This window comes from Microbacterium suwonense (assembly GCF_030296555.1).
Lineage (GTDB): Bacteria > Actinomycetota > Actinomycetes > Actinomycetales > Microbacteriaceae > Microbacterium > Microbacterium suwonense.
Genome location: NZ_AP027728.1, coordinates 1891700 through 2805016 on the forward strand (window position 1 = coordinate 1891700; position 913317 = coordinate 2805016).

General features: G+C 68.0%; 859 protein-coding genes, 11 tRNA genes, 78 pseudogenes and 2 riboswitches. Of the genes and pseudogenes, 453 read left to right on the forward strand and 495 right to left on the reverse strand.

The annotated features are described in order from the left end of the window. Positions 1-160: 160 nt before the first annotated feature. Together QUE33_RS09460 and QUE33_RS09465 are read right to left on the reverse strand one after the other, a co-directional pair. Positions 161-244 (reverse strand) — tRNA-Tyr (locus QUE33_RS09460). 204 nt (positions 245-448) lie between these two features. Further along, positions 449-1369 carry a PfkB family carbohydrate kinase gene (locus tag QUE33_RS09465; protein ID WP_286299464.1) on the reverse strand — a complete coding sequence of 307 codons (921 nt, stop codon included), beginning with the start codon at positions 1367-1369 and terminating at the stop codon, positions 449-451. A 170-nt stretch (positions 1370-1539) separates the two neighbouring features. Here QUE33_RS09465 and QUE33_RS09470 point away from each other — a divergent pair, with 170 nt between their 5' ends. After that, positions 1540-2130 (forward strand): hypothetical protein, encoded by a 591-nt coding sequence (locus QUE33_RS09470; protein WP_286299466.1) that lies wholly within the window; start codon positions 1540-1542, stop codon positions 2128-2130. A gap of 291 nt (positions 2131-2421) precedes the next feature. On the opposite strand, the gene rpoC is transcribed toward QUE33_RS09470, so the two are convergent. Together rpoC and rpoB are read right to left on the reverse strand one after the other, a co-directional pair. Beyond that, positions 2422-6297, reverse strand: a complete 3876-nt coding sequence (rpoC, locus tag QUE33_RS09475; protein ID WP_286299467.1) for a DNA-directed RNA polymerase subunit beta' — start codon at positions 6295-6297, stop codon at positions 2422-2424. Between the two features lie 47 nt (positions 6298-6344). After that, positions 6345-9845, reverse strand: a complete 3501-nt coding sequence (gene rpoB, locus QUE33_RS09480) for a DNA-directed RNA polymerase subunit beta (RefSeq protein WP_286299468.1) — start codon at positions 9843-9845, stop codon at positions 6345-6347. Positions 9846-10149: 304 nt separating this feature from the next. Between rpoB and QUE33_RS09485 the strand changes: the two genes are divergently transcribed. From QUE33_RS09485 to QUE33_RS09495, 3 genes are all read left to right on the forward strand, one after another. After that, the gene (locus QUE33_RS09485; RefSeq protein WP_286299470.1) at positions 10150-11019 is read left to right on the forward strand and encodes a spermidine synthase; all 870 of its coding nucleotides are present in this window, start codon (positions 10150-10152) and stop codon (positions 11017-11019) included. Between the two features lie 190 nt (positions 11020-11209). Next, positions 11210-11740 carry a hypothetical protein gene (locus QUE33_RS09490; protein WP_286299471.1) on the forward strand — a complete coding sequence of 177 codons (531 nt, stop codon included), beginning with the start codon at positions 11210-11212 and terminating at the stop codon, positions 11738-11740. A gap of 39 nt (positions 11741-11779) precedes the next feature. Continuing rightward, positions 11780-12268 carry a SprT-like domain-containing protein gene (locus tag QUE33_RS09495; protein WP_286299473.1) on the forward strand — a complete coding sequence of 163 codons (489 nt, stop codon included), beginning with the start codon at positions 11780-11782 and terminating at the stop codon, positions 12266-12268. Between the two features lie 52 nt (positions 12269-12320). Here QUE33_RS09495 and QUE33_RS09500 read toward each other — a convergent pair whose 3' ends face one another. After that, the gene (locus QUE33_RS09500) at positions 12321-12692 is read right to left on the reverse strand and encodes a DUF3054 domain-containing protein (RefSeq protein ID WP_286299476.1); all 372 of its coding nucleotides are present in this window, start codon (positions 12690-12692) and stop codon (positions 12321-12323) included. A gap of 11 nt (positions 12693-12703) precedes the next feature. Between QUE33_RS09500 and QUE33_RS09505 the strand changes: the two genes are divergently transcribed. Then, positions 12704-13030 (forward strand): hypothetical protein, encoded by a 327-nt coding sequence (locus QUE33_RS09505; protein ID WP_286303200.1) that lies wholly within the window; start codon positions 12704-12706, stop codon positions 13028-13030. Here QUE33_RS09505 and QUE33_RS09510 read toward each other — a convergent pair. From QUE33_RS09510 to QUE33_RS09545, 8 genes and pseudogenes are all read right to left on the reverse strand, one after another. Next, positions 12940-13407 (reverse strand): annotated as a pseudogene (locus tag QUE33_RS09510) (2-phosphosulfolactate phosphatase); the annotation flags it as partial. The gene QUE33_RS09505 and the pseudogene QUE33_RS09510 sit on opposite strands and share 91 nt — an antisense overlap. Positions 13408-13724: 317 nt before the next feature. Further along, complete coding sequence (locus QUE33_RS09515; protein ID WP_378761707.1) at positions 13725-15107, reverse strand: ABC transporter permease; 1383 nt, start codon at positions 15105-15107, stop codon at positions 13725-13727. 104 nt (positions 15108-15211) lie between these two features. Next, positions 15212-15973 (reverse strand): ABC transporter ATP-binding protein, encoded by a 762-nt coding sequence (locus QUE33_RS09520; protein ID WP_286299482.1) that lies wholly within the window; start codon positions 15971-15973, stop codon positions 15212-15214. A gap of 167 nt (positions 15974-16140) precedes the next feature. Beyond that, a pseudogene (locus QUE33_RS09525) lies at positions 16141-16775 on the reverse strand (response regulator). Between the two features lie 58 nt (positions 16776-16833). After that, entirely contained in the window at positions 16834-18072 is a 1239-nt protein-coding gene (locus QUE33_RS09530; protein WP_286299483.1) for a sensor histidine kinase, read from the reverse strand. 87 nt (positions 18073-18159) lie between these two features. Then, positions 18160-18951, reverse strand: coding sequence for a class I SAM-dependent methyltransferase (locus QUE33_RS09535; RefSeq protein WP_286299485.1), 792 nt, complete (start codon positions 18949-18951; stop codon positions 18160-18162). A gap of 138 nt (positions 18952-19089) precedes the next feature. Next, complete coding sequence (locus QUE33_RS09540) at positions 19090-20217, reverse strand: AMP-binding protein (RefSeq protein ID WP_286299487.1); 1128 nt, start codon at positions 20215-20217, stop codon at positions 19090-19092. A gap of 23 nt (positions 20218-20240) precedes the next feature. Beyond that, positions 20241-21152 (reverse strand): 1,4-dihydroxy-2-naphthoyl-CoA synthase, encoded by a 912-nt coding sequence (locus tag QUE33_RS09545; RefSeq protein WP_286299488.1) that lies wholly within the window; start codon positions 21150-21152, stop codon positions 20241-20243. 43 nt (positions 21153-21195) lie between these two features. Between QUE33_RS09545 and QUE33_RS09550 the strand changes: the two genes are divergently transcribed. Continuing rightward, positions 21196-21921 carry a peptidylprolyl isomerase gene (locus QUE33_RS09550; RefSeq protein ID WP_286299490.1) on the forward strand — a complete coding sequence of 242 codons (726 nt, stop codon included), beginning with the start codon at positions 21196-21198 and terminating at the stop codon, positions 21919-21921. A gap of 167 nt (positions 21922-22088) precedes the next feature. On the opposite strand, the gene QUE33_RS09555 is transcribed toward QUE33_RS09550, so the two are convergent. Together QUE33_RS09555 and QUE33_RS09560 are read right to left on the reverse strand one after the other, a co-directional pair. Beyond that, positions 22089-23045: a permease prefix domain 1-containing protein gene (locus tag QUE33_RS09555; protein WP_286299493.1), complete on the reverse strand. Its 957-nt coding sequence runs from the start codon at positions 23043-23045 to the stop codon at positions 22089-22091. Between the two features lies 1 nt (position 23046). Continuing rightward, on the reverse strand, positions 23047-23394 hold the full coding sequence (locus QUE33_RS09560) for a PadR family transcriptional regulator (RefSeq protein WP_286299494.1): 348 nt from the start codon (positions 23392-23394) through the stop codon (positions 23047-23049). A 75-nt stretch (positions 23395-23469) separates the two neighbouring features. Between QUE33_RS09560 and QUE33_RS09565 the strand changes: the two genes are divergently transcribed. Then, positions 23470-24489: a GNAT family N-acetyltransferase gene (locus QUE33_RS09565; RefSeq protein ID WP_286299498.1), complete on the forward strand. Its 1020-nt coding sequence runs from the start codon at positions 23470-23472 to the stop codon at positions 24487-24489. A 125-nt stretch (positions 24490-24614) separates the two neighbouring features. Then, positions 24615-25592 (forward strand): o-succinylbenzoate synthase, encoded by a 978-nt coding sequence (locus tag QUE33_RS09570; RefSeq protein ID WP_286299501.1) that lies wholly within the window; start codon positions 24615-24617, stop codon positions 25590-25592. 65 nt (positions 25593-25657) lie between these two features. Here QUE33_RS09570 and QUE33_RS09575 read toward each other — a convergent pair whose 3' ends face one another. Beyond that, positions 25658-26275: a TetR/AcrR family transcriptional regulator gene (locus QUE33_RS09575; RefSeq protein ID WP_286299503.1), complete on the reverse strand. Its 618-nt coding sequence runs from the start codon at positions 26273-26275 to the stop codon at positions 25658-25660. Between the two features lie 135 nt (positions 26276-26410). Between QUE33_RS09575 and QUE33_RS09580 the strand changes: the two genes are divergently transcribed. Genes QUE33_RS09580 through QUE33_RS09590 form a run of 3 tightly spaced genes read left to right on the forward strand, consistent with a single transcriptional unit; the run spans position 26411 to position 31570 of the window. After that, positions 26411-29446 (forward strand): MMPL family transporter, encoded by a 3036-nt coding sequence (locus tag QUE33_RS09580; protein WP_286299505.1) that lies wholly within the window; start codon positions 26411-26413, stop codon positions 29444-29446. Between the two features lie 37 nt (positions 29447-29483). Further along, complete coding sequence (locus QUE33_RS09585; protein ID WP_286299507.1) at positions 29484-30983, forward strand: YhgE/Pip domain-containing protein; 1500 nt, start codon at positions 29484-29486, stop codon at positions 30981-30983. Further along, on the forward strand, positions 30869-31570 hold the full coding sequence (locus QUE33_RS09590) for a hypothetical protein (RefSeq protein ID WP_286303133.1): 702 nt from the start codon (positions 30869-30871) through the stop codon (positions 31568-31570). The genes QUE33_RS09585 and QUE33_RS09590 overlap by 115 nt, the downstream gene beginning before the upstream one ends. A gap of 178 nt (positions 31571-31748) precedes the next feature. Here the strand turns inward: QUE33_RS09590 and ccsB are convergent, their stop codons facing one another. From ccsB to QUE33_RS09625, 7 genes and pseudogenes are all read right to left on the reverse strand, one after another. After that, the gene (gene ccsB / locus QUE33_RS09595) at positions 31749-32732 is read right to left on the reverse strand and encodes a c-type cytochrome biogenesis protein CcsB (protein WP_286299510.1); all 984 of its coding nucleotides are present in this window, start codon (positions 32730-32732) and stop codon (positions 31749-31751) included. 1 nt (position 32733) lies between these two features. Then, on the reverse strand, positions 32734-34476 hold the full coding sequence (resB, locus tag QUE33_RS09600) for a cytochrome c biogenesis protein ResB (RefSeq protein WP_286299511.1): 1743 nt from the start codon (positions 34474-34476) through the stop codon (positions 32734-32736). After that, positions 34457-35230 carry a cytochrome c biogenesis CcdA family protein gene (locus QUE33_RS09605; protein ID WP_286299513.1) on the reverse strand — a complete coding sequence of 258 codons (774 nt, stop codon included), beginning with the start codon at positions 35228-35230 and terminating at the stop codon, positions 34457-34459. The genes resB and QUE33_RS09605 overlap by 20 nt, the downstream gene beginning before the upstream one ends. A gap of 25 nt (positions 35231-35255) precedes the next feature. Beyond that, positions 35256-35843, reverse strand: a complete 588-nt coding sequence (locus QUE33_RS09610) for a TlpA disulfide reductase family protein (RefSeq protein WP_350226442.1) — start codon at positions 35841-35843, stop codon at positions 35256-35258. Between the two features lie 114 nt (positions 35844-35957). Then, a pseudogene (locus tag QUE33_RS09615) lies at positions 35958-36580 on the reverse strand (histidine phosphatase family protein). 9 nt (positions 36581-36589) lie between these two features. Next, positions 36590-36892 carry a transcriptional regulator gene (locus tag QUE33_RS09620; protein WP_286299515.1) on the reverse strand — a complete coding sequence of 101 codons (303 nt, stop codon included), beginning with the start codon at positions 36890-36892 and terminating at the stop codon, positions 36590-36592. Beyond that, positions 36873-37727, reverse strand: a complete 855-nt coding sequence (locus tag QUE33_RS09625; RefSeq protein ID WP_286299517.1) for a hypothetical protein — start codon at positions 37725-37727, stop codon at positions 36873-36875. The genes QUE33_RS09620 and QUE33_RS09625 overlap by 20 nt, the downstream gene beginning before the upstream one ends. A gap of 88 nt (positions 37728-37815) precedes the next feature. Between QUE33_RS09625 and aspS the strand changes: the two genes are divergently transcribed. Continuing rightward, positions 37816-39597 (forward strand): aspartate--tRNA ligase, encoded by a 1782-nt coding sequence (aspS, locus tag QUE33_RS09630; protein ID WP_286299518.1) that lies wholly within the window; start codon positions 37816-37818, stop codon positions 39595-39597. A 127-nt stretch (positions 39598-39724) separates the two neighbouring features. Here aspS and QUE33_RS09635 read toward each other — a convergent pair whose 3' ends face one another. Continuing rightward, a complete protein-coding gene (locus QUE33_RS09635; RefSeq protein ID WP_286299520.1) occupies positions 39725-40546 on the reverse strand; it encodes a sulfite exporter TauE/SafE family protein in 822 nt (273 codons plus the stop codon). A 284-nt stretch (positions 40547-40830) separates the two neighbouring features. On the opposite strand from QUE33_RS09635, the gene QUE33_RS09640 reads away from it, so the two are divergent. Beyond that, positions 40831-41013 carry a YegP family protein gene (locus tag QUE33_RS09640; RefSeq protein ID WP_286299524.1) on the forward strand — a complete coding sequence of 61 codons (183 nt, stop codon included), beginning with the start codon at positions 40831-40833 and terminating at the stop codon, positions 41011-41013. An 84-nt stretch (positions 41014-41097) separates the two neighbouring features. On the opposite strand, the gene QUE33_RS09645 is transcribed toward QUE33_RS09640, so the two are convergent. From QUE33_RS09645 to QUE33_RS09685, 9 genes and pseudogenes are all read right to left on the reverse strand, one after another. Beyond that, positions 41098-41853: an amino acid ABC transporter ATP-binding protein gene (locus tag QUE33_RS09645; protein WP_286299526.1), complete on the reverse strand. Its 756-nt coding sequence runs from the start codon at positions 41851-41853 to the stop codon at positions 41098-41100. Positions 41854-41920: 67 nt separating this feature from the next. Beyond that, positions 41921-42640, reverse strand: a pseudogene (locus QUE33_RS09650) (amino acid ABC transporter permease); the annotation flags it as partial. Between the two features lie 29 nt (positions 42641-42669). Next, complete coding sequence (locus tag QUE33_RS09655; RefSeq protein ID WP_286299527.1) at positions 42670-43491, reverse strand: ABC transporter substrate-binding protein; 822 nt, start codon at positions 43489-43491, stop codon at positions 42670-42672. A gap of 205 nt (positions 43492-43696) precedes the next feature. Next, positions 43697-43981: a Dabb family protein gene (locus QUE33_RS09660; protein ID WP_286299529.1), complete on the reverse strand. Its 285-nt coding sequence runs from the start codon at positions 43979-43981 to the stop codon at positions 43697-43699. Between the two features lie 11 nt (positions 43982-43992). Further along, on the reverse strand, positions 43993-44322 hold the full coding sequence (locus QUE33_RS09665) for a glutaredoxin family protein (RefSeq protein WP_286299530.1): 330 nt from the start codon (positions 44320-44322) through the stop codon (positions 43993-43995). Continuing rightward, the gene (locus QUE33_RS09670; protein WP_286299531.1) at positions 44319-44612 is read right to left on the reverse strand and encodes a rhodanese-like domain-containing protein; all 294 of its coding nucleotides are present in this window, start codon (positions 44610-44612) and stop codon (positions 44319-44321) included. The genes QUE33_RS09665 and QUE33_RS09670 overlap by 4 nt, the downstream gene beginning before the upstream one ends. Before the next feature lie 66 nt (positions 44613-44678). Then, the gene (locus QUE33_RS09675; RefSeq protein WP_003792170.1) at positions 44679-44777 is read right to left on the reverse strand and encodes a 30S ribosomal protein bS22; all 99 of its coding nucleotides are present in this window, start codon (positions 44775-44777) and stop codon (positions 44679-44681) included. Positions 44778-44915: 138 nt separating this feature from the next. After that, positions 44916-45107: a helix-turn-helix domain-containing protein gene (locus QUE33_RS09680; protein ID WP_286299533.1), complete on the reverse strand. Its 192-nt coding sequence runs from the start codon at positions 45105-45107 to the stop codon at positions 44916-44918. A gap of 89 nt (positions 45108-45196) precedes the next feature. Further along, positions 45197-45613, reverse strand: a complete 417-nt coding sequence (locus tag QUE33_RS09685; RefSeq protein WP_286299535.1) for an ArsR/SmtB family transcription factor — start codon at positions 45611-45613, stop codon at positions 45197-45199. A gap of 195 nt (positions 45614-45808) precedes the next feature. Here QUE33_RS09685 and QUE33_RS09690 point away from each other — a divergent pair, with 195 nt between their 5' ends. After that, positions 45809-47239 carry a TrkH family potassium uptake protein gene (locus QUE33_RS09690; RefSeq protein ID WP_286299536.1) on the forward strand — a complete coding sequence of 477 codons (1431 nt, stop codon included), beginning with the start codon at positions 45809-45811 and terminating at the stop codon, positions 47237-47239. Position 47240: 1 nt separating this feature from the next. Beyond that, the gene (locus tag QUE33_RS09695) at positions 47241-47903 is read left to right on the forward strand and encodes a potassium channel family protein (protein ID WP_378761573.1); all 663 of its coding nucleotides are present in this window, start codon (positions 47241-47243) and stop codon (positions 47901-47903) included. A gap of 14 nt (positions 47904-47917) precedes the next feature. Here QUE33_RS09695 and proC read toward each other — a convergent pair. Then, a pseudogene (gene proC, locus QUE33_RS09700) lies at positions 47918-48738 on the reverse strand (pyrroline-5-carboxylate reductase); the annotation flags it as partial. Between the two features lie 140 nt (positions 48739-48878). Here proC and QUE33_RS09705 point away from each other — a divergent pair. After that, positions 48879-49850 carry a cation diffusion facilitator family transporter gene (locus tag QUE33_RS09705; protein ID WP_286299540.1) on the forward strand — a complete coding sequence of 324 codons (972 nt, stop codon included), beginning with the start codon at positions 48879-48881 and terminating at the stop codon, positions 49848-49850. Positions 49851-49858: 8 nt separating this feature from the next. After that, positions 49859-50755, forward strand: coding sequence for an alpha/beta hydrolase (locus QUE33_RS09710; RefSeq protein WP_286299542.1), 897 nt, complete (start codon positions 49859-49861; stop codon positions 50753-50755). A 296-nt stretch (positions 50756-51051) separates the two neighbouring features. Here QUE33_RS09710 and QUE33_RS09715 read toward each other — a convergent pair whose 3' ends face one another. Beyond that, complete coding sequence (locus QUE33_RS09715) at positions 51052-51483, reverse strand: nucleoside deaminase (RefSeq protein WP_286303134.1); 432 nt, start codon at positions 51481-51483, stop codon at positions 51052-51054. Between the two features lie 92 nt (positions 51484-51575). On the opposite strand from QUE33_RS09715, the gene upp reads away from it, so the two are divergent. Next, positions 51576-52208: a uracil phosphoribosyltransferase gene (upp, locus tag QUE33_RS09720; protein WP_286299544.1), complete on the forward strand. Its 633-nt coding sequence runs from the start codon at positions 51576-51578 to the stop codon at positions 52206-52208. Between the two features lie 406 nt (positions 52209-52614). Here upp and QUE33_RS09725 read toward each other — a convergent pair whose 3' ends face one another. The 4 genes from QUE33_RS09725 to nadE all read right to left on the reverse strand — a co-directional run bounded on the left by QUE33_RS09725 (position 52615) and on the right by nadE (position 58060). Continuing rightward, positions 52615-53250 (reverse strand): GNAT family N-acetyltransferase, encoded by a 636-nt coding sequence (locus QUE33_RS09725; RefSeq protein WP_286299547.1) that lies wholly within the window; start codon positions 53248-53250, stop codon positions 52615-52617. A gap of 137 nt (positions 53251-53387) precedes the next feature. Further along, positions 53388-53528: a PIN domain-containing protein gene (locus QUE33_RS09730; protein WP_286299548.1), complete on the reverse strand. Its 141-nt coding sequence runs from the start codon at positions 53526-53528 to the stop codon at positions 53388-53390. A 30-nt stretch (positions 53529-53558) separates the two neighbouring features. After that, positions 53559-57023 carry a TM0106 family RecB-like putative nuclease gene (locus tag QUE33_RS09735; RefSeq protein ID WP_350226443.1) on the reverse strand — a complete coding sequence of 1155 codons (3465 nt, stop codon included), beginning with the start codon at positions 57021-57023 and terminating at the stop codon, positions 53559-53561. A gap of 212 nt (positions 57024-57235) precedes the next feature. Next, the gene (gene nadE, locus QUE33_RS09740) at positions 57236-58060 is read right to left on the reverse strand and encodes an NAD(+) synthase (RefSeq protein ID WP_286299550.1); all 825 of its coding nucleotides are present in this window, start codon (positions 58058-58060) and stop codon (positions 57236-57238) included. A gap of 49 nt (positions 58061-58109) precedes the next feature. Between nadE and QUE33_RS09745 the strand changes: the two genes are divergently transcribed. After that, the gene (locus QUE33_RS09745; RefSeq protein WP_286299553.1) at positions 58110-58676 is read left to right on the forward strand and encodes a nucleosidase; all 567 of its coding nucleotides are present in this window, start codon (positions 58110-58112) and stop codon (positions 58674-58676) included. A 16-nt stretch (positions 58677-58692) separates the two neighbouring features. On the opposite strand, the gene QUE33_RS09750 is transcribed toward QUE33_RS09745, so the two are convergent. The 4 genes from QUE33_RS09750 to QUE33_RS09765 all read right to left on the reverse strand — a co-directional run bounded on the left by QUE33_RS09750 (position 58693) and on the right by QUE33_RS09765 (position 64018). Beyond that, complete coding sequence (locus tag QUE33_RS09750; RefSeq protein ID WP_286299556.1) at positions 58693-61680, reverse strand: AAA family ATPase; 2988 nt, start codon at positions 61678-61680, stop codon at positions 58693-58695. Further along, positions 61680-62849 (reverse strand): exonuclease SbcCD subunit D, encoded by a 1170-nt coding sequence (locus tag QUE33_RS09755; RefSeq protein WP_286299558.1) that lies wholly within the window; start codon positions 62847-62849, stop codon positions 61680-61682. The genes QUE33_RS09750 and QUE33_RS09755 overlap by 1 nt, the downstream gene beginning before the upstream one ends. 361 nt (positions 62850-63210) lie before the next feature. Next, the gene (locus tag QUE33_RS09760) at positions 63211-63678 is read right to left on the reverse strand and encodes a DIP1984 family protein (protein ID WP_286299562.1); all 468 of its coding nucleotides are present in this window, start codon (positions 63676-63678) and stop codon (positions 63211-63213) included. A 31-nt stretch (positions 63679-63709) separates the two neighbouring features. After that, the gene (locus tag QUE33_RS09765) at positions 63710-64018 is read right to left on the reverse strand and encodes a GNAT family N-acetyltransferase (protein WP_286299563.1); all 309 of its coding nucleotides are present in this window, start codon (positions 64016-64018) and stop codon (positions 63710-63712) included. A 337-nt stretch (positions 64019-64355) separates the two neighbouring features. Between QUE33_RS09765 and QUE33_RS09770 the strand changes: the two genes are divergently transcribed. From QUE33_RS09770 to QUE33_RS09790, 5 genes are all read left to right on the forward strand, one after another. Next, positions 64356-65045: a winged helix-turn-helix domain-containing protein gene (locus tag QUE33_RS09770; RefSeq protein WP_286299565.1), complete on the forward strand. Its 690-nt coding sequence runs from the start codon at positions 64356-64358 to the stop codon at positions 65043-65045. A 418-nt stretch (positions 65046-65463) separates the two neighbouring features. Next, positions 65464-66405, forward strand: a complete 942-nt coding sequence (locus QUE33_RS09775) for a DNA-3-methyladenine glycosylase family protein (RefSeq protein WP_286299569.1) — start codon at positions 65464-65466, stop codon at positions 66403-66405. Positions 66406-66480: 75 nt separating this feature from the next. Continuing rightward, positions 66481-66612, forward strand: a complete 132-nt coding sequence (locus tag QUE33_RS09780) for a hypothetical protein (RefSeq protein WP_286299571.1) — start codon at positions 66481-66483, stop codon at positions 66610-66612. Between the two features lie 82 nt (positions 66613-66694). After that, complete coding sequence (locus QUE33_RS09785) at positions 66695-67105, forward strand: VOC family protein (RefSeq protein WP_286299573.1); 411 nt, start codon at positions 66695-66697, stop codon at positions 67103-67105. Positions 67106-67152: 47 nt separating this feature from the next. Beyond that, a complete protein-coding gene (locus QUE33_RS09790) occupies positions 67153-67554 on the forward strand; it encodes a VOC family protein (protein ID WP_286299576.1) in 402 nt (133 codons plus the stop codon). Positions 67555-67571: 17 nt separating this feature from the next. Here the strand turns inward: QUE33_RS09790 and QUE33_RS09795 are convergent, their stop codons facing one another. Further along, entirely contained in the window at positions 67572-68249 is a 678-nt protein-coding gene (locus tag QUE33_RS09795; RefSeq protein WP_286299578.1) for a hypothetical protein, read from the reverse strand. Positions 68250-68333: 84 nt separating this feature from the next. Between QUE33_RS09795 and QUE33_RS09800 the strand changes: the two genes are divergently transcribed. Beyond that, positions 68334-68921: a TetR/AcrR family transcriptional regulator gene (locus QUE33_RS09800; RefSeq protein WP_286299580.1), complete on the forward strand. Its 588-nt coding sequence runs from the start codon at positions 68334-68336 to the stop codon at positions 68919-68921. A gap of 17 nt (positions 68922-68938) precedes the next feature. Next, positions 68939-69088, forward strand: a pseudogene (locus QUE33_RS09805) (RtcB family protein); the annotation flags it as partial. Between the two features lie 2 nt (positions 69089-69090). On the opposite strand, the gene QUE33_RS09810 reads toward QUE33_RS09805, so the two are convergent. Then, positions 69091-69654: a TetR/AcrR family transcriptional regulator gene (locus QUE33_RS09810; protein WP_286299581.1), complete on the reverse strand. Its 564-nt coding sequence runs from the start codon at positions 69652-69654 to the stop codon at positions 69091-69093. 123 nt (positions 69655-69777) lie between these two features. Here QUE33_RS09810 and QUE33_RS09815 point away from each other — a divergent pair, with 123 nt between their 5' ends. Then, positions 69778-70620 carry an alpha/beta fold hydrolase gene (locus tag QUE33_RS09815; protein WP_286299584.1) on the forward strand — a complete coding sequence of 281 codons (843 nt, stop codon included), beginning with the start codon at positions 69778-69780 and terminating at the stop codon, positions 70618-70620. A 72-nt stretch (positions 70621-70692) separates the two neighbouring features. Here QUE33_RS09815 and QUE33_RS09820 read toward each other — a convergent pair whose 3' ends face one another. From QUE33_RS09820 to QUE33_RS09835, 4 genes are all read right to left on the reverse strand, one after another. After that, the gene (locus QUE33_RS09820; RefSeq protein WP_286299586.1) at positions 70693-72162 is read right to left on the reverse strand and encodes an MFS transporter; all 1470 of its coding nucleotides are present in this window, start codon (positions 72160-72162) and stop codon (positions 70693-70695) included. Between the two features lie 55 nt (positions 72163-72217). Beyond that, a complete protein-coding gene (locus QUE33_RS09825; RefSeq protein WP_286299587.1) occupies positions 72218-73549 on the reverse strand; it encodes a M20/M25/M40 family metallo-hydrolase in 1332 nt (443 codons plus the stop codon). A 177-nt stretch (positions 73550-73726) separates the two neighbouring features. Then, positions 73727-74482, reverse strand: coding sequence for an ABC transporter permease (locus QUE33_RS09830; RefSeq protein WP_286299589.1), 756 nt, complete (start codon positions 74480-74482; stop codon positions 73727-73729). Beyond that, a complete protein-coding gene (locus QUE33_RS09835; RefSeq protein ID WP_286299591.1) occupies positions 74479-75375 on the reverse strand; it encodes an ATP-binding cassette domain-containing protein in 897 nt (298 codons plus the stop codon). Before QUE33_RS09835 ends, QUE33_RS09830 begins: the two co-directional genes overlap by 4 nt. Before the next feature lie 112 nt (positions 75376-75487). On the opposite strand from QUE33_RS09835, the gene QUE33_RS09840 reads away from it, so the two are divergent. Continuing rightward, positions 75488-76129: a TetR/AcrR family transcriptional regulator gene (locus QUE33_RS09840; RefSeq protein ID WP_286299592.1), complete on the forward strand. Its 642-nt coding sequence runs from the start codon at positions 75488-75490 to the stop codon at positions 76127-76129. A 163-nt stretch (positions 76130-76292) separates the two neighbouring features. Here the strand turns inward: QUE33_RS09840 and thrC are convergent, their stop codons facing one another. After that, a complete protein-coding gene (gene thrC, locus QUE33_RS09845) occupies positions 76293-77711 on the reverse strand; it encodes a threonine synthase (RefSeq protein ID WP_286299594.1) in 1419 nt (472 codons plus the stop codon). Between the two features lie 133 nt (positions 77712-77844). Here thrC and QUE33_RS09850 point away from each other — a divergent pair, with 133 nt between their 5' ends. Then, on the forward strand, positions 77845-78303 hold the full coding sequence (locus QUE33_RS09850) for a carboxymuconolactone decarboxylase family protein (protein WP_286299596.1): 459 nt from the start codon (positions 77845-77847) through the stop codon (positions 78301-78303). Positions 78304-78309: 6 nt separating this feature from the next. On the opposite strand, the gene QUE33_RS09855 is transcribed toward QUE33_RS09850, so the two are convergent. The 9 genes and pseudogenes from QUE33_RS09855 to QUE33_RS09895 all read right to left on the reverse strand — a co-directional run bounded on the left by QUE33_RS09855 (position 78310) and on the right by QUE33_RS09895 (position 84242). After that, entirely contained in the window at positions 78310-79059 is a 750-nt protein-coding gene (locus QUE33_RS09855; RefSeq protein ID WP_286299597.1) for an AAA family ATPase, read from the reverse strand. A 24-nt stretch (positions 79060-79083) separates the two neighbouring features. Beyond that, positions 79084-79239, reverse strand: a complete 156-nt coding sequence (locus QUE33_RS09860) for an MGMT family protein (RefSeq protein WP_286299599.1) — start codon at positions 79237-79239, stop codon at positions 79084-79086. A 194-nt stretch (positions 79240-79433) separates the two neighbouring features. Next, positions 79434-79577, reverse strand: a pseudogene (locus tag QUE33_RS09865) (methylated-DNA--[protein]-cysteine S-methyltransferase); the annotation flags it as partial. Between the two features lie 179 nt (positions 79578-79756). Continuing rightward, positions 79757-80065, reverse strand: coding sequence for a hypothetical protein (locus QUE33_RS09870; protein ID WP_286299601.1), 309 nt, complete (start codon positions 80063-80065; stop codon positions 79757-79759). 96 nt (positions 80066-80161) lie between these two features. Further along, the gene (locus QUE33_RS09875; protein ID WP_286299603.1) at positions 80162-80908 is read right to left on the reverse strand and encodes a dihydrofolate reductase family protein; all 747 of its coding nucleotides are present in this window, start codon (positions 80906-80908) and stop codon (positions 80162-80164) included. Between the two features lie 8 nt (positions 80909-80916). Beyond that, positions 80917-81867 carry a dihydropteroate synthase gene (gene folP / locus QUE33_RS09880; protein ID WP_350226444.1) on the reverse strand — a complete coding sequence of 317 codons (951 nt, stop codon included), beginning with the start codon at positions 81865-81867 and terminating at the stop codon, positions 80917-80919. Next, complete coding sequence (locus tag QUE33_RS09885; protein ID WP_286299604.1) at positions 81864-83003, reverse strand: NAD(P)/FAD-dependent oxidoreductase; 1140 nt, start codon at positions 83001-83003, stop codon at positions 81864-81866. The genes folP (QUE33_RS09880) and QUE33_RS09885 overlap by 4 nt, the downstream gene beginning before the upstream one ends. A gap of 58 nt (positions 83004-83061) precedes the next feature. Continuing rightward, positions 83062-83721 carry a GTP cyclohydrolase I gene (gene folE, locus QUE33_RS09890; RefSeq protein WP_286299607.1) on the reverse strand — a complete coding sequence of 220 codons (660 nt, stop codon included), beginning with the start codon at positions 83719-83721 and terminating at the stop codon, positions 83062-83064. Positions 83722-83822: 101 nt separating this feature from the next. Next, entirely contained in the window at positions 83823-84242 is a 420-nt protein-coding gene (locus QUE33_RS09895; RefSeq protein ID WP_286299609.1) for an arsenate reductase ArsC, read from the reverse strand. A gap of 250 nt (positions 84243-84492) precedes the next feature. On the opposite strand from QUE33_RS09895, the gene QUE33_RS09900 reads away from it, so the two are divergent. After that, positions 84493-85485 carry a Fic family protein gene (locus QUE33_RS09900; protein WP_286299612.1) on the forward strand — a complete coding sequence of 331 codons (993 nt, stop codon included), beginning with the start codon at positions 84493-84495 and terminating at the stop codon, positions 85483-85485. Between the two features lie 121 nt (positions 85486-85606). On the opposite strand, the gene QUE33_RS09905 is transcribed toward QUE33_RS09900, so the two are convergent. From QUE33_RS09905 to QUE33_RS09920, 4 genes are all read right to left on the reverse strand, one after another. Next, positions 85607-86236: a LysE family translocator gene (locus QUE33_RS09905; protein WP_286299614.1), complete on the reverse strand. Its 630-nt coding sequence runs from the start codon at positions 86234-86236 to the stop codon at positions 85607-85609. A gap of 8 nt (positions 86237-86244) precedes the next feature. Continuing rightward, entirely contained in the window at positions 86245-87438 is a 1194-nt protein-coding gene (locus tag QUE33_RS09910) for an alpha/beta hydrolase (protein WP_286299616.1), read from the reverse strand. Next, positions 87435-87938, reverse strand: a complete 504-nt coding sequence (locus QUE33_RS09915; RefSeq protein ID WP_286299622.1) for a MarR family winged helix-turn-helix transcriptional regulator — start codon at positions 87936-87938, stop codon at positions 87435-87437. The genes QUE33_RS09910 and QUE33_RS09915 overlap by 4 nt, the downstream gene beginning before the upstream one ends. 167 nt (positions 87939-88105) lie before the next feature. Then, on the reverse strand, positions 88106-88579 hold the full coding sequence (locus QUE33_RS09920; RefSeq protein WP_286299625.1) for an SRPBCC family protein: 474 nt from the start codon (positions 88577-88579) through the stop codon (positions 88106-88108). A gap of 100 nt (positions 88580-88679) precedes the next feature. Between QUE33_RS09920 and QUE33_RS09925 the strand changes: the two genes are divergently transcribed. The 4 genes and pseudogenes from QUE33_RS09925 to hrpB all read left to right on the forward strand — a co-directional run bounded on the left by QUE33_RS09925 (position 88680) and on the right by hrpB (position 94235). After that, positions 88680-89144, forward strand: a complete 465-nt coding sequence (locus tag QUE33_RS09925) for a winged helix-turn-helix transcriptional regulator (RefSeq protein ID WP_286299630.1) — start codon at positions 88680-88682, stop codon at positions 89142-89144. A gap of 258 nt (positions 89145-89402) precedes the next feature. Further along, positions 89403-89831, forward strand: a complete 429-nt coding sequence (locus QUE33_RS09930; RefSeq protein WP_286299634.1) for a MarR family winged helix-turn-helix transcriptional regulator — start codon at positions 89403-89405, stop codon at positions 89829-89831. Positions 89832-89925: 94 nt separating this feature from the next. Then, positions 89926-91578 (forward strand): SPFH domain-containing protein, encoded by a 1653-nt coding sequence (locus tag QUE33_RS09935; RefSeq protein ID WP_286299636.1) that lies wholly within the window; start codon positions 89926-89928, stop codon positions 91576-91578. Positions 91579-91690: 112 nt separating this feature from the next. Beyond that, positions 91691-94235 (forward strand): annotated as a pseudogene (gene hrpB, locus QUE33_RS09940) (ATP-dependent helicase HrpB). A 390-nt stretch (positions 94236-94625) separates the two neighbouring features. Here hrpB and QUE33_RS09945 read toward each other — a convergent pair. From QUE33_RS09945 to QUE33_RS09995, 11 genes and pseudogenes are all read right to left on the reverse strand, one after another. Continuing rightward, a complete protein-coding gene (locus QUE33_RS09945) occupies positions 94626-95354 on the reverse strand; it encodes an ABC transporter permease (protein WP_286299638.1) in 729 nt (242 codons plus the stop codon). Continuing rightward, entirely contained in the window at positions 95351-96109 is a 759-nt protein-coding gene (locus QUE33_RS09950; protein ID WP_286299639.1) for an ABC transporter ATP-binding protein, read from the reverse strand. Before QUE33_RS09950 ends, QUE33_RS09945 begins: the two co-directional genes overlap by 4 nt. Positions 96110-96346: 237 nt before the next feature. Next, complete coding sequence (locus QUE33_RS09955; protein WP_286299641.1) at positions 96347-96934, reverse strand: TetR/AcrR family transcriptional regulator; 588 nt, start codon at positions 96932-96934, stop codon at positions 96347-96349. Between the two features lie 71 nt (positions 96935-97005). Then, positions 97006-98493: an L-serine ammonia-lyase, iron-sulfur-dependent, subunit alpha gene (locus QUE33_RS09960; protein WP_286299645.1), complete on the reverse strand. Its 1488-nt coding sequence runs from the start codon at positions 98491-98493 to the stop codon at positions 97006-97008. 61 nt (positions 98494-98554) lie between these two features. After that, entirely contained in the window at positions 98555-100318 is a 1764-nt protein-coding gene (locus QUE33_RS09965) for an ABC transporter ATP-binding protein (protein ID WP_286299648.1), read from the reverse strand. Further along, positions 100315-101211 (reverse strand): ABC transporter ATP-binding protein, encoded by an 897-nt coding sequence (locus QUE33_RS09970; protein ID WP_286303136.1) that lies wholly within the window; start codon positions 101209-101211, stop codon positions 100315-100317. The genes QUE33_RS09965 and QUE33_RS09970 overlap by 4 nt, the downstream gene beginning before the upstream one ends. Beyond that, positions 101129-102952: an ABC transporter ATP-binding protein/permease gene (locus QUE33_RS09975; RefSeq protein ID WP_286299650.1), complete on the reverse strand. Its 1824-nt coding sequence runs from the start codon at positions 102950-102952 to the stop codon at positions 101129-101131. Before QUE33_RS09975 ends, QUE33_RS09970 begins: the two co-directional genes overlap by 83 nt. 150 nt (positions 102953-103102) lie before the next feature. Then, positions 103103-103300 (reverse strand): annotated as a pseudogene (locus QUE33_RS09980) (succinate dehydrogenase); the annotation flags it as partial. Positions 103301-103543: 243 nt separating this feature from the next. Next, a tRNA-Arg gene (locus tag QUE33_RS09985) sits at positions 103544-103616 on the reverse strand. Between the two features lie 69 nt (positions 103617-103685). Further along, a complete protein-coding gene (locus QUE33_RS09990) occupies positions 103686-104321 on the reverse strand; it encodes an asparagine synthase (protein WP_286299651.1) in 636 nt (211 codons plus the stop codon). A gap of 52 nt (positions 104322-104373) precedes the next feature. Then, on the reverse strand, positions 104374-105033 hold the full coding sequence (locus QUE33_RS09995; protein ID WP_286299653.1) for a GntR family transcriptional regulator: 660 nt from the start codon (positions 105031-105033) through the stop codon (positions 104374-104376). Between the two features lie 68 nt (positions 105034-105101). Here QUE33_RS09995 and QUE33_RS10000 point away from each other — a divergent pair, with 68 nt between their 5' ends. Continuing rightward, on the forward strand, positions 105102-105920 hold the full coding sequence (locus QUE33_RS10000) for an alpha/beta hydrolase fold domain-containing protein (RefSeq protein WP_286299654.1): 819 nt from the start codon (positions 105102-105104) through the stop codon (positions 105918-105920). Here the strand turns inward: QUE33_RS10000 and QUE33_RS16155 are convergent. The 5 genes and pseudogenes from QUE33_RS16155 to QUE33_RS10020 form a co-directional block, all read right to left on the reverse strand. Further along, the gene (locus QUE33_RS16155; RefSeq protein WP_350226445.1) at positions 105819-106061 is read right to left on the reverse strand and encodes a methionine/alanine import family NSS transporter small subunit; all 243 of its coding nucleotides are present in this window, start codon (positions 106059-106061) and stop codon (positions 105819-105821) included. The genes QUE33_RS10000 and QUE33_RS16155 overlap by 102 nt on opposite strands. Beyond that, on the reverse strand, positions 106058-107674 hold the full coding sequence (locus QUE33_RS10005) for a sodium-dependent transporter (protein WP_286299657.1): 1617 nt from the start codon (positions 107672-107674) through the stop codon (positions 106058-106060). Before QUE33_RS10005 ends, QUE33_RS16155 begins: the two co-directional genes overlap by 4 nt. A 34-nt stretch (positions 107675-107708) precedes the next feature. After that, on the reverse strand, positions 107709-108350 hold the full coding sequence (locus tag QUE33_RS10010; protein WP_286299659.1) for an NADPH-dependent F420 reductase: 642 nt from the start codon (positions 108348-108350) through the stop codon (positions 107709-107711). A gap of 61 nt (positions 108351-108411) precedes the next feature. Next, a pseudogene (locus QUE33_RS10015) lies at positions 108412-109397 on the reverse strand (aldo/keto reductase). Positions 109398-109449: 52 nt separating this feature from the next. Beyond that, positions 109450-110004 carry a DJ-1/PfpI family protein gene (locus QUE33_RS10020; RefSeq protein WP_286299660.1) on the reverse strand — a complete coding sequence of 185 codons (555 nt, stop codon included), beginning with the start codon at positions 110002-110004 and terminating at the stop codon, positions 109450-109452. 126 nt (positions 110005-110130) lie between these two features. Here QUE33_RS10020 and QUE33_RS10025 point away from each other — a divergent pair, with 126 nt between their 5' ends. After that, the gene (locus tag QUE33_RS10025) at positions 110131-110904 is read left to right on the forward strand and encodes an IclR family transcriptional regulator (protein WP_286299661.1); all 774 of its coding nucleotides are present in this window, start codon (positions 110131-110133) and stop codon (positions 110902-110904) included. Positions 110905-110915: 11 nt separating this feature from the next. Here the strand turns inward: QUE33_RS10025 and QUE33_RS10030 are convergent, their stop codons facing one another. The 7 genes from QUE33_RS10030 to QUE33_RS10060 form a co-directional block, all read right to left on the reverse strand. Further along, entirely contained in the window at positions 110916-111962 is a 1047-nt protein-coding gene (locus QUE33_RS10030; RefSeq protein ID WP_286299663.1) for a LacI family DNA-binding transcriptional regulator, read from the reverse strand. Beyond that, positions 111959-113350 carry a glycoside hydrolase family 13 protein gene (locus QUE33_RS10035; RefSeq protein WP_286299665.1) on the reverse strand — a complete coding sequence of 464 codons (1392 nt, stop codon included), beginning with the start codon at positions 113348-113350 and terminating at the stop codon, positions 111959-111961. Before QUE33_RS10035 ends, QUE33_RS10030 begins: the two co-directional genes overlap by 4 nt. After that, positions 113350-114207 (reverse strand): carbohydrate ABC transporter permease, encoded by an 858-nt coding sequence (locus QUE33_RS10040; RefSeq protein ID WP_286299667.1) that lies wholly within the window; start codon positions 114205-114207, stop codon positions 113350-113352. Before QUE33_RS10040 ends, QUE33_RS10035 begins: the two co-directional genes overlap by 1 nt. Then, entirely contained in the window at positions 114168-115025 is an 858-nt protein-coding gene (locus QUE33_RS10045) for a carbohydrate ABC transporter permease (RefSeq protein WP_286299669.1), read from the reverse strand. Before QUE33_RS10045 ends, QUE33_RS10040 begins: the two co-directional genes overlap by 40 nt. 117 nt (positions 115026-115142) lie before the next feature. Further along, complete coding sequence (locus tag QUE33_RS10050; RefSeq protein WP_286299671.1) at positions 115143-116414, reverse strand: ABC transporter substrate-binding protein; 1272 nt, start codon at positions 116412-116414, stop codon at positions 115143-115145. Beyond that, complete coding sequence (locus QUE33_RS10055) at positions 116411-118186, reverse strand: glycoside hydrolase family 13 protein (RefSeq protein ID WP_286299672.1); 1776 nt, start codon at positions 118184-118186, stop codon at positions 116411-116413. The genes QUE33_RS10050 and QUE33_RS10055 overlap by 4 nt, the downstream gene beginning before the upstream one ends. Positions 118187-118558: 372 nt before the next feature. Continuing rightward, positions 118559-118825: a HepT-like ribonuclease domain-containing protein gene (locus tag QUE33_RS10060; RefSeq protein WP_286299673.1), complete on the reverse strand. Its 267-nt coding sequence runs from the start codon at positions 118823-118825 to the stop codon at positions 118559-118561. 134 nt (positions 118826-118959) lie between these two features. Here QUE33_RS10060 and QUE33_RS10065 point away from each other — a divergent pair, with 134 nt between their 5' ends. Continuing rightward, entirely contained in the window at positions 118960-119748 is a 789-nt protein-coding gene (locus tag QUE33_RS10065; protein ID WP_286299674.1) for an integrase core domain-containing protein, read from the forward strand. A gap of 474 nt (positions 119749-120222) precedes the next feature. Here QUE33_RS10065 and QUE33_RS10070 read toward each other — a convergent pair. The 10 genes and pseudogenes from QUE33_RS10070 to QUE33_RS10110 form a co-directional block, all read right to left on the reverse strand. Further along, positions 120223-120420: pseudogene (locus QUE33_RS10070) on the reverse strand (transposase); the annotation flags it as partial. Continuing rightward, on the reverse strand, positions 120416-120799 hold the full coding sequence (locus QUE33_RS16160; RefSeq protein ID WP_350226559.1) for a transposase: 384 nt from the start codon (positions 120797-120799) through the stop codon (positions 120416-120418). The pseudogene QUE33_RS10070 and the gene QUE33_RS16160, both read right to left, overlap by 5 nt. 88 nt (positions 120800-120887) lie before the next feature. Next, positions 120888-121496 (reverse strand): IS110 family transposase, encoded by a 609-nt coding sequence (locus QUE33_RS10075; protein WP_286299675.1) that lies wholly within the window; start codon positions 121494-121496, stop codon positions 120888-120890. Between the two features lie 80 nt (positions 121497-121576). Next, a pseudogene (locus QUE33_RS10080) lies at positions 121577-123188 on the reverse strand (FGGY-family carbohydrate kinase). Beyond that, complete coding sequence (locus QUE33_RS10085; protein ID WP_286299676.1) at positions 123185-123730, reverse strand: class II aldolase/adducin family protein; 546 nt, start codon at positions 123728-123730, stop codon at positions 123185-123187. Before QUE33_RS10085 ends, QUE33_RS10080 begins: the two are co-directional and overlap by 4 nt. A gap of 248 nt (positions 123731-123978) precedes the next feature. Then, positions 123979-126111: a glycoside hydrolase family 31 protein gene (locus QUE33_RS10090; protein ID WP_286299677.1), complete on the reverse strand. Its 2133-nt coding sequence runs from the start codon at positions 126109-126111 to the stop codon at positions 123979-123981. Between the two features lie 141 nt (positions 126112-126252). Next, entirely contained in the window at positions 126253-127986 is a 1734-nt protein-coding gene (locus QUE33_RS10095) for a glycoside hydrolase family 35 protein (protein ID WP_286299678.1), read from the reverse strand. Positions 127987-128208: 222 nt separating this feature from the next. Continuing rightward, positions 128209-129378, reverse strand: a complete 1170-nt coding sequence (locus tag QUE33_RS10100) for a glycoside hydrolase family 27 protein (RefSeq protein ID WP_286299679.1) — start codon at positions 129376-129378, stop codon at positions 128209-128211. Between the two features lie 37 nt (positions 129379-129415). Continuing rightward, positions 129416-130426: a LacI family DNA-binding transcriptional regulator gene (locus tag QUE33_RS10105; protein WP_286299680.1), complete on the reverse strand. Its 1011-nt coding sequence runs from the start codon at positions 130424-130426 to the stop codon at positions 129416-129418. A 36-nt stretch (positions 130427-130462) separates the two neighbouring features. After that, positions 130463-131908: an alpha-N-arabinofuranosidase gene (locus QUE33_RS10110; RefSeq protein ID WP_286299681.1), complete on the reverse strand. Its 1446-nt coding sequence runs from the start codon at positions 131906-131908 to the stop codon at positions 130463-130465. Between the two features lie 147 nt (positions 131909-132055). Between QUE33_RS10110 and QUE33_RS10115 the strand changes: the two genes are divergently transcribed. Further along, on the forward strand, positions 132056-133819 hold the full coding sequence (locus QUE33_RS10115) for an ABC transporter ATP-binding protein (protein ID WP_286299682.1): 1764 nt from the start codon (positions 132056-132058) through the stop codon (positions 133817-133819). 64 nt (positions 133820-133883) lie between these two features. Here QUE33_RS10115 and QUE33_RS10120 read toward each other — a convergent pair whose 3' ends face one another. The 10 genes from QUE33_RS10120 to QUE33_RS10165 form a co-directional block, all read right to left on the reverse strand. Next, positions 133884-135110 (reverse strand): ROK family transcriptional regulator, encoded by a 1227-nt coding sequence (locus tag QUE33_RS10120; protein WP_286299683.1) that lies wholly within the window; start codon positions 135108-135110, stop codon positions 133884-133886. An 8-nt stretch (positions 135111-135118) separates the two neighbouring features. Then, positions 135119-137062, reverse strand: a complete 1944-nt coding sequence (locus QUE33_RS10125) for a glycoside hydrolase family 2 TIM barrel-domain containing protein (RefSeq protein ID WP_286299684.1) — start codon at positions 137060-137062, stop codon at positions 135119-135121. A gap of 79 nt (positions 137063-137141) precedes the next feature. Next, positions 137142-137480, reverse strand: a complete 339-nt coding sequence (locus QUE33_RS10130) for a beta galactosidase jelly roll domain-containing protein (RefSeq protein ID WP_286299686.1) — start codon at positions 137478-137480, stop codon at positions 137142-137144. A gap of 4 nt (positions 137481-137484) precedes the next feature. Continuing rightward, a complete protein-coding gene (locus QUE33_RS10135; RefSeq protein ID WP_286299688.1) occupies positions 137485-138126 on the reverse strand; it encodes a YesL family protein in 642 nt (213 codons plus the stop codon). 63 nt (positions 138127-138189) lie between these two features. Continuing rightward, positions 138190-139749 (reverse strand): ABC transporter substrate-binding protein, encoded by a 1560-nt coding sequence (locus tag QUE33_RS10140; protein WP_286299689.1) that lies wholly within the window; start codon positions 139747-139749, stop codon positions 138190-138192. Between the two features lie 80 nt (positions 139750-139829). Beyond that, a complete protein-coding gene (locus QUE33_RS10145; protein ID WP_286299692.1) occupies positions 139830-140810 on the reverse strand; it encodes a carbohydrate ABC transporter permease in 981 nt (326 codons plus the stop codon). Between the two features lie 7 nt (positions 140811-140817). After that, positions 140818-141759: an ABC transporter permease gene (locus QUE33_RS10150; RefSeq protein WP_286299693.1), complete on the reverse strand. Its 942-nt coding sequence runs from the start codon at positions 141757-141759 to the stop codon at positions 140818-140820. Positions 141760-142401: 642 nt separating this feature from the next. Next, on the reverse strand, positions 142402-143013 hold the full coding sequence (locus QUE33_RS10155) for an NADPH-dependent FMN reductase (protein ID WP_286299695.1): 612 nt from the start codon (positions 143011-143013) through the stop codon (positions 142402-142404). Next, positions 143010-144050, reverse strand: a complete 1041-nt coding sequence (locus QUE33_RS10160; protein WP_286299697.1) for an LLM class flavin-dependent oxidoreductase — start codon at positions 144048-144050, stop codon at positions 143010-143012. Before QUE33_RS10160 ends, QUE33_RS10155 begins: the two co-directional genes overlap by 4 nt. Beyond that, positions 144047-144691 (reverse strand): TetR/AcrR family transcriptional regulator, encoded by a 645-nt coding sequence (locus QUE33_RS10165; RefSeq protein ID WP_286299699.1) that lies wholly within the window; start codon positions 144689-144691, stop codon positions 144047-144049. The genes QUE33_RS10160 and QUE33_RS10165 overlap by 4 nt, the downstream gene beginning before the upstream one ends. A gap of 60 nt (positions 144692-144751) precedes the next feature. On the opposite strand from QUE33_RS10165, the gene QUE33_RS10170 reads away from it, so the two are divergent. Then, complete coding sequence (locus QUE33_RS10170) at positions 144752-145117, forward strand: DoxX family protein (protein ID WP_286299701.1); 366 nt, start codon at positions 144752-144754, stop codon at positions 145115-145117. 26 nt (positions 145118-145143) lie between these two features. Here QUE33_RS10170 and QUE33_RS10175 read toward each other — a convergent pair whose 3' ends face one another. The 3 genes from QUE33_RS10175 to QUE33_RS10185 form a co-directional block, all read right to left on the reverse strand. Then, entirely contained in the window at positions 145144-145872 is a 729-nt protein-coding gene (locus tag QUE33_RS10175; RefSeq protein WP_286299703.1) for an alpha/beta fold hydrolase, read from the reverse strand. Positions 145873-146084: 212 nt separating this feature from the next. Further along, complete coding sequence (locus tag QUE33_RS10180; protein ID WP_286299705.1) at positions 146085-146873, reverse strand: GTP pyrophosphokinase; 789 nt, start codon at positions 146871-146873, stop codon at positions 146085-146087. 68 nt (positions 146874-146941) lie between these two features. Then, a complete protein-coding gene (locus tag QUE33_RS10185; RefSeq protein WP_286299706.1) occupies positions 146942-147340 on the reverse strand; it encodes a MarR family winged helix-turn-helix transcriptional regulator in 399 nt (132 codons plus the stop codon). 255 nt (positions 147341-147595) lie between these two features. Between QUE33_RS10185 and QUE33_RS10190 the strand changes: the two genes are divergently transcribed. The 3 genes from QUE33_RS10190 (at position 147596) to QUE33_RS10200 (ending at position 153120) form a co-directional block, all read left to right on the forward strand. Further along, complete coding sequence (locus QUE33_RS10190; RefSeq protein ID WP_286299708.1) at positions 147596-150718, forward strand: efflux RND transporter permease subunit; 3123 nt, start codon at positions 147596-147598, stop codon at positions 150716-150718. Positions 150719-150940: 222 nt separating this feature from the next. Beyond that, positions 150941-151450 carry a TetR family transcriptional regulator gene (locus QUE33_RS10195; RefSeq protein ID WP_286299709.1) on the forward strand — a complete coding sequence of 170 codons (510 nt, stop codon included), beginning with the start codon at positions 150941-150943 and terminating at the stop codon, positions 151448-151450. Next, on the forward strand, positions 151447-153120 hold the full coding sequence (locus tag QUE33_RS10200; RefSeq protein ID WP_286299710.1) for an MDR family MFS transporter: 1674 nt from the start codon (positions 151447-151449) through the stop codon (positions 153118-153120). Before QUE33_RS10195 ends, QUE33_RS10200 begins: the two co-directional genes overlap by 4 nt. A 50-nt stretch (positions 153121-153170) precedes the next feature. On the opposite strand, the gene QUE33_RS10205 is transcribed toward QUE33_RS10200, so the two are convergent. Then, complete coding sequence (locus tag QUE33_RS10205) at positions 153171-153659, reverse strand: MarR family winged helix-turn-helix transcriptional regulator (RefSeq protein WP_286299712.1); 489 nt, start codon at positions 153657-153659, stop codon at positions 153171-153173. Positions 153660-153766: 107 nt separating this feature from the next. Here QUE33_RS10205 and QUE33_RS10210 point away from each other — a divergent pair, with 107 nt between their 5' ends. Continuing rightward, positions 153767-154276 (forward strand): MFS transporter, encoded by a 510-nt coding sequence (locus QUE33_RS10210; protein WP_286299714.1) that lies wholly within the window; start codon positions 153767-153769, stop codon positions 154274-154276. Between the two features lie 770 nt (positions 154277-155046). On the opposite strand, the gene QUE33_RS10215 is transcribed toward QUE33_RS10210, so the two are convergent. Together QUE33_RS10215 and QUE33_RS10220 are read right to left on the reverse strand one after the other, a co-directional pair. Then, positions 155047-155138: transfer RNA gene (locus QUE33_RS10215), tRNA-Ser, on the reverse strand. A gap of 73 nt (positions 155139-155211) precedes the next feature. Continuing rightward, positions 155212-156212 (reverse strand): annotated as a pseudogene (locus tag QUE33_RS10220) (LacI family DNA-binding transcriptional regulator). 178 nt (positions 156213-156390) lie between these two features. On the opposite strand from QUE33_RS10220, the gene QUE33_RS10225 reads away from it, so the two are divergent. The 4 genes from QUE33_RS10225 to QUE33_RS10240 all read left to right on the forward strand — a co-directional run bounded on the left by QUE33_RS10225 (position 156391) and on the right by QUE33_RS10240 (position 161487). Then, positions 156391-156741, forward strand: a complete 351-nt coding sequence (locus QUE33_RS10225; protein ID WP_286299718.1) for an L-rhamnose mutarotase — start codon at positions 156391-156393, stop codon at positions 156739-156741. Then, positions 156738-157901: an L-rhamnose isomerase gene (gene rhaI / locus QUE33_RS10230; protein WP_286299720.1), complete on the forward strand. Its 1164-nt coding sequence runs from the start codon at positions 156738-156740 to the stop codon at positions 157899-157901. The genes QUE33_RS10225 and rhaI overlap by 4 nt, the downstream gene beginning before the upstream one ends. A 108-nt stretch (positions 157902-158009) precedes the next feature. Beyond that, positions 158010-160046, forward strand: a complete 2037-nt coding sequence (locus QUE33_RS10235) for a bifunctional aldolase/short-chain dehydrogenase (RefSeq protein WP_286299722.1) — start codon at positions 158010-158012, stop codon at positions 160044-160046. Between the two features lie 43 nt (positions 160047-160089). Then, positions 160090-161487, forward strand: a complete 1398-nt coding sequence (locus QUE33_RS10240) for a rhamnulokinase (protein ID WP_286299723.1) — start codon at positions 160090-160092, stop codon at positions 161485-161487. Positions 161488-161498: 11 nt separating this feature from the next. Here QUE33_RS10240 and QUE33_RS10245 read toward each other — a convergent pair whose 3' ends face one another. From QUE33_RS10245 to serS, 6 genes are all read right to left on the reverse strand, one after another. Then, positions 161499-161795, reverse strand: a complete 297-nt coding sequence (locus QUE33_RS10245; RefSeq protein WP_286299725.1) for an antibiotic biosynthesis monooxygenase family protein — start codon at positions 161793-161795, stop codon at positions 161499-161501. A gap of 61 nt (positions 161796-161856) precedes the next feature. Continuing rightward, positions 161857-162846 carry an LCP family protein gene (locus QUE33_RS10250; protein WP_350226446.1) on the reverse strand — a complete coding sequence of 330 codons (990 nt, stop codon included), beginning with the start codon at positions 162844-162846 and terminating at the stop codon, positions 161857-161859. Then, complete coding sequence (locus QUE33_RS16165; protein ID WP_350226447.1) at positions 162771-163103, reverse strand: hypothetical protein; 333 nt, start codon at positions 163101-163103, stop codon at positions 162771-162773. Before QUE33_RS16165 ends, QUE33_RS10250 begins: the two co-directional genes overlap by 76 nt. A 24-nt stretch (positions 163104-163127) precedes the next feature. Beyond that, a tRNA-Ser gene (locus QUE33_RS10255) sits at positions 163128-163212 on the reverse strand. Between the two features lie 178 nt (positions 163213-163390). Continuing rightward, positions 163391-164185: an HAD family hydrolase gene (locus tag QUE33_RS10260; RefSeq protein ID WP_286299728.1), complete on the reverse strand. Its 795-nt coding sequence runs from the start codon at positions 164183-164185 to the stop codon at positions 163391-163393. Then, a complete protein-coding gene (gene serS / locus QUE33_RS10265; protein WP_286299731.1) occupies positions 164182-165516 on the reverse strand; it encodes a serine--tRNA ligase in 1335 nt (444 codons plus the stop codon). Before serS ends, QUE33_RS10260 begins: the two co-directional genes overlap by 4 nt. A 139-nt stretch (positions 165517-165655) precedes the next feature. On the opposite strand from serS, the gene QUE33_RS10270 reads away from it, so the two are divergent. Then, positions 165656-166654, forward strand: coding sequence for a diacylglycerol/lipid kinase family protein (locus tag QUE33_RS10270; protein ID WP_286299733.1), 999 nt, complete (start codon positions 165656-165658; stop codon positions 166652-166654). 93 nt (positions 166655-166747) lie between these two features. On the opposite strand, the gene QUE33_RS10275 is transcribed toward QUE33_RS10270, so the two are convergent. The 3 genes from QUE33_RS10275 to QUE33_RS10285 all read right to left on the reverse strand — a co-directional run bounded on the left by QUE33_RS10275 (position 166748) and on the right by QUE33_RS10285 (position 169301). Next, on the reverse strand, positions 166748-167485 hold the full coding sequence (locus tag QUE33_RS10275) for a hypothetical protein (RefSeq protein ID WP_286299736.1): 738 nt from the start codon (positions 167483-167485) through the stop codon (positions 166748-166750). Between the two features lie 51 nt (positions 167486-167536). Beyond that, complete coding sequence (gene cls, locus QUE33_RS10280; RefSeq protein ID WP_378761700.1) at positions 167537-168991, reverse strand: cardiolipin synthase; 1455 nt, start codon at positions 168989-168991, stop codon at positions 167537-167539. A gap of 133 nt (positions 168992-169124) precedes the next feature. Then, positions 169125-169301, reverse strand: a complete 177-nt coding sequence (locus QUE33_RS10285; RefSeq protein WP_286299741.1) for a hypothetical protein — start codon at positions 169299-169301, stop codon at positions 169125-169127. Positions 169302-169422: 121 nt separating this feature from the next. Between QUE33_RS10285 and QUE33_RS10290 the strand changes: the two genes are divergently transcribed. Next, on the forward strand, positions 169423-170541 hold the full coding sequence (locus tag QUE33_RS10290) for a DUF4192 family protein (RefSeq protein WP_286299742.1): 1119 nt from the start codon (positions 169423-169425) through the stop codon (positions 170539-170541). A 2-nt stretch (positions 170542-170543) separates the two neighbouring features. Here QUE33_RS10290 and lysS read toward each other — a convergent pair whose 3' ends face one another. Continuing rightward, a complete protein-coding gene (lysS, locus tag QUE33_RS10295; protein ID WP_286299745.1) occupies positions 170544-172100 on the reverse strand; it encodes a lysine--tRNA ligase in 1557 nt (518 codons plus the stop codon). 94 nt (positions 172101-172194) lie between these two features. On the opposite strand from lysS, the gene QUE33_RS10300 reads away from it, so the two are divergent. Further along, positions 172195-173418: a DUF2207 domain-containing protein gene (locus QUE33_RS10300; RefSeq protein ID WP_286299748.1), complete on the forward strand. Its 1224-nt coding sequence runs from the start codon at positions 172195-172197 to the stop codon at positions 173416-173418. Next, positions 173415-174023, forward strand: coding sequence for a DUF2207 family protein (locus QUE33_RS10305; protein ID WP_286303138.1), 609 nt, complete (start codon positions 173415-173417; stop codon positions 174021-174023). Before QUE33_RS10300 ends, QUE33_RS10305 begins: the two co-directional genes overlap by 4 nt. 310 nt (positions 174024-174333) lie before the next feature. Here QUE33_RS10305 and QUE33_RS10310 read toward each other — a convergent pair whose 3' ends face one another. The 11 genes from QUE33_RS10310 to hpt form a co-directional block, all read right to left on the reverse strand. After that, positions 174334-175035 carry a DUF2520 domain-containing protein gene (locus tag QUE33_RS10310; RefSeq protein ID WP_286299751.1) on the reverse strand — a complete coding sequence of 234 codons (702 nt, stop codon included), beginning with the start codon at positions 175033-175035 and terminating at the stop codon, positions 174334-174336. Positions 175036-175039: 4 nt separating this feature from the next. Then, positions 175040-175951: a PH domain-containing protein gene (locus QUE33_RS10315; protein ID WP_491562451.1), complete on the reverse strand. Its 912-nt coding sequence runs from the start codon at positions 175949-175951 to the stop codon at positions 175040-175042. Beyond that, positions 175948-176904: a PH domain-containing protein gene (locus QUE33_RS10320; RefSeq protein WP_286299758.1), complete on the reverse strand. Its 957-nt coding sequence runs from the start codon at positions 176902-176904 to the stop codon at positions 175948-175950. The genes QUE33_RS10315 and QUE33_RS10320 overlap by 4 nt, the downstream gene beginning before the upstream one ends. Further along, positions 176901-177473, reverse strand: a complete 573-nt coding sequence (locus QUE33_RS10325) for a PH domain-containing protein (protein ID WP_286299760.1) — start codon at positions 177471-177473, stop codon at positions 176901-176903. Before QUE33_RS10325 ends, QUE33_RS10320 begins: the two co-directional genes overlap by 4 nt. 93 nt (positions 177474-177566) lie before the next feature. Continuing rightward, entirely contained in the window at positions 177567-178031 is a 465-nt protein-coding gene (locus QUE33_RS10330; RefSeq protein ID WP_286299762.1) for a DUF3180 domain-containing protein, read from the reverse strand. Further along, positions 178028-178582, reverse strand: a complete 555-nt coding sequence (folK, locus tag QUE33_RS10335; RefSeq protein ID WP_286299765.1) for a 2-amino-4-hydroxy-6-hydroxymethyldihydropteridine diphosphokinase — start codon at positions 178580-178582, stop codon at positions 178028-178030. The genes QUE33_RS10330 and folK overlap by 4 nt, the downstream gene beginning before the upstream one ends. After that, a complete protein-coding gene (folB, locus tag QUE33_RS10340; RefSeq protein WP_286299767.1) occupies positions 178567-178959 on the reverse strand; it encodes a dihydroneopterin aldolase in 393 nt (130 codons plus the stop codon). The genes folK and folB overlap by 16 nt, the downstream gene beginning before the upstream one ends. 1 nt (position 178960) lies before the next feature. After that, entirely contained in the window at positions 178961-179770 is an 810-nt protein-coding gene (gene folP, locus QUE33_RS10345) for a dihydropteroate synthase (protein ID WP_286299770.1), read from the reverse strand. Continuing rightward, complete coding sequence (folE, locus tag QUE33_RS10350; RefSeq protein WP_286299771.1) at positions 179767-180357, reverse strand: GTP cyclohydrolase I; 591 nt, start codon at positions 180355-180357, stop codon at positions 179767-179769. The genes folP (QUE33_RS10345) and folE (QUE33_RS10350) overlap by 4 nt, the downstream gene beginning before the upstream one ends. Before the next feature lies 1 nt (position 180358). Then, on the reverse strand, positions 180359-182365 hold the full coding sequence (gene ftsH / locus QUE33_RS10355; protein ID WP_286299773.1) for an ATP-dependent zinc metalloprotease FtsH: 2007 nt from the start codon (positions 182363-182365) through the stop codon (positions 180359-180361). 146 nt (positions 182366-182511) lie between these two features. Next, on the reverse strand, positions 182512-183063 hold the full coding sequence (hpt, locus tag QUE33_RS10360) for a hypoxanthine phosphoribosyltransferase (RefSeq protein ID WP_286299775.1): 552 nt from the start codon (positions 183061-183063) through the stop codon (positions 182512-182514). 84 nt (positions 183064-183147) lie between these two features. On the opposite strand from hpt, the gene QUE33_RS10365 reads away from it, so the two are divergent. Continuing rightward, entirely contained in the window at positions 183148-183825 is a 678-nt protein-coding gene (locus tag QUE33_RS10365; RefSeq protein ID WP_286299777.1) for a DUF937 domain-containing protein, read from the forward strand. An 83-nt stretch (positions 183826-183908) separates the two neighbouring features. Here the strand turns inward: QUE33_RS10365 and tilS are convergent. Continuing rightward, positions 183909-184896: pseudogene (gene tilS, locus QUE33_RS10370) on the reverse strand (tRNA lysidine(34) synthetase TilS). Between the two features lie 60 nt (positions 184897-184956). On the opposite strand from tilS, the gene QUE33_RS10375 reads away from it, so the two are divergent. Together QUE33_RS10375 and ppa are read left to right on the forward strand one after the other, a co-directional pair. Beyond that, the gene (locus QUE33_RS10375) at positions 184957-185520 is read left to right on the forward strand and encodes a TMEM175 family protein (RefSeq protein WP_286299779.1); all 564 of its coding nucleotides are present in this window, start codon (positions 184957-184959) and stop codon (positions 185518-185520) included. Positions 185521-185652: 132 nt separating this feature from the next. Further along, on the forward strand, positions 185653-186138 hold the full coding sequence (gene ppa, locus QUE33_RS10380; RefSeq protein WP_286299780.1) for an inorganic diphosphatase: 486 nt from the start codon (positions 185653-185655) through the stop codon (positions 186136-186138). A gap of 139 nt (positions 186139-186277) precedes the next feature. Here ppa and QUE33_RS10385 read toward each other — a convergent pair whose 3' ends face one another. Next, positions 186278-187672, reverse strand: coding sequence for a M23 family metallopeptidase (locus tag QUE33_RS10385; protein WP_286299781.1), 1395 nt, complete (start codon positions 187670-187672; stop codon positions 186278-186280). A gap of 208 nt (positions 187673-187880) precedes the next feature. On the opposite strand from QUE33_RS10385, the gene QUE33_RS10390 reads away from it, so the two are divergent. The 5 genes from QUE33_RS10390 (at position 187881) to QUE33_RS10410 (ending at position 190629) form a co-directional block, all read left to right on the forward strand. Continuing rightward, positions 187881-187953: transfer RNA gene (locus QUE33_RS10390), tRNA-Glu, on the forward strand. 27 nt (positions 187954-187980) lie between these two features. After that, a tRNA-Asp gene (locus tag QUE33_RS10395) sits at positions 187981-188054 on the forward strand. A gap of 67 nt (positions 188055-188121) precedes the next feature. Continuing rightward, a tRNA-Phe gene (locus QUE33_RS10400) sits at positions 188122-188194 on the forward strand. Positions 188195-188921: 727 nt separating this feature from the next. Next, positions 188922-189206: a hypothetical protein gene (locus tag QUE33_RS10405; protein WP_286299783.1), complete on the forward strand. Its 285-nt coding sequence runs from the start codon at positions 188922-188924 to the stop codon at positions 189204-189206. Positions 189207-189552: 346 nt separating this feature from the next. Beyond that, positions 189553-190629 carry a Fic family protein gene (locus QUE33_RS10410; protein ID WP_286299784.1) on the forward strand — a complete coding sequence of 359 codons (1077 nt, stop codon included), beginning with the start codon at positions 189553-189555 and terminating at the stop codon, positions 190627-190629. Positions 190630-190986: 357 nt separating this feature from the next. Here QUE33_RS10410 and QUE33_RS10415 read toward each other — a convergent pair whose 3' ends face one another. Then, complete coding sequence (locus tag QUE33_RS10415; RefSeq protein WP_286299785.1) at positions 190987-191352, reverse strand: DUF898 family protein; 366 nt, start codon at positions 191350-191352, stop codon at positions 190987-190989. Positions 191353-191626: 274 nt separating this feature from the next. Between QUE33_RS10415 and QUE33_RS10420 the strand changes: the two genes are divergently transcribed. The 4 genes from QUE33_RS10420 (at position 191627) to QUE33_RS10430 (ending at position 195744) form a co-directional block, all read left to right on the forward strand. Next, entirely contained in the window at positions 191627-192334 is a 708-nt protein-coding gene (locus tag QUE33_RS10420) for an alpha/beta hydrolase (RefSeq protein ID WP_286299786.1), read from the forward strand. Positions 192335-192401: 67 nt separating this feature from the next. Next, positions 192402-193919 carry a deoxyguanosinetriphosphate triphosphohydrolase family protein gene (locus QUE33_RS10425; RefSeq protein ID WP_286299788.1) on the forward strand — a complete coding sequence of 506 codons (1518 nt, stop codon included), beginning with the start codon at positions 192402-192404 and terminating at the stop codon, positions 193917-193919. Positions 193920-194248: 329 nt separating this feature from the next. Next, complete coding sequence (locus QUE33_RS16170; protein ID WP_350226448.1) at positions 194249-194554, forward strand: DUF2510 domain-containing protein; 306 nt, start codon at positions 194249-194251, stop codon at positions 194552-194554. Positions 194555-194610: 56 nt separating this feature from the next. Next, positions 194611-195744, forward strand: coding sequence for a GmrSD restriction endonuclease domain-containing protein (locus QUE33_RS10430; RefSeq protein ID WP_434019627.1), 1134 nt, complete (start codon positions 194611-194613; stop codon positions 195742-195744). 199 nt (positions 195745-195943) lie between these two features. On the opposite strand, the pseudogene QUE33_RS10435 reads toward QUE33_RS10430, so the two are convergent. Then, positions 195944-197130: pseudogene (locus QUE33_RS10435) on the reverse strand (glycosyltransferase). A 143-nt stretch (positions 197131-197273) separates the two neighbouring features. Between QUE33_RS10435 and QUE33_RS10440 the strand changes: the two are divergent. The 5 genes from QUE33_RS10440 (at position 197274) to QUE33_RS10460 (ending at position 202426) form a co-directional block, all read left to right on the forward strand. Then, entirely contained in the window at positions 197274-197873 is a 600-nt protein-coding gene (locus QUE33_RS10440; protein ID WP_434019596.1) for a transporter substrate-binding domain-containing protein, read from the forward strand. A 250-nt stretch (positions 197874-198123) separates the two neighbouring features. Next, positions 198124-199566, forward strand: a complete 1443-nt coding sequence (locus tag QUE33_RS10445) for an ABC transporter substrate-binding protein/permease (protein ID WP_434019628.1) — start codon at positions 198124-198126, stop codon at positions 199564-199566. A 3-nt stretch (positions 199567-199569) separates the two neighbouring features. Continuing rightward, positions 199570-200352 carry an amino acid ABC transporter ATP-binding protein gene (locus QUE33_RS10450; RefSeq protein WP_286299792.1) on the forward strand — a complete coding sequence of 261 codons (783 nt, stop codon included), beginning with the start codon at positions 199570-199572 and terminating at the stop codon, positions 200350-200352. Between the two features lie 63 nt (positions 200353-200415). Next, a complete protein-coding gene (locus tag QUE33_RS10455; protein ID WP_286299794.1) occupies positions 200416-200679 on the forward strand; it encodes a glutaredoxin family protein in 264 nt (87 codons plus the stop codon). Positions 200680-200740: 61 nt separating this feature from the next. Further along, complete coding sequence (locus QUE33_RS10460) at positions 200741-202426, forward strand: aldehyde dehydrogenase family protein (protein WP_286299796.1); 1686 nt, start codon at positions 200741-200743, stop codon at positions 202424-202426. A gap of 161 nt (positions 202427-202587) precedes the next feature. On the opposite strand, the gene pip is transcribed toward QUE33_RS10460, so the two are convergent. Then, complete coding sequence (gene pip, locus QUE33_RS10465) at positions 202588-203553, reverse strand: prolyl aminopeptidase (protein WP_286299798.1); 966 nt, start codon at positions 203551-203553, stop codon at positions 202588-202590. A 97-nt stretch (positions 203554-203650) separates the two neighbouring features. Next, the gene (ypfJ, locus tag QUE33_RS10470; protein WP_286299799.1) at positions 203651-204523 is read right to left on the reverse strand and encodes a KPN_02809 family neutral zinc metallopeptidase; all 873 of its coding nucleotides are present in this window, start codon (positions 204521-204523) and stop codon (positions 203651-203653) included. A gap of 109 nt (positions 204524-204632) precedes the next feature. On the opposite strand from ypfJ, the pseudogene QUE33_RS10475 reads away from it, so the two are divergent. Further along, a pseudogene (locus tag QUE33_RS10475) lies at positions 204633-204827 on the forward strand (malate dehydrogenase); the annotation flags it as partial. Positions 204828-204873: 46 nt separating this feature from the next. Beyond that, the gene (locus QUE33_RS10480; protein WP_286299801.1) at positions 204874-205332 is read left to right on the forward strand and encodes a recombinase family protein; all 459 of its coding nucleotides are present in this window, start codon (positions 204874-204876) and stop codon (positions 205330-205332) included. A 22-nt stretch (positions 205333-205354) separates the two neighbouring features. Here QUE33_RS10480 and QUE33_RS10485 read toward each other — a convergent pair whose 3' ends face one another. Beyond that, on the reverse strand, positions 205355-205909 hold the full coding sequence (locus tag QUE33_RS10485; protein ID WP_286299803.1) for a DJ-1/PfpI family protein: 555 nt from the start codon (positions 205907-205909) through the stop codon (positions 205355-205357). Between the two features lie 127 nt (positions 205910-206036). Here QUE33_RS10485 and QUE33_RS10490 point away from each other — a divergent pair, with 127 nt between their 5' ends. Continuing rightward, on the forward strand, positions 206037-206810 hold the full coding sequence (locus QUE33_RS10490) for an IclR family transcriptional regulator (RefSeq protein ID WP_286299805.1): 774 nt from the start codon (positions 206037-206039) through the stop codon (positions 206808-206810). A 154-nt stretch (positions 206811-206964) separates the two neighbouring features. On the opposite strand, the gene QUE33_RS10495 is transcribed toward QUE33_RS10490, so the two are convergent. The 6 genes from QUE33_RS10495 to QUE33_RS10520 all read right to left on the reverse strand — a co-directional run bounded on the left by QUE33_RS10495 (position 206965) and on the right by QUE33_RS10520 (position 211770). Beyond that, positions 206965-207252, reverse strand: a complete 288-nt coding sequence (locus QUE33_RS10495) for a WXG100 family type VII secretion target (protein ID WP_286299807.1) — start codon at positions 207250-207252, stop codon at positions 206965-206967. A 19-nt stretch (positions 207253-207271) separates the two neighbouring features. Further along, the gene (locus tag QUE33_RS10500; protein ID WP_286299808.1) at positions 207272-207583 is read right to left on the reverse strand and encodes a WXG100 family type VII secretion target; all 312 of its coding nucleotides are present in this window, start codon (positions 207581-207583) and stop codon (positions 207272-207274) included. A gap of 152 nt (positions 207584-207735) precedes the next feature. After that, positions 207736-209217: a type VII secretion protein EccCb gene (eccCb, locus tag QUE33_RS10505; protein ID WP_286303141.1), complete on the reverse strand. Its 1482-nt coding sequence runs from the start codon at positions 209215-209217 to the stop codon at positions 207736-207738. Next, positions 209151-210635 carry a type VII secretion protein EccCa gene (eccCa, locus tag QUE33_RS10510; protein WP_286299810.1) on the reverse strand — a complete coding sequence of 495 codons (1485 nt, stop codon included), beginning with the start codon at positions 210633-210635 and terminating at the stop codon, positions 209151-209153. Before eccCa ends, eccCb begins: the two co-directional genes overlap by 67 nt. Further along, entirely contained in the window at positions 210632-210802 is a 171-nt protein-coding gene (locus QUE33_RS10515; protein WP_286299812.1) for a hypothetical protein, read from the reverse strand. The genes eccCa and QUE33_RS10515 overlap by 4 nt, the downstream gene beginning before the upstream one ends. Continuing rightward, complete coding sequence (locus QUE33_RS10520) at positions 210802-211770, reverse strand: hypothetical protein (protein WP_286299813.1); 969 nt, start codon at positions 211768-211770, stop codon at positions 210802-210804. The genes QUE33_RS10515 and QUE33_RS10520 overlap by 1 nt, the downstream gene beginning before the upstream one ends. A gap of 45 nt (positions 211771-211815) precedes the next feature. On the opposite strand from QUE33_RS10520, the gene QUE33_RS10525 reads away from it, so the two are divergent. The 4 genes from QUE33_RS10525 to QUE33_RS10540 all read left to right on the forward strand — a co-directional run bounded on the left by QUE33_RS10525 (position 211816) and on the right by QUE33_RS10540 (position 214636). After that, positions 211816-212811 (forward strand): hypothetical protein, encoded by a 996-nt coding sequence (locus QUE33_RS10525; protein ID WP_286299815.1) that lies wholly within the window; start codon positions 211816-211818, stop codon positions 212809-212811. Continuing rightward, positions 212703-213194 (forward strand): hypothetical protein, encoded by a 492-nt coding sequence (locus QUE33_RS10530; RefSeq protein WP_491562448.1) that lies wholly within the window; start codon positions 212703-212705, stop codon positions 213192-213194. Before QUE33_RS10525 ends, QUE33_RS10530 begins: the two co-directional genes overlap by 109 nt. A 69-nt stretch (positions 213195-213263) precedes the next feature. After that, entirely contained in the window at positions 213264-214415 is a 1152-nt protein-coding gene (locus QUE33_RS10535) for an RDD family protein (protein ID WP_286299819.1), read from the forward strand. 26 nt (positions 214416-214441) lie between these two features. After that, positions 214442-214636, forward strand: a complete 195-nt coding sequence (locus QUE33_RS10540; RefSeq protein WP_286299821.1) for an FHA domain-containing protein — start codon at positions 214442-214444, stop codon at positions 214634-214636. Between the two features lie 49 nt (positions 214637-214685). On the opposite strand, the gene QUE33_RS10545 is transcribed toward QUE33_RS10540, so the two are convergent. From QUE33_RS10545 to QUE33_RS10690, 30 genes and pseudogenes are all read right to left on the reverse strand, one after another. Continuing rightward, the gene (locus QUE33_RS10545; protein ID WP_286299822.1) at positions 214686-216032 is read right to left on the reverse strand and encodes a hypothetical protein; all 1347 of its coding nucleotides are present in this window, start codon (positions 216030-216032) and stop codon (positions 214686-214688) included. Between the two features lie 12 nt (positions 216033-216044). Beyond that, a complete protein-coding gene (locus tag QUE33_RS10550; protein WP_286299823.1) occupies positions 216045-216410 on the reverse strand; it encodes a hypothetical protein in 366 nt (121 codons plus the stop codon). A 106-nt stretch (positions 216411-216516) separates the two neighbouring features. Then, complete coding sequence (locus QUE33_RS10555) at positions 216517-216657, reverse strand: hypothetical protein (RefSeq protein WP_286299825.1); 141 nt, start codon at positions 216655-216657, stop codon at positions 216517-216519. Between the two features lie 232 nt (positions 216658-216889). Further along, positions 216890-217312, reverse strand: a complete 423-nt coding sequence (locus QUE33_RS10560; RefSeq protein ID WP_286299827.1) for a DUF2510 domain-containing protein — start codon at positions 217310-217312, stop codon at positions 216890-216892. 106 nt (positions 217313-217418) lie between these two features. Beyond that, on the reverse strand, positions 217419-218186 hold the full coding sequence (locus tag QUE33_RS10565) for an FHA domain-containing protein (RefSeq protein WP_286299829.1): 768 nt from the start codon (positions 218184-218186) through the stop codon (positions 217419-217421). Positions 218187-218188: 2 nt separating this feature from the next. Then, complete coding sequence (locus tag QUE33_RS10570) at positions 218189-219049, reverse strand: hypothetical protein (RefSeq protein ID WP_286299830.1); 861 nt, start codon at positions 219047-219049, stop codon at positions 218189-218191. Positions 219050-219082: 33 nt separating this feature from the next. Next, the gene (locus QUE33_RS10575) at positions 219083-220303 is read right to left on the reverse strand and encodes a hypothetical protein (protein WP_286299831.1); all 1221 of its coding nucleotides are present in this window, start codon (positions 220301-220303) and stop codon (positions 219083-219085) included. Then, on the reverse strand, positions 220240-220803 hold the full coding sequence (locus tag QUE33_RS10580) for a hypothetical protein (RefSeq protein ID WP_286299833.1): 564 nt from the start codon (positions 220801-220803) through the stop codon (positions 220240-220242). Before QUE33_RS10580 ends, QUE33_RS10575 begins: the two co-directional genes overlap by 64 nt. A 16-nt stretch (positions 220804-220819) precedes the next feature. Beyond that, a complete protein-coding gene (locus tag QUE33_RS10585) occupies positions 220820-221569 on the reverse strand; it encodes a hypothetical protein (RefSeq protein WP_286299836.1) in 750 nt (249 codons plus the stop codon). Positions 221570-221676: 107 nt separating this feature from the next. After that, positions 221677-222954 (reverse strand): S8 family serine peptidase, encoded by a 1278-nt coding sequence (locus QUE33_RS10590; RefSeq protein WP_286299837.1) that lies wholly within the window; start codon positions 222952-222954, stop codon positions 221677-221679. Continuing rightward, positions 222954-223673, reverse strand: a complete 720-nt coding sequence (locus tag QUE33_RS10595; protein ID WP_286299840.1) for a type VII secretion protein EccB — start codon at positions 223671-223673, stop codon at positions 222954-222956. The genes QUE33_RS10590 and QUE33_RS10595 overlap by 1 nt, the downstream gene beginning before the upstream one ends. Then, the gene (locus QUE33_RS10600) at positions 223565-224269 is read right to left on the reverse strand and encodes a type VII secretion protein EccB (RefSeq protein ID WP_286299841.1); all 705 of its coding nucleotides are present in this window, start codon (positions 224267-224269) and stop codon (positions 223565-223567) included. The genes QUE33_RS10595 and QUE33_RS10600 overlap by 109 nt, the downstream gene beginning before the upstream one ends. 3 nt (positions 224270-224272) lie before the next feature. After that, positions 224273-225622 (reverse strand): type VII secretion integral membrane protein EccD, encoded by a 1350-nt coding sequence (gene eccD, locus QUE33_RS10605; RefSeq protein ID WP_286299843.1) that lies wholly within the window; start codon positions 225620-225622, stop codon positions 224273-224275. Positions 225623-225704: 82 nt separating this feature from the next. Continuing rightward, positions 225705-226421: a hypothetical protein gene (locus QUE33_RS10610; protein ID WP_286299845.1), complete on the reverse strand. Its 717-nt coding sequence runs from the start codon at positions 226419-226421 to the stop codon at positions 225705-225707. After that, complete coding sequence (locus QUE33_RS10615; protein ID WP_286299847.1) at positions 226324-228060, reverse strand: serine/threonine-protein kinase; 1737 nt, start codon at positions 228058-228060, stop codon at positions 226324-226326. Before QUE33_RS10615 ends, QUE33_RS10610 begins: the two co-directional genes overlap by 98 nt. Further along, complete coding sequence (locus QUE33_RS10620) at positions 228057-229481, reverse strand: FHA domain-containing protein (RefSeq protein ID WP_286299850.1); 1425 nt, start codon at positions 229479-229481, stop codon at positions 228057-228059. Before QUE33_RS10620 ends, QUE33_RS10615 begins: the two co-directional genes overlap by 4 nt. Beyond that, complete coding sequence (locus QUE33_RS10625; RefSeq protein ID WP_286299852.1) at positions 229478-230302, reverse strand: PP2C family protein-serine/threonine phosphatase; 825 nt, start codon at positions 230300-230302, stop codon at positions 229478-229480. Before QUE33_RS10625 ends, QUE33_RS10620 begins: the two co-directional genes overlap by 4 nt. Then, entirely contained in the window at positions 230299-231669 is a 1371-nt protein-coding gene (locus QUE33_RS10630; RefSeq protein WP_286299854.1) for an RDD family protein, read from the reverse strand. Before QUE33_RS10630 ends, QUE33_RS10625 begins: the two co-directional genes overlap by 4 nt. Further along, the gene (locus QUE33_RS10635) at positions 231666-232280 is read right to left on the reverse strand and encodes a hypothetical protein (protein WP_286299855.1); all 615 of its coding nucleotides are present in this window, start codon (positions 232278-232280) and stop codon (positions 231666-231668) included. The genes QUE33_RS10630 and QUE33_RS10635 overlap by 4 nt, the downstream gene beginning before the upstream one ends. A gap of 158 nt (positions 232281-232438) precedes the next feature. Beyond that, positions 232439-233062, reverse strand: a pseudogene (locus QUE33_RS16185) (transglutaminase-like domain-containing protein); the annotation flags it as partial. Continuing rightward, positions 233026-234060 (reverse strand): hypothetical protein, encoded by a 1035-nt coding sequence (locus tag QUE33_RS10645; protein WP_286299857.1) that lies wholly within the window; start codon positions 234058-234060, stop codon positions 233026-233028. The pseudogene QUE33_RS16185 and the gene QUE33_RS10645, both read right to left, overlap by 37 nt. After that, complete coding sequence (locus tag QUE33_RS10650) at positions 234057-235316, reverse strand: DUF58 domain-containing protein (protein WP_286303143.1); 1260 nt, start codon at positions 235314-235316, stop codon at positions 234057-234059. The genes QUE33_RS10645 and QUE33_RS10650 overlap by 4 nt, the downstream gene beginning before the upstream one ends. Next, a complete protein-coding gene (locus tag QUE33_RS10655; protein ID WP_286299859.1) occupies positions 235316-236287 on the reverse strand; it encodes an AAA family ATPase in 972 nt (323 codons plus the stop codon). Before QUE33_RS10655 ends, QUE33_RS10650 begins: the two co-directional genes overlap by 1 nt. A 58-nt stretch (positions 236288-236345) precedes the next feature. Further along, positions 236346-238847, reverse strand: coding sequence for a fibronectin type III domain-containing protein (locus QUE33_RS10660; protein WP_286299861.1), 2502 nt, complete (start codon positions 238845-238847; stop codon positions 236346-236348). Next, the gene (locus QUE33_RS10665; RefSeq protein WP_286299863.1) at positions 238838-242470 is read right to left on the reverse strand and encodes an Ig-like domain-containing protein; all 3633 of its coding nucleotides are present in this window, start codon (positions 242468-242470) and stop codon (positions 238838-238840) included. Before QUE33_RS10665 ends, QUE33_RS10660 begins: the two co-directional genes overlap by 10 nt. Before the next feature lie 117 nt (positions 242471-242587). Continuing rightward, a complete protein-coding gene (locus QUE33_RS10670) occupies positions 242588-243166 on the reverse strand; it encodes a DNA-3-methyladenine glycosylase I (RefSeq protein WP_286299864.1) in 579 nt (192 codons plus the stop codon). A gap of 121 nt (positions 243167-243287) precedes the next feature. Beyond that, positions 243288-244811: a variant leucine-rich repeat-containing protein gene (locus tag QUE33_RS10675; RefSeq protein ID WP_286299865.1), complete on the reverse strand. Its 1524-nt coding sequence runs from the start codon at positions 244809-244811 to the stop codon at positions 243288-243290. Between the two features lie 72 nt (positions 244812-244883). Next, entirely contained in the window at positions 244884-245513 is a 630-nt protein-coding gene (locus tag QUE33_RS10680; RefSeq protein ID WP_286299866.1) for a class I SAM-dependent methyltransferase, read from the reverse strand. Then, entirely contained in the window at positions 245510-245662 is a 153-nt protein-coding gene (locus QUE33_RS10685) for a hypothetical protein (protein ID WP_286299868.1), read from the reverse strand. The genes QUE33_RS10680 and QUE33_RS10685 overlap by 4 nt, the downstream gene beginning before the upstream one ends. Before the next feature lie 2 nt (positions 245663-245664). Continuing rightward, positions 245665-246327: a variant leucine-rich repeat-containing protein gene (locus tag QUE33_RS10690; RefSeq protein WP_286299870.1), complete on the reverse strand. Its 663-nt coding sequence runs from the start codon at positions 246325-246327 to the stop codon at positions 245665-245667. A gap of 182 nt (positions 246328-246509) precedes the next feature. On the opposite strand from QUE33_RS10690, the gene QUE33_RS10695 reads away from it, so the two are divergent. Both QUE33_RS10695 and QUE33_RS10700 read left to right on the forward strand, forming a co-directional pair. After that, on the forward strand, positions 246510-247523 hold the full coding sequence (locus QUE33_RS10695; RefSeq protein ID WP_286299872.1) for a vWA domain-containing protein: 1014 nt from the start codon (positions 246510-246512) through the stop codon (positions 247521-247523). Further along, a complete protein-coding gene (locus QUE33_RS10700; protein WP_286299877.1) occupies positions 247487-248980 on the forward strand; it encodes a hypothetical protein in 1494 nt (497 codons plus the stop codon). The genes QUE33_RS10695 and QUE33_RS10700 overlap by 37 nt, the downstream gene beginning before the upstream one ends. Before the next feature lie 247 nt (positions 248981-249227). Here QUE33_RS10700 and QUE33_RS10705 read toward each other — a convergent pair whose 3' ends face one another. From QUE33_RS10705 to QUE33_RS10780, 16 genes and pseudogenes are all read right to left on the reverse strand, one after another. Then, positions 249228-249896, reverse strand: coding sequence for a hypothetical protein (locus tag QUE33_RS10705; RefSeq protein ID WP_286299880.1), 669 nt, complete (start codon positions 249894-249896; stop codon positions 249228-249230). A gap of 28 nt (positions 249897-249924) precedes the next feature. Next, complete coding sequence (locus tag QUE33_RS10710) at positions 249925-251007, reverse strand: DUF4190 domain-containing protein (protein ID WP_286299882.1); 1083 nt, start codon at positions 251005-251007, stop codon at positions 249925-249927. Beyond that, positions 251007-251336, reverse strand: a complete 330-nt coding sequence (locus QUE33_RS10715; RefSeq protein ID WP_286299884.1) for an FHA domain-containing protein — start codon at positions 251334-251336, stop codon at positions 251007-251009. Before QUE33_RS10715 ends, QUE33_RS10710 begins: the two co-directional genes overlap by 1 nt. A 35-nt stretch (positions 251337-251371) precedes the next feature. After that, positions 251372-252370, reverse strand: a complete 999-nt coding sequence (locus QUE33_RS10720; protein WP_286299885.1) for a DUF805 domain-containing protein — start codon at positions 252368-252370, stop codon at positions 251372-251374. A gap of 39 nt (positions 252371-252409) precedes the next feature. Next, on the reverse strand, positions 252410-253291 hold the full coding sequence (locus QUE33_RS10725; protein ID WP_286299886.1) for a CHAP domain-containing protein: 882 nt from the start codon (positions 253289-253291) through the stop codon (positions 252410-252412). After that, entirely contained in the window at positions 253288-253896 is a 609-nt protein-coding gene (locus QUE33_RS10730) for a hypothetical protein (protein WP_286299887.1), read from the reverse strand. The genes QUE33_RS10725 and QUE33_RS10730 overlap by 4 nt, the downstream gene beginning before the upstream one ends. 9 nt (positions 253897-253905) lie before the next feature. Next, on the reverse strand, positions 253906-254811 hold the full coding sequence (locus QUE33_RS10735) for a hypothetical protein (protein WP_286299888.1): 906 nt from the start codon (positions 254809-254811) through the stop codon (positions 253906-253908). Positions 254812-254884: 73 nt separating this feature from the next. Beyond that, positions 254885-255151, reverse strand: coding sequence for a WXG100 family type VII secretion target (locus QUE33_RS10740; RefSeq protein ID WP_286299889.1), 267 nt, complete (start codon positions 255149-255151; stop codon positions 254885-254887). Between the two features lie 203 nt (positions 255152-255354). Next, a complete protein-coding gene (locus QUE33_RS10745; protein ID WP_350226451.1) occupies positions 255355-259668 on the reverse strand; it encodes a type VII secretion EssC family protein in 4314 nt (1437 codons plus the stop codon). After that, positions 259665-260392: pseudogene (locus QUE33_RS10750) on the reverse strand (FHA domain-containing protein). Before QUE33_RS10750 ends, QUE33_RS10745 begins: the two are co-directional and overlap by 4 nt. After that, positions 260389-262035: a serine/threonine-protein kinase gene (locus tag QUE33_RS10755; protein WP_286299890.1), complete on the reverse strand. Its 1647-nt coding sequence runs from the start codon at positions 262033-262035 to the stop codon at positions 260389-260391. Before QUE33_RS10755 ends, QUE33_RS10750 begins: the two are co-directional and overlap by 4 nt. Continuing rightward, positions 262035-264254: a protein phosphatase 2C domain-containing protein gene (locus QUE33_RS10760; RefSeq protein ID WP_286299891.1), complete on the reverse strand. Its 2220-nt coding sequence runs from the start codon at positions 264252-264254 to the stop codon at positions 262035-262037. The genes QUE33_RS10755 and QUE33_RS10760 overlap by 1 nt, the downstream gene beginning before the upstream one ends. Then, positions 264251-266491, reverse strand: coding sequence for a transglutaminase-like domain-containing protein (locus tag QUE33_RS10765; RefSeq protein WP_286299893.1), 2241 nt, complete (start codon positions 266489-266491; stop codon positions 264251-264253). Before QUE33_RS10765 ends, QUE33_RS10760 begins: the two co-directional genes overlap by 4 nt. Next, positions 266488-267735 (reverse strand): DUF58 domain-containing protein, encoded by a 1248-nt coding sequence (locus QUE33_RS10770; RefSeq protein ID WP_286299896.1) that lies wholly within the window; start codon positions 267733-267735, stop codon positions 266488-266490. Before QUE33_RS10770 ends, QUE33_RS10765 begins: the two co-directional genes overlap by 4 nt. Next, positions 267732-268706 (reverse strand): AAA family ATPase, encoded by a 975-nt coding sequence (locus QUE33_RS10775; protein ID WP_286299899.1) that lies wholly within the window; start codon positions 268704-268706, stop codon positions 267732-267734. The genes QUE33_RS10770 and QUE33_RS10775 overlap by 4 nt, the downstream gene beginning before the upstream one ends. A gap of 19 nt (positions 268707-268725) precedes the next feature. Continuing rightward, a complete protein-coding gene (locus tag QUE33_RS10780; protein WP_286299901.1) occupies positions 268726-274665 on the reverse strand; it encodes an Ig-like domain-containing protein in 5940 nt (1979 codons plus the stop codon). Positions 274666-275639: 974 nt separating this feature from the next. Here QUE33_RS10780 and QUE33_RS16190 point away from each other — a divergent pair. Then, positions 275640-275897: pseudogene (locus tag QUE33_RS16190) on the forward strand (DUF2690 domain-containing protein); the annotation flags it as partial. A gap of 267 nt (positions 275898-276164) precedes the next feature. Here QUE33_RS16190 and QUE33_RS10785 read toward each other — a convergent pair. From QUE33_RS10785 to QUE33_RS16195, 5 genes and pseudogenes are all read right to left on the reverse strand, one after another. Next, complete coding sequence (locus QUE33_RS10785) at positions 276165-278225, reverse strand: acyl-CoA dehydrogenase family protein (protein ID WP_286299902.1); 2061 nt, start codon at positions 278223-278225, stop codon at positions 276165-276167. Between the two features lie 209 nt (positions 278226-278434). Beyond that, a complete protein-coding gene (locus QUE33_RS10790; RefSeq protein WP_286299904.1) occupies positions 278435-279247 on the reverse strand; it encodes a MetQ/NlpA family ABC transporter substrate-binding protein in 813 nt (270 codons plus the stop codon). Between the two features lie 29 nt (positions 279248-279276). Then, a complete protein-coding gene (locus tag QUE33_RS10795) occupies positions 279277-279597 on the reverse strand; it encodes an ABC transporter permease subunit (RefSeq protein ID WP_286303145.1) in 321 nt (106 codons plus the stop codon). Next, positions 279480-279947 carry a hypothetical protein gene (locus tag QUE33_RS10800; RefSeq protein WP_286303202.1) on the reverse strand — a complete coding sequence of 156 codons (468 nt, stop codon included), beginning with the start codon at positions 279945-279947 and terminating at the stop codon, positions 279480-279482. Before QUE33_RS10800 ends, QUE33_RS10795 begins: the two co-directional genes overlap by 118 nt. Next, positions 279944-280761: pseudogene (locus QUE33_RS16195) on the reverse strand (methionine ABC transporter ATP-binding protein). The gene QUE33_RS10800 and the pseudogene QUE33_RS16195 overlap by 4 nt, the downstream one beginning before the upstream one ends. A gap of 92 nt (positions 280762-280853) precedes the next feature. Here QUE33_RS16195 and QUE33_RS10815 point away from each other — a divergent pair. Then, on the forward strand, positions 280854-281267 hold the full coding sequence (locus QUE33_RS10815) for an OsmC family protein (RefSeq protein ID WP_378761430.1): 414 nt from the start codon (positions 280854-280856) through the stop codon (positions 281265-281267). 258 nt (positions 281268-281525) lie between these two features. Here the strand turns inward: QUE33_RS10815 and recQ are convergent. Next, positions 281526-283525, reverse strand: a pseudogene (gene recQ, locus QUE33_RS10820) (DNA helicase RecQ). A 99-nt stretch (positions 283526-283624) separates the two neighbouring features. Between recQ and QUE33_RS10825 the strand changes: the two are divergent. The 6 genes and pseudogenes from QUE33_RS10825 to QUE33_RS10845 all read left to right on the forward strand — a co-directional run bounded on the left by QUE33_RS10825 (position 283625) and on the right by QUE33_RS10845 (position 287834). Further along, on the forward strand, positions 283625-283921 hold the full coding sequence (locus QUE33_RS10825; protein ID WP_286299911.1) for a GNAT family N-acetyltransferase: 297 nt from the start codon (positions 283625-283627) through the stop codon (positions 283919-283921). A gap of 163 nt (positions 283922-284084) precedes the next feature. Next, entirely contained in the window at positions 284085-284630 is a 546-nt protein-coding gene (locus tag QUE33_RS10830; RefSeq protein WP_286299913.1) for an ECF transporter S component, read from the forward strand. 105 nt (positions 284631-284735) lie between these two features. Then, entirely contained in the window at positions 284736-286424 is a 1689-nt protein-coding gene (locus tag QUE33_RS10835; RefSeq protein WP_434019597.1) for an ABC transporter ATP-binding protein, read from the forward strand. Between the two features lie 119 nt (positions 286425-286543). Continuing rightward, positions 286544-286936 (forward strand): annotated as a pseudogene (locus QUE33_RS16200) (energy-coupling factor transporter transmembrane component T family protein); the annotation flags it as partial. 169 nt (positions 286937-287105) lie between these two features. Then, positions 287106-287252 carry a hypothetical protein gene (locus QUE33_RS16205; protein WP_350226452.1) on the forward strand — a complete coding sequence of 49 codons (147 nt, stop codon included), beginning with the start codon at positions 287106-287108 and terminating at the stop codon, positions 287250-287252. Between the two features lie 21 nt (positions 287253-287273). Further along, positions 287274-287834 carry an ECF transporter S component gene (locus QUE33_RS10845; protein WP_286299917.1) on the forward strand — a complete coding sequence of 187 codons (561 nt, stop codon included), beginning with the start codon at positions 287274-287276 and terminating at the stop codon, positions 287832-287834. A gap of 45 nt (positions 287835-287879) precedes the next feature. On the opposite strand, the gene QUE33_RS10850 is transcribed toward QUE33_RS10845, so the two are convergent. The 4 genes from QUE33_RS10850 to QUE33_RS10865 all read right to left on the reverse strand — a co-directional run bounded on the left by QUE33_RS10850 (position 287880) and on the right by QUE33_RS10865 (position 290773). Then, a complete protein-coding gene (locus tag QUE33_RS10850) occupies positions 287880-288242 on the reverse strand; it encodes a type II toxin-antitoxin system PemK/MazF family toxin (RefSeq protein ID WP_286299919.1) in 363 nt (120 codons plus the stop codon). Then, positions 288239-288454 (reverse strand): ribbon-helix-helix domain-containing protein, encoded by a 216-nt coding sequence (locus QUE33_RS10855; RefSeq protein ID WP_286299921.1) that lies wholly within the window; start codon positions 288452-288454, stop codon positions 288239-288241. The genes QUE33_RS10850 and QUE33_RS10855 overlap by 4 nt, the downstream gene beginning before the upstream one ends. Before the next feature lie 61 nt (positions 288455-288515). Then, positions 288516-289679 (reverse strand): acyl-CoA dehydrogenase family protein, encoded by a 1164-nt coding sequence (locus QUE33_RS10860; protein ID WP_286299924.1) that lies wholly within the window; start codon positions 289677-289679, stop codon positions 288516-288518. Between the two features lie 167 nt (positions 289680-289846). Then, on the reverse strand, positions 289847-290773 hold the full coding sequence (locus QUE33_RS10865) for a M15 family metallopeptidase (RefSeq protein WP_286299925.1): 927 nt from the start codon (positions 290771-290773) through the stop codon (positions 289847-289849). A gap of 84 nt (positions 290774-290857) precedes the next feature. Between QUE33_RS10865 and QUE33_RS10870 the strand changes: the two are divergent. Continuing rightward, positions 290858-291909, forward strand: a pseudogene (locus QUE33_RS10870) (Rv2578c family radical SAM protein). Positions 291910-291958: 49 nt separating this feature from the next. Here the strand turns inward: QUE33_RS10870 and QUE33_RS10875 are convergent. Beyond that, positions 291959-292144 (reverse strand): hypothetical protein, encoded by a 186-nt coding sequence (locus tag QUE33_RS10875; protein WP_286299926.1) that lies wholly within the window; start codon positions 292142-292144, stop codon positions 291959-291961. A gap of 111 nt (positions 292145-292255) precedes the next feature. Continuing rightward, positions 292256-294378, reverse strand: a pseudogene (locus QUE33_RS16410) (DEAD/DEAH box helicase). A 378-nt stretch (positions 294379-294756) separates the two neighbouring features. Here QUE33_RS16410 and QUE33_RS10890 point away from each other — a divergent pair. Further along, positions 294757-295656, forward strand: a complete 900-nt coding sequence (locus QUE33_RS10890) for an aldose 1-epimerase family protein (RefSeq protein WP_286299933.1) — start codon at positions 294757-294759, stop codon at positions 295654-295656. 55 nt (positions 295657-295711) lie between these two features. Here the strand turns inward: QUE33_RS10890 and QUE33_RS10895 are convergent, their stop codons facing one another. The 3 genes from QUE33_RS10895 to QUE33_RS10905 all read right to left on the reverse strand — a co-directional run bounded on the left by QUE33_RS10895 (position 295712) and on the right by QUE33_RS10905 (position 299839). Beyond that, positions 295712-298942 (reverse strand): efflux RND transporter permease subunit, encoded by a 3231-nt coding sequence (locus QUE33_RS10895; protein WP_286299935.1) that lies wholly within the window; start codon positions 298940-298942, stop codon positions 295712-295714. A 148-nt stretch (positions 298943-299090) separates the two neighbouring features. Beyond that, positions 299091-299453 (reverse strand): fluoride efflux transporter FluC, encoded by a 363-nt coding sequence (locus QUE33_RS10900; protein WP_286299937.1) that lies wholly within the window; start codon positions 299451-299453, stop codon positions 299091-299093. Then, on the reverse strand, positions 299450-299839 hold the full coding sequence (locus tag QUE33_RS10905) for a fluoride efflux transporter FluC (protein WP_286299938.1): 390 nt from the start codon (positions 299837-299839) through the stop codon (positions 299450-299452). The genes QUE33_RS10900 and QUE33_RS10905 overlap by 4 nt, the downstream gene beginning before the upstream one ends. Before the next feature lie 209 nt (positions 299840-300048). On the opposite strand from QUE33_RS10905, the gene QUE33_RS10910 reads away from it, so the two are divergent. Further along, positions 300049-300678, forward strand: a complete 630-nt coding sequence (locus QUE33_RS10910; RefSeq protein WP_286299942.1) for a Pr6Pr family membrane protein — start codon at positions 300049-300051, stop codon at positions 300676-300678. Here the strand turns inward: QUE33_RS10910 and QUE33_RS10915 are convergent. Together QUE33_RS10915 and QUE33_RS10920 are read right to left on the reverse strand one after the other, a co-directional pair. Beyond that, on the reverse strand, positions 300602-301984 hold the full coding sequence (locus QUE33_RS10915; protein WP_286299944.1) for a flavin monoamine oxidase family protein: 1383 nt from the start codon (positions 301982-301984) through the stop codon (positions 300602-300604). The two genes, QUE33_RS10910 and QUE33_RS10915, sit on opposite strands and share 77 nt — an antisense overlap. Positions 301985-302085: 101 nt before the next feature. After that, positions 302086-302874, reverse strand: a complete 789-nt coding sequence (locus tag QUE33_RS10920; protein WP_286299946.1) for a MerR family transcriptional regulator — start codon at positions 302872-302874, stop codon at positions 302086-302088. 238 nt (positions 302875-303112) lie between these two features. Between QUE33_RS10920 and QUE33_RS10925 the strand changes: the two genes are divergently transcribed. Together QUE33_RS10925 and QUE33_RS10930 are read left to right on the forward strand one after the other, a co-directional pair. Next, entirely contained in the window at positions 303113-303955 is an 843-nt protein-coding gene (locus tag QUE33_RS10925) for a DUF4097 family beta strand repeat-containing protein (RefSeq protein WP_286299949.1), read from the forward strand. Continuing rightward, on the forward strand, positions 303952-304590 hold the full coding sequence (locus QUE33_RS10930; RefSeq protein WP_286299952.1) for a PadR family transcriptional regulator: 639 nt from the start codon (positions 303952-303954) through the stop codon (positions 304588-304590). The genes QUE33_RS10925 and QUE33_RS10930 overlap by 4 nt, the downstream gene beginning before the upstream one ends. A gap of 7 nt (positions 304591-304597) precedes the next feature. On the opposite strand, the gene QUE33_RS10935 is transcribed toward QUE33_RS10930, so the two are convergent. Then, a complete protein-coding gene (locus QUE33_RS10935) occupies positions 304598-305140 on the reverse strand; it encodes a universal stress protein (RefSeq protein ID WP_286299954.1) in 543 nt (180 codons plus the stop codon). A 153-nt stretch (positions 305141-305293) separates the two neighbouring features. On the opposite strand from QUE33_RS10935, the gene QUE33_RS10940 reads away from it, so the two are divergent. From QUE33_RS10940 to QUE33_RS10950, 3 genes are all read left to right on the forward strand, one after another. After that, a complete protein-coding gene (locus tag QUE33_RS10940) occupies positions 305294-305482 on the forward strand; it encodes a DUF3073 domain-containing protein (RefSeq protein WP_286299957.1) in 189 nt (62 codons plus the stop codon). Between the two features lie 128 nt (positions 305483-305610). After that, positions 305611-306450 (forward strand): MOSC domain-containing protein, encoded by an 840-nt coding sequence (locus tag QUE33_RS10945; protein WP_286299959.1) that lies wholly within the window; start codon positions 305611-305613, stop codon positions 306448-306450. A 160-nt stretch (positions 306451-306610) separates the two neighbouring features. Continuing rightward, on the forward strand, positions 306611-306811 hold the full coding sequence (locus QUE33_RS10950) for a hypothetical protein (RefSeq protein ID WP_286299960.1): 201 nt from the start codon (positions 306611-306613) through the stop codon (positions 306809-306811). Positions 306812-306875: 64 nt separating this feature from the next. Here the strand turns inward: QUE33_RS10950 and QUE33_RS10955 are convergent, their stop codons facing one another. From QUE33_RS10955 to purM, 4 genes and pseudogenes are all read right to left on the reverse strand, one after another. Further along, on the reverse strand, positions 306876-308030 hold the full coding sequence (locus QUE33_RS10955) for an ATP-binding protein (protein WP_286299962.1): 1155 nt from the start codon (positions 308028-308030) through the stop codon (positions 306876-306878). A gap of 95 nt (positions 308031-308125) precedes the next feature. Continuing rightward, positions 308126-309436 (reverse strand): MFS transporter, encoded by a 1311-nt coding sequence (locus tag QUE33_RS10960; protein ID WP_286299963.1) that lies wholly within the window; start codon positions 309434-309436, stop codon positions 308126-308128. Next, positions 309433-310898: pseudogene (gene purF, locus QUE33_RS10965) on the reverse strand (amidophosphoribosyltransferase). The gene QUE33_RS10960 and the pseudogene purF overlap by 4 nt, the downstream one beginning before the upstream one ends. Before the next feature lie 6 nt (positions 310899-310904). Next, positions 310905-311948 carry a phosphoribosylformylglycinamidine cyclo-ligase gene (purM, locus tag QUE33_RS10970; protein WP_286299964.1) on the reverse strand — a complete coding sequence of 348 codons (1044 nt, stop codon included), beginning with the start codon at positions 311946-311948 and terminating at the stop codon, positions 310905-310907. Positions 311949-312260: 312 nt separating this feature from the next. Between purM and QUE33_RS10975 the strand changes: the two genes are divergently transcribed. Together QUE33_RS10975 and QUE33_RS10980 are read left to right on the forward strand one after the other, a co-directional pair. Continuing rightward, the gene (locus QUE33_RS10975; protein ID WP_286299967.1) at positions 312261-312554 is read left to right on the forward strand and encodes a hypothetical protein; all 294 of its coding nucleotides are present in this window, start codon (positions 312261-312263) and stop codon (positions 312552-312554) included. A 202-nt stretch (positions 312555-312756) separates the two neighbouring features. Then, complete coding sequence (locus tag QUE33_RS10980; RefSeq protein ID WP_286299970.1) at positions 312757-313356, forward strand: zinc-binding alcohol dehydrogenase; 600 nt, start codon at positions 312757-312759, stop codon at positions 313354-313356. Between the two features lie 17 nt (positions 313357-313373). Here QUE33_RS10980 and QUE33_RS10985 read toward each other — a convergent pair whose 3' ends face one another. Together QUE33_RS10985 and QUE33_RS10990 are read right to left on the reverse strand one after the other, a co-directional pair. Then, positions 313374-313691, reverse strand: a complete 318-nt coding sequence (locus QUE33_RS10985; RefSeq protein WP_286299972.1) for a potassium transporter Trk — start codon at positions 313689-313691, stop codon at positions 313374-313376. Between the two features lie 181 nt (positions 313692-313872). Next, positions 313873-314229 carry a sterol carrier family protein gene (locus QUE33_RS10990; protein ID WP_286299974.1) on the reverse strand — a complete coding sequence of 119 codons (357 nt, stop codon included), beginning with the start codon at positions 314227-314229 and terminating at the stop codon, positions 313873-313875. A gap of 78 nt (positions 314230-314307) precedes the next feature. On the opposite strand from QUE33_RS10990, the gene QUE33_RS10995 reads away from it, so the two are divergent. Further along, positions 314308-315003 (forward strand): NUDIX hydrolase, encoded by a 696-nt coding sequence (locus QUE33_RS10995; protein WP_286299977.1) that lies wholly within the window; start codon positions 314308-314310, stop codon positions 315001-315003. 145 nt (positions 315004-315148) lie between these two features. After that, positions 315149-316426, forward strand: a complete 1278-nt coding sequence (gene purD / locus QUE33_RS11000; RefSeq protein ID WP_286299980.1) for a phosphoribosylamine--glycine ligase — start codon at positions 315149-315151, stop codon at positions 316424-316426. A gap of 86 nt (positions 316427-316512) precedes the next feature. Here the strand turns inward: purD and QUE33_RS11005 are convergent, their stop codons facing one another. The 4 genes from QUE33_RS11005 to QUE33_RS11020 all read right to left on the reverse strand — a co-directional run bounded on the left by QUE33_RS11005 (position 316513) and on the right by QUE33_RS11020 (position 321183). Continuing rightward, positions 316513-317043, reverse strand: coding sequence for a GNAT family N-acetyltransferase (locus QUE33_RS11005; RefSeq protein ID WP_286299983.1), 531 nt, complete (start codon positions 317041-317043; stop codon positions 316513-316515). Between the two features lie 152 nt (positions 317044-317195). Continuing rightward, positions 317196-318734 carry an MFS transporter gene (locus QUE33_RS11010; RefSeq protein ID WP_378761403.1) on the reverse strand — a complete coding sequence of 513 codons (1539 nt, stop codon included), beginning with the start codon at positions 318732-318734 and terminating at the stop codon, positions 317196-317198. After that, positions 318731-319390, reverse strand: coding sequence for a PadR family transcriptional regulator (locus QUE33_RS11015; RefSeq protein WP_286299985.1), 660 nt, complete (start codon positions 319388-319390; stop codon positions 318731-318733). The genes QUE33_RS11010 and QUE33_RS11015 overlap by 4 nt, the downstream gene beginning before the upstream one ends. A 113-nt stretch (positions 319391-319503) precedes the next feature. Beyond that, a complete protein-coding gene (locus tag QUE33_RS11020) occupies positions 319504-321183 on the reverse strand; it encodes an alpha/beta fold hydrolase (RefSeq protein WP_286299988.1) in 1680 nt (559 codons plus the stop codon). Between the two features lie 97 nt (positions 321184-321280). Here QUE33_RS11020 and QUE33_RS11025 point away from each other — a divergent pair, with 97 nt between their 5' ends. Beyond that, the gene (locus tag QUE33_RS11025; RefSeq protein WP_286299991.1) at positions 321281-322189 is read left to right on the forward strand and encodes a phosphoribosylaminoimidazolesuccinocarboxamide synthase; all 909 of its coding nucleotides are present in this window, start codon (positions 321281-321283) and stop codon (positions 322187-322189) included. 4 nt (positions 322190-322193) lie between these two features. Here QUE33_RS11025 and QUE33_RS11030 read toward each other — a convergent pair whose 3' ends face one another. Next, on the reverse strand, positions 322194-322592 hold the full coding sequence (locus QUE33_RS11030) for a type II toxin-antitoxin system VapC family toxin (protein ID WP_286299994.1): 399 nt from the start codon (positions 322590-322592) through the stop codon (positions 322194-322196). After that, complete coding sequence (locus QUE33_RS11035; RefSeq protein ID WP_286299996.1) at positions 322589-322852, reverse strand: type II toxin-antitoxin system VapB family antitoxin; 264 nt, start codon at positions 322850-322852, stop codon at positions 322589-322591. The genes QUE33_RS11030 and QUE33_RS11035 overlap by 4 nt, the downstream gene beginning before the upstream one ends. Before the next feature lie 147 nt (positions 322853-322999). On the opposite strand from QUE33_RS11035, the gene QUE33_RS11040 reads away from it, so the two are divergent. Then, positions 323000-324328: a uracil-xanthine permease family protein gene (locus QUE33_RS11040; protein ID WP_286299998.1), complete on the forward strand. Its 1329-nt coding sequence runs from the start codon at positions 323000-323002 to the stop codon at positions 324326-324328. A gap of 67 nt (positions 324329-324395) precedes the next feature. Here QUE33_RS11040 and QUE33_RS11045 read toward each other — a convergent pair whose 3' ends face one another. From QUE33_RS11045 to QUE33_RS11060, 4 genes are all read right to left on the reverse strand, one after another. After that, positions 324396-326009 carry a 5-oxoprolinase subunit B/C family protein gene (locus QUE33_RS11045; RefSeq protein ID WP_286300000.1) on the reverse strand — a complete coding sequence of 538 codons (1614 nt, stop codon included), beginning with the start codon at positions 326007-326009 and terminating at the stop codon, positions 324396-324398. A gap of 9 nt (positions 326010-326018) precedes the next feature. Next, positions 326019-326795, reverse strand: coding sequence for a LamB/YcsF family protein (locus tag QUE33_RS11050; RefSeq protein WP_286300002.1), 777 nt, complete (start codon positions 326793-326795; stop codon positions 326019-326021). Positions 326796-326910: 115 nt separating this feature from the next. Further along, positions 326911-328182, reverse strand: a complete 1272-nt coding sequence (locus tag QUE33_RS11055) for an ATP-binding protein (RefSeq protein WP_286300003.1) — start codon at positions 328180-328182, stop codon at positions 326911-326913. Between the two features lie 203 nt (positions 328183-328385). Further along, positions 328386-328838, reverse strand: coding sequence for a hypothetical protein (locus QUE33_RS11060; protein WP_286300005.1), 453 nt, complete (start codon positions 328836-328838; stop codon positions 328386-328388). Between QUE33_RS11060 and QUE33_RS11065 the strand changes: the two genes are divergently transcribed. Further along, positions 328825-329292 (forward strand): histidine kinase, encoded by a 468-nt coding sequence (locus tag QUE33_RS11065; RefSeq protein WP_286300008.1) that lies wholly within the window; start codon positions 328825-328827, stop codon positions 329290-329292. The genes QUE33_RS11060 and QUE33_RS11065 overlap by 14 nt on opposite strands. Positions 329293-329551: 259 nt before the next feature. After that, the gene (locus tag QUE33_RS11070) at positions 329552-330193 is read left to right on the forward strand and encodes a response regulator (protein ID WP_286300011.1); all 642 of its coding nucleotides are present in this window, start codon (positions 329552-329554) and stop codon (positions 330191-330193) included. Between the two features lie 4 nt (positions 330194-330197). On the opposite strand, the gene QUE33_RS11075 is transcribed toward QUE33_RS11070, so the two are convergent. Both QUE33_RS11075 and QUE33_RS11080 read right to left on the reverse strand, forming a co-directional pair. Beyond that, positions 330198-331196: a LacI family DNA-binding transcriptional regulator gene (locus QUE33_RS11075; protein WP_286300014.1), complete on the reverse strand. Its 999-nt coding sequence runs from the start codon at positions 331194-331196 to the stop codon at positions 330198-330200. A 22-nt stretch (positions 331197-331218) separates the two neighbouring features. Next, positions 331219-332655, reverse strand: coding sequence for a glycoside hydrolase family 1 protein (locus QUE33_RS11080; RefSeq protein WP_286300016.1), 1437 nt, complete (start codon positions 332653-332655; stop codon positions 331219-331221). Positions 332656-332731: 76 nt separating this feature from the next. On the opposite strand from QUE33_RS11080, the gene QUE33_RS11085 reads away from it, so the two are divergent. After that, on the forward strand, positions 332732-333250 hold the full coding sequence (locus QUE33_RS11085; RefSeq protein WP_286300018.1) for an adenine phosphoribosyltransferase: 519 nt from the start codon (positions 332732-332734) through the stop codon (positions 333248-333250). Between the two features lie 13 nt (positions 333251-333263). Here QUE33_RS11085 and QUE33_RS11090 read toward each other — a convergent pair whose 3' ends face one another. Continuing rightward, positions 333264-333935 (reverse strand): MerR family transcriptional regulator, encoded by a 672-nt coding sequence (locus tag QUE33_RS11090; RefSeq protein ID WP_286300020.1) that lies wholly within the window; start codon positions 333933-333935, stop codon positions 333264-333266. A gap of 265 nt (positions 333936-334200) precedes the next feature. Between QUE33_RS11090 and purS the strand changes: the two genes are divergently transcribed. Further along, positions 334201-334449 (forward strand): phosphoribosylformylglycinamidine synthase subunit PurS, encoded by a 249-nt coding sequence (gene purS / locus QUE33_RS11095; protein WP_286300024.1) that lies wholly within the window; start codon positions 334201-334203, stop codon positions 334447-334449. Further along, positions 334446-335153, forward strand: a complete 708-nt coding sequence (gene purQ, locus QUE33_RS11100; RefSeq protein WP_286300026.1) for a phosphoribosylformylglycinamidine synthase subunit PurQ — start codon at positions 334446-334448, stop codon at positions 335151-335153. The genes purS and purQ overlap by 4 nt, the downstream gene beginning before the upstream one ends. Positions 335154-335186: 33 nt before the next feature. Here purQ and QUE33_RS11105 read toward each other — a convergent pair whose 3' ends face one another. Further along, on the reverse strand, positions 335187-335618 hold the full coding sequence (locus tag QUE33_RS11105) for a DUF1761 domain-containing protein (protein ID WP_286300030.1): 432 nt from the start codon (positions 335616-335618) through the stop codon (positions 335187-335189). A gap of 100 nt (positions 335619-335718) precedes the next feature. On the opposite strand from QUE33_RS11105, the gene QUE33_RS11110 reads away from it, so the two are divergent. The 4 genes from QUE33_RS11110 (at position 335719) to QUE33_RS11125 (ending at position 339995) form a co-directional block, all read left to right on the forward strand. Further along, on the forward strand, positions 335719-336654 hold the full coding sequence (locus tag QUE33_RS11110) for a 2-hydroxyacid dehydrogenase (protein ID WP_350226453.1): 936 nt from the start codon (positions 335719-335721) through the stop codon (positions 336652-336654). 68 nt (positions 336655-336722) lie between these two features. Continuing rightward, positions 336723-338384, forward strand: a complete 1662-nt coding sequence (locus tag QUE33_RS11115) for a glycoside hydrolase family 13 protein (RefSeq protein ID WP_286300033.1) — start codon at positions 336723-336725, stop codon at positions 338382-338384. Between the two features lie 102 nt (positions 338385-338486). Further along, on the forward strand, positions 338487-339488 hold the full coding sequence (locus QUE33_RS11120; protein ID WP_286300036.1) for a LacI family DNA-binding transcriptional regulator: 1002 nt from the start codon (positions 338487-338489) through the stop codon (positions 339486-339488). A 300-nt stretch (positions 339489-339788) separates the two neighbouring features. After that, positions 339789-339995, forward strand: coding sequence for a hypothetical protein (locus QUE33_RS11125; protein WP_350226454.1), 207 nt, complete (start codon positions 339789-339791; stop codon positions 339993-339995). Between the two features lie 58 nt (positions 339996-340053). Here QUE33_RS11125 and QUE33_RS11130 read toward each other — a convergent pair whose 3' ends face one another. Next, the gene (locus QUE33_RS11130) at positions 340054-340257 is read right to left on the reverse strand and encodes a cold-shock protein (protein WP_286300038.1); all 204 of its coding nucleotides are present in this window, start codon (positions 340255-340257) and stop codon (positions 340054-340056) included. Between the two features lie 304 nt (positions 340258-340561). Here QUE33_RS11130 and QUE33_RS11135 point away from each other — a divergent pair. Then, a pseudogene (locus QUE33_RS11135) lies at positions 340562-341775 on the forward strand (amidohydrolase). A 47-nt stretch (positions 341776-341822) separates the two neighbouring features. Here QUE33_RS11135 and QUE33_RS11140 read toward each other — a convergent pair. The 4 genes from QUE33_RS11140 to QUE33_RS11155 all read right to left on the reverse strand — a co-directional run bounded on the left by QUE33_RS11140 (position 341823) and on the right by QUE33_RS11155 (position 346741). After that, complete coding sequence (locus QUE33_RS11140; protein ID WP_286300040.1) at positions 341823-342491, reverse strand: GTP pyrophosphokinase; 669 nt, start codon at positions 342489-342491, stop codon at positions 341823-341825. Between the two features lie 162 nt (positions 342492-342653). Next, entirely contained in the window at positions 342654-344720 is a 2067-nt protein-coding gene (locus QUE33_RS11145; RefSeq protein ID WP_286300043.1) for an iron ABC transporter permease, read from the reverse strand. A 70-nt stretch (positions 344721-344790) separates the two neighbouring features. Further along, complete coding sequence (locus QUE33_RS11150) at positions 344791-345822, reverse strand: ABC transporter substrate-binding protein (protein ID WP_286300046.1); 1032 nt, start codon at positions 345820-345822, stop codon at positions 344791-344793. A gap of 58 nt (positions 345823-345880) precedes the next feature. Next, the gene (locus tag QUE33_RS11155; RefSeq protein WP_378761696.1) at positions 345881-346741 is read right to left on the reverse strand and encodes an ABC transporter ATP-binding protein; all 861 of its coding nucleotides are present in this window, start codon (positions 346739-346741) and stop codon (positions 345881-345883) included. A 32-nt stretch (positions 346742-346773) separates the two neighbouring features. On the opposite strand from QUE33_RS11155, the gene QUE33_RS11160 reads away from it, so the two are divergent. Then, positions 346774-347697 (forward strand): siderophore-interacting protein, encoded by a 924-nt coding sequence (locus QUE33_RS11160; protein ID WP_286300055.1) that lies wholly within the window; start codon positions 346774-346776, stop codon positions 347695-347697. Positions 347698-347815: 118 nt separating this feature from the next. Here QUE33_RS11160 and QUE33_RS11165 read toward each other — a convergent pair whose 3' ends face one another. The 5 genes from QUE33_RS11165 to putP all read right to left on the reverse strand — a co-directional run bounded on the left by QUE33_RS11165 (position 347816) and on the right by putP (position 353884). Then, positions 347816-349810, reverse strand: coding sequence for a copper-translocating P-type ATPase (locus QUE33_RS11165; protein WP_434019598.1), 1995 nt, complete (start codon positions 349808-349810; stop codon positions 347816-347818). An 11-nt stretch (positions 349811-349821) separates the two neighbouring features. Beyond that, positions 349822-350109 (reverse strand): cation transporter, encoded by a 288-nt coding sequence (locus QUE33_RS16415; protein ID WP_434019599.1) that lies wholly within the window; start codon positions 350107-350109, stop codon positions 349822-349824. Positions 350110-350170: 61 nt separating this feature from the next. Further along, complete coding sequence (locus QUE33_RS11170; protein WP_286300057.1) at positions 350171-350380, reverse strand: heavy-metal-associated domain-containing protein; 210 nt, start codon at positions 350378-350380, stop codon at positions 350171-350173. A 120-nt stretch (positions 350381-350500) separates the two neighbouring features. Next, on the reverse strand, positions 350501-352255 hold the full coding sequence (locus tag QUE33_RS11175; RefSeq protein ID WP_286300059.1) for a glycoside hydrolase family 35 protein: 1755 nt from the start codon (positions 352253-352255) through the stop codon (positions 350501-350503). A 114-nt stretch (positions 352256-352369) separates the two neighbouring features. Next, a complete protein-coding gene (gene putP / locus QUE33_RS11180) occupies positions 352370-353884 on the reverse strand; it encodes a sodium/proline symporter PutP (protein ID WP_286300062.1) in 1515 nt (504 codons plus the stop codon). Positions 353885-353983: 99 nt separating this feature from the next. Between putP and QUE33_RS11185 the strand changes: the two genes are divergently transcribed. Continuing rightward, entirely contained in the window at positions 353984-354649 is a 666-nt protein-coding gene (locus QUE33_RS11185) for a DNA alkylation repair protein (RefSeq protein WP_286300065.1), read from the forward strand. Positions 354650-354734: 85 nt separating this feature from the next. On the opposite strand, the gene QUE33_RS11190 is transcribed toward QUE33_RS11185, so the two are convergent. The 4 genes and pseudogenes from QUE33_RS11190 to QUE33_RS11200 form a co-directional block, all read right to left on the reverse strand. After that, positions 354735-355073: a hypothetical protein gene (locus QUE33_RS11190; RefSeq protein WP_286300067.1), complete on the reverse strand. Its 339-nt coding sequence runs from the start codon at positions 355071-355073 to the stop codon at positions 354735-354737. A gap of 120 nt (positions 355074-355193) precedes the next feature. Continuing rightward, positions 355194-355253 (reverse strand): annotated as a pseudogene (locus QUE33_RS16210) (hypothetical protein); the annotation flags it as partial. A 110-nt stretch (positions 355254-355363) separates the two neighbouring features. Next, positions 355364-355882, reverse strand: a pseudogene (locus QUE33_RS16215) (hypothetical protein); the annotation flags it as partial. Beyond that, positions 355874-355949, reverse strand: a riboswitch (ZMP/ZTP riboswitch). (Overlaps the previous pseudogene by 9 nt.) Positions 355950-356050: 101 nt before the next feature. Then, a complete protein-coding gene (locus QUE33_RS11200; RefSeq protein ID WP_286300074.1) occupies positions 356051-357139 on the reverse strand; it encodes a DUF998 domain-containing protein in 1089 nt (362 codons plus the stop codon). A 110-nt stretch (positions 357140-357249) separates the two neighbouring features. Between QUE33_RS11200 and QUE33_RS11205 the strand changes: the two genes are divergently transcribed. Continuing rightward, positions 357250-358284, forward strand: a complete 1035-nt coding sequence (locus tag QUE33_RS11205; RefSeq protein WP_286300077.1) for an FUSC family protein — start codon at positions 357250-357252, stop codon at positions 358282-358284. Between the two features lie 98 nt (positions 358285-358382). Here the strand turns inward: QUE33_RS11205 and QUE33_RS11210 are convergent, their stop codons facing one another. Beyond that, entirely contained in the window at positions 358383-360017 is a 1635-nt protein-coding gene (locus tag QUE33_RS11210; protein ID WP_286300079.1) for a SulP family inorganic anion transporter, read from the reverse strand. Next, positions 360014-360376, reverse strand: a complete 363-nt coding sequence (locus QUE33_RS11215; RefSeq protein ID WP_286300082.1) for an ArsR/SmtB family transcription factor — start codon at positions 360374-360376, stop codon at positions 360014-360016. The genes QUE33_RS11210 and QUE33_RS11215 overlap by 4 nt, the downstream gene beginning before the upstream one ends. Positions 360377-360573: 197 nt before the next feature. Between QUE33_RS11215 and QUE33_RS11220 the strand changes: the two genes are divergently transcribed. The 3 genes and pseudogenes from QUE33_RS11220 (at position 360574) to QUE33_RS11230 (ending at position 364769) form a co-directional block, all read left to right on the forward strand. Further along, positions 360574-361389, forward strand: a complete 816-nt coding sequence (locus QUE33_RS11220; RefSeq protein ID WP_286300085.1) for a hypothetical protein — start codon at positions 360574-360576, stop codon at positions 361387-361389. Next, a complete protein-coding gene (locus QUE33_RS11225) occupies positions 361386-362216 on the forward strand; it encodes a hypothetical protein (protein WP_286300087.1) in 831 nt (276 codons plus the stop codon). The genes QUE33_RS11220 and QUE33_RS11225 overlap by 4 nt, the downstream gene beginning before the upstream one ends. A 65-nt stretch (positions 362217-362281) precedes the next feature. Then, a pseudogene (locus QUE33_RS11230) lies at positions 362282-364769 on the forward strand (DEAD/DEAH box helicase). Between the two features lie 95 nt (positions 364770-364864). Here QUE33_RS11230 and QUE33_RS11235 read toward each other — a convergent pair. Beyond that, on the reverse strand, positions 364865-365524 hold the full coding sequence (locus tag QUE33_RS11235; protein ID WP_286300088.1) for an FMN-dependent NADH-azoreductase: 660 nt from the start codon (positions 365522-365524) through the stop codon (positions 364865-364867). A 77-nt stretch (positions 365525-365601) separates the two neighbouring features. On the opposite strand from QUE33_RS11235, the gene QUE33_RS11240 reads away from it, so the two are divergent. Beyond that, the gene (locus tag QUE33_RS11240) at positions 365602-365940 is read left to right on the forward strand and encodes a winged helix-turn-helix transcriptional regulator (RefSeq protein ID WP_286300090.1); all 339 of its coding nucleotides are present in this window, start codon (positions 365602-365604) and stop codon (positions 365938-365940) included. 136 nt (positions 365941-366076) lie between these two features. Here the strand turns inward: QUE33_RS11240 and QUE33_RS11245 are convergent, their stop codons facing one another. Beyond that, positions 366077-367597: an SDR family oxidoreductase gene (locus tag QUE33_RS11245; protein WP_286300093.1), complete on the reverse strand. Its 1521-nt coding sequence runs from the start codon at positions 367595-367597 to the stop codon at positions 366077-366079. A gap of 98 nt (positions 367598-367695) precedes the next feature. Between QUE33_RS11245 and QUE33_RS11250 the strand changes: the two genes are divergently transcribed. Genes QUE33_RS11250 through QUE33_RS11260 form a run of 3 tightly spaced genes read left to right on the forward strand, consistent with a single transcriptional unit; the run spans position 367696 to position 369390 of the window. Further along, a complete protein-coding gene (locus tag QUE33_RS11250) occupies positions 367696-368775 on the forward strand; it encodes a M4 family metallopeptidase (protein WP_286300095.1) in 1080 nt (359 codons plus the stop codon). Beyond that, positions 368750-369121 carry a protealysin inhibitor emfourin gene (locus tag QUE33_RS11255; RefSeq protein ID WP_286300097.1) on the forward strand — a complete coding sequence of 124 codons (372 nt, stop codon included), beginning with the start codon at positions 368750-368752 and terminating at the stop codon, positions 369119-369121. Before QUE33_RS11250 ends, QUE33_RS11255 begins: the two co-directional genes overlap by 26 nt. A 59-nt stretch (positions 369122-369180) precedes the next feature. Continuing rightward, positions 369181-369390, forward strand: a complete 210-nt coding sequence (locus tag QUE33_RS11260) for a hypothetical protein (RefSeq protein WP_286300099.1) — start codon at positions 369181-369183, stop codon at positions 369388-369390. 24 nt (positions 369391-369414) lie between these two features. Here the strand turns inward: QUE33_RS11260 and QUE33_RS11265 are convergent, their stop codons facing one another. Both QUE33_RS11265 and QUE33_RS11270 read right to left on the reverse strand, forming a co-directional pair. After that, positions 369415-370464 carry a mechanosensitive ion channel family protein gene (locus QUE33_RS11265; protein ID WP_286300101.1) on the reverse strand — a complete coding sequence of 350 codons (1050 nt, stop codon included), beginning with the start codon at positions 370462-370464 and terminating at the stop codon, positions 369415-369417. Between the two features lie 38 nt (positions 370465-370502). After that, positions 370503-370994 (reverse strand): hypothetical protein, encoded by a 492-nt coding sequence (locus tag QUE33_RS11270; RefSeq protein WP_286300103.1) that lies wholly within the window; start codon positions 370992-370994, stop codon positions 370503-370505. Positions 370995-371049: 55 nt separating this feature from the next. On the opposite strand from QUE33_RS11270, the gene QUE33_RS11275 reads away from it, so the two are divergent. Continuing rightward, on the forward strand, positions 371050-371799 hold the full coding sequence (locus QUE33_RS11275) for a ribonuclease H family protein (protein WP_286300104.1): 750 nt from the start codon (positions 371050-371052) through the stop codon (positions 371797-371799). Positions 371800-371899: 100 nt separating this feature from the next. Here the strand turns inward: QUE33_RS11275 and QUE33_RS11280 are convergent, their stop codons facing one another. Continuing rightward, on the reverse strand, positions 371900-372880 hold the full coding sequence (locus QUE33_RS11280; protein ID WP_286300106.1) for an SRPBCC family protein: 981 nt from the start codon (positions 372878-372880) through the stop codon (positions 371900-371902). A 1-nt stretch (position 372881) separates the two neighbouring features. After that, positions 372882-373286, reverse strand: a complete 405-nt coding sequence (locus QUE33_RS11285) for an ArsR/SmtB family transcription factor (RefSeq protein ID WP_286300107.1) — start codon at positions 373284-373286, stop codon at positions 372882-372884. 424 nt (positions 373287-373710) lie between these two features. On the opposite strand from QUE33_RS11285, the gene QUE33_RS16220 reads away from it, so the two are divergent. Genes QUE33_RS16220 through QUE33_RS11295 form a run of 3 tightly spaced genes read left to right on the forward strand, consistent with a single transcriptional unit; the run spans position 373711 to position 377361 of the window. Continuing rightward, a complete protein-coding gene (locus QUE33_RS16220) occupies positions 373711-374376 on the forward strand; it encodes a TnsA-like heteromeric transposase endonuclease subunit (RefSeq protein WP_350226455.1) in 666 nt (221 codons plus the stop codon). Further along, positions 374376-376400, forward strand: a complete 2025-nt coding sequence (locus QUE33_RS11290; protein ID WP_286300108.1) for a Mu transposase C-terminal domain-containing protein — start codon at positions 374376-374378, stop codon at positions 376398-376400. The genes QUE33_RS16220 and QUE33_RS11290 overlap by 1 nt, the downstream gene beginning before the upstream one ends. 13 nt (positions 376401-376413) lie before the next feature. Next, on the forward strand, positions 376414-377361 hold the full coding sequence (locus tag QUE33_RS11295; RefSeq protein ID WP_286300111.1) for a TniB family NTP-binding protein: 948 nt from the start codon (positions 376414-376416) through the stop codon (positions 377359-377361). On the opposite strand, the gene QUE33_RS11300 is transcribed toward QUE33_RS11295, so the two are convergent. Continuing rightward, the gene (locus tag QUE33_RS11300; RefSeq protein ID WP_434019600.1) at positions 377351-378670 is read right to left on the reverse strand and encodes an ISL3 family transposase; all 1320 of its coding nucleotides are present in this window, start codon (positions 378668-378670) and stop codon (positions 377351-377353) included. The two genes, QUE33_RS11295 and QUE33_RS11300, sit on opposite strands and share 11 nt — an antisense overlap. 100 nt (positions 378671-378770) lie before the next feature. Here QUE33_RS11300 and QUE33_RS11305 point away from each other — a divergent pair, with 100 nt between their 5' ends. Together QUE33_RS11305 and QUE33_RS11310 are read left to right on the forward strand one after the other, a co-directional pair. Further along, positions 378771-378929, forward strand: coding sequence for a hypothetical protein (locus QUE33_RS11305; RefSeq protein ID WP_286300112.1), 159 nt, complete (start codon positions 378771-378773; stop codon positions 378927-378929). Next, positions 378926-381082, forward strand: a complete 2157-nt coding sequence (locus QUE33_RS11310) for a zinc-ribbon domain-containing protein (protein ID WP_286300113.1) — start codon at positions 378926-378928, stop codon at positions 381080-381082. The genes QUE33_RS11305 and QUE33_RS11310 overlap by 4 nt, the downstream gene beginning before the upstream one ends. Here the strand turns inward: QUE33_RS11310 and QUE33_RS11315 are convergent. Next, a complete protein-coding gene (locus QUE33_RS11315) occupies positions 381068-381298 on the reverse strand; it encodes a helix-turn-helix transcriptional regulator (RefSeq protein ID WP_286300115.1) in 231 nt (76 codons plus the stop codon). The two genes, QUE33_RS11310 and QUE33_RS11315, sit on opposite strands and share 15 nt — an antisense overlap. A gap of 756 nt (positions 381299-382054) precedes the next feature. On the opposite strand from QUE33_RS11315, the gene QUE33_RS11320 reads away from it, so the two are divergent. The 5 genes from QUE33_RS11320 to QUE33_RS11335 all read left to right on the forward strand — a co-directional run bounded on the left by QUE33_RS11320 (position 382055) and on the right by QUE33_RS11335 (position 386414). After that, positions 382055-382447 carry a hypothetical protein gene (locus QUE33_RS11320; RefSeq protein ID WP_286300120.1) on the forward strand — a complete coding sequence of 131 codons (393 nt, stop codon included), beginning with the start codon at positions 382055-382057 and terminating at the stop codon, positions 382445-382447. A gap of 527 nt (positions 382448-382974) precedes the next feature. Further along, positions 382975-383319 carry an ATP-binding protein gene (locus QUE33_RS16225; RefSeq protein ID WP_350226456.1) on the forward strand — a complete coding sequence of 115 codons (345 nt, stop codon included), beginning with the start codon at positions 382975-382977 and terminating at the stop codon, positions 383317-383319. Further along, positions 383316-384389 (forward strand): hypothetical protein, encoded by a 1074-nt coding sequence (locus QUE33_RS11325; protein WP_286300123.1) that lies wholly within the window; start codon positions 383316-383318, stop codon positions 384387-384389. Before QUE33_RS16225 ends, QUE33_RS11325 begins: the two co-directional genes overlap by 4 nt. A 361-nt stretch (positions 384390-384750) precedes the next feature. Next, positions 384751-385509 (forward strand): Druantia anti-phage system protein DruA, encoded by a 759-nt coding sequence (locus tag QUE33_RS11330; protein ID WP_286300124.1) that lies wholly within the window; start codon positions 384751-384753, stop codon positions 385507-385509. Between the two features lie 35 nt (positions 385510-385544). Next, positions 385545-386414: a Druantia anti-phage system protein DruA gene (locus QUE33_RS11335; protein WP_286303153.1), complete on the forward strand. Its 870-nt coding sequence runs from the start codon at positions 385545-385547 to the stop codon at positions 386412-386414. Here QUE33_RS11335 and QUE33_RS11340 read toward each other — a convergent pair. From QUE33_RS11340 to QUE33_RS11380, 10 genes and pseudogenes are all read right to left on the reverse strand, one after another. After that, entirely contained in the window at positions 386370-387599 is a 1230-nt protein-coding gene (locus QUE33_RS11340) for a PD-(D/E)XK nuclease family protein (RefSeq protein ID WP_286300125.1), read from the reverse strand. The genes QUE33_RS11335 and QUE33_RS11340 overlap by 45 nt on opposite strands. Then, positions 387587-389581 (reverse strand): DUF1998 domain-containing protein, encoded by a 1995-nt coding sequence (locus tag QUE33_RS11345; protein ID WP_286300127.1) that lies wholly within the window; start codon positions 389579-389581, stop codon positions 387587-387589. Before QUE33_RS11345 ends, QUE33_RS11340 begins: the two co-directional genes overlap by 13 nt. 135 nt (positions 389582-389716) lie before the next feature. Beyond that, positions 389717-389764: pseudogene (locus QUE33_RS16230) on the reverse strand (hypothetical protein); the annotation flags it as partial. Positions 389765-391068: 1304 nt separating this feature from the next. Further along, positions 391069-391719 (reverse strand): annotated as a pseudogene (locus tag QUE33_RS16465) (hypothetical protein); the annotation flags it as partial. Positions 391720-391945: 226 nt separating this feature from the next. Further along, entirely contained in the window at positions 391946-393160 is a 1215-nt protein-coding gene (locus QUE33_RS11355) for a DEAD/DEAH box helicase (RefSeq protein ID WP_286300131.1), read from the reverse strand. Beyond that, positions 393150-394241: a hypothetical protein gene (locus tag QUE33_RS11360; RefSeq protein ID WP_286300133.1), complete on the reverse strand. Its 1092-nt coding sequence runs from the start codon at positions 394239-394241 to the stop codon at positions 393150-393152. Before QUE33_RS11360 ends, QUE33_RS11355 begins: the two co-directional genes overlap by 11 nt. After that, positions 394241-396748, reverse strand: coding sequence for a hypothetical protein (locus QUE33_RS11365; protein WP_286300136.1), 2508 nt, complete (start codon positions 396746-396748; stop codon positions 394241-394243). Before QUE33_RS11365 ends, QUE33_RS11360 begins: the two co-directional genes overlap by 1 nt. Further along, complete coding sequence (locus QUE33_RS11370) at positions 396745-397080, reverse strand: hypothetical protein (RefSeq protein ID WP_286300138.1); 336 nt, start codon at positions 397078-397080, stop codon at positions 396745-396747. The genes QUE33_RS11365 and QUE33_RS11370 overlap by 4 nt, the downstream gene beginning before the upstream one ends. A gap of 169 nt (positions 397081-397249) precedes the next feature. After that, the gene (locus tag QUE33_RS11375; protein WP_286300140.1) at positions 397250-398140 is read right to left on the reverse strand and encodes a hypothetical protein; all 891 of its coding nucleotides are present in this window, start codon (positions 398138-398140) and stop codon (positions 397250-397252) included. A gap of 45 nt (positions 398141-398185) precedes the next feature. After that, positions 398186-398359: a hypothetical protein gene (locus QUE33_RS11380; RefSeq protein WP_286300142.1), complete on the reverse strand. Its 174-nt coding sequence runs from the start codon at positions 398357-398359 to the stop codon at positions 398186-398188. Positions 398360-398935: 576 nt separating this feature from the next. Here QUE33_RS11380 and QUE33_RS11385 point away from each other — a divergent pair. The 3 genes from QUE33_RS11385 (at position 398936) to QUE33_RS11395 (ending at position 402771) form a co-directional block, all read left to right on the forward strand. Then, a complete protein-coding gene (locus tag QUE33_RS11385) occupies positions 398936-400504 on the forward strand; it encodes an AAA family ATPase (protein ID WP_286300144.1) in 1569 nt (522 codons plus the stop codon). A gap of 259 nt (positions 400505-400763) precedes the next feature. Next, the gene (locus QUE33_RS11390) at positions 400764-401507 is read left to right on the forward strand and encodes a hypothetical protein (protein WP_286300146.1); all 744 of its coding nucleotides are present in this window, start codon (positions 400764-400766) and stop codon (positions 401505-401507) included. A gap of 556 nt (positions 401508-402063) precedes the next feature. Beyond that, the gene (locus QUE33_RS11395; protein ID WP_286300148.1) at positions 402064-402771 is read left to right on the forward strand and encodes a hypothetical protein; all 708 of its coding nucleotides are present in this window, start codon (positions 402064-402066) and stop codon (positions 402769-402771) included. Positions 402772-402819: 48 nt separating this feature from the next. On the opposite strand, the gene QUE33_RS11400 is transcribed toward QUE33_RS11395, so the two are convergent. Beyond that, complete coding sequence (locus QUE33_RS11400) at positions 402820-404502, reverse strand: ABC1 kinase family protein (RefSeq protein ID WP_286300150.1); 1683 nt, start codon at positions 404500-404502, stop codon at positions 402820-402822. 20 nt (positions 404503-404522) lie between these two features. Next, a pseudogene (locus QUE33_RS11405) lies at positions 404523-405007 on the reverse strand (PadR family transcriptional regulator). On the opposite strand from QUE33_RS11405, the gene QUE33_RS11410 reads away from it, so the two are divergent. Further along, a complete protein-coding gene (locus QUE33_RS11410) occupies positions 404928-405107 on the forward strand; it encodes a hypothetical protein (RefSeq protein ID WP_286303204.1) in 180 nt (59 codons plus the stop codon). The pseudogene QUE33_RS11405 and the gene QUE33_RS11410 overlap by 80 nt on opposite strands. A 211-nt stretch (positions 405108-405318) precedes the next feature. Here the strand turns inward: QUE33_RS11410 and QUE33_RS11415 are convergent, their stop codons facing one another. Further along, complete coding sequence (locus QUE33_RS11415; protein WP_286300152.1) at positions 405319-406083, reverse strand: IclR family transcriptional regulator; 765 nt, start codon at positions 406081-406083, stop codon at positions 405319-405321. A gap of 63 nt (positions 406084-406146) precedes the next feature. On the opposite strand from QUE33_RS11415, the gene QUE33_RS11420 reads away from it, so the two are divergent. Both QUE33_RS11420 and QUE33_RS11425 read left to right on the forward strand, forming a co-directional pair. After that, the gene (locus tag QUE33_RS11420) at positions 406147-408324 is read left to right on the forward strand and encodes a malate synthase G (RefSeq protein WP_286300154.1); all 2178 of its coding nucleotides are present in this window, start codon (positions 406147-406149) and stop codon (positions 408322-408324) included. A gap of 24 nt (positions 408325-408348) precedes the next feature. After that, a complete protein-coding gene (locus QUE33_RS11425) occupies positions 408349-408471 on the forward strand; it encodes a PIN domain-containing protein (RefSeq protein ID WP_286300157.1) in 123 nt (40 codons plus the stop codon). A 7-nt stretch (positions 408472-408478) separates the two neighbouring features. On the opposite strand, the gene panB is transcribed toward QUE33_RS11425, so the two are convergent. The 6 genes from panB to QUE33_RS11450 are packed head-to-tail and all read right to left on the reverse strand — an operon-like array spanning position 408479 to position 412102. Next, positions 408479-409318, reverse strand: a complete 840-nt coding sequence (gene panB, locus QUE33_RS11430) for a 3-methyl-2-oxobutanoate hydroxymethyltransferase (protein WP_286300159.1) — start codon at positions 409316-409318, stop codon at positions 408479-408481. 25 nt (positions 409319-409343) lie between these two features. Then, positions 409344-409769, reverse strand: coding sequence for an aspartate 1-decarboxylase (panD, locus tag QUE33_RS11435; protein WP_286300160.1), 426 nt, complete (start codon positions 409767-409769; stop codon positions 409344-409346). Then, entirely contained in the window at positions 409769-410665 is an 897-nt protein-coding gene (panC, locus tag QUE33_RS11440; RefSeq protein WP_286300162.1) for a pantoate--beta-alanine ligase, read from the reverse strand. The genes panD and panC overlap by 1 nt, the downstream gene beginning before the upstream one ends. Continuing rightward, complete coding sequence (locus tag QUE33_RS11445; protein WP_286300164.1) at positions 410662-411444, reverse strand: Rossmann-like and DUF2520 domain-containing protein; 783 nt, start codon at positions 411442-411444, stop codon at positions 410662-410664. The genes panC and QUE33_RS11445 overlap by 4 nt, the downstream gene beginning before the upstream one ends. 29 nt (positions 411445-411473) lie before the next feature. Next, a complete protein-coding gene (locus tag QUE33_RS16235) occupies positions 411474-411698 on the reverse strand; it encodes a ribonuclease HepT family protein (RefSeq protein WP_350226457.1) in 225 nt (74 codons plus the stop codon). A 35-nt stretch (positions 411699-411733) separates the two neighbouring features. Next, positions 411734-412102, reverse strand: coding sequence for a VOC family protein (locus QUE33_RS11450; protein WP_286300166.1), 369 nt, complete (start codon positions 412100-412102; stop codon positions 411734-411736). A gap of 61 nt (positions 412103-412163) precedes the next feature. On the opposite strand from QUE33_RS11450, the gene QUE33_RS11455 reads away from it, so the two are divergent. The 11 genes and pseudogenes from QUE33_RS11455 to QUE33_RS11505 all read left to right on the forward strand — a co-directional run bounded on the left by QUE33_RS11455 (position 412164) and on the right by QUE33_RS11505 (position 424021). After that, complete coding sequence (locus tag QUE33_RS11455; protein WP_286300167.1) at positions 412164-412613, forward strand: MarR family winged helix-turn-helix transcriptional regulator; 450 nt, start codon at positions 412164-412166, stop codon at positions 412611-412613. A 32-nt stretch (positions 412614-412645) separates the two neighbouring features. Further along, positions 412646-413617, forward strand: a complete 972-nt coding sequence (locus QUE33_RS11460) for an SDR family oxidoreductase (protein ID WP_286300169.1) — start codon at positions 412646-412648, stop codon at positions 413615-413617. 261 nt (positions 413618-413878) lie between these two features. Then, the gene (locus tag QUE33_RS11465) at positions 413879-414772 is read left to right on the forward strand and encodes a hypothetical protein (protein ID WP_286300170.1); all 894 of its coding nucleotides are present in this window, start codon (positions 413879-413881) and stop codon (positions 414770-414772) included. A gap of 197 nt (positions 414773-414969) precedes the next feature. Beyond that, entirely contained in the window at positions 414970-416187 is a 1218-nt protein-coding gene (locus QUE33_RS11470; RefSeq protein ID WP_286300172.1) for a DUF6361 family protein, read from the forward strand. 19 nt (positions 416188-416206) lie between these two features. Then, positions 416207-417949 carry a phospholipase D-like domain-containing protein gene (locus QUE33_RS11475; protein WP_286300174.1) on the forward strand — a complete coding sequence of 581 codons (1743 nt, stop codon included), beginning with the start codon at positions 416207-416209 and terminating at the stop codon, positions 417947-417949. Continuing rightward, positions 417946-419760 carry a DEAD/DEAH box helicase family protein gene (locus QUE33_RS11480; protein ID WP_286300176.1) on the forward strand — a complete coding sequence of 605 codons (1815 nt, stop codon included), beginning with the start codon at positions 417946-417948 and terminating at the stop codon, positions 419758-419760. Before QUE33_RS11475 ends, QUE33_RS11480 begins: the two co-directional genes overlap by 4 nt. Beyond that, positions 419705-421036 carry a helicase-related protein gene (locus tag QUE33_RS11485; RefSeq protein WP_286300178.1) on the forward strand — a complete coding sequence of 444 codons (1332 nt, stop codon included), beginning with the start codon at positions 419705-419707 and terminating at the stop codon, positions 421034-421036. The genes QUE33_RS11480 and QUE33_RS11485 overlap by 56 nt, the downstream gene beginning before the upstream one ends. Before the next feature lie 585 nt (positions 421037-421621). After that, positions 421622-421771: pseudogene (locus tag QUE33_RS11490) on the forward strand (integrase core domain-containing protein); the annotation flags it as partial. An 87-nt stretch (positions 421772-421858) separates the two neighbouring features. Continuing rightward, positions 421859-422167 (forward strand): annotated as a pseudogene (locus QUE33_RS11495) (transposase); the annotation flags it as partial. A gap of 106 nt (positions 422168-422273) precedes the next feature. Next, complete coding sequence (locus QUE33_RS11500; RefSeq protein ID WP_286300180.1) at positions 422274-423584, forward strand: ISL3 family transposase; 1311 nt, start codon at positions 422274-422276, stop codon at positions 423582-423584. A gap of 62 nt (positions 423585-423646) precedes the next feature. Then, the gene (locus tag QUE33_RS11505; protein ID WP_286300182.1) at positions 423647-424021 is read left to right on the forward strand and encodes a hypothetical protein; all 375 of its coding nucleotides are present in this window, start codon (positions 423647-423649) and stop codon (positions 424019-424021) included. 277 nt (positions 424022-424298) lie between these two features. Here QUE33_RS11505 and QUE33_RS11510 read toward each other — a convergent pair whose 3' ends face one another. The 5 genes from QUE33_RS11510 to QUE33_RS11530 all read right to left on the reverse strand — a co-directional run bounded on the left by QUE33_RS11510 (position 424299) and on the right by QUE33_RS11530 (position 426497). Then, positions 424299-424454 (reverse strand): hypothetical protein, encoded by a 156-nt coding sequence (locus QUE33_RS11510; protein WP_286300184.1) that lies wholly within the window; start codon positions 424452-424454, stop codon positions 424299-424301. A 106-nt stretch (positions 424455-424560) separates the two neighbouring features. Then, complete coding sequence (locus QUE33_RS11515) at positions 424561-424893, reverse strand: hypothetical protein (RefSeq protein WP_286300186.1); 333 nt, start codon at positions 424891-424893, stop codon at positions 424561-424563. Between the two features lie 41 nt (positions 424894-424934). Then, positions 424935-425495, reverse strand: a complete 561-nt coding sequence (locus QUE33_RS11520) for a hypothetical protein (RefSeq protein ID WP_286300188.1) — start codon at positions 425493-425495, stop codon at positions 424935-424937. Positions 425496-425633: 138 nt separating this feature from the next. Continuing rightward, a complete protein-coding gene (locus QUE33_RS11525) occupies positions 425634-425765 on the reverse strand; it encodes a hypothetical protein (protein WP_286300190.1) in 132 nt (43 codons plus the stop codon). Positions 425766-425846: 81 nt separating this feature from the next. Beyond that, a complete protein-coding gene (locus QUE33_RS11530) occupies positions 425847-426497 on the reverse strand; it encodes a response regulator transcription factor (RefSeq protein WP_286300193.1) in 651 nt (216 codons plus the stop codon). 393 nt (positions 426498-426890) lie between these two features. Here QUE33_RS11530 and QUE33_RS11535 point away from each other — a divergent pair, with 393 nt between their 5' ends. Beyond that, entirely contained in the window at positions 426891-427994 is a 1104-nt protein-coding gene (locus tag QUE33_RS11535; RefSeq protein WP_286300196.1) for a sensor histidine kinase, read from the forward strand. Between the two features lie 164 nt (positions 427995-428158). After that, positions 428159-428899 (forward strand): dienelactone hydrolase family protein, encoded by a 741-nt coding sequence (locus QUE33_RS11540; protein WP_286300197.1) that lies wholly within the window; start codon positions 428159-428161, stop codon positions 428897-428899. A 104-nt stretch (positions 428900-429003) separates the two neighbouring features. On the opposite strand, the gene QUE33_RS11545 is transcribed toward QUE33_RS11540, so the two are convergent. Then, entirely contained in the window at positions 429004-429771 is a 768-nt protein-coding gene (locus QUE33_RS11545; RefSeq protein WP_286300198.1) for an SDR family oxidoreductase, read from the reverse strand. 101 nt (positions 429772-429872) lie between these two features. Between QUE33_RS11545 and QUE33_RS11550 the strand changes: the two genes are divergently transcribed. The 3 genes from QUE33_RS11550 to QUE33_RS11560 all read left to right on the forward strand — a co-directional run bounded on the left by QUE33_RS11550 (position 429873) and on the right by QUE33_RS11560 (position 432743). After that, positions 429873-430727, forward strand: a complete 855-nt coding sequence (locus tag QUE33_RS11550) for a helix-turn-helix transcriptional regulator (RefSeq protein ID WP_286300200.1) — start codon at positions 429873-429875, stop codon at positions 430725-430727. 92 nt (positions 430728-430819) lie between these two features. Further along, positions 430820-432463 (forward strand): HNH endonuclease signature motif containing protein, encoded by a 1644-nt coding sequence (locus QUE33_RS11555; protein ID WP_286300201.1) that lies wholly within the window; start codon positions 430820-430822, stop codon positions 432461-432463. Continuing rightward, entirely contained in the window at positions 432450-432743 is a 294-nt protein-coding gene (locus QUE33_RS11560; protein ID WP_286300202.1) for a hypothetical protein, read from the forward strand. The genes QUE33_RS11555 and QUE33_RS11560 overlap by 14 nt, the downstream gene beginning before the upstream one ends. Here QUE33_RS11560 and QUE33_RS11565 read toward each other — a convergent pair. Next, positions 432727-433254, reverse strand: a complete 528-nt coding sequence (locus QUE33_RS11565) for a hypothetical protein (RefSeq protein ID WP_286300203.1) — start codon at positions 433252-433254, stop codon at positions 432727-432729. The two genes, QUE33_RS11560 and QUE33_RS11565, sit on opposite strands and share 17 nt — an antisense overlap. A 160-nt stretch (positions 433255-433414) precedes the next feature. On the opposite strand from QUE33_RS11565, the gene QUE33_RS11570 reads away from it, so the two are divergent. The 3 genes from QUE33_RS11570 to QUE33_RS11580 all read left to right on the forward strand — a co-directional run bounded on the left by QUE33_RS11570 (position 433415) and on the right by QUE33_RS11580 (position 435139). Further along, positions 433415-433951, forward strand: coding sequence for a DUF5684 domain-containing protein (locus tag QUE33_RS11570; RefSeq protein WP_286300204.1), 537 nt, complete (start codon positions 433415-433417; stop codon positions 433949-433951). Beyond that, positions 433948-434610 carry a lipocalin/fatty acid-binding family protein gene (locus tag QUE33_RS11575; RefSeq protein WP_286300205.1) on the forward strand — a complete coding sequence of 221 codons (663 nt, stop codon included), beginning with the start codon at positions 433948-433950 and terminating at the stop codon, positions 434608-434610. Before QUE33_RS11570 ends, QUE33_RS11575 begins: the two co-directional genes overlap by 4 nt. Before the next feature lie 124 nt (positions 434611-434734). Then, positions 434735-435139, forward strand: a complete 405-nt coding sequence (locus QUE33_RS11580; RefSeq protein WP_286300206.1) for a pyridoxamine 5'-phosphate oxidase family protein — start codon at positions 434735-434737, stop codon at positions 435137-435139. An 85-nt stretch (positions 435140-435224) separates the two neighbouring features. On the opposite strand, the gene QUE33_RS11585 is transcribed toward QUE33_RS11580, so the two are convergent. Continuing rightward, a complete protein-coding gene (locus tag QUE33_RS11585) occupies positions 435225-437783 on the reverse strand; it encodes an SdrD B-like domain-containing protein (RefSeq protein WP_286300207.1) in 2559 nt (852 codons plus the stop codon). Between the two features lie 33 nt (positions 437784-437816). Here QUE33_RS11585 and cas2e point away from each other — a divergent pair, with 33 nt between their 5' ends. The 3 genes and pseudogenes from cas2e (at position 437817) to QUE33_RS11600 (ending at position 440769) form a co-directional block, all read left to right on the forward strand. Continuing rightward, positions 437817-438155, forward strand: coding sequence for a type I-E CRISPR-associated endoribonuclease Cas2e (cas2e, locus tag QUE33_RS11590; protein ID WP_286300208.1), 339 nt, complete (start codon positions 437817-437819; stop codon positions 438153-438155). 134 nt (positions 438156-438289) lie between these two features. After that, positions 438290-440626: pseudogene (gene purL, locus QUE33_RS11595) on the forward strand (phosphoribosylformylglycinamidine synthase subunit PurL). Then, positions 440623-440769, forward strand: coding sequence for a hypothetical protein (locus tag QUE33_RS11600; RefSeq protein WP_286300209.1), 147 nt, complete (start codon positions 440623-440625; stop codon positions 440767-440769). Before purL ends, QUE33_RS11600 begins: the two are co-directional and overlap by 4 nt. 81 nt (positions 440770-440850) lie before the next feature. Here the strand turns inward: QUE33_RS11600 and gnd are convergent, their stop codons facing one another. Further along, on the reverse strand, positions 440851-441906 hold the full coding sequence (gene gnd, locus QUE33_RS11605) for a phosphogluconate dehydrogenase (NAD(+)-dependent, decarboxylating) (RefSeq protein ID WP_286300210.1): 1056 nt from the start codon (positions 441904-441906) through the stop codon (positions 440851-440853). 107 nt (positions 441907-442013) lie between these two features. Here gnd and QUE33_RS11610 point away from each other — a divergent pair, with 107 nt between their 5' ends. Then, positions 442014-442715 carry an SGNH/GDSL hydrolase family protein gene (locus QUE33_RS11610; protein WP_286300211.1) on the forward strand — a complete coding sequence of 234 codons (702 nt, stop codon included), beginning with the start codon at positions 442014-442016 and terminating at the stop codon, positions 442713-442715. On the opposite strand, the gene QUE33_RS11615 is transcribed toward QUE33_RS11610, so the two are convergent. Further along, on the reverse strand, positions 442658-443317 hold the full coding sequence (locus QUE33_RS11615) for a hypothetical protein (RefSeq protein WP_286300212.1): 660 nt from the start codon (positions 443315-443317) through the stop codon (positions 442658-442660). The genes QUE33_RS11610 and QUE33_RS11615 overlap by 58 nt on opposite strands. 74 nt (positions 443318-443391) lie before the next feature. Between QUE33_RS11615 and QUE33_RS11620 the strand changes: the two genes are divergently transcribed. After that, positions 443392-443733, forward strand: coding sequence for a TraR/DksA family transcriptional regulator (locus QUE33_RS11620; RefSeq protein WP_286300213.1), 342 nt, complete (start codon positions 443392-443394; stop codon positions 443731-443733). Between the two features lie 141 nt (positions 443734-443874). Here the strand turns inward: QUE33_RS11620 and QUE33_RS11625 are convergent, their stop codons facing one another. Genes QUE33_RS11625 through QUE33_RS11640 form a run of 4 tightly spaced genes read right to left on the reverse strand, consistent with a single transcriptional unit; the run spans position 443875 to position 449654 of the window. Beyond that, positions 443875-445503: an MFS transporter gene (locus tag QUE33_RS11625; protein ID WP_286300214.1), complete on the reverse strand. Its 1629-nt coding sequence runs from the start codon at positions 445501-445503 to the stop codon at positions 443875-443877. Between the two features lie 19 nt (positions 445504-445522). Next, positions 445523-446140, reverse strand: a complete 618-nt coding sequence (locus tag QUE33_RS11630; protein ID WP_286300215.1) for a response regulator — start codon at positions 446138-446140, stop codon at positions 445523-445525. Continuing rightward, positions 446137-447423 carry a histidine kinase gene (locus tag QUE33_RS11635; RefSeq protein WP_286300216.1) on the reverse strand — a complete coding sequence of 429 codons (1287 nt, stop codon included), beginning with the start codon at positions 447421-447423 and terminating at the stop codon, positions 446137-446139. The genes QUE33_RS11630 and QUE33_RS11635 overlap by 4 nt, the downstream gene beginning before the upstream one ends. Further along, positions 447420-449654, reverse strand: coding sequence for an MMPL family transporter (locus QUE33_RS11640; RefSeq protein WP_286300217.1), 2235 nt, complete (start codon positions 449652-449654; stop codon positions 447420-447422). Before QUE33_RS11640 ends, QUE33_RS11635 begins: the two co-directional genes overlap by 4 nt. Before the next feature lie 137 nt (positions 449655-449791). Between QUE33_RS11640 and QUE33_RS11645 the strand changes: the two genes are divergently transcribed. Both QUE33_RS11645 and QUE33_RS11650 read left to right on the forward strand, forming a co-directional pair. Next, entirely contained in the window at positions 449792-450610 is an 819-nt protein-coding gene (locus QUE33_RS11645) for a hypothetical protein (protein ID WP_286300218.1), read from the forward strand. Between the two features lie 74 nt (positions 450611-450684). After that, the gene (locus QUE33_RS11650; RefSeq protein ID WP_286300219.1) at positions 450685-451626 is read left to right on the forward strand and encodes a Gfo/Idh/MocA family protein; all 942 of its coding nucleotides are present in this window, start codon (positions 450685-450687) and stop codon (positions 451624-451626) included. Positions 451627-451738: 112 nt separating this feature from the next. Here QUE33_RS11650 and QUE33_RS11655 read toward each other — a convergent pair whose 3' ends face one another. From QUE33_RS11655 to QUE33_RS11675, 5 genes are all read right to left on the reverse strand, one after another. After that, a complete protein-coding gene (locus tag QUE33_RS11655; RefSeq protein WP_286300221.1) occupies positions 451739-453199 on the reverse strand; it encodes a lipase maturation factor family protein in 1461 nt (486 codons plus the stop codon). A gap of 156 nt (positions 453200-453355) precedes the next feature. Beyond that, positions 453356-454138 carry a glycine betaine ABC transporter substrate-binding protein gene (locus tag QUE33_RS11660; RefSeq protein ID WP_434019629.1) on the reverse strand — a complete coding sequence of 261 codons (783 nt, stop codon included), beginning with the start codon at positions 454136-454138 and terminating at the stop codon, positions 453356-453358. A 199-nt stretch (positions 454139-454337) separates the two neighbouring features. Beyond that, positions 454338-455300: an ABC transporter permease gene (locus tag QUE33_RS11665; protein ID WP_286300223.1), complete on the reverse strand. Its 963-nt coding sequence runs from the start codon at positions 455298-455300 to the stop codon at positions 454338-454340. Beyond that, positions 455300-456625 carry a quaternary amine ABC transporter ATP-binding protein gene (locus QUE33_RS11670; RefSeq protein ID WP_286300225.1) on the reverse strand — a complete coding sequence of 442 codons (1326 nt, stop codon included), beginning with the start codon at positions 456623-456625 and terminating at the stop codon, positions 455300-455302. The genes QUE33_RS11665 and QUE33_RS11670 overlap by 1 nt, the downstream gene beginning before the upstream one ends. 370 nt (positions 456626-456995) lie before the next feature. After that, positions 456996-458114, reverse strand: a complete 1119-nt coding sequence (locus QUE33_RS11675; RefSeq protein WP_286300227.1) for a class I SAM-dependent methyltransferase — start codon at positions 458112-458114, stop codon at positions 456996-456998. Between the two features lie 81 nt (positions 458115-458195). Between QUE33_RS11675 and QUE33_RS11680 the strand changes: the two genes are divergently transcribed. From QUE33_RS11680 to QUE33_RS11690, 3 genes are read left to right on the forward strand one after another with little or no spacing between them, the layout of a single operon-like run. Then, the gene (locus QUE33_RS11680; protein ID WP_286300229.1) at positions 458196-458909 is read left to right on the forward strand and encodes a TetR/AcrR family transcriptional regulator; all 714 of its coding nucleotides are present in this window, start codon (positions 458196-458198) and stop codon (positions 458907-458909) included. After that, positions 458906-459907, forward strand: a complete 1002-nt coding sequence (locus tag QUE33_RS11685) for an ABC transporter ATP-binding protein (protein WP_286300231.1) — start codon at positions 458906-458908, stop codon at positions 459905-459907. The genes QUE33_RS11680 and QUE33_RS11685 overlap by 4 nt, the downstream gene beginning before the upstream one ends. A gap of 2 nt (positions 459908-459909) precedes the next feature. Then, complete coding sequence (locus tag QUE33_RS11690; protein ID WP_286300233.1) at positions 459910-460707, forward strand: efflux permease Rv1217c-related protein; 798 nt, start codon at positions 459910-459912, stop codon at positions 460705-460707. 144 nt (positions 460708-460851) lie between these two features. Here QUE33_RS11690 and QUE33_RS11695 read toward each other — a convergent pair whose 3' ends face one another. After that, a complete protein-coding gene (locus tag QUE33_RS11695) occupies positions 460852-461550 on the reverse strand; it encodes an ArsR/SmtB family transcription factor (protein ID WP_286300235.1) in 699 nt (232 codons plus the stop codon). Between the two features lie 72 nt (positions 461551-461622). Here QUE33_RS11695 and QUE33_RS11700 point away from each other — a divergent pair, with 72 nt between their 5' ends. Both QUE33_RS11700 and QUE33_RS11705 read left to right on the forward strand, forming a co-directional pair. Then, a complete protein-coding gene (locus QUE33_RS11700) occupies positions 461623-462012 on the forward strand; it encodes an MFS transporter (protein ID WP_286300238.1) in 390 nt (129 codons plus the stop codon). 8 nt (positions 462013-462020) lie between these two features. Then, on the forward strand, positions 462021-462932 hold the full coding sequence (locus QUE33_RS11705; protein WP_286300240.1) for an MFS transporter: 912 nt from the start codon (positions 462021-462023) through the stop codon (positions 462930-462932). Positions 462933-463080: 148 nt separating this feature from the next. On the opposite strand, the gene QUE33_RS11710 is transcribed toward QUE33_RS11705, so the two are convergent. Further along, positions 463081-464304, reverse strand: coding sequence for an NAD(P)/FAD-dependent oxidoreductase (locus QUE33_RS11710; protein ID WP_286300242.1), 1224 nt, complete (start codon positions 464302-464304; stop codon positions 463081-463083). 147 nt (positions 464305-464451) lie between these two features. Here QUE33_RS11710 and QUE33_RS11715 point away from each other — a divergent pair, with 147 nt between their 5' ends. Further along, positions 464452-464952, forward strand: coding sequence for an Lrp/AsnC family transcriptional regulator (locus QUE33_RS11715; protein WP_286300243.1), 501 nt, complete (start codon positions 464452-464454; stop codon positions 464950-464952). 147 nt (positions 464953-465099) lie between these two features. Here QUE33_RS11715 and QUE33_RS11720 read toward each other — a convergent pair whose 3' ends face one another. From QUE33_RS11720 to QUE33_RS11745, 6 genes are all read right to left on the reverse strand, one after another. Further along, complete coding sequence (locus tag QUE33_RS11720) at positions 465100-465876, reverse strand: DeoR/GlpR family DNA-binding transcription regulator (protein WP_286300245.1); 777 nt, start codon at positions 465874-465876, stop codon at positions 465100-465102. A 118-nt stretch (positions 465877-465994) separates the two neighbouring features. Next, positions 465995-466867: a class II fructose-bisphosphate aldolase gene (locus QUE33_RS11725; RefSeq protein WP_286300247.1), complete on the reverse strand. Its 873-nt coding sequence runs from the start codon at positions 466865-466867 to the stop codon at positions 465995-465997. Continuing rightward, positions 466864-468246 (reverse strand): 1-phosphofructokinase family hexose kinase, encoded by a 1383-nt coding sequence (locus QUE33_RS11730; protein ID WP_286300249.1) that lies wholly within the window; start codon positions 468244-468246, stop codon positions 466864-466866. Before QUE33_RS11730 ends, QUE33_RS11725 begins: the two co-directional genes overlap by 4 nt. A gap of 70 nt (positions 468247-468316) precedes the next feature. Next, entirely contained in the window at positions 468317-469300 is a 984-nt protein-coding gene (locus QUE33_RS11735; protein WP_286300251.1) for an ROK family protein, read from the reverse strand. 8 nt (positions 469301-469308) lie between these two features. Then, positions 469309-470202 (reverse strand): SIS domain-containing protein, encoded by an 894-nt coding sequence (locus QUE33_RS11740; RefSeq protein WP_286300252.1) that lies wholly within the window; start codon positions 470200-470202, stop codon positions 469309-469311. A gap of 198 nt (positions 470203-470400) precedes the next feature. Further along, entirely contained in the window at positions 470401-470697 is a 297-nt protein-coding gene (locus QUE33_RS11745) for a chorismate mutase (protein ID WP_286300253.1), read from the reverse strand. A 145-nt stretch (positions 470698-470842) separates the two neighbouring features. Here QUE33_RS11745 and QUE33_RS11750 point away from each other — a divergent pair, with 145 nt between their 5' ends. Then, entirely contained in the window at positions 470843-472030 is a 1188-nt protein-coding gene (locus tag QUE33_RS11750) for an AI-2E family transporter (protein WP_286300254.1), read from the forward strand. Positions 472031-472160: 130 nt separating this feature from the next. Here the strand turns inward: QUE33_RS11750 and QUE33_RS11755 are convergent, their stop codons facing one another. The 10 genes from QUE33_RS11755 to QUE33_RS11800 all read right to left on the reverse strand — a co-directional run bounded on the left by QUE33_RS11755 (position 472161) and on the right by QUE33_RS11800 (position 480452). Continuing rightward, positions 472161-472547: a type II toxin-antitoxin system VapC family toxin gene (locus QUE33_RS11755; RefSeq protein ID WP_286300255.1), complete on the reverse strand. Its 387-nt coding sequence runs from the start codon at positions 472545-472547 to the stop codon at positions 472161-472163. Beyond that, complete coding sequence (locus QUE33_RS11760) at positions 472547-472786, reverse strand: type II toxin-antitoxin system Phd/YefM family antitoxin (RefSeq protein ID WP_286300257.1); 240 nt, start codon at positions 472784-472786, stop codon at positions 472547-472549. The genes QUE33_RS11755 and QUE33_RS11760 overlap by 1 nt, the downstream gene beginning before the upstream one ends. 40 nt (positions 472787-472826) lie before the next feature. Further along, positions 472827-473744: an ABC transporter substrate-binding protein gene (locus QUE33_RS11765; RefSeq protein ID WP_286300260.1), complete on the reverse strand. Its 918-nt coding sequence runs from the start codon at positions 473742-473744 to the stop codon at positions 472827-472829. 27 nt (positions 473745-473771) lie between these two features. Continuing rightward, positions 473772-474473, reverse strand: coding sequence for an ABC transporter permease (locus QUE33_RS11770; protein ID WP_350226458.1), 702 nt, complete (start codon positions 474471-474473; stop codon positions 473772-473774). A gap of 22 nt (positions 474474-474495) precedes the next feature. Then, positions 474496-475194 carry an ABC transporter permease gene (locus tag QUE33_RS11775; protein ID WP_286300262.1) on the reverse strand — a complete coding sequence of 233 codons (699 nt, stop codon included), beginning with the start codon at positions 475192-475194 and terminating at the stop codon, positions 474496-474498. Then, positions 475191-476033, reverse strand: a complete 843-nt coding sequence (locus QUE33_RS11780; protein ID WP_286300263.1) for an ABC transporter ATP-binding protein — start codon at positions 476031-476033, stop codon at positions 475191-475193. Before QUE33_RS11780 ends, QUE33_RS11775 begins: the two co-directional genes overlap by 4 nt. Before the next feature lie 10 nt (positions 476034-476043). Next, positions 476044-476346, reverse strand: a complete 303-nt coding sequence (locus tag QUE33_RS11785; protein ID WP_286300264.1) for a DUF427 domain-containing protein — start codon at positions 476344-476346, stop codon at positions 476044-476046. A gap of 126 nt (positions 476347-476472) precedes the next feature. Then, positions 476473-477882, reverse strand: coding sequence for a dihydrolipoyl dehydrogenase family protein (locus QUE33_RS11790; protein ID WP_286300266.1), 1410 nt, complete (start codon positions 477880-477882; stop codon positions 476473-476475). Between the two features lie 90 nt (positions 477883-477972). Beyond that, complete coding sequence (locus QUE33_RS11795; protein WP_286300269.1) at positions 477973-479073, reverse strand: lactonase family protein; 1101 nt, start codon at positions 479071-479073, stop codon at positions 477973-477975. Between the two features lie 92 nt (positions 479074-479165). After that, positions 479166-480452, reverse strand: a complete 1287-nt coding sequence (locus QUE33_RS11800) for an adenylosuccinate synthase (RefSeq protein ID WP_286300270.1) — start codon at positions 480450-480452, stop codon at positions 479166-479168. 203 nt (positions 480453-480655) lie between these two features. On the opposite strand from QUE33_RS11800, the gene QUE33_RS11805 reads away from it, so the two are divergent. The 9 genes from QUE33_RS11805 (at position 480656) to QUE33_RS11845 (ending at position 488323) form a co-directional block, all read left to right on the forward strand. Continuing rightward, a complete protein-coding gene (locus QUE33_RS11805) occupies positions 480656-481288 on the forward strand; it encodes a Pr6Pr family membrane protein (RefSeq protein ID WP_286300271.1) in 633 nt (210 codons plus the stop codon). A gap of 458 nt (positions 481289-481746) precedes the next feature. Further along, positions 481747-483000: an AAA family ATPase gene (locus QUE33_RS11810; RefSeq protein ID WP_286300272.1), complete on the forward strand. Its 1254-nt coding sequence runs from the start codon at positions 481747-481749 to the stop codon at positions 482998-483000. A gap of 31 nt (positions 483001-483031) precedes the next feature. After that, positions 483032-483970: a DUF58 domain-containing protein gene (locus QUE33_RS11815; RefSeq protein ID WP_286300273.1), complete on the forward strand. Its 939-nt coding sequence runs from the start codon at positions 483032-483034 to the stop codon at positions 483968-483970. Continuing rightward, positions 483957-484445: a hypothetical protein gene (locus tag QUE33_RS11820; RefSeq protein ID WP_286300274.1), complete on the forward strand. Its 489-nt coding sequence runs from the start codon at positions 483957-483959 to the stop codon at positions 484443-484445. Before QUE33_RS11815 ends, QUE33_RS11820 begins: the two co-directional genes overlap by 14 nt. A 9-nt stretch (positions 484446-484454) precedes the next feature. Further along, on the forward strand, positions 484455-485441 hold the full coding sequence (locus tag QUE33_RS11825) for a VWA domain-containing protein (RefSeq protein WP_286300275.1): 987 nt from the start codon (positions 484455-484457) through the stop codon (positions 485439-485441). After that, positions 485438-486451 (forward strand): VWA domain-containing protein, encoded by a 1014-nt coding sequence (locus QUE33_RS11830; protein ID WP_286300277.1) that lies wholly within the window; start codon positions 485438-485440, stop codon positions 486449-486451. The genes QUE33_RS11825 and QUE33_RS11830 overlap by 4 nt, the downstream gene beginning before the upstream one ends. Further along, a complete protein-coding gene (locus QUE33_RS11835; RefSeq protein ID WP_286300279.1) occupies positions 486448-487224 on the forward strand; it encodes a hypothetical protein in 777 nt (258 codons plus the stop codon). Before QUE33_RS11830 ends, QUE33_RS11835 begins: the two co-directional genes overlap by 4 nt. After that, positions 487218-487781 carry a hypothetical protein gene (locus QUE33_RS11840; RefSeq protein ID WP_286300280.1) on the forward strand — a complete coding sequence of 188 codons (564 nt, stop codon included), beginning with the start codon at positions 487218-487220 and terminating at the stop codon, positions 487779-487781. The genes QUE33_RS11835 and QUE33_RS11840 overlap by 7 nt, the downstream gene beginning before the upstream one ends. Then, the gene (locus tag QUE33_RS11845) at positions 487757-488323 is read left to right on the forward strand and encodes a hypothetical protein (RefSeq protein ID WP_286300281.1); all 567 of its coding nucleotides are present in this window, start codon (positions 487757-487759) and stop codon (positions 488321-488323) included. The genes QUE33_RS11840 and QUE33_RS11845 overlap by 25 nt, the downstream gene beginning before the upstream one ends. A 4-nt stretch (positions 488324-488327) precedes the next feature. On the opposite strand, the gene QUE33_RS11850 is transcribed toward QUE33_RS11845, so the two are convergent. Next, positions 488328-488795, reverse strand: a complete 468-nt coding sequence (locus QUE33_RS11850; protein WP_286300282.1) for a hypothetical protein — start codon at positions 488793-488795, stop codon at positions 488328-488330. 200 nt (positions 488796-488995) lie between these two features. Between QUE33_RS11850 and QUE33_RS11855 the strand changes: the two genes are divergently transcribed. Further along, on the forward strand, positions 488996-489937 hold the full coding sequence (locus QUE33_RS11855; RefSeq protein WP_286300283.1) for an N-acetylglucosamine kinase: 942 nt from the start codon (positions 488996-488998) through the stop codon (positions 489935-489937). Positions 489938-490052: 115 nt separating this feature from the next. Here QUE33_RS11855 and QUE33_RS11860 read toward each other — a convergent pair whose 3' ends face one another. After that, positions 490053-490568 carry a ZIP family metal transporter gene (locus QUE33_RS11860; RefSeq protein WP_286300284.1) on the reverse strand — a complete coding sequence of 172 codons (516 nt, stop codon included), beginning with the start codon at positions 490566-490568 and terminating at the stop codon, positions 490053-490055. 420 nt (positions 490569-490988) lie between these two features. On the opposite strand from QUE33_RS11860, the gene argG reads away from it, so the two are divergent. The 5 genes from argG to QUE33_RS11885 all read left to right on the forward strand — a co-directional run bounded on the left by argG (position 490989) and on the right by QUE33_RS11885 (position 500794). Further along, positions 490989-492419 (forward strand): argininosuccinate synthase, encoded by a 1431-nt coding sequence (argG, locus tag QUE33_RS11865; protein ID WP_286300285.1) that lies wholly within the window; start codon positions 490989-490991, stop codon positions 492417-492419. Between the two features lie 145 nt (positions 492420-492564). Beyond that, the gene (locus QUE33_RS11870; RefSeq protein ID WP_286300286.1) at positions 492565-493182 is read left to right on the forward strand and encodes a TetR/AcrR family transcriptional regulator; all 618 of its coding nucleotides are present in this window, start codon (positions 492565-492567) and stop codon (positions 493180-493182) included. Positions 493183-493241: 59 nt separating this feature from the next. Beyond that, positions 493242-495794, forward strand: a complete 2553-nt coding sequence (locus QUE33_RS11875) for a YhgE/Pip domain-containing protein (RefSeq protein WP_286300287.1) — start codon at positions 493242-493244, stop codon at positions 495792-495794. Next, on the forward strand, positions 495791-497971 hold the full coding sequence (locus QUE33_RS11880) for a YhgE/Pip domain-containing protein (protein ID WP_286300289.1): 2181 nt from the start codon (positions 495791-495793) through the stop codon (positions 497969-497971). The genes QUE33_RS11875 and QUE33_RS11880 overlap by 4 nt, the downstream gene beginning before the upstream one ends. Positions 497972-498127: 156 nt before the next feature. After that, positions 498128-500794 (forward strand): penicillin acylase family protein, encoded by a 2667-nt coding sequence (locus QUE33_RS11885; RefSeq protein WP_286300290.1) that lies wholly within the window; start codon positions 498128-498130, stop codon positions 500792-500794. Between the two features lie 20 nt (positions 500795-500814). Here QUE33_RS11885 and QUE33_RS11890 read toward each other — a convergent pair whose 3' ends face one another. Together QUE33_RS11890 and QUE33_RS11895 are read right to left on the reverse strand one after the other, a co-directional pair. Next, on the reverse strand, positions 500815-502110 hold the full coding sequence (locus QUE33_RS11890) for a HipA domain-containing protein (RefSeq protein ID WP_286300291.1): 1296 nt from the start codon (positions 502108-502110) through the stop codon (positions 500815-500817). 4 nt (positions 502111-502114) lie between these two features. Further along, positions 502115-502336: a helix-turn-helix domain-containing protein gene (locus tag QUE33_RS11895; protein ID WP_286300292.1), complete on the reverse strand. Its 222-nt coding sequence runs from the start codon at positions 502334-502336 to the stop codon at positions 502115-502117. A 129-nt stretch (positions 502337-502465) separates the two neighbouring features. Between QUE33_RS11895 and QUE33_RS11900 the strand changes: the two genes are divergently transcribed. Next, on the forward strand, positions 502466-503239 hold the full coding sequence (locus QUE33_RS11900) for an alpha/beta fold hydrolase (protein ID WP_286300293.1): 774 nt from the start codon (positions 502466-502468) through the stop codon (positions 503237-503239). 81 nt (positions 503240-503320) lie between these two features. On the opposite strand, the gene mnhG is transcribed toward QUE33_RS11900, so the two are convergent. The 9 genes and pseudogenes from mnhG to QUE33_RS11945 all read right to left on the reverse strand — a co-directional run bounded on the left by mnhG (position 503321) and on the right by QUE33_RS11945 (position 510742). Continuing rightward, positions 503321-503713: a monovalent cation/H(+) antiporter subunit G gene (gene mnhG, locus QUE33_RS11905; RefSeq protein WP_286300294.1), complete on the reverse strand. Its 393-nt coding sequence runs from the start codon at positions 503711-503713 to the stop codon at positions 503321-503323. Further along, positions 503710-503979, reverse strand: a complete 270-nt coding sequence (locus QUE33_RS11910) for an MrpF/PhaF family protein (RefSeq protein WP_286300295.1) — start codon at positions 503977-503979, stop codon at positions 503710-503712. The genes mnhG and QUE33_RS11910 overlap by 4 nt, the downstream gene beginning before the upstream one ends. Positions 503980-504151: 172 nt before the next feature. Further along, positions 504152-504622, reverse strand: a pseudogene (locus QUE33_RS11915) (Na+/H+ antiporter subunit E); the annotation flags it as partial. Then, complete coding sequence (locus QUE33_RS11920) at positions 504619-506172, reverse strand: Na+/H+ antiporter subunit D (RefSeq protein WP_286300297.1); 1554 nt, start codon at positions 506170-506172, stop codon at positions 504619-504621. The gene QUE33_RS11920 and the pseudogene QUE33_RS11915, both read right to left, overlap by 4 nt. Continuing rightward, positions 506169-506699 (reverse strand): Na(+)/H(+) antiporter subunit C, encoded by a 531-nt coding sequence (locus QUE33_RS11925; RefSeq protein ID WP_286300299.1) that lies wholly within the window; start codon positions 506697-506699, stop codon positions 506169-506171. The genes QUE33_RS11920 and QUE33_RS11925 overlap by 4 nt, the downstream gene beginning before the upstream one ends. Next, positions 506699-509623 (reverse strand): Na+/H+ antiporter subunit A, encoded by a 2925-nt coding sequence (locus QUE33_RS11930; RefSeq protein ID WP_286300300.1) that lies wholly within the window; start codon positions 509621-509623, stop codon positions 506699-506701. Before QUE33_RS11930 ends, QUE33_RS11925 begins: the two co-directional genes overlap by 1 nt. After that, the gene (locus tag QUE33_RS11935; protein ID WP_286303154.1) at positions 509596-510204 is read right to left on the reverse strand and encodes a substrate-binding domain-containing protein; all 609 of its coding nucleotides are present in this window, start codon (positions 510202-510204) and stop codon (positions 509596-509598) included. The genes QUE33_RS11930 and QUE33_RS11935 overlap by 28 nt, the downstream gene beginning before the upstream one ends. Then, on the reverse strand, positions 510102-510482 hold the full coding sequence (locus QUE33_RS11940; protein ID WP_286303207.1) for a type 1 periplasmic-binding domain-containing protein: 381 nt from the start codon (positions 510480-510482) through the stop codon (positions 510102-510104). The genes QUE33_RS11935 and QUE33_RS11940 overlap by 103 nt, the downstream gene beginning before the upstream one ends. Next, a complete protein-coding gene (locus QUE33_RS11945) occupies positions 510479-510742 on the reverse strand; it encodes a LacI family DNA-binding transcriptional regulator (protein ID WP_286300302.1) in 264 nt (87 codons plus the stop codon). The genes QUE33_RS11940 and QUE33_RS11945 overlap by 4 nt, the downstream gene beginning before the upstream one ends. A gap of 59 nt (positions 510743-510801) precedes the next feature. Here QUE33_RS11945 and QUE33_RS11950 point away from each other — a divergent pair, with 59 nt between their 5' ends. Then, the gene (locus QUE33_RS11950) at positions 510802-512025 is read left to right on the forward strand and encodes an MFS transporter (RefSeq protein WP_286300304.1); all 1224 of its coding nucleotides are present in this window, start codon (positions 510802-510804) and stop codon (positions 512023-512025) included. A gap of 200 nt (positions 512026-512225) precedes the next feature. Further along, entirely contained in the window at positions 512226-512684 is a 459-nt protein-coding gene (locus QUE33_RS11955) for a hypothetical protein (protein ID WP_286300306.1), read from the forward strand. A 49-nt stretch (positions 512685-512733) separates the two neighbouring features. Here QUE33_RS11955 and QUE33_RS11960 read toward each other — a convergent pair whose 3' ends face one another. Next, on the reverse strand, positions 512734-513228 hold the full coding sequence (locus QUE33_RS11960) for a hypothetical protein (RefSeq protein WP_286300308.1): 495 nt from the start codon (positions 513226-513228) through the stop codon (positions 512734-512736). Positions 513229-513516: 288 nt separating this feature from the next. On the opposite strand from QUE33_RS11960, the gene nucS reads away from it, so the two are divergent. Both nucS and QUE33_RS11970 read left to right on the forward strand, forming a co-directional pair. Next, a complete protein-coding gene (nucS, locus tag QUE33_RS11965) occupies positions 513517-514212 on the forward strand; it encodes an endonuclease NucS (RefSeq protein ID WP_286300310.1) in 696 nt (231 codons plus the stop codon). A 167-nt stretch (positions 514213-514379) separates the two neighbouring features. Continuing rightward, positions 514380-515048: an HAD hydrolase-like protein gene (locus QUE33_RS11970; protein WP_286300312.1), complete on the forward strand. Its 669-nt coding sequence runs from the start codon at positions 514380-514382 to the stop codon at positions 515046-515048. Positions 515049-515143: 95 nt separating this feature from the next. Here QUE33_RS11970 and QUE33_RS11975 read toward each other — a convergent pair whose 3' ends face one another. Next, on the reverse strand, positions 515144-515350 hold the full coding sequence (locus QUE33_RS11975; RefSeq protein WP_110555044.1) for a cold-shock protein: 207 nt from the start codon (positions 515348-515350) through the stop codon (positions 515144-515146). A gap of 756 nt (positions 515351-516106) precedes the next feature. On the opposite strand from QUE33_RS11975, the gene QUE33_RS11980 reads away from it, so the two are divergent. Further along, positions 516107-516280 carry a CsbD family protein gene (locus QUE33_RS11980; RefSeq protein ID WP_286300315.1) on the forward strand — a complete coding sequence of 58 codons (174 nt, stop codon included), beginning with the start codon at positions 516107-516109 and terminating at the stop codon, positions 516278-516280. Positions 516281-516340: 60 nt separating this feature from the next. Then, positions 516341-516892 (forward strand): DUF7882 family protein, encoded by a 552-nt coding sequence (locus QUE33_RS11985; protein WP_286300317.1) that lies wholly within the window; start codon positions 516341-516343, stop codon positions 516890-516892. A 161-nt stretch (positions 516893-517053) separates the two neighbouring features. On the opposite strand, the gene QUE33_RS11990 is transcribed toward QUE33_RS11985, so the two are convergent. Next, positions 517054-517138 (reverse strand) — tRNA-Leu (locus QUE33_RS11990). Between the two features lie 243 nt (positions 517139-517381). On the opposite strand from QUE33_RS11990, the gene QUE33_RS11995 reads away from it, so the two are divergent. The 7 genes from QUE33_RS11995 to pknB are packed head-to-tail and all read left to right on the forward strand — an operon-like array spanning position 517382 to position 526264. Then, positions 517382-518083 carry an FHA domain-containing protein gene (locus QUE33_RS11995; protein WP_378762486.1) on the forward strand — a complete coding sequence of 234 codons (702 nt, stop codon included), beginning with the start codon at positions 517382-517384 and terminating at the stop codon, positions 518081-518083. Next, the gene (locus QUE33_RS12000) at positions 518080-518565 is read left to right on the forward strand and encodes an FHA domain-containing protein FhaB/FipA (protein WP_286300322.1); all 486 of its coding nucleotides are present in this window, start codon (positions 518080-518082) and stop codon (positions 518563-518565) included. Before QUE33_RS11995 ends, QUE33_RS12000 begins: the two co-directional genes overlap by 4 nt. A 15-nt stretch (positions 518566-518580) precedes the next feature. After that, on the forward strand, positions 518581-519912 hold the full coding sequence (locus QUE33_RS12005) for a PP2C family protein-serine/threonine phosphatase (protein WP_286300324.1): 1332 nt from the start codon (positions 518581-518583) through the stop codon (positions 519910-519912). Next, on the forward strand, positions 519909-521291 hold the full coding sequence (locus tag QUE33_RS12010; protein WP_286300326.1) for an FtsW/RodA/SpoVE family cell cycle protein: 1383 nt from the start codon (positions 519909-519911) through the stop codon (positions 521289-521291). The genes QUE33_RS12005 and QUE33_RS12010 overlap by 4 nt, the downstream gene beginning before the upstream one ends. Positions 521292-521303: 12 nt before the next feature. Beyond that, positions 521304-522755: a peptidoglycan D,D-transpeptidase FtsI family protein gene (locus tag QUE33_RS12015; protein ID WP_286300328.1), complete on the forward strand. Its 1452-nt coding sequence runs from the start codon at positions 521304-521306 to the stop codon at positions 522753-522755. Next, positions 522752-524515: a protein kinase domain-containing protein gene (locus tag QUE33_RS12020; protein WP_286300330.1), complete on the forward strand. Its 1764-nt coding sequence runs from the start codon at positions 522752-522754 to the stop codon at positions 524513-524515. The genes QUE33_RS12015 and QUE33_RS12020 overlap by 4 nt, the downstream gene beginning before the upstream one ends. Before the next feature lie 42 nt (positions 524516-524557). Then, positions 524558-526264 carry a Stk1 family PASTA domain-containing Ser/Thr kinase gene (gene pknB / locus QUE33_RS12025; protein WP_378762491.1) on the forward strand — a complete coding sequence of 569 codons (1707 nt, stop codon included), beginning with the start codon at positions 524558-524560 and terminating at the stop codon, positions 526262-526264. Here the strand turns inward: pknB and QUE33_RS12030 are convergent. Genes QUE33_RS12030 through QUE33_RS12040 form a run of 3 tightly spaced genes read right to left on the reverse strand, consistent with a single transcriptional unit; the run spans position 526243 to position 527788 of the window. Beyond that, positions 526243-526851: an anthranilate synthase component II gene (locus tag QUE33_RS12030; RefSeq protein WP_286300332.1), complete on the reverse strand. Its 609-nt coding sequence runs from the start codon at positions 526849-526851 to the stop codon at positions 526243-526245. The genes pknB and QUE33_RS12030 overlap by 22 nt on opposite strands. Then, a complete protein-coding gene (locus QUE33_RS12035; protein ID WP_286300334.1) occupies positions 526848-527003 on the reverse strand; it encodes a hypothetical protein in 156 nt (51 codons plus the stop codon). The genes QUE33_RS12030 and QUE33_RS12035 overlap by 4 nt, the downstream gene beginning before the upstream one ends. Positions 527004-527014: 11 nt before the next feature. After that, a complete protein-coding gene (locus QUE33_RS12040; protein ID WP_286300336.1) occupies positions 527015-527788 on the reverse strand; it encodes a class E sortase in 774 nt (257 codons plus the stop codon). A 37-nt stretch (positions 527789-527825) separates the two neighbouring features. Between QUE33_RS12040 and QUE33_RS12045 the strand changes: the two are divergent. Continuing rightward, positions 527826-528064 (forward strand): annotated as a pseudogene (locus tag QUE33_RS12045) (cell division protein CrgA). Between the two features lie 136 nt (positions 528065-528200). On the opposite strand, the gene QUE33_RS16240 reads toward QUE33_RS12045, so the two are convergent. Genes QUE33_RS16240 through QUE33_RS12055 form a run of 3 tightly spaced genes read right to left on the reverse strand, consistent with a single transcriptional unit; the run spans position 528201 to position 529663 of the window. Continuing rightward, positions 528201-528689, reverse strand: coding sequence for a rhomboid family intramembrane serine protease (locus QUE33_RS16240; RefSeq protein WP_350226459.1), 489 nt, complete (start codon positions 528687-528689; stop codon positions 528201-528203). Further along, complete coding sequence (locus tag QUE33_RS16245; protein WP_350226460.1) at positions 528641-529087, reverse strand: hypothetical protein; 447 nt, start codon at positions 529085-529087, stop codon at positions 528641-528643. Before QUE33_RS16245 ends, QUE33_RS16240 begins: the two co-directional genes overlap by 49 nt. A gap of 18 nt (positions 529088-529105) precedes the next feature. Beyond that, entirely contained in the window at positions 529106-529663 is a 558-nt protein-coding gene (locus QUE33_RS12055) for a peptidylprolyl isomerase (protein WP_286300337.1), read from the reverse strand. 136 nt (positions 529664-529799) lie between these two features. Here QUE33_RS12055 and QUE33_RS12060 point away from each other — a divergent pair, with 136 nt between their 5' ends. Further along, the gene (locus tag QUE33_RS12060; protein ID WP_286300338.1) at positions 529800-530294 is read left to right on the forward strand and encodes a DNA helicase; all 495 of its coding nucleotides are present in this window, start codon (positions 529800-529802) and stop codon (positions 530292-530294) included. A gap of 2 nt (positions 530295-530296) precedes the next feature. Further along, positions 530297-530797 (forward strand): aminoacyl-tRNA deacylase, encoded by a 501-nt coding sequence (locus QUE33_RS12065; RefSeq protein ID WP_286300340.1) that lies wholly within the window; start codon positions 530297-530299, stop codon positions 530795-530797. Between the two features lie 42 nt (positions 530798-530839). Here the strand turns inward: QUE33_RS12065 and QUE33_RS12070 are convergent, their stop codons facing one another. Beyond that, complete coding sequence (locus QUE33_RS12070) at positions 530840-531262, reverse strand: NUDIX hydrolase (protein WP_286300342.1); 423 nt, start codon at positions 531260-531262, stop codon at positions 530840-530842. A gap of 25 nt (positions 531263-531287) precedes the next feature. Beyond that, positions 531288-532418 carry an aminotransferase class V-fold PLP-dependent enzyme gene (locus QUE33_RS12075; RefSeq protein ID WP_286300343.1) on the reverse strand — a complete coding sequence of 377 codons (1131 nt, stop codon included), beginning with the start codon at positions 532416-532418 and terminating at the stop codon, positions 531288-531290. A gap of 250 nt (positions 532419-532668) precedes the next feature. Here QUE33_RS12075 and QUE33_RS12080 point away from each other — a divergent pair, with 250 nt between their 5' ends. The 3 genes from QUE33_RS12080 to QUE33_RS12090 all read left to right on the forward strand — a co-directional run bounded on the left by QUE33_RS12080 (position 532669) and on the right by QUE33_RS12090 (position 534304). Continuing rightward, complete coding sequence (locus tag QUE33_RS12080; protein WP_286300344.1) at positions 532669-533400, forward strand: hypothetical protein; 732 nt, start codon at positions 532669-532671, stop codon at positions 533398-533400. Beyond that, entirely contained in the window at positions 533348-533476 is a 129-nt protein-coding gene (locus tag QUE33_RS12085; RefSeq protein ID WP_491562449.1) for a DUF6186 family protein, read from the forward strand. The genes QUE33_RS12080 and QUE33_RS12085 overlap by 53 nt, the downstream gene beginning before the upstream one ends. Positions 533477-533605: 129 nt before the next feature. Then, the gene (locus QUE33_RS12090; protein WP_286300346.1) at positions 533606-534304 is read left to right on the forward strand and encodes an SIP domain-containing protein; all 699 of its coding nucleotides are present in this window, start codon (positions 533606-533608) and stop codon (positions 534302-534304) included. A 21-nt stretch (positions 534305-534325) separates the two neighbouring features. On the opposite strand, the gene QUE33_RS12095 is transcribed toward QUE33_RS12090, so the two are convergent. Both QUE33_RS12095 and QUE33_RS12100 read right to left on the reverse strand, forming a co-directional pair. Beyond that, positions 534326-534577 carry an SDR family NAD(P)-dependent oxidoreductase gene (locus tag QUE33_RS12095; RefSeq protein ID WP_286300347.1) on the reverse strand — a complete coding sequence of 84 codons (252 nt, stop codon included), beginning with the start codon at positions 534575-534577 and terminating at the stop codon, positions 534326-534328. 29 nt (positions 534578-534606) lie between these two features. Then, positions 534607-535038, reverse strand: a complete 432-nt coding sequence (locus tag QUE33_RS12100; protein WP_286300350.1) for an SDR family NAD(P)-dependent oxidoreductase — start codon at positions 535036-535038, stop codon at positions 534607-534609. A 94-nt stretch (positions 535039-535132) separates the two neighbouring features. On the opposite strand from QUE33_RS12100, the gene QUE33_RS12105 reads away from it, so the two are divergent. Next, positions 535133-535723, forward strand: a complete 591-nt coding sequence (locus QUE33_RS12105) for a TetR/AcrR family transcriptional regulator (RefSeq protein WP_286300352.1) — start codon at positions 535133-535135, stop codon at positions 535721-535723. 29 nt (positions 535724-535752) lie between these two features. Here QUE33_RS12105 and QUE33_RS12110 read toward each other — a convergent pair whose 3' ends face one another. Next, complete coding sequence (locus tag QUE33_RS12110; protein WP_286300354.1) at positions 535753-536106, reverse strand: MerR family transcriptional regulator; 354 nt, start codon at positions 536104-536106, stop codon at positions 535753-535755. A gap of 90 nt (positions 536107-536196) precedes the next feature. Here QUE33_RS12110 and QUE33_RS12115 point away from each other — a divergent pair, with 90 nt between their 5' ends. Continuing rightward, entirely contained in the window at positions 536197-537111 is a 915-nt protein-coding gene (locus tag QUE33_RS12115) for an NAD-dependent epimerase/dehydratase family protein (protein ID WP_286300356.1), read from the forward strand. Positions 537112-537662: 551 nt separating this feature from the next. Here the strand turns inward: QUE33_RS12115 and QUE33_RS12120 are convergent. Next, positions 537663-538061 carry a TetR/AcrR family transcriptional regulator gene (locus tag QUE33_RS12120; protein WP_286300358.1) on the reverse strand — a complete coding sequence of 133 codons (399 nt, stop codon included), beginning with the start codon at positions 538059-538061 and terminating at the stop codon, positions 537663-537665. 85 nt (positions 538062-538146) lie between these two features. Between QUE33_RS12120 and QUE33_RS12125 the strand changes: the two genes are divergently transcribed. Beyond that, entirely contained in the window at positions 538147-539214 is a 1068-nt protein-coding gene (locus QUE33_RS12125) for a saccharopine dehydrogenase family protein (RefSeq protein ID WP_286300359.1), read from the forward strand. A 268-nt stretch (positions 539215-539482) separates the two neighbouring features. Then, positions 539483-540136 (forward strand): hypothetical protein, encoded by a 654-nt coding sequence (locus QUE33_RS12130; protein WP_286300362.1) that lies wholly within the window; start codon positions 539483-539485, stop codon positions 540134-540136. A gap of 53 nt (positions 540137-540189) precedes the next feature. Here QUE33_RS12130 and QUE33_RS12135 read toward each other — a convergent pair. From QUE33_RS12135 to QUE33_RS12160, 6 genes are all read right to left on the reverse strand, one after another. Continuing rightward, a protein-coding gene (locus QUE33_RS12135; protein ID WP_286300364.1) for an IS3 family transposase occupies positions 540190-541382 on the reverse strand; the annotation gives its coding sequence in 2 pieces (ribosomal slippage) (positions 540190-541095 and positions 541098-541382; 1191 coding nt in all). Between the two features lie 50 nt (positions 541383-541432). Further along, entirely contained in the window at positions 541433-542365 is a 933-nt protein-coding gene (locus QUE33_RS12140) for a hypothetical protein (RefSeq protein ID WP_286300365.1), read from the reverse strand. Between the two features lie 76 nt (positions 542366-542441). Further along, a complete protein-coding gene (locus QUE33_RS12145; protein ID WP_286300367.1) occupies positions 542442-542666 on the reverse strand; it encodes a hypothetical protein in 225 nt (74 codons plus the stop codon). Positions 542667-542692: 26 nt separating this feature from the next. Beyond that, positions 542693-543457, reverse strand: coding sequence for a hypothetical protein (locus tag QUE33_RS12150; protein ID WP_286300368.1), 765 nt, complete (start codon positions 543455-543457; stop codon positions 542693-542695). A 94-nt stretch (positions 543458-543551) separates the two neighbouring features. Further along, positions 543552-544115 carry a hypothetical protein gene (locus QUE33_RS12155; RefSeq protein ID WP_286300369.1) on the reverse strand — a complete coding sequence of 188 codons (564 nt, stop codon included), beginning with the start codon at positions 544113-544115 and terminating at the stop codon, positions 543552-543554. Between the two features lie 21 nt (positions 544116-544136). After that, the gene (locus QUE33_RS12160; protein ID WP_286300370.1) at positions 544137-544295 is read right to left on the reverse strand and encodes a hypothetical protein; all 159 of its coding nucleotides are present in this window, start codon (positions 544293-544295) and stop codon (positions 544137-544139) included. A 2-nt stretch (positions 544296-544297) separates the two neighbouring features. Here QUE33_RS12160 and QUE33_RS12165 point away from each other — a divergent pair, with 2 nt between their 5' ends. The 5 genes and pseudogenes from QUE33_RS12165 to QUE33_RS12185 all read left to right on the forward strand — a co-directional run. Then, positions 544298-545071, forward strand: a complete 774-nt coding sequence (locus QUE33_RS12165; protein ID WP_286300371.1) for a hypothetical protein — start codon at positions 544298-544300, stop codon at positions 545069-545071. A gap of 46 nt (positions 545072-545117) precedes the next feature. Next, entirely contained in the window at positions 545118-545411 is a 294-nt protein-coding gene (locus QUE33_RS12170; protein WP_286300372.1) for a transposase, read from the forward strand. Further along, on the forward strand, positions 545408-546136 hold the full coding sequence (locus QUE33_RS12175; RefSeq protein ID WP_286300373.1) for a DDE-type integrase/transposase/recombinase: 729 nt from the start codon (positions 545408-545410) through the stop codon (positions 546134-546136). Before QUE33_RS12170 ends, QUE33_RS12175 begins: the two co-directional genes overlap by 4 nt. Before the next feature lie 278 nt (positions 546137-546414). Continuing rightward, positions 546415-547410: a transposase gene (locus QUE33_RS12180; protein ID WP_286303019.1), complete on the forward strand. Its 996-nt coding sequence runs from the start codon at positions 546415-546417 to the stop codon at positions 547408-547410. Between the two features lie 16 nt (positions 547411-547426). Further along, positions 547427-547633, forward strand: a pseudogene (locus QUE33_RS12185) (integrase core domain-containing protein); the annotation flags it as partial. A gap of 375 nt (positions 547634-548008) precedes the next feature. Here the strand turns inward: QUE33_RS12185 and QUE33_RS12190 are convergent. The 6 genes from QUE33_RS12190 to QUE33_RS12215 all read right to left on the reverse strand — a co-directional run bounded on the left by QUE33_RS12190 (position 548009) and on the right by QUE33_RS12215 (position 551780). After that, complete coding sequence (locus QUE33_RS12190) at positions 548009-548575, reverse strand: hypothetical protein (RefSeq protein WP_286300374.1); 567 nt, start codon at positions 548573-548575, stop codon at positions 548009-548011. 184 nt (positions 548576-548759) lie between these two features. Then, positions 548760-549341, reverse strand: coding sequence for a hypothetical protein (locus tag QUE33_RS12195; RefSeq protein ID WP_286300375.1), 582 nt, complete (start codon positions 549339-549341; stop codon positions 548760-548762). A gap of 22 nt (positions 549342-549363) precedes the next feature. Beyond that, positions 549364-549948 carry a hypothetical protein gene (locus tag QUE33_RS12200; protein ID WP_286300376.1) on the reverse strand — a complete coding sequence of 195 codons (585 nt, stop codon included), beginning with the start codon at positions 549946-549948 and terminating at the stop codon, positions 549364-549366. Between the two features lie 391 nt (positions 549949-550339). Beyond that, complete coding sequence (locus QUE33_RS12205) at positions 550340-550498, reverse strand: hypothetical protein (RefSeq protein WP_286300377.1); 159 nt, start codon at positions 550496-550498, stop codon at positions 550340-550342. A gap of 289 nt (positions 550499-550787) precedes the next feature. Next, the gene (locus QUE33_RS12210; protein ID WP_286300378.1) at positions 550788-551393 is read right to left on the reverse strand and encodes a recombinase family protein; all 606 of its coding nucleotides are present in this window, start codon (positions 551391-551393) and stop codon (positions 550788-550790) included. Positions 551394-551414: 21 nt separating this feature from the next. Continuing rightward, entirely contained in the window at positions 551415-551780 is a 366-nt protein-coding gene (locus QUE33_RS12215; protein WP_286300379.1) for a hypothetical protein, read from the reverse strand. Positions 551781-551962: 182 nt separating this feature from the next. Between QUE33_RS12215 and QUE33_RS12220 the strand changes: the two genes are divergently transcribed. Then, entirely contained in the window at positions 551963-552436 is a 474-nt protein-coding gene (locus tag QUE33_RS12220) for a hypothetical protein (RefSeq protein WP_286300380.1), read from the forward strand. On the opposite strand, the gene QUE33_RS12225 is transcribed toward QUE33_RS12220, so the two are convergent. The 4 genes from QUE33_RS12225 to QUE33_RS12240 all read right to left on the reverse strand — a co-directional run bounded on the left by QUE33_RS12225 (position 552415) and on the right by QUE33_RS12240 (position 556112). Continuing rightward, positions 552415-553044, reverse strand: coding sequence for a hypothetical protein (locus tag QUE33_RS12225; RefSeq protein ID WP_286300381.1), 630 nt, complete (start codon positions 553042-553044; stop codon positions 552415-552417). The genes QUE33_RS12220 and QUE33_RS12225 overlap by 22 nt on opposite strands. Next, positions 553044-554459, reverse strand: coding sequence for a DNA methyltransferase (locus QUE33_RS12230; protein WP_286300382.1), 1416 nt, complete (start codon positions 554457-554459; stop codon positions 553044-553046). The genes QUE33_RS12225 and QUE33_RS12230 overlap by 1 nt, the downstream gene beginning before the upstream one ends. A gap of 101 nt (positions 554460-554560) precedes the next feature. Next, positions 554561-555415 (reverse strand): hypothetical protein, encoded by an 855-nt coding sequence (locus QUE33_RS12235; RefSeq protein WP_286300383.1) that lies wholly within the window; start codon positions 555413-555415, stop codon positions 554561-554563. 43 nt (positions 555416-555458) lie between these two features. Continuing rightward, on the reverse strand, positions 555459-556112 hold the full coding sequence (locus QUE33_RS12240) for a hypothetical protein (RefSeq protein WP_286300384.1): 654 nt from the start codon (positions 556110-556112) through the stop codon (positions 555459-555461). A 166-nt stretch (positions 556113-556278) separates the two neighbouring features. On the opposite strand from QUE33_RS12240, the gene QUE33_RS12245 reads away from it, so the two are divergent. Both QUE33_RS12245 and QUE33_RS12250 read left to right on the forward strand, forming a co-directional pair. After that, positions 556279-557982, forward strand: coding sequence for a hypothetical protein (locus QUE33_RS12245; protein ID WP_286300385.1), 1704 nt, complete (start codon positions 556279-556281; stop codon positions 557980-557982). Positions 557983-558041: 59 nt separating this feature from the next. After that, the gene (locus tag QUE33_RS12250; RefSeq protein WP_286300386.1) at positions 558042-558509 is read left to right on the forward strand and encodes a hypothetical protein; all 468 of its coding nucleotides are present in this window, start codon (positions 558042-558044) and stop codon (positions 558507-558509) included. Here the strand turns inward: QUE33_RS12250 and QUE33_RS12255 are convergent. From QUE33_RS12255 to QUE33_RS12290, 8 genes are all read right to left on the reverse strand, one after another. Further along, positions 558416-559252 carry a hypothetical protein gene (locus QUE33_RS12255; RefSeq protein WP_286300387.1) on the reverse strand — a complete coding sequence of 279 codons (837 nt, stop codon included), beginning with the start codon at positions 559250-559252 and terminating at the stop codon, positions 558416-558418. The genes QUE33_RS12250 and QUE33_RS12255 overlap by 94 nt on opposite strands. A 31-nt stretch (positions 559253-559283) precedes the next feature. Then, the gene (locus QUE33_RS12260; protein ID WP_286300389.1) at positions 559284-559775 is read right to left on the reverse strand and encodes a hypothetical protein; all 492 of its coding nucleotides are present in this window, start codon (positions 559773-559775) and stop codon (positions 559284-559286) included. Next, the gene (locus QUE33_RS12265) at positions 559703-561025 is read right to left on the reverse strand and encodes a tyrosine-type recombinase/integrase (protein ID WP_286300391.1); all 1323 of its coding nucleotides are present in this window, start codon (positions 561023-561025) and stop codon (positions 559703-559705) included. Before QUE33_RS12265 ends, QUE33_RS12260 begins: the two co-directional genes overlap by 73 nt. A 150-nt stretch (positions 561026-561175) precedes the next feature. Next, positions 561176-561248: transfer RNA gene (locus QUE33_RS12270), tRNA-Ala, on the reverse strand. 38 nt (positions 561249-561286) lie between these two features. Continuing rightward, positions 561287-561360, reverse strand: a tRNA-Ile gene (locus QUE33_RS12275). 80 nt (positions 561361-561440) lie between these two features. Beyond that, positions 561441-562250, reverse strand: a complete 810-nt coding sequence (locus tag QUE33_RS12280; protein WP_286300392.1) for a DUF4097 family beta strand repeat-containing protein — start codon at positions 562248-562250, stop codon at positions 561441-561443. Further along, positions 562247-562954: a response regulator transcription factor gene (locus QUE33_RS12285; protein ID WP_286300393.1), complete on the reverse strand. Its 708-nt coding sequence runs from the start codon at positions 562952-562954 to the stop codon at positions 562247-562249. The genes QUE33_RS12280 and QUE33_RS12285 overlap by 4 nt, the downstream gene beginning before the upstream one ends. After that, positions 562942-564357: a sensor histidine kinase gene (locus QUE33_RS12290; RefSeq protein ID WP_286300394.1), complete on the reverse strand. Its 1416-nt coding sequence runs from the start codon at positions 564355-564357 to the stop codon at positions 562942-562944. The genes QUE33_RS12285 and QUE33_RS12290 overlap by 13 nt, the downstream gene beginning before the upstream one ends. A 131-nt stretch (positions 564358-564488) precedes the next feature. Between QUE33_RS12290 and QUE33_RS12295 the strand changes: the two genes are divergently transcribed. Then, positions 564489-565208, forward strand: coding sequence for a VIT1/CCC1 transporter family protein (locus tag QUE33_RS12295; RefSeq protein ID WP_286300395.1), 720 nt, complete (start codon positions 564489-564491; stop codon positions 565206-565208). 18 nt (positions 565209-565226) lie between these two features. Here QUE33_RS12295 and QUE33_RS12300 read toward each other — a convergent pair whose 3' ends face one another. From QUE33_RS12300 to dnaA, 7 genes and pseudogenes are all read right to left on the reverse strand, one after another. Beyond that, entirely contained in the window at positions 565227-565631 is a 405-nt protein-coding gene (locus QUE33_RS12300) for a DUF3566 domain-containing protein (protein WP_286300396.1), read from the reverse strand. Positions 565632-565652: 21 nt separating this feature from the next. Then, on the reverse strand, positions 565653-568214 hold the full coding sequence (gene gyrA / locus QUE33_RS12305) for a DNA gyrase subunit A (protein ID WP_286300397.1): 2562 nt from the start codon (positions 568212-568214) through the stop codon (positions 565653-565655). A 169-nt stretch (positions 568215-568383) separates the two neighbouring features. Further along, a pseudogene (gyrB, locus tag QUE33_RS12310) lies at positions 568384-570509 on the reverse strand (DNA topoisomerase (ATP-hydrolyzing) subunit B). 117 nt (positions 570510-570626) lie between these two features. Then, positions 570627-571118: a DciA family protein gene (locus tag QUE33_RS12315; protein WP_286300398.1), complete on the reverse strand. Its 492-nt coding sequence runs from the start codon at positions 571116-571118 to the stop codon at positions 570627-570629. Then, the gene (gene recF, locus QUE33_RS12320; RefSeq protein ID WP_286300399.1) at positions 571105-572286 is read right to left on the reverse strand and encodes a DNA replication/repair protein RecF; all 1182 of its coding nucleotides are present in this window, start codon (positions 572284-572286) and stop codon (positions 571105-571107) included. Before recF ends, QUE33_RS12315 begins: the two co-directional genes overlap by 14 nt. Before the next feature lie 48 nt (positions 572287-572334). Next, positions 572335-573476 (reverse strand): annotated as a pseudogene (dnaN, locus tag QUE33_RS12325) (DNA polymerase III subunit beta). 417 nt (positions 573477-573893) lie between these two features. Then, the gene (gene dnaA / locus QUE33_RS12330; protein ID WP_286300400.1) at positions 573894-575282 is read right to left on the reverse strand and encodes a chromosomal replication initiator protein DnaA; all 1389 of its coding nucleotides are present in this window, start codon (positions 575280-575282) and stop codon (positions 573894-573896) included. Positions 575283-575601: 319 nt separating this feature from the next. On the opposite strand from dnaA, the gene rpmH reads away from it, so the two are divergent. The 10 genes from rpmH (at position 575602) to QUE33_RS12380 (ending at position 583196) form a co-directional block, all read left to right on the forward strand. After that, positions 575602-575739 carry a 50S ribosomal protein L34 gene (gene rpmH / locus QUE33_RS12335; protein WP_286300401.1) on the forward strand — a complete coding sequence of 46 codons (138 nt, stop codon included), beginning with the start codon at positions 575602-575604 and terminating at the stop codon, positions 575737-575739. A gap of 19 nt (positions 575740-575758) precedes the next feature. Then, positions 575759-576109: a ribonuclease P protein component gene (rnpA, locus tag QUE33_RS12340; RefSeq protein WP_286300403.1), complete on the forward strand. Its 351-nt coding sequence runs from the start codon at positions 575759-575761 to the stop codon at positions 576107-576109. Then, positions 576106-576456, forward strand: coding sequence for a membrane protein insertion efficiency factor YidD (gene yidD / locus QUE33_RS12345; protein WP_286300404.1), 351 nt, complete (start codon positions 576106-576108; stop codon positions 576454-576456). The genes rnpA and yidD overlap by 4 nt, the downstream gene beginning before the upstream one ends. Positions 576457-576459: 3 nt before the next feature. Then, positions 576460-577530, forward strand: a complete 1071-nt coding sequence (gene yidC, locus QUE33_RS12350; RefSeq protein ID WP_286300406.1) for a membrane protein insertase YidC — start codon at positions 576460-576462, stop codon at positions 577528-577530. Next, the gene (locus QUE33_RS12355; RefSeq protein WP_286300408.1) at positions 577530-578024 is read left to right on the forward strand and encodes a Jag family protein; all 495 of its coding nucleotides are present in this window, start codon (positions 577530-577532) and stop codon (positions 578022-578024) included. Before yidC ends, QUE33_RS12355 begins: the two co-directional genes overlap by 1 nt. A gap of 215 nt (positions 578025-578239) precedes the next feature. Continuing rightward, entirely contained in the window at positions 578240-578863 is a 624-nt protein-coding gene (gene rsmG, locus QUE33_RS12360) for a 16S rRNA (guanine(527)-N(7))-methyltransferase RsmG (RefSeq protein WP_286300410.1), read from the forward strand. An 875-nt stretch (positions 578864-579738) separates the two neighbouring features. After that, entirely contained in the window at positions 579739-580050 is a 312-nt protein-coding gene (locus QUE33_RS12365; RefSeq protein ID WP_286300412.1) for a GIY-YIG nuclease family protein, read from the forward strand. A gap of 913 nt (positions 580051-580963) precedes the next feature. Further along, positions 580964-581845 carry a ParA family protein gene (locus QUE33_RS12370; protein ID WP_286300414.1) on the forward strand — a complete coding sequence of 294 codons (882 nt, stop codon included), beginning with the start codon at positions 580964-580966 and terminating at the stop codon, positions 581843-581845. 2 nt (positions 581846-581847) lie between these two features. Then, a complete protein-coding gene (locus QUE33_RS12375) occupies positions 581848-582816 on the forward strand; it encodes a ParB/RepB/Spo0J family partition protein (protein WP_286300416.1) in 969 nt (322 codons plus the stop codon). A 47-nt stretch (positions 582817-582863) separates the two neighbouring features. Then, a complete protein-coding gene (locus tag QUE33_RS12380; protein ID WP_286300418.1) occupies positions 582864-583196 on the forward strand; it encodes a tryptophan synthase subunit alpha in 333 nt (110 codons plus the stop codon). 153 nt (positions 583197-583349) lie between these two features. Here the strand turns inward: QUE33_RS12380 and trxA (QUE33_RS12385) are convergent, their stop codons facing one another. From trxA (QUE33_RS12385) to QUE33_RS12400, 4 genes are all read right to left on the reverse strand, one after another. After that, entirely contained in the window at positions 583350-583673 is a 324-nt protein-coding gene (gene trxA / locus QUE33_RS12385) for a thioredoxin (protein WP_286300420.1), read from the reverse strand. A 63-nt stretch (positions 583674-583736) separates the two neighbouring features. Next, positions 583737-584711 carry a thioredoxin-disulfide reductase gene (gene trxB / locus QUE33_RS12390; RefSeq protein WP_286300422.1) on the reverse strand — a complete coding sequence of 325 codons (975 nt, stop codon included), beginning with the start codon at positions 584709-584711 and terminating at the stop codon, positions 583737-583739. Between the two features lie 131 nt (positions 584712-584842). Next, entirely contained in the window at positions 584843-586462 is a 1620-nt protein-coding gene (gene murJ, locus QUE33_RS12395; RefSeq protein ID WP_286300424.1) for a murein biosynthesis integral membrane protein MurJ, read from the reverse strand. After that, the gene (locus tag QUE33_RS12400) at positions 586459-588462 is read right to left on the reverse strand and encodes a DUF6049 family protein (protein ID WP_286300426.1); all 2004 of its coding nucleotides are present in this window, start codon (positions 588460-588462) and stop codon (positions 586459-586461) included. Before QUE33_RS12400 ends, murJ begins: the two co-directional genes overlap by 4 nt. Positions 588463-588618: 156 nt before the next feature. Between QUE33_RS12400 and QUE33_RS12405 the strand changes: the two genes are divergently transcribed. Both QUE33_RS12405 and QUE33_RS12410 read left to right on the forward strand, forming a co-directional pair. Next, a complete protein-coding gene (locus QUE33_RS12405) occupies positions 588619-590379 on the forward strand; it encodes a DUF7059 domain-containing protein (protein ID WP_286300427.1) in 1761 nt (586 codons plus the stop codon). 127 nt (positions 590380-590506) lie between these two features. Continuing rightward, complete coding sequence (locus tag QUE33_RS12410; RefSeq protein WP_286300431.1) at positions 590507-591565, forward strand: LLM class flavin-dependent oxidoreductase; 1059 nt, start codon at positions 590507-590509, stop codon at positions 591563-591565. Positions 591566-591714: 149 nt separating this feature from the next. Here the strand turns inward: QUE33_RS12410 and QUE33_RS12415 are convergent, their stop codons facing one another. Further along, on the reverse strand, positions 591715-592929 hold the full coding sequence (locus QUE33_RS12415; protein ID WP_286300432.1) for an FAD-dependent oxidoreductase: 1215 nt from the start codon (positions 592927-592929) through the stop codon (positions 591715-591717). A 75-nt stretch (positions 592930-593004) separates the two neighbouring features. Here QUE33_RS12415 and QUE33_RS12420 point away from each other — a divergent pair, with 75 nt between their 5' ends. The 3 genes from QUE33_RS12420 to QUE33_RS12430 all read left to right on the forward strand — a co-directional run bounded on the left by QUE33_RS12420 (position 593005) and on the right by QUE33_RS12430 (position 595279). Next, positions 593005-593415: a TetR/AcrR family transcriptional regulator gene (locus QUE33_RS12420; protein WP_286300434.1), complete on the forward strand. Its 411-nt coding sequence runs from the start codon at positions 593005-593007 to the stop codon at positions 593413-593415. Beyond that, positions 593400-593675, forward strand: coding sequence for a hypothetical protein (locus tag QUE33_RS12425; RefSeq protein WP_286300435.1), 276 nt, complete (start codon positions 593400-593402; stop codon positions 593673-593675). The genes QUE33_RS12420 and QUE33_RS12425 overlap by 16 nt, the downstream gene beginning before the upstream one ends. A gap of 173 nt (positions 593676-593848) precedes the next feature. Continuing rightward, the gene (locus QUE33_RS12430) at positions 593849-595279 is read left to right on the forward strand and encodes a CCA tRNA nucleotidyltransferase (RefSeq protein WP_286300437.1); all 1431 of its coding nucleotides are present in this window, start codon (positions 593849-593851) and stop codon (positions 595277-595279) included. Positions 595280-595436: 157 nt separating this feature from the next. Here the strand turns inward: QUE33_RS12430 and QUE33_RS12435 are convergent, their stop codons facing one another. Continuing rightward, the gene (locus QUE33_RS12435) at positions 595437-596756 is read right to left on the reverse strand and encodes an ISL3 family transposase (RefSeq protein ID WP_434019600.1); all 1320 of its coding nucleotides are present in this window, start codon (positions 596754-596756) and stop codon (positions 595437-595439) included. Between the two features lie 124 nt (positions 596757-596880). On the opposite strand from QUE33_RS12435, the gene QUE33_RS12440 reads away from it, so the two are divergent. The 8 genes and pseudogenes from QUE33_RS12440 (at position 596881) to QUE33_RS12475 (ending at position 606216) form a co-directional block, all read left to right on the forward strand. Beyond that, positions 596881-598509: an ABC transporter substrate-binding protein gene (locus QUE33_RS12440; protein ID WP_378761346.1), complete on the forward strand. Its 1629-nt coding sequence runs from the start codon at positions 596881-596883 to the stop codon at positions 598507-598509. A gap of 81 nt (positions 598510-598590) precedes the next feature. Then, on the forward strand, positions 598591-599670 hold the full coding sequence (locus tag QUE33_RS12445) for an ABC transporter permease (protein WP_286300440.1): 1080 nt from the start codon (positions 598591-598593) through the stop codon (positions 599668-599670). A gap of 31 nt (positions 599671-599701) precedes the next feature. Beyond that, positions 599702-600707, forward strand: a pseudogene (locus QUE33_RS12450) (ABC transporter permease). Beyond that, the gene (locus QUE33_RS12455) at positions 600704-602440 is read left to right on the forward strand and encodes a dipeptide ABC transporter ATP-binding protein (RefSeq protein ID WP_286300442.1); all 1737 of its coding nucleotides are present in this window, start codon (positions 600704-600706) and stop codon (positions 602438-602440) included. The pseudogene QUE33_RS12450 and the gene QUE33_RS12455 overlap by 4 nt, the downstream one beginning before the upstream one ends. Positions 602441-602605: 165 nt before the next feature. After that, positions 602606-603937: a helix-turn-helix domain-containing protein gene (locus QUE33_RS12460; protein WP_286300443.1), complete on the forward strand. Its 1332-nt coding sequence runs from the start codon at positions 602606-602608 to the stop codon at positions 603935-603937. After that, positions 603934-604068 carry a hypothetical protein gene (locus tag QUE33_RS12465; RefSeq protein ID WP_286300444.1) on the forward strand — a complete coding sequence of 45 codons (135 nt, stop codon included), beginning with the start codon at positions 603934-603936 and terminating at the stop codon, positions 604066-604068. Before QUE33_RS12460 ends, QUE33_RS12465 begins: the two co-directional genes overlap by 4 nt. A 140-nt stretch (positions 604069-604208) precedes the next feature. Beyond that, entirely contained in the window at positions 604209-605759 is a 1551-nt protein-coding gene (gene exaC / locus QUE33_RS12470) for an acetaldehyde dehydrogenase ExaC (RefSeq protein WP_286303157.1), read from the forward strand. 61 nt (positions 605760-605820) lie between these two features. Beyond that, positions 605821-606216 (forward strand): DUF779 domain-containing protein, encoded by a 396-nt coding sequence (locus tag QUE33_RS12475; RefSeq protein WP_286300445.1) that lies wholly within the window; start codon positions 605821-605823, stop codon positions 606214-606216. Positions 606217-606226: 10 nt separating this feature from the next. Here the strand turns inward: QUE33_RS12475 and QUE33_RS12480 are convergent, their stop codons facing one another. After that, positions 606227-607042 carry an oxidoreductase gene (locus QUE33_RS12480; RefSeq protein ID WP_286300447.1) on the reverse strand — a complete coding sequence of 272 codons (816 nt, stop codon included), beginning with the start codon at positions 607040-607042 and terminating at the stop codon, positions 606227-606229. A 56-nt stretch (positions 607043-607098) separates the two neighbouring features. On the opposite strand from QUE33_RS12480, the gene QUE33_RS12485 reads away from it, so the two are divergent. Continuing rightward, positions 607099-607749, forward strand: a complete 651-nt coding sequence (locus tag QUE33_RS12485) for a TetR/AcrR family transcriptional regulator (protein WP_286300449.1) — start codon at positions 607099-607101, stop codon at positions 607747-607749. Positions 607750-607779: 30 nt separating this feature from the next. Here QUE33_RS12485 and QUE33_RS12490 read toward each other — a convergent pair whose 3' ends face one another. After that, complete coding sequence (locus QUE33_RS12490) at positions 607780-608991, reverse strand: hypothetical protein (RefSeq protein WP_286300451.1); 1212 nt, start codon at positions 608989-608991, stop codon at positions 607780-607782. 68 nt (positions 608992-609059) lie between these two features. After that, a complete protein-coding gene (locus QUE33_RS12495; protein WP_286300453.1) occupies positions 609060-609743 on the reverse strand; it encodes a hypothetical protein in 684 nt (227 codons plus the stop codon). Between the two features lie 297 nt (positions 609744-610040). Between QUE33_RS12495 and QUE33_RS12500 the strand changes: the two genes are divergently transcribed. The 4 genes and pseudogenes from QUE33_RS12500 (at position 610041) to QUE33_RS12515 (ending at position 615643) form a co-directional block, all read left to right on the forward strand. Further along, positions 610041-611066: an SIS domain-containing protein gene (locus tag QUE33_RS12500; RefSeq protein WP_286300455.1), complete on the forward strand. Its 1026-nt coding sequence runs from the start codon at positions 610041-610043 to the stop codon at positions 611064-611066. Positions 611067-611087: 21 nt separating this feature from the next. Beyond that, a complete protein-coding gene (locus tag QUE33_RS12505) occupies positions 611088-611954 on the forward strand; it encodes a PfkB family carbohydrate kinase (protein ID WP_286300457.1) in 867 nt (288 codons plus the stop codon). Further along, a complete protein-coding gene (locus tag QUE33_RS12510) occupies positions 611951-614014 on the forward strand; it encodes a hydantoinase/oxoprolinase family protein (RefSeq protein WP_286300458.1) in 2064 nt (687 codons plus the stop codon). The genes QUE33_RS12505 and QUE33_RS12510 overlap by 4 nt, the downstream gene beginning before the upstream one ends. A 68-nt stretch (positions 614015-614082) precedes the next feature. Continuing rightward, positions 614083-615643, forward strand: a pseudogene (locus tag QUE33_RS12515) (hydantoinase B/oxoprolinase family protein). On the opposite strand, the gene QUE33_RS12520 reads toward QUE33_RS12515, so the two are convergent. Continuing rightward, complete coding sequence (locus QUE33_RS12520; RefSeq protein WP_286300460.1) at positions 615631-616719, reverse strand: LacI family DNA-binding transcriptional regulator; 1089 nt, start codon at positions 616717-616719, stop codon at positions 615631-615633. The pseudogene QUE33_RS12515 and the gene QUE33_RS12520 sit on opposite strands and share 13 nt — an antisense overlap. Before the next feature lie 500 nt (positions 616720-617219). Between QUE33_RS12520 and QUE33_RS12525 the strand changes: the two are divergent. The 15 genes and pseudogenes from QUE33_RS12525 to QUE33_RS12595 all read left to right on the forward strand — a co-directional run bounded on the left by QUE33_RS12525 (position 617220) and on the right by QUE33_RS12595 (position 631912). Beyond that, a pseudogene (locus tag QUE33_RS12525) lies at positions 617220-618733 on the forward strand (ABC transporter substrate-binding protein). 73 nt (positions 618734-618806) lie between these two features. Continuing rightward, positions 618807-619733: an ABC transporter permease gene (locus QUE33_RS12530; protein WP_286300461.1), complete on the forward strand. Its 927-nt coding sequence runs from the start codon at positions 618807-618809 to the stop codon at positions 619731-619733. Between the two features lie 5 nt (positions 619734-619738). Further along, positions 619739-620017: a hypothetical protein gene (locus QUE33_RS12535; RefSeq protein WP_286300462.1), complete on the forward strand. Its 279-nt coding sequence runs from the start codon at positions 619739-619741 to the stop codon at positions 620015-620017. Continuing rightward, on the forward strand, positions 620002-620652 hold the full coding sequence (locus tag QUE33_RS12540; RefSeq protein ID WP_286300463.1) for an ABC transporter permease: 651 nt from the start codon (positions 620002-620004) through the stop codon (positions 620650-620652). The genes QUE33_RS12535 and QUE33_RS12540 overlap by 16 nt, the downstream gene beginning before the upstream one ends. Continuing rightward, positions 620649-622364, forward strand: a complete 1716-nt coding sequence (locus tag QUE33_RS12545; RefSeq protein ID WP_286300464.1) for a dipeptide ABC transporter ATP-binding protein — start codon at positions 620649-620651, stop codon at positions 622362-622364. Before QUE33_RS12540 ends, QUE33_RS12545 begins: the two co-directional genes overlap by 4 nt. A gap of 34 nt (positions 622365-622398) precedes the next feature. After that, positions 622399-624000 (forward strand): gamma-glutamyltransferase, encoded by a 1602-nt coding sequence (locus tag QUE33_RS12550; RefSeq protein ID WP_286300465.1) that lies wholly within the window; start codon positions 622399-622401, stop codon positions 623998-624000. A gap of 159 nt (positions 624001-624159) precedes the next feature. Next, a complete protein-coding gene (gene rpsF, locus QUE33_RS12555; RefSeq protein WP_286300466.1) occupies positions 624160-624528 on the forward strand; it encodes a 30S ribosomal protein S6 in 369 nt (122 codons plus the stop codon). A gap of 5 nt (positions 624529-624533) precedes the next feature. Continuing rightward, a complete protein-coding gene (locus tag QUE33_RS12560) occupies positions 624534-625025 on the forward strand; it encodes a single-stranded DNA-binding protein (RefSeq protein ID WP_286300467.1) in 492 nt (163 codons plus the stop codon). 48 nt (positions 625026-625073) lie between these two features. After that, a complete protein-coding gene (gene rpsR / locus QUE33_RS12565; protein WP_286300468.1) occupies positions 625074-625328 on the forward strand; it encodes a 30S ribosomal protein S18 in 255 nt (84 codons plus the stop codon). Between the two features lie 11 nt (positions 625329-625339). After that, the gene (rplI, locus tag QUE33_RS12570; protein ID WP_286300469.1) at positions 625340-625792 is read left to right on the forward strand and encodes a 50S ribosomal protein L9; all 453 of its coding nucleotides are present in this window, start codon (positions 625340-625342) and stop codon (positions 625790-625792) included. 260 nt (positions 625793-626052) lie between these two features. Then, complete coding sequence (locus QUE33_RS12575) at positions 626053-627348, forward strand: ABC transporter substrate-binding protein (RefSeq protein ID WP_286300470.1); 1296 nt, start codon at positions 626053-626055, stop codon at positions 627346-627348. Between the two features lie 73 nt (positions 627349-627421). After that, positions 627422-628417, forward strand: a complete 996-nt coding sequence (locus QUE33_RS12580; RefSeq protein ID WP_286300471.1) for a carbohydrate ABC transporter permease — start codon at positions 627422-627424, stop codon at positions 628415-628417. After that, positions 628414-629331, forward strand: a complete 918-nt coding sequence (locus tag QUE33_RS12585) for a carbohydrate ABC transporter permease (protein ID WP_286300473.1) — start codon at positions 628414-628416, stop codon at positions 629329-629331. The genes QUE33_RS12580 and QUE33_RS12585 overlap by 4 nt, the downstream gene beginning before the upstream one ends. A gap of 1 nt (position 629332) precedes the next feature. Then, a complete protein-coding gene (locus QUE33_RS12590) occupies positions 629333-630787 on the forward strand; it encodes a GH1 family beta-glucosidase (protein ID WP_286300474.1) in 1455 nt (484 codons plus the stop codon). A 90-nt stretch (positions 630788-630877) separates the two neighbouring features. Continuing rightward, complete coding sequence (locus QUE33_RS12595; RefSeq protein WP_286300475.1) at positions 630878-631912, forward strand: LacI family DNA-binding transcriptional regulator; 1035 nt, start codon at positions 630878-630880, stop codon at positions 631910-631912. A 286-nt stretch (positions 631913-632198) separates the two neighbouring features. On the opposite strand, the gene QUE33_RS12600 is transcribed toward QUE33_RS12595, so the two are convergent. Then, positions 632199-632969, reverse strand: coding sequence for a hypothetical protein (locus tag QUE33_RS12600; RefSeq protein ID WP_286300477.1), 771 nt, complete (start codon positions 632967-632969; stop codon positions 632199-632201). 629 nt (positions 632970-633598) lie between these two features. Between QUE33_RS12600 and QUE33_RS12605 the strand changes: the two genes are divergently transcribed. Together QUE33_RS12605 and QUE33_RS12610 are read left to right on the forward strand one after the other, a co-directional pair. Continuing rightward, on the forward strand, positions 633599-635149 hold the full coding sequence (locus QUE33_RS12605; protein WP_286300481.1) for a DnaB-like helicase N-terminal domain-containing protein: 1551 nt from the start codon (positions 633599-633601) through the stop codon (positions 635147-635149). A gap of 323 nt (positions 635150-635472) precedes the next feature. Further along, a pseudogene (locus QUE33_RS12610) lies at positions 635473-636186 on the forward strand (DnaB-like helicase C-terminal domain-containing protein); the annotation flags it as partial. Positions 636187-636346: 160 nt separating this feature from the next. Here the strand turns inward: QUE33_RS12610 and QUE33_RS12615 are convergent. Both QUE33_RS12615 and QUE33_RS16250 read right to left on the reverse strand, forming a co-directional pair. After that, positions 636347-636556, reverse strand: a complete 210-nt coding sequence (locus QUE33_RS12615; RefSeq protein WP_286300483.1) for an RraA family protein — start codon at positions 636554-636556, stop codon at positions 636347-636349. 98 nt (positions 636557-636654) lie between these two features. Then, positions 636655-637044 (reverse strand): annotated as a pseudogene (locus QUE33_RS16250) (RraA family protein); the annotation flags it as partial. Between the two features lie 231 nt (positions 637045-637275). On the opposite strand from QUE33_RS16250, the pseudogene QUE33_RS16255 reads away from it, so the two are divergent. The 10 genes and pseudogenes from QUE33_RS16255 to QUE33_RS12665 form a co-directional block, all read left to right on the forward strand. Next, a pseudogene (locus tag QUE33_RS16255) lies at positions 637276-638418 on the forward strand (MFS transporter); the annotation flags it as partial. Between the two features lie 121 nt (positions 638419-638539). Beyond that, a complete protein-coding gene (locus QUE33_RS12625) occupies positions 638540-639382 on the forward strand; it encodes an alpha/beta hydrolase family protein (protein ID WP_286300486.1) in 843 nt (280 codons plus the stop codon). 18 nt (positions 639383-639400) lie between these two features. Beyond that, positions 639401-640792, forward strand: coding sequence for an acyclic terpene utilization AtuA family protein (locus QUE33_RS12630; protein WP_286300487.1), 1392 nt, complete (start codon positions 639401-639403; stop codon positions 640790-640792). Next, a complete protein-coding gene (locus tag QUE33_RS12635; protein WP_286300488.1) occupies positions 640785-641111 on the forward strand; it encodes a DUF4387 domain-containing protein in 327 nt (108 codons plus the stop codon). The genes QUE33_RS12630 and QUE33_RS12635 overlap by 8 nt, the downstream gene beginning before the upstream one ends. 126 nt (positions 641112-641237) lie before the next feature. Further along, positions 641238-642059, forward strand: a complete 822-nt coding sequence (locus QUE33_RS12640; protein ID WP_286300489.1) for an MFS transporter — start codon at positions 641238-641240, stop codon at positions 642057-642059. Between the two features lie 151 nt (positions 642060-642210). Further along, the gene (gene trxB, locus QUE33_RS12645; RefSeq protein ID WP_155048605.1) at positions 642211-643185 is read left to right on the forward strand and encodes a thioredoxin-disulfide reductase; all 975 of its coding nucleotides are present in this window, start codon (positions 642211-642213) and stop codon (positions 643183-643185) included. Continuing rightward, positions 643182-643508 carry a thioredoxin gene (gene trxA, locus QUE33_RS12650; RefSeq protein WP_155048604.1) on the forward strand — a complete coding sequence of 109 codons (327 nt, stop codon included), beginning with the start codon at positions 643182-643184 and terminating at the stop codon, positions 643506-643508. Before trxB (QUE33_RS12645) ends, trxA (QUE33_RS12650) begins: the two co-directional genes overlap by 4 nt. Next, positions 643505-644593, forward strand: a complete 1089-nt coding sequence (arsB, locus tag QUE33_RS12655) for an ACR3 family arsenite efflux transporter (protein WP_155048603.1) — start codon at positions 643505-643507, stop codon at positions 644591-644593. Before trxA (QUE33_RS12650) ends, arsB begins: the two co-directional genes overlap by 4 nt. Further along, a complete protein-coding gene (locus QUE33_RS12660; protein ID WP_155048602.1) occupies positions 644590-645594 on the forward strand; it encodes a metalloregulator ArsR/SmtB family transcription factor in 1005 nt (334 codons plus the stop codon). Before arsB ends, QUE33_RS12660 begins: the two co-directional genes overlap by 4 nt. Before the next feature lie 15 nt (positions 645595-645609). Further along, positions 645610-646014, forward strand: coding sequence for an arsenate reductase ArsC (locus tag QUE33_RS12665; protein ID WP_155048601.1), 405 nt, complete (start codon positions 645610-645612; stop codon positions 646012-646014). Positions 646015-646078: 64 nt separating this feature from the next. Here the strand turns inward: QUE33_RS12665 and QUE33_RS12670 are convergent. Continuing rightward, positions 646079-647412, reverse strand: a pseudogene (locus QUE33_RS12670) (NAD(P)-binding domain-containing protein). Positions 647413-647495: 83 nt separating this feature from the next. On the opposite strand from QUE33_RS12670, the gene QUE33_RS12675 reads away from it, so the two are divergent. The 8 genes from QUE33_RS12675 to QUE33_RS12710 all read left to right on the forward strand — a co-directional run bounded on the left by QUE33_RS12675 (position 647496) and on the right by QUE33_RS12710 (position 652539). After that, positions 647496-647837 (forward strand): ArsR/SmtB family transcription factor, encoded by a 342-nt coding sequence (locus QUE33_RS12675; protein WP_155048599.1) that lies wholly within the window; start codon positions 647496-647498, stop codon positions 647835-647837. Next, on the forward strand, positions 647837-648394 hold the full coding sequence (locus QUE33_RS12680) for a GNAT family N-acetyltransferase (protein ID WP_155048598.1): 558 nt from the start codon (positions 647837-647839) through the stop codon (positions 648392-648394). Before QUE33_RS12675 ends, QUE33_RS12680 begins: the two co-directional genes overlap by 1 nt. A 409-nt stretch (positions 648395-648803) precedes the next feature. Continuing rightward, positions 648804-649163 (forward strand): Cd(II)/Pb(II)-sensing metalloregulatory transcriptional regulator CmtR, encoded by a 360-nt coding sequence (cmtR, locus tag QUE33_RS12685; RefSeq protein WP_036297877.1) that lies wholly within the window; start codon positions 648804-648806, stop codon positions 649161-649163. After that, positions 649160-651076, forward strand: a complete 1917-nt coding sequence (locus QUE33_RS12690; protein WP_036297919.1) for a heavy metal translocating P-type ATPase — start codon at positions 649160-649162, stop codon at positions 651074-651076. Before cmtR ends, QUE33_RS12690 begins: the two co-directional genes overlap by 4 nt. After that, positions 651076-651495: a cadmium resistance transporter gene (locus QUE33_RS12695; RefSeq protein WP_286300512.1), complete on the forward strand. Its 420-nt coding sequence runs from the start codon at positions 651076-651078 to the stop codon at positions 651493-651495. Before QUE33_RS12690 ends, QUE33_RS12695 begins: the two co-directional genes overlap by 1 nt. Then, positions 651396-651683 carry a cadmium resistance transporter gene (locus QUE33_RS12700; protein ID WP_286300515.1) on the forward strand — a complete coding sequence of 96 codons (288 nt, stop codon included), beginning with the start codon at positions 651396-651398 and terminating at the stop codon, positions 651681-651683. Before QUE33_RS12695 ends, QUE33_RS12700 begins: the two co-directional genes overlap by 100 nt. Then, on the forward strand, positions 651680-652210 hold the full coding sequence (locus QUE33_RS12705) for a signal peptidase II (protein ID WP_036297873.1): 531 nt from the start codon (positions 651680-651682) through the stop codon (positions 652208-652210). The genes QUE33_RS12700 and QUE33_RS12705 overlap by 4 nt, the downstream gene beginning before the upstream one ends. A gap of 11 nt (positions 652211-652221) precedes the next feature. Beyond that, positions 652222-652539 carry a thioredoxin family protein gene (locus QUE33_RS12710; protein ID WP_286300517.1) on the forward strand — a complete coding sequence of 106 codons (318 nt, stop codon included), beginning with the start codon at positions 652222-652224 and terminating at the stop codon, positions 652537-652539. Here QUE33_RS12710 and QUE33_RS12715 read toward each other — a convergent pair whose 3' ends face one another. From QUE33_RS12715 to QUE33_RS12725, 3 genes are all read right to left on the reverse strand, one after another. Beyond that, the gene (locus tag QUE33_RS12715; protein ID WP_286300518.1) at positions 652540-654393 is read right to left on the reverse strand and encodes a site-specific integrase; all 1854 of its coding nucleotides are present in this window, start codon (positions 654391-654393) and stop codon (positions 652540-652542) included. Positions 654394-654494: 101 nt separating this feature from the next. Further along, a complete protein-coding gene (locus tag QUE33_RS12720; RefSeq protein ID WP_058631822.1) occupies positions 654495-654830 on the reverse strand; it encodes a helix-turn-helix domain-containing protein in 336 nt (111 codons plus the stop codon). After that, positions 654820-655938, reverse strand: coding sequence for a tyrosine-type recombinase/integrase (locus QUE33_RS12725; protein ID WP_247641157.1), 1119 nt, complete (start codon positions 655936-655938; stop codon positions 654820-654822). Before QUE33_RS12725 ends, QUE33_RS12720 begins: the two co-directional genes overlap by 11 nt. 176 nt (positions 655939-656114) lie before the next feature. On the opposite strand from QUE33_RS12725, the gene QUE33_RS12730 reads away from it, so the two are divergent. Further along, the gene (locus QUE33_RS12730) at positions 656115-656702 is read left to right on the forward strand and encodes an MFS transporter (RefSeq protein ID WP_286300525.1); all 588 of its coding nucleotides are present in this window, start codon (positions 656115-656117) and stop codon (positions 656700-656702) included. 37 nt (positions 656703-656739) lie between these two features. Continuing rightward, complete coding sequence (locus QUE33_RS12735) at positions 656740-657438, forward strand: GntR family transcriptional regulator (RefSeq protein ID WP_286300526.1); 699 nt, start codon at positions 656740-656742, stop codon at positions 657436-657438. Between the two features lie 77 nt (positions 657439-657515). Here the strand turns inward: QUE33_RS12735 and QUE33_RS12740 are convergent, their stop codons facing one another. After that, positions 657516-658250 (reverse strand): SDR family NAD(P)-dependent oxidoreductase, encoded by a 735-nt coding sequence (locus tag QUE33_RS12740; RefSeq protein WP_286300527.1) that lies wholly within the window; start codon positions 658248-658250, stop codon positions 657516-657518. 2 nt (positions 658251-658252) lie between these two features. Then, a complete protein-coding gene (locus QUE33_RS12745; protein ID WP_286300528.1) occupies positions 658253-658879 on the reverse strand; it encodes an NADPH-dependent F420 reductase in 627 nt (208 codons plus the stop codon). A gap of 146 nt (positions 658880-659025) precedes the next feature. Here QUE33_RS12745 and QUE33_RS12750 point away from each other — a divergent pair, with 146 nt between their 5' ends. Next, a complete protein-coding gene (locus QUE33_RS12750) occupies positions 659026-659691 on the forward strand; it encodes a TetR/AcrR family transcriptional regulator (protein WP_286300529.1) in 666 nt (221 codons plus the stop codon). Positions 659692-659733: 42 nt separating this feature from the next. On the opposite strand, the gene QUE33_RS12755 is transcribed toward QUE33_RS12750, so the two are convergent. Genes QUE33_RS12755 through QUE33_RS12765 form a run of 3 tightly spaced genes read right to left on the reverse strand, consistent with a single transcriptional unit; the run spans position 659734 to position 661740 of the window. Then, positions 659734-660111, reverse strand: a complete 378-nt coding sequence (locus QUE33_RS12755; RefSeq protein WP_286300530.1) for a cupredoxin domain-containing protein — start codon at positions 660109-660111, stop codon at positions 659734-659736. Between the two features lie 60 nt (positions 660112-660171). Continuing rightward, positions 660172-660924 carry an SDR family oxidoreductase gene (locus tag QUE33_RS12760; protein WP_286300531.1) on the reverse strand — a complete coding sequence of 251 codons (753 nt, stop codon included), beginning with the start codon at positions 660922-660924 and terminating at the stop codon, positions 660172-660174. A 60-nt stretch (positions 660925-660984) separates the two neighbouring features. Further along, entirely contained in the window at positions 660985-661740 is a 756-nt protein-coding gene (locus QUE33_RS12765; RefSeq protein ID WP_286300532.1) for an SDR family oxidoreductase, read from the reverse strand. 292 nt (positions 661741-662032) lie between these two features. Here QUE33_RS12765 and QUE33_RS12770 point away from each other — a divergent pair, with 292 nt between their 5' ends. From QUE33_RS12770 to QUE33_RS12775, 3 genes and pseudogenes are all read left to right on the forward strand, one after another. Continuing rightward, positions 662033-662773: a DUF4192 family protein gene (locus QUE33_RS12770; protein WP_286300533.1), complete on the forward strand. Its 741-nt coding sequence runs from the start codon at positions 662033-662035 to the stop codon at positions 662771-662773. A gap of 50 nt (positions 662774-662823) precedes the next feature. Further along, positions 662824-662919, forward strand: a pseudogene (locus tag QUE33_RS16260) (type II toxin-antitoxin system Phd/YefM family antitoxin); the annotation flags it as partial. A gap of 187 nt (positions 662920-663106) precedes the next feature. Then, positions 663107-663517, forward strand: coding sequence for a type II toxin-antitoxin system VapC family toxin (locus QUE33_RS12775; protein ID WP_286300534.1), 411 nt, complete (start codon positions 663107-663109; stop codon positions 663515-663517). Positions 663518-663547: 30 nt separating this feature from the next. Here QUE33_RS12775 and QUE33_RS12780 read toward each other — a convergent pair whose 3' ends face one another. Further along, positions 663548-664207, reverse strand: coding sequence for a histidine phosphatase family protein (locus tag QUE33_RS12780; RefSeq protein WP_286300535.1), 660 nt, complete (start codon positions 664205-664207; stop codon positions 663548-663550). Positions 664208-664232: 25 nt separating this feature from the next. Beyond that, positions 664233-665147 (reverse strand): J domain-containing protein, encoded by a 915-nt coding sequence (locus tag QUE33_RS12785; RefSeq protein ID WP_350226461.1) that lies wholly within the window; start codon positions 665145-665147, stop codon positions 664233-664235. A 41-nt stretch (positions 665148-665188) separates the two neighbouring features. On the opposite strand from QUE33_RS12785, the gene QUE33_RS12790 reads away from it, so the two are divergent. Further along, a complete protein-coding gene (locus QUE33_RS12790; protein WP_286300537.1) occupies positions 665189-665368 on the forward strand; it encodes a hypothetical protein in 180 nt (59 codons plus the stop codon). 14 nt (positions 665369-665382) lie between these two features. Here QUE33_RS12790 and QUE33_RS12795 read toward each other — a convergent pair whose 3' ends face one another. Beyond that, positions 665383-666183 carry an alpha/beta fold hydrolase gene (locus tag QUE33_RS12795; RefSeq protein WP_286300538.1) on the reverse strand — a complete coding sequence of 267 codons (801 nt, stop codon included), beginning with the start codon at positions 666181-666183 and terminating at the stop codon, positions 665383-665385. 217 nt (positions 666184-666400) lie between these two features. Here QUE33_RS12795 and QUE33_RS12800 point away from each other — a divergent pair, with 217 nt between their 5' ends. Next, positions 666401-667882: an MATE family efflux transporter gene (locus tag QUE33_RS12800; RefSeq protein ID WP_286300539.1), complete on the forward strand. Its 1482-nt coding sequence runs from the start codon at positions 666401-666403 to the stop codon at positions 667880-667882. 149 nt (positions 667883-668031) lie between these two features. Beyond that, complete coding sequence (locus tag QUE33_RS12805; protein ID WP_286300540.1) at positions 668032-668445, forward strand: hypothetical protein; 414 nt, start codon at positions 668032-668034, stop codon at positions 668443-668445. A gap of 618 nt (positions 668446-669063) precedes the next feature. Here the strand turns inward: QUE33_RS12805 and QUE33_RS12810 are convergent. Then, positions 669064-669741, reverse strand: a complete 678-nt coding sequence (locus QUE33_RS12810; RefSeq protein WP_286300541.1) for a flavin-containing monooxygenase — start codon at positions 669739-669741, stop codon at positions 669064-669066. A gap of 10 nt (positions 669742-669751) precedes the next feature. Between QUE33_RS12810 and QUE33_RS12815 the strand changes: the two genes are divergently transcribed. Continuing rightward, the gene (locus tag QUE33_RS12815) at positions 669752-670057 is read left to right on the forward strand and encodes a LysR substrate-binding domain-containing protein (RefSeq protein WP_286300542.1); all 306 of its coding nucleotides are present in this window, start codon (positions 669752-669754) and stop codon (positions 670055-670057) included. An 89-nt stretch (positions 670058-670146) separates the two neighbouring features. Here the strand turns inward: QUE33_RS12815 and QUE33_RS12820 are convergent, their stop codons facing one another. Both QUE33_RS12820 and QUE33_RS12825 read right to left on the reverse strand, forming a co-directional pair. Continuing rightward, a complete protein-coding gene (locus QUE33_RS12820; protein WP_286300543.1) occupies positions 670147-671868 on the reverse strand; it encodes an AMP-binding protein in 1722 nt (573 codons plus the stop codon). 247 nt (positions 671869-672115) lie between these two features. Next, positions 672116-672496: a hypothetical protein gene (locus QUE33_RS12825; RefSeq protein ID WP_286300544.1), complete on the reverse strand. Its 381-nt coding sequence runs from the start codon at positions 672494-672496 to the stop codon at positions 672116-672118. A gap of 137 nt (positions 672497-672633) precedes the next feature. Here QUE33_RS12825 and QUE33_RS12830 point away from each other — a divergent pair, with 137 nt between their 5' ends. Further along, positions 672634-673050 carry a hypothetical protein gene (locus tag QUE33_RS12830; protein ID WP_286300545.1) on the forward strand — a complete coding sequence of 139 codons (417 nt, stop codon included), beginning with the start codon at positions 672634-672636 and terminating at the stop codon, positions 673048-673050. Between the two features lie 203 nt (positions 673051-673253). Here the strand turns inward: QUE33_RS12830 and QUE33_RS12835 are convergent, their stop codons facing one another. The 3 genes from QUE33_RS12835 to QUE33_RS12845 are packed head-to-tail and all read right to left on the reverse strand — an operon-like array spanning position 673254 to position 674553. After that, positions 673254-673955, reverse strand: coding sequence for a hypothetical protein (locus QUE33_RS12835; protein ID WP_286300546.1), 702 nt, complete (start codon positions 673953-673955; stop codon positions 673254-673256). Beyond that, positions 673937-674221: an HAAS signaling domain-containing protein gene (locus tag QUE33_RS12840; RefSeq protein WP_286300547.1), complete on the reverse strand. Its 285-nt coding sequence runs from the start codon at positions 674219-674221 to the stop codon at positions 673937-673939. Before QUE33_RS12840 ends, QUE33_RS12835 begins: the two co-directional genes overlap by 19 nt. After that, positions 674218-674553 carry a PadR family transcriptional regulator gene (locus QUE33_RS12845; protein WP_286300548.1) on the reverse strand — a complete coding sequence of 112 codons (336 nt, stop codon included), beginning with the start codon at positions 674551-674553 and terminating at the stop codon, positions 674218-674220. Before QUE33_RS12845 ends, QUE33_RS12840 begins: the two co-directional genes overlap by 4 nt. 125 nt (positions 674554-674678) lie before the next feature. Between QUE33_RS12845 and QUE33_RS12850 the strand changes: the two genes are divergently transcribed. Next, positions 674679-675314: an acyl-CoA synthetase gene (locus tag QUE33_RS12850; RefSeq protein WP_286300549.1), complete on the forward strand. Its 636-nt coding sequence runs from the start codon at positions 674679-674681 to the stop codon at positions 675312-675314. Then, positions 675311-675721, forward strand: coding sequence for a hypothetical protein (locus QUE33_RS12855; protein ID WP_286300550.1), 411 nt, complete (start codon positions 675311-675313; stop codon positions 675719-675721). The genes QUE33_RS12850 and QUE33_RS12855 overlap by 4 nt, the downstream gene beginning before the upstream one ends. Before the next feature lie 3 nt (positions 675722-675724). On the opposite strand, the gene QUE33_RS12860 is transcribed toward QUE33_RS12855, so the two are convergent. Beyond that, positions 675725-676690 (reverse strand): PQQ-dependent sugar dehydrogenase, encoded by a 966-nt coding sequence (locus QUE33_RS12860; RefSeq protein ID WP_286300551.1) that lies wholly within the window; start codon positions 676688-676690, stop codon positions 675725-675727. Positions 676691-677003: 313 nt separating this feature from the next. Here QUE33_RS12860 and QUE33_RS12865 point away from each other — a divergent pair, with 313 nt between their 5' ends. After that, positions 677004-678419: an MFS transporter gene (locus tag QUE33_RS12865; RefSeq protein WP_286300552.1), complete on the forward strand. Its 1416-nt coding sequence runs from the start codon at positions 677004-677006 to the stop codon at positions 678417-678419. Positions 678420-678482: 63 nt separating this feature from the next. On the opposite strand, the gene QUE33_RS12870 is transcribed toward QUE33_RS12865, so the two are convergent. The 3 genes and pseudogenes from QUE33_RS12870 to QUE33_RS12880 all read right to left on the reverse strand — a co-directional run. Further along, entirely contained in the window at positions 678483-678728 is a 246-nt protein-coding gene (locus tag QUE33_RS12870; protein WP_286300553.1) for a hypothetical protein, read from the reverse strand. Then, complete coding sequence (gene purB / locus QUE33_RS12875; protein WP_286303159.1) at positions 678725-680098, reverse strand: adenylosuccinate lyase; 1374 nt, start codon at positions 680096-680098, stop codon at positions 678725-678727. The genes QUE33_RS12870 and purB overlap by 4 nt, the downstream gene beginning before the upstream one ends. Before the next feature lie 55 nt (positions 680099-680153). Next, positions 680154-680585: pseudogene (locus tag QUE33_RS12880) on the reverse strand (low molecular weight protein-tyrosine-phosphatase); the annotation flags it as partial. A gap of 177 nt (positions 680586-680762) precedes the next feature. On the opposite strand from QUE33_RS12880, the gene QUE33_RS12885 reads away from it, so the two are divergent. Together QUE33_RS12885 and QUE33_RS12890 are read left to right on the forward strand one after the other, a co-directional pair. After that, positions 680763-681026 carry a hypothetical protein gene (locus tag QUE33_RS12885; RefSeq protein ID WP_286300554.1) on the forward strand — a complete coding sequence of 88 codons (264 nt, stop codon included), beginning with the start codon at positions 680763-680765 and terminating at the stop codon, positions 681024-681026. Beyond that, the gene (locus tag QUE33_RS12890; protein WP_286300555.1) at positions 681023-682366 is read left to right on the forward strand and encodes an alpha/beta hydrolase family protein; all 1344 of its coding nucleotides are present in this window, start codon (positions 681023-681025) and stop codon (positions 682364-682366) included. The genes QUE33_RS12885 and QUE33_RS12890 overlap by 4 nt, the downstream gene beginning before the upstream one ends. 22 nt (positions 682367-682388) lie before the next feature. On the opposite strand, the gene QUE33_RS12895 is transcribed toward QUE33_RS12890, so the two are convergent. Further along, on the reverse strand, positions 682389-682790 hold the full coding sequence (locus tag QUE33_RS12895) for a phage holin family protein (RefSeq protein ID WP_286300556.1): 402 nt from the start codon (positions 682788-682790) through the stop codon (positions 682389-682391). Between the two features lie 57 nt (positions 682791-682847). On the opposite strand from QUE33_RS12895, the gene QUE33_RS12900 reads away from it, so the two are divergent. The 12 genes from QUE33_RS12900 (at position 682848) to QUE33_RS12955 (ending at position 695764) form a co-directional block, all read left to right on the forward strand. Beyond that, positions 682848-683915 carry a histidinol-phosphate transaminase gene (locus QUE33_RS12900; RefSeq protein ID WP_286300557.1) on the forward strand — a complete coding sequence of 356 codons (1068 nt, stop codon included), beginning with the start codon at positions 682848-682850 and terminating at the stop codon, positions 683913-683915. 219 nt (positions 683916-684134) lie between these two features. Continuing rightward, a complete protein-coding gene (locus QUE33_RS12905; protein ID WP_286300558.1) occupies positions 684135-685262 on the forward strand; it encodes a thiamine pyrophosphate-dependent dehydrogenase E1 component subunit alpha in 1128 nt (375 codons plus the stop codon). Further along, positions 685259-686239 (forward strand): alpha-ketoacid dehydrogenase subunit beta, encoded by a 981-nt coding sequence (locus tag QUE33_RS12910; protein WP_286300559.1) that lies wholly within the window; start codon positions 685259-685261, stop codon positions 686237-686239. Before QUE33_RS12905 ends, QUE33_RS12910 begins: the two co-directional genes overlap by 4 nt. A gap of 14 nt (positions 686240-686253) precedes the next feature. Next, positions 686254-687594 carry a dihydrolipoamide acetyltransferase family protein gene (locus tag QUE33_RS12915; protein ID WP_286300562.1) on the forward strand — a complete coding sequence of 447 codons (1341 nt, stop codon included), beginning with the start codon at positions 686254-686256 and terminating at the stop codon, positions 687592-687594. Between the two features lie 141 nt (positions 687595-687735). Next, positions 687736-688695, forward strand: a complete 960-nt coding sequence (locus QUE33_RS12920; protein WP_286300564.1) for a metal ABC transporter solute-binding protein, Zn/Mn family — start codon at positions 687736-687738, stop codon at positions 688693-688695. Beyond that, positions 688692-689534, forward strand: coding sequence for a metal ABC transporter ATP-binding protein (locus QUE33_RS12925; protein WP_286300565.1), 843 nt, complete (start codon positions 688692-688694; stop codon positions 689532-689534). Before QUE33_RS12920 ends, QUE33_RS12925 begins: the two co-directional genes overlap by 4 nt. After that, complete coding sequence (locus QUE33_RS12930) at positions 689531-690448, forward strand: metal ABC transporter permease (protein ID WP_286300566.1); 918 nt, start codon at positions 689531-689533, stop codon at positions 690446-690448. Before QUE33_RS12925 ends, QUE33_RS12930 begins: the two co-directional genes overlap by 4 nt. Next, positions 690445-691773: a DivIVA domain-containing protein gene (locus QUE33_RS12935; RefSeq protein ID WP_286300567.1), complete on the forward strand. Its 1329-nt coding sequence runs from the start codon at positions 690445-690447 to the stop codon at positions 691771-691773. Before QUE33_RS12930 ends, QUE33_RS12935 begins: the two co-directional genes overlap by 4 nt. A 9-nt stretch (positions 691774-691782) precedes the next feature. Beyond that, entirely contained in the window at positions 691783-693450 is a 1668-nt protein-coding gene (locus QUE33_RS12940) for a CocE/NonD family hydrolase (protein WP_286300568.1), read from the forward strand. Between the two features lie 243 nt (positions 693451-693693). Beyond that, positions 693694-694536 carry an alanine racemase gene (locus QUE33_RS12945; RefSeq protein WP_286300569.1) on the forward strand — a complete coding sequence of 281 codons (843 nt, stop codon included), beginning with the start codon at positions 693694-693696 and terminating at the stop codon, positions 694534-694536. Beyond that, positions 694533-694769 carry an alanine racemase C-terminal domain-containing protein gene (locus QUE33_RS12950; RefSeq protein ID WP_286300570.1) on the forward strand — a complete coding sequence of 79 codons (237 nt, stop codon included), beginning with the start codon at positions 694533-694535 and terminating at the stop codon, positions 694767-694769. Before QUE33_RS12945 ends, QUE33_RS12950 begins: the two co-directional genes overlap by 4 nt. Next, positions 694766-695764: a D-alanine--D-alanine ligase family protein gene (locus QUE33_RS12955; protein ID WP_286300571.1), complete on the forward strand. Its 999-nt coding sequence runs from the start codon at positions 694766-694768 to the stop codon at positions 695762-695764. The genes QUE33_RS12950 and QUE33_RS12955 overlap by 4 nt, the downstream gene beginning before the upstream one ends. On the opposite strand, the gene hpaD is transcribed toward QUE33_RS12955, so the two are convergent. Beyond that, entirely contained in the window at positions 695746-696741 is a 996-nt protein-coding gene (hpaD, locus tag QUE33_RS12960; protein WP_286300572.1) for a 3,4-dihydroxyphenylacetate 2,3-dioxygenase, read from the reverse strand. The genes QUE33_RS12955 and hpaD overlap by 19 nt on opposite strands. Positions 696742-696844: 103 nt before the next feature. Between hpaD and QUE33_RS12965 the strand changes: the two genes are divergently transcribed. Together QUE33_RS12965 and QUE33_RS12970 are read left to right on the forward strand one after the other, a co-directional pair. Further along, positions 696845-697753, forward strand: a complete 909-nt coding sequence (locus QUE33_RS12965) for a LysR family transcriptional regulator (RefSeq protein ID WP_286300573.1) — start codon at positions 696845-696847, stop codon at positions 697751-697753. A 45-nt stretch (positions 697754-697798) separates the two neighbouring features. Beyond that, positions 697799-698485, forward strand: a complete 687-nt coding sequence (locus tag QUE33_RS12970; RefSeq protein WP_286300575.1) for a GntR family transcriptional regulator — start codon at positions 697799-697801, stop codon at positions 698483-698485. 16 nt (positions 698486-698501) lie between these two features. Here QUE33_RS12970 and QUE33_RS12975 read toward each other — a convergent pair whose 3' ends face one another. The 6 genes from QUE33_RS12975 to QUE33_RS13000 all read right to left on the reverse strand — a co-directional run bounded on the left by QUE33_RS12975 (position 698502) and on the right by QUE33_RS13000 (position 702250). Next, a complete protein-coding gene (locus QUE33_RS12975) occupies positions 698502-698921 on the reverse strand; it encodes a RidA family protein (protein WP_286300577.1) in 420 nt (139 codons plus the stop codon). Continuing rightward, a complete protein-coding gene (locus tag QUE33_RS12980) occupies positions 698918-699772 on the reverse strand; it encodes a fumarylacetoacetate hydrolase family protein (RefSeq protein WP_286300579.1) in 855 nt (284 codons plus the stop codon). The genes QUE33_RS12975 and QUE33_RS12980 overlap by 4 nt, the downstream gene beginning before the upstream one ends. Before the next feature lie 73 nt (positions 699773-699845). Beyond that, positions 699846-700205: a nuclear transport factor 2 family protein gene (locus tag QUE33_RS12985; protein WP_286300580.1), complete on the reverse strand. Its 360-nt coding sequence runs from the start codon at positions 700203-700205 to the stop codon at positions 699846-699848. Beyond that, the gene (locus QUE33_RS12990; RefSeq protein WP_286300581.1) at positions 700202-700852 is read right to left on the reverse strand and encodes an FAD-dependent monooxygenase; all 651 of its coding nucleotides are present in this window, start codon (positions 700850-700852) and stop codon (positions 700202-700204) included. Before QUE33_RS12990 ends, QUE33_RS12985 begins: the two co-directional genes overlap by 4 nt. Next, positions 700849-701484: an FAD-dependent monooxygenase gene (locus QUE33_RS12995; RefSeq protein ID WP_286300583.1), complete on the reverse strand. Its 636-nt coding sequence runs from the start codon at positions 701482-701484 to the stop codon at positions 700849-700851. Before QUE33_RS12995 ends, QUE33_RS12990 begins: the two co-directional genes overlap by 4 nt. Positions 701485-701503: 19 nt before the next feature. Continuing rightward, a complete protein-coding gene (locus tag QUE33_RS13000; protein WP_286300584.1) occupies positions 701504-702250 on the reverse strand; it encodes a dienelactone hydrolase family protein in 747 nt (248 codons plus the stop codon). A gap of 115 nt (positions 702251-702365) precedes the next feature. Between QUE33_RS13000 and QUE33_RS13005 the strand changes: the two genes are divergently transcribed. The 13 genes and pseudogenes from QUE33_RS13005 (at position 702366) to QUE33_RS13065 (ending at position 717700) form a co-directional block, all read left to right on the forward strand. Further along, the gene (locus QUE33_RS13005) at positions 702366-703418 is read left to right on the forward strand and encodes an amidohydrolase family protein (RefSeq protein ID WP_286300585.1); all 1053 of its coding nucleotides are present in this window, start codon (positions 702366-702368) and stop codon (positions 703416-703418) included. Between the two features lie 39 nt (positions 703419-703457). Beyond that, the gene (locus tag QUE33_RS13010) at positions 703458-704774 is read left to right on the forward strand and encodes a DUF3500 domain-containing protein (protein ID WP_286300587.1); all 1317 of its coding nucleotides are present in this window, start codon (positions 703458-703460) and stop codon (positions 704772-704774) included. Between the two features lie 132 nt (positions 704775-704906). Then, positions 704907-706439, forward strand: a complete 1533-nt coding sequence (locus tag QUE33_RS13015; RefSeq protein ID WP_286300588.1) for an ABC transporter substrate-binding protein — start codon at positions 704907-704909, stop codon at positions 706437-706439. A 70-nt stretch (positions 706440-706509) separates the two neighbouring features. Further along, entirely contained in the window at positions 706510-707376 is an 867-nt protein-coding gene (locus tag QUE33_RS13020) for an ABC transporter permease (RefSeq protein WP_286300589.1), read from the forward strand. A gap of 76 nt (positions 707377-707452) precedes the next feature. Further along, positions 707453-708280 carry an ABC transporter permease gene (locus QUE33_RS13025; protein ID WP_286300590.1) on the forward strand — a complete coding sequence of 276 codons (828 nt, stop codon included), beginning with the start codon at positions 707453-707455 and terminating at the stop codon, positions 708278-708280. Further along, positions 708274-710145: a dipeptide ABC transporter ATP-binding protein gene (locus tag QUE33_RS13030; RefSeq protein WP_286300591.1), complete on the forward strand. Its 1872-nt coding sequence runs from the start codon at positions 708274-708276 to the stop codon at positions 710143-710145. The genes QUE33_RS13025 and QUE33_RS13030 overlap by 7 nt, the downstream gene beginning before the upstream one ends. Before the next feature lie 71 nt (positions 710146-710216). Beyond that, a pseudogene (locus tag QUE33_RS16470) lies at positions 710217-711008 on the forward strand (alpha-L-rhamnosidase N-terminal domain-containing protein); the annotation flags it as partial. 152 nt (positions 711009-711160) lie between these two features. Continuing rightward, a pseudogene (locus tag QUE33_RS13040) lies at positions 711161-712603 on the forward strand (family 78 glycoside hydrolase catalytic domain); the annotation flags it as partial. A 412-nt stretch (positions 712604-713015) separates the two neighbouring features. Then, entirely contained in the window at positions 713016-713438 is a 423-nt protein-coding gene (locus QUE33_RS13045) for a Fur family transcriptional regulator (RefSeq protein WP_286303160.1), read from the forward strand. Between the two features lie 65 nt (positions 713439-713503). Further along, complete coding sequence (locus QUE33_RS13050; RefSeq protein WP_286303161.1) at positions 713504-714481, forward strand: permease; 978 nt, start codon at positions 713504-713506, stop codon at positions 714479-714481. Between the two features lie 10 nt (positions 714482-714491). Beyond that, positions 714492-715256 carry a TIGR03943 family putative permease subunit gene (locus QUE33_RS13055; protein WP_286300592.1) on the forward strand — a complete coding sequence of 255 codons (765 nt, stop codon included), beginning with the start codon at positions 714492-714494 and terminating at the stop codon, positions 715254-715256. Further along, complete coding sequence (locus QUE33_RS13060) at positions 715246-716961, forward strand: Ig-like domain-containing domain (RefSeq protein ID WP_286300593.1); 1716 nt, start codon at positions 715246-715248, stop codon at positions 716959-716961. The genes QUE33_RS13055 and QUE33_RS13060 overlap by 11 nt, the downstream gene beginning before the upstream one ends. A gap of 32 nt (positions 716962-716993) precedes the next feature. Continuing rightward, positions 716994-717700, forward strand: a pseudogene (locus QUE33_RS13065) (DNA-3-methyladenine glycosylase). Between the two features lie 5 nt (positions 717701-717705). On the opposite strand, the gene QUE33_RS13070 reads toward QUE33_RS13065, so the two are convergent. Further along, positions 717706-718755, reverse strand: a complete 1050-nt coding sequence (locus QUE33_RS13070) for a LacI family DNA-binding transcriptional regulator (RefSeq protein ID WP_286300594.1) — start codon at positions 718753-718755, stop codon at positions 717706-717708. Continuing rightward, positions 718745-719953 (reverse strand): Gfo/Idh/MocA family protein, encoded by a 1209-nt coding sequence (locus QUE33_RS13075; RefSeq protein WP_286300595.1) that lies wholly within the window; start codon positions 719951-719953, stop codon positions 718745-718747. The genes QUE33_RS13070 and QUE33_RS13075 overlap by 11 nt, the downstream gene beginning before the upstream one ends. A gap of 191 nt (positions 719954-720144) precedes the next feature. Between QUE33_RS13075 and QUE33_RS13080 the strand changes: the two genes are divergently transcribed. From QUE33_RS13080 to QUE33_RS13125, 11 genes are all read left to right on the forward strand, one after another. Further along, entirely contained in the window at positions 720145-721407 is a 1263-nt protein-coding gene (locus tag QUE33_RS13080) for an ABC transporter substrate-binding protein (RefSeq protein ID WP_286300596.1), read from the forward strand. A gap of 106 nt (positions 721408-721513) precedes the next feature. Further along, entirely contained in the window at positions 721514-722200 is a 687-nt protein-coding gene (locus tag QUE33_RS13085; RefSeq protein ID WP_286300597.1) for a carbohydrate ABC transporter permease, read from the forward strand. Continuing rightward, positions 722188-722334, forward strand: coding sequence for a hypothetical protein (locus tag QUE33_RS13090; RefSeq protein ID WP_286300600.1), 147 nt, complete (start codon positions 722188-722190; stop codon positions 722332-722334). Before QUE33_RS13085 ends, QUE33_RS13090 begins: the two co-directional genes overlap by 13 nt. Further along, positions 722331-723179, forward strand: coding sequence for a carbohydrate ABC transporter permease (locus QUE33_RS13095; protein ID WP_286300601.1), 849 nt, complete (start codon positions 722331-722333; stop codon positions 723177-723179). The genes QUE33_RS13090 and QUE33_RS13095 overlap by 4 nt, the downstream gene beginning before the upstream one ends. 178 nt (positions 723180-723357) lie before the next feature. Continuing rightward, the gene (rpmB, locus tag QUE33_RS13100) at positions 723358-723594 is read left to right on the forward strand and encodes a 50S ribosomal protein L28 (RefSeq protein ID WP_286300602.1); all 237 of its coding nucleotides are present in this window, start codon (positions 723358-723360) and stop codon (positions 723592-723594) included. Next, positions 723594-723764, forward strand: coding sequence for a 50S ribosomal protein L33 (gene rpmG, locus QUE33_RS13105; RefSeq protein WP_046014935.1), 171 nt, complete (start codon positions 723594-723596; stop codon positions 723762-723764). The genes rpmB and rpmG overlap by 1 nt, the downstream gene beginning before the upstream one ends. A 3-nt stretch (positions 723765-723767) precedes the next feature. After that, positions 723768-724073: a 30S ribosomal protein S14 gene (gene rpsN / locus QUE33_RS13110; RefSeq protein ID WP_286300609.1), complete on the forward strand. Its 306-nt coding sequence runs from the start codon at positions 723768-723770 to the stop codon at positions 724071-724073. A 263-nt stretch (positions 724074-724336) separates the two neighbouring features. Continuing rightward, a complete protein-coding gene (locus QUE33_RS13115) occupies positions 724337-725167 on the forward strand; it encodes a type IV toxin-antitoxin system AbiEi family antitoxin domain-containing protein (protein ID WP_286300611.1) in 831 nt (276 codons plus the stop codon). A gap of 263 nt (positions 725168-725430) precedes the next feature. Next, positions 725431-725718, forward strand: a complete 288-nt coding sequence (locus QUE33_RS13120; RefSeq protein ID WP_087129650.1) for an HU family DNA-binding protein — start codon at positions 725431-725433, stop codon at positions 725716-725718. 112 nt (positions 725719-725830) lie between these two features. Beyond that, on the forward strand, positions 725831-725956 hold the full coding sequence (locus QUE33_RS16265) for a hypothetical protein (protein ID WP_350226462.1): 126 nt from the start codon (positions 725831-725833) through the stop codon (positions 725954-725956). Then, entirely contained in the window at positions 725956-727836 is a 1881-nt protein-coding gene (locus QUE33_RS13125) for a bifunctional copper resistance protein CopD/cytochrome c oxidase assembly protein (protein WP_350226562.1), read from the forward strand. Before QUE33_RS16265 ends, QUE33_RS13125 begins: the two co-directional genes overlap by 1 nt. Before the next feature lie 19 nt (positions 727837-727855). On the opposite strand, the gene QUE33_RS13130 is transcribed toward QUE33_RS13125, so the two are convergent. Further along, complete coding sequence (locus QUE33_RS13130; RefSeq protein ID WP_286300617.1) at positions 727856-728803, reverse strand: hypothetical protein; 948 nt, start codon at positions 728801-728803, stop codon at positions 727856-727858. Between the two features lie 196 nt (positions 728804-728999). On the opposite strand from QUE33_RS13130, the pseudogene QUE33_RS13135 reads away from it, so the two are divergent. The 6 genes and pseudogenes from QUE33_RS13135 to QUE33_RS13160 all read left to right on the forward strand — a co-directional run bounded on the left by QUE33_RS13135 (position 729000) and on the right by QUE33_RS13160 (position 734030). Further along, positions 729000-730408, forward strand: a pseudogene (locus tag QUE33_RS13135) (ATP-dependent DNA helicase). 80 nt (positions 730409-730488) lie between these two features. Beyond that, positions 730489-731241, forward strand: coding sequence for a serine hydrolase domain-containing protein (locus tag QUE33_RS13140; protein WP_286300618.1), 753 nt, complete (start codon positions 730489-730491; stop codon positions 731239-731241). Then, positions 731207-731773, forward strand: a complete 567-nt coding sequence (locus tag QUE33_RS13145; protein ID WP_286300620.1) for a serine hydrolase domain-containing protein — start codon at positions 731207-731209, stop codon at positions 731771-731773. Before QUE33_RS13140 ends, QUE33_RS13145 begins: the two co-directional genes overlap by 35 nt. Further along, positions 731770-732672, forward strand: a complete 903-nt coding sequence (locus QUE33_RS13150) for an EamA family transporter (protein ID WP_286300622.1) — start codon at positions 731770-731772, stop codon at positions 732670-732672. Before QUE33_RS13145 ends, QUE33_RS13150 begins: the two co-directional genes overlap by 4 nt. A 22-nt stretch (positions 732673-732694) precedes the next feature. Continuing rightward, entirely contained in the window at positions 732695-733309 is a 615-nt protein-coding gene (locus QUE33_RS13155) for a hypothetical protein (RefSeq protein ID WP_286300623.1), read from the forward strand. Between the two features lie 106 nt (positions 733310-733415). Beyond that, the gene (locus QUE33_RS13160) at positions 733416-734030 is read left to right on the forward strand and encodes a copper resistance CopC family protein (protein ID WP_286300625.1); all 615 of its coding nucleotides are present in this window, start codon (positions 733416-733418) and stop codon (positions 734028-734030) included. Between the two features lie 175 nt (positions 734031-734205). Here QUE33_RS13160 and QUE33_RS13165 read toward each other — a convergent pair whose 3' ends face one another. After that, entirely contained in the window at positions 734206-735189 is a 984-nt protein-coding gene (locus tag QUE33_RS13165; protein WP_286300627.1) for a formylglycine-generating enzyme family protein, read from the reverse strand. Between the two features lie 67 nt (positions 735190-735256). Between QUE33_RS13165 and QUE33_RS13170 the strand changes: the two genes are divergently transcribed. Beyond that, the gene (locus tag QUE33_RS13170) at positions 735257-736444 is read left to right on the forward strand and encodes a MalY/PatB family protein (protein ID WP_286300629.1); all 1188 of its coding nucleotides are present in this window, start codon (positions 735257-735259) and stop codon (positions 736442-736444) included. Positions 736445-736570: 126 nt separating this feature from the next. On the opposite strand, the gene QUE33_RS13175 is transcribed toward QUE33_RS13170, so the two are convergent. Beyond that, positions 736571-737650: a YeiH family protein gene (locus tag QUE33_RS13175; protein WP_286300630.1), complete on the reverse strand. Its 1080-nt coding sequence runs from the start codon at positions 737648-737650 to the stop codon at positions 736571-736573. Between the two features lie 81 nt (positions 737651-737731). Between QUE33_RS13175 and QUE33_RS13180 the strand changes: the two genes are divergently transcribed. Both QUE33_RS13180 and QUE33_RS13185 read left to right on the forward strand, forming a co-directional pair. After that, positions 737732-738649, forward strand: a complete 918-nt coding sequence (locus QUE33_RS13180) for a LysR family transcriptional regulator (RefSeq protein ID WP_286300631.1) — start codon at positions 737732-737734, stop codon at positions 738647-738649. Between the two features lie 161 nt (positions 738650-738810). Next, positions 738811-741615: an FAD-binding and (Fe-S)-binding domain-containing protein gene (locus QUE33_RS13185; protein ID WP_286300632.1), complete on the forward strand. Its 2805-nt coding sequence runs from the start codon at positions 738811-738813 to the stop codon at positions 741613-741615. Between the two features lie 15 nt (positions 741616-741630). Here QUE33_RS13185 and QUE33_RS13190 read toward each other — a convergent pair whose 3' ends face one another. Further along, positions 741631-742104, reverse strand: coding sequence for an ASCH domain-containing protein (locus QUE33_RS13190; RefSeq protein ID WP_286300633.1), 474 nt, complete (start codon positions 742102-742104; stop codon positions 741631-741633). Between the two features lie 57 nt (positions 742105-742161). Between QUE33_RS13190 and QUE33_RS13195 the strand changes: the two genes are divergently transcribed. The 7 genes and pseudogenes from QUE33_RS13195 to QUE33_RS13225 all read left to right on the forward strand — a co-directional run bounded on the left by QUE33_RS13195 (position 742162) and on the right by QUE33_RS13225 (position 745758). Beyond that, positions 742162-742506 carry an FCD domain-containing protein gene (locus tag QUE33_RS13195; RefSeq protein ID WP_286300635.1) on the forward strand — a complete coding sequence of 115 codons (345 nt, stop codon included), beginning with the start codon at positions 742162-742164 and terminating at the stop codon, positions 742504-742506. 179 nt (positions 742507-742685) lie between these two features. Beyond that, a complete protein-coding gene (locus tag QUE33_RS13200) occupies positions 742686-742859 on the forward strand; it encodes a hypothetical protein (protein WP_286300636.1) in 174 nt (57 codons plus the stop codon). Between the two features lie 59 nt (positions 742860-742918). Next, a pseudogene (locus tag QUE33_RS13205) lies at positions 742919-743643 on the forward strand (DeoR/GlpR family DNA-binding transcription regulator). A gap of 83 nt (positions 743644-743726) precedes the next feature. After that, a complete protein-coding gene (locus QUE33_RS13210; protein ID WP_286300637.1) occupies positions 743727-743885 on the forward strand; it encodes an HTH domain-containing protein in 159 nt (52 codons plus the stop codon). A 57-nt stretch (positions 743886-743942) separates the two neighbouring features. Beyond that, positions 743943-744422, forward strand: a complete 480-nt coding sequence (locus tag QUE33_RS13215) for a helix-turn-helix transcriptional regulator (RefSeq protein WP_286300638.1) — start codon at positions 743943-743945, stop codon at positions 744420-744422. A 105-nt stretch (positions 744423-744527) separates the two neighbouring features. Next, positions 744528-744941, forward strand: a complete 414-nt coding sequence (locus QUE33_RS13220; protein ID WP_286300639.1) for a VOC family protein — start codon at positions 744528-744530, stop codon at positions 744939-744941. Positions 744942-744975: 34 nt separating this feature from the next. After that, positions 744976-745758, forward strand: a complete 783-nt coding sequence (locus QUE33_RS13225; RefSeq protein WP_286300640.1) for an aspartate dehydrogenase domain-containing protein — start codon at positions 744976-744978, stop codon at positions 745756-745758. 84 nt (positions 745759-745842) lie between these two features. On the opposite strand, the gene QUE33_RS13230 is transcribed toward QUE33_RS13225, so the two are convergent. From QUE33_RS13230 to QUE33_RS13240, 3 genes are read right to left on the reverse strand one after another with little or no spacing between them, the layout of a single operon-like run. After that, a complete protein-coding gene (locus QUE33_RS13230) occupies positions 745843-746508 on the reverse strand; it encodes an FMN-dependent NADH-azoreductase (RefSeq protein WP_286300641.1) in 666 nt (221 codons plus the stop codon). Positions 746509-746563: 55 nt separating this feature from the next. Continuing rightward, positions 746564-747184: an NADPH-dependent F420 reductase gene (locus tag QUE33_RS13235; RefSeq protein ID WP_286300642.1), complete on the reverse strand. Its 621-nt coding sequence runs from the start codon at positions 747182-747184 to the stop codon at positions 746564-746566. A 32-nt stretch (positions 747185-747216) separates the two neighbouring features. Next, a complete protein-coding gene (locus QUE33_RS13240; protein ID WP_286300643.1) occupies positions 747217-748152 on the reverse strand; it encodes an SDR family oxidoreductase in 936 nt (311 codons plus the stop codon). Positions 748153-748203: 51 nt separating this feature from the next. Between QUE33_RS13240 and QUE33_RS13245 the strand changes: the two genes are divergently transcribed. Together QUE33_RS13245 and QUE33_RS13250 are read left to right on the forward strand one after the other, a co-directional pair. Next, positions 748204-748485 (forward strand): TetR/AcrR family transcriptional regulator, encoded by a 282-nt coding sequence (locus QUE33_RS13245; RefSeq protein ID WP_286300644.1) that lies wholly within the window; start codon positions 748204-748206, stop codon positions 748483-748485. 4 nt (positions 748486-748489) lie between these two features. Then, a complete protein-coding gene (locus QUE33_RS13250; RefSeq protein WP_286300645.1) occupies positions 748490-748825 on the forward strand; it encodes a hypothetical protein in 336 nt (111 codons plus the stop codon). 7 nt (positions 748826-748832) lie between these two features. On the opposite strand, the gene QUE33_RS13255 is transcribed toward QUE33_RS13250, so the two are convergent. Continuing rightward, on the reverse strand, positions 748833-749198 hold the full coding sequence (locus tag QUE33_RS13255; protein WP_286300646.1) for an ArsR/SmtB family transcription factor: 366 nt from the start codon (positions 749196-749198) through the stop codon (positions 748833-748835). Between the two features lie 87 nt (positions 749199-749285). Here QUE33_RS13255 and QUE33_RS13260 point away from each other — a divergent pair, with 87 nt between their 5' ends. After that, entirely contained in the window at positions 749286-750599 is a 1314-nt protein-coding gene (locus tag QUE33_RS13260) for an FAD-dependent oxidoreductase (RefSeq protein ID WP_286300648.1), read from the forward strand. A 65-nt stretch (positions 750600-750664) separates the two neighbouring features. Here the strand turns inward: QUE33_RS13260 and QUE33_RS13265 are convergent, their stop codons facing one another. Together QUE33_RS13265 and QUE33_RS13270 are read right to left on the reverse strand one after the other, a co-directional pair. Then, positions 750665-751615 carry a carbohydrate kinase family protein gene (locus tag QUE33_RS13265; protein WP_286300649.1) on the reverse strand — a complete coding sequence of 317 codons (951 nt, stop codon included), beginning with the start codon at positions 751613-751615 and terminating at the stop codon, positions 750665-750667. After that, positions 751612-752577, reverse strand: a complete 966-nt coding sequence (locus QUE33_RS13270) for a substrate-binding domain-containing protein (protein WP_286300650.1) — start codon at positions 752575-752577, stop codon at positions 751612-751614. The genes QUE33_RS13265 and QUE33_RS13270 overlap by 4 nt, the downstream gene beginning before the upstream one ends. 236 nt (positions 752578-752813) lie before the next feature. Here QUE33_RS13270 and QUE33_RS13275 point away from each other — a divergent pair, with 236 nt between their 5' ends. The 8 genes and pseudogenes from QUE33_RS13275 to QUE33_RS13305 all read left to right on the forward strand — a co-directional run bounded on the left by QUE33_RS13275 (position 752814) and on the right by QUE33_RS13305 (position 760300). Further along, positions 752814-754226, forward strand: coding sequence for an ABC transporter substrate-binding protein (locus QUE33_RS13275; protein WP_286300651.1), 1413 nt, complete (start codon positions 752814-752816; stop codon positions 754224-754226). Then, positions 754226-755194: a carbohydrate ABC transporter permease gene (locus tag QUE33_RS13280; RefSeq protein ID WP_286300652.1), complete on the forward strand. Its 969-nt coding sequence runs from the start codon at positions 754226-754228 to the stop codon at positions 755192-755194. Before QUE33_RS13275 ends, QUE33_RS13280 begins: the two co-directional genes overlap by 1 nt. Then, entirely contained in the window at positions 755191-756081 is an 891-nt protein-coding gene (locus QUE33_RS13285) for a carbohydrate ABC transporter permease (protein WP_286300654.1), read from the forward strand. Before QUE33_RS13280 ends, QUE33_RS13285 begins: the two co-directional genes overlap by 4 nt. A gap of 38 nt (positions 756082-756119) precedes the next feature. Next, positions 756120-757478, forward strand: a complete 1359-nt coding sequence (locus tag QUE33_RS13290; RefSeq protein WP_286300655.1) for a glycoside hydrolase family 32 protein — start codon at positions 756120-756122, stop codon at positions 757476-757478. After that, positions 757475-757720 carry a hypothetical protein gene (locus QUE33_RS16270; protein WP_350226463.1) on the forward strand — a complete coding sequence of 82 codons (246 nt, stop codon included), beginning with the start codon at positions 757475-757477 and terminating at the stop codon, positions 757718-757720. Before QUE33_RS13290 ends, QUE33_RS16270 begins: the two co-directional genes overlap by 4 nt. Next, on the forward strand, positions 757717-758901 hold the full coding sequence (locus tag QUE33_RS13295; RefSeq protein ID WP_350226464.1) for a glycoside hydrolase family 32 protein: 1185 nt from the start codon (positions 757717-757719) through the stop codon (positions 758899-758901). Before QUE33_RS16270 ends, QUE33_RS13295 begins: the two co-directional genes overlap by 4 nt. Before the next feature lie 77 nt (positions 758902-758978). Beyond that, a pseudogene (locus QUE33_RS13300) lies at positions 758979-759811 on the forward strand (glycoside hydrolase family 32 protein); the annotation flags it as partial. 57 nt (positions 759812-759868) lie between these two features. Continuing rightward, entirely contained in the window at positions 759869-760300 is a 432-nt protein-coding gene (locus QUE33_RS13305; protein ID WP_286303162.1) for a GH32 C-terminal domain-containing protein, read from the forward strand. Between the two features lie 80 nt (positions 760301-760380). Here the strand turns inward: QUE33_RS13305 and QUE33_RS13310 are convergent. Further along, positions 760381-760454: transfer RNA gene (locus QUE33_RS13310), tRNA-Gly, on the reverse strand. Positions 760455-760588: 134 nt separating this feature from the next. Here QUE33_RS13310 and QUE33_RS13315 point away from each other — a divergent pair. The 8 genes and pseudogenes from QUE33_RS13315 (at position 760589) to QUE33_RS13350 (ending at position 767200) form a co-directional block, all read left to right on the forward strand. Further along, entirely contained in the window at positions 760589-761533 is a 945-nt protein-coding gene (locus QUE33_RS13315) for an ABC transporter ATP-binding protein (protein WP_286300656.1), read from the forward strand. Further along, positions 761530-762339, forward strand: coding sequence for an ABC transporter permease (locus tag QUE33_RS13320; RefSeq protein WP_286300657.1), 810 nt, complete (start codon positions 761530-761532; stop codon positions 762337-762339). Before QUE33_RS13315 ends, QUE33_RS13320 begins: the two co-directional genes overlap by 4 nt. A 42-nt stretch (positions 762340-762381) precedes the next feature. Further along, positions 762382-763458 carry a sensor histidine kinase gene (locus QUE33_RS13325; protein ID WP_286300659.1) on the forward strand — a complete coding sequence of 359 codons (1077 nt, stop codon included), beginning with the start codon at positions 762382-762384 and terminating at the stop codon, positions 763456-763458. Beyond that, entirely contained in the window at positions 763395-763772 is a 378-nt protein-coding gene (locus QUE33_RS13330) for a sensor histidine kinase (protein ID WP_286300661.1), read from the forward strand. The genes QUE33_RS13325 and QUE33_RS13330 overlap by 64 nt, the downstream gene beginning before the upstream one ends. Continuing rightward, positions 763769-764449, forward strand: a complete 681-nt coding sequence (locus tag QUE33_RS13335) for a response regulator transcription factor (protein ID WP_286300662.1) — start codon at positions 763769-763771, stop codon at positions 764447-764449. Before QUE33_RS13330 ends, QUE33_RS13335 begins: the two co-directional genes overlap by 4 nt. A gap of 264 nt (positions 764450-764713) precedes the next feature. Continuing rightward, positions 764714-765318: pseudogene (dcd, locus tag QUE33_RS13340) on the forward strand (dCTP deaminase). A 1-nt stretch (position 765319) separates the two neighbouring features. Further along, on the forward strand, positions 765320-765784 hold the full coding sequence (locus tag QUE33_RS13345) for a hypothetical protein (protein ID WP_286300663.1): 465 nt from the start codon (positions 765320-765322) through the stop codon (positions 765782-765784). Positions 765785-765901: 117 nt separating this feature from the next. Continuing rightward, a complete protein-coding gene (locus tag QUE33_RS13350; protein ID WP_286300665.1) occupies positions 765902-767200 on the forward strand; it encodes an MFS transporter in 1299 nt (432 codons plus the stop codon). Here the strand turns inward: QUE33_RS13350 and QUE33_RS13355 are convergent. Together QUE33_RS13355 and QUE33_RS13360 are read right to left on the reverse strand one after the other, a co-directional pair. Further along, a complete protein-coding gene (locus tag QUE33_RS13355) occupies positions 767124-767996 on the reverse strand; it encodes a helix-turn-helix domain-containing protein (RefSeq protein ID WP_286300666.1) in 873 nt (290 codons plus the stop codon). The two genes, QUE33_RS13350 and QUE33_RS13355, sit on opposite strands and share 77 nt — an antisense overlap. Positions 767997-768152: 156 nt before the next feature. Beyond that, positions 768153-768812, reverse strand: coding sequence for a MarR family winged helix-turn-helix transcriptional regulator (locus tag QUE33_RS13360; protein WP_286300667.1), 660 nt, complete (start codon positions 768810-768812; stop codon positions 768153-768155). An 85-nt stretch (positions 768813-768897) separates the two neighbouring features. Here QUE33_RS13360 and QUE33_RS13365 point away from each other — a divergent pair, with 85 nt between their 5' ends. Then, on the forward strand, positions 768898-769422 hold the full coding sequence (locus QUE33_RS13365; RefSeq protein WP_286300668.1) for a MarR family winged helix-turn-helix transcriptional regulator: 525 nt from the start codon (positions 768898-768900) through the stop codon (positions 769420-769422). On the opposite strand, the gene QUE33_RS13370 is transcribed toward QUE33_RS13365, so the two are convergent. Then, positions 769423-770850: an MFS transporter gene (locus QUE33_RS13370; protein ID WP_286300669.1), complete on the reverse strand. Its 1428-nt coding sequence runs from the start codon at positions 770848-770850 to the stop codon at positions 769423-769425. A 210-nt stretch (positions 770851-771060) separates the two neighbouring features. Further along, complete coding sequence (locus QUE33_RS13375; protein ID WP_286300670.1) at positions 771061-771714, reverse strand: hypothetical protein; 654 nt, start codon at positions 771712-771714, stop codon at positions 771061-771063. A 180-nt stretch (positions 771715-771894) separates the two neighbouring features. Here QUE33_RS13375 and QUE33_RS13380 point away from each other — a divergent pair, with 180 nt between their 5' ends. The 5 genes and pseudogenes from QUE33_RS13380 to QUE33_RS13400 all read left to right on the forward strand — a co-directional run bounded on the left by QUE33_RS13380 (position 771895) and on the right by QUE33_RS13400 (position 776569). After that, positions 771895-772356 carry a DUF3817 domain-containing protein gene (locus tag QUE33_RS13380; RefSeq protein WP_286300671.1) on the forward strand — a complete coding sequence of 154 codons (462 nt, stop codon included), beginning with the start codon at positions 771895-771897 and terminating at the stop codon, positions 772354-772356. Between the two features lie 171 nt (positions 772357-772527). After that, positions 772528-774393, forward strand: coding sequence for a molecular chaperone DnaK (gene dnaK, locus QUE33_RS13385; RefSeq protein ID WP_286300672.1), 1866 nt, complete (start codon positions 772528-772530; stop codon positions 774391-774393). 2 nt (positions 774394-774395) lie between these two features. Further along, the gene (locus QUE33_RS13390) at positions 774396-775082 is read left to right on the forward strand and encodes a nucleotide exchange factor GrpE (RefSeq protein WP_286300674.1); all 687 of its coding nucleotides are present in this window, start codon (positions 774396-774398) and stop codon (positions 775080-775082) included. Between the two features lie 7 nt (positions 775083-775089). After that, positions 775090-776078 (forward strand): annotated as a pseudogene (locus tag QUE33_RS13395) (DnaJ C-terminal domain-containing protein). A gap of 23 nt (positions 776079-776101) precedes the next feature. After that, a complete protein-coding gene (locus QUE33_RS13400) occupies positions 776102-776569 on the forward strand; it encodes a heat shock protein transcriptional repressor HspR (RefSeq protein WP_286300676.1) in 468 nt (155 codons plus the stop codon). A 93-nt stretch (positions 776570-776662) separates the two neighbouring features. Here the strand turns inward: QUE33_RS13400 and mgtE are convergent, their stop codons facing one another. Beyond that, on the reverse strand, positions 776663-778021 hold the full coding sequence (gene mgtE, locus QUE33_RS13405) for a magnesium transporter (RefSeq protein ID WP_286300678.1): 1359 nt from the start codon (positions 778019-778021) through the stop codon (positions 776663-776665). A 186-nt stretch (positions 778022-778207) separates the two neighbouring features. Then, on the reverse strand, positions 778208-778822 hold the full coding sequence (locus QUE33_RS13410) for a TetR/AcrR family transcriptional regulator (RefSeq protein WP_286300680.1): 615 nt from the start codon (positions 778820-778822) through the stop codon (positions 778208-778210). 115 nt (positions 778823-778937) lie between these two features. On the opposite strand from QUE33_RS13410, the gene QUE33_RS13415 reads away from it, so the two are divergent. From QUE33_RS13415 to QUE33_RS13430, 4 genes are all read left to right on the forward strand, one after another. Next, positions 778938-780371, forward strand: coding sequence for a glycoside hydrolase family 1 protein (locus QUE33_RS13415; RefSeq protein WP_286300683.1), 1434 nt, complete (start codon positions 778938-778940; stop codon positions 780369-780371). Positions 780372-780373: 2 nt separating this feature from the next. Then, entirely contained in the window at positions 780374-780703 is a 330-nt protein-coding gene (locus QUE33_RS13420; RefSeq protein ID WP_286300685.1) for a hypothetical protein, read from the forward strand. A 69-nt stretch (positions 780704-780772) separates the two neighbouring features. Beyond that, entirely contained in the window at positions 780773-781603 is an 831-nt protein-coding gene (locus tag QUE33_RS13425; RefSeq protein ID WP_286300686.1) for an MFS transporter, read from the forward strand. Between the two features lie 91 nt (positions 781604-781694). Beyond that, positions 781695-783410 carry a sulfatase gene (locus QUE33_RS13430; protein WP_286300688.1) on the forward strand — a complete coding sequence of 572 codons (1716 nt, stop codon included), beginning with the start codon at positions 781695-781697 and terminating at the stop codon, positions 783408-783410. On the opposite strand, the gene QUE33_RS13435 is transcribed toward QUE33_RS13430, so the two are convergent. Beyond that, complete coding sequence (locus QUE33_RS13435) at positions 783411-783995, reverse strand: hypothetical protein (RefSeq protein WP_286300690.1); 585 nt, start codon at positions 783993-783995, stop codon at positions 783411-783413. A gap of 146 nt (positions 783996-784141) precedes the next feature. On the opposite strand from QUE33_RS13435, the gene QUE33_RS13440 reads away from it, so the two are divergent. Beyond that, positions 784142-785320 carry a glycosyltransferase gene (locus tag QUE33_RS13440; protein ID WP_286300692.1) on the forward strand — a complete coding sequence of 393 codons (1179 nt, stop codon included), beginning with the start codon at positions 784142-784144 and terminating at the stop codon, positions 785318-785320. A 43-nt stretch (positions 785321-785363) separates the two neighbouring features. Here the strand turns inward: QUE33_RS13440 and QUE33_RS13445 are convergent, their stop codons facing one another. The 4 genes from QUE33_RS13445 to QUE33_RS13460 form a co-directional block, all read right to left on the reverse strand. Further along, positions 785364-786467 (reverse strand): alkene reductase, encoded by a 1104-nt coding sequence (locus QUE33_RS13445; RefSeq protein WP_286300694.1) that lies wholly within the window; start codon positions 786465-786467, stop codon positions 785364-785366. A gap of 86 nt (positions 786468-786553) precedes the next feature. Then, complete coding sequence (locus tag QUE33_RS13450; protein ID WP_286300697.1) at positions 786554-787060, reverse strand: MarR family winged helix-turn-helix transcriptional regulator; 507 nt, start codon at positions 787058-787060, stop codon at positions 786554-786556. 65 nt (positions 787061-787125) lie between these two features. Continuing rightward, positions 787126-787557 (reverse strand): hypothetical protein, encoded by a 432-nt coding sequence (locus tag QUE33_RS13455; RefSeq protein WP_286300699.1) that lies wholly within the window; start codon positions 787555-787557, stop codon positions 787126-787128. A gap of 30 nt (positions 787558-787587) precedes the next feature. Further along, positions 787588-788280, reverse strand: coding sequence for an NRDE family protein (locus tag QUE33_RS13460; protein ID WP_286300701.1), 693 nt, complete (start codon positions 788278-788280; stop codon positions 787588-787590). Positions 788281-788411: 131 nt separating this feature from the next. Between QUE33_RS13460 and coaBC the strand changes: the two are divergent. Next, positions 788412-789637 (forward strand): annotated as a pseudogene (gene coaBC, locus QUE33_RS13465) (bifunctional phosphopantothenoylcysteine decarboxylase/phosphopantothenate--cysteine ligase CoaBC). A gap of 2 nt (positions 789638-789639) precedes the next feature. On the opposite strand, the gene QUE33_RS13470 reads toward coaBC, so the two are convergent. Together QUE33_RS13470 and QUE33_RS13475 are read right to left on the reverse strand one after the other, a co-directional pair. Next, on the reverse strand, positions 789640-790206 hold the full coding sequence (locus QUE33_RS13470; protein WP_286300703.1) for a TetR/AcrR family transcriptional regulator: 567 nt from the start codon (positions 790204-790206) through the stop codon (positions 789640-789642). Positions 790207-790215: 9 nt separating this feature from the next. After that, positions 790216-790821, reverse strand: a complete 606-nt coding sequence (locus QUE33_RS13475; protein WP_286300706.1) for a hypothetical protein — start codon at positions 790819-790821, stop codon at positions 790216-790218. A gap of 140 nt (positions 790822-790961) precedes the next feature. Here QUE33_RS13475 and QUE33_RS13480 point away from each other — a divergent pair. Further along, positions 790962-793111: pseudogene (locus tag QUE33_RS13480) on the forward strand (ATP-dependent Clp protease ATP-binding subunit). Between the two features lie 140 nt (positions 793112-793251). On the opposite strand, the pseudogene QUE33_RS13485 reads toward QUE33_RS13480, so the two are convergent. Further along, a pseudogene (locus tag QUE33_RS13485) lies at positions 793252-794657 on the reverse strand (glucose-6-phosphate dehydrogenase). Between the two features lie 61 nt (positions 794658-794718). Between QUE33_RS13485 and QUE33_RS13490 the strand changes: the two are divergent. From QUE33_RS13490 to QUE33_RS13520, 7 genes are all read left to right on the forward strand, one after another. Beyond that, positions 794719-796515, forward strand: a complete 1797-nt coding sequence (locus tag QUE33_RS13490) for a glycoside hydrolase family 15 protein (RefSeq protein ID WP_286300707.1) — start codon at positions 794719-794721, stop codon at positions 796513-796515. A 51-nt stretch (positions 796516-796566) separates the two neighbouring features. Then, complete coding sequence (locus tag QUE33_RS13495) at positions 796567-797478, forward strand: sensor histidine kinase (protein WP_286300708.1); 912 nt, start codon at positions 796567-796569, stop codon at positions 797476-797478. After that, positions 797471-798160, forward strand: coding sequence for a response regulator transcription factor (locus tag QUE33_RS13500; protein ID WP_286300709.1), 690 nt, complete (start codon positions 797471-797473; stop codon positions 798158-798160). Before QUE33_RS13495 ends, QUE33_RS13500 begins: the two co-directional genes overlap by 8 nt. Positions 798161-798293: 133 nt before the next feature. Then, a complete protein-coding gene (locus QUE33_RS13505) occupies positions 798294-799352 on the forward strand; it encodes an ABC transporter substrate-binding protein (RefSeq protein WP_286300711.1) in 1059 nt (352 codons plus the stop codon). Positions 799353-799402: 50 nt separating this feature from the next. Then, entirely contained in the window at positions 799403-800734 is a 1332-nt protein-coding gene (locus QUE33_RS13510; protein ID WP_286300712.1) for an ABC transporter permease, read from the forward strand. Further along, positions 800734-801132, forward strand: a complete 399-nt coding sequence (locus tag QUE33_RS13515) for an ABC transporter permease subunit (RefSeq protein WP_286303163.1) — start codon at positions 800734-800736, stop codon at positions 801130-801132. Before QUE33_RS13510 ends, QUE33_RS13515 begins: the two co-directional genes overlap by 1 nt. Further along, positions 801110-802306, forward strand: a complete 1197-nt coding sequence (locus QUE33_RS13520; RefSeq protein ID WP_286300713.1) for an ABC transporter ATP-binding protein — start codon at positions 801110-801112, stop codon at positions 802304-802306. Before QUE33_RS13515 ends, QUE33_RS13520 begins: the two co-directional genes overlap by 23 nt. Positions 802307-802361: 55 nt before the next feature. Here QUE33_RS13520 and QUE33_RS13525 read toward each other — a convergent pair whose 3' ends face one another. Together QUE33_RS13525 and QUE33_RS13530 are read right to left on the reverse strand one after the other, a co-directional pair. Then, complete coding sequence (locus QUE33_RS13525) at positions 802362-802949, reverse strand: nitroreductase family protein (protein ID WP_286300715.1); 588 nt, start codon at positions 802947-802949, stop codon at positions 802362-802364. 131 nt (positions 802950-803080) lie between these two features. After that, positions 803081-803914, reverse strand: a complete 834-nt coding sequence (locus tag QUE33_RS13530) for an alpha/beta hydrolase family protein (RefSeq protein WP_286300717.1) — start codon at positions 803912-803914, stop codon at positions 803081-803083. 235 nt (positions 803915-804149) lie between these two features. Between QUE33_RS13530 and QUE33_RS13535 the strand changes: the two are divergent. Together QUE33_RS13535 and QUE33_RS13540 are read left to right on the forward strand one after the other, a co-directional pair. Beyond that, positions 804150-804287 (forward strand): annotated as a pseudogene (locus QUE33_RS13535) (TetR family transcriptional regulator); the annotation flags it as partial. 6 nt (positions 804288-804293) lie between these two features. Next, a complete protein-coding gene (locus tag QUE33_RS13540) occupies positions 804294-804731 on the forward strand; it encodes a TetR/AcrR family transcriptional regulator (protein ID WP_286303208.1) in 438 nt (145 codons plus the stop codon). 2 nt (positions 804732-804733) lie between these two features. Here QUE33_RS13540 and QUE33_RS13545 read toward each other — a convergent pair whose 3' ends face one another. The 6 genes and pseudogenes from QUE33_RS13545 to QUE33_RS13570 form a co-directional block, all read right to left on the reverse strand. Next, positions 804734-805846, reverse strand: a complete 1113-nt coding sequence (locus tag QUE33_RS13545; RefSeq protein WP_378761202.1) for an ABC transporter permease — start codon at positions 805844-805846, stop codon at positions 804734-804736. Further along, positions 805843-806736, reverse strand: coding sequence for an ABC transporter ATP-binding protein (locus QUE33_RS13550; protein WP_286300718.1), 894 nt, complete (start codon positions 806734-806736; stop codon positions 805843-805845). Before QUE33_RS13550 ends, QUE33_RS13545 begins: the two co-directional genes overlap by 4 nt. A 174-nt stretch (positions 806737-806910) precedes the next feature. Beyond that, positions 806911-807605 (reverse strand): annotated as a pseudogene (locus QUE33_RS13555) (response regulator). Next, the gene (locus tag QUE33_RS13560) at positions 807602-808921 is read right to left on the reverse strand and encodes a sensor histidine kinase (RefSeq protein ID WP_286300719.1); all 1320 of its coding nucleotides are present in this window, start codon (positions 808919-808921) and stop codon (positions 807602-807604) included. Before QUE33_RS13560 ends, QUE33_RS13555 begins: the two are co-directional and overlap by 4 nt. Positions 808922-808971: 50 nt before the next feature. After that, on the reverse strand, positions 808972-809817 hold the full coding sequence (locus tag QUE33_RS13565; protein ID WP_286300720.1) for an exodeoxyribonuclease III: 846 nt from the start codon (positions 809815-809817) through the stop codon (positions 808972-808974). A 149-nt stretch (positions 809818-809966) separates the two neighbouring features. After that, positions 809967-810503 carry a YbhB/YbcL family Raf kinase inhibitor-like protein gene (locus tag QUE33_RS13570; protein WP_286300721.1) on the reverse strand — a complete coding sequence of 179 codons (537 nt, stop codon included), beginning with the start codon at positions 810501-810503 and terminating at the stop codon, positions 809967-809969. A gap of 111 nt (positions 810504-810614) precedes the next feature. Between QUE33_RS13570 and pyrE the strand changes: the two genes are divergently transcribed. The 5 genes from pyrE (at position 810615) to QUE33_RS13595 (ending at position 815691) form a co-directional block, all read left to right on the forward strand. Continuing rightward, positions 810615-811175, forward strand: a complete 561-nt coding sequence (gene pyrE / locus QUE33_RS13575) for an orotate phosphoribosyltransferase (protein ID WP_286300722.1) — start codon at positions 810615-810617, stop codon at positions 811173-811175. A 164-nt stretch (positions 811176-811339) separates the two neighbouring features. Next, the gene (locus QUE33_RS13580) at positions 811340-812365 is read left to right on the forward strand and encodes a LacI family DNA-binding transcriptional regulator (RefSeq protein WP_286300723.1); all 1026 of its coding nucleotides are present in this window, start codon (positions 811340-811342) and stop codon (positions 812363-812365) included. Between the two features lie 114 nt (positions 812366-812479). After that, a complete protein-coding gene (locus QUE33_RS13585; RefSeq protein ID WP_286300724.1) occupies positions 812480-813778 on the forward strand; it encodes an ABC transporter substrate-binding protein in 1299 nt (432 codons plus the stop codon). 108 nt (positions 813779-813886) lie between these two features. Continuing rightward, positions 813887-814777, forward strand: a complete 891-nt coding sequence (locus QUE33_RS13590; protein ID WP_286300726.1) for a carbohydrate ABC transporter permease — start codon at positions 813887-813889, stop codon at positions 814775-814777. Continuing rightward, positions 814774-815691: a carbohydrate ABC transporter permease gene (locus QUE33_RS13595; protein ID WP_286300727.1), complete on the forward strand. Its 918-nt coding sequence runs from the start codon at positions 814774-814776 to the stop codon at positions 815689-815691. The genes QUE33_RS13590 and QUE33_RS13595 overlap by 4 nt, the downstream gene beginning before the upstream one ends. Before the next feature lie 27 nt (positions 815692-815718). On the opposite strand, the gene QUE33_RS13600 is transcribed toward QUE33_RS13595, so the two are convergent. The 4 genes from QUE33_RS13600 to QUE33_RS13615 form a co-directional block, all read right to left on the reverse strand. Next, on the reverse strand, positions 815719-815886 hold the full coding sequence (locus QUE33_RS13600; protein WP_286300729.1) for a hypothetical protein: 168 nt from the start codon (positions 815884-815886) through the stop codon (positions 815719-815721). Beyond that, on the reverse strand, positions 815883-816545 hold the full coding sequence (locus QUE33_RS13605; RefSeq protein WP_286300730.1) for a metal-dependent transcriptional regulator: 663 nt from the start codon (positions 816543-816545) through the stop codon (positions 815883-815885). The genes QUE33_RS13600 and QUE33_RS13605 overlap by 4 nt, the downstream gene beginning before the upstream one ends. Before the next feature lies 1 nt (position 816546). Beyond that, positions 816547-816873, reverse strand: coding sequence for a hypothetical protein (locus QUE33_RS13610; RefSeq protein WP_286300732.1), 327 nt, complete (start codon positions 816871-816873; stop codon positions 816547-816549). Between the two features lie 83 nt (positions 816874-816956). Next, on the reverse strand, positions 816957-818135 hold the full coding sequence (locus QUE33_RS13615; RefSeq protein WP_286303166.1) for an Nramp family divalent metal transporter: 1179 nt from the start codon (positions 818133-818135) through the stop codon (positions 816957-816959). Positions 818136-818290: 155 nt separating this feature from the next. Between QUE33_RS13615 and QUE33_RS13620 the strand changes: the two are divergent. Next, positions 818291-818919 (forward strand): annotated as a pseudogene (locus tag QUE33_RS13620) (TrmH family RNA methyltransferase). 30 nt (positions 818920-818949) lie between these two features. Here QUE33_RS13620 and QUE33_RS13625 read toward each other — a convergent pair. After that, complete coding sequence (locus QUE33_RS13625; protein ID WP_286300734.1) at positions 818950-819324, reverse strand: hypothetical protein; 375 nt, start codon at positions 819322-819324, stop codon at positions 818950-818952. Here QUE33_RS13625 and QUE33_RS13630 point away from each other — a divergent pair. Next, the gene (locus QUE33_RS13630; RefSeq protein WP_286300736.1) at positions 819323-821038 is read left to right on the forward strand and encodes an acyl-CoA dehydrogenase family protein; all 1716 of its coding nucleotides are present in this window, start codon (positions 819323-819325) and stop codon (positions 821036-821038) included. The two genes, QUE33_RS13625 and QUE33_RS13630, sit on opposite strands and share 2 nt — an antisense overlap. A gap of 46 nt (positions 821039-821084) precedes the next feature. Here QUE33_RS13630 and QUE33_RS13635 read toward each other — a convergent pair whose 3' ends face one another. Further along, the gene (locus QUE33_RS13635; protein WP_286300738.1) at positions 821085-822413 is read right to left on the reverse strand and encodes an MATE family efflux transporter; all 1329 of its coding nucleotides are present in this window, start codon (positions 822411-822413) and stop codon (positions 821085-821087) included. 72 nt (positions 822414-822485) lie between these two features. Between QUE33_RS13635 and QUE33_RS13640 the strand changes: the two genes are divergently transcribed. From QUE33_RS13640 to QUE33_RS13670, 7 genes and pseudogenes are all read left to right on the forward strand, one after another. Further along, complete coding sequence (locus tag QUE33_RS13640) at positions 822486-822938, forward strand: DnaJ family domain-containing protein (protein WP_378761188.1); 453 nt, start codon at positions 822486-822488, stop codon at positions 822936-822938. 88 nt (positions 822939-823026) lie between these two features. Continuing rightward, positions 823027-824990: pseudogene (locus QUE33_RS13645) on the forward strand (M13 family metallopeptidase). 118 nt (positions 824991-825108) lie between these two features. Next, a complete protein-coding gene (locus QUE33_RS13650) occupies positions 825109-826068 on the forward strand; it encodes a serine hydrolase (RefSeq protein WP_350226467.1) in 960 nt (319 codons plus the stop codon). A gap of 62 nt (positions 826069-826130) precedes the next feature. Continuing rightward, complete coding sequence (locus QUE33_RS13655; RefSeq protein ID WP_286300740.1) at positions 826131-826526, forward strand: hypothetical protein; 396 nt, start codon at positions 826131-826133, stop codon at positions 826524-826526. Between the two features lie 77 nt (positions 826527-826603). Further along, on the forward strand, positions 826604-827950 hold the full coding sequence (locus QUE33_RS13660; protein WP_286300741.1) for an alpha-hydroxy-acid oxidizing protein: 1347 nt from the start codon (positions 826604-826606) through the stop codon (positions 827948-827950). A 12-nt stretch (positions 827951-827962) separates the two neighbouring features. After that, positions 827963-828592, forward strand: a complete 630-nt coding sequence (locus QUE33_RS13665; protein ID WP_286300743.1) for a hypothetical protein — start codon at positions 827963-827965, stop codon at positions 828590-828592. 48 nt (positions 828593-828640) lie between these two features. Continuing rightward, positions 828641-829330, forward strand: coding sequence for a GNAT family N-acetyltransferase (locus tag QUE33_RS13670; RefSeq protein WP_286300745.1), 690 nt, complete (start codon positions 828641-828643; stop codon positions 829328-829330). Between the two features lie 4 nt (positions 829331-829334). Here the strand turns inward: QUE33_RS13670 and QUE33_RS13675 are convergent, their stop codons facing one another. After that, the gene (locus tag QUE33_RS13675) at positions 829335-829748 is read right to left on the reverse strand and encodes a VOC family protein (RefSeq protein WP_286300746.1); all 414 of its coding nucleotides are present in this window, start codon (positions 829746-829748) and stop codon (positions 829335-829337) included. Positions 829749-829875: 127 nt separating this feature from the next. On the opposite strand from QUE33_RS13675, the gene QUE33_RS13680 reads away from it, so the two are divergent. Beyond that, on the forward strand, positions 829876-831261 hold the full coding sequence (locus QUE33_RS13680; protein WP_286300747.1) for a glycine--tRNA ligase: 1386 nt from the start codon (positions 829876-829878) through the stop codon (positions 831259-831261). A 139-nt stretch (positions 831262-831400) separates the two neighbouring features. Here QUE33_RS13680 and QUE33_RS13685 read toward each other — a convergent pair. The 4 genes and pseudogenes from QUE33_RS13685 to QUE33_RS13700 all read right to left on the reverse strand — a co-directional run bounded on the left by QUE33_RS13685 (position 831401) and on the right by QUE33_RS13700 (position 835716). After that, a pseudogene (locus QUE33_RS13685) lies at positions 831401-834404 on the reverse strand (alpha-mannosidase). A gap of 21 nt (positions 834405-834425) precedes the next feature. Next, a complete protein-coding gene (locus QUE33_RS13690; RefSeq protein WP_286300748.1) occupies positions 834426-834548 on the reverse strand; it encodes a hypothetical protein in 123 nt (40 codons plus the stop codon). Then, on the reverse strand, positions 834545-835237 hold the full coding sequence (locus tag QUE33_RS13695) for a glycoside hydrolase 5 family protein (protein ID WP_286300750.1): 693 nt from the start codon (positions 835235-835237) through the stop codon (positions 834545-834547). The genes QUE33_RS13690 and QUE33_RS13695 overlap by 4 nt, the downstream gene beginning before the upstream one ends. After that, positions 835234-835716 (reverse strand): glycoside hydrolase 5 family protein, encoded by a 483-nt coding sequence (locus QUE33_RS13700; protein ID WP_286300751.1) that lies wholly within the window; start codon positions 835714-835716, stop codon positions 835234-835236. Before QUE33_RS13700 ends, QUE33_RS13695 begins: the two co-directional genes overlap by 4 nt. Before the next feature lie 92 nt (positions 835717-835808). Between QUE33_RS13700 and QUE33_RS13705 the strand changes: the two genes are divergently transcribed. Next, a complete protein-coding gene (locus QUE33_RS13705) occupies positions 835809-836285 on the forward strand; it encodes an adenylyltransferase/cytidyltransferase family protein (RefSeq protein ID WP_286300753.1) in 477 nt (158 codons plus the stop codon). Positions 836286-836321: 36 nt separating this feature from the next. Further along, positions 836322-836984, forward strand: coding sequence for a hypothetical protein (locus tag QUE33_RS13710; RefSeq protein WP_286300756.1), 663 nt, complete (start codon positions 836322-836324; stop codon positions 836982-836984). Positions 836985-837000: 16 nt separating this feature from the next. Here the strand turns inward: QUE33_RS13710 and QUE33_RS13715 are convergent, their stop codons facing one another. Further along, positions 837001-837576 (reverse strand): HhH-GPD-type base excision DNA repair protein, encoded by a 576-nt coding sequence (locus QUE33_RS13715; RefSeq protein ID WP_286300758.1) that lies wholly within the window; start codon positions 837574-837576, stop codon positions 837001-837003. Positions 837577-837710: 134 nt separating this feature from the next. Here QUE33_RS13715 and QUE33_RS13720 point away from each other — a divergent pair, with 134 nt between their 5' ends. Beyond that, positions 837711-838208 carry a hypothetical protein gene (locus tag QUE33_RS13720; protein WP_286300760.1) on the forward strand — a complete coding sequence of 166 codons (498 nt, stop codon included), beginning with the start codon at positions 837711-837713 and terminating at the stop codon, positions 838206-838208. 79 nt (positions 838209-838287) lie between these two features. On the opposite strand, the pseudogene QUE33_RS13725 reads toward QUE33_RS13720, so the two are convergent. Beyond that, positions 838288-838383, reverse strand: a pseudogene (locus QUE33_RS13725) (HhH-GPD-type base excision DNA repair protein); the annotation flags it as partial. Positions 838384-838566: 183 nt separating this feature from the next. Here QUE33_RS13725 and QUE33_RS13730 point away from each other — a divergent pair. Together QUE33_RS13730 and QUE33_RS13735 are read left to right on the forward strand one after the other, a co-directional pair. Continuing rightward, positions 838567-839010: an XRE family transcriptional regulator gene (locus QUE33_RS13730; RefSeq protein ID WP_286300763.1), complete on the forward strand. Its 444-nt coding sequence runs from the start codon at positions 838567-838569 to the stop codon at positions 839008-839010. 53 nt (positions 839011-839063) lie between these two features. Then, positions 839064-839357, forward strand: coding sequence for a HepT-like ribonuclease domain-containing protein (locus QUE33_RS13735; RefSeq protein WP_286300765.1), 294 nt, complete (start codon positions 839064-839066; stop codon positions 839355-839357). Positions 839358-839559: 202 nt separating this feature from the next. Here the strand turns inward: QUE33_RS13735 and QUE33_RS13740 are convergent, their stop codons facing one another. Beyond that, positions 839560-840828, reverse strand: coding sequence for a glutamyl-tRNA reductase (locus tag QUE33_RS13740; protein WP_286300767.1), 1269 nt, complete (start codon positions 840826-840828; stop codon positions 839560-839562). 105 nt (positions 840829-840933) lie between these two features. Between QUE33_RS13740 and hemE the strand changes: the two genes are divergently transcribed. The 11 genes and pseudogenes from hemE (at position 840934) to QUE33_RS13795 (ending at position 850564) form a co-directional block, all read left to right on the forward strand. Beyond that, positions 840934-841947 carry a uroporphyrinogen decarboxylase gene (gene hemE / locus QUE33_RS13745; RefSeq protein ID WP_286300768.1) on the forward strand — a complete coding sequence of 338 codons (1014 nt, stop codon included), beginning with the start codon at positions 840934-840936 and terminating at the stop codon, positions 841945-841947. Between the two features lie 219 nt (positions 841948-842166). After that, a complete protein-coding gene (locus QUE33_RS13750) occupies positions 842167-843678 on the forward strand; it encodes a protoporphyrinogen/coproporphyrinogen oxidase (protein ID WP_286300770.1) in 1512 nt (503 codons plus the stop codon). A gap of 121 nt (positions 843679-843799) precedes the next feature. Further along, positions 843800-844273, forward strand: a complete 474-nt coding sequence (locus QUE33_RS13755; protein ID WP_286300772.1) for a hypothetical protein — start codon at positions 843800-843802, stop codon at positions 844271-844273. A 1-nt stretch (position 844274) separates the two neighbouring features. Then, a complete protein-coding gene (locus QUE33_RS13760) occupies positions 844275-844682 on the forward strand; it encodes a phage holin family protein (RefSeq protein WP_286300775.1) in 408 nt (135 codons plus the stop codon). After that, a complete protein-coding gene (locus tag QUE33_RS13765; protein ID WP_286300777.1) occupies positions 844669-844959 on the forward strand; it encodes a hypothetical protein in 291 nt (96 codons plus the stop codon). The genes QUE33_RS13760 and QUE33_RS13765 overlap by 14 nt, the downstream gene beginning before the upstream one ends. Positions 844960-845030: 71 nt before the next feature. Beyond that, positions 845031-845723, forward strand: a complete 693-nt coding sequence (gene hemQ, locus QUE33_RS13770) for a hydrogen peroxide-dependent heme synthase (RefSeq protein ID WP_286300779.1) — start codon at positions 845031-845033, stop codon at positions 845721-845723. Then, a pseudogene (gene hemC, locus QUE33_RS13775) lies at positions 845720-846405 on the forward strand (hydroxymethylbilane synthase). The gene hemQ and the pseudogene hemC overlap by 4 nt, the downstream one beginning before the upstream one ends. A gap of 309 nt (positions 846406-846714) precedes the next feature. Next, the gene (locus tag QUE33_RS13780) at positions 846715-847512 is read left to right on the forward strand and encodes a uroporphyrinogen-III synthase (protein ID WP_286300781.1); all 798 of its coding nucleotides are present in this window, start codon (positions 846715-846717) and stop codon (positions 847510-847512) included. Continuing rightward, positions 847509-848486, forward strand: coding sequence for a porphobilinogen synthase (gene hemB / locus QUE33_RS13785; protein ID WP_286300783.1), 978 nt, complete (start codon positions 847509-847511; stop codon positions 848484-848486). The genes QUE33_RS13780 and hemB overlap by 4 nt, the downstream gene beginning before the upstream one ends. 180 nt (positions 848487-848666) lie before the next feature. Continuing rightward, positions 848667-849977, forward strand: a complete 1311-nt coding sequence (gene hemL, locus QUE33_RS13790) for a glutamate-1-semialdehyde 2,1-aminomutase (protein WP_286300785.1) — start codon at positions 848667-848669, stop codon at positions 849975-849977. A 140-nt stretch (positions 849978-850117) separates the two neighbouring features. Then, entirely contained in the window at positions 850118-850564 is a 447-nt protein-coding gene (locus QUE33_RS13795; protein WP_286300786.1) for a hypothetical protein, read from the forward strand. Positions 850565-850571: 7 nt separating this feature from the next. On the opposite strand, the gene QUE33_RS13800 is transcribed toward QUE33_RS13795, so the two are convergent. Beyond that, positions 850572-852425: an ATP-binding cassette domain-containing protein gene (locus QUE33_RS13800; RefSeq protein WP_286300787.1), complete on the reverse strand. Its 1854-nt coding sequence runs from the start codon at positions 852423-852425 to the stop codon at positions 850572-850574. A 154-nt stretch (positions 852426-852579) separates the two neighbouring features. Here QUE33_RS13800 and QUE33_RS16420 point away from each other — a divergent pair. The 3 genes and pseudogenes from QUE33_RS16420 to QUE33_RS16430 all read left to right on the forward strand — a co-directional run. Next, a pseudogene (locus QUE33_RS16420) lies at positions 852580-853197 on the forward strand (enoyl-CoA hydratase/isomerase family protein); the annotation flags it as partial. Positions 853198-853283: 86 nt separating this feature from the next. Next, positions 853284-853475 (forward strand): enoyl-CoA hydratase/isomerase family protein, encoded by a 192-nt coding sequence (locus QUE33_RS16425; protein WP_434019601.1) that lies wholly within the window; start codon positions 853284-853286, stop codon positions 853473-853475. Further along, complete coding sequence (locus QUE33_RS16430) at positions 853475-853633, forward strand: enoyl-CoA hydratase/isomerase family protein (RefSeq protein WP_434019630.1); 159 nt, start codon at positions 853475-853477, stop codon at positions 853631-853633. The genes QUE33_RS16425 and QUE33_RS16430 overlap by 1 nt, the downstream gene beginning before the upstream one ends. A gap of 120 nt (positions 853634-853753) precedes the next feature. Here the strand turns inward: QUE33_RS16430 and QUE33_RS13810 are convergent, their stop codons facing one another. Then, positions 853754-854905 carry a glycosyltransferase family 4 protein gene (locus QUE33_RS13810; protein WP_286300788.1) on the reverse strand — a complete coding sequence of 384 codons (1152 nt, stop codon included), beginning with the start codon at positions 854903-854905 and terminating at the stop codon, positions 853754-853756. A 182-nt stretch (positions 854906-855087) separates the two neighbouring features. Between QUE33_RS13810 and QUE33_RS13815 the strand changes: the two genes are divergently transcribed. Then, complete coding sequence (locus tag QUE33_RS13815; RefSeq protein WP_286300790.1) at positions 855088-856815, forward strand: ABC transporter ATP-binding protein; 1728 nt, start codon at positions 855088-855090, stop codon at positions 856813-856815. Continuing rightward, entirely contained in the window at positions 856812-858962 is a 2151-nt protein-coding gene (locus QUE33_RS13820) for an ABC transporter ATP-binding protein (RefSeq protein ID WP_286300792.1), read from the forward strand. The genes QUE33_RS13815 and QUE33_RS13820 overlap by 4 nt, the downstream gene beginning before the upstream one ends. Before the next feature lie 113 nt (positions 858963-859075). Here the strand turns inward: QUE33_RS13820 and QUE33_RS13825 are convergent, their stop codons facing one another. After that, a complete protein-coding gene (locus QUE33_RS13825) occupies positions 859076-860545 on the reverse strand; it encodes a D-alanyl-D-alanine carboxypeptidase family protein (RefSeq protein ID WP_286300793.1) in 1470 nt (489 codons plus the stop codon). A gap of 165 nt (positions 860546-860710) precedes the next feature. Then, positions 860711-860822, forward strand: a riboswitch (TPP riboswitch). Between QUE33_RS13825 and QUE33_RS13830 the strand changes: the two genes are divergently transcribed. The 3 genes and pseudogenes from QUE33_RS13830 to QUE33_RS13840 all read left to right on the forward strand — a co-directional run bounded on the left by QUE33_RS13830 (position 860813) and on the right by QUE33_RS13840 (position 863734). After that, the gene (locus QUE33_RS13830; RefSeq protein ID WP_286300794.1) at positions 860813-861457 is read left to right on the forward strand and encodes an ECF transporter S component; all 645 of its coding nucleotides are present in this window, start codon (positions 860813-860815) and stop codon (positions 861455-861457) included. (Overlaps the previous riboswitch by 10 nt.) A gap of 2 nt (positions 861458-861459) precedes the next feature. Further along, positions 861460-862937: pseudogene (locus QUE33_RS13835) on the forward strand (ABC transporter ATP-binding protein). Beyond that, positions 862934-863734, forward strand: coding sequence for an energy-coupling factor transporter transmembrane component T family protein (locus tag QUE33_RS13840; protein WP_286300795.1), 801 nt, complete (start codon positions 862934-862936; stop codon positions 863732-863734). Before QUE33_RS13835 ends, QUE33_RS13840 begins: the two are co-directional and overlap by 4 nt. 22 nt (positions 863735-863756) lie before the next feature. On the opposite strand, the gene QUE33_RS13845 is transcribed toward QUE33_RS13840, so the two are convergent. Then, positions 863757-864119 (reverse strand): DUF488 domain-containing protein, encoded by a 363-nt coding sequence (locus tag QUE33_RS13845; protein WP_286300797.1) that lies wholly within the window; start codon positions 864117-864119, stop codon positions 863757-863759. A gap of 128 nt (positions 864120-864247) precedes the next feature. Between QUE33_RS13845 and QUE33_RS13850 the strand changes: the two are divergent. Then, a pseudogene (locus QUE33_RS13850) lies at positions 864248-865008 on the forward strand (SDR family NAD(P)-dependent oxidoreductase). A gap of 102 nt (positions 865009-865110) precedes the next feature. After that, positions 865111-865940 (forward strand): annotated as a pseudogene (locus tag QUE33_RS13855) (SDR family oxidoreductase). 129 nt (positions 865941-866069) lie between these two features. Here the strand turns inward: QUE33_RS13855 and QUE33_RS13860 are convergent. From QUE33_RS13860 to QUE33_RS13880, 5 genes and pseudogenes are all read right to left on the reverse strand, one after another. Continuing rightward, positions 866070-866801, reverse strand: a complete 732-nt coding sequence (locus QUE33_RS13860; protein ID WP_286300798.1) for a sulfite exporter TauE/SafE family protein — start codon at positions 866799-866801, stop codon at positions 866070-866072. Next, entirely contained in the window at positions 866798-867112 is a 315-nt protein-coding gene (locus QUE33_RS13865; RefSeq protein ID WP_286300800.1) for an immunity protein CdiI family protein, read from the reverse strand. Before QUE33_RS13865 ends, QUE33_RS13860 begins: the two co-directional genes overlap by 4 nt. 66 nt (positions 867113-867178) lie before the next feature. After that, positions 867179-868266: pseudogene (locus QUE33_RS13870) on the reverse strand (Gfo/Idh/MocA family protein). Then, on the reverse strand, positions 868239-868967 hold the full coding sequence (locus QUE33_RS13875; RefSeq protein WP_286300801.1) for a ThuA domain-containing protein: 729 nt from the start codon (positions 868965-868967) through the stop codon (positions 868239-868241). Before QUE33_RS13875 ends, QUE33_RS13870 begins: the two are co-directional and overlap by 28 nt. Continuing rightward, positions 868964-870148: a Gfo/Idh/MocA family protein gene (locus QUE33_RS13880; protein WP_286300802.1), complete on the reverse strand. Its 1185-nt coding sequence runs from the start codon at positions 870146-870148 to the stop codon at positions 868964-868966. The genes QUE33_RS13875 and QUE33_RS13880 overlap by 4 nt, the downstream gene beginning before the upstream one ends. Before the next feature lie 95 nt (positions 870149-870243). Between QUE33_RS13880 and QUE33_RS13885 the strand changes: the two genes are divergently transcribed. Both QUE33_RS13885 and rlmN read left to right on the forward strand, forming a co-directional pair. Next, positions 870244-871296: a LacI family DNA-binding transcriptional regulator gene (locus QUE33_RS13885; protein ID WP_286300803.1), complete on the forward strand. Its 1053-nt coding sequence runs from the start codon at positions 870244-870246 to the stop codon at positions 871294-871296. Beyond that, positions 871293-872578 (forward strand): annotated as a pseudogene (gene rlmN / locus QUE33_RS13890) (dual-specificity RNA methyltransferase RlmN). The gene QUE33_RS13885 and the pseudogene rlmN overlap by 4 nt, the downstream one beginning before the upstream one ends. Before the next feature lie 159 nt (positions 872579-872737). On the opposite strand, the gene QUE33_RS13895 reads toward rlmN, so the two are convergent. Beyond that, positions 872738-873220 (reverse strand): SixA phosphatase family protein, encoded by a 483-nt coding sequence (locus tag QUE33_RS13895; protein ID WP_286300806.1) that lies wholly within the window; start codon positions 873218-873220, stop codon positions 872738-872740. Positions 873221-873681: 461 nt separating this feature from the next. Between QUE33_RS13895 and QUE33_RS13900 the strand changes: the two genes are divergently transcribed. Together QUE33_RS13900 and QUE33_RS13905 are read left to right on the forward strand one after the other, a co-directional pair. Then, on the forward strand, positions 873682-874968 hold the full coding sequence (locus tag QUE33_RS13900; RefSeq protein ID WP_286300807.1) for a DUF4407 domain-containing protein: 1287 nt from the start codon (positions 873682-873684) through the stop codon (positions 874966-874968). Between the two features lie 19 nt (positions 874969-874987). Then, entirely contained in the window at positions 874988-876001 is a 1014-nt protein-coding gene (locus QUE33_RS13905; RefSeq protein ID WP_286300808.1) for an aldo/keto reductase family protein, read from the forward strand. Positions 876002-876151: 150 nt separating this feature from the next. Here QUE33_RS13905 and QUE33_RS13910 read toward each other — a convergent pair whose 3' ends face one another. From QUE33_RS13910 to QUE33_RS13925, 4 genes are read right to left on the reverse strand one after another with little or no spacing between them, the layout of a single operon-like run. Continuing rightward, entirely contained in the window at positions 876152-877057 is a 906-nt protein-coding gene (locus QUE33_RS13910; RefSeq protein ID WP_286300809.1) for a carbohydrate ABC transporter permease, read from the reverse strand. Further along, complete coding sequence (locus QUE33_RS13915) at positions 877054-877998, reverse strand: carbohydrate ABC transporter permease (RefSeq protein WP_286300811.1); 945 nt, start codon at positions 877996-877998, stop codon at positions 877054-877056. Before QUE33_RS13915 ends, QUE33_RS13910 begins: the two co-directional genes overlap by 4 nt. Positions 877999-878001: 3 nt before the next feature. Next, complete coding sequence (locus QUE33_RS13920) at positions 878002-879312, reverse strand: ABC transporter substrate-binding protein (protein ID WP_286300813.1); 1311 nt, start codon at positions 879310-879312, stop codon at positions 878002-878004. 48 nt (positions 879313-879360) lie between these two features. Continuing rightward, positions 879361-880422, reverse strand: coding sequence for an aminotransferase class V-fold PLP-dependent enzyme (locus QUE33_RS13925; protein WP_286300815.1), 1062 nt, complete (start codon positions 880420-880422; stop codon positions 879361-879363). A 484-nt stretch (positions 880423-880906) separates the two neighbouring features. Between QUE33_RS13925 and QUE33_RS13935 the strand changes: the two genes are divergently transcribed. Then, a complete protein-coding gene (locus tag QUE33_RS13935) occupies positions 880907-881458 on the forward strand; it encodes a FadR/GntR family transcriptional regulator (protein ID WP_286303169.1) in 552 nt (183 codons plus the stop codon). A gap of 99 nt (positions 881459-881557) precedes the next feature. Here the strand turns inward: QUE33_RS13935 and QUE33_RS13940 are convergent, their stop codons facing one another. The 6 genes from QUE33_RS13940 to QUE33_RS13965 form a co-directional block, all read right to left on the reverse strand. Continuing rightward, positions 881558-882946 (reverse strand): FAD-binding oxidoreductase, encoded by a 1389-nt coding sequence (locus QUE33_RS13940; RefSeq protein ID WP_286300817.1) that lies wholly within the window; start codon positions 882944-882946, stop codon positions 881558-881560. A 142-nt stretch (positions 882947-883088) separates the two neighbouring features. Then, a complete protein-coding gene (locus QUE33_RS13945; protein WP_286300819.1) occupies positions 883089-883601 on the reverse strand; it encodes a glycine cleavage system transcriptional repressor in 513 nt (170 codons plus the stop codon). A 125-nt stretch (positions 883602-883726) separates the two neighbouring features. Then, positions 883727-884776, reverse strand: coding sequence for a PLP-dependent cysteine synthase family protein (locus tag QUE33_RS13950; RefSeq protein ID WP_286300821.1), 1050 nt, complete (start codon positions 884774-884776; stop codon positions 883727-883729). 41 nt (positions 884777-884817) lie between these two features. Next, the gene (locus QUE33_RS13955; protein ID WP_286300823.1) at positions 884818-885552 is read right to left on the reverse strand and encodes a ribokinase; all 735 of its coding nucleotides are present in this window, start codon (positions 885550-885552) and stop codon (positions 884818-884820) included. Then, the gene (locus QUE33_RS13960; RefSeq protein WP_286300824.1) at positions 885489-885752 is read right to left on the reverse strand and encodes a hypothetical protein; all 264 of its coding nucleotides are present in this window, start codon (positions 885750-885752) and stop codon (positions 885489-885491) included. The genes QUE33_RS13955 and QUE33_RS13960 overlap by 64 nt, the downstream gene beginning before the upstream one ends. Before the next feature lie 19 nt (positions 885753-885771). Further along, complete coding sequence (locus tag QUE33_RS13965) at positions 885772-886452, reverse strand: FadR/GntR family transcriptional regulator (RefSeq protein WP_286300825.1); 681 nt, start codon at positions 886450-886452, stop codon at positions 885772-885774. A 57-nt stretch (positions 886453-886509) separates the two neighbouring features. On the opposite strand from QUE33_RS13965, the gene QUE33_RS13970 reads away from it, so the two are divergent. Continuing rightward, entirely contained in the window at positions 886510-887388 is an 879-nt protein-coding gene (locus QUE33_RS13970) for an amidohydrolase family protein (protein ID WP_286300826.1), read from the forward strand. Positions 887389-887476: 88 nt separating this feature from the next. Here QUE33_RS13970 and QUE33_RS13975 read toward each other — a convergent pair whose 3' ends face one another. The 3 genes from QUE33_RS13975 to QUE33_RS13985 all read right to left on the reverse strand — a co-directional run bounded on the left by QUE33_RS13975 (position 887477) and on the right by QUE33_RS13985 (position 889481). Continuing rightward, positions 887477-887689, reverse strand: coding sequence for a hypothetical protein (locus QUE33_RS13975; RefSeq protein ID WP_286300827.1), 213 nt, complete (start codon positions 887687-887689; stop codon positions 887477-887479). A 194-nt stretch (positions 887690-887883) separates the two neighbouring features. Continuing rightward, the gene (locus QUE33_RS13980; RefSeq protein WP_378761137.1) at positions 887884-888630 is read right to left on the reverse strand and encodes an SDR family NAD(P)-dependent oxidoreductase; all 747 of its coding nucleotides are present in this window, start codon (positions 888628-888630) and stop codon (positions 887884-887886) included. Then, positions 888627-889481 (reverse strand): fumarylacetoacetate hydrolase family protein, encoded by an 855-nt coding sequence (locus QUE33_RS13985; RefSeq protein WP_286300831.1) that lies wholly within the window; start codon positions 889479-889481, stop codon positions 888627-888629. Before QUE33_RS13985 ends, QUE33_RS13980 begins: the two co-directional genes overlap by 4 nt. A gap of 121 nt (positions 889482-889602) precedes the next feature. Here QUE33_RS13985 and QUE33_RS13990 point away from each other — a divergent pair, with 121 nt between their 5' ends. The 3 genes from QUE33_RS13990 (at position 889603) to QUE33_RS14000 (ending at position 892422) form a co-directional block, all read left to right on the forward strand. After that, on the forward strand, positions 889603-890898 hold the full coding sequence (locus tag QUE33_RS13990; RefSeq protein WP_286300833.1) for an L-fuconate dehydratase: 1296 nt from the start codon (positions 889603-889605) through the stop codon (positions 890896-890898). Further along, positions 890885-891910, forward strand: coding sequence for an aldo/keto reductase (locus tag QUE33_RS13995; RefSeq protein ID WP_350226468.1), 1026 nt, complete (start codon positions 890885-890887; stop codon positions 891908-891910). The genes QUE33_RS13990 and QUE33_RS13995 overlap by 14 nt, the downstream gene beginning before the upstream one ends. Positions 891911-892002: 92 nt before the next feature. Then, entirely contained in the window at positions 892003-892422 is a 420-nt protein-coding gene (locus QUE33_RS14000; protein ID WP_286300836.1) for an RbsD/FucU family protein, read from the forward strand. A 45-nt stretch (positions 892423-892467) separates the two neighbouring features. Here the strand turns inward: QUE33_RS14000 and QUE33_RS14005 are convergent, their stop codons facing one another. Continuing rightward, positions 892468-893001: a CGNR zinc finger domain-containing protein gene (locus QUE33_RS14005; RefSeq protein ID WP_286300838.1), complete on the reverse strand. Its 534-nt coding sequence runs from the start codon at positions 892999-893001 to the stop codon at positions 892468-892470. Positions 893002-893040: 39 nt separating this feature from the next. Between QUE33_RS14005 and QUE33_RS14010 the strand changes: the two genes are divergently transcribed. Beyond that, positions 893041-894021 (forward strand): EamA family transporter, encoded by a 981-nt coding sequence (locus QUE33_RS14010; RefSeq protein WP_286300840.1) that lies wholly within the window; start codon positions 893041-893043, stop codon positions 894019-894021. Positions 894022-894057: 36 nt separating this feature from the next. On the opposite strand, the pseudogene QUE33_RS14015 reads toward QUE33_RS14010, so the two are convergent. The 4 genes and pseudogenes from QUE33_RS14015 to QUE33_RS14030 all read right to left on the reverse strand — a co-directional run bounded on the left by QUE33_RS14015 (position 894058) and on the right by QUE33_RS14030 (position 896298). After that, a pseudogene (locus tag QUE33_RS14015) lies at positions 894058-894824 on the reverse strand (ABC transporter permease). Continuing rightward, entirely contained in the window at positions 894821-895597 is a 777-nt protein-coding gene (locus QUE33_RS14020; protein WP_286300842.1) for an ABC transporter ATP-binding protein, read from the reverse strand. The pseudogene QUE33_RS14015 and the gene QUE33_RS14020 overlap by 4 nt, the downstream one beginning before the upstream one ends. After that, on the reverse strand, positions 895590-895961 hold the full coding sequence (locus QUE33_RS14025) for a DUF1048 domain-containing protein (RefSeq protein WP_286300843.1): 372 nt from the start codon (positions 895959-895961) through the stop codon (positions 895590-895592). The genes QUE33_RS14020 and QUE33_RS14025 overlap by 8 nt, the downstream gene beginning before the upstream one ends. A gap of 1 nt (position 895962) precedes the next feature. Continuing rightward, positions 895963-896298: a PadR family transcriptional regulator gene (locus QUE33_RS14030; RefSeq protein ID WP_286300844.1), complete on the reverse strand. Its 336-nt coding sequence runs from the start codon at positions 896296-896298 to the stop codon at positions 895963-895965. Positions 896299-896456: 158 nt separating this feature from the next. On the opposite strand from QUE33_RS14030, the gene QUE33_RS14035 reads away from it, so the two are divergent. From QUE33_RS14035 to QUE33_RS14070, 8 genes and pseudogenes are all read left to right on the forward strand, one after another. Then, positions 896457-897134, forward strand: coding sequence for a GntR family transcriptional regulator (locus tag QUE33_RS14035; RefSeq protein ID WP_286300845.1), 678 nt, complete (start codon positions 896457-896459; stop codon positions 897132-897134). Next, positions 897131-898659 (forward strand): annotated as a pseudogene (locus QUE33_RS14040) (MmgE/PrpD family protein). The gene QUE33_RS14035 and the pseudogene QUE33_RS14040 overlap by 4 nt, the downstream one beginning before the upstream one ends. Before the next feature lie 96 nt (positions 898660-898755). Beyond that, a complete protein-coding gene (gene prpB / locus QUE33_RS14045; protein ID WP_286300846.1) occupies positions 898756-899658 on the forward strand; it encodes a methylisocitrate lyase in 903 nt (300 codons plus the stop codon). A 4-nt stretch (positions 899659-899662) separates the two neighbouring features. Further along, positions 899663-900853, forward strand: a complete 1191-nt coding sequence (locus QUE33_RS14050) for a bifunctional 2-methylcitrate synthase/citrate synthase (protein WP_286300847.1) — start codon at positions 899663-899665, stop codon at positions 900851-900853. A 57-nt stretch (positions 900854-900910) separates the two neighbouring features. Then, complete coding sequence (locus QUE33_RS14055) at positions 900911-901903, forward strand: TIGR03557 family F420-dependent LLM class oxidoreductase (RefSeq protein ID WP_286300848.1); 993 nt, start codon at positions 900911-900913, stop codon at positions 901901-901903. A 13-nt stretch (positions 901904-901916) separates the two neighbouring features. After that, the gene (gene cofE / locus QUE33_RS14060) at positions 901917-902711 is read left to right on the forward strand and encodes a coenzyme F420-0:L-glutamate ligase (RefSeq protein ID WP_286303170.1); all 795 of its coding nucleotides are present in this window, start codon (positions 901917-901919) and stop codon (positions 902709-902711) included. Further along, positions 902708-903723: pseudogene (fgd, locus tag QUE33_RS14065) on the forward strand (glucose-6-phosphate dehydrogenase (coenzyme-F420)). The gene cofE and the pseudogene fgd overlap by 4 nt, the downstream one beginning before the upstream one ends. A gap of 40 nt (positions 903724-903763) precedes the next feature. After that, positions 903764-904177, forward strand: a complete 414-nt coding sequence (locus QUE33_RS14070; protein WP_286300849.1) for a DUF2255 family protein — start codon at positions 903764-903766, stop codon at positions 904175-904177. A 63-nt stretch (positions 904178-904240) separates the two neighbouring features. On the opposite strand, the gene QUE33_RS14075 is transcribed toward QUE33_RS14070, so the two are convergent. After that, positions 904241-905137 carry a TIGR03620 family F420-dependent LLM class oxidoreductase gene (locus tag QUE33_RS14075; protein ID WP_286300850.1) on the reverse strand — a complete coding sequence of 299 codons (897 nt, stop codon included), beginning with the start codon at positions 905135-905137 and terminating at the stop codon, positions 904241-904243. A gap of 61 nt (positions 905138-905198) precedes the next feature. On the opposite strand from QUE33_RS14075, the pseudogene QUE33_RS14080 reads away from it, so the two are divergent. Then, positions 905199-906190 (forward strand): annotated as a pseudogene (locus QUE33_RS14080) (LLM class F420-dependent oxidoreductase). Positions 906191-906250: 60 nt separating this feature from the next. On the opposite strand, the gene QUE33_RS14085 reads toward QUE33_RS14080, so the two are convergent. From QUE33_RS14085 to QUE33_RS14100, 5 genes and pseudogenes are all read right to left on the reverse strand, one after another. After that, positions 906251-906646, reverse strand: coding sequence for a PPOX class F420-dependent oxidoreductase (locus QUE33_RS14085; RefSeq protein WP_286300851.1), 396 nt, complete (start codon positions 906644-906646; stop codon positions 906251-906253). Next, positions 906643-907272 carry an ABC transporter ATP-binding protein gene (locus QUE33_RS14090; RefSeq protein WP_350226469.1) on the reverse strand — a complete coding sequence of 210 codons (630 nt, stop codon included), beginning with the start codon at positions 907270-907272 and terminating at the stop codon, positions 906643-906645. The genes QUE33_RS14085 and QUE33_RS14090 overlap by 4 nt, the downstream gene beginning before the upstream one ends. Positions 907273-907319: 47 nt before the next feature. Further along, positions 907320-907487, reverse strand: a pseudogene (locus tag QUE33_RS16280) (ATP-binding cassette domain-containing protein); the annotation flags it as partial. Beyond that, positions 907484-908587: a putative F420-0 ABC transporter permease subunit gene (locus QUE33_RS14095; protein ID WP_378761117.1), complete on the reverse strand. Its 1104-nt coding sequence runs from the start codon at positions 908585-908587 to the stop codon at positions 907484-907486. The gene QUE33_RS14095 and the pseudogene QUE33_RS16280, both read right to left, overlap by 4 nt. Continuing rightward, positions 908584-909594, reverse strand: a complete 1011-nt coding sequence (locus QUE33_RS14100; protein ID WP_286300852.1) for a putative F420-0 ABC transporter substrate-binding protein — start codon at positions 909592-909594, stop codon at positions 908584-908586. Before QUE33_RS14100 ends, QUE33_RS14095 begins: the two co-directional genes overlap by 4 nt. 196 nt (positions 909595-909790) lie before the next feature. Between QUE33_RS14100 and QUE33_RS14105 the strand changes: the two genes are divergently transcribed. After that, the gene (locus QUE33_RS14105; RefSeq protein ID WP_286300853.1) at positions 909791-910636 is read left to right on the forward strand and encodes a pyruvate, water dikinase regulatory protein; all 846 of its coding nucleotides are present in this window, start codon (positions 909791-909793) and stop codon (positions 910634-910636) included. A gap of 22 nt (positions 910637-910658) precedes the next feature. Next, positions 910659-913049, forward strand: coding sequence for a phosphoenolpyruvate synthase (gene ppsA, locus QUE33_RS14110; RefSeq protein WP_286300854.1), 2391 nt, complete (start codon positions 910659-910661; stop codon positions 913047-913049). The last annotated feature ends 268 nt before the right edge of the window (positions 913050-913317 follow it).

Genomic DNA, 913317 nt, shown 5'->3' on the forward strand with positions numbered 1-913317 from the left:
CTGCTGCTTCCGCGCGCTGCCCTGCTCCATCCCGCCGCTTCAGGTGGCGCATATGGCCACTTCAGCGCGACGGATGCGGCGTATTGCGCCACCTGAAAGGAAAGGGATCACCCCGAAGAACGATGAAGGCCCCCGCGTGATGCGAGGGCCTTCAGTCGTGTGGTGGCGAGTACAGGATTCGAACCTGTGAAGCTTACGCGGCTGATTTACAGTCAGCTCCCTTTGGCCGCTCGGGCAACTCGCCAGGGCACCCCCGTCCGGCTTGTCCAGTCAACCGGGGGCGCGAAGATCAAGCATACCGGTCGGAGACGCCTCGTAAGAAATCGACCTCTCACGTCGCGCGAGCCGCTCTCGCGACGCCCTCATGATCCCCTCCCCGTCGCAGAAAACGTCGCTTCCGGCCCCTTCGGGCGACAAAAAGTGCGACGGGAAGACGGGAGGGTGAGGGTCAGCTGCCGGAGACGCCTCGGTCGGATTCGGCCAGTGACTCCGGCGTGCGCAGCAGACCGCCCTCGGCGCGGCATGTCGCGGCGGCGATCAGCATCGCCCGATCGAGCAGACGCTGCCACCCGGCATCCGACGACGGACGCTCATCCACCAGCCCCTCGGCCACTGCCGCGAGCGTGGCGTCGCCGGCTCCGACGGTGTCGATGACCGGCCCGGGAAGCGTCGCGATCGGGGCGGTGAACTCACCGGCATCCGTCTCCAGCACTGCACCATCCGCGCCCGCCGTCGCCAGCACCGCACCGGTGCCCAGCTCGCGCAGCCGCTCTCGCAGCGCGTCGAGATCGCCGTCGTACAGCAGCACGGCGTCATCAAACCCGACCTTCACCAGCTCCGCCCGCGATGCGAGTGCCTCGAAACCGCGCACGAAATCAGCCCGGTCGTGCAGCATCCCCGCACGCGGGTTGGGGTCGATCACCAGACGCGTCTCGCCGACGGCATCCGACAGCGCCGTCACCTCGGCCTCAACGTCGAACGGGAAGCAGCTGACCGCGACCAGCGCCGCGTCCGAGAGCGCGTCGAGCGCGGCATCGGAGTAGCGGATGCTGCGCCGCTGGGCCGCCTCGTTGAACACGTACTCCGGTTCGCCGTCCGCGGCGCGCTGCACGATCGCCCGTGAGGAGCCGTACTTCGAGGGGCTGTCGATCAGAGTGACACCGTGGTCGGAGAGATACTCGCGGATGTGGTCGCCGGCTGCATCCGCTCCGATCATCGCGATCAGCGTGACCGGCACTCCCAGCCGGCGCAGCCCGACAGCGACGTTCAGCGCTGCGCCTCCGACCAGCTCACGGATGCCGGAGGAATCCCGGATCTCGTCGATCAGCGCGTCGCCGATGACGACGACTCCACGTTTCTCTGTGCTCACCCTGCGAGACTATCGCCCCGGCTTGCCCCTGTTCGCCCAGGGGCGGCCCTGTTTCGTAGACGCTCGGCCTGGCCGTCGACTGTGCGGACTCCCGTCGAGCCGGTGAGCGCAGGCCGGCAACGGCGGCGCGCCCCGCCTCGAAGCACAACAGCCAACCATAACCTGTCGGCATGAGGCTTCACGGCGGTGTGGGAGCAGCACTTCTCGGTGCGGGCCTGATCCTGCTCACAGCGTGCACGCCCGGAACCGGAGACGCTCCGGACACCGGCGAGAACGGCAGGCCCTCGGCATCCGCTCCCGCCTCCGTCGACCCCGACCCCCGCAGCACACCGGCGCCGACCAGCACGCCCGTCGCACTCCCCACCGACTGCAAGACGATCCTGTCGGGCGACGTGCTCGCCCAGCTGAAGGACGTGCCCTTGAACGATCCGGCGCTCGGCGAGAGCGGCGTGCTCGACGACGGGACGCTGCTGTGCGTCTGGGCAGATCCACACGCAGACACCACGGGTCTGACGACGCGGATCGAGCGGATGCCGCGCGGTGAGGCGCTCGACATGCTCAGCTCGCTCGCCGAGGAGGGTTTCTCCTGTTACACGCCCGACGGCGGCACGCGCTGCGAGAAGACCTGGAAGAGCGAGCAGTACCCCGTGACCGACGGACGCACTCTGTTCTGGCGCGATGATGTGCTGATCGACACGAACTACTCGAACCTCGCCCCGCAGGGTTACACCGCGAGCATCGTCGCAGCGATCTGGGGCTGATTCGCGCGCGTGCGTGGCCCGAATGGCTGGGCCCTCTGCGCTCGCGTGACCCGAATGGCGGCTTCACCAGCGCTGAGGCGACGATATGCGACCCGCGAAGGCTAAGTCGACCGGCTCAGCGCCGAACACGACGAAGGCCCCGGGCCCTCCGCAAGGAGGGGCCGGGGCCCGGGTGAGTGCCGACGGGGTGCGCCGCCGGCACTCGCCTCAATCAGTTGTGTTCGCGACTTCGTCGCTCGACAACCTCAATCGGCTCGGCCGGACGAGCAAGCTCGCCGGCACTCGCCTCAATCAGTTGTACGTGCCGGGCGTGATGTCGTCGGTCGAGAACGCGTCGAAGTCGACGTAGCCGAAGTCGCCATCGGCGTACGCACCGTCGGATGCGAAGATCCGGTTCGGGTAGCGCTCGCTCTTGGCCTCCTCGGTCGCCTCGACCGTGATGTCGCGGTACTTGTTCAGGCCGGTGCCGGCCGGAATCAGCTTTCCGATGATCACGTTCTCCTTCAGGCCGACCAGCGGGTCGCGCTTGCCCTCCATAGCGGCCTGCGTGAGCACGCGGGTCGTCTCCTGGAAGGATGCGGCCGACAGCCACGACTCCGTCGCAAGCGACGCCTTCGTGATACCCATCAGCTCCGGGCGGCCGGATGCGGGGCGCTTGCCCTGCGACACGGCCTCGCGGTTGATCTGCTGGTAGCGCTTGAGGTCGACCATCTCACCGGGCAGCAGCGTCGTGTCAGCGTGGTCGACCACGGTGACCTTCCGCAGCATCTGGCGCACGATGACCTCGATGTGCTTGTCGTGGATCGGCACACCCTGCGAGCGGTACACGCCCTGCACGCCGCTGACGAGGTAACGCTGCACCTCGCGGGCGCCCATGACGCGCATGACCTCCTTCGGGTCGAGCGTGCCGACCTGCAGAGGCTGGCCGACGCCGACGTGCTGGCCGTCCTCGACGAGAAGCGTCGCACGCTTCAGCACCGGGTAGACCACCTCTTCGTCGCCGTTGTCGGGCGTCAGGATGACCTTCTTGCCCTTCTCGTTCTCCTCGATCGTGATGCGGCCATCGGCCTCGGCGATCGGGGAGGCGCCCTTCGGGGTGCGCGCCTCGAACAGCTCCTGCACACGCGGCAGACCCTGGGTGATGTCATCCGCCGATGCCGACCCACCGGTGTGGAAGGTACGCATCGTCAGCTGGGTACCGGGCTCACCGATCGACTGGGCGGCGATGATACCCACGGCCTCGCCGATGTCGACGGTCTTGCCGGTCGCGAGCGAACGGCCGTAGCACTGCGCGCAGACGCCGACGGCCGAGTCGCAGGTGAGCACCGAACGGACCTTGATGGTCTCGACGCCCAGGGCGACCAGCTTGTCGATGAGCACGTCGCCCACATCGTCACCGGCGGATGCGAGCACCTCACCGGCCTCGTTGACGACATCGGATGCCAGCGTGCGGGCGAACACCGAGTTCTCGACGTTCGCGTCGCGCACCAGCACGCCCTGCGAGTTCGGGGCGGCGATCGGGAGCTCGAGGCCCTTCGACGTGCCGCAGTTCTCCTCGCGGATGATGACGTCCTGCGAGACATCCACCAGACGACGGGTCAGGTAACCCGAGTCGGCGGTGCGCAGAGCGGTGTCGGCCAGACCCTTGCGGGTACCGTGCGTGGCGATGAAGTACTCCGCCACCGACAGCCCCTCGCGGTACGAGGAGATGATCGGGCGGGGGATGATCTCACCCTTGGGGTTGTTCACCAGACCGCGCATACCGGCGATGTTGCGGATCTGCAGCCAGTTACCACGGGCGCCCGAGGACACCATGCGGTTGATGGTGTTGTCCTTCGGGAAGTTCTCCCGCATCGCGGCCTGGACCTCGTCGGTCGCCTCGGTCCAGATCTTGATGAGCTCCTGGCGGCGCTCAGCATCCGTGGTCAGACCCTTGTCGTACTGGGACTGGACCTTCGCGGCCTGCTTCTCGTAGTTCGCGACGATCTCGGCCTTGTTCGGCGGGGTGAGGATGTCGCTGAGCGCGACGGTCACACCGGAACGGGTCGCCCAGTGGAAACCGGCGTCCTTGATGCGGTCCAGCGACGCGGCGGTCTCGACCTTGGGGTACTCCTCGGCTAGCTTGTTCACGATCTGCGACAGCTTGCCCTTGTCGGCGACCTCGCGCACGAACGGGTAGCCCTTCGGCAGCGCGTCGTTGAAGATCGCCTGGCCGAGCGAGGCGTCCACGAGACCGTGACGCTCGTAGCCCTCGGGCGCCTCGCCCTCGAGGAAGGTCAGACCCGGGATGCGGATGCGGACCTTCGCCTGCAGGTCGAGCGTACCCTCGTCGTTGGCGAGGATCGCCTCGCCCACCGAGCCGAACGCACGACCCTCACCGGCAGCGCCCTCCTTGACCGTGGTCAGGTGGTGCAGACCGATGATCATGTCCTGCGAGGGCAGGGTGACCGGACGGCCGTCGGACGGCTTGAGGATGTTGTTCGAGGCGAGCATCAGCACGCGGGCCTCGGCCTGAGCCTCGACCGACAGCGGCAGGTGCACGGCCATCTGGTCGCCGTCGAAGTCGGCGTTGAAGGCCGCGCAGACCAGCGGATGCAGCTGAATGGCCTTGCCCTCGACGAGCTGAGGCTCGAAGGCCTGGATGCCCAGGCGGTGCAGGGTGGGTGCACGGTTCAGCAGCACCGGACGCTCGCGGATGATCTCCTCGAGCACGTCCCAGACCTCGGGACGCATGCGCTCGACGGCGCGCTTGGCGGCCTTGATGTTCTGCGAGTGGCCCAGGTCGATCAGGCGCTTGATGACGAACGGCTTGAACAGCTCGATCGCCATGGTCTTCGGCAGACCGCACTGGTGCAGCTTGAGCTGCGGGCCCACGATGATGACCGAACGGCCCGAGTAGTCCACGCGCTTGCCGAGCAGGTTCTGACGGAACCGGCCCTGCTTGCCCTTGAGCATGTCGCTGAGGGACTTCAGTGCGCGGTTGCCGGTGCCGGTGACCGGGCGACCACGACGGCCGTTGTCGAACAGCGCGTCGACGGCCTCCTGCAGCATCCGCTTCTCGTTGTTCACGATGATCTCGGGAGCGCCGAGGTCGATCAGGCGACGAAGACGGTTGTTGCGGTTGATCACGCGGCGGTACAGGTCGTTCAGGTCGCTGGTGGCGAAGCGGCCACCGTCGAGCTGAACCATCGGACGCAGCTCCGGCGGGATCACCGGGACGACGTCGAGCACCATGGCGGCCGGGCTCATACCGGTCTCCAGGAACGAGTTGACGACCTTCAGGCGCTTGATCGCGCGGATCTTGCGCTGACCCTTGCCCTCGGAGATCTGCAGGTGCAGACTGTCAGCCTCGGCCTGCAGGTCGAAGCTCTCCAGACGGCGCTTGATCGACTCGGCGCCCATGTAGGCCTCGAAGTACTGGCCGAACCGATCCTGCAGCTCGTGGAAGACATCGTCCTCGGGGCGCAGCGCGCCCACCTCGAGCGTGCGGAAGTCCTCCCACACGCGCTCGAGCTTGGCGATGGCCTCGTCGGCACCCTTGCGGGTGAGGGTCATCTCCTTCTCGGCGGCGTCCTTGACCTTCTTCTTGGCATCCGCCTTGGCACCCTCGGCCTCGAGGGCCGCGAGGTCCTCCTCCAGCCGGGCCATGCGCTCCGCGATCTTCGCGTCGCGACGGTCCGCGAGCGTCTTCAGCTCGAGACGGATGTTGTTCTCCTGCGTGGCGAGGTCGCGGTGACGCGCATCCTCGTCGACGGAGATGACCATGTACGCGGCGAAGTAGATGACCTTCTCGAGGTCCTTCGGCGCCATGTCGAGCAGGTAGCCGAGCCGCGAGGGCACACCCTTGAAGTACCAGATGTGCGTCACGGGCGCGGCGAGCTCGATGTGGCCCATGCGCTCACGGCGGACGGAGCTCTTGGTGACCTCCACGCCGCAGCGCTCGCACACGATGCCCTTGAAGCGCACGCGCTTGTACTTGCCACAGGCGCACTCCCAGTCGCGGGAGGGGCCGAAGATCTGCTCGCCGAAGAGCCCATCCTTCTCGGGCTTCAGCGTGCGGTAGTTGATCGTCTCGGGCTTCTTGACCTCACCGTAGGACCATCCGCGGATGTCGTCAGCGGTCGCGAGGCCGATTCGAAGCTCATCGAAAGTTGTTGCGTCGAGCACTTGTTCTCCTGGGTAGAAAGATTCTGTCGCTTGTCGAAGGTCCGAGATCAGATCTCGTCGATCGATGCGGCTTCGAAACGGCTGGAGATGTTGATGCCGAGCTCCTCCGCAGCGCGGAAGGCCTCGTCATCGGTGTCGCGGAGGTTCACCGCGGTGCCGTCGGCCGAGAGCACCTCGACGTTCAGGCAGAGCGACTGCATCTCCTTCATGAGCACCTTGAACGACTCCGGCGTACCGGGCTCCTGGATGTTCTCGCCCTTGACGATCGCCTCGTACACCTTGACGCGGCCGAGGATGTCGTCGGACTTGATCGTGAGCAGCTCCTGCAGCGCGTACGCGGCACCGTAGGCCTCGAGGGCCCACACCTCCATCTCACCGAAGCGCTGGCCGCCGAACTGCGCCTTTCCACCGAGCGGCTGCTGAGTGATCATCGAGTACGGGCCGGTCGAGCGCGCGTGGATCTTGTCGTCGACCAGGTGGTGCAGCTTCAGGATGTACATGTAGCCGACCGAGACGGGAGCCGGGAACGGGTCGCCGGAGCGGCCGTCGAACAGCTGCGTCTTGCCGCTGCGGTCGATCAGGCGCACGCCGTCGCGGGTCTCGAGCGTCGAGTCCAGCAGACCCGTGATCTCGGACTCGCTGGCACCGTCGAACACCGGGGTGGCGACCTTGGTGTTCGGCGCGACGTCGCGGGCGTCCTCGGGGAGCTTCACGGCCCACTCCGGGTTGCCCTCGATCTTCCAGCCGGTCTTGGCGATCCACCCGAGGTGGGTCTCCAGCACCTGGCCGAAGTTCATGCGACCCGGGATGCCGAGCGGGTTGAGCACCACGTCGACCGGGGTTCCGTCGGAGAGGAACGGCATGTCCTCCACCGGCAGGATCTTCGCGATGACGCCCTTGTTACCGTGGCGGCCGGCGAGCTTGTCGCCCTCGGTGATCTTGCGCTTCTGGGCGATGTAGACCACGACGCGGCGGTTGACGCCCGAGCCGAGCTCGTCGTCGCCCTCCTCGGCGTTGAACTCCTTGACGGCGATGATCGTGCCCTGCTCGCCGTGCGGCACCTTCAGCGACGTGTCGCGGACCTCGCGGCTCTTCTCGTTGAAGATCGCGCGGAGCAGACGCTCCTCGGCGCTCAGCTCGGTCTCGCCCTTCGGCGTGACCTTGCCGACCAGGATGTCGCCGGGGCGGACCTCGGCACCGATGCGGATGATGCCGCGCTCGTCGAGGTCCTTCAGCAGCTCGGGGCTGACGTTGGGGAGGTCACGGGTGATCTCCTCCTTGCCCAGCTTGGTGTCGCGGGCGTCGACCTCGTACTCCTCGATGTGGATCGAGGAGAGGGTGTCGTCCTTCACCAGCTCCTGGCTGAGGATGATCGCATCCTCGAAGTTGTGGCCCTCCCACGGCATGAACGCGACGAGCAGGTTCTTGCCCAGCGCGAGCTCGCCGTTGTCGGTGGCGGGGCCGTCGGCGATGACCTCGCCGACCTCCACGCGCTCACCGGCGCTGACGATCACACGCTGGTTGTAGGACGTGCCCTGGTTCGAGCGGTCGAACTTGCGCAGGTGGTACTCCTGCGTGCCGCCCTCGTCGAGCATGACCACGACGCGGTCCGCGGAGACCTCGCTGACCACACCGGCCTTGGCTGCGGTGACCACGTCACCGGCGTCGATAGCGGTGTAGCCCTCCATACCGGTGCCGACCAGCGGCGAGTCGCTGCGCAGCAGCGGCACCGCCTGACGCTGCATGTTGGCGCCCATCAGGGCGCGCTGCGCGTCGTCGTGCTCGAGGAAGGGCACGAGCGAGGTCGCGACCGACACCATCTGGCGCGGCGAGACGTCGATGTAGCCGATCTCCTCGGGCAGGAACAGGTCGACCTCGCCGCTGCCGCCGCGGGGGCGCGCCAGCACGTGGCTCTCGACGAAGCTTCCGTCGTCAGCGAGCGGCGCGTTGGCCTGGGCGATGTTGAAGTCGGCTTCCTCAGATGCGGTGAGGTAGTCGATCTCGTCGGTGACCTTGCCGTCGACGACCCGGCGGTACGGGGTCTCGATGAAGCCGAACGAGTTGATGCGGGCGAAGGTCGCCAGCGCGCCGATCAGACCGATGTTCGGGCCTTCAGGCGTCTCGATCGGGCACATCCGGCCGTAGTGCGAGGGGTGCACGTCGCGCACCTCGACACCGGCGCGGTCGCGGCTCAGACCACCGGGACCGAGCGCCGAGAGGCGGCGCTTGTTGGTCAGACCCGCGAGCGGGTTGTTCTGGTCCATGAACTGCGACAGCTGCGAGGTGCCGAAGAACTCCTTGATCGCGGCCACGACGGGGCGCACGTTGATCAGGGTCTGCGGGGTGATCGCCTCGATGTCCTGCGTGGTCATGCGCTCGCGGACCACGCGCTCCATGCGCGACAGGCCGGTGCGCACCTGGTTCTGGATCAGCTCGCCGACCGCGCGGATGCGACGGTTGCCGAAGTTGTCAATGTCGTCGACGGCGATGCGGATCTCGGCCTTCTTGCCGCCGCGGATGCCCTCGAACGTCTCGTCGCCGCGGTGCAGCCGCACCAGGTACTTGATCGTCGCGACGATGTCCTCGACGGTCAGCACCGAGTCGGTGAGCGCGCCGGCGAGACCGAGCTTCTGGTTGATCTTGTAGCGACCCACCTTGGCCAGGTCGTAGCGCTTCGGGTTGAAGTAGAAGTTGTCCAGCAGCGCGCGGGCGGCCTCGGCGGCGACCTGCTCGCCCGGACGCAGCTTGCGGTAGATATCGCGCAGCGCGTCTTCCTTGGTGAGGATGGTGTCCTTGGCCAGCGTCTCCTCGATGGAGGGGAAGCCGGCGAACTCGGTGAGGATCTCCTCGCTGGTCATGCCCAGCGCCTTCAGGAAGACGGTGACCGACTGCTTGCGCTTGCGGTCGACGCGCACGCCGACCTGGTCGCGCTTGTCGATCTCGAACTCGAGCCAGGCACCGCGGCTGGGGATGACGCGCGCGGTGACGATGTCCTTGTCACTGGTCTTGTCGGGCGTCTTGTCGAAGTAGACGCCGGGCGAGCGCACCAGCTGCGAGACGACGACGCGCTCGGAGCCGTTGATGATGAACGTGCCCTTGCCGGTCTGCAGCGGGAAGTCGCCCATGAAGACCGTCTGGGTCTTGATCTCACCGGTGAGGTGGTTCATGAACTCGGCCTCGACGTACAGCGGGGCGGCGTAGGTCTTGCCGCGCTCCTTGCACTCGTCGATGGAGTACTTCTCGGGCTCGAGGTACGGGTTCGTGAACGAGAGCTGCATGGTCTCGCCCAGGTCCTCGATCGGGGAGATCTCCTCGAAGATCTCACCCAGACCCGAGACCTCGGGCACGTCGGTGCGGCCGGCCTTCTTGGCCTCCGCGACGCGCGCCTTCCAGTCGTCGTTGCCGACGAGCCAGCCGAACGACTCCGTCTGCAACGCGAGCAGATCCGGAACGGTCAGTGTGTCGGAGATCTTGGCGAACGAGAGGCGGGAGACTCCGCGGCCGTTCTTCTTGGTGGTGGATGTGGATGCGTTGCGAGCAGCAGCCAAGGGAGTAACCTCCGTGAGCCCGTGCAAGGGGCTGGTCGATTCCTAGACGTCGGTGGAGTGCGCACTCGAATACTCAACGATTGCCGACCACCATATGAGGGCACGGAGAAGCGAGCGCAACTACCAACTATAGGGACGATTTCCCGACATGGCAAGTCGGATCCTTGACCAATCCGGAAAGCTGCGGTATTGGCATCCACTCCCGTCCCCAGCCCGTCTATCTGGCACTCGTGCACGCGACACGCCGGGCGAACCGTACCGCAGCGCCATATAGACGGGTTCGACGGCTGGGTAGTCTCGAGGGATGGGACGAGCACGCGGACGGGATGCCGAGAACCCGCGTGTTCGGCTCGACCACGGCGGCCTCGCGGAGATCGCGCCGAGCGAGTTCACCAGCGGTTTCGAGTTGATCGTCGACGGCACGCCCCAGTCGCACGTCGACCTCGACGACCCCACGCATCTGCACTTCGAGTACATCGTGCGGATGGGAGCCGTGATCGATCAGCTCGGCTCCACGGCATCCGCTCCGCTCAGCGCCGTGCACCTGGGTGCCGGCGCCCTCACGCTCCCGCGCTACATCGCGGCGACGCGGCCCGGTTCGCGCCAGCAGGTGATCGAGTGGGAGGCGCCGCTGGTGGAGCTGGTGCGCGAGCATCTGCCGCTGCCGCGTGGTGCGGCGATCCGCATCCGCATCGGCGACGCGCGCGAAGGACTGCACCGCCTGCCGCCCGCGCTGCGGGGGAACTGCGACCTGGTCGTCTCGGACGTCTTCTCGGGCGCGCAGACGCCGGCGCACCTGACCAGCGTGGAGCTGTATCGAGAGATCGGCGAGCTTCTCGCCCCCGCCGGCGTGCTGCTGGTGAACGTCGCAGACGGGCCAGGGCTGGCGTTCGCCCGTCGTCAGGTCGCCACGGTCTCGTCGGTCTTCGCCGACGTCGCCGTGCTCGCCGACACACAGGTTCTCAAAGGCCGCCGATTCGGGAATCTCGTGGTCGCGGCATCCGCGTCGCCCCTGCCCGCCGACTGGCTGCCTCGGGTGCTCGCGGCAGGCCCCCATCCCGCGAAGATCGCGCGCGGCGAGGAGGTCGCCGCCTTCGCGCGCGGCGCGGCAATCGTGACGGATGCGGATGCCGTGGCCTCCCCGCGTCCCGACGCGAACCTGTTCCTGCGCTGAGCCGGCTCGGGCTCGGCGCGTGCGCGTGCGGCTCGGCGCGGATGGAAAACGTCGGTACGGATGCCTTGGAACCGACGGTTTCCATCCGCCGCGGTGGATGCACGAGTTGCGGATGCCAGGGCGTGCCTCGGGCCGTTCCCAGATCGGCGATGCAGACTGGGGGAACGATCGTGGAGAGGAGTCAGACGTCGTGAATTTGATCCAGGGATACGACCCCGACACTCTTCGTGAGCTGGTCGACGAGCGCGAGTGCGCAGAGCGCCTCGCCGAGATCGAGAGTCAGCGCAGCCTGCCCGTTCTGCTGGAGCGTGTGTGGCTGCTGAAGGTGCTCGACCGGCTCGATGAGGCGCTCGAACTGGCGGAGGAGACGGTGCGTCAGGCGCGCATGGCGGGTACCCGCAAGGATCTTCTGCGCGCCCGAGTGCTGCACGCCACGGTGCTGCAGAACCGCGGTGCGCATGCTGCCGCCGCGCAGGAGCTGGCGCACTGCGCCAATGAGGCCGAAGGCCGCGGCTGGTTCGGAATCGCAGCCTTCGCGCACCAGCATCACGGCCGGAACGCCTACGAGGCGCACGACTTCGACGTGGCGCGTGAGAGCTTCAAGCGCTCGCTGTTCCTGCGGCGCGAAGCCGGCGCCGACGACACCGAGCTCGAGAAGGCGCTGCGCGCCATCGACGCCGCCGAGCGCCGCAGCGCCGAGGCACCCGGCGTTCTCGTCTGATCCGACGGCGACGTCGGTGCCCGGCTCTAGTCTGATCGCATGGCCGATCTGAATCGCGTGCGCGTCTGGGCACAGGCGCTGATCACCATGCACCTCGACGAGTCGTGGAGCTTCGACTTCGATCATGCGAAGCGTCGCGCCGGCCTGTGCGACTACCGCCGCAAGCGCATCACCGTCTCGCGCTATCTTGCCGCTCGCTTCGAAGACGACGAGATCCACCAGACCCTGCTGCACGAGGTCGCCCACGCGATGGCGGGGCACGCCGCGGCGCACGGTCCGGAGTGGAAGCGCATCGCACGTGACCTCGGGTATGTCGGCGGCACCACGCACCACGGCGAGACCGCGACGGAGCTGGCGCCGTGGGTGGGTCGATGTCCGGTCGGCCATGTCACCTACCGGCATCGGCGACCCGCGCGCGAGACGAGCTGCGCACGGTGCTCACGCCGGTTCGATCGGCGCTACCTGTTCACCTGGACGCGGCGCGAGATCACCGCGGCCGATCGGCTCGCCGCGCAGCTCCCCCGCTGAACGCTCCTGGCGATGTGTGGCTCGTTGCGTGCGTCAGGTGCCGGTCTCGCGATCAGGCCTCGGGAGGACGACGGTAGCGGCGCACGAGCAGGGCGATCAGACGCCAGCCGAGCAGGAACAGGCCCAGCACCAGCGACGCCACGATGATGAAGGGCGTCTCGGCGGTGTCACCGGTGGCCAGGCGAAGCAGCATCCCGCCGGCCAAGGTCACCACCCACGCGATCAGTCCCCAGCCCAGCGACCAGGGTCGGCGCGGGCGCATCGGCACGGCGGCGGCGATCAGATGTCCGACGGCGAGCGCGGCCAGGAACGGCCAGCCGGTGAGCAGGAAGCCGACCGGGTTCTCGCCGTGCGAGGCACGGCCGATGACGGCGAAGATCAGCACCAGCACGGCATCGACCACGAAGGCGGGGAGGTACCTCATGCTCCGACTGTATGCGCATCCGTGCGGTGGACGCCACGACGCGCGAGAACAGCTCAGACGAAACGCTCGAAGACGCCGTCTCGCAGCACGGGCACGGCGTCGACGGCATCCAGCTCCCCGCCTCCGCTGTGGTGGCAGGACGGATGCCGAGATCGGCCATCCGTGCGGTGGACGCCACCCCGTCGACCAGTTCCCGGCCCGATCCGCTGGCGGCGATCAGATGGCGGAGCGCACGGCGCAGCGCGCGGAACGACTCTGCGGCGACGGCCCCATCCGGAGCCGAGTGGTCGATGCCGAGATCGGTGAGTGCGGCGATCACCGCGCCCGCCCCGAGCTGATCCTCCACGGCGTACCGCAATGCGCCGGCCGGCGAGCGCTCCCCCGCTGCGATCACCGAAACCGCGGTGCGCGCGGCCCGGTGCTCCTGGAGGGTCATGACGGCACGCGCCGTGGCCGCCGCATTGCGAATGCCACCGACCAGTACGACGGCACCGGTCTCGGCCGCTGCCGCAGCGACCTCTGCGCCGTTGGCAGACCAGATCCTGGCATCCGCGAGTTCGGCACTTCCGCCACCGGCGACGATATTCGCCATCGTCGACGAGAATCGCAGCACATCCACGACCACGACGACGTCTGCCGGCGCGAGGCGCGCGAGGCCCTCGACGCCCCATTCGACGCGGACCTGGTAGTAGGACTGATCGAACGGCGACGGCATCCGTCCAGCCTATTCCCGCCCCTCGCTCCCCGCTCCCCTCCCTCTCTCTTCACCCCTCGCCCCTCGCTTCGGGTGTCACAACACGCGGCTTCCCCACCGACGGATGCAGCGTGTCGCGCCACACGAAGAAGCAGGACCCCACGCCCGGGACGCCCGGAACGCCCGGGACGCCCGGGACGTAGCCCAGCCCCGACCCCGGCCCGACCCCAGCACCTTCCCTTCAGGTGTCACAACACGCGGCTTCCCCACCACGGATGCAGCGTGTCGCGCCACACGAAGAAGCAGGAGCCCAGGCTCGCACCTCGTCGCGACTCCGCTCACTCCGCGGCGAGCGCCTCCACCGGAGCGACGCGCGTCGCAAGACGCGTGGGCGTGACGGCGGCGATCACGGTCAACAGCGCGGTGGCCCCGACGATGATCGCCACGGGGATCCACGGGATCGCGGGATACACCATTCCTGCGGGCTCGTAGTCGGGCAGCACCGGCACCGAGCCGAGCAGCGACTGCGCGGCGATCCACCCGTACGCGATGCCGAGCACCAGTCCGGTCAGAGTCGCTGCGACCGTGATGTGCACGGCTTCCAGCAGCACCATGCGGCGCACCTGTCGACCGGTCAGACCGATCGCGCGCAGCAGCCCGAGCTCGCGCCGGCGCTGCACGACGCCGATGGTCAGCAGGTTCACCAGCCCCACGGCGGCGATCACGGCCGAGACGGCGACCAGCACCATCATGACCGTCGCGAACGCGTCCATCGGAGCGAAGAAGTCCGCCGGCAGATCGTCGGAGTTGCGCATCATCAGCGCCTTGGACGATTCCAGCGCGACAGCGAACATCGTCACCAGGGCGACCCCCATCACGACGCCGATGGCCATCCGGCTCGACCGCTCGGGGTAGCGCAGCGCGTTCTCCGCGGCGAGCCGGCCCGTCGCACCGCCGCCGAACATCCGCCCGGTCAACCGCAGCACCGGCGGCATGATCAGCTCGGCGCCGGCGACCAGCCCGGTGAACGAGAGCACGCCACCGAAGAACGCGACGATCACGCCCAGCGGCGTGCTCAGCCCCAGCACGACGCCACCTGCGAGCAGGGCGCCGCCGACGATCAGCAGCACGAGCGCGAAGATGTTCCTGCCGCGGTGCGCGGCGACGTCGTCGTGGGTGCGCTCGACCGACCCGCCCAGCGCCTGCAGCGGTGTGACCGCGAGCACTCGGCGCGAGCCGATGCGCGCGGCGAGCCAGGTCGTCAGAGCAACCCCGATCGCGGGCAGCGCGATCCCCGGCTGCGCGAGCGTGAACGATTCCGGCACCCGCTCGAGCAGCGCGGAGCCGATCTGCATCCCGACCGCCGAGAATCCGAGGCCCGTCACCAGGCCGACCAGGGCGCCGATCACTCCGACGGCGAACCCCTGCCCGGTCACCTCCGCGCGCTGCGATCGCGCGGAGGCGCCGATCAGCCGCATCAGTGCGATACGACGGGTGCGACCGGCGATGATGGTCGAGAAGGTGTTGGCAGTCACGATCGCGGCGACGTACATCGCGACTCCGGTGAGCAGCGCCGACAGGATCGCGACGACGATCGCGAGCGTCTCGCTGTCGCCGATGAACGGATCGGATTGCAGCGCATCGCCGATGTAGGCGGTGACCTCGACGAGGATCACACCGAAGGCCGCAGCGAGCGCGGAGACGAGGATGCTGGCGCCCATGCCGCGCTCGCGCAGCCAGTCGAGCCTCCCCGTCCTCCGACGGTCGAGAGAACGGATGCCGGAGGCGGGCGAACCGGTGGGCCCCGCTTCGGCTGCCACGGCGCTCATGCCGCCACCTCTGCGGCGAGCATGTGCGCGGCGATCTGCTCGGCGGTCTGCTGCGGGTGATCCGCGGTGATGCGGCCGTCGCCGAGGAACAGCACCCGGTCGGCATGACTGGCCGCGATCGCGTCATGAGTGACCATCGCGATGGACTGCCCATGCTCGCGGCTCGCGGTCGCCAGCAGCTGCAGCACCTCGCGTCCGCTGCGCGAATCGAGGTTGCCGGTGGGCTCGTCGGCAAAGACCAGGTCGGGCGCGGTGGCCAGCGCCCTGGCGATCGCTACGCGCTGCTGCTGGCCGCCGGAGAGCTCATGAGGTCGGTGGCTCAGGCGGGATGCCAGGCCGAGCCGTTCGACGAGACCGTCGATGCGGGCACGTTCGATCGCGCTCGGCCGGCGTCCGTCCAATTCGAACGGCAGCAGGATGTTGCCGAGGGCATCGAGCGTGGGAACCAGGTTGAACGCCTGGAAGATGAATCCCACGCGGCGCCGACGCAGGATCGTCAGCTCCAGATCGCTCAGGCCGGTGATGTCGGTGTCGCCGATCCACGCACGGCCCTCGGTCGGCGCATCCAGACCGGCCATGATGTGCATCAGGGTCGACTTGCCCGAGCCTGAGGGGCCCATGATCGCGGTGAACTGACCGCGACGGATGCCGACGCTGATGTCATCGAGGGCGCGCACGCCGGCCGGGCCCGCGCCGTAGGACTTGCTGAGGTGCTGGACGCGTGCCGCCAGGCCGAGGTCCGAGGTCGTGATCTGCATGCTTCGACGCTAGTTTCGGCATCCGTCCTGCCGCATCGCCCCAGCGGATCATCCCGCCTACATCTGCAGGATGATCCGCTGAACCCGTCTATATGGCGCTGCGGTACGCGACACGCCGCGAGCCCCGTGCACGGGCGCCATATAGACGGGCTTTGGGGGCGGGCCGGTCAGGTCAGGCCGTGCTCGAACGCGAAGACGACCAGCTGCACGCGATCGCGCAGCGCGAGCTTGGTGAGGATGCGGCTGATGTGCGTCTTCACCGTGGCCTCGCTGAGGAACTCCCGGGCGGCGATCTCGGAGTTGGACAGGCCGCGGGCCGCGAGCGCGAAGATCTCCCGCTCCCGATCGGTCAAGTCGGAGTACGTCGGCGGCACCGGCTTCGTCTCGGATGTGAAGTGCGCGAACAGGTCGTGAGTGGCGGATGCCGAGATCACACTCGACCCGGATTCCACGGTGCGTATCGCCGCCAGCAGGAACTCCGGGTCGGCGTCCTTGAGCAGGAACCCGCTGGCGCCCTGCTGGATCGCCCGTGCCGCCGCCTCGTCGAGGTCGAAGGTGGTGAGCATCACGATGCGGGGGCCTCGGGCTGCTTCAGCAGCTCAGCCGTTGCGGTCAGCCCGTCCATCACCGGCATCCTGATGTCCATCAGCACGACATCCGGCTGGGTGCGCGTGACGACCTCGATCGCCTCACGTCCGTCGCCGGCCTCCCCCACGACATCCATGTCTGGTTGGGATGACACCAGCATCCGGATGCCGGCGCGGAACAGCGCCTGATCGTCGACGAGCACGACTCTGATCATCCTGGCCTCCTGTCCCTCACTCCATCCTCGCCCGTGTCGGCACCCGCGATGCACGTGATTACGCCGGCCCCGACCCGAGCGGTTCCGACCCGAGCGACCCCGGCCCGAGGGGCCCTGCGCCGATCGGCATCGTGGCGCGGACGGTGAACCAGCCGGCATCCCGCTGCGCCTGCAGCGTACCGCCCACCAGCTGGGCGCGCTCCCTCATGCCGACCAGGCCGTGCCCGCCGCCCGCCCCGGCGGGTGGGCTCGATATCCGGTTGCGCACCTCGAGATCGACGCGATCCGGCCACCACGACAGCCGCACATCCACATCGCCCTCGCCGTGGCGCAGGGCGTTCGTCAGCGCTTCCTGCAGGATGCGGTACACCGCGAGCTGGATGCTTCCCGGCGGCTCCCCCGGCGGCATCGGGTCGACCGTGACCCGCGGCTCGATGCCGGCCTGACGCACATGCGTGAACAGCGTCTCCAGGTCGGCCAGGGTCGGCTGCGGCCCGTCGCCCTGCCGGTGCCGCAGCTGGGTGAGCAGCATCCGCACATCCGACAGAGCAGATCGGGCGGTCTGCGCGATCGTGGTCATCGCCTCCTGCGCGATCTCGGGCTGTGCCGCCGCCGCATACCGGGCCCCATCGGCCTGCGCGATCACCACGGCGAGGGAGTGCGCGACGATGTCGTGCATGTCGCGCGCGATGCGCACCCGCTCGGCCTCCTCGGCGGCGACCGCCTCGGCCTGCTGCTGCGCTTCGCGAGTCATTCGCCCGTGCAGCACCAGACGCCAGAGCAGGCCGGCGCCCCACGACATGGCCAGGGAGAGGATCACCACGGCAGCGACAAGTGAGCCGAACGCCAGCACTCGCATGGCGTAGCTGCTGTCGTCGATGAGCATGTCGCGGTCGATGAGCGCCACATACAGACCGGCGATCACGCCTCCTGCGACGGCCGACGCACCGCCGATCCACAGCAGACGCCTGCTGCCCCACGCCGCCGTGGCGAACAGCACGGCGAACACCGCGACATTCACAGGAGACGGCCACATGCCGCCTGCCAGCTGCACAGCCGCCCCCACCCACGCGACAGCGAGCGCGATCGGCGGGGAGAGACGGGCGATGGCGGCCGCGCCCCACAGCACCACGGCGACGACGGCGTGGTGCACCAGTGCCCAGCGCGGGTCGGCGATCCAGGAGCCCGTCGTGGAGGAGGCCGTCACGATCAGGCTCAACGGCAGCGTGATCAGCAGACCCAGGATCGCGCCGACGATGTCGAGCACGAGCCAGACGCGGGAGATGGGGCGGATCATCCTTTCACGCTACGGGAAGGCCCCTCGTGCGGCATCCGTCTGCAGATGTATCGGCCCGCCTCTGCGGAGTTGTGCACGGGAGGGCTCTCACACTCGGCAGATGATCTCACCGTGCGGCACCAGGTACCAGCCGTCTCCGTCGGCTGCCCACGCACGCCACGCGTCGCTGATGCGCTGCAGCTCGGCGCGCGTGGCGAGCCCGTCGCGCTCCAGCTGACGCGCCAGCGCGGACTCCAGAATGCGGTCGGCCCACATGCCGCCCCACCACTCGCGTTCCTCGGTTGTCGCGTAGCACCAGACGGATGCCGTCGCCGTGACGTCCGTGAATCCGGCTGCCCGCGCCCACAACAGCAGACGCCGACCGGCATCCGGCTCCCCGCCATTGGCACGCGCGGCCTCGCGGTACAGCCGCAGCCACTCATCCAGCTCGGGCAGCAGCGGGAACCAGGTGAAGCCGGCGTAGTCCGCATCGCGGGCCGCGACGAGTCCGCCCGGCGCGGTGACCCGGCGCATCTCGCGCAGCGCCCGCACCGGATCGTCGACGTGCTGCAGCACCTGGTGCGCGTGCACGATGTCGAAGGTGTCGTCCGCGAAGCTGAGCGCATGCACGTCCTCGACCGAGAAGTCGATGTTCGTCACACCCTGTCCGGCGGCCAGGCTCTGCGAGAGGCTGAGGGCATCCGCATCGATCTCGGTCGCAGTGACGTGAGCCACACGGCGGGCGAAGTCCATGGTGATCGTGCCTGGACCCGCGCCCACGTCGAGCAGTCGCACATCGGCGGTGAGGTGCGCGGCGAGGTAGGCCGCAGAGTTCTCGACCGTGCGGTTGTTGTGCGAGCGCAGCACCGAATCGTGGTGCCCGTGCGTGTAGATCGCCATGCGCGCCAGCCTATGCCCCGTGTTCCGCCCCACGCTCCGCCGCACGCCCCGCTTCAGGTGGCCCGAATGGTGGCATCCCGCGCGTCGAGGCAGCAAAGTGTGCCACCTGAACGCGCAGGTCAGGGGTGGAAGCGCCGGTCAGGAGGGCGGTGGCACGTCGTGGATCATGCGGCGCAGCAGCTCACGGTCGGGCTTGCCGGATGCCAGCATCGGCAGCTCACCGCACTCCAGCTGCACGGGGCGGGCGTGCCTGCCGATCTCCTCGGCCACTCGTGCACGCGCTACCTCCAGCATCCGTGTGCAGTCGCCGCCGCGCACCTCCGCGAAGATGATCGACGCCTCGCCCCACCGCTCATCAGGCATGCCGAGCACGACCGCCTGCTCCAGGCCCGGGACGCTCCGCACCGCTCGTTCCACCCGGTCAAGTGAGATGTTGATGCCGCCGGAGACGATCACGTTGTCGAGACGACCATGCACCTCCACGACGCCGTCAAGGATGAACCCGCGATCGCCCGTGCGGTACCAGCGCTCGCCCCGCTCGTCAGTGGTGAAGATGCGGTCCGTCAGCGCCGAGTTCCCCAGGTAGCCGGTGGCGAGCATCGGCCCGCTGATGCGCAGCTCGTCATCGACCTGCCCGACCCGCACCCCGTCGAGCGGCACCCCGTCATACACGCAGCCGCCGCTGGTCTCGCTGGATCCGTAGGTGTGCACGATCGGCACGTGCAGGTCCATTGCGCGCATCCGGATGCTGTCGGACAGCGCCTGCCCACCGATGAGGATGGCACGGTGGGCGCGAAGTGCGGCCAGCACCGCGGGATCGTCGGCCGCGTCGATCAGCGTCGCCAGCTGCGCGGGGACGAGGGAGATGAAGAGGTCGTCAGCGGCGGCCCGCCGCGTCGCATCGACGAAGGCGTCGGGGGTCAGATGCCCGTCGATCATCGTCGGTTCGGTGCCGGCGAGCATCGAGCGCACCAGCACCTGCAGCCCCGCGACGTAGCCGGCCGGCAGGGCGAGCGTCCACCGCCCCGCACCGATCCGTGCGGCGGTCGCCCCGGCGCTCGCCCGCAGAGCGGCGGCGCTGAGCACGACACGCTTAGGAACGCCGCTCGATCCCGAGGTGGCCACGACGGCGGCGGTGCCGTCCGGCACGACGTCATCGGATGCCGGAGAGAACCCGAGCGCGATCGGATGCCGCCCGTCGAGCGCCGCTGGCAGCGCCTCGCACACCGCCCGCGCATCGGCACCGTCGACCGGATGCAGTCTCATCGTGGGCATCGACCCGCACCGCATCAGAAGTGGTACGGGAACGGCGACCAGTCGGGCTCGCGCTTCTGCAGGAAGGCGTCCCGGCCCTCGACGGCCTCATCGGTGCCGTACGCCAACCGGGTGGCCTCACCGGCGAACACCTGCTGGCCGACCAGTCCGTCGTCGACGGCGTTGAACGCGAACTTCAGCATCCGGATCGCCGTGGGCGACTTGGTCAGCACCGTCCGCGCCATCTTCAGCGCCTCACGCTCCAGCTCCGCGTGCGGCACGACCCGGTTCACAGCCCCCATCTCATAGGCGCGCTGGGCGGAGTACTCCTCGGCCAGGAAGAACACCTCGCGGGCGATCTTCTGCCCGGTCTGACGCGCCATGTACGCGGAGCCGTAGCCGGCATCGAAGCTGCCGACATCGGCATCCGTCTGCTTGAACCGGCCGTGCTCGGCGCTGGCGACCGTCAGATCGCACACCACGTGCAGCGAGTGCCCTCCGCCGGCCGCCCAGCCCGGGACGACGGCGATGACCACCTTCGGCATGAACCGGATCAGGCGCTGCACCTCAAGGATGTGCAGCCGCCCGGCGCGGGCCGGGTCGGCGACCTCGGTGGCGGAATCGGAGTACTTGTAGCCGTCGCGTCCGCGGATGCGCTGGTCGCCGCCCGAGCAGAACGCCCAGCCCCCGTCCTTCGGGCTCGGGCCGTTGCCGGTGAGCAGCACCGCACCGATGCGCGGGTCCTGCCGTGCGACGTCCAGCGCCCGGTAGAGCTCATCGACCGTGTGCGGGCGGAACGCATTGCGCACCTCGGGCCGGTCGAAGGCAATCCGCGCGATGCCGCCGTCATGCGTCACATGGGCGGTGATATCGGTGTAGTCCTCCGCTCCGGGAGCCAGGGTCCACTCGGCCGGGTCGAAGATGTCGGAGACGGATGCTGGGGTCACAGCACTCAGCCTATTCCGGCGATCGCTCGCATACGATCGTCGGGTGCGCACCTCCGTCATCGCCCCATTCCGTCTGCGTGTCCCGTCCCGGCTGCGACTCGCGCTGCTCGCGCTGAGCGCCGCCGCTGCCCTCGCTCTGGCGGGATGCGCATCTGCTCCGGACTCCGGCTCCGCTCAGCCGGGAGGGCAGGCCCCGGCGCCGACGTCCACGGCATCCGACACCTGCACCTATCCGGCCGGCACCCGCACGCCATCGAAGGAGGTCACCGCGCCGCCGGCGGAACCGGATGCCGCCGGCGATGTGCCCGTGACCATCGCGACGAGCATCGGCGACCTCGCCGTGACCCTGGACGCCGACACCACGCCGTGCACGGTGAACAGCTTCCTGTCGCTGGCGCAGCAGGGCTACTTCGACGGGACGAACTGCCATCGCCTGACCACAGAGGGCATCTTCGTGCTGCAGTGCGGCGACCCGACGGGCACCGGCACTGGCGGCCCCGGGTACTCGTTCCCCGACGAGCTGGACGGCACCGAGACCTACCCCGCCGGCACGCTCGCGATGGCCAACGCCGGCCCTGACACCAACGGCTCGCAGTTCTTCATCGTCTACGCCGACACCCAGCTGCCGCCCTCGTACACGGTCTTCGGGCACCTGGATGAGGCGAGCACCTCGACCGTCGCCGACGTCGCTGCCGCAGGCACGGAATCGGGTGGCCCCGACGGCGCCCCGAAGACGCCCGTGACGATCACGGGCGTCACCCGGGGCTGATCCGCCACTCGTCCCGGTCGGTTCCACCGCGCTGCCCGTCCGCGCTACTCGTCCAGGTCGCAATGGTTGTCGCTTCTCGCGCTGAGAAGCGACAACCATTGCGACCTGAAGCGCGTCAGAAGCCGGGAGACGGATGCCGGGAGACGGATGCCGGGAGACGGATGCCGTCAGCCGGCCAGCGCCGCCCGACGGGCCTTGCGCCAGCCGTCCACCGCGTCCCCGACGGTGATGCCGACGATCGCGATGCCGGTGAGCACAGCCAGCACGATCAGCGCGTCCTGATCCACGCCGTTGCCGACGAACACGGTCTGCACGAACTCCGGGTTGAACAGTGCTCTCCGGCCCAGCGCGGTGAGCCCCAGGCTCATCACGCAGACGGCGACCGCCGCGTTGATCCCGGCGAGCGCAGGGGTCCACCGACCGCGGGCGTACACCGCGATGGCGATCAGCGCCTCGGCCGCCAGCAGCACGAAGAGCGCTCCCATGCCCCACGGCCACAGCTCGGGATTCAGCATCGGCAGGGGCGCGTCCGAGGTGGGGACGAATCCGCGGAACCGATCCCACAGCAGCAGCCCGGCGAAGATCGCCAGCATCAGCAGGGACACGATGAGGTCGACGCGGCCGGTGCCCTGATAGGGCTCCTCCGGCAACCGGTCGACAGTCCACTTCCCCACGGCATCCGCACCCGTGCGGTCGAGCACGAAGAACACCAGCGTCGTCCAGAACGCGATGTGCACGACCACCGAGAGCGCGATCCCGATACCCTGCCCGATGATCTGGCCGACGTTCGTGCCATCCAGCGCCTGCGCGATCGCCACCCCGCCGAATGCGCAGGCGGGGACGATCGCAACCAGCAGCTTGAGCAGCCGCCACCAGGTGAGGAAGTACGTCGGGCCGATCAGGTGCAGCGGACGGTCGGCGTACCCGGCGGCGAGCGCGCCCGGGTCGCCCAGGTCGGTGAGCACATCGCGCTCGGCCTGCTCGGAGGGCTCGCCCTGTGCGGTGCGTGCATCGATGGCATCCGCAATCGACGCATGCAGTTCGTCGCGGACCTCGGCCTGCAGCTGCTGCGGCAGGCTGCGCACGGTCGCGGCGATGTAGCGATCGGTCAGTGTGGTGGTCATCTCAGTTCTCCTGTTCACGGAGTCGGTCGCGCAGTCCTGCGGTCGCGGCGGCGATGGCGGCGACCTCCTGGGTGAGGGTCGTGGCGAGACGGATGCCGGCGGCGGAGGTGCGGTAGAACTTGCGCGGCCGTGCCTCGTCGGTGTTCCACTCGCTGTCGAGGTAGCCCTGTTTCTCGAGTCGGCGCAGCAGCGGGTAGAGCGTGTTGGCGTCGGTGGGGAATCCGGCGGATGCCAGCTGCTCGAGCAATCCGTAGCCGTAGCCGGGCGTGCGCAGCAGCTGCAGGCTGGCCAGCACCACCGTGCCGCGCCGCAGCTCCTGCAAGTGTCCGTCGAACTCGCTGTCGTCCATATCGATCACCATATTGTGTGCCACACACCATTGTCAATCACACATCGTTGGCACTGCGCCCCTTAGGCTGGTCGGATGCCATCCGCGCTCGAGATCCACCGCATCGACCCGTTCGACGCTCCTGCTTTCGACGCGTGGTGGGATGCGTACGCCGCGGCCCGCCGCGCCGACATGGGCGAGCACGCCCTGGTCTGGTCGCGCGAGGAGAGCCGGGCCGAGCTGCAGCATCCGTCCTCCACCACCGAGCGCCGGGCGTACGTCGCCACTCGCGACGGCGCTGTGGTCGGGTCGGGTTCGCTGGCGCTGAGCCGCAAGGACAATCTGCATTCCGCCGCGCTCGACGTGACGGTCCCCGCCGAGCATCGCCGACAGGGCGTCGGCTCCGCTCTGCTCGCACACGTCGAGGCCGAAGCCGCCGACGCCTCACGGCGCACCTTCCGCGCCGAGACGGCGTGGCCGGCATCCGCTCCTGCCGACGGCGACGGCGAACCCGGGCGCGAGTTCGCACGCCGACACGGCTATCAGGTGGCGCTGGGCGACCTGCAGAGCCGGCTCACACTGCCCGTGACGGATGCCGCCATCGACGAGCTGCTGACCGAGGCGCCGGCCGATGGCTACGAGATCCGCAGCTGGGTGGGGCGTGTGCCGGAGGAGTTCGTGGCGGAGTGGACGACGCTCGACGCGGTGCTCGACACCGAGGCCCCCACCGGTGAACTCGACATCGAGCCGTCGGCCGCAGACGTCGCCGATCACCGCACCGACGAGGTGATGCTCGCCGGTCAGGGGCGCACCTCGTTCGGGACGGTGGCACTGGCATCCGACGGCCGTGTCGCGGCCTATACGCAGATCGTCGTCTCCCGCGACGACGGCAACGCCTACCAGTGGGGCACGCTGGTGCGCCGCGAGGATCGCGGGCATCGGCTCGGGCTGCGCATCAAGCTGGAGAATCTGCGGATGCTGCAGCTTCGGATGCCCGAGGTGCCGTACATCTACACGTTCAACGCCGAGTCGAACGCGCACATGCTCGCCGTGAACGTGCGGCTGGGATTCCGGCCGACCGGCCGTCACGCCGAGCTGCAGAAGCGCCTGTCCTGACCCCTCCACCCGTCCAACCCCCACCCAAAGCCCGTCTATTTGTCGCTTATGCACGTTTTCGGCCCGTTTCGCGTGCATCAGCGCCAAATAGACGGGCGGGGAGGGTGTGCGGGCATGATGGACGCATGACGCCGTCACTCGCAGACCTGCTCGCCACCGCCCGCGTAGTCGCCCTGCCGATGAACACCCGATTCCGCGGGGTCGACGTGCGCGAGGCGCTGCTGTTCGAGGGGCCGCAGGGCTGGGCGGAGTTCTCGCCGTTCGTCGAGTATGAGGATGCCGAGGCGGCGACCTGGCTGCAGGCGGCGATCGACTTCGCCTGGAACGAGCAGCCCGCTCCCCTGCGCGAGCGCATCCCGGTGAACGCCACGGTTCCGGCCGTCGACGCGGCACGCGTCGCCGAGGTGCTGGCCCGGTTCGACGGATGCCGAACAGCCAAGGTCAAAGTCGCCGAGCGCGGCCAGAGCCTGGCCGACGACATCACCCGCGTGCACGCCGTGCGCGAGATCATGGGCCCCGAGGGTCGCATCCGCATCGACGCCAACGGCGCCTGGAACGTCGACGAGGCTGAGCACGCCATCCACGCCCTCGCCGAGCTCGACCTGGAGTACGCCGAGCAGCCCTGCGCCACGGTCGCCGAGCTCGCCGAGCTGCGCTATCGCGTCAAACACAAGGGCATCCCGATCGCCGCCGACGAGAGCGTGCGCAAGGCCGCCGATCCGCTCGCGGTCGCCCAGGCGAAGGCCGCCGACTTGATCGTGATCAAGGCGCAGCCTCTCGGTGGCATCCGCCGGGCACTCGCGATCGTCGCCGAGACCGGCCTGCCCGCAGTGGTCTCCAGCGCCCTGGACACCGCCGTCGGATTGTCACAGGGCGCCGCGCTGGCGGCATCCCTGCCGGAGCTGGACTACGACTGCGGACTCGGCACAGCATCCCTGTTCGCCGACGACGTCGCCGATGCGCGCCCGGTGAACGGCTCGGTGTCGGCAGCGCGAGTGACCCCGGATGCCGGCGCGCTGGACCGCCTCGAAGCCCCCGCCGACCGCCAGGCCTGGTGGCTCGCGCGCCTGGAGCGCTGCCACCACCATCTCCGTTTCGAATAGCGCAAATTGCTGCTCTGAGGGTGAAATCAGAGCAATTCAAGCGATTCGAACGGCAGGAGAGGCCGCTACAGCCGCATGAGCTCGACCATGCGGCCGAGTGCCTCGCTGCCGACCCGCCGCAGGCTCTCGGGGTCGTCGTCGACCATGGCGCCGCGCACGGTCATCCCCTCCCAGACCACCATCAGCAGCCGGGCCGCCTCCTCGGCATCCATGCGCAGGGCGATCTGACCGGCATCGACGATCTCCTGGATCATCGCCGCGATGCTCCCGACCATCTCGCTCTCCTGTGCGACGTAGGCGGCGCCGAAGTCCGGGTCCCGCAGCGCACGGATGCGGATCTCGCTCATCATCATCACGCCGAGCCGGTCGTCGGTTCCCGAGTCCATGATCTGCTGCACGAGCTCGACGGGGTCGCAGTCATCGAGGCCCTCCGCCTCGACCAGCGCGCTCACCCGCTCGCGCACCGCCGCCAGCCGTGATTCACCGACCGACGCCGCGAGCGTGAGGAACAACTCATCCTTCGTCTCGAAGTTCGAGTAGAAGGCGCCGCGCGTGAACCCGGCCCGCTCGCAGACCGCCTCGACCGTGGCTCCCTCCAGGCCGACCTCGGCGAAGACCTGCGTCGCAGCCTCCAGCAGGCGCGCCCGAGTGTTCTCACGACTCCGCGTCGCTGCTGTCGACATCGCTCCTCCTGAAGCCCAACTCTGCCACGAGATCATCGCTGTTCACATCCCGCGCACAGCATCCGACCCCGCCTCTGTCTTACGATACATCTACGTACTGAATACGTTCGTGTATCGAACTGCTGTGGAGGCCACGTGTCCACTCTTCTGTCATCGCTGGGTCGCTGGTCGTTCCGGCACCCCTGGCGCGTGCTCGTCAGCTGGCTCCTCGTGCTCGGCATCGCCGGCGGCGGAGCGCTCGCCCTCGGCGCCGGCACCGACAACTCCTTCTCCATCCCCGGCACGGAGTCGCAGGCCGGACTCGAGCAGCTCTCCCGCACGTTCCCCCAGGTCAGCGGCACGAACGCGCAGTTCATCGTCGTGGCCGCGCCCGGCGACGACGTGACGGATGCCGACTATCGCGACGACATCGAGAAGACCGTCACCAAGCTGAGCGACCTCGATGACAGCGTGCTCGCGGTCACCTCACCGTACGACGAGAACATCACCGGCATGGTCAACGCCGAGCACACCGCGGCGATCGTGCGTCTGCAGTTCGAGGGCCAGTCCACAGACGTCCCCGACGAGGCCAAGGACGCCCTGCAGAGCACCGTGGACGAGCTCGCCGCGACCCTGCCCGACGGTTCGCAGGTCGCCCTGGGCGGAGACCTGTTCGCCATGTCGATCCCGACGATCACGCTCACCGAGGCGGTCGGCCTGGTGATCGCGCTGCTCGTGCTCATCGTCACCTTCCGCTCGTTCGTGGTGGCGGGCCTGCCGCTGCTGACCGCGATCCTCGGCGTCGGGATCTCGATGGCCGGCATCTTCGCCGCCACCGCCTTCGCATCGGTGTCGTCGACCACGCCGCTGCTCGCGCTCATGCTCGGGCTCGCGGTCGGCATCGACTACGCCCTGTTCATCGTCGCCCGACACCAGGATCAGGTGCGCGCCGGCGTCGACCCCGAGGAGTCTGCGGCACGCTCGGTGGGCACGGCGGGATCGGCTGTGGTGTTCGCCGGCATCACCGTGCTGATCGCCCTGATCGGGCTCGGCTTCGCCGGCATCCCGTTCCTGACCACGATGGGCATCGCCGCCGCCGTCGCCGTCGCGATCTCGGTGGCCATCGCCGTCACGCTCACCCCGGCGCTCCTCGGCTTCCTGAAGGGGCGCGTGGCGGGGCGCGTGCGGCGGGCGCATGGCCGGGCGCGGGCGTCGGGGCGCGGACGCCGGGCCTCGGCATCCGCTTCTGACGCCGCCCCTGCCCAGCGTCGCCGCCCCTCCTCAGTCACGTCGACAGACAGGGGCGGCGACGACCAGCAGGGGCAGCATCCGCTCGCGCAGACGACGGATGCTGCGCAGACGACGGATGCTGCACAGACGACGGATGCTGCACACCAGACGGATGCCATGACCCCGCCCCGCCGTACCTTCTCGGAGCGCTGGGCGGCCGGCGTGACGAAGCGCCCCGTACTCGTCACGATCGCCGTCGTGCTGGGGCTGGGGATCGTGGCCGTCCCCGCGCTGAGTCTGGACCTGGCGCTTCCCAACGCCGGCGTGCTGCCGAAGGCATCCGAGGCGCGGCAGAGCTACGATCTCACCGCCGACGAGTTCGGCCCGGGCTTCAACGGCCCGCTGATCCTGACCGGGACGATCGTCACCTCCACCGACCCGCTGAACCTCATGCAGGACCTCGGCGACGCCGTCGAGCAGCTTCCCGGCGTGCGCGAGGTGGCACTGGCCACCCCGAACGAGGCCGCCGACACCGGCATCGTGCAGATCATTCCCACGACCGCACCCGACGACCCGGCCACCTCGGAGCTGGTTCGCGAGCTGCGTTCGCACCACGACGAATGGCTCGACGAGTTCGGCATCGACCTGAAGGTCACCGGGTTCACCGCCGTGGCGATCGACATCTCCGATCAGCTGGGCGCCGCGCTGCTGCCGTTCGGCATCTTCGTGATCGGCCTGTCGCTGATCCTGCTGACCGTCGTGTTCCGCTCGATCTGGGTGCCCGTCACCGCCGCGATCGGATACCTGCTCTCGATCGTCGCCGCCTTCGGCGTGGTCGGTGCAGTGTTCGAGTGGGGCTGGTTCGCCGACGCCCTGCACGTCGCCCGCACCGGTCCGATCATCAGCTTCATGCCGATCGTGCTGATGGGCGTGCTGTTCGGCCTGGCGATGGACTACCAGGTGTTCCTCGTCTCGCGCATGCGCGAGGACTTCGTGCACGATCGCGCTCGCCACGACCCGAAGACCCGCCGACAGGCCGCGATCGGTGCCGTGCGCAGTGGGTTCGCGGGCTCGGCGCGCGTGGTCACCGCCGCAGCGCTGATCATGTTCGCCGTGTTCGTCGCGTTCGTCCCCGAGGGCGACTCCTCACTCAAGCCGATCGCCCTGGGCCTGGCATCCGGCATCGCGATCGACGCGTTCCTGGTACGGATGACGCTGATCCCCGCAGTGATGGCGATCCTCGGCGATCGCGCCTGGCGCATCCCGCGCTGGCTCGAGCGCATCCTGCCGCACGTCGACATCGAGGGCGAGGCCGTCGAGCGCGAGCGCGCACTGGCCGCATGGCCGGGCGACGACAGCATCCTCGCCGCCGACGATCTGACCATCTCATCCGTCGACATCGAAGGTGCGCACCTGCGCCTCGCACCCGGCGAGTCGCTGATCGTCACCGGCGCACCGCCGCGCGCACTGCGGGCGCTCTCGCTCACGGTCGCGGGTCGGATGAAGGCGGATGCCGGGATGCTGCGCGTCGACGGCCATCTGCTGCCGGGTCGGGCCGCCTGGGTGCGTTCACGCGTCGGCATCGCGATGCTCACGGGGGCGGATGCCGCCGCCCAGGTCGCCGAGGCGCTGCGCGGCCGCACCGCCCTGGTGGTGCTCGACGGCATCGACCGGCTCACCGCGGCAGAGCGCGACCAGCTGGCCGCGCAGCTGCGTGATGCCGGGCCGGGTCTCTCGGTGCTCGCCACCGCGACGGACACCACCACCGCGCAGGCCCTGCTGACCGATTCCGGCCGCTCTCCGGCATCCGTCGTCGACCTGCGCGACCCCACCCCCGCTCTCGCTTCCGCCGAGACCCCCTCTGGTCGCCGAGACCCCTCCGCAGACACGCCTGCAGAGGGGGTCTCGACGGTGGTGAGGGGTCTCGGCGCAGTGATCTTTCCTTCGAGACCACCGAGGTGACCGCATGCGATGTCCTGACCGAACGGAGTGAGACGAAGTGACCCTCTCCATCGAACGCGCCCGCTCCCGTCGGCCGATCACCTGGCTGACCCTGCTCGGTGTGCTGCTGCTGCCTGCTCTGATCGGCGGCATCCTCGTCACCGCGCTGCAGAACCCCACCGATCGGCTCGAGTCGATGACCGCCGCCGTGGTGAATCTCGACGAGCCCGTGACCATCGACGACCAGTACACGCCGCTCGGACGACAGCTGGCCGCCGGGCTGGTGGAGGGCTCCGACGAGGTCGGCTCGAATCTCACCTGGGTGATCTCCAATGAGCAGGATGCCGCGGAGGGCCTGGGCGATGGCACCTACCAGGCAGTCGTCACGATCCCGAAGTCGTTCTCGGCGGATGCCACCTCTGCCGGCGTCGCGCTGAAGGACGGCGACGGCACCGCCGAGCAGGCCACGATCACGGTCACGACCCCTCCCGACGGCCGCGTCGCCGACGACCTGATCACGAATCAGATCGCCTCGGTCGCCGCGTCGACCATGGGCACCATGCTCAGCGAGGCGACGGTCGGAAACGTGCTGGTCGGCTTCACCACCATCGGCGACCAGATCGGGGAGGCCGCCGACGGCGCCGCACAGCTCGCCGACGGCGCACGGAGCGCCGCGGATGGCGCCGCAGCACTGCCCGATGGTGCGACCAGACTCGCGGACGGCGCGGACGGGCTGGCCGACGGCGCCGGTCAGCTGGCCGGCGGCCTGGGCACGATCTCATCGAAGGCGCGGGAGGCGGGCGCGGGCGCGACGCAGCTCGGACAGGGACTGGCCGCGGGGGCTGCTGCGCTCGAGCGCGACGGGCTGGTGCCCGCAGCGCTGACGGATGCCGCAGGCACGGCGCGCGATGTCGCCGGAACAGCAGCGCAGGCCGCCGCCGGGGCGGCGCAGGCTGCCGATGGCTCCGCGCAGGCGAGCGCCGGCGTGGCTCAGGGCCTGGATGGGCTCGCACCCGGGCTGCAGCAGCTCGCCGCCGCATGCGACGCCACGGCACAGCCGGAGTTCTGCGCACAGCTGTCCGATCTGGCACAGGCGGCCGATGGGCTTCGCGCTCCGGCAGGAACCGCGTCCGGCCTGGCGGCCACTGCGGCGAAAGCAGCGGACGGCGCCCGGCAGGCCGCCGAGGAGCGCAGCAGGCCTCAGCCGGTGTCGCCGACGGGCTCGCACAGTTCGACGAGGCCGCCCCGGCCGAGATCGCGAAGCAGATGCGCACGGCCGGATCCGCGGCGACGCAGCTCGGCACAGGCCTCGGCCAGCTCGCCGACGGCGTCTCGCAGTCGGCATCCGGGGCCTCCGCGCTGGCCTCCGGAGCCACCCAGCTCGGCGATGGCGCCTCCGCGCTCTCCGATGGGGCCGGCGAGCTCGCGGGCGGGCTGGACACCCTGGCATCCGGCACCGGCGATCTCGCCGACGGGCTCAAGTCCGCATCCACCTCCCTGCCGTCGTTCGACGAGCAGCAGTCCACCCGGCTGGCATCCGTCATCGCCGATCCGGTGAAGGCCGCAGCGGAGTCGGATGCCATGTTCGGCCCGACCGCGATCCCGCTGCTCTCCGCGGTGGTGCTGTGGTTCGGCGCACTGGCCTCGTTCATCGCGCTGCGCGCGGTGCCCGGCAACCCGCTGACCTCACGGCGCTCATCGTTCGGCATGGTGCTGCGCGGGTTCTGGCCCGCTGCCGCGCTGGGTGCAGGGCAGGGTGTGCTCGTGGCGCTGATCGTGCAGATCATCGCTGCCTACGATGCGGCGACCTGGTGGGGCTTCGCCGGATTCGCGGTGCTCGCGGGCGTGGCGTTCGCCGCGGTCAACCAGGCGCTGGTGGCGGTGCTCGGCGGGATCGGACGCTGGATCAGCGCACTGGTCGGCGTCGTGGCCGTGGCCACGGGACTGATCTCGACGATCCCTGGCTGGCTGGCCGGCCTGGGGGCGGCGATGCCCACGGCTCCCGCACTCGGCGGCCTGATCGTTCCGAACGGCGCGGCCCTGGCGGGCCTGTTCGTGTGGGCCGTCCTGTCGCTCGGCGCCGCTACGCTCGCCGTCGCGACCCGCCGCACCGCGTCTACGAAGTCGGTGCTGGCCACGGCCTGACCCCGACGTCGCTGCTCGCGGTGTGGCCGGGACATGCGCGGCAGTATCTGGCATCCGCGGCAGTATCTGGCATCCGCGGCATCGATCGATGGCGCGGATGCCAGAAAGTGCAGCGGATCCGGAGGGCCGGCCGCGCTCAGTCCGGCTCAGCCCGGAGCCAGCCCAGGGCCGGCCGCGGTCAGCTCAGGCCGGAGTAGGCGTGCAGCCCCTTGAAGAACACGTTCACGATCGTGAAGTTGAAGATCACGGCGGCGAAGCCCGTGATCGACAGCCACGCCGAGGGGGTGCCCCGCCAGCCGCGGGTCGCACGAGCGTGGATGTATCCCGCGTAGAGCACCCAGATGATGAAGGTCCACGTCTCCTTGACGTCGAAGCCCCAGAACCGGCTCCACGCGAAGTACGCCCAGATCGATCCGGCGATCAGGGTGAACGTCCAGAACACGAAGCCGACCACCGCGAAGCGGTACGCCATGTTCTCGAGGCGCTCGGTGTTCGGCAGGGTGCGCAGGAACCCGGGGCCCGCATTCGCGACGCCTTCTGCGACACGGCGCTCACGCCGGGACTGCATCAGCTGCACGACCGACAGTGCGAAGGCGAGCGCCAGGATGCCGACCGAGAGCGAGGCGACGAAGACGTGGATCACCAGCCACACCGACTTCAGCGGGTCGACCAGCGGCTTCACCTCGACGTAGAAGTACGCCGATGCCGCGCCCAGCAGCACCAGGACCAGCCCCGAGATGAACGTGCCGAGGTAGCGCAGGTCGACGCGGGTGAGCATCCCCAGATACACCAGCACGATCAACAGCGTGCCGATCATCGCGAACTCGTAGAGGTTCGCCCAGGGCACGTAGCCGTTGGCGAAACCGCGCGTCACGGTCGCGGTGAGGTGGAACAGCCAGCCGAGCACCATGAGCGATGTGCCGATGCGCGCCATCACGAAGCGCTGGCGCACCGGCGCACCCGCGGCATCCGAAGCACCGCCGGCCACACCATCACCGGCATCCGTCCCAGCGCCACCCCCGACGCCGACCAGCATCCGATCCTCGGCCTTCACCGTCGCCGAGCGTCGCGCGAGATCAAAGCCGTAGGCGATGAATGCGAGCGCGTAGATGGCGATCGCCGTCCACAGGGTCAGTCGCGAGATGAAATCCAGATCGGGCATGTCATGCTCCCTTCACGGGGCGCGGGGGTGCGGTCGCGTCCAGCAGCCGTTCGTGCCCGCGGACGAGATCGTCCACGGCGGCCGCGAGAGTGGGGTCTTCGCCGCGCGCGAGCCCAGCGTACTCCAGGTGGATGGTGTCATCGGATGCCGTCGCCTTGACCCACATGCGACGACGCGGAACGAACAGGGCGAGTCCAAGTCCGGCCAGAGCGAGCAGGGCGAAGGCGAGCACCCAGATCACCGAGTCGTCGTGGTGGATCTGCAGCGACACGTAGCGCTTGACGGACTGAGTGAAGTCCGTCGCACCCGCGGGCGCCTCGTTCTCGAAGGTGACCGTGCCCAGTCCGTTCGGCAGATCGGCGGTCTCGCCGGGCTGCAGCTGGATCGACTTCACATCGGTGCCGCGGCCGTTCAGCTTGGTCATGTCCTCGGTGTCGAGCTGATAGACCGAGACCGGGTTGCCTCCGTCGATGCCCAGATCGCCCTGGTACACATCCAGGGTGAGCAGCGGAAGGTTCACCGCGCCGTGTGCCGAGGTGAATGCGCCGGAGTCGAGCTTGACGACGGTGGGGTAGAAGAAGCTCACCAGCCCGAGCTGCTCGGGCATGCCGTCGGGGATCTTCACGACGCCGAGCGAGGTCATATTGGCGTCCTGCGGCAGGTACTCGACGGCGTCGTGGAAGACCTGCACGCCCTCGGCGTTGCGCACGGTGATGGTGGGCGCGTAGCCGTTGCCGAGCAGATACACCTTGTCACCGCCGATGCTCAGCGGGTGATTCACCTCGACCGCGCCCGTGGTCTTCGACCCGTCGGGCTCGGTGACGCTGAGGTTCGCCTTGAAGTTCCCCGCCTGGCCGGCACCGGGGGCGCCGAAGTCCTCATAGGTCACATCGAAGGAGTTCAGCGTCATGGCGTACGGCTCGAGCGCGTCGTCGGCGACGAAGCGCCCGCGGTTGATCGAGTTGTAGTCGATCAACGAGTTCACGAAGGTCTGCCCCTCGACGATCACCCGCTGCCCGGTGTACGAGAATCCGCCGCCCAGCCCCACCGAGATCAGCACCCCGACCAGCGCGATGTGGAACACCAGGTTCCCCGTCTCACGCCAGTAGCCGCGCTCGGCCGACACCGACCAGGTGCGCCCGCGGTCGTAGCGGGCGACGCGGTAGCCCAGCGCCTTCAGCTGCTTCTCGGCGACGTCGGCGGATGCTGCGGCATCGGCATCCGCGGTTCCCTCGCCCGACGGGTCGCGGGTGACCGACCTGTGGTCCTCCAGCCGCGCCAAACGCGCCGGAGTGCGCGGCGGCAGCGTGCGCAGCGCCTTGGCGTGGTGCCGGATGCGGGGGATGATGCAGCCGATCAGCGAGATGAACAGCAGCAGGTAGATGGCCGAGAACCACGGCGACGAGTACACGTCGAACAGGCTGAGCTTGTCGAGGATCGGGAAGAGGTCGGGGTTCTCGGTGCGGTACTTCAGCACGCCATTGGGGTCGGCGGAGCGCTGCGGGAACACCGACCCCGGCACGGCGCCGATCGCCAGGAACAACAGCAGGATCAGCGCGACCCGCATCGAGGTGACCTGGCGCCAGCCCCAGCGCAGCCAGCCCACGATCCCGAGCCTGGGCTGGGCGACTCCGTCGTCGGCAGGTGTCGCGGAATCGATGTGGTCGGCGGGGCGCAGCGGGTCGGATGCTGCGGATGACCCGTCCTGCGGGTTCTTCTGCCGGTCAGAGCGGGAGGACGACACTGCTCATCACCGCCCCGATGCGTGACATGAGCTGGGTCCACACGCCGGTGACCATCAGCAGGCCGAGCAGGATCAGCAGGGCGCCGCCGATGATGTTGACGGTGCGGATGTGGCGGCGCATGAAGCTCGTGGCGGTGGTCGCCCAGCCGAAGCCGAGTGCGACCAGCAGGAACGGGATGCCCAGGCCCAGCGAATAGGCGACGCCGAGCAGCGCCGCCCGCCACGGATCGCCCAGGGTCCATCCGACGCTGATGATCGCACCGAGCGTGGGGCCGGTGCACGGCGCCCAGCCGATCGCGAGCGTGATGCCCAGCAGCGGCGCGCCGATCAGCCCGGTGGTGGAGTTGACCTGCAGCTTGTACTGCCGCTGCGCGAACCCGAAGAAGCCGAGGAAGACGAGCCCCATGGCGATCACGACCACGCCCAGGATGCGGGTGATCAGCTCGCCCCACTGCAGGAAGAACACGGATGCCGTGCCGCCGATCACCGTGTAGGCGACGAAGATCACCGTGAAGCCCGCGATGAACAGCAGCACGCCCAGCAGCATCCGTCGACGGCTGGATGCCTGGGCTGCCGAACCTGCCGAGGCGGCGCCCCGGCCTGTCGATGCCCCGGCCGCTCCCCCGATGAACCCCAGGTACCCGGGCACGAGCGGCAGGATGCACGGGGAGAGGAAGGAGACCAGACCGGCGAGCAGCGCCAGCGGGATGGCCAGCCAGAGAGCGCCGGCGCCGATCACGGCATCCGGGGTCACGCCTGCTCCTTCAACGCGTCCTTGATCAGCGTCGACAGGATGGACGTGTCGATCGGGCCGATGATGCGCGCGGCGACGCGCCCTGCTTGTCGAGCACGAGCGTCGTCGGCGGGGCCTGGATGGGGGCGACCTTCGCGAAGGCGAGCTTGGCCTCGCCGGTGTCGGCGTCGATCAGGCTCGGGTAGGTCACGCCGTATTTCTCGGCGAAGGCCCGCGCGGTGTCGGCCTGGTCGTAGATGTTCACGCCGATGAAGGCGACGCCATCGTCCTGATGCTCCTGCCAGACGGCTTCGAGGTCCTTCGCCTCGATGCGGCACGGGCCGCAGGTGGCGTACCAGAAGTTCACCACCGCGACATCGCCGAGGATGTCGGCACTGGAGAATGCCTCGCCCTGATCGGTCGTGCCGTCGAACTCCACCGGCTCGCCGCGCTTGTCGGCCGGGATCTCCACCCAGCGGAAGTCGTCGATCGTGTACGCCTTCTGATCGCCGTTCAGGTAGGCCTCGGTCCCGGGGTCGGGAGCGCACGCGCTCAGGCCCACGGCGAGCACAGCGGCGAGCGCTGCGGCGGTGATGCGCCAGGCGCCGCGACGGGAACGGACGGGCGAGGACACGCTGAGAATCGTACGCACGTTTCCTATGGGCGCTCTGAAACGGGTTCAAGCCGTTCGAATAGCGCGAATTGCTGCATTCCGGGCAGATTCCGAGCGATTTGCGCTCTTCGAACGTCAGACTGCCCCGAGATCGATCCCGCTCGCGGCCGGCTCGACGTAGTCGACCTCGCGCCACACGTCGCCCACGCGCTCGAAGCTGGTCACGCTGGAGAGCGCGCAGCGCCGGGTGCGAGGGTCGTGGCGCAGGGGCAGGCCGGCGACCGCGAGGTGCGTGATCCAGATCGGCGCCTGATGCGAGACGAACACGAGGTCGCCGGCATCCGTCGCATCCCACCGCTCGTCCATTGCCGACAGCATCCGATCGGCGATCGCGCGGTACGGCTCCCCCAGCTCGGCGTGGACGGCCGGCGCAGATGCCACCAGTTGACCGGGTTGCGCAGCGCACGCGACATCCGCCTGCCCTCGAAGACGTTCGTCGGCTCGATGATGCGCTCGTCGAGCTCGGGCGTGAGCCCCAGCAGCTCGGAGAAGGGCGCGGCCGACTCCTGGGTGCGTTCCAGCGGCGAGCAGCGCAGCTCGGCCACCGGCCGATCGAGACCGGCCACATGCTCGGCTGCGGCCAGGGCCATCGCCCGGCCCGCCTCGCTGAGGTGGTAGTCGGGCAGCCGCCCGTACAGCACGCGTTGCGGGTTGTGCACCTCGCCGTGACGCACCAGGTGGAGTCGGGATGCAGGCATGCGGCCAGTCTAGGAGCCGGCATCACCCATGATCGCGCGGAGGGCGCCCATATGCCGCTCCAGCGCCCGTCGCCCCTTCGCGGTCGCCGCCACCCAGGTACGCGGCCGTGTTCCCACATAGCCCTTGGTGACCTTGACGTACTCGAGCTTCTCCAGATGCGCGATGCCCTTCGACACCACCGAGTCGTCCGCCTCGATCAGATCGCGCAGGCTGGCGAAGTCCAGCTCGATGTCATCCGACAGCGCCGCCAGCAGCGACAGTCGCACCGGCGTCATCAGCGCCGGGTCGAGATCATGCCTCGGGTGCGACATGGCCGCGGCCGGGACGAAGAGCGGATGCCGCCAGCGCTGCCGCCACGATGATCCCGGCGACGACGGCGACGGCCGGGGTGACGAGGTCTGTGGCGATGAGGAGCACGGCGAGCAGGAACATCACCGTCGCTGCGACGGCGAATGCGATCCACTGCGGCGCCGCCCACTCCCAGCCGGTGCGCATGATCCCCCACGACGCCGTCTGCGCGGAGAGCACGACGATCAGGCCCAGCATCCCGATCATCATCACCACCCAGGTCGCGACGGGCATGAACAGCGTCGCGCACACCGCACCGAAGTAGAGGGCCAACAGCAGCGTGACGGCTCGGGGCCCTGCGGAGAGCGGTTCACGCGCATCCGCCGTCTCCTTCGCCGCACCGGACTCGCGCAGCAGCACCGACAGAGGCCGAGCGCCGAAGAGCACGATCGTGAGGCCGGCGGACACCAGCGCGAGCCACCACGGGTAGCCCTCACCGACGATCCCCCAGACCACGATGCCCACGAGCAGCGCCAGGAAGACGCCGATGGCCAGCCAGTGCCGACGTGTGGCCCGCAGTCGTCCACCGTGCCGCTCGGCCGCACCGCTCACCAGCCCGGTGGAGGCGATCATCGGCGGCAGCACCAGTGCCATCGTCGTGCCGCCGAATATGCTCGCGCCGCCCTCGTTCGACCCGGTGTAGACGAACAGCGCCATGTACGCGGCCAGCATGACCGAGTACCCCAGCTGCAGCGTCGCATGTCCGCGCGGCAGGGAGGCGGCACGCGCCCGGATCGCATCGACCGAGCGCAGTGCACGGTCGGCTTCGGCTCGCTGCATCTCCGATTCACTTTCCATGTGGAAAGAGTATGCCGGATGGCAAGTCTCGTCAAGACCCACCCCCGTAGAATGGCGGGGTTCCCTTTCCCGATCAGGAGGAAAATCCGTGCTTCGCACACACACGGCAGGCTCCCTGCGAGCCTCGCACATCGGTCAGACCGTCACCCTCACGGGCTGGGTCGATCGTCGCCGCGATCACGGAGGCGTCGCGTTCATCGATCTTCGGGATGCCTCGGGCATCGCCCAGGTCGTCATCCGCGACGAAGAGGTGGCACATCCGCTGCGCAGCGAGTTCGTGCTGCAGGTGACCGGCGAGGTCTCGCGCCGCCCCGACGGCAACGAGAACCCGAACCTGCCCACCGGCGAGATCGAGCTGATCGCATCCGACGTCGTCGTGCTGAACGAGTCAGCGCCGCTGCCCTTCCAGGTCTCCAGCGGACTGGCCGAATCCGACCCGATCGGCGAGGAGGTGCGCCTGAAGCACCGCTACCTCGACCTGCGCCGCCCCGCGCCGGCCGCTGCGATGCGCCTGCGCTCGGACGTGTACAAGGCCATCCGCGACGAGCTGCACGAGCGCGAGTTCGTCGAGGTCGAGACACCGACGCTGACCCGCTCCACACCCGAGGGCGCCCGCGACTTCCTGGTGCCTGCTCGTCTGCATCCGGGCAGCTGGTACGCGCTGCCGCAGTCACCGCAGCTGTTCAAGCAGCTGCTGATGGTGGGCGGCGTGGAGAAGTACTTCCAGATCGCCCGCTGCTACCGCGACGAGGACTTCCGCGCCGACCGTCAGCCGGAGTTCACCCAGCTCGACATCGAGATGGCCTTCGTCGACCAGGAGGACGTCATCGAGATGATGGAGTCGCTCGTCGTCGCGATGTGGAAGACCATCGGCGTCGATGTGCAGACCCCGCTGCCGCGGATGACCTACGCCGAGGCGATGGCGAAGTACGGCTCCGACAAGCCCGACCTGCGCTTCGGCCTGGAGCTGGTGGAGGCCACCGACTACTTCTCCGACACGCCGTTCCGCGTGTTCCAGTCGGAGTACGTCGGCGCGGTGCTGATGCCCGGCGGCGCCTCGCAGCCGCGCAAGACGCTGGACGCCTGGCAGGAGTGGGCCAAGCAGCGCGGCGCACGGGGCCTTGCCTACGTGCTGTTCAACGAGGACGGCACGCTCGGCGGCCCGGTTGCCAAGAACCTGTCCGAGACCGAGCAGGCGGGCCTGGCCGAGCTCGTGGGCGCGAAGCCTGGCGACTGCGCGTTCTTCGCCGCGGGGTCGACGAAGGACAGCAGGGCGCTGCTCGGCGCCGCACGCGTGGAGATCGGCCGTCGGCTGGGACTGCTCGACCCAGACCAGTTCGCCTTCACCTGGGTGCTGGATGCGCCGATGTTCGAGCCGGCGTCGGATGCCGTGGCATCGGGTGACGTGGCTGTCGGCGCGGGCGCGTGGACGGCTGTGCACCATGCCTTCACCGGTCCGAAGCCGGAGTTCGCCGACACGTTCGACACCGACCCGGCATCCGCTCTCGCCTATGCGTACGACATCGTCTGCAACGGCTCCGAACTGGGCGGCGGATCGATCCGCATCCACCAGGAGGACGTGCAGAAGCGCGTCTTCAAGGTGATGGGCATCACCGAGGAGCAGGCCGACGAGAAGTTCGGCTTCCTACTCGAGGCGTTCAAGTACGGCGCTCCCCCGCACGGCGGGATCGCGCTGGGCCTGGACCGCGTGATGCAGCACCTGACCAAGACGGAGTCGATCCGCGAGGTGATCGCGTTCCCGAAGTCCGGCAACGGTTTCGACCCGCTCACCGAGGCCCCCGGAGCCATCTCGGCCGAGCAGCGTGCCGAGGCCGGCGTGGACTTCGTCCCGGAGGATGCCGAGGACTGACCACTCGCAAGCATCGCCGCCCCTGCTCAGCTACGCCGCCCCTGCTCAGCTACGCCGCCCCTGCTGGTTTACGTGAATCAGCAGGGGCGGCGTAGCCCGGCAGGGGCGGAGACGTGTGGCAGCTGCGTCACGCGATCAGCGCGGGGGCGATGTTCTCGCTCCAGACGTCGAGGCCGAGCTTGCCGATCAGCAGCACGACGACGATCAGGAACACCACGCGGATGAAGGTCGATCCGCGGGCGATGGCCATGCGCGAGCCGAGATAGCTGCCGACGACGTTCGCTGCTGCGAGCACGATGCCCAGCACCCAGAGCACCGAGCCGTGCGGGATGAACAGCAGCAGCGCACCGGCGTTGGTCGCGAGGTTCACGATCTTGGCTTTCGCGCTCGACTGCAGAAAGTCGTACCCGAGCAGCGCCACCAGGGCGATCACGAGGAAGGTGCCCGTGCCCGGTCCGATCAGCCCATCGTAGAAGCCGATCACCAGTCCTGTGACGCCCGCGGTGACGTGGTGCCGCCGCCCCTGGAATCGCAACCGGGTCGCAGCGCCCAGCTGCGGCTTGAAGGCCGTGAAGACGGCCACGGCGAGCAGTGCGACGACGATGATCGGTTTGAAGGCGGATGCCGGGAGCACGATCGCCACCGCGGCTCCGCCGAAGGAGCCGGCCAGCGCGATCGCCGCCATCGGCAGCGCGGTGCGCAGGTCGGGCCTCGCCCGCCGGTGATACGTGCCGGCGCTGGTCGCGGTACCGGCCAGCCCGGCGAGCTTGTTGGTCGCCAGCGCCTGCACGGGGGCGATACCGGGGATCAGCAGCAGCGCGGGAAGCTGCAGAAGTCCTCCGCCACCGACGACGGCATCGATCCAGCCGGCGCCGAACGCGGCGACGACGACCAGGACGAGCGTTCCCCAGGTGAGCTGCTCGAGTCCCACCAGTGAGCCGATGTCCATGCGTTCAGAGCATCGTGGCGGAAGAGAGCATCATCCTCCCAGTCAACCAGCAGAGGGGGCAGCGCGGTGTCGCGACGCGACGACACCTTCTTCGCTCACAGGTCGACGATTCCGTGCTCCCAGACGAGTCGCGCGAGATCGAGTGTGGTGCTCGCCACGCGGCCCAGAGCGGCGGAGCCCGTGGAATGAGCGCGGAGCCGCCCTCTTCCGCTCGGGCGAGGTTCGGGCTAGCGTGAGCGGTGGAGCGATGAGGCTCCATTCCCGGGAGGAAGAGGTGGCCATCTATGGCAGGCAGATTCGAGCTCTATGAAGACAAGAGCGGCGACTGGCGGTTCCGGTTGAAGGCAGGCAACGGCGAGATCATCGCGACCGGCCAGGGCTATGCCTCCAAGTCGGGAGCCGTGAACGGCATCGACTCCGTTCGCCGCAACGCCGCAGACGCAGAGGTCGTCGAAGTCGAGAACTGATCGCGACCCCGAGAACGAAACGGAGGGGCGGATGCCGAACAGCATCCGCCCCTCCTTCTGTCCGAACCGGTCGGCCTGAACGCGTCAGAGCACGCGCGACAGGAAGTCCTGGGTGCGCGGATGCTGAGGATTCGCCAGCACCTCGCGCGGATCGCCCTGCTCGAGGATGTACCCGCCGTCCATGAAGATCAACCGGGAGCCGACCTCACGGGCGAAGCCCATCTCGTGCGTGACGACCAGCATCGTCATCCCCTCGTCGGCCAGCTGGCGCATCACCTGCAGCACCTCGCCCACCAGCTCGGGGTCCAGCGCCGATGTCGGCTCGTCGAAGAGCATCATGTCAGGATTCATGCACAGCGCGCGGGCAATGGCCACGCGCTGCTGCTGACCGCCGGAGAGATGGCTGGGGAAGGCATCGGCCTTCTCGCTCAGCCCCACCCGGCTCAGCATCTCGCGGGCGACCTGCTCGGCCTCCTCCTTGGAGCGCTTCTTCACCCGCCGCTGGGCAATGGTGAGGTTGCCGAGCACCGACATGTGCGGGAACAGGTTGAAGCTCTGGAAGACCATGCCGATGCGCTGGCGCACCCGGTCGATGTCGGTCTCCTCGTCGGTGACGTCGATCCCCTCGATGAGGATGTGCCCGCCGGTGGGTTCCTCGAGCAGGTTCACCGAGCGCAGCAGCGTCGACTTGCCCGAACCGGACGGTCCGATGATGCAGACCACCTCGCCGCCGACCACCGTCAGGTCGATGCCCTTGAGCACCTCGTTGTCGCCGAAGCTCTTGACCAGACCCTGGATGTCGATCGCAGGCGCGTGGACGTCGATCAGATCCGTGCTCATCTCTCCTCGCCATCCTTCGCTCCAGCCACGCGGTGAAGCGGGTGAGCGGAATCGTCACGATCAGGTACAGCAGCGCCGCCATGATCAGCGGCGTCGCGTTGGCATACATGGTGTTGGCATCCCGCGCAAAGCTGGTGAGCTCCTTCGACCAGATGAAGGTCCCCGCGATGAACAGCAGCGAGGTGTCCTTCAGCAGCAGCACGAACTCGTTAGTCAGCGGCGGGATGATGATCCGGAACCCCTGCGGCAGCACGATGAAGATCATCGTCTTCATCGGCGACATGCCCAGCGACCGCGACGCCTCGGACTGTCCCTTCGGCACTGCCTGGATACCCGCCCTGATCACCTCTGCCATGTACGCCGAGGCGACCAGGATGAGTCCGATCAGCCCTGCGCCGACCGGACCACCCGGCGGTTTGATGCCGAACGCGATCGGCAGGATGAACGCCATCGCGAAGATGGTCAGCAGCGCCGGCAGCCCGCGGAACAGCTCGATCCATCCGGTTGCGAACCAGCGGAACGGCGCGATGACCGACAGCTTCATCAGCGCGAACACGATGCCCAGCAGCAGACCGCCCGCGAAGGCGATCAGCGTGAACAGCACCGTATTGCGCAGTGCGACGATGACGATGTCGGGGAACAGCTTCGCTGCGACCTCGAGGTCGAAGAACTGCTTGCCGATCTTGGCCCAGTCGGTGAACAGCACCACCAGCACGACCACGGCGAGGAACACCGCATACATCGAGTACCGGTACAGCCGACTCCTGGTCCTCCGCTTCAATGCCATCGGACGGACCTCCTATCTGCCTGCGGCGCTCACTTCGCGGCGAAATAGGTGTCGTAGATGGTGTCGTAGTCGCCGCTGTCGCGCAGCTCCTGAAGAGCCTTGTTCACGGCCTCGCGCAACTCGACCTTGTCGCCCTTGGCGAAGGCGAAGCCGTAGGACTCCTCAGTGTCGTACTCCTCGACGATCTTGTAGCCGTCGTCGGCCTTCTCGTGCTCGATGTTCACCGGCTGGTCCTGCAGGATCGCGTCGATCTGCCCGGCCTGCAGCGCCGGCCACAGCTCCGCGTCGCCCGGGTACTGCACGAGGGTGGCGCCCTTGGCGTGCTCGGTGGCATAGCTCTCGCCCGTGGTGCCCTGCTGCACGCCGACGTTCTTGCCGTCGAGGTCGCCGATGCTCTTGATGCCCGAGTCGACGCTGGTCAGCAGCGACTGCAGCGAGTCGTAGTACGGGTCGGAGAAGTCGATGTTGGCCTTGCGCTCCTCGGTGATGGTCATCGCCGAGGCGCCCATGTCGCAGGTACCCGCGATCAGGGTTGTGCCCGACTGCAGACCGTCGAAGCTGACATCCTGCACGCTCAGCTTCAGGTCGAGCTTCTGAGCGATCGCGTAGGTCAGGTCGATGTCGAAGCCGGTGTAGCCGGTGCCGTTGTCGCCACCCTCGAACTCGAAGGGGACATAGGGGACCTCGGAGCAGATGGTCAGCGTACCCGCATTGACCAGACCGTAGTCCGGGCCGGAGGGCGCCGTGTCGCCTCCGTCACTGCTGGAGCCCGGGTCGCTGGCACAGCCGGAGAGGGCGAGCACAGCGGCCGCCGCGACAGCGGTGCCGAAGAGAAGAGGACGACGATTCATAGTCACTCCTATGTGACGGGGCTTGCGCCCGGGAACAGGGTACGCCCATCATCTTGACACGCCCGCGGCCGCATCGCGGAATGCAGAGGCGCCTGAGCGGATCACGGTTAGGTTGCGAGAGTGCGCACTTCTGCGGGGCACTCTGTTCAGAATTCGACAACTCTGCTCAGAAGTCCTGCACAGAAGTACGGATGCCGAGTTCTGCTCAGAATTCGAAGTCGACCGCGACGCGCGATTCGACCACCGAGCGGAGGTACGCGCCGACCTCCTTGTGAGCCGGGTGCACCTGATAGGCCTCCAGCGCCTCGAGCGAGTCGACGTCGGCGACGAGGGTGACATCCCAGTTCGCATCCGGATGCGCCACATTGGCACCGGCCGACACGGCGCGCAGCTCGGGCACCACGCCCATGAGGGCGTTCAGACGGCGTGCCACCTCGGCGGCCTGCTCGCCGCGCAGTGCGGCGTCGGGTTCCGCCAGCTTCCAGCTCACGACGTGACGAATCACTTCGACTCCCTCCGGTCGCTCAGCACATCGCACTTCGGCTCCCTCCGGTCGCTCAGCACATCGCCCCCGACAGCACCCTTGAGGGCACTGCTCAGGCGCTCCGGCGAGACGCGCCAGTGCGCATGCAGCTCGCCGTCGATGAGCACGACCGGGATCTTCTCCCACCAGCGCTCGTACAGCGCGGGGTCGTCGTTGATCGACTGCTCGACGATCTCGATCCGCTCAGCTGCAGCATCCGGGAGCTCCGCGACGACGGCGTCGACGACCTCGCTCGCGATCTCGCAGAGGTGGCAGTCCGGCTTGCCGATCAGGGTGAGGGTGGTCACTTCTCCACCGGATGCCCCTGCGCGATCCACTCGCCCGTGCCGCCGTCGACGTTCGTGGCGTCGTAGCCGCGCGCCTCCAGCGCCTTCACGGCGCGCGCAGAGCGGCCGCCGGCCTGGCAGATCACGTCGAAGGCCTCACCGGGAAGCTCTTCGAGGCGGTCGCCCAGCTCCGAGAGCGGCACGTTGACCGCGCCGGGCACGTGGCCCGCCGCGTACTCATCGCGCTCACGCACGTCGATGAGGGGCACTCCCTGGCGCGCGGCGAGCTGCGTGATGTCGATCGATTTCATGGCATCCATTATCCCGCGGAACACACGAAGCGCCCGTCCGAAGACAGGCGCTCGGTGTCGTGCCGCTTACTTCTTGTTGCGGCGCTGGTGGCGAGTCTTGCGAAGCAGTTTGCGGTGCTTCTTCTTCGCCATGCGCTTGCGGCGCTTCTTGATGACTGAACCCACGGAAACCTCACTAAGTCAGGGGCTGGATGCCACGAAGGCGGGCACCCGGGTACGGGCACGGAAAATGCCTCAGGCGATTCTAGCAAACGGTCGGGGCACCCCGAACCGCGCACTCCCAGCATCCTACGTCGACGATGGTCAGCCCACGTCGGCGATGGGTCGCTGCAGAGCCTCCGCAACAGCGGATTCCGGCACGCGATAGCTGCGCCCGAAGCGGATCGCGGGCAGGTCACCGGAGTGGACGAGCCGGTACACAGTCATCTTGGACACGCGCATCAGCTCGGCGACCTCGGCCACCGTCAGGAATCGAACGTCTTGAACATCGGGCATCCCCCGTACCCCTTTCTGCTGATGCACAGCATATGGGGTAGCTGCGACACCTGTAAACCGCTGTGACTGATGTGATCGCCGTGACCGGGTCAGTTGCCGAGTCGCCGCAGCGCGGAGGTGACCACGTACTTGGCGGATGCGGCAGCCCTGCCGACCACCTCGGCGGCGTGCGCCGCCCCGTCGTTCAACGGAGCGCCGGGATAGTCGATGTCGGGCGCCTGGTCGCCGTAGGCGTCGACCAGGAAGGGCACCAGCCAGTCGTCGATGGTCTCCAATGGGGCGACCGACAGGCTGTAGAAGCGGCGCTGGCCGTCCTCGCGGACGGTCACCAGCTCCGACTCGCGCAGCACCTTCAGGTGCTTCGACACCGTCGGCTGACTGACGCCCAGCTCGCTGACGATCTCGGTCACGCTGGTACCGGCATCGCCGTCCGTCGAGCGACGCAGCAGCAATTGGAGGATGTCCCGCCTCGTGCCGTCCGCGATCACGTCGAAGATGTCCGTCATGCCATCAGGGTAGTCGGGATGCGTTTCCTGTCCTAGTCCGAGCACAGTGCGCGGCCCAGTCCGAGCACGGTGCGCGGCCCAGTCCGAGCACGGTGCGCGGCGCGCACCACGTCGCCTGCGCCGCGTGCGGAGTACCATGTCTCAAGCTCGGCGGGCGTCGTCGGGCGGCGGCGCACAGCGGCAGAAGGGGGATCGATGTCGGGCATCGTGTCGGCATCCTCCCCGCGCAGCAGCGTGCGGGCCGTGATCCGGCGGATCAAGCACCTGGTCACCTCCTCGCCGTCGCGGTTCGCGATAGTGATCTTCGCCGCACTGATCCTGCTGTTCACGGGTCTGCTGTCGCTGCCGATCTCCTCCTCCGACGGTTCCGTCACACCGCTCAGCGATGCGCTGTTCACCGCCGTGTCGACGATCTGCGTCACTGGCCTGTCGACCGTGGACATGAGCACGCACTGGTCGTGGTTCGGCCAGATCGTCATCTTCACCGGCGTCAACATCGGTGGGCTGGGAGTGCTGACCCTCGCCTCGCTGATGGGGCTGGCGATCTCCAAACGCCTGGGTCTGAGCGCCAAGCTCATGGCCGCCGGTGACAGCAACCCGCTGCGCGCGCACGGCGGAGTGGTCAACGAGGGCCAGACCGTGCGCCTGGGCGAGGTCGGCCAGCTGCTCACCACGGTTGCGCTGTCGGCGCTGATCATCGAGGCCGGCCTGGCGATCCTCCTCTACCCCGCACTGGTGATGGCCGGCGTCGACGCGTTCTCCGCACTGTGGGAGGCCCCGTACTTCGCCGCCATGTCGTTCACGAACACCGGCTTCGCCCCGAACGCCGGAGGTGTGGCCATCTTCGGCGACGACTACCTGGTGCTGATCCTGCTGATGGCGGGGGTGTTCCTCGGCAGCATCGGCTTCCCGGTGATCTACACCCTCGCCAAGCACGCCTGGCACTTCAAGCGCTGGTCGCTGCACTCCAAACTGACCATCGTCACCACCGTGCTGCTGTTCTTCGCCGGCGCCGTGACGTTCCTGCTGCTGGAGTTCGACAATCCGCGCACCTTCGGGTCGATGGACGCGACCGATACGACGATGCAGGCCTTCTTCCTGTCGGCGATGACGCGCTCCGGCGGGTTCGACGTGATCGAGATCTCGGAGCTGAACGGCTCGTCCATGCTCGTCGCATGCATGCTGATGTTCGTCGGCGGCGGCTCGGCATCCACCGCCGGCGGCATCAAGGTGACCACCCTCGCCGTGCTGGCCATCGCCGTCTGGTCCGAGGCCAGAGGGCGCCAGTCGGTCGAGGCGTTCGGCCGCCGCATCCCCTCGGATGTGCAGCGGGTCGGTCTGTCGGTGGTGGCGTGGGGCGCGACCATCGTGGCGCTCTCGACGGTGGTGATCACCCAGATCACCAAGCAGCCGGTCGTGGACGTGCTCTTCGACGTCATCTCCGCCTTCGGCACGGTCGGCCTCACCTCAGGGGTCACCGAGGCGCTTCCGGATGCCGGCTCGTACGTGCTCGCCGCCACCATCTTCATGGGGCGCGTTGGTACAGTGACACTCGCCGCGGCGGTCGCCGCGACGTCCCGTTCGCAGCTCTATGCGCTGCCCGTGGAAAGGCCGATCGTTGGTTGAGATGGTTCGCGGCGACGCGCCGGTGCTCGTGATCGGACTCGGGCGCTTCGGCGCCGCCTGCGCAGGAGAGCTCGATCGGCTCGACCGCGAGGTGCTCGCGATCGACGAGAACCTGGAGCTCGTGCAGAAGTGGTCGGATCGCGTCACGCACACGGTGCAGGGAGACGCCCGCAACATCGACGCACTGCGCCAGATCGGCGCTCAGGATTTCCAGGTCGCAGTCGTCGCGGTGGGCTCGCTGATCGAGGCATCCGTGCTGATCACCGCCAACCTCGTCGACCTGAAGGTGCCGCAGATCTGGGCGAAGGCGGTCTCGCAGTCGCACGGCAAGATCCTCGCCCGCGTCGGCGCGAACCACGTGATCTACCCCGAGCGCGAGGCCGGCGAGCGCGTCGCGCACCTCGTGAGCGGACGGATGCTGGACTTCATCCGCTTCGACGACGACTTCGTGCTGGCCAAGATGTACCCGCCGAAGTTCATCCGCGGCATCGGCCTGAACGAGTCCGGCGTGCGCACCAAGTACAAGGTGACCGTGGTGGGCGTGAAGAGCCCGGGCAAGCCGTTCCGCTACGCCGAGGCCGACACCGTCGTGACCAACCACGACCTCATCATCGTCTCGGGCACCAACAGCGACATCGAGCGCTTCGCGAGCCTGGATCGCTGAGCCGAGGCTGCGGATCAAGCGCCCGCGGCGAGCTCCTTGGCACGGGCGAGGGCGGCAGCGGTCGCCCGAGCGAACACGTCATCCAGTCGTGCTTCCTGCAGCACGGCGATCGCGCGCTCGGTGGTGCCCTTCGGGCTGGTGACCCGTCGCCGCAGCTCGGCGGGCTCCTCGCCGGATGCCGCCAGCAGCGCCGTCGCACCGATGAAGGTCTGCTCGGCCATGAGCCGGGCATCGGCATCCGAGAATCCCATCCCGACGGCCGCCTTCGTCAGCTCCTCGATGAACAGGAACACGTAGGCGGGACCGGACCCCGACACCGTGCTGAGCGCATCGATCTGCGACTCCGGCACCTCGATGACCGCACCGACGGTCTCGAACAGGGCGCGCACCACGGCCACGTCCTCCAGAGTTGCGGCGGGCCCGGCGGCGATGCCCGTGACCGCACGCCCCACCGTCGCGGGAGTGTTCGGCATGGAGCGGATGCTGTGCACCTGCGTGCCGAGGGCCTCCTCGAAGGTCGCCAGCGTGACGCCGGCCGCCAGGCTGACGACGATCGCGTCCTCGCGCAGCGACGGAGCGATCTCGCGGAGCAGATCGGGCACCATGGCCGGCTTCACCCCGACCAGCACGATGCGGGCGGCGGCCGCAGCATCCGCGTTCCCCGTCGGATTCTGCTCCAGCGCGATGCTGGTCACCCCGGGCAGCGATGCCAGAGCATCCGCCTTCTCGCGGGTGCGATTCGTCGCGACGATCCCGCCGTCCACAGCCACGCCCGAGGCGACGACCCCCTGCAGGATCGCACCCCCATCGAACCGGCACCGAGGAACGCGAGCGAGGAAGTGAATCGACCATGCGGCCATCCTACGAGCCGGTTCCGACACGCCGCGCCGCGGTCCGCGCATTGTCCGAGCCGCTGGAAGTCCGGCCCCCGCCGTGTCCCCTGGATCGGCTGCGGGCTCGCCGTAGACTCATGGCATGAGCGCATCCGGTGGCAGCAAGGCGATCATCGCGGCATTCGTGGCGAACATGGGCATCGCCCTGGCCAAGTTCATCGCGTGGGCGCTCTCCGGCTCGGCCTCGATGCTCGCCGAGGCCATCCACTCGGTCGCCGATTCCGGCAATCAGCTGCTGCTGCTGCGCGGAGGCCGCAAGGCGAAGAAAGAGGCCGATCGCGAGCATCCGTTCGGCTACGGCCGCGAGCGCTACGTATCGGCCTTCGTCGTCTCGATCGTGCTGTTCTCGCTGGGCGGCCTGTTCGCCGTCTACGAGGGCGTGCAGAAGCTGACCGACCCGCACGAGATCGACCGGGCGTGGTGGTGGCTGCCGCTGGCGGTGCTGCTGATCGCCATCGGCCTGGAGTCGTACTCGCTGCGCACTGCGATCAGGGAGAGCAACGCGGTACGCGAGAAGGGCCAGTCCTGGATCTCGTTCATCCGCCGCTCCAAGGCGCCCGAGCTGCCCGTCGTGCTGCTGGAGGACACCGGGGCGCTCACCGGTCTGGCCTTCGCACTGCTGGGCTTCGGCCTGACGCTGCTCACCGACAACCCGGTCTTCGATGCCCTCGGCACCCTGATGATCGGTCTGCTGCTGATCGTGATCGCCCTGATCCTGGGCGTGGAGACGAAGAGCCTACTGGTCGGCGAGGGCGCGAACCGCAAGGACCACGACCTGATCGTGGAGGCGATCTCGAGCGGTCCCGGCGTGCAGCGGCTGATCCACATCAAGACGCTGTACCTGGGACCGGACGAGCTGATGGTGGCGGCGAAGATCGCTCTCAAGTCCGACAAGTCGGTACGAGATGCCGCTGCCGACATCAATGAGATCGAGCGACGCATCCGCACCGCCGTTCCCGCTGCGCGAGTGATCTACCTGGAGCCGGACATCTACCGTCCCGCGCTCGACCCGGAACCCCCGACGGATGCGTTCGTACTGAAGTCCTCCGACTGAGCGTCCGCGTGATCGATGAACTGCGCGCCGAGCTGGCGCGACCCGACCTGCCGCCCGCCACGCAGCAGAAGCTGAGCACGCTGCTCACGGTGCTGGAGAACGACCCGCAGGCGCACCTGGAATCGCTGGCGATGGTCGATCCCGGGCCGCACGCCGTCATCGCGTTCGGCGATGTGGACTCCGCCGATCTGATCGTCTTCCTGTTGCACGGCATCGAGACCGACCTCGCGCAGTTGCCGGGGTGGGCGGATGCCGCACAGCGGCTGTGCGCCGACATCATCCGCTCCTGCGTTGCACGGGGCGAACCCCGCCAGGTCGCAGTCATCGCCTGGTTCGCCTGGGACTCGGGTACGCACGTGTCGGCGCTGGCCACCAAGCACGCCACGGTCGGCGCCGCACGACTGGCCGTGGACATCGACCGGCTCGAGCCGCGCAACCCGCATGCGCACGTGGCGCTGGTCACGTACTCGTACTCGTCCACATTGCTCGGCGAGGTCTTCGCCATGAACCTCGGCGAGGACGTGCGCACCGCGTTCTCCATCGCATCCGCCGGCGTCACGCACGCCGCACGCGTCGCCCTGACGGATGCCATCGCCCGCGGCGATCTGGTGCTCTACGCCACCGAGGGCGCCAACGACAGCATCGCCCCGCTCGGGCGGCTCGGTCAGCATCCGGTGGATCCCCGTGACATCCCGGGCGCGATCGTCTACGAGTGCGACGGCGGCGAGGCGCCCGGCGTCGACGGCGGCGCGGTGATCGGCGCCGCCGTCGAGGGGCACGCCTCGCAGACGTCCGTCGACGATCATGGTCGCCACATCGGCTACTTCGACGAGCATGCGCAGGGCTATCTCACCCTGGTCGCGCGCCTCGCCGACGCCGCCGTGACCAGGCCCCACGCGTCTTAGCCCGCACGATCCCTTCACGGGCCTCGCGTAGGTGATCTCTCACGTGTCGGTCCCTTCACGGATGGGGCCCTTCACGTGGCACGCCCTTCACGTGGCACGCGCAGGCGATCCCTTCACAGATCGATCCCTTCACGTGGCGCGAATGGCCGCCTCAGCGCGCTGGAAGCAACCACCTGCGACCCGCGAACCCTCAGCCCCCGCAATTCCTTCACGTGGCACGAATGGCCGCCTCAGCGCGCCGGAAGCAACCATTCAGGACCCATGAACCGTCGGAGATGATCCGAGGGACGGGGACGTCAGCGGCGGGACTCGAAGAAGGCGCGGAGCAGGGCCGTCGCCTCGTGCTCACGGATGCCACCGATGACCTCTGCACGGTGAGGCAGGCGCCGATCGCGAAGCAGGTCGTACATGGATCCGGCGGCGCCGGCCTTGTCGTCCCATGCACCGAAGACCACCCGGCCGATGCGTGCCTGCAGGATCGCACCCGCGCACATCACGCACGGCTCGAGGGTCACGACGAGAGTGTGGTCCTCGAGGTTCCAGCCGCCGTGCGACTCGGCCGCCGCACGCAGTGCGACGATCTCGGCGTGACCGGTCGGGTCAGCCGTGACCTCGCGGACGTTGCCACCCTCCCCGACGATCGCGCCGGCTTGGTCGAGCACGACTGCTCCGACCGGCACGTCGCCCGCAGTTCCGGCTGCGGCGGCGAGCTCGAGCGCGCGGCCCATCGGCTCGTCATACCCAGTGGTCACGCGGTCGAGCCTACTGCGCGTCGCCAAGACGTACCGCGGCGAAGACGGCATCCCAGTAACCTGTATCCATGCGCGTTCATGTGGCCGATCACCCGCTCATCACTCACAAGCTCACGGTGCTGCGGGATGAGAGGACCTCGTCGCCGGTCTTCCGCCAGCTCACCGAAGAGCTCGTGACGCTGCTGGCCTATGAGGCGACGCGAAACGTGAAGGTCGCGCCGATCGAGATCCGCACGCCGGTCACGACGACCACCGGCGTGAAGATCGCTGAGCCGCGCCCGATCGTCGTGCCGATTCTGCGGGCCGGACTCGGCATGCTGGAAGGCCTGGTCAAGCTCGTCCCGACAGCAGAAGTCGGATTCCTCGGCATGGTGCGCGACGAGACGACGTTCGAGCCCACCACCTACGCCGAGCGGCTGCCCGCCGACCTCAGCGACCGGCAGTGCTTCGCCATCGACCCGATGCTGGCCACCGGCGGCTCGCTGGGTGCGGCGATCCAGTTCCTCTTCGACCGCGGCGCGAAGGACGTCACTGCGATCTGCCTGCTCGGCACTCCGGAGGGCGTCGCGGCGATCGAGAAGCTTGTCGGTGACCGCGATGTGACCCTCGTGCTCGGCGCGTTGGACGAGCGTCTCAATGAGAAGGGCTACATCGTGCCCGGTCTCGGCGACGCCGGCGACCGCCTGTACGGCACGGTCTGACCGCCCGCACCGAACCAATTCCGGATCGCCGCCGGTCGCATCGCATCCGCTGCAGTTCCTGGCAACCGCTGCACCGAACATTGCCGCGGATGCAGGAAAGTGCCGCGGATGCCAGAGACTGCCGCGGATACAGGAAACTGGCGCAGATGCCACACACAGGCGCGCACGACAACGGCGCCCCCGGAACCGCTGCAGTTCCTGGCAACCGCTACACCGAACAGTGCCGCGGATACAGGAAAGTGCCACGGATGCCAGAGACTGGCGCGCACGCAGGAAACTACCGCAGATGCCACACACAACCGCGCACGATAACGGCAGCCCCAGAACCGCTGCAGTTCCTGGCAACCGCTGCACCGAACATTGGCGCGGATGCAGGAAAGTGTCGCGGATGCAGAAGAGGGGCGGCCTAATCGAGCTCGAGAACGTAGGAGTGCTCGTCGCCGTAGTGCGCGAACCCGGCTCGGGCGAGGATCGGGGCGGATGTCGACACGCGTCCCTTCACGAGAGCGGTTGTCGCGCCGAGCTCCGCGCCGACGCGCAGCCGTTCGGCCAGCACCGCCCGGTATGCGCCGCGCCCTCGGGCCGAGGGCAGAGTCGCCGCACCCCACAGCCGCAGGAATCCGTCGGCGACCGTGCAGCCACCTGTGCTCACCGCGACGCCGTTCAGGCGGCTGAGCACTCGGAAGCCCTCTCCGGATTCAAGTGCTGCGGTCACCTCGGCGAGTTCTTCCTGCAGTCCCTGTTCGCTGAGCGGCTGCTGTTCCCAGACCGGGACGTTGACGGCATCCACCTCGCGCACCTGCTCGAGAGTGCGCACGACCTCGGCGGTGACGCCCGGCGGAACCTCGATGGGCGCCCCATCGATCGGCCGCGCCAGCACCGCGACGGTATCGGTGTGCACCGCACCGCGACGCTGGAGCTCCTGCTCGATGTCGGGATGATCCGAAGCACTGGTCCAGAACGTCAGATTTGTCTCGCCCCATGCGCGCGTGCGCTCAATCGCGTGGTCGATCACGGCAGCGGCGTCCAAGGCCGACGCCACCTGCGACGCCTTGACTCCGCCACCGAACCGTGCGGGGTGGCGCACCAGCTGCAGTTCGGAATTCTGCTGGTCACTACCGCGAGGAAACCATACCCACGCGGCCGATGCACCCAGGATGTCGTCGACGCTGTGCACGGTCAGCGCCCGCCCTTCCGCGCCCGGAGAATATCATCAGGGCTGTCGACCCGCGCGCCCTCGAACCGCCCGAATTCACGCTCGAATGTGACGATGCCGGCGCGATGCTCGGCAGCGATCGCCGCAAGGTGAGTGTCAGCCACGATCCGCCCCGATCAGATGTGCGAAGGCGCTCAGGCGGGCAACCCCTCGGGTCGCCACGGCAGCTCGTCGAGCAGTGCGGGCGAGTGCACGAGATAGGCCGCAGACTTCGCACGGGAGATCGCCACGTTCAGGCGATTCTGCAGCAGCAGGAAGTCGGAACCGCGTGGCGCATCCCGGCCGCTGGACGCCGCCAGGGATGTGATGGAGACGACCGCCTCCTTGCCCTGGAAGTTGTCGACGGTGCCGACAGCCACTCCGCCCAGCCCTGCTGTCACGAGCTCATCGTGGATGAGCTGCTTCTGTGCGTTGTAGGGCGCGACGACGATGATGTCGGACTGCTTCAGCGGCCAGGGCCCGGCATCCGCCATTCCATCCACATAGTCGCGGCCGACCAGGTCCCGCACGATGCGCACCACCTCGGCCGCCTCCTCGATCGACTGGGTCGCATTGCCACGATGTCGCACCGGCACGATATGAAGGCCCGGGTCGACTCCGTCGATGAGGCGGCCGTCGGTGCCCGGCGCGGAAGCCAGCCGGCCCGCGTACGACAGCTGCGACACGGGAGCGGCCACCGACGGATGCATCCGCCAGGACTCTGCGAGGAAGTAGCCGTAGGCGGGATCGATGACCGAGGATCCATCCATCACCCAGCCCAGCGCCGAGGTGTTCACCGGCTCGGGATGAGTGCCCTGACTGACCTGCGGCAGCTGCTGCGGGTCGCCGAGCAGCAGCAGGCGCTTCGCCGAGGCCGCGACGGCGATGGTCGAGGCGAGAGAGAACTGGCCCGCCTCATCGATCACGAGCAGGTCGAGCCCCTTCCGATCCACGCGACGGGTGTTGCTGAAGTCCCAGGCGGTGCCTCCCACGACAGCGCCGCCCAACGCGTGCTCGGCCAGGAATGCCGACATGCCGTCCTTGCGGATCACGGTGAACGCATGCTGGGCGTCGTCGTCCTTGGGCTTCTTCGCCACCTTCGCCGCCGGGACCCCATCGGCGACGATGCGCTCCAGCAGGTTCTCGACGATGGCGTGCGACTGCGCCACCACCCCGACCCGGTACCCGTGCTCGTTCACGAGCCGTGCGATCACCTGCGAGCCGGTATAGGTCTTGCCCGTCCCCGGCGGACCCTGCACTGCGAGATAGCTCGAGTCGAGATCACGGATGCCGCGAACGATCGCATCGATCCGGTCGTCACCGGCATCCGGCAGCGGTGCACCCGAGACAGTACGCGGGGCGATCCTGCGCAGGATGTCGGTGGCCGCGTCGGCCGGGAAGCCCGGAGCGGCATGGTGCACGGATGCCGCCCACTCCTCGATCGCGCCCTGCTGGGTCGCGGCGTTCGGCGGGGCCGCCGGCGCGAGAGCAACCGGCAGATCATCCCAGGTCTGACCGCCGACCGTGCGCTCACGCACGACATACCCGTCATCGAGCACCTCGAGCACCTCGACCTCGTGCGGGACGTGGATGACCCGGGATGGCGCAGACGTCGAGAACGGCGCCGGCATCGCATACAGCGCGAACGGCCGCGCCCCGGCACCGATCGTGCTGCCGGGTGCGACCTCGCCGCGCAGGCTCAGCAGCCGGGTCTGCGTGCGCTGCCCCTCGCCGATACCCCAATCGTCGTCGATCGTGCTCGATCCGCTGTCGATGCGCAGCACGTCGCGCGTGGACTCCCAGATCGAGACAGGTTCCCGCAGTCGCTGGAAATGCCCCTGCCAGAAGCTCTTCGCCTCGCGCGGGTAGTAATCGATCGCGGCCGCGGCCACCCGGAACTCCTCACCGCTGCGCCCCTCCGCCTGGGCGTGCTGCGCCTCCGCCTGCAGCGCCAGCGAGAGCGGAGTCGGCTCGTAAGCTCGGGTCTCTGGGTCGTCGGGCGGTGCCGGCAGCACGCCCTCCGCACGTGCCAGCCCGATCAGCCAGTTCCGCAGCCGCCGGGTCGACACACAGTCATAGCGGTTGTAGTCGGCGAGATCGTCGAGGATGCTCTGCGCCTCGGCATCCGCTCCGGCGGCCGCCAGTGCGCGCGCCTGCACGTACTGCACGATCGAGTCGTCGCCCTTCTGCACATCGCTGGTGCGCACCTCGTCGCCCATGTACAGCGGCTCGAGCTTCTTGATCGAGTACGAGCGCGAGCCGATGCGCACCGAACGCAGCACGATCGGATACAGATCGACGAACACGCCCTCGCGCAGCAGCCGATCGACATCGGCCTCACCCACCCCGTACCTCGCGGCCATCGCCGCCAGATGCGAGGTCTCGTACGGGGCGTAATGGTAGATGTGCATGTCCGGATGGGTCCGCCGGCGCAGCTTCACGAACTCGAGGAAGTCGAGCAGCGCTCGCCTCTCGTCGGCGAAGGTGTGCGCCCACAGCGCTGTGTACTGCTCCTGGTCGTCGGTCCAGCCGAACAGATAGTCGATACCCCACAGCGGCTTGTCCTCGGCGGAGGCGACCGGCTCGGTGTACAGCGGATCGCCCTCGAAGTCGAAGAACAGGTCGCCGCGGTTCGGACGCGGCATCATCCCGATGGCGTTCGCCGAGACGAGCTCGTAGGGCGGCACGTCACCGGGTTCCAGCGCGACGCCGGCCTGCAGCCGCGCCTGCGCGCGCAGTGCTGTGAAGGTGTCGAGATTCATCCCGTCCGGAGCGGCGGATGCCGCGGCCAGATCATCGATCGTGAAGACGCCCGCCGCACGCAGCCTCTGCCGCTGCGCGGGTCGCATCCTGGCGACCATGAGCAGGTCACGATGCGCGGTCACCTGCTCTTCGCACGTGGCGCAGCGTCCGCAGGCGGCGACCTGCAGATCGTCCCGATCGTCACCCCAGGCCAAGGGCTCCCCAGCCGGTCCCTGCTCGATCGCACGGTCGGCGATCAGCGCGCGCAGGCGTGCGCGCCGCACGTGGAACAGCGGCAGGATGTCGTCGACGCGGTGCGTGCTGGTGGTTCCGTCGCCAAGCAGCAGGTCGACCTCATCGGAGCGACGGATGCCGAGACGATCGAGCTGATCGACGTATGCCGCCAACTGCATAAGAGCGGTGGATCGCGCCGTGCGGGCGAGTTTCGAGTCCTGCACGCGCCAGAGGCCGTCCTCGTCGTCGCGCCGCAGGAAGTCCGCGAACCCGACGAACTCGGGCGTGGAGAAGGCGGCCTGGAAGACGACGGATGCCGATGATCGCAGCGCACGTTCGGTATCGGCCACCACGGAGCGCAGGGCTTCGGCATCCGTCGACGACACTTTCGGAAGTGCGACGACCCCAGGACCGCCAGCAACCGACTCCCCGAGGTCGGCCAGGTATCGGTTCAGCACAGCGACCTCGTGCACATCGCCGAGCTTCGCGGCGCGCGCGAGTGTGGCGTCCTCCGGATCTTCGACGGCCGGCACCCGACCGAGCTTGGCATCGATCGCTCGCATCCAGGCGAATTCGCACTCCGCGGCCGCCTTCAGGTCGCTGGCGCTCCAGACCACCCGGTTCTCTGCTGCGATGACCCGCACGTCGTTCCTCTCGCTTGCCTGCCTCAGACACTATCCCCGGCCGCCGACATCCCGATCGTCACGAGCTCGCCCAGCCTTCCGCGACCACTTCCCCGGGCGCGCTGCCCTGCCTCACGGGTCGCGAATCGCTGCATCCGGCCGCGGGAAGCAACCACCTGCGCCACACGAAGCATCACAACGGCGCGGCACGGCGCGCGCGGCGCGCGTGGCGATTACGACGAGCGCCACCAGGCGTCGGCGGGAGTCACGGGCAGGTGACGCTTGTGCCGGGTCGCGAGGTACTTCTGCTCGATGCGCGCGGCGATGTCCCCCGGCACCGCGCGCCCCTCGAGATAGTCGTCGATCTGCTCGTATGTCAGGCCCAGCTCATCTTCGTCCGCACGGCCGGGAGTGCCGTCGAGCAGGTCGGCGGTGGGCACCTTCTGATACAGCCGCTCGGGTGCGCCGAGGTGCTGCAGCAGCATCCGTCCCTGTCTTTTGCTCAACCCAGCCAGCGGCACGATGTCGGCCGCGCCGTCGCCGAACTTCGTGTAGAACCCGGTGACGGCTTCTGCGGCGTGGTCGGTGCCGATCACCAGGAGCCCGTCGTGTCCCCCGAGCGCATACTGCGTGACCATGCGCAGGCGCGCTTTGATGTTGCCACGATTGAAGTCGGTGATCTGCTCGCCGATGCCCTCGGCGATGTCCTGCTCCAACCCGTCGACGCCGTGCTGGATGTTGATGGTCACCGAGCGGTCGGCGGCGACGAATCCGAGCGCGGCCTCGGCATCCGCGGCATCCGCCTGCACCCGGTACGGCAGCCGCACCGCGACGAAGCGCGCCTCGCCGCCCGAGGCGCGCACCCGCTCCACGGCAAGCTGTGCAAGCCGCCCGGCGAGGGTCGAATCCTGCCCGCCCGAGATGCCCAGCACGTACCCCTTCGCACCGGTGGCGCGCAGGTAGTCAGCCAGGAAGCCGACCCGCGCGTCGATCTCACCTGCGGGGTCGATGTCGGGCTTCACGCCCAGGTCTTCGGCGATCTGTTGCTGCAAGGTCACGGCGGCCTCCTTCGTCGGGCTTCCAGTCTCCACCTGCGAGGATGGATGCGTGAAACTTCTCGTCGCAGCGCTGGATTCCGAGCTCCAGGCGTTCCCCGCAGAACTGCCCGGTTTCGACCGACTCGTCACAGGCCCGGGCAAGCTGATGGCCGCCGTCGGGCTCGCCCGTGCACTGGATGCGCGCGGCGCAGATCTGTACGACGAGATCGTGGTCGTCGGCACGGCGGGCGCGGTGAGCGACGAGGTGGAGTCGGGTATCTACGAGGTCGGCGCCGCGATCCAGCACGACGTGCAGGATCTCGACGGCGTGATCGGCCGGCATGTATCGCTCCCTGCGCGCGTGGAGACCGATCGGGACGGCGTGACGATCGCGACCGGCGACATCTTCGTCGACGACGCGGATGCCGTGGCCCGGATCCGCGCGCTCGGTGGCGTGCTCGTCGACATGGAGACCTTCGCGTTCGTGTGGGTGGCGCAGCAGTTCGGTGTGCCGATCCGAGTGCTACGCGTGGTGTCGGATCGTGCGCAGGACGGCGCGACACAGGTGTGGGACGACGTGGTCGCCGCGTGCAGCGCGCAGCTGTGGGATCACCTGCAGCGCGAGTACGCCATCTGATCTTCTCGCGCGCCGATCAGCCGCGCGGTGCGTCGATCACACTCGGGCCATCGGGCAGCGCGCGGACGGTGAGCTGAGCGGGGATCTGCTCCTGCATGGCCTCGACGTGGCTGATCACGCCGACGGTGCGGCCGCCCTGCCGCAGTTCGTCGAGGGTGCGCATGGCGGTCTCAAGGGTGTCGGCATCCAGGGACCCGAATCCCTCATCGATGAACAGCGTGTCCAGACGGATGCCGCCGGCGCGCGCTGTGACGACCTCGGCTAGTCCCAGGGCGAGCGCGAGCGAAGACAGGAATGTCTCACCGCCGGAGAGCGACTTCGCTGGCCTGGTCTGCCCGGTGAAGGCATCGAAGACGACGATTCCCAGGCCGGAGGCCGCACCCCGCGCTGCTAGCGCATCGGAATGCTGCAGTTCGTAGCGTCCGTCGGACATGTCTCGCAGCCGCAGGTTGGCGGCGGCGACGATCTCTTCCAGCTCGGCAGCGAGCACGAAGGTCTCCAGGGTCATCCTGCGCGTGTTGCCGGCTCGGCCGGCCAGCGTGTCTGCGAGACCGCGAAGCACCTCGAACTCCTCGGCATCCGATGCGGATGCCGCGTGCTCGGATGCGGCCGCGTCGACGGTCGCCGTCAGACTCGTCTGCACTCCGCGGGCACGGCTGTCGTCGTCGACCACGCTCAGCCAGGCGGCCCGCGCAGCAGCGGCCTGCTCCTGTGCGACGGTGAGGTCGATCGGCTCCTCGGGGAGGGCGCGCAGCTCGAGATCGAGCAGCAGCGCCCGCTCCTTCTCCCGCGCGACGCGATGCGCCGTGACGCGCTCATCGAGAGCGGCGATCTCGGCGGCGCCGAGCAGAGCCTGCTCGGCTTCGGCGAGCGTGTCGAAGAGGGAGTCCGCGATGGCCCGATCCAGCTCCGCCCGCGCGTCGCTTGAGCGTTCGGCTGCGGCGACGTGCGCATCGATCGCATCCGCAGCGGCGATCGCGGCTGTGATCTGCCGCTGCGCTTCGGCGGCGCGTTCGGCGACGGTCGCGTACTCACCGCGAGCGGCGGCGATCAGCCGTTCGGCGTCGGCGATGCGCTGTTCGATCAGCGACAGCTCGGTGCGGGCCGCGCTGCGGGACTCGGATGCCGCGATCCGGCGCGTCTCGAGGTCTGCAGCGCTGTTCTGCAGCACGTCCAGCTCCGCCGTGAGCGTCGCCGCGCGCTCGGCGGCTGCGAGCGCCGCATCGTGCGCGCTGCGCGCTTTCGCCAATTCGGCTTCGGCCCGCTCCGGCTCCAGCCCGGTGGAGCGCTCCAGAGCAGCCGCGTGCGCGGCGGTCAGGCTCGACAACTCCTTCGATGCCGCGCGCTCGACGGCGGCTGCGGCATCGCGTTCGGTCTCGGCCGCGGCGATGTCGGCGGCGGAGACCGGATCGGAGTGCTCGGCGGGGGACGGATGCTCGGTGGAGCCGCACACCGCGCAGGGCTCTCCGGCAGTGAGCGCGGATGCCAGCTCGCCCGCATAGCCGTCGAGGCGACGCTTGCGCAGCTGGGCGAGCGCTTCCTGCGCGCGCGTGTGCGCGTCTGTCGCTTCGGACTCGGCACGGGCCGCATCCGTGATCGCGGCGGCAAGGCGTTCTGCCTCGACGGCTCCGGCCCGGCGCTGTTCGGCGGCAGCGACGGTCTGCGCGGCGCTGTCGGCGCGATCGCCGTCACGACGCGCCGTGTCGCGCTCGGCGGTGATCTCGGCGATGCGAGTCGGCAGGGTGTTGCGTTCCGCCTCGATCGCAGTGAGCTCAACGGATGCCGATTCCTCGGCAGTTCGTGCCGTCGCAAGCTCTTCGGCCCGCCGCGACGCCTGGGCTTCGAGTTCGGCGGCGCGCTGCCAGCTGCCGCTCTCCCGCGTGCGATCCGATGCCCAGGAGCGGAAGTGGGCGGGCGAATGCGGTTTAGGAACCGGCACCGCCAGTGCCAGCGCGTCGCCCAATGCCTGCTTCTCAGCCTGTGCGGCCTGCTCGACAGCGGTCGACGCGCGACGCGCAGCGGTGATCAGACTGTGCAACGGCTCGGCGGCCCGTCCGCGATCGCGCCGATCCGCGGCATCCGCGATCTCCGCCTCCTGGGCGTCGAGCGCGGCGAGTGCAGCCCGCGCCCGGTCGCGATCGTGCTGCCCCTGTCGCTGTTCTTTGAGGGCGGTGAGTGCGGCATCCGCCGCTGCCAGTGCCGTCTCGGCCGCAGTGCGCTCCTCTGCGAACCGCTCCACCTGGTAATCGGCGCGAGCGATCGCACGGCGGAGCCGCTCGATCCTGGCATCCGTCGTCTGCGGCGTGACTTTCTCGTCATCACCCCACAGTTCGGATTCGCCGACGAGTCGCTCCGCCTCGTCCAGTCGCGCGTCGACCGCGGCCCTACGGCCGGCGAGTGCCTGCTCGGCGGCACGGCGCCGCTCATCGAATCTCGCCTGATAGTCCGAGAAGCGCTCGGTTCCGAACAGCCGCCGCAGCAGCGCCTGCCGCTCTCTGCTGTCGGCGAGCAGGAAGTCGGCGAACCGGTTCTGCGCGAGCAGGATCACCTGCAGGAACTGCTCCTGGCTGAGCTGCAGGATCTCATCCAGCTCGTGCGCGACGTCGACGGACCGCGCTGCCAGGCCTGCCCACTCGCCGTCGACCAGCCTCTCCAGCAGGGCCGAGGGCTGCTGCGTGGTCATCCCGCCACCTCGCTTCGCCGGCCGCTCGTAAGCGGGCGAGCGCGTCACCCGGTAGCGTCCGGCGACGGTGCTGAACTCCACCACGACCTCGGTCGGGTCGTCGGGCTCGCAGTGGTCGCTGCGCAGCCGCTTCTCGCCGCCGTCGTAGCGGGGCACTCCCCCGTACAGGCCGAAGCAGATCGCGTCGAGGATGCTGGACTTGCCCGCGCCGGTGCGCCCGGCGATCAGGAAGATGCCGTCGTCGGCGAAGGCATCGAACTCGACGGATTGGCGCGTGCGGAACGGGCCGAACCCGCACACCTCCAGGCGATGCAGCTGCATCAGACGAGCGCCTCGGCGCGCACCCGCTCATCGAGCACCTCGCGGATCAGCTCGGTCTCGCGCTCAGTCGCCCCCTGCCCAGAACGGACGTGCTCGAGAAAGGCCTCGATGCGCTCCGTGTCCGTGACGGCCCCTCGCAGTCGCTGCGCATAGGAGCGCTCGTCGCCGGCATCCGCTCCTTCGGGCTGGTGCTGCACCAGCGCGCAGAACGGAAGGCGCTCGCGCAGCCGACGCATCGGCTCATGCTGTGTAACCGGATCGGTGTAGACCGCGCAGACCCAGTCATCGGCGTGGGCCGCGGCGTTCTGGTCGGAGAGGATCTCGTCGAGCGCGCCGGTAAGGGTCACGAGCGCGCGCGGCACGGGCAGTGACAGCCACTGGGTGCTCGCCAGCCCGTCGGCATCGAGATCGACCAGCCAGGAGCCGCGCTCCTTGTGCTGCTCGCCGAAGCTGTAGTGCAGCGGCGCACCCGAGTAGCGCACCCGTTCGCTGAGCTGCTGACGACCGTGGATGTGACCGAGCGCGACGTAGTCGGGTCTATCGAAGGAGGCCAACGGCACCATGTCCAGACCGCCCTGACGCACTTCGCGTTCGAGACCCACCGTGGCATCGACACCGGCTGCGAAGCAGTGCGCAACGGCGACGGAGCGCCCCTGGTGCGCGACCATCCCCTCGCGGACCAGCCCCATGGCGTGCTGCATCACCTGCGCCTGCGTGCGCAGTGCGGGCGCGTTCCCCTCGGCATCCGTCCAGTGCTGGCGCACGATCGCCGGCTCCAGGTAGGGGATGCCGAAGAAGTGCACCGGGCCGTGCACGTCGTGCACCGTGACCGGAGTGGCGATCGCGAGCGGATCGGTGAGCACGTGGATGCCGTCGCGCAGCAGCCGGGAGTGAAAACCGAGCCGCGCGGCGGAGTCGTGATTGCCGCTGGTCATGATGACCGTCGCGCCGGTCTCGTGCAGCGCCAGCAGCGTCTCGTCGAGCAGGGTATAGGCGGATGCCGCGGGGGTGGCCGAGTCGAACACGTCGCCGGCGACGATCACCACGTCGACATCATGCTCGCGCACCTGGTCCACCAGCGCACCGAGCACCTCGGCCAGAGCCGCGAGCGTGGAGTGCCCGTGGAACGTGCGGCCGATGTGCCAGTCGGAGGTGTGCAGGATTCGCATGTTTCCAAGGTAGGCAGGGCCTCCGACATCGCGGTCGAGGCGTGCCGCACGAGGGGCGCACCACCGCTTCGCGGGGCGCGACACGCCGCATCCGCCGCGTGGAGGCGACCAGGTGCGCCACCTGAAGGCCGACGGCGAGCACCGAGGAGCACCGGCGAGGAGCGGAAGGTCCCCTGACCCACCCTCGTCGTGACGACCGGCACGTGGTGATGCGGACTGCGCTGTGCGCGGTCACGGGTGCGGAATGCGGGGCTGCGTCATGCGTGGTGATGGGCTGCCCTCCGCCCGTACTGGTCGACTTGCCCCGCCGACCAAGGGGTTGTGCCCGCTTCGTCTCGACTACCGACTTCCGCTGCCTCGTCTATTCGTCCAGGTCGTGCCCCCAGTTCGCCTGCTGGATCCGACCGTCCAGTTCTCGAAGCTGCCGCGCCACGTCGTCGGCCCGCGCGCGCAGCTCCGCGACCGGCAGCGCGGCGAACTGGCGCAGCTCCGAGCGCATCTGGCGCATGAAGCCCTGATCGGTGCCGGATGCCGCGGTGGCGGCGTCCGTGAGAAGCGAGTGCCGCATCCGCAGCACGTCGCGTGTCGCGAGGGCATCCGTCATCGTGCCGTCGGCGCCGAGGTCGACCCGGCTGTTCGTCGTGTTGATGCGGCGGATCAGGTCTCGCAGCTGATCGAGCGCGGCATCGGCCTCGACCAGCAGCGCGGCGGCATCCTCTGCGGGCTCCTCGCCCTCCTGATAGCGCGCATTGCCGGTGATGCGGGAGCGGAGCTGTTCGATGCGGCGCTGAAGATCTGCGCGCGCCGCGAGCGCCTCGGCGAGTCTCATGCCCTCATCCTGACAGCCGACGGCGCCGATGTCACCGTCGGCGCTGCAGGTGCTGCTTGTCCGGATGCGCGTCGAACCAGTCCGCGACGTACCAGCACACGGCATCCACCTTCCGATCTCCTCTGGCCTCGATGTCGGCGACGGCCCCGGCAACCACCTCGGCCGCATAGCCGTTGCCCCGGAAGGCCGGAACCGTGAACGCCCGGGTCAGCGCGATGGTCCGGCCGTCATCGCGATAGTCGAGCACGCTGACCAGAACGCCGTCGCGGGTGAGGCTGTAGCGGGAGGAATCCTTCTCGTCAGCGAACGCATATCGAGAGGCACGAGCAGGAGAGGTCATGCAACCACGTTACGTCGTGTGACGGCTCGGAGATCGACACGTTTTGACACGGCGGGTCATGGTAGGAAATAATCAGCCCCATGACCACCAACGCAAGCCCTTTGTCCGCCCAGGAGGCGAACAGGACTGCCGGGATGATGATGCCCGGTCGCGTTGGCATGTGTTGCCGAATGTGTTGCTAAGGCGCAACCACCCAGATCGACCTGTTGTCTCCCTTCATCTCAAGGGCCAGGTCTCTGAGCGCCCACCCTTCGCGCTCATCCCCCACCGGCTCTCCCGGTCATCTCGTGCAACGCATTCCGAGCCCGCCGGCTCGCATCCTCCAAGGACCATCATCATGTCGAACACCGCACTTCTCGAGCGTCCCGTCACCGCCCCCGTCCGCATCGTCTCTCCGACGGATGCCGCCGCAGACCTGCCTTCGATCCGCTCACCCCGCGGCTTCGCCCTGTACGTCGGCATCGACGAGATCAAGGCGGCCGAGGCCGGAGTGAGCCTGCCCCTTCTCGTGGACGCGCTGCGCCGCACGCTCGCCGAGCTCGCTCCGAGCGCTGAGACCCACGCCACCGTCGCGCTCGCTCCGCAGTCCGCCGGCGGCCGCGACCTCGATGTCGTGCGCCTGGCACTGCACGAGCCCGGCGCCATCGCCCGCGCGCAGGCCGCCGTCGAGGAGGAGAAGGACGAGGATGCCGGCGTCGTCGTCGACATCTCCCGCAAGCGCGTGCTGCTGGACGGCGAGTCCGCCGCCTTCACCTACAAGGAGTTCGAACTGCTGCAGTACCTGGTGCTGCGCGAGGGTCGCACCATCGAGCGCTCCGAGCTCGTCTCGGCCCTGTGGCAGGCGTCGTCCGAGGAGGACGCCCCCGGCGAGCGCACCATCGACGTGCACGTGCGCCGCCTGCGCGCCAAGCTCGGCCGCCACGAAGACATCGTGCGCACCGTGCGCGGCGTCGGCTACCGCTTCGACCGGCACGCCGATGTCACGATCCGCTACGGTCACGGCACGCCTTCGCCCGACCGCTTCTGAGGTCTCGAGGCGGCTCTGCGGCTTCGCATCCGCCGCCGTTCTCGAGGTCGAGCGCCCGCGGCCGTTTCCTGCAACCGCGCCAGTTTCCTGCAACCGCGCCAGTTTCCTGCAACCGCGGCCGTCTCCTGCAGCCGCGGCACTTTCCTGCAATCGCGCCATCGATCGATGCAGCGGATGCCAAAGAATGCAGCGCACCGCGGCAGTTCTCAGCAACCGCGGCAGTGCTCAGCATCCGCGGCAGTTTCCCGCAGCCGCGGCAGTTTCCCGCAGCCGCGGCACTTTCCTGCAACCGCGCCATCGATCGATGCAGCGGATGCCAAAGAATGCAGCGCACCCGCACGGGTGGGCCGCGCCCGGGCCGTTCATGCGAGCAGCGCGCGAAGTCGGGATGTCGGCGGGGACGCGTAGGGTTCCTGATATGACCCTGGTGACGGATGCTGCGCCCACGGCGGCACGCGAATCCGTCTACCGTCCGCGGCATCCGCTCGATCTGATGGCGACCGTCGGGATGCTGCGCCGCGGCGGCACCGACCCGACGATAGTCATCGACGGCGGACGCCTCTGGATGGCGTTCCGAACGGATGCCGGCATCGCGTCCCTCTGCCTGCGGAACGTCGGCGACGAAATCCACGCAGCCGCCTGGGGCTCGGGCGCCGGGGAGGCGCTCGATCGGGTTCCTGCGCTGTGCGGTGCCGACGACGATTCGACCGGGTTCGATGTCTCCTCGCATCCGAGGCTGGCGGAGGTCGCACGCCGCAATCCCGGCATCCGGATGACGCGCACCGGACGGGTCTTCGACGCACTGGCCTGCGCGATCATCGAGCAGAAGGTCACCGGCATGCAGGCTTTCGGTGCCTGGCGGCAGCTGGTGAGCAGCTACGGCGAACGCGCGCCGGGCCCGACGCCCCGTCCGATGTTCGCAGCACCCTCCTCGGAGATGTGGCGCTCCATCCCGTCCTGGGCGTTCCACCGTGCGGGAGTCGAGCCATCGCAGGCCCGCACGATCGCGCGCTCCGCGATGCGCGGGCCGAGCCTCGAACGCGCCGTGCTCTCGGCATCCGATGGCCCCGCTCGCGAGCGGGTGCTCACCAGCCTTCCCGGGATCGGCCCGTGGACATCGGCCGAGACGCGCATCCGCGCCCTCGGCGATCCGGATGCCGTGAGCGTGGGCGACTTCCATCTGGCCCACGAGGTCGGCTACGCCCTGACCGGCAGTCGCACCGACCACGACGGGATGCTCGAGCTGCTGGCGCCCTGGGCGGGACACCGCCAGCGCATCATCCGCCTGATCTTCGCCGCCGGCATCCGCGAACCCCGCCGCGGCGCGCGTCTGGCCCCAGAGGACCACCGCGCCCGCTGAGCCCCGCCCGCTCTTGCCTGGTGCCCGCTCCTGGATCGAGGTCGACCGTCTGCACGCGATCGCCACGGATGCCGGATGGACGGCGGTGCGCGAGCCGAAGCCGTATCCACGGTTCAGCGACGGTACTGCGCGTCGTTCGTCGAGGATGCCAGCGGCATCCGCCGGGAGTTCGTGCACAATCCACCGCGGGAGACCGCCGAGGAATGAATGGCTCTTGCCGGTGTCTGTGGTCGGGCGCAGAATGCAGTGAGCCGGCGACGACGTCGGCATCCGACCGGAAGGCGAACCGATGGCTGTGCTGACCCCTTACCTCTCGTTCCGCGACAACGCCCGTGAAGCGATGACGTTCTATCAATCGGTGCTCGGCGGCAAGCTCGACCTGGTCGAGTTCTCGTCGTTCCCCGACATCATGCAGGATCCCGCCGACGCGAACAAGATCATGCACTCCTGGCTCGCCACCGACGACGGAATGGTGCTCGCCGGTTCGGACACCCCTACCGGCATGGACTTCCGGCCGCCAGAGAACATCTCGATCTCGGTCAGCGGCGACGACGAAACCCGGATGCAGGCGATCTGGGACGGCCTCAGCGACGGCGGCACCGTGACCATGCCGTTCGACTCCCCGCCGTGGGGCGGACGGTTCGGCATGCTCGTCGACCGCTATGGCATGTCCTGGATGGTCACGGTCCACGCGGCGTAGCCCATGCGGCTCGGCCGGATGTCGGTGGCAGGCGCCACACTGTGGGGATGGCGACATTCGATCACCTCGGCATCACCGTCGACGACGTGCCCACGGCATCCGCCCAGTTCAACCCGGTCTTCGAAGCGCTCGGATACACCCGCGCGTACGACGCGGAGGAGCATGCATACTGGCGCCGGACCGATGAGCCGGAGATCCTGCTCTACAGATCGCGCGAGTCCGGTCGGCATGTACACGGCCGGGTCGGCTGGCAGCATCTCGCCTTCGCCGTCGATTCCCGCGACGAGGTCGATCGCATCCATGCGATCGCGCTGACCGCAGGCTGGGCCGAGGTGAGAGCGCCGAAGGAGTACCCGCGGTTCACCGACCGCTACTACGCCGGCTTCATCGAGGACTCCAACGGCATCCGCCTGGAGATCATGCACAACCCGCCGCGCGACGACGGCTGATCACAGCCCGGTCCGCGTCAGGGGATGTGCGTGCGCACCGCATCCATGAACCCGGCGGGGTCGTCGACCGAGATCCGCAGCGCGGAGACGGTGACCTCGCCCTGTGGCAGCCGCAGCGGCGTGGGCCCTTCGAGTGCGATCTCGATCTCTGAGTGGTCTTGGATCACGTGGTTGAGCACCTGCTCGTCGCCGACTCCGGTCAGGCTCAGCTGCGGCGCATCGGTCAGCGCGTGGCGCCGTCGCTCGACCGAGGCGACGACGTCCCAGGGCAGGTCGATGTCGACCTCGCCGCCGTGTCGGACCCGGATGCCCTCAGGGCCCACGGCATGTGGGCGGGTGAGGTAGCCGAGCAGGATGCCGAGCGTCGTCACCACACCCCACACCCCGAGGGCGATGAAGGGCCAACGCAGCCACGGGATGCCGTGGACGAGCAGATCGATCACGGGGATCTCCACTGCTGAGAGCCCGATGAACACGATCAGGATCGTGCGCACCGGCTTGTCATAGCTGAACCCGCTCGCTCCCTCGGGAACATACGGCTGGCGCGAGGCCCAGCGCCAGATGCTGCGATAGCCGGCCAGCTCCAGCTCGGAACCACGACGGATGCCGTGACGCAGCTTCTCCGAGCCGTGACGCTCCGGCCCGATGCGCCGGGGCTCCCTGGCATCCACCTCGGGGCCAGCCTGCGGCATCATCGCTCCTCTCGTCACATTGCATTCGTAATGTAACTGGCGGGCTTCTACGTTGTCAATACGACTGCAACGTGAAAACATGAGTGCATGCCCAAGGTCGTGGATCACGCCGAACGACGCGCGCAGATCGCGGAGGCGCTGCTCGCCGTGATCGGACGCGAAGGCCTGGCGGGCGTCAGCCTGCGACGGGTCGCAGCCGAGGCCGGAGTCACCGCCGGAATGGTGCAGCACTACTTCGCTTCCAAGGACGAGATGGTGTCGTTCGCCATGCAGTCTGCCGGCGCGCGGTACGAGGCCCGAATCCGGGCATCCGTCGAGGCGCTGGGACCCGACGCCACACCCGCTGCCACACTCCGAACAGTGCTGACCAACTACATTCCCCGATCGGATGACGAGCTGCACGACGGCCGCATCAGCCTGGAGTTCCAGTCCCATGCGGGCGGACGCGCCGACCTGAGCCGCTCCCTGGGCACGGATGAGGCTCCGCTGCTCGGCTGGTTCACGATGCTCGTCGCTCAGGCCTGCGGCATACCGGACACCGACGCCGCACCCCGGGCACTGGGCCTGTTCGCCACCGCGGAAGGCCTGGGCCTGAAGGTCATCAGCGCCGCACTCTCCCCCGCCGATGCGCTGACCGCCCTCGACGTGCAGCTCGAGCTCAACGGCATCCGCTGACCGCGCCGAAGGTGCCGTTGCGGACGGCAATGGCAGGCATCGAGTTCCGAGACACGGAGGCCTTCATCGATGAGATCCCGCAGGCGTACGAGCCGATCGACACGATGATGGCGGATGCCGCCGACTTGGCGTCGAAGGTCGAACCACGCCACTGCATCTGCGAGCTCGATCAGGATCGCAGAGCGGCGTCTATGAGCACCTCGGCAGCCGTACGGGCCTGCTCCGCGGCCGCGGGGTCACCGGAGATGGCCGCAGTGCTCTGGGCCCCCTCCGCCAAGATCGACAGCTGCGCCGCGAGAAGCTCCGATCCTCCGATGCCGGCGACCAGCGTGCTCATGTAGCGCTGGAACGACTTCTTGTGCTCACGCACGATCTCGGCGATCTCGGGGTCGGTGCCGCCCAGCTCTCCGAACGCGTTGATGAACGCACAGCCGCGGAAATCGTCCGTGCAGAACCAGTCCTGCAGGTAGGCGAAGACCGCGATCAGCTGCCCACGAGCATCAGGCCCCGCCGCACGAACACGACCGCCCAGGCCCTGCTCCCACTCCTCGTGTTTGCGCGCCAGCACCGCCTTCACGATGTCGGTCTTGGAAGGGAAGAGCCCGTACAGCCGGCGGAGTGACACGCCGGCGGCGGTGCGCAGCTCATCCATCCCGACCGCCGCGTAGCCCTTGCGGTAGTACAGCCCCTCGGCGGCGGTGAGAATCCTCACGTGTGCCTCGTCATCGTTCATGCCACCATCCTACTTGACACGAGAACGACCGTTCTCTACAGTTGTGATCACCGGCTGAGAACGAGCGTTCTCAAGTCGGATTCGAAAGCTCATCCGAACTCTCCGAAGACAAGGAACAACATCATGGGATACATCACCGTCGGAACCGAGAACAGCACCGACACCGAGCTCTACTACGAAGACCAGGGATCCGGCCAGCCGGTCGTCCTGATTCACGGGTACCCGCTCAACGGACACAGCTGGGAGCTGCAGACCCGCGAGCTCCTCGCCAACGGGTACCGCGTCATCACCTATGACCGCCGCGGCTTCGGGCGGTCCTCGCATGTGGGCACCGGCTACGACTACGACACGTTTGCCGCCGACCTCAGCACCCTCCTCGAGACGCTGGATCTGCGCGACGTCATCCTGGTCGGCTTCTCCATGGGAACCGGTGAGCTCGCCCGCTACGTCGGCCGCTACGGGCACGAGCGCATCGCGAAGCTCGCTTTCCTCGCCTCACTCGAGCCCTTCCTCCTCGCCCGCGACGACAACCCCGAGGGCGTCCCGCAGCAGGTCTTCGATGGCATCATCGCCGCGGCGAAGGGCGACCGCTACGCCTGGTACACGGACTTCTTCGCAGATTTCTACAACCTCGACGAGAACCTCGGATCCCGAATCAGCCAGCAGGTCGTGGACGCCAGCTGGAACGTCGCCACCTCCAGCGCGCCCGTCGCCGCCTACGCGGTCGTCCCCACCTGGATCGAAGACTTCCGCAGCGACGTGGTCGCGGTCCGCGAGAGCGGCAAGCCGGTGCTCATCCTGCACGGCACCGCCGACCGCACCCTGCCCATCGATGCCACCGCACGCCGCTTCCGCGCACTCGTCCCGGACGCGGAGTACGTCGAGATCGAGGGCGCCCCGCACGGACTGCTCTGGACTCACGCAGCCGAGGTGAACACCGCCCTGACGGCCTTCACCGCCCGGTGAGCCGTGCCCGGGAGCGGGGAGAGATCGGCAGATCGCTCCCCGCTCCCCATGCACAGAGGTCGTGACAGCGGATCAGATCGCCGCCGCGACCTCCACCGCCTGGTCGGTGAACGCCCGTTTCGGCACGAAAGCCAGCAGCACGGCGGCGGCCAGTGCGGTGACGCCGCACACGATCCACACCGTCATGTAGCCCGAGAGCGAACCGGCGGTCGCCTCGGCGGCATCCGCCCCGGCGCCCACCACGCCGTTCAGCAGGGCGATGCCGAATACGCACGAGGCGATCGCACCGCCCACCGTCTTGACCGAGTTGGTCAGTCCGGTCGCCACGCCGGTCTGGGTGGAGGGAGCAGCGGATGCCGCAGCTGCCGGCAGCGCGGCCACCAGCGCCCCCGAGCCGAGGCCGACGATCACCATGTTCACGATCACCTGCAGGTAGGTGCCGTGCAGGGGCAGGAACAGCAGGAAGCCGACGCCCACCAGCACCGAGGCGCCCATCAGTGTCAGCCGTGGTGCGGTCAACCGGGCGATCACGGGGAACAGCAGCGCGCCGGTGATCATCGCGATCAGGTAGATGCCGATGATCAGCGAGGTCGCGAAACCGGTCGTGCCGAGCCCGTAGCCGTAGACGTCGGGATCGGTGCGCGCGAAGGTGGACAGCGGCGCCTGTGCGCCGAGCACGCTCACTCCGAACAGCCCCGCGGTCAGAAACACCGGTCCCAGTGCCGGCGAGCGGAACATCCGCACGTCGATCACCGGGTCGTCGTGCTTGAGCTCCCACAGCACGAACGGGATCACCAGCACGATGCCGAGCAGCACCACGCCCCACGACCAGAAGCTCGTCAGTCCGCCGGGCAGGCGCAGCAGGCTGAGCCCGCCGGTGAATGCGATCAGTGCGAGCGAGATGAGCGTGATGCCGACGGTGTCCAGCCGTCCTCCGGTGAGTTCGGGCGACTCCTTCACCCCGAACAGGATGACGAAGAAGCACACCACGATCAGCACGGCAGGCACCAGCAGCACCACGGTCAGCGGCAGGATGTCGATCAGCGCCCCACCGACGAGGGCGCCGATGATCGCGCCCGCTTCGAGTGCCGCGACGAGCATCCCGGCGGCCCGTGCTGTGATGATCGACCGGTTCTCCATGGTGCGGGACCGCGACCAGATCAGTGCGATCTCCAGCGGCAGCCAGACGACATAGAAGCCCATCAGCGCCCAACCGATCAGGAACACGACGAAGGAGTCCGTGAATGGCAGCACCAGTGCGGCCGCTGCCGTGAGAGCCGTGGAGACCAGCAGCATCCGCTTGTGCCCGATCATGTCGCCGAGTTTGGCGAAGGCGGGCACGACGAGTGCCGAGAGCATCAGCTGCGCACCCTCGAGCCAGTTCACATCGGCGTCGTGGATGCCCAGGTGTCGGGCGATGTCACTGAGCATCGGGGTGTAGTACCCCTGCAGCACCCCGCTGGTGAACTCGACGAAAGCGAGAAAGCCGACGACGGCGGCGAGCGCGCCCAGAGTTGCTCGCGCGGTTTCGGTGCGCGTCATCGCGCCTCCTGTCCAGGATGTTCCCGCGGGCCCCATGCCCGCGGTGCGGCTGAGATCACCCTAGCTGTTCGATGAGCGCGCGATGGAACCGCTCGCCCCGCACCAGCGCCTCGATCTCGACGCTCTCGTCGACGCCGTGGATCGACGCCCGCTGCGCACTCGACATCTCCAGCGGGGCGAAGCGGTAGACCGACGGCGAGAAGCGGTGGAAGTGCCGCGAGTCGGTGGCGGCCATCATCACATACGGCACGGCGGGCACCCCCGGATGCGAGATGCTGAGCGCCTTCTCGAGCAGCCCGAACGGCGCGCCATCGGTTGCCGACTCCGGCGAGGGGCCGGTGCCGTCGAGCACCTCGATCGCCACCAGCGGGTCGCGGATGCGATTGCGCACCCGCAGCACGGTGCCGTCGACGCTCTCACCGAGGGCGAGTCGCAGATTGATCGTGGCGGATGCCTGCGAGGGGATCACGTTCGCCGCCGTTCCCCCGGATTGCATGGTCGCGGCGATCGTGGTGCGCACGAGGGCGGCGGGTTCGCCGCCGAGGCGGGCGAACAGCCGAGCGGTGAGAGCCGGCATCCGGCTCAGCATCCGCAGTGCAAACCCGGCCGCGCCCGGTGTGCGCAAGGCGAACAGCGCCAGCATCCGTCGGATCGCCTTCGGCGTGCGGGCGGGGAACATGGACGGGTCGAGGCGATCCACCGCGCGCGCGATCCGCCGCACCGCGGTGAGGGTCGGCGGTGTGGATGCGTGGCCGCCGTCGCCACGGGCGGACAGGCGCAGCGTGACGATGCCCTTCTCTCCCACGCCGATCATCGCGGCGCTGCCGGGCACGAACGGCAGCGGTGAGTCGACCACCGCCCCGCCCTCATCGACCACCAGCCACGGCGTGATGCCGCGCTCGCGGAAGATGTCCGAGATGGCCAGCGCCGCATCGCCGAAGGTCTCCTCATTGCCGCCGAACGACAGGTACACGTCGCGGGCGGGCGTGACCCCGTCGGCGAGCAGGTTCTCGACCGCCTCGATCACGACGATCAGCGGGCCCTTGTCGTCGAGCGCACCGCGCCCGTAGACGCTGCCGCCGGAGATCCGCCCCTCGAACGGAGGGAACGTCCACGGGTCGGACTCATCGACGGGCACGACGTCGTAGTGCGCCATCAGAACGACGGGATCGGATGCCGGGTCCCGCCCCTTCCAGTGGAACAGCAGCCCGAAGTCGGTGTGGCGCTCCAGTGTCAGGTGCTCGTGCACGAGCGGGTACTGCTCGGCGATCAGACGCACGAACGCCTCGAAGGGCTCGTGGCCGCGTTCCTCGAGTTCGGCGGAGACCGTGGGCAGCTGGATCATCTGCGACAGCCGCTCTGCGATGCCGGGTCGGACGGTGCTCATCCGCTCAGCCTATTGTCGTCCGGGCCCGACTCCGACGCCCGACGTCGATGCAGAACGGGGGCCGACACGCCAGATGTCGGACGGATGCCGCAAAAACGGCCTACATCTGGCGTGTCGGCCCCCAGAATGCAACGGGCGGAACGGGCAGAACAGGGGCCGGAGGACCGAACCACGACGTCAGACGTCACGTGCGCGCAGCACGAGGTGCGAGGCGATGCTGACGTAGAGGGTGAACAGGGTCAGCACGCCGATGCCGACGAGCGGCGGCACGCCATCTGTCGCGACCACGGTGTATCCGGCTTGTCCGGCCGTCGTGGGCCAGAACCTGGCGACGGTCTCTCCCACAGCCCCGGGGAGCGCCGGGAGCAGGGCCGGCGCAAGGAGCGCGATCGCGACAATGATGCTCAACGCTCCTGACGAGGAACGTGTGAAGATGCCGAAGGCGAGCCCCAGCAGCGCCGTGAGCGTGAGATAGAGCGCTGCACACAGCAACGCGCGCGTTACCGCCGGGTCGTCGAGGGGTGCTGCCGGCAGACCTGCCGCGCGGATGATCGCCTGACCAGCGAGGAACGACGCGGTCACGGCCAGAATAGAGGCCACTGCTGCGATCGCCGCTGTCACTGCAGCCTTCGCCGCCAGCAGTCGGCTGCGCTGCGGCACGACCGAGAGGCTGGTGCTGATCATGCCTGTGGCATATTCGGACGTGACGGCTGCGGCACCGAGCATTCCGAAAAGCAGCTGCCCGACGAGGATGCCCTTCAGGCTGATCGCCGTAGGATCCCACCCCTCGGGGAGTTCCGTGTGCCAAGACTCGAGCAGACCGGCGATGCCGAGCAATCCGATCGCGACGGTGGCGAACACACCGGCGATCGCCGTCAGCCAGGTACCACGGATGCTTCGGGCCTTGATCCATTCCGACGCGAGCAGATTCATGCGCGCAGCTCCTTTTCTGTCGAGGCGGCGGTCATGCGGAGGAAGACGTTCTCAAGGGAATCCCTGCGAGTGGTGAGTTCAGACACCTCGATACGCGCGGATGCCGCGATGCTGCCGATCCGGTCGGTGTCGGCATCACCCACGACGAGCTCATCGCCGTCGCCCGGCGCGACGCGCAACCCGGCATCCGAGAGCGCGGTACGCAGAAGCTCACGCTGCGGGGAGCGCACGATCGTCCACTGCGACATGCGCGCATCAAGGAAACTGCGGAGTGGCTCGTCGGCGACGAGCCGGCCGTGATGGATGACAAGCAGATGGTCGGCGGTCAGCTCCATCTCGTTCAGCAGATGGCTGGAGAAGAGCACGGTGCGGCCCTCGGCGGCCAGGTCCCGCATGAGGCCCCTCGCCCAGCGGATCCCATCAGGATCGAGCCCGTTGAGGGGCTCGTCGAAGATGACAATACTCGGCTCGCCGATCAACGCCGTGGCGATTCCGAGTCGCTGCATCATCCCCAGGGAGTAGTCGCCGGCCGGTCTTTTCGCCGCAGCTGCCAGTCCGACCCGTTCGAGGGTCTCCTCGACGCGAGCTCGCGGGATGCCACCGAGTCGGGCGAAGGCCTGCAGGTGATCGAACCCGCTGCGACGAGGATGCACCGCATGCGCATTCAGCAGCGCACCCACCACCCGCATCGGGGTGTGGAGCTCGGAGATCCGTCGTCCGTGGATGGTCGCGATCCCGGCGCTCGGCCGGTCGAGTCCGAGGATCATCCGCAATGTCGTGCTCTTTCCCGCTCCATTGGGCCCGAGGAAGCCCGTGACGACACCGGGACGCACCCGGAAGTCGAGGCCGTCCACGGCGGTGATCCGGCCGTAGCGCTTGGTGAGTTCGTGCACCTGCAGAGTCGGCGCCTCTGCAGGCGGAGAGATTGATAGATTCACGAAAAGTACACTACACCGTGTCGTGTAGTTCTGCACGGTTCGGTGTAGCCTGAGGTCAGGAGATGATGTGACGCAGACCACCAAGACGACTCGGCCGGGTTCGGCGACCAAGCGCGCGGCGATCCTCTCCGCTGCGCGCCAGCTCTTCATCCGCAACGGCGTCGACCGCACGAGCATGGATAGCGTCGCCCGGCACGCGAACGTGTCAAAGCGCACGGTGTACGACTACTACGGCGACAAAAGGGGGCTGCTCCTCGGCGTGATCGAAGAGTCGGGGGAAGCCCTGCTCGCCTCCCTGCGAGCCGGCATCGATGCTCACCTCTCCGACGACACGAAGATCAGCGACATCTCCGACCTGGAGGCGGCGCTGACCGCTTTCGCGATGCAGGCCGGTGCATCACTCGTCGAATCCTCCGACTACTCCGCGACCGTCAAACTCATATCGGAGAACGCCGCTGCGCTCCCCGAACTCGAGGATCATCCCCTGGACAGAGCACACCGTGAGGTGCTGGCCGAACGATTCGCACACTTCGCTGAGCGAGGCATGCTCGATATCGACGACCCGCAGCTGGCTGCGGACCAGTTCAATGCCCTGACCACCCTTCTCGCCTACACCGATCGCCAGGGTGAATCGCTGAGCGCCGCCCGTGTCGCGACGATCATGCGCAGCGGCGTCCGCACGTTCGTGCGCGCCTACGCCCGGCCCTGACGCTCCGCCGCCGATACAGATCGGGGGCCGACACGCCAGATGTCGGACGGATGCCGCAAAAACGGCCTGCATCTGGCGTGTCGGCCCCCAGAATGCAACGGGCGGCAACGGGCGGAACGGAGAACGGCGAGAACGGGGACCGGAAGACCGGACCGGGGTGGCGTCAGCGCAGGGCGTGCTGCTCGATGAAGGCGCGCAGCGCCTGTTCGTCGTCGGCCATCTCGGTGACGTGCTGCGGGGCCTCCAGCATCTGCTGCAGCTCCGGTGAGAAGTCCAGGTCGACGCCGATCGCCTCGGTGATGGTCTCGGCGAACTTCTGCGGCTTGGCGGTCTCGAGCACCAGCATCGGCACATCGGCCTCCACGAAGGAGCGCGCGATGGTCACGCCGTCGGCGGTGTGCGGGTCGATGATCTCGCCCGTGCTCTCGTGCACGGAGCGAATCGTCTCCAGCCGGTCGGCATGCGTGGAGGTACCGCTGACGATGCCGAACTCGCTCTCGAACCGGGGCTGCTCGGCGGAGAGGTCGAAGAACCCCTGGGAGTCCAGCTCTGCCCACGCGCCCACCACGCGCTCCGGGGAGCGCTCGAGAAGCTCGAAGATGAAGCGCTCCAGGTTGGATGCCTTGGAGATGTCCATCGACGGGCTCGAGGTGGCGTGCGTGTCGGCGGCCGACCGGGGGCGGTAGATGCCGGTGCGGAAGAACTCGTCCAGCACATTGTTCTCGTTGGCGGCGAGCACCAGGCGGCGGATCGGCAGGCCCATGTTCTTCGCGAAGAAGCCGGAGAGGATGTTGCCGAAGTTGCCGGACGGCACGGTGAACGACACCTCGAACCCGTCGCGGAACTCCGGCTCCACAGCATCCGTCACCCGCAGCCAGGCCCAGAAGTAGTAGACGACCTGCGCGGCGATGCGGCCCAGGTTGATGGAGTTCACCGCGCCCAGGTGCTGCTCCCGCTTGAAGTCGAGGTCGCCGGAGAGCTTCTTGACCAGGTTCTGGCAGTCGTCGAACACTCCCTCGACAGCGATGTTGTGCACGTTCGCGTCATCGAGGGAGTACATCTGCGCGCGCTGGAACGAGCTCATCCGACCCTGCGGCGAGAGCATGAACACCGAGACGCGCTCCTTGCCGCGCAGCGCGTGCTCGGCGGCCGAGCCGGTGTCGCCGGAGGTGGCGCCGACGATGTTCAGCACCCGGTCCTTCTTCTCCAGCACATAGGCGAGCACCTGGCCCAGGAACTGCATCGCCATGTCTTTGAACGCCAGCGTCGGGCCCTCGGAGAGCCCGACCAGCGCGATGCCGTCACCGATCGATCGCAGCGGCACGACATCGTCGGGGAAATCTGCGTAGGCGGCTGCGGTCATGCGGGCGAGGTCCTCGCGGGGAATGTCTGTGGCGAACAGCCCGAGCACCTCTGCCGCGAGCTGCGGGTAGGTGAGCGCACGCCAGCGCTCCAGCGTCTCGGCGTCGACAGTCGGCAGCTGCTCGGGCACGGCCAGGCCGCCGTCGGGGGCGAGTCCTTCGAGCAGGGTCTCGCTGAACGGCTGCGGCTGCATGCCGCCGCGGGTGGAGATGTATCGCACGCTGAACTCCTCGGGTCTGCCGCTCGGGGTTTCCATTCTCGCAGGGACAGCCCTCGGCCGGGGCCGCATGACACCTGGCGGCGGTAAGACTGAAGAGAGGTATCGCACGGATGCCGAAGCCGGAAGGAGCATCATGACCAGGATCGACATGGCCCGCACGAACAAGCTCGGTTACGCCGCCGTCATCGGGATGGAGGCGTATTCCAGCAAGGCCGTCGAGAAGCGCCTGTACGAATTGATCAAGCTGCGCGCGTCGATCCTGAACGGCTGCGGATACTGCGTCGACATGCACGCCACGGACGGGGCGAAGCGCGGCATCCCCCAGCGCACGCTGCACGCGGTGGGAGCGTGGCAGCATGCGAAGAACCTCTTCGAGCCGAAGGAGCTCGCGGCTCTCGCGCTGACGGATGCGATCACGAAGCTGGGCCCGGACACGGTGACCGACGAGATCTGGGATGCCGCCGCGGAGCACTTCTCGGAGAGTGAGCTGGGCGGAATCGTGATGGCGATCTGCACCATCAACGTGTGGAACCGCATCGCGATCGCCACCGAGATGGCGCCGCCCGTCGACGAGAAGAACCCGATCGTCTGATGGCGCTCAGCCGAGCAGGTGCCGCAGATACCGGCCCGGCCCATCGAGGAACGATCGCCAGTGCCTGACGAGTTCCAGATCGTCCCACTCCGTCTCGCGGAGACCCCACTCCCCGACTTCGAGGATCCGAGCTCCGGGCAGGGCCGCGAGAACGGGCGAGTGGGTGGCGCACAGCACCTGTCCGCCTTCATCGGCGATGCGCTGCAGCACCGAGATGAGCGTGAGCGTGGAGCTGAACGACAGCGCCGCTTCGGGTTCGTCGAGACAGTAGAAGCCGGGCTCGTCGAAGCGTGTGTTCAGCACCTCGAGAAACGACTCGCCGTGACTCATCTCATGGAACCGTGAGGTGTCCCACTTCGACGGGTTCTCCTCGAGGTAGGTGTAGAACGAGTGCATCGTCTCGGCGCGCAGGAAGAATCCCCACCGACTGGCGCCCACACCGCGCTGAATGCGCAGCCAGTCCGACAGTGGAGACTCCGTGGCCCGAGTGCGGTGCTGCGCGCCGCGCGAACCGCCTTCGGGCGACAGTCCGTAGGCGATGGCGACGCCCTCGACGATGGTCGACTTGCCGCTTCCGTTCTCACCGATCAGGAAGGTCACCCCCGGCCCGAACTCGATCCCGTCACGCAGCACCTGTGCGACGGCCGGGATGCTCATCGGCCAGCGTCGGCTCGACACGGGTGCATCGTCGTTCGGATGCACGGCGACGACAGGATGCTGGCGCCGCGCTCCCGTGGATTCCCAGTACGCCGTCATGCTGACCTCCCCGTCGCTACCCGCTCAGAACAGCGCGGCCGGCAGAGCCCCCTCGTGCTCGAGCAGCCAGCGCTTGGTCAGCAGGCCCTCGCCCTTCGCGCCGCCTGAGTAGCCGCCGAGTCCGTCGCCGGCGATGACGCGATGACAGGGGACGATGAGCGGGACCGGATTGGCGCCCATGATCGCGCCGATCCCCGTGCCGGCACTGCCGTTCCACTGCGCGTGGCGAGCTGGCCGTAAGTGACGGATTCGCCGAAGGCGACGGTATCGTGCAGTGCGGTCAGCACGGCATGCGTCGCCTCGGTCTGTCGCCCGAGATCCACGGGGAGATCGAATGAGGTCAGACGGCCGGTGAAGTACGCGTCGAGCTGCGACAGCGCCTCCCGCAGCAGCGGATCGTCACTGTCGGCCCGAGGACCGGCAGCATCCGTCTGCCAGAACACGCGTGTGATCGCCGCACCATCGCTGACCACGCTGACGCGACCGACCGGGGTCGAGATCGCGCTGTGGAACGTCATGCACCGAACCTACCCGTCCCCGCTCGGACAGATACGACAGCGAATCGCGCTCGCGCTGCACTTTCTGGCGGGCGCGCCAACGATAAGTGCAGCGGATGCGGAAAACTGCAGCGCGCGCAGGACCGAGGCCAGGTTCGCCTGCGCCGGCCGTCGACGAGAAGAACCCGGTCGTCTGATCGTCACTTCCCGCCCGGGCCACCGACCCGGATCCGACCGGGCAGGAAGGGCAGCACCGGTGCCCGGTACTCGAGCGAGGGCGCATGGTCGGGCTGGAGGACGGCCTCCGCCTGCCCGAAGCGCCAGATCCGGTTGAAGAGGAACACCCCGATGGTCACCGGCTCGTCGACCGGCACCTGCCAGGTTCCGATCCCCCACTGCACCGGCTGACCGCGACCCGCGAAGACCAGCGTCGGCCGGATGAACCCGTACAGCGCGAAGCGCGGTTTGCGCAGCACGATCTCGACGCGGCGGACAGGCTGTGCGGTCATGCTCCGAACGTACCAATGGCGCAACTGGTCGGTGGTCGGCCCGTCACATTCCGGCATGCCCGTTGTCGGGCGCTGATGGCTGCTACGCGTGCTGGGTCAGAGCAGGTAGTGCAGCAGCAGCTCGTCACCGGCGCGGAGCACGGATGCCAGCTGCGCGCCCGCCGGAGCGTACGATCCGCGCGCGATGCGGCCGGCGTCGCCGGAGTCGAGCGTCGGAGCGACGGTCAGATGCAGCGCGTCGACCGCGCCGGCGGACAGCAGCGAGCCGAGCAGGTGCGGCCCGCCCTCCGAATGGATGCGGTGCAGCCCGCGGGCAGCCAGATCATCGCGAAGACGACCCAGATCGGCATCCGTGTCCCCCACCGTCACGACGTCGGCGACCATCGCCAGCGCCTCACGGCGCTCGGCAGGAGCGGATGCCACGGTGTAGACGATCGGTCGCGCGGGAGCCTGCGTGAACAGCGGCGAGGCCGGATCCAGCGACAGGCCGCGGCTGACCGTCGCCAGCACCGGGTGCGGCGGCATCCCGGCATCCGTTCGCCACGCGACCGAGGCCTCCGAGACCCGCAGCCCGTCATACCCCTCTTCGCGCAGCGTCCCCGCCCCGACGAGCACGACATCGGCGGGCCGGCGCAGCAGTTCGAACAGCCGACGGTCCGCCGCGTCGCCGAGACCGCCCGACAGGCCGTGTCTGGTCGCCGCGCCGTCGATGCTCGCGACGAAGTTCGCCCGCAGCCAGGTGCGCCCCTCGGGGAAGGCGGTCTGCGCCAGCAGCGCCTCATCGTCCAGATCGGATGCCGGATCGGGCCAGATCCGGTCGATCGTCGCGTCATCGGATGTCATGGCGCTGCTCAGACATTCCTCGTCGGATGGGTGTTGTGCTCGAGTCGCACCGGCTGCCGCCAGCCGAGGATCGCCTCGATCATGCGCACCGCGTCGACGGTCTCGGGGATGTCGTGCATGCGCACGATCCGCGCGCCCTTGAGGACGCACGCGGTCATCGCCGCCAGCGATCCTGGCAGCCGCTCCCCCTGCGGCCGGTCGATCGACTCGCCGATGAAGTCCTTGTTCGAGACCGCGACCAGCAGGGGCGCATCGATCGAGGCGAGCTCATCGAGCCGGCGAGTGATCTCGAGCGTGTGCAGGGTGTTCTTGTCGAGGTCGTGGCCGGGATCGATGATCAGGCGGTCGCGCGGCACACCGGCCGCCTCGGCGCGTGCCATCCGCTCCACGAGGAACGCGCGCACCTCGCCGACGACGTCGTCGAAGTGCGCGGCCGGCTTCTCGGCACGGGGAGGTCCGACGCTGTGCGTGATCACGACGTGCGCGTCGCTCGCCGCCAGCACCTCAGCCATTCGCAGGTCACCCAGGCCGCTGGTGTCGTTGATCACGGCGGCGCCAGCCGCGATGGCCTGCTCTGCGACGTCGGCCCGGTTCGTGTCGACCGAGATCACCAGCTCTGGCCGGGCCGCGGTGATCGCCGCCACCACGGGCACGACCCGCTCGATCTCCTCTGCCGTGCTCACGGCGGGACCGCGACCGAACGGCACTCCGCCGACATCAACCCAGTCCGCGCCCTGATCTGCCGCACGCAGTGCGCTCTGCACCGCGCGGTCGAGGGCGAAGGTCGCGCCCTTGTCGTAGAACGAGTCGGGGGTGCGGTTGATCACCGCCATCACCGCGACCTGTTGCGAGAAGTCGAAGTCGCGGGTGCCGATGCGGCGCAGCATCCGGTGGCCGGCGGCGCCGGCATCCGTTCGCGTCGCCGCCCGCTCGGCGTCCGTCCCCTCGACGCCCGTCACCGAGCCGTCCCGACGCTGTCCCGGACGGCGTCGGAGGCGTCCCAGTCGTTGGCGTGCATGGCCGCGCGCACGGTGCCGGCCTTGACCCAGTAGGCGCGGAACGCGCCGCCGTTCGCGACGTCGGTGTCACCCTCGATGTCGACGCGGTCGTAGCCGTCGGGGCCGACGCTGCCGAAGTACTCCATGCCCAGATCGTACTGATCCGTGAAGAAATACGGCAGGTGCGTGTACGGCTCGGCGCCGCCGATCAGGTTGTGCGCGGCCACCTTGCCCTGCTCGATGGCGGTGTCCCAGTGCTCCACGCGGATGCGCCGGCCGAGCACCGGATGCTGCTGATTGGCGACGTCGCCGATGGCATAGATGTCAGGATCCGAGGTGCGCAGCGTCGCGTCGACCAGCACGCCGTGATCGACGTCCAGCCCGGCCTTCTCGGCGAGTTCGGTCGCCGGGATCGCACCGATGCCGACCACCACCAGGTCAGCTGCGGCCATCGCAGCCTCGTTCACCGGGGTGCTCAGCCGCAGGTCCACACCATGGGCGCGGTGCAGATCGGCGAACAGCTGGGCGACCTCGGGCCCGAGCACGCCGATCAGCGGCAAGTCGGCGACCTCGTAGACGGTGACCTCGGCATCCTTCTGCCGTGCCGCGGATGCCACCTCCAGACCGATCCAGCCGGCGCCGACGATGACCACCTTCGCCCCGGGCGTGAGCGCCTCGAGCAGGCGGGCGTTGTCCTCGACCGTGCGCAGGTAGACCGGGTTCGCGACGCGGTCGGCCACGTCGAAGTGCCGGGGCGAGGCGCCGGTGGCCAGCAGCAGCTTCTCGTAGCCGTGCTCGGTGCTCTCCCCGCCGGCGACCGGCTCGGCGCGCAGCGTGTGCGCGGCGGTGTCGATGGAGACGACCTTCACGCCGCGCTCCAGACACACCCTGTTCTCGGCATACCAGGACTCGTCGTGCACCCGAGCCTCGTCGACCTGCTTGGCGCCGAGCAGCACCTCCTTCGACAGCGGCGGGCGCTCATAGGGAAGGTGGTCTTCGGCGGAGTAGATCACGATGTCTCCGTCGTAGCCCTTCTCCCGCAGTTCCGTGGCTGCGGTGGCTGCCGCCAGCCCTCCGCCGACGATCGCGATGCTCATATGCTCATTCCTTCCCGATGGTGGTGATAGACGGATGCCGATGATCGGCGCGCGCGCTTCAGTGCGCGCGATCCGCGGCGAGCGCGAAGAACTCCGCACGGGAGCGCGCGTCGGTGCGCAGGATGCCGCGCAGTGCCGACGTCGACGTCTTCGAGCCGGTCGCGCGTGCGCCGCGCAGGGTCATGCAGGTGTGCGTCGCCTCGATCACGACGCCGATGCCGCGCGGCTGCAGGCGGGCGGCGAGTGCGTCGGCGACCTGCACGGTGAGCCGCTCCTGCGTCTGCGGGCGGCGCGCGTAGTGGTCGACCATGCGCGGGATCTTCGACAGCCCCACGACGCGGTCGGCGGGCAGGTAGGCGACGTGCGCCACGCCGGTGAACGGCAGCAGGTGGTGCTCGCACATCGACTGCACCGGGATGTCGCGGATCAGCACGAGCTCGTCATAGCCCTCGTCGTTGGCGAAGGTGGTGAAGTCGAACGGCTCGGGCGAGAGCAGTTCGGCATAGGCCTCGGCGAAACGTCGCGGGGTGCGGGCGAGGTCGGGGGTCTCCGGAGCATCCGGGTCGATGCCGAGCGCGCGCAGGAACAGCCGGCCGGCGTACTCGGCCGCCACGAGGTCGACCGGCCGCGGGGCTGCTTCGACTCGCGTACGAGTCGGGGCCGTCGGCTGGGGCTGGGTCTCCAGCGCGTCACCGTCTTGGACAACCGTCATCGTCATGCCGAACCTCCTGTGCGTGTCCTCCCATCAGACACCCGTTCGTTTCTAAATGCAAGTGCAATTTATTTTAGAGATGAGAGGGGAGGTTGGCGGCATCCGACTCAGACGAGCTCGCTCACCAGTTGCTCGATACGGGTGCGGATCTCGTCGCGGATGGAGCGCACCGCCTCGATCCCCTGCCCCGCCGGGTCGTCGAGCTGCCAGTCCTCGTAGCGCCGGCCGGGAAAGAACGGGCAGGCATCTCCGCACCCCATCGTCACGACGACGTCCGAGGCCTGCACCGCATCGGCGGTGAGAACCTTCGGCGCCTCGGCGGTGATGTCGATGCCGAGTTCGGCCATCGCCTCGACGGCGATCGGGTTGATCCGGTCGGCGGGCAGAGACCCCGCCGACCGCACCCGGATGCGGTCGCCGGCGATGTGGCGCAGGAACCCGGCAGCCATCTGCGAGCGCCCGGCATTATGCACGCAGACGAACAGCACCTGCGGCGGGGTCGTGTCGCGGTCTCGTCGCGCGCTCATCGGACGTGAATCGACGATTTTGACGCGGCGATGTGCATGCCCCGACTCTACGACGGATGCCGAACCGCAGGCATCCGTTCCGGATCACGTCGGATCGTGGTTCGCTGCTCGATGCGTCGCCGGCCGAGCGGGCACGTCTCCAGCGGGTGCGGCTATGTTGCCCTGATGAAGTGGATTCTCTATGACGTCGGCGGCGTGCTCGAGATCGTCGATGACGACACCTGGCCGCAGGAGCTGGAGGAGAGCTGGAGTGCCCGCCTCGGCTTGCCTGTCGTTGAGCCGATTCATGATGCGGACGGAGTCTGTCGCCTCATCGAAGATCGAACGCATCACCGCCTCTGCGACCGATTACGCGAAGGCGCTGGCAGGCAACCGCTCGAATTCATCGGCGACAAGCATGGTAGCCGCCAGCACTGCCTTGCATTCGCTTGTGACCGATGTCGGTGAGAAGGGCAGGTTCGCACTCAATGATCTGCTCAGGGCTCATCATGCGCTGATGCAGGCCGATCCTCTTGAGGCGGAATATGCGGGACGTTTGAGAGACATGCAGAACTGGATCGGCGGCAGCGACCACTCACCGCGCGACGCACTGCATGTCCCCCCAGCCCCGGAGCGCGTGCCCGCCCTGATGGACGATCTGATCAGCTATCTCAACCGTGATGACGTTCCGGTGATCGTGCAGGCTGCGATCGGGCATGCCCAGTTCGAATCGATCCACGGTTTCACCGATGGAAACGGTCGCATCGGCCGCGCTCTGGTATCAGCCGTGCTTCGCCGCCGCGGTGTGACGCGGAACGCTGTCGTGCCGATCACGAGCGGCCTGCTGGCCATGCGGGACGAATACTTCGCTGCTCTGGGTGACTACCGTCAGGGGCACCCGACACGGATGATCGATCTCTTTGCTCGGTCCACGCGAGTTGCGGCGGTGTGCTCTCGTGATTCCATCGCCCGAATCAAGGTCCTGCCCGAGACGTGGATCGCCGAGCTGCGACCACGCGCGGGATCCGCCGTTGCTGCACTGATCCCCGCGTTCTACGACCATCCCGTCATGACAGCCGCCGCGATCGAGCAGCAGTCCGGATCATCGGCTCAGCAGACTTATAAAGCCATCGTCCGCCTCGAAGAAGCCGGTTTCATCCAGGAGATCACCGGCCGCAAGCGCAAACGCGTCTGGGTCGCATCCGAACTGATCGCCGAGCTCGACGATCTCGACCGACGCATCCAGACCGCCATGGGTCTGTGAGGTTCACGCCCAGCCCCGCAATGAAGATCGTCTACGCCACCGACGCGGTGACGGCGTGTACCAACGGCGCCATCGCGAGCCGGTCACGACAGGTGCTCCGCGCGGGCATTCGATTCCGTTCTCACACCGGGCGCTGCTGAGCGGTCGCCGCCCACGCCGCAAGACCGAAGTACGCCAGCGCCGGTGCACGCCGGAGCACGCGATACCCCGAGAGGCGAGAGCCCATCAGCCGACCCGCTCCACCGGCGGCAAGGCAGTAGAACACGTCGCAGAGCAGACCGATGGCCGTGAACATCACACCGAGCGCGAGCAGCTGCGGCCACACGGGTCGAGACGGGTCGACGAACTGCGGGAGGAACGCCAGGAAGAAGAGGATCACCTTCGGGTTCGCCACTCCGAGCACGAAGCCTCGTGCATAGGCACGATGCCATGACTCCTGCGCCGCCGCGGGCTGCTCCTCGGCATCCGGGCGCAGACGCAGGCTCCGGATGCCGAGCCAGACCAGGTAGCCGACGCCCACCCACTTCAGCAGCTGGAACAGGACGGCACTCGTCGCGATGATGACACCGAGCCCCGCGGCCGTCGTGACGGCGAACAGGAGCGTCGCCGTCTCCACGCCCAGCGCAGAGCGCCATGCCGTCCGCGGCCCACGAGTGAGAGAGGTCGTGACGAGGAACACGACGTTGGGACCGGGCATCAGTGCCAGGCCGAGGACTGCGAGACAGAACACCGCGACGTCGGAGAGGGACATCCCTGGCATCATCGGCGAGCCTCGTTCCCTGTCACGTCATGGGTCTGTTCGGTGAGTGTCCACGCCGTGAAGGCTTCGACACCGTCGACCACGGCCTCGAACCTCGGCGAGTGGAACACATCAAAAGAGTGCTGGCCGCCGGGGAGTTCGGCATAGACCACGGTGTTGGCGCCTCCCCCGCGAGTCAGCTCCGCGAAGTGCCTGGCCGCCTCGACAGTGCCCCAGCCATCATTCGTGCCGTGCGCGATGAACAGCGGTGGCGTGCGACCCGTGAAGTGGCCCTGCGGCTGGAGCACCGATCCCGGCTCGTCGGGAGCCGCACCGAAGTAGTGCCCGTAGTACCCGTACAGCAGGATCGCGCCGCTGACCGTCGTGTCGGAACGCTCGAACCCGGGCTGGAAGCGGGGGTCGTTCGAGGTGAAGGCGCAGAGCCCTGCCAGGTTGGCTCCGGCAGAGCTGCCCGCTACGAACACCTTCGTCGGATCGATGCCATAGACGTGCCCGTGCTCACGAGCCCAGGCGATCACCTTCTTCGCATCGATCTGGTGATCGGGAAAGTCGACCTCAGGGCGCAGCCGGTAATTGGCGCTGATGCACACCCACCCGCGGCTCGCCAGCCGGGTCAGGAGTGGTCTCGCCTCGTGGCTCTTCCTGCCGCTGGTGAAGCCGCCCCCGTGGAAGTAGATCAGCACGGGTGCGTTCGACGGAGCGTCGTGGCGGCGGTAGATGTCCATCAGGTTGCGCCGCCCGGCATCGCCGTAGGAGACGTCTTTGATCCGTTTCACATCGGGTCGCGCCAGCCAGAACGGGATCAGCAGGATGCGCAGCCACGGCCGATGTCGAGGCAGCGGCGACGTCACGCGACCTCGCCAGCCGGCACCCAGCCCACGGTCCAATGCACGCGCGACAGCGCGGTCGCTGCGCACCCCTCGCCAGGCCACGATCACGAGGCCTGCGAGCACCACACCGGCGAATCCCGCCGCGATGCGACCGGACGGCGAGTCCAGATCACCCTCGGAAGCCGCGAGGGCGGTGGAGGCGATCAGAAAGTAGATGGCCAGGAACGGGACCTCGTTGATGACCATGCCGAAGAACCAACTCGACTTCGCGAGCAGGTCCGGGCGGCGGGGTGCGGCGGATGCGAAGAATGTGCACCACGCGAGGACCACCACGGTGATGATGTATCCGACCGGCCAGGTCATGGTCGCCTCTCTTGCGGCGTGGCTTCATCGCCGGCGCGTCGGTAGTCACGATGGTGCTCCACGAGCCTCTGCAGCAGGGTGACCAGCTGGCGCCGTTCCTTCGGCGAAAGCGGTTCGAGCAGTTCGTCCTGCGCCGCGGAGGCGGCTGCCTCGAGGTCGGCCAGCGTCATCCGGCCGCCGGGCGTGATCTCGACGGTGTTGCGACGGCGGTCCTGCCGGTCCTGCTTCCGCGCGATCGAACCTTCCGCCTCCAGTCGCTTGAGGATGGCGACCAGGTCTCCGAGATTGATCCCGAGACGGCGGCCGAGGAGCGCCTGGCTGATCGCACCGTACTGGGCGAGCCCAGCCAGGACCGCGAAGTCGGTGCGCCCGGTGGAGTTTCCGAAGGCCTTCACCACGAAGCGCCGAGCATCCACCGCTGCATGCCCGAGGAGCCACGTCGCCAGGGCCCAGAGCTTCTCCGGGGGCGACGCGGCTTCAAGGGATTCCGTCTTCGTCATGACAGGCACCCTAACAGATCATTTGCGGCACAAACGATTAAACCTTCCCTCCACGTGAGACCAGCGATCGCGACATCTCACGCCGGCCGATCGATCAGCAGGTCGGCGACCACTTCCGGAGCTTCGCGCATCGCGTTGTGGCCGGTCGGGATGTCGCGCACCCGCACCTACGCGCTCTGCAGCGCGGTCTCGTCCATGGGAGTGATCGGCATCCCCGTTCCAGTGGTGATGAGCATCCGCAGACTCTGGAGCGCATGACGCGACCAGCCCACCGAACAGCCCTCGAAGCATTCCAGTTCCGGGGTGAGGCCGACGTGGGTGAAAGTCAGCCGTGTCCCACCTTCGACCGGCTCGATGTCGAAGGCGATCTGGCTGCCCGCCCACTCATCGACATCCGGCGAGGAGGCGAACCAGTTCTCGAGGACCCGCCAGACGACTCGTCTGCTCGGCGTCAACTCGACGACCCGCGCATGCGTGCGGTGGATTCCGGGCACCTCGTAGACGAACTCTCCGAGCCGATCCGTGTCTCCGGTGATGCGCTGCGACCACCAGCCGCGCACGTCGGTGACCGCGTCGTAGACCTCCCCAGGAGACTGGGGCACGTCGTAGGAGAAGGTGTAGTCGATTCCGGTCATGATCATCGGTCCATTCGTCAGCATTCGTCGTCGGTACTTGCATCATGCAAGGCTCTACTGTCGCACGCTCGCTTTCGTGATGCAAGTATTCCGGTAGAATCGGATCATGCTGGGCAGAACATACGACGACGAGGTGTGCTCCATCGCGCGGTCACTGGAGGTGATCGGTGAGCGCTGGAGCCTGCTGATCATCCGCAACGCCCTCTTCAGCGGCACGACCAGGTTCGGCGACTTCCAGCAGCGACTCGGCATCGCGACCAACGTCCTCACCTCGCGACTGGACGGCTTCATCGCCACCGGACTCATGGAGAAGGGCAGTGGCTCAGCGGGCGCGGAGTACCTGCTGACCGAGAAAGGACGCGACCTCCGAGGAGTGCTCGTCGCACTCACCGACTGGGGCGACCGCTGGGCGGCACCCGACGGCCCGCCGATCATCTACCGTCACGACAAGTGTCCGGGCCAGGTGCACAGTCAGCTCGTCTGCGACAGCTGCGGCGCAGACGTCAGCACCGCAGCAGCCTCACGCGGACCGGGCATGCCGGACGAGCGCTGGACGGGCACGATACGGTGACGCGGGCCTCAGGCAGAGGTTCGCGTCCATGAGATCGCCGGACAACATGCGACCCCACAAGATTTCCGTAACCAAACCTTTACATTCGTTACCGCGCCGTTATACACTCATCACACGGTGAATGTTTGCTGTGGCATACACCGCATGTGATTGCAGGACACTCTTGGTGCAAGGGACAAGGGCCGGCCGGAAGCCTCTCCGACCGGCCCTTACTGCGTCCCACGCTGGATGTCCCCACCCGCGGCTACGCTGATGTCCATGACCGATCGTGAACTCGCCCTGCGCGCCTGGGAGAGTCTGTTCCGCGCGCAGCACGAGCTGTTCACCGAGATGGTGGGCGACTTCGACGGCTCCGGCCTCGCACAGGGCGAGTACGACGTGCTGCTGACTGTGGTGCGCTCGCGCGGCATGACCGCACGCCTGCGCGACATCACGGCGAACATGCTCATCAGCCAGCCCAGCGTCTCGCGACTTGTCGATCGGATGGTCGCTCGCGGACTCATCACGAAGGCGGTTGATCCCGACGACGGGCGCGGTGCGGTGATCACGGCGACGGATGCCGGGGCCAGCGCGTTCCGTCGGGTCGCCACCGTGCACGGGCGCTCGATCGCCGAGCGCATGTCGCGACTCGACGACGCAGAGCTGCAGACCTTGCATGCCCTCACCGAGAAGCTCCGCGATCGCTGACGCTCACGATCGGCATCCGACCATGATGCCGACACAGCGAATCTGGCAGAGTTGACCGCAGAGCCCTAACCGGGGGACAACAGGGAGGTCACCTATGGAGATCGCTGGTGTAATCGGCATCCTCATCATCGTCGGAGTCGCGGTCGTCGCGGCCATCATCATCGGACTCATCCTGCTGCTGTTCGCACGCAGCTGGATCAAGGTCGCCCGCGCCGACGAGGCGCTGGTCATCTCGGGTCGCAAACAGAAGGTGCAGCGCACCACCGCCGCAGTCCAGCCCGACGGCAGCGTGTCGAGCACGCCCGAGATCGTCGAGTCCCCCGTCACCGTCATCGTCAACGGCAAATCGCTGGTCAACCCGATCACCCAGCGCCACGAGATCATCTCGCTGCGCTCGCGCCAGGTGTCCCTCAACGCCGAGGCACAGTCCCTCGACAGCGTGACGCTGAACGTCGACGGCGTCGCCATCGTGAAGATCGGCTCCGACCCGCTCTACGTGCGTCGCGCCGCCGAGCGCTTCGCCTCTCAGGACAAGGCCATCGAGCAGTTCACCACCGAGCAGCTCGAGGGTGCGCTGCGCGGCATCGTCGCGACGCTGTCGGTCGTCGAGCTCATGCGCGACCGCAAGAAGTTCTCCGACCAGATCGCCGCCGACGTCTCGCAGGACCTGGCCGAGCAGGGCCTGATCCTCGACTCGTTCCAGATCAAGGGCATCACCGACAAGGTCGGCTACATCCAGTCGCTCGGAGCCCCCGAGATCCACGCCAAGCGCCAGGCTGCGGAGATCGCCCAGACCAACGCCGACCGTGCGATCAACCAGAAGAACATCGCCAACAACGAGGCAAACCTGATCGAGCAGACCGCGCTCGACACCAACACCGCCAACGCGAACGCCGGCATCGGCCGTGCACGCGCCGAAGCCGAGCAGGCCGAGCACCTCGCCCGCGCCCAGGCCGAACAGGCCGTGCTGCAGCAGCAGGCCGAGAACCGTCAGGCCCAGCTGGATGCCGACGTCAAGCGCGTCGCCGACGCACAGCGCTACGAGGCCGAGACCCGCGCCCAGGCCGACCTCTTCACCCGTGAGAAGGCGGCCGAGGCCGCCGCGATCGAGCAGGTCAAGCAGGCCGAGGCACGCACCCGCATCGCCGAGCAGCAGGCCGAGGCCGACAAGGCACGGGCCGCCGGTGAAGCCGCCGCGGCCGAGTCCATGGCCAGTGGTGAGGCCAACGCGCTGCGCGCCAAGGCGGATGCTGAGGCCGAGGCACGCCGCCTGCGCGCCAACGCCGAAGCCGACGCCATCCGCGCCGAGGGTGAAGCCCGCGCCGCCGCCGTCGAGGCCGAGGCGAAGGCCATCGCCTCGAACCAGGAGGCGTTCCTGTCGCAGCGCGTGCTCGAGGTGCTGCCGTCGATCATGTCGGAGTTCGCCAAGGGCTACTCGGCGATCGGCAACGTGTCGATCATCGGCGGCTCCGGCGAGGACGGCGCCTCCAGCGTCGTCGGCAGCGACAACGCCAAGGCCATGCGATCGGTGTTCGACAGCGTCACCGCAGCGACCGGTCTCGACCTCGCCGCGATCATCCAAGGTCAGGCCGTCGGTCGCGGCTTCGGCTCCGGAGTCGCCCAGGCGACGGATGCCGCACCCGCAGCACCCGCAGCATCCGCACCATCCGCGCCGAAGGCTTCCAAGACCGCCCCGCAGAAGCCCGCCCCGCAGGAGCCCGCTTCGCCCGAGCCGGCCGCGAAGTAACCCACTCGCCGCCCCTGCGCAGCTGCGCCGCCCCTGCCCATCTACGCAAATGAGCAGGGGCAGCGTCGCTCAACGGGGGCGGCGAACGCCCTGACCGCGCCAGACTGGAGACATGATGTTCGACCTGGCGCGGATCGGTGAGGGGCTGTCGTTCGCATCCGCCCTCGACGATCTCACCACCGCGCTCGACGCAAGCACGTCCGCCGTCGTCAGCGCACCCCGGGCACCGGCAAGACCACGCTCGTGCCACCACTGCTGGCATCCCGTCACACCGGTCGCGTGATCGTCACCCAGCCGCGCCGCGTCGCCGCCCGTGCTGCGGCCCGCCGGCTCGCCCAGCTCGACGGCTCGGCGCTCGGCACCCGGGTCGGCTTCACCGTGCGCGGCGAGCGCAGCGTCGGCCCACAGACCCGCGTCGAGTTCGTCACGGCGGGGGTGCTGCTTCGCCGGATGCTGGATGATCCCGGACTCGACGGTGTGGATGCCGTGATCATCGATGAGGGGCACGAGCGGGCCATCGAGACCGACCTGCTGATCGGCCTGCTCGGAGAGGTGCGTCAGCTGCGCGACGATCTGACGCTGGTCGCCATGTCCGCCACCCTCGACGCCGATCGCCTCGCCACAGTCATCGGCACCGACGACGCGCCCGCCCCGATCGTCGACCACACCGTCGCAGCGTTCCCGCTCACCGAGCGCTGGGCTCCCAGCCCCGCACCGCGCATGGACGAGCGCGGTGTGACGTGGGCTTTCCTCGACCATGTGGCGCGCACTACGGCATCCGCCGCCGGGGAGCTGACCCGCAGCGATCCGACGGCCGACGTGCTCGTGTTCGTGCCGGGAGCCCGGGAGGTGTCCGAGATCGCCCGGCGTCTGCGCGAGGCGACGGACGGGTTCGACGTGCGCGAGCTGCACGGGCAGATCCCCCGGCCGAGCAGGATGCCGTGATCCGTGGCCGCCGCACCGATCAGCCTCCGCGCATCATCGTCACCACCTCGCTGGCGGAGTCCTCGCTCACCGTGCCGGGCGTGCGCCTGGTGGTCGACAGTTGCCTGGCCCGGCATCCGCAGCGCGATGCGTCCCGTGGCATGAGCGGACTGGTGACCTCCGCGGCATCCCGCTCCTCCTGCGTGCAGCGGGCCGGGCGTGCCACCCGCCAGGGCTCGGGCACGGTGATCCGCTGCGTCGACGAGCGCACCTACGCGGCCGCTCCCGCACGTCCCGCACCCGAGATCGCCACCACCGACCTCACCGATGCGGCGCTGCTGCTGGCCTGCTGGGGTGCACCGCAAGGCACCGGGCTGCGGCTGATCGACCCGCTTCCCGCCGACAGCCTGGCCGACGCCGTCACCGTGCTGAAGAGCCTGGGGGCCGTCGACGACGACGGGCGGGCGACCGACGACGGGCGGGCTCTGGCACGCATCCCCACCGATCCCCGCCTGGCACGCGCCCTGCGCGATGGCGGCCCGCTGGTCGGCTCACGTCTCGCCGCCGAGGTGGTGGCGCTGCTGGGCGGCGACCTGCGGCTCACGGATGCCGACGTCGCCGGCGCCATCGTCGCGCTGCGGAATGGGCGCAGGCCGGATGCCGGGCGCTGGGCTCGCGATGTCACCCGGCTCCAGCGGCTTGTCCCCTCCGCTCCGGGCATCGGCGCCGGCACCGACGCGGTCGGCCTGGTCATCGCCCTGGCCTACCCGGAGCGGATCGCGCGCCGCATGGAGCGCTCGGCAGACGGGGCGAGGTTCCTCCTGGCATCCGGCACTCGTGCGGGAGTGCGCGGATCCCTGGCGGATGCCGGGTGGCTGGCCGTCGCCGATGTCGCACGAGCATCCGGACGCGCAGCGGCGGGCTCCGGGGCGATCATCCGTGCTGCGGCGGTGATCTCCGAGGAGCACCTGGAGCAGGTGGCCGGACCGTTGATGACGGATCGTGTGGAAGCGCAGTTCACCGATGGTCGCGTGCAGGCGCGCCGCGAACGCCGCGTCGGCGCGATCGTACGATCATCGGGGCCGGTGCGCGCGACAGCCGATGAGGGGCGGGATGCCGTGCGTCGCGCTCTGCGGACGCACGGACTCGACGTCTTCACCTGGTCGGATGCGGCGGATCAGCTGCGCCGCCGGCTGGCGCTGCTGCACCGCGAGCTGGGTGCGCCGTGGCCGGAGGTGTCGGATGCTGCGCTGCTCGCGGACCTGGACGGCTGGCTGTCCCCCGAGCTCGATGCCCTCGCCGGTGGCACACCGGCCGGACGGGTCGACCTGGCATCCGCTCTGCGTCGACTGCTGCCGTGGCCGGCGGCAGCACAATTCGACGCACTGGCACCGGAGCGGCTCGAGGTGCCCAGCGGCAGTCGCATCCGCATCGCCTACCCGCCGGTCGACGACCCGGGTGCGCGTCCCGTCGTCGCTGTGAAGCTGCAGGAGTGCTTCGGCTGGGCGCAGACGCCACGCCTCGCGGACGGCCGGGTTCCCGTGCTGTTCCATCTGCTCTCGCCGGCTGGTCGCCCACTCGCGGTCACCGATGATCTCGCCTCGTTCTGGTCGGGGCCCTATGCGCAGGTGCGCGCCGAGATGCGCGGGCGCTATCCGAAGCATCCGTGGCCCGAGGATCCGTGGCAGGCCGCTCCCACGCGCCACACGAAGAACCGTGCCGCCCGGGGCTGAGCCGCACGCACTCCCCACCTGCCACGCCTTGCCCAGGTGGCGCATATGGTCGCATCCGCTCGCGGGAAGCGACCAGATGCGCCACCTGAAAGGGAAGTTTGGTGCCAGACAGGAAGTTCCACGAGCGGGGAGTGCGCGCGGCATCCGACTCCATTCCCTCAGGTGGCGCAACACGCCGCATCCGTGCTGCCGAGGCAGCCATACATGACACCTGAGTGAGAATGTCGGAGGTCCAAGATCCCACGGCGGGCGCTGGGTGCGTCCCTCTTCCCGCCCGCCTGCGTCACCCCTCCCATTCGCTCGCGTGGCGCAACACGCGGCATCCCCACGGGTCGTTGCGGCGTGTTGCGACCCGCGAAGCCAGGGGGCGCGCGACCCGAGGACCCACACCTACGGTGTGCGACGGCGCAGAGTGAGCGGAGCGAGCACCAGGAAGGCGACGGCGAACGCCGCCACGATCAGCAGCGGCGCACCGACGTCCCACCCCTCGTCCCCGGCTGCGACCGCCTGGATCGCGTCGATCGCGTGGCTCAGCGGCAGCCAGTCCGAGATGGCGTAGAGCACGTCGGGCATCTGATCGCGAGGCATGAACAGTCCGCCCAGGATGATCTGCGGGAACACCAGGAGAGGCATGAACTGCACGGCCTGGAACTCGGTCTGGGCGAAGGCGCTCGCCAGCAGTCCCAGCGCGGTGCCGAGCACCGCATCCACCACGGCCACCGAGCCGAGCTGCCACAGCGGGCCGTCGACGGTCAGCCCGCACACGTAGACGGCGAACACCACCGTGATCACTGCCTGCAGGATGGCCATGAGCCCGAAGGCGAGCGCGTAGCCGAGGATGAAGTCCGCCTTGCTCAGCGGGGTGGTCATGAGCCGCTCGAGGGTGCCGGATCGGCGCTCGCGCAGGGTCGTGATCGACGTCACCAGGAACATCACGATGAAAGGGAACAGCGCGAGGATCGGTCCGCCGAAGGTGTCGAACACGCCGTCCTGATCGGCGAACAGCCAGGCGAACAGGCCCACCAGCAGGCTCGGCGCCACCAGCATCAGAGCGATCGAGCGCGGATCGTGGCGCAGCTGCCGCAGCACGCGCGTGGTCGTGGCGAATATGCGGTTCATCGCTCCTCCCCTCTCCGGGAGCGCCGTGTGTCATGGCCGACATCGCGCTGGATCAACGTGAGGAAAGCAGACTCGGCATCCGTCTGACCGGTGTCGTCGAGCAGCCGCTGCGGCGTGGTGTCGGCGATGATGCGGCCGTCGCGCATGAGCAGCAGCCGGTCGCAGCGCAGCGCCTCGTCCATCACGTGGCTGGAGACCAGCATCGTGGTGCCGCCGTCGGCGATGCGGCGGAACAGCGCCCACAGCTCGGCACGCAGCACCGGGTCCAGGCCCACCGTCGGCTCGTCGAGGACGACGAGTTCGGGCGAGCCCAGCAGTGCGACGGCGAGCGACACGCGATTCAGCTGTCCCCCGCTGAGCGCGTCGACCGACTGATTCGCATGGGTGGTCAGCCCGACTTCGGCGATCACCCGATCGACGTCGCCGCGCGGGGCGCCGAGGACGGATGCGAAGTAGCGCAGGTTCTCGCGCACGGTCAGGTCGTCGTACACCGCCGACCCCTGCGTGCCGTAGGAGACCCGGCGACGCAGGGCAGGTGCCCCGGCCGGTTCGCCGAAGACCTCGACGGTGCCGCCGTCGGTGCGCTGGACGCCGACGATGGAGCGCATCAGCGTGGTCTTGCCGCAGCCTGACGGACCGAGCAGTCCGATCACCTGGCCGCGGGGGATGCGCAGGTCGATGCCGTCGAACACCACATGGCGCCCGCGCTGCACACGCAGGCCGTCGATCACCACCGCATCCCCATTATTCATCATGTGTTGAATTATTCATCGGAGCGGATGCCGCGTCAAGAGCATGCCGGACCGCTGCTGGCGTGGCGCAAATAGTCGCCTCCACGCACGGGATGCAGCAATACGCGCCACACGAAGAAAGACGGGCGGCCAACCTTCACCCCACCACATTCCTCACGTGGCGCAAATGGTCGCCTCCGCGCACAGGATGCAGCAACACGCGCCACATGAAGAAAGCAAGAAAGGAAGCGGGAAGGGGCGCTACTCGAACAGGTAGCGCTGGATGGTGGGGGCGATGCGTGCCACGAGCTCATCGACCGGCGCGTCCGCGATCCCCGGAAGCTGCACGACATAGCGGGCGATCAGCATCCCAGCGATCTGCGATGCCACCAGCGATGCCCGCAGCGCAGCATCCGGGGCATCCAGCTCCGCGGCGACGCGCGGCAGCAGCTCTCGGGAGAGGAACCCCTTCACCAGCGGAGCGGTCAGCTTGCCGCTGATGGCGGTGCGCAGCACGATCACCCCGCGCTTGCGCACCTCGGGGCGCTCGAACGACTCCAGCACGAAGCGCACGATGCGCTCCCCTGCCTCCTCACGCGGGCCACGCAGGATGCGGGGCACCTCCAGATCCGGACGCAGCGGGAACTGGGTGACCTCCGCGAACAGATCGGGCTTGGTGCCGAAGTAGTGGTGCACGAGGGCTGCGTCCACCTCGGCCCGCGCCGCGATGCCGCGCACGGTCGCCCCGTCGTACCCGTGCTCGCCGAACTCGTGCACAGCGGCGGCGGCGATGCGGGCGCGTGCGTCGGACTCACCCGGGGGCCGCCCCCTGCCGCGTCTGGTCGCCATGCCGCCAGCCTACGACCGGTTCAGCGCCCGAAGCTCCACCATGCTCCCCAGGCTCCCCGCACGCACCTTGCTCAGCACTCGATGACGTTCACCGCGAGGCCGCCCTCGCTGGTCTCCTTGTACTTCGTCGACATGTCCGCACCGGTCTGCCGCATCGTCTCGACCACGGCATCCAGCGACACATAATGCTGCCCGTCGCCGCGCAGCGCGAGCCGAGTGGCCGTGACTGCGGTGGAGGCCGCGACGGCGTTCCGCTCGATGCAGGGAATCTGCACGAGCCCGCCGATCGGATCGCAGGTGAGCCCCAGATGGTGCTCCATCGCGATCTCGGCGGCGTTCTCGATCTGCCGGTTCGTGCCGCCCATCACCGCGGTCAGCCCGCCTGCTGCCATCGCACAGGCCGAGCCGACCTCGGCCTGGCACCCGCCCTCGGCCCCCGAGATCGACGCGTTTGCTTTGAACAGCGAGCCCAGCGCGGTGGCCGTGAGCAGGAAGCGACGGATGCCGCGTCGCCGGTTCGCCTCGGCCATCTGCTCGTCGTCCAGCTCCTCCGGTGCGGGGGCGGATCCGCCGAAGCCCAGCAGTGCACTGCCGACCAGCTCGCCGTGCGGGGTCACCGCGTTGCCGATACCGAGGCCGGAGTCGGCCAGGAAGCGCCACCAGTACATCGCGACGGCGGGCAGGATGCCGGCGGCGCCGTTCGTCGGCGCCGTGACGACCCGGCCGCCCGCGGCGTTCTCCTCATTGACGGCGAGCGCGAAAGCGCCCAGCCATTCGCCGGGGAGCTCGCGGTGCCCGTCAGACTCGGCGGCTTCGAGCTGCTCACGGATGTCGGATGCCCGGCGCTTGACCTTGAGGATGCCGGGCAGCGTGCCGCCGGTATGCAGTCCGGCATCGACGCAGGCGCTCATCGCGTCCCAGATCGCATCCAGTCCGGCGGCCACCTGCTCCTCGCTGCGCACGGCGGTCTCGTTCAGGCGCGCGAGCTCGGCGATCGACAGTCCGTTCTCGTCGCACAGTGCGAGCAGCGACGCGGCGTCGGCGTAGGGATAGGGCTGCACGGATGCCGTGATGCGGGCCTGTTCGCCGTCGCGACGGATGAACCCGCCGCCGATCGAGTAGTAGATCTGCTCGGCGACCGTCTGGCCATCGGCATCCAATGCCCGCAGCGTCATCGCGTTGGGGTGGCCGGGGAGGCGGGTGCGCGGCGTGAAAGTGACGTCGTCCTTGACGAAGGGGATCGGGTGCCGGCCGGCAAGGTTCAGCTTCTTCCCCTCCGGCCAGCCCTGCCACGCCGCGCGCACGTCGTCGGGGTCGCACGTCTCGGGATGCAGATCCTGCAGGCCCGCGACCACGGCATCCGGGGTGCCGTGGCCGAGACCGGTGGCGCCCAGCGAGCCGAACAGCTCACAGGTGACCCGGGCGACCCGATCGAGCACGCGGTCCGTGTGGAGTCGGGTAGCGAAGTCGAGCCCCGCGCGCATCGGGCCGACCGTATGGGAGCTCGAGGGCCCCACTCCGATGGAGAACAGGTCGAAGGCCGAGACGTACGCAGTCACGCCCCCAGCCTACGTGCGCGGCCGACCGATCGGTCGGTATTCGAGAACCCGAAGACCCCGGTCAGGTTGTCTGTCCCTGGCCGATCCGCCATCCGCTCGCGGCGTCCTGCTGTCGCCAGAATGCGGCGAACCGTCCCTCTGCGGCGAGCAGTTCCGGGATCGTGCCCTGCTCGACGATGCGTCCGTCTTCGAGGAAGACGACGCGGTCGGCGGTGCGGATGCTGCTGAGCCGGTGGGCGACGATGACCCGGGTGCGCAGGGTCGGATCGTCGACGAGGGCGGCAGTGACAGCCGACTCGTTCTCGGTGTCCAGGGCGCTCGTGGCCTCATCGACGAGCAGCACCGGGGCGGGCTTGAGGAGCGCACGGGCGATGGAGACGCGCTGACGCTCGCCGCCGGAGAGGGTGGTGCCGGCCTCGCCGACGCGGCTGGCCCAGCCGTCGGGCAGACGAGCGATGAGAGTGTCGACGCGCGCCAGGCCCGCGGCGCGCTCCAGGAGCTCGTCGTCGGCCGCGGGGTGTCCGGCGAGCACGTTCTCGCGGATGCTGCCGTCGAACAGGTACGGATGCTGGAACACGACGCTGACGAGCGCACGGCGGGACGGGGCATCCAGGGTGGTCACGTCGACTCCGCCGATGCGGATGCTGCCGGCGGTGGGCCGGTGCAGCCCGGCCAGGAGCGCCAGGACGGTGCTCTTGCCGGATCCGGAGGGGCCGACGATCGCGGTCGTCGTGCCCGGTTCGATCACGAGGTCGAAGCCGTCGAGCACGGCGGGTTGGTCATCCGCGCCGTAGCGGAAGCCGACGCCGCGCAGCTCGATCCTGGGGGCATCGGTCTCTGCGGTGCGCTCAGGTGTGGCGGCCTCCTCCCCCACGGGCTCGGTGGGGGCCTCCAGCACTTCGCGGATGCGGCGCAGCGTGCCCAACGCGGTCTCGACGCCGGGCGAGAGCTCGGCGAGCATGGTGAACGGGTCGAGGTAGCGAACGATGACGACGATGAGCGCGATCGCCTCGGGCACGCTCAGCGCTCCGCCCACCGCGAGGACGACAGTGGTGCCGGCGAGCAGGATCAGCGTGATCTGGCTGGCGATCCCGAAGATCACCTGCCCCGGAACCTGCAGCAGCAGCATCCGCATCGTCGCCCCGTGCTGGGCGGCCAGTGCCGCACCGACATGGCTGCGCTCGGGCTCGACGCGACGGGCCGCGCGCAGCGCCTGCTGCGTGCGGGCGAACTCCACGATCCGCTCGGTCAGGGTGCTGTTGGCGTCGGCGACGGCGTGGTCGGCGCTGCGGCTGAACCGCCCGGCCGCCCAGAAGGCGCCGAGCAGCACCGGCACCCCGGCCAGCGCGGCGACTCCGAGAGGCCAGGCGACCGGGAGGAGCGCGACGGCGATCGCGAGCGGAAGCAGCACCGCACCGATCATCGGCGTGACGAGGTAGATGATCAGCCCGACCAGGTCCGGGCCCGTCGCCGCGACGGCCTGTCTGGTCGTGGCCGTGTTCGCGGAGGTGAACCACGTCAGACGGATCTCGGTGATGCGGTCGGCGACGGCCTGCTGTCCGGTGTCGAGCAGCCCGAAACCGAGGTCGAATCCCCGCTTGGCGGCTGCCGCATCAATCGCCCAGCCCGCCGCGGTGACGAACGCGAGCGCCCCCAGCCACGGCCACGCCGTCGCCGGATCGGCGCTGAACAGCGCGGCCACGAGAGGCACGAGCAGTACCGCGCCCGCGGCGCGCAGGATGACCCCGAGGATGGTCAGCACGAGGTGACCGCCCACCTTGGCGCGGCTGTCGGCCGGGAGCAGTGCCAGGAGCGTGCGGATCATCGGTTCGCCTCCATTCGGCGGTGCTCGGCCGACACGGCATCCGCCGAATGCTCTCCCGCTTCCCAGAGCTGTCGATACCGGCCTTCGCGGGCGAACAGCTCGGCGTGCGTGCCGGTCTCTGCGATCCGGCCGTGGTCGAGCACGACGATGCGATCGACGCCGGTGATGGTGTGCAGCCGGTGGGCGATGACGAGCACGGTGCGTCCGGTGGTGAGTCGGTTCAGTGCCTGTTGCACGAGGTACTCGGACTCCGGGTCGGCGAAAGCGGTGGCCTCGTCGAGGACGAGCACCGGGGTGTCGGCGAGGATGGCGCGGACGATGGTCAGCCGCTGCCGCTCGCCGCCGGAGAGCGCGGCGTCGGGTCCGAGCACGGTGTCGTACCCGTCGGGCAGGCGAAGGATGCGTTCGTGGATCTGCGCGGCGCGGGCCGCGGCGTGGATCTGCGCGTCGTCCGCAGCGGGGACGGCCAGGGCGATGTTCTCCCGCACGGTGCCCTGCACGAGCTGGGTGTGTTGGAACACGAACCCGACGCGCGCGTAGAGTTCGTCGGCGGTGAGCTCACGCAGGTCTCGTCCGCCGATCCTGATCCCACCGCTCTCGACGTCGTGGAACCGGGCCAGCAGCGCCGCGAGGGTCGACTTGCCCGATCCGGAGGGACCGACCAGGGCCGTCACGGTGCCCGGTTCGAGGGCGAGGGCGATGTTCTGCAGCACCGGGACGCCGGGACGGTACGAGAACCCGACATCGTCGAACTCGACCCGTCCTGCGGGGACGGCGGATGCCGTGTCTCCCGCCGCCGTGGTCTCGAGCTCAGGCTCGTCGAGCGCGACCTGGATGCGGCGCGCCGCCAGCAGCCCGGTGCGCAGGCCCGACAGCCCGTAGCCGATGCCCATCAGGCGGGCGCCGAACGTCGTGCCCAGCAGCAGGAACGGCAGCAGCGCGACCGGATCCATGCTTCCCGTGGCGATGAGCAGGGTTCCGAGGGCGCAGATGAGCAGCAGGAACGTCGCGGGTCGCGTCGCCAGGTCGATGAATGCCTTCTGCCCGGAGAGGGCGCTGCCAGGAGTTGATGAAGGCGATGTACTCGCCGAGCCGACGGCGGAAGGTGGAGGCGGCGGCACCGCCGAACACCCGGATCACCGGCTGACCGTCGAGGTACGCGCCGGCTTCGACGTTCATCCGCTCAGCCCAGCGCATCGCCTCTGCGGTGCGGGGACCGGACTGCACGAGCATGATCGCCATTCCGACGATGTAGACGAGCACGGGAAGGAACAGCAGCAGCGCGATGCGCCAGTCGACGAGGAACAGGTACACGAGGACGGCGACAGGCGCGACGACCGCCGCGACGGCATCGGGGACCGCGTGGGTGACGAGGTAGTGCAGTGAGAGCGTGTCGTCCTGCACGAGCTGCTTGATCCGCCCGGATCCTCGGGCGTCGAACCAGCCCAGCGGCATGCGGGCGAGCTTGGTCAGCAGCCGCTGCCGCAGATCTCGGGCGAAGCGCGCGTCGACGCTGTGCAGCCACAGCAGCAGCGCGGAGCTCAGCAGCACCCCGACGCCCATGAGTGCGACCGCCCAGAGTCCGATCGCCCACAGCCGTGAGGTGTCGGCACCGGTCAGCAGAAGGCGGGAGAGCTCGACCAGCAGCACGAAAGGCGCCAGCTGCACGAGCACGATGAGCAGCTGCGCGATGCCGGCGACGATCATCGTGGTGCGCAGCGGGGCGATGAGCCGGCCACCGGCCTGTGCCCGCCAGGCGCCGCGTGGCGAGGACTCGACCGACTCCACGACTCCGGCAGACGTCGGCTCCGGCACGGCGTCCGCAGCGCTCTCGACGACCTCTCCCGTCTCGGCCGTCTCGGCGACCTCGGGCTCCGGCACGGCCTTCGAGCGATTCGTGCCGAACGCGCGCCCGTGGTACCAGTACGCCTGTGCATGGATCTCCGACCTGGGGAAGCCGAACTCGTCTCGCAGTCGTACCCGCAGGTGCTTGAGAGACCCTGATTCCGCGGCCGTCCACGCATACCAGTCCGACCAGTCCCGCGCCTCGATCGAGGCCGCCAGCGACGTCTCACCCCGGCGGGGAATCCAGTGCACCTGCGCACGCGGGTGCGCTGTGAGCGGGATCAGTCGGTCGGCCTCCTGATGCTCTTCCAGGTACAGTTCCACCGGTATCTCGGCGGGCAGCTCACCGAGAATGGCGTTGATCGCCGGAATCGATGCCGAGTCGCCGATCAGCAGATAGCCGGCCGGCAGCTCCTCGGGCAGGTCGAACCGTGTGGAACCCAGTGACGTGACCTGCACGGTCGCGCCCGGCTCGGCCTTCTGCGCCCAGGCGGAGGCGGGCCCCGCGGGCTCGTGCAGCACGAAGTCCACCGCGAACGCGCCGGTCGCCTCGTCGGCCTCCGAAAGGGTGTACCCGCGCTGGAACTCGAACTCTCCCCGGTCGGGATCGGGGAACCAGAACCGCAGATAGGCTGTCGGCGCCACCACCGCGTTCTGCAGCAGCGTCGGCGAGGTCATGCGCACGCGCAGGAAGTTCGGTGCGAGCAGCTCTGTACCCGTCACGGTCGCCTCGTGATCGCGCGCCCCGTACGCACGCGTGATCGCTCCGTGGAACCCGCGCTTGGCCATCACGTTCCTTCCCCGGCCCTGCCCGGCGACGACTTCCGCCCGGCGTGGATGATGCCACCCCAATGAAAACTAAGGTGAGCCTAACCAAATACACGGCGGCTGTCGACCTCCATTCGGGGTACCGGTGAACGGCTTCTCGCGTCACCGCCGCTATTCGACCAGCTTTCCCACCGAGTCGACATCGCGCATCAGCTCTGCGACCTCGTCGGGGATCGCAGCGATCGGCTCACGGACGACTCCGGTGCTCGGCGACCAGACGAGGTTCACCTGCAGCGTGGGGTCGGTGTCGGGAAAGTCACTGCGGTTGTGGCATCCGCGGGTCTCGCGCCGCTCCCGCAGCCCCTCGAGAAGCCCGTCCTCATCTCGCACCACGCCGGCACTCGCACGGTGAGCCTGGCGCACCGCTCCGACGTCACGCCAGGCGTGGCAGTCGCGGCGATGCGGGACGTGCTCGTAGTCACCGCCGAGCATTTCACGGACCGCGACCCGGCTCTGCACAGTGTCGGGTTATAGGCCACAGTGTCAGGACGAGGAACGCAGAAACGGCCCCCACCGAAGTGGAAGCCGTCTCGTCACTGTCTCAACACAGTGTGCGCCACGAGGGATTCGAACCCCCAACCTTCTGATCCGTAGTCAGATGCTCTATCCGTTGAGCTAGTGGCGCCCGGCCCGCTCAGCAGGCCAGGGAACAGCCTACAGCACCGCAGACCGCTAAGTGAAATCACCGGGAACGTCAGGTGTCGCCCACCTGTCGGGCCTCGCGCCGGGTGCTGCGCTCGCTCTTCGCCGCGTCCTTCTCCGCAGCCTTCTCCGCCGCCTTGGCTCGTTTCCGGCGTGCGCGCTGCTCGGATGAGAGCGCCTGCAGATCGACGAGTTTGAGTGCCTGCATCCGTGCATCGCGCATGCGGTCATAGTCGGGATCCTGGTCGGGGCGCATGCCTTCGACCCGCAACCGCCGGTCGAGGTTGCCACGCACGTCGCTCCAGGCGGCAGCCCGCGCTTCTTCGACGAGCTCGCCGAGCGCCTCGGGCTCCTCGGTCATCTTCCGCAGCCGCTCGGCCACGCCAGCGGACTGCTTCGCTCGACGTCGCAGGTTCCGCACGTCGCGGTCGCGGTAGTCATGAGTGCCGTGCGGGTCGGAGTGACGCCCCTTGGCCCGTTTGCGCAGCCGCGTGAGCAGATCCGCCGCGTCGTCGGACTCCTTCGCCATGGACAGCAGCGCGGCGCGCGCGACATCCATGTAGTGGTCGATCTCGAAGGCGCCGCCGCGCGCGATCGTCCCGACCAGGATCTGGTTCTTCACGGCCAGCTTCGCAGCCGCCGTGGCGATCGCGACACCCTCGCCGATGGCATCCGCCGTACGTCCCACGAGCACCTCCCGAATCGAGCGTACCGGCAGCCGCCGACGGCGGCGAGAGATGTCAGTCCGCTGCGCCCTCCCGCGCTCGAAGGCGTCGCTCCGCGGCCAGCTGCCCGTCGATCAGATGGGTGGGGATGATGCGCCCGATGGCATCGACATCACGCGCGTGCATCGCGGTGAGGATCTCCCGATGAGCACCGGCCGTCTCGGACAGTTCGTCGTACTGGCCGAACAGCCAGCGCAGTCGCGTGATCATCGACTCGGCCAGCTCGACGAGCATGGCGTTTCCCGACAGTTGCACGGCGGTGAAGTGGAACTTCGCGGATGCCGTGCGCGAGGTCTCCACGTCGTTGGACGCCGCAGCGGTCTCCTCCTCGTCGACGATGGACTCCAGCAGCGCCAGCCCGTTCTCGTCGATGCGCTCGGTCGCCAGCACGAATGCGAGGGTCTCGATCGCGGTGCGCACTTCGGCGAAGTCCTGCAGGTCCTGCACCGAGAACTCCCGCACCACCGCCCAGGTACGGGGCTTGGCCACGACGATGCCGTCGGCGACGAGCATTCTGATCGCCTCGCGCACCGGAAGCCGTGAGACGTGCAGCTCCGCCGCTATGTCGCGCTCGACCAGCCGCGAGCCCGGCTCACGTCGCCCGAGCATGATGTCATCGCGCAGCACATCCGCCACACGCTCCGATTCCAGTCGGCTGATCCGATCCCGCACCATGTGGGGATTCAACCACCCGCGTCGTCATTCGGCCAGCAGGTGCATCGCGCCGATGTCATTCTGGGATCATGACGCTTCCCTCTTCGGCCCTCGCCGGCCTCGTGCGCGTATACCCCGGCGACGACGGCCCCCTGCGCGGCACGGCATTGCTCTGGGCGCATGGCGGCGGGTTCGTGCACGGCGATCTCGACATGCCCGAGGCGGATGCCGTGGCACGGGCCTTCGCGGCCCGTGGCGCAACGGTCGCCTCGGTGGACTACCGCCTCGTCGCAGCGGACGGCACCCGGACGTTCCCCGCGGGCTCGGACGACGTCCTCACCGCCTGGTCGTGGCTGGTCGCCCACGCCACCGAGCTCGGTGCCGACCCGGGCCGGCTGTTCGTCGGCGGTGCGAGCGCGGGCGGGAACCTCATCGCCGGGGCCGTGCTGCGGATGCTGGGGAATGAGCCGGCCACGGCATCCGTCCCGCTCCCCGCTGGCGTGTTCCTCGCCTACCCGACCCTGCTCGCCGTGCAGCCGGCGCCGTCCGCCGCACTGCGCGCCGCGCTGGACGCGGATCCGGATGCCGATGTCTTCACCCCGCCTGCCGTGCGCGCCATGTACGAGACGTATCTGGGTGGCGACGTCGGGGACGCACCTCTGACTGCCGTCCCCGGCCGGGCGACGCCCGCCGACGTGGTGGGGTTCCCGCCGACGATCATGGTCAACAGCGACACCGACGAGCTGCGCGTGTCGGGCGAGCTGTTCGCCGCGACGCTGACGGATGCCGGGGTGCCGACCGACGTGTCATTCGAGCCGGGCACGAGACATGGGCACCTGAACCGCCCCGAGGAACCCGGTTTCGGGCGCACCATCGAACGCGTGGCCGCGTGGGTCGCGGCGCGGTGACCCCCAGAGCTCCGTCGGCGGAACGTCGGGCTCGGTCTCGGCGACTTCGGGGTGACGGGCGAGGTTGATGATCCCGGCGATGAGTCCGCCCCACACCGTGACCATCGCGATGACCATCATGACGACGGCGACAGGAGTCATGGCCGTTCTCCCTTCGACACCGCGTCCGGCAATCGGACGGCTCCCGTCTCGGCATCCGGTTCGTAGCTCTCCTCGACGAGGAACTCGTCGTACTCGGGGTCGTCCTTCGCGTGCGAACGTCCGCTCCACGGCAGCAGCGAGAGCAGGATCGCGAGGACGACCAGCGAGATGACCATGCCCCAGCCGAACACCCACAGGAACCAGATCGGATAGTCCCCGTACGGGGTGTTCACCTTGGCGATGATCTCGCTCACGAACAGGTAGCCGAGCACGACGGGCGCGAGCGCGCCGACCAGCAGCATCCAGATCCAGCCGACGTGGAAGCTCGAGCGGCGGTTGAGGTGATCCCTGAGGGCCGGAAGCCGGCCCAGCAGCCAGGCGACGACGATGACCGCGACGAACGCGACGGCCATGATGCCGAAGGCGTTGATGAAGGCATCCGCGGTGTCGAGCACCGCGAGAGCGGTGGTCGTCGAGAACAGTGCCAGCGAGATCAGCGCCACCGGGATCGACACCGTCATCGTGGTGCGGATCCGGCCCCAGCCGAGCTTGTCCTGCAGCGCGGCGACGATCACCTCGAGGATGCTGATCAGCGACGTGACGCCGGCGAACACCAGTGCGCCGAAGAAGAGCACGCCGATGATCGACCCGCCGGTGGCCTGCGACACGATCGTCGGGAAGGCCACGAATGCCAGGCCGATGCCCGAGGTCGCGACTCCGGCGACATCCGTTCCCTGCGCCTGCGCCATGAAACCGAGCGCCGCGAACACGCCGATCCCCGCGAGGATCTCGAAGCCGGAGTTCGCGAACGCGACCACCAGACCCGAACCGGTCAGGTCGGTCTTGCGCTTCAGATACGACGAGTAGGTGACCATGATGCCGAACGCCACCGACAGCGAGAAGAAGATGTGCCCGTAGGCCGCCGCCCACACGCCCGGGTCGGCGAGCGCCGCCCAGTTCGGGGCGAAGAACGCGTTCAGGCCCTCCATCGCCCCGGGCAGGAACAGCGACTGCACGACGAGGATGACGAACATCACCGTCAGCAGCGGCATGAGCACCATGTTCGCCCGGCCGATGCCGCGCTTGACGCCCAGAGCCATGATGACGATGACGACGAGCCAGACCAGGATCAGCGGGATGCCGGCCTGCGGCACGAACTGCGCCGACAGCCCGGTCTTCCCGACGTCGCCCATCTGCAGGAACTCCGTGAAGAAGAAGCCCTCCTCGTTGCCGACGCCCCAGCTCAGCTGCGCCGAGAACCAGGTGTACATCGCCGCCCACGCGATGATCACCGCATAGTAGGCGGCGATCACGACGCAGATGAGCACCTGCCACCAGCCCAGCGGCTCCGCCGCCCGGTGCATCCTGCGGAACGCGAGCGGTGCCGACCCGCGGAAGCGATGCCCGATCGCGTAGTCGAAGAAAAGCAGCGGGATGCCGGCCGTCAGCAGCGCGCACAGGTACGGGATCAGGAACGCCCCGCCGCCGCCCTCGTAGGCGACATACGGGAAGCGCCAGATGTTGCCGAGGCCGACGGCCGAGCCGATCGCCGACAGGATGAAGACATTGCGAGACCCGAAGGCCTCGCGCCGGGGTGCCTGCGTCGTCGTCATGGTGACGAGGGTACCCGAGGGGCGCTGTCCAGGCTCAGGGCAGACGGTTCGCGATGGCGAGATTGGCCGCCAGCTCCTCGGCGTTCTGGCGCACGACGTACGCGGGGCGGTCGCGCTCGACGCGCCACGATTCGCTCAGCGGCCCGATGTTGACGGTGTCGAACCCGATCTCGTCATAGAACCGGGTGACGAACTCGACGGCATCCGCATGGTCGCTCGCCGTCGCGAGCGCTCGACGATCCGGGGTGCCGGCCGGTACGCCGTCGGTGGTGATCTCGTCCGAGCGGATGTGGTTGAACGCCTTGACGACACGTGAGGTCGGCAGGTGCTCCTGCAGCAGCTGCGAGGTGGTCGTCTCGCCCCTGTCGAGAGCGTCGATGTGCCCGTCCCGCTCGAAGTAGTAGTTGTTCGTGTCGAGCACGATCTTGCCTGCGAGCGGCTCGACGGGGATCTGATCGAGCGCCTTCAGCGGCACCGTCACGACGACGACGTCTCCGGCCGCACCGGCGTCGGCGGCCGTGGCCGCCCGCGCCTTCGGCCCGAGGTCTGCGACGAGGTCGCCCAGGGTCTCCGGTTCACGCGAGTTCGCGATCACCACGTCGTACCCTGCCGCGATGGCCGCCCGTGCGACCTGACTGCCGATGTGTCCTGCGCCGATGATTCCGAGAGTTGTCATGCTCGGGGGAACGCGGCTGCGGGTTCCGTATTCCCCGGGACCGCCATCATGACGTTCGGCGTTACCAGCGCGGGTGGATGGCGTCGCGGATCCGGTGATCGTAGAGTTCGCGCACGGATGCTGTGAACTCGTCCCCGAGATCCGGGACGGAGCCCGCTGCGGCGTTCGACTCGGCCTGCGTCACATTGCGGGCACCGGGGATCACCGAGGAGACCCCGGGAGCTGGGAGACCCAGGCCAGAGCCGCCGTGGCCGGCGCGAGACCGGCGTTCTCGGCGAGCACGGAGAATTCGCGAGCGGCCTCGACGCCCTCGTCGAAATCGATGCCTGAGAACGTCTCTCCCTGATCGAACGCCTCACCGTGCCGGTTGAAGGTGCGGTGGTCGTTCGCGGCGAACACCGTGTCGTGCGTGTAGCGTCCCGTGAGCAGTCCGCTCGCGAGCGGCACCCGGGCGATGATCCCGACACCGGCCTTACGTGCAGCCGGGAGAACGTCGTCGAGCGGCTTCAGCCGGAAGGCGTTGAGGATGATCTGCACCGTCGCCACTCCAGGTCGCGCGATCGCGGCGAGAGCCTCGGCGACCGTCTCGACGCTCACTCCGTAGGCGGCGATCGCCTTCTCTTCGACGAGGGTGTCCAGCGCATTGAAGACGGCATCGTCGGAATACACCGCGGTCGGCGGGCAGTGCAGCTGCACGAGGTCGAGCGTGTCGACACCGAGGTTGCGCCGGCTGCGGTCGGTCCACGCGCGGAAGTTCTGCAGCACATAGTTGCCCGGGATCTGCTCCACCCGGCGCCCCATCTTGGTGGCGACGGTCAGCTCGGCATCCGGGTTGTCGCGTCGCCATGCCCCGATGAGCGACTCGCTGCGCCCGTCGCCGTAGACGTCGGCGGTGTCGAAGAAGGTGACCCCGGCTGCCGCGCTCGCGTCGAGCACCGCCCGCGCATCAGCCTCGCTCACCTCACCCCAGTCGGCGCCGAGCTGCCAGGTTCCGAGGCCGATGAGTGAAACGTCGCGGCCGGTGCGGCCCAGAATACGATGCTGCATGCTTCCAGACTATGGCTCCGGGGCAGGCGGCGTCCGCGCCGGAGCAGGGTGCTCAGGCGGCCTGAAGGACTTCGAGGAACGCCTTCATCCAGGTGCCGTTGTCGGGCCACGCCCGCGCCGTGACGAGATTTCCGTCGACGACCGCACCGCCGTTCTCGAAGACACCGCCGGCAGTGGTGACATCCACCGCGAGCTCCGGGTATGCCGACGAGGTGCGGCCTTCGAGCACTCCGGATGCCGCCAGGAGCAGCGGCCCGTGGCAGGTGGCTGCCACGGGCGCGTTCTTCTCGAAGAAGTGTCGCACGAGGCGCTGCGCGTCGGCATTGTTGCGCAGATACTCCGGGGCGCGACCGCCCGGCACCACGACCGCGACGTAGTCGTCGGGGTCGACGTCGGCGAGTGCGACATCCGCGTCGCAGGTGTGCCCAGGTTTCTCGGTGTAGGTGTCGAATCCGTCGACGAAGTCGTGCACGACGAACTGCAGCTTGCGCTTCTCGGGCGCTCCGATGTGCACCTCGTATCCGGCCTCCTGCAGCCGGTGATACGGGTAGTACACCTCGAGGGTCTCGGCGGCGTCGCCGGTGATGATCAGGATCTTGTCGGCCATGATGGCTCCTCTCGTCTGATCTCAGCATCCGCGCGAACGGACGCGGTCGCCAGCGTCGTTCTCACCGTGTGCGAATCAGCCCCGAACAACCCGTCCCACCCGCTCCGAACCTGCCTACCATGAAGCATGACCAACCTCGGCGCGGAGGAGAGCGGGCTGATCCGCTCGGCCGACCGTGCGCTGCGGCTGCTGGATGCCGTCGGCTCATCGCCCGACGGACTGACCGCCGCTGAACTCGCTGAGCGGCTCGCACTGTCGACTGCGACGGTCTACCGACTGCTGGGCACCCTCGCCGAGCGCGACTACCTGGTCAGAACCGGCAGCGCCCGGTACATCCTCGGCCGGGCGGTCGACGATCTCGGTCGGGCGGTGCGCGCGCAGCTGATCGTGACTCCTGAGGTGCGCGCGATTCTCACCGGCATCCACGACGACGCCCGTGCACCCGCCTACCTGACCGTCTTCCGCGGCGATGACATCGCCGTGGCGCACGTCGCGGACTCTCCCCAGCATCCGCGCATCGGACAGCTGCACGTCGGATTCACCGAAGCCGCCCACGTCACCGCGTTCGGCAAGATCATGCTCGCCGAGCGCGACGACGCCGCGCTGAGAGGCTACCTCGAGCGGCACGGCGCCGCGCGCGTCGGACCGAAGTCCGTGACCAGCGAGGAGGGCCTACGCGCCCAGCTCGACGAGGTGCGCGCGCAGCAGGTGGCCATCGAGGTCGACGAGTACATGCCGCACCTGGCCTGCATCGCCGCCCCGGTGCGCTCCCGGTCCGGCCGCACCGTCGGGGCGGTGTCGCTGTCGACGACGACGGACGACTTCACCTCACGAGCGCACGAGTTCGAGAAGATCGTGCGCCGCGGCGCCTGGCACGTCTCCAGCAGCATGCCGGTGTGAGGCGGGCGAGCTCACCCCGGCGACGGCCCGGTCGAGTTGCGCACGAGAAGCGTCGTGTGGAGGCGCTGATGATGGTCCCGCGTGGAGTCGGAACCAGCGATCGCCTCAACGAGATACTCGGCTGCCAGCCGCCCCTTGGCTTCGATCGGCTGGCGGATCGTGGTGAGCGATGGAGAGGACCAGCTCGCCTCGGCGAGATCGTCGAACCCGGTCACGGAGACCTCTCCGGGAACGGAGACATCTGCCTCCCGCGCAGCGTCGAGGATGCCCAGAGCGATGATGTCGCTGAATGCGACGATCGCTGTCGGGCATTCGGACTGCACCCAGAGCTTGTTGAACGCGGAGGCTCCCCCAGCACGTGTGCACGGCACCTCAAGTACCGTGATTCCGGCGCTCTCAGGAGTCAGACCATGCGATGCGAGTGCCGAGATCGCTCCCTGCATTCGGCGGAGAACAGGGCCACGCCAGTGCGTGTATCCACCCTCGGTCCCCGTCTCGATCGCGACGATGGCGATCCGGCGGTGTCCGAGGTCCAGTAGATGGGTGAGGAGCGCTTCGATGCCCTCGCTGTCGTCGATCTCGACCGACGGCACGTCGTCATGCAGTTCGCTGTCGACGAGGACGAAGGGGATTCCCCGCTGGCGGAGCGCGTTCACCTCACCTCGATCATGCTCCAGGCCGCTGACGATGAAACCGTCGACCGCAGCGTATGGGATCGTCTTCAGCATCGAACCGCGCAGGGGCGGCGCGAGAAGGAGGGTGAACCCTTCGCGCTGACAGGTCTGTCCGATGCCCTGGAGGAACTGCGTGTAATAGGGGTTCTCAAGCACCTTGTCGAGCTGCTGTGGAAGGAGAAGCCCGAGGCTGTCTGTCCGTCGGGTGCGAAGCATGCGCGCAGCCGGATCCTGCGAATAGCCGAGCTCTGTGGCCGCCTCGAGGATGTTCTTCACCGTCGCCTCAGAGAGCCGATTCGAGTTGTTGAACGCGAGGGAGACGGCCGTCTTCGAGACGTTCGCGCGCTCCGCCACGTCCTGCATGGTCACTCTGCGGTTCTTCATGGTCGTGTCTCGTTCGTGAAGGTTGTGAGGTAGGTGACGCCGCCGGCGGCGAGGCGAATGCATCCGTCCTTGTCGAACGCTGCATCTCCGAGAAGGACTCGCCAGGCATGACCCTCCACGAGGCCGGGCAGCGCGCGGACGGGGATGCGTGTGCCGCTGCCGCGATGCACGATGGCGACGACGACCGCGCCATCGTCTGCGCGACGGATTACCAGAACAGTATCGTCATCGAAAGCGCTCACTTCCTGGGCTCCCCGTCGAAGGGCGGCGCACTCAGCGCGTGCCCGACTGAGGGAGCGGATGCCGTCAAGGAGTTCATGGGACCAGTCCGACTCATCCCATGGCATCGTCCCACGGCATCCAGGATCATTCTCACCAGTCAGCCCGACCTCGTCGCCGTAGTAGAGCATCGGCGCCCCTTCGGCTGCGAAGAGCAGCGAGTAGGCGCGGAGGGCAGCGCGCACATCACCGCCGTGGCGCGTGAGCACGCGCTCCGTGTCATGGCTGCCGAGGAGGTTCAGCATCCCGGAGCGAAACCCGTCGGGGATACGAGCGCGGAGCATGTTCATCCCGCTCACCAGCGCCCCGGCATCGACCGATCCGTCCGCAGTGAACCCCAGGATGAGATCGCGCAGCGTGTAGTTCATCGTGCCGTCTGCGAGGTCGCCTTGAAGCCACTCCTCCGGGTCACGCCATTCCTCGGCAACTATGTACAAGTCTTCACCGAGACCTTTCACCACGTCGCGGAAGCCTCGCCAGAAGCTGTGGTTGATGAAGTACGGCACGTCGAGTCGCCAGCCGTCGATGCCCTGCTCTATCCAGTGTCGAGCGACGTCGTAGTGGTGCGCACGCACCTCCGGATTGTATGCGTTCCACTTCGGCAGGTAATAGCAGCCGGAACAGGTGCGGTAGTTCGGCACCGGGTGAGACGTCACGGGAAAGCCCTCTACCGAGAACCAGTTGACATACTCCGATGCGGCCTCGTTCTCGATGACGTCGCGGAACGCCCAGTGGCCATCTCCGCAGTGGTTGAAGACGGCATCCAGTACAACCCGTATCCCGCGCTGGTGAGCAGCATCGAGGAACCGTCGGAAGGCGTTGAGGTCCCCGAGCCTGTGATCGATCGTGAAGTAGTCCTTCGCGTCATATCGATGATTCGTGTCGGCCTCGAAGATGGGAGTGAGATAGATCGCATTCGCCCCAACGGAGACGATGTGATCGAGCCGCGCGGTGATGCCGGCGAAGTCACCGCCGAAGAAGTTCTCGCGGGTCGGTGCCGCGCCCCATGGCTCGACACCGGGTGGGTCGAGCGTGGGGTCGCCGTTGGCGAACCGCTCGGGGAAGATCTGGTAAAAGGTGGCATCGGCGAGCCAGTCAGGGGTCGACATCAGTCCTTCAATCCGGTCGAGGCGATTCCACGCACGAGCGCGCGTTGGAAGAAGAGGAAGACCACGATGCTGGGGATGGTCGCAGTGAGGGTACCGGCCATCAGGTAGTTCCAGCTTGTGCCGTAGCGCCCCACAAAAGCAGAGAGTCCGATCTGGATGGTGCGCACGTCATCGGTATTGGTGACCAGCAGCGGCCAGAGGAAGTCGTTCCAGGCGAAGAGGAAGCTGAAGATGGCAAGTGTGGCGAACGCCGGAGTCGACAAGGGAACGATGATCCGGAAGAACGTGCCGGCACGGCTGCATCCGTCGATGCGCGCCGCTTCTTCCAGTTCCATCGGGATGGATGCGAAATACTGCCGAAGCAGGATGATCCCGAAGACATCTGCCAGGCGCGGCACGATGAGCCCCGAGTAGGTGTCGATCCAGCCGAGATCGGCGACGATCGCATACGCGGGAATGATGGTCACGAACATCGGAATCATCAGTGCGGCGAGCAGGATCATGAAGATCGCGTTCTTGAACGGGAAATCGAGCCGGGCGAACGCGTACGCGGCCAGGGCATCCAGAACGAGATGTCCCGAGACGATTCCGACGGCCATGATGATGCTGTTGAGGTAATACTGTCCGAACGGCGCGGCCTCCCAGGCATGGACGTAGTTCTCCCAGTGCCAGGAGGTCGGCAGGATCGACGTGTTCGTGTACGTCTCGGCCCGCGTCTGAAGCGATGTCGTGAACATCCACAGGAACGGGATGACGACAAAGGCCGCGCCAAGGATGAGGACCAGATGCCGGCCGAGTGCGAGTCGCAGACGTGGGTTCATCGGAGTGATGACCTTCCCGATCCCGAGGCTCGCCATTGCACGAGCGTGACTCCGAGGATGAGCAGGAGTGTCACGAATGCGATGGCCGTTCCGTAGCCGAAGTCGCCGAGCCGGAAAGCCTCGCGATACATGAGCATGCCGAGCACCTCCGTGCCGCCTTGAGGTCCTCCACCGGTCAGGATGTAGACGAGGTCGAAGGCCTGGAAGCTGGTGATGAGCGCCTGGACGACGACGAAGAACGTCATCGGTGCGAGCAGGGGAATCGTGAGGAAGCGGAGCCTTTGTGCCAGGTTCGCGCCATCGAGCTGCGCCGCCTCGAAAACGCCTTGAGGCAGTGCTTGGAGCGCGGTCAGATAGAGCACCGCGTTGAATCCGAGGTTCTTCCATACCGTGAGCAAAGTGAGCGCACCGAGGGCCAGCCAGCGATCCTGCAGCCAGTTCGGACCATCGATTCCAACTTGAGCGAGCACAGAGTTGACGAAGCCGGCAGGGTCGAGCATGTACTTCCACACGATCGCGGCGGCGACAGACGATGTCACAGCGGGCAGGAAGTAGACGCCGCGATAGAAGCCACGGCCACGCAACGGTGCGTCGAGAAGCAGTGCGATGGCGAGTCCGGATGCGACGGAGAGGACCGACACGCCTGCTGCGTAGATGCACGTGACGAGGACGCTGTTCCAGAACTCCGGGTCCCGGGCGAGGCGCACGTAATTGTCGAGGCCGATGAATTCCTTGATCGGATCGAATCCGTTCCAGGAGGTCACGCTGATATAGCCGGCGGAAACGATCGGGTAGAGCACGAAGACGCCGATCACAGCCAATGCGGGGAGGAGGAACAGCGCAGCCGTGAGCACCTGCTCACGCTCGTAGCGCCGCGGCGGGCGCCGTGCGGAGTTCAGGTCGCTGCGAGGGTCCCGTCCGGGCGCTTGCGCGCCCCGGACGGCTGGTGCTGGACAGTGCCACGGAGTCGATCAGCCTTCCGCGATGACCGCGTTGACCGCGGTCTCGGCGCTCTCGAGGGCGTCTTCGACGCTCGCCTGTCCGCTCAATGCGGTCTCGATCTTCTGCGCGAAGGCGAGGGAGATCTTCGGGTAGAGCGGGGTGTTCGGGCGGGCGTGTGCGTCGGCCATCTGCTCGACGTATGGCAGCAGACGTGGCTCGGTGCTGTTGACCCAATCGAGGTAGTCGCTGCTCGTCGCAACGGAGTTCGTTACCGGGAGCATGCCCGTCGTCTCGCTCCAGCTCTCGACCTGGTCGGGCTCCAGGAACCAGGCGAGGAAGTCCGCGGCAGCCTTCGTGGTCTCGTCGGAGTTATCGAAGACCATCGCCTGCTCGCCGCCGAGGTTCGTCGCGGGCACCCCGTCACTGGGGTACGGCGCCTTACCGACTCCGAAGTCGAACGGCGGGTCGGATGCCCAGATGCCGACCATCCACGATCCTTCCTGCGCTGAGCCGCCCTGGCCCTTCTCGAACTCGCCCCAACGGGCATAGGGGCTCACGCCGGACTCGATCAGATCCACCCAGAACTGCAATGCCTTTCTGCCTTCCGGGGTATTGAATGCGGCTGCCGAGTTGTCATCCGTGAGGAACTCACCTCCGGCCTGCCAGAGGTTGACTTGGAAGTTCCAGGTCAACCCTTCGCCATTGTCGCCCGCCTGCGTGAAGAGGTCGTAGCCGGGTTTGCCTGTCTTGTCGAGCACGGCCTTGCCCGCTGACATGAGCTCTTCCCACGTCGTCGGCGGCTGGTCGGGATCGAGACCGGCTTCTTCGAACAGCGTCTTGTTGTACATGAACGCGAGGTTGTTCGCCGACACGGGCACCGAGACCTGCTTGCCCCCGATCGTCCCGAAGGAGGTCAGCGCCGGGTTGATGTCGGCGATCGTCTCTTCCGGGAGGAAGCCCGAAAGGTCGGCGAGTGAGCCGATCTGTTCGATCTGCGGAACCCACACCAGGTCGCCGATGGCGATGTCGGGGAGGGTTTTCGATGTCGCTGAGGCCCGCAGCTTCGTGAGGAAATCGGCGTTCGGCACGTTCGAGGTGCTGATCTTCACCTCTGGATGGGCGGCGTTGTACTCATCTGCCATCGCATCGAAGGCATCGGCGTTGGTGCCGTCCCAGTAGTGCCATACGGTGACTTCGGTCACGCCGTCTGCGTCGTCTGCAGCCGAGGTGCAGCCCGAGAGGGCGAGCAACCCGGCGGTTGCGCCGATCGCGGCGATCATGAGTGTTCTGCGGTGCATCATTGCTCCTTTGGGATGAATCGGCGCTGCGGCGCCGCGGTGTGCAGGTGTGGTGCTGGTGAGTCGAAGCCGACTCGGGGGCCCGTATGCGCAGCCGCATCTGCGCGTGCGGGTGTGAACGCGAACCAGGCCGCGCTGTCGACCGGGACGACATTGCCGTCGACCACGGAAGTCGCAGTGGAGATGATGCTCGGGCCGAGCCCCCACTCTGATGGAATCGATGCCGGCTCATCGCCGAGGTTGATCACGCACGCTCCTGCACCTCGGGTGAATGCGAGAAGCTGCGGGTCGCCGGTGTCCAGCCAAGAGATCGATCCGGATCCCCTGAACAGGTGCCGGCGCTCCTGAATGAGGCGACTGTAGAGGCGGAGCATCGACCCGGCGTCCTTGCGCTGACTATCGGCGGCAAAGTCACCGAACCATTCCGGCTGGGGGAGCCACGGCGCACTGGACGCTGAGGGTGTGAAGCCGAAGTTCGGCTCTTCGGCCGACCAGGGAAGGGGGACGCGGCACCCGTCGCGTCCGAGCTCCATCCCGCCGGAGCGCAGCCAGATCGGATCCTGCCGCGCATGATCGGGCAGGTCAAAGACCTCGGGGAGCCCGAGCTCCTCCCCTTGATACAGGTACACCGTGCCGGGGAGCGCCAGCAGAAGCGCAGCCGCGGCACGAGCTCGGCGGGTCCCGAGCTCGAGATCCGCAGTTCCCTGCCTGCGTGCCGCAGCGATCATATCCGTGGGCTCGGGGGCGTCGAGTTCCTGCTCCTGCCCATACCGCGTCACAGTCCGGTGCACGTCATGATTCGACAGCGTCCATGCCTGTGGCCCACCCACGGATGCCGTGTGCAGTCCGGATTCGATGGCGGCGCGCAGTCGCGGTCCATCCCAAGGCTGCACGAGGAGTTCGAAGTTGAATGCCTGGTGCAGTTCGTCGGAGCGGAGGTACGCACTCAGTCGTTCGACAGATGGAACCCAGATCTCGCCGACGAAGTACTTCGGTTCGGACTGCCGCTCACCGATGGCTCTCCAGGACCGATAGATGTCGTGCACTTCCGGCTGGTCCCACATGTCGTGGTTGTGTCCGCCTGTGCCGTCGTCCGCGCCGGGCCAGTCGGCGAGTTCGGCCGACTTGACGTGGCCGTGTGCCACATCGATCCGGAATCCATCCACCCCGAGGTCGAACCAGAATGTGAGAACCTGATCGAAATAGGCAGCCACCTCCGGGTTCCGCCAGTTGAAATCCGGCTGCGCACGATCGAAAGAGTGAAGATACCACTGTCCAGGACGACCATCAGCGTCGAAGACGCGTGTCCATGCTGACCCGCCGAATACGCTCTGCCAGTTGTTCGGAGGCTGCTTACCGTCAACACCACGGCCATCCCGGAAGATGAACCGCTCACGCTCGGCGCTCCCCGGTTCCGCAGCCAAGGCCTGCCGGAACCAGGCATGTTCATCGGAACAGTGGTTCGCGACCATGTCCATCAGAACCCGGATGCCACGGGCATGCGCATCCTCGACGAGGTGAGCGAGGTCGTCGATCGTGCCATAAGCGGGATCGATCTCGAAGTAGTCGGCGATGTCGTAACCGTGGTCGCGTTGCGGCGATGTGTAGCAGGGATTCAGCCAGATCGCATCGATGCCGAGAGAGGAGAGCTCCGGGAGGGCAGCCCGGATGCCGGGGAGATCACCGATTCCGTCGCCGTTGCTGTCCCGGAAGGAGCGTACATATACCTGATATGCGACGGCGTCTTCCCACCACGGTCTCGGGGGTATCGGCATGTGTCGCTCCGAGGGGACGTTATCAGCGGACGCACCCAGAAGGCCTGTTGTGTCTGGTGAAGAGGTTCGCAACATCGAATTGTCCTGGTTCTGTGAGGCCGTGCGGGCGGCGTCGGGTGCGGCCGCACCACCCGCACGGGGTCGATGGGAGCTAAAGCGTCAGTGGATATCGATCACGTCCCCACTGGGGTAGCCACCTCGTCCGCTATGCATCCCGACGCTAGGTACACGTTTAGTAAATCGATAAAACACCAAAGGTGCACCTCTCGTCAACCCCCAAACCTGCTCAAGGTGGTAGGACTGCGTCAGACCCCAGACACCTACTCAGAGTTCAGGCGCCGCTGCGGTGAGATCTCTCGATCGAGCGCAGAGTCACTCCGCGTGCGGACGGAGCGCGTCATCGAGCAGCGGGAGATGATTCTCAACGACGTCGCGCGCAGTCTCGGCGTCAACTCCGAAGTACTGCTGGACGAGGATGTTCCGAAAACCTCGGATCTGCGGCCAGGCAATCTCCGGATGAGCGTCGGTCAGTTCTGCGGGCAGATGCGTAACAGCCTCTCCGATGATCCGCAGGTTCCGCTCAACCGCATCCTCAGCCGTGTCTGCGATATCGTGCACGTCGCTGCTCAGCGTCGGCAAGTAACGTCGACACCTGCAATCGCGGTCAGAGCATCGGCCACGCGGCTTTCGGCGTTGCGAGTCGCAGTGCGACCGCGTCGTGCTTCGCCGACTCCCAAACCGTACGCCAGAGCAATTGCGCAGGGAAAATGTCGATGTCCTCCCTGCCGTACAGTTCCCGGGTCTCTTCCATGAGACCACTCGCTTCTGACATCACCCACTGGTACCTCGCTGACGGCACCCGCGTCGAGATCCTCGACTTCCTCGACGACCACGCCCGCTACCTACTCGAGATCCGCCCCGCCGCCGCGTTCACCGGCCCGATGGTCGTCACCGCCATGACCGAACTGATCACCCGCTGCGGCCCGCCGTACTCAACTCTCACCGACAACGGACTGGTGTTCACCACTCGCTTGGCCCGCTTCAAAGGTGCCCGCGGTGGGTTCGAGAAACTGCTCGCCGCACACCGCATCACCCAGAAGAACGGCCGCCCCGGACACCCTCAAACCCAGGGAAAGATCGAACGCTTCCACCAGACCCTCAAACGCTGGCTCAAAGCTCGCCCCCTGCCGAACACGATCCAGGAACTCGCCACCCTGCTCACCGAATTCCAGACCTGGTACAACACCCGCCGACCCCACCGCTCCCTCGGCCGCCGCACCCCCGAACAGGCCTACACCGCCCTCCCCAAAGCGACCCCAACCAGCACCGCCGACACCACCGAATGGCGCTCCTGCACCGACACCGTCGACAAGAACGGGAAAGTCACCCTCCGCTACGCCGGCAAACTCCGCCACCTCGGCATCGGCCGCTCCCATGTCGGCACACCCGTGCTCCTGCTCATCCACGACCGCGACGTCACCGTCAGCAACATGAACACCAGCCAAATCATCGCCGAGTTCACCATCGACCCCACCAAGAACTACCAACCCAAGAAACCTTGACCCGCCCCGGTCAACGATCACCCGACTCACCGACCCCGCGTCAGCCGTCAACACCCCAGACAACAAAAGTCCTGAGCCGCGACAAGTTCGTAAACTATGTCGCGACTCAGGACAGTGGCGGAGACGGAGGGATTTGAACCCTCGGTCCCCGTGAGGGGACTCCACCTTAGCAGGGTGGTGTGCGCGGTCTAGCTATTCGATCGCCTTGGTGCGCCCATGTCCTTGAGACGACTGAGAACCCCGTAAGTCTGCGGATTCTCGGCACTATGGCCTCCCGCTCGCCACACACGGGAGATACCGAAAGCACGTCAGAATCGGCCGCCTCGGGATGCTCGGGACACTTTTCGGACACTTGTCGACACGATGGGGGAGGCGATTCGATCGTTTCGCTTCTGCAGTCGCCGTTCGAGATCGGGTGACGTCCCGCTGAGTGGTGGAGTCTCTCGACACCGTGCGGGTCAGCTGGTTTGAATATGCCGCGTTCAGTTCCGGGATCGCCACCTCCTCGTCGGTCGCGGTGAGGAGCTTCCTGGAGTGCTCGCTGAAGTAGCGGCGGTCTGCGCCGTCCCACTCATCGTGCTGCTCGATCAGAACGTGCCCTGCCAGGCGCAGGAGCGCGGCCGGGTTCGGGAACGTGCCGACGACATCGGTGCGGCGTTTGAAGCTCTCATGTCAAGAGTTCGTGTTGAATCGCGTCGCGGATCATGGTGCGGTGGATCGTGTTCGATAGGTGCCTTTTGAGGATGCGCATGGCTTCACGGCGCGTGTGTCCGCGGGTGATCGCGGCCTGGTAGAGCTCGCGGGCGCGCGGTTCGCAGCGAAGCTGGGTGACTGCGGTTCGGTGGATCGCGGCGTTCAGTCGGCGGTTCCCGCCGCGGCTGAGCCGGTGCCGCCGGGGCCGGCCTCCGTCCTCTCCGGAGCTCGCTGGGATCGGTGCCGTTCCGTTGAATCTCGCGAAGCCGGCCTCCGTGAACGGCGCGGGTCGCCGACCTCGAGGAGAATCTCCGCGGCAGTGCGCACGGCGATCCCTATGATTGACGGCAGGGCTGATCCGCTTGCGTCAACGAGCTTGCAGAGCTCCGCTCCAGCGACTTTGTCTTGGGCGAGCACGTCTTTGAGTATATTGCTCCGGCTGCGGATCAGCTTGAGCCGCAGGCGCCGAACCGGATCGGTGCCCGCACGCGTCCGAGCGCGGCGACCGCGGTGAACCGAGCCCGCGCGGTCGTGCGCTCAGGCAGCCTCGTCCGGATGTGTTCGGGGAGCTCCTGGATGAGTGCGTCGAGCTCGCCGATGAGCTGGACGCGGATCTTTCGCAGTGAGGTCCTGACGTTGTGCCAGAGCGCGATCTGGTCTCTGACCGGGTCAGGGGCGGCGGTCGCCGAGTGCTTGAAGGCGTGGGCGAGTCGGTCGTTGGTTTGCGTTTCCGCAGCCACGCGGTGCGCGTCGAGAGGATCGGACTTTCCCTCGTACCGACCCCGTTGACGCTGTGCGGTCTTGTGAGGCGGCACGTCCCTGACGTCCAGTCCGTGATCGACGAGGAACTCGGCCAGCGGGCGGCCGAGCCCGCTGGCTCCTTCAATCCCGATCTTGTGGATCGACCCAATCGATTGCGCCCAACCGAGCGCATCCGCGTGCCCCTTTCCTGTGTTCGCGAAGTGCTGATGGTCGAGGTCGCGTCCGCTCTCGTCGAGCACGGACGCGGTGAACACCTTCCTGTGGGGATCAACGCCGACGATGATGCTGCCCAAGGTGGCTCCCTTGCTGCTTGCCTAATCTGGATGGCGGGAGCCAACGCGACAACATCCCAGTCGAGTGATCGACGCTCTCATCAAGTCAGCGTGGGTTCCCTGTGACCGCGGCGGGACGACACTTCAAACGGAAGGCAGGCCGCGCGGTAGCGGTCGAGATAGGCGATGAAGCCGGCGACGTCGACGGGGTCGGCGGTGGTGAGGATGCGGCGGCGAAGACGCTGTCCTCGAGGTACTCCCCCAGCGACTCGCTGCGTCCGAGATACGAGGCGAGCACAGCGATGCCGTAGGCGCCGCCCTCGGAGGCCAGCTCGCCCACGGCCACGGGTGCGCCGAGCGCACTGACGAAGAAGCGCTGTGCGACGCCGGCCGTGCGGAACATGCCGCCGTGCGCGAACATGCGGTCGAGCTCGACGCCCTCGGCGGTCAGCACTTGCATGCCGAGGGCGAGGGTGCCGAACACCCCGTACAGCTGCGCGCGCATGAAGTCCGCCAGGGTGAAGGTGCTGTCAGGGGTGCGGACGAAGAGCGGGCGCCCCTCGGCGAGTCCGGCGATGGGCTCTCCGGCGAGGTGGTTGTAGGCGAGCAGGCCGCCGGCATCCGCCTCTCCGGCGAGCGCCTTGCGGAAGAGCGCCTCGAAGGCCGCGTCGTCGCTCACCGGCTGCCCCGCCACGGTCGAAAACCGGGTGTACATGCCCGCCCAGGCGGCGCGCTCGCTGGCGCCATTGTTGCAGTGCACCATCGCTACCGCATCGCCTGCGGGGGTGGTGACGAGGTCGAGCTCGTGGTGCACGCCTGCGAGCGGACGCTCGAGGACGACCAGCGTGTAGATGCTCGTGCCGGCCGACACGTTGCCGGTGCGCGGGGCGACCGAGTTGGTCGCGACCGTGCAGGTGCCGGCGTCGCCCTCTGAAGGGCACAGCAGGGACGCCGGCCGGGTCGCGCCGGTGGGATCGAGCAGCAGGGCTCCGTCGGCGGTCAGGGCGCTGGCGGCGGCGCCGGCCGGGAGCACGGCGGGCAGTAGCGAGCTCAGCGGCGCCGGGAGGCGGTCGGCGACCAGAGCATCGTAGGCCTGCAGCATCCGCTCGTCGTACCCGCCGGTTGCGGAGTCGATCGGGAACATGCCCGAGGCGTCGCCGACGACGAGCACGCGCGTGCCCGTGAGCTTCCAGTGCACGTCGGCGGCGAGGGTGGTCACGAAGTCCAGCTGGGGCACGTGCGCCTCGGCGTCACGACGGCCTGGTGCAGGTTCGCGATCGACCAGCGCAGCGGGATGTTCACCCCCAAGAGCTCGGTGAGCTCGGATGCCGCGGTTCCCGTGTTCGTGTTGCGCCAGGTGCGGGAGGTCACGAGCAGCTCGCCTTGCGCGCCAAAGGACAGGTAGCCGTGCGTCATGGCCGAGATCCCGATCGCCCCGAAGGTCGTCGGGTGCACGCCGTAGCGGTCGTGCGCGTTGTCGGTGAGATCGGCAAACGCCGACTGCAGTCCCTGCTAGACCTCGTCGAGGCGGTAGGTCCACAGACCGTCCTCGAGCCGGTTCTCCCAGGAGAACGCGCCGGTGGCGAGCACCTCGGTGGCGTCGGAGCCGATCAGGCAGGCCTTGATGCGGGCCGAGCCGAACTCGATGCCGAGGCTGGTGCGGCCGGCCAGGTTGTCCGCTCGCTGGGTCCCTGAGCTGTGTCGAAGGGTCATCGGCGGGCGTCCGCGCTCTGACCGTACACGTTCTGGTACCGATCCCGCAGGAGGCTATCGATAGCCTCCTGCGGGATCGGGATCAGCGGCCCCGCCTCGCGGGCGAGGTGCACGGTGCGCGCGACGTCCTCGCCCATGACGGCGGCCTTGACCGCGTCCTTCGCCTTCACGCCGATCGTGAACGGTCCGTGGTTCTGCATGAGCACCGCACGGCTGCAGTGCCCACGCAGGGTATCGCCGATCCCCCGACCGATCGAGTCGTCGCCGACGATGGCGAACCGGCTGATCGGGATGGGCTCGCCGAACTCGTCCGCCATGGCGGTGATCATGCAGAGGATTTCCTCCACGCGCGGCCCAGGCCACCGCGTCGTCGGAATGGGTGTGCACGACGCCGCCACCTCGGGCATGTGGCGGTGAACGTAGGCGTGCGCGGCCGTGTCGCTGGACGGGCTGCGCTCGCTGCCGGCGGTGCCGTCGAGGTCGCACAGGATCATGTTCCCCGGGGCGAGGTCCTCGTACGAGATGCCCGAAGGCTTGATCACGAAGAGGTCGGTGCCGGGAACGCGGCCCGAGACGTTGCCGCCGGCCCAGACGACTCAGTTGTACCGGACCAGCTCGCCGTGCAGGCAGGCGACGTCCTCTCGGACGGTCTGAATGGCGGCTTCGACCTCGGGGGTGAAGGCGGGGGCTTCGCTGCTCACGGGTACCTCATCGTGTGGTGTCTACGATCTCTGTGATCGGTCACCGAGCCGGTGTGACCCGCGTCACGACACCCGTCAACCGGCACGGGTCAGGCATCGGCGGGCGGGTCGCGGCGGATGATTCCCAGTGCGCTGGGTCGAGCGTCGGCTCGGACGAACACCGGTATCTGCTCGATCGGCGCCGGCACTGTCACCCACTGGGCTCCTGCGTACTCGTCACCGGTCGCGCTGTGGAGCCACACCGCACCGTCGGGCAGATACACCCTGCGCTGCCGCGCTCCCGGCTCCACCACGGGCGCTACAAGCAGATCGGGACCCAGCAGGTACTGGTGCTTCACGTCCCATACGGCGGCATCGTCGGGGAACTCGAGGAACATGGCGCGCATCGCGGGGAGGCCCGATTGAGAAGCTTCCGCCATCACTTCCCGCAGGTAGTCGCGCAGCGTCTCACGCAGCAGGATGTGCTCGCGCATGATCCGGTATGCCGCGTCCCCGTAGCTCCACACCTCGTTCGGCGCGCCGCTGGGCAGCCGACGCGACCCGTCGGCTGCGGCGACCTGCTCAGCAGGCTGACGGTCGCCGTGCATCCGCATGACCGGGCTGAAAGTGCCGAATTGGAACCACCGGAGCAGCAGTTCGATGAAGGCCGGGTCTTCGATGTCGCCGCTGTGGAAGCCGCCGATGTCAGTCGTGAACCAGGCGATCCCGGCGAGACCAATGTGGGTACCCGCCGTGATCTGCTGCTGAAGCGCGGTCCAGGTCGACCCGATGTCGCCCGACCAGACCAGAGCACCATATCGCTGACTGCCCGACCACGCCGCTCGGACGAGGCTCAGCGTTTCCTGTCCTCCGGCAGTGGAACCATCATGGATGGACCTGAGGAACAGCTGCGGATAGAGAGCTCCGACCTGCTGTCCTGAGCCGAGCGCGTACCGATAGCTGTCATAGTCGTAGACGCCGTACTCGGGCTCGGCCTCATCGAGCCAGAACAGGCGGATGCCATGGACGCCATAGTTCGCGGACAGCTTCCGCCAGAGGTAGTCGCGCCCCTCTTGGGCGGTGACATCGATGAACGCGCTCGGTCCTTCGAAAGACATCTGCACATCTATCCCGCGCTCGGCTCGCACCAGGAGGTTGTGCTTCTTCATCTCGGCGAAGTTCTCCGAGTTCAGTGATACCTGGGGCCAGACCGACACCATCAGCTCGATGCCGAGTTCACGCAGCTCCTCGACCATCGCGGTCGGGTCCGGCCAGAATTCCTCATCGAAGCGGTAGTCGCCCATGTGCGGCCAATGAAAGAAATCTGCGACGATGACGTCCATCGGCAGTCCGCGGGCGACGTGCTCGCGCGCAACGCTCAGAAGCTGCTCCTGGTTCCAGTAGCGCAGTTTGGACTGCCAGTAACCAAGGCCATACTCCGGCATGGCGGGTGGGTGGCCGGTGGCATCCGCATAGGAGCTCACGATGTCACGGGGGCGGACCCCGGCGGTGACCCAATAGTCCAGCTGTCTTGTCGACTCGGCCGACCACTGAGTGACATTATCGGCGAAGGTCGCCTGACCCACAGCGGGATTGTGCCATAGCATCCCGTACCCACGACTGGAGATCACGAACGGTATCGATATCTGCGAGTTGCGGTGCGCCAACTCGAACGTGCAGCCCTTGATGTCGAGCACGTCCTGCTGGTACTGGCCCATGCCGTAGAGCTTCTCATCGGGATGAGCCGTGAACGAGGCACGCACGGCGAAGTCTCCTCCGAGATGAGGGTGCCAGTCGCGGGCCCTGCGGTGCAGTGCCCCGCCTTCGCTGAGTTCCTCGAGGAGCAGCGTTCCATCGGCATCGTGGAACGATAGCCGGCAGCGATTCTCCTCATAACCAGTCTGATATCCGTAGCCGCTCCACGAGGTGAGCCGCACGACCAGGCGCCCGTTACGGAGCTCTGCAGTGTTGCCGTCGACCGTGACGACTGCTCGCGTCTGCGCAGCGTCGAGCAGGGAGTAGCGAGTGTCCTCCAGTTGCCCCTTGATCGTCGCCCGCACTCGCACACTGTCGACTCCCCACGGATCCACCCGGAGGACCTCACCGTCGCCCCGCCACACGATCGAGGCTCCGTCTACCTCGAAGTGCTCGATGGGAGTGCGACCGGAACCGTCAGGAGACGGCGAAGGCTCCATCACGGCATCGCCGCCGTCGCCGAATTCATCCTGGGAATCGAATATCATCGGTTCTCACACCTTTCATTGCGTCAGAAGCATCCCGCTTGACCATCCCTTTACCGTCACGAGAACCGACGCGCGCAGAGCTCACCGCAGCGCCCTGAATTCGTCGCCCACGAACTTCGCCCGTGCGCCGGCTGCCACTCATCATTCCTCCTCCGGTCCCAGCGATGGCCGCGGGAGAAAACGGGCGATTGTGTCCACTCCGGTCTCCAACTCGACCACTGCCAGCTCATTGATCCCGGAGCGCAGTACAGGCGCCGGCACGTACAGGGTGCGCTGCGGGCCGCTGCGCCAATATCGACCGAGCAGGAATCCATTCACGAGCGCGAAGCCCTTGCCCCATGACGAAGAGTCCAGGAAGAGATCCCCGGGCACCGCGAGCTCAAACGTTCCGTACAGCACTATCGGGCTATCGAGGGCATCGCCGACCGGCGCCAGTGCGGCCGCCGCAGCGAGTTCGTGCAGGTCGACCGGAGCGGCGGACCATCCGGTCAGAACGACGTCGTCGAGCGTGACCGCTCCGATCAGGCCCTTCGGCTCGCCCAGACGCTGGTCGTAGTTGACGCGACCCTGCTCCTCGACGAACACACGCAGTCGTGAGCCGCTCGGGATCCGCAGGGCTCTCTCCTGACGAGTGCGTGACAGGGTGCCCACCCTTTTCCCATCCACCGAGATCCACGCCTGATCGCGGATCTCGCCGAACCGCAGTGTGCCGCCGCGTCCGCCCAGATCGACCTCATAGGCGACCAGGGCGCCGAGATGCCCGATTCCGTCGAAGGTTGGCGGTTCGCTGTACCGCGTCTCGTCGGGGCCGGGGAGCGGAACGGCAACCGGCGCAAGCGCGACTTCGAACGTCGGCGCATCCGCCGAAGCCTGCACCGTCTCTTTCGGCACGGACGCGTATTTCGCGATCACATCCCGGAAGGCGAAGAACTTCTCTGTCGGGTCGCCGGCCTCGTCGAGCGGCGCGTCGTAGTCGTACGACGTCACGATCGGCAGGTAGCGACCCTTGTCGTTCGCACCGTTGGTGAGTCCGTAGTTCGTGCCACCGTGGAACATGTAGAAGTTCACGGAGGCACCCGCGGCGAGCAGTGCGTCCAGCTCAGCGGCTGAGTCCGCGGGTGCCGTGGTGTGGTGCACGGTGCCCCACCAGTCGAACCAGCCGTCCCAGAACTCCGCGCACATCAGCGGTCCAGTCGGCTGGTGACGGCGCAGTGTCTGCAACCGCTCTCCAGCCCGCGAGCCGAAGGAGCCGGTCTTGTGCAGCTCGGGCAGGCTGCCGTCGGAGAGCATACGATCGGTCGGCTGGTCGATGGTGGTCAGCGGCACCTCGATCCCCGCGTCGCGGGTGACGCTCACCAGATGCCGCAAGTAGGTCTTGTCCGCTCCATAGGCGCCATATTCATTCTCGATCTGCACGAGCACGACGGGTCCGCCGCGGTCGATCTGCCGCGGCTCGACGATCTCGTACACCCGTCGCAGATAGTCGGAGACGGCATCGAGGTACTGCGGCTCGGAACGGCGCAGTCCGATGCCCTCGCTGCCGGTGAGCCACACCGGCAGCCCACCGTTGTGCCACTCCGCGCAGATATACGGACCGGGCCGCACGATCGCGTGCATGCCCTCGGCAGCGATCAGGTCGAGGAAGGCTCCGAGATCGTTCCAGCCGGTGGCATCCCACTCGCCGCGCCGCGGCTCATGCGCATTCCACGCCACATACGTCTCGATGGTGTTCAACCCCATCAGCCGCGCCTTGCGGATGCGGTCGGCCCACTGCTCCGGGTGCACGCGGAAGTAGTGAACGGCACCGGAGAGGATACGGTGCGGCTGTCCGTCGAGCAGGAAATCATCCTGTCCAATCCGGAATCGAGATGTCATGGGATGTTCTCCACGGGGTCGTGCGGGGTGACAGGGTCGTGCGAAATGACAGCGCCGTGCGAGACTGGGTCGCGAGGGGGCTCGGTTCGCAGCGGATGAGCGCAGCGCCGTGCGCGGGGAGGTTCAGCCGCAGCGCACGGCCGCCCGGGGCGACACCGCGGGCGGCATCCGACTGCACGCGAACAGCCTCGGACGGGATGTCGTCCCCGGTCCACAGCTCGGTCAGCCTGCTGCTGTCGGGGGAAATGCCAGCGAGCGCACGTCAAGCACCACCTCGCGCGCTGTCTCGGCGAGATTGAAGACGGCGGCATAGCGGACGCCATCGGAGCCGTCGGCACCCCAGATGACGGTGTCGCCCTCGCGGAAGAGCTCACGGCTGCCTGTGCCATCGCGCAACACGGCGAGCACGTCGGCATTGCGGAACAGTGCGATGACCTCCGGATCGCTCGTGGGCAGATCACCGCCGATCATCAGCGGCGATCGGGCGATGATCCACAGCGTCAGCAATGAGATCCGCTCGGGAGCCGTGAAGCGATCCTGCCGGGGCTCGCCTCGCTCGGCGCGGATGCCGATGCGTCCCAGAGGAAGCATGTCTCCATCGGGCCAGCCATGCTCTGATGCGTACGGCGCCCAGCGGGCGAAGCGGGCGAAGTTCGCTTCGACGTCGTCCCAGCGGTCCCAGAGGTCATCGCAGATGCGCCACATGGTCGAGTGCTCCCGCAGGTGATCCAGATTCGCAAGAGACAGATCGCGGCCTGGTGAAAGGCTCAGCTCGATGGACCGGCCACTGCGCTCGATCGCACGTGCGTAGGCCTCGATATCGGCGGCCTGATACGGCCACAGCATGTCATCCGCCTTTATGAAGTCCACGCCCCACTGCGCATACAGCGCCAAGGTGCTGTCGTAATATGCCTGCGCGGCGCGGTGCGCATGATTCAGACCGACCATATCGGGGTTCCACTCGCAGGTATTGGACGGATCCGCGATGTCGGATGCGCGCACGTCCGAGCCGAGCACGGGAGTGTCGGCCGTGAGCGCCCGCCGCGGGATTCCGCGCATGGTGTGGATGCCGAACCTCAACCCCAGTGCGTGGATCTTGCCTGCGAGCGGGGCGAAACCGCGTCCCCCGGCGGAACTCGGAAACCGCTCTGGATCCGGCACCAAACGCCCGTGATCGTCCATGCACAACGGCGCCGCGGGATTGTAGCCGTGACTCCGGGCGGTCGGATCGGACCAGTCGATATCGACCACGATCGTGTCCCAGCCGTACTCGAGCAGGTGCTCCGCCATGAACCGCGCGTTGGCGAGCACCTCGTCTTCGGTCACGGTGGTGCCGTAGCAGTCCCAGCTGTTCCAGCCCATCGGGGGGCGAGTCGAGATCGGAGTGGGCATGAGATCCTTCCCTCGGATGTTCGGTGTGCCGGGCGGATCAGAGCGCCGTGGATTCACGCTCGATGAGACGCACGGAGCCGACGACGGTGCGATAGTCGTCGGCCGCGCGCTTGCCCTCGATGCGATCGATAAGCATCGCTATCACGGCATCCGCCATCGCCGGATGGTCGGCGGCGATCGTGGTGAGCGACGGTGTGAGGAAGGACGCCAGTGGCACGTCATCGAAACCAACGACCTTGACGTCGTCCGGAACCCGACGACCCGCATCCGTCAGCGCTCGAGTCGCGCCGATCGCGACGACATCCGTCGAGCAGAACACGCCGTCGAGGTCCGGTACATCGGCGAGGAGGTCCGTCATCGCTGACTTCCCGCCTTCGAAGCTGAAGGGTGTCGAGCGTACCCTGTTCGCGGGAAGATCGGCACCGCTTGCTCTCAGCGCCTCCTCGAACCCGCGCAGACGAGAGGTGGAGACGTCGACGGCTCCGCTTCGACTGCGGTACCCGCCGAGCATGGCAATGATGCGGCAGCCCTGATCGAGCAGATGCCCAGCCGCCAGCGCCGCCCCGTCCTCATTGGCCATCACGACGTGGTCGAGCGGACCGCTGAAAGCCCGCTCGCCGAGTACGACTATGGGGAAGTCGCCGCGGAGCAGCACCGCGTCGTCGTCGTGCAGTTCGACGGCGCTGAGGATGAGCCCGTCGTAATTGCGCAGACGGGAGCGGGATATCGCATCGAACTCCCGGTCCCGACTCGCCGCGGTCTGCTCCACTACGAGCTCGAATCCCCGTGCTGCGGCCCTGTCGATGAGCATGCTGGCAAGCATGCCGAAGTAGGGTCTATCGATCTCGGGCACGGCGAGCGCGATCACACCGGTGCGCCCCTGCCGCAGGTTCCGTGCCGTGGTGTTGACGTGGTAGCCGAGCTCGGAGATCGATGCAAGCACCTTTCGGCGCGTCGAATCACGCACGTGCGCATGGCCGTTGATCACGTTGGACACGGTCATCGCCGAGACTCCGGCATGTGCCGCCACGTCCTGCATGGTCGTCATGACAACTCCCCTCGAACACCGCAGATCCGCCGCCGCTCACTCGGCGACGGCGACGCGAACGGTGGCGACAGAGTGCGGTGGGAGCGTCAGCGTCACTTCGTCGCCGGAAACGGACACGGCGATATCGGACAGCACCACGGCATCAGGCGTGTCGAACGTGTTGTGAGCGGTCGCAGATGTCCCACCGAGCACTTGTGCGCGCAGCACATCCGTCACAGCCGCCGGCAGAGCGAACCCCGCCTTCGCCTCCCGATCCAGCGCAGTGTTCGTCAGGCTCACCGTGTAGGCGCCGTCCTTGTAAGACGCGGTCGCGTCGACATCCGCTCCCAACGCGCCGATCGGGACGTCTACATACTCGGCGTCCTGGTGGTCGGTGTACAGGTCGAACACGTGATAGGTCGGCGTGGTCAGCATCCGCCCGCCGTCGGTGAGGATCATCGCCTGCAGCACGTTCACCATCTGGGCGATATTCGCCATCCGCACCCGATCGGCGTGACGGTGGAAGATGTTCAGGGTAATGGCCGCCACCGCAGCGTCCCGCAGCGTGTTCTGCTGATACAAGAAACCGGGATCGGTGCCCTCGTCCACGTCATACCAGGTCCCCCACTCGTCGACGATCAGGCCGACACGGCCGGTCGGGTCGTGCCTGTCCATGATCCGGCTGTGCCGGGTCACCATCTCGTCCATCCGACGCGCCTGGCGCAGGGTCTCGTGCCATTCGAAGTCGCTGAAATCGAGGGCGGAACCCTTCCGGTCCCAGTCTGCGGTGGGCAGCGTGTAGTAGTGCAGGCTCAGGCCATCCATGTGTTCGACGGCTCGCGCCATCAGCGTCTCAGTCCACTCGTAATCATCGGCGTTCGCTCCGCAGGCGATCTTCGAGATCGGATGCTCGCCGTATCTGCGCACGTAGGTCTGGAACTGCCGGTACTGGTTCGCGTAGTGCAGCGGGAGCATGTTGCCCCCACACCCCCAGCTCTCATTCCCTACTCCGAAGAATTCCAGCTTCCACGGCTGTTCACGACCGTGCCGCTTTCGCAGCTCGGCCATCGGCGAGGTGGAATCAAGGGTCATGTACTCGATCCAATCCTGCATCTCCGCCACCGTGCCGCTGCCGACGTTTCCGTTGATATACGCCTCTGCATCGAGCTGGTTCAGCAGTTCGAAGTACTCGTGCGTGCCAAACTCGTTCGATTCGACCACCCCGCCCCAGTGCGTGTTTACCATCGGCTGACGATCGGGTCCGACTCCCTTGAGCCAGTGGTATTCGTCCGCGAAGCACCCGCCCGGCCAGCGCACCAGCGGCACCCGGATCTGCCGCAGCGCATCGATCACATCGGTGCGGAGACCGTTGCGGTGCGGAATGTCGCTGCTCTCTCCGACCCAGACACCCTCGTAGATGCACCGGCCGAGGTGCTCCGCGAACTGGCCGTAGATCCGTCGATCAATCGTGGGAGCACCCAAAGTACGGGAGAGCGTGATCATACGTTTCCTTCACTGTACTCATCCGCCGTGGGCGGAGCGCGGTAAGTTTAACGATACATGGTTTGCTGGCATCTTCACCCCTTGAAAGGCTTCCGCGTGAAATTCCTCTCCTTGAGCGGGCCCGCACGATCCCGAATGGGAGCGGTGATGACATCTGCGCGATCCTCCGCCACTCAGCTCGATGCCGATCATCCGCTCCGCTCGGTGTTCCGCCTGCTGCGCCCGCACCGCCGCAGGCTGATCGCCGCTGCAGCGCTCTTTCCACTGAAGGACACGCCGCAATGGCTCATGCCCGTGGTCACCGCCAGCGTCATCGACGTCGTGGTCGCAGGCGGGCCGCCGGAGGCGCTGGCGATGTGGGCGGGCATCGCGTTCCTCGCAGTCGCGCAAAACTACCCGACGCATGTCGCCTACACGAAACTGTTCATGCGCTCGGTGCGCCGTCTAGGCGCGGATCTGCGCAACGCGTTGACCGCGCGGCTGCAGAGCCTCTCGATCGGCTTTCACTCGCGCACATCTTCGTCGATCGTGCAGACAAAGGTCGTGCGCGACGTCGAGAACATCGAGTTGATGCTGCAGCAGGTCACTCATCCCGTACTCGCGCAGACGATGGTCATCTCGGGTGCGATCGTGATGACCGCGCTGACCATGCCCACGTTCCTGCCGGTGTACGCTCTGACCATCCCGATCGCCGTGCTCCTGCGCTATCTGCTGGCCAGGCGCTCGCGTCAGCGCAACGAGGCATTCCGGCAGAACGTCGAGGTATTCGCCGGACGCGTGGGGGAGATGGCGACGCTCATCCCGATCACGCGCGCGCACGGCATTGAGGCGACGGCGCAGGAGCGCGTCGCCGAGGGCGCGGAAGGCGTCAAGGCATCGGGCTACGCTCTAGATCTGCTCAACGGCAGATTCCAGTCTCTGTCGTGGGTCGTGCTGCAACTGCTCAGCGTCATCTGCCTGATGTCGGCAGCCTGGACCGCCATCACCGGTTGGGGGCAGATCACACCAGGGCAGGTCGTGCAGCTGTCGGCCTACTTCGGGCTGATCACGGGCGGCGTCACTCAAGTGCTGATGGTGATCCCCGTGGGTGCACGTGGCCTGGAGTCGGTACGGTCGATCGCGGAGGTGCTGACCGAACCGGATCTGGAGGAGAACGAGGGCAGAGCCGTCGTCGAAGAGGTTCGCGGCAGACTGCGGTTCGAGCAGGTGAGTCTGCGATACGGCGAGGCTGAAGCCGAGGCCGTATCCGACGTCGATCTGGACATCGCACCAGGCGAGACGGTCGCATTCGTCGGCCCCTCCGGGTCCGGCAAGTCGACCCTGCTGAATCTGGCGCTCGGGTTCCTGCGTCCGACGAGCGGGCGACTGCTGCTCGATGAAGCGGATGCCGCGACTCTCGATCTGCGCACGTACCGTCGGCATTTGTCGGTCGTGCCACAGGAGTCCGTGCTGTTCGAAGGATCGATCCGCGACAACGTCGCGTACGGACTCGGCGACGTGCCGGACGAGCGCATCCGCGCAGCCCTGCAGGATGCCAACGCCGCGGAGATCGTGGATGCACTGCCCGAAGGGTGGAACACCCTGGTGGGCGAGCGCGGAGCGAGACTCTCGGGCGGACAGCGTCAACGGATCGCGATCGCCCGCGCGTTGGTGCGCGACCCGAAGGTGCTCCTGCTCGATGAAGCGACCAGTGCGCTGGACAACGAGTCCGAGATGCTCGTCCAGCAGGCGCTGTCGCGGCTCATGGCCGGTCGCACGACGCTAGTGGTAGCCCACAGGCTCTCCACAATCCGCGATGCGAACCGCATCGTCGTGCTCGATCGCGGACGCATCGTCGAGATCGGCGACCACGACGAACTCATGAGCATCGGTGGCCGGTACGCCGCGCTGCAGAGGCTTCAGCAGCGCTGATAGACGACTACTCGACCGACGAGTTCCAACCGCGGGTCGATCCCTCCCCTATGAACAGCGACGTTCAGAGCACCACTGGGATGCGAGTGGTCAGCAGCCCGGCATCCACCAGCGACCGCTCCAGTGCGATCATGGCAATGCCGGTGACGACAGGATTGCCACGCACAGCAGAGATCTCCAGCTCCACAGCGGCACCCGCTCGCCCAGGCGACTGCGACCGCATCCGTTCGCGGGCAGGCGAGAGCAGCTGGCCACCCAGTGCCCACGTGGTCCAGCCAGTCAGTGTCACGACATCCGGATTCACCACCGCAACGAGATCCGCAAGCGCTGAACCGAGGTAATAAGCCGTCCGCGCGACCGTCTCTCGCGCGGCATCGTCCGGAGTCGAGCTCTCGGCCGCATGAGCGAGCAGCGAGATGAAGTCGCTCTGCAGCTCGACATCGGCGAGCGGATGCGAAGGAGCCAGCTCGCGCAGTGTGTGCTGGATTCCCGGAACGCCGATGTATGCTTCCACGCAGCCGCGCCGACCGCACCGGCACAGTCTGCCATCGAGCATGAGCAGCGAATGCCCCCACTCGCCGGCCGAGTTGGTCGCGCCGCGCAGCACCTCGCCTTCGAGGACAATACCGGCGCCGACCCCGGTCCCCAGGTTGACCGTGGCCAGACTCGCCGCCGACCGCCCCCGGCCCAGCCAACGCTCCGCATTGACCATCGCCTTCAGTGGATTGTCGATCACGAGGGGCAGGCCCACTCGCTCGCGCAGCCGGTCCAGCTCCACACTGCGCCATTCCCAGTTGGGGACCACCACAGCCATGCCCGATGGCTCCTGGATCAACCCGGGCAGCGAGATCCCCGCTCCGAGCACACCCTCACGGCACACTCCCTCGCTCTGAAGCAGTTCGTCCACCACGAGGCCGATGGTCTCGACGATCGATCCCGGCTCAAGCACATGCTCGTCGCGCGCGCTCTCGGTGTAGCTGACCTGGTTCAGCGCGGTGTCGAACATCGTTGCGCGCACATAGGTCTCGGCGACGTCGATGCCGAGAATCCGACCGCGAGCGGCGTTCATCCCGAAGATCGACGTCGGGCGACCTACCCGCCCAGCGGAGACCTTCGTCTCAGCGAGTACATCGGCCTCGATGAGCTCGTTCACGATCGTGACCACCGTCGCGGGGCTCAGCCCGGTGGAGCGCATGAGATCGTTGCGGGTTGTCTCGCCCGCTGACAGCACCGCATGCAGCACGTCGATCATGGAATCGCTACGGATGTCGCGCGAGGTCCGGCGCGGCACGACACCCCTCATAGTTGAACCGTAACAGGAGGGAGGCCCTCTGCGCACACCTGCACTGTGCCCGCATCCTCGGCGCGGACGAACACCGCGAGCCGCCCGTCGAACGTGCGGCGCATCGTGCTGGTATACGGCGTGATATCGGCGAGATCGCCGTTCTCGATGCTGACCCGCGCTCCATCCGTCACGACCGTTACCGGCAGCTCTCCGGCGGCGAGGCGGCCCTGCGCATCCAGCAGGCGGCACTCGATCTGGATGACACTGTCGATCGCGATCCCGGCATCCCGGCATCGCCGTGCCGCGTCGGCCGGCGGATGCCAGACATCGGCCGCAAACACGACGGGCCTACCAGCGTGCGCGAGCTCGTCGCGAGCGACGACGACGTCGCCGTCGCGCACCTCCAGCACGAACATTGCAGTGGATGCCGGAACCGTGGCGGACCAGAACCCGCCCTCTTCGTCGAACGACAGGGGCACCGGCGAACCGTCGCAGGTGAGATGCGGTGCACCACCACCGGCGAAGCAAAGTACCTCGATCGGCTCTTCAGCACCGTCCCAGTTCCGGGACACCGGGTGAGTCCAGAACGACTTCCGGTCGAGGCCGGCCGGCTGGGCGCGCACGGCGAGGTGAGCGGTCGGCGCTTGCGTCCACCAGCTGCGTCGCAGGTGCCACTCGGACTTGGTGAAACCGGCCAAGGTCAGCATCCCCGCATCGGATCCGTGCACCGGCCAGCCGCGCGCTTCTCCGAGGTAGTCGATCCCAGTCCAGAGAAACTGGCCGGCTACGAAGTCGTTCTCGGCCACCGCACGCCACTGCGCATAACCGTGGCCGTTCTCGCTTCCGATCAGCGGCTGATCGGGGAAGCGTCGATGATCGTCCGGGTACAGACGCTCCTTGTAGTTGTATCCGATCAGATCCAGGTCGTCGAGCAGTCCGGTGCGGCTGGACAGCTCCGGGAACGCCGCGGCGAGTGTCACGGGTCGGGTCGGATCGGCCTCTCGCACGATCGCGCTCAGCCGGCGGGCGATGGTCGTCAGCCGCCGCACATCCGGGCGGGTCGGATCGTACATGCGCTCCTGTGCCGGTTTGTCGGCGTCGTTGTTCCCGGTCATCTGCTCGAACAGCACACTGGCGTATGGATCGTTGGGGTAGTCGACCTCGTTGCCGATGCTCCATGCGATGATCGACGGATGGTTGCGGTGCGCGGCGATCTGGTCGCGCAGGTCGCGCTCATGCCATGCCGGGAAGTGCGTTGCATAACCCTCGTGCCGGGGCGGATACACGTTGTGCCCCTGCCACCACTTGTTCTTGGGATTCTCCCATTCGTCGAAGGCCTCGTCGATCACGAACAGGCCCAGCGCATCGCAGAGTGCGTACAACGCCCGATCGTGGGGATTGTGCGCCATGCGGACCGCATTCGCCCCCATCTCCTTCAGAGTCAGCAGCCGTCGCAGCCAGACCGACGGCGGCACGGCGACGCCGAAGCAACCGGCGTCCTCGTGCAGGCAGACGCCCTTCAGCGTGCGCTCCTCGCCGTTGATCGAGAACCCGTGATCGGGATCGAATGCAAAGGTGCGGATGCCGACGATCTCGTCGTACTCGGCCGAAGCGCCGTTCCAGTTGAGCGTAGTGGTGAGCTGGTACAGGTGCGGATCGGCATCCGACCACAGCTGCGGCTCCGGAATCCGCAATTCGGTCCCGATTCCGGCGGTGCCGCCTGCGGGTACTTCGAAGACGGCATCGACAATGTGCGTCCGGCCGGATGCCGGCGAGCGCAACTCGTGCCGGACCCGCCCCCGACTGCTTCTGCCGCACTGCTGGCAATGGTCTGATCGATGTGCACGACGGCCTCGTCGGCATGAGCCGACACAGTCGTGAATGCGGTCTGCAGCACGCGCACCGGAGCGTGCACCCGCAAGGACACCGCCCGGACGATCCCGGCGCCGTTGTACCATCGCGAGTCCGAGATCTCGGTGCGATCCACACGTACGGCGATCACCAGCTCGTCGTCGGACGCGTAGGAGGCGATCTCGGTCAGATCGAACGAGAACGGAACATGTCCGTTGGGCCGCCCCCCAGGTGGTACCCGTTGACCCAGACCTGCGCGTTCTTGTACGCGCCCGCGAAGGCGAGCTCGATCTGCGCGTCGTCAGCGAGGTCCAGCCCGCCCAGCGCGACGCGTGTCCGATACCAGCCGATGCCGCCTGCCAGATAGCCCGTGCCGCTGGAGTGCTCGGACGAGAAGTCCTGCTCGACGCTCCAATCGTGGGGCACGCGAACTGCGCGCCATGCGGAGTCGTCGAAGCCCTTCGCGGAGGCGCCCGGGAGATCGGCGAGTATGAAGCGCCAGTCATCGATGGTGAACGTCTGCATGGGCTCAGCTTTCCTCGGGCGTGTCGATGTACCTGTTGAAGACATGCGCGAGAAGCGCACCGTTGACGACCGCGATGCCTGCGAAGCCGATCAGCAGCCAGAGCAGTCCGTAGCCGGTGGCTTGCGGATAGAACACTGTGATCACCGCGCACAGCGCGATCACGACGAGCGCCAGCAGCGTGGTGAACGGGTGCCTCCACGACAGCAGCCGGGCGTTGCGGATGGTCTCCCGAATGGTGCCCTCGAACTTCGCCAGATAGGGGAACAGCCACAGCACTGTCACGAGTGCCAGGAAGACCAGCACATACCAGACAGCGAACAGCGCCAACTGCAGGATCACAACCGTCACGAGTTCCGAGACCACGATGTGCCAGGCTGCGAAGACTGCCGATGCGCCGAACAGCAGTCCCCAGATCGCCGTTCCCTGGCGGAAGTTACTCCGGAAGGAGCGGAGATAGTCGCCGGTGATCGTCTGGTCGGTACCGGTCGCGATGCGCATCGCCGTGAAGTTCAGTGCGGTCAGCGACGCCCCGAGCGTGAAGAGAGGAAGCGACGTCACGATGAACAGAATGTTCAGGATCATGATGTCGGCGATGCGCGTGAGGGTCCTCATCAGCGCTGAGTCGGCCGCGAAGATGCTTGCCATTCCTCATCCTCTCGTAGGGCCGGGCGGGCCCGCACAGCGGTCCCGCCCGGCATTCTTGCAGTCCTACTTCAGCGGGTGATCCTTCGCCCACTCGTCGATGTCGGCCTGCAGAGATTCCCGCACTTCGTCGTAGCCCGCGTCCTTGAGCTTCTGGCGCATCTCCGCGATGGCCTTGGCCGGGTCGTCGAACTTGCCGTAGTTGAGCTGCGGGATGTACTCCGAGAGCACGGCGCCCATCGCTGCCAGCGTCGGATCGATCGAGCTCTTGTCGATGATCAGTGTGGAGTACGGGTAGTCACGAGCGACCTTGTCGAGATCGGCATACACGTCCTTCAGATTCGGCGCGTCGCTGACTTTCAGCGGCTCGTACTCGTCCATGCGACCGCCCCAGAAGTTCGAGCCCAGCGCGTCTTTCGAGGGGTCGTAGCCCTCGGGGAAGCCGAGCTTTCCGTCCTGCATGACGTAGTCCGTGCCCTCGATCCCGAAGTTCAGCAGGTCGTAGTCGGTCTTGTCGTTGCGGATCAGGTCGTACACCTGCAGCGCCTTCTCAGGGTGCTTGGAATTGGCGCTCACAGCCATGGCACCGTGGGTCTTGATGTCCTTATAGAGATTGCCGTTCTCCTCGCCCCAGTAGAACATCTTCGGGTTGGAGCCGGGCTGCTTTTTATTCATGTTGTCGACGATCTGGGTGAGGAAGGTCTGAGTGTGGTGCTGGTCGGCACCCGACAGGCCGGAGTAGAACTCCTCACGGGTGTCGCCGTCGTAGTTCAGCGAGTCCTCGCGCCAGACGCCGATCTTGTTCCACTCCTTGGCGAGTTCGGCGGCCCCCAGCAGTTCATCGCCTTCCATGAGCCAGGAGGTGACGGTGCCCGGGTCGGACTCCGACGTCGTGTACGGGAAATAGTTTCCCGCGCTCACGCCCTGGAGCGTCATCTGGTCGGTGTGCCCCTGCAGGTAGCCGGTGAGCACGGCGTCGTTGGACGCGCCCGACGCAGCATCCCACGGATACGCATCCGGCTTGTTGTCCTTGACCCACTGGAAGTACTTCGTGAAGTCCTCGAACTTGGTGATCTCGCCGCCCGGGAAGCCGGCCTCCTCCGCCCAGTCACCGCGGTAGAAGAAGCCGTGGTTGGTGTACTGGGTGTAGTTGTCCTCGGGGATGAACTGGATCTCGCCGTCGAGCTTCGTGAGCTCCCAATCGCCCGCGGCATCCACCTGCGCCCAGGTCTTCGGCGCGTTCTCCTTGAGCATGTCCTCCGAAAGCGGCAGGAATGCCCCCTTCTGGGCGTTCTCCCATCCGAACAGCCAGTCCGTGGCCGTGGTGATCAGGTCGACGTTGTCATCGCCGGACAGCAGCTGAACGTTGTACTGCGTCTGCCAGTCGGCCCACTCCACGTAATACAAGTCGAGGGTGGCGTTGACCTGCTTCTTCAGGTTCGCGTTGAGCTTGTCGAGCATCGCCTCCAGACGCCCGTTGCTGGGCTTGTCGCCGAGCACGAGCATCGTGATGGCAGTGGGCTTGCTCGGATCGTCCTCGCTGGCGGCGGTGCACGCCGCCAGCATCGTCACTCCCATGCCGAGGGTCGCGATGACCGCCCCGGTCCTGAGGATCCTTCTCTTCATTGTGAGTCTCCTTGAGATTCTCGTTGCGTGATTGCGGTGGGTGGCGCCCCTGGTGGGGGCAGGATGCCAGCGAGGACGGGTCAGCCTTTGACCGCGCCGATGGTGATGCCGCTGACGAAGTATTTCTGAACGAACGGGTAGAACAGCAGGATCGGTCCGGTCGCGACCACCGCGCTCGCCATCTTCAGGGTGTTGCTGGGCAGGCTCGCGATGCTCACGTTGGCTCCGGCCACCGAGTTGCGCAGCGCATTGGCCGTGTTGATGACGTTGTACAGGTAGTACTGCAGCGGCTTGAACTCAACCGTGCTGCCCAGGTAGAGGGACGACAGGTACCACTCGTTCCAGTACGCCAGGGCGAGGAAGAGGCCGATGGTGGCCAGCGCCGGCTTCATCATGGGCAGCGTCAGCTGCGCGAAGATCCTAAAATCGCCAGCACCGTCGATCTTCCCCGACTCGACGATCTCGTACGGAACGGTGCGCATGAAGTTCTTCATCAGGATGATCAGCCAGGGAGTCATCAGCAGCTGCAGGAAGACTGCAAGATAGCTCCCGCGCAGTCCAAGGCCGTTGGAGACCCAGAGGAAGGTCGGTGCAAGACCCGCCGAGAACAGAGTCGTGAAGTAGATGAAGAACGAGATGTGGTTCCGGAACGGGAAGTCCTGACGGTACAGGGCGAATCCGGTCATCGCGATGATGAACAATCCGATCGCCGTGCCGAAGACGGTCATCGTGATCGTGACGGTGTAGGCGCCGATGATCTGCTTCGGAGCCTGGAAGATCAGGTCGTAAGCGGCGAGGCTGAAATCCTTCGGAATCAGTCCGAAGCCATCCGTACGGATCGCAGCCTCGCTGGAGATCGACGCCGAGACGATCATCACGAACGGCAGCAAGCAGAACAGAGTGAACAGCGTGATCCACACGTACGAGATGCCGCGCAGCCAGCGGTCGCTCGCTGAGAGCCTGATGGCTCTGGTCTGAGACTTGTCGAAAAGGCTTCTGTTCCGCCGTGGCAACAGAATGGCCTTCGTGGCGCCGGTCGCCTCCGTGGCTGGGGCGGTCATGGTCACATCAGAAGAGGGCATAGTCCTTGTTCATCCTTCGAACGAGCCAGTTCGCCGTCATGACGATGGCGAAGCCAAACAGCGACTGGTAGAGGCCGACAGCCGTGGAGGTGGTGAAGTTGTTCTGCGACATGACCATGCGGTACACGGAGGTCTCGATGATGTCGGTGGTCGAGAACAGCGTGGCGTTGTTGCCGATCAGGTTCCAGAACAGCCCGAAGTTGCCGCTCATGATCCCGCCCAGCGAGAACAGGAAGAGGATGATGAACGTCGGCTTCAGGCTCGGCAGGATAACGAATCGGATGCGCTGCCATGCGGATGCTCCGTCGATCTCAGCTGCTTCGAACAGCCCCTTGTCGATGCCCATGATCGCCGCGAAGTAGACGATCGATCCGTAGCCGGTGCTCTGCCAGAGGTGGATGATGATGATGATCAGCGGCCACAGCCCGGCCATGCTGTATATCTTCAGCGGGTCGCCGCCCGTCTGCTTGATGAGGGTGTTCAGCGCGCCTGTGTCGTAGTTGAGCAGGTTGAAGGCGATAACGCCGATGAGCACGACCGAGATGAAGTACGGCAGGAACATGATGCCCTGCGTGATCTTCTTGAAGAACTTCAGGCGGACCTCGTTGAACATGATCGCGATCGCGATCTGCAGGATGTTGCCCAGGACGATGAACGCGATGTTGTACAGGATCGTGTTGCGGGTGAGGTCCCAGAGCATTCCAGACTTGATCAGGAACTGGAAGTTCTTGAGTCCGACGAAGGGGCTGCCGAAGATACCGTCACGGTAATTGAAGTCCGTGAAGGCGATCCAGATGCCCGGCAGCGGCGCGTAGTTGAAGACGATGAAGAACGCCAGTGCGGGCACGCACATGAGGATCAGCATCCTGCTGCTCTTCACCTGCCCCCACACCGACTTGCGTCGTCGTGGTGTCTGCGTCAGGGACATCCTCCGCCTCTCTGCGTTTGCCCGTATCGCCTGCGAGCGAGCCTGAATATCAGGGATAAAACTAACCCCTGATGAAACTATCGGTAAAGCTACCAGATGGATGTGTAGCGATACAAGACCTTTTTGAGAGTCGGGTCTGGCATTCAGGACGAGCTGTACGAGTGCAGGGAAACTCAGGATTCACGCGAGCATCTCGATCCAGGTGAGCACATCGACGTAGCGTATGTCGCGGATATTCATCTGGAGGACGTGTCGCATGCGACCGAGGTGCTGGTGCAAGTCGAGTGCGAAACGCACCTGCCGGCGAAAGCCGCCGAGAGTCCCGGAGGGAGTCAGGCTTGGTTGCACCCTCAAGCGCGGCGAGCGCTGACTCCGGGTTCAGCGACTTGATGTAGAGCCCGTGTGCGAAGCTGAGCACGCACGTCTCGAACAGCGAGGCATTGACACGCTCTCAGATCACTTTGATTGAGACCGCACGGGATCGATCTCTCGAACGATTGTGGTCGGCGGCCAGGAGTCTCGACCATCCTCGCGTGGTCCAGACATTGTCCTTGGCCGCTGACGGATCGTTCTGCGGTGATCACCTGTCAGGATGCGGGAGCGTGTCGCCGAGTTGGGCCTTGGCCTGCACGATTGTCCGGGTCAGGCATCGCGCGCCGCGCTCAGAGCCCGCGCCCACCAGAGTAGGTGATCGAGCATCACGGTCAACCGCTGCTCGAGGGCGTCGAAGACCGCCGCCGCCGCCGCGCCGCCCTCGCGCACGGCTGGGAACTGGGCACCGAAGATGTGCACCGTTTCGCGCACGGAGACCATGTTCAGCTCGGCGACGACTTGGCGCAGCTGCTCGATCGCACGGGATCCACCGACGTTGCCGTACCCGAAGAACGCGGCGGGCTTGTGTTCGAACTCGGCGAAATAGTGGTCGAGCACGTTCTTCAGTGCGCCTCCGTAGCCGTGGTTGTACTCGTTGACGAGGAAGAGGAATGCGTCAGCGTTGTCGAGGCGTTCGCCGAGCGCGCGCTCTGCCCTGCTTGAGTATTCACGTTGGGCGTGCGCTGGCGCTTTGGGCAGGTTGTAGTCGGGCAGTGCGACGTCGCGGACGTCGATCACGGACACCTCGAGATCGTCCCGTGTGCCGAGACGTTCCAGCAGCCAGGTGAGTGGGTAGTCGGCGAAGCGCGGCTCGCGGGTGCTGCCCACGACGAGCGCGACGCGGGGGACGACCTCGCTCATGCGGGGGACGACCCCGCTCATGCGGCGGACTGCCCGTTGTCGAGTTCGGCCCGTACGCGGGGAGCGACCTCGGTTCCGAGCAGCTCGATCGAGGTGAGCACATCGGCCTGTGGCATTCCGCCGATATCCATCTGGAAGAAGTGTCGCGTGTGGCCGAGATGCTGGTGCAGGTCGATGATGCGGTCGGCAACTTCGGACGCATCACCCGCGAAGACCATGCCGCCGGGCGAGTAGTTGGGCTTGGCCTCTTCCCATGAGCGCGGGCCGAAGCGACCTGCCGCAGCATACGCGGCCGATTCGTGTCGGAAGAACATCTGCTTCGCGGATCTGCCGTCGCGGGCGACGAAGCCGTGGCCGGCGACCGAGATCGCAAGCTGCGCGGTATTCACGGCAGCCTGCTCCGCGGCCTGGCGATACAGGGCGCCCATCTGGCCCCACCGTTGCGGTGTTCCCGACAGGATGCCGTAGGAGACCGGCAGGCCCGCCTGCGCCGCACGCACTGTGGAGCCAGGGTTCCCGCCTGTCCCGAGCCAGATCGGGACTGGCTGCTCCGGGCGCGGCACGATCAACGCGTCGTGCAATGGCGGCCGGAACGGGGACTCCCAGTTCGTGCGTTCGTTCGTAGCGACTGCCAGCAGGAGCCCGAGTTTGTCGGTGTAGAGCCGGTCGTAGTCGTCGAGTTCATACCCGAACAGGGGGAACGAGTCAGTGGAGGAGCCGCGGCCGGCGATGATCTCCACCCGGCCGTTCGAGACGATCTGGGCGGTCGCCATCTGCTGATACAGCCGGATCGGGTCATCCGTCGACAGGACGCTCACGGCCGTCGACAGGGTGATCCGGCTTGTCATCGCTGCAGCGGCGTTGATGACGGAGGCAGGAGAACTGACGGGCATCGTCGCGGTGTGATGCTCGCCGACCCCGTAGAAGTCGAGGCCGACCTGTTCGGCGAGTTGGATCTGCTCGAGCATGTTCCGCACCGCCTGGGCGGTGCTCACCGTATCGCCCTCGAGGTTTCTGCCGGCCACGCCGAAGCTATAGGCACCGAGTTCGAACGTCATCTGCTCGATCCTTTCGTCGTTCTTCCTGAGTCCGCGCCCTCCGCGACGGTCGCTCGCACGGCATCGAGGAACAGCTCGGTCATACGCTGCGCGGCGGCCTGCGGCATGATCGGGCCGGGCTCGGAGACGAGGGCTGCGGTCGCCGTCGCGAGCAGGTACAGGTCGGTCTCTCGGAGATCCGCGCGGACGGCGCCGGCCTTGCGCACGCGCGAGAGCAGCAGCCGTGTGGCGCGCATCGACCGCGCATGCTCGTCAGCGAAGAGATCCGATCCCTGCGCTGGTCGTAACAGCACCGTGCCGAACGCCGGATCCGCTGCCTGCATGGCGGCGATGTCCCGGATATAGTCCGCGAATGCTTCCCACGGGTCGTCGGCCGCAGAGGCGAGCGCCGCCTCGGCGCGGTCGGCGTAGGCGCCCATCTTCGCCTCGAACACCGCTTCGACGAGGCAGTCGCGGGTAGGGAATCGTCGGTACAGGGTCGCGATTCCGACTGCCGCCTCCTTTGCGACGTTCTCCAGCGGCGCATCGAGCCCGTCTCGAAGGAACACGGACGCTGCGGCGCACAGCAGCGTCCGTCGCCGCTGCTCGGCGTCTACGCGCAGCGGCTTCGCTTGCTGTACAGGCGGGTCGGTCGGGGCCATGTACGCAGCCTATCGCAACAAGTGGAGGCGCATCTCCACTTGTCTGTTAGGGTATGCCGCATGAACGTCGCCCTTTGGATCGTCACCGGGATCCTCGCCGCCATGTACCTCTTCGCCGGCCTCACGAAATCCTTCACGCCGAAGGATAAGCTCGCGGCGAACATGCCCTGGGTTGAGGATTTCTCGCCGGGGATCGTGACGTTCATCGGCGTCGCCGAGTTCGCGGGCGCCGTGGGGCTCGTGCTGCCGTGGCTCACAGGGATCGCACCGGTGCTCACTCCGCTCGCGGCGACGGGACTCGTGATCGTGCAGATCCTCGCCATCGTCGTGCACGTCCGCAGGGGTGAGCAGAAGAGCCTCCCGTTCAACGTTGTGCTGCTGCTCGCGGCGCTGTTCGTCGCGATCTTCCGCTTCGTTCAGCTCTGAGGCCAGCCATCTCGGCTGGTTCCCGCTCATCTGCGAGGACTGGCCCCGGTAGGTTCGTGACGGCGGAGATCGGTGATCAGCGATACCAGATCGTCACGCCTGCTGAGGATGTCGGTGTGCCCAGCCCCTGAAAGTTGCACGAGGGTCGCATTCGGGAGGAGGCGGGCCGCCGCGAGAGCGCCGCGCACACCAACGCGATCCTCGTCACCCGTCACCAGGAGCGCGGGGCTAGCGGTGTCGATGAGGCGCTGATCGGGAATGCCAGGGTCGGTGTCGATCACATCGAGGAGGGCAAGGAGCACCGCGGGATCGTTGTGCGACAGCGCCAGCGTGGTCGGCGCGTCGATGTCAGGTCGGGCCGCGCGCCATCGGGCGGTAAAACCGGCCATCCCCTCGTGTTCGATCGTGTCGCGGTAACCGGGATAGAAGATCTCTTCCGCATCGCCGGCGCGCAGCCGGTGCGCGCCGGCGAGGGAGACGAACGCGTGCATGCGATTGGGGTGGCGGTCGAGGAGGCTGAACCCAATGCGTGCGCCGAGTGAATACCCGACGTAGGTGACGGCCTCCAGGCCGACTTCGTCGAGCACGGCCGCGACGTCATCGGCGAGCTGTGCCATGTCGTAGCGGTGGGGGCCGTCAGGCTTGCCGCTGCGTCCATGTCCACGGAGATCGACCGTGATCACGCGGTGGTCGTTCAGCGCGCGTACATAGCCGAGCCCCTGCCAGATCGAGCTGGAGAGCCCCAGCCCGTGCACGAGGACGAGGGGGTCTGCTTCCCGGGTGCCGGTGTCGGAGTACGCGATCTTCACCCCATCGCTCGCTATCGCCCACCTGACGTCCACCCCACTACTGTAGGCACCGTCCGTCACTGCGCTGACTCCGCGGATCCGTCCAGTGGCGCCAGCTGCGACGGCGGGCTGCACGGACGACGTTGTTCAGCTACATGCCCGTATCCCGGCATGGCAGCCTAGTCGTTCTGTGGCATCTCGGGCCCGTGCTCGTTCGGGAACAGGACGCTGAGGAGGAGTGCTTCGGGGTGAGTCGCTGCGGTCTTCGGGCTGTCGCCATCCGGCTCCGAGGACGGGTGCAGCGCGTGGACTTCGCGGTGGATGCGTTCCATTTTCTGGTCGAGGTCGTTCGCGAGTTGCGCGGCTTCGACCAGTTCGTCGAGAAGCTCGGCGGGGATCTCCTGGTCGAACTTGTAGTAGATCTTGTGCTCGAGGCTGGCCCAGAAGTCCATGGCGATCGTTCGGATCTGGATTTCGACGCGCGCTTCGGTCATCGAGGAGGACAGGAACACCGGTACCTTCACGATGAGGTGGAGGCTCTTGTAGCCGTTCGGTTTCGGGTGCTCGATGTAGTCCTTGGTCTCGATGACTGTGAGGTCGGGCTGGGCGGCGAGCATCTCGGCGATGAGGTAGACGTCCGCGATGAAACTGCACACGATGCGGATCCCGGCGATGTCCTGGATCTGGTCTTGGATCGCGTCGATGGAGAGTGGCAGTTCGCGACGCTGGACTTTCTCGAGGATGCTCTCAGGGGTCTTGAGGCGGGAGGAGACGTGCTCGATCGGGCTGTGGTCGTGCAGGTGCTCGAACTCGGTTCGCAGGATGTTGATCTTGGTCATGACCTCGTTGATCCCGAACTGGTAGTTCAGCATGAAGCGGGCGAGGCTGGCTCTGAAGCTCGCGAGGCGCGCGATCCGGTCGTTGTCGAGCGGGTCTGGGCGAGCGTGTCGCGGTCTCTTGCTGCTCATCGGTGGGCCTCCCGTCTGAATCTCGTCCGGTCTTCACCCTGTGCCGCGTCGGGCGACCGGCTGAAGCGTTACTCGTCGGTTGTCGGCACGTTGGCGGCGCTCTGCACCGCGCGGAGGAGGGCGCGGACGCCCTGGGTGAGCGCTCGGAGGTCGTCGATTGCGAGGAGCCCGAGCGGGCTGCTGCTGAGCTCTGGGCGGGCTGCCATCAGGCGCTGCACGGTCTGAAGCCCGAGCGGGGTCGCGGTGACCCGGCGCACCCGCTGATCGTTCGGATCGAGGCTGCGCTCCACCATGTGCTGCGCCTCGAGGCGATCAACGATCCCGGACATAGTCGCCAGCGACACACCGACCGTCTTGGAGACGGCCTGCATCGTGCTCCCGTCTGGATGGGCGACGAGGATCATCAACACCTTGAGCTGCTGCATCGTGAGCCGCAACGACAGCATCGGCTCGATGTGCTCGGGCACGAACGATGACTCCAAGGCGGCCTGCAGGCTGAGCAGCTCGGCGAGGAGCGTCTCGCGTTCTACTTCTTCATGTGTACTCACGCCTCAAAACTACCTTTCGCTCTCAGGCGCAACTCAGCGCGGGTTGCTTAGTCCTATACTAAGCTTTGCGTGGCGCTAACCATATTCGGCGATGCCCGCACTCTCTTGTCCTCCAACCGTTCGGTGGTATCTCTTTTGTTCCGACTCGCTCGCTTCAGCCTGGCCAACCGGACGTTGGTCGCGCTCATCACCATCCTGATCGCCGGGTTCGGCGTGTTCTCGATGACGCAGCTCAAGCAGGAGCTCATCCCCTCGCTCTCGCTCCCCCAGACCACGGTGGTGACCATGGTTCCGGGCGCCAGCCCCGAGGTGATGGATGAGCAGGTGAGCGTGCCGATCTCACGCGCGATCACCGATCTCGACAACGTCGAGCAGGTCGTCGCCACCTCCTCGTCGAGCATGTCGATGGTCTCGATCGCGTACACCTACGGCACCGACGCGAACGAGTTCCGGGCCTCGGTCGAGCAGGCACTGAACTCCATCTCTGCGACGCTCCCGAGCGACGCAGACCCGCAACTGATCTCGGGCAGCACCTCCGACATCCCGGTGATCTTCATGACCGCTTCGGGGTCGGAAGATGACATCACGGCCCTGTCCAACACGCTCACGGACACCGTGGTCCCCAAACTCGAGTCGATCTCGGGTGTGCGCTCTGCCGCAGTTTCGGGCGGCGCGGTCGAGCGGGTCGTGATCACGCCGGATCAGGCGGCGCTCGCGACGAACGGTCTGGGCCCGCAGGCGCTCAGCGAGGCGCTCAAGGCGAACGGGGTGACGCTGCCGCTCGGCAGCGTCACCGAGGACGGGGCGTCGCTGCCGGTGCAGGGCGGTACTGCGGTCGAATCCCTCGACGCCATCACGGGGCTGCCGCTCGCCAGCCAGACGCAGCCCGGCACGGTGATCACCATTGGCGACGTCGCAACCGTCGAGCTCGTCACCGAGCCGCAGACCTCGCTCACCCGGATGGACGGCGAGGAGGCGCTGTCGATCTCGATCACCGCGAACCAGGACGCCGACATCGTCGCGATCTCCCACGCGATCGGCGACGCGATCGCCGAGCTCGAAGACGAGGTGCCCGGCCTCTCGCTCACGATCGTGTTCGATCAGGCCCCGTTCATCGAGGAATCGATCCAGCATCTCGCGATCGAGGGCCTGCTCGGCCTGCTCTTCGCGATCGTCGTCATCCTGATCTTCCTGCTGTCGCTGCGCTCCACGATCGTCACCGCGATCTCGATCCCGCTGTCGGTGCTGGTGACCTTCATCGGCCTGAATCTCGGCGGGCACTCGCTGAACATGCTCACCCTCGGTGCTCTCACGATCGCGATCGGCCGCGTGGTCGACGACTCGATCGTCGTCATCGAGAACATCAAACGGCACCTCTCCTACGGGGAGGAGAAGGTGCACGCGATCCTCACCGCCGTGCGCGAGGTCGCCGGCGCGATCACGTCCTCCACACTGACGACCGTGGCCGTGTTCCTGCCGATCGCCCTGGTCGGCGGAATGGTGGGCGAGCTGTTCGCCCCGTTCGCGCTGACGGTCACGATCGCGATGCTGTCGTCGCTGCTCGTGGCGCTCACGATCGTCCCGGTGCTGTCGTACTGGTTCCTGCGCGCGCCGAAGGACGTCACCAACGTCGAGGCGGTGCGTCTCGCAGCTGAGGAGAAGGAGCACAACAGCTGGCTGCAGCGCGGCTACAAGCCGATCCTGCGCGGCACCCAGAAGCACCCGGTCATCACGATCGTCTCCTCCGTGCTGCTGCTCGTGATCACCGTGTCGCTGGTTCCCCTGTTGAAGGTCGACTTCCTGGGGAGCACCGGGCAGAACATGATCATGGCCACCCAGACCTTCCCCGCAGGCTCCGACCTCGACACCGTCTCCGACGGCGCCCGCGACGTCGAGGATGCGCTGCTCGACATCGACGGCGTGGAAGACGTCATGCTCATGGCCGGTTCCAGCGGGGGCGGCTCGGGCGACTTCTCCGCCCTTCTCGGCGGAGGCGGCGGCACGGCCACCTTCATCGTGAACACCGACTCGAAGGCGGACCAGAGCGCACTGCAGGACAAGGTGCGCGACCGCCTCGCGGAGCTAGACGGTCCCGGCGAGGTGAGCCTCATGGACGCCGCGTCGATGGGCGGCTTCGGCGGCTCGGTCGACGTGCTCGTCACCGGCACCAACGACGCCGATCTCGCCGAGGCGGCGGAGGCCGCCTATGCAGCGCTCGAGGACACGCCCCACACCACTGAGGTGTCGAGCGATCTCGCCCCCGCGCAACCGATCACCCAGGTCACGGTCGACCGGAAGGTCGCCCTCGAGCACGGCTTCACCGAGATCCAGCTGCTCGGCATGGTCGGCAGCATCCTCTCCCCGCAGAGCATCGGCAACGTCACCATCGACAACGAGGAGTACCGCATCTTCCTCGACGCGGCCCCGGCGCCCGAGACCATCGCGGAGCTCCAAGATCTGCAGATCCCCACGGCAACGGGCATGGTGCCGCTGACCGAGCTCGCATCGGTGGAGAAGGTCACCGTGGCGACATCGCTGACCCGTCAGGACGGCGACCTCGTCGCGACGATCTCACTCACCCCCGCAGAGGGCGAGCTGGGAGCAGTGACCACCGAGGTGCAGGAGCGAATCGACGGCCTCGACCTGCCGGCCGGCACCACCGCGACCATCGGCGGCCTGGCGCAGACCCAGCAGGAATCCTTCCAACAGCTCGGACTCGCGATGCTGATCGCGATCGCGATCGTGTTCCTGCTGCTCGTCGCCACCTTCCGCTCCCTCGCGCAACCGCTCATCCTGCTCGTGTCGATCCCGTTCGCCGCGACCGGCGCGATCGTGCTGCTGCTGCTCACAGGCAAGCCGCTGGGCATCTCGGCGCTCATCGGCATGCTCATGCTGATCGGCATCGTGGTCACGAACGCGATCGTGCTCATCGACCTCGTGAACCAGTACCGCAAGCAGGGGCAGAGCGTGCGCGACGCCGTGTTCAACGGCGCCCGCCAGCGCCTGCGCCCGATCCTGATGACCGCACTCGCGACGATCTTCGCCCTCATCCCAATGGCACTCGGCGTGACCGGATCGAGCGGCTTCATCAGCCAGGACCTCGCGATCGTCGTGATCGGCGGCCTCATCTCCTCGACACTGCTCACCCTGCTGCTCGTGCCGGTGCTCTACCTGCTCTTCGAGGACGGCCGGGAACGCCGCCGGGTCAAGAAGCAGCAGGCGCAGCGGCCGGTCACGGCAGGTACCGGCCTGCCGAGCGCGGGAGCATCGGGCGAGCCGAGCGCAGCGCAGTCATAGGTTTCGGCACTGACCGCTGCGGTCGCCCTCCCGCCTGGTGGGAGGGCGGCCGCAGACCGTTTCTTGCAGTTGTGCAAATGGTGCGCCACAGCATAGAATGCATGGGTGTAAACTTCTCCTCTGGGTCTCCGAGAACGACAACGCCTCGAAGTCGCGGCGGCCATCCATGACGCCGCCGCTGAGCTCCTCCTCGAGCATGGCTGGACAGCTTCCACCGTCGACATGATCGCGGCGCGGGCCGGCATCTCCACCCGGACGTTCTTCAACTATTTCCCCAGCAAGGAGGACGCCGCCCTGGGGCTGCAGCCGCTGCACGTCCCCGACCATGCGGCCGCAGCGTTCCGCGAGGGAGACGGCGACCTGTTCGAGCGCGCGGTGCGACTCACGATGGAGGTCATCCGCACCGCCGTTCCCGACGACGGTCTCGGTGAGCGGCGATCCGAGCTCATCCGCACCCTGCCTGAGCTGCGCGGGCGCCTCAAGCACTTCTCCACGACCGCCGGCGAACTCATCGAGCCTGTCCTGATCGAGGAGCTCACGAGACGAACCCTGATCGACGAAGACGTGCATGCACAGGACATCCACGATGCCGCAACCGCGCTGCGGATGGTCGCCGGCACCGTGGTCCGTTTTGCCTTCGTCAAGAACCCCAGCGCGTGGTCCGGGACCACGACCGAGTCGCTGACATCCGCCACCGCCCTATTCCGAGAGGTCATCCAGAACCCATCATGACAGACGCCAAGATCCAGCCGTCGGCGGAAGCCGCGACGGCGAAACGCAACATCCTCCTGCTGTTCTCCACCCTGATGATCGTGATGCTGCTGGCGTCGCTGAGCCAGATGGTGCTCTCCAGCGCCCTGCCCACGATCGTCGGCGAGATGCACGGCGTGGAGCACATGACCTGGGTGATCACGGCGTACATGCTCGCCTCCACGATCACGATGCCGGTCTACGGCAAGATCAGCGACCTCGTCGGTCGCAAGCCGATGCTGATCGCCGCGATCGTGCTCTTCGTGGCCGGCTCGGTCGTCGGCGGCCTCGCGCAGGACATGAACTCCCTCATCATCGGACGGCTCGTGCAAGGCCTCGGCGGCGGCGGCCTCATGATCCTCTCGCAGGCCGCGATCGCCGACGTCGTGCCCGCCCGCGAACGCGGCAAGTACATGGGCATCATGGGCGGCGTGTTCGCCGTCTCCTCGGTCGCGGGCCCGCTGCTCGGCGGCTGGCTCACCGAAGGGCCCGGCTGGCGGTGGGCGTTCTGGATGAACGTTCCCCTGGGTATCCTGGCCGTCGTCGCCACCATCGTCCTGCTGCGCCTGCCGAAGCTGAACCGCACCGAGCGGCCGAGGATCGACTACCTCGGTATGATGCTCCTGGCGATCGCGACCTCGACGCTGGTGCTGGTCGGCACCTGGGGCGGGTCGATGTACGAGTGGGGGTCGCCGCAGATCATCGGGCTGATCATCGCCACGGTCGTCGTCGGCGCCCTGTTCGTGCTCGTCGAGTCCCGCGCTTCTGAGCCGGTCATGCCGCTGAGCCTGTTCAAGGACCGGAACTTCAACGTGACCACGATCGCGGGCCTGCTCATCGCGGTCGCGATGTTCGGTGCCGTCGGCTACCTCCCCACCTACTTCCAGATGGCGGTCGGGGCGAGCGCGACGGCGGCGGGCCTGCTCATGATCCCGATGATGGCGGCGCTGCTGCTCACCTCCATCGTCACCGGTGCGGTGATCTCGAAGACCGGGAAGTACAAGCTGCTCCCGATCGTGGGCACGGTCATCGTCGCCCTCGGCGTCGGAATGCTCGCGACCGTGCAGGTCGACACCCCGGTCGCCCTGATCTGCGTCTACATGGCCGTGATGGGCGTCGGGCTCGGCACGAGCATGCAGATCCTCACCCTCGTCGTGCAGAACTCCTTCCCGCACAAGATGGTCGGCACCGCGACCGCGGCGAACAACTACTTCCGTCAGGTCGGCAGCAGCCTCGGCTCCGCCGTCGTCGGTTCGATCTTCGCCACCCGGCTCACGTCGCTGATCACCGAGAAGCTGCCCAGCGGCGGGGCCGGCCCCTCCGACGGCGCGAACTCGCTGACCCCGGAACTGATCAAGTCCCTGCCGGAACCCATCCGCAACCTCATCGTCGAGTCCTACAACGAGGCGCTCATCCCGATCTTCATCTACATGGTGCCTCTGGCCGTCATCACCGCCGTGCTGCTGTGCTTCGTGAAGGAGAAGCCGCTCGCCACCGAGATCAACGCCGAGATCATCCCGGAATCCCTCGCCGAGGGCCAGCTGATCGCAGACGAGGAACTGCTAGACGGGCTGGAAGAGTCAGTTGCGCCCGCCGGGGCGGGGACGACGCAGGTTCAGCGACCGCGCCTCCGGCAGATCGCTGAGAACTGAACGGGGGTGGTGCACGGCAGTATCTGCCCTGCACCACCCCCGTCGCCGTATCAGTGGGGCGGGGTGATCCCGCGCCTGGTGAGTGCCTGCAGCAGCTCCGCAAGATCACTGATCGACTCGGGCGAGCGATCCGAGAGCACCGCGGCGAGCTGTTGCCGGTAAGGGGCGCGGGCTGCCGTCATCCGGGCGATACCGAGCGGGGTCATTGCAATCAGCCGGATCCGACCATCGCTCGAGTCGGCTGTACGTTCCACGAGGCCGAGCGTTTCGAGATCTCTGACCTGCCGGCTCATCTGACCCTTGTCCGAAGCAAAGCGTTCGACCAGTGTCGACAGACTCACGGGGCCGATCCGTGAGATCGTCAACAGCAGTTTGTAGGCCGAAGGCGGGAGACCCGGAGCGACCTGTCCCGCGGCGTCTGCATACATGCGGCGCACACCTGCCACGAAGTCCGCAAGCGCGTCGTCGAGGCGCTGCGTCGCGTCGGCATGTGATCCGTGCGATTCCGGCACGAAAGTGAAATTCGCCGAGCTATCCATGCATTCCAGTATCTCCCAGCATGTAAAAGATCATGGGCTTGACACGGGTCTGCTGCGGACTCTAGGGCAGCGCCCTCGCTGACACGGTCGACAGACGGATTCTGTACTTGTGCTCGTCCGCCCTGACCTGGTCCGGAACGTTCGCTCTCCTGACACAGTCTGTGCTTGGCCTCGAGTCGGTCGGGCCGATCCTGGTGGTGGTCGCTGTCCAATCCGCCGGTTTCGCGACTTCTGCCTCGGTTCGCGGCGCGATCATCCCCGCGCTCGTGCCGGTCGAGTTGATCCCGGCCGCTAAAGCGATCACGTACACTGTCAGCAAGGTTGGACAGGTTCTCGGCCCACTGATCATGCTCCCGAACGGGTTCGTCTACGCCTACGGGATCGATGCGCTGCTGTTTACCGTCGCGCTCTATGCCGTCTTCCGGCTACTGACCCTGCCGCGAGCCGCAGCGACGGGCCGGGCCGGCATCGGCGCGGTCATGGACGGGATGCGTTTCCTCGGCGGCAAACCTGTGCTGCTGACGGCGTTCACGGTCGACATCATCGCCATGTTGTTCGCCATCGCCGGTCTCGTGAGTGGATGGATCGGCAAGGTGCAGCGCCAGGTGTCACCCTGACGATCGCCGTGGGAATCTGGTGCGCCTCAATTGCCGCCGTCGGGCTCTCGCTCACTGTAGCCGCACTGTCCGGGGGCGTGGCACGGGTCGCCTCGTGTTCTCCTGTCCGTCGGGTTCCTATTTCCGAGAACTTTCTGGGCTCGCCGGCCAGTAGTCGCGACAGTGGGTAGATAGCGCATTCGAGTCCCCTCAACATTGAGATGTGAATAGGGCCATTAACCCGGATGATGCATATGAATGTCAATAAATGGCGCTAGTGCATCGGCTGTGCCTGATTGGCCTGATAAATCGGTGAGATCCACTCCGCAGCGAGCATCGCGAGCGCCGAAACCACGGCGAGTCCGCCGACCAGGGTCCACATCGCCCAGAGTGGCAACCCTGAGTCCACGAGCGCTCCAGGAAGAACTGCGGCCAACCCCGAAGCGAGACCAATCGCCACCAACTATCCGCGAACCTTGTTCGCAAGTTCCCGCTCGGGTTCCGTCGACACGCGCTTCGGCATTTCGCGGCATCGACGTGGCTGAGATTGGGCACTCCAGTCAACGAGGTGGCCGAGTATCTCGGAGACGAGGCGCGGACGGTTCTCACGACGTACGCGCACATTCTGGGCGAGGGACAACGCCGGGATTTCGTCAACAGATCGGCCGCCGCAGAGAGCAGCTCTCAGAATCGCGTACACTCCACGTACACTTGGGACCCAAAATCGACCCAAGCGAGCGATCTGAGCGACCGGCCGGGCTTCGGAATTTAGCGTCTGACCAGGATTTTTATGGCGGAGACGGAGGGATTTGAACCCTCGGTCCCCGTGAGGGGACTCCACCTTAGCAGGGTGGTGCACTAGGCCTGACTATGCGACGTCTCCAGGATTCCGACTCATGAGAGCACAGATCCGTCCTGCAATCATAACGGGTGCGCGGGGCTGGAACGAATCGGGATCAGCCGCTGCTGGAGTCGCGCATGACCAGCTCTGGCCGGAAGCGCACACGGCGGTCGTGGTCCCCTCCGTCGAGCTCTTTCAGCAGCAGATCCACACCCATCCAACCCAACAGGCGTGCCGGTTGATGCACCGAGCTGAGCGGTACGACCGTGGCCGAGGCGAAGTCGATATCGTCGTAGCCGACCAGCGCGATATCGCCGGGAACGCGGATGCCGGAGCCGAAGCTGAACGCCTGCAGCAGTCCGACCGCGAGCAGATCGTTCGCAGCGAACACGGCATCCGGTCGGTCCTCGGCGGCGCGCGCCGCCAGCTGTTCCCCCGCCGCGCGCCCCTGCAGCACGGTCAGCGACGCCCGCTCGACGACCTCGAGCGTCGCGTCCTGCACCTCGGCGACGGCCAGCTCCGCCCCCGCAGGCGCTGTGCCACCTGCCGTACCGACCGAGGTCCGCTCACAAACGCGATCCGGCGGCGTCCGGTCTTCAGCAGATGCGCGACGGCGAGCCGCCCGCCCTCCACATCGTCGACCGACACCGAGGGGAATTCCGCTTCGGCGACCTCGTGGTCCACGAGCACGACCGGCATGCCGGCATCCGTGAACCGCTGCAGTGACGCGAGGTCACCGGATGCCGGGGTCAGCAGCACCCCGTTCACCCGCTGCTCCTGGAACAGCGCCAGGTGCGCCTCCTGCCTGGCATCGCTCTCGTCGCTGTTGCCGAGCAGCACGGTCATCCCGGCATCCGCCGCGCGATCCTCCGCGCCCCGCGCGACCTCCGCGAAGAACGGGTTGCCGATGTCGGGAACGATCAACCCGATGCTGCGACTGCGGCCGGCGCGCAGCTGGCGGGCCGCATCGTTGCGCACGAATCCGAGATCGCGGATCGCCTTCTGCACGCGCTCGACGGTGCGCGCGGAGACGCGATCAGGCCGGTTGAGCACATTCGACACAGTGCCGACCGACACACCGGCCGCCGCCGCGACGTCCTTCACGCCCACTGCCATGCAGGTTTCCTCTCCACGCTGCCTGCCCGGAATGAGACGGGCGCAGACTCCACCTTCTCATTCCAATCGACGCGAGGCCCTGTCCACTCGGGTCGGTCGGACGCTTGACAAGGTGTTTCAGTTTCGCCTACTTTAGATGAAACGATTCAATCATATTGACATCTTGATTGGGAAAGCTATGACCCGCATCGCCTTCCAGCTGCAGGTGCGCCCCGAACTGCTCGACGAGTACCTCGCTCGCCACTCGACGGTGTGGCCCGAGATGCTCGCCGAGATCGCAGCATCCGGTCGCCGGAACTACTCGCTCTTCCTCGCACCCGGCGGCGTGCTCTTCGGCAGCTATGAGACCGACGACGATGCCGCCTCTCAGGCCTACCTCGCGGCATCCGAGGTCGCCGCCCGCTGGGAGGCCGAGATGAGCCGCTTCTTCGTCGGCCTCGACGGCCGCGCCGACCAGGCGGCCACCCCGCTCACCGAAGTCTTCCACCTCGAAACCCAGCTGGCTGCAGCAGAAAGCACCGAATCATGAGCATCCTCACCCCCGAGATCCTGACCGAACTCGAGAAGCAGTCCATCGAACTGCCCTCGTGGGCCTTCGGCAACTCCGGCACCCGCTTCCGGGTGTTCGGCACCCCGGGCACCCCGCGCGACCCCTTCGAGAAGATCTCCGACGCCGCGCAGGTGCACAAGCACACGGCCCTCGCCCCGAGCGTGGCCCTGCACATCCCGTGGGACATGTGCGACTTCGGCGACCTGCGCAAGCATGCCGAGGATCTGGGCGTGCGCCTGGGCACCATCAACTCGAACACCTTCCAGGACGAGGACTACAAGTTCGGCGCGCTCACGCATGAAGACGCGGCGGTGCGCCGCAAGGCGATCGACCATCACCTCGAGTGCATCGAGGTGATGGACGCCACCGGCTCCCGCGACCTGAAGATCTGGCTGGCCGAGGGGTCCAACTACCCCGGCCAGGCCGACATGCGCGCCCGCCAGGACCGCCTGCACGAATCGCTCTCGACCATCTACGCGGCCCTCGGCGACGACCAGCGTCTGGTGCTGGAGTACAAGTTCTTCGAGCCGTCGTTCTACCACACCGACGTCCCCGACTGGGGCACCAGCTACACGCAGGTGGCCGCGCTGGGCGAGAAGGCGATGGTGTGCCTGGACACCGGCCACCACGCCCCAGGGACGAACATCGAGTTCATCGTCATGCAACTGCTGCGCCTGGGCAAGCTCGGCTCGTTCGATTTCAACTCGCGCTTCTACGCCGACGACGACCTCATCGTCGGAGCCGCCGACCCGTTCCAGCTGTTCCGCATCCTCTTCGAGGTGGTCCGCGGCGGCGGCCTGAACAACCCAGACGTCGCGTTCATGCTCGACCAGTGCCACAACATCGAGGACAAGATCCCCGGCCAGATCCGCTCCGTGCTGAACGTGCAGGAGATGACCGCCCGCGCACTGCTCGTCGACCGCGAGGCCCTCGCGGCCGCACAGTCCGCGAACGACGTGCTCGGCGCCAACGCCGTCTTCATGGACGCGTTCTACACCGACGTCCGCCCCGCGCTCGCGGAATGGCGCGAGCGCCGCGGGCTCCCCGCCGACCCGATGGCTGCCTTCGCAGCATCCGGCTACCTCGCCCAGATCGCCGCCGAACGCGTCGGCGGCACCCAGGCCGGCTGGGGCGCTTGACCCACCCGGCTATATGGCACGGATGCACGGTTTCGGGCCGAGAACCGTGCACGGGCGCCATATAGACGGGCTGTACGACCGAGAACACGACCTGAGGACACCGCAGACATGACCAACCCCACCGCCGCCGCCCTGATCGCGCGCTCGAACCGACTGGGCGCCGACCCGAAGAACACCAACTACGCCGGCGGCAACACGTCCGCCAAGGGCACCGAGACCGATCCGGTCACGGGCCAGCCCGTCGAGCTGCTGTGGGTCAAGGGCTCCGGTGGCGACCTCGGCACCCTCACCGAGCAGGGCCTGGCCGTGCTGAGGCTGGACCGGTTCCGCTCGCTGGTGAACGTCTACCCCGGCGTCGACCGCGAGGACGAGATGGTCGCAGCCTTCGACTACTGCCTGCACGGCAAGGGCGGTGCAGCTCCGTCGATCGACACCGCCATGCACGGGCTCGTGGACGCCGCGCACGTCGACCACCTGCATCCGGACTCCGGCATCGCGATCGCGACCGCCGCCGACGGGCCCGAGCTGACGGCAAAGATCTTCGGCGACAAGGTCGTGTGGGTGCCCTGGCGCCGTCCCGGTTTCCAGCTGGGCCTGGACATCGCGAAGATCAAGGCCGAGCACCCGCAGGCGATCGGCTGCATCCTCGGCGGGCACGGCATCACCGCGTGGGGCGACACCAGCGAGGAGTCCGAGGCGAACTCGCTGTGGATCATCGACACCGCCGCGGCCTACATCGTCGAGCACGGCAGTGCCGACCCCTTCGGCGGCATCCGTTCCGGCTTCGAGGCGCTTCCGGATGCCGAGCGCCGGGCCCGTGCAGCGGCCCTCGCCGGCACGATCCGCGGCATCGCCTCGCACGATAAGCCCATGGTCGGGCACTTCACCGACTCCGACGTGGTGCTGGAGTTCCTGGCATCCGAGAAGGCACCGGCTCTGGCCGCACTCGGCACAAGCTGCCCCGACCACTTCCTGCGCACCAAGGTCAAGCCGCTCATCCTCGACCTGCCCACCACGGCGAGCCTGGACGAGCAGATCGCCCGCCTGCACGAGCTGCACGCGGAGTACCGCACCGACTACCAGGCCTACTACGACGCGCACGCCACCGACGACAGCCCCGCGATCCGCGGTGCCGACCCGCTGATCGTGCTGATCCCGGGCGTGGGCATGTTCAGCTACGGGGCCAACAAGCAGACCGCCCGCGTTGCCGGCGAGTTCTACGTCAACGCGATCAACGTCATGCGCGGTGCAGAGTCGCTCTCGACCTACTCCCCCATCTCGGATGCCGAGAAGTTCCGCATCGAGTACTGGGCGCTGGAGGAGGCGAAGCTGCAGCGGATGCCGAAGCCGAAGTCCCACCAGGGCCGCATCGCGTTCGTCACCGGCGCCGCATCCGGGATCGGCAAGGCCATCGCCACCCGCCTGGCCGCCGAGGGCGCCTGCGTCGTCGTCGCCGACCTCGAGCTGGAGAAGGCGCAGGCCGCCGCTGCGGAGCTCGGCAGCACGGATGTCGCGATCGGCGTGAGCGCGAACGTCGCAGACGCGGATGCCGTGCAGGCCGCTCTGAACGAAGCCGTGCTCGCGTTCGGCGGTGTCGACCTCGTGGTGAACAACGCCGGGCTGTCGTTGTCGAAGTCGCTGCTGGAGACCACCGAGAAGGACTGGGACCTGCAGCACGACGTGATGGCGAAGGGTTCGTTCCTCGTCTCGAAGGCCGCGGCACGCGTGCTCATCGACCAGAAGCTCGGCGGCGACATCATCTACATCTCCTCGAAGAACTCCGTCTTCGCCGGCCCGAACAACATCGCGTACTCGGCGACCAAGGCCGACCAGGCCCACCAGGTGCGGCTGCTCGCCGTGGAGCTCGGCGAGCACGGCATCCGCGTGAACGGCATCAACCCCGACGGCGTCGTGCGCGGCTCCGGCATCTTCGCTTCGGGCTGGGGCGCCAACCGCGCCGCCACCTACGGCGTGAAGGAAGAGGATCTGGGTCAGTTCTACGCCAACCGCACCATCCTCAAGCGCGAGGTCGTGCCCGAGAACGTCGCCGATGCCGTATACGTGCTCACCGGTCCGGAGCTGTCCCGCACCACCGGCCTGCACATCCCGGTCGACTCCGGCGTCGCGGCGGCGTTCCTGCGATGACCGTTCGACGAGCGCCGGTACCGGCTGCGGACGGATGCCGATCATGACGGCGCGTGCCTTCGCTGCCGTCGACCTCGGGGCCACCAGCGGGCGGGTCATGATCGAGCGGCTCGCCGACGGACGGGTCGACCTCGAGCTCGTGCGGCGCTTCCCGAACGGGCCGGTCGAGCGGTCGGACGGACTGCACTGGCACTTCGACGCGCTGTTCGAGAACATCGTCGCCGGGCTGGCAGATGCCGTGCGCCGTGAGCCGGCGATCGAGAGCATCGGCATCGACTCCTGGGCGGTCGACTACGGGCTGCTGCACGGCGGCGCGCTGCTCGCCGAGCCCTTCCACTACCGTGACGAGCGCACCGCGCCCGGGGTGGAGCAGGTGCACGGGATCGTGCCCTTCGCCGAACTGTACCGCCGCAACGGCCTGCAGTTCCTGCCGTTCAACACCCTGTACCAGTACCGGGTGGACCCGCGGCTGGTCGACGCGGATGCCGCGCTGCTGATCCCCGATCTGATCGCGTATCTGCTCACCGGGCGGCAGGTCGCCGAGCGCACGAACGCGTCGACGACCGGCCTGCTCGACGTGCACACCTCGGAGTGGGACACCGAGCTGGTCGAGCGGCTCAGCATCCCGGCATCCGTCCTCCCGGAATTGGTCGATCCCGGCACGGTGATCGGCACGCTGCGTCCCGAGCTCGCCGCGCGCATCGGTGCCGACCTTCCCGTGATCGCCGTCGGCTCGCACGACACGGCATCCGCCGTCGTCGCCACCCCGCTCACCTCCGCGAACTCCGCCTATATCTCCTGCGGAACGTGGGGGCTGGTCGGGCTGGAGCTGGCGGACCCGGTGGTGACGGATGCCGCACGCCAGGCGAACTTCACCAACGAGCTGGGCGTGGACGGTCGCATACGATTCCTGCACAACGTCGCCGGGCTCTGGCTGCTCAGCGAGACCGTGCGCGCCTGGGAGGCCGAGGACGGCACGGTCATCGACCTGCCACGGCTGCTCTCGGATGCGGCGGAGACCGGCGCGGAGGTGCCGCTGTTCGACGCGAACGACCCCACCCTCAGCGCCCCCGGCGACATGCCCGCGCGCATCGCCGCGCTGCTCGGCGACCGCGCACCCACCGGACGACCGGCGTTCACCCGCAGCATCGTCGAGTCGATCGCCGCAGCCTTCGCGGATGCGGTGCAGGCAGCGTCCGCACTGTCGCAGCGCGACATCGACAGCATCCACCTCGTCGGCGGCGGCTCACTGAACAGCCTGCTCTGCCAGGCCACCGCCGACCGCTCCGGACTCCCGGTGCTGGCGGGCCCGGTGGAGGCGACGGCACTGGGCAATGTGCTGGTACAGGCACGTGCACGCGGTGCAGCTCCCGCCACGCTCGAAGAGCTGCGCCGGCTGATCTCGCGCACGCACGAGCCTGTGAGCTACCGACCGCGCTGAGCGGGAGGCGCTCAAGCCTCGGCGAGCGGGACGACCTCGAACCCGAGCTTGTCCACCTGCATGCCACGCCGCTGATCGTCGCCGTGGTCGGCGGCTACCCGTGCTGTCGACCAGGCCTCGTATGCCTCGCGAGAGTCCCAGCGGGTGACGACGAAGTAGCGGTCTTCGCCGAATGCCGGGCGGAGCAGCTCGAAGTCCTGGAAGCCCTCCGCACGATCCACCGCGCGCTTGCGGGCGGTGAAGCGACGTTCGATCTCGGCCTCGGCTCCGGATGGGAAGCTCAGAGCGGTGATGCTGACGAACGCCATGGGAACCTCACTCACAAGAGACGATACGGAAGTAAGGCAATCCTAACTCGTGGGTCGAGGCTCAGCGCCGCACGTTCCCGTTCGAGCAGGTGGTGACGGCCGCCGAGGTGCCCTTGATCGACGACGGCAGCTCGACGACGTCTCCCGGGGTCTGGGTCGGCGTCGGCTCGGTGGTCGCGCCGGGCTCGGGATCCTTCACCACGACGCCGTCGTTCTTGGTGTTCTCGTGCGTGATGACGAGCTGCTTGTTGGCGGTGATGGCGTCCCACAGGGCGGTCGCGGCCGAGGTGTTCGGCACGACCTTGTTGCGATCCGCAGGATCCTCGTAGGTCGGGTACTGCACGAAGACGATGTCCTCGAACGGCACGTCCTTCACTGCCAGGGCGATCTGTGCGATGGTCATCGGGTTGGCGAGCGACGTCGAGGCCTCGAGGTTGTTCAGCCCGGTGTCGGCGAGCTTGAGCATGGTGCCCACGTTGCCGAGCACCTCGCCGCTGATCAGCTTGCGCACCAGGCTCGACATGTACTGCTGCTGGTTGCCGATGCGCCCCAGGTCGCTGCCGTCGCCGACCCCGTGGCGGGTGCGCAGGAACTGCAGCGCCTCGAGCCCCTTGATCGTGTGATCGCCGGCCGCCATGTCCAGACCCGTGAAGCGATCACGGATCGGGTTCGCCAGGCACACGTCGACGCCGCCGATGGCATCCGTGATCTCGATGACCCCGCCGAAGGTGACCTTCGCGGCGAAGTCGATGTCCTCGCCGGTGAGGTCATGGATGGTCTTGGCGACGCAGTTCAGGCCGCCCTTCTCGCCGCCGTGCTCGTAGGCGACGTTGAGCGGCTGCTTGCTCATGGCGGAGTACGTGCGGTTGTTGATGTCGGTGCAGGCCGGGATCGGGATCATCAGATCGCGCGGAAAGCTCACCGCGGTGACCCGGCGCGGCTCCGCCGAGACATGCACGAGAAGGTTGACGTCGTTCAGGGTGCCGTGCGAGTCCGGGCCGGTGCAGCGCTCTTTGAACAGGTGCGCGTACTTCGGCTCGCAGGTGTCCACACCGGTGAGCAGGATGTTGAAACCGCCCTCCCAGGCGGCGATGTCGGGAGGAGCTCCTTCTGACCATCGAGCTCGACGGCGTTGGCGCTGACCGTGCCGAGCAGGCCGCCCACCACGAATCCCGCCACGCCGAGTCCGCTGACCAGCACGACGGCCATCGCGATGCCGATCAGCTTCAGCAGCTGACCGGTCGCGCCGGGCGAGCGCAACTGACCGTGACGTGCGACGGGCTGGCGTCGTCTGCGGGACTCGCTCACTCGGTGCCTTTCGGAACAATGCTGCGGAGGGTGTGGGATTCGAACCCACGGGACATCTCTGCCCACTGGTTTTCAAGACCAGCTCCATCGGCCGCTCGGACAACCCTCCCGACCCCGGCTCACGCCTGAGGATCAGGCGTCGAGTCTATCGGTTCCGCGGACGTGCCGAACTCGCCGACGTCCTATTCTCGCGTTCTCACCTGGGGAAGACCTGGATTACCCAGGTTCTCGCCAGAGCGTCGAGGCCGGCGGACTGATGCTCAGGACGGATGCACGGAGCGGATGCCTCAGAGCAACGTGCGCAGCGCGATCGCCAGTCCCCCGTCATCCACGACCGCGGTCTCTTCGCCTGCTGCCGCCTTCACCTCGTCAGGGGCCTGGCCCATCGCCACCGCCCGGCCGCCACCGGCGAGCGCCCAGGCGAACATGCCGAGGTCGTTGCGGCCGTCGCCCGCGACGAACACTTCCCGTCCCGCTGTGCCGAGTTCGGCGCGCACCCGCTCGAGGGCAGTGCCCTTGTCGACGCCGCGCGGCGCGATGTCCAGCCAGGCGGTCCAGCCGATCGCGTAAGAGACCTCGTTCAGCCCCACTTCGGCGACCAGCTGCTGGAAATCCGCCTCGTCGTGGGACGGTGAGACCACCACCACGCGTGAGACCGGCTGCGAGACCAGTTCCTCGAACTCCACCTCACGGCCGCCGTCGAGCGTCCAGTCGTCCAGCACCGCGGTGTACAGCCGCTGACCCGACTCCAGCTCGACCATGTACCGCGCCTCGGGCAGCCGGTCGCGCAGCAGCGCCAGCACCGGCGCAGAGTCGAACACCTCGACATGCCAGCGCTGCCATTCACCATCGACCCGGCGCATGATCACGGCGCCGTTCGAGCACACCGCGAACTCCGCCGTCAGGCCGAGCTCTTCGATGTAGCGCCGCGTGCCGGCCCAGCTTCGCCCGGTGGCGAGCATGACCTCGTATCCGGCGTCGCGTACGTCGGCCACGGCTTCCAGTACGCCCGGGCTCAGTGTCTCGTCCTGCAGCAGGATGGTGCCGTCGATGTCCAGGCCGACCAGGCCGAGGGCGGTCACTCCGCAACCTGCGCGTCGGCCGCGGGGGCCGGCTCGTCAGCATCCGCCTGATCGGGGTCCACCCAGCCGAGCGGACGCAGCACCTCGATGCCGCCCAGGTACGGACGCAGCACCTCGGGCACCACGACCGAGCCGTCCGCCTGCTGGTGCGTTTCCAGCAGCGCGACGATCCAACGCGTGGTGGCCAGCGTGCCGTTCAGCGTGGCCACGTTGGTCGTCTTCGCGCCCTCCTCGGGGCGGTAGCGCACGTCCAGTCGGCGGGCCTGGTACGTGGTGCAGTTGGAGGTCGACGTCAACTCTCGGAAGGCATCCTGCGTGGGCACCCACGCCTCGATGTCGAACTTGCGCGCCGCGCTGGAGCCCAGGTCTCCCGCGGCGACATCGATCACCCGGTATGACAGCCCGAGCGCGGTGAGCATCTGCTCCTGCAGGGCGACCAGGCGCTCGTGCTCGGCCTCGGCATCCTCCGGCGTCGTGTACACGAACATCTCCAGCTTGTTGAACTGGTGCACCCGGATGATGCCGCGGGTGTCCTTGCCGTGCGAGCCGGCCTCGCTGCGATAGCACGTGGACCAGCCCGCGTAGCGCAGCGCGCCATCGCTCAGATCGACGATCTCGTCCTTGTGGTAGCCGGCCAAGGGCACCTCGCTGGTGCCGACCAGATAGAGATCCTCCTTGTCGAGGTGATACACCTCGTCGGCGTGCTCACCGAGGAATCCGGTGCCCTGCATGATCTCCGGTCGCACCAGGGTCGGCACGATCATCGGCGTGAACCCGTTCTGCAGCGCCTTGTCGAGCGCGAGGTTCATCAGTGCGATCTCCAGCCGCGCGCCGATCCCCTTCAGAAAGTAGAACCGCGCACCCGAGACCTTGGCCCCACGCTCCATGTCGATGGCGCCCAGCAGCTCGCCGATCTCCAGATGATCGCGCGGAGCGAAGTCGAACGTCGGGATCTCGCCCACGCGACGCAGCTCGACGAAGTTCTCCTCGCCGCCCGACGGGACGCCGTCGATCACGACGTTCTCGATGCGTGACAGAGCGGATGCCGCAGCATCCGCCGCCTCGTTCGCCGCCTGCTGCGCATTCTTGACGTTCTCGGCCAACTGCTTGGCCTGCGCGACCAGCGCCGCCTTCTCGTCCTTCGGCGCCTTCGCGACGGTCTTCCCGAAAGCGTTCTGCTCGGCACGCAGCGACTCGAACGCGTTCAGAGCGTCGCGCCGCGATCGGTCGGCCTCGATCGCCGCATCCACGGTCTCAGGGGCGTTGCCGCGGGCGATCTGCGAGCGGCGGACGAGCTCAGGCTGGTCGCGGAGAAGGGCGAGATCGATCATTCATCAAGTCTACCGAGCGGTTCCGTCGTGCCCTCCTGGCGGGGTCTCGGCAGGGCGAGCGGGTCTCGGCGGGGCGAGCGGGCCGCGGCGGGAGGGTGGGATGAGGCGGGTTGGGCGGGTTGGGTCGTAGAGTTGCGGCATGTCGGCATCCGGGAGAGAGCGCACGCACGCGGCTCTCGTTCTCAACCCCATCAAGGTCGATGCGAAGCGGCTCCGCTCGGCATTGCTGTCGCTGTCGAAGAAGCATGGCTGGGCGCCGCCGCGGTTCTACGAGACCAGCGTCGACGACCCGGGGCAGCAGGTCACGCGCACGGCACTCGACGAGGGTGCCGCCGCGGTGCTGGCCGCAGGCGGCGACGGCACCGTGCGGGCGGTGTCCGAGGCGATGGCAGGCACTGACGTCCCGTTTGCGATCGTCCCCGGGGGCACCGGCAACCTGTTCGCACGAAACCTCGGTCTGCCGCTGCTGGACCCCGAGAAGATGATGGATGCCGTGTTCACCGGCTTCACGCATCCGGTGGACATCGGCTGGGCAACCCTGACGCGTGAGGATCGTTCCGAGAGCGAGCACGGGTTCGTCGTGCTCGCCGGCATGGGGCTGGACGCGGACATGATCGCCAACACCCGCTCGGATCTGAAGAAGACGGTCGGCTGGGTGGCGTACCTCGACGGCGCAGCGCGGTCGCTGCCCGGCGCGAAGCCGTTCCGCGTCGTGTACCAGCTCGACGACGGCAGACTGCACTCCGCCAAGGTGCACAGCATGCTGTTCGCGAACTGCGGCGCTCTGCCCGCGGGCATAGCGCTGATGCCGGATGCATCACTGGACGACGGCACGATGGACATCGCCGTCATCCAGCCGACCGGGCCGCTGGGCTGGCTGGGCATCTGGCGCAAGGTGTGGTGGGACAACTCGGTGCTGCGGCGTTCTCGTGCCGGGCGTCGCGTGCTCGAACGGCGCGGCAGGAACTCCTCCATCCGCTACCTGCGCGGGAGCACTGCCGAGGCGGCGATGGTCTCGCCCACCTCGATCGAGCTCGACGGCGACGAACTGGGCACCGCCGTACGGATGTCCTGCCGCATCCAGCAGGGCGGGCTGAGCATCGTGCTGCCCGCCGGCCACGACGTCTCACGCTTCTGACCGTCCTGACAGCCCGTCTATATGGCGCTCATGCACGGGTGCACCGGCGTGTCGCGTGCACGAGCGCCATATAGACGAGTGGGTGGGAGGAACTCAGCCGATGACGTCGATCTCCGCGTCGAGGTGGTCGCCGGTGAGGGTGAGCGGAAACGGCGAATCGCCGGCACGTGGTTCGGGGAGCGTGATCGCCGTCACCCGGGGCGCCAGGTCCATCGTGCAGACGCGTTCCGGGCTCGCGAATGTGACCGTGGCACCGGCATCCGTCATCGCCACGTCCTCGACGACGGGCGGGCAGGTGGACGATCCCCAGGTCAGCAGCACGATTCCGGTGTCGTCGAACCAGCCGGCCGACGGCACGCCCACCGGCTCGGGATTCTCGATCACGTCCGATTCGAGCACGGCCAGGATCGCCTCGCCGGAGACGTCGCCGTACGCGGCGTCGATCGTGACCTGCTTCGTGACGTCGACGCCCTCGGGCACGGCGATCAGGGTCGCACGCGGCACGAGGTCGTCGGTGCAGATCGCCTCGGCGTCGCCCTGGTCGACGAGCGTCACCCGGATGGTCTGCCCGTCGGCCTGCGCGTCCGCCTGACCGGGACGGCAATCAGATGACGACGAACCCCAGGTGACGATGCCGATCGAGTGCCCTGCATCCAGCCAGGCGACTTCGATGTCGTTCGCGGTGTGCTCGGAGGGGCCGCTCCCGGCATCCGACCCACTGGTGCTGGTCGGTGCCGGGGATGCCGGCGTGGTCGCGCACCCGGCGGCAAGCAGCGCCACTGCGGCGAGCGCGAGGGCGGATGGAAGCAGGCGGGATCGCGAGAGGCTCATACCTCTCAGTGTCTCCGCCGCCGCCTTCATCTCAAAAGCGTCCTGCGCCGCTCACTGCAGCGCGGAGGTGAGCCGTGCGAGGTTGTCGAGCACGGTGGAGCGCAGCGGCTGCTGCATCCACTCCTCCAGCGTCAGCTCCCGGCTGAGTGCGCGGTACTCGTCCTCGACGATACGCATCTCGTCGACGAACTCCTCACCGCGCACCAGCATGGACACCTCCATGTTCAGACCGAAGGAGCGCATGTCCATGTTGCTGGAGCCGATCACCGCCACCTGGTCGTCGATGGTCAGGCTCTTGGTGTGCAGGATGTACGGCTTCGGGTACATCCAGATGCGGATGCCGGCGCGCAGCAGCGCCTCGTAGTAGCTGCGCTGAGCGTGGTAGACCACGGCCTGATCGCCCTGCTCCGAGACGAACAGCTCCACCTGCACACCCCGGTCGACGGCGGCCGTGACCGCCAGCAGCAGCGCCTCGTCGGGCACGAAGTAGGGGCTGACGATCATGATCCGCTCGCGGGCGGCGTACAGCAGCGCCAGGAACAGGCGCAGGTTGTTCTCGGCCTCGAACCCGGGGCCGGATGGCACGATCTGGCAGCCCAGTTCGCCCTTGCCGATCTCGACCCTGGTCAGATCGCTGGTGTCGGGCACGCGATCGGTCTCGGCATAATAATCGCTGAGGAACACGGCGTTCAGGCTCGCCACCACCGGCCCGTGCACACGCACCATCAGGTCGACCCAGTGCAGACCGCGCTTGATGTTCTTGGGCAGGTTGTACGAGGAGTCGGTGATGTTCTGTGAGCCGAGGAAGCCGACCGTGCCGTCGACCACGAGAAGCTTGCGGTGGTTGCGCAGATCGGGGCGCTGGATGCGGCCGCGCAGCGGCTGGACGGGGAGCATCAGATGCCAGTCCGCGCCCATGGCGTCGAGCCGCCGCAGCGTCTCTCGGTATCGCGGCTTCCAGCGGTTGGCCCAGTAGTCCAGCAGTACGCGCACTGGCACGCCGCGGGCGGCGGTCTCCTCCATCGCGCGGAAGAAGTTCTCGGTCGATGAGTCGCTCTGCAGGATGTAGAACTCGACGTGCACGTAGTGCTCCGCCCTGCGCATCGCCTCGGCCATGTCATCGAGCGACCCCTGATAGTCGCTGATCAGATGCGCCTCGTTGCCGCCGGAGAGCGGCAGCGCCCCGAGTCGCTGATTCATGGCCACCAGCGGCGGGAACCATTCCGGTGCGTTCGGGCGCAGGGAGCCGAAGTTCAGGTGGCTGGCGGCCTCGGCGATGTACTCGTTGACCTGCTCCTGCTTTCGGCGCCGCACACGCGGCAGCTTGGGATTTCCGATCAGCAGGAACAGCAGCACGCCGACGACGGGGATCAGGAAGATCGCCAGCAGCCAGGCCATCGCCGAGGTCGGCCGGCGGTTGCGCGGCACGACGATGATCGAGACGACGCGCACGCTGAGGTCGATGATGACATAGCCGAGCACAGCCCACCACGGCCATGCATCGATGAAGTTCACCGCCGTCCCCTCTCCGCCCGAGCGACGACCCGCTCTGGATCAGAGTAGCCGTAGCAGCGGACAGCGGTGGTGCGGATGCGTGATGCGGTGCGCAATACGTCACGGACGGTGACGACTGCGGCGATCAGGATGCCTTGGGCGGAAGGCCGCGCGCCGCACGCTCCTCGGCCTCGATCTGCGCGTGCACCTTGCGCTCGGTGCGGTCGGATCGCAGGATGCCGCGCAGCACCATCGCGAAGATCACGCAGATGGCGAGGGTCGGCAGAATGGCCCAGCCCATTGCGACCCAGATGTTGTCCACACCATCATGCTACGTCACCGTGGCTGTCAATCTCCCTGCACAATCCCGAATCTGCGCGAACTGTGCACAGGTGCTGGGATCCGCGTGTTCGGGCGTCCCCAGCGCGGGGCACACTCTCGGGATGAGCACCATCATCCATGCCAGAGAAACCGCCGACCTGCTCGGCATCGTCCCGGCCCTGGCCGGCTTCACCCCGCGGCAGAGCGTCGTCATGCTGCCGTTCCGCGGATCCCGCGCGCACGGCGCAATGCGCGTCGATCTGCCCGATCACGACGTCGATCCGGACGCGTTCGCCGAGACCCTGCTGCACGCACTGCTGCAGGTGGACGGCATCGATGCAACCGCGATCGTGGTGTACACCGACGATCATCCGCAATCCGTGCCCGACGGCGTGCTGCTGCCGCACCTCACCCTCACCGAGGCACTCCTCGACGTGGGCGATCAGGCCGGCCTGCGCATTCTCGAGGCGCTGTGCGTGACTCCGGACGGGTGGGCCGACTATCTCGACGAGGAGCCGCACCTCCGCCCGCTCGACGGCATACCTCCCGCCCCCGACGTTCCGGGGCTCGGCGACCTCAGCGGAGACCAGGACGCTGGAGCGGAGCTGCCGGCCAGCGACCTGGCCGAGCGAGAGCGCGTCGGGCGAGCGCTCAGCGAGGTCGAGCTGTCACTGGAACGACGCCGGCGGGGCGGTCGGCAACGGACGGATGCCGAGAATCCGATCCTCCTGGCGGTCGGCGACACCGTTCTCGACGATCTTCCCGCGTTCGCCGAGAGTCTCATCGAGCGTCCGGGCCTGCAGGACGACTACCGCTGTGCCGCACTGCTGTGGTGTCTGAGCCGGCCGACGCTGCGTGACGCGATTCTCGTGCAGTGGGCGACCGATCAGGAGTTCGGCGCTCGGGCGCTGGAGGCACAGCGCGATTACTCGACCAGCCATGCTCCGATCCCCGACGAGATCGGCCGCGTGTTCCTCGGCCACGGCGCCCGTCCTGACTCTGACCGCCTGGGCTGCGCATTGGAGACGGTCCGGCTGGCGGCGGCAAGAGCCCCGCGTCATGCGAAGGCGGGCGCACTCGTGGCAGCGGCCTGGCTGTCTTGGGCGCTGGGACGCTCCTCGCACGCGGCGAGGTACGTCGACGAGGCGCTGCGCATCGAGCCCGAGCACAGCATGGCGTCGCTGATCTCCACGATGCTCGCCGCAGCACTGCTGCCCGAGTGGGCGCTGCGACGGCCGTGAGGCTACTTGACCAGCGGGAAGAGGATGGTCTCGCGGATGCCGAGGCCGGTGACCGCCATCAGCAGGCGGTCGATGCCCATGCCCATACCGCCGGACGGCGGCATGCCGTGCTCCAGTGCCCGCAGGAACTCCTCATCGATGGACATCGCCTCGACGTCACCACGATCGGCGAGACGCGCCTGCTCGGTGAAGCGCTCGCGCTGGATGACCGGGTCGACCAGCTCGGAATATCCGGTGGCCAGCTCGAATCCGCGGATGTACAGATCCCACTTCTCCACGACGCCGGGGATCGAACGGTGCTCGCGCACCAGCGGCGAGGTGTCGACCGGGAAGTCCATCACGAAGGTGGGACGGGTCAGGTCTCCCTTCACGAAGTGCTCCCACAGCTCCTCCACGAGCTTGCCGTGGGTGGGGTGCGGAGGCACCTCCACGTCGTTCGCCTCGGCGAACGCGATGAGGTCCTCCAGGGAGTCCTGCGGGGTGACCGTCCGGCCGGATGCCGCGGACAGCGACTCGTACATCGAGATACGATCCCACTCGCCGCCGAGGTCGTACTCGGTGCCGTCGGCCCAGGTGACCATGGTGGAGCCGGCGACCGCGACGGCGGCGTTCTGCACGAGCTCCTGGGTGAGCTCGGCCATCTGGTTGTAGTCGCCGTACGCCTGGTACGCCTCGAGCATCGCGAACTCCGGCGAGTGGGTGGAATCGGCGCCCTCATTGCGGAAGTTGCGGTTGATCTCGTAGACCCGCTCGATCCCGCCGACCACCGCGCGCTTGAGATACAGCTCCGGCGCGATGCGCAGGAACAGCTCGGTGTCGAAGGCGTTCGAGTGCGTCACGAACGGGCGAGCGGACGCACCACCGTGCTGCACCTGCAGCATGGGCGTCTCGACCTCGAGGTAGTCGTGGCTCGCGAAGGTGGAGCGCAGACTGGCGTTCACGGCGGCGCGGGCACGCACGGTGGTGCGGGCCCGGTCACGCACGATCAGGTCGAGGAAGCGGCTGCGCACCCGCGTCTCCTCGCTCAGCTCGCCGTACACGTTCGGCAGCGGCAGGATCGCCTTCGAGGCGATCGTCCAGTCGTCGGCCATGACCGACAGCTCACCGCGGCGACTGGAGATCACCTCGCCGTGCACGAAGACGTGATCGCCCAGGTCGACGAGTTCCTTCCACTGCGCGAGCGACTCCTCGCCGACGTTCGCCAGAGACACCATGGCCTGGATGCGTGAGCCGTCGCCGGCCTGCAGTGTGGCGAAGCAGAGCTTGCCGGTGTTGCGGCTGAACACCACCCGACCGGCGACACCCACGATCTCGCCCGTCTCGGCACCGGCCTCCAGGTCGCCGTACTGCGCGCGCAGCGCGGGGATGCTGTGCGTGACGGGCACACCGACCGGGAAGGCGCCGCCACCGGCATCCGTCCGGTTCGCGATCAGCTTCTCGCGCTTGGCGAGACGCACGGCCTTCTGCTCGAACACATCCTCCAGCTCAGCGCGGGCGTCGGCCTGAGCGTCTGAACCTGAGGAGTCGGGCGAGGGGATCGGCGCAGACGCGTCAGTCATGTGTGGGGGCTCCTTGCAGAAAGTCCTCACCAGTCTACCGGCGAGCCCGCGCGAGTCCGGTGAAGCCCTGAGGGGTCGGGATAGCCTCGTTGGCATGCGAACTCTCAGCATCCGCCGCGGATCTCGTCGTGGTCCGCAGACCCAGGAACGCATCCTCGCGGCGTTCGCCGTCGCGCTCGGGGCCCTCGTCGCCGTGCTGCTGCCGGCATCCGCCGCCACCGCCGATGTCAACGATTTCTCGTACTCCTCGTGGGATTCGACCTACGAGGTGTCACTCGACAGCAGCGGGCGCGCCGTGGCGCACGTCACCGAGAAGATGGTGGCCGAGTTCCCCGATTTCGACCAGAACAAGGGCATCATCCGCGGGTACCCGCAGCGACTCGAGGGCGCTGGTCTCGACATCCGCATCCTGTCGGTCACGGATGCCGAGGGCCACGACGTGCCCTTTGAGACCGAGACCGAGGACGGCATGCTGCTCGTGCTCACCGGCGACGACGACTACGTGCACGGATCCACGACGTATGTCATCGAATCGACCATGCGCGACTTCATGATCCACGGCACGGAGTCCGGCAACGATGAGTTCTACTGGAACCTGCTGCCACTGAACAGCACGCAGGACATCGGCGCCTTCCGCGCCACGATGACCTTCTCACCGCAGCTCGCCGCCGCGCTCACCGGAGACGTCGCCTGCTACAGCGGACGCTACGGCCTGAAGAACCCGTGCACGCTCGATGGTCCGCGCGATTCGGCCGACGGCGCCACCTTCACGTTCGAATCCGGGGAGCGAGTGGCGGGCGACGGCGTCACGGCGGCGATCGGCTTCGCCTCCGGCACGGTCACTCCTCCGCCTGCCCGGTTGCCCGACCCGGTCGCCGACTTCGGCCCCGCCGCCGTCGGACTCGGCGCGGTGGCCGCCTCCGTCGGCGCCTGGGTGTCGGTCGCCGTGCAGGCCCGCCGACGCCGCAAGGCGACCGGAATCGTGGTCGCACAGTTCGATGTGCCGGAAGAGCTGCCTCCGCTCGTCGCCGCGGCGCTCATCCCCGGGGCGCCGAACCCGATCCCCGCGCAGATGGTGCAGCTCGCCGTGCAGGGAGCCGTGCGGCTGGAGGAGGATGCGGGTGCCAAGGCGCGACCGTCGCTGCGGCTGATGGATCGCGATCGCGCACGTGAGCCGTTGGGCAGCGCGATGATCGATGCGATCTTCACCGCTGACAGAACGGTGCGCCGCATCCCGCGTTCCAGCACGAAGTTCGCCAAGCGGATGGCCGGGCTGGTCGCCAGGGGAGATCTGAGGCGAGGCGGCAGGGGTGGCTGACGCAGGAGCACAGCCGTGTCGCAGCGGCATTCGGCTGGGTTGCCGTCGGTCTGCTCGCCGCGACGCTGGTGTTCGTGATCTGGTCTGCGACGAAGGACCGGGAGCTGCTCGGCCTGTCGGTCGCCGCGTTCATCGTCGTAGTGGTCGCTGTCGGGATCACCTCGTTCGTCGCCTTCAGCAGGCACACGCTGCTCACCCATGAGGGTGCGCTGCGCTATGAGTACCTGCTCGGGGTGAAGGAGTTCATCCGCGTGGCGGAGACCGATCGCCTCAAGATGCTGCAGTCGTACCAGGGTGCGGAGCGGCGCAGCGACGGCACGGTCGACGTCGTGCACCTATACGAGAAGCTGCTCCCCTACGCCATGCTGCTCGGTGAGGAGAAGAGCTGGACGGCCGTGCTCGAGACCACATACTCGGAGGCGGGCTACAGTCCGGGCTGGATCGACGTCGCTGCCGGCGTCTCGATCGGCTCGCGCCTGTCGCACTACTCCACGTCGATGAACTCGGCCGCGACGTACACGCCGTCGAGCTCATCGGGTGGCGGATCCACCGGCGGAGGATTCTCCGGTGGCGGAGGCGGCGGCGGCTTCTCCGGCGGCCGCTGAGCGCTGCCCTTCGCTCGCTCTTCGGGTGTCACAACACGCCGCATCCGCCCCAGGGATGCGACCATTCGCGCCACCTGAAGAAACACGGGCCGAAGATCGCAGCCCACCCTTCCCCTCAGGTGTCACAACACGCCGCATCCGCCCCAGGGATGCGACCATTCTCGCCACCTGAAGAAACACGGGCCGAAGATCGCAGCCCACCCCTCCCCTCAGGTGTCACAACACGCCGCATCCGCCCCAGAGATGCGACCATTCGGGTCACACGAAGCAGCTGGGAGCAAAGGGCGGGCGGAGGCTCAGCGGGGGCGGGTCAGAGGCTGAGCGGCGGGTCGAGGGGGCCGGATGCTTCGCGCAACGCCTGTTCGACGGTGGATGACACCAGTGCGGAGAGGTATCCGCCCGGGTTGTCGACGCCGACGCCGCGCAGCAGAGAGGTCGCCTGACCGACGATGGCCCGTGAGAACGCGGATGCCGTCGCAATGGCCTCGCCATAGGCGGCACGATCCTGCTCGGCGATGACGACCGGTTCGCATCCCATCTCCACGGCCAGCGCCTGCGCGATCGGCAGCACAGCCGCAGGAGCGGTGACTGCGGCGAATGCCGCCTGCAGCTGACGCAGATCCAGAGTCGTTCCCGTGAATGCGATCGCCGGGTGCACCGCCAGCGGGATCGCCCCGCTCTCGGCAGCAGGGCGCAGCACCTCGACGCCGTGAGCCGGATCGGTGTGCATCACCAGCTGCCCCAGCTGCCAGCCGCCGATCTCGGCGATACCGCTGATCAGACCGGGGAGCTCATCGTGCGGCACGGCGACGACGACGAGCTCGCTGCGCCGCACGACCTCCAACGCGTCGAGCACTGGTGCCCCCGGCAGCACGGCCGCCGCCCTCTCGTCATCCGATCCCGAGGTGATGCCGGTGACCGCATGTCCGGCTCCGGCGAGCGCGGCGCCGACGACGGGGCCCACCCTGCCGGCGCCGAGGATGCCGATGCCCAGGCGTCCATCGCGATTCACCGGATCACTCCGCAGGCGGGGTCGGCGGAGCGGGTGGCGCAGGCGGAGCCTCGGGAGCGGGCGGCGCAGGCGGAGCCTCGGGCACGGGCGGCGCAGGCGGCACGACGCCCGCCGGCGCAGACCAGGTCGCGCCATCCGTCACGGATGCCACCGCGTCCTCCGCCCCGCGGTCGCCCCATCCGGCGGCATGCTCGCCCCAGCGGTGCGTGTGGTCATGGGCTGCGGCGAGTGCTGCCGCCCGACTCACCTCGTCGAGCAGGGTGATCGCGTCGTCGCGTTCGAGGCCGGCGAGGGTTCCCGAGATCGGCCCCATGATCGAGTGGACCTGCCCGCCCGAGACGCGCTGCAGCCGATCGATCGGCCCTTGGGCGATGGAGACGCCCTGCAGTCGCGCCAACGGGAACACGGCGAGCTTTCGCCAGAGCACTCCCCGGCGCAGCAGCACCCCGAACTCGGTCACGGTGTAGCCGTGGCGCTTCCACGACAACGGACGACGCCACCATGCACGGGCAGGGATGGTCTTGTACGGATCGCCTTCGACGGGCCCCAGGATGCCGTGCTCCCACACCAGCGGGATGTCGCTGGCCGGCGCATCCGGCAGGATCAGCGACAGCACGCGCTCGACATCGGCTCGTTTGCCGACCGGCAGCACGATGTTGAACTGCTGAGCGCTGTTGCTCTGCTGCTGCGCGGCGCTCTTGCCGCTCATCCGGTTGATCTTCACCGTCCACCATCCGAACGGGCGCCACAGCAGCGACTGCGTGACCTCGACGGCGAAGATCCGGCCGGGAGGCAGGGTCTCGGTCACCGTCGTCAGCAGCCCGTAGGTGATCCGCACGCCGTCCGGTGTGGGTGCGATCGCGTAGCGCAGCGACTTGGAGATCTGCGCCCAGGTGATTCCGACGACGGCGATCAGGAGGGGATGCCCATGCCGAAGGTGATTCCCAGCATCGCGATGGTGACCTCGGCGCCCGACTCGCCGTCCGAGGTCATCCCGAGGAAGGCGAAAACCAGCGCGACGACGTAGATCACCCCGAAGAACAGCACCCAGAGCACGGCGGAGATCAGCTGCGAACCGACCAGTCGACCGGTGGGGATCTTCACCACGCTCTCGGGTGCGACGTCGTCGAGGTCCACTCCGGCGATGAGATCGTTGACGCCGTCGTTCACCGATCCGACGAGCTGCGAGGTGAGCCCCGACGCCCCCGGCTCCCCGGCCCGCGCACGCTCGCGTGCGGACCGTGCACCGGATGCCAGGCGCAGGATGTCGGCGCGAACCGTCTCCGCGCGGGAGGTGGCCAGGTACTCCAGGGGCACGTTCGCGTCGTTGCCGGCGCCGATGACCTCGAGTTTGGCGAGCCCGATGAGGCGCGCAGGGAAGGGCCGGGTGAGGTTGACGCCCTGCACGCGGTCCAGCGGGGCACGGCGCTGCGAGCGGAAGATCATGCCCTTGCGAACCTCGACGTGGTCGCCGGTGATGCGGAACTGCTGGAACCGCCACACCAGCCAGAACACCACCACGAGCAGGATCGCGAGTGCGAGCACGCCGAGCAGCGCCACGAGCACCAGGTTGTTCGCGAGCACCCAGTCGACCGGGTCGCCGCCGTAGTCGAAGTAGCGGGATTCGTCAGGAGCGAAGGCGCTCACGAACCAGCCGATGACGCGATCGCGCATATTCGAGATCACGATGCCGGCGACGATGATCAGCACCAGGCCGCCCTTGAACAGCGGGGTGAGCGGATGCATCCGATGCCACTCGCCGTCGGCGAGGGACGAAGATCCGCCTTGCGGCAGAACCGCCGGCACCGAGGCCGGTGCGTCGACGGGCCCTTCGAGAGGTTCGGGGGTCGGCTCCGTGGGATCGCTCATAGGCCCGTCCGGCGGGTCTCGGCGACCTCGATGAGAGTGTCGCGCAGCGCTTCCGCGCCGTCCTGCGTGAGTCCGGGGATCTGCACGCCGGTGGTGGCCGCGGCGGTGACCATCTTCAGCTGCGAGACGCCGAAGGCCCGGTCCAGCGGCCCCTGGGTGATGTCGACCAGCTGCATGCGCCCGTACGGCACCGCGACCATCCGCTGCCAGAGGATGCCCTTGCGGAACACCACGTCATCGTCGCGCAGCATGTAGCCGAGCGCCTTGGCCTGCCTCGGCAGGATGATCAGCGTGATCAGCGTGACCAGGATGATCGCGCCCGCCGGTATCCACACCCATGCCTGGTCCAGCACGAGGCCGAGCACGAGCGCTGCGATCACGACGAATGCGATCAGGATGCCGTTCTGCACGAACTGCGAGACGACGTACCGCGGCGAGATCTGATGCCAGGTTCCGTCGAGCTTCAGCGCCGCCGCGCTGCGCGGCGTGCGGAGGGCCTGATACGTGCCGGCATCCAGCGCCGGAGGAACATCGGCCGGAGAGACAGGGACCGGTGGAACATCCGCCACCGGAACAGGGGCCGGGGAACATCCGCCGCCGGAACAGGGGCCGCAGGAACAGGGGCCGCAGGAAAATCAGCCGGGCGGTCGGCGCCGTCCGGATCACGCGGCGGGGTCGTCGGGCTCTCGGTCATCAGGATCCTTCGGCAGAGTGCAGAACTGTTCGGCGATCAGTGCGGCCCCGATCAGCACCACTGCTCCGATGATCAGGGCGACCATCGCCACTGTCGACCCTACCGGCGCGGGCACCGGACGGGTGGAGAGGAACGCGAGAAGACCCGCACCGAATCCGGCCAGGATCGCACCGAGCAGGCTGGACGCGCGGGCGAGCGTCGACGCGCGCAGCGCCCGGAACGGATCGATGCGCGCGCCTCCGCGGACGCTGCGGCGCACCGGCCAGGCCAGTGCCAGCACAACCGCCGCGAGAAGGAGCAGGAGCACCGGCAGGAACACCGACGGAGTGAAGGTGGCCCGCCCGGTCACGGTCAGCAGGTGGTCGAAGCCGTACCCGGCGCCGGCCGACAGCAGAGCCAGCAGCGCGATCACGCCGGGCGACGTGCGCCTCACCGCTGCGCCTCCGACTCGGCCGAGGCGCCTTTCAGACGGCGCACCAGCTCATCCACCCGGCCGAAGCCGGGCAGCACGGCATCCGGGTCGATGCTCAGCCACGGCTCCAGCACGAACAGCCGCTCGGCGGCACGCGGATGGGGCACCATCAGGTGCTCTGCCTCGCTGCGGAAACCGCCGTAGGCGATGAGATCCAGATCGAGCGTCCGGTCGCCCCAGCGTTCCGCACGCACCCGGCCGTGCTCCTCCTCGACCGCGTGCAGCATGCCCAGCAGTACCTGCGGGGCCAGGCGCGTCGTCATCCGTGCGACGGCGTTCAGATAGCGGGGCGCGTCGGGGTCGGGGCCGTCGGGCTTCACCGCGACTGACTCGATCGGCTCCGACATGACGAGCTCGTCGACCAGCGGCAGCCGGCTCAGCCGCTCGGCGGCCGCGCGCAGCGTCTCGCCGCGATCGCCCTCGTTCGAGCCCAGCGCCACCACGGCCACCACGGGCTCACGTCCCGGCCTCGGGTCGGGCGGCTCGGGAAGGTGCGTCAGGCGGACGTCCATGCAGCCCTCTCCTGCTGCGCCCGGTGGATCGAGACGGCCACGTCCGCGAACCTCTGCTCGATCGGCGCCTGCGGCTTGTGCACAGTCACCGTGATGGTCTTGATCCTGGCATCCTCCAGCACGGCATCCGCGATGCGCTGCGCCAGGGTCTCGATCAGATCGACCGGCTCCCCGGCCACGATCGCCGCGACCTTGTCCGCGAGTTCACCGTAGTGCACGGTGTCGGCCACGTCGTCCGATGCCGCGGCCTGCTTCAGCGGCAGCCCGAGCCGCAGGTCGATCGTGAACTCCTGGCCGTCGCGCCGCTCGAAGTCGAAGACGCCGTGGTGACCGAAGACGGTCAGTCCGGTCAGCAGAATCTCGTCGAGGAAGTCCATCTCAGGCTCCGTCCCATGCGCCGGCGACGGCCAGCGCATCTCGTGTGGCTGCGACGTCGTGCACACGCACCGCCCAGACGCCTGCACGGGCGGCGAGCGCACTGGTGACTGCAGTGGCCAGGTCGCGGCGACGCTCGCTGAGCGGTGCATCGCCGGAGACCCGGTGCAGGGCGTCGGCGAGCAGCCGCTTGCGCGAGGTGCCGACGAGCACGCGGTGCCCGAGGGCGCAGATCTCGTCGAGACCGCGCAGCACCTCCCAGTTCTGCTCGGCGGTCTTGGCGAACCCGATGCCCGGGTCGACGATGATCCGCGCGGGCGCGATGCCAGCGGCCTTGGCCGCCTCGACCCGCTCGCGCAGCTCGGCCGCCACCTCGCGGGCGGTGCGCGAGTACTGCGCCCGGGCGTACATGTCCTCCGATGGCCCTCGCCAGTGCCCGATGGCGATGTCGGCTCCGAGGTCGGCGACGACCGCCAGCATCCGCTCGTCGGCCAACCCGCCCGAGACGTCGTTGACGACACGCGTGCCCGCCCGCACCGCAGCGACCGCGGTGTCGGCGTTGAGAGTGTCGATGGAGGTCGGGATGCCGGCATCCGTCAGCGCCTCGATCACCGGCAGCACCCGCCCGCGCTCGACCGCCGGGTCGACGCGGACCGCGCCGGGCCGGGTGGACTCGCCGCCGACGTCGATCATCGCCGCACCCTGGGAGCGCATCAGGTGCGCGCGCTCGATCGCCGCGGCCGGCTCGGCGTACCGCCCGCCGTCGCTGAACGAATCGGGGGTGGTGTTGAGGATGCCCCAGATGCCGGTCATTCGCCGTGGCCGCCGATCAGGGCGATCAGCTCGGCACGCGCGGCCGGCTCCACGAAAGCACCGCGCGCCGCGATGGTGACGGTGGATGCCATCGGCTGACGGCCCCCGCGCATGGTCACGCAGCCGTGCGAGGCGTCCAGCACGACCAGCACGCCCCGGGTGTCGAGGTGCTCATCCACGGCATCCGCGATCTGCTCCCCCAGACGCTCCTGCACCTGCGGCCGCGAGGCGAGCGTCTCGACCACCTTCACCAGCGCGCCCAAGCCGACCACCTGCTCTCCCGGCAGGTAGGCCAGATGGGCGAGCCCGGCGAACGGCAGCAGATGATGCTCGCAGACGGAGCGGAAGCGGATGTCGCGCAGCAGCACCGCACCCGACGCCAGCGTCTCCGGTGCCGGGCCCCTGGTCACGCTGATGGTGCGGGCCAGATGGGTGGCGGGATCCTCGTCGACGCCGGCGAAGAGCTCGGCGTACAGCTCCGCCATCCTGCTCGGCGTCTGCTTCAGCCCTGGCCGATCGGGATTCTCGCCGATGGCTTCGAGCAGCTCGCGGGTGAGCCGTTCGACGCGCGCCCTGTCGACAGTCACGTCAGGCCGTCGCCGGTCGTGCCTGCCCGCCGGCCGTCCTCGGGCCGGCCGTGCGCGTCGTCGGAGTCTGCGCCGCCGTGTCGGCCGCGATCGCCGAGTCGTCGCGGACCGGGATCGCGATCGGGGGCAGCGCCGACACCGGGCGGCTCTCGCTGGAGAGCCACTGCGGACGCTCGGGCAGCTTGCGCACATCGGTGAAGATCTCGGCGATCTGATGGTGGTCGAGGGTCTCCTCCTCGATCAGCGCGAGTGCGAGCTGGTCGAGCACGTCGCGGTTCTCGCTGATCACCTGGTAGGCCTCGTTGTGCGCCTGCTCGATCAGGGCGCGCACCTGCTCGTCGACGGTCTGGGCGATCTTGTCGGAGTAGTCGTGGCCGCGGTTCATGTCGCGCGCCACGAACATCTCGTTGCCCTCGGTGCCGAGCTTGACCGGGCCGACCTGAGTGGTCATGCCGTACTCGGTGACCATCTTGCGGGCGATGCTCGTCGCCTTCTCGATGTCGTTGCTCGCACCCGTGGTCGGATCGTGGAAGACGATCTCCTCGGCGACGCGGCCGCCCATCGCATAGGTGAGCTGATCCTGCAGCTCGTTGCGGGTCACGGAGTACTTGTCGTCCAGCGGCAGCACCATCGTGTAGCCGAGGGCCTTGCCGCGCGGGAGGATCGTGATCTTGGTGACCGGGTCGGTGTAGTTCATCGCCGCGGCGGCGAGCGCGTGCCCGCCCTCGTGGTACGCGGTGATGAGCCGCTCCTTGTCCTTCATCACGCGGGTGCGCCGCTGCGGGCCCGCGATCACGCGGTCGATGGCCTCGTCGAGGGCGCGGTTGTCGATCAGCTGCGCGTTGGAGCGCGCGGTCAGCAGCGCTGCCTCGTTGAGCACGTTGGCCAGGTCGGCACCGGTGAAGCCCGGGGTCTTGCGGGCGACGACCTCGAGTTCGACAGACTTGGACAGCGGCTTGCCCTTGGCGTGCACTTCGAGAATGTGCAGGCGCCCCTTCAGGTCGGGGGCGTCCACGCCGATCTGCCGGTCGAAGCGGCCCGGGCGCAGCAGCGCAGGGTCGAGGATGTCGGGACGGTTCGTCGCCGCGATGACGATGACGTTGGCGTTCGGGTCGAAGCCGTCCATCTCGACGAGCATCTGGTTCAGCGTCTGCTCGCGCTCGTCGTTTCCGCCACCCATGCCTGCGCCGCGGTGACGACCGACGGCGTCGATCTCGTCGATGAAGATGATGGCCGGCGCGTTCTCCTTGGCCTGGTTGAACAGGTCACGCACGCGGGAGGCGCCGACGCCGACGAACATCTCGACGAAGTCCGAACCGGAGATCGAGTAGAAAGGTGCACCCGCTTCGCCTGCGACGGCGCGGGCGAGCAGCGTCTTCCCGGTTCCGGGAGGGCCGTACAGCAGCACGCCCTTGGGGATGCGGGCTCCGATCGCCTGGAACTTGCCCGGGTCCTGCAGGAACTCCTTGATCTCGTGGAGCTCCTCGATGGCCTCGTCGGCGCCGGCCACGTCGGCGAAGGTGACCGTCGGGGTCTCCTTGCTGACGAGTTTGGCCTTGGACTTGCCGAACTGCATGACCTTGCTGCCGCCGCCCTGCATCGACGAGAGCAGCCACCAGAACAGCAGCCCCAGCAGCACCAGGGGCAGCAGAAGCGAGAGGAAGCCGTCGAACCAGGTCGCGCGGGGCACCACGTCGACGACGTCGGCGGCCTTGATGTCAGCGGCGTCGATGGCCTTGACGACCTGATCGGCACGGGCCTCGACGTAGTAGAACTGCACATTCTTCGACCCCTCGAACTCCTTCGAGAGGGTCAGGTCGACCCGCTGGTCGCCGTCGGTGTTGACGGCCTTGGTGACCGTCTTGCCGTCGAGCAGCTCCAGCCCCTGGGGCACCGTGATCTGCTTGGGCGCCGACAGGTTCGAAATCAGCAGGAAGCCGGCGAACAGCAGCACGCCGATCAACGCGATGTAGATCAGCGGGTTCCGGGAGACCTTCTTGACATCCATGATCCGTTCAGCGTACCGCCAGCCCGCTAGCGCCCTGCTGTGCGTTCACCGACGGCGTACCCGCACACCCGCCCGTCTATTTGTCGCGAATGCACGCGACACGCCGCACATACCGTGCATACGGCACAAATAGACGGGCTTGGGGGTCAGGAGTACACGTGCGGGGCGAGCACGGCGACGTCGCGCAGGTTGCGGTACCGCTCGGCGTAGTCCAGACCGTAGCCGACGACGAACTCGACCGGGATGTCGAAGCCGACGTACTTGCAGTCGATCTCCACCTTCGCCGCCTCGGGCTTGCGCAGCAGCGCGAGCACCTCGATCGACTCCGCGCCGCGGGATTCGAAGTTCTCCAGCAGCCAGCTCAGCGTCAGACCCGAGTCGATGATGTCCTCGACGATCAGCACGTGCCTGCCGTGCAGGTCGGTGTCGAGGTCTTTGCGGATCTGCACGACGCCGCTGGACTTGGTGCTCGCCCCATAGCTCGAGACGGCCATCCAGTCCATCGGCGCATGGAACGGCAGCGCACGGGCGAAGTCGGCCATCACCATCACGGCACCCTTGAGCACACCGACCAGAAGCAGGTCCTTGCCCTCGTAGTCGGCGGCGACGCGCGCGGCGAGCTCCTCGAGCTTGGCGTGGATCTCCTCCTCTGTGACGAGGATCTGGGTGAGGTCTGCTGAGATGTCCGCTGCACGCATGCAACGATTTTAGGTCGAACGGCCCCGGCATCCGCACTACCCTGAGCGGAGGAGTGGGCGTGCGCCCGCGGGGAGAAGGAAGACATGGACCTCGACGACATCCTCAAGCAGGTGCCGATCGGCGACATCGCCGAGCGCTTCGGCGTGAGCACCGACGTCGCACGCCAGGCCGTTCAAGAGGGCGGCGCCGCCCTGGTCGGCGGGCTGGCGAAGAACGCCCAGACTGAGGAGGGATCCTCGGCGATCGAGCAGGCGCTGAACCGCCACGGCGGCTTCTCGGGAGCGTCGAAGGTCGACGACGTGGATCAGACCGACGGCGACAAGATCGTGAAGCACGTCTTCGGCGACAAGAAGCAGGATGTCGTGCAGAGCCTCACCAGCTCGGAGAAGACGGCAGGCGGCATCGACTTCGGCAAGCTCCTGCCGATCCTCGCGCCGATCATCATGGGCGTCATCGCCAACGCGAAGGGGTCGTCGTCATCCGACGGGAACAGCGGCGGCGGGCTCGGCGATGTGCTCGGCGGCCTGCTCGGCGGCGGCCAGCAGGGGTCCGGCGGCGGTCTGGGTGACATCCTCGGCGGCCTGGGCGGCCTGCTCGGAGGGTGCGTCGGCGAGCTCGCCTTCGCAGGCCGGCGGCGGGAACGTGATCGGCGACATCCTCGGCGGGCTTTTCGGCAAGAAGTAGCCTTCTGCCCACCGTCTCGCGTGGCGCCGCTGTGTCGCCCACCGTCTTCACGTGGCGCATATGGCCTGATCAGTTGATCGGATGCGGCCATATGCGCCACATGAAGACGTGGGTCGATGCGAGGTCAGCGGGCGGCATGAAGGCGTGGGTCGATGCGCGGTCAGCGGGCGGCGAACACGATCCGTCCGCCGGTGCGGGCCGCCGTGCAGCCGGGAAGGTCGATCGGCCCCTGCCCCGACCAGTCGGTGGCCAGCCGGGCGACCTCGAGCGTCTGCGTGCGGCTCAGGCTCACGCCGAACTCGCTGTCGACGACCAGCCGAATGATGCGGTTGCGCAGCGCGGCCGGGTTCGCGGCGAGCGCGGCGACGCTGACGGAGATGCCCGCCTCAGCATGCTCGACGATGTCCTCGATGGTCTCGTGGATCATCTCCTCGAAGGCCTCGGCATCCTCCCGCGCTGCTCAGCCGTGCGCGCGAGCGCCTCGGCGATGCCGGGTCCGAGCTCGGACTCCAGCACCGGCAGCACCCGTTCGCGCACGCGCACGCGGGCGAAGCGCGGCTCGGTATTGTGCGGGTCGTCCCAGGGGAGAGATCGGATGCCGTGCAGCACGCCCGCGTGGTCACGCGCCGCAGGCCGAGCATCGGCCGAAGCCACCGGATCCCGTCGGCATCCACCCGCTCGGGCGCCATGCCCTGCAGACTCGTCGACCCGGAGCCCCGCGAGAGCCCCAGCAGCACGGTCTCGGCCTGATCGTCGAGGGTGTGCCCGAGCAGCACGACGGTCGCGCCGAGCTGCTGCGCGCAATCCCGCAGCGCCGCGTACCTGGCATCCCGAGCCGCGGCCTCGAGCCCGTCCGGATGCTGGGCATCCACCTGCACGGTGAGCACCCTCGCATCCGCTCCGAGCGACCGCGCCTGCTCCGCTGCGCGCTGCGCGACGGCATCCGATCCGGGCTGCAGTCCGTGGTCCACGACGGCCGCGGTGACCGTCGCATCGACCTTGGCGGCTTCGAAGGCTGTGGCTGCCGTCAGCGCGAGCGAGTCGGCTCCACCGGACAGGGCGACCACGACATGCTCGCCCGTAGACGTGGCGAGGGCGGTGCGCACAGCGAGGCGGACGGCGGCGACAGCAGGATCGAGCGAAGGCACTTCTCCACCGTACGGGCAGGATCGCCGACGCGCAGTGGTTCGCGCCGTTAGTCTGTCTTGGTGTCCGATCAGAGCCGCACCACGTACCCCACCGAGCGCTTCAAGGCATTCGTCGACGCGGTCGTGGCGATCGCCATGACCCTGCTGATCCTTCCCCTGATGGAGGCGGTCACGGAAGCCGCGTCTGGGCGTCTCAGCACTGCTGAGTTCTATGAGGAGCATGCGGGCCAGCTGCTCAGCTTCGCGCTGAGCTTTCTGCTGATCGCGACGTTCTGGATCGGTCATCACAGCCAATACCGTGACGTGGAGCGGGTGACCGGGCGTCTGCTGCTGATCAACGTGGGGTGGATGGCGACGATCGTCTGGCTGCCCGTGCCGACGGCGATGCTCGGGCAGATGCACACCGACCCGCTGCAGGCGGTCACCTACATCGGCACCCTGATCCTCACCCAGGTGACTACTCTCGGCGGGTGGCTGTATCTGCTGCGGCATCCGGAGCTGACGACGATGCCGGAGTCGCGGCTGCGGACGGGGCGATCGGCGACGCCGCGGCGATCGTCCTGTTCATCGTCGCGCTGGCGATCGCGATCTTCGTCACGCCGATCGGATATGCGGCGCTGCTGATCCTGCTGCTGAACCGTCCTGTCGCCCGCATCCTCGCCCACATCGTCGGCGGTCACAGCGATCAAGCGCTGCAGGGTCACGAGTAGGCTGGTCTGCGGCATCCACCCGACATCTCTCCCGAGGAGCACACGCATGGCACATGACGCCGTCATCGAGATCCCGCGCGGCAGCCGCGTCAAGTACGAGGTCGACCACGAGACCGGACGAGTGCACCTCGACCGGGTGCTCTACACGACCTTCGGCTACCCCGCCGACTACGGCTACTTCGACAACACGCTCGGTGAGGACGGCGACCCGCTGGACGTGCTCGTGCTGCTGGACCACGCGATCTTCCCGGGCGTCGTCGTGAACGTGCGCCCCGTCGCGGTGCTGAAGATGAGCGACGAGGCCGGTGGCGACGACAAGCTGGTTGCCGTTCTCTCGAAGGATCCGCGCTGGGAGCACATCCAGGACATCGGCGACCTGCCCGAGTACACGAAGAAGGAGATCGCGCACTTCTTCGAGCACTACAAGGATCTCGAGCCGAACAAGTGGGTCAAGGTCGACGCGTGGGGCGATGCCGCCGAGGCGCAGCGCATCCTCGACGAGGCGATCGTCCGCGCCGGCCAGGAGCGCTGACCTTCCGGATCACGTCACCGAGACCCTCGGCTCGCGCCGGGGGTCTCGTGCTGTCTGCGGTGGCGGATGCCGGGCATCCGACGTTCTGACGGATGCTAGATCGCGCCGCGACGGGTGCCGGTTCCGCAGTGACGGATGCTCAGATCGCGCCGCGGGCCTTCATGAACGGATACGGATCGACGCGACGCCCGTTGACGTACACCTCGAAGTGCACGTGGCATCCGAACGAGTTGCCGGTGTTGCCGGCGTAGCCGATGACCTGGCCGGCGTTGACGTGCTGCCCGTAGCGCACGGCGAAGCGCACCTGATGGCCGTAGCCGGTGGCGAGGCCGCCGCCATGCTGGATGCGCGTGTAGTTCCCGTAGCCGCCGTTGTAGCCGGCGAAGTCGACCGTGCCCGAGTGCGCGGCATAGATCGGGGCGCCGCATCCGTTGGCGAAGTCGAGCCCGCCGTGGTTGCGCGAGGCGCAGTAGCCGCTGGTGCACTGGACGCCGCGGATGCCGTAGTAGGAGGAGATGAAGCCGCCGTGCGGACGACGCCAGGCACCGGAGCCCCCGCCGCCTCCGCCGGAGCTGCCGCCCCCGGAGCCGCCGCCGGAGCCGCCGCCGCTGTTGTTCTTCGCGGCCTCCTCAGCCTCCTTGCGACGACGCTCCTCTTCTTCGCGCTTGCGCTTGGCTTCGGCTTCTTTACGCTTGCGCTCGCCCTCCTGGTACGCGGCGACCGTGGCGGTCGTCTTGTCCTTGAGGGAGGCGAGCTGCGCCTGAAGTGTGCTGAGGTTGTTCTGCTTCTCGTCGAGGGCGGCCTGTGCGGCATTCGCCGCCTGCTGCGCGCGGACCATCTTCTCTTCGGCGATCTTCTGCAGCCGGTCGCGCTCGTCGCGCGCAGCTTTGGCCTGATCGGTCAGGGACTGTGCGGAATCACGTGCGGCTGCCGCACGGTCGGCGATGGTCCGGTTGTACTCGAGCAGCTGGTCCATGCTGCCCAGGCGCGAAAGCAGCCCGTCGGCACCGCTGGACGATTCGGAGAGGAACAATTCGAGGGCAGCCTGGTCACCGCCGCTGCGATACAGCTGCGTGGCGACCTGCCCTGCCTTGCGGGAGCTCTCGTCGGCGATCTTCGACTGCTCGTCAGCCTGCTTCTGCAGTTCGTCGGCGCGTTCGGCCTGCTCGAAGAACGCCTGCTGCGCCTCGTAGAACTCGTCGCCGGCCACGCGAGCGGCCTGCTCGGCGGCGGCGGCCTTCTGCGTGAGCGACTGGATCAGCCGCTCGATGCGGGTGATCTCCGCACCCTTGGCGGCTTCGTTCGCCTTGGCGCGCTGGACGTCGCCCCAGCTGGGGTAGTCGGCAGCGTGCGCGACCTGAGTGCGGCTGATGCCGAAAGCAGTGAACGCGATCGCGCTCAGTGCACCGACGGCGATGGCGCCGCGACGGGTGACCTTCGAAGACGGCCAGAACGCACGCTGCTCGGCAGGCGTCGGTGCGCACCCGCAATCCTCGGATGCTGAGCCGGCATCCCATTTGACCTCGTCGTTCACGCGGCCCCTTCCGCCGGTTTCACAAGTGCCACACTAACAACATTCGTCACATCCGCAACAGTCTTGGCCGAACTGCCGGGCACAGAGGACGAGTCCATCGTTCACCCGAATCGCCCGGGCGGAAAGAGGACTCGCCTCCGATTTCGTTTTTCATCGGGCCGTCCCTTATGCTTGAGCGTCGGCAAGGGAAGCCCTCGGGACTCTCTTCGGCCCCATCGTTTAGCGGCCTAGGACGCCGCCCTTTCACGGCGGTAGCACGGGTTCGAATCCCGTTGGGGTCACTTCATCCGATACAATTGAAAAGTTATGGCCCTGTAGCGCAGTTGGTTAGCGTGCCGCCCTGTCACGGCGGAGGTCGCGGGTTCAAGTCCCGTCAGGGTCGCTCCAAGCGACGGGCCTTCTTTCGAGAAGGCCTTTCGTATCGGACGCGACAGGTTCGCCGGTCGCGCGGCTCTGTAGCTCAGTTGGTAGAGCGTTCGACTGAAAATCGAAAGGTCACCGGATCGATGCCGGTCGGAGCCACAAGGCTGATCATTACAATCAGCCCAGAAACCCTCGCGTAGCTTCTACATCGCGAGGGTTTTGCTTTGGGCTGGTTCCTGGGGCGCTCCCCCGGGCTGTTCCGACCAGTCCTTGAGCATCCGCTGCTCCGGGGCGAAGCGAGACGGAACGTGCCGCGCATGGGGCTTGTGCCGGTCTTGTGCCGGTACGAGGCGGCAGCGGAGCACGTCGTCACCCCGGAATAAGCAGCTAACCACGAGCCGGATAAGCACTTATTCGGGGGAACATAGTGGTAGGGCGGGCAGTAGCCCTCGGAGCCTGGCAGTCTTCCGGACGGTATGACGAGCCAGGCTCACGTATTTCTACAGCCGGGTTACGCGCGCCTCCACGCGGCGGATCCAGTCCCCTCCGCTCGAGTAGCACCAGGCCACAGCGTCGCTCACCCAGAGCAGTGGATGCTCGTGAGGCGCTGCGTGCTCATAACGGAAGCCAGCGGATCCCTCGCGCCGCAGAATTCCAGCGATCAGCCGACGGTCGGCCTGCTCCACGGACTCGTCCCGTTCAATGATCAGTTGGCCGATGCCGTCGCGAGCAGCTTCCACGATTAGAGCACTAAATGACAGCGGGCGGGCCTCCTTGTCCGACCGCTGCTTCACGATCCAGACGCATCGGCGACTGGTTCCCCGGCGCGACCGGGCTAGTGGTACCGCACCGACGCACGACTCGCCTCCCCAGCATTCAGCTACGGGTGCGCATACTCGACGCGGCCGATGTGACGTACATCGACGGGCTGCCGACCATGACAGTCGAGCGAGCGATCGCGGACCTAGTCGAGGCTCGCGAGGATCCATCGCTGGTCGCTGACGCGCTGTGGCACGCTGTGCAGAACGGAACACTCCTTGCGCCACATAGGCTGACTCAGTTGCTCGATCCGCTCGCTCGGCGGAACGGTGAAGTGACCGGCGCCGAGCTTGGCGAGCGAATGATGCTCGCTGCTGGCCTCGACGATGCGTGGATCACTCGACTTCGATGACAGCCGATGGCCGACGTTGGCTCGATGCGAGACCATGGCTCGGGTAGTGGTTTACCGAATCGAGGTTTCTGGGGCGCTCCAGAGCTAGTGCCGGTCTTGTGCCGAAACGAAGCGGCAGCGATACACACCGGCGTTCCGAAACAAGCAACTCAATGACAAGCCCGGATAAGCGCCTGTTCACGCACCCATACACGGCGTAGGATCGGTGTATGAGTAACTCAATTACTCATACACCGAGTGGTGATCGTGTATGAGTAACGCCACCCCGCGATGGCCGGCTCTGGAGTGGGAGAGCCGATCCTGGCAACCTACTGCCGGCTTCGGCCGCGGTCGGTACAAGGCGTCTGTGCCACCGCTCATCGCCGCACGGTCACCGTTGCCCTCACCAGAGGCAGCGGAGGCCGCGACCACCGCTGCCAACGCACTGAGTCGGTTCGATGCAGAGCTTGGTCATCGCGTCGCTGCTTTCGCTCCTGTGCTTCTCCGATCCGAGGCCGCGTCGTCGTCCCAGATAGAGAACCTGACCGCCAGCGCTCGCGCGATCTTCAGCGCAGAACTCGGCGCCAAGGGCAGTCGCAATGCCGAGTTGATCGCCTCCAACACACAATCGCTGCACGCCGCCCTCGACCTGAGCACGGCCATCTCCGATGATGCCATCCGGGAGATGCACCGCATCCTGATGGCAGCTCAGCCCCGCCACACACCCGGAGAATGGCGTGACCAGGCGGTGTGGATCGGCACCCGAACAGACAGTCCGATCGGTGCAGAGTTCGTGGCTCCCGATCATTCCCGTATTCCGACTCTCATCTCGGATCTTGTCGCCTTTGCGCGGCGCCAGGACCTTGCACCACTGATCGCTGTTGCTGTGGCTCATGCCCAGTTCGAAACGATCCACCCATTCAGCGATGGCAACGGACGCACCGGTCGCGCGCTCGCACAGGCGATGCTGCGCCATCGCGGAGTGACACAGAACGTGGCCGTGCCGGTCTCAGCAGGGCTGCTGGCGGATGTCGAGGGCTACCACCGAGCGCTCACCGACTACCGCGAGGGAGACGTCTCCCCTGTTGTGCTGGCCTTCGCGAATGCCTCGATCAGGGCCGTGTCGAACGCGAGACAACTCATCACCGACATCGATGAGATCCAACAGTCATGGGAGGCTCGACTCACTGCACGTCGCTCCAGCAACGCATGGAAGCTTCTCAATATCATCGCCCGCCGCCCTGTGCTCGATGCCGTCACGGCGGCTGAAGAACTGGGCATCCAGCGTCCGAACGCCTACCCACCGCTGCAGGCGCTGGTCGATGCGGGCATCCTGACAGCAAAAACGGAACACAACCTCGGGCCATTCTGGCTGAGCACCGAGATCCTCGGTGCAATCGACGCGTTCGCTGCTCGCGCCGGGCGGCGCGAGCAGCCTCGGTAAGACCATGAGAGCCGTGAGGGGCTTCTGTGTTCATTCAGTCTGCGACGATCGACACCACCGCCTGCAATGCAGCATCCAGGCCTCAGACCTGAGCCGCTGCCCATCGGCCGCATAAGCGCTTATCGGGCTAACACAACGTTACAAGCCCGGAGTTTCCCGTCGCAGAGACGACAGACGCCGGGGTATCGGAGACGCATGCGCTTCTCGTCTGCAGTGGGCCGCTCGGTCGTCAGCGCAGAAATCTATCAGCGAGCAAGGCCAACCGGCGCAGTACCGAAATCGAGTGCGCTCCGCCGATGTACGCGACAGCGCCCCGCGCCCACCACCTGTGGACCGGGGCGCTGAGCCGACCGAACGTCAGCTGGTCGGGTCGAGTTCTTGGTGCTCGACGATCCACTTCTGCAGGCGCGGGTAGACCCAGAAGCCATAGATGCCGATCGTTATCACGCACAGCAGGAACCATTTGATCCACATCCCGAAGAGCCGAGGTGCCGTGCCCGTGAAGCGCAGGCGCTGCCCGTTGATCCAGGTGTGCTTGGTCTTCCACCGGTATGTCATCACGACCGCCCACGGGTAGCAGATGCCAAGCGTGATGAGAGTGATCAGGAAGCCGCCGATGCCGATACCGAGCCAGCCTGCGGCACCGCCGGTGAAGCCGAACTGCAGGTGCGGCAGGCGCGGCGTGCCGGGAACGACGTTCGCGGTGCTGTTGGTGTCACTCATGTATTTCCTTTCGTCCTGCGGTGCGCAGGGAGGAACGGTTCGCCAGGTGGCGAGCCGGGTCGGGTGATGATCGAGGTACGGGAGCGGCATGAGCGGAACGAGCGCCGCGACGATCGAACGCCACGCGATGTCCCGACTGCGCCAGGAAACTCTCTGCACCCCTCACGAATCTATGCCGTATGCCATTCCGCTGTGAGCAGATCGGCGCCGTCTGCCACTCGCATGGCCGTAGCGTCGTGGGAGGCAGGGGAACGAGCCAGAGAAGGAAGTCTCAATGGAACTGATTTTCGTCCACGGTGCACTGGTGCGTGACGGCCAGTGGTGGTGGCAGCCGACGGCCGATCTCCTTCAGGAGCGGACGGGCATCCGCAGCCGGGCCGTCGCTCTGCCGTCCTGCGGCGAGGTCTCACCCGATCAGATCGCGGGTGGCCTGGCTGCGGATGCAGCGGCTCTTCGCACCGAGCTCGACGATGTCGACTCCGCGATCGTCGTCGGCCACTCCTACGGCGGCACGGTCATCGCCGAAGCCGGCCGGCATCCTGCAGTGGCGCACCTGCTGTATGCGTCGTCCTACCTTCCGGATACCGGACAGTCGCAGGGCATGATCATGAGCGGTGAGAGCGACCCGGTCTCGATCGGTGACAACGGAGACGGCACACTGAGGCTGTCCGGGTATGACCGTGCCTCGTTCGGATCACGGTTCCTTCAGGATGCAGACGCTGCATCTCAGCAAGAGGCGTGGGAACGTGTGACCGCCCAGGCCGCCACGGCGTTCCTGACTCCCACCACTGCCGCCGGCTGGCAGGGTGTCGATTCGACATATCTGGTCTGCACGCAGGATCTCAGCACATCGGTCGAGCTGCAGCGCTTCCACGCGGCCCGGGCAACCCGCTGGGTCGACCTGCCGACCGGGCATCACCCGTTCATCACCCGTCCCGACCTGGTCACCGCGCAGATTCAGGCTCTGCTGGAGCAGAGCTGAGGACAGGTGTCGCGCCGCACGATTCCCCGAGCATCGTGCATCGGCGCCTTCGTGGCACACTGACGTCATGCCGCAGCATCCGCCTCCCGCCATTCAGAACGCCTCCGACCCCCGCCAGACGCGGCGCCTGCCCGAGACGCTGAACGAGTTCCAGCAGGCCGAGGGGCATCCCCAGTTCCGGGTGGACGTCGAGCGCATCCGGTTCTCGCCGTACTACTCGCGGCTGTCGGCCGTGACCCAGGTGATCTCGCAGGCCGGCGCCGGCCTCGCCGTGCACAACCGCCTGACCCACTCCATCAAGGTCGCCGCAGTCGCCCGGGCGATTGCGACGCACCTGTCGACGCAGACCGACGAGCGCGGTGCCATCGTCGACGAGCTGGGCGGTGCGCATCCGGTCGTCGTGCAGGCGGCCGCCGCCGCGCACGACCTCGGGCATCCGCCGTTCGGGCACCTCGGCGAGCAGGCACTGGATCGACTGGCGCGCACGCGGTTCGGGCTCGGCGAGGGCTTCGAGGGCAATGCGCAGACCTATCGCATCCTCACCCGCCTCGATGAGCACGACCGTCCGGGTGTCGGCCTGAACCTCACCGCAGCCGTGCGCGCGGCGGTGCTGAAGTACCCGTGGCGGCGCGGCGAGGGCGGGCCCCGGCGCGGCGGGGCGAGCAAGTTCAACTACTACGCGATCGACGAGCCGGATGCGCAGCGGGCGCTCTCCGCATATCCCCTGATCGCGCGGGGGCAGCAGACCGTCGAGTGCTCGATCATGGACATCTCCGACGACATCGCCTACTCCCTGCATGACCTCGACGACTTCTACCGTGCCGGTCTGCTGAACCCCGCGACGCTGTCCGCCGAGTTCAAGTCGTGGCATCGAGAGCTGGCTCGGCTTCGGGCATCCGATGCCGAAGCCCTGGCCGCTGACACCCGCACGCCGGGGCACTCACTGGAGCTGCTGTGGCGTCGGTTGCAGGAGAAGGATGCCTGGATCGCCGATCCTGACGCATTCGGCGAGGCGGTTGCCAAGGTCGCCTCCGAGGTCATCGATGGACTGGTGGCAGAGCCGTTCGACGGCTCCCTGGCCAGCGAGCGCGCGCTGGCCCGGTTCACGACCGGGTGGATCGCGCGCCTGCAGTCGTCCGTGGAGGTGCACCGGCATCCGGATGCCAGGAGCGGACACGTCAGCCTGAACCGCCAAGCCTGGCACGAGGTCGCGGTGCTGAAGTTCCTGCACGAGCGGTTCATCCTGGAGCGCCCCGACCTCACCGTCTACCAGCGCGGCCAGGCCAGCGTGCTCGAGCGGCTCGTCGACGGCTTCACCGCCTGGCTCGACGACCCCAGCGACGCTCGCCGCGCCCCGCGTCGCCTGATCGACCTGGTCGAGCTCGCCACCGACGACTACCATCGCCTGCGCCAGCACTCTCCCGAGCTCGTCGCACAGCGCACGGATGCCGACCTCGACGCTCTCGCGCGCGGCCGCGGCATCATCGACTACGTCGCATCGCTCACCGACGCCCAGGCGATCTCGCTCGACGCCCTGCTCGCCGGTCGCACGGAGCGCTTATGGGACGCCGGCCAAGGGCTGTGACCCTCGCCTCATGCCGCTGTAGGACCCGCGAGACTTCCTCTCCAGCACGAAACAGCACGCACGGCGACGGGTCTCGTGCTGGAAGCAAAGTCTCGCGGGCCGACGCAGGGTCAACCACGTCTCGCACCGCACTCGGCACGCGGGGCATCAGACGACGTCGCCGTCGCCCCGCTCGCGCAATATGATGAGGTCAGCTGCCGGGGGATGGCTGCTCGGACATCCCCCGAATGTCCGATGACTGGACCGCGCGCGGACGCGCGCGTATGAGGGCCCGGTGACCCGCCCGGCTATACCCCGGACGAGCCGCCGCGCAGATTGGCAGTTGCGTGATGACGACCACCCCCGCAGGCTGGTACCCCGACCCGTCGACCCCGGGTCAGCACCGCTGGTGGAACGGCACCGCGTGGACTGCTCAGGTGCGGGCCATAACGACACCCACTGCTCTGCTTCCCCCACCGCAGCCACAGGTCGCCCCAGGCAAGTCACGCCGACGTCTGCCGATCTGGGCATGGGTGCTCATCTGCCTCGTGGGCGCTCTGCTCACGCTGATCCTCTCCCCGTCCTCGCGCCGCTGTTCCTCGTCGTGCTCATCACCGGCATCGTCGCGATGGCGAAGAACACACCCACCTGGCTGAGGTTCCGTAGCCGCAAGGTGGCGACCGCGGTCACGGCGATCTCGGCTGTCGCGTTCATGGTCACCGGAACCATCAGCGCGAACGTCTTCGGGCAGGGCGCGGATCATCTTCCGTCCGCGGCCCCGGCGGTGACCGAGTCCACCACGCCTGCACCCGAACCCACGATCCCTGCGGATCAAGATGCGGATGCAGATGCGGATGCAGATGCGGATGCAGATGATGAGCTCGTAGCCTTCACCGGACTTGCCTCCACCGTGGGCGACAGCGCGGCGACGTCCGACCTCGCCGCGCTGGACGTGCTGGAGACCATCCCCGTGAAGGGGCGTGCCGCGAAGACCGGGTACGACCGGTCTGAATTCGGCCAGCGCTGGCTGGATGTGGACCGCAACGGCTGCGACACCCGCAACGATATCCTCGGCGCTCAACTGTCCGACGTTGTGCGGTTGGGATCGTGCAGGGTGTTGACCGGAACGCTGGATGACCCATACACCGGAGCCGTCGTCGGCTTCGTGCGCGGACAGGGCACCTCTGAGCTCGTGCAGATCGACCACGTCGTGGCGCTCAGCGACGCATGGCAGAAGGGCGCACGGCTGCTCACGGCGGATCAGCGCGCCACCTTCGCCAACGACCCGCTCAACCTTCTCGCCGTGGACGGATCGGCAAACGCTCAGAAGCGCGACGGGGACGCAGCCACCTGGCTTCCGAAGAACACATCATTCCGGTGCGAGTACGTCGCTCGCCAGGTCGCGGTCAAGGCGACGTACGGATTGTGGGTGACCCAGGCCGAGCACGACGCCATCCGACGCATCCTCACCACGTGCCCGACCGAGCCGACGCCGACTTCCGCCTTCGCGACCATCGTGGCACCCGTCACTCCGCTTCCCGTCGAGCAGACTCCGACGCCGGTCAGGACCTCGTCTGCTCCGGTGCCGTTCGCTCCGGCTCCCGCTCCGGTCGCCCCTGCTAAACCGGCCCCGGTCGCTCCCAAGCCCGCACCCGTCGCTCCCAAGCCCGCACCGGTCGCACCCAAGCCTGCCAAACCGGCCCCCGTAGCTCCCAAGCCACCGGTCGACGTCACCTATCGCAACTGCACCGATGCCCGCGCACACGGAGCCGCGCCCATCTACAAGGGCGAACCCGGGTACAGCCGAAAGCTCGACCGCGACGGAGACGGCATCGCATGCGAATGAGTCGCGAGACCGCACGATAGAACCTGCGAGACTTCCTCTCCAGCACGAAACAGCACGCACGGTGACGGGTCTCATGCTGGAAGGGAAGTCTCGCGCCGGAAGGGAAGTCTCGCGCCGGAAACAAAGTCTCGCGCCGGAAACGAAGTCTCGCGCCGGAGGCGAAGTCTCGCGGAGGGCGAAGCGACAGACCGCCTACGCTCTACAGCTCGCCGGGCCGCATCGCCTCGGCGTCGATGGCCCGCATGACGCGCAGCGCGGCGGTGTCGGTGGGCGGCTCGCCCTCGGCATCCGTCGCTCGGCGCCGCCGCGGCGCGTAGACGACCAGCGCGTGGAACAGGAACCGCGCGAAGAAGGCGACCACCAGCGAGATCGCCGTGGCCAGCACGGCGGACAGGCGCCAGGTCTCGACCATCAGCGCCATCACCGGGATGCGCAGCGCCGCCTCGATGCTGTTGAAGGAGACGGATGCCGCGAAGCGCACCCACAAGCGTGAGGCGTCCTGTCGTTCGTCGCGGAAGACGAACAGCTCCTGCAGCACGAAGTTTCCCACGATCGTCACCGCGGCGCCGATGATCGCCGCCAGCACGTAGTCCATGCCCAGGTGCGTGAGCAGCCACATGATGCCGATGTTCGCCACAGCACCGATGCCGCCGATCATCGCGAACAGCCCCATCTTCCCGAATCGCAGCCGTGCGAGGTGCGCGAGGAAAGTGGCGCCCTGGCGCAGACTCGCCTTCGACACGCCGTTCCGCCGCTCGGCGAACTCCAGCGGCACCTCGGCGATGCGCAGCTCACGTCGTTCACCGCCGCGCACCAGGATTTCGAGCAGGATCTTGAAGCCCTCGGGGCGCAGCGTGTCCAGGTCCAGGCGCGACCGGTCCACCAGGAAGAACCCGGTCATCGGGTCGGTGCTGCGCCAGAGCCTGCGCAGGAACATCGCCTTGGTCACTGCGGTCGCGGCCTTCGACACGCCCAGGCGCACGGCCGTCCCCAGGCCCGCCGAATCTCCGCCGCCGATGTAGCGGGAGGCGGCGACGACATCGGCATCCCCCGTTCGTACCGTGCGATCATCGTCGGGAGCAGCTCGGGCGGATGCTGCAGATCGCCGTCCATGACGACGCAGACGTCGTGCGCGGCCTCGGCGAGCCCGACCACGACGGCCCCGCCCAGACCCGCCGTGTTGTGCTCGCGGTGGATGCCGCGGATGGGGACCGGAGCGGATGCCGAGACCCGCGCGATCTCGGCCATGGTGTCGTCGGAACTGTCGTCGACGAAGAGGATCTCGGCTTCACGTCCGGCCAGCGCGGCCGCTGTGCGCGAGACGAGTTCGGCGACGTTGTCACGCTCGTTGAACGTCGGCACGATCACCGTGACGGAGGCGCTCATCTGGCAACCTCCCCCGGAACGATGCGACGCGAGTTCAATCGTGCCATCTTTCGCTGTGCGCCGAGTCCACCCCACAGCGCCCTGCGCGACCTATTTCTTGGCACGGGCCAGGCAACAAGGTCGACGACGATGACGAGGAATTCATGACTCTGCTCAGACAACCGGCGAACTGGTGGCGTGAGAACCGCCTCGCGCTGCTCGCGAGCATCACCGCGATGTTCATCCTGCTGTTCACGATCGGCGGCGCCGTCGGCATCGCGAACGCCGCCACGAAACCGGCCGCAGCCGACGACGGCGTGAAGGGACAGACCTTCACGATCGCCACCGACACCACGTGGGCGCCGTTCGAGTTCCAGCGCGACGGCGAGCTGCGCGGCATCGACATCGACCTCATCCACGCGGTCGCGGAAGACCAGGGCTTCGACGTCAAGATCGACGTGCTCGGCTTCGACGGCGCACTGGCAGCAGTGACCGCCGGTCAGGCGGATGCCGTGATGGCGGGTATGTCGATCACCAAGGAGCGCCAGAAGACGTTCGACTTCTCCAACCCGTACTTCGACTCCGGCATCCAGATGGCCATCGCCTCGGACGACACGTCCATCACCGGCTACGAGGATCTCGAGGAAAGTCCGTCTCGGCCAAGACCGGCACTGAGGGCTACTCCTTCGCCGAGAACCTCGGCAAGGAGTTCGGCTTCACGGTCACCGGCTTCCAGGACGCCGCCGACGCGTACAACGACGTGACCACAGGCAACTCCGCGGCGGTCTTCGACGACTACCCGATCCTCGCCTACGGCATCGCCACGGGCAACGTCGCACTGAAGACGGTCACCGAACAGGAGAAGGCCTCCAGCTACGGCATGGCCGTCAAGAAGGGCGACAACGAGGCGCTGCGCAAGGCGTTCAACGAGGGCTTGAAGAACGTCATCGAGAACGGCACCTACCAGGAGATCCTCGACGACTACCTCGGCGACAACGCCCCGATGCGACGGGCATCGGCGGCGGCAAGGCGGCGCTGGGCAACGAGACCCTCGACCCCGGCGAGCCCGGCGACCTGCCGAAGAACCCCGCCTTCACGACAGACGTCGAGAAGACCAACGGTTCCTTCACCATCGCCACCGACACGACCTTCGCGCCGTTCATCTACCAGCAGGGCGGCAAGAACATCGGCATCGACATGGACCTGCTGCGGGCCATCGCCGCCAATCAGGGCTTCGAGGTGGACATCAAACCGCTCGGCTTCGACGCGGCGCTGGCCGCCGTCACCGCCGGACAGGCCGATGGTGTGATCGCCGGCATGAGCATCACCGACGAGCGCAAGAAGGTGTTCGACTTCTCGGACCCCTACTACCAGTCGGGCGTGCAGATGGCCGTCGCCAAGGACAGCGACATCACCTCGTACCAGGATCTCAAGGGCCAGAACGTCGCCGTCAAGACCGGTACCGTCGGCTACGACTTCGCCAAGCAGCTCGGCGAAGAGATCGGGTTCACGATCAACGCCTTCCAGGACTCGGCCGACATGTACAACGACGTCGCCACCGGCAACTCGGCGGCCACCTTCGAGGATGCACCGGTGCTGCAGTTCGGCATCGCCTCGGGCAACGTGCCGCTGAAGGTCGTCACCGACCCCGAGCCCGGCGCCGACTACGGCTTCGCCGTGCTGAAGGGGCACAACGCCGAGCTGCTGCAGATGTTCAACGATGGGCTGAAGAACGCCAAGGACACCGGCGCCTACCAGCAGATCATCGACCGCTACCTGGCCATCGATGACACCGCACCGGTCGACAACTCGTTCTGGACATTGGTGAAGACCTCGATCGGGCCGCTCTCGCAGGGTCTCGTCCTGACGCTGCTGGCCACGGCGCTCGCGATCCTGTTCGCCATGATCCTCGGCATCGTGTTCGGCATCCTGAAGCTGTCGACGAACCCGTTCCTGCGCTTCCTCGCGAGCGCGTACGTGAACATCTTCCGCGGAACCCCGGTGCTGGTGCAGGCGTTCTTCTTCTACTTCGGCGTGCCGGCCGTCACAGGGCAGCCGCTGGACGCGCTCACCGCCGGTGTGATCACGCTGTCGCTGAACGCCGGTGCGTACATCACCGAGATCGTCCGAGGCGGTGTCCAGTCGGTCGACCCGGGTCAGATGGAGGCCTCGCGCTCGCTGGGTCTGGGCTGGGCTCCGTCGATGCGCCGGGTCGTGATGCCGCAGGCGTTCAAGATCATGACGCCCAACCTCATCAACCAGTTCATCATCACGCTGAAGGACACCTCGCTGCTGTCGGTGCTCGGCTTCGCCGAGCTGACCTACCAGGGCCGCATCGTGATCGCATCGACGTTCCGCTCGTTCGAGATCTGGATCGTGGTCGGCGTGATGTACTTCATCGTGATCTGGCTGCTCACGGTGCTCTCCAACTGGGTCGACCGGAAGTTCAACAAGTAGGGGATGACCATGACGAACAGTGAACCGACCTACACCCGCCCGGTCACCACGACAGGGAACCCGATCGAGGTGCGCGACCTGCACAAGTCGTTCGGCAAGAACGAGGTGCTCGCCGGCATCGACCTGACCGTCACCAACGGCGAGGTCGTCGCAGTGATCGGGCCGTCCGGCTCGGGCAAGTCCACACTGCTGCGGTGCCTGAACCGACTGGAGGAGGTGACCAGCGGCGAGGTGCTCATCCTCGGCGAGAACATCGCCACCGCGAAGGGGAAGACGCTCGACACGGTGCGCCAGCGCGTGGGCATGGTGTTCCAGCACTTCAACCTGTTCCCGCACATGACCGCGCTGGAGAACATCGCGCTCGCCCCGCTCGAGCTGAAGATGCTCAACCGGACCGAGGCGCGGGGGCGCGCCATGGAGCTGCTCACCCGGGTGGGCCTGGCAGACAAGGCGGATGCCAGGCCGGCATCCCTCTCGGGTGGTCAGAAGCAGCGTGTGGCGATCGCCCGCGCGCTGGCGATGAGCCCCGGGATCATGCTGTTCGACGAGGCGACCAGCGCCCTCGACCCCGAGATGGTGGGCGAGGTGCTGCAGGTGATCCGGGACCTGGCGGCCTCCGGCATGACGATGGTGCTGGTCACGCACGAGATGGGCTTCGCCCGAGAGGTCGCCGACCGCGTCGTGTTCATGGCCGACGGCAAGGTCGTGGAGTCCGGTGCGCCGGCCGACATCTTCGACCACCCGCAGGAGGAGCGCACGCAGGACTTCCTCTCGAAGGTGCTCTGAGCGCAGTCTCGGATCGGATGCCGGGGTGAATCCCGGCACCCGATCCGGCCTTACCCTGGATGTATGACCTCTCCTGCATCCGACACCATCACCATGTTCGGCGCCGCGTGGTGCGGCGACTGCCGCCGCACCAAGAAGCAGCTCGACGAACTCGGAATCGAGTACACCTACATCGATCTCGTCGCCGAGCCCGCCGCCGCCGACGTGGCGAAGGAGATCTCGGGACGCACGAACATCCCCGTGGTCGTCTACCCCGACGCCAGCCACCACGTCGAGCCGTCGAACGCCGACGTCGAGGCCAAGCTGCGCGAGCTGTCGCTGATCTGACGCCTCGCCCTGGAACCGGGTATCACGGCGTCATAGGCTGGGTGTCACCCTGAAGGAGACGATGATGACTCAGCCCACCACCGCGACGACGGATGCCGGACTCGACGACCTCGAACGCAGCGCACTCGATGCGGACATCTCGGTGCTGCAGCAGGGTGCGCTCAGCTGGGCGAACCTGACCGTCACCCAACGGCTGACCCTGCTGCGAGCGCTGCGGACGAGCGTGACCGCCACCATCGATGACTGGGCGAACACCGCCGCAGATTCCAAGCGGCTCCGCGCGGGGCACCCGCTGCGCGGGGAGGAGTGGCTGAGCGGCCCGTATTCGGTGCTCGGTGCGATCGACGCCTACGCCGACACGCTAGGCAGGCTCACCGAAGGGCGCAGTGCGCTCGACGGCGTGAACATCGGCCGGGCTCCCGGCGGGCGCACCCGGATCGACGCCTTCCCCCTCACCGGCATCGACAGGTTCCTGCTGTCCGGGTTCAGCGGAGAGGTGTGGCTGTCTCCGGGGATCACGCCGAACACGGCGCGAGCGGCCGCCGGTCTCGCGCAGCTGACGCCCTCGGCATCCGGTGGCGTCGGGCTGGTGCTGGGCGCCGGCAACATCACCTCGATCCCGGTGCTCGACGTGATGTACGAGCTGCTCGCGCACAACCGCGTGGTGTTGCTGAAGGTCAACCCCACGCAGGACGCACTGGTGCCGGTGTACGAGCGCGCACTGGCCCCGCTGATCGAACCGGGGTTCCTGCGCATCGTGCGCGGCGGTCCGGCGGTGGGCGCGCACCTGACCGCCCATCCCGACTTGGTGCACGTGCACATCACCGGCTCGGCCGCCACCTTCGACGCGATCGTGTGGGGCCCGTCGGGCACGGCATCCCAGGCGTCGGCGACCAGACGCCGGCGACGCGAGAACCGCCCGAAGCTGAAGAAGCCGATCACCGCCGAGCTCGGCGGCGTCTCACCCATCATCGTCGTGCCCGGCGAGTGGACGGATGCCGACCTGACCCATCAGGCCGAGCACATCGCGACGATGCGACTGCAGAACTGCGGGCACAACTGCATCGCCGGTCAGGTTGTGATCATGTCATCCGACTGGCCGCAGGCCGAGCAGTTCCGTGCGGCGCTGCGCCGCGCCTACGCGACTGCTCCCGAGCGCCCGATCTGGTACCCGGGGTCGCCGCAGAGGATGGCGCAGGCGGGCGAGGACTATCCTGACGCGCTGGTGCTCGCCGACCGCCTGCTGGTCGAGCTCGACGCGGGGCAGGATGCCACAGCGATCGAGAGCACCGAGTACTTCGCGCCCGTGCTGGGCGTGGTGCAGCTCCCGGGCACCGGGCAGGCGTTCCTGGATGCCGCCGTCGCGCATGCGAACGACGAGCTGCAGGGCACTCTCGGCGCGAACCTGCTCATCGATCCGGTGACGGAGCGCTCGCTGGGGACCGGGTTCGAGCGGGCCATCGCCGAGCTGCGCTATGGGTCGATCGCGATCAATGCGTGGACGGCGTTCGGTTTCATCATCCCGACCCTCACCTGGGGGCGTTCCCCGGCAACACGATCGACGAGGTCGGCAGCGGCATCGGCGTGGTGCACAACGCGCTGCTGCTGGACGGCGTGGAGCGCTCGGTGGTGCGCGGCCCGTTCCGGCCGTTCCCGCGGTCACTGCCGGTGTCCAACGGCGGCGGGCGGTTCACGATCCTGCCCAAGCCCCCGTGGTTCGTCTCCGCCCGCACCGGCGCCACGGTGAGCGAGGGCCTCACGCGCTTCCGCGCCCGCGGCGGCGTGATCGGCCTGATGAAGACCCTCCTGAAGGCGCTGCGCGCCTGACCCGCCCGTCTATTTGGCGCTCGTGCACGCGACACGCCGGTGCACGCGGGCATCCGCGCCATATAGACGGGTTCTGACGGGTCAGGCCTGCGCGAAGCGGTCGGTGGCGGCGCGCAGCGCACGGGCGATGCCCGGCTCGGATGCCGAGTGGCCGGCATCGTCGACGACCACCAGCTCTGCCTCGGGCCACGCGGTGTGCAGATCCCAGGCGGTCATCATCGGCGTGCACGCGTCATAGCGCCCCTGCACGATGACGGCGGGGATGTCGCGGATCACCCCGACGTTCGCGATCAGCTGGCCCTCGTCGAGCCAGCCGCGGTTGACGAAGTAGTGGTTCTCGATGCGCGCGAAAGCCGTGGCGTGCTCGGCTTCCGTCGCCTCGGCGACGAGCTCGGCATCCGGTCGCAGCGTGATCGTCGACACCTCCCACTTCGTCCATGCGACCGCGGCCGGCACGTGCACGGCGGGGTCGGGATCGAAGAGACGACGGTGGTAGGCCTCGATCATCCGGCCGCGCTCCAGCGGCGGGATCACCGCCTCATAGTCCGCCCACACGTCCGGGAACAGTGCCGCGGCCCCGCCCTCGTAGAACCACTCCAGCTCGTGACTGCGCAGGGTGAAGATGCCGCGCAGCACGAGTTCGCTGACGGCATCCGGATGCGATTGCGCGTACGCCAGTGCGAGCGCGCTGCCCCAGGATCCCCCGAAAACCTGCCAGGTCTGGATGCCGAGGTTCTTGCGCAGCAGCTCCATGTCGGCGACCAGGTGCCAGGTCGTGTTGAAGCGCAGGTCGGCATCCGGCTCGCTGGCGTGCGGGGTGCTGCGACCGCATCCGCGCTGGTCGAACAGCACGATCCGGTAGACCTCGGGATCGAAGAACCGCCGCTGCCAGGGCGACGTGCCGCCGCCGGGCCCGCCGTGCAGGAAGACGACGGGCTTGCCGTCGGGATTCCCGCTCTGCTCCCAGTGGATGCGGTTGCCGTCCCCGACGAGCAGATCACCCGTCTCGTACGGCTCTATAGGCGGATACAGTCCGTCAAGTTCCATGATCAACTCCCCCGAGTACCCGGTGGTCGGGCTCCTTCACCGTAACCCGAAAGCGGCACGTGCAGGTGCAGAACCGCCTGGCCTCAGCTGTACTCTCCTAGAGCTTCACGCCGGGGGCGAAGGTGTCGCAGACGCCCAGCCCGTTCTTGTAGCCATTCGCGAACCAGTACTTGCGCTGCTCGCTGGTGCCGTGCGTGAAGCTCTCCGGATTGACGAAGCCGGACTGCTCCTGAATGTGGTCGTCGCCGACGGTGTAGGCGGCGTTCACGGCATCCGCCAGCTGATCCTCGGTGTACGGCTGCAGGTATCGCACGCCGTTGTCGTCGGTGAGCTCAGTGGCATCACCCAGCCACGCGCCCGCGTAGCAGTCGGCCTGCAGCTCGGTGCGCACGCTGTTGCTCTCGGGACCGGTGCCGTTGTTCGGGTATCTGTCCATCACTCCGGTGAGGTTCTGGATGTGGTGGCCCCATTCGTGCCCGACGATGTACAGCTGCGCGAGCTCGCCGGCAGAAGCCCCGAACTGCTGCTGCATGAGCTGGAAGAAGGTCGGGTCGATGTACACACCCTGCTCGGGCGGGCAGTAGAAGGGCCCGACGGCGTTGGAGGCCGTGCCGCACTGCGTGGGCGTCTGCCCGTCGACGACGGTCATATTCGGCTTCACGTAGCCGTCGACGTGGTCGGCCCAGTAGTCGTTGAGCATGATTTCGGCACCGGCCATCCGGCAGTCGTCGCGGGTGTTGGCATCCGTGCCGGTCCTGCAGTCCGCAAGCGTGTCCTCGCCGGTCGCCGCCGGCTGGTCGCCGCCGCCCGGCACGCCCCCGACCAGCCCGGACAGATCGACGCCGAGCATCGGTCCGATGATGAGGGCGAGGATGGCGACCACTCCCACGCCGCCGCCGGCGATCACGGCGCCGCGGCCACGACGACGGGTGGTGTTGCCGGAGATGTCGGCGTTCGGATTGAAGGTCATGCAGAAAAGGTACCCCGCGGAGCGCGCGAGACCCTCATGACCGTCGACACCCCTCGTGAAATGCGCGATTCAGGAGGGGTTTCGACAACCAGGAGGGGTCTCGGCGACCGGCGGCGTCGTCTCGCACGGCGAGTACGGCGTACCTGATGGGCTCATCTCGTCGTTCCCGGTGCGCTGCGTCGACGGACACTGGCGCATCGTGGAGGGCCTGGAGACGGATGCCTGGGCCCGGGCGCGCATCGCCGCCTCGGTCGCCGAGCTGTCGGAGGAGCGAGCGGCGGTGCGGGCACTGGGGATGCTGTGAGCCGATCGGCACCGACTCGGGCAGAATGGAGGCGGAGGTGCCGCTCATGAGCGATGTGACGAATGCGAACGACCCCGGTCCGGATATCGCCATGACGAGCCCGCTGCACCTGCCGCACGCCGCCGCGTCGTGCCCGAAGTGTCTAGCCAACGCCGATCACGACTGGTGGTCGGCACGGCCCGAGGGCACCCGCCTGGTCGGTCTGGTCGTGTCGCGGGAGGGGATGCCGTCGGTCACCCAGCAGCGCGAGGACCTCACCCGGTTCGGCGTGCCGATCGAGGGCTTCCGGCATCCGGCCCCCGAGATCCTGGAGAGCTGGGGCGACCGACTGGCCCGCCTGATCGAGACGCTGCAGCGCGGCGACGTGCTGGTCGTGGCGAACGTCCACGCGCTGGGACGCGACCTGGACGAGGAGACCCGCACCGTCGCCGAACTGCGCCGCCGCGGGATCATGGTCAAGGTGCTCAGCCATGACGCCAGGCACCTGGCGGACACCGGTCGCTGACGGCCGGCGCCCGCCAGCGGCTTCATGCCGACTGCAGCACCTCGAGGAACGCCTTCATCCAGGTGCCGTTGTCGGGCCATGCCCGCGCGGTGACGAGGTTGCCGTCGACGACCGCACCGCCGTTCTCGAAGACACCGCCGGCGGTGGTGACATCCACCGCGAGCTCCGGGTATGCCGACGAGGTGCGACCTTCGAGCACTCCGGATGCCGCCAGGAGCAGCGGCCCGTGGCAGGTGGCTGCCACGGGCGCGTTCTTCTCGAAGAAGTGTCGCACGAGGCGCTGCGCGTCGGCATTGTTGCGCAGGTACTCCGGGGCGCGACCGCCGGGCACCACGACCGCGACGTAGTCGTCGGGGTCGACGTCGGCGAGTGCGACATCCGCGTCGCAGGTGTGCCCGGGCTTCTCGGTGTAGGTGTCGAATCCGTCGACGAAGTCGTGCACGACGAACTGCAGCTTCCGCTTCTCGGGCGCTCCGATGTGCACCTCGTACCCGGCCTCCTGCAGCCGGTGATACGGGTAGTACACCTCGAGGGTCTCGGCGGCGTCGCCGGTGATGATCAGGATCTTCTCGGCCATGATGGCTCCTCTCGTCCAGTCCCAGCATCCGCGGGATCGGATGCGGTTGCCAGCGTCGTTCTCACTCTGTGCGAATCGGTGCCGAAGCGCCCGTGCCGGCGCCGGATGGAACGGCCTACCATGAAGCATGGCCATCGTCGGCACGGAGGAAGCGGGACTGATCCGCTCGGCCGACCGTGCACTGCAGCTGCTGGATGCCGTCGGATCGTCACCCGACGGGCTGACGGCCGGGGAGCTCGCCGAACGGCTCGCGCTGTCCCACGCGACGATCTACCGGCTGCTGGGCACCCTTGCCGAGCGCGACTACCTGGTGCGCACCGAGGGCGCACGGTATATCCTCGGCCGGGCGGTCGACGATCTCGGGCGGGCGGTGCGCACGCAGCTGGTCGCCACCTCCGAGGTGCGCGGCATCCTCACCGGCATGCACAGCGCCGCTCGCGCGCCGGCATATCTGACGGTCTTCCGCGGCGACGACATCGCCGTGGCTCATGTCGCCGATTCCCCGCAGCATCCGCGCATCGGGCAGCTGCACGTGGGATTCACCGAGGCCGCTCACGTGACCGCGTTCGGCAAGATCATGCTCGCCGAACGCGATGACGCGGCATTGAGACGCTATCTGGAGCGTCACGGTGCGGCGCACGTCGGGCCGCGGTCGGTGACCAGCGAGGCCGGCCTGCGCGCACAGCTCGACGAGGTGCGCGCGCAGCAGGTGGCCGTGGAGGTCGACGAGTACATGCCGCACCTGGCCTGCATCGCCGCACCGGTGCGCTCCCGGTCCGGTCGCACCGTCGGGGCCGTGTCGCTGTCGACGAGCACCGACGACTTCACCACGCGCGCGCATGAGCTCGAGAAGATCGTGCGCCGGGGCGCCTGGCACGTCTCCAGCAGCATGCCGGCGTGAACCACCGGCGTGTGCCGTCGACGTGAGCTGCGGGCGATGCAGCCGTCGCCCGGCCCGACCTCCGCTCAGCCCGCATATGCGAATGCCGGCTGCCCTCCTGAGCGATCAGGATGACAGCCGGCATCGCGTTCACCGCGTCAGCGGTGCGCGACCCTCACCAGCGGTTGCGGTTGCGGGTCTCGTTGGCCTGTCCATCGGCCGAGTCCTGCGAGACCTGACGTCCGATGTCGTGCAGAAGCACCTTCATCTCGGTCAGCGCCTGGTTCCACTTGGCCTTCGCCTGGACGTAGGCTTCCGAAGCCTCACCGGTCCAGTCGGCCTGCAGCGGCTTGAGCGCGGTCTCCATCTCGCTGAGCTTGGTAGCGATGTTTCCGGCGCCCTTGACCAGGTCGCTTCCCGCCATGTCGACGGCGCCGAACTTCATCTTGTAGCCAGTACCCATGATGTATCTCCCTCCGGTCTCAGCCGAGACGGCCCATGAAATTGGTGTGCGAGTGGGCCGACGTGTCATCGGTCGCCGTGTAGGTCGACTGCGAATCACGCAGGTTCTGCTCGAACTGGTCGAGGGCGTTCGTGATACGACGCGACTTGTCCTGCCATGCCTGGAACGTCTGCTGGAAAGCCGTCGCCCCCGAGCCGGTCCACGCCGCCCCGATTCCGGACAGCTGGTTCTGAATCGTGTTCAGTTCGGTCACGATGTCGATCTTCGACTGATTGACGATGCTGGCGCCACGCTGAAGGGCACCATCCGCTGCAGAGACTTCTCCGCCCACGGTCACCTCCTGGGTCCTGAGGGCTTGTCCACCCTGATTGCTTCAGCCCTGAGGGCCGTGACGCCGATGCCCGGCGACAACTAACACCTTACGGATCCGGCTCAGCGATGCCTATGGGTAGCTCTGCCCACGCAGACCTCCCCATCCACGGCTCACAGCTCGGACGGCGGTGAGTAGCTCAGCTGCATGATCTGCAGGCCACGCTCCCGGGTGATGACCTTGGCACGACCGGGCACCGCCTGCGACGCCTTGACGTTGCCGATCAGCGGTCCCTCATCCGGATTCCCCGACAGCAGGATGCCGGGCGCGGCGAGGTCTCGCAGCGTCTGCATCACGGGCTCGAAGGTCGCGCGCGATGCTCCACCGGATCGGCGGGTGAGTGTGAGATGCAGTCCGACATCCGTCGCCTGCGCCAGCAGCGGCTGCAGCACCGCGACCGGGTTTCCGGACTGCGTGTTGACCAGGTCGTAGTCATCGACCAGCACGAACACCTCGGCACCCGACCACCACGAGCGATCGCGCAGCTGCTGGGGAGTCACGTCGGTGCCCGGCAGCCGGGTGCGCAGGTAGCCCGCAAGGCCCTCCAGCTCCTCGGCCGCCTGCTGCGCGGTGGTGTAGTACCCCGCCAGGTACTCCTCGGGGATCTCCGACAGCAGAGCGCGTCGGTAGTCGACCACGAAGAACTGCGCCTGCTTCGCCGTCCGGGTGCGCATGATCTCCCGCGCGAACCCGCGCAGGAAGCTGGACTTGCCCGATTGGCTGTCGCCGAACAGGTACAGGTGCGGATTGCGCTGCACGTCGAAGGCCGTCGGGGCGAGCTCGGCCTCGTCCACGCCGAGCAGAACCTGCTTCTCCATCGGCGTGCCCGCCGCGCGCTGCTGCAGCTCCGACAGCTCGAGCAGCTCGGGCAGCAGCCGCAGCTTGGGTCCGCGCGGTCCCTTCCAGGCGGCGTTGACGCGGTCGATCAGATCCTCCACGCCCTCGCTCAGAGTGTCGGGATCGCCCGATCCGTCCACTCTCGGCAGCGCCGTGAGCATGTGGTGCTTGGACGGTGCCAGGCCCCGGCCCGGCCGCCCCTGCGGAACGTTGGCGGCCACCTTGCGGTCGATCTCGGAGTCGCTGGTATCGCCCAGTCGCAGCTCCAGCTTGGAGCCGAAGGCATCGCGGATCGCCGTGCGGAAGTCCATCCAGCGCGTGGTGGTCGCCACCAGATGCACTCCGAAGGTGAGCGCCCGGCCTGCGAGAGACTGGATCTCGAACTCCATCTCATCGAATTCGGCGCGGATGGTCGGCCAGCCGTCGATGATGAGAAAGACGTCGCCGTACCCGTCATCGGCCTTGCCCTGTGCCCGCAGCCGCCGGTATGTCTCGATGGAGTCGATTCCGTTGGCGGTGAAGTACCGCTCCCGGGCGTTGACGATCCCGACGACCTCCTGGAACATCCGGCGCAGCACATCGGGCTGGTTGCGCCCCGCCACGCCGGCGACATGCGCCATCTTCGCGAACGGCACGAAGGTACCCCCGCCGAAGTCCATCACGTAGAACTGCACCTCGTGCGGCGTGTGGGTCAGCGCGATCCCGGTGAGCACGCTGCGCGCGAGTGTGCTCTTGCCGCTGCGCGCTCCGCCGACGATGGCGAGGTGCCCCCGGCGCCGACCAGGCTCATCACCAGGCTGTCGCGGCGCTGCTCGAGTGGACGATCCACGATGCCGAGCGGGATCGTCAGTGGACCCGCCTGGCGCCACCTCTGCGAGATCAGGCCGAGCTGCGGATCCTCGGCCAGATCGCCGAGCAGCTCGTCGAACGTCGCCGGAACGTCCAGCGGCGGCAGCCACACCTGGTGCGCGGGCATGCTCTGCCCCTTCATCAGCGAGACGGCGATGTCGAAGGTCACGCGCTTCTCCGCGGGCTCGGAACCCGCGACCTCGGCGACCGGCTCCTGCTCCGGCTGCTCCTCCTGCACGATCACCGGCGCCGCGGTGAACGCCCGCGCTTCGATCGCGCGGATCGACCGCTCCTCCTCGACGGCATCCGCAGTTGCGCCGGGACGCCGCCTACGCGTCTTCGGCGGGGCCGAGACGTACGCCGCGCGGAACTGGGTGAGGGTCTCGGCATCCGACTTCAGGATGCCGTGACCGCCGCCGCCGGGCAGCGTGAAGGCGTCGGGGACGCCGATGACCGCGCGCGAGTCCGCGCCCGAGAAGGTCTTCAGGCCGATCCGGTACGAAAGGTGCGATTCGAGCCCGCGCAGCTTGCCCTCCTCCAGGCGCTGCGTGGACAGCAGCAGGTGCACCTGCAGGGAGCGTCCCAGCCGGCCGATCGCGACGAACAGCTCGGTGAAGTCGGGCTTGGCCGCCAGCAGCTCCGAGAACTCGTCCGCGACGATCAGCAACGCGGGAAGCGGCTTCAGATCGCTGCGTCCTCCCTTGCGAGCGGCCTCGTAGTCGGTGACGTTGGCGAAGTTGCCAGCGTCGCGCAGCAGCTCCTGGCGTCGTGTCATCTCGCCCTGGATCGCATCCTGCATGCGGTCGACCAGGGTGAGGTCGTCACCGAGGTTGGTGATCACTGCCGAGACGTGCGGCATGTCCGCCATGCCGGCGAAGGTCGCACCGCCCTTGAAGTCGATCAGCACGAAGTTCAGCGCTTCGGATGAGTGCGTCATCGCCAGCGACAGCACCAGCGTGCGCAGCACCTCGGACTTGCCCGATCCGGTGGCGCCGATCAGCATGCCGTGCGGGCCCATGCCCTGCTGCGCGGATTCCTTGATATCCAGGATCATCGGCTGACCGGTGGCCGTCAGGCCGATCGGCACGCGGAGCCGATCGCGGGCCGATCGTGGCTTCCAGGCCGTCGCCGGATCGAAATCGCGCACGTCCGGCAGACCGAGCAGGTCGGTCAGCTCCGCAGAGATCGTGCGCGCACCGCCCGCCTCCTCGTCCTGGGCCGAATCATCCAGCCCGGTGAGCCGCCGTGCCACGGCCTCGGCGGAGGCGATGCCCAGGAAGTCGGGCGTCGCCTGCACGGTCCCGACGCCGCGACGGGCGACCGTCACCTGCGGGCGCCGCTCGTCGTCGACGCCCGGCTGCGCGGGGAGTCCCGCCCGGCGCGGGAATCCTGCTCCGCGCCGAGGACCAGACGGGTGGTGAGGGAGTCGGTCAGCTCCGCCCACTCGCGGGGGATGTCGACCACGGTCACTCCGGCGACGCCGCCTTCCTGCATCAGCGCACTCCCTCGGGCAGCCCGGTGCCGTCGGTGACGACCAGGATGTGCGGGACGGTGCCGCGCCCTCCAGCCGGCCCGCGGGCCCCGACCTCTGCCAGGAGCGGTTCGATCTGCGCCCACGACGAGCCGATCCGGCGCGCGCCGCCCACGGCATCCGTCGTGCTGTCGGACCGGGCGTGGGGCAGCCACTTCACCCACTCCCAGTACGGCAGATCCGCACTGGACGCGATGACGGCGATCTGAAGATCCTCCGGTGCGACGAAGGTCGCCAGGTGCGCGAGCAGGGCGCGCACCAGGCCGCGAGCACGCACGGTGTCGCCGGTGACCTCCAGCCGCGCGCAGGTGGCCAGATCGAGTCCGAACGGCAGATCCGGCACATCATCGTGGGTGAGCACGAAGCGGTGCGCCGCCGATGCGCTGACCGGGTCGAGCTGTGCGAGGGCGGGGATGGGGGCCTCATCGAGGGTCATCGCGAGGGGCCTGGTGGCGGTGCCGATCCGCGCCACCAGGAACTCCGGGGCTGCGGCCGTGCGCTCCCACACCCTGGAGCCCTCCTCCACGATGAACGGCAGTGTCTCGGGCGCAGGCAGCGTCCATTCCTCGTAGCGCCGCTGTCGCGAGGCGACCTCGCGCACCGCATCGCGCGTCTCGGCCAGGTACGCGAGGTACTCGCGGCGGGTGTTCTCGACGTTCGTGGCGTGCTGCGACTTCTGCCGCCACATCTGTCCGCCCACCATCGACAGCGCCATGAACAGGAACATGCCGCCCATGATGTAGGTGCGGGTCGCGTCGCCGCCCTGGGTGAGCGAGAGCACGGCGACCGACCCGAGACTGCCGACCATCGGCAGCGCCATCATCAGCGTGTTCGACGCACCCTCCGCCTTGGGCAGCTCAGGTGCCTGCTGCAGGGTGAGTTGACCGCCGGCCGGGGGTTTCGGCGCACGACGGGTGCTGGTGCTGCTCACGACTGGCCCTCCTCGAGTCGCATACTATTGTGGCAGGATGCGGGCATGAACCGGTGCCGCGCCGGAGGGATCGTCAAGGGGCTGGAGATGTCGGCGAAGACAATTCGGCTCACGGTCGCGGATGCGCACAGCCGCCACGACCTGGTCGTCCCCGCTGATTCGACCGTCGCCGAACTGCTCACCGTGGGCGGCGTCGATCTGCGTCGCTATGTGAGCACCACCACCTCCGGCGCCGCGATCGAGCTGGACAGCGAGGTGTCCGTCGCCCCGGGCGATGGCGGGGTGATCTGGCTGTTCGACCGTGAGTCGACTCCGGCCGAACCCGCCGGATCGGCGGCCGATGCCACGACATCGCCGGCCGTGCGCTCGAGGGGGCGCTGGACGATTCTGTCGCTGCTCCTCGCCCTCGCGCTCGGGCTGGTGCTCTGCACGGTCATCGCGCCGACGCCGATGACCGTCTCGGTGTCGGTAGCGGTGCTGCTGGCCGGCTCGTTCGCGCTGCTGGCGCAGCCCGTGCGCGACGAGAACGTCCACGTCGCCTACCTCGCGCCCGCTCTCGCGGCAGCCGCCGGAGCCCTCGCCCTCTCCGGCTTCGCAGACGCCGGCGCCATGATGGCGATGGGCATGGTGGCCGGCGCCACCGTGGCCTGCGCTCGACACGCGCGCGCCCGCGTGCACGGACGCGCGGCGTCGGGTGACACCGCGGTGATCGCGGTGCTGTGGTCAGTCTTCGCAGTGGTGAACGCCGCCGGATTCCTCGCCGAAGTCTCGGCGGCGGCGATCACTGCGGTGCAGATCGCGTGCGCTGCGCCGATCTTCCACTACATGCGTGGTGCGGCGTTGGAGGTCGATCCCGAGGATCTGATCGACACCCCGTACGTCATCCGCGATGCCCAGGGCATCCGCGCCCGTCCCCCTCCGAGCCTTCGCCCGTGCACGCGGAGCGCGCCGCCCGCCAGTACCTGCTCGCCCGACGGCGCTCCGAAGCGGGCATCGTCACCGCGTGCGCTCTCGCACTGCTGTCGTCGCTGTACACACTGACGACGGTGGGCGGCGGCACAGTAGAGGCATGGTGCGTGCAGGGCGGGATCCTGGGAGTGGGATGCTATCTGCTCCTCACCTCGAGAAAGGTGCGCGACGGGCTGTCTCGGGGTGCGGCGCTCATCACCGGCGCACTGATGACCGTGCTCGCCGCCACCACTGTGATCGTCACGCTGCAGTTCAGCGCCCTGCTCATCGCGCTGGCGCTGGTGGTCGCGGGAGTGATCGTCGGATGCCTGACCGTGCCGCTGGCCGGCGACTGGCGGTCACTGGGCTGGTCGCGCACCGGCGACATCATCGAAGCTCTGCTGCTGGCCTTCTCGCCGGCGGCGCTCGTGTATGGCTCGGGGATCGCCGGCCAGATTCTGGAGGTCTTCGCATGACGCTCTCCTCCCGCGGCTCCTTCGCGGGCGCAGGCACGCTCCGTCTCCGCACAGCGATCGCCCGCGCAGGTGCGGGCCACTGCCGGACAGCGAGCCGGCGCCTACCTGATCGACGTCGCGATCGTCGCCGCCGCGGCGGCACTGGTCTGGCTGACCACGGGCTCACTCGTGCTGCTCGTGGTCGCCGTGGTCGAGCTCTGGGTCATCGGCTGGATCTGGGAGGGCCACACCGGGGGAACACCCGGCAACGTGATCTGCGGCATCCGCACCGTGCGACGCGACGACGCGGTGAGCGTGGGTGCCGCCCGTCTGTTCGGACGCAGCCTGCTGATGGGCGTCTCGCACATCGTGCCGGTGCTGCTTCCGATCAGCCTGGCGGCGTCCGGGGCGCTCGACGGCGTCGCCCGCGCACGGATGATCGATCTGCGCAGGGCGCGCCAGGCGGTCGCCCCGGGTGCGGATCGGATGCCGAACCTCGAGGCCCGTGTGAGCGCCACCGGCTCTCCCGTCCAGGATGCCGCGGCCGGTGGCGGACGCGGCCCGGTGACGCAGGTTCCACTGACCGCCGCGCCGATCACGCAGACTCCGCTCACCGCCGCTCCCGCCCTCTCCCCCGCGCAGCACACTGCTGCCACGCCGGCCGCACCGACGCCTGCACCTGCTGCCGCGGCTCATCCCGCGCCCACCGAGGTCGGCACGATCCCCGTGTTCGAGCTCGCCGACGGCACGGTGATCCGGGCGACGGGACTGGGGTTCATCGGGCGTGCGCCTCGCGCGCCAGAGTCCATTCCCGAGGCGATCCTCGTGCGCGTCCCGGACGGGGCGCGCTCGCTGTCGCGCACCCACGCCTCCTTCGGCGTCGAGGACGGGCAGCTCTGGGTGCAGGACCTCGGGTCGGCGAACGGCGCCTCTGTGCGTCATCTCGGCGGAGGCGTCACCGCCCTCGTACCGCAGAGCCCCTACTTCCTGGTCGCCGGCGATGTACTGATCCTCGGCGGGGACGCCGAGCTCGCCTTCCGCAGGATCGTCGATCGTCCGGCCCGCGCGGCGGAGCCCGAGGCCCTCCCTATCGCTGACGCGCCGTCGCCGCAGGCGGCGCCCGCATCCGGTGCTGCCGTCGCACTGCAGTTCCAGGACGGCACGACCGTGCCGATCCACGGCACCGGATACATCGGTCGCGCGCCGAGTCTGCCCGAGGGGAGCGCACGGATGCCGCGCTGATCGCCGTGCCCGACGGAGACCGCTCCGTGTCTCGCACGCACGGTCGCTTCGGCCTGGTCGATGGTCAGACCTGGTTCGAGGATCTCGGCTCGGGCAACGGATCGTCGCTGCGCACCGGCGATGGTCGCTCCGGCCCGATGACACCCCACCAGAGATTCGGTCTGGTGCCAGGCATGGTGCTTCAGCTCGGCGACTGCATCATCCGGGTGGTCGCAGCCTGACCGCACGGCATGCCGACCGTGGCGGATCGCGCCGATCCGCCATCGTCGGTTACCAGCCGAGCTCCTCCGTGCCGTCGGACTGCGCGCGTCCAGCCGATCCGGCGGCGCCGAGATCCGGCATCGTCTCCTCGTCCTCGGCCTCGACCTCGTAGGCCTGCAGATCCAGGCCGCGTCGACGGTTGCGCTTGCCGCCACGACCGCCCGCTGCGCCGCCACCGGTCACCATGCCGCGGGCGCCGCCGGCCGCACCGGACTGAGCGACCACGCTGCCACCGGAGGCGGATGCTGATCCGGCGCCTCCGACGCCGCCCACTCCGCCGATACCGCCCACGCCGCCGACGCGACCGACGCCGCCGAGAAGCCCGGCGCCTCCGACGCGACCGACGACACCTGCTCCGCCGCCCACAGTGCCTGCAGCACCGCCTCCGCCGGGGCCCGTGATACCGCCACCGGGTCCGGTCACTCCGCCGGGAGGGTTGACTCCACCGGGAGGTCCACCGGGAACGACACCGTCGGTGCCGCCGTCGATATTGGGATCCTCGGGGATCCGAGGGTCGCCGATCGGCGGGTCGATGATGGGCGGGTTCAGAACCGGTGGGTTCAGGATCGGCGGGTCGACGACCGGAGGGTCGACCACCGGCGGATCCCAGCGCGGATCGCGGATGACGGGCGGCTCCTGCACATGCGGCTGACGCGGCCTCGGATTCCTCGTCGAAGGATCGTCGCCACCGGTGCCGCCGGGACCGTCCCCCGGAACGGTCACACCCGTTCCGCCGTCATCGAGTCGCGGGGCGTCCACGGTCGGCGTCCGCCCGGGGCCGTCCTCATCCGAGGACTCGCTCTTGCGCTTCCTCTTGTCGAACTTCGACAGCGGCATGTCGTCGATGAGTTCCTGGATGCGCTTGTCGAGTGCGACCGTCATCTTACGGGCGGCCTCTTCCTGATCGGCCTCCGCCTGATCCAGGTACCACTTGCTCGCCTTCTCGGGGCTGAGGGTCACCCCCGGTGCGACCTGTACGGGGCTGCCGGTCTTCGCCGCCATGTCGATGGTGCTCTGCTGCTGCGGGGTGAGACCCGCCGCAGGCAGTCCGTCGATGCCGTTCGCAGTATCCTGCAGCGCCTGATTGGCGAGGGTGATCACCTTGGAGAGGTCTGCCTGGTACTCCGTGAACAGACCCAGGTCTTTGTGGATCGCCATCAGCTTGTCGTGGATGGCTGTGCCGAGATCGCCCTCGAAGCCCTCTTCGCGCGCGGCCTTCTGCAGGCCCTGCGTCACTGTTCCGACCGCTGCCTTCGCGTTCAACTGCAACATGTCCTGACCCAGCCTGGTACCGAGCACGAAGACGCTGATGCGATTGGCCTTCAGACGGTCGAGCCGTTCCAGATGCTTTCCCATGATGTCCTCCGATCAGATGGCGATCGGTCCAGTGGGCGAGATGACCCCGACGGCCTTGAAGAGCAGCGCGCGGAATCGCTCCTTCTCCATCTCAGCCAGCAGGTTCGTCTCGTCGATGGCCTTCTGCAGGTTCAGACGTGCTTCCACGACGTCCTTGCTGATCTCCTCCAGCCAGAGACGGGCGGCGTCGTATCGCGCCTTGAGCTCATCGGTGAGATCGACGCATTTCCCGTCGGCCGTCCACAGCAGGGCGGTCTGCCCTTCAGCGAGCTTGACCATCGTCTCGCTGGAGCTCTCCAGCATCTCCTGGCTCTCCAGCAGAAGTTCGATCTGGCGATCAGCGGTCTCCGCATCCAGCTGAATGCCCTCACCTGCCATTACCGTCCCCCTTCGAAGTTCTTGCCCGCGACGATACTAGTCCGCGGCCTTTCGGGCCCTCCATGGGGAGAGATCCCCATGGATCCGGGTGCGCACACCCGCATCGTCACCGGGTCGCGCAGGTCACCACGCCCTCGCTGGTGACCTTCAGCGCGAGAGGCTGCTCGTCGGCCGGGATCTCCTGGCCGTTGACGAGGTCTCTCATGGCCTCATCGGACAGATCCGAGTCGTGCAGCTGCTGCCCCATGCAGTCGATGAACGCCGGCTCATCGTCGTAGTCCGTGACACCGGCGCTCTGGAGCTCGGCGAGGTAGGCCTGACCGATCTCCTCGGCAGAGGGCCTCCCTCGGAGTCGCCGGGAGCGGAGGGAGCCGAGGGCTGCTCGCTGGTGATCGAGGTGGGAAAGCCCGATGGGAACTCGTTGGAGACCGCGCTGACGACGTTCACCACTGAGACGATGATGAACACGGTGACCCCGATCACACCCCCACGATCGACAGGACGATGCCCGTGATCGAGGGCCACTTGATCGTGTTCTTCTTGAAGACCGCGATCAAGGACACCACGAAGCCGGCCAGCAGCACCAGCAGGCCGATGACGAACGTGATCGCCATCGGGATGCACGCCAGAATCGTGCCGAGCACAGCCAGGCCCAGTCCGATGTACCCCAACGTCGGGGTCAGCCTCGGGCCCGAGGGCGCCGGCGCAGCCTGCTGCGGATAGCCCGCGGCGGGCGACTGCGCGCCGGGCTGAGCTGAGCCGGACTGAACGGACGGATCCGCGGCCTGGGCCGAGGCGCTTGCGGCGGCTTGACCGGGCGCGTAGTTGTCCGTCCACTGCGTGCCGTCCCACCAGCGCTGTCGTCCGGAGCCATCGTCGTACCACCCAGCCGGAGTGCTCATCCGTATCCTCCTCGTCGTATCGCCTGCGCGCCGAAAGCGCACAGCCCCCTGACGCGAATCGCGTCCCTACGTGTATATCAGCCGCGCCGGAGCGGAACCCGGGATGTCACCGGCTCGACGCCACCGCTGCGATGTCGTCCTGAGCGACGAATGCGTCCAGCAGCGGAAGGTCCTCGGTGGTGACGATCCGGGCGCCGATGGCGTGCTCGACCAGACGCGACCGCGATGACGCGAGGATCTCGCCGTCGGGGCGGCGCTCGAGACCGCGGATGCCGTGCCGCGCGAACTTGCCGCACAGGCTGTCGACCCGGCGCCCGAGCTTCTCGATCGACCAGCCCAGCCGAGCGGCCACCTCATCCAGTGCCGGCAGCTGCACGGATCCCCCGTCGCCGTGACGCAGCATCGGCTCGGCGAGGGCGGTGAGCAGGATCCGCTGCATCGGCGAAAGCAGCTCCGCCACGCCGTCCGCGCCGGCAGCGCGACTCCAGGAAGCGGACACTTGGTAATAGGGCGTGTCCGCCGTCAGCGAGAACTCGTACGTGGTCTCGCCGGCGGTGAACATCACCGTCGTCGCGCCGAACACCAGCGGCATCGAGGCCCCCGGGGCGAGCCATGACTGCGCCAGGCCGTCGGCCGACGCGACAGATGCGGTCAGCCCCGAGCCGACGTTGGCCAGCCACCAGATCCCGTCGCGCTCCGCGATCTCGAGGAATCGCCGGTGCACGTAGGGATTGTCGTCGATGGACAGATCGGCACCGCGGCCGATGACGAACGATGTCCCTGCCGGGATGAGTTCACGCTGCGCACCGAATTCGAGCAGTAGCGCGGTGCTCTGCGCCGGTTCCGGTGTGCCCTGCTTCTGGATCTCGGGCATGTTCACGCCGCGTGACGCGGCCAGGCACCGCCGGGGAACGCCATCGTCGAGCCGAGGCTGTTGGTGACCTCCATCATGAAGTCGGACGCAGCCTGATTGGCGGTGAGGATGATGTTCACCAGACCGATGACATCGGTGATGAAGGAGACGACCTCGGCGATGATCGTCGCGACGCCACCGGGCGCCCCGAAGACCGAGACGATCTCGGCGATGCCGAGCCCGACTCCGACCGCGGTCGTGATCGCCGCGATCGAGAACGACACCCAGAAGTCGACGATCGCATCGGCGAAGGTGTTCAGCTGCTCGTCGATCATCACGCACTTGTCGTAGAGATCCTCGGCGGCGGGCTGTTGAAGCTCCACGCGCGCCTGGTACGCATCGTGCGCCTCACCGGTCCAGTGACCGGTGCTGGGCAGCGACGACGGGATGATCGTCGAGGTGGCCTGCGTCGCCGGTGCGCCGACGCTCTCCACCCAGCTCAGTCCCGTCTGGCGCAGCGTGGTCGGGCTTCCCACATAGGCGAAGATCTCGGCGGTCTTCTGGATCGCCTCGTTGACCTTCTCGAACATCTTCTGGATCAGCTGGTTGATCCTGTCGATGATGTCGCCGATCAGCGGGATATGGCTGGCCAGCTCGAGAATCCCGTTGATCAGACCCACCACGGAGCTCGCCCCGTCGACGAACTCCTGGAACTTCGACTTCGACTTCGAGACGTCGCCGGCGTTGTCGCGTCCGCTGCCGGACGAACCGCGCGGGTGGCTGGTGGGAGTCGAGCCGTTGCGGTGGAACGCGCTGGGCGGACGATTGGGTGACCCCGTGTGGGGTGCATGCGGTACGCCGGGGATCCTGGGCCGTATTGCCATGATGACGTCTTCTTCCAGTCGAGAGTTCTGTGATCAGCTGCTGAGCCGGGTCTGCCAGGCGGGTGCCGATGCGGGAGGAACGGTTTCCCTGGCGTCGTCGACCACCGGCGACCCGGCGCCGGTGTCCGCGGTATCGGGCTGAGTAGCGGGCTGCGGTTGGGCGTCGACTCCGTCGACGGGCGCTTCCGGCTCGGTCGCGGGCGAACCGGCATCGGTCACCGCACTGGGCTGGCCGTCTGCACCGGGCTGGCCATCCGCGCCGGGCTGACCATCCGCGCCGGGCTGGGTCTCCGGCGTCTGGCCTTCCGGCATCGGCTGCGACTCGGGGTCCGGAGCGGTGTCCACCCCGGAGTCGCCGCCCGCATCGCCGTCGACGCTCGGGTCGGGTGCCAGCTCGGGACCGTCTCCTTCGGCGATGCCATCTACCGGCTCGTCGACGCTGCCGGGGTCGGCCGCACCGTCGGTGCCATCGTGATCCAGACCAGCGGCCTCATGGTGCAGATCCGCTGCCTTGTCACGCAGGTCCGCTGCCTTGTCGCGCAGCTCTGCGGCGTCTTCACGCGCATCCGTCATCTCCTCGAAAGCCCCGTCCCGCTGGGCCTCGAGCTCCTCGACCTGGGCACGGATCTCGGCGGCCTCGGCGCGCTGAGCCGCAGCGTCGACGCGCAGCGCCGATGCCTCTGTGCGGCTCTGCAGTGCACCTGTGGGGTCGCCGGCCGCATCCTGCTGCGCGGCCTTCAGATCCAGCTCTGTCGCGCGGCGCTCCAGATCCGTCGCACTCCGATCCAGATCGGCGGCGCGATCCTCGAGCTCGTCGATCTGCTTCTCGATGGCCTCGACCTGCTCCTGCGCCTTGTCCGCATGCTGATCGGCCTGGTCGGCCTGCTTGTCGAGTGCGTCCGCCCGGGCGTCGAGCTGATCCGCCTGCGCATCCGCCCGTGCCCTCTCGGCATCGTCCAGGCTGCCGTCGACGTCGCCATCGACCTCGCCGTCGACGCGCGGTTCCTCCACGACGCCGCCACCACCATCGACGCTGCCGACGCTGCCACCGCCTCCACCGGCGCCGCCACCGCCACCGCCGCCGCCACCGCCGCCGCCACCGCCACCGCTGGGCTGCTGGTAGTCGCCGCCGACGTCCTTCGTCTGCTTGTGCGCGGATTCCTGATCGGTCTCGTCATAGGCATCCGCTGTCAGACGGAGCGAGTCGGCGAAGCCGGCGTGCGCCTCAGGTGCGGTGCCCAGCAGCTGGACCATCGTCGCCTGGAAGGTCTTGTAGGCGCTCGCCGCCTGCCCCCGATGAACGAGAAGGCAGACGTCTCGATGTCCAGACCTGCGGCAGCGGACTCGATGCTGCTGTAAGAGCTCTCCGCCGCGTCCCACAGGCGTGCATCCTTGCGCAGGTAGGAGGTCTTGACGTCGACCTCGCCCTCGGGACCGAACATCGATGGCGCCGGCTGCGGCGGGGGCGGGGGAAGCAGCGATGCGGCCTGGGCGTCCGGAAGCGGCGCCGGGTCGGCCTGCTGCACGCCGCCGTTATTGCTCAGTCCGCCGCTGAACGGGTGGCCGAGCAGGTCGTTGCCCGCGCCGATGATCTCATCGATCGGCGTCGCCGCGTCGACACCCGCCTTGACCACCCCGAGGAGGTCGCCGTCGAGCAGCGCCTTGCCGCCGTCGATGATCTCATCCACCGGATTGACAGCGTCGACGAGCTTGCTGCCCGCACTCTTCACGTCGTCCCAACTGGGCCAGCCCATATCTCTACTCCCTGCCTCAGCGGATGGCGCCCATGCGGCGCATCAGCTCACTGGGGTTGTGCCCGATCTTGACAAGCTGCTCGATCGCCGGGAAACCCTCGTACTTGTTCTCTCGTTCGCGTGCGGCCATGGCCATCACGCCGTTCATCGCGCTCACGATCTCGCGCTCGATGACACTGTCGTTCGTGTTCCTGACCCACCGCTCGTCCAGGTTCACCGCGGTGATGGTGTCGCCCTCGCGCGTGACCGTGACCGTCTTGGACGAGTTCACGCCGTCCCGAACCTGACGGGCGCGCTGTGCCCGATGCGCAAGGAAGTCCTGCTGCTCGGCATCCGCCGCGTCGTACATCTCGCGCAGTTTCTCGCGGCCCTCGACACCCCACTCCGAGCTCGGGTCGCCGAGGCGCACGGGCGCCGGCCTGGGCGCGGACACGTCTGCCGTCTCGACCGCCTCGTCGGCGTTCTCTGCATAGGACTTCATCCACTGCCCGATGCGCTGCTCCAGCGCGCTCTGGTAGCAGGTGCTGACGACGAGACCGAGCGTCTCCTCGCCGATCTTGTCGCGCCAGTCCTCGTCCAGTGTCAGCGCCTCGACGGCGCCGTTGCTGGCAAGGGTGAGCTTGACGGACTTCTTCTCGTCCTCCACCGTGACCGACGTCATCGCCTCGGATGCTGATGACAGCGCCTGCAGCTCGCGCTGCAGCTCCGCCGCAGTCTCCTGCAGCTCCGCCATCAGCCGATTGGCATCCGCCATGTCCATACTCACGATGGGCCCCCTCTGTCCTGAACCGATGAGGCAATCCTACGGAGCGGTCCGAACTCGCCATAGGGGAGGACTCCCCATGCCGGCACGCTCCAGGGCGCCGGCGCGGCTCAGCCCAGCCTGCGCCGGGCTCGGCCGCGAGCGAGAAGGAGCATGATCACGGATGCCGTCGCACCGGCGCCCAGTGTCCAGCCGACGATCGCGCGTGCGGGATCGAGCGGATCGGCGGCGGGCCGGACGTCGATCGTGCGGTTCTCGGGCGGGGCGGGGGCCGGGGCGGGATGCGCCGGGGAAGCCGGACCGGGCAGCGTGCCGTCGTCGATGAGGGCGAGTGCCTCCAGCGGACGCACTTCGCCCCACCCGACGGTGTCGCTGCGGTGCGCCGGTGAGACGCGCATCGCAGACTGCGTCAGCCGGAAGGCCCACTCGTCGGGTGTCTCGTCCGGGAAGCGTGCCGCGACGAGCGCCGCCGCGCCTGAGACCACGGCGGTGGCGTAGCTGGACGATGCGGAGTCGCCGTTGAAGACGCAGTCACCGCCGGAGATGTAGGCGGAGGGCATCGACTGCCCGGGAGCGGCGATGTCGACGTGTGCGCCCGAGAAGGACGAATCCGGATCCCACGCGCCGTCGCGCAGCACTCCCGCAACGGCGAGCGCGCCGTCGAGCTCTCCGGGATAGAAGTGGGCTGGGTCGGGAAGATTCGCATCCGCGGTCTTGCGGTTGCCGGCACTGGCGACGACGAGCGACCCCTGCGCACGCGCGTAGGCGACGGCGCTGCGGTACTGGTCGACGGACTGGGAGTCGGAGAGCGAGACGTTGATGATCTGCGCGCCGTGCTCGGCCGCCCACCGGATGCCCGCGGCCACGGAGGTGGCCGACGGGCCCTCGAGATCGCGCGAGGACTGCCCGTCCTCCGGGGCGGACTCGAACGCGCGGACGGGCATGATCCTCGCCTCGGGGGCGATGCCGACCACGCCCGATCCTTCGACCTGACGCGCGGCGATGAGGCCGGCGATCGCGGTGCCGTGCCCGAAGAGGTCGTCGTCCGGCCGGGCGGACCCGTCGCCGAACGTGGTGTGCCCCGGCACCAGCGCGTCGGTCAGGTGGACATTGCCTGCTTCGACACCGGAATCCACCACCGCGACAGTCACGCCGCGTCCGCGGCTGAGCAGCCAGGCCTCCTGGAGCCCCAGTCGGCGAACCAGGTAGCTGGCACCCGGAGTGAGGATGCGCTGACCCGGCGTGCACTGCGTGGCGGCGTCGACCACGGGGCTGGACGCCGTGCCGATCCGAACCGGATCGGCTGTGGTCGCACCCGCTGCGCCGGGGGCTCCCAGACCGAGCATCGCGACGATGCCGAGGGCAGCCGCGACACCGCGCCAGCGCATCACTCCTCCTGCCCCGGCGCCGTCCTCTGCGCGATCGCCCGGCTGAGCGTCGGCCCCTGCTCGAGAAGCTGCGTCCACGACGACGGAACCGTCACGGATTCGCCGGTCGTGTAGCCGAGCAGCTTGAGGTCCTCGGCCGACGAGATCGGGAAGTACACTCCCGCCTCCGAGATGAACCCGTAGGTGGAGCCCTCACCCGTGCTCTTCGAGGTGACGGCCACCCCTGCGCCGGGCGTTACCTGGGTTCCAGAGCCGAGGTCTCCTGGAGTGGAGGCCACCGACACCACTGGTCCGTCGGCGGCCGGCTTCATCTGCAGGCACGCCGCGGAGGGATCCTCGGTAGGCACCGGCACCTGGGCGGGCCAGTCATCCGGCAGTGCCGAGGAGTTCACGTCCCGCAGGTTCGTCGCCTCGGCGACGGTCATGATCACCGGGTCGATGCCGACGTATGCGGTCAGAAGGGTGCGGGCGAAGGGCGTGGCCGGGACGAGCCTGCCGTTGCCGTCGACGATGTACTCGGCGACGGTCTGCCCGTCCACCTGGGTCTGCACGGCCTGGCCGACGATGAGGCCTGCGGCGCCGGCATCCGATCCCAGTTCGCTGCCGAGGTTCACCGCCAGCGGCGTACCCGGGGTGACCAGGTTGAGCCAGAGGGCGGAGACCGTGGGGACGGACTGCACATCGTCGATCCCCAGGAACACGCTGGCGACCACAGCCACGTTGCCGGCCTCGACCGCATACCGACGCGCTCCTCGATGAACCAGTAGTCGCCGTCGTCATCCTTCACGAGGGCCGCCTGGTCGTGAGGCCCAGACGGATCGCCGAGCAGACGGGTGGTGAACTCCAGCGGACGGCCGGCGGCGACGCAGCTCAGCCACGCGCCGTCGTACTGCCGGTCGGGCGCGGGAAGGTAGTCGGGGGCGCCGTCGATGCCGACAGGCGATGGATCGCGGGTGATGCCGTCGAGCTTGCCCGCCGGCACGGAGGTGATCTTCGCGGAGCCGACCAGCAGCCGTGCGCTCGCCAGGTTCTTGACCGGGTAGAGGGTGTCGTTCAGTGCGACGTATCGCGCGCCCTCACCCTGCACGACGATGATCGAGCCGTCGCCCCAGTCCTTCGGCAGGCTGCCGGTGAATGTTCCGATCAGCAATGAGACGATCACCGTCAGGATGCCGAGCGCGACGCTGACGACGACGCCTCTGAGCGGCTTGCCCGGTGGCAGCTCGCGCCCGCCGGGCGCGCCGCTGGTGAACGCTGTCTGGAGACGACGGCGGTTGAAGGCCTGCGCCTGAAGCAGCTCGGATTTGGATGCCATGGGCTAGAACCAGCCCCCGGCGATGATGGCCAGCGGCAGCAAAAGCGCAATGGTCGCCCACTCGGCGAAGTCGGCGAAGCGGGTCATCCCCAGCCGCACCTTGGCGCTGAGCAGCACGACGACGATGACGCAGACTGCGGCGACCGCGAGTCCCACGACCAGACCGCCGATCCATTCCGGATGCGTGAGGATCGCCGCCACGACGCCCAGCACCACTCCGCACAGCACCCCCGACGCGACGGCCACGATGTCGAAGCGGGAGTACACCTGCCTGGTCCCCAGGAACATGCCGATGAACGTCACCGTGCACAGCAGCAGTCCCCACAGCCCCGAGGAGACCACCGGCACGGTGGCGACCAGCACGATCAGGCACAGCGATATCCGCAGCGCCACCTGGTACCGGTGAGCGCGGACGTAGAGCCTGGCGACCTCCTCCGGAGAGATGCGCGGGGGTGCGTCGTACACCTCGGAGTCGTCCCGTGCCGAGACCACGCGCAGCGGCACGGATGCCAGCGCCATCCACGGAGCACCGAGCCCGGCGATGCCGGCGACCGCCATCGCCGCAGCCAGCGTCGATGCGACCGGCGCATCGAGCCAGGCGATCACGGCGCCGATCGCCACCAGCGTGGCGCCGAGGGTGACGGGGATGAGCCCGTATTCCCGCTGCCGCTTGAGCGCCAGCATCGTGATCGTTCCGAACACGAGCATCCCGGCACTGCCGATGACCAGCGGCACACCCCATCCGTCGCCTCGGGGCATCACGGTGAAGCCGGCTGCGCCGGCATACACCGACGACACCAGTGCCAGCGCCATCGCAGCCTGTTGCGGTGCACCCGTGCGATCCATCACCAGGGCGCAGATCAGCAGCACGACAGCCGCAGCGCCTGCGCCCGCGGCGGTGACGATGGAACCCGTGTCCGCCCACGCCCACACCGCCGGGACAAGTCCGAGCAGCAGCAGGACGGATGCCACCACCGTCGCCGTCGTCACCGAGTTCTGCACCGACCACGCGGGAGCGTTCTCCTCTACGACGTCGGCCACCGCCTCCACGAGGTCGTCATAGCGCTTCGACGTCGATGAGGTCGCACCCTGCTCGAGCACGAGGAAGTCACCGTCGTGCACGGACTGCGCCGCGAGGGTGCGGTCGGCGTCCAGCGCCGTTCCGTCGGCGCGCAGCAGGCGGAACCCCGCCGAGGCCGACATGCTGTCCAGCATGCGCAGGCGCCGGGTCAGTGACGGGAGGACCTCGGCGACCGGCACGCCGCCGGGCACACCCACGTCGATGCGCTCGGATTCCCACTGCACCGAGAGACGCATGAGCGACGGCACGACAGCTGTCGTCTGAGGCGACATGGATCCCCCGCTTTCATTGAACACGCGCGCTTCACATTATCGCGCGACCGATCTGCCGGGCGTGCGCCGCACGCCGCTCCCGCTACGCCCCGGTGTCGTCATCCGTCCCGGCGGCCGCGGCATCCAGCAGCCCCAGATCGTCCTTCGTCACGAGCCTGCTGGAGACCGCGTGCTCGACCAGTCTGGCTCTCCGGTTGGTCGCCAGCTTGCCCTGCCCGCCGCGCATGCCCTGCACGCCGATGCGGTCGAACTTGTCGCAGACGTTGTCGAGTTTTCGGTTGAAGCGCGTGCTCGTCCAGCCCAGTCGCTCGGCGGCGCTCGCCGAACTGGGGATCTCGCTGGTACCGGTGCCCTCACGGCGCAGCACAGGCTCGGCGAGCGCCAGGATCAGCAGCTTCTGGCTCTCGGTCAACGGCACGTGCCCGATCGTCGACTGCCCGTCATCCGCGCTGTCGCGGGGCGCGATACGGAAGGCCGGTCCCTTCGCGTGGATCGTGAACTCGTAGGTCGTCGGCCCCGCGGTGAAGACGACCGTGGTCTGTTCGAACACGATCGGCAGCCGTGCCCCCGGCGCCAGCCAGGCGTTCACACCGCCCGACGAGTCGGTCACCGTCGCAGTCAGCCGCGCACCGACATTGGTCAGCCACCACAACCCGTCGGAGTGCGATATCTCCAGGAAGTTGCGATGCAGGAACAGGTTGTCATCCAGCTCCAGATCGCCCTGACGGCCGACGTGGAACGGCTGCTCCGGATCGAGCGAGAAGTACTCGCCCGCGTATTCGACTGTGATCTCCATCAACCCACACACCCCCTGACGGGCTGCGGCGACGCGCGCCCGTCCTCCTCTTGATGAGCACCTCGATGCAGGTGCGTCCCTCGTGCGTCCCCTCGAGGGTGACGCTGGTCTGATCCGTGGTGTGCGGCTCGCGCTCTCCGTCGAGCGTCACCTCGTACCAGATGTACCCGTCGCCCTCCTCGGGCGCAGGATTCTTCCACGTGAAGGTCACCGCACCGCCGGTGACGCTGCCCTCCAGGTCGGTCACCGCCGGCACGCTCCCGGCGATCGGATCCTTCGGCTCGGAGCTGGTCGGAACGGTCGGCTCGGGCGTCGGCACCAGCGCGTCGGTGATGGCTCCCGCGAAGACTGTGCCGATCACGAGCACGGCGACCCCGGCCGCCGCGACGAGCCATCCCCACCACGGCATTCCGCGACGTCGGGCGGATGGGGACGCGTCCTCGCCGGCCGGCGGGACGACAGGCCCGGGCTGTGCGGTCTGCGGTGCAGCCGATTCGGGTGCCACCACGGTGGGCCGACGCACCACGGTGGCCTCGTCGTCGTCCGAGAGCTGCAGCGTCGACGGCGTGCGCCGCTGTGTCTGCTCCAGGGATTCCGCCGAGGCGCCCGCTGCCGGCGGGCTGTCGAACCGCGGAGCGTCTGCCGGAGCATCCGGGAGCTTGCGCACGGTGGTCGCCGACGGGCGCGTGGACGTCTGCGTGTCGGGGTTGATCGAGCGGACCTCGCGTACGCGCGTCAGTCCGTCGTCGTCGTCCTCCAGCTCCTCGTGCGAGGGGTGTTCGTCGACGATGTCGATGGGAGTCACGGAGTGCGCCAGCTCGATCTGCACCTTCTGCAGTGCGCGGGCGAACGCCACGGCACTGGGATAGCGATCATCGGGCCGCTTGGCCATCGCACGGGCGAGGGCCGCCTGCAGACTGTCAGGAACGTCTGCGCGATCGAGCGGCGGAACCGCCATCCGCTCGATGCGCTCGATCAGATCGGCGCTGGTGTTGCGCTCGCCCTTGCGCTCGAACGGCGAGCGCCCGGACAGCAGTGTGAAGACCGTCGCACCGAGCGCGTACACGTCGGTGCGCACGCTGGTGCTGGGGTTGTCGGCGAACGACTCCGGCGGCGACCAGGGAATCGACATCCCCGCCGCATCGCCCTCGGCACCGGTGGTCGAGGCGATCCCGAAGTCGGTCAGGGCGGGGCGGTTGTATGCCGTGACGAGAATGTTCGCCGGTTTGATGTCGCGGTGCAGCACGCCGGCCCGGTGCGCGGTCTCGGCGGCGCCGCTCACCTGGACGCCCACGCGCAGCGCCTCCGCGACTGACAGCGGCTCCTTGCGCGTGCGCAGCTGCAGGTTCGGCTTGGGACAGTACTCCATCACCAGATAAGGCCGGCCGTCCTCCGCGACACCCGCCTGGTAGATCGTGACGATCGCCGGGTGGGTCGACAGCAGCGCCATCACGTTCGCCTCGTTGGTGAACTCCTCAGCGGCACCGGCGCTGAGGCGGTCGGCCAGCAGCACCTTGACGGCGACCTCGCGTTTGGGTAGCTGCTGCTCGTAGAGGAAGACATCGGCGAACCCGCCGGTGCCGAGCGGCCGCAGGTACGAGAACCCGGGCAGCTCGGGCGGCGGCGATGGAGCCCGACTCACCCGAACTCCTCGACCGAGACCGTGACACCGTCGCCCAGGTCGATCACATCGCCGCCGAGTGCCAGCGTCGGCTCGCCGGGGTGCAGCCGCACCGGATCGGAGTCCTGCCGCAGCAGCGTCGACCCGTTGGTGGTGTGCAGATCGATGACGACGACCGAGTCCCCCTCCGGACGCACCTCGAGGTGGTTGCGTGAGATATCGGACTGCGGGCTGTCCACGGCGACCAGGTGCGGCAGGGTGCTTCCGCTCGCGCGCGTGGAGCGCGGCTTGCGCCCGATGATCACCGGCCGGTCGAGTTCGACCACCTGGCCCGTCGACAGGCGGATCCGTGCCGGCCTCGCAGCGACGGCCTCGCCCGGGAAGGTGGGGATGATCTCGGTGGGCGCGTCGGGTGCGGTGGAGGCGCTGCGCAGCCGCCGTGCCTCCGCGAGTGAGATCGTAGCGCCGTCGTGGTCGCCGATGTCGACTGCCGGGGCGTCGGCGGCGAGGGCCGGCTCTGGGACGGCGATCGGCGGCGGGACGGTGAGGCCGGCGTCCGCCTCGGGGACGGATGCCGAGGGTGCCGCAGCCTCGGCATGCGTGGGCGGTGCGATCGTCTCGGACAGATCCGCCGGCTCGGCGGCGGACGCCGGGTGCTCGGGCTCCGGGTGCTCGGGCTCCGGGTGCTCGGACGAGCCCCGCGCCAGCAGCACCTCTTCGGGGGTGATCGTCTCGGTCTGGATCCCATCGGAGGCCGCTTCCTCCGGAGTCGGCTCGGGCTCCGGAGTCGGCTCGGGCTCGGGATTCGGCTCGGGCTCCGCTTCGAGCCCGGACTCGGGCCCGGGCTCGGCGGCCGGTTCCGGCCCCGGCCCGGCGTCTTCGACGGGCTCCGGCTCGTCGCCGGGCTCGGCCTCCGGCTGATCGGCCACGACAGCGGGCGACTCGACGGCGTCCGCATCGCTCGGGTCGGAGGCGCCCGTCTCCGACGGCTCCGCAGCATCCGCTTCCGGCACCTGGAACGGATCGCCGACCCGGATGCCGGCGGCGAGCACCACGCCGGAGCGGATCGGATACTCGGGCACGTCGGCCGCATCGCCGAAGGCGACCTCGAAGCGGGCCCCGCCCGCGATGAAGCGTTCGCTCCAGGTGGTGATGTCCTCGCCCGAGAACCCCTCGTCGTACCCGGTGCGCACCGTGACCGCACCGCGAACCGCGAACCGCGTTCCGCCTGCATCGATCAGCGCCACGGCGAAGGATCCAAGGCCGGTGATGGCGCCACCGGAGAGCACGTCGATCACCTCCGTCAGCGACGGCACCCCTCTGCTGAGCATGGCGGAGAGTGCGACGACCTTATCGGAGCTCGCGTCGGCGGGGAGAGCCGCGACGCCGGATTCCTCGACGACGACCTGCCACGCTCCCGGCCGGTAGACCATGTCACTCATCGCATTCCTCCATCCCGCGCGGCACGCGGACGCGTGTCGTCAAGTTCCTCTGCCTCATCGGCCTGCACGTGCACACCGCGCGCGGACGCGACGGTCAGCGCATCGACGACCACCACCGTGACGTTGTCCCGTCCGCCAGCCTGCACGGCATCGGCGGTGAGGATGTCCGCAGCCCGCTGCGGGTCGGACTCGGCGCCGAGCACTTCGGCGATCCGCTCATCGGAGAGCTCGGTGGTCAGGCCGTCCGAGCAGACCAGCATCCGATCTCCGATCTCCGCCGGGAACAGCCAGTAGTCGGCATCCCCGACGCTTCCCGCGCCGATGGCGCGGGTGATGATGTTGCGGCGCCGATCGGATTTCGCCTGCTCGGGCGTGATCTCGCCGTCGTCGATCAGCTCCTGCACATAGGAGTGGTCCACCGTGATCTGCTCGAGCACTCCTCCCGCGAACTGATAGGTGCGGGAGTCGCCGATGTTGAGCACCAGCCAGTAGCCGAGCCCATCCACTGCGGCGATCGCCACGCCGCTGAGCGTGGTTCCGGCGCCGGCTCCGGGGCCACCGTGCTGTCCCAGCGATCCGACTGCCGAACGGGCGGATGCCAGCGCATCCCGCACCTGACCGATCGACAGCGCCTCCTGCCCGATCAGGCTGGAGAAGTGCTCGATGACGGTAGCGCTGGCGATCTCGCCCGCGTCGTGCCCGCCCATGCCGTCGGCCACGATGAACAGCGGCGCCGAGGCGAGATAGGCGTCCTCGTTGAGCTTTCGGCGGGCGCCGACGTCGCTCGCGCCGCCGCAGGCGGTGAGCACCGGAGCGGTCATACGTAGCCCCCGATCGTCACGATGCGGTCACCGATCTCGAGGGCATCGCCCAGACGCACGGGCACACGCTGCCCGGGCGGGCAGGCGATGCGCACGCCCTCGCGCACCACTGTCGTGCCGTTGGTGGACTGCCGATCCATTACCCAGCCTCCGCGCGCATCAGCGCCCGCCTCGAAATGGGTCTTCGACAGCGAGCGCGTCTCATCGCGGACGGCCACGTTGACGGCACCGTCACCCTCCTCCGGGTTGCGTCCGAACACCGTGCGCCCGGACACCGTCGAGCGCTGCCCGTCATCCCAGGTGAACACCAGCCGGTGACCGGGCACGCTGATGCGCGTGGACTCGATGTCCTCGTCCTCGGTCTCGTCCTCGCCGCGGTGCACGAGAGAGGGCTCGGGCCCGGCGGCCGCCGGAGCGCCCGGAGCGGGAATCGACTGCACGGGCTGAAGCTGCACCGGCTGAGGCTGCACCGGCTGAGGCTGCACGGGCTCGGGCTGTCGCCCCGACGGCTCCTGCGTGACGCCCGGCACGAAGGAGATCAGCGGATCGTCGGGCAGGCCACCGCCCTCGGGCACGTCGCGGCCGATGCGGGGAGTGAGCACAGTGTGCTCCGCGAACTCCTCATCGGCCGGTGCGACGGCATCCGGAGCCGCAGCCGATGCGACCTCCGGCGCGGCGAGAGCCGGCTCTGCCTCAGCGGATTGCGTGGGCACGGGTGCCGCGGGAACGGGGACACCCGACCGCGGCTGCGCGAACCCCGGCATCGACGTCTGCGGCGCCGGCGGCTGCGGCGGCGTCTGGGAGTCGGCTCCCGGGAAGCCCGGCGCGGCAACCCCGGGCGCCGCCGACCGGGAGCGGATCCCGCTCGGCACCAGCGGCGGCTGAGTCGTGTCCAGAAGCGGCGGCATGTTCCGGGCGCTCTCCGGCCGTCCGTCGAGCATGACCGCCCCGCCCACCTTGTCGTGCCACCCTTGGAACAGTCCGGAACCGTCGAACAGCACCGAGAAGTACCCCACCACGATCGATGCGGCCAGGCCCCAGATCACGTTGCGCAGCAGCGCGCGGCCGAAGCCCAGCCGACCGCCGGTCGTCGCATCCGCCAGGCACACGCCCATCGCGCGCATACCGATGGAGCCCCGCCCGCCCTGCATCACCGTGTAGACCACGAACCACGCCAGACCCAGAATGCCGAACAGCGGACCCGCCACGACCAGTGCGGCGAGAAGACTGCCGCTGGCGGTGGCGACCAGCATCATGATGATCATCGGGACGATCGCACTGATCGCGAACCCGATGGCGGCGTCGATGAGGTAGGCGAAGGCCCGTCGCTTGATCGGAGCGACCTCGCCGAAGGTGAGCATCGTCATGGGGTCTCGCTCTCGGGTCGCGTGCTGCTGCTGTCGATGTTGCCAGGTTCACCGCGTACTCGCGCGGTCGCCGCGTCTTTGAGCTCCTGCACCCGCGCGGCCATGCGACCGCTTCCGGTGAGGGAGCGCACGCTGAGCCGCGCCTTCATCCGCTTGAGGAATCCGGCGTCCCGGCCGAGCCCGCCGACCACGGAATCGACCTCGGCCCAGAATGCCTCCACGTCCTCCTGGCTGGGATCGTGCGGACCGAAGACCTGGTCGTCGGCGCGATCGGCCAGCGATGTGACCGTCGGGATCGCGAGCGCCGTCGAAACGTGCATCGCCTCTTCGGCGCGGGTGCCGCCCGGTGCGAACCGTGCGCCGTAGTCGATCGCGCGATCCGTGAGTTCGTCCCAGCCGCCGCTGATGCGATCGGCGGCGCGCTCGGCATGGCGGCGCGCTCGACGCCGTGACGCCTTCCATGCGCCGATCACGATGAGCGGTGAACTGAGGATGAGCAGCACCAGCAGCGAGACGCCGCCGATGGCAAGGATGACGCCCAGGATGCCGAGGATGTTCGGCGAGTCGTCCTCGGGTTCGCGGTCGTCCGGCACGGTCGGCGGAAGATCCACCGGCTCCTGCGGGGAGGCGGGGGCTGCAGAACCTGCGGTTTGGGATCGACCTTCGGCTTGGTGTTCTGGTCCTGCGGCACCTGATCCTCGGGCGGCGTCGGGTCGAAGGGCAGCCATCCGTATCCGGAGAAGTTCACCTCGACCCAGGCGTGCACGTCATCGCCGGTCGCCTCGAAGGTGCCGCCTGAGCCGCTGCCCTTCTTCGGGTAGTAGCCCATCACCACACGCGCCGGGATGCCGATCTCACGGGCCATCAGCGCCATCGTCACAGCGTACTGCTCGTCGTCGCCGATCATCTGGTTGCCGCCGAGCAGGGTCGCGATGCGCTCGGCGGTGTGCCCCGCGCGCGACAGGTGTGCCTGGCCGCCCAGCCCGTGGCTGAAGAACCCGGACTTCTGCAGGTACGTCTCCAGCGCCCGCACCTGCGCGATGGGTGTCTCGGCATCGACGACGGTCTCCGCCGCCAGCGAGCTGAGCGCGTCAGGAACATTATGCAGCTCCGGCAGCTTCATCTTGACGATGGGGGTGTCACCGAGCTGCTCGTCCGTCGGGACCTTCGGGAACACCGCGTCCACCGCATAGGAATCGCCCTTCTGCAGTCCGGCGGTGACCACCGTGGTTCCGGTGGCGCTGTTGTGATACCCGCTGCGGCGCAGCTCGTCGGCACGCTGACCGTCGAAGGTGATCTGCGAGATCACCTTCGTGCCCGGCACCCACACGCCGCTGTAGTCGTCGATGACGAACCTCACCGTGGCGGTGCTGCCCTCGACGCCGGCCGCCATGTTGGAGCGCAGCGGCGTGAACGCGCTGGAGGTTCCCGGCCCGCCATCGGTGACGTTGTAGACGACACCGTCCCAGTCGTCCATGGCCGCCAGGCGCACTCTCGCCCCTCTGGAAGCCCGGTGACCGTGAACAGCGTCCTGTCGGCCTCGTCGCGGACGTTCTTGCGGAACGACTGAAGCGGGCTGGGGTAGTCGCGGATGTTGAAGGGCGGGACGATCGCGTCGCGGAACACGTGCCGCGGCTCGGCCGGCGAGGCGACCGCGCCCAGACCCGCCCCGGCGATTCCAGCCACCGCGAGCACGGCGATGCTGCCGAGCAGGCGGCGGGTGCGCATGTGCGCTGTTCGCGCCGGGTCGGCCTCCGACACGTCCACGGCGCTGTTCTGCGGTGCCCACCAGGTGCGCAACGACATCCACACCGTGGTAACGGCGGCGAAGACCGCCCCCTGGGCGAGGGGGAAGGCCGGATCGGGTACGCCCAGCGCGATGATCAGCAGCAGGGCGGCGACCGCGGGGATCAGCGCCCACCGCACACTGCGCAGCCGCAGTGCGAGTGACGCGGTGGTCACGGCGGCGAGCAGCCCGAGGATGAACGGCACCACGAGGTGACCATCCGCGGCCGACACCGGAGCGACGGTGGTGAGCAGCTGCTTCCACGAGGTGACCGCCCCCAGCGCCAGGCTCCGCAGCGTCTCGAGTGTGGGGATCGCGCCGCCGATCGTGGTGGCAGGCAGGGCGAGGGCCCCACCGAAGACGAAGTAGACGGCGATCGTCAGGCCGGCGACGATCAGGATGCCCCAGCGTCGCCATGCGCACACGGCAGCGATCGCGAGTCCGAGCAGCATGCCGCCGAGCGCAGCGGCCAGGAAGGACGGGCCGGCGAAGCTCGGCCAGAAGCCGAGCAGTGCCACTGCCGTCAGAACCGCGGCCGCGGAGAGGTCGAGGATCCAGCGGCGCCGCGGCAGCACGGCATCCGTCGAAGTAGGCACAGCGGTCATGCGAGAACCCTCTGAAGCGCGAGCGGAAGCTGGTCGAGTGCGCCGATCGTGACGACGTCGGCATCGCCGATCCTGCGCAGCTCGGGCTGGTCGATTCCGCCCTGCACCACGACGGCGATGGCGCGCGCACCGAACGGCACCCGGGAGCAGGCGAGTCTGAGATCCTCAGCGGAGACCGCGGAGCCGCACACCAGCGCGACGACGCTGGCCAGCGGCATCGTCGCGGCAAGGACGCCCGCGAGCGCGGAGATGCCGCCTTCGCGGGGCCGGGACGGCTCGACCATCGCGAGCGAGTCCAGCAGCTGCTTTCCGGTGTCGGATGCCAGTTCCCGGCCCTGCACGCGCACGTCGACCTTCTGCGAGTCGCGCAGCGCCCGCAGCCCGATAGAGCCCGCCACCGAGATGGCAAGCTCGAGGTCGTCGTCGGTGCGGTAATCACGTGGCGAACGGGACAGACCGATCACGAAGTGCGAGCGGCGGGTCTCCTCGAACTGCCGGATCATCATGATGCCGGTGCGTGCGGTCGAGCGCCAGTGCACATGACGCAGATCGTCACCGGGCTGGTACTCCAGCAGGGTGTGGAAGGAGACGTCGTCACGGGACAGGTCTGTGGCGGGCAGGCCCTCGAGGTCGCGCAGGAATCCCAGCGACTGACCGCCGAACAGCGTGGTCCGAGGGTGCACGTACAGGGCGACAGGCTCGTCACGGCGATGGGCGCGCTCGAAGAGCCCCAGCGGATCGCCGCGCACCACGCTGACCGGCCCCACCTCGACCACCCCACGCCGCTGCGTCGGGATGGTGAACAGCTCCTCGGCCTCCTGCTTCGGTCCGAGGCGCTGGATGGAGAACTCGCCGCGGCCAGCACCGACGGGCAGCACGACCCGCGAGGGCAGAATCGCGCGGACACCGCGGTTGACCAGGGTCAGAGCGCCGACCGCGCGCTCGCCGACGACCACGCGCGTGCGTGCCAGATCCAGCGAGACGTCGTATTCGGTGCGCCCGATCAGGAACAGCGCACAGATGACGGCGAGCATCGCCAACACCAGTCCTGCGACCGCCACCTCCTGCCAGCCGAGCAGCTGGCCGACGACCCATGCCGCCACCGCGAGCACCATCACGATCCAGCCGAGAGGGCGGATGACGGCCGCGACCCGCTGCAGGTGTCCGAGCGCGCGAGTTCCGATGACCGCGACGATGTCGCGCCACCCGGCCTCCCGATCCGGCGCCTGCGGGTTCGCGAGCGCATCCGCCGTCATCACGCGCTGGCCCGTGCCTGCGGAGCGGCCACCTCATCGAGCACTCTGGCGATGACGCTGTCGGCCGTGGTGCCGGCGAACTCCGCCTCGGCATCCAGCATGAGGCGGTGCTGCCAGACCGGGCGGGCGAGCGCCTTGATGTCGTCGGGCAGCACGTAGTGACGGCCGTGCGCGGCCGCCCACACCTTCGCGATACGGATCATGGCGATGGCACCGCGCACCGAGACGCCGAGCTTGATCGCGCTGTCCCGGCGGGTGGCCTCGGTCAGCTCGGCCGCATAGCGCAGGACTGCGGACTCCACGTGCACGGTGGCGGCCAGATCGGCCATGTCGGCGACGGCGCTGGTGGTGATCACTGCGGAGAGGGCCGCCGCCGGGTTGCGCTGGGCGGCGCCCGCGAGGATGCTCTCGGTGACGGCAAGGCTGGGGTAGCCCACCGACGTCTTGACGAGGAACCGGTCCAGCTGGGCTTCGGGCAGCTTGTAGGTTCCGGCCTGCTCCACCGGGTTCTGCGTTGCGATCACCAGGAACGGCCGGCCCGCCTCATGCGTGACGCCGTCCACCGTGACCCGCGACTCCTCCATGACCTCGAGCAGCGCCGACTGGGTCTTGGGAGACGCGCGGTTGATTTCGTCGGCCAGCACGATCGAGGCGAAGATCGGGCCCTTGTGGAACTCGAACTTGTGCGCCTGCTGGTCGTAGATGGTGACGCCGGTGACGTCAGAGGGCAGCAGGTCGGGCGTGAACTGGATGCGTGAGCTGGTGCCCTGCACGGTGGCGGCGAGCGCCTTGGCGAGGCTGGTCTTGCCAGTGCCGGGCGCGTCCTCGAGCAGCACGTGCCCCTCGGCGAGCATGGCCGAGAGCACCAGGCTCACCACCTCGGGCTTGCCCTGCAGCGCCTTGTCGATGTTCTCGACCAGGCGCTGGAACGTGCTCTGGAACCAGGTGGCCTGTTCGGGGGTCATTGTCATGTCGGATCTCTTATCTCTGAGTGGTGAGGTCTGCGTGCGTGAAGCGGCTGCGCGTCGGCTAGCCGAAGGTGCCCTTCACGCTGCTCGGATTCCCGCCGATGATCTTCAGTTCTTTGTCCTTGTAGAACCCCGAATAGCACTTGATCTGCACCTTGCCACCGGACGGGATGTCGACCTTGTAGCCCAGGTTGTTGCCCACGAACTTGCCGCCCGCCCAGCACTCGATGTTGTAGCTGCCCGCCTTGAAGTACTCGTTGGTCTTCAGCAGGTAGCGATGGCAGGTCCCGCCGCCCACGACGGTGCACCCGGGGACTTCTTCACCTGGTCCCAGGGTCGCCGCCGGCTGCGGCGGCGCGGAGGTCTTGGCGGAGTAGGTGCCGGACTCCGCCGACCCGCCCTCGCTCGCCGTCGCGCGCACCTTGATGCTGTGCGTCTGGTTGTAGCCGTTGCCGACCGTCTTGGTACCCGAGGTCGCGACCTTCTGCCAGCTGCCGCCGTCGACGCTGATGTACGTGGTGATGGGGCGCCCGTTCCCGGATCCGCCGGCGTTCCAGGTGAGCTTGATCGCCTTGTCGCCCGACTTCGCCGCCGTTCCGGTGGGCGCCTTCGGAGCACCGAACGGGGTGACCTTGTTCGATGCGGCCGAGGCGGGGCCCGGCTGCGACTGCTGGCCGTCGATCACGGAGTATGCCCGCAGCTGCACGGTGTATCCCGTGCCATTGGTCGCGGCGATGGTGCTGCTGCCGTTCCAGTTCGTCCACGATCCGCCGGAGATCAGATACTGATACCTGATCTCGCTCTCCTTGGCGCCGTTGAGCGCCGATGCCGGCATCGAGTAGGAGGTGATGGTGATCTTCCCGTCGCCCTCCGTGACCTTGACGTTCGTCGGAGCCCCCGGCTTGCCGAAGGCGCGCTGCGGAGTCGATCTCGGGCTGATCTCACTCGTGCCGGCCTTGTTGGTCGACCGCACCGCGTAGGTGTAGTCGGCCGAGTTGAACGGCACCGACACCACCTTCGACGTCGCTGTTCCCACGGCGAGCGTGCGGAACAGCGATCCGCCCTGGTAGATCAGCAGGTCGTAGTTCTTGACCGCGTCGCCGTTCGGGTTCGCGTCGCCCCAGCTGACGGTCATCTGCGATTCGCTGCCGACAGAGGGCGCGCTGTTCACCTTCGGCGCGGCGACCACGCCGGGCACGCCCGCCGGCGTCTCGCCCAGCGACCAGAGGCTGTAGCTGGAGGGGTCGGGCGCCTGGTTGTGCGCCCGCACCCGCACCTGATAGTTCGTGCCGTTCTCCAGCCCGTCCCAGGTGAGGGTGTTCACGTTCCCGACCTTGCGCTCAGAGGATCCGCGCAGCGGGGCGGGTGAGATCTGCAGCGTGTACGAGTCGACCGGCGACCCGTTCGACTGCGGAGTCGTCCACGACACCGCGAGCGATTTGTCGCCGAACACCAGCTTCGGCGGTACGGGGGTCTCCGGCCGCACATCCGGACGGGCGGGCTCGGACAGCGGCGATGCCGGCCCCTCGCCGACCCGGTTGTGCGCGGTCACCTGGAAGGTGTACTCGACGTTGTTGACCAGGCCGTCCAGCGTGCACGTGGTCGTCTCACAGGTCTTCGAGTAGGGGCGCCCGCCCACCGAGGTGACCGTGTAGCGATCGATCTCCGCGCCGTTGTTCGAGGGCGCCGACCACGCCAGCACCACCGTGCGGTCCTCCACCGTCGTCACCCGGGGCACGCCCGGTGCGTCCGGCACACCCTGCACGGTCACGGTGACGCGGCCATCGACCTCCCGATCCGGGTCCTTCGTCGCGTCCTGGATGCGATACCGCACCACGAGCACGCCGACGAACTTCTCGTCCGGGGTGATCTCGACCTGATCGCCGGCCACCTCCGCGTCGCCGACGCCGCTCTCCGTCGTGGCGGAGAGGATCTTCAGCGGCGTGCCCTCGTCCTGGAACGGGTTGATGTCGTTCTCCAGCACCGGCACGCGGATCGTCTTGCCCTGGTCGGCCTGATCCACCGTGTCCGGGCTCGCCACCGCAAGGCTGCGCGTAGACGCTGTCACCGTCACGGCCACGCTCCCCTGAACCGGTGCCGTCGTGCCGTCCGTGATGCTCAGCCCGACCATCGTGCTGGTGCCCTTGGGCGTGGTCGTGCCGGCATCGACCAGCAGCGTCGACCCGTCCAGCCGCGCGTTCACGCCATCGCCGGGCTGCGAGGTGATCCGGTATCGGATCCTGTCCGCGTCGGCCTTGTCGGGATCGGTGGTCAGCGCCGCCAGGTCGAGGGCCGTGGCGTCCTCGCCGGGAGCGACCTCCACCTGCCCGTCCACGAACACCGGCGGCTGGTTCTCGGGCGGCAGCACCAGAATCGGAATCGACAGCGTGCTTCTGCGTCCCGCCGGATCGTCCACCGTCTTTCCGTCGGTCACCTCGAAGCTCAGCGCGTCCTCGCCGAAGAACCCTTCCTTCGACGTATAGACCAGCGTGGTCTCATCCTGGATCAGCGAATCGCCATTGCCGTGCGTGGCGCTGACCTTCGCGGCCTCCGTCAGCCGCACCGTCCCCCGCCGGCGACCGAGACGTACTCTGCCAGCGGCAGCTGGATCGTCTCTCCGCTGCCCACTTCCACCGGTTTCGTCGACAGCAGCGACGGGCGCAGCTCGTCCAGCGACGGGACGAAGATGAACGCCGACGCGACCAGATCGTCCTGGTCCGTGATGGTGTACCTGATCAGCTGACGATCCTCGGTCACCGTGACCCGCGCCTTGCGATCGCCCACCAGTCGGGCACCGTCCTCGAGCTCGACTGTGAGGCCCTCGACGGTGCCGTCCGGGTCCTCGTCGTTGCCGAGGATGTCGAGGTCGGTGGTGAGGGAGTCCTCGAGGTCCTCGACGCGCACGCGATCGTCGCGCGCGACCGGTGTCATCAGCGGCACCTCTTCGTCTACCGTGACCAGGATCGGCGCATCGGCCTCGGCGCCCTTCGCGTCGCGGATCGTGTACCGCAGCGACGCCTCCATCTCATGATCGGGCACTGTCACGATGACCCGGTCGCCGGAGACCTTCGCCGTGATGCCGGAGTCATCGGGCACCTCCAGGCCGTCCTTGACCAGAATGAGCCGATCCCCCTCGGGATCGGAGTCGTTGGCGAGCACCGGGACCGCCACCGACCGGCCGGGCCGCACGACCACGGCATCCTTCACCGCGTAGGGCGCCTGATTCATCGCCTCGGGCGGCGCGATGCCCACCCGGATCGTCGCGGTGCCCTCGGCGCCGAGACGATCGCGCACCCGGTAGACGATGGTGTCGACACCGGAGGACCCCTCGAAGGCCTCGTACTGCAGGTAGTTGCCGCCGGTCTCGGTGATGCGTCCCTTGATCGGAGCGACATCCTGCCCGAGCAGCTCCACCGAGTCACCGTCCGCATCGATGCCGTCCAGTGGGATCGGGATGCGGATGCTGCCCCCTGCCAGGGCACGTGCGGTCAGGTCGTGCGGACGCGGGGGCGCGTTGACATCGGCATCCAGGGGAAGGATCTGGATGGTGATGTGACCACCCGCCTTCTGTCCCATCGAATCGACGGCCTCATACGTGAGGTAGACGGTGCGCGCCTCGTCGCCCGCACGGAAGCGCACCTGATCCTGCGAGACGAACGCCTCGCCGTAGGCCGGATCCACCAGCGGCTCGACCAGGTCGGGGGCGACATGCATCGCATCGCCGTTCGGGTGCACATCGTTCTCGAGCACCGGAATGGTCACCACGTCGCCGACGCGGACCCTGGCCTCGTCGTCGTGTGTGACCGGGGCCTCGATCTTCGACGGTGCGGGAATCGGCACCACGGTGACATCGCCCTCCGCCGACTTCGAGCCGTTCGAGATCCGGTAGGTGATCTTCACCGGATCCTCGAGACCGCCCTGGTCGCTGATCCGCAGCGTCTCGTGGTTCAGCACCGACACGGCGATGCCGCTGTGCGGCGGCACCGAGACCGACTGCACGACCAGCACCCCTCCGGAGGGATCAGAATCATTCGCCAGCACCCCGACGAGTGCCTCGCTGCCCTGGGGAAGCAGTGCGACATCGCGCACGGCCACCGGCGGCAGTTCGGACTCCTGCCGCTCCAGCACGTCCACGCGCACGATGCCCTTGGCATCCGCCGGACCCGCCGACACGAGATACTGCACGTAGTAGACGCCCGCTGCACCCGACTTGAAGGTGAACTGCTTCTTCGGATAGTTCGGGACGATGATGGTGCCCTCGACCGAATCCACACGGGTCAGCCGCAGCTCGTCACGGCCGGAGCTGGTGTCGTTGGCCAGCGGCGAGACGGTCGCCGTCTCGCCCACCCGGGTGACGATGTGATCCGCGTTGGTGACCGGCACAGTCGTACCGGCCGGTTTCACATCGAGCAGGATCCTGCCCGTCGCGACCTCCCCGAGGGAGTCCGAGACGAGCACCTCGATCTCCTTGCGGCCCTGCAGACTGCCCACCGCGCGGTAGGTGATCTGGCCGTCGGTGGTGAACTCGACCTCGTCGCCCTCCGCCGCCACGACGCTCTTCAGATACAGGTCGTCGCCCTGGGGATCGATCCAGTCCGGCAGGATGTTGTATGCCAGCGTTCCGCCCGACTCGACCGACAGCTTGGTGACCCGCTTCGGCTTCGGGGCGGTGTTGGTGTCCCAGTCGTGCACTGTCGCCGTCACGGTCGCCGTGTCAGTGCCGTTGGGACGCCCGTCGTCCACCTGGTAGGTGAACGACGCGGTGCCGGTCGCGTCGTCGGGCACGAGGATCTGCAGGGCGCCGCCGTTCAGGATGGGCTGCACCTCGCCGATCGACGGCTGCGCACCGACGAGGGAGGCCACCAGCACATCGCCGTCGGAGTCGTTGTCGTTGTCCAGCACGGGAAGCAGGGTCGTGCCGCCCGGACGCACACCGAGCCGGTCGTTCTCGGCGACCGGCGGCGTGTTCTCGGCCTTGCGCTCCGGCAGTGACGTCTCCACCGTCTCCTCGGTGGACTCGTCCTCGTCCTCGGATTCGCCCTCCGGCGGCGCCAGGATCGACCAGTCGTCCACCCGCTGCAGGCTCTCATCCGCCAGCCATGCCTCACCGCCGACGACATCGTTCAGCACGATCACGTCGCGGTTCACCCGGAATTGCAGCCGCGTGCTCTCATCGGCACCGGGGATCTCGGCATCCACATCGTTCCGCTCGCCGATGCAGTCGCGCAGGAACCGCGCCGAACCGCCCCAGGCCGCATAGGTGCATCCGCCCAGGAACACCGGAGCGGCCGGCGCTCCCGTCCCGCCGACCTCGCTCCGGGTGATGTCGCCGCCGTCGAGCGGCACGGACAACAGCGCCGAGGGCGTCGCGATGGCGACCGAGTCGGCCGCGCCGGATGCCTGCTGCAGCACGGCATCCCGTGCGCCGTCGATCTTCTCCTCCAGGCCGCGGGGCCCGGCGACGACGCCGCTCTCCGCGTCGAGGACGACGGGCACGTCGCCGACCGCGGTGATCGTCGGGCGCGAGGTCTTGTCGATGCCGGCCACGGATGCCGCGCTCGGATCCAGCGGCGACCCCTGCTCATCGACGGGGACGGTGACGATGTCGCCGTCCTTCGCCGAGACGGCGTACACGGTGCCGTCGTGGCCGACCGCCACATCCGCGTTCTTGCCGAGTTCTCTCACGGTGTCGGCGGTCGCGATGTCGAATCCGGCGATCTCGTCGACCCCGACGACCCAGAGGGATCCGGAGGCGCGATCCAGGATGGCCGCCGTGCGGTTGCCGAGCGCCACCTTCGCGTCACCGGGGATGGTGGCGCTGTCGGTGAGCGACATGCGGGCGGGATCGACGGCGGTCACCGTGGAGTCCCCCTGGTCCACGACGAGCACGGTCTCGGCATCCTGCAGGATGTCGTAGTTCTCGCTGGAGGTGCGCAGCCCGCCATCGAGCACCGTGGACTCGTGATTGAAATGCCCCACGAGCAGACTCGACGACTTGGTCAGCCAGACGCCGCCGTCGTTCAGATCCACCTTCGCCGTAGGCAGTCCGTCATACGCGAACGCCATACCGGTCAGCGCGACCGCCCCGACGACCACACCCGCCGTCGCCGCAAGGGTCTTCGGACGCGCTCGAACCCACGACAAGGCCTTCATTCCGGTATTCCCCCTGGCGTCCGCAGAATGCATCCGTGTCATTGTAACCAGCATGTCCCGCATGTTTCCGGGCGGACGATGGGCAGAACTCCCCTGCTGGCACCGCGCACGGGGATCCGATGGGAGGAGCGTACCGGTCCTGACCCGGCCTCAGGCGTGCGCCCGCCAGCATCCCTCGACGTGATCGTCGACCATCCCGGTGGACTGCATCAGCGCATACATCGTCGTCGGTCCGACGAAACGGAACCCGCGTTTGCGGAGCGTCTTGCTCATCGCCGTGGATTCCTCGGTCACGGCGGCGACATCACCGAGCTCACGAGGGCGGAGTCGCGCGGATGCCGCGGGGGCGAACGACCACAGCAGCGCATCAAGCTCGCCATCGGCCATGCCGCGGACGAGCGCGGCGTTGGCGATCGTCGCCAGGATCTTCGCGCGGTTGCGGATGATCCCGGCATCCGTCATCAGCCGCTCGACGTCGCCGTCGTCGAAGGCCGCGACGTGCGCCGGATCGAATCCGGCGAACACCTCCCGGAATCGGGGGCGCTTGCGCAGGATCGTGATCCAGCTCAGCCCCGCCTGGAAGCCCTCCAACGACATCTTCTCGAACAACGCGCGGTCGCCGTGCAACGGCGTGCCCCACTCCTCGTCGTGGTAGCGGCGGTACTCGTCGTCATCGCCGACCCACGCGCACCGGGCGCGCCCGTCGGGGCCGGTCAGCAGCGAGCCCATGCGACTTCAGGCGTTCCAGGGGAACGGCCGCTCCCGGTCGAGCGCCGCGTCGTTGCCGACGCTGCGAGATACCCGGCCTGCCTGACGGTGCTCATGGTGTTCAGGGTATCGGGCAGCGGGGTCAGTCGACGTCGAACAGCTTGTCGAGCTTGTCCTCACGCAGATACTCTGCGTAGCCGTCGATCATGGCCTGTCCCTGCCGAGAGATGGTCGCGAGCGGGTTGATCACCCATCCGCCGTTCTCCTGCGTGGCGATCACGTGGAAGGTCTTCAGACCGAGCCTGCCCAGCACGGGCTGATCGTCCAGGCAGAATCGCGAGCCGAAGTCCGGCAGGACGCAATTCCTGGTGAACTGCACTGACCCGCTGGTCTCACGCAGTGCGAAGTACTCCATGTCGACCTGTTTCGCCGTGAGCTGTACGCCGCCATCGACCTCCTCCGACTTGACGTTCAGCCGCGGGAAGTCAAGTCGGCGGTCCTGACCCAGCGACGACTGGTTCGCCGCATCGGCGAAGAACGCCTCGCCGTAGATCGACAGGAGCCGGCGCTCGGGGAGCGGAAGCGCTGCGGCGAGCGCATCGACGTCTCCTGTCGCGAAGGCATCGCCCGCACCATCCGCGAGTGCCTGCAGCGCGCTCTCCGGGCTCTTCGCCGGATTCGCGTCGATGACGTCGTCGCCTCGTTCGAGGGGCAGGCGCCGGTCGTCATACCGCACGGCGGGCACCAGCGCCTGCGAGTAGACCAGTTCCGCACCGGTCAGCAGTGGGCTGACGTACCAGCCTCCTTCATCGACGACCACGACACTCAAAGGGCTCTGACGCTCGAAATCGTAGCGTTGCTCGAAATCGTCGTTGAAATCGCCGATGTCCCAGATGATCGGCAGCTGCTTCCGAAGGCCCTCGATCATCGAGGAACGCTCGTTCCCGAAGTGCGAATCGCCGTCGTAGCTGCCCTCGATGTCTTTGCGATACGCCGGGTTGGCGTAGGCGAGCTCGACCAGTGCGTCCGCGACCTGCTCCGGATCGCCGTCGATCGTCACCGTGCCGTCGACCAGGGTGACGACCTGGATCCCTTCGGCGATCTCCGTCGCCTCGTACTGGAACCCGTCGAGCGTGACTTTCACGGTGTCCTTCAGCTGAGAGAGCAGCTCGACGTAATCGACATCGCCTTCTTCGAGCGCGGGAGCCTGCAGCTTCGATGCGTGCTCGAGCAGCGGTTGCAGGTACCGGGCCTCGCTCGGTGCGAACGTCCCCGCCAACGCCAGCACGTCACCGCCCAGGGTCCCGTCGACCAGTCGCTGCGCCGCGGCTTCCGGGCTCGACGCCCCGCCGGTGATCACTCTGACCGCAGCGAAGGCGCCCCCGCCGAGCACCAGCGCCGCTGCCGTGATCGACGCGCCGATGATGACCCCGCGCCTGCGCAGCAGGGGCTTCCTCTCAGCAGAGGGCGCGGTGGGAGCGATAGGAGCGCCGGGCTGCGCCACGATCACACCCGCGGTCTGCTGTGCCCAGGTGACCAGCTCGGGATACGCATTCGGATGCCGTGCGATCATCGGAGCCAGGTCAGGGCGTGATGCGGCGATCTGAGCCAGCCGCTCAGCGGAGGTGGACGGGTCGAGAACCTCTCGATCTGCGGTATCGGTCATTACACTCTCCGTCTCTGCGATAGGACGATTCAACCGTCACGGCGCAGCGCGCGCGATGGGGAACATGTCCCATCAGACGCGCAGCGCGAGCAGGTGCTGGCAGCCCGCGACCACGCCGTCGGAGAGGACCACGTCGTCTGCGTCGATCAAGGCGGAGCTGTCGGGTGCGGAGACCGTGACGGCACGGGTCACGGCAGATCGGATGCCGATGGAGGAGCGCAGCAGGTGCGCCCACCAGGCGTCGAGACGATCGCGACCGTGGATGCGATCCCATCGCAGGAGATCGTCGGTGTCGAGTCCCGGAACCGGCCAGGTCAGCACGAGGATCGCGCCCTTGGTGCACAGTCGCCGCGCCTCGGCAACGACCGCCGCGGGGTTCGGATGAAAGTGCAGCACGTTGCACACCAGCACTGCCTGCGCGCACGCATCCGGAAGGCCAGATGCCTCGGCGAGCGCGTGCCGGCCCTCCTCGATCCGACCTTCGCGGAGGGCGCGGTCGAGCATTGCGGGTTCGGAGTCCACGCCGACCACCCGCGCGCCGACCCCACGCGCCATCAATCCGGTGCCGCAGCCAAGATCGACGACGACCCCCGAGCCCGGCAGCAGTGCGTGCACGCACCGGGCCAGCTCGCCGGTGAGCGGAGAATCCCAGATCGTGTCGTAGACGCGCGCATAGGCGGACCAGAATCCGCCCGCCCTCACCAGATCACGAGCTTCCAGCCGGGGAGGATCAGGTACACGCCGTATGCGATCAGCAGCAGCCCCGCCCACCAGCCGCCGGCTGCCGCGCCGAGCCCGGTCGCCACGATGCCCACCACCACGAGCAGCAGTCCATACAGCTTCGTGAGCACACTCATCGTTCCGGTGACCGCACGACCCGCCTTCTGCCAGCCGCTGGTGCGCTGCCCTGCCACCGGGGCCGACATGCTGGTCGCCGACACGGGCCTGTCGATCGACGGAGCCGCGCCCATGAACGCGGCGACCGGATCGAGGCGGCGGGCGCCGCACCGAGCATCGCAGTGACCGGATCGGAGACCGGTGGTGTCGTGCTCAGCATCGCCGCGACCGGGTCGGAGACCGTCGCAGCGGGCTGGGGAGCGGTCGTCTGCGTCGGAGGCGCAGCGAGTGCGGTGGAGTCCACCCCGGCAGCGATGCCGGAACGTCGTGCAGCCACCGCCTGCTGAGCATCCGGATTGCCGTACTGCGCGATCCACTCCAGCATGTCTGGGTAGGCGTTCGGATGCATGGCGATCAATGCTCCGAGATCGGACCGCTGTCCAAGGATCCGGCCGAGCACCGCGGCATCCGTAGACGGATCGAGTACGGCATCCTTCTCCGCGTCCGCTGATGCGGGAGTGCGTTGCGCTTCGATGTGCGCACGAACATCGGGCGGACAGCTCGGGTTCGCCAGGATCGTGGGCCACAGAGAAGGGTTGATGCCCGCGATACGCCGCAGCAATTCTGCGGGCGCCTGCGGATCCTGCGCCATGCTCAGCTCGATGTCCTGAATGCTCATGTCCCGCTCCCTTCGTCAGCGAGTCCCGTCCCCCGGGGTCCAGAACCGAAGCGCGATCGGGTCGGCGCCGAGGACTGGCTCGTCACTGGTCAGAGTATTGATCCGGAGTCCAGCCGTGAATGGGGAACATGTCCCATCGCCGAGCGCCGGTCGCGCTTCTAGGCTGTGGCCAGGAGGTCACCGTGCACGATCCGCATCGCGATGCCGCCTGGCAGGCACTCGCCGATCCGCTCACATCGCCCGAGGCGCTGGCGAGCATCGTGTCCGCCTATCCGGAGTTCGGTTCGCAGGCCGCTCAGCATCCGAATGCCTATCCGGAGCTCGTCGCCTGGATCCAGCAATACGCCACCGCAGCCGCGGCGCAGCCGACGGCGGCTGCGGCGGAACCGCTGCCGCTCGAGTCAGCGACTGCGGATCCGATCCCGGCGGGTGCCGGTGGCGCGACAGCCCGCGCACCCCGACGCCGCCTGATGCCCGTCGCGCTCGCTGTGGTCACCGCATTGGTCGTGGGGGCTGCAGGCGTCACCGGCGCGATGGCGATCACGAAGATCATGGCGGGAACCGCCTCGGCCGACGGTGGTGCCTCCGGCACGGGCGACTCGAACGGTTCCGGCACCGGGAAGGGTTCACCGGCGACGGGTTCCGACGCCGACTCGGATGACTCCGCAGGCGAGCGTGCGGATGCCGAAGGCGCCGTGCTGCCGTACACCGACACGGCATCCGGAGCCGCCGATCTGGCGCAGAAAGACGGGGGTGCGGAATCCGGGCCCATCGTGCTCATCCTCGACGCATCCGGCTCGATGGTCCGCGAGACCTCACCCGGGCGCACCCGCATGCAGGATGCGCAGCAGGCGATGACCACCGCGATCGGGATGCTGCCGAAGGACGCGCAGGTCGGGATGCTGGTGTTCGGGACCGGCACGGGCAACGACGCCGCCGAGCAGGCGCAGGGCTGCACAGACGTCAAGACCGTGCAGGAGCTCGGTGTGCTCGACGCGAAGACGCTGACCTCTGCGGTGGCCAAGGTCACGCCCTCGGGATTCACCCCTCTGGGCCCATCGCTGCGCACCGCCGCGGACATGCTGCCCGCCGATGGCCCCGGCACCATCGTGCTGGTCTCGGATGGCGTCGACACCTGTTCTCCCCTCCGGCCTGCGAAGTGGCATCCGATCTGCGCAGCGGGAATCCCGCCCTGACGATCCATGCGGTCGGCTTCGCGATCGACGACGACGAACAGGCTCAGCAGCAGCTGCAGTGCATCGGCCGGGTCGGCGGTGGCGGCTATATCTCGGCGGCGAACGTGCAGCAGCTCAGTGCGCGCATCGCGCGCGCCACCGGCACGGACGCCGCGACCGTGCTCAGCGACACGGGGTTCCGCGGCATCCGGCTCGGCATGACACTCGACGAGGTGCGCGCGCGGGTACCCGGTTTCGAAGTGATCGACAAGAACAGCACGGGCGGTGTGGAGTATGTGTACGTCGAGTGCGACTGGGGCAGGATCGAGTTCCAGTCCGGAATCGCGACGCTGATCGCTCCGGAGAGCGGGGCGTCGACCCTCGACGGCGTGAGCGTGGGCGATGCCACCGCCGATGTCGAGTCGGTCTACGGGCCGGCTATCGACGGCGGTCACAACGAGCTCGGGATGTTCTCGGTGTACCGTCTCGCCGCTGACAGCCCCTACGCGTACCGCGTCTACGGCACCAAGAAGGTGGAGCGCATCGTGCTCTGCCGGTGCGTCCCCGAAGCGCTGGCCGGAGGCTTCTCGTCGTGGGAGATCACCTACGACGGGGTGGGGCCGATTCAGCTCGGGATGACGGTGGAGGAACTACAGACGGCGCTGCCGGATGCCGCGGAGCTGGAACTTGCCGGCGACGATGACCCGGTGACCTGGCAGCCCCTGGCCGACCAGGACTGGCTGAGCGTGGAGATCGCCGAGGGACAGGTCTCGAAGATCACCGTGCGCCCCATGGACCGGGACTCGTACCGGACCCGCGTGGACCGCGGGCCGTCGCTGCCGCACATGCGCGGCATTCGCATCGGCGACACCCTGAGCACGGTGACGAACATCATCCCGGGTGGGACGGAATACAACGTGCTCGCAGCCGGCATCCACAACTATGTCACCGCAACCCGCACCGGGCACGCGATCGCGTTCGAACCCGCCTGGACCGATGGTGACGTCGAGCTGCTGGGTGCCATTGTCTTGGCAGACGCGACCCTCGCCAACGTCAACTTCCCGGCTCCCGAGGTCACCGTCGTCGACTACAGTGCCTGGCCGGACGATCTGCGCGGCACGTGGTGCCAGCGAGACGACCCGGACATCTGTTTCAGCATCAAGAACCTGCTCGCATACAACCCCGGCGCATTCCTCGCCCACGGTCCCAACGAGGACGGCTATCAACCGGATGCGCATAGTTACGCCATCTGCCTGGATGACGACCTCGGCGGCGGCCAGTGCACCACCGCAATGACGCAGTACCTGACGTACTATCCGGAAGGCGTCGATGGGGACTGTCCCGGTGCGATCGCCGCGGGCTGGCCGGCCTGCGCGAACGACTACCCTCATGACACCGGCGAACCCCGGCTGGTGGTCCAGGCGAACCACCAGCAGGGTGAGCTGTATTGGGATGGTGCACCTCTGTACAAGCAGTGACGCTGTACAAGCAGTGACGCGCCGCGCTGCGCGTGAGCCCACGACACAGCTCGGGTGCTTCGACTCGCTCGGCGACTGACAGTTCGGCGGCCGACGGTTCAGCGCGCCCGGGGTGGGATGCCCCCAGCACCGCCTCAGCGCACCTGGTCGGAGAGCTTCGCGTAGGCGGCCTTGACGTTCGCCTGAAGCGCCTCTGCGAGTGTCTCTGCGGCGTCCTCATCCAGCTCGTCGAACAGGCTCACCTGCGTTACGGTGTTCCCGTGCACGACCACTGCCTGCACCGTGTCGGATTGATACTCCCCGTCCCCCGCGACGCGTATACGACGACATGTGACAGGCCGTCGTCCGTATCGGCGAGGACGGACAGGTCGCGGGAGGCATACGGCTCGGACTCGCCATATGAGCCGATCGTGAACTGAGAGCAGCCGTCGAGCAGCCCGAGCTGGTTCCCCGCCCAGGCCGAGGCGGCTTCGGGCGTAGCGAACTGCGTGACATCCATCCGACCGTGGATCGCCGCATCCTGACTCGCCCAGCGCGCACGGAAGCCGACGCTTCCGTTGTAGTACTCGACGATGAGGCCGATGCACTGCTCGGGATCAGTGGTGACTCCATCGGATTCGCCGATGGCTCCATATGCCGCGCTGACCTCCGCCACGGAGTCGATCCCCAGAACATCCGCGAACCCCTGCTCCGAAAGCAGCAGCCACTGCAGTTCGTCACCGGTGTACAACGCGGGCACGCCCGAGTCGAGCACCATTCCTTCGACGGGCGCCGTCTGCGGCACCTCCGCAACGGAGGCTGGCGGCGTCGATACCGGGGCCGGCAGCCCTGTGCTCAACGCCCAGACTGACGCCCCGGTCGCAACCAGCCCGACCGCGGTGACACCGGCGAGTGTCCAGATCAGCGACTTCTTCATCTTTCCTCCAGCACTCGGCGGAAGCCGGTCAGCCAATCGCCCCGATCACGTAGGCGAACAGCGCTGCCCCGGCGATCAGCGACGCCAGCCAGAGGTATCCGAGGACCAGGCCGGCAATCGCCATGCCTCGGCCACGCTCACCCGTTCGTCGGATCTGCGAAAGGCCGATGTGGCCGAAGACCACGCACAACGGCCCCGTCGGCAGGAATGCGAGGATCAGTGCCAGCAGTGCCATCGTGTTCAGCGGCGGGATCCCGGATGCCTGAGGGCCGGGCAGAGGATATCCGGATGTCGCGTACGCGCCGCCGCTGGCTGGGAAGGCGGCGGAGCTCGCCCGCGCTGCCTCACGACGGTGGGAGAGCGATGAGAACCACAACGCCACCGCCACAGTCGCCGCCGCGGGGATCATCATCACCAGCAGCTGCATAGCCGTCCGCACGGGCTCCGGCAGCGGGTAGTAGAGCGGGTAGGCGAACATCGACCCGATGGTCAGGACGACCAGGATCGGCAGCCCCAGGTACCCGAGCGGACGCAACGGCCAGGCGATCGCCCATGCCAGGAAGAGCAGCGAGACGGCGACGAGGTGCATGAGCCCGCCCACCATGGCGGCGCCGAACAGCACACTGGGGACCCCGGCGACCACGACCAGCGCGATCGACGATATCCGACGCCCCAGACTCGGCGCTCCCACGGCTCCGATGACCGCAGCGATCGCCCCGAGGACGCTCATAACGCGCACGAGGCCCATCCCGCCCATCCCGTAGATGAAGTCGCTTCGCCCCAGCCCCAGCAGCAGAACGAGCGCGACTCCCCATGCCACCACCGCGAACACAGGGGCACCTCGCACAGAACGAGTGGAGTCCCGATTCCCCGAGCCGACGTCCGGACCCATCGCGACCGCGTCGGCTGATCGCATCTCGCTGCGCGCGCTGTGCGCAGCTCCGGCGACCTCCTGCGCCCACTCTCGCAGCTCCGAGTATGCGTTCGGATGGGCTCCGATCTGCGCCGCGAACTCCGGGTGCTCGGCGGCGACCTGAGCGAGACGCTCGGGTGTGGTGAGTGGAGTATGGATGTCGTCCCAGGCGCGAGACCGCGAATCGGGCATGCCCATCAGTGAGCTCCGCTTCTGCGAATCGCCAGCACCAGGTCACCCAGGCGAATCTCCGCATCCGAGATGATCGAGTACGGCGCTTCGGACGCGAGCACCATCTGCATTCCATCGGACATCGTCACTCGGGTGCCGTTGGTCGAGTTGAGATCGGTGATGGTGAGAACGCCCGGAGACGCGATCAGCTGCGCGTGCGTCTTCGAGATCGATTTCGCCGGATCGTCGAGTTTCACCAGCAGGGCCCCCGGTGCCGTCGGGTCCGCGGCAGGATCCCGACCGAGGCGAAGAGCGGAGGGCACGACCAGCTGCCGCCCATCGGGAAGCACCAGCATCCACTCGGCCCGCGCCCGGTCCGACGCGATGCGCGTTACGTCGAGATCGTCGTCATCTTCAGTGACGGCAGGAACCCCGGATGCGGACGCGGCCGGCGCCGGCGCCGGCGCAGCAGGCGATCCCCCGGAATCGACTGGATCAGCGCAGCAGGGCTCGCGGACGGGACGGATGCCGAGGGCAGGGGTGCGGACGATCCTGCCGGTGCAGACGTCGGCGGGGCCGCAGGAACGGTCGGAACGACAGGCGCGGCCGGGACGGCGGGCGTCGCCGGGACGGCCGAGGGCATCTCCTGCTGCGGGGTCGAGTGCGATCCGGGTTGCGGAACCGTCGGAATAGGCGGAACAGGCGGGACGGGCGGAGCCGATGGCACCGTCGGAACGGGCGGAGCCGCCTGAGCCGGAGGCATCGGCACCGCCGGCACGGCTCCTGACGGCGCTGACGCAGGCGGCACCGGCACCGGAGGCACGGGCGGAACCGGGACCGCGGGGGTTGCACCTGCGTAGCCGCCGTGAGCCGGGTGTCGCTCAGGTGCGGGTCCGGCCGTCGGCGGCTGGTAGCCCGCCGGCGCACCGTGCGGCCCCTGCCGTGCGGCGGCGTCGAACTGCGCACCCGCGGGGTTCGACGCCTGCGCGAGGAAGACCAGCAGGATGATCGGCCCCGCAAACGGGATCAGGTAGATGAACACCGTCGGCCACGCGTACCCGGCATCCTGCAGCCGGCGGATCGTCAGCGCGAGCTGCGGGACGATCGCCGCGATGGCGGCGAGCCACGCCAGCATGGCTAGCAAGCCTCCGAGCATCCCCGGCTGGCCTGTGTACGGGTTCGTGGTCATCACGGAGACCACGGCTGCGAAAAGGAACAGCGCGAAGAATCCGCCGGCGAGCACCAGCGCGACCTTCCAGTACTCCGCGAGACTGGCGCGACCGGTGAACGTGACGCCCTTCACGACGAAGCGCTTGAGCGCGGCACCGTACGGCGCTCCGGGATAGGGCTGGTCGAGCGGAGGCTCGTAGGGATTGGGGTTGTGCGTCACGTCAGCTCTCTCTGAAATAGCGGATGGTCATTCGGGCGATCAAGGGGCGATCACGAGCCGTTGAGTGGTTCGCTTGTACTCGGCGTTTCCGTTGAACGTGTATGTTCCATCAGCATTCGGGTGCCAGACGCGGTCGGTCCTGACTGTGCCGAGGACAGGCTGGTAGCTCTTAGATCCCGGTGGCACAACATTCATCTCACTGACTCGGAACGATCCATCACGGTAGATCTCCTCGATGATCATCACGTGCCCTGGCGACGTAGAACCGGACGAGACGATTGCGCCGAGAGACGGAGGTGTGGTGGTTGTCCCGCCCATCCTGCCCGCCATCTCGAAACCGTTCCCCGTTCCTGAATGATCATTAGGTCGCCACGGCAAACCGAGTTCCTTGCGCCGCCAGGCGACCCACGAAGTGCACTCTCCTGCGTACGCTCCCATCCCATCAATGTGGTCATCGGGCGCACCGATCGCCTTCACATACCCGACCCGGCCAGCACTCAACGGTTCGGTCACTCCTGGCGCCGTGTCGCCGACATGCGCCTCCGGGTTGGGCTTAGGATCAGCGGGACGCGTCGTTCCCGAATACCCAGGAACGACACCGCCATCGCTAGGACGGGGCGCTGGAGCAGGCGAAACACGGGTGCCACTGCCATCCGCCGCACTCGCGCGCTCCTGCTCATCGGCATTCGCGCGCAGCTTCTGCGCGGCATCCCTCAATCGCGATGCCGCATCGTGCACACGACGGCTGTGCTCCGAATCCCACTGCACGCGAAAATCAGCTGCGAACGGCCCCACCCAGGCGCTGATGCGGATGGCATTCCCCACCGTCATCCGCCCCGCATCGAGCTCCTGTGCCCGCCGGTCGAACTGCGCGGCCAGCGTTCGAAGCTGTGCGACATCCGCGCCGTACATGGTGCTCATCGGTCCACGCCCGTCACAGCCGCTGAAGCGGACCGAGACTCGGACATCACCGTGCGGACGAGCTGCCCGAGCCCGGACTCCGCCGCGGTCCTGATCCGCTCGAGCCGCTCGGGATCGGGTGACCTGACGTCGACGGATCCGGAGACGATGCGCAGATCAGCGATCGGCGCGTCCTCATCGAACACGGTGATGCGAAGCGCCGGATCCGCACCCGCATCCGCCGCGCCCCGAACCAGATCCGCAAGGAGATCTGCACCCCCGGCGACATATTCGACCACCGCCCCGTGCAGGACTGCGACGGTGACGCTGTCGCCTGCGGTCAACACGATCGCCGGCGGGACCGCGCCGTCCTCCGACCGGACGCTCAGCCACGCGTCGGCACGCATGGCATCACTGGCGATGGCGCGCGATACCGCCAGCTGCACCGCTGCCTCCTCGCTCCCCACTCGCTGCAGTCGATCGACCAGTTCCGAGAACTCCCCTGCGAAGTCACCGACCGCTATCCCGTAGTTCCGGATGGCTGCGACACCCTGCGCCGACGACGCGAGGAGCACGAGGGAGTCGAACGGCAGCACGATACCGTTCCACGATGCTGTACCAGTCATGTTTTCCTCTCAGAAGAGTTTGATCCCCGCGGCCAGAAGCCATTCGGCAGGCTTCTGAAGCACGCTCTCAGCGATCCTGTTGAGCCACGGCGCTTTGCGCTCCACGTTGTCGTTGCCGAGATTGATGAATCCCTGCGGGCCCTGGTATCTGTCCGCGATGTCGGCCGGCGAGTACCCGCGGCTCTGCAACCACGCGGTGTGCGCGTCCTGCGCCGCGTGGTCGAGCGGAATGAAGAACCCCGTCATGTTCTTCAGGCTGTCCCAGAGGAACGACACCGGCCGCGGAACGACCGCGGCCGCGGTGTCGACGGCGGCGAGCATCCCGCCGGCGAGATCCCGGTCGCGGATCGCCTCGGCGAGTCGCGCCGTCGCATCTCCCAGGCTGACCCCCTTCAGAACCGACCCGAGGTAGGACCCGCCGGGGATCACTGTGAAGGCATCGAACTTCGACTTGGTGACGTACTCCACCGCCATCCCGGCGCCATCGACCCAGTACGCCGTCCCCGCCGCCGTGTCCACGACGACATCGACAGCACCGTCCAGCAGCTGCCCGAGGAGCGAGGGCCAGGGATGACGGCGACGGAAATCCTCTTCCTCTGGAACACCGGTCCATTGACGGGAATCAAGCCTCCCGGCACCGCCCCCGTCGGCGGCGCTTGCCCGCTCCTGCTCGTCAGCGTTCGCACGCAGCCTCTGCGCAGCATCGCGAAGCCGCAAGGCAGCGTCGTGCACTCGACGGCTGTGCTCGGAGTCCCACTGCAGGCGGAACGTTGTCGCGAATGGTCCGATCCATGCGCTGATGCGAATCGCATTGCCCACCGTCATCCGATCAGCGTCGAGCTGCTGTGCATGGCGATCGAACCGCGAAGCCAGCTGTCGCAGCTGTGCGACATCCGCACCGTACATCCCGCTCACGATTCCAACTCCTCTCGACCTGCCGAGTCTCCCGACGGGCGGCGCAGCCCCGGTCCGCACCTCCCTGCCTGCGTCAGCCGTTCGAGGCCTGCTCCTGCTGGGCAGCATTCTGCTGCGCCTTGTTGGCCGCGTCGCGCAGTGCCTGTGCCACCTGGCGAAGAGCCGAGGTGTGCTGCCCCGTCCAGTCGTTGCGGAACTGCGTGGCGTCCGGCCCCTGCCACTGCGTGTTGTTGAGCACACCGGTCAGCGATGACAGGACGCCGTCGATGTCGCTCGCCTTCTGGTTGAGCTGCGAACTCAGCTGACGGACCTGCTGAACGTCAAGACCCCAAAGTGCCATTTCTCTTCCTTTCGTCATCCGCCCGATCTGGCGGAACATCTGCTGTCGTTCGCAAAGCTATTGCCCGGCTGCGGGAGCCGTCGATGGAGAATATTGACCATCTGAAGCTCATTCGCGTGCGACCTGGACTTTCGCCGCTCGACCGCCGCCGATGAGGAAACCGCGTCCAGGCGGGAACTCCGCCCTCTTGATGCGCCCGAGCGTCAGGCCGAAAAGCGTGTCGCCGTCGGAATCTCCCGGTGCCAGCAGCAGCCCACGCCGCGCCGCGCGGAACGGCTGGGCGAGGTTGTACGCCTGCGCCCACGTGGAGGACTCCCCTCGCCCACCACAAGCAGATCGGCGCGAGATGCGGTCTTGATCAGCCTGACGAGCTCGTACTCGGCAGGTGTCTCAGTGAACTCGGGGACGGCCTCGATGAACACCGCACATCGCCTGCCCGACTCGATCTCATCGATCAGTCGTCCGCACAGCGCCAGCACGTCGTCCGGAGAATCCGCCGTCTCGCTCCACCCTCGGGCGGACGCCGGGCTGCGCCGCGACGTGAGCCAGATGACGGGCAGCGCAGGATCAGCGCGGCGCACTGCAGATGCGAACGTGCTCAGAGCCGTGGTCCGACCGCTGCCGGGCGGTCCCGCGATCATCATCACACCGCGCGACGCGAAGCTGGCTGCTGCGAGCGAGACGTCGTCGAGGCCGATCACCGGGGACTCGGCCGACCCGACGGGCAGATCTGCGAGTGCGACGCTGTCTGCCAGTCGCGCCACGCCCGCGGGGCGCGGATCGCCACTGCGCCGCAGCGTCGCCGCGAAGCGCTCGATCTCCCGCGCCTGCACGGCGACGTTGCTGCTCTCGCCCAGCACGGCGAGCTGCACCTCATCGCCGTCCAGCATGCCGCGCCCGGGAGGCGACCCCACGCCGAGCACGTCTCGCGGTACACCCAGCGCGAGGTACTCATCGTCGTTCGCGAGCCGGAGGACGATGCGCCGCTGGACCGTCGATGCGATCGACGTCGGCAGCGCGCTGGGTCGCTCCGCCGTGAGGACGACATGCACGCCGACCGCCCGTCCGTCTGCGGCGATCTGCGCGAACGCCGTGTACCACGTGGACAGGTGCGCGGGACCGAACTCATACTGCTCCTTGAACGCACCGATGCCATCCACCAGCAGGAGGATGCGCGGCTCCTGCCGGGCATCGGCCAGCTGACGGTACTGCCCGATCGTCCCGGCATTCACCGCCGCGTAGCGCGCGGCGCGTTCGTCCACGATGTCGCGCAGCATCCGGAGCATGCGGATCACGCGCTCCTCGTCGTCGCCCTGCACGATCGCACCGACATGCGGCAGCCTGGCGAGCATGCTCAGCCCGCGTGCTCCGAAGTCGAGCCCGTACACGTGGGTCGGGCCGCCATGTCTCGATGTGACGCCCGCTGCTACGGCGATGGTCCGCAGCGCGGTGCTCTTGCCCGACCCGCCGGCACCGAAGATCGCGAGATTCCCGTCCTCGTCCGGCCGGTAGTGCGTGGTCGGCTGCGCTTGCGCTGCAGGATCGTCGACGACACCGATCGGCAGCAGCTCGTCCGTTCGAGGATTCGGCAGCAGCTCGAAGCGATAGATCTCGGCGAGCTCATCCAGCCACGGCCTGCGCGGGCGCGGAATCCCTGCGGCTTCCGAGGCTTCCACGACGGTGCGTACTATCCGTGTGATGTCGTGCTCGCCCGCGGGTGCCGGGGCGGCGGCGAGGGCGGGCGCTTCCCACACGGTGTGCGACCCGAAATCGAGTTCCTCCACGTCGATCCGTGGCTCGGGCGGCTCGTTGGTCGTGCGTCCGCCCGCATAGCCGGTCTGGAACGCCGTGATGCGTCCCGGCCCGCGCTTGACCGCGCCGCGCCCGGGCACGGATGGGTCGAAGTATGCTGCCATCTTGTCACCGAGGATGTCGGCGGAATCCTCGGCATCGGCCATTCGCAGTGCGATGCGCAGATTGGTGTTGGCACGGAGGTTGTCCTTGATCACGCCGTTCGGCCGCTGTGTGGCGAGCACCAGATGCAGGCCGAGCGATCGGCCGCGCTGCGCAACGTCGACCACGCCGTCGACGAACTCCGGCACTTCCTGCACCAGTGCCGCGAACTCGTCGACGATGATGATCAGGCTCGGCGGACAGTTCGCGTCGCCGCGCTTCTCCAGCGTGACCAGATCCTTCGCGCCAGCCGCGTTGAGCAGGTGCTCTCTGTATCGCAGCTCAGCTCGCAGGGAGGTCAGTGCCCTTCGCACCATCGCCGGCGAGAGGTCGGTGACCAGCCCCACGGAGTGCGGAAGATCCGTGCACGCCGCAAAAGCCGAGCCGCCCTTGTAGTCGACGAACAGGAACGTCAGCCGATCCGGACTGTGCGCCGTCGCCATGGCGAGAACCCAGGACTGCAGGAACTCGCTCTTACCGGCGCCGGTGGTCCCTCCGACCAGCGCGTGCGGTCCATCGGCACGCAGGTCGAGTGCGAACGGTTCGCTGCCGGCATGACCGAACACAGCTCTCAGGTCGCCTTCCCTGCCGCGCGTGACCGGAGAGTCTGGCGCGCGGGGGATGATCGAGGCGTTCTGCCGCCAGCGCTCCACCACGGCATCGGGCTGATCGAGCACCTCGGATCCCAGGAGCGCGGGCAGCGACACGGCGCGTGGCAGGTCGGAGTCATCCGCATCCGGAACACCCACATCGACGACCGGCGCGAGCTGCCGAGCGAGGTACTCGGCGGTTGCGACTTCGAGCACCTCGAGCGACACCGGTGCCGTCGTCGCGCCACGGCGCACCTGGACGATGCTCCCGGTCGTCCCGCTCTCGTCCACCTCGATGTAACTGCGGCATGCGGCGGGCAGCTGGTCACGGTGAGGCGCACACCACAGCACGTGGATGCCGGCATCCGGGCCACGCTCGACGATCCTCGTCAGGCGCGCGCGGTCCACCGGCGCGCCGTGCTCGACGAGGACGATGACGACGGGGGTGATGTTCGCGGGTTCCTCGCCCCCGGTCGCCTCCTCTGTGATGACTCCCCGCGGCACCGGCCCGTTCTCCACTCGTTCGTCGATGAGCCCCTCGAGGGTGGAGAGCAGCTGCACGCCGGCGCTTCGGGAATCCGCAAGCGATCCTGCCGGGATCGGGCTGTGCGTCGAGCCGGTGTGCGGCAGCCACGACAGCCACTGCCAGTCCGGCCGCCGATCCGATGAGACCAGAGCCGCGACGACGACCTCCGACGGAGCGTGCCTGGCCACCAGCTGATACATCAGCGATCTGGCGACGGCAGCGCCTGCGCTGCCGGCCACGCCCAGCGCACCACCCTCGCGAAGCGGGATCGTGACGGGCACGTCGTCGATGTGTGCGAACTCCTCACGCAATCCATCAAGCTCCGCCCGCGACTCCGGCAGGCCGCGAGGATCCGTGGCTGCGGCGATGCTGTTGCGGGACAGGTCTCGGCCGGAACCGGCGTGCAGGATGAGGAATGTGCTCGATTCCGGGCGTTCCGTCCACAGCAGCGGGCCCAGGCGCAGTGCATCCTGCTGCAGCTGCGCACAGGTGGGCAGCTCGGCCAGGCGTGCTGCGCGCTCCTGAGCGCGCGCCGTCTCGAGCTTCGCCCGCAGTCCGGCCAGCTCGGCCGCGAACGTCTCGCGCTCGGCTTTCAGCGTGCGCCTCTGAGTGATGCGCTGATCGACGAAGGCTCCCAGTAGCAGCAGCGGGCTCATCGCCATCATGATCACGCCCAGCACCTGCTGCGTGAGCGCCCACATCACCACGCCCATCAGCAGTGGCGCGACCAGCGCCAGGTACGGCAGCCGCTGCAGCTGCGGCCGCTGCGGCAGACCGGGTGCCTCGAACTCCTCGCCCGGATACGGCGCGACGACGCGCGGGGATCGGATGTGGTCGATCTGCGTCACGGCCGCGTGCGTGACCTTCTGCAGCTGGACGACGGCGAGTTCGCTGTCGCCCAGCGAAATCGTGTCCCTTGCGGAGACCACGGCTCGTGTCACCAGATCGCCGGATACGCGGATGCCGTTGGCGGAGCCGAGGTCGATGATCTCGATCGTGTTGGACACGTTGATCCGTGCGTGCCGTTTCGAGATCATCGGGTCGGTGAGGCGCACCCCCACGTCGCGGTCGCGCCCTACGACCGTCGCCCCGGCCGGCAGGGGGAACTCCTGTCCCGCGTCCGGTCCCGACAGCACTCGAAGGCGCGCGACGGCGCGTGAGCCGGTGTCACCAGTGGGTTCGGGTGCTGCTGCCGGGGCGACCCGTACGTGCATGCCGGAGAGCAGTCCCGCCTCGGCAACTGTCGTCTGCGGCGCCAGTGGCCTGCTGCCCTGCGGCGCGGAGGCATCGAGGATGTGCAGGGTCGCGTTCGAGGGCGCCGTCGACCGTCGAGTGGGATCGCCTGCCAGAAGACGAGCGGCGACGTCGGCGACGGTAGCGGTGGCATCAGCCGTCACGGCCAGGTCGACAGGGCCCGCCTCACGGTGCAGGGTGAGCTTCAGCTTCACAGCGTCTCCTCTGCTTCACGGTCGAGCAGTGCCAGATCGGCTCGTGTGACGATCCGCGCGGCGATCGCGTACTCCACCAGTCGGATGCGACGGTTCGTCGCATAGGAGCGCATCCCTCCGCGCAAGCCACGCACCCCCAGCCGGTCGAACTTGTCGCAGACGTTGTCGAGCTTGCGGTTGAACCGGGTGACGGTCCATCCCAGCCGTGCTGCGGCTTGCGCTCCCGTCGGGATCCCGCCCATCCCGGCGCCCTCGCGCAGCAGCATCGTCTCGGCGAGGGCGAGGATGACGAGTTTCTGGGTCGGGGTGAGCGTGACGTCGCCGATCGTCGTAGATCCGGTCAGCGCACGCGGCATGGTGTCGGCGAAAGAGGGCTCTCTCATGTGGATGGACAGCTCGTAGGTCGTCGGTCCCGCGGTGAACACGATGGTCGTCAGCTCGAACACGAGAGGCAGCCGTCCCCCGGCGCCAGCCAGGACTGCAGCCGCCCTGCACCATCGGTGACTGTGAGCGTCAACCGGGAGCCGACGTTCTCCAGTATCCAGATGCCGTCGACGTCCCTGATCTGCAGCAGTCGCCGGTGCAGAAATGGGTTGTCGTCGATGACGAGATCGGCCTCACGCCCGATCGAGTACGGCGCCCCGGGTGCGAGTGCGTGCCATTCGCCGCAGTACTCCACCTGGATCTGCGGTTCGTCGTCGACGTGCACTGCTTCTGAGCTCATGACGTGCACCCCTGCACTCCTTCTGTGGCGGCTGAACCGTCCGCCCTCACCAGCAGCACCTCGATGCAAGTCCTTCCCTCGTCGACCGGAGGGAGCGATGCGGTCGGCTCCGTCGCGGGCTCGAAGCTGAACGACTCGCCGGCGACGACCGGGCGCCACAGGTAGCGGTCGCCCTTCTGCGGGTCGGGGTTGCTCCAGGTGAAGACGGCTTCGCCATCGCGCACGATTCCCGACACGTCTTCGACCTCGGCGGGCTGCGCACCATCGATATCGACAGGGGCGCTCGTCGGCTTCTTGTGCACCGGCGACGTGGTGCTGCCGGAGAGCGAGGTGATGATCACGATCGTCACCACCGCTGCGATCAGTACGACTCCCGAGAGTATGCCGATCACCAGCCCCCGGCGGCGGCGCGGCTGAGGGACATCCACCTCTACCGGCGCGTCTGGCATCGGCGTACGCACCACGGTGTCGTCGATCGGCGGCACGGCAGGCGCGGAGACCCGTGCGGGGGCGAATGCCGGCTGCGGAGCCGAGGAGGACCGTCCGCCGCTCGATCGCACAGTGTCCTCGGCCGGCGCCGTCGGCACAGTCGGCCCGGTGAGCACGGTCGGCACGGTCGGTGCCGTCGATGCATTCGGTCCGGTCGGCGCGTTCAGCGTGGTCGGCGCGTTGGGCGCGGCCGGGACGGTTGCCGTCGGCTGCGCGTCGATGCGCATGATCCCGCGGAATCTGGTCTCCTCCTCGCCGTCCTCGTCATCGGTGTCGAAGGAGAGGTCCTCGTCATCCAGGACGATCGGCGTGGGCTGCATGCCGTGCTCGATCTGGACCTTCTGCAGCGCATGGGCGAAGGCCTGCGCGGTCTGCGGTCGATCCGCCGGGTTCTTCGACATCGCCTGGCGCAGCACGACCTCCAGCGACTCGGACACGTCGGCGCGGCCGATCGGCGGCACCGGCATCGCCTGGATGCGTGAGATCACGTCGATGTCGGTGTTCGAGGCGCCGGGGATCTGAAACGGGCTGCGGTTGGTGAGCAGCGTGTACAGCGTGGCCGCCAGCGAGTACACGTCAGATGCGCGTGAGCCGACGATGGGGATGCTCAGCGACTCGGGCGGCGACCACGGGATGCTCATGCCGACCATCTCCGCAGAGCCATCACCGGCGGCGGCGATGCCGAAGTCGGCGAGCTTGGGATGACCATACCTGTCGACGAGGATGTTCGCGGGCTTGATGTCGCGGTGCAGCACGCCCGCACGGTGGGCGGTCTCGACGGCGGCCGCGATCTGGACGCCGACCCGCAGCGTCTCCGCCTCGGAGAAACGCTCCTTCCGGTGCCGTACCTGCAGATTCGGCCGGGGACAGTACTCCATCGCCAGGTAGGGACGGCCGTCGTCTGAGATGCCGGCCTGGTAGATACCGACGATCGACGGGTGCGACGAGAACTGCGCCATCGTGTTCGCCTCGGCCGTGAAGCTCGCCACGGTCGAGGCCGCCATCTTCGACTTCAGCAGCACCTTCACCGCCACCTGACGACTGGGGTGCCGCTGCTGGTAGAGGAACACGTCGGCGAAGCCGCCCGCACCAATGGTGCTGATCGGATCGAAGCCCTCGATGTGCGGCGGGGTGGAAGGCGGGCGCCTGCTCATCACAGCCCCTCGAAGGACAGCTGAACGCCGTCACCCAGGTCAAGGCGGTCACCCGCGACGAGCAGCGCGGCCTCATGGGGTTGCAGCCGCACCGGCTCGGAGTTCGTCCGCAGCAGCCACGTGCCGTTCGTCGTTCCCAAGTCGGTCGCCACGACGTCACCCGCGACGATGCCGAGTTCCACGTGGCTGCGCGAGACGTCGTGGTTCGCGCTCTCGACGGTCACCAGATGGGGGATCTCCCCGGTTGCACGTACGGCACGCGGTCGCCGCCCGACGACCGCGCTGCGATCGAGGACGACGCGCTGCCCCGTCGAGACGATCAGCGCGGGATGCGGGCGCCCGGCCGGTGTCGACGCCGCCGTCGGGATGCTGTCGGCCTGCTGTCCCAGCAGCGCGGCGAGCTGAGCCGAAGAGACCGTCTCACCGTCGTGGTCTCCGGCCTGCACCTGTGCCGCCCCGGGTGCGGCATCCGCTGCCGCCGGTGCCGCACCCGCGATCGGGATTCCGGTGATCATCCGCCGCGGCGCCTGCTCTGCGGCGGATGGCTGCGGAGCCACCGGTGCGAGCGTGTTTGGCTTCTCCTCCGGGGCGGCAGGCTCTGCTGCAGTGAGCGGATCGACCACCGCCGGCTCTGCCGGATCCGCCGTGGACCGCACGGCGGCATCCTCCACGACGCCGGCCCGGGTCTCGCCGAAGAGCAGGTGCTCGTAGCCGCGGGTGGAGGTCGAGGCATCCACCTCCTGCTCACCGGGGTGGGCCCGGCTCGCTTCATCCGGCGCGACCTCGCCCTCCTCGGCATCCGGGTCCGCAGCCAGCGTCTGGTCGATCTGCGGTGCCATGGTCTCACCCGTTGGCTGCATGGGTGCAGACGGTTCCTGCTCTTCCGGATGCGGCTCGGCTGCGGCCGTCGCGGACTCGACGATGGTCGACGGCGTCTCCGACGCCGCCGTGATGCGCCACAGTATCCGTCCGACAGCGGCCACGCCGGCGTGCAGCGGGAGCGCGGCAGAGCCGTCGCCCTCTCCGATCAGCTCGACCTCCGCCGGCGACGACACCGACTTCTCCACCCAGGTGGACACGCCCAGGCCTGTCACCAGCTGCACGGCCCCACCGGCTGCGACAATCCGTACCTGTGCTGAACCGCGCACCATGACCCGCAGCTCGTCGGCGCCCTCGTCGAGGAACACCGCCGCGAACGACGGCAGTGCGTCCAGAGACGACCCGAACGACCCGACCAGGCTCCCGATCACCGCTCCCGGGCCGGGCTCGCTGTTCAGGGCGTCCCACAGCTTCGCCATCCAGTCATCGGGCATGCCCGCAGCGAACAGCGCGCTCGCTCGCGGCACGACCGCCGCGCACCATTGGCCTCTGCTATAGGTCGGCATCGGGGCTCCTTCCTTGCTCCGTCCGCTCGGGATGATGCCGTCCAGGCCGTTCGGCCTGGTGTCCTCATCGGCTTCACCGCCGGAGGTGGGGTCGTCGTCGGCTGCGATCACGCGCAACGCATCGACGACGATCACCGTGACGTTGTCGCGGCCCCCGTTCAGCAGCGCGTGGTGCACCAGTCGGGTCGCTGCGGCCTGCGCGGACGGTTCGCCGTGGAGAACCTCGGCGATCTGCTCGACGGAGACCTCCTTCGTCAGTCCGTCCGAGCAGATCATCAGGCGCTCACCCTGCATCATCGGCAGCAGCCAGTAGTCGGGGGTCGAAGTCGAGCCGGCACCGAGCGCCCGGGTGATGACGCTGCGCTGCGGATGCCGTTCGGCGGCCTCGGCACTGATCTGACCGCTGTCCATCAGCGCCTGCACGGCAGAGTGATCGACGCTGATCTGCGAGAGCGCCCCGCCGTGCATCCGATAGGTGCGGGAATCCCCGACGTTCAGGATCAGCCAGTACGGCTCGCCATCCTGCTCGATCGCGATGGCTCCCGAGATCGTCGTGCCGGCGGCATCCCGCTGCGTCTGAATGGCATCGACTCCCCGTACGGCACGGTCGAAGGCATGCTGCACGCGTTCCGGATCGACCTGCACCTCCAGCAGCTCACGAAAACTCGCGATCGCTCTCGCGCTCGCCTCAGCGCCACCCTCGTGGCCGCCCATCCCGTCCGCCACCAGGAACAGGGGCGACTCCGCGACGAACGAGTCCTCGTTCACCTTTCGGCGCAGCCCGCGATCCGTGCACGCGCCCCAGGTCAGCTCAACGGCATCCGTCTGCATCATCGTCGCCTCCTCGGCCTGCCGAGCGTGCCGATCACCGAACGCGGGAAGAGCCGGGCACGAAGTCGGCGGTGCCACGGCATCGCCCGCGAGATCAACCGGCGTGCCGCCTCCATGTCGGACCAGTACGACTCGACGTCGGCGTCGCTGGGCGGGTTCTCGCCGAACACGGCCGCATCCGCGCGCACCGCCAGCGAGCGAGACCCGGCCTGCGGTACACGCTCGTCCAGAGCGATGCTCTGCTCCCGTCGGGTGGCCCCGGCCGGGAGGGCGTATCCGACATCCCCTGCGGAATCCACCAGCTCGGCCCAGCCGCCGTCGACGCGGCCGACCGCGGTGGCCGACTTCACGCGAGCACGGCGGCGCCGTCCGCGCAGCGTCGCGAGCACGATCGATGGCCCCGCCACGACGAGGATCCCCAGCAGGGAGAACCCCGAGATCCGCAGCGTCGCCCACAGCCAGCCGAGGTCCGCCGGCTCATCACCATGGCCTGCCGCCTCCACGGGCGGTGCGGGCGGCAGCTCGGCGGGCTCCTGCGGCGCGGCCGGCGGCTGCGCCACCTGCACACGCGGCTTGGACCGGGGCTCGGGCGCCTGCATCTTGGGCACATTGGTCTCCGGCGGCGTCGGTGAGAACGCCACCCACCCCAGACCGTTGAAGGGCACCTCGACCCAGGCGTGCAGGTCGGCGCCGGTCACGGTCGTGCTCTTCTCGCCCGACGCGGGGGTGAATCCCATCACCACCCGAGCAGGGATGCCCAGTTGCGTGGCCGCGAGTGCCATCGCCACCGCGTACTGCTCGTCATCGCCGATCATCTCCTGCGCGCCGAGCAGCTGATCCAAGCGCCCGATGCTGTGCCCTGAGCGCGACGGCGCCTGGTTCTCCAGGCCATCGCTGAACGCGCCCGATTGGAAGACCTGCTCCAGTGCGCGAAGCTGCTCGAACTGCGTGCCGACGTCGGCGGTCGCGTCATCGAGCACAGGCTGCAGCGTGTCGGGCACGCGTTCGGGTGTCGGCATCGAGACATCGGCGACGCCCGCCCGCTTCAACTCGTCGTCGTTCGGTCGTGCGGGAACCACGACCTCCATCCGGTAGGTCTCGCCCTTGCGCACACCGGTGGTCTGCACTGCGGTTCCCGTCACCGAGTTGTAATGCAGGGCTTCAGCCGGCGTCTCCGAATCAGCGACGATGACGTCGAGATACCCCACCGTGGGCAGCCACACCCCGGTCAGATCGTCGATGCGCACCGTCACCGTGGCCCGGCTGCCCTTCGTGTTGTTCTCGATCGTGCGCCCCACGCGCGCGAAGAGCCCGGACCCGGAGCCGCCACCCGTCACCTTGTACACGGTGCCGTCGTACAGATCGAGCGTGGCCAAGCGTATGGACGCCCCTGCCGGCAGTCCTCGCACCGTGAACAGGTCGAGGTCGTCACCGCCCCGCACGAAGCGGCGGTAGTCCATCAGCGGCGAGGCATAGTCATGCAGCTCCAGCGGCGGCACGACATGGTCTCGCAGCACCTCTCGATCAGCGGATGCCGCTGATGCGACAGCAGTGCCTCCCACAGCGGCGACCAGCACCGCGACCGTCGCCAGTACCGCGGCCAACGGCCGGCCCTTACGCGCTCCGGCATCCGCATCCGCAGTGAGCGCGACGGTGCGCTCGGCCTCCGCGCGGCTCCTGCGCCAGACCAGCCATGCGACGGCGACGGCCGCGAACAGCGCGCCCGCAATCGCAGGGAAGTATCCGAGGTAGGTGCTGAAAGCGGTGGCGAGCACCAGGAGTGCAGCCAGCGGGATCATCGCGAATGCGGGCCTGCGCGCGCGCAGCCCCAGGCTCGCCCCGATGGTCGAGACGATCATCGTCAACAGAAGCGGCCCGACGGTGAGCTCGGGGAACCCGGTGAACGGCGCAGGCATCGTGAGCAGCTGTTTCCAGATCTGCACGATGGCCAGCCCCATCGAGCGCAGCACCTCGAGGGTCGGGACGGCGCCGAGGATGGACTCATCGCGGAAGGCGACCACGGGTGCCAGCAGCACGTAGACCAGCACGAGCAGCGCGGCGATGCTCAGCATCCGCCAGCGGAGGCGAGCCGCGACGGTCGCCAGCGCGCTCCCGGCGATGACGCCGGCAGCCACCGCGATCCAGAAATCGAGGGAGAGGAACGCGGATGCCATCGGCGAGACGGCGAGCACGGTCAGAGCGCCGATCGCCGCGACGTCCAACGGCCAGCCCCGCCTCATGCCGACACCGCCCGGATCGCGGCGCGCAATGAGTCGAGTTCAGGCACGTCGACGGCGGTGAGTCCGCCGATCGCTCTGCGTGCGAGCTCCCCGCGTGCGGCGGCGCGAAGAGCGGCGGACTGGGCAGTGACGGGAACCCGAAGCGCAGCGGTATTCAGCCGTGGCAGTTCGACACCCACGCCCGTGACGAACATGACCACGGATGCCGACGGCATCTGCGCCGCCACGATCTGCCCCAGGCTCTCGCTGGGCTGCGCCGTCTCGGACCGCTCGATCGCCGCGATGCGGTCCAGCAGACGTCCCGGTGTGGGCTCGTCGATGGCGTCCGCACCGGCGAGCATGATGACGTCTTTGCCCTCGCGCATCGCGGAGACGGCGACGGATGCGGCGATGGAGACCGCAAGCTCGAACTCGTCCTCGTCGGCGTACTCGTCGGCACGAGTCGAGAGAGCGACCACGAGCTGCGAACGGCGGGTCTGTTCGAACTGGCGGATCATCAGCGTCTGTGTACGCGCTGTGGCCTTCCAGTGCACATGGCGCAAGTCGTCTCCGGGCGTGTACTCGCGCAGCGCATGGAAGGAGATGTCGTCATCGGCGAGGTCCCGAGTGGGCAGCCCTTCGAGGTCGCGGACCAGACCGGTGGTGTCGCCCAGCAGTGAGACGGTGCGCGGGTGGATGTACAGCTCAGTCGCATCGCCCCAGCGCTGCTCATGCTGCAGCAGGCCGAGCGGATCGCCGCGCAGCGACGTCGCAGGCCCGATCGTCAGGACGGCCCGCCTGCTCGTGGGGATGCTGAGCAGTTCGTCGTGCTCGGCATCCGCCCCCAGCCGCGGCACGCGCACCCGCGCGCGCACGGCGCCGACCGGCAGCATCATCCACGCCGCAGGGGATGCGGATCCGGCGATGTTCCTGATCACCAGCCGGCCGACGGCCTGCTCCCCGACCACGACGCGCGAGGAGGCCAGTTCCATGCGCACCGTGTAGCGGGCGCGGCCCAGCACGTACGGAACAGCAAGGACCAGCAGCAGCGCGCCGACGACGGCGGCGGCCATGAACTCCGCCCAGCCCAGAAGCACCCCCAGAAGGAGAGCGGTCAGCGAGCAGAGCAGCACGCCCCAGCCCAGCGACGTGCCCATCCGCAGCACCCGTCCGATCGGCCCGAGGGCGCGGACGGCACGCTGCACCCCGTTTCCGAGCACACCGAGCACCTCGCGCACGCGCGACGGGGCTGCGGCAGGAGTCATGCCGCGTCGATCCTGGACTGCGGAGCAGCCACGTCGGCCAGCACGCGCGCGATCACATCGACCGCCTCGACACCCGCGAACTCGGCCTCGGGATCCATCACCAGCCGATGTGCCCAGACCGGCACCGCCAGCGCCTTGATGTCGTCGGGGATCACGTAAGTGCGGCCTTCTGTGGCCGCCCACACCTTGGCGGCCCGCAGGATCGCCAGCATTCCTCGTACGGAGACTCCCAGCCGGGTGCTGCCATCGCGGCGTGTCTCCTCTGCCAGCTGTGCGACGTAGTAGCGCAGCGCATCATCGACGTGCACGGTCGCCAGCAATGCGGTCAGGTCGGCGACGGCGCTGGTCGTGATCATCGGCTCGAGCGCCGCCGCCCGGTTCTTCGAGCCCGTGTCCCGCAGCACCTCTGCCGCCGCCTCGAGATCGGGGTAGCCGACCGACGTCTTGATCAGGAAGCGGTCCAGCTGCGCCTCCGGCAGCTTGTATGTGCCGGCTTGCTCGATCGGGTTCTGCGTGGCGATCACGAGGAACGGACGCCCCACCTCATAGGCGGTGCCGTCGATCGTGACGCGCCCTTCTTCCATCACCTCCAGCAGTGCGGACTGCGTCTTCGGAGATGCGCGGTTGATCTCGTCGGCCAGCACGATGGAAGCGAAGATCGGGCCGTGGTGGAACGTGAACTCGTGCGTCTGCTGATCGTAGATGCGGATGCCGGTGACGTCGGAGGGCAACAGGTCGGGAGTGAACTGGATGCGCGAACTGGTGCCCTGCACGGTCGCGGCCAGCGCCTTGGCCAGCTGCGTCTTGCCGGTGCCCGGCGCGTCCTCCAGCAGAACGTGTCCATCGGCGATCAACGCGGTCAGGACGAGGCGGATCACCTCCGGCTTGCCGAGCACAGCCTGCCCGACATTGTCGCTGAGCTGCTGGAAGGTGCCGGCGAACCACGTCGCCTGCTCTTGCGTGAGTGTCATATGTGTTCCTTACTGGTCGTTACCAGGTGACTTTCGCAGTCGTGAATTTCCCGACGACCACCACCCAGACCTTTTCGCCCGGGAACCCGAAGATGCACGGCAACTGGGTCCTGCCGGCATTCAGAGTGACTTGCCCATCTCGCCATGGTCCGCTCGAGTCGTGCGTACTCCAGCACTGCACCTGGTAGGTGCCCGCCGGTAGATCTTTCGTCGTCAGCTGGACGAAATAGCACAACTTGCCGCACTTCCCGGTCCCGTCAGTGAGCGGCTGGCCCTCAGCGGAGCCGCCCTTGGATACGGTGCCTGTCGGAGGCGGAGGCGGCGGCGGGTCGTTGGCCTGACCGCTCCACGAGGCCGTGCTCGTGCCGGCGGCGTTCGTGTAGCTCACGTTCAGCGTCGTCGACTGGCCGGGCTTCAGGCCGCTCACGACCTCGGAGTTGTCGCCGGCTTGACCGGGGGTCGCCGCGGTCAGCGGGCTGCCGTTCGCGTTGACGTTCCAGCGGAACCGCACGGCGTTGTTCTGCCGGTCCACGCCCTGCAGCGTGATGATCGGCTTGCCGAAGGGCACGGCCGCGTTCGAGGTGGCCTGGCCGCTTTGCGTGACTCCCTGCACCGAGGACGTCGCCCACACATTCACGGTGTACGAGGTTCCGTTGGTGAGGCCGCCGATGCTGCCACCGGAGGTGATCGTGCCCTGCGTTCCGGTCTGATTCACCTTGTAGTGGTAGGTGATCTCACCGGCCCGGTTGCCGTTGAGCGCCCCCGGGACGAAAGCGACCTTGACCGATCGGTCACCCGGTGTCAGGGTGACTCCCGTCGGCGCCCCTGGGGCAGTCGCACCGCGGCGCGGTGCGGAGTCCGCGCTGGCAGCGGAGTCGCCGGCCTTGTTGTGTGCGATGACGGCGAACACGTAGTCCGACTCGCTGGTCGCCACCTGCACGTTCTGCGAGGTGCCGGAGACGGGGATCTGCTTCGTGGTGCCGTTGTGCCTGACGAGCAGCGTGTATCCCGAGACGGCGTCGCCGTGGTCATCCGCGGGCGGTGCCCAGGACACGGTGATCTGCGCCTGGTCGCCGACCGGGGTCGCCGGCGAGGTCTGGGGGCGTCCGGGAGCATCCGGTTTTCCCGCCGGGATCATGCTGGCGGATTTGCCGCTCCACTCCGAGGGCTCCAGAGCGCGGTTGTACGCACGCACCTTCACCTGGTAGGCCTGGCTGTTCTTCAGCCCCTTCCACACCAGCGAGTTGCCTGCGACCTTGGTCTTCTGGTTCGGCCCGAACAACGGCGCAGGCGAGATCTCCAGGTCGTAGTCGAGCACCGGCGATCCGTTGGTGTGCGGTGTCACCCAGGTGACGGTCAGCTCCCCGTCTCCGAAGGCGAGGGTGGGAGGGGCCGGCGTGTCGGGCCTGGCATCCGGCCTCGCCTCTGCCGACAGCGGTGACGGATCCGACGTGCCCACCCCGTTCACGGCGAGCACCTGGAACCTGTAGGTGACGTCGTTGGTCAGGCCGCCCAGGGTGCACGTGGTCGAGGCGCACGCCTTGGCGTAGCCGTCCTGCGATCGCACCTCGTAGCCGGTGATGGGCGAGCCGTTGTTCGCCGGCGGTGCCCACGACAGCACCACCGTGCGGTCCTGGACCGAGGTGACAGTGGGCGTGCCGGGAGCATCCGGCCTACCGCGAACCGTCAAAGTGATCTTCGCCTCGGCCTGGCGATCGGCGGCCTTGGTGGCGTCGGCGATCCGGTAGGTCACGATCAGCGTGCCATGGAAGTCGGGCGCCGGGGTCACCACGACCTTGTCGCCCTGCACCCTGGCCTCGTGCGCGCCCGCCGTGTCCACACGCGCCGAGAGCACCTCCAGCGGCCTCTCACCCTGGTAGGGGTTGAAGTCGTTGGCCAGCACGTTCACCGTGACGGCTGCACCGGCCGTGGCATTCGGCACGGCATCGTCGTTGGCCACCGGCAGCGGCCTCTGCGAGGCGACCGCGGTGATCGTGATCACGCCGGTTCCAGGCTCGCTGGACTGGTCGTCGGCTTTGATCGTCACCTGCTCCGATGAACCCGGCTCCACATCGGCATCGGCCTTGATGGAGAGGGTGTCGCCCGAGATGCTCGCCGAGTAGCCCGCCGGCACCGCGCCTTCGACCGAATAGCGGATGCGCTTCAGATCGCCCTCATCGGGGTCACGTGTCAGCTTCAGCAGATTGACCGTGACGGCGCCCTCGCCCGGAGCGACCTCGACGCTCGCACTGCGCACCAGCGGCGACTGGTTCACGGCCGGCAGCACAGTGATCGGAATCGACACGTAGGCCGTGCGCGCCTCAGGGTCGTCCGGCCCCGTGCCGTCTGTGATCTGGGCCCCGATGGAATCCGGGCCGTAGTATCCCTCGGCCGACGTGTACTCGAAGACATCGGCCGACTTCAACGGTGGGGCACCATCCGAGTGCGCAGTGCGGATGGAATCGGCCAGGGCCACCCGCGGGCTGCGCCCTTCCCGCACCAGCACGTGATCTGCCAGCCGGATCTGCACGGTCTCGCCGCTGGTGACCACCACGGGATCCGCCGACTTCAGCGTCGGCAGCATCCGATCGATGCCTGGCACGAAGATGAACGCCTGCCCGACGCCGCCGTCCGCATCCGTGACGGAATAGCGCACGATCTGCGGGGATGCCTCGACCGGGATCTCGACGACTCCGCCGGCGCGTACGCTGGCAGCCGCGTCGAACACCTGCACGTCCAGTGCCTCGACGGTACCGTCCGGATCCTCGTCGTTCTCCAGCACGGAGACCTTCACCATGCTGCCGGTCAACGACGCCAGCTGCACCCTGTCGTCACGGGCGACGGGCGCCAGCAGCAGAGCGTCCTCATCGACGACGACGAGCAGCACGCCCTGCGCGGTGGCACCGAACGTGTCGGAGATCGTGTATGTGATCGTCCACTCGCCCTCTTCACGCGGGGCTGTGAAGGACACCCGGCCCCCGATGACCGACGCCGAGATCCCTTCGGGAACAGTCAGCCCATCGGTGACGATGGCGATGTCATCGCCATCCGGATCGGTGTCGTTCACGGTGACCGGCACCGCGACCTCACGTCCAGGCCGCACCCGCAGCACGTCCTTGACCGCATAAGGCGCCTGGTTGTCGACCCCGGGTGGAGCGATCCCCACGGTCACCGTGTTCGTCGCCGTGGCGCCCAGGCGATCTCGCACCACATACGTGAACGTGTCGCGGCCAGCTGCATCATCGTAGGCGCGGTACGTCAGCCAACTGTCTCCGACCTCGACCGTGCCGAGCGTCGGATTGGATCCGAGGCCGATGATCTCGACCGAATCGCCGTCCGGATCGATCCCCTCCAGCGGAACGGGGATCCGCACAGTGCTTCCGGAGATCACCCGCGAGATGACCGGCTTGGGACGCGGCGCGGAGTTGGCTGCGGCATCCTCCGGCAACACCTGCACCTTCACGTACCCGGCGTCCTTGTTCCCCTGCGAGTCGGAGACCTCGTACGTGACGTATGCCATACCGGGTTCCGAGCCCGCCTGCAGACGGATGCGGTCGCCGTCGACGAACACGATGCCATCGCCGACGTTCTCTTCCACCAGCTTCGGCTCCAGCGTGATCACGTCGTTGTCAGGGTGATAGTCGTTCTCCAGCACCGACACCGTGACCACGTCGCCCACCCGGACGGTCGCCGTGTCATCCACGGCCACCGGCGGACGAAGGCTGTCCGTCAACGGCACCGGCACGACCACGACCTGACCGATCGCGGATCGCGAGCCGTTGGAGACCGTGTAGTCGAGCACGACCGGCGAGCTGAGGCCGGCGACGTCGGCGATGCGAAGGATGCTGTGATCGAGGACTTCGATCGAGATGCCCGAGCCGGCCTGGACTCGAGCGCTCTGCACCACGAGGATTCCACCGGAGGGATCCTCATCGTTGGCGAGCACGTCCACGAGCACCGATCTACCGGTGGGCAGCAATGCGGTGTCTCGCGCCGCGATCGGGGCCGCACCGCCTTCTTCGTCCGGCACCACGTCCACCCGCACGATTCCGACGGCTGATCGCGGGCCGGCGGTGACCATGTACTGCACGTAGTACACGCCTGCGGACTTCGCCTCGAATTCGAAGGAGTCCGTGGTCACGTCGAGCGCAACGCGCACTCCCGCAGTCTGATCGACGCGTGTCAGTCTCAGCGACTCGCCCGACGGGCTGACGTCGTTGCCCAGTGGCCGCACGAGAAGCGGACGACCGGCGGTGGCCGACACGCGATCGGCGTTGGCCACCGGATTCAGGCTGCCCTTCGCCCGTACATCGACGCGGAGGACGCCATCCGCCGTCTTCCGTCCGTCGGAGACCGTGAGGGTCACCTCTTTGATGCCCAGCACCCTGCTCGCAGCGTTGTACTCGATGACGCCATTGGGCCGATACGAGATCACGTCCCCGCCGTCGACACGCGCGCCCGACAGGAAGATGTCGTCGCCATCGGGATCCTGCCAGCCCTCGAGTGCCGGATAGGTGACAGTCGATCCTGCCTCCACTTGCAGCGTGCGAGGGCGGTCCTGCTTCGGTGGATCGTTGTCGTCGCTTGCGCGCACGGTGAGCTTCACCGTCGCCTCGGCAGTACCCGACCGTCCGTCGTCGACCTGGTACCGGAAAGTCTGCGTCCCCTGAGCGTTCGCGGGTATCGAGACCTGCAGGCCTGCGCCCCCGAGCACGGGCGAGATGTCGAATCCAGCCGGTGCCGCACCCTTCAGAGAAGCCGCCAGCAGGTCGCCGTCGGGGTCGGAGTCGTTCTCGGTGACGCGGAGGATGGTCGTGCGTCCCGGACGGATGCCATAGCTGTCATCCACGGCCACCGGCGGATGATTCTCTGCGCTGCGCTCCGGTATGTCGAACTGCGGCCGCTCGTCCTCGCTCTCCTGCTCGTCCTGATCATCCGAGGTCTGGGGCAGAACGTCCTTCCAGTTGTCGACCCGCTCCGCCTTCTCGTTCACCACCCAGACGGTGCCGCTTCGGGTGTCATTGACGACGACCACGCGACGGTTGACCCGCAACACGGGCGTCGCATCGCCGGAGAGCTCGATCCGCACCTCTGCATCGGCAGCGCCGTCGTCGCAGTCGCGCACATAACGGCCGTCATCCCAGATGGCGTATGCGCAACCGTTCAACCACACCGGCGCACTCGGCGCCGCTCCAGGAACATCCGCGACCTTCTGCGCCGTCCCTCCGTCCAGGGGCTGCCGGATCAGGCCGGTCTTCGATGCGAGATAGACGGCGTCGTTCTGTGCCGAACTCTGCTGGAGCTCGGCACCCTTCGCACCCTCGACGTCGATACGTATTCCACCGTCGGCATACAGCACGCCGGCAGTGCTGTCGAAGACGACAGCACGATCCCCGATCGTCGCCACCTGCAACTCCGCCTCGTCTGAGAGCTCCTTCAGCGAGGTCGTCCGCACGTCGTCCCCATGCGCATCGGCGGTGATCAGCGTCTTCTCCGTGGCGGATGCTGCGACGACCCGGCTGCCATCGAAGGAGACCGCCACCACCGCATCGGTGCCGACTTCCGCGAGGGCACCGTCCTTGTCGAAGCTTGCGCCGATCAGTCCGTCGAAATCCACCGCGTGCAGCAGTCCCCCGCCGGCGACGGCGATCGTGTCGGCTCCGAGCGCGATGCTGCTGCGCTCAGGCAGAGCCTGCTCGCCGATCAGCGTCGCCGTCGCCGGATCGACGGGCGATGCTGTGCCGCCAGCGCGGTCGAGCACCAGGACGTGCTCACCGTCCTGAAGCACATCGAAGTCCGCGAAGGTCGTGCGCACTGCCGCGTCGAGCAGACGCGATGGATGATTGAGGTGACCGACCAGCAGATCATCACTGTTGGTGACCCATACACCACCATCGTCGAGGTCGAGATCCGCCGTGGGCACTCCTGGGTAGACCAGAGCCAGAGTGGTGATCGCCACCGCCGCAGCAGTGAGTGCTGCCGCTGACGACGTCGTCGCACGATGGCGCCATAACGACGCGAGCACTCCCCTCATCGCGAGACCCTCCCCTTCGACGCCACCAGGGCACAGCGTCACTCCATCACGGTGCTCCCCATCCGGCGATGGGGAATATCCCACAGAGATGGGGAATATCACCCATCGCCAGAGCACACGCCTGCGCGGATCGGGATTCCACACAGGCTTCGGTTCCCTCAGGAAACCAGCAATCCCGCGGTTTTCTCGTTCGAAACCATCCGAACCGGAAATCTCGGAAAAATCGTCCGCACCCGTCACAGTCCGACAGACCGGGTGGACGCCTCGATCCGCCGGTGGTATCCATGAGTCACACCGTTGCTGGGGACAGACCACAGGCCGAAAAGGGCTCAGGGCATGGCCCTCATACCCATACCTGACGCGCCCGAGGTTCATTCCCGATGACTGATGACGTACCCGATCTCGATGGCTCCGAAGCATCCGCCCTCGAAGACTCTGTCACCGACTTCGCCGCTGATCTGCGTGCGCTGCGTTTGAACGCCGACAGCCCCACGCTGTCGCGACTGCAGAACGAGACCGGTGTGTCCAAGAGCGTGCTCTCCAGTGCTCTGGGCGGCAAACAACTTCCATCAGCCCGGACGGTGAACCGCCTGGTCAAGGCTCTGGGCGCCGACACAGCTCCCTGGGTGCAACGACGGGACGCACTGGCGACGACCGGGGTCGCATCCCTGAGCGCTGACTCCATCGAGCGACTCCGCCTCTCCCCGTCGACGCAGCACCTGGTCACTCCGTCCGTGGAGCCATCCTCACGACGCTCCTCCTCTCTGCGACCCGCATTGGCCCTCTCGCTCGCTTTCCTGCTCGGCATCGTTGTCGCCTCAGCCATCAGCTGGGGCGTGACGGCTGCAGCCGTGACACAGGCGCGCGACGACGGCGCCGCAGCCGCACGCCGGGCGCTCATGCAAGAGCCGATCAGCTCACACGCCCAGATCAACGTGAGCAACGGAGTAGATCCTGCGCTGAGTCCGTGCGTGAACGATGCGAAGGTCGCCACGGCATCCAATCGCACGAACAACACGAAGCTCGAGATCATCTGGTCCAACAAGTGCTACGCGGGCTGGGCCCGCATCACTCGTTACGACGAGAAGTTCTCCGGGAACTCGATGACCGTCTCGATCTATCCCGAGACGGCCGCGCAGGGACCCGATCGGCAGTCGGCGACGGAGCCGAACGTGCAGAGCGCATACACGACCCTGGTCGTCCGCCCCACCCCGAGACCCGGCTCTGTGCTGTCGGCAGCATCACGCTGGCCGGTGAGAGCATCGATCTCGGCGAGCCCCTCTGCACCTGACCCACAGCTGACACCAGCGCGACGGGGTCAGTCCTCTCCTCTCCGCCGAGACCCCTCAGCAGCGCCGACACCCCTCCTGAGATGCGCTGCTCAGGAGGGGTGTCGGCGACCAGGAGGGGTCTCGGCGGGAGGATCAGGCGCGCTTGCGCTGGGCGCGCAGCGCCTTCTCGGAGACGGGCGCCTCGCCGGATGCCTCCAGCGCCGCGTAGTGCGCGCGGGCCTCATCCTGGCGCTGCTGCTCGATGCCGCTGGCGATGGGGGCGCGCACGTGCTCGGGCTCGTACCCGAAGGCGCCGACCAGGTCGAGGGCGTGCGGACGAAGCCGCAGGCAGAGCCGGTCGATGTAGCTCGACACCGCGGCGGCGCGCTGGGTCGACAGCCGCCCGTTGATCAGGTGCCAGGCCAGGTGCTTCTCGACCAGGGTCAGCCCGAACAGGTCGCGCAGCCAGGTGAGCACCGTGCGCGTCGACTCGTCCTCCATCGCGTTGACCGCATCCGTGAACGCCTCCCACTGCAGCAGCTCACCGTGCGCGCGGGCGGCCTCGATCAGCTCGGCCTGGTTCTCGTTGAACAGCTTCTCGCCGAGCACCTTGTCCTTGCCGGCCGGGCGCAGCCGCCCGGCGATGTCGGCGACCATCTGCTGCACGCGCTCGGTGAGCAGCTCGTGCTGCTGCTCCTCGCGCAGCCCCAGCTCGACCGAGCGGGCGGTGGATCCCAGATCCGCAACGGCCTGCCCCAGAGCGCGCAGACCCGCCCCGTGGAACACCTTGCCGGCCGTCTGCCCGACGGCGTACTTGGCGAGCGCCGCGGCATCCTTGCCCTTGAACTGCGCGGCGAAGTCGGTGAGCAGCCGCTTGCCGACCAACTGCAGCAGCACGTTGTTGTCGCCCTCGAAGGTGACGTAGACGTCCAGATCGGCACGCAGCCCGACCAGCCGGTTCTCGAACATGAAGCCCGCGCCGCCGCACGCCTCGCGCGCCTCCTGCAGGGTGTCGAGGGCATGCCAGGTCGACAGCGGCTTGAGTGCGGCCGCGAGCGTCTCGAGGTCCTCGCGGTCCTCGGGGGTGTCTGTGCGGCCCGAGAAGACGCCGTCGAACTTCTGCAGGAACTCGTCGTGCGCGAAGATCTGCGCATAGGTGGTGGCCAGTCGCGGCAGCAGGCGCCGCTGGTGCTTGCCGTAGTCCAGCAGCACGGTCTCCTCGCCGTCGGCGCCGTCGAACTGCCGGCGCTGCGACCCGTAGGTGATCGCGATGTGCAGGCCCAGAGCGGATGCCCAGGATGCGGCGCCGTCGAGGGAGACGCGCCCCTGCACGAGCGTGCCCAGCATGGTGAAGAAGCGCCGGCCGGGGCTCTCGATCTTGCTGGAGTAGGTGCCGTCGACGGCGACGTCACCGTAGCGGTTGAGCAGGTTCGTGCGCGGGATGCGCACGTGGTCGAAGCTGAGTCGGCCGTTGTCGATGCCGTTCAGCCCGCCCTTGAGCCCGTCGTCCTCCCGTCCGATGCCGGGCAGGTCATTGCCGTCCTCGTCGCGCAGCGGCACATAGAAGCAGTGCACGCCGTGGTTCACACCGTTCGTGATCAGCTGAGCGAACACCGTCGCGGCGATGCCGTGCAGCGCGGCGTTGCCGAGGAACTCCTTCGTCGCCGCGCGGAACGGCGTGTTGATGACGAACTCCTCGGCATCCGGGTCGTACGTCGCGGTGGTTCCGACGGCGGCGACGTCGGAACCGTGACCGATCTCGGTCATGGCGAAGGCCCCGGGGATGGAGAGGTCCATGATTCCGGGCAGCCACTTCCGGTGGTGCTCCTCGGTGCCCAGCTGCAGCACCGCGCCGCCGAACAGCCCCCACTGCACGCCCGATTTAATCTGCAGACTCGGGTCGGCGGCGACGAGCTCCTCGAAGCCGGCGATGTTCCCGCCGTTGTCCTCGTCGCCGCCGAAGCTCTTCGGGAACGCCCGATGCACGGCGCTGTTCTCCACCAGCAGGTGCAGCTGGGTGAGCACGCGCTCACGGTGCTCGTCCTTGCCCAGGCTGTCGTCGCGCCAGAACGCGGGATCCTTGATCATCTCGCGCGCCTCGCGGCGGGTGTGCGCCCAGGTGCCCAGCAACAGCTCGTTGACGCGGGCGACGTCGATGCGCGCGCCGTCGGCGAGCGCGGTGTCGGCGGTGGGGCGGATGGCTGCGTCGACCATGACGGTTCCTCTCGGCAGGGAGCGGGGATGCCTCAATGGTAGGTCTGCGACAACAGCGGGTGAACTCGACTGTGGATCATTCACAAATTACGCGCGCCGCGGCGTCCGCCTGCGTTGTGGCCAGTCCACAGCATCCGGATGCCGACGCTCAGCCGATCCCCCATCGCCGGCCGGCACCGGGCGCCCGGCATCACCGGACGCCCCGTGCATCACCAGGCGGTCTGGATGGTGCCGTTGCCCTCGATGACCTCGCGCACCTGATCGCTCGTGAACGCCTTCTTCAGCGCGGCCGTCGCGGCACTGTCGGCATCCTTCTGCTGCACGACGAGGTTGAGGGCGAAGCGATCGTCGAGCTCGGTGATCAGGCCGTCCTTCTGCGGCGTCAGCCCCAGCGCGATGATGTGCGAGGGCCACTGGAAGACCAGGTCGGCCTCCTCGTAGGCGGCGTTCAGCGAGGCGATCGGCACCTGCAGGAACTCGACGTGCTTGGGGTTGTCGACGACATCCTTCACCGTCGCGTCGTAGGGGTCGACCGCAGGGTCCAGTGCGATCACATCGTGCGCGGCGAGCAGCTTGAGCGCCCGTCCGGTGTTCGACGGGTCGTCGGGGATCGCGACGGTCGCGCCGTCGGGCAGGTCGGCGATGTCGTCCAGCGTCTTGGAGTAGAACGCGATCAGGAAGTTGTACACCGGCTGCACACCGACGAGCGTGCCGTCGTTGCCCTCGTTGAAGGTCTCCATATAAGGGATGTGCTGCGAGAAGTTCGCATACACGTCGCCGGAGTTCAGGATCGTGTTGGCGGTGATGTAGTCGCCCACCTCGACCAGCTCCACCTCATAGTCACCCTCGATGGCCTCACCGGCGGCCTTCACGACATCCGTCATCGGCGCCTGCACGGCGGCGACCTTGAGCGTCTGGGGTGCGGGCACGGCATCCGAGCTGTCGGTGTCCGGTGCACTGCACCCTGCCAGCAGGACGGATGCTCCGATGGCGGCGATGATGCCGAGGCGACGAGCGCGCATGATTCCTTCTCTCTGTGTAGATGGCGTGTTCAACGATGATCCAGTCGCACGGACGTGCGGTGGCCGACGGCCTGGATGGCCAGCACGCACACGATGATGATGACGATGACGAGGTACATCAGGTTGTCGTTGTAGACCTGGTAGCCATAGCGCATCGCGAAGTCTCCGATGCCGCCGCCGCCCACCACGCCCAGCACGGTGGAGTACGACAGCAGGCTGATCGCGGCAGAGGTCAGCGCGTAGACCAGCCCCGAGCGCGCCTCGGGCAGCAGCATTCGGAACACCGCCTGCGGAACCGTCGCGCCCAGTGCCCGCGCGACCAGCGGGATGCCGGGCTGGATCTCGCGCAGGATCTGCTCGGTGAGCCGCGCATAGATCGCCACCGCGACGAAGCACAGGGGAAGGTGGCCGCAGGCGTGCCGAAGCTGGTGCCGATCACCGCGCGGGTGAACGGGATGAAGAAGACCACCAGCAGCAGGAACGGGAAGGAGCGGACGACGTTGATGTACAGGTCGGCGATCAGGTTGACCACCCGGTTCTCGGCGATGCCGCCGCGCTGGGTGAGGTACACGGTCATGCCCAGGGGCAGGCCGATGAGCACCGCCGCGAGCAGAGACACCAGCATCATGTAGCCGGTCTCGGCCATCGACTTCACGATGTCGGGGCCGTACTCGGCGAGCAGGTCAGTGAGCCACGTCATGACATCAGCTCCCGCTTGACCTGCTCGTAATAAGTCGGCAGAGTGCGATCGGCGGCCGTGCGCACGATCGGGAACACCTCGCGCAGCCGCCCCTTCTCCAGCAGCGCGGCACGGTCGCAGAGCACCTTGACCACGTCGAGGTCGTGCGTGATGACGATCACCGTGGTGCCGAGTTTCTCTCGGGCGTCCGCCAGCACCCGCAGCACGTCACCGGTGGTGGAGGCGTCCAGCGACGAGGTGGGCTCGTCGCACAGCAACAAGGGCGGTCGGGTGACCAACGCGCGGGCCAGGCCGACCCGCTGCCGTTCGCCGCCGCTGAGCTGGGCCGGGAAGTGGTCGGCTCGGTGTGCGAGGCCGACGAATCCCAGCATCCGCTCGACCTCCTCGCGCTGCTGCTGCCGGGTCAGCGCGCCCTCGCCGGCGCGGCCGGCGAGGCGCAGCGGAAGACGGATGTTCTCGCGCACGGTGCTGTTGCTGAGCAGATGCACCCCTGGAACACGGTTCCGATCCCCCGCCGCAGGGAGCGCATTCCGCGACGATCGAGGCCTGCGACGTCGATGCCGCCGACGGTCACGGTGCCTTCGGTGGGGAGGGTGAGTCCGTTCACGAGTTCGAGGAGCGTGGATTTGCCTGCGCCGCTCTCGCCCACGATTCCGAAGATCTCGCCGGTGCGGATGCTGAGGGTGACGTCGCTGAGGGCGGGTTCTTCACCGCGATCGGTGGAGAACTGCTTGGTGATGCCGCAGAACTCCACGATCGCGGGGGTATCCGTGGTCGCTGACGGCTCGACGCTCGCGGCGGAGGCGGATGCCATGGCGTGGGTCTCTCGGGTTCGGCGGGCGTTTCGCGCAGGCCGACAGGGCCCGAGCAGCCCTTTCTGTACGTGATCCAAATTATAGTTGAGGTATGAGTGCCAGGTACCGGACGGAAGCGATCAACACCACCGGAGGCGACGGCACGAGTCGTGTGATCGGGGGCATGGAGGTTCCGGTCTCCTCACCGCTGGGCGCCGATTTCGACGCTGCGGCATCGAACCCCGAGCAGCTGCTGGCGCTGGCCTGGGTCACCTGTCTGAACGCGACCGCGCAGGCGATCGTGCGGCGCGAACGGCGCACCGCGGTACGTGTCGAGGTCGAGCTGCATGCATCCGATCCCGGCCCGGGATACGAGTTCCATGTCGACGCGCATCTCTCGGCCGAGGGCCTGTCGCTCGCCGAGACCTCCGAGCTGGTCACCGCCGCGCACTCCCGCTGCCCGGTGTCCAAGCTCATCGGTGGCGCCGCGACCGTGCATGTGCACGCCGAGGAGTACGCCGGCTGATTCGGTCGCGCGGTTGCGGCCGCGGTGGCCCCGGGGCAGCATCCGCTGCAGTTTTCGGCATCCGCGCCATCGTTCGTTGCAGCGGATGCCGAAAACTGGCGCGCGGATGGAAAACGCCGGCGAGAAACGGGCCGAACCCGCAAGATCCATCCGTCCCCCTGGCGCGCGGATGGAAAACGCTGGTGAAATGAACCCCGAACCAGCGAAAAGCATCCGCAGCGCTGCGGCGGGCGGCGCGCGGCGGAGCGGGGCGCGGCGTCAGTGGGCGGCGATGACCTCGAGCACGGCGGCGCCGTAGGCCTCGCGCTTCTTCTCACCGATGCCGCTGATGCCGCTGAGTGCGGCGACGGATGCCGGGCGATGCTCGGCCAGTGCGCGCAGCGTGGCGTCGCCGAAAACGATGTACGCCGGCTTGCCGATCTCACGCGCGGTCTCGGCGCGCCAGGCCCGCAGTGCCTCGAACAGCTCGCGATCGCCGTCTGCGACGCTGTCGGCGGCGGAGGTCTTCCGTGCGCGGGATGCGCTGACCCGCCCGATCGTGTCCTTGCGCAGCGGCACCGGCGTCTCGCCGCGCAGCACTCCCCGGCGGCATCGCCCGGAGCGAGGGTGCCGTACTCGCCCTGCGCGACGAGGATGCCACGGGCCAGCAGCTGCCGCACCACACTGCGCCAGTCCTGATCGGACAGGTCGGATCCGATGCCGTACGTGGCGATCTGCTCGTGGCCCATCTTGCGGATGCGATCGGTGGAGGCGCCGCGCAGGATGTCGATGAGGTGACCGGCACCGAAGGCCTGATTGCGTTCGCGCTTGAGGCGCACGATCGTCGACAGCAGCTTCTGCGCGGGCACCAGGCCGTCGAAGGTCTCAGGCGCTTCCAGGCAGGTGTCGCAGTTGCCGCACGTGCCCGAGTCCTGCCCGAAGTACCGCAGCAGGTTCTGGCGGCGGCAGGCCACCGTCTCGCACAGCGCGAGCATGGCATCCAGGTGCTGCCCCATGCGCATCTTGAACGTGCGATCGCCGGGGCTCTGGTCGATCAGGCGGCGCTGCTGCACGACATCGCCCAGACCGTACGCCATCCATGCCACGGCCGGTTCGCCGTCGCGGCCGGCGCGCCCGGTCTCCTGGTAATAGCCCTCCACCGATTTGGGCAGATCGATGTGCGCGACGAAACGCACGTCGGGCTTGTCGATGCCCATGCCGAACGCGATGGTCGCGACCATCACGACACCGTCCTCGCGCAGGAACCGCGACTGGTTCGCCGCGCGCACCTCGGCCGGCAGACCCGCATGGTACGGCAGCGCATCCAGCCCCTGCGCCGCGAGATACGTCGCGGTCTGCTCCACCGACTTGCGGCTCAGCGCGTAGACGATCCCTGCTGCCCCCTCGGGCTGAGCGCGGATGAACGCCACCAGCTGCCCGCGCGGATCGACCTTCGGCACGATGCGGTACTGGATGTTGGGCCGGTCGAAGCTGGCGACGAAGTGCTCGGCACGATCGAGGTTCAGCCGCTCGGTGAGCTCCTGATGCGTGGCGCGGGTGGCCGTCGCGGTGAGCGCCATGCGCGGAACGCCCGGGAACCGCTCGGCCAGATCGCCCAGCGCCAGGTAGTCGGGACGGAAGTCGTGACCCCACTGCGACACGCAGTGCGCTTCGTCGATCGCGATCACGCTGAGGCTGCCGCGCTGCAGCAGCTGCGTCGTCTGCGCCGAGGAGAGTCGCTCGGGCGCCACATAGATGAGGTCCAGCTCGCCGGCGAGATACGCCCGCTCCACCTCGCGGCGCTCATCGGGCGCCTGCGTGGAGTTGAGGTAGGCCGCGCGCACGCCGTTCGCGCGCAGCGCGTCGACCTGGTCGTGCATGAGCGCGATCAGCGGGCTGATGACGAGCCCGGTGCCCTCGCGCACGAGCGCGGGCACCTGATACGTGACCGACTTTCCGCCGCCGGTGGGCATCAGCACCACGGCATCCCCGCCGCCGATGACGTGCTCGATGATCGCCGCCTGATCGCCGCGGAACGCGTCGTAGCCGAACACCGTCCGCAGCGCCTCGATCGCGGTCGGGTAGCGCGACGGTGCGGGTCGCGCGGACGCCGGCCTCGACGCGGGAACGGATGCCGAGGCCTCCGGCGCCGCACCCCAGTCCAGTGCGGGCTCGTAGCCGTCCTCCGGCGGGATCCAGTCCAGCTCCCCGGGCGGCTCCTCGGACCACGGCTCATCCGGGTACGGCACGTCCTCGTACGGGTCGGATGGCATCGGCATCCCTCCAGCGTAGCCACCGCCACCGACCTCGGAGTCGGCTCTGCACCGGCCCGGACGCTCGCGGAACCGCGTAGGTTGGACGGAACCGAAGGAGGAGCAATGCCCGACATCACCGTCAGCCGCAACGATGAGACCTCGCGCTACGAGATCCATTTCGACGGCACGCTCGCCGGCTTTGCCGAGTTCGACCGGCGCCCGGGAGAGTTCCGGTTCACGCACACCGAGATCGACCATGCCTTCCAGGGGCGAGGACTTGCCCAGCAGCTCGCCGCCGAAGCGCTCGCGGATGCCGCGACGACCGGCGACACGATCGCGCCCTACTGCCCGTTCATCGCGAAGTACCTCGAGACGCATCCCCTCGAAGGCGTCGAGATCCGCCTGCCCAACCAGGGCTGAGCCTCCCGCGTCGAACGCACCGGCCCCGCGCCGTGGCCGATACGAATTGGGGGCCGACACGCCAGATGACGGACGTTTTACGCGAATCGGTCCTACATCTGGCGTGTCGGCCCCCGAAGTGCAACCCGATCGACGAAGGCCGCTGCGCCACTAGGCTGAACTGGTGCCGAAGAACCGTGTGATGTCGACCCGCGTGCTGCTGATCTGCGCCGCGGTCGGCGTGGCGACGGGGCTCGTCTCGGCGGGTGCCGGCTATCTCAGCATCCCGGTTTCGGCGGCCGCTCCGGTGCTCTACGGCCTGGTGCTCGGATCGCACGTGCTGCCCGGGATCGTCGCGCAGTCGCTGCTGCGCACCCCCGGCGTCGCACTCATCGCGCACGTGCTGGCCGCCCTCATCTCGAGCGCCTTCGCTCCGGCCTGGGTGCTGCGTTACATCGGCACGGCGCTGCTGATCGGCGTGGTGCAGGAGGGCATCACCGCCCTCGGCCGCTACCGCTACTGGGGCATGGGCCGGTTCCTGGTGTCGGCGGTGATCGTCGGCGTTCTTCTGGCCGTGCCGATCGGCTTCGCCGCCGACGTCGACAAGTTCGCGCCGTGGGCTTTCGTGCTCTATCTGGCGATGTTCATCGTGGGCCCGGTGGTGTGGACCTTCATCGGCGTGCGCGTGGGCGTCGCGTTGCGCCGGGCCGGCCTGGTCACTCGCGCCTGATCCGATCGGCGCATGCGATTCAGGTAAGCCTCAGCTAACCTGAAGGGGTACCGAATCACCGGACCCCGAGCCGACCCCGGTCCTCGAGCCTGTCGAAGGGCACTCGTGCGTTCATCCGCCCCTCTGCTTCGCGTGCGTGATCTCTCCCTCACGCACGTCGGCGCGACGCATCCGTCGCCCGAGGGTGTCAGCTTCGACATCGACCTGGGCGAGGTGGTCCTGGTGCTCGGGCCGAGCGGCTCGGGCAAGTCGACGATGACGCTGGCGCTGAACGGGCTCATCCCGCAGGCGGTTCCCGCCGACCTCGCCGGCAGCGTCGAGGTGAGGGGCCGCGACATCGCGGATGTCCCGGTGGCCGAGGTCAGCTCCGACGTGGCGATGGTCTTCCAGGACCCCGACGCGCAGCTCGTCACCGGCACGCTGATGGACGAGGTGGCCTTCGCTCTCGAGAACCTGCTGCTCCCCGTCGCCGAGGTGCTCTCGCGGGCGGAGCGCGCGCTGCGGCGCGTCGGCCTGTGGGATCGTCGGCATTGGAACCCCGACCGGCTCTCGGGCGGCGGGCGCCAGCGGCTCGCGATCGCCTGCGCCATCGCGATGGGCTCGTCGGTGATCGTGCTCGACGAGCCGACCGCCAACCTCGATCCGCAGGGCATCGACGACGTCTACGACGCCCTGGCCGAGCTGGTCGCCTCCGGCGATCACGCCGTCGTCCTCGTCGAGCACAACCTGGATGCCGCGATGCGCTTCGCCACCCGCACGATCGTCCTCGATCAGCGCGGCCGGCTCGTGTTCGACGGCCCTGTCGACGAGATACTGCGCGGACACACCGAGGAGCTCATCGCGATGGGCGTATGGCTCCCGGCGGCGACACTGGCGGGGTGGATGCTGCGCGAACGCGGAATCCTGCCGATCGATGCTCCCCTGCCGCTGACCGCTGACGAACTGGCGGCTGCGATCCCGCTCGCGCAGCACGGCGCAGCGGCACCCGAGCCATCACCATCGCAGGACCCGCGCTCCCCGGCATCCGTGATCCGTGTTCGGAACCTCACTGTGAAGCGCGGCAGGTCGGAGGTGCTGCACGGCATCGACCTCGACATCCCGGCCGGGTCGCTCACCGCCATCGTCGGCGCGAACGGCGCCGGCAAGACCACGCTCATCCAGTCGCTCGCCGGTGTCGTGCCGCCACCGAAGGGTCGGGTGACGATCGGCGATCTCGACCCCGGTCGCGCCTCTCCGCGTGATCTCACCGCTCGCATCGGCTTCGTGTTCCAGAACCCCGAGCATCAGTTCATCGCTCACACCGTCTTCGACGAGCTCGCGCACGGGTTACGGCTGCGCGGAGTGTCGGATGCCGACATCGCCGACCGCGTGGGCGAGATGCTCACCCGGTTCGGACTCGAGCACAAGGCCGACGTGCATCCGTTCCTGCTCTCCGGAGGTGAGAAGCGACGTCTGTCCGTGGGTACGGCGCTCATCACCCGTCCCGGCGTGCTGGCACTCGACGAGCCGACATTCGGCCAGGATCGCGCCCGCGCCGACGAGCTGCTGCGGCTGCTCGGCGACCTGCGGACTGAGGGGACGACGATCCTCATCGTCACGCATGATCTGCAGCTGGTCGCCGACCATGCGACCCACACGGTCATCCTCGCCGACGGCCGCATCCATGCGACCGGCCGGACGGCGTCGCTGTTCGCGACACCGGGTCTGTTCGAGGGCGCGGGACTGCGGCTTCCCGCGCTGCACCGTGCGCTGGATCCTGTGCTGCGCGGCGTCCTCGCCGAGGCGGCGCGATGACCGTGATCACGTCGCCCACCGCGACGATCGACCCGTACGCGCCCGGCGTTCCGGCACCCGCCTGGAGGTTTCTGCACCATCTGAATCCGCTGTCGAAGGTCACCGCAGCGCTGCCTGCGATGGTGGTGCTCATCTTCGTGCGCGACCTCGCGACGCCGCTGTGCTTCATCGTCTTCGCCTACGCGCTGATCGTCGTCGGGGCGCGGATCACGCCGCGCACGGCCGCACTGCTGTTCCTCGCGGTGCCCCTCGGCGTCGTCGCGATCGGCTTCGGGTTCTCGATCTGGGTGGATGCCGCGGGGGTGGACGACACCGCGCCGCTGCTTCAACTGGGAGGGTGGACGCTGTTCACCGGCGCCGTTCAGATCGGCTTCGCGACATCGCTGCGCCTGGCCTCGATCCTCGCCCTCGCACTGATCGGCGGGCTGACCACGACCGGCCCCGATCTCGTGCGAGCCGGCATCCAGCAGCTGCACGTGCCGTACCGGATCGGGTACACGGCACTGGCCGCCTACCGGTTCGTGCCGCGGTTCGGCTACGAGCTGAGCGTGATCCGCGCGGCACACCGGGTGGGGGTCGCACGGCGGCCGGGGGCCGTTCGCACGCCTCGCACGCGGCTGGGGGTACATCGTCCCGCTGCTGGCAGGAGCCATCCGTCATGCCGAGCGCGTGGCGCTCGCCATGGATGCTCGGGCCTTCGGCGCATACCCGACCCGCACCGAGCGCTATCAGGTGCCCTTCCGCGTGCGGGACACGGTCTTCATCGTGCTGTTCATCGCGGCATCCGCAGCGATCCTCGTGCTCACGTTCCCCTGGCAGCCCAGCTGACCCCGCCCGAAAGGCACAACGATGTCCGACAAGACCATGACCCGGCGGCGCAGGCGCGTGCCGACCACGCTGCTGCTCACCTGCGCGGCGATCGGCGTGGCCGGCGGACTGCTGCTCGCCCCTGCGAACTGGCTGTCGACCGCTCTGCTGACGCTCGGGATGCCGGTCGTGTCGGTTGCGATCACCGGGCTGTGGATCCTGCCGTCGGTCATCGCGCTTCGCCTGCTGCAGAAGCCGCTCGTCGGCCTGCTCGTCGGCATCATCGCGGGTCTGGTGATCGTGCCGTTCTCGGGGTACGGGTTCGTGAGCGTCTACACGAACGCGTCGTGGGCGCTGTTCGCCGAGCTGCCGTTCCTGATCGTGCTGTGGCGATTCTGGAAGACCTGGCAGCACTACGCCGGAGCTACTGTGCTGGGCCTGGTCTATCCGCTGTTCGCCTGGGCGTTCTTCGACATGGGCGTGCAGCCGGTGTGGGCGCAGATCCTGTTCTTCGTGTCGACGCTGGCGAGCTGCGTGGGCGCGACAGCACTCGGCATCCTCATCGCCGATCGCCTGCGCGCCGCCGGGGTGGGGCGGCGCTGAGGCTCGGCGCAGGAGGGCGAGCTGGGCTCAGCGGCCCGAGGGGAGTCAGCCGAGCGCGAGATGCAGACGAAGCGCCTCGTCGAGTGCGCCCATCAGCTCAGAGCCGACCCATCCCACCGGGCGGACGATGCGAGATACCGCGACCGTGCGCACCTGCTCCGCCTGGGCCTTCGTGTCACGATCCAATCCGGTCTCACCGGCGGGGAGGTGCACTTGGAAGGGCAGCACGCGCGATGCGTTCGAGGTGAGCGGGACCACGGTGACGGTCGCGCGATCGCTGCGTGCGGCCGCCGCATTCGCGGTGTTGTTACTCACCACCACGGCCGGTCGGGTCTTCTTCGCCTCGGAGCCGACGGCGGGGTCCAACGCCACCACGACGATCTGCCCCCGCCGCAGCAGGGAGATCATGCGATCCCGTCCTCGATCGCCGTGTCCCAGTCCTCGTCATAGCCCTCTGCGTAGGCCTCGGCATAGGCATCCGCAAGACGACTCTCGCGCAGCATCCGCACCGCATCCTGAACGGCGGCCGACCTCGACGCATAACGGCCCTGCAGAGCCTCCGCGTCGAGGAATGCGAGATCGGCATCGCTCAGACTCAGACTGATCTTGCTGTGCGACATACGTCGATGCTACCGCAGTAGCATCCACCCTGCTACCCGAACGACAGCTCCGGAAGGTGCCTCAGCGCTTGCCTGCGATCTGCCGGCCGACGAGGTCGCGCATGATCTCGTTGGTGCCGCCGTAGATACGGTGCACGCGGGCATCGGTGAACGCGCGCGCGATCGGGTACTCCATGATGTAGCCGTAGCCGCCGTGCAGCTGCACGCCCATGTCGAGCACCTCCCACTCGCGCTCGGTCGCCCAGAACTTGACCTTCGCGGCGTCCTCGGCGGTGAGCTTGCTGTCCTTGTACGCCAGCAGCGCGCGGTCGACGTACGCCCACATCACCTCGGTGGTGGTGACCATGTCGGCCAGGCGGAAGCGTGTGTTCTGGAAGTCGGCGATGCGCTCGCCGAAGGCCTCACGGTCCTTCGTGTAGGCGATGGTCCAGTCGGTCGCGGCCTGGGCGGCTGCGGCTGCGGCGACGCCGATCGACAGGCGCTCCAGGGGCAGGTTCATCATCAGCTGGATGAAACCCTGACCCTCCTTGCCGCTGATCAGGTTCTCATCGGGAACGAACACATCGGTGAAGCTGAGCTCGGCGGTGTCCCAGCCGTGGAAGCCCATCTTGCTGAGCTTCTTGCCCTGGTCGAAGCCCTCCATGCCCTTCTCGAGGATGAGCAGGCTGAACGCGTCGGGACGGTTGCCCTCGCCGGTCTTGACGAAGGTGACGACCATGTCGGCGGTCGTGCCCGAGGAGATGAACGTCTTGGCACCGTTGACGATGTAGCCGCCGTCGACCTTCTTCGCGTTCGTCTTGATGCCGCGCAGGTCGGATCCGGCGCCGGGGTCGGTCATGGCCAGGGCACCGAGTACCTCGCCGGTGGCCATCCGCGGCAGCCACTTCTCCTTCTGCTCCTGCGTGCCCATGTGCACGAGGTACGGCACGGCGAGGTCGTCCTGGATGCCGAAGGCGCCCGCCAGCGAACCGGCTCCGGCGGCGATGACCTCCTCCATCACGATCGTGCGGAAGCGGTAGTCCTGCAGCATGCCGGCGCCGCCGAACTCCTCGGGCACCGACAGGCCGATCAGGCCCGCCTCGCCTGCGGCGAGCATGGTCTCGCGGTCGATCTCGCCTGCGGCATCCCACTTCTCGATGTTCTCGTTGGTGGCGTAGCGCTTGACGAAGTCCTTGACCAGATCACGGAAGGCCTCGTGGTCTTCTTCGTAGATGTCGCGTTCCATAGCGTCCTCCGATGCGTCGTATGCGTCCTCGCACCCGAGATTCTACGTTCGGGGCACGGCGGACGACAGCGAATTGTGGGAATGCGTCTCATAGAGCGTGACACTGCGTGTCGTCTTTGTGGGATGCCGTCAGTCTGTGCTCACGGGACCGCGTCCACGTGCCGTCGTCACTCCGAGTAGTCGGGAGCGGGCGGGAGGCCGAAGAAGTCCTCCAGCGTGTGGAACCCGCCCTGGTGATACGCCCTGGCGAGCTCCACACCGATGTACCGCAGGTGCCACGGCTCGGGCATGTAGCCGGTCGTAGCGGTCGCACCGTCTTCGTAGCGGACGATGAAGCCGAACTCCCAGGCGTGCTCCGCCACCCACCGACTCTGTGCCGTCCCCGCGAACTGTCCGATCCCGCCGCAGCCGGGAGTGCAGGCGACGACGTCGACCGCCAGCCCGGTCTGATGCTCGCTGTGACCGGGACGCGCCGACCCGGCATCGGCTCCTGCCCTGCCCTCGGAGCGCACGAAGGACGAGTAGGTGATCTTCTGCAGACCATAGGAGCGGTAGGCGTTGTTCACGCCCATCACCCCCGCACCGGCCGCGCGCGCCGCGTCTGCCAGCCGGTTCAGTGCGTCCGCTGCCGCCGGACGCATGCTGACCGACCGCGAGGTGCCGCGCAGGTTCGACGGGGTGACGGATGCCGGGGTGAAGTCGATCGGCGTCAGCGCCCTGAGCTTGTTCACCACGACCCATTCGTGCGCCGGATCGTCGAGGGGGATGCACGGCGCATTGCCGATGGCGACCGCCGCCTGGAACTCGCCACCGCCTCCGAAGGCCTTCACCACCGCCTCGTCGTCGCCCGCGGCGAGGGCGGCCTGCACCTCGGCATCCGCGCACGGATTCAGCACAGGCGTCGCCGTGACCTCGACATCCGGGAGCACCAGCGCGGCAGCCGGCGCGGGCAGCTCCACCTCGACCGGAGCAGTCGCGATCACGCCGAGCAGCGTCGCCAACGACGCGACCGCGGTGAACAGCACGCCGATGGGCAGGGCGACCGTGACGGCGAACGGCGCACGCGACGCATGCCGGGACTGCGTGGCGCTCATCACTCCATTGTCGCGCACTTCTTAAGTCGCACATAGTTGCTATTCCGTATTGACATTCCATCGCTCATTTGTTCGAATGATTGCGTGCGCTGGCAGGGACAGACGATCGAGGACGCGGATGCCGATGCGCTGCCTGGTCTCGAGAATCGCAGCGGCATCGTCCAGTCGGTGACCACGCCGGAATTCGCCGGGATGACGTTCCACGAGGTGCTGTCCAAGTCTGCCCTGAACCCCGTCCCCGGAGCCTCGCGGATGCCGTTCAACTGGACCATCAATCCCTACCGCGGATGCAGTCATGCCTGCTTTTATTGCTTCGCCCGGGGCACGCACGAGTACCTCGACCTGGATGCCGGCGAGGACTTCAACTCGCAGATCGTCGTGAAGACGAACGTCGTCGACGTGCTGCAGCGCGAACTGCGGCGCGGCTCGTGGAAGCACGAAACAGTCGCGCTGGGCACGAACACCGACCCCTACCAGCGTGCGGAGGGCCGCTACCGGCTGATGCCGGGGATCATCCGCGCCCTCGCCGACTCGGGAACCCCCATGTCGATCCTCACCAAGGGCACGCTGATCCGCCGTGACCTCCCCTGCTGGTCGAGGCGGCGAAGCGGGTTCCCGTCGACATCCAGCTGTCGATCGCGATGTACGACGACGCACTGCAGCGCTCCATCGAGCCGGGTACGCCGACGACGCAGGCCCGGCTGGACACGGTTCAGGCACTGTCGGACGCCGGGTTCCGGGTCGGCGTGTTCCTCATGCCCGTCCTCCCGCACCTCACCGACTCGGTCGGCGCGATCGACGAGGCGCTGCGACGCATCGCGGAAGCGGGTGCCGACCACGCCGTCTACGGCGCGCTGCACCTGCGGCCCGGCGTGAAGCCCTGGTTCTTCCGCTGGCTGCAGCAGGAGCACCCCGACCTCGTCGCCTCGTACCGTCACCTGTATCCCGGGGCGGCCGCCGAGACGCCCAAGGACTATCGACGCTGGCTGGCGGCGCGGGTCCGGCCGCTCATCCGCGCGCACGGCCTGCAGGTGCAGTCGGAGGAGGAACACGATCGGACGAGAGGCATCATGCGCGCGCGGATGCGCCCTGCGCCGGCATCCGCTCCCCCACCGCAGCCGCAGACGCTGTTCTGACGTTGCGCCGTCGATGCTGACGCCGACGCCGACGCCGACGCCGACGGACTCAGTCTCGCCTGGTCAGCGGCTTCGTCCAGACCGCCAGGAAGAACAGCGCGAACGGGCCGAAGAGCAGCGTGATGAAGAACCACCACAGTTTGCCGCGCCCCTGCATCCCGGCGAGCACGCTCGCGATCAGTGCCACCGAGAGCCATACCGCACTGCCGACCGATGCCGTCTGCTGCCAGTCCATCGTTTCAGCCTACGCCGTGGGAGCGTCCGCAACTCCGGAGATCTGACGACGAAACGCCTCCGCGGGACCCGAAACTGGCTTCGCGGAGGCGCCTCTCCGGAGTTGCGAACCTCAGGCGGTCAGCTCGGCCACAGTCGGCACTCGGCCGGTGATCTCGTCGATCACATCATCGCCCGGGTGCGCGCTCTCGAACGGGGCATCGATCTCGGCGCGATCCAGCAGGTCCTCCATCCGGCGGCGGCGCTGGCGGGGGATCAGCGTGACCACCCGACCCGAGCGTCCCGCACGGCCCGTGCGACCGGAACGGTGCAGGTAGGTCTTGTACTCATCGGGAGCATCCGCCTGCACCACCAGGTCGATGTCGTCGACGTGGATGCCGCGCGCAGCGACATCCGTGGCAACCAGCACCTGCACCCTTCCCGAGGTCACCTTCTGCAGGTTGCGAGTCCGCTTGGCCTGATTCAGATCGCCGTGCAGCGATACCGCCGGGATTCCGGCATCCTCGAACTGCTCCGCCAGCATCTCCGCATAGGCGCGGGTGCGGGTGAAGACCAGGGTGCGGCCATCGCGATCGACGAGCGAGGTGAGCAGCTCAGCCTTGTCCCGGTGGTCGATGACCAGCACGCGGTGCTCGATGCTGCTCGAGTCCTGCGTCTCACCGGCGACCTCGTAGACGGCCGGCTCCACGAGGAACTCATCGACGAGCGACGCCACCTCGCGGTCGAGAGTCGCCGAGAACAGCAGCTTCTGGCTGGCGGCACCGTCGTCCAGCGCGGTGCCGGCGGCACGGAGGATGCGCTGAACGGGCTCCACGAAGCCGAGCTCGGCCATGTGATCCGCCTCATCGAGAACGGCCACGCGCACCTCGGAGAGGTCGAGCTTGCGCTGCTCGATGAGGTCCTCGATGCGGCCGGGGGTGCCGATCACGATGTCGACACCCTTCTTCAGCGCGCCGACCTGCCGCCCCTGCGGCACACCACCGTAGATCTGCGTGGTGAACAGACCGACACTGCGGGCGATCGGCTGCACGGTGCGGTCGATCTGCAGTGCCAGCTCGCGGGTCGGAGCCAGGATGAGCGCCCGCGGCCTGCGACCGAACTCACGGCGCTTGCCCTTCTGCGACAGCAGGATGTTCTCGACCAGCGGGGCGCCGAAGGCGATGGTCTTGCCCGAACCGGTGCGCCCGCGGCCCAGCACGTCGCGACCCTCGAGGATTGCCGGGATCGTCGCCGCCTGAATCGGGAACGGCGTCGCCGCACCCATGTTCTTCAGCACCTCGACAATGTTCGATCCCAGGCCCAGGTCACCGAAGGTCACATCGGCGACCTCGGCGGCCTGCACGGCCTCGGCGGCAAGACGCTCGTGCACGACATCCACGTGCTCCTCGTACTTCTTGACCGATTCCGTGCGGTTCCAGTCGCTGCGGCTGGGACGCTCCTCGCGGTTCTGCCGCGCGGGACGATCGTCACGGACAGGACGCTCGGGACGCTCATAGCGCGGGCGCTCGCTGCGGTCGAAACGCGGACGGTCGGTGCGGTCGAAACGCGGACGGTCGGTGCGGTCGAAACGCGGACGGTCGGTGCGTGCACTCCGGTCATTCCGATCCGAACGCGGACGGTCGCTCGCAGCGGCACGGTCGTACCGCGGACGCTCATTCCGGTCGTACCCGCGCTGGCCGCCGGCATTGCCATCCCGGCGCGAACGCTCCTCGCGCTGCGGACGGTCGTCGCGACGCGGGCGCTCCTCCCGACGCGGGCGATCGTCGCGGCTGGCGAACGGACGGCGGTCGTTCCGGTCGAAACGCGGACGGTCGTCGCGCGATGAGCCCTGGTAGCCGCCACGCGCACCGCGCTCGTTGAACCGGCGCTCACCACCACGCGCCCCTGACCACCGCGGTCATCGCGATCGCTGCGGTGGTGCGGAGCGTCGCGTCGACCGGACTCGGCGCGGTTGCGGATGCCGCGCGCCTCGTCGCGGCCGGCGCGCTCGGAATCGGTCCAGCGGCGCTTGGGGGCCGCGGAGCCCGCCTCGGCCGGACGGTACCCGCGGTGCTTGGGGCTGATGCTGCCGGGCCGACGATCCGCGGCGCGGCGCTCGCCGGCATCCGTGCGTCGATCGTCGTCGCGAGCTGGACGTCCGCCGGCATGACGGTCGTGGAACGACGTCTTCTTCGCGTACCGGGGCTCGAAATTGCGGGACGGGCGTCCGCCCTTGGGCTTGCCGTTCTTGGGCATGGTGTTTCCTGACTGTCTCTGACACGAGAACAGCGTCCGCTCCCGTGCGCACAGAGCTCAGCGCACGGCGGATATACCCGAGCATCCGTCGGCCGGGGCCATTCATGTGATGGTTGATGAACCATCGGCCCCTGGGCTCACACTTGTTCAAACGCCCCGCGATGCGCGGGTGCCCGAAGCCGACCGCACGATTCTACCCGGCCCGGCTGGGAAAGCACCCGGACGCCTATCGAATGGCCACCGGGAACCCGGCACCCCTCGCGTGCCCACAGCAGGCAGCACAGCTCGACCGTCTCCGTCATCACCGTTCCCTCCGCATCCACCCGACCATCCTCCACCCGGCGGCCATACGATTGGCGCATGCCCCACGATCCTGCAGTGACGTCCCCCACCGGCATTCAGATCCATCTGCGGCGCGGCGCCGTGACCGCGCAGATCGCTCAGGTCGGCGCCTCGCTGCGGCAGCTGAGCATCGACGGTGTCGACATCGTGCCGCCGTACCCCGCCGACGAGCCGACACCCGGCGCCTCGGGCGTGGTGCTCGCTCCGTGGCCGAACCGCATCCGCGACGGGATCTGGCAGGACGGCGAGACCACCCGCCAGCTCGCGATCACCGAGCCGAAGTTCCACAATGCCAGCCACGGGCTGCTGCGCTTCACCGCCTACGACATCGTCGAGCAGTCCGAGGATGCGGTGACGCTGGCGGCGACCATCGTCCCGCAGACCGGCTACCCGTACCTGGTGCAGACGAGCGTGCGCTACGCGCTGACGGATGCCGGGATCGACGTCACGCACACACTGACGAACGGCTCCGCCGACCCGGCACCCGTCGCGCTCGGCATCCACCCGTATCTCACGATCGGCGATGCCCACCCGCAGGACCTGGTGCTGAAGCTCCCCGCCGAGACCTACTTCGAGACCGATGCGCGGATGCTTCCCGTCGGTGAATCCCCGGTGTCATCGGGCACCGATCTGCGCGAGGGCCGGCGCCTGGGCGATCTGCAGCTCGACACCGGATTCGCGAATCTGCGCCGGGATACCGACGGATTCGTGCGCACCACGCTGACGGCGCCGGACGGCCGCACCGTCACCCTGCAGCAGGGCGCGGGATTCGGCTACGTGCAGGTGTACACCTCCACCGGCTACCCCGGGCAGTCGCTGGTCGTCGCCGTCGAGCCGATGACCGCCCCGGCCGATGGCTTCAACTCCGGCCGCGGCGTGCGCCGCGTGGCCCGCGACGAATCGTGGACGCTGGAGTGGGGCATCCGCTTCTCCTGACCTCGCCGCGCGTGCACCACACGGATGGAGCGCGGATGGAAAACGTCAGTGTTGCTCAGTCGACCGGATTCGCTGCGGGGAGTCCGCGGGCGCGCAGCTCGCGGCGGGTGAGCGTGCGGCCCTCGGCGGAGGCGGATGCCGCATCCGACGCCCCCGAGCCATCCGAGCCCGAGCCGTCCGAGTCTCCGTCCGAGCCTCCGCCCGACTCGCCGCCGGAACCCGCGCCGGCGTCGCCTCCGCGACGCGCTCGGCGCCGCTCCTTCGCGCCCTCGACGAGGTTGTAGAGGGTCGGCAGCACGATCAGCGTCAGCACGGTCGACGACACCAGACCGCCGATCACGACGATCGCCAGCGGCTGCGAGATGAAGCCGCCGTGGCCGGTGATCCCCAGCGCCATCGGGGTGAGGGCGAAGATCGTCGCGAGCGCGGTCATCAGGATCGGGCGCAGACGCTTCTCGCCGCCGGCCATCACGGCATCCGCGGCCGACAGTCCCTTCTCCCGGTACTGGTTCACCAGGTCGACGAGCACGATGGCGTTGGTGACCACGATGCCGATCAGCATCAGTACGCCGATCAGCGAGGCGACGCCCAGCGGCACCCCGGTGGCGATCTGCAGCAGGATGGCGCCGGTGGCCGCGAACGGCACCGAGACCAGCAGCAGCAGCGGCTGCCGCAGCGACTTGAAGGTGGCGACCATCACGACGTAGACGATCAGGATCGCGGCGAGCATCGCCAGACCCAGCTGCGAGAACGAATCGGCCTGCTGTTGGGCGACGCCGCCGATCTCGGCCCGCGCGCCCTCGGGCAGCTTCACGTCGTCGAGCGAGGCGGTCACCGAGCGGGTCGCGACGGCGAGATCGTCGGATGCCGGCGGCACCGTGATCGTCGCCGTGCGGCGGCCCTTCTCCGTGGAGATCGCGGTCGGCCCGTTGCGCTGCTCGACGGTCGCGATGTCGGACAGCTTCACGATGCCGGTCTGGGTGGGGATCGCCAGATCCCGGAGCGCCTCGATCGAGGTCGGAGGCTCGGGACTCACCACGTACACGGTCAGTGCGGTGCCGTCGACCTCCACGGAGCCGATCTGGTCGGGGCGCATCGTGTTCGACACGATCGATCCGACCGCCACCTCCGACAGGCCGCGCTCTGCAGCCGCCGCCCGGTCGACGCTCACGGCGATGTACGGCAGCGAGTCCGCGAGGTTGTTCGTCACCTCGCCGATTCCCTCCCGACCGTCGAGGTCCTTCATCAGCGCATCGGTCGCCTTCTGCAGCACGTCGGCGGTGGGAGCGGTGACGGTGACCGCGATGTCGCTGGATCCGAATCCCCCGGATGATGCGGCGACGCTCACGTCGCCGGCATCCTTCAGCCCGTCGATCTTCTTCTGCACCTCGGCGCGCAGCTTCTCCTGGTCGACGGCGTCGTCGGTCTGGATCGAGTAGGTGATGCCGGCGCCGCCCGAGAAGGCGTCGCGCAGCGCCGAACCGCTGGACCCGATCGAGGCCTGCACATGGTCGATCCCATCGATGCCGCTGAGCACCTTCTCGACCTGCTTCGCGGCATCCGACTTCGTCTGCAGACTCGCGGTCCCGCCGACGTCCTGCGTGACCGTCATCGTGTTCTGCCCGGAGTCGCTGAGGAAGTTGATCTTCATCAGCGGGGCTGCCGCCAGCGTGCCGCCGAGCACCACCAGCGCGATCACGACGGTGGTCGCGGAGTGCTTCAGCGTCCATCCCAGGATCGGCCGGTAGGCCTTCTGCAGTCGCGTGGGCGGAGCATCCGGATGCTCCGGGTCGATGGGCGTGCCGTCCTCGGCGACCAGCGGCACGCCGGGGCGGAGGAACCAGTACGCCAGCACGGGCACGATCGTCAGCGCGACCAGCAGCGAGGCGACCATCGCGATCGTGACGGTGATGGCGAAGGGACGGAACAGCTCGCCCACCATGTCGCCGACGAACACGATCGGCAGGAACACCGCGACGGTGGTGATGGTGGATGCCGTGATGGCGGATGCCACCTCACGCACCGCCAGCCGGATGGCCTGACCCTTGTCGGCACCCTGCACGTAGTGCCGCTTGATGTTCTCGATGACGACGATCGAGTCGTCGACCACGCGGCCGATGGCGATGGTGAGCGCACCGAGGGTGAGGATGTTCAGCGAGTAGCCGAACGCCTGCAGTCCGATGAACGTGATCAGCACGCTGGTAGGGATCGAGATCGCGGTGACCAGCGTGGAGCGGATCGAGAGCAGGAACACCAGGATCACGATCACCGCGAACACGAGCCCGAGCATGCCCTCGGTGGCCAGCGTCTCGATGGACTGCTGGATGAAGGGCGCCTGGTCGAAGACGACCGTGAACTCGGCATCCGGGAAGGTCTCGCCGACCTCGTCGAGTGCGGCCAGCACGCCCTGCGACACCTCGACGGTGTTCGCCGACGGCAGCTTGGTGACGGCGATCGAGAGCGCGTCCTCACCGTCCACGCGCGAGATCGAGGTGACCGGATCGGTGGTCTGGACGACCTTCGCGACATCGCCGACGGTGAGGCCGATGCCGATCAGAGGCAGGGATGCCAGCTCCTCGGCCGAGGTGATCTTCGTCCCGCTCTGCACGGTGAGCGTCTGGCCGTCCTGGGTGATGTCGCCGCCGGGCAGCAGCACGCCGTTCTGCTGCAGAGCCTGACTGATCGCCTGTGTGCTCTGGCCGGCGGCCGCCAGTTTCGCCGCATCCGGGGTGATGGTGATGCGCTGTCCGACGCCGCCGACGATCTCGGCGGCGTTGACGCCCTTGACATCCTCGAGGTCGGGGATGACGGTGCTCTCCAGGTCGGTCTGCGCCGCCTCGGCGTCATCGAAGCCGGTCACCGCGATCTGGATCACCGGGAAGTCGTCGATGGAGATGCTCAGCACCTGCGGCGAGACATCCTTCGGCAGCTGCTGCGAGATGCGGTTGATCGCCTGCTGCATCTTCTGCTCGGCGGTGGCGAGGTTGGTGCCGTACGTGAACGTCGCCTGCACGATCGACGCGTTCGTCGTGCTGGTCGCACTCGTCGACTCCAGCCCGGGAACACCCTGGATCGCCTCTTCGAGCGGGGTGGACACGTCGTTCTCCACGACCTCGGGCGAGGCGCCCGGGTAGGTCGTCATGACCATCAGCGCCGGCAGCTCGAGCGAGGGGATCAGCTCCTGCTTGAGGTTGGTCAGTGCCAGCCCGCCGAACACGGCGGCCACGATCGTGATCAGAGCGATCAGCGCACGGTTGCGCAGGCTCAGAACGGAGAGATTCGACACGGTACTCGTTTCAGTCGGTCGGGGTACACCTGCACATTACCCGCGCAACACGCTGCCCCGATCACCCGCCCCAGCCCGTCTATATGGCGCCCGTGCACGCGTGTATCGGCGTGTCGCGTGCACCAGCGCCATATAGACGGATTCTGGGTCAGGAGATGGAGAAGGTGAGGGCGAGGCCGAGGGCTGCAGCGGCCAGGCCCGCCAGCAGCATCCCGCCGGAGTAGAGCACGGATGCCCGGCGCTCGCCGTCCCGCCACAGCGCGACCGTGTCGACCATCGCCGTGCTGAAGGTGGTGTACCCGCCCAGGAAGCCCGCCCCGACGACGAACGCGGCGTCGGGCAGCATCCCCACCACGAGACCGAGCACCAGCGAGCCGGTGACGTTGACCACGAGCACGCCCCAGGGGAATCGGGTTCCCGCCACGCGGGCGATGCCGACGTCGACCAGATAGCGCACGGCCGCGCCCAGGCCGCCGCACACCGCGGCGAGTGCGAACACGAGCGGACTCATGCCGTCGCCCGATCGCGTCCGAGGCGCCCGAGCCGCATTCCGAGCACAGCCGCTGCGACCCCACCCACCAGGCTGACCACGACGTACCCAACGGCCAGCAACGGCGCCTCACCCCACAGCCCCACGCTGTCGACGGTGAACGCACTGTAGGTGGTGAATCCGCCGAGCACTCCCGTTCCGAGGAACACCCGCAGGTCCGATGCGGGCAGCCGCGCGGCGAGGATGCCGAGCGCCAGTGCGCCCGCGAGGTTGGCGAGCAGCACGCCCAGCGCGGCATCCGGGATCAGCATCCCGATCCCGAGACGGGCGGCGGTGCCCAGCATCCCTCCCAGTGCCGCCAGTCCGGCGCGCCGGAAGACGATGCGCGCAGGCGTCGGGGAGCTCACCCGCGACACTCTAGTCGTGGCGGCTCGGCGACGTCCGCACTCACGGCGACGTTACGTAGACTCGTGGAACGGCTGACCGCTCCGCCCGAAAGAGCGCACACCGCCAGGAGGACGAAGCCCGCGTGCTGACGAGAAGGATCTTCGGATGGCTCCGTCTGCTCACGGCGGCCGCGTGCCTCGTCGCGCTCACGCACCGGATGCTGTGGGGCATGGGATCTCAGACCCTGGCCAGCGACAACTTCTTCGCCTACCTGACGATCCAGTCGAACCTCGCCTTCGCGGTCGTGACGATCGTGGCGGGTGTCATGGCGCTGCGCCATCCTCGGGATCCCGTCTGGCTGACCTCACTGCGCGCCCTGGTGCTGAGCTGGACGGTCACGGCGGGGCTGGCGTTCTCGATCATCGTCTGGCAGGCGGGTGTGCGCGGCATCCCGATCACGGTTCCCTGGTCGGATGTCGTGCTGCACTACGTGCTTCCGGCGCTGTCTGTGGTCGCCTGGCTGATCGGTCCCGGCCGGCGGGCGGTGTCGTGGAGGGTGCTGCCTTTCGTGCTGCTCTACCCGCTGATCTGGGGAGTCTTCACGATCTGGCGGGGCCGGATCATCGGCTGGTATCCGTACTACTTCCTCGACCCGCGCCAGGTGTCCGGACTGCCGGAGATGGCGGTCTCGTGCCTGGCTGCGCTGTCGATCTTCGCCGTGGTCGGCTCGCTGCTGGTTCTGCTCAGCCGTGTGCGCGTCACACTCCCACCGTGGGGCGAGATCAGCTCTCGTCCGTCTGCTCCGGTGCGAAGACGGCGAGCGCCTGCCTGGCGGCGGCCCGTGCATCCCGGTCGTTGAGCCCTGAGAACTGCTCGGCGTCGGCACCGCCGACGATTCCGACCAGCACCGGCTCGCCGGTGGCGGGCATGAGGTTGATCCAGGTGCGGATGAGTCCGTCGCCTCCGACGACGTGCCAGATGGCCTGCTCGGCCTCCCAGAACGGCTCGTCGAACCGCATCCACACCGTCTCGATGAATCCGGATGCCAGGGCCGCGATCGCGCCGCGATGCGAGAACGGCAGCGCGGGGGCGAACTCGATGCCCTGCCGCTGCAGCACCCCCAGCGGTGCAGTGACGATCACCCGGTCGAACGAGAGCGCTTCGCCGGTGCCCAGCCGCAGGCTCACACCGCTGTCGTCGTAGGCGACGCGCACGACGGGTGAGGCCAGCGTGATCTCGAGGTCTTCGAGGTGCGTGTCGAAGAACGCGCCGAGATCCTCGGTCAGCCCGGTGAGAGCATCGGCGTGGAAGTCCGGCGGATACCAGCTCGAGGCCTTCGCCGGGTCGACGCCGGTCGTGGCGGACAGCCAGGCGAGCGCTGCGGTGAGCGCGGGGTCTTCCAGGTCGGCACCGTTCTGCTCGAGCGCCTCGGTGAGCGGGATGTCGGCGGGAAGCTCCTCGGCCTTCTCCACGGCCTGCACGATCGCGTCGCCGTCGACGGAGTCGGTCTCACCGTCCTTCGACCAGCCGGTCGCGGTGTCGAAGGTCAGCTGTTCCTCGCCCAGGGCGGTGAGCCGGTTGCCCAGCGCGGTGAGCTGCTCGTCCGGGATCAGCCAGGCGCCCAGCTGCGCGGGAATCGGCCATTCCTCCGCGCTCTGGCTGAGGATGCGTCCGCCCGAGCGCTCGCGCGCCTCGAAGATCGTCACGTCGTGATTGGCATCGGCCAGCAGTCGCGCCGCCACGACGCCGGCGGCACCGGCACCGATCACGGCGACCCGCTCCTGCCCGGATGCCGCATCGATCAGCGCGAGCGCGGCGGAATGGCCGGAGTCCACGGCGCCGAGCACGGTGCCAGGGTTGGTGGCATCCAGCGCTTCGCCCGCGAAGAACAGCCGTTCCTGGATGGGTTCGGTGAGCGTCTCACGCTGCTGCGGGTCGGATCCGGATGCCAGGTAGCTGACCGCGCCGAAGGAATACGGATCGGTCGACCAGGTGCTGCGCAGCCAGGCGGCGGGTGCGGGCACGCGCGACGGTGCCGTCGGCTTGGGCTTCGGCGTGCTGCTGCGTGTCGGCTTGGGCTTCGGCTCCGGCGTGCATGCGGCCAGGAGCACCGCGGCGGCACCGGTGCCGGCGCCGAGCAGCAGAGTGCGGCGAGTGATGCTCATCGTCCAGCCAGACTACCCGGGCCGGCTCTCCTCTCCGTTCGTGTAGCTCAAGTTGCTGCCTCCGACCGGTTTCCAGAGCAACTTGAGCTACACGAAACGGATTACAGGTTCGCTTCCGCGTAGACCCGCAGGGTGTCGCGGACGAACTCGGCGCCCGCGGTGCCTCCCGCAGCGGTGGCGTAGTTGGCGCCGAAGCGCGGGTCGGCGACGTACATCTCGCCGAGGCCGATCACGTAGCCCTTCACATTGCCGCCGGGAGCGGCGGCCGGGGTGCCAGGGATGCCGGTGAGCCAGTCGACGTGGCGCTGCGCGAGCGCCTGCGCCGCATCGGATGCCGGGTCGATGCCGCTCTCAGCGGCGGCGACCCAGTCGCGCCCGAGATCCGCGACGCGCCGCTGCCACGCGGCACGTTCGTCCTCGGTGAGGCCGCGCCACCAGCTGTCGCTGTCGGCGTAGGCCTTCGTTCCCCAGCGCTGCTCGACCTCCTCCTTGTACTGCGTGTGGTCGAAGCCGTCGAACATGTTCTCGGCCATGATGTCCTTCCTCTCTGTCAACGCGGTGATGGTCGATTCGACGGATGCGATCTGCCGGGCGATCCGCTGCTGCTCCTGGCGGAGCCAGCCGAGATGCGTCCGGAGAGCGGATGCCTCGGATGCTCCGGATGCTCCGCCCGATGCTGGATCCAGCACCTCGGCGATCTGCGGCAGGCCGAGCCCGAGCTCGCGCAGCAGCAGGATGCGCTGCAACCGCACGAGGGCGTCCTGGTCGTAGTGCCGGTAGCCGTTGCCCGCGATGCGCGAGGGCGTGAGCAGGCCGATGTCGTCGTAATGACGCAGCGTCCTGCTCGTGGTTCCCGCCAGTCGGGCGATCTCCTGGATCGACCAGTCCATGGCATCCGCTCCTCTCGAGGTTCCGTGGATACGACCACGATAGAAGTTGACGTAACGTCAATGTCAAGCCGTCCCCCTCCCGTTCGAATCGCTTGAATTGCTCCCGATGGGGCTGAAATGCAGCAATTTGCGCTACTTGAAACGAGGAGAGAGGAGGTGGGCGCCCACTCGAGATATATCGTGTTACGCTGTCAACACGCGATATATCTTGATGTCGCCCTACAGGAAGAGAACGACAATGACCGAGAAGTGGCTCATCGCCCCCGGCGAGGAACGCGTCATCGACATCGCCTCCGCGACCCGGCTCAAGGTCGGCCTCGTCGGCGGGCAGATCGACATCGTCTCCCATGACGAACCCGGCATCCGCATCGAGGTGCACGGCGTCACCACCAAGGAGCTGCGCGTCGAATCCGACGGCAGCCAGATCGAGATCGACCACCCGCAGATCGGCTGGGACAACTTCCTCGAGGTGTTCCGCAACTTCGGCGCCGGCGGCCCCAAGGCCGAGATCAGCGTCGCCGTGCCGCGCGAGATCGCCCTCACCCTGGGTGTGGTCAGCGCCGGCGCTCTCGTCTCCGGCATCCGCAACGACATCCGTCTGAACACCGTCTCCGGCGACATCATCGCCGACGGAGTCAGCGGCGACCTGACCGCCAATTCCGTCTCGGGCGATGTGCAGATCCGCGGACTGACCGGCTCGGTCGTCGCCAACAGCGTGTCCGGTGACGTCGCCGTGACCGGCACTCTGCGCAAGGCGACCATCGACACCGTCTCGGGCGCGATCCTCATCGACGCCATCGGCGACGCGAACACCGTGAACCTCAACACGGTCTCGGGTGGCGTGACCGTGCGTCTGGATGAGACCCTCCCCGCCAACTACGTGCTGCGCAGCATGAGCGGCAAGCTCACCGTCGACGGCGTGCAGCGCTCCAGCGGCGGGCCGAGCAACTACACCGGGCAGATGGGGGAGCTCGCCGGCAGCTTCGTCGACGTGCGCGCGAACACCGTCTCCGGCGGGATCACCGTGCTGCGCCGCGAGCGCACCGCCGTCGCCGACGACCCCGAGTGGGAGGAATCATGACCCCCGCCGTCTTCTCGCACGGCGACCTGCGGCTGTACCTGCTGTCGCTGCTGAATGAGGCGCCGCAGCACGGCTACGGCATCATCCAGGCGCTGACCGACCGCACCGGGGGCACCTACACGCCCAGCGCCGGCACGATCTACCCGCGGCTGGCGAAGCTCGAGGAGGAGGGCCTGGTCAGCAAGACCGTCGAAGGCCGCACCACGATCTACGCCATCACGGATGCCGGGCGCGCCGAGCTGGCGACGCGTGAGGACGACCTGGTCGGCATCGAGGAGGGGCTGGCCGACTCGGTGCGGCTGATCGCCAGCGAGGTCCGCCAGAGCGTGCAGGAGGCGATGCGCAGTCTGCGCGCCGACCTCGCCACCGCCGCTCAGGAGGAGCGCAAGTCCGCCAAGGCACGTGCGCGCTCCGAGGGGATGAGCGACGAACGGGCCTCCAGTCGCGAGGCTCTGCACCGGGCGGATGCCGTGGTCAACGCGTTCCGGGCCCAGGTGCGCACTGATCTGCGCACCCACGTCGCTCGCGGCGGCGTGCTCGAGGCGACGGTCGTGAGCGACCTGGAGCGCGCCCTCGACGACGCCGCCCATGCCGTGACCCGGGCCCTGGCCGCGTCAACTCCGTCAGACACGTAGCCCGGGGCTATTCGGTCCAGATGTCCTTCTGCTCGTCGGGCACCTCTTCGCCCTGCGGGATCACGAGCACGGGGCGATGCTGCCGGTGCGCCAGCCGCGCGGCGACGGAACCCGTGAAGAACTCGCGGATCGATTCGCCCAGCCCGCGCTTGCGGGTGCCGACGACGATCAGCTGCGCATCGATCTTGTTCGCCAGCTGCTTGATCGCCAGCGCCGGGTCGCCGACCAGCTGGCGGGCGGTCCAGACGATGCCCTCCTTCTCCAGGCTCGCCGTCGCCATCTTCTGCACCTCTTCGAACTCGGCCGCACCGGCGTCGATGTTCAGATCGATGGGTGCGGAGTGCACGTAGCCGTCCGGGTCCTCGTAGGTGACGAAGCGCGTGACGTCGACGTGCACGACGACCAGGGGTGCCCCGAGCAGCTTGGCGTAGCGGAGCGCCTCGGAGAGCACATGGGCGGGCTGACCGGGTTGCAGCCCGACGATGACCGCCCCCTGCAGGGCCGCGTTCTGGGCGGCCTCATCGGGTTCCGCAGGCGTGGAATCTGACATGTCTGATCCTTCCGCTGAAGGGCCGTCGCGCGGCCGGATGCTCTGGCGTGCGTGCTATCCTGAATGCTACTCTTACCGGCCTCAAGCCGGTGCCGTGAATATCATCGGGCGTCGCACAGCCCGCTGCTGAACTCGTAAAAGGGGGTCTCGCGCATGGGCCGTGGCCGTCAGAAGGCGAAGCACACCAAGATTGCTCGCGAACTCAAGTCGTACAGTCCGAATGTGAACTTCTCCGCTCTGGAGAGTGAACTCGGGCATCCGTCGTCGGACGACGACCAGTACGTCGACAAGTGGGCCGATCAGTACGAGGACGAAGACGAGGACGAGCTCGAGCGAGCCTGACCCTCTCCTTCGCACGACAGACACCCTGGCGACCAGCATCCGCTGTGTCGACCAGGGTTTCGTCGTTCCCCCATCCGTCGCCGACGCCCCGGGAGCGCTGGGGGCAGAAGCGGTGACAGAATAGCCGGATGCCCCGCGTCGCCGCCCTGTACCGCTATCCGATCAAGGGTTTCACACCCGAGCGGCACGACGAGCTGACCGTGCAGCCCGACGGGCGCATCGCGGGTGACCGCGTGCTGGCTTTCCGGTTCGCGGATGCTGCAGAACCGGAGCAGCGCGACGGTCTGGACTACTGGCCGAAGTCGAAGGGCCTGGCACTGGAGTCGTTTCCGACGCTGGCCGCGCTGCGTGTCGCGTACGACCACGACGCGAAGCGCGTGCGCATCACGCACGACGACTCGCTGCTCGTCGACGTGGTGCTGGATGCCGAGGGCCGCACCGAACTGACCGATATCGTCACCGCGTTCGTGATGGACTCCCCTGAGTGGAAGCTGCTGCAGCGCGAGGGCCGTCTGCCGCTGGTGCTGGTCGGCGACGGTGAGCGCTCCAGGTTTCAGGACCGACCGCGCGGGTTCGTGACGGTGCACAGCGAGGCGAGCGTCGAGGCGGTGAACGCCGCCCTCCCGAACAAGGCGCCCGGCCTGGTGCTGGATGACCGCCGGTTCCGTTCGAACGTCGTGATCGACGGGGCGGATGCCTGGGATGAGCTGTCCTGGAGCGGCAAGGTGCGCATCGGCGACCTCCGCTTCACAGCCGAGGGCCCGATCGTGCGGTGCCTGGCCACGCATGCGAACCCCGACACCGGCATCCGGGATGCCAGGGTGCTGACCACCCTCACCCGCGAGATCGGCCTGTCCGAGCCGTCGCTCGGAAGGCTCCTGCTGTTGCAGGGCGTGAGCGGGGCCGTGGGCGACGAGAGCGGCGCCGATGGAGTGATCCGCGTCGGCGACGAGGTCAGCGTGGGCTGATCTACAGCTCGTTCACCGCGCGAAGCTTCGCGATGAATGCGGGCATGCGACGGAGGCACAGAAGTCAGCGTCACTCTGCTACGGATCGGCGTCGTTGGCGTCCGCCTCGACCGAAGTTAGTCAGCCGCCGACGGATGGAATCATCGGGCAACTGCCTGAGATGACGCAGAGAATCGCCAACGCCGAGGCCCAGTGCGGCGTCGCCTGGCAGATCGGCGCGTTCACCCCCGAGGGCTCCTCGGACGACACGAACCTCCCAGTACCGAACCTCTTCACCTGCCTGCTCCGCGACGGTCGCCTCGGAGTCTTCCCCGTCACGGACGGCATCGACTGCGCGGGGCTCGGCCTCAAAGCGCCCTGACACATGCAATGAGTGCGTCAGGAGTATCTCAAACGTTCTCGATGTAGATCACCCAGAGTCCGGCTCAGAGCTGGTCGACGCTCCCGACATGGAGCAGATCATTCATGGGCAGAACCGTCGCTCGCGGGTGCAAGTCATAACGACGGCTTCCCGGGTACAGGATCCAGAGATGCCGCAACTGCAGGCCTGAGTCCTCCAGCGCTGCGGTCATCGACGACGTCAGTCGCGGTGCATCCGCTCGCTTTATCTCGAATCCGATGCGCTCGCCGAAACGCTCAAGCACCAGATCCACCTCCGCGCCGTTGCTGGTCCGCCAGAAATATGGCTCCGCATGTTCTGCCCTTCTGAGGACCTCATCGATCACCAGCGACTCCCAGGATGCCCCCACCCCGGGATGCCGCAGCAGGGCATCTTCGGAGGCCACACCCCACAGGGCGTGAACGATGCCCGTGTCCCGGAGGAAGATCTTCGGCGTACGCACCAGACGCTTCCCCGCATTGGCCAGCCAGGGTCTGAGCGTGCGCACCAACAGGGCGTCGTTCAGTCCGTCCACGTACCTGCGCGCCGTCGACTCTCCGATACCGAGCGCCCGTGCCGTCGATGCGGCGTTCCACAGATTGGCCTGGTGGTGAGCGAGTTGGGTCAGAAACCGCTCGATGCTCGCGGCGGGGAGCGCCAGCCCGAATTCGCGGAGGTCGCGGCTGGCCAGTGTGCGGATGTACGATCGCCGCCAGCGCATCGAGTCCTTGTCCGTCGAGGCGAGCGTGGACCTCGGGAATCCTCCGCGGATCCAGACCCGCCCGATGTCGTCGTCGACGTCCGCCGCGCCGAGGCCGGGCAGCTCCATCACCTCTACACGGCCCGCGAGGGATTCGGCAGACTGACGAAGAGCGTCAGGAGAAGCGCTGCCGAGAACCAGAAACGTCGCTGGCGCGTCGGCCCGATCTGCGAGCACGCGAAGCACGGGGAACAGATCGGGATGCCGCTGAACCTCATCGATGACGACCGTGCCACGCAGCGGCTGCAATGCGAGCATCGGCTCACTCAGACGCGCGAGATCGATCGGATCCTCAAGATCGAAGTAGTTCATCGTCCCAGGACGGACGATCGAGCGTGCCAGCGTCGTCTTGCCGACTTGGCGCGCTCCGACGAGAAGCACGACTGGCGAGCGCCGCAGTGCTTCGCTGAGTTCCCGCTCCACTTCTTCTCGTGCGATCATGCATCCAAGTTACCATGTAATACCCCCAGCAGCTGGTGGAATTACATGCCTCTTGAAGGGTCGGTCAGGTACGCGCGTTCACTGCGCAAGCATCCTCACCACGCGCCGTGCCGGGTCTCCCACTCGTCTTCGACCGTGCGGCGGCGGCCGGCGATCATGCCGGCCGGGATGCTCGCGATCAGCACCGCCCCGACCACGATCAACGGCACTGTCCAGCCGCGCGTCGCATCGTGCAGCAGGCCGATCAGGATCGGGAACACCGCCGCAAGCAGGTAGCCCACGCTCTGCACGAAGCTCGACAGCAGCACCGCGCTCTCGGTCGTGCGGGAACGGATGCTGATCAGCACCAGCGCGAGCGGGAACAGCAGCCCCACCAGGCCGAACAGCACCGTCCACAGCCACAGCAGGCCCGGAACCGGCGCGAGCAGCAGCCCCAGGATGCCGATCGCCCCGCCGATCGCACCGAACAGGAACAGCGGCCGGGTGGCGTGGAAGCGCACCACCAGCACGGGGATCAGCAGCGACGAGGGCAGGCCGATGAACGCGAACAGCGACAGCAGGAAGCCCGCCGTCCCGGCGTCGACGCCGGCGATGTCGATCATGATCACCGGAAGCCACGCGAACGACACGTAGGCCATGATCGACGACGTGCCGAAGGTGATCGACAGCGCCCACACCAGCGGGATGCGGGCGAGGCGGGCGAACAGCCGGCGGCTGCTCGGCGAGGTCGCGATCGGCCCGGTGACAGAGAAGGCGGAGTCATCGGATGCTGGCACTCCGCCCGGTTCAGGCACCGGAGGAGACGAGGTCGTCGATTCCGTGGTGGCGCGCTGCGTCATCAGCACCCCGAGCCACGGGATGATCCCAGCGAACGCGAACACCGCCCACATCGCCAGCGAGAAGCGCCAGCCCGCGGCATCCGCCACCGGCACCGCGACCAGCGGCGGCACGAACGTCGAGAACGCCATCGCCGTCGTGTACAGCGTCATCATCAGCCCGATGCGGTCGGGGAAGTACTTCTTCACCAGCGGTGGCATCAGGATGTTGCCCATTCCGACGCCCGCGAAGATCACGGCGGTCGCCAGCACCAGGCCCACCGATTCCGCGACCAGGCCTCGCAGGATCAGTCCGGCCGCGATCGCGACCAGCGCGATCACCGTTAGCCACTCGATTCCGAGGCGGCGCTCCAGCGGGGGCGTCAGCAGGCCGAACACGGCGAAGCACACCGGCGGCAGGGTGCCGATCAGGCCGAGCACGGCCGACGAGAGCGGGAAGTCCGATGCGATGTGGTCGACGACCGGCGACAGGGATGCCACCGCCGAGCGCAGCGAGAACGCGCACAGCAGGATGCCGAGCACCGCGAGCGCGCGCCCCTGCCAGAGCGGTCGTGCGCCCGAGGTCGTCACGACGTCTGCGACTTCTCGACCCAGTCGAGGTATTCGGGTGACACGGTGCCGGTGACGTAGCGGCCGTCGAAGCAGCTCATGTCGAGGTCGGTCAGCTCGGTGCCCTCGGTGATCGCGGCCTTCAGATCCTCGACCTCCTGGTACACGATCCGGTCGCAGCCCAGTTCCTCGGCGATCTCGGGGATCGTGCGCCCGTGTGCGATCAGCTCGGCACGCGAGGGCATGTTGATGCCGTACACGTGCGGGTGTCGCACCGGCGGCGCCGCCGACGCGAAGATGACCGAGGTCGCCCCGGCATCCCGCGCCATCTGGATGATCTGCTTGCTGGTCGTGCCCCGCACAATCGAATCGTCGATCAGCAGCACGTTCTTGCCCTGGAACTCCGTCGACATGGCGTTCAGCTTCTGCCGCACGCTCTTCTTGCGCACCGCCTGCCCCGGCATGATGAACGTGCGCCCGACATAACGGTTCTTGTAGAAGCCCTCGCGGTACTCCTTGCCGAGCTTGCGCGCCACCTCCATCGCCGAGGGGCGGGAGGAGTCGGGGATCGGCATGACCACGTCGATCTCGTCCAGCGGGACGTGCTTGGCGATCGTGTCGGCCAGCCGGTCGCCCATGCGCAGCCGCGACTCGTACACCGAGACACCGTTCATGATCGAGTCGGGGCGGGCAAGATACACGTACTCGAACGCGCACGGGGTCAGCTGCGTGGTCTCGGCGCACTGCCGGGTGAACAGCTCGCCGTCGTTGGTAATGAACACGGCCTCGCCGGGCTCGACCTCGCGCACGATCTCGTAGTCGGCGTTCTCCAGCACGAGCGACTCGCTGGTGACCACCCACTCGTCGCCCTCCCCGGGGTCGCCGATGCACGCCGGCCGAGGATGAGAGGACGGATGCCGAAGGGGTCGCGGAAGGCGAGCAGACCGTACCCGGCGATGATCGCGACCACTGCGTAGGCGCCCTCGATGCGCTTGTGCGTGCGGGTGACCGCCTCGAAGATGCGCTCCGGGTCAAGGTCCACGGTGGAGGTGGTGGTCTGCAACTCGTTGGCGAGCACGTTCAGCAGCAGCTCGGTGTCGCTGGACGAGTTCAGGTGCCGGCGGTCGCGCTGTGCCATCTCGGCGGTCAGCTCACGCGTGTTGGTGAGGTTGCCGTTGTGGATGAGCACGATGCCGTAGGGCGCGTTCACGTAGAACGGCTGCATCTCCTCCTCGTTCGAGGCGGTGCCTTTGGTGGCGTAGCGCACGTGCCCCAAGCCGATGTTGCCCAGCAGCGAGCGCATGTCGCGGGTGCGGAACGCCTCGCGCACCATGCCCTCGGCCTTGGCCATGTGCATCACGCCGTTCGGCTCGGCTGTGGCGATGCCGGTGGCATCCTGCCCGCGGTGCTGCAGCAGCAGCAGCGCGTCGTAGATGTCCTGATTGACCGGGCCGTTGCCGACCATTCCGACGATGCCGCACATGGGGTGCTACTTCGTTCCCTTCGCATAGGCGCCGACCAGGCGCACGGCTCCACCATCAACGCCCTTGGCGCCCTCTTCGAACTCGCCAGCCGGACGTGCGCCGGTGCCGACCGTCGCGACCTGCCACGCGGAGATCCCCTGTGCCCGGATCGCGGCGATCGCAGCATCCTTCTGCGCGTCGGCGACGACGGCGAGGAAGCCGATGCCGAGGTTCCAGGTGCCCTCGGTGTCGACGATCTCTGTGCCGGCGATGTCGGCCAGCACCTGGAAGACCGGGCTCGGCGACCAGGTGGAGCGGTCGACCTCGGCCCAGCTGCCCTGCGGCAGCACGCGGGCGAGGTTGGCGGCGATGCCGCCGCCGGTGACGTGACTGAGGGAGTGGACGGCCCCCGCGGGCAGCTCGTCGATGAGCGTCAGCAGCGGTGTCGTGTACAGGCGGGTCGGCTCGAGCAGCGCCTCACCCCAGGTGGTGCCGAGGTCGGCGGCGTTGTCGCCGTAGCCGATGCCGGCGTTCGCGACGATGTGCCGCACGAGGGAGTACCCGTTGGAGTGCAGACCGCTGGATGCCAGTGCGATCACCGCATCGCCGTCCTGCACCCGGTCGGCGCCGAGCACGGCATCCGCTTCGACGACTCCGGTGGCGGCGCCGGCGACGTCGTAGTCGCGCGGGCCGAGGAGGCCGGGGTGCTCGGCGGTCTCGCCGCCGACCAGTGCCGTGCCGGTCGCCGAGCACGCCTCGGCGATGCCGCGCACGATGTCGGCGATGCGCTCGGGCACGACCTTGCCGCAGGCGATGTAGTCGGTCATGAACAGCGGCTTGGCGCCCACCACGACGATGTCGTCGACGACCATGCCGACCAGGTCCTGCCCGATCGTGTCGTGCTTGTCGATGGCCTGCGCGATCGCGACCTTCGTGCCCACGCCGTCGGTGCTGCTGGCCAGCAGCGGACGGGTGTAGCCGAGCAGCGCGCTGGCATCGAACATGCCGGCGAATCCGCCGACTCCGCCGAGTACCTCGGGCCCGTGCGTCGCACGCACCGAGGCCTTCATGAGTTCGACGGCGAGGTCACCGGCCGCGGTGTCGACACCGGCCTGAGCGTAGGGATTGGTGGGGAGGCTGCCACCCTGACAGCCTACCGGCCCGCAGGCGGCGCGCAGGCACCTGAGACGGGGGACCGATGCCGCAGTGCCGGGCGCGCCGAAGCGATGCGTGCTACAGTGAGTGGTTGCGCAGGTTTCGCCGATTCTCACACGGCGCAGCGCACACCCGGCTGGAGCATTGAAGCCGGTCCGCACCGACGCGGGCCCGTCCCCGGCCATTGCAGAGGCAGCATCGTGCCGCCCGCACACGAGTCAAGAATCATGAGCAGTACAGAAACTTCCGCGCGCTTCGACGCGCCCCCGACGACCTCCCCGACCGCTCCCCTGGCCTGGCGCCAGGCCGATGCCGACGTGTTCGTCGCCACGAACGACGGCGAGTTCGCCGGCTTCGTCGCCGTCGAGCAGAACGCGCACGTCGTCCACGACAGCCTCAGCCGCCGCATCGGCAGCTACTCGACCCTCGCCGCCGCCCGTCAGGCGCTGGTGGATGCCACACGTCCGCCGTCCCAGCGCCGCGAGCGGCTGCGCCGCCGCATCCTCGCCCGCCGTCGCTGAGCGTTCCGCGCGCACCCCGGCATCCGTCCGCGCGCACCCCGGCATCCGTCCGCGCGCACCCCGCGCGTCCCCCGCGCGCGTCCCGGCATCCGTTCAGGGGTCGCGAATGGTCGCATCCCACGTCGTGAGGCGACCATTTGCGACTCGCGAACGGATGCGGAGCTCTGGCGCGAACGCGCGGCGGACACCTTACGATGGGGCCATGGTCGACAAGCCGCAGTGGCTGATCCGCGAAGACGCCGGCACCTCGGTGCTGGTGGCGCTCGCGTTGCGTCAGCTGCTCGGCATCCGTGCTCCTGAGGATCTGCCCACGCTGCGCGGCCTGGATGCACGTCGCCCGGATGCTGCGGATGCCGATGATGCGCTCGAGGAGCAGTGGCGAGAGTACTGGAACATGACCGTCGAGCCGCGGGCGCACCGCTCCGAGGTGCCGCTCGATCTGATCGACGGATTCGACACGCTCGTCGCGCTGCCGACCACCGGCGCGGAGGAGCTGCGTGACGCAATCGTGCCGCACGCGGCATCCGTGCTCCGCTATGCGCAGGACGCGCATAACCGCTACGTCGACTCGGTCAGCTCATCGGGCGGGGCCTACCGCGCGTACGCGAGCGCGATCGCCGAGTTCGAGCGCGAGATGGGACGCCGCGCGCACTCGTTCGAGCTGAACGTGCAGGTGCTGCCGTTCAGCCAGCGCGGCATCTGGTGGATCGGTGCGCTCAGCGTGGCCGTCACCGACGGGCTGCGGCGCGACGTCGTCGCGTTCGACACCGCCATGCGCCCGGTGATCGCCGAACTCGCCTGAGCTCAGCCGACCGCTTCTCAGTCGTCGGCTTCGGTGATCCGCTCGTGCTCCACGCGCACCACGCGGGAGTGCCTGCGGGCCGTGCGCTCCAGAATCAGCGCGACGACACCGCCCAGGGCGATGCCGATCGGCACGGTCCACAGCAGTGCGAAGCCGAACACCTGTCCGGGCGGATAGACGACGTCGACCACAGCGGATTTCTCGTAGCTGCCCACGGCAGTGAGGATGCCCGCGAGGATGACGCCGAGCACGGCGCCGAGCCCCAGGAACACGCCGAAGCGGGGGACCGGGCGCACCCGGGCCTCGATCGTCTGGGGTTCTGCGTTGCGGGGCATGCCTCTATTGTCCCACGGCCAGCGCGCACCGCTCCCGCGTTCGAGACTTCTGTTCTGGCACGAGACTTCTGTTCTGGCACGAGACTTCTGTTCTGGCACGAGACTGCACTGCAGTGCAGAAGTCTCACGCTGGAAGGGAAGTCTCACGCTGGAGAGGAAGTCTCACGCTGGAAGGGAAGCGTCAGGGGCGCAGCGGGAGCAGGGGCGACAGGTCGGCGCGGGTGCCGGATGCCGAGACGCGGCCGGCGGCCATGGCATCCGTCCATGACTGAGCGCCCGTGGCCAGCGCGATCCAGGTCGCGGCATCCATCTCCACCACGTTCGGAGGCGTGCCGCGGGTGTGCCGCGGCCCCTGCACGACCTGCACCGCACCGAACGGAGGCACGCGCACCTCGACACTGTTGCCGGGAGCCTTCTCGTCCAGCAGCTGCAGCAGGTAGCGCACGGCAGTAGCGGTGGCCGGACGCGCGGCGCCCCCGGCGGCGACTGCGGCGAGCGCTGCACGTCCGTCGGCGGTCTCGATCCTGCGGCTGGGCATGATTCCAGGCTATGCCGTCTGCGCTGCGCCCACCCACGTCGCCCCGGTGAGCCCCGCCCGGGGCTAGGGTCGAAGAAGATGACGGACACAGCTCAGAACTCCCCCACCGGCAGCACCCTGCTCGGCGCGCGCGCGCTGCTGTCCGCCGCCGCCCGTGCCGAGGACTGGGTGCCGACCTTCCCGATGTCCGCGGACGCACCGCATCCGGCATCCGTGCTCATCCTGTTCGGCCGACTCGACAGCATCCCGGCGCGCACCGACGAGACGACGGTCGCCGCCGACCTCGACGTGTTGCTGCAGCGCCGGGCCGCCACCCTGTCGTCGCATCCGGGGCAGGTGTCCTTCCCCGGCGGCGGCAGGGAGCAGGGCGATGCCGATGCCGTCGCCACCGCGCTGCGCGAGGCGCAGGAGGAGACCGGGCTCGAGCCGACGGGAGTGGACGTTCTCGCCGAGCTGCCCGAGATCCCGCTCGCGGTGAGCAACTTCCTGGTGACGCCGGTGCTGGGCTGGTGGCGCCGGCCCTCGCGTGTAGCTGCCGTGGATCACGCCGAGACCGTGGAGGTGTTCCGGATGCCGGTGGCGCAACTGCTCGATCCGGCGAACCGCTACACGTCGGTTCTCGAGCGGGACGGCATGACCTACCGCGCCCCGGCCTTCGAGGTCGACAGCACCGTGGTGTGGGGGTTCACCGCCGGCATCCTCAACGCCCTCTTCGACGCCACCGGCTGGGCGCTGCCCTGGGACCCGTCCATCGAGCGTCCTGTCACCGTCTGACATGTCATCGGTGCGCCCATCGCGCACCGACAGGCTCCAGGTCGCGATGGATGCCGCCGCGCGGAGCGAGGAGCGACATCCATTGCGACCTGGGCGCCGTCACGCGGCGGTGACCGGAACGGCCCCCGCCGGTAGGCTTGCGGACATGAAGATCCTGGTTCTCGGCTCCGGTGCGCGCGAGCACGCGATCATCCTCTCTCTGCGCTCGGAGGATGCCGAGCACGAGCTCTTCGCGGCGCCCGGCAATGCCGGAATCGCGCAGGATGCCACGATCGTCGACCTCGACCCGCTCGACGGCTCCGCGATCGCCGGCTTCGCGAATGAGCGCGGCATCGACCTGGTCGTCATCGGGCCCGAGGCTCCGCTGGTCGCGGGCGTCGCCGATGCGCTGCGCGAGCGCGGCGTGCCGGTGTTCGGACCGGGGAAGGCCGCCGCACAGTTGGAGGGCTCGAAGGCGTTCGCCAAGCGGATCATGGATGCCGCCGGCGTGCCCACCGGGCGGGCGGTGCGCGCAGCATCCGTCGCCGAGGTCGCGGCCGCCTTCGACGACTTCGGCGCCCCCCACGTCGTCAAGGCCGACGGACTCGCCGCCGGCAAGGGCGTGATCGTCACCACCGACCGCGACGAGGCGCTCGCGCACGCCGAACAGTACCTGCCCGCCGGCCCCGTGCTGGTCGAGGAGTTCCTGACCGGGCCCGAGGTCTCGCTGTTCTTCCTCAGCGACGGCGACACCGTGCGCGCGCTCAGCCCGGCACAGGACTTCAAACGCGCCCTCGACGGCGACGGCGGGCCCAACACCGGCGGCATGGGCGCCTACTCGCCCCTCCCCTGGCTCGCCGAGCAGTTCGGCAGCGTGGACGGCTTCGTCGCCGAAGTGACCGACACCGTCGCGCTGCCCGTGATCCGGCAGCTGGATGCCGAGGGCACCCCGTTCATCGGTCTGCTCTACGCGGGCCTGATCCTCACCCCCGGCGGCGTGCGCGTGATCGAGTTCAACGCGCGCTTCGGCGACCCCGAGACCCAGGTGGTGCTGCCGCGGTTGCGCACCCCGCTGTCACGGCTGCTGCTGTCGGCAGCATCCGGGCACCTCGAGGACGAGCCGCAGCCCGAGTTCTCGGACGAGGTCGCGATCACGGTCGTGCTGGCCAGCGAGGGGTACCCCGAGTCACCGCAGACGGGTCGCATGATCGAGGGGCTCGCCGAGGCGGCATCCGTCGACGGCGTCTCGATCGTGCATGCGGCGACCGGAGCGCCGGATGCACCCGGTGGTGCGCTGGTCGCCACCGGCGGCCGGGTGCTGAACGTCGTCGCCACCGGTTCGGACTTCGCGGATGCCAGGGAGCGCGCGTACGAGGCCATCGGCCGCATCCGCTTGGACGGCGCGCACTACCGCCACGACATCGCCGCGCGCGTCGCGGAGTAGCGGCGCTTGGGCTGCACCTTCCTGCAACCGCCGCATCGAAAAGTGGCGCGGATGCAGAAGATTGCAGCGGATGCCGGTCGGCACGCCTACAGGGTGATCCAGTACTGACGGACCCGCGGATGCCCGGCATCCGGCGCCTCGATGGTGTCGTGCAGCACGCCGCCCGCGCCCTCGATGGTGCGGTATGAGCCGGCGTTGTCATCGTCGCAGGTGAGCATGACGCGGTCGTAGCCCTCGGAGCGTGCCCGCTCGAGCACCAGGTTCAGGGCTGTGCGGGCGATGCCCTCGCGCCGGCGCGATGGACGCACGGAGTAGCCGATGTGTCCGCCGTAGCTGCGCAGCCAGTCGTTGAGCTCGCGGCGGAAGGCGATGAAGCCGACGACGTGGTCGGCATCGGTGATCCAGAAGTAGTCGCAGGCGACATGTCCTTCGGGCAGCGCCGCGTCGCGGTCCGCGTAGAGCGCGGCCTTCGCGACGAGCTCCTCGCACGCTGCGCGGTCGGGAACGGTCCCGAGTTCGAGGCCAGCGCCGTCGATGTGCGCGCCATCGAACTCGGCGACGGTCGCAGCCCAGGAGTCGTAGAGGTCAGCGGAGGGCGTGGCGAGTTCGATCGGCATCCGTCCATCCCATCACACGGAAGCGCGCCACTTTGTCGCATCTGCGCCATCGATCGATGGCGCAGATGCCAGAAAGTGCAGCGGTTGCCGGCGGGCGGACGCCGGGGCGGACGGATGCCGGCGGGCGGATGCCGGCGGTAGCCGCCCGCGCGTCAGCGCAGCTCGTCGGCGCTCTTGCCCTGGTAGCGGCCGATGAACACGGATGCGATGAGCGCGACGGCCATCACGCCGACCGGCAGCAGCATCGCCTGCGCCATGCCTGCCGAGAAGCCCTCGGCGATGAAGTCGGGCATCGCCCCTCCGCCGCCGAATCCGGTGGGTGCGTCGTCCAGGCCGGGCAGGTTCGCCTCCAGGCGCGCCTGCATGAACGCCGCGATGGCGGCTGAGCCGACGACCGAGCCGATCGTGCGCGTGGTGTTGTAGATGCCGGCTCCGGCGCCGGCCTGGCGCGGCGGCAGGTTGCGGGTGGCCTCGGTGGCCAGCGGCCCCCACATGCCGGCGTTGCCGATTCCGAGTAGCGCCGAGGGCAGCAGGAACATCCAGGTCGGGGTGTCCATGTTCATCAGCGAGGCGTTCCACAGCACGCCGCCGGCCACGCACAGCAGGCCGGGCACCAGCACGAAGCGCGGGTCGACGCGGTCGAGCAGAGCGCCGGCGAACGGGGCGAGCACGCCCGAGATGACCGCCATCGGGATCATCAGCAGTGCGGATTCGGTGGGGGTGAGCCCGCGCGCCAGCTGCAGGAAGAACATGAACGGCAGCGACATGCTGGTGACGGTGAACCCCACCGCGGCGATGCCGAGGTTGGATGCCGAGAAGTTGCGGTCGCGGAACAGGCCGAGCGGCACCAGGGCCTCGCTCTTGGTCTTCCACTGCTGCAGGACGAACACGATCAGCAGCGCGATGCCGACGCCGATCATCCCCCACACCGAGATGGGTCCGGCGATCGTGCCCCAGTCGTACTTCTCGCCCTCCTGCAGTCCGAAGACGATCAGGAACAGCGCGACCGCGCTGAGCACGACGCCCAGGTAGTCGAAGCGGTGCGGATGCGTCCTGAGCCTCGGCACGTAGATCGCGGCCAGCACGAAGCCGATGATGCCGACGGGCACGTTGATGTAGAAGATCCACTCCCAGCCGAGGCCGTCCACGAGCAGTCCGCCGAGCAGCGGGCCGACGAGGGTGGCAACGCCGGCGGTCGCGCCCCACAGCCCCATCGCGGCACCGCGCCGCTCGGGCGGGAACGTGCGGGTGATGACCGCCATGGTCTGCGGGGTCATGAACGCCGCGCCCAGCCCCTGCACGGCACGGGCGACGACCAGGCCGACCAGGGTCGTCGACAGGCCGCACCAGAGTGAGGCGCCGGTGAAGACGACCAACCCGATCAGGTAGATGTTCTTCGGACCGAAGCGATCGCCGAGGCGGCCGGTGATCAGCAGCGGCACGGCATAGGTGAGCAGGTAGGCGCTGGTGACCCACACGACGTTGTCGAGGTTGTTGGTGTCGGGGTCGAGTGCCGCCTTGATGGCGGGGTTGGCGACCGAGACGATCGTGGTGTCGACCAGGATCATGAAGAACCCGATCACCAGCGCCCACAGGCCCGGCCACGGGCTGCGCGGCTTGTGGCCGTGCGCGTACGTTCCCGTCGACGGCCCGCTGGTCGCGGATGCCGTAGGTGAAAGGGAGTCTGTCATCGGCGTGCTGCCTTTCGCTGTGCGGCGCTGGCCGCGGGTGATGTCTGTGAGGAGGCGGATGCCGAGGACTCGGATGCCGCAGGTCGTGCGTCTCCGACCCAGGCGAAGCCCGGGTCGGCCAGGCGGTCGAGCAGCCCATCGGTCCAGGCGAGCTCGGCGCTGAGCAGTGCGGCGTGGCGATCCGATTCGATGAGGAACTGCGGCGGCACGTGGGCCGCCGCAGCCGCGTCGAGCTTCGCGCGCAGCTGCTCGTGCTCGGTCTTGAGCGCCTCACGCCGGGCACCCAGCAACTCGATGACCTCGCCACGGGGCAGGTTGTGCGCCTCGGCGAGCGCAACACGGAACTCCGCTGTGCGATCGGGATTCATCAGGCCGCCGCGCACCCAGGTCGCGAGCACCTCTCGCGACCCCGCCCCCAATGCGTAGGTGGTCCGCTCGGGCCTGTTTCCCTCGCGGTCGACCCCCACCTCGACGATCAGGCCGTCCCGCTCGAGCCGGGAGACCGTGTGGTAGAACGTGCCGTTGCTGACCCGCACGATGCGGTCTTCCCGGCGCTGGCGCAGCAGGCGCATCATCTCGTAGGGATGCATGTCGCCCTCGGTGAGCAGCGCGAGCACCATGGCGCCCAGAGGCGTCAGCCGCACGTCATCCGCCATATACCCCACCTCGATTAGTCCATATGGACTATATCATCGACGTCGAGACCCAAGACCGGCCGCACAGTCGGGCGCGGACCGTCTTCCGCACCGTCCCCCACTCCGTCCGCAGCTCAGTCCAGGCTCGCCGCCCAGGCGAAGAGGTCGTCGATCAGCGGTGATCCTGCAGCCACGACTCCCATGTGGGAACGCCCCTCGTACTCGCGCACTTCGACGTCGCGACCCGCCTCGTTCAGGGATGCCGCCAGCGCGCGCTGCATCGAGATCGGGATCACCTCGTCATCGACGCCCTGTCCGAGGAAGAGCGGAGCAGGAACGATCCCGTCCGCGATGTTCCGCCCCAGCCTTTCGGCAATCGGTCCCGATTCCAGATCCAGCGCGAACAACGGGGCATCGTGGGCCACAGCAGAGGCGGAGAGGACCGACGCGAGCATCGTGGAGTCGACCGCACAGCGCGATGCCATCGCGTCGACGATCGCCGTCCCGGCAGGGTGCACCACCGCCGAGAACTCGATGTCGGGATACTCGTCCGCATAGGGAACCAGCATGTACGGGGTCGCCACAGACGAGATGGCACTGCCGGCGGAGACGACCGTCCGCGCCTCGGTGAGGGGGTCAGCCGCGGCCGAGAGCGCCGCGACTCCTCTGACGTGCAGCTCAGGGGCATACGACTCGGCGATCTGCCCTGCCCACAGCGCGGCGTGCCCGCCCTGCGAGTGGCCCCACAGCAGCACCTCGCTCGATGCCCGCGCATCTTCGATGTGCACCACCGCCCTGGCAGCATCCAGTGCCGCTCGTCCTTCGCCCTCTCCGATCAGATAGGGATAACGGCCCGATGTTCCCTGCCCGGGATAGTCGGTCGCGACCACCACCCAGCCGTTCGCGATCGCCCGTCCGATCCCCGGGATCGCCTCCTCTGACAGCGCATTGTCGAGCAGGCTGGGCGCGCACTCCTGCGCGACCCCTGTGGTGCCGTGCTCCCAGGCCAGGACGGTGCGCGATCCGTCCTCAGCGTCCGTCAGGGGATACTCGACGACGGCACTGACCAGCGCCGGATGCCCATCACTGTAGGTGGACGAGTACAGGATCCGCAGGGCTGCAGCGCCCACCGGAACCTCCCCGTCGTAGGGTTCGGTGCGCACGACCGTTCCCGGAACAGAGGGGATGTCACCGGAGAACTCGTAGAAGTCATCGGCTCGATGCGTCGGGGCGAGAACGGCGAAGGATGCTGCGGTGAGCCCGACCGCGACGACCGCGGCGGTGACGGCACCGATCACCCGCACGACGCCGACCCAGCTGCGTCGCCAGCGCGCACCGGCGACGCGCGCCCGGCGGAACGCCCGCACGATCGCCAGGATGCCGAGGCAGATCAGTCCGAGCGCTGTGAGGAAGCCGGCTGCCACAGCCGTGAGGTCCTGCCACATCCAGCAGGAGACCCCCACCGCGACACAGGCGAGTGCTCCCAGCGATCTGCTCCACGCGCGGGCCGCGCCGCCCGAGAGACGATGCAGCAGCAACGGCGGCACCCCACCCAGCACCACGGCGATGGCGACCACGAACGGGATCACCCGCGCGACACCGGCGAAGAGCACCGCGAGCACCACGGAGGCGATCACACCGGTGGCGGCGACCAGCACCACGCGAGGACCCGCTGCCCGACGACGCAGGCGGAGCGCGATGACCGCCGCGGCGAGCGCGGGAAGTGCTGTGACCAGGATCAGCAGCACGAGCAGGCTCGTCAACGGCCGCGGCAGCAGCATCCCACCGGCCAGGATCAGGACGATACCGATCACCGACCGCAGGATGGCGCCTCTGCCCGTCGTGCTCTCCGTCGTCGTCATCTGCCCTCCCGGTTGTTCAGCCTAGAGCGAGGCGGCGAGCCCTTCGACAATGTCGTGTGCCGTGACCGGATGGCGAGCGCGCGATAATGGTCACGTGAGCGAAGCACTGAGCATCCCCGGCTGGCGGCACCTCTACTCGGGCAAGGTCCGCGACCTGTATGCCTCGGAGGATCCCGCCGACACGCGCATCCTCGTCGTGGCATCCGACCGGGTGAGCGCCTTCGACTTCGTGCTCTCCCCCGGCATCCCGCAAAAGGGCGAGCTGCTCACCACTCTGAGCACGTGGTGGTTCGACAGGCTCGACGACGTGCCGAACCACATCGTCGAGGGCGATATCCCGGATGCCGTGGCCGGCCGCGCCATGCTCGCGATGGCTCTGGAGATGCTGCCGGTCGAATGCGTGGTGCGCGGCTACATCACCGGATCCGGCTGGGCGGAGTACGTCGAGGGCGGCACGGTGTGCGGCATTCCGCTGCCCGCCGGTCTGAAGAACGGCGACCGTCTGCCGCAGCCGCTGTTCACCCCGGCCTACAAGGCGCCGATGGGCGAGCACGACGAGAACATCTCCTTCGAGAAGGTCGTCGAGCTGGTCGGTGCCGAGCGCGCCGCGCAGCTGCGCGACACTTCGCTGTCCCTCTACGCGCGGGCGGCTGCGATTGCCGAGGAGAAGGGGCTGATCCTCGCCGACACGAAGTTCGAGTTCGGAACGGATGCCGATGGCACCCTGCGCGTGGCGGACGAGGTGCTCACCAGCGACTCGTCGCGGTACTGGGACGCGTCGACCTGGGAGTCCGGCTCGACGCCCGAAGAGCGGATGGCGAGCTTCGACAAGCAGATCGTGCGGGACTGGCTGGCGGCGCACTGGGACAAGCAGGGCGAGCCGCCGGCGCTGCCCGAGGAGGTCGTCGCGAAGACCGCCGACCGCTATCGCGAGCTGATCGACCGTCTCACGGCCTGATCCCTCAGATCTCCGATGCCACGACTCGCACGTCGGTGTGCACGAAATCGTCGCCCTTGAACAGCAGCGGCTCATCGCGCGCGATCGCGAGCGCGTAGCTGAAGCAGTCACCGTAGTTGAGCTTGGCCGGATGCCCGGAGCCTCGACCGTAGCGACGGTGAGCGTCGACCGCTATGCGAGCCTGACGCTCGTCTACGGGCGCGATGGTCGCACCGATACCGCTCAGGAGTTCGTCCAGCTTCGCAACCATCTGATCACCCGCCCGTCCGCGGAGCACGATCGATGTCTCCGTCAGGGTCGCCGCCGAAACGACGACAGTTTTCGCATTCAGCTTGGTCGCCAATCCAGGGCCTTCGGTTTCGTCAAGCAGCACCGCGACGAAGACGGATGAATCGACGATCATCGCGGCAGCCCCCTGTCGTCGTACATCTCGTCCATGATCTCCGCGGTGGACTTCGCTGTGCGTGGGATCAGCCGCGCACTCGCCACGATCCGATCAATCGCGGCACGACGTCGCGCGATCTCCGCCTCACGAGTGCCGTTCACCTCCTCGAGCCGCCGACGCACGGCATCCTCGATCGCACTCGTCATGGACTGGCCGGTCTGCGCGGCGAGCTGACGAACGAGATCGTGCACTCTCTCGTTCTTGATGTTCAGGCTCATGCTCACATTCTACCCTCCTGGCATCCTTTCTACCCTCGGCATCCGACACCGGCATCCGGCACCGCACCTCCCGCCGGCGAGACCGGGACGATAGTGTTTCCTCGGCTGGGCACACCCGGCCGCCATTCCGACTCCCGAGGAGCCCCCATGCCGCTGTGGAACATCCACGGCAACGGTCGCACTGTCGCGCCCGGCGCCGTCGTCCGCCCCGAAGAACGCCTGAACTGGCCCGCCACGATCGCGATCGGCGTGCAGCATGTCATCGCCATGTTCGGCGCGACGTTCCTGGTGCCGATCCTCACCGGTTTCCCGGTGCCGACCACCCTGCTGTTCAGCGGTGTGGGAACGATCCTGTTCCTGCTGGTCACCCGCAACAAGCTGCCCAGCTACCTGGGCTCGTCATTCGCGTTCATCGCACCCGTGACGGCGGCCACGGCCTCCGCCGGCATGGGTTCCGCTCTCGCCGGCATCGTCGCCGTCGGCGTGCTGCTGGCGATCATCGGTGTGGTCGTGCACACGGCCGGTGTGAAGTGGGTCGACCGCTTCCTGCCGCCGGTGCTCGCGGGAACCATCGTCGCGCTGATCGGGTTCAACCTGGCCGGCGCCGCCCGTGGCAACTACGAGCTGGCCCCCATCACCGCGACCTTCACGCTCGCGGTCACGATCCTGTTCGCCGTCGTGTTCCGCGGATTCCTGGGCCGCATCTCGATCTTCCTCGGCGTGATCGCCGGCTACATCTTCGCGGCGTTCCGCGGCGAGCTGGACTTCAGCAAGGTCGACGAGGCCGCATGGATCGGCCTGCCGACCTTCCATCTGCCCGACTTCGCCACCCCGGGCACCTGGTCGGCGATGGCGATGTTCCTGCCCGTCGTGCTGGTGCTCATCGCCGAGAACGTCGGGCACGTGCGCGGCGTCGCCACCATGGTCGAGGACCCGAAGATCAACGCGCAGACCGGAAAGGCGCTCATCGCCGACGGCATCTCGACGACGCTCGCCGGCTTCTTCGGCGGCTCGGGAACCACCACGTACGGCGAGAACATCGGCGTGATGGCCTCCACCCGGGTCTACTCCACGGCCGCGTACTGGGTCGCCGGCATCACCGCCATCCTGCTGAGCATGTCGCCGAAGTTCGGCGAGGTCATCAACTCGGTGCCCGCGGGTGTGCTGGGTGGCGTCACCACGGCGCTGTACGGTCTGATCGGCGTCATCGGCATCAAGATCTGGGTCGACAACAAGGTGGACTTCTCGCGCCCCGTGAACCAGTACACGGCCGCCGTCGCACTGATCGTCGCTGTCGGCGGATTCCAGATCAAGAACGGCGACTCGGGCTTCGAGCTCGGCGGCATCGTGCTCGCCACGGTCGCCGCGATCCTCATCTACCACCTCGGCAACCTCATCGCCCGCGTGCGCCGCACCGGTGCCGACGACCCCAAGCCGCTCGCCGGCGTGGGCGCCCCCGGCGGCGACCCCGCCTGACCGACGACACGGGCCCGGATGCTGTGGACACGGCATCCGGGCTCTCGGCGATGCGTGCAGCTGCTGTTCAGCCGACGTCGCCGCTGCGGCCGACGATGCGGAAGCGGAGGCGGATCCCCGGGGGCAGCTGGCCGGCCAGATCGAGGCAGCGGTCGGTGAGTGCACCGACGATCGGGTACCCGCCGGTGAGCGGGTGATCGGGCAGGAACAACACCGGCTGCCCGTCCGGCGGCACCTGGATCGCCCCCGTCACGGCGCCCTCGCTGGGCAGCTCGTCCGTGACGGCTCGCTCCAGCGGCACGTCGCCGTGCAGGCGGATGCCGACCCGATCCGACCGCGGAGTGACCGACCACTCCTGCCCGGTGAGGGTCTGCAGAGCGGATGCCGTGAACCACTCGTCGCGCGGGCCGAGCGTGATGTCGAGCTCGACGAGATCACCCGATGTGGGCAGCGCGCGCGGACGCGGGTACGGATCCACAGCGTAGGGGGCGTGGATCCCGACCTCGAGCACGTCACCGGCGACGAGCGGCGCCGGACCGAGTCCGGAGAGGGTATCGGTGGAGCGACTGCCGAGCTCTTCGAGGGCCCGGATGCCTCCGCGTACCGCGATCACGTAGCGCAGGCCGTGGGTGGGAGCGGCGAGATGCAGTTCGTCGCCGGCGAAGGTTGCGAACGGTGCGCCCATCGGCACTGGCCGCTCGATTCCGTCGAAGTCGACGATGGTCGCCTCGCCGGTGGCTCCGGTGATCGCGGCGACGCCGTTGCCGGTGAAGCCGAGGCCGACGCCGCCGACGCACTCCAGCACCGCGGCATCCGGAGCGTTGCCGACAGCGCGGTTGCCGTCGCGCAGGGCGGTGCGGTCCGCGACTCCGGATGCTGCGACACCGAGCTCGGCGCGACCTGGGCGTCCGAGATCCTGCACGAGCAGCTGCAGCGCGGGGCGGGTGATCTCGATCATGGCAGCATCCGGGTGCCCGGCGCGTTCCACCCCGGCGGCCGACACGCCAGATGTCGGACGTTCCGCGGCATTCCGTCCGACATCTGGCGTGTCGGCCCCCGATTCGTATCGGCTCCGCCCGGCCCTCACGAACCGCACGACAGCACCGGGCACGAGCAGCGCCGGAGGATCGCGGTCGATGTCCCACATCACGGCATCCGTGCGCCCGATCAGCTGCCACCCGCCGGGGCTCTCCCGCGGGTACACGCCGGTGAAGCGCCCGGCCAGCCCCACCGATCCTGCCGGCACGCGAGTGCGCGGTGAGGATCGACGAGGCACGTCGAAGAGCGGATCCGACGACACCGCATACCCGAATCCGGGGGCGAACCCCGAGAACGCGACCCGCCAATCCGCGGCGAGATGCCGGTTCACGAGCTCCTCGGGCGAGACCCCCAGCAGGGCTGCGACCTCATCGAGGTCCTCGCCGTCGTAGCGCACGGGGATCGTCACCTCGGCGGTGTGCGGCGCGTGCGCGGCATCCGTCCGTGTCGCCTTGAGTGTGGATGCCAGCTTCTCGGCCGAGATCCGCAGCGGATCGAAGTGCACCAGCACGGTGCGCGCACCGGGCACGCGCTCGACGACGCCGGGCAGCCCCTCCCACGCGAGATTCAGGCGCATCGCCTCGTCGAGGTCGGCGGCCTCGACCAGCAGCGCCCGATCGGATGCGGTGAGGATGCGCATCATGCTTCCCTCTCAGACACCGGCGCCGGGGCGGGCGAAGGGAGAGATCGTGATGCCGGCATCCTGCAGCATCCGCTTGGTCTGCGCGGCCATCGCGACCGATCCCGGGCTGTCGCCGTGCACGCAGATCGACTGGGCGTTCACGGGGATATCGGTGCCGTCGATCGCGCGGATGACGCCGTCGGATGCCAGCCGCACCATACGCTCGGCGACTGCAGCCGGGTCGTGCAGCACCGCACCCTCCTGCGGGCGGGGCACGAGCCGGCCGTCGGGCAGGTACGACCGGTCGGCGAAGGCCTCCGCGGCCACCTGCAGGCCGGCCCTCTCCGCCACATCGAGCACGACGCCGCTGGCAAGACCCAGCAGCACCAGGCGGGGATCGATGGCTCGGATGGCGGCGACGACATCCGCCGCCCGCCGCTCGTCGCGGGCGATGGTGTTGTACAGCGCACCATGCGGCTTGACATACCCGACCGTTCCGCCGACGCTTCTGGCAAGCCCCTCCAGCGCGCCGAGCTGGTATTCGATGTGCGCCTGCAGCGTGGCCGAGTCGACCTCGACGTCGATCCGCCCGAAGTTCTCGTAGTCGCGATAGCTCGGGTGCGCACCGATCACAACACCGTTCCGCACCGCGGCGGCCAGGGTGTCGCGGATGCCTTCGGGGCTGCCCGCGTGGAACCCGCACGACACGTTCGCACTCGTGACGATCTCGAGCATGGCCGCGTCATCGCCGACGACACGGTCGGCGGAGTTCTCGCCGAGATCCGAGTTCAGGTCGATGGATGCCATGGTTCTCACCTTGCCATGAGAACCGCAGTCTCACCGATGGGCAGGTTCCTATCTGACAAACAGACAGGTTCTTATCTGACAAACAGACAAGTGCACCGTGCGCGGGCCGGAGCCGTTACGGCCCAAGCAGCGCAAACGGCACGACCGCAACGCCGTCCGGACGTCGATACGCAAGTGGGCCGGTGGTGACCACGACCTTCGAGACGACCCGTTCTCCGATTTGTTCCTCTAGCCAATTGAGATGGCGCACATCTCGATCGTCGACCGCGCCCGCAAGTTTTACCTCGATCGCAACGACACTCATGTCATCGGATTCCACGATGATGTCTACTTCGTGCGCAGTGTTCCGTGTGCGCAGATGACCTACGCGCGCCTCAGCCGCTTGAGCATACGTGCGTACGGATTGCGTCACAAGAGACTCGAACAGTGACCCAAGCCATGAACCGGCCAATGGCGGGATCTTGGGTTGCACACCTCCGAGCAGCGAAGCTCTCTCGACACCAGCCATCCGAGCGGCCAACGCGGGGTCGACAAGATGATGCTTCGGCGAGTGGGTCAACCTACGCAACGGTGCAAAAGCTGGCGTCCACGCCGGAAGCGGATCCAGCACGAAGATCCGCTGCAAATGGTCTCGATACACATCCACGGTCTGTCGCGCAGGTTTATCCGATTCACCAGATGTCGCGGCGTCGAGGATCCCGCTGTATGACGCATCCGTCGCCGTAGCCGCACCATACGCTGCCAACCAGGCTCGCACGGTATTCGGGCGACGAACCGATGCGCCGCTCTCTGGAAGATCATGATCGACGATGCGGGCGATGTAGCTGTCGAGTTGGGCTCTCCGAGCGCGGTCGGGCAGATCACGGATGCCGGGGAAACCCGAACGGAGGATTTCGTCCGCGTAGTCGGCGAGTTGCGCGCCGGATACCCCGGAAATCTGCTCCTGCTCTCCGGCGAGCAGCGCGCGAAGGGAGACGGTCGGTTCACAGAGACCTCGCTCGCTGAACGCCAACGGTCTCATCAGCATCCTGACTATCCGACCAGCCCCAGAATGCGTGCGGGCGCCAGTGGGCGGGTTCGCCGATCCGGTGAGCAGGAAGCGTCCGCCCGTGGGGTTATCATCGACGGCACGACGCACCATATCCCACACTTGCGGGACAAATTGCCACTCGTCGATGAGGAGCGGGGATGGGAATCCGACTATGAGCGAAGGATCCACTTCGAATGGCCGACGCTGTGCCCTGTCATCGAATGAGACTTCCGATACGACGTGCTGGCGGGCAGTAGCGGTCTTTCCGACCGCCTTGGCACCTTCAAGCGAGACAGCCGCGAGGTCCGGCATGAGCACGTCAAGGACGTCGTCAATGATCCGTCGTCGATAAGGCACATCCTGAAACTAACAGACGGACAGGCTCTTATCTAACAATTGGACAGGATTCCATCTAACAAACTGACAAGTCTGCAGCACCTCTACCCCAGTAGACGAACGGGTCTGATCTCTACGAGCTGAGGCCCCACGTTCGTCGCGTGCATGGCTTGGAGGCGCGACTCGGACGCCAGAACTTGCAACATTGTTGTCGACCAAAATCTCTATTCTGAGTGCGTGCATGCCAGAGACAAGAAACCCCAGAAGCCACGGAGTGCAGCATTCTCCCCTTGGCTCTGGCTCTCGCCTGCAGGAATCTTTGGAACGTGCACCGCCCTGCTCAACGCCTCGATCATCAGTGCCACGTTTCCTTCGCTCACTATGCTGCGTGCACAGGATGCGTGCACGATGATCGCACTCAGCGCCGGGATCATGATCGCTGTCGCAATACGGTTCCCGCTCATTGTCCTCGTCACGCAGTCAGCGATCTTCGTCGTCGTGTGCTCCATACCCTCCCTCTCCGCCGCGGCCTTCATAGCGGGGGCACGCCTCGGATCACGCTTCCTGCCTGCACTGACAAGCACTGCCATCGCCGCGTTGATCATCACGGGTTCCCCGTGGTTGCCCTCCGGGACTCGATTGCTTGCACCGATGGCTATCCTTATGCCCTTCACCATCGGAGCGTTGATACATGATGCGCGACAACAGCGGCAGCATCGCGCCGAGAAACTGCAGCTGACGCTTCAGAACGCTGCCCTCATCGACGAGCAGTCCGCCCTGCGGGAACGCGAACGTATCGCAGACGAACTGCACGATCGACTTGGCCATCGGCTCACGGCGATTGAGATTCAAGCACGGCTACTGCTTGAGCACCGGGCCCCCGCAGGGGTGCTGGATGAGAAGGTCGCCATCATGCGCACCCAAGCGAGAGATGCTCTGGACGACGTCCGCGCCATCATCCAACTACCGGCGATGCTCGGCGCTCGAGAGGCCGAAGAGGCGCCTCAAGGGAAATCGCTCCTGCAGCAAGCGAAGGACTTCACGAAGGCGGTCGGAGTTCAGGCAACTTTACCTTCGACGATGCGGTGGATGCACTTCCATTCAAGCTCAAGTACGTCGTCTTACGCGTGATTCAGGAAGGCGTGACGAATGCCGCCCGTCACGCGCCGGGTGAACCCCTGCAGTTATCGGTCCGGCAAAACCATGCTGGCGTACGAGTTGTCATGACCAACCGCACCCTGAGCACGTCCCCGGAGCGGATCGGCAGAGGGATTCCTTCGTTGAAGAGGAGACTCGCTCAGGTCGACGGATCACTCACGATCCAACAGCACGAGGATGCCAAGTTCAAACTGGCAGCCTTCTTGCCATACTCGACCACGAAGGAGGACGGATGATCCGGGTGCTCCTCGTGGATGACGAGCAGATCGTGCGAGAAGGGATTCGCGACATCCTCGAGTCCGCCGATGACATCATCGTCATCGGCGAACTCGACTCTGGCAAGAACATCCGTGAAGCAGTCCACTCGACGGATCCGGATGTTGTGCTCGTCGACCTCGCAATGCCAGAAGTCAATGGAGTGCAGACACTTTCGCTGCTCCAGCACGTCGAACGCCGACCGGCATCCATTGTGCTGACGACATTCAGCGCGGACGTGAATATTCTTGCCGCCTTGCATCGGGGCGCAGTGGGCTTTCTTCCAAAGTCCGCATCGACAGAGTCGCTCATTGCGACGGTCCGATCAGCTGCTGCGGGCGTCTCCGTGCTTCCCGTCGACACCTTGAGAACACTCATTCCTCAGATCACGGCCGCCAAGGGTTTCCACGACAGCAACCTCTTCGACCGCCTATCTGCTCGCGAAAGACAGATCGCCGACGGAGTCGCAAACGGAGCAAACAACGCCAGCATCGCTGCTCAGACTCACCTTGACGAGAGGACGGTTCGGTCGTACATCAGCAGGATATTACGCCGCTTGGAGCTCGAGAATCGGGTACAGCTGGCACTTCTCTGGGAGAGATCTCGCTCAAGACTGTGACCCATCAGACGGCCGGCGCCGACCCGCGCACCACCAGCTCGGTGGGCAGGAGCGTCAGCGGCGCGGGGTGCCGACCCGCCAGCTCGTCGATGATCAGCTCGGCGAGCATCTCGCCCTGCTGGAACATCGGCTGGCGCACGCTGGTGAGATCGGATGCCACGGCGAGCGCCGAGTCGTCGAAGCCGATCACGGCGACATCCTCGGGCACGCGCAGGCCCACGGCACGCAGCACCCCGATCGCACCACGGGCCATTAGATCGCTGGCGACGAAGACGGCATCCGGACGATCCGGCTGGGTGAGCAGCCGCTGCGCGGCATCCGCTCCACCCTGCTCGCTGAAGTCACCGTCGATCTCGCCGGCCGGCTCCAGCCCGGCATCGGCGAGCGCTGCGAGAAAGCCGTCCCGCCGATCGACGCTGACGGCCATCGTCATGGTGCCGGTGATCGTCGCGATGCGGCGCCGGCCGAGCGCGATGAGGTGTCGCACCGCCTCGCGAGCCGCGGTGAGGTTGTCGACGTCGATGATGATGTCGCTCTCTCGCACGCTGGACGGCCGCCCGCCGAACACCACCGGCACCGATTCGGCGATGCGCTCGACGAACGAGTCACTGGTGTGATGCGAGACGATGATCGCCGCATCGACTCCGCCGTTGCGCACGAACCGCGTCATCTTCTCGCCCCGGTCGTCGTTGGCGATGAGCAGGTTGAGGATGTAGTCCGAGTCGGCCAGTCGCGAGCTGATGCCGGCGACGACGGATGCCAGGTACGGGTCGCCGAAGAACCTGGTCGTATCCTCGGGAACCACCAGGCCGATCGCGCGGGTCTGCCTGCTGGCCAATGAACGCGCCGCGCGGTTGGGCGCGTAGCCCAGCTCGGCGATGGCCTTCTGCACGGCGGCGAGCGCGTCGGAGCTCACCGCCGTCGAGCCGTTCACCACTCGCGACACGGTCGAGCGCGAGACACCGGCGAGGGCGGCGACCTCTTCGATCGTGGCGCGGGGCATCGAGTCCTCGATTCGGGGCCGGTCAGATCGCGCGGTCGGCGATGATGCGAGCGTACTCGTGACCGCTCTGCTTGATGGTGCGCTGCTGGGTGTCGTAGTCGACGCGCACGATCCCGAAGCGCTTGGCGTACCCCCAAGCCCATTCGTAGTTGTCCAGCAGCGACCAGTAGAAGTAGCCGCGCACGTCCGCTCCCTGCTCGACGGCATCCAGCGTCGCGGCGACATGATCGCGCAGGAACGCGGTGCGCTCGGCATCCGGCACCTCACCGTCGTCGCCGACCACGTCGTCGTAGGCGACGCCGTTCTCGGTGACGTACAGCGGCACCTCGGGCGCGTACTCCTCGCCGATGCGCACGAGCAGGCGAGTGAGACCCTCGGGCTGCACCTCCCAGCCCATCCCGGTGCGCGGCAGCCCGCGCTCGACCCAGTGGATGCCCTCGTCGGACGGGAACGGCGATGCGGTCCGGCGCTGCTGACCTGGCGTCTCGTGCGGGTTGGTCTCGACCGGCTCGCCGTCGGGACCCGGCTGCGGATGCCCGGACAGCAGCTCGCCATGGTAGTAGTTGATGCCCAGCGCGTCGAGCGGGCTGGAGATGGCCTCCAGATCTTCGGGCCTGACGGCTTCCTGCCAGGCCGAGACCGCCGCCGCGTCGACCTTGCGGATGTCGCGGACGATGTCGGCCGGGTAGGCGCCGCGGAAGAGCGGGTCGAGGAACCAGCGGTTGAACTGCCCGTCGATGCGGCGCGCGGCGTCGACGTCGAGCGGGTCGGCGACATCGGCGGCATCGGCCACGGTGAGGTTCAGGGTGATGCCGAGGTCGAGCTCGGGGGCGCGCTCGCGCAGCGCCTGCACCGCGCGTCCGTGCGAGAGCAGCAGGTGGTGCGAGGCGAGAAGCCCGTCGCGGATGCTGGTGCGCCCGGGCGCGTGCACGCCGGCGGTGTAGGAGAGGAACGACGAGCACCACGGCTCGTTCATCGTGGTCCAGTGCTGCACGCGGTCGCCGAGGGCATCGTGCACGCTGAGTGCGTAGTCCACGAAACGATCCACGATGTCGCGATTGGTCCAGCCGCCCTGGTCCTCGAGCGCCTGTGGCATGTCCCAGTGGTGCAGGGTGAGCCACGGCACGATGTCGGCTGCGAGCAGCTCGTCCACGAGGCGCTCGTAGAAGTCGATGCCGGCGGCGTTGACCGCTCCGCCGTCCGGGCGCACCCGCGACCAGGAGGTGGAGAAGCGGTAGGTCTGCAGGCCGAGCTCCTTCATGAGCGCCACATCGTCGCGGTAGCGGTGATAGTGGTCGCAGGCGACATCGCCGTTGTCGGCGTTCACCACGGCGCCGGGCACACGCGAGAAGGCGTCCCAGATGGAGGCGGTCCGGCCGTCTTCGAAGGCGGCGCCCTCGATCTGGTAGGCGGCCGTGGCAGCACCGAAAAGGAAGCCGTCAGGGAAGGATCGGGTCATGTACTCATGATGCCATGACTCTCTGGGAGCGCTCCCACGGATCTGATCCGATCCGCGCCTCCGGTACCCTTGCCGAGTGAGTCCTGAACTGGCGCGTGCTGAGTCGCTGATCCGATCGATCCCCGACCATCCGAGTCCCGGCATCCTGTTCCGCGACATCACTCCCCTGCTCGCTGACGCCGATGCGCTGCAGGCGACGACCGAGGCGCTCGTCACCCCGTTCGCGGGTACATTCGACGTCGTCGCCGGAGTGGAAGCACGCGGCTTCATCCTGGCCGGAAGCGCAGCCGTCGTGGCGGGCACCGGCCTGGTGCCGATCCGCAAGGCGGGCAAGCTGCCCCGCCCCGCGGCATCCGTCGACTACGCACTGGAATACGGCACCGCGACGATCGAGATGCACGACGATCTGCCCGCCGGTACACGCATTCTGCTGATCGACGATGTGCTCGCCACGGGCGGCACCCTCGATGCGGGTCGTCAGCTGATCGAGCGCCTGGGGTACGTGGTCGCCGGCATCAGCGTGCTGTTCGAGATCGAGGGGCTGGGCGGGCGCGAGGTCGTCGGCGACGTGCACACCGTGTTCCGCTCCGCCTGAGAACCCCACGGAGTCAGGGTGCGGCGGGCGGCTTGGCGAGGTCGGCCGGAGCGTCGCCGCGTTCGATGGCCGAGCGGATGGACGCCGCTGCGTGCGCGAGACTGCTCACGGCGACCAGCTGACGCGCCCGGGCGTTGATCGCGAGCAGCAGTCGCCGAGCCACCTCGTCCGGCGAGCCCTCAGGTCCCAGTGCAGCGATGTTGCGGCCGGCCAGCGGCTCCACGGCATCCGCGTACTCCATCAGCTCTGCGACGTCGTAGTCCAGCCCCACCTCCGCCGCCTGAGCCAGCGCGAAGGTGAGCCCACGCTCAGCCGCACCGGGGTACCCACGCCAGTCACGGCGGCGCATCAGCTCATAGGTGCGCTCACGGAAGTCAGCGTAGGCAGGGTCATCGGCGATGTCCTCGGGAACGCCGAGCGCGAGTTCCTGGCAGGCGTTCATGACGTTCAGCGTCGTGCTGCCCGGGGCGTCGATCAGCGCTGTCAGCGAGCGGATCGCCTGAGTCGAGGCGCCGTACACGTCGCGCAGCACCAGGATCAGCCGTGCCCGGTCGACGTGCCGCTGCTCGTAGACGGCGGTGGTGGGGTTGCGCAGGCGGCCGGACGGCATGATGCCGACGCGGATCCAGTGCTTCAGCGTCGTGGTGCTCACACCGCTCTTCTCGGCCAGCTTGCTGAGCTTCATCGTCCGTCCCTCCGTCGTCCCGACAGCACCATGGAATTGGAGAGTCCGCCCCCGCCGCACTCTCCACGATGCGCGTGCTGTGCGATGACTCTAGCCTGCTTGTGACGGGGGGACTGCTCTCGACCGTGGGGACGTGTGCGGGAGCACGAGGAGATGGGGCACCTCGATGGCGCCTGGGCGGAGTACTGAGGGGGCGGATCCGCCCGGGCGCACCTCCCCGAGTCACGGTGCGGGTGCGTCGGCGTGATCGCCTAGAATCTCAGGTATGCCCACCATCGTCGTCGACGTCATGCCCAAGGCCGAACTTCTCGACCCGCAGGGGAAGGCCGTCTCCGGCGCCTTCGCCCGCCTGGGCGTCGAGAGCTTCACTCAGGTGCGCATCGGCAAGCGCTTCGAGCTCACCGTCGACGGCGAGGTCACCGATGAGGTGCTCGCCGAGGCTCGCCGCGTGGCCGAGGACGTGCTCTCCAACTCCGTGATCGAGGACGTCGTGGGAGTCGAGGTCGCGGAGTGACCACGCGCATCGGTGTGATCACCTTCCCCGGGTCGCTCGATGACCGCGACGCGCAGCGTGCCGTGCGCATCGCCGGCGCGGAGCCCGTAGCGCTGTGGCACGGCTCGCACGACCTCGAGGGCGTGGATGCGCTGGTGCTGCCCGGCGGCTTCAGCTACGGCGACTACCTGCGCTCCGGCGCGATCGCCGCGCTCTCGCCGATCATGGCAGAGGTGAAGGATGCCGCGGCCAAGGGGATGCCGATCCTCGGCATCTGCAACGGCTTCCAGATGCTCGTCGAGGCGCACCTGCTGCCAGGCGGCCTGATCCGCAACGATCACCAGCACTTCGTGCGGCGCGACCAGAAGCTCACGGTCGAGAACGCCGACACGGCCTGGACCAGTGCGTTCGAGCAGGGCCAGGAGATCGTCATCCCGCTCAAGAACGGCGAGGGCGGCTACATCGCCGCTGACGACACACTCGACCGGCTGGAGGGCGAGGGCCTGGTCGCCTTCCGCTATGCGGGTGTGAACCCGAACGGATCGCTCCGCGACATCGCCGGGCTCACGAACGAGCGCGGCAACGTGGTCGGCCTCATGCCGCACCCCGAGCACGCCACCGAGCCCGGCTTCGGACCCGACACCGCGGATGCGATGCGGTCCGGCGTCGACGGTCTGGGCTTCTTCACGAGCGCGATCGCCGCCGTGGCGGCCGTAGCGGCATAACCCGCGTTCTCGTCGCGCCCAGCCCACAGCCTCTCAGATGCCTGCGGGTGGCCAGACGCCGATGACCACGGCCATCACCAGCACGGTGATGAGCTCATGCGCGATGTTCAGCGTGGTCAGCTTGGTGCTGCGCCCCTCGAACGCGTCATGCGTTATCAGGCGCGCGGCGGTGAACCCCGCCCACAGCATGACCGCCGTCACCAGTGAGGCCCAGAAGTACGAGCCCTCGTAGAAGTGCCAGGCGATCGACGACGCACCGGCGAGCACCCACGCGGTGATGAAGGTCACGATCACCGTGGTGATCATCGGCCACAGCACGCCGCGAGACGGCTTGTCGAGGTCGACGTCCGCCAGCTTCGCCCACCGCGCGCCCATCACACCCCGGGCGTACCAGATCGCCCCGACGATCATGCTCGCCACCGTCGCGATCAGCACCGCCCAGTAGTTGATCTCCGGAATCGTCATGGGAGCCTCCTTGCCCTGGGCCCAGGCTACCTGCAGGCTCTCCCGCCGACCACCCCTCGCTCTCACTGCGAGGGCGCGCACGGAGGTCTATGGTCGAATCGTGAGCCTTCTCGTGACCGTCCCCACCGACCGCCTCGCCACGAACATCGGGGAGCTTCCCGAGGGAGTGGAGGTGAAGGTCTGGGACATGAAGACCCCCGCCCCGGCCGACCGGCTCGACATCGTCGTGCCTCCCTACATGGGCTCCGCCGGATCCCTGGACGCCCTGAAGGGGTTGAGCGTCGGGCTCGTGCAGAGCCAGTCGATCGGGTACGACGGCGTCGCCGAGATCCTGCCCGCCGGAATGCCGTTCGCGAACGCTGCGAGCGTGCATGAGGCGTCGACCGCTGAACTCGCCGTCGGGCTCATGATCGCCTCGCAGCGCCGGTTCCCGCGATTCATGCACGGACAGGACCGCGGGGAGTGGGCGCCGGTCTTCGCCGAGAGCCTGGCCGACCGGCGGGTGCTGATGGTCGGCTTCGGAGGCGTCGGGCAGGCCATCGCGCGCCGGCTCGTACCCTTCGAGGTCACCATGACCGCGCTCGCCCGCACCGCGCGCACCGAAACCTTCGAGGGACTCGGAGAGATCGCCGTGCACGGCATCGACGAACTGCCGACGCTGCTGCCGGATGCCGAGATCGTCGTGCTGAGCCTGCCAGGCAACGCGCACACGCACCACCTCTTCGATGCGGAGATGATCGCGCGCATGGCGCCGGACGCGCTGCTCGTGAACGTCGGCCGCGGTCCGCTCATCGACACGGATGCCTTGGTGATGGCCCTGCAAGAGGGACGCATCCGTGCAGCATCCGACGTCTTCGAGCAGGAGCCGCTGCCTGCCGGGCATCCGCTCTGGAGCGCGCCGAACCTGATCATCACGCCGCATGGCGGCGGTGCGTCAACGGCGATGAACCCGCGTATGGCGCGCCTGGTGCGCACTCAGATCGAGCGGATGCTGGCCGGCGAGCCGCCCGTGAACGTGGTCATCCCGGCATCCTGACACACCCGGATCGAACCGATTCGATGCAGCACTACCGTACTTGCAAGCGCTTCCAGTAGCCTGGGTGCATGGCACAGCTCGAACAGGTCGCTTCCCCCGGCTCCGAATGGTGGCGCACAGCCGTCATCTACCAGATCTATCCCCGCTCCTTCGCCGATGCCTCCGGCGACGGCATCGGCGATCTTCCCGGCATCACCAGCCGGCTCGACGACCTGAAGAGCCTGGGCGTCGACGCGATCTGGCTGAGCCCGTTCATGACCAGCCCGCAGAAGGATGCCGGCTACGACGTCGCCGATTACCGCGATGTCGACCCGCTGTTCGGCACGCTCGCCGACTTCGACGAGATGCTCAATGCGGCGCACACCCGCGGCATCCGTGTCATCGTCGATCTCGTTCCGAACCACTCCTCCGACCAGCACGTCTGGTTCCAGGAGGCGCTGAAGGCGGCGCCCGGAAGCCGCGAGCGGGCGCGCTACGTCTTCCGCGACGGTCGCGGCGAGAACGGCGAGCTGCCGCCCAATAACTGGGAGAGCGTGTTCGGCGGGGGCATGTGGCAGCGCGTGACCGAGGCCGACGGGACCCCGGGACAGTGGTACCTGCACATCTTCGACGCCAGCCAGCCCGACTTCGACTGGACCAACGAAGAAGTGCGCGAGGAGTTCCGCAGCATCCTGCGCTTCTGGCTCGATCGCGGCGTCGACGGCTTCCGCGTCGACGTGGCGCACGGCATGATCAAGGAGGCCGGCCTGCCCGACTACGCGCCGGTGGCGGATGCCGACTCGATGGGCGGCGGCGAGCAGAACGTGCCGTACTGGGGCCAGGACGGTGTTCACGACATCTATCGCGACTGGCACAAGGTGCTCGCCGAGTACGACGGCGACAGGGCGCTGTGCGGAGAGGCCTGGCTGCCGACCCTCGAGAAGACCGCCCTGTGGGTGCGGCCCGACGAGATGCACCAGACGTTCAACTTCCCGTACCTGATGACGCCGTGGGATGCCGAGGCGCTGCGCAACGTCATCCGCGAGTCGCTCGACGCGTTCGGCGCGGTGGGCGCGCCCAGCACCTGGGTGCTCTCGAACCACGATGTCATCCGGCACGCCTCCCGCCTGGCGCTGACCGCCGACAGCCCGCAGGGCGAGGGGATCGGGCCGAAGTCCGCCGGCAAGCCCGACCCGGTGATCGGCCTGTCGCGTGGCCGCGCCGCCACGACCGTCATGCTCTCGCTGCCCGGCTCGGCGTACGTGTATCAGGGTGAGGAGCTCGGCCTGCCCGAGGCGATGGAGATCCCCGACGAGTTCCGTCAGGATCCCACCTGGTTCCGCACGAACGGCGAGCGGTACGGTCGCGACGGATGCCGGGTGCCGCTGCCCTGGACTGCCGAGGGGAAGGCATTCGGGTTCAACGACACCGGTGCGTCGTGGCTGCCTCAGCCGGCCGAGTGGGCGGCGTTCGCCCGAGACGTCGAGGAGACGCAGCCCGACTCGACGCTGAGCCTGTACCGATCGCTGCTGGCCGAGCGCCGTGCGCGATCGCTGGGTTCAGGTTCGCTGGTGTGGGACGATGTGGATGCCGATGCCGTGGCGTTCCACCGCGGCGACCTGCACATCGTGGCGAACCTCGGCGCCGAGCCGATCGAGCTGGGTGACGACGTGACGTTCGTCATCCAGAGCGAGCCGTTCGCCGGCACCGCCCTTCCCCCGAACACCGCCGCCTGGTTCACCAGGGCCTGACCGGAATCCATCCATGACCTCACCGCCCGTCTATTTGTGCCAAACGCGTGCGAAATGGCACTATGTCCCTGCATTCGGCACAAATAGACGGGCCCTTTCGACATGGTGAGTATCGACGAGGTCGCGAAGCTCGCGGGGCTGTCGACTGCGACCGTGTCGCGCGCGCTCAGCGGACGCGGGCATGTATCACCGGCGTCCCGAGAACGGGTGTACACCGCCGCCGAGAGCCTCGGATATGTGGTGTCGTCGCGGGCGTCGAGCCTGGCATCCGGCCGCACGAAGAACGTCGGTGTGATCGTCCCGTTCCTGGACCGCTGGTTCTTCAGCACCGTCCTCTCGGGCGCGACGAGCGCGCTCATGCGCGCGGGCTACGACAGCACGCTGTACAACATCACCGCCGACGCCGCCGTGCGGCAGGAGGTGTTCTCGACGTTCCTGCGCCGACAGCGGGTGGATGCCGTCGTGGCAGTCTCGATCGAACTCGACCAGGACGAGACCGGGCAGCTGCTGGATCTAGGGCTGCCGGTGATCGCGATCGGCGGCCCCAACTCGCGGCTGCGCACGCTCACCGTCGACAACACTGCCGTCGCCCGCCTGGCCACCCAGCACCTGATCGGCCTCGGTCATCGTGACATCGCGCACATCGGCGCGAGTCCCGAGTTCGACATGGACTTCCACATCCCCACGCAGCGTCGGCTCGGCTTCGAGCAAGCACTGGCGGATGCCGGCATCACCCAGAACCCGGCGTTCCTCGAGCCGGCCGACTTCACGGTCGACGGGGGCTTCCGCGCGGCCAAGCAGCTGCTGGGACGACCGGGACCACGACCGACGGCGATCTTCGCCGCATCCGACGAGATGGCGATCGGCGCCATCCTCGCCGCCCGCGATCTGGGATTCCGGGTGCCGCAGGACCTCTCCATCGTCGGGATCGACGGACACGAGCTCGGGGAGTTCTTCCAGCTCACCACGGTCGATCAGTTCCCGATCGCGCAGGGTGAGCGTGCGGCTGCAGCGATCCTCGCGCAGCTGGAGCAGACGGATGCCGAGATCGGCGGAGACCTGCCCTTCGAGCTCATCGTGCGGGGGACGACCGCGCGCGCCTAGTGCACCAGCATCCGCCCTGACCCCCTTCCGAGACTTCCTCTCCAGCGTGAGACTTCCTCTCCGGCATGAGACTCGTCGGCGCACACGCTGTCTCGTGCTGGGAGGGAAGTCTCGTGCCCGGAAGGAAGTCTCGCGCCCGGAGGGAAGTCTCGGCGGGGCGGATCGCCCTCACACCACGGTGAACTCCGCCGCGAGCAGATCCTGCTCGCGCGAGGACGGCCCGACCAGCAGGGTGAACTCCCCTCGCACTTCGAAGAGCGCTACACGACCCTGCGTCGTGAGGTCAGCGAAGCCTTCCAGGTGCTGTGCGCCGCAGAGGGCGTCACCGACGTCGACTCGATCACGGCCGCATCCGCGAGCATCCTCGCCGTCATGGACGGCCTGCAGCTGCAATGGCTGCTGCATCCCGAGATCGTCGACCTGGGCGAGGCCAGCGAGTTCGCGATCACCGCGATCGTCAACGGTGTGCTGCATCCGGGAGCCCCGCTGGAGTCCTACCGGCACTGAGGCCGGATACGCAGAACCGGCCCCGGCGTAATGCCGGAGCCGGTTCGAGTCGCGTCGCTCAGAGACCGCGGATGTTCATCGCCTGCATGCCCTTGGGGCCACGCTCAGCGTCGAATTCCACCTTCTGGTTCTCGGTGAGCTCCTTGAAGCCCGAGGATGCGATCGCCGAGTAGTGGGCGAAAAGGTCGGCGGAGCCGTCATCGGGAGCGATGAACCCGAAGCCCTTTTCGGTGTTGAACCATTTCACAGTGCCAGTGGCCATGTGTTTCTTCTTTCTGTTGATCTGGCCGCCGCAGCGACCGGGGTGCCGAGCCGGTACGTCCGACGGGCACGTCTTGGGTGCGATGCGAGGCATTGCACAGGAGCGGGAGGAGATGACCTGCCCCGCGGAACTCACACGCAGGAGAGGAAGGATGATCGGGCCGCACGCGACTTGGTCACGGGCCATGAGGAGAGTGATTCCTCCGGTGGAGGACATGCAACCGTACCACGGCCACCGGTGAGGCGCACACAGGGCAGTGATACTGCACCTGTCCGGGAGGCAGGCTGATGGCTAGGCTCGCGACATGAGCATCGATCTCGAGGCGCTGTACACCGATCTGCATCGGCATCCTGAACTGTCGTTCCAGGAGACGCGCACGGCGGGCATCGCTGCCGCCCACCTGCGCGACCTGGGCCTCGAGGTGCACGAGGGCATCGGCATCACCGGCGTGATCGGCGTGTTCGCCAACGGCGCCGGCCCAACAGCCTGGCTGCGCGCCGACATGGATGCTCTGCCAGTCACCGAGGAGACCGGACTCCCCTACGCCTCGACGGCCACCGGCGTCGACCCCGACGGCCACACGGTCGGAGTGATGCACGCCTGCGGCCACGACATGCACGTGACCGCGATGATCGGCGCCGTCGAGCGACTCGTCGCCGAGCGCGACCAGTGGCAGGGCACCGTCGTGGTGGTGATCCAGCCCGCCGAGGAGTACGGCGCCGGAGCCCGCGCGATGCTCGATGACGGCATCCTCGACCGCTTCCCCCACCCCGACATCGTGCTGGGCCAGCACGTCACCCCGCTGCCGGTGGGGACGATCGGCGTGCGCCCGGGACCGCAGATGTCAGCATCCGACGGTCTGCAGGTCGTGCTGCACGGTCGCGGCGGGCACGGCTCGCGTCCGCATGCCACGATCGACCCGATCGTGCTCGCGGCGGCGACCATCATGCGTCTGCAGACCGTCGTCTCACGCGAGGTCGATCCGCACGACCTCGCCGTCGTGACGGTGGGGTCGATCCATTCCGGCACGAAGAACAACATCATCCCGCCGGATGCCACTCTGCAGCTCAGCCTGCGCTACCCCGACGATCAGCTGCGCACGAAGGTGCTCGAGAAGGTCGAGCGGGTCATCCGTGCAGAGGCGATGGCATCCGGAGCGGAGCGCGAGCCCGAGATCACCACCCTGCACACCCTGCCCGCCACGATCAACGACGAGGATGCCACGGCACGCGCCGCGGCGGCGTTCCAGTCGGCGTTCGGCGAGCAGGCGGTGATCGATCCCGGGCTGTTCACCGGCAGCGAGGACGTGTCCTGGTTCGCCCGGGATTCCGGAGCGCCCCTGGTGTTCTGGTTCTGGGGCGGCGCCGATCCGGCCGTGTTCGCGGCCTCCGCCGCCGCCGGAACCCTCGACCACGACATCCCCACCAACCATTCGCCGTTCTTCGCTCCCTGATCCATCCGACCATCGAGGTCGGCGTGACGGCGATGGTCGTCGCAGCCCGGGAGTTCCTGGGCTGAGCGAGGCATCGGGCTGAGCCGGCCCCCGGTCCGAGCGAGGTGCGGGCTCAGACCTCGAGCACGCGGTGGTTGATCTCGTGCGCCTCGCGGTGCAGGCGCTCCATGCGCTGGTCGAGCTCTTCCGCGGCATCCGCGGCATCCGTCAGACTCTGCACGAGGTGAGACGGCACGCGTCCGTCGAACTTGTAGTGGATCTTGTGCTCCAGGCTGGCCCAGAAGTCCATCGCGATGGTGCGGAACTGCACCTCGACGGGCACCGCGACCCGGCCGGTGGAGAGGAACACCGGCACCTCGACGATGACGTGCAGGCTGCGGTAGCCGTTCGGCTTCGGCTGGGCGATGTAGTCCTTCACGATCCGCACGGTCACATCGTCCTGCTGCGTGAACAGGTTGAACAGCCGATAGACGTCGCTGACGAAGCTGCAGGTGATGCGCACACCGGCGATGTCGGTGATCTCGGCGCGGATGCTGTCGAAGTCGGCCTCCACACCACGGCGGGCCACCTTCTCGACGATGCTGTCCGGGGACTTCAGCCGGCTCTTCACGTGTTCGATGGGGTTGTACGCGTGCATGTGCGTGAACTCGTCGCGCAGGATCGAGATCTTCGTCTCGACCTCCCGCATCCCGAACTCGTACTCGCGCAGGAAACGCTGAAACGCGTCGCGCAGCTGTCGCGCCTCGGCGATCGCGGCTTCGTCGGCGTTGACCGTTGTCATGCTCTCGACGTTACGCTTTCGTGATCGGAATCGGCTGGGCATTTCGCATGCGCGACAGTCTTCTGCGACTGCGGCATCGTTCGATGGCGCGGATGCAGGAAAGTGCAGCGGCTGCGAGGGAGGAGCGGATGCCGCGGAGCGGGCGGGCAGGGCGAACGGATGCTACGCGTCGCGCGAGCGCCACAGCAGCCAGACGAAGTACGGGGCGCCGAGCAGCGCGACGACCAGGCCCGCGGGCAGCTGGGCGGGAGCGATGATCGTCCGGCCGACGGCATCCGCCACCCCGACGAGCACCGCACCGAGCACGATCGCGACCGGGATCACCCGCGCATGCCGTGCACCGACCAGCGCTCGGGCGGCGTGCGGGGCGACCAGGCCGACGAACCCGACCACGCCGACGGCGGCGACGCTGAGCGCGGCGAGCAGTGCGGCCGCGGCGAGCAGCGCGAGCCGGGTGCGCTCCAGGCGGATGCCGACCAGTCGCGGAGTGTCCTCGTCCATGGTGACGATGTCGAGGTCACGACGCTGCGCGAGCACGAACGGCAGCGCCACCAGCAGCACGATCGCCAGCGGGATCACCTGCTCCCAGATGCGCCCGTACGTGGTGCCCGAGAGCCAGGTGTAGATCTTCGGAGTGTCCCAGGGATTCGCCTGCAGCAGCACGAACGTCGTCAGCGCCACCGCACCGTACGAGACGCCGATGCCGATCAGGATGAACCGGTCGGCGCTGAGCCCGCCCTTCCAGGCCAGGCCGTATACCAGCAGGAAGGCGAGCAGAGCTCCGATGACGGCCGCTGCCAGCATCCCGAACGTCGTCGCGGTCGCACTCGTCACGACGAGCACCGCGCCCAGCCCCGCACCGCCGGTGATGCCGAGCAGCCCGGGCTCGGCAAGCGGGTTGCGGCTGACGGCCTGGGTGATGGTGCCCGCCAGCGCGAGCGCCGCACCGGCGACGACCGCGGCGATCACCCGCGGGGAGCGCTCGTCGAGGGCGAACGAGACCACGGGCGGCGCCTGATGCTGCATCCACAGCAGGATGTCGCCGGTGAGCAGCTGCGTGCTGCCGACCAGCAGTCCGCCGATCACCACCGCGCACAGCGCCACGATGCCCACCACCAGCACGACCACGAAGCGGCGGGTGCTGCGCACGCCGAAGCGGATCGTCGGCGGACGCCGGGTGGGCCCCGCATCGCGCAGCCGCCGGGCCATCATCACCAGCACGATCGCGCCGAGCACGGTGGTCGCGACGCCGGTGGGCACGGACAGCGCGCCCTCGGCTCCGAGGATCGCCCGCAGCACGGCATCCGCTCCGATCACGACGATCGCACCGATGAGACCGGATGCCGGGATGAGCATTGCGTGCCGGCCCAGCGCCGGCACCACGCGCGAGAGCAGCCGCGCGAGCACCGGCGCGCACAGCCCGACGAACCCGATCGGTCCGGCGAGGGTCACGGCGGCGGCGGTGAGCAGCACCGAGAGCAGGATGCTGAACACGCGCGTCGAGCGGACCGGAACTCCCAGTGACGAGGCGGTGTCGTCGCCGAGAGCGAGCACGTCTAGCCGGCGAGTGAGCAGGAAGCAGGCGGCGAGCACGACGCCGATCACAGGCGCCACGCGCAGGAAGTTCTCGATGCCCAGCTGCGAGAGACTGCCGCTGCCCCACGCGAACAGGCCCTTCGTCTCCTCGTCGAACAGCACCAGCAGCGTGGAGGTGCCGGCCTGCAGCGCCATCGCGAGCGCGGAACCGGCCAGTACGAGCCGCGTCGTCGACGACGCCGAGCCACCGGCCAGGCCCAGCACGAGTGCCGCTGCGAGCAGGCCGCCGACGAAGGCGACGATGCCGGATGCCCAGATCGGCACCGTCAGGCCGAAGGCCGTGATCGCGGTGATCGAGAAGTAGGCCCCCGCGGTCACGCCCAGGGTGTCGGGCGAGGCGAGCGGGTTGCGCGCCAGCGACTGCATGAGCAGGCCGGCCACGCCCAGCGCGATGCCGACGGCCACACCCGCGGCGAGGCGAGGCAGACGCGACCCGAGCAGGATCTCGGGCTGGGCGAGCACCTGTCCGCTGGTGCCCTGAGTCAGATGCCAGGCGGATGCCAGTACCAGCACGACCAGCAGTGAGACCAGCACCCAGACGGCCGTGGCCGTGGAGTCGGAGCGACGCCCCTCCGCATCCGTGCCCGCGCGATCCGTTCTGCGGGCCGACACGCCAGATGCAGGACGATTCATGGCATCCGATCCGACATCTGGCGTGTCGGCCCCCAATTCGCATCCGGTCCCGGCACCTCGCACGGCGAGGTCACTTCGTCATGACTCCGAGGTAGGCGTCGATGATCTGCTCAGCCGAGCGCGGGCCGCCGAACATCCAGATGCCGGCGGGGAACGCGTGGACACGATCCTCCTTCACCGCGGGGATCAGCTTCCAGGCCGGGTTCTTCGCGGCGGCGTCGAGGAAGCTCTCCGAGTCGGGATCGACCGTGCCGGTGGTCAACAGGGTGGCATCGCCGATGGTCGTCATGCCCTCGATGTCGGTGGTGCCCAGGCCGTAGGCCGCGTCGACCTCACCGGTCCAGGCGTTGGTCAGACCCAGCTGCTCGCCCAGCTCGGCGACCAGCGAACCCTGACCGTACGGGCGCAGCGTGACGTTGCCGCCGTCGACCCAGCCATCCAGGAACACGAACTCGTGGCCGGCGAGCGAGGCGTCGGCGACCGAGTCCTTCGCATCGGCGAGCTTCTTCTCGAACTCGTCCTTGACGACATCGGCGCGCTCGGTGCGGCCGGTGGCCTGTGCGATGAGGTCGAAGGTGCCGAGCATCTGCGTGATCGGGTCCTTGGCGTCGGCACCGAGCGTCGCCAGCACCGGGATGCCGTACTTCTCCAGCTGCGCGATGATCGCATCGTCGCGGGTGTAGGCCTCGACGATCACCAGGTCGGGCTCGGTGGCGAACAGCGCGTCCAGGTTCGGCTCCTGCCTGGTGCCCACATCGGTGACACCCTCCGGCAGCTCCTCGGAGGTATCCCAGGTGCGGTAGCCATCGGCATCCGCCACGGCGACCGGGGTCAGGCAGAGCGAGAGCACGTCCTCCACCTGCTGCCACTCCAGCACGGCCACCTTCGCCGCCGGCTTGTCGAGGGTCACCGTGCGCCCGAAGGCGTCGGTGAGCTCGACCGGGTCGGTCGACGTGGTGGTGCTGTCGTCGGCGCAGCCGATGCCGCTCGCAGTGGAGGTCTTCGCGTTCGTGGGCGCCGGCGCGGCCGAGGTGGTTCCGCACGCGGTGAGTGCGAGGGTCAGTGCGCCGAGGGTCGCGAGGGCTGCGAGAGGCTTGTTCATCAGTGGGGGCTCCGGGTGTCGAGAATGATTCAGAGGGGGATTCGGGTGGGGAGGATGTTCAGGCCGAGAGGGCGGCGAGACCGCGCCGGGCGCGATCGTGGTGCCGGCCGCGCGGGGTGACGTGCACTCGGCCGGTGCGCGGGTCGGAGGAGGCGTCGATCGGCAGCCCGTACACCTCGGTGAGGTTCTCGGAGGTGAGCACTGCGCCGGGCGAGCCGGCGGCGTGCACCCGTCCGCGGTTCATGAGCACGACCTCGTCGGCGACGGATGCCGCATGGCTGAGATCGTGCAGCACCACGCCCACGGCGGTGCCGCGGTCGGCGAGGTCGCAGATCAGGTCGAGGGTCTCGATCTGATAGCGCAGGTCGAGGTGGTTGGTGGGCTCGTCGAGCAGCAGGATGCCGGTGCCCTGCGCAAGCGCGGTGGCCAGCCACACGCGCTGCAGCTCACCGCCGGAGAGTTCATCGACCGCGCGATGCGCCATGCTCTCGAGCCCGGCCAGCTCCAGTGCCTGCGCGATGGCGGTGCGGTCGGCATCCGTCATCCCCGCGAACCTGCTGCGATGCGGGTGCCGACCATAGGCGACGACGTCGCGCACCTCCAGACCGGACGGATGCGGCCGCGACTGCGAGAGCATCGCGACCGTGCGTGCGAACTCCTTTGCCGTCAGCGATGCGGCATCGCGCTGTCCCTGGACGCCATCGATGCGCACCGTGCCGGAATCGACCCGGTGCAGGCGTGCCAGCGCGCGCAGCGCGGTGGACTTGCCACTGCCGTTCGGACCGATCAGCGCGGTGACCACGCCGGGGCGCAGGTGCAGCGACATCTCGTGCACGACTCGCGTGCGACCGTAGCTGAGAGCCAGCGACTCGCCGTGCAGCTCGTCGGCCCGATCGTCAGATGCATCCGTCGGAGTGATCACGTTAGGAGAGCCTAACCTATGATGGTGTGGTGAGCCACCACCCGTACCGCACATTTCGCACGACCGTCGCGCGCATCACCCCGCTGTCGCCCAACTTCACGCGCATCACACTGGCCGGTGACGATCTGGTGCATTTCGGCACCGATGGGCTGGATCAGCGCATCAAGCTGATCATCCCGTTCGCGGACGGAACCATCACCGACGTCGGTCAGTTCGATGAGAACCAGAGCATGGGCGAGTGGTACAAGCGCTGGCGCGGGCTTCCCGACGAGCAGCGCAATCCGATCCGCACGTACACGATCCGCGCGCCGCGTCCGGATGACCGCGAGATCGACGTCGACTTCGTGCTGCACGGCACCGAGGGTCCGGCATCGGCCTGGGCCAGCCGTGCACAGCTCGGTGATCCGCTGTTCGTCGTCGGGCCGAACTCCCGCTCCGCAGAGCGGGCCGGCGGCATCGAGTGGAAACCGGGCGATGCGAGATCCTTGCTCATCGCCGGCGACGAGACGGCCGCCCCGGCGATCTGCTCCATCGTGGAGTCGCTGCCCGCGGATGCCGTGGGCGAGGTGTGCATCGAGGTGCCGACGGCGGCGGATGCTCTGCCGCTGGCCGCCCCTGACGGCGTGCGGGTGAGGTGGCTTCCCCGGGGTGCCGTGGGGCACGGCATCCGTCTCAGCGCCGCGGTGCACGAGTGGGGGCGCGAACGTGCCCGTGTTCCTGCGCTCACGGCCGCCGCACCGTCGGCATCCGCTCCTGCGCTCTCGGACCCGGATCCCGACGAGGTGCTCTGGGAGGTCCCGGATGCCGTGACCGGCGGCGAGTACGCCTGGCTGGCCGGCGAAGCGGGCACCATCACAGCGCTGCGCCGGCACCTGGTGCGCGACCTCGGCATCGACCGCCGCTCGATCGCGTTCATGGGCTACTGGCGGCAGGGTCGCGCCGAGGCGTCCTGACCTCGGGGCTGTCCGCCGACACCCCGACCTGCGGTCGGCCGCAACCCGGGGTCTGGACGAGAGCCCGCAACCCGGGGTCTGGACGAGAACCCGGGTCTCGACGGACGCGTACCGAAGATCAGCGGAAGGCACGCAGCCGCAGGCTGTTGCCGACCACGAAGACGCTCGAGAACGCCATCGCGGCACCGGCGAGCATGGGGTTCAGCAGACCGAGCGCGGCGAGCGGGATCGCGGCGGTGTTGTACGCGAAGGCCCAGAACAGGTTGCCCTTGATCGTGCGCAGGGTGCGTCGCGAGAGACGGATGGCATCGGATGCCGCCCGCAGATCCCCACGCACGAGCGTGATGTCGGATGCCTCGATCGCCGCATCCGTGCCCGTTCCCATCGCCATTCCCAGGTCGGCCTGCGCCAGCGCCGGGGCGTCGTTGACACCGTCGCCGACCATCGCGACGACCCGCCCCTCGCCCTGCAGGCGGGAGACCACCGCCACCTTGTCGGCTGGCAGCACTTCGGCGATCACCTCGTCGATGCCGACCTGGGCGGCGATGTGGCGCGCCGCCGCCTCATTGTCTCCGGTGAGCAGGATCGGCATGAGGCCGAGCGTCTTCAGCGAGGCCACCGCCTCGCCGCTGGTCGGCTTGATCCGGTCGGCGACGACGATCATGCCGCGGGCGGTTCCGTCCCAAGCGACCAGCACCACCGTCTGGCCGGCGGCCTCGGCATCCGCCTTCGCTGCGAGGATCTCTTCGGAGGGGTGGACCGACCAGTCTTCGAGCAGCGAGAGCCGACCCACGAGCACCGCGCGCCCCTCGACCACGCCGGTGACGCCGCGCCCTTCGAGGTTCTGGAACGTCTCGACCGGCGGGAGATCGGTTCGCGTGGCACGAATCGACGCATCGGAGGCCTCGGATGCGGCGTGTCGGGCCACCTGAGCATCGGCCTCGGCGGATTCCCGTGCGGCGGATGCGATCGCCCGGGCGATCGGGTGCTCGCTGGCGTGCTCGATCGCTCCGGCCAGGCGCAGCAGCTCATCGGCATCCGTCCCCTGCTCGGGGATGACCGAGACGACGCTCATGCGGCCCTCCGTGACGGTGCCGGTCTTGTCGAGCACGACCGTGTCGACGCGGCGGGTGGACTCCAGCACCTCCGGACCCTTGATCAGGATGCCGAGCTGTGCACCGCGTCCGGTGCCGACCAGCAGTGCGGTCGGCGTGGCCAGCCCCAGCGCGCAGGGGCAGGCGATGATCAGCACGGCGACAGCGGCGGTGAAGGCGGCGGATGCCGGGAAGCCAAGCACGAGCCAGGCGGCGAGCGTGACGAGGGCGATGCCGATCACGATCGGCACGAAGACGCCGGAGATGCGGTCGGCCAGCCGCTGCACCTCGGCCTTGCCCGCCTGCGCGTCCTCGACCATCCGCGCCATCTGCGCGAGCTGCGTGTCGGCGCCGACGCGGGTGGCGCGCACCACCAGGCGTCCGCCGGAGTTCACTGTGGCACCGGTGACGGCATCGCCCTCGCGCACCTCCACGGGCACAGGCTCGCCGGTGATCATCGACTGGTCGATCGCCGACATCCCCGACACCACGACGCCGTCGGTGGCGATCTTCTCGCCGGGACGGACGACGAAGTGATCGCCGACCCTGAGCTCGGCGGTGGGGATGCGCACCTCGATGCCATCTCGGATGACAGCGACGTCCTTCGCGCCGATCTCGAGCAGCGCGCGCAGCGCCGCACCGGCCGTGCGCTTGGCACGCTTCTCGAAGTAGCGACCGGCCAGCACGAACATGGTCACTCCGGCGGCGACCTCGAGGTAGATGTTGCCCGCTCCGTCGCTGGGCGCGATGGCGAACGAGAACTCGTGGGTCATACCCGGCATCCCCGCCGTGCCCAGGAACAGCGCGTACAGCGACCAGAGGAACGCCGCCGACGTGCCCAGACTGATCAGCGTGTCCATGGTGGCCGCACCGTGGCGCAGATTGACCCAGGCGGCACGGTGGAACGGCCACGCCGCCCAGACGATCACCGGAGCGGCGAGCGTGAGCGACAGCCACTGCCAGTACTCGAACTGCAGCACCGGGATCATCGCCAGCAGGATCACCGGCACGCTCAGCACGATCGAGCCGATCAGCCGGTGCCGCAGCGCGCGCGCTCGGGGTCGTCGGCATCTCTCGCGTCGACGTCCGGTGCGGACGCGGGAACGGATGCCGTGTATCCGGCGTTCTCGACGGTGCTGATCAGCAGCGCGGGATCGAGCGGGCCGTCGGCGGTGACCTGCGCCTTCTCTGTGGCGTAGTTGACCGTGGCAGTGACGCCGTCGAGCCTGTTCAGCTTCTTCTCGATGCGCATCGCGCACGACGCGCACGTCATCCCGCCGATCTCGAGATCGATGCGGGACGGTTCGACGGTGCTCATGGCGATGCTCCTCGGAATGTACAGACGGACAGGCGGCCGGTCGTGGCGGGTCGTCGGAAGCTCAGGCCGCGACGGCGCGGTATCCGGCCTCGTCGACGGCGGCGATGACGGCATCCGCGTCGACGGCGGATGCCGAGCTGACGACGAGGCGGCCGGTCTGCGCGCTGACGTCGATGCCCTCGACGCCCGCGACCTTCTCGACTTCTTCGCGCACGGACATCTCGCAGTGCCCGCAGGTCATCCCGGTCACCTGGAATTCAGTGGTGGTCATGGTTCCTCCTCTGTCTCGGTACCCCCTAGGGTACCTTCACCAGAGTACGACCATATACCCCTCTGGGGTATTCCCCCAGGCTGCGAAGATGCGATCAGCCCCTGCGCTCAGGCCCTGCACTCAGGAGCCGACGAACTCCTCGCGCGGGCCGTAGTCGGGTGCCTCGCGGATCTCGACGGTTGCGCCGAGCCGGTCGGTGTCGAGCACGACGATCTCGTTGTCGCCCTCCCGCCAGAGCGGCCCCGGCGCGTAGAGGGTGACCTGCGGACCACGCTCCCAGTACCGACCGAGCAGAAAGCCGTTCAGCCACACCATGCCCTTCGCCGATCCGGGCACGGCGATCCACGCGTCGAGAGGTCGGGAGACGGTCACGGATGCCGTGGCCAGGCCGTCCGTGCCGGCCGGCACAGGAGCCACGTCGCCTGCCTGCGTCGGTGCAACGTCGCGCGGCAGCATCCGGTGCTCCCAGCCGTGCTGGAACCGGCGTCCGATCAGCACTCCGCCCAGGATGCCCTTGTGCTCGCCGGTGAGCGGGCCGTAGTTGATGCGGCCGAGGCTCTCGACCACGATCGTGAGGCGACCCGCACCGCCCGCCGTCGGCAGCGCGAGGCTCTGCTCGCCGTCGTGCTCGATCGTGCCGAGACGCTCGTCGTCGAGGAAGATCGTCGCGCGGTCGCGCAGCTCCAGCAGGGTGAGTTCGGCATCCGCCTCGAACTGGACGTCGGCGGAGTAGGCGACGATCCCGTCCTCGGCGCCGAGCTGCTCGTAGCTCAGCGGCTGCGGCGCGGTCGCGACGACAAGCTGCGCACGCACGACCTCCAGCAGTGAGGCGGTCGGCACAAGAGGGACGGATGCCGCAGGCTGGTGCTCCGGGTCCTCCGGAACATCCGGCAGAGGCGCCGAGTGGTACGGGGCGAAGGCAGCGCGCAGCGCGTGGAACTTGGCGTTCAGCGTGCCGTCCTCGCCGATCGGGGCATCGGAGTCGTACGAGGTGACGGTCGGCTGGATGACGCCATCGTGGTTGGCGCCGGCCCACAGGCCGAAGTTGGTGCCGCCGTGCGCCATGTACACGCTCACCGATCCGCCGGCATCCAGCAGTTCGCTCACCGTGCCGATCATGCTCTCGGCCGAGCGCACGTGGTGCTGCTCACCCCAGTGATCGAACCATCCGCCCCACAGCTCGCTGCACATCAGGTGCTGTCCGTCGCGGCGCAGCTGCTGCGCGAGTGCGACGCCGGTGCCGAAGGTGAACGTCCCCATCGAGCCGCCCACGCTGCCGTTGCGGACCATGTCGGCGGTGGTCCCGTCGGCGGTGGTGAGCATCTCGACCAGGCCGCGTGCACGCAGGCCGTCGCGCAGGTGGGCGAGGTAGCTGGCATCCGACCCGTAGGATCCGTACTCGTTCTCCACCTGGATCAGTCGGATCGGCCCGCCGTGCACGGCCTGCAGCGGCTCGAGCTGCGGGATCAGCGCGTCGTACCAGGCATCCACGGCGGCGAGGAAGCCGGCATCCGAGGTCCGCAGCGCGCGCACCCGACCGGCGAGCCAGAACGGTATGCCGCCGTTCGACCACTCCGCGCAGATGTACGGACTCGGGCGCACAAAGACGTCCAGGCCGATAGCACCGGCGATGCGGATGAAGCGGGCGACGTCGCGCCAACCGGTGAAGTCGAACTCGCCCTCGGTGCGCTCATGGAAGTTCCACGCCACATAGGTGTCGACGGTGTTCGCGCCCATCGCCGCGAGACGACGCAGGCGATCCTCCCACTGGTCAGGATGGATGCGGAAGTAGTGCACGGCACCGGAGAGGATGCGGTGCGGCTCTCCACCGCGAAAGAGCTGGCCGTCGCGCCAGGTGAGGGATGCAGAGGACATGACACTCCGGTTCGATGTGAGTCCGTGTTGACGTTCACATTACCCGGAGCGCCAGCACTCCGGCATCCGTGCCCTGCTGCCGGGGACGGTCCCACGAGACCGTCCCCGCGTGACTCAGGGAGTGTCGCCGACCGTGCGCGGACGTGCGACGGTGAGCATCGTGCCAGTGTCGGTGAACTCCTTCTGGATCTCGTCGTCGTTCTTGTACGTGAACAAGCTCACCACGACGGCGGTCACCATGCCGAGGATGAACGCCGGCAGCAGCTCGTAGAGCCCGGTGTCGAAGGCCTTCCAGATGAACACCATCGCGGCGCCGACGAACATGCCCGCCAGTGCGCCCCAGTTGGTCAGCCGGCGCCAGAACAGGCTGAGCAGGATGATCGGCCCGAACGCCGCGCCGAAGCCCGCCCAGGCGAACGACACCAGTTCGAGGATCGTGTCGTTCGGCGTGACGGCCAGCAGGATGGCGATCACCGCGACCGTCAGGACCGCCAGCCGCCCCATCAGCACCAGCTGCTTCGCGGGCGGCGGCGTCTTGCGGACCACCTTGTAGAGGTCCTCGATCAGCGCAGAAGAGCTGACGATCAGCTGGCTGGAGATCGTGCTCATGATCGCCGCGAGTACGGCGGCCAGCACGAGACCGGCGACGAAGGGATGCAGCAGCGTCTTCGACATGATCAGCACGACCGTCTCGGGGTCGGCCAGGTCGATGCCGTTGGCGGCCATGTAGGCGATGCCGATCAGACCCGAGATGATCGCGCCGAACATCGACAGCACCATCCAGGAGATGCCGATGCGGCGAGCGCTCTTTGCCTCCTGCGGTGACCGCAGCGCCATGAACCGCACGATGATGTGCGGCTGGCCGAAGTAGCCGAGGCCCCACGCGAGAGCCGAGACGATCGCGAGGATCGTGCCGCCGGTGACGGCCCCTGCGCCGAAGAACGACAGGTGACCGGCAGAGGCGTTCTCCGCGATCAGAGTGCCCGTCTCGTCGAGGCCTCCCACCGCGATGAGCGCGGCGATCGGGATCACGATCAGCGCGATGACCATCATCAGTCCCTGCACGACGTCGGTGAACGAGGCGCCCAGGAAGCCGCCGAACAAGGTGTACAGCAGGGTGATGCCACCGATCAGCAGCATCCCGGTGACGTAGTCGCCGTTGAAGGAGCTGACGAAGAACTTGCCACCCGCGACCATGCCCGCCGAGATGTACAGCGTGAAGAACACCAGGATGACCACGCCGGAGAGGATGCGCAGCAGTCGGGATGTGTCGCGCAGCCGGTTCTCGAAGAAGCTCGGCACGGTGATCGAGTTGCGCGAGACCTCGGTGTACGCCCGCAGCCGCGGTGCGACCAGCAGCCAGTTCAGGTAAGCGCCGATCGTCAGGCCGATCGCGATCCATGCCTCGATGAGTCCGGTGAGGTAGATGGCGCCTGGCAGCCCCATCACCAGCCAACCCGACATGTCTGACGCGCCCGCGCTGAGCGCGGCGACCCACGGTGGCAGATTGCGCCCGCCGAGCATGTAGTCCTCGTGATCGGATGTGCGTCTGAACGCGATATAGCCGATGAGGAGCATCGCTGCGAAATAGATGCCGAGTGCGATGTAGATGAAGATCTGGTCAGACATCGTCGTCCTCTCCTGCGGCGGAGGTCGCCACTCAATGCCTCCGACCCTGCCATATTCCCCGGGGTGCGCACCAGAGTGGCGTGCGGATACGCTGTGATCGTGTCGCCGACGACCCCTTCCGAGGTGCTCGCCGAACTCGCCGAGCTCGAGGACCCGAAGGCGCGCGCGGTGAACGAGCGCCATGGCGACGCGCACGGCGTGAACCTGACGAAGCTGCGGGCTCTGGCGAAGGAACTCGGGATGTCGACGGAGCTGGCCCGCGAGCTGTGGGCGACGGACGATGTGGCCGGACAGCTGGTCGCGCTGCTGATCGCGCGACCTCGCGAGCTGAGCGCCGACGAGATCGACCGGATGCTGCGAAGCACCCGCAGCGCGAAGGCGCACGACTGGCTGGTGAACTACATCGCGAAGAAGTCGCCGCTGGCCGAGGAGCTGCGGCTGCGCTGGTTCGATGACGCGGATGCCGTGGCCCGCGCCGCCGGATGGTCGCTGACCACCGTACGGGTGGTGAAGCGCCCCGCGGGACTCGACCTCGACGCGCTGCTGGATCGCATCGAACGCGAGCTGCGCGATGCGCCGTCCCGCGAGCAGTGGGCGATGAACGAGACGCTCGCGAACATCGGCATCCATCACCCCACGCTGCGCGAGCGCGCCGTCGCCATCGGCGAGCGCCTGCAGGTTCTGGCCGACTACCCGACCCCGCCGAACTGCACCTCGCCGTTCGCACCCGCCTGGATCGCCGAGATGGTGCGCCGGCAGGCTTGAGTGCTCCTCGCTTCATGTGACCCGGATGGTCGCCTCACCGTGGGCAAGGCGACCATCTGAGCCACATGAAAGGCCCGCGGGCAACTCAGTGGTGGAAGAGGCGCAGTCCCGTCGTGACCAGGGTGATGCCGTGCTCGGCGGCAGCAGCGGCCACCTCGTCGGAGCGCGTCGAACCGCCCGGCTCGATGATGGTGCCGACGCCGAACTCGGCGGCGTGGTCGACGTTGTCGCGGAACGGCAGGAAGCCGTCGGAGATCAGGGTGACGTCGTCGAGGCGCTCGCTCCACTCCTCGCGCCACGCGCTCTCGCCGTAGCGGACGGATGCCTTGTCGCCGAACAGCCCGGCGAACTCGGTGCGCTGGGTGCGGGTCATCTCCGCCCCGGCGAAGCGGATCTGCCAGTTCAGCCGGTCCTGCCGCCGCATCCCGTCGACCATCGGCAGCTCGCGGACGAACGGATGCCGACGCAGCCACCACACGCGGGCCTTGTCGCCTGCGAGGCGTACGCAGTCGACGCGGTTCTGCTGCCCCGCCCCGATCCCGACCGCGGCGCCGTCGCGCACGAGTACGACCGAGTTCGACTGCGTGTAGCGCGCCGTCGCCATTCCGAGCTGCGCATCCCGGCGGTGCGCGCGGTCGAGGATTTCTCCGGCAGCGCCGCGGCAAGATCGGCGGCATCCCGGTCCTGCTCGATCACGGCACCCAGCACCTCACGACGCTCCCGCGCCGGCGGATGCCAGTCCAGACCCGCCTCGAAGATCAGGAAGCGGCCGGACTTCTTCGCCCGCAGCGTCTCGACCACGCCCTCTTCGAATCCCGGCGCGATGACGGCGTCGCAGATCACGGTGCGCAGGAAGTCTGCCGTCTCGGCATCCACTGGTCGCGACAGCGCGACCACGTCGCCGAAGGAGGACTTCGGGTCAGCATCGCGGGCGCGCACGTAGGCGGAGATCGGGCTGTCGGTGCCGACTCCGTGCACCCGCCAGGTCTCGGCGGCCACCTCATCGATCGGCCCGGCAAGCGCGGCGCCGGCAGGCGAGACGTGCTTGAACGATGCCGCTGCGGGCAGGCCGCTGGCCTCGTCGGCCTCTCGCACGAGTGCGAAGGCGTTCAGCGCGTCGAGATAGTTGATCAGCGAGGGCTCTCCGCCGATCACGGCGGGGCCTCCTCGACCGAGGCGGACTGGTGCGGATTCATCCCGTAGCGCACGGGCACTCCCATCTGTGATGGGCACCCAGGCGGTCGATGCCGTAGTTCTGCTCCCCGCCGGTCATCCAGCTTCGCCAGTCGCATGACCAGGATACCCGCGCTTCCATCCGCAAGCCTCCCGCGCAGATGGAAAACGTCGGCGCAACGGGCCGGGAACCAGCGCTTTCCATCTTCACGCGGGCGAGCTGCCGCGTCAGCGCAGGGGCGAGCGGCGGGCGGAGGGCCGGGAGACGTCGGGGACGAGAATGCCGAGCAGCTGCACGAGCGTGGTCAGCCACAGCAGCACGAGGCCGACGACCACGGCCTCCAGCGCGGCGACCGAGAGCACGTGCAGCCCGAAGGCCAGCACGACCGCGATCACGATGAGCAGCACCAGCACGATCGTGAGAGTGCGCAGCATCCGCAGCTCCCCCATCAGAACCGTGACGATGATGACCGCCGCGAGCAGCAGCGCGAGCGTCGCGAATGCGGCGATCGCATGCGGACCCGGCACCCGGTCGATCGGCAGCAGGCCGACCGCAGCCAATGCGAGACCCGCGCAGGCCCACGTGATGACGACCGCTGCGATCCCCCGCAGGGCGGCATCGCCCAGCATCCGGTGCAGGTCGCGGCCGAGGTATGAGCCGGTGGTCGCGATCAGCAGGCCCGCGATGACCAGGGTGCCGTTGAACGCCCAGCCGCCCGATCCGATGCCGAGTTCCGAGAAGCTGCGCTCCCACCAGACGCTGTCCGTCGCGGTGAGCATCGCGAACAGGGTGCCGATGATGAGGAAGGCGAACAGCAGCGAGGCGAGATCGCGGGTGCTGAGACGGATGCCGGCGCCGAACGCCATCCTGCCGCCGAGCGCGGATGCGACGGCCGTGAACACTCCGCCGCCGATGGCAGGCAGTTCGAGCCCCTGCAGACCTGCGGCCAGCACTTCGCCCGCGAGCAGCACGCCCAGGCCGGTCACTCCGGCGAGCGCGGCTGTGACCGCCACTGCGCTGACGTCCGAGACGACGGCCTGCCAGCGCGGCATCGCCGAGGTCTCGCCCGGCCGATGCATCCGCGTGCTGACGACGAATGCCGCCGCGGCGATCAGCCCCGCCACCAGGGCGACCGGGATGATGACGGATCCGTCGCCGCTGAACGGGCGGGAGCCGCCCCACAGCACGGCCGTGCCCGCGAGCAGGCCGAGCACGAAGCAGGCGGCAGTGGCCCACAGCATCCGCCGCTGCTCGCGCAGCATCCGCTCGACATCCATGCCTTCATCGAACCACTCCGCGCGGACTTGCGAGTCCACGGATGTCGGATGAAACGACGGATGTCGGCGCAGAACGCCAATATCCGCCGACATCCGGATTCTGAGCCGACATTCGTAGCCACTCGCCCTGCCGCGACTACCGTTGAGCCATGCGCCTCTCCGTGATCCGCTCCGCGCGCCGCGCGCCCCTGCTGCAGGTGCTGAAGTCGGCAGCGGCCACGATCGCGGCCTGGCTGATCGCGGGCTGGCTGCTGCCGGGACCGCTGCCGGTGTTCGCGGCGATCGCCGCACTGCTGGTCGTGCAGCCGAGCGTGAACCAGTCCCTGTCGAAGGCGCTCGAACGCAGCGCGGGCGTGATCCTCGGCGTCGTGATCGCCGTGCTGCTGAGTCTGCTGCTCGGTGCCCAGAGCTGGGTCGTGCTGGCGGCCGTCGTGGTGGCGATGCTGATCGCCTGGGGTATGCGGGCCTCCACCGGCACGGGAAACCAGGTGGCGATCTCGGCCGTGCTGGTGCTCGCGCTGGGGTCGTCGAATCCCGACTACGCCCTGTACCGCATCATCGAGACGCTGATCGGCGCGGCGATCGGATTCGTCGTGAACGTGCTGATCGTGCCACCGGTTCTCAGCGCGCCCGCCCGCCGTGACATCGGGATGCTGGGGCACGAGCTCGCCGCATCCCTCGACCGCCTGGCCGACGCACTGCCGACCGCCCGCACGTCCGCCCAGCTGCACGAGCTGATGCTGCAGGTGCGGCTGCTGCGACCGATGAAGGACGCCGCCGAGGCGTCGCTCGTCGCCGCAGAGGACTCCCTCGCGCTGAACCCGCGCCGGTCTCGCCACCGCGACGATCTGATCGAGCTGCGGGCGCTGTTCGAGCGGCTCTCGCCGGTGGTCACCCAGGTGATCGGCATGACCCGGGCCTACTTCGACCACTACGACGACGCGCTCGCCGACGACCCCGCCGTGCGGGCGATCGCCGAGCAGCTGCGTCGTGCGGGTCACGACGCGCGCCTGGCGGTGCAGACCGCGGATGCCGCACCTGAACCGGATGCCATGACCTCGGCCATCCCGGCGCTGACCGCTCCCCTGGTGGTGCGGCCGCCGGGATCCGATCACTGGATCCTGGTCGGCTCGCTGATGGAGGATCTGCGCCGCATCCACGGCGAACTCAGCGACGAGATCTGAGCACCGCGTCGCCGCTCACGGGTCGCACTTCGCGGCATCCCGCCGCTGGAGGCCACCATGTGCGCCACGCGAAGCGACAAGATGGGGGCAGCCGGGTGCTACGTGGCTGCGGCGCGGGCGACGTGGCTGCGGGCGTGGGCGGTCGCCGCATCCAGATCGGTGAAGAGGTGGTTCTGGTGGCGCAAGGATGCCATCACACCGACCCGCTCGGCGAGCTGCAGGTGGCGGGGCTGGATGCCCTTGACGAGCACGGTGATGCCGCGCCGCTCGAGTGAGTGGATCATGTCGGTGATGACCTGAGCTCCGGTGGCATCGAGGATCTGCAGCTGCGACATCCGGATGACGACGACCTCGATGTCACGCATCTCCGATACGCGCTCCATCATCCGCTCGGCAGCGCCGAAGAACAGCGCACCCTCCAGCCGGAACACCGCGATGCGCTCGTCGCCTGGCTGCACCGATCCGGGCAGCTCCTCGCGATGCACGCCACTGGCCTTCGCGAGCTGGCGCAGGGCGAAGAAGCCGGCGGCGAGCAGGCCGATCAGCACGGCGTAGATGAGGTCGACGCTCACCGTCACGATCGCGGTGATGACGAAGACGACGGCATCCGACCGGGTCGAGCCGAGCACCGCGCGCACGGTCGCCGGAGCGACCATGCGGCAGGCGGTGACCATCAGCACTCCGGCGAGCGCGGCCAGCGGGATCCGCGACACGACGGCCGCTCCGACCAGCACCACGGCCAGCAGCAGCAGTCCGTGGGCGATCGCGGCGACACGGGTGCGCGCACCGGCACGGATGCTGACCGCCGTGCGCGCGATGGCTCCCGTGGCCGGCATGCCGCCGAAGAACCCGGCGGCGATGGATGCCAGGCCCTGCCCGACCAGCTCGCGGTCGGCGTCGTACGGTCCGGTGTCGGAGATGCTGGCGGCGACCCGGGCGGCCAGCAGCGATTCGATGGCGGCGAGGGCGGCCACCGCGAACGCCGGACCGATGAGTCCGGCCACGGCGGTGAGGTCGCCGGAGGGCAGTGTGGGCGCGGGGAGCCCTGAGGGCAGCTCGCCGATGAGGTCGACCGGCAGGTCCAGCAGCGCGACGAGCAGCCCGGTGACGACGATGGCGATCAGTGAGCCGGGGAACCGGGGTGCGAACCTCATCGACGCGAGCATGATCACCACGACGATCGCGACCAGCAGCAGCGACCATCCCAGTTTCGGCCAGGTGGCCGTCATAGCCGCCTGCACGGCGGAGATCGCGGCGTTCGTGCTCTCACCCGGCTGGGTTCCGGTGGCCGTGGGCACCTGCTGCAGGAAGATGATCACGGCGATGCCGAGCGTGAACCCCTCGATCACCGGCCACGGGATGTAGCTGATCGTGCGCCCCAGCCGCAGCACGCCGGCCAGCAGCACGATCAGGCCGGAGAGCAGGCAGACGAGGGCGAGAGCACTCGTCCCCTGCACCGCCATGATGGGGGCGAGCACCACGACCATCGCGCCGGTGGGCCCGGAGACCTGCACGTTCGAGCCGCCGAAGATCGCCGCGACGATGCCGGCGATGATGGCTGTGACCAGGCCGCTCTCCGCTCCCGCGCCCGAGCTGACGCCGAAGGCGAGCGCCAGTGGCAGCGCGACGATGCCGACGGTGACGCCCGCGAGCAGGTCGGCGCGCCAGGTGCGCGGCACGGCACGGTAGTCGGTGCGGGAGGGCAGCAGAGCCAGCAGGCGGGAGTGCTTCACGTGCGTCCCGCGATCTCGGGAAGGCCGTCCTGCTCGCTCAGCTGCTGCTGCGTGGTGTGCAGGATCTCGCCCAGCAGCGCACGTGCGACGCGCAGAAGGTCAGCGACCTGAGGGTAGGCCAGGCGGTAGAAGACCAGGCTGCCGCGGCGTTCGGAGACCACCAGGCGGTTGCGCCGCAGCACGGCCAGATGCTGCGAGACGTGCGATGCCTCGAGCTCGGTGATGCTCAGCAGCTCGGACACGGAGGTCTCGGGTGCGTTGGAGAGCACTTCGAGGATGCGGATGCGGATGGGGTGCGCGAGCCCCTTGAACAGGCCGGCCTTCACCTCGTACAGCGGACGGCTCGGGTCGCTCAGCATCCGGTGCACCCCTGGCGATCTTCGTCGGCTCCCGCTGACCCGACATGATGATTTCATCATATCGCAATACTGCTCGGCCGGCGGTCACGCGTGCTCCCGCAGGTCCGCCCCTCGGCATCCGGGCCTGCGTATGGGTACATCACCCCATTTCGTCGAAAATCCCGCCTGGTTAGGCTCGCCTGCGGAGGGAGTCGGAGATGTCGAAACCGAGGGACTCTCGCAGCAAGATGCCGCTGCTGACCCTGTCGATCGTCTGCGCCGTGCTGCTGATCACGACGGTCGCCTTCGGTGTGAGCACCCTGCTGATGTCGAGGATGACCATCGCGCAGGCCGCACCGACGCCGGCTCCGACGACGTCGCCGACGACGGCTCCGGGAGCGACCGAGAAGCCCGACGACGCCGACCGCGTCGTGCAGGGCCGTGAGGTCACGGTCGTCTCGGACTTGGATTTCGGATACTTCTTCATGTCGCGCACCGACGCGCACGGCTACACGTCGCTGTACTCGCAGATCCGCAACACGGATGCGAAGCAGGCGGTCACGGTGTACTTCGACGTGAGCCTGTACGACGACGAGGGCACGCTGGTCAGTCGATGGCCCACCAGCTCGTACCTGCTGCCCGACCAGGTGACGCTGTTCGACAGCACGCTTGCCGAGAACATGCTCGACGTCGCCTCGATCAGCGTCGAGCAGACCGGCATCAGTCTCGATCCGCCCGCGACGACAGGCACGGTGAAGATGACCGAGGCACGCGGGGGCGACGGCGGAGTGGTCGAGGGCGCATTCACCTCCTCGCTGAGCGCACCGGACGGCAATGCGCAGGTCGCGATCGTCGGCACCGTCGACGGTGAGGTGTTCGCGCTCTGCGCCGACTACGTGGAGATCCCGGCCAATGACACGTTCACGGCCCGGTGCACCCTGGAGCCGACCTCTCGGAACACGCCCGAACCCATCGGTGATCTCCCCGACGATACCGAGATCACAGCCTTCTACCTGCTGGATATCCCGCGATGACCACGTCTGCCCCTGTTTCCCGACGCACTGTTTCCCGGCGCGGCCTCCTGATCGCACTGAGCATCGCATCCGTCGTGCTGCTGGCCGCGACGATCACCTTCGGCACCATGCTGTTCTCGATGCTGGACGCCGGCCCGCGATCAGGAGGCACTGCTCCGGAGGCGGGCGAGCCGACAGCATCCGCCACCCCGACGCCCGAGCCGGATACGGTGCACGGCATTCCGATCACGGTGGGTGACAGCGTGCTCGAGCTCGGAACCTGGGTGACCGAGCTATGGACGGATGGGACGACACGGCTGCACGCGCCGATCCGCAACAACTCCACGACACAGGCGGTGACGGCCTCGTACGACCTCACGGCGTACGACGCCGAGGGTCGCATCCTGGATCGGGTGAGCGCCTCAGCCGACCTGCTGCCGGCGAGCGAAGGCATCATCAATTCGATGACTCTGCGTGCCGATCCCGAGAAGGTCGCCTCGATCGTCGTGGAGCAGACGGATGCCGACGCCGACGTTTCGCCGTACACGGGTGCGGTCACCGGCGGCGAGGTCGAGGTCGATCATGAGACCGCACGCGTGAGCACCGACATGACGTCGACGCTCAGCCCGAGCCCGGATTCTCAGGAGATTCAGTTCGGCGCCTTCATCGGCGACGAGCTGATCGGTCTGTGCGAGATCGGGGCAGAAGCCGAGGGGGAGCATCTCGCCGCGTACTGCTTCCTGACCGCCACCTCGAGCGGCACCGACTTCGACGAGGACTACTATCGGGTGCTGCCCGACGACCTCGACGTGCGGGCATTCCTGCGGGTGAGGTTCAACCTGGATTGAGCTGACCTCACCGGCACCTCTCACCGGCGCATGCGAACCGCCGGAGGTGAAAGGATCGAGACATCATGCTTCTCGATCCCGCAGTTCTGCCCGACGGTGCCGATGCGGATGCCGTGTACACGGCGTTCGTCGAGTGGGCGGAATCGACCGGCATCCGCCTCTACCCGGCCCAGGACGAGGCGGTCATCGAGATCGTCTCGGGGCAGAACCTGATCCTGTCCACCCCCACCGGCACCGGCAAGTCACTGGTCGCCGTCGCCGCGCACTTCGCCGCGCTCGTCGACGGACGCCGCACCTATTACACGGCGCCGATCAAGGCACTGGTCAGCGAGAAGTTCTTCAGCCTGGTCGACGTGTTCGGCGCGGAGAACGTCGGCATGGTCACGGGCGACTCCGCGGTCAACGCCGACGCGCCCATCGTTTGCTGCACGGCGGAGATCCTCGCGAACCTCGCGCTGCGCGAGGGATCGGAGGCCGATGTCGGCCAGGTCGTGATGGACGAGTTCCACTTCTACGGCGATCCCGATCGCGGCTGGGCATGGCAGGTGCCGCTGCTCACCCTGCCCCAGGCGCAGTTCGTGCTGATGTCCGCGACCCTCGGAGACGTCACGCAGCTGGCATCCGATCTCACCCGCCGCACCCTGCGCGAGACGGCGGTCGTCACCGGGGTCGAGCGGCCGGTGCCACTGCACTTCTCCTACGAGCTGACACCCATCCACGAGACGATCGACGACCTGCTGCACACCGACCGTGCCCCGGTCTACATCGTGCACTTCTCGCAGTCAGCCGCGATGGAACGTGCACAGGCCCTGGCGAGTGCGAAGGTCGCCACCCGCGAGCAGCGCGACGCGATCGCCGAGCTGATCGGCGGTTTCCGGTTCACCACCGCGTTCGGCAAGACGCTCTCCCGGCTGCTGCGGATGGGCATCGGCGTGCATCACGCCGGCATGCTGCCGAAGTACCGGCGGCTGGTGGAGCAGCTCGCCCAGCGCGGCATGCTGCGGGTGATCTGCGGCACCGACACCCTGGGCGTCGGCATCAACGTGCCCATCCGCACGGTGCTGCTCACGGCACTGACGAAGTTCGACGGCACCCGGATGCGACAGCTGAACGCCCGCGAGTTCCACCAGATCGCCGGCCGTGCCGGCCGGGCCGGCTTCGACACGGCCGGGACGGTGGTGTGTCAGGCGCCCGAGCACGAGAGCGAGAACGCCGCCGCCATCAAGAAGGCGGGTGACGACGCGAAGAAGAGGCGCAAGATCATCCGCAAGAAGGCCCCGGACGGCTTCGTGTCGTGGGGCGAGCCCTCGTTCCGCAAGCTGATCGACTCGGAGCCCGAGACCCTCACCTCCCACATGCAGATCACCAGCGCCATGATGCTGAACGTCATCGCACGCGGCGGCGACGTGTTCGCGAATATGCGCGCACTGGTATATGACAATCACGAGCCTCGACAGAAGCAACGGATGCTGGCGCTGCGCGCCCTGGGCATCTACCGCACGCTACGCGAATCGGGTGTCGTGGAGGACGATGCCGACGGCATCCGACTCACTGTCGATCTGCAGCCGAACTTCGCACTCAACCAGCCGCTGTCGCCGTTCGCCCTGGCAGCGTTCGAGCTGCTCGACCCGGCTTCCCCCAGTTCGCGCTGGAGATGATCTCGATCGTGGAATCCACACTCGACGACCCTCGTGCGATCCTCTCGCAGCAGGAGTTCATCGCGCGCGGCGAGGCGGTCGCCGCCATGAAGGCCGAGGGTATCGAGTACGACGAGCGCATGGAGCTGCTGGAGCAGATCACCTATCCGAAGCCGCTGGACGAGCTGCTAGGCGCGGCGTTCCAGACCTTCAGCGCGGCGCAGCCGTGGATCCGCGACTTCGAGCTGCGCCCGAAGTCGGTGGTGCGCGACATGTACGAGCGGGCCATGTCGTTCGGGGAATATGTCGCGTTCTACAAGACCGCGCGGTCCGAGGGGTGGTGCTGCGGTACCTGTCGGATGCCTATCGCGCGGCCTCGCAGACGATCCCGGAGCACCTGAAGACCGAGGAGCTGCGCGACCTGATCGAGTGGCTCGGCGAGCTGGTGCGCCAGGTGGACTCGTCACTGCTCGACGAGTGGGAAGAGCTCGTGTCCGGTGCGGGGAGCCTGCCGGAAGGCGACGAGCCCGTCGTCCCACCCGCGCCCAAGCGGCTCACCTCGAATGTCCGCGCGTTCCGCATCCTGGTGCGCAACGAGCTGTTCCGTCGCGTGCAGCTCGCCGCCCGCGAGGACGTTGAGACGCTGGCATCCCTCGACCCCGACTTCGGCGCCGAGGGCTGGAACAGTGCGCTGGACGCATACTTCGCCGAGCACGACGAGATCCTCACCGGAGCGGATGCCCGAAGCTCGGCGCTGCTGATGATCGAGCAGGGCGCTTCGGAGTGGGCGGTGCGCCAGATCATCGACGACCCCGCCGGCGACCACGACTGGGGCATCAGCGCGACCGTCGACCTCGCCGCATCCGACGACGCCGGCGAGGCCGTCGTGACGGTGACGGCGCTCGATCGGCTCTGAGTCGACCGGCCCTGCCACACGCCGGGGAGGATGAGTTCCACAGGATCCTCCCCTCCGTGCGATCTCCTCCCGTCCGGGCACCGGCACGCGTGAGATCAGGCCGCCGTATCCGCGTTCCGCAGCGCGGCGAGCTCCTGGCCGTAGACACGCGCAGTCGCCTCCGCCTTCTCCTTGAGCTCCTGAGCGGCGTCGGTGAACGCATCCAGCGCGGGGTTCACGCCGACGAGGGTGAACGGGCGCTGCACGACGCGCAGGTCCAGGCCCCAGACGTCTTCGAGCACGCGGCGCAGCCATCCGGTGGAGTGGTCCCAGCCCTCCTTCGGGGTTCCCGGCGCATAGTTGCCGCCCAGGACCGTGACCAAGGTCGCGGGCTTGCCGCGGAGGGCGGTCCCCTCCGGATCGATGCGCGGATCTGTGTAGGCGAGATCGAACCAGGTCTTGAAGTGCTGCGAGACGCCGTAGTTGTACAGCGGGACGGCGAAGAGCAGGGCGTCGGCATCGAGCATCTCGTCGGCGAACGTGGCCGCGAGCGCCTGTGCCTGCTGCTGGGCATCGGTGCGCTGGTCGGCGGGAACGAACTTCGCGGTGACGGCATCCGCCCAGACGTTCGCAGGCACCGGCGCGGCACCGAGATCGCGACGGGTGACGGTGGAGTCGGGATGAGAGCTTGTCCACTCGGCTTCGACGAGGTCGGCGAGCGATCGGCTGGCGGACGACGCGGGCAGGATGCTGGCATCCAGGCGGAACAGGGACATAAGTGACCTTTCGTTTTTCTTTGATGCTTCGCTTTTCTTAGCGACTTGCGTTAGCGTAGCACTGATATGCTGATGGCATGGCGGAGATCGAGCCGGCGATCCAGATGTGTGACGCGGCCGTCACACTGGCCTTCAGCGTGCTCGGGAAACGCTGGAACGGGATGATCGTGTCGACCCTCGGCTCCGGGGCGACCAGCTTCGTGTCACTGCGGCGGGCGGTCGTCGGGATCAGCGACACCGTGCTCTCGGACCGTCTCACCGAGCTCACTCAGGCCGGACTCGTCACTCGCACGGTCGACTCCGGTCCACCCATCACCGTGTCCTACTCGCTGACGTCGAGCGGCAAGGGCCTGCTGCCGATCCTCGGCCAGCTCGGCGAGTGGGCGTCGGCGAATCTCGAACTGCCCGAGCACTGAACACCCCTCGCAGGGGCGGGGGCAGCGGCGTGCACGATGCGAATCCCGGGCCGACACGCCAGATGCAGGACGTTTCCCGCGAATCGGTCCGACATCTGGCGTGTCGGCCCCTATCTGCAACCGCCCCGGCCGCCGATCACCAGGGGTTCGGCCTGTAGTCCTTCAGGAACACCCCGTGCAGGTCGACGCCGGCCTCGCCCTGCACGATCGGGTCGTACACGCGCGCGGCGCCGTCGACCAGGTCGAGCGGGGCGTGGAAGCCCTCCTCGGCCAGGCGCACCTTCGTGTAGTGCGGGCGCTCGTCGGTGATCCAGCCGGTGTCGACCGCGGTCATCAGGATGCCGTCGGTCTCGAGCATCTCGCCGGCGCTGGTGCGGGTGAGCATGTTCAGCGCGGCCTTGGCCATGTTGGTGTGCGGATGCCCGGGACCCTTGTACCGGCGGGAGAACTGCCCCTCCATCGCCGAGACGTTCACGATGTACTTGCGGTGCGCGTCCGCTGCGGCCATGGCCGGCCGCAGCCTGCTGATCAGCAGGAACGGCGCCGTGGTGTTGCACAGCTGCACCTCGAGCATCTCCAGCGGGTCGACCTGATCGACGGACTGCACCCAGCTGTTGACGACATTGATGTCGGGCACGAGCCCACCAGCGTCGATCGCGGTGCCGTCGGCGTGCTTCTCCAGCGATGACGACCCGGGCGCCATGGCGAGCCGGGCGAGGTCCTCGGCGGTCAGTGCCTGCCCGCCCTGCTCGGCGACCGTGCCGCCGAGGGCGGCCACCGACAGCAGCGGGTTGGAGTCGACGGATGCCTGCAGTGCCTGCGGATGCGGATCGGCGGTGTGCCCGAAGGTCTCCATCTCGGGCAGAGGGCCGTCGGGGAGGGGCTGCAGCTCGGCATCCGACAGCAGCGAGTACGCGCCCGGCGAGCGCCGCACGGTCTGCGCCGCGTTGTTGATCAGGATGTCGAGCGGCCCCTGCGCCGAGACCGAGTCGGCCAGCGCGATCACCTGCGCCGGGTCGCGCAGGTCGATTCCGACCACTCGCAGCCGGTGCAGCCAGTCGGCGGAGTCTGGCAGCGACGCGAATCGGCGCACGGCGTCGCGGGGAAAGCGTGTGGTGATGGTGAGGTGGGCGCCGTCGCGCAGCAGGCGCAGGGCGATGTGCATGCCGATCTTCGCGCGCCCGCCGGTGAGCAGCGCGCGCCGGCCGGTCAGGTCGGTGTGGGCGTTGCGCTTGCCGTGGCTGAACCGTGCGCACTCGGGGCAGAGCTGGTGGTAGAAGGCGTCGACGAGCGTGTACGACTTCTTGCAGATGTAGCAGTTTCGCGGCTTGAGCAGCGAGCCTGCGACGGGTGCGTCGACCACGCTGGTGGCCAGGTCGAGCCCGCGGGTCTCGTCGTCGATGCGGTCCGGTGCGCCGGTCGCGGTGCGCGCGACCACGGCGCGATCGGCCTCGGCGATGGCGTCGCGGATCTGCTTGCGGCGCACGCGCTTGACGGCCTTGAACATGTTCGCCGTGGCGCGTCGGACGGCGACGTAGTCCGGATGCTGCTGATCGACGCGGTCGAGCTCGGCGAGCACCTTGAGCGCGATGGCGAGTTCGTCGGGGTCGATGCCGGAGGGGGCGCCGGCTCCGGGCAGCGAGGAGGCATCGGTCATTGGGCCGATTCTACGCGGCGAAGCCTGGGGACACTGGCCGATCCGGCCCACCCGACCTGGCCCGTGCCCTTGTCCGTCGTCCGGCGTATGGTCGGCACATGAGCACCACCGCCGTTGCAGAGACGTTCACCCACCAGGGCATCGTTCCCGGCTACCTGCTGGCGCAGTTGGCCGCATCCGACCGCTACGCGCACGCGGCGCAGGCGGCGAAGCAGACCCTGATCGCGGGGAGGCCCACCTTCCACTCCACGCTCGAGCTGTCGATCGGCGCCGACGGCGCGCTCATGGCCGAGGTCACCGCGGCGCCCACGCGCACGATCTTCGACGCGCAGAACACCGAAAAACTGCCGGGGCTGATCGTGCGGCGCGAGGACGACGAGCCGGTGGATGACGTCTCGGTCAACGAGGCGTTCGACGGGCTCGGCGCGACTTTTCAGCTGCTGCTCGACGCGTTCGGCCGTGATTCGCTCGACGGTGCCGGTGCGGCGTTGAATGCGACCGTGCATTACGGCGAGAACTACGACAACGCGTTCTGGGACGGCTCGCGCATGGTCTTCGGCGATGGCGACGGCGAGGTGTTCACGGGGTTCACCCGCTCGATCTCGGTGATCGGGCATGAGCTGGGCCACGGAGTGATCCAGAGTTCGGCCGGCCTGGTCTACCAGGGCCAGTCCGGAGCGCTGAACGAGTCGATCGCGGACGTGCTCGGTGTGCTCACCGAGCAGCACCTGCTCGGGCAGACCGCGGATCAGGCGACCTGGCTGGTCGGCGCCGGCATCTTCACGGATGCCGTGCAGGGCCGCGCGCTGCGCTCGATGATCGAACCCGGCACCGCGTACGACGATGACGAGCTCGGCAGGGATCCGCAGCCCGCGCACATGCGCGACTACGTCAACACCACCGAGGACAACGGCGGCGTGCACATCAACTCCGGCATCCCGAACCGCGCGTTCGCGTTGGCCGCGAAGGCCATCGGCGGCCATGCCTGGGAGGGTGCGGGCCTGGTCTGGTACCGGGCGCTCACCGGCGGACTCTCGTCGACGGCCGGATTCACAGAGTTCGCCGAGCAGACGATCGCCGCAGCGGCCTCGATCGGGGATAGCGTGGAGACGGCGGTCCGAGATGCCTGGATCGCCGTCGGAGTGATCGAGGATGCGCGAGTACGAGACCCCCGGTGATGGTTCGGATGCCGTCGCCGATGCCACAGACGATGCGGATCGCAGCCGTATCGTCGTAGCGGTGGTGCGCACCGGCGGGCTCGCGGGCCTCCGTCGCCGCTGGCGCGTGGAGCCCGACCCCGCACAGGCACCGCAGTGGGTCACGCTGGTCGAGCGCTGCCCCTGGGACGAGCAGACGGATGCTACGACGGATGCCGGGGCAGACCGCTTCGTCTGGAGCATCCATGCCGTCCTGCGCGAGCAGCAGCGCGAACGGGTCGTCCCCGACACCCAGCTGCAGGGTGCATGGCGCGACCTGGTGGACGCCGTGCGCGAGGCTGACGCCGATCACCGCACAGAGCCCTGATTCGGCGGCGATCTGCGGATCGCCACGCCGCGCCGGCGATGCGGGGTGACAATGGAGTCATGGGACTGTTCTCACAGAAGCAGCAGGAGCCGAGTGCCTGGGCGGCATTGCCGGGCGAGCCGCTCGACGAGGATCACGTCGAGCACCTCGATGAGGTGCCCAACACCGATCCGATGGATCTCGGGCTCGGCGTGCAGTACTCGAGTGTGGTCTTTCCGGTCACCCCGCCCGCACCCGAGGCCTCCGACGAGGAGTCGTCGAACCCGTAGGCCGCCACCCCCGTCGCCGGGGCGCTACCGTTCCGACGACTCCATCAGCACGCGGGTGTTCGGCAGTGCCTCGGGGTGCTCCTGCTGCAGCCAGGTCATCATCTGCTCGCGCACGGCGCAGCGCAGCGTCCACTGATCGCCGGCGTCCTTCGCCGAGATCACGAACCGCACCGTCACGAATCCGCCCTGCGACCCGGTGACGCGCACGCTGGAGTCGCGCCGATCCCAGGCATCCGATGCCTCGATGATCTGGGTGAACTTCGCGCGCACGGCATCCATCGGCACCCGCCAGTCCAGGTCCATGTACACGGTGCCGAGCACCTGGTCGGAGCGCCGCGTCCAGGTCTCGAACGGGGTGGTCGTGAAGTAGCTGCACGGCAGCACGAGGCGCCGCTCGTCCCAGATGTAGACGACGACGTACGACAGGTTGATCTCGCCGATCCGCCCCCACTCGCCTTCGACCACGACGATGTCGCCGACCCGGATCGCGTCGGTGAAGGCGATCTGGATGCCGGCGATGAGGTTGCCGAGGATGGATTGCGCAGCCAGGCCGGCGATGATGCTGGCGATGCCCGCGGATGCCAGCAGGCTGGCGCCGACCGCACGCATCTCGGGGAAGGTGAACAGCACGGCGCCGAGCGCGATGACGGCGATGACGACCAGCGATAGGCGATGGATCACGACCAGCTGCGTGCGCCGGCGGCGGGCCTGTGCGCCGGTCGCCGTGCCGTCGTCCTGTGCCATGAGCTTCTCGAATCCGAACGATGCGAGCGCCGCCAGCAACCAGGCCCCGGTGATGATCGTGGCGATCAGGAACAGCCGCGAGATGCCGGGCCACCAGTCCAGCCATCCCGGCAGCGAGATCGCGCAGGCGATCCACACCGCGACGATCGCGACGACCACCGCCCACGGTGTTCGCACGCGACGACTCAGCTCGGCCACCCAGGGCGCGGAGCGCCCCACGAGCGCGGCGATGAGGTGCACGAGCAGAACCGCGACGAATGCGGCGACCAGAGCGAGGCCGATCGCAGCGATGGTGCCGATCCAGGAAACCCAGTCGATGTTGAAAGCCATCACTTCAGCGTACGGGGATGGTCGTCACCCTGCAGCGGTCACCCTGCAGCGGCGAGGAGGGCGGCCACGTTGTAGCGGCCTCGATCGACGCTGAGCCTCACGCCGTCGCGCGAGCGCACCACGACTCGCTCGCGTCCGGCGACCCGGACGGTGCGGCAGGAGGCGATGTCGCGATAGGCGATGTGCTTCTCGCTGCCGAACACGGTGCGGAAGCGCACGGCATCCGCGCCCGCCTCCAGGTACCAGTTGCGATACGCGAGCAGGAGTGCGACGCCCACCAGGAAGAGCACCACCGAGGCGATGCGTGCGGGCAGCAGCTGCGCCGTGTAGCGCGAAGCGAAGGCGGCGACGCCCAGCAGAAAACCCGCTGCCAGCAGCACGACGCCGGCGACCACGACCAGCATCGGCATCCGCTGTCGTCTCGTTGTGACCTTTGCGGGCGCGACCCGGCGGAAGGCGCGTGCGATCAGCACGACCACCAGCGCGATCACGATGAGGATGATCACGGTCTTGACGGCGAACCCGGACACCCCTTGACGCTACCAACTCGCGGGCGGCGCCGGGTCGACGCCCTACGGTGGAAGCATGACGATCACCGCCGCGGCAGACGGCTCCGCTCTCGGCAACCCCGGCCCGAACGGCTGGGCCTGGTACATCGACGACAATCGGTGGGCGGCTGGCGGATCGCCGCACGGCACGAACAATCAGGGCGAGCTGCGGGCGGTGCTGGAGCTGCTGCGGGCGACCGCCGGCGTCGACGAGAAGCTGCTCATCGAATGCGACAGCCGCTACGTGATCGACTCGGTGACCAAGTGGATGCCGGGGTGGAAGCGCCGCGGGTGGCGCAAGTCCGACGGCGGGCCGGTGCTCAACCGCGATCTGTTGGAAGGCATCGACGAGGCCATGCGCGGACGGGACGTGGAGTTCTCGTGGGTCAAGGGACATGCCGGACACCCGCTGAACGAGGCCGCCGACGAACGCGCGAATGCGGCGGCGAGGGCGTACCAACAGAAGCAGGAGCCCCGACGGGGGCCGGGGTTCTCGTTGGCATCCGACGGCGGTGCGGCGCTGGCCGGCGCCATGGCGTTGCAGGCGGACGCGGCGGCCGAATCAGGCTCGGAGCCTGCACCGCGAGGGATCACCGAGCCGCTGTGGGCCGCGGCATCCGATCTGCTGGACGGGCTCGATGAGCCCTCCGCGGGCCCCGGGGCCCAGGCGGCATCCGCTCCCATCGATCTGCACCTGACCCTCACCGGTGCCGAACATGCCCGCCTGCGCGATCGCGCCGACGCCCAGGGGATCTCACTCGAAGAGGCGCTGCGCCGCCTGATCTGAGACGCCGGGGCCGATCCCCTTGTTCATATCGCTCAAATTGCTGCATCTCCGGTGAGATCACGACAATTTGAGCGATATGAACGGGAGGTGAAGGCCATCGTCAGCCGGCGAGGACAGTCTTCTCCAGGCGTTGGAACGAGGCCTCCATGCCATCGGTCATGCCGGTGGCGAGGATCATGTCGCGCGCGTCCTTGTCGGGGTACTCGATGAGCACGGTGACCAGGGTCGCCCCGTCCTCCTCGTAGAGGGTGAGGTCGTTGAGCGTCTCGGGTTCCGGCATCCCCTGCATCCGCTCGGTCTGCACGGATCGGCGCGGTGCGTCGACGACCAGAGTCTCGCCCTCGAAACCGAACGGCTCCCCCACGGTGTCACCGACGGGCGCCCACGAGGTGCGATAGCTCTCACCGGGTGCATTGCCCACGACGCACTCCGTCATCTCCCAGCCGTCGGGCCCGAGCATCCACTGCCGGATCAGCTCAGGATCGGTGTGGGCGCGCCACACCAGCTCGCGCGATCCCTCGACCAGGCGCGTGATGCGCACGTGGGTGTCGTCCATGAGCTCAACCTGCGTGCCCTTGCCCTGCGCGTACTCGCGCAGATCGCGCAGCACCGCGTCGATCTGCGACATGGCCATGCGGGTGCCCTCAACGACGCCCATGTCGAGCACCGTCTGCAGCGCCTCGAGGGAGTCGAAGCGACTCGAAGTGACCATGCGGGTACCCTCACCGACGGACTCGAACGTGAAGTCCATACGCATGGCGGGCATGTCGCCGTTGGGCACGCCGTTCTCGTCGCTGAAGCCGTCGAGCACGCTGAATCGGTGCGGTTCCTCGATCTCGAGGAACTCCCAGTAGGCGCGCGAGGTCTCGCCGTGCGGGCCGGTCATGGAGAAGTCCGCACGCCCGCCGATGGTGTGATCCCAGGTGTGGAACGTGGCCGGCCATCCGGGAGGTCCCCAGAACCGTTCCAGCTGACGCGGGTCGGTGTACGCGTTCCAGACGCGCTCGATCGGGGCGGCGAACTCGGCGGTGACGGTCATCGTCAGGTTCTCGGTGTCGGTGTCGATGTCGATGACGGGCATGTCAATCTCCTGGGGTCTCTTCGTTGCTGGGTGGTTCGGTGGTGTCGGATGCCGACGGGGTTCCCGGGCTCGAAGGACTCGCCAGCAGGTCGTCGAGCCGGGCGATGCGTGCGCGCCAGAGCTCTTCGTAGCGGGCGAGCAGCGCCCGCGCACGGGCGATCATCTCGGGGTTCGCGCGGACGAGCCGCTCGCGTCCCTCGGCGCGCTTGATGATGAGTCGTGCCTCTTCGAGGACGGCCACGTGCTTCTGCACCGCCGCGAAGGACATCTCGTAGTCGCCGGCCAACTCGGAAACCGACTGCTCGCGCTCGATCGTCCGGCGCAGGATGTCACGCCGGGTCGCCGTCGCCAGTGCGTGGAACACACGGTCGATCTCCGCTTCGCTGAGTTCATTTTGTACAACCATTTGGTTGTACATTAGGCGGTGAGCGGGGTGGTGTCAAGGGGTTCCTGTCGGGATCGCGTTGCGGTGACACAACTGGCCTTTAGACGACACAAGGCTGGGATGGAGTGACACCGTGTGTCAGGAAACGCCGATGCCTTAGAGAACTTGTGACTCTCGCGGGAGGAACATCAGCGGCAGATACAGGAGCGATGGGGCTCCGGTCGCCCCTTCGTCTTCGCATCATCCGAACGCGGACACACGTGCGAGAGGGGCTGCGATGCGGCCAGTAGATGAGGCAAAGCCGATCAACGCCCGACGGCGCACGGCATCCACTGAAGTTCACTGGATCCCTCGCACGGACAGCGGTCGCACGACGGCTGGACTCCAGGAGTGGGCAATCGTCAATCGGGCGCTCGGCGACAGGGACTGGGCAGAGATCGACCCAATGAGGGTTCGCAAGTCGAAGGGCGTCCGCCATCGGTTCACCCCGGCCATGTACTACTGGCAGCGCACTGGGTCCCACGTGTGGTGCGAGTCTCAGCTCGAGCGATGGGAAGTCCTATGGCTGGACTACAGCGGGCAAGTGGAGCGGTTGTGGTCGCAGCCGCTGGCTCTCACCTTCGGGCACGGAACGAGACTTTCCGGGGACTCGCACATCCCTGACTTCCTGGCCCTATTCACTGACGGAAGATTCGGGCTTTTCGATGTGCGTCCCGCAGCGCGCATTGATGAACATGCACGAGTCCAGTTCGACGAAACGGCAACGATCTGCGGCGCACTCGGCTGGCGCTACAAGGTGCTCACGGGCCACAACAACCGCGCGACAGCCAACCTCGACTGTCTGTCGGCGTCGCGCCATGATCGTTGCCGACCCGCACCGGCGACAGAGTCCCGGATCCTCGAACTCGCCGCAGGCGGCCGTCCACGCGGGGAGCTATGCCGAATCACCGCGCCAGACTGCCCACCTCTCGCGTGCGCATGGCTCGACAACATGGCGTGGCGACGCTTGCTCAATCTGGACCTGGCTGCAGTATTCAGCAGCGAAACCGTCTACACCACTGCAGATTCAATACCTGGTGCAGATTCAATACCTGGGCAAAAGGCAGCGTGATGTCTGAGGAGTACAAGCTTCGCCTCGGCGACACCGTCGAGATCAATGGTGAGGTCTGGGTCTGGGAAAGCGTCCGCCGCGGGATCGAGGCTAGGCTCCGTCGCGACGGGACCGCCGACGATTGGCTGAGTCTGTCGATGCCAGAGCTGCTCTCGCACGCCGGCACAGCCCGGCGCGACTCGAACACTCCTCTTCGAAGGATCTCAGGCGACTGGCCGGCCGATGTGCTCGACATGGAGAAGCACCTGCTGGAGGTGTTTCGTGGCGTTCCCATGGATCCAACCGCGACAGCCCCACGTCCGCAGTACGACCTTTCCGCGACGACGCAGGAGCAGCGGATCGCATCGAAAATCGAAGAGCTGGCCGGGACAACGCTGGGGAGGTCACGAAAGGCATGGTTCAACTTCTGGAACGACTACCGGTCGGAGGGCGTCGCTGGCGTGGATGCGCGTCTGCATCCGAAAAGAAAGAAGCGGTTGATGATCGCGAAGGCCGATCCGCGCCTGGTGGCCATCATCGACCGCGAACTCGACAGCCGAGTCAACATGTCGACGAGCAGCCGGCGCCATTGCGCCGAACTCGTTCGGCGGGCCTTACAGGCCATGTACCCGGGCGACCCGATCTGCGACATCAAGGACACCACGCTCCAGGGATACATCAACGAGCGCGACGCCGGTCGATACACCTTCGGAAAGGCAACGAGCCGGCGAACTGCGTCCAATAGCCCCGATCGCGAGTACTTTTCGGGCAGCGCGCACAGGCTCGGCCAAGTCTGCGAGATCGACTCGACGAAGCTGGACGTGCAGGTGTGGGATGAGAAAGGCAACATCTTCCGCCCTACGGCGACGGCGCTCTTCTGCGTGGGTAGCAGGGTTCCGCTGGCCTGGGCGATCCACGCTGATTCACCTAACGGCCACGACCACGCACTGCTGCTGGCGCGGGCGATCGTCGGGCGAAGGGCCATTCCGGGCTCCGCTGCTGCGACTCTCGCCGGCTCGGCGACGCTGCCCGTCGAGCTCATGAAGAAGATCAACCCCTACCTCGATGATGACTCGCTCGCCGTGCCCTGGATCTTCCCGCACTCGATCACCATCGATGGCGGTGCCGATTTCCGTTCGGCCACGTTTGAGGCAGCATGCCGTGCGTTCGGGATCAATCTCGTTCTCGCGCCGCCCAACGCTCCGACCGTCAAACCGCACGTGGAGCGCAATTTCGGGACGACCTCTTCCGACTTCGCTACGTGGCTGGCGGGCTCAACCGGCAACGCCGTGCACAACCGAGGAAAGCGCGACGCTCCAATCCTCACCCTCGATTCCGTACGGCTCGCCTTCGACGTTTGGATCACGACAGTGTTCCTGAACAAGCAGCACGGTGGGCTGAGATCGCCCCTGTTCCCCGGCCGGAAGTGGACGCCAAACCAGATGTACGCGGCGCTTTTCGAAGTCGGCCCGGGCGTTCAGTTGCCCTTCCGCGCAGAGGACTTCTTTGCGCTGCTCCCCAGCGAGCCACGTGTGATCAGCAAGGAAGGGATCGCATTTAGGAACCGCGTATACGACTCACCGCTCCTGGCTGATCTGCGCAATCGATCGCTGACGGGCGCTGCGGCCGGTTCACGACAGGCCCGACAGTTCGACATCCGCTACGACCCGCACAACTCGAACGCAGTGTGGGTCGAGCATCCCGAGACGGGGGAATGGATCGAGTGCTGGGACAAACTGATCGACGATCGGGGCGCATGGATGGTTGCTGAAGCCCAGGTGAAGCTCGTCGATCGCTTCGGCACAGGTGAGCCGGGGAGATCCCGAAGACAGCAGAATTTCTCGATGAGATCGAGCGGCGCGCGCGGAGTGACAAACGGGCCCGTCAACGGCAGCTGCGTGAAGCCGCCGCGAGATCCACAGGCGACGAAGAGCTGGATGTTCCGCTCGCCGAGCCTGTCCCCATCGAGCTTCGCGATTGGAGCAATCCAGTCGACGTCACCGACATCGACTGGAGTTCGTCAGCGTACGACATCGTCACGGTGAAAGAGATCCGACCATGATCGTCGAGCCGCTCATCCTCCATCACGACACGAAGACGACTCTCCCTGGACTGCGCGAGGCCCTGACAGCCCTGCCTGCGGCTCCGCCTGCCATAACGTTCGCGGAGTACACCGCACTGACGGCATCCGTACGCAGCCTCTATGACGAGGCACGCGATGACTACCTGCGGCTGACACTTCGGGTACCGACGCCCGAGCAAGAGCTCAGCACCCGGATCCTCGCCAAGCACATCATCTCGAACCCGCGCCGCAAGAACTCCCGCCGAGGCCTCATGGTCTCGGCTCCGATGTTTTACGGCAAGACTGAGCTCGCGCTACTGCTCGCACGTTCGGTGGAACAGGATCATGCCAAGAAGTTTCCCGACTACGCCGACAACGGCGAGGTGCCCGTCGTGTGGGTAGAAGTGACCGACCACGCGACAGGCAAGGCGCTGCTCAGTCAAATCATCCGGTTCCTCGCTCCGACCATCACTTTGCCGACGCAGATCACGACAGACAACCTCCGGCGACGAGCAGTCGAGTTGCTGCACGTCCATCACACGAAGCTGCTCGTCATCGATGAGGCACACAACCTCGGAGGCAGTGAGCCGTCGAGCGTGATCAAGGCACTGCAGAACGAGTCCTCGGCCACCGTCGTGCTAGTTGGGATCAATCTCGCCAGCGGCAAGGCCTTTGGTTCGGGCGAAGGCCTTCAGGTCACGATGCGGTGCGATCTGGTGGAGCTTCGGAGGGTAGACATCAGAACCGAGGAGGGCATGGCGCTCTGGCGTCGGTGGGTCGCGATTTTCGACCGAAATCTGCCGCTATGTGAACACATCCCCGGGACACTCACAAGAAACGCCCCTGCTCTCCATGCCGCCGCAGACGGCCGCCTCTCGGTGCTCGCGATGATCATAGAGCGCCTTATGGGGCTCTTCGGACTTTCGGTGGGGGTCATGGGGTGAGGCCGCCGGCGGCGAGGAGCATGCGGAGCCGGTAGTTGTCGCGGTTGCGGAAGCCGCGGGCGAGGCGGCGGTGCAGCTCGATGATCCCGTTCACGGCCTCAGTTCCGCCGTTCGATGATCGTCCGGTCGTGAAGTACGCCAGGAACGCGGCTCGCCAGCGGCGGAGGGTGCGGCCGAGGCGGGCGATCTCGGGGATCGGGCAGGTGTGGAACGACTCGACGACCTTCTGCGCGATCCGTCGCCCCTCGGCGAGGTCCTTCTGGTGGTAGGCGGAACGCAGTTGCTGGGCGCACTGCCACGCGACGAACACCTCGTCGTGCGCGGGGTCGGCCTCGATCGCTGCCGCGAGTCTGGTCCGCTGCTTCTCGGTGAGGTTCTCGGCGCCGGCGCGGAGGATGGTCTGGATCCCGTAGAGCGGGTCGCCCTTACGACCGCGATGCCCGAGGGTGTCCTGCTGAACCCGGCGGCGGACCTCGTCGACGGCGGCGGTGCCGAGCTTGACGACGTGGAACGCGTCCAGCACGGCCGTGGCGTCTTCGAGCTTGTCGTCGATCGCGGTCTTGTAGCCGGCGAACGGGTCAAGAGCGGCGACCTTCACGTTCCTCCGGAACGCTTCGCCGCGTTCGGCGAGCCAGGATGCGTAGGCCTTCCCGGAGCGGCCAGGCACCAGGTCAAGCAGCCTGGCCCGCGTCTTTCCGGTGCTGTCGCGGCTCAGATCGACCATCCCGGTCAGCTCCTTCGGACCGCTCTTGCGGGGGTCGACGTGATGCCAGATGTGCTCATCGACACCGAGCGTGGTGACGTTCTCGAACCGGGACTCGTCGGCCGCGAGCCGCTCCAACTCAGGCTCGACAGCGCGCCACACCGTCTTCCACGACGTGCCGAGCTGACGGGCGATACCGTGCACGGTGGCGTGCTCGCGGCGCAACTGCCCGATCGCCCAGCCGACGGCGCGCGTGGTGATCGACCCGCGCCGGGCGACCAGGCCCGGGAGTTGCTCCACGAACGTCCGCCGCGCGCATCCCACCTCATCGCACCGCCAGACCCGCTGCCGCCACACAATCCGCACCCGCGTCGTCGCGGGCACATCATGAAGCACCCGTCGGCGGCGGCCACGACCGGTCGCGACGACCCCACACGAGGGACAGCCGGTCGGTGCCGCTGGCGTCGAGACCGTCACCACCAGCAGCCCGTCGCGACGGTCGACGCGCTCGACATGGACATCAGGAAGACCCAGCAGAACGTCGCAGCGGGAACACGGATCAGTCGCAGAGCGCGCAGAAGCGCACCCCGAAGTAGGGTGAAGCACGTCGAGGTCCTCGTGAAGATCAGACAGTTAGCGCTACTGATCCTCGGGGACCTCGACCCCTACCCGCCGAACATCACCCGGCGAGCCTCACCCCCACCGGATGTCCGAAGAGCCCCTTATGGCCTCTATCCTCGATGATCCCGACCGCACCAGCGAGAAGGTGACCCGAGAGCGGGTCTTCGCTGTCTTGGACGGTCTTCGGCGGACCACGAGGATCCGGCACAAGGTTCAGATTGGCGACCTCGTGGAGGCTGCGTGACCGACGCCCGGGCGTGGCCCATTCGACCTAAATGGCACAGGTTGGAGACGCCGAAGTCGTATGCACAGCGCCAATGCGCAGCCGCAGGCATTCCGTTCGACTACGTCGAACGCGGACTTACGACTGAGGCCCGGCCGTACATCTACCGCGTTTGGGTCAACATGGCTGCTGCTGCGATGACAATCGAGGCCGCAGCCGGGCGTCCCGAAGGCCATTATCTCCGCATCAAGCGCATCGCTCAGCCCAATCCGACTCAGAACTACGCCGAACGATTCCTCTGTCGCCTCTGCGCCGCGGGTGAGCGTGTAGAGCAAATTCCCCACGATCGCGAGAACTGGTGTCTACGGCACCCAGGTCAGCTCGTCTGGGTAGGCCCCGGTACCACGCCGGAGTCGCAGATCATCGTGCCATTCGACCCCCTACTGGCGAAGGCCGAGCGCACTTTCAGGCGTTTGGTCGCGACTGGCAGCGTTGACGCTGGATTGCACGCCCGGGTGTGGGAAATGGTGCGCGACAACGCGTGGCTGACCGAACCCGCCGGCTGGAAGACGACACTGCTCGAGTGCCTCGACGACCACGAGGTCCGTGGGCGCGCAGCGTTGTTCGTCGAAACAATCACCACCTTGAAGGTGCTGTCCAACGAGCACGAGGTCGCACGGTGGAACTCGCTTCCCGCAGACGAGCTTCGCCCCGCAATTGTCGACGCGCTGCCGGCGATGCATGGGTCGACTCAAGTGCTCGTCGAGCGGATCGTGTTGTGGCTTCGCCCCCATCGCCGGGAGGTTCGACCGACCCGCATCGATCCACTCGACGTTCCCCTGGACATCGTGGACGCGTCCGCGATCATCGATACGACCGCGCCGTATCCGCTGTGGATCAAGCGGCGTCCCCACGCCGTCGGCGAGTGGGACTGGGGCCGAAACGACGACGCTCGCGACCCATGGGATCCATCAGGCACTTCTGCGAAAGCATGGTGGGTGTGCGACCAAGGGCACTCGTGGGAGTCGACGCCGTATACCAGAGCGATTTCCGGCTGCCCCTATTGCGCCACGCTGGCTATCTGGCCGGGACAGTCAGATCTCGGTACGCTGCACCCGGACCTCGCAAACGAATGGGACGATGCACCCGGAGCGAACGCTGGCGATCCGGATCACGTCAGCACAAGCTCCCGTCGCCGCATCAATTGGATCTGCGGCGTGGGGCATCGATGGAAGGCCTCAATCAACAACAGAGCGCGTCTAGGTTCCGGCTGCCCCTACTGCGGCGGCAGCCGCGCCACTCCGGGCGAAACCGACCTGACCACGCTGCGCCCGGACCTCGCCGCTGAGTGGGACCACCAGGGCAACGGCGCCCTGACACCCGACACGATCGGCGCCAGTTCGCCCCGACGGGTCTGGTGGGCCGGCGCCTGTGGTCATCGATGGCAAGCATCCATCTCGAATCGGTCTCGCGGCACAGGTTGCCCATATTGCGCTGGCAAGCGCGCTCTGCCCGGAGTCTCCGATCTCGCAACCCTTCGGCCCGATCTGGCTGCGGAGTGGCACAGTAGCAATGAACTTCGACCTGAGCACGTTCGTCCAAACTCCGGCAAGAAGGTCATTTGGGAGTGCGAACGCGGTCACTTATGGGAAGCAAAGGTCTACACCCGCTCACGTGCCAGCGAAGGATGCCCATACTGCTCCGGACATCGCGTTATGCCCGGCGAGACAGACCTCGCCACGCTCCACCCAGAGCTCGCGCACGAGTGGGATGAGACGAACGTTCTGCGTCCGCAGGATGTAACCCCCGGTTCGCGTCGTGTCGCGACGTGGAGATGTGCGGAAGGTCACGTTTGGGAAGCGATCATCTCAAGCCGAACCGGGCGGAGACCGGCAGGGTGCCCCTGCTGCAAGGGCCATTACGCCGTCCCTGGCGTGAACGACCTGTTGACGCTGAGACCGGAGCTTGCGGCCGAGTGGGACGCGAGCAACAGAGGATCGCCTCAACTCGTGAAGCCGTCATCGAGCCGCAACGCGATCTGGCGATGCGCGAGCGGACACATCTGGGAAGCACCCGTGGCAAAGCGCTGCAAAGGCGACGGTTGCCCCGTTTGTCCGTCAGCTCCATCGCCAAGACCCAGTGATACCGATCGACCTCCGCTACCTGCTGCGTAAGTCCGGGATCGCGTCTGGAATGAGATCATCGAGAGACATGCCCAGTACCTGCGAGATCGCCAGGACCGTGCGCAAGGTCGGGTTCGCCGGACGCCCGGGCCGCGACTCGCCCTTCTCATACTTCTGGTAGGTGTAGCGGGTGAGCCCTGCGCGATAGGCCACCTGTTCTTGGCTGAGCCCGGCACCCTCGCGGGCGCGGCGAAGCGATGTGGCCAACCGCTGAGCGTAGGCAGCCCATTCCCTGTCAGCGATGTCGTCTCCGTGGCCCACATCCTCAGCGTCGCTAGGGGCACCTACCGATATGGCCTATTCCGTATGGCATAATTTCGGAGGCCATACGAAACAATCAACGCCCATCGGACTCCTCCGCTTCCTTGCACGTGTGCTGCCCAGCCCGATGACTACCGGTCGCGTCGCGGGCGAGGCTCGTGCAGCGACCGCGAATGCGACTGCGGCCATGGCATCCGACTCTTACCCCATCTGGTGGCGGGGCATCGACGTGCCACCGCCTGCCGAGTGGACCTACATGTTCGAGTCCTTCACGGGTGACGACACAGGCGATGAATGGGCGCTGGCTGCGGCGATCTTCATCGCGCAGACGCGGCGACGCACAGGCCTCGGACCGACGTTCGCAGAGTTGTTCGCACATCTCATGCCAGAAACCCATGGCCTACCCGCTCCTTTCCCTCGCGAGATGGAGTTCATAGAGCGGCGACGCGCTGTCGCTGCTTTCCGAGGTCACGTCACCATCGACTGGCGCCGCCGCGGGCTCATCAGCTTCGACAAGGGCGTCACACGGAGCCTGCGGGTCGGGCGCGCATTCCGCGAACGATCGCGGCACCGACAACTGGCACGTCTCGCAGGAATGCCGAGGCTTGAGAACGGAATGTCGGATCCCGCGGCTATGAATGGATGCGAACGCGCGGAACGGCCCATCGCAGACGCGCGATCGAAAGGTGAGTGATCGGAACGATGGAACAGAGCGAGTACCCACCCGACATGCAGCGCCTGATCGATCGCATCGCGCCGGGATGGCCCCCGATCCTCGACGTCAGCTCCGGCTGGTACCCACTGCTGGCGCGACTCGACGCTCACCTGCGCACGATCACACCGGGGTACGTTCTACAGCAGTGCAAGTCGAAGTTCGGTTCACTGTCGTTCTACGCCACGCCGTCGGACGACGTCAGCGAGTACAACGAAGAATTCAACGACGCGATCCGCGCCGCCGAATGGGAGAGCATCGAGACCTGTGAGGTGTGCGGGGCACCCGGAGCCCAGTACGTCATCAACCTGTGGGTTTCGGTGCTGTGTCCTGAGCACCACGACAGAGCGACCGGCACTACCGACCACACGGACCCCAAGTAGCCTGCGGAGGACTTGGCGATTCCGCCTCACTCCCCATGGCATCTCCGTCAACGGCACGTTTGGTAGGACGTGAGGCCCGATCGACGCCGGCGTCCGAGCCCTGCAGCATACTCAGAAACCGTCCGCGACCGGGCTCGCGTAGGACGAGAGCGCGAGTACAAAACCCGAGACGTTGAAAGCGTTGCCGGCGCTGCTGCGGCGGCGGTGGCATCTGCGGCCGCACGACTCTTCGTCGCCCGAAGTCACGTTCGCATGCGAGATCTGCTCCACGCCAAGGCATCAGTTCCAGCCGCGCAGGTGGCTACGGAAAGCTCTTCGCCCTCGCGCCTATGGAATGCAGCGAAGCTGTCGCCCGAGTCCTTCAGTAGATCGCGACGTGCGTCGAGGCACCGCGCGGGTGTCGCAAGAAATCGTATGGATCCATAGCCTGCACTGACGTGCCCGGCGAGCTACTCTGGAGTGACCCCGTTCCGCACTGAAGGGACCCCCGCATGGACCGGATTCATCGGCGCGACGACAGCCTTGTCATGCCCGAGAACTTCATCCGCGCCGTCCGAGAATCTGGCTACCTGAGCGTGTCGAGCGCTCTTGCCGAACTCGTCGACAACTCCCTCCAGGCTGGCGCAACGCTCGTCGACATCCAGGTCGATCGAGACGCCGACCGCAACCTGCCCCGGATCAGCATCGAAGACAACGGCGGCGGCATGGACACAGCAGAACTAGCAGCGTGTCTGCGCTTCGGGGGCTCATCACGGTTCGATGCACGCGATTCCTTCGGCAGATTCGGGATGGGGCTTCCTCCGCGTCCCTCAGCCAGGCGCGACGAATCGAGGTCACCGCATGGCGGCCGGGATCTACCGCGCAGTCCGTGACGCTCGACGTCGACGCCGTCGTGACTGGCCACCCTGCCGATCTCGCCCCGTCGCCAGGCGCAGCCGGCGAGTCACCGTCGGGCTGCCGAGTGGTCTGGCACGACTGCGACCGCATCGAGTACAAGCGTCTGGCATGGCTTGAACGCGCGCTCCACAAAGACCTTGGACGGATGTTTCGCCGCTTCCTCGCTGGCGCGTTCACGCTGCGCATCAACGGCAGCATCGTCGAGGCCTTCGACCCGACGATGCGGTCGACGACGCTCCACGGGCACACCGCGCGGCTCGCGTTCGAACCGCTCCACTACGAGATCGCGACCGCCAGCGGATCGACCAGCCATGTCACGGTCACCTTCACCACGCTGCCGGTCGCACAATGGCACAACCTCGACAACACCACAAAACGTCGCCGCGGCATCGTCGGAGGCGGCGGCGTATCGATCCTCCGCGCGGGACGAGAGATCGCGAACGGTTGGCACCTGATGGGCGGTAAACGCAAGGAGAACTACGACGACTGGTGGCGATGCGAGCTCGAGTTCCATCCGGCGCTTGATGAGCACTTCGGCATCACCGTCAACAAGCAGGGGATCCGCCCCAGCGCCACGCTCCGAGAGGCCCTCGAGCCGGAGCTCGAGTCTGTCGCTCGGATCCTGAACGCCCGGGTGAGGCAGGCGTTCGAAGAGGTAAAGTTTGAGGCCGCGGTCCAGGGCTCCTGCCGGATCGCTGGTGCCGCGGATGCGGATCTGCCCGTGATCCGCTCCCACGGGCGTGCTCACGGCGCGCTGAGCTACCGCTTGGGCGCCAACCAATTGACCGGAGATTCCATGTTCGACCTGACGCTGCGGCAACGCCTCCTCGACGTCACAATGAACACCGATCACCCGGGCTACACCGCGCTGTACCGGCCCCTACAGGAGATGGGCGACGCCGCCGCGCCAGTACGCACCGCCCTCGACCTGCTTCTGCTGTCCTTCGCACGATCCATCGCCGCCGCCGGCGCCCACGAGGAGGACTACCGAACCCTACTGCTGGAATGGGGCACCACATACGGGCGGATGCTGGAGAAGTCGTGACAGACGAAGACGAGACGAAATACGTCAACATCTCCCTCCCGGCCGGAACATCACGGACTGAACGCGAGGGATTCCTCCGCCTCTGCAAGGTGCTCTCCACCGCCCCCTCGATCCCCGGCGGCGCGTGGTCCGAGAGCGCCTGTTCGAGGAGGCAGAGATCACTGATCTCTACAATCGCCCCACGCTCGGCGCGGCCGCGCACACGCTCATCGACCTCGCCGAACAAGGGTGGACGCTCAAGCTGTACCGGCACGGCCCACTGCTCATGCCCCCTCCTTCGAACCCCGATCCCGAGACAGAGAAGGCCCGCATCCGGCGGCAGGAGCACCTTCGACGTGACCCCCAGCTCCGCCAACCGAGCGTGCGCCGATTCATCGAACGCATGGAGAAGCCTCGCGAGTATGCGGGCGGGCTGGTCTCGATCTTCAACTTGATGCGTGATGGTCGAGAGCTTGCCGACGCGCTAGAGACCGCGGAAAACCCGAGCGCCGTGATCCAGCCGTACGTGCAGATCGTCGACAGCGGGAAATGCGAGCACACCGGACTCGCCCTCCACGACATCTGGCGGTATTTCCGCCACACCTGGTCGAACGCGTACTTCACCGTGCCCGGACGGTCCATGCCGATCCTGGTCCGCGACGCCGCCACCGCGCACCATGCGGTCATCGGACTCGCCGCCATCTCCAGCCCCGTCGTTCAGATCGCCGAACGCGACCAGTGGATGGGATGGGACACCGACACCTTCCTCGAATCGATCCGCGAGACGCCGACACAGAAGATGGCGCAATGGCTGTCCACTCGGATCGACACGCAACTCCACGAGATCTATCTCGAGGATCTGCTCAACGACGACATCCTCCAACCCACCGCGCTTCAACAGCCCACTCTCGAAGCCGTCGCGCTCCTGCGCGCCGACGCTGAACGACACCGGCAGAAGCACCACCGCACGCCGTTGCGTGAGGTTCGACAGATCGAACGAGACAATTGGACCGAACGGGCCCTCACTCCCCTGTTCCGAAGCAAACGGGCAACGGCGCTCGCGGACACGCTGGAGACTTCCTCGTCCTGCACCCCTACCTGCACCCCACACCGACCGCCGAGGGTCTCGCGGCGGCGTTGAAGGACAGCAAGGCGAGGACGCAAGTCCGTCGGCTTGTGCGGCGCGCGCGGGGCGAAAGGGTGGGGACGGTCATCGCGGATCTGACGGTGTGCGGGGCGGTGGCGCCGTACAACGCGCTGGCTGCCGGAAAGCTCGTCGGAGCGTTGGCCGTCTCCCCGAAAGTGATCTCCGCCTACCGAACCAAGTACGCGCGGCCCAGTGAGATCGCGTCCGCGATGGCCGGGCGAAGCGTCGAACGCGAGTCGCGCCTCTCCTTTATCAGCACCACCTCGCTGTATGGCAGCGGATCCAGTCAATACAACCGGCTGCGGTGGCCGGCCACGGTGATGGGCGGACCGGACGACCAGCAGATCAGCTTCCATCAACTCGGACGCTCCCGGTCCTTCGGCACGTCACAGTTCACGGACGACACCGTCGACGCGCTCGTCCGACTGTCCCGATTGCAGGGCGCAACCGTCCGAGTCAACAGCCTGTTCGGCGAGGGCGTCAGCCCGCGGTTGCGGAAGGTTCGGCTCGGTCTTGCTGCGCTCGGATGGTCAAGCAACGAACTACTCAAGCACGGCCGCGAGAGAATCGTGTACGGGGTGCGGCTCGTCGAAAATCTCCGCGACTACTCGCTCGGCATCGACCCGGACCCCCGTTATCTCGTGGATCCCGAGCAAGTCGACGGGGAGGCCGCGGTCGCGCAGTGGTGGTTCGAACGCTGGGGAGGACGCCGCGCCGGTCAGGCCGCTGTCGCCGAGTCGATGCGCGCCCACCGGTTGGTGCGCCCTCTCCGGCACGGTGCACGCGTGCCACTTCCCGACGTCGAGGATGCGCCGTCCGAGCAGACGCCGCCAGCGACCGACCAGCAGGCTTGTCTACCGGGACACCACGGACAGGATCTCGGAGCTGCTGGTTACTGAGGCGATCAGAGCATCCGCCTCGTCAGGGTCGATGGTGCGTTTCACACCCAGGATCCGCACCTGCTCACCGACCGGCAAGGTGAACGACGGGTGGGGCGTGCGCACGAGTAGGTCGCTGCCAGTGCGCCGCTCCCGCAGCACCCAACTCTTTACGCCGTGCTCTCGCAGCACCGTCCCCTCCACGTCGTACCAGCCGCCGTCGACAACATCCACGGTGTTCGAGGCGCCCCCTTCCCAGTACGCGTCGCACAGGCCGCGCACGTCACACGCGCCGCACTGCTCCCCCACGACGGCTGCCGGACGGTCCGCGGCAACCATAGCGTCGGCGCGACCGACCCTGGCGGCCACCTCCGCGCGGAGCTCCGCGAGTTCCGCCTCCGTCGGGATGGCCACCACCACATCCCGGTGCGGGTACGCGACAACCAGCGCGGTCACCGGGAGAGCGTCGGGGTTGCTTTCGCGGTCATCCGTCCACAACAGCGCGTACAGCCGGAGCTGGTCGCGGTGCGTCGGGGCCTCGGCGCCTGTCTTCGTGTCCGTGATCTCTGCGCCGTCGGCGTCGACGCTGAGCACGTCGACGCGACCTTTCACACGCAGGTGCGCGGCCACCAGTTCGCGTTCGGGATGGGTACCTCCCCGAATCGGGTAGCGCTTCAAGGGTAGCCGTGTCGGCGCACCGGCCGGTGCGGGCGTGGGATGAGGGTGTAGCGTCATGCGATTGAGGTAACTCTGGATCTGTTCGCGCGCCTCCGGCAGCCAGTCCGAGAGGGCACGGTCGACCTGCTCTCGCCGGTCCGCGCTGATCCGAGGGTTGCCATCGAGTCGTCGTAGTTGTTCATCGAGGGTGCGCTGCGCGACGGCCGTGTAGCCTCCGAGATCCCGCAGCACCGTGACGGCGTCGGCGGTCCGCGGCGAGACGCAGCCCGCCGTAATCAGTGCGGTGACGATAATCTGCAGCGCCCCGTGCACCACGTCACCCTTGATCGCGGGCAGGTTCGGCAGCCGCGGGTACCCGCGCTGCTTCCACAGATCCGGGTAGTCCGCTCGTGCCAGGGCGAATCGGCGCGGGCAGGTCTCGGCTTCCTTCAGCGAGGAGTAGCTCCACATCGCCGGTACGGCCGGCAGGACCGCCGGACCATGGCTGATGCCGGTGTCGTAGAGTCTCATCTCGTTCAGCTCAGCCACCGCAGCACCTGCTGGCTCGCGACAGGCAGGTTTCGGCTGACGACCATGTCGTCGATCGGGTGGATCGGTACACCACCGAGTTCTTTCGCATCCCAGAGTTCCTGCGTGGGCGGGGTGTCCCGGGTCAGCGGACTCTGGATGTAGAAGATGCGGTCACCGCCGTTGCCTCGAGCGAGGATCGGGGCGGTGACCGACCCGATCCCCGGGATGAGCGCCGGTTCGTTCTTCAGGAACTCGATGCCCGCGATGTCACGGCTCTGCAGGTCGGCGAGGAGCTTGTCGATCGACTGGCTCATCCGGGCCTCGTTCAGTACCGGGCTGGTGCCGTCCAGGACATACCGCAACAGGTCGGCACCGATCTGACGGTCGAGCAAGCTGTGCTCGAACCGGTTGCGGAAGCTGCGCAAGCACCGGTAGCAAGACGCGTCACAGTCGGCCGGGCAGTCCTCCAGCAGGCCCAGCGCCTTCCGGAAAATCAATTCCCCGTACCCGTGCACCCGCCGTGTGAACCCGGCACCGCCGGCGAGCGTGTCGTACAGGTAGATCTCCGCCTCCTGCCCGTGGTTGCCGCCCGGTGTCAGCGCGGGGCGGTACTCGGCCTGCAACTCGCTCGCGTCCACGTCGAGTTCACGTGTCGCGGCGATCGTGAGTGCTTCCGCGACGGTCCGAAGCGCCACCTGTGTGGACAGCAGCTCCGGGCGCAAGGTGAGTGGCTTCTCGACGCTCAACCGCACGAGCAGCACATCGGAGATGAAGTCGGTGCCCAGCACGAGACCCTTCGTCGAGCCCGATCCTTGACACTCTTGCTCCCGCTCGTCGGGGAACGGCTTGGTGTGGGGGCCGGCGACGATACCCGTGGCACCATGCGTCGGTTCGATCAGGCCGCATTTCGTGCAGTATGTGTATCCCTCGCCGCGCGGACCGGTGTTGGTGACCAGCAGTGTGTCCCGCCGGTAGGTCTGCTCGAGGCGGGGCGTGACGTGATCCCAGGCTTCTTCGCGCTCCGGGCCCTCAGCGACAAGTTTGGCGCGCGTGGCGTAACTGTTCGCCGGTGCGTCGTCAGGGCTGGTGCCGGGATCGTCATTGGCGCGGTGGGCGAACCCGGGCGGTCGCATCCAGTTCATCGCCTTGCCGAACTTGCCGGGCGCGCCGCACGCGTCGCAGTCACGCTCCTCGCCGCGCTGGGCCTGGTCTGCCGGGACGTGCTTAGCGTAGTGGCACACCTGGCATTCGAAGTAGAGCATCTTGTCGCGCCACGCTTGAGCTCGCTCTTTGTGCATCGGGGCGTAGATGGCGCCGGAGGTCCATTCCTTGTTGTCGATCCACACCACCTTGCCGGGTGCGTACTGGGTCAACGCGACCGGCAGCCCCTGGCTCGGCGCATACCGGAACTCGGTGTGGAACCGTTCCGACTTGGCACGGTCGAAGACGTGGAACGCCACCACATCGGTCGGGAACGCGTACCTCGGCAGCACCCCCTTGTAGAGGAGGCGATCGAGCAGATTCGACTGGCTGCGCTGCTCGGTGGGCACCTCGGCGCCGTCCTCGCCGGCATCGCCGTCCTCGACCACGACCTCTTGTGGGGCGGCGTCGCCATCTTCCGGTTCGGGCAACTTCCCATCGGCTTGCAGGTCGAGCGCGTCATCGATCGCGTCGAGGGTCGCTGTGACCAGGCCGTCGAGGAGACGCGATCGGTCCGTTGCGGTCAGCTCCGCCGGCAGCCACGACGCGATGTCGTCTCTCAGCACAGTCTCATGCTCGGTCAGCCATCCTTCGAAGTCGGTGCGGTTCAACGGTGACGTGGTGCCCACGAACCCGCGGACGGTACCGAGCACTTCGAACAGTTGCGGCTGATCCTCCGGGTCGATCTCGGGCAACCTGTCCTGGTTGTAACGCTGCAGCAGGTAGGCGATGACATGACGCCGGGCGATCTCGTCGTTGTCCAACGTCAGCACCGGGTCGTCCACGTCGCCGCGGATCATCAGGTGCGGGTTGCGGAAGTAATGGTCGTCGTGCGTGTCGGCGCTGCCGAATGCGACGACCGTGGCGACCGCGTTGCCGCGACGACCCGCACGGCCCGCCCGCTGTTGGTAGTTGGCACGCGATGGCGGCATGTTGCGCAGGGCGACACCCGACAGGCTGCCGATGTCGATGCCGACCTCCATCGTGGTGGTGCATGAGAGCACGTCGATCGCGGCGCGTTCCTGTTCCCCGGCCGGGGCAGTCCAACATCGATGTCCTGGAACAGCAGTTCGTATTCCTCGGCACGTGAGAAGACCGCGTCGGATTGGGCCGCATTCAACTGGGCGGTGTGCTCCGCGGCGATGATGCTGAGGATGGGTTTGTGGGGAGACTGCAGGGCGCGTTCGGCGCTCTGCCGGTAGTAGCCCTTGCGCGCTTGGAAGACCTCGTCGGTCATGGGGTCGACGGTGCGAACCTGGTTCTGGTCGCAGTTGACGCAACGGGTTGATCCCGGGAAGGGCCGCTGGGTGAACCGGCACCGCTCGCAGTATCCCCACAATCCGCCCGACTCCAGCGCGACCGTGCCGGCGAGCAGACGATACTTCGCGCCCTCCAACTCGCAGAACGCGGGAAGCAGCACCGGAAGCCACTCCTCCTTAAACTTCTTCTTCGCCGCCGGCGTTCCCAGCCAGCGGTCGACGGCCTGGAATCTGCCGGTGTGGGGCTTCACGCCGCCCTTCTGCCGCCACCACTCCGAGGTCATCGTCGAGAACCAGATGCCGCGTGTGGGCGTCGCCCACTGCGCGAGCCACAGCCGGACCAGGGCGAGGCGCTGCTCGTCGGACGTGGCGACACCATCGATCGCTGGCAGGACCGCGAGGAGGTCGTCCCGCAGGCTGGTCTTCTCTCGGATCGACGCGAGTCCCAGAGACACCAGTCCGTAGTGTTTGTCGGTCAGGGCCAGGTAGATCGCACGCAACAGGGCCTGCGGGGGCGGGGAGGTGAGCATCAGTAGTTCCCCGCGCGCCTCCTCGTTACCCGTCAACGCTCCGTTGTCGAGCGCCTTGCCGACCGCTTTCAGAACGTGCAGGGACTCCGCTTCCCGCAGTTCCGGACGCAGCCGCACCTCGAGTTGCCTGGCTCCCACCATCACCGCCAAGTACAGCCGCTCCAGGCTCAAATGCTTGCCAATGCCCGGCTGGGCGGACAGTTCTTCCCACCCCTTCAGGATCAGCGGCCGGATCACGTCTCGCATCGAATACGCCTGCAGGTTGGGCGCCAGACGTGCGGCGACCTGTCGCGAGTCGGAGAACGCCAACACCTTGCGGCCGCGCAGCGGCGCGAACGTGGAGTACGGGGCGCTGGGCGGCTGCACCTCGATCTGTCGGGTGACCAGTGCCTGGAACGGTTGGTCGCCCTTGGTCTGGTGGTCCTGCACAGAGGAGCGGCCGAAGAAACCCGCCAACTGTCCGCAGACACCGCACGGCTTGAATTCGCCGTCCGCTTCAGCGTGGTCGTCGCCGTCATCGCCATCGTCGTCGCTAGTCACCTTCTCACCGCTGCGCAGCTTCGGGAGAAAAACGACGCGGCCGCGGACCGGCGGCTTGTCCGGATCGAGCCGGCCGGTCACCAGGTCGATCTCGGCGACCTGAACCTCCCCGGCCTGCGGTTCTTCCAGCAACAGATCGAGGGGAAACAGTTCGGGGACCGCGCCGGCGGTGGTCTGGAACGCGCCGCCGCGCTCATTCCACAAGAACGTCGGATGCTGCAGATCATCGGTGTAGCCGCGCGCGTAGGCCGAACCGCAGTGACGGCAGGTGTAGAACTCGAACACCCGCGCCCCGCAGTCGCAGGTGGCCTGCGGTTGCGGGTACAGCTTGCCGATCGGTCCGACGCCCGGCGGCAGATTGTCACGGTCGACGGCTCCGCACTCGGGGTCGATACATGCCCACAGTCCGGGAAGTCCTCGGAAGAACGCATGCACCCGGCAAGGCAGCAGGCCCGCTTCCTCGGGGGTGCGGCGTGCGGCGCTACCCAGCGCGACGAGGGCGGTTACCGCCTTGTCCGCCACCTCGGTGGCGACGTTGGGGAACACCGCGGTGCCAAGCTCATGCAACGGTTGCGCCTTCTGCATCGTCTCGTTGATGAGCAGGTTCATCGGCTCGTAGCCGGTCAGGGCGTCGTACAGCAACGCCGCGACGGGACGGTCCCTATCGTCCACACCGCGGTCGGTAAGCAGGTCGGCGACCGCGACCGTGCGGGCCGGTTCCGTCTCTGCGTTGTAGAAGTCCGCGAGCGGAAGGCCGGCGAGCAGCGTCGCCGCAGCCGGGGTGCCCTGTGCGGCATTGGATCGCAACGCCGGTTTGCTGGTGACCGTCCGGAAGTCAGCTTCGTCCTTTCCGGTCAGTTGCGCGGCGAACTCGCGAGCATATTCGGGGGTGCTGAAGCTCGCGCTTGTTGTGATCACCTGGATACGATCCGGTGTGATCCCCAGCCGCGACCGCAACCGGCGCAGCAGCAGCGCGACCTCGGCGCCCGCGGCCCCGGTAGAGGTGCGCCTCGTCGACGATCAGCAGGAACTTCTCCTCCGGGTTGTCCGCCAGCCACTGCCGGGTGTGGTCGAACACCGGCCGCTCAAGGGGCCTCATCAGCATGTACTCGAGCATCGAGTAGTTGGTGATGAGCACGTCCGGGGGTGCGGCGAGAACCTCGTGCCGGGTGAGGAGCTCCGGATCCTCCGGCCCCATGACGGCCCGCACGAACCGCCCGCTCTTCGCGTCCTTCCACCTCGAGCCCTTAGGTCCGAACCACGCCTTCAGGTCGGGTTTCGCGGGCCACTTGCCCCGCGCCTCCAGCTTCTCCTTGAGCATCTTCGCCTGCGCGTGCCCTGGCGCTTTCGGATCGGCAGCTTTGTCAATCAGCAGCAGGTAGAAGTCCTCGATCGATCCGAGCCGCTTCTGGTCCTTCTTCACCGTCCGCACTCCCGGGTATAGGGTGCGGCTGGTGTAGCGCGCGAAACGGGCGGGGCGCCCCGCCCAGGCACGGAACTGCGTCGTCAGCCGCGGGTCGCCCAGCAGCAGCCGCAGACGCCCCAGCTGGTCGTTGACCAGCGCGTTCATCGGGTAGAGGATCAGCGCGCGCACGGCGGGGGCAGCGAACGAGTCCGGACGGTGCTTGGCTTCGGTGGCCAGCTTGGCGAGCATTGGCAGCAGGAACGACTCGGTCTTCCCGGAGCCGGTGCCGGTCGTGACGGCAAGGCTGTTGCCGTCACGGGCCGCCCACTCGATCGCTTCCGCCTGATGGGTGTAGGGCGGATCGTGCAGCAACCGGTCGAATGCGCCGACCTTCTGAGTGAGCGGGGTGAACAGGTCGTGGACGGCGGCGTCGACGTCGAGCTCAGCGAACGTGCGGTCTGTCTGGTACCGCGGGGTGCTCTCGATGAAGGGAGCTTTGAACAGAACACCCTCAGTCTGCAGCAATTGGCGGCGCTGCTCGATGACCGTGGGGTGACCGACGTGGTAGGTGGCCTCGATGTACTCACGTAGAGCCGACTGGATATCGTCGATCGTCTCGGCGATCGTGGGAGCGTCAGACGCCATGTGGTGCCTCCTCTTGTGTCATCCATAACATGTCAATCAGAAAGGTTCCGACGCCGTCGGCCGCAGCGGCGGGCACACGGAACGAGAACAGCGCACCCGTCGTCTTCCCGAGCGGTAGCCCGACGAACTGCAGGTAACGTTCCGCGAAACCCGGCAGCGGCGAGAAGAAGTCGAAGACGACGTCACCGCCGACTAGGTCACCCGCGCGCCGCCGGAATCGTTGCGGCACGCCACGGGCAGCGTCGACGGCCGCCTGATAGCGCCATGCCTCGTCGCGACCGGGTAGGACCGGGTTATCCACCGGCCACTCCAGCAGACGCGACGGCACGCCACGCTCACACCGAGCCAGACACCACAAGTCGGCGCCGTAAGCCTGCGGCCGGCGGGCGATGAAGTCTCCGGTGTCGGAGGCCGCCGGCGGCCGCCAACGGCCCGCGTAGTACCGGACCGAGGATGCCGGGTCGAGGATCTGGATGTCCTCGAGGTGGCCAGCGAGGGCGGCGGTGTCGAGGCGCACCCGAAAGTGATCGACAAATGCGGTCGGAGTTTCGATGGCTGGTCGGGCGAGCCAACGTTCTCTAGCAACGCAACGCAGCCCCTGGTCGCGGAGTTGCGTCGGCCCGTCCTCCGCATCGAGGCTGATCGACCGTGTCGGGCCTTCATAGTCGATCATCTGGGCGAGATCGTCCAGGATCAACGGCACACCGAACGGTCGAATGCCGGTGAGCAGGTAGCGGCCCGGGTGTCGTTCGATGAATGACGGCGGCGCCAAGTACAGCAGCCGCGCCGACTGGCCTTTGTCACGGCGAAGCTCCAGCAGGTCCCCGGAAGCGACCAGTTCATCCAAGATCTCTCCGACGCCCGACCGGGTGACCGCACCGGCACTGGCGAGGGGCTGCACGGCGCCGTACACGGCATCGGCGAGTCGTCCTGGACTCGTCGGGCACAGGAACGACGCGGCCCGGCGCAACGCGGCGGCCAGCGCCTCGAACGAGGTGAGGTCGATGATGTCGGGGTCCAGGCCGAGAGTTCGTATCGCCGCGGCGGCGGCAGTCTCGGCCGTGAGCTGGCTGATCTGCATCAGAAGCTCCGCTCCACGCCATCGGCGTCGTTGAGGGCCCGGGTGCCGAGAACCGCAAACCGTGCGGCGCGGTAGAGCACCGGAGTCTGCATGACCTGCTCGAGCAGGAACGTGATCTCGTCCTTGGGCCACTGGAGAAGATGCCCGGGGCGGCCGGCGAGCATCAGCAGGAAGCGGGACACCGCCGGGTGATCGCCCAGCCCGCTACTGGCGAGGTGCGGTGCGATGACGGTGTCGAACCCGCGCAGCAGACTCCCGGCCGACAGCCACTTGTACAGGCTGTACGCGATCGCGGTCGCGAGATCCTTGTGGGACGTAGAGATCCCGACAGCCTGCTGCATCTCGGCGAGCAGGTCCGCGACGTCCTGCGCGCGAGCGACCTTGCGTTCGATGGCGACCCAGTGGCTCCCTCCGATGATGGTCCCAATCGCGCGGGCGATGGCGTCGCCGATCACCTGCTGCTGATACACGACGAACGCGTCCGCGGGCAGTTCCGCGTTCAGCCACCGCGCATGTGCGTCGACCAGCTGGCGAACGTCGGTCGAGGTGCGACCGGCGGTCGGCACCGCGGGGCGCAGGGCGGGTTGCTGGAGGAGCGCGTTCGGTTCGGTGGGGAGGATGAGAGACGCCGACGCGTCACCGGCACGGGCGACGACAAGTCCGCCGCGCGGCGGGGCGTTGATGTCGGCGCCGACCGGGCGCGGCACGGCGGCGGTCGGCGACTGCACATCGTAGAATTCGACGGTCGTGGCGTCGCCGTCGGTGCGGTCCACCAGGCGAGCGTGGACGTGTCCCTCGTGGCTGCGCGCGAAACGCCACCGCAGCGGCTGGAAGCCGCGCTCACAGGTCAGGGTCGCGAAACCGACACCGGCGCGAGCGACGGTGATCACGCAAGACTCTGCGTCATCGTAAGCGTCGCTGAAACGGTGATCCTTACGGATCGCCTTGGCGAGCGTAGTCCACGCTTCCTCGTCGAGGGGCAGGTCGATGGACCGTCTCAGGTCCGCGATCGACTGTCCATGCTCGCCACGCAGGCTCACCTCGATGTCCGCCTCGGCACCGGCGGGCCCATCGATCACGAGCTGGGCGCGCTCGTCCCACAGTTCGCTGAGGGTTGGGCGAGCGGGGGTAGCGAGCAGACGGATCCCCTCGCCGACGGAGGCGCCCTCGGGGCGGATCTGTGGGTCTCGAATCGTGATCACGAGAGAGCCGACAGTCATCGGGCGGTCATCGTCTCCCAGCAGACTGACACTCGCGACGTGGGTGCCGACGCTCAGGCCCTGCAGGGAGAAGAGCAGTTCGGCCTGCCCAGCTGGCCAATCAAGGAAATACACGTCCCCGCCGATCGTCAGCCGGCACCGTTGCGGGGCCAATTCGGATCGGATCCCGAGGATTGCCGGTTCCCCCGCAACCCATTCGGCTTCGCCCTCACCGTCCCATGCACTGGCGACGATGCCGACCGGGCGGATGGCGACGTGAGTGAGCACAGCGATGCCGCAGGCGGTCAGCGCAGCGGCGTCCTTCTCGCTGACCTGCTCGGGGACCGTGAGCTCGTAGCCGCGCACCCCTTCAACGTTGAGTCCCACCTCGGCGATCCACTGCACCGTCGGCGGGGTCAGCGAACTCGCACCGATCAGCAGGTAGCGGTGCCCGGGGCGAACCAACTTGCCCTTCACTTCGGTCGCCAGGCCCGCGCCTTGGCGGCGAAACAGCCACCACGGCCCCGGGGTGATGACGCACTGGTCTGCCAAGATCCGGTTGGTCTCTTCCTGCGCCCGGTCCAGCCGCAGGAAGGCTTGATCGGTACGCGGCCACGTCGCGAACTGGACCGATTGGCCGGGGTAAAGCAGTCCGCTCGGCGGCACGTGCCGGTCGGCGCCATTGACGAAACCCCGCGACACCCGCAACTGCCGGAACACGTCGGGCAGCCCCGCCCCCAGCGGCGTCAAGTCGGGGAGCTCCGCATGGGCGTTCCACTGGTCCCCCAGACGCAGATACAACCGCGGATCGGTCGCGCGCGGCTGCGTGTGCGGCGCCGATGCTGTCTGCCCCTGCGCCGCGGTCGGGCGAAAACCACGCGCCCGGTGCGCGGACTGCTGGGCCGTTCGCAGCCAGTGATGGGCCTGCTGCTCTTTGGACAGATCAGTCACGATCCGCTCGAGCGTGGAGTTGAGAAGGTAGGGGCTGGGTGAATCGTGCCCGGACAACAGCGCGGCGGCGACCTGCCCGACAAGGGTGGTGTTCTCGCAGAAGATGCGGAACCGCTCGGTGTACGACGCTGCTCGTTGCGCCAGTCTCAGGCCGAGGGCGGGTGGGTTGTCGAGCAGGTCCGAGGTGAGGGCAGCGCTGAACTCGTATAGCAATTGGGCCAGTTGTCGCTGCAGGTAAGTCGGCAGCACGCCGTGCGTGATCGGCCAGGCGATGATCGTGAACGCCGCAGCGAAAGCGCCCGTCGGCACGGCCCCGCCATATTCCGCCGCGAACTTCGTAAACCATGACTTGATCAAGGCGCGGTGTTCAGAGCGCCAGCCGGGGTGCGCTGCTCGAAGCTTCGCCAGTACTCATCCCCGACATAGTCGTAGCCGGCCTCAGCGGCGTAGACGACGAACGGCAACCACCACTGACGATGGCGAGAGCCGAGACCTTCGGACACCGCTGTCCGCACCGTCGCGATCAGCAGATCAAGGTCTTCGGCAGAGAGCTCATGTTCGAGGGCGAAAACGGGCGCAGCAACTTCTAGAAGCGCGCGCTCATCCCGCATCCCGCTGAAATGGGTGTCAAGGCGCGCGTGAAGATGCTCCAACATCTCGTCGGCCGTGCTCGACACCACCTCAGACATGGATGCCCCCTCCCACATGTCGCACTCCGCTGTATCCATATCAGTGTGGTCGATACCTCCGACGTTGCCCCAACTTTCGCCATTCCGGCACGTTTCCGCGCTGCCAGGCTCTCGGCGCCGAGAAACCGCGCCCATCGATGCCAGCGCGCATCGCCGGTTCCGACGATCCTCACCAATCGATCTGCTTGGTCGGCATCCGAACCGTGCGATTGATGGCGTCGTGCGTCGGATACTTCGCGCGGACCCGCTCGGGGATCGGGGTCCGTTCAACGGGCTGATCACGCAACCCCAGTGCCACGCCAAGCTCAGTGAAACGGGCTGCAGTCTCACGTGAGATGGGGTGCTGGGGCAGGTCCACCCGGCGCCGCTTGTTCGGCCACAGCGCCACCAATGAGCCGCCGGCCGCCCGCTTCACCTCGCGCACTGCGTGGTTCACAACAGCTCCCAGCTCGGGCTCGCTGACGATAACGACGACGAAGAGATGACCGAGACCGCCAAAAGCGAAGCTGCGAACAGCAGTCTCCCGGAATCCGTCGACCGTGAGCGCGCTGTAGTTCCCGCCGGCGTAGAGGAAACCCTCGTCGCTGTGCCCAACAAGAACATGGGCGTCACGAGGAGGCCGTCGAAGCTCGTACAGTTCGGAGAAGCGTGTCGATGGCAGCCCGTACGCATCCCGCTGACCCCACATCCCGATCAGCGCGGCCCGGTATAGCGATGTCGCCAAAGGCAACACCTCGGGAGCCGACACATGGGTCCGTCGCCGGAGCGCGAGATCGATCGCCACCTGTTTGGCGGCAACGTCGATCTCCCGTAACCAGCCGCTGTTGCAGTCCCGACAGATGCCGTCGAACTGCTTGTCGAACTGGCTGAGGTTTTCGACCCGACTTGTGCTTTCGCCGTCATAGTCGTGTCGCGCCGAGATCAGATTCGGGAGCCGCGGAAAGTACTCGCCCCAATCTGCAGGCAGCCAGTGCTCCTTGCTGAACTTGACGCCGGACGCACCGCAGAAAGGACACCGTCGCTGTCGCTCCGTCGCACCGTCACCGTTCTGTCGTCCCACGGCTCCAGACTAAGCGCGAGCACCGACAGCGAGATCGCTGACCTCCTAGCGCCGCGCGGCAGCGCGCGCCTCGGTAAAGACGTTGACAACGAACTGCCACGCTTCCTTGCGGAGCGCGGTCTGAAAACCGGGATCGCGCCAAACGCGCAGGGCGCACGAGCCGAGAGCAGCAACGAGGTTCGCGCGCCTGGCGGGCTGGGGTGAACTCTGCAGAGCCATGATTCACCTCCTTGCTGTGTCAGATTCCGGTCGCGCAGCACCTTCCAGCACCGCTCGCTCTGCACTCCCCAGACGCTCGCCCAGCCAGCGAGGTCAAAGTTGCAAAGTTGATCAGGATACGGCGAAGTCATCGATCACCGCAAGTGGCGGGGAGTCGCGGCCGGTATCGACGGGCGGCTTGACAACACGAACGCGATCCCCATAGCCTGATCGACTTTGCTTCGGGCGACCGACGGTGGAGACAACACGAGAACCGCACGGTCTCGACGGGCAACTCGAACGTCCGAGAGGGGGTGAACATCATGGGGAAGAACTTCCGCGACCAGAACTGCTGGCCACGTGGGGAGGTGAGTGATGCCCGTCTGCACCAGCGCTCCGGCTCTCAGCACGCTTTCGGCGGCTGGGAGAAGGTGAGCAACGGCGACGGCTCATTCTGGATGCGCGCAACACGTCGCTGACTCCCGTCGACGCTCCGCCCGGCCTCAGGGCAACCTGTCGGGCGGAGCGTCTTCACGAGAGTGAAAGGGTGTCCACGGTTCAATGAGATTGACACAAAAACAAAGGAGAGTGGCCGGGATGCCGGATCCAATAGGCACAGCCCCCGAGTCGAGCAATCCAGATGCGCCGCTCAGCAACGTCCAGTATGGCGCGGACTGGGTCGGAATCGACACCAGGTCGATGAGGGCCAAACGCGACGCGCAGCGTCAGCGCGAGAGCGAAACAGTCGCTGCCGAACGAGCGCGACTGAAACGCGAGGAAGAGGAGATCCTCTCCTCCTTCGCGAACGATGAGGCGGACGCGCTGCCGCCCCGGGTCGCCCCCACCAGCCACGATGAATCCGCCCCGCCGCCGCAGCAGGTCTCGGAGCCAAGCCCTTTGGTCGAGCGGCTCCACATCGAGAACCTGCGTTCGTTTGCCGGCGCCCACGACATCACCCTTGCTCCGATCACCCTGATATATGGGCCGAACTCCGCGGGCAAGTCGACGGTGATTAAAGCCCTGCGGCTCCTCATGCAGGTGGTCGACTCGGGACGCTTCGACGCGCTTCGTCCTTGGGACGCTGCGTTTAGCGAGTCGAGCGCGCGCAGCCTGATGACGTACGCAGAACCCGACCCCGACGACCCGAGTGGCTATCAATGGCGATCGCCGCTCGCGCTCGGCGTCGACTTCAAAGCTCAGGATGGCCGGCGTGCACATGCCAGGCTCGAGTACGACCTCAACCCGGTGGGTTCGATCGATGTCCACACCACATCGTTCGGGCCGCTCGACGCAGGGCCGATGATTCGCAAGCGGTTCACACCGGAGAACTTCGACGACGACCACGACCCCTTCCACCCTGCAGACTTCGGCGAATCGCACCTCGCGACGTTCATCGTCGAGGAGGGCGAGGAAGGCGAGGCGTGGTCTCGGGAGACGAAGCTCGTCGATGCCGAGCTTTTCGGACACGCCGACCGGAAGCTGCAAGCAGAACTCTTCGAGATGGCCTTCCTGCTCCGCTACCTGGGTCCGCATCGCGGGGCCCCGGGCAAGGCCTACGACCCCGTCAGCGGCGCCTTCAACTCTGGTTGGTTCGATGGGTATCGGAAGCCGCGACGGCCGGGCTTCAGCGAGTTCGACCTCTTGAATCAGATGCTGGCTCAGCTCGAGATCCCATACGAGTTCGAGGAGGATCCGCTCTGGAAGCTCCGCAATCCGCACCAGCAGAAATGGACACTGAAGGACGCCCGCTCGGGTGCGCCTGTCGACCTCAACCAGGTTGGCTACGGCGTCAGCCAACTCCTGCCGGTCATTGACGTGTGCGTCCATGCCGAGCGACAGATCATCGGCATCGAGGAACCGGAGTTGCACCTCCACCCGCGCTTGCAGGCACGTCTCGGGAACTTGTTCGCGACCGCCGCGGTGATGGGCCGAAATCAGGTCATCGTCGAGACTCACTCCGAGGCGATCCTGCTTCGTCTGCGGCGTTTGATCCGTGGCGGAAAGCTCCGTCCGGATGCCGTCGCGGTCATCTACGTCGACAACACCGCGGCGGAAGGCGCCTCCGTTCGCCGCCTTCGACTCGGCGATCGCGGCGAACTCCTCGATCCATGGCCAACCGGGTTCTTCGACGACGGGCTGGCGGACATCCTCGGGATCACCTCATGAACCAGCCGCAGGTGCTGTTCCCGATTGCTGTGGATCCAGGCGCACTGACCGACCATCCAACCGATCGTGACCAGCTGATCCATCGCGAGGTTGTCATCACACTGGGAGCGCACGGAATCCTCTCTCTCCCGCGGCCGATCAAGGAGCGCTGCTTGATGCCATCGCCGGCCTCGGCGAGGCATCGAGGAAGCTTTGGGAAGCGCAGATCCACGCCCTCTACGATCTGAACCGCCTCGATCAGCTCCCAGGCGCCATGGGCGTGGGCGAGGTCCTGCGACACAAGGAAGGAGAAGGGGGCGCCCACACCGGCGTGCGTGTGTTCGTCGCCAGTCGCGTGCTTGCTGAGGAGTTCGGAGTCGACGACACGTCGGGATCCAAGACCGTCGATGACTCGGATGTTGTCCTCGCGAGCACGATCCACCGGTCGCCTGCCGTGGTTGCTGCGAAGGAGGCCGGCCTGTTCCCAGCAGGCAAGACGCGCCGCCCCGTCGTCGCGAATACCTTCATCCGTCCGCTCGCAGAACGCTCATCCGCAGTGAAGATCCTCGATCCGCACATTCTCGAAGGTCTCATCAGCGGTAACAGCACTACGTCGCATGCCGAGTGGCTCATCCAGACGCTCGCCGACTCGATGCCGGCGAACGCGACCTTGTCCATCCTGGGGAAGCTCCAGCGCGACTGGCAGACGGCTGACCGCCCACGCCATGAGGCACGCATCGAAGACTTCTTGAGCAAAGCGCTCCATAGGCGGACTCTGCCGATAGCCGTCGAGGTGCGCCTCTTGAAGTCCACCGCGCTCCGAGATCGCTTCATCTGGTTCAGTTCGGGATCTTCGTTCGACGTCCTGCACAACTTCACGGCCCTATCGAGCGAGGTGCTGAACGACAATCTCCGCTTCATCCGGCACGACGACAGAATCGCGCGGCAGACGCTCCAGGCGGCCGAGGCAATGGAGAGTAATACCCAGCCGACGATGGTGAGCATCACGAAGTTCATCGCGTGAGCACGCTTGCGCGCTGGGCGTTCGCGTCAGCGGTAACACGCGTCCGATATTGGTCGCCTTCGCCGCAGTCTAGATCCGGACTGACCGCAAGAACCCGCGCAAAGCACGTGACCCCATCGGTCCGTGCCCGCAAGCTGGTCGATCAGCATACCCGACCAGCCCCGGACCACGTCCCGGCGGTTGCCAGCGACCACAGGAGCGCATACCCCGCACGATCAAATGCACGCTGACGGACCATGTCCGCTCCAAGTCTCTATGAGTGCAACGAGCGCAGGAACGCCCATACCGAGGTTCCGCTTGCGAGGGAGCTTGTTGTCGACGATCGGTCAGTGAACGCGGTTATGGATACGGGAGGGCTGCTGCCTGGCGCGCTCCGCTGACCACCACCCGTCGGGAAAGTGTCAAGACAAAGACGACTTGCAGACCAACGAGTGGGCCAAAATGCATGACACCCCGTGTCATCTCGCTCCGTTTCCGACAGTTCCGCCGATCCGCGTCGACCGGACGGTCAGGGTCGGCGCGCACAATGGGCGGGCACGACGGAAGGGATGGAACGATGACGAAGACTCACGCATCAGCAGCACTCGCAGGTGCCATCACGCTCGGGATGCTGCTCAGCGGATGCAGCGGAAGCACCGAACCCGCACCATCGGACACCACTGCCGCCACGGCATCCGCGCCTGCAGGTCAGGATTCCGGATCGGGCGACGGCGATGCGACCGGCTCAGGCGACACCGCCACCCCGACCGCCGATGCCTCCGGCGTCGCCGTCGACGAGATCCGCGACGGCACCTGGCAGGTCGGCGACGCCGGCGAGGTGGAGTTCACCGCCGAGGGCGGCAGCCTGTCGCTGACCGAGGTCCGGCCGTCCGACGGCTGGCAGCAACGCGTGACCGACGAGAAGCCTGACGAGATCGAGGTGCACTTCACGCAGGGCGATCAGGAGTGGAAGTTCGAGGTCGAATCCGAGCGCGGCACTCTGCAGATCTCCAAGGAGCTCACCATCCGCAACGGCGCCAGCGGCGACTTCACGATCGGAAGCGCAGCGACCCTGACCCTCACCGTCGACGGCAGCACGATCTCCGTCGCCGACCTCGTCCCGGGCTCCGGCTGGAGCACGGTGAAGCAGGACGAGAGCCCGGATGACGTGGAGCTGGACTTCCGCAACGACAGCACCGGCGGCACGGCCGAGTTCGAGGCCGAGACCGGCAGCACCGGAGTGAAGATCGAGATCTCGCAGAAGCTGCGCGGCCCGCTCGGCTGAGGGTTGGCTCGGCATCCGCGCGGCCGGCGTGCGTCGCCGCCTCCCGGTTCACCGCCGCCCGAACACCGCGTGCAGCAGCGGCACGACTGAGACGCACATCAGCGCGACGCCCAGCGGCGGCACGGGCGCCAGCAGCAGCGCCCCGCCGATCAGCAGTCCGCCGAACAGCACCGCAGAAACGGCGCGGAAGGCCACGCGGATGATCCGGTCGAGACGGTTCTCCAGCGTCGAGACGTCGAAGGCCAGCGTGCCGGCATCCAGACGGTCGAGGGTGGAGTCGACCCGCGCGGGCAGCCGCCAGAGAGTGCCGAGGTTCGACATCGTCTGCGTGCCCAGCTCCTGCAGCAGGCTGCCGCTCTGGTCGCGCAGCAGCCGGGCGGCGTAGGGCTCGACGGGCTCCCAGATGTTGAAGGAGGCATCCAGGGCGCTGCACAGCCCGGAGGTGAGCGACACGGCACGCATGAGCAGCAGCATCCGTTCGGGGAACTGCACCGGCAGTGCGCGCATGCTCTCGCCGAACTCGGCGCCGAAGTCGGTCAGCTCGCGCGGGTCGACGTCGCGCAGCTCGTTGAAGCCCATGCCGCCGAAGCGCGCGAAGAGGACGGTGAGCGCGCGCTCCAGTTCGGCGGTGCGCGCCGAGGGCAGCAGCACGCCGATCTGCTGTGCGGCTTTGACGAGCCCGCGGCTGTCGCGCGCGGCGACGGCGATCACCAGGGTGCGCAGCCCGGCACGGATGCTGTCGGGCACCTCGGCCATCATCCCGAAGTCGATGAAGGTGAGCCGCCAGGCCCGCCCGGTGGCAGAGTCGGCCAGCGGCTTCACGAAGATGTTGCCGGGATGCGGATCGGCATGCACGAAGGAATGCGTGAACACCTGATCGAGCATGACGTCGGCGAACACCTCCGCCACCTCGGCCGGGTCGATTCCGGCATCCCGCAACGCGTCGACGTCATTGATCTTGATCGCCGTGACGTCCTCGAGGGTCAGCGCGCGACGCGTGGTGCGCTCCCACACCACCTGCGGGGCGGCGACGCGCGGATCGTCCGCGAAGCAGGCCGCGAATCGCTCGGCGCTGGCTGCCTCGTGCAGGTAGTCGATCTCCTCGTGGCAGGTCTGCGCGAACTCCTCCACGAGTGCGGGAACATCCACACGGTCCGCGACGAACCGCACCCGGCGCGCCCAGCCCGCGACGCGACGCAGGGCCGCGAGATCCGTCGCGACGATCTCGTCGATGCCGGGGCGCTGCACTTTGACCACGACGCGGTCGAGCCCCGTCTCGGCGGAGTCGGATGCCGAGAGCACGGCGCGATGCGCCTGGCCCAGGGATGCCGCCGCAACCGGCTCCGGATCGAAGCTCGCGAACGCGCGCTCCAGCGGCATCCCCAGCTCGGCCTCGGCGGATGCCCGGATCTGGTCGAACGGCACCGCCGGAACCTCATCCTGCAGACCGGCGAGCTCGGTGGTGATCTCGGGCGGCAGCACGTCGAGGCGAGACGACATGAACTGGCCGACCTTGATCATCAGGCCGCCGAGGTCGACCGCCAGGTCGCGGAAGCGGCGCGCCAGGCGCAGCATCCGTCCGTCGCGCGTGCGGTCGGCGACGCGTCGCAGACCGAGCCGGGGCAGCACGAGCTCGTACCACCACACCTGGATGAACGCCCTCGCTGCGAAGAACAGGATGCGGCGGTAGCGGGCGCCTCCGGCCCCGGTGCGCCGGGAAGCATCCGTCATCGAGGCTCCTTCGGTCGGCGTCACCCTTCGGCGAGGATGGCGTACAGCCTACGCCGAGCGTCTTCGAGAACGGCGACCGCCTCCTGCACCTGTTCGGGCGAGCCGGTGCGGGCGACCTGGGCGGTCGCGGCAGCCAGTTCCATCCCGGCCTTCGGCAGGGCCGCGTGCTGCCCGGCGGAGCGGTGCCCGACCGTCTCCCAGGGGCGGGCTTCTCGGCCGAGTCCTCGGAGGCGGCGATCCCGGCATCCGTGAGCGAATAGGTCTTGCGTCCGCCCTGCTCCTCCGCCGTGATCAGGCCCTCGTCGGCGAGCTGCTGCAGCGTGGGATAGACCGAACCGGCGCTGGGCTTCCATGCGCCGCCGGAGCGGTCGGCGATCTCGGTGATGATCTGGTAGCCGTGCATCGGTCGCTCGGCGAGCAGGCTGATGACGGCGGCGCGCACGTCGCCGCGGGCCATGCGGGAGCCGCCGCTGCGCTGCTCGAAGCTGGTGCGCAGCTGGTCCATCGCCTCCCAGACTCCGGCCAGCGGATTGCCCGAGCCGTTGCTGGCCCCGAAGCCGAATCCGCCCGAGGGGAATGATCCGTTCATGATGACCTCCTGGTAGCTGAACGATAGTTAACGATATGTCGTTAACTATCGTTCGGCAAGGCCCCGGCGGATGTCCGCCGCGTGAGACCCTCACCCATGCGTCCAGGTCGCAATCGTTGTCTCTTCAGCTGATGACGCTGCGCCCAGGTCGCAATGAATGCCGCTCGATCGGCGATCAGGCGGCAACCATTGCGACTTGGACGGGTGAGAGCCGAGACGCGGCGCCCTCAGACTGCGGCTCGGGCGAGCTCGGCGGCGGCATCCGTCAATGCGGCGACGACCTCGGGCACCCGGACATCCGTGATGCGCGCGGCAGGACCCGAGACCGACAACGCGGCCGGCTGCCCGAGCCCGGGCACGGCGACGGCGATGCACCGCACCCCCACCTCCTGCTCGCTGTCGTCGGCGGCGAAGCCCCGGGCACGAGAGCGCCGCAGGTCGGCGATGAACGCATCCGGATCCGTCAGAGTCTGCGGCGTGAACCGCGGCAGACCGGTGCGCGCGATCAGGGCACGCACCTGCGGCTCGAGCATGGTCGACAGCATCGCCTTGCCGACACCCGTCGAATGCGGCAGCACCCGCCGACCGACCTCGGTGAACATGCGCATCCGCTGGCGAGAGGCCACCTGCCCGGCATACAGCACCAGGTCGCCGTCGAGCACGGCCAGGTTCGCGGTCTCGTGGAATGCTTCCTCCAGGCTCGTCAGCAGCGGCATCGCGGCATCCGCCACCTGCGGCACGGCCTGCCGACCCAGCCCGATCAGGCCCGCGCCGAGCGCGTAGCGCCGATCCTCCAGCTGCCGCACGTAGCCGAGTTGGTGCAGGGTGCCCAGCAGGCGGTGCGCGGTGGGGACGGCGAGGCCGGTGTCGGATGCCAGGGATGCCAGCGCCGCCTCTCCCCGGATGCGGCGAGCGCCTCCAGCAGCGAGAAGGCGCGCGCAACGGATTGGACTGGGCCGGGTGCGTTCACATCTTCCACCATACGGAATCATCGCTCCAAAATCAGCGCTTCTCTCTACGGTGGACACTGCGCCCGCAGAAGAGAAGGAGCCGCCATGACCCCGACCCACTACCTCGACCGTGCCGACCTGCGCGTTGCCGCACCGATCGTCGAGTTCGCCGAGGCCTCGCTGACGGATGCCGGGATCGACGCCGACGCGTTCTGGAGCGGCGTCTCGGGCATCGTGCACGAGCTCGGCCCGCGCAATGCCGAGCTGCTGGGCATCCGCGATGAGCTGCAGTCGCGCATCGACGACTATCACCGTGCGAATCCGGGCCGCCCCGATCCCGATGCGTATCGGGCGTTCCTCACCGAGATCGGCTATCTGGCGCCGGAGCCGGCCGGCACGCAGGTGACCACCGAGAACGTCGATCCCGAGATCGCCACCACCGCCGGCCCGCAGCTGGTGGTGCCGCTGCTGAATGCGCGCTTCGCGCTGAACGCCGCGAACGCCCGCTGGGGTTCGCTGTACGACGCGCTGTACGGCACGGATGCGATCCCGCATACGGCAGACCTGGCCCCCACCCGCAGTTACAACGCCGTGCGCGGAGCCGAGGTGATCGCCCGCGGCCGTGCTCTGCTGGACGAGATCGCCACACTCACACACGGCTCGCACACGGATGCCACCGGCTATCGCGTCGACGCCGAAGGACTGGCCGTGGAGACTGCCGACGGCATCCGTCGTCTCGCCGACCCTGCGGCGTTCGCCGGCCACGCCGGAGACGCCACCGCTCCTACCGCGATCCTGCTGACCCACAACGGGCTGCACGTCGAGATCGCGATCGACCGCGAGGGCGCGATCGGGCGGACGGATGCCGCCGGCGTGCAGGACATCGTGCTGGAGTCGGCGATCACGACGATCATCGACCTGGAGGACTCGGTCGCCGCCGTCGACGCCCACGACAAGGCGCTCGGCTACCGCAACTGGCGCGGCCTGATGGACGGCACCCTGACCGAGGAGGTCAGCAAGGGCGGGCAGACGTTCACCCGTCGTCTGGCCGACGACCGCAGCTACACGGGTCGCGACGGCGCCGAGCTCACGCTTCCAGGCCGGTCGGTGCTGTTCATCCGCAACGTCGGTCACCTGATGCACACGGATGCCGTGCTCGACCGCGACGGCGAGGAGGTGTACGAGGGCATCCTCGACGCGATCATGACGGCACTCGGCTCCCTGCCCGACCTGACCGGTGCGCGCCGGGGCGCCAACAGCCGCACCGGGTCGATGTACATCGTCAAGCCCAAGATGCACGGCCCGGACGAGGCGGCGTTCACCGCGGAGCTGTTCGGGCGGGTGGAGCAGCTGCTCGGGCTGCCGGAGCGGACGCTGAAGGTCGGGATCATGGACGAGGAGCGCCGCACGTCGGCGAACCTCGCGGCGTGCATCGCCGCGGCATCCGACCGGGTCGTGTTCATCAACACCGGGTTCCTCGACCGCACCGGCGACGAGATCCACACCTCGCTGCATGCGGGCCCGTTCCTGCCCAAGGGCGCGATCAAGGCGCAGCCGTTCATGCAGACCTATGAGGATCGCAACGTCGCGATCGGCCTGGCCGCCGGGCTCGACGGGCGCGCGCAGATCGGCAAGGGCATGTGGGCGATGCCCGACCTGATGCACGACATGCTCGAGCAGAAGATCGGCCACCCGCGCTCGGGAGCGTCGACCGCCTGGGTTCCCTCGCCCACCGCTGCGACGCTGCACGCGCTGCACTACCACCAGGTGGATCCGTTCGCGGTTCGCCCATCACTGCCGGCGTACGACTCGGCGTCGCTGGACGTGCTGCTGCAGCCTCCGCTGGCAGGCGATGGCGAGCTGACGCCTGAGGTGGTCGCGACCGAGCTCGACAACAATGTGCAGTCGATCCTGGGGTATGTGGTGCGGTGGATCGATCAGGGCGTCGGATGCTCGAAGGTGCCCGACATCCACGGGATCGCACTCATGGAGGATCGTGCGACGCTGCGCATCTCGAGCCAGCTGCTGGCCAACTGGCTGCTGCACGGCGTGATCACCGAGGCCGAGGTGGATGCCTCACTGCGGCGCCTGGCAGCCGTGGTCGACGAGCAGAATGCCGGGGATGCGGCATATGAGCCGCTCGCGTTCGCGCCCGGTGGCGCGCCGGGGGTGGCGTACACCGCCGCGCGCCGGCTGATCCTGGAGGGCGCCGCCCAGCCGAGCGGCTACACCGAGCCGATCCTGCATGCGCTGAGGCGCGAGAAGAAGGCGCAGCAGGCCTGACCGTGATCCCGGGGGCGGATGCCGATGACAGAACGGAGACCTGCATGCGCGCTGGCCGAGGCAGCCGGATGCCCACTGCTCACCCACGACAGGCGACTCGCGAAGGTGACGCAGAAGCACTGCGCGATCGAGGTCGTCTCACCCTGAAGTCACGTCACCGTTGCGTGAGCAACTCCTGCAGTCGCGCGCTCTCGCCCGGCGCCATGGCGTAGGTGTGCTCGGCGGCGGGGTAGGCGCGGTCGCGCACCTCGTCCGCGTACTGACGGATGCCGTCGATCGCGGCGGTGCGCAGGTCGGCGTACCGCTTGACGAACTTCGCCGCGGGCCCGCCGTAGATCCCGAGCAGGTCGTGGAACACGAGCACCTGACCGTCGGCATCCGCCCCGGCTCCGATCCCGATCACGGGGATGTCCAGCAGCGGCACGAGGGCCGCGGTGACCTCGGCGGGCACGGCCTCGATCACCAGCAGGGTGCAGCCGGCCTGCTGCAGCGCGAGCGCGTCGTCGATGACGGCGAGCGCGTCGTCGGCGGCGCGGCCCTGGGCGCGGTAGCCGCCGAGCGCGGTCGCGGTCTGCGGGGTGAGCCCCACGTGCCCGACCACGGGGATGCCGGCGGCGACGATGGCACGGGCGCGATCGACCGATGTCCCGCCGCGCTCGAGCTTGACCAGGTCGCAGCCGGCTTCCTTGACGAAACGCTGTGCGGTCGCGACCGCGACGGCGTCGGATGCCTCGTACGAACCGAACGGCAGATCGCCCACCAGCAGCGGAGCGGAGAGCCCACGCCGCACGGCTGCGGTGAGCATGATCATCTCGTCGACGGTGACCGAGACGGTGCTGTCGTAGCCGAGCACGGTCATCGCCGCCGAATCGCCGACGAGCACCATGTCGACGCCCGCCACCTCGGCGACCTGCGCACCGGGATGGTCGTAGGCGGTGACCATGACGATGGGTTCGCCGGCATCCTTCTTCGCGGCCAGATCGCCGAGCGTCATCCGGGCGCGCGGAGCGGATGCGTGCTCACTTCGTCTCCCTGCGGTCGCTCAGCGCATCGGATGACGCGGCCCCGGTCAGCAGCTGGTCGACCGCATCGTCGATCTGGATGATCGCGTTGGAGCGGTCGACGTGCACGACGACCGGCTGGTAGTCGGCGAGCTCGTCACGCGAGTAGTCGGCGTAGGAGATCACGATGATCGTGTCGCCGTGGTGCACGAGACGCGCGGCTGCGCCGTTGACCTGCATGGTGCCGGAGCCGCGCTCTCCGGCGATCGTGTAGGTGACGAACCGGGATCCGTTGTCCACGTCGACGACGTGCACCTGCTCGTGCGCGAGGATGTCGGCCGCGTCGAGCAGGTCGGGGTCGATCGTGATCGAGCCGACGTAATTCAGGTCGCTTCCGGTGATGGTCGCCCGGTGGATCTTCGACTTCAACATGGTGCGCTGCATCAGGCGCCGCCTTTCGCGTCGGTTCGGGAACGGATGCCGGCGGCGGCCGGCTCCGAAGTCAGGATGTGGTTGTCGATCAGCCGGGCAGCGCCGACCCGCGCGGCCACGGCCAGCAATGTGTCGCCGTCGACGCGGTCGAGGGGGCGCAGATCGTCGGCGCCGCGCAGCTCGAGGTACTCGGGGGTGATGCCGGCATCCGTCAGCACGCGCTGCGCGGTCGCGACGATCCGTGCCGCGGCCTGCTCCCCCTCGGCGTGCACACGCGCCGCGGCGTCGAGGGCGCGATTGAGCGCGGTGGCCTGCTGCCTGGCATCCGTGTCGAGGTAGACGTTGCGCGAGCTCATCGCGAGCCCGTCGGCGTCACGGACGATGGGGCACGCCTCGATGCGCACGTCCAGATGCAGGTCCTGCACCACCCGGCGCACGACGAGCAGCTGCTGCGCGTCCTTCTGGCCGAAGTAGGCAGCGTCGGGGCGGACGATGCCGAACAGCTTGGTCACGACCGTGGCGACGCCGTCGAAGTGGAACGCGCCGCGAGCGGCGCCGTCGAGCACCTCGGTGAGGCCCGAGACGTGGATGCTGGTGGCGAAGCCGTCCGGGTAGATCTCGGCGGGCTCGGGGGCGAAGAGAATGTCGACGCCCTCCCGCTCGGCGAGCGCGGCGTCGTGAGCTTCGTCACGCGGGTAGGCGCCGAGGTCTTCGTTCGGCCCGAACTGGGCGGGGTTGACGAACAGCGAGACGACGACGAGGTCGTTCTGCTCGCGCGCACGGCGCATGAGGGAGAGGTGTCCGTCGTGGAAGGCGCCCATGGTCGGTACGAGGCCGACGCTCTGACTGCCGCTTCTCGCCTCGGTGACGGCGGCGCGGACCTCGTCGATCGTGCGGAGGATCCTCATGCGGCGGCCACCCGGTCTGTGGCGGCACCCGGGTCTGCGGCGGCGCGCCGATCTGTGGCGGCGAGGTCGCGCGTGCTGGTGCAGAGCTGGTCGAACAGCGGGATGAGGCCGGGAGTCGCGGCGGACACGGCATCCTGCTGACGCTGTACGGTCGCGTCGTCGCCGCGCGCGATCGGTCCGGTGAGTGCGACGGCGGCGCCATCCCGGGTCCAGTTGTCGACGGTACGGGCGACGAGCGGTGCGAGCAGGGTGCGCGGGTCGCGGATGCCGGCAGCGAGCGCCACCTGCTCAGCGGCGTCGAGGACGGTGAGGACCAGATTCGAGGCGAGCGAAGCTGCCGCATGGTAGGTCGCACGGTGCACGTCGTCGACGGTGAAGGGGTGTGCTCCGAGCGCGTCGGCAAGCCGTGTGGCGGTGCGGAGCGCTTCCGGAGTGCGGCCGGCGACGGCAGCGCCGATGCCGTGGAAGACGTCGGGCGCCTCGGCGCCAGTGAAGGTCTGCAGCGGGTGGATGCTGAAGTCGACGTCATCGAGGTTCGTGGCGCCGGAGACGTGACCGACGAGCGTGGCGTGGGGTCTGGCCTTCGCCGCGGCAGCGGGGATCTCGGCATCCGGCACGCAGAGCAGAGCGATATCGGATGCCGGAATGCGATCCTCCCGACCGAACGGGCCCTGCACAGCGAACCCGGCGTGATGGAGCGCACCCGCGAGCACGCCGCCGAGACGGCCGGCGCCGATGAGGGCGATGGTCGCGAGGGAGGGTTCAGGGGAGGCGCTCATCTCGGGATGAGTTTCCCCTGTGACCGATCTCAGACAAAATCGGAGATCAAATAGCCTGGCGTAAGCGTCCCATGCTTGTCATTTCGACCTCTTGCAGTGCATCTGACTTGTCGGTCTGATCCGCGCTGATTTCTGCCCTCAGTAGAACAACGGCCTCCGTGCCGCTCAGCCTGCCCGAGTGCCAGCAGTCGTGGGAAGCTGACCGCGGCCGTGCGCCAGAGCAGATCGGCATCGATGCGGTCATAGTGGTGCACGACGAAGTCGCGCGTCCGCGCGGCGGCTCGCCAGGTCAGGCCCGGTCGTGAAGGGTGATCTGGTAGCCGTCGGGGTCCGCGAAGGTGAAGGTACGGCCGAAGGGCCCATCGATGGGGCTCGACACGATCGTGTGCCCATCGGCGACGAGGGCGTCGTGGATGGCCTGAGTGTCGGTGGCGTGGAGCCAGATCGCCGCGCCGATGCCGGGCTGAGGCGCGGATGCCAGATCGGTGCCGGGCACGACCTCTCGCAGGGCGAACGCGATCGGCTTCGTGTCGAACACGACGGCGTGGGGTGGGCCGGCGGGCGAGCGGACCAGGCCGAGGTACTGCTCGTAGAACGCCTGTGAGGTGGCGAGATCGCGGGCCTGCAGGGAGATGAAGTCGGGGCCGGTGACGGGCATGGTGTCCTCCTCGATTGATGTCAGTTATCTGACACAAACAAATATATGTCAGAATACTGACATGAGTCAAGCTGTGGGCCGCATCGATCTCGAGACCTCGATCGGCTACCTGTTGAAAGAGGCATCCAGCGCACTGCGGCTGGCGATGGAGGCGGTGCTGCGGCCACTCGGGATGACGATCACGCAGTACTCCTGTCTCGAGCTGCTCGCCCAGCGGCCTGGCCTGTCGAACTCCGAGCTGGCGCGGGGCACGTTCGTGACCCGGCAATCGATGAGCGTGCTGCTGCGGGCACTGGAGCAGGACGGCCTGGTCACCAGACCCGCAGAGCCTTCCGTCGGCAAGGTGCTCCCGGCCCGTCTCACGCCACGCGGCCGACACGTGCTCGAAGCGGCGAGCGCCGCCGTGCGGTCTGTGGAGCTGCGAATGCTGAGCGGAATGACGGATGCCGAGCAGGCGGTCGCTCTGAAGAGTCTGCGCAGCATCGTCCGCTCGCTGCAGGATGACGCGTAGACGGGCTGTGTGATCGCGCTAGCGTGAACAGCATGCGCATCCTCATCATCGGCGGCACCGGCAACATCAGCTCCTTCGTGACGGCGCACGCCGTCGCCCGCGGCTACGACGTGACGGTCCTGAACCGGGGGCGCAGCCATGTGCCCGATGGAGTGCGCGGGATCATCGGCGATGCGGGGGACCCGGAATCGATCGAAGCTGCCATCGGACCCGAGACGTTCGACGTGGTCGCGAACTTCCGCAGCTTCTCACCGCAGCAGGTGACCGACGACATCCGGATCTTCGCGGGGCGCACCGGACAGTACCTTTACATCTCGAGCGCCTCTGCGTATCAGAAGCCGATCGCACAGCTGCCCATCGTCGAATCGACACCGTTGCGCAACCCGTTCTGGCAGTACTCGCGTGACAAGATCGCCAGCGAGGATCTGCTGGTCGCCGCGTATCGCGAGACAGGATTCCCGATCACGATCGTGCGTCCGAGTCACACCTACGGCCCGTCGCTCATCCCCCTCGAGGGCGGATGGACCGCGCTGCAGCGCATTCTCGACGGTCGGCCCGTGCTCGTGCACGGGGACGGCACGAGCTGGTGGACGCTCACCCACTCACGCGATTTCGCGACGGCGTTCGTCGGGCTGTTCGGCAATCCGCATGCGCTCGGCCAGGCGGTGCACATCACCAGCGACGAAAGCCTCACGTGGGACGAGATCGCCCGGCTGCTCGCGCGACCGCTCGGGCGCGAACCCGAGATCGTGCACGTGGCATCGGACGCGATCGCGCGGGAGCTGCCCGAGATGGGCCCCGGACTCGTCGGCGACAAGGCCCACTCGGTGCTGTTCGACAACTCGCGTATCAAGCAGCTCGTGCCCGGATGGGTCGCGACCACCCCGTTCGCCGCCGGTGCTCGCGAGATCGTCGACTGGCACCTGGCCGATCCATTGCGACAGCGGATCGACGCGAAGCTCGACGCCGCATTCGACCGGCTGATCGAGAAGTACGGGAGGTGATCCCGCCTGCGGCACCGAGCCGCGCTGGGCTGGTCGTGAGCGCGAATCCGGACGGGTAGTTCTTCGACGCGTCCGATGCAATGTCGGACCCCCTCCCTACAGTGACTCCCAGCCGGTCCTCGCGGACCCCGGAGGCTCTCCCCGAACTCCGAACTTCGCGCCCGATTCAGGGCGTTGTTCGGCGTGCGCGCAGACCGGCTCCCTACGGCATCCGTCGTGGGGCAGGCCGGTGCTCCGCGCACCTCTCCGAAGGAGAAGCAGATGTCCATTCCCACCCCTCCCGCGGCCCAGCCGCAGCCTCCCGTCCCGCCGAGCGGAAACCCGCCGGCGCCGCCGACCGGCTACACACCTGGCATGCCGATGCCGCCACAGACTGCGGCGAAGAAGACGAACGTGCTCGCCCTGATCGCGATGATCGTGGCGATCGTCGGGTTCGTGTTCGCCTGCGTCCCCGGCGCGCTGATCGTCGGCTGGGTGCTGCTGCCGATCGCGTTCGTGCTCAGCATCGTGTCACTGTTCCTGAAGGGTGACCGCAAGTGGATGGGCGTCGTCGGGCTGATCGTGGCTGTCGTGGGGACGATCGTCGGGTTCGTCGTGTTCTTCGCCGTAGTCACCTCGGCGGTCGACGATGCATTCGGCAGCGGTGAGACGAGCGTCTCGCAGCCGCTCGAGCAGGATGCGGGAACCGCAGCAGATGCCGAGCAGGCGACGGATGCCGATGAGCAGACGGATGCTGCCGCAGAGGGCACCCGTGAGAACCCGTCCCCGCTGTCGTCGCAGATCAGCAGCGACGACTGGACCGTCGTGGTCAACAGTGTCAACGCCGACGGCGCGGCTGCCGTCGCCGAGGGGAACATGTTCAACGACGAGGCTCCGGCCGGGTCACACTACGAGATCGTGAACTACACGGTCACCTACACGGGTGACGACAAGGGCCTGGCCGCAGAGGTACAGGTGGCCATGGTGACCAGCGCCGGAAACGTGCTCAACAGCTACGACGCCATGGTCGTACTGCAGGACGGCTTCGGCCTGGACGAGCTGTACAACGGCGCATCGGCCACGGGTTCGGAGGCGTTCCTCGTGCCCGACGGCGAGACCGTGCTCATCCGGGTGACCCCGGGCATGTTCGCCGATGAGGTGTTCGTCACGCCGTAAGGCGCGTCGAACGACGGGAGCCGCTCGCTGGGGAGCAGGGGCTCCCTGTGAAGAGGGCTCTGCGGTCAGGAGGGGCTGACCGCAGAGCCCTCGGGGGCAGAACTTCACCCCGTTGGAAAGTTTGTCCAGCATGACTAGGCACCCGATAGGTTGAACGATATGAGCTTCGTTCGCGACTCCCTCGGCGGCGATGTCGCGTGACTTCACTGATCGCCTGGCTCGACGCGTCGAGCGAGGAACAGCGTCGGATGCGCGACATCATCCACCTCTTCGCCGACCGCGACAGTCGCGATGAGCTCGGACTCGGGCAGATCCGAGATGCGCTCAGTGATGCGCTCTTCCCCGGCACATCCACCTTGCATACACGCGCCCGTTATCTCCTGCTCGTGCCGTGGGTCTTCCAGGAGGCTGCCAAACGGCTCAATCCGACGGCTGAAGTCGATCGCATGGAGAGAAGACTCATCTCCGCCATCCACGATTCCGAGGACTACGCCGGTCTCCTCGGCATGCAGGCCGGCGCTGCACTCAAGACGCTCCCCTCATCGATCTACTGGTCGATGTTACGTCGGTACCGCATCCTGAGCGACTCCTCACTGAGGATGCAGGATGCCCTGATTCTTGATGGCCAGAGGCTGGGAGGCGACGATCTGAGTGACGCCACTCGTCACAGGTTCCACGCTTGGTCGTCGACGATGCCCCGTGCGCCCATCGGTTTCCCCACGGTCGTGGCGGGCGGTTTCGCGCTGAGACACGAGGAGGCCGCATGGCTCTGCGAGCGCATCCTCGATGCGGTGCCCGGCACCCTCATGGCGCACTTCGCCATCAATCCGCCGTCGCCTGACAGCCAAGCACCGTGGGCAGAGCCGTCCACACAGTACCTCTCCGGAGAGGCGAAGGCATACCTCGGTCATGCAAGGTCGTTCTCAGCGGTGATGCACGGAGCGCAACTGCTGTACAACCTGATGCTGGCCGAACAGCACCAAGATGCGGGATTCGACAGCGATCGCGACTTCGTCGCCACCTATCGTGATGAGCTCGACGTCTGGGCGGAACGATTGCCGGGAGACGTAGACGTCGAGATGTGGAACATCGAGGATCTCCTCGTGCGTGTACACAGCGAACGCGGCGCACCCGTGCATCCTCGTTCAGTGCGCTTTGTCCGCGACTGGCGCGACCTTCTGCGAGACACTCCGCCTGCGCACCTCCTCAGCCACCCAAGGGCTCGAAAACTGATCAGCGATCGAGAGAGGCACAACAAGGGACCGCAGGCTCGGCTGGGAAATCGTCGTCGCCTGCAATCGTGGGGTGGCAGCTCAGGGTCTGGGGCGATGACCTTTCGATGGTCTTCCGTCCGCACGATCCTGACTGACATCCATAACGGCCTCGACCGGGAGCCGGAGCCCGACGATGCTTGAACCTCAGACGCGTGCGACATTGACTGAACAGCTGACACCACCGACGGGGTATCAGCTGTCTCATGCCGTCGGCACGACGTTCACACTCGATCTTGCGACCGCGCTCAGCGTGCCGCTGTCATTCGCGTCACATCATGTGGCTGCGGACGATGACACGATCGGCATCCTGGATGCTGTCCGCCGGGTGGCGGACAAAATGGACATCTTTGCCCAGGCCGGTGAGATCTCGATGGGCGCAGCATCCGACCTCGTCGCACTGCTCGAGGAGTCCGTCCACCCCGTGCACGTGAACCACGGCCTTTTCCATCCCAAGGTCTGGTTCCTGGAGTATGCGGCGGGTGACCATCGCGCGTACCGTTTTTTGTGCGCGAGTCGAAATCTCACCGAGGACCACAGCTGGGACACCCTGGTGCGCCTGGACGGTACGTTCGACCGTGGCGTAACCCACGCCGAGAATGCCCCTCTGGCCGATCTGCTCGAAGCTCTGCCCCGCCTGGTGGTGAATCCGCTCCCTGCCGAACGCGCCGCCGCCCTCCGCGCGTTTGCCGATCGGCTGCGTGCGGTGAGCTGGGAGCTGCCCTCCAACGCTCACGCGCTCCGCTTCCATGCTCTCGGCATTCCCGGAGCCGATGTACCGGACTTCCAAGGCAAGCGGGCATTGATCATCTCTCCGTTCGCCACCGAAGACGGGCTCCGGCTATTGCGAAGCGACGTTCGTACGGCCACGCACCTGCTCTCGCGCGCGACGACCCTTGACGCGCTCCCCGCTGAAGCGATCGATGAGAAGTTGTCGACGTATGTTCTTGATGAGGCGGCCATCGGCGATGACCTCGATCCAGTCCGCCTTAATGGTCTCCACGCGAAGGTTGTGATCGTCGATCGCCGCGACGGTTCGCATGTGTTCCTCGGTTCGGCGAATGCAACCCGTGCGGCGTGGCACTCGAACGTCGAGGTCATGGTGGAGATCACCGGGCCCAGGTCCACGTTCGGCGTGGAGGCGACACTCGACGCGCTCGGCGACCTCAAAGAGGAGTACATCACGGAGGGAGGCGTCGAGGAGTCCGAGGAGGAGAGGGCGAAGCGACGTCTGGAATCGATGCTCCGCGACGTCGCAGCCGCTCACTTCACCGTGCGAGTCCTCCCGGGTGCGCCGCACAGTCTTCGGGTGTGGGCGGATGCCGGTCTTGCGGCGACGGTGGAACGAGCATCACGTGAAGGAATCTCCTTGCGGTGGCACCTTCTCACGCGCGCGGACCTCGGTGCGACGCTATTCGCACCGGATGAGGATGCTGCTCCGACAGTCACCGGAGTTCCGCTCACCGACATCACACCGTTCATCTGCATGATCGCGCGTGACGCAGCAGGCAATGACCGGCGCACCATCGTGCTGGCGGCCCTGCTCGACGACGTACCTTCGCGAAAAGACGCAATCGTGGCACGGCAGCTCACCGACCGCGCCTCGTTCTTACGCCTGCTGACACTGATGCTGGAGCTGTCTGGGAACATCTTCAACAGCGGCGAGAATAGCGGTGCGGCACAGTTCGCGTTCGGTGCGGCATCCGGTGATTCGGACGGATCCGGAGTGTTCGAGGCACTCGTCCGAGCCCTCGGGAAAGGCCACCAAGGTCTCGATGAGGTCCGCCGCATCATCGACTTCGTTCGAGAGAACGACGATGGCCGCAATCTGCTCCCAGACGGGTTCGATGTGCTCTGGTCGAATGTGTGGCGTGCATATACCTCGCTGAACGGAGCACGACGGTGAGCCGCGTCGATCTCCACGCGGTGATGAGTGGCCTGAAGTCGTTTCAACGCGACACGGTGAACCATGTGTTCGAGCGGTTCTACGGGCCCGAAAGTGATCAGGCATCCGGACGGTTCCTCGTCGCCGACGAAACGGGCTTGGGTAAGAGCATTGTCGCTAGAGGGGTCATTGCCCGCGCCATCGAGCACCTCGAGCACGCCGATGAGATCAACCGCATCGACATCGTCTACGTCTGTAGCAATGTAGATCTTGCGACGCAGAACCTCCGACGGCTCAACGTGACTGGTGACGAACACATAGGGATGACGACACGCCTGACCATGCTCGCGCGTGAAAGCAAACGCCTGAGCACCCCGTCGAGCGATGGTCACAAGAAGGTGAACCTCGTCTCGTTCACACCAGGCACGTCGTTCAGCGATGGCGGCTGGCGTCAGGGCGCCGCGCCGGAGCGCGCGTTGCTGACGATCATCCTCGATGAGCGCTTCAACGAGACCAGCTCGGATCGGCGCATCACCCGGATGCTCATGCAGGGGACTGTGCGCAGCCGTGGAAACTTCGAACGGTACGTGCAGAGACTGCACGAAGAGCTGAAAGGCCCGCCGGACCCGGTGATCGTCACTGCTTTCGAACGACTGATCCGCGCCGACGGCTCGCTCGAGATGTTCCTCACTCTGCGCGAGGAACTGCGCGGCAAGCACCGGCTTCCAGGAGAGTTGTGGCATCGAACGCAGGAGCTCACTTCACGGCTCCGCAGCGCACTGGCCAAGGCCGGCGTCGATACCCTCGAACCGGATCTGATTATCCTCGATGAGTTCCAGCGCTTCCGAGAACTGTTGAACCCGGAATCGGGAGATGCTGCCGAACTTGCGCATGCGCTGTTCAACCACAAGGATGCACGGGTTCTGCTTCTCTCCGCCACGCCATACAAGCCGTTCACCAACGCTGACGACTCCGACGACGACCACTACCGGGACTTCCTGGCGACCGTGAAGTTTCTCGCCGGAGGCCTCGCCGGTTCCGAGAAGCCGGTCGCCGACGCATTGGCAGCGTATCGACGCGCGCTCGTCACGGATCAGGATGCAGAATCCGCCGCGCTCGAAGTGAGAAACCAGCTGCTCCCCCTGATGAGCCGGTACGAACGACCACCTATCGCCACGAACGAGGACCTTGTCCAGGTGCGGGAGTTGGCCACGGAGACGCCCAGCGTGATCGACCTTGCAGGCTGGGCAGCACTTCAGAACCTGGGCGCAACTGTCGACACACCCATCGACGTGGAGTATTGGAAGTCGATACCTTACTTCGCCAGCTTCATGGACGGCTACAAGCCCGCCGAGCGCACCCGGCGCCTGCTGGCAGAGGGAGATGCATCGGTCGCGCAAGCCCTCGCGCGAACCCGCACCCTGGATACCCGCGCGGTCGAGCGATTCGACCCCATAGATTTCGGCAACGGACATCTGAGGGCGCTGGCGCGCGAAACCGTCGAGAATGGCTGGTGGAAGCTCCTCTGGATGCCGCCGACGATGCCGTATCTCGAACCAGGCCGTTTTTTGGACCCTTATCGGATGGCTCCGTCACCAAGCAGGTGCTGTTCTCCGCTTGGAGCGCCGCACCGACGTCCGTCGCTGCACTGCTCAGCTATGAAGCGGACCGTCGCGCTGCCGGGGATAGGTCGATATTGCGTGCCAACACCCCGATGCACGCAAAGCCGTCAGTGCTCGACTGCAATATCGGCTCGCCGACGGGCAGCCTGCCGCCATGTCGACGCTGGCGCTGTTCTGGCCACACCCTGGCTTGGCCGCTCGCAGCGATGAGCTCGATGTCGCACGCGCGCACCGTCGTCTCTCCACGCCGAAAACGTTCATCGAGTCGTTCGGCCTCGATGACGGCGCATCAACAGAGCATGTCTGGGATGCCTTCTTCAGCATCCCTGGCCTCCTGCCGCCCGAGATGACGGACATCGACGCTGAACAACTTGCTTCCCTCGACGAAGACGACGAGGAAGCCTCACGCGGCCTGACCGAGCACGTTAGGCACGCGCTCGAAGCGCAGGGTTCAGAGCAGTTGTCACACCCTGACCTTGCTGAGCTCGCGGCTTTCGCCCCGGGCAGCGTCACGTTTCGTGCGTTGCGCAGTGCTGCGGGGGCAGCGAGCACTGATTCGGGGGTGTGGCGCAGCGCTTTCGTTCTCGCAGAGGGGTTGCGGTCGCTGTTCAACCGCACCGAGACGATCGCCCTACTGACGACGTTGTACGGTGATGCGCAGCACTACTGGAAGAGTGTGCTGGCGTACTGCGCCGACGGGAACCTACGCGCGGTGCTCGATGAGTATCTGTTTCAGTTGGCCAGCGAGTTGGGTACGACAGAGCTGGATGACTCTGCGCTGATGCTGGTCGCTCGCCGAGCAGTCGACGCGCTTTCGCTGCGTTCCACCCGCTATGTCGCACGCGGCAATACCGGTGACCGGCGGGATGTCCGGTTCACCGCGCGATTCGCCGTGCGGTACGGAGGCAAGCAGGAGTCGGCGGACGAGAAGGCCGGTGTTCGGCAGGGCGAGGTGCGGACATCGTTCAACAGCCCGTTCGCACCCTTCGTTCTCGCCTCGACGAGCGTTGGACAGGAGGGGATCGACTTTCATTGGTGGAGCCACTCCGTGATCCATTGGAACCTCCCGTCAAACCCCGTTGATTTCGAGCAGCGCGAAGGTCGCGTGAACCGTTTCGCTGGACACGCGGTGCGGAAGAACGTCGCTGCGAGGCACTGGGATGACGTACTGGCGTCGCATGATCCTCACGCATGGCGGGCCGCCTTCACTGCGGCAATCCAGTCCGAGAACGAATTGGGAGAGTTCTCACCGTGGTGGATGTACCCGGGCCCGGCGCGGATACATCGCGTGCTCACGCATTATCCGCTCAGCCGCGATATCGCAAAGTACAAGCGACTCCGTTCTGCGCTGACCCTGTACAGGCTGACCTTGGGGCAACCCCGCCAAGAGGACATGGTCGACATGCTCGCTCGGCGAGGCCTCGATGCGACAGAACTGCCAGTGATCGACCTGCGGCCACCGAGTAGTGCAAATGCTCTGCACTAGCTAGCCGGGGAAGCGTTGCACGCGCTGCTGGAGTGGGAGAAGCACGCGATCGTGGCTCTGGCTGCCGAGTGGGAACGGGTCGATCTCTCGCACCGCAAGCTCGCCCACCGCGGTTCCCGCCTGGATATGGTCTACGTGTCCGAATCGTCCGTACTGCGGGTGCTCACCGACGCCGGGGTGCGGCTACCCGGCCTGCCACGGACCGCGCCGCGGGAACGCACACCGTTCCCGGACTGGGCGGAACTGGTCCCCGGGGTTGTCTGGGTTTACGATTTCACGCACTTCTCCGGGCTTCCCGGATGGTGCGCGATCGCGGTCGGCGCCGTGGTCTCGAAGAAGTGCCTGACGTTGAACCTGACCGCTGAGGAAACCTCCACCCAGGTCGAGGCCGCGTTCATCGACGCGCTCACCGTCGACGGGAAGGCGTGGCTGCTCGGCGACGAGGAGTTCGTCGCCGAGCTCGCGACCGGGCACGTCTCCGATCCCGAGCTGGACCCCGACGACGACGGCACCGGCGCGGTGCCGGTGCTGCTGGCCGTGTCCGACAACGGGCCCCAGATGACCTCGTCGGTGACGGCGAGGTTCATGGCCGTCGCCCGGATCGGGCAGCACTTCGGCCGCCCGGGAACCCCGAACGACCGAGCCTGGATCGAGTCGTTCTTCGGACACCTGAAGACCGAGAACCCGCACCTGGACCAGATCAGCGACCCCGCCGCCCTCCGCGCCGAGCTCGAGCACTTCCGGGAGCACTACAACACCGTCCGCCTGCACGAGGGCATCGGCTACGTCACCCCCGACGACGAACACGTGAGCTGCGCGAGTAATTCGGACCGCGGGTCGCAATTCAGGTCACGGAAATTTCGTAAGGCGTTGAAGAAGCACAAGCTGCACGGGTCCATGGGCAGAGTTGGTGCCTGCGGTGATAATGCCGCGATGGAGTCCTTCTTCAGCTTGCTGCAGAAGAACGTCCTCGACCGGCACCCATGGGCCAGCAGGCTTGAACTACGCCTCGCGATCGTCAGCTGGATCGAAGGGGTCTACCACCGCAAGCGTCGACAGCGACGACTAGGGAAACTGACCCCGGTCGAGTTCGAGACCATAATGATGGAAGCCGTCGCCCTGGCGGCATAAACCGGCTCTTCGCAGTTGAGGGTGTAGGTGTGCCAGTTCGCGGATAGGGGTCGAGGTCTTCCAGGATGGAAGTTCTCACACTGCCCATCTGCTGAAAGACCTCGACGTGCACCACGCTACCTTCGCGACCCCTGACCTGACGAAGTTCTGCCGTCTGGATGAACTCGGCCTGGTGGCCGTCGGGCAGCTGATCGGCCCGGAACGGGCGGTGATCGAGTGTCGCGTGACGGATCCGGACCCGTGGTGCCAGGGCTGCGGGTCGCGTGCTCTCTCGCGCGGGAGCATCGCTCGTCGCCTCGCGCATGAGCCGTTCGGACACCGGCCGACGACGCTCCTGGTCCGTCTCCGCCGCTACGCCTGCACGGGGTGCGGGCGACGCTGGCGAGAGGACGCCACGGCTGCGGCTCCTCGGCGGGCGAAGCTGTCTCGTGGCGGGATGCGGTGGGCGTTGGAAGCGCTCGTTGTGGACCATCTCACCGTCTCCCGGATCGCCGCGGGTCTCGGAGTGGGCTGGCACACCGCCAACGATGCTGTTCTCGCTGAAGGCCGCCGGCTGCTGATCGATGACCCGTCCCGGTTCGACGGTGTCCGAGTGCTCGGCGTCGATGAACATGTCTGGCGTCACACTCGCAAGGGCGACAAGTACGTCACCGTGATCATCGACCTCACCCCGGCCCGCGATAAGACGGGCCCCGCACGACTGCTGGACATGGTCGAGGGCCGGTCGAAGGCAGTGTTCAAGCAGTGGCTCGCCGCCCGCCCGAAGGCCTGGCAGAGCGGGATCGAGATCGTCGCGATGGATGGGTTCACAGGGTTCAAGACCGCCGCCGCGGAAGAGCTTCCCGACGCGGTCGCTGTCATGGACCCGTTCCATGTCGTCCGTCTCGCAGGCGACGCTTTGGATGTGTGCCGACGGCGTGTCCAGCACGACATCTTCGGTCGACGGGGCAGGCGCAACGACCCGCTCTACAGGTCCCGCCGCACCCTGCACACCGGCGCTGGTCTGCTCACCGACCGGCAGGCACAACGCCTGGAAACCCTGTTCGCTGACGAGCAGCACACCGCAGTCGAGGCGACCTGGGGGATCTACCAGCGCATGATCACCGCCTACCGTGAGCCCGATCGCAAGCTCGGCAAATACCTCATGCAGTCCGTCATCGACGCCACCAGCTCGGCAGTCCCCACCGGCCTCGAAGAGATCCGCAAGCTCGGCCGCACGCTGAAACAACGCGCCACCGACATCCTCGCGTTCTTCGACCGACCCGGCACCAGCAACGGACCCACCGAGGCCATCAACGGCCGCCTCGAACACCTCCGCGGCAGCGCGCTCGGCTTCCGCAACCTCACCCACTACATCGCCAGATCACTACTCGAAGCCGGCGGATTCAGACCCCACCTACACCCTCAACTGCGATGAGCCCATAAACCCCGGGCTCAACCGAACCTTCAGCAGACCCATCCCCGCCCGATGCGGCCGAGATGCGACACGAAGCCCTCGCAGCACGCCGCGCACTCACGCTGAAAGAAGCCGTGGAGTTTGCGCACGTCAGCATGGGCACGATCAACAAGCGCATCTACGACGGCACGCCCCCACTTCAAGCAGCAGGGTCGGAACTGGGTCACCCCGCCGATCTCATCGCGGTCTTCGGTCCCGTCCAGGCCATGCCCGCCGGCGTAACCCACGGCAACCTCACGCCCGGCGCGCTGATGGTCTGGGCCGAACGCGTCGCCGAGTCCGCCCCGCCGCTGACCAGAGACCAAGCGAAGGTCATCCTCTCCGTCTTCCGCGAGAGCTTCGAGGCCATCGCCAAAGAGAATGCAGAGAGCAGGACGCGCTTGGACGGCGCGGCCTGACCACTCTCCACTTGCCTGCGCGCGTACGCGAGAGAACCCCTGCAGCTTCGGCTGCAGGGGTTCTTGCTTTCTGATGCCTGAGACAGCGATGAGTCTGACCAGACGGCTCGACTCGATGCGGCCTCAGTGCAGGGTGATTCTGGCGCCGATGCTGCTGGTGTCCTTGCAGATGTTCAAGAATGCTACACCTAGGGCGAACACGGCCGCGACGACACCAACCACGGCAGCTGCAGGAAGACCTGCGAGGGCCAGTGAATGCGCCGAACGACCATGAAGCTCAGGCGTCGGCCTCGCCCTCCAGTAGCCGCACTGCGTTCCTGAGCTCGTCGTCGAAATGCACCCACGCGAGTACCTGCCGCTGGGCTGCATGCGGGTAGATGGTCAGCTTGATCGAGCACGGCAACTTCATCGGCCCGGAGATCGCCAGCAGCATGGCGGAGGCTGGTGCGTTCCTCGTGTCGGCCCTCGCGGCCTACGATGCGAGGGCCCGTCGCGTCGCCGAGATTCGCCTGAACGAGACCTGTCCCCCACAACATTCATCAGCGCCCCTGGCGCACCGCCACGATCGTGACCGTGCCGCCAATCAAGAGGCCTGGCCCGAGCATCGAGAGAACGGCCATCAACGCTCCGGGCCACACAAATACGAGAACAACAGCAATGATGGAGACAACGGCGCCGGTCCAGAGCATCGCAACTCCGATGTTGCGGCGCTCACGTGTCCGGTCGACTTCGAGTGCGTTCCTGTTCCCCCTGCTGATGATCAAAGCAAGTATCGTCGCGGGGAGCGCACCAGAGAATGCCACTGCGGATGCCAAGAGTGGGCGTTCGAGCGCCGTGAGTGCGAGTGCCGCCCCAATTGTCACGATGCCCACGCCGATCATGAGCAGGTTGAGTGGTCGAATTCGATTCGATGTCAACATTGTGCTCCGACCCACACGAGAAATGCATCAACGCCAAGTGAGTACATCGTCGCCAGGACGATCGCTCCCGCCGGGGCCCCTGGACCGAGCGCAACGACTGCGGCGATTGCCGCAGCCCATCCACCCGCGTGGATCACCCCAGCGACCCACACGAGGAATGAGCATGCGACGCTACCCGATGAGGCGACTGCGGCGCTCGATCGAAGCACTGCAAGCTCGGAACTTGAGTCGCTTGCACTCACCGCAGACACTCTCGCTGCCTGACCCGTGAGTCCATCAGCAGCTCCAGCTTCGATCCGCGTCTTCTGCCCGTTGGCGTCGCTGATGATTGCACCACCGTCGAAGTAGTCGATCACGACCAATTCGCCGCTTACGACAACCTCGACGTGGTTCCCTTCAGCTCTGATGATTTGAGCATCAGGAACGACACGCGAGGTCTCTGACACACCGGCTTGTGCAGGCGCCTGATCAGTCGCCATCGCGCTGCCCCCTCCTCCGAATAGGACCGTTGCAATCAGCGCCGTCGTGACGACAATCGACACGGACTTCTTCATGACCTTCTCCTTCCGAAACCTTCGTGCTGCCGAAGCTAACGCCCGCAGAGACCAGTGACAATGCGCAGTCCACGACCATACCCCTGGGGCTACAAACGGGACGGGCCGTGTTGAAGATCAGTGCAGCATCCTGTTCGTTCACAACCGGCGCGAGAGGATTGTGCCGATTCCAGTGATCACGCCAGCGACGAGCGGCAGCTGTGCCCAGGAGAGGGTCGCGCTGAACGAGTCGGAGCCACGTTCTAGCTCGGCGAGGGCGTAGGCAGTCATGGCGCCCCCGACAGCACAGCGCGCTCAAGGGCACGGGGTGACCGTAGCCCTAGGGCTAAAGAAACCATCCGTGGCATCCGATCACAGACTGATGATTCCGAGTGCGTTGGCTCGAAGGATGATCTGGAGGCGGTTCTCGACACCCCAGAGGTGGTTGATGTGACGGATATCGGCTTTCACCGTCGCCTCGGCGTAGTGGAGTCCCTCGGCGATCTCCGTGTTCGAGAGCCCCTTTGCGATCAGCTCGACGACCTGATACTCGCGATCACTGAGAGTCGGAGCTTCGGGAGATCGCTCGTCAACCGCCTCAATGGCACTGTGCACGAACCGCTCCTGGATCTCGGGCGAGACGACGCGGTCGCCGGCATGGGCCGCGACGATGGCGGCGATGATCTCATCGGGTGTGGAGTTCTTCACAAGGTACCCACAGGCCCCAGCGTGGAGCACTTCGAGGGCGCGCCATTCTGTGGTGAAGGTCGTCAGCGCGACCACTCGGCAACTCGGCTTCCACTTGAGGACGCGACGCGTGGCCTCGACACCGCTGACGCCGGGCATCTTGATGTCCATGAGGACGACATCGGGGCTCGTCCGGCTGCAGGCCTCGACGACCTCGGATCCGTCCATGGCTTCTCCGACCAGGGTGACACGGTCGTCGCCGGCGATGAACGCGCGTAGCGCGTGCCGTACCAGGGCCTCGTCATCGACGACGAGAACACGCACGGCCTGGCTCACTCCCACACGCTACCGCGACGGTGAACGCCGATCCATAGTCCCAGGGCTATGGATCGCCAGCCTCGCGGACGTGCAACGTAATGTGGAACACATCCACGTTGCGAGTCGACGCCGACCTCGCAGCTCGACCACGAGGAGTCATCATGTTTCTGCTGAGCACCTACGGAGTCGGCACGTTCATCAGCACCGCGGTGGTCGCCAACGCGGACCTGGCCGAATGGCTGTGCAAGATGCTGAGGATCTGTGCTTGAAGAGCGCGGAGCTCCGAACTCCGACCGGGAACTGATGCTCTCGGCCACCCCACCGACATCCCTCCGGCGCATGCTCCGTTCGCGGGAGTTCTGGAAGCAGCGACCCCTGCACCCGATCGCGCGGATCCTGCTCATCGTCGTCGTGAGCGTGCTCCTGTGCATCGCGACCGGCTTCATCATCACCACCGGCCACTTCACTCGTGCCGACATGCTTGCGCTCATGCTGTACTTGGCGATCGCGGCGTTCGCGTGGCATCCACTCACCGCGACGTTCACAGTCCTAGTGATCTGCAGCCTCGGCGCCGTGCTCACAGGCAGCGGCGGCGTCCTTCTTGAGCTGGCGGTCGCTCTCGGCCTCGTCGCGTCGACGTGCGCGCCGTGGGTGATCGCACTCCACGTGCTCGTGCTCAGCGGATTGACCACAGACATAGCCCTCAACGGCCCGTCACTGACCGATGGGGGCGTCTACGGAATCGCAGGCATCGCGATCATCGCGTTCCTCGCAGGTCTCTCGTTCCGAATCGTCACCACGCGCGAAGCCATCCTCATCGCGGAACGTACCCGCGTCATCGCAGACCTTGAAGGGCTTGCCAGCGAAGAACAAGAGCGGATCGCAGACGAGCTGCACGATGGGATCGCACACGATCTCACCCTCGTCCTGTTCCATGCCCGGGCGCTCCCACGTCAACCGGATGAGGCCGCGCGACAGGTGTCGCTTACGACCATCGAGGATTCGGCCGAGAAGGCGCTGCAGAGCATCCAATCGCTGTTGACGTTGATGCACGAGACGAGGCCTTACGGCCCCGAAATGCACCCGGCTCGGTATGACGGAGACGTGATTGAAGCCGTGAAGTCGTTGGGCGCGCTGCTGAGAGACGCAGCGATCCCGACGAGGGTGTCCGTTCCACAGGTATCACTCAACGCCGCACCGGTCGCAGAACGAGTCCTCATCAAGACGGCCATCGAAGCCGTGACGAACATCCTCAAGCACACACCCAACTCGGTCTCCGCAAGCCTCGACATCTCTGAGAAGCCAGGATTCATCGAGCTGGTGGTGAAGAACGCGGCTTCGCGGACCGACTCGCGCGCTTCGGCCAACTCCAGTGGGCGCGGGCTGCTGCGCTCGCGTCAGCGACTCGCTCAATGCGGAGGCAAGCTGGAAACAGATCTGAGTTCGGGGGTATGGCTCCTACGGGCAAAGATCCCTGTTGTGCCAGCTGTCCCAGTCGCCCACCCTTCCGAGTAGGGTCCAGGAATGCACACCCCCTTCAGCATCCATCGCGTCCCGTTCGATCGAACGGAAGTCGATGCCTGGGCGTCCACCCACGAGAACTTCAGCAACTGATCCGTCGTGTACGTGCTCGACAGCACCCCATCAGCGTAGGCTCCCACCAGACGAAGGAGCCGTCCATGCCCATCAGCCGTATCGAGATACGCACCGCCGACGGCGTGGCCGAGGCCCTCGTGGCCAGACCAGATGCCGACCCCACGACCAACCTGCCCGGGGTCCTCTTCTATATGGACGCTTTCGCCCTACGTCCGCAGATCGAGACGATGATGCAGCGCATCGCCGACTGGGGCTACGTCGTGCTCGCACCGAACGTCTTCTATCGCAGCGGCACCATCGACGACATAGCTCCCACGGCCGACCTGCGCATCCCCGAGAACCGCGAGGCCGCGTTCGCGACCATCGCACCGATACTCTCCGCGCACACCTCCGCACAGGCCGCGACGGATGCCGACGCGTACATCGCCACGCTCGACGATCTCGGCGCGGATCCCATCAGCACCACCGGCTACTGCATGGGCGGCCGCCTCGCGTTGCGCGCCTCAGCCCGGCATCCGGAGCGGATCGACGCCGTCGGCATGTTCCACGTCGGCGGGCTGGTGACGGATGCCGAAGACAGTCCGCACCTGAGCATCCCGAACGTGCGTGCACGGGTACTCGCCGGCTACGCCGACCACGACCGCTCGATGACCCCGGACGCCATCGCGACCGTGGACGCACTGTTCGAGGCATCCGGGATCGCCCACGACACCAGCATCCGTTCCGGCGCCCCGCACGGATACACGATGGCCGACACCTCCTCCTATGACGAGGCCGCAGCGGAGTGGCACTTCACCCGGCTTCGGGAGTGGCTCGCGGGGTGAGGCCGGGGAGAGGCATCGCCCCACTCGCCACCACTCCACGGAACCTTCCGCAGTGACCGGCAGCGGTCGAACGCCCGCAGCATCCTCTGCTCAGGGTCACCAGCTCACCTCGCCGCGAGCACGTCCGTCCCGTTCAGCGCCGCGATGACCTGCTCCTGGTCTCCGCGCACCTCGCCGTAGCGCAGGAACTTCACGCGCTCGACCTGGATCTCCGCGGCATCCGGCTGCGACTCCAGCAGGGTCATCACCTCGTCGATGTACTCGTCCAGCGGCATCGCCGACGGGTCGTCCTGATGACCCGGGATGATGTCGCTCTGCACGGACGGCGGCACCAGCTCGATCACCTGCACGCTCGTGTCGGCCAGCTGCAGTCGCAGCGTTTCGCTGAGCATGTGGATGGCGGCCTTGGTCGCGTTGTACGTCGGCGTCACGCGCAGCGGCGCGAACGCCAGCCCCGACGACACAGTCATGATCGTGGCATCCGGCTGCGCGAGCAGCGGCGGGAGAAAAGCGGAGATCAGGCGGATCGGGCCGAGCAGGTTGGTGGTGACGGTCGCCTCGGCAGATTCCAGCACTCCCTCCGGCGAGGTCCAGTCCTCCAGGCGCATGATGCCCGCCATGGGGATGAGCACGTTCAGCTCGGGGTGGCGGGCGATGACCTCGGTCCTCGCGGCGGCGATGGATCCGGCATCCGTCGTATCGATCCGGACGGTGCCGATACCCGGATGCTGCGCTGCGACCTGCTCGAGCAGCTCCGTGCGGCGGCCTCCAACGATGACCGTGTTGCCGGCCTCGTGCAGTCGCAGGGCGAGCGCGAGGCCGATTCCACTGGTGGCGCCGGGGATGAAGATGGTGTTTCTGTTGATTCGCATGCTTCGAGTGTCGGCAGTAGGGACGGATGCCGGGCAGAGTCCGCTTATCAGGGGATCGGCGATCCCTGGATGCCGTCGTGCCCGGCGCGCATGATGGACACATGGATCGTCACGCACTCGCCGAGTTCCTGCGGCGCCGTCGGGAGCAGCTGCGACCCGAGGACGTCGGGCTACCTGAGGGGGTGCGTCGACGTGCGCCGGGCCTGCGCCGCGAGGAGGTCGCCCAGCTGGCACTGATGTCCACCGATTACTACACCCGACTCGAGCAGCAGCGCGGGCCGCAGCCGAGCACGCAGCTGCTCGCATCCCTCGCCCGAGCGCTGCGCCTCTCCGCTGACGAACGCGACTACTTGTATCGCGCGGCGGGGCACGCGGTTCCCGACCGCATCGCACCCTCCGAGCACATCGCGCCGGCTCTGCAACGCGTGTTCGACCGACTGCACGACACTCCCGCGCTGGTGATCTCGACCCTCGGCGAGACGCTGCTGCAGAACGATCTGGCGGTGGCGCTTCTCGGCGACAACATCGGGGCGCCGGGCCTGGAGCGCTACGAGCCCTACCGCTGGTTCCTGCAGCCCGAGAGGGCCCGGGCGCACTACCCCGCGGAGGACCACGCCCGCAACAGCCGGGCGCAGGTGGCGGGACTCCGTGCGGCGTACGGAGCGATGGGCAGGCAGTCGCAGGCCGGGACGCTGGTGTCCGAGCTGTCGAAGCGCAGCGAGGAGTTCCGGGAGCTGTGGGATCGGCACGAGATCGCCCAGCGCTTCGCCGATCACAAGACCCTCCTCCACCCCGAGGTCGGCGCGATCGAGGTCGACTGCCAGGTGCTGTTCACCGAGGATCGTGGCCAGGCGCTGCTCGTACTGACGCCCGCCCCGCGCAGCGAGGACGAGGAGAAGATCCGTCTGCTCGGCGTGCTGGGATCGCAGCGATTCCGCGCTGCGGAGAGCACCTGACCGGAGCTTCGTTATCCTTCTGCAGTCTTCTCTGGGTCGATTCCGGGTCGCATCTTCGTTCGAATGTCGGTGGCTGCCTCGATACTGGAAGCATGACATTCGCATCCGATATCACCGACCGGACGGCCGTGCTGGCCGCCGTGGTCGGTGCGGATGTCGAACCTCACGACCTCGCCGCCCGCCTCTCACAGCTCGGCGACGACGAGGCCGTCGCTGTGGCCGAAGCGTCGGCGGCGCTGATCCGCAGCGCGGAACTCGCGCAGGTCGCGGCGGTCGGGGTCATCGCCGCACGCTCGACCCGGGATGCCGGGCAGTCCGGCCTCGCGCAGGCTCGCGGCCATCGCACCGCGATCGCGCTCGTGCAGGACCTCACCGGCACGACGAAAGCGGATGCGGCACGCAAGGTGCGCGTGGGCGAGTCACTGCTGGGCGGGTCGCTGCCAGGAGGCCGGGCGGGCACCGCGGTGGCGGATGCTGCGCCGACGGATGCCGATGATGCGCCGCCATCCGCCGATCCGCCCTCGTCGTGGGACGCGCCGCTGAGTGCCGCCCTGCTCGCTCAGACGATCACCACCGCGCAGCACGACGCGATCCGTCAGGGCCTGGGTGAGCCTCCCGGCGCCGATGTCAGTAGCGATGACGGCGCGGGGAGCGAGGCATGGTCGGCGGCAGCCGAGCAGCTGGCGACAGAGGCCGGCACGCTGTCACTGGAAGAACTGCGGCATACGGCGCGTGCGATCCGCGACCGGCTCGACCCCGATGGCGCGCATCGCCGGTACCTGGAGCGATTCGAACGCCGCAGCTTCCGGCTGTGGACGGATGCCGACGGCAACCGGCGTGGGTCATTCCTGTTCGACGATGAAGGTGGCGTGCTCGCACAGACGGTGCTCGACAGCGCCCTTCATCCGAGACGCGGCGGTCCGCGGTTCGTGGACTCTGCCGAGCGCGAGCGCGCGGCAGAGCTCAGTGCCGACACCCGAACGAACGACCAGCTCGCGTATGACCTGTTCGTCGACGTGCTGCGCTCCGGAGCACTCGCCGATGCCGAGACGGTCTTCGGCACCCGGCAGGCCGGCGTGCGGCTGGTGCAGGTGGTGGATCACGCCGGCGCCCGCTCGCCCATCGCCCACACCGAAGACGGTCTGCACAGCATTCCGCGTGAGTCCGCCGATCAGCACATCTGCGACAGCGGTCACATCACTGTGACAGTGGACGGATGCGGCAGCCCGCTCGACGTCGGGCGCGAGCATCGTCTCTTCACCCCGCGGCAGCGAGTGGCGCTGGCCGTTCGGGACGGCGGATGCCGATGGCCGGGCTGCGACAGGCCTGCGTCGTACTGCGAGGCCCATCACGCGGATCACTGGGCCGAGCACGAGGGCCGCACTGACATCGACCGCGGCATTCTGCTCTGCAGGTTCCACCATATGAACCTGCACCACCACGGCTGGCGTCTGACGCGAAGCGGCAAAGACGACTTCGTCCTCCATCCACCCGGAGACAGATCCGGGGCGGCGCCGATTCCGCTGCGACCGCGACTCACCCTCACCTATGCATGGGCAGGCGATGTTCGGGCGAGCGACGTTCAGACGGGCGTGGCCCGGGCGGGCATGGACCGGGCGAGCACGGATCCACCGCGCCACCGGCTCCTCCCGCGAGGTGCTGCACGCGCAGCACACCTATCTCGCCGGCATGCTGACGCACTGTGCGGTGCGCGTGATCGGCATGGTGCCGGTTGATGCCCCCGACCGCACCCAGCAGCTGGTCGGGGCGGAGACCGTGCTCAAGGAGGCCCACGCGATCGCCGGAGATGGACTGCTGGACTTCCTGGTCAGGCACGCCGCCGCCACGGCATCCGGCCACTCCGTCGCTCTCGCTGCCATCGCGAGCGATGCCGAGACGCTCGGAATGCGCGCGTCGGCGGTGGACACCAGACGGATGCTGGGGCGTGCCGTCGCACGCGACTCGACCCACCCGACGATGTCGCTGTGGTCGGCGGAGGCTACTCGACGCCGCTGATGGTGTAACCCACCACCGCGTCCTCACCATCGTCCTCGTCCATGATCGTGACGACGACGCCCGGCAGCCCGTCCTTCTTGTAGGCCAGGATGGTGCTCGGCCCCGCATTCACCCGGGAGACCTCCTCCCATCCGGAGAAATCCGCCTCCACCTGCGCGACGAGCTCGGTCATGCTGCGCGGGTCGCTGACGACCACCATCAGCCCGTCCTGCGTGCTCATGCTCTGCATCACGTTCTCGGAGACCAGGGTGATGCCGTCGGGGAAGTCGGCCGGCAGATCGCCGAACTCGATGTCCAGCTCGTCGCCGCCGAGCCCCTCGACGAGGTCTTCGGCGATGTTCTTCGCCGCCTCCTCGGAGCTGCTCTCGGCCGCCTTCTTCACGATGTCGTCCAGCGGGTTGGCGAAGCATCCGGTCAGCATCCCGGCGATGACGATGCCGATCGCACCGGCGGCAACGCGGCTCGCAGCGGAGTGACGCATCCTGGTGTTCCCCATCGTGTTCTCCCTCATCCGACTCATCCGCCCATCCCAGCAGCATCCGCTCACAAAGTACTCACGCGCCACCACGCGTCCGTGTCTCCGACATCCGGATCGCGCGCGTGAGCGCTCTGTGAGCGCCGTCTGCTTGCCTGGTCTTCTGCACCTGGAATCACATCCGAATGGGGAGACGATGGACATCTACTCCGGCCTCCTGGCCGCATATCTTGCAGCACTCGTCGGCGGGATCATCGTCGGCATCCTCGTCTACGTGGTCACCGCGTACTTCCTCTCGAAGGTGTTCGCCAAGGCCGGCGTCGAGGGAACATGGCGCGCGTGGGTGCCCGTCTACAACGTGATGGTGCTGTTCAAGCTCGGTGACCTCAGCCCCTGGCTCGTGCTCTACTGCTTCGCCGGCGCCGTGGTGCTCAGCTGGATCGGCATCGGATTCCTCTTCTCGCTCGCGCTGTTCGTCGGCTCGGGGTTGGCCGCCTACCGGATGGGGATGAAGTTCGGCAAGGAGCCCGCCTTCGTCGCACTGTGGCTGATCCCGCCGGCCTGGCTCGCCGTGATCGCCTTCGGCAAGCAGCCGTGGAACCCGGCCGTGGCCCCTGCGCAGTGGGCGGGCAATGCCTTCCTCGCCGATCGCACGGTGTGGGACGGCGTTCCGGCGCAGCCGTCCGGCGGAGCAGCGGGTCCCCTCGCCCCCGAACGGCCTGCGGAGTCATGACCTCTGCGTCTTCGGTGACGACAGGGGCGCTGCGCAAGAGCGCCGCTGTGCTGCTCGCCGCCATCACCGTGTTCGCGCTGAGCGGGTGCGGTGAGGACGAGAACGAGACCTCTGCGACCGGAGGCGGGGTGGGCGGATCGTCAGAGGTCGAGTCGGATGCCGACACGGATGCCGATGAGGCTGGCGACGCCGATGCCGAGACCGTCTCCGAAGAAAATGCCCCACCGCTCACCGGCGAGGCGTGCCTGCACGGCGAGTGGCAGCTCGACAACGGCTCCTTCACGGCGATGCTCGAGTCCGCCGGCGGGAACGTCCTCAGCGTCACCGGCCAGGCGATCGTCACGTACAACGACGACGGCACGTCGACGGCGACCTTCGATAAGTGGACGACCGTGACGGCGCAGGACGACGCCACGGCGACCATGGTGCGCAACGGTGCGGACCAAGCCACCTACACGGTGTCCGGCGACACGCTCACGACGACCGAGACCAGCGGGGATTCCGTGCTCACGATGACCATGAAGTCGGGCTCCGAGACCATCACAATGAACGCGCCACACGAACCCTATTACGTGGGTACGAGCACCTTCACCTGTGAGGGCGACACCCTCACCGTCGTCTCTGATGGAGCCAAGAGCGTGCTGCATCGGGGGCGCTGAGGGCGGGCCGGCACGTCATCGGCCATCTGGGAGCACGTCGCCGGCCATCTGGGATCGGCCGTGCGGCCCGCGATCAGCCCTACAGTGAGAGGGGAGTGCCGTGCTCCCAGTGGGGAGCGAGAGCATGATCCACGAACTCAGCGCTGACGAGTGCCGAGGCCTTCTCGAGGCTGCGTCCGTCGGGCGCCTGGGCTTCACGCATGACGGGCGCGTGCAGATCATCCCGGTCAACTACGTGCTCGACGGCGACTCGGTCATCATCCGGACGGTGCCAGGTGGCATCATCGGCGCGACCGCCGAATCCGGCGATCCGGTCGCCTTCGAGGTCGACCATCTCGACTCCCTCGGGGGCGAGGGATGGAGTGTGCTCATGAACGGGCTGATTCATCCCGTGACCGATCCGCAGGAGCTGGCCGCGATCGACACGCAGCGCGTGTTGCCATGGGCCGGTCCCGATCGGCCGCTGCACCTGCGGTTCGTCATCGAGCAGATCTCGGGACGCCGCGTCCGCCGCGAACGCAACAGGTGAGGATGCAGGAGAGCGCCGATTCCGTGGAACCGACGCTCTCCTGATCGAGTCCCGGCCGCCGTTCGGCGACGGCCGGGACTCACTCTCATGCCGTCACACCGGGGGTGCCGGGGTGTGCGGGGTCGGTGGTCGGCTCCTCGGGGTCGACCGGCTCCTCGGGGTCGACCGGCTCCTCGGGATCGACAACCTCGCGCACGATCACACCGGCATCCCACGTGGGATCGATGCCCTCGGTCGCGAGAACGTCCGCGTGACCGTAGTCCTTCGTCAGACGGGTGTTCTCGTCACCAAGAACGATCGTCTGCGTCAGACCCGTCTCCGGATCAGCATCCGAATCCGCCACGTCATCGCCGGCATCCGCCGTCGTGAACGCGTAGATCTCCTCCAGCTCCGGAGTGAGCGTGAACTTCACCTGATAGTCACCAGCAGGCAGCTCATCGAACAGGTACCGACCATTCTCATCGGTGGTCGTCGAGTCGATGACCTCACCATCCTGAAGCAGCTCCACCGTCACACCCGGCAGCACCGTCTCGGTGTCATCCTGCTTGCCATCCTTGTTCGCATCGATCCACACGTAATCACCGATGGCATACGACTTCTCCGGCTCGACAACCTCGCGCACGATCACACCGGCATCCCACGTGGGATCGATGCCCTCGGTCGCGACGACATCAGCCCAGGGGTAGTCCTTCGTCAGCTGCGTGTTGTCCTGACCGAGGATGATCGTCTGCGTCAGACCGGTCTCCGGATCAGCATCCGAATCCACCGCGTCATCATCGCCAGCATCCGCCGTCGTGAACGCGTAGATCTCAGCCTGCTCCGGAGTGAGCGTGAACTTCACCTGGTACTCACCAGCAGGCAGCTCATCGAACAGGTACCGACCATACTCATCGGTGATCGTCGCACGGATGACCTCACCATCCTGCAGCAGCTGCACGACCACGTCAGGCAGCACCTGCTCGGTGTCATCCTGCTTGCCGTCCTTGTTCGCATCGATCCAGGTCACATCGCCGATGGCATACGACTTCTCCGGCTCGACGGTCCCGCCCGGGGTGTTGTAGAGCACGACGTCGTCCGAGGAGCCATCCGCGCCGACGGTGATCCGGCTCAGCTCGGTCGCCTTCTCGTAACCGACCGGAGCGACATCCTCACGCAGCCAGTAGGTGCCAGGCTCGGCGACAACGGGTGTCGCACCCTCCACCGTGACAATCCTGCCGTCCACGACGCGCAGGTCGCTGAGCACGACTGTCTCCGCGTCTTCGGCGAGCACCGAGAAACGTGCAGCTGTGTCGGTGATCAGCTCCGTGGCGTTCGTGCTGTCGCGCTTGAGCAGGCTCAGCGGATAGTCGTTCGTCGGGGTGATCGTGGCGCCGGCCGAACCGATCGTGTTCGTGATGCCGACGTTCGCGGCGTGGTCGACCACGCGCACCTTGAAGTACAGCGCCACGGTCGATCCGCTCACCAGCTGACCACGCTGCACGGTAACCGAATTGGCGTCAGCGTCGTAGACCACCGTGAGGCTCGTGCCGGGGATCGTGTAGGTGGTGTCGCCGGTCGTGGCGCCGGAAGCGACGTCGTTGATGAAGCCGACGAACTCGACGCCTGCCGGCAGCACGTCGACGACATCCGCCACCATGTTCGTGAACGAGCCATGGGGCAGCAGCTCGACGCGATAGATGAACTCATCGTCGATGAGGGCACCGTTGTCGTCGGTCTCGACGCGCAGGTTGCTGGTGAAGGTGTCGTTCACTGCGTCGTAGACGCGCTTGCGCACCTCCATCTCGTTGCCGTAGTTCGTCACCGAAGAGCTTGAGCTCGAAGTGAAGACGATGTCGTCGTCCGACCCGATGTAGCGGGCACTGTTGGTGATGTCGATCGTCTGCTTGCCCTGCAGCACGTGTGTCGGCAGCTCGAGCTTGATGTTCCAGCTCTTGTTGAGTGGAGCCTCGGCGGCGCCCCAATCAGCATTCTTCGGGAACGCGCTGTTCGGCTGAATCACCAGGTTGCCGTCGTCGTCGAGCGACACGTCGAAGGTGTCGCCGTCGAGCGGGTAGTTCCAGGCGTACATGCCGGTGATGGAGGCCTTGATCTGCGGCAGGGTCTCGTCGGTGACATCGAACACGGAGTGGTCGATCGCGTCGACGATGCGCGACTTGTCGGCCTCGCCCACGTTGTCGCCGATCTCGAACTCGTACGGGACGAGCACGGACGCACCGCTGGTCGCCGTGATGGTGTCGCCTTCGGTCGTCTTACTGAACTTGCTCGGGTCGTCGACACCGCCGCTGGTGTCCTTGGGCACGATCAGCGTGGTCGACGCACCCTTGGCCTCGTAACGCCCGTTGTCATAGACGAAGTAGGCGTTGTTGTCGGCGCGATATTCCGTCTGGTACTGGGTGTCTGAGCTCGGCCACTCGGGCAGCGAGTCGATCGTCGCCTTAGCGGTCAGGGTGTAGGTCTTCTCAACGTCTTTGCCGACGTTGATGTAGATCGACTGCCCCGACACGACGTAGGTGAACTGGTACTCGTCAGCGGCGATCGGCTCCTCGGCGTTGCCGCTGAGCCCGTCCGCGGGCGTGAGCGCGACCGTCGCCCCCGACTCGTCGGTGAGCACCAGCTCAAGGCGTACGGTCGCAGCTGGTTCCAATTACGGAGACGGGCCGTTCTGATGCTCGTTCTGGTGCTCACTGCGGTTCCGCCCGGGCTGCGAGGATACCTCACCCGCTGGCTGCTCGAGATCTCGGCGGGAGTCTTCGTCGGAAAGGTCAGCAAACGCGTCCGTGAGCTCCTCTGGGAGCGCACCGTGACAATGGTGCGCACAGGGAGGGCGATCATGGTCTTCACCGTGCGGAACGAGCAGGGCCTGTCGTTCCTGGTGCACGGCCACCATTGGGAGCCCATCGATGTCGAGGGCGTCACGCTGATGCTGCGGCCACATGATTCCCAACCGGGGCTGGCCGGAGGCCGACCTGCTGCTACTGGATGGAGCAAAGCAGCCCGTCGGCGGAAGACACGATAGCGCGTCAGCCAACCGACTCATTTCAACTGCCGCTTTCGTTCAACGCCCCGTCTAACACATCGTTACTCGAATAAGCACCTTATCCCCCCGATAGACTGGCCTCGCCCCGCTTCTCCCTCTTCTAGGAGCCCCGCGTGTCTGCCGCATCCTCAGCATCCGTCCACCAGCACGTCCCCGACTCCGTCGAGAACGCCATCGCGACCCCCGAGAAGGAGCAGCCGTACGCGGCGCTCGGCCTCAAGGACGACGAATACGCCCGCATCAGGGAGATCCTCGGCCGGCGCCCCACGAGCGGCGAGCTGGCGATGTACTCGGTGATGTGGAGCGAGCACTGCTCCTATAAGTCGAGCAAGAACTACCTGCGCCGCTTCGGCCAGAAGGTCTCCGACGAGATGAAGGAACGGCTCATGGTCGGCATGGGCCAGAACGCCGGCGTCGTCGACGTGGGCGAGGGCTGGGCGGTCACCTTCAAGGCCGAGTCGCACAACCACCCGAGCTTCATCGAGCCGTTCCAGGGGCTGCGACCGGCATCGGCGGCATCGTCCGCGACATCATCTCCATGGGCGCCCGCCCGGTCGCCGTGATGGACGCGCTGCGCTTCGGCGCCATCGACCACCCCGACACCCCCGCGTCGTGCACGGCGTCACCGCCGGCATCAGCTTCTACGGCAACTGCCTCGGCCTGCCCAACATCGGCGGCGAGACGGTCTTCGACGCCGTCTACCAGGCCAACCCGCTCGTGAACGCCCTCGCGGTCGGCGTCCTGCGCCACGAGGACCTCAAGCTCGCCAACGCCACCGGCGTCGGCAACAAGGTCGTCCTGTTCGGTGCCCGCACGGGCGGCGACGGCATCGGCGGGGCCAGCATCCTGGCATCCGACACCTTCGCCGACGGCGGACCCACCAAGCGTCCGGCCGTGCAGGTCGGCGACCCCTTCGCCGAGAAGGTGCTCATCGAGTGCTGCCTGGAGCTCTACCGCGACGAGCTCGTCGAGGCCATCCAGGATCTCGGCGCCGCCGGCATCTCCTGCGCCACCAGCGAGCTGGCCGCCAACGGCAACTCCGGCATGCGCGTCTCGCTCGACGACGTGCTGCTGCGCGACCCCACCCTCACCGCCGAAGAGATCCTGATGAGCGAGTCGCAGGAGCGGATGATGGCGATCGTCGCCCCCGAGAAGCTCGACGCGTTCCTGGCCGTCGTGAACAAGTGGGAGGTCGAGACCAGCGTGCTCGGCGAGGTCACCGGCGACGGCCGCCTGGTCATCGACTGGCAGGGCGAGCGCATCGTCGACGTCGACCCGTCGACGGTCGCGGTCGACGGCCCGGTCTACGACCGTCCGGTCGCGTACCCGACGTGGATCGACGCCCTCCAGGCGGATGCTGCAGAGCTGCTCCCCCGTGCGAACGACCCCGAGACCCTGAAGGCGCAGTTCCTCGCGATCCTGGGCTCGCCGAACCTCGCGGACACCAGCTGGATCACCAACCAGTACGACTACTACGTCGGCGGCAACACAGCCCTGGCCTTCCCCGACGACGCCGGCATGATCCGCGTCGACGAGGAGTCGGGTCTGGGATTCGCGATCGCCACGGATGCCAATGGCCGGTACTGCCAGCTCGACCCCTACGCGGGCGCGCAGCTGGCCCTCGCCGAGGCGTACCGCAACGTCGCCGTCACCGGGGCCGAACCCACGGCCATCACCGACTGCCTGAACTTCGGCTCCCCGAGAACCCCGAGGTCATGTGGCAGTTCGGCCAGACCGTCGACGGTCTGGCGGACGGATGCTACGAGCTGGGCACCCCGGTCACCGGCGGAAACGTCTCGTTCTACAACCAGACCGGCGATGTGCCGATCCACCCCACCCCGCTGGTGGGCGTGATGGGCATCATCGAAGACGTGTCTCGCCGCATCCCTTCGGGTTGGCAGGACGAGGGACAGAACATCTACCTGCTCGGCACCACCTCCACCGAGCTGAGCGGCTCGGCCTGGGCGGATGTCGTGCACGACCACCTCGGCGGTCGTCCGCCGGCCGTGGACCTCGCCGGCGAGAAGAGCCTGGCCGGTCTCATCGCCGCCGCCCGCGACGAATGGCTGATCTCCTCCGCCCACGACCTGTCGGAGGGCGGCCTCGCGCAGGCCCTCGCCGAGGGTGCCATGCGCTTCGGCCTCGGCGCGCGGGTCTGGCTCACCGAGCTGATGGAGCGGGACGGGGTGGATGCGGCATCCGCCCTGTTCTCCGAGTCGACCGGCCGTGTGATCGTGACCGTGCCGCGCGAGGACGATGTGAAGTTCCGCGGCCTGTGCGAGGGTCGCGGCTACCCGGTGCTGCGCATCGGCGTCACCGACTCCGAGCCGACGCTCGAGGTGCAGGACGTCTTCACCGTGTCGGTGGACGAGCTGCGCGAGACCTCGCGTGCCACACTGCCCGCTGTCTTCGGTCCGACGGTCACCGAGCCTACTGCGGCGTCGGCGTGACGGGAACCGTGGGCACCGACGAGGACTACGGCGATCTCGGCGAGCGCCGGAACCGCCGCATCCGCCTGGTCGCCTGGGTGACGATCGTCGCTCTGATCGTCGCCGGCGGCGGCGCGACCGCATTCACGCTGCTGCTGCCGTAGATCCCCGCTTCGGGTGTCGCAACACGCCGCATCGCTGCGGTCGATACGGCGTGTTGTGACACCCGAGCAGGGGAACGGCACTCAGGCCGTGTCGGACTTGCGGGCGCCGGCCTCCAGCGAGTCACCCGCAGGCAGCTCCTTGTGGCCGCCGAACTGCAGGCGCATCGCCGAGAGCACCTGGTTGGCGAACTGATCCTCGTCGCGTGAGGCGAAGCGCTCGAACAGCGACGCCGCGAGCACCGGCACCGGCACGCCGACATCCACCGCCGCCTTCACGGTCCAGCGGCCCTCGCCCGAGTCCGAGACGCGACCGGCGAGCCCGTCGAGCGTGGGGTTCTCGTTGAGCGCGGTGGCGGTCAGGTCGAGAAGCCACGAAGAGATCACCGACCCGCGGCGCCACAGTTCAGACACTGCGGCGGTGTCGATGTCGAACTGATAGTACTCCGGCTCCTCGAGCGGGGCGATCTCGGCGGAATGCTCGGCCTCGCGCACACCCGCGTCGGCGTTGTTCAGCACGTTCAGCCCCTCGGCGAGCGCGGCCATGATGCCGTACTCGATGCCGTTGTGCACCATCTTCACGAAGTGTCCCGAGCCCGACGGGCCGCAGTGCAGGTAGCCCTGCTCCTCGGGGGCGAGGTCACCGGTGCGGCCGGGCGTGCGCTCGATCTCACCGGCGCCCGGCGCGATGGTCTTCAGCAGCGGCTCAATGTGGCGGACTGCAGCATCCGATCCGCCCACCATCAGGCAGTAGCCGCGCTCCAGGCCGAACACGCCACCGCTGGTGCCGGCATCGACGTACTCGATGCCCTTCTTGCGCAGCGCCTTGGCGCGGCGCACGTCGTCACGGTAGTTCGAGTTGCCGCCGTCGATGAGGATGTCGCCGGGCTCGAGCACCTCGGCGATCTGCTCGGCAACGGTGCCGGTGAGCGAGGCGGGAACCATCATCCACACCACGCGCGGAGTCTGCAGCTTCGCAGCGAAGTCCTTCAGGTCGGATGCTCCGGTCGCCCCCTCCTCGGCGAGCGCGGCGACAGCATCCGGATTCACGTCGTAGGCGACGCATTCGTGCCCGTCGCGCATCAGCCGGCGCACGATGTTCGCGCCCATCCGCCCGAGTCCGATCATTCCCAGTTGCATCGCGTCTCCTCGCATCAGTCCAACTTTCCCATCGTCCTCCCGCCGTCGGAGCGAGGCAAGGAGGCACCGTGGGTGTTTCGGTTCCGCGACCCGGCATGATGGAACCCATGACTGCCGACGCGACCCGCCTGCACACGCTGCTCGACTCGGATGCCCCGCTCACCTGGGTGCTCACCGGCGACTCGATCACGCACGGACTGGTACACACGCAGGGCGAGCGCAACTACGTCGACCACCTGCACGAGCTGATCCGCGGCGACCTGGGACGGGTGCAGGATGCACTCATCAACACGGCGATCAGCGGGTGGCGCGTGGTGCAGCTGCTCGACGACTTCGACCGGCGGGTGGCCGCGTGGCGGCCGGATGTCGTGACCGTCATGATCGGCACCAACGACTGCTCGACGGGCGGCAAGTTCCCGGTGATCGAGCCGGCCGAGTTCGCGGCATCCGTCACCGAGTTCGTCGCACGCGTGCGCGAGACCGGCGCAATCCCGGTGCTGCAGACGCAGCCCACGATCGACGTGACCGACGCCCCCGAACGTGCCCGCATCGCCGACTTCGCGCAGGCGATCCGCGACGTCGCCACTCGCGAGCAGACCATCCTCGTCGACCAGTTCGCCCGGTTCACCGAGCTGGGAGAGGGCGGCGTCGCGACCGACCTGCTGAACGATCCGTTCCACCCCGGCGCGGCAGGTCATGCCGTGCTCGCGCGGGAGCTGGCGCGCGCCCTGGGCCTGCAGCCGCCCGCCGATCAGGACCGTGTGCTGCCCCGGCTCGAGGAGCGCGCGACCCGCGGACTCGGACGCTGAGACCGTCGCGCGGCAGCGGAGCTCCGTCGCGGGCCGGCCGAGCCCTCACGCCCCGGCCAGCGCCCCGAACCCGACCGCCGCGCACACGGCGCCGACAACCAGCAGAATGCTGCCCCCAGAAGTCCGCACCAGAAGCTGCGGGCCGCTGCCCGCTCGGAAGCCCGCGCCACCACAACTGCGATGACGGTGACGACCACGCCGGTCACGACGAGGATGGGCTGTCCGAACACCCAGGCCAGCGGGATGAAGTGGATGCCGACCACTGCCAGCACGATCGGGGCGATGAGATCCTTTCGCTTTCGACGCGTGGCCCAGATCGCCAGCAGGATGATCGCGATCACCTCGAGCCAGAACACGACCACATAGACGATGAACGCGGGACTTCCCACGACCATCGCGGTGGGCCCCGGCCAGCTCTGCACTGCGGCGGGGACACTGATACCGGCCAAGGCTGCGCCGCCGAGTGAGATGACCGCCAGCACGATCCGCCAGACCACGCCTTTCGGCGGGCGCTCCTGCGCCCATCCCGCCCAGACGAACGCTGCCACCCCGAAGATGACTCCGATCATGAACAGGTCGAGCGGAAAATCGGCGTCGATCATCTCCTCAGCGTAACCGGGCCGTCGCCCCCGGCGGAACGGCCCACGTCCGTCAAGCCCGGCGCTAGGGTGGCGGCATGGACGACGCACGGGAACGGCTTGAGACGTTGAGGGCGGATGCTGCCCGTCGCGCGGAGTCGGCGGCATCCGCCCTGGCCGCGCTCGTCCACGACCGGCAGAGCTCCACCGACGACGACGAGCACGATCCCGACGGAGTGACGCTGTCATCGGAATGGTCACGTCTGTCGGCGCTGTCGGATGCCGCAACCGATGAGCTGCAGAGATTCGACGACGCGCTGGCACGAGTGGATGCCGGCACCTACGGGATCTGCGCGCGCTGCGGCAAACCGATCCCCGCTGGCCGGCTCGAGGTGCGCCCGTTCGCCGAGCTGTGCGTGCCCTGCGCGGAGAAGGCGTAGCCGGGCCCGCGCTGACTCCGTCCAGCCCACCGCTCACGTGGCGCACTTTGCCGCATCACCCCAGCCGGTTGCGGCCATCTGCGCCACATGAGCGAGGATTTTGGGGCTCGCAGGGCGGGGATCACCAGCGCAGGGCGGGGATCAGCCCTCGCGCGAGCTGCGTCGCAGCCAGAACGCGCCGATCAGGCCGAGCACCAGGAAGGCGATCGCGACCAGCAGCGACCAGCGCGTGGCGTCGGCGAAGCCGGCGGTGAGGGCGTTCACGGCGGCATCCGTCTGCGAACCGAGCGCACTGGCATCGCCCTGGGCGCGCAACTGTGCGATGGTCGTGCCGGCGGTCTGCCGCGTCGCGTCGGCGAGCTGATCGGCGGTCCTCCCCGAGATCCCCGCGGCGTCGAGAGCGGCGGGCAGCGTCGCGGCGAGCGCGACCGACAGTGCAGCGCCCGCGAACGCCGTGCCGAGCGCGGAGCCGACCTGGCGCACCGTGCTCTGCGTCGCCGACCCCTGACCCGAGATGGCGACCGGCACGTCGCGCAGCACCGTGCCGGTGAGCTGTGCGGATGCCAGGCCCAGGCCGAGCCCGTAGAACACCAGCGGGATCGCGATGACCCAGCCCGGGGTGCTCCCCCGCACGATGACGGCAAGCGCGATGGCCGCGAGCACCTCCATGCCCAGGCCCAGCAGCACCACCCCCGGCGCGCCGAGCCGCGCGGCCAGATGCCGTGCCGCGGCGCCGGAGGCGAAGGCGCCGAACGCCATCGCCGCGAGCACGAGTCCGGCTCCCATGACGTCCAGCCCCAGGGCGTTGATCAGGTACAGCGGCAGCACGAACAGCAGCGCGAACTCTCCGACCGCGACCATGCCCGCGGTGAGGTTGCCCCACGAGAAGGTGGAGAACGAGAACAGGTCCAGATCGAGCAGCGCCGCGCGCTGCACCTTCTCGCGGTGGCGCTCCCAGATCACGAACAGCGCCAGCGCGACGGCGGCGACGGCGAACATCACCGGCACGACCGAGATCGCGGCATCCGTCCCCCAGGTCCAGCCGAAGACGGTGAGCTCGCTCTTCGGCATCCACCAGCCCAGATCCGGCCCTTCGATCACGGCGAACACCAGGGCGCCGAATCCGATCGCACTCAGCAGCGCACCGTCGACGTCCACGCCGGGGCGCTTCTTCTCGCCGCGGGTCTCGCGCACCGTCAGGATGCCGGCGACGAGCACCAGGAGTCCGAGCGGGAGGTTCACCAGGAAGATCCAGTGCCACGACGCCCACTGCGTGAGCGCGCCTCCCGCTAGTGGGCCAATGGCGGCCGCGCCCGAGATCACGGCTCCCCAGACGCCGAACGCCGCCGCGCGATGCCTGCCCCGGAAGATCGCGTTGACCGTGGAGAGCGTGGACGGCATGATGAACGCCGCGCCCACCGCCTGCACCGCGCGGGCGCCGATCAGCATCCCCGCCGTGGTCGACACCGCCGCGAACAGGCTGCCGCCCATGAACACGAGCAGCCCCGCCAGGAAGAGGCGCTTGCGCCCCCACCGGTCGGCCAGACTCCCGGTCGAGAGCAGCAGCGCCGCCAGCAGCACCGCGTACAGGCTGTTCACCCACTGCGCATCGGTGAGATCCAGCTTCAGGTCGCCGATGATCGCGGGCAGCGCGACGCTCACGATGGTGCCGTCGAGCACGATCAGCCCGAGCCCGATCGACAGGACGGCCAGTCCCAGCCAGTCCCGCCGCGTCGGGGCGCGGTCCGGTGCGGACGACGGCTCGTTCATGAAGTCTCCTCGAGAATGGTCAGATGAGCCCGGCTTCGCGGGCGACATGGATCGCGCGCGAACGGCTGTCGACGTCGAGCTTGGTGAAGATGTGGGCGAGGTGGCTCTTGACGGTCGCCTCGGTCACGAACAGCGTGCGCGCGATCTCGCGGTTCGCAGCCCCCGTCGCGGCGAGCCGCAGCACATCGGTCTCGCGCTCGGTGAGCTTCGGCAGCGGGCTGCGCAGCCCTTCAAGCAGGCGGGTGGCCAGCCCCGGCGCGAGCACCAGGTCGCCGGCGGCCGCCCGACGGATGCCGTCGATGATCATCTCGGGCGCGACGTCTTTGAGCAGGTAGCCGGCAGCGCCTGCCTCGATCGCGCCGACGATCTCGGCATCCCGATCGAAGGTGGTCAGGATCAGCACGGCGGGCGCCGGATTCAGCGCCCGCAGCTGGGCGGTGGTGCGGATGCCGTCGATGCCGTCGCCGAGTCGCAGGTCGCATAGCACGACATCCGGATGCAGATGACCGGCCAGCACGACCGCCTCCTCGCCGGTGGCGGCCTCGCCCACAACCTGTATGCCTTCGGTGTCGAGCACGGCGCGCAGGCCGCTGCGGACGACCGGGTGATCGTCGACGAGCAGCACGGTGACGGTCATGGTGTCTCCTCGGTCGCGGTTCCGGGTCGAAGGTGCAGCGGAAGGTGCACCGAGATCGCGGTGCCCTCGCCGGGCGCACTCTCGATGTCGAGTCCGCCGCCGAGCTCGCGCAGCCGGGAGCGCATGAAGCGCAGTCCGTAGCTCGACGATCCAGTCTCGGCGGCGTGCTCCCAGGCGGGAACGTCGAAGCCGGCTCCATCGTCGATGATGTCCAGCCGCACGGTTCTGCCCTCGGCATCCGTGCTGTCATCGTCGATCAGACTCATCACGACCCGACCGGCGTCGGCGTGCAGCCGCACATTGGCCAGCGCCGACTGCGCGGTGCGCAGCAGCGCCACCTCGACCTCGGTCGGCAGCAGCGGCAACGTGTCGTCCACGTGCAGCTCGACCTGCAGCCCGGCCTCGTCGCGAGCGCGGTCCAGCATCCGTCGCAGTGCCGCGGCCAGCACGTCCTCCTCCAGCTCAGACGGGGCCAGTGCTGCGACGATGCGTCGCACGTCGGCCAGGCTGTCGCCGGCGAGCACCTCCACCTGCGACAGGGCGCGGGCGGCCTCAGGATCCGTGCTGCGCCCCGCGCCGGCATGCGCGAGCAGCCGGATGGAGGACAGCCCCTGCGCGACGGTGTCGTGGATGTCGCGGGAGATGCGGGTGCGCTCGGCGATCGCGCCGGACTCCCGCTGCGCCAGAGCGAGTTCGTCCTGCAGCTCGGCCATCTCCTGCTGCGCCGAGGTGAGAGAGTCCACGAGACGCTCGCGCTCGGCGGCATCCCGCAGCAGCTGCAGGTAGCCACGGGAGATGCCGAACGCGAAGATCCCGCCGATCAGCGGTCCGAACACGTTCGCGTAGCTGGTGCTGCCGTGATGCAGGATCGGCGCGACCACCACCACGGCCAGCACCAGACCCGAGAACAGCAGCCCCCACGGGACCGGCAGCAGGTGCCCCGCGAGCAGCCACAGCAGGAAGGCGATCCAGACGAACTCCGACGACACTGCGACCGCGGCACCCCAGATCACGGCGAACCCCAGCAGCCACCACACGACGACGCGACGTGAACCGGTGCGAGACGGCAGCAGCGTGCCGGCGGTGTGCCAGGCCAGGATCGCCAGACCGGCGACCACCGCTGCGGCGATCGGGGTGCCGTCGCCCACGGCGCGGACCACCCCGATCGCGGTGAGGACGGCGGCGATCACGTGCTGGCCGATCTCCATCGCCCGCACGGTTGCTCCGTTCGCGGCCGACCCGGGTCGATCGGTGCGCGTCAGTGGAGCGTTCACGACGTTCATGGGGTCAATTGTCCCTGTGACCTCTGCTGTGCGCCGGTTGCCGGGGTGCGCGTCGTGACAGCGTCGGCCTCGGGGGTGCGCTTCCGCAGGATGCCCGTCTTCGGCCTGTTCGGTGTGCCGGGCCACCAGATGCGGTCGCCCACCAGCGCGAAGATGGCGGGCACGATCACGGTGCGCACCACCAGGGTGTCCACGACCACCCCGACGCCGACGATCAGGCCGAGCTGGCCGAGCGTGACCAGCGGCAGCACGCCGAGGGCGGCGAACACGGCGGCGAGCACGATGCCGGCGCTGGTGATCACTCCTCCGGTGTGCGCGACCGCCTCGACCATCCCGGCGCGAGTGCCGTGCACGGCTGCCTCGGCGCGCGCCCGGTGCACCAGGAAGATCGTGTAGTCGATGCCGAGGGCGACCAGGAACAGGAACGCCAGCAGCGGAACCTGCAGATCCAGCGCATGCTGACCGAACAGCACCCGGCTCAGCCACGCCCCCGCGCCGATCGCAGCGACAGCGCTGGCGAGATTGACCACGAGCAGCAGCACCGGCGCCATAACCGAGCGCAGCAGCACCAGCAGCACCAGGAAGCTCACCCCAAGCACGAGCGGCGCGATCAGCAGCAGATCCTGCTGGTTCCCCGCCCGCGCGTCGAGGTCGGTTGCGACAGCACCACCGACCACGGCATCCGCATCCGGCACCGCGTGCGCGGCGTCACGGAGCTCGGCGATCTGGTTCAGGCTCTGCTCGGTGCTCGGCGCGTAGTCGCTGGTCACCATGATCCTGGTCAGTGCCCCGTCTTCGGTCGTGCCCGCCGGGTGCGCCCGGACCACCCCGTCGACGTCCTGCACGGCGGCGACCACGTCATCGGCCCGGGCACTGTCGGCGACCACGAAGATCGGCTGCGCCTCACCGGGAGGGAAATGGCCGGAGAGCACCTCCAGACCGGCGGCCGACTCGGACTGCACGCGGAACTTCTCGATCTGGTCGAGTCCGACCGAGGTACCCAGCAGTCCTGCGGCCATGACAGCCAGCAGTGCGACCCCCGCGAGCAGGCTCACGACCGGGCGGCGCACCACGCCGGAGGCGATCCGGCGCCAGGCACGGCCAAACCGCGGGCTCTCGGCGGGGCCGGTGCTCTCGCCGGGGCGGTGCGTCTGGTCGAGACGGTGCGTCTGTTCGAGACGGTACGTCTGATCGGGGTGCGGCACGAACGGCCAGAACACCCTGCGTCCGCAGACGGCCAGCAGCGGCGGCAGCAGGAACAGCACGGCGGCGAGCGCGATCAGCAGGCCGATGGCCGAGGAGATGCCGAGCCCGTGCGTGCCGGGAATCACGGCCAGCACCAGGGTGAGCAGGGCGAGCACGACGGTGATGTTCGAGGCGAGGATCGCGGGCGCGGTGTGACGCCACGCCGTGCTCAGTGCCTGCCGATGATCCTCGGTTCGGCGCAGCTCTTCGCGGTAGCGCGAGATCAGCAGCAGCGCGTAGTTCGTGCCGGCGCCGAACACCAGCACGCTGATGATGCCCGAGTCGAACTGCAGGTTCCACAGCGACCCAGCCGCGGCGGTGAGACGTCCCGCCAGACCGTCGGCGAGTGCGACGACCACCAGCGGGATCAGCCACAGCACCGGAGAACGGTAGGTGACGATGAGCAGGATCGCGACGATCAGGATCGTCACCAGCAGCAGCGTGAAGTCCGCGCCCTCGAACGACGCGGCGACATCGGCGCCGAACGCCGGCCCGCCCGTCACCTGCAGGGAGATCCCCTCGGGCGCGTGGTGGGCCAGATCGGCGCGCACCTGCGTGATCACCGCGGCGGTGTCGGTGTTCGTCTCGCCCACCTTGATCGGCGTCACGAGCACGGCCGCCTTCCCGTCGTCGCTGAGCAGCGGCCCGGTCGAGTCGGCATCGGCGTGCTCGTCCAGCACGGGCAGCAGAGCTTTGAGCTCGCCGATCTCGGCATCCGTCAGCTTCGCTCCGTCGTCGCGGGAGGCGACGACGAGCACCGACTGGCGATCGGCGTTCGGGAACGTGTCGAGCAGCGCAGCCACGCGGGCGGACTCGGATGCCGTCGGCGCCTGCGCATTGCCCGCAGGTGCCTTCGCCGAGCCGAACGCCCCGAACAGGACGAACATCACCAGCAGTGCGGCGCCCATCCAGATCCACGCGCCGCGGCGCGAGGTGAGGCGGTCGGAGAGCGGGTGCCGGGGTCGCCCGGTGCGGAGTTCTGCCATGACATCAAGCTCACCAGCGCGCGGCTTTGCGAGCATCGCGGTCAAGGGTGAACTCCGTCTCCATCGAAAGGATGAGGTCGTGCGCTCATGACATCCGTCACAGCGGATCCCCGCGCGCGAGATTAGGCTGGGGCATCATGGATCCCACGTTCTGGAGCGGCTTCTGGGGAAACGTCGGCCACCTCTGGTGGCTGATCTTCCCCATCATGGGTGTCGCCGGGGGAATCGGCCGTCGCTGGCAGATCGCGTCCCGCGAGCGTCACGAGCGCCGCCTGGAGACACTGCGCCTGAAGAGCGAGCTCAAGACCGCGGAGCTGCAGGCCCGGGGCATCCCTGTTGCGTCCGGCGGAAAGCGCGTCGGCGCCCGGCCGGCCGCGCAGCCGGCATCCGTCCCTCCGAACGAACTGCTCGAGCGCCTGTTCGCCGAGCACGACGAGATCACCGCGCGCTGGCTGGACTATGAGCTCGACGTCGCCAAGCTCATCGCCTTCCCAGCGATGAGCGACGGCCGCCAGCCGCTGACTGCGGCGTTCCTGCGCGCCAAGAAGACCGCGGATGCCCTGCGCCCGGCATCCGCGGACGCGAAGGTCACCGAGCAGCGGGTGACGGAGTATCTGGATGCCGTCGGCAACTACGCCGTGGCGTTTGAAGTCGCCGAGCGCGATGCCCGCCGGCTGCGCGACTCGTCGTTCAGCGCGGACGAGCGCAAGCGCCTCGATCGCGCGCAGCACATGCTGAAGGTCGCGCTCGACGAGTCGGCCACCCAGGCCGAACGCCAGGTCGCCTACAAGCGCGTGCGCGACGAGCTCGAAGGACTCATCGTGCTCTCCGACGACGCCGTCGACGTGCTCGAGAAGAAGGTGGCCGGCGAGCTCCCCCGCGCGCAGAACCCGAGTACTCCGCCCACTCCCGAGCCGGAGCGACTCCCGCTGAAGCGCGACGAACCGCTCGCCTGACACCTCCCTCGACGACAGCCCGGGGTCTCGCGACGCGGATTCCGGGGGAGCTGGTTGCGACGTAGGCTCGGCGTATGGATGACACACCGCGGATCGGCATCGTCGGCGCGGGCGGCATCGCCCCACCGCACATCGAGGGCTGGCTGGCACTGGGCGCCGAGGTCGGCATCCTGCGCCGCACCGGGGCGGATGCCCTGGCCGAACGCTACGGCATCCGCGGCGTCGACACCCTCGAAGAGCTGATCGACGCGTCCGGGATCGTCGACATCGTCAGCCCCACGCCCACCCACCTCGACATCGCACGTGCGGCCTTCGCCCGCGGCAGGCACGTGGTGTGCGAGAAGCCGCTGGCGGTGACCGCCGCCGACGCGCAGGCGATGACGGATGCCGCGGAAGCCGCCGGCATGAGGCTGTTCCCCGCCCACGTGGTGCGCTACTTCGAGGAGTATCACCGCCTGCATGAGCAGCGTCACTCGGTGGGCACGCCGACGGAGCTGACCTTCCGGCGCACGGTCGCCGCTCCCGCCTCGGCCTGGTTCTACTCGCAGGAGGCCGGCGGCGGTCTGATCCGCGACCTGATGATCCACGACCTCGACCAGGCGCTCTGGCTGGCAGGACCCGTGATCGAGGTCTCGGCCACGCAGGATCCTGCTGTGCTCGACGGCGTCGTGCAGCCTCCGGTCTCCGCGCACGTCACCCTCACCCATGCGAACGGGGCGATCAGTCATGTGCGCGGCGACTGGTTCGGGCCGGACACTCCGTTCCGCTCGCAGGCGTCCCTGGTCGGAACCGATGGCGAGCTCTCCGTGGACACCGATGCCCTTGCCGGTGCCCGTGATGGGTATCTGCCTCCGGCATCCGACGTCGATCCGTACCGGGCGCAGCTCGCGGACTTCCTCGACGCGATCCGCACCGGCCGCGACGCCCGCGTCACTCCCGCCGACGGCGTGGCCGCCGTGGCGCTGGTGGATGCCGCCTACGCGTCGCTCGCATCCGGGCATCCGATCCTGCTCTGACGACCCGCGTCGCCGTCGCTGCCCCCGTTCATCGCCACCGCCCCTGCCCATTCACGTCGTTCAGAGGGGGCCAGGACGACCAGCAGGGGCAGGGACGATCGACCCGCGCTCCTCACCCGCCCAGCGGGCGCACCACGACGCGGCGTCGATCGCGCACCCACACCGCACCATCGACACGGTGCTCGGCGCGGCTCGCGAACCGGTACCGATAGGAGATCACGCGCACCCAGCGGGGCCGCCGCCCCTCGAACGGGTCGTGGCGCAGCAGCCGCAGCGTGGGAGCATCGGCCTCCAGCAGCCGCACCAGGAACGACGCGAACCAGTCCTGCAGCGAATGGCCGAGCGGCAGGAACCACATCAGCCAGTCCAGCCGCAGATGGTACGGGGCGAACTGTCGCGGGATGCGATGCACGTCGCCCGGCTTGCCCGTGAACTCGTACTCCGACCACACGGCCGCATCGGGGTCGGCATCCTCCGTTCCCTCGACGATCAGCTCGATGCGCTCCTTCGTGACCGTGCCGAACGCGCCGTAGGCGTTGCCGAGCTGCCAGCGGTTGAAGCTCGCGTTCATCAGCTGACGCCGCGCGAACAGGTTGCGCAGCGCCGGCCAGCTGAGCACGAGCAGCAGGAGGCCGACGGCGCAGGTGATCACGATCCAGTACAGCGGGATGCCGCCGGTCGCATCGTCAGCGTGCGAGCCGCCCGATCCCGGCAGTCCCAGTGCCGAGAACGCGATCACGACCGTCGCCCAGTTCAGCCAGGCGAAGTTGCCCGTGACGATCAGCCACAACTGCGTGAGCACCACGATGCCGGCCGCCACGGCGCCGATGACGATCGGCCAGTCGCCGGCGACCCAGATCGAGAGGAGCGGCGCGAACAGGAAGAACGGCACGACCAGCTGCGCGAAGTGGTTGCCGAGCACCTCTCCCCGGTGGAACCAGCGCGGCAGCAGGTGCGCCTGCCGGCTGAGCGGTCCGGGCATCGGCTGGGTCTCGTGGTGGTAGGTCAGCGCGGTCAGGTCGCGCCATTCGCGTCCGCCCCGGATCTTGATCATGCCCGCGCCGAACTCCAGCCGGAACAGCAGCCACCAGAACAGCACGATCACCACGGTCGGCGGCGGCTGGTCGCCCGAGCCCAGGAAGGCGGCGAGAAACCCGGCCTCCAGCAGCAGCATCTCCCAGCCGAAGGAGTAGAACGTCTGCCCGATGCTGGTGATCGACATGTAGCCGCCCCACAGCAGCAGGAAGCAGATCATCGGCACCCACGGCGGTCCGAGCTGCGGGAGGCCGACCATTAGTCCGATGGCGATGAGCATGCCCGTCCAGCACAGCCCGGCCAGCCTGCGGTCCGAGTACCGGATGCGGGTGAACAGCGTCGGATGCAGCATCCGTCTTCTGCTCTTGGACGAGCCGGCCCACGCCAGCAGGTCTGGTGCGGGCATCAGCCCGCGCTCGCCCAGCAGGGGACGGAACTGATTCAGCGACGAGAGGAATGCGACGGCGAAGAGCCCCGCGATGCCTCGTTGCAGAGCCTCGCGGGCGAAGCCGAAGTCGACGGCGGCGAATCCGTCCATGTCCACAGGCTAGGCCCGCACGCCCTCGATGTGGAACGGGGAGCAGGTTGACACCCACAACCGTCGAGACCCCTCACCGCCGTCGAAACCTCTCCTGAAACACGTGTTTCAGGAGAGGTCTCGACGATCAGGAGGGGTCTCGACGGAGGAAGAGAGTTACTTCTGCAGCCAGTCGATCTGGTCCGCGTACTCCTCGATCCACTTGTCGACGGCCTCCGCCGACTTGTCCTTGTACTCGTCCGAGGTGACCAGGCCCTCGAGCGCACCGTACTGCTCGTCGTCCAGCTTGATCTTCGCGATCCAGTCGGCGGCCTCGGAGTTCTTGTCGCTGAAGCCCTTCGTGGCCAGGAAGTGCAGGCCCTCGGGCTCGCCCATGGCGCCCTTCGGGTCCTCGAGGTCCTTCACCGGGTAGGCGTCGTTCGCCCAGAACGGACGCCACAGCGTGACGACGATGTCCTCGTGCTTCTTCGTCGCCTTCTCGAGCTCGGTGAGCATCGCGGCGGTCGACGAGGTGACGAGCTCGTACTCGCCCTCCAGGTCGTACTCCGGCAGCATGTGCTCCTGGGTCTGCTTGGTCAGACCCGCACCGGGCTCGATGCCGATGATCTTGCCGCCGAACATGTCGGCGTTGCCCTTGAGGTCGGCGATCGAGTCGATCTCGGTGTACTCGGGAACCGCGATCGTCAGCTTGGCGTTGTCGTAGTACTTGCCGAGGTCCTCGATCTTGTCGCCGAACTTGTCCATGTAGGACTTGTGCGTCAGCTCGGGCCATGCCGAGGGGTAGATGTCGACGTCGCCCTTGGACAGGCCAGTGTACAGCGGGCCCGCCTCGGTGAGCGTGTTCATCTCGACGGTGTAACCCATCTTCTCGAGCTGGTCCTGCAGCAGGTACGCGGTGCTCAGACCGTCGGTCCAGCCGGGCAGGAAGCCGAGCGTGATGGTGCCCTTGGCGTCGCCGCCGTCGGCGGGCTCGTCGCCCGGGGTGTTGTTGTCGCCGCTGGCGCAGCCGGCGAGGACAAGGACGCTGCTGCGGTCAGAGCGAGGATGCCTGTGAGGTGCCGCTTCTTCATGTGATTCCTTTCGTCATGCATATCTCGTGCGTGCTGTATGGGTTTCGGTGCGAGGTGAAGCTGTGGGATCAGGCGATCGGGGCGCGGCGCGGTCCGGCGGTGACGACCTCGGTCGCCTCTGCGTTCGCGGCGGCAGCCGCCTCGGCCGCCTCCCGTCGGCGGTTCTCCTGCCGGCGCCGCTCGACGAGGCCTAGCAGCGACGACGGCGAGGGCTCCGCGAGGGCTGCGGTGCAGCGGTCGAGGAAGACGGCGATCAGCACGATGCCGAGTCCGGCCTCGACGCCCATCGGGATGTCCATCGACGAGATGCCCTGCACCACGAGCTTTCCGAGCCCGTCGGCGCCGGCCATACCGGCGATGACGGCCATCGACAGGGCCAGCATGATCAACTGGTTGATGCCGGCCATGATCGTCGGCAGTGCCAGCGGCAGCTGCACACCGCGCAGGATCTGACCCGGGGTGGCTCCGAAAGCGTGTCCTGCTTCGACGGTCTCGCTGTCGACGCCACGGATGCCGAGTTCGGTCAGGCGCACACCGGGAGGCAGCGCGAAGATCACGGTCGCGAACACGCCGGGTACCACGCCGATGCCGAAGAACATGATCGCGGGGATCAGGTAGACGAACGCGGGCATGGTCTGCATGAAGTCGAGCACCGGCTTGAGAGTCGCCCGCACCTTGTCGTTGCGCGCCGACCAGATGCCCAACGGCACGGCGATCAGCACCGCGAGCACGGCGGCGACGATCACGAGCGCCATCGTCTGCATGGCCGGGACCCACAGATCCAGCGCCACGATGAACAGGAACGAGATCGCCGTGCCCAGCGCCAGCTTCCAGGAGCGCAGCAGCCACGCGATCAGGGCGAAGACCAGGATCGTGGCCGGGAACGGTGTCTCGATCAGCGCCGCGGACAGCCCGTCCACGAGCGCGCCGATCACGGTGGAGGCGAACGTGAACAGCCATTCCAGATTGTCGAGCAGCCAGTTCAGCCCCGTCTCGACCCAGTCTCCGAGCGGAATGCGGAATCCATCCATCAGCTGACCTCCCCTGCATCATCGTTGGGCGAACCGACTGCGGCGGACGACGCGGCGTCCACGGCGCCCTGCGCCTCGGCCAGGACCTCATCGATGACCGCCTGCGGCATCGGGTCCAGCGGAAGGGTGAGCTCACCGGTCGCACCCGGCCCGGGGCCGAGTGCGGTGAGCAGGGTGACACGCGGGATCACGCCGACCAGGCGCCCCTCGGCATCCGTCACCGCGAGCGGCAGCGGCGACTCGACGGAGGGGATGAACAGGTTCATCAGCACCTCGTTCTCGTCGACGCTCTGCGGCACCGGTTTGATCACGGATGCCAGCGACGACTCGCCCTTGCGCACGAGCTTGACGGCATCCCGATCCGTGACGATCCCGATCAGATTGCGGTCGCGGCCGACGACATAGGTCGCCGACATGTACATGTCGCGCATCTGACGCAGCGCCGTGCGCGGGCCCGCCGTGTCGGCGACCACCGGACGCGCGTGCTCCATGACGTTCGACGCCGTCAGCACGCGGGCGCGGTCGACGTCCTGCACGAACTGCTCGACGTAGTCGTTGGCGGGGTCGGTGAGGATGTCCTCGGGCGTGCCGATCTGCACGATGCGGCCGTCGCGCATCACCGCGATGCGGTCGCCGAGGAACATCGCCTCGTTGAGGTCGTGCGTGATGAACACGATGGTCTTCTGCAGCTTGGCCTGCAGCTCGACCAGCTGCTCCTGCATCTCACGGCGGATCAGCGGGTCGAGGGCGCTGAACGCCTCGTCCATGAGCAGGATCTCGGTGTCGGCGGCGAGCGCGCGGGCGATGCCGACGCGCTGTTGCATTCCACCGGAGAGCTCACTGGGCAGCTTGTCGCCCCAGCCCTTCAGCCCGACGAGCGAGAGGATCTCCTCGGCCTTGGCCAGGCGCTCGGTCTTGCCGATGCCCTTCAGCTCCAGCGGGTAGGCCACGTTCGCGGCCACCGTGCGGTGTGGCAGCAGCGCGAAGTGTTGGAACACCATCGAGACGCGGTCGCGGCGGATCCCGCGCAGCGCGGCAGGCGGAGCCTTGGCGATGTCGTCGCCGCCGATGATCACCTCGCCGTCGGTGATGTCGTGCAGCCCGTTGAGCATGCGGATGATGGTGGACTTCCCCGATCCGGACAGCCCCATGATCACGAAGATCTCACCGCGGTTGACGGTGAAGCTCGCGTCGATGACGGCAGCGGTACCGGCGTCGAGCACATCGGTTCGGGATTCACCGGCCTTCAGCCGCTTGACAGCCTGCTGCGGACTGCGACCGAAGACCTTGTAGAGATGGTGCGCTTCAAGAGCGATATCGGACACGTTTCCCCCGGCTCGCTCACCCGTTTCCAGGGTCTTGGTGAGCTTGCTTCGGTAACGCCCGGGTGACGTTCGCAAGGCCGTTTCGACAGTCGCTGCACTGACGGCGCTGACGGGAATTTCGGATTCCCGCAAAGAACATCGACCGTACGCCCACGCCTCTTCGTGTACAGCTCGGGTCGAAAGAAGGACGCGGCCGCGGACTGGTCTTGTGGCCCCTCGACCACCTGTCCACGCTAACGAATGGCTGATCCGGTGGCAAATCCGATTTGCACTTTCCTGTTCTCACCGGGGATTAACGCCCGCTTTCATATCGCGCAAATTGCTCGTCATACGGCCGAAACAGAGCAATCTTCGCTACATGAACGGAGGATCAGCCGCGCCGGACGCTGCGCGTGACCGTGAATTTCGGGGTGCGGAGCACCTGTTCCGTGGCGCCGACGTCGCGGCTGAGCGCACGTCGGTGGTCGAGGTGCGAGTTGAACACCGTCCACACCTCTCCGCCCGGCCGCAGCAGCCGCGCGGCCGCCCGGATCAGGCGCCGGCCGGCGCCCTCGTGCACGCTCGCTCCCAGGTGGAACGGCGGGTTCAGCAGGATGAGGTCGGCGTCGGCATCCGGCAGCTCGGAACCGGCATCGTCGAGTGTGACCTGCACGCGACCGTCGAGCCCGTTCGCCGCCATCGTCGCGCGCGCAGAGCGGACGGCCGACGCCGAACGGTCGGTAGCCGTGATCACGGCATCCGGATGCTGCGCTGCGAACGCCGCCGCGAGCACGCCGGTGCCGCATCCCAGGTCGATGACGCGCGGGGCGACGGCGGGCAGGGCGAGGTCGGCCATGGCGTCCAGCAGCGTGCGCGTGCCGATGTCGATGCGTGCGCCGGCGAATGCCCCGCCGTGGGCGCAGATCGTGAGCCCGTCGTGAGCGCGGCGGATCGGGAAGGGCGGGTCGGCGGGCGCAGGCAGAGGATCGGATGCCAGGATCAGCCGCGACTTGCGCTCCGCGCGCTGGGGCTGCACGGTGCGAAAGCCGCGTGCGAGCACCTCGTTCTGCGCGAGGGCCATGTGCTTCACGCGTCCGCCGGCGAGGAGCACGACCTCCCGTGCGGCCCAGCGGGCCACGGCATCCGTGATCTCCTCCAGCTCGGCGAGCGCCTTCGGCAGCTGCAGCAGCACGAGCTGCGCACCGGCGAGCAGACCCTCGTCGAGCTCGCAGCCCGTCCACCCGGTCTGCCCCAGCAGGGCGGCATTGTTCGCGAGCGCACGCCGGCCGGTCACCAGGTCCTGATGCACGCGGATGCCGAGCAGTCCGGCATCCGTCAGCGCCAGCGTGATCGCGCCGTACTCGTCGCCGATCACCGCGATCGCGTCACCCGGAACGCCCGCCGCGAGCGCTTCCCGCACGAGCAGCTCGTCGGTGGCATCCCAGGCCTGCAGGTTCGGCGCCTCGACATCGGGGAACCGCCGCAGCCGGTGCAGCTCGAACTCGGGCATCCCCTCACTGTATTTCACCCCGTCACCGCGAGGCTCCCCGCGCTCTTGACAAGGACTGAACAAGCATTTAGTGTACTGAACATGCGTTCAGCATCCGAAGATCTCACCGGCCGTGCCCGCATCCGCGATGCCGCGATCCGCGCCTTTGCACGCGACGGCTTCGACGCCGTGAGCATGCGCACGATCGCCCAGGAGGCCGGTGTCAGTGCGGCGCTGATCGTGCACCACTTCGGCGACAAGCACGCCCTGCGCACCGCGTGCGACGACTACGTGGTGGCGGTGTTCGTCGACGACGAGCACGAGCTGATCCAGGCCCCGACGGCCAGCCGCATCCAGGCCGCCCTGCAGGACCTCGACCGCTACGGCCCCTACATCGACTACCTGGCGCGCATGCTCGGCGACCGTTCGCCGGCCGCCGATCGCCTGTTCGACGAGATCATCGCCCGTACCAGGCAGATGCTCGACCAGCAGCGCGAAGCGGGGCTGCTGGTGGAGATGAGCGACCCCGAGATGACCACGCTGCTGATCGCGCTGATGGGACTCGGTCCCGTCCTGATGCGCGGTCAGATCTCGCGGGTGCTCGGCCAGGACCAGCTCAGCTCCGCGGGCCTGCTGCGCTCGACGCTGCCGACCATGGAGCTGCTCACGCACGGGATCTACGCGACCGACGCGTTCCTGACGGGGACGCGTGCGGCGATGGGAGCGGATGCCGGAGCCACTGCGGGTGCCGAGGCCGCTGCGGGGGCCGAGACCACTGCGGGTGCCGAGACCGACGAGTCCGAGGAGGAACGATGACCGACACGATCGAGATCCGTGCGCTGCACAAGCGGTACGGGCGCAGCATCGCACTGCAGGAGCTCGACCTGCAGGTGCGCCCGGGCACTGTGTTCGGCCTGATCGGGCCCAACGGCGCGGGCAAGACGACCACACTGCGGACGCTGGTCGACGTCATCCGTCCGACATCCGGCACGGTCCGGGTGCTCGGAGAGGAACCCCGCCGGGGCGGTGCCGCACTGCGCCGACGAATCGGCTACGTGCCGGGCGAACTCCACCTCGAAGGACGCGTCAACGGCCACCGTCTGCTCGCGTTCTACGCCGAGGTGTCTGGGGAGGCCGGCGGAACGGCATCCGTCCTGGGCACGGCACGCGACCTCGCCGACCGGCTCGGCGTGGACCTGAACCGGCCCGTGCGCACGCTGTCGAAGGGCAACAAGCAGAAGGTCGGGCTGATCCAGGCGTTCATGCACCGGCCCGAGCTGCTCATCCTCGACGAGCCGACCAGTGGCCTGGACCCACTCATGCAGCGCGAATTCCTCACGATGGTGCGCGAGGCGCGGGATGCGGGCCAGACCGTGCTGCTCAGCTCGCACGTGCTCAGCGAGATCCAGCAGGCGGCCGATGAGGTGGCGGTGCTCGCCGCCGGACGGATCGTCGCCGGCGGCGACGTCGCCTCGCTGCGACTGGGATCGGTGCGTCGCGTGCACGCGCGCATCGCGGGAGCGGATGCTGCGGATGCTGGTGCTGCGGACGTGCGCGCGGTGTTCGCGCGGATCCCGGGCATCGAAGAGCTGGAGGCCGACTCCGCTCCCGATGGCTCGATCCGGCTGTCGGCGACGGTCGAAGGCGATATCGATCCCTTCGTGAAGGCGCTCGCCCGGCAGGAGGTGCGCGAGCTCACCGTCGAGGAGCCCGACCTCGAGGAGTCCGTGCTGCGCCTGTACGGCGACTCATCGGCCTCCGATTCGACACCTTCAGACCGGTCGACGCAACGGTCGCGACGGACGGGAGAGTGATCATGGCCCGCATCCTGCCGGTGTTCCGGCGCAGCATCCGTGAAACCTGGCGCAGCCTTCTCGGCTGGACGATCGGCATCGCCCTGGTGCTCTTCCTGTACCTTCCGCTGTACCCGAGCTTCGGCACGAGCGACGGGATGCAGCAGCTGATCGACTCACTGCCGAAGGAGCTGGTCGACACGCTCGGCTACAGCCAGATCGCCAGCGGCGCCGGCTACACCGAGGCGACGTTCTACGGGCTGATGGGCTTTCTGCTGCTGACGATCGCGGCGGTGCTCTGGGGCTCATCTCTGGCCGCCGCCGAAGAGAGCGGACGGGCCGAGCTCGACCTCGCGCACGGCATCGGACGCAGTCAGTACGCCCTGGAGACCGCGCTGTCGGTGCTCGTGCGACTGGTTTGGCTGGGCGTGTTCGCCGGGCTCACGGTGTGGGCGCTGAACGACCCGGCCGAGCTCGAACTCGAGCCGCTACGCATCGCCGGCGCGAGCGCGGCCCTCGTCGGGCTCGCCTTCCTCACCGCCGGGGCCGCGCTGCTGGCGGGCGCCGCGACGGGTCGGCGGATCTGGGCGACCGGAGTCGGTGCGGGCCTCGCCGTGCTCGGCTACATCCTGCAGGCGCTCGCGACGCAGTCGGAAGACCTGGCCTGGCTGGACGCGCTGTCGCCGTATGCCTGGGTGTTCCGTCAGTCCCCGCTCGCCGAGGGCGTCGACGCCGGCGGTCTCGTGCTCACCTGGGGGATCGGGCTGGCTCTCGCCGCCGCATCCGCCGTCGTGCTCCGCACCCGCGATCTGCGCGGCTGAGCCCGGTGCGCCGGGCCGCCTTCTTCGCTTCAGGTGGCCCGAATTGCGGCATCCGTCCAGTGGATGCCGCAAAGTGCGCCACCCGAGGCACCCCGTGCGCCACCCGAGGCAACCCGCGCGCCACATCACGCGAACGCTCGAACGTCAGATCGTGTCGTCGGCGGCGATGATGTCGATGTTCCAGACCCGGATGTCGGGGTCGTCATGATCGGGATGCGCGCGGTTGTGCGCCTCGGCAGCCTCGCGCGAGACCTCGCTGATCCGCTCCATCATCGCGACGAACTCAGCCTCGGTGAGACGCACGGTGTGCTGAGAGAACTCGGCGTGCACCTCGGACGTGCGACCCGCCATGTAGTCGGGGGTCCAGGCGAGCATCCGACGCACGACGTCGTAGTGCTCGTCGATCAGCACCTTGAGCACCGCGTCGCCGAGCGCCGGATCATCGATGGGATTCTCGGGTCCACCGACCTTCACCGAGGCCGCATTGCCTTTCCACACCCGATCGCGCCGGTCACGCGCGTGCTCGGGCGCCTCGACGAGCAGGCCCGCGTCAGCCAGCGCCCGCAGATGAAAGCTGATCTTGTTCGCCGGCACGCCCAGTGCCTCGGCGGCATCCGCAGCACGCAGATATTCGCGCTTGCTGAGCAGCCGCAGGATCTGGCGGCGCAGCGGATGTGTGAAAGCCTTCAGCATCGCCGTCGTGGCCGCCGTGGTCTGCTCGCCTGTTGCCGGTGGCTCTGACTGCTCCGGCTTCGCTGCGGCCTGCTCTGCTGCTGCCTCAGCTGCCTGCGGAACCGTCGACTCCTGGGGTGGCTGCCCACCCGCATCCGTCGTCTTCGCCATTCCCGAAGTCTAGCCGGTTTAATTGCGCAACTCCTATTGCGCAATCTATCTTGCGTGATTATCGTGAACGGCATGGCAACCACCTCGCCACGACTCTGGCGTCAGACCCCGTACCTTCTCTGGCTCGCATCCGACACTGGCAAGGGCCTCGCGGCGACCCTGTTCAGCTTCGCCGTGCCGCTGCTCGCGCTGGTCATCACCGGCGACCCCGCCAAGGCGGGCATCATCGCGGCCGTCGGCACAGTCGCGCGCCTGCTCGCCACACTCGCCGGCGGTGTACTCGCCGATCGGCACCGCCGCATTGTCATGATGACGCTCGGCGCGGCGCTCAGCGCTCTGGCCGCGGGCGCATTCACGGCGCTGGCGCTGGCCGGCGGCATCGACTTCCTGACCCTGCTGCTGTTCGAAATCGTGCTGGCCGGAGTCGGCGGACTGTTCAGCCCCGCGGGGAAGCCGCGCTGAAGGACATCGTGCCCGAGCAGATGATCGGCCGTGCACAGGCGGCGAATCAGGGCCGGGATGCGGCGCTGCAGCTGGCCGGCGGGCCGATCGGCGGGATGCTGCTGGCGGCCGGCGGCTGGCTGATCGGCGCGGCGATGATGATCGGCAGTGCGGTCTCCGCCGTCACGGCGTGGATTCTCGGGCGGCGCGTCGGCTGGCGGCGACCGGATGCCTCTCAGGAACGCGCGGATGCCGCATCCGCTCTCCCGGCCAACGCACTGCGCGAGCTGCGCGAGGGTGTGAGCTGGCTGTTCCGCCGACCCGACCTGAGCACTGGAACCGTCGTCGCGACGGTGATCAACCTGGGGCTGAACGCCGGGACGACCACCATGATCTACGCGGTGCTGCAGTCCGGCTACTCCGAGGCGGTCATCGGCTGGATGATGGCCGGTTCCGGTGCGGCGATGCTCATCGGAGCGCTGCTGGCTCCCACGCTGGTGCCGCGCATCGGGGCGGGGATGCTGATGATCCTGGGGCTGCTGTGCTGCACGGCGGCCGTCGCCACCGGTGTGTTCGTGGAGAGCCCGTGGGGCGTCGCGCTGCTGATCTCCGGAGCGGTGTTCCTGCTCCCCGCACTGAATGCCGCGTTCAGCGGCTACACCATGGTCGCGACGCCGACGGCCCTGATCGGACGCGTCAACAGCGTCGGCGGGGTGCTGAGCATGGGGGCGATGCCGCTCTCACCGCTGATCGCCGGTTTCGGGCTGGCCTGGGCGGGACGCACCCCGACCCTGATCTTCAGCTTCGCACTCTGCGCGATCGCACTGATCATGAGCGTCGCGAGCCGTCCACTGCGCTCGATCCCCGCCGAGGCCGGCTGGGCCGAGCACGCCAAGCAGTTCGACTCGGTGCCCGCGAGTACCCCCGCACCCACGCGCTGAGAGTGCAGCCCCTGCTGAGTTCTGCGTCCGCGCGGCGTCTTCCCGGCTCGCCGCCCCTGCCCAGCTGCCTCGCCCCTGTCCAATTACGTAGACGAGCAGGGGCGAGGCAGCCCAGCAGGGGCGAGATGGGCGTCTCGAAGACGGAAACTCAGCGCAGCGGGTCGAAAGGTTCGATCGCGGGGTGGATGCGGCCGGTCGTGATCTGCTCGGCGAGGAGCTTGCCCGTCGCGGGACCCAGCACGATGCCCCACATACCGTGGCCACCGGCCACGTACACGTTCGGCGCCTGCGTCGCCCCGACCAGGGGCAGGCCGTCGGGGGTGACCGGGCGCGAGCCCATCCACTCGTCCTGGCGGTCGTCGAGGTCGATGCCCTGGAACATCTCGCGCACCTGCGCGATGATCGCCTGCACCCGCCGCGGCTGGAAGGGCTCATCCGGCGAACGGAACTCCATCGTCCCCGCGATGCGGAAGCGCCCCTGATACGGCGTGCAGGCGATGCGCTGGAACGGCAGGTACACCGGATGCTCCTGCGGCTGCTCGGTCGCCACGGTGAAGGAGTATCCGCGACCGGCCTGCACGCGGGTCCGCACACCGAGCTTGCGGGCGAGCTTCGGCATCCACGCCCCTGTCGCGATCACGACCGAGTCGGCTTCCATCCGCTCCCCGTTCGACAGGGTCACCACCGGACGGCGGGTGGACGACACGTCGGTGACCTCGACGCCGGTGAGCAGCTCCGCACCGCGCTCGACGACGGCGTGCCCGAGCGCCTCGACGAACGGCGCGGGCTCGAAGAAGCGCTGTCCGTCCAGACGGTAGACGTGGGTGACGGCATCCGAGAGCACCGGCGCCAGCTCACGCGGGTTCTGCAGCCGTTCGAACGGCACGTCCTGTCCGTGCCGGATGACACCCTCGACCTCGCGCAGGAAGCCCTTCGAGTCGGCTGCCCTCTTGAAGCCGATCACGAACGGACCCTCACGGGTCCACGACTTCACGCCGCCGTCGAGCAGTTCGTCGAAGCACTCCAGCGCGAGCTTGTCGATCGGGGTGAGGGATGCCATGGTGCGGTCCCACGCGCGATTCGTGCCGTGCGCTGCGAATCGGGCGAGGAACGACCAGAGCCCGGCATCCACCCGGAAGGGGATGTGCAGCGCGGCGTCCGGGTCGAGCAGCGCCTTGGGTCCGTAGGTCCACAGGCCGGTGTCGGCCAGCGGGATGGTCTTGCCGGGCGTCAGCCAGCCGGCGTTGCCCCATGACGACCCGGCAGCGATTCCAACCCGGTCGATGACCGTCACCTCGACCCCGCGCTCCTGCAGGTGCCATGCCGTGGCGAGACCGACCATCCCGGCCCCGACGACGATCGTGCGCGTCATTGCGTCCTCCTGAGACATCGGGGCTTGGAGACGCCCCGCTCACCTCGATTATGCAGATCTCGTGCGAAGAGAGGGACAGTGTCGAAAGATCCTGCGTATCCTTATCGGGTTGAGTACAGATTCTTCGACCACGGTGAGGAAGTGGGCATGTCGGCATCCGATTCTTCGCCGCCTCGTCGTGCGCCGGTGACGGAGGCCGGACTCGACGCCGTCGACCGCACGATCATCTCCGAGCTCAGTCGCAACGGGCGCCTGTCGAACACCGAGCTCGCGGTGCGCGCGGGCATCGCCGAATCGACCTGCCTGAAGCGCGTGCGCGCGCTGCAGGCGAACGGCGTGATCGTCGGGTTCCATGCCGAGATCTCGCCTGCGGCAGTCGGCCTGCACCTCGAAGCGCTCATCACCATCCGGCTGCATGCGCACGCGCGCGGCGATCTGCGGAGGTTCCAGGCCTACGTGGAGAATCTGCCGGCCACGCAGCGGGTGTACTTCCTCGCCGGCGACCGCGATTTCCTGGTGCATGTCGCCGTTCCGGACGCCGCGGCGCTGCGCGAGCTCGTCTCGGACACGCTCAGTCTGCGTCCCGAGGTCGCGTCGACGTCGACGAGCCTGATCTTCGCCCACGCCGCCGGATCCCGCGGACTCTGAGCTGCGCTGTCTCCCCCTGCTTGGCCCTCTCCCCCTGCTTGGCCCTCTCCCCCTGCTTGGCCCTCTCCACCGCCGTCAGGTGGCGCAAATGGCTGCCTCAGCGGCCAGGAAGCCACAAACTGCGCCACCCGAACACCACGGAACGGGTCAGTCGGCGATGCGCACCTCGTAGCCGGCATCCGTGAGGGCGTCGCGCGCGGATGCCGTGACCGCGGCATCCGTGAGCACCACCGGGAACAGCTCCGCACCACCGACCTGCGCGAACGCCGCCTGCCCGATCTTCGACGCGTCGGCGACGATCACCGCCCGGGCGGCACGCTCGGCCATCATGCGGTTCACCGCCGACTCGGACTCGTCATGCGTGGTCGCGCCGTCGGCCGCCGACAGCCCGTTGACGCCGATGAAGGCGATGTCCAGACGGATGCCGGCGAGCAGCTGCTCCACGAACGGGCCGACCAGCTCGAAACTGCGCGCGTGGATCACTCCCCCGGTGACGACCACCTTGAACTCCGGTCGCATCGCGAGCTGAGCGGCGATGTTCACCGCGTTCGTCACCACGGTCAGCCCGTCAGCGGCAAGATCATCGCGGGCCGCCAGCGCTGCGGCGATCGCCGTCGTGGTGGTGCCGCCCGACAGCCCGACCACATCGCCCGGTGAGACGAGCCCTGCCGCAGCGACGGCGATGCGCTCCTTCGCCCCGGTGCCGAGATGGCTCTTGTACCGGATCGGCAGATCGTAGGCGACGGACTGCGCGACCGCACCACCGTGCGTGCGCGTGAGCAGCCGCCGCTCGGCGAGGCTGTCGAGGTCGCGGCGGGTGGTGGCGGCGGATGCCCCGAAGCGTTCCGCGAGCTGGTCGATGGACACCTCGCCCTGCTCCGCGAGCAGTTCGAGGATCGCGTTGAGACGGGCGGCGCGGTTCACAGCATCTCCTTGTCCTTGTTGCCTCGCTCCCGTCGCACCTTCTGCCGCTCAGCGCACCGGGAAAGCGACCGAAAGTGCGACGGGAAGGAAGTGCGGCGGGCGGGGTGGCGGGGCATCGTCAGGCTCGGGTGGATACGAGGGCGAAGAGGCGCAGCATCCGTGCCGCCTCGGTGGCGACCGCCTCGCGGCCGGGCGCGACGTACTTTCGCGAGTCGACGAGCTTCTCGTCGTCGGCGAGCGTCTCGCGGATCGCGCGGGTGAAGAAGCCGTTCAGGTGCGTGGAGACGTTGATCTTGGTCATCCCCGCACGCACGGCCTGGACGATCGTGTCGTCGGCGACGCCCGAGGATCCGTGCAGCACGAGCGGCACATTGCCGCCATTGCGACCCACTCCGCGCAGGGCGTCGCGCAGGCGGCCGATCAGCGCGATGTCGAGGGATGCCGAACGGTCGAGCATCGCGTGCGACGAGCCCACCGCGACGGCGAGCGCGTCCACCCCGGTCGCCTTCACGAAGGCGCGTGCCTCGTCGGGATCGGTGCGGACGCCGGGAGCGTGGGCACCGTCTTTGCCGCCCACCTCGCCGAGCTCCGCCTCGACGAACACCCCGGCGACACGGGCGCGCGCCGCGACGTCGGCGGTGAGAGAGACGTTCTCGTCGTAGTCGAGCTTGCCGCCGTCGAACATCACCGACCCGAATCCCAGCTCGATGGCCTCGTCTACGAGCTCGGGACGCTCGGCGTGGTCGAGGTGCACGGCGACGGCCGTCGACGCCCGGCGGGCGATCGCGAGGGTGGCCCAGCCGATCGGCTCGAGGCCGCCGTGGTAGTCGGCGCAGTTCTGCGAGATCTGCACGATCACCGGCAGCTGCGCGCGCTCGGATGCCGCGACCAGCGCCTCGGCAGTCTCGAGGTGTATGACGTTGAACGCGCCGAGCCCCGTGCCGGCGGCAGCGGATGCGCGCACGAGGTCGCGGGCGGAGACGAGAGTCATCGGGATTCCTTCGGGTCGGATGCCTCGGGTGAGGCGGATGCTTCGGGTGAGGCAGAGGCTTCCGGTGAGGCGGAGGCTTCCGGTGAGGCGGATGCTTCTGGCCGGGCGAATGCCCCACCGGATGACGAGACTTCCTCTCCAGCACGAGACTGCACAGCAGACACTGTGTCTCGTGCTGGAAGGGAAGTCTCGGCGGGGGCGGAAGCGGGGGCGGCGACGGGGGCGGCGACGGGGGCGACGGTGAGGGCGTGCTCGAGGTCGGGCCAGGAGGGGTGGATCTCGCCGGCAAGCGGCATCAGCACGGCGGCTGCCGACCAGGCCGTCGCGCGGCGAAGGATCTGCTCGGGGTCGCGGATGCCGGCATCCATCAGCACGGCGCACGCAGCGACCGCGGAGTCGCCCGCCCCGGTCGGGTTCCCTGCGAGCGGGGTGTCGAGCCGGGTGCGCAGGATGCTGAGATCGAGCCGATCTTCGGCATCCGTTCCCTCGCCGTCGTTCCCGGGTGCCGCCCCGCCGGCCGACACGCCAGATGTCGGACGGTTTGCGCGAATCGGTCCGACATCTGGCGTGTCGGCCCCCGATTCGTAACCGGGGGAGACGGCGGATGCCGTGGACACGGCCAGCATCCCCTCGGCGCCGAGTGAGAGCAGCACCAGCTCGGCGCCACGGCGCAGCAGCTCACGGGCGCCGTCGATCGGGTCGTCGAGGCCGGTGGCGTCCCGCAGCTCGTGCTCATTGGGCTTGAGAACGGATGCTCCGGCATCCGCCGCCGCCAGGAGTGCCGGCCCCGAGGTGTCGGCGATCACGGTCGCGCCGGCCTCGCGCCCCAGCCGGATGAGCGACGGCAGCAGCTGGTCCGGGGTTCCGGGCGGGAAGCTCCCCGAGATCACGAGCACGTCGCCGATCGCGGCATCCGCTCCCCGATCCCCCGTCGAGAGATCACTATCCGCAGGAGAAGCCTGTGCAGACCTCGCGTCTCGTGCGCGAAGGGCAGCGGCCACGGCATCCGTCAGGGCCGACCATTCGGCATCCGTCGGCGCGACGCCGTACTCGTTGACGATGGTGGTGTCGCCGAGCGACTCGTCGACCAGCGCGATGCTGCGACGCGTAGAAGCCGCCACCGGCACGAGCACGTGCGGCACGCCCGACGCCTCCAGCTCCGAGGCGAACTCCGCACCGGTCGCACCACCCGAGGTCGTGACCGCGAGCACAGACGCGCCCTGCGCGTGGGCGACGCGGGCGACGTTGAGACCTTTCCCTCCGGCGCGCGCCCGTCCGGCATCCGCTCGATGCGTTCCACCCATCGCCAGCGAGGCGACGTGCCAGGTGAGGTCGAGGGCAGGGTTCGCGGTGACGGTGACGATCATGCGATCACCCACCGTGCATCCGTACCGGCGAACCGTGCATCCGTACCGGCGAACCGTGCTTCCGCACCACCCCGGGCCCTGATCATGACGCCGCCTCCCGCGCGCGCAGCGCCGATCCGAGGATGCCGGCGTTGCCGGACAGCTCTGCCGGGACCAGCACGGGGATGCGGTGGAAGCTGAGCCGGTCCGCCAGCCGGGCGCGCAGCTGGTCGAACAGCGCACCGCCCGCCCGCGACAGACCTCCGCCGATCACCACGGCCTGCGGCGCCATCACGGCGGTGAGCTGCGCGATCGACATGGTCAGCGCGTCGAGCGCCTCGTCCCAGATGCGCGCCGCCGTCTCATCGCCGCCCGCCGCCCGGGCGATGACTTCGCGGGCACCGTCCACTGCAGTCCCGGTCGCCTCGACGTAGCGTCGCGAGATGGCCCCGGCCGAGGCGCGGGCCTCCAGGCATCCGCGCGCCCCGCACGGGCACGGCCACTCCCCGATCGGCGAGTGCCCGATCTCGCCCGCGTAGCCGCCCGCGGTGTACGGTTGCCCGCCCACCAGCAGCGCTCCGGCGATCCCGGTGCCGATGATGAGCACGACCGCGTCGGCGTAATCGCGCGCGCCGCCGAGCACCCGCTCGGCCCAGCTGGCCGCCCGCACATCGTGATCGAAGGCGACGGGCAGGCCGAAACGCTGCCTCATCAGCTCACGCATCGGGGCGTTCCGCCAGCCCAGGTTGCTGCTGAACACGCCGATGCCGTTCTCGGAGTCGACGATGCCGGGCACGACCAGTCCGACGGCCTCGGGCGCGACATCCGGATGCTGATCCTGCAGCTGCGCAGCCAACTTGGCCAGGCGGTCGATCAGCGCACCCTCCGGATCCGCGTCCGCGACCGGTGTCGGCGTGCGGCGCAGGCCTCGCGCCACGCCCTCACCGTCGAAGAGCGCCGACTTGATGTCGGTGCCGCCCACGTCGAAGGCGAGCACGGGCACGCCGTGACCGATGCTGTCGGCGCGCATGAGCCGCTCACCGGAGGGGTCCGTGACGACGTCGGGGATGCTGTCGTGCCCGGTCATGTCGGTCTTCAGTCCGCAAGGATGACGGAGCGGGTGAGGTTGCGCGGCTGGTCGGGGTCGAGCCCGCGACCGACGGCGCGGTCGAGGGCGACGCGGTGCAGGCGCACCAGGTCGGCCATCGGGTCGATCGGATGCTGCACGAAGCGCGCCCCGGTGGCCTCGACCTGCGCCTGAAGACCCTCGGGGGCCGTGCCGAACTGCCAGGTGATGCGACCGGGTGCGGCGATGGCGATGGGCCCGTGACGGTACTCCATCGCGCTGTACGACTCGGTCCACGACTGCGAGGACTCGCGCATCTTCAACGCCGCCTCGTGGGCGAGCCCGATCGTCCAGCCGAGTCCGAGGAAGGAGTACTGCTCGGCATCGCCGAGAGCCGGGTCGGAGGGCGAGGCGAGCACAGCCTGCGCGTCGGCGACCGCGCCGTCGAGGGATTCGCCGAGCGACGCACGGAACAGGGCCAGTGCGGTGGTGGCGAAGCGGGTCTGCACGACCGACTGCTCATCGGCGAACGGCAGGGCGATGACCGTATCGGCGAGGTCGACCAGGGGCGAGCTGTCGTCGCCGAGCACGGCGATCACCGGGGTCGTGCCCTTGACGCGCTCAGTCAGCTCGAGCACCTCGGTGGTGGTGCCGGAGCGGGTGAGCGCGACGATCGCGTCATAGCCGCGGCCGGCGGGAACCTCGGATGCCGTGAACGCATCGGTCTCGCCGTGACCTGCGGCCTCGCGCAGCGCGGCGTAGGACTGCGCCATGAACCAGGAGGTGCCGCAGCCGACGACGGCGATGCGCGCACCGGATGCCGGCAGCAGCGCCTGCTCGGCTCGCATCCCGGCCGCGCGTGCCCAGGTCTCGGGCTGTGAGGTGAGCTCCGCGCGCATGTGCGCGCCGGCGGTGATGGTCATGTCCGACTCCCGTTGGTGCAAGATTATGATCGTTTAATAGACGTAACGATCAGATTATCGCATCCGGTGACGGTGGTTGTCGAGCCGTGGGCGCACGAAACACAGGAGAACTCTCGAAACACAGGAACGGATGCTGATCAGCATCCTGCATTCCGTGCGATCTCCTGCGAATCCGGATGCCGTCGGATGAGGACGACCTCAGCGCCCCTCTGCGGCCTCGGTGTGGTGCCGGATGACCTCGGCGACGACGAAGTTGAACCACTTCTCGGCGAACTCGGGATCCAGATGCGCCTCTCCGGCCAGCGCGCGCAGTCGAGCGACCTGCTGCTCCTCGCGCTTCGGGTCGGATGCCGGCATCTCGTGCTCCGCCTTCAGATGGCCGACCTGCTGGGTGGCGCGGAACCGCTCGGCCAGCATGAAGATCAGTGCGGCGTCGATGTTGTCGATGCTGGCGCGCAGGCGCAGCAGCTCGGCGCGGGCGTCTTCGTCGGACATGGTCCTCCTCCGGGTGCGGCCTGGGTACGACAGTTCGACGATAGTCGGCATCCGTCCTTCGAATCGCGCACATTGCCGCATCCGGCCTCTGGATACGGCAATTCACGCGACTCGAATCGGGCCGGTCGCGCATAGAGTGTTCCGCATGAGCGCCGAAGATTCCGTGCGGCCTGACTCCGCCGCCGAGGTCACCGAGAACCCCGCCGCCGAGCCGGACGCCGCTGAGCCCACCGCGGCGACCGCCCCGAGCCCGGTCATCGAGCCGCCCACACCGAGCCGCTCGTTCTGGACCCGCATCGACAAGCCGTTCGTGTTCGGCTTTCTCGTCACGATCGGCGGTCTGGTCGCGATCCTGCTGGCGATCACGCTGTCGAGCCTGTCGACCGTGCTCATCTACATCGCGTTCGCGCTGTTCGCCGCGCTCGGCCTCGATCCCGCCGTGCGCTTTCTGGAGCGTCGCGGCCTCTCCCGCGGGCTGAGCGTGCTCTCGGTGATCCTGGGCCTGATCGTCGTGCTGGCGCTGGTGCTGCTGATGATCATCCCTGTGGTGGTGGAGCAGATCACCCTGTTCGTGAAGTCGGTGCCCGACCTGATCACCGACTTCATGCACAGCGACGTCTACGGCTTCCTGGAGAAGCAGTTCGGCGACCAGTTCGAGCAGCTGGTCGAGGATGCCCAGAACTTCCTCACCGACGGCAAGACCTGGCAGGCCATCGGCGGCGGCGCCCTGCAGGTGGGCAGCTCGATCGCCACCGGCATCTCGGGCTTCATCGTGGTGCTGGTGCTGACGCTGTACTTCGTCGCGGGTCTGCCCACGATCAAGACGGCGATGCTGCGCTTCGCCCCGGCCCGCGACCGCAAGCGCGCTCGCGAGATCACCGACCAGATCACGGATTCGGTCGGCGGCTACGTGCAGGGCATGGTGATCCTCGCGTTCGCCAACGCGATCGTCACCCTCATCATCTACCTCTCCCTGCAGCTGCCCTTCCCGCCGCTGATGGCGACGGTGGCCTTCCTGATCACGCTGATCCCGCTGGTCGGATCGGTGCTGTTCTGGGCTATCGGCTCGGTGATCGCCCTGTTCGCCGATCCGCTGCACGCGCTGCTGTTCGCCGTGATCTACCTGGTGTACATGCAGGTCGAGGCGTACTTCCTCACCCCACGCGTGATGAACAAGGCCGTCTCGGTGCCCGGTGCGCTGGTCGTGATCGGCGCACTCGCCGGCGGCACTCTGCTCGGCCTGCTGGGTGCACTGGTGGCCGTGCCGGTGACGGCATCCATCCTGATCATCATCAATCAGGTGTGGCTGCCGCGGCAGGACGCCCGGGTCTGAGCGGCCGGGTCTGAGCGGCGGCCGGATGCTGGGGCCTGACCCGCGTCAAGACGCTGGGGCCTGACCCGCGTCAAGACGCCGGGGCCTGATCCCACTGCAGCGAGCCCCTCTGCAGCGAGCCCAGGGCGGCTCAGCGCGCTGCGTCGTGAACCCACTGCCGGTCGAGGCCGAGCAGCACACGATCCGCGGTGAGCAGTTCGATCCCCTCCGCGCGGGCCTGAGCGATCAGCATCCGGTCGAAAGGATTGTGCCTGACCAGCGTCGGGTCATCCCGGAGAGCGTTCGCGTGACGTGCTGTGAAGGGCAGCTCGACCAGGCCGGAGCGGGCGAAGATCTCCGGAAATCGCTCCCCGCCCGGCAACTCGATCTTGCCCAGCATGTGCTTGATGACGAGTTCCGAGATCGAGACCGACGAGTAGAGCACGCGCGGTGCATGCATGATCCGATCCCGCGCTCGCTCGCCGAGCCGGGCATCGTCCATCGTCAGCCAGAGCAGGGCGTGGGTGTCGAGCAGCACTACGCGTCGGCTCCGTAGAACATCTCGCGGATCTCCTCGTCCGCGTCGTCGAATGCCTTTGCGTCGTACTCGTAGGCGCCTTTCAGCAGCCCGAAGACCGGCGATGCACTGCGGTGCACGACGAGATCGACGACGGGCGTGCCCGCACGAGCGATCGTGACCTGCTCCCCGGCGAGCACGCGCTCGACGAGCGCAGAGAGCTGCGATTTCGCCTCGTGCATGTTGACCTGGGTGCCCATGGGCTTAGTTTAGCCCGACTAACCCCATGGGCACCGGGGCTCAGTCGAGCCCGTTGTCCTTCAGCCACTTCGCGGCGATGTCCTTCGCCGAGGCCTGATCCACGGTCGACTGCACGTTCATGTCCACCAGGTCCTCGGCGCTGAGCGCGGCGCTGACCGGGTTGATGACCTTCGCGATCTCGTCAGCCAGGTCGCTGGAGGCGATCGGCACCACGTTCGAGGCGAGGATCATGTTCTCCGGATCCTCCAGCGCCACGATGTCCTCGGTCTGGAAAGCCGGGCTGGCGGTGTAGATGTCAGCCACCTGCACCTGACCGGCCAGCAGCGACTCGAGTGTGCTCTCGCCGGTGGCGGAGAAGCCCAGATCCACGCCGTAGACATCCTTCGCGCCGGCCGGGCCGTACGGACGCTGCTCCAGCTCGGGCGAGCCGCCGAGCGTCGGCTTCGTGGTCAGCTTCGACAGGTCCCCGATCGTGGTGAGGCCGTTCTCGTCGGCGAAGGACTTCAGCACCGTGTAGGTGTCCTGGTCGCTGGCATCCGCATAGTCGAGCGCGGTCAGGCCGTCGGGCAGCGCCTTCTGCAGCGCGACGTACACATCGTCGGGACTGGTGGCGGTGGCGTCCTCATCGAGGTACTCCAGCAGGTTTCCGGTGTACTCCGGGAACAGGCCGATCTTGCCGGACTCCACATCGGGCATGTATGCGTCGCGCTGGCCGATGTTGAACTTCCGGTCGACGTCGAATCCCGCATTCTCCAGTGCCTGCGCGTAGATCTCGGCGACGATCTCGTTCGAGTAGTACGCCTGCGAGCCGACGACGATGGTGTCACTGCTGCCGCCGCCGTCATCGCTGCTGGGCTCGTCGAGGGGATTGCTGCTGCCGCATCCGGCGAGCGCCAGCGACGCGGCGAACGCGACGCCGACGGCGAGCGCGAGACGGGACTTTCGTGGGGTGGTCATGATGTGCCTCCTACAGGATGGTGCGGTTCAGGCGACGGCCGACGCGCGTCGTGCAGCACGTCGATCGCCGAGGTCGGTTGGCGGATTCGAGGTTCGGATGCCGACGGGCACGACCGCGCGCTGGGCGAGGGCGAGCAGCAGGTCGACGATGAGGGCGAACACGGCCACGAGCAGGGCGCCGGCGAGCACCTGGTCGAATCGGCCCAGCGGAATGCCCTGGATGATCGGCCACCCGAGGCCGCCGAGGTTGACGTAGGCGCCGATGGTGACGGTGGCGATGACCTGCAGCAGGGCCGAGCGGATGCCGCCGACCAGCAGCGGCATGCCCAGCGGCAGCTCCACCTTGGTGAAGATCTGCCATTCGGTCATGCCCATCGCCCGGGCAGCGTCCACCGTGCGCCGGTCGATCGCCTCGAAGCCGGTGTACGCGCCGGCCAGCAGCGAGGGGATGGCCAGCAGGACGAAGGTGATCACTGCGGCCAGGGGCGTGCGCAGCACACCGAGCAGCAGCACGAGCAGCACCAGCAGGCCGAACGACGGTACGGCACGCGCGGCGCCGGAGATGGCGACGGCGATCTCCCGGCCCTTGCCGGTGTGGCCGATCAGCCAGCCTGCCGGCAGCGCGATGGCGGCGGCCACGGCCACCGAGATCACCGTGTACAGCAGGTGCTGTCCGAACAGCACGGGCAGGGCGTACTGCCCCTGCATCCGTTCGGGGAGAACAGCCACGCGAGGGCATCGGCGAGCAGGTTCATGCGGCTGACCTCAGAGGGGCACGGCCCATGCTGCGGCCCTTCGGTGAACCGGCCGATCCCGCCGCAGCGCGGCTCCACGGCATCAGCATCCGCCCGAGCAGCACGAGCAGCGCGTCGATGGCCAGCGCGATCACGACCACCGCGAGCACGCCCGCGAGCACCTCGACGATGATGCGCCGCTGCAGGCCGTTGGTGAACAGGTAGCCGAGGTTCTCGACGCCGACCAGGATGCCGACGGTGGCCAGCGAGATCGTGCTGACCGCCGCGACGCGGAGCCCGGCGAGGATCACAGGACCTGCCAGCGGCAGCTCGACCGCGAAGAAGCGCCGCGGAGCGGCATAGCCCATGGCTGTCGCAGCCTGGCGCACGTCGGGATCGACGGAGTCCAGCCCGTCGGCGACCGCACGCACGAGGATGGCGATCGCGTAGATGGTCAGGGCGATCACGAGGTTCGGCTCATCGGTGGCCGAGTACCCGAACACGGCCGGCATCAGAATCAGCAGTGCCAGCGACGGGATCGTGTACAGCAGGCCGGTGAGCACGATGACCGGTCCGCGCACCAGGCGGAACCGCCAGGCGACCCAGCCCAACGGGATGGACAGCATCAGGCCCAGCACGATCGGGATCACGCTCTGCCGCAGGTGATCGGTCGTGCGGTCGAGGATGAGATCCAGGTTGTCGAGGACCCAGGTCACGGGGTTCCCTCACCACCCGAGGCGATCGCATCATGCAGCACACCCTGCGTGCGCCCTTCGGAATCCACCACCACCGTGCCCCGAGCGGTCTGCTTGAGCGAGAGCGCCCGACGCCCACGCTCGGCGCCGATGAATGCCTCGACGAACTCGTCGGCCGGGTTCTCGATGATCTCGCTGGGGCTGCCGACCTGCACGATCCGCGCGCCCTTGTCGAGGATCACCACCTGGTCGCCCAGCAGGAAGGCCTCGTCGATGTCGTGCGTCACGAACACCACGGTCTTGTCGAGCTCGTGCTGCAGGCGGATCAGCTCCTGCTGAAGATCGGCGCGCACGATCGGGTCGACCGCGCCGAAGGGCTCGTCCATGAGCAGGATGTTGGGGTCGGCGGCCAGGCCACGCGCCACGCCGACGCGCTGCTGCTGTCCGCCGGACAGCTGGCTGGGGTACCGGTCGGCGAGCTCGGTGTCCAGGCCCACGGTTCCGAGCAGCTCGCGTGCCCGGCCGTGCGCCTCGCGGCGGCTCACGCCGTTCAGCCGCAGCACGGTGGCGACGTTGTCGATCACCGTGAAGTGCGGCATCAGCCCGGAGTTCTGCATGACGTAGCCGATGCGACGCCGCAGCTGCACGGGGTCTCCGCCGAGCACGCTCTCGCCGTCGATCGCGACGGTGCCGCTGCTGGGCTCGACCATGCGGTTGATCATGCGCAGCAGGGTGGTCTTGCCGCATCCGGACGACCCGACGAAGACGGTCGTCTTGCGCGAGGGGAGCACGAGGCTGAAGTCCTCGACCGCCAGGGTGCCGTCGGGAAACTGCTTCGAGACCGATGTGAACTCGATCATCCGCCGCGGCCTACGGGCCCACCTGCACGCTGGGGTCGAAGGCGAGATAGCCGGAGAAGTCGCGGCCCACCTTCTCGATCGCGGTCGGATACGGTGTCGGGTACGCCCAGGCCAGATCCGTGTGCGTCCGTCCGTCGAGCACCAGCGAGTAGTACTGGGCCGCGCCCTTCCACGGACAGGTGTATTCCGTCGGGCTCTCCACGAGCTCACCGCGCCGCAGCGAGATGGCGGGGAAGTAGTGGTTGCCTTCGATCAGAATCGTCTCGGCATCGTCCGCCTCGGCGATCACGGTTCCTTCGAGTACTGCCTTCATGCGTACCTCCTGGCCTCTCTTCGAGCGTAGGCGACACGTCCGACAACGCGGGGGTGACTCAGAAACTTCCCGGGTTCGCCGATCTTCGGCATCCGTCGCCTTCTGCACCCGATCCGGATGCCGGCCTCAGGCCGACTGCCGTCCGTACTTCTCCAGCAGCCGCAGCCACACCTCGCTGATGGTCGGGTAGGCGGGCACCGCGTGCCAGAGGCGACTGATCGGCACCTCGGCGGCGACCGCGACGGTCGCCGCCTGCAGCAGCTCGGCGACATCCGGACCGGCGAAGGTGACCCCGAGCAGCACCTCCCGCTCCGTGTCGACGATCATGCGCGCCCTGCCCGTGTATCCGTCGGCGTGCAGGCTCGACCCCGCCACCGCGCCGAGGTCGCAGTCGACCACCTCGATCTCATGGCCGGCCGCGCGCGCGGCATCCGCTGTCAGCCCGACCGACGCGACCTCGGGCTCGCAGAACACCACCTGAGGGACCGCGGCGTGATCCGCCGTGGCGACATGCCGACCCCAGGCCTGGTCGGCGAGCACCTCATCGCGCGAGCGTGCCGCGATCGCATCGCCGGCCGCCCGCGCCTGATACTTGCCCTGGTGGGTCAGCAGCGCACGCCCGTTCACGTCGCCGACGGCGTACAGCCAGTCGACACCGGGCACCCGCATCGTATCGTCGACGTCGATCGACCGGCCCGGTTCGAGACCGGCGACCTCCAGCCCGATGTCGCCGGTGCGCGGCATCCGTCCGGTCGCGACGAGCACCTCGGATGCCGCGATCTCCTCGCCCTCGCCGACCGTGATCGTCACCGCGTCGCCGTCGCGACGCACTGCGGATGTCGTGGCGTTCAGCCGCACGTCCACGCCCAGACCGCGCAGCCCGTCCGCGACCAGCTCGCCGGCGAACGGCTCCATGCTCCCGAGCAGTCCGCTGCGGGCGATCAGGGTGACGGTCGATCCGAGGCCGGCGTACGCGGTGGCCATCTCCACCCCGACGACGCCACCGCCGATGATCGCCAGCGACTCGGGCACGTGCTGGGCGCTGGTCGCCTCGCGGCTGGTCCAGGGTTTCGCATCCGCCAGGCCCGGGATGCCGGGGATCGCGGCATCCGTGCCGGTGCTGATCGCGACCGCGTGCCGAGCGCGCAGCACGCGCTCTCCGTCGTCCGTCGCGACCGTCACCTCGCGTTCGCCGCTCAGGCGGCCATGGCCTCGCACCAGGTCGATGCCGGCGCTGTTCAGCCAGTCGACCTGGCCGTCATCCGACCAGTGCGCGGCGAAGGAGTCGCGGCGGGCGAGCACCTCCGCCGGGTTCAGAGCGCCGCCGGTGACGCCCTTCACCTGCTGGGCTGCACGCAGCGCCTGCGCCGACCGCAGCAGCGCCTTCGACGGCATGCACGCCCAGTAGGAGCATTCACCGCCGACCAGCTCACTCTCCACGATCACGGCGGTCAGCCCGCCCTGCACGGCCCGATCGGCCACGTTCTCGCCGACCGGCCCGCCACCCAGCACGATGAGGTCGTATTCGTCGCTCATACGCTCCAGTCTTGCGCGCTTCGGTGGGCGTGTCACGGGGTGCTGGTGCGGGGTGCGAGGTGGGATGCGGCTCGCGACGGATGCCGATCCTCAGCGCGCGGGCAGGATCGCCGTCGGCGTGGGGGCCGAGGCGGTGTGCCGCACCTCGCGCGGGGCGCCGGTGCGCTCGTCGAGGTCGATCGCGGCGACCGTGCCGGAACGCTGCCCGGCGACCAGCAGCACACCCTCGTGCACGAGGTGATGACGAGGCCAGTCGACCCCGGAGTCGGCGAGCGCGAGCGGCTCGACGGTCTCGCCGGAGCCGCGCACGCGCAGTGCCGAGACGGTGTTGCTGCCGCGCAGTGCGGTGTACAGGGTCTGTCCGTCGCGGGAGAGCGCCAGCTCGGCGGGGAAGTCGACGCCGACCTGGGCGATCGGCGAGGCGGTGGTCGCGGATGCCAGGCTCCAACTGCCGTCGCGGGCGGATGCCAGGGTGAACACCTCGCAGGAGTACTCGGTCACCACGTGCAAGTGTCCGCTGGGGTGCATCACCATGTGCCGGGGGCCGGTGCCGCGCGGCAGCACGACCTCGTGGTCGATGGTCAGGCCGGTGCCGGATGCCCGCCAGATGCGCACCAGGTCGAAGCCGAGGTCGGTGGTGGCGATGCGCCCGCCGGGCAGGAAGACCGCCGAATGCGCGTGCGAGTCGCGGGGTTCGTCCCCCGCGGGGGTCGGGTAGGGGTCTGATGCTGCCGCCGCATCCGTCTCGTTCTCCGAAGCCTCCTCACCGAACAGGGCGGCACGCAGTGCTGCGGCCTTGTCGGGAGCTGCGGGCACGAGCCGTCCGTCGTCGGCGATGCCGTACCGCACGACTCGCCCGTCGCCGTAGCAGCTGGCGATCAGCATCCGTCCGACGGGCGAGACCGCGAGGTGGCAGACCGAGTCGCCTGCGGCGAGCGCCGGGCCGAGCGGATGCAGCGACGACTCTCCGGAACGGGCGAAGGCCTGCACCTCTCCCGCGCCCTCAAGTGCCGCGTAGACGACGTCGAGCGAGGGGTGCTGTGCGAGCCACGACGGTGAGGCGACCGGCGCCGCGACCCCACGGTAGGTGAGGGTCGAGGCTCCACGCCCCTCATCGACGGAGAGGAAGCCGATGCCCTCGGCATCCCCCTGCATGTCGTCGCCGTACCCGCCGACCCAGAACCGTGTCATTCCCGCCCCTCTCCTGCCCGTCTATTTGGCGCTTAAGCCCGCTTTACGCCCGAAATCCGTGCACGCGCGCCATATAGACGGGCTTGAGAGGGTCAGTCGAGCAGGTCGTGGCGGACGATGACCTGCTCGCGCTCGGGGCCCACGCCGATGACCGAGATGCGGGTGTTGCTCATCTTCTCCAGCGCCAGCACATAGTCCTGCGCGTTCTGCGGCATGTCCTCGAAGGAGCGCGCCGTCGAGATGTCCTCGCTCCAGCCGGGAAAGTACTCGTAGATCGGCTTGGCGTGGTGGAAGTCGGTCTGGTTCACCGGCACGTCGTCGAAGCGCGTTCCGTCGACGTCGTAGGCGACGCACACCGGGATCCGCTCCAGGCCGGTGAGGATGTCGAGCTTGGTGAGCACCAGGTCGGTGATGCCGTTCACGCGCGTGGCGTAGCGGGTGATCGGCGCGTCGTACCAGCCCACCCGGCGCGGCCGGCCGGTGGTGGTGCCGAACTCGAAGCCCTGCTTGCGCAGCCAGTCGCCGCTCTCGTCGAACAGCTCGGTCGGGAACGGGCCCGAGCCGACGCGGGTCGTGTAGGCCTTGACGATGCCGACGATGCGGTCCAGGCGGTTCGGGCCCACACCCGAGCCCGATGCCGCGCCCGCCGCAGTCGCGGTGGAGGAAGTGACGAACGGATAGGTGCCGTGATCGATGTCGAGCATGGTGGCCTGACCGCCCTCGAAGACGACGACCTCGCCACGGTCGAGGGCCTCATCGACGAGATGACCCGTGTCGGCGACCATCGGCCGCAGCTTCTCGGCGTAGGCGAGCAGCTCCTCGATGATCTCGTCGCAGGTGATAGCGCGCCGGTTGAACACCTTCACCAGCAGGTGGTTCTTCTGATCGAGGGCGCCCTCGATCTTCTGGCGCAGGATGTTCTCGTCGAACAGATCCTGCACCCGGATGCCTACCCGGTTGATCTTGTCGGCGTAGGCGGGGCCGATGCCGCGGCCGGTGGTGCCGATGTTGCGCTTGCCGAGGAAGCGCTCGGTGACCTTGTCGAGCGTGCGGTGGTACTGGGTGATCAGGTGCGCGTTGGCGCTCACCTTGAGACGCGAGACATCCACACCACGGGCGGAGAGCGCTTCGAGCTCGCTGAACAGCACCTCCAGGTCGACGACGACGCCGTTGCCGATCACCGGGGTGACGCCGGGGGTGAGGATGCCGGAGGGCAGCAGGTGCAGCGCGTACTTCTCGTCGCCGACGACGACGGTGTGCCCGGCGTTGTTGCCGCCGTTGAACTTCACCACCCAGTCGGTGCGCTCACCGAGCAGGTCTGTCGCCTTGCCCTTGCCCTCATCGCCCCACTGGACGCCGACGATCACGATTCCTGGCATGGGGTACCCCTGGTACTGCACGCTGTTCGCCGGGTTTGCACCGGCAGATGAGCTGGCCCGAACGGGCGAGTCCATCCTACCGAAGGGTGCCGTGTCAGTAGAGTTTCGCCCTGACGACCTGGTGGCCATGGGCCCGGCTCACGGCATCCGCTCTGGGCTTCGCCGCGATCATCGGGCAGCTCGCACTCACGCTCGGCATCGCCGTGCACGCGCAGACGGAGTGGGGTTCGCACCTGCCCACCGTCGCGACGAACTTCTTCAGCTTCTTCACGATCCTCTCGAACCTGGGGGCGGCGGTTGTCCTCGCGATCGCCGCGGTCTGGGCATGGACGCGAGGGCGGGATGCCGCGATTGAGCCGCGCTGGCTCGCCGTGTCGCTCGCCTGCATCGCCACCTACATGATCGTCACCGGCATCGTGTACAACCTTCTGCTGCGCGGCGTAGAGCTGCCGCAGGGGACGACGCTGGGCTGGTCGAACGAGGTGCTGCACGTGGTCATCCCGCTGTTCCTGCTGGCCGACGTGCTGCTCGCGCCGAAGCGACGGATGCTGTCGTGGCCCGTCGTCGCGGTGATCGCCACGTTCCCGCTCGTCTGGGCCCTCTACACGCTGCTGCGTGCGAACCTCATCGTCGCACCTGGCACCGGTGACCCGTACTGGTACCCGTACCCCTTCCTGAACCCGCACATCACCGCGGGCGGCTATCTCGGCGTGGCCGGCTACGTGGTCGGCATCGCCGTCGCGATCCTCGCGGTGGGCGCCGGCGTCGTCGGGGTGTCGCGCCGGCGCGCGGCGTCCGCTTCGGCATCCGCTTCCGGCGCTTCGGTCGCGGGATGACCGGCACCTCCGCATCCGCGGCACTTCTCAGCATCTGCTGCATCGATCGATGCAGCGGATGCTGATCTCTGCAGCGGATGAGCAAGATGGGGGTGCCGGGCCGGGCGCCGGAGGAACAGCCCCGGGAGATTCCTCCGCCGGAGACGCCTCCCCCGGGACGTCGGAGCCGGGTTCGTCGGATGCAGACGGGACCCCGTCCGCGCCGGCACCGCTGGATCCGGCTGCACCGTCCGTGCTCGCCGCGAGCTGCTGATCGGCTTCGTGCACCAGGTGCAGGCCCGCTAGGCCCTCGATGCGCCACCCGGGAAGGGGTGGAAACTTCCGGCCCGTTCGACCACCGTCCGTCGCTGATCGCTGATCGCGAGGTCCGCACTCAGTCGGGTGCACGATGCGCCGGTTACCCTGTACCGGGGGATCAGCGGTGGTCGTCGGTTCCCCGACGCGCGAGGAGATGACAGATGACCGACTTCCCTTGGACCGAGCAGCCCGAAGGGCATGAAGCGGTCTCGTCCGCGCCCCCGCCCCCGCCCGCACCGGCACCGCCCGTCACCTCGGTGCCCGGCACTCCCCCTCGGCCCGCTGACGCCCGCCCGGCGCAGGCGACGGCTGCCGCGCCGCCGCCCGCAGCGTCCCAGCCCTCAGCATCCCAGCCCTCAGCACCTGCGTCCTCGGCGTCCCAGCCCTCAGCACCTGCGTCCTCGGCGCCCCAGTCCTCGGGATCCCCGTCGGGCGCCACACCGGACGACCTCGCCCGTGCGCAGCGCATCCTGAAGATCATCACCGACTCGTACACCACGAAGATGGTCGGCCAGGACCGCCTGCGCAGCAGCCTGCTGATCGCGCTGATCTCCGGCGGCCACATCCTGCTCGAATCGGTTCCGGGCTTGGCGAAGACCACCGCCGCCAGCACCCTGGCCGACACGGTGAAGGCCAGCTTCAAGCGCATCCAGTGCACCCCCGACCTGCTGCCCAGCGACATCACCGGCAGCCAGATCTACGACGCCGCGACCGGCACCTTCCGCACCGTGCTCGGCCCGGTGCACGCCAACTTCGTGCTGCTCGACGAGATCAACCGCTCCAGCGCGAAGACGCAGTCGGCCATGCTCGAGGCGATGCAGGAGCGGCAGACCACGATCGGCGGCGAGGTGCACGCACTGCCTCGGCCGTTCCTGGTGATCGCCACGCAGAACCCGATCGAGCAGGAGGGCACCTACGAGCTGCCCGAGGCGCAGATGGACCGGTTCCTGCTCAAGGAGATCGTGGAGTACCCGAGCCCGGCCGAGGAGTTCGAGATCCTGGGGCGCATCGACTCGGGCGTGCTCGACCCCGACCGCCACGTGCCGGGAGTGATCTCGCTGGACGACGTGCAGGAGCTGCAGCGGATCGCCGGCCGCGTGTACATCGACCCGGCGATCCGCAACTACATCGTGCAATTGGCATATGTCACCCGCAACCCCGCTCCGTACATCGGCGAGGAGCGCGCCCGCTTCATCAAGTACGGTGCGAGCCCGCGTGCGAGCATCGCGTTCCTGCAGGCGTCCCGCGCGCTGGCGCTCCTGAACGGCCGAACCCACGTGCTGCCCGAGGACATCCGCGCGCTGCGCCACCTGGTGCTGCGCCATCGGGTGCTGCTCACTTTCGAAGCGGATGCCGAAGGCGTGCGCAGCGAGGAGATCATCGACCAGATCTTCGCCTCGGTGCCCACCCCTTGACCGGCCCGTTCCCAACCCGGACAGAGCACTGATGACCAGCCTGATCACCCAGGTGAAGAGCAAGCTCTTCATTCGCTCGACGCAGAAGTCGATGCACGCGCTCGATGGCGCCTACGCATCGCTGCTGCGCGGGCGCAGCCTCGACTTCGAGGATCTGCGCCCCTACGAGTACGGCGATCAGGTGCGCGACATCGACTGGCGTGCGACCGCGAAGCAGGGCGAGCCGCTCATCAAGCGCACCAAGGCGACCCGGATGCACACCGTACTGTTCCTGGTCGATGCCGGGCGCGGCATGAAAGCGCTGGCCGAGGACGAACGGCCCAAGCGCGACCTCGCGGTGCTGATCGCCGGTGCCCTCGGATTTCTGACGGTGCGCCACGGCGACGATTTCTCGATGATCTACGGCGATGCCTCCCGTGTCCGCCGGCTCCCTCCCGGGGGAACCGAGGGCGCGCTCGAGCACGCGCTGCGCACGATCAGCGCCGCCATCGACGCCAGTGACGCGCCCAACGATCGTGACGCGCTGCTCAGCTACACGGCGCGCAACATCTCGCGCCATTCGATCGTGGTGATCGTGACCGACGAGGCGCCGATGACCGCCGACACCGACCGTCTGCTGCGCAGGCTCAAGGTGCAGCACGACGTACTGTGGCTGACGGTGCGGGATGCCGAGATCGTGGTCGCAGGCGGCCGGCCCGGGATGTTCGACCGGCTCGTCGATCCCGCGAACGCCCCGGGCGCCGGGCTCACGCACCGCCGCGACGTGGACACCGGCTGGGCCATTCCCGATTTCGTGCACGGTGACGCCGAGGTGATGGCCGAGCTCGCCGCGCAGGAGGCGGCCGACACCGCGCACCGCAACGATGTGCTGCGCCGCAACGAGATCACGCATGCCGAGTTCGGCGGTCAGGATGCCGCGGTGCCGACGCTGTTGGCGATGCTGAATCGGAGGTCGCATGCCCGCCTCTGACGACCTCTACCCTCCCGTGCAGTACGGCTGGGGCTGGATCCTGCTGGCCATCGGCATCCTGCTGCTGCTCGCCGGCGCCGCCTGGCTGCTGATCGTCCTCACCCGCCCTCGTCGCCGCATCACCCTGCCGGGAACGGCCACCTTTGCCCCTCCGACCGAAGAGGTGCTCAGCCGGTTGCGCGCCGAGTACCTCGATGATGTGCAGCGCATCGAAGATGCATACCGTTCACGGAATATGGACCCGAAGCGCGCCAATCTCGAGCTCAGCCGTCTGGTGCGCCGCTTCGTGAACGAGTACTCCGGGCTCGAGGCGCCGGTGCTCGCTTTGGACGACCTGATCGCGCGCGGCGTCGATCCCACGCTCATCGACGCGATCCGCCGACACTACTACCCCAGCATCTTTCAACGCGGCCCCGCCATCGACCCGATCTACGGCGCCGAGGCCGCGCGCACCGTCGTGAAGAGTTGGCGCTGAGGTGATCGCATGGCACTGAACACCTGGTGGATGATCCTCGTCGCACTCGGCGCGCTGGTCGTGGCGCTGCTCCTCGGCATCCTGCTCGGTCTGCGCGGTCGCGAACGCGCCGAGAACGCGCCCTCGGCACTCGTCTCCCGCGCCGAACGGCTGCGCACCCTGCCGTCGTTCCGCGCCTCGGTGCGCCGCCGGATGAGCCTGCTCTCCGGCATCCTCGTCGTCGGCGCGATCGCCGTGCTCCTGGGCGGCGTGGTGGCCGCCCGCCCCATGTCGCCGAAGACCATCCACCCGGTGAACACCAGCCGCGACATCATGCTCTGCCTGGACGTCTCCGGCTCGATGTCCGACGTCGACGTCGAGGTGCTCGGCGTGTTCGAGGAGCTGCTGAAGGGCTTCCAGGGTGAGCGGATCGGTCTGACGATCTTCAACAGCTCCCCGGTGCAGGTCTTCCCGCTCACCGACGACTACCCGTTCATCGCGCAGCAGCTCAAGAACATCCGCTCCAGCTTCGACTACCGCGACCAGACGCCGGAGCACTGGGTGGGCACGCTCAACGGCCCGGGCGCCTCGCTCATCGGCGACGGCCTGGCCGCCTGCACGATGCGCTTCGACCACGCCGACGACGAGCGCAGCCGCTCGGTGATCCTGGCCACCGACAACGAGCTCGCCGGCGCCTCGATCCTCACTCTCGAAGAGGCCGCACAGTACGCCAAGTCGAAGAAGGTGCGGGTTTTCGCGCTGAACCCGGTGCAGGGCAAGGATGCCGAGGTCAGCGCTCAGCTCGTGGCGGCCGCCCAGCTGACCGGCGGGCAGTCGTACGCGCTGCGCGACACGACCACGGTCGCGGACATCATCACCGAGATCCAGAAGCAGGAGGCGACGGCGCTGAAGGGACAGGCGCAGGTGGTCCAGGTCGACACCCCGAACCTCGCGATCGCGCTGATGCTCGTTGCGATCCTGGGATTCCTGGTGCTGCTGTGGAGGGTGAGACTGTGATCCTCCAACCCGTCTTGCATCCGGTGCTGCTGGTGCTGCTGTGCGCAGCGCCGACGGTGATCGTCGTCCGAGCGCTGATCAGGCCTTCGAAGGCCGGCGCGGGGGCGCCGCGCTCGATCTGGGCGCTGCGGCTGGGGATGATCGTGGTGGTGTTCGCGATGCTGCTGCGCCCCGGCATCCCCGGTGGCACCTCCCAGACCCTCGCGACCGATACCGACATCGTGATCGTCGTCGACACCACGGCCAGCATCATCGCCGAGGACTGGGACGGCGATCAGCCGCGCCTGGTCGGGGTGCGCGCCGATGTGCAATCCATCGTCGACGAGTATCCCGGAGCGCGGTTCTCGCTGATCAGCTTCGACGCGGCGGCGCAGCTGCGCCTGCCGCTGACCACGGATGCCACGGCGCTGATGTCTGCGCTGGACGTGATGCTCCCCGAGATCACCGACCAGTCGCGCGGGTCGTCGATCAGCATCGCGAACCGGATGCTGGCCGACACCCTCTCCGCCGCCGCGAAGGCCTCCCCCGACCGCAGCCGCATGGTGTTCTACCTCGGCGACGGCGAGCAGACCGCGTCCCGCGATCCGGAGTCGTTCGCGAGCAGCGCCAAGTACGTCGACGGCGGGGTCGTGCTCGGCTACGGCACCGCCGAGGGCGGGCCGATGAAGCGGACCACCGGTCGCACCGATGACGCCGGCGGCGACTACATCGAGTACCAGGGCGAGCGGGCCATGTCGGTGATCGACGAGGACAACCTGCGGAAGATCTCCGAGCAGCTGGGCGTCGAATACCAGCACCGGTCGGCGGATGCCGAGATCACCCTGCCCGAGGCGCCGAGAAGCACCACCGACTACGCCGCCTCCGGCGAGGTCGGCAACGTGATCGAGCTGTACTGGATCGCCGCCCTCGTGCTGATCGCGCTGGTCGCCGTGGAGCTCGCGCGCGCAGCCATGCTCATCGCCCGGCTGCGCGGCCTGGCTCGGGGTCCGGGTCAGGGAGGTGCGCGATGACCGACGGGACTCCCACGCCGGCCGACGCCGCGGCGGCGCTGCTCGCTGCGAACCGGCGACGCCGCAGCATCCGCCGCTGGGTCGCGATCGGGACCCTGCCGCTGACGCTCGCTGCCCTGCTGCTGGTCGGCAAGCTGCTGAGCATGTACGCCTTCGCGCATCAGTCGATCAGCGCGTTCGTGTCGGCCGGCTACGCCGAGTCGGAGTCCGCCGCCCGCGGTCAGGACGTCGTCAACTGGTTCGAGCCCTTCAAGGCTCCGTACAACATCGGCACGGCACTCGCGGGGGCCGAGAAGCTTCCCGAGGCGCGCGCCGAGCTGGAGCGCGCCCTGCCGCTGGCCGAGGGCCTCGAGGTCTGCTACGTGCGCATCAATCTGTCACTGGTGATCGAACGGCAGGGCGACGCGGCGCAGGCCGACGGCGATGCCGCGCGCGCGACGGAGCTCTACGGCGAGGCGCTGCAGATCACGGTGGAGACGCCGGACGAGTGCAGCAGCAGCGATGCGCAGGACCAGTCGCCCGACCCGGACCGCGACATGAGCGACACCCTGGACGAGAACCAGCAGCGTCAGCAGGAGAAGCAGCAGCAGAGCCAGCAGGATCCCGATCAGAACCCGCAGCCCGAGCCGGACGACAGCACGCAGCAGGACCAGCCATCGCAGAGCGACCTCGACGACATCGAGAAGAAGCTGAACGAGGGCGCACAGGAGCGCGAGGATCAGCTGCGCGGCGACGACGAGGGCACCGGCGTCGGAACGGACAAGCCGTGGTAGAACAGCGCAACGCGTACCTGGGCGGCGCCGACGGTGCCCCGCCGCTGCCCCCGCCGGGCGGCTATCACGGCGCACGGCGCGCCTCGACCGGGCTGGATGCCGCCGCGGGGCTCATCCCGGCATCCGGCGAGGTCAGCTACGCCGCACCGGATGCCGAGAAGAAGACCGTCAGCGTGCTGGGCCTGGTCGCCCTCTCGGCGACCGTGCTGTTCGTGCTGGTCCTGCTGCTGCTGATGGGCGCGGGCGGGACGGATGCCGTGTACGGCGCGTCGATGATCGTGCTGCAGTTCGTGGTGATCGGGGTGATCGTCGCCGCGCTGCTGACTCCGGCGGGACGGATGCTGGGGGCGATCGCCCTCGCGGTCACGCTGGTCTTCAACGTCGCGACGGTCGGCGCGATGGGGGCGCTGCGCTCGGCGGCCACGCACGCCTACGACGGCACGAAGACCGAGAAGCAGAAGCATGAGGAGGCGTATCCGGGCGTCAAGGGGTTCCGAACTACGACGTCCTCAACGGGCCATCGCTGGAGGACGTGCAGGCCGAAGGCGACGAGCTGATGGCGCAGGTGCGCCGACGTCTGACCGACGAGTACGGCTACACCTGGGTGCAGTCGGGTGCGGTGGACATCAGCCCCGAGCGCAACGGCTACGGCGGGGAGTCGATGCTCAGAAGGTACACCTCGACGGTGTGGACCACCGAGCAGCCGGTGCGGGACGATCAGCGCAAGCGCAACGTGATGCGCGCCATCGACCAGGTGCTGGACCAGCGCGGCATGCCGCGGCTGTATCCGCTCAACGAGACCGGCTCGGGCATCTCCGACGACATGGTCGCCAAGCTGTACGGCTCCAGCGACCCGGCACGGCAGCACACCTGGGAGTACTACAGCGACACCTACCCCGAGCCGCTGCGGTTCTACGCCTACGTGTACGACCTGTCGAACGATCCGACCGGTGAGTTCCGTCAGCAGCGCGAGGCGCTCAGCAAGCAGGACGGCGAGCCGCTGGAGGGCGTGCAGCTGGTCGTCTTCGCCCGTCAGGTTCTTCCCGAGGCCGACCGCGCCGAGTACCAGGAGAGGCTCGGGGACTATCCCGGCTTCTGAGAGCTCAAGCCAGGTCGAGGGCGCGCAGCGCGTACCCGTCGGGCACCGCGCCCTGCAGCCGGTAGGCCGTGAACACCTCGGCCGCTTCGTCGGCCGTGAACACCTCGTTCGGGCGCACGGTGGTGCTGTGCCGGCCGTCGTCCCACCGGATGACGGCAGCTGGCCCGGCGTCCACACCGGCTCCGGGCTTGCCGACCACGTACTGCTGAGCGGTTCCCGCAGCATCCGTCTTGCGTACTTCTATCGTCAGCGCATCGGCCGTTCCCGCACAGTGGATGTACTCGTCGGACGCCGGCAGCGACTCCAGCAGGTCTGCACCCTCGGGTGCCCGCCACAGGCTCCACGCCCAGAACGACGTGCCGTTCAGACGGTTGAGCGTGAATCTGATCTGCTCGGGATAGGGCCGGATGTCATCCACCAGCAGCATTCGCGAGGAGCCGTTGCGTTCCGTGATGTGCGTGGGCGCTGTCATGGCACTTCCTCGAGGGTCACTGCGACGATGTCGATGGGCTTGCGATCGAGGGTAGCGCGAGCCGGTCGGCCGCGACCGGCCCTCCTTTCCGGTGAGGCGATCGCACAGGGCCTCGACGTCGATGCAGGTGGGCCCCTGCGCCGGTACGCTGGCATCTGCCGCAATCGCCTCGGCTCATCCATCACCAGGAGTCCGCACGTATGTCAGACGTCACCCACAGCGTTCCCGAGCTGCTCGCAATCGACGCTGGGCAGACAGGGATCAAGACGAGACTGATCTCGAACGGCAGCACTGAGCGCGAGCAGCTGTTCCCCGGGGTGCTGACCGATCGCCCGCTGCTGCAGCAGCTCACGGCCGTGGTGTCGTCGGTGACCGGCGAAGCGGGTGCGGCGCCGCGCACGGTCACCTTCGGCGTCTCCGGGCTCACGGATGCCGAGGCCGAGGCCGAGGCTCTGCTTCAGCATCCGTCGCTCGCCGACGTCTCGCGCGTGGTCGTGACGCACGACTCGGTCACCTCCTTCCTCGGTGTGCTCGGCGACCGATACGGCGCCGTCGTCGCGGCTGGAACGGGGGTTGTGACCCTCGGCGTCGGCCCCGAGCACTCCACCCGTGTCGACGGCTGGGGGTACATCATGGGCGATGCGGGCAGCGGGTACTGGATCGGACGCGAGGCGCTGGATGCCGTGATGCGCGCCTTCGACGGCCGCGGCCCTGCCACCGCTCTGACCGCCGTCATGCAGGAGCGCTGGCCCGATCTGTCGACCGCGTACACCGCCCTGCAGGCCTCGCACGACCGGGTGCGCACCGTGGCATCCTTCGCCGCGCCGACGGCGGCACTCGCTGCGGACGGCGACGAGGTGGCCACACGGATCTGCCGTTCCGCCGCCGCTGAGCTCGCTCTGGCCGCCACCACGGCGCTGCGCGTCGTCGACGCCCCCACTGACGCGGCGGTCGGAGCCATCGGCGGCGTGTTCGGTTCGGACCTGATCCGCGCGACGTTCACCGAATCCCTGCGCGCCGAACGACCGGGTGCCCGCCTCGTGCCGCCGATCGGCTCCGGCCTCGATGGCGCCGTGGCTCTCGCGGGGCTGGGGACGCAGCATCCGCTCCGCGAACGCTTCGCCGACCTGCGCCGCGGCTGAAGCCCTTCGAGCCCCGCTTGGGAGGAGAACCCCCGCTCGGGAGGAGGATCCTGGGCGAGCCTTCCTCCCATCCGTGAGAAGTCCTCCCGAAGGGCGCGCCATGATCCCGGTCGGGTCAGGCCGCGAGCGCGAGCCCTGCAGCGACGGCGAAGCCGATGACAGTAGCGAGACCCGTGGACTCCTTGGCCTTGGACTGCGCCTCAGGAACCATCGAGTCCACCAGCATCACCAGCAGCGCACCCGCCGCGAAGCCGTTCGCAGCGGCGCGGAAGCCGGGGCCGACGGCATCCGTCAGAGCGAATCCTGCGACCGTCGCCAGCGCGCAGACGATCGCGACCGCCGTCCACAGCAGCACGACGCGCCCCTTGCGCATGCCAGAGGCGAGCAGATCGGATGCCGAGCCGATCGACTCCGGGAGATTCGAGACGAGGATGGCGACGACGAGTGCGACGCCGACGCCCTCGCCCGAGGCGAGTCCGATGCCGAGCACGAGCTGCTCCGGGATGCCATCGAGCAGCGCGCCCACGGCGAGCGATCCGCCGCCGGCATCCTTGTTCGCCTTCGCCTGGTGTGCGTCGAGGATGCGCGCGGCGGCGTAATAGCAGAGAGCACCGGCGGCGACGCCGGCCACGAGGGGACGGGGCCGGCGAGCTGCAGGCCCTGCTCCCACAGCTCGAAGGCGATGGATGCCATCAGCGCGCCGGCTCCGAAGCCGAGGATGATGCCGAGCAGCCGCGGTGGCCACTGGCGCAGCAGGGCGAGCGCCGCGCCCACGAGCAGCGGCGATGCGGCGACGCTTCCCCACAGGATTGCTTCACCCATGTGGCCCAGGCTACCCGCGCACCCCGCCCGTCCCGCGCACCCCGCCGGCCCCCACCCGCGCACCCCGCCAGCCGCGCACCCCGTCGGCCGACACGCCAGATGTCGGACGGATCCCGTAAGAACGTCCGACATCTGGCGTGTCGGCCCCCGATTCGCATCCGTCGCCACCGGCATCCGTCCCCTCGCAACCCGAACAGGCGACACGCCGCACGCCGATACACTTGAAGCCATGTCCAAGGTGCTCCAGTCCCTCCCTGTCGGCGAAAAGGTCGGCATCGCGTTCTCCGGTGGTCTTGACACCTCCGTCGCCGTCGCGTGGATGCGCGACAAGGGCGCCATCCCCTGCACCTACACCGGTGACCTCGGGCAGCCCGATGAGGACGACATCGAGGCGATCCCCGGGCGTGCGCTCGAGTACGGCGCCGAGATCTCGCGCCTGGTCGACGCAAAGACCGCCCTTGTCGAAGAGGGCCTGGTCGCCCTGCAGTGCGGGGCCTTCCACATCCGCTCCGGCGGCAAGACCTACTTCAACACCACTCCCCTGGGCCGTGCCGTCACCGGCACCATGCTGGTGCGCGCCATGAAGGAGGACGGCGTCGACATCTGGGGCGACGGCTCCACCTACAAGGGCAACGACATCGAGCGGTTCTATCGCTACGGCCTGCTCGCCAACCCGCGCCTGCGCATCTACAAGCCGTGGCTCGACGCCGACTTCGTCACCGAGCTGGGCGGACGCCAGGAGATGAGCGAGTGGCTCGTCGAGCACGGCTTCCCGTACCGCGACTCGGCCGAGAAGGCCTATTCCACGGATGCCAACATCTGGGGTGCCACGCACGAGGCGAAGACCCTGGAGCACCTGAACGTGTCGCTGGAGAGCGTCGACCCGATCATGGGCGTGAAGTACTGGGATCCTTCGGTCGCCATCGACACCGAGGACGTCACCATCACATTCGACGGCGGTCGCCCGGTCTCCCTGAACGGCGTGGAGTTCACCGATCCCGTCGAGCTCGTCTTCGAGGCGAACCGGATCGGCGGCCGCCACGGACTGGGCATGAGCGACCAGATCGAGAACCGCATCATCGAGGCGAAGTCGCGCGGCATCTACGAGGCCCCCGGCATGGCACTGCTGTTCATCGCCTACGAGCGCCTGGTCAACGGCATCCTCAACGAAGACACCCTTGCCACCTACCACGAGCAGGGTCGCCGCCTGGGCCGGCTGATGTACGAGGGCCGCTGGCTCGAGCCGCAGTCGCTCATGCTGCGCGAGTCGATCCAGCGCTGGGTGGGCCTGACCATCTCGGGCACGGTCACCATCCGGCTGCGCCGCGGCGACGACTGGACGATCCTCGACACCGTCTCGCCGAACCTGTCGTACGGCCCCGAGAAGCTCTCCATGGAGCGCGTCGGGGACGCGGCCTTCGGCCCGGTCGACCGCATCGGCCAGCTGACCATGCGCAACCTCGACATCGCCGACTCGCGCTCGCGCCTGGAGCAGTACGCCGGCCTCGGCCTGGTCGGCGGCGCCACCGGCGAGCTGGTCGGGCGGGTCACCGCCGGCGAGGCGGGCGAGATCTCGGCATCCGACTCCGCCGACGGCGAGCTCGCCGAGGCCGTGGATGCGGCATCCGAGGGCGCCGCCTTCGACTCCGGCACCGACTGACACGCAGCGTCCCGCAACACTTCGGGGGCCGTTCTGTATCACCGCAGGACGGCGGATGCGTCACCGCAGGACGTCGGATGCCCGGATGCTGTGAGTCCGCCGAACTAACTTGCACATAGCTGTGCAACATAATTATCCTGGAGGCATGCCTACCGTCCGCACGCCCCGTGCCGATGCCCGCGCCAACCGCGCCGGCATCCTCGATGCCGCGCGCACCGCGCTGGCCGCCGACCCGTACGCGTCGGTCGACGTGATCGCGCGCAGCGCGGGGCTGAGCCGTCGCACCCTGTACGGGCACTTCGACGATCGCGACGCCCTGATCCGCGAACTCATCTCGGCGGGCGCGCAACGCTTCAACGCGATTGCGGAGTCGATCACGGATGCCGATTGCCAGCTGGTCCTCGCGCGCCTGGCGGCACGTTTGTGGCAGGAGGCCGCGCACGTGCAGTTCATCGCCGCGCTGGCTCTGGACGAGGCGCACGTGCAGCACACCGCCCGCGCTCTCGCCCCGCTTCGCCGCGCCGTCGCGGATCTCGTGCGCCGCGGTCAGGGCGACGGCAGCTTCCGCACCGACCTCGCCGCCGAGGCCCTCGCCCGCCTGATCGAGGAGATGGCGCGCACCGTCGTGGCCAGAGCGGATGCCAGCAAGGCAGACACCGAGAACATCGCCGTCCGCACCGTTCTGAGCATCGCCGGGCTCTCGTGGCGCGAGGCCGACGCGCTGCTCGCCGCGCACCCCGACATCGCCGAGGGCGTCGCATGAGGGCAGCATCTCCCACCGTGTGGAGCGTTCTGCGTCGCGATCTCCGGCGACTCGCCCGCGTGAGCAAGGCGTGGATCATCATCATCGGCGTGATCGTCACGCCCTCGCTGTACGCCTGGTTCAACATCGTGGCGTTCTGGGACCCGTACTCGAGCACTCAGCACGTCAGCGTGGCCATCGTGAACCAGGACGCGGGGGCATCCTCCGAGCTGACCGGCCGCATCGATGTGGGCGGCGAGCTGGTCGATCAGCTCACGCAGAACGACGAGCTCGGCTGGGATTTCGTCGATGAGGACGAGGCGATGGATCTCGTGCGCAGCGGCCGCAGCTACGCCGCGATCATCATCCCGCAGGATTTCAGCCGCGACCTCATCAGCATCACCACCGGAACGCCCGTGCGCCCCGACCTGAAGTACTACGTGAACGAGAAGGCGAGCGCGATCGCCCCGAAGATCACCGATGTGGGCGCCTCCACGCTCGACACGCAGATCAACAGCACGTTCGTCTCGGTGGTGTCGCAGGCTGTCACCGAACAGCTGAAGGATGCCGGCATCGACGTCGAGGACAGGCTCGGCGACGCGCGCGACAGCTCGGTCACCGCCCTCGACGACGCCGTCGCGGAGGTCGCATCCGCGCGCGGCCGCATCACCGAGCTGCAGAGCGGGCTGACGGATGCGCAGAACCGACTCGACAGCGCTGCCGGCACCCTGCGCACGGTGGACGGCACGCTCGGCAGGGTGCAGACCGCTGTCGCGCAGGCGCAAAGCCTCGCCGCCGAGGCGCAGCAGGAACTGCTCACCGTCACCGACAAGGTCACCTCCGCATACGTTTCGGCCACGACGCTCATTTCTGACGCGTCCGCGAAGATGAACGCCTCGATCTCGACGCTGTCGGCCGGCCTGCAGCAGGCGAATGTGGCGGTCGGCACCGCGATCGACGATCTGTCGGCCGTGGTCAAGGCGAACGGCACTGCGCTGGACCAGCTGCAGTCCGTGCTGGATCAGACCGACCCCGGCTCCGAGGCCGCGCAGCAGCTGCGCCAGGCCATCGACGACCTTCAGCAGCGCAATGCCGACGATCAGCAGGTGCTCGACGACCTGAAGGCGCTCAACGGCGACGTCACGAACACGATCGGCTCGGTCAAGACGGCGGGCGACAAGGTGAACGCCGCAAGCTCGCAGGCCGCGACCTCGGCAGGTGCGATCCGCGATGCGCTGGCGAAGAGCGTCCCCGACCTCAACAGCGCGATGTCGGCGCTGTCGGCCGGCGCCGACGGCTTCTCGGCGGCTCTCGACGCACAGCGCACCCAGATCACGCAGGCGCAGAACCTGCTGTCTGGCCTGAAGACCCAGCTTGTCTCGACCAGCACCGCGCTCGACGCGCTGGACGGCAACCTCGCGACCGCGGAGTCGGGCCTCGGCAGCGTGCGCACCGACGTGCTGGCGCTGAGCACGGCTGACATCTGGGAGCGTCTCGGCACGATCAGCGGGCTCGACCCCGAACAGATCGCGACCTTCATGGCCGCACCCGTCGAGGTGCACGAGAACGCCCTGTTCCCGACCAAGACGTACGGCTCGGCGATGGCCGCGCTGTTCACGAACCTCACGCTGTGGATCGGCGCATTCGTACTGATGGTGATCTTCCGCCTGGAGGTCGACACCGAGGGTGTGGAGGGCATCTCGGTGCGGCAGGCCTACCTCGGCCGCTGGATGCTGTTCGCGGCGATCGGCGTGTGCCAGGCCGTGCTCGTCTCGGTGGGCAACCTGTTCATCGGGGTGCAGACGGTGAACGCCTTCGCTTTTGTGGGCACCAGCGTGCTGATCGGGCTGGCATACCTCAGCATCATCTACGCGCTCTCGGTGTGCTTCGGGTACGTGGGAAAGGGCCTGTGCATCCTGCTGGTGATCTTCCAGATCCCCGGGGCATCCGGCCTGTACCCGATCGAGATGATGCCGGACTTCTTCCGTGGGCTGTACCCGTTCCTGCCGTTCACCTACGGCATCGATGCGCTGCGCGAGACCATCAGCGGCTTCTCCGACGGCGCCTGGTGGCGTGCCATGGGAACGCTCTCGATCTACGTCGTGCTGGCGTTCGCGCTCGGGCTGCTGCTGCGCCGCCGGCTGGGCAACTTCGCGCTGCTGTTCAACCGCGGGCTCGCCAAGTCCGAGCTGTTCGTCAACGAAGACGTGCAGATCACCGGGCGGCGCCGCACGCCCGAGATCATCCGGGCGCTCACCGACGGCGACGGCTACCGCGCGCAGGTCGCCGAGCGCGCCCGCAGGTTCACCGAGCGGTACCCCACCAGGCTGCGACTCACGCTCATCGTCGGTGTGGCGGTGGTAGCTGTGATCGGCGTCGCCGCGTGGCTGCTGCCGGATGCCAAGGCGACCATGCTCGGCCTGTGGGCGCTGTGGTGCCTGATCCTGATCGCGCTCCTCGTCACGCTGGAGTACATCAGACAGAGCATCGAGCAGGCATCCGCACTGGGAGAGATGCCGGATGCCGCGCTGCGCCAGGCGCTGGTCGAGGACGACGCGACGCTTCGACAAGTTCCGCGACCCAGGGATGACCGCGACGACGAGGACGTCTGGGAAGGGCAGGGCCTGGCATGAGGAACATCCTGCGGCTGCTCCGCTTCGATCTTCGCCGCGCCACGAGCAGCGTCATGGCGGTGATCGTGCTCTTCGGCCTGGTCGTGATCCCCTCGCTGTTCACGTGGTTCAACGTGATCGCCAGTTGGAACCCGTTCGACAACACGAAGAACCTGAAGGTCGCGGTCGCCAGCACCGACGAGGGGTATCAGAGCGACCTCGTGCCGATCCGCCTGAACGTGGGCGAGCAGGTGCTCTCCACGCTGCGCGCGAACCACGACCTGGACTGGGTCTTCACCACCGAGGACGACGCGATCGACGGCACCCGCTCGGGCGACTACTACGCCGCGATCGTGCTGCCGCCCACCTTCAGCGAAGACATGATGACGTTCTACGCGAACGGCGCCGAGCGCACCCGCATCGACTACTACACGAACGAGAAGAAGAACGCCCTGGCTCCGAAGATCACGGGCCAGGGTGCCGGCGAGGTCGCCACGACCATCAACGAGGCGTTCACATCGACACTCAGCGAGGCGGGCCTCGGCATCATCACGTCGCTGTCGACGTACCTCGACGATGCCGACACCCAGGTCGCGCTGTCGCGCCTGCAGGCGCACGTCGGCGAGGTTGCCGCGCAGCGGGCCGGGGCCTCCACCGCCGACATGTTCACCGCGCTGATCTCGTCGAGCCGTCCTCTGGTCGAGAGCGCCTCGGGTCTGGCATCCGCTTCCGGCGATGCCCTGCGCGACGCGACCGGCGCGCTGGGCGACGGCAAGCAGGCCGCGCAGTCACTGAAGCAGGTGCTCGCCTCGACCACGTCCGCGCTCGGGGACGCGCTCTCCGGCACGGTCGACAGCTATCAGGCGGTCGCCGACAGCGTCGATGACGTGTTCGCGTCGATGAACGCGCAGGCGACGAGCTCGGCCGACTCGCTGCGGGCCCTCGCGACCCGGGTGCAGACGCAGGTCGATCAGCACCAGAGGCTGCGCGACGACCTGGTGAACACCGTGCGTCCGCTGCTTCCCGAGAACACGCTGGACGCGTTCGATGCGGCCGTGTCGCGAATCGACGCCGCGATCGCCCGCGAGCAGGCACTGCAGGATCGGCTGGCCGAGGGTGCGACGCAGATCGCCGACGGCGATGCCGACAGCCAGGCCATGCACGCCGAGATCTCGCGGCTGATCGCGCAGGCGAAGGATGCCGTGCAGGACGCCCGCAGCGCGTACACGGGCAGCCTGCAGCCCAAGCTCGACGCTCTTGCCGGCACGCTCGCCTCGATCGGACGCGACGTCGACCGGGTCGGCGGCGAGCTCTCCGCCGCCGCCAGGTCGCTCACCGGTTCAGGTTCGCTGGACGGCGCGCTGACGGATGCCGAGGGTCTGACCACCGGGATCTCGCAGTCGCTCACCGAGACCGCCGACCGCTTCGACCAGCTGGACGCCGCGCTGACGACGGCCATCGACACAGGCGACCTGAGTGACCTGAACAAGGTGATCGGATCCGACCCGAAGTCCCTGGCCACCTTTCTGGCCGAACCGGTCGGTCTCACCCGGGTGCCGGTGTACTCGGTGGTCAGCTTCGGAGCGGCGATGACTCCGCTCTATACCGTGCTCGCGCTGTGGGTCGGCGCGCTGCTGGCGGCGGTCTCCATCCGCGTCGATCCGCCACAGGGCGAGGACTCACCGCTTCCGCCGCTCTCCCCCGCTGAGACGTACCTGGGCCGGTTCGGGATCTTCGCGATCGTCGGCTTCCTGCAGAGTTCGCTCGTGTGCCTGGGCAGCATCCTGTTCACGCAGGTGCAGCCGCAGCATCCGCTCCTGCTGTTGCTCGCAGGCTGGGTCAGCTCGCTGGTGTTCATGCTGATCGTCTACACGCTCGTGGTGACGTTCGGCAACGCGGGCAAGGCGCTGGCCGTGCTGCTGCTGGTGATCCAGATCTCCGGCTCGGGCGGTGCCTACCCGCTGCAGGTGCTGCCGCAGTGGTTCCAGAACATCAGCCCCTTCCTGCCCGCCACGCACGCGGTGAACGCGATGCGCTCGGCGATCGCGGGCGTGTACCAAGGCGACTACTGGGTGTCGCTGGGCTGGCTGGCGCTGTTCGTCGCGCCCGCCCTGCTGCTGGGCCTGGCGCTGCGGCTGCCGTTCATCGGCAGCAATCAGCGGATGCTGCAGGCGCTGCACTCCACGAAGCTCATGTGACGTCGGGCTGTTGACGCACGTTTCCGGCCCGGGTGCAGATATTCGCGCGCCCGACGGGCCGCGGAACGTCTGGATAGGATGCCGGGTGTGCGCCACCCGAAACGCGCACCCGGGCTCCGTGACACGGAGTCCCACGTTCTACCCCTGGGGATCCCGATGACGACAGAGACCACCACCGCACCCCGCCGATCGATCGCCGGACGGATCGGCCGCATCGCCTTCATGGTGGTCGCAGCCCTTCTCGTCATCGCGACGGCGGCGGCGTTCTTCCTGGTGTGGACCATCCAGCGCTCGTTCCCCCAGACCTCGGGGCAGGTCTCGCTGACGGGCCTGCGCAGCGACGTCACCGTGCAGCGCGACGACCTCGGCATCCCGACCATCACCGCCTCGTCCACCGACGACCTGTTCTTCGCGCAGGGATTCACGCACGCGCAGGATCGCTTCTTCGAGATGGACTTCCGCCGCCACGTGACCTCGGGTCGGGTGGCCGAGATGTTCGGCGAATCGCAGGTCGCCACGGACAAGTTCCTGCGCACCCTGGGCTGGCACAAGGTCGCCGAGCAGGAGGTCGAGGCGCTCGACGACACGACCCGCGGGTACTACGACGCCTATGCCGCAGGCGTGAATGCATACCTCGCATCCCGCTCCGGCGCCGAGCTCTCCCTGGAGTATGCCGTTCTCGGCATACAGAACCCGGACTACGAGCCCGAGCCGTGGCAGCCGGCCGACTCCGTCGCCTGGCTGAAGGCGATGGCCTGGGATCTGCGCACGAACATCGGCGACGAGACCGACCGCGCGCTGCTCGCCGCCCGGCTGAACGAGGCCGGGGAGACGGATGCCGACACCCAGGCGCTCATCGAGAAGGTATACCCGGGGTATCCGTTCGACCGGAACCCGATGATCGTCCCGACCATTTCCGCAGTCGAGCCGCTGCCCACGGAGGACGAGACCGGCACCGCCCCGGCGTCCTTCTCCGGCCCCACGGAGTCCGATGCCACCGACACGCATACCACCGACGCTCTTGCCACGGTCCAGTGGCAGCATGCCGACAGCGTGATAGAAGCTGCGAGCATGCTGCTCGGTCCGGTCGGCGAGGGCATCGGCTCCAACTCGTGGGTGGTCTCGGGCGATCTCACCGAGTCCGGCAAACCGCTGCTCGCGAACGACCCGCATCTCGGGGCCGCCCTGCCGAGCGTCTGGTACCAGATGCAGCTGAAGTGCGCCGACGTCAGTCAGACGTGCCCGTTCGATGTGGCCGGGTTCTCGTTCTCGGGGCTGCCCGGGATCGTGATCGGACACAACGCCGAGATCGCCTGGGGCTTCACGAACCTCACCACCGACGTCGCCGACCTGTACATCGAGAAGGTCGAGGGCGACCAGTACTGGCGAGATGGAGAGCTGCAGCCCCTCGACGTCGAGGAGGACGTCATCAGGGTCGCCGGAGGCGATGACGTTCCGCTCACCATCCGCCGCACCGTGCACGGGCCGATCATCTCGGGGCTGACCGACGACTTCACGGCCATCGCCGAGGCACCCGCCGCCGAGGCCGGCGAGAGGGTGCTCTCCCTGACCGATGCTCCCGAGGTGCCCAGCGGTGATTTCGCGGTCAGCCTGCGCTGGACCGCGCTGGATCCCGGCACCACGGCGAGCGCGATCTTCGCCCTCGACACGGCACGGAACTTCACGGACTTCCGCCGTGCGGCATCCCTGTTCGACGTTCCCGCGCAGAACCTGATCTATGCCGACGCCGAGGGCAACATCGGGTACCAGGCGCCGGGTCGGCTGCCGATCCGCGGCGCGGGTGACGGCTGGCTGCCGCAGCCCGGCTGGGACAGCGCGTACGACTGGACCGGGTTCATCCCCTTCGACGATCTGCCGGTGTCGTACAACCCACCCGAGGACTACATCGTCACGGCGAACAACGCGATCGTCGGCGATGACTACGAGCACTTCCTCTCTCGAGACTGGGACTACGGCTATCGTGCCGCGCGCATCTCGCACCTGATCGAGCGCAGGTCGGCTGCCGGTCCACTGACTGCGGAGGATCTGCGCGGCATCCAGATGGACGATGAGATGTGGATCGGCAAGCAGCTGGCCGTTGCGATGGATGGCGTGTCGGTCGACGGCACGGGCCCGCAGGCGGCCGTCGATCTGCTGCGCACCTGGGACGCCCAGAATCACGCGAACTCCCCTGCGGCGGCATATGCGAACGTGCTGTGGTCGAACCTGGTGCGCAACGTCTTCGTCGATCGCGACGTGGCGCTGCCGGTCGGTGATCAGGGCCGGCTGTTCACCGTCGTCGGGGCGATGCTCGATGATCCGTCGGACCCGTTGTGGACCAACGACCGGCTCGATGTGACCGGCAGGGACGGCATGCTCGCACTGTCGGCGAAGCAGGCCTATGACGAGCTGGCACAGCTGCAGGGCACCGATGTGAAGCGTTGGAACTGGGGCACGCTGCATGCACTGTCACTGACCAGCTCCACGCTCGGCTCATCGGGGATCGCACCGATCGAGATGCTGTTCAACCGCGGGCCGTACCCGGTCAGCGGCGGCTCCTCGGTCGTGAACGCCACCGGCTGGAAGGTCGGCGAGTCCTACGCGACCACGACCGTGCCGTCGATGCGGATGGTGGTCGATCTCGACGACTTCGATGCGTCGACCTGGATCCACCTCACCGGTGCCAGCGGCCACGCGTTCAACAGGCACTACACCGACCAGACCGAGGACTGGGCGAAGGGCGTGCAGCGTCCCTGGCCATTCACGAAGAAGGCCGTGGCGGCTGCCGCCGTCGACACCCTGGTGCTGACGCGTGCGGACTGAGCGGGGGCCTGCGAGATCCGTCAACGCGGGCGGGACACCCAGCCGCGCTCCAGGGCGTGGTCGCGGATGCTGGTCAGCATCCGCTCGATGAACTCTTGGTCGCCGAGCTGGGCCCGAGCGATCTCGGCGGATGCGTCGTAGGCGTCGACGATGTGCGACGTGATCTCGGTGGCGCGCTCGAACGCGTATGTCTCGTCCAACCTCAGGCGACGGGCACCGCGAGCGAGCGAAAGCGTCGTGATCCCAGTGGCGCGGTACTCGCCCTCGACGGACATCGCGAGCCTGGGGAACGCATCGCCGCGCACGGGGTAGGGCGCATGACTGCCGAGATCATAGAGCGGAGCCAGGGTCACACGGTCCCCCTCGAGCAGCAGAGAATAGTTCTTCGCGTGCGCGTCGGTGCCGAGTGCGGCCACGTTGAAGACGATCGCGTCGAAGAACCGCCGGGCGTTGTCGCGCGCGTCAGCGGCATCCGGGTTGGAACCCAGCAGCTGGGCGATCGTCGCGATGCCTGGACCCCCATCAGCCTGATACTTCTTCTCGGGCGGGGTGGCCATCGCCTGGCAGAGGTCCTCCTGATGCAGCCGTCTCCAGCGTCCGCCGACGTCTCTTCGGTCGTATCTGACCGAGACGAAGGCATGATCTCCTCGTGTCGTCGTGGTGACGAAGTCGTCAGCGACGACGAGACCGAGATGCCGGGCCGCAGCCATGGTCATGAACTCATTGATGTGGTGATCGGAGTACGGCGGCACAGCCGGTTTCACGATGTGCGTGGTCGGCGTGGAATCACGCGGAACAGCCCAGTGCCCCGCGGCTGTGCGGAACAGGGCGACCTTCGGCTGCGCACCGGGCAGACTCCACCGCACGTTCGCGTTGTCTCGCCGACCCCAGGTGTCCTGATTCGCGATGACATCGGCGATCAGGTCTGCGAAGTCATCCTCGTCGAGGACGTCCAGCTCCCCTGTTCGCACCGCCGCATCACCGCTCGCCTCGCCTTCGGGAAGGATCTGCACGGCTCCCGCTGCATCCCGTCCCATGTGCGCGAGCAGGGCGAAGGTGTTGCGGGGCGATACTCCGAACTCGCGGGAGAGTTCTTCCAACCGGCCCGGGCTGTCGGGCAGCAGGCCCTGAAGGAACGCTCGCGTCGGCCTGTTCCTGTGCTCCGCTCGAGCGAGAGGCAGCGACAGCGACAGCGGCGTTGCTCCCCGCTGTCGACGGTAGGTGTCGTCGTATACGAACGTCAGGTTGCCCTGGGGCGCCTGGAACAGCGTCCCGATGCGCCGACCGTCGAGATACGTGGCGAGCTGCTCGGTCACGATCTCACGCAGCCTCGTCGCGCACGACCAGGTCGAGGCCAAGGACCCTGTAGACGCGCATCACCCGGGCGATCGTCACGTTCGGCGACCCCGTCTCGAAGCGTGCCAGCCAATCACGCGTCACGTCAGCGCGCTGGGCGAGCTCGGACTGGGTGAGGCCGATCTTGATGCGCTGCTCTGCCGCGACCGCGCCGAGGTCTGTGGTGTTGACGAGTCTGACATCCATGGCCCCTCCTGTGGGATTTATCCCACTCTATACTCTGTGGGTTCTATCCCACAAGAGGCCTAATGGGATGGAACCCACAGCGATGTCGGTCCGGAGTGCGGTGTCAACGCCGCCCGGTACGGTGGAAGGATGCCGGAACGTCTGCTCGCCCCCGACGGGATGCCCGTCGACGTCGGCAAGTTCGTGCATGGCGGCGCGACGCTCGTCTACGAGGACTTCGGCACCGGGCCCCGGCCGATCGTGCTGCTGCACGGAATCGGCATGGGCCGCAGCGTCTACATCGACTTCGTGCAGCAACTGAGCAAACGCGGCGGCCACCGGGTGATCGGTATCGACTTGCCGGGCTTCGGTGAGGCCCCCGAACCGGCCCGCACGCTCACCATGGAGCGGCACGCCGACCTCGTCGCCGCTTTCCTGCGCACGAAGGGGATCACGGATGCCGTGGTGCTCGGCCACTCCATGGGCAGTCAGATCGCCACCGAGGTCGCGGTGCGGCATCCGGAGGTCCTCTCCGCCCTGATCCTGGCCGGCCCCACCGTGAACAGCGCCGCCCGCAGCATCCGGATGCAGGCCGGGTATCTGCTGCGCGACCTGATCAGCGAGCGGCCCGTCGTGCTGTGGCGCGGCGCCCGCGAATATCTGCGCGGCGGCCCGCACCTGATCCGCAAGATCCGCGCGACCGTCGTGCACGAACCCGAGAAGGCGTACCCGCGCGTGCACGTGCCGACCCTCGTCGTGCGCGGCTCGCGCGATCCGCTCGCTCCGATGACGTGGTGCCGCGAGATCGTGGACACGGTGCCCGATGCCCGGTTCGAGGAGATCCCCGACCACGGACACGGCACGCTGATCAGCGACTCGTGGGCTGCCGCCGAGAAGATCAGCGGCTTCGTCGACGGGCTCTGAACCGGCATCCGCGGCAGTCTTCGGCATCCGCTGCGCCGATCGTTGCGGCGGATGCCGAGAACTGGCGCGGATACGGAACCATCAGCCCGCAGCGGGCGGGGTCTGCTTCGACTCGGCGTACTCGTCGGCGACCAGGTCGCGCTGGTTGATGGTGCCGTTGCGGTACGCCTGACGGCCGACCATGTGCGCTGACAGGGGCGCCGTGGCGAACTGCAGCAGAATCACCGGGATCACGACCAGCAGGCCCATCAGCATCCCGCCGATCGTGCGCTGCGCGACCGCGATCGCCAGGCAGATCAGCACCAGCCCGAGCACCTGCGGCTTGGTGGCCGCGTGCAGCCGACCCGGCACATCGCGGAAGTGCAGCAGCCCGACCGCGGCCGACAGGCACAGGATCGCGCCGAGCAGCACGAGCACGAGCACGATGGTCTCCGCCACCGGCCGTGGCAGTGCGAGTTCGAGGAACGGAGTCATGGCGTGGGGTTGTCCCTTCGCGCGACGTAGCGGGCCACCGCGATCGACCCGAACACGGCGACGGCGGCGATGATGAGCATCACCGGCACGTTACGGGTGTGCCCGTTGATGGCCATATCGGCGCCCAGCACGCACATCACCTCGGTCAGCAGCACGTCCGACGCGACCGTGCGGTCGAGGATCGACGGTCCGCGCACGATGCGGATCACGCACAGCAGCGCGGCGATGCCGAACACCGCCATGATCGCAATGAGGAGCGGATTCATCGGAGGCCTCCTTCGGCTCGCTGCGATCGCTCGGGGCATCGCCGTTCCCGGCATCCGTCATCGACGCCTGAGCGGACGACGCGAGACGGAGCTCATCGGCCTTCAGCGCCCGGTACTGCTGCGGCGTGCCCACCGCCCGCACGATGCGACGCTCCCAGCGCAGCACCTCGTCGCGGAAGTCGTCGACGTCGGCGCGGCTGTGCACACCGATCACGTGCAGGTACAGGATGCGGCGGTTGCGATCGCTCTCCACCACCAGCGACCCGGGGATGAGCGAGGCGGTCACCGCCACGTGCGTCGTGACGATGTCGTCGGCGTAGCGCAGCGGGATCTCCACGATCGCGGCTCCCGGCTGACGCCGGAAGTCGAACACCTGAATGGTGACGCTGATCGCACCCATCACGACCGCGCCGAGGAACAGCACGACGAACACCAGCGCGTACCAGGGATTCACCCGCCCGACCAGCTCCACGGTCGGCAGCCGGAAGACACGGGTCACGAAGATCGCGACGAGGATGCCGGTGAGCAGCGCCAGCGGCGTGAACTGGTGCCACAGCAGCATCCACAGCACGGTCAGCCACAGCATGAACGGCAGCTGCAGCAGAATGTCGCGGAGCAGGCTGCGCTTCGATCCGGGGCTCATCCTGCCTCCTCATCGATCTGCTGGAGGGTGACCGGCTGCAGCAGTCCCGTGCCGATCCGGTCGCACAGAGCGTACAGCGGACCGGCGAACACCGTCAGGGCCAGGGTGACGGTGACCATGCCGGCGGTCGCCACCGTCATGATCGCGGGGATGCGGCGGGTCTCGGTCTGCACATCCGCGGCGGGTGCGTTGCCGAGGTAGCCGACGCGCCCCTCGATCTCGGCGAGGTCGTCGCCCTCGCGCCAGAACGCCAGGTTCCAGGCGCGCATCAGCGCGTACAGCGTGAGCAGCGAGGTGAGGATGCCGCCGAAGATCAACACGATCATCAGCGGCGTGCCCACATCCGCCGCCGCCTCGAACAGAGCGATCTTGCCGATGAACCCGGAGAACGGCGGGAGCCCGCCCAGGTTGATCGCCGGCACGAAGTACAGCACGGCCAGCAGCGGGGCCGCCTTCATCAGCCCGCTCACCCGCAGGATCGAGGTGCTGCCGGCCTTGCGCTCGATGAGCCCGACCGCGAGGAACAGCGTGGTCTGCACGACGATGTGGTGCACGATGTAGTACACCGTCGCGCCGATGGCCTCCTCCGTCGCGATCGCCAGGCCGAAGATCATGTACCCGACGTGGCTGACCAGCGTGAACGACAGGATCCGCTTCAGCTCGGCCTGCGCCACGGCGCCGAGCACGCCGATCACCAGGGTCGCCAGCGCGACGATCAGCAGCAGCGTGTCGATGCTGTTCTCGGCGAACAGCTGCGTCTCGGTGCGGATCAGCGCGTACACGCCGACCTTGGTCAGCAGGCCGGCGAACACGGCGGTGACCGGGGCGGGTGCGGTGGGATAGGAGTCGGGCAGCCAGAATGACACCGGGAAGATGGCGGCCTTGATGCCGAAGGCCACCACCAGCATCAGGTGCAGCACGAGCTGGGTCTCCTGCGGCAGCTGCGCCACCCGCTCGGCGACCTGCGCCATGTTCACCGTGCCCACCGCACCGTAGATCATCGCGATAGCGGCGAGGAACAGGATCGATGAGACCAGCGAGACGACGATATAGACGGCACCAGTGCGGATGCGGGACTCCGTGCTGCCCAGGGTGATCAGCACGTACGAGGCCACCAGCAGGATCTCGAACCCGACGTACAGATTGAACAGGTCGCCGGCGATGAACGCATCGAAGATGCCCGCGGCGAGGATGAGATAAGTGGGGTTGAAGATCGAGATCGGCGTCTCGTCCAGTCCGTCGGCGGCACCCTGACCGATCGAGAACAGCAGCACTGCGAGCAGCACGATGCTCGAGACCAGCACCAGCAGCGCCGCGAAGCGGTCGACGTAGAGGATGATGCCGAACGGCACCGGCCAGCCCCCGACCGACACGGCGAACGGCTGATCGGCGGCGTCCACCGCGACCAGCAGCACCGCGGCGATGATCGAGACGGCCGCCAGGGTTCCGGCGGTCACGAGCATCTGCAGGCGCGGGTTGCGGCCGAAGATCAGGGTGATCGCCGCGCCGAGCAGCGGCAGCATCACGATGAGGGGGACGAGTGCGCTCACGGGCGATCCTCCTGGCCGTGGGCCCCGTCGGGAACGTCCATGGGCGCGTCGTCGTGGATGGCGGGGTGGTCCTTCATGTGCAGCACGGTGATCGGCGTCGTGGCCGTCTCGATGAAGTCGGTGGTGGCTTCCTCTTCTTCCGGCGTCGATTCGTCGTCGATGATCTCGTCCTCGGCATCCGTGCGCTCGCGCAGTGCGACATCGTCCTCGTCGTCCTCGACCGTGTCGGCCTGGCCGAGCTGCCAGGAGCGGTAGATCAGGGCCAGCAGGAACGCCGAGACGGCGAAGGTGATCACGATCGCCGTGAGCGTGAGCGCCTGCGGCAGCGGATCGCTGATCTCGCTCTCCTCGCCGAAGAACGGCGCCATGCCCGGCGTGCCCATCACGATCAGCAGCAGAAGGTTGGTGGCGTTTCCCAGCAGCAGGAATCCGATCAGCACGCGGGTGAGACTGCGCTCCATCATCGCGTAGACGCCGGCGGCGAACAGCACGGCCATGATGATGATCAGGGTCAGCGAGACGTCCATCAGACGTGCACCCTCCTGGTCCTCATCTCGGCGGCCTGCCGGTCGACTTCGGCACCCAGGCTGCGCAGCACGTCGAGCACGAGCCCGATCACCACCAGGTACACGCCGACATCGAAGATCGTCGACGAGACGAACTCCAGGTGACCCAGGATCGGGACCTCCGCCTCCCAGACCGCGCTCTGCAGCGGCGCCATCCCGAAGAACAGCGGCAGCAGTGCGGCGCCCACGGCGAGCACCAGACCGAAGCCGAGCAGGCGACCGGCATCCGTCGGTGCGGCCGCACCCAGCTCCCAGCGCCCGCCGGCGATGTACCGCATGACCAGCGCCATGCCGGCGACCAGCCCGCCCGCGAAACCGCCGCCCGGTCCGTTGTGGCCGGCGAACAGCAGGTAGATCGACACGACGATGATGGTGTGGAACAGCACCCGCACGATCACCTCGAGCAGGATCGACCGGTTCTCGGCCTTCAGCTGCGTGCCGCTGACCAGCCACGCCCGCGGCGCACCGCGGTTCTCGGGCGTCTGGAAGCGCAGGCCGTCGGGGGTCTCCACCATCGGACGGCGGGCCGTGCGGCGGCGCTTGGTCTGCGGCAGGTCCCGGGTGGCCGAGAGCAGATCCGCACGGTGGGTGACGAACACCAGCGATGCCACGCCCGTCGCAGCCAGCACCAGCACGCTGAGCTCGCCCATGGTGTCCCACCCGCGCAGGTCGACGAGGGCGACGTTGACGACGTTCCTGCCGTGACCAAGCTCGTAGGCGAGCTGCGGGAAGTCCAATGAGATCGGGTCGAAGATGCGGGCCTGTGTGGCCACGATCGCCACCAGCGCCATCGTCACGCCCACCCCGATCGCGAGGATCGCACGCGGAACACGGCCGACGGATGCGTTGTGCTCGCCCATCCGCGACGGCAGCCTGCGCAGCACGAGGGCGAAGGTGACCATGGTGACGGTCTCGACGAGGATCTGCGTGAGCGCCAGGTCCGGAGCACCGCTGGTCGCGAACAGCACCACCATTCCCAGACCCGTCACCGAGACCAGCACCACACCCGTGTAGCGCTTGCGCGCGCGCACGGACACCACTCCGGCGACGGCCATGATCGGCGCGACCACGAGCTGCACCGGGGTGTGCCAGGCCGAGAGCGCCAGGCGGTCGGGAGCCGCACCGACCAGTGCGGTCGCCTCGGCCGCCAGCAGCACGACGAAGATCGTGCCGACGTACAGCGGCAGCGAACCGCGCTGGGTGATACCGGTGGTCAGCACCGACAGCCGGTCGACCCCGCGCATGGTGACGTAGTAGACATCGGCGGCGGTGAAGCGCATCAGACGCGGCCGGCGGTGCCAGCCCGAGCGGATGCTGAGCACGAACGCGCCGATGCCGACGACGATCGCCGCGATGGACAGCAACAGCGCGGGCTCGAGTCCGTGCCACAGCGCTAAGTGGCCGGTGCCGCCGAGTGCGGGATCGAACGTGCGCGCGTACCCCTGCAGCGCGACACCCAGCGCCGGCGCCCCGATGCCGGCGGCGATGCTGAGCCCGGCGAGGATGATCGGCGAGGCGAGGAAGCCGACCGGCGGATCGGGCCATGCCGTTTCGGGCATATGGGCGCCTTCGGGGCTCTTCTTCCGCCAGAACGCGCCCCAGAGGAATCGGCATCCGTAGGCCGTCGTCAGCACCGCGCCGACGGTGACCCCCACCAGGGCGACCCACCCCCACATCGAGCCCTGTAGCGCATCCTCGAGCAGGGCGGTGAGCGTGGACTCCTTGGCGACGTATCCGATCGTGGGGGCGACACCGACCATCGACGCGATCGAGATGAAGGCGGCGGTCGCCATGACGGGTGCCTGCCGACCGACACCGGAGAGCTCGGTGATGTCGCGTGTGGACAGCTGACGGTCGATCACACCGACGATCAGGAACAGCGCCGACTTGAACAGCGCGTGCCCGATCACCAGGGCAAGCCCCGCCAACGCGGCCCCGGGCGTGCCGAAGCCGATCACCACCGAGAAGAAGCCGAGCTGGCTGACCGTGCCGAACGCCAGGATGCGCTTGAGGTCGGTCTCGCGCAGCGCCTGGATACCGCCGATCAGCATCGTGAGCACACCCAGCGAGATGACAATGGGACGCCACGGCGCGGAGAGCGCGAAGATCGGCGCGAAGCGCGCGATGAGGTAGATGCCGGCCTTCACCATGGCGGCGGCGTGCAGGTAGGCGCTCACCGGCGTCGGCGCGGCCATCGCACCGGGCAGCCAGAAGTGGAACGGGAACAGGGCGGACTTCGAGATCGCCCCGATCAGCAGCATCACGATCGCGGCGTCGACCAGCGGTCCGGTGGGTGCGAGCTCGAGCAGCTGACGGATGCTGGAGGTGCCCGCCTCGACGACCAGCAGGACGGCGCCGACGAACAGCACCAGCCCGCCGAGTGTGGTCACCAGCAGCGCCTGCAGGGCGGCGCGACGGCTGGCGGCACGACGGCGATAGTGGCCGATGAGCAGGTAGGACAGGATGCTGGTGATCTCCCAGAACATCACCAGCATGATGAGGTCGTCGGTGAGCACCAGCCCGTACATGGCGCCGGCGAAGCCGAGCAGCACGCCGGCGAACTGACCCACCCCGACGGCGTCGTCGTGGAAGTACCAGCGGCAGTACAGCAGCACCAGTGCGCCGACGCCGGTGACGATCAAGGTCAGCACCCAGCCGAGTACGTCCATGCGCATGGAGAGATGCAGGCCCAGCTGCGGGATCCACTCGTAGTCCTGGAAGGGGATGGTCACCGGATCGAGCACGTCGGGTGTGCGGGTCAGCGCATGCACGAATGCGGCGGCCGGGACCAGAGCGGCGATGACGAATGCCTGCGCTCCGAGCCAGCGGACCAGAACGGGGAGAAGGATGGACCCGATCAGGAACACGGCGAGGAGCAAAAGCATAAGCGGCTCCTCAAGCTCGTCGAAGCCAACTGGCGCAGGCGGGCGATTTTCTTCATTCTACAGCGAAGCGGCGGTCTCCCCTTCGCGGAATACACAGGTGAAGTGCACGGACTCCCCGGTTCGCCCGCCAGCATCCGTGTCACCTGCTCGCCGGCCGCGCGCCCCTTCGCGACCGCCGGCTGCGCGATCGTGGTGAGCTTCAAGGAGCCCAGTCCGTCGGCTGCTATGCCGTCGAAGCCGACCACGGTCAGGTCCTCGGGCACCCGCAGACCGAGCTCCTCCGCGGCGCGGATGACCCCCACCGCGAGCAGGTCGCTCTGCGCGACGATGGCCGTCGGCCGGTCGGCGTGCAGCGCGCCGTCGGCATCCGTCAGCAGTGTGCGAGCGGCGATCATGCCCTCGTCGACCAGGCTCGCGTCGGCCATCACGCCGGGAGCCTGCGGGAAGACCTCGCGGAATCCGGCGAGCCGGTCCAGGGTCACGTCGACGGTCGCCTGGGCCACCCGCTCCGGTGTGAGCGGGCCGCGACCGCGCTCGGCATCCAGGGGCAGGGTGACCGTCGCGACGTTCGTATGCCCCAGATCGAATACATAACGGGAGATCGCGGCGCTGGCCTCTCGGTTGTCCAGCGTGATCCGCGGAACCCCTCGCCGGCGTCCCCCTCGATCACCACGACCGGCAGGCCGCGCTGCCGCACGATCTCCAGGGCGGCGCGGGTGCGGCCCGAACATCCGATCAGCACGACCGCGTCGACCGGGGCCTCCGTGATCGGCGGCGCCTCGTCGTCGTGCGGGTCGTCGCGCAGCAGCAGGATGCCGGCGCTGATCGAGGCGAGCGCATCGGCGAGTCCATCCATCATCGCGGTGGTGACCGGGTCGAGGAACGCGTGCCGCAGCTCTCCCCGAGCACGATGCCCACGATGCCGCTTCGCCCGAGCCGCAGCGACGCAGCGCGCGGGTCGGGGCCGGCGTATCCGAGTGAGGCGGCAGCCGCCAGCACCTTTTCGCGCGTGGCATCCGCGACGTTGACCTTGCCGCTGAACACGACCGACGCCGTCGACGTCGAGACGCCCGCCTCGCGGGCGACGTCGGCGATGGTCGCGCGGCGTGCGGTGCTCATCCTCCGAGGATAACCCGGCCGCGCGCGATCAGATCGAATCGATTCGATACACTGTTGCGATGGACACCGCGCTCTCCCGTTCGCAGTTCGTGCGCTGGCGCGCGGCGGTCTTCGCGATCTTCCTGGCCAGTGGCCTGTCGATCGCGACCTGGGCGTCCCGCGTGCCGGACATCGCCGGCTCGCTCGGCATCGACAAAGCGCAGATCGGACTGCTCCTGCTGGGCATGGGCATCTCGTCGATCATCGGCATCTCCACCGGGCCGCTCGTGATGGCGCGCACCGGCGCGCGTCTCGGAATGCTCATCATGATGCTGTCCTTCGGCGCCGGAGTATGCCTGATCGGCCTCGGGGCAGACCTGTTCGGCTCGATCCCGCTGGTGGTCGTCGGCATGGTGCTGTTCGGCTTCGGGAACGGGTCGGTCGACGTGATGATGAACGTCGAGGCCACGGCCATCGAGCAGCAGATGGGCCGAACCATCCTGCCGGTCTTCCACGCCTTCTTCAGCTTCGGCACCGTGCTCGGCGCGGGTGCCGGCTCGGCGGCAGCGCTTCTTCACCTGAACGTCGCCGCGCACGCGGGGATCATGAGCACCGTGATCGTGACCGCGGCGATCGTCTGCTTCTTCCAGGTGCCGGTGCGCGAAGCCGCCCTCGATCCGACGCCCGAGGTCAAGCCGCGCTTCCGCCAGCGCATGCACACCGCGCTGGAGGCCTGGCGCGAGCCGCGCACCTACGCGCTGGGCATCGTGATGCTCGGAATGTCCTTCGCAGAGGGCGGCGCGAACGACTGGATCGCGCTGGGCGTCGTGGAGGGCCACCAGCAACCGTCCGGGATGGGTGCGCTCGCCCTGGCCGTCTTCTCGGTCGGCATGACCGTCGTGCGGCTGTTCGGCGGTCCGTTGGTGGATCGCTTCGGCCGGGTCGGGGTGCTGCGCGTGCTCGCGCTGGCCGCGGCATCCGGCATCCTGCTGTTCATCCTCGGCCCGACCCTGCCGCTCGTGCTGCTCGGTGCCGCGCTGTGGGGGATCGGCGCATCGCTCGGCTTCCCGCTCGGCATGTCGGCCGCGGCCGACGATCCGGCCAAGGCGGCCGCGCGGGTCAGCGCCGCGGCGACCATCGGCTACGTCGCGTTCCTGGGCGGTCCGCCGATCCTCGGCATGATCAGCGAGCACGTCGGCCTGCTGAACACGCTGTTCATCCTCGTGGCGCTGGTGGTGATGTCGGGGCTGTTCTCCAGTGCGGCCCGTCCGCTGCGCGTCGGAGCACCGGTCACCACGAAGTAGGCTCATCGGCTGCACCTCGTCATCGCCGCTGCTCGGTCGAGGAGACCGGTCGGCTCAGCGCCGTGAGCGGATTGTGAGTGCCCCTTGTTAGCGTCGGCGCGCCGTCGAATACGGCTGAGTCGGCTGAGACAACAACGAGCGAGGAAGCAATGTTGACGAAAGAGATGCGGTGGTCGCGGCGATTGAGATACACCGCCGCTGTGAGTGGTGCGCTGGTACTGCTCTTGACGGGCTGCGGAGAGGACCAGACCCACGGCACCACAACGGTCGACGACATCCAGGGTTCGGTACCCACGGAGCGCGAAGAGGGCATCGAATCCGCGCAGATTTTCGTTGCTGCCTTTGAAGACGAAGGGTTGACGTGCGCGCCAGCGGACCGGCTCGGCTCGGGCGTCGTGGAGCAATTCACCTGTAAAGGTGAAGACCACCTTGTCATGACGATTCGTAACTTCGAAGACATCACCGCTCGCGATAAGCAGCTGGAGAAGGTTCAGGATCTGGCGTGCGAGATCGCTGATTCAGGCCAAGACATTCAGCGACTGTCAATCTCAGACACATGGATCTTGATGGCCGGAGGGGACCGCGACATCGACTTCGAGGTGTTCGGCAACGCCATGACGAGCCTCGGCCTCGAGTCGGAGGACTACACCTGTTCATGATGCGCCACGCAGGCACAAGCCGTCATCCGACAGCGCCGACGTAAACGGCTCAGCCGATCTCCACGAAGGTGATGTCCGTGGGTGGCTGGAAGATGGAGGCCGGTCCGTCATAGGCCTTGCAGTCGTGAGCGTTCTTGGTCAAGCGCTTCTGCAGTTCATCCCCACCGCCGTTGGTGACGTCCTCGCTCTTGATGGCCTTGCTCTCACTGGGCACTTTCCACGTGTACAGAAATCCATCGGTCGCCAGCATGTGCGACATTCTGCCGTCTGGCTGGGGGATGTCCCAGTAGATCGTGCCCCGATCCATATAGATGGTCGCCTCGGGAGGCACCTCGGCAGAGGGCGACAGCATCCTCAAGCCAGCGAGCTCTTGTTCGTCGTACGTGTAGCCGCACGTGATCGCCAGTTCCTTCATGAGACAGGACCGGCGACGCGTCTTCAGTGGCCGTGTCTCCATCGGGTGTCGTGTCCGCATCAGCTCCAGTACCTGATCCGGCACCGTTCTCGGCGCCAACATCAGTGGCGTCATCGACACCGCAAGCACTCAGCGCGAATGCAAGCCCCAGAGCCGTGACCGCAGCTGCCAGCGTTCGGGCGTGGAGGAGAAATGACATCGATTGATCCTTCGCATCGGGAAGACGACTCGGGAAGATGACTTGTGGAGGCGTGCCTTCACCGGGGATTAGATCAGAACCGGCTCACAGGTCACTCACACACCACAAGCTCGGGCCATGACACCCCAGGCGAGCGTGTCACGGGGGCCACCACGGGCACGCTGACAGCGAGTTCGTCATCCCGCGACGGGGAGTAGGTGTTCGGTAGGTTTGAGCAGATGAGACTTGTCATAGCCCGCTGCTCGGTCGACTACACCGGCCGGCTCAACGCCCATCTGCCGCTCGCCACGCGTCTGCTGGTGCACAAGGGCGACGGCAGCCTGCTCGTGCACTCGGACGGAGGCTCGTACAAGCCTCTGAACTGGATGAGCCCGCCGTGCACGCTCACGCCCGAGGAACCCGGCGAGGAGGAGTCGATCGCGGGCGTCGTCGAGGTGTGGCGCGTGACCCACAAGAAGACCGGCGATGCGCTGCGCGTGCAGATCTACGAGATCATCCACGACTCGAATCACGATCTCGGCATCGATCCGGGCCTGCAGAAGGACGGCGTCGAGGCCGACCTGCAGCGCCTGCTCGCCGAGCAGGTCGATCTGATCTGTGAGGGCGGCACCCTGGTGCGCCGCGAGTATCCGACTGCGATCGGCCCGGTCGACCTGATGATCCGGGATGCCGGGGGCGCGGCGATCGCGGTGGAGGTCAAGCGCCGCGGCGACATCGACGGGGTGGAGCAGCTCACCCGCTACCTGGAACTGCTGGGCCGCGACCCGCATCTGACGCCCATCACCGGCGTCTTCGCCGCCCAGGAGATCAAGCCGCAGGCTCGCGTGCTGGCCGAGGACCGCGGCATCCGCTGCGTCGTGCTCGACTACGAGGATATGAAGGGCGCCGAGTCGGGCGCTCCGCGCCTGTTCTGAGGCGTTCCGGCTGCGGCCCGTCCCCTTCCGCCCTCCGCCCGTTACAAAACGGGGGCCGACACGCCAGATGCAGGCCGTTTCCCGTGAATCCGTCCGACATCTGGCGTGTCGGCCCCCGAGGTGTCACCGTCGCGAGGGGGCGCGTGCCGGAGCCATAGGCTGGATGCATGCCCGTTTCGCCCTATTCCTGCATCCTCTGGGACGTCGACGGCACCATCGCCGACGCGTCGGCGGGCATTCTGCCGCGGCTGCGTCAGGTGTTCGCGTCGTTCGGGCTGCCGGATCCGGATGCCGAGGAGCTGTCGCTGTGGATCGGACCGCCGATGCACGAGTCGTTCCAGCTGCGTGCGGGTCTGGGCGAAGCGCAGGCCCATGAGGCCGTCGAACGGTATCGCGCGCTCGCGGCGGCCGACGGCTACGCGTCTTCGGTCAACATCTATCCCGGCGTTCCGGAGGTGCTGCGGGCGGTGCAGGATGCCGGCATTCCGCAGTCCACGGCCAGCACCAAGCCCGAGAACCAGGTGCGCGCGATCCTGGAGCACTACGAGCTGATGAGCATCTTCACCGCGATCTCAGGGGCACGGCCGGTTCCGGAGGGTCGCACCGACGGCAAGTCGTTCGTGATCGGCCAGGCGCTCGAGCGCCTGCGTGCTGCCGGCGTCGACACCTCACGCCCAGTGCTGATCGGCGATCGCCACCATGACGTCGAGGGCGCCGCCGAACACGGGATGCCGGTGATCTTCGTCAGCTGGGGCTTCGGCGAGCCCGGTGAAGCGGATGGTGCCGCATTCCTGGCATCCGATCCCGCCGACCTGCCCGCCCTGCTGCTCGGCTGACGATCAGCGAGCCCAGCAGCTCGCACTCGCCGCAAACGCAGAACTCCCCGGTGGATGCGGCAGCTGCCGCATCCACCGGGGAGTTCAAGCCCGCCTCAGAGAGGGCGGATGTTCTCAGCCTGCAGGCCTTTGGGGCCCTGCGCCACATCGAACTCGACGCGCTGGTTCTCGTCGAGTGAGCGGTAGCCGTTGGACTGGATGGCGGAGTAGTGCGCGAAAACGTCGGCGCCGCCGTCGTCAGGGGAGATGAAGCCGAAGCCCTTCTCCGAGTTGAACCACTTGACCGTGCCCTGGGTGCTCATTTACTGCCGTTCTGCTGATTGCTACGCCGACGCAGGACGCACCGACTGTCGCTAACGCTATCTCAGGCGACGCGCCCGGCAAGGGCCGAGACCAGATGGTGATCTAAATGTTGCAAGACGGCGCCGGCGAGACAAGCACGATGCCCGCCGAGGGCCGTACACACAGACCCAGAACACGAAGTTGGCCCTCACCGCGGGGGAGCGGTGAGGGCCGAAGACGACCGGAGGGTGCGTCAGATTTCAGCATACACAACTTCACAGACTTTTGTCCCCCATATGGGGGACATTTTCTCCATTCAGTGTCATCATGGAGCATGGCTATTCGAGCAGCGCGCTGGGGACTGCGCCAAGCGCTGGTGCCATCGCATGTGCGGACCACCGGATCACTGGGGAATCGCCGCCGCCCGATGTCGGCGAAGGCGATCCATCCGCCCCGCGCATGCAGCTCGAACCCTGGGGCAGCGCCGGTCGGGATCGAAGAGATCTCGACCCCTCAGGGGTAGCCCGAAAGCAGCGGTCCGGGACGGAGCGGTGGAGGGGCCGTTCCACCCCGGGCCGGTCTGCTGAACCGGCGTCGTCGCGCACGCCCGCCGGTATCGTCGCGCACGGGTCGGCATCCGTCGCGCACGGGTCGGCATCCGTCGTCCTTGATGCACTTCCGCACCGCTGTCAATCCCCTGGCGCAGGATTGGTCGCGATCGCAGACTGGCCTTTCGTAATCGGGGCGGTCCGCCGCCTCCTCACGAAGGGAGCGACATGGGAGCCATGGACGACGCCAAGCACAACGTCGAGAAGATGATGGGCAAGGCCAAAGAGGGCATCGGCGACATGACCGACAACGAGAAGCTCGAGGCAGAGGGCAAGCTCGACCAGGCCAAGGCCGAGGCCAAGAAGCTCGGCGATGACGTCAAGGACGCCTTCGAGAAGTAGAAGACACGCAGATCGACTCATCGCTGACAGCTCGCTTGCGAGCCCATGCAGCATCGACGGGTGCGCTGCTGGTTCCGGCTGGGGCTGCGGCGCACCCGTCTTCTCGAGGGAGGCCGGATGCCGGTGAGCACGCAATTCGGTGTGGAGGAGGAGTTCGTGCTGCTCGAGACGGCACGGGTGCGCACCGCCTCGACGCAGGCGGCACGTGCCGCGCCGCGTCGCCGCCTCCACCGATCCGGCTCCGACGGGCTTAAGGTGCCCAGTATGGGACGGCTCAGGTATGACGGCACGGCGGCACCGATCACGATCGACGATGCGACTCTCGCACATCTGAAGATCGTCATCGGCACCAAACTGCGCCGCAAGGAGAGCTTTCTGATGACCTGGGTGCGTCACGACGACAGCGACGACGCCAGGATCACCATCTGGGTGCATCCGGCGATCCCGCTGCAGTTCGGCTTCGACGATGCGGCGATGCCGGCCGTCGATCCGGATCAGGTCACGGCGATGATGGCGGCGTTGAACGCGAGCGGGGAACTCGTGCTGGACGAGTACACGTCAGCCCGGGCCAGCACCCGAACCCAGGCGGGCACCCGATCCGAAAGCCCCTGAGAGCCATACCTCTCGTGGCTCTGGCTGCGAGCTTCTCGAGTGCCAGCCTCACCGGGTTCCCGGCAGCCTTCCCCGCGGCCTGCGCGAACCCGATCGCCCACGCAACGAGACAGCCCCTCACCTGGATCATGAGATCCCTGGTGAGGGGCCATTTCATTCGTGTGCGCGAGGGGGACTTGAACCCCCACGCCCTTGCAGGCACTGGCACCTGAAGCCAGCGCGTCTACCTATTCCGCCACTCGCGCAGTCGTGTTCCTGAGAACTCAACCTGCCAAGGCTATCACGTGCACGCGCGTGCTTCGAACCCGGCCAGCACCTGGCATCCGCCCCTCGAGACTTCCTCTCCAGCACGAAACAACGTGCGTGCACGCACGTTTCATGCTGGAGAGGAAGTCTCACGCGCAGGAGACCGAAATTGCGACCGCTGAAGCGCATCTTCAGCGGGGCTGGCTACGATGGCCCTACCGGTCGGCATGCCAGAGGAACCTTGTGGGACTACTTGACAGCTTTGAGAAGGGTCTGGAACGCGCTGTGAACAGCGCCTTCGCCAAGACCTTCCGCAGCGGCATCCAGCCCGTGGAGATCGCCTCGGCGCTGCGGCGGGAGGCCGACACGAACGCGGCAGTGGTCAGCCGCGAGCGCATCATCACGCCCAGCGACTACCTGGTGCGGCTCAGCTCCGAGGATCACGAGCGGATGCTGGCGCTCGGCCATGCCCTGAACGACGAACTGTTCGCGCTGCTGACCGCACACGCCCGCACCCAGGGCTACAGCTTCGCCGGTCCGCTGCACATCTCCCTCGAGGCCGACCCGCACGTGGCCACCGGTACGGTGCGCGTGAACTCCTCAGCCGTGGAGAGCAGCGTCTCGTGGCAGGGCGTCATCGAGATCGACGGCAGGCAGCACACCCTGGCCAGTGCCCGCACGGTGATCGGCCGCGGCGGCGACGCCGACATCACCATCGCGGATGCCGGGTCCAGCCGGCGCCACGCCGAGATCCTCTGGGACGGCGAGCGTGCCATGCTGCGCGACCTCGGCTCCACCAACGGCACCAAGATCGACGACCAGAAGATCCGCGAGGCGGCGCTCGCGCCCGGCACGTCCTTCACCATCGGGCGCACCCGGCTGATCTTCCGCGTCGTGCCCGTCTCGAATCCCTCGGCCGGAACCCAACGGGAGGTGCGTCGATGAGTGAGCTCGTGCTGCTCGTGCTGCGCATCGGCTTCCTGGTGCTGCTGTGGTTCTTCGTCTTCGCCGTGGTGTACTCGCTGCGCGCCGATCTGTTCGGCGTCCGCGTGCGCAAGATGCCCGCCGCCGAGGTGCCCGCACCGGCCCCGGTGCACCAGGCGCCGCGTCCCAGCAGCCCCTCGGCCGAGGTCGCCACCCGGCTGGTGATCACCTCGGGGCCGAAGGTGGGCCTGGAAGTGCCGCTCGGCGGTGCCGACTCGATGTCGATCGGGCGCTCCAGCGAATCCGGGCTCGTCATCCGCGACGACTACACCTCCAGCCATCACGCCCGGCTCTCCAAGCGGGGCGACATCTGGACCCTGCAGGACCTCGGCTCCACGAACGGCACGTTCCTGAACGGTCAGCGGCTGAGCGACAAGCCCGTGCAGGTGCAGATCGGCACGCCCGTCAAGGTGGGTTCCACGACGTTCGAGCTGCGAGCGTAAGGGCTCCGCGTCCAGATGGTCTTCGAGGGCTCGAGCGCCGCGATCTCCCACACCGGCAAGGTGCGCTCCAACAACCAGGACTCCGGATACTCCGGGGCGAACCTGTTCGTCGTCGCCGACGGCATGGGCGGTCACGCCGGCGGCGATGTCGCCTCGTCGCTCACGATCGGGCGGATGGAGGCGCTCGATCAGGCCTACGCGTCCACCGACGACGCGCAGGCCACCCTGCAGGCCGCAGCGACCACAGCGGCCGCCGATCTGGTGCGCGCCTCGAAGGAGCGTCCCGAGCTGGCGGGCCTGGGCACCACGCTCAGCGCGATCGTCATGGTCGACGATCATGCCGTGATCGGCCACATCGGCGACTCGCGCATCTATCTGTACCGCGACGACGCCCTCACCCAGATCACCACCGATCACACCTTCGTGCAGCGCCTGGTCGACTCCGGGCGCATCACGCTCGAAGAGGCGCGCTACCATCCGCGTCGCTCGGTGCTGATGCGCGTGCTCAGCGACATGGACATCGCGCCGGATCTGGACATGTTCGTCATGCCCACCCGCCCCGGTGACCGCTGGCTGCTGTGCTCGGACGGGCTCACCGGCGTGGTCGACGACCCGCACATCGAGAAGGCGATGCGCCAGGGCCTCGCCCCCGGCCGCACGGCCGACATCCTGCTCAAGCAGGCCCTCGACGGCGGCGCACCCGACAACGTCACGATGGTGCTCGTCGACGTGGGCGGCGCGCATCCGCTCTCCTCCGGCACCCCGACCGTCGTGGGCGCGGCATCCAACCCGGCCGACCTGCCGATGCCGGCGCCGCGCTCCTCGCTGACCGGATGGCTGCATCCGGTTCTTCAGGCGGCCAACGAGCCGAGCCATTTCGAGCCCGACTCCGACTACTTCGAGGAGATCATCGAAGAGGACCGGCGCCGGCGCACCCGCCGCCGCATCGCGTGGCTGGCGGGGCTCCTGGTGGCGCTGCTCGCATTGGTGGGAGCCGGCTTCCTCGCCTACAACTGGACCCAGACCCGCTACTTCGTCGGCGCGGACGACGACAGCGTGGTGATCTACCGCGGCGTGCAGCAGGATCTCGGCCCGATCAAGCTCTCCACCGAGGTGAAGGACACCTTCATCCTGCTGGCCGATCTGCCCTCGTACCAGCGTGCGTCGGTCGAGCGCACCATCAACGCCCGATCCCTCGCTGATGCCGTCGCCATCACCGAGCGCCTGCGGGTCAGCGCTCTCCCGCCCGTCCCGGTTCCCATTCCCACACCCGAGCCGACTCCGCAGACCACGCCGACGACTCCGACGCCGACGGCCCCGACATCGACGGAGGTGCCGACACCATGACCGACGTCACCGCCGACACCAGCGTCCTGAAGGCGCTGAAGAGGATCCGGATGCCGCAGAAGCAGCGCAACCGGGAGTTCTGGCTGCTGCTGTTCGCCATCGCCATCGCCGGCGGCGCGCTCACCCTGGTGCAGCTGGGTGCGCTGCACGCCATCGACCCGATGATCCTCGTGATCGGCGGGGGACTGGCTGTGCTCGCCTTCGCCGTGCACGTGGTGCTGCGCGTGGTGGCATCGGATGCCGATCCCTTCGTGCTGCCGATCGCGACGGCGCTCACCGGGCTGGGCATCGCGATGATCTACCGCATCGACATCGCCAAGCAGCTCTCGGGCTGGCCGGCGTTCTCGAACAAGCAGCTGGCCTGGACGGCGATCTCGCTCGCCGGCGTCATCGCCCTGGTCATCGCGCTGCGCAACTATCGCGTGCTCTACCGCTTCACCTACCTCTCGGGCCTGGCCGGCATCGTGCTGCTCGTGCTGCCGTTCATCCCGGGCCTGAAGGCCAAGGGCGCCACGGCCGATGTCTGGGTGTCGATCCCCGGACTCATCTCCTTCCAGCCGGGCGAGCTGGCCAAGATCTGCCTGGCGATCTTCTTCGCCGGCTACCTGGTGCGCACCCGCGAGAGCCTGAGCTCGGTGGGCCGCAGGTTCCTCGGGATGACGTGGCCGCGCATGCGCGAGCTCGGCCCGGTGCTCGTGGTGTGGCTGCTATCGCTGCTGATCATCGTCACCCAGCGCGACCTCGGCACCGGCGTGCTGATCTTCGGCATGTTCATCGCCATGCTGTACGTCGCCACAGGCAAGACCAGCTGGGTACTGATCGGCCTCGTCGGCGTCGGTGCGGGCGCGTTCCTGGCCACCCGCGTGCTGGCGTACGTGCAGCGGCGGTTCACCAACTGGCTGGACGCGTTCAACCCCGACATCATCAGCGCGAACGGCGGCAGCTATCAGCTGGTCGAGGGGATCTTCGGGCTGGCGCACGGCGGGCTCATCGGCACCGGCTGGGGTCAGGGTCGCCCGCAGATCACGCCGCTGGCAGCCAGCGACTACATCATCCCAAGCCTGGGCGAAGAGCTCGGCATCGTCGGGCTGTTCGCCATCCTGTGCCTGTACATGGTGTTCATCAGCCGCGGCCTGCGCATCGGGCTCGCCGGCCAGGACGACTTCGGCAAGCTGCTCGCCACCGGCCTGTCGTTCACGATCGCGCTGCAGGTGTTCATCATGGTCGGCGGCGTCACCCGGGTGATCCCGCTGACCGGGCTGACCACGCCCTTCCTCGCCGCCGGCGGCTCGTCGCTGGTGGCCAACTGGCTCATCGTCGGGCTGCTGCTGCGCATCAGCGACGGCGTGCGCCGCCAGCCCAGAGTCGTGATCGGATGAGGTGGTGATCGGATGACCAAAGAGCTGAGAAGGCTGAGTTTCGTGGTGCTGGCGATGTTCCTGTCGCTGTTCGTCGCGACCAGCTGGATCCAGGTGGTGGATGCCGACAACCTCGCACAGAACCCCGCGAACACGCGCACCCGCCTGGACAGCTACCAGATCCAGCGCGGGTCGATCCTCGTCGACGACTCGGCGATCGTCACCTCGGTGCCGGCCGGCGATCGCTATCAGTATCAGCGGGTGTACACGGATGCCGAGATGTGGGCGCCCGTGACCGGATACTTCAACCCGGCACTGCAGTCGTCGACCGGAATCGAGTCGGCGCTGAACGCCGAACTGTCCGGCACCGGGTCGAACGCCTTCTTCGCCGAGATCGAGCGCATCCTCACCGGCCAGCCACAGCAGGGGCTGAGCGTCGAGCTCACCCTCAGCGCCAAAGCACAGCGCGCCGCCTGGGACGCCCTGCAGGGTCTGCAGGGCGCCGTGGTCGCGATCGAGCCGTCCACCGGCCGCATCCTGGCGATGGCATCCACCCCCGGCTTCGACACGAACACGCTCGCCGCGCACAACTCCGCCGCTGTCGACGCCGAGCACGATCGACTCGTCGCCGACCCGACAAAGCCGCTGTACAACCGGGCGATCGCGGGAAATCTCAACCCTCCCGGCTCGACCTTCAAGCTCGTCGTCGCCACCGCCGCCCTGGAGTCCGGCGACTGGACACTCGAATCGACCCTGCCGAACCCGGCCACTTACACGCCCCCCACCGGCAGGCCGATCTCCAACGCGTGGAACGGCACCTGCGGCGAGGGCGAGACCACCACGATCGCCGAAGCGCTGCGCCGCAGCTGCAACATCCCCATGGCCGAGCTGGCCGTCGAGCTGGGCGACAAGGCGATCCGCGAGACGGCCGAGAAGTACGGGTTCAACAGCGAGTTCGAGATCCCGCTCAAGGTCACGCCATCCAGCTACCCGTCGGGCCTCGACGGCCCGCAGACCGCCCTGACCGGCTTCGGCCAGGGTCGGGTGACCGCCACGCCCCTGCAGATGGCGATGGTGGCCGCGGGGATCGCCAATGACGGAGCGGTCATGAAGCCGCGGATGGTGGATTCCGTGATCGCCGACGATCTCACCGTTCACCAGCAGTTCACCGATGAGGCGTTCGATCAGGTGCTGACCGCCGCCCAGGCGCAGGCGCTCGGATCGGTGATGGTGCAGGGGGTCAGTTCCGGAGCGGCGACGGGTGCAAGAATAGACGGCGTCGATGTTGCCGGAAAGACGGGGACCGCTCAGAACGGCGATAACCCGTACTCGCTGTGGTTCACAGGTTTCGCACCGGCGGAGAATCCGCAGGTCGCGGTGGCAGTCGTCGTCGAAGACGGCGGTGGAAGAGGTCAGTCGGGTTCCGGCAACGGCATAGCGGCTCCGATTGCGAAGAAAGTCATAGAGGCGGTGCTGGGCAGATGAGGCCGACGCAGGGTGTGTCGTTCGGAGGACGCTACGAGCTGCAGTCGCGGATCGCGATCGGCGGCATGGGCGAGGTGTGGGAGGCGACGGATCACGTCATCGGACGCACGGTCGCCATCAAGATCCTCAAAGACGAGTACATGGGGGATCCGGGCTTCCTGGAGCGTTTCCGCGCCGAGGCGCGCCACGCGGCCCTGGTCAATCACGAGGGCATCGCCAGCGTTTTCGACTACGGCGAGGAGAACGGCTCCGCGTTCCTCGTGATGGAGCTCGTGCCCGGTGAGGCGCTGTCGACGATCCTCGAGCGCGACGGTGCGCTGAGTGCCGACAAGACCCTCGACATCGTCGCGCAGACCGCATCCGCGCTGCAGGCCGCGCACGCCGCGGGCCTGGTGCACCGCGACATCAAGCCGGGCAATCTGCTGATCACACCCGACGGGCGCGTGAAGATCACCGACTTCGGCATCGCCCGCATCGCCGACCAGGTGCCGCTGACCGCGACCGGTCAGGTGATGGGCACAGTGCAGTACCTCTCGCCGGAGCAGGCCTCAGGTCATGCGGCATCGCCCGCGACAGACGTGTACTCGCTGGGCATCGTCGCGTACGAATGCCTGGCCGGCAAGCGCCCGTTCACGGGCGAATCGCAGGTGGCCATCGCGATGGCGCAGATCAACGAGCAGCCTCCGCCGCTGCCGGCGACGGTGCCGACTCCGGTGCAGAACCTGGTCATGGCGATGATCGCCAAAAAGCCCGCCGACCGCCCCTCGTCGGCGGCGACGGTGTCGCGCGCCGCACAGGCACTGCGACGAGGCGACCTGAACTCGGCGGCGATCGCCGTGCCCGCCATCGCGGGAGCCGGTGTGGCGGATGCCGATGACGCCACCCGCATCCTCACCGGGATGGACGACGGCGCCGCCACGCGCATCCTGCCGACCACCGCGCAGCTGCCCACCGAGCAGTCCGCCGCCGAGGAGCCGGTGCAGAAGAAGAAGCGCAGCCCGTGGACGTGGCCGCTGATCGCACTGATCGCACTGCTGGTGATCGCCCTCGGCGGCACCCTGCTGAGCCTGTTCCTCAACCAGGACGACAACGGCCCGGTAGAGAAGACATCGAGTTCGGCGCCGCCGGTCACCCCGGACAACACCCCGACCGAGGACGCACCCACGCCGGTCGACGTGAACGCGCTCGGCCTGGAGGGGATGACCTGCGAAGAGGCGACCGCCATCCTCACCGAGAACGGCCTGGAGCCCGACTGCCAGCCGGGGAACCCGGCGGAGACCGAGGCGGAGCAGGGCAAGATCTACGAGGTGCTCGACAGCGGCAACCAGACGCCGCCGGCGACCATCCGGGTCAAGTACTACGCCGACCAGGTCGCGATCGAGGCCCCGTTGACTCCGCCCAGCATCCCCGGCGTCGTGACCGAGGGCCAGGAGGCCACCGTCAACTGGAACGTCTATACCTGCCCGTCGGGAACCGCTCCGCTCAACGCCTACGAGGTGACGCTGACGAACGCGACGTTCAAGGCGGATCCGACCAAGACCGTGATGAGCTTCACACCGGGCGACGGTTCCCAGGTGATCATCGTCGATGAGGGCTCGGCGGGCAAGGCCGTGACCGCGACCTATCGGGCCTTCTGCGGTGACCGTCCGTCCGACATGTCCGGATCGGGCACCTCGACGACGATCCAGCCTGCGGAAGCCGATCCCGAAGGCGACGATGATGCTTCCCCTCCCGCCGATCAGTCAGGAAACGACGGGTAGTCTGACTGCAGACTTCGAGAATCATCCAGGGGGAGACGAGACGTGTCGACAGAGCCGCGTATTCTCGCCGACCGCTATCGCGTTGACGAAGTGATCGGCCAGGGCGGCATGGCCCGGGTGCACCGCGGCTACGATCTGACTCTCGGCCGCGAAGTCGCGATCAAGATCCTCGACCCCGAACTGGCGCGTGACACCGCGTTCCGCACCCGCTTCCGGCTGGAGGCGCAGGCGGCTTCGCGCATGTCGCATCCGTCGATCGTGCGCGTCTTCGACGCAGGGGATCCCGCGGCGGGCTCCGGACAGGCGGGCGCCCAGGGCGATGAGCCGTACATCGTCATGGAGCTCGTGCAGGGCACGCTGCTGAAGGACATCATCGCTGCCGGCCCGCTGTCGGTCGAGGACGCAGTGCGCTACACAGACGGCATCCTCGAGGCACTGGACTACTCGCACCGCGCGGGTGTGGTGCACCGCGACATCAAACCGGGCAACGTGATGATCACCGAGACCGGCTCGGTCAAGGTGATGGACTTCGGCATCGCCCGCGCCGTCTCGGACTCGTCGTCGACGGTCGCCGAGACGACGCAGATCATCGGCACCGCCGCCTACTTCTCACCGGAGCAGGCCAAGGGCGAGTCGGTCGACTCGCGCACCGACCTGTACTCCGCCGGTGTCGTGCTGTACGAGATGCTCACCGCCCGTCAGCCGTTCCGCGGTGACTCGCCGGTCGCGGTCGCCTATCAGCACGTCAGCGAGACGCCGACGCCGCCGTCGGAGGTGAACGAAGAGCTGCCGCGATCGCTGGATGCCATCGTGCTGCGCGCTCTCGCCAAGGATCCGTACCAGCGCTTTCCGGACGCAGGGTCCTTCCGGGCGGCGCTGCAGGAGGCCACCTCGGGTGCGGCGCCCACGAAGAAGCAGATCGGTGCGCTCACCAGCGAGCTGTACGGCCCGAATCCCCGTCAGGCGCAGGAGACGGCCCGCTCGCTGCGCCAGCTGAGCACCGACACCACCATGACGCGCACCCAGTCGGGTCCTCCGGTCGCCTGGATCTGGGCGGGGGTAGCGCTGCTGGCCGTCCTGCTGATCTCGGTGCTGTTCTGGGTGGTCAGCCTGTCGATGCGGCCGCCCACGGTGCCGACCACGACGGTGACGGTGCCGAATCTCGTCGGATTGACGCTGGATCAGGCCAAGAGCAAGCTGAAAGAGGTCGAGCTCCCCGCCGACGTGCGCCACGAGTCCAATGCGGAGATCGAGGAGGATCATGTGATCCGCTCGCTGCCCAATACCGGCGCAAAGGTGTCGAAGGGCGAGTCGATCATCGTCTACGTGTCGATCGGCGCCGACACGATCAAGATGCCGGTGATCGAGGGCCTCTCGCAGGATGCCGCGAAGAAGGTGCTCAAGGACGCCGGGCTCGAGCTCGGCACGATCGAGCAGACCAACGATCCGCGCGCCGCCGCCGGCACCGTGCTGCACTCCAGCCAGGAGGCCGGCGAGCAGGTCACCCCGGGGACGACGGTGAACCTGGTGGTCGCCAACGGCAAGGTCACCATCAAGGACATGACCGGCTTCACGGTCAACGCAGCGACGAAAGAGCTCGAGGCGCTGGCGCTGACCGCAGCCCCCAACGAGCTGGGGCCGTGCGCCGAAGGGCAGGCCCCGAACACCGTGCTCTCGATGAGCGTCTCGCCCGGTGAGGTGCCGATCCTCTCGACCGTGGGGCTGAGCTACTGCGTGGCGGGGGAGTGAACTGATCCCACGCCCGCCAGCCAGTTGCCGAGCAGGCGATGGCCGCTCTCGGTGAGCACGCTCTCGGGATGGAACTGCACGCCGACGATCGGCAGGCTCTCATGGGCGATGGCCATGATCGTGCCCTGCTCGGCGCGAGCCGTGACCGTCAGCTCGGCCGGCAGGTGCGCCTCGACGAGGGCAAGTGAGTGGTACCGTCCGGCCGAGAACGGCGAGCGGATGCCGTCGAACAGTGCCGACCCGTCGTGGCTGACCTGCGACACCATGCCGTGCATCAGCTCGGGCGCCCTGGCCACCGTGCCGCCGAACGCCTCGCCGATGGCCTGGTGTCCCAAGCAGACGCCGATCAGCGGCATCCGTCTCTCCGCCGCCAGGCGCACCACCTCGAGTGATGCCCCGGCATCGGCGGGCGTGCCGGGGCCGGGGGAGATCATGACGCCATCATGCGTGTCCAGCATCCGACGCAGCGACGCGATCCCGGCATCCGCCTCGACCATCGTCACCTCGGCACCGAGCTCGACCAGATAGCCGATCAGCGTGTGCACGAAGCTGTCGTGGTTGTCCACAACCAGCACGCGCACGCTCATTCCAGGTCGACCTCAGCCGGCGATACGATCGGGCTCACCCACGGGAACACGTAGAAGAACAGCGCATAGAGCACCGCGGTCAGCAGCGCCAGGAGGATGATCAGGCGCACCCACCACGGACCGGGCAGCAGGCGCCAGAGTGCGGCATACATCCAGGGTCTCCTCAGAGTGATGGCGGGGCGACGTCGACGTGGGCGAGGGACGCCGGTGGCCCTTCGGACCGCGGCTGGAAGCCCTCGAAGACACCGTAGGCGACGATGCGCTCGGCGAGCGAGTACAACGGGGAGCACGCGGTCATGGTGATGTACCGCTCGCCGGTCTGCAGCTCGGGCATCTGCGGCACATCCAGCAGCACGTCGACCCGGGTGGGCTTGACGTACTCCAGGGTGCGGAACCGGTAGGTGTACCAGCCGTCGGGCGTCTCGATGACGATCGCATCGTTCAGCCTCAGCTTGTCGATCTTGTTGAACGGCTTGCCCCAGGTGGTGCGATGCGCGGCGAGTGCGAAGTTGCCGACCTCACCGGGCATCTTCGACTGCGTGTACAGGCCGATGCCGATGTGGTCGAGGGTGCGTGCGCGCGTGGTGCCTCCGGCGATGTCCTTGATGTAGTCGTCACCGAAGCGCGGGATGCGCATGACGGCGAACTTCTCGGCATCCGCCGGATGCGGCAGGATCGGCGGCTCGTAGTAGGTGGTGCCGTCGGGCTCCTCGACCAGAGGCGGCGGCTCGGGCACCGGGGCCTGGGCCCACTGCTGCACGACCTCGGCGCCTTCGGCGTTCTTCTGCGCGTCGATGATGATGTCGCCGACCCACATCTGCCAGACCACGAACAGCAGCACCAGCACACCGGCGGTGAGCAGCAGCTCGCCGAGCACGCTGGCGACGGTCGCCCTGGGTCGACGACGCGGACGCCGGGACGACGCGAGAGCATGCATGAGAGGAAGTCTATTCGTCCCCGCTAGACTGAACCGCATGGCACGATCCCGCGTACCCGAAGAGCCCGTCGACCGTCCGGAGAGCGACGAGGCCGCACCCAACGCCGTCTGGTTCAAGCCCGTCATGGTCGGCTTCATGCTGCTGGGGCTCGTCTGGATCCTGGTGTACTACATCTCGGAGTCGCGGTACCCGATTCCCGGCCTAGGGGCTGGAACCTGGGCATCGGCCTGGGCATCGCGCTGATCGGCTTCCTGATGACCACGCGTTGGCGCTGACCGTCAGCATCCGCAGTTCTTCGAAGGCCCCTCACCTGCAGTGAGGGGCCTTCGAGTTATCCACAGGGTTCTCCACAACTGGGGAGAATTACACACGTGTTATTCACATGGGGAGAAGGCTGTCGACAACCTCTGATCAGCCCAGGATCAGCGCCGGCGGCACGAACGCGACGACGACGAGCAGCAGCACCGTGAGCGCCGCCAGCAGCACCATCTGCCAGATCCGCTGCTCACGGCGTCTGGTGCGCGTGTAGATGAAGGCGATGATCGCGCCGACCACGACACCGCCGAGGTGGGCCTGCCAGGAGATGCCGCCGACGACGACGCCGAAGACGAAGTTGATCACCAGGATGACGAGGATGCCGGTGACGTTCGCACCGACATGCCTGCCGATGATCAGCAGCGCGGCCATCATCCCGAACAGCGCGCCGGAGGCGCCGACCGTGGCGGCACCCGGATCGAGGATCGCGACGGCGACCGAGCCGCCCAGCCCACTGATCAGGTACAGCGCCAGATAGCGGCCGCGGCCGAGCATCGGCTCGAGGATCTGGCCCAGCATCCACAGCGCGAGCATGTTCAGCGCGAGGTGGATGAACCCGCCGTGCACGAAGAGCACGGTGAGCATGCGCCAGGGCTCGAACGGCGCACCCGAGAGATCGGGGTAGAGGTAGGCGGCCCGGAACCACAGCTGGACGGTGATCTGGCCGCCGATGCCGGGAAGCGCTGCAGCAGGCCGATCGCCGAGGTGATCGCCAGCAGGACGTAGGTCACCATCGGGCGGCCGCTGCGGCCGGCCATCGCGACCGCGCCGCCACCCCACCTGCGGTTCGCGTGCTTCTGCGCAGGGGACTGCGCTTTGCGCTGCGCCTTCATGCACTCCGGGCAGATGACCCCCACCGGCCCCTGGGTCTGGCACTCCGGGCAGATGGTGCGCATGCAGCGCTGGCAGAGCACGAAGCTCTGCCGACCCGGATGCCGGTAGCAGAAGTTGTCTCGATTGCTCGCGAATTCTGGCGTGGTCATCCGGATCGGCTCGTGCTCTCAGGCCTTGACGATGTCGATCGACTGCAGCACGACCGGCTCGACCGGACGGTCGCCGGCGGCGGTGGGAACGGCCGAGATGGCGTCGACGACGGCCTTGGAGGCGTCATCCGCGACGGCACCGAAGATGGTGTGCTTGCCCTGCAGCCACGGCGTCGGGTCGGTGGTGATGAAGAACTGCGAGCCGTTGGTGCCCTCGGCCTTGCCGGTGATGGCGTTGCGACGCAGGCCGGCGTTGGCCATGGCGAGGATGTAGGGCTCGTTGAAGTTCAGTTCGGGGTGGATCTCGTCGTTGAAGTTGTAACCGGGTCCGCCGACGCCCTGCCCGAGCGGATCGCCGCCCTGGATCATGAAGTTGGGGATGATGCGGTGGAAGATGACGTCCTTGTACAGCGGGCCCTCGCCGGGCTTTCCGGTGGCGGGATCCATCCAGTCCTTGGTGCCGTCGGCCAGGCCGACGAAGTTCGCGACGGTGTTCGGGGCGTGATCGCCGTACAGATCGATGACGATGTCGCCGTGGTTGGTGTGCAGGGTTGCGACGTGAGAAGCATGAGGCATGGTCATATTCTCGCAGAGGGTCACTATGCGAGTGCAGATAGTGGCACAACTTCTGCGTCTTCGCCAGATCCCTGCTGGCATCCAGCCTCGTCTGGCAAGATGAGACACTACGAACTCCGACCGACGGGAGAGCAACGTGAACCTCAGCCGCAAGCGCAAGAAGGAACTCCGCAAGCTTCAGGACAATGCCACGCAGCTGTGGGAGGCGCAGCAGGAGCTCGTCGGCCACGCCGCCGATGTCGCCCGCGAGGCGGGTCGGCAGCTGGGTCACTTCAATCGCGAGCAGGTGGTTCCTGTCGTGCAGGACACCTACAACCGCCGCGTCGCCCCGACCGTCGACCGCGGGCTGAAGATCGGCAAGCAGGTCGTCGACGACAAGGTCGTGCCCGTGGTGGGCGGCGTCGTGGGCACTGCCCTGTCGGCCTGGGATGTCGCCAACGCCAAGCGCAGCAAGCTGATGCACGGTGTCGCTCCGGCACCGAAGAAGAAGAGCCTGGGCCTGGGCTCGGTCGTCGCGATCGTGCTCGGCGCCGCCGCCGCGATCGGCGTGGTGGTCGCCGCCTGGCAGGCTCTGCGCGCGGATGACGAGCTGTGGGTGGCGGACGATCCGCTGTCCACCCCGAACGCCTGAGCATGACCGCAAGCCCTGCACAGGGCGAAGCGCACGAGCGGGTGCGCGCCGCAGCATCCGCCCGCGGCCTCGAGATCGAGATCCGGGAGCGGCCTGCGGCGCGCAGCCTGCCCGAAGCCGCCGCGCTTCTCGGGCTGCAGCCGGCGGACATCGTCAAGACCCTGGTCGTGAAGCGCTCCGACGACTCATATCTGTTCGCGCTGGTGCCCGGTGGCCGCGCGATCTCGTGGCCGAAGCTGCGCACCGTGGTCGGAGTGAACAGACTGCGCCTTCCCGAACCCGAGCTCGCACTGGCGGCCACGGGATACGAGCGCGGCACGATCGTGCCGATCGGCAGCACCACCGACTGGCCGATCTACGCCGACGAGTCGATCATCGGGCGCCGCGTCGCGATGGGCGCCGGTGCGCACGGATACAGTCTGTTCGTCGACGCCGACGCCCTCATCCGTGCCTACGATGCCACCGTCGCGGACATCTCGGTGCCCGAGGGGGCCCGAGGCTGACGCGGCAAGCACTCCGCACCATCCCAGGCGGCTCCGGCCGTCTCAGAGGATCCCGGCCATGCGCAGCGCGATTCCGACGAGCTTGACCCGGGGCAGGTCGGCGATCTCGTCGCGCGTGAACCAGGCGGCCATGTCGGTGGATCCGTTCTTCTCGAAGCGAAGCGCCCCGCCGGTGATCCGGCCGCGGTAGACGATGCGCAGCGTGTGCAGGGGCGCCGACGCCGCGCCCACGCGCCGTGAGGCGGGGATGACGCGGGAATGGATGCCGAGCAGCTCGGTCGTCTCGATCTGGTATCCGGTCTCCTCGCGCAGCTCTCGCCGCACGGCGACCTCGGGGTCCTCGCCGTCTTCGAGCCCGCCACCCGGCATCGTCCACGCGACGCGACGCCCCGTGGTCCAGCGGGCGAGCAGCACGCGGTCGTCATCATCGGTGACGACGGCATAGGCGGCGACGCGCAGGTCCATGACCTCACACTAGTGCGAGCATCCGTCACGCCCCCATCGCGTCGAGCGCCGTCGCCAGCCGGGCGACGGTGCCGTCGACATCGCCGAGTTTGTCGAGCCCGAACAGCCCCATCCGGAATGTGGAGAATGACTCGTGTTCGCCGCAGTGCAGCGGCACGCCGGCGGCGACCTGCACGCCCTGCTCTTTGAAACGGGCCCCGGTGCGCAGCCCTTCATCGGCGGTGTGCACCACGACCACGCTGGGGGCGGCGAAGGCCGATGCGGCGACGGAGGGCAGGCCGCGCTCGGCGAGCAGGGCCCGCACGCGCGTCCCGAGCTCGACCTGTGCATCGCGGAGGGCCCCCAGGCCGCGCTCGCGGGTCTCGATCATCTGCTCGAGGTTGCGGGCGATCGAGTCGGTGGGCATGGTCGCGTGATAGCCGGCCCGGCCGTCGCGATAGCCGTCCGAGATGGCCAGCCAGCGGTTCAGGTCCAACGCGAAGCTGGTGGATGCGCCGGATGCCACGGCATCTCGTCCCCGCTCGCTGAGCATGACGTACCCGACGCCGGGGGTGCCGCTCCAACCCTTCTGCGGCGCGCTGAGCAGCACGTCGACCTGCAGCTCGCGCATGTCGACCCACATCGCGCCGGAGGCGATGCAGTCCAACACCAGCACACCGCCCACCTCGTGCACGGCGTCGGCGAGCGCGCGCACGTAGTCGTCGGGAAGCAGGATGCCGGCGGCCGTCTCGACGTGCGGCGCGAAGACGACCGCGGGACGTTCGGCGCGGATCGTCGCGGTCACCTCGTCGATGGGAGCCGGGCTCCATGCTGCCTGCGGCCCGTCGCCGTCGGGCCGGGCGGCGCAGACCGTGACGGCGGATGCCATGGATCCGGCCTCGAGGATCTGCGACCAGCGGTACGAGAACAGGCCGTTGCGCACCACGAGCACCGTCCTGGCTGTGGCGAGCTGGCGAGCGACCGACTCCATGGCGTAGCTTCCGCCGCCGTTGATCACCACAGCGCTGTCGGCGCCATAGGTCTCGCGCAGGATGGCGAGCGTCTGCTGCATCACGTCGACGAAGCGCGCCGACATGTGGTTGAGGGAGCGGTCGGTGAAGACCACCGAGTACTCCAGCAGTCCGTCGGGGTCGATGTCGTCGTGAGGAAGGCTCATGCCTCCAGCGTGGCACTGTGCGGCCATTTCGGTAACCGGCTTCCACACCGCGGAACGAGTTCGTGCGGCACGCGTCTGTGTTCTCGCCGCTCGCGGGTCGCAGATCGCGGCCTCCCCGCACGCGAAGCCACCATATGGGCCACGCGAAGCCCAGAACAGGATCGCCATCATGCTCGCGGGTCGCGAATCGCGGCCTCCCAACACGCGAAGCCACCAGATCGGCCACACGAAGACATGCAGCAGGGCTAGCATGCCCAGTGGAGTGGCGATGGATTCGGGAACGGATGCCGACGGGGCCGCGCGCAGGGGCATGATGCGCTGGCCGGTGGCGTGCTGGCTGACGATCCTCGTGCTGATCGGGATCGTGCAGGTGATGCGCGCGGAATGGTTCGATGCCGGGGTGTTCCTCGTGGCCGTCGTGCTGGTGCTGTTCAGCATCCGGATGCCGCGAAGCAGCGCCCACCGCATCCGTTCGGGTCCGGTCGTTGTCTGCGCGACCGGACTCGCCGCCGTCACCGCGCTGCTGCCGCGGCACAGTATCGCGATGATGGTTGCCGTGCTGGTGATAGGCGCCGCCGCACTGGTCGCGGCGTGGCCGGACGCGGCCACCCGCCCGCGCGAGTGGACCCGCGGCTCTCGCCGGCTCGGCGTCGCGTGGGCGGTGATCATCGTCATCGGATGCCTGTGGGAGCTGTCCCAGTTCATCGTCGGCCGGCTCGCCCCCGATCAGCCGAGCTTCGCGCTGAGCGACCTGGTCGATCCCCTGCTGGGCACGATGCTCGGGAAGGCGGTCTTCGCCGGCGCCTGGCTGGCGTGCGGAGTGTTCCTCGTGCTCCGCGGAGCAGGGCGGGGAGTGCACGATGATCGTCAGCACCGCGTTCTTCCTGCTCTGCGCCGCAGCGCTGGTGCTGGTGTCGTGGCGCATCCGCGTGAGCGATCCCGAGGCGACCGTGACCGAGCTGTTCGATCGTCTGCTCGATGACCGGGCGGTGCGCCTTGCAGTGATCGTGGTCTGGTGGTGGCTCGGCTGGCACTTCCTGGCCGGTCAGACGCTGTGATGGCGCTCGGCATGGGCGCCCAATCATGAAACTGAACCGTTCAGTTTTGGGAGATTGAACTGAACGGTATGGTCTGATCTGCGTCCACACCGAGGGATGACCCATCTCGACCGCAACAGGAGCAGAGTTATGCCCAAAGCGCCGTCGATCGTCGGCAGAATCGTCGAGTCGGCGCTCGGACGACCCACGCGGGTGCTGCGCGTCGCCGAACCGGCACCCGGATTCCTGCACCTGGATCTGCGAGCGGAGCCACCCGCAGGAGGGTGGCAGCCCGGCCACGAGGTTCAGGTGCGCGTCACGCGCACAGAAGCGCGACGCTACACGGTGCGCCGCGTGGAGGAGCCCGACCGCATCCATGTCCTGGCAGCGCTCGAGACCGGCGGTCCCGGCGCACTCTGGCTGCGCGGCCTTCGGCCGGATGCTGAGATGACCCTCCTGGCCGCACGCCATGTGCCGCTCCGTCAACACGGCAGGCGCCGCCTGCATCTCGGGGACGGGTCCGCGCTCGGCACGTTCGATGCCCTCACCGCAGATCAGCCGGATCCGCTCGTCGCCGTCGAGGCTTCGGCCGAATCCGTTCCGGCGCTCGCACGGGAGTGGCCCGGATTCCGCTTCGTTCCTGCCGGTGGCTCGCCGGGGGACACACTGCAGAGGTGGCTCGACTCCGCGATCGAGGGCGGGGCTCTCGCCGGAATCGACGGCGCACTGCTGCTGGGACACGCGCAGTCCCTTCAGCGTCAGCGACGCGCACTCGTGGACAGCGAAGTGCTCGACCGCCGATCCATCACCACCAAGCCCTACTGGGCGACCGGGCGAGTGGGGCTCTGAGCTCCAGCATCCGCTCGAGTCTCACCATCCGCCGGCGACGGCGACCTCCTGGCCGGTGATGTAGGCGGCGGCATCCGAGGCAAGGAAGGCGACCACCTCACCGACTTCGTCGCTCGTACCGAAGCGCCCGAACGGGATGCCGGCACGGGTCGCTGCCCGTGCATCCTCCGGCACGCCCAGCTTGTCCCAGATCGGGGTGTCGACCGCGCCGGGACTGACGGCATTGATGCGGATGCGGCGGGGCGCCAGCTCGAGGACGAGCGAGGGCATCATCGCCAGCAGGGCACCGCGCGTCGCCGATGTCAGGCTTCCCCGGCGATTCCTCGGCTCACGCCGGCACCGACGGTGAGGATGACCGAGGCCCCGTCGCGCAGCAACGGCAGGGCCTTCTGCAGAGTGAAGTACTGCCCCTTGAAGTTGATGTCGACCTGATCGTCGAAGGAGGCTTCGGTGACGTCGGCAATCGCTGCGGGACGGCTGACCCCGGCATTGAGGAAGAGTGCGTCCAGGGTGCCGAATCGTTCTCGGACCGTCTCGATCATGGCATCCGTCTCGCTGAGCGAACGTGCGTCGCAGCGGATCACGAGCACCTCCTCGGGGAGTTCTCGGCGAGCTGCGGCGATGGAGTCGGGATTCCGACCGGTCACGGCGACGTCGAATCCGCACCGCCGCAGCGCGAGGGCGGTGGCCCTGCCAATTCCGGTCGTTCCGCCGATGATGAGCGCTGTGGGCATGATCTTCTCCTCCGAACGGGTGGCTGCTCTGAAAGCGGAGAGGTCTCCACTTATCTCCATCCTAACCGGAGAGCTCCCCGGATAGGATGCTGTCATGCCCGCAGACCGCAGCGAACCCCACTCCGCACCACCGGCCCGCACCGACGCGCGCCGCAATCGAGCGCGGATCGTCGCCGCCGCGACCCAGGTGTTCTCCTCCACAGAGGGCCCGGTGTCGATGGATTCGATCGCCCGTCGCGCCGGCGTCGGCAGCGGCACGCTCTACCGTCACTTCCCCACCCGTGAGGACCTCATCGAAGAGGTCTACCGCGATCAGCTCGATCGTCTGCACAGCGGAGCACAGGAGCTGCTGCGCACGCAGTCGCCGGCGCGGGCGCTGGGTGAGTGGATGGGGCTGCTCGCCGACTGGGCCGCCGCCAAGCACGGCATGAGCGACGCGCTGGCCTCGGCCATGGCATCCGGCCGCATCGCCCCGAGCGCGATGCGCAGCGAACTCGTTCAGCTGCTGACGGCATTCCTCGACGCCGGTGGGCGCACCGGAGACCTGCGCGACGACATCGATCCCGCCGACCTCGGCGCGGTGCTGGCCGGAGCCCTCGTCGTGGCCGGTGGGGCTGCGCAGCGCGATCAGTTGCAGCGGATGCTGCGGATCATCGTCGAGGGCGTGCTGACGCGCGAACAATGAGAGTCGAAGACGGGGTGACGCTCGCGCGACTACGGCTGACTCGAGGTGGCGAGGAACTGCGTGAGCTGGTCGCGGGTGGCGTCGAGGCGTCGGGCCTTGGTGTCCATCTCGTCGCGGATCTCGGCGACGCGCTGCATGAGCGCCCCGCAGTCGCCGGCGATCGGGCCCGCTTCTCCGGTGCAGGGCAGAACACGGGAGACGAGCTCGGAGGGGAACCCGAGATCGAAGAGGGTACGGATGGTTGTGACGGTCTGGATGGCGTTGTCGTCGAACTCGCGATACCCGTTCGCCCGGCGCTCCGAGCGCAGCAGCCCGATCTGCTCGTAGTACCGGATCGCCCGTGGGCTCGCACCGGTCTCGCGGCTGAGCTCTCCGATTCTCACGGCATCGCACCTCTCGACTTGACCTTGACGTCAGTGTCATAGTTTACCGTCGATTCCGCGCGGGCAGGGGCTTGCGCGGAAAGGACGAAAATGAAGATCTTCCTCACGGGCGGCACCGGGTACGTCGGCTCGGTGCTGCTGGAGCACCTGCTCGATGCCGGGCACGAGGTCGAAGCGCTCACCCGCAGCACCACCGGCGCCCAGCGGCTCGCTGACGCCGGCGCGACCGCGGTGCAGGGTTCGCTGGCGGATGCCGACCCGCTTCGCGCGGCGGCGGCCAGGGCGGATGCCGTGATCCACACCGCCTTCGACGGCACGATGTCCGCCGACGCCGCCGCGACGGAGCTCACCGCCGTGCGTGCTCTCGCCGCGGGCGCGGGGGAGGCGGGAACGGGCAAGCCGGTGCTGTACACCAGCACCGCACTCGTCTACGGACTCGATCCCGCACAGGACCGTCACGAGGACGCGCAGCTTCCCGAGCGCAGCGCCCAGCCGGTGAAGGGCCAGGCGGAACAAGCTCTTCTCGGCGCCGCGGGCATCACCCCGATCGTGATGCGCGTCGCACTCGTGCACGGCCGCGGCGGGTCAGGTCTGGTGACCGGTCTGATCGCCGGCGCGGCATCCGCCGGCACCGCGGCCTACGTCGACGACGGCACCCAGGTCTGGGATGCCATCGACGTCGACGACCTCGCGGACCTCTACGTCGCCGCACTGGCGCACCCCCGCGCCGGCATCTACAACGCCAAGGGCGCCAATCCCTTCACGATGCGCGAGCTCGCCGAGGCGATCAGCGCTGCCACGGGCGCGCAGCCGGTCTCGCTCCCCCGCGCGAGTGCTGCCGATGCCCTCGGTCCGCTTGCGCTCATCCTGGGCGCACCCGGCACCCTCGCCGGGGACAAGGCCAGGACGACATTCGGATGGACGCCGCTGCGCGGCTCGCTGCTCGACGACATCCGCACGGGAAGCTACCGCGTTGTCGATCCAGCCGTGAAGAGGATCGTGTGATGCCAGCCCCCGGGGCCGTTCCACCCTGACCTCCGCACAGCACCACCATTGTGGCCCGCCCCCAATCGGAGAGAGCAAGAATCACCATGCCACCGACCACGACAATGAGACCGATCACGATGAGCGTGCCGATGTGTTCGATCCAGAACGGCGCCTTGTCATCCTCGCCGTAGACGACGACGCGCTCGCGGGAACTGATCTTGATGCGCTTGCTCATCGTGCGTTCCTCTCCGGGTCGAAAGTGCTGTGCCGAAATCGCTTCTCGGTGAGCCACAGGGCCTTCCGCGCTACTTTCCGGCGAAGCCCGCGACGGAGGCATTGATACGGTCCGAGATCCCTATGTGACTGCCGGGCGAGTGCGTGTTCATCGTGGGCGGGGAGCCCGGTGATCCGCGTGCAGCGCGGAATGAGCGTCGAGGATCTCGTCGATGCGGGTGGTGAGCTCGGATTCTGAATCGGGTGACGCCAGCCAACGGTCGACGGCGAGGTACATGACGGTGACGGCGAGGTCTGCAAGCAGCCGTGCTGAGACCTCGTCGACCCCCGCTCGATCAGTCCGGCTTCAGCCGTCGTGGAGAGCTCGTGCCGTTTCGCGAGCTCGCGCTCGCGAAGCGTCGGATCTGTCGCCACGATGGCTCGCACGCGTCGGATCCGATCCGCCCGCCCACTGAACTGCTCCTCCGCCGATTGATGCAGAAGATGACGCACAACCTCGATCGGGGTGAGGCCGGGGGCGCATCCGCAATGATCTGCTGCGCGTATTCGGACATCGCACCATCCGCGAACAGCACCTCCCGTTTGTCGGCGAAGTGACGGAAGAAGGTTCTCGTGGTGAGCCCGGCCCGCTCGGCGATCTCCGGCACGGTAGTCGCCGAGAACCCCTCCGCCTCGAAAAGCTCGAACGCGGCGTTCTCCAGCCGACCACGGGAGTCGGGAGCCCATCTCGCCATCCCGCCATGCTAGCCGATGACACGACATGACATCGAAATGCTAGTGTGATGACATTGCATGTCATCACGAGTGAGGGAGCCGACTGTGGAACAGGCCGACGAGGTATGGGTATTGGGCGGAACGGGAAGGACAGGGGCTCGAGCCGCAGCGATCCTCGCCGAACGCGGCACGCGAACCGTGCTCGTGGGAAGGAACGCCGCTCGGCTCGAGGCAGCGGCGGCCGAGACCGGAGCGACCCGGACGCTGATCGCCGACGATCCGGCCGCGATGGCCGCGGCGATTCGACGTCAGCGCCCCGCAGTGGTGGTGAACACCGTGGGGCCGTTCTCCGCGACGTCCAAGCCGTTGGCCGAGGCCTGTCTCCCGACCACCTCCTACGTTGACATCGCCAACGACGTGACGACAGCTTCCACGATCGCCGGCCTCGACGAGGCCGCGCGTCGGCACGGTCGGACGCTGGTGACGGGCGCAGGCTTCGGGGTCGTCGGGACGGAGGCTCCGCTCACACTCCTGTGCGACGAACGCCCGGTCCCGACCACGGTACGAGTCGACTCCGTGGCATCCTTCACGACCCCCGCCGGCACACTCGGCCAGGCCCTGTCCGACACCATGATCGAGATGTTCTCTACGAAAGGCCAGCGCATCGTGAACGGCCGATTCATCTCCGCACCGATCGGCTCCTCGGCACTGCCCCTCACGCTCCCCGATGGGAGCTCGGTGGTGACGGGAGCCTGGCCATCCGGCGACCTCTTCGCCGCCCATCGCATCAGCGGCGCGCCCGAGATCATCGCAGCCACGGCTGAGGTTCCGACCGGTCGAGCGGGGCGCGCCGCGCTGCCGGTGGCGAGAGCTGCCCTGCGCGTGGGCGGGTTGCGCCGGTTCGCCGCTCGCCGACTGGCCGCCATGCAGGTCGGCGAACGCCCCATGCCACGACCGAACACCTGGGGGCACGCATCCGCGGGGTGGTCCGACGGACGCGCACACGACGCATGGTTGCGTGCGGGCGACGCCAACGACTTCACCGCACGCGTTCTGGCAGAGACCGCCTTCCGCATCCTGAACGGGAACGCCACCCCGGGCGCAGGCACGCCCATCCAGCTCCTCGGCCTCGACCTGGTCGAAGCCGCGGGAGGCGAGGTCTACCTGGCCTGAGCTCTGATGGTGCCGACCTGCCAGCATGTTGGATCCACGTCTCTCGCACGACGTGAGCGAAACGTGATCGGGGTTTGCAACGCTGTCTCTACGTTCTTGATCTGCTGCGTACTGGCTGCAGTCGCGCAGACAGTCGAGCACCCTGGAGGAGCATCGTGCACACACCGATGAGGAAGACGCCTCGCCACCGCAGAACACCCCGGCTCGTTTCGTTCCCAAGGAACGGTCGGTGTCTTCGGCCGGAACGGGCATCTCAATGAGGGTCGGGATGAGCAGGACGATCGACGGATCCCGCACCGGGCGCTCCTTGGGCGCCGGGCTGCTCGCGGGCATTCTCCTATTGGGACTGAGCGCCTGCGATGACGGCGAACAGTCCGCCGGCTCGATGAATGGCCCCGGAGCGACCCCGACCACATCGCAGGACGAGGACACGTCGACGGAGTCCGGCATCCATTCCGACGTGCAGGCCGTTCAGCAGTGCCTGGCCGGTGACTGGGAGATCGACCGATCCAGCGAGTTCTGGGACATCCCAGCGGGAGAGGCCGATGATGTCACCGGCACGGTCTACGTCGTGTTCTCCGCCGATGGCGAGTTCCGGATGATCTTCGAGCAGTGGTACATCTACGTCGATAACGGGGCAGAGATCGGAAACTACGTGGAGACGACGTGGAACGGCACGCTCAGTGGCGAGTACGTCGTCGACGAAGGCGGGTTCGCGGTGGTCGAGGTGGCCGACTCTTCGGCGAAGATCGAGACCGTCATCGCGTTCGGCAAGAACATCGAAGAGGAGACCACGCGGGTTGAGGACCAGCCGGTTCCTCTGGTCTTCACCTGCGACAGTGACCGCCTTCTCGGCTTCCCCGTCGCGGATCAGGATCGCTCAGAACCGTTCGCCGTCTATCACCGCACGAACAGGAGCTGAGCATGGCCACGATCACGTCCGGGACTGCTGCACGGATAGGTGACAGTTGCTAGTCACGCCGCCAGTGCGACGGTCGTGTTCATGATGGTCTCGAATTCGATGGGCGTCAAACGCCCGAGAGCTGCCTGCCGGCGTCGCCGGTGATAGGTGCGCTCGATCCAGGTCACGATCGCGATGCGCAACTGCTCACGGGTGGCCCACGACTGCCGGTTGAGGACGTTCTTCTGCAGCAGAGCGAAGAAGCTCTCCATCGCGGCGTTGTCCCCGGCCGCGGCCACGCGGCCCATTGATCCGACCAGGCGGTGACGGGTCAGCGCACGCAGGAATTTCCGGCTCCGAAATTGAGACCCGCGGTCGGAATGTATGACGCAGCCGGCGACGTCTCCACGCATCTGGACCGCGTTCTCGAGTGCGCGGACGGCGAGGCTCGACTTCATCCTGGAGTCGATCGAATACCCGACGATCTTGTTGGCGAACACATCCTTGATGGCGCAGAGATAGAGCTTGCCCTCCGCGGTCCTGTGCTCGGTGATGTCGGTCAGCCACAACTCGTTCGGCCCGTCTGCGGTGAACTCGTGCCGTACTCGGCCGTTCTCATCGGTCACGGTGCAGAGGTCGTCGTGGACTGCAGGGCCGGGCTTCTTGCCGATCTTGCCGCGTTTCTTCCCGAATATGGACCACCAGCCGTTGGCTGATGTGATCCGCCAGGCGGTCCGATCCGACATGGGTTCCCCGGCGTCCCCCGCCTCGTCGGCGAGGAGCCGGTGTCCGAACTCGGGATCGTCCTTGTGCGCGTCGAACAGCGCGTTCGCGCGATAGGCCTCCACGATCTCGCCCGCCGCGACGGGGTTCGCGAGCCACCGGTAGTAGGGCTGGCGGGAGAGCTTCAGTACCCGGCACGTCACCGTGACGGGGATCCCGTCGGCGGCGAGCTCTGTCACGAGCGGGTACATCATTTTCCCGGCAGATGCGCCTGCGACAGATAGGCTGCCGCACGCCGCAGCACCTCGACTTCCTGCTCCAGGAGCCGGTTGCGCTTGCGCAACTGCCGCATCTCCTCGCTCTCCGAGCGGGTCACTCCGGGTTGCTCGCCACCTTCGATGCGGGCTTCGCGAAGCCACTTGTCCAGCGTGCCGACGTGCACGCCGAAGTCTTTCGCGATCTGCGCGAGCGTGACATTCGCTTCACGGGCCTGCGCCACACGAACGACATCGTCGCGGAACTCCTTGGGAAACGGCTTGGGCATGATGACATCCTTCCAGGCCAGCCCTCCGGGCTAGCCAACTCAGATGTCACCTATCCGTGCAGCAGTCCCTCCCGGTACCGGGCAGCAAGTTTCGCTGCGGTCGAACGGTTGCCACCAACCAGCGCGGTGAGCATGTCGTGGGAGCCAACGGGACGGTTCTCGGAGTCCAGACCGAAGGACGCAGCTCCCTCGCGGGTGGGGAAGTAGAACTCGGCGGTGTAGTTGTTCTCCGAGATGCGCGCCTTCAGCTTCTCGATGGTGTCGCGCTCACCGCGCGTTTCCAGCGCTTCGGCGAAGATGTTGGCGCTGGCGGCACGTGCTGCTGCGAACCGCGCTTCCGCATCCTCCAGGTCTTCAGTCAGGCCGTGGATGTCGACCCATTCGCCGGAGCGGACGACGCCCGCGTACCGACCGTTCTCGCCGAAGATGATGGTCTCTTCTTCGCCGGGGAACTGGAACGTGAGGAAGCCGAGCGCCTTCGCGAACACGACGGGGCTGACGGCCTGGTCGAGACGCTCCCAGGGCTTCTCGCGCTGCCCGTGGCGCGGCTCGCTGAGCCAGGACGGACCGTCAGTCTTCGCGACGGGGATGGGCTGCCAGTCCCAGCCGTAGCCGAGGGCGGGTGTGAACGGAACCTCGGCGCAGGTGAACTCGAACTCGGTCTCGTGGAGGCCGTCAGCGGCCCAGGTCTTCACAACGGTGGCGGCCTTCTTGCCGAGCGCGGTGAGGCGGATGCCGTATTCGGCGCGTGCAGTCCAGGTGTCTTCGTGAAGGGCGATGTCCCAGGTGCGCTCCCATTCGCCAGCGTTGATGCTGAGCGGCTCGCCTTCGATTTCGATGGCGGTGGCGGTGCGGCGGATGCGCAGGTCGGTGGCCCAGCCCCAGCGGTCAGCCCAGGTGTAGATGCAAGCGGGGAGCCAGTTCTCCTGCTTGTCGTGAAGGTCGGGGATTTCAAGGCGCACGGTGTGCTTTTTCGTCGTCATACCCTGCTTCTGGCGCGAACGGGGGTGTTTTTCTCGTGTACGACAAATCCCTCCCGAGACGGTTCGGGAGGGATTTTTACTCCGCTTCAGGCGGTGGACTTCGAACGTCGAGCGCGCGGTCTGCGAGCATCTCGATGGCCTTGCCGACAGCCTGCGTGGGCATCGGCCTCCAGACTTCTTCGGCGACGAAGCGCCGCACGGTCGGGCCGTCGAGGCGGAAGACTCCGCCGTCGCGGTGTACGAGCGTGACACCGTCGGGGCGCAGGTGGAGCGGTCCGAGGCTCTCGATGAGCGCTGCCATTTCTTCCGGCTGCATCGCACGAGGGGTCACGCTGCGACCGCCATCGCGGTGTGCGGCTCGTTCCGGTCTTCCCCGCCACACAGTTCGAAGATGGCGATGGAGAGAACGGGGTGGTTCGCGGCGGCGGCTCGCGCCTTGCACAGGTGCTCTTCGAAAGTCGCGCGGGTGATGCGCATGGTCTTCGCGGCGGCGTCGTGCTTGTTCATCTCGGGGAGTGCGTCATCCCGGTGCAGGTTGCCGAGCGTCAGGACGGCGGCAATCTGCTTCTCCGTGAGAACCGGCAGCCCGGTCGCCGCGCTCGGCTCGCGGGCGATGGTCTGGAAGGACTCGCGGATGACGCGCGTGTTCCACGCGCGCTCGACATCACTGAGCGGCTCGGCGGGGGCGTAGAGGTCGAAACCGTGCGCCTCGCGGGCGGCGTCGATGCTCATGGCGCGGTTGCCGTACGCAGCATCTTTGCGCTGCTTCTCACCGACGAGTCCGGCCCTGTGCACCGGCGTGCTGCGGCTGCGGCCGTACGCGAACTTCCGGAGCACGGCACCCGGCTCCTGACTAGCGGCCTCGGCGCAGAACTGGTCGAGGAAGTAGTCGACAGCGGTGATGCGGGTGACCTCGTGGAGTGCTTCCCAGTAGGCAGCTTCAGCGTCCTCGAAGGTGGCAACGGCCGCTTGAATGACTGCGCCGGTGCGGCGTTCAACCTCTCGGACGAGGCGGGTCTTGCCGGGGTTCGCGCGAAGCTGTTCCATGAGGTCGCGGTCGGAAAGTTCTGTGAGAGGGGTAAGGGTGCTCATACCCGTCTTCTGGCGCGAACGGGGGTCTTCTTCTCGCGCGCACGAAAATGCCCCCAGGCGGACACCTGGGGGCTTCGGATTCAGTGGTCTCGGCTTAGTTGTTGACGACGATGATTTCGTACTGACCGGGGTCGCGTTGGGAGTCCACCCAGGGCTGGATTTGTGCGATAACAGCCTCCGCAGAACCGCCCTGGATACCAAGAGGGAAACCGCGAGCGTCGCACATAGAAGCCCAAGTGGTGATGTTCTGCCCAGCATCATTAGATGTCTGAAGCTGACGGACGAGGATGATGGTCTTGCCAGTTGACGCCGACTCTTCAAGAATCTTTTGCCCCGAACTTCCGACGGTGTTCTCTACACTGCCGATGCTCTCAGCAACCTCCTGCTTCACCGGTTCGGGAAGCGGCTGCTTCACGTCGATGATGACGTACGAGCCGTCCGACTTCTCGTAGGGGCGTAGCGTTCCACGCTGACCGTTGAGCTGCTTCGCTTCCTCAGCCGTCAACGGGTCGCCAGGCTGGCCAGTAATCTCCTCCGGAATCTGCGTCTCCTCCGGCGCAGGCGTCGGCTCCGCCGTCTGAGACTGCGTGGCCGTGCACCCTGAGAGCAAGAGAGCCGCCAGAGCTAGGCTGGCAAGGGCGGGCGCGCGCGAAGTCATAGCCGAAGCATAATGGCAACCTCAGAACGGCTCGGTGCTCTCCCGCTCCGCGAGGATGGCGTGGAGATTGGCGGCGTGTGCTGCGGCGTCTTTCTCGCTCCAGAACATGGTCACGTGCCTCTCCAACAACCCGAGCTGCGGGTCCACGGCGATGATTTCGACGCGCGCTTCATCGAGCATCCATGGAAACCCCGGCCAGCCTGGCACTGGAGCAGCCGTTCCGTACCGGCCAGGCCCACGGCTCCAGCACCCGCGTCGGCATGAGCGCCGCCTGCGACGCTCCGACCACCGTCCAGTACCAGTGGCGTAACGACGGCGCTGGAGGCAACCAGGGCGTCTGGCAGGGCTGGTTCGCCCCGAACGACGGCACCCGACTGAACGGCCGCCCGACCTTCAGCACCAGCGCAATCTCTGTCACATGGGGTAGCTGGTACGGAAGCTCCGTGCAGGCCCGCTGTGTCGGCGTGTTCGCAAACTCCGGCAACGTGAGCACCCAGACCACTGGCGTCCAGGCCGCAATCCCGCCTAAGCCGACCAATGTCAGCCTGAGCGTGAACCCTGGCAACGTGAACCACGGCAACGTCGGCTCCTACTGGGTAGGTAACACCTCCGCATCCCGTTCCACCTCCTGGTCTGCAAGCGCCAGTGGCTCCTGCCCCAGCGGTACATACACCCGCTGGACTGGCGGCACCACTTCTGCCTCCGCCACTATCTCGGTCTACTCTGGTTCTGCTGGAACGTACTCCAACAGCGCAACCCGCACCCTGGGCGGCGGCACCATCTACTGCACCGGAAGCGCCAGCGGTGTCTCCGGGCCAGGAGCAAGCGTGTCATCCGCTTCCCGCACCGTCTCGATGTCGGCAAGCTTCAGCCACCCGCCAATCCCGAGCACGCCGACCGGTGCAAGCCTCCGCTGTAATGGTGACTTCGGTAGGGACTGCTGCACGGATAGGTGACATCTGAGTTGGCTAGCCCGGAGGGCTGGCCTGGAAGGATGTCATCATGCCCAAGCCGTTTCCCAAGGAGTTCCGCGACGATGTCGTTCGTGTGGCGCAGGCCCGTGAAGCGAATGTCACGCTCGCGCAGATCGCGAAAGACTTCGGCGTGCACGTCGGCACGCTGGACAAGTGGCTTCGCGAAGCCCGCATCGAAGGTGGCGAGCAACCCGGAGTGACCCGCTCGGAGAGCGAGGAGATGCGGCAGTTGCGCAAGCGCAACCGGCTCCTGGAGCAGGAAGTCGAGGTGCTGCGGCGTGCGGCAGCCTATCTGTCGCAGGCGCATCTGCCGGGAAAATGATGTACCCGCTCGTGACAGAGCTCGCCGCCGACGGGATCCCCGTCACGGTGACGTGCCGGGTACTGAAGCTCTCCCGCCAGCCCTACTACCGGTGGCTCGCGAACCCCGTCGCGGCGGGCGAGATCGTGGAGGCCTATCGCGCGAACGCGCTGTTCGACGCGCACAAGGACGATCCCGAGTTCGGACACCGGCTCCTCGCCGACGAGGCGGGGGACGCCGGGGAACCCATGTCGGATCGGACCGCCTGGCGGATCACATCAGCCAACGGCTGGTGGTCCATATTCGGGAAGAAACGCGGCAAGATCGGCAAGAAGCCCGGCCCTGCAGTCCACGACGACCTCTGCACCGTGACCGATGAGAACGGCCGAGTACGGCACGAGTTCACCGCAGACGGGCCGAACGAGTTGTGGCTGACCGACATCACCGAGCACAGGACCGCGGAGGGCAAGCTCTATCTCTGCGCCATCAAGGATGTGTTCGCCAACAAGATCGTCGGGTATTCGATCGACTCCAGGATGAAGTCGAGCCTCGCCGTCCGCGCACTCGAGAACGCGGTCCAGATGCGTGGAGACGTCGCCGGCTGCGTCATACATTCCGACCGCGGGTCTCAATTTCGGAGCCGGAAATTCCTGCGTGCGCTGACCCGTCACCGCCTGGTCGGATCAATGGGCCGCGTGGCCGCGGCCGGGGACTGTGAGAGTGTCGAGTACCTCCTGGCGGCCTGACTCTTGCTGACGACTGACCTCGAAGTCTGGGTGTCCTTGCTGTTGATCTGTCGTCCGTCAGGAGGCGCATCACCTTCGTGGTGCTGGCCGGGCGGGCGTGACCTCATAGGAGCCTGATCGCAACAGTCCCATCACAGTCCCGTCCACCCGACCGGCCAGTGTCACTCACCCTGTCCTGATCTGGTTGGAGCGAGCACTATGAGCATGCAGCATGTCCCCCTCACCGTCGAGTCGTTGTCGGCGTCGACACTCACAAACACGTCCACGTCGCCGTCGCGATCGATGAGCTCGGCGCGGTCCTGGATCGCCGGTCTTTCGCGGCGGATTCCGGTGGATACGGTCAGCTGATCGACTGGGGCGAGTCGTTCGGTGGGAAGCTCACGTTCGGTATCGAAGGCACCGGTTCCTATGGCGCAGGCCTGGCCGGCGCAGTGCGCCGTCGTGGAATCGGGACGCTGGAGGTGATGAGAACGGACCGTCGCGACCGGCGGTTGCGAGGCAAGTCCGACACGATCGATGCCGAGAATGCAGCCAGGGCAGTTCTCGCGGGCCTGGCCACGGCCATCCCGAAGTCAGCTGACGGAACCGTGGAGATGATCCGTCAGATCAAGGTCGCCAAGGACATCGCCGTCAAGGCGCGAACATCCGCGATGATCAGCCTCAAGCAGGTCATCGTGAATGCCCCTGATGATCTGCGTCAGGAGCTGCAGCCGCTATCGAAGATGGCGCTCATTCACCGTTGCGCGGCGCTTCGTCCGGGCCAGGTGACCACGATCATCGCGTCGACCAAGCACACGTTGCGGTCGATCGCTCGTCGGTGGGAAGTACTGGATGCCGAGATCTCCGGGCATGAGAAGCTCCTGGCAGAGCTGACCGCGCAGATCGCTCCCGACCTCGCGAAAGCCTTTGCGGTCGGTCCTGACACCGCGGCCGAGATGCTGATCGTCGCCGGCGACAATCCGGAACGGATCCGTTCGGAGGCCGCGTTCGCCAGGCTCTGCGGTGTCGCCCCGATCCCCGCATCGTCGGGGATGACCACCCGACACCGGCTCAATCGGGGCGGTCACCGGCAAGCGAACGCCGCGCTCTACCGTGTCGTCATCGTTCGCATGCAGCACCACGAACCCACCAAGGCTTACGTCGCCCGCCGGATCACCGAAGGAAAGACGAAGTCTGAGATCATCCGGTGTCTGAAACGACTCCTCGCCCGCGAAATCTGGGCCGCGATGCGCCCCATCCGCGAATCCCGACCACCTCTCCAAATCGCGGCTTGACAGATATAGGAGCATCAACGCCGCGATGGAGAGCTTCTTCGCTCTGCTGCAGAAGAACGTCCTCAACCGGCAGTCGTGGGCCACCCGTGAGCAGTTGCGCATCGCGATCGTGACCTGGATCGAGCGCACCTATCACCGGCGACGCCGGCAGGCAGCTCTCGGGCGTTTGACGCCCATCGAATTCGAGACCATCATGAACACGACCGTCGCACTGGCGGCGTGACTAGCAACTGTCACCTATCCGTGCAGCAGTCCCGTACCCGTTGCCGTACTGGTGCAGAAGCCTCGAACCTGTCCTCGTACACCCTTTCGTGGAACAGCATGACCTACGCTACTTCCTACAGCGCCAGCATCCGTCAGAATGACGGCGGCTTCTGGAGCAGCTGGGTCGGCACCACAACAGGTGGAACCTCCTTCTCCACGACGATGGCCGGTAACTCGATGACATCAAGTTGTCTGCCAGCCCAGGGGCGCGTGACGGCCAGTAGCGGATATGGCTCCTCCGGTACAGCAACTGCTGGTAGCTGTGGAGGCTAAGAACAACTGAGAACATGAAGAAGCCCCGCCGAGTCAGACTCGGCGGGGCTTCTTCATGTTCTCAGTTGTAGACGACTACCACTTCAAGGTACGGGTCATTCTGTGCGTCCACCCACGGCTGGACCTGCGCAAGGACGGCCTCGGCCGAGCCTCCCTGAATACCAATCGGGAATCCTTTAGCGTACGAACCGGCCGCCCATGTCGTGATGTTCTGCCCAGCGTCATTAGAAGTCTGGACCTGACGGATGAGAACAATCGTCTTTCCGGTGGAAGTAGTCTGGTCGTTCATGCTCTGCGTGACACTACCAATGTCATTCCCGACACTGCCCATCTCCTCGACAACCTCCTGCTTCACTGGCTCAGGGAGAGGCTGCTTCACGTCGATGATGACGTACGAACCATCATTCTTCTCATACGGGCGTAGCGTCCCACGCTGCCCGTTGAGCTGCTTCGCCTCCTCGGCCGTCAGAGGGTCACCAGGCTGGCCAGTGACTGGCTCCTGTGTGGCTTCTACGGTCGAGGATGCGATTGGTGCAGGGGCCGCGCCCGCTTCCGTTTCCGGCGCGCAGCCTGTGAGCACGAGAGCCGACAACGCAAGGCTGACGAGGGTAAGGACGCGCGCTGTCATAGTCGAAGCATAGCGTCAGCCGTTAAAAGGGTCCGGTGCTCTCCCGCCCGGCACGGATGACAAGTCAAGCCGACAGCGCTTACGGCTCGTCCGGTACAGCGAGCGCCGGAACCTGCGGAGGGTAAGCCCGCATGAGGGCATGAAGAAGCCCCGCTGAGATTCTCAGCGGGGCTTCTTCATGCCCTCAGTTGTTGACGACGATGACCTCGAACTGAGCGGGGTCACGCTGTGAGTTAGCCCAAGCCTGTGCCTGGGAAGCCACACTCGATGCATCGCCTCCCTGGAATCCAGGGAACCCGTTGGCGTACGAAGCCGCGTGCCAACCGAAGAAATCCCCGCCGGTAGCGGAGCTGTAGTGAATCTGTCGGACCATGATGATGGTCTTCCCGGTCGAAGTCTCGCGGTCAAGCTGGCCAAGAGCGCTGCTGGTGTCGTTGCCGACGCTGCCCAGACTGTCAGCGACTTCGTGCTTTACTGGCTCAGGGAGCGGCTGCTTCACGTCGATGACGACGTACGAGCCGTCATTCATCTCATACGGACGCAATGTACCACGCTGGCCGTTGAGCTGCTTCGCCTCCTCAGCCGTCAGAGGGTCACCAGGCTGGCCGGTGACCTCCTCCGGAATCTGCGTCTCCTCTGGAGCGGGCGTCGGGTCCGCTGTCTGAGACTGCGACGGGGTCAGGACTTCACTTGATTGCGGCGCGCACCCCGCGAGCAGCAAAGACGACAGCGCAAGGCTGGCAAGGACGGGGATGCGCGCTGTCATAGTCGAAGCATAGCGACAGCCGTCAGAAGGGTTCGGTGCTCTCCCGCTCGGCGAGGATGGCTGCCAAGTTCGCGGCGTGAGCTGCGGCATCTTCTTCACTCCAGAACGCCGTGACATGCCGTTCGAGCAGCCCGAGCTGTGGGTCCACATTCATGATTTCGACGCGCGCTTCATCGAGCATCCAGGCTGCGCGGGAGAGCGCATCGTGGACCCACTCAGTGCTCTCCCTAACCACGATGACGATGCGCTGCGGCCCGCGGCCACTGCGCGCCTTCGTGGTCTCGACGACGCGGGCCGCGTCATTCACGATTGCGTCGCTCGTCCACGCTTCTCCTAACGTATGACGTGCCCGCAACCCTCGGTCAGGCACGGCGTTGAGCATGCGAGTGGCCGCGCGATGCATGGGCCGGACTCCCGGTTCAGCGAGGATGACCGTCATGGCCGGTCGGAGGGCGGAGTGCAGCATCACGAGGCGACGCTCCCAGCCGTTCACTGCTCGACACTGCTCGATGGCGCGCTGCTCCCAACCGCCTGCCTCTTCGAGAACCAGTTCCTCGAAGAAGCCCAGCTCGCAGATGGGTGTGAAGACGGCGTCTGCCGCGACCATGAGCAGCGTGCTGGTGGTGAGGGGGCGGAGTTCGCGCGCTTCGGCATCCCAGGGGACGCCCGTGAGGTCATGAAGGAGGATGCCTGGTACTCGCGAGAGCGAGATACCAACCCGTGCCTCATCCCAGTGGCGAGGGTCGGCGCGCAGTTCGATGCGCTCGGCCCCTTGCTCTCGGAGCCAACCGGCGGCCGAGGCGAGAATTTGGGGCGTGAATCCGCGCTGCGCGCAGACGACGCTCTCGCTCCCGAAGGCGCGTTCGGCCTCGGCGGTCAGCTCGCGGGTGCTCTGGGTTATGCGCCCGACGGGCAGCAGAATGACCGCCGCGTATCCGGCTGCGGCGGCTCGGTCCCAGTCCATCCTCGTGCCCTGGTCGACGATGACCGCTAGTCCATCACGCGTAGAAGTCCCCTCTCAGCATGCCGACCGCCGCGTTCACGGCGCGCGGAGGGAAGTTCAGCAGACCTCCGGTAGTCATACGCTCTCTGTAGGCGGGCAGACTGCGGTGCTTGTTGCTTGGCGTGAGCACGAACGCGGCCTGATGCTGTTGCATCTCGACGGTTCCCCTCAGTGAACCTCGATAGACGGTGAGACGGTTACTCCCCCAGAACGTGATGCTCTCGGAGCGCCCCCCTCAGGTCGCCAGACGCCGACGCGGTACCCGGCTTCTTGGAGTGCTTCGACCTCGGCGAGGGCTTCGCTGTTGAAGATGACGCCACCCTGCTCCCCGAGCTGACCGTGCGCAGTGAGCGCGGCGATGCGGTGGAGCTGGCGCGGCTGCCATTCGCCGAGCGCTCGGGCAGCGAGGGCAAGAATGGTGCTCTCGATGATGACCAAGTTACTCAGACCGGCATCGCCTCCTTGCCGTGGACCTTCGCGCGGGTTGCTCGGGCGTCACGAATGGCACGCCATACAGTGCGCTCGGACACGCCGAGCGTGTCAGCGATGTCGATGGGTCGCTCCCCCGCCTGTTCGTACAACGAGAGCGCCTGCTTCTTCTGGCGCGGCGTGAGCGATGGCTTGCGCCCGCCAACGCGGCCAGCACGCCGAGCGGCCGCAAGGCCTGCGAGCGTCCGTTCGCGCGTCAGTTCGGCCTCCATCTCGAAGACGACGGCGAGGATGCCGATGAAGGCTCGGCCGGTGGGTGTGGAGGAGTCGAGTGCTTCAGTGACCGAGCGGAGGATGATGCCGCGTCCGCCCTGTTCGACGGGTCGGGTGAGTTCTTGTACGAGTCGGATGACCTCTGCGCTGGACCTTCCCAAGCGACTGAGGCTGTACACATGTAGCGAATCGTGCTCCCGGAGAGCGTTGAGGCACGCGTCGAGGCCTTCGCGCTGCATGACCCGGCCGGACACACCTTCGTCGACGAACTCACGCTCGGGGGCTTCGCCGAGCGCCTTCTCGATGGCGAGCCGCTGCGAGGCGAGGGTCTGGTCGGCGGTGGACACCCGCAAGTAGGAGATGCGCATTTAGAGGCTCACCTCGCCGAGGTGGAGGACCGGCACGCGGAGTGCGGCGGGGTGCCCACCTTCGCGGTGCTCGGGGAGCACGACCGCGTCGGCATCCTTCACCAGGAAGTCGAACGGCGTGCGTCCGATGGTGAAGCCCTGGTTGCGGAACCAGTCGGCAGCGTGGGCCTGACCAGCGGGCAAGTAGATGGTCACATCCCTGGTCTGGTCAAGATGCTGGAGCTGGTCGAGGGCGCTCGGCGAGTAGTAGACGCCGTCCCCTTCCACCGTGTCGGCAAGCATCGGCAGCGCGGCGGGGAGCGTGAGGTGGCCTCGCGCCGCGACGGCCACCGTGGTGGAGTCGATGAGCATTCTGGTGCTCTGCATACCCTGCCTCTTTCCTTCGATTTCGTCAGCTCGGCTGCCGTGCGCTCGGTGCCGGTGGCCGTCACTGCCAGTTCCCGCTGTCAGAATCTGCTGGCTGAACGGGACGTTCATGACGCACTTGACTTTGTACCGTTTTACCCTCATAGCGGTACAAAGTCAAGTGCGGAGGATAGTCTGGGTAGATGGCACGCGAACGGCTGGAGGAGGGCAAGTGGGGACAAATCTCCACTCATCAAGCCCCTGACGGGCGTTGGGCTGCGCAAGCGCGACTGCATGACCCTGTCCGCAAGAAGGTGATGCAAGTCCGCCGTTTCGGACGGTCACCCGAGCACGCCGAGGAAGTGCTGAAGGCCGAACTGATGAGACGCGCGGCCGCATCGCCTCCTCCACACCCGGAATACGCGTCCACGTTCGGCGACATCCTGGAGTGGTGGTGGATTGAGGCGCGACCGAACCACAACTGGTCAGACACCACCAATGAGTCGATGATGTACGCGCGGAAGCAACTCGAACGGTTCGCTGACCGCGCTTGGTCGCATCCCAACGACGCGTACGACCTAGCTGAAGAACTCGACGGCAACAGCCGCACCACGCAGTTGGCGGTGCGGCTGTTGTGGCACGTCGCGCGGGACGCTCAGAACGCGGTGCCGTTCTGAGATGCGAGTGCACTGAGGTACGGCACGACTCTCATCTCGGAGGTGTACAACTTCCTTGAGCGCTTCTTCATCGCCGCCTCGGCCAGACCTCGGCTGCCGTAGATACGCGCCTGTTCGAGGCCAGACCCTAGCACGAAGTTGTAGATGGAGATGTAGTTGCCAGGCCACCGTTCGATGACGTAGCGGTCATCCTCAATCTCGCCGCGTAGGTTCCCGTAGGACCGCATGAAAGCATCCACGCACATCTTCACCAGCGCAGGCACGTTGTCGCCGAGCACATGGAGATTCTTCCCGGCCTTGTACACGTGCGCGTCCGGCATCCATCCCTTGATGCATCTCTCGACAGCTCCCAGCGCCCGACGAAGGCGAGCAGGCACGCTCGATTCGGCTGCGGCGTACTGGAACGTCACGATGATGGCCTCGTAGACGAACGCCTCCTCCAGCGTGAAACCGTACGTTGACATGCTCTCAGCAAGTTCTTCCGGCGTGTACTGGTCCTTGACGGTTGAGAAGTGGTGCTCCGGGTAAGTGTTGCTTGAACGCGATTCGAACTTGTAAGACAGCGCGGCGGAGTCGAACTCGAACCAGCGAATGATTTCGTAACTCATCACGCCACCTTCACAAGGTTGAGAAGGGAGGCCGTGATGTCGTCCGCAACGACATTGAGGTCGTGGATGAAATCGCCCTCGTTGACGATGAGCGCGTAAAGCCGACGGTACTCAGATACGTAGTCCATCACCGCCACCTCAGCCCACGGGGTTGAGGATTCGGCCTCGCCTGCATCGACGAAGCTGTGCTCGAAGAAATGCATGTTCGCGTCGTAGGTGCGAGTGTTCTTGGTGCTGCGTACCCACTCCCCCGTCACGGCAGCGCGCATCCGCTTCGCTGTCGCAACACGCGCGATGCCGTCCTCTGGATTCTGCTCGCCGCCCTCATTGTTCGTAATGAGCGTGAAGCGCCAAGACTCGCCTTCGCGTGCGTCGAGGTCAAGCACGGCGTGCCCGGTCGCACCGGAACCTGCGAAGAAATCCAGCACACGGATGGGTTCCGCTTTCGACTCGTCGCGGCGGGCGGTCGGCACGACAGCAGGAAGGATGCGCCCGAGGAGTTCGCGGTGCTTCGGGTAGTCGAACCATGCCTTACCGTTCGCCCGCTTGCCCAACATCGCGCCGAGTTCGACCGTTGCGCCTCGCTGCTTGATGTCGTCTACGAAGCCGCTCATGTTCTGCCCGATGAACTCCGGGTCAGCCGTTTCCAGCACGTCACGGTCTTTCGCGTAGATGTGCATGTAGTCGCACTCGTTGGAGACGAACCGAGCGGTCCCCTTGTACTCGCCGCCCGCCCACGTGACCTGCCCGAGGCGGTTCTTCCGTCCGAAGACACGGTCAAGCAACATCACAGCGTGGGCATCCTCGTGCCGTCCGATATGCACGATGATGACGCCGGTGTCACGAAGGGCCTCACGGGCGAGCACAAGGCGCGGCAGCATGAACGACATCCACGGAGCGTGGTCGTCGCCGAGAGTGAGTTCCTTGCGCGCCTTCTTCGTGTCCGCGTAAGTCAGGTCGTTCTTCTGACGGTTGTAGGGCGGGTCGATGTAGATGACATCAGCCTTCGGCGCACCCGACGCGATGTACCCCATGAGAGCCGGAAGGTTGTCCGACTCGATGAGGTAGTTGTCTGCGGTGCTGCCGGTCAGCGTGCTGTGCTCGGCGACCGGGACGAACCGGCTGACCTGGCCGCCACGGAGGCAGGCCGCTTCCTGTGACTGCTCAACCTGCGGCATGAACGTGTAGAACACGTCCTCCTGCTGCGCCCGCTCGAACTGGCGCATGAGCGCCATCGCCTGTCCATACGTGAACGAAACGCCTCCGTTGCTGACGGTGGCCTTGTTGTTGCCCTTGCGGGCGGTAGTGCTGGTAGCCATTTGGCTACTCCTCTCTGGTAGATGTCGCAGGCTGTTGCCTGATGAGACCCGGTGTTGGGTGGCGACGTGGCGGTTGCCGGGCTGGTTGCCCGACACCTCATGCAGAGGTGCTTTCCACCAGAGAGTGCTGTTGAGTTGTTACTGACAATGTACCGCATCAACCGGTACGGAGTCAAGTCAGAACTCAAACCTTTTTGTCAGTGCTCAGAAAACTCCAGGACACGAGCAGATTCCGCAAGCAGCCGGTCTAACGTTCTGAGTGTCGCAGCGTAGTTCCGGATGGCATCCTGCCGTGGGTTTACCCCCGGCATCTCCATGTCCCAGTCGGCACCGGCAACGCGAACACCGCTCCCGCCGTACAGGAATATCTGGTCCCACGCCTGCGAGTAATGACTGTCCGACGAGAGTCGGTACCATGCGGCTGCCACCTCATCATCGAACAGCGACCGCGCACGTTCGGCACGGCCCAACAGTGGCTTTTTCGCGCGCTCACGGGCCGTCGCCCTCGCCTTGTCGTGGCGAATGCCGACCGTACTCCGAGCAACGTACCTCCCGACCAGCTTCGTCTTCACTTCATCGAAGTCGAAGTCAGCGGGGAGTTGTGGGTCGCCCTTTATGCTGTCCAGGTCGTCGATGAGGAGCTGGGCGAGACGTATGAACCGCTCTGCGTCGTCTATGCGGTCGTCCAGTACCCAACACACACTCAGCGCGTTCTCCATGATTGCGCGCTGATGGGGTGCCATTGACGTGTAGGGCGGTCCTCCGGGATGCGAAGCGATGATGCACAACGTGTGCGCGTGCGCGGAGGCGTGGTCGAGCCGACCGTTCAGGAACGCACTGAAAAGCCCGGCTCCGTCCTCTTTGCCCGCTCGCAGTTTCTCGTTCGCCTTCGCCACCAGACTGCCCTCATGCGGCTGTCGCGCATAATGAGCGAGAACAGTGAGCGCACGCGCCCTGTCCAGCAGCTCCCGCATGGATTCGGTCTGGCCAGGCGCTTCGATGTCGTGCACGTGCATCGGCGGGTACCCGGCTGGAAGATACTGGCTGGTCACCTCCCGAGCGTATCGAGTTGGAAGGCGTTGGCCGCTCCGCCACTTACTGTTGGATGTCCACCCAGACCGGGTCAAGCCACTGCTCGGTCTCGGTTACCGAGATGGCTAGCGGCAAAGCGCCCGCGACGGACTGGAATGCAAAGTTCCACTCGTGCGGGGTGTCTTGCAGGAGGTGGTCATTGCAACCGGGATTTCCGGGGATACTGGCGGTTTCGAAGACCGGGGCCATCTCCCGCTCTTCCGTGTCAAACACCTGGATGTACAGGTCGGTGTTTCCGCACGACAGGTCGGCCTGCGTCTTACTGTTCGAGTACGTCGATTTGATGAGGAGGAGCTGTCCACCTGAGTCCGGCGTCAGCGGGGAACCGTCGGTCGTCGCGATGGAGTTAGTCACCTCGACTGAGTGGATGGTGAGCGTGACGTTCCCTGTCGTGAAGGTGTCGCCGATGCGGAACGTCTCAGGCTCTGGCTCGGCCGGAGGAGGCGCTGGTTGTATAGCCTTCGGCTCGGCAACGACAGGCTCGGAACTAGTGGTCGGCACGTTGCTGGGTTCGGCGGCGGGCGCGTCCTTGCCGCCAATCATGATTCCCACGAGCACGGCCACGCCGATAACAAGTACGAAGAGCACAACTCCGCCACCGATGAGTACACCCCGTGAAATCGTGACGCCCTTCGGCGAGGGACTTGACTCAGTCATTCTTTTCCTTCTCAGACAAGACTCCAGCACTCCATCAGCGCAGCCACTTCTCGCGAGTCTAGAGGTAAGCTACTGACCCGCTATCTTCTTTGGGCTATGAGCGGACATCGAACGGAGGTAGAGCGACGAGGCTCGTTGATTCGGCCGCTCAGGCCATGATGGGGTCATGACAAGTTCAGTCCGCCCTCCAAATGAGACCGAGGGCGCGAGCGTTGCGGGCGACGCCCGCGACATGCTCCGTCAGAAGCGCTACGTGGAGGCGTTGGCCCTTACTCGACGAGTCCTTGAGAACTATCTCAGCTACGACGACCCGCGCCGAGGCTGGGTACCCACACGATTTATTCTAGGGTCGCAGTACGGTCGCCTGGCGGCAGCGTTCGAAGACGAGTCCGTGCACGACCTCATGAGCCAAGTTGTTGACCGTATGGCGACAGTCGATACTGGGGCCGATTGCGACGCATGGCGCGCTGAAGTCACTGGCTACCGTTCGGACCTCGAAGCAATGCGGTCATTGAGAGCCGCCGTTGTCGCCTCCGAAACGGGCGTCCCCATTAAGGAGTTGAAGCCTGTGGTGCAGCGTGCGATGAACCGCCTCAGATGGATGGAGAAAGCAGGTACCGTGCACATCATCGCGGGTACCGCGTACCCGGGACCGGCCCCGACGGTCGAACCAGCTCCGATTGCGCCCGGCAACGTCCCTACGCTGCATACCTACTTCTTCTCCAGTCCGGACGACCTCGAATCGACCGAGCAGAAGGAGTTCTACCAGCGCTTCGTGGAGTCTGTAAGGACCGGTGAGCCGCTCGACCTGGAGGGAAACCTCTCCTATGCGTTCATATTGCTGCGCGAGGCGACCGCCCGTCGGCTCGACAGTCGTAAGGATGCAGCATTCCTGAAGCACGCGCTCCTCTTGTTCCAGCGCACAGCCCCTGGAACCTCGCTGGCTGGGTACGCGCGACGATGGCACGCGGACCTCGCATTCTTGGTAGGCGATTTCGAGACGGGCCTCCGCCGCTTCGGTCCGGCAGGGCCAGATTTAGAGCTGTACGTGAATCTCGCTTCGGTTGCGGGGGAAGGTCGCATCACACCCGAGATGGTGGACCAGTGGCTGGGCCAGAGTAACCGTCTTACTGACTTCGGTCAGAAGCGAAAGCAGGATGTCGGCACGCACTTGTCTGACATCCTCAACGAGTTGCACGACGAGTTGGGCCAAAGCGTGGTCATGGACCTGTGGCGCAAGCTTGTGGACCGGGTTCGCCTTGGCACTGCCAACGGGGCCGGAATCGACTTTGCTACCTCATTGTCGGAAGGTGAAATAGCTGAGCGCCTTGCCCACGTAGACCTCAGCGGAGGCTACCGACGTCCACGCGAGGCTTTCGCAGGCATGCCGGGGCTTGGGCAGCCCATCGAGTGGCCGTCGCCCTGGGTTCACACATACTGGTTCGACTGGTTCGTTCTGGAACAACTCCAGAGCATTTACCGGCAGGCAGAGAATCGGCTCCGAGAAGCCGAAGGGTTGCACCCGGTTGGGGAAGGCTGGGTCTCGGAGGTCGCCCTCCTCAACGAGTTGCGCGCGGCGTTCCCTGACGAGCGTGTTGTGCATCAGGGTCGCCCCCGTTGGCTGGGGCAGCAGTCGCTCGACATCTACTTTCCGGAGCGGTATGTCGCCGTGGAGTATCAAGGGCTTCAGCATTCGGAGCCGGTGGAGCGCTTCGGAGGCGCGGAGGCTTTTGTTCGGCAGCAAGAGCGCGACCAACGGAAGCGTGAATTGTGTCGGACGCACGGGGTCGCCCTGATTGAAGTGCACCCGGGCTACGACCCCGAGCAAGTTATCGAAGAGATTCGCGGTCTGCTTGCATCACGCGAATAGGTCCCACATCCCACCCAAGTTGTGGCGCTGGGAGCATCAGTAGTCGTAGTGTCGTCGGCATGAACTTCGATGAAGCAGCGGACACCATCACGGCCGTGCTGCTCGGCGACCGGGAGTTCTCGACGGTGAGCATCGGCGCGGATGAATCGGTCACATTGGACGGCACGATGGAGCGTGGCGCGGTCATCGAGTCAGAGCATCGAGCTGGCGCGGAGCGTGTCGCTGAGGGACTGCGGATGGCCGCATCCCGGCTGCGACCGGCCGGTGAGCTGGTGACCGTCACACGGCAGGAGCTGGCGATGTGGTTCGAGGGCCGCGATGGCCTGGAGGAGGCTACGCCCAAGTGTCAGCGTTGCCTGGTGCCGTTGACGCCGCATCCGACGGCTGAGGCGTGGACGTGTCCGAGCTGCGGCGCGCTCACGCTGGCCCAGCGCTACTTCGCCTCGCCTGTTGGCTGGAAGTCCTGCCAACGGTTTCTCTCCGAGGAGTACACCGAGATGCTCGGACCATCGCCGCGACCTGCGTAGCTAATGCGGTACTCGACCAGGTCGCCGCTGGTTCGCCGGAACGTGAGAATCCATGGCACCCCGGTGAGCTTCCCCTTTGAGTTGTACTTCCTGTAAGCGCCTACGAGGTTGGCGACTGTCCACCGCTGCGGTGCGGGTTTTGGGAACCAACTCACGAGGTCGGCGATGACGTACAGTGGCACGGCCGATGGGTACCGATACTCTCCATCGCCTTCAACGTGGACAATGGCGTTCTCGTCCGCTGCGGTGGTTGGCCCCTCCTCGGCTGCGTCTTTGTCGTCGTTCTGTATCTGCATGGATTCGAGAGCGAACTGCACGAGCGTCCGCGTGGCACGCTCCGTCCCCGCATCCGCCGACCGGCGCGCACGGGATAGCTGCTCGACGATACTGTGCGCCTTCTTCGAGTGGTCAGCCGCATCCTTCGCATGCGCAGAAATCTGGCTCAGCATCAGGTCTGCCCGCTGGCTGTCCTGTACGGACTGGTCGGCCTGGACTCTGAAGATGGAGAGCGCTATGCCCGCGCCGATGATGGTGACGCCCAGGCCAGCGAGGCCGACGCCGTTCCACAGACTGTCGCCGCCGAACATCGCGATGATTGCACCCGTGATGAATACGGCACCACCGAGTCCATAGAGGACGACCTCAATCACTCGGAATAGCTTGCTCCGACGAGCGCGGACGTTCATGAAGATGTGAACGAGCCGGAGGTCGATATCTCCGGTGGCGGGGCGTGTGTCAGTCACGCCCCTGACACTATCGGTACAGCAAGATGCGTCAGTCGAACACGCCCTCCAGGAACTCGTCCGGCAGGTCAGCCACCTGCCGGACCTGGGCCGGGTCGGTGGCTCCCAGCGGGGCGAACCGGGTGACCTCTTCTAGCGTCAGGTCGCCTGTGAACAGGCGGATGGCTTCACGCTTCGCGCCCGGCTGCACGAGGGCTACTGCGACCTCATGCGGCATCCACTGTGCGTCCCACAGCGGTACTGGCGGGTGCGGGTCCGTACGGGGGTCGAATCGAACAACGCCATCCTGGCCCGTCCTGTCCGCCTTCCACACCGCGTAAGCGTCCTCAGCGGCCTGCCTGGCAGCCTCAGCCTCCTGGCGTTTCGTCTCCTGCGCCCGGTCAGCCTTAGCCACCTCCAGCGCCCGATACGCCTTCATCGAGGCTTCACCGATGCGCTCCACAGCATCCCTCATGTCCTCCGACTGGATGTGCAGATACATCTCGGTCGTTTCGTTGTCGAGGTGACCGGCGATGGCTTGCACGACGGGCAGGGGATACCTGCCAGCGCCATCTGAGTGATACCTACGTGCCGCGCGCCGTGCGGGGAGAACTTCGCCTCCATGCCGTTCGCGCGCAGACGAGTCAGGATGGCGGCCAGCGCTTTGCTGTCCGCCTGCTGGCGTCGAGGCTGCCCAGCCTCCGTAGTGAACACCAAGCCAGCCAGGTCCGGCCGGTCAGCCTCAGCCTTTGCCCACGCCTGCGGTTTGGCTGCGCGCCAAGCGTCCTGCCGGGCTTTCTGTTCCTTCAGCAGGGTGATGAGGGGTTCGGTGAGCGGAATGATACGGATGCGGCTGCTCTTGGTCGTCTCCTCTAAGTACAGCCGTCCTTTGCCGCCCATATCAGGCCGCTCCCAGAGGGTGCATTTGGCGCTTGACTTTCCGCAGGCCCAGGCTTTGCCGTCAGCGCGGCGTTTGCACGCTGGCGCATGTGCGGCAGCAGCCCATTTCAACTGGCGCTTCACGGTCAGGAACGGGGCATCCCCCAGTTCGACCGCATCCCATTTCAAGCCGAGCGCTTCACCGGGGCGCAATGCGATGAGCAGCGGGAGCATCCACCGGGCTTCCTCCTGCGTCCCGCGCACCTCGGCTTGGAGGGCGTCGGTGAGGCCGCGCGGTGCGTCCACCCGCCGCTTGGGCGGTTTGCTTCGGACTTTCAATCGGGTCATCGGATGCGTCAGGATGCGCCCTTCGATAAGCGCGTCGTTGAGCACAGCGTTGAGGGTTGTCCGAATACCTTCGACCATGTGCGGGCCGAGGTTCTTGGCCGGGAGCGTGACCTCGATGAACGCTTTGATGTCCACTGGCTTCAAGTCACGCAGCGCCTTGGAGCCAAGCGCTGGGAGCGTATGCATCTCCATCCGGCGGCGGTTCACATCCAAGGTGTCGCCGGTTTTGTACCTGCCGCTGAGGCCAGCGGCAGGTAGCCAGGTGTCATACCAGTAGTCAGCGAGCGTCAGTTCGCGAGCAGAGCGGGGGAGTAGGCGCTCCTCCTCAGCCAGGCGGTAGAACTTCTCCAGGTTGCGGTTGAGGTTCTTCTTCGCTGCCTGCCGTGTGCTCCCCTGGCCTGAGATGTACTTCGGCCGCTTCACGACGTTACCTTCTGCATCCAGTGTCTCCACCAGACCGACGTACTTCTTTGCGCGATGCACTTCCTTGCCGCGCACGGTGGTGACGCTCAGCCCGCCGTCGCCGCGCTCCGCGAACTCGTCGTAGGGCTTGCTGGGCTTGGGCATGAGTTCAGAATACGGTCAAAGCGTGGTCACACCTATGGTCACACCTATCCACAGTGTTAACAACCCTGTTAAGAACTGTCACTTGGATGCAGAAAACCCCCGGTAAACCAGGGTTTCCGGGGTTTGTGTCAGCAGTTGAAAACTGCTTCGTGGAGCCTAGGAGATTCGAACTCCTGACATCTGCCTTGCAAAGGCAGCGCTCTACCAACTGAGCTAAGGCCCCGAACGGCATGGACACCGCGGGATTTTCCGCGAACGGAGTGGGGCTACCAGGACTTGAACCTGGGACCTCTTCATTATCAGTGAAGCGCTCTAACCGCCTGAGCTATAGCCCCGTCAACCTCCAAGACTTTACCGGATGCGGGGGTGAAAAGCGAATTGGATGCGGGCCCGGAACAGGGCCCGCATCCAACATTCATCCGGCTGTGCGACCGGGCTTGAGCGTCACCGATCCGGCGGACACCTCCGCGTGGATCCGGTGTCGGCTGGACGAATCCTCAGCCAGATCGCTGTCCAGTGATCCGGCGTTCACAGAGCGACGCAGGTCGTAGGAGACATCGGGCAGCGTCAGGTTCAGCGCACCGGCCGAAACCTCGATGGATACCTCGTCCGGTGCCGTGCTCAGCACCGATGTCATCCGGCCCGCGGCCACGGTGTACTCGGCGGTCTTCACGCCGCGCAGGTCGATGTCTGCACGGCCGGCGTTCAGTTCGGCATCCAGTGCCCTGGCCTCGCCGTTCACCGACAGCGAGCCGGCGTTCAGCTGCAGATCGAGCTCACCGAACACACCATCGACCGTCAGAGTTCCCGCCTGCAGGGTCAGATCTGCATCCAGGCCGTGCAGGCGCTCCGGCAGCACCAGCGTCGCGCGCTCGTCGCCGCGCAGCCAGTCCGGGCGGAAGAAGTCGAAGCCGCGATCCGGGCCGCGCACCTCCAGCGTGTCGCCGTCGCGCTTCAGCGACCACCCGCTCGGCGAGCCGTGCTCGATCTGCAGCTCGGCCAGCTCGGCGTCGGGCCGGAACTTCACGGTCACTGCGGCGGCGCTCACCTCCAGGTCCAGTTCCGTCACGCCCTGCACATCCAGCTGCCGGCCACCATCCTCGCTGGTGAGCTGCTGCACACCGCTCACCGCCGCGGCCGCCCCCGTGCCCAGCAGCGCCACGCCGCCGAACACGGCCAGCAGCACAGTCAGTGCGCCGACGCTCTTCTTCGTCGTGCCGTTCATCGCAGGCCTCCCTGGTTGTCGTGCCCGGCATCCGCGACCGCGGACCCGGTGTTCTCGATGTGGGCGAGCGCTGCCAGCACCCGCCGGTTGCCGTCTTCAGGATCCAGCCCGAGCTTCTGGAAGATCGCGGTGATGTGCTTCTCGACACTCGCTGCACTCAGGAACAGCATCCCGGCGATGGAGTTGTTCGACTTGCCCTCCGCGATCAGCGCGAGCACGGTCCGCTCGCGTTCGGTCAGTCTCAGCATCCGCTCGTCGCGGTTGCGACGCGTGAGCAGCTGCGCCACCACCTCGGGGTCGAGCACCGTGCCGCCCTCGGCGATCCGCTGCACCGATTCGATGAACTCGGCGACGTCGGCGACCCGGTCCTTGAGCAGGTATCCGAGTGCGCCGCCCTGTGACGGCCGGCTCTGGGTGGCGATCAGATCGCTCGCGTACCGCTCCTCGACGTACTGCGAGAGCACCAGCAGCGGCAGCGACGGGTGCGCTGCGCGGATCGACAGCGCCGCGCGGATGCCCTCGTCGGTGAACGTCGGCGGCAGCCGCACATCGAGGATGCAGAGCTCGGGCGACTTCTCGACGACGGCATCCAGCAGTCCATCGGTGTCGGGCAGAGCGGCGACCACCTCGTGGCCGGCGTCTTCGAGCAGCCGGACCAGGCCTTCGCGCAGCAGGACGGAGTCCTCGCAGATCAGGATGCGCATGGCACCGTCACCTCCAGGCTGGTCGGGCCGCCGGCCGGGCTGTCGAGACGGAACATCCCACCTGCGGCGAGCACACGGTTGGTGATGCCATCCAGTCCTCCGCCGGGCTGCACCTGAGCACCGCCCACGCCGTTGTCCTCGACCCGGGCCCACAGGGCTCCGTCGCGGCTGCGCACCACCACGCGGCATTCACTCGCGCGGGAGTGCTTGGCGGCATTGGTGAGCGACTCCGCGATGACGAAGTAGACGGCCGCCTCGGCGTCCCGGCAGCTGGCGTTCGCGCCCGTGGCCGCCGGGTCGATGCGCACGTCCAGCTGCACGGGGATGTGTGAGCGGCCGGCCAGTGCCGAGAGCGCCGCATCCAGGCCGCGATCGTCCAGGACGGAGGTGTGGATGCCGCGGGCGAGCTGTCGCAGTTCGGTGATCGCGGCCTTGGTGGAGGTGTGCGCCTCGCCGATCAGCTCCTTCGCCGCGGCGGGATCGGTGTCGATCTTCTGCTGGGCGAGTCCGAGCGTCATGCCCACCGACACGAGCCGCGGCTGGACGCCGTCGTGCAGGTCGCGTTCGATGCGGGTGCGCTCGAGGTCGGCGGCGCGGACGGCACCGGCGCGCTGGGCGGTGGTGGTCTGCACCTGGGCGCTGAGTTCCGCCTCTCGGTCGGGCATCAGCAGCGCACGGCTGAGCACGCGGTGCAGCAGGGCGAGTCCGAGGATGCCGGCAGCGGCAGCGGCCACACCGAGGATGCCGACGACGGGCGCCCACGCGATGCTGACCGAGAAGCTGAACGGCCAGTCCGCGTCGGCGTTGCCGGTCAGCGGGGCGAAGACGGTGAACACCGAGCGGATCATGCCCCAGAACAGACGCAGCACGAGGCTTCCCGCGATGCAGGCGAGCGCGAAGTTGAGCAGCGCCCGCCACATCCGACCATCGACGACCTGTCGGCCGACGTTGCGGAGCCACCCGCCGAAGCCGGGATGGGTGCGCTCCCGCCAGACCAGGTCGGGCAGTTCCACGCCATACAGATCGCTCACGCGGCGGATCTCGAACCAGCCGACCCCGTACAGCGCGTACACGAGCCCTGCTAGCACGAAGATGCCGACGCCGACGACGAACAGCAGGCCGACCCCGACACCCAGCATCGCCGTGAGCAGGCCCATGACCCCGGCGCCCAGCGTGCCGAGCGCGGCGAGCTGGAGGATGGTCAGGAACAGTCGCACTGGCGGCTTCGCGGTGCTCGCGGATGCCGGGTCGGATGCCCTGCCCGCCCCCGGCGCGACCGGAGCGGGCGGCGTGAGCGGTATGGCGGCAGCGCCGGTGAGAGGTGCGCCGGGTGAGGCGGCGGCGCCGGCGGGCGGTGCACCCGAAGGGGTGGCAGGGCCGGCAGGTGGCGGATTCGTGGTCATGGCTACAACGCTACGGTTCCCGGCACCCCCGCGACACAAGGGCAGCCGGACGATGCTCTTCGGGTTTTCCCTACCCACGGCTTGTTCGTCCCGGAGAGGGAGGGGCGTGGGGCTGTGGTTCACTGGGCTTTATGGCAGCATCCGATGCGCACCCCGACGAACCGCACGGCACCGGGCTGAGTCAGAAGCTGAACTGGCTGCGTGCGGGGGTGCTCGGCGCCAACGACGGCATCGTCTCGGTGGCAGCCCTGGTGGTGGGCGTCGCCGGCGCGACGACGGACAACGCCGCCCTGTTGATCGCCGGCCTTGCCGGACTCGTCGGCGGTGCGATCTCGATGGCTCTCGGCGAGTACGTGTCGGTGAGCAGTCAGCGCGACAGTGAGCGGGCGTTGATCCACAAGGAGCGCGAAGAGCTGCGCACCATGCCAGAGGCCGAGCTCGCCGAGCTCACCCAGCTGTACCGCGACCGCGGCCTGAGCGAGCAGACCGCCCACCAGGTGGCCGTCGAGCTCACCGAGCACGACGCCCTGGCGGCGCACCTCGAAGTGGAGCTCGGCATCGACCAGGACGACCTGGTCAACCCCTGGCACGCCGCGATCTCCTCGGCGATCTCATTCACAGTCGGCGCGCTGCTGCCCCTGCTGGCCATCCTGCTGCCGCCGCCGGAATGGCGCGTGCCGGTCACCTTCGCCGCGGTGCTCGTCGCGCTGGCCGCCACCGGTGCGATCTCCGCGAACGTCGGCGGCGCCCCGCCTGCCCAGGCATCCGTCCGACTGGTGATCGGCGGCGCGCTCGCGCTGCTGGCCACCTGGCTCATCGGCACCCTGCTCGGCACCACCGGCGTGGTGTAGTCCGCTACGACGTGGAAGTCAGTTCGACATGAAGCCGACGAGCAGCCCGCCGGTCACCTTCACCGCCAGGTTGTAGATCCCCGCGACGACCGCGCCGAGCACGGTGAAGACGATCAGGTTGAGAATCGACACGACCGCACCGAAGGCCATCACCTGCGGCAGTCCGATCAGGCTGTTCAGGTCGACCGCCCCGTCGGTGACGGCGTCGAGGAACTCAGCAGTCTGTGCCAACACGTTCGTCGCCTGCAGCACCATGAAGATGAGGAAGAACGAGACCATGGTGACGATGGCCAGCGCCACGGCGCCGAGGAACGACAGCTTCACGGCAGACCAGAAGTCGACGTAGACCAGACGCAGCCGCACCTGCTTGCCACCGGTCTTGCGCGTGGACTTCTTCGCCAGCTTGTCTGCCACTGTGCTCATTGCTCAGCTCTCTTCGGGGTGTCAGGCTTCGGGTGTCTCAGCGTCGGGGATCTGGGCATCGGGGGCCTCGGTTGCGGAGGCATCCGCTTCCGTCTCGTCCTCTTCGTCGATGCCGCGCTCGCTGTTGCGGGCCACGGCGAGGATGCGGTCATCGCCCGTCATCCGGGCGAACACGACTCCCATGGTGTCGCGGCCCTTGGCAGGCACCTCGGCCACGGCAGAGCGTACCACCTTGCCGCTGGACAGAACCACCAAGACCTCGTCGTCCTCCGAGACGATCAGACCGCCCGCGAGCACGCCGCGTTCGTCGCTCAGCTTGGCCACCTTGATGCCGGTTCCGCCGCGCTTCTGCACCTTGTACTCCGCCACGGTGGTGCGCTTGGCGTAGCCGCCGTCGGTCACCGTGAAGACATACGAGTCGTCGAAGACGACGGATGCCGAGAGCAGACAGTCCTCATCGTCCTTGAACTTCATGCCCCGCACACCCTCGGTCGCCCGGCCCATCGGACGCAGCGCCTCGTCGGTGGCGTGGAAGCGCACCGACATGCCCTTGGCGCTGATGAGCAGGATGTCCTCGTCGGCGTTGACCAGCTTGGCACTGACCAGCTCGTCGCCCTCGCGCATGCGGATCGCGATCACACCGCCCTGGCGGTTGGTGTCGTACTCGCCCAGGCGGGTCTTCTTCACCAAGCCGCCGCGGGTGGCGAGCACCAGGTAGTCCTTGGCCTGGTAGTCGCTGATCGCCAGCACCTGGGCGATCTTCTCCTCCGGCTGCAGTGCGAGCAGGTTCGCGACGTGCTGACCCTTGGCATCCCGCCCGGCCTCGGGCACCTCATACGTCTTGGTGCGGTAGACACGACCCTTGTCGGTGAAAACCAGCAGCCAGTGGTGCGTGGTGGTGACGAAGAAGTGCTCGACCAGGTCGTCGGCACGCAGCTGCGCGCCCTTCACGCCCTTGCCGCCGCGGTGCTGCGAGCGGTAGTTGTCGCTGCGGGTGCGCTTGATGTATCCCTCGCGGGTGACGGTGACCACCATCTCCTCGACGGGGATGAGGTCCTCCATCGACATGTCGCCGTCGAAGCCGTGCAGGATGTGCGTGCGGCGGTCATCGCCGAAGCGGTCGACGATCTCGGTCAGCTCGGTGCGCACGATGTCGCGCTGGCGCGCCTCAGTGGCGATGATCTCCTTATAGTCGGTGATCTTCAGCTCGAGCTCGGCCGCCTCGTCGATGATCTTCTGACGCTCCAGCGCGGCCAGCCGGCGCAGCTGCATGTCGAGGATGGCCTGGGCCTGATCGTCGTCGATGTCCAGCAGCGCCTTCAGTCCCTCGCGGGCCTCGTCGACGGTGGGGGAGCGGCGGATCAGCGCGATGACCTCGTCGAGGGCATCCAGAGCCTTCAGATAACCCTGCAGGGTGTGCATGCGCGCCTGCGCTCTGCGCAGCCGGAAGCCGGTGCGCCGCACGATGACATCGAGCTGGTGGTCCACCCAGTGGGTGATGAAGCCGTCCAGCGCGAGGGTGCGCGGCACGCCGTCCACGATCGCGAGCATGTTGGCACCGAAGTTGTCCTGCAGCTGGGTGTGCTTGTACAGGTTGTTCAGCACGACCTTCGCGACGGCGTCGCGCTTGAGCACGACGACCAGTCGCTGACCGGTGCGGTCCGAGGACTCGTCGCGGATGTCGGCGATCCCGGTGATGCGCCCCTCGCGCGCGAGGTCACCGATCTTCACCGCCAGGTTGTCGGGGTTCACCTGGTACGGCAGCTCGGTGATCACCAGGCAGGTGCGGCCCTGGATCTCCTCCACCTCTACCACCGCGCGCATGGTGATCGACCCGCGGCCCGTGCGGTAGGCCTCCTGGATGCCCTTGGTGCCCAGGATCTGCGCACCGGTGGGGAAGTCCGGTCCGGGGATGCGCTGGATCAGCCCCTCCAGCAGCTCCTCACGGGGCAGCCCCGGATTGTCGAGCGCCCACAGCGCTGCCGCCGCCACCTCACGCAGGTTGTGCGGCGGGATGTTGGTGGCCATGCCGACCGCGATGCCGATCGACCCGTTCACGAGCAGGTTCGGGAAGCGCGACGGCAGGACGTCTGGCTCCTCGGTGCGGCCGTCGTAGTTCGGCGAGAAGTCGACGGTCTCCTCTTCGATGTCGCGCACCATCTCCAGCGCGAGCGGGGCCATCTTGGTCTCGGTGTACCGGGGAGCCGCGGCGCCCATGTTGCCGGGGGAGCCGAAGTTGCCCTGGCCGAGCGCGAGCGGGTAGCGCAGCGACCACGGCTGCACCAGACGCACGAGGGTGTCATAGATCGCGGTGTCGCCGTGCGGGTGATACTGACCCATCACCTCGCCGACCACGCGCGCGCACTTGGAGAACGACTTGTCGGGACGGAAGCCGCCGTCGTACATGCCGTAGATCACCCGGCGGTGCACCGGCTTCAGACCGTCGCGCACATCCGGCAGCGCACGGCCGACGATGACGGCCATCGCATAGTCGAGATAGCTGCGCTGCATCTCGGACTGCAGGTCGACCTGGTCGATGCGGCCGTGATCGTGAATCGGCTCGGGGCGTTCTTCGTCAGTCATGTGTCTTCTTCTCAGTCATCGGATGCTGTTGCTGCCGGACTCCGGAATCTTCTCTTCGCTCGCAGAGCGGGTTCCTTCCCGCTTCGCGGGCCCCTCCCGATGCTCACTCCGAGAAGATTCCTCCGTCCTACGTACGTGTTCTGTTATCCGAGATCAGCGGGGGTGTGTATTAAATGTCGAGGAAGCGGACGTCCTTGGCGTTGCGCTGGATGAAGGTGCGTCGGGACTCGACGTCCTCACCCATCAGCACGCTGAAGATCTCGTCTGCCGCGGCCGCATCGTCGATGGTGATCTGCCGAAGGGTGCGCGTGGTGTGATCCATGGTGGTCTCCCACAGCTCCTTGGCGTTCATCTCGCCCAGACCCTTGTAGCGCTGGATGCCCTCCTTGGGCAGACGCTTGCCGTTGGCGAGTCCGTGTTCCTGCAGCGCGTCGCGCTCGGCATCCGAGTACACGTACTCGTGCGGGGCGTTCGTCCACTTCAGCCGGTACAGCGGCGGCATCGCCAGGTACACGAAACCCGCCTCGATGAGCCCGCGCATGTAGCGGAACAGCAGCGTCAGCAGCAGTGTCGTGATGTGCTGGCCGTCGACATCGGCATCCGCCATCAGCACGATCTTGTGGTACCGCGCCTTGTCGATGTCGAAGTCCTCGCCGATGCCCGTGCCGAAGGCCTGGATCATCGCCTGGACCTCTTTGTTGCCCAGCGCCTTGTCAAGCCTCGCGCGCTCGACGTTCAGGATCTTGCCGCGCAGCGCCAGGATCGCCTGCGTGTGCGGGTCGCGACCCTGCACCGCCGAACCGCCGGCCGAATCCCCTCCACGAGGAAGATCTCGCTGATGGAGGGGTCCTTGCTGGTGCAGTCCTTGAGCTTGTCGGGCATCGCCGCCGACTCGAACACGCTCTTGCGCCGCGCCGTCTCACGTGCCTTTCGGGCCGCGAGCCGGGCGGTGGCCGCGTCGATGGCCTTGCGGATGATGTTCTTCGCCTGCGTGGGATTGCGGTCGAACCAGTCACCCAGCTGATCGTTCACGATCTTCTGCACGAAGGTCTTCGCCTCGGTGTTGCCGAGCTTGGTCTTGGTCTGGCCCTCGAACTGCGGCTCGCCGAGCTTGATCGAGATGACCGCGGTCAGCCCCTCGCGCACGTCATCACCGGAGAGGTTCTCGTCCTTCTCCTTGAGCAGGTTGTTCGCCCGCGCGTAGCGGTTGACCAGGCTGGTCAGCGCCGCACGGAAGCCCTCCTCGTGCGTGCCGCCCTCGTGGGTGTTGATCGTGTTGGCGTAGGTGAACACGTTCTCGGTGTACGAGGTGGTCCACTGCATCGCGACCTCGAGCGAGATCTTGCGCTCGGTGTCCTCGGCCTCGAAGTCGATGGGGTCGTCGTTGACGACCTCGGCCTTGCGCACCTTGTTGAGGTACTCGACGTAGTCGACCAGTCCGCGCTCGTAGAAGAACACGTCGGAGGGCTGCTTGGTGACGCTCGTGCCGTCTTCGGTGTCGATCTCGTAGGCGGATGCCGGGCGCTCGTCGCGCAGAACGATGCGCAGCCCCTTGTTCAGGAACGCCATCTGCTGAAAACGGGTCCGCAGGGTCTCGTAGTCGAACTCGGTGCCCTCGGTGAAGATCTCCGGATCCGGCCAGAACGTGATCCTGGTTCCGGTGCCGTCGGTCTGCTCGCCCTTCTCCAGCTGCTGCTGGGGGACGCCGCCGTCGGCGAAGCTGTGCCGCCAGACATGGCCCTTGCGCTTGATCTCCACATCGAAACGCGTCGAGAGCGCGTTCACCACCGAGGAGCCCACGCCGTGCAGACCGCCCGAGACGGCGTAGCCGCCGCCGCCGAACTTTCCGCCGGCGTGCAGGATCGTCAGCACCACCTCGACGGTCGACTTGCTCGGATCGGAGGAGTGCGGGTCGACGGGGATGCCTCGACCGTTGTCGTCGACGCAGATGCCGCCGTCCGCGAGGATCGTCACCTCGATGTTGTCGGCGTAGCCGGCCAGCGCCTCGTCGACGGAGTTGTCGACGATCTCGTACACCAGGTGGTGCAGACCACGCGGCCCGGTGGATCCGATGTACATGCCGGGCCGTTTGCGCACCGCCTCCAGGCCCTCGAGGATCTGGATCGCATCGGCGCCGTAGTCGCCGGACACCCTCCTGGACTCGGCCCGCGACTCGGCCCGCGACTCCGCACGGGACTCGGCGCTGGACTGTTCCTCCGCAGCGGAGTTGTCGGGCGCTGTCCCCTCTGAGCCGGTGGAAGGGTCGTTCTCGTCAGCAGGGGATTCAGGCGTCATCAGGAAATGGTCTCCACATCGAAAGTACCCGTTCATTCTAGCGGGTTTCGGAGACCCATCTGGCTCTCAAACGCCGTGTGATCAATTCTGGGCGCTTGAGGGGGTATTCATGATGCCCTACCCGTAGGTGTCCCGTGGGCCCCTTCCGCGCACAACCCGCGGTCCCCACTTCCAGGAGGGAACATCCGGTCCGATGAAGCGGATGTTCTCGACTCCGGCATCCGGATAGCGATTGCCGATCTCGGTCATGATGACCGCGCGCATGAACTGCAGATTCTTCGCCCAGGCGGTTGAATCGCACTTGACCGTGAGCACGCCGCGCTCCAGTGCCACCGGCTCGGAGTGCTTCGCCGTGTCGGCTCCGGCCAGCTCTGCCCACTGCCTGACCAGGTCCTCGGCCGCGAGCGTCTTCTCCCAGCCGGAGTCCTTGGTGAGCTTGGCGAGCACGTCCCCCAGCATGCCCGGGTCGCGTCCCTTGGTGAAGGGCACGTGATCGTCGTCGACCACCGTGCGCTGACGGCGCTTCCAGTTCTTCGAGCTCGGCTTGAGCCCGCGCAGCCGCAGATAGGTGGCGACGGTCTCGGGAGGCTGCGGATCAGTCATCGGCATCCGTCCTCCCATCCCTGTCGTCGCTGATGGTGCCCGCGTGAATGCGCACCACGTGGCGGTGCAGGGCTTCGGGGATGTCGGCTTCGACCGCGGCCGTGACGATCACCTGCTCGTAGCCGACGGTGATCGCCGCCAGCCGCTGACGGCGATCGGCGTCCAGCTCGGCGAAGACGTCGTCGAGGATCAGCACCGGGTCGCCGGCGGGGGACTCGGCGCGCAGCAGCTCGGCGGATGCCAGCCGCAGCGCCAGCGCCATCGACCACGACTCGCCATGCGAGGCGTACCCCTTCACCGGCAGATCGCGCACCCTCAGGATGAGGTCGTCGCGGTGCGGACCGACCAGCGTCAGACCGCGCTCGATCTCCTTCGCACGCTTGGCCTGCAGAGTGGCACGGAACAGCTCCTCGATGTCGCCGCGCGGATCGGTCGCGGCATCCGCATCCGGTTCCTGCGCCTCTTCGGGGTCGCCGCCGCGCAGCGACAGCGCCCACTCCAGCTGCGGCCCGTGGTCGGCCCCGGCGATCGCCGAGTACGCCTCGGCCAGCGGGCTCTGCAGATCGGATGCCAGACGGATGCGCGCATGGATGATCTCGGAGCCCAGCGCGACGAGCTTGTCGTCCCACACATCCAGGGTGGAGAGCCCCTCGCCGCGGACTCCGCGGGCGCGAGCGGATTTCAGCAGCGCCGTGCGCTGGCGCAGCACCCGGTCGTAGTCGGCGAGCACCCCGGCCATGCGCGGGGTGCGCTGGATCAGCAGCTGATCCGCGAACCTCCGACGCGAGGATGGGTCGCCGCGCACGATCTGCAGATCCTCCGGCGCGAACAGCACCACGTGCGCATAGCGAGGAAGCTCGTGCGGCTTCGTCGGCGAACCGTTGATCCGTGCCTTGTTCGCTCCCTGCCGGTTCAGCTGCACCTCGGCGAGCACGATGCGGCTGCCATGCGCGAGCCGTGCCCGGATGACGGCGAACTCCTGACCTTCGCGCACCATCGGGGCATCGGACGAGACCCGATGCGAGCCGAGCGTGGCGAGGTACACGATCGCCTCGGCGAGATTCGTCTTGCCCTGGCCGTTGCTGCCGACGAGCACGTTCGGCCCGCGGTGCAGGGTCAGATCGGCGGTCGCATAATTGCGGAAATCGACCAGGTTCAGGTGCTCCACAATCACGCTGTCAGCCTACCTTCGGGCCCTGACACCCGAGCTCGAGAGCGCCGATCAGCGCAGGAGCAGGTTCGGCTGCAACAGGTACTTGAACGAGTCCAGGCCGGCCTGGTCGACCGAGGTCTGACTGGTCACGAGCACCGGGCTGAGCTTGTTGGCGTTGTCGCTGGAGGTGAAGGTCACGCGGGTGAACTCGCTCTTCACAGCACCGAGCGCCTCGAGCAGGTATTGCGGGTTCAGGCCGAGGGTCACCTCGTCGCCGCCGTTCAGGTGCGCGTCGACCGACTCGGATGCCCGGGCCTGCTCGCTGCCCGAGGCGTCCATGGTCACCCCGTCCGTGCTGAACGTGAAACGCAGCGGAGCCGACCGGTCCAGCACCAGGGCGACACGACGCACGGCCTCGATGAGTTCGGCGGTGTTGACCACCGCGTAGTGGTCGGTCTGCTCGGGGAACAGCCGGCGCACCGGCGGGAAGTTTCCTTGATCAGCAGCGACGTGACGGTCTTGTTACCCGAGGTGAAGGCGATGATCTCGCGGTCGCCCGCACCCGAGAAGGCGATCTCGATGTTTCCGGCGTGCGCGAACGTCTTTCCGACCTCGGTGAGCGTGCGGGCCGGCACCAGCGCCGTCTGCTCGGAGCCCTCGCCGTCCCAGGGGACGTCGCGCAGCGAGACGCGGTAGCGGTCGGTGGCGACCATGCTGAGCGTGGTGCCCGAGACCTCCAGCTGCACGCCGGTGAGCACCGGGGTCACATCGTCGCGGGATGCGGCGAAGGCGACCTGGGCGATCGCGGTGCCGAAGTCCTCAGCCGGGACCACGCCGGTGGAACCGGTGACCTCGGGGATCGACGGATACTCCTCGACGGGCATGGCGGCGAGCGTGAAGCGTGCGGAGCCGCAGGTGACCGCGATGCCACCGTCTTCCTCGACGGCGATGTCGATCGGTGCGTTCGGGAGCCGGCTGGCGATGTCGGAGAGCAGCCGGCCATGGACCAGGATCGTGCCCGGCTCGTCGACGTTCGCCTCGATGGTGGTGCGGGCGGATGCTTCGTAGTCGAAGGCCGAGAGGGTGAGCCCTGCCTCGGATGCCTCGATCAGCACCCCCGCCAGGATCGGCTGCGGATTCCGCTGCGGAAGCAGTTTGACGACGAAGGACACAGCCTCGCTGAACACATCGCGGTTGACCTGGAACCTCACGGGCGCTCCCTCGTTGTACTTCACCCTTCGCAGTGGGCCCACTGCAGGCGATCCCATGCTAGTCGCACCGGATGCCAGGGTCGCTACTGTGCGGCGTCAGCGGCAGAGGTTCCGTCCACATCTCTCTGGTGATCGGATCGCGCTATTCAGATGGAGATCTCTTAACGGTGTTAACAACTGTGGATTCTGTGGATAAGTCGGTGGATATCAGCAGAGAGTAGGTAACTACATCCGTGTGAGATGTGGAAGCCCTGAGGAATCCGGGGGTTTCGAGGGATTGAGGCTCCGAAGTGTGATCGGAAGTTATCCACAGGCGAGAGCGATCGACGGCATCCGAAGCTCAGATTTCCACATGTTATCCACAGCCCCTGCGGACAACTGACGTGTTCCCGCGGAACGACAGGCGTGTCGCGGCGATCAGCGCCGGCTGATCTGCGTGGTGATCTCGGTGACCTGGTTGTAGATCGAGCGGCGCTCCTTCATGAGCTCGCTGATCTTCTTGCACGCGTACATCACCGTGGTGTGGTCGCGGTTGCCGAACAGCTGACCGATCTTCGGCAGCGAGAGGCTGGTGCGCTCACGACACAGATACATGGCGATCTGCCTGGCAATGGCGATCTGCTGCGACCGGCTCGAGCCGTACAGGTCGTCGACGGTGAGCTTGAAGTACGCCGCCGTCGACGTGATGATGTCGGTCGGCGAGATGACGTTGTCCTCGGTGGTGTCGACGATGTCGCGCAGCACGGTCTGAGCGAGCGAGATGTCCAGCGCCGACCGGTTCAGGCTCGCGAAGGCCGAGACGCGGATGAGTGCGCCCTCCAGTTCGCGGATGTTGGAGGAGACGACGGTGGCGATGTATTCGAGCACCTCATCGGGGATGTGCAGCGAATCGCTCTGCGCCTTCTTGCGGAGGATCGCGATGCGCGTCTCGAGGTCGGGCGCCTGCACATCGGTGATCAGGCCCCACTCGAAGCGGCTGCGCATGCGGTCCTCGAAGCCGGTGAGCAGCTTGGGCGCCACATCGCTGGTGATGACGACCTGCTTGTTGTGATCGTGCAGCTGGTTGAAGGTGTGGAAGAACGCCTCCTGCGTCTCCGCACGACCCTGCAGGAACTGGATGTCGTCGATCATCAGGATGTCGACCTCGCGATACCGGCCCTGGAACGCAGCGCCCCGGTTGTTCGCGATCGAGTTGATGAAGTCGTTCGTGAACTCCTCGCTGGAGACGTAGCGCACCTTCACGCCGGCGTACAGCGACTGCGCGTAGTCGCCGATGGCGTGCAGCAGGTGCGTCTTGCCGAGACCGGAGTCGCCGTAGATGAACAGCGGGTTGTAGGCCTTGGCGGGCGCTTCGGCGACGGCGACGGCGGCCGCGTGTGCGAAGCGGTTGGACTGCCCGATCACGAAGTTGTCGAAGGTGTACTTCGGATTCAGCCGGGATTCGTGGCGTGGTGCGGGCGGCCCATCGATCGGGGGCTCGCTGGTCGCTGCCGTCGCCGTGAAGTCCGGCACCGAGATGGGTGCGGTCGGCTGGTCGGCCAGCTCGTGATTGACGACCGTGCGATAGGAGGTGACCTCTTCGCCGATCGCAGAGAGGGCATCCATGAGCGGGATCCGCAGACGCTTGTTGATCTGTGCGGCGGTCAGGTCGTTGGGAACGTCGAGGTAGAGCACACCACCCATGACGCCGGCGGGGACGACCAGGCTGAGAAAGCCATGCAGCTGCGGCGAGACGCGCTCATCTTCGGAGAGGCGCTCGAGCAGTGTCGACCAGATCGGCACATCGGGGTGGGCTGCAGTGGTCATGTTGCTCCGGGCGAGTTGTGGAAAGGGCGCTCGAAGCGAGATCTCCCCCTGTGGATAACGTTGGATGCCACGGTAGTCATCGCATCGCCGAACAGCAAGCCGTCCGCGGAAAGACGCGGGTGTGTCGCGAGGGGCGCGTGCGTGTGGTGTTGTGGATAATGGGTGTGCGCAACCGGCGGGCGGCAGAGCGGCATCCGTCGGTGGATTTGCTCTGCGCGACGGCAGGTCGTACCCTTAATCGGTTGACTTATGCCTTCTGGCAGTACCCTCTGTCTCCGGATGAAAACAGCCCGGCGACAACCAGTTCCGGAGTGATTCCATGACCAAGCGCACCTTCCAGCCCAACAACCGTCGTCGCGCGAAGAAGCACGGGTTCCGTGCTCGCATGCGCACCCGCGCCGGCCGCGCCATCCTCTCGGCCCGCCGCGCGAAGGGCCGCGCTGAGCTCTCGGCGTAAGCCGCCGCTCGGACCCTCCGTGCTCGCCCGGCAGAACCGTCTCACACGCGGCGTCGACTACCGTCAGGTTGTCCGCCGAGGGAGGCGCTGTGGAGGGCGGCAACTGGTGACCTCCCTGCTCTCCTCGTCTGAGGGCGGAGCACCGCGGTTCGGGTTCATCATCAGCAAGCAGGTAGGAACCGCCGTGGTTCGGAACACCGTTCGTCGCCGTCTGAAGGCGGTGTGCGCGGAGTTCCTCGATCGGGTTCCCGAGGGCACGGATGTCGTCATCCGTGCCCTTCCCGCATCCGCCACCGCCGATTTCTGGGAACTGCGCGCCGGCGTCGATCGCTGCCTGAACCGCCTTCTGGCAGAGTCGGTGCGGGCATGAGCGCACTGCCGTCGTACGCCTTCGGAACCGCGCGATTCCAGGCATCCGATCTGCTGCGCGGCATCGTGCTGCTGCCGCGCAATGCCGTTCTCGCGTTCCTGGTCGCGTATCGAGCAGTGATCTCTCCCCTGTATGGGGAGGTATGCAGGTATTACCCGTCCTGTTCCGCATACGCTGTAGGTGCGGTTCAGCAGCATGGCGCGGTATGGGGGACGATCCAGTCCGCCTGGCGCATCCTGCGTTGCAATCCGTGGAGCAAGGGCGGCGTTGACGACGTTCGCCCGCACGCTCATTTCCGTTACGAACTGACTCCGCAGGGATTCGTCGTACCCCCTCGAAAGGACTGAACAGTGGGTCTTGACCTTCTGCTCGCAAGCACCGCCACCGCCGCCGCGGATGACTCCGGAGCCGGTTTCGACCTGCTCGGCACCATCCTCTGGCCGCTGAAGTGGGCGGTGGAGCTGATCCTGGTGGCCTGGCACTGGCTGCTAACCGTGGTGGGCATGGCCCCGGCATCCGGCGTCACCTGGGTGCTGTCGATCGTCGGCCTGGTGATCGTGGTTCGCGCGGCGGTCTTCCCGCTGTTCGTGAAGCAGATCAAGAGTCAGCGCAAGATGATGGAAATCGCTCCTCAACTGCGGAAAGTCCAGGAGAAGTACAAGGGTAAGCGCGATCAGCTGAGTCGCGAGGCCATGAGTCGCGAGACCATGGCGCTCTACAAGAAGCACGGCACGACGCCGGTGTCGAGCTGTCTGCCGATGATCGTGCAGATGCCGATCTTCTTCGCGCTCTTCAGTGTGCTGCGCGATGTGGGGACGCACGCCAAGGCCGGCGGTGGCGGGGTCGGGATGCTGACGCCTGATCTGACCAAGGAGTTCTACGACGCCAAACTGCTTGGCACGGTCTCGCTGCACGAGACGCTGGGCGATGCCTGGAGCGCGCAGAACACCCCGGCGATCGTGCTGCTGGTGATCCTGGTCGTGCTGATGATCGGCTCGCAGTTCTTCACCCAGCTGCAGATCATCTCGAAGAACCTGTCGCCCGAGGCCAAGACCGGCCAGGCGTACCAGATGCAGAAGATCATGCTCTACATCCTGCCGCTGGGCTTCATCTTCTCGGGTGTCTTCTTCCCGCTCGGCGTCGTCGTGTACTGGTTCGTGTCGAACCTGTGGACCATGGCACAGCAGTTCCTGGTGATCCGCGAGATGCCGACTCCGGGTTCCGAGGCCGCGCGTGCCCGTGAGGAGCGCCTCGCGCGCAAGGGCAAGGCGATCGACTCGGATGGCAAGGTCGTGCCGATGGCGGTGTATCAGGCTGAGCAGCAGCGCCTGCTCGAAGAGGCTGAGCGCGCCAAGCAGCAGGCGCCGAAGCGAGAGCAGCCGATGAGCAAGAAGCGTGCGAAGAAGAAGGGATCGAACTGATGGTCACTGAAGAGCTGAAGTCATCCGCGGAGTCGACGGTTGAGGAACTCGAGCGGGAGGGCGACATCGCTGCCGACTTCCTGGAAGAGCTGCTCGACATCGCGGACATCGACGGCGATCTGAACCTGGATGTGCGGCAGGGTCGTGCCTACGTCTCGGTCGAGGCTGAGGGCGATTCCTTGTCCACGCTCTCCGCGCCGGAGACCGTGCAGGCCCTTCAGGAGCTGACGCGTCTGGCGGTGCAGAGCAAGACCGGTTCGTTCTCGCGGATGATCCTCGACGTCGGCGGGTCGCGCGATGCGCGTCGTCGTCAGCTCGAGGCGTTGGTGGATACGGCGGTGGAGAAGCTGGATGCGGGTGCGAGCCAGGCGTCGCTGCCGGCGATGTCGAGCTATGAGCGCAAGCTGGTGCACGACATCGTGTCCGACCGCGGACTGGTCTCGGAGTCCTACGGCGAGGGTGCCGACCGTCACACGGTGATCTCCCGCGGCTGAGACCGCTCCGGGTTCCTCGGGATGTTTCACGTGAAACGGGTTCCCCTCGGTCGTTGAGCGAGCGAAGCCCCTCCCGGTCGTTGAGCGAGCGAAGCGAGACGAAACGCCCCCGCTCGCCGACACAGCCCGGTCGTTGAGCGACCGAAGCCCCTCCCGGTCGTTGAGCGAGCGAAGCGAGACGAAACGCCCTTCCCCACCGATCAGAAAGCCCACGCATGACTCCCGCCGCCATCGAGACCGAACCGTCTGCCGCGGCCGACCTCTTCGGTGAACGTATCCCCCTGGCCCGCCAGTTCACTTCGGCACTCGCTGAGGAGGGGGAGTTGCGGGGTCTCATCGGCCCATTGGAATTGCCGCGGCTCTGGACTCGGCACATCCTGAACTCTGCGATCGCCGCACCGCTGTTTCATGGTTCCGTTGCAGATGTCGGCTCCGGGGCGGGCCTGCCAGGTGTGGTGCTGGCGATCGCGAGACCTGACGTGCAATGGACGCTCATCGAGCCGATGGAGCGACGTGTCACATGGCTGAACGAGCAGATCGAGGCACTGGGCTTGGAGAATGCCCGGGTGATGCGCGCACGGGCCGAAGATGTCGGCCTTGAGTTCGATGTTGTCACCGCCCGGGCGGTCAGTGCGCTGCGCACCCTGGTGCCGATCACTGCACCGCTCGTGAAGGACGGCGGCGAGCTGATCTTCCTCAAGGGTCAGAACGTCGGTGCCGAGATCGACGCCGCACAGAAGGTGCTGAAGAAGCACAAGGTGACGGGTGTCTCGGTCGAGATCCTCGGTGAGGGTGTTCTCATGGAGCCCACCAGGGTCTTCCGCGCGCGAGTTCGTTGACACCGTTTCACGTGAAACGCCCCCCGGTCGTTGAGCGAGCGCAGCGAGTCGAAACGCGGATGCGCAACGGGGGCCATTTCGTCTCGTCGCTTCGCTCCTCGCTCAATGACCGCTTCTTCCTCGGTCGTTGAGCGAGCGAAGCGAGTCGAAACGTACGGTTTCACGTGGAACATCCGCATTTCGTCTCGTCGCTCCGCTCCTCGCTCAATGATCGGTTCTTCCTCGGTCGTTGAGCGAGCGCAGCGAGTCGAAACGTCGTCCTGATGCACGTGGGGCTCTCCTCCGGTCGTTGAGCGAGCAACGCGAGTCGAAACGAGGATGCGCAACGGGGGCCATTTCGTCTCGTCACTTCGCTCCTCGCTCAATGACCGGTTCTGCTCCGGTCGTTGAGCGAGCAACGCGAGTCGAAATGGCGTCCTGATGAACGTGGGATCATTTCGTCTCGTCGCTCCGCTCCTCGCTCAATGATCGGTTCTTCCTCGGTCGTTGAGCGAGCGAAGCGAGTCGAAACGTCGTCCTGATGCACGTGGGGCTCTCCTCCGGTCGTTGAGCGAGCAACGCGAGTCGAAACGAGGATGCGCAACGGGGGCCATTTCGTCTCGTCGCTCCGCTCCTCGCTCAATGACCGGTTCTGCTCCGGTCGTTGAGCGAGCAACGCGAGTCGAAATGGCGTCCTGATGAACGTGGGATCATTTCGTCTCGTCGCTCCGCTCCTCGCTCAATGACCGGTTCTTCCTCGGTCGTTGAGCGAGCGAAGCGAGTCGAAACGCCCAAAGCACGGTAACTCTCCCTGCACAATCGACGTTTCACGTGAAACTTCCACAGACAGTGGGATGTGGGCATAGCGGCGTTCTTCCCCTGCCTACGCTCTCACCATGACCGGCTACACGTACATTCTTCGATGCTCCGACGGAACGTTCTACGCGGGCAGCACTCGTGAGCTCGACGTACGCCTGACGTCGCACGCACAAGGGATGGGCAGTGACTACACAGCGTGCCGCCTCCCACTGGAACTCGTCTGGTTCGCGGAGTTCGATCGCATTGATGAGGCATTCGGGCTGGAGAAGCGCATCCAAGGGTGGAGTCACGCCAAGCGGCTCGCCTTCATCGAGGGCGGGTTCGACGCGATCAAGGGATGGAGCGCGCGCGAGCGCAAGCTTCGCAAGGCAACGGACCCCGGTCGTTGAGTGAGCGCAGCGAGTCGAAACGCGCGGCCCGATGGATGTGGGGCATTTCGTCTCGTCGCTTCGCTCCTCGCTCAATGACCGGGAGGGATCTCGGTCGTTGAGTGAGCGGAGCGAGTCGAGACGTGTGGTTTCGCGTGGAACGTGGGGCATTTCGTCTCGTCGCTGCGCTCCTCGCTCAATGACCGGGAGGGGGTGTCGGTCGTTGAGTGAGCGGAGCGAGTCGAAACGCGCGGCCCGATGGATGTGGGGCATTTCGTCTCGTCGCTTCGCTCCTCGCTCAATGACCGGGAGGGGGTGTCGGTCGTTGAGTGAGCGCAGCGAGTCGAAACGTGACTGTTTATCGAGGGGCATTTCGACTCGTCGCTTCGCTCCTCGCTCAATGACCGGGGAGGGCGACCTGGTCGTTGAGCGAGCGGAGCGAGTCGAAACGAGGTTCTGTATCGTGGGGCATTTCGTCTCGTCGCTTCGCTCCTCGCTCAATGACCGGGGAGGGCGACCCGGTCGTTGAGCGAGCGGAGCGAGTCGAAACGTGTGGTTTCACGTGGAACATCCCATTTCGACTCCTCACTTCGTTCGTCGCTCAATGACCGGGAGGGGATGTCGGTCGTTGAGTGAGCGCAGCGAGTCGAAACGTGACTGTTTATCGAGGGGCATTTCGACTCGTCGCTTCGCTCCTCGCTCAATGACCGGGGAGGGCGACCTGGTCGTTGAGCGAGCGGAGCGAGTCGAAACGTGTGGTTTCACGTGGAACATTCACATTTCGACTCGTCGCTTCGCTCCTCGCTCAATGACCGGTACTGCCCTCGCTCAATGACCGGAGGGTTGGAGGGATTAGAGTGGTAGACGGTCCCGAAAGGAGTCCATGTTTCACGTGAAACGATCCGACAACGCATCACCGAAGCAGGATTTCGGGATGGATACGCCGCTCGCTCGGGAACTCGCCGACCTCTCCAGTCGACGCAGAGCACTCGCAGAGGTCACCGTGTCCTTCCCCGGTGAACCTCGCATCTTCACGGTGTCGAACCAGAAGGGCGGCGTCGGCAAGACGACGTCGGCGGTGAACCTGGCATCCGCTCTCGCCGGATTGGGCGCGAAGGTTCTCGTGGTCGATCTCGATCCGCAGGGGAACGCCTCCACGGCACTCAGCATCACGCACACCGCCGATACGCCGAGCGTCTACGACGTGCTGATCAACGAGCTTCCCTTCGCGGACATCGTGCAGTCGAGCCCCGAATCCCCCAATCTGTTCTGTGCGCCGAGCACGATCCACCTGGCCGGCGCCGAGATCGAGCTCGTCTCGCAGGTCGCTCGCGAGTTCCGGCTGCGTCGAGCGCTGGAGACCTATCTTCACGAGAACGCGATGGACGTCGTGATCATCGACTGCCCACCATCGCTGGGACTGCTCACCATCAACGCCTTCACCGCGGCATCCGAAGTTCTCATCCCGATCCAGGCGGAATACTACGCGCTCGAGGGGCTGAGTCAGCTGCTGGGCAATATTCAGATGATTCAGAAGCATCTGAACCCCGAGCTTCAGCTGACCACGATCCTGCTGACGATGTTCGACGCTCGAACGCGTCTGTCTCAGCAGGTCGCGGAAGAGGTGCGGCATCACTTCCCCGAGCAGGTGCTCGACGCGGTCATCCCGCGATCGGTGCGCGTGTCCGAGGCACCGAGTTTCGGACAGACGGTGATCGCCTACGACGCCACGTCTGCGGGCGCGATCGCCTACCGGGAAGCAGCAGTCGAGATCGCACGGCGAGGCGAACAGTCCTCGCAGAACAAGGAGCAGTAGTGATGGCCAAACGCACCGGACTCGGTCGGGGAATCGGCGCCCTCATCCCCACCGCAGATCACACGGAACGCCCGGTGGACGTCTTCTTCCCCGGCGCGACGAAGGTGAAGACGGATGCCGAGGAAGTCACAGCCACGACTGACATTCCTGAACTCGCCGAGGTACCCGGCATCCGTCTGGTCCAGATCGACCCGAACACCATCGTCCCGAATCCGCGGCAGCCGCGCACGCACTTCGATGAGGAGCATCTCGCAGAGCTTGTGCACAGCGTCCGGGAGTTCGGCGTGCTGCAGCCGGTCGTCGTGCGCAAGAACACCGCGGGCGAGTACGAGCTGATCATGGGGGAGCGGCGCACGCGCGCTGCCCGTGAGGCCGGCCTGACGGAGATCCCGGCGATCGTCCGTGAGACGGCCGACGAGGATCTGCTTCGTGATGCGCTGCTGGAGAACCTGCATCGGTCCGAGCTGAATCCGCTGGAGGAGGCTTCTGCCTATCAGCAGCTGCTGGAGGACTTCGGCATCACGCAGGAGGAGCTGGCCACCCGCATCGGCCGCTCCCGTCCGCAGATCAGCAACACAATCCGTCTGTTGCGCCTCCCGGTCGCCGTGCAGCAGCGTGTCGCCGCCGGTGTGCTCTCGGCGGGGCATGCCCGCGCGATCCTCTCGGTCGAAGACCCGGAGCGGATGCAGCACCTGGCCGACAAGGTCGTCAACGAAGACCTGTCCGTCCGCGCGACGGAAGCCGCGGCGAAGAGCCTTCCGGTGAACCCGGGAAAGTCGCCCAAGCCGCAGCCGGGAGCGCGACGTGCATACCTGGACGAGGTCGCGAGCAAGCTCGGAGACCGTCTTAACACCCGCGTCCAGATCTCTCTGGGAGCACGTAAAGGCCAGGTCAAGATCGAATTCGCATCGATCCAAGACCTCAACCGCATCCTCGCGGATCTGGGCGAGGAGGAGTACGGGTCGCGCTGACGCCGAGCACGATGCGAAGTGTCGGTGGAACCTCTTAGGCTGGAACGGTGACCGACTCCGTACCGCGCCGAGCCAGCCTCGAGCTGCTCCGGGCCGAGGCATCCGACGAACTGGCGGTGCTGATCCAGGAGCGGCTGCGCGCGGGTGAGGATCCGTGGGACTTCATGGACGACCTCCCCAGTATCGACGAGCTCGTCGTCTACCTGCTGCGTGCGGAGAACATCGTCGCCAACGACGGGGTGCGCCCGAACGCCGCCCGGCACTATCGCGTGCTGCGCCAGATCGCCCTGGACTACCCCGCGTTGACGGAGACGGTGTGGCGGATGCTGGGATCGCAGAGTCATCGAGCCTGGGACCCTACGATCGCCGACGCCTCCTGAGACGGAGCCCACGCACGCCGCCGCACGACACCCGCGCCCGCACCCCGCACACGGCACGGGCTCCTCGCGGCACGGGCTCCTCACGGCATCCGTACCCAAAGAATAAGCCCGCCACCTCGGAAGGCGACGGGCTTCTCCGAAACGAGGCGGGGATCAGCCGATGAACTCGGCGAGGTCCTGCTCGAGGGCGAACTTCGGCTTGGCGCCGATGATCGTGGTCTTCACCTCACCGCCGTGGAACACCTTCATGGCCGGGATCGAGGTGATCTGGTACTGCATCGCGAGGTTGGGGTTCTCGTCGACGTTGAGCTTGAGGATGGTGATCTTCTCGGGGTGCTCGGCCTGAATCTCGTCGAGAACGGGCGAGACCATGCGACACGGCCCGCACCACGCGGCCCAGAAGTCGACGAGAACGGGGCCGTCGGCCTGGAGCACGTCCTGCTCCCAGGTCGCCTCGGTGGTTGCCTTGGCTGTCATGAATTCTCCTTGTTCGGTGTCTACCGGTGAAACGTCGGATGCGGCGAAAGTGTTCCCGCCGACTCAGCCGGCGATGACCTCGGCGGCCTCGGCCGCCGGCACCTCGACGGAGGCGTCTTCGAGGGATGCCAGGAAGTGCTCCACGTCCAGTGCTGCGACGACACCCGATCCGGCAGCCGTGGCGGCCTGACGGTAGGTGGGGTCGATCACGTCGCCGGCGGCGAAGATTCCGGGAACGGAGGTGCGCGACGAGCGGCCGTCGACCCAGATGGTGCCCTGATCGGTCAGGTCGAGCTTGCCGTGCACGAGGTGGGTGCGGGGGTCGTTGCCGATCGCGACGAACACGCCCTGCAGGTCCAGCTCGCGGGTGGAGTCGTCGACGGTCGAGCGCAGGCGCACACCGGTGGTCTCGAGCTCGCCGAGGATCTCGTCGACCGTGCTGTTCCAGATGAACTCGATCTTCTCGTTCGCGAAGGCGCGCTCCTGCATGATCTTCGAGGCGCGCAACGAGTCCTTGCGGTGGATCACATACACCTTCGACGCGAAGCGGGTCAGGAACGTGGCCTCTTCCATGGCGGAGTCGCCGCCGCCGACGACGGCGATCGTCTTGTCGCGGAAGAAGAAGCCGTCGCAGGTGGCGCACCACGAGACGCCGTGGCCGGAGAGGCGCTCCTCGCCTTCGACGCCGAGCTTGCGGTACGCGGATCCGGTGGCGTAGATGACGGCGGATGCCTCGTGCACGGCGCCCGTGCCGAGGGTGACCTTCTTGACCGGCCCGTCGACGTCCAGCGAGACGACGTCGTCGTACAGCACCTCGGTGCCGAACTTCTCGGCCTGCTCCTGCAGCTTCACCATGAGGTCGGGACCCTGGATGCCTTCCGGGAAGCCGGGGAAGTTCTCGACATCCGTCGTCTTGGTCAGCTCTCCGCCCACCTCGACCGAGCTCGCGACCAGCAGCGGCTGCAGGTTGGCACGCGCCGCGTAGATGGCGGCACTGAATCCGGCCGGACCCGAGCCGATGATGATGACCTGACGCATGTGCTCTCCTCTGTCGGCGGGCACGCCTGAGCGTGCGTCGGAACCGCCACGATTGCTTCAACCCATGGTAACCGCGGCGCATTCCCTGACGCTGAAGGGCACCGCATCCGCTGCCGTGTCAGACCCGACGGTCAGCGCGACGGCAGGAACCGCTTGACCAGGCCGGTGGCCGCCGACAGCTCGGGAGCGCGGATCACGATCAGCACCACCGCGTACACGACCACGGCCACGAGCCCGATCACGCCGGTGCCGACGGCGCCGAGCAGCTTGTCGACGAAAGTCGATCCGGTCTGGCCCGCCGTCCAGCCCGCACCGGCGCCGAGCAGCAGGAAAGTGCCCCAGCCGGCGAACCCGGCCGGCACGGCGGCGATGGCGAAGCGCAGCAGCGACAGCAGTGTGCGCGGCAGTTCGAGACCACCCAGTCGGTTGCGCAGGATCCAGATCGCGATCACCGTCTGAACGAGCCCGGCGACCGACTGGCCCAGAGCCACGGCGGCGGCGAGCTGGTCGAGTGGCGCCACAGCGGCGGCCAGCAACGAGAAGCCGATGATCAACGCGACCTGCACCAGCGTGAACAGGAAGGGCGTGCGCGTGTCGCCGTAGGCGTAGAAGGTGCGCTGCACGATGAACAGCAGCGACAGGGGCACGAGTCCCACCAGGTAGCAGATCAGCACGGGCGCAGCCTGGATCGCCTGTGCGGGATTGTCGGTGAAGATGCGGGTGGCCGGAACGGATGCCACGGCCAGCGCCACCCCCGAACCGAGGACGAACAGCGCCACCACGCGCATGCAGCGAGCCACGTCGCCGCGCACCTCTTCGTGGCGGTCGGCGGCGGCGTGCTCGGCGATCTGCGTGAAGTACGGAGTGCCGATCGAGATCGCGAAGATCGAGTACGGCAGCATGAACACCAGCCAGGCGGCCATCATCAGCGCCGTAGAAGGGTGCTCGCCCGACGCCGCAGTGACCACCCGCGTCTGGATGAGCCCGGCGATCTGGCCGGCGATGACCATCAGGAACGTCCACCCGGCCAGCGTGCCGACCTGACCCAGACCGACGCCGCGCCACCGGAAGTCGGGCCGCAGCCGCAGCCCCGTCGCCCGCCACGCGAACAGCAGCAGCGCGGCCTGAACGGCGATGCCGAGAGTGGCCGTCCCGCCGATGACGGCGATCATCGACGGGTCCCAGGTGAGCATGTCGCTGCGGTTTCCACCGAACAGTGCGATGAACACGAGGAAGCCGATGATCGAGATGACGTTGTTCGCGACTGGCGTCCAGGTGTACGGCCCGAACACGCGCTTGGCGTTCAAGGTCTCGCCGATGAGCGCGTACAGGCCGTAGAAGAAGATCTGCGGCAGGCACCAGTAGGCGAACGCGGTGCCCATCGCCAGCTGGTCAGGAGTGAACTTCTCGGCGTAGAGCACCACCAGCTGCGGGGCGAACAGCATCGCCAGCACGGTCGCCCCGAGAAAGACCACGGTGCCGAGGGTGAACAGCTTGGAAATGTATGCCCTGCCGCCGTCGCTGTGCACCGCCGACTTCACGATCTGCGGGATGATCACGGCGGTGAGGATGCCGGTCTGGATGATCGTGAAGACGTTGTTCGGCAGCTGGTTCGCGACCGCGAAGGCGTCGGCGGGGCGACCGAAGCTGCCGATGGCCGCGACGAGCACGATCGTGCGCACGAGTCCGGTGATGCGGGAGACGAGCGTCCCCGCGCCGAGGATCGCACTGGCACGGCCGAGACTGCTCATTCGCTCTCCTTCGTCGAGGCGCCCGCCCCGTCACGGCGCTTGCGCCGCACGGTGCGGATCAGACCGAAGACCAGCAGCAGGGCGATCGCGCCACCGAGGATGCCGAGGCCGATGCCCTCCCAGTCGGCGCGCAGTGTGACATCCGCCACCTCAGTCGATCCGATGGCCACGCCGGTCGCGCTGGTGAGCCGGAACTGCACCCGTACGTCGCCGCTGGCCACGCGCGCCTCGATCGGCACGTCGATGCGCGTGCTGCCGTCGGCGCCCGCTTCGACCTGCGTGCTGCGCTGAATGTCCAGGCGCGGGTCGGACGGCAGGCCGTGCAGGGTCACGTGCACGGTCCACGGCAGATCGTTGCGCACCCAGACGGGCAGCGGTGCGGCCGAGGTGATCAGCTGCACGGGCTTGGGGCGCTGGATGCCGACCGAGTTCAGGATCGTGTGCACATGCTTTGCACGCGCCGCTGCGGCGGCGGTGAAGTCCTCGTCGGTCATCCCGACCGCGATCGTCCTCAGCATCCGGATGCGCTCGGGAGCCATCAGCAGGGCCGGCACTTCGAGGATCGACGAGAACGCCTGCATCCGCTGCTCGCCGGCCAGCATCGTGGTCAGAGCGGCGGGCCTGGTGGAGCCGACGGGGTCGATGAGGGCTGCGGATGCCGGTGCTTGCGCCCGCAGCGAGCTGAGGCTGATGCCGGGCGTGGCGAAGGCGCTCAGCAGTTCGCGCAGCGCTACGGGGGAGCGCGTCTCCGACCTGGTGAGCCCGACCAGAACGGTCGGTGCGGAGTGGGTGGCGAAGAAGAGGTGCCCGGCGGCGCCGGCCAGCGCGCGAGCCACATCGACTGGCTCGGTGAGTTCGACGGCGGTCGAGAGGCGGTCGGATGCTGCAGCATCCATCACCAGGATGCTGTTCCCTTCGACAGCCGAGTGCGCGCGGGTCGCCCCAGAGAAGGAGGTGGAGGGGAGGATCGTGGTGGCATCGTCGCCGAGGTACCCGGTGAAGGCGGCGAGGTCGGCGGCGGTGACATCGTCGCGTGGCCAGAGGATGTCGGTGCGTGCGCCGGCAACGCCGGTCAACACCGCGTTGTCGGGGAGCGCGGGATCAGGGGCGGATGACGCGCTGGGGGTCGGGGTCGCTCCGCTCTGCGGGAAATCATCGGGCTGCAGAAGCGGGGTGAGGTCGGGAGGCTGAAGCAGTGACTCCTGGCCCTCATGCGCCTGCGTCGTCGCGTCGGCATCCGCGAACTGCAGGATGATCATGTCGTTGGGGAGCTGCTCGAGGCGCTGGAGCCAGTCCGTCGCGGCCCGCGGGGCGCGGGTGCCGAGCATCCGGATGGCGGCGGGGATCGCGGGATCGATGGCGAGGATAGCCGATGTGTCGGTGACGGCGTCGAGCTGCCCGGTGAGCATGCCGTCCGGCGCGGTGAGCGTGGCGAGCTCATCGGCGCTGAGCAGTGCTCCGTCGGCCGGTGTGGCGGTGATCGGAACCAGCACCCCGACCTGCTGCTGGCCGGCGGCCGCGACGACCAGCACCGAGCTCGCGGTCGGCGTCCAGGCAGTGGTGTCCGCGTCGTCGGTGGTCGCACCGGTCAGCCGCGCGGTGATCGGGTAGACGCCCGGCGCGAGGGTGCCGAGCTCGGTGGCATCCGCGATGCTGCTGACCTCCACGCTCTCGCCGGCGGCGACGGCCGGGGTCTCCTCGGTCGCGACGGTGCGGAACGTCCCCGAGAAGGCGCCGGTGTCGAGCCACGCGTCCAAAGTCGCGGCATCGGCGAGAGGCGTCGTGTTCACCTCCAACGAGGCCGATCCGACGCTCAGAGTGTGATCGGTGCCGTTCACGATCGTGATCGTGGTGACCAGTGGGCCGTTCGGGTCGATCCGGGCGCTGGGGCCGGCGGAGACACCCAGGGTGACGGCGGGGGCGTCGTCGGGCTCCTGTACGTCGTCGTCGGCGGATGCCGGGGACGCCCCGCCCAGCGCGATGGCACCGACGACGAGCACCGCGGCGAGCCGGCTCAGCAGCCGATGCGCGCGCGGACGGAATCCGTCGCGGGGGAGATCGCAGTCATAGTTCGGGTCGATGAAGCCGTGATCGCGGCCGACTCGACGTCCCCGATTCTAGGCGGAGCGGTGTGAGGAACCCTGAAGGCGCGTAGAGTGACGGCCGTGCCGGACCGTGCCCACCCCCGCCCCGATCCCGTTCTCGCGCAGGTGCTCGCCGCCGACCTGGATGCCGCGGACTTCCGTTCCGACCCGCTGCGGCGGCTGTGGGGAGAGGAGGCGGACGACGCCCTGGCCCGTGGGATGCGTGAGCCGATCCTGCGCGCCATCGCCGATCGCGACGACGCGCTGGCGACGCTGGGACGGCTCTGGGTGCTGGGCCTGCCGCAGCCGCGTGCTGCCGTGGAGCGGGCCGTTCCGCGCGTGGGCGTGGAGGGGCTGATCGGGCTGGGGCTGATCCGTGCCGATGGTGCCGGGGGAGCGGATGGCGCCGACGTGCGGCCGCAGGCCATCATCCGCCCGCAGTCGTTCGTGGATGCCGACGGCGTCGGCGAATGGTGGATCGCGAGCGACCTCGACGAGGTCGCGTTGGGCACTTCGCTGCCCACCGATCACGTGCTCGGGGTGGGAGGTGCCTCGCGCACGCTCGCCGAGCTGGTGATCCCGGGCGCGGTCGACCGCGCGCTGGATGTCGGCACCGGATGCGGAATCCAGGCGCTACTGGTGTCGCGCCGCGCGCGTCAGGTGATCGCGACCGACATCTCGGAGCGGGCGCTGGCCTTCGCCGAGCTGAACGCGCAGCTGAACGGCGTGCGGAACGTCGAGTTCCGGGCCGGGAGCTTGTTCGAGCCTGTGGCGGGGGAGGCCTTCGACCTGATCGTCTCCAACCCGCCGTTCGTGATCACCCCGCGCGTCACCGGCGTGCCGGAGTACGAGTACCGCGACGGCGGGCTGGTGGGAGACGGGCTGGTCGAGCTGTTCCTGCGCTCGGCATCCGCGCATCTCGCCCCCGGCGGCGTGGCGCAGCTGCTGGGCAACTGGGAGTCGCGCGGCGGCGTGGACGGCCTGGACCGCGTGCGGTCGTGGATCGACGACGGCCTGGATGCGTGGGTGATCCAGCGCGAGCGGCTCACGCCGCTGGAGTACGCCGAGCTGTGGATCCGCGACGGCGGCACCCTGCCCCGGGATGCCGGATTCGCGCCGCTGCTGTCCGCCTGGCTCGATGATTTCGCCGCCCGGGAGGTGACCGCAATCGGGTTCGGGTACATCCTGCTGCGCCGTCCGGCATCCCTCCCGTCCGCCGTCACGCCCGCGGTCACCTCGTCGGCCGACCCGTCCGCGGTCCCGTCCGCCGCCACCTCGTCGGCCGGCACGTCCGCCGTCCCGTCCGCCGTCACCTCGTCGGCCGACCCGTCCGCGGTCCCGTCCGCCGTCCCGTCGTCGGCCGGCACGCCAGATGTCGGACCGGATGCCGGGAATCGTCCGACATCTGGCGTGTCGGCCCCCGATTCGTATCGGCCCCACGGCCGGCTGCGGCGCTTCGAGACCATCACGCAGCCCGTCGCGGACCTCGGTCGTGCCCTGGTGACGGGACTGGCCGCGCATGATGCGCTGGCCGACGGCATCCCGGAGCGCCTGGTCGTCGCATCCGATGTGACCGAGGCGCGCCACCATATGCCGGGCAGTGACGATCCCAGCGTGATCGAGCTGCGACAGGGCGGCGGATTCGCGCGAACGATCAGCGTTGACTCCGCGCTCGCCGGGTTCGTCGGAGCCTGCGACGGCGAGCTGACCGTCGCGCAGATCGTCGCGGCGCTGGCCGACCTGTTCGAGGTGCCGCTGGCGGAGCTCTGGGACGATCTGCACCCCCGCATCCGTTCGCTGCTGCTCGACGGACTGCTGCTCCCGGCGGACTAGTCCCCCCGTGTCCCCATTGTCCAGGTCGCGGAAAACGTCGCTTTCCCGGCGTTTCAGCGACATCCATTGCGACCTGAACGGGGGATGCGGCGGAATAGCCTGCGCGATTCATGCGTTCGCATAGAGCATGAAGGCTTTCGGATTCCTCTCTTTCGGGCACTACGCCGACGTGCCCGGGTCGGTCACGCGCACCGCCGGAGACATGCTGCGCCAGACCATCGAACTCGCGGAGGGAGCCGACGAGATCGGCGTCAACGGCGCGTACGTGCGCGTGCACCACTGGGCGCGTCAGGCGGCCTCGCCGATCCCGCTGCTGACCGCGATGGCCGCGCGGACCAAGCGCATCGAGGTCGGCACCGGCGTGATCGACATGCGCTACGAGAACCCACTCCAGTTCGCCGAGGAGGCTGCGGCGCTTGACCTCATCGCCGACGGGCGCCTCGCGCTCGGCGTGAGCCGTGGATCACCCGAGACAGCACTGCGCGGGTATGAGGCCTTCGGCTACGTCGACACCGAGGACACCGAGCGCGGCAGCGTGCTCGCTCGCGAGAAGTTCGACCTGTTCCTGCGCGCGATCGGCGGTGAGCGGATCGCCCCCGGCGACCCGCGGATGGTCGGCGAGGGACAGTACCTGGCGATCGAGCCGCAGTCCCCCACCCTGCGCGATCACCTCTGGTGGGGGTCCGGGTCGCGCTCCAGCGCGGTGACCACCGGCCGGCTGGGGCTGAACCTGATGAGCTCGACGCTCGTCACCGAGGCCACCGGTCAGCCATTCCACGAGCTGCAGCGTGAGCAGATCGACGTGTTCCGTTCTTCCTACAAGGATGCCGGGCACACCGGCACGCCGCGCGTCTCGGTCAGCCGCAGCGTCTTCCCGCTCGTCTCCGACAGGGATCGCGCGTACTTCGGGCTGCGCTCCGCCGAGAACGGTGATCAGATCGGGGTGATCGACGGCTTCCGGTCCACCTTCGGCAAGACCTACGCCGCCGAGCCGGATGTGCTCATCGAGCAGCTGAAGGCCGACGAGGCCGTGATGGCCGCCGACACTCTGATGCTCACCATCCCGAATCAGCTCGGCCCCGCGTACAACCTGCACGTGCTGCAGGCCTTCGCCGAGCACGTCGCCCCGGCGCTGGGGTGGAAGCCGAACACTGAGGGGCCAGTGCAGGGCGATCCGGTCGCCTGACGCGTAGGTCTCGCAGCGCGCCCGTTTGCGAGACTTCCTTTCCAGCACGAGAAGCGACGCACCGCGCCCTGTCTCACGCCCGAAAGGAAGTCTCACGCCCGAAAGGAAGTCTCGCGCCGGAGAGGAAGTCTCGCGCCGGAGAGGAAGTCTCACAGAGCCTCGCGCGCCACAGCATCCGGATCAGGACGCTCGGCGACGAGCTTCACGATCGGCCCGAGGGCGGCGCGCACGCTCAGCATCCGCATCACGCTCTCACGCAGCCATGCGACGAACCGGCCGCGGCGGAACATCAGCTTCGCCAGCATCCGGGAGTTCGCCTGAGCGGACTCGACTCGCGGGCGTTCCACCCGCTCCCAGGCCTGGAGCGCCGTCGTAAGTGACGAACGGTCGGCGTGCGAGAGGATGCGGGCCAGCATCCAGGCCGATTCGATCGCCATCCCCGCCCCGATGCCCGCAGTCGGCAGGAACCCCGCCGCCGCATCGCCGAGCAGGATGCCGCCGGGAAACACCCATCGCGGGGTGCGGGCATCGTCGAGATGCCAGAGGTACGGATCGGGGTCGTCGGCGACGCCGTCGAGGGCGGCCGACAGGCGGGGACCCACTTCGTCGACGCGCTCGCGAACGGATGCGGCGAATGCGGCCGGGCCGACCTGGAGCTCGGCATCCGGCCCGCCCAGGAACACGCCGAGCCGCTCCTTGACGGGGTAGACGCCCAGGAAGAATCCGTCACCCCACAGCTCTTCGCCCAGGGTGGGGTCGCCGAGTTCGTCGGTCCAGGCGACCCACCCCGACCATCCGGTGTCGACGATGTCGGGTGCCGCTGAGCCGAGCACGGTGCGCATCTGCGAGCGGATGCCGTCAGCGCCGACGACCAGGTCGAACGCGGCCTCTCCTGCGGGTGCGCCGTCGCGACCGGCGAAGCACGCGACGCCGTCCGCCACCTCGTTCACCGTGGTGCCGAACGTCACCGGGCAGCCGCCATCGGTGAGCACGTCGATCAGCGCGCCGCGGGAGATGCCGTTGTAGTCGCCGTAGACGCTCAGCAGCTCGCTCATCGAGTCGGTGCGCAGCGGCCGTCCGCGATGCGCGCGGAAGCGGTAGCTGCGCATCGGGGTGCCGGCGTCGCGGTACTTCTGCTGCAGACCGAGGTCGATGAAGGCCTGATCGACGCTCGGCATGAGGGCGAGCATGTAGCCGGGGTGCTCCATCGCGGGCATCCGGTCGACGAGCACGGGGTGCAGTCCGTCGTGGCGCAGCAGCTGTGCGAGGGTGAGCCCGGCGATCCCGGCGCCGACGATGAGCACGCGCAGCCGGTCTTCGCGCTGGGCGTCGAGCTGGGTGGAGAGTGGTGTGTGGGTGAGCATGGAGCCTCCTGTGGACTGCCTGGTCCACTCCCAGCGTACGCCCTATTGGACTGGCTGGTCCAGTATGCTCGGAGAATGGCGCAGATCACCGGAGCGCACCGGAGGGCCCTCATCGAGGCGACCGTCGCGGAGTTCGCCGCCGCCGGGTACGAGGGCGCCTCGCTGAACCGCATCATCCGCGCGGCAGGGATCAGCAAGAGCTCGTTCTACCACGCGGTCGGCTCCAAGGCCGAGCTGCTGGATGCCGTGGTCGAGAGCCTCATCGCCGACGTGCGCGCACGATGGACACCCCTGCGCCGGCCGACTTCGCGGGGGTGGGATTCTGGCCGCAGGTGGATCGGATGCTCACCGATCTCGGCGCGCTCACAGTCTCAGACCGGGCACTCGGCCTCCTGGGCAGCATCTTCTACCTGCCGGCCGCAGGAGGGGTGGATGCCCGTACAGCGCTGCTGGAGGTCGTCCGGATCTGGGTGGGAGACGTCCTGAGAGTCGGCGTCGAATCCGGCGCTGTGCGCGACGACCTTCCGACCGACCTGCTCGCCGCCGCCGTGTTCGGGATGCTGCGCGGCCTGGACGAGTGGGCACTCGGCGCCGCCCCACCTGGGCCCCGGAACGTCGACGCCGAGAGTGCGGCATCCGCGGCATCCGCCCCCGGCATCCTGCTGCGCGCCATGCTTGAGCCGCCGGCCCGCGCTGACCTCGCCCGCGACGGCACCCACAGGCCGACAAGTCCTGTTCCGATGTGACGACGACCCGATCGCTTCCCGCCCCTGCTCAGCGCCCCCGCCCCTGCTCAGTTGCGTCGCCCAGCGGGGGCGGCGACGATGAACAGGGGCGAGGATGCTGTGACCTCAGGGCCGAGGATGCTGCGACCCCCGCGCGCGAATGCGACAGCATCCGCCCCGGTAACCTGGAACCCATGCTCAATATGGCCGAGGGCCTGGCCCGACTCGGCGCGCTCGCCGCGAATCCCGTCGTCGCCACGCTTGCGACGGCCTTCGCCGACGTCGGATTCGAGCTGGCCGTCGTCGGAGGTCCGGTGCGCGATGCGCTGCTGGGCCGGCCGACCCACGACCTGGACTTCACGACGAACGCCCGCCCCGACGACATCCTGCGGATCGTGACGCCGATCTCGAGCACCCAGTGGGACATCGGCCGGGCCTTCGGCACGATCGGCGCCCGGGTGCAGGGCGAGCAGGTGGAGATCACCAGCTACCGCGCCGACAGCTACGACGGCACCACCCGCAAGCCGGTCGTCGAGTTCGGCGACAGCATCGAGGGCGACCTGCTGCGCCGCGACTTCACCGTGAACGCGATGGCGCTGCGGATCCCCGAGATCAAGCTCATCGACCCCACCGGTGGCGTCGAGGACCTCATCGCCGGCGTGCTGCGCACCCCGATCGATCCCGCCGTCAGCTTCGGCGACGACCCGCTGCGGATGCTGCGGGCGGCCCGCTTCAGCTCCCAGCTGGAGTTCGAGATCGCCGATGACACCCGCACCGCGATCGAGCAGCTGCGTCAGACGCTGAGCATCGTCAGCCCGGAGCGCGTGCAGGGCGAGCTGATCCGGCTGATGCAGACAGACGACCCGGTGCGCGGCCTGCGTGTTCTGGTCGACACCGGACTGATCGAGCAGTTCCTCCCCGAGGTCAGCGCGTTGCGACTGGAGGTGGACGAGCACCATCACCACAAGGACGTCTACGAGCACTCCCTCACCGTCGTGCGCCAGGCGATCGACCTGGAGAAGACGCGCAACCCCGGTGCCGAGCCCGACGTGTCGCTGCGCATCGCGGCGCTGCTGCACGACATCGGCAAGCCCCGCACCCGCAAGCTCGAGCCGGGCGGAGGGGTCACCTTCCACCACCACGACGTGGTCGGCTCGCGGATGGCGCGCAAGCGCCTGCAGGCGCTGCGCTTCGACGGCGCGACGACGGATGCCGTGGCCGACCTCATCGAGCTGCACCTGCGGTTCTTCGGCTATGCCGAGGGCGCCTGGACCGACAGTGCGGTGCGCCGCTATGTGCGGGATGCCGGTGCCCAGATCGATCGGCTGCACATCCTGGTGCGCGCCGATGTCACCACCCGCAACAAGCGCAAGGCGGCACGGCTGGCCGCGGCGTACGACGACATCGAGCGCCGCATCGCCGAACTGCGCGAGCAGGAGGAGCTGGACAGCATCCGTCCCGAGCTGGACGGCAACCGCATCCAGGAGGTGCTCGGCATCCCGCCGGGCCGCGAGGTCGGCGAGGCCTACCGGTTCCTGCTCGAGCTGCGCCTGGACGAGGGTGTGATCGGTACGGATGCCGCCGAGCAGCGCCTACGGGAATGGTGGGCCGCACGGGGCCGATGACCGCTCCGGCGCGTGTGTCGGTCTCGTCACGATCCTGACCGATCGGTTGGGTAAGACCCATGCAGGTGACTAGATTGAATCCGACCGCGTCAAGAGGCGCGCGGATACCCGAACGATGACAGGCAGGTTATGTGGCTCTTCGGACTTTCGGTGGGGGTCATGGGGTGAGGCCGCCGGCGGCGAGGAGCATGCGGAGCCGGTAGTTGTCGCGGTTGCGGAAGCCGCGGGCGAGGCGGCGGTGCAGCTCGATGATCCCGTTCACGGCCTCAGTTCCGCCGTTCGATGATCGTCCGGTCGTGAAGTACGCCAGGAACGCGGCTCGCCAGCGGCGGAGGGTGCGGCCGAGGCGGGCGATCTCGGGGATCGGGCAGGTGTGGAACGACTCGACGACCTTCTGCGCGATCCGTCGCCCCTCGGCGAGGTCCTTCTGGTGGTAGGCGGAACGCAGTTGCTGGGCGCACTGCCACGCGACGAACACCTCGTCGTGCGCGGGGTCGGCCTCGATCGCTGCCGCGAGTCTGGTCCGCTGCTTCTCGGTGAGGTTCTCGGCGCCGGCGCGGAGGATGGTCTGGATCCCGTAGAGCGGGTCGCCCTTACGACCGCGATGCCCGAGGGTGTCCTGCTGAACCCGGCGGCGGACCTCGTCGACGGCGGCGGTGCCGAGCTTGACGACGTGGAACGCGTCCAGCACGGCCGTGGCGTCTTCGAGCTTGTCGTCGATCGCGGTCTTGTAGCCGGCGAACGGGTCAAGAGCGGCGACCTTCACGTTCCTCCGGAACGCTTCGCCGCGTTCGGCGAGCCAGGATGCGTAGGCCTTCCCGGAGCGGCCAGGCACCAGGTCAAGCAGCCTGGCCCGCGTCTTTCCGGTGCTGTCGCGGCTCAGATCGACCATCCCGGTCAGCTCCTTCGGACCGCTCTTGCGGGGGTCGACGTGATGCCAGATGTGCTCATCGACACCGAGCGTGGTGACGTTCTCGAACCGGGACTCGTCGGCCGCGAGCCGCTCCAACTCAGGCTCGACAGCGCGCCACACCGTCTTCCACGACGTGCCGAGCTGACGGGCGATACCGTGCACGGTGGCGTGCTCGCGGCGCAACTGCCCGATCGCCCAGCCGACGGCGCGCGTGGTGATCGACCCGCGCCGGGCGACCAGGCCCGGGAGTTGCTCCACGAACGTCCGCCGCGCGCATCCCACCTCATCGCACCGCCAGACCCGCTGCCGCCACACAATCCGCACCCGCGTCGTCGCGGGCACATCATGAAGCACCCGTCGGCGGCGGCCACGACCGGTCGCGACGACCCCACACGAGGGACAGCCGGTCGGTGCCGCTGGCGTCGAGACCGTCACCACCAGCAGCCCGTCGCGACGGTCGACGCGCTCGACATGGACATCAGGAAGACCCAGCAGAACGTCGCAGCGGGAACACGGATCAGTCGCAGAGCGCGCAGAAGCGCACCCCGAAGTAGGGTGAAGCACGTCGAGGTCCTCGTGAAGATCAGACAGTTAGCGCTACTGATCCTCGGGGACCTCGACCCCTACCCGCCGAACATCACCCGGCGAGCCTCACCCCCACCGGATGTCCGAAGAGCCGGTTATGTCAATGAAGATCTCCAGAGGCCGGCTCGGCCTTGCGATCGGGGCGCTCGGCGTCTCGGCTCTCGTCCTCTCCGGCTGCGCGACGAGCACCGGAGGCCAGGACGGCGACGATGGCGACGCCAAGGGCGGGGACATCATCGTCGGCACTACCGACAAGGTCACCTCACTCGACCCGGCCGGCTCTTACGACAACGGCTCGTTCGCGGTGATGAACCAGATCTACCCGTTCCTGATGAACAGCAAGTACGGCACGGCCGAGGTCTCGCCCGACATCGCCGAGTCGGCGGAGTTCACCTCGCCGACCGAGTACACGGTCAAGCTCAAGTCGGGCCTGACCTTCGCCAACGGCAACGAGCTCACCTCCAGCGACGTGAAGTTCTCGTTCGACCGTGTCGTGAAGATCGCCGACCCGAACGGTCCGTCCTCCCTGCTGGGCAACCTCGACTCGGTCGAGGCGCCCGACGACACCACGGTCGTCTTCAAGCTCAAGAACGGCAACGACCAGATCTGGCCGCTGATCCTCTCCAGCCCGGCCGGCCCCATCGTTGACGAGGACGTCTTCTCGGCCGATGCCGTGACCCCTGACGACGAGATCGTCAAGGGCGACGCCTTCGCCGGGCAGTACACGATCGACTCGTACAAGCTGAACGAGCTCATCTCGTACAAGCCCAACCCCGACTACAAGGGCGTGCTCGGCGCGGCCGAGAACTCCGGCGTGCAGACCAAGTACTACGCCGATGCCTCCAACCTCAAGCTCGCGATCGGCAACGGCGACATCGACGTGGCGTTCCGCAGCCTGTCGGCCACCGACGTCGAAGACCTGTCGAAGAGCGACGAGGTGCAGGTCGTCGACGGCCCCGGCGGTGAGATCCGCTACATCGTGTTCAATTTCGACACCATGCCGTTCGGTGCCAAGACCGCCGAGGCAGACCCGGCGAAGGCGCTCGCCGTCCGGCAGGCGATGGCCGACCTGATCGACCGCGCGGCCGTGGCGAAGAACGTCTACAAGGACACCTTCAGCCCGCTGTACTCCTACGTCCCCGAGGGCATGCCCGGCGCGATCACCCCGCTGAAGGACCTGTACGGCGACGGCCAGGGCGGACCGGACGCCGACAAGGCGGCCAAGACGCTGGCGGACGCCGGTGTGCAGACGCCGGTGACGCTCAACCTGCAGTACAACGGCGACCACTACGGCCCCTCGTCGGGTGACGAGTACGCCGCGTACAAGACGCAGCTCGAGAAGGGCGGCCTGTTCACGGTCAACCTGCAGCAGACCGAGTGGGTGCAGTACTCCAAGGACCGCAGCGCCGACGTGTACCCGCTGTACCAGCTCGGCTGGTTCCCGGATTACTCGGATGCCGACAACTACCTGTCGCCGTTCTTCCTGAAGGAGAACTTCCTCGCGAACCACTACGACAACCCGGCCGTCAACGACGCCATCGTGAAGGAGCAGACCGAGACCGACTCCGCCGCGCGGCTGGATCAGATCGGCCAGATCCAGGAGATGGTGGCCAAGGACCTGTCCACGCTGCCCATCCTGCAGGGCAAGCAGGTCGCGATCGTCGGGAAGGACGTCAAGGGCACGACCCTGGACGCCTCGTTCAAGTTCCGCTTCGCACCGCTGAGCAAGTAACGCGGTCCGCCCCGGGGGTGCTGCCTCACCGCAGCGCCCCCGAGGCGTGCTCGCCGAAGACCGCAAGAAGAGGTACCCCGTATGGCCGTCGATGCCGGCGCTGCGCTTGTTCCCGTTCAGCCGCGAAGCCGCTCCAAGGGCGGAGGGCTGTGGCGCTACGTCCTGATCAGGCTCGTGCTGATCATCCCCACTGTCTTCATCCTGGTGACCACCGTGTTCTTCCTGATGCGGATCACCGGCGATCCGATCACCGCAGCACTCGGCGGGCGTCTTCCCGCGGATCAGCTGCAGGAGCGCATCCACGACGCGGGCTACGACCGCCCGCTGTGGGTGCAGTACCTGGAATACCTCGGCGGCGTCTTCCGAGGTGATTTCGGCACCACGATCACCGACCGCCGCCCGGTGATCGAGATCCTGCTGCAGTACGGCTCGGCCACTCTGGAGCTGGCGATCTACGCGCTGCTGGTCGCGCTGATCATCAGCATCCCGCTCGGCCTGATCGCCGCCTACCGTCGCGACCGCTGGCACGATGCCGTGCTGCGCGTGATGGCGATCCTCGCCTACGCGACCCCCATCTTCTTCGCCGGGCTCCTGCTGAAGCTGATCTTCTCGGTGTGGCTGGGCTGGCTGCCCGTCTCGGGGCGCGGCAACACCCGAACCGAACTGCTCATGGCGGGCATCGACACCCCCACCGGCATTTACCTGCTTGATGCGATTCGGCTCGGCAACGCCGCCGCCATCGGCGACATCCTGCAGCATGCGATCCTCCCCGCGGTCGCGCTCGGTCTGCTCACCGCGGGGGTGTTCCTGCGGCTGATCCGCACGAACGTGATCGGCACCCTGGGGCAGCAGTTCGTGACCTCCGGGCGATCCCGGGGCGTGAGCGAGTTCCGGCTGGTGACCAAGCACGCCTACCGGCCGGCGCTGATCCCGATCATCACCGTGATGGGGATGCAGATCGCGTTGCTGCTGGCGGGCGCGGTGCTCACCGAGACCACGTTCGAGTGGAAGGGGATCGGCTTCATGCTGGCCGAGTACCTGAAGGCACGAGACTTCGTCGCCGTGCAGGGCATCGTGGTGATGATCGCCGTGGTGGTGGCGGCGACGAACTTCATCGTCGACATCGTCGCCGCGTTCATCGACCCGAGGGTGAGGTACTGACATGACTGGGATCCCCGACTCCTACGACGAGATGCCCACCCCGCAGACCGCGGTGCTGGCGGCGGCGCCGCCGCGCAGGAAGCACTGGGCCGAGAAGGTGCCGGTGCTCGCGCAGCTGCGGCAGAGCGTCGGGCTTCAGCGCGGGATGCTGGTGACCGGGCTGGCCATCACGATCCTGTTCATCGTCATCGCGCTGCTCGCCCCCTGCTCGCCCCGTTCTCGTGGGCGCAGCAGCAGACCGTCGACGGCGTCTCGTTCGGCACCCAGCAAGCGCCGAACTCGATGAACGTGCTCGGCACGACCGTGTCGGGCTTCGACGTGTTCTCCCGGGTGATCTGGGGGCGCAGACGGCACTGTTGGTGATCATCGCGGCGATCGCGTGCTCGATCTTCCTGGGCATCGCCCTCGGACTGGTCTCCGGCTACTTCGGCGGATGGCTCGACCGCATCCTGGTCGTCATCGCCGACGCGATCTACGCCTTCCCCTCGCTGCTGCTGGCCATCGTCATGTCGATCGTGATCAGCCGCGGGCAGTCCACGCTGGGCGGCGGCATCATGGCCACCGCGATCGCCATCACGGTGGTGTTCGTACCGCAGTACTTCCGCGTCGTGCGATCCGAGGTGGTGCGGGTGCGGGCGGAGCCGTTCGTCGACTCCGCGAAGGTGATCGGCGTGCCGACCACGCGGATCCTGCTGCGTCACGTGCTGCGCAACTCGACGCGCTCGCTGCCGGTGATCATCACGCTGAACGCCTCCGAGGCGCTGCTGACTCTTGCCGGGCTCGGCTTCCTGGGCTTCGGCATCGAGGCGACGGCCGCGGCCGAGTGGGGTTATGACCTGAACCGCGCCGTGCAGGACGTCACCAGCGGTATCTGGTGGACCAGCGTGTTCCCGGGCTTGGCGATCGTGCTGGTCGTGCTGGGGGTCACCCTGGTCGGCGAGAGCCTGAACGATCTGAGCGACCCGCGACTGCGCCAGCGTCGCCGAGCGGGATCCAAGCGCAGAGGCCGCACGACGAGCGCGGGAGGAGAGTCATGAGCGCATCCATCGACGCGGTCGCGTCCCCGACCGAGGTGGCCGAGATCCGCGATCTGCGGGTCGTGTTCGCCACCGACGACGAGCCCGTCGAGGCGGTCAAGGGCATCTCGCTGAGCGCGCATGCCGGCGAGGTGCTCGCGATCGTCGGCGAATCCGGCTCGGGCAAGACCGTCACGGCCAACACCCTGCTCGGACTGCTGCCCGAGACCGCGACCACCTCGGGAGCGGTGATCGTGCGCGGCCGCGACGGCGGCGAGACCGACATCGTCCACGCCAGCCACCACCACATGCGCCAGATGCGCGGCAGGGATGCCGCGATGGTGTTCCAGGAGCCCTCCACGGCGCTGAACCCGGTGTACACCGTGGGATGGCAGATCGCCGAGGGTCTGCGTGCGCACACGAAGATCTCGAAGAAGGATGCCAGGAGGCGCGCGATCGACATCATGCGCCGCGTCGGTATCCCCGACCCCGAGCAGCGTGTCGACGACTACCCGCACCAGTTCTCCGGCGGGCAGAAGCAGCGCATCGTCATCGCGATGGCCCTGGTGCTGGATGCCGGACTGATCATCGCCGATGAGCCGACCACCGCGCTGGATGTGACCGTGCAGGCCGAGATCCTCGAGCTGCTGCGCACCTGCCGCGACGAGTTCGGTGCGACGATCGTGCTGATCACGCACAACATGGGCGTGGTCGCCGACCTGGCCGACCGTGTGGTCGTCATGTATCAGGGCGCCATCGTCGAGGAGGCCCCGGTTCGGGAGCTGTTCGCCAACCCGCGCGAGGAGTACACGCGCAAGCTGCTGGCGGCCGTGCCGCACGTGGGGCAGGGCAAGTCGGCATCCGCTCCCGACGTGTCAGCGGTCGTCACCGAGGAGGGCGCCGCGCACGCCGCGCCGGCGGTTACTGAAGGCAGCCTGATCGTCGCCACGCGCGCCGAGATCGGCTATCCCGGGCGCTTTGGACGCAACGCCGTCGTCGCGGTGAAGGGCGTGGACTTCCACGTCGGGCCCGGCGAGGTGGTGGGCCTGGTCGGCGAGTCCGGTTCGGGCAAGACCACCATCGGCCGCGCCGTCGTGGGTCTGACCACGGTGCTCGGCGGATCGCTGACGGTGCTCGGGCAGGAGATGCGCGGTGTGAAGCCGCGCACGCTCACCCCGCTGCGCCCGCAGATCGGATTCGTGTTCCAGGACCCGGCGACCAGCTTCAACCCGCTGCTGACGATCGCCGAGTGCATCGCCGAGCCGCTGATCGTGCACGGCCGGGCTTCGAGCCTGCAGGCCGCGCGCCCGCGGGTGAACGAGCTGCTGGATGCCGTGCGGCTGCCGGTGAACTTCGGCGACCGCTACCCGCATGAGCTCTCCGGCGGTCAGCGTCAGCGGGCATCGCTGGCCAGGGCGCTGGCGCTGGACCCGAAGCTGCTGATCGCCGACGAGCCGACCAGTGCGCTGGACGTGTCGGTGCAGGCGACCGTGCTCGAGCTGTTCGTGCAGCTGCAGGCCGAGCTCGGCTTCGCCTCGCTGTTCATCAGCCACGACCTGGCCGTGATCGACGCCGTCTCGGATCGGATCATCGTGCTGCAGCAGGGCGAGATCAAGGAGCAGGGCACCACCGCCCAGGTGCTCGGCGACCCGCGCGATCAGTACACGCGCGAGCTGTTGACCGCCCTGCCGGTGCCCGACCCGGTGGCCCAGGCCGAACGCCGCGCCCAGTGGCAGGCGGTGCGCCGGCACTGAGCCCCGCCGGTTGGGGAGGGGAACTCGCGGATCGGAGGAGGCTTGAGCCAGAATCGTCCTCCCGAGCGTGAGAACTCCTCCCGAACGGTGCGCGTGACTGGCATTCCGACGCGTGCGCATCCGATCTACACTGGGCAGACCCCGTCAGCGCCGATCGGAGGCCCCGTGCCGTCTCCCTGGTCCTCGCCACGCGATGCCTCCCCGGAGGTGTCGCGGCTGATCATCGAGCGTGCGCACGAAGAGCTCATGGCCGGCAACCTCGACGACCGCCGCCTGGAGCAGGTCAGGCCCGTCATCCGGGCTTCGTGGGAGCGCGCCCGACAGCAGCGCGTCGGCCCGGAGGGCCTCCCGCCGCTCGACTTCACGCGAGAGTCGCTGGAGGCGTACCGATCCGGGCATCCGCTGGCCGGCGCCATCGACCTGATCCGTACCCTGCTCCTGCCTGGCGCCCCTGACGACTCGGGTGTCGTCGTGGCCGTCGGCGACCACGCCGGTCGGCTGCTGTGGGTCGAAGGCGACCTGCGGCAGCGGATGCTGTCGGGAGAGATGGGCTTCGTGGAGGGGTCGAACTGGTCCGAGACCTCCGTCGGCACCTCCGCACCCGGAACGGCACTCGAGCTCGGGGAGTCGGTGCAGATCCACCACGCTGAGCACTACAACCGTCTCGTGCAGCCGTGGTCGTGCACGGCGGCGCCGGTGTTCGACCCCGAGACCCACCGCATCCTCGGCGTGCTCGACGTCACCGGCGGTGACGAGGTGGTGACGCCTCAGGCCCGGATGCTGGTGGATGCGACAGCCCGGGCGGTCGAGTCGCAGCTGATGGTCGCACGGCTGCGGGCTCGTGCCGAGGCGCCCCAGGCGACGGCATCCGCCTCCCGGCATCCGACGCGAGAGCCGCTGAAACGTGCGACGCTGCAGGTGCTCGGGCGTGACCGCGCGCGGCTGGAGGTCGTCACGAACGGCTCGGAGTCGAACGTCGAGCTCAGCGCCCGGCATGCCGAGATCCTGCTCATGCTGGCCACCCACCGGCAGGGACTGTCTGCCGAGCACCTCGCCGAGCTCGTCTACGGCGAGGGGGCATCGCCCGACACGCTGCGACCCGAGATGGTGCGACTGCGGAAGGCGCTCGAACGCGTCTCGCCCGAACTCGTGCCGCAGTCCCGCCCGTACCGGCTGTCCGTCGCCATGGAGACGGATGCGCAGAACGTGCTGTCACTGCTGGATCGCGGCGCGCACCGCGTCGCCCTGTCGGCGTATCGCGGGCCCGTGCTGCCCGACTCCGATGCTCCCGGCGTGGTCGAACTGCGCGAGGGCGTGCGCGGCACGCTGCGCGAGACGATGCGCACCGAGGCGAGTGTTGACGTGCTGCTCGCGTACGCGGACATCCCCGAGGGAGCCGAGGATGCCGAGGTGCTGCGCCTGTGCCTGGAGATGCTGCCTGCGCGCTCGCCGCGACGGAGCGGACTGGTCAGCCGGCTCGAGAAGCTCGAGAGGTGACGAGCGCCGCGCCCGTCGCGGCTCTCGGTCTCGGCGCCCGGTCTCGGCTCTCGGTCTCGGCATCCGCTGCACTTTCCGGCATCCGCGCCATCGATCGATGCAGCGGATGCCGATTCCTGCCGCGGATGTGAGGATGCGCGGATGTGAGGATGCGCGGATGCCGGGATGCAACCCGATGCAACCTGCCGCACTCGCTCGCAACGTCGCCGCCCGTATCTTCGTCGCACAGGTAAGCCGCGGCATCGACGCCGCGATCGTCGAAGGAGACACCATGACCATTGCAGAAGAGAGCGTCTCGACCGCCTATGCGGCCCCCGGACAGCCGGGCGCGGTCGCGGAATACCGCTCCCGCTACGGCCACTACATCGGCGGAGAGTTCGTCGAACCCGCCGGAGGCCAGTACTTCGAGAACATCAGTCCGGTCAACGGCAAGCCGTTCACCGAGATCGCCCGCGGCACGGCCGCCGACATCGACCACGCCGTCGACGTCGCCTGGCGCGCGTTCGAGGGCTGGAAGCGCACCTCGCCCGCCGAGCGCTCGGTGATCCTCAACAGGATCGCCGACCGCATGGAGCAGAACCTCGAGCGCATCGCCGTCGCCGAGACGTGGGAGAACGGCAAGCCCGTCCGCGAGACGCTTGCCGCCGACATCCCGCTCGCGATCGACCACTTCCGCTACTTCGCAGGCGTTCTGCGGGCTCAGGAGGGCGGCATCAGCCAGCTCGACGAGAACACCGTCGCCTACCACTTCCACGAGCCGCTCGGCGTGGTCGGCCAGATCATCCCGTGGAACTTCCCCATCCTGATGGCGGTGTGGAAGCTCGCCCCGGCGCTCGCCGCAGGAAACTGCATCGTGATGAAGCCGGCCGAGCAGACCCCGGCCTCCATCCTGTTCCTGTTCGAGATCATCGGCGATCTGCTGCCGGACGGCGTCGTGAACATCGTCAACGGCTTCGGCATCGAGGCAGGCGCGCCGCTCGCCCAGCACAAGCGCATCCGCAAGGTCGCCTTCACGGGCGAGACCACCACGGGCCGGCTGATCATGCAGTACGCCTCGCAGAACCTGATCCCGGTCACGTTGGAACTCGGGGGCAAGAGCCCGAACGTGTTCTTCGAGGATGTCGCGCGCTCGACCAGCGACCCGTTCTACGACAAGGCCCTCGAGGGTTTCACCATGTTCGCTCTGAACCAGGGCGAGGTGTGCACCTGCCCGTCGAGGGCGCTCATCCAGGCATCCATCTACGACGGCTTCATCTCCGACGGTCTCGAGCGGGTGGGTCAGGTCGTCCAGGGCAACCCGCTCGACCCGGCGACCATGATCGGCGCGCAGGCGTCGAACGACCAGCTCGAGAAGATCCTCAGCTACATCGACATCGGCAAGCAGGGCGGCGCGCGGCTGCTCACCGGCGGGGAGCGCGTCGACCTGGGTGGTGACCTCAGCGAGGGCTACTACGTCGCGCCGACCGTGTTCGAGGGCACGAACGACATGCGCATCTTCCAGGAGGAGATCTTCGGGCCGGTGCTGTCGGTGACCAGCTTCACCGACTTCGACGACGCGATCTCGATCGCCAACGACACCCTGTACGGCCTGGGCGCCGGGGTGTGGAGCCGCAGCGGCGACACCGCCTACCGTGCGGGTCGTGCCATCGAGGCCGGGCGGGTGTGGACGAACACCTACCACCAGTACCCGGCGCACGCCGCATTCGGCGGATACAAGCAGTCGGGCGTGGGCCGTGAGAACCACAAGATGATGCTCGACCACTATCAGCAGACGAAGAACCTGCTGGTGTCGTACGCGGAAGGGCCGATGGGCTTCTTCTGATCGGCCTCCGGGTGGGGGCACGCGGCCCCCACCCGGAATCCATGGACGAAAGGTGAGAGTCATGGTCAGCATCGGCACGTACCAGCGGGTGGAGGTCACGGATGCCGCAGCATCGCTCATCCGCGCTCTGACGGCTCAGCACGGCCCGCTCATGTTCCACCAGTCGGGAGGATGCTGCGACGGCTCCTCGCCGATGTGCTATCCGGTGGGCATGTTCATCACCGGGCCCGGCGATGTGAAGCTCGGCGATCTCGACGTGGGCCTGGACGCCCCCGTGGAGATGTTCATGTCGGAGTCGCAGTTCGAGTACTGGAAGTACACGCATCTCACCGTGGACGTCGTCCCCGGTCGCGGTGCAGGGTTCAGCGTCGAGGGCCCGACCGGGATGCGTTTCATGATTCGGTCGCGGATGCTGAATGAGGCGGAGCTGGAGCACTTCGGCCTCGGACCCTCCTGAACGGCGCGGATCAGGCGTACCCGAACTGCTTGCGGGTCAGTGCATCGAAGGCACGATCGGGCAGGAGCGTGGAGAGGGCGACCGCGATGTTCGCGCCGGGGCCGATCCGGTATCGAGTGCGGGGTCGTCGCGTGAGCGCTGCCTTCACGATCAGCGCGGCGACGGCATCCGGGCTGGAGAACTGCTTCGCCAGCGCAGGGTTCGCGAAGTACGTGCGCATCGCCGTGGCCATGGATGCGTACGGGCCGTCGGAGGAGGCGCTCGTCAGGCGCTCCATGGCCTGATCGTGCCAGTCGGTGGCGACATAGCTCGGCTGCACCAGCGTGACGTCGATGCCGAATTGCGACACCTCGCCTCGCAGCGAGTCGGAGAGGGCCTCGAGTGCGAACTTTGAGGCGTGGTACCAGCCGCCCAGCGGCGAGGCGAACTCGCCGGCGAGCGAAGAGACGTTCACGATGCGTCCTCGCCCGGCCTCGCGCATCCCGGGCAGCACCGCCTGGATCAGCCCGACCGAGCCGAGCACGTTGACCTCGAGCTGGTGACGCGCGTCGGTCAGCGACGTCTCCTCGACGCTGCCGAACTCGCCGTAGCCGGCGCAGTTGATCAGCACATCGATGGTTCCGGCCTGCTCGACGACGGTGTCGACCGCCGCGCGGATCGATCGCTCGTCGGTGAGGTCCAGCGGGACGGGGGTCACGCCTTCCAGTTCGGAGATCGCGCTGGTGGTGCGTGCGGCGCCGAAGACGGTCGCACCGCCCTGGGCGAGCAGGGCCGCGGCGCGTGCGCCGATGCCCGAGGATGCTCCGGTGATCAGAATCGTCGTCATGGGACTCCCTTATCTGTGAATGATGTTCACTAATCAGTGACGATATAGTGAACGGCATGCACAGTCAAGAGGATCGGGCGCTTCGGCAGCTGTGGGGTCTGGGTGCACCGGCAGCGCGGGGTCCGAAGGCCCGGTGGAGCCTGGGCGAGCTCGCCTCGGCATCCGTTGAGCTCGCCGATGAACTCGGTCTGGACGGCATCTCGCTCAGCCGGGTCGCCGAGCGCCTGGGCATGACGACCACCGGCGTGTACCGGTACGTCGGCTCCAAGGCGGAGCTGATCGAGCTGATGGTGGATGCGGCGATCGGCGATCCTCCGCCGATCCCGGGCGAGGACTGGCAGCAGCGCTGCCGGGCATGGACCTCGCTGCTCGCGGCGCGGTATGCCGAGCATCCGTGGCTGTGCGATGTCGCGCCGACGCGCATGCCCACCCAGCCGCGGGCCTACGCATGGATCGATGCGCTCGTCGGCGCCCTCGCCGACCACGCCGGCACGGATGCGCTGCGGCTCGCACTGCTGCTGGACAGCCTGGTGCGCACCTATGCCACGCTGGAGGCCGGACTGCGCGACGCGACCCCGGCGCCCTGGCTCGGCGAGGCCGTGGCCGCACGCTATCCACGACTGGCGACGACCGCGCAGCAGGACGTCTCGGATGCGCTGCTCGAACTCGACTTCGCCGTCGACGTCGTGCTGCGCGGCGTGCAGTAGCGGGCGCCGCCCCGGACGCCGCCCCAGGCGTCAGCGCAGCAGGAAGCCCGCGAGTACGCCGAAGAGCTGCGGAATGAACATGAACCCCAGCAGCACGGCGACCGCGATGATCGTCACCCACGATGCGCCGCGCTTCAGCCGTCGCCCCTGCGGCGCGACGCCGGGTGGCGGGGCCAGCATGCCGGCCGGCGGCGCGAACGGCAGGGCCCCGGGTGCGGTGGATGCCGTGCCCGGCGCGGTTGCGAAACCCTGAGCGCTCGCGGGCGCAGGAACTCCAGCGGGCAGCGGCGCTGCGGGTGTCGTCCGCGTCCGCGCCTGAGCTTCGCGCAGCCGGTCGTCGCGCCAGCGCGCCCACTGATCGAACTTGGTCATGAGTGCGCCGACCGTGCCGAACAGCCACGCCCAGGTCGCGGCATCCGTCGTCGATGCCGGGCGCTGCATGTACAGGAACATCCAGTCGTCGACGATCTCCACGTCGAGCTGCGCGGCATGGTCGATGAAGCGCGCCATGATGTCGGGGGTGAACAGGTACAGCGCGTCGGTCTCATAGCCGCGCGGGCAGTACAGGGTGAAGTACCGGTCGAAGTCCCCCTCGAGCGAGAGGCGCTGGTCGCGTGAGAACGAAGTCGGCAGGTTGGTGCCCAGCGCGTTGTTGCCCAGCGCATCGAGCACGATGTTCGGCAGCGGTACGTCGAGCTTGACCGCGACGTAGCCCCACCGGTGCGTAGTGCTGTTCTTGCCGGAGCCGGTGGTGTACCGGTAGTTGCCGAACTCCACGAACCGCGGACTGTAGCCGCGCACCAGAGATGACGCCAGCCGACTGTGGCCGCTCTGGAAGATCATGCCAGGCAGCGGGGGATCGGCTACCTGGTGCTCGTACACCATGCCGTTCGCCGCCGCGAAGCGCGAGAGGCGGAAGGCGTTGACGCGCTTACGCCGCATCGACGTGATCGCGATCGGGATGCCGGCCCCGAGGATGAGGAGGATGACGATGACAGGGAGTACGAAGGCGCCGCTCAGGTGCCCCGTCGTCGCCGCGCTCGCGAGCACGGCGAACACCCCGATCATGGGTGCGAGGACCATCACGAAGACGACCGCGACGATCACGATGGTCGCGATCGTGCGCCCCGACGTCGGATGCTGCGCACGGACCGTCCGCCAGAATTCCCGGACGGCGGCGGAGTCGACCGGATCGGTGAGCGGCCGGGTGTCGAACGGGTACGTCTGCATCGGCCCGGTCATCGATTCACCCGTTCCGCCGGTGCGGGTTCAGCCATCGTCTCCATGGGTCAACGGTAGCCGCGGCCGCCTCAGAGCGGCGCGACGATGTCCTGATGGACGTCCCACTCGGTGACCTCCGTCACCGTCTGCGCCCGCTGGCCGTTCACCTCGGCGACCGAGGTCGAGGCCAGCGGGGCGTAGTCGTCGGTGATGCCGTAGGCGACCTCGACGGGCGCTCCCTGTGCCTGAATGGTTCCGGTGAGCACGAAGACGTCCTCGCCGAGGCGAGAGTCCGTGCCGGTGACGTGGAGCGTGCCCGTGATGTTCTTCACGGCCGCCGCCGGGTCGACCAGCGAGCCTCTCATCGCGCCCTTGCTGAGGGCGACGACGAGCGGATCCTCCGATTCCGTGTCGGCGCGCTGCCACGGCGACAACGGTGGTTTGACGTACACGTCGTCCCCGATGACGATCGCCGATCCGGCGGCGGTCGTCGTCGCGATGGCCCGCTCCGAGGGGTTGTACGCCGCCGTCGTCTCGATGCCCAGCACCGTGGTCCGGATCGCATATCCGGCAGTGGCCCTGATCGCTTCGGTGACGCAGTCGGCAAACACCTGACCATCGATGGTGGCACCCACGCGCAGTTCAGGGCAGTCGGCGTCCGTGGACGTGGCCTCACTCGGTGCCTGCGATGGTTGCTCCTGCGGCTTCTCCGGTGAGGTGGGCTCCGTCGTCGGATGCTCGGCAGCGCCCGAGCATCCGACCAGCATCGTCATGGCGAGCAGCGTCGCCCCGAGCCTCCACGTCCTGACGTGCACAGCGCTCCCTCCCGCCGGTCGCCATGATCACGGCGCCCCTGCCAGTCTGCCGAGTCGTCGCGAAAGAGCCGATGGGGAGGATTCCCCATCGGGAGGGTCGTGCTCGGATCATTCGCCGGAGGTGCAGACGGCGGGTGCAACGGACTGAATTCCCTCGCTTCTATTGACATCGTTCCCAATCTGGGCCAGGGTACAAGTGGGAACGATCCCAATTTCTCCGGATCCTGTTGATCCGGCCGACAGGAAGTGACCTCGATGAGCCAGCTGATCCCCGTCCCCGATGACTTCGAAGCATGCGTCCAGCATGCGGTCGACCAAGACGACAAGGCGCGCGCGCTCGTCGATCGTGCGGTTGAGCGGGGCGTGGAGCGCGTCTATCTCGTGGGATGCGGAGGATCGCATTTCGGGACGTATCCGGCTTTCGACCTGCTGGACCGCTATGCGCCGAACATCATCAGTCAGCGCATCACGAGCGCTGAGCTGACCGCGCGCGCGCCGATCGGCCTGAACGACAAGGCACTCGTCGTGGCCGCATCGCATTCCGGGAACACGCCCGAGACGGTCGCGGCCGCCGAGTTCGCCAAGTCGCGGGGCGCGGTCGTCGCCGGCATCTCCCGCCAGGGCGACAACGGGCTCTCGCGCATCGGCGACCTGCACTTCGACTACCCCGACACGATCTCGATCACCGAGCCCAAGCTGGTGCACAACGAGCAGATCGCCGCGGCGCTGCTCGACGCGTTCGGCAACCCCGACAAGGCCAGGCAGTTGCGCGCAGGCATCCCGGCTCTGCCCGGTGCGCTGCGCGCCGTCAAGGACGAGATCGCCGAGACCGGTGAGCGTGTGGCTGATCTGCTCTCCGCTCCGCAGGCCCCGCTGAGCTACATCGTCGGTGGCGGCCCCGCCTACGGCATGGCCAAGATGATGGCATGGTGCTACTTCCAGGAGATGAGCTGGATGAACTCCGCCGCGATCAACGCGGGGGACTTCTTCCACGGCCCGCTCGAGATGATCCTCGAGGACACCGTGCTCGTCACGCTCGTCGCCGAGGACGCCAGCCGCTCGCTGGGAGAGCGCGTCGTGCGTTTCGCCGAAGGCCAGACGCGCAACTCCGCGGCCATCGACACCGCAGCCCTCACCCTCCCCGGAATTCCGGCCGAGTCGCGCCCCGACCTCAGCCCGGTCGCACTGATGAGCGCCGAGCGCAGAGTGCTGGATCACGTTGCGGCACGTCGTGGACATGACACGTCGCAGCGTCGGTACATGTACAAGATCGCGTACTGAGTCGCGAGAGCGGAACAGCGGATGAGACTCCTCGGAGCCGGCGACAACGTCGCCGACAGGTACCTGCATCGAGCAATGCAGTACCCCGGCGGCAACGCCTTGAACGTCGCGGTGTTCGCCGCGAGGCTGGGTGCGCACGCCGGCTACCTCGGCGTTCTGGGCGACGACGCGGCAGGACGGCAGATCATGCGCGCCCTGCAGGCGGAGCATGTCGACACGTCACTGACGCGCGTCGCCCAGGCTCCGAACGCCAGCGCCGACGTCGAGCTGCAGGGCAACGACCGTGTCTTCCTGCGCTCGGATCGATCGACGGCGCTGTTCGAACTGGACGATGAGCAGCTGGCGGCCATGGCGGACTACGACGTCGTGCACTCCGGGTACGCCGGCACGCTGCTGCCGCGCGTGCCGGAGATCGCGGAGCACGCGAAGGTGTCGTTCGACTTCGGCAGTCGCTTCGACCTCGCAGAGGTGGAGCCGTATCTGCCGCACCTGCATCTGGCGACCTTCTCGGGTGGTCATCTGGCCGATGCCGAGGCGCAGGAGCTGGTGAAGCGCGGACTTGACGGCGGGGCCGAGCTGGTGCTCGTCACCCGTGGCGCGGAGGGCGCGTACCTCGGGTCCTCCGAGGGCGTCCGGCACCAGCACGGCGAGGCGATCGTCGCTCGCGACACGCTCGGCGCCGGCGACGCGTTCATCGCCGGCGTGCTCGTCGGCATCGGCACCGGCAGGGGCATTCGCGCGACGCTGGTGGCGGCCAGCGCCCAGGCGGCGCAGGCATGTCAGGTGGACGGCGCATTCGACTACGGCATCCCCTTCGATGCGGCCGCAGCGCGAGAGCATGCGACAAGTCGGGACAGCACACACGAGAACAGGACGGTAGAGGCATGACGCTGCGCATCGGGGTCGACACGGGCGGAACCTTCACGGACATCTGCGCCTTCGACGAGGAGACCGCGCGCGTGCACGTGCGCAAGGTGTCGAGCACTCCGGACGACCCGGGACGAGCGATCGTGCAGGGCGTGGAGGAGATCCTCGACCAGATCGGAGGCCGGGAGATCTCCGAGGTCGGCTACTTCGCACACGGCACCACCGTGGGGACCAACGCGCTCCTCACCGGCCGCGGCGCCGTCACAGGGCTCATCACCACACGCGGGTTCCGTGATCTGCTCGAGCTGGGTCGCGGCCGCCGCCCGAGCATGTATGACCCGCAGGCGGACAAGCCGGCCCCGCAGGTGCCGCGGCATCTGCGCAAGGAGGTCGCCGAGCGCGTGAGGCACACCGGGGCCGTCGAGACCCCGCTGGACGAGGACGACGTGCGCCGTGCTGTGCGGGAGCTGCGCGCCGAGGGCGTTCAATCCATCGCCGTCTGTCTGCTCTACAGTTACCTCAACCCCGACCACGAACGTCGCATCGGCGAGATCATCGCGGAGGAGATGCCCGGGGTGTACGTGTCGCTCTCGAGCGACGTGCTGCCGGAGTTCCGCGAGTTCGAGCGCCTCTCCACGGTCGTGACGAACTCCTACGTAGGGCCCGTGGTGGCCAATTACCTTGCCCGCCTTCGCGCCGTGCTGGCCGACCGCGGGCTCACCGCGGTCCCGCACGTCACCCAGAGCAACGGCGGAGTGATCCCGTTCTCCACCGCCGAGTCCCTCCCCGTGCGGCTCGTGCTGTCGGGGCCGAGCACCGGAGTGGTCGGCGCCGCGCAGATCTGCTCGGCGGCGGGTTTCGACGACATCATCACCTTCGACATGGGCGGGACGTCGTCGGACATCTCGCTGGTGCAGGACGGTCGTCCGAAGGTCACCGCGGGGATGGAGCTCGATGGTCGTCCGGTGCGCTCGCCGATGCTCGACATCCACACCGTCGGCGCCGGCGGCGGTTCGCTCGCCTGGATCGACAGCGGCGGGCACCTGCGCGTGGGACCGCAGAGCGCGGGATCCTTCCCGGGGCCCGCGTGCTACGGCAACGGCGGCGGCGCCGCCGTCACTGACGCCAACGTGGTGCTGCGGATGCTGAATCCCGAGTACCTGCTGAACGGCCAGATGAAGATCGACCGGGAAGCCTCCCTGGCGGCCGTGCGCCTTCATGCCGAGCAGCTCGGGCTGGGCGTGGAGGAGACGGCTCTCGGCATCCTGCGGGTGGTCACCGCCAACATGGCACGCGCCATCCGCGTGGTCAGCGTTCAGCGCGGGTACGACCCGCGCGATTACGCACTGGTCCCGTTCGGCGGGGCCGGACCGCTGCACGCGTCCCGCCTCGCGCGCGAGCTGGGGATGCGGCGCATGGTCGTCCCCGAGATCCCGGGCGCCCAGTCGGCGCTGGGCCTGCTGATGACCGACGTGAAGACCGACTTCATGCGCACGCAGATCACGCTCGTGGACGAGAGTACCGTCGCTCAGCTCGACGACGTCTTCGCCGAGCTGAGCGACCGTGCGGCCGATTGGTTCGCGGAGGAGGACATCGACACGGCGAGTCGCGAGCTGCTCCGGAGAATGGACCTGCGATACCGGGGGCAGAACTTCGAGCTCGCGATCGATCTGCCGGAAGAGCACCGGTTCGCACAGGCGGGTGCGGCACCCATCGTGGAGCTGTTCCACGAGGCGCACGAGCGCGTGTACGGGTACCGATCGGAGGACGTGGCGGTCGAGGTCGTGACGTTCCGCGTCGAGGCGGCGGGCGCAGCAGCCCACGTCGAGGTGCGGCGCGACGAGCTGACGGCATCCGATCCGCTCGCCGCGGTGATCGGCGTGCGCAAGGCCTGCTTCGTCCCCGCCGAGGGCTATGTCGAGACGCACGTGTACGACCGAGCGCGCCTGACGCCGGGTGACGTGATCGCCGGCCCGGCGATCATCGAGCAGATGGACACGACCACGGTGCTCCTCCCCGGCGACAGCTGCCGGGTGGACGCGTACCGCAACCTGATTATCGAGATCGGAGACGAGGAATGAGCGCTGTGGAGCTGGATCCCGTATTGGTGGAAGTCGTCGGGTCGGCCCTGTCGACCATCGTCGAGGAGATGAGCGAGACCCTCGTCAAGGCCGCATACTCGCCGAACATCAAGGAGCGCCGCGACTGCACCGCCAGTCTGTTCGATGCGGACGGGCGGGCGATCGCGCAGGATGAGGGCGGCTCGCCCCTGCATCTCGGCTCGCTGATGGGCATCGTCTCCGCACTGCGGGAGCGCTACTCGATGGATCAGATCCGTCCGGGAGACGTCTTCATCGGAAACGACCCGTACACGGGCGGTGGTTCCCATCTGCCGGACATCGTCTTGGCGACGCCGATCTTCGTCGACGACGAGCTCGCCGCCTGGGCCGCCGTGCTCGCGCACCATGCCGACTTCGGCGACCGCGGGCACGCGCACATCTTCCAGGAGGCCATCCGGATTCCCCGGTGCACCTCGTGCACGAGGGGGTGCGTCAGGAAGAGCTTCTCCAGCTCATCCTGCTCAACTGCCAGGTGCCCGAAGAGCGCATCGCCGACCTGCGCGCCCAGGAGGCCGCCCTGCGGGTTGCGGTCTCACGGTTCAGCGAGCTCTGCGACCGGTACGGATCCGCCGTGGTCCGGGCGATCGGCGCGGAGCTGCTGGACTACACCGAGCGCCGGACACGCGCGGCGATCGCCGAGTTCCCCGATGGGGAGTACTCCTTCGAGGATCGCTTCGACTGCCCGGAGCTGGATGACGAGCTGACGCTGCGCGTGCGGATCGTGGTGAAGGGCGAGGAGATGCTCTTCGACTTCGCCGGGAACCCGCCGCAGGTGCGCGCGAGCGTGAACGTGGTGTGGACCGGTCTGTACGCGGCGGTCTACTACACGATCAAGACCCTCATCGATCCCGACATCGCCCCGAACGCGGGCCTCTATCGGCCGGTGACGATCGAGGCGCCGGAGGGATCGATCATCAACTGCTCGGCGCCCGCGGCGGTCAACGGACGCAGCGAGACCTGCCAGCGCATCGTCGATCTGATCCAGGGCGCCCTGGCCCCCGCGGTGCCGGAGCGCGTCACGGGTGCGTCCAACGGTGCGAACACCGGCGTGCACTTCTCGGGACACGACAGCGAGCGCGGTCGGGACTTCGTCTACCTGGAGACGATCGGCGGCGGCAGTGGCGCCCGGTACGACAAGGACGGACTCGACGGCGTGCAGGTGCACATGACCAATACGTCGAACCTGCCGGTGGAAAGCCTCGAGGCGGAGTACCCGCTCATGGTGGAGGCGTATGAGTTCATCGAGGACTCCGGCGGCATCGGCGAGTTCCGCGGGGGATGGGCATCCGCCGCCGCATCCGGGTCGAGGCCGAGGACGTGCACTACTGGCTGGACACCAGTCGGCAGAAGTCCCAGCCCTGGGGGCTGTTCGGCGGTGGGCCCGGTGCGTCGGCACGCAGCGTGCTCAGCGAGGACGCCACTCCGATCGACCACGGATACACGGTGCTTCAGCCCGGCCAGTGGGCTTCCATCGAGACGGCGGGTGCGGGCGGGTACGGCGATCCCGCCATCCGTCCCGTGGACGCCGTCGAGGCCGATGTCAAGGACGGACGTGTCTCGGAGGAGACTGCGCGGCGCTATCGGGCCTGAGCCGGAGGAGCGACCGACTCGCGCGTGATCAGCTCTGGTTCGAGCAGGTGCACGACCGGCTCGGTGGCGGCGCCGCGGATGATGCCGACCAGCACCGTGGCCGCCGTGGCTCCCAGATGCTGCTGGGGCTGCTCCACGACCGAGACCGTCGGCTGGACCATGGTGGTCCAGTCCTGGTCGTCGAAGCCGATGAACGAGAGCTGATCCGGGATGCTGACACCGCGCGCGCGGATGCCTCGATACGCACCCGAGCTGAGCACGGCATCGGTGGCGTGCAGGGCGGTGGCACCGGTGTCGCGGGCGAGGAAGTCCTCGACGGCCCGCTGCGCATCCTGTGTGGTGTAGCCGGATCGCAGGATCAGGTCGTCGTCGACCTCCAGGCCGGCCTCGCGGAGCGCCCGAAGGTAGCCGATGAACCGCTGTGCGGAGGGGCGCAGCGGGGATCGGACGTAGGGATCGCCGACCCGCCCGCTGAGATCGTCCAGGACGGCGCGCTCCCGCGTGACCTCCGTCAGCAGGCCGATCCTTCGGTGGCCGAGCTCGATCAGCGAGCGCACCGCGCGTTCCGTGGCGGCGACATGGTCGACGGACACCAGGGGAAGGCTCTCCAGGCCCGGCATCCGGCGGTCGAGCAGGACGATCGGGAGTTCCTCGGCCTGCAGGCGGATGATGGCGGCCGGGTCCTCCTGGAAGACCGGTGCGATCGCGATGCCGTCGACCCGCTGCTCGGCGAGCAGTTCGAGGGATCGCGCCTCGACGTCGGCGTCGTTGTCGGTGTTGCTCACCAGGACCTCGACGCCGGCTGCACGCGCAGTGTCGGCGAGACCGCGCAGCACGGCGGAGAAGAACGGGATCGCGACATCGGGAACCACGATGCCGATCGTGTTCGTCGCGCCGGACTTCATCGCACGGGCGAGCTGGTTCGGCCGATATCCCAGGCGGTGGGCGGCTTCGAGAACCTTCGTGCGCATCGTCTCGCTGGTGGATCCTCGCCGTGCCAGCACTCGTGCGGCAGCCGATTTCGACACCCCCGCTTCCTGCGCGACGTCGATGATGGTCACTGCCTCGTGCACCATTGGGCCTCCCTGTCCAGTCGATCGCATCGTAGCGAAGCATGGGAGCCGCTTCGGTCGAGGATCGCCTGCCGCAAATCATCTCAGATGTTGTTGACATCGTTCCCAATGTGCGCAAGAGTGTCTGAAGACGCACTGAGGGAACGTTCCCATTCTGTACAGGGCGTGATCTCCGCAGAGTAGCGAAAGCCCTGAAGGTCTCTGCGACAGGAGGTCGGCCTCAGCCCATTGCCGGGCGAGGATCAGATGATACGACGAGGAGGTTCAAGGAAGAACATGGACGAAGCGGCGAAGACAGCGAACGTGATGCAATTCCCGATGACGTCGCCCGCCCGCCCGACACACCGGCATCCGCTGCCGAACAGGCACCCTCTCGTATCCCAGCCCTCCGGGCATTGAAGAAACGGTTTTCCACCATGATCGGTTTCCCTGCGCCGCACAAGAACCGCGTCTCGCGTCGAGTCACACGAGGCGCCGTGCTCGCCGTATCCGCTGCACTCACCATGACTCTGGCCCTGGCCGGCTGCTCGCCGAAGAACTCCGGCGATTCCTCCGACGGATCGTCCGGCGACGCCGGCGCCACCCTGTCGTTCGGCCTCTCCTCCGAGCCCGCCGGATTCAAGACCGGTGTCGATCAGGGCTCCGCCGCGCGCGAGATCATCACCCTGGTCCGCCGTGGACTGCTCACCTACGACGGCGAGGGGAAGGTCGTACCCGCGCTGGCCTCGGACTACACCGTCTCCGACGACGGTCTGACCTACACCTTCACGCTGCGCTCGGGCCTGAAGTTCTCCAACGGCGACAGCCTGACGTCAGCCGACGTGAAGCGCACGTTCGAGTACCTCGCCGTCGATGAGAACGGTGCCGCGGCTGCGGCCGCCTTCGCGAACATCGCGACGATCGACACCCCGGATGACGCGACGGTCGTCCTCACGCTGTCCCAGCCGCAGACCGCGTTCCCGCAGGTTCTCGCAGACCCGCTGTCCGCGATCGTGCCCGAAGATGCGGTCGACGCCGATGGCGTGCCGATCGGCGACGGCCCGTTCAAGATCGTCGACTACCGCAAGGGGTCTCCTACACGCTGGAGGCCAATCCCGACTACTTCGATGCCGACTCGGTCAAGCTCGGCGGCATCGACGTGACGTTCATGGCCGACGCGCAGACGCGGGTCAAGGCGCTCATGAGCGGACAGGTCCAGTTCATCGATTACGTGGCGGCCGCGGACTTCAAGACGCTTGAGAGCGCAAAGGGCATCACGCTCAAGACGGCTCCCGGCCTGTACGGCGCGGTGCAGTTCAACCTCACCCGCGGCGCGCTCGCCGTGCCGGAGGTGCGCCAGGCCATCGCGTACGCGATCGACCTCAAGGCCTACAGCCAGGCTGGAACCCTCGGATACGGCGAGCCGACCGGCGGACTGCCGATCGCGCCCACCAGCCCGTACTACGACAAGGAACAGGCGGGGCACTTCGCGCTGAACGTCGACAAGGCCAAGCAGCTCCTCGCCGAAGCCGGCTACGCCGAGGGCGTCAAGCTCACGCTGCTCACCAACTCGCAGTACTTCGGGTACAGCGAGCGCGCTCAGGTTGTCAAGAGCGACCTCGAGGCCATCGGCATCACGGTCGACATCGAGAGCGGCGACTATGCGAACCAGATCGCGAAGGGCAACTCGGGAGACTACGATCTGATGATCGGCGGACCGTCTGCGGCGCTGAACGACCCGTCGGCGATCACGGCCGCCTTCATCGGCGGTCCGACGTTCGTGCGATCGGTCGGAATCGACCAGAGCCTGTACGCCGACCTGCTTGAAGAGGGCGCCAAGACCGCGGACGGGCCCGAGCGCGAGGCGATCTACAAGGAGATCGGCGAGATCTACCTGAAGGATGTTCCGTTCGTCACCACGGGCACGGGCGTCTCGGCATACGCCTACACCGACAAGCTGAAGGGCTTCCAGATGCTCAGCGGTGCGATCGTGTACTCGTCGCTGTACAACCTGGCAACCGCCGAGCTCTCCGAGTAGCAGTCCACGTGACGGCATCCATCACCCACCGAGGAGGTTCACGGTGACCCGATATGTACTCATTCGCCTCGGAATGGGTGTCGTCACAGTCTGGGGCGTCATCACCGCAGTGTTCCTCGCGCTGCACGCCGTACCCGGCGGTCCGGCGGCCGTGATGCTCCAGGGAGGCGCCGGCGGCGGGGACGTGAACCCCGCCGCCGTCGCCGCCCTCGAGCGCGAACTCGGTCTCGACCGGCCGCTGCTCGTTCAGTACGGCAGCTACTTGCTCGACATACTGCGCGGAGATCTCGGCACGTCCATCAAGTACTCCTCACCCGTCGGTGAGATCATCGCCACCCCGTTCGGCAACACCGTCGCGCTGGTCCTGATGGCCATCGTGATCGGCTGCGTGGTCGGCATCGCGTTCGGCGCCCTCTCCGCTGTGTGGCCGGGAAGCGTCCTGGACCGGGTGCTGTCGGGATTGATCTCGGTCGCTGTCTCGACACCCGGCTTCGTCATCGCGATCTTCCTCTCGCTGTTCGTCGGGATGTCGCTCGGCTGGTTCCCCTCGCTCGGCTACACGCCCATCGAAGATGGATTCGGCGATTTCCTCTATCACGCGTTCCTCCCGAGCCTCGCGTTGTCCTTCGGCTTCCTCGCGATGATCGGCCGCGTGACGCGGACATCCGTGCTCGCCGTTCGACGCGAGGACTGGGTGCGCACAGCAAGAGGCATGGGCCTGAGCCGCCCGCGCGTCTTCCGGCGGCACGTGTTCCGCAACGCGGTCAACCCGGTCATCACCGTGGCAGGCATCCAGCTGGGCGCCCTGCTCGGGGCGACGGTCCTCATCGAGGGCGTCTTCAACTGGCCGGGCATCGGCAGCACCCTGCTGAACGCCATCAACAGCCGCGACTATCCGCTCGTGCAGGGCATCGTCATCGTCTTCGCGTTGGTGTTCGTCGCCACGAGCCTTCTCGTCGACCTCATGTACCGCTTCCTTGACCCCCGAGTGGAGGACTGATCGCGATGAGTGCCTTCTTCCGTGCGCTGTGGCGCAGATCGAGCCCCGGTCTCTTCATCACCAGCGCTCTGACTTTCCTGCTGATCCTCCTCATCTTCATCTATCCCCTGCTGACCGACGTCGATCCGCTTGCGCAGGACATCGACAACGCCTTCGCAGCGGTCGGCACGCCCGGTCACCTTCTCGGCACGGACAATCTCGGGCGGGACACTCTCGTCCGCCTCGCCTACGGGCTGCGCACCGGCTGCTCGTGTGCGCGACGGGGACGGTGCTCGCAGCCCTGATCGGCACGCTCGCGGGGATTCTGGCGGCATACTTCCGTGGATTCGCGGACATGCTGCTGATGCGCATGGTCGACATCGTGCTCGCATTCCCCACGCTCGTCTTCGCGATGCTGATCGTCTCGCTCTATGGCGCAGGCAACCTCACGATCATCGTCATCTGCGCCATAGTGTTCTTCCCCAGCTTCGCCCGGCTGACGTACGGCGAGGTCCTCTCGCTGAGACGAGCGCTGTACGTCGAGTCGGCCGAGCTGTTCGGCGGCACGCGGTGGCAGATCATCAGCGGTCCGCTGCTGCGCGGGGTCGGCCCGCTCGTGCTCGCCCAGGGCTTCCTGACGCTCGCGTTCGCCGTGGGTCTGGAGTCGGGCCTGAGCTTCCTCGGCCTGGGCATCACCCCGCCGACACCGTCTCTCGGCCTGATGATCGCGAGCGGACAGCAGTACTTCCTGCAGAGCCCATGGCAGCTGCTCATTCCCAGCATCGTGCTCGTGGTCCTGCTCGTGATCTTCGGTTACGTGGCGGACTGGATCCGCGATCTGCTCGACCCTCGAGGGGTCGGCAAGGTCAAGCGCGGTCGTCGGGGCGGAGCCGCGCCGCGGGTGACGGCGGCGGAGATGATCGAGGGGGTCAGCGCATGAGCGACCGGGAAGTGCTTCTGAAGGTCGACGACCTCGACATCGACGTGGCCGGAACGCGCATCGTGACCGGCGCCTCGTTCTCGGTGGCCCGAGGCGAGGTCGTCGCCATCGTCGGCGAGTCCGGCGCCGGCAAGTCGATGACCGCGATGTCGATTCCGCATCTGCTGCCCGCGGGGGCCGAGTGCCGCGGCTCGATCGACTTCGACGGTCATGAGCTGATCGACGCCTCCGAGAAGCGCATGCAGCGCTACCGCGGTGCGGAGATCGCCTGTGTCTATCAGGAGCCGATGACCGCTCTGAACCCGTTGCACACGGTGGGGGACTTCCTCTCAGAGGCGATCCGCTCCCACGCCGGGACCGCGGGGAGCGGCGCCCAGCGTGATCCTCAGGAGCTTCTGGAACTGGTCGGGCTCGGCTCGCATCCGGATCTTCTGCGCCGCTACCCGCATCAGCTGTCCGGCGGTCAGCGCCAGCGCATCATGGCCGCCGGTGCGGTGGCCTGGAAGCCCAAGCTGCTCATCGCCGACGAGCCCACGACCGCCTTGGACGTCACCACGCAGCGCAATCTGCTGGCGATGTTCCGGAACCTGGTCGAGCAGGAGGACATGTCGATGATCTTCGTGACGCACGACATGGGCGTCGTCGCAGACATCGCGGACTCCGTCGTGGTGATGAGGAACGGATCGGTCGTCGAGACGGGGGATGTGTTCTCGATCTTCGCCGAGCCCGAGCACGAGTACACCCGGTCACTGCTGTCCGCCGCTCGAGCCCTGCACGGCGCCGAGATGATCAGCGCGGATGGCGACGGGGCTGCGTCGCGCGAAGCGGATGCCGCATCCGTCGACTCGCCGATCGCCGTGCCGAGGCACGGGGCGGGAGCCGCACCGGCGCTCGAGGTCCGCGACCTCACGATCGAGTACCGGAGATCCGGTCTGCGCCGGAAGGGCTCGCCAGAGGGCCGGCGTGCCGCTGTGGACGGGGCCTCCCTGCAGGTGTTCTCGGGGGAGACCCTGGGCATCGTGGGCGAGTCCGGCTCGGGCAAGTCCACCATCGCGCGGTCGATCCTGGGGTTGACGCCGGTGACGGGCGGGACCATCTCGATCGGCGGCGTCGACATGGTCGGTCTCCGAGGACGCGCCCGCCGGCGTGCCCTCGGCAAGCTCGGGGTCGTGTTCCAGGACCCGACCTCGTCACTGGATCCGAGCCTGCCGCTGTGGAAGGTGGTGACGGAGCCGCTCTGGCGCAGTGGCATGCTGCGGGATCAGCGTGCGCTCCGTCGGCGCGCCGCAGAGCTGCTGGAGAGCGTAGACATGGACCCGGGCTGGCTACACCGTCGCCGACATGAGCTCTCCGGTGGTCAGCGTCAGCGCGTGGCGATCGCCCGAGCGATCTCGCACAGCCCGGACGTGCTTCTCGCAGACGAGCCCACCTCCGCGTTGGACGTGACGGTGCAGGTGACGGTGCTCGATCTGCTCGCGCGCCTGCAGAAGGAGCTCGACTTCGCGTGCGTCTTCATCAGTCACGATCTGTATGTGGTCTCCACGATCTCGGATCACGTGCTGGTGATGAAGGACGGGCAGATCGTGGAGGCGGGGTCCACGGCCGATGTGATCCACAACCCGACATCTGACTACACCCGCACGCTGCTGGGGGCCATCCCCGTGCCGGACCCGGTTGCGCAGAAGGCGCGTCGCGACGTCGTCACCGCGTAGCGGCTGCGGTCACGAGAACGGAGAGGACATCCTCATGAAGAGCGAGTACGCCACCCCTGGACGCTACGGACTCAAGCCGGTCGCCACCGGCGACCGCGGGATGGTGGTCAGCTCCGAGCCGATCGCCGTCGAGGCGGGCGCGGCGGTTCTGCGGGAGGGCGGCAACGCGGTGGATGCCGTGCTCGCCGTGGCGGCGACGCAGCTGGTCACCGAGCCTCATATGACCTCGCTCACCGGTGGCATGTCGCTGGTCTACCGAGACGCGTCGACGGGTGTGGCGTCGTACCTCTCCGGCAACATCAACGCGCCCCTTGCACCGCTCGACGACTTCGTCGGCGCCGACCTCTACCGTGCTCGCGGCGTTCCCGTTCCCGGCTGGTGGCCCGCGTTCGCTGCCGCGCACGAACGCTTCGCCGCGCTGCCTCTGGCACGGCTGCTCGCGCCGGCGGTGGATGTCGCTCGCGAGGGGTTCGCTGTCTCCCCCTACCTGTTCGGCGAGATGTATCACGCACGCCAGAACCTCGGGCGCAATCCCGAGTCGCGCGAGATGTTCTTCTGCGACGGTTCGCTGATCACCACCGGGCAGAAGCTCGTGCAGCACCGGGTGGCTCGCACACTGGAGCGCCTGCGCGACGAGGGCATGGACTACTACCTGGGTGATTTCGCCGAGGCGTTCTGCGCCGCATCCGATTCCGATCACGGCGTCATCACGCGGGCGGACTTCGAGGCGTACCGGGCGGAATGGGCGGAACCGGTGCGGGGCACGTACCGGGGCTTCGAGATCATCGGCTCCGCTCCGCCGGACGACGGCGGTATGCAGATCGTGGAGGCGTTCAACATCCTCGAGAATCTCGATCTCGGTGCCCTCGGACCGGCGAGCGAGTCGCCTGCGACGCTGTCGGCGCTCATCGCCGCTCACAACGCGGTGTACTACGCGGCCCCGCGCGAGCGGCGGTTCCGCGAGTCGGAGCGGATCATGCGGACGCTGCTGTCGAAGGAGTACGCGAAGCAGCGCTTCGACCTGCTGGACACCCTCGCCACGCCCCTCTCCGCGGCCCCGCCCACTCCCGGCACCATCCACATCTCGGTGGTCGACGCCGACCTCAACGTGGCGACCCTGACGCATTCGCACATGGCCTCGCCGTGGGTGAACGGCCTCTACGCCGAGGGGTTCCAGCTGTCCGGGGGCGGGTCGTTCTTCCAGCGGGTGATGCCGCAGCCGGGCGAGCGTGCGACGATCTATCTCGCGCCGACCATGGTCCTGAGCGAGGGGCGGCCGGTGATCGCCGCCGGCTCGCCGTCGGTGTCGCTGGTGGCGTGTGTGATGCAGAATCTCGTCAACCTCATGGACTTCGGGATGACGATCGAGGAGAGCGTCGCCCAGCCGCGATTCGGCGCTCGACCGCATGACCCCGCCAGCGGATGGGTGCCGGGCGTGACCTTGGAATCCGGCTTCGCGGACGGGGTTCTCGACGATGTCCGGCGGTGGGCCGGTGAGAATCGCCTGTGGGCCCGCGAGATCGGCCCTTGGAACTCGATGACCGGCAACTTCGACGGCATCACGATCGACCCGTCCACCGGGATCATGCGCTCGTGCGGCGATCCGCGCCGGATGGGGACGGCCGTCGCCGCGTGAGCCGTTCACAGGTGCGGCACTGCGCACCCGCTCCCATCCGGTAGACTGTTGTAGTTGTCTGTCCGTCGGCTCTCTGCCGGAGGAGCGGACGACGTGCACAACACCCTCCTGCTCCCGGGAAAGTCCCGGAAGCCGTTCTAGTCCGAAGGAGGTGGGTAAGTGACGCACCAGTACGAGCTCATGGTCATTCTGACCCCCGAGCTGGACGAGCGCCAGGTTGCCCCCAACCTCGACAAGTTCCTGAAGGTCATCACCAACGATGGTGGCTCGATTGACAAGGTCGACATCTGGGGCAAGCGCCGTTTCGCCTATGAGATCAACAAGAAGAACGAGGGCATCTACGCCGTCGTCAACTTCACCGCGACCAGCGAGGCCACGCAGGAGCTCGACCGCCAGCTCAAGCTGAGCGAGCTCGTGTTCCGCACCAAGGTCCTGCGTGCCGAAGAGGCACAGGCCATGGTCGCCGCCGAGGCGAAGCGTGCTGCCGAGAAGGCCGCCCGCAAGCCCAAGACGGCTGTCAAGGCTTAAGCATCATGGCCGGCGAAACCGTCATCACCGTGGTGGGCAACCTCACCGCAGATCCCGAGCTGCGCTACACGCAGAACGGCCTGCCGGTGGCGAACTTCACCATCGCCTCGACTCCGCGCACGTTCGACCGTCAGGCCAACGAGTGGAAGGACGGCGACGCGCTGTTCCTCCGCGCATCGGTGTGGCGCGACTTCGCCGAGCACGTGGCGGGCTCGCTGACCAAGGGCATGCGCGTCATCGCGCAGGGCCGTCTGCGTCAGCGCTCCTACCAGGACCGCGAAGGCAACCAGCGCACCTCGATCGAGCTGGAGGTCGACGAGATCGGCCCGTCGCTGCGGTATGCGACGGCGCAGGTCACGCGGGCCGCATCGGGCGGCGGCGGACAGTCCCGTCCGCAGCAGCAGCAGGTCTCGGAAGAGCCGTGGTCGACCCCCGGTTCCTCGAGCGCTGACGCCTGGAGCACTCCGGGCAGCTTCGGCGACGACACCCCGTTCTGAAATTCCGGATGCCGATGGCATCCGCTCTCATCTCTTAAAGGAAAACTCATGGCTGGAAAGTCGAGCGGCGACCGCCGCAAGCCGCGGAAGGGTGGCAAGCCCACCGCTCCCGCGAAGTCGATCCGCGTCGGCGTCATTGACTACAAGGACGTCTCAACGCTTCGCAAGTTCATCTCCGAGCGTGGAAAGATCCGCGCCCGTCGTATCACCGGTGTCTCCGTGCAGGAGCAGCGTCTGATCGCCAAGGCGATCAAGAACGCTCGCGAGATGGCTCTCCTGCCCTACGCCGGCGCTGGCCGCTGAGGGGTGCTGACATGGCAAAGCTGATTCTCACGAGCGAGGTCGCCGGGCTCGGAAGCGCCGGTGACGTGATCGAGGTCAAGAACGGGTACGCCCGCAACTACCTCATTCCCCAGGGCTACGCGACCGCGTGGACCCGTGGTGGCGCCAAGCAGGTCGAATCGATCCAGGCAGCCCGCAAGGCGCGTGCGATCCACGACCTCGACGAGGCCACTGCGCTGAAGAACAAGCTCGAAGGCACCAAGGTGCGCCTGGCCGTCAAGGCCGGCGGCGAGGGTCGCCTGTTCGGCTCGGTGAAGACGGCCGACGTGGCCGACGCTGTCGCCGCCGCCGAGCTGGGCACCATCGACAAGCGCAAGGTGCACTTCGCCGCCCCGATCAAGTCGGTCGGCGAGCACGAGGCGACGGTTCGTCTGCACGACGACGTCACCGCCGTGATCACCCTGCAGGTCGTCGCCGCGAAGTAGTTCGACATCACGACGGGTTCCTGAACCCGTCGAAGAACGCCCCCGTCATCTTCGGATGCCGGGGGCGTTCTTCGTTCCGGGAACTCCGCGCTCCTTGGTGGCCTTCGCGTCGTCACATCATGGGAGCGCGCCCATGACGCTCTTGACGCGAGCAGCTAACGGGCGTACGGTGGCTGAGAAATCAAGTGGGAGCGCTCCCAGTATTCTCAATGCAAGCGCTCCCATGACTCTCATCCCACGCACACAAGGAAGTGAATCCCGTGAAAGCATCGCGCAGCAGGATCGTCGCCTCTCTCGCCGGCGCCGCCGCACTGGCTCTCGTCGTCACAGGCTGCTCGTCGGGCGGAGGTGACGCCGGCGCCGACGAGAAGATCACGTTGTCGATCACGACGTTCGGCACCATGGGCGTCGACGCCGCGTACGACAAGTACATGGACGAGCACCCGAACATCACCATCGAGGCGACCAACCTCGAGGGCGGCGGTGCGGCCCGCGATGACGCCTACGCGAAGATCGCGGCGGGCACCGGCCTCAGCGACATCGTCGCGATCGAGGAAGGCTGGCTCGGCACGATCGCCGAGGTGTCGGATGCTTTCGTCGATCTGCGCGACTACGGCATCGAGGATGTCAAGGACAGCTGGCTCGACTGGAAGTACGAGCAGGGCACCACGACCGACGGCCAGGTCATCGGCGCCGGTCTGGACATCGGTCCGCAGGGCCTCTGCTACCGCGGAGACCTCTTCGAGGCGGCCGGGCTGCCCAGCGACCGCGATGAGGTCGCCGAGTACTTCGGCGGCGAGGATGCCACCTGGGACCGCTTCTTCGAGGTGGGCGAGGAGTACGTGCAGAACACGGGCAAGGCGTTCTACCACAGCCCGCGATTCTTCTGGAACTCGTTCGTGAACCAGCAGAAGGAGGGCTACTACAAGAAGGACGGTGAGACCCTCAACATCAAGGACAACGCGGTGTTGAAGGAGCAGTTCGCAAAGATCGTCCAGGCGGAGAAGGACGGCCTCGGTGCCGGCCTGCCCGGCTGGGACGTCGGACCCGAAGCCAAGGCGGGCGACTACGCCGTCTACATGTGCCCGAGTTGGATGCTCGGCATCGTGCAGGGCTACTACGACGAAGGCACAACCGACAGCGGGTGGGACTTCGCCAACGTGCTGCCCGGCGGTGCAGCCAACTGGGGCGGCGCGTTCCTCGGCGTGTCCGCGTCGTCCGAGCACCCGAAGGAGGCCGCTGAGCTCGCGCTCTGGCTGGCGTCGCCCGAGCAGCAGGCCAGTGCCTTCGAGAAGGCCGGGCCCTTCCCGAGCACCCCGGAGGGGCAGAAGCTCGTCGCTGACACGAAGAGCGCGTTCTTCAACGACGCCCCTGTGGGCGAGATCTTCGCAGAGCGCTCGGAGGGTGTCGTCGCCCAGGTCAAGGGTCCGGAGGACTCGAACATCCAGGACAACGTCTTCGGCCCGATCTTCGACCGGGTGAGCCAGGGCGAGGTCACGGATGCCGACAAGGCCTGGGACGAGGCCATGACGCTGCTCGACCAGCTCGTCGGCTGACCGACCGGGTGGCCCGGCGCACACCGTGCCGGGCCACCCGCTCCCCATCACCATCTCGCGGATTGGCTTGACGATGACCAGATCACCGGGCCGCAGGGCCCGCTCCCCGCTGACGTTCCGTCAGAAGCTCAGTCGCTTCGACTACACCTACTCGCCGTACTTCTACGTGGCGCCGTTCTTCATCCTGTTCGGCCTGATCGGCGTCTTCCCGATCGCGTACACGGTGAACGTCTCGCTGTACCAGTGGCACCTGCTCAAGGGGCAGGGCGACTTCGTCGGTCTGGAGAACTACATCTCCGTCCTCAATGACCCGTTCTTCTGGAACGCCTTCGGCAACACCATCAGCATCTTCCTGCTGTCCGCGATCCCGCAGCTGCTCGTCGCCACCCTCGTGGCGGCCCTGCTGGACCAGGCCATCCGCGGCAAGACGTTCTGGCGCATGAGCATTCTGCTGCCGTACATCGTCGCCCCGGTCGCCGTGACAGTGATCTTCATGCAGGTCTTCAACCAGTACCACGGCCCGATCGCGGGCCTGCTCGAGCTGTTCGGGGTGGATCCGATCCGCTGGGCGTTCGACGTGTTCCCCTCTCACATCGCCATCGCCAGCATGGTGAACTGGCGATGGACCGGCTACAACGCACTCCTGCTGCTCGCGGCGATGCAGGCCGTGCCGCGCGACGTGTACGAGTCGGCCACCCTCGACGGGGCGGGCAAGCTGCGCCGGTTCTGGTCGATCACGATCCCCATGATCCGGCCGACCATCATCTTCGTGGTCATCACCGCGACCATCGGCGGGCTGCAGATCTTCACGGAGCCCAAGCTGTTCGACGCACGGACCAACGGCGGCAGCGATCGCCAGTTCCAGACGCTGGTGCTCTACCTCTACGAACTGGCATTCCCGAGGCGCGACTTCGGCAGGGCTTCGGCGACCGCCTGGATTCTGTTCATGGTCATCGTCCTGGTCGGTCTGCTCAGCTACGCGGCGACCCGTGCCGTGCGAACCGCCGATGTGAAGAGAAGCCGCGCCGAACGGGTTTCCGCGCGTGCGAAGCAGGGAGTGTCGTCATGACCGCCATCGCCACACCGCAGCAGGCATCCGACTCACCGACCGAGGACCGTCGCATCGTCGCCGAGGAGCGGCGCGCGAGGCGTCGCCGCGCATATGAGCGCCCCGGCACCCTGACCTATGCGCTGCTCGCAGCCTTCTTCGCCGGCTCGGCGTTCCCGCTGTGGTGGTCCTTCGTGATCTCCAGCCGTCAATCGTCGGACACGAACCTCGTGCCGCCCGCCGTGCTGCCGGGGCCGAACTTCCTGAGCAACGCGGTCAAGGTGTTCGACACCGTGCCGTTCATGTTGGCGCTGCTGAACAGCGTCATCATCTCGGGGGCGATCACGATCTCGGTGGTGTTCTTCTCCACCCTTGCCGGCTACGCGTTCGCAAAGCTGCGTTTTCGCGGCCGCACCGGCCTGCTGCTGACAGTGATCGCGACCATGGCGATCCCCACCCAGCTGGGGATCATCCCGATGTTCATGCTGATGGCCGAGTGGAAGTGGACCGGCACGCTGCAGGCGGTCATCGTGCCCGGCCTGGTCACTGCGTTCGGCGTGTTCTTCATGCGCCAGTACCTCGTCGACGTCATCCCGGACGAGCTGATCGAGGCCGCGCGCATGGACGGGGCGAGCATGTGGGGCACGTTCCGGCATGTCGCGATCCCCGCAGGCCGACCGGGAATGGCGGTGCTCGCCCTGTTCACCTTCATGGCGTCGTGGACCGACTACCTGTGGCCGATGCTGGTGCTCGGTCCGCGGAATCCGAACGTGCAGACCGCCCTGGCGGCCCTCAGCGCCGCCGGCGGGCAGAACCCTGACAACGCCATGGTGCTCGCCGGAGCCGTGCTGTCGGTCATCCCGCTTCTCATCCTCTTCTTCGTCGCGGGCAGGCAGCTCGTGGCCGGAATCATGCAGGGAGCAGTGAAAGGCTGACATGACGCTCGAATCTCACGTCCTCACCCAGGGCAGTCCCGACTACCGGGATGCCGGGCTGGAGTTCCCCGCGGACTTCCTTCTCGGCGCCGCCACCGCCGCCTACCAGATCGAGGGCGCGGCGACGGCGGATGGGCGCGGGCCGTCCATCTGGGACACGTTCAGCGCCACACCCGGCAAGATCGTCGGCGGCGATACCGGCGCGGTCGCCGATGACCACTACAACCGTCTCGAGTCCGATCTGGACCTGATGGCGGAGCTCGGCCTGGAGGCCTACCGCTTCTCCATCTCGTGGCCGCGGATCCAGCCCACGGGATCGGGACCGGCGAACGAGGCCGGGCTCGCGTTCTACCGCCGGCTCGTCGACGGGCTGGTCGCGCGCGGCATCCGTCCCATCGCCACCCTGTATCACTGGGATCTGCCGCAGACACTGGAGGACGCCGGCGGCTGGACGAACCGCGAGACGGCGCATCGCTTCGAGGAGTACACCCGGCTCGTGGCGGGGGCGCTCGGCGACCGGGTGCCCGTCTGGACCACGCTGAACGAGCCGTGGTGCAGCGCCTTCCTCGGCTACGGCTCCGGGGCGCACGCGCCCGGACGCACCGACGGAGCCGCGGCGCTCCGTGCCCTGCACCACCTGAATCTCGCGCACGGGCTGGCGGTGCGGGTGCTCCGTGAGGTGGCGCCGCAGGCCGAGATCTCCGTCACGCTGAACTTCCACGTCCTCCGCAGCGAGGACGGTGCAGCCGACAGCTCCGCGAACGACGAGGCGGTGCGCCGCATCGACGCTCTGGCCAATCGCTCCTTCACCCAGCCCATGCTCGTCGGCGGGTACCCGGCCGATCTCCTCGAGGACACGGCATCGGTCACCGATTGGTCGTTCGTGCTTCCCGGTGACGTCGACATCATCCGTCAGCCCCTCGACTTCCTCGGCGTCAACTACTACTCGACTGCCCGCGTGCGGATGTGGGACGGGGTGCAGCCGCGGCAGCGCGCCGACGGGCACAAGGATGTCGGAGGATCGGCGTGGCCGGGCAGCGAGGACGTGGAGTTCCTGCCGCAGGAGGGCCCCTACACCGCGATGGGCTGGAACATCGCGCCGGACGGACTCGAGGAGTTGCTGCTCGCCCTCAGCAGCGAGCACCCCGACCTGCCTCTGATGATCACGGAGAACGGCTCTGCCTTCGAGGATGAGGTCGTAGACGGGCGCGTGCATGACGAGGACCGGGTCGACTACCTGCGCCGCCATTTCACCGCCGCGCACCGGGTGCTGCAGCAGGGCGTCGACCTGCGCGGGTACCTCGTGTGGTCGCTGCTGGACAACTTCGAATGGGGGTACGGGTACAGCAAGCGCTTCGGCATCGTGCACGTGGACTACGACACCCAGAAGAGGACCGTGAAGGACAGCGGACGATGGCTGGCGAGGCTCATCGAAGGACACGTCATTCCCGAGTGAGCGGCCCTGCGGCTATGACGTACGGTGAAGGGGCCGCATCTCGCGCGTGCGACCCCTTCGACGCGCCGGACTGACAGCAGGAGAGCAGAAGTGACGATCGAGACGCCCCGCGGAACCACGCCGTGGATCCCGACGCTGGAAGAGGTCGCCGCCCTCGCGGGGGTGTCGAGCTCGACGGCTTCACGGGTGATCAACGGGTCTCCCCGGGTCACTGAGCAGACCGTCGCCAGGGTCAACGAGGCCATCGCCAAGATCGGCTATGTGCCGAATCGGGCGGGCAGGAACCTTGCCCGTCGTCGGACCCAGACCGTGGCGATGATGATCCCGGAGCGTACGGCCGACTTCTTCGCCGACCCATACTTCGCCGAGGTGATCCAGGGGGCGGCGATGCACGCGTCGTCGACCGAGTACTCGCTGACGCTGCTGATCGAGTCGGAGCAGGATCCGCACAAGACGCATCAGTTCCTGCGGCGCGGGAACGTCGACGGGGCGCTCATCCTCTCCCACCACAGCGCATCGTCCTCCTACGGAGAGCTCGCCCGAACCCTTCCCATCGTCTTCGGGGTGCATCCGCCGGGCGCGGTCGGAGACCAGATCCACGTCGTCGATGTGGACAATGTCGCCGTCGGGGCACTCGGCACCCGGCACCTGGTGGAGCGGGGGCGGCAGCACATCGCGACCATCACCGGTCCCCTCGACACCTCAGCGGGGCGAGAGCGGATGCAGGGCTGGCGCGACACGGTCCTCGCCGCCGGACTCGAACCCGGCGGATGCGAGGAGGGCGACTACACGCCCACCGGGGGCGCCCAGGCGATGGGCCGCCTGCTCGACGCGGAGGCGCCGTTCGACGCGGTTTTCATCGCCTCGGCGCAGATGGCGTCGGGTGCGGTGGCCGTGCTCAAAGACCGAGGAGTGCGCATCCCCGCAGACGTCGCGGTGGCCACGGCCGACAACAACGTGTTCTCGACCAGCTCCTCCCCGCAGCTGACGACCGTCGATCTGCACACCGCCGAGAAGGGCGCCACGATGATGGCGGCCGTCGTGCGGCTCATCGACGGCGCGCAGCTCGGCACCGAGATGCTCGTGCCGATCGACCTCATCGAACGCGCGTCGACCGCGCTCTGAAGGATGGGGCGGGTGCCTCGCGTGGGGAGCGAGACACCCGCCGGGGGAGTGGCGGCGTCGAGAGCCGCGCTTCTCCCGCATGGCGGTGTCGCGGAGAGGGGATCCATGACACCACCCGGGATGCCGGTGGGGCACACGGATGCTGGGGTGCACCGCGCACCCCGCTGATCCGGCATCCCACTCCGTCGGCGGCGCCAGGCCTTCCCCCGAAGGCGGGCGCAGCACCGACGGAAGTCGTCGGGGTGCGATGAGATCGCGAAGAGCTCGGTCCAGTCGCAGACCCCGGTCAGTCGGGGAACGACTCCGCACTGTCGGCGGGCCCGGATGGGACGTCGTCGTCCGTGGGCGCACGGGATCCGAGCAGTCCGCCGTCAGGGTCGGCTGACCCCGACGCAGACGTCACGATCATGGCGATCGAGGGGGCGGACCCGCCTGTTGCCTGCGAGGAGGTCATGGACCAGGTCTCACCGCCGGCGGCGGATTCGGGAAACGGCGGGACGGGGGCGACATCGGCATCCGCGTCCTCAGGCTCCTGCGCCTGCTGCTCCGTCTGCGTCGTGACCGTCACAGCGACCGGCGCGGCGGTGTGCGCCGGGGTCGGTGCGGATGCTGTGCTGCGATGCAGGTGCGTCGATGCGGCGTGCACGTAGGCGGACGGATGCCGTTCCTGCCACCGGTGCGGGCTGTCGCTGTGGCGGGAGCGAGGTGCGGCGTGGTGGGCGAAGGCGTCGTGACGCATCCGGTGGCCGTCGGCGTGGTCTCCCGGGGCGCTGTTCGGGGCCTTGTTCACCGCCGCGACGAGTGGCCGTGCCTGCGCCTTCTGCGCGACGCGCTGCGCTCGTTGCGCGACATGCTGCACGGTCTTCTGCACGCGCGGGGCGACCTGCTGCGTGGTGTGTGCGGCGTGCTGCGCAGCCTTCTGCGCTCGGTGTGTGGCGGCCTTCTGCGCGTGCTTCGCAGACTGCCGGACCTGGTGCGCGGCTCCGCGATCCTTCTGGTGCGCGTTTCCGGCCCCCGGGGGCGTCTTGTGCGTCGGGGCGTGCGCCGACGTGGACACGTGCGCGGTCGAAAGATCGGCCGCAGAGGCGGGCCCCCGCTCAGGAGCATGCTCAGTGCCGCCCATAGGAGTACGCCGAAGCCGCCCAGCAGCCATATCGCTGCTCTCCGGCGGTCGACGGACACTGCCCCCACGTGAATCCTCCCCATGGGCCGCTGCGTGACCGCGCGGCCCGATCGGTGCGACGATACCCGCTGATCCGGCTCCTGTCCACCTCGCTGGAGGTCTTCGACAATCGGCGTGAGAAGCCCAGGATTCGGACTTGACTTTCCCCAGGTTCTGCACATGGGGCTTTGCGGACCTCAACCTTAAATCTTCGCTTGAAGTCGAATCTCATCCACAGCATGGGGAGAGAAAAAATACCAGTTCACAGGCTATTAAAGAGCCAGAATCCCGTCCTCTCCACGGAGTTGTCCACAGGCGTTCTGCACAGACACTCCGGAGTTGTCCGCACGCTCTCCACAGAGTTATCCACAGGGGGTGTTGCGGGGTGGTGACCGGCCTCCTACCTTGGGGGAAGACCGGGTGTCGGATGCTCATGATTGGCTGTGCCAGCGGGCGGATCATCGCCCCGGTCACATCGTCGATGACCCATGTCCGGGCGTCATCGGCGCGGGGAGGAGCACGGGTTGTCGATCGCTGATATCTCTGACGAGCGTCTGGGTGGGGCACGCGGTCCTGAGCGGACCCCGCCGCACGATCTGCTCGCCGAGCAGAGTGCGCTGGGCGGCATGCTGCTGTCGAAGGACGCGGTCGCCGATGTGATCGAGTCGCTCAAGGGCGCCGACTTCTACGTCCCCAAGCACGAGCTCATCTTCGAGGCGATCCTCTCGCTGTACTCGCACGGCGAGCCCACCGACGTGGTCGCCGTCACCGATGAGCTCATCAAGACCGGTGAGCTGGGCCGTGCCGGCGGCGCAGATTACCTGCACACCCTGACCTCGATCGTTCCGACGGCCGCGAACGCGGGCTACTACGCCGGGATCGTGTCGGAGCGCGCGATCCTGCGCCGTCTCGTCGACGCCGGCACTCGGATCGTGCAGCTCGGCTACGCCGGCGAGGGCGACGCCACCGACATCGTCAACAACGCTCAGGCTGAGATCTACTCGGTCACCGGCTCCGAGACCGCCGAGGACTACGTTCCGCTGACGATCGCCGTCGACGCCGCCGTCGAGGAGATCGAGGCGGCCAATGGCCGCGACGGCACGATGACCGGCATCCCCACCGGCTTCCGCGAGCTCGACGAGCTGACGAACGGCCTGCACGGCGGCCAGATGATCGTCGTCGCCGCCAGGCCTGCTATGGGCAAGGCGCTCGCGCTGGACACCCCGTTGCCCACACCCACCGGCTGGGTGACGATGGGCGACGTGAAGGTCGGCGACGAGCTCTACGACGCCGACGGACGTCCCACTCGCGTCGTCGCTGCGACCGAGATCATGGAGGGGCGCCCCTGCTATGAGGTCGAGTTCTCGGACGGGTCCACGATCGTCGCGGATGCGCAGCACCAGTGGGTGACCGAGACCCGCGCGGCGCGGCGCGGTTCCGCGGGTGCGGAGGTCATCACGACCGAGCAGATGCTCGCGACTCTCACAGTCGGCGCGGATGAGCGCGCCAACCACTCGATCCGCACAGCGGATGTGCTGAAGGCTCCGGATGCCGACCTGCCGATCCCGCCGTACGCTCTTGGCGCCTGGCTCGGAGACGGGCACAGTGCCAGCGCGCGGCTGACGAGCGAGACCGACGAGATCCCCGCCTTCATCGAACGCGAAGGCGTGCGTGTGGAGCGCCGCGGCAACATGCTGTACGCGCTGAAGGTGGCCGAGCGGACACTGCTCGTCCGCAACTGCGAGGTCTGCGGCACGGAGTTCACGGCGCGCCATCCGCACGTCCGCACCTGTGGGCGCACCTGCGGGCCGAAGAACAAGGGTAGGCACCCCGAACGGCTCACCTGTGTGGACTGCGGCTCACCCTACTCGGGCGAGGCTCAGCGCTGCGCGCGCTGCCACCGCGATCACGGCTCCTTCGCGGCGCTGCTGCGCAAGGCGGGCGTGCTCGGCGACAAGCATGTTCCTGCGCAGTACCTTCGGGCATCGGTGGCGCAGCGCCGCGATCTGCTCGCCGGGCTCATGGACACCGACGGCACCGTCGTGCGGGGGTGGGCTCATGCCAGTTCGCCGTGACCAACAAGCGCCTGGCCGACAGCGTGTACGAGCTCATCGTCAGCCTGGGCTACAAGTGCGGTCGCACGACCAGGCGGGTGAACGGCGCGTCCGAGGCATCCTCCACCTGCTACATCCTGAACTTCTCGACCGTCGATGACGTGTTTCGGCTCGATCGCAAGCGAGTTCTTCATGCACAGGAGCGTCCGAAGAGCACTCTGAGGATCGGCCGCCGGTATGTGAAGGCCGTGCGCCCGATCGCCAGCGTCCCCGTGCGCTGCGTGCAGGTCGACAACGACGAGCACCTGTATCTGGCCGGCGAGTCGATGATCCCGACGCACAACTCGACGCTGGCTCTGGATTTCGCGCGGTCCGCGTCGATCGGCAACAACCAGCCGTCGATCTTCTTCTCCCTCGAGATGGGCAAGAGCGAGATCGCGATGCGCCTGCTCAGCGCCGAAGGCGGCATCCCGCTGCAGAACATGCGCAAGGGAACCCTCGACCCGCGGGACTGGACGACCGTCGCCGCGACGCGCGGCCGCATCAACGACGCCCCGCTGTACATCGACGACAGCCCGAACATGACCCTCGTCGAGATCCGCGCCAAGTGCCGGCGGCTCAAGCAGCGCGAAGGGCTGAAGATGGTGGTGATCGACTACCTGCAGCTGATGACGAGCGGCAAGCGCGTCGAGTCGCGCCAGCAGGAGGTCTCGGAGTTCTCGCGTGCGCTCAAACTGCTCGCCAAGGAGTTGCAGGTGCCGGTGGTCGCGCTGTCGCAGCTGAACCGTGGCCCTGAGCAGCGGCAGGACAAGAAGCCCGCGATCAGCGACCTGCGTGAGTCCGGATCGATCGAGCAGGACGCCGACATGGTGATCCTGCTGCACCGCGACTCGGTCTACGACAAGGACGTGCGCCCCGGCGAGGCCGACCTGATCGTCGCCAAGCACCGCAACGGCCCCACCGCGACTATCAACGTCGCCTTCCAGGGCCACTACTCGCGCTTCGCCGACATGGCCCAGGGCGACTTCGGCGGCGGAGGTGGCGGGGACTTCCACTGATCAGGGATATTCAGCCTGCTGCTTTCGGAGACGATCGTCATCAGCGGTAGTCAAGCACGATGCCCGTCCCGCCTCTGTGTCTGAAGAGCGGGACGGAGAGGCGTGCACCCTCGCGTTGACGCTGATCAGATGGATTGGCCGCAGCAGCGGTTTACCGGACTCACCCACGCCCGTAGCTGCGCAGCCGCCGGTATCCGTCGAGCGTGAACTCGGCGCTCTGGATGTAGGCGAGATCTCGCTCCTCGCCCTCGCGCACTTGCCGCACGGCATTCGGGAGGGTGTCGAGCGACGCCCAGGGGACCGTGACGATGCCGTTCGCATCGCCGTGCAGGATGTCTCCGGTCGCGATGGTCTCGCCGTCGAGCAGCACGGTTTCGCCGACCCGCGACAGTTCGAAGTTCGCATGCGAGACGACGGTGTAGCGCGAAAAGTAGTGGACTCCTTGGCTCGAACCTCCGCCAAGTCGCGCAGCGCGCCGTCGGTCACGAAGCCGACCGCGCCCAGACGCTGCGCGAGGGTCGCCATGATCTCCCCGGCATAGGCGACTCGGGTCGGTGTGGTGCTGGCATCCTTCATCACGATCACGACGGGACCGCTCATCGCTTCGAGCCGCTTCCACAGCTCCCAGTAGCTGTCTTGGCTCGCGGGCCTGCCGAGCGCGTTCGAAACGGTCACCGTGAGAGCACGGCCGACCATCACCCCGAGCTCGGGGAAGTCGGCGCGGATGCGCCCGCCGATATATCCCGTGCTGCGGTCGCGCAGTTCGAGCCGTTCGAGGGCGTTCGCGATCGTGGGCGAGTCGACGCCGGCGAGGAAGTCCAGCTGTGATGCGGTGAGGGCGGGCTGCAGGTTCGTCATGACGGTGAGGCCTCCGGCGTCGTCGCAGAGCCTTCGTGAAAGCCGAAGGCGATCAATGGTTGCTCTGATCGAGCGTCTGCTCTAGATTATGCAATAGCAAATAGCATTTCGACAAGAGCTCCCCAGCAGGCAGCCCACCAGTCAGCGATTGGACAAAGGAGTCTGATGAAGATCGCAACCTCGGCCGTGCCGACGACAGGCCCACGCCCGAAACTCAACACACGCGCCGCCATGCTCGTTGCGCTCGCCGTCTTCGCTCAGGAATCGGTGTGGAACTTCTACGACGCGCAGGTTCCGGCCTCCATCGCGGAATACACGACGAGCGCTGCACTCATCGGCCTGCTCATGGGCGTGGACAACATCCTCGGCATCGTGCTGCAGCCCTTGATGGGCCACATCTCCGACCGCACGCGATCCCGATGGGGACGGCGCGTTCCCTATCTCGTGATCGGTGCACCCGTTGCCGCCCTCTTCTTTCTGCTTATCCCGTTCGCCGGTTCCTTTGGCGCCCTGATCGTATGCATGTTCCTGTTCGCGATCGTCGCGAACTCGTTCAAGCCTCTGACCGACGCTCTCACCCCCGACTTCCAAGCGCCGGGGCGCCGCAGCCTCGCCAACGGCATCGCGAAGATCGCGACAAGTCTCACCATCATCGTCTCCGCGCTGATCAGCCTCTTCATCGTCGATGAGAGTCTTGAGCTCGCCTTCGCCATTCCGGCCGTGCTGCTCGTGTGCGCCATGCTCATCGTCGGATTCACGATCCGCGAGACCCGTTCTCCCGGCTATCAGCGCGCGCTCGCCGACGGGACAACCGGCCAGGCGGATCCGTGGAGCTTCCGACGCGTCGTGTCCGAGCTGTTCCGGGACCGCGACCGCAGCCGCCTCTTCCTGCTGCTGGGCATCTTCGCCACCGCCGGCACGTGGGCGGCGATGCGGGCGCAGCTGACACCGTACGCCATGGAGGTTCTGGACGTGAGCCGCGGCGTCGCGGGATCGCTCGCGCTTCCGGGAGGCGTGGCGTTCCTGGTCGCGGCGATCCCGATCGCGCTCTTCTCCGATCGCGCGGGAAGACGGCGGATGATCCGCATCGGTCTGACCATCATGATCATCGGATGCCTGATCGCATTCGCCATTCCGACCCTGGTCACAACGATCGCGGGAGTCATGGTGGCATCTGTCGGGTACGCCGCGTTCTCGGTCAACGCCGTCGTGCTGATGTGGAACCTCGCCCCCAGTCGCACCGTCACCGGCGCGTACAGCGGGCTGTACGCGGTCGCCGCCGCCATCGGCGCCTCGCTGGGCCCGGCGATCGTCGGAGGGCTCGTGGATCTGACCGCCTGGTCGTTCATGTTCCTGCACTCCAGCCTGCTCGGCGTGGTCGGATTGGCGCTGTTCTTCCTCGTCCGACGCGAGATCAGCGACGGACAGTTGGCAGAGGATGCCGAGGTGGATGCCGCAGCACCCGCAACCGCGGCATCGAGCGAGGGGAGCAGCCATGACGCTCAGCAGAATCGACGACTTCCCGCCGCAGCATCCGGCCTGGGAGCTGTTGACCGGGGCGACACCGTTTCAGGCGAGCAGCATCGACCAGAGGTTCTCATTCACCACCTACATCCCGTCCGCCTACCGCCATTCGGCGGCGCCGCTGCCACTTCTCGTCGCCGTGCACGGCACGGGCCGGCGCCCGGAGGCGGTCCGCGATCGATTCGTCCGGTTCGCCGAGGAGCAGGGGGTCGTCGTCTTGGTGCCCCTGTTCCCGATCGGCATCGACGAGCCCGACGACGTCGACAACTACAAGAACCTCAGCTACGGCGGTACGCGCTTCGACGAGGTGCTGCTGGGCATGATCGCCGACGCGGCAGAGCGCTGGCGGATCGAGTGCGAGCGTTTCCTGCTGGCGGGATTCTCGGGCGGCGGCCAGTTCGCGCACCGTTTCGCGTACCTGCATCCGGAACGCCTGCGAGCTGTCTCGATCGGGGCGCCGGGGCGGGTCACGCTGCCGGATGCCGAGCCGTGGCCGCACGGAATCGGGGACGTGCACGACGTGTTCGGCAGGGATGCCGATCTCGACGCCCTGACCCGGATCCCGCACCAGATCATCGTCGGCGGCGAGGATGATGCGCGTGAGACGCTCGCCATCGTCGCATCCGACGCTCGCGAGGCTCGGGCAGGAGTCACGCGCGTCGAGCGGGCGCACACGCTTGCCCGAGAACTCACCTCCCACGGCGTGCCCGTCGAGATGGTCGTCGTTCCCGGCGTCGCACACGACGCGGATGCCATGAGCGCGCCGGTGATTGATTTCCTGAGCCGCGCACTGGCTCAGCCCATCGCCATCTGAAGGAAGAAGAGAACTATCGTGTCGACAACCACAACGGATTCCGTGAAGGTGTTCGTGCCGATCGGGATGCTGGGCGGCGGGTTCCCCGAAGCGATCGTGGAGCAGGGCATGGCGCTCACTCCCGACGTCATCGCGGTCGATGGCGGCTCCACAGATTCCGGCCCCTATTACCTGGGTGCCGCTACGGGGAAGTCGCCGGACGGATCCATCGCCCGTGACCTTCGGCTGCTGCTTCGTGCCGCATCCGAAGCCGGCATCCCGCTCATCGTCGGATCCTGCGGCACCAGCGGCACCGATGCCGGAGTCGACTGGGTGGCCGGCATCGCTGAACAGGTCATGGCCGAGGAGGGCATCGACCTGCGCATCGCGCGCATCTACAGCGAGCAGCGCGCCGATGATCTCAAGGAGCACCTGTCCTCGGGGCGCATCCACCCACTGGCCCCGATGGGAGAGCTGCAGCCCGAGACGCTGGACGACTGCACCCACATCGTCGGTCTGATGGGCCACGAGCCGATCGTCGAAGCGCTGCAGGCGGGAGCGCAGGTCGTGCTCGCCGGACGCGCCACCGACACTGCCGTCGCCGCTGCCGTCCCCCTCATGTGGGGGATGCCGGCGGGCCCTTCCTGGCATGCCGGGAAGATCGTGGAGTGCGGTGCCCAGGCGACCACCAACCCCCGCACCGCGGGTATCTTCGCCACGATCGATCACGAAGGGTTCACGATCGAGCCCGTCGACCCCGACACTGCCTGCACGCCCACGTCGGTGGCCGCGCACATGGTCTACGAGAATGTCGATCCCTTCCTGCTCACAGAGCCCGACGGCGTGCTCGACGTCCGCAACGCCGTGTACCGGTCATTGGACGGTCGACGCGTCCGCGTCGAGGGATCCGAGTTCCATCACGCGGCGCAGCACACCGTGAAGCTCGAAGGAGCGCGGATCGCCGGCTACCAGACCGTGTCGTTCGTCGGTGTTCGCGAGCCGCTGGTGCTGGCCGACCCGGAGGCATGGGCCGAGGTGCTGCGCGAGTACCTGTTCCTGCGCACCGAGCAGGCACTTGGACTCGCCCGCGATGACTTCTCCTTCGACCTGCGGCTGTACGGGCACAACGCGATCCTCGGAGAACTCGATCCGGTTTCCACTGCATCCGCCCCTCCGCGAGAGCTCGGCGTCATGCTCATCGTCAATGCCTGTGACCAGCAGACCGCCACCGCGATTGCGAAGGTCATGAACCCGTACCTGCTGCATATGCCCACGCGCGAGATGGACTATCTGCCGAGCTTCGCCTTCGCCACGTCTCCGGCCGAGATGGAGCGCGGCGCCGCCTACGAGTTTGTCCTCAACCATGTCGTCGACAGTCCTACGCCGACCGCGCTGTTCCGCATCGAGATCGGAGTCCCCGCTCATGTCTGAGACCATGCCCACGCTGGCCGACGTCTGCGACGAGGTCCGATCGAAGAATGCCGGCCCGTTCTGGATCACCCTCGACCTGTTCGTGAAGGATGACGCGGCGTACGAGATCGTCGCCGATGAGTCCTTCCTCGATGAGCAGCGGGTCGGTGAGATCTACCGCGTCGATCCCGCGACGATCAGGATGTTCCGACTACCCGAGCTGAAGGTGCTGAAGATCTCGTTCCCGCGACCGGTGTCGCAGGGGTCACTGCACGACCGCGACATCCACGCTGGGCAGCATCACGTACCTTTGTCAGTGTTGCCTGTTCCCCTTCCATGACAGCATCGGGAGGCATGATCGAGCGGACGGCGGGGCGATCCGTGATGGCGAAGAGCGACACGATCGCGGAGAGTGCGATGGTGGAGGCGGTGTGACGGGAATGGACGGCACACAGTCGGTGCGCGTGTGAGGCGTCCCGCTCGCCACGACGGCTTCGACCGGCGTCTGATCGCGCCGATGATCCTCGGATCGGTCCTCAATCCGATCAACTCGTCGATCATCGCGGTCGCTCTCGTGCCGATCGGCATCGCCTTCGGCGCCCCGGCGAGTCAGACCACGCTGCTCGTCTCGGCGCTGTACTTCGCGACGGCTATCGGACAGCCTCTCGCCGGCCGGCTCATCGACCTCTTCGGTCCGCGTGGGCTGTACCTGGCAGGTGCCGCGTTCACGACGATCGCCGGAGCGATCGGTGCATTCGCCCCGACTCTGTCGCTGCTCATCGTCGCCCGCGTCGTGCTCGGCCTCGGAACATGTGCGGGATACCCGGCATCCATGTCGCTGCTGCGTCGGGAGACCGAGCGCACCGCCGACTTCGGCGGCTTCCGCCCGACCGGGATGCTGACCGCCCTGTCTGTCGCAAACCAGACGGTCGCCGTGGTCGGGCCGACCCTGGGCGGGGTGCTCGTTGACGTCGGCGGCTGGCGGTCGACGTTCGCGATCAACATCCCGCTCGGGATCGCCTGCTTCGTCTGTGGGCTGCTTCTCCTGCCGCGGGAGGAGAAGCATCGGACGACGGATGCCGGCGAGCGGCCCGCGGGTTCGCTGCGCCGCCTCGACCTCCCCGGCATCCTGCTGTTCGCCGGACTGCTCGTCAGCCTCATGCTCTTCCTCATGAACTCCGAGGTCGCATCGCTCTGGCTTCTCGCGGTCGCCGCGGTCGCCGGCGCCGGATTCGCGTTCCGTGAACGCCGCGCCGCCGACCCGTTTACTGGTAGGTCCGATTGTTGATGAGTGCACTTTTCGCGCACGGTTTGTCGACGATATAGAGGTTCGCGCTCGGAGGGCATTGGCGGCCCCTGCCAGAGCGGGGTGGGTGAACATTCGGTGACGAAGCCGGCTTGGACTCGCGGATTGATTCGATAGATGTCAATATAGATGCATGTCGAATCAAGAGGTGGAACTGGTCATCGTCGGGTCAGGTCCCGCCGGATACACTGCGGCTGTCTACGCAGCACGTGCGGGTCTCGCGCCGGTCGTGATCGCCGGCTCGGTGACGGCGGGCGGTGCGTTGATGACGACGACCGAGGTGGAGAACTTCCCGGGCTTCGTCGATGGCGTGCAGGGGCCGGAGCTGATGGAGTCGATGCGGGCGCAGGCCGAGCGGTTCGGCGCGCAGATCGTCTACGACGACGCGATCCGCCTTGATCTCGACGGCGACGTGAAGACCGTTGAGACCGGTGCTGGCGAGACGTACCTGGCGCGGGCGGTGGTCCTGACGATGGGATCCGCGTATCGCAAGCTCGGCCTTCCTGAGGAGGAGCGCTTGTCCGGGCACGGAGTGTCTTGGTGCGCGACGTGCGACGGGTTCTTCTTCCGCGACAAGGAGATCTCCGTGATCGGCGGCGGGGACTCGGCGATGGAAGAGGCTCTGTTCCTCACTCGGTTCGCGTCGAAGGTGACCATAGTGCACCGCCGGGACGAGTTCCGGGCGTCGAGGATCATGGCGCAGCGCGTGCTGGAGGATCCGAAGATCGAGGTCGCCTGGAACAGCGAGGTCGCCGCGATCCTCGGCGACGAGCAGGTCACCGGGCTCGTGCTGCGCGACACCGTCACCGGGGCCGAGCGCACGCTCGACGCGACGGGGGTGTTCGTCGCGATCGGGCACGATCCTCGCTCCGAGCTCGTCGCGGGCCAGGTAGACACCGACGCGGACGGCTACGTTCGTGTCGCGCACCCGTCCACGCGGACGAACCTGGCCGGGGTGTTCGCGGCCGGGGATCTCGTCGATCACACGTACCGGCAGGCGATCACCGCCGCGGGCACCGGCTGCGCGGCCGCGCAGGACGCCCAGCACTACCTGTCGAACCTCGCACCCGCCACCCTGCCCGAGCCCGTCCTGGAGGTCTCCGCATGAGCACCGTCACCCCCGTCACCGACGCCACTTTCCAGGCTGAAGTGCTCGAATCCGAGCTGCCCGTCGTGGTCGATATCTGGGCGACCTGGTGCGGGCCGTGCAAGGCGATCGCCCCGATCCTGGACCAGCTCGCCGGCGAGTACGCGGGCCGGGTGAAGATCGTGAAGCTCGACGCCGACCAGAATCCCGAGACTGTGGCCGCGGCCCGCGTGACCTCGATCCCGACCCTCGGCTTCTACCGGGACGGGGAACGCGTCGACACGCTGATCGGCGCGCACCCGAAGCCCGTCTACCTCGCGAAGATCGAGGAGCTGCTCGCATGACCGACGCTTTGACCCGTACCGCCCCGAAGAGGCTCTCCACCCTAGACAAGTGGCTGCCGCTGTGGATCGGCCTCGCCATGGTCGCGGGCCTGCTGCTCGGACGTTTCGTGCCGGCTCTTTCGGGGCTGTTGGCGAAGCTCGAGGTCGGCGGGATCTCGATCCCCATCGGCCTGGGCCTGCTGGTGATGATGTACCCGGTCCTGGCGAAGGTCCGCTACGACAAGGTCGCCGCCGTCACCGGGGACAAGAAACTGCTGGTCTCGTCGCTGGTGCTGAACTGGCTGGCCGGCCCAGCCGTGATGTTCGCCCTGGCCTGGTTGTTCCTGCCGGACCTGCCGGAGTACCGTACGGGGCTCATCATCGTCGGGCTGGCGCGGTGCATCGCGATGGTCGTGATCTGGAACGATCTGGCCTGCGGCGACCGCGAGGCGACGGCGGTGCTCGTCGCGATCAACTCGGTCTTCCAGGTCGTGATGTTCTCGGTGCTGGGCTGGTTCTATCTCACGGTGCTGCCCGGCTGGCTGGGCCTGGACGCGCAGGGCCTGGAGGTCTCCGTCTGGCAGATCGCGCTGAACGTTCTCGTCTTCCTCGGCGTGCCGCTGGTGGCGGGCTTCGCGTCGCGATGGATCGGCGAGAAGCGCCATGGCCGCGCCTGGTACGAGGAGAAGTTCCTGCCCGCGGTCGGCCCATGGGCGCTGTACGGGCTGCTGTTCACGATCGTGCTGCTGTTCGCGCTGCAGGGCGATGCGGTGCTGGCGAAGCCCCTCGACGTGGCGCGGATCGCGCTGCCGCTGCTGGTCTACTTCGGCCTGATGTGGTTCGCGGGGCTGCTGCTCGGCAAGGGCCTCGGCCTCGGCTACGCACGGTCGACGACGCTCGCGTTCACCGCGGCGGGCAACAACTTCGAGCTAGCGATCGCGGTCGCGATCGGCACCTTCGGCGCGGCCTCCGGACAGGCCCTCGCCGGAGTCGTCGGCCCCCTGATCGAGGTGCCTGTGCTCGTGGGCCTCGTCTACGTCTCGCTCTGGGCCGCCCGGGCCTGGTTCCGCACCGACCCCTACGCCGTCGAATCGAGGACGTCATGACCGATACCGCCGTCATCTCCAACACGGAGGCGTGCGCGCCGTCCGCGACGCATGCCATCGGCACCGAGGCCGCGACCACCGTGGCCGGCGCGCTCAAGGCGCTCGCTGATCCGCTGCGTCTGCGGATGCTCTCCGCGATCGCGATCGACCCTCGCGGAGAGTCCTGCGTGTGCGACCTCGCCGAGCTCGCCGAGGTGTCGCAGCCGACGGTCTCCCACCATCTGAAGGTGCTGAAGGAGACGGGGATGCTGCTGTCCGAGCGGCGGGGTACCTGGGTGTACTACCGCATCGCGCCAGGCAAGCAGCGCGCCGTCGCGGCTCTCCTTGACGCGTTCGCTCCCGCCGCAGCCGCCATGGACGAGCCCGAAGACACCGCAGCACGGGCCGAGGCCTTGCAGCAGATGGACACCCGCGTGACCCGCCTCGCCGAGGAACTCGCGGACGAGCTGACCGGGCTGAACCGTGATCTCGTGGTCGCGATCGTGCGCGAGTCCTACGCGGGCCTGGTGCGTTCAGCGAAGCTGACGGCGCACATGATCCCGCTGACCGAACGGTTCGCCCGGCAGCGCCTGGCCGATCTGACCAGAGATCGGGTGACAGCGGTGCCGCAGGTACTGTTCGTCTGCGTGCAGAACGCGGGCCGCTCGCAACTTGCCGCCGCGATTGTCAACCAGCTCGCCGGGGGCAAGGTCATCGCCCGCTCCGCCGGGTCGACGCCTGCGGCGGATGTGCACCCGCACTTGCGCTCTCTGCTCACCGAGATCGAAGGCGAACAGCTAGCGGGGGATGCGTTCCCGAAGCCGCTGACCGACGACGCGGTGCGCGCCGCGGACGTGGTGGTGACGATGGGCTGCGGCGACGTCTGCCCGATCATCCCCGGGGTCCGCTACGAGGACTGGGCCGTCGGAGACCCAGCGCTGGCCTCGCCCGAGGGCGTCGCCGCGATCCGCGATGACATCGAGGGCCGCGTCCGCGAGCTCCTCGCTACTCTCACCGACTGACTGAAGGAAACTGCCATGACTGACCAGAAGCCCTCCGTCCTTTTCGTCTGCGTCCACAACGCCGGACGCTCCCAGATGGCCGCCGGCTGGCTCCGCGAGCTCGCCGGTGACCGCGTCGAGGTCCGCTCCGCCGGATCCATGCCCGCTGACCAGATCAACCCCGTCGCCGTCGAGGCGATGCGTGAGGTGGGCATCGACATCACTGCGGAGCAGCCAAAAGTGCTCACCACCGAAGCGGTGCAAGACTCCGATGTCGTGATCACGATGGGCTGCGGCGACGCCTGCCCGTTCTTCCCGGGCAAGCGGTATGAGGACTGGAAGCTCGACGACCCCGCCGGGCAGGGCATCGAGGCGGTTCGTCCCATCCGCGACGAGATCAAGGGCCGCGTCGAGACCCTTCTCGCCGACCTCCTGGGCTGAGCAGTACCGCACGTGCGAAGGGGCAGGAACCGTCTGGTTCCTGCCCCTTCCTGTTGTCCGCGATTCAGCGGCCAGCTGGTGCCGTGCCGAGCTGGATGAGCTGGGGGCTCGACGCGCAGCACGACCCGGCGGAAGACTCCTGGTCGGGAGCGTCGAACAGGCCGGAGCCTCCGCACACGCCCGTGTCCGGGAGGACGAGGTCCACGCGCTCGGCGGCCTCGCGGTCCCCGGCGATCGCGGCGACGACGCTGCGCACCTGCTCGAACCCGGTCAGGGCGAGGAACGTCGGCGCACGGCCGTAGGACTTCGCGCCCACGATGTAGAAGCCCGGCTCGGGCTGCTCGAGGTCGGCTGCGCCGGTGGCCCGCACGGAGCCGCACGAGTGCACGTTCGGATCGACCTCCGCAGCGATCTTCGACGGTGCCTGCAGGCGCATGTCGAGGTCGAGACGGATCTCGGAGAGGAAGGACAGGTCGGGGCGGAACCCGGTGGCGACGAACACCCGAGCGGCAGGTGCGAGCCGGCGGCCATCTTCTGCCACGAGCGCCGCCTGGCCGCCGTCGATGACGACCCGCTCGGAGCGGAACCCGGTCACGAGATCGACGAGCCCGTCTTCGACGGCCTTCTTCGCCCGCTGGCCCAGCGCGCCGCGCTCGGGCAGCTCGTCGGCGCTGCCGCCGCCGAAGGTGTTGCCGACCGCGCCGCGGCGCAGCACCCAGGTGATCCGCGTCCCCGGCTCACGCTTGGCCACCCTGGACAGGACCCCGATCGTCGTCGCCGCGGAGTGCCCGTTGCCGACCACCACGACGTGCTGGCCCGCCAGGGGCTGGCGTCCTCGATCGCGGGCATGCGGTGCTCCAGGAGCCCAGCTTCGACCGCTGCCCTCTCACCGAGGGCGGGAAGACCGTCAGCGCCGGCGGGGCTGGGTGTCCGCCAGGTGCCGGAAGCGTCGATCACGGCACTCGCTTCGATCCGCTCCTCGGTGCCGTCGGCGCGCGCGACGTGGACGACGAAGGGCTGCTCGGCGCGGCCCGCGTCGACGGAGAGGTCCCGGCCCTTGCGGCCGACGCCGACCACGCGAGCTCCGTAGCGTACGCGGTCACCGAGGGCGTCGGCGAGGGGCGCGAGGTACTGATCGATCCACTGCGCGCCGGTCGGGTAGCCCTGAGTCGGGGCCGACCACCCGGTGGGCTCCAGCAGGCGTCGCGACGCGGCGTCGGTGAGCTCGGTCCACGGAGAGAACAGGCGGACGTGGCCCCACTCGGCCACCGCGGAGGCAGCCGTGTCGCCGGATTCCAGGACGATCGGGTCGAGCCCGCGCTCGAGCAGGTGAGCGGCGGCGGCCAGTCCCTGCGGACCGGCCCCGATGACGACGACAGGATTCACTGCGACCTCCATGCATTGACGTTCTTCGATGCGTTGACAGGAACGATCCTGTCCTTCATATCGACAGATGTCAATACGTCGGGCAGAATGGAGCCATGAACGCACTGCCCGCCACCATCGCCTCTTCCGCTGGGGCGTGCTGCGCCCCCGGCCAGGCGATGGACGACGGCACGGCCCACGACCTCGCGAAGGTCTTCAAGGCCCTCGGCGACCCGACGCGGGTGAAGCTGCTCTCGATGATCGTCGGCAGCAGCGCCGGCGAGATGTGCGTCTGCGACCTCACGGACCCCGTGGGCCTGTCGCAGCCGACCGTCTCGCACCACATGAAGCTGCTCGTCGAGGCGGAACTGGTCACCAGGGAGCAGCGCGGGAAGTGGGCCTACTACCGGCCTACCACCGGCACGCTCGCCGATGCGGCGAAGGCGCTGCTGGGCTGATGGGAGCGGTCGGGCTCCGGCCGATGGTCGAGACGGACTGGCCCGCGGTCGAGAAGATCTACCGCGCCGGGATCGCGACCGGCCACGCGACGTTCGAATCCGAGCCGCCGCCCTCCTGGGACGTGTTCGCAGCGGGCAAGCAGCCCGGTCTCATGCTCGTCGCGGCGGATGGACCGACGGTCGTCGGCTGGGCGGCCGCAGGCCCCGTCTCCGCCCGCGCCGTGTACCGCGGCGTGGTCGAGCACTCCGTCTACGTCGCGCCGCAGTCGTCGGGCAGAGGCGTCGGGCGTCTCCTGCTGGAGGGGCTGATCAGCGCCGCCGAGCACACGGGCATCTGGACCATCCAGTCCTCGGTATTCCCCGAGAACACGGCCAGCCTCCGCCTCCACGAGCGAGCGGGGTTCCGCCAGGTCGGCCGGCGCGAGCGGATAGCGCTCATGGAGCACGGCCCGCTCGCAGGCCAGTGGCGCGACACCATCCTGCTCGAACGACGCGCGGACGTGACGAGTGTAGGTGCACCTGTTCATAAGCCGGGGGCCGAGCGGAGCCCTGGATAGTCCGTCCAATCGCCGCTGGCGAGACGCGACCATGCGGCTGCGGAGGCGGGGGTGATGCCGAGCAGGTCGGAGACGATCCGCGGGTGCATCCGACGGGTGAGATCGATCAAGGCCGTGGTCCGGGCGCTTCCTGAGCGAAGCCCCTGTTCGCGGAGACGTCGACTGAGCGGGCCGGGTGTGAGATGGAGCCCGGGGTTCCGTGGATCACCACGGACCTCGGATACTCGCAGGCCCCCGTCGTCGTTGTCGACGAGCAGGATCACTGGTCCGGGTTCCAACCCGACGAGATCATACTGGTAGCGCCGACTGTTGTTGAGTTGCGTATTCAGCGGCTTCCGACTCTTCTCCCAATGAATGGTGGGGAACTGATCACCAATGATTGATCAGCGCTTGCTGTATAGTTCAGTACATGCTGACTATTGCTTCGCGCCTCGACGTCATGAACCGGCTCGGCCGGGCCATGGCGGACCCGACGCGCTCCCGGATCCTGATGACTCTGCTGAACGCCCCGAGCTATCCAGCCGTGCTCTCGCGCGAGCTGGAGCTGACCCGCTCGAACGTCTCGAACCACCTGACGTGCCTGCGTGACTGCGGGATCGTGGTCGCCGAGCCTGAGGGTCGCCAGACGCGCTACGAGATCGCTGACCCGCATCTTGCGGCTGCGCTCGTCGCGCTCGTGGATGTGACGCTGGCGGTCGATGAGCACGCGCCGTGTGTGGACTCGTCGTGCACGGTGCCGGGCTGCTGCGGTACAGGGGCGGACGCGTGAGCGCGGCGTGTAGCTGCGAGCACGAGCCTGCCACTGCGGCGGAGGATGAGACCGAAGAGGTGGAGCGGCCCTGGTGGAGGGACCGTGGGATCATGGTGCCGGTCTTCTCCGGTGTCGCGTTCCTGGCTGGTCTGATCCTTGAATGGTCCGGGCTCGAGATCCCGGCGCTCGTACTGTTCTGGATCGGCCTGCTGCTGGGCGCGTCGACGTTCACTCCTGGCGCGATTCGGAAGCTGTTCAAGGGCAAGCTCGGGATCGGGCTGCTGATGACGATCAGCGCGATCGGCGCGGTCATCCTCGGCTATGTGGAGGAGGCCGCTGCTCTGGCGTTCTTGTACTCGATTGCTGAGGCGCTTGAGGACAAGGCGATGGACCGTGCCCGTGGCGGCCTGCGGGCGCTGCTGAAGCTCGTGCCGGAGACGGCGACCGTGCTGCAGAGCGGCGTCTCTGCGCAGGTGCCGGCGAGGGAGTTGACGGTCGGCCAGGTCATGGTGGTCCGCCCGGGCGAACGGATCGCAACCGACGGGATCGTCCGCTCTGGCCGCTCAAGCCTGGACACCTCGGCGATCACCGGGGAGTCGATCCCCGTCGAGGTCGAGCCCGGGGACGCGGTGTCGGCCGGCGCGATTAACAGCTCCGGCGTGCTGGAGGTCGAGGCGACCGCGGCCGGTACCGATAACTCGCTTACGACGATCGTGGAGTTGGTCGAGAAAGCGCAGACGGAGAAGGGCGAGCGTGCGCGTCTCGCGGACCGGATCGCCCGCCCGCTCGTACCCGGTGTGCTGATTCTCGCAGCGCTCGTCGCGATCATTGGGTCACTGCTGGGCGACCCGGAGGTATGGATCACTCGTGCGCTCGTCGTGCTGGTAGCGGCCTCTCCGTGCGCGCTGGCGATCTCGGTGCCGTTGACGGTCGTTGCCGCGATCGGCGCGGCGAGCAAGTTCGGCGTGATCATCAAGTCCGGCGCGGTCTTCGAGCGCTTCGGCACGGTCCGGCACGTCGCGGTCGACAAGACCGGCACCCTGACCCGTAACGAGCCCGCGGTCACCGCGGTCCTCACTGCGAACGGCATTGCCGAGGAGCAGGCGCTGGCTTGGGCGGCGGCTCTGGAGCAGCACAGCACGCATCCCCTTGCGGCGGCGATCACCGCTGCAGCCCCGGGTGTTCCCGTGGCCGCGGATGTGACCGAGCAGGCCGGGCACGGCATCGACGGCACCGTCGATGGCGCTCGTATCACGGTCGGCAGCCCCCGCTGGCTCGACGCCGGCGAGCTCGGCGACCGGGTTGCAGGGCTTGAGGAGCAGGGCATGACTGTCGTGATCGTGCACCGCGACGAGGCACCGGTCGCGGCGATCGGCGTCCGCGACGAGCTGCGTCCGGAAGTCCCCGAGGTGGTCCGCACGCTTGCGGATCAGGGCGTCGGCATGACGATGCTCACCGGGGACAACGCCCGCACCGCTCGTGCGCTGGCTGCGCAGGCCGGGATCGCTGATGTGCGCGCGGAGCTGCGCCCTGAGGACAAGGCGACCGCGATCGGCGAGTTGTCGAAGGCGGGATCGGTCGCGATGATCGGTGACGGCATCAACGACGCCCCGGCCCTGGCGTCCGCGGACATCGGCATCGCGATGGGAGCGACCGGCTCCGATGCGGCGATCGAGTCTGCGGACGTGGCCTTCACGGGTCATGATCTGCGGCTCATCCCGCGGGCGTTCGATCACGCGCGGCGGGGCCGGCGGATCATCAACCAGAACATCATCCTGTCCCTGCTGATCATCACCGCACTGCTCCCGCTCGCGCTCTTCGGGGTCCTGGGGCTCGCGGCTGTCGTCCTGGTCCACGAGGTCGCGGAGGTCATCGTGATCCTCAACGGCCTGCGCGCCGCACGCACCCGCACACCACGAATGGAAAGCTGATGCTCGCAACCATCGGGTCGGCGATCGGCCTGTTCGCGGCGACCAACATCGACGACATCGTCGTGCTCACCGTGCTGTTCCTCGCCTCCAGCCGGGGAAAGCCGCGACCGTGGCAGATCGTCGCAGGCCAGTACCTCGGGTTCATCACACTCGTCGTGATCAGCGTGATCGCCGCGCTCGGTCTCACGATCGTCCCGGACGAATGGGTCGGCTTCCTGGGTCTGATCCCGCTCGGCATCGGCATCTGGACGCTCATTCGCGGCCTGCGCCGTAACGGCGACGACGATGATGACGACTCCAAGATCACCGCGGTCGGACTATGGGGGTCGCCGGGATCACGATCGCCAACGGGGCCGACAACATCTCCCTCTACACGCCGATCTTCCGCACCAGCTCGCCCGGCGACGTCGCGGTCATGATCGTCGTGTTCCTGATCCTCGTCGCCGTCTGGTGCGCTGCCGGGCGACTGATCGGCACCCACAAGGCCGTCACCGAAACGCTCGAACGTGTCGAGCACTGGCTCGTCCCCGTCGTGTTCATCGGCCTGGGCCTGTTCATCCTCATTGAATCCGGCGTTATCGTCCGTCTCTTCGAGGCCCTCGCATGACCCCGGACACGAATACCGACGTTGAGTCGGCATCGGCGTCGGGAGAGCGTCCGCAGAGAGGACGCTGGCGGCTCACTGCCTGGGCGCTTCTGATCGCCGTGGTCGTCGTCGTGATCGATCAGGGAACGAAAGTGTGGGCCGAGGCGACCCTGTCGGAGCACGAGCGCATCCCGCTGATCGGCGACCTGTTGGGCCTGCAGCTCGCGTACAACCCCGGCGCGGCGTTCTCCTTCGGGGAGAGCTTCACCTGGGTGTTCGCTCTCATCGCCGTCGCGGCCACGGCCACCGCGATCGTGTTCGCGTTCCGGGTCCGACGCCCCGGGTGGGCGATCGTGATCGGTGCGCTCGGCGGGGCCGCTGCTTCGCACGCCGGCGACCGGCTTTTCCGCCAACCAGGATTCGCCCGGGGGCACGTCGTCGACTTCCTCGCCTACGGCAACTGGTTCATCGGGAACCTCGCCGACATCGTGATCGTCACCGCTACGATTGCCGGAGCGCTCCTGATGCTCCGCGGCACCGAGAACTGAGAGGGCCAACCATGGAGATCACCCTGCAGTACTTCGACGGCTGCCCGAACTGGGAAGTACTCGACCGCCGGCTTGCTGAGCTGTTCGACGGTCGATCAGATATCCGCGTCACACGACAGTTGGTCGAGACCGCCGAGGACGCCGAGCGCCTCGGATTCCACGGGTCACCGACCGTCCTCGTCGACGGCGTCGATCCCTTCGCCGACGAGCACACGCCGGTCGGGCTCGCCTGCCGGGTGTTCCGTACCCCTGCCGGGCTGGGAGGCTCTCCGACCGTCGAGCAACTGCGCGAAGCGATTTCCGGCCCGGCTCTGACGGGTGATGCTTGATCAGGGGTGGGTGGAGCGGAGAGCCGGGTAATCGGACCACTCGCCACCGGCGAGACGCGACCATGAGGCAGCGGATGCCGTCGTGATGCCGAGGAGATCCGAGACGATCCGGGGATGCAGTTGCCGGGTGAGCTCGATGAGCGCTGTCGTGCGGGCGCTCCCGGCAAGCAGGCCTTCGGCGCGAAGGCGACGGCTGAGCGGCCCCGGGGTGAGGTGACGGCCCGGGTTCCGGCCGGGGAACAACCACCCTTCAGGATGGCCCTTTGTGGCATCGACGAGCTCGACGATGGCGTCGCCGAGGATCGCGGGGACCTCGATCGGCTCGGCCCCGACGGTGAGCGTCACGGGCCGCGAGCTCGTGTCGACCTGTGCCCGGGTGATCGTGACGATGCGGGTCAGCTGGATCCCGTAGAGCAGCACGAGGAGACCCGCGGCCCGGGTCTTCGGGTCCATGTCGGCATCGGATAGGAACCTGCGGGCCATCTGCCATCGGTGATCAGAGGCGTAGTCTCGCCCCTCGAGGCGATGGGCTCGAAACTCGACCCGAAGGGTGCTCAGCCGGTGTTTTCGCAGCCAGCGAGTGAACGGTGCCAGCGCGTCGCGTTGGCTAGGCGAATCGGTCAGATACGCGTCGAGTAGGCGCTGCGGGAACGTCGCCAGCGTCTCCTGCTGCGCCCGGATCTCCCCGAGGAACGCGGCGCAGTACTTCAGTGCAGCCCTCTGCCTCTGGAAGCCGGAAGCAGGGCTGGACGCGCTGCGCAGTGTCCGAGTGGATCGGAGGAGCTCCCAGGTGCAGTAGCGGCGCAGGATCAACCGGTCCTCGGGATGGTCGATGCCATCGAGCCAGTCGTTGAGCCAGTGGGTGAAACGCGTGCCCTCGACGTCGAGCTCCGGCAGCACGCCGGAACGGACCAGCAGTGAGAGGAGGAACGCGACCGACTGTCCCGACCGGGCTCGGGTGATGATCGCCTCGGCGGTGAGCGGCAGGGTCCCGTCCGCGAGCTCGCGGAGCACCATCGCGCACTTGCTCTTGTGCAGCCAGCGTTCGAGCGACGCCGCTTTGCCATGGTGCGTGAGCAGATAGTCAGCAAGGGGGTGGAGGTCCGCGCGGATCTCTCCCGAATCGTCGGCGAGCAGTTGCTGGATCGCGACGGGCCGGCGGCACTCGACGCAGAGGTGATGTTTGCGGATCTCCTCGATCGAGCCGCATCCGGGGCAGGCCATCGTGATCGGAGTACCCGCGCAGTCGGCGCAGACCATCTGGCCATTCATGAAGCCGGTCAGGAACACCCTGCGCGCGCACTCGGGACAAGGTTGTGGTCTGCGCATCGCGTAGTAGCAGCGCGCGCATACTCGTCGTCCGTCGAGGTGGGAGGCGACGCGGCCAGGTTCTCCGCAGAGACCACAGGTCTTGATCGGTGCGGTGTAGCAGGCCAGACAGACCAGTTCCGGGCGACGGACGATGATGGTCGCATGCTGACCGCACCGCGAGCAGTCGCCGAACGATCGAGGGTCGGCTCGCCAACAGTCACGGCAGAAACGCTGTCCGTCGATCGTGCGCTGCACGGGCCGGACCCGGCCACAGGACGCGCACGAGACGGACCGGGCGTTCCGCTCGCATCGGGAGCAGTGCCGACCACCGCCCGGCGTCTTGTGGGGCATTCTCACCGCGCGTCCGCAGGACTCACACGTCGGCAACACCACCCGGCTCGCCCCTTCTTCGACCAGCGCATGGGCCAGATCCTGAACGGTCACCGGCACGTTCGCATGCTGCCCCTCCAGGACTCCGGGCTGCTTGATCAGCGCGAGCTCAAGAAGCCGCTGCGTGAGGGGTACTGGCGCAACCGAATGCACGATCTCAGCGATTCGCTCGCGAGAGATCTCGGGAACGAGAGGGCGGACGAGAGCGACGACTTCAGCGACTCGCGGCAGCTGCGGAGGCTTGGCCACCGCGGCTACTTCGTACGCGGCCGACGAATCGCCGCGCGAACAGGACGGAGATCACCGATCGCCCCCCGTGTCGCCTCCTCACCCACCGCCACCGGGGTCGAGGCCTCCCGGCGAGTGATCGTCACGAGATCGTCGAGCGAGCACTCCAGCGCATCGCACAACGCCGCCAACACGTCGAGACGCACCCGCTGGGGCGGCTGAGTCACCAGCCGATACACCTGCTCCCGGGACAGGTCGATGCCGCGCTCTTCGAGTAGGGGTTTCAGTTTGGAGGTCTGGAAGATCCCGCGCGACGCCATCACGCTGCGCAGATTCCAGCCGGTGTCGAGCTCAACGGTCATCAGCTTCTCCTTCGATGAGGGCCTTCAGCGCTTCGGCGAGCACACGGTTCTTGTAGTCCGAGCTGACGGAGGCGTAGATCGAGGTCGTCGAGGCATGCATATGCCCGACCTGCTCTTGGACGAATCGATCGGCGTACCCGAACTCCAGAAGGTGTGTGACATAGGAGTGCCGGAGGCTGTGCAACGTCAGGTCCTTCGACAGGCCGGCTTCATCACGCAACTCTGCGAACCTCCGATCGAGATACCCAGCAGACAGACGCGTGCGGCGCTCGGTCACCCAGAGCGCGTCGAGGTCGTCTCCGGGCGCGAAACGGGCCCGGGCCTGCTCGAGCCATTGCTGCATGCCGGGGACCCACCAGTCGAATTCCGGCACCAGCAGCACCGTGCGACGTCGTGGCGCGCCACCGCCCGCCGCCTTCGCCCATCGCACGTGGACCGCGCCGTAGCGGCCCCACTGGCGCATCTTCGCGTTGTGGTGCAAATCGACGGTATCGAGCATCACCGCCTCAGTGCGGCGCAGACCGAACGCGTAGACCGTCTTCAGCAACTGGGCATCCCGCAACGCGCCGAGCGCACCCTTTCGCCCGGAACTCACGAGCAGCTCGACGCGGGCGTCGGCCGTATCGAACAGGCGCTCGATCTCGTCGTACGTGAACGGGCGACGCTTCCCATGGCCTTCGAACTCGAACCGGTGCGCCACGGTGTTCCACGGCAGGCACACCTGCGAAGGGACCTCCCCAAACTCGCGATCGCAGATCTCCATCCAGTCGTACAACGGGTTCGTGAGGTAGTCACAGAACCCACGGATAGACCCATGGTTGGCGCGCATCGTCGACAACGTCCGAGTGCGACCGCCAGACTGAGCAGTGAACTCATCCACATCCGCGACAGTCCACCTCCAAGGCGGTTTGTCCACGAAATCACGGAACCGTGTCACCGTCGCCGTCCGGTTCCGGATCGTCTGCTCACGGAGCCCGCGCGACAGCTGCTGGTTCCGCCAACCATCGATCATCGCACTGAAAACCTGCGCTTCCGGGTTCGCCAGTGCGACGTTCGATGCTGACGTGATCAGCCGAAGCGCCGCTGGAGAAGCCTCAAAATCTTGCATTAGATGCAACAAAGTATGGGACAGTGCATCACTGTGTCAACCCAGATCTCCGCATCCGCGAGATCACGCTGTTATGGTCGGAACACTTCGACACCGAAGGAGCCGAATAGGTATCGATTGCAAGCACGGACAGTTGCATTCACTGCAACATGCGAGGGTTCATCGACCTGCGGGTAATGGCAGGGAATATCCCGCTGCTGACCACATATCTGCGCGGGATGCTGACGATGGTCGTCGCCTACGCAATGTTCTTCGGGTTCCCGCAATGGCTGCAGGTCGAGCGCGGATTCACCGCGGTTACCGCAGGACTGCTGCTGCTGCCGACCTTCGCGACGAGCCTGGTGGTCGCGGCGGTGACGGGACGGCACGCGGCGGTGCGCGCCAAGCTCGTCGTCGGCGCTGTCGCGCAGATCGCTGGATGCATCGGGATGCTGTTCATCGACGATGACACCCACATCGTCGGGCTCGTCGTGATCGCGATCGTGTTCGGGGTGCCTCAGGGGCTGCTGAATCTCGCGAATCAGAACGCGATGTTCGGGCAGGCGAACCCTGCCAGCATCGGAGCATCCGCCGGGCTTCTGCGCACCTTCATGTACCTCGGAGCTATCCTGGCCGCCGCCGCAATCGGCGTGTTCTTCCACGACGGCATCGACACCGTCGGCCTGCATGGTCTCTCCGGGCTCATGCTCGGGGTGGCCGCGACGATGTTCGTCCTCGTGCTCTCCGATCGCTCACTGCGACGACTGGATGCATCCGGGCTCTGAGCGCTCTTTGATATAGCGTTGGTGCGGAGGAGAGCGCGTGATCAACAAGACCGGTCTGCGGCCGCTGGCCCGCACGGAGTCCCTGGCGGAGCACGCGTACGTCGCGATCCGCGACAGCATCGCCGATGGTGTGCTCCAACCCGGATCGCCCATCACCGAACGCCAGCTCGCCGCCGATCTCGGCGTGAGTCCGACCCCTGTGCGCGAAGCGCTGCGCAAGCTCGAGCACGAGGGGCTCGTAGAGCGCAGCGACTCGCGGCGTCTCCGGGTCGCCGCGCAGCCGGAGGCGACGCTCGGAGAGCTGATGGAGATCGAGGTGCTCCTGCGAGCAGCGGAGGCGAGGTTCGCGGCGCGGAAGATCGGCGACGATGCGCTCGCACACCTGGGACGGCTCGTGGAGACTGTGGATCGGGAGGTCTCCTCTGCGGACGCGTTCGACCTGATGGCGCTCGCACGAGAGTTCGATGCCGTGATTGCCGAGGCGGCCGGGAACCCGCCGCTGCGACGCATGATCGAGAGCTTCGGCATCCTGGGCGGCGACGATCGCATCCGCACCCTTGAGGATGACGTCGCCGATCCAACATGGACCCGCGGTCGTGTCGACGATCACCTCGCGATCTACCGCGCGCTCCTCGATCATGACGAGGAGAGTGCCGAGGCCCTCATGCGCCGCCATGCGCGCTCCGCCATGCAGCGCCTGACAGCGCGGCCGCACGCTGGCGGCGACGCCCACTGACCCGGCCGGCATGCGCACGTGCGAGAAGGGGAAGCCGCAGCCTGCGGCTTCCCCTTCTGGACGTTTCAGGGGTGCACTCAGATCACTGTCGAGCCTCCGTCCGCCACGAGCTCCATGCCGTTGACGTAGCTGGAGTCGTCTGAGGCGAGGAAGAGCGCCACCGAGGCGATCTCCTCGGGCCGACCCATCTCACGCCGCGGGATGACGGACTCGAAGACCGCCATCATCTGGGCGTCCAGGTTCTTCTCCATCATGGGAGAGGAGACCTGGCCGGGGGTCAGCACGTTCACGCGGATCCTGCGGTCCCGCAGCTCGGCGACCCACACCCGCGCGTACGCGGGGAGCACCGCCTTGCTACCGGCGTACACCGCCCAGTCCGGGTAGCCCCGCACCGAGGCGTTCGAGCCCGTCATGATGATCGACCCGTTGTCGTTGAACAGCGGCAGGGCCTTCTGCACCGTGAACAGAGTGCCACGCGCGTTCACCGAGAACGCGGTGTCGAACTGCTCCTCGGTGACCTCGCCCAGCTTCTGCGACCCACCGGCGCCTGCGCTCGCCCACAGGACGTCGACCGAACCCTTCTCCTGCTTGACCGCCTCGAACACACGGTCCAGGTCCTCGAGGTTCGCCGAGTCCGCCCGCACACCGGTGACGTTGCGTCCGATCTGCTTCACGGCCTCGTCCAACGCGTCCTGGTGACGCCCTGTGATGAAGACATGCGCGCCCTCTTCGACGAACAGCTTCGCGCCCGCAAGCGCCATTCCACTCGTGGCTCCGGTGATCACCGCGGTCTTGCCGTCAAGCTTTCCCATGTTCAGTTCCCTTCTGCGATGTTGACGCCCAGCGAGAACCCGATGCCCAGGCCACCGCGGGCCAGGCCCATCTCCAGCAGCCCGGCGCCCTCGAGCCAGTGCGCCATGGACAGGTCGCCGGCGTCGCGCGGGCGGAGTCCGAGGCTGGTGATGAGCGTCGAGACGCTGGCCTTGGCCTGCGCGTCGTCACCGGCGAAGAACACGTCCGCCGGCTCGCCCGATGCGAGGATCTGACTGAACAGCGTGTTGAAGCCCTTCACGACGTGCGTGCTGGCGGGGGTGGCCTCGTCAACGAGCTTCGCGACGGAGGTGTCGTCGGGCACGGCCAGTCCCGTGCCGGTGGCGTTGAACGGGTTCGTGATGTCGATGACGATTTTGCCTGCAAGGGCCTCGCCGAACTCCTTAGCGACCGGCACGGCGCTGGCGAACAGCACCGCGAGAAAGACGATGTCTCCCGTCGGTGCGGAGCCCCAGGCCCCGGTTGTGACGTCGGTGCCGAGGCTCTTCGCCAGCGACGCCGCCTTGGCCTCGTCGCGAGCGATGATCTGGACGGTGTTGCCGCCCCTGACCGCCCGGCTGCCGATTCCGCGGGCCATGTTGCCCGCGCCGATGATGGTGATGCTGCTCATGATGTGCTCCTTTGTGCGCGTGTGGGCTGTCGAGGGATCTCGGCGGCCGCTGGATGGAGCGTCTAGGTGAGGCACCCCTCCGGTTCATGGAGAGGAACCGGAGGGATGCCTCAGGTATTCCGAGAATTCCGGAGTAGATTGACAGCATGACCATCAGTGAGGTGAAACGCAGGCCCCTGCGCCGTGATGCGCAGGCGCGATACGACCGACTCGTCGCCGCGGCGCGCGTGGAGTTCGCCGCACGCGGCATGGACGCCTCCCTGGAGAAGATCGCCCGTGACGCCGACGTCGCGATCGGCACGCTGTACCGTCACTTCCCGACTCGGATGGACCTGCTGCTCGCTGCGTTCGAGCCCCGGCTGCGCGAGTTCCTCAGCGAAGCCGAGAAGGCTCTGCAGATCGACGATCCCTGGGATGGCTTCGTCGGCTACCTGGAGAACCTGTTCCGCCTGCAGGCGGGTGACCGCGGTTTCAACGATTTCCTGTCACGCCGGTTCCCAGGCAACGCGGCGACCGAGAGCATCCACGACGAGATGTGTCAGCAGATCGAGGACGTGCTCACTCGCGCTCAGGATGCCGGCAGAGTGCGTCCCGACATCAACCGGGCCGACATCGTGAACCTCATCTGGTTCAACGGCCGGATGATCGACGCCACCAGCGTCACCGCCCCGAACGCCTGGCGTCGTCAACTGCACATCATGCTCGATGCCTATCGGGCGGAGCGCGCTCATCCGCTGCCCGAACCGGCGATGACCGACGAGCAGCTGTACGACGCCATGGTCCGGCTCAACGCGGCGGACCCGTCCCGCTGACGCGACCGGTCCGCACCCCTGAGCTCAGTGAGGCTGCAACGGCTACCCGACTGCCCGCACCGTCAGCTCCATGCCCATCGCGCGGTGATTGCTCACGGAGCACCACCCGTCCAGGTCCTCGGCGATGATGCCGGCATCGATCACCTCGGTCTCGTCGGGCATGAGGCGTGCTGAGCTCTTGCCGTTCTCCAGGGTGAGGTCGTGCACCTCCGTCCCGGTGTTCTCGAAGGTGATGACGAGTTCGTCGCCGACCGGCACCTCCACGACGTCAGGCACGAACCGCATCCCGTCCACGGTCACGGTGACCTCGGTGGTGTTGCCGGTGGGTGTGACGCTCGGTCCGGACGCGCAGCCCGAGAGCAGGAGAAGGGCGGCAACGAGCGCGCCGCCCTTCATGAAGGAATTTCGGACACGTGACACGGTGCGCTCCCGGATGCGACGGACAGGACTGTATGACCATCCTCCCGCACCGAACCCTCGTCATCTCCGCACGTGGTCCTCGCTGTGCAGCCACTGGTCGAAGTCGATGCGCGCGTGCTCGGCATCCGCTCCGCCGCGCAGCGAGCCGGAGGCGAGTCCGCGACCGTACGCGCCGGGGAGGCGTATCTCGACGACCCGGCGTCGGATGCCGTCGAAGGCGAGCTGTCTGCGTGCGAGCTCGGCGAGATCCTCGTCGCGCGGTCCGACGAGGTCCGTGGCGCGGCCCTGCGGCCCCTGCTCGGCCACCCGAACCAGGTGCGCTCCGACCTCGCGCGCGGCGACCGGCCGAACAGGTGCGCGAGGGATGAGCGCGAACGGCCCGCGCGTGCCCGACAGCAGCTGACCGGCGAACTCGTGGAACTGTGAGACCCGGGCGATCGTGAACGGAACCGTGCCCGCGCTGACCGCGCGCTCCTGTGCCAGCTTGCCGGCGTAGTACGACGCATCGATGTCGTCGATCCCGACGATCGACAAGGCGACGTGATGGCCCACGCCCGCTCGTTCCTCCGCGGCGAGCAGGTGGCGGGTGCCGTTCTCGAAGAAGGCCCTCGCCCGCTTCGCCGACAGTGACATGATGTTCGTCACGTCGATCACGGCATCCGCCCGGTCGAGGGCGGCGTCGAGCCCGCTGCCGGTCTGCACGTCCGCACCAGACGCACGCGAGAGCACGACGACCTCGTGTCCCGCATCGTGTGCGGCCTGTACGGTGTGCCTGCCGACCGTGCCGGTGCCGCCGGCTACCACGATCCTCATCAGATCCTCTCCGTTCTGCTGTCGGTGCGAGCCCCGCTGTGCATCCGGTTCTCGTTCACGCTACTTGCGGGGCGGGTTCGCCGGGAGCCACTCCTCGAGCGTCGTGCCGAAGATCTGCGCGCCGTCGAGCGGAATCAGGGTGCGCTCCTCGATCACCGCACCGTAGTACGGAGCCGTGTCGTCGCGGACGACCGTGCGTGCATCCCCTCGGAACGCCAGTGCGCGGCGGGCGAACTCGTCCATGCCGAACGCCTCCGGCCCGGCGATCTCGAAGTCGCCCGCTGGCGTGCCGGCGGCCGCTCGGGCGACGGCGGTGGCGACGTCCTCCGCGGCGATCGGCTGGATGAGTGCTCCGGGAAGACGCACGGTGTCGCCATGGGTGGAGATGTCGGCGATGCTGCCGACGAACTCGAAGAACTGCGTCGCGTGCACCAGCGAGTATCCGATGCCGGAGTCGCGGATCAGCTTCTCCTGAGCGGTCTTCGCCGCGAAGTACGGGATGTTCTGCGGGCGGTTCGTGCCGACGATGGTCAGCGCGACATGATGACTCACCCCGGCCTCGGCCTCGGCCTCGAGGATGTTGCGTGTCGACGTGGTGAAGAACTCCATCACGTCGTCCGGCGCGAATGAAGGCGAGTTGCTCACGTCCACCACCGTCGCCGCATCCTGGAGTGCGTCGGCGAGTCCCTGTCCGGTGAGGCAGTCGACCCCGGTCGCGGGAGATGCGGCCACGGCCTCGTGTCCGTGGGCCTTCAGCTTTGCGACGACCTTCGAGCCGATCAGCCCGGTGCCGCCGATGACGACGATCTTTGCCATCTTCTGTTCCTTTCTTCTGGGCGCCGCTCTGGCGTCACCAGGGATGACAGCGGAGGCTGCGTCGTTGTGACAGGGAGTCGACGGCTGTATCCACCGGGGTCGGAGGGCGCTTTCGTCAGGACTGCGGCGCGAGGCTTGAGTCCGCAGCGGACGACGAAGGTCCTGCTTCCCCGGGATCAGGGCTCTGCGGCCTGCTCGGAACTGTCCCTGCACAATCGCCGAATCTGATCGCTTGTCCACAGATCACATGTTCTCGTCACTTGCAGGTGAGCGCATCCGCGAGGATCGAGCGATGGACGACCTCACGACCACGCGAACCGGACTCCGGTTGCCTGCCATCGACCCGCACGACAGGGAGCAGGTGTTCGCGCACCTCGCGTCCATCGCCGACGGCATGCCGGAACTCTCTCTGCAGCTGTCGAACAGCGAGGCGTATCGAGGAGCTGACGAGTCTGGCGAGAACGGCGGACCCTTTACTCATTGGGAAGTGCTCCATCTGATCGTCTCGCTCGTCGAGACGCTTTTCGATGAGGAGGTGGTGGCGTTCTCGCCCGCATTCCACGCACAGCTCGCGATCATGCTGCAGTACCCCGTGGTGCCCGATGCGGTGTCGATGCAGATCGCTTTCGGGCGGGAGATGGGAGAGGAATCCTTGCGGGTGATTGAGCGACTGGTGGCTGCCGCAGAGTCCCTTGGGCTCCCTGTCGATGAGCACATCGCCGATCTCGCGGCGTCCGGTCAGATCGGACACGATCTCCCCGCTCGGTGCTTCCGCGGAGAGTTGCACAGGTCCCCGGATCGAATGCGAATGCGCAAAGCCATCGACTTCTTCCGCGTCACGGCGGCGCAGGCCCCCGAGCCGCTGCGTCCGCCCGTGCTCTGCGTGATCGCCTGGCTGCTCTGGGCCATGGGCAAGCGACCGGTCGCACTCGTCTATCTGCGTGAGGCCGTTGCGATCGATCCGGGTCACATCCTGGCCCTCGGGTGCGCCTCGCATTTCAGTGGGCATCAGCCGGAATGGGTACGCGGATGAGAACGGTGCGACGATTGAACAATGTTGTACACGATTGTACAATTTCAGATATGGCGACGATCAGTGCGAGCGCGGCTCGGCAGACTCTCCCCGCTCAACTCGACCTCGTCGAGAAGGGCGAGGAGATCTCGATCACGCGCCACGGCCGCGTCGTCGCCGTTCTGGTCCGCCCTGATGCGCTCGCCGCGCGACGAGCGTCGAGAGCCTGGGCAGAGGCGGATCGGATAGGGGCGCTGCTGGGGCGGGCCCGCACCGAGCAGGCGGCGCCGCCGCTGATGACTGCGGCGCGCGCTGAAGAACTGGTCGACTCCTTCGCACAGACCGCACCGCACGATGAGCATCGCCTTCGATGCGGATGTGCTCATCTACGCCGCATCGCAGCATCCGCTCGGGGCCGGTGTCGCGAAGCTCTTCGCGAGTGCCGGCGACGACCCGGTCGGCATCGGATCGGTGCTGCTGCTCGCGGAGGTACTCGCGAAGCCGATGCGCGCCGACCCGGACTCCACCGAGGTGCGGGCGTTGCTGAGTCTGCTCGGTCATCTCGAGTTGCGCCCGTTCGACGAGCCGACCGCACGGCTCTCCCTGGCGCTCGCGATGTCCTACGGTCTGCGCGCAGCGGATGCCATGCACCTGGCGACTGCGGTCGCCAGCGGTGCCGAGCAGTTCCTCACGAACAATCGCAAGGACTTCCCGAAGACGATCGAGGAAGTCGAAGTGATCTACCCGAGCGAGCTGGCGATCTGACAGAGGAACGCTCGGCGGGACGGAATCGTCTCAGGACTCCGAGGGCTGCATCGGAAGGGCCGGCCCGTGGTTCCAGGCGAGGATCGCCGGCTGTTCGCGGGCGAAGCCCAGCACGGATGCCGAGCCGGCATCCAGCGAGATGGAGGCGGCGAACCGAGGTGCCTGCCGCAGGAACACCGAGGCGAGGATGCGCAGGTAGTGCCCGTGTGCGACCAGCGCCACATCCCCCGACGCCATCGCCGGCAGCACGCGCGTGAGCACCCGCGAGGCGCGGGCGGCGACCTCTTCCACGGTCTCGCCGGGGGTCTTCCCACGGATCACGCCGTGCTCGAAGGCGGTCCAGTCGTAGCCGAGCTCTGCTCGGATGTCGCGAGTGGTGCGTCCTTCGTACCCGCCGTAGTCCCACTCCATCAGCAGCGGGTCGATCTCGGCATCCAGGCCCGCGAGCTCGGCCGTGCGCCGGGCACGCTGCAGCGGTGAGCTGAGGATCAGCCGGAAGTCGTACCCCCGCACCAGCTCGCCGGCCGCCCTCGCCAGCTCCTCGCCGTGCGCGGTGAGCGGGATGTCTGTCAGCCCGGTGTGCCGGCCGGTGCGCGACCACTCGGTCTCGCCGTGGCGCAGCAGCACGAGCTTTCCCTGCGGGTGGTCGGGGGCGGGGCGATCGGGCAGCGTGTCGGTTGCGGCATCCACCTCGCCACCGTACCGCCCCGACGACTCACGGCAGCAGCACGCGCGCTGCCTGGGTCATCCTCGTGCGCACATCGAACGCCTCGGTCACACCCAGCGGACGGACTCCCGGGATGCCGCCGCGCAGCACGGTCTGCAGGGCGCTGCGGCGCACGGCGGCGACGGCCAGCCCTCGCACCGATCCGAGCGCGTTGACCGGCTCGACGAGATCGTCGTCCGGCAGGATCAGGATCGCGCCGGCGAAGCGCACGCGGGCCGTGCGCGCGATGGTGCGGATGCGGGAGAGCAGGTCGGCCACCGGGGTGCTCTCGCCCACGCCGTTGCCGATCGCCTCGCCCTGACGGAAGCGCACCGGCTCGCCGAAGTCCTCCGACATCAGCCCGTACAGCCCGGTGGGTCCGAGCACCGCATGATCGAGTTTGCGGGCGGCATCCGCCCCGCAGACCACGTCGTGCCACGCGGTGAAGCCGATGCCCAGCTGGCCGATGGCCGCAGCGGCGCTCTCTTCGGCGAGGGCGGAGGCCAGCATCCGTCGCACCTCCCACGGCGCGCTCCGCACGGTCGCGCCGTCGTACGCCTCGCCCGCCGTCACCGGGCGTCCGAGGTGCTCCGTGAGCAGCTGGAGATAGCGCAGACGTCGCCACGCGCCGGCGCGTCCGTAGGACGTGGTGCGCGGTCGCGTACCGGTTCGACCAGCGGATGCCGGCGGTGCGCCCCACTCCGGAAGCTCGCGTCCGCGATCGTAGGCGGCCCGATCCTCGGGTGTGCCGACGTGCTCCCAGGCGTGCTGCACGCGGATGAACTCCGAGGCATCCCCACCGGTGTCCGGATGCGTCTGCCGCAGCCGCACACGGTAGGCCCGGCGCAGCGCCTCGTCGTCGACGGTCGCCGCGACGCCGAGCACCTCGTACGCGGATGCCGACAGCGGCCCTTCAAAGCTCACTCCCACACGTTAGACCGACGGCACCGCGTACGCTGATATCCATGACCAAGAACACCATCTGGACCGTGCTGGGCGTCATCCTCGCGATCGTCATCGCGTGGTGGCTGGTGAACGTGCTGTTCTCGGTGCTGGTGCTCGTCGTCAAGCTGCTGATCGTGGCGGTCGTCGCCGTGGTGGTGTACGCCGGCATCCGGGCGCTCACCCGCAGCGCCCGCGACTGACCCTTCCGCCTGCACTACCCTGCCCGCAGGAACTCCAGCGCGGCCAGCCGGAAGGCCTTTGAGCCGAGGGCGTTGAAGTGGTGCCGCCCAGGGATCTCGAAGAACGAGCTCTGCGGCGCGGCTTCGGCCAGCCGGCGCGAGCCCTCGATCACGGCATCCTCTGATCCGGTCGCGAACAGCACCGGCTGCTCGGGTGCCTGTGCGGGATCGGGATCGATCGACCGTGACGAGCGCATGCCCTCCGCCAGCGCGAGCAGGGCGTCGAGGTCGTTGCCGGCGACCCGCTCGGCCAGCTCGACGTAGCTCTGCGTGGCGGGATCGGTGACTGGGGTGCCGTCGGCGATGTAGCGGCGCACCTGGCCGACGTCGAGTCGATCCAGTGGGATGCCGTCGGGCACGCCGCCGAGCACGGCACGGGTGATGCGGTCGCCGAGATCCCGCAGCACCTGCCAGCCGACCCGGGCACCGAGCGAGTAGCCGGCGTAGAGCGTCTCGTCGATCAGGAAGGTGTCGAGCACCGCTTCCACATCGCGCGCAAGGCTGCCGACGGCGTAACCGTCGGCGTCGTGCGGCTTCTGGCTGGCGCCGTGCCCTCGCAGGTCGATGCCCAGGATGCGGTAGCCCTCGCGCTCCAGCATCCGCACCCATCCGGTGTGCAGCCACGTGTCGGCCGTGCTCGAGGCGAACCCGTGCACGAGCACGACGACCGGTGCGTCCAGCTCGCCCCACGAGTACGTCGCCAGGCCCACGCCGTCGCCGACCTCGACGAACTGAGGTGCGGGCAGGTTGTTCAGTGAGGAGAGCAGATCGGACACACCTCCATCATGCTCCCGCACAGACGGGGTGCGCTCGGGTTCGGGCCGGGTATTCACCCCTGCGGGTGTTTCGGCATCATCGGAATCCGGGTGCCGCCCATTCCGTTCTTCGAATCGATTCGATAGACTTCTGCGATGCGGCGCCGTGACCGATCACGGTGCCGATCGTCGTCTCCGGCATCCTCTCCTCCTTCCTCCTCTTTCTTCTGAGACCCCTATGGCTACCACCCTCATCACCGGGCGCCCGTGGCGCGTCATCCTCGCCTTCTCCGTGCCGCTGCTGATCGGCAACGTCGTGCAGCAGCTGTACCAGTTCGTCGACGCCGTCGTCGTTGGCCGTCAGCTCGGCGTGAACTCGCTCGCGGCGGTCGGCGCCACCGGCAGCCTGATCTTCCTGGTCATCGGCTTCGCGTGGGGACTCGCAAGCGGCTTCGCGATTCCGACCGCGCAGGCCTTCGGCGCATCCGACGCTGCGGGCGTGCGCCGCTCGGTCGCCACCGGGACCCTGCTGACCGCTGCCACCAGCCTGATCCTGACCGTGCTCGGCCCCCTGATCGCGGCGCCGTTCCTGCAGCTGCTGCAGACCCCGCCCGAGCTGATGGCCGAGGCCACCGCGTTCACGCAGGTGACCTTCATCGGCGGCAGCACCATCATGTTCTTCAACTACCTGGCCGCGATCATCCGCGCGATCGGCGACTCCACCACGCCGCTGGTGTTCCTCACCATCTCGTGCGGCCTGAACGTCGGCCTCGTCATCCTCATGGTGGGCCCGCTGCAGTGGGGCGTCGCGGGAGCCGCATGGGCGACCGTGGTGGCGCAGGCGATCTCGGTGCTGCTCTGCCTGCTGTACGTCTGGCGCCGGGTGCCGGTGCTGCACGTGCGTCGCGCGGACTGGAAGGTCACCCGCGCCAACATCGTCGAGCACCTGCGGCTTGGTCTGCCGATGGGCTTCCAGGCCTCGATCATCGCCATCGGCGCACTGATCGTGCAGGTGGCGCTGAACACGCTCGGCGCCGAAGCGGTCGCCGCCTACACCGCAGCATCCCGCGTCGACAGCCTCGCCAGCGCCTTGCTCGCCTCGCTGGGTCTCGCCGCCTCGATGTACGCGGCGCAGAACTTCGGGGCCCGGCGCCCCGATCGCATCCGCCGCGGCACCAAGCAGGCCATCTGGATGGCGGTGATCGCCTCCGTCACGCTCGGCGTGATCATGGTCACCCTCGGCGTGCCCGCCATCCGGCTGTTCGTCGGCGACGGCGCCGACGAGGTCGTCGAGCTCGCGCACCTCATGCTCATCATCAACGGCGTCACCTACGTGCTGCTCGGAGTGCTGTTCGTGCTGCGCGGGGTGCTGCAGGGACTCGGCCGGGTGCTCGTGCCGACCATCACCGGCATCATCGAGCTCGTCATGCGCGTGGTCGCCGCGGTCGTGCTCGGCGCCTTCCTCGACTTCGGCGGGGTTGCGCTCAGCAACCCGCTCGCCTGGCTCGGCGCTGTCGCGCTGCTCATCCCCGCCTATGTGCGCGCGCATCGCGACCTCGCGCGCATCCCGGTCGCGCCCGCCGAGACCACGCTCACGACCCCGATCGCGATCGTCGGCCCCACCGACGGATCGATGGTGGTGGATGCCGTCATGACGGCGCCGATCCCGGTCGCAGCGCCGCGCCTCTCGCGCCTGCGGGTGCCGCGCCGGAAGCGCTGACCAGGCCTCGCGACACCACGCCGACGGTTCACGCATCGGTCTCGGGAATGATGCCGAATCGTTCCCGAGAGGGATGGAATCGCCCGATGGCCGCGCGTAACCTCGGAGGTGTCGCGCCGGGGAGCGCGACAGGACCGGGGGGTCGCAGAATGTCCACACTCGCACTGACGAAGGCACTGATGTCGATCTTCGTGCCGATCGGAGTCACCGGAGCGGTCATCGCGCTCGTCTGCGCGCTCGTCGCCGTCATCGCGCTCGCGCGGGGCGCGGCCGGGCTCGCCGGCGGTGCGATCGGCGTCTGGATCGTCGGCACGCTTCTCAGCCTGTCGGCGTCGTTCGCGAACCAGTGGCTGCCCGTGCTAGTCGCGCTGCTCGGCCTCTCGATCGCGCTGGTCGCGGGGGCGATGATCCGGCTGGCCGTGCGGACGGCATCCGCTTCGCGCGCCGCGGCGCCCGCGGTACCTGCGGCACCCGCGGTGGAAGCCCCGGTCGTGCCTGCCGCTCGCCCCGCCGGCTCGCGCACGCCGACCGTGCGCGCCGAGAAGCTGCGCGTCGCCTCCTGACGTCGGCGGGCCGTCACTACGTGCTCAGGTGCACGCGTGAACGGAACGGCGAGGGGTCGAAGGACGCGTTCTCCGCGCGGAAGGCGTGCGCGAACTCGGGCCACACCACGGTGAGACGTCCGCTGCGCGCGTCGAGGTACCAGCTCGAGCATCCGCCGCTCACCCAGACGGTTCCCTGGCTGCGCCGGTCCAGCTCATCCATGTAGGCGTCCTCGATCTCCTGCGGGACCTCGAGCACGGTGTCATCGGCGAGCAGGTACTCGATGCCTCCGACGATGTAGTCGATCTGCGACTCGATGATGTAGATCGCGGAGTTGTGTCCGAGCCCGGTGTTCGGGCCGTTGATGAGGAAGAAGTTCGGAAAGCCCGACACGGTCATCGCGCGGTAGGCGGACATGCCTCCCGACCAGCGGTCGGCGAGGAGCTCGCCGTCGACGCCGCGGACGCGGTGCGAGATCGGCAGATCGGCTGCTTCGAATCCGGTGCACAGGATCAGCGCCTCCAGCGGGTGCTCGGTGCCGTCCGCGGTGACGACACCTCGCTCTGTCACCCTCTCTATCCGGTCGACCACCAGTTCGACGTTCTCGCGCCGCATCGTGGCGTAGTAGGTGTTCGAGATCAGGATGCGCTTGCAGCCCGGATCGTAGTCGGGGGTGAGCTTCGCCCGCAGCTCTTCGTCTTGGATCTCCGCGGCAAGGAAGTCGAGCGACTGCGCTCGCGCCTTCTCGATCGCCTGCGGAACCATCCGGCGCGCGGCGTAGTTTCCTCGTTCGTCCAGAACAGGTCTCGTCTGACCTCCTCCATCAGCCCGGGGAACTTCCGGAAGGCTTCGCGTTCATGATCGGCGTACGCACGCTCTTCGCGAGGGATGATGTAGGGCGCGGATCGCTGGAAGACCGTTACAGACTTCGCGATCGCCGCCATCTGCGGAATGACCTGGATTCCGGATGCCCCCGTGCCGATGACTCCGATCCGCTTCCCGTGGAGCGTGGCCTCGTGGTCCCACGCCGCCGAGTGGAACAGGTCTCCCGCGAACTGATCGATGCCCGTGATCTGCGGGGCCTTCGGATCGGCGAGATGTCCGGTCGCGGCGACGAAGACGCGTGCTCGCCAGGTGCCGGCGGTGGTCGTCACCACCCAGCGCTCGAGCTCGCCGTCCCAGCGTGCGTCGAGGATCTCGGCGTGGAAGACCACGTGCGGCAGAAGCCCCTCGTCCTTCGCGGTGCGGCGCAGATACTCGTAGATCTCCGGTTGGGGGAGAACACGCGCGACCACGACGGATTGAGAGAATCTCATCCTCCTGGACATGACGCCGATCAACGCGCTCGTGCCGGACCTCCTGGACAGGTACGGCGTGTCGTCCATCCCGCTGTACCGGTCGAGCAACGTCGAGACCGTCCGCGCCCTCGTGGCCCGCGGCCTGGGATACTCCGTCATGGCGATCCCTCCGCTCGATCCGGGGGCAGGCGGCGACCCGACGGTCGCCATCCCTATCAGCAGCGACTATCCCCGCGGTCACATGGTTCTGGCCACTCGGGATGCCGCGCACGTGACGGCGCGCACGCGGGCCATCGTCGAGCAGTGTCGGCGGATCTTCGCAGATTGGCTGTGAGCAGGGTCACCACGCTTGTTCGCCCGATGGGCCCTTCCGCGTCTCGACGTCGATCACGAACTGGTCGCGCACGCGACCTGGAGCCGTCCTCACCGGTGGTCGCGGTCGAAGTGCTGGCCCGTGCTGTCGCCGGATGCCACGCGCTCGGCCTCCCGCGCCCGCAGCTCCACCCGGCGGATCTTGCCCGAGATCGTCTTCGGCAGCTCGGGCACGAACTCGATGATGCGCACCCACAGGTGCGACGACAGCCGCTCCCGCGCGAACGCGAACACGGCGCGGGCGGCATCCGTCTCGTCGCCCTCCGCGGCATCCGCGCGCAGGCATACATACGCCTTCGGCACCGCGAGCCGCGTCGGGTCGGGGCTGGGCACCACGGCGGCCTCGATCACGAGCTCGTGCTCGAGCAGCACCGACTCGAGCTCGAACGGCGAGATCTTGTAGTCCGAGGCCTTGAACACGTCGTCGGCTCGGCCGATGTACGTGAGGTAACCCTCGGCGTCGCGTGCGGCGATGTCGCCGGTGTGGTGGTAGCCGCCCGCGCGCGACTCGGCGGTCTTCTCGGCGTCCTCGAAGTACCCGGCCATCAGCCCGACCGGCGATTCGGCGAGATCGAGCGCGATCTCGCCCTCGCCGTCGGTCGGCTCGCCGGTGACGGGGTCGAGCAGCACGACCGGGTACCCGGGCAGCGGGCGGCCCATCGAGCCGTCTTTCACGACCTGCCCGGGGGAGTTGCCGACGCACGCGGTCATCTCTGTCTGCCCGAAGCCGTCGCGGATCGTGCCGCCCCACGCCTCGCGCACCCGGGTGATCACCTCGGGGTTGAGCGGCTCGCCGGCGCCGACGAGCTCGCGCGGCGGGCGGGTGAGCCGTGACAGGTCGGCCTGGATCAGCATCCGCCACACCGTCGGCGGGGCGCAGAACGTCGACACGTGGTGCGTGTCCATCACCTGCATCAGCGTGTTCGCGTCGAAGCGGTCGTAGTTGTACACGAACACGGTCGCCTCGGCGAGGAACGGCGAGTAGAAGCTCGACCAGGCGTGCTTCGCCCAACCCGGCGACGAGATGTTCAGGTGCACGTCGTCAGGTCGCACGCCCAGCCACCACATGGTCGACAGGTGCCCGACGGGGTATGACAGGTGCGTGTGCTGCACGAGCTTCGGGCGGCTGGTGGTGCCCGAGGTGAAGTACAGCAGGGCAGTGTCGGATGCCGGTGTCGGTCCGTCCGGTTCGAACGCCGGGTCGGCGTCGGCGGATGCCGCGAAGTCGTGCCACCCTTCGGCGGCGCCTCCCACCGCGACGCGCAGCATCTCGGCATCCGTCATCCGCACGGCTTCGGTCACCCGGTCGGCGAGGCTGCCGAGCGCGATCGCCGCGCGGGCGCGTCCGTGCGTCATCCGGTAGGAGAGGTCGGATGCCGACAGCAGCGTCGACGTGGGGATCGCGATCGCGCCGATCTTGGTGATCGCCAGCATGATCTCCCACAGCTCGATCGTGTTGTCGAGCATCACGATCAGGTGGTCGCCGCGGCGGATGCCGAGGTCGCGCAGCCAGGACGCGACCTGGTCCGAGCGGGCGGACAGCTCTCCGTACGTCCAGGTGCGTGCCGAGAGGTCTGCCGAGACGATCTGCACGGCGGGCCGGTCGGGGTTCTCGCAGGCCACCACGTCGAACCACTCCAGCGCGAAGTTGAACGTGTCGACCTGCGGCCAGGCGAACCCGGCGCGAGCGCCCTCGTAGTCCTCGCCGTGGGCGAAGAGGAAGTCGCGCATCTCGCGGACGGCGATCGTTGCGGGGGTGGCGGATCGGGTCATCGGTGGCTCCCTTGCTCGGCGGACCCCTCCATCTTCACCCCGCGAGGTTCAGAGCGGTCACGGCGGCGCACGATTCGCAGCTCACTGGCGAGGATGCCGAGCACGACCAGCAGCCCTCCCCGCAGTGCGGCGACGACGGATGTCGGTCGAGATCACGGATGTCGGCCCAGAACGCCCGATCCGGCCGACATCCGTCGTTCGAGCCGACATCTGTCGCGGGCAGGGGCGGAGGAGAAGGCCGAACGGCTCAGTCCGGCCGCTCGCCGTACCCCCACCGCATGGACAGCGCGCCGGGCCCGAAGCCCCGTCGGATCGCGTGCAGCGAGAGCGCGCCGTCGAGTGCGCGCGGCGTGATCACCTCGCCGAGCGGCGTCTCCTCGACCTCCTCGATCCAGTCCGGCACTCCGGCGGGATCGAACCGGGTCCAGAGCAGCAGCTCCCGGGACTGGAACGCGATGCCATGACCCGTGCCGTCGCTGCGCGGGAACTCGGGCGGATACACCACCGCCCACTCGATGAGCGTGGAGGCCGGTGCCGTGACGGGCTGCTCGGGCTCGAACATGAATCCGTGCACCTCGCGGCTCTCATGCGTGTGTCGTGCGGAGATGCGGCCGCCGCCGACGGCCACGAAGTCCGGGGAGGAGTCGGGGTGCCCGGGGTCAGCTCGACGAACGGGATTGCCGAGACGACACCCGAGGTGGCCTGCACCAGCAGCCGCGTGGTGCGTCGCAGCGGGCGCCCGTCCGGCCCGACGTCGGTGACCGCATGGATCGTCAGCTCGCGCGTCGGATCCGGATAGACCGCGCCCATCGCCAGGAACGTCTCACGCACGCGCTCTTCCATCAGCTCTTCGTCGAACGGGAAGGCCGTCGAGCCGAGCGGCCCGGTGCGCATCGACGGCCCGAGTCGTTCGAGCAGCGCACCACGGTCGAGGTCGAGCAGGTCCTCCAGGTCGGCGATCGCGGCCAGGGATTGCGCGCCCTCGGGGTGACGCGCGCCGGAGCGCCAATAGCTGAGCGTCGCCATCGACACCGGATTGCCCCGATCGGCGAGACGCGCGTGCAGACGGGCCAGGGTGACGCCGCGCTCACGGATGGCAGTGCTGAGCATCTCGGCGAACGACGTCGCCGACTGTTCGTCAGAAGTTGTCCCGGTCGTCACAGCTACCCCCTCGGTATGTGAACACCTCACGCATAGATTGGCACACGGTTGGGTGAGTGCCACTGCTGGGGCAGCGGAACGCGCCGAACCGCAGAGGGACGTGCAGACCATCGGTCGGCACGCACACTCCCTACCTGATCGCCCAGCCCCCGTCGGCGCGCAGGCGGGCCGACGGCTTCTGGGGATGCCGTCGGCCCGAATCCCCTCCAGCCCGCGTCGTCGAGTCAGACCCGCCGGGATGCCGTGACCGCGTGCGCGAGGCCGATGGTGAGCCAGAGCCCGCCGAGCCAGATCACCAGTAGGGCGAAGAGCTCGCCCGACACGAGTGCCCACGCCAGCATCACCAGACCGAGCGCGGCGAGCACCCACCCGGCGGCGCGGTAGCCGATGGCGATGAGCACGGCGAGCACGAGGACCGCGGCGAGGAACGGCCACCCCCAGGCGCTGATCTGGAAATCAGAGCCCTCCGCGGGATCCGCGTAACGACCCGGCATCCCCCGGAACACGGGCAGCAGGAATCCCAGCACCGGCAGCGCCGCCAGAACCCCTCCCACGATGCGCCAGGTGACTCCGAAGCCCGACCGCCGCAGCCGCACCCAGGCGATCAGCGCGGCCCAGCCGAGCATCACGGTCGGCAGGAAGAATCCGCCGATGGTGAAGCCGCCGACGACGGCCATCAGAGTGAGCAGGACGGCGGCGGCGGATGCCGTGGCCGTGCGCGCTCGCCGCGGTACGACCATCGGCACCAGGGCGATCAGTGCCGGAACGAGCGCGATGAGTGCGACCCAGAGCCCGTTGACCTCGGTGAGCGTCTGCGTCATGTCGACGTGCGTGCTCGTTCCGTCCGACGACATCGTGTCGACCGAGCCGGCGTAGGACGGCATGATGAACGCCACCACCACGCCGATCACGATCGCCAGCACCACGGCCGCACCCTGCAGCACGCGCCAGGCGAACTCCGCCCGGGTGACCTCCGCCCGGGAGTCCTCTGCTCGAACTCCTCCCGTGCCCGGTCGGCGATCTCCTGCGGCGCGCCCAGCGCGCGGATGGTCTCCTCGATCGGCCGTCCCGCCTCCTCGGCATCCGCGAAGTGACCGCGCAGGTCGTCGAGAACCGTCGCGCGATGCTCGGGGGCGATGCCGTGCAGCATCCGCTCCACCGCGTGCAGGTAGGTGTCTTCGGCGGTCATCATGCTCCCTCGAGGATGGTGTCGACCTCGGCGCCGAGTGCGCGCCAGACGGTCGCGAAGGTGGTCAGCTGGTCGCGGCCTGCGGGCGTGATCGTGTAGTACCGGCGCGGCCGCCCGCCGCCGACCGCTTCGGTGCGCGTGTCGACGAGGGCGCCCTCGCGCATCCGCGCGAGCAGCGGGTAGAGGCTGCCCTCGCTCGCGATCAGCCCCCGCCGCTGCAGGTCGGATGCCAGCTCCAGCCCATACCGCTCGCTGCCGGCGAGCAGGCCGAGCACGCAGTACTCCAGCACCCCTTTGCGGAGGTTGGTCGCGATGCGTTCGGCGTTCTCGGACATGTCGCCCACTGTAATCGTGCATAGCAATGATTGCAATACAAGGTTCGCCGTGCCCGCACTCTCGTGCAGGAGGCGCATAACCCTCCGCGGCGTAGACTGGCAGGGTCACCGATCCGAGGATGGTTATGCCCGCCGCTTCCCGCACTTTCACTGCGCGCCACGTGCAGCTGACCCGCGCCGCCCTGGCGGCGGTGGCGGCCCTCATGATCACCTTCTCCACCGATCACTCGGCGAATCTCGGACTGTCCGTGTTCGGCGGCTTTGCGATCGCCACGGCGCTGGTGCTCGCGCTCGCCGCGATCATCGTGTATCCCGCGGGACGTCGCTGGCCGGCTCTGATCCTCGCGGGCCTGTCGTTCGTACTGGGCATGGCCGGCGGGATCCCCGCGCTGCGCTCGGACGGGCTGTTCTTCGGTCTGGTGATCGCCTGGGCGGCGCTGACCGGGCTCGTGGAGCTGATCGCCGGCATCCGCCGGAAGGGCACCGAGGGCGCGCGCGACGCGATGGTCGTCGGAACCCTGGGCCTGCTGCTCGCCCTGGCGCTGGCGATCGTGCCGGCCGGATACCTGTACCAGTACACCTCTCCTCAGGGTGAGGCCCTTGAGCTGACCGGCATCATCATCGGTGTCGGGTTGTTCGGCGGCTATGCCGCCATCGTGACGGTCTTCCTGGGCATCGCCGGCCTCACGCCGGGTGCGAAGAAGACGGTCAGGACGGATGCCGGCACGGACCGCCTGGCCGAGCACGGAGGACACGCATGACCGAACAGAAGCCGACCCGACGCGACATCCTGCGACCACTGCATCTGGTGGGCATTGCGCTCGCCTGCGGAATCTTCGCTGCCGTGGTCACCCTGGTCTCCACCGGCGCGTTCACCACGCGGGTGAACAAGGCCATCGCCAACGGCACCTACAACGACCTGCCGCCGGTCACGCTCGGTCTGATCGTCGGCGGCATCTCGTTCATCGTCACGCTGCTGCTGATGGCGATGCTGATGCTCGCCGTCAACCCCGCCGACGTCACCAAGACCATCGACCGGCCCGTGCTGGTCGACCCCAAGCCGAAGAAGTCCGACAAGCACGCCGCCGGTGGGGCGGAAGCGGATGCCGCTGACGAGCCCTCCGCAGACACGGGTGACGCTTCGGACGACGGTCCCTCGGGGAACTGACCCTCACCCCTCCGGGAACGCCGGCTGGATCAGCCGGTCATCGCCCTCGCGCGGCTGCCCGCGGCCGTCGGTGTTGTTCGTCAGCACCCAGAACGTGCCGTCCGGCCCCGGGACGACATCGCGCAGCCGCCCGAACCTCTCGTTGAAGAACGACCACGGCTCCTCATCCGGATGCGCCGGGTCGAACAGCCAGAGCCGCTGGCCGCGCAATCCCGCGATGTACACGGTGTCGTGGATCACCGCGATGCCGCTGGGGCTGGCATCCGCCGGCGCCCAGACCGCCACCGGATCGATCGCATCCGCCGCGCCCGCCTTGCCCTCGTAGTCGGGCCAGCCGTAGTCGCCGCCGGCCTCGATCCGGTTCAGCTCGTCCCAGGTGTCCTGCCCGAACTCGCTCGCCCACATCGTTCCCGAGCTGTCCCAAGCGAGGCCCTGCACATTGCGGTGCCCGAGCGAGTACACCGCGGTGCCGTACGGGTTGCCCGGCGCCGGATCGCCCGTCGGCGTCACCCGCAGGATCTTGCCACCCAGGTACTCCGGGTCGCGGGCGCGCTCGCGCCGCCCGGCATCGCCGGTACCGATGTAGAGCATCTCGTCGGGACCGAAGGCGATGCGCCCGCCGTTGTGAGTCGACGCGTGTGGGATGCCGTCGATCACGGTCTCCTCGCGGTCGGTGTCCAGCTGCAATGATCCCGGATCGCCGGTGACCGGCATCCGCACCACCCGGTTGTCTTCGTCGGTCGCGTGGTATGCGTACAGCCAGCGGATGCCGTCGATCTCGCGCACCGCGAGTCCGTTCAGCCCGGCCTCACCGCCGGAGACCATGCCGGGAACGTTGCCGGCCGTGCGCAGATCCCCGGATGCCGTGAGCTCGCGCACCTGCCCGTCGTCACGCTGCGAGATGAGCACCCCGCCGTCGTCGAGGCGCACCACCGACCACGGGGCGTCGAGACCGGATGCCAGGGTCACCGTCTCCTCCTGCAGCGACGGCGTCGACGGCAGGCAGGCCGCGAGGGGAAGAACCAGCAGGAGGCTCGCCGTCGTGATCAGCCCACGCGAGGGGGACGGTTCACGCGCATGATTCCTCCTCGGCATCCGGTGTACTCCAGCATCCCCCACCGGGCCGCAGATGGAAACCGCTGGTGGGCGGGTGCTTTCACCCGCCGAATCCATCCGCGGCACGTGGTAGCGGATGGAGAACGTCGCTCAGAATGCTGACCCGCCGACTTTTTCCATCCGGGTGCCGGGGAATATTCGGAACACGTGCACGCTTGTGGCAGTCATGACCACCTCTGTCGATCGCTCCGGGATCGGACTGCGATCCGAGCGTGGTCCGGTACTCGGCGCACTGATGCTGTCGATCGGGCTGATAGCGATAGACGCGACCATCCTCGCCACCGCCGTGCCCAGCATCGTGCGCGACCTCGGCGGCTATCAGCAGTTCCCCTGGCTGTTCTCGGTATATCTGCTTGCGCAGGCGGTGAGCGTGCCCATCTACTCGCGCTTCGCGGACACGATCGGGCGCAAGCCGGTGATCCTGCTGGGGATCGGGCTGTTCCTGGTCGGCTCGGTGCTGTGCGGCTTCGCCGGGAGCATGTTGTGGCTGATCCTGTTCCGCATCGTGCAGGGACTCGGGGCCGGAGCGGTGGCGCCGATGTCGATGACGATCGTCGGCGATATCTACACGGTCGCCGAGCGCGCCAAAGTGCAGGGCTACACCGCCAGTGTCTGGGCGATGGCCTCGGTGGTCGGGCCGGCACTGGGCGGCGTCTTCGCCCAGCTGGAGGCCTGGCGCTGGATCTTCTTCGTGAACATCCCGCTGTGCGCGCTGGCCGCATGGATGCTGCTGAAGCACTACAAGGAGCAGAAGCAGACCCGCAGACATCGCATCGACTTCTCCGGCGCCGTGCTGCTCACCGTCGGCCTCACCGGCATCATCCTCGGCCTGCTGGAGGGCGACAGCGCCTGGGCGTGGATCTCGGTGCCGAGCGCCATCTGCTTCGGCGGTGGGGCACTCGCCCTCATCGCGTTCGGCATCGTGGAGCGCCACACGGCCGAGCCGATCATCGACTTCGCGCTGATCACGCGGCGGCTCATCCTCACCACGACTCTCACCTCGTTCGGGATCGGTGCGCTGCTGATCGGGGTGACCAGCTTCGCGCCGGCCTACCTGGAGGGTTCGCTGGGCATCATCCCGCTGCTCTCCGGTCTCGCGGTGGCGGCACTCACCGTGGGCTGGCCGATCGCCGCGGGCCTCGCCGGCCGGATGTATCTGCGCATCGGCTTCCGCCGCACGTCGATGATCGGGGCGGCCATCGCGACGGTGGGAGCGACCGGGCTCGCCCTCACAGGACCATGGCCCAGTCCGTTCACGGTGGCCGGCATCGCCTTCATCCTCGGCTTCGGACTCGGCTGGACGTCTGCTCCGACCCTCGTGGCCGCTCAAGCATCGGTCGGCTGGGGCGAGCGCGGCGTGGTCACCGGTATGAACGCCTTCGCCCGGTCAGCCGGCAGCGCGGTCGGCGTGGCCATCCTCGGCGCGATCTCGAACGCGGTGATCGCACAGGGTGCGGGCCCGCACGATCCGGCGACGATCATCGCGGCATCCACCTGGGTGTTCGTCGGCGCCTCGATCACCGCGGTCCTGACGCTCGTCGCGCTGCTGTTCATGCCGCGCGACGTGCCGGACGGCGGCTGAGCTGCGGGGCGGCTCAGGCAGCTGCCTTCTCGTAGGCGTGCAGCTGGACGGCGATACGCTCGATCAGGTCATCCACGGACCGCCGGCGTAGCCGGCCTTGAACATGCGTGCGCCCTTCAGCCTGCTGCGCAGCAGCTGCTTCGCCGTCAGCGTCGCAGGCTCGCCGCGCTGCCACGACGCCAGCGCGGCCCGGCACGCCTCCAGAAGCTCGTCCACGGCGCCGATGTCATAGCTCGGACTGCGCACGGTGGGAAACGGCGTCTGCGGCAGCTGGGCCGTCGCGACCTCTTCGGCGGTGATCCCCGTCACTTGGCCAGTCCCTCCGCCAGGCCTGTGTAGGTGGCCGGGGTCAGCGCGAGCAGGCGCTGCTTGGCGGCATCCCCGATCTCGAGCTCCTGCACGAACTCGGCCAGCTCGGCGGCGCCCACCCGGTGTCCGCGGGTGAGGTCCTTCAGCAGCGCATACGGGTCGGTGATGGTGGAGCGGCCGGCCACGACCTCCGCGCGGATGACGGTCTGGATCGCCTCGGCCAGCACCTCCCAGTTGTGGTCGAGGTCATCGAGCAGCACCTCGCGCGAAAGCGAGATGGCATCCAGCCCGCGATGCAGGTTGTCCAGTGCGAGCAGCGAGTGCCCGAACGCCACACCGATGTTGCGCTGCGTGGTCGAGTCGGTCAGGTCGCGCTGCATCCGGCTGGTGACCAGCGTCTGCGACAGTGAGTTCAGCAGCGCACCGGACAGTTCCAGGTTCGCCTCGGCGTTCTCGAAGCGGATCGGGTTGATCTTGTGCGGCATGGTCGACGAACCGGTGGCGCCCGCGACGGGGATCTGCGCGAAATAGCCGAGCGAGATGTAGGTCCAGACGTCGGTCGCGAGGTTGTGCAGGATGCCGCCGGCGTGGCGCACGTGGTCGTACAGCTCCACCTGCCAGTCGTGCGACTCGATCTGGGTGGTGAGCGGGTTGAAGTCGATGCCCAGACCCTCGATGTACTCGCGCGAGACCGCGGGCCAGTCCACGTCGGGGTCGGCGGCCAGGTGCGCCGACCAGGTGCCGGTCGCGCCCGAGAACTTCGCCAGGTACTCGGATGCCGCGATGCGCCCGCGCACCCGCTCCAAGCGCCAAGCGAACACCGCGAGCTCCTTGCCCATCGTCGACGGGGTGGCCGGCTGGCCGTGCGTGCGGGAGAGCATCGCGGCATCCGCATGCTCGACGGCCAGCTCGCGCAGTTTCGCGATCACGGCATCCAGCGCCGGCAGCCACACGCCCTCGACCGCGCGCTTGACCGTGAGCGCGTAGGAGGCGGAGTTGATGTCCTCACTGGTGCACGCGAAGTGCGTCAGCTCGGCGATCGCATCCAGGCCGAGCGTTGCCAGGCGGTCGCGCACCAGGTACTCGACGGCCTTCACGTCGTGGCGGGTGACCGCCTCCTTCTCGGCCAGCCAGTCGATCTCGGTCTGACCGAAGTCGCGGTACAGGCCGCGCAGACGCTGCTTGTCGGCATCCGACAGCGGCGACGTGCCGAACAGCGAGCGGTCGGTGAGCGCGATCAGCCACTCCACCTCCACCTCGACGCGGGCGCGGTTCAACCCCGCCTCGGAGAGGAAGTCGGCGAGCCCGGTGACGGCGGCACGGTAGCGGCCGTCGAGAGGACTGAGCGGCTGGGACGGAAGCGAAGGCAGAGAAGTCAGGGGAGATCCTCCTGATCGGGGCGCCGCATCGCGCGGAGCGTTGTACGGGGGCGCGCACAGCCGGTTCGAGCTGCGAGAAGAGGCCGCGCGTGGCGGTCTCAATCATAGCCAGCACCGAATCGAACATCGGCGGTCCCGCGTAGTAGGGGTCGGGCACGTCCAAGCTCGACGCGCCGCGCTCATAGGCGCGCAGCAGGGTGACCTTGCCCTTGTCGTCGTCGCTACGGGCCCAGGCCCGCAGAATGCGCTCGTGCGTACGATCGAGCGCGACGATCAGATCGTTTTCGGCGAAGGACGCGGCGCTGAACTGCCTCGCCCGATGCGCAGATCCGTCGTAGCCACGTCGGCTGAGCGCCGCCAGGGTGCGTTCGTCGGCGCGCTCACCGACATGCCAGTCGCCGGTGCCGGCGCTGCGCGATACGACGCGTGCGCCCAGTCCGCGCTGCTGCGCGAGCGCACGGAGCACCACTTCGGCCATCGGTGAGCGGCAGATGTTCCCCGTGCAGACGAAGATGACGCGGAAGGGATCCGGTGAGGTCACGCGTCCATTCTGCCTTCATCCACTTCTGTCCCCAATGGCCGGATGCGAGGAGTTGTCCACAGTCTCCGGGAATTCGGGCGGAGTGGGTGCCGGCCATCGCTCAGGCTGGTGGGCATGTACACGATCACAGCGGCGGAGGCGCCGTCGGGCGAGGATCTCTGGGCGGTGTTCTCCGCACTGCGGCTGCTGGACGAGGCTGCGCGGCTCGTCGCGTCCGCACAGACCGAGACCGCGATCCTGGCCGAAGACGCGCACTGGGAGACGAAGGGCATCCGGCGGCTGCGGAGAGCACTGACGGAGCTGTGCGCGTCGCTCGGCGGAGAGTGCAGCGAGCTGCACCATCACCAGGAGATGGTGCGGAGGGTGGCGATGTCATGAGCGGGGAGCTGAACATCACCTCCGGCGGGGCGGTGAAGGTGGATTCGGAGGCGTTCCGCGCGGTCGGACGACGGCTTGGTGCGGTCGCCGGGCGGATGCGGGAAGCAGCCGATGCGACCCGCCGGGCGGCGCATGTTCTGAGCCACCTGTCGCCCTCCGTGGGGCATATCGATGTCGGCAGCATCCGCAGCTGCGCAGACCGCCTGGAGCGCAGGTCGGCCGAGGCCGACTCCGACGCAACGGGAACACAGCTCATGGCCGACGTCTTCGAGGTGGTGGAGTTGCGTGCCGAGCGGGAGGCGCTCGGCATCGCCCGACCCGACGAGGCGCTCGCGCTGCAGGATCGCATCGATGCGCTGCTGGCATCCGATCCACGCATCGGCGACATGGCGACGGTGCTGGTCGCCGGCTGGGAGAAACGGAGGTTCGAAGGCGTAACCGATCAGTCGTGGGACGGGTGGCTCGCTGCAGGAGGCATCGTCGGCGGAACGCTGTCACCTGCCTTCTCCCTCCTGCTCACGCGTTGGCTGACGTCGCATCCGGTCGGCTCGACGATGGGGTTCCTGCGCGATCTGACCCTGAAGTTCGATCGAGGGGTCCTCCCCGCGGACGTCCGCCTGCACGGGGATCCTCCGGCGGTGGAGGTCTCGATGGTCGAGTCCCGCACGGTCGCGCCCGTCGCCGGCCTCAAGGAATCGATGGAGCGTGTGCCGTATGGAAGCAAGGGCCAGGTGGCGGTGGAGAAGTACACGATGAAGGACGGGTCCAAGCGGTTCGTCGCCTACATAGACGGCACACGGGAGATGAAGCCGGGTACCAGCGAGCCGTGGGACTCCGTGGCCGATTGGGAGATGTACGTGGATCGGCGCACGGCAGCGTCGCACGAGGCCACGCTCAAGGCGATCGCGGACGCCGGCGCGAAGCCGGGCGACGCGGTCGATCTGGTCGGCTACTCGCAGGGGGCGATGATCGCCTCTCACATCGCGATGGACAGCCCGTACGACGTCGGAACGCTGATCGTGGCAGGTGACCCGGTGGATCCGGCGCTCACTCGGGACCAGACTCTCGTCAGGCTCGAGAACGGCGCCGACCCAGTGAACGGACTCGCGACCGGCGGCACTGCGGGTGGGACGGGATCTCCGGACAGCTTCACGGTCGCGCGCACCGTCGACAGGAACAGCCCGATCGATCCCCACCTGCACGGGCAGTATGTGGGGACCGCGGCGCAGACGGATGCCTCGAGAGATCCGCGTGTGCGAACCCTCCACGAGAAGTTCTTCGCCGAACTCGGCGAGGCGGCGTCCGTGGAGCGGATGGAGTTCAGCGCGACCCGGCCGTGATCGGCATCCGCTCTCCTCGGCGTCAGCGGCGACGCTTCTTCTTCTGCGGCCGCAGAATGGCGCCGAACACGGCGTTGATGATCGAGATGAGAATGGCGGCGAGCACACCCCACCAGAACGACTCGACGCTTAGGCCCCAGCCGAAGCCGCTGGTGATCCACGCGGTGAGCCAGAGCAGGAAGCCGTTCACGATGAACGTGATCAGGCCGAGCGTGAGGATGTAGAGCGGGAAGGCCACGATCTTGATGATCGTGCCGATGATGCTGTTCACCAGGGCGAATATGGCGGCGACCGCGAGCAGGGTGAGCACGAACTGCAGCGTCTCACCCGGTTCGAAGGCACGCACATCCACCCCGAGCACGGGGATCAGCGTGACCACCCAGATGGCGAAGGCGTTGATGACGACGCGGATGATGAATCGCATGCGCCTATGGTGCCATGCATCCAGCTCGGCAGGGCCCCCGGCTCTTAGACTGATCCCGTGACCGAGCCAACGCTGCCCCGCATCCGTCCCGAGATCGCCGCTCTGCCGCCGTACCGACAGGGCAAGCAGGCGGGCGCTGACGCCTTCAAGCTGTCCAGCAACGAGAACCCGTTCGAGCCGCTTCCATCGGTGCTCGAGGCGCTCACCCGCACGACTCCGATCAACCGGTATCCGGACGCGACCGCGGGGGCGTTGCGGGCGCGCCTGGGTGAGAAGTTCGGCGTCGACGCAGATGCCGTGCACGTCGCTTCGGGCAGCGTCTCGATCCTCTACCAGCTCGTGCTGGCCACGGCATCCGTGGGCGACGAGGTCATCTACGCGTGGCGCTCCTTCGAGGCCTACCCGGGGCTGCCACTGGTGGCGGGCGCGACCGGCGTGCAGGTGCCGCTCGCTCCCGGCGCGCGGCACGACCTGGACGCGATGGCGGATGCCGTGACTGATCGCACCCGCGCGATCATCGTCTGCACGCCGAACAACCCCACCGGCCCGATCGTCACCAGCGGCGAGTTCGCCGCCTTCGTCGCGCGCGTGCCGCAGGACGTGCTGATCATCCTCGACGAGGCATACGCCGAGTTCGTCACCGCCCCGGATGCCGTCGACGGTCTCGCGGAGCGGGTGTTCGAGAAGCATCCGAACGTCGTGGTGCTGCGCACCTTCTCCAAGGCGTTCGGGCTCGCCGGGCTCCGCGTGGGCTATGCGATCGGGCATCCGCGCGTGCTCGACGCCGCCCGCACCACGGCGATCCCGCTGTCGGTCACCTCCTCTGCCGAGCGCGCGGCGATCGCGAGCCTGGATGCCGAGGCCGAGCTGCGCGAGCGCGTCGCGGTGATCGTCGAACGGCGCACGCGACTTCTCGAAGGACTGCGCGCGCAGGGCTGGGACGTGCCCGACTCGCAGTCGAACTTCGTCTGGCTGCCCGCGGGCGAGCGCACCGACGAGGTCGCCGCCGCGTTCGTCGAGGCCGACCTGATCGTGCGGCCGTTCTCGGGCGACGGCATCCGCATCTCCGTCGGCGAGGAGGAGTCGATCGCGCGCGTGCTCGCCGTCGCCGCGTCCCTGCGCTGAGAGCGGCGGATCCGGCCCTTCGCGGGTCGCAGATGGTGGCCTCCCCGAGGGTGGATGCGGCCACTTGTGACACGCGAGCACGGGGCACTTGTGACACGCGAGCGCAGGGGGTGAGCGAGGGGACGCAGGGGCAGGGCGGGAAGAGTCCGGGTACCGGACACTTACAAGGGCCCCCGAATTATGAGTGACCGGGCATGCGGGCGTGGGTAGCGTGGAGCCGTGACTTCGACCGAAACACCCCTCGTTCGCGTCCTGGAAGCGGATGGAACATACGCTCCGTCGGCGGCATCCGAGCCCTACCTGCCCCTGATCGACGCGCTGACCGACGCGGAACTCGAGCAGTTCTACCGTGACATGGTCGTCATCCGAGCCATCGACACCCAGGCCACCAACCTGCAGCGCCAGGGCCAGCTGGCCCTCTGGCCGCCGAGCCGCGGACAGGAGGCCGCCCAGGTCGGCTCCGCCCACGCCGCCCGGCCCCAAGACACGCTGTTCCCCTCCTACCGCGAGCACGCCGTCACCCGCATCCGCGGCGTCGACCCCGTCGACATCCTCCGCGTCATGCGCGGCAACTCGCACGGTGGCTGGAACCCGACCGACCCGAAGAACGGCAACACCCGCATCTACACGCTCGTGCTCGGCTCGCAGACCCTGCACGCCGCCGGCTTCGGCATGGGCCTCGCCTTCGACGGGAAGACGGGCTCCGGCGACGTGGACCGCGACGAAGCCGTCATCACCTACTACGGCGATGGCGCCTCCAGTCAGGGTGACGTGCACGAGGCGATGGTCTTCGCCGCCAGCTACGACGCCCCGGTGCTGTTCTTCCTGCAGAACAACCAGTGGGCGATCTCGGTGCCGGTCGAGACCCAGTCGAAGGTGCCGCTCGTCACCCGCGGCGCCGGGTACGGCATCCCCAGCGTCCGCCTCGACGGCAACGACGTGCTCGCCAGCTATGCCGTCTCGCGCACCCTGCTCGACGAGGCGCGCGCCGGTCGCGGACCGCGGGCGATCGAGGCGGTCACCTACCGGATGGGCGCGCACACCACCAGTGACGACCCGACCAAGTACCGCGGCTCCGACGAGGAGCAGTCCTGGGCGCAGCGCGACCCGATCGCGCGCATGCGCGCCTTCCTCGAGGGGCGGGGTGCGGCGGCATCCGTCTTCGACGATGTCGAGGCCGAGGCGGCGGATGCTGCCGAAGACCTGCGCGCACGCACCGTGGCGCTGACCCCGCCCGCTCGTGAGCTGATCTTCGACCATGTCTACAGCGAGCCGCATCCGCTCATCGACGAGCAGCGAGCCTGGCTGGACGACTACGAGGCCTCGTTCGAAGGGGGTGCGGCATGACACTGGAGACGATGCCCCTCTCGAAGGCGCTGAACGCCGGCCTGCGCAAGGCCATGGAGGACGATCCCCGTGTGCTGCTGATGGGCGAGGACATCGGCCGGCTCGGCGGCGTGTTCCGCGTCACCGAGAATCTGCAGCGCGATTTCGGCGACCGCCGGGTGATCGACACGCCGCTGGCCGAATCCGGCATCGTCGGCTCGGCGATCGGCCTGGCCATGGCCGGCTTCCGCCCGGTGTGCGAGATCCAGTTCGACGGCTTCGTATTCCCCGCGTTCGACCAGATCACCTCGCAGCTGGCGAAGATGACCAACCGGCACGAGGGTGCGCTGTCGATGCCGATCGTCATCCGCATCCCCTACGGCGGGCACATCGGCGCCGTCGAGCACCACCAGGAGAGCCCCGAGGCGTACTTCACGCACACCCCCGGCCTGCGCGTGGTGTCGCCCTCGACCGCGAACGACGCGTACTGGATGATCCAGGAGGCGATCCGCTCGAACGACCCGGTGATCTTCCTGGAGCCGAAGAGCCGGTACTGGCCCAAGGGCGAGGTCGACCTCTCGGCATCCGCCGCACCGCTGCACGCCTCGCGCATCGTGCGCCGCGGCTCGGACGTCACACTCGTCGGCCACGGCGCGATGGTGACCACGCTGCTGCAGGCCGCCGCGCTCGCCGACGCCGAGGGAACCAGCTGCGAGGTCGTCGACGTGCGCTCGCTCTCGCCGGTCGACTACGGGCCCATCCTCGACTCGGTGCGATCCACCGGGCGGATGGTCTACGCGCAGGAGGCCCCCGGGTTCACCAGCCTGGGCGGCGAGATCGCCGCGACCGTCATGGAGCGGGCGTTCTACGCCCTCGAGGCCCCCGTGCTGCGTGTCTCTGGGTTCGACACGCCCTTCCCGCCCGCCAAGCTCGAGGGCACCTACCTTCCGGATGCCGATCGCATCCTGGAAGCCGTCGATCGCTCCCTCGCCTACTGATCAGGATTCCTCCCATGACCACTCAGACCTTCACCCTTCCCGACGTCGGCGAGGGCCTCACCGAGGCCGAGATCGTCGCTTGGAAGGTCGCGCCCGGCGACACCGTGGCCGTCAACGACGTGATCTGCGAGATCGAGACGGCCAAGTCGCTCGTCGAGCTGCCCTCCCCGCACGCGGGAACCGTCGGCGAGATCCTCGCCGCCGAGGGAGTCACGATCGAGGTGGGTGCGCCGATCATCACCTTTGTGACGGATGCCGAGGCCGGCTCGTCCCCGTCGGCTGGATCGGCCACCCAGGACGATGCGGGGGAGAAGGGCGGTGGCTCGGTGCTGGTGGGCTACGGCACCGGCGGCGAGGTCACGTCACGGCGCCGTAAGCCGGCCGAACGTCCGGTGCGCTCCTCGGTGGGCGTGATCGCCAAGCCGCCGATCCGCAAGCTCGCCCGCGACCTCGGGGTCGATCTGACCGAGGTCACTGCGACCGGCGCCGATGGCGAGGTCACCCGAGACGACGTCGTGCAGCATGCCGAGCAGGCCAGCGTGTTCCGCAACATCTCCACGCCCGAGTGGGGCGAGGTGCGCGAGGAGACGGTTCCGGCTCCAGCATCCGCACCGACGGGGCTTGCCCGCGGCATCCAGCCCGGCTCCGATCCGGAGCGCAGCGAATCCATCCCGGTCAAGGGCGTGCGCAAGGCGACCTCGTCGGCGATGGTGCGCAGCGCCTACTCTGCGCCGCACGTGACGGTGTGGAAGGAGGTCGACGCCACCCGCACGATGGAGCTCGTCAAGCGGCTGAAGGCCTCGAGCGACTTCGCCGACATCCGCGTCTCGCCGCTGCTGATCATGGCCCGCGCGGTGATCTGGGCCGCCCGACGCACCCCCATGGTCAACGCCGCATGGGTCGACACCGACGACGGTGCCGAAATCGCCGTGCGCCACTACGTGAACCTCGGCATCGCCGCAGCGACGCCCCGCGGCCTGCTGGTGCCGAACATCAAGGACGCTCAGGACCTGGGTATGAAGGATCTCGCGCGCGCGCTGAACCGGCTCACGCTCACCGCCCGCGAAGGAAAGACCAGTCCGGCGGACCAGCAGGGCGGTACCATCACGATCACGAACATCGGCGTGTTCGGGATGGATGCCGGAACGCCGATCATCAACCCCGGCGAGGCGGGGATCATCGCCATGGGGACGATCGCGCAGAAGCCGTGGGTCGTGGACGGCGAGGTGCGCCCGCGCTGGGTGACCACGGTCGCGGGGTCGTTCGATCACCGCGTGGTCGACGGTGACGGCATGAGCCGCTTCGTCGCCGACGTCGCCTCGATCCTGGAGGAGCCCGCGCTGCTCGTGGAGTGAGTCCGCGGGCCCGTTGCGTGCACGTTCGCGGGTCACATATGGTTGCCTCTCCCCGCGGGAGGCGACCATATGTGACCCACGAAGCAAATAGAGGGCTCTTTCAAGTTGATAATGGTTCTCATTACCGTTTAGCATGAGGGCATGCGAAAGATTCTTGCCCCCGTCGCGCTCGCCGCCGCATCCGTACTCGTTCTGACCGGCTGCGGGGCCAGCACCGCTCCCGCCGACGACGGGCGGATCCGGATCGTCGCGTCCACCAACGTCTGGGGAGACATCGTCCGCAGCGTCGGGGGAGACCACGTCGAGGTGACCTCGATCATCGACTCCCTCTCGCAGGACCCGCACGAGTACGAGGCGACGGCGGCCGACCAGCTCAAGGTCAAGAACGCACAGCTGATCGTCGCCAACGGCGGCGGATACGACTCCTTCATCGACTCCCTCGAAGAGGCCGTGGGCGGCGACCCCGTGGTGATCACCGCCGTCGAGTTCTCCCACGACTACCCCGGCGACGACCACGACGAACATGACCACGATCACGACGAAGCGGACGACCACGAGGGCCACGATCACATCGAAGGGTTCAACGAGCACGTCTGGTACGACGTGCACACCGTCGGCCACGTCGCCGAGCAGGTCGCGAAGCAGCTCGGGGAGCTGGATGCTGCGAACAAGGCCGACTACGAGAAGAATCTTGCCGCCTTCCAGGACGACCTGGAAGGGCTGGAGACTTCTCTCGCCGAGATCGAGAGTGCGCACGGCGGCGAGAAGATCTTCGTCACCGAGCCCGTGCCGCTCCACCTCACCGCAGCGGCAGGCCTCGTCGACGTGACCCCGAGCGAGTTCAGTGAGGCCGTCGAAGAGGGCCAGGACGTGCCGCCGGCAGTTCTACTCGAGGCACGCAAACTGCTCGAGGCCGGTGACGTCGCCGTGCTGCTGGCCAACGCGCAGACCGGCGGTGCCGAGACGACCCAGGTGATCGATGTCGCCGAGTCGCACGGCATCCCCGTGCAGGAAGTCACCGAGCTTCTTCCCGACGGAGACGACTACATCTCCTGGATGACGGGCAACATCGCGACGCTCGCGGGTAATCTCGACAAGTGACCTTCGCCGCTTCGCCCGCATCGCGGACCTCGCCACTGCTGCAGATCCACGATGCGGCGATCCGGCGCGACGACCGTGAGCTGTGGCGCGGCCTCGACCTCGAGGTCATGCCGGGAGAGCTCATCGCCGTGCTCGGGCCGAGCGGATCGGGTAAGACCACGCTGCTGCGCGCCGTTCTCGGTCTGCAGGGGCTGTCGGAGGGGTCGATCACCGCCCTCGGCGAGCGGGTGCGCGGCCGGGGGAACCGTCACATCGGCTACCTGCCTCAGGCGCGTCCGCTGCCGGCCGAGACCTCGATGCGCGGCCGCGACCTGGTCGCGCTCGGCGTCAACGGTCATCGCTTCGGCCCGCCCCTCCCGCGCCGACGTGACCGTGCTCGCGTCGATGCCCTCATCGACGCGGTGGGCGCGCGCGGGTTCGCCGACAGGCCGGTCGGCGTCCTCTCCGGCGGTGAGCAGCAGCGGCTGCGGGTAGGTCAGGCGCTCGCCGACAATCCCCGTCTGCTGCTCTGCGACGAACCGCTGACCAGCCTCGACCTCGCCAACCAGCAGGCCGTCGTCGGGCTGATCGACGCGCACCGCCGCACGGGCGCGGGAGTGCTGCTGGTCACCCACGACATCAACCCGGTGCTCGACATCGTCGACCGCATCCTCTACCTCGCGAACGGCCGGTTCACCCTCGGCACTCCGAGCGAGGTGCTCACCACCGAGGTGCTGTCGGCCCTCTACGGCGCCCCGGTGTTCGTGCTGAAGGCCGGCGGCCGGCTCGTGGTGGTCGGCGCTCCGGATGCCGAGAGCGCCGCGCACCACCACACCGACCACGACGAGGAGATCGCATGAGCCTCGACGACATCGGCGATGCGATGTTCGGCGGCATCTCGCAGTACGGCGAGATCCTCGCGTTGGTGTCGAACTCGGTGTGGGCGGGAGCCGTGCTGGGCCTGGTCGGCGGTCTCATCGGCGTGTTCGTCATGCAGCGCGATATGGCCTTCGCCGTGCATGGGATCAGCGAGCTGTCGTTCGCCGGAGCTGCCGCGGCGCTGCTGTTCGGCTTCGATGTGGTCACAGGGTCGATCGTCGGCTCCCTCGTCGCCGCCGCGCTGATCGGATGGCTGGGGGCGCGGGCGCGCGACCGCAACTCGATCATCGGCGTGCTGATGCCGTTCGGCCTGGGCGTCGGCATCCTGTGCCTCTCGCTCTACAACGGCCGGGCCGCCGGCCGGTTCAGCCTGCTCACCGGGCAGATCGTCTCGGTGCAGGATGCGCAGCTGGGATGGCTGATCGCGATCTGCACGGTGGTGCTGCTCGGACTGCTGCTGATCTGGCGTCCGCTGCGCTTCGAGTCCCTCGACCCGCAGTCCGCCGCCGCGCGCGGTGTGCCCACAGTGGGTGTCTCGTTCGCGTTCATGCTGCTGCTGGGCCTGGTGGTCGCCGTGGCCGTGCACATCATCGGCGCGCTGCTGGTGCTCGCTCTCGTGGTCACCCCGGCGGCGGCCGCCATGCGGGTGCGCTCCGGCCCGGTGTCGGTGCCGCTGCTGGCGGCGCTGTTCGGCATCGTCTCGGCCGTGGGTGGCATCCTGCTCGCCGTGATGGGCACGTTGCCGGTGAGCCCGTACATCACCACGATCTCCTTTGCCATCTATCTGGTCTGCCGTGGGGTCGGGGGTCGACGCGACCGCGTGGTCCGCCGCACAGCCGGGGATGACATCATGGATCCCCGGGGCCGACTTCTTCAGAAAGGCGACGACCTGTGAGCGACACGCACGAGTCCGGCAATGCGCAGGACGGCGACTTCTTCGACCAGCTGCTGACCTCCGCTCCCAACAAGGAGCACGCCTCGTTCACGCAGGCGTTCCGCGGGTACGACAAGGCGGAGGTGGATGCCGCGATCGCGACGATGCGCGAGCAGCTGGACCGCCTGACGGCCGACCGCGACAGCGCTGATGCCCGTCACCGCGAGGCGCTGGAGGCGCTGCGCGAGCAGCACGAGGCCGCGCTCGCCGATGCCGTCTCAGCGAGCGATGAGCGACTGTCGCGGCTGGAGGATGAACTGGCTGCGGCCCGCGCTCAGGCCGAGGACGCCGCCGCACAGGTGAGCACACTCGCCTCGGAGCTGAGCGAGGCGCCTGCGGGCGCCGACGAGCCGCAGAGCCGCCAGCAGTTCGAGGCCGTGCTGCGCGTGGCCGAAGAGCAGGCCAGCGTGCTGATCCACAACGCGGCCACCCAGGCCGATCGTCTGCTCGAGGCGGCCCGTGAAGAGGCTGAGGCCAAGCGCGCCGAGCTCGAGGCCGACATCGCACGCATCACCGCACAGGCTCAGCACGATGCCGACCAGGTGCGCCTGAAGATCGACACCGAGCTCACCGCGCACGAGGCGCGTCTGGAGCGTGAGGCCGCGCACGCTGCCGAGAAGGTGGCCCAGGCCGAACGCGAGGCGGCCACGGTGCGCACCGAGGCCGAGAAGGGGGCCGCAGCGCTGCGCGCCATGGTCACCCGCGAGACCAGCGATCTGCGGTCGGATGCTGAACGCGAGGTGCGCGAGATGAACGCGCGGGTGCTGGAGTTCGAGGAGACCCTCACCCGCCGCCAGGATGACGCGCAGCAGGAGTTCCTGGTGCTGCACAACCAGGCCGTTGCGCACGCCGAGCGCATCACCACGGATGCCAACGAGCAGGTCGCGGCATCGCTGGAGCACGCGCAGCGCATCTCAGCGAAGGCCGAGGACTACGAACGTCTGATGCGCTCGCAGGCGCAGGCCATCGAGGCCGAAGCGCAGGTGAAGGCCCGCGAGACGCTCGAACGCGCACGCGCGAAGGCGCAGAAGATCGTCGACAGCGTCACCGGCCAGGCCACGGCTGCACTGCGGGATGCCGAGGATCGCACCCGTCAGCTGCGCTGGCAGCAGCAGCAGCTGAACAGCTACATGGCTGAGGTGCGCGAGCTGCTGCGTCCGGAGGGCGTGCTCACCGGTCCGGCGCCTGAGACGGCTCCCGATGCCGATGCCGATGCCGAGGCCGAGGCCGACACGACGGCAGTGGATGAGAGCTCGGATGACCACGAGAAGCTGCGTCGCGACTGAGCCGACGGAATGAGTCTGCAGCAGAAGATCACCAGGGCGATGGATGCCAGAGGCGTGCGTCCTCTCGCGCTCGGGCCTTATGAGATCGACATCCACAGGGATCTGCGCGTGCCGATGGACGACGGCGTCGAACTGCTCGCCGATCTCATCGTTCCCATCGGCGGAGGGGATCCATCGATGCCGACCGTCGTGCTGCGCAGCCCCTATGGGCGCCGTGGCCCGATCGCGTCCGGTGCGCGGCGCCTCGCCTATGCCGGCTGCACAGTGCTCGTGCAGAGCTGCCGTGGCACGGGCGGGTCGCCGGGAAGGTTCCATCCGCAGGTGAACGAACAGCGCGACGGGATCGCGACCCACCGCTGGGTGCGCGGTCAGTCGTGGTTCACCGGGCATCTGGCCACTTTCGGGCCCAGCTATCTCGGATACGTGCAATGGGCGATCGCCGGCAAGCTGCAGCGCGACGACCCGGAGACCGCGCCGGAGGCGCTGGTGCTGCAGGTGACGATGCCGGACTTCGGGGCGGTCACGTGGGACAACAACGCGTTCGCGTTGCGCAACGCCCTGGGCTGGACGCGCATGATGCGCAAGAGAGGTCCTGCCCTCATCGGCATGCTCCTGCCGGATCGCAAGCTGCAGAAGGGCTTCGAGACCCTGCCGCTGGGACGGGGCGACGAAGTCGCCACCGGAGAGAGCGTCGACTGGTATCAGGACTGGGTTCGGCACGAGAAGCTCACCGACGAGTACTGGACACAGCAGTCGCACACGGCATCCGTGCCCGACGTGACCGCACCGGTGCTCATGCTCACCGGATGGTACGACATCTTCCTGCCCTGGCAGCTGCGCACCTACGCTCAGCTGGTCGAGGCGGGCAACCCGCCACGGCTGACGGTCGGTCCGTGGGGGCACAGCAGCCCGGAGATGGAAGCGCCGCTGCTGGACGAGACGCTCGACCTCTTCGGCGAGATCTTCGGTTCGCGCACGTCCACGCGAACAGCGCCCGTGCGCGCCTACCTGACCGGAGCCGAGGAGTGGCGTGAACTGGCCACCTGGCCGCCGGCGGGCACGCACGGACAGGAGTGGGTTCTGCATGCGGACGGCGTGCTGTCGCCGGGCGCGGCGTCGGGCGGCACGACGCGGTACCGGTATGACCCGGACGCGCCGACGCCGGCCGTCGGCGGGCCGAGCCTGACACCGGACACGCTCCCGCAGGACAATCGCGCCCACGAGCGGAGGGACGATGTGGTCGTCTTCCGCGGGTCGGCGCTGACCGAGCCGGTCACGATCGCCGGTAAGCCGGCAGCCCGCATCCGGTTCCGTTCGTCGAGGCCGTCCTACGACATCTTCGTGCGGATCACCGACACGCACCCCGACGGCCGGGTGCTCACTGTGTGCGACGGCATCCGTCGTATCGGCAGCGTGGGCAGCGTCGTCACCGATCCCGAGCCGGATGCGGAGGGTTGGCGGGAGGTCGAGATTCCGCTGTGGCCCGTCTTCCACAGGTTCGCCCCCGGGCATCGCATCGGCGTGCAGGTGAGTTCTGGCGCCCACCCGCGATACGCTCGCAATCCCGGTTCGGTCGATCCCGCATTCAGTGCCGTCTCCGCCGGTGTCGCCGACCAGGAGATCTCACATGACGGTCCATCCGTCTCGCGCATCGAGCTGCCGGTGTGGGAATCGTGAGCCTTGCCACACCGCCGCTCAAGCGGCAGCACGCGTTCGGTGTGCCGGGTCGCTGAGCTTCGGCCGTCCTGACGCTCTCCGCGACACGATCCCGGCTCGTACACGAGCGGCGACGGTTCATCCGGAAGAATGACCGTATACATCCGTCGGCGGACGCCACCAGGAATCACGGGTGGGATTGTGGATCATATGGAAACGTGCGCGCGCCCGACGACGTGGGGCGTTGCGCCCTCTCATCTGTCCGTGTCCCTGGAAGCCATCCAGTCGAATACTGCTCTGATGCTGGGCATGTGCCGCACGCCGGTGATGGCGGTCGTGAAGGCCGGTGGGTTCGGCATGGGGGCCGTGCGCGCTGCGCGGGCCGCCCTCGCGGGAGGGGCGAGCGAGCTCGGCGTCGCGACCTGCTCCGAGGCGATCGAACTGCGTCGTGCGGGAATCACGGCGCCGATCCTCGCGTGGGTGCTGCACGAGGACGCCCCGATCGCCGAGGCTCTGAGCTGCGGCATCCGGCTGGCGCCGTCCTCTCCCGCACAGGTCCGCCACATCGCGGCAGTCGCGGCACAGCAGCAGGTCATCGCAGAGCTGGAACTGGAGGTGGAGACGGGAATGCACCGCTCCGGGTGCCCGCAGACGCACTGGCAGGAGCTCTTCCGTGCGGCCGCCGACGCCGACTCGGTGCAGGTGCTGGGTCTGTGGACTCACCTGGCCGGCACAATCTCGGAGCACTTCGATGAGCCGTTGGAGTGTCTGGCAGAAGCGGCGGCGCTCGCTGAACGGAGCGGTCTGCGCCCACGGCTGCATGCAGCTGCCTCGGTCGCCGCGACCGTCGATCCGCGCACCCGGCTCGACCTGGTGCGTCTCGGTGCGAGCCTGTTCGGCATCGAGCCGGTGCGAGACAGACCGCTCGGGCTGAATGCCGTCGCGCGCTGGGAGACGCGGGTCTCGCAGGTGCGCGACGTGGCTGTCGGCGAGGTGGTCGGCTACGACCGGGTGGTGCTGGATCATCCTTCTCGCCTGGCGCTGCTCCCCGTCGGCTACGCCGACGGCATCCTCGTCGCGCAGCGCTGGCCGATGGCCGCGGGATGACGGTCATGGTGGCAGGACGCCGTTGTCCCATCGTCGGTGCCGTCTCGATGGATCAGACGGTCATCGATGTCGGTGACTTCCCGGTCGAACGGGGTGATCTCGTCACGATCCTCGGCGATCCTCGGCAGGGTGAACCGGGGCTCGCTGAGTGGGCGCAGGCGCTGCGCACGATCCCGCAGGAAGTGCTCACCGGCATCGGCTCCCGCGTCGCGCGTGGGGAGGCGAGCGCGTGAGCCGGGTGATCGTGCTCTCCGGCGGCGAGAGCACCGAGTACGAGGTCTCACTCGCCTCCGGCGCGGAGGTCGCCGAGTCGCTGGCCGCCCGGCACGACGTGCTGCCCGTGCGCATCGATCGCTCCGGCGGCTGGCATCCGGACGATCAGCCCGATGCGATGAGCCCACACGACGTGCTCGACGGACTGCATCCCGAGGACGTCGTCTTCCCGGTGCTGCACGGCGGGTGGGGCGAGGACGGCGGGCTTCAGAGCGTGCTCGAAGAGCGCGGCATCCGATTCGTCGGGTGCGGCAGCGCGGCGTGCCGCATCGGCATGTCCAAACTCGCGACAGCACGCGTCTCGGCGCAGCGCGGCGTGCGCACGATCCCGGTCCGCGTGCTGCATCGCGAGGAATTCCGTGCCGAGCCCGACGTGCTCACCGCGTCGCTCGCACGGGCGGCGGAATGGCCCCTCATCGTCAAGCCCGACGAGGGCGGCTCCAGCATCGGGGTGTCGCTGGTCTCCTCCCGTGTGGAACTGCGCCGCGCCCTGGATGAGGCGTTCCAGCTCGATGCGACCGTGCTGCTGCAGCCGCTGGTGAGCGGAGCAGAGGTCAGCATCGGGGTGTGGACGGATGCCGATGGGCAGGTGCGGGTCACCGGCGGCTCCCTCGTCCATCTGCCGGATGAGCCGGGCACCTTCTTCACCTACGACCACAAGTACTCCGGCGCAGGAGGGTGGCTGGAGATCCCCGCCGCATTCCCGCCCGACGCGCTCGCCGCACTGCAGGACGCCGCCCGAAAGGTCGCGCTGGCCGTGGGTGCGGAGGCGGTCGCGCGGGTGGACTTCTTCCTCACCGATCAGGGCGTGGTGCTCAACGAGATCAACACGATGCCCGGCCTGCGCCGACACTCGCACTTCCCGCGCCTCGTCGCCGACACCGGCACCGGATATGACGACCTGCTGGACGCCCTCGTCGGCCGGGCACTCCGGGGTCAGTGGACGCCGAGGTAGTCCTCGAGCGTCGCGGGGTTGGCGGTGAGCAGCGGCTCGTGCACGGGTTCGTCCGGGAACTCGCTCGCTTCGAAGAACCAGCGGCGTGAGGCCGGCATGCCCCACAGCTGGGCACGGCGGGGGTTCGAGACATCCCAGCGGATCGGGGGCGTCTCCAGGTCGATGAACTGGTAGTGGGTGTTGAACAGCTCGACCCGGTGCTGGTCGGGGTCGCGCAGGTAGAGGAACAGCGCGTTGCTGATGCCGTGGCGGCCGGGGCCGCGGTCGATCTCGTCGCCGAACCCCAGGGCCCCGGCGACGTCGGCGGCATGGATGAGCGAAGAGCCATCAGGCACGGCGTACGCGAAGTGGTGCAGGCGCGGCCCGCGGCCGTTCGTGAAGACGAGATCGTGGGTGTTGCCCTTGACCTCCATCCACGTGCCCCACAGCTCGTCGGTGTCGTCCTTGGCGGTGTACTCCGACATCCGCATGCCCAGTCCGGTCCAGAAGTCGGTCGCGGACTGCACGTCGTGCGTGACGCACTGGTAGTGATCCAGGCGCTGCGGTGCGCCGGCGACGAACTCGTCGTAGTGCTGCATCCTGCGGGGCACGACGTCCATCGACGAGGTGAGCTCCATGCGCGTGCCGACGGCGTCGCGGAACTGGATCGTCGGCCCCTGATGGTCGCGCTCCACCCGCTGGTGCTCGATGTCGTTCTCCTTGAAGAACTTCTCGGCGGCGACGATGTCGTCGTCGGTGCGCACCCGCAGTCCGACGTGCAGGGCCTTCGCCTCGGGCGCGAGCTCGAGCACGAGGCTGTGGTGCGCGGCCTCCTCGAGCCCGCGCAGATAGATCGCATCGCTGGTCTCCTCGGTGACGACGAGCCCGATGACGTCACGGTAGAAGTCGCGACTGCGGGCGAGGTCGGTCACCGAGATGGCGACGTGGCTGGAACGGGTGAGCGTGAACGCGGGGTTGTTATTCGTGACCGGGAGCATGCGAACAGCGTGACATCCGGATGCCGACAGCGGAACTACCGGTTCGCTCTCGCTCCCATACAGGACGTGTATGGGCACGCGTGTCGCAGGCTATTGTGTGTATATGGAGCTGCGGCATCTGCGGTACTTCGCGGCCGTCGTCGAGGCGGGCTCGCTCACCGCCGCGGCCGAGCGGCTGCACATGTCGCAACCACCGCTGAGCGTCGCGATCGGCAAACTCGAGGCGGAACTCGGCGTCGGCCTGCTGGTGCGTACCTCTCGCGGAGTAGAGCCGACCAGCGCGGGGCGCTATCTGCTCGATGCATCGACCCGCGTGCTGGGCGAGGTCGATGACATCACCACGGCGCTCCGGCGATTCGGCGCCGGGCTCGCGGGATCCCTGCGTGTCGCCGCCGTCCCCGTGCTCATGTGGCATCGCGTTCCGACGATGCTCCGGCAGTTCGCCGCGGATGCGCCGGATGTCGAGGTCAGCCTGATCGACCCGCCGCCGTGGACGGCGATCGACATGCTGCACGATCGCAGCGTCGATGTGGCGGCGATCATGGTGGCCGACGCCGAGCGCTTCGCGCAGCGGCACGGCGACACGATGGACATCGTGGACTGGGGCCCCGTTCCGCTGGTCGCCGCCCTCCCACCGGATGAGCGGGAAGCTCCGGATCCACTGCCGCTGGGGTGGTTCGGCGATCGCACCCTGGTGCTGCCGCAGCGGACGGCGGCCGTTCCCAGCCTGCCCGAGGCGGTGGATGCCGCCTTCCGGCAGCATCACATCTCACCGGGCGCCGTGCGCACCGTCGATACGATTCAGACCAGCATCCCGCTCGTCGAAGCGGGGATGGCCGCAGCGATCCTTCCCGACCCGGACGGGCGGAGCCTGCGCCGCTTCGATCTCACGGTGCGCGCGCTGGACCGGCCGCCTTCGCCACTGCGGGCGCTCGTCCTGACTCGGGCGGGATCGGGGCGAAGCGGAGTTCTCGCGAGACTCCTCGCACGCATCGACGCGTCCTATCCCTAAATCGCGTGCGATCGCATGTAGGATTATTGAGCATAAGGAGGCATCGTGGCCGAAGCGAAGATCAGCAAGGCGGAACAGGCGTACGCGATTCTGCGACGCGGGATCATGGACGGTACCTATGGGCCGGGCCAGCGGCTCGTGATCGACCAGCTCGGCCGTGAGCACGGCATCAGCTCGGTACCGTGGCGGGAGTCGCTGCGTCGGCTCGAGGCCGAGGGCTGGGTCGACATCGTCCCGAACGCGGGCGCCGTGGTCAAGACCGTCGAGCTGGACTCCTGGCAGCGCACCATGGGCCTCCTGGCCCGGCTCGAAGGCTACGCGACGGCGCTCTCGGCGCCGCAGATGAGCGCGGAGCTGATCGCCGAGGCGCGCGACCTCAACAAGCGGATGGGAGAGGCGCTGGCCGACTTCGACCCGCAGCAGTTCGGCAAGCTCAACCGAACCTTCCACGAGCTGCTCTGCTCGCAGTCCGAGGATCCCCGCCTGAACGATCTCGTGCACGCCGAGTGGACGCGTCTGGATCTGATCCGCCGCACCGCCTTCTGGTACGCCCCGGGACGGGCGCTGGCGTCACTGGCCGAGCACGATGAGATCCTCAACCTCATCGAAAGCGGTGCGGACGCCGACCTCATCGAGACCTCTGTGCGCGAGCACGAGATCAGCACCCTGAAGGCCGTCGCCAAGCACGAAGAGGAACGCGAGGCCGAGGAGGCCGCCCGCACGCACCGCTGAGCCGAGGCGGACGCGCTCAGTCCGCCGGCTCGGCGAGGATCGCCTGCAGATCGCACTGCACGAGGGTCGCGCCGTCGAAGCGGGCCGCCATCACCTGCCGAGCGGGACGGCTCTCGGCATCCGGGAACATCGCGATCCACTCCCGGTTGAGCGCCGCACGGTCGCGGTAGCGGCCCTCCTCCAGCCACACCGTCACTTTGACGATGTCATCTGTCGTCCCGCCTGCTGCGTCCAGCAGCTCGCGCACGTGCGCGAAGATGTTGGCGACCTGCGTGTCGAGATCTGCGGGCATCTCCCTGCTTGCCGGATCCCGCCCGGTCAGCACCCCGGAGACGAGGTGCTGACCGATCAGGCTCGCCGCGGGAACCGGGTTCTCATGCCCGAACCCGGCGATGACGATGCTCCTGCGACGCGGCATCCGCTGCTCGATGGTCATCGCGCGTCGACGACGCGGTTCTCGATGGCGCCCAGACCCTCGATCTCGGCCCGGACGACGTCGCCCGGCACGAGCCAGTTCTGCGTCGGCGCGCCGATGCCCGAGGGTGTGCCGGTGGCGAGGATGTCGCCCGGCTGCAGGGTCATCACCTGGCTGAGGTAAGCGATCTGCTCGTAGATGTCGTAGATCATGTCGCTGGTGTCGGCGCTCTGGCGCACCTCGCCGTTCACCGTCAGGGTGAGCTGCAGCTTCAGCGGGTCATCGATCTCGTCATCGGTGGTCAGCCACGGGCCGATCGGCCCGTGCGTGTCGAAGGACTTGCCGAGCGTGAACGTCGGTGAGAGCTTTGCCAGCCAGTCGCGGATCGACACGTCGTTGACGACGAGATAGCCGGCGATGTGGTCGCGGGCCTGCTCCGCCGACACGTTCCGCGCCGGCCTGCCGATCACGACGCCCAGCTCGATCTCATAGTCGAGCTGCTCCGAGACGACGGGGCGCTCGACGTCGCCGAAGGGGTCGTTGATGCACGAGACCTGCTTGTTGAACCACATCTGGCTGGTCGGGATCGGGATGCTGGCCTGTCGCGCCTCCTCGGCGTGCGCAGCGTAGTTCATGCCGATGCCGAGGAACTTCTGCGGGTCGTCGATGGGTGCGAGCAGGGTGACCTCGGCGAGCGCGTGGCGGTCGCCGTCGGCGGAGCGGATGCTGTCGCCCAGCGTGGTCAGCTCGCCGATCAGCGTCCGCATCGACGTGCCGACTCCGGGGATGCCGGAGAGGTCGACGATCTCGTCGCCGTCCACGCGGCCGATGCGCACCGCGCCGTCACCGGTGCGGAATCGTGCGAGCTTCATGCCTTCTCCTCCTGTGCGGCCTCGCTGGGCAGTTTTCCCCACGCCTGTTCGCCGTAGGGGGTCATCTGGAAGCTCACGAAGCGCCAACGGCCGTCCTCGCCACGATGCAGCACCTGCGTGACCACACCGTCGACCGTGCGCTCGCCCCTCCGGGGGCGTGCATGCGGTTCACGATGCCGCCGGTGATCACGGCCGTGTCGCCGAACACGCGCACGTGCAGATCCTGCCGGGTGATCTCGATGTACGCGCGGCGCACCGCGACATGTTCCAGCAGCAGCTGCTTGGTGTGCACCAGTCCGGGGGCGTGGATGTGGACGAGCGAGTCGTCGAAGAGCTCGCTCAGCGCGTCGAGGTCGCCGGTGATGAGCGCCTCCTGCCGGCGCGTCTCCACCGCGAGGATCTCCGCCTCGAGCTGTGCGGACGGGGTGCTCATGCCGTGACCTCCTCCGAGTTCTCGAGCCAGGTGCGGAACCCGGTCGCCTCGCCGGCGTCGTGGCCCGGGCGGGGTGCACCGACCAGTGCGTGGTACCTGCTGAAGATCTCGTCGGCCTCGGCCAGCGGCAGCACCGTCTCGATATCGTCGAACGGCTTGCCGTCGGTGCGCTCGGCGACCATGCGCCGGATGACCTCGTAGCCCTCGCCGCGCATGTTGTCGGTAATGCGGTTGACGATCTCGCGGCGTGCTGCATCGAACTCTACGAATGCCGTGGCCGGATCGCCGTGTTCGATGAGCTTCTCGGTGAGCACGCGTGCATCGAGCATGGCCTGGGTGATCCCGTTGCCGCCGCGGGGGTACATGGCGTGGGCGGCGTCGCCCAGCAGCACGACGCGGCCGTCGACCCAGGTGTCCAGCGGGAAGTGCCGGGTGAGCGGGAACAGGTACACCTCGCGGGCGTCCTGGATCAGCTGCTGCACGTCGAGGAAGGGCAGCTTCAGGGTGTCGAACGCCGGGATGATCTCCTCGGGGTCGGCGACCGCGTTCCAGTCCTCGACGGTCTCCTCGCCGTTGGTCTCGACGACCCAGTTGATCAGGTCGAGCCCGCTGTCCTCGAAGTTCTGCGCGATCGGGTAGATGATCATCGTCGAGATCCGGGGTCGCCCAGGTGCAGGATCGTGTGGCCGCCGCGGATGGGCTCGCGCAGGGTGGTGCCCCGCCACATCGTGATGCCCGAGAACTCGGGTTCGGCCTGGTTCGGATGCATCTGACGGCGCACCGCCGACTTGATGCCGTCCGCAGCGATCACGGCTTCGTGACGCACCTGCTGGGCGCCGCCGTCGCGGTTCTCGATGTCGAGGGTCACACCCTCGGCATCCTGCGCATAGCGCACGACCCGGGCGCCGAGCACGACGGCGTCATCGCCGAGGCGCTCGAGCACCGTGCGGTAGAGCATCATCTGCAGCAGTCCGCGATGCACGAATCGCTGCTCATGCAGATAGCCCATGTGCACACCGCACTTCTCGGCATAGATCTCTTGCCCGAAGTGGTTGTAGAAGATGGAGTCGACGGCCTCGACGGACATCGCACGGAACTGTTCGAGCAGCCCGAGCTCCTCGAACTCCTTAGTGCCGACCGTCTTGATGTCGACGCCGACGCCGAGGGGCTTCAGCTCGGCGACGGCCTCATAGATCGTGGGGCGGAAGCCCTGCTGATGCAGGCGCAGGGCCGTGACGAGTCCGCCGGGGCCGGCGCCGATGATCGCGATGTCGTGCATGTCTTCTCTTTCTTGTCGGCTAGGCGCCGGCGGTATCGGGGAACATCTCGTCGAGAGCCCGGACCGTCGACTGCCAGGCCCGCGCCGCATTGCGCGGGTGGTAGTCGAAGAGGTCGGGTCTCGGTGAGTCCTGGGAACGCAGGCTCGTGAAGGCGTGGGTGGTGTGGCTGTAGACGTCGATCTGCCAGTCTGCGTCGGCTGTGGTGAGGTCGTCCTCGAGCTGCCGGCGCTGCTCCTGCGTGGCCATCGGATCGATCGAACCGACGGCGACGTGCACCTGGATGCCGGATGCCGCCGCGGCGGACCAGTCGTGCCCGAGCAGGTCCAGACCGGGGTGGATGGCGATCACGCCGCGCGCGCGACCGCCGGTGCGCAGGAACTCCAGGGCGGACGATCCGCCGAAGCAGTAGCCGAGCAGCGCGATGCGCTCGGGGTCGATCTCGGGCTGCTCGGCGGCTGCGGCCACGGCCGCCGAGATGCGGGACTGCCATTCCGGGCGATCGCCGGCCATCGCGCCGATCAGCGGCCCGATCTCGGCCTGTGCGGTCGGTGTCGTCCGGTCTCCCCACACGTCGGCGGCGAAGACGACCAGGCCGCCGCCTGCGAGCTCGTCGGCGATGGCGATCATGTCCTCGCTGAGCCCGAAGGCGTCGTGGATGAGGAGCACTGCGGCCGATTCCACGGCATCCGTGGGGGACGCGAGCAGGCCGAGCATGGTGGTGTCACCGTGCCGGTAAGCGACATCGCGGCGCGTGATTCCGGGCATATTCCGCACTCCTCCTCGAATGTGAAACTGATCGTACGCAGAATCGCACACGATTTCAAGCGCGATGCGTTATGGTGGTGACACGGAGTTGCCGGAGAGCGCAAAGGAGAGCCTCATGACCAAGGTCGTCGACATCAACATCCACCACCTGCCCGAAGATCTCTTCTCGAACGAGAAGATCCTGAACGGCTTCCTGAACAGCGCCCCACGCGGATTCGGCGAGATCGCCACCGTCATCGAGATGGACAGCGGCAAGAAGCAGCTCGTCCTGGAGAAGCCGAAGGGCTACCCGAACCTCAACTACGTCGAGGGCGACTACTCCGCCGAGGCGAAGCTCGCAGCCATGGACGAGGCCGGGGTCGACTACGGCATCATGCGCGTGCCGGTCTGGCAGGAGTGGCTGGATCTGGAGACCTGCAAGGCCGTCAACGACAACGCCGCCGAAATCGTCAAGCGCTCGAACGGCCGGCTGTTCTCGACCGCCTGCGTTCCGCCGTGGGGTGGCAAGGAGAACATCTACGAGCTGGAGCGCAACGTCGGCGAGCTCGGCGCGGTGGGCGTGCAGTTGGCGTGCCATTACGGTCAGCTCTATCTCGACGACGAGGTGTTCCGCCCCTATCTCAAGGTCATCGAGAAGCTCGGCATCCCCGTCATCGCTCACCACACACCGCTGCCGGTGGAGTACAAGTCCGTGCTCGACTACACGAACCTGCGCCGTGAGTTCGGCCGCATCATCGACCAGGGGGTCGCGGTCGGGCGTGAGCTGTTCAGCCACATGTTCGATGAGATGCCCGGTCTGCGCTTCATCCACACGATGATGGGCGGCAACTGGTTCGCGAACACCGAGCTGCTCACTCCGCACGCGCCGGTGAAGAAGGAGGCCATGCAGCGCCTCGACGCCTCCGAGGGCGACAAGATCAAGCGATACCTCGATCAGAACATCTTCTTCGACATGACTCACCCGCACTCCTGGGGCAAGACCCAGGTCGAGGCGGCGCTGCAGGTCAACGGTGCCGACCACTACATGTTCGGCTCGTCCTTCCCGGTCTTCTACAGCTGGATGAGTCAGGGCGTCGAGTTCGTCAAGAACGAGCTCGAGATCAGCGAAGCAGATCGCGAAGCAGTGCTCTACGGCAATGCCAAGCGGATGTTCAACCTGCCGATCTGACCGCCTGACACGATCCGAAGATCCCGCCAGGAGCATGCCATGAGCGACCACTCCGCGCAGAACGACATCGACGACTTCTTCTCGACCGACCGCGTCGCCGGTCGTGAGGGCGCCGTCGAGCTCAGTGCGAAGAGCTACCGGGAGCACCTCATCGGTCTCGACGACCCGATGCTCGCAGACGTGCGCGGCATGGACTACGAGCAGTTCACCTCCGACCGTTACCGGGCGCCGTTCCTGCGCGAGCTGCTGGAGTACTGGAAGGGTCTGTACGACGAGCCGTTCGTGGGCATCACGACCGACGGCGAGCGCCGGGAGGGTCTGTACGCGCTTCCGGCGAGCGCCGACTCCGACACGGCGCCCGCGGACGCGGCATCCGCACTGCTGGATCTGCTCACGCCGGGACAGCGGGCGAAGCTCTGCTACCCGGTCGACGCCGCGGAGTGGCGTGGCTGGAGCAACCCGGAGTTCGTCTTCTTCCGGATCGGGCTCCGTCTCGAGGAGCAGAGCGACGAGGTCGTGCGCGCCGCGCTCGGCCTCGTCCGGGCGTCCCTGAGTCCTGCGGGCTACGAGCGCGTCACCGAGGCCATGGCGCTGAACGGCTACCTCGGCGAACTCGTCGACCTGCCGACGATCATGAACGACCGCAGCTACTGGTTCGCGTTGTACGGCACGCCGTCCTCCGGCGAGCCGTGGGGCTGGCAGCTGTTCGGGCACCACGTCGCCGTCCACTTCGTCTCGGTCGGCGGGCGGCACGTCATCGCGCCGGTGTTCCTCGGCGCTGAGCCCGCGCTGTCCGACGGTGAGCGGCCGCCGCTGTTCGAGGAGCGCGAGCAGCTCGCGATCGGTCTGGCACAGAGCCTGGATGCCGCACAGCGCCGTCATGCGGTCGTCTACCGATCCGTGCTGGATCCAGCCATGCCCGAGGGGCGGCTGCATCCGGCTGACGAACGGCATGTCGCCGGCGCGTTCCGCGACAACCGGATCATCCCCTATGAGGGGATTGCCGCATCGGAGCTCGGGGACGAGCAGTGGGCGGCGCTGCGCGCGATCGCAGAGGACTTCCTGCTGCTGCTGAAGGAGGGTCAGCGTGAGCTCGCGCTCGCCGAGTTCGATGCGCACCGCGAGGAGACCCACTTCAGCTGGTACGGCGCCACCGATGGCACGCAGCCGTTCTACTTCCGCATCCACAGTCCGGTGATCCTCGCCGAACTCGACCATCACGCCGGCGTCTGGCTGAACAACCGGCTGCCGGCCCGATTCCACGTCCACACCACGCTGCGCATGCCCAACGGCAACGATTATGGGCGTGCGCTGCGTGATCAATGGAAGATCGCACACGATCGACCTGGCCTTTAGGCGAAAGATCGCGTAGGATTTCACACACGATCCTACGGTCGTTCGCAGACACGTCCTGAACACCCACCCGAGATCCACAATCACCTTCCGGCACCGGCATCTCCGGAATCGGATGACGCAAGGAGGCGTCCCATGAAGAAGCACACTGTCACGAAGTTGTTGGCACCCGTCGGCATCGCCGGGCTGCTGCTCACCGGCTGCAGCGGAACCAGCCAGAACCCGGACGGCGACACCCCGTCGGCGGTCAGCGACACGCTGCGCGTGAACTGGGGCGGGTTCCCGGCGTCCTGGGAACCGGGCTCGCAGGCCATGGAGCCCGGGTACATGCGCGTGCCGTACGAGACGCTCGTGCTGCGCCAGAAGGACGGCACCATCCTGCCGAACCTGGCGACCGCATGGGAGTTCGGCGAGGGGACCAAGTCGCTCACGCTGACGCTCCGCGACGACGTCACCTTCCACGACGGCACTCCGTTCGACGCAGCGGCAGTCAAGGCCAATGTCGAGTACGTCCGCGATGTCGTCGGCGGCCAGTTCGGTGGGCCGCTCCACGCCATCACCGCGATCGATGTCGTCGACGACACCACCGTGAACTTCACCTTCTCCCGCCCGTTCAGCACCTTCCTCGACCTGCTCAGCCAGCGCAACCTGCCGATGGGTTCGCCTGCGGCGATCGCGGACGGCTCGATCAAGTCGGCACCGGTCGGCACCGGACCGTGGGCGTACGACGCCTCGGCCTCGATCACCGGCACCAAGATGGTGTTCACCGCGTTCGCCGACTACTGGGGCGACAAGCCCGGCTTCCCGAACATCGAGCTGTACGCGATCGCAGACCCGACGGCAGCGGCAGCGGCTGTGATCTCGGGCGACGTCGATGTGAGCGATGTCGAGGAGGAGGTGCTTCCCACCCTCGATGCGGCCGCGAACGTCGACACGTTCAATTACCCGGCGATCCGCAACAACGTGGTCTTCTTCGATCGCGGTGAGGGCGGCGTGTTCGCCGACGTGAAGGCGCGCCAGGCCTTCTGCTACGCCTTCGACGCGCAGTCCGCGGCCGACCTCACCGGCGGTCAGACGGCGACTCAGCACTTCATCGAGGGCGAGTTCGGGTACAACCCCGACATCACCGGCTACGAGACGAACATCGACAAGGCCAAGGCGCTCTGGGCGGAGCTGGGCAACCCGACCGTCAACGTCGACTGGCCTGCGGCGCCGTTCAACAAGCAGGAGATCACCGTTCGCGCCGAGAACGCGAACCAGCTGCCGAACGTGAACGTCACGGTGCAGGAGCTGTCCGTGCCGCAGTTCGTCTCGACCTGGAACAGCGGCCAGTATCCGCTCGGCATCGGGAACCACCCGCAGATCACCCCGGCGGACTGGTACGGCTCGTGGTTCTCGGACACCGCACCCTCGAACCCGTCGAAGACGGTCAGCGATGAGCTCAAGGCCCTCGCCACCGATGCGCAGCGCGCCGGAAGTTCGCCGGATGCCGAGCAGAAGTGGCAGGCTGTGCTGGCGGAGATCTCGGATGAGGCACTCTCCTGCAGCCACGCCATCGGCGTGGAGCAGATCGCCTACAACAGCGATCACGTCACCGACGTGCAGCCGGCGATCCAGGTCTGGGAGCAGAAGCTCGTCGACCTGAAGGCGATCAAGCCCGCCAACTAGATCGCACGACACCGAGCATCAAAGGAGACGAGTCGATGGCACCACGAGCAGCGGCAGCAAGGAGCGCACGATGCTGAAACTCATCGGTACGCGGCTGCTGCTCGTGGTGCCCCAGCTGCTGATCGTCTCGACGCTGGTGTTCCTGCTGGTGTATCTCATCCCCGGCAGCGCCGCCGCGATGATCCTCGGCGATGCGGGCGCGAACCCCGAGGCCATCGCGAGGGTCGAAGCGCAGCTGGGCCTGGATCGTCCGTTCTTCGTGCGCCTGTTCGAGTGGGTGGCGGCCGCTCTGCACGGAGACCTCGGCACGTCCCTGCAGAGCGGTCGCCCGGTGGCCGATCTGGTCGCCGAGCGCATCCCGGCGACGCTGTCGCTGGTGGGCGGCGGCCTGCTGGTCGCCATCGTGCTCGGTCTCAGCCTCGGCGTGCTCGCCGGCACGCACCCGCGTCGCCCGATCGACCGCGGCGTGACCGGCTTCAGCTCCCTGCTGCAGTCGGTGCCGGAGTTCTGGCTCGGGCTGCTGATGATCCTCGTGTTCGTGATCCACCTCGGCATCGCGCCGATCGTCGCCTGGGTGCCCCCGCAGCAGGATCTCGGTGCCTGGCTGCGGGGCCTGGTGCTGCCCGCCCTCGCGCTGGGAGCCGGCGCGTCCGCGCTGATCATCAGACAGACGCGGGCAGCCGTGGCATCCGCTCTCGAATCGCGATACGCCGACACGCTGACCGCCGCGGGAGTACCCCGCCACCGCATCATCTGGGTGTACGGACTCAAGAACGCGATGGTGCCCGTCCTCGCATCATCCGCTCTCGCCGTGTCGATCCTCTTCGGCACGAGCCTCGTGATGGAACGCGTGTTCTCGTTCCCCGGCTTGGGCACGATGCTGCTCAACGGAGTGCTCTCGAAGGACTTCCCCTCGTGCAGGGCACCGTTCTGGTGATCTGCGTCATCGTCATCGCCGTCAACCTCGTGGTCGACATCGGTTACGGCCTGATCAACCCGAAGGCGAGGCCGCAGTGACGAATCCCGCCCCTCCCAAGACCCAGCTCTTGCAGCTCTCGAATCGCGTGCCAGGGGGATCCCGGTTCTGGCGTCGCCTGCTGAGGCAGCCGTCGACCCTGCTCGCACTCGCCTGGATCGCGGTGGTCATCCTCTGCGCGGTCTTCGCCGAGATGCTCGCCCCCTTCGACCCGCTCCAGAACAACTTCGTCCTCGACGGCGTGCTGCAGGGGCCCAGCGCCGAGCATCTGCTCGGAACCGACGACAACGGCCGCGATGTGCTCAGCCGCATGATCTTCGGCACGAGGATCATGCTCTCGGTCGGCATCGGCTCCGTGCTCATCGCCATGCTCATCGGCGTGCCGATCGGTCTGCTGATCGGGTACCGAGGCGGCTGGTGGGATCGCATCGGCTCGCGCTTCATCGACATCCTCGACTCCCTGCCCGGGATGCTGGTGGCATTCGCGATCATCGCCATCCTCGGCCGTGGGCTGTCGTCGCTGATGCTCGCGATCGGCTTGATCTTCTGCATGAACTTCGCACGCATGTCCCGTGCGATCACGTTGGCGGAGCGCAGCAGGCTCTATATCGACGCGGCGAAGGTGTCCGGCATCGGTGAGTTCGCGATCCTGTTCCGGCAGATCCTGCCCAATCTGCTCGGCCCGCTGGTGATCCAGGGCGCCGTGCTCACCGGTTCGGCGATCATCATCGAGTCGGGGCTCAGCTTCCTCGGCATCGGCCTGCAGTCGGCGGTGCCGTCCTGGGGCGGTCTGCTGGGTCTTGCCGCCTCGAAACTCGCGATCCAGCCCTTCCTCGCGATTCCCCCGGCATCGCGATCATGCTGACCGTGCTCTCGTTCAACACGATCGGCGACGGCGTCAACGATGCCCTCTCCGGCGAGAAGCACAAGTTCGTCAAGCCGGTCAAGCGGCTCGCACCGGCAGCGACCGCTCCTGCCGACGCGGATGCCGAGGTCTCGCCGGCGGCACCGGCGCTGGACATCCGCGACCTCGACATCGTGCTGGGCGGCGCGAAGGACAGGGTCACGCTCGTCAAGGGCGTGAACCTCACCATCGGCAGGGGCGAGATCGTCGGACTGCTCGGAGAATCCGGGTCGGGGAAGTCGACCCTGGCGAGGGCCGTCCTGGGTCTCATGCAGCCCGGGATCAGCATCGGCTCCGGTCAGATCCTGCTGGACGGCATCGACATCGCCGGGCTCGGAGAGAAGGACCTGCGCGACATCCGCGGTGTGCGCATGGCGGCCGTCTTCCAGGACCCGATGGCGTCGCTCTCGCCCGTGCACACGGTCGGCAAGCAGATCATGGAGCCGCTGCGCACCCACACGAGCATGACGAAGCGCGAAGCCCGCGCTGAGGCGGCGCGCCTGCTGACCCGGGTGGGCGTCAGCAACGCCGAGTCGCGCCTCGGCGACTACCCGCACCAGTTCTCCGGCGGCATGGCGCAGCGCGTGGCGATCGCCCTCGCCATCGCGTCGAAGCCGGAGATCATCATCGCCGATGAGGCCACCAGCGCTCTCGACGTCACCACCCAGGCGCAGGTGCTCGACCTGCTGCTCGATCTGCGCGACGAATTCGGTCTGAGCATCCTGTTCATCACCCACGGGCTGGGCGTCGCCGCCGAAGCGTGCGACCGTGTCGTCGTCATGTACCAGGGCGAGATCGTCGAGGACAGCGATGTCCGCGAGCTCTTCGACGCGCCGCAGCACCCCTACACCGAACGGCTGCTCGCCGCGAATCCGGCGCTGCACGAACCCGAGCCGCTGGCGCACGTGACCGGCGACGGCGGGCTGTCGTACGAGGGCGGTTCATCGACGCTGCCCGCATACGAGCCAGCCGGAACCCCGCTGCTCAGCGTGCGCGAGCTCGCACTCGAGTACGGCGCCACCGGCCTCGGGGCGAAGCCCACACGAGTCGTCGAGGATGTGAGCTTCAACATCGCCGCCGGCGAGACCTTCGGCCTCGTCGGGGAGTCGGGCTCGGGCAAGTCGACGACGGGACGGGCCATCCTGCGCCTGCTGCCCATCGCCGACGGTGTCGTGGAGTTCGAGGGCACCGACATCACGAGCTTCGGCCGGCACACTCCGCTCGGGTACCGCCGTCAGGTGCAGGCGGTGTTCCAGGATCCGTCCATGTCGTTGAATCCCGCCCAGCCGGTGATGCGAGCCCTCACGGCGGCGATGACACGCCACGGCATCGGCGATCGCGCGGAGCGGGAGCACCTCGCCGAGACGGCGTTCGGTCAGGTCGGGCTCAGCCCGGATCACCTGCGCCGCAGCCCGAAGGAGCTCTCCGGCGGTCAGCAGCAGCGCGTCGCGATCGCTCGGGCTCTGGTGCTCAAGCCGAAGCTCGTCGTCTGCGACGAGGCTGTCAGCGCGCTCGATCTGCTCACGCAGCAGCAGATCATGGAACTGCTGATCCAGCTCCAGGAGGAGACCGGGATGAGCTACCTGTTCATCGCGCACGACCTCGGGCTCGTCCGCAATGTCTGCGACCGCATCGCCGTGATGCGTTCCGGGCGGATCGTCGAGCTCGCCGAGAGCGAGCGGCTGTTCCACGATCCACAGCATCCGTACACCAAGCGCCTGCTGGGCGCGACGCCTGCCGACTCGCCCGTCGGACGCGAGGAGCGGCGGCGCGTGCGGAAGGCGTTCAACCAGGCGCACATCGACGGGCAGGTGCCGCTGCCGTGACGGTCGACGAAGAGGCCAGCACCGCACGAGTGGAGGCGTTCCGCGCCGAGCTGCGAGACGATGCGCCCTGGGTGGCCACGGTCACTCCGCGCCTGACCTGGAGCGTCGCTTCGGGCACGCCGGGGTGGATCCAGGCGTGGGCCGAGGTGAGGTCCGCCGGCGAGGTGGTGCGGATCGACGGTGCGGACAGCGTGCTGGTGCCCTGGCCGCTGTCCCCGCTCTCTCCCGGTGAGCAGACGACGGTGTCTGTCCGCGTCTGCTCCACCGAGGGTGCGATGACGCCGTGGAGCGAGCCGCTGGAGCTCACGGCGGTCGCGGGTGTGGAGTGGGTCGCGCGCCCGATCGCGCTTCCGGAGCCGGATGCCGTCGCCCGACCCGGCAGGTTCCGCCGGGCGTTCGATGTGGACCGGCCCGTGCGTCGTGCCCTGCTGCACTACACCGCCCTCGGCGTGGTCGAGATGGCGGTGAACGGCAGCGCTGTCGATGACACCGTGCTCGCACCGGGGTGGACGAGCTACCGGCAGCGGCTCACCTTCGAGACGGCCGACGTCACCGCACTGCTGTCCACCGGCGAGAACCTCATCTCCGCGCGACTCGGCGGGGGCTGGTGGACCGAGGAGTATCACGTGCTCACGGTTCCGAAGCGGCATTACGGCGCTCAGCCGCGCCTGATGGCGCAGCTCGAGATCGTCTATCAGGACGGCGGGCGCGACATCGTCGCGACGGATGCCGGATGGGCGGCGACGCCGGATCCGGCTCTGACGGCGAGTGGGATCTACGCCGGCGAGCGGTTCGATGCGCGCATGTTCGACGATGCGTGGACACAGCCGGGCTTCGACGCCTCGGCGTGGCCGGCGGCCTCCGAGGCCGCCGAGGACCTCCCCGTTCCGACGCCCCGCATGTCGCCGCCGGTGCGGCGCATCGAGACCCGAGCCGTCGAATCGGTCGCACAGGCCCCGTCCGGGGAGTGCTCCTCGACTTCGGCCAGAATCTCGTCGGCCGCCTGCGGATCCGAGTGCGGGGCGAGCGCGGCACCGTGCTGTCGATCCGGCATGCCGAGGTGCTCGACGAGGGCGACCTGGCGCTGCGGCCGCTGCGCAGGGCCGCGGCCGCAGACGAGTACGTGCTCTCCGGCGACAGCGAGGAGACCTGGGAACCTCGGTTCACGTTCCACGGATTCCGTTACGCCCGCATCGAGGGCTGGCCGGGTGACTTCGATCCGGCCGACGTCGAGGCTGTGATCCTGCACACCGACATGCCGCGCACGGGGTGGTTCGACTCCTCGAACACGCTGCTCAACCGCTTCCACGAGAACGTCGTGTGGACCATGCGCGGCAACTACCTCGCCGTGCCGATGGACTGCCCCCAGCGCGACGAGCGGCTCGGATGGACGGGAGATACGCAGCTCTTCGCGCCCACGGCGGCATTCTTGTTCGACACCGAGGCCTTCTTCCTGTCCTGGCTGCGGGATCTCGCGCTCGAGCAGCGCGAGAACGACGGCATCGTCCCGCTGTTCGCACCGAACGTAGTGCCCGGATTCGCCTCACGCGGGCCGATCGCGGCGTGGGGCGACGCCATCGCGATCATCCCGGAGCTCCTCGCGGAGCGCACCGGCGATTCCTCGCTGCTGGCGGAGTTCCTCCCCGCGATGACCTCGTGGCTCGACCGGGTGCAGGACGCGCTCGACGAGGACGGCCTGTGGACGGCCGGGCGTCAGCTGGGCGACTGGCTCGACCCGAACGCACCGCCGAACGCACCGGCCCGCGGACGCACGGATTCCGAGATCGTGGCCACCGCGTACTTCGTGCACACCTCACGGCTCGTGGCGGGCATCGCCGCCGAACTCGGCGATGACGCGCTCGCGGAACGGCTCGCGGCGGCGTCGGAGCGCTCGCGGCGGTCGTATGTCGACAGCTACGTCTCACCCGGCGGCCGGATGATGTGCGACACGCAGAGCGCGTACGCCATCACCCTCGCCTTCGACCTCGTCGACGACGAGGCGCTTCGCGAGCGGCTCGGACGCCGCCTGGCATCCGTGGTCCGTCGTGACGGATACCACATCGCGACCGGGCTCGTGGGAACGTCGATGATCGCGCGTGCGCTCAGTTCGACGGGCCACGCGGATGCCGCATCCCGGCTGCTGTTCCAGACGGAGGCCCCCTCGTGGCTGTTCCCCGTCACAGTGGGGGCGACCACGGTCTGGGAGCGCTGGGACGGACTCCGTCCCGACGGCACGCTGAACCCCGGCGCGATGGTGTCGTTCAACCACGTCGCGCTCGGCTCGGTGGCCGCCTGGCTCCACGAGGACGTCGTCGGCCTCAGGGCCGCGGAGCCGGGGTATCGGCGCTCGCGGATCGAGCCGCTGATACTCGACGGCCTGGACCATGCCGAGGCCGCGCACCTGACCCCGTACGGGCGGCTCCGGGCGCGCTGGGAACGGCAGCAGGATGAGGTGACTCTGACCGTCGAGGTGCCTCCGAACACGACCGCCGAGGTTCTCCTGCCGGACGGCAGGACCTTCGATGTGCTCTCCGGCGAGCACGAGTGGTCCTTCGCCGACAGCCCGCGCGCGACGCATCCGCCGCTCACCCTCGACTCGTCGATGGCCGAGCTCGCCGACGATCCGGACGCGTACCGGGGGTTCTACCGCGCTCTGGCGACCTCGCCGAACACCTTCGTGGCGAGGGCCGTGCGCTCGAACGCGCAGTACCGGGAGACCCTGTCGATCAGGGATGCGCTGGTGTTCTGCGACGAGGCGACGCTCGCGGCCGTCGAGGTGGCGCTGCGCGGGGGGACGGCTGAGACTGTTCCCGTCACGATCGACCGACCTCACCCGCGCGGCTCTCAGCCGCCCGGCCTAGACTCGGAGCATGGCTCAGCGGAATACCTGGCAGCGGGAGCGCGTGCGCGACGCACTCGCCGACGCGCGCGGCTTCGTGAGCGCGCAGACGCTGCACGCCGACCTGCGTCAGGCGAATACCGGAATCGGCCTGGCCACCGTGTATCGTGCGCTGGCAGGGCTCGCGGCATCCGGCGACGCCGACTCGCTGCAGAGCCCGGAGGGCGAGGCCCTCTACCGGGCCTGCTCCACGCAGGGGCACCACCACCACCTGATCTGCCGCGCCTGCGGCAGGGCGGTGGAGATCGAGGCCAGGGACGTCGAGCAGTGGGCTCAGCGCACCGCATCCGCCTACGGCTTCCGCGACGCCGAGCACGTCGTCGACATCTTCGGACTGTGCACCGAGTGCGCCGACCGCCGCGATCGCGAGGCAGGCGCCGGAGCGGCGGAGTGACGTCAGCCCCGCCGCAGAAAGCATCCGCGCGCGCGGAGCACGGCCATCGGCATCCGGCGCGCAGCATCCCGCTCGGACGAGCGCTCGTGATCGGCGTCGGGATCGTCGCCGTCCTCGTGCTCATCGACGTGCTCGCGCCGACGCTCTTCTCGCAAGCGCTGCCCGACCGTGCGCAGGATGGCCTGACCCTCACGCTGAGCGTGCTCATCGAGGCTCTGCCCTGGGTGCTGCTCGGCGTGGTGCTGTCGATCGTCGTGCAGGTGTGGCTGCCCGCCGACGCCGTGCAGCGCTGGCTGCCCCGCAGCGCCTGGGTGCGCCGGGCGGTGCTGTCGCTGCTGGGCATGTTCATCCCGGTGTGCGAGTGCGGCAACGTGCCCTTCGCGCGCGGGCTGATGATGCGTGGGCTCGCACCCGCCGAGGCGATGACGTTCCTCGTCGCGGCCCCGATCGTGAACCCGATCGTCATCCTCACCACGCACGCCGCATTTGGCTGGGACGGTGGCATCCTCGTCGCGCGCCTGGTCGGCGGCTACCTGATCGCGAACCTGATCGGTTGGATCTACAGTCGTCATCCCGATCCGCAGGCGCTGCTCACCGAGCGCTTCGTCGAGACCTGCGAGCAAGTCGTGCACGAGCCCGGGTCGCCGGTGCGCCGCAGTCTGATCCAGTTCCTCGTCGAGCTGCGCGCCGTGATGCCGGCGCTCGTGATCGGCTCCGCGCTCGCCGGAGCGGTGCAGGTGCTGGTGCCGAGAGACGTGCTGCTGGCGATCGGCTCCAACCCGGTGCTGTCGATCCTGGCGATGGTGGCGCTGGCCATGACGGTGGCGATCTGCTCGAACGTCGACGCCTTCTTCGCGCTCTCGTTCGCGTCGACGTTCTCATCGGGGGCGATCATCGCCTTCCTGCTGGTCGGTCCGCTGGTCGACGTGAAGATGCTCGCCCTGCTGCGCACCACCTTCACCGCGCGCGTGCTCGCGGGCCTGGTCGGCGTGGTGGTGCTCAGCGCCTGCGCCATCGGGATCGGGGTGAACGTCTTTGGCTGACACGGATGCTATGCGGAACCCGCGTCTGCATGCGCTCGCCGCGCGCTGGCTGGGCCTGGGACTGGCGACGGTGGTCGCCGTCGTCACGTTCGTGCTCGGTGTCACGGGTCGGCTCACGCTGTACATCAGCCCCGACACGGTGTGGTTCGCGTGCGCGGCGGCCGTCGTCATGCTCGTCGTCGCCGTCTGGTCGTGCACGCTCCCGCTCGGCGCGGAGGGCGATCACGATCACGACCACGGCGCGGTGGGGGCGGATGCCGGGTCCCTTCGCCGCCGGATGCTGCAGACCGCCGGCGTCGTGACCGGAGGGGTTCTCGCATCCGCCGTGGTGCTGGCCGCGCTCGTGCTGCCGCCCGCCTCGCTGTCGACCCAGCTGGCGATGTCGCGGGCAGGGGAGAGCCCGGTGCTGTTCGCCGGCGCGGACGATGTGACCCTCGGGGTGGCTGACACCACGACGTTCGGCGTCGGGGACTGGGCGAGTGCATTCGCCACGGCGACGCGACCGGAGAGCTATGACGGCGCATCGGTGACGCTGACCGGCTTCGTCACCCCGGGCGAGGGCGACACCACCGGGCTCACCCGCATGATCATCACGCACTGCGTCATCGACGCGCAGCCGGCCACCGTTCCCGTGGGCGGCGTCGCCGACGAGTACGCCACCGGCCAGTGGGTCGAGGTCACCGGCACCGTGCGCGCCGATGCCGACGGCACCCTGCGCATCGAGCCGACCGCGGTGAAGAAGGTCGCAGAGCCCAAGGACCCGTATGAGTACTGACGGCTCCGGAGAACCGCTGACCAGGGCCCAGCTGCGCGCCCTCCGCGCCGCCGAGGAAGCCGCCCGCGAGGGGGAGCAGGCGGCCGCGCCGGCCGAGCAGGGGGTCGAGTCGGCAGTCGATGAGGCTGAGGCACAGCATCCGGTTCCCCCGGTTCCCGTCCCCGCGACGCCCGTCGCGGTCGGCATCACGGTGCCCGACCTGGACGCCTCCGCACCCGCCGATCCCGGTGACGTTCCGGGGGCCGACACGCCAGATGTCGGACCGATTCGCGGGAAACGACCTGCGTCTGGCGTGTCGGCCCCCGATTCGCATCCGCCCCGCAGACCCCGCTCGCCCGGCAGCCGACGCTTCACGGCCACGCTGCTGTCGGTGCTCGGCGTGCTCGTGCTCGTGGTCGGAGTGCTCGGCGCGGTCAGCTTGACGCAGGGCCCGCGCGTCTCAGCCGTGAACGTCGATGCCGCGCAGACCATCGCGACTTCGGGCAGCCGGCTGACCCTCACGCTCAACCAACCCGTCGCCGCGATCGATCCGGCACAGGTCTCCGTCCAGCCCGCTGTGCCGTTCACGATCGATGCGGCCGGGCGCAGCATCGGCATCCGCTTCACCACCGCACTGGACGACGAGACGACCTACTCGATCTCGGTCACCGGGGTTCGTGGCGCTTCAGGCGGGCCCGCATCGGACCTGACGACCAGCTTCACCACCCCGGCCTCGCGCATCCTGCTGCTGCAGCGCTCAGCCGACGGCGACGACAAGATCTTCCGCACCGACCTGAGTGGCGAGCGGGCCACGCCGGTGTTCGCGCATCCGCGCATCGACGACTATCGCGCCACCTCGAACCGGATCGTGGTCGCCGTGGAGGACGACGACGGCTCGCGGCTGATCGTGATGGACCGCGACGGCACGAATCAGCGCGAGCTGCCGCTGCCGGGTGACGGCTACGTCTCGTCGGTGCAGGTCTCCGATCGTGGCGGCTTCGTCGGCTACAGCTACTCCGACCGCGAGCTCACCGAGACCACCGGTCGCGCCAGCGTGCTGGTCACCCAGTCGCTGAGCGGCGAGGGCGAACCGCGCGTCGTTCAGGTGGCGGGCGAGGACGCCAGCATCGCCGAATGGCAGTTCGTGCCCGGCTCCTCCTCGCTGCTGTTCATCGACTTCGACGGCGCGCTCGGCGTGGAGGACCCCAGTACGAACGCCGAGGTGAAGTCGATGGGCGTCGCCGCCGGCATCCTCGGCATCAGCCGCGGCACCTACACGGCGATCGTGGAACGCACCGACGGCAGCACCGTGCAGCTCGATCTCACCGACGGCACCGAGACGCCGCTGCCGGCATCCGACCCCGACTACGGCGACGCCGACACGATCGTGCCGTACCCGGGCGGCACCCTGCGGCACGTCGTTCAGCGCGACGAGTCCGGCATGCCCACCGGACAGGCGGTCGTGCGCGTGAACGACGACGGCGCCGCCGACGTGATCCGCGAGGTGAGCGGAGCGGATGCGATCCTGCAGACCTGCGTGTCGCCGAGCGGACAGTACGCAGCCGTCGTGGTCGCGCCGGATCTGCCCACCAACGCCTACGACGACCTGCTGCTGCCGCTGCCGAGCACGCTGCACACCCAGCTGATCGATCTTTCCGGAAAGCGCGCGCTGCCGAACCTGAACGGCTTCGACATCTCCTGGTGCGAACAGGCGCCGCAGCCATGAGCGAGACGACGGAGATGCCACGCGGGGGCCGGATGGCCCACCGTGTACGTCGCACCGATCTGATGGGGCTTCCTGTGGACGTTGCCCCCGCCTGCTGGGTGCGCAGCTGACGACGTTCGTCGACGGCGTCGAGACCCGCCTGCGCATCACCGAGGTCGAGGCGTATCACGGCAAGGGCACCGGGCCCGTCCCGGATCCCGGTTCGCATGCACGAATGGGCCCGACCGCCCGCAACGCCACCATGTGGGGTGAGCCGGGCCATCTGTACGTGTACCTCAGCCACGGCATCCATTCCTGCGTCAACGTGGTGTGCGGGCCCGAGGGCGAGGCCGGCGGTGTGCTGCTGCGGGCCGGCGAGGTGATTGGGGGAACGGATGCCGCCGCCCGGCGCCGCGGTGTCGCGACGCCGCTCGGGCGCATCGCGCTGCGGGATCTGGCTCGCGGGCCGGGCAGACTCGGTCAGGCACTCGGTCTGCGGCACGCACTGCACGACGGCATCGACGTCGTCGCCGGTGTCGAGCTGAACGGGGCCGTCGCGCGGCTGGAGCTGCTCGACGAGCCGCTCGCGGAGGTCTCGGCCGGGCCCAGGGTCGGCGTCGCAGGCGAAGCTGGCACGATGGCCTTCCCCTGGCGCTTCTGGATCACCGGCGATCCGACCGTGTCGCCGTTCCGGTGGGGGCGCGGGGCGGCAGAGGCCGAGGTGCTGCGCGATCCCGACCGGGCCGGCTCCACCGACTGAGCGGTTCAGCCCTCCGAACCGGAGCCCTCCGAGCCGGAGCCCTCTGAACCGGAGCCCTCCGAGTCGCACCCGCACGACTCGCGGATGCGCAGCTGGGTCGAGTAGGCACGATGCTGCCGTGGGGTATCGGGGTTCAGCAGCAGCTCCACTGCCGCTCGCGCCATCCGCTCCATGGGCTGCGCGGCGGTGGTCAGGCGCGGTGAGACGAAGTCGGCGATCATGGTGCCGTCGAAGGAGGCCAGCGCGACATCCTGCGGAACGCGGATGCGGTGCTCGTGGAACGCGGCCAGCAGGCCGATCCCGATCTGATCGGACGCCGCCAGCACTGCGCGCGGCAGAGCGCCCTGACGCATCAGCTTCATCGCCGTGTCGTATCCGCCCTGATAGCCGAACGGCGTGTGCACGAGCGTGCCCAACGGAAGCCGTGCGGCGGTGAGCGCCTCGCGCCAACCGCGTTCGCGTTCGTCGTACCGCGCCGCGCTTCCGGCGAAGGCGATGTCGCGGTAGCCGTGCTCGATCAGGTGCGCGCACACCTCGTATGCACCTCGTGCGAAGTCGACGCCCACGCTGTACAGTCCATCCGTCTCGCCGAACTGGCCGATCACGACCGCGGGGATGCCCAGCGACTCGACCACGGACTGCTCACTCGCCGTGAGCACGTCGGCGATGATCAGGCCGCCGATCTGCCGTGACGCCAGATCGCGGATCTGCTCGGCGGTCGACACCTGCGAGCGATCCGAGTTCACGATCAGCAGGGAGCGTCCGACATCCGCCGTGGCCTGATCGAGGGCGTGGCACAGCTCGGCGAAGAAGGGGTTGCGATTGTCGTGCACGACAAGACCGAACATGTCGGCGGTGCCCTTCGACAGCGCTCGCGCGGCGGCGTTCGGGCGGTATCCGAGCACCCGCACGGCATCCAGCACGCGTTCCCTGGTGAGCGGTGCGACGGCCTTCGGCCCGTCGTTGAGCACATAGCTGACGACGGCAGTGCTGACACCGGCGTACCGGGCGACGTCGGCCCGCGTCACCGAGCGGGGCCGACTCTCAGCCGGCATCCGGCATTCCCAGGTCGGGCACCCTGAGACGTTCACCGCCCCGCCGTGCCGACTCGTGGGCGATCACGCCGGGGAGGGTGAAGCGTGCTGCCTGCCAGGCGTTCACCGCAGGCATCCCGCCCCCGTTCACGGCGCGCACGAAATCGTCCACCAGGAAATGGTGGCTTCCCTCGTGTCCGTTCGGCAGGGGCAGCAGCTCTGCGGGAATCCGCGCACGATCCGCCTCGTGGATCGCCGCATAGCCCGAGATGAACGCATCCCGCAGAGCGGGCGCCACATGCGCCAGGGAAGGATCGTCGGGCGAAAGCGAGGCGTGCGTATCGATCAGGTGGGAGATGTCCTCGACGCCCTGACGGTTCTGCCACACCGTCGTCGACGCGAGCTGTTCGAAGGACCCCTCGGTGCCGAACCAGCGGAAACGCGACTCGCGCAGGTGCGAGGGGTAGCCCACACGGCGGAACTCGTTGATGCGCATGGACCCGCCTGCGGCGAGCTCGAAAAGCGCCGTCGCGTTGGAGATGTCGTTGTCGAACTGGCTCACCGAGCGGTCGAAGACCCCGTCGCCGCGCTGATCGACGACTCCGATCGCCGAGACGGCGACGGCGTGGGTCGGCCAGGCTCCCAGGACGCCGCCGATCGAGTGGGTCGGATACAGCAGCGGAGGATAGCTGGCCGTCGCCTTCCAGCCCTCTCCGCCGGAGTACTGGTACGCCTCGTAGAAGCCCAGTTCCATGTCGTGCACGTAGTCGCCCTCGCCGTAGAAGAGCCGGCCGAACGAGCCCTCGGCGAGCTTCTGCCTGGCGAACACCGTCGCCGGGTTGTAGTAGCTCGTCTCGCCCATCATGTAGGTCAGGCCCGTCTCGCGGACGGTGTCGACGATGGCTGCGATCTCGTCCACGGTGATCGCCATCGGGACGGCGCAGTAGACATGCTTGCCGGCGCGCAGCGCCTTGACGACCAGCGGACCGTGAGTCCAGCGCTGGGTGAAGATCGCGACGGCGTCGACGAGCGGCGAGGCGATCATCTCGTCGAAGGAGCCGAACGTGCCCGCCAGCCCTGCGGAGCGCACGAGTTCGTCTGCCCTCGAGCCGATCAGATCGGTCACGTGGACAGCCGAGACACCGGGGTGATGGTGGAACAGAGTCGCGAACTGGCCGGCGAACTGACCAGCGCCAACGATCCCCAAGGTGAACGGCATGAGTTGAGTCTTTCAGTGTGGGTCTACGGGTGTCAACACGACGGAGGGGCCCCGGAATCATGCCCCTCCGTACGATTCCGAGACCCCCTGTACCCCAGCGATCTACGCGGGTAACATATCACGAACGGAGCGACAGCGCACGAGTTTTTCTCCGTATCGACGAAGACACCCGAGGACTGTGAGGATCGGCGATGACGACATCCATGGATTTCAAGCGCTCATTGATCGGGATGGCGGTCGTCGCGACGACCGCCATCGCGCTCACCGGGTGCAGCTCCGACCAGGGCGGTGAGGGCGGAGGAGAGGTCGACATCGAGATGCAGACGAACTTCGGCGCGACCGATCCCTCGCTGAAGGTGCTGCAGAAGATCACCGACGCCTATGAGAAGGACAACCCGGGGGTCACGATCGAGCTGGTGCCGTCGACCGACACCTACGAGGCCGACATCAAGGTGCGCCTCTCCTCGAACGACATCCCCGACATCTGGGCCACCCACGGGTGGTCACTGCTGCGATACAGCCAGTTCCTGGAGCCGCTGAACGATCAGCCGTGGGCGAAGAACTTCAATGAGGCGCTCGCGCCCGCGATGCAGAACGCCGATGGGCAGTTCTTCGCACTGCCCATCGACACCGACGTCGCGGGTATCGTCTACAACCGCACCGTGCTGAAGGATGCCGGTATCGACCCGACCACACTGGTGGACTGGGATTCGTTCGAGGCGGCGCTGAAGACATTGAAGGACGACGGCATCACCCCCGTCTCCGCCTCGGGCAAGGACAGCTGGTTCGCCGGGAACATCACCGACTTCATCGGCTCGGGCGACTTCAGCGAATCCGAGCTGAACGGCTTCAAGGACGGCACCTTCGATGAGAAGGGCTACACCCGTATCCTGGACCACATCTCCGCATGGCAGAAGGCCGGCTGGTTCAATCCGGACTACTCCTCCGCCACCACCGACGACCTGGGCCGGGCGCTCGCCGAGGGGAACACCGCGTTCGTGTTCGTGCAGAACTATCTGGTCGCCACGGCGCTCGGCTTCAATCCCGACGCCGACCTCGGCTACATGCCGATCCCGTCCGAGAACGGCAAGCCGTTCCTGGTCGGCGGTGAGGGACGTGCCTACGGCGTCTCCAAGACCTCGCCCGACAAGGAGCAGGCGCTGGACTATCTCGCCTACCTCGCCGAGCCCGACAACCTCTCGCAGCTGGCGAGCTCGATCGGCGGCATCCCGGGGCTGACCAACGCCACCAGCGACCTCGGCGTGCTCACCGCCAGCTATGACGCCTTCGTCGAGCCGGGCACCGTGCCGCTGCAGCCGTACTTCGATCGCGTCTACCTGCCCAACGGCATCTGGGACACCATGGTCACCACGACCGATGGCGTGATCACGGGCCAGATGAGTCCGGCGGATGCCGTGAAGCAGATGAAGTCGAGCTACGACTCGCTGCGATGACGACCACCGTCGGCGACGCGGTGCACAAGCCGAAGCGGGGGACCGGCGGGGGCGTCCCCGCTTCGCGCGCCGCGGGCTGGACGCGCTCTACCTGCCCGCCCTCGCGGTGCTCGGCGTCTTCACGCTGTGGCCGCTGCTGAACGGCGTGCTGCTGTCGCTGTCCAACTGGGACGGCTACTCGCCGGAGCGTCGTTTCGTGGGGCTGGAGAACTATCTGCGGCTGTTCGAGGATCCGAACTTCCGCACCGCCCTAGGCAACACCTTCCTGTACGGCGTCGGGTCGACGGTTCTGCAGCAGATCATCGGCCTGGGGCTGGCACTGGCGCTGGATCGGGCCGTGCGCGGCCGGGGCATTGCACGAGCGATCATCTACCTGCCCGTGCTGGTCTCGCCCGTGGTGATGGGCACGATGTACTACCTCTTCTTCTCCTACAACGGCGGCGGGCTCAACGACCTCGTGATCGCCCTCGGCGGTGAACGCACCGCCTGGCTCAGCGATTCCGGTGCCGCGATCGCCGTGATCATCGCGGTGAACTCGCTGCAGTTCGTCGGCATCTCGATGGTCATCTACCTGGCGGGCCTGCAGTCGATCCCGACGATGTACTACGAGGCCGCTCGGCTCGACGGCGCGAACGCTGCGCAGTCGTTCCGCCACATCACCGTGCCGATGCTGCAGCCGGCCTTCGCCACCAGCATCGTGCTGAATCTGATCGGCGGCCTGAAGCTGTTCGACGTCATCCAGGTGCTCACAGGGGAGGTCCCGGCTACTCGACCAACTCGGTGTCGACGCTGATCGCGAAGATGTACTTCGGCAGTCAGCGCGCCGGCTATGCGTCGGCGATGGGGGTCGTGCTGTTCCTCATCATCGCCGTGTTCACGCTGGCGTTGAACACCATGCTGAATCGGCGAAGGCTGGAGCAGCTGTGACCGCGGCATCTCCGGCATCCGCTCACTCGCCACTGCCGGCGCGGGTGGGGATCGCGGCCGCCGTGCTGCTGGCGGTGCTGCTGCAGCTGCTGCCGTTCTACATCACCGTGACCTCAGCCATGAAGCGGCGCAGCGACCTGTCATCGCAGTGGCTACCGCCGTCCGGGGGCATCTACTGGCAGAACTTCGCCACGGCGGTCGAGCAGGGCGGCATTCTCCGGGCCATCGGCAACAGCGCGATCGTGACACTCGGCGCCACCCTGCTGGTGTGCGTGCTGGCGGCGCTCGCCGCATATCCGCTGGCACGGCGGCCCACCCTGGCGAACAAGCTGGTGCTCGCCGGCGTCGTGGGGCTGATCATGATCCCGCCGCTGTCGATCCTGGTGCCGCTGTATTCGATGATGAGCCAGTGGCATGCGATCAACACCTACTGGGGCATGATCCTGGTGATGACCGCTACGCAGCTGCCGCTGGCGATCTTCCTCTACGCCTCGTTCATGCGCGGGCTGCCGCTCTCGATCGAGGAGGCCGCCTCGGTGGACGGAGCCAGTGCCGTGCAGGTGCTGTTCCGCGTGGTCGTCCCGATGCTGAAACCGGTCACCGCGACTGTGGTGATCCTGACCAGCGTGAACGTCTGGAACGACTACGCGCTGAGCGTGTACCTGCTGCGCAGCCCGGAGATGCGCACGATCGCGCCGGCGACGGCGACGTTCTTCTCGACGACCTCCAGCGACGTGGGAGCGGCTGCGGCGGCTTCGCTGCTGTCTGCGCTGCCCGTGCTGATCGTCTACCTGATGCTGCAGAAGTACTTCATCAAGGGCATGGTCGCCGGTGCGGAGAAGTGAATCGCCCATGCTAAACTGACTCCTTGTCTGTGCACACTCCGGTGCACAGTTCGTCTCTCCCTCTCATTCGCGCGGGTCCCTGAGCATGTCGACGGGCCCTGATCGGTGTGAGCGGGCGGGGCAGACAAGGGATCTTGGGTGAGGCCGTCCGGCCTCACGGTAGAGAAGGAGTCACAACATGGCAGCAGTGTGCCAGGTGACCGGCGCCGTTCCCGGCTTCGGTCACAACGTCTCACACTCGCACCGCCGGACGAAGCGCCGCTTCGACCCGAACGTGCAGAAGAAGACGTATTTCGTTCCGTCGCTCGGCCGCAAGGTCACCCTGAACGTGTCCGCCAAGGGCATCAAGGTGATCGACGCCCGTGGCATCGAGAAGGTTGTCGCTGACCTCCAGGCGAAGGGTGTGAAGCTCTAATGGCCAAGAAGGCGCAGGACGTCCGTCCGATCATCAAGCTGCGTTCGACGGCGGGCACCGGTTACACCTACGTGACCAAGAAGAACCGTCGCAACACCCCCGACCGTCTCGTGCTGAAGAAGTACGACCCGGTCGTCCGCAAGCACGTCGAATTCCGAGAGGAGCGTTGATCCATGGCTAAGAAGAGCAAGATCGCTCGCAACGAGCAGCGCAAGGTCATCGTCGCCCGTTACGCGGAGCGCCGTGCCGAGCTGAAGAAGACCCTGGTCGACCCGAACGCCACCGACGAGGCCCGCGAGGCCGCACGCGTCGGCCTGCAGAAGCTGCCGCGCAACGCGTCGCCGGTTCGCGTGCGTTCGCGTGACGCCATCGACGGCCGCCCCCGCGGCATGCTCACGAAGTTCGGCATCTCGCGTGTCCGCTTCCGTGACATGGCCCACCGCGGCGAGCTGCCCGGCATCACCAAGTCCAGCTGGTAAGCAGTCGCTTTCAGAAGGGGCGAGGATCTTCGGATCCTCGCCCCTTCTGTGTTCCTCGTGATGCTGTGCATCCCGCGCGCTCGATCTGCAGGACTTCGCATGAAATGCAGGATGCTTCCTGGCATCCGTTCCTGTGTTTCGTGCGATCTCCTGCGTTTCGGATGCTGTGACCAGCCCTGCACAATCGCACGTGTCGCCGACTTGTGCACAGATGCCGTGCTGGTGGTGCGAGCGTGCGCTCCCGCGAGAGCAGACTCTTGCGCATGGACCCCGTGAAAGAGCTGCGGCGACGAGGCGGGATCGCGCGAACCCGAACGCTTCTCGACGCCGGTGTATCGGCCTACGCCCTTCGCCGTGCGAAGCAAGCCGGGATGATCTTCCGGCCGCGAAACGGCTGGGTGGCGGTGAAGGATGCTGACTGGCTGGCTCTCGGTGCCGTGCGTAGAGGACTGGTGCTCAGCTGCCTGACGGTCGCAGAGCGCCGAGGTCTGTGGGTTCCCGAGAAGGGCAACTGGCACGTCGTCGCCCCGCGTCACGCCGGCCGGATCCAGGTGCCCCAGCGCACGGTCGTGCACTGGTCCGCGCCGATCGTGCCACGAGAGCCGGATGCCGTCGAGGACGATCTGCCCAACGCACTGGCCCTGGTGGCGCAGTGTCAGCCGTTCGAGACCGCGCTGATCGTGTGGGAGTCGGCGCTGAACAGGAACCTCATCGATGCGCAATCGATGGCCCGGCTTCCTCTTCCGGCGGCGGCGCGCGACGTGCTCGCCCGTGCTCGCCCCTTCGCGGATTCGGGTCTGGAGACGATCGTCGTGCATCGCCTGCGGTGGCTGAACGTCCCGATGCTGCCGCAGGCGTGGGTTCTCGGACATCGTGTGGACCTGCTGATCGGCGAGCGCCTGGTGATCCAGATCGACGGTGCGACGCACACGGGAGCCCAGCGCACGAGCGACATCGAGCACGATGCGCAGCTCGATCTGCGTGGCTATCACGTGCTTCGCTTCAGCTACGAGCAGATCATGGAGCACTGGGAACAGGTGCAGGCCGTCATCACCGAGGCCGTCGCCCAGGGCCTGCACCGTGCTCCGCGATGACGCTCCCCGTTTGCAGGACTTCGCATGAAATGCAGGATGCTTCCTGGCATCCGTTCCTGTGTTTCGTGCGATCTCCTGCGTTTCGCGAGGGTGGAAATGTGACGGATGTGACTCCTGTGGCGTGACATGCCGAAAAAACACACCGAAACCCGCGAAATGACGCGGATTTCCGTGCTGTGGTTGGTACATTCAAGGCGGTCGATCGACCAGGGGGCTTCCCCGTAATCAACACGATGCGACGGACGTCGTCGCTGGAGGATGACATGGCTGACAAGTCCATCACCAAGACCGAGCTCGTCGCGAGCATTGCTTCCGCCACCGGCGAGAGCCAGGCCACCGTTTCGCGCGTCCTCGACTCGCTCTTCGGCACCGTCTCCGACGCTGTCGCCAAGGGCAGCAAGGTCTCGATCCCGGGCTGGATCTCGTTCGAGCAGGTCGACACCGCTGCCCGCACCGGCCGCAACCCGCAGACCGGCGCCGAGATCAAGATCCCGGCAGGCAAGCGCGTCAAGGTGACCGCCGGCTCGAAGCTCAAGGCTGCTGTCAAGTAAGACCGCATCACGAAGGCCGTCCCTCCGGGGGCGGCCTTCTGCGTACCGGGATGACTCGTGCGTCCGCCTCGCACCCGGCATCCGTCACAGTCAACAGCCGTAGGCTGGAGGCGTGAAAGCGTACCGTCTGGCCGGCCTGGCGATCCTCCTCGCCGGCGCGACGGCGGGACTCCTGGTCGCCCTGGCCGTCGGCGGTGCCGCCGAGCCCCCAAACTGCTCGATCCCGGTCCCATCGTGATGTGGGGGCTGCCGGCGGTCAAGCTCGTCTCGAACCTCGCCGCCGCGGCCATGCTCGGCTCGCTCGTGCTCGCGCTGTTCGGGCTGCGCAGCGGCACGCGCCCCTTCGACATCGCGCTCGATACGGCATCCGTGGGTGCCGCGGTCTTCACCGTCACCGCGGCCATCGCGGCCGGCATGAACCTGCTGGCCGCCTTCAACCCCCGGCTCTCGGCCGACCGCTCCTTCGGCGAGCAGCTGGGCATGTTCCTGCTCACCCTGCCGCTCGGCCAGTCCTGGCTGATCACCGTGCTGATGGGGGCCGTGATCACCCTGATGGCTTTCGGATGGCGCAGCTGGACCGGCACGCTGATCACCGCGGGTCTCGCCGCGGCATCCTTCATCCCGCTGGCGACCGAGGGGCACTCCGGCGACCTGGCCGGCCACAACGTCGCGGTGAATGCGATCCTGCTGCACACCGTCGGCGCCGCGGTCTGGCTGGGCGGCGTGATGCTGCTGGTCATCCTGCGCGCGGTCGGCGAACACCGCAGCGCGAAGAAGGATGCCGATCGCATCGATCTGCCGACGCTGGTCAGCCGGTACTCGTCGCTCGCGATCGCCGCATTCGTGGTCGTCGCGATCTCGGGCGTGGCCCGCACGGTGGTGGCCCTCGGCGACTGGAGCGAGCTGTTCTCGCCGTACGGGCTGATCGTGCTCGGCAAGGGCGCACTGCTGGTGGGGCTCGGCCTGTTCGGGGCCTGGTACCGGCGCAGGCTCATCCCGAATCTTGCCGGCGAGAAGCAGAAGCGCTCGTTCTGGACGCTGATCCTCGGCGAGCTGTTCCTGATGGGAGCGGCGTCGGGGGCCGCAGCGGCGCTCGCCCGCACGCCCCCGCCACAGGGCGACGAGCCTCCTGCGGTGCAGACCGCCGCGCAGCGTCTCACCCAGACGCCGCTGCCGCCCGAGCTGACGCTGCAGCGCTGGTTCACCTCGTACGACATCGACATCCTGTGGCTGGTCGCCGTCGGCTTCGGGGCGTTCCTGTACATCGCCGGCATCCTGCGACTGCACCGCCGCGGCGATGCGTGGCCGGTGCATCGCACGATCTTCTGGATGGCCGGGCTGCTGATGCTGCTGTGGGTCACCTGCGGCCCGCTCAACGAGTACCAGGAGTACCTGTTCAGCGTGCACATGGCCGGGCATATGGCGCTGACCATGGCGATTCCGCTGCTGCTGGTCAGCGGTGCGCCCATCACGCTGGCGCTGCGCGCCATCCGCAAGCGCGAGGACGGCACGCGCGGAGCCCGCGAATGGATCCTGTGGGCGGTGCATTCGCCGTTCTCGCGCGTGGTCACGCATCCGTTCGTCGCGGCCGCGATCTTCGTCGCCTCGCTGTGGGGGTTCTACTTCACCGATCTGGTGCGCTGGGCGATGTACGACCACCTCGGCCACGAGTGGATGATCATCCACTTCCTGATCTCCGGCTACCTGTTCGTGATGACGCTCATCGGCATCGACCCGATCCCGTACCGGCTGCCGCACGCCGGCCGCCTGATCACCCTGATCGGCGTGATGGCCATGCACGCCTTCTTCGGAATGGCGATCATGATGCAGGAGGGCCTGATGGTGGCCGAGTGGTTCGGCTCGATGGGCCGCACCTGGGGGCCGACGCCCATGGAGGACCAGTACATCGGCGGCGGCATCGCCTGGTCGGTGGGCGAGATCCCGACGCTGATCCTGGCGGTCACCGTCGGGATCCAGTGGTCGGGATCGGATGCCAGGCTGCAGCGTCGCCGTGACCGGCACGCCGACCGCACGGGAGACGCCGAGCTGGCGGAGTACAACGCCCGGCTGGCGAAGCTGGCGGAGCAGGACCGTCAGGAGGAATCCCGGATCCCCTGAGCCGCGGGCTCGGGCGGGCTCAGCCGCCGTCGACCGACGGGGATCCGACGCGGATGGATGCCGTGCCGTCGGGCAGGATGCCGATCGTGCCGTCGATCTGGAACGGGACGTCCTCGGACACATCGTGCACGGAGCCGTCGAACACCGACTTGATCTTCACGTCGATGTGGGCCACGGCATCCGTCGGCGGGATCTTCCAGTCGGCGCCGTCGGGCTCGATCGTCACGGTCGGCTGCTGAGTGATCGACCACTTCGGCAGCGCACCGTCGGCCAGGCGGTTGGACACCTCGAGACCGAACGGGCAGGCGGTCGGCAGCAGCACCTGCTGCGTGGTGCAGTTCGCCAGGAACTCCTCGACCTTCTGCTGCACCAGGCTGGTGAACTTCTCGGTGGGGTGCGCCTGCACATCCACCGGAGTGCGGGCGAGGGCGGTGTCGGCCAGCACACGCACGCCGGGAGTCGCGGCGATCGGGGTGTCGACGGTGACCGAGTAGGCGCCGGGTGTGAACACCAGCAGGTGCAGCGGATCCAGCGGGTCGGCATCCGCACCCTGAGTGGAGACCTGGTGGCGATTCAGCGCGAAGCCGTTGATCGCGAAGTCGTCGGCGCCGCGCACGGTCAGCTCGATCTCGGCGAGCGGACTGCGCTGGAACCGCCAGTTGGGCACCACACCCAGCCAGCCGTCCTGCACGACCGAGTACGTCGTCGTGCCGCGCATGCCGCCGGCTCGGTACGCGGTCGTCACCCGGTAGGTGCCGTCGTCGGGCTGCTCGGAGGTGACCCGGTAATCGGTCAGCTGCGCGAGCGCGGCGGCGCGCAGCAGCGCCTCGGACGACGAGGCGTCGATGCCGGTGTCCTGCTGCAGGGCGAGATCGGCCGAGACTCCCGGCACCCGGAGCGCGTCGGCCGCGCGGCCGGTGGCGAGCAGGTCGAGATAGCGCTGCACGAAGGCAGAGGGGCTGTACACCTCCTGGTACAGCGAGATGCCGCCGGCGCCGAGCGCGGCGATGAGCAGAATGCCGACGAGCCCGAGGATGGTCAGATCGGTGCGAAGCGCAGAGCGCCGCCGTGAGACCCCCGCCTCTGCATCATGCCGTCAAGTCTAAGGATCGCCGGCTGGGACGGAGCCGAGCGGCGACGCACGATGACTCATGGCGCTTAACATGGGTTGCGTGTCCGTGACCCTCTCCGATGAACAGCAGACGCTGTTCCGTCTCATCGAGGACACCGACGAGCACGTGTTCATCACCGGGCGAGCCGGCACGGGCAAATCGACGCTGCTGCAGTACTTCGCCTGGAACACCGAGAAGCAGATCGCGATCTGCGCACCCACCGGCGTCGCCGCCCTGAACGTCGAGGGGCAGACGATCCACTCGCTGTTCCGGCTGCCGATCGGCCTGATCGCCGAGAGCCAGATCGAGCAGTCCGATGCCACCCGCCGTGTGCTCAACGCCATCCAGACCCTCGTCATCGACGAGATCTCGATGGTCAATGCGGATCTGATGGATGCCATCGACCGATCGCTGCGTCAGGCCAGGGGCAAGCGCGGCATCCCCTTCGGCGGGGTGCAGGTCGTGATGTTCGGCGATCCGTATCAGCTCGCCCCGGTGCCGCCGCGCGGCGACGAGCTGCGCTACGTGCAGGATCACTACCGCTCGTTCTGGTTCTTCGACGCGAAGGTGTGGACCGGCGGGCTGCAGGGGCAGGGCGGGTCGAGCGGAGGGAGCGGCGACCAGCTGCTCGATCTGGGTGAGTACGGAACGCGCCTGCACGTGCACGAGCTGGTGCACATCCACCGCCAGTCCGACGACGGCTTCAAGGCGATGCTGAACGCCGTGCGCTACGGGCGGGTCACCGCCGACATCGCCGAGACGCTCAACACCCAGGGCGCCCGCACACCTCCCGAGCCCGAACCCGGCGAGGTGCCGATCATCACCCTCGCCACCCGGAACGACATCGTCAACAGCATCAACAGCCGCCATCTCGCAGCCCTGGCCGGGCGCGAGCAGATCGCGCGCGCCGAGGTGAGCGGCGACTTCGGGCGCGGCGAAGCGAACTACCCGGCCGATTCCGAGCTGAAGCTGAAGGTCGGCGCGCAGGTGATGTTCCTGCGCAACGACATCGCCATGCAGGGGAGCCGCCGCGCTGGGTGAACGGGTCGATCGGCACGGTGACCCGCATCCTCGGCGACACGGTGCGCGTGGAGGTCGACGGCGACGAGTTCGATGTGGAGCCTGCGGTGTGGGAACGGTTCCGGTACGCCTACAACCCCGGCACCAAGACGCTCTCCCGCGAGGTGGTGGCCGAGTTCACTCAGTTCCCGCTGCGCCTGGCCTGGGCGGTGACGATCCACAAGTCGCAGGGCAAGACCTACGATCAGGCGATCATCGACCTGGGCTCGGGGGCCTTTGCGCCCGGTCAGACGTACGTGGCACTCAGCCGGCTGACGTCGCTGGACGGGCTGTATCTGTCGCGGCCGCTGCGGCCGAGCGACATCCGGGTGGATGAGGACGTGCGCCGCTTCATGCGCGAGGCGTGGGAGGCCAGGCAGGCGCAGAAGATCGAGAGCTGAGCAGAAGACGGATGCCGAGAGGCGGGCTCCCAGCATCCGCGTTCTAGACTCGGAGAGTCCATCCCCGGGAGAGTCGATACATGCATCTTCGTTCGTCGCGCCGTCTGCGCGCTGCCCTCGTCGGCGCCGTGGGCCTGGCACTGGCACTCACCGCGTGCACGCCGGCCCCTCCGGAGTTCAGCTACACGCCGCCGGAGCAGGTCGACGCCAAGCTTCCGGACGACGTCACGGGCCAGCTGCAGGCGGCCGTCGAGCAGGCCATGGTCGCCACCGGATCGTCGGGCGCGATCGTCGGCGTGTGGGTGCCGTGGAGCGGCGAATGGGTCACCGGCCTGGGCACCCAGGCCCTCGGCGACGACACCAAGGTCACTAAGGACATGTCCTTCCGCGTGGCCGACGTGACCCGCATGATGACCTGCGATGTGCTGTACGGCATGGCCGATGACGGCAAGATCAAGCTCGACGCGCCCGTTCCGAAGTACGTCTCGGGAGTCGCCGACCTCAGCGACATCACCCTGCTCGATCTGTGCAACGGCACCAGCGGCATCGGCTCGTCCGAGAGCGCGGTGAAGCCCTACTGGCTGAACACGCCCGAGCGGGTGTGGGCGCCGCTGCAGCTGGCGAGCTTCGGCCTGGGGGCGCAGCGCAGTGCCGCGCATACCGCCTACCGCGATTCGGATGCCGGGTACCTGATGCTGGGAATGGCCCTCGAGCGCGCCTCGGGGATGAGCGCCTCGCAGCTGATCAGCAAGTACGTCACCACGCCGCTCGAACTGGACTCCACTTCGCTGCCCTCGGATGCCGCAGCCGCGCCGCGCCCTCGCCGGCGCTGAAGGGCGCCTACCTGCCCTCGGGGAGGACGGCTACGACTGCACCGCGCCGATCGACATCACCAAGAGCTCCGCGAGCATCGGGTTCACTGACTCGGGCGCCGTCTCGACGATCACCGACCTGGGCCGCTACGTGCAGGCCGAGGCCCGTCAGGCCCTGCGCGAGAAGGATGCGACGCCCGCGCGCTTCGGCGCGCCGCTGCCCTCCTCCGCCAAGGCACCAGCCTGGTATCAGGCGACCGGCGGTGCATTCCTGGTCGGATCGATGATCGGCCAGTTCGGCTGGACCCCCGGCTACGCGACCGCCGCCTATTCCGATCCAGCGACCGGCTTCACCGTGGCCGTCACCCTGAACAACTCCACGGCAGGCGGAAGCCCGGCAGCCTACTTGGCCTGGGAGCTCGCGGCGATCGCCTCGAAGTCGCCCGCCGCTGAGGGTCAGACCGCTCCCGACTTCGGTCTGCCCTTCACCGCCGAGCAGTACGGGCAGGCCATCGCCGACGGCGCGATCTGCCAGGCTCCGGCCGCGGAGTGACCGGCACCGGGGCATCCGTTCCCGGTGCGCTCGGCGCGCCCTCGGCTCGCGTTCTGGCGGTCGGGCTGGTGGCCACCGGACTGGTGTGCCAGGAGATCGGCGCCTCACTGGCGGTGCTGCTGTTCCCGCAGGTGGGGCCGCTCGGCATGGTGATGCTGCGCCTGGTCTTCTCGGCGCTGATCCTGCTGCTGATCGCCCGCCCGGCATGGCGAGGGCATTCCGCCCGCGCGTGGCGCTCGGCCCTCCTGCTCGGCGGCGTGCTGGCCCTGATGAACGGGCTGTTCTATCTGGCGCTGAGTGAGCTGCCGCTGGGCGTCACCGTCACGATCGAGGTGCTGGGTCCGCTCACGCTCGCCGTCATCGTCGCGCAAACGCGAACGGCGTGGCTGTGGACCCTCGTCGCACTCGCGGGCATCCTGGCGCTGGGTGGCGGTGGCTGGGATCGGCTCACTCTGCCGGGTGTGCTGTTCGCGCTCGGCGCCGCGGCCAGCTGGGCGGGATACATCCTCGCCTCGGCGCGGGTGGGCCGCGATTTCGTCAAGCTCGACGGCCTGGCGCTGGCGATGGCGTTCGGGGCGCTGCTGTCGCTGCCGTTCGGCATCGCGGATGCCGGACCCGCTCTGCTGCGCATCGATCTGATCGCGCTGGGGGCGGCTGTCGCCGTGCTCAGCTCGACCATCCCCTATGCGCTCGAGCTGAGCGCGTTGCGGCGCCTGACCCCCGCCGTGTTCGGTGTGCTGATGAGCCTGGGGCCGGCCACCGCGAGTGCCGCCGGATTCGTGCTGCTCGGCCAGCACCTCTCGGCACTGGAGCTCACCGGGATCGCCCTGGTGATCGTCGCCAGCGCCGGCGCGGTGTGGGCGGGCCGGACCCGTCCCGCACTCGAGCCCACAGTGTGAGATCGCGTGAAAAGATGGAGGCGTGCGTCCCTCCCGTAAGATCCCGCTGCTGCGCGGGTTCGTCGGTGCCACGGTCGCGACGTTCGTCGCCCTGGCCTCGCACGTCTGGACCGGTGGCGCCATGCCCGGGATGCTGGGCATTGCCGTGCCGTGGCTGTTGTCGCTGACCGTGTGCACGCTGCTGGCGGGGCGGCGTCTCTCGCTGTTGCGGCTGAGCGTGTCGGTTCTGCTCTCGCAGCTGCTGTTCCACGCGCTGTTCGTGCTGGGCAGCATCACGCCGACAGGTGTCCTGACCCCGCACGTGCACGGCCTCGCGGGCGGCTTCGGCCCGGGTGGCTTCGAGCCGGGCGCCCTCGGCCCGGGCACGGCGGTGCTCGTGCCGCAGGGTGCCGGCATGTGGTTCGGGCATCTCGCGGCAGGAGTGCTGACGATCGTGCTCCTGCATCGCGGCGAGCTGATCGTGCGCGCGCTGCTGGCCGCAGCATCCGCTGTCTCCGCGTGGCTGCGTCGGATCCTGCTCGTTCCGACGCGAGCCCAGCGGCCCGCATCCCGCCGGTGGACAGTGCTCGTCGCCCCGATCATCCGCAGAGCGCGCCTCGATGCGATGCGGCGCAGGGGGCCTCCCCGTCTGGTCTGACTCCGGGCTCGACCGCCGCACTCGATGCGGCATCCGGGGTGCGTTCGCACCCCTGCAGACTCACAGACACCTGCCGCTCTGCGGCATCCGAATCGAGGTATTTCCCATGTTCCGAATCCGCACCGCACTGGCGGGCACGGCCGTGGCGGTCATCGCACTGCTCGCCGTCGCCGCCCCAGCATCCGCTCACGACCAGATCATCACCAGTTCGCCGGCCGCCGACGAGCAGCTGACGAGCATCCCCGAACAGGTCGTGCTCACCTTCTCGGGCAACCTGTTGTCGCTGGCCGACAACAGCGGCACGGCCATGACCGTCGTCGATGAGAACGGCCAGGACTGGGTCGCCGGCGAGCCCGTGGTCTCGGCCGACACCGTCACCACGCCGCTGAAGCCCGGCATGCCGAACGGGGCATACGTCGTCACCTGGAAGGTCGTTTCCAGCGACGGGCACCCCACCTCCGGCGAGTACTCGTTCTCGCTGGATGCGGAGGAGTCCGCACCCGCGCCGACGGAGAGCACGGCGTCGACGGACAGCACGGCGTCGACGGAGAGCACGGCGCCGGTGGAGAGCACGGCGCCGGTGGCGCCCGTTGCGACGCAGACCCCGACCTCGACGGCGCCGGACTCCACGCCGTGGCCGTTGGTGATCGCCCCCGTCGTGGTGCTGCTGATCGCGGTCATCGTCATCATCGTGATCGCCGCACGCAGGCGCCGCCGCTGAGTCGCGCCGCAGCCGCCGCGCCATGAGTCGATGACGCCCATGACGCCATGTTGCTCATGACTCCACGTTCGCGGGTCCCGAATGGTCGCCTCGGGAGAGGTGAGGCGACCATTCAGGGCCCGCGAACCGCGATGAGGCGACCAGCTGGGGCCCGCGAACTGCGAGAGGGTCTGCGTCAGACGGCGGCGACCGTGCGGAACCCGGCGTTGCTCATCGACGAATCCGGGGTGTTCTGCGAGCGCGCTGAGTTGCGGTAGCGGTTGCAGTACGAGATGTGGCAGAGGAAGCTGCCGCCGCGCATGACCCGGGCGCTGCCGGATGCCGGGCCCGGCGGATCCGCGACCGCGCTGCGGGCGTAATAGCGCGGGTCGTACCAGTCCGCGCACCACTCCCAGACGTTGCCGACGGTCTGCCACAGCCCGTAGCCGTTGGGCTGGAAGGTTCGCACCGGTGCGGTGGTGAGGAACCCGTCTTCCAGGGTGTTGACCCGGGGGAAGCTGCCCTGCCAGATGTTCACCCGCCAGCCGCCGTCCGAGACCTCTTCATCCCCCCACGGGTACTTTCGGGAATCCAGCCCGCCGCGGGAGGCGTACTCCCACTGCGCCTCAGTGGGCAGCATCCGTCCCGCCCACGCGCAGTAGGCGAGGGCGTCGTTGTGGCTGACGTGCACGACCGGGTGGTCGCCGAGGTCGTCGATCGACGATCCTGCACCGCCCGGATGCCGCCAGTCGGCGCCCTTCACCCCCAGCCACCAAGGCGTCTGGGCGGCCTGGCCCATGATGTCGGACTCCGGGGCGGTGAGGGCGAGGTGGAACACCGCCGAGAAGCCGAACGTCTCGGCCTCGGTGCGGTACCCCGTCGCGTCGACGAATGCGGCGAATGCGTCGTTGGTCACCGTGGTCGTGTCGATCTCGAATGCCGACATGCGCACCGCGTGCACGGGTGTCTCACCGTCGCCGCGGTTCTCGTCACCGGACGAGTCGCCCATCAGGAAGGTTCCGGCCGGGATCTGCGCCTGCGGGATCGGATGGCTGCCGGACGCCGCCGGGGTGGAGGCACGGGGAGGAACGCTCAGCGAGAAGGTCTGACGCTGCGGCGCGCCGCACGTGCAGGAGGGCCCGCAATCGCCTGCGCTCTGAGATTCGCTGTCATCGGTCATCAGCTCCATTCTCACCCACGGTGCGCATCGTTCGGCCGACCGAGGGGACACCCCGCACAATGGGGACATGAGCATTGCAGAAGCGGCCGTGGCCGGGCATCCGTTCGACGCGATCACCGAGAGCGACCTGCGCAGCGCGGGAAGCCTGAAGTGGACGATGTTCCCCGAGACGATCGGCGCGTTCGTCGCCGAGATGGACTTCGGTGTCGCCCCGGCGATCTCGCAGGCCATCGGCGCCGCGGTGGGCGCCGGGTTCACCGGCTACCTGCCCTCCTCACTCGCCGACGAGCTGTGCACCGCGAGCGCGCGCTGGTACGCCGAGCACTACGGATGGGGCGTCGCAGCATCCGACGTGCGCCTTGTGCCCGACGTGATCGCGGCGTACGAGTTCGCGATCACGACGTACACGGCCCCAGGGGCGGCCGTGATCGTGCCGACACCCGCGTACATGCCGTTCCTCAGTGTGCCGCTGCGGCACGGCCGGCGGGTCATCGAGGTGCCCAGCCGCGAGGTCGACGGGCGTTGGGTGATGGACCTCGATGCCGTCGCCGCGGCCTTCGCGGACGGTGGCGAGCTGCTGGTGCTGTGCAACCCGCACAACCCGCTCGGCACGGTCGCGACCCGGGACGAGCTGCATCGGATCGCCGAGGTGGTGACGGATGCTGGTGGGCGGGTGTTCTCCGATGAGATCCACGCGCCGCTCGTCTACGCACCGGCGACGCACATCCCGTACGCCTCGGTGTCGGATGCTGCGGACGCGCACACCTTGACCGCCACCTCCGCGTCGAAGGCGTGGAATCTCGCCGGCTTCAAATGCGCGCAGCTGATCTTCTCGAACGACGAGACCCGCGACGCCTGGAAGGCGAATGACGGATGGGTCGGCCACGGCACGGCGACCATCGGCGTGGTCGCCCAGCTCGCCGCGTACACCGGCGGAGGCGGTTGGCTGGCCGAGGTGGTGGAGTATCTCGACGGCAATCGGCGGATGCTGGCCCAGCTGGTCGCCGAGCACCTGCCGGGTGTGCGGGTGACGGTGCCGGAGGGCACCTACATCGCCCTGCTCGACTTCCGCTCGACCGGGTTGACCGGTGACCTCGGGGCCTGGTTCCGCGAGCATGCGAAGGTGGCGATGACCGACGGTGCGCAGTGCGGACAGGCGGCGATCGGCTTCACCCGCTTCGTCTTCGCGACCCCGCGTCCTCTCCTGCGCGAAGCCGTGCTGCGCATCGCCCGGGCCCTCCGGGAAGATCTCTGACTGCTTCTTCATCCCCCGCTTCAGGTGGCGCAGTTTGCCGCCTCGGGCGCGCATGATGCAGCGATTCGTGACACGCGAATCACTTGTGGGTTCGCGGGAGATGCGGCGGGCCCGGGGATGGCAGAGCTACCCGCGCAGGGCGGCGGTTCCGGCGATCGTGAGCAGCGCCGTGACCGTCACGAGCACCCACAGCATCCCGCCGAGGGCGAGTGGCCGCCAGCCGGCGCGACGCAGCGCGGGGATGTCGGTGGACAGCCCGATGCCGGCCAGTGCCATCGCGATCAGGAACACGCTGGCCTGCACGAGCACCTCGCGCGGGGCGTCCGGGATGATGCCCGTGGAGTTCACGATCGCGACGATCAGGAAGCCGATCAGGAACCACGGCACGAGCTTGGCGATCCGGCGGCCGGTGAGCGGCTGCGCGGCGCTGTCTGCCCGGGCACTGCGCCGTGCTTCCATCACCGACAGGCCGATGCTGATCGGGATGATCATCAACGTGCGCACGAGCTTGACGACCACCGCGTAGCCGAGCGCCAGGGTGCTGAACACCCCGGCGGCGGCGACCACCGAACTCGTGTCGTTCACTGCCGTTCCAGCGAACAGCCCGAAGGTGTGCGGATCCAGGTTCAGTGCATGGCCGATGAGCGGGAAGAGCACCACGGCCAGGATGTTGAAGAGGAAGATCGTCGAGACGGCATAGGCGATCTCTGCGCTCGCCGCGCCGATCACGGGCGAGACGGCGGCGATGGCGGAGGCCCCGCAGATGCCGGTGCCCACGCCGATCAGGGTGGTCAGGCGCCGCTCGGTGCGCAGCATCCGTCCCAGCAGCCACGCGCCGACCAGGCAGACCACGAGCGTCGTGAGCATGATCGGCAGCGACTCCAGGCCGACCTGCGCGATCGCGCCGATCGACAGCTGTACACCCAGCAGCACGACGGCGAGCTGCAGCAGGAACTTGCCGGAGTAGGCGATGCCGGGCTGGATGCGGGCATCCGCCTTCTCGTGCCCGGCCATCAGCCGGGGTCGTACGAGCGACAGCAGCACCCCGATGACGATCGCCGGCACGGCCGATCCGAGCACCGGGACGATCGCGCCGATGCCGGTGGCGACGAGGGCGATGGCGGCTGTGATCAGCACGCCGGGAAGCACGTCGGCGCCGCGGGTGAGGAGACGGGGCGGGAGGGTCTGCACGGGGGAGAGCTGCACCTCACCAGCCTGCCTGTCTCCTGGTCCCCGCGGTATCGGGATAATGTCGATAGGGGTACAGGATCGGATTGTAGGTGTGGAATGCGCGGTGTTCCGGAGCTGGATGCGCTCGAGCTGTTGTGCGCGGCGGTGCGCTACGGATCGATATCCCAGGCGGCGCGCACCTGCGGGGTGACGCAGCAGTCGGCCTCGGTGCGGCTGCGCGGAATCGAGCGACAGCTGGGCATGGAGCTGTTCCTGCGCACTCCGCGCGGAGTCGTGCCGACTGCGGAGGGCGAGACCGTCGCCTCCTGGGCGGCCGACGTGCTCGCCGGGGCGGAGCGGTTCCGCGCCGGCGTTGAGACGCTGCGTGATGAGCATCGGCGCGAGCTGACGGTGGCGGCGAGCCAGACCGTTGCGGCTCATATGATCCCGACCTGGCTGGTCGCATTGCGCGAACGGCAGGTGCGCTCCGGTGGGACGCCCACCGCCGTACGGCTGCTCACGGGTAACAGCGTCGAGGTGACCGAGCTGGTGCGCGGAGGCGCGGCGGATCTGGGCTTCATCGAGTCGTCCACGATTCCCGGCGGCCTGTCGCAGACCGCTGTCGGGGTGGACGCCCTGGTGCTGGTCGTGGCGCCGACGCATCCCTGGTCGGGTCGCGATGGGATCGCGATGGCTGAGGTGGCGGATGCCGCGCTCGTGGCGCGTGAGGAGGGCAGCGGCACCAGGCAGACCTGGGAGGATGCCGTCCGCACACGCCTCGGGAGGGACGTCGCCGATCCATCCGTGGTTCTGCCGACGTCTGCTGCAGTCCGTCTCGCCGCCGCGGAGGGCCTGGCGCCCGCCGTGCTGTCGCGTCTCGCCGTGGCGGACGATCTTCGGCTCGGACGCCTGTCGGAGGTGCCGGTGGAAGGCGCGCCCGTCGTGCGACCGATCACTGCGCTGTGGCGCGGCGGGGTGAGGGATCTGACCTCGACGAGTCGGGAGCTGGTCGAGGTGGCGACCACGGGAGCATGATCGAGAGCGGGCCCCGCGGCACTGTCGACGCTTGACCAGAGACGGGGGAATGCCTACCGTGTGAGTAAAGCAACATCGAATGTTGATAAAGCAACATTCACTGGGTCGGATGCTCGTGCCCGACGACGAACGCCGACGAATCGCTGGAGAGAGAAGACGCCATGCTCGAGATCGCCGTCGATCTGGCCGCCGAACTGCGTGACCAGGGGCTCGCGGATGTCTCGGTCAGCGACATTGATCGAGCGATGTACTCCTCCGACGCCTCGCTCTACCGGGTCGTGCCGCAGGCCGTGGTGCGCGCGCAGCACGTGGACGAGCTGCATGCCGTGCACGAGGTGTCGCGTCGGCTCGGAGTGCCGTTGACCCTGCGCGGGTCGGGAACCTCGATCGCGGGCAACGCCATCGGCTCCGGCATCGTCGTCGACACCCGCGGACTCAACCGTGTGCTCAACATCGATCCGGAAGCGCGGACCGCGACCGTCGAGCCCGGAGTGGTGCACTCCGAGCTGCAGCGCGCCGCCGCCCCGCACGGGCTGCGGTTCGGACCCGATCCGTCGTCGCACACCCGCGCCACGATCGGCGGCATGATCGGCAACAACGCCTGCGGGTCGCGAGCCCTCGGCTACGGCCGCACGGTCGACAACGTCGAGGAGCTCGAGGTGATCTGGGGCGCAGACACCGCATCACCCGAGATCACAGCCGGTCTCGGCGCGCTCGCCGAACGCAACCTCGGCACGATCAGAACCCAGTTCGGCCGGTTCGGTCGGCAGGTGTCGGGATACTCCCTGGAGCACCTGCTGCCCGAGCGACGCAGCATCCCGAAGTTTCTGGTGGGCACCGAAGGGACACTCGCGACCGTCACCAGGGCGACCGTGCGCCTGGTGAGCGCCCCCGCATCGCGGGTGCTCGTCGCGCTCGGCTACCCGGACATGGCGCACGCCGCGGATGCCGTCCCGCAGATCCGCGCCGGCATCGCCCCGTACGAGAGCCCGCAGCTGCGACTGACCGCGCTGGAGGGCATGGATGCACGGATCATCGACCTGGTCCGCAGCCGGGGAGTGGTGGTGCCAGAACTGCCCCGGGGCACGGGCTGGCTGTTCGCCGAGATCGGCGGCGAAGCCGGGGCGGTGGCGGATGCCGCAGTCAAGGTCATCACGGCGTCCGGGAGCCTGGCATCCCGGGTTGTCAGCACCCCGGCGGAGCAGGACGCGCTCTGGCGGATCCGCGAAGACGGCGGCGGCCTGGCCGGCCGCGCGCTGCCGACGCCGGCGCATGCCGGATGGGAGGACTCGGCGGTGCCGCCCGAGCATCTGGGTGCGTGGCTGCGCGATTTCGAGCGTCTGCTGGTGGATCACGGGCTCAAGGGCATCCCGTACGGGCACTTCGGCGACGGGTGCATCCACGTGCGGATCGACTTCCCGTTCCAGCCGGGAGATGCGGCATCCGCGACGGTGTTCCACGACTTCATGCACGCCGCGGCATCCGCCCTTCAGAAGTACGGGGGAACAATATCCGGCGAGCACGGTGACGGACGCACGCGCTCCGAGCTGCTGCCGTACATGTATGAACCCGATGCGCTGCGGCTGTTCGACGAGGTGAAGCGCATCTGTGACCCGCGCGGACTGATGAACCCGGGCGTGATCGCCGACCCGTCCGGCGACGGGCCCGCCGACATCACCGAGGATCTGCGCACGGTGCGCCCGCGAGGGCGCCCGCGTACCGCACTGAAGCTGCTGCACGACGGCGGCGATCTGGGCGCGGCCGTGCACCGCTGCACGGGAGTCGGCAAGTGCGTCGCCCCGCACGCCGCAGGCGTGATGTGCCCCTCGTATCAGGCGACGAGGAACGAGAAGGACTCGACGCGAGGACGAGCACGGGTGCTACAAGAGGCGCTCGATGGCGGGCTGCTGCGCGACGGCCTCACCAGCGCCGCTGTCGACGAGGCTCTGGATCTGTGCCTGGCGTGCAAGGGCTGCGCGACCGACTGCCCGACCGGGGTCGACATGGCGACCTACAAGTCAGAGGTGCTGCATCAGAAGCACGACGTGGCGGGCATCCGCCGACCGCGTTCGCACCTGACGCTCGGCCGCCTGCCGCTGTGGGCACGGCTGGCGGCGCCGGTGGCGACGATCGCGAACCTGGCGGCGCGGATCCCGCCGCTTGCGGCCCTGGGCAAGTGGGCCGTCGGCATCGACCAGCGTCGTTCCACCCCGACGTTCGCCCCGCGCACGCTGCGACGAGCGGATCGCCGGGCGGTCACCGGCGGCGGTCAGCCGGATGTCTGGATCTGGGCCGACTCGTTCACAGATCACTTCTTCCCGAACTCGGGAGTCGCCGCGCTGGAGTACCTGCGTGCGAACGGGATCGATGCCCGGGTGATCCAGGACGACGCCTGCTGCGGCCTGACCTGGATCACGACAGGTCAGCTGGACCGCGCCAAGCCCATGGTCACCCGCACGGTCGAGCGGCTCGCCGCCTATGTGGACTCGGGTGTCCCCGTGCTCGGCCTGGAGCCCTCGTGCACGGCCACGCTGCGCTCGGACGTTCTGGATCTGGTCGATTCCGCCGACGCCCGGCGCGTGGCCGACGGCGTGCTCACCTTCGCCGAGCTGGTCACCCGACTGAAGCTGCCGGTGCCCGACCTCACCGGCGTCGAGGTGGTCGCGCAGCCGCACTGCCATCAGAACGCCGTGCTCGGCTGGAGCGTGGACGAAGCACTGCTGCGTCATGCCGGAGCGACGGTCACCCGTGTGGACGGATGCTGCGGACTGGCCGGCAACTTCGGCGTCGAGAAGGGCCACTACGAGGTCAGCGTCGCGGTGGCCGAGACGCACCTGCTGCCCAGCCTGCGCGCACATCCAGACGCGGTGGTGCTGGCCGACGGCATGAGCTGCCGCATCCAGGTCGACGACCTGACCGATCGCCCGACCATGCATCTCGCCGAGCTGCTGGCGTCGAGACTCTGACGGAAGTGCGGCCCGTCAAGGCAGCGGATGCACGAGCGTGAACCGCTCGCAGAGCACGGGCATATCCGGCGCCCAGCCGCGCGGGTCCTCGGAGTGGGTGCGCCAGAAGCGCTCGTGGATCTCACGCCACGCGCGGAGCGTGCGGTCGCCCTCGCCTTCGGCGTGGGCGTGCTCTTCACTGACCTCATCGAACGGAACCGTGAGCAGCGAGGAGGTGCGGATCACGGCGCGGGGGATCCCGCTGCCGTCGAGGATCACGCTCAGCTCGCCCACCCGCGGCATCGGATCGCCGGATGCCTCGTAGTCCCACACAGATGACGCGGTGCCCGTCTTCACGCCGGACATGACGAGTTCGAGCAGGCCATCGGCGTGCTCGGGGGTGGCGCCGAACGCCCAGGCTTCGGGCGGCTCAGGCGGCAGCTCCGGGAGTGTGCTGCGCAGATCCTGCCAGTAGGAGGCGAGGACTTCGGGATCGGCGGTGATGCTCATGCTTCGACACTAGGCGCGAGCCACCATTGACAGTGGGGGTCTCCATCTTCCGGGGCCGTGCAGGCTGCTGCCGCACTGGCGCGGCTGTGTGCTGATCAGGAGAAGCGACTGGCGGAGCGTGACATCGACGGGCACCGCCGCCTGGACATTCTCTTTCACCGCGCCCTCTGGCAGGCGAGTGGGAACTCCCGGATCCTGCGCGCCGGTGAGCCGCTGCTCGATCAGATGCTGCTCGGCAATGCGCTCTCCGCGCGGCAGCCGGGTCGTGGCGATCAGTCACTCCAGGAGCATCGGGCGATCATCGATGCGATCGCCCGCGCCGATGCGAGTGCCGCCGAGGATCTCGCCCGCACGCACATCTGGCGATCGCATCAGAGCTTCGCCGACGCCATCGCGTCGTAGGCCGACGCCATCGCGTCGTGGTCGGCCAGGGGCTCCCGGATGCCGACGCGGAGCGTGCCGGCAGCGTCCTGGGCCGGATCGGAGGCGACCCCTTGACGGGCCGATGCGGTCTGGCTATGGTTGTTCGCATTCCGACAATAAATGTTGGAAATAGAACATGGCTGGAGAGGATGAGCTCGATGGCAGAGACCGAGACTCGCGCGGAGACCGTGCTGCGGTATGGACTGGTCGGGGCAGGCACGATGGGCCAGGAGCACATCCGCTACATCGAGCTCATCGACGGCGGCGAGATCGTTGCGATCGCTGACCCGCATGTGCAGACGACGTCGACGGTACACGACGTGAGAGAGTAGGTGGAGGACATGGGGGAACTGACGCTCTGTCCGCTCGCCAGCGTTCGATCGTTCAGGATCTGAAGGAGCGCGGCTTCGTCGCGACGACGGCACTCGCCGAGAAATACCACGTCTCGGACATGACGATCAGACGCGATTCCCGGCGGCTCGAGGAGCAGGGGATCGCGCGGTCGGTGCACGGCGGGCTCATGCTTCCGCACGGCACGATCCACGTCGCGGGGTTCGCCGCACGAGCGGAGGACGACAGCGATGCCAAGCGCAGCATCGCCGCCGCCTGCGCCGAGATCATCTCGTCCACGGAGCGCGTCTTCATCGATGCGGGCACCACCGCCTTCAGCGTCGCTCGGGCGCTGCCGCCCACCTTCGAGGGCACGCTCATCACGCACTCCGCGCCGGTCATGCAGCTCGCCCTGCAGCGCCGAACGCCACGACGATCTCCCTCGGCGGTCAGCTGCTCCACGACAGCCAGGCATTCGTCGGCCACCTCGCCATCGCCAACCTGGAGGGCCTGCGGGCCGAGACGGCCTTCATGGGCATCGCGGGAGTGAACGCGCACGGCCTGTACATCGAGCGGAATCTGGAGCTCTCGACCAAGCGCGCGATCATGGCGGCATCCGACCGGGTCGTCCTCGTCGCCGCGAGCAGCAAGCTGGGCCGCAGCGATCTGGTGCGCCTCGGCGACTTCCACGACATCGACGTGCTGGTGACAGATCACGAACCGCCGGCAGCGATCGCCGCCGCGCTCGCCGATGCCGATGTCGAGGTCATCGTCACCGGGGAGTGACGGCTGGCGAGCGTCGTAGGTGCCGACTGCACCGTCGGCCGGAGTCGGCACCAGCGGGAGGGGCCTGCGGCTAATGTCGGAGCGTGAACAGGACCGATCGCCTCTACGCCTTGGTGGAGGGATTGCGCGCAGTGGCGCCACGACCGCGCAGCGCCCGGTGGTTGGCCGAACGCTTCGAGGTCAGCATCCGAACAGTCGAACGCGACATCAGTGCACTGCAGCAGGCGGGGGTGCCGATCTGAGCGGAGTCGGGGCGCACGCGCGGCTACTGCCTGGCACCCGAGCGGACCCTGCCACCGGTGAACTTCACTCCCGACGCGGCCGTCGCGGTGGCCGTTGCGCTGCGGCTGACGGATGCATCACCGTTCCATCCCGCTGCCAGGACGGCACTGCACAAGCTGACCTTCGCGATGGACGATGCGGATGCCTCCTCAGCCCGGGAACGGGCTCAGCGAGTGCATTTTCTGAGGGATCGACCGGCTCGACCCCGCGTCCCGCGGGCGATCGCGGACGCCCTGTCGACGCGGCGCGTGCTGCGGATGTCCTACGTCGATCGCAACGGCAGGCACACGGCACGTGAGATCGAGCCGCTCGGCTATGTCGAGGCGGACGGCGTCTGGTGCCTCGTCGCGTGGTGTCGGCTGCGCGACGGCATCCGTGCGTTCCGGATCGACCGCATCCGGGGCGTGACCGTGACAGCGGGGACGCCCGAACCCCGACCGCTCACCGGCGATGATCTCGACATCGCCTACGGGTCGCTCGAGCCGCTCGAACTCTGAGATCGCCAGAATCGCCGACAGCACGCTGTCGCGCACAGTCGTCAGGCTGGGCAGGTCGAGAACAACCTCGACCACTCACCGAGGAGAACCACGAACCTTGTCTCTGTGCGCCTCATCACTGACGACGTCTCGCGTCTCGCTGACTTCTACGAGCTCGTCACCGGCGGCATCGCCGCACGCAACGGCGATGTGTTCGCTGAACTCAGGACATCGCTCGGTACGCTCGCGATCGGCAGCACCCGCACCGTGCCCGCGTTCGCACCGGGCGCCGCAGAGGGCGGGAACAACCGATCGGCGATCATCGAATTCCTGACCGCGGATGTCGACGCGGAGTACGCCCGCCTTCGCGACGTCGTGGATTCGTGGGTCAACGAGCCGACGGACATGCCCTGGGGCAACCGTTCGCTGCTGCGCGACCCCGACGGGAACCTCGTGAATCTCTTCACCCCGGTCACCCCGGCGGCTGTCGAGAAGTTCGCGCGCTTCTCGGGAGGAGACGACCGGCACCGGGGTAGGTGACCCGCGGATACACGCCGTGTCCTATGGTCGAGGCATGGTGGATCTGCGGGTCGGGTTCCTCGGCGATGGGCACATCAACCGGGTGCTGCGCCGGGCGGTGCACGAGTCCCGTCCCTATCGGGTGATCGGCGCCTATGGCCGGGATGACCCCCTTCCGGGAGCGGGTGCGGTCGACGTGATCGTCGAAGCATCGACCCAGCAGGCCGTGCAGGAGCGGGTGCCCGCGCTGCTGGACAGCGGCGTGGACGTCATCCTGCTGTCGGTCGGCGCGCTCGCCGATGCCGGATTGCGCTCGGCGCTGCTGAGGCGGATGCCGGGCCGCGGCCTGCTCATTCCCTGCACCGGCGCGATCGGCGGACTGGACCAGGTCCGCGCGCTGCGCGCCGCCGGGCCGTTGACCGCCGTTTCACTGGAGAGCCGCAAGCTGCCTGCCACACTCATCCAGCAGTGGATGCCAAGCGACCTGCAGGCGACGCTGCGCGCCGGCGACGCGGAGATCGTGCTGGCGGATGGGCCGGCGGGTGAGGTGGCACAGCGATTCCCGGCATCCGCCAACGTCGCTGCAGCGCTCGCGCTCGCTGCGGATGCCTGGGACATCGCGACTGCGAGGGTCGTCGCCGATCCCGATGCGGCGGCGACCCGGCACGAGATCCGCGCCGCTGGTGCGCTCGGCGAGGTGCGCGCCATCGTCACCAATGCGCCGTCGCCCGAGCGCCCTCGATCCAGCGCCGTGGTGGCATGGGCGGCACTGCGGGCACTGGACGATTACGCGAGGCTTCGACGGTTCCCGGAGGCCGGCGGTGTCGCGTTCCTCTGATGCGGTTCTCCTTCGTGCGCCAGGAGTGCTGAGACGAGAAGCACGCGGCCACGACGGACCGCCTGCTTCTCGCCTCTGTTCGCCCTACGCGGCAGCGGCGTCTGCGAAGCTCGCTGCGACGCGCTTGCCGTGCTCCTCGGCCGCCTCATGCGCCCGAGCGCGGTTCTCCTTGGCGAGGTCCACCAGGTGGGCCATCGCCGGGTTGTGCTCGGCGAGTGTCAGCTCGGTCTCGATGATCTCGGTCTCGTAGCCGAACACGTCGCGGAAGATGCGCACCAGCCACGGGGTGCCGTGGTCCCAGCCGTAGCGCGGTGTTCCCTCGGAGTATCCGCCGCCACGGGAGGCGACGATGAAGGCGGTCTTACCCTCGCCGGGGCGTGTTCCGGGGCTGAAGCGGCTGTCGGTGATGATGGCGTCCAGCCAGGCCTTGGTGTGCTGCGAGACGCCGAAGTTGTAGAACGGGGCGCCGATGATGAGCACGTCCGCGGCGTCGACCTCGTCCGCGAGCATCCGCGCGTAGTCGACGGCGGCGACCTGCTCGTCCGAACGCTGATCCTCGGGCACGAACCCGGCATTCGCGGCCAGGCCCCACGTGGCAGGCGGCACCGGGTCGGCGGCGAGGTCGCGGCGTGTGACCGTGGCCACGTCGCCGAGTTCCGAGGTCAGGGTCTCGAGCAGGGTGTCCGACAGTGCGCGGCTGACGGACGCCTCACCGCGGATGGAGGCGTCGAGGCGGAAGATGCGGGTCATAGTGTGTCGCTTTCTCTGTTTTTTGGGGGTGGGATCTACAGGTGCCGTCCGCGGCTCAGCCGGCGTCGACGTTGAGGGCGAAGTCGAAGTGGCCGAGGGCGTTCTGCGCCAGGCCGATCAGAAGCGTGCCGGTGGCCTCGAGGTTGCGTGCCATCGCCAGCCCGCCGACGTCGAGGGGACGCAGGCCGAGGCTGGTGATGAACTCCGAGACGCGCTCCTTGGCGGCCGGATCGTCGGATGCCACGAACGTGTCACGGCTTCCGCCGCGGGCCAGCACCTGGCCGACCAGGGTGTTGAACGCCTTCACGACGGTCGTCCCTGCGGGCAGCAGCTTGGTGATCTCCTGCGCGCCGGAGCTTCCGGCAGGGGTGACCAGGGCCCCGGGCTCGGGAGAGTACGGGTTGGTGATGTCGATGATCACCTTTCCGGCGAGCGCGTCGCCGTACGCGCCCACCACGGATGCGGCGACGGAGTAGGGCACCGCCAGGACGACGAGGCCGCCGGCCGGAACGGTGCCGTGCACGCCCACAGTCGCGTCGATCGCCAACCGGTCCGCGAATGCCTGGGCGCTCGCGGTGTCACGGCTGAGGACTTGGATGGCGTGTCCGGACGCGGACGCGCGTCCGGCGATCGCGGCGGCCATGCCGCCGGTGCCGATGATGGTGATGGTGCTCATGTCAGTCTCCTTCTGGGTGGTGTTCGGATGGCTCAACGGACCGGGAAGTAGTGGCCGTTGTCGAGGCCGTCGAGAAGGCTGGGTTCGAGCGGCTCCCAGCCCAGGTCCCGACGGGTGATGAGGTTGGATGCCGGGTAGCTGTGCGTGACGATGTTGGAGAGGAACCCGAAGTATCCGGGCACCATCAGCTCGTCGAGCGGAACGCTCACGGCGGGCACGCCTACCCGCGCGCCGATCGCCTCGGCGAGCGTGCGGAGAGGAACTTCTCCATCGGCGACGGCGTGCCAGTAGCGGCCGGGTGCGCCCTTCTCCAGCGCAAGTCGGTAGATGCGGGCGACATCGCGGATATGGATGGCGTTCCACAGATTCGAGCCGTCGCCCGGATAGCCGGCGAATCCCTTCTCCTTCGCCAACGCGATGAGGGTCGGCAGGAATCCTGCCTGATCGACCGTGCTGTGCGCGATGTTGGCTATCCGAACGACCGAGGAGCGCACGCCCTGCTCGGCGAAGCCGATGACGGCGGATTCCACGCTGTTGCGCATCCGAAGAGTACCGCTGTGCTCCGCGTCTGCGGGCAGCGCCTGATCGGTCTCGATCGCAGGGCGTCCCAGGTGTCCGGGGGAACCGATGCTGCCGGCCGCGACCAGGGGCTTGCCGGTTCCGGCGAGGGCATCACGGTACGCGTTCATGACCTCGATCTCTGCGGCGGCGACGGCATCCATCCCGCCGACCGGCAGCAGATCCTGACGATGGGCGACGTGGATGACACCATCGGACTCGGAAGCGGCCTGCTTGAGGTCGTCGAGGTCGCGGAGGTCGCCGCGGCGGGCCGTGGCGCCGAGCGCGGTGACTGCCGCTGCGGCCTCGTCCGAGCGGACGAGGCCCGTGACCTGGTGGCCCGCGGAGATGAGTTCGGGGATGATATGCGAGCCGGAATGACCGGTTCCGCCGGTGATGAGTACGTGCATACCGGGGTAAACGGACTATCCCCCGTTTATTATTCCGCCTAATCTGAAACCGTGAGCATTCCTCTTCTGCAGCCAGGCGGTCCGCGCCCCAAGCGTGCGGATGCGGTGCGCAATCACGAGCGCCTGATCGCCGCCGCTCAGCAGGTGCTCGCCGAGCGCGGCCCGTCGGGGATCACGATGGACGGTCTCGCTGAGCGCACCGGACTCGGCAAGGGGACGGTCGTGCGCGCCTTCGGCTCGAGAGCGGGCATTTTCCGCGACCTGCTCGGCACTGACGAGTTCGCCTTCCAGCAGCGTGTGATGCAGGGGAGCCTCCGCTGGGTCCGGGGCTGACCCGGTGCAGCGGCTGATCGCCTATGGTCGTGGGCGCTACTCCCATCTGGTGAACCATCTGCAGGTCATGCGGGAGACTCTGGAGCCGGGCAGTGAAGTGCCCGCCTCGGGTGTGCAGTTCACCCAGATCCACATCCGGATGCTGCTGGCGCAGGCGCATATCGGAGTGGAGGACCTCGACAACCTGGCCGTCCAGCTCACGCTGGCACTGGAAGGGCCGCTGCTGCTCGCGCTGAGCGCTCCGCCGCCGCCCACGGCGCGCAGCGTCGGCTCGTTCGAGGACAGCTGGCAGACGCTCATCGAGCGGGTCTGCACGCGTCCTGCGGCGACCGCGGACTAGCCGGCAGTCAGATCGCGAGGATGCCGGCGACGCCCGTCAGCGCATCCGGAAGGAGTCGGTAGTACGCCCACGTGCCGCGTTTGGAGCGTGACAGGAATCCGGCTTCGGTAAGCACCTTCAGATGATGCGACACGGTGGGCTGCGAGAGTCCGACCGGCTCGATCAGATCGCACACGCAGGCCTCCTGCCCCTGAGAAGACGCGACGATCGACAGCAGTCGCAGGCGGGCCGGATCGGCGAGGGCCTTCAGTGTGGCGGCCAGGTGCTCGGCATCCGCCTGCGTGAGCGGCTTCTTCACCAGCGGTACGCAGCACGTCCCGCCGCGTTGCGCGGTGACGTCGGTGACGTCGGTGACCTCGAGCATCGTGACCATGTATCGATGATAGTCGATATTGACAGGCATCTATATCTGCGTCGATACTGAACATCGACGCTTATCGATATATGCCGGGAGGCCAGCATGACCCTGATCGATCTCACACCCCGTTCGGCCGTGACCGATCGCCTGGCGACGCTGCCCGTGGTGATCATCGGCGCCGGCCCGATCGGTCTGGCCGCCGCGGCGAATCTGGTTGAGCGGGGCATCGACTTCGTGGTGCTGGAGGCCGGTGACCGCCCGGCCTCCTCGATCCGCCTGTGGGGGCACACGCGCCTGTTCTCGCCGTGGCGGCACCTGATCGACCCCGCGTCACGAAGGCTGCTGGACGCCGCCGGGTGGGCTCCGCCGGTAGATGAGGGCCGGGCGCCGAGCGGACATGAGCTCGTCGACGAGTACCTGATGCCGCTGGCCGAGCTCGACGCGATCCGCTCCCGGATCCGATACGGCGCCCGCGCGAGTGCGGTGACCAGGCAGGGCATGGATCGCACCCGAACGGCGGGTCGGGAGTCGACGCCGTTCCTGCTGCGCGTCACGACGGCGGACGGGAGGGTGGAGGAGATGACGGGACGAGCGGTGATCGACGCATCCGGCACCTATACGAGCCCGAACCCGTTGAGCTCATCCGGCTTGGTGCCGATGGGCGTCGGCGGCGCCGGCGACCGCATCATCCACGCGCTGCCGGATGTGCGCGGCACCGATCGCGCACGGTTCTCGGGCCGTCACACCACCGTCGTCGGCGCCGGCCATTCGGCGGCGAACACGCTGATCGCGCTGGCCGAGCTGTCGCGGACGGAGCCGGACACACGTGTGACGTGGCTGATCCGCAACGCGTCCGCCGTGCGCGTGTCGTCCTCCGCCGATGACGAGCTGGCCGACCGCGCGCGCCTCGGCTCCCGCGTCGACCAGCTCGTGGACGACGGCCTGATCGAGAAGATCGACTCGTTCGAGATCTCCGCCGTCGAGCGCCAGGGTGACGGCATCCGACTGATCGGCACGCGCCGCGGCGAGCCCGCTGTCCACGACGCCGACCTGGTCGTGGGGGCGACGGGATTCCGACCCGATCTGGACATGCTCCGCGAGATCCGGCTGCAGCTGGACGACATCGTCGAGGCGCCGGTCCGGCTGGCTCCGCTGATCGACCCGAACCTGCACTCCTGCGGAACCGTCGCCCCGCACGGTTTCGACGAGCTGCGGCATCCGGATTCGGGCTTCTTCCTCGTCGGGATGAAATCCTACGGCCGTGCGCCCACGTTCCTGCTTGCCACCGGCTATGAGCAGGTCCGCTCTGTGGCCGCCTGGCTCGACGGCGACATGCGGGCCGCGACCGAGGTGCGACTCGCGCTCCCCGCGACCGGCGTATGCTCCACCACCAGTGGCGGCGGCGGATGCTGCTGACTACGTAGACCGACGCAGATCTCGCGAAGCGGATTTCGTGGGTGGCCGTCCGTACTCGGTGGCGATCAGAGCGCAGGCAGCTCGGCCCGTCGCGGCGGATCGGCGCCGGGGCGAGAGACGGTGATCGCTGCCGCTCTCGCGGCGAACGAGAGTATCCGCTCAAGGTCCGGCGCGTCGATCTCACGCAGCAGCGGCCGCGCTTCGGCACCCGCGAAGCGCAGGTGCAGGAGGCCGTGGATCAGCGCCCCCATGAACGTGTCTCCGGCGCCCACTGTGTCGACCACCGTGACGGGCCGACCCGGACTGCGAGTGACGCCACCTCTCGTGACGGCTGCCGCCCCGTCGCCGCCGGTGGTGACCACGACGACCGCCGGACCGGAGCGCCTCCACGCATCCGCGCTGTCCAATGGTGACCGCTCCGGATAGAGCCAGGTCAGATCCTCGTCGCTGGCCTTGACCACGTCTGCCAGCGCCACCAGCGCCTCCACGCGTCGACGCGCATCATCCCGATCGGGGATCAGCGCTGGGCGGACGTTGGGATCGAAGGTGATCAGTGCCGTGCTCTCAGCCGTCCGCAGGAGCTGCTGGACCACATCCGCCCCCGGGTGCAGGATGCTCGCGATCGAGCCGGCATGCACGACGCCCGGGGTCCCGATGGACAGGTCGGCGGGGAGACGCCAGGTGATATCGAACTCGTAGGTCGCTGAGCCGTCTGCGGCGAGACGCGCGGTCGACGTCGCGGTGCGTTCGCCCTCGACGGCACTCAGGCGAACGCCCGACTCCGCGAGCCAGGCGCGGATGACATCGCCGTGGGCATCGGCGCCGACTGCTGCGACGAGCTCGGCGGCATCGCCCAGGCGACCGACAGTCAGTGCGACGTTGGCGGGACTGCCGCCGGGGACCTCGTCGACGCGTCCATCCGCGCGGTGGACGATGTCGATCAGCGCCTCGCCGATGACGACGACGCGGCGATCGGCGCCGGGCGTGGGAGTGATGACGCTCTCATGCTCAGTCATGGACGTGTGACCCTCTCCGAGATCGTGCGCACCGACCCGCGGGTGACCACAGGCATCGGAAGCAGCTCATGCGAGAGCTCGCGCTCTCCGAGCAGCATGAGCACTCCCTGGTGCGCCATCTCCTCGTAGGGCAGTCGTGCGGTGGTGAGCCCTGGGCGGACCATCGCAGCGAGATCCTCGTCGTCGAACGAGACGATCGAGATATCGTCCGGGACGCGCAGACCGAGTTCGGCGAGCGCCTGCATGATACCGAAGGCCATGCCATCGGTGGCTGCGATGACGGCGGTGAGCTCGGGATGAGCGGGGAGCATCCGCATCGCCTCTCGATATCCCACCTCGGGATTCCAATCATCGACGTCCACACGAACCGGGGTGACGCCTGCGGAGGACAGGGTCTCGTCGAGTCCCTCGAAACGGCGCGTGATCGTCACGGATCGACGTGGGTTCGCCGCTGCGGGGAGGTCGCCGATGAGGCCGATGCGCCGATGGCCGGCATCGAGCAGCACAGATGCCATGGCGTGCCCCGCCTCGTATTCGTCGGGGAGCACGCTGGGCAGGTCATCGGGGGTGCGGCCGTTCACGATCACGACAGGGACGCCGTGAGGGGCGGTCGGGACATCGACCATGCGCGCGGCCATCAGCCCTACGACGATGCCGTCGACGCGACGGTCGACCATCTCCCGGAACGACTCGGTGAGCTGCATGAGATCATCACCGGTCTCAGCGATGAGCACGGTGTGATCGAGTTCCTTGGCTGCACGCAGCGTGCCTCGCACCATCGCCGATGCGAAGCGGGTGATCGTCACCTGATCGGAGATGAACCCGATCGAGCGCGTCTTTCCGAAGCGCAGGCTCTGGGCTGCGGGATCGGGACGATACCCGAGTTGATCAGCTGCGGTGCGGATGCGTCCTGCTGCCTCCTCGGACAGGCGTGACGGACGGTCGTTCAGGACCAGGCTCACCGCCGTCTTCGAAAGCCCCGACAGACGGGCGACGTCAGCCAGGGTCGGTCTGCTTCCTCTCGCCATCGAGCACCTCCTCCTCTCGACCAACCTAGCGGATGAATCACGATGATAAATCAGTTGATCAAAGTTCTTGCGCGGAATCCCGGGTGCCTGCTACATTGCGATAAATCGGTTCACCGCAAGTTCATCGCACAATGGGTGCGAGCCGATCCGCTCTCAGAGAGGAGAAGTAGATGGCACGAGAATTTGGCCCACTGCTGGGCCGCCGCGATCTGATGAAGCTCGGAGGAATCAGCCTCGCGGGACTCTCGCTCGCCGGACTCGGCGCAGGGCTGACCGGCTGCGCGCCTTCCGGCGGCGAGTCCGGGGCCGGAACGCTCAGCATGCTGTACTTCGGCGACCAGAAGGCGGCCACGACACTCCAGAACGCTCTGCAGCCCAAGATCAAGAAGATCGACAAGGATCTCGCGCTCAAGATCACTGCGATCAACGGCACCGACTGGAACGACTTCCTCGCCAAGGTGCTCACTCTGATCGCCTCTGGTCAGGCACCCGACATCGTGAGTGTCGCGACTGAGGGGCTGCAGCTCATGGCCGGCAAGGAGCTCATCGTCCCGCTGGACGAGTACGTCACCAAGGACATGGCCTCCTTGAAGTCGAGCTACTTCGACGACATCCATCCCGCGCTCATCGAGGCGATGATGGTCGACGGGCACCTCTACAACATGCCCGACAGCTTCAACGCCGGCAGCATGTTCTACAGCAACGACGTCCTGCAGAAGGCCGGTGCCACAGCGCCCGCGACCGGCTGGACGATCGATGACTTCCACTCGACGGCTGAGCAGATCGCGAAGGTGGGTGGAGACATCCTGCCGTTCAACTGGGTCGTTCGGCTGTGGGGCAGCTGGACCTCGTTCCTGTACGCCAACGACGGAAACCTCGTCGAGGAAGGCAAGTACAGCGGCGGCGAGTGGCTGTGGGGCAAGGCGTACGACTCGAGCGACGCGAGCGTCGCGGGCCGCAAGGGCGGCTGGAAGTGGGGTGCGCCCACCGCCAACGCGGCGAGTACCGTCGAGGCGCTCGAGTACGTCATCGACCTGCAGAAGGCCGGTCTGTCACCCTCGCCCGACGTGGGAGGCGGCGCCACCCTGCAGGGCCTGTTCTCGTCCGGGCGCATCGGCATGACCGTCGGTGGCGGATTCTGGGCGGGCGGTCTGCACAATGCCGGCATGACTGACGGCAGCTTCGACGTGCAGGCCTTCCCGACCTGGAAGAGCAACAGATCGCTGTTCGGCACCGGCGGGTACTCCATCTTCAAGTCATCGCAGAAGAAGGATGTCGCCTGGGAGGTCATCAAGATGATGATCGAGCCGGAGAGCTTCGACATCATGTTCCCGGGCAACATCACCACGCCAGGACGCAAGTCCCTGATGACGGCCGAACGCTACAAGAGCACCGGTCCCACCAACTGGTCGGTGTTCTACGACCAGCTCGACGGCTCGGTTCCGATCTCGGCGCCGTCGTACTACAACGCTCTGGCGACATCCTTGAACCAGCGCACGACGGAGGCGATCTCGTCGGGCAACGCGAAGAAGGCGCTCGACGCGATGCAGAGCGACCTCGAGAAGGTGGCGAAGGGCAGCTGATGTCCGTCTCCGCCTCCACAGCGCGCGCGCAGCGCGCCCCATCGCGTGAGGCGACTCCTCGCCGGTCCGTCCGCCGCCCCGGTGCGCGGCTGACGGCCCGGCGGGAGGCCCTGTTCGGCTACGCGATGATCGCCCTCGCGATGACTTTCGTGACGGTGTTCACGTTCATCCCGATCGTCGCCTCTCTCGGACTGTCGTTCTTCGACTGGGACGTGATCTCACCACCGAAGTGGGCAGGACTGGCCAACTATGAGCGCTTCTTCAACGACGGGCCGGTGCTGCAGTCCTTCGGCGTCACCATCGTGATGGCGCTCGCGATCGTGGTGCTGCAGCTGTCGCTGGGGCTGTTCCTCGCCGTACTCGTGAACCAGCGCACCTCCAACTTCGGGCGCACGTTCTTCCGCACGGCGTTCTATCTGCCGCTGCTGGCCTCCACCGCGGCGGTGGCGATCTTCATGGGCTATCTGTTCGACTACAAGTTCGGCGCGATCAACTACTACCTCGGGCTGCTCGGTGGAGCCGGGGTGCCCTGGCTCACGAGTTCCTTCGGCGCGCAGGTGACCATCGTGCTGATCGTCGTGTGGCAGCAGGTCGGTTTCACCTTCGTGCTGTTCGTGGCCGCGCTGATGTCCGTTCCCACCGATGTCCTCGAAGCGTCCTCGATCGACGGCGCGGGCCCACTGCGGACGCTGTTCCGGATCAAGGTCCCGTTGATCAGCCCGACCATCCTGTTCGCAGCCGTGATCGCGTTGATCAACGCCATGCAGCTGTTCGACCAGCCGTACATCATGACCAAGGGCGGGCCGGGATCGGCGACCACGACCGCGGTGATCTCGATGTACCGGACTGGATTCCAGAACCTCGAGTTCGGATACTCCTCGGCGATCTCGATCGTCCTCCTGCTGCTGATCCTCGCGATCACCGGCGCTCAGTTCCTCGCATCCCGGAAGCTGGTGTTCTACCAATGAGCACGACGACCGCCATCCTCACCGGCAAAGCGCCGGTCGTTCAGCCCGTGATCGGCAAGCGCCGTCGAGTCTTCAAGATCGGCAAGATCGCAGGCCTCATCACGCTGATCCTCGCCGCGGTGTTCGCGCTGGGGCCGCTGCTGTGGGCGCTGACCACTTCTCTGCGCACACCCGCCGAAGCGTTCAACAACCCACCGCAGTGGATTCCGTTCTCCCCCGACTTCAGCAACTATGCGGCGGTGTTCGAGCAGATCCCGATCGGCCAGTTCTTTCTCAACAGCGTCGTGGTGACCGTGCTGATCGTGGTGGGACAGACGGTCACGTGCACGCTCGCCGGATACTCGTTCGCGGTGATCTCCTTCCCCGGTAAGAACTGGATCTTCGGCGCGTTCCTCGCGACGATGATGGTGCCGCTGCAGACGATCATCATTCCGGTGTTCATGATCGTGAAGACGCTGGGACTCACAGACAGTCTGTGGTCTCTGATCATTCCCGCTCTCGGCAGCGCCTTCGGCACCTTCCTCATGCGGCAGTACTTCATGCAGATGCCTCGTGAGCTCGGCGAGGCGGCGCGCATCGACGGGGCGAGCCAATGGGGTGTGTTCTTCCACGTCTACGCCCGCATGGCTGCGCCGGCGATCTCGACCCTCGCGATTTTGAACTTCTCAGGCTTCTGGGCGGAGTTCTACCGGCCCCTGATCTTCCTGCAGTCGCAGGGCAACTTCACGTTGCCACTGGGGCTCGTGGGACTGCAGGGCAATCTCGGCACGGGTTCGATCTCGGTCGTGCTCGCCGGAGTGGTCATCTCGATGATCCCCAGCGTGCTGCTCTTCATCTTCGCGCAGCGCTATTTCATCGCCGGCGTCACCGCGGGTTCGTCCCGCTGAGCCCGCGTATTCATCCGGCATCCGAAAGGCATCCTCCGATGGCATCCGCCTCCGATCACCACCTGCCCGCCTACCACGTGCATACTTCGCGCGGCTATCTGAACGACCCCAACGGGCCGGTGGAGCTCGAGGGCACCACGCATCTGTACTTCCAGTCGCGCCCCTACCCGCACAAGGACGTTCCCGTGGAGTGGGGGCACGCCTCGACGACCGACCTGATCAACTGGCGATTGCACCGTCCCGCGATGTCGCCGCTGCCGGGCGCACGCGACGCCGACGGCTGCTGGTCGGGCAACGCCCTGGTCGACGGCAGCGAGGTGCACGCCTACTACTCGGGCAAGACGGCGGGCGACACCTACCAGTCGGTGCTGCGAGCGGTGTCCACTGACGGCGGAGCGAGTTTCGGCCCACCCCGCCAGGTGCTCGCCGACCCGCTGCCGGATGAGCAGGTGACGATGTTCCGCGACCCGTTCGTGTACCGCGAGGACGATGCGCTGACCATGATGGTCGGCGCCGCGCGCGCTGACGGCTCGGGCGCCATCCGCCGCTATCGCAGCACCGATGGCATCTCGTGGGCGTACACGGGTGATGTGGCGGGTCGCGTGCGGGGGATCGTCGGCGGCGAGGACACCGGTGAGGGCTGGGAGTGTCCGCAGATCCTGCCGACGGATGCCGGCGAGATCGCGCTGATCTCCTCCTGGAGCTTCGCAGACGGTGTCGGGCATGTGCTGTCCTTTCCCGTAGGAGGGGACGCTCCGGTCGTGCCCGTGCCGCAGCGCGTCGACCACGGCACGAGCTTCTACGCGGCATCCGTGATGCGGGAGCACTCATCGGGTTCCCCGGTGCTGTGGGGCTGGATCCGGGAGGCCCGCAGCACGGTCGCGTGGCAGGATGCCGGATGGGCGGGTGCGATATCCCTGCCCCGCACGGCATGGTGCGCGGCAGATGGCTCGCTGCGTACCGCGCCGCATCCGGCTGTCGATGCGCTGCGAATCGACACGGGGCGGCCGGCGGACGGCGCGCGCATCGATGGGCGTGCGGAGATCGTCGTGCCCGAGGGCGGTGGGGCGGTGCGGATCGACTTCGGCGCCGACGAGTACTGCACGATCGACATCGACCCGGATGCCGGGATCGTGACGCTCGACCGCTCCCACGCGGCCGGGGTCGACCCGCTCGACGGCAGTCGCTCGGTGGCACCCGACGCGTTCGATGCCTCCGGTCGTCCCGCGGTACGGATCTTCGTCGACGGGTCCATCCTCGAGATCTTCACCTCCGCAGGGCGCTCGGTCACCTCTCGCGTGTACCCGCGCAGCGCGCCGGAGTGGACCGTGCACGCTCCAGCGGGTGCCGTCCTGTTCGACATCCGTCGTTCGATCGAGGCGGAGAGCACCCGATGAGCGCATTCTTCCAACCCGAAGGCGGCTGGGTGGGCGATGTCATCCCGTACGAGAAGGACGGCGTCTTTCACCTCTGGTATCTGTTCGCAGACCGGATGGCCGGCGCGGACGGTGCGCCGGCCAACGGGATGCCCTGGCATCTGGTCACCACGGAGGACTTCGTCACCTTCACCGACGGCGGCGAGGCCGTGCCGAGCGGGGAGCGGATGCCGAGGACTTCAACGTCTACACCGGGTCGGTGATCGTCGACGACGAGGGCGTGGCGCATCTGTTCTCCACCGCCCAGAATCCGAAGCGGCTGGGTGACGACGGGCGGCCCCTGCAGCTGGTCGCACACGCCACCGGCGGCGAGGGACTGGGCGGATGGGTGAAGCATCCGACGCTCACCTTCGGCGCTCCTGCGGGGTATGAGGCTGGCGACTGGCGTGACCCGTTCGTCTTCCGCGACGGCGGAATCTGGCGGATGCTGGTCGCTGCGCGGCATGCAGACGGCCCCGAGCGACGCCGCGGCACCGTGGCGCAGCTGACCTCGACCGACCTCGAGACCTGGACGCCTGTGGACCCGATCTGGGACCCGCGCCGGTACATCGCCCACGAGTGCCCGGAGGTCTTCCGGTGGGGTGACTGGTGGTACCTGGTGTACTCCGAGTTCAGCGACGCCTTCTGCACGCGCTATCGGATGGCGCGCTCCTCGCAGGGGCCCTGGCTGCTGCCCCCGGGTGACGACCAGATCGACACGCGTGCCTTCTACGCAGCCAAGAGCGTCGAGCGCGGCGGGAGGCGGTTCTTCGTCGGCTGGATCGCCACGCGGGAAGGCGAGACGGACGACGGCGCATGGCAGTGGGCCGGGACTATGTCGGTGCTCGAGGCCGATCAGCGGCCTGATGGCAGCCTGTCCTTCCGGCTTCCCGAAGAGATGACCGCCTCGTTCGGCGAGAGCCTGGGTGCAGGCATGCCGGCGCTGCCACTCACCCTGAACGCCGTCGACCGGTATGTCGACGTCGTCGGCGTGGAGGACATGCCCGACGCTTTCCTGCTCAGCGCCGAGATCGAGATCGACGAGGCGACCGAGGAGGTCGGTGTGCTGGTGCGCTCCAGCTCCGACGGCGATGAAGCGGGCGCGATTCGGCTCGAACCGCGGCGCAGTCGGATCGTCTTCGACTGCTGGCCGCGCACGCTCACCGGCAGCGAGCAGTGGCAGATCTCGGGCGACGTCCCCTTCGTCTTCGAGCGTCCGTGTCCTCTGGCTCCCGGCCGACACCGCGTCGACATCCTCGTCGAGGGCGAGATCGTCGTCGCCGTGGTCGACGAGCGGGTCGCGCTCAGTACGCGACTGTACCGCCGGGCCGGTGAGCGGATCGGCTTCTTCGCGAACGGCGGCGGCGCCGAACTCGTCTCGCTCGACATCCGGAGGCGAGCATGATCGCCTCCCCGACGACGCTTCAGGAGGAACGTCTCATGTCCCGCCCGCTCGTGCACTTCACTCCGGCGCACAACTGGATGAACGACCCGAACGGTCTGCTCTTCCACGACGGGCGATACCACCTCTTCTTCCAGTACAACCCTGAGGGGATCGGGCACGCCAACATGAGCTGGGGACACGCCTCCAGCACCGATCTGATCGACTGGACCGAGCATCCCGTCGCCATTCCCTGCGACGAGAACGAGCAGATCTTCTCGGGCTCGGCTGTGGTCGACGAAGGCAATACCGCCGGATTCGCCGGCCCGGGCGAGACCGCCCTGGTCGCGATCTACACCTCGGTGTCGGCGGTCACGGGCATCCAGTCCCAGACGCTGGCCTACAGCGTCGACGACGGCATGACCTGGACCAAGTACGGCACTCCGGTGCTTGACCGCGGGTCGAAGGACTTCCGCGACCCGAAGGTCTTCCGCTACCGGGGGCCGTCCGATGACTACTGGGTGATGGTGGCGGTCGAGGCGGTGGATCGCCAGGTCGTGCTGTACCGGTCGGATGATCTGAGGGAGTGGACGTTCCTGTCCGTCTACGGTCCTGCGGGTGCGGTCGACGGCATCTGGGAGTGCCCCGATCTGTTTCCGCTGGCCGTCGATGGGGACAGTGGCGATGTGCGCTGGGTGCTGGTGATCAGCATGAGTCCCGGCGCAATCGCGGGGGCTCCGGCACGCAGTACATCGTCGGCCGCTTCGACGGGGTCGCTTTCACCGCTGATGTTCCGCTGGCGGCAGGGGAGTCGGATGCTGTGGACTGGCTCGATTTCGGCCGGGACTGCTACGCCGGAGTGACGTTCAACGGGCTGCCCGACGAGCGTCGCACATTCATCGCCTGGATGAGCAACTGGGACTACGCCCGCGAATGGCCGGCGGAGGGTGCGCGCGGAGCCATGACTGTAGCGCGACGACTGTCGCTGACCATGGTGGACGGGAGGCCGCAGCTGACGGCCGCGCCGGTGCTGCCGGACGGCGTCGTCGTCGAGTCGAGCGCTGACGGGACGTGGCTGCTGCCCGACGCCGCGCGCATCGAGATCACCGGTCGGGCAGGAGAAGTCGAGCTGATCGTGCGTGACGGTCCGAAGGCGGTCCTGAGCTGGACGCCCGAAGAGGTCGTGCTGGATCGGACCGCGTTCATCGGTATCGACGATTCGTTCCCCAGCCGGGAGAGGATGCCGCTGCCCGTCACCGTGACGGGCTCGCTGACTCTTGTGGTGGATCGCGGTTCGGTCGAGGTCTTCGCGGCCGGAGGTTCCCGTACGCTCACCGACCTGGTCCCGTGGAACGGGCCCGTCACGCTGGTCCCGCGTGAGCCGACCACGCGCGAGAGCATCGCCGTGCAGGCGTTGACGTGAGCGGCCGACCCGGTCGAGTCCCTCTACGACGAGGACTGCGTCGCAGGTCGCAACGCACAGCCGCATCGGCGAAGCATAAGTGGAGGGGCTGACGGGAATCGAACCCGCGCTGTCTGCTTGGGAAGCAGAAGTTCTGCCATTGAACTACAGCCCCGCACGCCTTGCGGCGCTTCGCCAGCATAACAAACCCGGCGCGGGGGTATGGCACCACGGTGCCATACCCCCGCGCGCCAGGATCATCCCGCAGGCGGACGCGCGGGACACGCCAGTGAACGTAGCGTCGTAGACATGATCACAGCAGAAGGCCTCAGCAAGAGGTACGGAGACAAGGTCGCCGTCGACGACGTGTCGTTCACGGTGCGTCCGGGCAGCGTCACGGGATTCCTCGGGCCGAACGGTGCGGGAAAATCCACCACCATGCGCATGATCGTCGGGCTCGACCGCCCCACCACGGGGCGCGTCACCGTCAACGGCAAGCAGTACGCCAAGCTGGGCGCACCGCTGACCGAGGTGGGCGTGCTGCTCGATGCCAAGGCCGTGCACACCGGCCGGTCGGCACGCAACCATCTGCGCGCCATGGCGGCGACGCACGGCATCCCGTCCGCGCGCGTGGACGAGGTGATCGACATCACCGGCATCGGCTCGGTCGCCCGCAAGCGCGCCGGCGGCTTCTCGCTCGGCATGGGGCAGCGCCTCGGCATCGCCGCAGCGCTGCTCGGCGACCCGCACACGCTCATCCTCGACGAGCCGGTCAACGGCCTCGACCCCGAGGGTGTGCGCTGGGTGCGTCAGTTCGTGCGTCACGCGGCATCCGAGGGACGCACCGTGCTGCTCTCCAGCCACCTGATGAGCGAGATGGCGCAGACCGCCGACCATGTCATCGTGCTCGGACGCGGGAAGGTGCTGGCGGATGCCGCGCTGCCCGACCTCGTGCGCGCCTGGACCACCGAGCGCGTGCACGTGCGCAGCCCGCGCGCCGCCGAGCTCGCCGACGCCGTCGCCGGCCGCGACGTCGAGGTGGTCACCACCGACCGGTTCACCCTCGACGTGACCGGCCTGCCGGCATCCCGCATCGGCGATCTCGCCTTCGAACGCGGCATCCCGATCCACGAGCTCACCCCGACCAGCGGGTCGCTCGAGGACGCCTACCTCGCCCTCACCGGCGAGTCCGTCGAATATCGCACACGTGCCGTCCCTCAGGACGGCGCCCCGCTCGAAGGAGCACTCTCATGACCGCGATCCAGGCCCGTGCCACGCACATCCCGGCACCCGCGAGAAACCTGACCTTCGTTCGCCAGCTGCGCAGCGAGCTGATCAAGCTGGTGACCGTGCGCGGCACCTGGTGGTCGGTCGGCATCGTCGCGGCCCTCAGCATCGGACTGGCCTTCATCGTCACGGCTACGATCTCCCCGCCGATGGACAACATCATCATGGCCGTGGTCGCCCCCGTGCAGTTCACGATGATGCTCGCCGGCATCCTCGGCGTCATCTCGGTGTCGGGCGAGTACTCCACAGGCATGATCCGCTCCACCTTCACTGCGAACCCGGTGCGCGGTGCCGTGGTCGCAGCCAAGGCGACCGTGCTCGCGGCGTTCATGTTCGTCGTGGCGCTGGTCATCTTCGTCATCGCGGCCGTCGGCATCTCGCCGCTCGCCGCCTCGAAGGACATGGCGCTGGACTGGTCGGACCCGGCCGCCGTCATCCTGCCCATCCTCGCCGCCTCCGCAGCCATGGCGCTGTTCGCTCTGCTGGGCGTCGGCCTCGGCTTCGTGCTGCGCTCGGGTGCGGGAGCGATCGCCGTCACCGTCGGCATCCTGTTCGTGCTGCCGGTGATCGTCAGCCTGCTCGGTGTGCTCGCACACGACGTGCAGTGGATCGGCGAGCTCGGCAACTACCTGCCCTCCTCGGCGGCGCCGCTCGCGATCCTGCCGCAGGACGGCGCGGCCATCAGCACGCCGGTCGCCTGGATCACGCTCGCCGCATGGCCGGCCGCCGCGCTGCTGGGCGGATGGGCCGTGGTGCGCGGACGGGACGTCTGACCCTTCGGCCGGCTCAACGCCCCACGCCGTAGAGTCATCAGCGTGTCCAGATCGCACAGCCGCAGCTCCGCCGTCCTCCGGGACGACGAGCTGCGGCTGCCGCGTCCGCCCGGCATCTTCCGGCAGTTCTGGGCGCGGCATCCGCGCGTCACCGACATCCTGGTCGCCCTCGTCTGTCTGCTGCTGTCGGTGGGAGCCAGCGCCGCGCCCGGCTCGCGCGCGAATCCGATCTCGCCGTGGGGAGCGGTCGTCGTGGGCATCGTCCTCGTCGCCACCGCCGTGCTGCTGGTCTGGCGTCGGCGCTGGCCCGTCGCGGTGCTCATCGCCGCGATCGTGTGCGATGTGCTGCTGCTGGCCGTCACGCGCTCGTCGGGCGGGCCCGCCTTCGCGCTCGCCGTGTACACCCTCGCCGTCCACCGCTCGCCCAGGTCGAGTTGGATCGGCCTCGGAGCGGGTGTGGCGATCACCGGTGGCCTCGCCTTCGCCTGGTTCGGCCTCGGCGGGCTGAGCCTGCAGACGACGGTCAACACCCTTCTGTCCGTGAGCATCCCCGGGCTGATCGGCGCGCTGATCGGCATCAACATCGGCAACCGCAAGCGCTACATCGAGGCGGTCATCGACCGCTCCCGGCAGCTGCTCGTCGAGCGCGATCAGCAGGCTCAGCTCGCGGCGGCCGCCGAGCGCGACCGCATCGCGCGCGAGATGCACGACATCGTCTCGCATTCGCTGACGGTGGTCGTCGCGCTCTCGGAGGGTGCGGCTGCGACATCCGATCGCGACCGGGCGCGCGACGCGTCGATGGCCGCAGCGACCACCGCTCGCGATGCACTCGCCGAGATGCGGTCCATGCTGGGGGTGCTGCGTGACGGCGACGCGGATGCTCCGCTGGCGCCGCTGGATGCGGCGAGCCCCCAGACACGGTCGCGACCGCACAGCGCGCCGGATTCCCCGTGTCGCTCACCACCCGCGGAGAGGCGGATGCTGCACCGGCGCTGCGCTTCGCCATCGGACGCATCGTGCAGGAGGGCGTCACGAACGCGATCAGGCACGCGCCCATGGCGAGCAAGATCGACGTGCGGATCGACAACGACGCGACGCCGATCATCATCGAGATCGTGAACGACGGCGTAACCGGGCCGGTGTCCGAGGGCGGGTTCGGCCTGCGCGGCCTCGCCGAGCGCGCCGCATTGCTCGGTGGCGTCGTCGTCTCCGCTCCCGCGGGAGACGGACGATGGATGCTGCGCGCCGAGTTGCCGCGTCAGGCCGGCGATTCGTCTGGCACGTCCTCGCCCCTGATCAGCGACGCCGCCCCTGCTGATTCACGTGGACCAGCAGGGGCGGCGGCGACCAGCAGGGGCGGCGACGCAGAAGCGCAGTCCTCGACGAGTCCGGCCCCCTCGATCCCCACGCCCGCCCAGGAGGTCGACCGATGACCGACCCCATCCGCGTGCTGCTGGTCGATGACCAGTCGCTCATCCGCATCGGCTTCCGCCTCGTTCTTGAGGCAGAACCCGACATCGAGATCGTCGGCGAGGCCGGCGACGGCGCCGACGCGATCGCGCAGACGGCGGCGCTGCAGCCCGACGTCGTGCTCATGGACGTGCGGATGCCGGGCCTCGATGGCATCGCCGCCACCGAGCAGATCGTGCATGAGCATCCGCAGGTCCGGGTGCTGGTGCTCACGACCTTCGATCTGGATGAGTACGCGTTCGGCGCGATCCGGGCCGGAGCGAGTGGATTCCTGCTGAAGGACGCGCAGCGGCACGAACTCGTCTCGGCTGTGCGGGCCGTGCACCGCGGCGATGGGGCGCTCGCGCCGCGCGCCACCAGGGCGCTGCTCGACCACCTCGCGACCCAGCCCGCCACCGCAGCGGGAGAAGCTGCCGCGCGCCCCGCATCCGACCCCCTCGTCGAACTCACCGATCGTGAACGCGACGTGTTCCACGCGATCGCGCAGGGCCTGAGCAACAGCGAGATCGCGGAGAGCTTCTTCCTCAGCGAGTCCACCGTCAAGACGCACGTCGGCCGGGTGCTGGCGAAGCTCGACGCCCGCGATCGCGTGCACATCGTGATCCTGGCCTACCAGTGGGGGCTGGCCGAGACCGGCTGACCCCGCTTCGCGCACTGATCCGTGCTCCGGTGTCCCGGCGCACCGTTGATCCCTCCGCCGGCCGCGTCCCACAACTGGTGGGTGCAGCCCGCCCGGACCCGCCACCACTGAGACATGGTGTGCGGTGGGGCACAGAAATAGAGAGTCCGGATGCCGGGGACTCGCCACTTGTGGGACATGGCCGGAGCATGCAGGAGGGCGACCGAGTGGTTTCGCGCGGGATGAGCCCGCAACCGAGCCATCCCGCGCCAGTAGGCTGAAGACGTGCTTCTCAGCGACCGCGACATCAAAGCAGAACTCGCATCGGGCCGCATCGGTCTCTCCCCGTTCGACGACGAGATGGTGCAGCCCTCGAGCGTCGACGTACGGCTGGACCGGTACTTCCGGCTGTTCGACAACCACAAGTACCCGTTCATCGACCCCTCGGTCGAGCAGCCCGAGCTGACCAGGCTGATCGAGGTCGCCCCCGACGAGCCGTTCATCCTGCACCCGGGGAGTTCGCGCTCGGCGCGACCTTCGAGCAGGTGACGCTGCCGGACGACATTGCCGCCCGGCTGGAGGGCAAGTCGTCGCTGGGGCGCCTCGGTCTGATCACGCATTCCACGGCAGGGTTCGTCGACCCCGGGTTCACGGGGCACGTCACCCTGGAGCTGGCGAACGTCGCCACTCTGCCGATCAAGCTGTGGCCGGGCATGAAGATCGGGCAGTTCTGCTTCTTCCGGCTCAGCTCGCCGACCGAGAACGCGTACGGCTCGGGCCCGTACGGCAACCGCTACCAGGGCCAGCGGGGCCCCACGGCATCCCGCGCGCATCTGAACTTCCACCGCACCGATGTGGGCACGACGGATGCAGGAGCGATCGGAGGCTGACATGACTGATCCCGACGAGGGCGCGCAGCAGCCGGATGCCTCGGCGCCGGAGCCGGAAGTGCCCGACCTCGAGATCCCCGAGGCCGAGGTGCCCGAGCTCGACCAGCCCGAGCCGGCGATCCCGGAGGCTGTGCTGCCGGAGTCCTTCCTGGCCGAGCCGGTCATCCCACCGCCGCCCGCGGAGACACCCGTGACGAGGGCGGACTGGCGTGAGAAGTGGCAGGATCGCTCCGGCGCACCCGATGCCCCACGGGCAGGGCGCCGTGCGGCATCCGGTCTCGCCGCCGCGCCGAAGGCACCGGCATCCGATCCGCGACTGACCGCACCCGAGCCCGACCCGGCCGTGGTGCCGCCACCTTCGGGCGCGACGTCGGGCGGCTACCGGGGCCTGACCATCGCGATCTACGGCTTCCTGGGCGTGCTGCTGGTCGGCGCGGTGGTGCTGATCTCGACGCTGCTGTCCTGATCTCGACGCTGCTGTCCTGATCCCTCCGGACCCGCTCGCGGCGCCTCCCGGACGAGCGGTCGGATGCCGCGGACGGATGGTCGGGTGCTGCATCCGCACACCCGGCACGCTGGAAGCATGACCACGACCGCACCCGTGCCGACCGTCCCCGCGACGGTGCGACGCATGCCCTACGCCGCGCTGCTGACGATGATGGCGATGAGCTTCCTGCTCGTCAGCGCCGAGTTCCTTCCCAACGGGGTGCTCACGGAGATCGCAGCCGAGCTCGGTGTGACTGCCGGGCAGGCCGGGCAGCTGGTGACCGTCACCGCACTGGCCGGATTGATCGTCGCGCCCACCATCGGGCTCGCACTGCCTCGGTTGGACCGGCGCACGCTGCTGGTGTGGATGGCTGTGCTCGCCGCGATCTCGAACCTGATCGTGGCGATCGCGCCGAGCCTGCCGCTCATGCTGCTCGCCCGGGTGCTGCTGGGAGCCGCGCTTTCGGGCTTCTGGACCATGTCGATCACGGTGGCGGCCAGCATCGCGGGCCAGGAGCGGCTCGGGCGCGCGGTGATGTTCACCGCTGCCGGAACCTCCCTGGCGACTGTCGCCGGCGTGCCGGTCGGCGTGGCGCTCAGCGAACTGCTGGACTGGCGCGGCGTCTTCGGCATCGCCGCGGCGGTCACCGCACTGCTGGCGGTAGGACTGCGCACCCTGCTGCCAGCGGTGCCGGCGCAGAACGTCGCGCGCATCGCGGTGCTCGTCGAGACCCTCCGGCGTCCCGGCATCGGGCTCGGGATCGTGGGGCACGTGCTGGTGATCTTCGGACATGCGCTGGCCTACACCTACATCCGGCTCGCGCTCGAGCGTGTGCAGTCGGGCGGCGTCCCGATCGATGCGAGCACGATCATCGTCCTGCTGGCCGTGTTCGGCATCGGCGGGTTCATCGGAAACCTCGTGATCGGAGCCGGGATCGACCGCACCTACCGGGTGCTGGCGGTGGTGACCCCGCTGGCGATCGCCGTCACCATGATGCTCGTCATCCTCGCTGCAGCATCGCTGTGGACGGTCGGGGCCGCCGCGTTCGTATGGGGCTTCTTCTTCGCGTCGTGGCTGCTGATCGTGAACACCTGGGTCGGTCATCGGATGCCCGATCGGCTCGAGGCCGGGGAGGCCTCGTCGTGGTGGGATTCCAGGGAGCGATCATGCTCGCCGCAGGGGTGGGTGGGCTGCTGGTGGATGCGCTGGGCATCGGCCTGGCCTACGCCGTGGGCGCAGCGCTGCTCGCGGTGGGTGCTGTGCTGTTCGGCGTCTCCGGTCGCCAGGCCAGCTGAGCCGCGGTGTTCGGTCGGCTCGCTCAGGCGGATGCCAGGGCGCGGCGGCTCCGCCACGCCGATGGCGTCATGCCGGTGTGCCGACGGAACGCACGGCTGAAGCCCTCGCCGGAGCCGTAGCCGAGCTCACGGGACACCTCGCTCACACCGCGCCCGTCGATGAGCAGCGCCCGTGCTGCACGCATCCGCACCTCGGCGACGTACTGCGCCGGGGAGACCCCGAAGGTGAGGCGGAAGCGCTCGGCGAACACCGAGCGCGACAGCGCGCTCACGGATGCCATCTGCTCGACGCTCCAGTCGCGGCCGGGGTCGTCGTCGATGGCTCGGACGACGCGATCCAGGAACGGGTCGTTCGAGCGGGAGGGCCAGCCCTGCGGGGCGCAGCCGATGCTCGACCAGGCGCGGATCACAGACTGCAGCAGCGTGGTCGCCATCATGCGGCAGATGACCGGGTCGCCGCCACGGTCACTGACCACCGCGGCGTCTCCGCCCATGTGCTGGGCGAGCGCGGCCGCCGCAGGCTCGAGCTCGTCGAAATGCCGGATCCATGCGGTGTCGGGCAGCAGTGCGCTCAGATGCGCGGCGCTGTCGGCCCAGCGTAGCCGCGAGACGAGCACTCCGGTCCCGGCGGGGATGCGCAGAGTGAGGGAGCGACGTGCCACGAGCAGGGCGTCGCCGACGTGGAGGGTGTCGGGGAGCCCGGCATCCGACGGCGTCCTGACGCTGCCGTTCAGCACGTACACCAGGGAGATGTCGTCGAGGATCACGGCTTCGTCGACATCCGGAAGGATGCGCCGTTGGGAGCGGATGCCGATCGCGACCTCACTCAGCACGCGCTCCAGTGCGTCGCTCGACGCCGAGGAGGCGGACCGGATGTCCAGGGCGGGGCTGACCATGAACGGTTCAACCTGCTCGGAGCGGTGGGTATTCCAGTCGATCCTGCGGTCTCCGCCGGGGCGGCGGATGGGAAAGGCTGGTGTGAAGCGTCCTGGAACAGCGAAAAGCATCCGCGCCGATGGGACGCGGATGCTTTTCGCTGGTGAGTTCAGGGCTCAGCCGTGCGTGTGGATGTGGATGTGGGTGGCAGGCATCAGGTGGCCGCGGAAGCCGTGGCCGCGGTGGCGCCGGCCTTCGAAGCCGTGCCCCCGGCCTTCGAAGCGCTGGCCCCGACCGTGACCGCGGTGGTCGCGGCGGCCGAAGCCGTCACGCTGGCCGAAGCCGTCACGCCGGGCGTGCGGACCGAAGCCGCCCCGTCCGGTGCGCCGGCGGTCGCCGCGCTCCCTGCGGGGGAGCCTGCGGCCCTCTTCCCAGCCGAACTCGCGGGCGATCTTCTCGAGGGAGGCGGTCATGGTGGCGTACTCCTCCGGTGTCACTGCGCCGGCGACGCGAGCGCGGAGCTCGTCTACGGCGACGCTGAGACGCTGTTTGGCCAGTGAGCCCGACTCCGTGAGGGCCCAGCCCTCCGGGCCGCGCTCGACCCAGCCGCGTTCGATGAGCCGCTGCAGGCGGTGTGCCTTCAGGGGGCGGTCGGTGGCGCCGGGCCGTGCGGCGAAGGTGCCGTCGATGCGGTTCAGCATCCGCCAGTCGCGGCGGGTGATGCCCTCGTCCTCGAAGACGGTGGCGAACTCGGCGCGCATCAGACGGTCGACCGCGGTGATCCAGTAGCCGAAGGGGCGGGTGTTGGTGTCATTGCTGTTCGTTTCGGTGTTCATGGGAATCCTTTATATGTCATTGAGCATGTACATGCATTATGACATGTAATTTAAGTGCATGTCAAATCGCATGTAAAGTCGAGGTATGACCGCAGACCCCGTGGACCCCGCCGACGCCATCGCGGCCGCGCTCTTCCGGCTGCGGGGACGGCGTCCGCATCAGCATCCGCATGGACACGGCCCCCACGAGCGTGGACTGCACGGCACGCGAGCTCGCGATGCCCGAGCTCAGGGGCGTCGCGGCCCGTGGGGCGCGGATGGCGGCATGCGCCACGGCGCCCCTGCGGTGATCCGCATGGTGGAGGCGCTGGCCTCGGCATCCGAACCGCTCAGCGTCAGCGGTCTCGCTGAGGCGATCGGCGTCGATCAGCCCCGCGCCTCCCGTCTTGTGCAGCAGGGCGTGGATCGCGGCTGGGTGCGTCGCGAGGCCGACCCCGACGATGCGCGCCGCACGCGCATTGCGATCACCGACGACGGCGCACGCCTGTTCCGAGGCGTGCGCGGCGAGCGTCGTGAGGCGCTCGGGCGGGCCCTCGCCGCCTTCACCGAGGAGGAGAGCGCCGAGCTGGCGCGGCTGCTCACCAAACTGGCGGAGAACTGGACTGCGTGATCAGACCCCGACGTCCTTGGGGAATCGCACCATCAGCAGCAGGATCAGGCCGATGAGCAGGATCAGCCCGATGCCCAGCACGCCGTAGACGATTCCGCCGAACCACAGCAGGAACAGCGACCAGGCCAGTGGCGAGAGGAACGAGGCGACCCGGCCGGTCGTCGCGTACAGGCCGAAGATCTCGCCCTGCTGGCTCGGCGGGGTCAGGCGCGTGAGCAGGCTGCGACTGGATGCCTGGGTCGGCCCGACGAACGCGCACAGCAGCAGGCCGCAGACCCAGAACACGATCGTGCCGAGATCCTTGAGGGCGAAGACCACGAACGCCATCGCGACGAGTCCCGTCAGGGTGATCACGATGAGGCGCCGCGGGCCGATCGCGTCGTCGATGCGTCCGGCGAGCAGCGTCGAGACCCCGGCCACCAGGTTCGCGGCGAGCCCGAAGACAATCACCTCCAGGAACGAGAACCCGAAGCCCTGTGCGGCGAGCACGGCGCCGAAGGCGAACACCCCGGCCAGACCGTCGCGATAGACGGCCGCCGCCAGCATGAACCAGAAGGTCGGTCGGTTGGTGCGGAACAGCTTCGCGATGTTCTTCGCCAGCACGACGTACGAGCGGAAGAAGCCCACCTTCTGCGACGGCGCATACGCCGGCGACTCGGGCACGTTACGGAACATCGGGATCGCGAACACCAGCGTCCACACCGCGCAGATCACGGCGACGAGCTTGAACGAGAGCGGGTCGTCCTGTCCGATCAGGAACAGCACGGGGATGCAGGCGATCAGCGCGACCACGCCGCCGACGTACCCCAGGCCCCAGCCGAGCCCCGAGATGCGCCCCACGTTCTGCGGCGTCGACACCTCCGAGAGCATCGCGTAGTAGCTGACGTTGCCGATCTCGCTCACCACCGCCGCGATCGCGACAGCGAAGGCCCCGTACCAGAAGTACGCGGGCTCCGCCTCGATGAAGAGCAGGGCGAACTGGAACAGCGCGACCCCGATCGTCGCGCCGACGACCCACTTCTTCTTGTTGCCGCGTGCGTCGGCCTGCTGGCCCAGGACCGGGGCCAGCACGAGGATCACGATGCCGGCGGCGAAGTTCGCCCACCCCCACCATGCCGACAGGTCGGTGAGACCCTGGCAGTACGCCGAGCTCATGAACTCGCTCTTGTTGCAGTTCATGTATGAGCCGTCGGCCAGCAGGCCCGACTCGCGCACGGCGGGATCGAGGAACATCCGGCTCGTCAGGTAGAGCGCGATCCACACGAAGGTGAGGATGACGGTGTTGAACGGCTGCAGCGCCCAGTCCCACATCGCCCACGAGATCACCTGCTTGCGGGTCGCTTCGGGTGCCCCGTCGTGGTCGCGTCCGAACGCCGTCAGCGCGGCGGTGTTGATCGGCGTCTCTGCCGCGGAGTGATCGTCGCTCATGGTCGAAGTCTGGCCGGGACGGGTGAACGGCGGGTGGCGGCGCGCCGTGCGCAACCGCCCCGACGCTACGGATGTCGGCTCAGATCACGGATGTCGGCTCAGATCTGCAATCTCGACCGACATCCGTGAAATCGGCCGACATCCGTGCGGGCGACCGCGTCGCGCTGAGTCTCCGGCGTCCAGGTCTCGATTCGTCCCGCTACTCGCACGTCATGACGGAAGGTCGATCAGGATGGCTGTCTTCGACAGCACCTCGTGCGCGACCTCTCCGATGTCTGGGCCCTCACAGGACACGAGCAGGCTGAGTCCGCGATTCGCCGCCACGAACGCCCGCGCCGCGCTGAAGAGTCCCACGTCGTTGATCGTGACCGAGAACTGGCGGCCCTCGACGAGTGACCCTCCGAGCTGGTTCAGCAGGAATCGTCCATCGAAGCCGCGGTCCGAGCCCTCGGCTGCGGTTGTGCCCAGCGCCTGCCACATCAGCACGTCGGACGCCTGACGGTCGTCCATGTCGCTGATGCCCTCCGTGCGGTCCAGTCTGAACAGCTGAAACGTCGCGGTGCAGGTGTCGGCGGCGTTGTCGTATGCGAAGCGGCCGAGTGTGGACTTCGAGGGGTCCTTCTTCCACCCGGCATCCCCGCCGAGCCCGTCTCCCCAGCCGATGCTCGTGTCCTCGGTCAGTGTCGCGCCGTCGGCGAACGTGAACGTCGTGACCTCGTCCGGGGATGGCGACGGAGCGGGACGGGCTGTGGTCACGGGCGTCGAAGTCGGCGTGCTTCCGGCCGGGCTGCACCCGGCGAAGGAGGCGGCGGCGAGGACTGCGATGGCGGGAATCGCGATACGGCGAAGAAGTCGCTGGAACATGCCCGCCAAAATAGGGAGATCGGCGGATGCCGCGTTTCGGCCCTGTGGATAACCCCGGGATGCACGGCGGTCTCCACCTTTCGGATGATCTTCTGGCTGCAGGCCCGGTTCCGCCCGGAATCCCAGGTGACAGAAGGGGCCGGTCGCCTAGCGTGGGGACAGATCGAACCGAGGAGATCCATGTTCCGTAGCCCCGCCCGCCTGTTCCGCGTCCTCGCGATCGCCGAGGCGATCACCTGGACCCTGCTGATCAGCGCTCTGATCGCCCGCGCCGTCGGCCTGCCGGCGACCCTCGTGACGATCGGCGGTGGCATCCACGGCTTCGTCTTCCTGTCCTACGGGGCGACCGCGGTGCTGCTCGCCTTCCACCAGCGCTGGCACGCCGGCGTCGCGATCACCACCATCGCCAGCGCGATCGTGCCCTACGCCACCATCCCGGCGGAGATCTGGCTGCACCGTTCCGGACGGCTCGAGGGTGAATGGCGCCTCACCGAGACCGACGATCCGCGCGACCGCACCTGGTACGACCGCACCATGCGCTGGTTCCTGCACCGGCCGTGGGTTCTCGCGGTGCTCATCCTCGTCGCGATCGTCGTGATCTTCAGCATCCTGCTGATCATCGGTCCTCCCGGCGGCAAGTGAGCCGACGGCTCAGGCGTTCGGAGCTGTGGACGACTCAGACTTGAGTCGACTCGTATCAACTTTCTTGACAGCATCCGATCCTGTGCCTACACTTGAGTCATTGCGACTCAGGTTTTCTGGGTTGCCCGTGACCCACAGAACCTCACCGCGTCAACTACAAGGAGAAATCACATGGCACGTGCTGTCGGAATCGACCTCGGAACCACCAACTCCGTCGTCAGCGTCCTCGAGGGCGGCGAGCCCAAGGTCATCGCCAACGCCGAGGGCTTCCGCACCACCCCTTCGGTGGTGGCATTCACCAAGGACGGCGAGGTGCTGGTCGGCGAGACCGCCAAGCGCCAGGCCGTCACCAACGTCGACCGCACCATCTCGTCGGTCAAGCGCCACATGGGCACCGACTGGTCGTTCGACCTCGACGGCAAGAAGTGGACGCCACAGGAGATCTCCGCGCGCATTCTCCAGAAGCTCAAGCGCGACGCCGAATCCTACCTCGGCGACACCGTGACGGATGCCGTCATCACCGTCCCCGCATACTTCAACGACGCCGAGCGCCAGGCCACCAAGGAGGCCGGTGAGATCGCAGGGCTCAACGTGCTGCGCATCATCAACGAGCCCACCGCCGCAGCCCTCGCCTACGGCCTGGACAAGGGCAAGGAGGACGAGCTCATCCTCGTCTTCGACCTCGGTGGCGGAACGTTCGACGTGTCGCTGCTCGAGGTGGGCAAGGACGACGACTTCTCCACCATCCAGGTGCGCGCCACCGCCGGTGACAACCGCCTCGGCGGCGACGACTGGGATCAGCGCGTCGTCGACTACCTGATCAAGCAGTTCAAGGAGACCAGCGGCGTCGACGTCTCGGGCGACAAGATCGCCCTGCAGCGCCTCAAGGAGGCCGCGGAGCAGGCCAAGAAGGAGCTGTCCTCCTCGACCAGCACGAGCATCAACCTGCCGTACCTCTCGCTGACCGACTCCGGCCCGGTGTCGCTGAGCGAGAACCTCACCCGCGCCAAGTTCGAGGACCTCACCAAGGATCTGCTCGACCGCACCAAGAAGCCGTTCGACGATGTCATCCGTGAGGCGGGCGTCAAGGTCGCCGACATCGACCACATCGTGCTGGTCGGTGGGTCGACCCGCATGCCGGCCGTCGCCGAGCTCGTCAAGCGCGAGACCGGCAAGGACGCCAACAAGGGCGTCAACCCCGATGAGGTCGTCGCCGTCGGCGCCGCCCTGCAGGCTGGCGTGCTGCGCGGTGAGCGCAAGGACGTCCTGCTCATCGACGTCACGCCGCTGAGCCTCGGGATCGAGACCAAGGGCGGCCGGATGACCAAGCTCATCGACCGCAACACGGCCATCCCGACCAAGCGCAGCGAGACCTTCACGACCGCCGACGACAACCAGCCGTCGGTCGCGATCCAGGTCTTCCAGGGTGAGCGCGAGTTCACCCGTGACAACAAGCCGCTGGGCACCTTCGAGCTGACCGGCATCGCCCCGGCCCCTCGCGGCATCCCGCAGATCGAGGTCACCTTCGACATCGACGCCAACGGCATCGTGCACGTGTCCGCCAAGGACAAGGGCACCGGCAAGGAGCAGTCGATGACCATCACCGGCGGTTCGTCGCTGTCGAAGGAGGACATCGACCGGATGGTGCGCGAGGCCGAGGAGAACGCCGCCGAGGACAAGAAGCGCGCCGAGGCCCTTGAGCAGCGCAACCAGGCCGAGTCGCTCGCCTACTCGATCGAGAAGCTCATCAAGGAGAACGAGGACAAGCTGCCCGAGGACGTCAAGACCGAGGTGCAGGCCGATGTCGACGCCCTGAAGACGGCTCTCGCCGGCGAGGACGACGACGCGGTGAAGGCCGCCTTCGACAAGCTGAACGCTTCGCAGGGCAAGCTGGGTGAAGCCATCTACGCGCAGTCCCAGGCCGACGCGGCCGCCGGCGACGGCGCAGCATCCGAGGGCACGCCCGAGGCGGACGCCTCGTCCGACGAGGACGTGGTGGATGCTGAGGTCGTGGACGACGAGGACGAGAGCAAGTAACCATGACGGACAAGAACTTCGACGAAGTTCCTGACGACGAGGGGTCGGATGCCACGGCATCCGGCCCCGCGCCGGATTCAGGAAACCCCACCGGGCAGAACTCTGCAGATCAGAACCCTGCAGATCAGAACCCTGCCGACCAGGACTCCGCCGAGGCGGCGGCCGCGGAGGGGTCGGACGACGAGCTGACGATCGACGACATCCTCGGCGCCGAGCAGACGCCGGAGGCGGCCTCGGAGGACGGCTCCGACGCGGCGCCGTCGGACGTGCAGGCCGAGAACCCGCACCTGGACGACCTCAAGCGGCTGACCGCCGAGTACGCCAACTACCGGCGTCGCACCGAGGAGCAGCGGCACCTGGAGATCGCACGCGCCAAGGGCGAGGCGGCCAAGGGGCTGCTGCCCGTGCTGGACGACCTCGACCGGGCGCAGCAGCACGGCGACCTCGTCGAGGGCTCGGCCTTCGCCGTGATCGCCGAGAAGGTGCGCGCCGTGGTCGAGAAGCTCGGCGTCACCGCCTACGGTGAGGCCGGCGAGGAGTTCGACCCGCAGCACCACGAGGCGATCTTCCAGCAGCCCACTCCGGGCGCCGAGACCTCGACCATCCTCGAGGTGGTCGAGGTCGGGTACCGGTTGGGTGACGTCGAACTGCGTCCGGCGAAGGTCGTCGTCGCCGTTCCCACGGAGTAGGTGATCGATGGCCAGCCAGGATTGGTTTGACAAGGACTTCTACAAGACGCTCGGCGTCTCGAAGGACATCTCCGACGCGGAACTGAAGAAGACGTACCGCAAGCTCGCGCGCAAGTATCACCCGGATTCGAACCCGGGGGATGCGAAGGCCGAGGCGAAGTTCAAGGAGATCAGCGAGGCGTACAGCGTGCTCAGCGACGCCGAGCAGCGTCGCGAGTACGACGAGATCCGTGCGATGGGGTCGGGTGCGCGTTTCACCGCCCCCGGCGGCGGAGGCGCGGGCGGCTTCGAAGACGTCTTCAGCCGGTTCGGGCAGGGCGGCCGGCAGGCCGACTTCGACGACATCTTCTCGATGTTCTCGCAGGGTGGTGGTTCGTTCGGCTCCGGCCGGTTCGGACAGCCGACCGGCGGGTACCGGGGCTTCGGCGGCCCGCAGAAGGGTGCCGACGTCACCGCTCGCACCACGCTCGATTTCATCACCGCAGCACGCGGCGAGACCATCACCCTGCAGGCCGAGGACGGCAAGCCGTTCAAGATCAAGGTACCCGCAGGTGTCGCCGATGGGCAGAAGATCCGGCTGCGCGGCCGCGGTCGCCCCTCGCCGGACGGCGGCGAGCCCGGCGACATCGTCGTGCAGGTCACCGTCAGGCCGCATCCGGTGTTCAGCCGTGACGGACTGAATCTGCGCCTGACGGTGCCGGTCACGTTCACAGAGGCGACCCTCGGCGCGACCATCGAGGTGCCCACCCTCGGCGGCGATCCCGTCAAGCTGCGCGTCGCACCGGGAACCCCTCCGGGCGGGTGCTGCGGGTCAAGGGCCGCGGCATCGTGTCGGCGAAGAAGGGCACCGGCGACCTGCTCGCCGAGCTGCAGGTGGCCGTCCCCTCGCACCTGGACGACGCCGCACGCGAAGCGCTGGAGCGCTTCCACGAGCTCGAGCCCGCTGAGAATCCCCGCGCCGAGATGATGGCGAAGGCATCCTCCGCCGGTCGTTGAGCGGCAGAATCGAGACGAAACGCATGGATGCCGAGTCCCCCGTCTTCGCGATAGCCGTCGCAGCAGAGCTGTCCGGCATGCACCCCCAGACGCTGCGGCAGTACGACCGCATCGGCCTGGTGGTGCCGCGACGTACGCGGGGCGGCTCGCGACGCTACTCGATGCGCGACATCGAGCAGCTCCGCGAGGTGGCGCAGCTGAGCAGCGAGGGGATGAGCCTGCCGGCGATCGCCCGGCTGCTCGACCTGGAGGACGAGGTGCGGATGCTGCGCCGCCGCGTCACAGAGCTGGAGGGCGCCCTGCGCGCCGAACGCGAGAACCGGCCCGGCGTGCGTGTGTTCGCCGCGGGTTCCACGGGCCAGGTGTTCTCGGTCGGCTCCGCCCGCCGCATCCGCCGTTCCACCGAGGTGGTGCTGTGGCGGCCTCGCATGGTCTCCGGTGATGACACCGGCGATGAGCGCGGCGACGACACACCTCCCACCCCGCGCTGACCGATCGCCGAAACCCCTCACCAGCGTCGAAACCCCTCGTGAAGTACGCACTTCATGAGGGGTTTCGGCAACCAGGAGGGTCTCGGCGCGGGATCAGATCCCCAGCACGGCCTTCGCGATCAGGAAGTAGATGATCAGACCCGTCGCATCGACGAAGGTCGTGATGAACGGGTTGGAGAACACGGCCGGGTCGACCTTGATCGCACGGGCGGCCAGCGGCATGATGCCGCCGATGGAGGCCGCGACCGTGCACACCGCGACGAGTGTGAGTCCGATGACCAGACCGATGTGCCACTCGTAGATCAATCCGGCCAGCACGAAGCCGAGTGTTCCCAGCAGCAGCCCCAGGCAGAACCCGACGCGCACCTCGCGGGAGAGCACCCGCATCACGTCGCGCGGGGTGACCTCGCCGAGGGCGAGTGAGCGGGTCACCGTGGTGGCGGCCTGGTTGCCGGTGTTGCCGCCGGTGCCGATCAGCAGCGGCACGAACAGCGCCAGCACGGTCAGCTGCGCCAGTGTCGCCTCGAACGCATCGAGCACCTGCACGGTCAGTGTCGCGCCGACCGCGAGCACGAGCAGCCAGACCACCCGCGAGCGAACCAGCCGACGGATGGGGGTGGAGAGGTACGAGCGGCGCAGCGGCTCCACACCACCCTGGCGCGCGGCATCCTCGCTCTCCTCCTGCTTCAGGATGCGTGCGGCGTCATCGATAGTGAGGATGCCCACCAGGCGCTGCTCGCTGTCCACCACCGGCATCGCCAGCAGTCCGTAGTCGGTCGTGCGGCGAGCCGCCGCCTCGGCATCCTCCATCACATCCGCGATGTGTGCGTCGCGCATCAGCTCGCTGACCAGGTCGTCATCGGATGCCGACATCAGATCGCGCAGGCTGACCACCCCGACCACGCGACGGCCGCTGTCGGTCACCGGCAGCGTGTAGACCGTCTCGGCGCTGTCGAGTGCAGCACGTACGCGTGTGAGCGTCTCGGCGACGGTCAGGTGCGGGTGGGCGGTCACGAACTCGGGGCTCATCCGCCGGCCGATGGAATCCTGCGGATAGCCGAGCATGCCGGCGGTGAGCTCACGCTCCCGGCGGGTAAGTCCGCGCAGCAGCTGCGGGGCAACGGATGCCGGCAGCTCGTCGAGAAGCCAGACGCGGTCGTCGGGATCCATCTCCGCGAACAGCGCGGTGATCTCGACATTGCGCAATGCGCGCACCAACTCGCCGCGCGTGCCGGGGGAGAGCGCCTCGAACACATCGATCGCACGTGACTTGGCGAGCAGGCGATAGACGATCGCGGCATCTTCGATGCCGAGTCGATCCACGAGTTCGACGATCTCCGGCACGGACAGCGGAGTCAGCACGGCGGATGCGCCGGGCAGGTCGGACTGGGAGATGAGCCGACGGATGTCGTCGGCGGCTTCGGAGACGGTCTGAAGCTGGGAGGGAGTCATGGGCGTGCCTTCAGGAAGGCACCGCGCGGGACGGGTTCGTCGGAGCGGGGCGTGCGTCGCAGTCGACGCCGCCGCTCAGCCGAGCGGTGCGGAAGTGGGAGAGCTGACGTGTCTGCGACTATGACTGTCACTGGACATGATGAAACCACCTCACTTCCGGGTGCTCGGGGGTACGACCTGTCGAGTCTAGTCGAGGTCGCTGGGCGTGCGACGGCACGGCTCGGCGAGGGCGGCGACCGCGCGGGCCGCGGCGGCCACCACGCTCTCGGCGAGTGCATCGTCGCGGTCGACGAGCCAGGTGAGGGTCAGCCCGTCCGTCACGGTGAGCAGCAGCCGGGCGACCGTCGGCAGCGGCACGGTCCACCGCTGTCCGGTCTGCTGCACGGCGAGTTCGAGCAGGCGTATCGCCAGGCGCGTGTACTGGTCGTACTGCTCCTGGGCCAGTGCCACGCGCTCGCGCAGCGCGTACTGGGTCAGCTCCAGCATCGCCTGCTCGTGCGGAGGATCCGCGCGCAGGTGATCCAGGTAGCCCGTCAGCCCTTCGGCGAGCAGCTCCGTCAGGCTCTTGCCCGACATGTCCGCCGGAGCGATCGCCTTCTCCTCCTTGGAGAGGACCTCGGTGACCAGCAGGTCGATGAGCTCGTCGCGCGAGGTGAATGCGTAGTGGAAGCTCGCCAGCGACATCCCCGCTTCGGCCACGATGGCGCGGGTCGACGTCGCGCTGAGACCCCGCGCGGCGATCACCCGCAGCGCGGCCGCGATCAGCGCCCGCCTTCGCACCTGCACGGGGGTGCGTGCCATCGGATCCTCCGTCCCGCTTGCTCTGCAACGAGCGGACTCCTAGAGTAGCGGAAGTGGGACGAGCGACCCACTACACGACCAAGTGGCGGACGATGCGGTCCGCAGCCGGGAGACGATGATGTTCAGCCACAGCCCCGCCGACGACCCCTCCTCGCTCGGACGAGCTCTTCCGCCGTCCTTCGTGATCGGCACCGCCACGGCATCCGCGCAGATCGAGGGAGCCACCACCTCCGGTCGCCGCAGCCCCAGCGTGTGGGACCGGTTCAGCGCCCAGCCCGGTCGCATTCTCGACGGCAGCACCACGGTGGTGACCGCCGACCATTACCACCGGCACGCCGAGGACGTCGGTCTGATGGCCGAGCTCGGCGCCGACGCCTACCGGTTCTCGCTGGGGTGGACCCGGCTGCAGCCCGGCGGCAGCGGCCGGCTCGACCCCGAGGGCGTCGCCTTCTACGACCGTCTTCTCGACGAGCTGCACCAGGCCGGTATCGCCCCGTTCGTGACGATCTCGCACTGGGACGTCCCCGAGGAGTACGAGCAGGGCTGGCTCTCCCGTGACACGGCATACCGCCTCGGCGAGTTCGCCGGCCTCGTCGCGGAGCGCTTCGGCGACCGCGTGGGCTCCTGGATCACCATCAACGAGCCGGCCACGGTCACCCTCAACGGCTACGCGCTCGGGCTGCACGCCCCGGGCCAGGCACTGCTGTTCGACGCCATGCCCACCGTGCACCACCAGCTGCTCGGGCACGGCCTGGCGGTGCAGGCGCTGCGCGCCGCCGGCGTGCCCGGCCAGATCGGCATCACCAACGTGCACACCCCCGTCGTGCCGGCCTCTGACACCGAAGAGGATGCCATGATGGCCGCACTGTTCGACGTGGTGCACAACAGGGTGTTCGCCGACCCGGTGCTGCGGGGGCGCTATCCGCAGGTGCCCGACGAGCTCGCGCCGATGTTCGCCGCGTTCGCCGAGGTGCCCGCCGACGACCTGGCCCTCATCTCGCAGCCGCTGGACTTCTACGGACTGAACTACTACATGCCCAGCCGCGTCGCAGCCGGCGCCGGCAGCGGTGAGAGCCCCGACGGCATGAGCGAGGCGATGACCGAGCTGCCCTTCCGGCTCGAGACATTCGAGGAGTACCCCACCACCGGCTTCGGCTGGCCGATCGCCCCCGACTGCTTCGGCACGGCGCTCGCCGAGGTACAGGAGCGCTACGGCGATGTGCTGCCGCCGGTCTACATCACCGAGAACGGCGCGAGCTTTCCCGACGAGTTGGATCCCGCCACCGGCGTCGTGCAGGACGACGCGCGGATCGACTACCTCGCCGGTCACCTGCGCGCGGCCCTGGACGCCGTCGCCCCGGGCGGGCCGGCCGAGGGGCTCGACCTGCGCGGGCTGTTCGTGTGGTCGCTGCTGGACAACTGGGAATGGGCGGCCGGCTTCACCCAGCGCTTCGGGATCGTGCACGTCGACTTCGACACCCTGGAGCGCACACCCAAGGCGTCGTACCGGTGGCTGCAGGACGTGCTGCGCGCCCGCCGGGAGGTCTAGCCGTGTCCGTCGCCGCAGAACCCTCCCGACCGCACGCGGCGCCGCTCGCGCCGGTCAGCCGCTCCTGGCTGCTGCTGTTCGGGCTGGCGTGGTTCGGACTCTGGCTGCTGATCATGCTGCCCGGCCAGTTCATGGTCGTGAAGCTCGCCAGCATCATCGACCCGGCCGACAAGGTCGCGATCGGCTCGTTCCTCATCTCGGAGATGGCCGTTGTCATCCTTGTCGGAGTGCCGACGATCGGTTGGCTGTGCGACCGCAGCCGCCCGCGTTTCGGCCGCCGACGCACCTGGGCGCTCGGCGGGCTGCTCGTTGCCACCATCCCGTTCGCCTAGGTCGGGCACCAGAGCACCTGGCAGGGTGCGGCGCTGCTGCTCGCGCTCGTCGCACTGGGGCAGGCGACCGTGCTCGTCTCGCTCTCGGCGATCATCGCCGACCGTGTTCCCGAGGATCAGCGCGGCCGGGCCTCGACGGCGATGGGGCTGCCCCAGGTGATCGCTCTCGCCGCGGGGATGATCATCGTCACCGAGCTGGTGACCGACGTGGGCTGGAGCTGGATCGTCATCGCCGCGATCGCCCTGTTCGCACCGGTGCCGTTCATCATCGCCTATGACGAAGCAGACCCCATCGAGGGCAGCGCCCGGCCGAAGGCATGGCGCTGGAACCCCGGCGCCCTGCGCGGCTACCGCGACCTGGGCTGGGCCGGTCTCTCCCGTGTGCTCGTGAACGCCGGCAATCTGCTGGGCACGACATACCTGCTGTACTTCCTGTCGGACTCGCTGCACCTGCCCAACCCCGACAACGCGCTGCTGATCCTGACGCTCGTATACCTGGGGGCCTGCGCCCTGGCATCCTGGCTCGGCGGAGTGCTGACCGATCGCTGGCGCGCCCGCCGTGCTCTGGTCGCGGTCAGCGCCGCACTGCAGGCCGCCGCCGCGCTCGCACTCGCCCTCGTGCCGACCTGGGAGAGCGGCGTCGTCGCCGCCGTGCTGCTGGGGCTGGGCTACGGCGCATTCCTGTCGGTGGATCAGGCGCTGCTCACCGACCTGCTGCCCGACCCGCAGACCCGGGCGCGCGACCTGGGCATCGTCAACTCGGCCCAGCACCTGCCCATCGCCCCGCTGGTGGGCTGGCTGGTGCTCTCGGTCGCCGGCTACAGCCAGCTGTATCTGACCGCCGCCCTGATCATGGTGGTGGGCGGAATCGTCGTCTTCCGCATCCGCTCGGTGCGATGAGAACCTGCTGAATCGGAGCAATCATGAAGGCCATCGTCGTCATGTTCGACACCCTCAACCGGCGCTTTCTGCCGCCGTACGGCGCCGAGGGGTGCACGCCCCCAACTTCGAGCGCCTCGCCGAGTGCACCGTGCAGTTCGACAACTGCTACGGCGGCAGCATGCCCTGCATGCCCGCGCGTCGGGAGCTGCACACCGGGCGCTACAACTTCCTGCACCGCGGCTGGGGACCGCTGGAGCCCTTCGACGACTCCGTGCCGCAGATGCTGGGCGAAGCCGGCGTGTACACGCACCTGGTCACCGATCACCAGCACTACTGGCTCGACGGCGGTGCCACCTATCATCCGCGATTCCGCACCTTCGAGTTCTTCCGCGGGCAGGAGGGCGACGAATGGAAGGGCCACGTCGCCGACCCCGACCTGAGCACCGTGACGCCCTACGCGAGCAACCGCGACCTGCGCCGCCAGGACGTGATCAACCGCCAGTACATGACGACGGAGCAGGAGCACCCGCAGACCAGGACGTTCGACGCCGGTCTGCACTTCATCGAGACCAACCTCGACAGCGACGACTGGTTCGTCCAGATCGAGACGTTCGACCCGCACGAGCCGTTCTTCAGCTACGAGCAGTACCACCGGCTGTACGCCGACACGTCGGCGCAGGTCGACCGCGACTTCGACTGGCCCGACTACAAGCAAGTGACGGAAACGGATGCCGAACTGGCGCACCTGCGCGCGCGGTACTCGGCACTGCTGTCGATGTGCGACCATTCGCTCGGTCGCGTGCTCGACCTGATGGACGCCCACGACTTGTGGGACGACACGATGCTCATCGTCTGCACGGATCACGGCCTGCTACTCGGAGAGCACGACTGGCTCGGCAAGAACGTGCCGCCGCTGTACGACGAGACCATCCACACGCCGCTGTTCATCTGGGATCCGCGCTCCCGGGTCGCAGGGGAGCGGCGCGACCAGCTCGTGCAGACCATCGACTTCGGGCCGACGCTGCTCGACCTGTTCGGCGTTCCGGCGACGCCGGACATGCAGGGTGAGAGTCTGGCCCGCGTGATCGAGGAGGGCAGCCCCGTGCGCGAGACGGCGCTGTTCGGCCTGCACGGCGGACATGCGAACATCACCGACGGGCGCTATGTGTACATGCGTGCCTGCGTCACGCCCGACAATCAGCCGCTGGCGGAGTACACCCTGATGCCGACCAATATGCGCGGGCGGTTCGGAGCAGACGTGCTGCGCGCGGCCGAGCTGGTGCCGCCGCTGGGTTTCACGAAGGAGATGCCCGTGCTCCGGGTACCGGCGCTCGCGCCCACCAACCCCGCGGCGTTCGGGTCGATGCTGTTCGACCTGCAGAACGACCCGGAGCAGCGCGAGCCGATGGACGATCCTCGGATCGAGCTGCGGATGGCGCAGCTGCTGGTGGAGGCGATGCGCGCGGCGGAGGCGCCGGCGGAGCAGTACACGCGCCTCGGCCTGCCCGAGACCGGCGACGTCACGACGGATCACCTGGTGCTGGCGGAGCAGCGGATGCCGGAATCCGACGTTCCCGCCGATGACCTCGCGGCGCTGCGCGCCTCGGCCGTCGGCATCCGCACCGTCAGAGAGCTGCGGGCCGACCCGCACGCGCTCGCCGTGATGCGCGCCGTGCTGGGCCCGATCGTCGACGGGCCGCTTCCCGACGAGGCTCTGGAGATGACCCTGCTCGACATCGCCACGGTCACCGTCGGCATGGTGCCGATGGAGGCTGTGCGCGCCATCGCCGACCAGCTCGGCGCTGCGCAGCCCGGCGACAGCTGATCAGGCAGGCGGCAGGCGCAGGACGTTCGACTCGCCGCCGGTCAGGTCCGCGGAGATACGGATGCTGCGGGCCAGATCGTCCAGCGCCGGCCCCAGCGTGCCGAAGCGCTCGCGGTCGCTGCAGACGACCGTGAGGGTGATCAGGTGCGTGCCGGTGTCCCAGGTGTAGCTCGCCGACGGCGGCGACGCCGGATTCGGCGGCATCGGGATGACCAGCTTCTCGCCCACGCCGAGCGGGGTGGGGAAGTTCTCGGTGTCGTCGTACTCCATCGGCATCGATGCGCGCGCCATGCGCAACTGCGCGGTGAGCTCCTGCACGGTCGCCATCGCGACCACGAGGTCCGGCTCGGCCCTCCACGTCCACACCAGCACGCGGCCGTCGGCCTTGCGCATCGCAAGCGGCACCGCCTGGCTCGCCAGCCAGGCGGCCATCCGCGAGCCCGGTCGGCTCTCTGCGCCGAGGGCCGAGTTCGCCTGCGTCATCAGCATCCGGATCGCCGCCTTCCGGTGACGACGGCCGCGCAGGCCGAGCGAGCCGGTGACGGGAATCCACAGTGCCGGATCGGCGGAGGAGGTCAAGCGCATGCCTCCACCGTACGGGTCGCCGCGGGGGATGGGCTGGGAGCGGCTGGCCTCTCGAATTGCCGCAGGATGCTCGGGTAGAGTGGCCTGCGCCCCAGCGGTCGTCGCCTCGGGCTTCGATCCCAGAGCTACAGATAGGCAGTACCTCCTTGACCTCCGGACGACCCCTGAAGATCCTCCTCGGCTGCGACACCTTCGCACCCGACATCAACGGCGCCGCGCGCTTCGCGGAGCGGCTCGCCGCGGGTCTGGTGCACCGTGGGCACGAGGTGCACGTCGTGGCGCCCAACACCGCGTACCGCAAGAATCCCGCGCACACCGAGATCATCGAAGGCGAGCCGGTCACCATGCATCGGCTGCCGGCGGTGCGCTGGCTGCCGCATGACTGGCTGCGGTTCATCTGGCCATGGCGCTCCAAGCACTACGCCCGCAAGGTGCTCGACGAGGTGCAGCCCGATGTGGTGCACATCCAGTCGCACATCGTGATCGGCCGGGGGCTCACCCGCATCGCCCACAAGCGCGGCATCCCGGTGATCGCCACCAACCACGTGATGGCCGAGAACATCCTCGACCACACCACCATGCCGAAGTTCATCGATGACATCGTGCTCAGGCTCGCCTGGGACGACGCCGCGCGCACCTTCGCCATGTCGCGTGCGGTGACCACACCCACACGCAAGGCCGCCGACTTCCTCGAGCGCACCATCGACATCTCCGGCGTCGTGCCGATCTCCTGCGGCATCGACCGCAGCAATTACACGCCCGTGATCGGGACGCGCGAGCGGAACCGGATCCTGTTCGTGGGGCGCCTGACCGGCGAGAAGCAGGTCGATGTGGTGCTGCGCGCGATCACCAGGCTCGACCCGGCACTGCACGTGACCTTCGACATCGCCGGCGGCGGTGACCAGCGCAAGGCGCTGGAGGCGCTCACCGTGCAGCTCGGCCTGACCGACCGGGTCACCTTCCACGGCCGGGTGACCGACGAGCAGCTGCGTGAGCTGTACTCCCGGGCATCCGTGTTCGCGATCGCCTCCATCGCCGAGCTGCAGTCGATCGTGACGATGGAGGCCATGGCATCCGCTCTGCCCGTCGTCGGCGCGAACGCCGTCGCGCTGCCGCACCTCGTGCACGACGGCGAGAACGGCTACCTGTTCGAGCCGGGCAACATCGATGACCTGGCCGAGAAGCTCACCCGGGTGCTCACCGCGGAGCCGGCGGAGTACGAGCGGATGCAGCGCGCATCGCTCGACGGGGTCGCCGTGCACGACATCAACCGCACCCTGGACACCTTCGAGGCGCTGTACCGCGACGAGCCGCTGCCGGAATAGCGGCCCGCCGCGGTGCGCCGTCACGCGGCGCCGACGTGCGTCGTCACGCGGCGCCGACCAGACTGAGCGGGGCGTAGTCGGTGTAGCCCTCGGCGGTTCCGCCGTACGCCTTCGTCATGTCGGGGGCGGCCAGCTCGGCACCCGCGGCGAGTCGCTCGACGAGATCGGGATTGGCGATGAACAGCCGGGCGAACGAGACGAGATCGGCCGCCCCGTCGTCGACGAGCCGCAGCCGCTCCGGGTGCGTGCTGATGTCGGGCGCCGAGGCGTTCAGGATCAGTGCGCTGCTCCACTTCTCTCGGATGCGCGGTGTCAGGCCGGGGTCGCCGGCGTCGACGAGGTGCAGGTAGGCGAGCCCCAGCTTGTCGAGCTCGCCGACCAGCAGCGGGTAGAGGGTGGTGTGGTCGTCCTCGGCGGTGTCGCCCAGCCTGTTGTTCGGGGAGAGGCGGATGCCGGTGCGGTCGGCGCCGATGGCCTCGGTCACGGCGCGAGTGACCTCGACGGCGAAGCGGATGCGGTTCTCCGGACTGCCGCCCCACCGATCGGTGCGCAGGTTCGCGTTCGTGGTCAGGAACTGGTGCAGCAGGTAGCCGTTGGCGCCGTGCACCTCGACCCCGTCGAATCCGGCCGCGATGGCGTTCTGTGCGGCGGAGCTGAAGTCGGCGATGGTGTCGCGGATGCCGTCCTCGGTGAGTGCGGTCGGTGTGGCGTGGTCCTGGCGCCCGGTCGGGGTGAAGATCTGCCCGTTCGCGCGCACGGCGGAAGGAGCGACGGGGATGAGGGCGCCGTTGCCGGCAGCCTCCGGGTTGCTCGGATGCGAGATGCGGCCGGTGTGCATCAGCTGGGCGACGATCCTGCCGCCGTTCGCGTGCACGGCATCCGTCACCCTGCGCCACGACTCCACCTGCTCGGCGGAGTGCAGCCCGGGAGTCGCCGGGTAGCCCTGTCCGATCGCGCTGGGCTGGATGCCCTCGGTGACGATGAGCCCGGCGCCGGCTCGCTGCGCGTAGTACTCGGCCATGTCGTCGGTCGCCAGGGTGCGGAATGCCCGGCTGCGGGTCATGGGCGCCATCACGATGCGATTGCGCAGCGGCAGAGCGCCCACCTCGATCGGGTCGAAGGCGGTGGGGGTGGGTGTGCTGGTCATGGGATCTCCTGTCCGACGGCTCGACGGCCGTCTATGTTGTTCGAACAACATACGAGCGGGTGTATTCCCTGTTCGAGCAACTTCTTTCATGGTATGCTCGGAAGGTGCGCTGCGACCGGCGTACCGCAGTCGCGGTCAGTCGCGGGCGGCCTCGGATGCCGCAGTGAGCCGCTCTTCGAGCTCATCCAGCATCCGCACGACCTCCGCCTGTCGTTCCGCCGGGAGGTCGCCGACGGTGAGCCGCTCGAGCTCGGCCCAGGCATCCGCGACCGGCTGACGCAGCGGCAGGCTCTGGGGGTTGCCTCGACGATGACGGCCCGTCGGTCGGTGGCGGAGGTCTGTCGCTGGACGAGTCCCGCCTTCTCCAGTCGCGCGATGCTGCGTGTCATCGAGGGCGCGTCGGACTCCAGCCGCCGCACCAGGTCGACCAGTCGCTGCGGGCCGTCGCGCCAGAGCGCCATCAGCACGAGCTCCTGTCCGGGGCGCAGGCCGGTCTCGCGCAGAAGCCTCGCGGCGAGGGACTTGTGCAGTCGAGCCACGCGGAACACCGCATGACTCACCGTGCCGTCATCGTGCGGGCCTGATGTGCTCACGGCTTCAGCGTAGGCAGAGCTGATTGTCCGAGCAAGTGCTGTGCTTGCGCGCTCCTGGTCGGGCCTCAGTACAGCACGGAGAACATCAGGCTCGAGACGAAGCCGGTCAGCGTTCCGAGCACCTCGATCGCGCCCACGCCGATCGCGATTCCGGCCAGCACCGGCTGCGAGCCGCGACGGGCGGCGACGATGCCGAGGATCAGCGCCAGTGCGCCCAGCACCAGGCTAAGGATCGAGTGCATCAGCGTGAACAGCTGATAGATCACCGGTTCGGCGCGCAGCCCGGAGATGACGAACGGCGTCGCCATGGCGAAGAGCAGCCCGAGCACTGCGGTGATCACGGCGAAGATGAACGCCGTGCGGCCGAGAGAGCCCGCGCCCGCGGCGGTGGGCGAGGAGGCGTACGGATGAAGCCCATAGGCGTTCGCGGGGACCTGCTGGTGCTGGCCGTGCTGGTTCGCGTACGGAGGCTGGGCCGGCTGCTGGGGATCGCTCATGCCGACGAGCCTATCCAGCGTGGGTCGCGGTCATCCCCACTGCCCCGGATCGGCGAGCACGTGGGAGACGACCTCGGCATGCTCCGACGACACCTCGGCCGTGCAGAACAGCAGCGACATCGTGGGATAGCCGTGGGTGTTGTTGTCGCGGATGATCGCACGGTCATCCTCGGGCGGGAGGGTCGCGCTCTCCGCGAGCAGGTCGATCCAGCGCGCCGCCCATCCGGCATCCGCAGGGCGAGACGAAGCGAATTCCGGAAGCCAGCGTCGAATCCTCGCCGTGTCGGGATCGTCGAGATCATCGTGCGCGATCATGTGCACGCCCTCGGTCACCCGGGTCTCGCGCAGATCGCGGCCGTCCCACGACAGCACGCGCGATGCGGCCGGGGTGACCTCGAGCAGGTTGAAGCCGTGCATGGGCAGCGGCCCGCTGGTCGGAGTGCGCCCGGCCACCGAATCCAGTGCCAGCGACCCACGCGAGCGCACGGCGCTCTCGGGAAGATCCAGCACATCGGCACGGTTCAGCAGCACGGCGAGTCGCCGGGCCTGCGGGTCGTACGCGAGCCAGGCGCCGCCGGCACGCCGGTCGCGGATGCCGATCACGCCCGGGTGGTCGGCCGGCCACCACGGGCCCAGGTCGTCCCACTCCCGCTGCGGATCCTCGTCGCGCACGGCCAGCAGCCGTGCCCTGTCGCACTCGACATCGATCACCACCGTGCACATGAGCCCGAGTCTATGGTCGCCCCATCCCGCCCCCTTGTTTCATGTAGCGCAAATTGCTGGGTTCGGCCCGGAATCCGAACCATTTGCGCTACACGAACGGGGGATGGGGGCGCCTGAGGCAGAATCGAACCGTGAACATCGTCGTCGGAGTCACGGGCGGCATCGCCGCGTACAAGGCAGTGCACCTGGTGCGCCTGCTCATCAAGGCCGGGCACGAGGTGACCGTCATCCCGACCGATGATGCGCTGCGCTTCGTCGGCCTGCCGACCTGGGAGGCGATCAGCCGCAAGCCGGTCACCACGAGCGTGCACGAGGATGTCGCCACGGTGCGGCACGTCGCGCTCGGGCAGGCGGCAGAGCTGATCATCGTCGCGCCCGCCACCGCGAACACGATCGCGAAGATGGCGGCCGGGCTGGCGGATGACCTGCTCGGCACCACGCTGCTCGCCACCATGGCACCGGTGGCGATCGCCCCGGCCATGCACACCGAGATGTGGCGGCATCCGGCCACTCAAGCGAACATCGGCGTGCTGCATGAGCGCGGCGTCGCGATCCTCGGACCGGGGAGGGCGAGCTGACCGGCGGCGACTCCGGACCCGGGCGGATGCTGGAACCCGAGCAGATCGTGGAGGCGGCCCTCGCACTGGTCGACAGGCGCGGCGGCGGCGCTGACGACCTCGACCTCGACGGACTGCAGGTCGCGATCTCGGCCGGCGGCACCCGCGAGCCGCTCGACCCGGTGCGCTTCCTCGGCAACCGGTCCAGCGGTCGCCAGGGTGTTGCGCTCGCGCTCGCCGCGGCCGATCGCGGTGCCCAGGTCGTGCTGGTCGCCGCGAACATCGACGACGGCGTGCTGGCGGAAGCCGTGCAGCATCCGCTCATCCGTATCGAGCATGCCGGAACCGCAGCCGAACTCGGCGAGGCCATGCGCGGGGCCGCCGAGGATGCCGCCGTGATCGTGATGGCCGCGGCCGTCGCCGACTATCGGCCCGCCGAGGTCGCCGAAGGCAAGCTCACCAAGGAATCCGGCGTGCTGGAGAGCATCGACCTGGTGCAGAACGAGGACATCGTCGCCGCGCTGGCCGCACGGCGGCATCCGGGTCAGGTCGTCGTGGCCTTCGCGGCCGAGACGCCGCAGGATGCCGATGAGCTGCTCGCTCGCGCACGGCGCAAGCGCGAGCGCAAGGGGGTCGACCTGCTCGTGGTCAACGAGGTCGGCTGGGATCGCGGGTTCGAGGCCGCCGAGAACACCGTGCAGATCATCGGCGACGGCGGGGCGGTGCTGGCGAAGGCGTCCGGTTCGAAGCGCGCCGTCGCCGACGACATCTGGGACGTGATCGCCGCGAACCTCGGGTGAGCTCAGCCGCCGAGCTCGGCGAGGAGCGCGTCGACCCGGCGTCGGATGATCGCGGCGGCGCGTGCCGGCGGCATCCTGCTGGGCTCGTCGAGCACGGCGATCGTCAGGCCGTCGGCGAGAGCCAGCAGCTCGCTGGCCGCATCGTCCAGAGCGGATGCTGCCGCCCGCGGAGCAGCGGCGGCCAGCAGCCCGACGACGCCCGCGTGCGTGCGGGCCCAGAGCTGCTCGTAGCGGGCGCGCACTTCGGCATCCGCCACGGCGTACGCGGCGAACGCGACCCAGACGCGCGAGACGGGACTCGCGGGATCGGCGGGCACCAGCAACTGGGCTACGGCCCGCACCCGGTCGTCGGGGTCGGCCTGCGAGAGCCGCGCGTCCGACGCCTGCTCTGCGATCTGCGCGACGCGGTCCATCGCCGCCAGCAGCATGGCCTGCTTGGTGGGGAACCAGTGCTGGACGGTGCCGATCGCGACCCCGGCGCGGGCGGCGACGGCGCGGATGCTGAGGCCCGCCATCCCGTCGGCGGAGATCACGTCGACGACGTGATCGAGCATGCTCTCGCGGGACATCCTTCGATGCTACCGACGTGCGTCGTCCTGCTGCCCCGGCCGCTGCGCAGTGCGCTGGCGCTGCAGCTCCGCGTACGCCCGCCGCGCGATGCGGACCACGCCGTTCAGCGGGTCGGGGGCGTCGTCACGACCGCTGACGACGGCGATCGCCACGAGCAGGGTCCCGGCGCCGAGCAGGCCGAACTGGGCGGTCTCGAGGGCCATCGTGGCGAAGAAGCGCATGGCGCCGTCGAGGTCGTCGAGGTCGACCGGCATGAGGCGCATCGCGATGCCGAGGGTGGCGGCGATCGCCCCGGCGAGCGCGAGCGGGAATCGCGGAACAGCGCGACCGGGACCGAGACAGGCGGCGATCAGCAGCAGGAGAAGCCCGCCCGCCACCAGGCCGAAGCGGATGAGGCCCCAGCCCTCCAGCCGCTCGAGCACGCCGTGCATCCCTTCGCCTCCGAGCCAGACCACGCGGGCACTGAGGAACTCCGCGACGGTACCCAGGCTCGCCAGTAGCGCGCCCGTCATCCCGATCGCGGCTGGGAGAGGAGCGCGACGGCGGTGCACGATCAGCACGGCCAGGGCGGCGAGCGGAGCGAGCATCCCGATGAGTCCGATGATCTTCGACACTATGCCTCCATACGTATGTATAACCAATACCATACGACTGTATGCCCCAAAAGGGAAGGCTTTGCTCGCGAGGGGAACTGTGGCTAAACTTGAGTCATCACCACTCAACTTTGAAGGAGAGTCTCCTCCAGGAGGATCGAATGACCAACCCCGCACAGAGCAACGAAGAGCAGCAGAGCGCCCTTGAGCAGTTCGGCATCAACCTCACGGATCGCGCCCGCCAGGGCAAGCTCGATCCGGTGATCGGCCGTGACAGCGAGATCCGTCGTGTGAGCCAGGTGCTCACCCGGCGCACCAAGAACAACCCCGTCCTGATAGGGGAGCCCGGCGTCGGCAAGACCGCCGTGGTCGAGGGCTCGCGCAGCGCATCGTCGCGGGAGACGTCGCCGAATCCCTCAAGGACAAGGAACTCGTCTCCCTGGACATCTCCGCCCTCGTCGCCGGTGCGATGTACCGCGGCCAGTTCGAGGAGCGTCTGAAGAGCGTGCTCAAGGAGATCACCGAGTCCGACGGCAAGGTCATCACCTTCATCGACGAGCTGCACGTGCTGATGGGCGCCGGCGGCGGGGAGGGATCGGTCGCGGCATCCAACATGCTCAAGCCCATGCTCGCCCGCGGCGAGCTGCGCATGATCGGCGCGACCACACTCAACGAGTACCGTGAGTTCATCGAGAAGGATGCCGCGCTGGAGCGCCGCTTCCAGCAGGTGTACGTCGGCGAGCCCACTGTTGAAGACACCATCGCGATCCTGCGCGGACTCAAGGGCCGCTATGAGGCGCACCACGGGGTGACGATCTCCGACAGTGCGCTGGTGGCATCCGCCGCACTCTCCAACCGCTATCTGCCCGCCCGGCAGCTGCCCGACAAGGCGATCGACCTGATCGACGAGGCCATGTCGCGACTGAAGATGGAGATCGACTCGTCGCCGGTCGAGATCGACGAGCTCAAGCGTCAGGTCGACCGGATGAAACTCGAAGAGCTCGCTCTGAAGAAGGAGAAGGACGACGCGTCCAAGGAGCGGCTGTCGACCCTGCGTGAGCAGCTGGCCGAGCTCGAGCAGGAGCTGGCCGGGCTGCAGGAGCGCTGGGCGCGCGAGCGCTCGGGCCTGAACCGGGTGGGTGAGCTGAAGAAGAAGCTCGACGATGCCGTGACCCAGCGCGACCTCGCCATGCGCGAGGCCGACTACACGAAGGCGTCCAAGCTCGAGTACGAGACCATCAAGCGACTGCAGGCCGAGATCGCCGAGGCCGAGCAGAACGAGGCCGCCGTCTCCAGCGAGGGCCGGATGGTCAACGAGCAGGTCACCGACGAGGACATCGCCGCCGTGATCGCCGCGTGGACCGGCATCCCCGTCGGTCGGCTGCTGCAGGGCGAGAGCGAGAAGCTGCTGCACCTGGAGAGCGAACTCGGCAAGCGGCTGATCGGGCAGAAGGATGCCGTGAAGGCGGTGTCGGATGCCGTCCGCCGCTCCCGCGCGGGTATCAGCGACCCCGGCCGGCCGACCGGGTCGTTCCTGTTCCTCGGCCCCACCGGGGTCGGCAAGACCGAGCTGGCCAAGGCGCTCGCCGAGTTCCTCTTCGACGACGAGCACGCCATGGTGCGCATCGACATGTCGGAGTACGGCGAGAAGCACTCCGTCTCGCGGCTGGTCGGTGCCCCTCCCGGCTATATCGGCTACGAGCAGGGCGGTCAGCTCACCGAGGCGGTGCGCCGCCGCCCGTACTCGGTCGTGCTGCTCGACGAGGTCGAGAAGGCGCACCACGAGGTGTTCGACGTGCTGCTTCAGGTGCTCGACGACGGCCGGCTCACCGACGGTCAGGGTCGCACGGTCGACTTCTCGAACGTCATCCTGATCCTCACCAGCAACATCGGCTCGCCGATCCTGATCGACCCGGCGATGTCGACCGACGACAAGCGCGAAGCCGTGATGGCGCTGGTGCGGCAGTCATTCCGACCCGAGTTCCTGAACCGCCTGGACGACATCGTGATGTTCTCTGCACTCAGCCAGGACGACCTCGCGCAGATCGTCGAGCTGTCGGTCGACCAGCTGCAGCGCCGCCTCGGGGACCGCCGCCTCACGCTGGCCGTCACCCCGGACGCCCGGTCGTGGCTGGCAGAGCGCGGCTACGACCCGGTGTTCGGCGCCCGCCCGCTGCGCCGGCTCATCCAGACCGAGGTGCAGAACCGCCTCGCCACGGCGCTGCTCTCGGGCAGTGTGCACGATGGCGACACGGTGCGCGTCGATGTCGCGGTCGACGGATCGGGGCTGGCGCTCACCAGTCAGGCCTGATCCTCGGCATCCGTCCCTCGAGACTTCCTTTCCAGCACGAGACCAGCCGCACTGCATCCCTTCTCATGCTGGAAAGGAAGTCTCGCGGAGGCGGGAGGCGGGAGGCGGGAGGCGGGAGGTGGGCGCCGCTACGGGCGCTGCTACGGGCGCTGCGAGGTCGCCCAGCCGGCGGGGCCGAGGGAGCCGGCGGGGTACTCGTCCATGGGCACGTCGCCCCGGGCCCACGCGTCGCGGACGGGCTGGATGATCCGCCAGCACTGCTCGGCGGCATCCCCCGCACCGACAGCGCCACGTCGCCGTCGAGGATCTCGCTGAGCACCTCGGTGTAGGCCAGCAGCGTGCCCTTGCCGAGGTTGCTGCTGAGAACATCGCGGCGCAGCGCGAACGGGTCGTCGCCGCCGTTGACGTTCAGCACCAGGTCGATCTGGTCGGGGCCGAGCACGAACCGCAGCACGCCGCCGTCGGCCGGACGCTCGGTGAGCCCGTCGGGGATGTGCCGCACCGGCTTGAAGGTCACCACGATCTCGGCCGTGCGCTCTTTCATCGCCTTGCCGCTGCGCAGCGTGAAGGGCACACCGGCCCAGCGGGCGGTGTGCACCTCGCACGTGATCTCGGCCAGCGTCTCGGTGTCGCGGGAAGGATCCACGCCCTCCTCCTCGACGTACGAGGGAACGTCGCGCGCCTCCTGCACCTTGTGCACGTCGTCCTTCACCGCGAGCCGACCGGCCGTGTAGCGACCGCGCCGCGAGGAGCGCACCGGGTTGTCGTCCCAGATGCGCGTGGCGCGCAGCGCCGCCGCCATGGCATCGCGCAGATCGACCTCGTCCAGGTCGTGCGGCTGCTCCATCGCGAGCACCGCCAGCACCTGCAGCAGGTGGCTCTGGATCATGTCGATCATGGCACCGGCGCCGTCGTAGTAGCGGGCGCGGTTCTCCAGCGCGAGCGCCTCGTCGTAGCGCACCAGCACCGACTGCACGTGATCGGCCGACCACACCGGCTCGATCAGCCGGTTCGCGAAACGCACGCCCAGCACGTTCAGCAGCGTGGAGCGTCCGAGGAAGTGGTCGACGCGGAAGATGCGCTCCTCCGGCACCAGCTGCCGCAGCAGCGCGTTCAGGTCGCGGGCGCTGTGCTCGTCGCTGCCGAACGGCTTCTCCAGCGCAAGGACGGTGTTCGTCGGCAGAGTGATGCCCTTGAGCACCTCGCAGGCGGCGATCGTCACCGCCGGCGGCAGGGCGAAGTAGATCACCAGGCGTCCCTGCACGCCCTCCACGAGTGCGGCCAGCGCATCACGGTCGGTGACGTCGGCCTTCGTGTACGTGGTGTCCTCCACGCGCGAGGCCTGCTCCTCGGCATCCGATGCGGCGAACGCCGAGCGCACGCAGTCGCGCCAGCGTTTCTGACTCCAGTCGTCGGATCCGGCACCGCGCAGCGTGAGCCGTCTGCCGGGCTCGCGCTCCATCAGCTGACCGATCGCGGGAAGCAGCAGGCGCGAGGTGAGGTCGCCGGATGCGCCGAGGATGAGAAGTGTCGTCTCGGAAGCCATGTGATCACGATATGCCGTGTGAGATTTCATTGCGATGGGAGACGGTGCGAGACTGCCGGACATGGCCATGCGGATCGAGGACTACGCACTTCTGAGCAATTGCCGCACCGCGGCGCTCGTGTCCCGCGAGGGGAGCATCGACTGGCTGTGCCTGCCGAGACTGGATTCGCCCAGCACGTTCGGCGGGCTTCTCGGCGATGACTCACACGGCCGATGGGCCCTGCGGCCGGCCGACCCCGACGCCACCGTCACCCGCCGCTACGACCGCGATACCTTCGTGCTCATCACCAGGTGGCGGACCGCGGATGCCGTGGCCGAGGTGCACGACTTCATGCCCATCGACCCCGACCCCGCCGTCGACGTCCGCCGCACCGACCTCATCCGGCGGGTCGTCGGCATCGAGGGGGTGATGCGGTTCGAGCAGCAGCTCAGCATCCGCTTCGACTATGCCCGGGCGATGCCGTGGGTGCGGCAGACCGGAACCGACGAGCATCCGCAGCTGGTCGCGATGGCCGGACCGGATGCTGTGATCCTGCGCGGCGCCGCACTGAAGGCTGCCGACCACCAGCACAGCGGCGAGGTCACCGTCGCGGCCGGTGAGACACGTGATCTGCAGCTGACCTGGTTCCCGTCGCACCGCACCGCACCCGATCCGCTCGACGTCGACGATGTGCTCGCGCGCACCAAGCACTGGTGGCAGAGCTGGGCGGACCGGGTGGAGCACTCCGGGCCCCACCACGAGCAGGTGGTGCGCTCGCTGCTGATCCTGCGGGCGCTGACCAACCATGAGACCGGAGGGATCGCCGCTGCGGCGACCATGGCGCTGCCCGAGGAGATCGGCGGGGAGCGCAACTGGGACTACCGCTACGTGTGGCTGCGTGACGCCGCGCTCACCCTCGAGGCGCTGCTCGACCATGGGTTCCTGGCGCTCGCAGAGCGCTGGCGCGAGTGGCTGCTGCGCGCGGTCGCGGGTGACCCGGCCGACCTGCAGATCATGTACGGGCTGGCCGGTGAGCGCGATCTCACCGAACGGACGCTGTCATCGCTGCCCGGATTCGAGGCATCCGCCCCGGTACGGGTGGGCAATGGCGCCGCAGCGCAGTATCAGGCCGATGTGGTGGGGGAGGTGCTCGTCACGCTCTCGGCAGCGCGCTCGGCTGGCCTGAAGGAGTCGAAGTTCTCCTGGCCCCTGGAACGGCAGCTGCTGCGGTTCGCGGCGGAGCAGATCGACCGGCCGGACAACGGCCTGTGGGAGATCCGCGGCGACACCCACATGTTCACGCATTCCCGGGCGATGATGTGGGCGGCCTTCGACCGCGGAGTGCGCGCCGTCGAGGAGTTCGGGCTGGACGGTCCCGTCGACACCTGGCGTGAGCTGCGGGCACGGATGCGGGAGGAGATCGACCGCGAGGGCGTGCGCAACGGCCACTTCACCCAGTACTACGGCACCGACGAGGTCGACGCCTCGCTGCTGCTGCTCGGCGAGGTCGGCTACTGCCGGCCCGACGACCCGCGGATGCTGGCGACCGTCGAGCGCATCGAGCAGACGCTCATGCGCGACGGCCTGCTGCACCGCTACCGCACCGACACCGGGGTCGACGGTCTGGCCGGGAGTGAGAGTCCGTTCCTGGCGTGCTCATTTTGGCTGGTCGAGCAGTACGCGGCGACGGGGCGGCTCGACGATGCGAATGAACTGATGGATCGCCTGTGCTCCCTGACCAACGACGTCGGGATGCTGTCTGAGGAGTATGACCCGCGCGAGAACCGCCAGGTGGGCAATACGCCGCAGGCATTCTCGCATCTCGCCCTCGTGAGGGCAGCGGACGCTCTGACTCGCACGGAGCTGCGGCCGCGCTGATCGCAGGGCTCGGGTGCGTCCGTCTCCACCGACCGCGTACGGTTGGGTGACATGAACCCACCGACCCGCGTGACGATGATCACGTCGATCGGCATGCTCTCCGCCGTGCTGTTCGCCTCGGCAGTGCTGCTGTCGGCAGCGTCTGTGCTGCTTGTGCATCTGGGCCGTGTGGTCGCCTCCGATATCCTCACCGTGCTGGCGGCGTCCGCCGCGGTGCTCGGCGTGCTGCGTCTGCTGATCGCCCGTCGTCGCGACCTCGAGGACAACGCCCGGCTGCGGGCGCTGGCGGCCCGACGTGCGGATCAGGTGTCGCTGCTCAGCCATGAGATCCGCACCCCGCTAGCGATCATCCAGGGCTCAGCGGAGTTGCTGGCCGAGCAAGCCCCGGGGCCGCTGCTGCCGCGTCAGGAGCAGTTCGTCGGGCGCATCGTCGACAACGCCGGCCGGATGTCGGCTCTCGCCGAGCAGTTGCTGATGCAGGCTCGGCTCGATTCCGATGCGTTTCAGATGCACCCGGAGCGCGTCGATCTGCGCGCCCTGACTCGCAGCGTCGTGCTGGAGCTGCAGCCCATCACCGAAGTGCCGATCGTGCTCAACGCGCCCGGCGCTCCTGTGCGAGCCGACGTCGACCCTCAGCTGATCCGACAGGTGCTGAACAACCTGATCGCCAACGCCGCGCGCTCCGACCCCGGCACAGCGGCGATCGAGGTACGGCTCACAGCAGGCGAGGACGATGTGATCGTCGCGGTCAGCGACGGAGGATCGGGGATGACTGAGAAGCAGCGTGATCACCTGTTCCGTCGCTTCGTCAGCGGCCGACCACTGGGCAACGGCACCGGCATCGGACTCTTCATCTCGCAGCAGCTCATCGAGCTGCACGGCGGCCGCATCTTCGTCGATACGATCACCGGGAAGGGCACCACCATGCTGTTCACGATCCCCAGGAGGCACCGTCATGGATGAGCCGCTCGTCTTCGTGGTCGATGATGAGCCTGCCATGCTCGACGTGATGACGTTCGCGCTGGAGACGCAGGGTTTCCGCTGTGAGGCCTTCCGCAGTGCCGAGGCCGCGTGGACCGCGCTGAGCACGCAGCGCCCCGACCTGGTGGTGCTCGATGTGATGCTGCCCGGAATGAGCGGGCTGACCCTGTGCACCCGCATTCGCGCGACCACCGACGTGCCGGTGATGCTCGTCACTGCCAAAGGCGAACCGGCCGAGCGCATCGCCGGTTTCGAAGCGGATGCCGAGGACTACGTCGTCAAGCCCTTTCACCCTCGTGAACTGGCGCTGCGAGCCCAGCGCTTGGTGCGTCGGCGTGAGACGACCGGTCAGGCGCTCACGGAGTTCGGCACGCTGCGGGTCGAGACCGGGACCGATGCCGTGCTCGGCACCGCCCGGATGACGCTCACCGGCAACGAGTACAAGGTTCTCGCTGCGCTGCTGGCCGAGCCGAATGAGACCATCGGCTTCCGCGAGCTGCTCATTGCCGGATGGGGCGAGGCCGACCGCCTGGGCGGCCGCGAGATGATCAAGACCGCCGTGTACCGGCTGCGGCACAAGCTGGATTCAGCGGTGCCGAGCGGTGGGCGCGTCATCGAGAGCGTGCGCGGCATCGGCTACCTGTTGCGCTCCGTCGAAGCCTGAGCGGAGTGCCGTTCGGTCACAGGATTGTGACCGAACGTCACCGAGCTGTCACCGATCTGCCTTGATCGTCTTCGTATCGTGAGAGAGCAATCCCTCGCTGCACGCCGAGCGTGCGAACAAAGGAGTTCGATCCATGAAGCGTCCTGTCCTCACCGTCGCCACCGCACTCGGCGTCTCGGCCGCACTGCTCACCGGCTGCACCCCGGCCCCATCCGACGGAGCCGGTGACGATGCCGGCGCCGAGAAGGAGCTGACGTTCATCTGCAGCCCACAGGAGGACTGGTGCCAGGCACTCTCGGCTGCGTTCACGGCCGAGACCGGCATCGCGGCCAACTACGTCCGCCTCAGCGGCGGAGAGGCCGTCGCCCGTCTTGCTGCGGCCGGCGACACACCCGAGTTCGACGCCTGGTTCGGCGGCGGCGCCGACGGCCACATCGCCGCAGACGAGCAGGGCTTCCTGGACAAGTATGTCTCCGAGAACGCCTCGCAGATCCCCGGGGAGTACAAGGAGGCCGACGGCACCTGGACCGGTATCTATGTCGGTGCGCTGAGCTTCTGCTCCAACACCGATGTGCTCGATCGCATCGGCATTGCCGCTCCGGAGTCATGGAGCGACCTGCTCGACCCGAAGTTCAAGAAGAACCTTGCAATGGCGCACCCGGGCACCTCCGGCACCGCATACCAGGCGCTGTGGACGCAGGTGGAGCTCAACGACGGCTCAGAGGACAAGGCCCTGGACTACTTCGGCAGGCTGCACAGCAACGTCCTGCAGTACTCCAAGAGCGGTTCCGCGCCCGGGCAGATGGCCGGTCGGGGCGAGATCGCCACCGGCATCATCTTCGCCCAGGACTGCCAGAAGTTCATCAATGAGGGGTTCACGAACTTGAAGACCACCTTCCCCGCGGAGGGCATGACCTACGAGGTCGGCGCGGTCTCGCTCATCAAGAACGCGAAGCACCCGAACGCTGCCAAGAGGTTCATCGACTGGGCACTCACCGCTCAGGCGCAGGACATCGCTCCGACGGTCGGCACTTACTCGGTCCCCACCAACCCGGATGCCACGATCACCGACGACATGATCGACCTGTCGAAGCTGAACCTCATCCATGCCGACATCAAGGAGCAGGGTGATGCGCGGGTGGAGTTCACGTCGCGCTTCGACACCGAGGTGGCCCCCGCTCCCAAGGAGTGACCGGACCGCCGACGCATCCCACGCCGACGAAACGACGGAGAACAGGCTTCATGACCCTCACGCTCGAGCAGGCCGCAGCGCCTGCAACTCGCCCGATCACCGTGGGCCGCCGCAGAAGCGACGCCAGCGTGGTCACCCTGGTGGTCATCGTCAGCCTCGTGCTGCTGATGATCGTCGGCTACCCCCTCATCACGCTCCTGGGCGCCGCGGGCTCCGACAAGGGGCTCGCGGTGCTGGGCGCCGTGTTCACCAACCCTGCCAACCAGCGGATCGTGGGCAACACGGTCGTCCTTGGCCTGTGCGTCGGTGTGCTGGGGACCCTGGTCGGGTTCGTGTTCGCGTTCGCCCAGGTGCGGCTGAGCTTCCGCGGCAAGCGGGCGCTGAACCTGCTGGCAATGATCCCGATCGTGGCTCCGCCGTTCGCAGTCGCCACCGCGGTGATCACCCTGTTCGGGCGCAACGGCTCCATCACCAACGGGATCTTCGGCTGGCAGGCCGACATCTACGGGCTGCCGGGCCTGGTGATCGTGCTGACGCTGTCGTTCTTCCCGGTCGCGTATATGAACATCAAGGGCATGCTCGAAAGCCTGGACCCGTCGCTGGACGAGGCGGCCGCCGGCCTGGGGGCCGGCAAGCTGCGGGTGTTCTTCACGGTCACGCTGCCGATGATCGTGCCAGGCCTAGCCGGATCATTTCTGCTGCTGTTCGTGGAAGGCATCGCCGACCTCGCCAACCCTCTGGTGATCGGCGGCGACTTCACCGTGCTCTCCAGCCGGGCCTATCTCGCCGTCACCGGTGAGTACAACACCGCCGCCGGCGCCGCGTACTCGTTGGTGATCCTGCTGCCGGCCGTGCTGGTGTTTCTCGTGCAGCGCTACTGGGTCTCTCGCAAGAGCGTGGTGAGCGTCACGGGCAAGCCGACCGGATCGAGTGAGCTGATCACCTCCGCCAGCATCCGCATTCCGATCCTGGCGATCGTGGGGGTGATCTCCGCGCTCGTTCTGGTGATCTATGCGACGGTGCTCGCCGGGGGATTCGTGAAGGTGCCGGGTGTGAACAACTCCTTCACCCTGGATCACTTCCGCTTCGTGCTTGCGGGACTCGGGTCGAAGGCCATGATCGATACCACGATGCTCGCCCTGATCGCGGCGCCCATCGCGGGCATCCTGGGCATGCTCATCGCCTGGCTCGTGGTGCGCAAGCTCAAGCGTGCAGCTGGGCTGATGGACTTCGTCGGGATGCTGGGACTGGCGGTGCCGGGGACTGTGCTGGGTATCGGCTACGCGCTCGCGTACATGAGCCCGACCACGCTGTTCGGGTTCCAACTGCTCCCCCGCTCGCGGGAGGCTCGGCCGCGTTCGCCGGCAGCATCGCAATCGTGATGGTGTATATCGCCCGTTCGCTCCCATCCGGCCAGCGCGCCGGAGTCTCGGCCCTGCAGCAGGTGCATCCCGCGATCGAGGAGGCCTCCACCTCGCTCGGAGCCGGTGGCGCCATCACGTTCACCAAGGTGACCCTGCCGCTGATCCAGTCGGCCCTGATCACCGGTGTCACCTTCGCGTTCGCGCGGTCGATGACCACTCTGTCTCCGATCATCTTCCTCACGACGCCCGGCACGAAGATCATGACCTCGCAGATCCTGGCCGAGGTCGATTCGGGCCGCTTCGGAAACGCCTTCGCCTACTGCACCGTGCTCATCGCGATCGTGCTGGTCGTGATCCTCCTCATCAACGTCATCATCAGAAAGGTGGTCTTCCGTGGCCGCACTCACCAGCGCTGAGAACACCGGGACGATCGGCCTCGGCGGGCTCGCCGAGTTCAGCGTCGACGAGCCCACCGGACGCATCACCCTCACCGGGTTGACCAAGAGGTACGGCGGTCATGTCGGCGATGTCGCCGCCGTCGACAGCATCGACCTCGAGATCGGCGCTGGCGAATTCGTCACCCTACTCGGTCCCTCCGGTTGCGGGAAGACCTCCACGCTGCGGATGATCGCCGGCTTCGAGGAGCCCACGGCGGGCGTCGTGCAGCTGGACGACGCCGTGATGAACCAGATGCCGCCGAACAAGCGACCCATGTCGATGGTCTTCCAGTCGTACGCGCTGTTCCCTCACCTGTCTGTGCGCGACAACGTCGCCTATGGACTCAAGCTCAAGCACACACCCGCGGCCCGCCTGACCGAGGAGGTGGACACGGTGCTGGCGATCATGAACCTCACCCCTTATGCCGATCGTGCTCCGCATCAGCTCTCCGGCGGGCAGCAGCAGCGGGTGGCGCTGGCTCGTGCGCTGGTGATGCGGCCGAAGGTGCTGCTGTTCGATGAGCCGCTGTCGAACCTGGATGCGAAGCTGCGCGTGCAGATGCGCAATGAGATCCACCGGTTGCAACGGCGGCTGGGCATCACCAGCATCTTCGTCACGCACGATCAGGACGAGGCGATGACCCTGTCAGACCGCGTGGTGGTGATGAACAGGGGGCGCATCGAGCAGATCGCGGCGCCTGAGGTCGTGTATCGGCGGCCTTCATCGGTGTTCGTCGCCGACTTCATCGGACGGGCGAACTTCCTCGACGCCAGCGTGGTGGGCGAGCCGAAGGACGGGATGGTGCGTGTGCACGCATTGGGTCGCCGGATCGAGGTCCCCTGTCATCCGGATGTGATCGCCGACAGCGACGTGCTGCTGATGGTGCGCCCGGAGTCGGTGCGCCTGGAGCGCGTCGACCCCGATGACGTCATCGACACCACATCGGATGTGCGGGATGATCATGGGCGGGTTCTCAGCGTGATGTTCCACGGCGACACTGTGGAGTACGACATCGAGACCGACTCGGGCACGATCGTCGCATCCGTGTCCGACCCCACGATGGACGGCATGTTCGCGCCGATGGACGTCGTGCGCGTGGTGGTGCCGAGCGACCGTGGCTGGGTGCTGCCGCAGGAGACCGCCGTCGACTGATCCCGGATGCACGAGAGCGCCGTCCCGATCCGGGGCGGCGCTTCTCTGCGTGGGCTCAGGCGCTGAGCAGCACCGTCTCGTTCAGCGGCCGGCGCACACGCGGTGCGACCTCGCGCTGCTGAAGCGGTTCGGGCAGTGTGCCGGCGTCGCCCAGCTCGCCGAGGGCGACGACCGTCATCGGGACGAATCGCTCGTCGAGGCCGGTCAGCTCGCGGATCTGCTCGGCCACGAATCCGCTCATCTGGTGCACGACCAGACCGTCGTGGTGAGCCTGTACCGACAGGTGGGCGACCGCCTGACCGAGGTCGTATGCCGCGTGCGTGATGGGGGTGCCGTCTTCGGAAGCCGTCTCGGCGATCGCCACGATCAGCACGGCGGCATCGCCCGCCCAAGCCTGGTTGAAACCCTTCAGCGCCGCGTGGATGCCGTGGTGCAGGGCGCTGCCGCGGCGGGCGACGATGAAGCGCCACGGCTGGCAGTTCGCGGCGCTCGGCGACCAGCGTGCGGCCTCGAGCGCCGAGGCGAGCTTGGCTTCGTCGATCGCGTTCTTCGCGTCGAACGCCCGCGGGCTCCAGCGGTTGGCAAGGACGTCGAGGACGGGATGCTCGGTGCGGGCGGCGCGGTCGAGGACGGGGATGGTCATGGATGAGGCCTTTCGGGGGTGGTGACGGTTGCCGGCGGACCCCATCGTCCTGATCGCCTCAACGATCATATGCGCGCGCATATTCCGCCGGCATCCGTCACCGGTGTCCCGAGCCGGTCGCAATCGAGGAGTCACACGCTGTCGATGCGTCCCACGGTCGTGCCTGTCGCGGCGAAGGAGGCGCGCGCCCGCTGCCAGACTGAAGAATCACCTGTTGCAGCGGCCCGCAGATAAGCGGCAGTGAGACGGGCGATGACTGCGACGCGTTCCGGGTTCTCGTCCGTGGTCTCGGCGACTTCATACCCCGGGATGCCTCCGAGAGAGTGCTCGGCGCCGAACAGGGTGAGCAGATCCGTCGCGCCCGGGCTCTGATGGAATGCATCCGTGAACCAGTCAGGGCCGCGAAGGGACAGCGGCGACTGGTCGTGATCCCCCGCGACGACCAGGATCGGGGTGCGGAGCTGAGCGAACGAGGGGCTCATGAACGGGAAGTTCGCCTGTGCGAACGGGTGCAGCTGCTCCCCGCCGACACCGGTCGCGGCCAGCAGCACCCCCGCCGAGACGCGCTCGTCCAGATAGTCGGCACCGAGGGACCCGTCCGCCTCGATCGTGCGGGCGCCGAGAAGCATCTGAACTGTCTGAGCTCCCCACGAATGTCCGGCAGCGACGACCGTATTCTTGTCGATCCGGCCGGCCAGCCCGGGAACGGCGGCCTCGATGGAATCGAGCTGATCGAGGATCTGTGTGAGGTCGTCGTGGCGGCGGATCCAGATCGACCCGAACCGGTCATCGTCGAGGCCGATGCCGTGACGTCGGGAGTCCAGATGCGTCGGCTGCACGACGACGAATCCCTGCGAAGCCCAATAGGCGGTGAGTGGGGCATAGCCGTCAAGCGACCACCCGTTGCCATGCGAGAACAGCAGCACCGGAAGGTCGTCTCCCCGTACGGGGGCTGAAACGCGCACGTCGAGGGGGAGGTCACGACCAGGCGAGTTCAGTATGACCGGGGCAACGGAGACGACGGGTTGGGGGAAGCTGAGGACGGCTGTCAGGGAAGCGACGGGAGTGGAATCGGCGATGCGGAAAGGTGTGGACACGCGGCTGCTTTCTCGATTGAGGTGCACTCCGCCATAATTAAACGGAGCGATGTTCCGAAACTATACGGAACAGCATTCCGCTTAGCAACTTCGAGGAGCCCTCATGCCAGCAGCCAACCCGTCTCGCGGGAGACGGAGCGATGCCATACGCAACCAGCAACAGATTTTGGATGCTGCAGCGGTCGTCTTCGTCGAGTCGGGCGTGCAGGCACCGGTACGCCTCGTCGCAGACCGCGCAGGAGTGGGGGTGGGAACCCTCTACAGACATTTCCCTACGCGTGCCGACCTCGTCGTCGCGGTATACCGTCACCAAGTCGACGCGGCGGCCCAAGCTGGCCCCGCCCTGTTGCGTGAGAGCCCGAGCCCCGCTGACGCGCTTCACTCCTGGGTGGACATCTTCGTGGACTTCCTCGTGACCAAGCATGGGCTCGCTGACGCCCTGCACGACGACGCGGACGGCTTCGCCATCCTGCATCGATACTTCATCGATCGGCTCGTTCCGGTGTGCGCCGACCTTCTGCAGGCGGCCGCCGCTGGCCGCGCGACGGTGACGGCGTACGCGTTTCTGCGCGGTATCGGCAACCTCTGCGTCGGAGGTGCGACACCCGACTACCGGCCGGTGCAGCTCGCGCACGCCCTCGTCGAAGGAGTGCTCTTGGCGGCTGCACCGACGCGGTCTCGGTAGGCTCAGCCCCGCAGGGCCTCCATGAGCTTGACGCGTGCGCCCATCCGTAGCAGCGAGTTCTCGTAGATCTTCGCGCCCACCAGGATCGCCGCGATGCAGGTCACCACCAGGAGGATCAACGACAGCAGCGGCTCCCACCACTGCGCCTCGCCGACGAACAGCCGCACCGGCATCGCAACCGGCGCCGAGAACGGCACGTACGACAGGATCGTCATCACCAGCGAGTTGTCGTTGAAGAAGATCACCAGGAAGTACGGGGCCATCACGAGCATCATCAGCGGCATCGTGGTCGAGCCGATGTCCTCCTGTCGTGACACCATCGCCGCGGCACCGGAGTACAGCGAGGCCAGCAGGATGAATCCGAACAGGAAGAAGACCGCGAACCACAGCACCGGTGCGCCCAGACCTGCGAGCACGGCGTTCTGACCCGTGACGATCAGCCCCACCACGGCGATCGCCGCCAGCAGCAGGATCTGCGCCATCGCGAGGATGGTGTTGCCGATCACCTTGCCGGCCAGCAGCACGCGGGTAGGGATGGCAGAGATGAGCAGTTCGACCACACGCGTCTGCTTCTCCTCCACCACACTCTGCGCGATCGTCGAGCCGAAGGTGGACGCCGCCATCAGGAACACCACGCCGAAGCCGATGGCCACCAGGTAGCGCAGCAGCGGATTCGTCGTGTCGGGCTGGAGGATCTCCACCTGCGGGGCCTTGGACAGCGCCATGACCAGGCTGTTCGGGGTGTCCTTCTTGGTGAGGATCACCACGCCGGTCGGGTCGTCCTCGGCGGGAAGCACCGCGGCGGTGACCTCGTCATCGAGCACGAGCTTCTCCGCTGCGGCACGATCGGCCACCTCGGTGACCTCGACATTCGGCAGCGCCTTGACGACCTCTGCGCTCTGCGAGGTCGCGGCGATCGCATCGGGGGTCGGTGACTTGCTCATGAAGCCGCCGATCAGCACACCGGCGAGGGCAGCCAGGAGCAGGATGCCGGTGGCGATCAGGAACGCCTTGCTGCGCAGTTTGGAGGCGACTTCGCGCTCGGCGACCAGCCAGACGGCGGATGCGGAGTTCTGAGCCCCGGAACCGGTTGAACGGTGAGGTGCAGACATCATCGGATGACCTCCTTGAAGATCTGGGCGAGGGACGGATGCTGTGGGGCGAAGCCGGTGACCTCGCCGCGCTCGACGGCTCCGCGCAGCACACGCTGCGCGGTGGCGGGCGTGTCGACATCGAACAGTGCCGAACCGCCCTCGAAGTCGATGACGCTCACTCCGGGCTCAGCACGCAGCCAGCCCGCGTCACCCTCGGAATCGAGTTGGTAGCGCAGGGTGGAGTGCTGGGCGCGCAGCTGCTCCCGCGTTCCGGCCGCGCGGATGGTGCCGGCGGCGATGATGATCAGGTCATCGCAGAGCCGCTCGACCACGTCGAGCTGATGCGAGGAGAACAGGATGGATGCACCGCGGGCGGCGCGAGTCTGCAGCACGTCGGCGACCACGTCGACGGCGAGAGGATCCAGGCCCGAGAAGGGCTCGTCGAGGATGAGCACCTCGGGATCGTGCACGAGGGCTGCGGCGATCTGCGCGCGCTGCTGGTTGCCCAGCGACAGCGACTCGATCATGTCGTTCAGACGCTCGCCCAGCCCCAGCTCCTCGAGCAGCTCGGTGGCGCGCGCCGTGGCATCCGCCTTGCTGAATCCATGCAGCCGCGCGAGGTACACAACCTGCTCGAGCACCTTCATCTTCGGGTACAGGCCGCGCTCCTCGGGCATGTACCCGAAGCGCCGCCGGTCTGCGCTGCTGATCGGGACGTCGTTCAGGGTCACCGCGCCGCCGTCGGCGGCGAGCACCCCAAGGATGATGCGCATGGTGGTCGTCTTGCCCGCTCCGTTGCCGCCGACGAAGCCCGTCAGCCGCCCGGGGGAGACGTCGAAGCGGATGTCGTCGAGCACCTTTCGCGAGCCGTAGCTCTTGGTGACGCCTTCGAGATGCAGTCTGCCTGTCACGTCGTCTCTCTTCGTTCGGGGTCGGTTCGCTGTCTTTCTCCACGCTACGGATGCCGTCGTGCGCGAGCATCCCCCTGTGGGGGAGATGTGGCTGTCCCTCCCCGGGCGGAGTCGGAGCGTCAGGTGTCGAGCGTCACCGCCGGCGGACGGATCGGCTGCTCCGCGGTCGAAGGATCAGGCGAGCCCATGCCGGTGCGCCAGCACGATCGCCTGCACACGATCGCGGGCACCCAGCTTCTGCAGCACGCGGGAGACGTGCGTCTTCACGGTGGCCTCGCCGATGAACAGCTCGGCGGCGATCTCGGCGTTGCTGCGGGCATCCGCCATCAGGGCGAGCACCTCACTCTCGCGCCCGGTCAGCGGCTCCGCCGGCACGGCATCCGCTCCCGTCGCACTTTCCGTCGCCTTCTCGTGGGGGGCGGTGACGGAAGGTGCGACGGGAGCGGGGTGGCGGCGAAGCGCGCGAGCACACGACGGGTCACCTCGGGAGCGAGGATGCCGTCGCCGGCGGCCAGTGCGCGCACCGCGGCGATCAGCTCCTCGGGGCCGGCGTTCTTCAGCAGGAAGCCGCCGGCCCCGGCATCCAGCGCCTGGAACAGATACTCGTCGCGATCGAAGGTGGTGACGATGGCGACGGATGCCGTGATCGCCGGATCCGCGACGATACGGCGGGTCGCCTCGACGCCGTCCATGTCGGGCATCTGCACGTCCATCGTGATCACGTCGGGCCGTAGCCGCGCCGCGAGCTCGACGCCTTCCGAGCCGGTGCCAGCCTCACCGACCACCTCGATGTCGGGCTGGGTGCTCAGGATGGTGCGGAAACCGGCCCGCAGCATGGCGTGGTCGTCGACCAGCAGTACGCGGATCATCGTGCCGCCTCCCGTTTCATGTCGCGTGAATTGCTGCGATTCGGCGCCGGATGCAGCAATTTGCGCGATTCGAACGAGGAATACGGCACCGTCACCCGCACCCGGAAACCGCCCTGCGTGCGCGGGGTCAGCTCAATGGTGCCGCCGGATGCCAGGGCCCGCTCGCGCATGCCCAGCTGGCCGAGCCCCGGGCGCAGCACCCCGATCACGCGTCCGGTGTTCACGACCTCCAGCTCCACGGCATCCGTCTCGTATCTCACTCGCACATCGGCCGTGGCCCCCAGACCCGCGTGCCGACGAGCGTTGGTGAGCGCCTCCTGCGCGATGCGGTACAGGTTCACCTCGACCGTGCTCGCGACCGGCACCGGCTCACCGACCACTGTGTACGCGGTGGGCAGCCCGGCATCCGTCGACGACTGTGCGAGCTGCGCGATGTCGGCGAGCCCCAGGACGGACGCCGGCTCCTCGTTCGCCGCGTCCCCCGGGGCACGCAACGTCTCCAGCAGCTGTCGGAAATCGTGGATCGCTTCGCGCGAGGCCCCTTCGATGCCGGTCAGCGTCTGCTTCGCCTGCTCCGGATCGTCGTCCACGACCAGCCGCGCGGCACCGGCCTGCACGCCCATCACCGACACGTGATGGGCGACGACGTCGTGCAGCTCGCGGGCGATGCGGACCCGGTCCAGGGCAACCGCCTGCGCCGCAGTCACCTCGCGCTCGGTTTCCAACTCGCGGGTGCGCTGCTCGAGCGCGTGGCGCTGCGCGGCAGAGTGCCAGGAGCGTTCGCCGAAGTAGTACGCGCCGCCGAAGTACAGCCCGTTCAGCAGCAGCTGGATCATCATGAACGCGACATAGGGCGAGAACAGGCCCGCAGCCATGTCCTCCTTGCCCGCTTCGGCGATGGCGTCGCGGTACATCACGATGATCAGCCAGATGAACATGCCGACGATGATGCCGACGCGCACGAGCATCGCCGCGCGACGGTTCTGCATCCACGCGCCCACCGTGTACAGCGCCACGAACATCGTGATGTTGACGACGTACACCTCTGGCACATGCAGGGTCACGCTGGTGAAGAAGATCACCGCGATCAGGATCGCCACCGGTGCGGGCCAGCGGCGACGCACGGCGAGCGGTGCCGAGACGGCGAACACGGTGAGCAGCGCCGACCACATCGGCGCCTGCTGGTCGCCGTACAGCCCGGCGACGGTTGAGAGGCCGGCACTGAGGACGCCGCCGACCAGCATCACCGCGGCCAGCAGCAGATCCTGTCTCAGCTCTCGCTCGGTCGGCGAGCGCGTGAAGGTGGAATCCGGCATCCTCTCACCGTAGGACGGATGCCGGGCTCGCACATCCGTCGCGCGGTGGATCAGGCGAAGATCATCGGCAGGTCATCGTCGTCATCCGCGCCACCGAGGTCGAGGTCGACCACGACGGGCACGTGGTCGCTGGGCTGCTCGCCCTTGCGTTCGTCGCGGTGGATGGATGCCGCGGTCACGGCGTCGGCGAACGGTCGCGATCCCAGCACGAAGTCGATGCGCACGCCCTCGTTGCGAGGGAACTTCAGCCGCTGGTAGTCCCAATAGGTGAAGCCCTCGGGGATCAGCGGGCGCACGACATCCGTCAGACCGGCGGACTCCAGCGCGAAGAACGCCGCGCGCTCCTCGGGCGAGACATGGGTGGATCGCCCGATGACGATGTCGGGGTCGCCGTTGTCCTGATCGAACGGGATGATGTTGAAGTCCCCGACCAGCGCGAGTGGGCGGTCGGGGTTCGCGGCGATCTCGGCCGCCGTCGCCGTGCGCAGCGCATCGAGCCAGCGCAGCTTGTACGCCAGGTGCGGGTCTCCTAGCGCGCGACCGTTGGGCACGTACAGGCTCCATACCCGGACGCCTCCGACGGTGACCCCCAGGGCACGGGCCTCAAGCGGCGCATCCGGGCCATTGTGCCCCTTTGCGAAGCCCGGCATGCCGGCGAACGCCGTGGAGACGTCGGTGACCGGCTCACGGCTGGCGATCGCAACGCCGTTCCACTGATTCAGGCCGTGCACCTCGACGTGGTAGCCGGCCTCTTCGAACGGTTCGTATGGGAACTGCTCGGGCTTGCACTTGATCTCCTGGAAGGCGAGCACATCGATGTCCTCGCGCACGGCGAAGTCGACGGCGCGCCCCACGCGGGTGCGGATCGAGTTGATGTTCCAGGTGGCCAGACGCATACATCCAGCCTATTCGGCGTCACCGACGTCGCTCACCCGCGGCGCCACCGCCGACATCGTCGTCCAGGTCGCAATGGATGCCGCTCATCGGCGATTCGGGCGGCAACGATTGCGACCTGGACGGGTAGAGGGTGCACGCGTGGCGTCTGTCACCGTTCGGCAGGGTCTCCGGTCCCGATCAGGATGCCGCGGGCGAGCGTGTGGAAGTGCCGGTTGAATCCCAGCACCGCCGGTGTGGCGCCGACTTCGAGGTCGAGGTGATCGACGTCGAGCGCGTCGACCACGAAGAAGTAGCGGTGCACGCCGGTGCCCGCCGGTGGTGCGGCTCCGATGTAGCGCTCCAATCGGGCTTCGTTGGGCAGCACCGCGCTGCCTGCGGGCAGGCTCTTGGCGGTTCCGTCGCCGCTCTCGATCCCGCGCGCGTCGGCGGGCAGGTCGTAGGCGGCCCAGTGCCAGAACCCCGAACCGGTGGGTGCATCCGGATCGAAGCACGAGATCGCGAAGCTGAGCGTTCCGGCCGGCGGCTGCGACCACTCCAGCGTCGGATGCCGATCCTCACCTCCACGGCTGGACGACCAGGCGAAGCCGGGCAGCGGCCCGCCGGCGGTGAAGTCGGGGCTGGTCAGTTCGAGCGGAGCGACTGCGCGCAGCTCGGCGAGGGCGGCATAGGGATCGTATGAGAACATGTGTGACCTCCTGCTCCCACGCTAACCGCGCTCCTGCGCACGTGCCAGCCCCGGCCCCGTACGCGCCGCCCGGTCCCGAATGTGCTGCGGCGCCCGAATACACTGGATGCCGTGACCGATCTCGCCGCCGACCGCCAGGCCCTGCTCGACCTCATCACCGCCGAGGCGGTGTTCCACGGCGACTTCACGCTCTCCAGCGGCAAGAAGGCGACGTACTACGTCGACATGCGCAAGCTGACCCTCGACCACAGGGCGGCTCCCGCGATCGGGCGCATCATGCTCGACCTCATCAAGGATCACGAGATCTCCGCGGTCGGCGGGCTCACGCTCGGTGCGGATCCGATCGCCAACTCCGTCATGCACGCCTCGGTCGGCACCGACCGTCCGCTCGATGCCTTTGTCGTGCGCAAGGAGCCCAAGGATCACGGACGCGGGCGCCAGATCGAGGGTGCTGACGTCGCCGGCAAAAGGGTCATCGTGCTCGAGGACACCTCGACGACCGGCCAGTCCGCGCTCAAGGCCGTCGAGGTGCTGCGCCGTGAAGGCGCCGAGGTCGTTGCCGTCGCCGTGATCGTCGACCGGAAGACCGGCGCACAGGCTGCCATCGAGGCCGAGGGCCTGCAGTGGCTGGCGGCATTCGACCTCGACGACCTGGGTCTCGACCCGCAGTAAGGGATCGCTCAGTGCCGCGCGGGTTCGCGTAACTTCGGAGATCTGCACGATTTCGGAGCCATCTGCTCCGAAATCTCCGAAATCATGCTGATCTCCGGCCGGCCGTCTCGTCGCCGACATGGACATGGCAACGTTTTCGTGGGACTCTTCCGTATGTGGCGAAAATGACCGATCGAATTCCCGACGCCACGGGCAGGCCGACCATGAAGGACGTCGCCGCCCGTGCTGGCGTGGGGTTGTCGACCGTGTCACGCGTGGTGTCTGAGAAGAGCGGGGTCAGCCGCGCCAAACGCAGAGCCGTCGAGCGGGCGATCGCCGAGCTCGGCTACAGCCGCAACGAGTTCGCGCACACGCTGCGCACCGGATCCGCACGCACCATCGGCGTGGTGGTCACCCGCATCTCCGACCCCTTCTACGCGCAGCTGGTGTCGACGATCGAGGAGCGCGCGCAGGAGCGCGACCTGCTCGTGCTCGTCGCATCGGCCGGCGACGATCCCGTCGAGGGCGAGCGGGTGCTGCGACGGATGCTGACCCGTCGCCTCGACGGGCTCATCGTCGTGGCGCACGAGGAGGCGGACGTCTCCTTCCTCGCAGCCGAGAAGGAGGCCGGGACCAGGATCGTCTTCGTCGACCGCCCGCCGCGCGGGCTGCATGCCGACCTGATCGCCGTCGACAACGAGCGCGGAGCAGCGGATGCCGTGGCGCACCTGGTGCAGGCGGGCCACCGCGTGATCGCGTGCCTCGCACACACCTCGGGCCGGTTCACCTCCGAGCGCAGGCAGGCCGGTTTTCGCCAGGGCCTGAGGGATGCCGGGCTGCCGGCGCGCCCGGAACTGATCGTCGCCGTCGACGACGACGTGGATGCGTGCGTTGAGGCGCTGCGTGAGCTGTGGTCGCTCGACGATCCGCCGACGGCGCTGTTCACCACCAACAGCCGCACCACGAAGGCCGTGCTGAAGGCGTTGCGACTGCTGGATGCGCATCCCGCACTGGTGGGTTTCGACGACTTCGATCTGGCCGAGCTGATGAATCCGCCGGTGACGACCATCGCGCAGGACCCCTGGGCGATCGGCGATGCCGCTGCCGGGCTGCTGTTCGATCGGATCGCCGGGCTGGCCGGTCCCGAGCGCCGGATCACGCTGGGCACGCGCCTGATCGTGCGCGGTTCCGGCGAGCTGCCGCCGGGCTGACCGGCGTGGGCGTTATCGGGTTGTGACTCCGCTCCGCTTGCGTTTGGCAACGTTTTCATATTCCATGGCATGAGGTCCGCGAAAGGCGGCCTTCTTCATCCAACGGAGGATCACATGCGCAAAGCACTCGCCGCAGTAGCGGGTCTGAGTATCGCTGCTCTCGCGCTCGCCGGCTGCTCCAGCAGCAACGGGGACAACGGCAACAGCGGAGACAACGGCGGATCGGACGACGCCAGCGAAGTCGAGGTGTTCACCTGGTGGGCATCCGGCTCCGAGAAGACCGGTCTCGACGCCCTCGTCAAGGTGTTCGGGGAGCAGTACCCCGACACGAAGTTCGTCAACGCCGCCGTCGCCGGCGGTGCCGGCTCGAACGCGAAGAACGCACTCGCGTCGCGTCTGAAGGCCAACAACCCGCCGGACTCGTTCCAGGCGCACGCCGGTGCCGAGCTCACCGACTACATCGAGGCCGAAAAGATCGAAGACCTCAGCTCTTTCTACGAGGAGAACGGTCTGAACGACGTGTTCCCGTCGACGCTGATCGACCGCCTCACGGTGGACGGCAAGATCTACTCGGTGCCGAGCAACATCCACCGCGCCAACGTCGTGTGGGTCAACAGCGACCTGCTGACAAAGGCCGGCATCGACCCGAAGACCGCGCCCGCCGACATCGACGCGTGGCTGGCCGACATGAAGAAGCTGAAGGATGCCGGTGTCGAGACGCCGCTGTCCGTCGCGACCGACTGGACGCAGGTGCAGCTGTTCGAGAACGTGCTGCTCGCCGACCTCGGCGCCGAGGGCTACCAGGGTCTGTGGGACGGCTCCACGAAGTTCGATGACGCCAAGGTCACCAAGGCCATCGACGACTACACGAAGCTGCTCTCGTACGCCAACACCGACGGCACGGGCCAGGACTGGCCGGTCGCGACCGACATGGTCATCGACGGCACGGCCGCCTACAACGTGATGGGCGACTGGGCTCTGGCGGAGTTCGACGCCAAGGGCAAGACCTACGGCACCGACTACACCACCTGGCCGACCCCGGGCACCGAGGGCACGTTCGACTTCCTCGCTGACTCGTTCACTCTGCCGGTGGGCGCCCCGCACGCCGGTGGTGCGAAGAACTGGCTGAAGACGATCAGCTCGGCCGACGGTCAGAAGGCGTTCAACCTCGCCAAGGGTTCGATCCCGGCCCGCACCGACGCCGATTCCGCCGACTACCCCGAGTACCAGCAGGGTGCGATGGCCTCGTTCGCCGAGGACACCGTGGTCAGCTCGCTGGCGCACGGTGCTGCGGTGAAGGTGTCGTGGCTGAACGACATCACCTCGGCGATCGGACAGTTCGTCTCCACCAAGGATGGCGCTGTGCTGCAGGACGCGCTCGTCCAGGCACAGACCAAGGGTCTGGGCAACTGAGACCAGGGGTCTGGGCAACCGGACCGCGATCCGAGTAGCATCCGTTTCACGCGCGGGGCGACGCAGCAGCGCCGCCCCGCGCACATCCCCGTCTGAAGGAGGACGCCGATGCGCAAAGGCATCCGCAACTGGGGGCCACCACTGCTGCTGATCTCGCCGACGGTGGTGCTGCTGGGCATCTTCGTCTACGTGATGATCGGCGTGAACTTCTCCACGGCCATGACCAAGGACTCCGCGCTCACCGCATCCGAGTTCGTCGGCCTGCAGAACTTCGCCGACCTGCTCACCGAGCCGCGATTCCTGCATTCGCTGGCCAACCTGGGCATCTTCACGCTGTTCTTCATGGTCGGCACCATGCTGTTCGGCTTCCTGTGGGCGTGGATGCTCGACAAGGGCGTGACCGCCGAGGGCGTGTTCCGCTCGATCTACCTCTTCCCGATGGCGGTGTCGTTCGTGGCATCCGGTGTCGTCTGGCGCTGGCTGCTCAGCTCTGCGCAGGGCGACCGCGCCTCGGGGCTGAACCGGCTGCTGCAGTCCGTCGGACTCGGCGGCCTGCAGAACGACTGGTACAACCAGCCGCTGTGGGGCATGGCCGCCATGGCGATGCCCGCCGTCTGGCAGCTCGCCGGCTATGTGATGGCTCTGTTCCTCTCCGGCTTCCGCGGCATCCCCGAGGAGCTGCGCGAGGCGGCCCGCATGGACGGCGCCAGCGAGTGGAAGCTGTACCGGCATGTGATCTTCCCGCAGTTGAGCCCAGTCGCGCTGTCGGCCCTCGTGATCGCCGCGCACATGTCGCTGAAGGTGTTCGACCTGATCATGGCCGTCACCGGCCCGGTGTACATCACCGAGGTCCCCGCGACCTACATGTGGACCGCGCTCACCGGCGGTGAGTACGGCAAGGCATCCGCCATCGCTACCATCCTGCTGCTGCTGGTGTGCATCTTCATCGTGCCGTACCTGATCTCCACGGCCCGCGCCGAGAGGAGGGCACGCAAGTGACCGTCGCAACCGGAATCGAGCGCCGCGCCACTACCGGCGGAAACATCCCCACCGCGCATCGCACGCGCGCGCGGATCGGCCGCACCACCAAGTACGTGCTGCTGCTGCTGTTCGTCGTGATCGTGCTGATGCCCGTGTACGTGCTGGTCGTCACGAGCCTGAAACCGCCGTCGGACGTCAGCGCGGTCACCTCCTGGACGTGGCCGTCGCTGTGGCCGTGGCAGGCGGATGCCGACGGAGCCACCGGCTTCGGCAACTGGGCGACCGCGTGGGAGGCGCTTGCCGCGCCGCTGGGACGCACCTTCCTGCTGGCGATCCCCGCCGCCATCATCTCGGCCATGCTCGGCTCGATGAACGGCTTCGTGCTCTCGCGGTGGAAGTTCCCCTACGCGAACATCGTGTTCACGCTGATCCTGTTCGGCATGTTCATCCCGTACCAGGCGATCATGGTGCCGCTGGTGCAGATGAAGACGACCCTCGGACTGCCCAGCAGCATCGTCACACTGCTGATGGTGCACATCATCTACGGCCTGCCGATCTGTACGCTGATCTTCCGCAACTACTACGAGGGCGTTCCCGAGGAGCTGATGGAGGCGTCCCGCGTGGACGGCGCCGGCATGCTCGGCTCGTACTGGCGCATCATCCTGCCGCTGTCGCTGCCCGGGTTCGTCGTGACGATCATCTGGCAGTTCACCTCGGCCTGGAACGACTACCTGTTCGCGCTGTTCCTCTCGGATGCCAACCAGGGGCCGGTCTCACTGTCGCTGGTGAACCTGTCGCAGGGCGCGCAGCTGTCGAACTACGGCGCCTCGATGGCCGGTGCGCTGATCGCGTCGATCCCGACGCTGGTGGTCTACATTCTGCTGGGCAAGTACTTCATCGGCGGTCTGATGAGCGGTTCGGTCAAGTCCTGACCCCGCAGTGATGAAGGCAGCCGCGCGTCAGCGCCGAGGGCCCTTGGGGCGATCATCGTCATCGTCCCAGGGGCCTTCGTACCATTCCCCGCGGTTGTCGCGCTTGCGCGGCTTGAGCAGCTGGATGGTGAGCAGGGTCAGCGCCGACAGGCCGATGACGACCATCACCAAGAAGAGCGTGTCCTGCTGAGTCATCGTGCTCCTTCCGTATCGGGATGCTCGGAACCCGTCAGCCAGATCGCTTCGGCGGCGCCGTCGGGCAGGGCGACCGGGGTGCCGTCGAGCAGCACGCCCTCACCGGTCGTCGTGAGCAGGTGCCCGACGCCGACGCCGGCATCCTCCAGCGCCTGGAGCAGTTCGGGGTCGCGGTCGCTCACCCGCAGCACCCGGCCCGCATGACCCTCGGGCGCGTCGGCAAGCAGCACGAACGGCTCGCGCTCGACATGCCCGTCGGCATCCGGAATCGCATCGCCGTGCGGATCGAAGCGAGGCCGACCCAGCCGCTCGTCGATGGCGCCCAGCAGGCGGTCGCTGATGGTGTGCTCGAGCACTTCGGCCTCGTCGTGCACCTCGTGCCAGGAGTAGCCGAACTCGCGCACCAGCCACGTCTCGATCAGCCGATGCCGGCGCACCATCTGCAGGGCGCGCTCGCGACCGGCATCCGTCAGCCGCACTGCGCCATACGGCTGGTGCGAGACGAGTCCCGCGGCGGCGAGCTTCTTCACCATCTCCGTGACGCTGGACGGCGCGATGCCCAGTGCGGCGGCGAGCTGCGAGGGGGTGATCGGGGCGTCTTGCCACTCGGTGTGCGCGTACACCGTCTTCAGATAGTCGTCGAACGCGGGGGAGTTCATGTCAGGACCCCAGGGCGGCCAGCACAGTGAAGGCCGCATTGCCGGCGAAGAACAGGATCGCGAAGCCCGCGAGGGCGGCGAGCAGCGAGAGGCGCCCGTCGTAGTCCTTGACACTGCGGGTGCCGATGGCGCGCGCACGGAACGCGAAGAACAGCGTCATGGCTCCCAGCCCCAGTTGCACCCACGGACCGCCCTGCGGCAGCAGCTTCGGCCAGATGATCAGGATGCCCCCGAGCGCACCGGCAGCGAGTGCGAACCAGGTGCTCAGGCGCATCGCACGACGTGCCTCGGAGTCGTCGCGGCGCTTGTCAGCGGGGGCGGAGGGCATGGTTCGAGCCTACCTTCCGCTCCCGTCGCAGAAACCGTCGGCGGGTCGCCTCGGAAAGCGACGGAAAGTGCGACGGGAGCGAGTCAGCCGGTCAGGATGAGCCACAGCAGCACGGCGTTGAGCACGATGATCAGCACCGAGAACAGGATGCCCAGCACGGTCGTGGCGCGTCGGTTCGCGTGCGCGCCGAGGGTGCGGCGCTGCGCGGTGAGGGCGACGAGCGGGATGAGCGCGAACGGGATGCCGAAGGACAGCACCACCTGACTGAGCACGAGTGCGAGTGTGGGATCGAAGCCGATGCCGAGGATCACGAGCGCGGGGATCAGCGTCACGAGGCGACGGGCGAGCAGCGGGACCCGGATCGTGAGCAGGCCGTGCATGATCTCGGCGCCCGCGTAGGCGCCGACCGAGGTCGAGGCGAGCCCGGATGCCAGCAGCCCCACGGCGAACAGCGTGCCGATCAGGACGCCGAGGTTCGCGGTGATCGCCGTGTACGCGCCCTCCAGGGAGTCGGTGCCGTCGGCGCCGGCGAGGTTCGCGGCGGCCAGCAGCAGCATCGCGAGGTTCACGGAGCCGGCGATGACCATCGCGATCGTCACGTCCCAGCGCGTGGCGGTGAGCAGGGTGCGGATCGATGGTCGACGCGAGCCCATCGCCGAGCCGAAGCGGTCGCGGGTGAGGGCGCTGTGCGCATAGATGGCGTGCGGCATGATGGTCGCGCCGAGGATCGATGCCGCCAGCAGCACGGAGCCGCTGTCGGCGAAGCGCGGCAGCATTCCGCCCAGAACTCCCGCGGGGTCGGGCGGGGCGACGAACAGCCCGGCGATGAAGCCGATCACGATCGTCGCCATCAGTCCGATGATGACGAACTCGAAATGCCGCGGCCCGCGCCGCGAGTGCACGGCGAGCAGGGCGATCGAGACGGCACCGGTGATCAGCCCGCCGTATATCAGGGGAATGCCGAACAGCAGGTTCAGTGCGACCGCGCCGCCCAGCACCTCGGCGATGTCGGTGGTCATCGCGACGAGCTCGGCCTGCAGCCAGTACGCCCGCCGTGCCCAGCGACTGCGGATGCGCGCGCCGAGCAGCTCCGGCAGGCTCTGCCCCGTGACCACGCCGAGCTTGGCGGAGAGGTACTGGATGAGCCACGCCATTGCGTTGCCGGCGAGCACCACCCACACCAGCAGGTACCCGTAGCGCGCCCCTGCGGTCATGTTGCTCGCGACATTGCCCGGATCGAGGTAGGCGACGCCGGCCACCATCGCCGGACCGAGCAGCCACAGCCGCCGCACGCGCGGCGCCGTCGTCACCGTGTTCGCATCAGGGGTGAAAGCAGATTTAGGCACACCGAAACCATAGCAATCTTTCGGTCTACCTAAAAGAGATGGATGGCTGCGGCAGGGATACGCTGAGGAGGATGGACGAGCACGCCTCCGAGGGGACACCTGAGCGCACGACCCACGGGGTGGGGCCCTGGCAGGGGAGTGGCCGAGCGGGGCGCACTACGACCGCGAGCTCCTCGAGCACGGAGACACCCGCAACGTCATCGATCGCTACCGGTACTGGCGGATGGATGCCATCATCGCCGACCTCGACACCCAGCGGCATCCCTTCCACGTCGCGATCGAGAACTGGCAGCACGACATGAACATCGGCTCCATCGTGCGCAGCGCCAACGCCTTCCTTGCCGACACCGTGCACATCATCGGCCGGCGCCGGTGGAACAGGCGCGGTGCGATGGTCACCGATCGGTATCAGCACGTCGTGCACCACCCGGATGTGGAGACGTTCACCGCGTGGGCGGCGGAGGCCGGCATCCCGATCATCGCCGTCGACAACGTCGGCGAGGCGGTTCCCGTCGATCGCGCCGACCTGCCCGAGCGCTGCGTGCTGCTGTTCGGACAGGAGGGGCCCGGGCTGTCGGAGGAGGCGCTCTCCTCCGCATCCGGCCACGTCGAGATCACTCAGTACGGCTCGACCCGCTCGATCAACGCCAGCGCCGCGGCCGCCGTCGTGATGTACGAATGGTGCCGCCGGTACGCCTGACCGGGTTGCGGATGGCCGGATGCCGCGCGCTCAGTCGCGCTGGATGCCGAAAGAGTGCTTCATCAGCGCGTTGACGTCGCTGTCGAGGCGATCGAGGCGGCGGTGCACACCCTGTATCTCAGCGCGGATGATCCGCACGAACATCGTGGACATCAGCGTCATCATGCCGAACAGGCCGGTGGCGAAGACGCCGATCAGCGTCCAGACCTGCGGTTCCGTCATCGTCAGCACCCCTTCATCATCGCCCGTTTCGCTCGACGATGCCAGGGTTCGTCGAGCCGCGCGGGCGCCGGCCCACGATCTGTGGACAACTCGTTCAGAAGCCGAAATGTGCAGGAAGAGTGGTTCACTTGAAACCCAGTCTCGCGTACACTGGCTCTCGGTCTCAAAGAAGGAGCGCACCATGGCATCCGACTACATCCCCCCGGTCGAGGACTACCGTTTCCTGTTCGGTGAGGCCTTCGGCCTCGACCTCGTCGCGCGAGGAACCGCCGGGGCCTTCAGCGCCGAGGACGCCACCGAGATCATCGCCGGAGCCGGCGAGTTCGCGGCATCCGTCCTCGCCCCTCTCGAGACGATCGGCGACCGCGCGGGCGCCCGCCTCGAAGACGGCCAGGTGCACCTGCCCACCGGATTCGCCGAGGCCTACCGGGCCTTCGTCGAAGCCGGCTGGATCACCGCCGAGGCTCCGGAGTCCGCCGGCGGCGACGGCCTGCCCGGCTCGATCCGCGCGGGGCTCGGCGAGATCTGGAACGGATCGAACGCGGCCTTCGCGCTGTGCTGGCTGCTGACGGCCGGTCAGATCCATGCGCTCGATGCGGCGGCATCCGACGAACTGCGCGAGACCTACCTGACCAAGCTCGTCTCCGGCGAGTGGACCGGCACGATGAACCTCACCGAGCCCGACGCGGGCACCGACCTCGGGGCGATCCGCACGATGGCGACCCCGCGCGACGACGGCTCCTGGAGCATCAGCGGCCAGAAGATCTTCATCACCTGGGGCGACCACGACGTGGCCGAGAACATCGTGCACCTCGTGCTCGCGCGCACACCCGACGCACCCGCCGGAGCGAAGGGGCTCTCGCTGTTCGTCGCCCCGAAGTTCTTGCCCGACGCCGACGGCAACCCCGGAGAACGCAACGCCGTCACCACCGTCGCCATCGAGCACAAGCTCGGCATCCACGGCAGCCCGACCTGCGTGCTCTCCTACGAGGACGCCACCGGCTACCTCGTCGGCGAGGTGGGCGGCGGCCTGGCCGGCATGTTCGTGATGATGAACTCCGCGCGCGCCGGCATGGGGTTCCAGGCCACCGGAATCTCCAATCGCGCCTACCAGCAGGCCGCCGCCTACGCGGAGGGACGCCTGCAGGGAGCCGTGTTCGATCGCCCCGCCGGCACCCCGATCGCCGAGCACCCCGATGTGCGTCGCCTGCTGCTGTCGATGCAGAGCCGCCTGTACGCGATGCGCGCCCTGGGCGTGTACCTCGGCGACCTGTTCGACCGCGCCGAGACCGACGGCACCGGCGTGCTCGCCGAGTTCCTCGTGCCGATCCTGAAGGGCTGGGCCACAGAGGACGCGGTCGCGCTGACCAGCGATGCGATCCAGGTGCACGGCGGCATGGGCTTCATCGAGGAGACCGGCGTGGCGCAGCACTACCGCGACGCGCGCATCATGCCGATCTACGAGGGCACCACCGCGATCCAATCGAACGACCTGATCGGGCGCAAGGTGATCCGCGACAGCGGCGCGACGGCCGAGGCACTGTTCTCCGAGATGGCGGAGACGGTCGCTGCGCTGCGTGCCCTGGACGACGCGGTGGCCGTGCGCACCGCCGAGCGGCTGGAGCGAGCTGTGGCAGCGGGGCGGGCGGCGACGGCATCCGTGCTCGGCTTCGGGCAGTCGCGTGACGCGTACGCGGTGAGCGTGCCGTACCTGATGCTGCTCGGCACGCTCGCGGGCGGCTGGATGCACGCCCTCGCCGTGGTCGCCGTGCTCAGCCGCGAGACCGCAGGAGAATCGGATGCCGAGCGCCTGCGCTCCGCTGACTTCTACGGTGCCCATCACCTGCCGCGGGTGCACATGCTCGCCGAGACGGTCGCGGCCGGTGAGGTGGCCTGAGGCAGCTTGAGGCTGAAGGCCGTCGCTCGGACTCAGCCGGCTCCGTTCAGGCGGCGACCTGCGTCCAGCGGTCGGTGCGCACGCGCCAGCCGAGCGTCGCCAGGCGCGCGAGCATGTAGACGCCGAAGAACGCCACGGCCAGCCAGACGAGTCCGGCGATCCCGTCGACTCCGGTGGCGGAGATGATCCACAGCGCGGGCAGGAACGGCACGAGGTTCAGCAGCCCCGCGATCGCCAGGTAGCGGGCATCGTTCGCGCCCATCAGCACCCCGTCGAGCACGAACACGACCCCCGCGAAGGGCTGGGCGACGGCGAGCACGATGAATGCCGGCTGCACGAGGGCGGCGATCTCGGCATCCCCGGTGAACACGATCCCGAGCACCCCGGACAGTCCGCCGATGAGGGCGCCGACGAGCACGCCGAACCACACTCCCCACGCGACCGTGCGCCGCAGCACCCGATGCACCTGCGCCATGTCGCCGGCTCCCAGGCTCTTGCCGATCATCGCCTGCGCGGCGATCGCGAGCGCGTCCAGTGCGAAGGCCGCGGTCGAGAAGATGGTGAAGGCGATCTGCCAGCCGGCAAGCTCGTGCGTGCCGATGCCAGTGGCGACGCCGACCGTCGCCAGCAGTGCCACGCGCAGGCTGACCGTGCGCAGGAACAGCCAGCCGCCCGAGCGTGCGGTGCCGCGGATGCCGGTGCCCTGCGCCTTCATCGAGGCGCCGTGCTTCCGCGCCAGGCCGCGGATGACGACCACGTAGGCGGCGACCATGCCCCACTGCGCGGTGACGGTGCCGAACGCGGAGCCCGCGATGCCCCAGCCGAGGCCATAGATGAACAGCCAGTTCAGCAGCGCGTTGGCGCCGAACCCGAGTCCGGCGATCCACAGCGGCGTGACCGTATCCTGCATCCCGCGCAGCAGCCCCGTCGCGGCGAACACGATGAGCATCGCCGGCAGCCCCCACATCGAGATCGACAGGTACGTGCGTGCTTCCTGTGCGACCGCATCCGTGGCGCCGAACAGCCCCACCATCGCGGGCGTCGACACCGCGCCGATGATCGCCAGCACCGCGCCCAGGGCCAGCGCGAGCCACATGCCGTCGATGCCGACCGACACCGCATCGCCGGGCCTACCCGCACCGAAACGACGCGCGACCGCCGGAGTCGTGGAATAGGCGAGGAAGATCATCAGGCCGACGATCGTCTGCAGCACGGCGCTGGCGATGCCGAGGCCCGCCAGCGGCACGGCGCCGAGGTGGCCGATCATCGCCGCATCGATGATGAGGAACGCCGGCTCGGCCACGAGCGCACCGAGCGCCGGCACGGCGAGGTGCAGGATCTGGCGGTTCAGCGAGCCGGATGCGGGAGATGCCACCTCATGAGCCTAGGGGTGGTGCGGACAGCGGTCCGGAGCCCGAATTAGGCTGTCGATATCGGAGGTGCGTATATGACCGAACCGAAACGGGACCAGGGCGCTGCCGAGCCCACGGCGCCGCCCATGGTGCTCAATGCCCAGAACGAGGCGCAGTTCGTAGAGACGGCGATCCAGCTCGCCATCAGACGCGGCGAGTTCGACAACCTGCCCGGCGCGGGCAAACCGATCGAGGGGCTGGGTACCAGTCATGACCCGGATTGGTGGATCCGCCGCAAGATCGAGACCGAGAACCTGTCCGGTCTGGGCCCGCCGGCTTTGCTGCTGCGCACCGAGGATCGAGAGCTGAACGGGGAACTCGATCAGCTCGGCAGGGAAGAGGATGTCCGCGCGGTGCTGGAGGATTTCAACCGCCGTGTGATCGAGGCGCGGCGGCAGCTGAACGGCGGCCCGCCGGTGGTCACGAAGACCAGAGATGTGGATGCCGAGGTCTCCGCGTGGCGGGAGCGCAGGGCGTCCGGTCGATAGGGGTGATCGACTGATCCGCAGACGGCGCGGAGCGGAGGAACCCGCTTCGCGGGCGGAGACGTCGGCGGTGGCGCATAGGGTGGAACGCATGACTGACGTTCTGCCCTCTGGTCTCGCCACGAGCGAGTTCAGCTCTGACATCCGCCCTCAGGACGACCTCTACCGCCACGTCAACGGCGCGTGGCTCGATGCCGCCGAGATCCCCGCCGACAAAGCGCGCTGGGGCTCCTTCCACATGCTCGCCGAACAGGCCGAGAAGGACGTCCGCGCGATCATCGAGGAGTCGACGGATGCCGAACCCGGCACCCTCGCCCGCAAGGTCGGCGACCTGTACTCGAGCTTCATGGACACCGAGCGCATCGCCGCCCTCGGCGTCGCCCCGCTGGTGGAGCAGCTCACCAAGGTCGATCGGATCGACAGCATCCGCTCCTCCTCGCCGCCGTCGGCACGTTCGACCGCGAGGGCGTCGCCGCCCTCATCGGCGTCTTCGTCGAGCCCGACCCGGGCAACCCCCAGCGCTACGTGCCCTTCGCCGTGCAGGCGGGCCTTTCGCTTCCCGACGAGAGCTACTACCGTCAAGACGGCTTCGCCGAGACCCGCACCGCCTACAGCGCGCATCTCGAGCGGCTCCTCACCCTTGCGCGCATCGCGGATGCCGCGGGCACGGCCGAGCGTGCCTTCGCCCTCGAGCACGAGATCGCCGGTCACCACTGGGACAACGTCGAGTCCCGCGATGCCGTGAAGACGTACAACCTGCGCAGCTGGGACGAGTTCCAGCAGCTCGTCGGCGTGGATCTCGCGCCGTGGCGGGATGCCGTCGCACCGGCCAACCCCGACGCGTTCACAGAACTCGTCGTCTACCAGCCCAGCTTCTTCGAGGGCCTCGGCGCGCTGCTCGTCGAGGAGCGTCTCGACGACTGGAAGGCCTGGCTGACCGCTAAGGTCGTGCACGGTCTCGCCGGGTATCTGACCGACGACATCGTCGACGAGAACTTCTCCTTCTACGGCACCGAGCTCACCGGCACCCCGTCGATCCGTGAGCGCTGGAAGCGCGGCGTCTCACTGGTGGAGGGGTCGCTCGGCGATGCGGTCGGAAAGATCTACGTCGAGCGGCACTTCCCCGCGGAGTCGAAGGCCGCGATGGACGAGCTGGTCGGCAACCTGATCGAGGCGTACCGGCAGAGCATCGAGAAGCTCGAGTGGATGGGCGCCGAGACGCGCAGGAAGGCGCTCGACAAGCTCGCCACCTTCCGCCCGAAGATCGGGCATCCCGAGGTGTGGCGCGACTACAGCGGTGTCGAGATCTCGGCATCCGACCTGATCGGCAACGCGCGTCGTGCCTCGGTCTTCGAGCACGACCGTCAGATCTCGAAGGTCGGCAAGCCCATCGATCGCGACGAGTGGTTCATGCCGCCGCAGATGGTCAACGCCTACTACAACCCGCTGATGAACGAGATCGTCTTCCCCGCGGCCATCCTGCAGTACCCGTTCTTCGACCCGAAGCGCGATGCGGCCGCGAACTACGGCGGCATCGGCGCGGTCATCGGCCACGAGATCGGCCATGGCTTCGACGACCAGGGCAGCCGCTACGATGGCGACGGCCGCCTGCAGGACTGGTGGACCGACGACGACCGGGCCGCGTTCGAGCAGCGCACCAAGGCCCTGATCGCGCAGTACGACGTGCTCGTGCCGCTGGGACTGAGCGAGGAGAACCATGTCAACGGCGCTCTCACCATCGGCGAGAACATCGGCGACCTGGGCGGTCTGGGCATCGCGCTGAAGGCATACGAGCTGTCGCTCGGCGGTGAGGACGCACCGGTCATCGACGGCTACACGGGCGTGCAGCGCCTGCTGTTGAGCTGGGCGCAGGTGTGGCAGCAGAAGAGCCGTGACGCCGAGACGATCCGTCTGCTGACCATCGACCCGCACTCGCCGAACGAGTTCCGCTGCAATCAGATCGTCAGCAACATCGACGCGTTCTACGATGCGTTCGACGTCGCAGAAGGGGATGCGCTGCACCTTCCGGAGGACCAGCGCGTCACCATCTGGTGAACGTCCGACCCCGCCGCCCGACCCACGGGCGGCGGGGTTACGATAGCCGGGACGGTCGGACGCGCACCCCGGGCGCATCCGGACACCGTCACCTCCCCCATCCCGTGAGGAATCACGTGTGAGCTCCCACTCCGCCCAGCTGCCCGAGCCTTCCGACGGTGAATCGCGTGCGCCCTCCGACGGTGTCGCCACGGCGTCACGACGGTCTCATCGCAGCAGCAGGCGCACTCCTCGACGGGCGGCAGTGGGACGGCGCTCGTTCAGCACTGCGCTGCGCGCCCTGGAAGAGCTCGCGCAGTCGGGGGCGCAGGTGTCGGTGCACGTCAGAGACCTCGACACCGGGCACACGGTGCTGTCCGGTGACGATCACGTGCCGCTGCCCATCGCCGGGCTCGGTGTCGTTCCCGTGCTCGTGGAGACGGCCGTGGCGCTGGATGCGGGCAGGCTGGATCCGCTGGGCATCATCGATCGCGCCGACGCCGACCTGGTCGCCGGCTCGGGGCTCTGGCGCAACCTGCGCGCGCCGGCCCTGCCGATGATCGACCTGGCGGTGCTGGCGGCGGCCGCCGGCGACCCGAACGCGGCCAACGCGCTGCTCGACGCCGTCGGACACGAGCAGGTCCGCGCACGCATGGTGAGCCTCGGCATGCCACGCAGCGCCGTGCTCGATCACTTCCGCGACAAGCGCGGCCCCGACGACGCACCGCACGTCGCCGTGGGCACCACCCGCGAGTTCGCCCAGCTGTTCTCCGCCCTCGTGAACTCCGCCGTCGTCGACGCTGGAATCAGTGCGCAGGTGGCCGAATGGCTGAGCCTCAATCACGACCTCAGCCTCGTCGCCGCCGCCACCGGACTCGACCCGTTCGCCCACGAGCACGACGCCCATGGGCTGCTGTTCATCAACAAGACCGGCCGTGATCGCGGCGTGCGCGCCGAGGCCGGGGTGCTCGCCGGCCCCCGCGCCGGCGTGGCCTATGCGCTGACGGTGTGCTTCGACGATCTGTCGATCAGCCATCGTCTGCGTGCGCACGACGCCTTCCGGATCCTCGGCACCGACCTCATGGAGTACACGCACTGAGCGATGCGGTCCGTCGCAGCACGTACGCCGAGGCGGCGCACGTGCTGGGTTAGCCTCGAACGATGATTCCTGACGACTGGACGCCGCACCGCCGCGACGACGGCGAGCTGCTCGGCTGGATCCATCCCGAGGGTGAGGACTGGGTGGCGGTCGACGTGCTGGGACGGGTGGCATCCGGGCCGGTCGACTGGCTCGACGCGGAGGTGGCGCTCGAAGAGGTGGGCCTGGCCTGGCTCGCCGACGCATGGATGCTGGAGGGTGAGGCGCCCGGGCCGCTGCGTGTGCGCTTCGTGGAGGTGACGCCCTCGGACGGCGAGACGATCGGCCGCGTGGTGGTGAAGGCCGACGACTTCGGCGACATGCAGCGCCCGCCGACCGAGCGGTTCGTGCTGCCCTGGCCCGCCCCCGCGCGTCTTCGCCCCGCGCGGCCCGGCGACCCGGATGGGCGCACGCTCTGACCAGGGCATCGCAGTCGGTCCGGTCTGCCGCCTGGCCAGCCCTGTCCGTCGACCGCAGGCCCGGCTAGGGTGTCGGCATGAGCACTGTGGCTCCGAACGATCCGGCGGCGGCGCGGGGCATCTCGCGCCGCACGCAGTCCGACATCTTCCGCGCCGGGATCAGCGGCGCGCGCCCGGCGGTTCCGGTCGACGCACGGAGGCTGGATGCCGCGGCCGAGGCCGTGCTGTCCACGGAGGCCTACGCGTACATCGCCGGCGGTGCCGGCTCCGAGCAGACCGTCATAGCGAACCGGAGCGCCTTCGATCGCTGGCAGCTCTGGCCCCGCCCGCTGCACGAAGTCTCCTCCCGCGACCTGTCGGTGGACTTCCTCGGCTGCACCCGCCCCACCCCGCTGCTGCTCGCACCGCTGGGGGTGATGGAGCTCGTGCACCCCGAGGCCGATCTCGCGGTCGCCCGTGCCGCGGCATCCGTCGGCGTGCCCTACACGGTCTCGAACCAGGCATCCTTCCCGCTCGAGCGGATCGCGCAGTCCGCACCCGGAGCGCCTCGCCTGTTCCAGCTGTACTGGTCGGCCTCCGACGAGCTGAACGCTTCGCTGCTCTCGCGAGCCGAGGCGGCCGGCTACGAGGCGATCGTCGTCACACTCGACACACATCTGCTCGGCTGGCGGACGCGGGATCTCGATCTGGCCTATCTGCCGTTCACGCGCGGCATGGGCATCGCCCAGTACACGTCCGACCCGGTGTTCCAGGAACTCGTGAAGCAGCGTGCGTCCGCAGCATCCGACACCTCCGACACCTCCGACACCTCCGGCGAGGGGAAGGCCGTGCGGGTGACGCCGAAGACGATCGCCGCCGGCATCTCGATCGCCCGCAGGGGCACCTCGCTCACCGGCAGCCGCAGCCTGCGCGACAACCTGCGCTCGCCGCTGCCGCGCGTCGCGGTCGAGACCTTCCTCGACGTGTTCTCCACACCCACTCTCACTTGGGACGACCTCGCGAAGGCGCGGGAATGGACGTCGCTGCCGATCATCCTCAAGGGGATCGTGCATCCCGACGACGCCGAGCGAACGGCGGATGCCGGGGTGGACGGCATCTGGATCTCCAACCACGGCGGACGGCAGATCGACCGCTCCGTGCCGACGCTGGACGTGCTGCCCGAGATCTCGGAGCGGGTGGGCGGACGGATGCCGGTGGTGTTCGACTCCGGCATCCGCAGCGGAGCCGATGCCGCGATCGCCCTCGCGCTCGGCGCGGACGTCGTCGCACTGGGCCGTCCGTACGCCTACGGTCTGGGCATCGCCGGCGAGCAGGGCGTGCGCGAGGTGATCCGCAACGTGCTGGCCGAGCTGGACATCACGCTCGGCCTCGCCGGTCTCACCTCGGTGGGTGAGCTGGATCGGGACGCGCTGCGTGCGGTGTGATTTCATAGGCGGATGAGCACAGCCGACGAGGTATTCGAGCAGCATCCCGCCGACACCGACTGGCACCGCTGGGCGCCGATCGGGCAGACCCTCGACGCGAGTCGCACTGTCGGCAGTGGCCCGGTGCCCAGCATCTCGGCGTTCGGACTGCTGCCGCTGGAGCCGATGCTCGTACCCGAGAAGCCGCGCAAGGGCGAACTCGACCCGTCGGAGTGCGGTCACTGCAAGCCGTCGAAGTTCACGATCTGGCAAGACGACGAGTGGCGCGTCAGCGGGGGCATGCAGGGCCCCACGGGCGTTCCGTTCGTCGGCGCGATCTCGCCGCGCCGGCACGTCAAGCTGGAGGACGCTCCGATCGAGGTGCTCGCAGGGTTGGGCCCCGTGCTGCAGCGGGTCTCCGAGGCGACCAAGGCGATCCCCGCGGTCGCGCGCTGCCACTTCTCGCGCTGGAACGACGGGTCAGCGCACCTGCATCTGTGGGCGTACGCGCGCCCGGCCGGCATGATGCAGGGTCGTGGCGCGATCCTGCCGTACTGGGAGCAGTCCATGCCGGCTATGCCGGAGGAGATGATGCAGGAGTACCTCGAGATCGTGGCGAACGCGCTCGCCGCAGGCGGAGGGCAGGCGTTCCCCGGGCGCTGACCGGCCTGCGCGTTTCGTCCTGAGCGCGGAGAGAGGCAGACTGTGAGTGTGCGCACTATCCGTGATCTCGACACCGTAGAGCTGATCATCGACGCCCAGGGACTGCTGGATTCGATCCGCGGACCCGAACGCGTCATCGATGCCGGCACCCTGAGGGCCCTGGAGCAGTCCGGCAACTACGTCGTGGGGCTCTTCGACGACGAGAGCGGCGAAGAGCGCATGGTCGGCGCCTCGATCGCGTTCTTCGGCGAGCCGGGCAAGCGCACCATGCACTCGCACATCACCGCGTTGCTGCCGGAGTACCGCGGCCGCGGCTGGGGACGCGAGCTGAAGGAGCACCAGCGTCAGTGGGCGTTCTCGCGCGAGGTCGGCCGGATCACCTGGACCTACGACCCGCTGGTCGCTCGCAACGCGCACTTCTTCCTGACGGTGCTCGGCGCACGCGTGACCCGCTACACGGTGAACCGCTACGGCATCTTCGGCGGAGGCGACGCCGGAGACGAGAGCGACCGGCTGGACGTCGAGTGGGCGCTGGCCGACATCGCCAAGCCTCCGGCATCCGATGCCGTGGTCGCAACCGTCGAGATTCCCACGGATGTCGAGTCCATGCGCGTCTCCGACCCGGATGCCGCCCACCAGTGGCGCCTGCGGCTGCGCACCGAGATCGAGCAGCAGCTGGACAAGGGCCTGCACATCGCCGGCTTCGATGTGGAGCGCGGCTACCTCTTCACCGAGTAGGTCGTCATTCCGGCGGCAGTACGAAGTCCCCGGTGTCGCCGGGGTTGACCGCGACCTCCCAGCGGAACCCGTCAGGGTCGGTGAAATAGCCCGAATAGCCGCCCCATTCGCGTCGGCTCGCCGGCGACACCGTCGCGCCGAGCGTCTCGGCCTCGGCGAGCACCGCGTCCACCTCCGCCTCGGTGGCCAGGTTGTGCGAGAGGGTGAGGGGAGCGACGCCGGATGCCGGGGCCTCGCCGATCTCCGCGATGAAACCCTCCACGCTCCACAGCGAGAGGATCACCCGGTCGGCGACGGGCAGCATCAGCACCTCTTCGTTCGCGAAGACAGGATGCCAGCCCAGCCCGTCGACGTAGAACGCCCGGCTGCGGGCGACGTCGGCGACGGCCAGGGTGATGAAGCTCAGACGCTGTTCCATGGGCATCAGCCTGCCACCGGCATCCGACAGCCGGCACCCTCGGATGTCGCATGCGGGGCGACGGTAGGATTGAAGGCGCCCGTAGTCACGGGCGTCACCCCCGTAGCATCCGACCATTGGAGCCACCGTGGCCGAACAGTCCCGTCTTGACAAGGTCATCGCCCTCGCCCGCCACCGCGGGTTCGTCTTCCAAGCGGGTGAGATCTACGGCGGTTCGCGTTCAGCATGGGACTACGGCCCCCTCGGCACCGAGCTGAAGGAGAACATCCGACGGCAGTGGTGGCAGACGTTCGTGCGCGGCCGCGGCGACATGGTGGGGCTGGACTCCAGCATCATCCTGCCCAAGCGCGTGTGGGAGGCGTCCGGTCACGTCGCCACCTTCACCGACCCGCTGGTGGAGTGCCTGCAGTGCCACAAGCGCCACCGCGAAGACCACCTGATCGAGGCGTTCGAGGCGAAGAAGGGCCGCGCCCCCGAGAACGGGATGGCCGACATCGCGTGCCCCGACTGCGGAACCCGCGGCAGGTGGACCGAGCCGAAGGCGTTCTCCGGCCTGATCAAGACCTACCTCGGCGTCGTCGACGACGAGTCGGGACTGTACTTCCTGCGTCCCGAGACCGCGCAGGGCATCTTCGTGAACTTCGCGAACGTGCTCACCGCCTCGCGCAAGAAGCCCCCGTTCGGCATCGGCCAGGTCGGCAAGGCGTTCCGCAACGAGATCACCCCGGGCAACTTCATCTTCCGCACGCGCGAGTTCGAGCAGATGGAGATCGAGTACTTCGTGCCTCCGGCCGAGGCGCAGGAGTGGTTCGAGCACTGGGTCGAGGCCTGCTGGGCGTGGTTCGAAGACCTCGGCATCGACACCGACAACATGCGCCGCTTCGACGTGCCCGAGGACGAGCGTGCGCACTACTCGGCCGCCACGATCGACTTCGAGTACCGCTTCGGGTTCGCGGGCTCCGAGTGGGGCGAGCTGATGGGCGTCGCCAACCGCACCGACTACGACCTGTCCAGTCACACCGAGGCATCCGGCTCCTCGCTGACCTACTTCGACCAGGCATCCGGCGAGCGGTACACGCCGTATGTGATCGAGCCGTCGTTCGGCCTGACCCGTTCGATGATGGCGTTCCTCGTCGACGCGTACGTCGAGGAGCAGGTGCCCAACGCGAAGGGCGGCACCGACACCCGCACGGTGCTCAAACTCGACCCGCGCCTGTCGCCGATCAAGGTCGCCGTGCTGCCGCTCTCGCGCAACGAGCGCCTCTCGCCGCTGGCTCGCGAGGTGGCCGACAAACTGCGCGGCAAGTGGACCGTCGACTTCGACGATGCCGGCGCGATCGGCCGGCGTTACCGCCGGCAGGACGAGGTCGGCACGCCGTTCTGCGTCACAGTCGACTTCGACTCGCTCGACGACGACGCGGTCACCGTGCGCGACCGCGACACCATGGCGCAGGAGCGTGTGCCGCTCGACAACCTGCACGCCTATCTCGCAGAGCGCCTGCGCGGCGCCTGACTCCCGGAGGCAGGGGGCGGAAGTCCCCGCCCCTGGCCTGCGCGCATCCCCGCCCCTGCTCAGCTACCTCGCCCCTGCTGGTTTACGTGAATCAGCAGGGGCGAGGTAGTTCGACAGGGGCGGGAACGGATGCCGGGGCTCAGGCCCGCGCGATGCGCAGCGTGCGCACCTCGAACGGGTGCAGCACCAGCTTGCCGCCGGTGCGCGGCGACTCCATCTCGTCCTCGATCAGCGAGACCTCGCGGATGCCGGAATGCGCGAACGCCACATCCAACGTCCCGCGCGTCCGCCGGCCGAGCGACTCGTACACACGCACGATCACGTCGCCCGAACGGTCGTCGGCCAGCTTCACCGACGACACGACGATGCCCGCGCCGGTGACCGACACCAGCGGCTCGACCTCGTTGGCCCCGCGCACGACGTGCGCCGGTGCGTTCAGGCGAAGGCCCTCGGCGGTGGCGATCTCGGCATCCGCTCCGATCACCAGCCCGACCTCGATCTGGTGGTGCCCGTGGTCGGTGTCGGGATCGGGGAAGCGCGGAGCGCGCAGCAGCGACAGCCGGATGGTGGTGGTGACGTCGTCGCCGTCTGCATCGCGCGTGGTGTCGTAGCCGTAGATCGAGTCGTTCACGAGCGCGACGCCGAAGCCGTCGTCCTCCTGCGCGAGCACGAACCGGTGCATGGAGGTCTCGAACTTCGCCGCCTCCCAGCTGGTGTTCACATGCGTCACCCGGCGCTGGAAGCCGAACTGCGTCTCGGCGAGGGTCTCGCGGGCGAACAGGTCGAGTGGGAAGGCGAGCTTGAGCAGCTTCTCGGTCTCGTGCCAATCGATCCCGTTGCGCAAGACGATCGTGCGCGAGCCGGGTGCGAGCACGATGGTCTGGGTCAGGCGCGACTCCGAGAACGCGCGCTCGACGACCACGGTCGCGACGCCGTCGACCACGGATGCCGAGATCGACGCCACCTCAGTCAGGTCCTCGACGCGGTTGCGGTAGTACCGGTCGATGTCCCACGCGTCCCACATGTTCGGGAAGTCCTGATGCAGCTGGAACAGGTTCGCCGGCTGGTTGGCGGGGATCGTCTCGCGGCCGGATGTCAGGTCCACAGCCGACGTGATGAGACCCTCTGCGGAGACGGTCACCGAGATGAGGTCGTTGCTGAGGAGGTAACCGTCGGGCGACTCGGTGAGGGTGGCACCCTCCGTCCCGCTGCGGGCGTCTCGAACGGCGGCACCCAGCGTCCGCCCTCCGCCGACCGACGTCGGCGTGAACACCAGTTCGCGATCGCCGTCGCCCGCCAACGCCCTTCGCGCCGCGGACGACAGCTCTTCAGCATCCGACAGCACTTCGGTCAGCACGGAAACGGCCTCGCGATGCACCCACGCGATCGACGTGCCGGGCAGGATGTCGTGGAACTCGTGCAGCAGCACGAGCTGCCACAGCCGATCGAGTTCTTCGTACGGATACGCCGCCCCCAGATGCACGGCGGCGGTCGCCGCCCACAGTTCCGCCTCGATCAGCGCCTGCTCCGCCCAGCGGTGCAGCGCCTTCGTGGCGTGCTGGCTGGTGAGCGTGCCGCGGTGCAGCTCCAGGTACAGCTCGCCGACCCACACGGCGGGGTCGGTCAGCTCAGCCTTGGCATCGTCGAAGAAGGCATCCGGATGCTTCCACTCGACCTGCGCGGCGCCCTCCAGCGACGCCATCCGTGCGGCCTTCCCGGTCATCTCCCGGGTCGTGCCGCCGCCACCATCGCCCCAGCCGACCGGGGCGATCGACATCGTGGCGACCCGGTTCTCCTTGAACTGGCGGCTGGCCTTGGCGACCTCCATGCCGGACAGCTGGGAGTTGTAGGTGTCCATCGGCGGGAAGTGCGTGAATACGCGGGAGCCGTCGATGCCCTCCCACAGGAAGCTGTGGTGCGGGAAGACGTTGCGCTGGTTCCAGGAGATCTTCTGCGTGAAGAACCACTCGAACCCGGCCCGGCGCATCAGCTGCGGCAGCGCGGGGAGTACCCGAAGCTGTCGGGCAGCCAGACGCCCTTGGAGCGGATGCCGAATTCGCGCTCGAAGAAGCGCTGGCCGTGCGAGAACTGGCGCACCAGCGACTCTCCGGTCGGCATGACGGTGTCGGATTCGACCCACATTCCGCCCAGCGGCAGGAAGCGACCGGCGGCGACTGCGTCGCGAACCCGCGCGAACACCTCGGGGCGGTGTTCCTTGATCCACGCATACTGCTGGGCGCTGGACATGCCGTAGAGAAAATCGGGCTGCTCGTCGATGAGGGTCGCCATCGACGAGGTGGTGCGGGCGACCTTGCGGATCGTCTCACGCACCGGCCAGAGCCACGCGGAGTCGATGTGGGCGTGCCCGATCGCCGCGATGCGGTGCGCACTGGCATCCGCCGGGGAGGCGAGCACGTCGGCCAACTGCGCCCTGGCGTCGGATGCCGTCTCGACGATGTGCTGCAGGTCGAGGGCGTCGAGGGCGTCGTCGAGCGCCTGCAGGATGCGCATCCGTCGGGGGCTGGTCTCAGGCAGCTCGGCCTGCAGCTCGATCAGCACCTCCAGGTCGAGCGCGAGCTCGAAGACGTCGGGCTCGAACACCGCCAGGTCCATGTGCCGCACCCGGTACAGCGGCTCGGGGAGGAGGTCTGGATGTCGCCCTCCGGCGTCGGCAGGAAGGGGTGGTAGTCGAGCAGAACCGGGTTCGACGCACCTTCGAGATAGAACTCGACGGCCTCCCCCGGTGCGGCATCGACCGGCAGCCACTGGTTGCGCGGGTTGAGGCTCTTGAGGGGCACAGGGCCGGAATCGGATGCCAGGTAGGCGAGCGCCTCGCACTGGAACCCGGTCATGTTCACGTCGAAGCCCAGATCGACGAGCGCCTCGACCTGCTTCCCGGCCCACTCGGCCGGGACGGTGCCGCGCATCCGGAACCATGTCGTGCCCCAGGCGGGACCCCACATGCTGCCAGCGGTGAACGGCTCGTACTCCAGCGCGAGACCGTCGGCGGGGGCGATCGGCTCGCCGGGGAGCTGGTGCGCGGAGATCTCCAGCGGCATCCGGGCGGAGTGGATGGCGGGCTTCACTCGTTCGGTGAGTACCCGGTTCACGCGGCCGACGGTGAGCGAGGTCTCTTCGTGCACGGGGCGCTCCTTCGAGGTCGGTCAGCCGACCACGGTGTTGTTCGACGAGTAGGTCGCGATGCTCTGCGACAGGTCTGGGTGAACCAGTTCGGTTATGCCTCGGGCGGCGAGCTTCACGGCATCCGCGGCATCCGTTGACGTCACGAACGCCGCATCCACTCCGTCGTCGCATGCCGCGAGCCAAGCATCGAAGACCGGCCCGCCGGGTGCGATTCCGCCGCGGCTGACCGGGGTGTCGTCGGCATCCACCTCGATGACGATCCCGAGCGCACGGGTGGGCGTCGCCTGTGGCGTGCGCAATTCGGGGATGATCTCGGCGAGGCGCCGCCCGAGGGCTTCACCGCGCCCTCCTGGTCGATCAGCCCGAGCGAGTACTCCAGCTCGGGAAAATCGCCCAGAGTCCGGCTGACGTCGTGCGAGCACCACCAGGTCACTCCCCACAGATTCTCGGTGCGGGCCGCGTGGCGCACGGTCGCCTCGAGGAACCCTGGCATCTCGTCGTCGCTCAGGCAGTTCGACGGCGCACCGACCTCCTGCAGCCAGGTGCGGCGTCGCGGGTCGGTTGCGAACGCGCGGGAGACCTCGATCAGGTACTCGGCGTGACGGTCGGATGCTGTCGATCGGCCACCGTACCGCTGGGCGGTGCCGTTGAAGATCCAGGAGTGCACGGTGGTCATCGCTCCGAGCCGTGCGGCGAGGGCGGGCGTGAAGCCGTGCCCGTCGAGGTACCAGGCGGCATCGTACTCGCTGTGCACGTGCTCCTGATCGGGAGCAGCGGAGTCCGCGGCGTCCAGCAGCGTGGTGATCCAACTCGTCGCCTCCGCCGTCGTCACCGGCCAGGGGAGGGATGCACGGATGCCGAGAACTGGTTCGTCTCGTTCCCGGTGGTGAACCCGAGGAAGTTCTCTGCGTCGCCGAGCGCCTCACTGAGGCGTTCGATCAGGGCGACCTGGCCGCTCAGCGCATCCGGATGCGTGAAAATGTTCCTGTCGTGCCAGGTGGACAGCCATGCCGGGATGAAGTCGAAGCTCGACAGATGGCCCTGGATGACGTCGACACTGGCCTCCAGCCCGAACTCGGCGGCAGCATCGACGACGGCGCGCACGTCGGCGACGGCGTCGGCACGGATCAGCGTGCGGTTGGGCTGCAGCACCGGCCACAACGGGAAGATGCGCACGTGGTCCAAGCCCAGTTCCGCCAGGCCTGCGAAGTCGCGACGCGTGTCCTCGAGGTTCAGCGACAGCCAGGAGTGCATCCAGTTCGTCGACGGGGTGTAGTTCGCGCCGAAGCGCAGCGGTGTGCCGGCAGACATTGCGGCGGTCCCTTCGTCGGTCGAGCAGTCCACGGCAATGCTATGTCGCGGGTGCCTAATAGACTCTCCACGGCACCACCGAGAGGATCAGGATGACAATCGACACGGTCAAGAAGCACCAGGACTACAACCCCGGCCCCCGGGTCGGGATCACGTTCTCGACCTTCGACCTGCTGCACGCCGGGCATATCATGATGCTCGCTGAAGCGAAGCGTCAGTGCGATTACCTGATCTGCGGCCTGCAGATGGATCCGACGCTCGACCGGCCCGAGAAGAATGCCCCGACGCAGACCGTCGTCGAGCGCTACATCCAGCTGCGCGGCTGCGAGTACGTCGACGAGATCGTGCCGTACTCCACCGAGCAGGACCTCGAAGACATCCTGCGCGCCTTCAAACTCGACGTCCGCATCGTCGGCGACGAGTACGCGGACCGCGACTTCACCGGCCGCGCCTACTGCGAAGAGGCCGGCATCGAGCTGTACTTCAACAGCCGCGACCACCGCTTCTCCAGCTCTGGACTGCGCAAGATCGTCGCGGCCCGAGAGGCCGAGCGCACCGCGCGCGTCTGAGGACGGCCGATGGCGTCGCGTCGGTAGAGTGGGCTCATGGTCGATGTGGATGCCGGTGCGGTCGGCGCCCGTGCCCGTCGGCGCACCTGGATGCTCGGCGGCGGTCTGCTCGCGGCATCCGCTCTGCTGGGGCTCGCCGCCCCGAGCCTGTCGAGTCTGCCGGGCCTGCCGTACCTCTCGCTGCCGACGCTGCTGTTCTCGGGCGGAGCGATCGTCTTCGCGGTCGGGCTGGGCAGGTCGGGCAGCGTCACCGCGCGACGTCCGTTCGGGACGGGCGCGCTCGTCGCGCTGGCCATCTGGTTCCTCGTGCAGCCGCTGGTGCTCCTGCCCCTGCCGGAGGACGAGGCGGCGCTGCCGGACTTCGTCGCGGCGATGAGCATGATCGGGATCACCCTCGAGGTGATCGCGCTCGTACTCGCGGTGACGGCCGTGACCCAGATCGGACGGAGCGACGTCGTGCCGCGTCCCTGGAACTGGGCGCCGCTGTGGGCGCTCCTGGCGACGGTCGTCGCCTGGTTGCTGCAATCGGGACTCGTGCTCGGTCCCGGGATCGCTGATGATCAGGGCGTGCTGCTCGCCGTGTTCGGACTCAGTGGCATCCTCGAGGCTGGCGCCGTCGCCTTCCTCGGTGTGCTGGCGATGATCCTCGCCGTGCGGCCCGCAGGCGGTGCGACAGTGGTCTACAGCTCGGCGGAGTGACCGCTCGGCTCGCGCCTCACTTGCCCGTCTTGGCTGCGGCCTTGATCGCCTTCTTGTGTGCGCGCACCTTCGCCAGCGACTCGGGCGAGACGATGTCGGCGACGCTGCGGTACGAGCCGTCCTCGCCGTAGGGCGCGGATGCCTCCCGCCAGCCCGCGCCGGTGAACCCGTACTGCTTGCCGAGCAGCGCGAGGAAGATCTTCGCCTTCTGCTCACCGAAACCGGGCAGCTTCTTCAACCGCTTCAGGACCTCGGCGCCGTCGGGGTCGCCGTCGGTCCACAGGGCGGATGCATCGCCGCCCCAGGCATCGATGAGGGTCTGGCACAGCGTCTGCACCCGGGTGGCCATCGATCCGGGAAAGCGGTGCACAGCGGGCGATTCCCGGAACGCCTCGAGGAAGGCATCCGGATCCATGCCGGCGATGGCCGCGGCATCCGTCGCGCCCGTGCGCTGCACGATCTTGAGCGGACCCGCGAACGCGGTCTCCATCGGCACCTGCTGGTCCAGCAGCATCCCGATCAGGAGGGCGAGGGGGTTGTCGCTCAACAGTTTGTCGGCTTTGGCGTCGTCGGTGAGGTGCAGTTCCGGCATGCCGTCAGTATCGCAGGAAGCAGTATCAAGGGACATGGAGGGCCGCGCTGATAGAGGCGGTAGATCTACCAGGGGTCCTAATAGTCTTAATGGAGCGAGCCCTGCATTCCTGGGGGACTGTAACGTTTTGGACAATGGGAGTCGAGCACACGCGAGAGCTGAGGCGCAGATTTCTGAACCTCGGGATTGGCGAGATCGTCGCAGCGGTCATCTTCTGCTTTGCCATGGCCTGGGCGATCTCGCCAATAATCGCGTCCGACTCCGACCGGCTCGCGGTCTGGGCCGCGCTCATACCGCTGGTCGCAATACTCGTCCAGGCGGGCATCTACTGGCTGGCGGCGCGCGCCTGGATCGGGCGCGGAAGCATGCCGCAAACCATGCGGACCGTCTACCGGTGCTTTCGCCTCGTCGACGCAGTGCTGCTGGCAGCTAGCCTCGTCGCGGTCGTCGCAATGCGCCCGAGCGCGGCCGCTCTTGTGCTGGCCCTTGCCGTGTGGCTCTTCGGTGTCGCCGAATATGTCAACTACTATGTCGTGCGACTGGCGTATCCGTTTTCTCGCTGGCTAGTGGAGGTCGGCCACCGACGTACGCCGAGACTTGTCAAGGACATGCGCGACCGCAGTTCGGCGTGATCGCCGGGCCGCACTACCTGACCGTCAATTAGGTAGTGAGGCCCGGCCTTCCGCAGCGATTGCTGCCACATGGTTAAACGACCTGCTGGTCGAGCAGCATGCCGACCAGAAGTGCCAGCGGGTTGGTCGTGAGGAGGTCGTCCGCGGCGGCGTCGCCGGTGATGTGAAGAGGCATGCATCCAGTGTGCCAGGGGGCCATTGTCGAGCGGGAGAAGTTCCGTGTGAACGCCAAGCGCATCGACCTCGTCACAGCGGCTCGCCTCAAGACCGACCGATTTAGCGTTGCGTGAGCAGATGCTGGTGCCCGCGCGGTCTTTCCCCTCTTCCCGCGAATCCATCGGCGCGATATCATCATGATATGAGTGAAACGCTGCGCGAGTCACGTGAGCGAGCTGGGCTCAGCCAAGCGCAACTTGCACTGCGCAGCGGTGTTGCGCAGCCGAACATTGCCGCATACGAGTCGGGGCGCCGGAATCCGTCGGCGGAAATGGTCGGTAGATTGCGGTCGGCCATGCGCCCTTTGCCGCACGAGGCGGTTGAACGGCATCGCGACGAACTCAAGGCACTCGCTGCGCGGTACGGCCTGAGCAACCTGCGCGTGTTCGGCTCCGCCGGGCAGGGCACGGACACCACGCAGAGCGACCTCGATATCCTTGTCACCCGCTCACCGCACGTCGGATTGCTGACGATCGCCGAATTCGCCTTCGCCGCCGAACGATTGCTCGGCGTTCCGGTCGACGTGGTCACAGACGGAGGGCTCCCCGCTGATCATCCGATCCTCCGGTCAGCGGTGGCCGCGTGAGAGATAGGGACGAACGGTCGCTGCGTGAGATCGTGAGGTTGTGCGACGATGGCATGCGACTCGCCGGTCGAGGCCATGAGTGGTATGTCTCGGACGATCTCAATACACCGGGGCTCGCGGCCGAATCGATCATCATCAAGGTCGGTGAGAACGTCGCGCGGTTGAGCGAGGAAATGATCGTCGCGAACCCGCAGGTGCCCTGGTCGAGCATCAAGCGCATGCGGGATCGGCTCGCGCACCACTACGAGGCGACCGATTACGAGGCGGTGTGGGCCACCATCAACGTCGATCTTCCCCGCGTGCGTGCAGCGGTCGCATCACTCCTCGCCCAAGTGCCCGATGATTGACCACAAATCTGCCTATCCGCTGATTTGGCAGTATCCCGTGTCCATTCCTCGTGCGGATGCGTCGGCACGGCGTAGAGGTGCCGATCACTGCGGGTACACGACACGGAAGCCTTGACAGACGATCAGGATGCCGTCGCGGAACGGTACGTCCGGCATCCAGTGCGTCGCCCATTGATCCAGTATTGTGCACCCGTCGGCTGGCTCAGGCGATCTCGGATTCCGCCGAGTGATCGGCATCCGGCACCAGGCCGTACAGGGTCTCGAGTGCCGCGAGGAACTCGTCGCCGCGACCCTCCGCCGCCAGCTCGTGGGCGCGCGTGGTGGGCGTGTGCAGCAGTACGCCGGCGAGATGGCGCATCGCCTGCTCCACCAGCCCGTCCTCATCGCCGCGACGGCGCGCACGGTCGATCTCGGCTTCCAGCAGCTCGAAGATGTGCGTGCGCAGCGCGACGACGGCGGGTGTCACCGCCGCGCGGGAGCCGGCCGCACGGAAGTCCTCCGCCGCCTCGCGGACGACGGCGCGCGCGGCATCCGTCGCCTGCAGCTCCTCAAGCGGGGCGTGCAGCCGGATCGTCTCCAAGTCCAGCAGGGCGACGCCCTCGAGATGTGCGACGTCGGGATCGACGTTTCTCGGCATCCCCAGGTCGATCACCAGCTGTGAGCCGTGACTCACCGGGCAGCCGTCCGTCGCCGTGCGCGACGGACGCTGCAGCTGCTCCGGGCCCAGCACTGGATCGGTGGCGGTGGTGCAGGTGATCAGCAGTGAGGAGCGCTGTGCGGTGCGGGCATAGTCGGATGCCGCGACGGCACGGATGCCGTGCTTCTTCGCGAACAGCTCGGCACGCCCTGATGGCGAGTACACCGAGATGTCGACCGCTCCGCGTTCGCGCAGCGTGGCGAGGGTGACGGCGGCATAGGAGCCGGTGCCCACCAGCAGCACGCGCTCCGCGGACCAGTCCGCGATACGGCTGTCGGCCAGCTCCAGCGACAGGCGGACGAGTGAGCGGCCGGCGCGCTGCAGCGCGGTGACGTTCTTGACCTTGCGCTGCGCTTGGCTCGCGCGCTGGAAGAGCCGCTCGAGCGCCGGGGAGGTGGTGCCCTGTTTGCGCGCCTCGCTCAGCGCACGCCGCACCTGGCCGGCGATCTCGCCCTCGCCGGAGACGACGGACTCCAGACCGGATGCCACGGCGAACAGGTGCTCTGCGACCCGGCCCTCCTCGATCACGTGGTACGAGCCGTCGAGGTCTTCTGCGGGGATGCCGGCGGCCTGCGCGACGACATCCAGCACGGCACCCGTCTCGGTGCCGTCCGTCTCGACATAAGTCTCGAACCGGTTGCAGGTCGCCAGCACGACGGCTCCCTGCGCGCCGGCTTCGACGAGTGTCGGGGCGACGGTTTCGGGGTGGCGGCTGAGGCGTTCGAGCAGTTCGAAGGAAGCGGTCTTGTGACTCGCCGTGACGCAGAGCAGCACGTGGTCAGGGTACGCCCGATCGCTATGTACGGCATCTGAGGGGAGCCTTACCGGGCCGGCCACCCCCTGACGAGACGCATAGCTGCAGGTGCGAGGATCGACAGCATGAGTGATCTGCTGCGCGCGCTCGCCGGGGACAGGCCCGAGCGCACCCCCGTCTGGTTCATGCGTCAGGCGGGCAGGTCATTGCCCGAGTACCGCGAGCTGCGCGTCGGCACCCGGATGCTGGACGCCTGCCTCACCCCCGATCTCGCGGCCGAGATCACGCTGCAGCCGGTGCGCCGGCACGGTGTGGACGCGGCAGTGTTCTTCAGTGACATCGTCATCCCGCTGCGCCTGGCCGGCGTCGAGGTGGAGATCGAGCCGGGGCGCGGCCCGGTGTTCGCGAACCCGGTGCGCACAGCGGATGACGTCGCCCGCATCACCGCGATCGACCCGGCAGACCTGGACGGCACCGCGATCGCCGAGGCGGTCGGCATCGTCACGGCCGAGCTCGATGAGACCCCGCTGATCGGCTTCGCCGGCGCGCCGTTCACTCTCGCGGCCTACCTGATCGAGGGCGGTCCCTCGAAGGAGCATCTGCGCGCCCGCGCCATGATGCACGCCGATCCCGAGTCCTGGGGTCGCCTGGCCGGCTGGCTGTCGCGCATCTCACGGCGCTTCCTGGAGATCCAACGCGATGCCGGGGCATCCGTCGTGCAGCTCTTCGACTCGTGGGCAGGTTCGCTGAGCCCGGCCGACTACCGCCGGCACATCGCTCCGCACTCGCACGCCGCGCTCGAGGGGATCGGCGTGCCCAGCATCCACTTCGGCGTCGGCACCGGTCCGTTCCTCGCCGACATGCGTCTGGACGGCGTCGCCGACGCGGTCGGGGTCGACTGGCGGATGCCGCTGGATGAGGCGATCCGCGTCCTCGGTCCCGATGTCGCCGTGCAGGGCAATATCGACCCGGCGCTGCTGCAGGCGCCGTGGCCGGTGCTCGAGGAGCACGTGCGCGATGTGATCGAGCGCGGACGCGGCGGCAAGGGGCATGTGCTGAATCTCGGACACGGCGTCCCGCCGGACACCGACCCCGATCAGCTCACTCGCATCGTCCGTCTCGCCCACGGCGAGCTCTGACCCGTCCCGCCCTCTTCCGCACGCCCAGGTCGCAATGGATGCCGGAACATCGGCCGCCAGGCGGCAACGATTGCGACCTGGACGGGCTGAGCCGACGGCATCCGGCAACATTCGCGACCTGGACGGGCTGAGCCGATGGGGCGCCCATCGGATGCGGGAACATCGGATGCGGGAACGGACGACGGAACAGCTCATAGGACGCGATGGGAGAATCGGAGCATGAGCCCTGAGCATCCGGCCGAACTCGCCGCCCGCGCGGCGGATCAGCACGTCGTCGTGATCGGCGGGGGCATCGGCGGGCTCATCGCCGCCCGCGAGTGCGCGAAGGTCGGCATCCGCGTCACCCTCCTGGAAGCGGAACCCGAACTCGGCGGCAGCGTCCGCTCCGCTGACCTCGACGGCATCGTCGTCGACGTCGGCGCCGAGAGCTTCGCCACCCGCGGCGGGCACGTGCGCGCGTTGATCGACGAGCTCGGCCTGTCTGACGCGATCGTCGCCCCCGAAGGCGGCGGTGCCTGGCTCAGCGGCATCCCGGACGCCCCGGATGCGCCACTGCCCGTTGGCGGCCTGCTCGGCATCCCGGCCAATCCCTTCCAGGAGGACGTACGCGCGATCATCGGTTGGCGCGGAGCGTGGCGCGCCTATGTCGACCGGCTGCGCCCGCCGTTGACCATCGGGCACGAGCGCAGCCTCGGCCGACTGGTCTCCACCCGGATGGGCGCGCGCGTGCGGGACCGCCTCGTCGCACCCGTGACGGCGGGCGTGTACTCGGCGCTCCCCGACGACGTCGACGTCGACGCTGCGGCTCCGGGGCTGAATGCCGCGCTGACACGCGTGGGCTCGCTGAGCGGCGCCGTGCTCACCATGCAGGGTGAGCGAGCCGGCAAGAAGCCCGGTGCGGCCGTGCAGGGGCTCGACGGTGGAATGACACGGCTCGTGGCCGCACTGCGCGTGGAGCTCGAGCTGCTCGGCGTCGAGGTGCGCACGGGCACCCGGGTCACGAGCATCGGCCGCGACGGCGAGAACTGGGTCGTGACGATCGAGCCGGACGACGGCGAAGAGGGCGAGACGGATGCCGATGACGGCGCCACCGAGGCACCGACGCCGCTCACCGCCACCGGAGTCGTCGTCGCGACCGCCGAACCGGCCGCCCGCACGCTGCTCACCCCGCACGTCACCGGGCTGGGAGAGCAGGGAGACGCCCCCGAGATCGAGATCGTCACCCTGCTGCTGGAGGCCCCCGAACTCGACGCCGCCCCGCGCGGCAGCGGCGTGCTCACGGTTCCCGGCAGCCACACGGCCAAGGCGCTCACGCATTCCACCGCGAAGTGGGGCTGGCTGCGCCGCGCCGCGGACGGAAACCACATCGTGCGCGTATCGTTCGGCACGCAGGGCGAGCCGGCCGCGACCGCGGAACTCGATGACGATGCCGCCGCTCAGCTGGCGCTGTCGGAGGCATCCGCTCTGCTCGGCGTCGCTCTGCCGCCCGATCGCCTGCGCGCCGCGCACAGGGCGCGCTTCGTGCAGTCGCAGCCGGCGTCGCTGATCGGCGCAGCAGATCGCCGCACGACCGCACGCGCGGCCATCGCCCGCACGCCGCGACTGGCGGCGGTGGGCGCGTGGCTTGCCGGAACGGGGCTGGCGCAGGTGATTCCGGATGCCGTCGCCGAGACCGACCGGCTGCGCAGCGCGCTGCTGTGGGATCAGCAAGACGGCTCTCTTACGCGTTGACGGCCCTGCGCGCAAGGTCAGATGCCGAATTCGGAATATGCGACTAGCCTGGGTACACGATCGCCGGGGGCACGCGCTTCAGTTCCTGGTGAAGACGCCGCAACAAGGTCAGGAGGCCCCCGTGAAAGGGAAGATCGGACTCGTCGTAGGACTCGGCGTGGGATACGTGCTCGGTACGCGTGCAGGACGTGAGCGCTACGAGCAGATCAAGAAGCAGTGGCTCAAGGTCTGGCACCTCGACCCGGTGCAACACCAGGTCACGCGCGTGCAGGAGATCGCCAAGGCTCAGGCCGCCGCGGTGCCCGGTGCGCTGTGGACCGGTGCGGTGAACGTGGTCAAGGCGGTGTCGAACACCGGCACCGCAGAGCAGAGACTCAACTCCGGGGTGGATGCGGCCAAGCGGGCCGCCGGCGAGGTGGCCGACGCTGCCGCAGATGCGACGGCCCGTGGCGTCGAGCGCGCTGAGCAGGAAGAGGCGGCGGCCAGGTCCGCGCCCAAGGCCTCCACGCGCAGTACGGCGAAGAAGTCCACGGCCAAGAAGAGCACGTCCACGGCCAAGTCCGCTGCGAAGAAGACGACCTCAGAGGCGGAGTGACATGACACGCGGATACCGCGATCGTGCCGATGACAGCCTGCTGACGCTGCTCGGCGATCTGCCCGAGCTGGTGCGCAATCTCGTCACCGCCGAGATCAACGCCGCGAAGGCGTGGGTCTCGCGTACGGCGAAGGATGCCGGGATCGGCAGCCTGTGGTTCGTCATCGTGCTGTTCCTGCTGTTCTGGGCGATCCCGGTGCTGCTGGCGTTCGGCATCATCGGACTGTCCTCCTGGTGGCCGGCATGGGTCGCAGCGCTCGCCGTCTTCGGCTTCCTGCTGCTGGGCATCGTGCTCTTCGCCCTGCTGGGCGTGCTGCGCTTCCGCAGAGTCGTGAAGAGACAGAACCCCGGGCAGGCGATCGCCACCGATGTGCGCTTGATGAAGGAGTCCGACAATGACGAATTCTGATCCGACGCAGAAGGCCGAGGCCATCGCACGCACCGTCGTGCCCGACGGGATCGTCGATCCGGTCGCCTCGGCGCGGGCCGAGCTGAAGGCGGCGCTGGCCGCCATCGAGATCAAGGGGAACGTGCCGCGTCGTGTGGAGCAGGCGTCGCAGCGTGGCATCCTGCGAGCACGCACTTTCGCCAGGCGCAACCCGATCGGCGCGGCGGCGGCCGTCGTCGGCGTCGCCGCCGCGGTGGGCGGTGCGGTCTGGGTGATCGCCCGCGCGCTCTCCCGCTGATCGCTCGAGCCCTTCACGGGTGAGCTGACTCCCGGTTCGCCGCCTCTGCGGGAAAGGGGCAGACTGGGAGCATGCCGGAAGTACGTGAAGACAGCCTGCCCGCATCCACCGCCTCGGGATTCACCCTCTGGGCCGTCTGGCGCCGCAACCCCGACGCGCCGGTGACCGCCACCGACGCGACGGAGCTGGAGACCATCGTCGCCAACGTGGAGGAATCCGGCGTCACAGTGCGGGGCTTCTACGACGTCAGCGGGCTGAAAGCGGATGCCGACCTGATGGTCTGGCTGCACGGATCCACCGCTGAAGAGCTGCAGCGCGCCCTGCGCCGCCTGCGCCGCACCGACCTGCTGCGTCCGCTGCTGCCGGTGTGGAACGTGCTGGGCGTGCACCGCGATGCCGAGTTCAACCGGGCGCACGTGCCCGGCTTCCTGCGCGGCATCCCCGCCAAGCAGTGGCTGTGCCTGTACCCGTTCGTGCGCACCCCCGAGTGGTACCTGGCATCCGATGACGACCGCCGCCGCATGCTCGCCGACCACGGGCGCAAGGGCGCCGCGCACACCGGAGTCACCGCCAACACGGTCGCCGCGTTCGCGCTCGGCAACTACGAATGGCTGCTGCCGCTGGAGGCCGACGACCCCACCGAGCTCGTCGACCTGATGCGCGACCTGCGCTACACCGAGGCGCGCCGGTATGTGAAGGAGGAGGTGCCCTTCTACACCGGGCGCCGCCTGCGCCTCGACGAGATCGCCGACGTGCTGCAGTGACCGCACCCACGCCCATCCGCCTCGGCACCCGCCGCAGCGCCCTCGCACAGGCGCAGTCCGGCCACGTCGCCGACGCCCTCGCGAAGGCCTCCGGTCGTCCGGTCGAGCTGGTGCCGATCGTGTCGGAGGGCGACACGAACCGGGCGTCGCTGTCGGAGATCGGCGGGACGGGCGTGTTCGCCAACCGGCTGCGCGAGGCGCTGATGGCGGGTGAATGCGACATCCTCGTGCACTCGTTGAAGGATCTGCCGACGCAGGTGCCCGCAGAGCTGGTCATCGCGGCCACACCGGTGCGCGAGGACGCCCGCGATGTCGTGATCACTCGCGACGGCACACCGCTGCACCGCTGCGCAGCGGTGCGAAGGTGGGCACGGGCTCGCCGCGCCGCGTCGCGCAGGTGCGCCGGCGCGCACCGCGCGCAGAAGTGGTTGACATCCGCGGGAACGTCGACTCGCGCCTGGAGCGGGTGGCCTCCGGTGAACTGGATGCCGTGATCCTCGCCGCCGCCGGATTATCACGTCTCGGATCGGACTCCCCGCTGCAGCGCGAGCACCTGGGCCTGGCGGAATGGCCGACGGCGCCCGGCCAGGGGCGCTCGCCGTCGAGACGCGAGCGGATGCCCCGGCCGAACTGCTCGCAGCCCTCGCCGAGCTCGACCACGAGGACACCCGCATCGCGGTGACCGTGGAACGCGCGATCCTGGCAGGCCTCGATGCCGGATGCCAGGCTCCGATGGCCGCTCACGCGCAGGTCTCGGGCGACAGCATCCGGGTTCGAGCCGTCGCCTACGAGCCGGACGGGACCGGCCGGATAGGCCTCGACGTCACGGAGTCCCTGAACGGGGGTATATTCGTCGGAACGGCAGTGGCAACGGAGCGAATGCTGCCGATGGTGCAGACCCGATGCACGCGATCCGTGACATCGGCATGTCTGCGGCCCATCGGCTGCTCGAACAGGGGGCGGCCGACCTTCTCCCGCGAGAGTGATCCTGATGACTGCTACCGAATCGAAAACGGCACGGCCGCTGGACGGCTGGCGTGTTCTGGTGCCCCGCGGCGGCCCCTGGGGCGACGGCGTCGCGGCGAGTCTGCGCGCGCAGGGGGCCGTGCCGGTCGTTGCGCCGCTGATCAATTTTGCGCCCACCACCGATCAGGACGCCCTGGACGGCGCACTCGAGCGGCTGCAGGAGGGCCACTACGACTGGCTCACCGTCACCAGCGCCACCACGGTGGACGTGCTCTTCGCACATCGGGTCACCGTTCCCAAGCGCACACGGATCGCCGCGGTCGGCGAGACCACGGCGGCGGCACTGCAGGCGGTCGGCTACGACGTGGCCCTGGTTCCCGAGCTCGACAACTCCGCCGCTGGTATGGCCGAGCAGATGATCGCCCTCGAGCCCGAGTCGCGCCGGGTGCTCTCACTGCGCAGCGAGATCGCCAAGCCCGTGCTCTCGGTGATGCTGAACGAGGCCGGCCACGACGTCGACAGCGTGATCGCCTATCGCACCGTGGGGGTGCCGGTCACTGATCGCATCCGCCGCGATGTGGAGAACGGTCGCATCAACGCGATCCTGATCACCAGCGGGTCCGTGGCCAGTCAGGTGCGCGAGCAGTTCCCCGAGATCCCCGACACCACGCTGCTGGCGGCGATCGGCCCGCGCACCGCGAACGACGCCCGCAAGGCCGGCCTGCCGATCTCGGCCGTGGCCGACCGGCAGACCGTCGACGCCCTGATCGAGACGGTGTCGCACTTCACGCTTCCGCACGCCTCCGACGAGTTCGCTCCGTGAGTCGCTTCCCCGAGACGCGCTTGCGCCGCCTGCGCCAGTCGGCGCCGGTGCGGAACCTGGTGCGCGAGACCTCGCTGGAGGCCCGGCAGCTCGTGCTGCCCGTGTTCGTGCGCGAGGGGCTGACCGAACCTGCGCCGATCGGATCGATGCCCGGAGTGGTGCAGCATTCGCTGGACTCGCTGCGTCGTGCGGCGACGGAGGCCGCGGAGGCCGGTGTCGGTGGGGTGATGCTGTTCGGCATCCCCGAGGTGCGCGACGCCGAGGGTTCCGGTGCGGACGATCCCGCCGGCATCCTGAACGTCGCCACGGCCGCGATCGCCGCCGAGGTGGGCGAGGCGCTGGTGGTGCAGACCGACCTGTGTCTGGACGAGTTCACCGATCACGGGCACTGCGGGGTGCTGAACGCCGACGGTGCCGTCGACAACGACGCCACCCTCGACCGCTACCGTTCGATGGCGCTCGCTCAGGCCCGCGCCGGCTCGCAGCTGCTCGGCCTGTCCGGGATGATGGACGGTCAGACCGCCGCGATCCGTGAGGCGCTGGACACCGAGGGGTTCCACCACACCCTGCTGCTGGCCTACTCGGCCAAGTACGCCAGTGCCTTCTACGGGCCGTTCCGTGAGGCCGTCGATTCCCAGTTGACCGGCGACCGCCGTACATACCAGTTGGATCCGGGCAACCGGCGCGAGGGCGTGCGCGAGGCACTGTTCGACGTGGACGAGGGTGCCGACATCGTGATGGTCAAGCCGGCGCTGGGCTTCCTCGATGTGCTGCGCGAGGTGCGGGATGCCGTGGACGTGCCGGTGTGGGCCTACCAGGTCTCCGGCGAGTACGCCATGATCGAGGCCGCCGCCGGCAACGGGTGGATCGACAGGCGTTCCGCCGTCCTGGAATCGCTGGTCTCGATCCGCCGTGCCGGCGCGGAGGCCGTGCTGACGTACTGGGCGGCCGAGGCCGCTCGCTGGCTGCGCTGACCGGCGCGCCCTGTCGCGATGGTGTCCGCGACGCCGTCGTGGTGTTGAATCACTGATGCGCGGGCTCGGTCACGGCGTGGCGCGAGGGCGACACGCCGGATCTGCTCACGGGCATCAGTGATCCGTGACGTGAGGTTCTCCTGGGATGCGTGCATAGCCGGCATCCGTACGCTTGAGGGCATGACCGACCGCAATGACACCCTGTTCGATGCTGCCCGCGCGGTGATCCCCGGCGGGGTGAACTCGCCGGTGCGGGCGTACGGTTCGGTCGGTGGGACGCCGCGGTTCCTGGCATCCGCACTCGGGGCGAGGGTGACGGATGCCGCGGGCCGCGAGTACATCGACCTGGTGGCCTCCTGGGGCCCGGCGCTGCTCGGGCACGCGCATCCCGAGGTCGTGCAGGCGGTGCAGGATGCCGCGACCCGGGGCCTGTCGTTCGGCGCTCCCACCGAGGGCGAGATCGAGCTCGCGCAGCTGATCGCCGACCGCGTGCGGCACGGCGATTCCCGCCCGATCGAGCACGTGCGGCTGGTGTCCACCGGCACCGAGGCGACCATGACGGCAATCCGCCTGGCTCGCGGCGCGACCGGCCGCGATCTGCTGGTGAAGTTCGCCGGTCACTATCACGGGCATTCCGACGGGCTGCTCGCGGCCGCGGGCTCGGGTGTCGCGACGCTGGCCTTGCCCGGCTCGGCCGGCGTGCCGGCGCCGGTCGTTGCGCAGACCCTGGTGATCGACTACAACGACCCGGATGCCCTGGCCGCGGTGTTCGCCGAGCACGGTGACCGCATCGCCGCGGTGATCGTCGAGGCCGCCTCGGCGAACATGGGCGTTGTCGCGCCTCTTGCCGGTTTCAACCGGCTGATCGCCGAGACCGCTCATGCCCATGGCACGCTGATGATCCTGGACGAGGTGCTCACCGGGTTCCGCGTGCATCCGGCGGGCTTCTGGGGGCTGCAGCAGGCCGCGGGAGAGCAGTACGAGCCCGACATCATCACTTTCGGCAAGGTCGTCGGCGGCGGGATGCCGTTGGCGGCTCTCGGCGGACGTGCGGAGGTCATGGATCTGCTGGCTCCGGTCGGCCCGGTCTACCAGGCCGGCACGCTGTCGGGGAATCCGCTGTCGGTCGCGGCAGGCCTCGCCACGCTGCAGCTCGCGACGCCGGAGGTGTATGCGCGAGTGGATGCCGCGGCTTCCCGACTCGGCGATGCGCTCGACGCCGCATTGACGGATGCCGGTGTCACGCACGCCGTACCGCGTGCCGGGAACCTGTTCGGCGTCGCCTTCGCGCCCGAGGCGCCGAAAGACTATGCGCAGGCCCAGGCGCAGGAATCGTTCCGCTACGCGCCATTCTTCCACGCGATGCGCGAGCAGGGGATCGCGCTGCCGCCGAGCGTGTTCGAGGCCTGGTTTCTCACCGCAGCGCACGGCGAGGAGGAGCTCACCGCGATCGAGGCCGCACTTCCCGCAGCTGCGGCAGCCGCAGTCTGACCCGTTTCGAATCGCGCATCTTGCTCGATTCAGGGGCAGATGGCAGCAACTTGCGCGATTCGAAGATGGACAGCGGGATCGTTGCCGCGTTGTGAGCAAGTCGCCAGCATGTCCGGGCAGGTCGCTGGCAGACTGGAGCAATGGTGACGTTGCTGCTGGATCAGACACGACTCGAGGTCGTCCTGTCTCCGATCGAGCGCGTGTCTACCTTTCACCGCGACAACCTGCGGATCGAGCGTGAGCACATCACCAAGGTGCAGCTCACCGACGACGCCTGGACCTGGCTGCGCGGGGTCCCCGGGCCCGGCACGTACATCCCCGGCATCCTTGCAGCCGGCACCTGGAAGGCTGCGGGAACGACGGACTTCGTGCTGATCCGCAAGCGCCGGCCGAGCGTCGTCATCGACCTCGACGGCGATGAGCAGTACCAGCGGCTGATCCTCACCACCCGGCACGGGCTTGCGCTCACCCAGGCGCTGCACCTGGAGGTCAGCGATGAGCCGGCCGACGTCGAGGAGATCGCGACCGGATCGGTGCCGGTGCAGAAGCCCCGTCAGCGCCCGGTCATCCGCCCGCGCCCCGCTTGACGGTCAGTCAGTCGAGGCGCTGGTCGCCCTGATCGCCGTCGTGATCGTGACCCTGGTCGGGGTGCGTATCCGCCGACTCGGCATCCGGTGCATCGGTCGACTGATCATCCTGTTCCGGCTGATCCTGCTCGGAATCGGAAGCGGGCGTGTGGCCGTAGGGATAATCCGGTGCCGGGCCCTCGAAGAAGCGGCTCGCCGCGCTGGAGAGCGAGGTGCGCATGGCGGCCAGTCGCGGATCGTCCTCGGCGTCGTCGACGGCGGAGTCGTCGTCATCCTCGTTGGGCAGCAGCGGGGCGAACACCGAGATCGCCTCGGTTGCGGGTGCGGTCGGCTCGGAGTCGTCCGGTGACGCGGATGCCGGGATGCCGGTGATCAGCTCGGTGAACGTCGTCGTGCTCGAGAACGACGGCAGGGAGACCGCCTCGGTCGCCTGCGGCAGGACGGTGCCGGTGTCGGGGGACTCCTCGCCGGACGCAGCATTCTCGTGCGGATCCTCGCCGGGCGCCGTGCCGTCGTCGTGTTCAGCGGGCGCAGCATCACCCGCGGAGTCTGCGGGCCCCTCCGATGTCTCGACCTCGCCGGTGGCTTCCTGGGGCTCTTCGCCCGGGCCGGATCGCTGAGTCTCCGTGGCAGAATCCGAATCGGCTGATTCCTCTGCGAGAGGCTCCTCGACTGCGGGCTCGTCGTCGGATGCACCCGCCTCGGCATCCGTGGCCACATCTGGTTCCGCATCCGCATTCGCGGGCTCTGTGGCGGCATCCGTGTCGGCTGCCGCCGTTTCGTCCGCATCGGCAGGCTCGGCGTCCACCGTGCCATCGGCATCCGCGGCACTCTCGCCGGCGAACATCGCCGCAGCACCCGCTGTGGCGATCCCCGCCGCCGATGCGGCACCTGCGGATGAGCCGTCGGCGACCAGCGGGGCATGTGCGACCGGATTCGCGACCTTGTCGAGGCGGGGGCTGTCCGAGCGGCGCCCGTACACGAGATCGAGGAAGACGTCCTCCAGGCTCGGGCCGCGCTGCTGCAGCAGGGTCAGCGGCACGCCGGCGGCGGTGGTGATGGCCCCGACCGTCGCGGCATCGGAGCCGCGTACCGTGACGCCCGAGCGCAGCACGTCGAAGTTCAGCTTCGCGGCCGAGAGCGCCGTGATCAGCGGCGCGCGATTCGCGGCATCCACGATCACCGCGCCACCGGACGGATCTGCGAGCTGGTCGATCGGCCCAGAGAACACGGCGCGGCCCTTGGAGAGCACCACGACGTTGTCGGCGACCTGCTCGATCTCGCTGAGCACATGCGACGAGACCAGCACGGTGCGTCCCTCATCGGCGAGACGACGCATCAGCAGACGCATCCAGCGGATCCCCTCCGGATCCAGGCCGTTGGCCGGCTCGTCGAGCACGAGCGCGCCCGGGTCGCCCAGCAGAGCGGATGCCACGGCCAGGCGCTGGCGCATACCCAGCGAATAGCTGCCCAGCCGGGTGTCCGCGTCGTCCTGCAGGCCGACCATGCGCAGCACCTCGTCGACCCGACTGGTGGGGATACCGTTGGCCTTCGCCGCGATGAGCAGCTGACGCGTGGCCGTGCGGCGGGGCCGGTAGGCGGCTTCCTCCAGCACCGCGCCGACGGTGCGCAGCGGATTGCGCAGCTCGCTGTAGGCGGAGCCGCCGATCGTGGCCGTTCCGGAGGTGGGACGGATCTGGCCGAGCAGCATCCGCAGCGAGGTCGTCTTGCCGGCGCCGTTGGGGCCGAGGAAGCCCGTGACCACCCCCGGCTCGACGCGCACGGACAGGTCGGCGACCGCGGTCACGTCGCCGAAGCGCTTCGTGGCCCGGTTGAATTCGAGCACCTGTCCTCCGGGCATGGCGGCCTCCCCTGTTCCGGTCAGTTCATCCCATCTTCCCGGAAAAGTCCGTGAAACCGCGATTCATCCGCCGGAAGCCGCGATCCTGACCGCCGGAATGGCGGTCCACGGCGCCGGAATAGGGGCGAATCGACAAGCGGAGTAGCCTGACGGCGTGACCGATGCCGAAGCCGCCACCGTCCTGATCCGCACCGAGAACTCACTCGGGCGGATCACGCTGAACCGTCCGCGAGCGATCAACGCCCTCAACCTCGAGATGATCGATCGCATCACGGCCGCCCTGACGACCTGGATCGATGATCCCGACATCGAGGCCGTGCTGATCGACGGCGAGGGCGAGCGCGGCTTCTGTGCCGGCGGCGACGTGCGGGCGCTGTACGAGCAGGTCATGGGCGAGCATCCGGGCGACATCGCGCGGTTCTTCCGCGCCGAGTACGCGATGAACGCGCTCATCGCCGAGTACCCGAAGCCGGTCGTCGCCTTCGCCGACGGCATCACGATGGGCGGCGGCATCGGCCTGGCCGGGCACGCGTCAGTGCGCATCGTCACCGAGCGATCCCGCCTGGCCATGCCTGAGACGCGCATCGGCTTCACTCCCGACGTCGGCGGCACCTGGCTGCTGGGACGCGCGCCGGGCCGCCTCGGCGAGTATCTCGGCCTGACCGGGCAGAGCATGACGGGAGCGGATGCCGTGCAGCTCGGCTTCGCCGACCATTACGTGCCCTCGGACCGTCTGGACGCGTTGCGCGAGGCGCTGGCCTGGCGCGCGGATCCCGGCACACCGAACGAGATGGTGCTGCTCTTCGACGAGACACCCGACCCGTCGCCGCTGCTCGCGGCGCGGGGTGGATCGACGAGGTGTTCTCGGCTGCGACGGTGGGCGAGATCGCCGACCGGCTGCGGGCATCGGATGCCGAAGATGCCGCCGCCGCGCTCACCGTGCTGGAGGAGCTGGCGCCCACGGGCCTGGCCGTCACGCTGGATGCCGTGCGCGAGGCGCGGGAGATGCGCAGCGTGCGCGAGGCGCTGGAGGGGAGTACCGCCGGGTGATGTGGTTCGGGTCTCACCCCGACATGGCCGAGGGCATCCGCGCGCAGCTGGTGGACAAGGACCGCAACCCGAAGTGGAACCCGGCGACCATCGCCGACCTCCCCGCGGATGCCGGTGCGCCCGCCCGCGAGTTCATCCCCGAGGTTCCGCTGTTCTGACCCGCACGTGAGGGGTCTCGGGTGGGTGTGGCCCGGTCTCATCCTGCTCATGTGGCGCAGATTGCGGCATCCGGTGGTGGTGAGGCGACGATTCGGGTCACCTGAAGATGTGCGGTGTGGTCAGACCGACGCGATGAGCTCCTGCAGGCGGGCGACGTGTGCGGAGGCCACGCGCTCGCGGGCGTAGGCGAGGGCGCCGGCGCGTGGGGTGTCCAGCAGTGAGCGATCCGTCTCCAGACGGAGGATCAGGTCGGCAAGGCCCTCGGCATCCGGGGCCGGAGTGCCGATCGCGGCATCGCCGAACTCCGTCGCGAGCACCGGGTCGCTCACGATCACGGGCCGACCGTGCGCGAACGCCTCCAGCGCCACCATCGGCTGATTGTCGAAGCCCAGTGAGGTGATGAGCGCCGCATCCGCGGCATCCATCAGCTCGGCCACTCGCTCGCCCGGAACCGGGCCGTGGAAGGTGACGCCGGGAACAGGGCGGTGTGTTCCTCCGGCGACGTCCAGGTGCACGCGGCCATCGCCGAGGCGGGCGATGACCGCGCGCATCGCGTCCAACGCCACCTCAACGCGCTTCTCCGGCGCGAAGCGCGCCACCCAGAGCAGCCGCAGCGGCCCGGCGGAGTGCGGCTCGGCCACCTGCAGCGGCTGGGCGACGTTCGAGAAGGCCTCCACGCGCCCGGCGCCCGCCGTACGCAGCGCCTCGGCCTGATGCCGGGACGGGGAGAGCACGATGTCGGCGCGCTGAGCGATACGCAGGGTCATGGTGCGCAGGGCGTTGTTCAGTGCGTGGCTGCCCGTGTAGCGATCCCCGCCGCGGATGCCGGTCAGCGCCGTGTGCACGCGCGAGACCAGCGGCGCGAACGGCGCGAGCACGGCGGGCGCGCGCCAGAAGAACGTGTGCACGGTGTGCAGCACCGGGATGCCGAGCTGCCGGCCGACCGTGATCGCGGCGGCGGCCAGGGCGAACTCGGAGTGCACGACGATCGCGCCGACATCATGCCGTCGTGCGGTCGCGGCGACCAGCGGCTCCAGGTCGCGAGCGCGGCCGAGCAGCGGCAGGTCCAGCACGGGGATCGTCCCACGGCGTGGCGGGGCGACGGTGATCACGCCCTCGATGGTCAGCTCATCGGCATCCGGCGCCAGCACGACCACCGGCACACCCTCGCTCGCGAGTGCCTCCGCCTGCCGCAGGAAGGCGGTCTGCGCCCCACCCAGATAGCCCAGCGAATAGTCGCACACCATCAGGACAGCAGGACCGGGACGCATGCCTGCGAGTCTATTCGCGGCATCCGGCTGGATTCTTCGATCCAGTCCAGAAGAACATCCCGATCGCGCGGCCATTTCGCTTTCAGCGAAGGTCCCCCTTCCGGGGGATACGAATGTCGGCAGATCGTGGCACGCTATCTTGTGGCCGAATCTCGGCCCTGATTCCCAAAGGAAGTCCGCCCGTGCTGGGAAAGATCCTCGTTCGCTACCTCACCAGGTACTGGTGGCTGCTGCTGATCATCGTGGTGCTGCAGTTCGCCAGTGTGATGGCATCGCTCAACCTGCCCGAGATCAACGCCGACATCATCAACAACGGCGTCGCCAAAGCCGACATCGGCTACATCTGGAACCGCGGTGCGTTCATGCTGCTGGTCTCCTTCGGCCAGATCGTCGCCTCGATCCTCGCGACCCTGTTCGCCGCCCGCATGGCCATGGCCACCGGCCGCGACATCCGCGGTGACGTGTTCTCCCGCGTGAGCGGCTTCTCCGAGCGGGAGGTGTCGCAGTTCGGGGCGGGTTCGCTGATCACCCGCAACACCAACGACGTGCAGCAGGTGCAGATGCTGGCCATGATGGGCGCGACGATGTTCGTCACCGCCCCGCTGCTGGCCATCGGCGGAATCATCAAGGCCGTGCAGACCGACGTCGGACTCAGCTGGCTGATCGCCGTGTCGGTGCCGCTGCTGCTGGTCATCGCCGTTCTCATCATCGGGCGCATGGTGCCGCTGTTCCGCGCCAACCAGCGCAAGCTCGACGACGTGAACCGCATCATGCGCGAGCAGCTCACCGGCGTGCGCGTGGTGCGTGCCTTCGTGCGCGAGCGCATCGAGGAGCGCCGCTTCCGCGACGTCAACACCGACCTCATGGTTCTCGGCCGCAACATCGGTTCACTGTTCGTGCTGATGTTCCCGCTGTTCATGCTGGTGCTGAACGTCACCGTCGTCGCGGTGATCTGGTTCGGCGGCGTCGAGATCAACGCAGGCAACGCCGAGGTCGGCACGATCTTCGCCTTCATGCAGTACATCGGGCAGATCATGATGGGCGTCATCATGTCGAGCTTCATGGCCATGATGATTCCGCGTGCGGCCGTCTCGGCCGAGCGCGTGGCCGAGGTCCTCGACGCGGAGTCGTCGATGACCAGGACAGAGAACGGCACAACCGACTTCCCCACGCCGGGCGCGGTGGCGTTCGAGAATGCGGAGTTCACCTACCCGGGTGCGGAGGCGCCGGTGCTCAGCGACATCACCTTCCGTGCCGAACCCGGCGAGACCGTTGCGATCATCGGATCGACCGGTTCGGGCAAGACCACGCTGGTCTCGCTCATCCCGCGGCTGTTCGACGTCACCGGCGGCGCTGTGCGCGTCGGCGGCGTGGACGTGCGCGAGGCCGACCTCGACACGCTGTGGGGCGACATCGGCCTGGTGCCGCAGCGCCCGTTCCTATTCACCGGCACGGTGGCATCCAACCTGCGCTACGGGCGGGAGGAGGCCACCGACGACGAGCTCTGGAGGGCTCTGGAGATCGCGCAGGGGCGCGACTTCGTCGAAGAGATGCCGGACGGCCTGAACTCGCGCATCTCGCAGGGCGGCACGAACGTCTCCGGCGGTCAGCGCCAGCGACTGGCGATCGCCCGCGCGATCGTGCGCCAGCCGCGGATCCTCGTCTTCGATGACTCGTTCTCGGCGCTGGATCTGACGACGGATGCCAGGCTGCGGCAGGCGCTGTGGAGAGAGCTGCCCGATGTCACGAAAATCGTCGTGGCGCAGCGCGTATCGACCATCACGGATGCCGATCGCATCGTCGTCCTCGACGACGGCGCAGTGGTGGGCGTGGGCACGCACGACGAGCTGCTCGCCTCGAACGAGACCTACAAGGAGATCGTCGTGTCGCAGCTGGGGGTGGACGCATGAGCGGCGACGTCGTGGAGATGACCGCGGCCGAGAAGGAAGAGGCCGAGCTGGCAGAGAAGGCGCGCCAGCAGGGCGGGGGCATGTTCGACGGCCCCGCGCCGGGAAAGGCCGACCACTTCGGGCCCAGCTTCCGGCGCATGCTCGGGCTGCTCAAGCCGGCGGCTTGGTGGTTCGTCCTGGTGTCGTTCTTCGGCGCCGTCGGCGTGGTGCTGTCGGTGGCCGCGCCGAAGATCCTCGGCGAGGCGACGAACATCGTCTACGAGGGCTTCATCTCGAAGACGCTCGGCGACAACGGGTTCCCCGAGGGGATGAGTCAGGATCAGGTCGTCGAGGGGCTGCGGCAGGCCGACCAGGGCACCTTCGCCGACATGGTCGCCGCCATGGACCACTTCACGGTCGGCGCCGGAGTGGATTTCGAGAGGCTGCGCTGGATCATCATCGCCGTGATGGCGATCTACCTGGTCTCGGCGGTGCTCAGCTGGCTGCAGGGCTACGTGATCAACGTGATCATGGTCCGCACCATGTGGCGGCTGCGCGAAGACGTCGAGTCGAAGATCAACCGTCTGCCGCTGTCGTACTTCGACAAGGTGCAGCGCGGTGAGCTGATCTCGCGCGTGACCAACGACATCGACAACATCACGCAGACCATGCAGCAGTCGCTGTCCGGCGCGCTGACCTCGGTGCTCACCGTGGTGGGCGTGCTGGTGATGATGTTCTCGATCTCGTGGCAGCTGGCGCTGGTGGCGCTGGTCTCGCTGCCGCTGATGGGCGTCATCTTCGGCGTCATCGGTCCGCGCTCGCAGAAGGCCTTCGGCATCCAGTGGCGCAAGGTCGGTCGTTTGAACGCCCGAGTCGAGGAGGCCTTCTCGGGCCACGCGCTCGTCAAGGTGTTCGGCCGCGAGCAGGACGCCCTCGACAGCTTCAACGTCGAGAACGAGGAGCTGTTCCAGGCGAGCTTCAAGGCGCAGTTCCTCTCGGGCATCATCATGCCGGCCATGATGTTCATCGGGAACCTCACCTATGTGGGGATCGCCGTGCTCGGCGGTCTGATGGTCGCCAGCGGCAACCTGCGCCTGGGTGACGTGCAGGCGTTCATCCAGTACTCGCAGCAGTTCAGCCAGCCGCTGAGCGAGCTGGGCGGCATGGCCGCGGTCGTGCAGTCCGGCACGGCATCCGCCGAGCGGGTGTTCGACTTCCTGGACGCCGAGGAGCAGGAGTCGGATGCCGAGGACGCCCCCACCGTCACCGATGGGCGCGGAGTGATCGAGTTCGATCACGTGGCGTTCTCGTACAGCGAGGATCGCCCGCTGATCACCGACCTGTCGTTCCGCGTCGAGCCGGGGCAGACCGTCGCCATCGTCGGTCCGACCGGTGCGGGTAAGACCACGCTGGTCAACCTGATCATGCGGTTCTACGAGCTGGACTCCGGCCGGATCCTGCTCGACGGACAGGACATCGCCGAGATGACGCGTGAAGACCTGCGTCGACGCACCGGCATGGTGCTGCAGGATCCGTGGCTGTTCGGCGGCAGCATCCGCGAGAACATCCGCTACGGCAAGGATGACGCCTCCGAAGACGAGATCGTGGCGGCGGCCGAGGCAACCTATGTCGACCGGTTCGTGCACTCGCTGCCCGACGGCTACGACACGGTGCTCGACGAGGACGCCTCGAACGTATCGGCGGGCGAGCGCCAGCTGATGACGATCGCCCGCGCGTTCGTCGCCCAGCCGTCGATCCTCATCCTCGACGAGGCGACCAGCGCCGTCGACACCCGCACCGAGCTGCTGCTGCAGCACGCCATGGCGGCGCTGCGTCAGGGCCGCACGTCGTTCGTGATCGCGCACCGCCTGTCGACGATCCGCGACGCCGACCTCATCCTGGTGATGGAGCACGGTGACATCGTTGAACAGGGCGACCACGACAGCCTGATCGCCAAGCGGGGCGCCTACTGGCGCCTGTACCAGTCGCAGTTCGAGCAGGCTGCGACCGACATCGACGCCGAAGAGGCCCTCACCGGCTCCACGCCGGTGATCGTGACCGGAGACGCCGAGGCCGAGGAGGACATCGCACAGGCGCCGGATGCGGTGCAGCTGGCCGAGGCCGTGCGCGAAGCCGAGTCCACGGCATCCGATCCCGACCGGAGCTGACGCCCTGACGCAAGACGCCCGTCCCCTCGCGGGGCGGGCGTCTTCGCGTGCACGGGCTTCGCGTGCACGGGCTTCGTGTGCTCGGGCGTCTTCGTGTATGGCAGGGCGTCGGCCTACGGCTTATCGAGGCCGAACAGCTCGAGCGGATGCGTGAGGCGCCACCAGGCGCTCGGCGCGGCGACCTCTTCGGCGAGCGACACCGAGGTCTGCACCGTGTTCACCGGACCCTTCGCCGTGAGCGTGCCGGCCTTCGCTCCGGCATCCGTCCGATCATCGAGATCCAGTTCCGCTGTGGCGGTCGCAGAAGCACCGTTCCACAGCACGACGGTGGTGTCGGCATCCGTGACGACATCCACTTTCTCGCCCCACTCGGTCGTGACCTGCCCGACGACGGTGCCCTTCGGCACCGACACCGGCTGCTCGGCGAGGGTCTTCTCCACGCCGGCCAGCAGCGACCGGGTCACGGCGAACCGCTCGTCACCGCTGTTCTGGCCGAGTACGGCGGCGAACAGGCGCACGGTGCTGTCGCCGACCTGCACGTCCTTGGCGGTGAGCAGGTTCCAGTGCGAGAGCGTGCCGGTCTTCACGCCCACCACGCCCTCGTCATCGAGCAGCTGGTTGGTGTTGGTCACTGTGCCGACGCCAGGGATCTCGGCGGAGCGCGTGCCGACGATCTCGGCGAACACCGGATTGCGCATGGCGACCTCGCCGAGCTTGATCAGCCCTTCCGGCGTGGCCACGTTGCGGCTGTCGAAGCCCGAGGGCGTCGCCAGCGAGACGCCCTCGATGCCGTGGTCGCTGAGCCACTTCGCCGATGCCTCCGAGAACGCCAGGTCAGAGCCCCAGATCTCGTCGGAGAGCCGGTCGATGTAGTTGTTCGCCGAGCCGAGCAGCACGCCCTGCAGCATTTGGTACTCCGTCAGGCTGCCGCCGACCGGCACGTCGAGCGACGACTGGTTCGAGCGCCGGTAGCTCCAGTAGTCGCGCGAGTCGCGGTAGGTGAACTCGAAGCTCGGGCCCTGCTCGCCGATCTCGAGCGGCAGCTCGTCGAGCACCATCATCACCGTCGCGACCTTGGTGATGCTCGCGATCTCGTCGCGCTGGATGGTCGAGGAGATCGGGTTCATCCCCTGCACGGCCACCGCCGCGCTGCCATCCGCAGGCCAGGCGGCGGTCGCGACGGGAGCGGGATCGATCGCGACCTGGGCGGCGTGAACGGTGGGGGCGACCTGGTCGAGCGGTGCCAGCAGCGTGCCGCCGACGTAGGTCGCGCACAGGGCGGCGATCACGCCCAGCGGGATCAGGGTTCGCGCACGACGACCGGCCGATCGGGTGCCGTCGAGCAGCGGCGGCGATCCGGCTGCGGGCACGGATGCCGGTGCGACGGTCAGCGGGTCGAGCCAGGCCAGAGCGGTGATCGGATGCTGCTCATCCGCCCACACCGCGACCGGTGCGGAGTCGACCGGTGCGGCATCCGCCACGGCGTCGACCGGCTTGGCCGTCGCGGCAGCGGTGGAGTCGGTCGCGACGCCATCGGGAACCGAAGCCCGGTCGAGGGGATCCGCCGCGGGCGCCGAGTCCACACCGGGCGCCTCGCCCCCGGGGGTGCGCGCACTCTCGCGCCGCTGTCGGCGCGTGAGGGGGCGGGTGGACTCGGGGAGGCGGTCACCCGATACACGCTATCAATCCGTTCGTGCAACGAAGGGAAAGACGAGCCTCCATCGCCGACGGCGCCGGGCTATGATCGATGACACAACCACGGGAGTCCGGTGTGCCGGGCTGAGAGGAAGCGAACCGCGCTTCGACCGTCGAACCTGATCCGGATCATGCCGGCGCAGGGAGGAGTTCAGATGAGTACGTCCACATCAGCATCCGTCGCCGAGACTGCCACAGTCCCGGCCGCACGCAACCTGCGCTGGCGGGTCGTCGACATCGTCGTCGCCGCCGTTCTCGGTGTCGCGATCGGCCTGGTCTTCTGGGGGTGGAACGTCGTCGGCGGCGCCTGGTTCGGCGCGGCGGATGCCGTCACCCCCGGCCTCGGCGGCATCGCCGTGGGTATCTGGCTGATCGGCGGCGTGATCGGCGGCCTCGTCATCCGCAAGCCCGGAGCGGCGCTGGTGGTCGAGGTGGTCGCCGCGATCATCTCGATGCTGATCGGCAACGTCTGGGGCGTCTCGACCGTGCTGTCCGGCCTCGTGCAGGGACTGGGAGCCGAGCTGGTCTTCGCCGTGTTCCTGTATCGCCGCTTCGGAGTGGTCGTCGCCGCGCTCTCGGGTGTGGGCGCCGCCGTGGCCGCCTGGATCTTCGAGATGTTCTACGGCTCATCGCCGAACTTCCTGAAGAGCTTCGAGTTCAACGCCATCTACCTCGGCGCGCTGGTCGTCTCGGGCATCGTGCTCGCCGGCGTGGTCGGCTGGCTGCTGGTGCGCGCCCTCGCCTCCACCGGTGCGCTGAGCAGATTCGCCGCCGGCAGGGAAGTGCGCCAGGAGGTCTGAGCATGGCTGCTCCTGCTGGCGTCACCGCGCATGGGTGGGGCTGGCGCTATGCCGGGCGGCGCCTGCCCGCCGTGAGCGAGGTCACTTTCACGATCGAGCCGGGCGAGCGGGTGCTGTTGCTCGGGGCATCCGGGGCGGGCAAGTCCACGCTGCTCGCGGGGCTCGCGGGCGTGCTCGGCGACGCCGATGAAGGCGAGCGCACCGGCTCGCTGCTCGTCGACGGTGCCGTGCCCGAGTCCCGGCGCGGCGCGATCGGCCTGGTGCTGCAGGACCCGGATGCCGGCGTCGTGCTCTCCAAGGTCGGTGACGACGTGGCGTTCGGATGCGAGAACCTCGGCGTTCCGGCCGAGCAGATCCCCGGGCGAGTCGCCGGGGCGCTGGATGCCGTGGGGCTCGACGTGCCACTGGATCGGCCGACCAAGGCACTCTCGGGGGACAGAAGCAGCGGCTCGCGCTGGCCGGCGTGCTGGCCATGCAACCGGGACTGCTGCTGCTGGACGAGCCGACCGCGAACCTCGATCCGGACGGTGTCCGCGAGGTGCGCGAGAGCGTCGGCCGCGTGCTGGAAGACACCGGGGCGACGCTCATCGTCGTCGAGCACCGCACGGAGATCTGGGCGGATCTGCTCACCCGGGTGATCGTGCTCGCCGCCGACGGCGGTCTGCTCGCCGACGGCACGCCGGGGGAGGTGTTCGGTCGCTACGGTGACGTGCTGGCGGACGCCGGAGTGTGGGTGCCTGGTCGCGGCCTCCCGCTTCCGGTGCTCGCATCCGTCGACGGCGGTGCAGCGGATGCCGTGCTCGAGACCGACCGCCTGACGATCAGCCGGGATGGACGCACCGCTGTGCAGTCCGGGCTCGATCTGAGCGTGCCGCGCGGAGCCGCCACCGTGATCACCGGATCGAACGGCGCCGGGAAGTCGACCCTGGCGCTCACTCTTGCAGGGCTCCTGCCCGAGCTGGACGGCACGGTGACTGCGGCATCCGATCTGACCGGCCGCTCCGGCCGCAGGCCTGCTCGCTGGACCTCGCGCGAGCTGCTCACCCGGATCGGCACCGTGTTCCAGGAGCCCGAGCATCAGTTCCTCGCCCGCACGCTGCGCGACGAACTGGCTGTGGGTCCGCGGGCGCTGAAGAAATCGGATGCCGAGGTCGACGCGATCGTCGACGACCTGCTGGAGCGGCTGCAGCTCGCACCGCTCGGACTCGCCAACCCGTTCACGCTCAGCGGGGGCCAGAAGCGGCGCCTGTCGGTGGCGACGGTGCTGGCATCCGCGCCGCAGGTGATCGTGCTCGACGAACCGACCTTCGGGCAGGACCGGCGCGGATGGGTCGGGATCATGGAACTGCTGCAGGAGGAGATCGCCTCCGGCCGCACAGTGGTCGCGGTGAGCCACGACGCGGCGGTGGTGCGACACCTGGGTGGGAGCCGCATCGAACTGGCTGCCGCGACCGAAGACCTCCGCGGAGCGGGAAGATGACGGCCGTGCAGACGCCGGCATCCGTCCGTGCCCGGGAGGACCGTGCGTGGCTGGACGGCGTGAATCCCGTCACGAAGCTGATGCTGGCGCTGCTGCTGTCGGTGCCGCTGTTCGCGTCGATCGACCCGGTCAGCGCGCTGGTCGCGATCGCCCTGCAGCTGCTGTGCCTGCCGCTGACCGGCCTCAGCCTGCGCACGGTACTGCGCAGGCTGGCGCCCATCGTGCTGTTCTCGCCAATCGCAGGGCTGAGCATGCTGCTGTATGCCGACCCGGAGGGTCAGGTGTTCTGGCGGTTCGGCTTCGCCGCGATCAGCGAGGGATCCATCGCGCTCGCCGTGGCCGTCACGCTGCGCGTCGTCGCCCTGGGGCTTCCCACGATCCTGCTGTTCGGACGCACCGACCCGACTGAGCTCGGCGATGCGCTCGCGCAGGTGGCGCATCTGCCCAGCCGCTTCGTGCTGGGCGTGCTGGCGGGCGCCCGGATGCTGGGGCTGTTCGTCGACGACTGGCGCACCATGTCGCTGGCCAGGCGCGCACGCGGCGTGGGCGATCGGGGCGTGTTGCGCCGGTTCCTCTCCATGGCGTTCGTGCTGCTCGTGTTCGCGGTGCGTCGAGGCACGAAGCTGGCGATGGCGATGGAGGCGCGGGGGTTCGGTTCCGGCATCCCGCGCACCTGGTCGCGTCCGTCGCGGCTGCACCCGCGCGATGCAGTCGCGCTGCTGGGCGGGGCGTCGATCATGACCATCGCGATCGCCGCCGCCGTGGCGGCCGGGGTGTTCCGCTTCGTCTGGAGCTGAAGCCGGAGAGCCGGCCCGGCGCTCACTCCAGCAGCGGTTTGAGCACGCCCTGCAGCACCACCGCGTGGTTGTGCTCGGTGTTGCGCAGGGCGTAGACGAGGGTGACCACGGGGCGTCCGTTCAGCTCGTCGACAAGCGCCTGCAGCGCCTCGGCGCTCTCGTTGTGCAGCTGGGCGCGGTAGCGCTCGGCGTTCACCTCGAAATCGGCATCCGGGGCGGCGTGCCAGTCGTGCCGCAACTCCGGGCTGGGCGCGATGTCCTTGGCCCACAGATCGATCGCCGCCTTCTCCTTCGAGACGCCGCGCGGCCACAGCCGATCGATCAGCACACGGAACCCGTCTTCGGCCGAGGGGGTGTCGTAGGCTCGTTTGCGACGAAGTTCCATGACTTCAGCATCCCCTCCGGCGGAGATCCCGCCAGCGGAGGAACTCAGAATCACATATGCTGAAACTCAGTCGCATCGACCGTCGGCGCGAACCGTCGTCGGATGCAGTGCCGTTCGAAGGAGAACACATGCAGATCACGGGACAGGGCGCGCTCATCACCGGCGGCGCCAGCGGACTCGGACTCGCTACCGCCCGTCGGCTCGCCGCAGCCGGGGCACAGGTCGCCATCCTCGACCTGCCGAACTCGGCCGGTGAAGAGGTCGCCGCAGAACTGGGCGGGCTCTTCACCCCCGCCGATGTCACCAGCAGCGATCAGGTGGCTGCCGCCGTGGCATCCGCCCAGTCCATCGCCCCGCTGCGCGTGGTCGTCAACTGCGCCGGGATCGCGCCGCCGGCCAAGGTGCTCGATCGTGAGGGCAACCCGGCCGACCTCGACGCGTTCGAGCGCATCATCCGCATCAACCTCGTCGGCACGTTCAATGTCATCTCTCAGGCATCCGCCGTCATCGCGCAGCAGGAGCCGACCGAGGGTGGCGACCGCGGCGTGATCGTCAGCACCGCCAGCGTCGCCGCGTTCGACGGTCAGATCGGGCAGCCCGCCTACTCCGCGTCGAAGGGCGGGGTGCACGCCATGACCCTGCCGATAGCCCGGGAGCTGGCCCGCTACGGCATCCGTGTCTGCACCATCGCGCCGGGCATCATGGAGACCCCGATGCTCGCAGGGCTCCCGCAGGCCGCACAGGACTCGCTCGGCCAGCAGGTGCCGTACCCCCGCGCCTGGGCCGCCCCGACGAGTATGCCGCCTTGGTGGAGCACATCGTCGCCAACGGATACCTCAACGGCGAGACCATCCGCCTCGACGGCGCCATCCGCATGGCACCGAAGTGAACCCGCCCCTCGCTCCCGTATGAGTTTCTGTCGCCTGAGAGCGATTCGGGCGACGGAAACTCATACGGGAGCCGCCTGGTGTCAACGTCTAAGGAGAACCACATGTCACTCGCCGGAAAGACCATCCTGATGTCGGGCGGCAGCCGCGGCATCGGCCTCGCCATCGCGCTGCGCGCCGCCGTCGATGGAGCGAACATCGCGATGCTCGCCAAGACCGACACCCCGCATCCCAAGCTGGAGGGCACCGTGCACTCCGCAGCCGAGGCGATCCGTGCCGCCGGGGGCCAGGCGCTGCCGATCGTCGGCGACGTGCGCGACGACGACGACATCACGGGCGCCGTGCTCAAGGCGCAGGGGAGTTCGGCGGCGTCGACATCGTCCTCAACAACGCCAGCGTGATCGACCTGTCGCGCTCGGCCGATCTTGCCGCGAAGAAGTACGACCTCATGCAGGACGTCAACGTGCGCGGCACGTTCATGCTGTCCCGTGCGGCAGTGCCGCTTCTGATGGAGGCGGAGAACCCGCACATCCTCTCGCTCTCGCCGCCGCTGAACATCACGCCGAAGTGGCTGGGTGCGCATACCGGGTACACCCTCGCGAAGTACGGCATGACGATGGCGACGCTCGGACTCGCGGCCGAGTTCGCAGATGCCGGCATCGCCGCCAACACGCTCTGGCCGCGTACCACGATCGCCACCGCGGCCGTGCAGAACCTGCTCGGCGGGGACCGGGTGATGGCGGCCAGCCGCACGGCCGACATCTACGCGGATGCCGCCTACGCGGTGCTCACCAAGCCCGCCCGCGAGTACACCGGTCAGTCGCTGATCGTGGAGGACGTGCTGGCGGCCGACGGCGTCACCGACTTCTCGAAGTACGCGGCCGTTCCCGGCACCCCCGACGACCGGCTGTTCCCGGACATCTTCCTGGACTGAGCACGGCTCCCAGGCTCAACCGGGTCTGCCACCGGTACAGCTGCACGAGCGGGGAACAGCTGCACGATCAGATCGCCAGATTGCCCGTGCAGCCGTTCCCGCGTCGTGCAGGTGTACTCGAGCGGGGCGTCAGAACAGCAGGTACACGGCGCCGAGCACCGTGAGCACGATCACGAGACGGTCGAAGAGCTGTTGCGGCATCCGCTTGGCCAGACGGATGCCGATCAGCGCACCGATCACGACCAGCGGAGCGAGGACCAGGTCCATCAGCAGCACGGACGGGGTGATCAGCCCGAGTCCGGCGAGGAAGGGCACCTTCACCAGGTTCACGATCGCGAAGAACCACGCCGAGGTGCCCAGGAAGACCTTCACGGGCGTGCGCGTCGCGAGGAAGTACATCGACATCACCGGTCCGCCAGAGTTGGCGACCATGGTCGTGAACCCGGCGAGCGTGCCGTAGCCGGCGGCAGCCATGGGCCCGGATGCTGCGCTCGGTGACCGCCATCGCCGCCACAGCGTGATCGCGATCATCGCCAGCAGGATGATGGCGATCGTCCGCCGGACGACGGCGTCGCCGCTCCAGGCGAGGAACAGGAACCCGAGCACGAGGCCGGCGATCACGGCCGGCGCGAGCCGCAGCAGCGTGCGCCAGTGCGCGTGCCGGCGGTAGGCGATGAGCGCGAACACGTCGCCGACGATGAACAGCAGGAGCATCGCCGCCGTCGAGGTGCGCGCTGGCAGGACGGATGCCAGGAGCACGACCGATATGGTCGCGCTGCCCGGGATGGCGGTCTTCCCCAGTCCCGCGATCAGCGCGGCAAGGGCGAGCAGCGCCCAGGCCCACGGTTCGAGGTCGATCACAGACTCGTGTGATCGTGATCGGGGCCGTACATGTCGAAGTCGTGCTTCAACACGTATCCGGCGCCGAGTTCGGCTTCCACCGCGGCCACAAGGCGATGTCCCTCGGCGATCCACGCCCGTCCGACCTCATCGTCGGGCCATCTGACCTCGGAGACGGGATCCAGTACGATCTGCCAGGTCCGCACCCAGGAGCGCAGGTCGTCGAGGAGCGCCTCGGAGAGCGGCGGGAGCGTGCCGCCGTCCCACAGCGGCAGCCGGTGACCCCAGTCGGGAAAGAAGTCGACGCCGATGGGTGGTGTCTCCTCGCTCATGGAACCATCTTGCCTCGGCGGACGCGCTCAGTCTTACTGATCCGGCCGGCGAGGAGGTGGAAACGGTCACTGCATCCGCCACTCCCGCTCGCTCGTGAGCGGGACAAGTGGTGGACGCTCGGCCGTGGTGGTGAGCTCGAGGCGCTTGCCGGTGCGCGCCGACTCCAGCAGTGCGGTCATGATCTCCAGCACGTGCAGGGCGATCGAACCGTCGGAGCGCGCGTTTCCCGCCACCAAGTCGAGCAGGCCGATGCCGCGGGACCCGTTCTCATAGCCCGCGCTCGTCGGCAGGGTGCTCCATGCATCCTGACCGGGCCGACGCAGGCGCACCTCTCCTGTGAACATGTTGGGGTCGGGCAGTGAGAGGGTGCCGGTCTCGCCGTGCACCTCGATCGGTGCGGCCTGCGTCGCGGCGGCGTCGAAGCTGAACGTCACGGTCGAGATCGCCCCGTCGACATGCTCGAGCACGCCGGTGACATGGGTGTCGACCTCGACGGGGATCTCCTCGCCGGCACGCGGGCCGGAGGCGATCCGGCGCACCGCCCTCGGACGCGACGAGGCTCCCGAGACGCGCTTGACCGGCCCGAGCAGGTGGAACAGCGAGGTCAGGTAGTACGGGCCCATGTCCAGCAGCGGGCCGCCGCCCTCGCGGTAGTAGAAGTCGGGGTTCGGATGCCAGGCCTCATGGCCTGCCGAGACCCAGGTGGCAACCGCGGAGACGGGTCGGCCGATCACGCCCGCGTCCACGGCCGCGCGGGCGGTCTGGATCCCGGTGCCGAGCACGGTGTCGGGTGCACAGCCCGCCCATGCGGACGGGGTAGCGGCCGACACGATCTCCTCGCCTCCGCCATCGCGGGGGCGAGGGGCTTCTCACCGAACACGTTCTTGCCGTGGCGGAGAGCGGCCAACGCGACCTCCGCGTGCGCGGCCGGGATCGTGAGGTTCAGCACGGTCTGTACGCTCGGATCCGCGACGAGCTCATCGACGGTCAGCGCGCGGCATCCGTCGAACCGCTCGGCGACGGCTGCGGCCCGAGCGGTGTCCAGATCCGCCGTCGCGGCGATCCGCACGCCGGGGTGCGCCCCAAGGGTCTCCAGGTACTGCGCGGAGATGACTCCGAGTCCGACTATTCCGATACCGTGCGGCTGGCCCACAGCATTCCTCTCTCGATGATCGTGCGTACGTTGGCGTCGCGGAGCACCTCGGGGCTGTGCCCCGGGGTCGCCACGAAGATGCGCCCCGCGCCCCATTCGCGGGTCCAGATCGCCGGCGAGGTGATCGGCCGGTGCCACGGATGGTACGGCTGCACGGGGTGCGTGGTGGTGGCGAGCACGTCGTTCAGGTCGTCGGTGAGCACCCAGTACTGCTCGGTGTCGAGCGCGAAGTCGTCGAGCCCGCTCAGGATCTCGTGCGCGCGACCCAGCTCGGTCAACTCGACCGTGTAGGGAAGGAAGTTGTCGGACTCGTCTCCGACGCAGGCATCCGGATGCTTCGACGGGTGCGTCGCGAACTGCCCGCCGATCAGCTGCAGGTAGTCGGAGTTGTTGCGGTACGAGTCGGCGATCCCGCCGTGCCAGCCGGCCAGGCCGGTGCCGCGCTCGACCGCCCGGCGCAGCCCCGTGAACGCGTCGCGGGAGATCTCGGACATCGTCACGGACTGCACGATCAGGTCGGCGGCATCCATCACGGCCTCATCGGTGTAGATCTCGTTGGACTCCTCGATCCGCACCTCGAATCCCTGCTCCTGCAGGAACGGGATGAAGATCTCGGTCGCCTCGACGGGGTGATGCCCCTCCCATCCGCCTCGAACGACGAGCGCCTTTCGGGTCGCGGTCACCTTCCTGGGTACGGTCATCGGCGTGCTCCTTCCACTGCGGTGTATCGGCTGTCGGATGCCGCGCTGGCCTCGACAGCGGCGAGCACGCGCTGCACGCGGGTCGCCTCGGCGAAGTCGGGGCGCGCGGCCACGCCGTCGGTGATCGCGCGCACGAAGTCGACGGTCTGATGGGTGAAGAGATGCTCGTAGCCGAGTCCGTGCCCGGCCGGCCACCAGGCGCCGGCGTAGGGGTGCTCGGGTTCGGTGACGTCGATCCGGCGGAAGCCCTGCTCGTCGGAGGGCAGCCGCGCATCGTGGAACTGCAGCTCGTTCATGAAAGAGAAGTCAAACGCCACCGAGCCGAGCTCGCCGTTGACCTCGATGCGGTTCGCGTTGCGGTGGCCGGCAGCCATGCGCGTCGCCTCGAAGACGCCGAGGGCGCCGTCGGCGAAGGATGCCGTGAACGCCACGGCATCGTCGACGGTCACCTGCTCGCGCGGAGCATCCGCATCAGCATTGCCGCCCAGGCCCACGTGTTCGTTCAGGCGTGGACGGGACTCGACGAAGGTGCGCAGGGTGGCGGACACCCCGGTGATCGCCGACCCGGTCAGCCACTGCGCGGTGTCGATGCTGTGCGCGCCGATGTCGCCCAATGTGCCCGAGCCGGCGCGCTCGCGGTCGAGGCGCCAGGTGAACGGCGCTTCCGGGCTGGTGAGCCAGTCCTGCAGGTACTGAGCGCGCACGTGGCGGATCTGCCCGAGGCGGCCGTCGTCGATGAGCTTCTTGGCCAGTGCCAGGGCGGGTGTGCGGCGGTAGCTGAACCCGCACATGCTGACCACGCCCTGCTCAGCGGCCGCTGCGGCGGCATCCGCCATGCGGTCGGCATCCGCGACGTCGTTGGCCAGCGGCTTCTCGCACAGCACGTGCTTGCCCGCAGCCAGCGCGGCGAGTGCGATCTCGGCGTGCGTGTGCCCGGGCGTGCAGATGTCGACGATGTCGATGTCGTCGCGGGCGATCGCACTGCGCCAGTCCGCGGAGGACTCCGGGATGCCGAACTCCGCTGCCGCGGCAGCCGTGCGGTCGGCATCGCTGCCGACCAGGAGCACCGCCTCGGGAGCCCGGGAGAGGTCGAAGAACCGCGGCGCGGTGCGCCAGGCGTGCGAGTGCATGCGCCCCATAAAGCCGGTGCCGATGATGGCCACGCGCAGTCGTGTCGTCATGGATCTTCTCTCTCGTCCTCGAAAGGGGGTGCGGATCGCGAGTCACATTGCCACGTGTCGTGGTGAATGTCTCAGAAATTGCGCAAAATAGTGACATGGCTCCTGCTCGCCGTGTCACCCTCGCTCGCGTCGCCGAGGAGGCAGGGGTCAGCGTGTCCACCGCATCCCGAGCGCTGCGGGGCCGCGGCGAGATGTCCGCCGGTACCCGCACGCGCGTGCTGCGCGCCGCTGCGCGGGTCGGGTACACGTTCGGTGAGTCCCGAGGTCGTCCACGTGACCGCACCGCTGGTGTCATCGACGTCGTCTTCGGAGACTTCCACGATCCGTACACGGATGAGGTCGTGGCGGGTGCGCGGACGGCGGCGGCCGCCCGACGGTACGACCTCGTGCTCACCACTGACCACAAGATCGCCGATGACGACTGGCCTCATCGCATCCGCGCCCGGGGCACGGCGGGTGTGATCGTCGGGCTGAGGATGCCGACGGCGGTGCAGGTCGCGTTGATGCGCGATGCAGGGATTCCCCTGGTGCTGCTCGACCCACCCGGCGAGCCTCCCGCATCCCTGCCCAGCATCCGCACGACCGATCGGGCTGGCGGAGTCTCGGCAGCCGAGCACTTGATCGCTCGCGGTGCGCAGCGGTTCATCCTGATCGGCGGCACGCCGTCGCACCGTTTCGGTCGAGGGAGAGTCGATGGCTTCACGGCGACGGTGCGGGAGCAGGCACCCGAGGTCGAGTTGGTGCGCGTCGATGCCGATTGGGGTGCTCGAGCAGCCGAGAGCGCCTGCGCGCGAGCGTTGCGAGCGCTGCGCGGCGGAGGAGCGATCGGTCTGTTCGCCTGCAACGACGAGATGGCTGCCGGTGCCTACCGGGCGATCGCCGCCGCGGGACTGTCCGTGCCGAGGGATGTGCTCGTGGTCGGGTTCGATGACGTGCGCGGTGCGCGCTGGCTGCATCCTCCTCTGACGACCATCCGTCAGCCGATCCGGGAGATGGGCGCCGCGGCGGTGCGGACCCTGCTCCGCGGGAGCGATGGCGCGGACATCAGCGGCGAGACAATAGAGCTTCCCACCGCCCTGGTGGTCCGGGGCTCGACTGCCGCCGCCCCAGCCTCTTCTCACCCGTCAGCCCGTACCCTGGAAGGATGACCGAGACTTCTCCTGCGCGCCCTGTGAGCACTGGCGTGCGCCAGACACGCCCGCGCACAGCGCCCGCGGCCTCCGGCGCGCCGCAGGTGCGCCCGAAGACAGAGGGCTGGACGCAGAAGAAGGATGCCGAGGGACGGCCGCTGCTGCAGTTCGCCAGCCCCAAGCGCGGCAAGCCCCCGTGCACCTGGCCGACATGACCCCCGCCGAACGAGTGGAGAAGGTGAAGGAGCTGGGGATGCCCGGCTTCCGCGCCAAGCAGCTCTCGACCCACTACTTCACGCATTACACCTCTGACCCCGCGCACATGACCGACCTGCCTGCTGAGCAGCGTGAGGAGTTCGTGGCCGGGATGCTGCCGCCGCTGCTCACCGAGGTGAAGCGGCTGGAGACCGACCGAGGCGACACGATCAAGTTCCTCTGGCGGCTGCACGACGGCGCGCTCGTCGAGTCGGTGCTGATGCGCTACCCGGGCCGCATCACCCTGTGCGTGTCGAGCCAGGCCGGCTGCGGCATGAACTGCCCGTTCTGCGCCACCGGCCAGGCCGGGCTCACTCGCAACATGTCCACTGCCGAGATCGTCGAGCAGATCGTGCGCGCCAACCGGTTGATCGCCGAGGGCGGTCTCGGCGGCAAGAAGGCCGACGATCATTCGATGGAGCGCGTGAGCAACATCGTCTTCATGGGCATGGGCGAGCCGCTGGCCAACTACAAGCGGGTGATGGATGCCGTGCGCTGCATGGTCGCCCCGCAGCCCAACGGTCTGGGTATGAGTGCGCGTGGGATCACGGTCTCGACGGTCGGTCTCGTGCCCGCGATCCGCAAGCTCGCAGACGAGAACATCCCGGTCACCTTCGCCCTCTCGCTGCACGCGCCCGACGACGAGCTGCGTGACGAGCTCATCCCGGTCAATTCGCGCTGGAAGGTCGAAGAGGCGCTAGATGCCGCGTACGGGTACTACGAGAAGACCGGACGGCGCGTGTCGATCGAGTACGCGCTGATCAAGGACATGAACGACCACGCCTGGCGCGCCGATCTGCTGGCGCAGAAGCTCAACTCCCGCGGCCGCGGCTGGGTGCACGTCAACCCGATCCCGCTGAATCCCACGCCGGAGTCGGTGTGGACGGCATCGACCCGTGAGGTGACGAACGAGTTCGTGCGCCGCCTGAACGATGCCGGCATCCCGACCACCCTGCGCGACACCCGCGGCAAGGAGATCGACGGCGCCTGCGGCCAGCTGGTGGCCACCTCCGAGGACGAGGTCGCCGCCGCCGCGATGGCCTGAGCGTCGGCAGATTGCGGTTTTGACCCTCGGCATTCTGCGGCTCCGGGGTTCGGCAAACGGTGGTTCCTGGCCGGCCTCACGTTCCATCTCGGAACGACCGGATACAACGCTGGCGACAGAATGCACGTGCTGCCGGTCGATCGTCTCTGGCAGGTCTGATCAGTCTGCGTCGTGCGGAGTCCGCAGGCGCAGCATCCGTCCCGCGCCCTCGATCAGCTCCGCCCAGGAGCCGACGTCAACCGCGCATTCCGCGACGACGCAGGTGGGGAACTCGACGAAGGCCCCGGTGAGGTCGGCGACCGCGTCGTGCATGCCGGGGTTGTGGCCGACGAGCATCGCGACCTCGACGTCGTCGGGGAGCGCTGCGGCGACCTCCAGGATGGTGCCGGCGGATGCCGCGTACAGCGCAGGCTCCTCGACCACACGCAGCCCGAACGCCGACGCGTATTCATCGGCGGTGCTGCGTGCCCTGGTCGCGCTGCTGGAGACGATCCGCTGCAGCCGCACGCCCTCCTCGCGCAGGCGCCGGGCCATGGCCGGCGCGTCGCGGCGACCACGGGAGTTCAGCGGCCGATCGTGATCGGAGAGACCGTGGATGCCCCAGTCGGACTTGGCGTGACGGGCCAGCAGCAGCGTCTTCATGACACCAGCCTGACACCGCACAGGCCTCGCGCGCATCCCTTTCCTGAGAGTCGTTTGCAGGGTTCATCGGGCAGTCCCACAGCCGGCGTTTCCTAATCTCGAAGGATGTCCTATTCCGCGCATCGCCCTGGTCGGATGGATTCCCAGGGGCGGATCTTGATCGAGACCGACGCCCCCGAAGGCGCCGTGACCGACGAAGACCTCGAGTTCCTGCGTGCATTCGAACCGACCGGTAGCCGCCAGACGGATGCCGAGGATCGCCAGACGGATGCCGAGGATGCGGCCACGCACCCGACCGCAGTGATCGATCCCGACCCGGTGATCGATCCCGACCCGGCGGACGAGCAGCCGGCCCCGGTCCCCGCTCCGCACCCGAAGCGCGAGCGCGCCCCGCGCACCCCGGATCCCGCCTGCGCACGCTCGCGATCCTCGGCGGCGCCGATGGCCCCATCCTCGACCGTGTGCCCGGCGAGACACCCCGCTTCGTGCAGATGTTCTTCGTGCTTCTCGGCACAGCGCTGGTCTCGGCGATTTCGATGCTGTTCGCCCTCACCACCGGCGTTCAGGTCGCGATCTGGGTGGCGGTGCCGCTGGCGATCGTGTGGGCCGCGATCATCTTCAACCTCGACCGCTTCCTCACCGCGTCGATGTCCTCGACGCGCAGCATCGGCAAGCTCATCGCACTGGCACTGCCACGCGTGGCGATGGCCGCGCTGATCGGATTCCTCGTTGCCGAGCCGCTCGTGCTGCAGGTGTTCCACAACGACATCTCCCGTGAGGTGGCCTCCACCAACATCACCCAGTCGCAGTCCGATCAGGACGCGCTCGAGAAGGGCCCTGAGAAGAAGGCGCTGGATGCGGCATCCGCCCGCCTCGCCGCACTCGAGAACCAGGCCGCCACCGGCATCGTGGCCGGCACCGACTCCGGCACCGCGTCGACCTCGGTGGCGCAGGCCACCGTCGACGACATCACCGGCAAGATGGCCGACCAGCAGAAGGTCATCGACTCGGCCCGCGCGCTGTACCAGTGTGAGCTGACCGGAGAGGGAGCGGGGACAGTGCCCGGCTGCACCGGCGTGCACGGCCAGGGCTCCAGCTCCGATGCCGCCAAGGCACAGCTCGCGCAGGCGCAGCAGACCTACGACGCCCTCGCCGCGCAGCTGCGCAGCGCCAACGAGGATCTGGCGGCCGCCGAGACCTCGGCGAAGGCGAACACCACGGCATCCGAGCAGACCAACCGCGAGCAGGCGAAGGATCAGCTGCCTGCAGCCAAGACCACCTACCAGAACGCGCTCGCCGCCTACAACGCCCGCGCCGACGCCGTCGCTGCGGGCAACGCCGGCGCGATCGGCCTGCTCAGCCAGATCACGGGCCTGAACCGCCTGGCCGCCAAGGAGCCCACCATCTTCTGGGCGCACTGGCTGATCGCGGCGCTGTTCTTCATGATCGAACTGCTGCCGGTGCTCGTGAAGGTGCTCACCAGCTACGGCGACCCCTCGCTGTACGAGAAGACCGCCGCGATCCGCAAGCAGGTCGATCTCGACCGGGTCACAGCCGACGGCTTCCGGGACCGCGCGGCGATCGTGACGGCGGATGCTGCGACTGCAGCTCCCTCGGCATCCGTCGGGCAGCCCGGCTCTTCGGCATCCGCTGCGCCTCGGGCATCCGATCCTGCTCCCGACCGCGACGACGGCGCGCCGACGGTCCCGCTGACGCGGGCGGACATGCGGGAGTCCGCACCGGTCTGACGGGCAGTAGCGTTGGATCATGGTCAACTATCGCTATCTCGGCAACAGCGGTCTCAAGGTCTCGGAGATCACCTACGGCAACTGGGTGACGCACGCCTCGCAGGTCGGTGACGACGCTGCGGTCAAAACCGTGCACGCCGCGCTGGATGCCGGCATCACCACGTTCGACACCGCCGACACCTATGCCAACACAGCTGCCGAGGTTGTGCTCGGCAAGGCGCTCGCCGGCCAGCGCCGTGCGGGGCTGGAGATCTTCACCAAGGTCTACTTCCCGACCGGGCCGAAGGGCCCGAACGACACCGGTCTGAGCCGCAAGCACATCTTCGAGTCGATCGACGGCTCGCTGCAGCGGCTCGGCACCGACTACGTCGACCTGTACCAGGCGCACCGCTACGACCACGAGACCCCGCTCGAGGAGACGATGCAGGCCTTCGCCGACGTCGTGCGGGCGGGCAAGGCGCTGTACATCGGCGTCTCGGAGTGGACCGCCGAGCAGCTGCGCGCGGGACACGCTCTGTCGAAGCAGCTCGGCTTCCAGCTGATCTCGAACCAGCCGCAGTACTCCATGCTGCACCGCGTGATCGAGGGCAAGGTCGTGCCGGCCTCGGAGGAGCTGGGCATCTCGCAGATCGTCTGGTCGCCAATGGCCCAGGGCGTGCTCAGCGGCAAGTATCTGCCGGGCCAGCCCGTGCCCGAGGGCTCGCGCGCCACCGACCCGCACTCCGGCGCGCACTTCATCGAGCGGCTGCTGCGCGACGACATCCTCGAGGCTGTGCAGCGGCTCAAGCCGATCGCCGCCGACGCGGGGCTTTCGATGCCGCAGCTGGCGATCGCCTGGGTGCTGCAGAACCAGAACGTCGCCGCGGCTCTGGTCGGCGCGTCGCGTCCCGAGCAGCTCGCCGACACGGTCAAGGCGTCCGGCGTGAAGCTGGATGCCGACACCATGGCCGCCATCGACACCGCGCTCGTCGGCGTCGTCAACGACGACCCCGAGGACACCTACACGGTCTCCCCGAAGGCCCGTCTGGTCTGAGCCCGCCCGGGGCGATCCCCATCTCCAGGTCGCAACGGATGCCGCTATTCGGGCTCCGAAGCGGCAACCATTGCGACCTGGAGGATGTGTTCGGTCGTCGTGGCGGCCACCATTGCGACCTGGAGGGGCGCAGGGTGAGACGCGGGGCGACTACTCCTTGACGGCGCCGGACGTCAGGCCCTGCACGATCCAGCGGCTCGCCAGGGCGAACATCAGCATCGTCGGCAGGATCGTCAGCACCGCGGCCGCCGACATCGAGCCCCAGTCGATGTTGAACGTCGAGATGAAGCCGTTCAGCGCCGAGGGCACCGTGCGGTTCGCATCCGTGTTCATCAGCACCACCGACAGGAACAGCTCGTTCCAGCAGTTCACGAAGTTGAAGATGAACGCCGCGATGATGCCCGGCGTCATCACCGGCACCAGCACCCGGAACAGGGCGCCCAGGCGCGAGCATCCGTCGATCATCGCCGCCTCTTCGAGCGCATCGGGCACGTTCTCGAAGAAGCCACGCAGCATGACCGTCGAGAACGGGATGCAGATCGCGATGTACACCAGGATCAGGCCGGGCTTGGTGTCGACCAGCCCCAGGTCGCTCATCATCGTGTAGAGCGGACCGAGAGCGATGAACGCGGGGATCATCTGCGTCAGCAGGAACGCGATCAGCACCGCGCCCTTGCCGCGGAAGTCGAACCGTGCGATCACATAGGCGCTCAGCAGCGCGATGAGAGTGGCGACCGCGCCCGCGGTGAGCGCGACCAGCGCGGAGTTGCCCAGGAAGACGCCGAAGGAGCTCTTCTGGAACAGGCTGACGTAGTTGTCCAGCGACGGCTGGCTGGGCCAGTACTCGATCGGGTACTTGTTGACCGTGCTCGGCGACTTGAACGAGGTCAGCGCGATCCAGTACAGCGGGAACAGCGTGATGATCAGCCACAGAGCCAGGCCCGCCACCCGCACCACACCACCGGCGGTCACCCTGCGCGGTCCGCGGGGAGCGGATGCCGGGTCGGGTACGGTCAGACGGCGGGTCGCGGTCGTGGTCGTGGTCGTGGAGGTCATCGCTGAACCTTCCTCATCGCCATCAGGTAGAACGCGCAGAACACGAACAGGAGGGCGACGACGATCAGGCCGATGGCGCTCGCGATGCCGTAATTGCCCTGCTGGGTGTAGTCGATCATCCACGTCGTGACGATGTGCGTCTGGTTGGCGGGCCCGCCGCGGGTCATCGCCCAGATGATGTCGGGGAAGTTGAAGATCCAGATCACGCGCAGCAGGATCGTCAGCAGCAGCGTCATCGAGATGTACGGGATGATGATCGAGAACAGCTGACGCACCTTGCCCGCGCCGTCCAGGCTGGCGGCCTCGAGCATGTCATCCGGCACCGACTGCAGCGCGGCGAGGATCATGATGGCGAAGAACGTCACGCCGTACCAGATGTTCGCCGTGATCACCGCGAACATCGCCAGCTTCGGATCGGCCAGCCACGGCAGCGGCTGCTCGATCAGGCCCACCTTCATGAGCAGATCGTTGACCACGCCGAACTCGGCGTTGAACATCCAGCGGAACAGCATCCCGATCAGGAATCCCGAGACAGCCCACGGGAAGAACACCAGCGCCTGGTAGAGCCCGCGGAAGCGGAACCTCTTGCGCAGCGCGAGCGCGATCAGGAACCCGATGACCAGCTGCGGAACCAGCGACCCCACCACCCAGAGCACCGAGTTCCACGCGACCTGCCCGAACAGCGGGTTCTCGAAGACGGCGACGAAGTTGTCGAAGCCGACCCACGGCGTGGAGGTGAGATCCCACAGGTTCCAGTCGTGGAACGCCATGCGGGCGCCCTGCAGCATCGGGAAGTACGTGAACCAGCACACGAACACGACGGCCGGCAGCATGAACGCCAGCAACGTCAGCGCGTGCCGGGCACGGAAGGGGCGCCGGGATGCCGGGGAGGCCCCGTCGGCAGTGCCGGCGGGGCTTCCCGAGCGAGTGAGGCGAGCCACGGGTCAGCCCTTCTCCGCGGCGAACTTCTCCGTCCAGAACTCGTCCCAGGACTTCAGCAGCTCGGTCGTGGTCATGTCGCCGAGCAGCACCTTCTGCACGTCCTGATCGGACTTCTGGATCCATTCGGTCCACCAGCTGACCCCGCGAGGCTGACGCACGTTGACGTAGGTGTCGGGGTTCTCGGTCATCGTGACGTAGCTGCTCCACGGGCCGGTCTTGTAGAAGTCGTCATCCGAAGCGGATGCGATGATCGGCACCAGGCTGTTGGCCTGGGCGAACTTCGTGGCGGGCTCGGTCGACGAGAGGTACTCGACGAGCTTGACCGCGGCATCCGTGTTCGCGCTGTTCTTGGCCACACCCCAGCCGGCGACGGCCAGCGGCTGCGCGGCCTTGCCGGTCGGCCCGACCAGCAGCGGAGCGGTGTCCCACTGATCCTCCGTCAGCGAGGAGTCCTGCACGGTGGCGATCACCTCGGGGTCCTGCAGCAGGAACGCCGTGGAGCCGTTGGTGAACCCGGCGACCATCTCGGGGTAGCCCCACGAGACGGCCGACGGCGGCGAGGCCTTCTTGAACAGGTCGAAGTAGTCATCGACGGCGGCCTGTGCCTCGGGGGCGGCGAACATCGTGGTGCCGTCCTTCATCGAGAAGGCGTTGTCCACGTCGAGATCCTCGATCGTGTACGCCTCGATGGCGGCGACCACGTTGCTGTTGGCGTTCTGCCCGCCGCGGAACGCGTAGCCGTAGATGTTCTTCGAGGGGTCCTGGATGGCGGAGGCCTGCTCCAGCAGGTCGGTCCAGCTGTGTGGCGGTCCGTCGAAGCCGGCCTCCTTGACCAGGTCGGTGCGGTAGAACAGCGAGAGGCCGTAGAAGCCGTAGGGCACGAAGTAGGTCTTGCCGTCCTCGGCCACCGACGCCGACTGCGCGTTGTCGGTGAGGTCGTCCCAGCCGTCCCACTTGTCGAGGTCGCTCTTCAGGTCGTACAGCCAGCCATTGTTCGCGAACGGGCCGACGGTGATGTCGCGCACCTCGAGCACGTCCACGCCCTTGCCCGACTGCAGCATCTGCTGGATCTTCTGGTCGGCCTGCTCGGTGGGAGGCGAGACGAGGTTGACCTTGATCTTCGGGTTGTCCTTCTCGAACTGGTCGAGCAGACCCTGCAGCAGCTCGGTGCGAGCCGGGTTGGTCAGGCTCTCGACCATCTGCAGGGTGACGGTGCCGTCGGCGGCCGGTCCGCCGCCGGAGGAGCAGCCGGTGAGCGCCAGGGCGGCGACAGTGCCGATCCCCGCTGCGGCCGTCAAGATCCTGTGCTTCATGATGTGCCTTTCGATCTGGGTGGGTGGGTGGTATTGGTCTGGAAGTGGTCAGAGAATGTGAGCGGAGGAGCGGATGCCGATGCCGGCGCGCCGCAGCAGCTGCGGCACACACCGCTCGACGAACGCCTCGATGTCGGAGGCCTCGTTGTACAGGTGCACGGAGAGGCGGAAGTAGCCGGTGCCCTGGAAGCTGGTGAAGGCCGTCTCGACGCCGACCTCGTCGAGCAGCTCCATCCGCAGGTCGTCGGCCTCCTCGCGAGTGGCGCCGAGCCCCTGCGGCAGGCGCACCATGCGCATCGATGCGACCGGCGACGGCAGCGGGGTCAGCGGATCCTCGGCGCTGTAGGGGCGCAGCGCGTCGGCGATCGCCTCGGCTCCGGCATCCGCCATCGCACTCAGTGCCTCGCGGGCAGCCGCCCAGCCGAACTCCTGCTCGACGAAGTCGATGGCGGCGGGTGTGCTGAGGTAGGCGGTGGCGTCGATGGTGCCCTGGGTGTCGAACCGGCCGGGGAAGGGCTCGGGGGCGCCCCAGGAGTCGATCAGCGGCCAGAGCTCCTGACGGTCGGGGGTCTGCGTCACCAGCAGCGCCGAGCCGCGGGGCGCGGCGGGCCACTTGTGCATGTTGCCGAACCACCAGTCGCCGCCGCCCTCGACGGCGGCATCCGGGATGAGCCCCGGTGCGTGCGCACCGTCGACGAGCGTGCGGATGCCGTGTTCTGCGGCATCCGCGGCGATGCGGCGGCTGGGCAGTCGGCGTGCTGTGGGCGAGGTGATCTGGTCGACGACGATCAGCCGCGTGCGGTCGGCGCGAGCGTCGGCGAAGCGCTGCACGACTTCGTCGTCATCGGCGGCGAGCGGGATGCTCACGACCCGGACGTTCGCGCCGAAGCGTCGCGCAAGTCGCCGCGCGCCCATGGTGACCGCGCCGTAGCCATGGTCGGTGACGAGGATCTCGTCGTCGGCGTCGAGGCGCAGGGCGTTGTAGACGACGGTCGCGGCGGCAGACGCGTTCGGGACGAAGGCACTGTCGCCGGCTGCGGCGCCCACGAACGGGGCGGTCCGCTCGCGCGCTTCGCGCATGCGCTCGGCGATGCGCGGGAACCACTCCACAGGGCTGCGGTCGGCGCGGCGGCGCAGCCCTCCTGGTGGGTGACGACCGGAACCGGCACGGCGCCGAAGGAGCCGTGGTTGAGGTGGATGATCTCCGGATCCAGGGGCCATGCCTCACGCGCGCGGGCGAACGATCGCAGGCGGAGTGGGGCGGGGAAGTCGGTGACTGTCATCGGTCCTCATCTGTCATGACAGGAAGTTGTTGCACAACATTGCCACATCTCAGGGAATTGTGCGACTCTTTGGCGGAGGCATGCGTCAAGTTGTTATACGAATCGGGATCCGGGGCGAGCATCCGACAGAATCGCAGCAGGCGTTCCGCCGTCGCGGAGAGGAATCATATGAGCGTGTTGGACACGGCGCTGCACGGGCTGCGCGCACTGATCGCCGACGGCACGCTGCAGCCGGGTGACCGACTGCCCAGCGAGGGCGACCTGTGCGAGCAGCTGGAGTCTCGCGGGGATCGCTGCGTGAGGCGATCCGGATGCTCGCCGCACTGGGCGTGCTCGAGACCCGGCACGGCTCGGGAAGCTACGTGAGCGATCTGAATGCCGGCGACCTGATCGGCAGCCTCTCACTGACGGTCGGCCTGTTGCCGTTGGACTCGATTCTGGAGCTGTACGAGCTGCGCCGTGCACTGGAGGCGCATGCCGCGTCGCTGGCGACGGCCCGCATCGACGCAGAGGTTCTCGCCGAACTGGATGCGCTGCTGGTCGTGCTGGAGGCCACCGTCGACGACGATGAGCAGTCCCGGCTGGACCACGAGTTCCACATGCGCATCGCCGAGGTGGCGGGAAACTCGGCGCTGGCGAGTCTGCTCGCCGTGTTCCGTGCGCGCTCGCGCGCGTACCGGATCTTCCGCACCGACAGCGCGGACGAGATCAAGACGCTCTCGGATGCCGGGCATCGCGCGATCCTGCGCGGCCTGGAGGCCCGGGATCCGGTCGCGGCCTCAGCCGCCGCGGCGAGTCACGTCGCGCAGACCGAGTACTGGCTGCGCCGCCTGCAGCCCGACGCCATCGGCCTGACCGACTGAGGCCCGGCGCGCTCCAGGTCGCAACGGATGCCGCTTTGCGGCGATTTCAGCGGCAACCATCGCGACCTGGAGGAAATCGTGACGGATGCCGCGACCCGGTCAGACCGGGCCGAAGATCGCGCCGGGGTTGAGGATGTTCTGCGGGTCGAGGGCCTTCTTGATGCGCAGATTCAGCTCCAGCACGTCGTCACCCAGGTAGTCCGCCAGCCAGGGCTGCTTGAGCCGTCCCACCCCGTGCTCGCCGGTGATCGTGCCGCCCAGCTCGATCGCCAGCGCCATCACCTCGCCGAAGGCGAGATCGGCCTGCGCGCGCTGTTCGGCATCCGTCGGATCCAGCACGATCAGCGGATGCGTGTTGCCGTCGCCGGCGTGCGCGACCACGGCGATCTCGACGCCGCGGGCCTCGGCGATCGCGCGCATCCCGTCGATCAGGGCGCCCAGCCGCGGCAACGGGACGCCGACGTCCTCCAGCAGCAGGGCACCGCGCTTCTCGACCGCGGGGATCGCCTGCCGCCGCGCCTCGATCAGCGCCTCGCTCTCATCCGGGTCGCTGGTGGCGTACACCTCGGTCGCGCCGTGCAGGCCGCAGGTCTGCTCGATGGCCTCGATCTGCGCGCCGGCGACCTCAGCGGGCTCGTCGGACTGCACGATCAGCATGGCCGCCGCCGAGCGGTCGAGCTCCATGCGCATCATGTCCTCGACGGCGTTGATGGTGATCTGATCCATGAACTCCAGCATCGACGGGCGCATCGCCGCCCTGATGTCGACGACCGCGTCGATCGCACCGGCGACGGTGGGGAACACCGCCACCAGGGTGGTGGGCGTGCGCTGGGCGGGCACGAGCCGCAGCGTCGCCTCGGTGACGATGCCCAGCGTGCCCTCGCTGCCCACGAACAGCTTGGTCAGCGAGAGCCCGGCGACGTCCTTCAGCCGCGGGCCGCCGAGCTTCACCGCGCGCCCGTCGGCGAGCACGACGGTGAGCCCGAGCACATAGTCGGTGGTCACGCCGTACTTCACGCAGCACAGCCCACCGGCGTTGGTGGCGATGTTGCCGCCGATCGAGCAGAACTCCTGAGAGGACGGGTCGGGCGGATACCAGAGACCGTGCTCGGATGCCGCGGCTTTGACCTCGGCGTTGAACGCACCGGGCTGCACGACGGCCATCTGCAGGGCAGCGTCGACGGTGATCTGCCGCATCCGCTCCAACGAGACGACGATGGCGCCGTCGACGGCGGAGGAGCCGCCGGACAGCCCCGAACCCGCACCGCGCGGCACGATGCCGACGCCATCGCGGGCGGCGATGCGCACCGCGGCCTGCACGTCTTCGGTGCAGGTCGCCCGCACGACGGCGAGCGGTGTGCCGGCATCCGGGTCCTCGGCGCGGTCGCGCCGGTACGCCTGCAGGGAGTCGGGCGCGGTGAGGACGGCGCCCTCGGGCAGCTCGGCCGTCAGAGCGGAGAGCACGCGTGCGTCACGGTCGTCGGTCATCGGGCATCCTCGGCATTCCCGCTGCCCGCGTCGGCAGCGCTCCCACCACTGTGGCATATGCGGCGCGGAGGGAGAGCGCCGGTTCCGCAGGGCGAGAGAGGACGTTCCATCCGCGCGGGGTGTCGTCTGCTGCAGAAGCCGTTCAGAGGATGCTGATGTCGACCTGCAGGTCGTGCGTGAGTCGCTCGATGTCGTCGCGAAGGGCGTCGAGATCAGCGGATGCCGGAACACTCGCCGTCACTGCGGACTCGAACAGCCGTCCGCCGGCCATCGCCGCGTCACGTGTCTGCGTGGTCATGCTCTCGATGCTGAGTGCGTGAGCGCTGAGCACTCCCGACACCTCGCGCACGATCCCGGGCCGGTCGTCGCCCAGCACCGTCACCGAGACGCGTCGCGGCTGCGTGTCATCGTGCACGGGAGCAGTGCCCGCGTTGACGGTCACGGTCAGCATCCCGTCCAGCTCGCGCAGCGCCCTCTGCAGTTCGCCGACGCGCTCCTCGGCCACCGTGACCTCGATCACGCCCGCGAAGGTTCCGGCCAACTCGGCGAGGCTGCTGTTCTCCCAGTTGCCGCCATGGGCGTCGACGAGGTCGGCGACGGCGGAGACCAGTCCGGGGCGATCCGCTCCCGCGACCGTGAGGATGAGCGTGGTCATGACATCAGCGTACCGAGCACGTCAGCGTACCGAGCACATCAGCGTGCCGAGCGCTGCGCCGTGGGCGCGGGAGCAGCCGATGAACGTATCGGCAGCAGTCGATGCCGGAATGTGAGGCTGATCGCTCACCACAGCCCGGTGTCCAGGAAGCGCTCCATGCGCTGCCGGTGCGGCGCCAGGTCCCAGCCCTGCGCGGCGACCCAGGCATCCGAGTAGTACGTGTCCGCGTACCGCACACCACTGTCGCAGATGAGCGTCACGACGCTGCCGGTCTCGCCGGCATGACGCATCCGCGCGATCAGCTCGAATGCGCCGTACAGGTTCGTCCCGGTCGAACCGCCCGCCCAGTGCAGCGTGCGCTCGCGCAGCAGCCGCACGGCGGCGACCGATGCGGCATCCGGCACCTGGATCATCTCGTCGATCACGCTCGGCACGAACGACGACTCGACCCGGGGCCGACCGATCCCCTCGATGCGCGAGGGTGAGCCCACGGCATCCGCATCGCCCTTCCAGCCGGCGTAGAACGCCGAACCCTCCGGGTCGACCACGGCCACCTGCGTGGCATGACGGCGATAGCGCACGTAGCGGCCGAAGGTCGCGCTGGTGCCGCCGGTTCCGGCGCCGACGACGATCCATCGGGGGATCGGATGCCGCTCCTGCGCCAGCTGGCTGAACACGCTCTCCGCGATGTTGTTGTTGCCGCGCCAGTCGGTCGCCCGCTCGGCGAAGGTGAACTGATCCAGGTAGTGGCCGCCGCACTCCGCGGCGAGCCGGCGGGCCTCAGCAGAGATCTCGGAGGCGTTCTCGACGAAGTGGCAGCGGCCGCCGGAGAACTCGATGAGGTCGATCTTCTCCTGACTGGTCGAGCGCGGGACGACCGTGATGAAGGGGAGCCCCAGCATCCGGGCGAAGTACGCCTCAGAGACGGCGGTCGACCCGCTCGACGACTCCACCAGCGTCGTTCCCTCGTCGATCAGGCCGTTCACCAGGCCATAGAGGATCAGCGAGCGTGCGAGGCGGTGCTTGAGCGAGCCGGTCGGATGCACCGACTCGTCCTTCAGATACAGGTCGATGCCCCACTCGGCAGGCAGTGGGAAGAGATGCAGATGCGTGTCGGCGGAGCGGTTGGCATCCGCTTCCAGCACTCGGATGGCGGAACTGACCCACTCGCTCATGGTTCGAGGGTAGCGCGGCGGGGTCTGCGCGCTGGATCACGTCAGGGATGCCAGCAGCGCGTCGACCTCATCGCGCCTCGGCAGGCTGGGGAGGCGCCCTGGCGCGTGACGGCGATGGCGCCCGCGGCGCCGGCGAGACGAGTGGCCTCGGCGAGCGTCCATCCCTCGGCGAGAGCCGCGCCGAGGTAGCCGGCGTAGGCGTCGCCGGCGGCGGTGGTGTCCACGGGTTCGACGGAGATCGGCTCGATGAAGGTCGTCCCTTCGGGGGTGACCACGCAGGATCCCTTCTCGGCCATGGTGATCACGGCCGCGCCGACGCCCTGGGTGAGGAACCAGCGACCGGAGCGCTCGGCCGATGCGGGGTCGGTCACCTCGATACCGCTGAGCACCGTCGCCTCGGTCTCATTCGGCGTGACGATGTCGATACCGGCCCAGACCGCGGCGTCCAGCTCGGCAGCAGGAGCCGGGTCGAGCACGACCGTCATGCCGTGTTCGCGGGCGCGCGCGGTGATGTGCAGGGTGAGGGATGCCGGGGTCTCGAGCTGCGTGAGCAGCACGGACGTCGTCGGGGCCAACGCCGCCAGTGCCACGTCGATCTGCCCGGCGCTGAGCCGGGCGTTGGCGAGCGGGACCATCACGATGTCGTTCTGCGCCGAGGCGTCCACGCGGATGTGCGCGATTCCGGTGGGCCCGGGGACGGTGCGCAGATGGGTCAGGTCGACGCCCGCGGCAGAGAGCCCGTCGACGACGAGGTCGCGGAACAGGTCGTCTCCCACACAGCCGACGAAGCTCGTGCGTGCACCTGCCAGCCCGGCCGCGACGGCCTGGTTCGCCCCTTGCCGCCGAGCACCATCGTGAACTCCTCGCCGAGGATGGTCTCGCCGCGTGCGGGCAGCCGCTGCGAGAAGGCGGTCACATCGGCGGTCACGCTGCCGACGATCACGACGCCGCTGCGGTGGGGCTGATCGATGGTCATGGTCTTCCGTTCGTCGGGGTCAGGGCTTGACGGCCTGGCGCAGCCAGCGCTCGATGCCGGCGACGTGCGCGGTGGCCAGAGACGTCGCCAGCGCGGCGTCGTGCTGGGCGACGGCCTCGGCGATGGCCCGATGTTCCGAGAGGGTGCGCTCCACGGCGCCCTGCTCGGTGAGTCCGCGCCACACCCGCGCGCGGATGGTCTGGCTGCTCAGCCCGTCGATCAGGCTGGCGAGGTAGTCGTTGCCGGCCAGGCGCACGACCTCGTGGTGGAAGTGGATGTCGTGCGCGACCAGGTCGTCGATCGTGACGACCTCGGGGTCGACGGCTTCGATCTCGTCCAGCAGCGCCTGCGCCTCGGCTTCCGTGGCATAGCCGGCGGCCAGCCCGGTGGCCTGGGATTCCAGCATCCGTCGCACGGCGAACAGCTCCAGCAGCGAGTCGTCGTCGTGCATGTCGACGACGAAGCTGATCGCCTCCAGCAGCAGGTGAGGTTCGAGGCTCGTGACGTAGGTGCCGTCGCCGCGGCGCACGTCGAGCACGCGGATGACCTCCAGCGCCTTGACCGCCTCGCGCATGGAGCTGCGGGAGAGTCCGAGCCGCTCGGCCAGCTCCTTTTCGGGCGGCAGCCGGTCGCCGGGTCCGAGCTCGCCGCTGACGATCATCGCCTTGATCTTCTCGATCGCCTCGTCTGTGACAGCCATGGCCACATCTTCGCATAATGATCGGATGTCTGCGGCGGCGTGTGTGACGATGGAGACATGCGCGTCATCGACTCTCATCTGCACCTGTGGGACCCGGCGGTTCTGGAGTACGAGTGGCTGGAGGGCCCGCTGGACTGGCGGTTCGCCGCCGAGGAGATCCTCGAGGAGCAGCTCGCGGGCGTCGATGAAGAGGCGGCGATCTTCGTGCAGGCCGATCCCGTCGAGGGCCGGTCCCTGGACGAGGTGCGCTGGGTCGACTCGATCGCACTCGAGACCGGGGTGGTCGCGATCGTGGCCGGGGCCCGGCTGGATCGTGGAGCGGAGACGGATGCCCAGCTCGCCGCGCTCGCCGAGCACGAGCGCGTGATCGGGGTGCGGCACCTGCTGCAGTCGGAGCGCGACGGGCTCGCTCGCACGGAGGCGTTCCGGCGCGGGGCGCGGATGCTGGCACGCCGGGGCTGGACCTTCGACGCCTGCGTGCGGGCGCAGCAGATCCCGGATGTGACGGCGCTCGCGGCATCCGTTCCCGACCTGCCGATCGTGCTCGATCACCTCGGCAAGCCGTCGGTGGGAACGGCGTCGGCCCCTTCGGCTCCGGATGCCGGCTGGGTGGACGACCTGCGCGAGCTGGCCGCGCAGCCGCAGGTGCACTGCAAGCTGTCGGGACTGCCGGCGGAGTCCGGTGGGGTGTGGACGGATGCTCAGCTGACGCCGTTCCTGGATGTCGCGCTGGACGCGTTCGGCGCCGAGCGGCTGATGTGGGGGAGCGATTGGCCGGTGTCGTCGATCGACTTCGGACGGCTCGAGGACGGCGCGTACGTGATCGGGGCGCGGCAGCGCTGGTTCCGCACCGTCGCCGATTGGGCCGCGTCGCGCGGGGTCGACGCCGATGCGCTGTTCTGGTCGAACGCGCTCGCGTTCTACGGCATCCGCTGACCGGCGCGGGTCGTCTCGTCGGTCGCAACGGGTGTCTGTCGTCCAAGTCGCAATGGATGTCGCTCAGTGCGCGTTCGAGCGGCATCCATTAGTTCCATGCCTGGATGCGACGCTCGGTGAGCTGGCGGGTGTATGGATCCAGCCCGTCGAGATCGAATGAGGTGGGTCGAGCGCGTACGCCGTGGAACGGCGTCTCCAGGTCGGCCCGCCGGAGCCGGCCCCTGCCGACTCCAGCCTCCAGCGCTTGCGGCACGCTGAAAGTGCGGCTGAGGCTGTCGGGAAGCGGTCGTGGAGCGGGCATCGCATCACGATGGCACGTCGGGCACGACCGCCGCAGGCGTTATCCACAGGTGGAAACCAGTGCCCAGGTCGCAATGGATGCCGTCGTAGTGCCGGCGGAGCGGCATCCGTTGCGACCTGGACGTGGGGATGGGCGTGTGAGCGGCATCCGTTGCGACCTGGACGGGCGGGGACGGCCGCGCGAGCGGCGGCCGGCTATTCGGAGCGGAGGCGGAGGGCTGCCATGCCGCCGTCGACCTCGATGAACGTGCCGGTCGTCGAACCCGAGGCGGGGCTGACCAGATACAGCACGGCACCGGCGACCTCATCCGGCGAGACCAGCCGGCCGTGCGGCTGACGGGCCTGCAGCGCGGCGCGCTCGGCGGTGGGATCGGCGGCGGAATCCAGCAGCCGCCCGACCCACGGAGTGTCAGCGGTGCCGGGGTTCACGGCGTTGACGCGGATGCCTTCGCGCAGGTGGTCGGCGGCCATGGCGCGGGTCAGCGCCGAGACGGCGCCCTTGGATGCCGAGTACAGTGCCCGCTGCGGCAGGCCGGTGGTCGAGGCGATGGATGCCGTGTTGCAGATCGCCGCGGAGGCCGACTTACGCAGCCAGGGCAGCGCCGCCGCGCTCACGCGGGCCATGCCGGTGACGTTGATCGAGAGCACGCGCGCCCACTCGTCGTCGTCGTTCGCGGCGACGTCGCCCTGCGCCCCGATGCCGGCGTTGTTGATCACGATGTCGATGCCGCCGAACTTCTCGGCCACGGCGGCGACGGCCGCGTTCACCGAGGCGCGGTCGGAGACGTCGGCCGTGAACGCGGTGAACTCGGCATCCGCTCCCGAGATGTCGCGGTCGAGCACGGCTACCTGCGCACCCTCCTCGTGCAGACGGCGGGCGATCGCCGCGCCGATTCCGGATGCCCCGCCCGTGACGATCGCGACGAGGCCGTCAACGCTCATCGCGCCCATGCCACGAACTCCTGACGCTGGCGACCCAGCCCGTCGATCTCGACCTCGACCACATCCCCGGGCTTGAGGTACGGGTACTTGCCCGACAGCGCCACACCCTGCGGGGTGCCGGTGAGGATCAGATCTCCGGGTTCGAGGGTGACGTACTGCGAGAGGTGGTGCACGATCGTGCGCACGTCGAAGATCAGGTCGGCGGTGTTCGAGTCCTGTCGCGGCTCACCGTTGACCCAGCTGCGCAGGCCCAGGTTCGTCGAATCGATCTCGGATGCCGGCACCAGCCAGGGACCGGTGGGGTTGAAGCCGGCGGCGATCTTGCCCTTGGACCACTGCCCGCCCGACACCTCGAGCTGGAAGGTGCGCTCAGAGACGTCGTTGGCGAGCACGTAGCCGGCGATGTGGGCATCCGCCTCCTCGGGCGAATCCAGGTACGCGGTCCTGGTGCCGATCACGACGCCGAGCTCCACCTCCCAATCGGTCTTCTCGCTGCCGCGCGGGATGGTGACGGCGTCGTTCGGACCGACGACGGTGTTCGGTGTCTTCAGGAACAGGATCGGGATGGTCGGGGGCTCCGAGCCGGACTCCGCGGCGTGCGCGGCGTAGTTCATGCCGATGCAGATCACCGCGCTCGGGCGGGCGATCGGCGCACCGATGCGCAGGCCCTCGGCATCCGCCAGCTCCGGCAGCTCACCGGCATCCAGCGCGGCACGCGTGCGGTCCACCGGATCGGATGCCAGGAAATCGCCGTTCACATCCGATGTCACGGAGCGCAGGTCGTAGTAGCGGCCCTCGTCGACGACGACGGGGATCTCACTTCCCGCCTCGCCAAGTCGCGCGAACTTCATGGTTCTCCTTCTGGTCGCGGATCGCGGATGCCGTCGCGGCTCCCGCCGTTGACAGTATAGACATCGGATGTTTACACTCCAAGTACCTGCGTCACCTTCTGGACGCAATCGAAGGAGCCCCGTGAGTCGTATCGTCGCGCTGGAGACCAGCGACATCCGCTTCCCCACCTCGCTCAGCCTGGACGGCTCGGATGCGATGAACCCCGACCCCGACTACTCGGCGGCGTACGTGATCGTGCGCACGGATGCCGACGACGGCATCTCGGGGCACGCGTTCGTGTTCACGATCGGACGCGGCAACGACGTGCAGGTCACCGCGATCGACGCGCTGGCCGGGCACCTGGTGGGCCGCGAGGTCGAGCCGCTGCTGGATGACATGGGCGGCACCTTCCGCGACATCGTCGGCGACTCGCAGCTGCGCTGGCTGGGCCCCGAGAAGGGCGTCATGCACATGGCGATCGGCGCCGTGATCAATGCACTGTGGGATATCAAGGCCAAGCGCGCCGGCTTGCCCCTGTGGCAGCTGCTCGCGCGCATGGCGCCGGAGGAGATCGTCGACCTGGTCGACTTCCGCTACCTGACCAACGCCCTCACCCGTGACGACGCGCTGCAGATCCTCCGCGCGGCCGAGCCGGGACGGGCCGAGCGTGAGCGGCAGCTGCTGGCCACGGGCTACCCGGGCTACACCACGAGCCCCGGCTGGCTCGGGTACTCGGACGAGAAGCTCGAGCGCCTGGCCCGCGAGGCGATGGCCGACGGTTTCACCCAGATCAAGCTTAAGGTCGGCGCCGACCTCGACGACGACATTCGCCGCTTCCGCAAGGCCCGCGAGGTGTGTGGACCCGACTTCCCGATCGCGATCGACGCCAACCAGCGCTGGGAGGTCTCTGAGGCGATCGAGTGGGTGAACGCGCTCGCCGAGTTCCACCCGGCTTGGATCGAGGAGCCCACCAGCCCGGACGACGTTCTGGGCCACGCCGAGATCGCACGCGGCGTCGCCCCGATCCGGGTCGCCACGGGCGAGCACGCCCAGAATCGGATGATCTTCAAGCAGCTGCTGCAGGCGAACGCCATCGCAGTGATGCAGATCGACGCGGTGCGCGTCGCCGGCGTCAACGAGAACATCGCCAACCTGCTGCTGGCCGCCAAGTTCGGCGTGCCGGTGTGCCCGCACGCCGGCGGGGTGGGGCTGTGCGAGGCCGTGCAGCATCTGTCGATGTTCGACTTCGTCGCCGTCAGCGGCACACGCGAGGGGCGACTGATCGAGTACGTCGACCACCTGCACGAGCACTTCGTCGTGCCGACCGACATCCGGGGCGGTTCGTACCTGGCGCCCACCGCGGCGGGGACCAGCATGGAGATGAAGTCGGACAGCATTGCGAAGTACACCTGGACGGGTCAGCATGTCGTCGCCTGAGCTCAGCGCATCCGCATCCGCATCCGCACACGCATCCGCATCCGACCGGCTGTCCGGAGCGGACGCCCTGCCCGGCCGGCTCCCCGCACTGGGGTACGGCGCCGCGAACGTCGGCAACCTCTTCCGCGCGCTGAGCGACGAGGAGGCGTGGGCGGTGCTGGAGGCCGCCTGGGATGCCGGCATCCGCTATTTCGACACCGCACCGCACTACGGACTCGGGCTGTCCGAACGCAGGCTCGGCGCCTTCCTGCAGACCAAGTCGCGCGACGAGTTCGTCGTGTCGACGAAGGCGGGGCGGCTGCTGCGCCCGAATCCGGATCACGAGCCCGGAGGGCTCGACACGGCCCACGACTTCTTCGTGCCCGACGACCTGCGTCGCGAGTGGGACTTCAGCGAGACGGGCATCCGCGCCAGCATCGCCGAGTCGCAGGAACGGCTCGGCCTGGACCGGATCGATGTGCTGTACCTGCACGATCCCGAGCGCAACGACCTCGATCTCGCGCTGGCGCAGGCGTATCCGGCACTCGAGAAGGTGCGTGCCGAGGGGTTGATCGGCGCGATCGGCGTCGGCTCGATGGCGACGGATGCCCTGACCCGGTCGGTGCGCGAGGCCGACCTCGACCTGATCATGGTCGCCGGCCGGTACACGCTGCTGGAGCAGCCGGCTGCGGCTGAGGTGCTGCCGGCCTGCGCGGAGCACGGGACGGGGATCGTCGCGGCATCCGTCTTCAACTCCGGGCTGCTCGCGCAGCCCGAGCCGCAACGCTCCGGCCGCTACGAGTACGGCCAGTTGCCCGAGGAGCTGTGGGGCCGGCTGGTGCGCATCGCCGCAGTCTGCAAGGACCACGACGTGCCGCTGCCGGCCGCCGCGATCCAGTTCCCGCTGCAGTCGTCGCTGGTGCGCTCGGTGGTGGTCGGCGGCAGCCGCCCGCCCAGCTGGCGCAGAACGCCGAATACGCCCGCCTGGAGATCCCCGCCGAACTGTGGCGGAACCTGGCCGAGGAGGGACTGACGGCATGACATCGTTCGAATCGCGCGAATTGCTGCATCCTGAGTCGAATCGCAGCATCTTGCGCGATTCGAAGACGGAGGAGGGACTGACGGATGCTTGAGGGAATCGACCCGCTTCTCACCGGTGAGCTGCTGCTGCACCTGGACCGGATGGGTCACTCCGACTCGGTCGTCGTGGCCGACGCGCACTTCCCTGCCTGGGCGCTCGGCGCGCGGGTCGTCGATCTGCCCGGTACGACGACGCCCGAGGTGGTCGCGGCGATCTGCTCGGTGCTGCCATTGGACGACGCGCCCGCCCTCGATCTGATGGAGTCGGCGGATGCCACCGTGCTGGACGTGCAGCGCGAACTGATGGCCGCCGCGGGCACAGCCGAGCACAGCACGGGCTTCGTGGAGCGCTTCGCCTACTACGGCATCGCGAAGAGCGCCTATCTGATGGTGCGCACCGGCGAGACCCGCAAGTACGGCAACGCCCTGCTGCGCAAGGGAGTGGTCGGTCACCGCTCGGCGTGATGCCGGCGGTCGATTCCCGGCATCCGAACCGTCCGGGCGCGCCGGTCAGCGCGCTTGCCGCGCGCGATATGCGGCGACGGCGTTGCGGTTCGCGCAGGTGGTGGAGCAGTAGCGCTTCGAGCGGTTGCGCGAGAGATCCAGCGCGATCGCCTGACAATCGGCATCCGCGCACACAGCCAGGCGACTGCCCTCCTCGGCACGGATGACGTCGATCAGTGCCATCGCGGTCTCGACGAGGATGCGCTCGGCCAGGGGATGATCGTCCGCGACGGCGTGCAGATGCCAGTCGGCCGCGTCATGACGGGTCAGGCGCGGGGTGAGCGTGACGTCGGCGAGGGCGGCGTTGACCTGCTCGACCATCTCGTCTCGCGGGGCGAGCAGCATGTCGCGCAGGCGGGGCCGCAGCTCGCGCAGCGTCTGCAGTTCGGCGTCATCGCGGTCGATGCGCCCGGTGTATGGATACTCCGACAGGAAGGAGGAGAAGTCCTCGGGGGTCGAAAGGGTGTCGGGTCGCTCCGCAGAGTTCACGAGCGCGACGGCTGCGCGCAGCGCCTCCTCCGTGTCACTGGTGAACATCATGTTGACACCTTACATTGCAGAGCAATAGTGTCATCTCTCATGGAGCAGTTTGTAAATGACACGCGCGCGAGGTCGCGCGTCGGCGCCGGCCTGCTGGTCGCGCTCGGCGCCGCCTTCTCGTTCGGCATGTCCGGTGCCTGGGCGCGCGGGCTCATCGACGCCGGATGGACGCCGGGTGCGGCCGTCACAGCCCGCATCTGGGTGGCGGCGCTGATCTTGCTCGTGCCCACGGTCCTTGCGCTGCGCGGCCGGTGGGCGCTGCTGCGCCGCAACGCCGGGATGATCGTCGCCTACGGCCTGCTCGCGGTCACCGCCACTCAGCTGTTCTACTTCCAGGCGGTCGCCGTGATGGATGTCGGCATCGCGCTGCTGATCGAGTACACCGCCCCGGTGGCCGTCGTGCTGTGGCTGTGGCTGCGCCGGGGTGAGAAGCCCACCGGCCGCAGCATTCTCGGCGCGGTCATCGCCTTCGTCGGGCTGGTGCTCATGCTCGACATCCTCACCGGTGCGCGGGTGGACGCGGGTGGCATCCTCTGGGCTCTGGGCGCGATGGTGGGCGCCGCGACGTACTTCGTGCTCTCGGCCCGGGAGGACACCGGGCTGCCGCCGATCGCGCTCGCAGGTGCGGGGCTGCTGCTCGGCGCGCTCGGGCTGACAGCCGCCGGCGCTGTCGGCGTGCTGCCGATGGCGTGGAACTTCGACGACGTCGCCTACCGGTTCGGCCCGGTCTCGGAGATGACCGTGCCGTGGTTCGTGCCGGTGCTCGCCATCGGACTGCTCGCCACGGCCCTCGCCTACGTGCTCGGCATCGCCTCGACACGGATGCTGGGATCGCGCCTGGCATCCTTCGTCGCGCTCGCAGAGGTCATCGCTGCGATGCTGTTCGGCTGGCTGCTGCTGGGCCAGCTGCCCGGGCCGATCCAGCTCCTGGGCGGAGTGCTCGTGATGGCGGGCGTCGTGATCGTCAAGCTCGGCGAACCCGCGGTGCAGGAGGAACAGGTCGCTCCCGTTCCCGTGTGAGCTCCCTTTCCCGTCTCATCAGTGTCGCTCCGGCTGCTAGGCGAACCGACGGCGATACGCGCGCATCGCGAACAGGTAGGACACGACGAGGATGCCCAGGCACCACGCCAGCGCGACCCAGATGTCGGAACCGACCGGCTCGACGGCGAACAGCGCCTGAATCGAGTTCACGATCGAGGTCACCGGCTGGTTCTCCGCGAACCAGCGCACCGGGCCGGGCATCGTCTCGGCCGGCACGAACGCTGAGCTGACGAACGGCAGGAAGATCAGCGGATACGAGAAGGCACTCGCCCCGTCGACCGTCTTCGCCGACAGGCCGGCGATCACGGCCAGCCAGGTCAGTGCCAGGGTGAACAGCAGGAGGATGCCGGCGACGGCCAGCCAGGCGAGCGGGCCCACGGGGTGCGGAACCCGCACAGGAACCCGACGGCGAGGATGATCGCGAGCGTGATGCCGTTCGCGACCAGCGAGGTGAGCACATGGGCCCACAGCACGCTCGAACGGGCGATCGGCATGGAGTGGAACCGTTCGAAGATGCCGCCCTGCAGGTCAGTGAACAACCGGAGTGCCGTATAGGCGATCCCGGATGCGATGGCGATGAGCAGGATGCCCGGGAGCAGGTAGTTCACGTAGCTCTGCGCCCCGATGCTCTGCCGCAGCGCCCCGCCGAACACGAACAGGAACAGCAGCATCATCGCGATCGGGGTGATCGCGGTGGTGATGATGGTGTCGAGGCTGCGGAGGACGTGCCGCATCGAACGGCCGGTGAGGGCTGCCGTGTCGGCGAGGAAGTGCGTCGTCATGCCGCGTTCCTCTCCTCGGATGCGGATGGGCCGACCAGTGCGAGGAAGATCTCCTCCAGCGTCGGCTGCTTCTCGACGTATTCGACCTTCGCAGCAGGCAGCAGCTGCTTCAGCTCGGCCAGGGTGCCGTTGGCGATGATGCGTCCGGAGCGCAGGGTGGCGATGCGGTCGGCGAGCTGCTCGGCCTCGTCGAGGTACTGCGTGGTGAGCAGCACCGTCGTCCCCTTGCCGGTGAGCTCCTTGATGGCTCTCCACACCTCGATGCGCGCCTCGGGGTCGAGGCCGGTGGTCGGCTCATCGAGGAAGATCACCTCGGGGTCGCCGACCAGGCTCATCGCGATGTCGAGGCGTCGCCGCATACCGCCGGAATACGTGCCGGCCCGCCGTTCACCGGCATCCGTGAGCTGGAATCGCGTGAGCAGGGCATCCGCCACCGCTCCCGGATCCGGAAGGTGGCGCAGCCTCGCGACCAGCGCGAGGTTCTCACGCCCGGTGAGGATCTCGTCGACCGCTGCGAACTGCCCGGTCAGACTGATCGACTCCCGTACGCGCAACGGCTCGGATGCGACGTCGAAACCGCCGACGGATGCCGTGCCGGCATCCGCCGTGGACAGAGTCGAGAGGATGCGCACGAGCGTCGTCTTGCCGGCGCCGTTCGATCCGAGCAGGGCGAAGACGGTGCCCTGCTCGACCTCGAAATCGACGCCGCGCAGCACCTGCAGGTCCTGGTACGACTTCTCGATGCCGTGGACGCGGATGGCCGCCTCAGTCATGACCGTCCTTCTTCGTCGCCTTGTCGATCGCCTCGGCCAGGCGGGCGCGCTCCTTGTCGATCCAGCGCGCGCCGCCGTACGACTGTGCGAACGTCTCGGCGAACTCGACCGGATCGTCTCCGGTGATCTCGTTCACCGTGGTGCCGTCCACCGCTGCGCGCTCCCACAGGTCGGCCAGGTCGACGAACATCTGCACCAGGGTGTCGCCGTCGGTGATGCCGCCGTAGTGCATGAGGTACCGGTGCAGGGCGTTCGCGGCCGTGCGGTGTGGTTCGGGAAGCGCCTCGATGCGTGCCCTGGCGTTCTTGTACTGCTTCTTCTGCTCGAGCGATCCGGTGAGCGCTTCGATCCATCTGGCTGCCATGTCAGTCCTTCCCGGCTTCGGGGTTCAGTGCTTCTATGCGTGCCGAGAGAAGACGCCAGGTATCCCAGAACTCGGCAAGCTCCTGCTCACCCCGTGGGTTGAGCGTGAACACCTTGCGCGGCGGGCCCTTCTCGCTGGGCACCTTCTCGACGTCGACGAGGCCCTTCTGCTCGACGCGCACCAGCAGTGCGTAGACCGTGCCCTCGGCGATCTCGTCGAATCCGCGGTTACGCAGCTGTGTGGTGATCTCGTAGCCGTAGGCGGGGTCGCCCGACAGCAGTGCGAGCACGACGCCCTCGAGCGTGCCTTTGAGCATCTCGGTCAGCTGCCTGCCCATTCGGCCTCCATCACTACTCAGTGTCGCTGAATACTGGTACATAGTAACACTGAGTACCGAGAGTGCAAGGCCGAGGATCGACATCGGTATGTATACGTAAATCTCCAGTCGGGCGACAGATGCTCGCCCATTGCCGCCTTTGTGTATACACTGAGGCTGTGACCATCGCTGCTGAATCGACCCGCGCGAGCGACCGCGCCTATGCGGTGCTCCTCGATGAGATCCAGTCCGGGGCGCTGCCGGCCGGTGCCGTGCTGGCGGAGGTCGAGCAGGCCGCACGCCTCGGCGTGAGCCGCACGCCGCTGCGCGAGGCGCTCCGAAGGCTCGCATCCGACGGACTCGCCGTGCAGCAGTCGCCCCGGGTCACAGTCGTCGCCGACCTGGATGCCGATGACATCCGCTCCCTGTTCGAGATCCGCCGGGCGCTGGAGGAGACCGCCGCACGCCTGGCCGCGCAGCGCGGCGACGTCGAGGCGTTCGCGGCGCTCGCATCCGAGTTCTCACGTGTGGATCTCGCCGGCGACGAGGGCCGGGATGCCTACTACGCACTCATCGCACGACTGGATGCCCAGGTCGACGCCTCGCACGGCAACGACTATCTGACCTCCGCATTGCGCACCGTGCGCACGCACCTCGTGCGGGTGCGGCGGATGGCCCGCGACAAGCCGGAGCGGCTGGCGGCTTCGGCATCCGAACATCTCCTGATCGCCCGCGCCCTGGCATCCGGCGATGCCGAACTCGCCGCGCACGCCACCCACGTCCACCTGCACAACGCGCTCGAGAGCATCTTGGACTCGCTCCGAGGTCACAGCTCCCTTCCGGAAGGATCATCATGACCGTCACCCATCACGTCCGCGTCTACCGCTCCGAAGAGGAGCTGCCCCGCGAACAGCAGCTCGCCTGGAAGATCGCCGAGGTCGCCGTCGACCCGGTCGAGGTCGAGACCGAGGTGATCGAGATGATCATCAACCGCCTCATCGACAATGCGTCCGTCGCCGCGGCATCCCTCACCCGCGGCCCGATCGTCGCCGCCCGCGCACAGGCGTTCAGCCACCCGGTCTCCACCGGCGGTGCGGGCTCGACCGTGTTCGGCGCCGCACTTGACGAGCGCACCAGCCCGGAGTGGGCGGCATGGGCCAATGGCGTGGCCGTGCGCGAACTCGATTACCACGACACCTTCCTGGCGGCCGAGTATTCGCATCCGGGCGACAACATCCCCCGATCCTGGCCGTCGCCCAGCACGCCGGATGCGATGGCCGCGCGCTCGTGCGCGGAATCGCCACCGGTTACGAGATCCAGGTCGACCTGGTGCGCGCGATCTCGCTGCACAAGCACAAGATCGACCACGTCGCCCACCTCGGCCCTTCGGCTGCGGCCGGCATCGGCACCATGCTCGGGCTCGATGCGGAGACCATCTACCAGGCCATCGGACAGGCGCTGCACACCACGACCGCCACGCGGCAGAGCCGCAAGGGCGAGATCTCCACGTGGAAGGCACACGCCCCGGCCTTCGCCGGCAAGATGGCCGTCGAGGCCGTCGACCGGGCCATGCGCGGCCAGACCAGCCCGTCGCCCATCTACGAGGGCGAGGACGGCGTGATCGCGTGGCTGCTGGACGGTCCCGAGGCGTCGTACGACGTGCCCCTACCCGCTGCGGGTGAGGCCAAGCGCGGCATCCTGGACACCTACACGAAGGAGCACTCCGCCGAGTATCAGGCGCAGGCGATCATCGACCTGGCTCGCCGCCTCGGCACCGACCGCCCCGAGCTCCGCGACCCGGCGAACATCGCGAGCATCGTGCTGCACACCAGCCACCACACCCACAACGTGATCGGCTCGGGCGCGAACGACCCGCAGAAGTACGACCCGACCGCGTCGCGAGAGACGCTCGACCACTCGGTGCCGTACATCTTCGCCGTCGCCCTGCAGGACGGCACCTGGCACCACGTCGACTCGTACTTGCCCGAGCGGGCGCAGCGCACCGACACCGTCGAGCTGTGGCGCAAGGTCACCACGGCCGAGGACCCGGAATGGACCCGCCGCTACCACTCCATCGACCCGGCCGAGAAGGCGTTCGGCGGTCGCGTGGAGATCACGCTGGCCACTGGCGAGACCGTGACCGACGAGATCGCGGTCGCCGACGCGCACCCGCTCGGTGCCCGCCCGTTCGGCCGAGAGCAGTACATCCGCAAGTTCCGCATCCTCGCTGAACCCGTGCTCGACGCCCTCGAGGTGGAGCGGTTCCTCGAGCTCGTGCAGCGTCTGCCCGAGCTGACTGCCGCCGAGGTCGGCGAGCTGTCCATCACCGCGAAGCCGGGCCTCCTGGCATCCGCCCCCGAAGCCCCGCGCGGCCTCTTCTGACCCCAACGCCCGTCTATTTGTGCCAAACGCATGGTTTTTCGACCGGATCCGGCGCGTTCGACACAAATAGACGGGCAGTGAAGGAGGAATCCTCTGATGCTGTACTCCACCACACCGGCGCATGAGAAGCGCCGGGCATTCCGCGAACGGCTGCGCTCTGGCGAGCTGCTGCGGTTCCCCGGCGCGTTCAATCCGCTCTCCGCGCGGCTCATCGAGCAGAAGGGCTTCGAGGGCGTCTACATCTCGGGGGCCGTGCTCTCGGCCGACCTCGGCCTGCCCGACATCGGGCTGACCACGCTCACCGAGGTGGCCGGCCGGGGCGCGCAGATCGCGCGGATGACCGACCTGCCGGCGATCATCGACGCCGACACCGGGTTCGGCGAGCCGATGAACGTCGCGCGCACCATCCAGACGCTGGAGGATGCCGGGATCGCCGGCGCCCACATCGAAGACCAGGTCAATCCGAAGCGCTGCGGTCACCTCGACGGCAAGGCCGTGGTCGACTCGGAGACGGCGATCAAGCGCATCCGTGCCGCCGTCGATGCCCGTCGCGACGAGAACTTCCTGGTCATGGCGCGCACCGACATCGCCGCCGTCGACGGGCTGGAGGCAGCCAAGGACCGGGCGAAGGCGCTGGCGGATGCCGGTGCCGACGCGATCTTCCCCGAGGCGATGCGGTCGCTCGAGGAGTTCGCCGCGATCCGCGATGCCGTGGACGTGCCGATCCTGGCCAACATGACCGAGTTCGGGAAATCGGAGCTGTTCAGCGTCGACCAGCTGCGCGACGTCGGCGTGAACATCGTCATCTGGCCGGTGTCGCTGCTGCGCATCGCGATGGGCGCGGCGGGCCGTGCACTCGATACTCTGAATGAGGAGGGGCACCTGACCTCCAAGCTCGGCGAGATGCAGCACCGTGCCGACCTGTATGACCTCATCGACTACGAGTCGTACAACCACTTCGACTCCGGCGTCTTCAACTTCACCATCACGAAGGAGTGACCAAATGAGCGACAACGACATCAAGAAGGGTCTCGCCGGCGTCGTCGCCGACGTCACCGCGATCAGCAAGGTCAACCCCGAGACCAACAGCCTGCTCTACCGCGGCTATCCTGTGCAGGAGCTCGCGGCGACCCAGCCCTTCGAGGCGGTCGCCTACCTGCTCTGGCACGGAGAACTGCCCACGGCATCCGAACTGGCGGACTTCCGCGCGACCGAGCGCGCGAACCGTGCGCTGGCGCCAGAGGTGAAGGCCGCCATCGACGCGCTGCCGATCGACTCGCATCCGATGGACGAGGTGCGCACCGCGGTCAGCGTGATCGGCGCGATCGAGACGGCCGGTATCGGCAACGTGCTGGATGCCGTCGGCACGCCCGAGCAGAATCTCGAGCGGAGCCTGAAGCTGTTCGCCGTGCTGCCGGCGATCGTGTCCTACGGTCAGCGTCGTCGTCGCGGTCAGCGGATCGTCGAGTCGCGCGACGACCTCGACTACGCCGCGAATTTCCTGTGGCTCACGTTCGGCGAGGAGCCGGATGCTGTCGTCGTCGATGCCTTCAACCGATCGATGATCCTGTACGCCGAGCACTCCTTCAACGCGTCGACGTTCACGGCACGTGTGATCACCTCGACGCTCAGCGACCTGTACTCGGCTGTCGTCGGTGCGATCGGCGCGCTGAAGGGACCCCTGCACGGTGGGGCCAACGAGGCCGTCATGCACATCTTCGACGAGATCGGCACGGCGGACGGCGTGAAGGGCTGGCTGGATCGGGCTCTCGCCGAGAAGCGCAAGATCATGGGCTTCGGGCACCGGGTGTACAAGCGCGGCGATTCGCGCGTGCCGACCATGAAGGCCGCGCTCGACTCGCTGGTGCAGCACTACGACCGGCCCGATGTCGCCGAGCTCTACTCGACGCTGGAGGATGAGTTCGTCTCCCGCAAGGGCATCTACCCCAACCTCGACTACCCCTCGGGCCCGGCATACAACCTGATCGGCTACGACACGCTCACGTTCACGCCGCTGTTCATCGCCGCGCGCATCACCGGCTGGACGGCGCACATCCTCGAGCAGCAGGCCTCGAACGCGCTGATCCGACCGCTCTCGGCGTACAACGGGGTGGATGAGCGGCACATCCAGGAATACGAACCGGACACCGCCGCGATCGAGGTGCAGGAGCGGGCTGAGGAGGCGGCGGGGTGAACCCAGACCGCTAAGCTCAGTCGCGAGTGACGACGCCGAGAAGAGAGGCCCTGCAGCATGACGCGAGCCTGGGTGCATCACGTTCTCTCGCTCGAACAGCTCTCGCCATCCGAGGCCGTGGACGTCGCGGTGCTCGCCGACACCCAGGGCTTCGTGGGCATCGGCCTCGCCGACCGGTTCCAGCCCTGGCTGCCGAGCCAGGGCAATGCATCTTTCGCGTGGACCGTGCTCGGGGCGATCGGCCAGCGCACCACCGGTGCGCTGAGCCTCACGACCGCCCCCGGCTATCGCATGCACCCCGCCGGCATCGCCCAGGCCGCCGCGACCCTCGCCGCCTTGTACCCCGGCCGGCACCGGCTCACCCTGGCCACCGGCGATGCGATCGACGAGCACGTCACCGCCGCGTACTGGCCGGAGGTGCATGAGCGGGCATCGCGGATGTTCGAGGCGGCGGAGCTGATCCGCAAGCTCTTCCATTCCTCGTCGAAGAACGCCGATGCGCGGCATGACGGGCCGCACTTCCGGATGGAGTCCGCCCGGCTGTGGACGATGCCCGAGACCCTTCCGCCCGTGCAGGTGTGGGCTGCTGGGCCGGTGACCGCCCGGCGGGCGGGGCGTTCTCTCGATGGGATCGTCGTCCCTGCCGGTCCGAGGGAGCGCATGGTGGCGCTTGTCGGAGCGCTTCGCGACGGAGCGGATGAGGCGGGCAGGCCGGAACCGGCGAAGACCGCGCACATTCAGCTCTCCTGGGCGCCGACGGATGACGAGGCGATGGCGCAGGCGCTGCGGGACTGGCCGATGGCGGGCCTGCGCTTCCCGCGTGGCGACATCCGTTCTCCTTTCGATGTCGCGCAGCTGGCGCGGTCGGTGACGGCCGACGACATCCGCACGCGTATTCCCGTGGCATCCGATCCTGACATCCACCGCGCACACCTGCAGTCCTTCCTCGACCTCGGTTTCGACGCCCTGCACGTGCACAACGTGGGCCGCAACCAGGCGGAGTGGATCGAGGTCGCCGGCCGCGACATCCTGCCGAAGCTGGTGAGATGAGGTGACCGATCGGATGCTGGTGTGGGCCCTGCCCGGTATCCCGGAGGTGCAGGCCGGCGACGACCTCGCCGGGCTCATCCGGGCCGCCGTCGCCGCTGACGGCGACGAACTGACCGATGGTGACATCCTGGTCGTCACCTCCAAGATCGTCTCGAAGGCGGAAGGGCGCATCGTCCACGCCGCCGACCGCGAGGAGGCGATCACAGCCGAGACCGTGCGCGTCGTCGCGACGCGGCCGCGGGCGGACGGAGGCGTCACCAGGATCGTGCAGAACCGGCTCGGCATCGTCGGGGCGGCCGCCGGTGTGGACGCATCCAACACCGCCGAGGGGACGGTGCTGCTGCTGCCTCTCGATCCGGACGCCTCAGCCCGCGCGCTCGCGGCCGGCCTGCGTGCTGCGACCGGCGTCCGCGTGGGTGTGATCATCAGCGACACGCTGGGCAGGCCATGGCGCGATGGGCAGACCGACATCGCTATCGGTGCTGCGGGGGTGCGTGTCTTCGACGACCTGCACGGTCGGCTCGACAGTGCCGGACGTCCGCTGATCGTCACCCATCCCTGCGTGGCCGACGAGCTCGCCGCTGCGGGGGACTTGGTCAAGGGAAAGCTGAGCGGATGCCCGGTCGCGATCGTCCGCGGGATGGGGCGATTCGTCGGCGAGCTCGACCTGCCGGGCGCGGCGAGCATCGTCCGTGACGCGGAGCGTGACATGTTCCGTCTGGGCGCGGATGAGGCGCACCGTGCCGGCTATGAAGAAGGATTCGCGGCGGGCGTCGCCGCGTCGAGCAACGAGGAGGGTCGCCGATGACACTGACATTGGGCTACAAGGCATCCGCGGAGCAGTTCGGGCCGCGTGAGCTGGTGGAGATCGCGGTCGCTGCCGAGGGGCACGGCTTCGAGTCGGTCGCGGTGAGCGATCACTTCCAGCCGTGGCGGTACACCGGCGGGCATGCGCCGTTCTCGATCGCGTGGGCGGCGGCGGTCGGTGAGCGCACCGAGCGGATCCGGATCGGCACGAGCGTGATGACGCCGACGTTCCGCTACAACCCGGCGGTCATCGCGCAGGCGTTCGCGACGCTCGGGATGCTGAACCCCGACCGGGTGTTCCTCGGCGTCGGCACGGGCGAGGCGCTGAACGAGATCGCCACGGGGTTCCGGGGCGCGGGCGAGCAGGAGTGGCCCGAGTTCCGCGAGCGGTTCGCGCGGCTGCGGGAGTCGATCCGGCTGATGCGCGCGTTGTGGACGGGGAGCGGACGAGCTTCGAGGGCGACTACTACTCCACGCACGACGCCTCCATCTACGACGTCCCCGACGGTGGCATCCCGGTGTACATCGCCGCGGGCGGCCCGCTGGTGGCGAAGTACGCCGGCCGTGCCGGTGACGGGTTCATCTGCACCTCTGGCAAGGGGCGCGAGCTGTACGAGGAGAAGCTGGTCCCCGCGGTGAAGGAGGGTGCGGCGGCATCCGGTCGCACCTTCGAGCAGCTCGACCGGATGATCGAGATCAAGATCTCCTACGAGGAGACCGAGCAGGCGGCGCTGGGGAACACCCGGTTCTGGGCGCCGCTGTCGCTGTCGAAGGAGCAGAAGCACGACATCACCGATCCGATCGAGATGGAGAAGGCCGCCGATGCCCTCCCGATCGACCAAGTCGCCAAGCGCTGGATCGTCGGCACCGATCCGGATGCCGTGGTCGCGCAGATCAAGGACTACGTCGACTGGGGTTTCAACCACCTCGTCTTCCACGCCCCCGGCCACGACCAGGAACGCTTCATGACTCTCTTCGAACGCGACCTCGCACCCCGCCTGCGGGCGCTGTGATCCGGAGCCGGCAGTCCGGCGGGTCGGTAGAGTCGCTCCCATGAGCTTCGAGGATGTCGTGCGCACGCTGGACGAGACGGATGTCGTCGCTGTGGTGACGACGAGGGCCAGTGGCGATCTGGTCGCGACGCCGATCTGGGCGATGGTCGTCGACGGCGTGCCGTATGTGCGGTCGGTCAAAGGCGCCACCGCGTGGTGGTACCGGCATGTGCGCTCCGGACGCCCGGTGGCCTTCGTCATCGGCGATGGCGCCATCGCCGAGCGCGACCGGAAGGCCGCCCTCGATCTTCCCCGCCAGCTCGTGGCGACCGAGTACGTCCCCGTCGACGACGAGGTGCAGCCGAGAATCGATGCGGAGCTGCGACGCAAGTATGCCGCGAGTCCGGAACCGGTCAGGATGATGCTGACCGACGACGCCCGCTCCTGCACCCTGCGCATCGTCGCCGCGGGCTGACGCCGCAGGCCGATTCGTCACGCCATCAGCGAGGCGGACGTTCCGCGCCCACGGGCGCTGTAGTCAGCCCGCGAGCCCCAGCTCACCAGCGAGCAGCTCCAGCGGCCGCGCTGGATCTTCCCGTTGCGGCAGGAACTGCACGCACACGTGATCGGCCCCGGCGTCCCGCTGCGCCCGCACGGCTGCGGCGAGGATCGCCGGCGTGCCGTGGGGTGCCAGGGCGTCGACGGCGGCATCGGTGGCTCCGTCGTCGAGATCGGATGCCGTGAACCCGTGGCTCTCCAGGGTTCGGCGGTAGTTCGAGAGCGCGAGGTACCGGGCCAGGAACTGCCGGGCGGTCGCGCGGGCGGTGTTGTCGTCCTCGTCCATCACCAGCCGCTGCTCAAGGGCGATCAGCGGGCCGTCTCCGATCGTCGCGCGGGCGAAGCGGGTGTGCGCGGGCGTCGTCATGTACGGGTGCGTGCCCGCCGAGCGCTCGGCGGCGAGCTTCAGCGTGCGCGGCCCGAGGGCCGAGATCATCCGCCGCGCGGCTGGCACGCCCTCGGCATCCAGCGCATCGAGGTAGTCGACGAGGGCGGCGTACGGCCGCTGGTACACCTCACCCTGATTCTCGCGGTGGCCGATACCGATGCCCAGCACGAACCGCCCGGGGTGTCTCTGCTCGATCCGGTGGAACGACGCGGCGACCTCCCGAGCCGGGGCGGTCCAGATGTTCACGATCCCGGTGGCAACGGTGATCCGCTCGGTGGCATCGAGCAGCTCGTCCACCACGTCGAGGTCGGACGTCGGTGACCCGCCGACCCACACCGTGCCATAGCCGAGACGCTCGGCGGTCGCCGCGATCTGCGGGGTGAGCAGCGACCCGCCGCGCCACAGCCCGATCCGTCCGAGATCCGGTGTGCCGGCGGCAAGCGTGTTCATGGGACTCCAGTGATCGATGAGCGGAAGGGATGCTGCCATCGAGCCTATCCGCGGCGGCGGACACCGGCTCCGATGTCGGCCGGCTCGCTAGACTTCCCGCATGCGCTTCGGAATCTTCGTACCTCAGGGCTGGCGGTTCGATCTGGTCGGCATCGAGCCGGCCGCACAGTGGCAGGCCATGCGCGATCTCGCGCAGGCGGCGGATGCCGGGCCATGGGAGTCGCTGTGGGTGTACGACCATTTCCACACCACCCCGGTGCCGAGCGAGGAGGCGACGCACGAGGCCTGGACGCTGATGTCGGCGTTCGCGGCCTCGACCAGCCGCATCCGTCTGGGGCAGATGTGCACCTGCATGTCGTACCGCAACCCGGCGTATCTCGCCAAGGTCGCCGCGACCGTCGACGTCGTCTCCGGCGGGCGCACCGAGATGGGCATCGGCGGCGGCTGGTATGAGCATGAGTGGCGGGCCTACGGCTACGGCTTCCCGTCGGCGGGAGATCGGCTGCGGCGGCTCGACGAGGGTGTGCAGATCATGCGTCAGGCATGGACGACCGGCACCGCGACCCTCGACGGGAAGCACTACCAGGCGGACGGCGCGATCGTGCGTCCGCTGCCGCTGCAGGACGGCGGCATTCCGCTGTGGATCGCCGGCGGTGGCGAGAAGGTCACCCTGAAGATCGCCGCGAAGTACGCCGCGTACACGAACTTCGCCGGAGGGAACCCCGAGGAGTTCGACGCGAAGAGCGCGATCCTGCGAGAGCACACCAAGACCGTGGGCACCGACTTCGATGCCATCGTCCGCTCCACCAACTTCAACACCGTCATCGGCGCGACCGAGGCGGAGGTCGAGGATCGTGTCGCGGCGATCGAGGCGCGGCTCGCGCCGCATCTGGGGAGCGCACCGCCGGCGTCATGAGCAACTACCGCGGCGATCACGCCTACGGCGTCGGCACGCCCGAGCAGATCGTCGAGCGGCTGCGCGACCTGGAAGGACGCGGGCTCGGTTACGCGATCCACTACTTCCCCGAGGCCGCCTACGACCGCTCGGGCATCGAGCTGTTCGAGCGCGAGGTCATCCCGGCGCTGAGCTGACCGGAGGCCGCGCGCTGACCGGAGGCCGAGCGCTGATCGGATGCCGGGCGAGCCGGCGCCTCAGCGCCCGATGACCTTCTCGACCGACATCACCAGGATGACCCGGTGGGCGGCATCCGCCGGCGCTGCGGGATCGGCGTCGCCGTAGCGGCGGGCCAGCTGCTGATAGAACGCGCCGGTCGGGTCGGGCACGACCTCGGTCAGGCGTCCGCGCACCTCCACGTAGCGGTACGGCTTGTCGGGGTCGTACACGGCGAAGCTCATCGATGGATTCCGCTGCAGGTTGCGATACTTGGTGCGCGTGTTCGTGTGCGTGAAGCGGATCGTGCCGTCGATGAGCTCGAACCACATCGGGCTTGCCTGTGCGGAGTCGTCGCGGCCGACGGTGGCGAGCACGCCGAACACGGGGCGCTCCAGCAGGTCGATCAGGTGCGCAGGGATCTCTGTAGAGCTCATGTCTCCGAGTGTAATGATGCGGGCAGCGGCGAGGGCAGGTCACCGGCCGGATCGTCGTCGAGCGGAGAGAAGGCGATCAGCGGGGTGCCGTCCACCGGATGCGGCACCACTTCAGCCCGTACACCGTAGACGAGCCGGATCAGGCCCGGGGTCAGCACGTCGAGCGGGCGACCGGATGCCACCACCCGTCCGTGATCGAGCACGATCACCTGATCGGCATGGCGGGCCGCGAACGAGAGATCGTGCAGTGCCGCCAGTACCGCGATGCCGTCGTCGGCCAGCTCCCGCATCAGCCCGAGGGTGTGCAGCTGGGCACGGATGTCGAGATGATTGGTCGGCTCGTCCATGAGCAGCACCGTCGGCTCCTGCGCGAGAGCACGGGCCAGCAGCACGCGCTGGCGCTCGCCGCCGGAGAGCTCCTGGAAGCGCCTGCCGGCGAGCTCTTCGGCTCTGGTCTGGCGCAGCGCGAACCGTGCGATCTCATCGTCCACAGCGCCCGGGCCGCCCAGCGCCGACAGATGCGGGGTGCGCCCGAGCAGCACGACATCGTGCACGTCGAGATCCAGCTCGGTCTCGGCCTGCTGCTCGACCAGCGCCGCGTACTGCGCCCTGGTGCGGCGGCGCATGCCCTGGCATCCGTCCCGCCCAGCCTCAGCACGCCGCCCGTCGGCGTCTCGGCGCAGGCGATCAGGTGCAGCAGCGTCGACTTGCCGGCGCCGTTCGGGCCCACCAGCGCGGTCAGCGACCCGGCCTCGACCGTGCAGTCCACGCCGTCGACGAGCAGCCGCCCGCTGCGCGAGAAGGAGACGCGGTCGACGTGCAGCGGGGGAGCATCGCTCATGAGATCCTCCTTGCCCGCAGCAGCAGTCCGGCGAACAGCGGGGCGCCGATCAGCGCGGTGACGACGCCCACCGGCAGCTCCTTCGGGTCGAACAGGGTGCGCGCGAGGGTGTCGGCCCAGATCAGGAAGACGGCGCCGGTCAGCGCGGACAGCGGCAGCAGCATCCGGTGCCGCGCACCGGCCGTCAGCCGCACGGCGTGTGGCACCACCAGCCCCACGAACCCGATGGATCCGCTCACCGCGACCAGTCCGCCGGTCAGCAGCGCCGTCGCCCCCAGCAGCACCCAGCGCGTGCGCGCGACCGGGACGCCGAGCGAGGCGGCCGACCGGTCTCCGAACGCGAAGGCGTCGAGGGTGCCGCCGGTCAGCAGCAGCGGCCCGCCCACGACGAGAAGCGCGATCAACGCGACGGATGCCGTCGGCCAGGTCACCCCGGCGAGCGAGCCGAGCAGCCAGCCGAGGATCTCGCGGTAGCTGTCGCCGGTCGCGCTCCAGAAGATGATCAGGCTGGTCAGCGCCCCCAGCACAGCCGAGACGGCGATGCCGGCGAGGATCGTGCGGGAGGCGGTGATCCGCCCGACCGCCCCGGCCAGCAGCAGCGTCGCGACGAGAGCCGCCAGGGCGCCGGCGAAGGCCGCGACCGGGAGCGCGAGGGCGACGCCGAGCACGATCACGACCACCGCGCCCAGCGACGCACCGGACGACAGCCCCAGCAGGTACGGGTCGGCGAGCGGATTGCGCAGCACCGCCTGCATGATCGCGCCGCACAGTGCCAGCCCGGCACCGACGGCCGCGGAGGTGAGCACCCGCGGCATCCGCAGCTCCCAGACGATGCCGTCGCGCAGCGTGCTCAACGGCGATTCGCCGATGCCGAGCCGGGCGAGGATGCTGCGCCAGGCGTCCCACGGAGTGATGTCGGCGGGGCCGAGTGCGACGGCGACGACGATCGAGGCGGCGAGTGCCAGCAGCAGGACCGCCGTCCACAGCGCGAGACGCGCGCGCCGGGACGGGTTCGTGCGCGGCATCCAATGCGCGGGCGTGCCCGGCGTCGCCGGCGGGGCGGTGCGGGTGCGCGGGGAGCGCTCGGCGGTCGAGGTCATGGCAGTGGCAGCTCCGCCAGCTGGGCCGTGAGCGACTCGACGGCCTCGACGTTGCGCACGCCCGCCTCGGCGGTGGGGAAGGGGATGATCAGGTAGCGGTGCTCGCGCACAGCCGGCAGCTGCGCAGTGGCCGGGTTCGCCTCGAGCACGCCGATCTTCTTCTCGGTCGATCCCCAGGCCGAGTCGACGAGCACGATCACATCCGGGTCGGCATCGACGACGGCCTCCCAGCTCATGCTCGACCAGGTCTCGGGGATGTCGGCGGCGATGTTCCTGAGGCCTACAGCATCCATCATCATCTGCGGCGCGCCGATGCCCGCACCGACGAACGGGGTGTCGCTGCCGGAGCTGAACCAGAGCGCGGTCAGCCCGCGGCTGTCGGGAGTCACGGCGTCGAGGCGCTCGCGCAGCGCATCGACCAGCCGGTCGGCGCGGTCGGGCACGTCGAAGATCCGGCCCATCTCGGCGATGTCGGCGAACACGTCGTCGAACGTCAGAGGTTTCGGCTGGTAGGCCGGCTCCTGGCAGGCCGAGGGGGAGACGTAGGTGTTCACGCCGAGCGAGGCGAGCGTGTCGCGGTCGCCCGCACCGTCGGCGGTGACGTTCGACTCCCAGCCCGCGTAGACGAGGTCGGGTTCGAGGTCGAGCGTCGCCTCCTGGCCCGGCACCCTCTCGTCGATAAGAGGGAGGGATGCCGCGCGCTCGGCCCACTCATCGGCCGCCGGGCCGTCCGGGAAGGCCGTGCCGATGATCCGGTCATCCAGCCCCAGCGCCAGGAGCAGCTCGATCGACGTCGACTTGATCGCCAGCACGCGCTCGGGCGCGCTGTCGAAGGTGACCGGGGTGCCGCAGTTGTCGACAGTGAAGGGGTACCCGGAGGTCTCCGTCGAGGTGGAGGGCGCGACGGATGCCGCGCTCTCCGCACCGCCGCAGGCGGCGAGGAGCAGGGGTGCCGCGAGCAGGACCACGGCGGCGCTGAGCCCGCGGAATCGTCGGGAGATGGGCATGGCGCTCCTGGATGCTGGTCGGGAGAGGACGAGCGGCCAAGATCGCGGCCGGGTGAACGTGCGCCAATGTGGGCGGACGTGAGGAACTCTACCGCATCGGCTCGCGGGCGCACTTCCCTACCATTTCGTAAAGAACTCACAATCCTTCATGCCGATATGGTCATCAGCACCCTAGATCTTTCCGTAACGTCGAATCGTGGTCACTCTCCCCGCCCCTGACACCCCCGAGGTCAGCGCCCTCCGCGCCGCGTATTTCGTATCCGACAGCACGGGCGTCACGGCGGAGACCCTCGGCAACGCCCTGCTGGCGAACTTCCCCGGCATCCGGTTTCTGAAGCGCACGATCCCCTTCGTCGCCACCGACACCGAAGCGCGATCGGTCGCGGCGAGCATCGAGAACGACGCGACCGCCGGCCGTGCGCCATTGCTGTTCATCACGGTCAAGCGGGCCGGGCTGCGCAGCATCCTCAGCGCCTCGAAGGCGACGGTCATCGATCTGCTGGCCGGACATCTGACCGAACTGGAGCGGGCGCTCGGCACCACGGCATCCGAGCAGCTCGGGCAGTTCCACGGCCTCGGCGACACCGAACGGTACTTCGCCCGCATGCGCGCCGTGGAGTACGCGATCGAGCACGACGACGGGCAGAGCGCCCGTGCCCTCGACCAGGCCGACGTCGTCATCATCGCCCCGTCGCGGTGCGGCAAGACGCCCACGACGATGTACCTCGCCCTGCAGCACGGGCTGCGGGTGGCGAACTACCCGCTCACCGACGACGACTTCCCCTCCGAGGGCCTGCCGCGGGCCGTGGCGAAGTACCGCGAGCGCTGCTTCGGTCTCACGACCACCCCGCTGCGGCTGAGCCAGGTGCGCCACGAGCGCCGGCCCAGCTCGCGCTACTCGAGCCTCGAGCAGTGCACGCTCGAGCTGCGCCGCGCCGAAGACCTGTACCGACGAAACCGCGTCCCGTTCCTGAACTCCTCGACGAAGAGCGTCGAGGAGATGTCGGCGGTCATCATGCAGACCATGAAGCTGCGTGCGTGACCCGAGTGAAAGAAGAAGCGCTATGAGCAGCATCCTCTGGTTCCACGAGGTCGGCATGGGCGACCTTGCCCAGGTCGGCGGCAAGAACGCCTCCCTCGGAGAGATGGTCTCGCATCTGTCCGACCTGGGCGTGCGCGTGCCCGGAGGCTTCGCCACCACGGCCGACGCGTATCGCGCGTTCCTGGCATCCGGCGGTCTGGACGACCGCATCCGTGCCGCCGTCGAGGCGATCGACGTCGACGACGTCACCCAGCTCTCCCGCGTCGGCGCGACGGTGCGCGACTGGATCGAGCAGCAGCCGCTGCCGGACGACATCGAGCACGACATTCGTGCCGCCTACGCGCTGCTGGTCGACAACGACCCCTCCCCGGATGCCGTCTCCTGGGCGGTGCGCTCCTCGGCCACCGCCGAAGACCTGCCCGACGCCTCGTTCGCCGGGCAGCAGGAGACCTTCCTGAACATCTCCGGCATCGAGAACATCCTGCAGGCTGCCAAGCAGGTCTTCTCCTCTCTCTACAACGACCGTGCGATCGCCTACCGCGTGCACAACGGATTCGACCACCACGACGTCGCGCTGTCGGTCGGCATCCAGCGGATGGTGCGCTCCGACATCGGGGCGTCGGGCGTGATGTTCACCGTCGACACCGAATCGGGCTTCGAGGACGCGGTCTTCATCACCAGCTCCTACGGACTCGGTGAAGCCGTCGTGCAGGGCGCCGTGAACCCCGATGAGTTCTACGTCTACAAGCCCGCGCTCGCCGCGGCCCGGCCGGCGATCCTCAAGCGCTCCGTCGGCGAGAAGGCCATCGCCATGCGGTACACCGAGAGCGACCAGGTCGGCGGCACGACCGTCTTCGAGGACGTGCCGGTCGGGCAGCGGCGGCTGTTCAGCATCACGGATGCCGAGGTGCTCGAGCTCGCGCGCCACGCCGTCACGATCGAGCGGCACTACGGCCGTCCGATGGACATCGAGTGGGCGCGCGACGGCATCGACGGCCAGCTGTACATCCTGCAGGCGCGGCCCGAGACCGTCGTGTCACGCGCGGATGCGAATGTCATGCGTCGTTTCGTGCTCGCCGAGCGCAGCGAGGTGCTCGCCACCGGTCGTGCGATCGGCCAGAAGATCGGCTCCGGTGCGGTGAAGGTGCTGCGCAGCATCGACGAGATGGCCTCGTTCGGCGCCGGGGACGTGCTGGTGGCGGACATGACCGACCCCGACTGGGAGCCGATTATGAAGAAGGCGTCCGCGATCGTCACCAACCGCGGTGGCCGCACCTGCCACGCGGCGATCATCGCCCGCGAACTCGGCATCCCCGCCGTCGTCGGCACCGGGGATGCCACCCGGGTGCTGCCCGACGGACTGGACGTCACCGTGTCCTGCGCGGAGGGCGATGACGGCTTCGTCTACCAGGGGCTGCTCGACTTCCGCGAGGAGGAGACGAGACTGGATCGGATGCCGGAGGTGCCGGTGAAGATCATGATGAACGTCGGCACGCCGGATCAGGCGTTCTCGTTCTCCCGCCTGCCCAACCGCGGGGTGGGGCTCGCGCGACTGGAGTTCGTCATCAACCGCCAGATCGGCATCCACCCCCGGGCGCTGCTCGAGTTCGACGCGCTGCCCGACGAACTGCGCGCGCAGGTGGCGGACCGCATCGCCGCCTACCCGTCACCGCGCGAGTTCTTCGTGCAGCGGGTGGTGGAGGGCGTCGCGATGCTGGCGGCGGCGTTCGCGCCCGAGCCGGTGATCGTGCGGATGAGCGATTTCAAGTCGAACGAGTACGCGAACCTGCTCGGCGGCGACCGCTATGAGCCGCACGAGGAGAACCCGATGATCGGGTACCGGGGTGCATCCCGGTACATCTCGGCCGACTTCCGGGAGTGCTTCGACATGGAGTGCGAGGCGATCCGGCGCGTGCGCGATGACATGGGCCTGACGAACGTGAAGATCATGATCCCGTTCGTGCGCACCGTGGCAGAGGGGGCGGCCGTCGTCCAGCTTCTGGCCGAGAACGGTCTGCGCCGGGGCGAGAACGGGCTCGAGGTCGTGATGATGTGCGAGGTGCCCTCGAACGCGCTGCTGGCGGACGAGTTCCTGGACCACTTCGACGGGTTCTCGATCGGGTCGAACGACATGACGCAACTCACCCTCGGCCTCGACCGCGACTCGTCGCTCGTGGCGCAGACCTTCGATGAACGCGACCCGGCGGTGAAGAAGATGCTCGCCCTGGCCATCGAGGCCTGTCTGCGCCGCGGCAAGTACGTGGGCATCTGCGGGCAGGGCCCCTCCGACCATCCCGACCTCGCCGACTGGCTGCTCGATCAGGGCGTCGAGTCGATGTCGCTCAACCCCGACACGGTCGTGGAGACCTGGATGCGCCTCGCGAAGCGCGCGGAGACTTCTGCTGCCGCGTGAGACTTCTGTTCCCGCGTGAGACTTCGTCCTCCGCGTGAGACTTCCTTTCCCGCGGTGAGACTTCCTTTCCAGCACCAGACATGACGCCTGCGCCCCCGCCTCGTGCTGGAAGGGAAGTCTCGTGCCCGAGAGGAAGTCTCGGCGGGGAGGGGAGGTCACGATCGCGTAACGGGGCTTGCCAGGCGCGGAATGTTTACGTAATCATTTGGGTGTTGCCAGTGACATCGAGAGTCGCAGGCAGGGTCGGGGACGTGCTCCGCGACGACAT

Coding starts and splice junctions, on each gene's coding strand:
- QUE33_RS13060 (WP_286300593.1), top strand. CDS start 715,246: ATGAGTACTGACGGCTCCGGAGAACCGCTGACCAGGGCCCAGCTGCGC.
- QUE33_RS13605 (WP_286300730.1), bottom strand. CDS start 816,545: ATGAACTCCCCCGCGTTCGACGACTATCTGAAGACGGTGTACGCGCAC.
- QUE33_RS14085 (WP_286300851.1), bottom strand. CDS start 906,646: ATGAGCTCTACAGAGATCCCTGCGCACCTGATCGACCTGCTGGAGCGC.
- QUE33_RS12530 (WP_286300461.1), top strand. CDS start 618,807: ATGGGTGTCGTCACAGTCTGGGGCGTCATCACCGCAGTGTTCCTCGCG.
- QUE33_RS11505 (WP_286300182.1), top strand. CDS start 423,647: ATGCGACACGAAGCCCTCGCAGCACGCCGCGCACTCACGCTGAAAGAA.
- QUE33_RS11045 (WP_286300000.1), bottom strand. CDS start 326,009: ATGATGCGCATCCTCACCGCATCCGATCGGGCGCTGCTGGTCGAGGCC.
- QUE33_RS13760 (WP_286300775.1), top strand. CDS start 844,275: ATGACACGCGGATACCGCGATCGTGCCGATGACAGCCTGCTGACGCTG.
- QUE33_RS10630 (WP_286299854.1), bottom strand. CDS start 231,669: ATGACGATGCTCACCTTCGGCGAGGTCGCTCCGATCAAGCGACGGGCC.
- QUE33_RS12770 (WP_286300533.1), top strand. CDS start 662,033: ATGGACGACCTCACGACCACGCGAACCGGACTCCGGTTGCCTGCCATC.
- QUE33_RS10125 (WP_286299684.1), bottom strand. CDS start 137,062: ATGGTACAACGGCGCCGGGATCGTCCGGGCGGTGTCCTTGCGGGTGCA.
- QUE33_RS13080 (WP_286300596.1), top strand. CDS start 720,145: ATGACGACATCCATGGATTTCAAGCGCTCATTGATCGGGATGGCGGTC.
- QUE33_RS11900 (WP_286300293.1), top strand. CDS start 502,466: ATGCCGGAACGTCTGCTCGCCCCCGACGGGATGCCCGTCGACGTCGGC.
- QUE33_RS11080 (WP_286300016.1), bottom strand. CDS start 332,655: ATGACCCGATCCTTCCCTGACGGCTTCCTTTTCGGTGCTGCCACGGCC.
- QUE33_RS12890 (WP_286300555.1), top strand. CDS start 681,023: ATGAGCGGGGAGCTGAACATCACCTCCGGCGGGGCGGTGAAGGTGGAT.
- QUE33_RS13030 (WP_286300591.1), top strand. CDS start 708,274: ATGCTGACCGTGCTCTCGTTCAACACGATCGGCGACGGCGTCAACGAT.
- QUE33_RS16205 (WP_350226452.1), top strand. CDS start 287,106: ATGGATGCTCGGGCCTTCGGCGCATACCCGACCCGCACCGAGCGCTAT.
- QUE33_RS10625 (WP_286299852.1), bottom strand. CDS start 230,302: ATGACCGCTCCGGTGCTCACCGCCTGCGGCGGCGCGAGCGACGTCGGC.
- QUE33_RS12590 (WP_286300474.1), top strand. CDS start 629,333: ATGACGCTCGAATCTCACGTCCTCACCCAGGGCAGTCCCGACTACCGG.
- QUE33_RS13940 (WP_286300817.1), bottom strand. CDS start 882,946: ATGACCGACGACCGTGACGCACGCGTGCTCTCCGCTCTGACGGCCGAG.
- QUE33_RS13230 (WP_286300641.1), bottom strand. CDS start 746,508: ATGACCCGCATCTTCCGCCTCGACGCCTCCATCCGCGGTGAGGCGTCC.
- QUE33_RS13840 (WP_286300795.1), top strand. CDS start 862,934: ATGACGGCCGTGCAGACGCCGGCATCCGTCCGTGCCCGGGAGGACCGT.
- QUE33_RS12195 (WP_286300375.1), bottom strand. CDS start 549,341: ATGACAGCGCGCATCCCCGTCCTTGCCAGCCTTGCGCTGTCGTCTTTG.
- QUE33_RS09485 (WP_286299470.1), top strand. CDS start 10,150: ATGGGACGAGCACGCGGACGGGATGCCGAGAACCCGCGTGTTCGGCTC.
- QUE33_RS11765 (WP_286300260.1), bottom strand. CDS start 473,744: ATGACCACCCCACGAAAGTCCCGTCTCGCGCTCGCCGTCGGCGTCGCG.
- QUE33_RS10170 (WP_286299701.1), top strand. CDS start 144,752: ATGAACGTCGCCCTTTGGATCGTCACCGGGATCCTCGCCGCCATGTAC.
- QUE33_RS09825 (WP_286299587.1), bottom strand. CDS start 73,549: ATGAGCACCGTCCGACCCGGCATCGCAGAGCGGCTGTCGCAGATGATC.
- QUE33_RS13640 (WP_378761188.1), top strand. CDS start 822,486: ATGACCGAACCGAAACGGGACCAGGGCGCTGCCGAGCCCACGGCGCCG.
- QUE33_RS12800 (WP_286300539.1), top strand. CDS start 666,401: ATGGCTACCACCCTCATCACCGGGCGCCCGTGGCGCGTCATCCTCGCC.
- QUE33_RS12740 (WP_286300527.1), bottom strand. CDS start 658,250: ATGGGAAAGCTTGACGGCAAGACCGCGGTGATCACCGGAGCCACGAGT.
- QUE33_RS13370 (WP_286300669.1), bottom strand. CDS start 770,850: ATGAGCGACGATCACTCCGCGGCAGAGACGCCGATCAACACCGCCGCG.
- QUE33_RS11675 (WP_286300227.1), bottom strand. CDS start 458,114: ATGCCCGAGTTCGAGCTGCACCGGCTGCGGCGGTTCCCCGATGTCGAG.
- rpsN (WP_286300609.1), top strand. CDS start 723,768: ATGGCTAAGAAGAGCAAGATCGCTCGCAACGAGCAGCGCAAGGTCATC.
- QUE33_RS12035 (WP_286300334.1), bottom strand. CDS start 527,003: ATGTATGCCGCACTCTGGCGCCTGCTGCCCGGTCCGTGGTGGGTGCGC.
- QUE33_RS09560 (WP_286299494.1), bottom strand. CDS start 23,394: ATGGACGACAGCGAGTTCGACGGACACTTGCAGGAGCTGCGGCGCGGC.
- QUE33_RS11970 (WP_286300312.1), top strand. CDS start 514,380: ATGCCCGTTTCGCCCTATTCCTGCATCCTCTGGGACGTCGACGGCACC.
- QUE33_RS13010 (WP_286300587.1), top strand. CDS start 703,458: ATGAGCGACCACTCCGCGCAGAACGACATCGACGACTTCTTCTCGACC.
- QUE33_RS11555 (WP_286300201.1), top strand. CDS start 430,820: ATGACATTCGCATCCGATATCACCGACCGGACGGCCGTGCTGGCCGCC.
- QUE33_RS11610 (WP_286300211.1), top strand. CDS start 442,014: ATGACTGCCGACGCGACCCGCCTGCACACGCTGCTCGACTCGGATGCC.
- QUE33_RS10290 (WP_286299742.1), top strand. CDS start 169,423: ATGAGCACCATCATCCATGCCAGAGAAACCGCCGACCTGCTCGGCATC.
- QUE33_RS11415 (WP_286300152.1), bottom strand. CDS start 406,083: ATGATTCCGTATGGTGGAAGATGTGAACGCACCCGGCCCAGTCCAATC.
- QUE33_RS13360 (WP_286300667.1), bottom strand. CDS start 768,812: ATGAACACCGAAACGAACAGCAATGACACCAACACCCGCCCCTTCGGC.
- QUE33_RS10775 (WP_286299899.1), bottom strand. CDS start 268,706: ATGACACTCACGCAAGAGCAGGCGACGTGGTTCGCCGGCACCTTCCAG.
- QUE33_RS11630 (WP_286300215.1), bottom strand. CDS start 446,140: ATGACCGTCACCGTGCTGCTCGTCGACGATCACCCGGTCGTCCGCAGC.
- dnaK (WP_286300672.1), top strand. CDS start 772,528: ATGGCACGTGCTGTCGGAATCGACCTCGGAACCACCAACTCCGTCGTC.
- QUE33_RS10545 (WP_286299822.1), bottom strand. CDS start 216,032: ATGGGAAAGCATCTGGAACGGCTCGACCGTCTGAAGGCCAATCGCATC.
- QUE33_RS09815 (WP_286299584.1), top strand. CDS start 69,778: ATGGGATACATCACCGTCGGAACCGAGAACAGCACCGACACCGAGCTC.
- QUE33_RS12950 (WP_286300570.1), top strand. CDS start 694,533: ATGACGGTCATGGTGGCAGGACGCCGTTGTCCCATCGTCGGTGCCGTC.
- QUE33_RS10740 (WP_286299889.1), bottom strand. CDS start 255,151: ATGGCACTTTGGGGTCTTGACGTTCAGCAGGTCCGTCAGCTGAGTTCG.
- QUE33_RS09495 (WP_286299473.1), top strand. CDS start 11,780: ATGGCCGATCTGAATCGCGTGCGCGTCTGGGCACAGGCGCTGATCACC.
- QUE33_RS10420 (WP_286299786.1), top strand. CDS start 191,627: ATGGAACTGATTTTCGTCCACGGTGCACTGGTGCGTGACGGCCAGTGG.
- QUE33_RS13355 (WP_286300666.1), bottom strand. CDS start 767,996: ATGGTCAGCCCCGCCCTGGACATCCGGTCCGCCTCCTCGGCGTCGAGC.
- QUE33_RS11695 (WP_286300235.1), bottom strand. CDS start 461,550: ATGGCGAAGACGACGGATGCGGGTGGGCAGCCACCCCAGGAGTCGACG.
- QUE33_RS11320 (WP_286300120.1), top strand. CDS start 382,055: ATGGAACAGAGCGAGTACCCACCCGACATGCAGCGCCTGATCGATCGC.
- QUE33_RS10985 (WP_286299972.1), bottom strand. CDS start 313,691: ATGCCCCGCAACGCAGAACCCCAGACGATCGAGGCCCGGGTGCGCCCG.
- QUE33_RS11655 (WP_286300221.1), bottom strand. CDS start 453,199: ATGGACGGATTCGCCGCCGTCGACTTCGGCTTCGCCCGCGAGGCTCTG.
- QUE33_RS13275 (WP_286300651.1), top strand. CDS start 752,814: ATGGCACGAGAATTTGGCCCACTGCTGGGCCGCCGCGATCTGATGAAG.
- QUE33_RS13970 (WP_286300826.1), top strand. CDS start 886,510: ATGCGCGTCATCGACTCTCATCTGCACCTGTGGGACCCGGCGGTTCTG.
- QUE33_RS13700 (WP_286300751.1), bottom strand. CDS start 835,716: ATGTCTGCCGGCACACCGCTGCGCTTCGGCGCGAACTACACCCCGTCG.
- QUE33_RS10430 (WP_434019627.1), top strand. CDS start 194,611: ATGGTCACCGGAACCATCAGCGCGAACGTCTTCGGGCAGGGCGCGGAT.
- QUE33_RS13075 (WP_286300595.1), bottom strand. CDS start 719,953: ATGCCGTTCACCTTGGGGATCGTTGGCGCTGGTCAGTTCGCCGGCCAG.
- QUE33_RS09625 (WP_286299517.1), bottom strand. CDS start 37,727: ATGGAAAGTGAATCGGAGATGCAGCGAGCCGAAGCCGACCGTGCACTG.
- purD (WP_286299980.1), top strand. CDS start 315,149: ATGAAGATCCTGGTTCTCGGCTCCGGTGCGCGCGAGCACGCGATCATC.
- QUE33_RS09750 (WP_286299556.1), bottom strand. CDS start 61,680: ATGCAGCTGCATCGCCTGGAGGTGTGCGGGTTCGGCCCGTTCCGCACG.
- QUE33_RS12500 (WP_286300455.1), top strand. CDS start 610,041: ATGAGCCAGCTGATCCCCGTCCCCGATGACTTCGAAGCATGCGTCCAG.
- QUE33_RS12730 (WP_286300525.1), top strand. CDS start 656,115: ATGGCAGGGAATATCCCGCTGCTGACCACATATCTGCGCGGGATGCTG.
- QUE33_RS13170 (WP_286300629.1), top strand. CDS start 735,257: ATGAGCATTGCAGAAGCGGCCGTGGCCGGGCATCCGTTCGACGCGATC.
- QUE33_RS13200 (WP_286300636.1), top strand. CDS start 742,686: ATGGCAGAGACCGAGACTCGCGCGGAGACCGTGCTGCGGTATGGACTG.
- QUE33_RS13845 (WP_286300797.1), bottom strand. CDS start 864,119: ATGGAACTTCGTCGCAAACGAGCCTACGACACCCCCTCGGCCGAAGAC.
- QUE33_RS09850 (WP_286299596.1), top strand. CDS start 77,845: ATGACCAGGATCGACATGGCCCGCACGAACAAGCTCGGTTACGCCGCC.
- QUE33_RS10980 (WP_286299970.1), top strand. CDS start 312,757: ATGGTCGACAAGCCGCAGTGGCTGATCCGCGAAGACGCCGGCACCTCG.
- QUE33_RS13665 (WP_286300743.1), top strand. CDS start 827,963: ATGAGCACAGCCGACGAGGTATTCGAGCAGCATCCCGCCGACACCGAC.
- QUE33_RS13655 (WP_286300740.1), top strand. CDS start 826,131: ATGATTCCTGACGACTGGACGCCGCACCGCCGCGACGACGGCGAGCTG.
- QUE33_RS11795 (WP_286300269.1), bottom strand. CDS start 479,073: ATGACACGGTTCTGGGTCGGCGGGTACGGCGACGACATGCAGGGGGAT.
- QUE33_RS12965 (WP_286300573.1), top strand. CDS start 696,845: ATGGAGCTGCGGCATCTGCGGTACTTCGCGGCCGTCGTCGAGGCGGGC.
- QUE33_RS13265 (WP_286300649.1), bottom strand. CDS start 751,615: ATGACTGAGCATGAGAGCGTCATCACTCCCACGCCCGGCGCCGATCGC.
- QUE33_RS09535 (WP_286299485.1), bottom strand. CDS start 18,951: ATGGCGATCTACACGCACGGGCACCACGATTCGGTGCTGCGCTCGCAC.
- QUE33_RS13115 (WP_286300611.1), top strand. CDS start 724,337: ATGGACCCCGTGAAAGAGCTGCGGCGACGAGGCGGGATCGCGCGAACC.
- putP (WP_286300062.1), bottom strand. CDS start 353,884: ATGTCTGACCAGATCTTCATCTACATCGCACTCGGCATCTATTTCGCA.
- QUE33_RS13920 (WP_286300813.1), bottom strand. CDS start 879,312: ATGAAGCACAGGATCTTGACGGCCGCAGCGGGGATCGGCACTGTCGCC.
- QUE33_RS11380 (WP_286300142.1), bottom strand. CDS start 398,359: ATGGCTCTGCAGAGTTCACCCCAGCCCGCCAGGCGCGCGAACCTCGTT.
- QUE33_RS11980 (WP_286300315.1), top strand. CDS start 516,107: ATGGGAGCCATGGACGACGCCAAGCACAACGTCGAGAAGATGATGGGC.
- QUE33_RS13235 (WP_286300642.1), bottom strand. CDS start 747,184: ATGAGCACCATCACCATCATCGGCACCGGCGGCATGGCCGCCGCGATC.
- QUE33_RS09860 (WP_286299599.1), bottom strand. CDS start 79,239: ATGGGCGCCAATCCGGTCCCGCTCATCGTCCCCTGTCATCGCGTCATC.
- QUE33_RS13865 (WP_286300800.1), bottom strand. CDS start 867,112: ATGAGCGAGGAGACACCACCCATCGGCGTCGACTTCTTTCCCGACTGG.
- QUE33_RS11250 (WP_286300095.1), top strand. CDS start 367,696: ATGAGCACCACCGCCGTTGCAGAGACGTTCACCCACCAGGGCATCGTT.
- QUE33_RS11005 (WP_286299983.1), bottom strand. CDS start 317,043: ATGCCGATCGAACTCGCCACGCCCTCCGCTGACCTCTACGACTCCTGG.
- purS (WP_286300024.1), top strand. CDS start 334,201: ATGCCCACCATCGTCGTCGACGTCATGCCCAAGGCCGAACTTCTCGAC.
- QUE33_RS13410 (WP_286300680.1), bottom strand. CDS start 778,822: ATGGCACGCACCCCCGTGCAGGTGCGAAGGCGGGCGCTGATCGCGGCC.
- QUE33_RS11120 (WP_286300036.1), top strand. CDS start 338,487: ATGGTGAGTATCGACGAGGTCGCGAAGCTCGCGGGGCTGTCGACTGCG.
- QUE33_RS12145 (WP_286300367.1), bottom strand. CDS start 542,666: ATGGCAGCGCTCATCGAGAGCCTCGGACCGCTCCACCTGCGCCCCGAC.
- QUE33_RS13380 (WP_286300671.1), top strand. CDS start 771,895: ATGTTCCGTAGCCCCGCCCGCCTGTTCCGCGTCCTCGCGATCGCCGAG.
- QUE33_RS12225 (WP_286300381.1), bottom strand. CDS start 553,044: ATGAGTTACGAAATCATTCGCTGGTTCGAGTTCGACTCCGCCGCGCTG.
- QUE33_RS11650 (WP_286300219.1), top strand. CDS start 450,685: ATGGATGACACACCGCGGATCGGCATCGTCGGCGCGGGCGGCATCGCC.
- QUE33_RS12725 (WP_247641157.1), bottom strand. CDS start 655,938: ATGCAAGATTTTGAGGCTTCTCCAGCGGCGCTTCGGCTGATCACGTCA.
- QUE33_RS11305 (WP_286300112.1), top strand. CDS start 378,771: ATGTCCGAAGAGCCCCTTATGGCCTCTATCCTCGATGATCCCGACCGC.
- QUE33_RS12695 (WP_286300512.1), top strand. CDS start 651,076: ATGCTCGCAACCATCGGGTCGGCGATCGGCCTGTTCGCGGCGACCAAC.
- QUE33_RS13820 (WP_286300792.1), top strand. CDS start 856,812: ATGAGCGGCGACGTCGTGGAGATGACCGCGGCCGAGAAGGAAGAGGCC.
- QUE33_RS11525 (WP_286300190.1), bottom strand. CDS start 425,765: ATGACTGCCTACGCCCTCGCCGAGCTAGAACGTGGCTCCGACTCGTTC.
- QUE33_RS16415 (WP_434019599.1), bottom strand. CDS start 350,109: ATGAGCACCGTCGAACCGTCCCGCATCGATCTCGAGATCGGCGGGATG.
- ypfJ (WP_286299799.1), bottom strand. CDS start 204,523: ATGACCTTCAATCCGAACGCCGACATCTCCGGCAACACCACCCGTCGT.
- QUE33_RS11690 (WP_286300233.1), top strand. CDS start 459,910: ATGGCCCGCATCCTGCCGGTGTTCCGGCGCAGCATCCGTGAAACCTGG.
- QUE33_RS13780 (WP_286300781.1), top strand. CDS start 846,715: ATGACTGCTACCGAATCGAAAACGGCACGGCCGCTGGACGGCTGGCGT.
- QUE33_RS10930 (WP_286299952.1), top strand. CDS start 303,952: ATGACCCCCGCCGTCTTCTCGCACGGCGACCTGCGGCTGTACCTGCTG.
- QUE33_RS13400 (WP_286300676.1), top strand. CDS start 776,102: ATGGATGCCGAGTCCCCCGTCTTCGCGATAGCCGTCGCAGCAGAGCTG.
- QUE33_RS13830 (WP_286300794.1), top strand. CDS start 860,813: ATGAGTACGTCCACATCAGCATCCGTCGCCGAGACTGCCACAGTCCCG.
- QUE33_RS13510 (WP_286300712.1), top strand. CDS start 799,403: ATGACCCTCACGCTCGAGCAGGCCGCAGCGCCTGCAACTCGCCCGATC.
- QUE33_RS11065 (WP_286300008.1), top strand. CDS start 328,825: ATGCCCTTCACCATCGGAGCGTTGATACATGATGCGCGACAACAGCGG.
- QUE33_RS10575 (WP_286299831.1), bottom strand. CDS start 220,303: ATGGTCCAGCTGCTGGGCACCGCACCTGAGGCGCACGCCGGCTTCGCC.
- QUE33_RS12290 (WP_286300394.1), bottom strand. CDS start 564,357: ATGACCACGAATCCGCCACCTGCCGGCCCTGCCACCCCTTCGGGTGCA.
- QUE33_RS12445 (WP_286300440.1), top strand. CDS start 598,591: ATGGCCGTCGATGCCGGCGCTGCGCTTGTTCCCGTTCAGCCGCGAAGC.
- QUE33_RS13330 (WP_286300661.1), top strand. CDS start 763,395: ATGGCGAGCAAGATCGACGTGCGGATCGACAACGACGCGACGCCGATC.
- QUE33_RS10165 (WP_286299699.1), bottom strand. CDS start 144,691: ATGGCCCCGACCGACCCGCCTGTACAGCAAGCGAAGCCGCTGCGCGTA.
- QUE33_RS11075 (WP_286300014.1), bottom strand. CDS start 331,196: ATGCCCCGCGCCACGATCGAAGAGGTCGCCGCCCTCGCCGGTGTCTCG.
- QUE33_RS10225 (WP_286299718.1), top strand. CDS start 156,391: ATGACCCGCATCGCCTTCCAGCTGCAGGTGCGCCCCGAACTGCTCGAC.
- QUE33_RS12130 (WP_286300362.1), top strand. CDS start 539,483: ATGAGCAGGACGATCGACGGATCCCGCACCGGGCGCTCCTTGGGCGCC.
- QUE33_RS12265 (WP_286300391.1), bottom strand. CDS start 561,025: ATGCCCAAGCCCAGCAAGCCCTACGACGAGTTCGCGGAGCGCGGCGAC.
- QUE33_RS10990 (WP_286299974.1), bottom strand. CDS start 314,229: ATGCCCAGCCGCAGGATCGAGACCGCCGACGGACGTGCAGCGCTCGCC.
- QUE33_RS11540 (WP_286300197.1), top strand. CDS start 428,159: ATGCCCATCAGCCGTATCGAGATACGCACCGCCGACGGCGTGGCCGAG.
- QUE33_RS11290 (WP_286300108.1), top strand. CDS start 374,376: ATGTCTGAGGAGTACAAGCTTCGCCTCGGCGACACCGTCGAGATCAAT.
- QUE33_RS10200 (WP_286299710.1), top strand. CDS start 151,447: ATGACAGACGCCAAGATCCAGCCGTCGGCGGAAGCCGCGACGGCGAAA.
- upp (WP_286299544.1), top strand. CDS start 51,576: ATGCGCGTTCATGTGGCCGATCACCCGCTCATCACTCACAAGCTCACG.
- QUE33_RS13875 (WP_286300801.1), bottom strand. CDS start 868,967: ATGACCGTACCCAGGAAGGTGACCGCGACCCGAAAGGCGCTCGTCGTT.
- QUE33_RS09500 (WP_286299476.1), bottom strand. CDS start 12,692: ATGAGGTACCTCCCCGCCTTCGTGGTCGATGCCGTGCTGGTGCTGATC.
- QUE33_RS10100 (WP_286299679.1), bottom strand. CDS start 129,378: ATGCCCACTCCGATCTCGACTCGCCCCCCGATGGGCTGGAACAGCTGG.
- QUE33_RS12980 (WP_286300579.1), bottom strand. CDS start 699,772: ATGAAGCTCGCACGATTCCGCACCGGTGACGGCGCGGTGCGCATCGGC.
- QUE33_RS10455 (WP_286299794.1), top strand. CDS start 200,416: ATGACCTCTCCTGCATCCGACACCATCACCATGTTCGGCGCCGCGTGG.
- QUE33_RS14050 (WP_286300847.1), top strand. CDS start 899,663: ATGAGCGACAACGACATCAAGAAGGGTCTCGCCGGCGTCGTCGCCGAC.
- QUE33_RS10570 (WP_286299830.1), bottom strand. CDS start 219,049: ATGGCAATACGGCCCAGGATCCCCGGCGTACCGCATGCACCCCACACG.
- QUE33_RS13720 (WP_286300760.1), top strand. CDS start 837,711: ATGGGAGTCGAGCACACGCGAGAGCTGAGGCGCAGATTTCTGAACCTC.
- QUE33_RS11945 (WP_286300302.1), bottom strand. CDS start 510,742: ATGAGCACCGCACGCCGCGCGACCATCGCCGACGTCGCCCGCGAGGCG.
- QUE33_RS09640 (WP_286299524.1), top strand. CDS start 40,831: ATGGCAGGCAGATTCGAGCTCTATGAAGACAAGAGCGGCGACTGGCGG.
- QUE33_RS13945 (WP_286300819.1), bottom strand. CDS start 883,601: ATGACCACGCTCATCCTCACGGTCGCGGGAGCGGATCGCCCCGGACTG.
- QUE33_RS09540 (WP_286299487.1), bottom strand. CDS start 20,217: ATGAGACTGCATCCGGTCGACGGTGCCGATGCGCGGGCGGTGTGCGAG.
- QUE33_RS13390 (WP_286300674.1), top strand. CDS start 774,396: ATGACGGACAAGAACTTCGACGAAGTTCCTGACGACGAGGGGTCGGAT.
- QUE33_RS09770 (WP_286299565.1), top strand. CDS start 64,356: ATGTCGAACACCGCACTTCTCGAGCGTCCCGTCACCGCCCCCGTCCGC.
- QUE33_RS11255 (WP_286300097.1), top strand. CDS start 368,750: ATGCGCGAGTACGAGACCCCCGGTGATGGTTCGGATGCCGTCGCCGAT.
- QUE33_RS11580 (WP_286300206.1), top strand. CDS start 434,735: ATGATCCACGAACTCAGCGCTGACGAGTGCCGAGGCCTTCTCGAGGCT.
- QUE33_RS11910 (WP_286300295.1), bottom strand. CDS start 503,979: ATGAATCCGCTCCTCATTGCGATCATGGCGGTGTTCGGCATCGCCGCG.
- QUE33_RS12165 (WP_286300371.1), top strand. CDS start 544,298: ATGGAAACCCCGGCCAGCCTGGCACTGGAGCAGCCGTTCCGTACCGGC.
- QUE33_RS13660 (WP_286300741.1), top strand. CDS start 826,604: ATGAGCACTGTGGCTCCGAACGATCCGGCGGCGGCGCGGGGCATCTCG.
- QUE33_RS13710 (WP_286300756.1), top strand. CDS start 836,322: ATGGTCGATGTGGATGCCGGTGCGGTCGGCGCCCGTGCCCGTCGGCGC.
- QUE33_RS11750 (WP_286300254.1), top strand. CDS start 470,843: ATGAGCGCCGAAGATTCCGTGCGGCCTGACTCCGCCGCCGAGGTCACC.
- QUE33_RS11815 (WP_286300273.1), top strand. CDS start 483,032: ATGACCAGCCTGATCACCCAGGTGAAGAGCAAGCTCTTCATTCGCTCG.
- lysS (WP_286299745.1), bottom strand. CDS start 172,100: ATGACTGACGCGTCTGCGCCGATCCCCTCGCCCGACTCCTCAGGTTCA.
- QUE33_RS12370 (WP_286300414.1), top strand. CDS start 580,964: ATGGATACGCCGCTCGCTCGGGAACTCGCCGACCTCTCCAGTCGACGC.
- ftsH (WP_286299773.1), bottom strand. CDS start 182,365: ATGGATGTCAAGAAGGTCTCCCGGAACCCGCTGATCTACATCGCGTTG.
- QUE33_RS10235 (WP_286299722.1), top strand. CDS start 158,010: ATGACCAACCCCACCGCCGCCGCCCTGATCGCGCGCTCGAACCGACTG.
- QUE33_RS11640 (WP_286300217.1), bottom strand. CDS start 449,654: ATGGCAGAACTCCGCACCGGGCGACCCCGGCACCCGCTCTCCGACCGC.
- QUE33_RS11215 (WP_286300082.1), bottom strand. CDS start 360,376: ATGCTGAGCGACCCGAGCCGTCCGCTGTACGAGGTGAAGGCCGGCCTG.
- QUE33_RS13935 (WP_286303169.1), top strand. CDS start 880,907: ATGCTCGCCGCACTGGGCGTGCTCGAGACCCGGCACGGCTCGGGAAGC.
- QUE33_RS10860 (WP_286299924.1), bottom strand. CDS start 289,679: ATGGAACGCGACATCTACGAAGAAGACCACGAGGCCTTCCGTGATCTG.
- hemL (WP_286300785.1), top strand. CDS start 848,667: ATGACCGACCGCAATGACACCCTGTTCGATGCTGCCCGCGCGGTGATC.
- QUE33_RS10525 (WP_286299815.1), top strand. CDS start 211,816: ATGAACCGGTGCCGCGCCGGAGGGATCGTCAAGGGGCTGGAGATGTCG.
- QUE33_RS10850 (WP_286299919.1), bottom strand. CDS start 288,242: ATGATCTCCCTGCTGCGGCGGGGGCAGATCGTCGTGGTGGCGTTGGAC.
- QUE33_RS12840 (WP_286300547.1), bottom strand. CDS start 674,221: ATGATGACCGCCGAAGACACCTACCTGCACGCGGTGGAGCGGATGCTG.
- QUE33_RS13500 (WP_286300709.1), top strand. CDS start 797,471: ATGGATGAGCCGCTCGTCTTCGTGGTCGATGATGAGCCTGCCATGCTC.
- QUE33_RS13625 (WP_286300734.1), bottom strand. CDS start 819,324: ATGGTGCGCTCCTTCTTTGAGACCGAGAGCCAGTGTACGCGAGACTGG.
- QUE33_RS16225 (WP_350226456.1), top strand. CDS start 382,975: ATGCCCGAGAACTTCATCCGCGCCGTCCGAGAATCTGGCTACCTGAGC.
- QUE33_RS09875 (WP_286299603.1), bottom strand. CDS start 80,908: ATGACATCCGATGACGCGACGATCGACCGGATCTGGCCCGATCCGGCA.
- QUE33_RS10755 (WP_286299890.1), bottom strand. CDS start 262,035: ATGAGCAGGCGCCCGCCTTCCACCCCGCCGCACATCGAGGGCTTCGAT.
- QUE33_RS13985 (WP_286300831.1), bottom strand. CDS start 889,481: ATGAAGTTCGCGCGACTTGGCGAGGCGGGAAGTGAGATCCCCGTCGTC.
- QUE33_RS12280 (WP_286300392.1), bottom strand. CDS start 562,250: ATGAACGGCACGACGAAGAAGAGCGTCGGCGCACTGACTGTGCTGCTG.
- QUE33_RS10655 (WP_286299859.1), bottom strand. CDS start 236,287: ATGACAATGACCCCCGAACAGGCCACCTGGTTCCAGAGCACGTTCCAG.
- QUE33_RS13005 (WP_286300585.1), top strand. CDS start 702,366: ATGACCAAGGTCGTCGACATCAACATCCACCACCTGCCCGAAGATCTC.
- QUE33_RS10205 (WP_286299712.1), bottom strand. CDS start 153,659: ATGGATAGCTCGGCGAATTTCACTTTCGTGCCGGAATCGCACGGATCA.
- QUE33_RS12750 (WP_286300529.1), top strand. CDS start 659,026: ATGACCATCAGTGAGGTGAAACGCAGGCCCCTGCGCCGTGATGCGCAG.
- QUE33_RS11450 (WP_286300166.1), bottom strand. CDS start 412,102: ATGCCCGTCACCGGCCCCGACTTCATCTCCCTGCAGGCCCGCGATCTC.
- QUE33_RS09870 (WP_286299601.1), bottom strand. CDS start 80,065: ATGACCGCACAGCCTGTCCGCCGCGTCGAGATCGTGCTGCGCAAACCG.
- QUE33_RS12095 (WP_286300347.1), bottom strand. CDS start 534,577: ATGATGCCCTCGCTCGTCCTCGAGCTGGCGCCCCGCCGCATCCGCATC.
- QUE33_RS12440 (WP_378761346.1), top strand. CDS start 596,881: ATGAAGATCTCCAGAGGCCGGCTCGGCCTTGCGATCGGGGCGCTCGGC.
- QUE33_RS11010 (WP_378761403.1), bottom strand. CDS start 318,734: ATGACAGACTCCCTTTCACCTACGGCATCCGCGACCAGCGGGCCGTCG.
- QUE33_RS10590 (WP_286299837.1), bottom strand. CDS start 222,954: ATGCGCTGGCGCGGTGTCGCGGCTGCCCTCGGCATCGTCGCGATGCTC.
- QUE33_RS09635 (WP_286299520.1), bottom strand. CDS start 40,546: ATGGACATCGGCTCACTGGTGGGACTCGAGCAGCTCACCTGGGGAACG.
- QUE33_RS09965 (WP_286299648.1), bottom strand. CDS start 100,318: ATGATCCGCACGCTCCTGGCACTGCTCCCGGCCGACAGCCGCGCCAAG.
- QUE33_RS12720 (WP_058631822.1), bottom strand. CDS start 654,830: ATGACCGTTGAGCTCGACACCGGCTGGAATCTGCGCAGCGTGATGGCG.
- QUE33_RS14005 (WP_286300838.1), bottom strand. CDS start 893,001: ATGATGTTCACCAGTGACACGGAGGAGGCGCTGCGCGCAGCCGTCGCG.
- QUE33_RS11760 (WP_286300257.1), bottom strand. CDS start 472,786: ATGGGCACCCAGGTCAACATGCACGAGGCGAAATCGCAGCTCTCTGCG.
- QUE33_RS09620 (WP_286299515.1), bottom strand. CDS start 36,892: ATGTCGCACCCGAGGCATGATCTCGACCCGGCGCTGATGACGCCGGTG.
- QUE33_RS12510 (WP_286300458.1), top strand. CDS start 611,951: ATGACGCTGCGCATCGGGGTCGACACGGGCGGAACCTTCACGGACATC.
- QUE33_RS10845 (WP_286299917.1), top strand. CDS start 287,274: ATGTCCGACAAGACCATGACCCGGCGGCGCAGGCGCGTGCCGACCACG.
- QUE33_RS11245 (WP_286300093.1), bottom strand. CDS start 367,597: ATGACCGATGCCTCCTCGCTGCCCGGAGCCGGCGCCCCCTCCGGCATC.
- QUE33_RS11725 (WP_286300247.1), bottom strand. CDS start 466,867: ATGACTCTCGTCTCCGCCCGCGACCTCGTGCGCGCATCCGCTGCCGCC.
- rpmH (WP_286300401.1), top strand. CDS start 575,602: ATGACCAAGCGCACCTTCCAGCCCAACAACCGTCGTCGCGCGAAGAAG.
- QUE33_RS16155 (WP_350226445.1), bottom strand. CDS start 106,061: ATGACTCCTGTCGCCGTCGTCATGATGGTCATCGCGATGGTCACGGTG.
- QUE33_RS09995 (WP_286299653.1), bottom strand. CDS start 105,033: ATGGTGCGGGATCGGATCAGCCGACTGGAATCGGAGCGTGTGGCGGAT.
- QUE33_RS09790 (WP_286299576.1), top strand. CDS start 67,153: ATGGCGACATTCGATCACCTCGGCATCACCGTCGACGACGTGCCCACG.
- QUE33_RS12030 (WP_286300332.1), bottom strand. CDS start 526,851: ATGAGCGTGCGCGTGCTGGTTGTGGACAACCACGACAGCTTCGTGCAC.
- QUE33_RS10270 (WP_286299733.1), top strand. CDS start 165,656: ATGTCGGCATCCGGGAGAGAGCGCACGCACGCGGCTCTCGTTCTCAAC.
- QUE33_RS13810 (WP_286300788.1), bottom strand. CDS start 854,905: ATGCGTCCCGGTCCTGCTGTCCTGATGGTGTGCGACTATTCGCTGGGC.
- QUE33_RS13460 (WP_286300701.1), bottom strand. CDS start 788,280: ATGTGCACGGTGGTGATCGATGTCGAGTGCGACAGGGCACGGCTGCTG.
- QUE33_RS13140 (WP_286300618.1), top strand. CDS start 730,489: ATGCATCTTCGTTCGTCGCGCCGTCTGCGCGCTGCCCTCGTCGGCGCC.
- QUE33_RS12895 (WP_286300556.1), bottom strand. CDS start 682,790: ATGCGATTCATCATCCGCGTCGTCATCAACGCCTTCGCCATCTGGGTG.
- QUE33_RS10580 (WP_286299833.1), bottom strand. CDS start 220,803: ATGGGCTGGCCCAGTTGGGACGACGTGAAGAGTGCGGGCAGCAAGCTC.
- QUE33_RS11510 (WP_286300184.1), bottom strand. CDS start 424,454: ATGCTGCTGGCGATCTCCGGGCCGATGAAGTTGCCGTGCTCGATCAAG.
- QUE33_RS13560 (WP_286300719.1), bottom strand. CDS start 808,921: ATGCCGGATTCCACCTTCACGCGCTCGCCGACCGAGCGAGAGCTGAGA.
- QUE33_RS13885 (WP_286300803.1), top strand. CDS start 870,244: ATGGCTCCTGCTCGCCGTGTCACCCTCGCTCGCGTCGCCGAGGAGGCA.
- QUE33_RS09520 (WP_286299482.1), bottom strand. CDS start 15,973: ATGCAGATCACGACCTCGGACCTCGGCCTGGCGGCACGCGTCCAGCAC.
- QUE33_RS09685 (WP_286299535.1), bottom strand. CDS start 45,613: ATGACGGACATCTTCGACGTGATCGCGGACGGCACGAGGCGGGACATC.
- QUE33_RS11295 (WP_286300111.1), top strand. CDS start 376,414: ATGATCGTCGAGCCGCTCATCCTCCATCACGACACGAAGACGACTCTC.
- QUE33_RS09975 (WP_286299650.1), bottom strand. CDS start 102,952: ATGGCCAAGCGCGGGTTCCACGGAGCGATCACGCGTGCGTACGGGGCG.
- QUE33_RS09565 (WP_286299498.1), top strand. CDS start 23,470: ATGCCATCCGCGCTCGAGATCCACCGCATCGACCCGTTCGACGCTCCT.
- QUE33_RS10645 (WP_286299857.1), bottom strand. CDS start 234,060: ATGACCGCTGTGCCTACTTCGACGGATGCCGTGCTGCCGCGGCGCCGC.
- QUE33_RS11400 (WP_286300150.1), bottom strand. CDS start 404,502: ATGACGGATGCTTCCCGGCGCACCGGGGCCGGAGGCGCCCGCTACCGC.
- QUE33_RS12410 (WP_286300431.1), top strand. CDS start 590,507: ATGAAGGCTTTCGGATTCCTCTCTTTCGGGCACTACGCCGACGTGCCC.
- QUE33_RS11175 (WP_286300059.1), bottom strand. CDS start 352,255: ATGTCCTCTGCATCCCTCACCTGGCGCGACGGCCAGCTCTTTCGCGGT.
- QUE33_RS11885 (WP_286300290.1), top strand. CDS start 498,128: ATGACGACAGAGACCACCACCGCACCCCGCCGATCGATCGCCGGACGG.
- QUE33_RS11035 (WP_286299996.1), bottom strand. CDS start 322,852: ATGAGCCTGAACATCAAGAACGAGAGAGTGCACGATCTCGTTCGTCAG.
- QUE33_RS12830 (WP_286300545.1), top strand. CDS start 672,634: ATGGATCGTCAGCTCGCGCGTCGGATCCGGATAGACCGCGCCCATCGC.
- folE (WP_286299607.1), bottom strand. CDS start 83,721: ATGACGATGACGGTTGTCCAAGACGGTGACGCGCTGGAGACCCAGCCC.
- QUE33_RS12070 (WP_286300342.1), bottom strand. CDS start 531,262: ATGGACCTGCGCGTCGCCGCCTATGCCGTCGTCACCGATGATGACGAC.
- QUE33_RS13435 (WP_286300690.1), bottom strand. CDS start 783,995: ATGCGCTTGACCTCCTCCGCCGATCCGGCACTGTGGATTCCCGTCACC.
- QUE33_RS13320 (WP_286300657.1), top strand. CDS start 761,530: ATGACCGCGATCCAGGCCCGTGCCACGCACATCCCGGCACCCGCGAGA.
- QUE33_RS12990 (WP_286300581.1), bottom strand. CDS start 700,852: ATGATCATCTACCCGATCGCGCAGAACTTCGAGGACAGCGGGCTCGAC.
- QUE33_RS10975 (WP_286299967.1), top strand. CDS start 312,261: ATGAGCAGTACAGAAACTTCCGCGCGCTTCGACGCGCCCCCGACGACC.
- QUE33_RS11205 (WP_286300077.1), top strand. CDS start 357,250: ATGCGCCTCTCCGTGATCCGCTCCGCGCGCCGCGCGCCCCTGCTGCAG.
- QUE33_RS09945 (WP_286299638.1), bottom strand. CDS start 95,354: ATGAACCGCATATTCGCCACGACCACGCGCGTGCTGCGGCAGCTGCGC.
- QUE33_RS11780 (WP_286300263.1), bottom strand. CDS start 476,033: ATGATCGAGTTCACATCGGTCTCGAAGCAGTTTCCCGACGGCACCCTG.
- QUE33_RS12865 (WP_286300552.1), top strand. CDS start 677,004: ATGACCACCTCTGTCGATCGCTCCGGGATCGGACTGCGATCCGAGCGT.
- QUE33_RS10790 (WP_286299904.1), bottom strand. CDS start 279,247: ATGCGCGCTCGTCGCCTCGGCATCATCGCCGCCATCGGAGCATCCGTC.
- QUE33_RS13730 (WP_286300763.1), top strand. CDS start 838,567: ATGAGTGAAACGCTGCGCGAGTCACGTGAGCGAGCTGGGCTCAGCCAA.
- QUE33_RS10555 (WP_286299825.1), bottom strand. CDS start 216,657: ATGGGGCAGCAGCTGCACGACTCGGATCTGTCCGATGAGGCCATGAGA.
- QUE33_RS13600 (WP_286300729.1), bottom strand. CDS start 815,886: ATGACTCAGCAGGACACGCTCTTCTTGGTGATGGTCGTCATCGGCCTG.
- QUE33_RS10915 (WP_286299944.1), bottom strand. CDS start 301,984: ATGAGCATCACTCGCCGCACTCTGCTGCTCGGCGCCGGCACCGGTGCC.
- QUE33_RS13160 (WP_286300625.1), top strand. CDS start 733,416: ATGTTCCGAATCCGCACCGCACTGGCGGGCACGGCCGTGGCGGTCATC.
- ppa (WP_286299780.1), top strand. CDS start 185,653: ATGGCACATGACGCCGTCATCGAGATCCCGCGCGGCAGCCGCGTCAAG.
- QUE33_RS10945 (WP_286299959.1), top strand. CDS start 305,611: ATGCCCCGCGTCGCCGCCCTGTACCGCTATCCGATCAAGGGTTTCACA.
- QUE33_RS12090 (WP_286300346.1), top strand. CDS start 533,606: ATGCCCAAAGCGCCGTCGATCGTCGGCAGAATCGTCGAGTCGGCGCTC.
- QUE33_RS10105 (WP_286299680.1), bottom strand. CDS start 130,426: ATGACGACCATGCAGGACGTGGCGGCACATGCCGGAGTCTCGGCGATG.
- QUE33_RS09915 (WP_286299622.1), bottom strand. CDS start 87,938: ATGACGAAGACGGAATCCCTTGAAGCCGCGTCGCCCCCGGAGAAGCTC.
- QUE33_RS12480 (WP_286300447.1), bottom strand. CDS start 607,042: ATGACGACGATTCTGATCACCGGAGCATCCTCGGGCATCGGCGCACGC.
- QUE33_RS09515 (WP_378761707.1), bottom strand. CDS start 15,107: ATGGGCGCCAGCATCCTCGTCTCCGCGCTCGCTGCGGCCTTCGGTGTG.
- QUE33_RS10020 (WP_286299660.1), bottom strand. CDS start 110,004: ATGGCCGACAAGATCCTGATCATCACCGGCGACGCCGCCGAGACCCTC.
- QUE33_RS10925 (WP_286299949.1), top strand. CDS start 303,113: ATGACCGAGAAGTGGCTCATCGCCCCCGGCGAGGAACGCGTCATCGAC.
- QUE33_RS10770 (WP_286299896.1), bottom strand. CDS start 267,735: ATGACTCCTGCCGCAGCCCCGTCGCGCGTGCGCGAGGTGCTCGGTGTG.
- QUE33_RS13305 (WP_286303162.1), top strand. CDS start 759,869: ATGGTGGACGGGAGGCCGCAGCTGACGGCCGCGCCGGTGCTGCCGGAC.
- QUE33_RS11825 (WP_286300275.1), top strand. CDS start 484,455: ATGGCACTGAACACCTGGTGGATGATCCTCGTCGCACTCGGCGCGCTG.
- QUE33_RS10910 (WP_286299942.1), top strand. CDS start 300,049: ATGGGATCTCAGACCCTGGCCAGCGACAACTTCTTCGCCTACCTGACG.
- QUE33_RS10425 (WP_286299788.1), top strand. CDS start 192,402: ATGCCGCAGCATCCGCCTCCCGCCATTCAGAACGCCTCCGACCCCCGC.
- QUE33_RS10710 (WP_286299882.1), bottom strand. CDS start 251,007: ATGGGCATGCCCGATTCGCGGTCTCGCGCCTGGGACGACATCCATACT.
- QUE33_RS11700 (WP_286300238.1), top strand. CDS start 461,623: ATGGCAACCACCTCGCCACGACTCTGGCGTCAGACCCCGTACCTTCTC.
- QUE33_RS09955 (WP_286299641.1), bottom strand. CDS start 96,934: ATGGCGACCAGACGCGGCAGGGGGCGGCCCCCGGGTGAGTCCGACGCA.
- rsmG (WP_286300410.1), top strand. CDS start 578,240: ATGACTCCCGCCGCCATCGAGACCGAACCGTCTGCCGCGGCCGACCTC.
- QUE33_RS09760 (WP_286299562.1), bottom strand. CDS start 63,678: ATGAGACTCGCCGAGGCGCTCGCGGCGCGCGCAGATCTTCAGCGCCGC.
- QUE33_RS10765 (WP_286299893.1), bottom strand. CDS start 266,491: ATGAGGCGGGGCTGGCCGTTGGACGTCGCGGCGATCGGCGCTCTGACC.
- QUE33_RS09755 (WP_286299558.1), bottom strand. CDS start 62,849: ATGCGAATCCTGCACACCTCCGACTGGCACATCGGCCGCACGTTCCAC.
- QUE33_RS10130 (WP_286299686.1), bottom strand. CDS start 137,480: ATGCAGACGTTCACCATCGATGACTGGCGCTTCATACTCGCCGATCTC.
- QUE33_RS11810 (WP_286300272.1), top strand. CDS start 481,747: ATGACCGACTTCCCTTGGACCGAGCAGCCCGAAGGGCATGAAGCGGTC.
- QUE33_RS11285 (WP_286300107.1), bottom strand. CDS start 373,286: ATGGTTGTACAAAATGAACTCAGCGAAGCGGAGATCGACCGTGTGTTC.
- QUE33_RS13495 (WP_286300708.1), top strand. CDS start 796,567: ATGAACCCACCGACCCGCGTGACGATGATCACGTCGATCGGCATGCTC.
- QUE33_RS09715 (WP_286303134.1), bottom strand. CDS start 51,483: ATGGGCCGCGCGCTCGAGCTCGCCGCCGCAGCCGGAACTGCGGGCGAC.
- QUE33_RS11115 (WP_286300033.1), top strand. CDS start 336,723: ATGGCACAGCTCGAACAGGTCGCTTCCCCCGGCTCCGAATGGTGGCGC.
- QUE33_RS10940 (WP_286299957.1), top strand. CDS start 305,294: ATGGGCCGTGGCCGTCAGAAGGCGAAGCACACCAAGATTGCTCGCGAA.
- QUE33_RS11545 (WP_286300198.1), bottom strand. CDS start 429,771: ATGCGAATCAACAGAAACACCATCTTCATCCCCGGCGCCACCAGTGGA.
- QUE33_RS11420 (WP_286300154.1), top strand. CDS start 406,147: ATGACCCCGACCCACTACCTCGACCGTGCCGACCTGCGCGTTGCCGCA.
- QUE33_RS11070 (WP_286300011.1), top strand. CDS start 329,552: ATGATCCGGGTGCTCCTCGTGGATGACGAGCAGATCGTGCGAGAAGGG.
- QUE33_RS10490 (WP_286299805.1), top strand. CDS start 206,037: ATGGCCATCGTCGGCACGGAGGAAGCGGGACTGATCCGCTCGGCCGAC.
- QUE33_RS12495 (WP_286300453.1), bottom strand. CDS start 609,743: ATGACGATGCTGGTCGGATGCTCGGGCGCTGCCGAGCATCCGACGACG.
- QUE33_RS11395 (WP_286300148.1), top strand. CDS start 402,064: ATGACGAAGACTCACGCATCAGCAGCACTCGCAGGTGCCATCACGCTC.
- cmtR (WP_036297877.1), top strand. CDS start 648,804: ATGCTGACTATTGCTTCGCGCCTCGACGTCATGAACCGGCTCGGCCGG.
- QUE33_RS09775 (WP_286299569.1), top strand. CDS start 65,464: ATGACCCTGGTGACGGATGCTGCGCCCACGGCGGCACGCGAATCCGTC.
- QUE33_RS12010 (WP_286300326.1), top strand. CDS start 519,909: ATGACCGACGTCACCGCCGACACCAGCGTCCTGAAGGCGCTGAAGAGG.
- QUE33_RS09680 (WP_286299533.1), bottom strand. CDS start 45,107: ATGCCCGATGTTCAAGACGTTCGATTCCTGACGGTGGCCGAGGTCGCC.
- QUE33_RS13525 (WP_286300715.1), bottom strand. CDS start 802,949: ATGACCATCCCCGTCCTCGACCGCGCCGCCCGCACCGAGCATCCCGTC.
- panB (WP_286300159.1), bottom strand. CDS start 409,318: ATGACGCTCGGCGATCTGGCCGCGAAGAAGGATGCCGGCGAACCCATC.
- QUE33_RS10090 (WP_286299677.1), bottom strand. CDS start 126,111: ATGATATTCGATTCCCAGGATGAATTCGGCGACGGCGGCGATGCCGTG.
- QUE33_RS12240 (WP_286300384.1), bottom strand. CDS start 556,112: ATGACTGAGTCAAGTCCCTCGCCGAAGGGCGTCACGATTTCACGGGGT.
- QUE33_RS10055 (WP_286299672.1), bottom strand. CDS start 118,186: ATGCCGATACCCCCGAGACCGTGGTGGGAAGACGCCGTCGCATATCAG.
- QUE33_RS11370 (WP_286300138.1), bottom strand. CDS start 397,080: ATGTCTGAGGTGGTGTCGAGCACGGCCGACGAGATGTTGGAGCATCTT.
- hemQ (WP_286300779.1), top strand. CDS start 845,031: ATGCCGGAAGTACGTGAAGACAGCCTGCCCGCATCCACCGCCTCGGGA.
- QUE33_RS11645 (WP_286300218.1), top strand. CDS start 449,792: ATGGATCCCACGTTCTGGAGCGGCTTCTGGGGAAACGTCGGCCACCTC.
- QUE33_RS10450 (WP_286299792.1), top strand. CDS start 199,570: ATGACCATGACGAACAGTGAACCGACCTACACCCGCCCGGTCACCACG.
- QUE33_RS11975 (WP_110555044.1), bottom strand. CDS start 515,350: ATGAGCACCCAGGGCACGGTCAAGTGGTTCAACTCGGAGAAGGGCTTC.
- QUE33_RS13165 (WP_286300627.1), bottom strand. CDS start 735,189: ATGACCGATGACAGCGAATCTCAGAGCGCAGGCGATTGCGGGCCCTCC.
- hpaD (WP_286300572.1), bottom strand. CDS start 696,741: ATGCTCCCGGTCACGAATAACAACCCCGCGTTCACGCTCACCCGTTCC.
- QUE33_RS13470 (WP_286300703.1), bottom strand. CDS start 790,206: ATGTCCCGCGAGAGCATGCTCGATCACGTCGTCGACGTGATCTCCGCC.
- QUE33_RS11280 (WP_286300106.1), bottom strand. CDS start 372,880: ATGCCCGTCATCGACATCGACACCGACACCGAGAACCTGACGATGACC.
- QUE33_RS10195 (WP_286299709.1), top strand. CDS start 150,941: ATGATCGCGGCGCGGGCCGGCATCTCCACCCGGACGTTCTTCAACTAT.
- QUE33_RS12000 (WP_286300322.1), top strand. CDS start 518,080: ATGAGTGAGCTCGTGCTGCTCGTGCTGCGCATCGGCTTCCTGGTGCTG.
- QUE33_RS11740 (WP_286300252.1), bottom strand. CDS start 470,202: ATGACCATCACCGCCGGCGCGCACATGCGCGCGGAGCTCACCTCACAG.
- QUE33_RS10135 (WP_286299688.1), bottom strand. CDS start 138,126: ATGGCAAGCATCTTCGCGGCCGACTCAGCGCTGATGAGGACCCTCACG.
- QUE33_RS11710 (WP_286300242.1), bottom strand. CDS start 464,304: ATGACGCGCACGATCGTCGTCGGGGCCGGGATGGTCGGTCTCGCCACG.
- QUE33_RS11835 (WP_286300279.1), top strand. CDS start 486,448: ATGACCGACGGGACTCCCACGCCGGCCGACGCCGCGGCGGCGCTGCTC.
- QUE33_RS11575 (WP_286300205.1), top strand. CDS start 433,948: ATGACCTCTGCGTCTTCGGTGACGACAGGGGCGCTGCGCAAGAGCGCC.
- QUE33_RS11260 (WP_286300099.1), top strand. CDS start 369,181: ATGGGACTGTTCTCACAGAAGCAGCAGGAGCCGAGTGCCTGGGCGGCA.
- QUE33_RS13715 (WP_286300758.1), bottom strand. CDS start 837,576: ATGCCGGAACTGCACCTCACCGACGACGCCAAAGCCGACAAACTGTTG.
- QUE33_RS12100 (WP_286300350.1), bottom strand. CDS start 535,038: ATGCCCACAGCGCTCATCATCGGCGGAACGACCGGAATTGGCAGGGCC.
- QUE33_RS09905 (WP_286299614.1), bottom strand. CDS start 86,236: ATGTCCCTCTCCGACGTCGCGGTGTTCTGTCTCGCAGTCCTCGGCCTG.
- QUE33_RS09885 (WP_286299604.1), bottom strand. CDS start 83,003: ATGAGCATCGCGATCGTCGGCGGAGGGCTGGCGGCAGCCACCGCAGCC.
- ppsA (WP_286300854.1), top strand. CDS start 910,659: ATGAGCAGCATCCTCTGGTTCCACGAGGTCGGCATGGGCGACCTTGCC.
- QUE33_RS12625 (WP_286300486.1), top strand. CDS start 638,540: ATGACGCTCAGCAGAATCGACGACTTCCCGCCGCAGCATCCGGCCTGG.
- QUE33_RS12845 (WP_286300548.1), bottom strand. CDS start 674,553: ATGTCCGAGAACGCCGAACGCATCGCGACCAACCTCCGCAAAGGGGTG.
- QUE33_RS13280 (WP_286300652.1), top strand. CDS start 754,226: ATGTCCGTCTCCGCCTCCACAGCGCGCGCGCAGCGCGCCCCATCGCGT.
- QUE33_RS12975 (WP_286300577.1), bottom strand. CDS start 698,921: ATGACCATCGAGCAGCGGATGCCGCGTCGCAGGAGCATCGTCATCGCC.
- QUE33_RS09765 (WP_286299563.1), bottom strand. CDS start 64,018: ATGACCTCTCCTGCTCGTGCCTCTCGATATGCGTTCGCTGACGAGAAG.
- QUE33_RS13895 (WP_286300806.1), bottom strand. CDS start 873,220: ATGAAGACGCTGCTGCTGGCCCGTCACGCCAAGTCCGACTGGGGCATC.
- QUE33_RS10115 (WP_286299682.1), top strand. CDS start 132,056: ATGACATCTGCGCGATCCTCCGCCACTCAGCTCGATGCCGATCATCCG.
- QUE33_RS13765 (WP_286300777.1), top strand. CDS start 844,669: ATGACGAATTCTGATCCGACGCAGAAGGCCGAGGCCATCGCACGCACC.
- QUE33_RS11685 (WP_286300231.1), top strand. CDS start 458,906: ATGACCGACACGATCGAGATCCGTGCGCTGCACAAGCGGTACGGGCGC.
- QUE33_RS13545 (WP_378761202.1), bottom strand. CDS start 805,846: ATGATGTCTGCACCTCACCGTTCAACCGGTTCCGGGGCTCAGAACTCC.
- QUE33_RS12635 (WP_286300488.1), top strand. CDS start 640,785: ATGTCTGAGACCATGCCCACGCTGGCCGACGTCTGCGACGAGGTCCGA.
- QUE33_RS10705 (WP_286299880.1), bottom strand. CDS start 249,896: ATGAAGAAGTCGCTGATCTGGACACTCGCCGGTGTCACCGCGGTCGGG.
- rplI (WP_286300469.1), top strand. CDS start 625,340: ATGGCAAAGCTGATTCTCACGAGCGAGGTCGCCGGGCTCGGAAGCGCC.
- QUE33_RS12215 (WP_286300379.1), bottom strand. CDS start 551,780: ATGCAGAGCACCAGAATGCTCATCGACTCCACCACGGTGGCCGTCGCG.
- QUE33_RS12300 (WP_286300396.1), bottom strand. CDS start 565,631: ATGAGCACAGTGGCAGACAAGCTGGCGAAGAAGTCCACGCGCAAGACC.
- QUE33_RS12535 (WP_286300462.1), top strand. CDS start 619,739: ATGAGTGCCTTCTTCCGTGCGCTGTGGCGCAGATCGAGCCCCGGTCTC.
- QUE33_RS12105 (WP_286300352.1), top strand. CDS start 535,133: ATGCCCGCAGACCGCAGCGAACCCCACTCCGCACCACCGGCCCGCACC.
- QUE33_RS10050 (WP_286299671.1), bottom strand. CDS start 116,414: ATGATGCACCGCAGAACACTCATGATCGCCGCGATCGGCGCAACCGCC.
- QUE33_RS12710 (WP_286300517.1), top strand. CDS start 652,222: ATGGAGATCACCCTGCAGTACTTCGACGGCTGCCCGAACTGGGAAGTA.
- QUE33_RS11570 (WP_286300204.1), top strand. CDS start 433,415: ATGGACATCTACTCCGGCCTCCTGGCCGCATATCTTGCAGCACTCGTC.
- QUE33_RS11235 (WP_286300088.1), bottom strand. CDS start 365,524: ATGTCCCTGTTCCGCCTGGATGCCAGCATCCTGCCCGCGTCGTCCGCC.
- QUE33_RS12160 (WP_286300370.1), bottom strand. CDS start 544,295: ATGCTCGATGAAGCGCGCGTCGAAATCATCGCCGTGGACCCGCAGCTC.
- QUE33_RS11140 (WP_286300040.1), bottom strand. CDS start 342,491: ATGACAACGGTCAACGCCGACGAAGCCGCGATCGCCGAGGCGCGACAG.
- trxA (WP_155048604.1), top strand. CDS start 643,182: ATGAGCACCGTCACCCCCGTCACCGACGCCACTTTCCAGGCTGAAGTG.
- QUE33_RS12075 (WP_286300343.1), bottom strand. CDS start 532,418: ATGAGCCTTCCTCACGACGACATCGACCCCGACGGACTGCTGGAGTAC.
- QUE33_RS12015 (WP_286300328.1), top strand. CDS start 521,304: ATGACCAAAGAGCTGAGAAGGCTGAGTTTCGTGGTGCTGGCGATGTTC.
- QUE33_RS12915 (WP_286300562.1), top strand. CDS start 686,254: ATGACCACTCAGACCTTCACCCTTCCCGACGTCGGCGAGGGCCTCACC.
- QUE33_RS13630 (WP_286300736.1), top strand. CDS start 819,323: ATGGCATCCGACTACATCCCCCCGGTCGAGGACTACCGTTTCCTGTTC.
- QUE33_RS09970 (WP_286303136.1), bottom strand. CDS start 101,211: ATGGGCATCGGCTACGGGCTGTCGGGCCTGCGCACCGGGCTGCTGGCG.
- QUE33_RS14070 (WP_286300849.1), top strand. CDS start 903,764: ATGAGCTTCGAGGATGTCGTGCGCACGCTGGACGAGACGGATGTCGTC.
- QUE33_RS16240 (WP_350226459.1), bottom strand. CDS start 528,689: ATGCTCACCGTGCTCTTCGTGCACGGCGGGTTCATCCACCTCGCGCTG.
- QUE33_RS12140 (WP_286300365.1), bottom strand. CDS start 542,365: ATGACGACGAAAAAGCACACCGTGCGCCTTGAAATCCCCGACCTTCAC.
- rpmB (WP_286300602.1), top strand. CDS start 723,358: ATGGCAGCAGTGTGCCAGGTGACCGGCGCCGTTCCCGGCTTCGGTCAC.
- rpsR (WP_286300468.1), top strand. CDS start 625,074: ATGGCTGGAAAGTCGAGCGGCGACCGCCGCAAGCCGCGGAAGGGTGGC.
- QUE33_RS10565 (WP_286299829.1), bottom strand. CDS start 218,186: ATGCCCGAGATCCAGAAGCAGGGCACACCGGAACCGGCGCAGAGCACC.
- nucS (WP_286300310.1), top strand. CDS start 513,517: ATGAGACTTGTCATAGCCCGCTGCTCGGTCGACTACACCGGCCGGCTC.
- QUE33_RS13995 (WP_350226468.1), top strand. CDS start 890,885: ATGTCGTCGCCTGAGCTCAGCGCATCCGCATCCGCATCCGCACACGCA.
- QUE33_RS11170 (WP_286300057.1), bottom strand. CDS start 350,380: ATGACCACCACTGAATTCCAGGTGACCGGGATGACCTGCGGGCACTGC.
- QUE33_RS14020 (WP_286300842.1), bottom strand. CDS start 895,597: ATGACTGAGGCGGCCATCCGCGTCCACGGCATCGAGAAGTCGTACCAG.
- QUE33_RS12190 (WP_286300374.1), bottom strand. CDS start 548,575: ATGACAGCGCGCGTCCTTACCCTCGTCAGCCTTGCGTTGTCGGCTCTC.
- QUE33_RS12415 (WP_286300432.1), bottom strand. CDS start 592,929: ATGCTCACCCACACACCACTCTCCACCCAGCTCGACGCCCAGCGCGAA.
- QUE33_RS10920 (WP_286299946.1), bottom strand. CDS start 302,874: ATGGACTGGTCGATCCAGGAGATCGCCCGACTGGCGGGAACCACGAGC.
- QUE33_RS10030 (WP_286299663.1), bottom strand. CDS start 111,962: ATGAAGAACCGCAGAGTGACCATGCAGGACGTGGCGGAGCGCGCGAAC.
- QUE33_RS09830 (WP_286299589.1), bottom strand. CDS start 74,482: ATGAATCTGCTCGCGTCGGAATGGATCAAGGCCCGAAGCATCCGTGGT.
- QUE33_RS11925 (WP_286300299.1), bottom strand. CDS start 506,699: ATGGACGTCTCGCTGACCCTGATCATCATCATGGCCGTGCTGTTCGCC.
- QUE33_RS09695 (WP_378761573.1), top strand. CDS start 47,241: ATGGTTCGCGGCGACGCGCCGGTGCTCGTGATCGGACTCGGGCGCTTC.
- QUE33_RS11050 (WP_286300002.1), bottom strand. CDS start 326,795: ATGGCATCCATCGACCTGAACTCGGATCTCGGCGAGAACTCCGCCGAC.
- QUE33_RS13345 (WP_286300663.1), top strand. CDS start 765,320: ATGACTGATCCCGACGAGGGCGCGCAGCAGCCGGATGCCTCGGCGCCG.
- QUE33_RS10825 (WP_286299911.1), top strand. CDS start 283,625: ATGCCCGACATCACCGTCAGCCGCAACGATGAGACCTCGCGCTACGAG.
- QUE33_RS10875 (WP_286299926.1), bottom strand. CDS start 292,144: ATGGACTGGCAGCAGACGGCATCGGTCGGCAGTGCGGTATGGCTCTCG.
- QUE33_RS09855 (WP_286299597.1), bottom strand. CDS start 79,059: ATGACGGCGTACTGGGAATCCACGGGAGCGCGGCGCCAGCATCCTGTC.
- QUE33_RS12745 (WP_286300528.1), bottom strand. CDS start 658,879: ATGAGCAGCATCACCATCATCGGCGCGGGCAACATGGCCCGCGGAATC.
- QUE33_RS13965 (WP_286300825.1), bottom strand. CDS start 886,452: ATGGCTGTCACAGACGAGGCGATCGAGAAGATCAAGGCGATGATCGTC.
- QUE33_RS13910 (WP_286300809.1), bottom strand. CDS start 877,057: ATGACCTCCACGACCACGACCACGACCGCGACCCGCCGTCTGACCGTA.
- QUE33_RS11240 (WP_286300090.1), top strand. CDS start 365,602: ATGGCGGAGATCGAGCCGGCGATCCAGATGTGTGACGCGGCCGTCACA.
- QUE33_RS12365 (WP_286300412.1), top strand. CDS start 579,739: ATGACCGGCTACACGTACATTCTTCGATGCTCCGACGGAACGTTCTAC.
- QUE33_RS12995 (WP_286300583.1), bottom strand. CDS start 701,484: ATGCACGACATCGCGATCATCGGCGCCGGCCCCGGCGGACTCGTCACG.
- QUE33_RS10485 (WP_286299803.1), bottom strand. CDS start 205,909: ATGGCCGAGAAGATCCTGATCATCACCGGCGACGCCGCCGAGACCCTC.
- QUE33_RS11940 (WP_286303207.1), bottom strand. CDS start 510,482: ATGATGGATGGACTCGCCGATGCGCTCGCCTCGATCAGCGCCGGCATC.
- QUE33_RS09910 (WP_286299616.1), bottom strand. CDS start 87,438: ATGACCTGGCCGGTCGGATACATCATCACCGTGGTGGTCCTCGCGTGG.
- QUE33_RS12940 (WP_286300568.1), top strand. CDS start 691,783: ATGAGTCTGCAGCAGAAGATCACCAGGGCGATGGATGCCAGAGGCGTG.
- QUE33_RS12765 (WP_286300532.1), bottom strand. CDS start 661,740: ATGGCAAAGATCGTCGTCATCGGCGGCACCGGGCTGATCGGCTCGAAG.
- QUE33_RS13800 (WP_286300787.1), bottom strand. CDS start 852,425: ATGCCCGGAGGACAGGTGCTCGAATTCAACCGGGCCACGAAGCGCTTC.
- QUE33_RS10865 (WP_286299925.1), bottom strand. CDS start 290,773: ATGAGCGCCACGCAGTCCCGGCATGCGTCGCGTGCGCCGTTCGCCGTC.
- QUE33_RS13585 (WP_286300724.1), top strand. CDS start 812,480: ATGCGCAAAGCACTCGCCGCAGTAGCGGGTCTGAGTATCGCTGCTCTC.
- QUE33_RS12815 (WP_286300542.1), top strand. CDS start 669,752: ATGACGCCGATCAACGCGCTCGTGCCGGACCTCCTGGACAGGTACGGC.
- QUE33_RS10785 (WP_286299902.1), bottom strand. CDS start 278,225: ATGGTCGACGCAGCCATCCGCCCCACCGCCGACACCGCGCTCGCCGAC.
- QUE33_RS13350 (WP_286300665.1), top strand. CDS start 765,902: ATGACCACGACCGCACCCGTGCCGACCGTCCCCGCGACGGTGCGACGC.
- QUE33_RS12020 (WP_286300330.1), top strand. CDS start 522,752: ATGAGGCCGACGCAGGGTGTGTCGTTCGGAGGACGCTACGAGCTGCAG.
- QUE33_RS10600 (WP_286299841.1), bottom strand. CDS start 224,269: ATGGCATCCAAATCCGAGCTGCTTCAGGCGCAGGCCTTCAACCGCCGT.
- QUE33_RS10725 (WP_286299886.1), bottom strand. CDS start 253,291: ATGAGCACCATGTACGGCGCGGATGTCGCACAGCTTCGAACGCTGGCC.
- QUE33_RS14010 (WP_286300840.1), top strand. CDS start 893,041: ATGGAGCAGTTTGTAAATGACACGCGCGCGAGGTCGCGCGTCGGCGCC.
- QUE33_RS11345 (WP_286300127.1), bottom strand. CDS start 389,581: ATGATCCGCGGCGACGTGGACGACCCGGTGCTGACGTTGGACAACGAC.
- QUE33_RS13190 (WP_286300633.1), bottom strand. CDS start 742,104: ATGAGCATCACCGCCGATCCCGAAGTCCTCGCCTCCTACTGGCAGGAT.
- QUE33_RS12810 (WP_286300541.1), bottom strand. CDS start 669,741: ATGAGATTCTCTCAATCCGTCGTGGTCGCGCGTGTTCTCCCCCAACCG.
- QUE33_RS09950 (WP_286299639.1), bottom strand. CDS start 96,109: ATGATGAATAATGGGGATGCGGTGGTGATCGACGGCCTGCGTGTGCAG.
- QUE33_RS12920 (WP_286300564.1), top strand. CDS start 687,736: ATGCGAAAGATTCTTGCCCCCGTCGCGCTCGCCGCCGCATCCGTACTC.
- QUE33_RS11800 (WP_286300270.1), bottom strand. CDS start 480,452: ATGCCAGGAATCGTGATCGTCGGCGTCCAGTGGGGCGATGAGGGCAAG.
- QUE33_RS10180 (WP_286299705.1), bottom strand. CDS start 146,873: ATGAGCAGCAAGAGACCGCGACACGCTCGCCCAGACCCGCTCGACAAC.
- QUE33_RS12475 (WP_286300445.1), top strand. CDS start 605,821: ATGGTCAGCATCGGCACGTACCAGCGGGTGGAGGTCACGGATGCCGCA.
- QUE33_RS12820 (WP_286300543.1), bottom strand. CDS start 671,868: ATGACCCGATCCGCCACCCCCGCAACGATCGCCGTCCGCGAGATGCGC.
- QUE33_RS13255 (WP_286300646.1), bottom strand. CDS start 749,198: ATGGTCACGATGCTCGAGGTCACCGACGTCACCGACGTCACCGCGCAA.
- QUE33_RS10155 (WP_286299695.1), bottom strand. CDS start 143,013: ATGAGCGGGGTCGTCCCCCGCATGAGCGAGGTCGTCCCCCGCGTCGCG.
- gnd (WP_286300210.1), bottom strand. CDS start 441,906: ATGCAACTGGGAATGATCGGACTCGGGCGGATGGGCGCGAACATCGTG.
- QUE33_RS12660 (WP_155048602.1), top strand. CDS start 644,590: ATGACCGATACCGCCGTCATCTCCAACACGGAGGCGTGCGCGCCGTCC.
- QUE33_RS10675 (WP_286299865.1), bottom strand. CDS start 244,811: ATGACCGATACCGCAGATCGAGAGGTTCTCGACCCGTCCACCTCCGCT.
- QUE33_RS11090 (WP_286300020.1), bottom strand. CDS start 333,935: ATGAAGCTCAGCAAGCTGGCCGAGAAGAGCGGTGTGAGCACCACGACG.
- QUE33_RS11225 (WP_286300087.1), top strand. CDS start 361,386: ATGACCACGTCTGCCCCTGTTTCCCGACGCACTGTTTCCCGGCGCGGC.
- QUE33_RS12985 (WP_286300580.1), bottom strand. CDS start 700,205: ATGAGCACCCCGTCCGCACAGCTCGAGGCGGAGATCCTCGCGGTGGAG.
- QUE33_RS16270 (WP_350226463.1), top strand. CDS start 757,475: ATGAGCGCATTCTTCCAACCCGAAGGCGGCTGGGTGGGCGATGTCATC.
- QUE33_RS10690 (WP_286299870.1), bottom strand. CDS start 246,327: ATGAGCATTCAGGACATCGAGCTGAGCATGGCGCAGGATCCGCAGGCG.
- QUE33_RS10300 (WP_286299748.1), top strand. CDS start 172,195: ATGCGAACTCTCAGCATCCGCCGCGGATCTCGTCGTGGTCCGCAGACC.
- QUE33_RS12855 (WP_286300550.1), top strand. CDS start 675,311: ATGACCGAACAGAAGCCGACCCGACGCGACATCCTGCGACCACTGCAT.
- QUE33_RS12205 (WP_286300377.1), bottom strand. CDS start 550,498: ATGCAACAGCATCAGGCCGCGTTCGTGCTCACGCCAAGCAACAAGCAC.
- QUE33_RS09780 (WP_286299571.1), top strand. CDS start 66,481: ATGGACGGCGGTGCGCGAGCCGAAGCCGTATCCACGGTTCAGCGACGG.
- QUE33_RS12550 (WP_286300465.1), top strand. CDS start 622,399: ATGAAGAGCGAGTACGCCACCCCTGGACGCTACGGACTCAAGCCGGTC.
- QUE33_RS11820 (WP_286300274.1), top strand. CDS start 483,957: ATGCCCGCCTCTGACGACCTCTACCCTCCCGTGCAGTACGGCTGGGGC.
- QUE33_RS11460 (WP_286300169.1), top strand. CDS start 412,646: ATGCGCATCCTCATCATCGGCGGCACCGGCAACATCAGCTCCTTCGTG.
- QUE33_RS12295 (WP_286300395.1), top strand. CDS start 564,489: ATGGCAGCATCCGATGCGCACCCCGACGAACCGCACGGCACCGGGCTG.
- gyrA (WP_286300397.1), bottom strand. CDS start 568,214: ATGACTGACGAAGAACGCCCCGAGCCGATTCACGATCACGGCCGCATC.
- QUE33_RS13905 (WP_286300808.1), top strand. CDS start 874,988: ATGGTCAACTATCGCTATCTCGGCAACAGCGGTCTCAAGGTCTCGGAG.
- QUE33_RS10650 (WP_286303143.1), bottom strand. CDS start 235,316: ATGACGGCGGATGCGCTCGCGAACCCGCAGGCGCCGGATCGGGAGGCC.
- QUE33_RS12885 (WP_286300554.1), top strand. CDS start 680,763: ATGTACACGATCACAGCGGCGGAGGCGCCGTCGGGCGAGGATCTCTGG.
- QUE33_RS12580 (WP_286300471.1), top strand. CDS start 627,422: ATGACCAGATCACCGGGCCGCAGGGCCCGCTCCCCGCTGACGTTCCGT.
- QUE33_RS11030 (WP_286299994.1), bottom strand. CDS start 322,592: ATGATCGTCGATTCATCCGTCTTCGTCGCGGTGCTGCTTGACGAAACC.
- QUE33_RS11735 (WP_286300251.1), bottom strand. CDS start 469,300: ATGACCGGGCACGACAGCATCCCCGACGTCGTCACGGACCCCTCCGGT.
- rpmG (WP_046014935.1), top strand. CDS start 723,594: ATGGCCAAGAAGGCGCAGGACGTCCGTCCGATCATCAAGCTGCGTTCG.
- QUE33_RS11025 (WP_286299991.1), top strand. CDS start 321,281: ATGTCGTGTGCCGTGACCGGATGGCGAGCGCGCGATAATGGTCACGTG.
- QUE33_RS11455 (WP_286300167.1), top strand. CDS start 412,164: ATGAGTCAAGCTGTGGGCCGCATCGATCTCGAGACCTCGATCGGCTAC.
- trxB (WP_286300422.1), bottom strand. CDS start 584,711: ATGCGTCAGGTCATCATCATCGGCTCGGGTCCGGCCGGATTCAGTGCC.
- murJ (WP_286300424.1), bottom strand. CDS start 586,462: ATGAGCAGTCTCGGCCGTGCCAGTGCGATCCTCGGCGCGGGGACGCTC.
- argG (WP_286300285.1), top strand. CDS start 490,989: ATGTCCAAGGTGCTCCAGTCCCTCCCTGTCGGCGAAAAGGTCGGCATC.
- QUE33_RS13375 (WP_286300670.1), bottom strand. CDS start 771,714: ATGTTCCAGCGACTTCTTCGCCGTATCGCGATTCCCGCCATCGCAGTC.
- QUE33_RS10665 (WP_286299863.1), bottom strand. CDS start 242,470: ATGCATTCTGCGGACGCCAGGGGGAATACCGGAATGAAGGCCTTGTCG.
- QUE33_RS09800 (WP_286299580.1), top strand. CDS start 68,334: ATGCCCAAGGTCGTGGATCACGCCGAACGACGCGCGCAGATCGCGGAG.
- QUE33_RS09530 (WP_286299483.1), bottom strand. CDS start 18,072: ATGATCCGCCCCATCTCCCGCGTCTGGCTCGTGCTCGACATCGTCGGC.
- QUE33_RS11930 (WP_286300300.1), bottom strand. CDS start 509,623: ATGCTTTTGCTCCTCGCCGTGTTCCTGATCGGGTCCATCCTTCTCCCC.
- QUE33_RS12805 (WP_286300540.1), top strand. CDS start 668,032: ATGTCCACACTCGCACTGACGAAGGCACTGATGTCGATCTTCGTGCCG.
- QUE33_RS09655 (WP_286299527.1), bottom strand. CDS start 43,491: ATGAATCGTCGTCCTCTTCTCTTCGGCACCGCTGTCGCGGCGGCCGCT.
- QUE33_RS13315 (WP_286300656.1), top strand. CDS start 760,589: ATGATCACAGCAGAAGGCCTCAGCAAGAGGTACGGAGACAAGGTCGCC.
- QUE33_RS11385 (WP_286300144.1), top strand. CDS start 398,936: ATGCCGGATCCAATAGGCACAGCCCCCGAGTCGAGCAATCCAGATGCG.
- QUE33_RS16220 (WP_350226455.1), top strand. CDS start 373,711: ATGAGGGTTCGCAAGTCGAAGGGCGTCCGCCATCGGTTCACCCCGGCC.
- QUE33_RS13615 (WP_286303166.1), bottom strand. CDS start 818,135: ATGGTGGCCGGCGTCGCCTACCTCGATCCGGGCAATGTCGCGAGCAAC.
- QUE33_RS13415 (WP_286300683.1), top strand. CDS start 778,938: ATGATGTTCAGCCACAGCCCCGCCGACGACCCCTCCTCGCTCGGACGA.
- QUE33_RS09810 (WP_286299581.1), bottom strand. CDS start 69,654: ATGAACGATGACGAGGCACACGTGAGGATTCTCACCGCCGCCGAGGGG.
- QUE33_RS11625 (WP_286300214.1), bottom strand. CDS start 445,503: ATGAACGAGCCGTCGTCCGCACCGGACCGCGCCCCGACGCGGCGGGAC.
- QUE33_RS13490 (WP_286300707.1), top strand. CDS start 794,719: ATGGCCATGCGGATCGAGGACTACGCACTTCTGAGCAATTGCCGCACC.
- QUE33_RS10550 (WP_286299823.1), bottom strand. CDS start 216,410: ATGGCAGGTGAGGGCATTCAGCTGGATGCGGAGACCGCTGATCGCCAG.
- QUE33_RS13335 (WP_286300662.1), top strand. CDS start 763,769: ATGACCGACCCCATCCGCGTGCTGCTGGTCGATGACCAGTCGCTCATC.
- QUE33_RS12505 (WP_286300457.1), top strand. CDS start 611,088: ATGAGACTCCTCGGAGCCGGCGACAACGTCGCCGACAGGTACCTGCAT.
- QUE33_RS09785 (WP_286299573.1), top strand. CDS start 66,695: ATGGCTGTGCTGACCCCTTACCTCTCGTTCCGCGACAACGCCCGTGAA.
- QUE33_RS12040 (WP_286300336.1), bottom strand. CDS start 527,788: ATGCATGCTCTCGCGTCGTCCCGGCGTCCGCGTCGTCGACCCAGGGCG.
- QUE33_RS14095 (WP_378761117.1), bottom strand. CDS start 908,587: ATGACCTCGACCGCCGAGCGCTCCCCGCGCACCCGCACCGCCCCGCCG.
- QUE33_RS10495 (WP_286299807.1), bottom strand. CDS start 207,252: ATGGGTACTGGCTACAAGATGAAGTTCGGCGCCGTCGACATGGCGGGA.
- QUE33_RS13070 (WP_286300594.1), bottom strand. CDS start 718,755: ATGCCGGCTGAGAGTCGGCCCCGCTCGGTGACGCGGGCCGACGTCGCC.
- QUE33_RS10140 (WP_286299689.1), bottom strand. CDS start 139,749: ATGAAGAGAAGGATCCTCAGGACCGGGGCGGTCATCGCGACCCTCGGC.
- QUE33_RS10995 (WP_286299977.1), top strand. CDS start 314,308: ATGACGGACACAGCTCAGAACTCCCCCACCGGCAGCACCCTGCTCGGC.
- QUE33_RS13290 (WP_286300655.1), top strand. CDS start 756,120: ATGGCATCCGCCTCCGATCACCACCTGCCCGCCTACCACGTGCATACT.
- QUE33_RS12455 (WP_286300442.1), top strand. CDS start 600,704: ATGAGCGCATCCATCGACGCGGTCGCGTCCCCGACCGAGGTGGCCGAG.
- QUE33_RS13285 (WP_286300654.1), top strand. CDS start 755,191: ATGAGCACGACGACCGCCATCCTCACCGGCAAAGCGCCGGTCGTTCAG.
- trxB (WP_155048605.1), top strand. CDS start 642,211: ATGTCGAATCAAGAGGTGGAACTGGTCATCGTCGGGTCAGGTCCCGCC.
- QUE33_RS12065 (WP_286300340.1), top strand. CDS start 530,297: ATGACCGCAAGCCCTGCACAGGGCGAAGCGCACGAGCGGGTGCGCGCC.
- QUE33_RS12055 (WP_286300337.1), bottom strand. CDS start 529,663: ATGCCTCATGCTTCTCACGTCGCAACCCTGCACACCAACCACGGCGAC.
- QUE33_RS09470 (WP_286299466.1), top strand. CDS start 1,540: ATGAGGCTTCACGGCGGTGTGGGAGCAGCACTTCTCGGTGCGGGCCTG.
- QUE33_RS11620 (WP_286300213.1), top strand. CDS start 443,392: ATGGACGACGCACGGGAACGGCTTGAGACGTTGAGGGCGGATGCTGCC.
- QUE33_RS12910 (WP_286300559.1), top strand. CDS start 685,259: ATGACACTGGAGACGATGCCCCTCTCGAAGGCGCTGAACGCCGGCCTG.
- QUE33_RS10480 (WP_286299801.1), top strand. CDS start 204,874: ATGAGCGATGTGACGAATGCGAACGACCCCGGTCCGGATATCGCCATG.
- QUE33_RS11880 (WP_286300289.1), top strand. CDS start 495,791: ATGAGGAACATCCTGCGGCTGCTCCGCTTCGATCTTCGCCGCGCCACG.
- QUE33_RS10815 (WP_378761430.1), top strand. CDS start 280,854: ATGAGTGCCAGGTACCGGACGGAAGCGATCAACACCACCGGAGGCGAC.
- QUE33_RS12700 (WP_286300515.1), top strand. CDS start 651,396: ATGGGGGTCGCCGGGATCACGATCGCCAACGGGGCCGACAACATCTCC.
- QUE33_RS12930 (WP_286300566.1), top strand. CDS start 689,531: ATGAGCCTCGACGACATCGGCGATGCGATGTTCGGCGGCATCTCGCAG.
- QUE33_RS11550 (WP_286300200.1), top strand. CDS start 429,873: ATGGATCGTCACGCACTCGCCGAGTTCCTGCGGCGCCGTCGGGAGCAG.
- QUE33_RS10900 (WP_286299937.1), bottom strand. CDS start 299,453: ATGAGTCCGCTCGTGTTCGCACTCGCCGCGGTGTGCGGCGGCCTGGGC.
- QUE33_RS11150 (WP_286300046.1), bottom strand. CDS start 345,822: ATGAACAAGCCTCTCGCAGCCCTCGCGACCCTCGGCGCACTGACCCTC.
- QUE33_RS12675 (WP_155048599.1), top strand. CDS start 647,496: ATGAACGCACTGCCCGCCACCATCGCCTCTTCCGCTGGGGCGTGCTGC.
- QUE33_RS12285 (WP_286300393.1), bottom strand. CDS start 562,954: ATGCGCATCCTGATCTGCGAGGACTCCGTCCTGCTGCGCGAAGGCCTG.
- QUE33_RS12520 (WP_286300460.1), bottom strand. CDS start 616,719: ATGGTGCACGAGGCAGTGACCATCATCGACGTCGCGCAGGAAGCGGGG.
- QUE33_RS12245 (WP_286300385.1), top strand. CDS start 556,279: ATGACAAGTTCAGTCCGCCCTCCAAATGAGACCGAGGGCGCGAGCGTT.
- QUE33_RS11615 (WP_286300212.1), bottom strand. CDS start 443,317: ATGATCGACGCCGATTTTCCGCTCGACCTGTTCATGATCGGAGTCATC.
- QUE33_RS13960 (WP_286300824.1), bottom strand. CDS start 885,752: ATGACCATCGATCAGCCCCACCGCAGCGGCGTCGTGATCGTCGGCAGC.
- QUE33_RS10560 (WP_286299827.1), bottom strand. CDS start 217,312: ATGAGCACTCCGGCTGGGTGGTACGACGATGGCTCCGGACGACAGCGC.
- QUE33_RS12490 (WP_286300451.1), bottom strand. CDS start 608,991: ATGACCGGGCCGATGCAGACGTACCCGTTCGACACCCGGCCGCTCACC.
- QUE33_RS10005 (WP_286299657.1), bottom strand. CDS start 107,674: ATGACGACGACGCAGGCACCCCGGCGCGAGGCCTTCGGGTCTCGCAAT.
- QUE33_RS11870 (WP_286300286.1), top strand. CDS start 492,565: ATGCCTACCGTCCGCACGCCCCGTGCCGATGCCCGCGCCAACCGCGCC.
- QUE33_RS11715 (WP_286300243.1), top strand. CDS start 464,452: ATGTCGGCATCCGATTCTTCGCCGCCTCGTCGTGCGCCGGTGACGGAG.
- QUE33_RS13735 (WP_286300765.1), top strand. CDS start 839,064: ATGCGACTCGCCGGTCGAGGCCATGAGTGGTATGTCTCGGACGATCTC.
- QUE33_RS13055 (WP_286300592.1), top strand. CDS start 714,492: ATGCGGAACCCGCGTCTGCATGCGCTCGCCGCGCGCTGGCTGGGCCTG.
- QUE33_RS11785 (WP_286300264.1), bottom strand. CDS start 476,346: ATGAAGGCAGTACTCGAAGGAACCGTGATCGCCGAGGCGGACGATGCC.
- dnaA (WP_286300400.1), bottom strand. CDS start 575,282: ATGACCACTGCAGCCCACCCCGATGTGCCGATCTGGTCGACACTGCTC.
- QUE33_RS10670 (WP_286299864.1), bottom strand. CDS start 243,166: ATGGGCTCGCTGCTGACCGGCCCCGACGGGCGCGCCCGGTGCGCGTGG.
- QUE33_RS11060 (WP_286300005.1), bottom strand. CDS start 328,838: ATGGTGAAGGGCATAAGGATAGCCATCGGTGCAAGCAATCGAGTCCCG.
- QUE33_RS09895 (WP_286299609.1), bottom strand. CDS start 84,242: ATGAGCGCGCGACGAGACCGCGACACGACCCCGCCGCAGGTGCTGTTC.
- QUE33_RS10760 (WP_286299891.1), bottom strand. CDS start 264,254: ATGATGCAGACGGATGCCGTTGAGCTGACCTGGGGCGCGTGCACGGAT.
- folK (WP_286299765.1), bottom strand. CDS start 178,582: ATGGACGTCCGCCTGACGCACCTTCCCGAGCCGCCCGACCCGAGGCCG.
- rhaI (WP_286299720.1), top strand. CDS start 156,738: ATGAGCATCCTCACCCCCGAGATCCTGACCGAACTCGAGAAGCAGTCC.
- QUE33_RS13445 (WP_286300694.1), bottom strand. CDS start 786,467: ATGACCAGCACACCCACCCCCACCGCCTTCGACCCGATCGAGGTGGGC.
- QUE33_RS11130 (WP_286300038.1), bottom strand. CDS start 340,257: ATGGCCACTGGCACTGTGAAATGGTTCAACACCGAAAAGGGCTTCGGG.
- QUE33_RS12120 (WP_286300358.1), bottom strand. CDS start 538,061: ATGGCGAGATGGGCTCCCGACTCCCGTGGTCGGCTGGAGAACGCCGCG.
- QUE33_RS11635 (WP_286300216.1), bottom strand. CDS start 447,423: ATGAACGTCGTGAACGCTCCACTGACGCGCACCGATCGACCCGGGTCG.
- QUE33_RS13125 (WP_350226562.1), top strand. CDS start 725,956: ATGTGGGGGCTGCCGGCGGTCAAGCTCGTCTCGAACCTCGCCGCCGCG.
- QUE33_RS10240 (WP_286299723.1), top strand. CDS start 160,090: ATGACGGCGCGTGCCTTCGCTGCCGTCGACCTCGGGGCCACCAGCGGG.
- yidD (WP_286300404.1), top strand. CDS start 576,106: ATGAGCGCACTGCCGTCGTACGCCTTCGGAACCGCGCGATTCCAGGCA.
- QUE33_RS11895 (WP_286300292.1), bottom strand. CDS start 502,336: ATGGATGTCAGACTCGTCAACACCACAGACCTCGGCGCGGTCGCGGCA.
- QUE33_RS13185 (WP_286300632.1), top strand. CDS start 738,811: ATGCTCGAGATCGCCGTCGATCTGGCCGCCGAACTGCGTGACCAGGGG.
- QUE33_RS13565 (WP_286300720.1), bottom strand. CDS start 809,817: ATGCGTCTGGCCACCTGGAACATCAACTCGATCCGCACCCGCGTGGGG.
- QUE33_RS13000 (WP_286300584.1), bottom strand. CDS start 702,250: ATGCCCGGAATCACGCGCCGCGATGTCGCTTACCGGCACGGTGACACC.
- QUE33_RS11745 (WP_286300253.1), bottom strand. CDS start 470,697: ATGTCCGACGAAGACGCCCGCGCCGAGCTGCTGCGCCTGCGCGCCAGC.
- QUE33_RS09690 (WP_286299536.1), top strand. CDS start 45,809: ATGTCGGGCATCGTGTCGGCATCCTCCCCGCGCAGCAGCGTGCGGGCC.
- panC (WP_286300162.1), bottom strand. CDS start 410,665: ATGAGGATCCTCCGCACGATCGACGAGGTCCGCGCCGCCGTCACCGAG.
- QUE33_RS13020 (WP_286300589.1), top strand. CDS start 706,510: ATGCTGAAACTCATCGGTACGCGGCTGCTGCTCGTGGTGCCCCAGCTG.
- QUE33_RS09795 (WP_286299578.1), bottom strand. CDS start 68,249: ATGATGCCGCAGGCTGGCCCCGAGGTGGATGCCAGGGAGCCCCGGCGC.
- QUE33_RS12680 (WP_155048598.1), top strand. CDS start 647,837: ATGGGAGCGGTCGGGCTCCGGCCGATGGTCGAGACGGACTGGCCCGCG.
- QUE33_RS10025 (WP_286299661.1), top strand. CDS start 110,131: ATGACCAACCTCGGCGCGGAGGAGAGCGGGCTGATCCGCTCGGCCGAC.
- QUE33_RS12375 (WP_286300416.1), top strand. CDS start 581,848: ATGGCCAAACGCACCGGACTCGGTCGGGGAATCGGCGCCCTCATCCCC.
- QUE33_RS13795 (WP_286300786.1), top strand. CDS start 850,118: ATGGTGACGTTGCTGCTGGATCAGACACGACTCGAGGTCGTCCTGTCT.
- QUE33_RS09575 (WP_286299503.1), bottom strand. CDS start 26,275: ATGTCGACAGCAGCGACGCGGAGTCGTGAGAACACTCGGGCGCGCCTG.
- QUE33_RS13145 (WP_286300620.1), top strand. CDS start 731,207: ATGCCGCAGCCGCGCCGCGCCCTCGCCGGCGCTGAAGGGCGCCTACCT.
- QUE33_RS12485 (WP_286300449.1), top strand. CDS start 607,099: ATGCACAGTCAAGAGGATCGGGCGCTTCGGCAGCTGTGGGGTCTGGGT.
- QUE33_RS09705 (WP_286299540.1), top strand. CDS start 48,879: ATGAGCGCATCCGGTGGCAGCAAGGCGATCATCGCGGCATTCGTGGCG.
- QUE33_RS11445 (WP_286300164.1), bottom strand. CDS start 411,444: ATGAGCGCCTCCCCTGAACCCTCCCTCGCGACCATCGCCCTCATCGGC.
- QUE33_RS10275 (WP_286299736.1), bottom strand. CDS start 167,485: ATGAGCCTCTCGCGATCCCGCCTGCTTCCATCCGCCCTCGCGCTCGCC.
- QUE33_RS11015 (WP_286299985.1), bottom strand. CDS start 319,390: ATGGCGGATGACGTGCGGCTGACGCCTCTGGGCGCCATGGTGCTCGCG.
- QUE33_RS12250 (WP_286300386.1), top strand. CDS start 558,042: ATGAACTTCGATGAAGCAGCGGACACCATCACGGCCGTGCTGCTCGGC.
- QUE33_RS14055 (WP_286300848.1), top strand. CDS start 900,911: ATGACGCGAGCCTGGGTGCATCACGTTCTCTCGCTCGAACAGCTCTCG.
- QUE33_RS11565 (WP_286300203.1), bottom strand. CDS start 433,254: ATGAGGGAGAACACGATGGGGAACACCAGGATGCGTCACTCCGCTGCG.
- QUE33_RS11790 (WP_286300266.1), bottom strand. CDS start 477,882: ATGAGCGACGAATACGACCTCATCGTGCTGGGTGGCGGGCCGGTCGGC.
- QUE33_RS10010 (WP_286299659.1), bottom strand. CDS start 108,350: ATGACAACTCTCGGAATCATCGGCGCAGGACACATCGGCAGTCAGGTC.
- QUE33_RS11850 (WP_286300282.1), bottom strand. CDS start 488,795: ATGACAGCGCCCACGCACATCACGGAACGCAACGGCTCCTCGCGAATG.
- QUE33_RS09935 (WP_286299636.1), top strand. CDS start 89,926: ATGGAGATCGCTGGTGTAATCGGCATCCTCATCATCGTCGGAGTCGCG.
- QUE33_RS12005 (WP_286300324.1), top strand. CDS start 518,581: ATGGTCTTCGAGGGCTCGAGCGCCGCGATCTCCCACACCGGCAAGGTG.
- QUE33_RS14025 (WP_286300843.1), bottom strand. CDS start 895,961: ATGGCAGCCAGATGGATCGAAGCGCTCACCGGATCGCTCGAGCAGAAG.
- QUE33_RS11680 (WP_286300229.1), top strand. CDS start 458,196: ATGCGTTCAGCATCCGAAGATCTCACCGGCCGTGCCCGCATCCGCGAT.
- QUE33_RS09570 (WP_286299501.1), top strand. CDS start 24,615: ATGACGCCGTCACTCGCAGACCTGCTCGCCACCGCCCGCGTAGTCGCC.
- QUE33_RS10440 (WP_434019596.1), top strand. CDS start 197,274: ATGACTCTGCTCAGACAACCGGCGAACTGGTGGCGTGAGAACCGCCTC.
- QUE33_RS13180 (WP_286300631.1), top strand. CDS start 737,732: ATGCGCGGTGTTCCGGAGCTGGATGCGCTCGAGCTGTTGTGCGCGGCG.
- QUE33_RS13705 (WP_286300753.1), top strand. CDS start 835,809: ATGACAATCGACACGGTCAAGAAGCACCAGGACTACAACCCCGGCCCC.
- QUE33_RS10800 (WP_286303202.1), bottom strand. CDS start 279,947: ATGACGTGGCTCACTGACCTGCTCGCCGAGTACGGCCCCGACATCGTG.
- QUE33_RS11355 (WP_286300131.1), bottom strand. CDS start 393,160: ATGGCGTCTGACGCTCCCACGATCGCCGAGACGATCGACGATATCCAG.
- arsB (WP_155048603.1), top strand. CDS start 643,505: ATGACCGACGCTTTGACCCGTACCGCCCCGAAGAGGCTCTCCACCCTA.
- QUE33_RS11520 (WP_286300188.1), bottom strand. CDS start 425,495: ATGAAGAAGTCCGTGTCGATTGTCGTCACGACGGCGCTGATTGCAACG.
- QUE33_RS11855 (WP_286300283.1), top strand. CDS start 488,996: ATGTCAGACGTCACCCACAGCGTTCCCGAGCTGCTCGCAATCGACGCT.
- QUE33_RS13975 (WP_286300827.1), bottom strand. CDS start 887,689: ATGCCCGCTCCACGACCGCTTCCCGACAGCCTCAGCCGCACTTTCAGC.
- QUE33_RS12220 (WP_286300380.1), top strand. CDS start 551,963: ATGGCACGCGAACGGCTGGAGGAGGGCAAGTGGGGACAAATCTCCACT.
- QUE33_RS10150 (WP_286299693.1), bottom strand. CDS start 141,759: ATGTCCCTGACGCAGACACCACGACGACGCAAGTCGGTGTGGGGGCAG.
- QUE33_RS10415 (WP_286299785.1), bottom strand. CDS start 191,352: ATGAGTGACACCAACAGCACCGCGAACGTCGTTCCCGGCACGCCGCGC.
- QUE33_RS13570 (WP_286300721.1), bottom strand. CDS start 810,503: ATGTTCTCATACGATCCCTATGCCGCCCTCGCCGAGCTGCGCGCAGTC.
- QUE33_RS12175 (WP_286300373.1), top strand. CDS start 545,408: ATGATGTACCCGCTCGTGACAGAGCTCGCCGCCGACGGGATCCCCGTC.
- QUE33_RS10095 (WP_286299678.1), bottom strand. CDS start 127,986: ATGACATCTCGATTCCGGATTGGACAGGATGATTTCCTGCTCGACGGA.
- QUE33_RS10620 (WP_286299850.1), bottom strand. CDS start 229,481: ATGAGTGACATGGTCTACCGGCCGGGAGCGTGGCAGGTCGTCGTCGAG.
- cofE (WP_286303170.1), top strand. CDS start 901,917: ATGCTGGTGTGGGCCCTGCCCGGTATCCCGGAGGTGCAGGCCGGCGAC.
- QUE33_RS10110 (WP_286299681.1), bottom strand. CDS start 131,908: ATGATCACGCTCTCCCGTACTTTGGGTGCTCCCACGATTGATCGACGG.
- QUE33_RS12155 (WP_286300369.1), bottom strand. CDS start 544,115: ATGACTTCGCGCGCGCCCGCCCTTGCCAGCCTAGCTCTGGCGGCTCTC.
- QUE33_RS13980 (WP_378761137.1), bottom strand. CDS start 888,630: ATGAGCGTTGACGGCCTCGTCGCGATCGTCACGGGCGGGGCATCCGGA.
- QUE33_RS09555 (WP_286299493.1), bottom strand. CDS start 23,045: ATGACCACCACACTGACCGATCGCTACATCGCCGCGACCGTGCGCAGC.
- QUE33_RS12775 (WP_286300534.1), top strand. CDS start 663,107: ATGAGCATCGCCTTCGATGCGGATGTGCTCATCTACGCCGCATCGCAG.
- ccsB (WP_286299510.1), bottom strand. CDS start 32,732: ATGCCCGATCTGGATTTCATCTCGCGACTGACCCTGTGGACGGCGATC.
- QUE33_RS12545 (WP_286300464.1), top strand. CDS start 620,649: ATGAGCGACCGGGAAGTGCTTCTGAAGGTCGACGACCTCGACATCGAC.
- folB (WP_286299767.1), bottom strand. CDS start 178,959: ATGGACTTCCTCGACGAGATTCTGCTGACCGGACTGACCGTCTTCGGT.
- QUE33_RS13225 (WP_286300640.1), top strand. CDS start 744,976: ATGGTGGATCTGCGGGTCGGGTTCCTCGGCGATGGGCACATCAACCGG.
- QUE33_RS12200 (WP_286300376.1), bottom strand. CDS start 549,948: ATGGTCGCGGCAGACGCCGTCTTCACACCCATCTGCGAGCTGGGCTTC.
- QUE33_RS11665 (WP_286300223.1), bottom strand. CDS start 455,300: ATGGATGGATTCCGCATTCCGCTCGGAGACTGGGTCGAGACGGGGCTG.
- QUE33_RS12850 (WP_286300549.1), top strand. CDS start 674,679: ATGCCCGCCGCTTCCCGCACTTTCACTGCGCGCCACGTGCAGCTGACC.
- QUE33_RS10320 (WP_286299758.1), bottom strand. CDS start 176,904: ATGAGCGATCCCACGGAGCCGACCCCCGAACCTCTCGAAGGGCCCGTC.
- QUE33_RS14000 (WP_286300836.1), top strand. CDS start 892,003: ATGCTTGAGGGAATCGACCCGCTTCTCACCGGTGAGCTGCTGCTGCAC.
- exaC (WP_286303157.1), top strand. CDS start 604,209: ATGACCATTGCAGAAGAGAGCGTCTCGACCGCCTATGCGGCCCCCGGA.
- QUE33_RS12080 (WP_286300344.1), top strand. CDS start 532,669: ATGCCCAGTGGAGTGGCGATGGATTCGGGAACGGATGCCGACGGGGCC.
- QUE33_RS13240 (WP_286300643.1), bottom strand. CDS start 748,152: ATGCACGTACTCATCACCGGCGGAACCGGTCATTCCGGCTCGCATATC.
- serS (WP_286299731.1), bottom strand. CDS start 165,516: ATGATCGATCTCGCCCTTCTCCGCGACCAGCCTGAGCTCGTCCGCCGC.
- QUE33_RS12170 (WP_286300372.1), top strand. CDS start 545,118: ATGCCCAAGCCGTTTCCCAAGGAGTTCCGCGACGATGTCGTTCGTGTG.
- QUE33_RS14100 (WP_286300852.1), bottom strand. CDS start 909,594: ATGCCCATCTCCCGACGATTCCGCGGGCTCAGCGCCGCCGTGGTCCTG.
- QUE33_RS16170 (WP_350226448.1), top strand. CDS start 194,249: ATGACGACCACCCCCGCAGGCTGGTACCCCGACCCGTCGACCCCGGGT.
- QUE33_RS11190 (WP_286300067.1), bottom strand. CDS start 355,073: ATGCGGCGGCAGGACCGGCTGAACTGGCAGATCCGCTTCGCCGGGGCG.
- QUE33_RS11105 (WP_286300030.1), bottom strand. CDS start 335,618: ATGACGATTCCGGAGATCAACTACTGGGCGGTGCTGATCGCGACGGTG.
- QUE33_RS13365 (WP_286300668.1), top strand. CDS start 768,898: ATGACCGCAGACCCCGTGGACCCCGCCGACGCCATCGCGGCCGCGCTC.
- QUE33_RS12665 (WP_155048601.1), top strand. CDS start 645,610: ATGACTGACCAGAAGCCCTCCGTCCTTTTCGTCTGCGTCCACAACGCC.
- QUE33_RS12790 (WP_286300537.1), top strand. CDS start 665,189: ATGACCAAGAACACCATCTGGACCGTGCTGGGCGTCATCCTCGCGATC.
- QUE33_RS09505 (WP_286303200.1), top strand. CDS start 12,704: ATGCGCATCCGTGCGGTGGACGCCACGACGCGCGAGAACAGCTCAGAC.
- QUE33_RS13580 (WP_286300723.1), top strand. CDS start 811,340: ATGACCGATCGAATTCCCGACGCCACGGGCAGGCCGACCATGAAGGAC.
- QUE33_RS13515 (WP_286303163.1), top strand. CDS start 800,734: ATGGTGTATATCGCCCGTTCGCTCCCATCCGGCCAGCGCGCCGGAGTC.
- QUE33_RS11265 (WP_286300101.1), bottom strand. CDS start 370,464: ATGGCTTTCAACATCGACTGGGTTTCCTGGATCGGCACCATCGCTGCG.
- QUE33_RS13505 (WP_286300711.1), top strand. CDS start 798,294: ATGAAGCGTCCTGTCCTCACCGTCGCCACCGCACTCGGCGTCTCGGCC.
- hemE (WP_286300768.1), top strand. CDS start 840,934: ATGAGTGATCTGCTGCGCGCGCTCGCCGGGGACAGGCCCGAGCGCACC.
- QUE33_RS12760 (WP_286300531.1), bottom strand. CDS start 660,924: ATGAGGATCGTGGTAGCCGGCGGCACCGGCACGGTCGGCAGGCACACC.
- QUE33_RS13675 (WP_286300746.1), bottom strand. CDS start 829,748: ATGGAACAGCGTCTGAGCTTCATCACCCTGGCCGTCGCCGACGTCGCC.
- QUE33_RS10515 (WP_286299812.1), bottom strand. CDS start 210,802: ATGCAGGAAGGCGGCGTCGCCGGAGTGACCGTGGTCGACATCCCCCGC.
- QUE33_RS10040 (WP_286299667.1), bottom strand. CDS start 114,207: ATGGCGAGCCTCGGGATCGGGAAGGTCATCACTCCGATGAACCCACGT.
- QUE33_RS10950 (WP_286299960.1), top strand. CDS start 306,611: ATGACGCAGAGAATCGCCAACGCCGAGGCCCAGTGCGGCGTCGCCTGG.
- QUE33_RS11275 (WP_286300104.1), top strand. CDS start 371,050: ATGACGATCACCGCCGCGGCAGACGGCTCCGCTCTCGGCAACCCCGGC.
- QUE33_RS13880 (WP_286300802.1), bottom strand. CDS start 870,148: ATGACGACACGACTGCGCGTGGCCATCATCGGCACCGGCTTTATGGGG.
- QUE33_RS11465 (WP_286300170.1), top strand. CDS start 413,879: ATGTCCATTCCCACCCCTCCCGCGGCCCAGCCGCAGCCTCCCGTCCCG.
- QUE33_RS10035 (WP_286299665.1), bottom strand. CDS start 113,350: ATGTCGACCCCTGACTGGCTCGCCGATGCCACCTTTTACCAGATCTTC.
- QUE33_RS10955 (WP_286299962.1), bottom strand. CDS start 308,030: ATGATCGCACGAGAAGAAGTGGAGCGGGAACTCAGCGAAGCACTGCGG.
- QUE33_RS09670 (WP_286299531.1), bottom strand. CDS start 44,612: ATGAAATCGATCGACATCACGCAGCTCGCCGCGCGCCAGGGAGTGCCC.
- QUE33_RS13045 (WP_286303160.1), top strand. CDS start 713,016: ATGGCTCAGCGGAATACCTGGCAGCGGGAGCGCGTGCGCGACGCACTC.
- QUE33_RS11425 (WP_286300157.1), top strand. CDS start 408,349: ATGACAGAACGGAGACCTGCATGCGCGCTGGCCGAGGCAGCCGGATGC.
- QUE33_RS10460 (WP_286299796.1), top strand. CDS start 200,741: ATGATGACTCAGCCCACCACCGCGACGACGGATGCCGGACTCGACGAC.
- QUE33_RS10145 (WP_286299692.1), bottom strand. CDS start 140,810: ATGACCGCCCCAGCCACGGAGGCGACCGGCGCCACGAAGGCCATTCTG.
- panD (WP_286300160.1), bottom strand. CDS start 409,769: ATGCAGCGCACCATGTTGAAGTCGAAGATCCACCGGGCGACCATCACC.
- QUE33_RS13260 (WP_286300648.1), top strand. CDS start 749,286: ATGACCCTGATCGATCTCACACCCCGTTCGGCCGTGACCGATCGCCTG.
- QUE33_RS13120 (WP_087129650.1), top strand. CDS start 725,431: ATGGCTGACAAGTCCATCACCAAGACCGAGCTCGTCGCGAGCATTGCT.
- QUE33_RS11145 (WP_286300043.1), bottom strand. CDS start 344,720: ATGAATCGTCCTGCATCTGGCGTGTCGGCCCGCAGAACGGATCGCGCG.
- QUE33_RS13610 (WP_286300732.1), bottom strand. CDS start 816,873: ATGCCCTCCGCCCCCGCTGACAAGCGCCGCGACGACTCCGAGGCACGT.
- QUE33_RS10935 (WP_286299954.1), bottom strand. CDS start 305,140: ATGTCAGATTCCACGCCTGCGGAACCCGATGAGGCCGCCCAGAACGCG.
- QUE33_RS14090 (WP_350226469.1), bottom strand. CDS start 907,272: ATGCGCCGCCGCACCAGGGCGCAGTACGCGGCGCTGGTCGAGCAGCAG.
- QUE33_RS10855 (WP_286299921.1), bottom strand. CDS start 288,454: ATGTCGCACAGCAAGATCAGTCTGAGTCTGAGCGATGCCGATCTCGCA.
- purM (WP_286299964.1), bottom strand. CDS start 311,948: ATGAAGGCCTCGGTGCGTGCGACGCACGGGCCCGAGGTACTCGGCGGA.
- prpB (WP_286300846.1), top strand. CDS start 898,756: ATGCTGTACTCCACCACACCGGCGCATGAGAAGCGCCGGGCATTCCGC.
- QUE33_RS12430 (WP_286300437.1), top strand. CDS start 593,849: ATGCTCAATATGGCCGAGGGCCTGGCCCGACTCGGCGCGCTCGCCGCG.
- QUE33_RS09920 (WP_286299625.1), bottom strand. CDS start 88,579: ATGATCATGACCGGAATCGACTACACCTTCTCCTACGACGTGCCCCAG.
- QUE33_RS09645 (WP_286299526.1), bottom strand. CDS start 41,853: ATGAGCACGGATCTGATCGACGTCCACGCGCCTGCGATCGACATCCAG.
- QUE33_RS10000 (WP_286299654.1), top strand. CDS start 105,102: ATGACGCTTCCCTCTTCGGCCCTCGCCGGCCTCGTGCGCGTATACCCC.
- QUE33_RS09820 (WP_286299586.1), bottom strand. CDS start 72,162: ATGACGCGCACCGAAACCGCGCGAGCAACTCTGGGCGCGCTCGCCGCC.
- pip (WP_286299798.1), bottom strand. CDS start 203,553: ATGGAACTTGACGGACTGTATCCGCCTATAGAGCCGTACGAGACGGGT.
- QUE33_RS10245 (WP_286299725.1), bottom strand. CDS start 161,795: ATGGCGTTCGTCAGCATCACCGCTCTGAGCTTCCCATCCGGAGCCGAG.
- QUE33_RS12355 (WP_286300408.1), top strand. CDS start 577,530: ATGGTCACTGAAGAGCTGAAGTCATCCGCGGAGTCGACGGTTGAGGAA.
- mgtE (WP_286300678.1), bottom strand. CDS start 778,021: ATGACTCCCTCCCAGCTTCAGACCGTCTCCGAAGCCGCCGACGACATC.
- QUE33_RS13015 (WP_286300588.1), top strand. CDS start 704,907: ATGAAGAAGCACACTGTCACGAAGTTGTTGGCACCCGTCGGCATCGCC.
- QUE33_RS12560 (WP_286300467.1), top strand. CDS start 624,534: ATGGCCGGCGAAACCGTCATCACCGTGGTGGGCAACCTCACCGCAGAT.
- trxA (WP_286300420.1), bottom strand. CDS start 583,673: ATGACAGCCAAGGCAACCACCGAGGCGACCTGGGAGCAGGACGTGCTC.
- QUE33_RS13590 (WP_286300726.1), top strand. CDS start 813,887: ATGCGCAAAGGCATCCGCAACTGGGGGCCACCACTGCTGCTGATCTCG.
- QUE33_RS12315 (WP_286300398.1), bottom strand. CDS start 571,118: ATGCCGATGACTGATCCGCAGCCTCCCGAGACCGTCGCCACCTATCTG.
- QUE33_RS10160 (WP_286299697.1), bottom strand. CDS start 144,050: ATGACGTTCGAACTCGGTGCCTATAGCTTCGGCGTGGCCGGCAGAAAC.
- QUE33_RS12420 (WP_286300434.1), top strand. CDS start 593,005: ATGGCGCAGATCACCGGAGCGCACCGGAGGGCCCTCATCGAGGCGACC.
- QUE33_RS10715 (WP_286299884.1), bottom strand. CDS start 251,336: ATGCTGGTGCTTCCCGATGGGCGGCAGCTGGTCGTGCCCTCCGCTCTT.
- QUE33_RS12705 (WP_036297873.1), top strand. CDS start 651,680: ATGACCCCGGACACGAATACCGACGTTGAGTCGGCATCGGCGTCGGGA.
- QUE33_RS11950 (WP_286300304.1), top strand. CDS start 510,802: ATGGACACCGCGCTCTCCCGTTCGCAGTTCGTGCGCTGGCGCGCGGCG.
- QUE33_RS16245 (WP_350226460.1), bottom strand. CDS start 529,087: ATGACCACGCCAGAATTCGCGAGCAATCGAGACAACTTCTGCTACCGG.
- QUE33_RS11560 (WP_286300202.1), top strand. CDS start 432,450: ATGGTGCCGGTTGATGCCCCCGACCGCACCCAGCAGCTGGTCGGGGCG.
- QUE33_RS12150 (WP_286300368.1), bottom strand. CDS start 543,457: ATGAGCACCCTTACCCCTCTCACAGAACTTTCCGACCGCGACCTCATG.
- mnhG (WP_286300294.1), bottom strand. CDS start 503,713: ATGACTCCGTTCCTCGAACTCGCACTGCCACGGCCGGTGGCGGAGACC.
- QUE33_RS13750 (WP_286300770.1), top strand. CDS start 842,167: ATGAGCCCTGAGCATCCGGCCGAACTCGCCGCCCGCGCGGCGGATCAG.
- folP (WP_286299770.1), bottom strand. CDS start 179,770: ATGACCGGCATCTGGGGCATCCTCAACACCACCCCCGATTCGTTCAGC.
- QUE33_RS10365 (WP_286299777.1), top strand. CDS start 183,148: ATGGACCTCGACGACATCCTCAAGCAGGTGCCGATCGGCGACATCGCC.
- eccD (WP_286299843.1), bottom strand. CDS start 225,622: ATGTCGCCTCAGACGACAGCTGTCGTGCCGTCGCTCATGCGTCTCTCG.
- QUE33_RS13950 (WP_286300821.1), bottom strand. CDS start 884,776: ATGAGCGAGTGGGTCAGTTCCGCCATCCGAGTGCTGGAAGCGGATGCC.
- QUE33_RS13455 (WP_286300699.1), bottom strand. CDS start 787,557: ATGAGCGATCCCCAGCAGCCGGCCCAGCCTCCGTACGCGAACCAGCAC.
- QUE33_RS11485 (WP_286300178.1), top strand. CDS start 419,705: ATGTCGACGCTGGCGCTGTTCTGGCCACACCCTGGCTTGGCCGCTCGC.
- QUE33_RS12585 (WP_286300473.1), top strand. CDS start 628,414: ATGACCGCCATCGCCACACCGCAGCAGGCATCCGACTCACCGACCGAG.
- QUE33_RS09930 (WP_286299634.1), top strand. CDS start 89,403: ATGACCGATCGTGAACTCGCCCTGCGCGCCTGGGAGAGTCTGTTCCGC.
- hpt (WP_286299775.1), bottom strand. CDS start 183,063: ATGCGTGCAGCGGACATCTCAGCAGACCTCACCCAGATCCTCGTCACA.
- QUE33_RS11410 (WP_286303204.1), top strand. CDS start 404,928: ATGACGGCGGCGCGCACGTCGCCGCGGGCCATGCGGGAGCCGCCGCTG.
- QUE33_RS11360 (WP_286300133.1), bottom strand. CDS start 394,241: ATGCAGATCAGCCAGCTCACGGCCGAGACTGCCGCCGCCGCGGCGATA.
- QUE33_RS14030 (WP_286300844.1), bottom strand. CDS start 896,298: ATGGGCAGGCAGCTGACCGAGATGCTCAAAGGCACGCTCGAGGGCGTC.
- QUE33_RS10730 (WP_286299887.1), bottom strand. CDS start 253,896: ATGACTGGTACAGCATCGTGGAACGGTATCGTGCTGCCGTTCGACTCC.
- QUE33_RS14075 (WP_286300850.1), bottom strand. CDS start 905,137: ATGGCAGCATCCCTTCCGCTCATCGATCACTGGAGTCCCATGAACACG.
- QUE33_RS10065 (WP_286299674.1), top strand. CDS start 118,960: ATGTCCTCCCTGCCGTACAGTTCCCGGGTCTCTTCCATGAGACCACTC.
- QUE33_RS16430 (WP_434019630.1), top strand. CDS start 853,475: ATGTGGTTCGGGTCTCACCCCGACATGGCCGAGGGCATCCGCGCGCAG.
- QUE33_RS11040 (WP_286299998.1), top strand. CDS start 323,000: ATGCCGCTGTGGAACATCCACGGCAACGGTCGCACTGTCGCGCCCGGC.
- QUE33_RS09925 (WP_286299630.1), top strand. CDS start 88,680: ATGCTGGGCAGAACATACGACGACGAGGTGTGCTCCATCGCGCGGTCA.
- QUE33_RS11220 (WP_286300085.1), top strand. CDS start 360,574: ATGTCGAAACCGAGGGACTCTCGCAGCAAGATGCCGCTGCTGACCCTG.
- QUE33_RS12115 (WP_286300356.1), top strand. CDS start 536,197: ATGAAGATCTTCCTCACGGGCGGCACCGGGTACGTCGGCTCGGTGCTG.